Origin of the sequence: Allomuricauda sp. ANG21, assembly GCF_040705235.1 — a bacterium.
GTDB classification, from domain to species: Bacteria; Bacteroidota; Bacteroidia; order Flavobacteriales; family Flavobacteriaceae; genus Flagellimonas; species Flagellimonas marina.
Map to the genome: position 1 here is coordinate 346029 of NZ_JBFCVT010000002.1, position 659898 is coordinate 1005926.

The following is a 659898-nucleotide window of genomic DNA, read 5'->3' on the forward strand; positions in this document are numbered from 1 at the left end:
CTATACTTGCTGTCAAAGGAATAAATCAAACGGCTGAAATATGATTCCAAGGAATTGCTCCCCTTGTATTCATCAATAATATAGGTGTCGGCGTCAGCGTTGTTCAAAGTTGGGTTGCTGTTGTCCACAAAACCTGATCCTGTGGTAACTATTCCATTATAGGAGGATTGTTGTGCTTCATGACCGACCAAGACAGTTACATCATGTTTGCCTCCAAAGTTGTTGGAGTAGGTCAATAAATTTTTCACGATCCAGTAATCAAAATCCTCATTGGTCTTTGTTAATGTGGGGTTGTCGAACGAAATCGCTCCATACGCAAATGCTTTTTGAAAGAGTGTATTTTTGTTGTATCCAAACGATCCCCCGAACTCATTTCTCAACTTAAAGTTTTTTAGAATATCGATTTCGGCATATACATTGCCCAACAGTTGGTCTTTTCTCAAGTCGTTATCGGTATTCTCCAACTGAGCAATGGGGTTTGGTACCGCCAGTGCAATCTCTTCTGCCGTGACTGGTCCGGCATAGGAACCATCTGCATTGAAAACCGCCACAGCGGGATTGTTTCTCAATGCCAGAGCAACAATACCCCTAGAATCTCCATTGGCTACAATGTTTTCATTAGTTCTACTGGCGGTAAGGTTGATGCCCACTTTGACTTTATCTAGTATTTGTGAGTCTAAATTGAGCCTGATGGAAGTCCTGTCAAACCCAGAGCCTTTTACTGTTCCTTGCTGATCGGTATATCCTGTGGAGAGGTAATATTGTGTTTTTTCATTGCCTCCGGAAAACGACAATTGATGGTTTTGCAATAGGGCATCGTCAAAAATTTCCTTTTGCCAGTTTGTTCCAGTACCCAACAATTCAGGTCTTAGAAATTCTATTTGTTCCGGAAGCTGAAACACTTCCCGCATCTCATTTTGTAATCCTGCATATCCCTGAAGATCTAAAACGGGCATAATATTGGTGGGCTGCTGAATTGCGGTATAACCACTATAGTTTACCGTGCCTCTTTCTTTCCTTCCTTTTTTGGTGGTAATGATCACTACTCCGTTGGCACCTCTAGAACCATAAATTGCGGTAGCAGAGGCATCTTTTAGGATATTGACGGTTTCAATGTCGTTGGGATTAAGGCCTGCCAGATTTCCCGAGCTGTTCTCAAAAAACCTTCCGCTTCCTCCGGTATTCCTACTATCACCAGAAATTGGGACGCCATCTACAATATATAAAGGCTCTGCCGATGCGTTAATGGACCCGACCCCACGAATCCTAACCGAAACCGCTCCTCCGGGTCGACCACTGTTTTGGGTAACGGTGACCCCAGCAGCCCTACCCTGAATCAATTGGTCAATGCTTATCTGTGGAATTTTTTCAATGTTCTCCACCGAAATATTGGCTACGGATCCCGACAATTCTTCCTTAAGTTGAGTACCATAACCAATGACCACTACTTCATCCAGTTGGCTTAGGTTCTCCTCTAGGGCGATATTTATGGAAGCACGGCCATTAACCGCAACTTCTTGGGTAACAAACCCAATATAGCTTATGATCAATGTGGCATTTTCACCAACTTCAATGATGTAATTGCCATCAAAATCGGAAACCACGCCATTTGACGTGCCCTTTTCCACAATATTGGCTCCCGGTATGCCCATATTGTTGGTGTCAGTGATCACTCCACTGACCCTGTTCTGGGCCAAAGACATTTGCACCATCAAGCCAAAGAAGAACATAATACCATAAAACGGTATGGTACTCCCTTCTTTTAATTTAATATTTCCCATAATTCTCAAATCAAATTTGTTTAGTCCTTAATTATTGACCCCTGAAAATAGAGCATCGAAAAAAACAAGCGTTTTTGGATAAACAAATTTATTTGAACGCCTTACACACACATAATACTATTTGAGCATTTTGTAGTATAATATTTTGTTAACTAGACGTTATTTGACCATAAACCCATTTAAAGATTTAAACCCATCTTTGTGGATTGATCGAATTTTTGGTTTTAATATTAGTATTCTTTAAAAAATAAGATGCCTTTGTTGAAGATTATATTCGTGCATATTATTATTAAAAAATTGCAACAGGAAGAATGAATGGCAAATATCAAAATATAGTATTCCATTAAATTATTTTAGTTCTACTTGAAAATTTCCATGTCAAATTTTAAACTTCTTATTATCAATATATTATATATTATTTCAGTCTGGTGTGGGCATGACATAAAGTTTTTAAGAGAAGACATAAATAGTTTGTTTTGAAAATATACTTTGCCTATTTGATTAAATAATATCATATATATTACCATAGTCCTTCCTAAATTTGCTTCCATATCTTCATTTAGCCAGGCATTGAACCCTAACATATCATTTAGTATGAAAACTGTAGGATCCAAAATTGGGTTAATAAAGAAGCTGTGTTTACTGGTTGTACTGGCTTGGGCATTCTCTTGCAAGCCACTTTACAATGCAGGATATGAAAAAACACCTATGGTAGACAAAAAACTTTCCCTGCCGACAAAAAGGTTGCACAAAAAACTTTTCCTAACCTCAAAGAAAGGCATCATCTTGGGACATCAGGACTCTCCAGGATATGGTGTGGGTTGGAAGTATGATGCCGCAGTTGATGCGTTTGAAAGCGATGTACAAAAGGCAACTGGAGATTTTCCTGGGGTATATGGATTTGATTTGGGCCATATAGAATTGGACAAAACACATAATCTGGACACTGTGGGCTTTGCATCTATGCGGAAAAACATATTAGATGCCCATGAAAAAGGAGGCGTCATTACCCTAAGTTGGCACCTTAACAACCCTTTTTCTGATGGTAGTTCTTGGGATACCATATCGGCTGTTGACAAAATAATCCCTGGTGGGGCTTACATAAAAAAATATGAACATTGGGTAGAGCGGTTGGCCAATTTCGTAAAGTCCTTAAAACATAAAGGAAAGGGGATTCCTGTGATTTTTAGGCCTTTTCACGAGATGAACGGAAACTGGTTTTGGTGGGGAGATGGTAATTGTTCCCCTTCTGATTATGTCGCACTTTGGAAACAAACCGTGCACCTATTAAGAGATAAATATAGGGTGCATCAAATCCTGTATGCCTATTCCCCCAACATTGTTGATTCTGAGAGCACTTTTTTAAAGTATTACCCAGGCGATGCTTATGTGGATATTCTGGGGATTGATATTTATGACCATAATGATTCTGAAGCGTATGCCAAAAATGTACGTGATAATTTGAAGATTCTAAGCAACATCGCCAAAAGAAAGAACAAGTTATATGCCTTTACCGAAACAGGTTCTGAGAAAATCCCAAATGAAAAATGGTTTACGGAGATACTCTATCCCAACATACAAGCTTCGGGTATTGCATGGATATTATTCTGGAGAAATGCACGGGAATCCCATCATTATGTGCCCTTTCCCGGACATAAAAGTGAGACGGATTTTATACAATTCTGCAAATCGAAAGATATACTCCTTTTGGGCAACCTTCAAACCATCGATACCCAATAAATATGCTCTCTACACTTGATATCACCATCATAGCTGTTTATTTACTATCAACCGTAATCATTGGATTGGTGGTTAAGAAAAGCGCCCAGAAGAGCAAAGAAGCCTACCTGTTGGGTGGAAAATCAATCCCATGGTATCTACTGGGGCTGTCAAATGCATCCGGCATGTTCGACATTTCAGGAACCATTTGGCTGGTCACACTTATGTTTGTTTATGGTATTAAAAGTGCCTGGATTCCGTGGCTGTGGCCTGTCTTCAACCAAATATTCCTAATGGTCTACCTCTCCAAATGGTTAAGGCGTTCCAATGCCACAACTGGAGCGGAATGGATTGGAACCCGGTTTGGGTTTAAAAAAGGAGCAAGGCAATCACACATCATCGTTGTAATTTTTGCGTTGATCATGTGCTTGGGTTATTTGGCGTATGGCTTTATAGGCCTGGGCAAGTTCGTTGAGATTTTTATCCCCTGGGAAGCCATAAATGCCTATGTCCCTTTTGATGTTCCTTTGGAGTATGTCCCACATTTTTATGGTACTGTCTTTACTTTTTTTGCCGTTTTTTATTCCTTGATAGGTGGAATGTCTGGAATTGTATTGGCCGATGTGGTCCAATTTGCCATAATGACCATTTCCGCATTGGTGATTGGTTATCTCGGGTTTCAGGCTGTGGGAAACAATCCATTGCACGTTCCCGAAGGTTGGATGTCCCCCCTTTTTGGTTGGGAGCTCAACCTGGATTGGACCCATATCATTTCAAATGTCAACGAGAAGATACGGTCTGATGGATTTGGGCTGTTCACCATCTTTTTTATGATGATGGTCTTCAAAGGAGTGTTGGTCAGTTTAGCTGGCCCAGCGCCCAATTACGACATGCAGAAAATCCTTTCCACCAAGTCTCCTGCTGAGGCCTCAAAAATGAGTGGTTTTGTATCCGTGGTACTCATTCCCATTCGCTATTTTATGATTGCAGGCTTTGCCGCCCTGGCATTGATCTACTATGAAAAACTGGATTTGATGAACGCTGCCGGCGAAATCGATTTTGAGCTGATTTTGCCCACAGCAATGATAGAGTTTGCGCCAATTGGGTTGCTGGGGCTGTTATTGGCTGGCTTAATCGCGGCATTTATGTCCACATTTGCCGGCACCCTCAACGCTGCACAAGCCTATTTGGTCAATGACATCTACTTGAAGTATCGCAACCCAAACGCCTCCATAAAGCAATTGCGAAACATGAACTACCTCTCTGGTATTTGTGTTGTGGTCTTCAGCATTGTGCTGGGGTTTTTCGCCAAAGACGTCAATTCTGTGTTACAATGGATTGTTTCCATCCTATATGGAAGCTACGTAGGATCCAATGTTTTAAAATGGTATTGGTGGCGTTTTAATGGGGAAGGGTTTTTCTGGGGAATGGTCGCCGGTCTTGTATCCGCCGCCATTGTTCCAGAGTTGTTCCCAAATGTTTTGGAACTCTATTTGTTTCCCATATTGTTGGTAGTCTCTTTGCTTGGTGGTATTATCGGCACTTACTCCGCTCCCCCTACTGATGAGGAAACTTTAAAAACCTTTTACAAAAATGTGCGCCCCTGGGGTTTTTGGAAGCCTATTCATGATAAGGTACTTGCCGAAAATCCAGGCACATCAAAGAATGCCGATTTTGGCAGGGATATGTTCAATGTGCTTACGGGCATCATAGCCCAAACCACTTTTATGGTACTTCCAATGTATCTCATTTTTAGACAAACCCTGCCCTTTTGGATAACCCTAGGCATTATGGCATTGAGCCTTTTGCTTCTTAAAAAATTCTGGTGGAACAGATTGAACGAACAATTAGATTAGATGAACACACTATTTAAAGATAGCTTTGAAGCCGTAAAAGCTGAACAGTCAAAATTGTTGGGCAGGACAAATAAACTAGTGGCAAAATCAAATGGGATTTACCAACGATTTGAGTTTCCCATTGTAACGCCGGACCATATTCCTTTGCATTGGAGATATGACCTTGATCCAGAAACCAACCCATACATGATGGAGCGTATTGGCTTCAACAGTACCTTTAATGCAGGAGCGATCAAGCGTAATGGTCATTACCTGCTCTGTCTTAGAGTGGAGGGAAATGATCGAAAATCATTTTTTGCCATGGCCGAAAGTCCCAATGGCATTGATAATTTTAGGTTTTGGGACGAACCCTTCACCATTCCTGAAATTCCTGGAAACCCAGACACCAATGTATACGACATGCGTTTGACGGCACATGAGGATGGATGGATTTACGGTATTTTCTGTACCGAGCGAAAAGACCCAAAAGCTTCCCCAGATGATACAAGCTCTGCCATTGCCAATGCCGGGATTGTGAGAACACAAGATCTAAAGCACTGGGAAAGGTTGCCCGATTTGGTCTCCAACTCAGGACAGCAACGGAACGTGGTGTTGCACCCAGAATTTGTAAATGGGAAATATGCCATATACACCAGGCCCCAAGATGGCTTTATAAATGTGGGCAGCGGCGGCGGAATAGGATTGGGCTATGTGGATGATATGGCCCATCCCGTGGTTAAAGACGAAAAAATCATAAACAACAAAGTGTACCATACCGTGTACGAATTAAAAAATGGCCAAGGGCCAGCCCCTATCAAAACCTCAAAAGGGTGGTTGCATTTGGCACATGGGGTGCGTAAAACGGCAGCCGGGCTTCGGTACACACTTTATATGTTCATGACCGATTTAAAGGATATTTCAAAAGTCATCTATCAACCTGCCGGATACTTTATGGCGCCCATTAACGGGGAACGTACCGGGGATGTATCCAATGTACTGTTCACCAACGGTTGGATCGCTGATGATGATGGAACAGTATACATTTACTATGCTTCTTCAGACACTAGAATGCATGTGGCGGTTTCAAGTATTGACAAGCTGGTAGATTATGTGGTCAACTCTCCTGAAGATAAATTCACCTCAGCCAATTCAGTGAAAACCATTCTCAAATTGATTCAAAAAAATAAAGGTTTGTATTGATGCCACAGCCCCTTCAAGTGCTGAAATCAGAATTAAGGACAGAGTTGGACCGAATACTTAACTATTGGAGCAACCATACCCTAGATTTTGACCATGGTGGCTTTTTGGGACAGATTGACCACTGGAACAATGTTGTGCCAAATGCGCCCAAAGGCATTATCTTGAACACAAGAATTCTATGGTCGTTCAGTGCGGCTTCCAACCATTTAAAAACCAATGAGCACCAATTTATATGTGATCGCGCTTACGATTATTTAAAAGATTATTTTAAAGACCCTGTCCATTCGGGAGTGTTTTGGGAGCTGGATTATACAGGAAACCCCATTAACACTCGAAAACAGATTTATGCCCAGGCTTTTGCTATTTACGCCCTTTCCGAGTATTATATTTTTTCTAAAAACGAAGATGCAAAACAATGGGCCATACAGCTTTTTGAAATCATTGAAAAAGTGGCCAAGGATAGCCTAAATGGGGGATATCTGGAAGCCTTTCGCGAAGATTGGTTGCCCATTGAGGATATGCGCCTTAGCACAAAGGACCTGAATGCCTCAAAGACCATGAACACCCATCTTCATATTTTGGAAGCCTATACCCGTCTTTCGGATATTTATGAAAACGACCAACTAAAGAATTCGCTCAAAGAGCTTGTTTTGCTCTTTCAAAATAGGTTTTTAACTGCTGAAAATCACTATGATCTTTTTTTTGATTCCAATTGGAGCTTATTAAGCTCCGTCATTTCGTATGGACATGATATTGAAACGGCATGGCTGGTAATTGAGGCTGCTATGCGCTTAAATAATCAACCTTTGCTCAAAGAAGTACAAGAGACCGCTATACGGGTGGCCAATACATTTTTACGGGAAGCCATTGACGATGATATGGGAGTCATCAATGAAAAGAACGTCAAAACTGGGCAAGTGGACCAAGACCGACATTGGTGGCCCCAAATGGAAGCCATTGTTGGGCTATCATATGTTTATGGTTTGACCAACGACCCCAAATATATTGAATCGGCTTTGGCCATTTGGAAATTTACCAAAAAACACTTGGTCGATCATGTAAACGGAGAGTGGCATTTTCGGGTTGATAAAAATGGAATTCCTTATACCCAAGAGGACAAAATAAGCATGTGGAAGGCCCCCTACCATACCACAAGGGCCTGTATTTTGTTGAGCACAGAGAACCCCCTTGGTTAAAGCACTTTTTTTATGCCTTCAAACTTTTCCTTGAACTCACTGGGGGTGCATTTTTTTATCTTTTTAAAGATCCTGTTGAAATTGGCAATATTATTGAACCCGCACTTATAGCTTATTTCAGAAACATTCATGTTGGATTCTATCAACCAGCGTGATGCATAACTGATCCGGGTTTCATTGGTATATTCTATAAACGTTCTGCCGGTGCGTTTTTTTATGAACCTATTGAACGTTCCCGGGCTCATATTCACCAATTCTGAAATTTCGGCCAGGGTAATTTTCCGTTCAAAATTTTGATGGATAAAATCATACACCATTTTTATGCGGTCGCTGTTCTCAAACACATCATTAATGGACGAACTGTAGGTTGACAACTGCCTTTGGTTGCGCGATGTGGCCAAATCCTGCAAAATGGACAGTAATTCCATGAAATAATCCATACTGTCAATCTTTGAAAGAGCCATAATCCTGGTTTTCAAATCTTTGGAAATCTTTTGAGAAAAAAGAATGCCCCTGTTGGAACGCTGCAGCATTTCTTTGATGGATTTAAAAATACGCCTAGAAAGCAATTTCTCATCAAACAGATCATTATGGAACTGAATGGTAATCTCATAAATTTTATTGCTCTTGCAATTGTAGGTTTCCCAACCGTGTTCCAAATTGGGCCCAACCAAGACAAGCTCTATATTTTCAATTTCCTCCATGCTGTCCCCAACCACTCTTCGTACACCTTTGCCATTCCAAATAAAGTTCAGTTCATATTCAGGATGAAAATGTATTGGAAAATCAAAATGCTTTTTAACCCTGTCAAAAACCAAAAAACTATCGTCTTGCGACAATGGTGTAATTTCCCTGTGTATATTCTTGTTCATTGAAGAAAATGATATGCAAAATGTACAAAAAATGAGGCCAAAACAAGATACACAAATGTAGCTTGATAACAAAGGTGGGCGTCAAACCAACCAAAAGTTTATGAAGTTTATTTACGCGTTGGTTGAAATCATAAAATGTCTTCCCAAGGGTGTTGCCACGGTCCTCGATACTGACGTTTTAATAGAGAAGTGGCTTCCAAATCATCCACAATGATTCTTTTTTCCGGATTGTAAATGAGGGGGCGTTGCAAGTCCATGGCAAGATTGGCCATGATACAGCTTGCCGTGGAAATATGGCCTTCTTCCACATCGGCAACAGGAAGCGTATCGTTTTCAATGGCAGCCAGTAAGTCCAACATGTGTGCCCGAGTTGCTGGGGCCGTATGCAGTTCGATGTCTTTTTCCTTTAAATCCTCTGGATATTCCTCACGTTCATACACCGCTTCCTTTTTAATGGTTTCACCCCCACCGTTGGGAATGAACTCATATTTGTGTACACTTCCTTTTAAGGTTCCTTTATCGCCATAAATAAAAAAAGCCCAAGGATATTCGGGGTCTGGAGGGGTGCCCCAACTTCGATGTTGCCAAATGCAGTTGAGCTCACCAAACTCAAATACGGCGGTTTGGGTATCCGAAATATTGGCGATGGAATCTTTTTGCACATAAATTCCCCCGGTTGAGCTCACTTTTTTGGGCCATCCCAGCCCCAGCATCCACCGAACCGTATCCAACATGTGGACGCACATATCGCCCACAATACCGTTTCCATATTCCATAAAGGCACGCCAAGTTCTATGCGGAACACCCACAAAGGGTCTCATGGGTGCGGGACCAGACCAAAGGTCATAATCGAAATAATCAGGAACCTCCTGAATGGGAGGGTTGGCATTCCATCGCATGTGGTAGTAGCAGCAGATGTCCACATGGGATATTTTACCCAACAATCCGGCTTCAATAATGTTTTTCTTGCCCTCAACTAGATGCGGGGTGCTCCTGCGCTGCGTGCCTATTTGGACCTTCTTTCCCAATTTTCGTGCCGTGGCCAGAATGGATTCGCCTTCCAAAACATCGAGGCTTATGGGTTTCTGAAGGTATAAATGCGCCCCTGATTCCATGGCCTCAATGGCTTGAAGCGCATGCCAATGGTCTGGAGAACCAATCAGTACGATGTCCAAATCCTTTTCGGCCAGCATTTTACGATAATCTTTGTATAGACGTGGCTTTTTACCCGATTTCTGCCGTTCTGAAACCAGTTTTGCAGCTTCTTCCAAATAGTTTTGGTCCACATCGCAGAGTGAAACCACTTCCACATTGACTACCTGAATCAGTTTGAACAAATCACTTTTACCATACCAGCCACAACCAATAAGCCCCACTCTCCATTTTTTTGTGGAATACATTAAGTCCAGCCCGTAAGCCCCAAATGATGATAGTGCCAAGGCTGCTGTGGACCCTTTTAAAAAGTTTCTTCGGTTGATGTAAAATGGTTTAGGCTGGTTGTTGTTCATGGTTGAGTTTTGACCATCAAGTTAAGATTAATCTTTGAACTATGCGCTCCAACCAGCCTCGCTGTTATTTAGAAAAATAAAAACCCTTCCAAATCGGTGACTTAGAAGGGTTTGGTTCTCTATCTATTCGATTTACCTCTTCAGTTTTTTCATCAGAAACAACCCCAGAAGCAGACAAATAAATAATCCCAAATAAACGACTGTGACTGTATAAAAGCCAAACAAATAGTAAGTGTCATAAATATTGACGCTGAATAAATGGTTTGGAACGAACATCCATAATAGTAGCAAAGCGACTAAAATGACTATACCAACTCTGAAAAACTTATTTTTAAAAATCATCTTCTAAATTTTTGCTTATTAAGGGCTAACGTATGGTTCATCCAGAAACAAACAATTAAATCTTGTCATATTATTATATCCAATATTGTTAAATCCTATTCCTGGGACTCTCTTTTCTAAAATTTTATTTTCAATCCTTTTAAGCCCAATATTATTTAAAGTTTCTGAAATTTTTATTTTCAATCCTTTAAAACTACTAGGGAAAGTATTGAAATCATATTTGTAGAATGCAGTATCAACCTTGTCGCCTAATACTACCTTCGAAAAATCTCTTTCTATATAATAAATACAATAGATAGGTAATAAGACGCTGATATTGCAGCAAACAGTTTTTATTATTTTATTAGGGAGTTCTTGTCTGTACTGAAAATTAAAGGCCCTATCATTAAAACTAAAATTAGTGCTATCTAAGAATTTCATCTTTAAAGAATCTAACGATGCATAACTTTTCAAAATTTCTTTTATCTCATTTATTGTTTCAGATTTTTCTGCATTTTGAATTGCTTTTTTTAAAGATTTATACTCAATTGAGTTTGTATATTCATCAGAAAATACATCCTCGATGCCTTTAGGATAATAGTTATATATGTAGTCGTCCAATATCATAATTAATCACAGTCTCCAGTACCAAATAAGTTGGTCTTATAATTGGTAGCTGAAAGGTTTCCTGAATAGTTAAATTGTACTCTACCTCCTCCTCCAGTATAATCTCGATAATTTTTAACAAGCAGTTCTCTAAACTGAATTGCAATAAAAGAATCGGTTACAGTGGTATTAGAATACCTGTCCACAATTTGATCCATTGTAATACTAAGTATTTTTGCTGATAGTTCAGCAGCAGAGCCAGCACTTAAATTACCCCCAATAGAATAATTTGATGGAAGACCGAACAAAACAGGTTGGGTAATAGTTACTGCATTTGCAAGTTTTGCTCCCTTTGGACTAATTAATACAATTTTAAAACGTATTCCCTTTACCGCGGCTTCCTGCCAAAGAGAGGTTGTATTTCTAAAATTAAAACTTTCACAGCTAGGTTCAATCTCTTCCTTAACCTCATTGATGGGGACACTCACCCAACCTTCAGGGCAGTCATTTTCCTCTTCTTTGGATAAAGTACCCGATTTCTGATCTTGATTTTGGTCCTTATCTTTTTCTCTCGGCATATACATGGTGCCTATGCCTCCATAGACAATACCCGTCGTAGAGTTGTTTGAAGTGCCAAAATTATTATTAACCGAAATGTGTGTTCTTGTCACACTAACTGTTGCTCCTGATGTATTTGTTGAGCCTGTTGTTGAAGAACCTCCGCTAGTTCCCCCTGAAGATCCAGAGCCATTAGTACCTGCAACCGTATTATCCTTAACACCAACATCCTGAAAACAGGCTACGCCAGAGGTTTCCTTTGAAAGCAATCCAGATATGTTAGCAAATGCATCAAGTGAGTATATGTTCACACTTCCATTGAACCTTTTGTCTTCGTCTTCTGCATATGTTAAAATATCGCTGCCATCGGCAAACATATACTCAACAACAAATGGAGCGATTGGGTTCCCATCCACTCTTTTGGTAACTACAAAGTTATAGAATTTTGTTGTAGATGGGTTATTTGACTTTATTACAATTGAATAGCTATCATTGCCAATAGAGTCCTTGAGTTTTAGTACATCTTCTTCATCAATCCAGAAATCAGTATCCTCCTTTTCCGAGTACGAACTAGCAATGCGAATCTTGCCAGAGAAACCTTCTAATGCTTCGGATATTTCCGGTATTGAGTTAAAATCAACTTCTTCAACCAGGGTCGTTGGGTTATTTTCGTCTTGGTTGGTGTCTAAAAGCAAGGCCTCCTCTTTTTCACAAGAAAAAACCATAAGAAACAGGAAAATTGAAAGCACAAATTTGCCAATTGAAATTTTTTTCATGGTCACATTTTTAAATGATTAACAATAAAATACGGGGGAGGTTGACGAGATTGTTGCCAAATCAATCAAAAGTGGTTTATTATGGTTGGGTGAAAACCTTAAAAATACTACGGGTTTTCCTTAAAATGAAATAAAAAACCCTTCCAAATCAATGACTTGAAAGGGTTTAAGTGGTCCCACCTGGGCTCGAACCAGGGACCACCTGATTATGAGTCAGGTGCTCTAACCAACTGAGCTATAGGACCAAATTTTTGCGGATGCAATATTAGTGTTTATTTTGCTTTACCGCAAGGTTTTAACGCAGCTACCCCGCTTTTATTTCCTGACAAAGCTCCACCAACACCCCGTTTGTACCCTTGGGATGCAGGAAGGCCACCAGTTTGTTATCCGCCCCTTTTTTGGGTGTTTCGTTCAAAACCACAAACCCTTCTTCTTTCAATCGAGTGATTTCAGCAACAATGTCATCCACCGCAAAAGCAATATGGTGAATGCCCTCGCCTTTCTTTTCCAGGAACTTGGCAATGGGGCTTTCTGGGTTTGTGGCCTCCAGCAGTTCCACTTTATTGGGTCCCGATTTAAAAAATGAGGTCTTTACCCCTTCCGAAGCCACTTCTTCCATTTTATAATGTGGAACACCCAAAAGTTTGGCGAACAAACTATTCGATGCTTCCAAATCCTTCACGGCAATACCGATGTGTTCAATTTTGTCCATGGCCTTTATGTTTTGTTGTTTCTAGTTGCTTTCAATCACGGCACCATCTTCACGATACAAATCCGCCTCCCCGTCCAAAAGAAGGGCAAGCACCGTCATGTTTTCATCCAAAACATGATCAGGTACTTTAATGTACTTGATTCCTGGATATTGACTCCAATAAACCTTTCCCACCACCTGATGTTCCAATTTGGCGCCCTGACCCACTACCCAAATCCGGTTAATGTTGTTTTTAAGTCCACGAAGCACCACTTCACCATTAGGGTTTCCTTTTACAAAAAGATACAAAATCTGTTTGTCCTTGGACAAAGTTGATGGACCATAAAAATGTTCTTTGGGAATGCCGGACTCAGTTCCATAAATAGCTTCATGATGTTTGTTCACCCATCGGCCCAACCCCTTCATTAAGCTTGCTTGTTCTTCGGGAATGCTTCCATCGGCCTTTGGGCCAATATCCAGCAACAAATTGCCTCCATTTGATATGACGTCGGAAAAAACACCAATGATTTGGTCCACTGTTTTGTAGTTCTGGTCTGTTTTCTGATATCCCCAGGAATCGTTCATGGTCATACAAAGCTCCCAATACTTGTTTTTAGGCCGTGTTATGGGCATTCCTTGTTCGGGAGTCGCGTAATCACCATGTCCTTTTAGCCTGGAATTAAGGATGGTGTTTGAATTTTTGTCCAAGAGCATCTCCCTAACTTTTTGGGCTTGCCACTCCTCTGCACTATGTTCCCAATCTCCATCGAACCAATATAAATCGGGATTGTATTGCTCCGAAAGTTCCTTAAGCTGACCATGATAGTACTTTAAAAAGGTGTCCCACCGTTTGGGTTCGTCGGAGATTTTATATCGAATTGAATCGCGGGTAAAATGGGTATAGTCCGAATACGACCAATCTGGCAGCGAATAGTAAATCCCCACTTTTAGTTCATTGTCCCGAAGCTTTTCAACAAAAGGTGTGAGTACATCTTTTTTGGATGTTGCGCTTTTTACGGCATTTAGGTTTCCATATTTAGTGTTCCACAGCGCAAAACCATCATGGTGCTTGGCCGTAATCACTGCATATTTGGCGCCACTCCCTTTAATCAAGTCCACCCATTGGTTTGGATCATACTTTTTAGCAGTAAAGCCTTGGGTTTGCTTTAGGTAATCCTCATGCGAAATGTATCCGTTGTAAAAAGACCATGATTCATCTATCCCATCCACAGCATACAACCCCCAATGAATAAAAATACCCAACTTAGCATCCTTGAACCATTGCATTTTTTGTTCTTGGACCAAAATTGAATCATTGGTCTGTGCATTTGTTGTTACTGTCACGAGGACCGTTAACATCGTGAGGAAAGTCTTGATCATCTTGTTTGTTTTGTGCACCAAGGTATTTTCACTTCAAAAAAGACCTGCTAGAGCAAAAATAGTATTGTAGGCAAGATGGCAAAGGTTTTGGAAAGTTTCAATTACTTTCGACGGGCAACCCTTAAAAAACCATGAAAATAGGTATCTTGAGTTAACAAAGCTATGGGATTGGGGCTGAATTCGGTAATTTTGCGTCATGGAGGAAACACAACGGCAAAAGAAAATAGCGGGAATCATTCAGAAAGACTTGGCAGATATCTTGCAACGGGCCGCCACGGACGGTGGATTAAAAGGAACTTTGATTTCAGTTACCAAAGTGTCCGTGACCACGGATTTGTCCATCGCCAAAGTGTATGTGAGCATTTTTCCCAATAAAAATGCCAAGGAATTGCTGGACGGCATCAAGGAAAATCAGGTTGCTATTCGTTATGATTTGGCCCAACGCACCAAGCACCAATTGCGCCGTGTGCCAGAACTCAATTTTTATTTGGACGATTCCTTGGAATACATTGACAAGATTGAAAAATCGCTAAAAGGCGAAGAGAATCCCATTGAGAATCGAGATTTGCTTGATAAACGAAAGAAATCCTGATTTTGAATTTTCCGCTGTATATCGCTAAACGTTATCTGCGCTCAAAGAGCACCCAAAATGCGGTAAACATCATTAATTTTATCACTTTTCTGGTGATTGTCATCGGGTCTGCTGCCTTATTTATTGTGCTTTCGGCCTTTGCCGGATTAAAAACCTTCAGCCTCTCTTTTTCCAACACCTTCGACCCAGATTTAAAGGCGCAACCCACGACAGGAAAGTATTTTTCCATCACAAGGGATGAAGAAAGTGCACTGAAAAAGGTGCCCGGCTTAGCCAATTATTCCAAAGAACTGGAGGAGCGGGCCTATCTCACCTTCAAGGAAAAAAGTTGCATCGCCTACATCAAAGGAATTGATGAAAATTATAGGGCGGTAACCGGAGTGGACAGCACCCTCTACTTTGGTACTTGGGGTGAAATGGAATACAATGGTGTTATGGGGATTGGAATCTACAACCAACTTGGTGTTCCCATTGACAATTACCGAAGTCCCATGACCGTTTTAGTGCCAAAACCGGGTAAGGGTTCACTGGCCCCGCAAGGGCTTAACGCCTCCAAGCCTTACAACCAGCTTTCTTTGGTGCTAAGCGGAGTGTATGCCGTGGAGGAAAATCTGGATAAAAAATATCTGTTTGCGCAACTCCCACTGGTTCAAGAATTATTGGAACGGGACAGTACTGAAATTTCAGGTATCAATTTTAAATTGGATAGCGAAGCGTCTGTTGATGAGGTGAAAAATTCCATCAACACTATTTTAGGGGATAAAGTTTTCGTCCTTACCCGACAAGAGCAGAACAGTACGTTGCACCGCATGCTGAAAACCGAGAATCTAGCCACCTACCTCATTTTTACGCTGGTTTTGATCATTGCGCTTTTTAACGTGGTGGGGGCCATCATCATGATGATTTTGGACAAGCAACAGAATTCAAAAACGTTGTTCAGCTTAGGAACTACCCTAAAAGAATTGAGAAGGATTTATTTTATCCAAGGACTTTTGGTCACTTCGTTGGGTGGACTTATTGGTGTTTTGATTGGGTCTTTACTGATTGCTTCCCAATTGGCGTTCAGTTGGTTGAAAATTACGCCTTCTTTAGCATATCCAGTGGAATTTAATATTATGAATGTGCTATTGGTATTGGCCACCATTGTGGTTTTGGGCTTTATCTCATCCAAAATTGCGAGCAGCCGAATTACCAAAAAGTTGATTATGGATTAGGCAAATTGGAAATCGCCAAACTTTTCCAACACCTCATCAAAAGCGGCAAAAACATCAGCAGAATCATCACTGGTCACCATTTTCATCCGATATTCCTTAAAGTGGGGAATCCCCTTAAAATAGTTGGTGTAATGCCTTCTGGTTTCAAAAACCCCTAGTTTTTCACCCTTCCAATCGATGGACATTTGCAGGTGTCTACGGGCAGCTTCCACACGTTCTTCCATGGTAGGTGGAGCCAAATGTTCGCCTGTTTTAATATAGTGTTTTACCTCCTTGAAAAACCAAGGATATCCGATACTGGCACGGCCAATCATGGCGCCATCCAGACCATACTCATCCCGCATTTTTACGGCGGCTTCGGGGGTGTCCACATCACCATTCCCAAAAACAGGGATGCGCATTCTTTGGTTGTTCTTCACTTCGGCAATGGGTCTCCAATCAGCTTCACCTTTGTACATCTGTACCCGGGTTCGGCCATGGATGGAAATAGCCTCAATCCCTACATCTTGCAGTCGTTCCGCGACCTCAACAATTTTAATTGAATCAGAATCCCAGCCCAATCGGGTCTTGACGGTAACAGGAAGTTTGGTCCGCTTTACGATTTCTTCGGTTAATTTTACCATCAGGGGAATATCCCGTAAAATTCCGGCTCCGGCATTTTTGCACACTACTTTTTTTACAGGACAGCCAAAATTGATGTCAATGATATCTGGGTTGGATTTTTCAACAATGTCCACGGCCTGCAGCATGGAGTCCAGCTCCGCACCAAAAATTTGGATGCCCACGGGGCGCTCCTTCTCATAGATATCCAGTTTGATGACACTTTTGGCGGCGTCCCTGATTAATCCTTCAGAAGAAATGAACTCCGTGTACACCACATCTGCCCCTTGTTCCTTGCACAAAGCACGAAAAGGAGGGTCACTCACATCTTCCATCGGCGCTAGCAACAATGGAAAATCAGGAAGCTCTATGTTTCCAATTTTTGGCAATTCTTTTGTTTTTTGGACTGCAAAAGTACAAAATACCCCAAAATCAACACATTACTCTTCGCGTGCAAGTCGATCTCGTTCTTTTTTCTCGATGGCCCGTTGATTGTCCTGCAGTTTGAAGTTTCCAAAATTATAGGTAAAGCCCACCCGAATAAATTGGTACTCCGCCCGTCTTCGATAGAAGTTGTCCTGATTCAGATAGTCAGAGCGGTAGGTGGCGACCCATCTTTCCAAAAGGTCTTCCGCAGCGATTGAAATAACCGCCCTATTGTTGAACAACGACTTTCGCAGGCCAAGGGTGAGGTTCAATTGTTCATCCGAAATATAAGATCCATATAAAAAATTGGAGATGTAGGTCATGGTAACCTCTCCGGTGAAGCTTCCATCCTTGGAAAGCGTTACATAATTGGCCAAATAGCCATAGACCCCATCCACCTCATTGGTGTACTCCACATCGCCACTTTCAACGGCCAAAAAGGTTTCTTCTTCATGAAATAGTGAGGTGTATGCGTACACAAACCAAGAGGGTAAAATGGTCTTGCTCAAGGTAAAGTCCAATCCGTAGGATTTGCTTTCCAACACATTTTGCTTGAGCTCCACCAAGGTTTGATTATCGTTGTCCTGAAACACCAGATAAGCAATATTGGCTCCGTTGTCCCGATAATATACATCAAAGAAATACTCACTGTTAAGGGTATAGTTCAGGTTAAAGTTGTTGCTAAAACTAGGCCTTAACCGTGGATTCCCCTCTTCATAATCATTCTCATTGAAGAAAAACCGAAATGGGTTGAGGTCATTGTATTTGGGTCGGTCCACATTTCGTCCATAATCAAAGGAAAAGCTATGCTTGTCCGATGGTGAATAGAGCAGATACAAAGAGGGAAAAGGCTCAAAAAAATCTTGGGTGTTGATCTCGTTCAGGGTCAATGAAACCCCTTCCGCTTGGGTAAGTTCGCCCCGCAAGCCCAGTTTCATGGACCACTTATCCCAGTTTTTCACAAAGCTGAAATAGGCGGCATACACATTTTCATCATACGTGTAGTCATCAGAAAGGGATGCGTCAACCGTATTGCTAGAGCCATTAAAGTTGAAGAAATCCACATTGCTTTCCGAAGCAATAGAAGAAACCTTAGCGCCAGTTTCTATGGAGGCATTACCCATGGGCGTTGAAAAATCCACCTGCCCCGTGTAAATCTCAATATCTTGATGCGAATCAGAATCAAAACCAAAATCCCGCAGAAAACTGCCATTGGCATCAAAATAATCAGATGCCAAATTTTGAAAAGATTGCCCATCGTAATAGGTGTAGTGCCCATTGAAGCTCAATCGAGCTCCGGGTTTTTTCAACTTATGAACGTAGCTCAGGTCAAACGCCAAATTGGTATTGTCCATGGTGGCATTGTTCACAGTGGTAAAGGTAGAATCCAACTGAAATTGGGCATTGCGCATATCGTTGCTCAATTGGGTCTGCTGCTCCTGATTGGGATTAAACAATAGGTTGGAGGTTACATTTATGCTGTTGTTATCATCAAAATCATAGTCCATGATCAGGTTGGCGGAATGCGATTGCGTTTTTGTGACCTGATTGTATTGTGTGTCCCAGCGTGAAAATATGGCATTGGTATTATCTATAAAATTGATGCCCTTATCCGTTTTTCGTAGCTCCTTTTGGGGATTGATGGTGTAGTTGGCAAAGAGATTAAGCTTATCCGTTTTGTAATAATGGCTGGTCCCAAAATTGAACTTTGGAAAAACAGCTTGGGTATAGGTTCCGTTGATACTGCCCTTATACCCGGGAATGATATTTTTGCTCGTGATGATATTGAGAATGGGGCCACCTTCGGCATCGAACTGGGCAGGTGGATTGATCATAACCTCCACCGATTTAATGTTCACCCCAGAAAGCCCCTGCAACAAATCTTGCACCTCCTGACCGGAGAGTTGCACCGCTCTTCCATTCAGATAGACCCGTGCACTTTCTCCCCGGACCAACAATCGGTCATCATTTACAATGACCCCTGGTGTGCTTCTTAAGATATCCCAAGAGGTGCCTTGGGAGACAATCGTATTTTCAACTGAAAAGACCAGTCTGTCTGGTAATCTTTGGAGTTTCGGACGCTGAGCAGTAACCACTACCTCGTCCAGCTCATTGGTTTCAAGTGGAATTATCAATGCCCCAAGGGAAACGTCTTGTGCAATATCCAATGCTCTAGGTTCGGAACCCCGGCCTACATAACTTGCTTGCAAAAGATATAAATCGGCATCAACTTCCGTAAGTCTAAAAAAACCATTGTCGTCTGCAGAGGTGCCTTTTACAAAAGTGGTATCAGATGCTTGTAACAACAAAATGTTGGCAAAAGGGATTACCTGGTTTTGTTCATCCACAACCTTTCCCGTAATCTGAAAGGTCTGCCCACTCAGGTGGTTGACCATAAAAAACACCAATAAAACAGTGCAGGTGAGGTTTTTCATTTGAGGCAAGGTTGAACATCAAATCTAATAAAATATTTTAGAGCGATGTAAACCCATTCTCTTATTTGCAAAAAAGCATTCGAAGGTATATAAAACAATTATATTTGCAGTTGCTAAGTAGTCCACTATTGTTGACCAACTGTTGATATGGAGAAGATTAGGAATTTTTGCATCATTGCGCACATTGACCACGGAAAAAGTACGTTGGCAGACCGATTGTTGGATTTTACCGGCTCTGTGACCGAGCGTGAAAAACAAGATCAGTTGTTGGACAACATGGACTTGGAACGCGAACGCGGGATTACCATTAAGAGCCATGCCATTCAAATGGAATATGTGCACGAAGGGGAAACCTATATTCTCAACTTGATTGACACTCCCGGCCACGTGGACTTTTCCTATGAGGTATCTCGGTCTATTGCCGCCTGCGAGGGTGCCCTTTTGGTAGTGGACGCCGCACAAAGTATTCAAGCACAGACTATTTCCAACCTGTATTTAGCTCTGGAGAATGATTTGGAAATCATTCCCGTACTCAATAAAGTGGACTTGCCCAGCGCCAATCCAGAAGAGGTAACCGATGATATCGTAGATCTTTTGGGATGCAAACCCGAAGAAGTGATTCCAGCCAGTGCCAAAACAGGAATTGGTATTCAAGACATCCTAACCGCTATTATTGAGCGTATCCCTGCTCCAAAAGGAAACGTGGATGAGCCCTTACAAGCTTTGGTTTTTGACTCGGTCTACAATCCATTCCGAGGGGTTGAAACTTATTTTAGGGTCATTAATGGAGAAATCAAAAAAGGACAAAAGATAAAATTCGTTGCCACCAAAAAGTCCTATGATGCCGATGAAATTGGAACATTGAAGCTAAAGCAGGTTCCAAAAAACAAAATATCTGCCGGGGATGTGGGGTATTTGATCACTGGAATCAAAGATGCCCGCGAGGTAAAGGTGGGGGATACCATTACTGATGCTGCCAATCCCACTAAAAATCCTATTGAGGGATTTGAATATGTAAAACCCATGGTTTTTGCCGGAATCTATCCAGTGGATACCGAAGATTTTGAAGAACTGCGTTCCTCCATGGAAAAACTGCAACTCAATGATGCTTCATTAGTCTTTACGCCAGAGAGCAGTGCCGCTTTGGGCTTTGGTTTCCGTTGTGGGTTTTTGGGAATGCTTCACATGGAAATCATCCAAGAACGGTTGGAGCGTGAGTTTGATATGACGGTGATTACTACGGTGCCCAACGTTAGCTACCACGCTTTTACCACCAAGGACACCGAAACCCCGGTCATTGTTAACAATCCTTCGGATTTACCCGACCCTTCCACTTTGGATAGGGTTGAAGAACCTTATATTAAGGCAACAATTATCACCAAATCCGATTTTGTGGGGAACGTAATGTCGCTTTGTATTGACAAACGTGGACAAATCGTGAACCAGACGTATTTGACCACAGAGCGGGTGGAGCTCATTTTCGATATGCCCTTGGCTGAAATCGTTTTTGATTTTTACGACCGATTGAAAACCATTTCAAAAGGATACGCCTCTTTTGACTATTCGCCAATAGGTATGCGAGTATCCAAACTGGTCCGAGTGGATATACTTTTAAATGCCCAGCCCGTCGACGCTTTATCTGCATTGGTCCATTTTGATAATGCACACAACATTGGGAAACGGATGTGCGAAAAATTGAAGGAGCTCATCCCCAGACAACAGTTTGATATTCCCATCCAAGCTGCCATTGGTTCCAAAATCATTTCCAGAGAAACCATTAAGGCCTTGCGAAAAGATGTTACCGCCAAATGTTATGGTGGAGATATTTCGCGTAAACGAAAACTGCTCGAAAAGCAGAAAAAGGGGAAAAAAAGGATGCGCCAAGTGGGCAATGTGGAAATTCCGCAGCAAGCATTTATGGCTGTTCTTAAATTGAATGACTAGGAAATTCCACGTCAATACTCCAAACCGAATAAACATTCTCTTGTAACAATTAGGGTTTATTATTCCCTAAAAGTATTGTGCAGCAATCCCTGCTGTGCTGGAAATTGACGAATGCGTCGATTCAATTGATACATCGATGAAAAGCGTGTCCGGGTTCGGATAGGTTTTAAGCTGGTTCTTTCTCCTCGGCAAATCGTTTGCCCAAATAAACAAGTTTAAAGCCTTCGCCCTTAGGCTGAAAATCCTTGCTGTTGGCGGGAATGATTTCTATGCTTCCATTGGGGTGTTTGGTGAAAACAGGAATGATATCGCCCTCTTCTTGACTAGTATCTATAAGTTTATCGTAGTGTTCCTTGTCCTTTAGGTCAATCTCATGGATGGCAGGATATTTTCTAACCGTATCCATGAGTTTTATGAAATCATCCGTATGTGAAAAGAGTCCTTCCTTTGGATTGTTCTGTGGGTCATTGACCTCCTCGGTATTCACCAATCGGAAAGCCCCGTTTTCCCCAAACTGTTTTTGAAATTTATCAATGGCAAATTTATTGATGTCCGAGTTTCCGGTGAGTGCCATAAGATAACCCATGTCGTTCAGTTCAATATTATCAGCCAAAGTATCAGAAAATATATTGGCCGTAATGGCTTCCAGCCCTAACTTTTTGGCTTTATCCACATTGGTTTGGTTATTGTCAATCAAGACCACGTGCCTGTTGTTCTTTCGCAGATAATTGGCGATCAAGCGGGATAGTTTAGACGCTCCAATAATCAAAATACCTTCGGACTTCTTCAAGAAAACACCCACCAATTTTGCGAAGATTCTAGCCGTTGTGGCATTCAACAACACCGTTCCCAAAACAATCATAAAGACCAAAGGGGTAATATATTCCGCTCCGGGCTCACCTCTTAAAATCAGCTTGGAGCCAAAAAGCGAAGCAATACCCGCAGCAACAATACCACGGGGCCCGACCCAGCCGATAAAAAGTTTTTCATTGAACTTTAAGTTAGAGCCATGCGCACTTAAAAACACGCCCAGTGGTCTAATTATAAAAACGATAACGGCAAATAGGGCCACAGTGTCCCAGTTGTAGATTAGCTCCATATCGCTGATATTGATATTGGCCGCCAAAAGAATGAAAAGGATGGATATGAGAAGCACGCTCAACGATTCCTTGAAGTACAACAGTTCCTTTAAATTAGGGAGGTTCATATTGCCCAAAACCATTCCCATGACCACAACAGCCAAAAGTCCTGACTCATGGGCGAACAAATCTGACTCCACATAAACCAGAAGTACGGTTGAAAGAGAAACCACATTCAATAGATAATGCGGAATAAAATCGCGTTTTATGGCAAAGGCCAGCGCATGGGCGAATGTAAACCCGAAGGTAGTGCCAAAAAGTATGATCTTTCCAAATTCCACCAGGGCCGTTTGCGTAAAGGCCTGCCCTTCACCAACACTGATGAACTCAAACACCAAAACCGCTACTAATGCACCAATGGGGTCAATAAGGATTCCTTCCCATTTTAAAACTGTGGAAACATCTTTTTTGAGGGGTATATTTCGTAAAATAGGGGTTATTACCGTTGGCCCGGTGACGATAATCAATCCAGAAAAAAGAAAAGATATTTGCCATGAGAGTCCAAATATATAGTGTGCGGCTACGCCTGCTCCAAAAAATGTCACAACAGTGCCAATTGTAATCAGTTTTGTGATTACGGGACCTACGTTTGATATTTCGGCTCGTTTTAAGGTAAGGCCTCCCTCAAAAAGGATTACACTAATGGCCAAAGACACAAAATAATAGAGCCCCTCTCCCGGAAATAATCCTTTTTCCCCTGTCCAAATGGGTTCTATCAGTTTTGAACCGTCCTCTGTGTACAAAGTGGATATGGGCCCAACCAAAAGACCTATCAATATTAAAGGTAAAATGGCTGGCAATTTAAAGCGCCAAGCCACCCATTGTGCAATAATGCCAAGAATGATTATTCCTGCAAGTTCGAGCATCCGTCAAGTTTTGTTGAAATTTACAGTTTTTCTTTTAGATTGTCCCCAATCCAAAAACTTAGAGTTTTCAAGGATCGGTGTACTAGGTTTCCCCAAGTAAGTTTCCACTCATCAATTTTGTTAAAATAGGGCCAATAAATTCCTATTTTTTAGCCATTTGCATTGTGCTTTTCTTATTTTGCATGCCATTTGCTTTCTAAATGACGATTTATCCTGTAGAGACTGGTAATTTTAAGTTGGATGGTGGTGCCATGTTTGGTGTAGTTCCAAAATCGATATGGAATCGTACCAATCCTGCTGATACCAATAATATGATTGATTTGGGCGCCCGATGTCTTTTGATCGAGGACGGAAACCGACTTATTTTGGTTGATAACGGTTTGGGCAACAAACAATCCGAAAAATTTTTCAGTTACTACTATCTCTGGGGAAATCATTCATTGGACGAATCTTTGGAAACGTTGGGGTTTCATAGGGATGATATTACCGATGTTTTTTTGACCCACTTGCATTTTGACCATTGTGGTGGTAGCATTCAATGGAACAAGGACCGAACGGGCTACGAACCTGCTTTTAAAAATGCCAAATTTTGGACCAATAAAGACCATTGGGAGTGGGCCACCAAACCCAATCCACGTGAGAAAGCCTCTTTTTTAAAGGAAAATCTGTTGCCCATGCAGGAGAGCGGACAGCTTCACTTTGTGGAGCAACACAAAGATGCCTTTGTTGAAAATTCTGAATTGGGCTTCGGAGTTCATTTTGTTAACGGGCATACAGACAAGCAAATGCTCCCGCATTTGACCTACAAAGGCAAGACTATGGTTTTTGTGGCTGACTTAATTCCCACTGTGGGGCACATACCGTTGCCTTATGTGATGGGATACGACACCCGACCTTTGCTTACCATGAAAGAAAAAGCAACATTTCTCAATAAAGCTGCTGATAATGATTGGCTTCTGTTCTTTGAACATGATGCCCACAATGAACTCTGCACCTTAAAGCATACAGAAAAGGGGGTACGACTTAACAAAACGTTCTCTTTTAATGAAATATTCAATTCGCAATAAAGTTTTACATTCTATATCTTATTATTTATGAATCGCACATATAGCAAACTATCTTTCCTGTCTCTTTCCGCTTCACTTTTCCTGATGGGATGTGGAGCCACTTCTTTGGTTTCAACCCCAGTTGAAAATATTGATACGGTACCGCTCAAGATTACCGACCTCACCGAAACTGAGAGAAAAAACTGGGGGCATGCCGACCTGATTATGGACACCATACCCGGAATGAGTGTGGATAGGGCGTACAAGGAAATCATCAAAAATAAAAAAGGAAAGACCGTCATTGTGGCCGTAGTCGATTCTGGAATTGATTTGGAGCATGAGGATTTAAATGACGTATTATGGACCAATACCGATGAAATTCCGAACAATGGAAAAGATGATGATGGCAATGGTTATGTTGATGATATTCACGGCTACAATTTCTTGGGTGATTCGTATAATGAACAGTTGGAATATGTGCGAATGCTTCGTCTAAACATTGGAGACGCCTCGGAAAGAGCCCAAGCAAGACTTTTATTGGACAAGGAGTACCCAGAGGCACTTCAAAACAAACAACAATACGAACAAATTTATCAAGTGGTCAAGGGAGCCGATGCCGCAGTTAAAGAAAAGTTGGGGAAGGAAACCTATACCAAGGAAGATTTAAAATCCATTGAGGCCAAAACTCCGCAAATGGAACAAAGCATTGCGGTGCTGACCCAAATGTTCACGTATGGTGATGATATTCCCAGCGTTTTGGATGAGCTCAATGAAGGTATAACCTATTTCGCCGACCAAGTCAATTACAACCTCAACAAAGACTTTAATGGGCGAACCCCTGTTGGTGATGACCCTTATGACATTACCGATGTTCCCTACGGGAACGGCAACCCAAAAAACCAAGTTGAATCTGAAAGCCATGGTACCCACGTGGCTGGAATTATCGCCGCGGAGCGAAACAATGGTTTTGGAATGAACGGTGTGGCCCAAAATGTGGAAATCATGAGCATCCGCGCCGTACCCAATGGCGATGAATACGACAAAGACATTGCTTTGGGCATACGATATGCGGTGGATAACGGGGCTAAAATCATCAATTGTAGTTTTGGAAAGGCATTTTCTCCCGAAGCTGAATGGGTTTACGAGGCCATTCAATATGCGGCTTCACGGGATGTGCTGATTGTGCATGCCGCTGGAAACGACGGACATGATCTAGACGACCCAGAGAACCCAAACTTCCCCAACGATGCCAAACTAGGGCAGACCACCGAGTTTGTGGACAACCTTATAACGGTGGGTGCGCTTACCAGTAGCTATGGCTCAGATATGGTGGCCACTTTTTCAAATTACGGTAAACAAAATGTGGACGTTTTTGCGCCCGGCGATGATATTTACTCCACCCTTCCCAACAACACCTACGATTTTCAAGGAGGTACATCAATGGCAGCGCCGGCGGTTGCTGGGGTTTCGGCTTTGGTAAGGTCTTATTATCCAGATTTGACCGCCGCCCAGGTAAAAAGCATCATCATGCAATCTGGACTGTATTCCAAGGCCTCCGTTATTGTAGCGGGCGATGAAGCACAACCCACTACCTTCGATAAAATCTCAAAATCAGGAAAAATGGTCAATGCCTATAATGCATTAATTTTGGCAGATAATATTTCAAAAGGTAAAATGACCTTGAACAGCAATTCTAAATAAAATATGAAGCGTTTACTATCATTCTTTTTCACGGCAGTATCGGGAATTTCCCTTCTCTTCGCGCAAAACAATTCGTATTGGCAACAGCATGTGGATTATACCATGGATGTTGAAATGGATGTAAAGACCTATCAATATACCGGAACCCAAAAGTTGGTCTATACCAATAACTCACCTGATGTTTTGGACCGGGTTTTTTATCATTTGTATTACAACGCCTTTCAACCTGGAAGCGAGATGGATATTCGTTTGCAGAACATCAAAGATCCTGATAATAGAATGATGGAAAACGGCGTGAGCAGAATTTCAACCCTTTCCGAAAGTGAGATGGGTTACCTTCACGTGGAAACTCTCACCCAAGATGGACATGCCGTAACATTCACAGAAGAAGGTACCATCCTTGTGGTGGATTTGGCCAAGCCCATTCCCTCTGGAGGAAAAACGACTTTGGAGATGACCTTCAAGGGTCAGGTCCCTTTGCAGATTCGTCGTTCTGGGCGAAACAGTAGCGAGGGTGTGGCACTATCCATGAGCCAATGGTATCCCAAACTTTCTGAATATGATTTTGAGGGTTGGCATCCTACCCCTTATATCGCTCGGGAATTCCACGGCGTATGGGGCAATTTTGATGTGAAACTTACCTTGGACAAAGAGTACACCGTTGGTGGAACGGGCTATTTGCAAAACCCAGATGAAATTGGGCATGGGTACGAAACTCCAGGAACAAAAGTAAAGACAAAGGGCAAAACCCTTACTTGGCATTTTGTGGCCCCCAATGTCCATGATTTTATGTGGGCTGCGGACCCAGAATACATACATGATACGGTTAAAATGGCAGATGGGCCAACCCTTCATTTTTACTACAAGAACAATCCAGAAATCATCGAAAATTGGAAAAAATTACAGCCCAAAACAGAGGCTGCCATGCAGTTTTTCAGCAAGAACATTGGCAAATATCCATATGATCAATACTCCGTTGTCCAAGGTGGCGATGGCGGTATGGAATATGCAATGAGTACTTTAATTACTGGAAATCGTGAATTTAGTAGTTTGGTTGGGGTTATGGTACACGAAATGGCGCACTCTTGGTTTCAACATGTACTGGCCACCAATGAGTCCGAACATGAATGGATGGATGAAGGTTTTACCACCTTTATAAGCAGTCTTTGCATGAATGAAATTATGGAACAAAACAAGCAAAATCCGTTTGAAGGTTCTTATAAAGGGTACTACGCCTTGGTAAATTCTGGTTTGGAGATGCCACAAGCCACCCATGCAGATCGCTACACCACCAATTTTGCTTATGGTATTTCGGCCTATAGCAAAGGTGCCATTTTTCTATCGCAATTGGGTTATGTCATCGGTCAGGATAAGTTGATGGAAACCATCAGAACGTATTTTGATGAATTCAAATTCAAGCACCCTGTGCCCAATGATGTTATCAGAACTGCGGAAAAAGTTACTGGAATGCAATTGGGTTGGTACTTGACCGATTGGACAAAGACCACCAACACCATAGACTATGGTATTCAAAATGTAGAGGCTGATGGTGACAAAACCAAGATTACATTGAATCGGATTGGTGAAATGCCCATGCCATTGGATATTTTGGTTGTAGGTGCCGATGGAACTCAAAGCACTTATTACATTCCCCTGCGAATGATGTTCGGGGAAAAAGCAAATCCATACACAAATTTGGACAGGACTGTTTTGAAAGATTGGCCTTGGGCGTACCCAACTTATGAATTTACCATAGACATGCCTTTGGAAAATGTAACGGCCATTGTTATTGATCCCTCCCAGCTCATGGCTGACGTGGATGGCGAAAACAATGTTTATCAGGAAAATCCTTAGTATTAGTTTTCGGCCCTCTGCAGGGTCATAATTTTTGACATTGTGGACACCTTTGTAAACCGCTTCCCAAAAAAAGAAAAGCTCAAGAACAAAATGCTATTTGAGTCACTTTTCAAGGAGGGTAAAAGCGTTTCCCATTTTCCCTTGAAATTGATTTATCTCAACACCTCTTTTGAGGATGACTCAAAAATAAAGGTGGGTGTGGTGGCTCCCAAGAAAAAGTTTAAAAGCGCTGTTGACCGCAATCGCATAAAGCGTCTATTACGGGAAGCCTATCGACTCAACAAGTCCCTTATATTTAACAACATAGAAGGTAACTTTGCGTTCTTATTTTTATACCTTGGTAATAAGATGCCCAGTTATGCTGACATTGAAAGCGCCATGCAAAAGCTAATGGACGACTTTCTTAAAAGAGAATCCCATGAAAAGATTGATTAAAAAACAGGTTATAATTCCCCTCTTGGCCGTTGCCATTTTGGTTGGAGCAAGCAGTTTTAGTTTGAAAAGCGACTTCTTTGAAATCGCCAAGCAAATTGAAATTTTCACCACTCTTTTTAAAGAGCTGAACATGAATTATGTAGATGAGACGAATCCCGCAGAACTCATGGATTCTGCCATTAAAAGCATGTTGGACGAGCTCGACCCCTACACCCGTTTTTTAAACGAACAAGATGTAGAATCCTATAAAATCAACAACGCCGGGGAATATTCCGGGATAGGTGCATTGGTTCGATCCTATGAAAGCAAATTGCTCATCGTGGAGCCGTATAAAGGCTATGCCGCAGATAAAGCAGGGCTGAAAGCTGGGGATGAAATCATTAAAATAGGTGATACCAAGGTGTCCGATTTTGATGATGATGCCGGTGAACTGCTCAAGGGTGCCAACAATACCTCGGTAAATGTTACCTATGTGCGACAAGGAGAAACCAAAACGGCAAACATTACCCGTGAAGGTGTTGAGGTAGATGCGGTTCCTTTTTATGATATGCTCGATGAAAAAACCGGTTACATTGTGCTTTCCCGGTTTAATCGAAAAGCCTCTGACCAAACAAAATCAGCGTTACGGGACTTGAAAGGAAAAGGTGCTGAGAAACTGATTTTAGACCTGCGCGGAAACCCCGGTGGACTTCTTTCAGAAGCCATTAATGTGACCAATCTATTTGTTTCCAAAGGTGAGCTTATCGTTACCACAAAATCCAAGGTCAAAAAGTTCAACCAGGAATACAGAACCAAAAACCAGCCCGAAGATTTGGACATTCCTCTTGTTGTTTTGGTAGATGGAAAAAGTGCATCGGCCAGTGAAATCGTCTCTGGCGGGTTGCAGGATTTGGACCGCGCCGTGGTCATGGGAGCTAGAAGCTTTGGAAAAGGATTGGTTCAACGCCCTTTAAAACTGACGTATGGAACGCAGTTAAAGGTCACAATATCAAGATATTATACGCCTTCAGGTCGATGTATACAATCGTTGGATTATTGGAACCGTGATGAAGAGGGCAATGCAGTGCGCAATACCAATTTTCACGAATTCACCACCAAAAATGGTCGCAAGGTCTGGGACGGTGGCGGTGTAATGCCCGATGTGGTCATTAATTCTTTAAAGACAAATTCCCTCATCAATTCGCTTCAAGAAAACAATATTCTTTTTGATTTTGCCACGGATTTCTATTACGACCATGATTTTGGTTCTATTGATGATTTTACTTTTTCTGATGCCGACTACGATGCCTTTAAAAAATATGCCAAAGAGCAAAACTTCACCTTTCAAACCAAAACCGAAGAGTTGTTGGAGCAATCCATCAATACCGATGATGCGCTATTGGGCTCAGAAGTGCAAGAGAAGTACAAAGACCTTTTATTAGCTGTAAATCGTGGGAAAATCACCGCTTTGGACACCTTTAAGGAGGAAATAAAAAAGGGATTGGAAGACGAGATCATTACGCGCTATTTCTACCGTGAAGGGCTTTACAAACATTACTTAAACCATGATGATGCTATTTTGGCCGCCAAAACGCTTTTGGGCGATAGCGCCAAGTACAGTGAAATTTTGGAATAGCCGTTTGGGTTTAATCCCAAACAGATTGTTCATCAATCCGAAACAAGCAATCGTCAAATAGCCGGGGCTACGTTTTTCCCTGTTCGTTATTTTTTCTAAAATTTCGAGCATGCTTTACACCATTTTCACCCTAAGCCTTATAAGTCTTGTTTTACTGTTTTGGCTATATAAATTGATTTGCCATTGCTTTTTTAAGCCTTTTCATCTTTGGAAAAATCAGGAGAACAGCTCTGTTCCTTCGAAAGAGGCCACCATGCTTTCCATCAAAAAATTAAAGGATGGCAAGTTTCCCCTATTGGAAATTGAGGTTGTTTTTGAGAATTTTTCTGGATATCCAATCCAGCGAGGTTTACGGTTCAGGGACAGTAAACCCCATCTAAACCGATTCAAAAAAGATGGCAAGGTTCGGATTACGCTTGATCCGAATAAAAAGCCCAACCCTCCCTACTTTTTACATTCTGGAAAATATAAGGTTTCATTGATTTATATTTTACTCTGCAGTCTGTTTACCATAACCTATGTTGCTGGATGCTATTTTCTGATGGGAGAGGCTATTTCTCGCATAGTATCCGCTCCTAGATATCATGAGAATCTATTTTCCAATTCATCTGAAACTACCGAAACTTTGCTGTTTGTCAGTATAATTTTGATCGTTCTCAATTACATTTTAAAAAAAACAGGGCTGTTGACAAGCAAGAGGACCAAATCGCAAAATTGGGATTTGATGTATTATGGGCTGGGAACAATGGCCACGGTTACCTCCTACGAAGATACCGGTACACTTATCAATGAAAATCCTGTGGTAAAATTCAATTATACCTATGAAGATGAAGCGGGAAATACCCTGGTTGGAAGCGATAAAAAAATAGTGGGGAAACTGGAGGTTATTGGGCTACCGGACATACATGAAATTGAAATAATGTATTTGCCAAACAATCCTCAAGTGTCCAAGTTGATGGTAAATTTGCAAAAACAAAGCTTTCAAAATTTTGTGAACGCAATGTTCATGTTCTGCTTTTTTATCTTTTCGGTAATCTTGGTCGTGTCATTTTATAACGATATTTTCTAATCACCTTCTTTATAGTAACCAGAAATAAGATAAAGCGTATCTGATCGGAAATGGAACCCCATATATCCATACGTGTCAACCAGGCTGAAAATGCTTGCCGCTTCCATTTTTTTAGGGTCAATTTTCATGGACTTGACAAAATCTGCCTTTTTCATTCCGATTTTAATTCCTTCACAGACCGTAAGTTTTGGTGTCGTAATTTTAACCTCATGGCCACCAAAGTCGTAAAAGCTTATTTCTGTGTCCTTGTAGGTAATTGTAGTATATAAATATGGTCCCTGTTCATCATCAACATACTCTTCATTCACTTCAACGCCAACACCCAAAAGAGTTTTAATGGGTTCCAATTCCAATGAGAAATCATAGGGGTTGTAAAGGAGCCCCTTTTCATCATCAACACTATATTCCGCTATGTCTTGTTCTTCTGTTCCCGAATTAATCGCGTTGGAATTTTCTTTGATTTCTTCTCCAACAATTAAACTAGAATCAGCTTTGTTAGTTTCTTCTTGACTCTTAGAGCTCTTCTTAGGGTTACAACTTAAAACAAGCATGGTTAAAATAAGGGTATATCTCAGCATGATAGAAAAGGATTTTTGTTTCAGCCAACTTAACATCAACACAAGAATAAATGGAATATAAATTGATCTATCACCTGTTTGGATTTATAAATACTGTTTTTGATGAACTCAAAAGCAACCTACATCAATTTAAACCATAATACTGAGGCTATTTTTGGTATCTTTCCTTAAGTTCAACCACAACCATGGCCAAAATAGATAGAGAATACATAAAAATCCTTTGCAGCCATAGCAATTGGTCCGAAATTGGGGTGCGCAAAACATTGGAAGGTCAAATTTATAGCGGAGTTGCATCTTGGCAACGCTTTCTGAAGTTTTTGCTGTTGGCCTTGGGCGTCTCTTTCACAGTGGCTGGAATCCTATTTTTCTTTGCCTACAATTGGGCAGAACTTCACAAGTTTGCAAAGCTCGGGATAATAGAGACTCTTATTGTCCTCTTAATTTTAATCGCGGTTTTCGCCAAGACAAAACCATTGATAAAAAAAGTATTGGTTTTGGCAGCATCTATCTTGGTCGGAGTGCTATATGCGGTTTTCGGACAAGTGTATCAAACTGGAGCAGATGCTTATGATTTTTTCCTCGGATGGACCCTTTTTATCTCAATTTGGGTACTATTCTCCAATTTTGCGGCCCTTTGGGCACTTTTTGTTGCCTTACTGAATGTCACGTTCATTTTATATGCCGAGCAGCTTGCCTATGAATGGTCCGAGTTGTTTTTGACTTGCCTGCTCTTTGGTATGAACAGTCTTTTGATACTAGGCTTCATTATAATTCCGAAAGTGTTTAAAATGCCCCCTTTTCCATTGTGGTTTATACAACTCGTTGCATTGACCGCAATTGTATTTTCCACCATTGGTATTTCATCAGGTATTTTTGAGAAACCCCAGCCCTCTTTTTGGGCATTGTTTTTAATGGCGGCCCTGTTTTATGGTGTTGGCATCTGGTATGGATTAAAAACAAAAAGCCTGTTCTATCTATCCATCATTCCTTTTAGCGTAATCATTATACTTAGTGCTGCACTATTGGACTTATCAGATGAAGCGGGCATGCTATTCGCCATAGGAATTTTTATTGTGACGAGTATCACCCTATTGATTAAGATGTTATTGAATTATCAGAAGAAATGGGAAAGCTAGGGGACATTCAGCCACACTTGGAAAACATCAAATCCCTCGAAGGAGATTCCTTTACGTATGATGAACAGGCCATTCTAAAAGAATGTGAAAAAAGGAATGGGGGAAAATCGAATTTTATCATAAAAATCCTGTCTGTTTTTGGCGGCATCTTAGCTTCCATTGCCTTTTTGGGCTTTCTTTTTATTTTGGGACTGTATGAATCCGAAGTCGCAATGCTTATGGTTGGAATCGGGCTCATTGTCGTATCCTTTTTCCTCACCAAAAAGTTTGATGCGCTCATTATGGACACCATCGGCATTTCCCTTTTTATATTGGGGATGGTGCTTTTCATTGCCGGATTGTTCATTTTTGAGGTCAATGAGAACATCATAACCATTCTGGTGATGACCATAGGCTTTGGCAGTCTGTTTGTGGTTCACAATCCCATTTTGTCCTTCTTTGCATTCTTGATTATAAGTGGTGGGCTATTGACCTTGATTATTTCCAACGACATGTACAGTTTAATCCACCCATACATCATACTGCACGCCTTTGCACTGACTTATGTATTTTTAAACGAAGCGAGCCTGCTCACCTCCGATTTAAAATTAGTGAACCTATTCGACCCGCTGAGAACAGCACTGGTATTTTCCCTATCGTTAGGTCTTAGCGCCACCGTAAAAAACGACCTTCTTTTTCTATCCAAAAGTCATTTCTGGATATCATCCTTTGTGCTCATCCTAATTTTTATTTATGTAGTGACCCTATTGCTAAAAACTCTCAATGTTGAGGCCAAAAAAACCAAGCTTTGGGTATACCTCTTTAGCGTACTTACCCTGATGCCGACCTTATTTGCTCCGGCAATTCCCGGTGCTTTGCTTATGGTTTTGTTAAGCTTTAAAGTCAACTACAAAACAGGTCTGTCCATTGGTATTTTGTCCTTGGTTTACTTTGTAATTCAATATTACTATGACCTTAATTATACGCTTTTGACCAAGTCAATTATTCTATTTTCATCCGGATTGGTGTTCCTTTTGTTCTATGTTTTCCTTACCAAAAACCTAAAATCCAATGAAAAAGTATAGCAGATACATCATTTTGGCCAATCTCATTCTCTTTCTAGGGCTTTTTCATTATAGTATTGTACAAAAGGAGGACATTGTTGAAGACGGACAGCTGATTCTGATGGAACTTGCCCCCGTTGACCCCCGATCTTTGATGCAAGGGGATTATATGCGATTAAATTATGCCATTTCAGATGAGGTGATTCCCAACGAAATTCCAAAGAGGGGCTATTGTGTGGTCTCCTTGGATTTGGATGGTGTTGCGCAGCCAGGACGTTACCAAAAAGAGATTTCTCCAAAAAATGAAAACGAATACCTTATTGAGTACACTATGGGAGAGTGGAATAGGATAAAAATTGGCGCGGAATCCTTTTTTTTCCAAGAAGGCGAAGGGGAAAAATACGCAGAGGCCAAATACGGTGGCATCAAAGTGGATGAAAATGGCAACAGTGTTTTGATAGGCCTCTACGATTCCAATCGAAAAAAGATAGAATAAATCCTATTTTTGAGCATGCAAAAACTTAAGGTCTGTGAACTTTTTGCCGGTGTTGGTGGTTTTCGTTTGGGTTTGGAGAAAACGGGTCGCTACAAAGTAGTGTGGAGCAACCAATGGGAACCCTCAACCAAAATGCAACATGCTTCTCTGGTCTATGAAGCCCGGTTTGGGGCCAATAACCACTCCAATTCCAATATAGAGGAAGTTCCAACTTCTGAAATTCCAGACCATGACATATTGGTTGGTGGTTTTCCCTGTCAGGATTATTCGGTGGCCACTTCTTTAAAAAATTCCAAGGGCCTTTTAGGCAAAAAAGGGGTGCTTTGGTGGTCCATCCACCGCATTCTTTCCGAGAAGAAAAATAAACCCAAATACCTGTTTTTGGAAAACGTGGACCGACTTTTAAAATCACCCTCTACCCAGCGAGGGCGAGATTTTGCAATTATGCTCCGCAGTTTGAACGATTTGGGGTATGCCGTAGAATGGCGTGTAATCAATGCGGCCGAGTATGGAATGCCTCAGCGCCGAAGGCGCGTTTTTTTTATGGCGTTTCACAAGTCCACCAAATTGTTCAAATCCCTTAAAAAATCCAGTCCAAAGGATTGGGTTTTAGAAGATGGGGTAATTTCAACAGCTTTTGCTGTTGAGAAAAACAGTCAAAATATCGTGACTTTTGATTTAGCTAAAGATTTGGTGGCACTTTCCAATCATTTTAATGCTGAAAAGGGACTTTCACCCTTTTTGAATTCCGGAATATGTGTCAACGGAAAGGTTTCCACCTTAAAAGTAGTGCCGACTTACGATGGAAAGCGTACTGTTCTTTCTGACATTTTGGAAAACGGTTCGGCCCCGAAAAATCTTTTTATTGATGAGTCGGATGTACCAAAATGGGAATATCTCAAAGGCGCCAAAAAAGAAATCCGTAGGACCAAAGCGGGTTTTGAATACAACTATAGCGAGGGCAGTATGGTTTTCCCCGATGCGCTCGATCAACCTTCCAGAACTATTATTACTGGAGAGGGCGGTAAATCCCCTTCCCGGTTTAAGCACGTGGTCCAGACCAAAAAGGGACTGCGAAGACTTTCTCCTGTTGAATTGGAACGGTTGAACATGTTTCCGGACAATCACACGCTGTTAGAAGGTATTCCCGATGCCAAACGGGCATTTTTTATGGGAAACGCCTTGGTGGTGGGTATTGTGGAACAGATAGGTTCGGCCCTGTTCCAGAAAATATCCAAAGTTGAAAAGCAAATTCAAGGCTGACCTGTCCAAAGAACAACATTTAGCTCCTTTATTGAATCTTTATTACCAAAAGCATTTAAAACGGTACTCCTTTCAGCGTATTGTTGATTTGGAACAGCAACTTTTAGGCATAGATCTAATTCTCACGAATAAAAAAGATGGCGCAACCTATTTTGTTGATGAAAAGGCCCAGCTAGATTATATCAACGAAAGACTGCCCACCTTTGCTTTTGAGCTGTTTTATGGAAAAAACAACAAACGGAGGCAAGGTTGGTTGTTGGATACTACCAAAAAGACCCATTTTTATGCGTTGGTGACCAGCATTTTTTCGGATGAAAAAAACCTATTTACTTTTTGTAACATCACTTTTGTTAATCGGGAAAAACTGATTCAACATTTAACTGGTTTGGGGCTCCACCAAGAACGTTTTCAAGAAATCGCTATTAAACACAAGGGGCATCATGGGAAACTGGGGCTCGAAAAACTACATCCGTGGCATGAGGGCTATCTGTTCTTTTCCACCCAAAACAAGGCGGAACAGCCTATAAATCTCATCTTAAAACTGGATTATTTGATTGCGATTGGGGTGGCTAAAAGGTTAGTTTGATTCAATTCTGTTTCCCTTCGACTTCGTTCAGGGAACGATATGAAATTCCTTTTTTAAAATCATTTTTGTATCATCCGAACATGCGGAATACCATCCTCCAAATATTCTTCGCCTTGAGTTGTAAAGCCCAACTCGGTGTAGAATTTTAAGAGGTATTTCTGCGCGGAAATTTCAATAGTGGTTTTTGGAAATCGTTGGGCGATTGCTGCCAAGGAAACTTGCATGATTTGTTTTCCATACCCATATTTTCGCTGTTTTTGAGCTACTACTACTCTTCCAATACTTGCGTTTTCAAAATAATCGCCTGGTTTGAACATTCGGGTGTACGCGACAAGCTCACCATCCTTTAAGCCCAAAACATGAAGCGCTTTTTGGTCCTTGTTGTCGATATCTTGGTAAACACAATCCTGCTCCACAACAAAAATTTCACTGCGTAATCGGAGAATTTGATACAATTCTTGGGTGGAAAGTTCCTCAAATGTTTTTACAACAGCTTCCATCAATCCTGAACAATTACATGTTTGGAATCACATTTGTCAAATTCAGGTTGAATGTTAACATGATTGATTCCGTGCTTGTGATAGACGTGCTCCTCTATTTCTTCCAAAATGGCATCAAATTCTGACAATCTGATGTCCTCCGTAAAGTCAATATGGGCCTCCATGTGCACTTCATCTTCATTGAGCTGCCAAATATGTACATGGTGTACGTTCTTGACCCGGTCAATGGTGCAAATTGATTCCACAATATCTTGTATTACGATTGATTTTGGGGTAAAGAGCATAAGCACCTTGGTGGATTCCTTCAACAGATCGTACCCCATGTAGATTAGATAAAAGCCTATTAGCATGGTCAAAACCGCATCCACCCAATAAATTTGAAAGAATTTCATCAAAATACCTCCAATCAAAACCGCGACTGACGCCATCATATCCGTCAATAAATGCAGATAGGCGGATTTCATGTTCATGTTGCTCTTTGAATCTTTTTTCAACAAAAGCACACTAAAACCGTTGGCCGCAATACCCAAAATAGACAGCCAAATCACCAAACCAGATTCAATCGTTTGTGGATCAAATAGGCGTTCCACGGCTTCCTTCATCAAAAAAATAGCGACCACCACAAGGGTTGCGGCATTTACAAAAGCGGCCATAATTTCAGCGCGCTTATATCCGAAGGTTTTTAAGCTCGACGCTTTCTTTTTTCCAAAAACAGTTGCTATATAGCTTATAATCAGTGAAAGTACATCACTAAAATTGTGAAGGGCATCGGATAAAAGGGCCAAACTTCCAGAAATAAGTCCACCTATCACCTGCGACACTGTAATGGCAATGTTTAAAAAGATGGATATAAGTAGATTCCTTCCTTTTAAATCATTGTTCGCATGTGCGTGACCATGATGGTGGTGATGGTGATGGCCCATGTAATCGAATTAACTGCATGGAATTTTCTCTATTCTTCTTTCGTGCCGACCGCCTTGAAATTCAGTATTTAAAAAAGTTTCTACCATTTCCAATGCTTGGGGCAGCGCAATAAAACGGGCTGGAAGACTTAAAATGTTGGCATCATTATGTTCCCGGGCCAGTTGGGTAATCTCTTTGGTCCAACACAATGCACCACGTACTTTTTCGTGTTTGTTGATGGTCATGGTGGCACCATTTCCACTTCCGCAGATAACAATGCCCAAATCTACATTGCCTTCCTCTACATCGGTGGCCACGGGATGTACAAAGTCTGGATAATCCACACTATCGGTACCGTCGGTACCATAATTTATGACTTCAATTCCTTTTGATTTTAAAAGCCCCATAATGGCTAACTTGTAATCGGTTCCAGCGTGATCGTTTCCTATGGCTATTTTCATGATTGTTGTATTAATCCAATGGATTACAAAGGTACAATTCTTTTTTAGTGACCGTGTTGATAAAAAACAACGAATCCTTGCATAGTGTTGTAAAACAATATATTAACATTTTGCTCATTTTGTTGATCTTTTTAAGAAAACTAAGAGCAATTAAATTTTGTTATTTCTAAAAATAAATCCAGTACACAATTTTCTTAAAGTAGAGATGATATTCCTTTAAAAATTAATCAACCTATTGGGAACAAAAAATAGCGATAGTTAACATTAAATCAATATTAAGTTTTCAATAAATTCATGTTGAAAACAGTTATTAAAAATCGTTCATATAAAATCTAAAGGGTTGATTATCTTCAATATTTGAATCTGAAAAAGTGTGAACAAAAAACTTCATCTGTTCAAAGCAAGAAATAGCAAAAAAAATTATTCCACATTTCAACAGTGTATCATCATCATCATTTTTTTAAATTTTTAAAAGAAAGAAAAGATGTTATTATACTATTTGTTGATAAAACACCTCGTGATACGGATTACTTTACCTTTGTTGGTTAGTCAAGAATTATAATTTGTATTTTTCAAAAAAATAAGGACGTTAATGTCAAAGAAAAAGAAGAGGAACAGGAGTCAGCGGAAGAATGAAATAACCAAAGGCATTTTCACAGTTCTGGAAAAAGAGCCCAACCAAAGCTTTAACTACAAACAGATAGCCTCAAAGTTAGGAATAACGGATACCCAGGATAGAAATTCGCTCATCAAACGTTTAGGGCAACTTAAAGCTACGGACAGAATTGTAGAGGTGGAACGGGGCAAATACCAGAAAAAACCAAGCCTCCATACCTACTTTACAGGTAAGGTAGATATGACCACAAGCGGTAACGCTTATGTTATTGTTGAGGATGTAGATGACGATATCTTTGTCCCCTTCAATAGGATCAATAAAGCATTTCATGGGGATATGGTTGAGATTTTCTTGAAACCCAAACGAAATGGAAAACGACCTGAAGGTGAAGTTTCAAAGGTTTTGGAACGAAGAAAATCCTCTTACGTGGGGATAGTTGACAAACAAAAAACCTTTGCTTTTGTTCGGCCTACCGACCCAAAAATGTACACCGATATTTTTATTCCATTGGAAAAGCTTAAAAAGGCAAATGACGGGGATAAAGTCTTGGTACAACTTGGCGATTGGCCCGATGATGCTGATTCACCTTATGGTGAAGTACTAGAGGTACTGGGCAAACCTGGTGAACACAATACGGAGATACATTCCATTTTGGCGGAGTATGGATTGCCCTACGAGTTTCCGTACGAGGTAGAACAATTTGCAAAAACCTTGGATACCTCCATTAAAGAATCGGAGATTGCAAAACGAAGGGATATGCGAGATGTGCTCACCTTCACCATAGATCCAAAAGATGCCAAGGATTTTGATGATGCCCTTTCCTTTCAGCAATTGGAAAATGGCAATTATGAGATAGGAATTCACATAGCTGACGTATCGCATTATGTAGTTCCCGATACCATTTTGGAAGATGAGGCATTCAACAGGGCCACATCTGTTTATTTGGTGGATCGTGTGGTTCCCATGCTTCCAGAAGTGTTGTCCAACAATGCCTGCTCGCTACGACCCAATGAGGAAAAATATACGTTTTCTGCCATTTTTGAAATGGATGGGAAGGCCAAATTAATCAACCAGTGGTTTGGTAGAACTGCGATCAATTCCAACGAACGCTTTGCATATGAAGAAGCACAGCATATTATTGAAACGAAACAGGCCAACATTCCAAAAGACATTTCCATTCGAGGTGATGCCTATACGGTTTCTAATGAAATAAAGGATGCCATCCTCAAGTTTGATGAATTGGCAAAAATAATGCGAAGGGCACGGATGGATGCAGGGGCCATTTCTTTTGATAAGATTGAAGTGCGCTTTAATTTGGATGAGAATAATGAACCTGAAGGTGTTTACTTCAAAGAATCAAAAGATGCCAATAAACTTATAGAGGAGTTCATGCTATTGGCCAATCGTAAAGTCGCCGAATTTATCGGCAAACAAAAGAAAACCTTTGTTTACAGGGTACATGATGAACCTGATGAAGAGAAACTATTGGCTTTGAACGGTGTTATTTCACGTTTTGGGCATAGTATAAATCTTAGGGATAGAAAGAGCATCAACAGTTCGCTGAACCAACTTTTAGAAGATGTAAAAGGAAAGAAGGAACAGAACCTCGTGGATACCTTGGCCATACGCAGTATGAGCAAGGCCATTTATACCACGGAAAATATTGGGCACTACGGGTTGGGATTTGAATATTATACGCATTTTACCTCTCCAATTAGAAGATATCCGGATGTAATGGTACATCGTTTACTGCAGCATTATTTGGATGGTGGAAAACCACCCAAAGAGGCCCTTTATGAAGAAAAATGCAAACATTCTTCAGATATGGAACTATTGGCGGCCAATGCAGAAAGGGATTCCGTTAAATACATGCAGATCAAGTTTATGGAAGACCATAAGGATCAAGAGTTTTTGGGTGTAATTTCAGGAGTTACCGAATGGGGCATTTATGTGGAAATAATTCAGAATAAATGTGAGGGAATGGTTAGGATTCGTGATATAAAGGACGATTACTATGTTTTTGATGAACGCCAGTATGCCATAATTGGGGAGCGAAGAAAGAAGGTATACCAGTTGGGCGATGAAGTTTACGTAATGGTCAAGGATACCGATTTGGTAAAACGTCATTTGGACTTTTCGTTGATCGGTAAGAAAGAATGATACTATTTTGGAATAAAATTTGTTATTCTATTGAGAACCAAATTTTTATAGTATGAAAACCTACATAATCCTTTTGTTGAGTCTGTCGTTTCAGGTATTGATGGCTCAAGAGGAGTTTACCGTGGAGCTTCAAAAGTTTACAGAAGTAAAGGCTTTTGATGGTATTTCGGTACGTTTGATTAAATCCAAGGAAAACAAAGCGGTCATCAGCGGAGCTAACACCCATAAAGTAGCGGTTGTAAATAATGATGGTGTCTTAAAAATTAGAATGGAAGTGACCAAAATGTTCAGTGGATACCGAACGTATGTGGATTTATATCACACGGAAATCCTTAAGGTTATTGATGTGAATGAAGATGCCCGTATTTCGTCAGATGAAACCTATGTTCAGGATATTTTGGAATTGAAAGCGCAAGAAGGTGCCCTATTGGAAATCAATTGCCAAGTAGATCAGTTGTTGATCAAATCGGTTTCAGGGGGAGAGATTTTGGCGGCAGGATTTTCCAATAATCAAGATGTTATCATCAATACGGGTGGTACCTATAACGGACGAACATTTAAGACCAAATTTACCACCATTAGCGTGAATGCCGGTGGAAACGCTGAAATATACGCCACTGATTATGTAAAGGCTAATGTAAAGGCTGGTGGTGAAGTATTGGTCTACGGAGATCCAAAAAAAATGGATGAGAGTGCTGTATTTGGTGGAAAAATTAAAAGAGTGCAATAAGTGAGATGATCGATGATATACAGGCAGCCATACCGTTAGGATTTTTACTGAGCTTTATGATTGGGCCTGTTTTCTTTGTGCTATTGGAAACAAGTGCCACAAAAGGATTCAGGGCAGGGGTAAGCCTGAATATTGGAGTGATTTTAGCGGATATTGTTTTTTTGCTCATTGCCTATTTCAGTAGTTTTCAATTATTGGAAAACCTGAGCAACCAACCAGGACTCTTTGTTTTTGGGGGAATGATACTCTTGGTCTATGGCATTGTGCTCTTCGTGAAAAAGGATGGTAAAAAGGCAAGATTACGGGCAAAAAAGGGCACATACCTGACTTTAATGGTAAAAGGTTTTTTATTGAACTTCATCAATATAGGGGTGTTGGCTTTTTGGTTAGGCCTTCTCATTGTGGTAGGACCGAGTTTGGACAACCACCCTAACCGCATGATGGTTTTTTTTAGCACGGTATTGATTGTTTATTTCAGTACAGATTTGATAAAGATTCTATTGGCCAAACAACTAAAAAAGTATTTGACCAAGGAGCGAATTGTTCTTATTAAAAAAGGACTTGGAATTGTACTTATAATGTGTGGTATTGTATTGATTACCAAAGGATTTCTTCCAAAGGATGAGTTCAACATAAAAAGGGGAATACAACGAATAGAACACATGAACCCATAAAAAAACCCAACAGATTTGTTGGGTTGCAGAGGCATCGAGCGGATTCGAACCGCTGTACAAGCTTTTGCAGAGCTGTGCCTAGCCACTCGGCCACGATGCCATTTTGGAGTGCAAAGGTACTACTTTTTTTAGGTTACCCAAACGATTATTTGGGCCTTTTAAACTCTAAAAAAACGGTAACACTTTCCACATCACCCCCTATGGGTGGATTGATTTTTGAAACTTGAACAGCTACTTTGGTAACCTCAATTATTTCCCTGAAAATACGGTCTATGATTCGTTTTGCAACGTGTTCCAAAAGGTTGGAACGTATGGCCATTTCCTCTTTTACAATATTGTTTAAATGAACATAATCTACAGTTTCACTGAGTTTATCCGATGCCGCAGGAAGGGAAAGATCAGTAGAAATTTCCAAATCTACCCTATAATCACTCCCAATGAGCATTTCCTCTTTTAAACATCCGTGATTGGAATGTATCCTGATGTTGTTTACCCTAATTTTTCCCACACCATTGTATTAAGCAGCGCAAAAATAGGGTAAAACCAACAAAATCAATACATACATCTACAGTTGCTTATGCCTTGGAACAAATCCATACCAACAGTAACCACATGGGTTCCTGTACTGTATCCCAAAATTTCATTGGTGATGACTTGGTAGGAGTACCCAAAATAGAAGTTGTTTTTCTTCAATCCAGCGATGGGGGCAATGTATAACGGTTTACCCAATTGGTCGTTCAAGAAACGATAGGTGGCCCCGATGTAATAGTAATCTTCAAAATCGTGAAAACGGAATTTAGCGTTCAAATCGGTAACGGAGCGCCCATCACTTTCAAACCATTGAAAGAAAACAGAAGGCTCCAACTCCAATTTGCTGTTTTTGTTCTTGGAAATGCTATATCCGGTATAGACATAATAATTTCTTAGGGTATTTGGCTCAAAAACGGGATTGAACTGCTCCAAATTCTTGTTCAAAATGTTGGATGCGTTCAAACTGAAATAGAATTTGTTATAGCGATACAGAACTCCCAGATCAAAATTATGGTTGGTAGTAGCCTTGTCATCAGTAGGAAGCTGTCCGTTATTTTCCCTAAAGTTTTCTACATCAATTCTAAACTGGTTGAAGTTATAGGATATACCGAAAGATAAAAAGATATCATCATACCGGTCTATGGTCAAATGGTGGGCAAAGGAAACCCGCGCCCCCCTTTGTTTGGTTTCACCGTTACTATCATTATACAGTAGCATTCCCAACCCAGAACGATTCCCAATTCGGGCATCTGCGGCCAAAGTCTGGGTATCTGGGGCATCTTCTATCCCAACCCACTGCGTTAACCCATTTAAACGAACCTTTATGTGGTCCCCAATTCCGGCATAGGTTGGTGACATGATAAAGGGGTTATCAGCAATATATTGTGAAAGCTGGGGTATGGTCAACTCCTGCCCTTTGGCCATAAAGGCCAAGAGAAAAAATAAGACGGAGTAATATGCTCTTTTAAACATTGTGGTTCAGCAGGTTAAGCGTTATTGTCGATATAAGGTAAAGTGGCCTATGAACTCGCGATCGTCATTTTCGCCATTAAGACGTATCACGTACCAGTAATCTCCTGTTGGTAACGGTTTTCCATCGTATTCTCCATCCCAACCTTGGGTATCCCGAGTCATCTTTTCCACTACTCTACCATAACGATCATAAACGGTAATTAGTACATCTGGGAAGCCTTCCATGTTGTCTGGAATCCACATATCATTTAGGCCATCTCCATCTGGAGTAAAGAAGTTTGGCATTTCAATGTCAATGAACTCCATGAATATCTCTGCAGAAACTTCACAGCCATTCTGATCTATTACAGTTACGGTATATGTGTCTGTTCTATTGATGTAGAAAGTATTGTCCGTACCATTGTTACGATCATCAAAATAGAAGGTATACTCTTCCACCCCACCAGATGCAACAGCGGTGATCTGGTTGATGTTGTTGTTTTCAAGAACCAAGGTCAATGGCTCATATCCCTCTATATTGAAATCGTATGTAGCCATACAACCGTTTGCGTGTGCTATAGTGATGTAATGGTTACCAGGAGCCATGTTTCTAAAGTCTGAAGACAATTGCATATCCGCAGGATCGGTTGAATCCAACGCATACAACACATCAGCAGAAACGGTTGGGTCTTCAAAGACAATATCCAAGAAATTATCGGGAATATTTCCAGTACACTCATACATCGGTGTAACTGTTGCGCTCAGATTAACACCAGGTTCTATTTCCACAAAAACATTGGTCTCACAACCTAAGGCATCACGAACAAACACCACATGGGTTCCAGCGGCCAAATCTTGGAATACCGTTTGATTCGGCACAAAATCAGCATCCGCATTGGAGTTCAAGGCTGTCTCGTACGGAGCCGTACCACCGGTAATCTGCAATTCAAATGCACCATCAGCACTGTTAAAGCATACTTCGTGCATAATGTTGATGGCCTCAGCCTCCAAAGGTTCAGGTTGAAGTATCTCAAACTGGAAGGTCATGAAACAACCATTTCTATCTTGAGCGATTACATCGTAAATACCTGGAGCCAAATCCGTGAATGTATTTTCTGTATCAAACTGGTCAAGGTTAGGTGAAATGGCATAGAAAATCTCACCAGTTCCTCCAGAAACCTCAACGGTAATGGTACCATCGTCCATACCCGCACAGGTAACATTAGTTGAGCTTTGATTATCAACTTGCAATGGATCAGGGTCAATAATGAGAATCTCGTTCGACACTTCTTCACAATCCTGACTGGTGACACGTACAAAGTAGCTTCCGGCTGGGAGATTGTTGAAGGTACCATTGCTTCCTGGACCACTCAATAGATTGGTCAAGGCGGCATCACCAAAGAGTTCATATTGGTAATTGCCCAGACCTCCAGTAGCTTGGGCCCTAATACTTGCTGTAGACTCACCCATACAGTTGATAAATGCCGCCGAATCATCTATGTTGATGGTCAATGGCGGAACCATATCGATACTCACCTGATTAGAGATTTGCGAAGTACAACCTCCAGGAATGTCACGGACATAGTATTGGTAAATTCCAGCACCCACCGAAATGGTTGCGGTATTGCCTGTCATTGCTGTCCATGTGGTTTGATCTATACTGTATTCATATGAACCTGAACCACCAGCCGCTGTTAATCTGATTTCGGCTTGATTGAAACAGGTCAATGTACTCAATTGAACCAGAGATGCGGACACTCGATTGGGCTCTGAAATGGTAACAGGGAGTGTTTCCACATCGCAATTCCAACCATCGGTTACGGTGATGCTGTAGATTCCAGCACCTAAATTGTTGAAGGTATCAGAAGATTGTTCTCCAGAAGTAAATACAATTGTTGTTCCAGAGGCATCATAGATATTCAATTGATATTGATAAACCCCTTCCCCACCAGTTTCGTTTTCAGCCCAGATAGATGCAGTGGTATCTCCGTAACAGGTCAACATAGTAGTTGAAGCTGCTATATCAGCAGTGATAAATGCTGGTTGAACCAACGGTATGGGCGCATTGATAACACATCCATTGGTGTCCGTAACTTGTACATCAAATGCACCAGCGGATAGTCCACCGAACACATAACTGTTCACATTGTTAACGGTATACACTTGGGCAGTGGTTGTGTTGGTCAATACAACATCGTAAGGCGGATATCCACCTGTAGGAGACACCACTATTTCTCCTTGATCATTGGTACAGGTAACACTAGCTACTTGCTGAGGAGTTACGGCCAATGGTGCACTTGGTGAAACAATAGTGATTGTGTTGGAGTTCTCCACGCACAATGGATTAGCCGTTTCGGTAACGCGAACAAAGTAATTACCACCCACCAAGGCAGGGTCTGTGATGGACAATGGATTGGTTGTGGTATTTGCACTTCCGGTGATACCGGTTGTGGTACCGTTAGAACGGAACACCTCATAATCATAGGTTCCAGTGTATCCAGTTACATTGATTTCAAGGGTGCCAGCACCGCCAAAACACACTGCCGGAGCGGTAGCCGTGGCCACCACATCGATTAGGTCATATGGAGCTATGGTATACGGAGCTGTGTTTACGTAACAACCTGTTGCATTATCCGTTACCCTGAAGGTATATGTACCCGGGTTTGTCAATTCAAAAGTAGCTGTAGTATTGCCTAATATTGTTGGAGCTGATCCGTAAGGATTTCCAATAGGCAACAATTCAAAGGTATAGGTGTTGGCCACATCGCCATTATCTGAAACCGTCAACAACACTTCTTCAGGATTGGCACAACTAATGGCCACATTCTGGGTTACATTTACAGTAAACGCATTGATTGTAGGAATCATTACAGAAGCCGTTGTGGTACAACCATTGGCATCCCTAACATAGACCGTAATATTCTGGTCAACCCCAGTATCAATCACAGTAAATGTGTTGGAAGTCTGGAAGTTGGTATTGTTCAAACTGTATGCGTAATTCGTTGTACCGCCCACCGGTGTAACCGTAATTGTTGAGGTGCTCACGGAGTTGTTTGGATTACAAACAAAGTCCGTAGCTGTAGCTGTAGCTGTCAACACCGCAGGTTCTGTAACGGAGGCATCATAGAAATCCTCGCAGGCTCTTGAAGAAATTACACGAACTCGGTAATCTCCAGCAGGAAGGTTATCAAAGATGGCACTGCTTTGTGCAAAACGATATGGCGTAACCAAATCCGACATTTCATAAAGCTCATAGGTATAGACGGGATCTACCACAGTGGCAGGATCCAATACCACGGTCAAACTACCATCAGAACCACCAGAGCAGTTCACCGGGTCCATTATGACATCGTCAATTATGGGGATAACCCTATCGTCCAACTCTTGTGTAACGGTTACCGTACATGGCGTAGCCGTATCGTTATCCGTTATGGTAAAGGTGTATATACCAGGCTGTGTAAGTCCAGTGAACACGCCAGTTGCATTGGTAAGTGTTGTAACAGCGTCTGGGAAAAGAACGTCATAGGTTAAGTTGGATGAACCACCACTCACATTTACGGTGATTCTTCCTCCCGGATCTACGGTACAATCAATAGGTTTTACTACGGTAGTGGTCGCTACCATGGCATCCAAGAGTTCAACTGGCCCAATGGTAGTGGTACAAGTCCATTGATCAGCAATCAACACCTCGTAACTTCCAGCACCCAATCCAGTGAAAATAGGGCTGGTCTGAGGTGAACCAACATTAGACCCATTACGGATAAGCTGATAGGTATAGTTACTGCCTTGTCCTCCTGCAGTTCCAATGACTTCAATCTCTCCTTGAAGGTTGGTACAGTTATCCTGATTGATTTGTAAGGTTGCTGTGATTGGGGTTGGGTCAGCCAATACAATGTTGTTTTGTACCATTTGCTCGCATCCACTGGAATCCATCACCCAAGCCTCGTATGTACCAGGAGCTAGCGTACCAAAAGATGGGCTGGCCAAGTAGTCACCAGGCCCAGAAGGAGCCGAAGTGCCCACATAATAACTGTAACCTCCCCAGCCTCCGGCAACATTGATAATTTCAATGATACCATCGTTGCCAACACAGGTTATTGGAGTAACTTGAGTAGTTCCGCTGATTGCAGCAGCAGGTCCAGCAATGGTGAATGATTCTGCATATACACAAGCAGATCCCGGAGGGTTGTTGTCTGTAACCTCAATATAGTATGTTCCAGCTGCCAAGCCTGTAATGGTAAAGCTACCATCGGCATCAGAGCCAGTAGTGGTTACATCATCGGCTAAGTTGGCTGGGGTGTTGTTGATGTCGTAATATAAGGTGTAGCTGGTCGCACTGGCATAGGTTACACTTGAAGCGTCAACCAAGTTCAGTTCAACTTCACCATCGGTTGCACCAAAGCAGGTAATGTCAGTAGTGCTTACCACATTCAAATCCAATACCTCAGGATCGGCAACGGTATGTGATACGCCAATGATACACCCTGTTACGGTGTTTCTTACTTCAAAGTTATGTGTACCCACGCTCAATCCTGTGAAGCTGCCAGAAACTTGGAAGGAACCGGCAGGTAACAGTCTAAACTCGTAGTTTGCAGGGTCTGTAATTGAAGTGGTGATAGAACCGGTTGCGGTAATGGTAATATCTTCACCGGTAACGCAGGTAGCTACAGCATCAACAGCAACACTGGCTGATAACAATTGATCGAAAGGAGCAATGGTTTCTGTGGTTGTGCCGACACAGCCATTTTCATCATACACATTTATGGTGTAAACACCGCCTGCCATATCTGTTTCAATATAAACAGGGTTGTTACCGGTTTGCACAACCACCGGAGCTTCAACAGCTACCGTATTGGGGTCGTCCTCCTCGATAAATTCATAGATTACGTATGTACCACTTCCGCCGGTAATAGAGCCCGTGTCCACCGTAATAGTGGCATTGTTCCTATTGTTTCCAGAGGCACAACCAAACTCAACCACACTGGTATTTACGTTGGCGATTGGGTCGGGTTGGGTAATTACTTGTGTTTCAGTTGCAGTACAACCGTTTGCAGCGGTTATCTCAATGGTATAGGTAATTCCAGCAGCGGTTCCTTCCAACCCAGTGAATGTAGCCGTAGTGGCGTTGCTCGTGGTTGGGGCAATTGGGAACAAAGCAGAACTACCCGGACCAGAAATGATCTCAAACGTATATGGGCCAGTTCCATTATCTACGGCAGCCACCGAAATGGTACCGTCTGCATCTCCATTACAGGTAACTTCATCAAAAGAAGTAATGTTGAAGGAAGGTAAAATGGCAGGGGGAACTGACACATTAAATACCCTTGAACATTCTGGAGAATCGGTGTTATTATCATAAATGGTTATGGTGTAATCCTCAACTGTTGTTGTGCTGAACACAAAAGGATCACTTGGTAAGGCGGTTCTACCCACCACTACACCTGAACCATCTGAAATTTCATAATCATAGCTTCCAGCAAATCCTAGAATGTCACCAGAACCTTGAAGTACATCAATGGTAATTTCGGCATCTGGACTAACGGAACAATCTAACAACTTGGTCAATGATGCACTGGCTTGAAGCAGTGGGTACACCGTAACATTACTGGTGGCAATACATCCGTTGCTGTCCAAAATGGAAACATTATACGTTCCGGGAGCAATATTGTTGAAAATACCGCTATTGTCTTCGTAGGTGGTACCACCATCCAAAGAATAGAAGATTTGTGGGGCCACACTGGTTGCAGAAATGGTCACTGTAGCAGGTGACGTACAGTTATCCACTGTAATATTATCTATGGTTGGGTTTGGAGTCAAATCCAAAATTACATCGCCCAATGGAGTAGCACAACCATATTGATCCTGCATGGAAACAGAATAGGTTCCTGCTGGAGAATTGGCGGGAATCTCAATAGGGTTATCCGATGTGGCCACAATGGTTGTGAAAGGAGCAGGTCCAGTTACGGTGTAGGTATAGATTCCACCGCCACCAAGAGGGTTTTGCACCTCAATAAGTCCAGGTGTATCACAACTGATGTCTTGTAGCACATTCGGTGTTCCAGTTAATGGGTCAAGCTCTATGAGCAGCTCATTTTCTGTTGCCCCAACACAGCTATCAACCCCACCTCCGTCTACTTCAACTACTTCAATGTAATAGTTTCCAGCGGGAAGATTGTTGATGGTTATGTCTTGAGGAGAACTGAAAGGAACGTTTCCACCGCTATTGGCAACTGACACGGGTGAACCCGAAGACATATCATATAACGCCCACCTGAAATCCGGACCTGTTGGCGCTTGATTATCGGTTACCGTATAGGTGATACTTCCGTTGTTTGCACCATCACAGCTTGGAGTTATACTTGAAGTGATTTCCAAAGGAACTGTGATGAGGTCATTGACGTTTACATTACTTTGTCGTACACATCCCGCAGCATCCCTCACATAGAAAACATAGGTTCTACCAGGTACAAGCCCTGTGAATACATAAGGTGTAAATTCGTCCTGGGCAGGTATGGTCCAAGGGTTGGTTGGTGTAATTGGGTCAAAGTTGGCCGGGTCGTCCGAATACGTATAATTATAGTCAGGAGTTCCTTCGGAACCTTGTACAGTCACCTGAAGCTCATTACAGTTTACGACAATAGCAGAGATGGAAATATCCAAATCATCCAATGGGTATGGTATGATGAATGGAGGTAAATCTGTTTGACAGATGGTGTTGTTTGACCCATCTACAGTTCTCATGGAAGGATAAACTGTTTGACCAGAAACATATCCAGTAAATTGGTCTGATGTACCGGGTACAGCGTTGTCGCCAATCCATGTAGCACCACCATCATCACTAAATTGAATGGTTCCCAAAGTGGTTGGATATCCAGAGAAGCCAAAACCAAAATCACTCGTCAAGCCAGTACATGTTGCCGGTGTAATCCCTGTTACAACGCCCGTAAGCTCATCTGGGTTATTGATGGTTTGTGTATCGGTAATGGTACAACCCGTTGCATCGGTTACATTAATGGTGTAATCCCCTGGCATTAAGTTGTAATACGTTCTACTTGAAGCTAGCACATTGGTATTGGTCTGGTTAGACGCACCTCCGTTATCCACATCAACAATTTGTATGATATATGGACTAATTCCTGAAGTAATGTTAACCAAAATGGAACCTGTTCCATCATGACACTCAGGATCCGTTGGGGTAACTGTCATGGTCAATGGAGTGGCTGGGTTCACAGTCACAGTTTCCATAAACTCACAGAAAGGAACTGTGGCCGAGTTGTCGCGAACATACACATCATAAACACCTTCATTACCCGCGGTAACAGGGAACACATTGGTGGTGGAGAAAAGTCCGGTTGGGTCACCGCCATTCAAAACAAAGGCATATTCCAAGTTGGGAACACCTCCTGATGCATTAACAGTGATACTTCCATCCGCACAAGTACTGATGTCAACAACATCCACAGAAGCTTCCAAAGCGTCTTCAATGGTTATATTTTGAAGGGTGCCCACACATCCAAAACCATCCCTAACGTTAATGGTATAGTTTCCAGCCGCTAGCCCAGCAAAGGTATGTGTTGTGGACGCTGCAGGACTTGGAGTGATCCAAGGGCCACCATTCAGGCTAAATTGATAATTTCCATTACCATCCGTAACATCCACTTGTATGGTTCCGTCGTTATTTCCGCTGTAGCAGGCAGTTTCAGTAGTTGTAAAAGTGATATCCGCAGGAGGCACTACGGTTATTGAAGCATCGGTTGGGTCTTCACAAAGGTTGGTATCCCTGACCCTAACAATATAATCTCCCGCAGCCAATCCAGAGAAAATAGGGGAAGACTGATAGGCCACTAAAACACCTCCAACGTTGTCCTCCAATTGGTATTGATAGGATGGTGTTCCTCCTGTTGCAGAAGCAGTAATAGTTGCTCCACCATTGGTACACGTCATTACACTGGTAACCGAAGCAGAAGTTACCAATGGATTGGGTTCCGTTAAAGTTTGATTTAAGGTTGTGCTGCAAGCAGGATCTCTAAGGTCTGTAATGACGATGGTATGAGCTCCCGCAGCCAAACCGTTTATGGTTATTGGACTGGCAAATTGGGCAGCAGAAACCGCACCACCATCTACTTGGTAAGTAAATCCAGTTCCTGGCTCAAAGTTTTCGGCCTCAAAAGTAATGGAACCATCTGCGGCACTGTTACAAGTAAGGTTTGAAAAGGCTGTTATTCCAGCATCAAAAGCATGCCCGTCCTCCACGTTTACGTTAACAGTCAATGTTCCAGAACACACTTCGGGAGTTTGGAAAGCTTCAATATCATCGATGGCTATATCGTTACCTCCAGTAACCGCAGAATTGGTTCGGATTACAATATCCAAATTGCTGTTGGCACCGGGATTTAGGGTTACACTGTAGTTCTGCCAATCGTTGGCACCGTTGTTTTTAGGGACTTGGCCCGTAGTTGTACTGGCAATTACAGTTCCAACACCATCTACCAATTGAATATCGATGTCTGGGTCAGCACCTCCAGTTCCGTTGCGCAATAAGTTGAAAGCCCACAATGAAATGGTAATATCACGGTTTGGAATTACCTCTATATCTCTTTTGGCATAGATGATTCCGTTTGGTCCTACAGCACCACCAACATTCATGGCCAAGAATCTACCGTTGGCCATCCCCGAGTGGTCATTTGGACTTAACCAGGTTCCGTAGGGGTTAACAATAAGTTGAGTTACCGAATATTCCCCATCTTGAATATGGGTGTCCGTGCCAAAACCACAAAGACTTGCACTACCATCTTGGGGTTCGTAGCAATAGGCAGGGTCAACTTCCGGAATACTGGTGTTTGGCCCTGTTCCAAAAGTTTCCAATAACAGCACACTTGGGCTTGGTGCTGAATTACTGGTATAGTTTACGGTTACGGTGTGGCTTCCAACTGTAACGTTGTTGAATACGTTTGAATCTGCAGGGGTGTTTGGAGTTCCATCCAGCTCGTAGGTATAATCAAAATCTGCACTATCTGGAGTAAGTGTCACAGTACCTTCGCCATCACATTCGTAGTCAATGGAAGGGGTTACATTTGGTGGCGTTGGCTCTGGATCTATGGTTACCGTCATAGGGTAGGTACACAGATTGGCATCCCTAATATACACGGTATGGGTTCCCGGTAACAAATAGCCGATAGAGCTTGCACCATAGCTGGTTCCACCATTAAAACTGTACTCGTAAGGAGCAGTTCCACCAATGGCATTGGTGATTCTAACTTCGGCACCCAACCCTGGATTACACTCTGCCAATTGCGTAACAGCGGCAGATGCGGAAAGGGTCAAGGGTTCGGTAATGGTATAAATTTGATTAACGATACAGTTATTGGCATCCCTAACCCTGATGTTGTAACTGCCCGCTGCTTGGTTTACAAAGGTGTTTGAAGCTTGGAAAGTCGCCCCATTGTTGATACTGTATTGATAAGGTGCTTCACCCCCTGAAGCGGTGATGGTAATGGTGGCCTGAGCCTCACCACTACACAAGATTCCTGAATCGGACACAGAAATGGCTAAAGGAGGGTCTTGGGCTATTGTAATGTCGTAAGAGGCTTCACAATATCCGGCATTACCATTGTTATCACGGACATATACGTCATAATCTCCAGCACCGGTTACCGTAACCGGGTTGGTGATAGAGAAATCCCCAGCATTTGGGGTAACGCCATCAGCAACTACGGCATAGACATAACTTCCATCACCACCGGCAGCGGTAATGTTTATATCGGTGTCAGTGGTACATGCGGTAATGTTTGGAGCGGAAGCAACAACACTCAACTCTGGGTCAATAGTGATTGAAGCTGTGTCCGTACAGGTATTTCCATCCCTAACTTGGATGGTGTACGAGCCAGGTCCCAACCCAGTGAATACGTTATTTATACCAAAAGGACCACTATTAAGGCTGTATTCATAATTACCATCACCACCAGAGGTAACGTTGGCAGTCAAGGTAAGGCCTACGGCATCATCATAGCAAGTGTCATTGGGTACAATGGCCAAAACAGGAGGTACGGCATCTATGATGTCAAATGTGTCTGTAAAAACACAACCATTGGCATCAGTAACAGTATAGGTATAGGTTCCAGCTATGGTCAAGTTGTTGAATAGACCATTGGCTTGCGGGCCAAAAGTTGCTGGCCCAGCAGTAATTTCATATGTGTTACTACCCCATCCACCGGAAGCAGTAATGGTCACCGACCCTGGTGAAGGACAGGTTGGCTGTGTAACCGATTCACTGGCTGTTAAAGCCGAAGGAGGTGCGTTGATGGTTACATTCGCTGAATCGGTACAGTTGGTAAAGTTGTCGGTAACTGTTATGGTGTAGGTTCCTGCAGCCAATCCGTTCAATGAGATTGTATTATTGGTCTCAGCAGTTCCTGAAAAAGTGGCAGGACCCGTTACGGAGTAATCATAATCGGTGTTGAAGTTGCTTACAGTGTATAGCAATTCACCGTCGGAATCACCAAGGCAGGTAATGTTGCTTACCAGTTGCCCCACTACGGCAATTTCCGTAACAGGATCTATGGTGAAAGATTCATCATAGGTACACCCTTTATCGTCGGTTACCCTAAAAATGTATGTGTCGGGGGCCAATCCATCAAAATCTGCTGAACCACCAGAAGTTGAGGTGGCAGCAATAGCAGATGGCGCAATGATTTCAAAAACAAAAGGAGTGTCTCCGTCCACAACAGATACAGTAACATCCGATGTAAATGATGGACAGCTTGGATTTGTGGCCGTAAAGGTTAAATCCGTTGGTGGGTTCAAAGGGTCTATGGTAATAGTATTGGTCACAACAGTACACCCGTTGGCATCCCTAACCGTTATGGCATACGTACCGTCAGTTAAATTTGAGAAAGTAGGGCTGGGTACAAAGTTAACCCCATCAATACTGTATTCATACGGAGCAACACCTCCAGCAGCATTTTGTGCTTCAATAATGGCATCTTGCAAACACGTATACTCTTGCACCACAACAGGGTCTGGGTCAACGGTCAATGCCGTTGGCCCACTGATGGTAAAAGTTTCAAAAGTATCGCAAGAAACAGCACCTTGGGTTTGGGTTATGGTCAATGAATAGTTTCCTTGGGGCAGCCCGGTAAAAGTACCCGACGCGTTTGTTGCCGTAGAAGTATCCGGATAGGTCAGTGTATAGGAAAGGCTGTAACCATATGAATTGGTAACATTTACAGCAAAGGAGCCATTGCCAAGTCCGAAACATGTTTCATCTGATAAGGAGGTAGTGTAGTCAATGGCAGGGGCCACAACAATGGAAACACTATTGGTGAATGCGGGACAGTTATTGCCATCCAAAACAACAAACTCATAATCTCCTTCTTCCCCATTGGTAAAAGTGAACCCTCCATTGGTTTGGAAAGCACCTCCTGGGATATCGCTAATATCGGTATAAAGATCAGTGCCGTTATAGCTCCAGATGGCATAGAAATAGTTTGGGTTTGGGAACCCACCTGTTGCGGTCACCATTATGGTTCCGTCGGTACAGTCAATGTTTTTTGTAGTGATGGCCGTGGCCGCTAAATCCGTTATGTCGTTGATGGTTACCTGTTCTGTATAATCACAACCATCATCAGTTGTTACAGAAACGTCGTATACGCCATCGCTCAAGTTTTCAAAGGTATAGTTGTTGTCAGATGAAGGACCATAGGTATCCACCACGGTTCCGCCTTGGGAAATTTCATAATAGTATTGTGCCTCTACATTGAGTACGGAAATGGAAATTTCGCCAAGACCGTTGCAATCGGTATCCTTGGTGTCTACATCCACCTGAAAGTTCCTATCCAAGATACCAATGTTGTCCAAGACAAAGACACAACCATCAGTAACACCAATTTGTCTCATTTCAACGGTATAGGCTCCGTTAGTATCAATGGTAAAACTGGGGTTGGGGTTATACGCCTCTATAACATTACCCGTAGATTGATCTATAAGTCTGTACTCGTAATTGGCAGGCATATTGGTCACGGTGATGTTTCCGTCCGTGTCACAAATAATATCTTCCGAAGTATATTGAGGATTCAATGGGTTTTTGTAGATGTTGAAATAAAATCTACTGAAACATCCATTTTGATAGTTGATAACTAATCGATATTGACCAGAATCTGATGCTAAAAAGTCGTTCCCGGTATCCACTGTATTCCAGGTACAACCGCTATTGGTATTGGCACAGTCTTGTGTTGCTGCGGCACAACTGGCCTCATCTAGTTGCTCCCAAACAATGCTTTGGGCATCAGGAATGTTCACTTGGATCAATTCTGTATCGTTGAGGCCGCACAAAAAGATTTCGGGCAGCTCGCTACCATCATTGGGGCAAACCACAATTTCTCCATCAATAGTGTTTGAAGTATCATTGATCAAAGCCGTAATAGGGTTGGATTGCACGCTTCCAAACAGTTCTACGGTAATGATTTCCATAAAATCCTTACAAGGGTCGGCCACTTGCTTGTCCACCAAATAAGTTCCCACTTCGGTAACCAATATGGTACTAGGATCATTATCGGCATCAGCATCGGTAATAACGGTATCCGTTCCCAAATCTATTTGGTTATTGCCGTTTTCATCCCTATACCAGGTATAGCTGTCAAAATTATCACCGGCATCCAAGAGCACATCGGTACCACAGAGTTGAACGGTTCTGCTAAAATTACAAGCACTAAGGTCGTCTAACAAGAAGTTGGTCGCTCCCGGTGTTGCAAAACCACAACCATCAAATTCAGAAACACTGGGGTCGTCTGTTATTTGGGCATTATTGATAGCTCCACTATAGGTGGAATAGGCTAAATTTTGGATAATATCGGTACAGGCGTCAATAAAATCAAAACAGTTTTCTGCTACTTGTACCCGCATACGGATGGTGGCCACTGGGTCACCTTCCTCTACTAAGCTGTCTGGTATATTGAACAAAATGGTCCGTGTGGCTGGATCGTAGGAATAGGTTACTCCTGCGGGCATGGAGATACTTCCTTCATCGAGAGTGACATTTATGGGCAGTACGTCTCTAATGGTATAATCAACAGCGTCATCGTTTCCAATGTTTTCAAAGGAAAGCACATAGTCCAAAAATTGGCCTAGGTTTACACCCTGTCCTGTAATGTCGTTTCCACCAATATCTTCAACGGTTTTGGTAAGAGCCATGTTGGGCTCTATAATCTCTACATCCAAAGAAGTAAAGAAAATGTCATATTTATCCTGTGTGGAGGACGCCCTTAATGTGGCTCCGGTCTCGCTGTTTGGGATAACACTTTGGCTTGGGTTTGGAATGGTGAATAAATCTACGTCCCATCCCAAGGTATTTACACTGTTGGGGTTCCGTGTGGTAATAATATTGTCCTCAATGGTAATGTTACTGTTGAAAAAGTTGTTGGTAGGGTTAACCGTGTTTCCAAGGGTTGTAAAAGAAGCGTTGCTATCAGCACGAATGGCCAATCTGTCCCCAGAAATTCTATTGTCCCCTTCCAAGGTGGCCACACCCAATTTGGCACGTACTGGGAAAGGCGCTGGCAAAGTAGTAAAGCCACTAAACGGAATATCTACAGTTTCTCCCGACTTTACACCGGCGTATCCATCAAATGTAGTGATGAATTTTCCCGGAAGTGTTGGGTTTTCATAGACCACAACCAGAGTCCACCCCCCAGAAACACCACCTTGTACGCTACTGCCTGAGCTGGCCCTAACATTGGCCACAAAATATTCTCCATCCGGACTTGCCAATCCGGTTAGTATGGAGGTTACATCTTTGTAACAGGCGTACGGTGCATAGTTTCCAAAATCTGAATCACCGTCACCATCAAATAGAATTTCGTCTGCAGTAAGATCTACATAGGAGGCTCCGGGTACTTGAAACTTGACTTGGTTAAAATCAGTACTTCTGTTAGAATCACTATACACAGCAGACCAATATAGTCCGGCATAACGAATCAAGGAACAGTCAGTATCCGGTATGGACAAAGTAGCACTACTGGAACTGAAAGTGGTGGGGTCACTATCAATATCTATGTATTGCATGTTCAAGTTATCGTTATAAGACGAACTTGAACCCGTTGTGTTATAGGGGTCTTCGGGATCACTTCCTGAAGAATCCCGGTTTACTATATTATTGGCGATGAACGTAAGATCTCCCCTAAGTTCATTTTCATAGCGGACATCAAAAGTGTTCTTAACCTGAGAGCTACCCACCCAAGAGGTGAGTGCCATCCCAAAGAACAGCAATATTTTAAGTAAATGTTTGGCCATGGTTAGCTATTGTAGTTTGGTTTTACTCGTAGAATCCACATTTCGTCATCATACGAGGCATTTAGTTTGGAGTAGTATGAGGTTAGGGCATTGCTCCAGGTTTCATGTTTTTTGAGGTATACATATCTGTAATTGTCCTCTGGATTTATGAAATAACTGGCATTGAGCCCCTTTGCGTTCAATTCTTTTACAAAGCGGTTGGCGCTTGATGAGTTATCAAAAACATTGGCAATGATGTAATAACCAGAGCCTACGCCACCTATCCTGTAGTTGCTGTAGGATGCTTTTGATTTGCCGAGCTTGGTTTTGGCCACATTCTTGTGCAGCACAGTATCATCATATTTTGAATCTTGCGTGTCCGCCATTGAGCTGAATCCACCAAAACCAGAGTTTCCATCATTAACATTCATTACCCAAGCATCTCCTTGATAGGCTCCGTTCAAATTGGTATGATAGGCGTTCAAAGCCTCTTTTTTCTCCTTATAGCCTTCCAAATACACGTAATTGAGGCCATTTTTTGGATTGGTAAAGTACCCCGCTTCAATACCTTCTGATTGCAATTTTTCTACAAAGGCCGTTGCATTATCCTCGTTCTTGAAAACATTGGCAATCAAATAATGCCCGCTTTCCACATTTGGAATGGCATGGGATTTAAAATGGGTTTTGGTTGCTTTTTTGGCTCTGTAGGTCTTGTCTTTTTTAACTTCTGAGGTGCTAGCCATTCTAGAGTTGGCACCATTGTCATTTAGTCGGATGACTTTTTTGGCGGCAGTTGTGTTGGAAAGACCATGATTGGACAGGGGTTGGTTCTTTGTTGATACTAGATCGGCACTGTCCGCATTGGCAAAATATACTTCTTTGGCTTTTTCCTCTAGCTGAGGATTTTCACCACGGGTTTCACGACGCACCATTTTCATCACGGTTTCAAACCTTTTTTCAAGGTCTTGTCGCCTGTTGGTTTCAATGGAGTCTTGGCGCATTAAAAGCTCATCCAAGATGGCATCGTTTTCGGCCAATTTTTCTTTGAGCTGGGCAATTTCCAGGTCTTTGTCCGTAATGTTGAGGCTGTCTTGGGGCACGTTTTCGTTTTCAACAAGCTCCTCCCCTTCTTTTTCAAGCATTACGCGGTCTTCGGTAAGGTTTGGAGTGAAGGAATAGGCCAAGGAAATTTCGTGACTAACGCCAAAATTTTCAAAGTTGTTGGTCAAACCCTTTTCAACGGTATACCCAAGGGATAGGTTTTTGTTCAGATTGAACCCCAATCCCGCAGATGCTCCATAGAAATCATCGTATCCAGCTTGAATCCAGCCTAGTTTTGGCAAATCCAAGATGAGGTTTCCGCCCAACACGAGATTTTCATCACCTACTTTTCGAACACGCGCCAAAGGCATTAGCCGTGCTTGTTCCATAATCCCTGCTCCGTTTTCAAACTGATAGGTATATTGTAGGTGACCGGAATAGGTTTTCTCAGCAAAATCAGTTACGGATTCACTGTTTTTCAGATTGTAATCAAATAAGTTTTCGGCGAAACCACCAACATCAAACTTCCCAATGGAAAGGTTGAAACCAGGTTGAAAACTTACCAAGGAGCTACTTTCCAGCGTATTCAAGAATGGATCATCTTCAACCGCATTGGCCCTGTCTTGATTAAAGGCACTTTGATAATAGGAAAAGTTGGCTCCAAAAGTAAAGGAGGTCTCTTCACCCAACCGCACGCCATAAGCGTAGTTGGCGTGAACACCAAAGTTGTTGAAAAGACCTTCGCGATTGGTAAACAATGATAAACCGACACCACTTCGATCACTTACCCTACCACTATAACTCAAGAAATATACCTGATTATTGTCATCAAAAGAAACCGATTGGTTTCTGTGAAACAAGTTGATATAGGACTTGTCTTCACGAACCGTTGAAAAGGTTGGGTTCAATAAAAACCTATTGAACTTCAACAGGTTCTGTGAAGGAATGTTATAGGGTACAAAGGGATCCTCCTCTTGTCCGTGAACTAGGTTCGCGGAGAAAAAAAGTAGCAAGAAGGATGTAAGTAATAGTATCGGTTTTTTGGTCTGCATCGCTATTTTATAACAGTTATGGTGCCCTGCTTCAGGGCTTTTCCACCCCGTGTGATCTTGTAATAGAAGATCATGCTGGGCTTGTTAAATGCCATTGTGGATTGTGGCCAGTTGTTTTCATATGCCGTTTGACTGAACACTTGTTCACCTCTTTCATTGAAAATGGTTACTAGTACATTCTGGTCTCTGGAATAGGTGTTTGGCAGAATCCACAGGTCGTTTATTCCGTCGCCATTGGCAGTGATTACGTTTGGAATCGCGAACATGTCACGGTAGACAACAGTGATAACGCGACTAACCGTACAGCTGCCAAAGCTGGCCACAAGCAAGTATTCACCTTCCTCTTGGAAGCCATATGAATCTTGGGTGGCAATTAAATTGTTGTTGGCATCGAACCACTCATAGGAATCGGCGCCACTGGCGGTAATGGTTCCCGTTTCACCTTCTATTATAATAAGGTCTTCGGGTTTGTCCAGTACAAGCAAGGATTCGTCGAAAGCCCGTATGGCAACCTCGTTGGAGATTATTGGGCAGTCGTTGGTTCGTATAATTAATTGGTATGTACCAATTTCGTTAGCAGTGAAACTTTCTGATGAGGTATCAACAACTTGACCATCTTTCAACCACTCAAAAGTTTGATCCGTTAAGCTTTGAGAACTTGTAAGAACAATGGCTTCACCACCTTCACATAGTATTGTGCCGTTGGCAGAAATGTTCAAGTTTTGGTTTGCTGAAAGCTTTACGTTTATGGTGTTGGATGTTGCATTAAAACCATCCAAGGTACCATCCAGCTTGTATGCTCCATTGTCTTCTTGATTGGAGACTGTGATGGTTTTAGAGGTTTCACCGCTAATAGTGGCACCATCAAGCTTCCATTGGTAGACAAATGATGATTCTAACTCAGCAGTCACATCAGTTTTGGCACCAGTATCGCTAACGGCCTTAACTGCAGCTAGACTGATCGTGGCATCGGTGTTTTCACAATCAGTGTATGCGCCAATAAACTCAATCTCCAATTCAAAGGAATCAGGTGAAACAATGGTTGTTATTTCTGAGGTTTTTGGCCCAGCTGAGCAACTGCCGCCATTGTCAGTAACTTCGGCGTAGTATTCACCTACTGTATTCACAACCAATGAGCTGTTGGTGGCATCGGCAATTGGAGCACCATCTTTGTACCATTGATAGGTCGGTGAGTCAGCGGTTGTGCTAACGGACAGTGTTTTGCTTTGAGAAGGTAATAGAACAATATTTTCTTCATTCTGTCTGGATACTTCAAATGAACCAGCGCTTCTTAAGGCTACTTTCGATGATCGCTCGGTGCAGGCTGAAGGACCACTAATTTCAACCTCGTAATCACCTTCAAACCCGGAAATGCCGGTATTTACAGCAAAGGTGGAACCCTCTAAAGTTGGACCACTAATTACGTCGCCATCTTTTAACCATGTATAGGTAAGACCCATGCCGGAAATGCTTGCCTCTAGTGTGTAGGGGTCGCCCGGACAGAGCTCCACATTACTATCACCATTAATGGCAATGCCCAAACTGCTACCATTGCTTATTTCAATGGTATTTGAGAGCGTGTTGGCCGAACCAGAGCAAATGGAACCATAATCCAATTCCACGTAATACATTCCTGGTGTTGAAACCGTTATGTTTTCCGTTTTTTGGGCAAGGAGTGTACCGCTTCTGTACCAATTATAGAGATAAGTTCCTGCATTGGGGATGTTGTGCGGCTTTAGAGTCACCGAACCGCCACCACATATTTGTATCAATCCACCAGCGGGGATAGTTCCACTACCATTCTCACTTATAAGCAGAGGAGAATTGTAATCAATATAGTACATAGGATATGCATCGGAAGCCGGGCTTGTTTTGGCCGGACTTGTACTTCGAACCCTGAATTTGTAGCCTTCGCCGCGGATATCATCGGGCAGGGCAAATTCAAACTCAAAGTCGAAAACCGTGTTTTTATCTGCGACACGGGCCAATTCCCTTGGGGAACCAAAGTTTCCATAGGAATCAGAAAGCTCTAAAATGAATTCATTGTTGGAATCCACCAAGGGTGGGCTCCAAGTGAAGTTCACAAAATATTCGTTGAAACTGGCGGAAGCACATGCTGCGGTCCAAGCCGAATTACCGGCCAAGTTGGGGTTGTCTGCAGCTATGGGCTTATTGAGCACTTGGGCCGTTAATGAGGTGTTGCCCAGAAGCATCATGGCCATAGCCAGAACGAGAATGCCATACGTTGAACTACTTTTTTTCATCAGCGTTAGTTTTAAGAGGTTGTGGGCAATAATTGCCCGTTAGTTTGTGCCCCTTAATTTCTTTAGTTCATTGCGGCGTTGTTCTGACGCCACGTATTCATATAGCATTCCAATAACAAATATGATTTTAATTTCGTCGAAAGGAAAGATATTGTTGTAGGTGGCACCAAAAGTGTTGTGAAATGGCTTACTTTGTATACACCAATGGCTGAATAATAGCTATGAACACTGGATTTTACTACATTTGCGCTTCAAAATTTGGATATGGCGGAAGAAGCTAAATCATTGAACTTTATAGAGCATATCATTGAAGATGATTTGCGAAACGGGTATGCAACGAACGAATTGCGTTTTCGGTTCCCCCCGGAACCCAATGGATATCTTCATATTGGCCACGCCAGCTCCATTTGCTTGAACTTTGGTTTGGGATTGCGGTATAATGCCCCGGTCAATCTTAGATTTGATGATACCAACCCTGCGAAAGAGGAGAAAGAGTATGTGGATGCCATTAAAAACGATGTGTCCTGGCTTGGGTATGAGTGGGATACAGAATGTTATGCATCGGATTACTTTCAGCAGTTGTACGATTGGGCTGTGAACCTCATTAAAAACGGAAAGGCGTATGTAGATAGCCAAACTTCTGAAGAAATAGCGAATCAAAAGGGAACGCCTACTGAGCCGGGCACAGAAAGCCCATATCGGAGCCGTTCTGTTGAGGAAAATTTGCAGCTTTTCGAGGGAATGAAGAACGGGGAATTTAAAGAGGGCGCCCATGTCCTTCGTGCCAAGATTAACATGGCCTCACCCAATATGTTGATGCGCGACCCTGTGATGTATCGAATCCTTCACAAGGCACACCACAGAACCAATACCGATTGGTGTATTTATCCAATGTATGATTGGACCCATGGAGAGAGTGATTATATTGAACAGGTCTCCCACTCTTTATGTACACTGGAGTTTTTACCGCATCGTGAACTTTATGATTGGTTTTTAGACCAATTGGTATCAAAGGATAAACTTAGACCAAAGCAACGCGAATTTGCCCGAAGAAACCTGAGTCACACTGTGGTGAGCAAACGGAAGCTGTTACAATTGGTGGAAAAAGGTGTTGTTGAAGGATGGGATGACCCCAGAATGCCCACCATTTCTGGTTTGCGCAGAAGAGGTTATACTCCGGAGTCCATCAAGAATTTTGCGGACACCATCGGTATCGCCAAACGTGAAAATGTGGTAGATGTTTCCTTGTTGGAATTTCATGTGCGGGAGCACTTAAATAAGATTGCACCACGTGTTATGGCGGTTCTTAACCCCTTAAAGTTGGTGATTACCAATTACGAAGAAGGAAAAGAGGAATGGTTGGAAGCAGAGAATAACCCCGAGGATGAGTCTGCCGGTAGTAGAAAAGTTCCTTTTTCACGCGAGCTATATATTGAACAAGAGGACTTTAGAGAGGAGGCTAATCGCAAGTTCTTCCGATTGAAACTGGGGGGGGAAGTGCGCTTGAAGAATGGCTACATTATAAAGGCTGAGAGTTGTACTAAGGATTCGGATGGAAATGTGGTTGAAGTACAATGTACCTATGACCCAAAAAGTAGGAGTGGTTCTGGAACAGAAGAAAGTTTGCGAAAGGTAAAAGGTACTTTGCACTGGGTTTCCATTCCTCATGCCATTACGGCCGAAGTACGATTGTATGATCGCCTTTTTAATGACCCAACCCCAGATGGACATAAGGATAAAGATTTCATGGATTTCATCAATCCAGATTCCTTGGAAAAAGTTACAGGATATTTGGAACCAAGTTTAAAAGATGCAGAAATTGGAGACCAAGTTCAATTTCAACGATTGGGTTATTTTAATGTGGACAAAAGTTCTACTCCTGACCATCTCATTTTTAATAGAACGGTTACGTTGAGGGACACCTGGGCCAAATTGGAGCAAAAAAACTAGCATAAGTTTTTCTTATTAATAATAAGGCGTGCCATTTGGTTTTCTTATTAAAAAAGCCTCATTTTAAAGCGTTTTAATGAGCTTTCGGGAAATGGCAATCCGTTCCCAAGCATGTTTTAGCGATCTTTCAATATAGCGCATGTATTGAAGAAATTTGCTTCAAAGAAATCATTAGGAACATCTATAGTTTTTTAAGTAAGAAATATCTGTATTAAACTACAATGGGAGCCTATTGGCTCCCATTTTTTAGTGTGGTGTCATATTGAGCCTACCTTTGTCGGCAGACTCGAACTGACATTGTTTATTCCTCTTTCTTTTTGTTGTGTTGTTTCATGGCCTCACCAATTTGATTGCTTGCGGTAAACGAGGCCACCATATTGTTCAACATATCGCTTCCGGCTTGGGGTGAATTGGGCAACAATATTAAATTGGTATTGGTTTCTTCACCAATGGCCTGAAGTGTATCGTAATGTTGGGTCACAACAATCAAAGCAGATGCTTCCTGAGAATTTATGCCAACCTTGTTCAGCACCTCGACGGATTCTTCCAGACCTCGGGCAATTTCTCTACGCTGATCGGCAATACCTTGACCTTGGAGTCTTTTGCTCTCCGCTTCGGCCTTGGCTTTTTCCACAATCAGGATTCGGGCGGCATCCCCTTCAAATTGGGCGGCAATCTTTTCACGCTCCGATGCATTGATGCGATTCATGGCCGCTTTTACCTGTGGATCAGGATCAATGTCAGTAACCAGGGTTTTTATGATGTCATAGCCATATTCCAACATGGCATCTTGCAATTCTGATTTTACGGCAATAGCGATATCGTCTTTTTTAACAAAGACATCATCCAATTTCATTTTGGGAACTTCGGCACGCACCACATCAAAAACATAGGAGGTAATTTGGTCATGGGGATATTCCAATTTATAAAATGCTTCGTAAACTTTCGATTGGATGACCACGTATTGTACGGATACTTTGAGTTTTACAAATACATCGTCCAAGGTTTTGGTCTCCACTATTACATCCAATTGTTGGATTTTTAGGCTCAACCTGCCAGAAATGCGGTCCACAATGGGTATTTTCATTTGTAAACCCGAGTTGCGGATGCTTTGAAATTTACCGAACCGTTCCACAACAACGGCGGTTTGCTGTTTTACTATAAAGAAAAATTTGAACAGAATGATTAATCCAATGAATACAATCGGGATAAATAAAAAGTTGCCCATGGTCTTAAGATTTTATGTTAGAAATGGAAATTACGAAACTCTCTAACATATAAGTGCGCAACCGTCAAGTTTTGTTACACATTCATCAATTAGAAAGTGCCGAAATTGCGTTTTTTATGCGATGTATACTTTCCTCTTTGCCTATCAGCTCCAAGATATCGAACAAATGAGGTCCTTTCATATCACCTACAATGACCAATCGAAAGGGAGGCATTACTTTTCCAAAGGAAAGTTCTTTTTTGCCAATCCAGTCTTTGATGATGGTTTCTATAGTGGCAGAGGTAAAATCAGTGATGCCTTCCAAAACCGAGACCACTTGTTTCATGATTTCAGGAGTATCTTCCTTCCACTGTTTTCTTACAGCCTTTTCATTGTATTCAGTTGGTGTTTTGAAGAAGTAATCGGACAATTCCCAAAAATCGGATGCAAATGTTGCTCGTTCTTTAATCAAGGAAACGACCTTGGTGACGTAGCCCTTATCGTTCAAAGTTTCGACTCCGCTCAACCTAGCATCATGGTTTTGAATGAAGAGTTCTGCAAGCTCCTCATCACTCTTAAGCTGCAACCACTGCTGATTATACCAATTGTTCTTTTCTGGGTCAAAACGCGCTCCAGATTTGTTCACCCGTTCTAAACTGAAGCTGTTGACCAATTCTTGCAAGGAAAAGATTTCCTGTTCCGTTCCCGGATTCCATCCTAAAAGTGCCAAAAAATTAACGACCGCTTCTGGAAAAAAACCTGCTTCTCGATATCCTTCCGATTGGTTCCACGACAAAGGGAAAACCGGAAAACCTCCTTTTTCTCCATCTCGCTTACTGAGTTTTCCTTTTCCGACCGGTTTCATGATTAAGGGTAAATGTGCAAATTGAGGAGCATTCCATCCAAAGGCATCATACAACAGTTGGTGCAGTGCCAAAGACGGTAACCATTCCTCACCCCGAATTACATGGGAAATCTGCATGAGGTGATCATCAACAATATTGGCCAAATGGTAGGTGGGCATGCCATCGTTCTTAAAGAGGACTTTATCGTCCAAAATGTTGGTGTCTATTTTTATTTCACCACGGATGATATCGTTTAAAACCAATTCTTCATCTTGTGGGGATTTAAAACGAATAACATAATCCTCCCCAGCATTTAATTTGGCTTGTACTTCATCTGAAGATAGCGATAGCGAATTGGAAAGTTTTAAACGGTTATGCCAATTGTAGATAAAGGTTTTGCCCTTTTCTTCATGGTCCTTTCTATGAAAATCCAATTGTTCGGCAGAATCAAAAGCGTAATAGGCTTTCCCTTTTTCAACAAGTTGCATCGCATAGTTTTTGTACATACCCTTGCGCTCACTTTGTCGATAGGGGCCAAAACCGTCCTCTTTCCCTGGTCCTTCATCAAAAGGAATTCCACACCAGTTCAACGCTTCAATGATATAAGCTTCAGCACCTTCAACATATCTATTTTGATCTGTATCCTCTATACGAAGTATAAACGAGCCGTTATGTTTTTTAGCAAACAGATAATTGAACAAGGCGGTTCGTAGACCACCAATATGCAAAGGCCCAGTTGGGCTGGGGGCAAATCGTACCCGTACGTTTTCACTCATGGTTTATGCGCTTGAATGGCAAAGATACATTGCCTTGTATGATTTGAAAAGGGATTCGGTGGCGGTTTTTGTTGTAGAGAATAACCTGATACCCCAAGGTTTAACAAAAATTTTTCGAATGATTTCCCCAGTAACGGGTATCTTGGTAATAAATATCATTGATTTTGAGTGGTTACCAAGACATTTTAAACAAATTGGAAGGCTTCACCAAGAAGTATTATACCAAGCAATTAATCAAGGGGGTATTGCTTTTCCTTACCCTAGGATTGTTGTTTTGGTTGGCTATCATGTCATTGGAGTATTGGCTGTGGTTAGGCAATAATGGACGGCTGGCTTTGTTCGTTGTGTTTGTAATTGTTGAAGTTTATCTGCTCTACACTTTCATTGCTGTCCCTGCTTCCTATTTATTCAAAATACGAAGTGGTATTGATAACAGGGAGGCCTCTAAGCTTATAGGAAAACACTTTCCTGAAGTGGATGACAAGCTTTTGAATTTGCTGCAATTGTCTGAGAATACCCAAAAATCTGATTTGTTACTAGCGAGTATTGAGCAACGTGCCCAAAGTTTGGGTCCCGTTCCTTTTGCTGAGGCCATTGATTTTAAGGATAGCTATAAGTATGCAAAATACGTTTTTATCCCTCTTGGATTATTGGCTTTTATTTGGATTTCGGGTAATATCGTTTCATTCTTCAATTCGTATGAAAGGGTGGTCAATTATGATTTGGCCTATGAAAGACCCGCTCCGTTTTCCTTTAAGGTTTTGAATGATAAACTGGAGGTTTTGGATAATGAACCACTGACAATCAGGGTGGCAACAGAGGGTACTATACAACCGGAAAGTGTTTCTATGGTCATCAATGGAGAAGAGCTTTTATTGAAGAGGCAGGGGGATGTCTACACCTATACCTTTGAGGCCCCAGTGGCCGAGAGCACTTTCTATTTAACTGCAAATGGATGGAATTCCAAATCCTATTTCATCAGAAGTTATAGCACACCCGCCTTGGTAGATTTTCAAATGAAGTTGAATTTCCCAAAATACCTTAATCGAGCATCTGAAATTGTAACGGGAACAGGCAATGCCGTTGTGCCCGAAGGAACCCAAATTAGTTGGAATATTGAAGGAACCAGTGTGGACAGAATCAACATGAACATGGCCGATACAAGTTTTGTATTCGATCGCAGTGGCAATCAGTTTGCACACACAAAAAGGGTATTCAAAGATTTGGATTATGAGCTGAGTACATCCAATACCCACGTAAGCGATTTTGAACGTTTGGCCTATGGAATTGATGTAATAAGGGACGCTAAGGCAGTTGTTCAAGTTGCTCAAGTTTTGGATTCTTTGAACCCAAACCAGTCTTTTTTTACAGGACACGCTGCGGATGACTACGGAATTAGTCAAATACGGGTAGTTTGCTATCCCGCGGATGATAATCAGAGTATCCAAAGAATTGATCTGGAAAGACCGAACACTAATGTATATCAGTTTTACTACACATTTCCGTCCGGTTTTCAACTTGAGGAGGGCAAAAATTACAAATTGTTTTTTGAAGTGGTTGATAATGATGGTATTAGAGGTGGAAAGGTTTCCAAAAGCAAGACTTTTGACACCAACTTGTATGATGATAACCAATTGAAAGACAAAGAGTTAGAATTTCAAAACACTACTTTGTCCAAGATGAATCAATCCCTGGAACAGTATAAGGATCAGAAAGAGGAACTCTCAAAGCTCACTAATCTTCAAAAAGAGGAAAGGGCACTTACTTTTGAGGATAAAAATCAGATTAAGGATTTTCTCCAAAAGCAAGAACGCCAAGAACAGTTAATGCAAAAGTTTAGCAATGATTTAAAGGAAAGTCTTAACAAGGATAAAGGGGACAATGAGTTCAAGATGCTGTTGCAGGAACGTTTGGAGCGTCAGGAATTGGAAGCGAAAAAGAATGAGAGATTACTTAAGGAATTGAATGAAATCTCGGATAAGATTAAGAAGGAAGAGCTACAGCAAAAACTGGAGGAGTTGGGTAAGAATCAAGGAAAGAATACTCGAAATCTAGAACAGCTGTTGGAACTCACCAAGCGTTACTACGTAACCGAAAAAGCATCACAATTATCAAAAGAACTTGGAAAGCTATCGGAACGACAAGACATTTTATCAAAGTTGGATATTGGCGAAAAGTTCTCTAATAAAGAGCAGGAAAAGCTTAACGAGAACTTTGAGCGGTTATCCAAAGAATTGGAAGAGTTACTGGAGGACAATAAAGATCTTCAGAAGCCGATGTCCATGGATGTCTCCGAAAAACAATCGGAAGATGTGAAGAGTGATCAGAAGGAGGCATTGGAAGAAATTAATAAGCATCAAGGTAACGATCAGTCTTCAGATAGTCAAGAACGAATGCAGTCTGTAAATAAGATTACCCAAAAACAAAGGTCGGCTGCCCAAAAAATGAAAGAGATGAGTGAGGCCCTTCAACAAGGAGCTATGGGAGGGGGGGGCTCACAGGACACTGAGGATGCTGAAATGCTACGGCAGATTTTGGACAATCTGGTCACTTTTTCTTTCAAACAGGAGAATTTGTTTGATAAAATTGAAAGTGCGGATGTGGATATTGCCCAATTCTCTAAAACCGTAAAAGACCAGAATGAATTGCGAAGGTTATTTGAGCATGTGGATGATAGTCTGTTTGCACTTTCATTGCGTAGGGTTGAACTTTCGGAATTTGTCAATGAACAGATTACGGAGGTCTATTATAATATTGATAAATCGCTAGAAAGCATTGCCGAAAATCAAATCTATCAAGGCGCATCCTATCAACAATATGTAATCAATGCAACAAATGCTTTGGCCGATTTCCTTGCAAATATTTTGGATAATATGCAGCAAAATATGAAAGCCGGCCAGGGGCAGGGTGAAGGTTCAGATTTCCAACTGCCAGACATTATTAAGGGGCAGCAGAGCATTCAGGAAAAAATGCAGGGTTCGGGTCAGAAAGGAAAACCGTCCCAAAACCAAGGTGAACAAGAAGGGGAAGGTCAAGGAAATCAAGAAGGGGATGGCCAGGGCCAGGAAGGACAACAGAAGGGGCAGCAAGGACAAGGAGAGAATGGGGAACAAGAAGGTTCTAATGGGAATGGAAATGGTCAGGGTGAAATGGGATTGAACGAGGTATATGAGATCTACAAACAACAGCAGTTCTTAAGACAGCAATTGGAACAGCAATTGCAAGACATGATCAATAAACAGGATGGTGATTTGGCCAAGAAATTATTGAGGCAAATGGAGGACTTTGAGAATGATTTACTGGAAAACGGAATCACAGAAAGAACAAGGAGCAAGGCAAATACCATTCAACATGAATTGATGAAGTTGGAAAATGCAACCTTGGAACAAGGCAAGAATAAAGAACGTGAAAGCACATCGAATGACAGAGTTTTTGCCAACCCTATAACAACTCGCCCGGAGCTCCTTAAAGATTACCAAAACGACATTGAAATATTAAATAGACAAGCACTACCTTTGCGGCAAAATTATGAGCAAAAGGTCAAGGTGTATTTTAAGAATGATTGAGTTCCATTTTAAGTCTGATTTGATATTAAACTACATAACCAACTATTCCGATTGGATTACTAGAATTTTGGAATCGGAGGACTACACATTGGGGCAATTGGATTATATTTTTTGCACTGATGATTACTTGTTGGAGTTAAACAGGCAGTATTTAAATCATGATACTTTAACGGACATTATCACCTTTGATTATTCAGATGGCTCTACCATTTCTGGGGATGTTTTTATCTCTACAGAGAGGGTGTCTGAGAATGCAAATAACTACGGAGTCGATTTTGATAATGAGCTTCTTCGTGTGATGAGTCATGGTGTTTTGCACTTGATGGGGTATGGTGATAAAACTGATTCAGAGGTCAAGTTGATGCGTGAAAAAGAAGAAGAAAAGATTAAAATGTTCCACGTGGAACCATAGATATGTTTGAGAAGGAATATGATGTTATAGTTGTTGGAGGAGGTCACGCTGGCGCGGAGGCAACAGCCGCTGCTGCCAATTTGGGCTCTAAGACTTTGTTGGTTACCATGAATCTTCAAACGATTGGACAAATGTCTTGCAACCCTGCCATGGGCGGAATAGCCAAGGGGCAAATCGTTCGGGAGATAGATGCGCTTGGCGGGTATAGTGGCATTATTACCGATAAGTCTGCAATACAGTTTAAGATGCTGAACAAATCCAAGGGACCTGCCATGTGGAGCCCAAGGGCACAGAATGATCGTATGCGTTTTGCAGAGGAATGGCGGCTGGCTTTGGAAAACACCCCTAATGCGGATTTTTATCAGGAGATGGTTTCTGGTTTGCTGGTGGAGGAAGATAAAGTAGTTGGTGTTCGCACTTCATTGGGTATAGACATTAAAGCAAAGGCCGTTGTGTTGACCAATGGCACATTCCTAAATGGACTTATCCATATTGGTGAAAAACAATTTGGTGGTGGACGAGCAGGGGAAAAGGCAGCTACCGGTATCACGGAGCAGTTGGTTGATTTTGGTTTTGACAGTGGCCGGATGAAGACAGGAACACCTCCGCGAGTTGATGGTAGGTCCTTGGATTATTCCGCCATGATACCTCAACCTGGGGATGATAAACCGGAGAAGTTTTCGTATTTGGACACACCCATTTTGACCACTCAAAGGGATTGTCACATGACGCATACCAGTGCTTTGGTTCATGATTTATTGCGTGAAGGTTTTGACCGCTCACCGATGTTCAATGGAAGAATTCAAAGTATAGGACCACGATATTGCCCGTCCATTGAGGATAAGATTAACCGATTTGCTGATAAAGATTCTCATCAAATTTTCGTTGAACCCGAAGGGTGGCATACCGTAGAAGTTTATGTGAATGGGTTCTCTACTTCCTTGCCAGAGGATGTTCAATATAAGGCCCTAAAATCGGTAAAGGGTTTTGAACATGTGAAGTTTTTTAGACCGGGCTATGCTATCGAATACGATTATTTTCCACCTACCCAATTGAAGCATACCTTGGAAACCAAGTTGGTCAATAATTTATATTTTGCTGGTCAAATTAATGGGACAACAGGATATGAAGAAGCAGCTTCACAAGGGTTGATGGCGGGGATAAATGCACATCTAAGAATCAATGAACAGGAACCATTTGTGTTGCGTCGAGACGAAGCTTACATTGGAGTGTTGATTGATGATTTGATTACAAAGGGCACTGAAGAGCCGTACCGTATGTTTACGTCTCGTGCGGAGTATAGAACATTGTTGCGACAAGACAATGCCGATTTTCGACTCACGCCGAAAGGATACGCCATTGGTTTGGCCAAAGAAGAACGGATGCGAAGAATGGAAAGGAAGCAGGAGAAAGCCGAAAGCTTTATTTCATTTTTTAGAAAAACCAGCTTTGATCCTGATGAAATAAACCCAATTTTAGAATCTTTGGATTCGGCAACCGTGCGTCAATCTGATAAACTTTTTAAAGTATTTTCTAGACCAAAGGTTACTATGGACCACATGCTTCAATTGAATTCTGTTTCTGAATTTGTATCGGAGAATGAGCTTAATTCTGAAGTAATGGAGCAAGCGGAAATTGAAGTAAAGTATTCTGGTTATATCGAAAAGGAAAAGAACAACGCAGATAAACTTCAACGATTGGAAGGTGTGCGAATTCCGGATAATTTTGATTATTCCAAACTTAAATCTCTTTCATATGAAGCCCGAGAAAAATTGGAATCCATTCGCCCTGTAACCATATCTCAAGCGTCAAGAATTAGTGGTGTCTCTCCAGCCGATATCAGTGTGCTTTTGGTTTATTTAGGAAGATAAGAGTCTTGTTTGTTCCACGTGGAACAAGAAATTTCAACTGATCTTTTTAATCCAGTAAAAACAGGATACTCAAAATAATACGTTCCTCTGTAAAATAGTGTCTTATCTTCGGCAATTAAAACGTAGTATTTGGTCATCAAAAATATCATGAAGTTGTATTTAAAAACGAAAGATTTTTCTGTTTCAGGTGAATCTTTTGAACTGCATTGGGATCCCTCTTTAGACATGTTGGTTACACAACCACAGCCCACAGAACTTGCTGCATATTATGAAAGTGAGGATTACATATCACACACTGATGCACAAAATAGCTTTACAGATAAATTATACCAGGCAGTTAAGCAGAAAAATCTTAAAAACAAGCTTCAATTAATTGATAATCAGAAGGTTAATGCTAAATCAATCTTGGATATAGGTGCTGGAACAGGTGATTTTTTAGCAACAGCCCAAAAAGCAGGATATACAGTGACAGGAGTTGAACCTAACGCAAAGGCGAGAGCGTTGGGAAAACAAAAAGGAGTGGAGCTACTTTCTGATTTAGGCGAGCTGAACGAAAAGCAATTTGAAGTCATTACCCTTTGGCATGTTTTGGAACACCTTCCGGATTTGGAACATCAAATAAGAACAATTATATCTAAACTGACCAACGAGGGAAGCTTAATCATTGCAGTTCCCAATTTCAAATCGTTCGACGCCAACTATTACGGAACGCATTGGGCGGGATACGATGTGCCCCGACATCTTTGGCATTTTTCCAAAACGGCCATCACCAAACTTTTTCAACAACATGATATGGAAGTGATTTCAATTCGCCCCATGTGGTTCGATGCTTTTTACGTTTCCATGCTCTCAGAAAAATACAAAGGCAACAAACTCTATTTGATCAGTGCCTTTTTTGTGGGATTGTGGTCAAATCTTAAAGCAATCTTTACCAAAGAACACTCTTCCCTTATTTATATCCTGAAACGTAAAAAATAGGGCCATATATCGCCGTAATTGGGCTTTATAGTATAATCACACATAAATCCCTTCAAGGAAAAAGAAACGTGCTCAGAGGCGGGTTTCTGTCCATCTTCAAAATATATAGAATCAATAAAAAAAGAAAGAAACCATAAATTTTAACTATAGTATGGGTTTTGACTTTTTTCAGTTCACAAAAAGATAATGGTCCGCATTCCAAAAGCTTTCCTATTTTTGCGCATCAGTAAAAAGACAAACATGAAAAAATTAATGGTACTCGCCATTGCTTTTGTTGCAATGGCATGTCAGCAGAATAAGATTGGATATGTGGACAGTGCAAAGTTGCTGGACGGTTATCAAGAGAAAATTGATGTGGAAGCGCGCTTTAAGACCAAGGCAGATGCTATGAACAAAAAAAGGGACAGTATCTCGCAAGCGTTCCAGATGGAATTGCAAGCCTTTCAGACCAAGGCCGAAAGAATGTCGCAAAAGAATGCGCAAGAAGAATACGGACAATTGCAGCAACGTGGACAATTTATTGGACAGCAATTGCAACAAGAAGAACAACAATTGCAACAGACGAGCCAGAGCGAAATGGATTCTTTGGTTAAAAAGGTTAAAAAGGAAATCAAGGAATATGGTAAGGCCAACGGATACACCTATATTTTAGGAGGAGGTGATGGTGGTGCCGTTTTGTATGGGGAGGAAGCCAATAACCTTACGGATGTCATTCTAAAGATATTGAACGACAAGTACGGAAAGTAATCGCCCAGTAGGAATAGACTAAAAAGGCCCAATCTTAANNTTAAGATTGGGCCTTTTTAGATGTTTCGTATGGCCGAAAGGTAAACCCACACTATAAAAAAGACCTGTAGTGGAATTCTTTTCCATAGATATAAAGTTCCAGGGCCATCCGGGTTTCCAGTCTGGTAATTAATGTTTTCCAAGGAGGCCTTTATGTTGGCAGGTAGTATTAATAGAAAAAAGGCAACCAAAACCCAACCAATAGCAGAGGAATATTTGGGCACCAACAGCAGGATGGCAAACAATACCTCTAGAATTCCTGTAATAATGACTACTTGTGCCTTAAAAGGAACAATACTGGGCACCATAGCGGCCATCCCTTTTGTAAATGCAAAATGTCCAATTGCCGTAAAAACCAGCATAGAGGACATGGCAATTTTACCAGCCAGTTGGTAATCAATCTCTTTTGTAGCCAATTTTAGGACTAGGCCCGAAACAATAAAAGCTCCTAAGAGCACATAAAATGCCTTCATAATATCTTTTTTGCAAAGATGGATTCTACTTAGGAACGAAACAATGAACCTAGGTTAAGAAATTCGACTTCGAATTCTACTTAGGGCCTGTGGTGTTATTCCAATATAGGAGGCGACATATTTCAATGGGATTTGTTGAATGATTTCTGGCCTCTCGGTAAAAAGTTTCAGGTAGCGCTCCTCAGCAGAATCTTGCAGTAGTGATAGTTCCCGTTGCGATTTTTTTAGAAATAATTCCTCGCTGGCCTTCCTACCAATAAAGTTACCAATATCAGTCTCTTTGTATACAGTTTGAAGGTCTTGGTAGGTCAATCGCCAAAGAACAGTGTCTGTAACGGTTTCCACAACATAGGTTGATGGTGATTGGGTAAGGAATGAATCGTAAGCACTTACAAACCCACCCTGAAAAACAAAAGCAAAAGTGAGCTCGCCATCCTCTTTGGGAACATACAGGCGAACAATACCATTTTCGATAAAGGAAAGGTACTTTTCCGTTTTCCCGACCTCAAGCAAGATTTCCTTTTTTGAACAGTTGCACCTATTCAATTTTGATGAAAAGATGGTCCAATCCGCCTCGGACATTTGAAAATTGGATTCAAAATAAGCTTTAATTTGTTCCAAGAGTGAATACTTTTCATTTAAGCGGTGAGCGAAGCTGTATCAGGATAATGTATAACCAAAGCAACAAGCTACTGCATCAAATAGACCAAAAACACAGTAGGAATCAAGTAGATCACAATGGTTTGTGCCCCAACATAATCTTTGGCAACGCGCTGCCCTAAAAGAAGCATTAAAAGGGTAAGTGATGCAAAAACAGCGCCGTAAAACCCTATGTAACTTTGGCCTTCCACTAAAAATTGTACAATTCCAACCGCAGAAAGAACCCCAGAAATAATTTCCATTACCATTACTATTCCCAACAAGAGCGAAACACTGTTCTTAAATGGACTTTTGGAAAAGTGACCAGTGAGCCAACCTAAATTGCCCTTCCAATCCAGCACCTTATCAATACCACTCTGCAAAAAGGTGATGGTTAAAAAGAGGAGTAGGAGAATCTCCGTGGCATTGGCAAGCAAGTTTTCCATGGTATTTTATGTTTTTATGCGGCTTTGGTATGTAAAAGCCTAGTGAGTTTAATAGATAAATCCGTAAAGATGATTTTGGAATTACCATTTCGTTCCACGTGAAAAATGGCTTTTTCCAGCTCTTCTACAATATCCAAAATATTGTTTTCGTGCACAAAAGGGGCAAACTTGTTCAAATCAAACCCCTCTACGTGTATTTTGGTATAGACTAAATCCGTGGCCCTATAGTTCAACAAAAGGGCTTGTCGCATCAAGGCGAGGCAGTAATTCAAAAATTGTTTTTGGACCTCTCGGCCCGTTTTGGCCACTTCATCACTCCATAAAATCAATTCTTGGATGGCACCTTTATTGCCTTTTGCTTTAAAAGCACTGCGTACCCATTGCACAAACCAGCGTTCAAACACCAAATCCTCGGAATCTTTGTTCATCAAGTCCAAGGCCTTGTTAAAGTTGCCATTGGCCTCTTGTGCAATGTTGTGGGCCACACTTGTGCTTAAACCCCTGTTGACAAGGGCATCAGTAATGACCTGTTCCGTCAGTGGCGGAAAGTGTAAAACCTGGCATCGTGAGCGAATGGTATTGATGATATGCTCTTCCTCTTCCGCCAAGAGCAGAAGGACCGTTTTCTGAGGAGGCTCCTCTATCAACTTAAGGAGTTTATTGGCCGCGGAAATGTTCATTTTTTCGGCCATCCAAAGGATAAGCACCTTATACCCACCTTCATACGATTTTAAGGACAATTTTTTTACCATGTCTTGCGCCTCATCCACCCCAATTTGGCCTTGCTTTTTTTCAATGCCGATGTGTCGGTACCAATCAAAAAGATTGCCATAGGGTTGCTCCTTCACAAATTGTCGCCACTCTTCCAAGTAGTGGTCGCTCACAGCGTGTGATTTCACCTTATCCGAATTGGCAACTGGAAATGCAAAATGCATATCAGGATGTGTCAACGAATTGCATTTGGTATTGCACACCGTGTTTCCACCCTCATTTTCTCCTCCCGAATTGCCGCACAACAAATATTGGGCATACGCCAAGGCCATTGGAAGCACCCCGGAACCTTCGGGCCCAACGAACAATTGGGCGTGGGCCACTCTTCCCGTATTGGCCGTGGTCACCAAATGGTTTTTGATATGTTCCAGCCCTAAAATGTCTTTGAACAGCATAAGCCAAAGATACATTTTTTAGCGTCCCTGTCTTTGAATGGATTTTCAATGTAGACCTTTAGGTTTACCATCACCATGAGCTTGTCTCAGGGTCCCATCAAAAAAAACAAGAAGAGTCAAGATAAAACCAAAATATAACAAAAGCACTCTGGGCAAAACACAGGAAATCTTTACTTTTGGGCTTCTCTTAAAGACACACTACATGAAGACGATAGACGATTACAACTTTGAAGGAAAAAAAGCATTGATTCGTGTTGATTTCAACGTTCCCCTGGATGGTGATTTCAATGTAACCGATACCAGCAGGATTGAAGCAGCAAAACCTACCATTCTAAAAGTGTTGGAAGATGGTGGTTCTGCCGTTCTTATGAGCCATTTGGGGAGGCCGAAAGGCAAAGCGAATCCGGATATGTCCCTTTCCCATATTGTTGAGACCGTTTCCGAAATCATTGGGGTTGAAGTGAAGTTTGCGGAGGATTGTGTCGGAAAAGTGGCAGAAGATGCTGTTGTCAAACTTGAGGACGGCGAGGTGCTTTTACTGGAAAACCTTCGTTTTCATGAAGAAGAGGAAGCAGGGGATGAAGCCTTTTCAGAGGCCTTGGCAAAACATGGTGATATTTATGTAAACGATGCCTTTGGAACCGCTCACCGAGCCCATGCCTCAACCACCATTGTTGCTAAATTTTTCCCAAACAACAAATGCTTCGGATATCTTCTTGCCAAAGAAATTGATGCCATTGCCAAGGTGATGCAAACCGGGGAGAAACCCGTGACCGCAATTTTGGGAGGTGCAAAGGTGTCTTCAAAAATCACCATTATTGAGAACATTTTGGATAAGGTTGATAACCTGATTATTGGTGGAGGTATGACCTATACTTTTATCAAAGCACAGGGAGGCAACGTTGGGGATTCTATTTGTGAGGATGACAAAATGGAGCTGGCCCTTGATATCCTTAAACAAGCCAAGGCCAAAAATGTGAACGTTTATCTGCCCGTTGATGTGTTGGCCGCGGACGATTTCAACAACAATGCCAATACACAGTTTGTGGATGTTGATAAAATCCCCGACGGATGGCAAGGATTGGATGCCGGACCCAAAACCTTAGAAATCTTTCATCAGGTAATTTTGGGTTCTAAAACCATCTTGTGGAACGGACCCGTAGGCGTTTTTGAAATGGAAAGCTTTGCCAAGGGAACCATTGCCGTTGGAAACTATATTGATGAAGCCACCCAAAAAGGCGCATTTTCCCTTGTAGGAGGTGGAGATTCTGTAGCTGCAGTAAAGCAATTTGGCTTCGATGAAAAAGTAAGCTATGTGTCTACCGGAGGAGGAGCCATGCTGGAAAGCCTTGAAGGTAGAACCTTACCAGGTATTGCTGCAATATTGGACTAGTTTACACGTTATGGATTATTGGGGAAGGAGTTAAAATTCAGCACGTTTTATACCCGAAATTTTATTATTTCAGAAAAAAACGCCATTTTAGTTCGCCCCAAAAACCAAACCTTGTCCAAATGAACCAAAAATTGAATACAGCTGTTTGCGCAGCGCTTCTTTTTGTTGCCGCAATGGTCACTGCCCAAGACATTGATTCCATTCAATTGGCGGTGCAAGATTCCTCATTATTACAGGCTGATGAAACCCAGAAAATCAATATTACCAATGTGAATATTGATGGTAAGCCCATGGAGTTGGAAGTGGATAAAAAAGGGGAGTTCCAATTAGTGGATTTGCAAGAGGCCCGAAGATATGATAGTCTTTGGTTAAAAGAGCTTCATAGCAGTGCCCAGTTGTTCAGTGATATGCTGTTGGAAATCCAGAATGGACCCGGGAACGATTCCATTGTTGTTGTGGACCTGCCCACGGACACCTTAAAAGCCCGTTTGGCCTTGATGGATGAAAAGACTCCCTTCAACATTACTTACAATCCTTCTTTGGAGAGTGTGATTAAATCCTTTTTGACCCGTAGAAGAGACTTGATGCAGCGTATGATGACGGCAAGTCAATTTTATTTTCCATTGTTTGAGCAAGAATTGGACAACCAAGACATTCCTCTTGAAATTAAATACTTGGCCATTATTGAATCCGCATTGAACCCAAGAGCACGGTCAAGAGTGGGCGCCAAGGGGCTCTGGCAGTTCATGTACAGTACAGGTAAAATGTACGGATTGGATGTCAGCAGTTATGTGGATGAGCGCCATGATCCCATTTTGGCCACAAAAGCAGCTAGCAAGTATCTGGCCAAGCTCTATGAAATCTTCAATGATTGGGATTTGGCCCTGGCCGCCTACAACTCTGGCCCGGGGAACGTGAACAAAGCCATCCGCAGGTCTGGAGGATATGAGAACTATTGGAACATTCGCCCATTTCTTCCACGTGAAACAGCAGGGTATCTTCCAGCATTTTTGGCCACCATGTATATTTTTGAATACGCCGAAGAGCACGGACTTCAATATAAAAAAGCAGACCGCCCTTATTTTGAAACGGACACGGTTCATGTAAAAAACCTCATCACGTTTGATCAAATATCCAAGTTGGTGGACATCAGCACCGAAGAATTGGAGATGTTGAACCCAGCCTACAAACTCAATGTCATTCCAAAAGTACAAGGAAAGGATTATGCGCTTCGATTGCCCAAATCCAAAATTGGAAAGTTCGTGGCCAACGAAGAGCAGATTTATGCCTATGTAAAAAAGGAAATGGATTCCCTTGAAAAGCCGTTGCCGCAAATGATCGCCGCCGAAAGTCAAATTCGCTATAAAGTGAAAAGTGGTGATTACTTGGGCAAGATTGCAGAACGTTACGGTGTAGGTGTGAGCCAAATTAAAAGTTGGAACGGTTTGCGAAGCAATAACCTGCGAATAGGGCAAAGACTGACCATTTTCCCTAGAAAACCCTATATCCCAGAAAAAACAGTTGCCAAGTCCAACACCTCAAAATCGGCTACTGGTACTGTGGCGGGCAATTCCAAAACACATACAGTCCAACCTGGTGACTCACTCTGGACCATTTCCAGAAAGTATCCGGGAGTTTCCATAGAAAATTTACGAGAATGGAACGGTCTTAGCGGTAATAACCTAAAACCGGGCACAAAACTCAAATTGTGCGATTGTTCTTCGTAAATTTAACTCGATATGAAAAAAATTGGAACACTATGCAGTGCCATTTTGGTAATGGTGCTATGGTCTTGTAAAGATTCAGGGCCAAAAGAACGATTTCTTCCACCATCCACGGGTGGCGTAAATTCGCTAATGGTGGTGATGGACACGGAGCTTTGGAGAAGCGATGTGGGTGATAATATTCGTGAACATTTTGCAGCTCAAGTATTGGGTCTTCCCCAAGCTGAACCTATTTTTACCATTGTACAGGTTCCCCCAAAAGTTTTTAAGGGAACCACTACCTACTCCAGGTCAATTTTGTACGTGGAACAGGATTCTTCTTCATTGGCACATGTTAAAAATGATGCCTATTCCAAACCGCAAAGGGTTGCCGTGGTAACTGGGCCAACGCATGAAGTGCTGAACCGTAATCTGGATTCTTTGGCACCAAGGGCGATAGAGTCATTCAAACAATTGGAGCTTTCAGAAGCCCAAAGGAGATTTGAACGCTCTTTGAATAAGGATAAGGCCCTGCAAGAAGAATTCGGAATTAGCATGAAGGTTCCATCGTTGTACAAAGTGGGTAAGCGGGACAACAAATTTGTATGGATGGACATACAAATCCCCAAAGGAACCATGAACATCATTGCCTATGAAATGCCGGAGGATAGTTTTTCAAATGATTCAACCTTTGTTCAGGATATTGTGAAAATGAGGGACTCTATCGGGAAAAAGTATGTTCCAGGACCGTATGAAGACACCTATATGAAAACAGAGATGGCATTTGCGCCATATGTTTTTCCAGCAGAGATTGGAGGAAAGAAAGCTGCTGAGGTAAGAGGTATATGGGATATACAAGGATACCCCATGGCTGGTCCGTTTTTAACCTACATTATCAATGATGAGGAGCACAACAGAAAGATGATTTTGGAGGGGTTTACTTTTGCCCCATCCGCAGAAAAAAGGGACTATATGTTTGAACTGGAAGCCATTTTAAGAACAGTAGACTTTAACCCTACAGTCTCGGAAAAGTAATCCAAGAATAGAAATAAAAGCAAAAAGGCCCGGATTTCTCCGGGCTTCTTTGTTCTTTAAATGCTTACGGGGGTTTAGTCAAATGCGAAGCCGGTAGCTATTCTGTACACAAAGGCGTAAAGCACAATGAAGAACATGACAAAGCTAAACCAAGCAAATATTTTAAAGTATTTTTCAATGAGGTAGTGTCCTAAGTTTCGGAACCCTTCAATATAGATTTCTTTAATGAGTACAAGTTTCTTCATAAGTCAGATTTTTAAGATTTAAAGACATAGCAAAGATTGGATTTTGCTAAAGGGAGTTAAAAACAATGGGACAAAAAGCACAGAAAGTGGGATAAAAGCTTTGTTGGAATCCAGCCTTTCCATAAGAGAATCCTTTTTATCGACAAACGGTAAATTGTTCGTTACCGTTCAGCGGATGAAAAACCCGATGTACTGCAAAAACAGAAGGCTTTGAATACAAAAAAACCCCTTTAGGGGTTAGTTTTATTGTGAAACGATGTGAAACTCCGACCTGCGATTTTGACGGTGTTGGTCTGGGGGACACCGTTGTCCATCAGCACAATCGTTGAGGAGTCGCTCTTCCCCGTAGCCAATGGCGCTAGCAATGCGTGAAGGATCAACACCTTGTGAAATAATATAATCTCGTGTTGATTTGGCGCGTTTGTCCGAGAGATATTTGTTATAGGCGCTACTTCCAATAGCATCGGTATGGGACTCTATCTTAATGACCATGTCTTCATATTCCTTTAGAACGGCCACAAGTTTATCCAGCTCTTTAGCTGCTTTTGGTTTGATGTCGAACCGGTCAAAATCAAAATAAATGGCCTCCGGTTCAAGGTTAACCATTCTTTTTTCGTTATCTATGATTTCTTTGATGGGTTCCAAGGACTGATTGGCTTCAATAGTAATGTTGTCCTTAGTTCGGATATCTGAATCTTTTTCAAAATAGCCTTTCTTGGTGATTTTTAGGACATAATCCGACGTTGATTCAAGGCCTTCAAAACGATAGTTTCCGTCAGTATCGGAATCGACTTGAGCTAAAAGAAGCTTCTCTTTGTTGTAGAGCATGACTTGGGCACCTTCAATAACTTCCCCTGTTTTGGCATCTTTAATGGTTCCAGAAATGGCATTACGGTTTTCAATGGATGTAAAAGAATAAATGTCATCATCACCCTTACCGCCTTTTCTGTTGGAAGCAAAATAGCCTTTTTCCCCGGAATCATCCACGATATAGGAGAAGTCATCCCTTCTGCTATTAATGGGCTCGCCCAGATTATGTACGGCACCAAAGACATTGTTGTCGTATTCCACCTTATAAACATCCAAACCACCTAAGCCCATGGCTCGGTTGGAAGAGAAATAAAGCATGTTTTCCGTGATGTAAGGGAACATTTCCTTTCCGCTGGAGTTGATTTCCCCTCCCAGGTTTATAGGCTCGGAGAAGCTGCCATTTTCAAGAATGTCCACCACATAGATATCGGTTTGACCGTAACCTCCCGGCATATCGGAAACAAAGTACATTTTTGTGCCATCTGGACTTACACTGGGATGGCCAGTGGAGTAATTTTCACTATTGAAAGGAACTTCCACAGCATCGGCCCAATCGCCATTAATCAATTGTGACTGATATATTTTTAAGTGGTTGATTCCATTCTTTCCACGCTTTAACCTTTTGCCATAGTTGTTCCGGGTAAAGTATAAGGTTTTTTGATCGGGGGAAAAAGCCACAGAAGCCTCATGGTACTTGGTATTGATTTTCCTTGAGAATTTTTTTGTGCCAAATAGACTCCCGCTGTCATCATCCTTGGTCTTGGCAACATATAGATCTAAAAAAGGCTGGTTGGTCCAGCGATAGCGCCTTGTGGTTAAAAAGGAGGAATCTCGTGCCGAAGCAAAAACCACTTCGGAACCTTTGTGGTACATTGGCGCAAAATCTGAATATTTTGAATTGATTGCTAAATTCTTGATTTCAACCAGAGCTGTGCTTTTCCATGTGGGAGTGGCCACATTTTCTAGCTCTTCCAACGGTTCGTCCCTTCTTTGCCGAAACAATTTGGTGAGTTGGGCAGCACGTTGATATTTTCCAGTACCTTTTAGGGTATGGGTATATTTAAAAAAGCGATCGTCGGAAAAATGGTTCGGATAGGTTTGGTACAGCTCATTGTACCATTTATAGGACTTTTCAAGATTTCCATTGTAATAATGGGAGTCACCGGCCTTTCCCAGTAGTTCGGCGGTATGTTTCTCGTCACTTTTCTCCAAAACGATGTCATAAATCCGTGCAGCTTCGGCATACCACATCTTATCAAAGTATTCATCTGCTTTTTGAATAAGTTTGGCCGCAACACCTTTTTTTCGAACAAATTGCAAAAGCTTTCGGTCACTAAGACCATCAAGATGCTTTATAAAATCTATTGGGGATGTGGTGCCGGCACTATTTTGGGCAATAGCCGTGCTGTTTTCGTCATCAAATTGCAAAAGCGATACCTCTTGGGAGTGTATCCCAAGGGCAAACAACATAAAAAAAAGCAAGATCGGTTTATTCATTACCACTCCTTCTGCACAAATAACCAGTTATTGATTATTTGAGGGCTAAGCAAAGAGAGCTTAACATCAGTTTCAACCGCTAAAATAGAATAAGATAAAGCGGATGATAACTTTTTGTTGTGAAAGGGTTGATTTATGGCGTGTAGGTCAAAAAAATGTGGTTCTTTATCGAAAATCCCTTTAAACATAGGGTTTCATAAAGGAGCTTAAAAATGGATAAGAACACAGAAAATTAAGACTTGGACTCGCTGCCACCTTCCAATTTCTCCTCTTCTTTAGAGGCGTCTTTAAACTCTTTGATACCACTGCCGAGGCCTCTCATTAATTCAGGAATCTTTTTGCCTCCAAAGAGCAAAAGAACAATAACTACGATGAGAACGATTTGCCACGGTCCAATCATACCAAGAAACATATTTTGGGCAATCATAATGTCTAAACTTTTAATGAAAAGTAAAAGTACTAAAAAGAACTGTAAGTGACCATGGTATTAACGAAAATTAGCATATAGTATTGTTTTATGTACGGAAACAATAGATTGGTATTTTAAAAAGCTTAACACCAATATCAAAATCTAAGATTATCTTTGTTCATTATGGCGAAGGACCGAAAGAAAAGAAAAGAAATAAGGCGCAAGCTATTGCACAAGTATCGCTTGGTCATTCTAAACGAGAGTACCTTTGAGGAAAAAATTTCCTTTAAGCTCAATAGGCTGAACGTTTTTGTTACAGGGACCCTTTTTATTATCGTCCTTATTGGAGTGACCACATTGATCATTGCTTTTACCCCGCTCAGGGAATATATTCCAGGGTATTCTTCCACAAGGTTGAAGCGACAAGCCACAGAACTAACCTATAAAACGGACTCTTTGGTGACTGTTTTGAACTATACCAACCGGTATTTAGACAACGTACGACTCGTACTCCGTGGGGATATTGAAAATAACCAAGTAAATCGGGATTCGCTATTTGAACAATACAAATTGGACCCATCAACCGTTGATTTGACCCCAATACGTGAAGATTTGCTCCTACGCGAAGAAGTGGAACTTGAGGATAAGTACAATCTCTTTGAAAGGAACATAGAAAACATGGGTACCCTGCTTTTCTCCCCCATCAATGGTACTTTGGTTCAAGCGTTTGATGCCAAAACCAAACATTACGCGGTGGATTTGGTAGCGCCGAAAGACACTCCGGTGAAATCCATTGCGGATGGAACCGTACTATTCGCGGAGTGGACGTCTGAAACGGGTTATGTCATTATCATTGAACACCAAGAAGGCCTAACTTCAGTCTACAAACACAACGGGTCATTGAGCAAATCTCAGGGCGACCTTGTCAAGGCAGGAGAGGTAATTGCCTCAATCGGCAACACTGGTGAACTTACAACGGGCCCCCATTTGCATTTTGAACTTTGGAGAAAAGGAAAACCTGTGGACCCTCAGAATTATATCGACTTCAATTAAATGTCATTAAAATCATTTGCAGCAAAGATATTTGCCAAAAGGATTGCCCAAAAAAATCAGAAGTGGGTCAATAACCCTGTGGCAACCCAAGAAAAGGTTTTCAAAGATTTGGTGGCTTCGGGTATGCAAACCAAATTTGGGAGAGACCATGATTTTTCGAGTATTAAATCGCATGAAGATTTTGTGAACAAAGTACCTGTTAGGGATTATGAGGAGCTGAAAGACTACGTTCTGGAAATCATTAAAGGCGACCAAGATGTTCTATGGCCTGGGAAACCCATTTATTTTGCAAAAACCTCGGGCACCACATCTGGGGCAAAGTACATTCCCATTACCAAGGCATCCATTAAGCATCAGGTAGAGGCATCCCGAAATGCCATTTTAAACTATATCCATGAAACGGGCAATGCCGATTTTGTGGATGGAAAAATGATTTTTCTTCAAGGAAGCCCAATTTTGGAAGAGAAAAATGGAATAAAACTGGGAAGACTTTCTGGGATATCTGCCCACTACGTTCCCAACTATCTACAAAAAAACAGACTGCCCAGCTGGGAAACCAATTGTATTGAGGATTGGGAAACCAAAGTGGACAAAATTGTAGAGGAGACCAAAAATGAGAATATGACGGTTATAGCGGGCATACCGTCTTGGGTACAGATGTATTTTGAAAAACTCAATGCCAAATCTGGGAAAAAGGTGGGAGAACTCTTCAAAGAGTTTCAATTGTTTATCTACGGAGGGGTAAATTATGAACCTTATCGGGCTAAATTTGAAAACTTGATTGGCAGGAAAGTAGACAGTATTGAACTGTTTCCTGCAAGTGAAGGATTTTTTGCCTATCAAGATTCACAGAAGGAAAAGGGCATGTTGTTGCTGTTGAATTCCGGTATTTTCTATGAGTTTATAAAAGCAGATGAATTTTTTTCCGATAATCCAAAACGATTGACCATTGCTGATGTGGCGTTGGATGTGGATTATGCCATGATTATTTCCTCAAATGCCGGGCTATGGGCGTACAACATCGGTGATACCGTTCGGTTTATTTCAAAAGACCCCTATAAAATTGTTGTTTCTGGGCGGATTAAGCACTTCATCTCCGCTTTTGGAGAGCATGTGATCGCCAAGGAAGTGGAAGAGGCACTAAAATTGGCCGTGGAACAATCTGATGCCGTGGTAAATGAATTTACCGTGGCTCCCCAGACCAGCCCCAATGATGGCGAACTACCCTATCATGAATGGTTCATTGAGTTTGAAAAGGAACCTTCGGAGCCGGCAAAATTCTCCCAAACGATTGAGGAGAGTATGCAGAAACAGAACAGCTATTATTACGACCTCATTTCAGGGAATATTCTTCAACCTTTAAAAGTCAACACCATCAAACGTGGTGGCTTTCAAGAATATATGAAGACCATTGGCAAATTGGGGGGGCAGAACAAGGTACAACGACTGTCCAACGATCGCAAGGTGGCGGACGGACTCCAACCGTTCAAAATTTAGATTGCCAAAAACAGCTCAACTTTCATAGGAATTCATGTATTTTTGCCTCAATATGATGGCAACTGAAGTAAAACAACCGACCAGGGCCCAGGAGTCCACCAACGCCATTGAGCGCTTGTACATAACCATGCGCCACTTGCTCAATCGTGGTTTTTACAAGCCTTCCGGGGTATCGGGCAATGCTTTGCGTAGTGCACTTTTGTTGTTGCGACCAGAAATTTATGGTACAATCGCCGAGGATAAATCAGAATTGAACGGTTTGATCTATGTGTTGGAACGGCTGCCCGAAGGTATTGAGGAATGCCGCTTTATTAATCTAACCTCAGACGAAGGTTTTTCCAAATCGCATTTAAAGCCTATTATCCCTCCAAAACGTAGACGTAATTGTTATCGCATTGATGAGGTGCAGATGAATATTGAGATTACCCGGGGAAGAAGTGATATTTATGATATTTTGACCCACTTAACCTTTTTGTTCATTGAATCTGGCAAAATCTGTAAAAGGGTTTTGGTTGAAAATGGAAATGCAACCATTCATGATTGGGACAAACTGGAGCGTTTTGTCCACACTAAGGACAAGAAAGAAAGTGAAAGGGAAGTTGCCTTGATTCATGCAGCCAACATTCTAGCACGCACTTTTGATGAGGTTACAATAATTTACAATAAGCTCAAGAAACCTAGTGATCCAGACCGTTTTTTAAACGTAATTTATTGGTTGGGTAAATTGGCCATTGAGGAAGAGACCACCGGAAATAAACGGACCATTACCTTTAGTCCTTTGTTGCGGGAACGTCTGGGTCACCACATTCATGGGGAACGGTGGGCGGATATGATCAAGAAAACTCTAATTGAGAACGGATTACTGCATCGGCCTATACATATTATAAGCGCCAATATGCACAGCGTGATGAATTCCTTGTTTGCCCGTAAAGCTTTGGCAAAAGAATTTCCCAATGCCAAACCTTTGGAAATATTTGAAACGCTGAGCGCCACGCTCAACAATAACCTTCATGAAAAGGTTCGTAAAATGGCGGAAAAGAACGGAATGCTATTTTTGGACGATACATCCGGAGCCAATATAGATGTTCAGATTTTTGATACGGCCAAATTGGGAAAGGATGCCTGCTGCTATGATTTGCCCAAAGGAACCCAAGACGAGGAAAAACCCGTTATATTTGTTATGGACTATGCGTTTGGGGAACAGGCCTATGAGACCATTGACGAACTCTTAAAACCTTTGGAAGAGGGTGAACAAAAGCAATTTTTAAACGTAGATTCCGTATCAATTATGGGTAAAGCCGGTATTTTGGAAGGAGGTAAAGGGGATTTAATGATTCCTTCGGCCCATATTTTTGAAGGCACGGCGGATAACTACCCTTTCCATAATGAATTAAGCGCTTCGGATTTTGAAGGTCATGGGCTAAAAGTATTGGAAGGCACCATGGTAACAGTTTTGGGAACTTCGTTGCAGAATAAGGACATCCTCAAATTTTTTTACGAGTCCACTTGGAATGTGATAGGTTTGGAAATGGAGGGTGTACATTACCAAAAAGCGATACAGTCCGCTTCCAAAATACGGAAGAGCATCAAAAAGGATGTAAAGGTACGATACGCCTATTATGCTTCTGACAACCCATTGGAAACCGGAAGCACATTAGCATCTGGTGGATTGGGAACAACGGGGGTAAAACCGACCTATTTGATTACGGACCAAATATTAAAACAGATATTCAATTCATAAACATATGGCAGACCAACCTGTACATCAGAACTCTTCGGACGAAATAGATTTGGGACAGTTGTTCCAAATGATAGGAAGGGGTTTTCAAAAATTCTTCAATTTTATCGGAAGCATTTTCAAGGGGATTTTTCACCTATTGATTCTCACACTGATCTTTATACAGAAGAATATCATAATCATTACTGCCGCCTTGATTATCGGAGGAATTGGGGGATACGTTTTGGACAGTATTTTCCCCAAAAAATATGTTTCCAAGATGGTGGTTGAACCCAACTTCAACAGTGTTCAACAATTGTACAACAACATTGCTTTTTATAACGATTTGGCCAAGGCCCAAGACTCAGTGGCTTTGGCAACTGCATTGAATATAACGGAACACGAAGCTGCCACGATAAAGGAAATATTTTCTGATTCCTACTCTGACGAGAACCAAAAGATTAAGTTGTTTGATGAATTCATACGTGAGCTGGACACGACCACTGTAAAGACCATAGATTTTGAAAACTATCTGCAAAACTTCAACTCTTTGGATGCCAGATTTCATCAAATATCCGTTATAAGCACGGACAACAGAGTGGCCAAAAAGATGCAGCCCGCCATCATCAACTCCATTTCAGTGAATGATTACTTCAAATTGCAGAAAAAAATCAATGATGAGAACCTTAATCTTCAGGAAGAGATTTACAAACAACAGTTGATCGAGATTGATTCTTTACAAAGTTTGTATAGGACGGTTTTGGTAAAAGAGGCGGATAAACCTATGCAGGGTACCAGTATAAATATGGCAGAAGGTGGCAAAACATCTAATAGAGAACTCGCATTGGTTCAAGAAAAGGATGTCCTCAAAGAAAAGTTGGTCGACTTGAATGAGGAACGGGCCAATAAATCAACGATTATAAATGTAATCAGCGACTTTCCAACGAGAGGAGTTGAACAAAAAGGGATTTGGAACAGCTATAAATTCAAGCTCCCTATATTTTTATTGGCTTTAGTACTTGGTGTTTTAGCTCTTCTTGAGGTCAACAGGTTTTTGAAAACCTATAATAAGGAATAGGTTGGCAGATAAAAAGGCATAAATTGTGCTTACAAGACTGACACTATTGCCGAGTCCAATATTGTTTCATGAAAAAAGTCATTGTTACGGGCGCAGGAGGTCAATTGGGCCTAACGTTAATGGAAAGTGCATCTACCCATGACAATCTTTATGTTGAGTCCAAAACAGCTGATGAACTCAATATTACCAGTTTGGAGAGCATCCAAAAAGCCTTGAAAAACGGAAACTATGATTTCTGTATAAACTGTGCTGCATATACCAATGTAGAACAGTCGGAGAAAACTCCTGATATAGCCTTTAAAGTAAATGCAGAAGGTGCCAAAAATTTAGCTTTGTGCTGTAAAGAGAATGACACTGCTCTAATTCACATTTCCTCTGATTACGTTTTTGACGGAACCAAAAGTGGACCATACACCATTTATGACCCCACAAACCCCATCAATGAATATGGAAAATCCAAGCTGAAAGGAGAACAGTACATTCGTCAAATATGGGATAACCATTTCATTATTCGGACCTCATGGCTCTACAGCAAAAAGTATGGCCAAAATTTTTACAGAACAATTGTACAGAAGGCAAAAGAAGGATTGGAATTAAGGGTGACCGATGCCCAAATAGGGTGCCCTACGAACACAGAAAGCTTGGCGAAATTTATTTTGGGAGAAGTATTGCAGGGCAACCATGCTTACGGGACATATCATTTTACGGATAGAAAACCGATGACATGGTACAAATTTGCTCAACAAATTTTAGAGGAAAACAGTTTGATGGGCAATGCAAACCTTGTGTTGGATAGGAATTATCGTACTTTCGCAAAAAGGCCAAAAAACAGTGTTCTTTCGTAATCATTGAAATACGCTAACGACTTTAAGGGCGCTTTAATGGAAAAAAACATCCCAAAAAATATTTTAATTACGGGTGGAGCCGGGTTTATAGGTTCTCATGTGGTTCGGCGATTTGTTTCAAGATACCCTGATTACAAGATTTTCAACCTAGATGCATTGACCTATGCAGGAAATTTGGAAAACCTGAAAGACATTGAAGAAGCACCCAATTACGCTTTTATTAAGGGGGACATTACAAATGCAAACTTCGTAAATGACCTTTTTGCGAAACACAAATTTATTGGAGTGATTCATTTGGCGGCCGAGTCGCACGTAGATCGCTCTATATCCCATCCACTATCCTTTGTCCAAACCAACATTTTAGGTACGGTTAACCTGTTAAATGCCTCATTGGAATTGACCAAGTCCAACCCAGATTTCCTGTTTTACCATATAAGTACGGACGAAGTTTATGGAAGTTTGGGTGAAACCGGATTTTTCACGGAGACCACGGCGTACAACCCAAATTCCCCTTATTCTGCGTCTAAAGCTAGCTCAGATCATTTTGTAAGGGCTTATGGGGAAACCTATAAGTTACCATTTATAATATCCAATTGTTCCAACAACTATGGCCCCAATCAATTTCCAGAGAAATTGATTCCGTTGTTTATCAACAATATCATTAAAAATAAGCCGTTGCCCGTATATGGTGACGGGAATTATACCCGGGATTGGCTTTATGTTATTGACCATGCAGCGGCCATTGATTTGGTTTTCCATCAAGGCAAAAAAGGAGAAACCTACAATATTGGAGGTTTTAATGAATGGAAGAACATAAAGTTAACACAATTGTTATGTCGATTAATGGATAAAAAATTGAACAGGCAAGCAGGAACATCAGAAAAGCTTATAACTTTTGTAAAAGATCGCCCAGGGCACGATTTAAGATATGCCATTGATGCCACCAAGATTAAACAACAGTTGGGCTGGGAGCCTTCAGTGACATTCGAGGAAGGACTTGAAAAGACGATAGATTGGTATTTTGAAAACCGACAATGGTTGGATCATGTTACCTCTGGTGACTATTTGGAGTATTATAAAAAACAATATCAACAATAGAATACAATGAAGGGAATTGTTTTGGCAGGAGGAACGGGAAGCAGATTGCACCCACTGACTCTTTCAGTGAGCAAGCAGTTGATGCCCATTTACGACAAGCCAATGATTTATTATCCGCTTTCCACATTAATGTATGCGGGCATAAAAGAAATATTGATTATTTCTACTCCAAAAGACCTTCCATTGTTCAAAGAACTATTGGGCGACGGAAAAAAGTATGGCTGCTCTTTTTCCTATACGGAGCAGGACGCACCGAACGGTTTGGCGGAAGCATTCATCATTGGTGAGGATTTTATTGGAAATGATAAAGTTGCCTTGATTCTTGGAGACAACATTTTTTACGGAACGGGACTTTCAAAATTATTACAGTCCAACAATGATCCAGACGGAGGTATTATCTATGCCTATAGGGTAAATGACCCTCAACGCTACGGTGTTGTCGAGTTTGATGATGAAGGGAAGGCCATCAGTATAGAAGAAAAGCCAAAAGAACCAAAGAGTAATTATGTAGTTCCCGGCATTTATTTTTATGATAACAATGTGGTCTCCATTGCAAAGGCCATAAAGCCAAGTGCGCGCGGCGAATTGGAAATCACCGATGTGAACAAAGAATTTTTAAAAAGAGGTAAATTGAACGTTGGTATTATGGACAGGGGAACGGCATGGTTGGATACAGGAACCTTTCAAGCCTTGATGCAGGCGTCACAATTTGTTGAAGTACTGGAAGAACGCCAAGGGATGATTATTGGTTCCATAGAGCTTGCGGCCTATGAAATGGGATATGTCAATACAAATCAATTTATGGAATTGGCCCAACCCTTGATGAAAAGTGGATATGGGAAAAGACTTTTGGGCATTTTGAACAAGGAGGCATGATCAAGGCTATAGAGACTAAATTAAAAGGGTGTTTTATATTGGAGCCCCAAATATTTGAAGATAACAGGGGGTACTTCTTTGAAAGCTATAATCACAGAGATTTTTGTAAGGCAATAGGCCAGGAAATAAGTTTTGTACAGGACAATATATCCCTTTCAAAGAAAGGGGTGCTCAGAGGGCTTCATTTTCAGAAAGGGGAGCATGCCCAAGCCAAATTGGTCTCGGTTTTACAAGGTAAAATCCAAGATGTTGTGGTAGATTTGCGACAAGATTCCCCCACATTTGGTCAGCACTTATCCATTCAGCTGAGCGATGAGAACAAAAAACAGGTGTTTATACCGAGAGGTTTTGCGCATGGTTTTTTGACCTTGAGCGAATCAGCTAAAGTAATTTATAAATGTGATAATTATTATAAAAGGGAATCTGAAGGGGGAATTAAACATGACAACGAACATTTGATGATTGATTGGCAAATAGATTCTAATGACATGTTGCTTTCTGAACGGGATAAAAGGTGGTAGGTCACTGGGTTAATTCGAGACTAATTTAGATGACAGGGCATAGCTCATTGAAATAACCCCCTTTAGACTTAACCAGTAAAGTTCTCGGATTAGCAAGAAAAAAATTCGATAATTTTTCGAACCAGGTCCGAAGCCATTGAAATGGCCAAATTGACGAATGAATATGAAGAATAAAACAAGATTTTTGAAGAGATGGGTTGTTGAAATGGTTGGACTAATACCCTCCAAAGGAATATCTAGAAAACAAAAAAAGATTCTTTGAACCCCTATCAGTTTCCAAAAAAGATAAAAAAAGCCTTGGAATCAAAAGATTTTAAGGAGTTAACGGTAAATTCTCTTTGGTCTTTAGCAGGTTCTATTGTTTCAAAGGCATTTCTTTTTGGGGCATGGCTGATGGTGGCTAAAATGCTCGGTAAGGAGGGGAATGGTGAAGTTGGAATTATTCGATCTACAATAAATTTATTTGCAATTTTTGCAGGGTCAGGTATCGCAATGACCACAACAAAGTATATACCGGAATACATAGATATTGATAAGGAAAAAGTAAGTCGTATTTTATCCCTTACAATATTGGTAACTGTAATTACAGGTTTGTTTTTAAGCTTTGGTATGTATGTTGGAGCGCAGTATATAGCTGAGAAGGTTTTAAATGCACCAAATCTCACCGACACGTTTAGGATAAGCGCTTTTATATTATTTCTAAGCGCTATCACCAGCTTAATTTCGGGATGTTTAAAAGGGTTTGGGGCATTCCGAGAGCTCAGCTATATTAATACGTATTATGGCTTGGGGTTGTTTGTATTTCTCTATTTTGGAACAAAATATTACCAAATAAATGGAACCTTTATTGGCTTTACCCTAAGCAGTCTGTTATTGGCAGTATCTGGTTCATATCATCTATGGAAACTTATGGGTAATCATGGGCTTTTTTTCACTTTATCCTTTAAGAAAGAATATGACGTTTTAAGAAAGTTTACACTGCCAGCAATTTTGACAGGAATAATGGTTGTCCCATTTAAATGGACTGCAGATACTATCTTGGTTAATCAACCAAATGGATTTCAACAATTGGGCCTTTATAATGTTGTAATCCTATTTCAAACTTTTATGGTTATGTTGACCACAACAATAGATGCGCCTTTGATTACTTTAATGGTTAAAGAGAACATCAGCAAAAAAATAGAAAGGCTTAGTCTAATAATGCCATGGGCAATAGGAGTCTTTTTGGTTTTGCCAGTATTGTTTTTTCCTAGTTTATTTGGTTACGTTTTAGGTGAGGAATATGCGGGAGACATTAATTTTAAAGGAACACTGTTTCTTATTTTAGTGACTACAACCATAATGCTGTATAAGCAAGGAATAGCAAGAGTAATGATTGTAAATGGGCTCATGTGGTTTAGTTTTTTTAGCAATTTAGTTTGGGGGCTTTTATTACTTGCCACTTTTTACGTTGTTTGGGATAAAAATTCAACAACCCTGTCTTTCTCATACTTTATGGCATATTTACTGAACACAGTTATCATATTGCCCATTTACTTAAAAATGAAAATAATATCTCCGACATTAATTATATCAAGGACCTCTTTAGCGATTTGGATTTTCTTTTTTTTGATAATATGGATTTTATATTATTATGAGGTCAATTTGATTGTTCGTGCTTTGCTGATGGTGTTTTTTTTAGGTATGTTCGCTTTTCTTTTTTACAAGTTAATCACTAAAAAATGAGAGATTCGAGCAACGTCATTAACAATGTTGTAAATAACAATTTATGTATAGGTTGTGGCGTTTGCACTGCGGTTTGCCCAACAGACAGTTTGACCATAAAGCTAAACTCCAAAGGAACCTTTGAACCACATTTAAATCCTGATGATTGTGATGATAATGGAATTTGCTTAAAAGTATGCCCTTTTAATCCCTTTCCGGAAGATCAGATAAAGACTGAGGATGAAATAATATCACAAATTTCATTTGAGAAAAGGGACCAAATAAAGAAAACAAAGTTTTTTGGCCACTATAGCTCACTAAATGTTGGATATGCTCAAAAGCACAGAGAAAATGGTTCTTCTGGGGGAATAGCTAGCTGGTTGTTGAAAAAGTTGATGCGCGAAAATAAAGTGGACCACGTCATTGCCACCATTGAGGAAAACCCAAATAAAGGGAAACATTTTAAATATGCCATTCTCTCAAAAGAAGAAGATATTGATTTGTCATCTAAGACAAAGTATTATCCAATAGAAGCGGGGGATGTTTTGAAACTAAGTTTGGAAAAAAAGGGAAAATATGCTTTTATAGGATTGCCTTGCACCATTAAAGCGATTAGGTTGGCCCAAATTGAAAACCCCAAAACATGGGCACACATTAAATTTACTATTAGTATTTTTTGTGGGGGGCTTAAAAGCACTTTTTTTACAGAGTATTTATCTTCCAAACTGGATGTACCCCATAATGAGATACTTTCTCCAAAGTACCGATTGAAAAATGTGGATTCAACGGCTGGAGACTATTCATTTTCGTGTATTAAAAATGGAGAAACATCACCTAGAATCTTGCCCATGAAGCAAGTTGGTGATATGTGGGGAACTGGATATTTTAAACCCAACGCATGTGATTTTTGTGAAGATTATTCAGGAGAATTGGCGGACATTTCTTTGGGAGATGCCTGGATACCTCCGTATAGCAATGACGGGAGGGGGCACAGCTTAATAATTACCAGGACATCAGAAACCAAGAAAATCTTTCAGGAAGGCCAAGAAATGGAGCAACTCTATTTAGAGAAAATTTCCGAAAAACAGGCCGCTTTGTCCCAAGAAGGAAATTACAATCATCGAAGGATTGGGTTATCGTATAGATTGAAATGGGCAAAATCTGAAAACAAAATAGTTCCGCCCAAAAGAATAAAGGAAATTGTTTTTGAAAACCCACTGAAAGCAAAAATATTTAAATTGAGGCAGCAAATCCAGCAGGAAAGCACTTTGATCTGGATGGAAGAAAGGGACAATTTGGGAAAATTGTTCGAAACAAAAATATCGAAAACAAAGAAAAAGTTATTTCTGTTTACCAAATTGGAACATTTGTTCAGGAAAAAGTATTGGATAAGAAAAATAAAAGGAAAATGAAGATTTTGTTATATGGGATATGGGGAGTTTACAATTATGGTTGCGAAGCAATTGTAAGAGGAACGGTTAACAGTTTCTCCAAAATGTACCCTGGTGCTACAATTTACTACGCCTCATTCAATATTGAAGACGATGCAAGAAGACTAAGTGGGTGCAATGTTTCACTTGTTCAAAGACCCTTTAAAAACCCCCTTTATAAAAGAGCAATTAGAAAGCTATTATCCTATATGGGTGTCGAGTATCATATTTATGTTGATTCTTTTGATTTAATTGACAACTATGACATGGTTGTTTCTATTGGAGGTGATATGTATACCATTAGCTCCTCAGGAGAATATCCATACTCGTTAATGAAGTTTGGTGATGAAGTATTGGCAAGAGGCAAAAAGTATATTCTTTGGGGCTGTTCAATTGGACCATTTGAAGCAAAACCAAAAGTTTTGCTCCTGATGAAAAAACATTTGACGAATGTTTCGTTAATTGTTGGCCGAGAGGTTTCAACCATTGAATATCTCAAGGCACTTGGCATTACAGAGAACGTAATTTATGCTCCAGACCCTGCATATAAAGTAGCCGTTGAAAATGAAAAAGTAATGGAAGAACCTGTTTTGGGAGACATAAAGGTTATTGGAATAAACCTAAGCCCTCTTTCCAGTCTATATTTCACTAGAAACATTGATGAGGCAATATCAAATCAGGCCAACACCATTATTTCGCTAATAGAGAGCTTTTCATGCTCTGTTATTCTCCTACCTCATGTGCTTTCTAATCACGAAAAAGATGATGACTACGGATATTTAAAAGGAATATACGAAATAGTTAACAACAAGTACCCTGAGAAAATAACTATTGTCAATAATGACCCAGGCTTCATTGGACTTAAAGAAACGCTAAAAACGTGTGATGTTGTGATTGCTGCACGAATGCATTGTGCTGTAAATGCCATTACCTGTAAAGTCCCCGCCATATTTCTTTCGTATAGCAAAAAATCTCAAGGAATGGCAAACTTGGTATATGGCAATAGCAATTTTGTGATGGATTTGGCACTATTCAATAATACTAAATCTGTAATTGAGAAAATTCATGAAATCTCCAAAATTGATTTGTTGGAATTTTATAAAAATGTTGATCAACTTAAAAATGAAAGCGGCCTGAAATCTGTTAAAAAAAGGATTAATTGGGAGTAGTCACCTATACCAACTCAATTTCAGCGTCTATTGTTTAAAAAAGGATTACCCTGGTCCATCAATATAGGGGAATATGGTAAAAGCATAATAAACTCTAAAAAATTTGAAAATTGTTTTTTACTTAAGCAAATACAACACCATAAGTGATGCGGTTATTCTTTATTTGAAGATAATCAATAAATCTTTGACCGGGCAAGAAGATTTTAAATCTACAGACTCCATAAAACAACTAAAAGGGGCTGACTTAATCGTGACTTATTTTGTTAAGGATTATCTGGTTGCAAGAATTCTACACCCTAAAACAAATATCATTAATTGGTTTCAGGGCGTTTTGCCAGAAGAATCTTTAATGTGGCAAAAAAGTAAATTAAGGTATCATATGTACAGTTTTATGGAATGGTTTACCTTAAAGAGCTCGGACTACAATTTTTTTGTGTCCGAATCAATGTTATTACACTACAAACGAAAATATGGGTATAAAGGGAGTAACTATTATATAATGCCGTGTTTCAATGCCGATATTGAACCAAGCTTTAATTCACAGAGAAAACTTAGTTTTATTTATATGGGATCATTATCGGCGTGGCAGTGCATTGAAGAGACCATTCTTACTTTTAAGGAGATTAATCAGGAGCTTCCTGAATCCACCCTTACAATATTGAGTTCGGAAAAAGAGAAGGCACTAAAAATTATTGAAACCACGAAGGTCAAAAATGTAAAAGTAGATTACATTCCTTTAGAGATGATAACCAACTATTTGTCCGATTACAAGTACGGTTTTCTTATTAGGAAGAACATATTGGTCAACAGGGTATCAACACCCAACAAGCTTAACACCTACATGGCTTCTGGTGTTATACCTATTTATTCTGATGTTATTGAGTCCTTTAAAAAATCTTTGAGCAATGTAAGGTATAAAATACCCCTACCAGAAACAGTTGATATTAAAAAAGCTGCAAAACAAATCATAGGTTTTGAACGAAATGTTACAATTGATTATGATAGAATGCACGATAACTATGTAAAGGTGTTTGAGGATTTTTACAACGGAGAAAACTATTCAAAAGAGATTAATGAAGTTTTAAGAAAAGCGGAGATTATATAAAAAATATATTAGGGTGAAGTTAAGCATATCAAATATCATGATACTTAGTCCTCTGGTTCTGATATTTGTGTCTGAATATTTTAGATTTGTATTCCCTGCAATAGGAGCCAACTTGAAGTTGCTTTCTGCAATTTTAATGTTGTCATATGCGCTGATAAAACACAAGTTTGATAATAATCTTGTTTTTTTATCTCTACTCCTAGTTCCGGTATTTGCTGTTCATTTTTTTTTGGCTTTCAATTACAAGGCAGCTGCCGAGGAACTTTTTAGGTACATTCTTCCCATAATTGTCCTTTTTTTTGGCTATTCAATAAGGGATCGTTTTGGTTTGTTGTTCAGGTTTTTAGTGGTGCTTTTAATCGTTAATTATTTGGCACAGATAATTAACTATATATTATGGTTTAATGGAGTTAATCAATGGTTTTATGTATATACAGAAACTGGAAGAGTAAATATACCAATGGTTGCGGGAGTCTTGAGGGCAACTGGTATTATGGGCTTTTTCAGCACTTTTGGCTTTTTGAATCTTATCATGTACTTTTTGATAAGTTTTTTCTACAAAGGAAAATATAAAAGGACTTTGGTGCTTTTGTCCATTATTTTTCTTTTTTTAAGCATTTCGTTTAAAGGCATTGCTACTTTTCTTTTTTTGCTGATATTATTTTCAAGGCACAGGGTGCGCATTTTTATAGGTGCGGTACTACTATTTATTGGAACGCTTTTCGTTTTTCCGAAACAGATTGCATTTCTTGCGGAAAACGCAAAAGTGAGAATTGAGGCATATGTTTTGGAAGGGAACTCCGCCAGGTCGGAATCATATAGAGCAATGTTGAGCGAAACCCATTTGTTTATTGGAGAGGGCATAGGTTCATTTGGGGGACCATCTTCTACCAAATATGAATCGCCCTTTTATAAAGAAATTGAATTTGATTGGCATGGTCTGCCCAACTTACCCACTACAGATACATATTATCCTCATTTGTTTGTGGAAATAGGACTACTTGGGGGTATTTTATATTTGTTTATTTTCTTTGTGCCACTTTTAAGACTAAGAACTGTGTCAAAATTGAATTTGAAGGCAATAATTGTAATCTACCTAGCACTCTTTATTGATGCCTTAGTTACTTTTTCGCTCAATAATTTGGTTTATTTGTCTTTGTCTTTAGTATGCGTCTATCCCCTAATTTACTTGTCCAATGGAAAGAGTTAATGTCTTGTTTCTGGCAAATATCCCTACGGACGATTTAAGGTCGGTTGGAGGCGCAACTGTGCTTTCAAAGAAAGTGTTGGATTTTCTTCAGGAAAAGAACAGAATAATTAATGTTGAACACGTGCAAATTAGAAAGCTATGGCGTCCAAAATTTCAATTAATAGATTATTTGTATCTCTCGGTAAAGTACTTATTCATAGTTAATAAATATGATGTTGTAAGTATACACTCAACCCCTGACATGAATTTTACCATAGGGCCCTATTTGTCTTTTGTGGGCAAACTTTTTGGGAAGAAGGTGACGTATCATTTTTTTGGCGGTAATTTTAATAATCAGTATTTAGGCTTTTCTGGATTCTTAAAATGGATAATTGAAAAGAGTATATTCAAATCAGATTGTGTATTCTTTGAAACACAATCGCTGGTCAATGAGTTCTCAGATAGAATAAAGAATATAGAATGGTTGCCAAATTCCAGAAGAGCAATTCTATCGGTCAGGCCACAAAGGAATTTCAAAAAAAGATTTGTGTTTATTTCAAGAATTATTGAGGAGAAAGGAGTTGAAATTATTAGACAGGCTTTTAGTGAATTGGACAGTTCTTATAGCATTGCTTTTTATGGACCTGTAGTTGGTGGATATGATAGAGATAGATTGGATACAGAAAACTCTACATATAAGGGTGCCATTGAAAACCACCAAGTAGTTGAAGTTCTAAAGGAAAACGATGTACTACTTCTTCCTACTTTTTTTGAAGGTGAAGGATACCCAGGGATAATTATTGAAGCTTTGTCTGTTGGGATGCCCGTAATAACGACAGATTGGAAGTCAATTGGTGAAATTGTTTTTGAGGGGTACAATGGATTTTTGGCAAAACCAAGAGATTCAGATTCCTTAAAGGAAAAGATTGGGTTAATTAACCACGAAAACTTTGAAACCCTTTCAAATAATGCATTTATGAGCTTTGAAAAGTTCGATTCCGAAATAGTCTTTAACAAATTAATAAAAAGCTATTTAAGCACGAAGATTTAAAAAATAATGACGGTAAAAAACATAATACTAACATTATTGACAATTTTGATTGTTTCTATATGGGACTTTAATAAAAAAGGATATCATGAGTTCCCACAATTGATTTATGATTGGGACCAAAAAAGGACGATTAAAGATCATGGAAATACAAGAACATATAAATTAAGCCATAACACCTTGGGTCTTTATTATAATAGGAGCCTTGAGAGCATACATGAGAATAATACAATTGAAGTATTGGATGAAAGAGGCCGTCCCTTTTACTTTAGATTTATGTATAAACAAATTATGGATTCGATAATTGAGTTTAAAGGAGGTATTTGGCTAACCCAGATTCCTAAAAAGAAATTAGGTGAGGTAAGACTTAAAGAAGTTGATATTCCTCTGATTATAAAGGACCATAAGATAAGCGTGGGATTCATTGGAATTACTAACGATAAATGGGGTGGGTTTAAAACGATAAGGAAAAATATAAAATTTTCTTATCCTAAAATTAATTTCTTAGGAAATCAAAAAGATGTCTTTGGTTTTGAATATTCTACATTAGATATTACCCCTGAAGGTTACGAAAATAATGTAGAGGTTCCTGAACAATGTGAGATAGTTATGATATTGATAGATAAAATTCCAGAAGATGAAGATTTGGAAAGTATTCAAAAGTTGTTGTCGGCAACAAAGGATAAACTTTTACTTGTCCATACATGGCCATTGGTAGAATCCATGAAAGCTGAGAAGCTGGAAAAAGCCAACAATTTAGTTAGAAAACTAAATGAAAAAAATCAAAATATTTTTGTCATAGACTTAAAAGGAGGTAGTGAGGAACTAGCACAATATGATGAGAATAAGGGATATTTTTTAACTAGCTTTGGGTATTCTCTTTTTAAAACCGAAGTAATTGAGATTATTGGGAATTACAAAGACTGAAAAAAAGAAGCTATATTTTTGGCTGTGTGCTTTTGTAGCAATGACTTTACCGTTTCCCAAGCTTAGTTTTAATTCTTTTGCCATAATTCTTTTAGGTATTTTTTCGGTTTTCTTGCAACAACCATTTCTCGCTAAAACGAAATTGATCAAGAAAAATTTACATTGGATAGTAATTGCCTCTATACCAACATTACTTGCTCTTTTTGGTCTATTATGGACAGAAGATTACCCGTCCGCCACTACCAACTTAAAACCAACTTTTTTAATTTTCTCGATTGTTTTTTTCTCGTCATCAGAAAAGCTTTCTCTTTCCGACCTTTCAAAATTACTGGACTTATTTACAATTTCAGTAATTACGGCATCCATTTTAGCTGTTGGAAAAGCTGTTTGGCTTGATGTTCAGGGACTTGGCAAGTATTATTTTTACTTAGATTTTGGAAAGGTGCTAGGACATCACCCTACCTACTTTGCCTTGTTTATTTGCATTTGTTCAATTCATCTGGCAGTAAAGGCAAATCGCGAGAATAAATTACTTTGGTTGTATTTTGTTGCAATGGCATTCTTGGGTTTGGTTCTATACCTTCTGAGCTCCAAAATGAGTATAATTGCATTGATTGTGGTCCTGGCTTCCTCTTTTTTATTGGAAATTTATTTGTACAAAAATGTAAAAACTAATTTGTGGTCTAGAACAAAATTGGCTGGAATATTACTACTTTGCTTAATCTTCTTAACCCCAAATTTCCAAAAAAGATTAACGTCTGAGAAAGCCTCAAATTTTGAGGAAAGATTGGAATTATGGGAAGCGGTATTTAACAAGTATCAACAAGGGAGCATTATTTTTGGAGCCGGGACAGGTGATGGGCGAAAGGGTCTTGTAAAAGAATATCAAGAAGTTGGTTATGAAATTGCAGCAAAGGAGCATTATAATGCACATAACCAATATTTGGAAGAGCTTCTTTTTTATGGTTTTTTTGGGCTTATCATTTTTTTGCTTCAACTAATAATATTTTTCATACTCCCAATTCAAAAGAAATACAGCCTCGGATATTATCTCTTAATTTGTTTTATGCTTTTTATGATGTCAGAATCCATACTGGAACGTCATAGTGGTGAAATACTGTATTCGTACTTTATGATTATTCTTTTTTCAATATTAGTTGACAACAATAATTTCATTGAGAAAAATGATAGAATAAAGGTTTTAAACACTTATGTGGACAACCTTTCCAATAGCGAAACACTTGAGTTGATAGATGAAGCCATTAAAGAGCGAAAGCATATTCACCATGTAGTGGTCAATGCAAGTAAAATTGTTTCTATGCAAACCGACCTTAGGTTGCGCCAAAGTGTCAACAGCAGTGATTTAATCAATGCTGATGGTCAGGCCGTTGTATGGGCCTCCAAAATATTGGGAAAACCGTTAAAGGAACGTGTGGCCGGCATTGATTTAATGCAGAACCTTGTGGAAATGGCCTTTCAGAATGATTATAAAATATATTTTTTTGGAGCTAAGGAAGAAATTGTCGAGGCCGTTGTGAAAAAATATTCCAAGAAATATTCTGAAGATATAATAGCAGGATATAGAAACGGATATTTCAAAAAAGAGGAGGAAAAATCAATAGCATCTCAAATTCGTGAAAGTGGCGCGCACATGCTTTTTGTGGCAATAAGTTCTCCAACAAAAGAGAATTTTTTATTTGAAAACAAACATGTCTTATCCAATGTGAACTTCATCATGGGGGTTGGGGGAAGTTTCGATGTTATTGCAGGAAAGGTAAGAAGAGCACCTAAATGGATGCAAAAAGCAGGCCTTGAATGGTGCTACAGACTTATGCAAGAACCCAAGAGAATGTGGAAAAGGTACGTCATTGGCAACAGTAAGTTTATTTTGTTGGTTTTAAAAGAGCGATTCAAATTTTGATACCTTTGAGGCTTCGTTAGGGCGGCAACTATTTTCAAATGTTTTTTAAACAACATAGATATTCAAATCTAATAACTCCTATTTCGTATGCTATTGACTTAGCGGTATTGAATGTGTTTTTGTATATACTGCCCATAAATTTCCAAACCCCTTTGCTAATTCATGTATATATTACCATTTCATGGATCGTTATTTCCACGAAAAATGAGTTTTATACCATATACAGGTTTTCAAAAGTCACCTACATCTTTCGATTAATATCTGTACAATTTGTTTTTTTCTTTCTTATACTATACGCCTTTATAGGCTTTTTTAAACAGCCCGTTATCAGTAGGCTTGCGCTTGGTGAATACTTTTTGATTGTGTTTCTTGTCATTTCTTTGGTAAAACTGTTGAGTTATTTCCTGCTCATGGAATATCGCGAAAAAGTACAGGGAAACTTAAGAAACGTAGTCATAGTTGGAAAAAACAAAAAAACAGACCAGTTGAGAAAGGTTTTTAACGAAAGAAGAGAATATGGTTATAACTTTTTCAAACAGTTTTCCCCGAAATCGGTTGGGTTTGAAATACAGTATTGCTTCGACTATATTCTAGACAACGATATCGATGAAATCTATTGCTCTGTCTCAGAACTAAAAAATGAGGAGTTGACCCAATTCATAAATTTTGCGGACAACAATCTTAAAACCCTCAAATTTATACCAGACAATAAGAACATCTTTGCCAAAAAACTCAAATTTGAGTACTACGATTATATTCCGGTTCTTTCGTTGAGAGATATCCCTTTGGATGACCCCATAAACGCATTTATCAAAAGAAGTTTCGACATAGTTTTTTCTTTAATTATCATTATTGGCCTTCTTTCTTGGCTGACCCCTTTGTTGGCTATTTTGATTACCCTTGAATCTAAAGGCCCTGTTTTTTTTAGACAAACTCGAAATGGGATAGACAATAGGGAATTCTACTGTTATAAGTTCCGTTCCATGGCACCAAATAAAAACGCAGACCATATACAAGCCACCAAGAACGACATGCGAATCACAAGAATTGGAAAATTCATCAGAAGAACCAGTATTGACGAACTTCCTCAATTTTATAATGTCCTTTTTGGGACTATGTCGGTGGTTGGTCCACGCCCTCACATGGTAAAGCATACCAATGAATACGCCATAAGTGTGGATAAATATATGGTTCGGCATTTTGTAAAACCTGGAATTACTGGGTTGGCACAAGTAAGGGGATATCGAGGGGAGATTGAAAGTGAAGCAGACATCCAAAACCGAATTAAATTCGATATTTTCTACATAGAGAACTGGTCCATGTTTTTAGATCTAAAAATCATGGTGCAAACAGTGCTAAATGCCGTAAAAGGAGAGGCAAAAGCATATTAAATGAAGATGAAAAAAACCCTTATAACCGGAGCAGCAGGCTTCCTTGGCTCTCATCTTTGCGATAGATTCATCGCTGAAGGCCACCATGTCATTGGAATGGATAACCTCATTACGGGAGACCTAAAGAACATTGAGCATTTGTTCCACTTGGAGCGCTTTGATTTTTTCCATCATGATGTTTCCAAGTTTGTACACGTGCCAGGCACGATGGACTACATTCTCCATTTTGCTTCGCCCGCAAGTCCAATTGACTACCTAAAAATCCCAATTGAAACCCTAAAAGTGGGTTCATTGGGCACATTGAACCTGTTAGGGCTGGCCAAGGACCACAAAGCACGGATTTTGGTGGCTTCCACTTCTGAGGTTTACGGAGATCCATTGGTACACCCCCAAAATGAGGATTATTACGGCAATGTAAGCCCTATCGGCCCACGTGGTGTTTATGATGAAGCCAAACGATTTATGGAATCCATTACCATGGCCTATCACCGGCACCATGGATTGGATACGCGAATCGTTCGGATTTTCAACACCTATGGATCTAGAATGCGATTGAACGACGGTCGTGTTGTTCCCGCCTTTATGGGTCAAGCCCTGCGAGGTGAGGACCTTACCGTTTTTGGCGATGGTTCCCAAACCCGTTCCTTTACCTATATTGATGATCAAATCGAAGGTATTTATCGGTTGTTGATGAGCGATTATGTGGAACCCATCAACATAGGTAACCCAGATGAAACCACCATTTTGGAGTTTGCCGAAGAAATCATCAAGCTGACCGGAACAGACCAGAAAATAGTGTTCAAGCCATTGCCCCAAGATGACCCACTTCAGCGGCAGCCTGACATTACAAGGGCCAAAGAAGTTCTGGGCTGGGAACCCAAAGTACATCGTTCCGAAGGGCTTAAAAAAGCCTTTGACTACTTCAAATCTCTTCCACACGATCAATTATGGGAAGCACACAGAGACTTTTTGCCATAAATCATTCGTCAAAAGTTATTTCGAACTGTCAGATTGAGCGCAGTCGAAATCAAAGTGGGAAATTTTAATCTTAGATTTCTCAATCGCTTTGCTTGGCTCGAAATGACAGCAACCTCATTCTTGGATTAGTGAAAATTTGTGTAATTCCGTCAAGAGTTTTAGGTGCCATTTCCAAAAAAACGTAGTATTGAGAAACCCATTGTTCTTGTGAATTTTTACAGAATGGCCTAGCCGAGAATTCCAAATTACCCTGAAAAAAACATATTACAATAGAATTAAATTTGAATTAGGCTATTTTTGCCAAAATTTTGATTCATGAACATTTTGGTCCTGGGTTCTGGCGGACGCGAACATGCCATCGCCCTTAAAATTTCAGAAAGCCCTAAAACGAACAACCTTTTTGTAGCCCCAGGCAACGCAGGAACTTCAAAAATAGCCACCAATGTTGAGGTGGGGGTAAACGACTTTTCGGCCATTAAGCAACTGGCGCTAAAAGAAGCCATCGATTTAGTGGTTATTGGACCTGAAGACCCCTTGGTAAACGGGGTGCACGATTTTTTCCTGAGGGATGCCGAACTTAAGAACATCCCCGTCATTGGTCCACAAAAAGCTGCCGCCGCCTTGGAGGGTAGTAAGGAGTTTGCCAAGGAGTTTATGATGCGGCATAACATTCCCACTGCGGCCTATGAAAGTTTCACAGCTGAAACTTTGAATGAAGGATATGCTTTTTTGGAATCCTTAAATCCACCCTATGTGCTCAAAGCAGATGGACTTGCTGCTGGAAAAGGGGTGCTGATTCTTCAGGATTTGGAAGAGGCCAAGAAAGAATTGAAAGCCATGCTCGTTGACTCCAAATTTGGGAATGCCAGTGCCACCGTGGTCATTGAAGAATTTTTGGATGGGATTGAATTAAGCTGTTTTGTGCTTACGGATGGTACCAACTATAAAGTGCTGCCCACCGCTAAAGATTATAAACGCATTGGGGAAGGAGACACCGGACTCAATACGGGGGGAATGGGAGCCATTTCACCTGTTCCATTTGCCGATTCAACCTTCTTGGACAAGATAGAGCGTCAGATTGTAAAACCTACCGTAGACGGCCTTAAAAAGGATGATCTGCCGTATGTTGGTTTTATCTTCATCGGGTTGATAAAAGTTGGTGAAGAGCCCAAGGTCATCGAATACAATGTGCGTATGGGAGATCCCGAAACCGAAGTGGTAATGCCCAGGCTCAAAAGCGATTTGGTCGAAGTACTCATGGCGATGGCTAATGGTACACTGGACAAAATCAATCTAGAGATAGATGAACGTGCAGCCACAACCGTAATGGCCGTTTCTGGCGGATATCCTGAAGCTTACGAAAAAGGAAAAGAAATCACGGGAACTGAAAATATAAAGGACTCCCTAGTATTCCACGCAGGAACAAAACTTTCAGACGGAAAAGTGGTGACCAACGGAGGTCGGGTAATCGCAGTTACTTCCTTCGGAAAAGACTTTAGGGAAGCCTTACAGAAATCCTATCAAAATATGGAAAAGCTCCATTTTGATGGCATGTACTACAGAAAAGATTTAGGCTTCGATCTATAGATAAGAGTGGGAGCTGATACTCTTGTCCTCTTCTCCATTGTCATTGAAAATCTTTAATTGCTTCATCCAGTAGACCATGGCAATCATACCAATGACAAAGAATATCCAATTAAGGGTGTTGGCAGCCCACCAACTTTCCATAAAACGGAAAAAATCGTAGGGGGCAAAAAGGTAGTTTACAAATAAGTCTTCTATACCGTAAAAAAACTTGCTCATCTTGGCTATATTTACTTTGCAAAAGTAGCAAAAGATAGGATGATTTCAAGCTTTTTCGGAAAAACAAAACCCATAAATTATATTGTCCTTGCGATTTTTCTATTTCTTTTTTATTCGCTCAACGCTTTCTTTGGCTTTGGAGCAGAAATGGTTGACCCAATACTACCACTTGAAATATTAGCTTTTGCCGTCTTGGTGTTGGCGTTGTTCATTATCAACCAAATGGTGCGAACAGAGAAGGTAACCGACTTCAACTCGTACGCCATGTTGTTTTTTGTACTGTTATTGGTGACCTTTTCCGAAACCCTGTTCAACAAAAATGTCATCTTCACTAATTTTTTCCTGCTTTTGGCCTTTTGGCGCTTGTTGGCCGTTAGGTCTAACCGTTTTGTTAAACATAAGATTTTTGATGCCTCTTTTTTAATTGCCATTGCCAGTCTTTTTTACGATTGGTCCCTTGTTTTTTTAGTACTGGTCTTTGCGGTGATCAATGTGTACGATAGAAAGACATTTAAGAATTGGTTAGTGCCCTTTTTGGGTGTCGCAACCGTCTTCATCATCACATTTGCTGTAATCCGCGTAAATGGGTATGCCGATTTTTTTAAAGAACACTATCAATTTTCAATCGGATTGCTTGGTACAAAATCCTTGGGTGAGGTCATCAACATAAAGGCCATAATCTATATTTTGCTGATGTTGCTGTTGATGACCGTTGTTTTTGTAAGGGTTCGAAAAATAGGCGGCGGAAAGTTGATTGTGCTTAGAATCGTTTTTGCCATTTTCAATTTGGGCGTTGTCATTGGTCTGTTGACCCCCGCGGGTTCTTCTCCGCTTTTGATCACGTTTTTCCCGGCTGCGGTTTTTTTGGCCAACTATGCCGAAGGCATTAAAAAAACCAAACTTAGAGAATTGGTTTTGGATATTTGCATAGCCTTGCCCTTATTGCTTTTTATCGTACAGGTAAGTCGATAAGCCATAAAGCAATATCTTTGCCCAAAATGTATTGCAATGTTCAGCGAATTTGCCTTCAACATATTTCAAAAAAGTATCGAGACCTATCATATTAAAGATGATGTGTACCAAGATTTTGTGAATCCCTATCCAAAGGATAAGGTGGAACACCTGCTTTACCGAAAGAATTGGATTGATACGGTTCAATGGCACTATGAGGATATTATTCGGGACCCAGAAATTAACCCGGAAGCCGCATTGGACCTAAAACGAAAAATCGATGCCAGCAATCAGGACCGGACAGATTTGGTGGAGTATATTGACAGCTATTTTTTGGATAAGTACAAATCAGTAGAGGTAAAGGGGGATGCCACCATCAACACGGAAAGTCCGGCATGGGCCATAGACCGACTCTCCATTTTGGCCCTGAAAATATATCATATGCAAGAAGAAGTGAACCGCACAGATGCTTCACCGGAGCATATTAAAAAATGTAGTGATAAGCTGGCGGTTCTTTTGGAGCAAAAGAAGGACCTTTCTACTGCCATAGACCAATTGCTGGCCGATATTGAGGCCGGGAACAAGTACATGAAAGTCTACAAGCAGATGAAAATGTACAACGACGATGAACTCAATCCCGTGCTCCGTGGACAAAAAGGGTAAAATCACCCACCTTCTTGTCATTCGCCTATCCGCAATGGGCGATGTGGCCATGACCGTTCCCGTAATTGGCACGTTGCTAAAGAACTATCCAAATGTTCAGCTTACGGTTCTCACCAAGAAAAACTTTATGCCCATTTTCCACGGAATGGAAAGGGTGGAAGTGATGGAGGCCGATGTCAAGAAAAGACATAAGGGCCTTATGGGATTATGGCGTTTGTACCATGAGCTAAAACCGATAAAATTTGATGCCGTGGCCGATTTGCATAATGTGCTGCGCAGCAGAGTGCTGAAAAAATATTTTGCATTGGATAGAATCCCGTTTATCCAAATTGATAAAGGGCGTAAAGAAAAGAAAGCCCTCACGCGTTCCAAGAACAAGATTTTTCAACAGTTGAAGACCACCCACCAGCGATATGCTGATGTTTTTGCCCAATTGGGTTTTCCCCTAGATTTAAATCAACCTCAGCTACTGGAGCGACAGCAGCTTTCCGAAAAACTATTGAAGTTGGTGCACCAAGACACCAAAAAATGGGTGGGCATTGCCCCGTTTGCCGCTCACCAAGGCAAAATGTATCCATTTTCCTTGATGAAAACCGTGGTGGAACAACTCAATAATACCGAAAAGTATAAAATATTGCTGTTTGGGGGTGGGGCCAAGGAGGTAGAAGCCTTGGAGCATCTTGCCAAGATGTATAAAAATACAATGTGCATGGCGGGAAAACTAAACCTGTCCGAAGAACTGCAACTGATTTCCAATTTGGATGTAATGCTGTCCATGGACAGTGGCAATGCCCACTTAGCGGCCAATTTTGGGATTCCGGTGGTTACACTTTGGGGCGTTACGCATCCTTTTGCCGGGTTTTACCCCTTCCATCAACCCATGGAAAATGCCTTGTTGGCTGATCGCGGGAAATATCCGCAGATTCCTACCTCAATTTACGGGAATAAAGTCCCTCCGGGGTATGACTCCGTCATGGAGACCATTCAACCCCAAGAAATTGTGAAAAAGCTTATAAAAATTTTGGAAGGCTAGGCCAGTACTTGGTGGGCCGAAATGGACCTAAAGTATTGCTTTAACTGTTGAATGTATTGGTATTTTAATTGGCGGTTAGAGCTTTCTGTCATCAAGGAGCGCATACCCAAATACGAGGCGATGATATAGGTAGCCGCACCCTCACAATCCACATGGCGGGCAATATGGCCATCCACTTTGCCCCGCTTTAGCACAGCAACGAGGTTCACCTCCCAAACACTGACAATGTTTTTCAAATAGCCCGAGATTTCTTCGTTGCGCTTATTGAACTCGGTTAAGAAATCATTGAGCATAAAGCCATAGGCCATCTCATTTTTTTTGCCCGGCTCCAACGCATTTTCCAAGCTTTCCACAATTACCGGCAGCGGATTCTCATCCGTATCCAGGGGTTCAATTAAAAGGGCGTAGACTTTTTGCACAATAAGGTTCTGCACAATATTGATAAAGTAATCTTCCTTGGATTTAAAGTGATGGTAAAAGGCACCTTTAGATAGGGACAACTCGTTGAGGATATCATCCAAACTGGTGTTGTAATAGCCTTTTTCGTTGAAGATCTCGAGACCTTTGCCACATAAGCGGTGCATGGTCTCCCTTCGTTTAAGGGTCATTTCCATAAGATTTGGGTTTAGACTGTTAAGTCGGTAACAAAGATTCCACGGAAATGGCCCAACCCAAAGAATTCAAGACGTATCTGTAGGAAAAATCGGTGAAGTGTTCAAAAGATGATGAATTGTTCAAATCCAAAAAAGCAAACCGACTTATGGGTCGGTTGAATGACAATCTTAACTCGTTAAGTGGAGTGGGTAGCGCGTAAATTGCAAATGGTTTTTAAGCCGAAAAACGCTAACTTCACTCCTATCTGCCGGTAGGCAGATATCGTTGGATATAAATCATTAAAAATGGATTCATTTTCCTAGGAGTTGGTGAACATATGAGCCAAGAGAAGGACGTAAATATCAGATTACACTATAATACCACTTGGAAATCTTCTGACTTTGAACGGATTAATGAACAGTTGCCTAAAAATTACAATTTTGAATTTGAAGAAAGGCAATATGTTCATACTGGGATACATGGTTTTGAAGTTTGGATAGAAATAGTAGTTACAAGTCCAATTTTTCAATTTATTGCCGGTGCTATATCAAGTGGATTGTTTTGGGACTTTTTTAAAAAGTTCTCTAAGAATACTTTTTTAAAACCTTTCTTTTCTTCTCTACAAAAATTGAACAAGACTCCTTTAGGTTATAAAAAAATGGAAATTGTTGCAATCAAAATTAAGTTTGACGATGTAACAATAAAAATTTATGGACTAAGAAAGAATTTTACTTCAATCCTATCTTCTATTTTTCAACAGCTCCAAGCTCATATTCTTAAAATTAAATCTTTAGGCTTAAATTCCATATCTGAAATTCGAATACCGTTGTTATGGACAGGAAAAAGAAATGAAAATGGAAAATTTTATGAAATTACATACCATTATAATAGAAATAAAAAGAACTCTTTTAAGGATTATTTCCAAGAATGGGAAGTAGTATGTGCTGATACTAATAAATCTTACATTTATAATTTGAAAAAAAAGAATATTAGATTTATAAATACGTTTACCAACAATGTGTAACCGCAATTACGGCGGATTCGACTACCCTTCGACTGCGCTCATGGCGTGCTGAATCCACTCGGAATTGAGAGCGTCAGTACTTAAGAAAACCCGTAACTGACGGTTATACAAGTCCGATAAGTGAAATCTCCAAAAAGTTGTTATAAAAATCAAGCCACCGTCCCCTGACAACTACTTCCAGCCCCTGCCGTACACCCATAACAGTGCTGTGAAATCACAATCTCACGGTCATTCAACAAGTCTTCGTTGTAGTCCTTAATGTGTTTTACCTTGCTGGCGACCTTTAGGTCGAGCATCTGGTTAAAGTCACAGTCGTACAGCCACCCATCCCAACTTACTGAAATGGTATTGGTGCACATCACATTTTCCACCGCAGCAGGGTTATAGGCTTCCACCAAGGCATACATATAATCCTCATAATTGTCCGAGGCGATCAAATAGTCCAAAAAGCGGGAAATGGGCAAGTTGGTGATCGCAAACAGATTATGGAAGTCAATATTGAAGTCCTCCTTCAACGCTTTTTTAAAGTCACGCTCCATCGCCGCTTGGTCGCCCGGCAAAAAGGCCCCGGAGGGATTATAGACCAAATCCAACCGTAAGCTGCTATCAGGCATACCGTACCCCAACGCATTTAAATCCTGCAGCGCACGTATGGATTTGTCAAAAACCCCATCGCCACGCTGCTTGTCCGTTTTGCCACGGGTGTAGTGCGGCATGGAAGAAACCACGTGTACATTATGCTTTTTAAAGAATTCGGGTAAGTCGTGGTATTTTTTGTTGGCACGTATGATAGTTAAATTGGAACGCACAATAAAATCCTGAATCCCAGCCTTGGCCGCCTCTTCCACGAACCATCGAAAATTGGGATTCATTTCTGGGGCGCCGCCCGTTAGGTCCAAGGTGTGGGCTCCGGTATTTCGAATGACCTCCAAACACTGCTCCATGGTTTCGCGGGTCATGATTTCCTTTCGATCTGGCCCCGCATCTACGTGACAGTGCTCGCAGACTTGGTTGCACATATACCCCACATTGATTTGAAGAATTTCCAGCGTTTTGGGTTTTAGCGGAAATTGTCCCGTTTTCGAAATCTTATCCTTGAAGTAGGGCAACTCACCATCGGAAAACAACCCACCACTCAAGATGTCCAACTGCCTGTTGGTTTGGGCCAGTTCATTTTCCCGGGCCTTCAACGATTTTTTGGCCGCGTTTTTAATATCTGATAATATGCTTTGTCCCATTTTTAGTTTTTGAAGTTGTTGTGCAAGCCATCTATAATCTAATAGCAGAGCGGTCTAACGTCTAGAAGCGTAGCGCTCTCGACTTACATGGAAAGTTTATTGTATTTGTTCATCATCTGTACCCCATGCACCAGCGTAGCACCACTTTCAATCGCGGCACCGGCGTGTACAGCTTCCATCATTTCCTCTTTGGTAATACCGCGTTGGAGCCCATCTTTGGTATAGGCATCAATGCAATAGGGGCATTTCACTACGTGTGCCACTGCTAGGGCGATCAACGATTTCTCTCTTGCACTTAGTGCACCTTCTTCGAAAACCTTACCGTAATAATCAAAAAATTTGTTGCCCAGTTCTTCGCTCCATTCGGTGATGGAACCAAATTTTCGTAAATCCGCTGGGTCGTAATATGAGTTTGCCATGTTTTGTTTTTTTATGGATTATGGACATGTGCCATGAAGGCAATTCCATGTTGGGATTAATAAATACGTAGAAGGGCCAAGTTCCATGACTAGGCCATGCAATCAGGAAAACACAACAGGCGAACCTTTATTGAAAGGAATAAACAGGAATATATTCTTGCGGGTAGTATGACCAGCTTCAAGAAACGCTATGGTCTCACCTAAAATTTTTGAAAAAAGAGATAGCCACCTGTCAGCTAAAGTTGAGATATGGTTGGATAACCGTTTGATGTCGCTCGCGGAATCAATATCCAATAATCGGTTTAATGAAAAAACCGTACAACCGCCTGATTCAAAATGATGACGGGTAGCATTGAACAAAGTGGTCATTTGCCACGGAAGTCCTGCAAAAGATTCTGGATTAAAGTTGGAAGCATGCAATCCCAACAAATAAAATCCGCCATCCACTGCCGGGCCCAAAACCGTTTTGCCCAGTTGGAGATGTTGATGGGCTTCCAGCAGGTGTTGGGTTTTCAACTGCGGACTATCATTCCCAATGGCGATGATGTTGGCAAAGCCTTTATCAAAAAGAGATTGAAGGGCATGAGTAAACCTTTCTCCAAAAGTTTCACCCACTTGTTCTTTTTCCGTGAAATGAAAATAAGGCAGTCCGGAAGCCTTTACAATTTTTAAAGAGTGCTCGTTGAGCGCATCAAAAAGCGAAGTGTTGCCTCCAATTTTTTTGATATGACTGTCTGTATCCGCAGAATTTGCGAACACTAGAATAGCGGTATCAAAGAGTGGTTTTGGGTGCAATTATTCGATGTTTATCCTAAACTTACAACAATTATTGGTATTGATTTTGGTCGAAGCCCATCAATTTGGATTACAATTTTGGACAAATAGTTTCAACTTTAACATTCCGACCCACCAGTCGGTTTTGAAAATGAGGAAATTACAGTTTCCCGATTAAGGTTGGGTTGAATTCGACAAAGAACAAGAAAACAGTCCATTTTTAAACCGCACCGACTGCCTGGTCGGTTAACAAATGGGTTTGGAAGATGAAAAAGGGCGACTTTTGTCGCCCTTTCAAACATAAATACTTCAATTTTATGCACTTGGGAGTACTACGGTGTCAACCACATGGATCACCCCATTGGATTGGTTAACATCGGCTATGGTCACCATGGCTACATTCCCTGCGCCGTCTTTTACTTTAATGGCGTCACCATCCATCATGGCAGTAAGGGTGTCTCCGTTTACAGTGGTAAGCTTGGCCATTCCCTTTCCTTTTTTGATCATTTTCATCAAATCCTTAGCACCATATTTTCCGGCCACTACGTGATAGGTCAACACACCTTGCAATTTGGATTTGTTTTCGGGTTTTAACAAGGTGGACACGGTTCCCTCGGGCAGTTTGTCAAAGGCGCTGTTGGTAGGGGCAAATACGGTAAAGGGGCCATCGCCTTGCAAGGTTTCAACCAAACCGGCAGCTTTTACGGCAGCCACTAGCGTTGTGTGGTCTTTTGAGTTTACTGCATTGGAAACAATATCCTTGCTGGGGTACATGGGCGCACCACCCACCATTTTAGTTTGGGAAAATCCTGCGAAGCCCACCAAAAGGGCCAAGGTTGATGCAATTAGTGTTACTGTTCTTAAAGATTTCATGTGATTTAATTTTTAGATTATATATACACTTACGGAGTTATTGGAGTTGGGGTTTGGTATTGGAAAAGATTGATGAAAATTTAATCCAAGACCATGGAAGGTAACGTATTATCAAAGCGGCAAAGCCATACCTTTGTGCATCATTGCTTTGTAATTAAAAATGTTTGAAGATAAATCCATTGGTTTGGTGCTTTCGGGCGGAGGCGTCCGTGGAATGGCCCATATTGGGTTGATCAAGGCCCTTCGGGAACACGGTTTAGAGGCTCAAATGGTTTCCGGTTCCAGTGTGGGTGCTTTGGTCGGCGCGTTGTATGCCAATGGAAATTCAGTGGAGAGCATGCTCGATTTCTTCCGAAAGACCCCTCTGTTCCAGTATAGTTTTTTTGCCATCAACAAACCCGGATTTATAGATACTGAGCGCTATTTCAGCATTTTTAAGGGCTATTTTCCCAATGACTCTTTTGAAAGTCTGGGAAAACCGCTTTATGTGGTGGCCACCGATTTGTTGAGTGGAGAAGAAAAGGTTTTCAACCAAGGCGAATTGATATTGCCACTTTTGGCCTCTGCTGCATTGACGCCCGTTTTTAGTCCAGTGGAAATTGATGGGGTACTTTATGCGGATGGAGGAATCATGAATAACTTTCCAAAGGAATATCTTCAGGATAAAGTGGACTTTTTGATCGGGAGCAATGTTTCCATCGCTGCCGAAATCCAAAAAAAAGATTTACGAAATTCCATTCAATTGGCCGGAAGAGTCACAAGTTTAATGATTTATGCCTCCAATAAAGCCAAAGTAGAAGAATGTCATTTATGTATAGAGCCCAAAGAGCTCGATAAAATCGGTGTATTGGACAAAAAAGGAATTGAGAACGCCTTTTCCATTGGCTATGAACATGGCAGCAGGGTCATTGAAAAGCTGTTGGCCTCTAAAACCTAAACGTCGTCGTAGTCCACCTTTAACGTCGGGGTCAAAGGGTGTGCCTGACAGGTTAATATCAACCCTTCGGCCACTTCACCATCAGTTAAAATCTGATTTTTGGCCATCTCGGCCTTTCCTTCCTTGATTCGAGCAATACAGGTGCTGCATACCCCGCCTTGACACGAATACGGTGCGTCTATATCCTCATTGAGTACGGCATCGAGCACTAACTGTTTTCGGTCCATGACCAAAGTGAAGACTTCATCATCCAAGGTTATCTCTACCTTGGTTTTACCTTCTAGGTTCTCGGCCATTTCGTCTTCCTCATCAGAACTGGTGAAAAGTTCAAAATGGATTTTATCTGGAGAAACACCATTGTCTTTCAAGGTATCCGAAACAGCATGGATCATTTCCTCTGGCCCGCAGAGATAAAACGCATCAAACGGGGTTTCCTTGAACTTGTTTTTGATCACAAAGTTCACGGTTGAACGCTCAATTCGTCCAAAAAGAGCTTCATCCACATTGGACTTACTGTACACGTACTGCACAAAAAATCGTTCGGAATATTTCTCTTTAAGTTGCTGTATTTTATGGAAATACATGGTCTCTTCCGGGCTTTGGTTTCCAAACACCAGCACAAAAGTGTTCTCTGGATTGCTTTCCAAAACCGTTTGGGCAATGCTCATTATGGGCGTAATGCCACTTCCTGCCGCAAAAGCGGCCACGTTTTTTTTGTCTGAAGTTTGATCAAACACAAAACGACCCTCAGGGAGCATCACTTCAAAAACATCACCGGCCTTTATATTCTCATTGGCAAAAACCGAAAATGTACCATTCGGCATTTTTTTGATGCCAACCGTCATTTGTCCAGAAGAGGGCGCCGAAGAAATGGAATAGGCCCTTCGAAGTTCCTTTCCGTTTAGGGAATATTTTAGGGTAATGTATTGGCCCGCTTTAAAACTATAGGCGTCTTGGAGTTCTTGGGGAACCTCAAAAGTAAGGGCCACCGCGTTTGGGGTTAATCGATCTACAGAAGAGATTTTTAACGCATGGGAATCGCTCATGAAAACAATTTTGCTGCAAAACTAAGGATTACCGAAATTTTTTGCCCCAATTTTTACAAAAAGGATGTGTATTGTAACAAATGGACTACTTTGTATACTAACCAAAAAACTACCAACCATGTTTAAGCGTTTCATTGGCCTTCAATGGAAATCTTTTTTTAGGGCAGCATCCTTCAAGACCGAGATTTGGATTAAAATCTTAATGGGTATTGGTGCACTCTATTTTATTCTTGTCTTTCTGGGGATGGGCTTTGGTTCCTATTTTATGATTGAGAAAGCTGGTATTGGTGACCCATTGCGAGTGGTAAATCAATATATAATCTACTATTTGGCTCTTGACCTCGTGCTACGGTATATGCTTCAAAAAATGCCTGTGACCAATATAAAGCCATTATTGTACTTGCCTATTAAAAAGAGCACGGTGGTGAACTATTCCATGGGAAAAACGGTGATTTCCTTTTTCAACATCATGCATGCATTTTTCTTTGTGCCCTTCAGTGTGGTTTTAATTATTCAAGGCTATTCCATTGGTTCCGTAATTGGATGGCACCTGGGTTTCATGGCTCTAATTTTTGTCAATAACTTTATCAATGTATTGGTCAACAATAAAGACAGTCTCTTTTATGTATTTGTAGGACTATTTTTGGTGGCGGGTATTTCGCAATACTATCAATGGTTTGATATTACGTTGTACACCCAACCCATTTTTGACTTGTTCTTTGATGTGCCCTGGATAGCGATTGTTCCATGGCTTTTGTTGATTGGGCTCTATTTTTTGGCCTACTCCTATTTCAAGAAACATATGTATTTGGATGGTGGCCTCGCCATAAAACAATCTGAAGCCAAAACAGAAAACTTGGATTGGTTGAACCGTTTCGGGAATCTGGGCACCTTCTTGAAGAACGATATTAAGCTTATAAAACGGAACAAGCGATCTAGAACTGCGGTAATCGCAGGCTTCTTTTTCATTTTTTATGGATTGCTCTTCTTTACTGGCGCCGTTGAAGCCTATGAAGGTCCGTTTTGGAGTATTTTTGCCGGAATTTTTGTTACGGGCGGATTTCTTTTCAGCTTTGGGCAGTATGTTCCTAGTTGGGACAGCAGCTATTACCCGCTGATGATGAGCCAGAATATTCAGTACAAAGAGTACCTTACCTCAAAATGGTATTTAGTGATTATTGCTACCATCATTTCTACCATTTTGGCTTCATTTTACCTCTATTTTGGATGGGAATATTATGCCGCTGTTCTGGTGGGAGCGATCTACAACATTGGCATCAACAGTTATTTGGTGCTTTGGGGAGGAGCTTATGTGAAGACGCCCATTGACCTTACTTCCAACAAAAAAGCATTTGGGGACAAGCAGGCGTTCAATGCAAAAACATTGCTGCTTACCTTGCCAAAGGTGGTATTGCCCGTTGCTATTTATGCCCTTGGTCATTGGTTGACCAGTCCGTTGGTGGGATACCTCTGTGTGGCCTTGGTCGGATTGCTGGGCTTCGTATTCAAAAACAAGGTCTTCACTATGATCGAGGGGATTTATAAAAAAGAGAAGTATAAAACCTTATTGGCATACAAACAGAAATAAGCATGATCACAGCGCAAAATTTAACCAAAACCTATTCGCAAACGGTGTTGAACATTGACCACCTAGAGATTCCCAAAGGACAAAGCTTTGGCTTGGTGGGGAACAATGGTGCGGGAAAAACCACTTTGTTCAGTTTGTTGTTGGATTTGGTCAAACCCACTACCGGTCACATTATAAATAATGGTGTACAGGTCAATCAAAGTGAAGCATGGAAACCGTTTACCTCGGCATTTATTGATGAGACATTTTTGATCGGCTACCTTACTCCAGAAGAGTACTTCTATTTCATTGGAGAATTGCGGGGCAGGAACAAAGCGGATGTGGACACCCTGTTGACCAACTATGACGATTTTTTCCATGGTGAAATTTTGGGTCAGAAGAAATATTTACGGGATCTTTCCAAAGGAAATCAAAAGAAAGTGGGCATCGTGGCTAGCTTTATTGGCAATCCCGAGGTTGTGATTCTGGATGAACCTTTTGCCAATTTGGACCCCACCACCCAAATCCGATTAAAGGGAATCATAAAAGATTTGGCCGCCAAGGAAGAAGTAACCGTTTTGGTCTCCAGTCATGATTTGATCCATGTCACCGAGGTCTGCGAACGCATCGCGGTTTTGAACAAAGGGGAAATTGTGCGAGACATTAAAACCTCCAAAGAGACCTTAAAAGAATTGGAGACCTTCTTCGGGGGATAAAAAGGCTGCCTAAAATGTAGGTTGTCGTCAACCTGAACTTGATTCAGGTTCTCATAGTGCATTGTGTATATACATGATGAGATTCTGAAATGAATTCAGAATGACGTAGTTTCATATTCTAAGACAGCCTCACCAATTTGAATTCCTTAACCCATAGCCGAAGTATCATAATGAAAGGAGGCTTTTTTAATTTTTCCATCCTGTACTTGGTAAAGCGCAACTTCCTCCATGTTCATTCGGTTGCCATCGGTAAAAGTAACGTCACTGGTCATGGCCACCGCAAAATGATTGCCGGCCACCACTGGATCGCCAATTGTGCCACCATGCGTTTCTTGGATGCTTTCCATCCATTGTTGAAATCCTTGTAGAATATTTTCCAATCCTTCGGTTACCGCATTGGGCATACCGGGCATTTCTAAACTCACGGCGTCTTGGGCATAAAGTCCGTACGCTTCTTGGTATTTGCCTTCCCTACAAAGGGCAACCAATTTGTTTGCAACGTCTTGTGTGGTCATTGTGTTTCTGTTTTTATGATTAATGAATAAACTGCTTTAGTCAAATGCTTGGTTTAAATAGGTGTTCAACGGTTTAATGGTTTCAAAATGGAGCAAGATTTCATCCACAAGCTTTTCTGAATTGTAAAAAGGCTCCAACGGAAATTCGGCCATGGCATAAAATTGCTTGTGATAGATTAGGTCGGTTTTTTCAGCCGTGGGCAGCAAGCTTTTATCCAGCCGTTTGGCTTTTTCCCCTTTCAATCGACCAAAATTTTGGATAAAGTTGGGTGCCTTTACAATGGCTTCCAATTTTGATGGATCCTTGGCGATGTGTTCCCGAATCAAGGCCAACTCAGATGGCCGAACCATAAATAAACCACCTCCCACATGGATGTTTGTAGCATCAATACCCAAATAATAGCCCGGGAACATTGACTTTTTGCCATTGGGAGAAAAACCAGCTTTAAGGATGGTATGATATGGCGATTTATCCTTGGAGAAACGAACATCTTTGTTGATGCGGAACAGCGCTTTTTTGGGGTCGGAGGGAATTCGTTCATCCCAAGAAGTTAACGAGTTCAGTAAAACAGCCAATAATTCTAAAAAAGGGGCTTTTACTTCATTCTTAAATCTTATTTTATTCTGGTGGAACCATTCCTTATGGTTGTTCTGTGTCAATTCTTCAAAAAAGAAAGTATGCTCTCGTGTTATCATGCCTGTTTGTTTTGTATGAGGTCCAGGGCCAATTGAGTTAGAGTTTCCCATTGGTCATGGTGTTCAAAATCAACTTCGTACCAACCAGCCAATGGTTTTTTGGTCTTAAATGGACTGAATTCTGTCAACGGTACATGTGCCGTCTCAATGGGATAGCCTTTTCCCAATTTAAAGACCATTTTTTTCTTTCTGGAGAAAAAGGCGAACACCTTATTTTTATAGTGAATGGCCTCCGAGCTCATCATTTTGCCCTCGGTCACATCCGCATATTTCATACAGAACAATTCCCGTATTTCATTGAATTTTTCAAACTCCATGAACCAAAGCTACAAAAGAGGGAAAAGCACGAATAAGGGCAAATAAGACACTTTTACGGGTTGTTTCTGCCACGGATATCTACTACATTTATCAACTGTAAATCCATGGGTATGAAACATGTAAGTATTTTGGTGCCAAAAGGAAATGCTATTTTGAGCAGTGTGGTGGGACCATACAAGATTTTGTCCGCGGCCAACCGATTTTTAAGGAGTACAGGGGTGAGAAATGATGACTTTTTTGATATTCATCTGGTAGGGTTGGACGGTGATCAGTCACTTTATAATGGCCTATTCAGTATTCATTGTGACAAGACCATTGATCAAGTGAACAAGACTGATTTAATATTGATTCCCGCCCTTCGAACGGAAAAATTGGTTGAAGAACTTCAATTGAACCAACCGTATGTGGATTGGATTATTAACCAACGCAACCGAAACAATGCCGAAGTAGCAAGTATGTGTTTGGGTGCTTTTGTACTGGCTAGAACTGGGTTAGTGGATGGGAAACAATGTTCCACCCATTGGGCGGCCATGGAAGTGTTCAAGCGTATGTACCCACAAGTAAATCTGGTTTCCAATAAAATTGTTACGGAAGAAGATGGCATTTATACCAGTGGGGGCGCTTATTCCTTTTTGAACCTGATGATTCACCTTGTTGAAAAATACTGCGGTCGGGAGGCGGCCATTTACCTCTCCAAGTTCTTTGAGATTGAAATAGATCGTGAAGACCAAAATCAGTTTGTGATTTTTCAGGGTCAAAAAGAGCATGACGACACTGCTATAAAAGCAGCCCAAAACTATATAGAGGACAATGTAAATGACAAAATATCCGTGGAGGAGTTGGCCCAAAAATTTGCCATTAGCAGTAGAAATTTTGTACGGCGATTTAAAAAGGCCACCCAGAACACACCCTTGGAATACATTCAACGGGTAAAAGTTGAAGCAGCCAAACGCAGTTTGGAAACCACCCAACAAAATGTGAATGAAATCATGTACCAAGTAGGGTATGCGGACCAGAAAGCGTTCCGTACCGTGTTCAAAAAATATGTGGGATTATCCCCGGTGGCCTACAAAACCAAATACAACCGATCACAACTGGAATATCAAGGATCTAACTCGTGGTAGTTATATAAAAACAACACAAGCATAGCGCCGAATAAAAAAACTCGTATTTTATCGATGAGGCTTATAATAATCTGTGTTTTTTTAAGTTAAGGTTACACACGATTATCGATAATTTTGAAGCTTCGTACTACACTTATCATTGCCACGGTTCTGGGAGGGCTGCTTTTTAATTCATGCTCTACCAAAAAAGACAAGTTCATCAACCGGAATTGGCACGCGCTCAACACCAAGTACAATACCTTGTACAATGGCAACATTGCTTTTGAACAAGGCCGTGAGGAACTCAACAATAGTTATCGGGATGACTACTGGGAAATTCTTCCTGTGGAGCGCTTGGAAGTGACCGATGAGATCAAACTCGATTCCGAAGACAACAACCCCAACTTTATAATTGCCGAGGAAAAGGCCACAAAAGCCATTCAAAAGCATAGCATGGACATTAAGGATGAGGAACGGAATCCCCAAACTGATGAGGCCTTTTTGCTTTTGGGAAAGGCACGCTATTTTGACCAACGCTACATTCCTGCTTTGGAATCCTTCAACTATATCCTAAGAAAATATGTGGAGAGCGATAAATTAAACGAAGCCACCATATGGCGGGAAAAGACCAATATGCGGTTGGACAACCCTGAAGTTGCTATAAAGAATTTGAAGCGCCTATTCAAATATGAAAAACTAAAAGATCAGGAATATGCCGATGCCAATGCGGTTTTGGCCCAATGTTACATCAACCTTAATGCTCCTGATACCGCCATTCAAAAACTAAAGATTGCCCAGGCCTATACCAAAAAGAACCCTGAAAAAGGAAGATACCTATTCATCATTGGGCAGTTGTTCAACCAATTGGGGCATAAGGACAGTGCCAATTATGCATTTGACAAAGTCATTGAACTGAATCGGAAATCGCCACGGGTGTACATGATCAATGCCCATCTTCAGAAAATAAGAAATACAGAAATCACCGATGCCAATCGCGAGGAAATGTTGGAATACCTGACCGATTTGGAGGAAAACCGGGAAAACCGCCCCTTTTTGGATAAGATCTATCGCGAAGTGGCGCAATTTCATCTGGCCAATGAAGAAGATAGTCTGGCTTTGACCTACTACAATAAATCCCTCAGAGCTACCCAAGGCGAACGCAAACTGAATGCACTCAACTACCAAAGTTTGGCCGACTATTATTTCGATGAGGATGCATACAAAACAGCAGGAGCGTATTATGACAGTACGTTGACCAACCTTGCGGAAAACACCAGAAAGCATCGGGACATCAAAAAGAAATTGGACAACTTGGAAGATGTTATCAAGTACGAAGACATAGTTCAGTACACCGATAGTGTTATTACCGTTTACCAAATGCCCGAAGCGGAGCGCAAGGCCTATTTTGAAGAATATATCGCTGAACTGAAACGCATTGCTGAAGAGGAAGAAGCCAAAAAACAGGCAAAAGCTGAGGCCGGGTTTGCCATGTTTGCCAACAGTAAGGGCGGAAAGGAGAATAAAGGTAAATTTTACTTTTACAACATCACCAGCTTGGGGTATGGTAAAAATGATTTTAGAACCCGATGGGGCGATCGTACCCTGGAAGATGATTGGCGTTGGAGCAATAAAAACAGAACCTTGGTTTCCGAGGCTACCGGTGAACAAGTTGCCGGCAACGACCAGTCAACCCAAAACCTTACGGAAGACCAAAAATATTCGGTGGATTTTTATTTGAATCAAATTCCTACCGATGTTTCCGTGATAGACAGCTTGTGGACCGAAAGAAACTTTGCCAATTATCAATTGGGGTTGATTTACAAGGAAAAATTCAAGGACAATCTTTTGGCCGCCGCTAAACTGGAAAGGGTTTTAAGCTCCAATCCGGAGGAGCGATTGATTCTTCCTTCAAAATACAACCTGTACAAGATTTATGAGGAAAGCGGTAGTCCGTTGGCTTTGAACATGAAGCAGGATATCATCACTAATCACCCAGATACCCGCTACGCAGAAATTCTATTGAACCCACAAGCGGTGTTGGAAGGGAATACCGATAGCCCAGATGCACGGTATGCCGCTTTGTTTAAACTATACGAGCAGCAGGAGTATCTTCAGGTGATTACATTATCTGAGGAGTACATCAATAAATTTACAGGTGATCCCATTGTGCCCAAATTTGAAATGTTGAAAGCCAATGCCATTGGTCGTTTGCAAGGCTTTGAACCGTTTAAGGAGGCTTTGAACTATGTTGCCCTTACCTATCCCAACAATCCCGAAGGAAAAAAAGCAGAGCAAATTGTGGAAGAGCAATTGCCCAAATTGGAGAAAAAAGAGTTTTCACCCGAAACGGGCTCAACCGGAACATCGAACTGGAAGGTGGTCTTTCCCTTTAAAATAAGGGAAGATGAAAAAGCGTTACAACTAAAGAAACGACTGGAAGACGCTATCAAAGACCTTAACTATAGAAATGTAGTTTCAAAGGACATCTATAATCTCGAAGATGAATTTGTGGTGGTACACGGATTCCGGTCCAAGGATTTTGCCCTGGGCTTCGCCGAGCTTATTAAAAACAACAAGGACTACCGCATTAAAGATGAGAATTTTGTAGTTTTATCCGAGAACTACAAAATTGTTCAAGTCCACAAGAATTTAGAATCATACAAAGAACATATTTTAACCCCAAAACCCTAGAACACAATGTTTTCTGACAACAAAAAACCCAGACCTATGAATGAATTTGGCGGACAACCCAACAGGATTGAAAAGAACACAAAGATCAAAGGAGACATTACTTCCGAAGCCGATTTTAGAATCGATGGAAAACTGGAGGGCAATGTAAAAACATCCGGTAAGGTGGTCATTGGTAAAGATGGCTACATTAATGGAAAAGTGGAGTGTGTAAATGCGGATATTGAAGGAAAGTTCAATGGTGAGCTTAATGTGAAAGACCTACTTTCCCTTAAAGCCTCAGCAATAATTGAAGGTACTGTATCCGTTGCAAAATTGGCCGTGGAGCCTGGAGCAACTTTTAATGCTGCCTGTACCATGGGCAAAGGTGTGTCAACAGGAACTTCGTCGTCCTCAGCCACCCCAAAATTGGAGTCCACCAAGAGCAATGAGCCAGCAAAAGCCTCCTAAAAAGAAGAGTGCCTTAAAAAATGCCGCCATCTTAACGGGCATTGGCTTTGAAATGGGGGCCATTATTTATTTGTCCGTACAAGGCGGAAAATGGTTGGACGCCGAATACCAAAACGAAAAGAATATTTTTACGGTAATTGCCACTTTATTGGGAGTGGCAATTTCTATTTGGCTAGTTTTGCAGCAGCTAAAACGTATTAAGTACTGATGTTAAAACGCAACCTGTTCGCCCGGTTCATTCTTCTGCTTTTGCCATTATTGCTCCTCGCTTTTGTGGTACATTTAGTTGTCTTATCCAGCAAGGACCTTCCACTTTTTGGCAACTTAATTATCCGTTCCTATGTAATCAACGGGGTTTTGGCCGTACTAATTTTTGGATTGCTGTTCCGATTTAGGGAACGCCTAAAGAACCAAATCGGTTTTTTGTTCATGGCTGGAAGCTTGGTAAAATTTGTCTTTTTCTTTGTGTTTTTTTACCCAACCTATAGCCGTGATGGGGACATGTCTGGCCTTGAATTCGCCGCTTTTTTTGTACCCTACGCCATCGCACTTTTTTTGGAGACTTTTTTTGCTTCCCGAATGCTTAAAATTTTGGAGGAATCCCCTGAAGATTAGGCGACTCAAAATCCTCAAAAATAAAAGTTTGAAAGCTTTTTTCTTTTTAGAAGAATGGCTTACATTTGCACCGATTTTGAGAGACCGATATTTTTGAGCGAAATGCGAAAGACTTTTTTTACGAGATTACTTCTTGTCGGAACACTATTGTTGGCCCAGTTCACTTTTGCGAAAGAACAGGAACACGAAACGGAAGAACACGGCAAGGACCTAAAGACTGAAATTAAGGAGTACATTTCCCATCACCTTCAAGATTCTCACGACTTTTCCTTGTTTTCGTACACCACAGAAAATGGAGAGCACAAATATGTTGGTTTCCCATTGCCCGTTATTTTAATTGATGATGGGTTGAAGGTTTTCTCTTCTTCAAAATTCCATCACGGCGAAACTTTGGCCGAAGTGGACGGTAACTACTACAAGCTTTACCACGGTAAAATATACAAGACGGATGCCGAAGGCACCATCAATTACGATGAGGAGCACCATCCTACCAATGTAAAACCATTGGATTTTTCCATCACCAAGAATGTGGTAATGATCATCATCACTGGTTTGTTGATGTTGTGGTTGTTCACCAGCTTGGCAAAATCCTATGCTAAGAACGGAGGTATTCCAACTGGAGCTGGTCGCTTCTTCGAGCCGATTGTACTTTATATAAGAGACGATATCGCAAGACCAAACATTGGCGAAAAGCGATACAAAAAATACATGCCGTTCCTGTTGACCATCTTTTTCTTTATATGGTTCTTGAATATGTTTGGGATGACCCCGCTGGGTGTAAACGTCACCGGTAACATCGCCATCACCACATCATTGGCCATTTTGACCTTTTTGATCACCAATTTCACAGGAACCAAGGATTACTGGATGCACCAGTTCAACCCTCTGGGCGATTCTTTGCCTTGGTATGGAAAAATACCATTGTATATTATATTGGTGCCCATTGAATTGTTGGGATTGTTCATTAAGCCATTCTCACTGTTGATTCGTTTGTACGCGAACATGCAGGCAGGTCACATTGTATTGATGAGCTTGATCGGATTGATGTTCATCTTTAAAAGTTGGATTGGAAGTCCATTGTCCTTTGGACTGGCCTTTGCCATCTCATTGATTGAAGTATTGGTAGCATTGCTACAAGCCTATATTTTCACCATGTTGAGCGCGTTGTACTTCGGATTTGCTTCCGAAGAGCATGACCATGAGCATGAAGCTGAAGTGGCGCACTAGTATTTAATTGTCATTCTGAGCTTTTCGAAGGGAAAGCGAAGAATCTAAAATTGAATTTTTAATTTTTAAACTAGATAGATATGGAAATTCCAGTAATGGTAGGTGCAGGTTTGGTAGTTATCGGTGTTGGTCTTGGTATTGGTAGAATCGGTGGTTCTGCTATGGAGGCCATTGCCCGTCAGCCTGAAGCTTACGGAAAAATCCAAACAGCGATGTTGATTGCAGCAGCGTTGATTGAAGGTATTGGTTTTGCTGCTCTTTTTGCGGTATAATCAAAACACACAGAGCAAAAGTTGTAACGGTTGGTTGCAGCTTTTGCTTCAGTATTAGTTTAAAAGCACAAGAATAAAGCACAGATATGGAAAAGTTATTGGAAGAGTTTTCGTTGGGACTGTTTTTTTGGCAAACGCTTTTGTTTGTATTGCTACTGTTCCTTTTGTACAAATTTGCATGGAAACCTATCCTTAATGCGGTAAATGAGCGTGAAGAGGGCATTAAAAATGCTTTGGATGCTGCCGATGCCGCCAAAAAGGAAATGCAGAACGTTACTGCCGATAGCGAGAAATTGTTGAAAGAGGCCAGAGCAGAGCGCGATGCCTTGTTGAAAGAAGCCAGAGAGCTTAAGGAAGGCATTGTTTCTGAAGCTAAGGAACAGGCCAAAGTTGAAGGCGATAAAATGATCAAGCAGGCGCAGGCCACCATCGAAAGTGAAAAGAAAGCTGCTGTTGCTGATATCAAAGCACAGGTCGCCAACCTTTCCTTGGAAATCGCAGAAAAAGTCATCAAAGAAGAATTGTCCGATACCAAGAAACAACAGAAGTTGGTGGATGATATGTTGGGTGACATCAAATTGAATTAAAAAGTAAGGTGTTGGTGTGCTAAGGTGCGGTTGCGAAATAAGTTCAAACTTAACCTTTCACCATTAACCCAATAACCTAAAAAATATGAATCAGAATAGGGCAGCCATACGCTACGCAAAAGCAACCTTGGATTTCGCTATCGAAAAGAAAGCGGCAGATGCCGTGGAAAAAGATATGCGAACCATTTCTGCAACGATTTTTGAAAGTAATGATCTAAAGAAACTTTTGGACAGTCCCGTTGTAAAAAGCGAGGTGAAGAAAAATGCGTTGTTGGAAATTTTCAAGGATGCTTCGGAAATCACCAAAGGCCTTATCGGAACATTGATTGGCAACAAACGAGTGGCCATGTTGCAGGAAGTGGCCGTTAAGTATATCATCCTTCATGAAAAGTTGAAAGGAGAAGATGTTGCTTTTGTGACCACCGCCGTTCCCTTGACCGCTGATTTAGAAAAGAAAGTATTGGCCGAGGTGAGCAAGATTACAGGAAACAAGGTCACTATAGAGAACAAGATTGACGAAAGCATTATTGGTGGATTTGTATTGCGCGTTGGCGATTTACAGTATGATGCCAGCATCGCAAACAAATTAAACAGTTTAAAAAGAGAATTTACAAATAGTCTATAAAAATGGCAGGAGTAAAAGCCGCTGAGGTATCAGCAATTTTGAAAAAACAGTTATCAGGTTTTGAGGCTACCGCTTCTTTGGATGAAGTAGGTACCGTATTGCAAGTAGGGGATGGTATTGCCCGTGTGTATGGACTTTCCAATGCCCAGTACGGGGAGCTTGTGGAGTTTGATGGCGGTATGGAAGGTATCGTTCTTAACCTTGAGGAAGATAACGTTGGTGTGGTTTTGTTGGGTCCATCCAAAGAGATTGTTGAAGGAGCTACCGTAAAGAGAACACAACGTATCGCATCCATTAAAGTGGGTGAGGGAATTGTTGGCCGTGTGGTGGATACCTTGGGTAACCCTATCGATGGTAAAGGTCCTATCGCTGGCGAAACCTATGAGATGCCTTTGGAGCGTAAAGCGCCAGGTGTTATTTATAGACAACCCGTAAACGAGCCATTGCAGACGGGTATCAAGGCGATTGATGCTATGATTCCTGTAGGTCGTGGACAAAGGGAGTTGGTGATTGGTGATAAACAAACTGGTAAAACCACCGTTTGTATTGATACCATCTTGAACCAAAAAGAATTTTACGATGCTGGTGAGCCGGTTTATTGTATTTACGTAGCGGTTGGTCAAAAAGCATCTACCGTTGCTGCCATTGCAAAGACGTTGGAAGACAGGGGAGCTTTGGCCTACACCACTATCGTAGCGGCCAACGCATCAGACCCTGCGCCTATGCAGGTATATGCGCCTTTTGCTGGTGCAGCAATCGGAGAATATTTTAGGGATACAGGTCGTCCTGCTTTGATCATCTATGATGATTTGTCAAAACAAGCCGTTGCCTATCGTGAAGTATCCTTGTTGTTGCGTAGACCTCCAGGACGTGAAGCGTATCCTGGTGACGTTTTCTACTTGCACTCAAGACTGTTGGAGCGTGCTGCAAAAGTGATTGCAGATGATGATATTGCCAAGGACATGAACGATCTTCCAGAGGTGTTGAAGCCTATGGTAAAAGGTGGCGGTTCACTAACTGCACTGCCTATTATCGAAACCCAAGCAGGTGACGTTTCTGCCTATATCCCAACCAACGTAATTTCCATTACCGATGGTCAGATATTCTTGGAGCAGGATTTGTTCAACCAAGGGGTTCGTCCTGCGATCAACGTGGGTATCTCCGTATCTCGTGTGGGTGGTTCCGCGCAGATCAAGTCCATGAAGAAAGTGGCTGGTACTTTGAAATTGGACCAAGCCCAGTTCCGTGAATTGGAAGCGTTTGCCAAATTCGGTTCCGATTTGGATGCCGCTACTTTAAACGTCATTGAAAAAGGACGTAGAAACGTGGAAATTTTGAAACAAGGTCAGAACGATCCGTTCACCGTTGAAGATCAGGTGGCCATCATCTTTGCAGGTTCCAAGAACTTGTTGCGTGATGTTCCTGTGGATAAAGTAAAAGAATTTGAAAGAGACTTCTTGGAGTTCTTGAACGCGAAGCACAGAGACGTATTGGATAGCCTAAAGGCCGGTAAATTGACTGATGAGGTTACCGATACGTTAACAGCGGTTGCGAAAGACCTTTCAAGCAAGTATAAATAGTTCAGAGTTCAGAGTGATGGGTTATGAGTAAATTGGAAAGTAGTCCCATACGGATTAAAAGCTTTCAATTTGCATGTGAGATTGTCCATTACTGTGATGATTTAAAAAGAAAAAATGATTTTGAGATAGCTTCTCAACTATTGAAAAGCGGAACCAGTATAGGAGCAAATACTAGGGAAGCACAAAGAGGGGTTAGCACAAAAGATTTTAAAAACAAGTTTGGGATTGCTTTAAAAGAAGCTGATGAAACCAAATATTGGTTGGAAATTTTGGAAGCAACAGGTAGAGAAGTCCCTAATGATTTAATGGAAAAGTGTGAAGAGTTGATTCGGATTTTAGTTGCAATACTAAAAAACTCTTAACTCGTAACTCCTAACCCATAACTATAAGAAATGGCAAATCTAAAGGAAATACGGAATAGGATCACAACCATCTCTTCAACGATGCAGATTACCAGTGCCATGAAAATGGTTTCTGCTGCCAAGTTGAAGAAGGCCCAGGATGCGATTACGGCCATGCGTCCTTATGCAGACAAACTTACGGAGTTGTTGCAAGGGCTTAGTGCCAGTTTGGATGGCGATGCCGGTAGTGCATTTGCGGACAGCAGACCCGTAAACAAGGTTTTGGTGGTAGCTATCACTTCCAACCGGGGTTTGTGCGGAGCGTTCAATTCCAACATCATTAAGCAAAGCCGTACCTTGGTAGGACAAACGTATGCTGGAAAGCAGGTGGATTTTGTTACAATCGGGAAGAAAGCCAACGATATTCTTCGGAAAAAGAATACTGTTGTGGCCAATCACAGCGGTGTTTTTGATGATTTGACTTTTGATAATGTTGCTGAGATTGCCCAATTTTTGATGAATCAATTTACAGAAGGCAAATATGATCGAATCGATTTGGTGTACAACAAGTTCAAAAACGCGGCCACACAGATTGTAATGACCGAGCAGTTTTTGCCTATCGCTATTTCTGAAGAGAACGCTTCTAGCGTTTCCGATTACATTTTTGAGCCTTCAAAAGCCGAGATTGTAGAGCAATTGATTCCTAAATCATTGAAGACCCAATTGTACAAAGCTATCCGCGACTCGTTTGCCAGTGAGCACGGTGCTCGGATGACCGCCATGCACAAAGCAACGGACAACGCTTCTGAACTTAGAGATGAACTTAAATTGACGTACAACAAAGCACGCCAAGCTGCCATTACCAACGAAATCTTGGAAATTGTTGGTGGCGCTGAGGCATTGAACAATTAGACCGAATACGTATGAGGTCAAATTTTCCAACATGGAGCATTGAACAATTAAGCCGAACATATGTGAGGCTAAATATTCCAATGCAGAAGCGTTGAATAACTAATAGGATTACACTTTAAAAATATAAAGAGCCGCTATTAAAGCGGCTTTTTTTGTCCATACACCTTTTTTACCGTATTTGGACTAAAGCGTTTTATGTAACTTGTGGGCATCATTAAAGGTTATAAAAGAGAATACACCTATTGAACCCGTTAAAAAGGCTTTTTAAACAGACTTTTATTTATGGACTGGCCACGGTGATGCCGCGGGTCATTTCCTTTTTCCTGTTGCCACTGTACACAGCTGTTTTTGAAAACGCTGCGGGCTATGGGCAGTACACCAACATCTATGCTTGGATTGCCATATTCAACGTCTTTTTGGCTTATGGTATGGAGACCGCCTTTTTCAGGTTCTACCATAAATCTGAGGACAAGAAAAGCATAATATCCACCTCGTTGATTTCACTTTTGGCCTCATCCCTTTTGTTTTTGATTGTTGCGCTGTCCGTAAATCAATGGTTGTCCGAAGTTACCAACATCAATGTGGATTATATAAAGTTTACCACTTTTATCTTGGTGTTGGATGCCTTGGTCATTGTTCCATTTGCCTTGTTAAGGGCACAGGAAAAACCGATGAAATATGCGGTGTTAAAAACCATCAATGTGGCTATAAACTTGGCCTTCAATATCTTTTTCCTGCTTGTTTTGCCCAAAATGGCCTTGGAAAACCAGTCCGGATTCTTCGATGCCATATATAAGGAGAACTGGGAAATTCATTATGTGCTGATTTCAAATGTCATCGCCAGCGGCATTACCCTGTTGATTTTACTCCCCAGCTATTTTAAGGTTCCGTATCTATTCGACTCTATTGTTTGGAAGCAAATGCTTAAATATGCCGGTCCGGTAATGGTGGCAGGAGTAGCATTTACGGTCAATGAAGTGCTGGACAAGATTTTACTGACCGAAATATTGCCTGCGGATATTGCGGAGTCCGAAGTTGGAAAATATGGGGCATGCTACAAATTGGCGTTGTTCATGACGTTGTTCGGAACGGCCTTTCGCATGGGGGTGGAGCCCTTTTTCTTCAGTCATGCCAAAACCGAAAAACCAGAAAGGACCTATGCGCAGATCACCAATTACTTTGTAATTCTTGGAAGTATCATCCTCCTGGGGGTTGTGGCCTATATAGATGTTTTGGGTAAACTTTTGATTAGAAACCCAATTTACTGGGAAGCCCTTGACGTTGTGCCGATTATTTTGTTGGGGAGTTTTTGCTTGGGCATTTATCACAATCTATCCGTTTGGTACAAAGTAACGGACCAGACCAAGTTTGGCGCCTATATTTCATCCATCGGCGCACTGATTACGTTGATCATCAACATAGGGCTCATTCCAAAGATTGGATATATGGCTTCCGCCCTGGCCACGTTGGCCGCATATGGAAGTATGATGCTATTGTCCTATTTCTTCGGAAGAAAATACTACCCAATACCCTATAATATGCGTAAAATTGTGTTCTACCTTTCCGTTTCAATTCTCTTTTCCGCACTTTCATTCTATGTTTTTAATAGAAATTTAATAGCGGGCAGCCTACTTCTTTTGTTATTTTTGGGATTGATTTACAGAATGGAAGGTGAAAATTTAAGAAGCATATTTTTAAAGCGTGAAGATTAAGATCATTAACAAGTCGAACCATACACTGCCTCATTACGAAACCTTGGCTTCGGCAGGAATGGATTTAAGGGCCAATATTGATTCCCCGATTGTGTTGAAACCTCTGGAGCGAGCTATTGTCCCCACAGGAATTTTTATGGAACTGCCCATTGGTTTTGAAGCTCAAGTACGCCCACGAAGCGGTCTAGCAGCAAAAAAGGGAATATCGGTTCTCAATGCCCCTGGAACCATTGATGCGGATTACCGCGGAGAGGTGGGTGTGATTTTGGTGAACCTTTCCGCCGAAGAATTCACAGTGGAGAATGGTGAACGCATAGCCCAAATGGTCATTGCCAAGCACGAGCGAGCTGATTGGGAAGAAGTGGAATCCCTTTCAGAAACCGATAGGGGAGCTGGTGGATTTGGGAGTACAGGGACCAAGTAGAATTAAGCAATGACAGGTGGAGCCTGCCTTTGTCGGCAGACAGGCGCAGTCGAGACCATTTTAAATAGAGTATAACTTTAAAAGATACCCGCCTCCGCGGGCATTTCTATGAAAATAATCGTACCCATGGCGGGAAGAGGTTCCCGATTACGACCACACACCTTAACCGTTCCAAAACCATTGATTCCCGTTGCGGGAAAACCCATTGTACACCGATTGGTAAGCGATATTGCCAAAGTGTTGGGTGAACCCATAGAAGAAGTTGCCTTTATTTTGGGAGACCCTGCCTTCTTTGGCGATGATGTTGTTGAAAGTTTAATGGAATTGGCAGAAGAATTGGGAGCCAAAGGCACTATCTACAGACAGGACCAACCACTGGGAACAGGGCATGCCATTATGAGTGCCAAGGAATCACTCAGCGGCCCAGCGGTAATTGCCTATGCGGATACCTTGATTCGGGCTGATTTTGATCTGGACAAATCTGCGGACAGTGTTATCTGGGTAAAGCAAGTGGAGCAACCAGAAGCTTACGGTGTGGTTAAGTTAAGCGAACAGAATCAGATTGTGGAATTGGTTGAAAAACCAAAGGAATTTGTTTCAGATTTGGCAGTGATTGGCATCTACTATTTTAAAGACGTAGGTGTCCTAAAAACTGAACTGCAGCATGTGTTGGATAACGACATTACCCATGGAGGGGAGTACCAAATCAATGATGGTATCAAGCGCATGATGGAAAAGGGCATGAAATTTGTTCCTGGAAAAGTGGATGAATGGATGGATTGTGGGAACAAAAATGTAACTGTGGAGACCAATCAACGAATGTTGGATTTTTTGGAAAAAGATGGGGAAACTCTCATTTCCAGTTCTGTGAAACAAGAAAATGCAAACATAATAGAGCCTTGTTTTATTGGAGCTAATGTGGTCATCAAAAATTCTACGGTTGGGCCTTACGTATCGGTGGGGTCTAATACGGTGCTGGAGAATTCCACTATTAAGAACAGTCTTATCCAAAGCAACAGTAAAATATACAATGCCAATCTGGATAATGCCATGATTGGCAATCATGTTGTTTTTAATGGTAATTTTGAAACGATAAGTATTGGAGATTACTCCGTTTTAGAATAAGGTTTTTTGATGTAATGAGGATTGGGATGGTATGAATGGAAAGTTTCTTTTTGGGGTATGCGTGGTTGTGTCGGCGTTGACATACTGCCATAGCTATGCCCAAGAAGAACAGGAAAGCGCCGAAGTGTATCTTGATGAATATACCGATAAGTTTCAAGAGAACTTCTTTGAGGCTTTGAAACAAAAAGGCATCCAAAACTATGATCGCGCCATTGATTTGTTGTTGAAATGTAAACAATTGGACCCCTCCAACAGTGTGGTGGATTATGAATTGGCAAAGGCCTATGCACTGGATAAGCAATATGTACTCGCTCAAGAATATGCCGTAAAAGCCTTAAATTCCAAACCCACTGATTTTTGGTATTTAGACAACCTTCTCCATGTTCTGGATCAAGGAGGCAGTCCGTTTGAGGCTGTTAAACAGGATATCCCTTTCGCCAATCAAAAGTTGCAACAAAATTTAGCACTTGGGTATTTCAAGATGAAAAAATACAACGATGCGCTCAAGGTTTTGGACGGATTGGGCACTTCAAAGTTTACAGAGGAGCTCACCTCAAAAATCAATGATTCCCTGCAACAAAAAGAAGAGAAAAAAATAATTTCAGTTGCAGTGAATGAAAAGAAGGAATCCAATGATCCTACTGCACAATATCGCACTCAGATAGAAAAACTTTTGACAAAATCGGACTTTGCGCAGGCTTTAACCGTTTCCAAAGAAGCCTTAGACTCGTATCCGCTGCAACCGTATTTTTATTATGGCTACGGAACGGCTTTGAACAATACCTCCAATCCGAACAAGGCCATTGAGGTTTTGGAAAGTGGATTGGATTATCTTTTGGATGATGATCAATTGGCGAATAAAATGTTTGGTGAGCTGTCTAAAGCCTATACAAGCATCGGCAACATATCAAAAGCGAATGAATATTTAAATAAAATTAAACCGGGACTATGAGGATGGGGTCAAGAAATATGGGAAAGCAGATTCGGTTGTTGACAATGACGGCACTGATTTTCTGTCTGGGTGCATGTAAAAGCACCAAGACGGTCACTGGTGGAGACGTGGATTCACGTATGTCTGCTAAAAGTATCATCGATAATCACTATACCAATCAGACTAAATTCAAAACCCTGAGTGGGCGAATTAAAATTGATTATGTAAATGGAGATGAAAGTCAGGGCGTTAATGTCAGCTTAAGGATGGAAAAGGATAAAGTGATTTGGATGAGTGCACCCCTCGGAATGGTGAAGGCACACATAACACCAAATAAAGTGTCCTTTTATAACAAGTTACAGAATGAATATTTTGATGGTGACTTTAGTTATTTGAGTCATGTTTTAGGAACGGAATTGGATTTTGAGAAAGTCCAGAACCTACTATTAGGGAATGCGGTGTTTGATTTAAGAAAGGAAAAATTTGTTTCATCCGTTGCTGAGGGGAATTACCAACTGAAACCAAAAAAGGCCAGAGATTTGTTTAAGATTCTATTTCAAGTTGAACCCAGGAATTTTAAAATTGCCACGCAGCAAGTTTCCCAACCTGATAGCTTGCGACAGTTTGAAGCAAAATATACTTATCAGAATGTTTCTGGAAATGTACTGCCGGAGGGAATTAAGATTTTGGCCGAGGATAAGGGGGAGTTGACCAATATAAACCTCAGTTTTCGTAACTTGGAATTGAACAAACCCATGAGTTTTCCCTATAAAGTACCTAAAGGATTTGATAAAATTACATTAAAGTAATATGATAAATAAGAATTCATATTGTCTTTATTATCTGATTATTATATTTCTTGTTTCGTTTTCTGGCAACGCGCAAACCAGTGAGCAGAAGGCGTTGGAAGCCAAGCGAGAGCGATTACAGGAAGAAATCAAGGAAATCAATAGATTGCTCTTTGCCGAACGCAAAGAAAAGGGCACTATTTTGGATCAAATGGAGGCGTTGGACAACAGAATAAATGTCCGTCAAGAGTTGATTCGGGTGACCAACCAACAATCCAATTTGCTCAACAGGCAAATCAATGTCAATATCAGAAACATTAGTAAGCTTCGGGAAGACTTGAAAATCTTAAAGGAAGATTATGCCAATCTTATTCAAAAGACGTATCAAAATAAGTCCCAAAACAATAGATTGATGTTTTTGCTATCCGCAGAGAACTTCTTTCAGGCGTTCAAACGATTACAGTATATGCAACAATATGCCAAACATAGAAAAAAGCAAGGTGAAGGGATTATAAAGAAAACAGAGGAGTTGGCACAACTAAATAAGGATTTGGTGGAGCAACGAAAGCAAAAGGATCAGCTTGTAGCAGAAAATACCAAAGCAAAGAACGAGCTGTCCAAAGAAGTGGAATCCCAAAGAGACCTTTTAAGAAGTGTCCGGCAAAATGAAGCACGGTATACTGCCGCTATAGCTGATAAGCAAAAAGAAGCCCGAAGAATTGAAAGGGAAATTGAACGATTAATTAGAACGGCCATAGCCAGCTCCAATAAGAGTTCAGGGAAGACCAGCACGAGTAGCGCCAAATTTGCGCTTACTCCAGAAGCAAAATTGGTGGCAGATAACTTTTCTGCCAACAAAGGTCGACTCATTTGGCCGGTAGAAAAGGGAATTAAGAGCCAAGGATATGGGGAGTACGCGGATAAATTATATCCTGGAATCAAACACCGTAACAATGGCGTAACCATCACAACTGACAAAGGGGGTAAGGCAAGGGCCATTTTCGAGGGAGAAGTAATTGCCATATTCTCTGTGCCGGGGGGCGGAAGGGCCGTGGCCTTAAAACATGGAAATTATATCAGCACCTATTATAATTTGTCTACATTATATGTTGAAAAAGGGGCTAAAGTGGCCGCTAAGGAGGCTTTGGGCGAGATAAATACCAATCGGTCTGATGGCACTACGAAAATGAAATTCTATTTGTATCAAGATTCCAATCGACTGAATCCTGAGGATTGGATATATCAATTGTAACACATGAAAAAAATTACTGACCTACAAGGAACATTTGAATTGCACAACGGAGTCCAAATGCCCTATTTTGGGCTAGGGGTCTATCTCTCCAAAGACGGTAATGAAGTCATTCATGCGGTAAAGGATGCTCTTAACCATGGATATCGACACATTGATACAGCAGCTATTTACAATAATGAGGAAGGTGTAGGAACAGGTATCAGGGAAAGCAATGTAGACCGTAAGGACGTTTTTTTGGTAAGCAAGGTCTGGAATACAGATCAAGGATATGATTCCACCTTAAAAGCTTTTGACGCCAGCCTAAATCGATTGGGAACAGATTATCTCGACCTGTATCTTGTACATTGGCCCAAGGAAGGACTTTATAAAGACACTTGGAGGGCCTTGGAGAAACTGTACAAGGAAAAGCGGATACGGGCCATTGGTGTGAGCAACTTTTTACGGCATCATTTAGAAGACTTGTTGACTTCCGCAGAAATAGTTCCGATGGTAAATCAAATGGAATTCCATCCGTATTTGGTTCAGCAGGGGCTACTTGATTTCTGTGCTGAAAAAGGGATTCAATATGAAGCTTGGTCTCCATTAATGCAAGGCAATATTTTTGATTTGGATATAATGAAGGACTTGGCGGCAAAGTACAATAAAACCATTGCCCAGATTGTCTTGAGGTGGGATCTTCAAAAAGGAGTGGTTACCATCCCAAAATCTTCCAAAAAGAATCGCATTATAGCCAATGCAGACCTTTTTGATTTTGAACTTAGTAAGGAAGATGTACAATTATTGGATGGCTTGGACCGTGGCAAACGATTTGGCCCCGACCCCGACAACTTCGATTTTTAAAATTTAGGAAGTAAATAACGCCTTCAGCTCGGTTGCATCGGAAGGCTTCAATTTTCCAGCTAGTACCAAGCTCAGTTGTTTGCGCCGTAATGCAGCAGCATAACGCTCCTTCTCTAAATCGGTCTCAGGCTCCAAAGGAGGCACTTCTGTGGGCTTTCCGGTATCATCTACAGCTACAAAGGTATAAATGGCCTCATTGGCCTTGGTACGCTCTCCAGTAAAACGGTCCTCAATCCAAACATCAATAAAGATTTCCATTGATGTATTGAACGCTCGCGAAACAGCAGCTTCAACAGTTACCACACTTCCCAAGGGCACAGCGCGATTAAAAGCCACATGGTTCACCGAAGCGGTCACCGTAATCCTACGGCTGTGTCTACGGGCCGAAATACTCGCAGCACGGTCCATTCGGGCCAAGAGTTCACCACCAAAAAGATTGTTCAATGGATTGGTTTCGCTGGGCAGTACCAAATCGGTCATTACCGTGCGTGATTCACTGGGAGTTTTAGCGCGCATACCTTAGAAATTTTGCGCAAAGATATTGAAGTGTAGTATCGTTTTAAAGAAAAGTGGGCTTATTTCTCAGAAAGCAACCACGCATCACGTGATTCAGTAGCTTTTACCTTTCTCAAAAAGACCAAGGCATCTTTAGGATCCTCAAAACTGTCATAAGCCACCTGGTGTAGCCCATATTTGTTGACCCCCAAATAAAATGCGCTGTACCCTTTTTCCTTGAGTTGGGCAACCCGTTTTTCAGCATTTTCTTCCATGCGGAAAGCACCAGCAATAACATGGTGTTTGCCCAATTGTTTTTTGCTGACATTGATGCTGATGGCCGGAAGTTCCAAAGGATCACTTTCAAAGAAAGTCGCTTCCTGAATCAATCGGGAAACCTCTTGTTGGGCATCTTGCTGTGCGGCGACTTCTTTCTGTTTCAAATCGCCATAGGTTCGGTATGAGGTTACTCCCAAAGAAATGGCCAAAAGGAAGATGGCCGCGTACTTCAACCATGGCCGGAAAGATGTTTCTTCGCGTTTTTCTGGTGTGATGATGAACGGAATCTTCTCCTCCAACTCTTCAACCTCTTCTTTCAATACCTCACGCTGGATGGGCGTAGCGGCAAAAGAGGACAATCCAAATGAAGAAGTTAAATAATTGACCCGGTTCTCTGGTTGAAACTGAATACGCTGTTCACGGTTCAGCCAAAGCTTTCCAATTCCAAAAAGTTCCAGACTTTCACCAAGCTCCAATCTTTTGTTCCAATCCTCGGCAACATTTTCCACTTCTTGGAGCAGTTCCTCATAGCCCAGTTTTTTTTCCTTGGCAATATGTGACACCAATAACCCATCATTTTTGAATAATTGGGCATTGAAGGAAATGGATTTTGAAGGAGGAATCAGGGTATTGGTAACTGTATCAATTTCTGCAGATTTCCCATGCGCCAAGAAAGCCCCAAAACCCGGAACCACGACACAGTTATAATCAAACAGCAATTTTTCGATGTAAGAATCAATCCGCATAGCCACAAATATTGTAAAAAAAGCCAGAGCACAAAATAAGCGGGATAACTTTTTATTAACATTTGAAAAGCTGTACTTTGTGGACAACTTTGACGCCCAAATCAAATGACTGAACCTGAAATTATTGCAGCGCTGCGCTTGCAGGCCATCCCAAATATTGGCGATGTTACAGCAAGAAAATTGATTGCACATTGCGGAAGTCCAACGGCTGTTTTTGAGGATAAAATTCAACACCTTTTAAAAATTGATGGCATAGGCCGATTCACCTTGAACGGACTCAAAGATGCTGTTTATTTGGATGAAGCTGAAGCCGAATATCAATTTATATGTAAGGAAAATATTGCCTTGTCCTATTTTATGGATGATGGATATCCCTATTTTTTGAAGCATTGTCCGGATGCACCCATTTTGTTGTTTCAACGGGGAAACATGAATCTCAATCAAAAAAGAATTATCAGTGTGGTAGGCACCCGAAGCATTACCAATTATGGTAGCACATTTTGTGAAGCCTTTATTGAGGAAATAGCGCCACTTGACCCCATTATTGTGAGCGGCCTTGCCTATGGGGTGGACATTACTATTCAAAAAGCCGCTATGAACCATGGTCTACAAACCATTGCTTGCATGGCGCATGGCCTGAACCAAATTTATCCGAAGGCACACAAAAAATTTGCCTCGGAAATGGAACAAAACGGCGGGTTTCTTACTGAATTTTGGAGTACCAGCAATCCTGATCGGGAGAACTTCCTAAAACGAAACCGAATCATTGCCGGAATGAGTGAGGCTACGCTTGTAGTGGAATCCGCAGAAAAAGGAGGCAGTTTGGTCACGGCAGATATCGCTAATGGATATAACCGGGAGGTATTCGCGGTTCCAGGCAGGTGTTCCGACAAGTTCAGCAAGGGGTGTAATGACCTCATAAAGCGACAAAAAGCCCATTTACTGACCTCAGCGGCAGAGTTAATCTATCTTTTGGGATGGGATCTGGAGGAGAAAAAGGAGGAATCTCCGGTGCAAAAGCAGTTGTTCATCGAGTTGGATGAAACAGAACAGTCAATCTACTCCTACCTGCAATTGAACGGAAAACAACTACTGGACACCGTGGCTTTGGAGTGTAATTTGCCCATTTTTAAAACCTCCTCCACACTTTTGGGTATGGAAATGAAAGGCGTGATCCGGCCATTGCCCGGTAAACTTTTTGAAGCGATTTAAAATGGATGAAAAAACCGCGCAGCATCCAAATTACGGACGGCCCGCGGTTTTTGTAGTGTTATTTGTCAATGTTCATGGTTTCCAAAAGGCTTAAGAATGGCACCAATACTAAAAATGAAACCATCCGTAGGAGCATATATTTCTGGGAAAACCGGGTCTTCATGGGGAGGGAGCACCAAGGGAGAAAACCTACTCTGCCTTCTGTCCGTGAAATTTTCAAAATTGACAAACAGACTGCCCCAATTAAAATTACGCACAACCAGAAATCCTAAAGTGAAAAAATCCGTTGTTTTGGTTCCATCGGACAAAAACTGCTTACCGGTATAATAGGTTTCAAACCCAAATCGCCAAGTTTCATTCTCATACATCAACACGCTTCCAGCATTATGCTTGGCGGTCAATGGTTTTCTAGGATTGCCGGGCAAATAGTGCAACCGTGTATCGATCAATGCGTAATTTAAAAACCACCTAAAATCTTTGTAGGTGAATTTAATATTGCTTTCAGCACCTTTACTTAGAATCTTACCGGGAGCATTTTCAAATTGGAAAAAATCTTCTGAAGTGCTGTTCAGCAAAAGCCCATCGGTAATAGCCGATACATAGAACAGTTGATTAATGGAAAAGCTAATGTTTTCCCATATACGAGTTTGGAAATTAAAGTCCAGATTGAAACCATAAGACCGCTCTGCGTTCAGTACATCTTTGTTGATGGGAAGGATGTTCCTGAAATTGATAAACTCAGCTTCCTCGGTAAAAATGTCCGGAAGTTTGTAGCCCAGACCTCCACCAATTCTACTAGAGAAACCAGAATTGTTTTTATACAATATTGAAAGTCGCGGTAATGGAAAAACCCCCCATTGGTCTGTATAATCTGTCCGCAATCCCGTTTCCAAGATCCAATTTCGTGACAGGTCAAGAATGTATTTGGCAAACAGACCAGCCGTAATGTCCTTTTGGCTCCTGTCCAACGGCCCTGTTTCATCTTCGTTAAATGATACGGTATAAAGGTTTGCGCCTACCACAAGGTCTGTCTTTGGCATTTGTCTTCGGTAAGTTGCTTCGGAAAAGCTGTTGAACTGACTACCTGAAAAAATAAGATCTGGGATGGTCAATTCCCGATCAAAAAAGGAAAGACTGTTCTTCATGCTGACCGATTGTATCGTGTCTATCTGGGTTTCAAAGAATGCCTGTGTGCTCATCCGCTTAGAAACATTTTCCTCGGTATATTGGTGTTCATCATTTGCGCTGTTCTCAATTTTGTTGATGTCACCGCCAATTCTACTATCCAATGTGCCATTTACACCAAACCAAAAAGTGGTCTTTTTGGAAGGGTAATAATAAAACTTCGGATTAAAGGAAATGGATTTTGTCTTGGGCAAATTGCTGAACCCATCATCTTCTGGATCGTATGGTTTTTGCAAATGCCCAGAAGCATAAAGTGTAAGGCCAAATTTGTCATTCCGCTTGCTGTAGAAAACATTGGCCGTACTACCTTTTGCATGTGTTTGGGTCAGCATAATGTCCAATGAAGGTTCTTCCCCCGGTGTTTTGGAGACCATGTTCACAAGTCCGGCAATGGCCCCTCCGCCATAAAGCGTGGATGAGCTTCCTTTAACAATTTCGAACTGTTGTAGGTCCAATGGGGGAATTTGCATGATGCTCAATCCACTGGAAAAGCCTCCATAAAGCGGAAAACCGTCCCGCAAAAGCTGGGTGTATCTACCATCCAGACCTTGGATCCTAATATTTGAGTTTCCACTGCTCAGGGATGTTTGTTGCATTTGGATTCCCGTACTTTCCCTGAGGACCATGGATATATTGGTAGGGTTCATCATCGCTTTTTCTCCAAGTTCTTCTGCTCCAATAAGCTCAATCCGGGTAGGGATCTTTTGTATGGTCCTTGTACTTCGGGATGATTGTAAGACAACTTCTTCCAATTCGGTGCCACCATAACTTAAGCTGAAAACTAATTCGGTTCGGGCGGGTAAACTGATAGAAGTGTTCAGGGTCTCAAAGCCCAGATAGGAAATACGCAATGGATGTTCCCCAGCCGGGATTTCAACAAAAGTTGCTACACCATCCAAATCGGTGACCGCTCCCTTTCCAAGCGTTTCAAAATATACAGTAGCACCTACCAAGGGTTCTTGTTCAGTTTCGGTAAAGATTTTAATTTGTATAGTATCAGTCTGTGCCTTTGTATAGGTAAACAGACCTATTGTGAGCATAAAGCTCAGTATGAAATTTTTCATTTTGAATTTGAAATAGATTAACTAAAATTTTTGTGGCCAAAAGCCGCGATATGTTAGCTAATCAACTGGGGTGGTTGCCAAATGTTGGAAAGAAAATCGAATCTATAATTGGAACGAAACTCGGTGGAAACCAAGATAGGTATTTGATAATGGACTTGAAGTGTAAAAACTTCAATGGGCTCATGAGTTATGGAAGTGCCACAACAGTTGCAAGTACAGGCCAAGGGGCAGGCATCATCACTGTCATTTTGATGGTTGTGCTCGGTTTCCACGCTCTCATACCCCATGTCTTCAGTATTGTTACCATCGGAACAACCCTGTATTGACAATAGTAACAATAATAATGAGAGAAGTAGAGCAGGTCCTTTCATAGATATTGTAAAATTAAGCAAATATCCATAAATACACTTCCAAGTATTCTAATCAAGGAGGCACAAGCAATTAATTGAATGAGCAAAAACTAGTATCCCAATTTCTCCCGAACACGTTCCAATACATCATTGGCCACTTTTTTGGCTTTTTCGGCGCCAACGGCTAGGGCTTCATCCACTTCATTGAGGTGGTTCATGTAGTAATCAAATTTTTCGCGGGGCTCTTCAAACTTCTCCAAAATCACTTCGTACAAAGCTTGCTTTGCATGTCCGTAACCGTAGTTCCCCGCTAAATAATTGGCACTCATCTCTTCAATCTGTTCTTGCGACGCCAATAATTTGTATAAGGCAAATACATTGTCATTGCTAGGGTCTTTGGGCTCTTCCATGGGCGTACTGTCGGTAACAATGCCCATGATTTGTTTGCGCAAGGGTTTATCCGGCTGAAAAATATTGATGAGATTACTCCGACTCTTGCTCATTTTTTCGCCATCAGTTCCAGGAACATACATGGTCTCTTCATGTACTTTGGCCTCTGGCATCACAAAGGTTTCTCCCATTTGGTTGTGGAAACGCGCGGCGACATCGCGGGTCATTTCTAAATGTTGGAGTTGGTCTTTCCCTACGGGAACAATATCCGCATCGTACAACAAAATATCCGCGGCCATAAGCATGGGGTAGGTGAATAGTCCGGCATTGACATCTTCCAACCGGTCTGCCTTATCCTTAAATGAGTGGGCCAACGTCAATCGTTGGTATGGGAAAAAACAACTGAGATACCAAGCCAGTTCAGCGGTCTGTGGTACATCGCTCTGGCGATAAAAAACCGTTTTGTCAATATCTAACCCAAAAGCCAACCAAGCCGAAGCAATGGCGTAGGTATTGTTTCGCAAAAGTTCCCCGTCTTTTATTTGGGTTAGGGAATGCATATCCGCAATAAAAAGAAATGAATCGTTTTTGGGATCTTGTGCCATTGCAATGGCAGGTATAATTGCTCCCAAGATATTTCCCAAGTGGGGCGTTCCTGTACTTTGGATTCCGGTCAGAATTCGGGCCATGCTTAATTTTTGCCCGTAAAAGTAAGCATCCGAAGCCTATAAAAAAAGAAGTTGAAATAGCTAGTTTTAAGTCTTTGGTCGAAGGATGGGTACACTTTATTTTCAATACCATCTAAAAAAGTTACTTTTAGCCCATGCTGCATATCCTAAAAAGCATAGGTCAGGTTTTGTACCGGGTTTGGTTTTATTTGCTTGTGGCCATTCCTATTCTGGTGTTTTTTCCCATTTTGTTGCTCTTGACCTTTTCGGAACATACATACCCCCAATTTTTTTGGATGGCTCGAAATTTTTGGGCCAGGCCCATACTGTATGGCATGGGTTGTTTTCCTCAAATAAAGCGTGAACAACGTATGGAAAAAGGAAAAAGCTATATGTTGGTGGCCAACCATACCAGTATGTTGGACATTATGTTGATGCTTTTGGTGAGCAATAACCCCTTTGTGTTTGTAGGGAAAAAGGAATTGGTAAAAATCCCCATTTTCGGGTTTTTTTACAAGCGGGTCTGTATTATGGTCGATAGGGAAGATGTAAAAAGCAGGACCGGGGTGTACCGACGCGCGCAGCGAAGACTAGACCAAGGCTTGAGCATTTGTATATTTCCAGAGGGCGGCGTTCCCGACGAACACGTTGTCTTGGATGCGTTCAAGGACGGTGCTTTTAAAATGGCAATTGCCCACAAGATTCCCGTGGTGCCCATTACGTTTTATGATAACAAAAAACGATTTTCATTTTCTTTTTTTAGCGGTGGGCCTGGACGCGTCCGGGCAAAGGTGCATCAATTCTTTGAAACGGGTATTTTAGGTGAGGAAGATAAATCTACGCTGCGCGAAGAGGTTAGGGGTGTAATTTTAAAGGAGCTTACCCATGTGTAAATTGATAGTAGAGGCAAGCGAAGAGAAAAATACAGTCTTAGTTTTATTGCATGTTGGGTAATTGTAGGCAGATTTTATTTGAGCCGGTTATGGGGCCATCAATGGGAGGTTTTGTTGAAATCTGAATGGGAAGAGAATTGGTGGGTATTTGGCCTTCCCAATTTGCCATACGCTCTTTATAGCCATCTCTATAGTGTATGGGCTTGTTATTAGCCTTTTTATGGTCAATTTCCAGCATAATCTTGGTGTCAATGACTTTAAAAACGATTTCCAACTCTTGTTTCTCATTTTCATCATAAATGGCATGTTCAATTATAGTTTCCAAAAGCGTCAAAATAGGAAAGCATGGAATGATTGCCTCTCCATTTTCTAGATCTTGGTCTATGGATATGGAATATTCAAACCGATGGTCATATCGCAAAGATTGAAGTTTTAGGTACCAGTGAAGCATGTCTACCTCATCCATTAAGGTAACCACATCCCTTTCCAGATTTTTAAGATAAAACCGAAGAAGTTTACTGAAAATGGATAAGTATTTCATTACCACTTTTCGTTCTCCGGAAATAACCAGACTCTGAATGGCATTTAATGTGTTGAACACAAAATGTGGATTAAGCTGGGCATTGAGTGCTTTGAGCTTAAGCCCAAGCATCTCTTCCTTGATTTTATAGAGTCTTTCCTGTTCGTCTAAAAGCGTTTTTGTGGCCCGTACATTTTTAATTTTTATGGCACAGATAGATGCTATGGCCGTTAGCATTTTAAGATGTTGTGCATTAAAAAACCCCTCATCGGGGTGTTCACAATCTATTACACCATACATGGTGTTTTCATAGCTAATGGGCACACAGATTTCGGAGAGCCGGAGCTCATCGTCCTTTATATAGCGTGGGTCATTAGAAGTGTTTTCAACGATTTCCGCCATTCCTGTAAGGGCTACATGGCCTGTTATCCCCTCACCAATTGAAATTTCCACAGGCTTGTACAAGGTCTTGTCCTTTGGATTTTTAGGGCCATAAGCCGCTTTTTGAATCAGTAGCTTGTTTTCATGGTCAATGAGGTAGACCACACAATCCACAAAATCTAATTTTGAAATACAGTTTTTGGCGAGATCCCATAAAATTTCGGTTTCATCGTCCTTTCCCAAAAGTGATTTTGAGAAATAGATAAGAATATCTTCAAATTGGCCGTTTTTCAAACTGAGGTGATTTAATTTGAAAGGGTAAAGTAATCAATTTTTGCAATACGCGCACACTTGTTATAGGTTGATTTTCATTGTGTTGTAAGAAAGTTACCAAAAAAGAAACGCCCCATTACCAGAACAGGGCGTTTAAAGTGATTGCCTAAAGGGGCAATCTTCCTAACCAACATTGTATTTCTAAAACTTAAAGCTTATACCACTGTAAATACCAATGGAAAAAGGTTGAAAATCGCCGGCAGTTTTAGAAAAAGTATTCATTTGATATTTAAAAACGGGCTCTACACTAAGCTCAACTTTTGGAGAGAAATCATAGTTGAGACCCATCCCAAAATTGGCACTAAAGTTTACATCGTTCGCGTTGGTTGCCTCTCCAACTTCGGTGACCAGACCTTCAGACTCCACCAATACAGAGTTTTCCACAAGGAACAGGGAGCTCACGCCTCCAATAAGGTCTACCCCAAACTGTTTGTCTATCAACGCATAATTAAGCTCAACCGGAACCTCTATATATCCAAGTTGCTGTACCATTTTTCCGTCCAAAACTGGAATTTCATTCGAAGAGAATTCCAAAAAGGCATCTGTTGGAATGTTGTTTGGGAGACTGTTTTTACTTTGAACCACAAGCGTTTCAGCTTTTTGGTCATAGTTGATATTTGCAAACTTATCACTGGATGAGCTTCGGGCCGAAGAGGAAAACAAAACATCATTGGTATCATATCCAAAATTTACCCGATGCACCCCAGAGCGGATTTTCAATTTTTTACCCACTTCATAGGCCACAGAAAGGCCGTAACTTAAATTAAGATTACCTGATTTGGAGTTTGAGGCAAAGTCGGAATGGATGGGAGAGCCTTCTCCTGATGCACTAAAATACACTGGAGCCACGGATGGGCCAACGGACCATTTGCCCGAAGCGGTATTGTTTACGGCAAGCTCTTCCTCTTCCTGCTCTTTTATGGCCTCAAAAATGGACTTTCCAGCATCTTCTACTTTTTCTTCATTTGTGGCCACAGCCTCTTCTTTTTGATTTTCCAGAATATTTCCAATGGATTTTGGCTCCTTTACTTTTTCCCTGGAATCCTCTTGTGCAACGGTTTTGCTGTTTTTGGAAATGGCATTTTCAAGATTTTTTTGGCTTTCGTTGAATGCGGCGTCCTTCTCAGGACTTTTATCGGACTGAGCCAAAGCTATGGCCTCATTTCTATTCTGAGGTTGAGAAATTTCATCCTTGGAATTGTTAGTGATACGGCTTTTTTGCACCACATCATTTTCAGCTACTTGTTGCTTAGCAGAGGTGAAGCTTTGATTGGAATTTTTAAAATCTTGTGCATCTCGATTTCCTTCCGATTCTTTTTCAGAAGAAGATTCTACCAATCCTTCAGTGTTTTCGTTAGTTGAAGAAGGGTCAACTTCAACGGCACCATTTTTCTGACCCTCTTGAATGGCTGGCTCAACATTGGTTTCTGTATCCGTAATAATAATCTCATCCTGTTGTTGGCTGCCTTCAAACGGATTGAAGACATAGAACAGCACTGCCAATAAAGCCGCTACGCCACCTAGTTTCCACCAAAGTGGAACCACACGTTTTTTCTGTTTCTTCTTGTCCAAGGAAGCCTCAATGGAACTCCAGACCTTTTCATCCGGAACTTCCTGAAACCCTTCAAAGGTCTCCTTGAACAATTGCTCTAAATTCTTTTTCCCCATCGTTAAGTTCTTTAAGCAATGTTTATTTTCTCTTTCTCTATTTTTTCCCTCAGAATCATTTTGGCTCGTGCCAGATTGGATTTAGAGGTTCCCGTGGATGTCCCCAACATCTCACTGATCTCTTTATGGCTGTACCCATCCAACACATATAGGTTGAAGGTGAGCCGGTATTTGTTCGGCAACTCTTGAATATATCCCAAGAGGGTGGACAAACTAATGTCTGTCCCTTCCGTGTCCACCTCGGCCTCATCACCAATATTTTCCGAAACCACATTGAGGTGCTGTTCTTTTCTGTATTTCTGCAATACGGTATTTACCGTTATCCGCTTGATCCAACCTTCAAAGGAACCTTGAAAACTATATTGGTCTATTTTGCTGAAAATGGTCATAAAACTGTCGTGCAGATTGTCCTCTGCCTCAGTTTTATTTTTGGAATACTTGAGGCACATACCGAAAAGAATACCGGAATATCTCCGGTATAATTCGGCCTGTGCCTGACGTTCTCCCTTTTTACAGTTATGTATCAGCTCTTCAAGATCCAAATGTTGGTCAATTTTGGATTATTGATGTCTAGTTTGTTGTTGCTTCGCCTTCTACAGGAACATCATACTCCAGATAGATGGCTTCGTCATTTTCATCCTTACCAGCATAAAATTTAAAATGATATTCCCCGGTGAAGATCACCTTGAACTGCATAGTGGCAACAACTTCTTCAACAGCTTGGGTACAAGCTAGGTCTTCATCGGTCAATCTGGAGCCTACCACAAGTACTTCGCGATCGGTCTGTCCTGTTTTCACCACGTCAAAACCTTCAAAAAAAGTGCAGCCATCATTTCTCACGTAGGTTACATCAATGTCATAGGTTTCATTCAGCTCAAAGGACTCGGGCATATCTACCTCCGTGACCGCCAATGAAACGAAATAAAAATTTGGGGTGTCATCATCCAGATCACATGAACTGAACGAGAAAACTGCCACAAGAAAAATTAAGGGCATCAACAATTTTCTTATCATAAAAATCCTTTTTTAAACCCTAGATGTGTAGTATGGGCAAGGGTTGCGTAGGATTTTCACAAGCAAAAGTTAAAGGTCCTAAAAATAGGTCAACTTTACGCTTTAATCGTTGAAATGGCTTCCTTGATCTTACCTTCCAGCTCTTCGGAAAGCTCTGGATTGTCAAGTAGAAGTGCTTTTACCGCATCTCTTCCTTGTCCCAGTTTGGTATCACCATAACTGAACCAAGAACCGCTTTTCTTTACAATTTCATAGGCCACGCCCAAGTCCAAGATTTCTCCAATTTTAGAAATTCCCTCTCCATACATGATATCAAATTCTGCGGTTCTAAATGGAGGGGCCACTTTGTTTTTCACCACCTTTACACGGGTCTTGTTACCTTGTACATCACCTTCAGTGTCTTTAATTTGAGTTGATCTTCTGATATCCAATCGAACAGACGCATAAAATTTAAGGGCGTTTCCACCGGTGGTGGTTTCGGGATTTCCAAACATCACCCCAATTTTTTCACGCAATTGGTTAATGAAAATTACGGTACACTTGGTTTTGCTGATGGTTGAGGTCAATTTTCGAAGCGCTTGTGACATCAATCGGGCATGAAGTCCCATTTTGGAGTCTCCCATTTCCCCTTCAATTTCACTTTTAGGCGTAAGTGCAGCAACAGAATCCACAATAACAATATCAATGGCCCCAGACCGAATAAGGTTATCAGTAATTTCCAAAGCCTGTTCCCCGTGATCGGGTTGGGATATGATAAGATTGTCGATATCAACACCCAATTTTTGAGCGTAGAAACGGTCAAACGCGTGTTCTGCATCAATAAAGGCCGCAATACCGCCTGCTTTTTGGGCTTCGGCAATGGCATGAAGGGTCAATGTGGTCTTACCCGAAGATTCGGGACCATAAATTTCAATGACCCGGCCGCGAGGGTATCCGCCCACGCCGAGTGCAATGTCCAATCCCAACGATCCAGAAGGTATCGCCTCAACATCTTCCACCACACTATCTCCCATTTTCATTACGGCACCTTTGCCGTAGGTCTTATCCAATTTGTCTAGCGTTAGTTTGAGGGCTTTTAATTTTGCGTCTTTTTCGTTGCTCATGGTTCTCGATATTAGGAAGGCTAAATTACCATTTCTTTCAACATACGGCAAAAGCCACGCAACCTTTTTATAACAATCGAATCTATAGGGTACTAACTCAATATCTATAGAGCTGGTCTCAGCTCGTTCAAGGTATGGGAGGAAACATAGCTGTGAAAAAGTTTAAGGTGGTTTTAAGGGCTTCTTTTTAAAAGAGGCCCTTTTCTTTTACCTATCAGGAATTTTTATCTTTGCCCAGATTTTACAATAAACCATTCTTTAATCTTAACTATTAGTATAGCATGCAACTGTACAATACATTAAGTGCCAAGGAAAGGGAAAAACTCATTGAGGAGGCCGGGCAAGATCGGCTTACCATCTCTTTCTACAAATATGCACACATTGGGAATCCCCAAATTTTACGAAACCATCTTTTTTTGGCTTGGGACCAAATGGACGTTCTTGGCAGAATCTATGTGGCCAATGAGGGTATAAATGCACAGCTTTCCGTTCCGGCAGTAAATTTCACCACATTCAAGGATCATCTGGACAGCATTTCCTTTTTGGAAAATGTACGTTTGAACATTGCCATTGAACAGGACAATAAATCCTTTTTGAAATTAAAGGTGAAGGTCCGTGATAAAATTGTGGCCGATGGCCTTAATGACGACACTTTTGATGTTACCAATAAGGGGGTTCATGTGGGCGCGGAACAATTCAACGAGCTTATTGAAGACCCAGACACCGTTTTGGTAGACATGCGAAACCATTACGAAAGTGAAATAGGACATTTTAAAAATGCCATTACTCCAGATGTGGATACCTTTCGGGATTCTTTAGATATCATTGAAAAAGATTTGGCCGAGCACAAAGAAGATAAAAAATTGGTGATGTATTGCACCGGGGGCATCCGTTGTGAAAAAGCCAGTGCCTATTACAAGCACAAAGGATTTAAAAATGTATACCAGCTTGAAGGTGGTATCATTGAATATACTCGACAGGTACGTGCCCAAAATCTGGAGAATAAATTTTTGGGCAAAAACTTTGTTTTTGACCATAGAAGGGGTGAGCGTATTTCAGAAGATGTCATTTCCCATTGTCACCAATGTGGGAAACCCTGCGATACCCATGTAAACTGTGCCAATGAAGCCTGTCATTTGTTGTTCATCCAGTGCGAGGAATGTGCCGCCGCTATGGACAATTGCTGTTCCACGGAGTGTCAGGAAATCCATGCGCTGCCCTATGAAGAGCAAAAAGCATTGCGAAAAGGAAAAGGGGCCAGCAACAAGATTTTTAAAAAAGGCCGCTCCCCCGTATTGAAATACAAGAAGTAGCATTTCAATACCCTCATAAATTATACTATCTTTACAATTAGTAATTTTTATGAACCCTATTGAGGTTACTCTAAAAAGATGAGAGATTTAATGGTCACATTGAACTGTCATCCTGAGCGCAGTCGAAGGATTTGATGAGATGTACATTGAAAATCAGCTTTTTTAAGAGTTCTCGACTCCGCTCGAACTGACAGCTTGTCTTTTTGGAAGCCTCAATCAAGATATTAAATATGGCGTGTAGCAGTTGTTCAACCGGCAAGGATGGACAACCGCGTGGTTGCAAGAACAATGGGACTTGCGGCACTGATGGTTGTAACAAGCTAACGGTCTTTGATTGGCTTTCCAATATGTCGTTGCCCAACGGTCAAAAACCTTTTGATTGCGTTGAGGTACGTTTCAAGAATAGTAGAAAAGAATTTTATAGGAATGTGGACAATCTTCCGTTGTCCATCGGTGATATAGTGGCTACCCAAGCCAAATCCGGTCACGATGTCGGCATGGTAACCCTCACCGGGGAGTTGGTACGGGTGCAGATGAAACGAAAAAAAGAGTCTCCCGATGACAACACCATTCCAAAGATTTATAGAAAAGCCTCACAACGGGATATTGACATTTGGCAAAAATGTCGCGATAAGGAAGAAGAGATAAAAAAACGTTCCCGGGAAATTGCCATTTCACTCAAACTCGAAATGAAACTGAGTGATGTTGAATTTCAGGGGGATGGTTCCAAAGCCACCTTCTATTATACTGCTGAAGATAGGGTGGACTTTAGACAATTGATTAAGGATATGGCAAAAGCCTTTGGTATCCGAATAGAAATGCGTCAAATTGGGTATCGACAAGAAGCCCAACGCTTGGGGGGCATCGGTTCCTGCGGAAGGGAGTTATGTTGCTCTACGTGGCTGACTGATTTTAGGTCGGTGAGCACGGCATCTGCCAGATACCAGCAATTGGCATTGAATCCGCAGAAGTTGGCGGGGCAATGTGGCAAACTCAAGTGTTGTCTTAATTACGAACTGGATATGTATTTGGAGGCATTGAAGGATTTTCCGCCACAAGACAGCAAACTATTAACAAAAAAAGGAGTGGCATTTTGTCAAAAAGCGGATATTTTTAAAGAGACCTTATGGTTTTCATACAAAGATGAACCTGCTACATGGCACGCTTTGAGCAAAGATCAAGTCTTGGAAATTCTTGAGCTTAATCAGAAGAACGAAAAAGTGGCCAGCTTAGAGGAGTATGCCGAGGATAATGTAAGTGATGAAAAGATGGCCTTTGAAAATGTGGTGGGTCAGGATAGCCTCACTCGATTTGATAGACCCAAGAAAAAGAAAAGAAGAAACAAAAAACGTAGAAAGCCCAAATCCAAAGCTTCCCAGAATGCGAAATAGCCTAGTATCCTTCCTAATTGTGACACTCTTGTGGTCGTGCAATGATCAAATGGTCTTTTCTGAATATGAACCTTTGAAGGATGGGAAATGGGAAATGGGGGACACGGTACAATTTGAGTTTTCCGGGATGGATACCATATCCGCTTACAACATGTTCATCAACATTAGAAACGATGACAAGTTTCCGTTCAGCAACCTTTTTTTAATTACAGAATTTGAAGCCCCAAGCGGAAACACGCTAAAGGACACGTTGGAATACAAAATGGCAGAACCTACGGGTGAGTGGTTGGGAAAAGGCTTTGGAAGCGTGAAAGAAAATAAACTTTGGTTTCAAGAAAACGTCGTTTTTCCAGATTCAGGCGTATATAAGGTGAATATATCCCATGCCATGCGCAAGAATGGTGATGTGGAAGGCATTCATGTTTTGGATGGCATTACAGATGTTGGTTTGGAAATAGAAAAAAGTATCCCATAAAGCAATGGCAAAAAAGGTTCAAAAGAAACAACAGCAAGGGTATTTCAAGTTTATTAAATGGTTCTGGATACTTTTTGGGTCCGGTGTTCTAGTCGTGATTTTTATTTTTCTCTTGGCATCATGGGGTGCTTTTGGAGAAATGCCCACCTTTGAACGTTTGGAAAACCCAGAGACCAACTTGGCCACCGAATTTCTTTCCTCTGATGGTGAAACCTTAGGCAAGCTTTATTTGGATGACAATAGAACCTGGGTGGATTATGATACTTTGCCACAAAACCTAATTGACGCACTGGTGGCCACAGAAGATGCCAGATACTACAATCACTCTGGGATTGATGCCAGAGGCTTTGCAAGGGCTTTGGCTTATTTGGGAACAAAGGGAGGAGCCAGTACCATATCACAGCAACTTTCCAGACAACTCTTTGTTGGAGTGCGTTCCAGAAACCTAATGGAAGCGGTGACTCAGAAGATAAAGGAATGGGTCATTGCCACCCGTTTGGAGCGCAATTATACAAAGGAGGAAATTATAGCCATGTACCTTAACATTTATGATTTCGGTTATGCTGCTGATGGTATCCGTTCCGCTTCCCGGATTTATTTCGGAAAAGAGCCTTACGAGCTTAGGACCGAGGAATCTGCTGTCTTGGTAGGCATGTTGAAGAATTCATCCCTGTATAATCCCATTCGGCGTGAAGAGCTTGTGCTGAACCGAAGGAATACCGTTTTGGGACAAATGGCCAAGTACGATTATATCACAGAAGAAGAAAAGGATTCTTTGCAAGCTTTGAAGATGAACATCAACTTCAACCCAGAATCGCACCGCGAAGGATTGGCCACCTACTTTAGAATGTATCTTCAGCGCTGGTTGAACGGTTGGGTAAAGGACAACCCAAAACCTGATGGAGAAAAATGGAACATCTATCTGGATGGGTTAAAGGTCTACACCACGGTCGACTCCAGAATGCAGCGCAATGCCGAGGAAGCCGTGCAAGAGCACATGAAAAATCTACAAGCCGAGTTTTTTCATCAAAACACCCCACAGCGGAACCCAACCGCACCATTTCTGGATTTGAGCAAAGGAGCCATAGATACCATCATGGAACGAGCCATGAAAGCCTCCCCAAGGTGGCGTCAATTAAAAAATGAGGGTATGTCCGAAAAGGATATTGAGGCAACCTTCCATAAAAAGGCTGAAATGACGGTCTTTGACTGGAACAGCGATTCCTATGAAAAGGACACGGTAATGACACCCATGGACTCCATTCGCTATTACAAGACGTTCTTGAGAACAGCCATGATGTCCATGGAACCCCAAACAGGCCACGTAAAGGCTTGGGTCGGTGGAATTGACTACAAGCATTTTCAATATGATCAGGTTTATCAAGGGGCAAGACAGGCAGGCTCAACTTTTAAGCCTTTTGTGTATGCCGCGGCCATAGACCAACTACGATATTCACCATGTTACACTTTGCCAGACAACCAATATAGTATTGAACCGGGAAAACACGGAAACATGGAGGCTTGGACTCCAAAGAATTCAGATGGAAAATATTCAGGGGAGTATATGACATTGAAGAACGCATTGGCTAACTCCGTAAATACCATAACAGCACAACTTATTGATAGAGTAGGCCCGGGGGCTGTAGTTTCTATCGCAAAGAGCATGGGCCTGAACAATGGCATTCCAGAGGTTCCTTCCATTGCACTGGGAACCCATGACTTTAATGTATATGAAATGGTGGGGGCATACGGTACGTTTGCCAACCAAGGTGTGTATGTAAAACCTGTAATGGTAACCCGTATCGAGGACAAAAATGGAACCGTACTCTACGAGTATACACCAGAAACCAAGGATGTTTTGAGCAAGGATGTGGCCTATGCCATGGTCAACCTTATGGAAGGGGTTACCCAATATGGTTCTGGAGGACGGCTACGGCATACTTTTGCCAAAGAGCAATCGGTTTATAAAGATATTATCACAGGATATCCATACGAACTCAACAACCCCATTGCAGGTAAAACAGGTACCACACAAAACCAAAGTGATGGTTGGTTTATGGGTATGGTGCCCAATTTGGTCACCGGAGTTTGGGTCGGCGGTGAGGAAAGGTCCATTCACTTTGCGAGCCTTACTTATGGTCAGGGGGCGTCCATGGCATTGCCCATATGGGCCCTTTATATGAAAAAGAACTATGCCAACGAGGAAATTGGAGTTTCCAAAGACGCTTTTGAGGCACCAGAGGAGATGTCCATCAATATAGATTGTTCCAAAGAAACTCAGGAGGAAGAGCAAAATTTGGATACTGAGGATGATTTGGAGGACATTGATTTTTAGTCCAAGCCTACCAAAAAAATGTGGCCCCAAGCATAAAATGTCTTGGGGCTTTTTTATTTAAATCGTAATTTCAAACAATTGGAAAATAGCACAAAATGATTAATAAAACAGTTGCAAATGTTTCAGAAGCTCTGGACGGTGTTGCGGATGGAATGACTTTTATGCTGGGTGGATTTGGCCTTTGCGGCATCCCAGAGAACGCCATCTCAGAGTTGGTCAAATTGGGAGTCAAAGATATTACCTGTATTTCAAACAATGCTGGAGTTGACGATTTTGGACTGGGCCTACTGTTACAAAAACATCAGATAAGAAAAATGATTTCCTCTTATGTGGGGGAGAATGATGAATTTGAACGCCAAATGTTGAGTGGTGAGTTGGAGGTTGAGTTGACCCCTCAAGGCACCTTAGCGGAAAAATGTAGGGCAGCCCAAGCAGGTTTCCCCGCTTTTTATACGCCTGCAGGTTATGGAACCGAAGTGGCCGAAGGAAAAGAAACCCGAGAGTTCGATGGTAAAATGTATGTGCTGGAACCTGCCTATAAAGCGGACTTTTCTTTTGTAAAAGCATGGAAAGGAGACGAAGCTGGAAACTTGATTTTCAAAGGAACCGCACGTAATTTTAACCCTTGCATGTGCGGTGCCGCAAAAATAACCGTGGCCGAGGTGGAGGAACTCCTTCCCGCCGGAAGTTTGGATCCGAACCAGATTCATATCCCAGGTATATTTGTACAGCGCATTTTCCAAGGAGAAAAGTATGAGAAACGAATTGAACAACGAACTGTTCGTAAAATGGAATCAATGTAATAATAAATCAATGGGTAAAAGGGAAAATGTAATCGTAACCAAATCCGTTGATTTTGCCCTAAGGATTATTGATTTTTGTGAAACCCTAGAAAAAGAACGAAAATTTGTTGTCGCCAATCAATTACTAAAATCAGGAACAAGTATTGGTGCTAATATCCATGAAGCACAAAATGCAGAGAGCAGGGCAGATTTCATTCATAAAGTAAAAATAGCCTTAAAGGAACTTGAAGAAGTAAAATATTGGTTGACCCTTTGCGAAAGAGCAGAAAGTTACCCTTTCGAAGCTAGTCTAAAGGATAGTGTCAACGAACTAGGATTAATTATGTATAAGATTATTAGTACAAGCAAGAGGAATCTTAAAAATTGATTCATTGTTACATTAGAACATTATTTTTATGTTAGACAAAAACGGAATCGCAAAACGCATCGCAAAAGAAGTCAAAGACGGCTATTATGTCAATTTAGGGATAGGTATCCCTACTTTGGTGGCGAATTTTGTGCGGGATGATATCAGTGTGGAGTTTCAAAGCGAAAATGGAGTACTGGGCATGGGCCCTTTTCCGTTTGATGGAGAAGAAGATGCCGATATCATTAATGCTGGAAAACAGACCATCACCACCTTGCCGGGAGCTTCTTTTTTTGACTCGGCCCTAAGTTTTGGGATGATTCGAGGTCAGCACGTGCACCTCACCATTTTGGGTGCCATGGAAGTGGCTGAAAATGGGGACATCGCCAACTGGAAGATACCGGGTAAAATGGTCAAAGGGATGGGTGGCGCCATGGACTTGGTGGCCTCTGCAGAGAACATTATAGTGGCCATGATGCATACCAATAGGGCAGGCGAGTCCAAATTGCTAAAACGATGCACGTTGCCATTGACGGGAGTTGGCTGTGTAAAAAAAATTGTGACCAACTTGGCTGTTTTGGAGGTGACTTCTAAAGGATTCAAACTTCTGGAAAGAGCTCCTGGGGTAAGCGTGGAGGATATTGAGGAAGCCACAGAAGGAAGGCTCATTGTAGAGGGCGAAGTACCCGAAATGAAGATTTAGCAAATATCTTTCGTTTTTTTACAACAAAATAAAACCAATACACAACATTAGTTTTAATTTACCATTCATCGAGTTTATATTTGGTTATATCGAATTTTTATCCCAAATTAAGAACCAATAAAATTATACCATGGCAGCCAAATTAAACCACACCACAATGGACGAAAGCGTCCAAGTGTACCGAAACGATTTCTTTACAGGATTTATGTTATTGATCAAGAAGCTTTTTATGCTTTAGACCAGTATTTTTCCCCCTGAAAGTCTTGGAGCCAACAATTTTGTTAGGCTCTTTTTTTTGCGATACATTTGGGAAAAGACCATCATGAAACTTGACTTTAGACAATGTGAAATCTCAGATTTGGATGCTTTGGTAAAAATTTCCAAAGACACTTTTGTAGATGCATTTGAAAAGGATAATGACCCGGTTGATTTTCAAAACTATATTCAAAAAGCATTTAGCCCAGACAGATTGGAATCAGAGTTGAAAAACCCCGATTCCACTTTTTATTTTGTATTTGATGAAGAAACGTTGGTGGGCTATTATAAACTAAATACGGGAAAGGCCCAGACAGATGTACATGATGAAGACTCTATTGAACTGGAGCGTATCTATGTCATACAAGCGTATCAGGGCCATAAAATAGGAGCGAGAATGCTCTCCCACATTTTGCATTTGGTCAAAGAATTGGGAAAGGCCTATCTATGGTTGGGCGTATGGGAGCACAATCCCAAGGCTATTCGTTTTTACCAACGACATGGTTTTCAAAAATTTGGTGAACATCCTTATTACATCGGCAATGACAAACAGACCGATTGGTTACTGCGCTTAAACCTTTAGGAAACTCTCCAAGAACAAAATGTCTCCCTCTGAACGCAGCTTGTAGCCAATGGAATTTTCAAATGCGGCGTGAATCAGTAAGGAAATAGCTTGGGCGTTGGCCTTGGTAAGACTGTTGGTGCGGTATACCACATCCCGAATTGTTGAAAAACTCACGTTGCACCGGATGGCAATGTTGGCATAATCATCTTTAGAGACATTTCTTCGCAACGTTTCAGAAAGTCGCTCACTGATTGGTTTGCCGTAGTCCTCTTTTGAAAACATGTCTTCGCTGTTAATGACCAAGGTTAGATTTTTAATAGATCCCATCTCAATAGTTTTAGTGGATTACTAATTATTTTACTGGGGTCTGATCGTATTTTCTATATTTGGCTTGTAACCCAATTACAGAAAAGTGGCGGAATCGCTGCGGCTAGTGCATATTGCGTAACAATATTACACAATATACTGAATATATGTATATAATTAAGCAGTTAAGGCGTAAAAAAAATATCAGCCAATCCAAATTGGGTAAAGAAATAGGGGTCAGCCTCCGTACCATACAGCTTTACGAGCGTAAGAACGCCAACATTCCCATTAAGAATCTTACCAAGATTGCCCATTATTTTGATATGACCATCGCAGAAATGTATCTGCAAGAGGTGAACGATATGGGAGAATCGTACACCAAAGAACAGCCCTTTACCAAACATGGTAGTGTTTTTTACCCGTTGGATCATGGAAAATATCTGGTCATGGCACCTTTGGTGATGGTGGAATGGCACAAAAAGTATATTGAATCTTTAGAAAAACACCAGAGCAAGGTCCCGTTTCAATCCGCATTTGTGATTGATTTTTTGGCGAAGGAACCGCACCGCATTTTTGAGGTTTCTGGAGACTCCATGAACGATGACAGCTTAAATGCCATTCCAAATAAAGCTTTTGTCTTGGCGTTGGGTTTAAAAAAAGAAATGTTTACCAAAGATGACGAAACCCTTTGGAACAAATCCTATATTTTGGTTTGTAAGGACCGCATTATTTGTAAACAGCTTACAGGGTATTCCAAAGAGAGAACTTCGCTTCGTTGCCATAATTTGAACACCTCTCCAGAGTTTCAAGATTTTGAATTGCCGTTGGATGATGTGCTTCAGGTTTTCAAAATTGTGAAGAAACAACTATAGCATTCCAGGTTTATATTGAATTCAAGATCTCGGCAGCTTTGTCCAAAACATTGTTTGTCTTGGCAAAGCAAAACCGCAAGAATTTCTTCTCATAATCACCTTTGCAAAATACAGAGACCGGAATGCTCGCCAGTTTATACTCTTTGATCAAGTGTTCGGCAAAGACGGTATCTTTTTCATTCGTGATATCCGAATACTCCAACAATTGAAAATAGGTACCCTCCGAAGGAACCATTTTAAATCGGGAATCCTTTATGGCATCTAAGAAAGCATCTCGCTTTTCCTGATAAAAACCACCCAGGTTTACATAATGTTGTGGGTACTTTAAGTATTCAGCCAATGCTATTTGCAGTGGATGATGTACAGAAAACACATTGAACTGGTGCACTTTTTGAAACTCCTGCATCAACAATTTTGGCGCCGCACAATACCCTACTTTCCAGCCTGTGGCGTGAAAGGTTTTACCAAACGAAGCGCAGATCAAGCTTCGCGCTGCCAAATCTGGATATTTAGCCGCACTCTCATGCAGTTTCCCATCAAAAACAATATGTTCATAGACTTCATCACTCAATAGAATGATATTGGTACCTCTTAAAATTTCCTGAAGCCGAAGCATATCCCTTTCAGACCAAATGGTTCCTGTGGGATTGTGCGGCGTGTTGATGATGACCATTTTGGTCTTTGGAGTAATTGCTGATTTAAAAGTGCTCCAATTCATCTTAAAATCGTTGCCCTCCAATGGCACTGGAACACTTTTACCTCCAAAAAGAGCTATGGCCGGCTCGTAGCAATCAAAAGCCGGCTCTATGACAATGACTTCATCCTTTGGCTGGATAAAGGTGGCAATCGTGGTAAAAATGGCCTGTGTTGCCCCAGCGGTTACGGTTATTTCAGATTCAGGGTTATAATGCTTGCTATACAAACGCTCAATTTTCTCGGAAATGGCTTCCCGAAGGGAAAGAGCCCCTTGCATAGGGGCATATTGATTGTGCTCTTTTTTATAAGCCTTGCTCACTAGTGCCAACAACTCTGGGTCTGGGTCAAAATTGGGAAACCCTTGAGATAGATTAATGGCATTATGTTCACGGGCCAGTTGGCCAATAGTCGTAAAGATGGTAGTGCCCACATGGGGTAATTTAGACGTGATATCAATCATTGGCGCTATGTTCGTTTAGTGCTTTCAGTACTTTTTGTAGGCAACCTTCCAAATCTTTTTTCACTTCGGACTCCCAAAACCGAAACACGCTATAACCCATTTGTTCCAGTGCCTCGTTCACCTCTTCATCCCGTTGAATGTTTCGTTCGATCTTTGGAATCCAGAATTCCCGGTTACTTTTTATTTTGTGTTTGCGTTCTTCCCAATTGTGGCCGTGCCAGAACTCCCCATCAATAAAAATGACGGTTTTGTATTTTTTTAGGGCGATGTCTGGCTTACCGATAAGTTTTTTATAATCGATACGATACCGATATCCGGCTTGCCACAACGCTTTCCGAAAAGCTAATTCAGGCTTGGTGTTCTTCCCTCGAATCTTCCCCATGATCTTGGAACGTTCCGGGGTGGTGTAAAACCCACTTTCCTCATTAAACCGAGGGACTTTGATGCGTTCTTTCGGATACTTTTTGGGCATATGGGAAGATACAAAGGTTTGAATCAAAAATAAACTGTTGGAATGTCATTCTGAGCAAAGCGAAGAATCTATTGTTGAACAAAAAGACAATTTGACACGAACATCACTAATTTACACCAATCTTCATTAGGCGCCGAGCGCCCACCTACGACAGGTAGGCAGTCGAGACACAATGCGATCGAATCAAACCTATGGGATGCTGAAACCTGCCTATGCCGGCAGGCAGGCGAGTTCAGCATGACGTGGGCCCGTCATTTCGAACTGTCAGATTGAGCGTAGTCGAAATCTAAGTGAGAAATCTCAAAACGATTAAAGATTTCTCAATCGTCTTCCTTCCTCATTTTGAAATGACGTAAGGAAACTAGCCAAAAAAACCCAAACTCCTATTGGAATTTGGGTTTTGTCTATTGAAATATTTTGATGGCTATCCCTTTACCGAAGCAGAAAGATACTCCCGATTCATTCGGGCAATATTGGTCAATGAAATACCTTTAGGGCACTCAACTTCACAAGCACCGGTGTTGGTACAGTTTCCAAAACCTTCCAAATCCATTTGGCGAACCATGTTCTGAACACGCTCCGCCGCTTCCACCTGTCCTTGTGGCAATAGAGCAAACTGCGATACTTTTGCAGAGGTGAACAGCATGGCACTAGCATTCTTACATGCAGCTACACATGCCCCACAACCAATACAGGTAGCGGCGTCCATGGCCTCATCCGCATCGTGCTTGTTGATGGGAATGGCGTTGGCATCAACAGTGTTTCCTGATGTGTTCACAGAAATATAACCTCCTGCTTGCTGGATACGGTCAAAAGCACTTCGGTCCACAATTAAATCCTTGATGACTGGGAACGCTTTTGCTTTAAACGGTTCAATGACGATGGTGTCACCATCGTTGAATTTACGCATGTGCAATTGGCACGTAGTTACCAATCTATCTGGCCCATGCGGTTCCCCATTAATTTGAAGGGAACAAGTTCCGCAGATACCCTCTCTACAGTCGTGATCAAACTCCACAGGCTCCTCTCCTTTGGAAACCAATTCTTCATTAAGGATGTCCAGCATCTCCAAGAAAGACATATCACCTTCAACACCGTCAAGGGTATAATCAACTATTTTACCTGATGAGGATGCGTCTTTCTGACGCCATATTTTTAGATATAATTTCATAGCTTCTTATTTGTAGGATCGTGTCTTTAATTCAATGTTTTCGTATACCAAATCCTCTTTGTGTAATTCAGCATCTTTTGGCTCACCCTTATATTCCCAGGCGGCCACATATTTAAAGTTCTTGTCATCGCGGAGCGCTTCCCCTTCTTCGGTCTGGTACTCTTCGCGGAAGTGACCTCCACAGGATTCGTTTCGATGCAGGGCATCTTTTGCAAAAAGCTCACCTAATTCCAAGAAATCGGCCACACGACCCGCTTTTTCCAATTCTTGGTTTTTGGAATCGATGGTTCCTGGTATTTTTACATTTTCCCAGAAATCCTTTCGCAGTTCAGAAATCTCCTTGATGGCTTCTTTGAGCTCTTTCTCATTACGGGCCATACCACACTTATTCCACATGATCTTGCCCAGTTTTTTGTGGTAGTAATCCACGGAGTGGATTCCGGTACCGGACATCAATTTTTCCATGCGTTCGCGAACTTGTTTTTCGGCTTCATCAAACGCAGCGGTGTCGGTTGGGATTTTTCCCGTACGAATGTCATCGGACAAATAATCCCCGATAGTGTACGGCAATACAAAATAGCCATCAGCCAGACCCTGCATCAAGGCCGAAGCACCCAAACGGTTGGCTCCGTGATCACTAAAGTTGGCCTCACCGGCAGCATAGCAACCGGGAATAGTGGTCTGCAAGTTGTAATCCACCCAAAGTCCACCCATGGTATAATGCACTGCGGGATAGATCATCATGGGGGTTTTATACGGGTTTTGATCTACAATTTTTTCGTACATCTGGAAGAGGTTACCGTATTTGGCTTCGATAACTTCTTCACCCAGTTTTATAATTGTGGCCTCGTCCGGGTCTTTAATCCCAGAGGTCAAGGCTTTTTCTTTTCCATAACGTTTAATGGCCGATGCAAAATCCAAGTACACCGCTTCACCGGTTTTGTTTACACCAAAGCCGGCATCGCACCGTTCTTTGGCTGCTCTTGATGCTACGTCACGAGGCACTAGGTTACCGAAAGCAGGATATCTTCGCTCCAGATAATAGTCACGGTCTTCCTCGGCAATTTCTGTTGGTTTTAATTTGCCTTCCCGAATGGCAACGGCATCTTCCTTTTTCTTAGGTACCCAAATACGACCATCGTTACGTAGGGATTCTGACATCAATGTCAACTTAGACTGATGGTCCCCAGAAACCGGAATACAAGTAGGGTGAATTTGTGTAAAACATGGATTGGCAAAGAACGCTCCTTTTCGGTGGGCTCGCCAAGCTGCCATGACGTTACTTCCCATGGCATTGGTAGATAGGAAGAACACATTTCCATAACCCCCAGTTGCCAAAACCACTGCGTGGCCGCTGTGTCTTTCCAGCTCTCCAGTCACCAAGTTTCTTGCGATGATGCCACGGGCTTTACCATCCACCAAAACCAAATCCATCATTTCATGACGGTTAAAGGCTTGGATTTTCCCCCGGTTGATTTGTCGATTCATCGCTGAATATGCACCCAACAACAATTGCTGTCCAGTTTGTCCTTTGGCATAAAAGGTTCTAGAAACTAAAACCCCTCCAAAGGAACGGTTGTCCAACATACCGCCATATTCACGGGCAAAGGGAACCCCTTGTGCCACACATTGGTCAATGATGTTTCCTGAAACTTCAGCCAATCGATATACGTTGGCTTCACGGGAACGGTAGTCGCCCCCTTTTATGGTATCATAGAAAAGACGATAGTTACTATCCCCATCCCCTTGATAGTTCTTGGCGGCGTTGATACCTCCTTGGGCAGCAATGGAGTGTGCTCTACGCGGAGAATCCTGATAACAGAAAGTCTTTACATTGTAGCCCAACTCGGCCAACGTGGCTGCTGCGGCACCCCCGGCCAGCCCCGTGCCCACAACAATAACATCGATATTCCTTTTGTTGGCAGGGTTAACAAGATTGATTTCGTTTTTATGTTTGGTCCATTTATCGGCCAACGGCCCAGATGGAACTTTTGAATCCAATATGCCCATACTTACTGTGTTATTGGGTTAAGGTGGTGATACAGGGCGATAAAAGCAAAGCCCAAAGGAATGACCACCGAAAATAGTTTTGTGAACGTTTTTACGGCAGGTGTGTACTTGTTGTTCCATCCCATACTCTGGAAGGAAGAGGCAAAGCCGTGCCATAGGTGAAGGCTCAACAATACAAAGGCCACTACGTAAAGAATGGTTCTCCAGAAAGGTTCAAATTTTTCAACGGTTTCATGATAGTACCGTGTGGGGTCTTCCGGAGAAACCTCAATGTATTTGTAGGCCATTTCGTGTATCCAGAAATCGTAGAAGTGCAACACCAAGAAGGCAAGCACCACCAATCCAGAATAGATCATGTTTCGGGAAACCCAAGGTGCATTTGCGCTGCCCTTGTACTTCACGTAACTGCCGCCCCTAGCTTTTTTGTTCTGGATCTCCAAGACAAACCCCATTACAAAATGGATGATTACACCTGCAATCAAAATGGGTTGGAGTACAAACTGTACCAATGGGTTGTATCCCATAAAATGGGACCAGGAGTTAAAGGTTTCCGGATCAATGACCGAAGTAATGTTAATGGTAAAATGTTGTGTAAGAAAAACAACCAAAAAAAGACCCGAAAGTGCCATTACCACTTTGCGGGCAATTGAAGATTTTATCAATCCACTCATTAGTGCTGGTTTTAATACAAATTTACGGCACGGTTAAGTTTTTAACAAGCTTTCAACATCGTAAAACCAGTTATTTAGACTGATTTTAAGCTTCTGTGAAATTAAATCCATGAAAAGGTTTTGTTTGAACTATATAAGTTGAGCAGCAGCCTTTAAATTAAGGTAAGAGGATTCCGTTTTGGGATTTTTAACCGATATTACGTTTGATTTTAACCAACCCAATGCCATGGACATTGCCATATTATCCGTTAGCCTTAATGTGCACTCTACCAAAAGAATAGCAAAGGAAGCCCAGGATGCAGGTCATTATGTGGAAATGATCGATCACACCAAATGCTCGGTCAAACTTGGTACAGACAAGCCCCAAATTTATTTGAATGATGAAGATATTACCGATGAGTTTGATGCCATCATACCACGAATCGGCACAACCGTCACCAGACATGGTGCGGCCATAGTAAAACAATTTGAGATGAACAACATCTTTAGCACGGCACGTTCATTGGGCATAACAAGAGCGCGGAACAAAGTGCGGACATTGCAAATTATGGCCAGAAAAGGTATCCCCATTCCCGAAACGGTGTTTTCCATCAACCCACATAATGTTGAAGATCAGATAAAACTTTTGGGAGGTGGCCCCGTCATCATAAAATTACAGGAGGGCACCCAAGGCAAGGGGGTAATGTTGGCCGAGAGTAAAAAATCCGCTAAATCCATCATCGATACGCTTTACAATATGAATACCAGTATACTATTACAAGAATATATTGAAGAGGCCAATGGCGAAGATCTTCGGATTATTGTGGTAGGGAACAAAGTGGTGGCCAGCATGAAACGGACCAGTGACATTGATGACTTTAGATCTAATGTGCATAGAGGAGCAGAAACAGAAGTGGTGCAATTGACACCAAAAGAGAAATTCATAGCCATAAACGCCACCAAACATTTGGGACTTGGCGTGGCCGGGGTAGACCTTATCCGTTCCAAAAAGGGACCGTTGTTGATAGAGGTAAATGCATCACCGGGTTTAAAAGGCATAGAGGCAGCAACCAACGTTAATGTGGCTAAGCATATCATTCAATTTGTGGAAAAGAATGGACGAAGAAAAAGAAAATAAGACCATTACCATAAATAGCGTAGACATAGCCCCTGGACAAAACAGGAGTGTGCAATTGAACATTGCCCGGCTTCCTACCGGGACCTTGATTGATATACCTGTTCATGTGTTCAATGGAAAAGAGGTAGGGCCAACAGTTTTAATCCAAGCAGGCTTGCACGGCGATGAGATTAATGGTGTGGAAACACTTCGAAGAATGCTTCAGGATAATTGCTTTTCCATAGAAAAAGGGGCTGTGATTGTGGTCCCCATTGTAAACATTTTTGGCTTTATTCATTTTTCTAGGGATGTGCCGGATGGCAAGGATGTAAACCGGAGTTTTCCTGGGAGAAAAACGGGTTCGTTGGCCAGCCGGATTGCCCATACCTATACAGAACAAATTTTGCCTCAAGTGGATTTTGGAATTGACCTTCATACAGGTGGAAGCCAACGTCATAATCATCCACAGGCAAGATACACCTCTGGTGACGCCAAAAGCGAGGCCATGGCCAAAGCATTTAATGCACCGTTTTATTTTTCGTCCAAGCTAATTGCGGGGTCTTTCCGAAAAACCACCTATAAGATGGGAATTCCGACTATGGTCTACGAATCAGGAGAAAGTATGCGCTTTGATGAAAATGCCATTGCTATGGGTATTAAGGGTGTGGAAAATGTACTTCAATTTTTGGGCCTGGTATCAAAAGGGAAAAAGGTGAAGCAAGAATTATCCATTCATCTGGAATCCACGCGTTGGATCAGGGCCGCAAGGGCCGGGATGTTCATTCCCCAGATTGCGAACGGACAGGCTGTGGAGAAAGGGGAGACTCTAGGATTGGTTACGGACACGTTTGCCAAAAAGAACAAAAAGGTAAAAGCACCTTTTGATGGCCATGTAATCTGCATTAATCACCAAGCGGTGGTGAACCAAGGTGATGCCTTATTCCACATAGGGCGTTAACCCTGCTCTTTTCTCTTCAACTTTAGAAATGCTCCATTTGATGGCGGATTCAAGATCGGAGAATTGGCGAATGTTATCCTTGAAGAACATTTTTTCCAGCACAATACTGGACAGTCCACCTTTGTCGTAGGCGACCACGGAGTAAAATTCGAGCTGGTGCCTGTTTTTGTAAAATTTTAGCCAATCTGTGGGAATTACAGAGTAGTCATGGATTCGGTTGGAGATATAGGCAATGGGCTTGTCCTTTCCAATGACCTCATAAGCAATATTGATGATTTTTTTTGCCATGGACCAATTGAAAACGACTCCTTCTTTGATTTCAGAAATGACCAATCCATCAAAAAAATAAAAGACCCCAAAATCAGATTCCCTAATTTCCCGAATGTTCTTAAAATAACTTACCTCCTTTACCGTCTTTTTCATAGCAATAAACCGTTCAATAGAACAAGATAAATGTAAGAAATTCATTGATGCTGTATGAAAAACTTTAATGAACCCCAACTATGCTTTAGTGAATTTGTCATTTCAATTGACATATCCAACTGAGAGCCGAAAATGATGGTCAAAACTTGCGCTATAGATAACTCAACCACCACTTTTGTCGATTTGCCGTCTTGTAGTCATTGTACCAACTGCAAATGGGATATAAGACAACCGTCAAAACGATCCAAACAAGATACACCACCCAAAGACTAAAACCATATCCCTGTAATTGCGGTTGCAAGGTAACCCATAAGTCGATGACCATATCCGAGAAGCTAAACCCTGTAGCGATGGCAGCGAAAACGGCCAATGCATGAATGACATAAATATGCACAATATAAAAGAACATGGGAACCCTGCCAATGACAACTAATTTCTCTGTCCATCGATTTTGCACATTCTCCATGAAAGCCAAAAAGAGGATAGAAGGCCCCAAAGTAATCAGTAGGTAAAGCAAGGACGGGGGATATTTGGTAATGTTAAAATATGAAGCGATAGTCATGCCAAGGGAGTCTTGCTTGGCCCAAGTGTAAGGGTCACCATACACATTTATTGTCCTAATGACAAAAAACAACAAGGTCAACCCCAGTCCTATTTGGAACAAACGCTTTATTCTGAGTTTTGAATTATAAGAGGGTTTGTATAACTCCCCAAAATGATAGCCCAAGGGCATTACAAAAATCCATGGAATCAGCGGATAGCCCACAAAAATTTGAAAACTGGCCATATCAACAATATTAAATACATGCAAAAAAGTCCAAAAACCTGAAGCAACCGAATCTGTAGGCGCAATTGGATCCAATAGGTTATGACCAAAAATCACTACCAACGCAAGCCCTATCATCAACTTTTTGGGGAGGTGGATAAATCCGGCCAAGAAGACCATGCTTATGCCCAAAACCCAAATTACCTGCAGCAGGATAGTGGAATAATCCAACTTGAACATCCAGGCCAATTTTATCACCGTTAGTTCGGCGATGACCAACCAAAGGCCTCGTTTCAACAACCAAATGGACAATGATTTTTTATCTCTCCGTTGCCCAACAAAAAAGGCCGAGGTTCCTGCCAGAAAAACAAAAACAGGAGCACAAAAATGGGTCACGAATCGAGTCCAAAAAAGTGGCACATTGGTTTGGGCGATATCCGAAGGATCAAAGAAATAAGCATCAGCATGAAAATAGTCGCGTACATGGTCCAATGCCATGATCACCATAACCACTCCTCGTAGGAGGTCTATGGATTTGATTCGGTTTTTTCGATTGGTTTGCATGATGTGGTGTGTTGATGGTTTGTTATTTGGCCTTAATGGGCAACTACCTGAAAGCGTAGCTTTTATACTAGCCAAATTACACAAATTCCCTTGAAGAAAAAGACCCGAAAATTGCTTTATTTCAAGAGGGCGGAAATTATCTAAGTACAGGAATTATTTTTCCATGCTTTTAAGTTGAATACCCAAAGCCTTGGTGGAAAGTTGCACTTCCAACAAAGAAAGTACCAAAGAAATGACCAAAAAGACCAAACTGATTCCAAAAATGACATTGGCCCAAATATCCAGTTCAACATAAATAAGGAACATGGTAATGGCGGCCAACAAAAAACTAATAATCGCAGTGGCCTGCATGTTCTTGATAATGCCTAACCGTTTCCGAAGCTGGTGGATTTGTTGCTTCAGCGGTTGGGCCGAAGTCTCTTCGAACTGTTTGTGCAACTGACGGATAAGGGCGGCGATGGCCAAATACCGGGCATTATACGCCAACATGGTAAGTGAAATGGCGGGGAACAAAAGTGCGGGAATACTAAGGTTGAGCTGCATGAATTTTTCTTTGAAGAGGGAAGGTATGAATTTGTCTTGGGGAACACAATTACCTACTTTTGGGCAAATCAAAATTTTCATATGAAATATTCTCCCATAGACAGTAATCTATTTGTAAAAAACCGTAAAAAATTCACGGCGCAAATGAAGCCAAAAAGTATCGCCGTGTTCAATTCCAATGATATTTATCCCATAGGAGCCGATAGCACTCTTCCCTTTGAGCAAAGCCGAGATTTGTTCTATCTCTGCGGTGCAGATCAAGAAGAAACAATTTTATTGCTGTTCCCAGATGCAATGGATGCAAAACACCGCGAAATACTGTTTGTTAGAGAGACCAACGACCATATAGCCGTTTGGGAAGGCGCTAAACTTACTAAAGAAAAAGCCACGGAAGTATCGGGCATTGAAACCGTGTATTGGCTCACCGATTTTGACAAGATCTTTTTTGATTTGATGACCGAGGCGGATACGATTTACTTCAACACCAATGAGCATTACCGTCAAGCTGTCGAGACTCAGACCCGCGAGGATCGGTTTATTGAAAAATGTAAAAAAGAATATCCAGCACACCAGTGGGCAAAGAGCAATCCCATTTTGCAAAAAATTCGAGGAATAAAGGAACCCGAAGAAATTGCCATCATGCAGACCGCATGCGATATTACCGAAAAAGGTTTCCGTAGGATTTTGAAATTTGTAAAACCAGGGGTTTGGGAATATGAAATAGAAGCAGAATTCCTACACGAATTTGTTCGAAACCGTTCCAAAGGATATGCCTATGCACCCATCATTGCTGCTGGAAACAACGCCAATGTACTACACTATTTGGAAAACAATCAACAGGTAAAAGATGGTGATATGATCTTGTTGGACTTGGCGGCCGAATACGCCAACTATTCCAGCGATATGACCCGTACCATCCCGGCCAATGGTAGATTTACAGACCGACAAAAACAAGTGTACAGTGCTGTACTTCGCGTAAAAAACGAAGCGACAAAAATGCTGGTGCCAGGGGTTATTTGGGCTGAATTCCATAAGGAAGTAGGCAAAATCATGACCTCAGAACTGATCGGATTAGGACTTTTAGATAAAGCTGATGTACAAAATGAAAACCCGGATTGGCCTGCCTATAAAAAGTATTTTATGCACGGCACCAGTCACCATATTGGGTTGAATACCCATGACTATGGCGAATTGAAAACACCGATGAAACCGAATATGGTCTTTACCGTGGAACCGGGAATTTACATTCCTGATGAAGGTATGGGCGTTCGTTTGGAGGACGATGTCGTCATCCAAGAAAGTGGCGAACCCTTTAACTTGATGCGTAACATCCCAATAGAGATTGAGGAGATCGAAGAGTTGATGAATGCCTAATGCACCCGCTCAGAAGACATATCGAAGAACTGATCATTTTGACTGATGAAGAATTTGATGTGGTTTTGAGTTATTTTGAACCCATCCAAAAACGGAAACACCAGTACATTGTCCAAGAAGGTGATTTGGTGGATAAGGAATATTGGATTTTGGATGGGTGCCTTAAAAGCTATTTTGTGGATGAGGAAGGGAAGGAACACATTCTTCAATTTGGGATGGAAAATTGGTGGATCACGGATTACGAATCCTTCATTAAGCACACTCCTTCTAAAATATCCATAGACTGTATTGAGGACAGCGAATTGCTATACATCACCTTTGAAAATAGGGAAAAACTAACGGCCCAAATGCACAAGATGGAACGCTTTTGGGCCAAAAAAAGCAAATTTGGAAGAATTGCACTCCAAAACAGGATTCTTTCCCTCCTAAAAAATTCAGCCAAAGAACGATACGATGTTTTGTTGGAACAATATCCACAACTCTTTCAACGGGTTCCCAAAAAACTTATCGCTGCCTATTTAGGCGTGTCGCGAGAGACCTTGAGCCGTTTGCAATCCTAGATTGACTTTATTTTTGTGATAAACATCACACTAAATCTGTGATGAATGTCCTTCCTTTTGGTATTGACCCAATCGCACCTTTGTAGGGTAATTTTAAACAGACAAAAATGCCTTACGTAAACATTAAGGTTACCGATGAACAGGTAACCTCCATCCAGAAACGCAAATTGATCGAGGGTGTCACCCAACTATTGGTGGACGTGCTCAACAAAAACCCCAAGACCACCCATATTGTAATTGATGAGGTGCCCATTGACAATTGGGGTTATGATGGAAAGCAATATTCAGAAACTAAAAAACAAAGCACATGAAAAACAAGACAGTTATCATAACAGGTGCCTCTACAGGTTTGGGAAAGGAAACGGCCCAGTACTTTTTGGAAAGAGGCAGTAATGTGATCATGAATTCTTCCAATGCATCAAATTTGGAAATGACATTTCAATCACCGGGATCACCGGCAAATGCTGCCTACGTTGCAGGAGATATCAGCAAGCGGGAAACTGGAAAAAAATTGGTCGAAACCGCCTTGGAAAAATTCGGTTCTATTGATGTTTTGATCAACAACGCAGGGATTTTTGCCCCCAAACCCTTTTTGGATGTCAATGAAACAGATTTGGAAAGATTTTGGAAGGTGAACCTATTGGGAACCTATGTTACTTCGCAAGAAGTCATTCCCCACATGCTGGAACAGGGCGGTGGAACCATTATCAATATTGGAACCGTATTGGTGGATCACGCCATTGATGGATTTCCAGCCACCGCTCCGCTCACAAGCAAGGGAGCGATCCATGCCCTAACTAGGCAACTCGCTGCGGAATTTGGCAAGCAGAACATTCGGGTAAATACCATTGCACCTGGAATCATTAGAAGTCCATTACAGGGAAAAATTGGGGTTGAGGATGCCGATAGCCTAGCTGGATTGCACCTTTTAAACCGAATTGGGGAGGCCCGAGAAATAGCGGAAGCAGCTTACTATTTGGCATCCGCAGAATTTATAACCGGTGAGACCATTAATGTGGCGGGAGGCCACACTGTGGGTCATGCCATTTAAAATTGAAAATAATGTACACAGAAAACAGAAAAGAAATAGAAGGGTTGATAGCATCTTACTTTGAGGGCATTTTCAATGGGGATGTGGAAAAACTGGAAAAGTGTTTTCACGACTACACCTATTTGTATGGAGACATCAAAGGAGAGGATTACTTAAAAAGTAAATCAGCCTATATTGAAGGGGTTAAGAACCGACAAAGCCCAAAGTCCTTGGGAGAGGAGTTCAGGATGGCTATTATTGGAATCGATATTTTAGGCAAGGTGGCCATGGCCAAGTTGCATGTGCCTTTTTCGGGATATAATTATTACGATTATCTGTCTTTGGCCAATATGGATGGGAAATGGAAAATTGTAAATAAGATTTTCACCCATGTTGATTAGATACTGACTTTGAATGTGATGTTAGTTATTGGAGCGACTTGGAGAACGACTCGAAGTCGCTTCAAATTTTATTTGTTATATCGAAATATCTCGATTTGTTGTATTACATTTGCACCATGGATGTATTAGAAATAAACAAAGTATTATCAAACCAAGTGCGAATAGATATTCTTAACTGGCTTAAAAAACCGGAAGAGAACTTTCCGCCGCAGGTGAATGTCCCGGATTTTAGCGATGGGGTCTGTGTATGTCATATCCAAGATAAAACAGGCTTGTCGCAATCCACCATTTCGCATTATTTAACCATGATGCACAGGGTGGATTTGTTGATTGCCACCAGACATGGCAAATGGACCTATTATAGAAGAAACGAGGATGAGATACGAAACTATATAAACACATTAAAGAACGACCTCTGACTTTTTTTATTCATTTGAAACTACAAATCGATATATTTAAATATGACAGATTTTATTGTTGACCTATTAGGTTGGACGGGCTCTATTATGCTCGTAACGGCCTATTGGTTAAATAGCAAGAACCGAATCAGTGCCCAAACCTTACTATACCAACTCCTAAATATTTTGGGAAGTCTATTATTAATGACAAACACCATTTATTACGGGGCTTAGCCTTCCAATTCGGTCAATATTGTTTGGCTTTTAATTGGGCTTATCCACATAACCACAATCCTTAAAAACAAACACAGAACAATCTAGAGATGGAACAAGAATTATTACGCATGGGAGCTGCTGCATTACGAAAGGCTGCCTTGAACCATGAAGCAAAGGAATATATACTCTCCAATGAAATCTTATATAAAACTCTTAAAAAAGCTGCGAACCGCTATATAGGAGGAGAAACACTTGATGAAACCATTCAAAAAGTGAAACTTGAAAACGGAAATGGGTTTAAATGTTCCATTGAGTATATGGGCGAAAACACACTCACCGTGGAAGAAGCCAATGAGGCTACCCATGAATTCCTTAGGATAGTGGATGAAATCAAAAATCAAAAGCTCAATTCTACAGTTTCCCTGGACCTTTCCCATATCGGCTTGGCCGTTTCACACGAGTTATGTTTGAATAACATAAAATCCATAGTGGAAGAGGCTGAAAAGTATAATATTGAAGTTACCATAAGTGCTGAAGGAGTTGAAATAACCGATGCCATTATCGATATCTACAAGACAACAGCACAAACCTATTCAAATGCTTCAATTACCCTGCAGGCTTATTTGCACAGAACACAGGATGATTTTAAAGAGTTGACCCAGGAAAATGGAAGAATACGAATGGTAAAAGGAGCTTTTGAAACCCCAAAACACTTCTCCATTCCAAGAGGGGATGCGTTGGATGAAAGGTATTTGTATTATGTGGATCAGTTATTGTCCCAAAATCACAAGCTCTCTATTGCAACACATCATTCCAAAATTCAACAAGAAGCCATCCAATTGATTCAGCAATACAAACCAGACAACAATCTCTATGAGTTTGAAAGTCTATATGGTATACAAACAGAGCTATTGATGGACTTAAAAGAGCAGGGTTATCCAACCAAATTATACTTCGTATATGGTAAAGAATGGTACCTCTACCTCTGCAACAGAATTGCCGAATATCCGCTGTATCTGTTCCGGGCATTGAATGATATTTTAGCATGAAGGTTTGAGCTGAATAGAAGAATGCTTGTTCAAGAGCAATGATTTTATAGGCTGTCACTTTCTTTAGCAACCAAAACAGAAAACCATATATGGGGATTCTAAGTACCTTTAGTACTATGAAAATTTTTATTATTGGGGCTGGAGCGGTAGGGAAAGCACTCGCTGTATCCCTACACCAAGAAGGCAAGGAAGTGGAGTTGATCCGTGGCCATTTGGATGATGGCTCTTCGCACAAAGAAAAAATAACGGTGGAGCTCAAAGATGGCCCCACCTTGCACGCTGAAATCGCGGTGAGCACATTGAGCACCCATTCTCAATTGAAGGGTATAGTGGTTTTGACCAACAAATCATTTGGGAACAAAGTACTATCCGAAAAACTGGCATCAAAAATTGGAGACTCACCTCTAGTGCTTCTCCAGAATGGACTGGGTGTGGAACAGCCTTTTTTGGAAAAGGATTTTCCAGAGGTCTACCGCTGTGTCCTTTTTATGACCAGTCAGAATAATGGACCAGACACCATAACCTACAAACCAGTGGCCCCATCGCCAATTGGGATGATTCAGCAAAGAAACACCACCTTAAAAAGTATTGTTGAAATCTTGGACAGCCTTAATTTTAGGTTTAGCGCGGAAAAGGACATCCAGCGCATTATCTGGAAAAAGGCCATTGCCAATTGCGTATTCAATTCCATTTGCCCTTTGCTGGAAGTGGATAATGGGATATTTCACAGAGATAAAAATGTGTTGGCCATTGCGCAGCGGGTCATTGCCGAATGTGCTCTGATAGCCAATAAAAAGGGAATAGATTTAGGCACTTCCGAATTGGAAGATCAAGTTTTGATGATCAGTAGAATGTCTGACGGGCAGTTCATTTCTACGCTTCAGGACATCAACAACAAAAGAGAAACCGAGATTGACACGCTCAACTTTGAGATTTATCGGATGGCTCAGGCCATGAACCTATCAAACAAAGTAAAGGAGACACGATTGTTAGGGGAGTTGGTAAAATTGAAATCGGAAATGCATCAGAAGAATTAATGAAACAACCTCAATGCTGATGTTAATGTTGGTCCTGAAAATTCTAACTTAATTTTTTTAAAGTATTCCCCACTACAAAGGCCATCAAAGCGGGCAACACCCACCCCATTTGATATTCGGCCAACGGCAACCATTCCAGATAGAGGTAAGAAGGTAATCCAACACCTAGGCTGCCCACAAAATCTGGGGCACTAAATACAATGGTGGTGATCACTACCCACTTAAAGACCCTTGGTGAAGCCCACTTTTCGGGAAGTACGTTCAATAAAATCAACGCAATGGTAATGGGATAGATGAACATGAGAGCAGGCACGGCCACCGCAATAATGTACCCTACATTGAACTGCCCAATGAGCACACCCAACACACATCCAATGAAGGCCGTAATCCGATAGGCCCAATTGGAATCATTGAATTGCCCTTTTATAAAATCTGAGGTACCCGTTACAATTCCCACTGCAGTGGTAAAGCAGGCCAAGCTTACCAAAACGCTCAAAAACAGAGTGGCCGTACCTCCCAAAGTTTCGGTGCTGATGCCACTCAAAAGAGCGGTTCGGGTAACGTCCGCCGGAAAGACATCACTGAACAAGGCCCCAGTCAAAATAAGTCCGGAATAAACTAGGAACAATCCCAAGCCGGCCCAAAAGCCCGCTTTTCGGATGAGGTCTTTTTTAGCTTCGTAACTCGCCGCTTTATCTTTTATATTGATAGAAACGATGATGACCGCCCCTACAACAACGGCACCGATGGCATCGAAGGTTTGGTACCCTTCCAAAATACCATCACTCAGGGGGTGCTTCATTTCAGAAATGGAAAAATCGAAATCCATACTAACCATGGCCGTGACCACAATAAGAAATAGAATGATAAGGATACCTGGTGTTAGCAACTTTCCCACCACATCCAAAACTTTGGAGCGGTTGATGACAAACAAATAGACCAGGGTAAAATAAATCACGCTTGTTACTAAAGAGGGTGATTCCCATATTGGTTGGATAGCCATCTCGTGGGTTACCGAAGCCGTTCTGGGCGAAGGCAGGGCAATGGAAATAGCATAGATTAAATAACAATACAACAAACTGAAAGTTGGGGATACCTTTTTGGCAAAATCGAACAAAGTACCCTGTAAGCGGGCATGGGCCAAAATGCCCAAGAGCGGAATCAACACACCGGAGAGACAAAACCCCAGTACAACCAACCACCATGAGCTACCTGAGTTGAATCCCAAGAGTGGGGGAAGGATAAGGTTGCCAGCACCAAAGAAGAGGGAAAAAAGGGCAAACGCAGTAATTGTTAACGTTTTTTTGTTCATAAGATGTTGATAATTATCGTTCAATGTAGTATATTTCGAAAGCGTAGTTCAACGAAAATAATTGACTTTTTGACGATTATAGTGTATTTCATCGAAAAAAAGTAATTGTGAAAATTTGAGCAAAATAAAAAGTTATCAACATTCGTTGACATAGAAAACCATTCACTTAAAACCAAACGTATAACTGAAAATTACTAATTAATCAACACAGCATTTTTATCGATCCCCAAATCGCATGGATGCTCCTCCAAAACACAACCGGCTTATGAAAACTTCTACTCATCACCATGGCAACAAAATTTCTTCATTATTCTGCAACGTTTTTGGCCACCATTATGTGGTTTCCAAAAAAGTGACACAACACATTAAGGAATACAAATGTATCCATTGTCAGAAGGAGGTTACCACAGATGTTAGTGGCAAACTTTCAGTTTTGACTCCTCAAATGCAGGAAATCAACAACACCTTAGAGGACATGTATAGAAAACGAAGGACCAAACTGGTACAGCGCGTAGCGTAACCCAATATCCTTCAAGAAGTTTTTACGGTTTATCCCGAACTTAAGTAAGTACCTACTGCTATACAGGTCGCGTGCCCCAAGACCATGAAGTGGATACCCTTGAGTTTCGGGATTTTTTGTGCCTATCCATTAAAGGAATTCCAGCCTTGTGCTGTTAGGGGTATCTTGGTTTCAGCGCGGGTTACCAAATGTGCACCTTCATTTTTACCGGTCATGTGACCAATGACGGTCAAATTGGGATTGGCTTTTATTTTTGGGAAATCCGATTGGTCTATGGTGAACAACAATTCATAGTCCTCACCACCGCCCAAAGCAATCATGGTGCTGTCCATCTGAAACTCCTCGGAAGTTGAAATGACCGTGGGGTCCAATGGAATTTTATCCTCAAAAAGATTACAGCCTACATCACTTTGCTTGCAGAGATGTAAAATTTCTGAAGACAATCCATCACTGATATCGATCATGGAAGTGGGTTTTACTTCCAACTTTTTCAAGAGTTCCACAATGTCTTTGCGGGCCTCAGGTTTTAACTGACGCTCCACAATGTAGGAGTAGGGCTCCAAATCAGGTTGATTTTCTGGATTTACCTTAAAGACTTCTTTTTCTCGCTCCAACACATGAAGGCCCAAGTATGCACCGCCCAAATCCCCGGTGACCACCAAAAGATCGTTGGCCTTTGCGCCTTTGCGGTAAACAATATCATTTTCTTCGGCGATCCCCAAAGCAGTAACGCTAATGAGCATCCCCTTGGTGGAAGAGGTGGTGTCACCCCCAACCAAATCCACGTGGTAAAGTTTGCAAGCCAAGGCAACTCCAGCATAAAATTCTTCCAAGGCTTCCAGAGGAAATCTGTTTGAAACGGCGATGGACACGGTGACCTGCGTAGCCATCGCATTCATGGCGTAAATGTCCGATAGATTTACAATTACCGATTTGTACCCCAAGTGTTTTAGCGGCATGTAGCTGAGGTCAAAATGGACGCCCTCAACCAACATATCGGTGGAAACTATGGTTTTTTTATCCTTAAAATCCAAAACTGCTGCATCATCACCAATTCCCATAATCGATGAGGCTTGTTGCAATTCAAAGTTCTGGGTAAGGTGTTCAATCAGGCCAAACTCTCCCAATTCTTCCAGTGATGTGCGCTGTGGATTTTTGTCTTCAATCATGAGGCAAAAGTAAAGAGGATAATTTTAAATTGTATCTTTAAAAGAAAACAAACGTAACATTGCCATGCTATGGGAATAAAAGCCTTATCGCCACTTTTTGCCATTTTGGTTCTAGCGGGATGCTCAAGTAGTGGTGATTCTGATGGTCCTAGCGACCAAGGCGGAGATGGGGCCGGAATGGAGAATGAAGGTCCGGACATTGGTGATGGGAACATATTTTTGTGGTCTACCCCTTGCGAGGGTGGCGTGGCCAGTATTTACCCATGTCAAGAGTATGACCTACTTTTTCAGATGCGTCTCAATGCTTTCAACGCAAATGCTGGAAATGACATTTGGGGTTGGACAGACCCTTCAACTGGGGGCGAGTATGCACTCATCGGTTTGGACAATGGAACAGCCTTTGTTGATATTACCGATGCTGAAAACCCAGTCTATTTGGGAAAGCTACCAACAGCCACCGAATCCAGTATTTGGCGGGATATCAAAGTCTATAATGACCACGCTTTCATTGTCTCCGAAGCCACAAATCACGGTATGCAGGTGTTCGACCTAAAAAGACTTCGGGATGTGACCAACCCACCACAACTGTTTGTTGCTGATGCCCGTTACACTGGAATTGGAAATGCTCACAATATTGTGATCAATGAAGAAATGGGCTTTGCCTACCCTGTTGGCACGGCTCGAAACGATACATTCAACGGAGGAGTGCATTTTGTGGATATCCAAAATCCAACAAGCCCTACCGGTGTTGGAGGATATGGGGCAAACGGATACACCCATGATGCCCAAGTAATTACGTACAATGGTCCGGACACCGACTACACAGGGCATGAAATTTTTATCGGGGCCAATGAGACCCAAATAGCCATTGCAAACATCACAGATAAATCCAACCCCACAGAAATAGGAACACTGAGCTACTCCAATAGGGGCTATACACATCAAGGGTGGTTTACCGAAGACCACCGTTATTACATTTTGGGGGATGAAACTGATGAAATCAGTTTTGGTTTTGATTCCAGAACCTTGGTTTTTGATATGACCGATTTAGATAATCCAGTTTTGCATACAACATATACAGGGCCAACCTCAGCCACAGACCATAATGGCTATGTAAAAGGGAATGAATTTTTCTTGGCCAACTATTCAGCGGGCTTGCGGGTTTTGGACATAACAGGAATTGACTCAGGGACTATTTCTGAAATTGGTTTTTTTGATACTCACCCCTCAAACAATACTCCCGGATTTGATGGGGTTTGGAGTGTCTACCCCTATTTTGAAAGTGGGAAGATTATTGTCAACGACACGGAAGCGGGATTCTTTGTGATTCAAAAATCAAACTAGATCATGAAAAAGATACTGGTCTATTTGATTTTTATGGGTCTTTGGTCATGCTCGGATGACGATACCTCCCCAGTTCCAGAAATGGAAATCCCTTTTTTAGGAGGAGTAGAATGGATAAAAAGTTTTGGTGGTTCTGGAGAGGAAACAGGCCAGTCCATTATCCAAACAATGGACGGGGGCTATGCCATCTTGGGGTATAGTAACAGTACAGATGGCGATTTGGCTGAAAAAATCTTGGCTGTAAACGATTATTGGCTGTTAAAGTTGGATGCCGAAGGCAATCTACAATGGAGCAAAACCTATGGGGGCACCAAGGACGATCGTGGGCAATCCATAATCCAGACCACTGATGGCGGCTATGCTATTGTGGGATATGCCATGAGTGATGATGGAGATGGAAGCAATAATGAAGGTTTCCATGATAATTGGATTCTTCGTTTGGATGCATCTGGTACTATTTTATGGGAGCGAAGTTTTGGATTTGCAGGACATGATCATTGCTATGATTTGGTTCAGACCTCGGATGGCGGTTTCTTTTTTGCTGGCTTTTTGGATGTGACCTTATCCAATGGCGAGGGTAATTTTGGAAAAGGATCAACATCACATACCCGACACGGGGTTGGAGAATTTTGGGGGACTAAAATCGACTCGGAAGGTAACTTGCAATGGCGCCGTTATTTTGGAGGCACCAACAACGATCGCGCCCATGCTGTGGTACAGGCAGATGATGGCGGATTTGTGATGTCCGGCTTTTCAGAAAGCGATGATTTTGATATTTCAAACACTAAGGGCAGTTACGATTTTTGGGTGGTTAAAATCGATGAAAACGGCACTTTGTTATGGGAAAAATCCTTTGGCGGAACGGGTATTGAGGTTTCCTACGATATCAAAAAAACACATGATGGAAACTATGCAGTTTTGGGACATACCTTTAGCACTGACACCGATGTTTCCAAAAATAATGGTGAGTCTGATGTATGGCTCATCAAAATAGATGATGACGGAAACCTGCTTTGGGAAAAAACTTTTGGCGGGTCAGAGTTTGATGATGCCAAAGGACTCGATATCACACCTGAAGGCGGTTTTGTAATCGCCGGGAATTCCAAAAGTACGGACGGTGATGCCACTGAAAATAAAGGTGAAAACGATCTGTGGCTCATCAAAACAGATAGCGAAGGAAATTTAACCCATCAAAAATCCTTCGGCGGCTCCGGTTTGGACTTTGGTTTTGACGTTGCGTTTAGCGCAGACGGCAGGATTGTTCTGGTTGGAGAAGCGGCCAGCAGCGACTTTTTGGGCCTTGATTCTAAAGGAATGACGGACCTTGTCGTCATCAAAATAAAATAGCCGTTCTGTTCCATAGAAAACCCCTATGAACATATTCGTTATTATAATGTTAGGATTCATGGTAAAACCCTACTTATACAGTATATTTGTGGGCTATTTAGAACAAATCCAGTTAAGATGATTAAAGTTTCAGAAACAGCTAAGCAGAAAGTGGTGTCACTCATGACCGAGGAAGGTTATGATGCGAGTACCGATTTTGTGCGTGTAGGTGTAAAAAGTGGAGGGTGCAGCGGTTTGTCCTATGAATTGAAATTTGATAAAACAGCTGCTGATTCAGATAAGGTTTTTGAAGATAATGCCGTGCGCATCATCGTAGATAAAAAGAGTTTTTTATACCTAGTGGGCACTACATTGGAATATTCAGGGGGGTTGAACGGGAAAGGCTTTGTCTTTAACAATCCCAATGCACAGCGCACCTGCGGCTGTGGGGAGAGTTTTTCACTATAATTTTTGACTTTGAGCCTTTGATTGGCTAACTTATAAGATATGGCGTATACTGAGGAAGAATTAAAAAAAGAACTGGAAACCAAAGAGTACGAATATGGTTTCTACACAGATATAGAATCGGACACCTTGCCCAAGGGTCTGAACGAGGACATTGTTATTGCCATTTCCAAAAAGAAGGAAGAACCGGATTGGATGACGGAGTGGCGATTGGAAGCCTTTAGGGCTTGGCAGAAAATGGAAGAGCCGGAATGGGCCAATGTAAAATACAAGAAACCCGATTTTCAGGATATTTCCTATTACTCCGCACCCAACAAAAAACCCAAGTACAATAGTTTGGATGAAGTAGATCCAGAATTGCTGGACACTTTCAAAAAGTTGGGCATCTCTGTGGATGAGCAAAAGAAATTGGCCGGGGTGGCCGTGGACATTGTAATGGATTCCGTTTCGGTGGCCACGACCTTCAAAAAAACCTTGGCGGAAAAGGGCATTATTTTCTGCTCCATTTCCGAAGCCATTCAAGAACACCCAGAGTTGGTGAAGAAATACATCGGCTCCGTAGTTCCGAAAAAAGATAATTTTTATGCTGCATTGAACTCCGCAGTCTTTTCGGATGGGTCTTTCTGCTATATTCCAAAAGGGGTGCGTTGCCCAATGGAGCTTTCCACCTATTTCCGAATCAATCAGGCGGGAACAGGGCAGTTTGAGCGAACCTTGGTCATTGCCGAGGAAGGCAGCTACGTAAGTTACTTGGAAGGTTGTACCGCCCCTATGCGCGATGAAAACCAATTGCACGCCGCCGTAGTGGAACTCATCGCCTTGGACAATGCCGAAATAAAATATTCAACAGTCCAAAACTGGTTCCCTGGCGATAAAGAAGGTAAAGGTGGTGTTTTCAATTTTGTGACCAAACGTGGTCTTTGCGAAAAGAACGCCAAAATCTCTTGGACTCAGGTAGAAACCGGTTCGGCCGTTACATGGAAATACCCTTCTTGCATTTTGAAGGGTGACAACTCCATCGGAGAATTTTATTCCATTGCCGTGACCAACAACTTTCAACAAGCGGATACCGGCACCAAGATGGTTCACTTAGGGAAAAACACCCGAAGTACTATCATTTCAAAAGGTATTTCTGCTGGACAATCACAAAACAGTTACAGAGGATTGGTCCAGGTGAACAGCAGGGCAGAAAATGCGCGGAACTTTTCACAATGCGATTCCCTTTTAATGGGCAACCGATGTGGCGCCCATACCTTCCCTTACATTGAGGCGAAGAACAAAACAGCCCAGATTGAGCACGAGGCCACGACCAGTAAAATTGGTGAAGACCAAATTTTTTATTGCAACCAACGTGGCATCGATACAGAGAAAGCCATCGCATTGATCGTGAATGGTTTTAGCAAGGAAGTCTTGAACAAGCTCCCCATGGAGTTTGCTGTGGAGGCCCAAAAATTATTGGAAATCAGTCTAGAAGGTTCGGTAGGATAGCTTCGACTTCGCTCAGCTACCTTTTGAAGGTTGATTGAGCGTAGCCGAAATCATATAATTCAAATTAAAGAATACAACTTTTTGAAAATGCTAAAAATCAACAATTTACACGCAAGCGTAGACGATAAAAAAATCCTGAAGGGCATCAACCTTGAGGTCAATGCAGGAGAGGTACACGCCATTATGGGGCCCAACGGTTCAGGAAAAAGTACCTTGGCCGAAGTCATTGCCGGAAAGGAAGAGTTCGAGATAAAAAAAGGAAACATTTATTTGGAAGGCGAGGATTTGGAAGAGATGGCTCCTGAGGAAAGAGCACACAAAGGCATCTTTCTATCTTTTCAATACCCGGTTGAGATTCCTGGGGTGTCCGTGACCAATTTCATTAGAACGGCCATTAACGAATCCAGGAAAGGACGAGGCATGGAAGATATGCCCGCCAATGAAATGCTGAAACTGATTCGTGAAAAATCCCAATTGTTGGATATCGATCGTAAGTTCTTGTCCCGTTCCTTGAACGAAGGATTCTCTGGAGGAGAGAAAAAACGAAACGAAATTTTCCAAATGGCTATGATGGAACCCAAACTGGCCATTTTGGATGAGACCGATTCCGGATTGGATATCGACGCATTGCGTATTGTGGCCAACGGGGTCAATAAATTAAGAGGTAAGGACAACGCAATAATCGTGATTACCCACTATCAGCGTTTGTTGGAATACATCGTTCCAGATTTCGTACACGTATTGCATGATGGGAAAATCGTGAAATCTGGTTCCAAGGAATTGGCCTTGGAATTGGAAGAAAAAGGATACGACTGGATTAAACAGGAGGCTGCGGTATAAAAGAGATATGATTTCAGATACCGGATATCAGATTTCGTAGTACTGAGAACTGAAAACTGAATAAGAAATGGATTTAAAAGATAAATTACTCTCATCTTTTTTGGCTTTTGAAAACACTATGGATTTGAACCATCCGGTTCATGAAGTACGTTCTGAGGCCATTAAAAATTTTGAGGAAAAAGGGTTTCCCTCCAAAAAAGAGGAAGCTTGGAAATATACATCACTGAACAGCTTGCAAAAAGTGGACTTCAGCATTTTTCCAAAGCAGGAAAACACCTTGGAGTATAAGGACATCAAGAAGTATTTTTTGCATGAAATCGATACCTACAAGATTGTTTTTGTAGATGGGGTATACAGCTCATATCTTTCGGAAACCACCCATGATGTGGTTGACGTTTGTTTGATGAGTTCTGCATTCAACAAACCCATGTTCCGTCCCGTTCTCGATGTATATTTTAACAAAGCGGCTTCCAAAGATGAGTCGTTGACTACGTTGAACACCGCTTTTTGCAGAGAGGGCGCTTATATCTACATCCCAAAGAACAAAATGCCCAAAAAGCCCATCCAAATTTTGCATTTGGCCACGGGGAATGAGGCCGCTTTGATGCTACAGCCGCGAAACTTGATTGTTGCAGAGCAAAATGCCGAGGTTCAGATTATAGAACGCCATCAAAGTTTAACAGAGAATGAGGTGTTCACCAATTGTGTGACGGAGATTTTTGCAGCCAAAGACGCCATTGTGGACTACTACAAGGTTCAGAATGATAATAACAATGCTTCCTTGGTGGACAACACCTATATTTCACAAAAGGATAGCAGTGTGGTTCGGGTACATACCTTTTCTTTTGGTGGAAAATTGACCCGAAACAATTTGAACTTCTATCAAGATGGGGAACGCATTGATTCTACCTTGAAAGGTGTGACCATTTTAGGTGAAAAACAGCATGTGGACCACCACACGCTCGTACATCATGCCCAACCCAACTGCGAGAGCCATCAAGATTACAAAGGAATTTTTGGGGAACGTTCCACTGGGGTCTTCAATGGAAAAATCGTAGTGGACAAGATTGCCCAGAAAACAGATGCCTTCCAGCAGAACAACAACATTTTGATCAGTGACAAGGCCACAATCAACTCAAAACCCCAATTGGAAATTTTTGCGGATGATGTAAAATGTTCCCACGGATGTACCATTGGTCAGTTGGATGAAGAAGCGTTATTCTACTTAAGGTCAAGGGGAATCCCTAAAAAGGAGGCCACTGCTTTGATGATGTACGCTTTTGCCAACAATGTCTTGGAAAGTGTCCGAATCCCTGAACTAAAGGTGCGTATCAACAAGATTATTGCCAGCAAACTTGGCGTTCGAGTTGGATTTGATGAGCTATAAGGCAACCCATAGATGCCGTTTCGAGCCTTCATTCCTTTGGAATGGACGAGAAACGTCGAACTTTAGATTTTCATGGAGCCTGTCTTAAGCGACAGTCGAAAGATTCAAAATGACAAACAAAAGTACCATAGCAACCACGTTTGATGTCGATGTAATTCGAAAGGATTTTCCCATCCTCAACCGAAAGGTCAATGGGCAACCTTTGGTGTATCTGGACAATGCGGCAACTTCGCAAACACCCAAGCAGGTCATAGATGTTATTGTGGACTATTACCAAGGCTACAATGCCAACATCCACCGTGGAGTGCACAGCCTTTCCCAAGAAGCTACCGATGCCTATGAAATGGCCCGGAAGAAAATTCAGGAGCATTTCAATATTGCTACATCCAAAGAAGTCATTTTCACCTCCGGGACCACCCATGGCATCAATTTGGTGGCCACAGGATTCTCTTCTTTTTTACAAAAAGGGGATGAGGTAATCGTATCCGCCATGGAGCACCATTCCAACATTGTACCGTGGCAAATGTTATGTGAACGAACAGGAGCGACACTGAAAGTCATTCCCATGAATTTGGATGGTGACTTGGTGATGGAGGAATACCATAAACTGTTATCCGATAGGACAAAATTGGTGTTCTGCAATCATGTTTCAAATGCTTTGGGCACCATTAACCCCATTGAAGAAATTATTGGGGCTGCCCACAACGTAGGTGCGGCAGTTTTGATCGATGGCGCACAGGCCGCTGCCCATATCAAATCCGATTTACAAGCTTTGGATGTGGACTTTTATGTGGTTTCGGCCCATAAAATGTGTGGTCCAACCGGTGTGGGCATGCTGTATGGAAAAGAGGAATGGCTTAAAAAATTGCCACCCTATCAAGGTGGGGGTGAAATGATTGCAGAGGTTACTTTTGAAAAAACTACCTATGCTGATCTACCCCATAAGTTTGAAGCGGGAACGCCGAACATTTGCGGAGGAATCGCTTTTGGTGCTGCATTGGATTATATTAACGGCATTGGGTTTGAAGCGCTTACCCAATACGAGGATGAGCTCGTAGCCTATGCGACCCAACAACTCTTGAGTATCGAAGGTCTTAAGATTTACGGCACTGCCCAACGCAAAACCTCGGTGATTTCGTTCAATATAGAAGGAATCCACCCCTATGACATCGGCACCATATTGGACAAATTGGGTATTGCTGTGCGAACGGGTCACCATTGTGCACAGCCAATCATGGACTTTTACAAAATTCCGGGTACGGTACGGGCCAGTTTCAGTTTTTATAACACAAAAGAAGAAGTGGACAAGTTGGTGGCAGGTGTAAAACGTGCTAAAGGCATGTTGGAATAACCGATTCGTTATCTTTATCTTAAAGACTTGATAAGCACCTTTCCGAGTTGTACTTTTGAAGAAATCTGACGCATGACCATACAAGAAATACAGGAAGAGATAATTGACGAGTTCTCCCTATTCGATGACTGGATGCAGCGCTACGAATACATGATAGAACTGGGTAAATCCCTTCCCTTGATCGAGGAACAATACAAAACTGATGACAACCTCATTAAAGGTTGTCAGAGCAAGGTTTGGGTACATGCCGAGTTGGATGGAGACAAATTGGTATTTACGGCAGATAGCGATGCCATTATCACCAAAGGAATAATTGCCATTTTGATCAGGGCGTTCAGCAATCAAAAACCGCAGGACATCATTGATGCTGATACAAGCTACATTGATGAAATTGGTTTAAAAGAGCATTTGTCCCCAACCCGCGCCAACGGATTGGTTAGCATGGTAAAGCAACTGAAGTTGTATGCTGTAGCTTATCAAACCCAATTAAATTAGAACAAGATGAGCGAAGAAATCACCATAGATACCCAAGACTTGGGAGAAAAAATAGTAAAGGTTCTCAAGACCATTTATGACCCAGAAATTCCTGTGGACATTTATGAGTTGGGCTTGATTTACGATGTATTCGTAAACGAGGAGTATGATGTAAAAATTTTGATGACCCTGACTTCGCCCAATTGTCCAGTTGCAGAAAGCTTGCCTGCGGAGGTAGAGGAAAAGGTAAAATCGTTGGACGAACTCAAGGACGTGGAAGTGGAAATCACCTTTGATCCCCCTTGGACACAAGAACTCATGAGTGAGGAGGCGAAGTTGGAACTTGGGCTGTTATAAAACATCGAAATAAATCACAAACAGATGACCACAAGACAAATCGATAGAATTATTGAAATGGCTTGGGAAGATAGAACTCCATTTGAAGCCATTGAATATCAGTTTGGTTTAAAGGAGAACGATGTTAGGGAAGTGATGCGAACCCATCTTAAAAGTTCATCTTTTAAGCTTTGGAGAAAGAGGGTAAAAGGGAGGAAGACCAAACATCAGAAAACGTCTTTGGCCAGCAGGTTCAAATCCCAAAACCAAAAACTGTAAATTAAAATTGTCCCCTTGAGTGTCTGCACTGAGCGCAGTCGAAGTGGGACCTTAGGGGTGTAGTTTTACAATTCCGCATAGATGATGAGCGTTCCGTTGTTCAACGGGACAGGAAGTCGAAGCAAGATGCGGAATCCAATAAATAAAAAGATTCCTGCCCCTGCCTGCCGACAGGCAGGGGCAGGAATGACAGTATGGAAGAGAAAATCATAAATAGAGTAGCCCAAAGCAAACTGGTCACTTTTGATCTAGAGGAATTGTACCCCAAAGGGGAACGAAAGGTGCTGGATATAAAAGACTGGTTACATGAGGGCTTTATTTTACGCGAAAAGGAGTTTAGAAACCATGTGGACACCCACAATTGGTCAGAATACCAAGACTGTTATGTAGCCTTACAGTGTTCCACCGATGCCATTGTACCCGGATGGGCGTTTATGTTGGTGGCCTCTCAACTTCAACCCTATGCCAAAAAAGTGGTGGTGGGGAGTTTGGAGGATTTGGAAACAATGCTTTACCAATCTGTTTTGGATTCCTTGGATGTCTCCCCCTACACAGACAAACCCGTGATTATTAAGGGGTGTTCCCACAAGCCCGTTCCCCAGAATGCCTACCTGATGGCTATCGAAAAAATACAGCCTGTGGCCAAGAGCGTCATGTATGGCGAGGCATGTTCTTCTGTACCGCTGTATAAAAGGAAGTAATCAGATATGAGTCTTCAGATGTCAGTTCGAGCCTGCCTTTCGGCAGACAGGCGCAGTTGAGAGTCAATTAAATGAAAGTCAATCTTTGTTATTTCGAAATCTCCTTTCAGACAATAGACAAGAGATGACAACTCATCATCCTATTGTCATTTCGAAATGAGCGCAGCGATTGAGAAATCTATTTTGGATGATAGCCAGTAATTAGGTTTTTGAGAACACAAGTTTCAAGTACTGTGGCATAGTGCAGAAAAAATGGTGACATTTCTTATTTTTGGGGTCTAAACACGAAACTCCATACTATGAAGAAGCTACTTTTTATGGCAGGGGTCTTTTTGACTCTTGTTTCGACCCATGCACAAACCGGGGAAGAGATCAAAGCCGAGATGGCACCCAAAAAAGATTCCATTGCCGCCATTCAAGGGCGTGTTGATGCCCTACAAGCCCAACTAGATGCCCTACCCGGCTGGAAAATAGGGGCCTTTGGTACCATTGGCGGAAGTCTGTCACAGTTCAACAATTGGTTTGCCCAAGGTATTCCCAACAACTCTTCTGGAAATATTGGGTTTACGGTAAATGCCTATGCCAATTTGCAGGAAGAGAAATTCTTTTGGCGAAATGCAGCTAACGTTAATTTGGCGTGGGTTAAATTGGACGATAAGGACGACCCCACAGATGATGATAGCTTCCGGCAGGCTACGGATGTGTTCAATATTTCTTCACTATATGGTAGAAAGCTGAGTGAAAAATTTGCTATTTCGGCCTTGGCGGAATACAGGACCACTATTTTGAGCAACTTCAATGATCCTGGCTATCTGGATTTGGGTGTCGGAGCCACATGGACCCCTATTACTGACCTGATAGTGGTTATCCATCCGTTGAACTACAACTTTGTCTTCAGCAGTGAGGATACCATTTTTGAATCTTCTATGGGTGCCAAGATTGTGGCGGATTACACCAAAAAAATTGGAGCGGTCAACTTTAAAAGTAACCTTTCTCTTTTTCAAAGCTATGAAAGCAGCGACCTTAGTAACTGGACCTGGATTAATTCGTTCTCCTATACCCTTTGGAAAATGATTGGCGTTGGTTTCGATTTTGGTCTGAGAAACAACAAGCAGGAAACCTTGAACTATATCGTTAACAATGCACCCACGCCAGACCCAACGGCTACATTTGATACCATTGATAATGAATTGCAAACCTATTGGACCCTTGGGTTGAGCTATAAGTTTTAATAGGTTGACTAAAACAGCAAGAGTGAATTCAGATTTGTTACATTTGGACTGAGCTCAATGTGACAAAATTAAAATCTATCTTACAAAAAATGCCCTCAATGTTGAGGGCATTTTTGTGGGGTGAAATATGATTTTTCAATGTTTTTAAGTCCATGGCCAAAGTAGGTTAAGATCATATAAAGATCCAGTGGACACTAAAGGCTTAAAAACAGTTTGAAAGTAGTTTTTATGTGGTTACCCTATAAATTTTTGTTGTGAACTGCATAAAACTTGTGGCAACGAGACATCCAAAAGTAGTTCGTCGATGAAGTAGGGCATTTTGCCTTTTACATTTAGTACTGATCTAAATGCTCTGGGTACAAAAAGTTATTATACGGAAAGCGTGTTACATGGATGTCCCGGACTTCATCGTAGACACGCTTTCTAAATTCATCCAGATTTTCTTTGTTCAAGGCTGAGATAAAAATAGCGCGGTCCCCAATTTTGTTGAACCAAGTATTCTTCCACTCGTCAATAGTGAAATGGGCCGAGGTACGTTCGGTAACAAGGTCATCCTCGTCAATGGTCTCTGGCGTGTATTTATCGATTTTATTAAAGACCATTATGGTTTTTTTGTCCGAACTTTTGATTTCATCCAAAATCTGGTTCACTGAGGCAATGTGCTCTTCAAAGTTGGGATGTGAAATATCCACCACATGCAGCAACAAATCCGCTTCACGAACTTCATCCAAGGTGCTTTTAAAACTTTCCACCAGTTGTGTGGGTAATTTTCTGATAAACCCTACCGTATCACTCAATAAAAAAGGGAGGTTGCCGATGACCACTTTCCGAACGGTTGTATCCAAAGTGGCAAAAAGTTTGTTCTCGGCAAACACATCGCTCTTGCTGATTACGTTCATTAAAGTAGATTTTCCCACATTGGTATATCCAATTAAAGCTACACGTACCAAAGCTCCTCTGTTGCCACGTTGGGTCTCCATTTGGCGGTCTATTTTCACTAATTTTTTCTTGAGCAATGCAATTCGGTCACGAACAATACGCCTATCCGTTTCAATCTCGGTTTCACCTGGACCGCGCATTCCAATACCCCCACGTTGCCGCTCCAAGTGTGTCCAAAGTCCGGTCAGTCTTGGTAAAAGATATTCGTATTGGGCCAGTTCCACTTGGGTACGGGCATAACTGGTCTGGGCGCGTTGCGCAAATATATCAAGGATAAGCCCAGTTCTGTCCAAAATCTTACAGCGTAATATTTTTTCAATGTTGTTCTGCTGGGCCGGAGTAAGCTCGTCATCAAAGATTACAGAACCAATTTCATGATCTTTTACATATTGTCGTACCTCCTCCATTTTTCCGGTACCAATAAAGGTCTTGGGATTGGGCACATCAACCTTTTGGACAAAGCGTTTTTCAACCTCACCCCCTGCGGTATAGGTCAAAAATTCCAGCTCGTCCAAATATTCGGTTACCTTCTCTTCATCTTGACTTTGGTTGATAACCCCAATGAGCACCGCTTTTTCGTACTCTATGGTCTTCTTTTCTAGCATACAATCAATTAAAGTGCAAATCTAAGCAATGTTTTGGAAGCTGATTTTGGGCAGTAGGGATTTATGGCGTTTTCATCCAGAAAAGCAGCAGTGTTTTTTGTTTTCAGCTCATTCTAATTTGGATGTAGCTGGTGGTTGAACAAAAAAAAGTCATTGTACGAATGCAAACTTTGGATGAGGGAAAATTATTACACAACAGAAAAGTGAATTTTCACAACAGATAATGATAAAACACTATGTAGTTCGTCGAAAAAAAATGGGATTTTACCGATAGATATTGTCCACCCATCTATATTAGTAGTCCAAATCTTACCTAAACTTAATTATGGACTACAAGTTTCCTATAGGGGCTAAGGCAGCAATCTTCTCCATTTTTTTCGTGCTTTTGGGATATTGTTCAGTTTTTGGTCAGTCCAGAAATGCTAAAGAGCAAATTAAGTCTACCTACAATCAAGGTAAAATGGCTTCCATTATTTCTCAAATGGAAGTTGAGCATCAAGATAAAAATCAAAAGATAGAACAACTTTTAAAAGTAAAAGGTTGGAACAGGAGTGAAAAATCCGTTAATGGTTCTGAAATTGAACTAAAAGACATCGGCACCGATGGAACCCCACTTTTTTATACCACCTTAAATGACCCTTCTACACAAACTGCACGGGCGCACACCCTATATGCAGATGGACTTTTAAATCTAGGTTTGGATGGAAGCGGAATGGAAGTAGGGGTTTGGGATGCTGGTGCTGCACTACCAACCCATCAAGAATTCGATTCTCGTTCCGTGAATGCAGACAACACGGATGAGATTAGTCTACACGCCACTTTGGTAACCGGTAACTTAATATCTTCTGGAGTTCAAGCCAGTGCCAAGGGTGTAGCTTATGGAGCAAAAGCTTTGACCCATGATTGGAGCCGTGATAAAATTGAAGTGGCCGAAGCAGCCGCAAATGGACTTTTGTTGAGCAATCATTCCTACGGAATTTTGTCGGATCGCGTTCCCGATTGGTATTATGGTGCTTATATTAAAGTAGCTCAAGACTGGGACCGTATCATGTACAACGCACCTTATTATTTGATGGTGACCGCAGCCGGGAACAATCAAAAGTCGTTTGATAATGCCTCTCCTAATTTTGGAAAGACAGCTGATGGTTTCGATTTGTTGTTGGGCTTCACTACTACTAAAAATGGACTTACCATTGCTGGTGCCAATACTGAAATTGGAAGCAAAGGTGAATTGAAGGAGGCTAAAGTGGCTGGGTATAGCAGTTTCGGACCGATGGATGATGGCCGTATTAAGCCAGATTTGGCCGGAGATGGCTCCAACATTCTTTCAACCAGTTCTCAAAATAACACAAGCTACCAAACTTCTTCGGGAACTTCCATGGCCGCACCTGGCATTACGGGTTCACTTTTGCTGTTACAACAATACCACGAAGAGCTATTTGGCTCTTACATGAAAGCAGCTACCTTAAAAGGAATTGCGTTGCACACTGCAGATGATGTTGATGCCAAAGGACCGGATTATAAAATGGGATGGGGTGTAATGAATGCCAAAGCTGCTGCTGAGGTGCTTCAGAACAAGGATTACACCACCATTGTTAACGAAAAGACTCTTCTTGAAGGAGATACCTACTCTTTTACTGTTATCGCAAATGGTTCAGAAGCGCTAGTAGCATCTCTGTCATGGACAGACCCCGAAGGGGAATACATCAACAGAGGAGAAATGAACAGCACAACTCCTGCCTTGATGAATGATTTGGACATTAGAATCACCAAGGCTGGAGGAGTCTATTATCCCTGGAGGTTAAATCCGGCAAGGGCGACCGATGCCGCAACTCGTGGAGACAACTCAGTAGACCCCTATGAAAGAGTTGAGGTTGAAAATGCCAGTGGGGAGTATACCATTACCATTTCCCATAAGGGAAGTTTGACCAACGGTTTTCAGGATTTTTCATTGATTGTTTCTGGAGTTCAAGTGTCACAGTGTTCTATTGAAATTCCTATTGGAGTAGAATTGGTGACTTCAACCGATGAAAGTTCAACTATAGGCTGGTCAGAGGCTGATGAAACCCTTTTTGAGATTCAATACAAAGCGATTGATTCAGACATCTGGAACAGTGAAATGGTATGGGAAAACAGTTTTGAATTGTCCAACTTGGAAGTTGGAAAGGTATATGAAGTGCAAGTCCGCTCTATCTGCACCGAGAATGCGGTATCTGATTTTTCGGATGTGTTGCAGTTTGAGTTCAATGGGGAGGAAACGGAAGCCTTAGCTTACGAACCGTTTAGCTATGCACAAGACGACTTTCAGGTGTCCGTTTACCCTAATCCAGCAGTAAACTATTTATCCATCCAGGCCCAGTTATCCCCTGATGCGCAGTACTCCATTGTCACCACTTCAGGCAACGTCATCAAAAAGGGAAAGGTTGAGGAGGCTATCAATGTTTCTTCCCTTGCCTCCGGATTGTATGTGCTGTTGGTGCAGGATCATGCAGGGGCAAGAAGCACGAAGTTTTATAAAAACTGATGCAAGTTCAAGTTTCAAGTGCAAGCTCAAGAATCAAGACATTAGACTTGTTCGTGCTCATTCGTGCAATTTGTGTCAAACTACTTTCTTTTAAACTTTAGCCAAACAACAGATTCTTCGCTCCGCTCAGAATGACAATTGGAAATTGTTATTTTTTCATTGATTTTTAAACCTTCTTGATTTCATCATCAGATAATAGGGTCTCATTGCGCATGCGAAGAAAAACTTGGGCCGTGGTGACCACATCTAACTCGCAATACGAAATGATGCGGTCCAAATCCTTGTCCTCGTAAAATACATCTTTGACCATACTCCCATCCATATCTTCCTTGGGCGATGGAATTCCCAATACATGCGCCAACAATTTTAGGGATGTGTAATGTTTGTAATCCCCGAATTTCCAGAGTTCCATAGTGTCCAAATGGGGTACTTCCCATGGTTTTTTCCCGAAAAGGTCCAATTTGTAGGGTAGGTTGATGCCATTGATGACCATGCGGCGGGCGATGTAGGGAAAATCGAACTCCTTGCCGTTATGGGCACAAAGTAGATGCTTTGCCTGATTAAAATGGTCCTTCAGCAATTGTTTAAACTGGTTAAGAATGTGAGGTTCTTCTCCATGAAATGAGGTGACCCGGAAACTACGGATGTCCCCTTTCTGAACAAAATAGCCCACGGAAATACATACGATTTTTCCAAACTCCGCCCAAATACCAGCACGTTCGTAAAACTCTTCAGCGGTAAACTCTTCTTTGCGCTGATATTGGGATTTTTGTTTCCAAAGGGTTTGGGCAACTTCATCCAAATCAGTAAAACTCGGTTTTTGAGGTACAGTTTCGATATCCAAAAAAAGGATATGTTCCAGGTTAAGTTTGTAAAGCATGGTAAACTATTAAAAGAGCGTCGTCTGCTTGGCAGGACTCTCATGTTCCAACAACCATTTTTTTCTATGCAGTCCACCTGCATATCCAGTGAGGTCTCCGTTGCTCCCAATAACACGATGGCAGGGAACAACAATCCAGAGCGGATTTTTACCATTGGCCGAGGCTACTGCACGTATGGCCTTTACATCGCCCAGTTGTTTGGAAAGGTCTAAATAAGAAATGGTTTTTCCAAAAGGAATTTTAAGTAGGGCATCCCAAACCCTTTTTTGAAAATCGGTACCGATAGGGTTAAGTTTAAGGTCGAATTGCTGTCGGGTACCATCAAAATATTCCCGAAACTGATAGACAGCATCCTCTAAAACTTCAGGAATTATACCAATAGGTTTTGTCTCGTTTAGTACGGATACCGAGACAAGCCCATTTTCATCACCTTGAAACTCTGCTAAACCAATAGGTGTTTGTAAATAAGCAACTTCCACTACTTTAGTTTACGCTTACCTTCAATAATTCCTAAACGCTTTGCCCGAGTCTCCCAGTTCTGTCTGGCCAACATTTGAAGGTCTTCTACGTTGTCGCTTTCGTCCATTATCTCCAGACCCAACAAGGTTTCAATGACATCTTCCATGGTCACCAATCCACTTACCGAACCGTACTCATCTACCACTAAAGAAATCTGTTCTCTTTTTTCCACAAACTTCTCAAAAAGTTCGGGGATAGGAATGCTTCGGTTGGATACCAATAATTCCCGCTTTAAGGTTGAAAGTTTTTCCGAACCTCTTTTGTTGATTATGGCCTCCATAAGCTCATCCTTTAAAAAGAAACCGGTAATGTTGTCCATTCGGTCTTTGTACAACGGAATTCTGGAGAAACGAAGGGGTTGATTGGCTTCAAAAAAATCGTTAATAGTCTTGTCCTCTGAGGCGATTTTCATCACGGTTCTGGGTGTCATAACATCTTTCGCCAAGATTTCATCAAACTTTAAAAGGTTTTTGATGACTTTGGATTCGGATTCCTGAAAAACACCTTCTTCGTGGGCAATGTCGGTCATCGCTGTAAAATCCTCCCGGCTGAGTACACTCCCATGTGGTCCTTTTTTGCCAATCAATCTTGTAAACAGTTGGAGGAGCCATAGCAATCCAGTCCATTTCAGCACAAAAACCATGATGGTCAACGCCTTTGCGGTAAAGTTGGCTAGTTGCTTCCAATAGGTGGCCCCAATGGTCTTGGGAATGATTTCCGAAGCGACCAAAATCAATATGGTCATTATGGTTGAGACAATTCCCACCATTAAATCCTCCGTAAACTGAAATCCTAGTACGGTTCTTTGGGTTGAACCATATAGTTCGGCATAAGCGACTTTGGCCTGTACCCCCACCAAAATGGCACCTACCGTATGGGCAACGGTGTTAAGGGTTAGGATGGCAATTAAGGGTTTGTCCACATCCTTCTTTAAAGATTCCAAAGTGGCGGCGTAATCTTTACCTTCCAGTTTTTTAACGTTGATGAAGGTAGGGGTAATGCTCAAAAGTACGGCTTCCAAAATGGAGCATAGAAAGGAAAAGAAAATGGAAATAAGGGCATAAAAAATGAGTAGTCCCATAGGCTAAATCTTGAGTACCAAGATAATGAATAGGAATCAATTTTGATCAGGGATTCTCTGTGCTCTGTAAAAAACATCCATCAATGCAGTTCTAATGTTCAAATCATACAAATTTCTATGGTCTCTTGAAGGATATACCCTGTTGGAAAGAAAGATAAAAACCAACTTGTTTTCAGGATCCGCCCAAACCAAGGTCCCTGTAAATCCTGAATGTCCAAAGCTGGTAGGACTGGCCGAGGGTGAGGGGTAGGCTTCTTCAAGGGGAAGTTCTGAGTTGTTTAGCAATGGCTTGTCAAAGCCCAGTCCCCGTCTATTTTCGTTTTTGGGATATTGAACGGTAGTAAACTCCCTGAATGTTTCTTTTGAGATGAGCTGCCTTCCGTTAGCTGCTCCAAAGTTTTGATAGAACAACATCATTTTGGCAAGGTCATCTGCCGTACCGAACAAACCTGCATTACCTGAAACGCCGCCCATAAGCGAGGCATTTTCATCGTGTACCCACCCGTTGACCACTGTTTTTCTAAAAAGGGTATCATTTTCCGTAGGAACAATTGGATTTACCCATTGTTTTAGGCTTGGCAAATAGCCCAAGGTATGGCAGTCCAAAGGCTTGTAGAAATTGTTGTCCAAATAGGTTTGGTAATCAGTTTGGGTGAGTTGTTCTATCAAGGTTGGAAAAATCAGAAAAGATAGACCGGAATAGACGTATTTTTTTTCGTTGGAGACCTTTGAGCGATTGATGATTCGGTGCATTTTATGCTCAAAACGACGGTTGATGTAGAGGTTGTCGTAGACTTGTTTTTCAAATCTTTTATGTGGCGTAGTTCGAACAAACCGACTTTTCAATTTCCCATTTTTGATGACTTTTTGTAAAAAGACAATATAGGGAATCAACCCAGCTTGATGGCTTAATATTTCACGCAGGGTGAGGTCTTTTTTATCCTTTCGATTTCTCCAGGGTTTCCAATAGGTGCTAAAAGGTTTGTCCAAATCGAGTTTTCCCTCGTCCACCAACTTCATCAGCGCAGGAAGTGGTCCCAACACCTTGGTGACCGATGCCAAGTCGTAAAGGTCATTTAACGCAACTGGCTGAAGACTGTCATAGGTATGAAAACCATACGCTTGATGAAAAACAACAGTATCATTTTTAGCTACCAAAAGCTGTGCTCCGGGGAAGGCCTGCTCTTTTATGCCCAAAAGCATTATGGAATCCACTTTTTGATGGATAAAAGTGCTGTCCAAGCCCAATTTGGAAGGGTAGGCATGAATGAGTTCATTCTGGGTATGACCCATTTGAAAAAAGATGAAAGAGCAGAAAGATGCAAGAAAAAATTTATTCATGGAAAAAGCGAAATATTTATCCGAGAGCTCGCACAAAATCCTTGGCAAAATACGAAGCGATAATATCCGCTCCGGCCCGTTTTATGGCTGTGAGTTGCTCCAGCATTACGGCATCATGGTTCAACCAACCTTTTTCTGCTGCGGCTTTTACCATAGCATACTCACCAGAAACTTGGTAGACTGCAACGGGTACCTCTACCTCGTTTTTGATCTCCCGAACAATATCCAAATAACAAAGGCCGGGTTTTACCATAACGATATCGGCACCTTCGTCAATGTCCATTTGGGTTTCCTTGATGGCCTCATACCGATTGGCATAATCCATCTGATACGTCTTTTTGTCCTTGGGCACATTGGCAATATCAACAGGTGCTGAATCCAACGCATCACGGAAAGGACCGTAAAAAGCACTGGCATATTTAGCGGAGTAGGCCATGATACCCGTATTGGTGAACCCTTCATCCTCCAAAGCTTCACGAATGGTAAGGATTCGGCCGTCCATCATATCACTTGGTGCCACAAAATCGGCGCCAGCTTTGGCGTGTGATACGCTCATTTCGGCCAGAACCTCAGTAGTTTCATCATTCAAGATTTGTCCTTCAGCCACAATCCCATCATGTCCGTAGGAGGAAAAGGGGTCAAGGGCCACATCGGTCATCACCAACATTTGCGGACAGGCATTTTTTACCGTTTTTATGGCGCGTTGCATTAATCCGTTCGGGTTTATTGCTTCTGTTCCTTTGTTATCTTTAAGGTTATCATCAACCTTTACAAAAAGTAATACTGCAAAGAGACCCATGTTCCAGAGTTCCTTAACTTCTTTTTCAAGATTGTCCAAGCTCAACCGGAAATAGTTGGGCATTGAAGCAATTTCTTCTTTAATGCCCTTTCCTTCCACCACAAAAAGCGGTACTAGAAAATCATCTGGTGTCACAAGGGTTTCGCGAATCAATCTACGGATGGATTCTGAGGTGCGAAGGCGACGGTTTCGTATAAGTGGATACATGTTTTTAAGTTATAAGCTTTCAGTTGTGAGCTACTGAGCTAGTTGTTTAATGAGTTTTTTATGGTATTTATCAATGCTGCTAACATTTTCTTGATTTCATCAATTTCTGAAACAATTTTTTTAAAAATTTCCGATTCAATATAGCCTAGGTCATTAGCCAATAGGAAAAGATAATCCAATTCGTGGGCAGAACCTGAAGCGATATATAAAAATCTAATAAATTCCTTTTGAGTTTCTCGCCCACATCCTTCTGCAATATTTGTAGGGATGGAAACGCTGGCCCTGTTCATTTGAGAGGTAAGATTATACTGTTCCGATTTTGGAAAAACCTTAGTCAAGCTATAAACCCTTAGCACTAGTTGATGGGATTTTTCCCAAACCTTATAATTTTTATAGTTTCCCATAGCTTAGAGCTTATTGCTTGGTACTTATAGCTAATATCATATATCGATTTCACCAATGAGATAGGGAACAGCCTTGCCCGAAATCTTTACACGATCGCCTAAATATTCACAGACCAAATCACCACGTCGTTTGGAAAGTTGTTTGGCGGTCATTTTGGTTTTTTTAAGCACTTTGGACCAATAGGGAGATAAGGAAGTATGAGCGGAGCCGGTAACAGGGTCTTCAGGAATACCACACTTTGGAGCAAAAAAGCGAGAAACAAAATCAACTTCATCACCAGGAGCGGTTGCGATTACTCCCCTACAATCCAACTGATTCAATAAGTGAAAGTTAGGAGATATGGCTTCAACTTCTTGTTGGGAGTTGTAGACCATAACATAATCCGTTTTTCCCTTTAATGTTTGCGTTGGAGTAAGGCCAATGGCGTTGTCCAATTCTGTGATATTTCGGATGGCAACTATGGGATCGGTGGGAAAATCCAAGGTCATCCAACCATTAGCACCTTTTTTAACGGTAAGCTCGCCACTTCTCGGAGAATAAAACTGAATGGTATTTTCCGCTACTGCGTAGTAATTAAAAAGCACAAAGGCAGTGGCTAATGTCGCATGACCGCACAAATCCACCTCAATTTCAGGAGTAAACCAGCGCAATTCATAAGTTTCTCCCTTTTGAACGGCGAAAGCTGTTTCGGCCAAATTGTTTTCTTCTGCTATTTTTTGCATCAACTCATTTTCCAGCCAAGTATCCAGTATGCATACTGCTGCAGGGTTGCCACCAAACAACTGATCTGTAAATGCGTCGATTTGATAAATTTTCTGTTTCATTGGTTTGCAACTTTAACAAAGCTACGGATTAAACCCAATTTTTGGGCTTTTGTAATACTTCAATGAGTTTTTCTTCTTGACTTCCTTTATCTGGATGATGGTTGTACCGCCATTGCACGTGAGGTGGCAAGCTCATTAAAATACTTTCAATTCGGCCATTGGTCCTAAGCCCGAACAAGGTGCCTTTATCATGGACCAAATTGAATTCCACATAGCGTCCCCTACGAATTTCCTGCCAATCCCGTTGCTCTTTAGTAAAAGAGAGGTTCTTTCTTTTTTGAATGATGGGCACATAGGCTTCCAAAAAACTGTCACCTACGTCTGTTACAAAATTGTACCAATCTTCCATTTGCATGGTATCGCTTGCTTTGCAATAATCAAAGAACAATCCGCCTATGCCGCGAGCTTCGTTGCGGTGTGAATTCCAAAAATATTCATCACATTTCTTTTTATAGGCTGAATAAAATTCTGGGTTATGGGCATCACAGGCGGTTTTACTAACTGTATGAAAATGCGTCGCATCCTCATCGAACAAATAGTAAGGAGTGAGGTCCTGTCCACCACCAAACCATTGATCAACGATTTCCCCATCTTTATTGTACATCTCAAAATAACGCCAATTGGCATGTACGGTAGGTGCCATTGGGTTTTTGGGATGAAGGACCAAGCTAAGGCCACAGGCAAAAAAATCGGCATCGGAGACACCGAAGTATTTTTGCATACTTTCCGGAAGTTCTCCAAATACTTTTGAAATATTTACGCCACCTTTTTCAAAAACGGCACCATTTGCAATAACCCGGGTTCGTCCACCGCCGCCCTCAGGGCGTTCCCAAAAATCCTGTTGGAATTTGGCGGAACCGTCCACCTCTTCCAATTTTGAGGTGATGGTGTCCTGAAGTTGTTCAATATATGCATAAAATTTATCCTTCATCATGCTTCGGTTATGTGAACAAATTGATTTTCAAAATCTGCGAAATCTGAAGATGAATGCACTGGAATGGAATCCAATGCCATTTTTCTTAACATCTCGATTACATTGGCTTCGGTCTGCTCAAAATGTGTTTTAAAAATAGTTCTCCCCACGGCGTTGTTGTGCAAATCCATTTTTTTGGCCAATGGTTTGTTTGGAAAAGCATTTTCATGCCAATCTGTAATTTTTTCGGCCCAGTTCAAAACAACTGCTTCGTTTTTACGCCATTTAAAACATCTTTTCGCAATCAAATAGTTCCAGAATGCATGCCTAAAGGCATTGGCAGGGCCGTTTTTGTAATGTAGTCGGCCATATAGTTCTGTGGAAGTCTTCATGCAATCTTTGGTAGCCTTTAAGGTTGGTAGTACAAATAGCGGAAATTGAAACCCAATAAATATAACTTTCAGTATATTTTTAAAACTTACCCGTTTTAATACTGATATTGGATTCACTCCGAATACTCTTTTACTGCATCGATAAAGGCCTTGGCATTCTCCACAGGAATGTGGGGCAAGATACCGTGACCCAGATTTACCACGTATCTATCCTTGCCAAAATCACGAATCATTTGCGTCACCATTTCCTTAATCTTTTCAGGAGGGGACAGTAAGCGAGCAGGATCAAAATTACCTTGCAAGGTAATTCTACCACCTGTTAAATATCTAGCATTTTTAGCAGAACAAGTCCAATCTACACCCACTGCCGAGGCTCCAGATTCTGCCATTTCGCTCAGTGCGAACCAACAGCCCTTTCCAAAGACAATTACAGGTGCTTCCTCTTTTAAGGCGTCCACAATCTGTTGAATGTACTTCCATGAGAATTCTTGATAATCTTCTGGCGATAGCATTCCTCCCCAAGAATCGAAGACTTGAACAGCGTTTACTCCTGCTTTGACCTTGGCTTTAAGATATGCAATGGTCGTATCCGTAATTTTTTGGAGCAGCGCATGGGCAGCTTTCGGTTGGGTAAAACAGAATCCGCGAGCCTTGTCGAAACTTTTGCTGCCCTGCCCTTCCACACAATAGCAGAGAATGGTCCATGGTGAACCGGCAAAACCAATTAATGGAATCTCATCCGCCAATTTTTCCTTGGTCATGCTGATGGCATCCATAACGTAACCCAAGGTATCCTGAATGTCGGGAACAATTACCTTGTCCAAATCTTCTTTTGAACGAATGGGATTTGGCAAATAAGGCCCAAAGTTGGGTTTCATCTGCACCTCGATGTCCATAGCCTGCGGAATGACCAAAATATCAGAAAATAAAATGGCAGCATCCATTCCGTAGCGTCGGATAGGTTGAACTGTGATTTCCGAAGCCAATTCTGGTGTCTGGCACCGGGTAAAGAAATCATATTTTTTACGCAGTTCCATAAACTCTGGAAGGTAACGACCCGCTTGACGCATCATCCAAACCGGAGGACGATCAACCGTTTCACCTTTTAACGCTCTTAGGAACAAATCGTTTTTGATCATACTTTGTTTTTGAAATGGTTTATGGCCTGTACCAATACATTTTCCACGGTAGGTCTGTGGGCCACTATAATTTGTTTTGAATGTTTAGCTGCTTCCGCAGCTGTGGTTTCACCAATACAGAAAATGGATTCGCCATCAATTTGGTTGTCTTGAATATAGCTCCGTACCCCACTGGGGCTGAAAAAAAGAATTCCATCAAACTCGCGGTTAAAACGTTTTGTGTTTAGATGTGTTCGGTAGGCCTCAACCTCTTTATACTGAACGTTATTTTCTGAAAGAATCTGTGGCAACTCTTCCCGTCTCAGGTTTCCACAAACAAATAAGAATTCCTCTTTTTGATGGTGTTTTACAATAAACTGGGCTAAATCAGATGAATTGTCAGCAACCTTTGTCACTTTTAGACCGTTTTCTTCCAAAAAGCGTTTGGTCTTTTCGCCAACACAAAACGTCTGACAATCGGAGTAATCTGAACCCTCGGCTCGTTGCAAAAACCCTTTTACCGCGTTTTTGCTCGTAAAAATATAGTTCTTGCAGCGTAAGGGAATTTTAACGTCCAAAAATTCAATTTTCAGGGCATTGTATTGCACCAAGCCCAACCCGGAATTCAGGAATAGTTCTTTTTGGGAAGGAGTCAATATTTTAGTGGAGAGCACTGTTTTCATTTCGGATTTCTTGCATCAATTTATCTCCGCCCTGGCTCAATATTTCTTTGGCGCATTTACTTCCCAATCCCTCTGCTTCTTTAATGGGAACACTCTTCTTTATCCCAAGACGTTGTTTGCCATCCAAAGAAAACAGAACACCCTCAAAATGTACCGTTTGGTCTTCAAATTGCGCCAACGCTCCAATGGGTGCGGTACATCCCCCTTCCAAAGTGCGTAGAAATTCACGCTCAATGGCAGTGGCCAATTCAGAATTGGCGTCATTGAGTTTTTTAAGGGCTTTTATGGAAAAATCATCATTGTTTTGTGCTACCACTACCATGGCGCCTTGGGCTGGTGCGGGAATCATCCAGTCCAAAACCACAGCATCCTTTGGCAACAATTTTATGCGCTCCAATCCTGCTTGCGCAAAAATGGCGCCTTGCCAATCGTTTTCAATTAATTTTATGAGCCGAGTGTTGACATTCCCCCGTAGGTCCACCACATTATGACTCGGATATTTGTGAAGCCACTGTGCTTTTCGCCTCAAACTTCCGGTGGCAATGGTAGCTGGGGCATTGGACTCCAGAAACCCAGCACCTTTATGCACCAAAATATCGTTTGAAATGGCACGTTCCAAAACGGCTACCTGTACAATGCCTTTGGGCAATTGCGTGGGCACATCTTTCATGGAATGAACGGCGATGTCAATCTGGCCTTTTAGAAGGGCAATGTCCAACGTTTTGGTGAAAATTCCAGTTATTCCAAGTTCGTAAAGGGGTTTGTCCAGAACTTCATCGCCAGTGGACTTTATTGGGACCAGAGTGGTGTCAAACCCTAAAGATTCGAGCTTTTCCTGCACGGTGGTAGCTTGCCACAGTGCCAGTTCACTATCGCGGGTGCCAATTTTTATGATTTTACTCATTTCCTCGAATCTATTTCCAGTTCAAAGACTCTTTGGATAAGGTCTAGACTATCTTCGGTATCTACCTCGGATCGTTTAAGGTGGTTGGCGAATTGTTTGGTGATTTTTTGGATGATTCGCTCAGATATCATCTCGGCCTGGTCTTGGTTGAAGTCGTTTATTTTTTTGGAATGAAAGTCAATTTCTTCGGCCTTCATGGTTTTCAGTTTCTCCTTGAGCGCATTGATTACCGGCGCAAATTTTCGGGTCTCCAACCATTTTAGAAAATCCTTTTTCACCTGATCAATAATCACTTCTGCTTTGGGAATATACTCTTTTCTCTTGGCTAGCGCATCATCCGTGATTTGGGATAGCTGATCTAAATGCACCAAAGAAATGTTTTCAAGTTCCAGCACATCATCCGATACATTTTTGGGAACGGAAAGATCTAAAATCAATAGTGGTTTTTTAGGATAGATCAATGCTTTGGAAACTGTAGGTAATTGGGCGCCTGTGGCCACTACCAAAATATCGGCTTTCCGTATTTCGGTCTGAAGATCCCCATAATCCTTAACGGTTAAATGAAACTTTCCGGCCACATCCTCGGCTTTTTCACGGGTGCGGTTGATAAGGGTGATGTGGGAGTTGTTGGAATGTTTAATGAGGTTTTCACAGGTGTTCCTTCCAATTTTCCCAGTTCCAAAGAGCAAAATATTCTTTTCGGAGATATCAGGAACATTGTCCAAAATATATTTTACGGAGGCAAAGGCAACCGATGTGGCCCCGGACGATAACTCCGTTTCATTTTTTATACGTTTACTGGCTTGGATGACGGAATTGCACAAGCGCTCTAAAAATGGATTGGCCATCCCCAACTTGCGTGACCTATAAAATCCCTGCTTGATTTGGCTAATGATTTCAAAATCTCCCAAAATTTGGCTGTCCAACCCAGTACCAACCCGAAACATATGCGAAATGGCCTCATGGTTTTTGTATACATAGGCCACTTCCTGAAACTCCTCAACGGTGCCCAGAGTTTGGTCGCAAAGCAGTTTGATAATCTGATAAGGATGTTGTGCAAAGCCGTAAAGTTCCGTGCGGTTACAGGTAGATATGGCCAAGAGACCATCAACCCCGAGTTCCTTTGCCTTCACCAAAATGTGGTCTATGGCTGGAACATCCAGACTGAACTTTCCCCGTACCTCTGCATCAGCCTTCTTGTAGCTCAGCCCAATGGCATAGAAGGAATTATGTTTGGAAATGTTGTAATTCCTCATAAAGGATTAAAATCGCAGCACAAAAATAGGTGTGTTATCCAATAAAAAATAACGCTAGCGGAACTATAAATAACCTACAGAATAATTTTCATCCCAAATTCTAGCCAAAACGGGCTAAAACACTATTTTTATTGATAAATTAGATATTTGTAAGTGTAATTTAGAGTCATTCTAAATTGAAAACTCCATGATATGAAATCAAATATGGCCATTGAAAATATCGCTAAAGGGTCCTATGATGAGATTTTGGTGGAAGATGGGTTTTATATCCTTAAAATTCAGAACGACACCAAAGATTTTCAAATGATTGAACGAGATATTGACAGTTCCTTCATCCAGTTCCACTTTTGTTTGAAGGGGAAATCCTTGTTCAATTTTAATGAAGGGCATTACCAACTTGAAGTGACAGAAGAAAATTCTCTGCTGCTCTACAATACCCAAAAAGATTTGCCGCTTGACTTGACCGTGTCGCCAAATTCTTGGTTGCTATCGGTAGTGATGACGATTCGTAAGTTTCATTCCCTATTTTCCAATGAGGCGGATTACATCCCATTTTTAAGTGGGGAGAACAAGGAAAAGAAATATTATTCCCAAGAAGTGGTTTCCCCTGCCATCGCGGTGGTATTGAGTCAATTAATGAACTACAACCTGCATCCTTCCATTAAGAAGCTTTACATTAAGGGAAAGGTATACGAACTCATATCTCTCTATTTCAATAAAACTGAAGAAGCTGATTTGGAACAATGTCCCTTTTTGGCAGATGAAGACAATGTCCGCCGTATAAAAATGGCCAAGGAAATCATGATTTCCAGAATGGCAGAGCCACCTACCCTAGCTGAGTTGTCCACGGAAATAGGATTGAGTTTGAAAAAGTTAAAGGAAGGTTTCAAGCAAATCTATGGGGACTCGGTTTACGGCTTTTTGTTCGATTATAAAATGGAATATGCCCGAAAGATGTTGGAAACGGGAAAACACAATGTGAATGAAGTTGGTTTAAAGGTGGGCTACAGTACTGCAAGCCATTTTATAACTTCTTTTAAAAAGAAATACGGCACCACGCCAAAAAAATATTTAACTTCAAACGCATAAAAATCACAATAATGAAATTACTCTTATCATCCTTTTTAGCTGTATGTTTTGTAACAACTACATGGAGTCAAGATAAACCCAATACTGAAGGTGCAGAAAATGCAAAAATGCCCGAATTGGTGATGGTTTTCACTAAAACCAGTGGATATCGTCATCAATCCATTGAAAAAGGCGTGAAGACCTTACGGGAATTAGGCCGAAAAAATGGGTTCATTGCCTTGCAAACTGAGTCTTCGGAAGATTTTACACCGCAAAACTTGGCAAATTATAAACTGGTGGTTTTTCTGAGTACTACACTTGATGTTTTAAATGACAACCAACAAAAAGCTTTTGAAGGTTATATTAAAAATGGAGGTGCTTTTTTAGGAATCCATGCAGCATCCGATACAGAATTTGATTGGCCTTGGTATGGAACACTGGTTGGAGGCTACTTTACAAATCACCCAAACAACCCTAATGTGCGCAGTGCAAAAATCCATGTGTTGGACAAATCACACCCGTCAACTTCACATTTGCCTGATGTATGGTCCCGCAGTGATGAGTGGTACAACTTTAAGAACTTGAATCCGAATGTTACCGTATTGATGAACTTGGATGAAAACAGTTATGAGGGTGGGACCAATGGCGAAAATCATCCAATTGCTTGGTACCATGAGTTTGATGGAGGTCGATCTTTTTATACGGGAGGGGGCCACACGGAAGAATCATTTGATGAGCCACTATTTAGGCAGCACCTTTTAGGGGGTATTGAATGGTGTCTAAAACGAAAGTAATGTGGGTCTCGCCACAATGATTCCAATGTTGCTTTTAATCCCTTTTAGATAATCTGCAAGAGGTAATTCAGAAATTTCCACTTCACCATTTTTGCTCGATGCGTGGAGCAGATGCAGTCTGCCGTTAGGTTGGTGTATGGCAATACCGGTGTGTGTCACATCCAACCCTTTAATGGAAGTGGCCAAGGCAATAATGTCACCGGACTGGATGTACTGTTCTTTGTTCTCTATCTGGTCTTTGGGCAAATAACAAAGTTCTTCCTCAGCCAGCTCCTTTTCCACTCGAAGCATGGCCTCAAAATTAGCTTCATTCGCCAAAAACGGATACAATGACCGATGCGTTCCCATAAAATTGATGGGCTTATTAAGTGCTACACCTCCCAATTCCGAGGTGATATCTTTGACCAAGCCCTTCTTCTGATTATTTCGAATCCACTCTGTAAAATAATGTAAACGAGAAGGATAACCGTTTATCTCACCATCTCTATACCGAATGGTTTCTAAATTTTTGACAAAATCTTCAAAAGATCGTTGGTCTTGTTTGAGCATAGACCCAAAAGCCAATACATTTTCCACAAAAGTAGTGCAATCCAACCCGCTAAAGTTCACCACCAAAGTTTCTATTTCGCCAATTTCCAATGTTTTTTCGACATAGGGAATGCCCATAAACGACTTGCCAATCAATGCAAGGGTGTCACCCAATTTGGACGCTTTTACCTCTTGCAACGCATCAATTTTAGACTCGAATAAGGACTTGTCCTTTAGGGAACATGTAATTTGTTGACTGTATGCCATCGAGCCAACAAGTAGAAAAAGGCAAAATATTCTAAGATTCATTTTCATACGTATCAGGTTGCTGCAAAAGTACTCGGGTTCTGGCAATACTTTCAGGATAATTTTCTTGAAGGTACACAATCAATTTTTCACGGACATGGACCCGCAAGTCCCAAGCAGTGGATGAATCCTTGGCGCTCATCAAGGCCCTAACTTCAACAAAATTGGGCTTGGAATCTGTAACTTGAAGCACATCCACCTTTCCATCCCACAAATCAGTACTGTTCAAAACCCGGGTCAGTTCCTCGCGCAACTTATCAAAGGGAACTTTATAATCCACATATAGAAACACGGTGCCGAGAATATCCGAGGAAGTCTTGGTCCAGTTTTGGAAAGGTTTTTCAATAAAATAGGGCGTAGGCACAATCAATCGTCGTTTGTCCCAAATGGCCACCACCACATAGGTCAATGTAATCTCTTCAATACGGCCCCATTCCCCTTCCACAATAACAACATCGTCTAGTTTTATAGGCTGGGCAATGGCAATTTGGATACCGGCCAAGATGGTACCAATAAGTTTTTGGGCTGAAAACCCAATAATAATACCCGCAACACCAGCTGAAGCAAAAATACTTATGCCCACTTCCCGAATTTCTTCAAAGCTCATCAGTGCCAGTCCTGCTGCCAAAATAATGACGATGAAAATGACAATACGTTCCAAGATGGTGAATTGGGTATAAATTTTTCGGGCCTTTAAATTGTCCGATTCCCCAACATCATAATTTCTGATAACCGCTTTTTTAACAATCTTTAGGAGAGCAATTACAAGCCAGGTGATGGCAAGGATGAACAATAGGGTACTTGCTTTTCTAAACCAAAAACCAGAATCTTCCAAATTCAATAGATCTCGCAGGGATTTCATCCGAAGGATAACAGATACGAAAATCAAGATCAGTGGGAATGCCAATTTTCGGAAAGACCCTGAAGGCAAAAGATATTTGGGATTCTTGCCCAATCGTTTCAACAATACGGAGGCGGCCCAATACAAGAATATCAAGCAGAAAAGCGTAACCCCAAGATATATCAATGATTCTTTTGAAACGTTGTCGTAAAATGAATCCATACCCACAAAAATAAGGGAGAAAAGCGAGTAGGGCGGAATTGACGCCTTCATTTCTGGATTGAATTTCATTATTAACCTATAAGAAAGTATTTTGGAAGGGGAAATGCAAAGTCGGTACCAAGTTGTATTTTTGAAAACTAAAACAAAAAGCTGTGCCAAAAGGAGTTTTATTGGTCAATCTGGGCTCGCCAGATAGCCCCACCCCAAAAGATGTAAAGCCGTATTTAGATGAATTTTTAATGGATGAGCGTGTTATTGACGTGAATCCTATTCTCCGAAATATCATCGTACGGGGAATCATTCTAAACACACGCCCCAAACGTTCGGCAGAAGCCTATTCCAAAATATGGTGGGATGAAGGTTCTCCACTTATTGTCATATCTGAACGATTTATGGATAAAGTTCGCCAACACGCCAGTCTCCCCATTGCTTTGGGAATGCGTTATGGTTCCATGTCCATTAAAAATGCCCTTCAAGAATTAAAGGAACAAGAGGTGGATGAAGTATTGCTGGTGCCCTTATATCCGCACTACGCCATGTCGTCCTACGAAACGGTTGTGGTAAAGGCGATGGAAGTGCAGCAAGAGGATTTTCCCGAGATGCAGTTGACCACCTTGCCGGCATTTTATAGTAACCCGGATTATGTAAAGGTGTTGTCAAAAAGTATCGCTGAAGGATTAAAAGGTTTTGAATACGACCATATCTTGTTTTCCTATCATGGCATTCCAGAGCGGCACATTAAAAAGTCGGATCCGACCAAATTCCACTGTAAAATAGATGGGCAATGCTGCAAAACCAACTCCGTGGCGCACCACACCTGTTACAAACACCAATGCTTGGATACAACGGAATTGATAAAGAAAGCCTTGGATTTAGATGAAACCAAAATCAGTTCATCCTTCCAATCCCGATTGGGAAGCGACCCTTGGCTGCAACCGTTTACCGATAAAGAATTTGAACGCTTGGCCCAAGAAGGCAAAAAACGATTGGTGGTGATCACCCCAGCTTTTGTGAGTGATTGTTTGGAGACCTTAGAGGAAATAGCCATGGAGGGAAAGCATCAATTTCAAGAAGCAGGCGGTGAAGAATATAAGCATATTGCCTGTTTAAATGATAGGGATGATTGGGCCGAATTAATGGGCACGTGGATTAACGAATGGCAAGAAAAAGAAGTGCTTCCAGAAACTAGGGTTCAATAGCAAAAACAAATTCAATAACGGCATTGTAGTTTTGGAGAAACCACACTGCCTATAAATTTCACTCTCAAAGTACAAGCATTGGCATGGCCAAAGTAACCTCTGAAGAACTTGGGGTAGAACCCATTGGAAAATTGCTCATCAAACAGGCCGTTCCGGCTTCGATTGGTATCCTAGTAATGTCCCTCAATGTTCTGGTGGATTCCATTTTCGTTGGGAATTGGATAGGCTCCATCGCCATTGCCGCCATAAACGTGGTACTCCCAGTGTCATTTTTTATTGCTGCTTTGGGAATGGCCATCGGTATTGGGGGTTCCAGCATCATCTCTAGGGCTCTGGGGGCCAACAATAAAGACAAGGCCCTAAAAACATTTGGCAACCAGATAACGCTTACCCTTATTGTTACGATTTCCATGGTGGCCTTGGGACTCTACTACGTAGATTCACTTATTCCGGCTTTTGGAGGTAAGGGCGCTATCTTTGACCCTGCAAAAATCTATTACACGATAATTCTGTATGGAGTTCCCTTTTTGGCGCTCTGCATGATGGGTAATACCGTCATCCGGGCCGAGGGAAAGCCTAAGTTCGCCATGATTGCCATGATCATCCCCTCAGTGGGTAATCTGCTCATGGATTATATTTTTATTTATGTGTTCGATTGGGGAATGCACGGGGCTGCGTGGGCCACAACGGTAGGGTATTTATTGTGCTTTGTATATATCCTGTACTTCTTTCTCTCCAATAACTCCGAATTAAAGATAAGCCTGCCCCATTTTGGATTGGACATGCCCATTTTAAGAGAAATAGGCTCCCTTGGTTTTGTGACCTTGGCGCGACAGGCAGTGACCAGTATCACCTACCTGCTCATGAACAACATTCTCTTCAATTTGGGAGGTGAGGCCATGGTAGCTGTTTATGCCATTATTGGTAGAATGTTGATGTTTGCCCTGTTCCCAGTTTTTGGCGTGACCCAAGGATTCTTACCCATTGCTGGGTTTAATTACGGAGCGGAAAAATATGACCGGGTGAAGGAATCTATCTACACGGCCATAAAATATGCTGCTCTGGTAGCTACTTTGGTATTTGTGATACTTATGGTATTTCCCGGCGAGATAGCATCCTTATTTTTAAGCAACAGACCGGAGCTTTCCGAAAAGGAACTGGCAACAAATGCCTTTGTCCTACAACATGCCCCTTTTGCAATGCGATTGGTCTTTGCCGCCACTCCTATTATTGCTTTGCAGTTGATTGGGGCAGCGTATTTTCAGGCCGTTGGAAAGGCTATTCCTGCGCTATTGCTTACCTTAACTCGACAAGGTTTCTTTTTTATCCCTTTGATTCTGATTTTGCCTCATTTTTGGGAAGAGACCGGGGTGTGGATATCTTTTCCTATTGCGGACACCCTTTCCACGGTGGTAACAGGGGTTTTCCTTAAAAAGGAAATAGACAAATATCTTCGTCGATGAGTTAAGTATAACCTCAACTATTTTTCATCAGGTAGTAAGGTAGCCGCTTTACTGATGATTTTCCACTTTCCGGATAGTTTTTTTAAAAGGAAAATATCTATGAATCTCATATTTCGGGATTCAATCCTGATCTCAGCTTTCGCTGAGGCAATAGTATGGTTGATATCAATATCCAAAATAGATGTTTCCCTTCCGTTGAACTCCCCTTTAGTTCTGTTTTCGAATAAGGCTGCATATTCTTTTGGACTTAGTCCCCATATTTCCTGACCTTCTTTAGATAAGAATAGTTCAGCTTCCTTATAAAATGCTTTCTCTATCATTTCCGTATTGTTATAAGATGAACCTTCTAAGTATTGGTTTAAGGTTGTTCGGATAGAAGCTTCTTCCGATTGTGAAAAACCAATATATGAAATGAATAATGCCAAAGGCAATAGTATTTTTTTCATTTATTTCGATTGTGGGATTATTTGAATAATTTTTCCGTTGTCCTCGTCGGTGAGCAGGAATAGCTTTCCATCTGGACTTTGAACTACTTTTCTTAACCTTACCCTTTCATCAAGGAACAGTTCTTCAGCACTTTTAATGGTATCGCCATCAATGGTAAACCGCCACAGACTTCCACGTGAAAGACCAGGAACAAATAAGTTGTTATTCCAATGCAAAAATTCATCACCAGTATAAAAACAGAGACCTGTGGGAGCCACGGTTTGGTGCCAAAACCAAGCTGGGGGAGTAAACTGGGTGCCCTCCAATTTTGGAGGTGTATAGTCAGTACTTCGCAGCCTCCCAGTGGTTTCATTGGGCCATCCGTAGTTAGCACCTGCTTTGAGTATGTTTATTTCATCGCCCAAAATTGTGCCATGTTCACTAAACCAAATACTACTAGTTCCCGGTTGTACGGTTATACCTTGGGCATTTCGTATTCCTAGAGCATAGATGCCGGGCACTGCACTGGGCCCAAAATTTGGATTATCGTCCGGAATGCTCCCATTGGGATTAATGCGAAAAATTTTTCCACGTTTGTCCCGCAAATCCTGGGAAATGGGAATTTCGGGCTCGTCCCTTTCCCAAAAAAGACGTTCACCAATAGTGATATAAAGCTTTCCATCTGCGCCAAAGGTCATACCGCCCCCATAATGGAAATATTCTCTGGTATAGGGTTCTGCCAAGAGAAGAGTTTCATGCTGGTAAAGAGAATCGTTTTTAATCTTGGCCCGAATTACCTTTGTAGTCGTACCCAAACCGTCTTTTTTGGCGGTATATGAAAGATAAACCCATGGAGAGTCCGTAAAATTTGGGTCGAGTAGTACTTCAAAGATTCCAGAATTGTCTCCAAAATGGATTGCTCGAATGCTGTCTGTTAAGTCCGCTGGAAAACCTTTAATGATCTGTTTCTCTTTGGTTGCAAGGTTGGCCTTTACTAAGCTTCCGTCTTTCTCAGTGACCAAGACCGTTGTATTTGTTAGAAATGCCATGCTCCAGGGATGGTTCAATCCCTCCAAAACAATCTGTTTTTTGGGAATGACCTGTTTTAAAGCCGTTTGGGGGTTCTCAGTGTATTTGCATCCAATGATGGGCAAAGCAATGAGCAAGAGTAGATATCGCATGGAATAAAGTTTACTCCAAAGAACTAAGATTCATTTCTTTATAACTTTAAGAATCATGATTTTTAAAGTGATTTTCTTTAAAAAGAACTGTGCAATACTCTATACTTTGAAGGTGTAAGACCCGTTAGCGATTTAAAGGCCAAATTGAAGGAGGTTATATTGCCAAAACCGGAATCGTAGGCAATGGAAACAATTTTTTCATTTTTCCCTACTGGTGAAATCAAGAGTTCTTTGGCTTTTTCAATCCGATAATAATTTACGAACTCTGAGAAATTCATCGCTTTGTTTTCATTGACCACTTGCGAGAGGATTCTGGGTGAGGTGTCCAATGATTGGGCCACTTCACTTAAGGTCAATTTTGGATTCAGGTATATTTCCGAGTTTTCAAAAAGACTTGTGACTGACTTCATCAGACTTTTTGATGATGTATTATCAATGGAAGAGCCTTGGTACTTTTCTAATGAAAATGTTTGATTGTGTAAAAAGAAATACGAGAGCATATACACCAAAACAGTAAAAAAAAGTGCACCACCAATATAAAATGGTATTAATCCCGCAACATTTCCAACATAAAAAATCCAAATTAAACCAATACAGAAAATCAAGTTACGGTACCATTGGAAAATTTTTTGTTGTGTGCCTTGCTTGTTCTTAATCAGCACAAAAATTGATAGAACGAAATAGACTAAAAGATGGCCAAAAACAGCACAATAAACTAAAAGTGATAGCGTATCCCCTTGATTTGGAATGTAACCGCTGAAAATGACAAACAAGAGGTAAGGTAAAAAATGTAGATAGAGCGAAAAAGGGAGTTTTTTTAGTTTATAAAATAATAGTTTGCCATAAAGCCATATGCTTGGACCAACAATTAGAATCCCGGCTATGCCAAGATTTCTCTGCCAGGAATCTAAGTTCAAATAAACATTTAAAATGGATTTTCCGATGCGGATTGTCAAACCTAATATCACTAACACCAAGAATCGGTGTGCAAGACGGTTGCCCTTTTTCAATGTGATTAAATACACACACAAAAAGAGGCCTTGGGCAATTCCCAAACTACAAAGCACAAGTAATAAAACATCATTTTTCACATTATAAAGATAAAAAGTTGATGACATTACGTTACTTTCGATGTTTTAAAATATTAATGTACAAATCAATGAAGAACCTTATATTTCTTCTGTTAGTTGCCATATTCTTTATGGCTTGTTCGGATGATTCCCAAAAAATGAAGACGCACACCGTATTTATAGGAACCTACACCCAAGGAGACAGCGAAGGCATCTACTCGCTTCAATTTAATGCTGAAACTGGAGAGTTGGACTCCTTAAAGTTGGAAGCAAAAATTCCCAACCCTTCCTTTTTGACCATTTCCAAGGATAAACAGCACCTGTACGCAGTACAGGAAACGGCAGATTTTGATAGTCTGGGAGGAGGTGTTTTCGCTTTTAAAATCAATAAGGAAGGGTTGGAACTACAAAACAGCATGGGCACTGGAGGCCCAGGCCCTTGTCATGTTGCACTTTCAGGAGATGGCCGCTTGGCCGTATCCAACTATTCAGGAGGCAGTGTTGCACTATATCGGTTGAATGAAGATGGGTCTTTTGGGAGTGCCCCCCAAATAATTGATCATAAAGTTTTGGATACCACCAAAACACCCCATGCCCACATGGCACAATTTACCAAAGAAGGTCTTTTTGTGGCTGATTTAGGTCTCGATGCCATAAAACGCTACCAGCTAACGGATGGCATGTTTGTGCCAGGAGAACAAGAGACGCTGTCATTTGTTGATGGAGCTGGACCACGACATTTTACATTTGGCCAGGATGGGAAGCTACTCTATGTCATCAATGAATTGAATGCTACCATATCCGTGTTCGAGAAAAATACTGATGGAACCTATCAAGAAATTCAAGTAGTGGAAACCTTGGCCCGAGATTTTAAAGGAAGAAATGCCTGTGCCGATATTCATTTATCAGCCGATGGAAAGTTTTTGTACGGTTCCAATAGAGGGGAAAACACCATTGTCATTTTTGCCGTGGATGCTACCTCCGGGAAATTGAGTTTGGTGGGAAGGCAATCCGTTCACGGAGATTGGCCACGTAATTTTTCGTTGGACCCTTCTGAAAACTTTTTATTGGTGGCCAACAAAAGTAGCAGCAACATTGTGGTGTTCAAAAGAGATGTGGAAGCTGGTACACTGACTTACCTGAGCGAGGTTGAAGTGCCCAATCCCATTTGCCTTGAGTTTTTGGACTAATTCCAAAATCATTCGCAGCGAAACGTCTTTCCGTTGACTTCAAAAGAGGAAGTTTCATTAGGTCTGAGCGAACCGTGCCACGAGTCCTTGTACCATTTTTCGGGTTCATCATCATTGCGATAATCGGCAGTAAAAAAGGAAAAATCTGGGTTAAAGGTGATGATAATGTCCCCTTTTCCGTCAGCATCGTGCCAGCGGCCAGTCATTACGTGGTCTTTCAATCGACCCCAAACTCCACCGAGTGCCTTTTTGTGAATCAAATAATAGGCGCCAGCCACTTCATCGTTATCGATAAGGAGATCAAAGCGACCAATTTCAGTACAATAGTTTTTGGACATGATAGTGTTTTGGTCTTCATTCTGGGCATAAAATAATAGGCACATCAAACCAAAAAAAATGAAGCAAAAGGAAGTTTTATGAATCATAACAGATGCTTTATAAAGGAATTTTTAAGCGAGTTAATCGATAATTCTCCAATTGGTCTGGGTGGATAATGGTATTGTTTTCCTGATTAAAATTATTCAACTGCGAATCTGCTACAAAGTACATATGGCCGTCATAAATGGCGAAGGTCGTTGGGATGTCTGAAGCGTGTTCAAATACTGTTATTTTGGTATCAGAGATAATTTCTGAGCTATTTTCATTCAACCCAAATTGAAAGACTCCATTAAGTGTTAGGTCTCTTCTTCCATTGACAATGGCAAAAAGGTTGTTCCCGTGATATATCATGCCATCAATGCCCTTGAATGTATTGGGTTGGTTGATGAGTTTTTTACGGGTAATATCCAAAATTCGGATACCGCTGGTGTACGAAGCCAAGTACAGGTATTTGCCGTCATCCGAAATGGAAATACCGTTGGAGTGTTTCACCTCATAATGGGAAAAAAAGACCTCCAATTGACCTGTTGCGGGGTTAATGGTATAAATGTCACCGCTTTCAGAATCCGTGATGTAAACAGCCCCCTTCGAGTTTACTGCAATGTCATTCAAGAACACAAAACTTCCATTGTTAAGCGTGTAAGACTTGATGAGTTCTCCCGAGGTGATATCCAGCAAGAGTAAGATGGAGCTGTTATTTTCCTTGGACAACCCATTTCCCAGTGCATATAGGGTATCTCCTTTTATGGTCATGCCAAAACCGGAAAGATACCCGAATTCATGACTCGAAAGAAACTCCTCCGCACGGTTCCCATCCAAATTGCAACGGACAATCTTAGCACTTTTTAAACTGTTCAGGTACACCTTTTTTGAAACGGGGTCAATGGCAATTCCCTCGGGAATTAAATCTTTCTCGAAATGAAGTTCAATGGATTTTTCAGGATTAGCACATGAAATAAATAGGGCCAACAAAAAGACTATCCGCATGATTGATGATTGAATGCGAAAAATACTAAATATTGCCAAATTTTAGTTTTTAGGATTTCATTCCACCTGTTTTATTCCCGAAACATGCGAAGCAATGGCCTTCCATTGTCCATTTCGTTTAACCACAACATTGCTGGATTGATAAATGGTTTTGGTGGAATCTTTAAAAATATGTCCCGTACCGCAGATCATTGCGGTTCCATTGGGCAATAGGTCCAAACGTTTTATTTCAAAGAAAAAGGAATCGTGGGAGCTACCGTGTTCCTTTATCCATGCCAATTCTTGTGCTTTATTGGACCAGTTGCCATCCGCATCGATCATTTGAAAGTCATCCCCCAAAATGGAATCGAGCAACACCGTGTCCTGTTCTCTGTATGCTTTGGGCCAATCCACTTCCTTTAGCTGTCGCAGTAAAACTTGGTCTTGTTCTGAAATAACTGCGGTGGAATCTGGGGCCTGTGTCTCTGTTTTACAGGAAAGCAAAGTGAAAATGGCAATGATGATGAAATAACGATTCATGGTTTTTTATTTTGTTATTTCAAAAATAATGGCCGAGCGCAGTTGGCAATAATGAAGCTATGCGAGTTGCGGAAAATTAGTCGTGAGTCGCGGAATCAGAACCTATAAAATCTTTAAAATAAGTTCGACTGAATTTTAGCTTCGCTCCATTTTTCAAGTAAAGGGTACCATCCCCATTCTTATTTTTTTGGAAAGAATCAATACAGTTGGAATTTACCAAATAGGACCGGTGAACGCGCCCAAAATTGTTGGAACTTACTTGTTTTTGAAAAGCGAGTAGACTTTGGTATTTCACAAACTTCCCTTTTTCGGTGTGTAAAACAATGCAATTATTATTCGTTTCCACATATAGAATTTCCTTGGGGTGAAGGATAAACTGCCTTCCGTTTTTGGAAACCTTTATCTGTTCGGGTTTTTCTGATGTGCTTGTTGTTGAGTTTGATTCGTTTCCCACAAAATGAAACAAAAGGAAAAAATAACAAAGTAAGTTGACTGCAATGTTGTTGGTAAGTCCGGCATTCAATAAATTGAAACTGGGCGAAGTGCACTGGAATACAGTGGTCATTAAAAAAACGACCAATAGCTGTCCCATAATAATATTCAATGCCGAGGCCGATAATCCCAGCCCTCCTTGAATCAACAGAGATTTGGAATGGGGGTTAAACGACCATTTTTGACTCCAAACCTTGATTTGCTTGGCAGAAGCCGTCCAAAAGACAAAGCTGGTAATAGCCAAAATACTCAACTCAGAAAAGCACGGAATTCCCAAGCTCTCTTGAAACATGCGACCAATGCCCATGTTGAGCAAAACAAACACTGATATTAAAGAAATCGGTTTGGGCATGGTTAAAGATACAGATTGTAAACAGCTATTAACCTATTATTTAGCAAAATAAACAAAGATTCCAATAGCAATCAATCCCAATAGCACGGCAAAGAAAATCTTCCAAAAACTATAGGGCCTTGTTCCCGAAATCTGCCCATTTTCACCATTGATGAAGAAATTGTACTCCTTACCTTGGTACCGATAGGCGCTCACATAAACCGGCAACAAAATATGCTTAAAAGTCTCTTCGGAGAGTTGCATATCCATGCTTGTCACTCGTTGGGTGTCTCCGCCAATGTCTTGCCTACACCAGCGTTCTGCAATATCCCGCGCCACTTCTTTGGAATGAAGGTGTCCCTCTTGCAAGGGGATGGTATATTTTTCAGTAACAAAACCAGAAAGAAAACTGCTATCAAAAGGCTGCAATAGCTTTAAGTTCCACTGGGCAATTTTTTGTGGAATCCGTCCTGCTTTTTGCTGTGAAGCCTTAATCAAGGTGTCGTCCACAAACCCGGAAACTTTTCCAGAAGCAGGATACCATCGGGTTTTCCGAACCCGTTGCGTGACCATTTTCCCATTCGCATCCCGAACCCTTTTGGTTTCATAGTAATACTCCCCGCGCTGGCCGGTATAGGAAGCGGTAAGTTGCGCATCAAAAGTCCAATACGGTAAATAAAGTCCTTTGGTAAATTGGGGATCCAGTGCAGCTTTTTTGAGTTTGTTCGGAGCAAACCACAACCCATTTACCCATTTCTTAAAAATGGCAAATGAGGCTTTCTTATCAATTTGAAAGGGAAGTACCGCACCGGGCAAAATCCAATCTTCTTTGTAGGCATCCTCTAGGATTAAGGGCATTCCACAATAGACACAGTGGAGTGATTTATAATTTTCCTCCACATGCTGATTGGCACCACAATTTTTGCAGTGAAGCATTGAAATTTCCTCACTGTGCCGTTGAGCGCCCATCTCTTGGAGATAGGGGTATAGTTCTAACTCCTCAAACCCCTTTTCACCCAATTTTATGGTTTCCTCATGCCCGCAATATTCGCAACTGATGTTAGTGGTGCCTGGCTTGTATTTAAGTTCGGCACCACAGTTGACACAGGCTTTCTTGAGTTCGGTCTTTTGGATTTCTTGTTCTTCCAAGGGCTTTTGTCATTCTGAGTGAAACGACGAATCCCACTCATTTTCTTGAATCAATTGTCATTTCGAAATAAGTTGCGAAGCAACGATTGAGAAATCTCAACTTTCCGATTTAGATTTCTCATTCGCAAGCTCCTTCGAAATGATATCAAATGTATTATTCTGTTGGCAATGGCGGAGGGGTATTGCCACCCAAGAACGATTTCAATTCATCCACTTCCTTCAAGGGGGTCCAAGCCGCCATACCTTGTTTCCAGACCAAACTATCCCGGTTGACGGTTCTGCCCGCAAACAAAGCTTGTAGTTGTTCAAACGATACGGGACCGTGTTGCGTGCCGTTCACCGCATAAAAATACTGGGTGGGTGCGGGCATAGGTGGAGGCGTTTGCGCTGCTGCGGGTTGTCCTTGCGCGGTTTCACCTCCCGATTGCGGATTCATCATTCCGCCCATTTGCTGGGCCAACACAAACCCCATTCCCATTCCCATTCCAGCGCCAGCAGTTCCACCTTCATTTTGGGCGGCAGCTTCAATGGCTTTGGCGGTCTTGAATTTGGTGAGTTTGTCCAAATCCAATTTATCGATACGGCTGTACTCGAAGATTTCCTTTTTAAGGTCTTCGGGCATAGAGACATTTTCAATGTAGAATTTTTCCAAGGAAATCCCCACGCTCTGAAATTCAGGAGCCATCACTTCACGACAGGTATCTGAAAGTTCGGTGGTGTTGGCCGCATAGAGTTCAATGGGCAGATTGGCTTGGCCAACTGTATTGGTGAATCGCGTAGCGATCAAGCTTTTTAAGTGCTCGTTGATTTCAAAATTGGTAAAGTTGCTATCGGTTCCCACAATATCGATGATGAACTTCCCTGCATCTGAAATTTTAAACGCATAGGTGCCAAAGGCTCGTATTTCTACCAAACCGAAACGGTCATCACTTAGCGTAATGGGACTCTTTGTACCCCATTTTTCATCGGTGAACAAATGGGTATTCACAAAATAGACCTCTGCTTTAAACGGCGAGTTAAACCCATATTTCCATCCTTTTAAGGTGGCTAAAATGGGTAGGTTTTGTGTGGTTAGGTCGTAAGTGCCCGGCTTAAAAACATCGGCTAGTTGCCCCTCGTTGATGAACACAGCGGTCTGTCCTTCTCGGACAATCAACTTTGCCCCGTTCTTGATTTCATTTTGGTAGCGTTCAAATCGATGCGCAATGGTGTCATCCGTATAGTCTAGCCACTCAACAATGTCAATAAACTCATTGCTGAGTTTTTCTTTTATTTTTCCAAATAGGTCCATGGTACAGTGTTTTTACTAAATCCACTTAAAACTAAAAAAAATGTGCTTAGTAAACTTTGGAGGACCTTAAAAAAGGTTGAATTAATTTGGATTTACCCGATAGGTGATCTTTCTATTGGTAATCACTTTTGCCCCAATGGTAAGAAAAACGTCTGCTTCATCACATAGTCTGCTATTATCCACAAAACCCATGCTACAGAGCGAGGGCCTAGTAGAACCACTACCATCCATGAACCTCCCAAGAAGAATATCTGTTGCATTGGCCGTATTAAGTGGAGAGTTAGGCGGAGCCAATGCTATCACAGAAGTGGTTCCGTTCGCGGTATAGGTAATGTTTCCTGTGACTTCATCATAAGAAATTGAATAAGGGACGTTTCCAGCAATAAAACTTCCCAATGTTGTGGTATAGCTTGTGGGTGAACCCGTAACACCATCAATCACATCGACCCGTATGCCCAATTCATTACCTGTTATGTGGTAGACTCTAAAATTACCTGCTGTTACAATATCTGCAGTTCCTTCTTGGTCTTCATATTCAAAGAAAACCCTAAAACTGGTAAAATTAAAAATACCGCCTGTGTTGGGTACGTTAATATCGAAACCGGTACTACCACCAGCACCAGTGGGAAAATAGATTCCACACCCCAATTGTGCCGCTAGTGGGTTGACCGATGTAGCATCTGGACCTATGGTGGCAATGGTAAGGTCTGGATTGTCAAAATCAAAAAGTGAAACCGTGTTATTCGGGGTGCCGTCGTCGCAAACGCGATACCTAAAGGTATCGTTTCCAATATAACCGGAATCAGGTGTATACGTAAAGCTTCCATCGGCATTAATGCTAACAGATCCATTGGCAGGGTCAATTACTGGACTGGTCTGTACGGACATTGTTGCATTTCCATTGGCATCAGAGTCGTTGGCCAAAAGTCCGTTGCTCGCATTTTTTTGTAGTGTAAAGTCGATACCGAGCTCATAGGAGTCATCAACAGCCACTGGGGCTGATTTTTGGGCATGCACCATACCCATATTCCCTATGACAAACGCCATAAACGTAACTACAAGTACAGATTTATGTGGGTTTAGCAAGATCATATTGTGTCAAAACTAACCCTTCTGGACTCTATTTGGCGCAAAAATGTTGTAAGTGTCTGCTATTCTGATGTGTGGAGGCGGTTTTGTAGGGAGGACACCGCATAAGGGTATACGAAGGTTTACTTTACCTCACAAGAAGTGTCCGCAATGATTTTCCATTCCCCATCAATCCGCTTTAGGACTAGCATAAAAATACCGTGCATGTTTCCTACGGTACGCGTGAGGTTGTATTCTCCCATAACCATATAGGCATCCTCATACACCTTGGAAATCTCATTTGATGTCAATTTAAGATGGCCAAAATGATCTTGGGACGGATAACTCTTTTTGTATCGATCCTTGGTACTTTGCCAACCCTTTACCACCCCAGCACTACCATAAAAAGTAAGCTCCTCCGATTTCCAATAGGTTTCCATAAAAGTGTCAATGTCGTAATCGTTCCAAGCATTTTGCTGAACAGAGAGCACCTTTAAGATATCAGCTTTGTCTTTGTCTTCAGTTGGGGTTTGCGAAAAGCAACTTAGGGAAAACAAGAAAATCAAATAGTATGCATTTTTCATAGTAGCTGCGGTTTGGTGCTTTAAATCTATAAAAAACGAACTTATCCAGTAGTGTATTGGGACAAAATGGATGGGTTTTGCTACTTTGGACTACTTGAATTGGATAAAAACAGATTATTTAATGAGATTTCAATCACGTATTTTTTTGGCAGCATCTGTGCTTTTCCTCACTTCGTGTGGAGAAGGGAACAAAAAATCAAAACCAACCGAACAAGTAGTAGAGAAACAACCGACCAGTTCTGAAAAAATCACCCTTACCTTGGAACAGGCCAATAGCTTGGCCACCCTTCCGTTGGAATGTGTGCAAAAGGAGTATCCCAATAAATTGGGCCACACTTTGGGAAGCAAGGATGATTTAGGGGAACCCCAATCCCTTCACCCTGCTTTTTATGGTTGTTTTGATTGGCATTCCTCTGTGCATGGCAATTGGTCCATGGTGCGATTGCTGAAGGAGTTTCCAAATGTGGAAGAAGCGCAACGGATGCGAAGGATACTTTCAGAAAACATCACACCAGGGAGCATAGCCGGAGAGGTTAATTATTTTGAAGGAGAGCACAATAAAAATTACGAGCGAACCTACGGTTGGGGTTGGTTGTTGAAATTGGCCGAGGAGCTCCATACTTGGGAAGACCCGCTCGCCCGAGAATTGGAAAGCAACTTGAAACCTTTAACGGAGTTGATTGCCCAAAAATTCATTGACTATCTGCCCAAATTGCAATATCCGGTTCGGGTGGGGACACATACCAACACCGCTTTTGCATTGGCCTTTGCTTGGGATTATGCCCAAACCCTGAACAATACTGCTTTGCAGGAAGCGATTAAGCAACGTGCGCTGGATTTTTATCAAAATGATGCGGATTGTCCGCTGACTTGGGAGCCCAGTGGCGCGGATTTTCTGTCCCCATGTTTTGAGGAGGTGGATTTAATGCGACGTATTTTGGGGAAGGAAGAATTTTTAAAGTGGATGAATCAGTTCCTGCCCAGTTTGCAACAACCTGACTTTGATGTGGCCGTGGCCTTGGTTGGCGATCGTGAAGATGGGCAGTTGGTCCACTTGGATGGCTTGAATTTTAGCCGGGCTTGGGTACTGTTTGGCTTGGCGAATCAATATCCGGAGGAATATGGACATTTAGAGTCCTTGGCTCATGAACATTTGGCCTATTCTTTTCCAAACTTGATTGGGGACAATTATGAGGGCGGCCACTGGTTGGGCACTTTTGCGATTTATGCGTTAGGGGAGCAGTAGAATTATTTTTTGATTTTCCCAGCCTCCTTCAACATCTTAAGAACTTTTTCTTTGGGGAGGGCGTCAATGGTATGTCCATCCCTTCCAGTAGTGGTTTTAGCCGCAAAAAGGGAGTTGAGTATGGCTTCTTCGGTAGCTTCAATAGTGGCCAAAAAGAGCGGAGTCATAGCTTCATTACGTAAAGTGGGTACAGTTTGAATGGGATTTTCACTTTCGTAGGGAATTCGACAGTCTTCTGCGGTGGAAACCGCAATCACATAATCGCCACTGCCATTACTGGCTATGCCTCCTGTTCTGGAGAGGCCAAGCATGGCCCGTTTGGCCAGTCGCTCCAAATTTCTTGAATCCAAGGGAGCGTCGGTAAGCACCACCATCATACAGGAACCATCGGGAGAATATTTAAAACTATCGGAATAGTGTCCAAGCTGTTTGCCCACATCCACACCGGCCACTTGTAGTACTCCCCCAAAATTGGTCTGCACCAATACACCTACGGTGTAAGCACCAGATTTTTCCGGGAGTACTCTAGATGAAGTTCCAATGCCACCTTTAAAACCAAAACAGATGGTACCCGTGCCTGCGCCTACATTACCTTCGGGAACGGTCCCAGAAGTTGCTGAAGAAATAGCTTGGAGTACATCAGCTTCGGTAACATGACGCCCCCGAATATCGTTGAGGTAGCCATCATTGGTCTCGCCCACTACGGCATTAACGGAACGAACATTTCCGTTGCCTGTTTGGTCCAATGTATAGCTGATGACCGCATTTACCGCGGTGGGAACACTCAACGTATTGGTCAAAACAATGGGCGTCTCCAAATTGCCCAACTCCTTAACTTGGGTGTAGCCAGCCAATTTTCCAAAACCGTTGCCCACATAGATGGCAGCAGGCACTTTTTCCTGAAAAATATTTCCCGAATGTGGTAAAATAGCCGTAACCCCAGTTCTACTGGCATCACCTTTTTGTAGAGTGGTGTGCCCCACTTGAACTCCGGGAACGTCGGTAATGGCGTTGAATGTTCCAGGTTGGAGCACGCCTATTTCCACACCGTGATCTCGAAGTCGGTTTTGTGACATTGTATGCATCGATAGCAACAGTATAAAAAGGGAAACAAGCTGTGCTTTCATGGCGACAACCTTAAAAATCCCTGTAATCGCCAGACAAGTATTGATTCGCTTTCTCTTCTTTGAATCTTGCTGATTCTGCATCCCAATGCAAGGTTTCACCTGGAAAACGACCCGCGATGGTTCCTAAAAGAATGGTCTCCGTCAATCGCGCGGCATAATCAAATGGGGCTGTGGTTTCTCCCTTGCCCAAACAGGCGTCCACAAATTGATGATAGTGTTTGGGGCCTTCGGACTGGTAGTTGCGAATAGGCTCACCCAAGTTGTGTTCTTCGGATACCTTGGCGATTTCTTTGGAGATGTCCACATATTTCCCTTTTCTGATTTTCTTGGGCAATTGCATAAAGTGGGGCAACAATAAACGTCCTTTTTCACCCACAAACATGGCACCCTGTTCCGGCAATTCGTTTTCGGCGGCAACTCCGGCATCCAATGATATTTTGTCTTTTACACTTTTATCACCGGATGTAGCAGTTTTTTTCATTTCCATACCCGGCAACATAAGGTCTTCGCTCAGGGTTGGAGCACCTGGGCCATCATACCAGACCCATTTTAAAGTCTTGGTAGTATATGGGGTTTGCGGAAACTCATAGGTAACGGTATTGTTTTCAGGATAACCGAAACCGTTGGAAGGTCGACATTCAGTTCTAATGGTGCGAGGCACATCGAGGGCGAGGGCATTGTAGGGCGTATCAAAAATATGGACACCCATATCACCGAGGGTACCACAGCCGTAATCCATCAGCTTTCTCCAATTACCAGGATGGTACATGCCCTCTTTGTAAGGTCTTTCTGCGGAGGTTCCTAACCAAAGGTTCCAATCCAGTTGGGCAGGAACAGGGTCTTCTCCCTGAGGAAGGGGCCCATCATACCCCCAATTCTTGGGAGACCAGGCATGAACTGTATGTACTTTGCCAATGATACCGGATTGAATCAAAAGTGTGGCCAATTTATAGTCATAAAAGGAATGCACCTGTATCCCCATTTGGGTCACCAACCCTTTTTCGGCGGCCAATTTTTTCATTTCCCTTGATTCCGATACATAATGGGTCAATGGTTTTTGACAATAAACGGGCTTGTCCATCTCCATGGCCATTAAGGAAGCAGGCGCATGGGTATGATCCGGTGTCGATACAATAACGGCATCAATTTCATCACCAATTTCTTGGAGCATGGCTCTGTAATCAAAAAAGACACGTGCACCGGGATGCAGTTTGTGGGCAGCAGCCAAATTAACCGCATCCACATCGCAAAGGGCCACCACATCCACTTGCGGATGGGATGAAATATCACGTAAGTCTTCAAAACCCATATTGCCCACACCTATATGGGCTGTTCGCAGCCTTTGTTGTGGATTTAAATTGTTCAATAGCGATGGGGCCAGTGCAAGACCTAAAACGCCTACGCTGCTTTTTTTGATAAATTCTCGTTTGTTCATGCGATGGTATGGTATAGTCAGTTAAAGTTTTTTGATTTTGATATTGCGGAACCAGATGGGACTGGAGTGGTCCTGAAGGGCAATATACCCTTTTTTAAATTTGCCATAATCCGGGGCATTGTCCCATTTTCCGGAGTTCTTCTTGGCCTTCCATTCTTCGGACCACGGCACAAATTCCAATAGTTTTTTGCCATTGAGCCAGTGTTCGGCCTTTTCGGGGGTAAATACAATTTTGGAGGAGTTCCATTCACCGACCGGGTTCAACTGTTTTTGGGATTCATCCGCTACATGCATAGCATAATCGGCCCCTGTTTTCTGCCAATCTTGGAGTTTTTCTGGGTGCTCAGCACCAAACTGGGAATTGTATCCAGTGAGGTCGTGGATGTTGGCATAGTTTTCATCATCAATAATCTGATATTCCGGGGCCACTACGGGTGGGCCGTCATAGCCTTCTTTCACATGATAAAAAATTCCGCTGTTGGCCCCTTCGGGAATTTTCCACTCCAAATACAGTTCAAAATTGTCGAACTCCTCGGCACCATATATAATGTCTTTCCCTCCTTTATAGTCCTGTTCAAGGCCCAATTCGGTATCAAAGGTTAATATGCTGTCCTTTATGGTCCATCCGGGCGGAAGGGAATCCATGTTGTACCCGCGCCAACCTTCCAAACTGGTTCCATCAAAAAGATAGATCCATTCGGAGGCAACTTTTTCAGGAGTCTCCGCAGTTTGATGGACATCTTCATTTTTTGGTTTGTTTTTGCAGGAAGTGGCAAGGGCAATAAAAAGAATTAGGAGTTTAAAGTAATGTTGCATTGTATGGTAAAATATTTTTTATGGGTGGTTAAAGTACAAAATATTGATAACCTTTTTGTCCCATTTTCATTACATTTAAAGCCGACTAATTCAACACTTTTAAAATGAAGACTAGCTTTCTCAACATCGGTATGCTTTTGCTTACCGCAACACTGTGCATTGCTCCAGTTCAATCCCAACGAAAAAAGAATACCCAATCCGCACCCGAATATCCAAGCGAGCTCTATTCCAGTCTGGAATATCGATTGATAGGTCCATTCCGTGGAGGCCGTTCCGCAGCGGTGACCGGAGTACCTGGCGAACCCAACCTGTTTTATTTTGGAGCAACAGGCGGAGGTGTTTGGAAAACCACAAACGGGGGCCGTACCTGGAGCAATATTTCGGATGGTTTTTTTGGCGGAAGTATTGGTGCTGTTGAGGTAGCTAAAAGTGACCCCAATGTTATTTATGTGGGCGGAGGAGAGAAGACCGTTCGCGGTAATGTCTCATCAGGATATGGGGTATGGAAAACAGAGGATGCCGGTAAAACATGGAAATCCATGGGACTGGAAAAAACAAGGCATATTCCAAGGTTGAAGGTGCACCCAACCGACCATAATATTGTGTACGCCGCCGTCATGGGTAATATTTACAAGCCCACCAAGGAACGTGGTATTTACAAAACAACGGATGGTGGAAAAACATGGAAACAAGTTCTCTTTGTAAACGACCATGCTGGGGCCGTTGACCTAACGTTTGACCCCAACAATCCCAGAATACTGTATGCATCTACTTGGAGGGTACAGCGTACCCCATACAGCTTAAGCAGTGGAGGTGATGGTTCCGCGCTTTGGAAAAGTACCGATAGCGGCGAAACTTGGACCGAAATTTCAAAGAATGAAGGTTTTCCAAAGGACACCTTGGGGATTATCGGAGTGACCGTATCGCCAAAAAACAGTAATCGCGTTTGGGCCATTGTAGAAAATAAGGAAAAAGGCGGATTGTATCGCTCCGAGGATGGCGGAAAAAAATGGACTTTAATTAATGAGGAACGTAAAATTCGTCAACGTGCTTGGTACTATACCCGTGTATATGCAGATACTGAAGATGAAGATGTGGTTTACGTCCTTAATGTGTCGTATCACAAAAGTACCGATGGTGGAAAAACATTTAACACCTTCAATGCGCCCCATGGAGACCACCATGATCTTTGGATAGCCCCAGAGAATTCGCAGCGTATGATTATTGGTGATGATGGTGGCGCCCAGATCAGTTATGATGGTGGCGAAACGTGGAGCACCTATTACAATCAGCCCACGGCTCAATTTTATCGTGTAACTACGGATAATGCTTTTCCCTACCGTATTTATGTAGCCCAGCAAGACAATTCAACCTTACGTATCAATCATAGAAGCGATGATGGTTCCATCGGTGAAGATGATTGGGAAGAAACTGCCGGGGGTGAATCGGCTCATATTGCTGTTGACCCAGCGAACAACGATATTGTCTATGGTGGCAGTTATGGGGGATTTTTAACGCGTGTAAACCACGAGAAGAATACGGTAAGAGGTATCAATGTTTGGCCCGATAATCCTATGGGCTATGGTGCCGAAGGGATGAAATACCGTTTTCAATGGAATTTCCCCATCATATTCAGCAAGCACGACCCCAAAAAACTGTATACTTTCTCCAATCATGTGCATATGAGCACCAATGAAGGGCAGAGTTGGGAATTGCTGAGTGATGACCTTACAAGAAACGACCCTACAAAATTGGTCTCCAGTGGTGGGCCCATTACGCAAGACAACACCGGGGTGGAGTATTACTGCACCCTCTTTGCGGCGAATGAAAGTCCTTTAAAAGAAGGCTTACTTTGGGTGGGCAGTGATGATGGCTTGATTCATGTCACCAAAGACGGCGGAGAAACTTGGGAAAATGTAACCCCGTCCAATATGCCCGAATGGAGCATGGTCAATAGTGTTGAACCTTCTGCTTTTGATGAAGGCACCTGTTATGTAGCCGCAACCCGATACAAATTGGGTGATTTTGCTCCGTATCTGTATAAAACCACGGATTACGGAAAAACTTGGACCAAAATCACAAATGATATAGACGGAGAGCATTTTACCCGTGTGGTTCGTGAGGATCCAAAAAGAAAAGGGTTGCTTTATGCTGGAACGGAAACCGGTATGTACATTTCTTTCAACGATGGACAGAACTGGGAAAAATTCCAGATGAATTTACCCATAGTTCCCATTACGGATTTAACCATTACGGATAACAATTTAATCGTGGCCACTCAAGGTAGAAGCCTATGGATTATAGATGACCTTACCGTTTTGCACCAGTTGGATGATTCAAAAAAATCCTTGGATGCGGTTTTGTACCAACCCAAGGATAGCTATCGTACCAAAGGGTCGGCAGCTCAAACACCTTCACTCACTGAAGGTCAAAACCACCCCAACGGAGTGGTCACCCATTTTTATCTGAAGGATATTGCTGAAAAGGACAGCATTGTGCTCACCTATACATCCATGTCTGGCGATACCCTGGCTTGGTACAGTAATAAAGCAGAGGACAAGGACAAAAGACTAATGGTGAAAAAAGGAGGCAATACCCACGTTTGGGATACGCGGGGAAAAGGAGCTGAAAAACTGGAAGGAATGATTCTTTGGTGGGCCAATCTGGACGGTGCCAAAGCCGTTCCCGGTTCGTATAAAGTGCATTTGAATGTGAATGGAAACAATCAATCGCAAAATTTTACGATTCTTCCCGATCCAAGAGCTGAGGTTTCTGTAGCCGATATGCAAAAACAGTATGATTTCATTTCGGACATCAATGAAACGGTGGACAAGGCACATCAATCCATCAAAAAAATTCGAAAAATCAATGAAAAACTGTCCGCTTTTGTGAAACAGTACAAAGATGTTGAAGCCACCAAAGCACTTGTGGAAAAGGCGGAGAAGATGAAGGAAGGGTTCAGCGAGATTGAAAAGGCCCTTTACCAAACCCAAAACCGAAGTAATCAAGACCCCTTGAACTTCCCAATCCGGTTGACCAACAAATTGGCACACTTGAACAGCCTGGTGTCCATTGATGATTTTCCACCAACAGAACAGGACATAGCTGTTAAGAATGAACTTTCGGGCAAAATCAAAACCCAGTTGACCGCTTTTGATGCCTTAGTGGATGAAGAAATCCAAGCGTTCAACAACGAGTTCAACAGTTTAGGATTGGAGTATTTGAGTGTAGAAGACTAAAATGGCAGCCATGAAAAAAATATTTTTTCTTTTATGTGCGTTTTGCGGAACCTTGGCCCTTGCCCAGACCGCGAACGAGTATTTTAAGCCCATGAAGTTTAGGAACATTGGTCCGTTTCGGGGAGGGCGTTCGGTAACTGCAAGTGGTGTTGTTGGCGACCCATTGACCTATTATATGGGCACTACCGGAGGTGGACTTTGGAAGACCACCAATGCTGGGGGCCACTGGGACAATATTTCCGATGGCTTTTTTGAAATGGGCTCCGTAGGAGCGGTAGCTGTTTCAGCATCAAACCCAAATATTGTCTATTGCGGTATGGGAGAGCATGCTCCCAGAGGTGTGATGACTTCGTATGGAGATGGAATGTATAAATCCAACGATGCGGGTAAGACCTGGATTAAACTCGGACTGGAAAAAACACAGCATATTTCCCGGATCATTATTCATCCTACCAATCCTAATGTGGTATATGTAGCTGCTCAAGGAGCATTGTATGGGCCCAATAAAGAGCGTGGAGTGTATCGCTCGCTTGATGGAGGAAAAACATGGAAGAATATCCTTTTTGTGGATGAAGGTACGGGAGCTGTTGAACTGTCCATGGACGCCCAAAATCCATTGGTATTATATGCTGCCATGTGGGAGCATCAACGTAAACCCAATATCGTGATCAGTGGTGGCGAGGGAAGCGGATTGTACAAAAGTACCGATGGTGGGGACACTTGGGAAGAACTCACCAACGGATTGCCCGAAGAAAAAGGAAAAATGGCCATTGCCGTAAGCTCCGCCAATTCCAATAAAGTGTACGCCCTAATTGAAAGCGATTCCAATGCGGACAAAGGTGGGCTTTTTGTGTCCAATGACGCAGGCAAAAGCTGGAGCATGGTCAGTGGTGATAATCGTTTGGTGCAACGGGCTTGGTATTATATTGAAGTGTTTGCCGACCCCAATGATGAGGATACGGTTTATGTGTTGAGTGCCGCAATGTTCCGTTCTGAAGATGGCGGAAAAACCTGGGAGACCATCGACGTGCCCCACGGGGATACCCACGATCTTTGGATCAACCCTGATAATTCCAAAAACATGGTCATGGCCGATGATGGCGGTGCAACCATTACGTTCAACTATGGAGAGAATTGGACCCTACAGGAAAATATGCCCACGGCTCAGTTTTATCGCATCAGTACAGACAACCTTTTCCCTTATAACATTTATGGTGGACAGCAGGACAACACATCAGTTAAAATAGCTAGCCTTTCCGTGGGTCGATGGAGCATCACCTTGGAAGATTGGCATTACTCCGCTGGTGGGGAAAGTGCCTTTTTGGGCTTTGATCCGGATAACCCAAGATATGTTATGGGGGGCAGTTATTTGGGAACCATCGAGCTATTGGATATGGAATCAAAAATGTCTACCAACGTTATGGCTGTACCCATCCAGTATTTGGGTCGTGATGCGCGGGACATGAAATACCTCTACAACTGGAATGCACCCATAATCTGGTCGCAACACGAACCCGGAACGTTTTATCACGGTGCTCAGTTGGTACTTCGTACCAGAGACAATGGCATTACTTGGGAAGAAATTTCACCGGACCTGACCCGTGATCAAGATGAACTACAAGGAAAAGGTGGCGGACCGTATACCAATGAAGCCGTGGGAGCTGAAAATTACGGAACGTTGGCCTACATCATTGAGTCGCCTCATGAGAAAGGCATTTTGTACACAGGAAGTGACGATGGTTTGGTCCATGTGACCAAAAATGGTGGGGAAACTTGGGAAAATATCACCCCAAAAGGATTACAGGAGTGTTTGATCAATGCCATTGAGGTATCGCCGCATGACCCAGCCACTATCTATATCGCAACAACTCGCTATAAGTTCAATGACTATACCCCAGCTTTGTACAAGAGTACCGATTATGGAAAAACGTGGACGAACATCAGTGCAGGGATTCCGTATGGTTCGTTTACGCGAGTGGTTCGAGAAGATCAAGAACGCAAAGGACTACTTTATGCTGGAACAGAAAAAGGACTGTACGTTTCATGGAACGATGGTGAAAATTGGGAACCCTTACAATTGAATTTGCCCAAAACGCCCATCACCGACTTGAAGGTGCATAAGGGCGATTTGATTGTAGCTACATCCGGGCGTTCGTTTTGGATTTTGGACAATATCACCACCTTGTCGCAATACACATCTAACCCAAATGGGCTGAAGTTGTATTCTCCAGAAGATGCTATTTACGGCTCTTGGGGCAGTCCGTTGAACAGTAACTCAAAAGAGGTTGATGGCACCAACCCGTATGAAGGGGTAAACCCGGCCAATGGCATGGTGATATACTACAATTTGCCCAAAGCAATGGACAGTGCAGAAATCACCATGGAGGTTTTGAACGAACAGGGTAAAATAGTTCGCAGCTTTACTTCAAAAAAGGATGAGGATTATGTGCCGCATAACGGGGGTGGGGCTCCTCCAGCACCAATTTTGGGAACGGACAAAGGATTGAACCGCTTTGTTTGGGATTTAAAGACACCGATAGTTCCCGGAATCCCAAACGTGTATATTGAGGCGGATTTTACGGGACACAAAGTCCCTCCGGGAACGTATACCCTACGCTTAAAAGCAGGTGGCGAAATCGTAACTACTCAAGGAAACGTAGTTCCAACCCCGAATGTGAATGTAACGCTTGAAAACTACAAGGAGCACGATGCGTTTATGACCGAGGTGGAAACCAATTTGACGGAAATGCACCAAAAAGTAAATACATTGTTCAAAGTTCAGGGACAATTGAAAGAGCTTTTGGAAGATTTGGAAAGTGAATCGCTCAAAGAAGAAGGGAAAGTACTTTTAACTAAGTTAAAGACATGGGACGAAGATATGGTGCAGCGTAAATCACAAGCGTATGACGATGTGGAGAACTTTCCCAACAAGTTTACTGCCGAGTACCTGTTTTTGGCGAATCATAGCAACAGCGCATTGCCAAAGATCAACAAGCCCTCAAAGGATAGAAAAAAGGAATTGGACGCCCAGTGGGTAGGTTTACGACAACGTGCCCTAACGTTGATGAACACCGATATTCCCAATTTCAACAACAAACTTTGGGAAAATGGTATCGGCGCCATCCGAATGTAAAATTTAAAACAGAGTATATTGCTGTACGCGTATATTAAATCGTTGCACTTGATTTTTGTGGTGACCTGGTTTGCAGGGTTGTTCTACATTCCCAGATTGTTCATTTACCATATTGAAGCAACCCAAAAACCATCACCCGATAAAGAAATTCTGAGCGGCCAGTTAAAATTGATGACCAAACGGTTGTGGTACATCATCACTTGGCCATCCGCAATTTTGTGCACGGTTTTTGCCATCTGGTTATTGGTGCTGATGCCTGCTTGGCTGCAGCAACCGTGGATGCACGTAAAGTTGGCTTTTGTTGCGCTACTGTTCGGCTATCATTTTAAATGCCACCAAATATTCAAACAATTACAGCGGGATGAGGTCAAATACACTTCCAGATTTATGCGGATATGGAACGAAGGGGCTACGTTGATCCTTTTTGCGGTGGTCTTTTTGGTAATCCTCAAAAATGCCTTCAATTGGATTTACGGCGTTATTGGCATTTTTGCGTTGGCGATTCTTTTAATGCTCGGTATCCGACTCTATAAACGTATTCGCGATAAAAATCCAGATGCTTAAGAAAGTTCAAGTTTCAAGCGCAAGTTCAGTCAAATAAGTATGAATCTAATTTTGAGCTTGAAACTTGAAACTTGAACTTGCCCTTGTGCCTCATTTGGCTTGATAATTGTGTAATTTTATCTCAAATCAGCTAAGATTGCTCAGTAAACTCTCCTTACGATCTCGAATATTTTTCACCATGATCCTGTTGGTGGTCATTGCTTCGGTGTTGATTGCTGGAGTAACCATTTACCAATACAATGAACAAGCAAGGGATTATCACGAAAACCGATTGGAGCGCAAAGAGGAGCAGGTAATCCAAAGTATCTCATACACGCTTAGGGAGACGACCTATCCAGTGAATTCAGAGAATCTGGGCCTTATCTTTAAAGATGAAATTTATAAAATAGCTGATGTCCAAAACGTTAATTTCAATATTTACGATCTTGAAGGAAACTTAATTAAAAGCTCAAGACCGAGTTTTGAGGCTGATTCCATTTCCAATTGTTTGGATGCAAATGTGCTTAATTTTCTCAGGGATAGTGGCGAGAAAAGATATGTAGAGGAACAACACGCCGCTGGGGACAACTATCAAGCTTCCTATACCTACATCAACGACCCAAAGTTCAAGCCTATAGGGATTATGAACCTTCCTTATTTTGAGGACAACTCCTTTAACAATCATGAACTAAAGGAGTTTTTGTGGCGGTTGGCTGGTGTGTACTTGGTCATGTTACTCTCGGCCATACTTTTGGCCTATTTTATTTCGAAATACATTACTCGTTCCTTGCAGACGATATCTGATAAAATGAGCCGAACCAATCTTACGCTGCAAAATGAAAAAATCCATATTAAAAACCCCAGTGAGGAAATCGGAAAATTGGTGGATTCCTATAACCGCATGATTGATGAATTGGAGGAAAGTGCTGTAAAACTGGCAAGAAGTGAGCGCGAACAGGCTTGGCGGGAGATGGCCAAACAGGTTGCCCATGAGATCAAGAATCCATTGACCCCTTTGCGGTTGACCGTTCAAAATTTTGAACGCAAATTCGACCCAGATGATCCGGCCATTCAGACCAAGGTGAATGAGTTTTCCAAGACCCTGATTCAACAAATAGACACCATGAGCAATATTGCCACGGCTTTTTCAAGTTTTGCCAATATGCCTGCACAACAAAATGAGACCTTGAACGTAGTGAAGATCGTAAAATTGGCCTTGGAGATTTTCAATGAGGATTACATTCATTTTATAGCTGATGAAGAAGAAATCATTGCCAAATTAGACCGAACCCAGCTTATCCGGGTAATCACCAACTTGGTAAAAAATGCCATTCAGGCAGTTCCCGAAGTAGAGTTTCCACGGATTTTGGTCACTGTGGCCACTGAAGGGCCACACGTTAAAATTTCTGTGGCGGACAATGGAATAGGTATATCAGATGAATTCAAGCATAGGGTTTTTGAACCCAAGTTTACTACAAAATCCAGCGGTACTGGTTTGGGGCTTGGAATGGTAAAAAACATTGTGGAAAACTATGGAGGAACCATTACTTTTACTTCAAAGGAAGGAAAGGGAACCGTATTCACCATTCGGTTTCCAAAAGAATGAGATTCTTTTTGGGGTACTGCGTCATTCCGACAGAGCGAAGTGACGAGGAATCTCATAATTTTAAATCTACCATGAGATTTTTCACTGCGTTTAAAATGACAGAACACCCCTAAAAGTTCATTGAAACTGAAAGCAACCGTAATGAAATTGTAAAGGCTTACATTTAACTAGATAGTAAAGACAAATTAAATCTGTCAAATACACCTATGAATTACGAAAACATTTACATAGAAGAAGAAAACAACATTGCCACCATCACAATCAATCGGCCTGAGAAAATGAACGCCCTCAATAAAAGAACCATTGAGGAGCTTAATGTGGCTTTTAAGGAATTGGATGAGGACCCTGAGACCAAAGTAATCATCGTAACAGGGAGTGGTGAAAAGGCCTTTGTGGCCGGGGCAGATATTGCCGAGTTTGCTGATTTTTCAATAAAAGAAGGCCGCCAATTGTCCGCAATGGGCCAAAAAAACCTGTTTAACCTCATTGAAGGTCTAGGCACCCCGGTTATTGCCGCCATTAATGGTTTTGCCCTTGGCGGGGGGCTGGAGCTGGCCATGGCCTGTCATTTTCGGGTGGCGAGCACCAATGCCAGAATGGGACTGCCCGAAGTCTCCTTGGGCGTTATACCCGGCTATGGTGGAACCCAACGCTTGCCACAGCTTATTGGTAAGGGAAGGGCCATGGAGATGATCATGACCGCTGGGATGATTGATGCCGATAAAGCCTTTGCCTATGGATTGGTGAATCATGTGGTGTCTCCAGAAGAGTTACTTGCGCTTTGCGTTAAAATTGCGAGCAGGATATCGAATAATTCCACTGTGGCCATAAAACATGCAATAAAAGCCGTAAATGCTGGTTTTAAGTATGATGCTGATGGCTATGCCGTAGAAATTGATGCCTTTGGCCATTGTTTTGGCACCGATGATTTCAAGGAAGGAACATCGGCCTTTTTGGAAAAACGCAAGGCAGATTTCCCTGGGTCATGACCATCGGCTTAACCAAGCCAGACCTGATGAAAAAACAAATACTTTTACTTTGCTTCCTATTGATTGGGATGACAACGGGTGCACAAAAAATGCCCGTTTCCTATGATTTTGGTGAAAAATTCCACGACCGGTATCGCTATTCCAACCTAATGACGATAGATGAAGACGGCTCTGGAGGCTATATTTTGGTAAGGGCTTATTACCAAGGTCTTATTTTAAAGCCAAAGGGGTATCTCATTGAACATTATAACAAGGACTTAGAACTGGTTTCCGAGTACAATTACAAGCTTAAAGGCTTGGATTTTGTGGATGGTTTTCTAAAAAATGGCCAGTTGAATCTATTGTTTCTAAATTACAACTATGACCGGGGGCAATATGAATATTGGGTGCACACCAGTCCTATCATCGCATTTAATTTTAGGGAAGAAAAGCTGCTTTCCATTGCTTCCGATGAGGTAAACGACCCTGTTGGGAAAAACTATTACAATCGTAATTTTTCCAATGGATTCACCACCGCTATTCTCTTTAACGAGGACAAAACCGGATTCATAATCAGTACGCATCACAAGAAAGGAAAGGACAACAAGCACATCATCCATTTGTTTGATACATCGCTTCGAAAGCGATTTGAGTATGATTTCTCAGATGAAATAGAGGAAAAAAACTATGCCTTCGAGAATGTGGCCATCACACCAGACCTTCAAACCGTTTACATCGTGGGGAAAGCCTATTTTAAAAAGAGGCGTTTTCAGGTAGATGAGCGAAAGTTCCAGTACGAGTTGGTCCAGATTTCCCAAAATGGAAGCAAGACCCAATCGTTTGTTGACCCTGGAAAATATCCTGAGGCTTTATATCCCATTATGTTCAAAAACAGACTTGTCTGTGCAGGGTTTTATGCGGATAGAAAGGATAATCGGTACAATGGAATCGCCTATTTTGATGTTGACCCAACCACTTTGGAAGTCAATGTCCGAAAATACAACCCATTCTCCCAACAATTTATGGAAGACAAATTTGGTCGTGAGGAAGATAAGGACATCAAAAACTTGGTCTTTAAGGGAATTTCAGTTACTTCTGATCAACATATCTTTTTTAATGCAGAAGAGTATTTTGTTACTTCCGGACTTGAAGTTACCGGCGCGGGCCAGCGCGTAAGAATCGAACGCTATCACCACAATGATATTGTTAGCGTAAAACTGGACCCCAATGGAAACATGGAATGGGCGCGAAACATCAATAAAACCGAGGTTACCCAAGGCGATGGTGCCTATGCATCCTACAGTTCGTACTGCAAGAATGGTAAAACCTATTTCTTTATCTGTACCGCTGCAGAAAATCCCCAGTTAATCAATAACGAACGCTTAATTTTTAAACAAGGCCTGAGCCGAAATCGTAATGTGTTTTTGATTTCCTTGGACGAAAATGGCAAAATGGACTATGAAAAGATTATAGACCAGCAAGAAGCCCGATTGCCTTTGATGGTATCCAAGCCCTTAAAGAATGAGCAAAAAGACAACATGCTTTTCTATGCCAAACGAGGTAGTAAAAAACAGTTGGTCAAGGTAGATTTTAAGTAAGTTTCATTACCACTAACAGATAAAACAGCAAAAGGGAGCCTTCAATTGAAGGCTCTTTTTTTTTACAATTTCTTAGACAAATAAATCTCTTTACCGCATACGTCAAGTCATAAGGGTCTAAGGTCAAGTAAGGGCTAATAATTATAATGTACGACCATACTTTTAATCTTATTAACCCTAATTAAAAAGTGATGAAAATATTTAGATTGTTAATTATGGCTATACTTTCCATGACGTTACAATTTGTGTCGTGTACAAAAGAAGTTGATGTGAATGTCATTAATGATGAGGGTCCAATGGGATTGAGTTGTTGGGACCTGAATGGAAATGGAACCGGAGAATCCAGTGAGGACATCAATGGCGATGGCAATTTTGATGCTTTGGATTGCCAAAGTGCATCGGGAGGGAATGGAACCATTGGTCTTGCTTGTTGGGACCTTAATGGAAATGGTATCGGCGAACCCAATGAAGACACAAATAACGATGGCATGTACGATGCGCTGGACTGCCAAGGCGAACAAGGTGCCCAAGGAGACCCCGGTGAGCCTGGAACAGATGGCAACGCGAATGTCCAACGCTTTGATATTGCCATTCCCAATAATTTTACAGGTCCTCAGTTTAGTTTTGACATACCCATTGATTCTCAAGAGTTACCAAATTATGCGATTTTTGTCTATTTGGTGCGAATAGTAAACGGAGTAACCGGGGTCTTTTCAATTCCGGGAGACATAGCAGGTGATGATTATGCTCATTTTTTGTACGTCGAGGAAACAGGGTTAGCCGCTGTTACAATCCGTAATCTTTCAGATAATTCGCCTGAAAACACACTGGCTCCGGGGACGTATAATTTTGTAAGAATAGTGGCGATAGAATACAGTTCGGGTTCAAAGAGTGGCAAAGAAAGCCTTAGTGCAGAATTAAAAGCTGCTGGGGTGGACACCGCAGACTATAATGTTATGGCGACATATTTTGGCTTGAAATAGCGATTCTCTAAGTACTATAAAAAAGAGGCTGTCTAAAAAGTATTGAGATATGTTATTCTGAATTCCTGCCTGCAGGCAAGGGAATTCAGAATCTCATCATACGGATAATCAAATTATTGTGAGAACCTGGAACAAGTTCAGGTTGACTAAACCGACTTTTTAGACATCCTTTTTTGTTTCTTACAAATATTGTATATTGGATAAAATCCATATATTTGGAATATATCCAATTTCATGAAGCCCAAAGAATTTCTCAAAGGCAGGGGTGCCCAAAAAAATACACCCAACAAGTTTCTGCAACATGTGTACGAAATGCGGGAGGATTTTTTGGAATTTTGCCGTTTGGAAGGGGAAGAGGCAGAGAACAACAAGACCCAATACATCCCCATTTTTCCAAAGACGATTGTCAACAAGGTGGACAGCCCCGATGTGGGGATGGGGTATTCCATGAATCCCTACCAAGGTTGTGAGCACGGCTGTATCTATTGCTATGCTCGAAATGCCCATGAATATTGGGGCTACAGTGCCGGATTGGACTTTGAACGCAAGATTTTGGTGAAAAAAGCGGCACCAGAATTACTGGAGACCAAAATAAAACATAAAAATTGGAAGGCGCAGACCATTGTGCTCTCAGGAAACACAGATTGTTATCAACCCGCTGAGAAAAAGTTTGAAATTACGAGGAAATGCTTAGAGGTCTTTTTAAAATATAGGCATCCAGTGGGCATCATTACCAAAAATTCCCTTATTCTTCGGGATTTGGATATTTTAAAGGAGTTGAATGCCCATCAATTGGTCGGGGTCAATATTTCCATCACTTCCCTATCCGAAAAAACCCGACGAAAATTGGAACCTCGCACAGCTTCGCTTCAAAAAAGATTGCAAGCGATAAAAGTGCTTTCTGAAAACCATATTCCAGTCAATGCCATGCTGGCCCCCATGATTCCTGGCATCAATAGCCATGAATTGTTAAAGTTGGCCCAAACCGTTTCGGAGCATGGCGCACTTTCGTTTGGGTTCACCGTGGTCCGCCTCAACGGAGCCATTGGACAAATTTTTACGGATTGGATCAAAAAAGCCATGCCCGATCGGGCCGAAAAGGTACTCCACCTCATTCAAGATTGCCACGGAGGGAGTATCAATGACAGTCGTTTTGGGCTTCGGAACCGTGGTGAAGGAAAAATAGCAACCCAAATCCATGATATGACCAAATTGGCGAGGCAACTCTACTTTAAAGGCAAAAATTTTCCTAGTTTGAACAAGAATCTACATGAAGAATATAAAAATGGACAAATGCGATTATTCTGAGATTGTTATTTAATTGGAACGTGCTTCAAGCAGAAAAATAGTAAAAGTCTCGGATGTCATTCTGAGCCGGAGCGTAGCGGAGGGGAAGAATCCCGGATAGAGATTAGCTTGGAGAATGGGGCAGTAGGGATGCTTCGCACAGCTTAGATTTTGAACTAAAGATCATTCGTGCAAATTTGTGCAATTCGTGTCACCAAAATAGTATGCTCATTACGCCAGACGCAAAATGATATTTTTAAATAAATTTATCAAGCTTGTCCAATCAGCGTTTCATTTTTCGTCTTTATAATGAAAACAACGTATAACCGTTCACGGTGAGTGGACTTAAAAATGTAAACCAATGAGTAATTTTTTGTATTTGTTCAGGGGTGGGGATGAGGCCTTCGATAAACTCTCCCAAGAAGAAAAGCAGGCGCATATGGAAGTTTGGGGCCAATGGATGGGAGGACTAAAGGAAGAGGGTAAACTTTTAGACGGACTTCCTTTGGAAAAAGATGGAAAAGTAGTTCATAAGCGAGGGGAGTTGGTCACCAATGGCCCTTTTGCGGAAGGTGCAGAGATGGTTGGGGGCTATCTTATCGTTTCGGCCAAAAATATTGATGAGGCGGTTGAAATCTCCAAAGGATGCCCAATTTTTGATTACGACGGCGCTTTTGTGGAGGTGCGGGAAATCCTGTCCATGGAACACTAAATTTTTTGGAAACCAGATGTCATTTCGAGTGAAACAAGAAGTCTATTGCCAGCGAAAGAAATTGTTTTAGATTTCTCACATTCCTCTGGGCGTTCGAAATGACATTTTAGGAGACCTTACCAAGCCAGTTTTTATTAAAACCTATGCCAAAAGACCACCACAGCACCGTTGAACATCTTTTCCGAAAGGAATACGGAAAAGTGGTGGCCTTGTTGACCCATAAATTTGGAACGTCCTATCTGGAGCAAATTGAGGATGCTACCCAAGATACCTTCATCAAGGCAATGCAGGTGTGGGGCTATAAATCCATTCCAGACAATCCAACCGCGTGGTTATATCGTGTGGCAGGCAATAGGATGATCGATGTGTTGCGAAGAAATAAAAAAGTTGAATTCAAAGTGGCAGAAGAATTACATCCAACAAGTGAAGTGGAACATTTCCCTGACCCTTCATTGGATCAAACCATATCAGACAGTCAATTGAAAATGATCTTTGCGTGCTGTCATCCCACTTTATCACAAGAATATCAAATCATCTTGAGCTTAAAACTGATTGGGGGATTTAGCAATAAAGAATTGGCAGAGGCCCTATTGAAAAAAGAAGAAGCGGTTGCCAAATCGTTCACTAGGGCTAAGAAGAAGTTCAGGGAAGGTGTACAACTGGTAAAAATTCCCGTGGAAATGGGGCTACAATCAAGATTGTTCCAAGTGTTACGGGTCATATATCTTCTATTTTCCGAAGGGTATGCTGCCACCTCTGGGGCACAGATCATTAAAAGGGACATCTGTTATGAAGCCTTGCGACTGGCCCTTTTGCTTCAGGAGAACAAATATTGCCAGCACCCCAACTTAAATGCATTGATCGCATTGATGTGTTTTCATGCCTCACGTTTTGATGCTCGATTGGATAAAGCGGGAGAGTTGGTGACCTTGGAGCATCACGATCGTTCCAAATACCATCAGGAACTGATTTCCATCGGCATACATCATTTAGAAAATGCAGGAACCTTGGACCGAACCCCGTCAGACTATCATTTGGAAGCAGCTCGCTCCTACTATCACAGTATGGCAAAAACTTTTGCAGAAACCGATTGGAAAAGCATTCTGTACTTGTACGATGTGCAATTGAAACGCTTTTACTCACCTATGCTGGCCTTGAACCGAATCATCCCTTTTGCCAAGGTTCACGGTGCTAAAAAGGGGTTGATTGAGTTGGAAAACCTTGAATCAAAACATGATTTTAAGGAACAAGGGCTTTTCCATGCCATAAAAGCAGAACTTTTTGGCGAATTAGATCATGTTGATGCACAACAATCAGCCTTAAAAAAAGCCATTGCATGTACAGAGAACGAGCTGGTAAAAAGGCACTACAAAAGGAAGTTGAACTCCAGCTAGGCATTACATCTGTTCTTCTTCTCCAATATGCTTTTTGTAAAACTTCCAAGCCTCTCGGGCCACATCACGTCCCAGTTCCAAACCAGCAATATTATCCGCTTGAATATGATAGCCGCCCAATACTCTTGATATCCCGGCCATTTCCGCGGTTTTGCTAAAGGTTGGGAATTTTAAGGTTACGGTATCCCCCAAGTTGTCTGGTTCTGTCATGGCACCAGCAACCAATTCCACTTCAGATCCAAATTCATCGCTTCCCGTCCATAGTTTCAAAGCTTCGGCGCATCCGCCACTAATGGTGCTATGTCCTGAGGTATAACTTGGGAAGGGAGGACATAAAAAGGTGTCAGGCGAATACGGTCTCCATTGGTTGCCATCCATCTCCACCATGCCTTTGCCAACGCCGCCCCATGCCTTTATCTTTTGTTGGTCATAGTATTCATGAACCAAAGCAAAAGGCCGGGCAAAATCATAGTACATTTTACTGTCCCATGAAGCGATAAATGCATCCATGGCCACAACTTGGTTGTAGAAGAACATTTTCACGTCTTCATCGAGCGTATGGTCATCTCTAATGGATACTTCTTGGGCAAATTTTAACCAGTGCCCTGCCTGCTGCACAGATTGCGGTCCATCACGCATAAACTCCACCAATGCTTTTTGCTCATCGGTTAGGTTGGCCTGCATTTCAATAACTTCTTTTACCTCTTCCTCCAATTGTTTAGATCCTATTTTTGGAGGAGGACCTGGGCGGAACTGGTCTCCGGATTTTAAGGAAACGGGCTCTACCTTGTCCCAAAAAGGAGTGAGACATCCAGGGGCAAATTTTCCACCTTTTCCGTCAGAGAAATATTTGGGCTGCCAACGGTTGGGGTCATTGTTTTGATCTACGGGGTTTACAGGCTCGTACCCGGTATAATCAAAATAAGGCTCACCATTGGAACCTTCTTCCTCACCATATTGATTGGCTCCATCCCCTTTTCTGGCTTCAATGACCGCTTTTGCTGCCAAGTTTCCAATCCCTTCGGGTGTGGTCGGGTCCAAAGATTCGTTGTTTGGGTCGAGGCCCAGCTCCACCATAAAATTGGTAAAAAGCTCTTGGTCTGAATAATAGTATTCATTCATGGCCCTGTAAGCGGCATAGCTAATGGCGATTTCCTTGTTCTTAAGGGTTTGCTCATCCGAAGGGCGTCTTTCCACACCATCAAGATAGACAGGAATTGCTTTTTCATCATATCTGGACCACGCATCAAAGATGGAAACAAAAATCAATCCCAAAAACCTAGAGGTAATCGTAGGTCTTGGTTTGAACATTTCAGTATCGTTTGCGGTGGCGGTGATGGCCATTTCGCTCCATTGGTAGGCAATGTTGTCCGCACCTTTCGGCTCCATGGCTGCATCTGCAGATTGTTCTGTTTTTTGTTTGCAGTTTAATAAGGTTGCTATAACAAATAGCAGCAAGATTGCTCTTTTCATAATTGATTTCTAATTCTATGGCTGGCGAATGTAGGAGTTTAATGGCCTAAACGCCAGCCACTAATATAAAAAATGATTTTATGTCAATTCCCAGCCTTCGCGATATTCCCGGGTAACCCATTCGTTGGCTTTTTCGTAATTGGTGATTTTCATGTTCTCACCATCCCAGAACAATTTACGTCTCCCCGGATAGTCATAAGGATCCCAATCCCCGATTGCCTTGCCTTCCTTCAATACTTTGTATTGGTATGCTTTAATGGCAAGATTCCCCATGAGCACGGTTTCTGTTAGTCTACCGGCTTTCTCAAAATTAGAGGATGTTGGGGTTCCATTCAAGCAGCCGTCCACAAAATTGGCAATATGTCCACCTACGCTTCCAGGTACCCTTGGGTATTTGGGTGCGGGTGTTTTATATAAATCCATCATGTCTGATGGAAGCAAACGTGCATTTTCGGAATAGGTATCGCAAATAAGGGTGCCTTTATCTCCGTACATAATGGTTCCACCACCGCTATCCCCGATGGTTTCCCCGTCTTTGAGCTCATCCGGAAGATTGGGTTTTATTCCTCCATCGTACCAATTGAGGGCAATGTCGCCATGTTCTTCATGCTCAAATTTGAGATGTATTTTGGACGATGGTGGACAAGAAGGGCTATAATCCGCTTCAACAAAATCACCCACCCAGACGGTTGTGCAACTGGCTTCCGCCTCTGTGGGATACCCCAAATCAAGGACGCTAAAAGGGGTTTCCATAATATGGCATCCCATATCGCCCAGGGCGCCCGTGCCAAAATCCCACCAACCACGCCATTTGAAAGGCAAATAGGCTGGGTTATAATCTCGCATTGTGGCAGGGCCTAACCATGTATCCCAATCCAATTCTTTGGGCACTCTTTGCTTTTCTGAAGGAACAGGAACCCCTTGTGGCCAAACAGGTCTGTTGGTCCAGCAATCGATTGTGTGAATTTTTCCGATAATTCCAGATTCTACCCATTCCCGAGCAATGCGACTGCCATCGCTAGAAGCACCTTGGTTTCCCATTTGGGTAACAATTCCGTTTTCTTCTGCCACCTTGGTCATTAATCGTGCCTCATAAATGTTGTGGGTCAAAGGTTTTTCCACATAGGCATGTTTTTTCTCGCGCATAAAGGGCAATGCTATGGTAGCGTGGGTATGATCGGGGGTGGCTACCATTATGGCATCGATGTCGTTGAGATGTGCATCGAAGACTTTCCTAAAATCCTTGTATCGTTTTACATCGGGAAAAAGCTCATAGGTGGGTTGGGCTCGGCGATCGTCCACATCACAAAGAGCCACAAATTTTACTTTTCCGGTATTGTTGAGACCTTGAACAACACCATTTCCCCTTCCGCCAACACCAAAAGCACCAACATATAAAGTGTCACTCGGTGGAACATGGGTTTTTCCCAAAACATGAGCGGGAACAATAGAAAAAGCAGCGGAGGCCGCTGCTGCATTTTTAATGAATTTTCTTCTTTGCATCTTGTTTAGTTTGAATAGTTCTCCAAGATACAAAAAACCGCTAGAGGTCAAAGTTTATTCACCCTTCCATTCTTTATAAAACTGTTCAAGGTAATCCAACATAAATTGATGTCTTTCTTGGGCCAGTCTTTTTCCGGTTTCAGTGTTCATTTTCTCTTTGAGTAAAAGCAATTTTTCGTAAAAGTGATTGATGGTAGGTGCGTTTGACTTTTTATATTCCTCTTTGGTCATGTTGAGGTTTGGAGGAACATCTGGGTCGTACAGCGCTCTATTTTTGAATCCACCGTAATTAAATGCACGGGCGATACCGATGGCTCCCATGGCATCCAAACGATCAGCGTCTTGAACCGTTTCCAGTTCTTTTGATGAAAAAGTCACCGAACCTTTATCCAAACTATTTTTAAAGGACATGTGTTGGATGATTTTCACCACATGGTCAATACTGTTATCGTCCACGCTTTGCGATGTTAGGAAATCACGGGCCATGTTAGATCCAATACTTTCATCCCCATCATAAAATTTAGGGTCGGCAATATCATGTAAAAGAGCGGCCAGTTGCACTACCAGTGCATCTACTTCTTCATGTTGGGAAATTAACTTTGTGGTATGGAACACCCGTTCAACATGGAACCAATCATGACCACCTTCGGCGTTATGAAGGGTCTCTTTCACAAAATTGATGGTATTTTGTATCAATGGTTCGTGGTTCATGATTCAGTTTGAGATTTCGGAAACGATTTGCTTTTCAACTTGAGCAATCAAGGCTTCTGTATCACCTTCAATCTCTACGGGAGGATGAACTATAAACATAAGATGGCTGCCCAGCCCCATTGGGAATTTACCATAGCGCAACAACTTCCAAGAGTTGTTTATACTGATGGGGACAATAAGTGCTGAAGGCGCATTTTTCATCAACACTTTTAGGCCAGTGGTACGAAAAGGTTTTGGTACTCCATTTCGGCTGCGGGTACCCTCTGGAAAAATAACGGCGCTACGCTTGTTCGTCTCAATATACTTGCCCAATTTTTGGAGTTCAGCTATCGACTGTTTGGGGTCTTTTCTGTCTATCAATGCAGAACCACTGTTTCTTAAATTGTAGGACACACTGGGAATGCCTTTGCCCAATTCAATCTTGCTAACAAACTTTGGATGGTATTTCCGCATGTACCAAATTAGGGGAGGAATATCGTACATGCTCTGATGGTTGGTGACTATCAAAAGCGGTCTATCAGTGGGAATGGTTTGGTGATTTACAAATGTGTACCGGGTTCCGAGTACATTGGTACATCGCATAATAAACCAGTTGAGGATGGAGACACTGCGTTTGTGCGCATCGTAACCAAAAACCTTCAAACAAATCCATTGAATGGGATGGAAAATAACCAGCGCCAGTCCAAAGCAGATGAAAAAAAGTACGGTCAAAGGATATGAAAGCAATTTTTGCATGCCCACTGTATTGTTGATTTAGGTTGACGAAATATGTGACTAAAATAAAGCATCGGCGACAGTTTTTATGCTGAAAAACAAAAAACCACCCTTTAGGGTGGCTTAATCTTTTAGATCAGAGAAAGAATCAACAGAACTCGTCGTACGCTTCTATTAAATTTTCCGCGATAAGTTCCGCAGGTCTTCCTTCTATGTGGTGTCTTTCGATCATGTGCACCAGTTCCCCATCTTTAAACAGGGCCATACTGGGCGATGATGGAGGGAAGGGCACCATGTGATTCCTAGCCGTGTTCACTGCTTCAGTGTCCACTCCGGCAAACACAGTGACCAAGTGGTCTGGTTTTTTGCTGTTTTGCAAACTCAGCTTTGCCGCTGGTCTGGCGTTGGCAGCAGCACATCCACAAACGGAGTTCACCACAACTAGTGTGGTCCCATCTTGTTTTAGGGCGTTTTCAACGGCCTCACTTGTATATAGTTCTTCAAACCCGGCGGTGGCCAAGTCTGCTCGCATAGGTTTTACCAATTCTTCAGGATACATAGGCTTCTTTTTAATTCGATTACAAAGATACAGTATTGTTACGTTTTTACCATGACCCTTAACATTGCGTATGGTTTAGTTTCCTCAGCAAAGCCCTATATTTGGGCTTTAAATTTTTTGAAGGATGATTAAATGGGTGGCCGCCTTTCTCGGCTATTTTTTATTTCGATTTCCGGGAGCCATTTTGGGATTTATTGTGGGGAGTTTTTTGGACAACCTTGGGGGCTTCGGTGGTGGTCCTAAGACCGTTTTTCAAGATTACACCCGTCAACGGGTTTCCCCGGCCGATTTTGAGTTGAATTTGCTTTCGCTCTGCTCCATCATCATTAAAGCGGACGGGCAGGTCAACCAACGTGAACTGGATTATGTGCGACAGTACTTTCTGAGCACCTATGGCAAGGAAAAGGCTAATGCCATTTTTAGGACCTTTAACGATGTCATCAAAAAAAGAGAAATCTCTACCCAACGCATTTGTGAATATATGGTACAACGTACCCGTTATGAGGTTCGTTTACAATTATTGCACTTTTTGTTCGGGATAGCCCAAGCGGATGGGCAAGTGAGCAAGTCCGAACTAGGCAAGCTGCAGGAAATTGCAGGGTACCTTCGGGTGGGTCGGTATGATTTCGACAGCATCATGGCGATGTTCATAAAGTCTGCGGATACATCCTATAAAATTTTGGAAATCGATAAGAATGCTACGGATGAAGAAGTGAAAAAAGCCTATAGAAATATGGCGAAAAAGTATCACCCCGACCGTGTAGTGACCGAAAATGAAGCGATTAAAAAAGGGGCCGAAGAGAAATTCAAGGAAGTGCAGAAGGCGTATGAGACCATACAAAAAGAACGGGGAATTTCATAGTTTCGTTAGGAGTTAGGAGTTAGGAGTTAGGAGTTAGGAGTTAGGAGTTAGTGGGTTGTGCACTTTAAGCAAATCCTAAATAATAAAGAATGTCATTTCGACAGAGCGAGTGCCGAGCGACGAGAAATCTTTTTTTAGAAATGAGAGGTTGGGAAGCTGACATTTTACATAAACTCTAAACCATAAACCATAAATAGGATGCAAGAATTTCTGTTTTACATCAAATTGGGCTTGGATCATGTGCTAGATTTTGGGGCATATGACCACATTTTGTTTTTGTCGGCATTGGCGGTTCCTTTTACCTTTAGAAATTGGAAGCGAGTTGTTATCCTTGCCACAATATTTACTATAGCGCACTGCACCTCTCTGGCCTTGTCCGTATATGAGCTTTTTACGGTTGACGTGGCGCTTATCGAGTTCTTGATTCCAGTCACCATTTTATTGACCGCACTTTTCAATTTTGCTTATGTGTTTCGGGAAGCCATGCAAGTGGGATTGTACTTGCACATTTTGGCCACGGCATTTTTTGGATTGATCCATGGTTTTGGTTTTTCAAACTACTTTAAAATGTTGATGGCCGAGGAGGAGGACAAGGTTACACCGTTGTTGGGTTTTGCTACAGGGATAGAGCTTTCACAAGTAACCATAATCTTGGTGATTTTGGCCCTTGCTTTTGTGGTTTTGGATTTATTAAAGGTGAAAAGGCCAATTTTCATTGCAGGTGCATCCATTTTAATCATTGCCATTACAATACCCTTGCTCATTGCAACGTTTCCAAATTAGGAGCTTCGTTAAATTTAATCGAATAAGGTTGTAAGGGTCTTTCAAAGCAGGTATATTTATTTCATTATCGGCTGATTCAATGCTATATGAAGGAGAGTAAACAAGAAAAATACGATAAAGCGTATCTGCGAATGGCCCAAGAATGGGGCAAACTCTCCTATTGCAAAAGAAGACAGGTGGGTGCTATCATTGTAAAAGATAGAATGATCATATCCGATGGTTACAACGGTACACCCACAGGATTTGAGAATTTTTGTGAAGATGATGAAGGATACACCAAATGGTATGTACTCCATGCCGAGGCCAATGCCATTTTAAAGGTGGCATCCTCGACACAGTCTTGTGAAGGAGCCACGTTGTACATTACCCTATCTCCTTGTAGGGAATGTAGCAAGCTGGTACACCAAGCTGGCATAAAACGTGTGGTATACCAAACTGCCTATAAGGATGATTCTGGATTGAAATTTCTGGAGCGTGCAGGCGTAGAGACCGTTCATTTGCCGGTTTTGGAAGAAATGGTCTAAAAAAACCATTGCTATTATGAAGAAAATTAAAGGATATATTTGGCCCACATTGCTGGCTCTTGCGGTGGCGATTGGGATTTTTATAGGAGGAAAACTTCACTTTAATGACAGCCCAGAAAAGCTGTTCTCCACCAATTCCAAAAAAGACAAGCTCAACCGACTTATCGATTATATCGACTATGAATATGTGGACGATATTGATACGGATAGCATTGTAGATGTTACCGTGAACAATATTTTGGGCAAATTGGACCCTCATTCCGTCTATATTCCAAAAAGCGAAATGAAGGAGGTTTCCGAAAGCATGAAAGGTGATTTTGTGGGGATTGGAGTTAGCTTCTACAAATACAGAGATACTATAACGGTTATAAGAACCATAAAAAATGGCCCGAGCTACATCAGTGGCATTAAACCTGGAGATCGCATACTCTCTGCAAACAACGACACCCTTTTTGGTCGAAGAATCCCTAACGAGGATTTGGTTTCCAAATTAAAGGGCAAGGTTGGTACAAAGGTCGATTTAAAAGTGTTCCGAAAGTCGGAAAACAAGATTTTGGACATCACCGTCATTCGGGATCATGTGCCAATCAAAAGTGTGGACGCCTATTATATGCTTACCAAAGACATGGGCTACATTAAAATAAATCGTTTTGCGGAATCCACTTTTGATGAATTTAAGGACGCCCTTAGGAAGCTTAAACTTAGAGGAGCCGAAAAATTGGTTCTGGATTTGCGCGACAACCCTGGGGGTTATCTAGGCATCGCCGAAAAATTGGCCGATGAGTTCTTGGAAGATGACAAGCTTATTCTATTTACCAAGAACAAGAAGGGGCGTATCAAAAAAGCATATGCCACCAGTAAAGGGGATTTTGAGAACAGACCGGTCTATGTATTAATCAACGAACGCTCCGCTTCGGCCAGCGAGATCATAGCAGGGGCGCTTCAAGATAATGATATTGGTACCATTGTGGGAAGACGTTCCTTTGGAAAAGGGTTGGTGCAACGCGAAATGGATTTAGGGGATGGCTCAGCCGTGCGATTGACCGTTTCCAGATATTATACCCCAACGGGCCGTTCCATTCAAAAATCCTATAAAGATGGAAACCGGGATTATTACCAAAGGTTCATGGACCGTTATATTAGTGGGGAACTTTCTTCAGCAGACAGCATAAAGGTAGCGGATTCCCTCAAATTCAGAACCCCAAAAGGAAAAATAGTGTACGGTGGTGGAGGCATCATTCCTGATGTGTTTGTTCCCATTGGGAGTAATGAGGAAGAGGCCATTGAAAGTATGGACGATACCTATCAGTTCTTCTCCAGATTTGTTTTTGAACATTTAGAAGAGGACCGCACCCGATATTTAGACTATACCCGCAACCAGTTTTTGGATGAATACCGAGTGGATGACATTCTGTTTGACGAGTTCATCCAGTTTGTGCTGAATCGTAAAATAAAACTCGACTTCTATGCCCAAGAAGACAAGATAAAGGCTTTTATCAAGGCAAACATTGCCGAGCAATTATTCTCACCCAACCTATCTGCTCAGATCAAGGGAGAATACGATTCCATGCTCAAAAAGGTAAAGGATATCGATACCGCTGTCTTGGAGCGGTCTTCAGAAGGTATTATTGGAATGCACAATTAATTCTTTTTCAGCTTATCCTGGATTTTTTTTGAAGTCATAAAAATCAGTAAAAGCACAATAGCGCTCAACGAAGCCACAATTCCGATGAGGGCAATAGTGCTATCGCCCTGAAAAGGATTTTCAAAATCTACCAAGGTTACATTGTAGGCGATTAGCCCCAACGCTAAAACAATAAGGATGATACTGAATGTCTTGCTCATAATGGTGCTTTAAACTCCGTGCTGAAAAAGCTGGTTAATGTTGGCGGCAAATAGCTTTACCGCGATGGCCAAGAGAATCACTCCAAATACCTTTCTAATGATACTAAGGCCTATATTTCCCAAAACCCGTTCAATTTTGGCACTGGATTTAAGTACTATGTATACAAAGATAATATTTAGGATAATGGCAATGATTATGTTTTCCACATGATATTCCGCACGTAATGCCAAAAGCGAGGTCATGGTTCCTGCTCCTGCAATAAGAGGAAAGGCAATGGGGACAATGGAGGCACTTTCGGGCATATCATCTTTGTAAAGGGTAATGCCCAAGATCATTTCTATGGCCAAAAAGAAGATGATAAAAGAACCTGCAACGGCAAATGAGTTGACATCAATTCCGATCAGGGAAAGGATGCGTTCCCCTACAAAAAGAAAGGCAACCATAATACTGGCCGCTACAATGGATGCTTTTTCAGATTGAATATGGCCCACTTTGCTTCTCAGTGATATGATGACAGGAATACTTCCCACGATATCGATCACGGCAAATAGAATCATACTGGCGGTAGCGATTTCCTTAAAATTTAAATTCATGACGTTCCTTTTTTCGGTCTGCAAATGTACGTCTTAAAACGACTTTTGGATGACATAAAATGTTGGGAAAATGTCAAATTTTTAGTTTTGGATTACCTTTGTCCCCAAAGAAGAAAAACCAATGTTCCAGTTAGGCAATACTATAGTATCCGAAGAGATTTTGGAAAACGATTTTGTTTGCAATCTCAATGCATGCAAAGGCGCTTGTTGTGTGGGAGGGGAGTATGGTGCCCCAGTAGAGGATTCAGAAACCGATATTCTGATGAACACCTATGAAAAAGTAAAACCGTATCTAAGACCTGAAGGCATCAAGGCCATTGAAGAACAAGGAACTTTTGTAAAAGGTGAGGATGGCGAGTGGGAAACACCTTTGGTCAACAACAGTGAATGCGCGTATGTGATTTTTTCTGATGATGGGATTGCCAAATGCGGTATTGAGGCCGCCTGGGAAGATGGGGTCACCAAATGGAGAAAACCCATTTCATGCCACCTGTACCCGGTGCGTACCAGAGCATATTCAGAATTTACTGCGGTAAACTATCATAAATGGGAAATCTGTGACCCGGCATGTAGTCTGGGAATAGAACTAAAAGTCCCCATTTATAAGTTTGTGAAGGATGCCCTCATTCGAAAATTTGGAAAGAAGTGGTACAAGGAATTGGAAGAGGTTGCAATAGGTCATGCTAAACCGTAGGAATGTCCAAAATGACCCTAGTGCCCTTGGGACTTCCATCTGAATTGAACAAATCCACAATGTCCACGTCAAATTTGTTCTGGTAGTCTTTTGAGAAGTTGGCCAAACGTTCCTTGGTAATCCTAATACCTACTGATTTTCGTTTGAGCACCCTGTTTTCCTTATTGACCTCGGCAGCTCCACGGCCCACACCATTGTCTTCGATTTCAATGGATACGTGGTTTTGACTTTTTCGTTTTACGTTCAAATGAATCATCTTTTTGCCCTCTTTGGGCGAAAGTCCGTGCCAAAGGGAATTCTCAAGAAAGGGCTGTAATGCCAACGAAGGGATTTTTATGTTGGATGGGCAAAGATCTTCATCAACGGTAATCTTAAAATCAATTTCATTGGAAAACCTGATATTTTCAATGTTCATATAAAGTTCTATGGTCTCTAATTCTTCGGCCAGGGTAATTTCCCGTTGCGATGAGGCTTCCAGGATTTTGCGAATCAGTTTAGAAAACTTGTTCAGGTAGTGAACTGCATTTTTCTGCTCATTGTTGATGATATAGAGCTTAATGGAGTTCAATGAGTTGAACAAAAAATGGGGGTTCATTTGGCTACGCAGCATGTTCTGTTCCAAGGAAAGAACCCGTTTTTCATTTTTGTTTTGGTATTGTCGGTATAAAATGTAGAGGATGGAAGCCACCAACCCCACAATCAAGGCACTCACCAATAAAGTGGTTTGGTTTTTCTTTAACCGTAACCGAACAATTTCATTTTCTTTGGCCAAGACGGAGATTTGGTTGTTCTTTTTCTCAGCCTCATACCGAACGATAACATCGTTCATGTACCTTAGGTTGGTGGCACTTGAAATTTCCTTTTCAGTCTCGGAGGCCTCTTTGTAGTAGGTGTAGGCTTCTTCAAAATTGCCGCGTTCATGCTCCAGGTCGGATAGCTTTTGGTAACCTACCACAATATTGCTGGGCATATTGTGGTTTTTCGCCATCTCAAGACCTTCTTTGATAAAGTTTTCAGCGCGATCAAAATCCTCCAACTTGGTATAGGCCCAACCGGTATTTATAAAGACAGATGAGGTGATAAAAAAATCACCTATGCTCTTTGATTCCTCATGGAGGGGCTCCAAAAGTACCAAGGCGGCGTAGGGCATATCTTGTTTGAGGTAGACTTGGGCCAAACTGTTCTTGCAGATGACACGTCCATAGTCAGAATTTATTTCCTCATTGTAGGCCAAGGATTTTCGATAGTTTTCCAAGGCACCTTCCAAATCGCCCTTTTGCTCCAAACAATCCCCAATGTTTTGGTGGTTGATGGCCAATCCCAGTTTGTTGCCAAGTTCCTCCTCCAGTTTAAGTGCTCTTTTAAACTGCATAATGGCCAAGTCATACTGCTCTAGGGTTTGATACAGATTTCCAATACTGTTCAGCGATACGTTGATGCTCCTTTTGATGTGGTGGGAGGGGTTTTCAACTTGTTCTGCGATTTCCAAGGCTTTTTGGTTATAGTCCAAGGCCGTTTTTATCGCGTCGGTACGCCGATAGACCACTCCCAGCATGTTCAAGCTTAAAACCTTTAGCTCCGTATTATTGGCTTTTTCAGCAAGTTCTAGGGCTTTCTCATGAAGGTCCGCAGCCTTTTTAAACTGCGAAGTGTTCCTATATTCCCTGCCTATGTGATCGAGTGCAAAGGCTTCGCCCTCCAAATAACCATTCTCGCGTGCCAAATTGGCAAAATAGCGTAAAAGGATGGTGTCCTGTTTTTCACTTTTGAGTTCTGTATCAAGTGAGAGGAAGGTCTTGGGCATCAATTCCACCAATCGCTCCGCTTTTTCCTTAAAATCTTCTGGAATATCCTGGCCATGCGATAGGAGCACTGCGAACACTGAAAACAGTAGCTGCAAAATTACCTTTCGCAGAAGACCTAGGTTGTTGATGTGTTTGAACTCAATTTTAAGCACAGGTACATTAAGTAGTTACAGCATATCCAAAAAATCGGACTTTTTCTGCCGTGAGACTGGGATTTTATGGTTGGATTCCAAGACGACATATCCATCGGTCTTAAGGAATTCCTTTATTTTATTCAGGTTGATGATATAGGAATTGTGAATCCTGAAAAAGCTATTGTCTGGCAAGAGGGTATTTACTTCCTTCAACTTTTTTGTAAGCAATATTTTTTGTCCATCGGTCAAGAAAATAGTGCTATAGTTCCCATCAGATTCGGCATAGAGAATATCGTCACTATTCAAAAACACCAATTTGCCATCTGTGTTTATGGTTATTTTTTTGCTTTGTGACTCTGCATTGAAATTTAGCAATATCTTCTCTAAACGCTCTATGGTCAGGTTTTTGGCATTGAACTTTTTTATTTTGGCGATGGTCAACTCAAGATCGTCCGTGTCAATAGGTTTGAGCAAATAATCAATGGCCTCATTTTTTAAGGCTTGAAGGGCATATTGGTTATAAGCGGTGGTAATCACCACAGGGAAATCTTTGTTCTTTAGGTTTTTGATGAACTGGAACCCGTCCATTGCCGGCATCTCTATATCCAAAAAGAGACAGTCCGGGGTATGGTTTTCCAGATAACCCAAAGCTTCATGGGCATCGGTGAACGACGCAATGATGTCCACTTCATCGCTCAAATTGGTCAACTCCCAACTTAAGCTTTGCAGTGCCTTGATTTCGTCATCTACAATAACCGCTTCTAGCATAGATACAATATAGGTAAACCAAAGTTAGGATATTCTGTTTAAGCTTTTTAAAATTATGTGTTGTTGGGCATTTAACGCGTATAACTGGTAAAAAATGTCAAATCAAGTGAATATGGTTCTTTTTTCTGGCAGTTTGAAATATAATTGGGGGAAAATGAGGTGCACGGGCTTAAATTCTTGGAACCAATTATACATAAAAGCCAACCGTTTATACATCCCAGCATGGAGGCAGGTTTAATGTTCTCTATCTTGGCCCTGGTTAAAATTAGGGTACTTATATAATAGCGTATTAAAATGAAAAAATGTTTTATTCTATTTATACTATTGATTGTTGCCTTGATTTTTGCAGCTGTGTCTGAAAGTAAAGACCTGAAGACACATGCTAAATGGGATAGGGTGGCGGTAGAGAGCCACCAAGCTCCCAGATAACGATCATATACATATTACCAATAAATAGTACGGCCAAAGCAACCAATTCTCTTGATTATAGAAACCGCTTGCAAAGAAAAAATCTTCAGAGGAGCTTTGGTTCATCATTTGGTTTTAGGTTTCGGGGGAACTACCTAGAATTAAATACGTCCAACAGCATAACCTGAAGAGGCCGTACGTTTGGTAATACATATCATAAAGCACTAACCGCAATTCATAAGCAGTAAGACCAATCAGTATGTTGTAATATACTTTTTGGTCTTTTTTGTTTGTCCAAAATCGGCTCCTAAAAAGTTATTAAACCCCATATTTTGCTGAGGCCAATAGGGTATTCCGCTGACCAAGATTTCAACAGTCAGTGTTAAAAACTTTGCTTCCGTTTCGCACAAACGCCCTTTACATTCTAACAACATTTTTGAATCTTTGTTAGTCCCTATTCACAAGGAATTCTCCTTCCAGATTGTAAAATTTAACAAGCGATTATGTCAGAAGCAGTAGAGCCCATATTACAAGAAAACAAAGATAGATTTGTAATTTTTCCCATCAAGCATCACGATTTATGGGACTGGTACAAAAAGCAGGAGGCTTGTTTTTGGACTGCTGAGGAGATTGATCTTCATCAAGACCTTTCTGATTGGAACACCAAGCTGAATGATGATGAGCGTTATTTCATAAAACATATTTTGGCCTTTTTTGCCGCTTCGGATGGGATTGTGAACGAAAACTTGGCCGAAAACTTTGTGAATGAGGTGCAATACTCGGAGGCAAAATTTTTCTACGGCTTCCAAATTATGATGGAGAACATCCACTCTGAAACCTATTCGTTGCTCATCGATACCTATGTTAAAGAGGAGAAGGAAAAAAATGTGTTATTCAAGGCCATTGAAAATTTTCCTGCCATTAAAAAGAAGGCCGATTGGGCCTTAAAATGGATTGAGTCACCCAGCTTTGCAGAACGATTGATAGCTTTTGCGGCAGTGGAAGGGATTTTCTTTTCTGGTGCATTTTGTTCCATCTTTTGGTTGAAGAAAAGAGGACTTATGCCCGGGCTCACGTTTTCCAATGAGTTAATTTCACGTGACGAGGGAATGCATTGTGACTATGCCGTGCATCTACACAACAATCATTTGGTGAATAAAGTTCCAAAGGAACGCATCAAGGAAATCATTGTGAATGCACTCGATATTGAAAGAGAGTTCATCACGGAATCACTCCCCGTAAGTTTGATAGGGATGAATGCCAAACTAATGACCCAATACCTGGAGTTTGTAACTGATCGTCTATTGGTTGAGTTACAGTGCGAGAAGGTATACAATGCCACCAATCCATTTGATTTTATGGATATGATTTCGCTCCAAGGGAAAACCAATTTCTTTGAAAAACGCGTATCTGAATACCAAAAGGCTGGCGTTTTGAACAAGGAAAAAGATTCTGATTCGCAAAAAATCAGTTTCGACGCAGACTTTTAATACCCCCTTTGCTTGTTGACTGCCAATAGCCCTGGAAGTTTTCATGCACCCAACAAAAAATGTTAATTTTTTAACATAAACAAAAATATAGAACACTTAATATTCGTAGCGCCATGTATGTAGTAAAAAGAGATGGAAGAAAGGAGCCGATCATGTTTGACAAGATCACGGCTCGGGTTAGAAAACTTTGTTATGGACTCAATTCGTTGGTGGACCCCGTAAAGGTGGCCATGCGCGTAATTGAGGGGTTGTATGATGGCGTTACCACTTCCGAGTTGGATAACTTGGCTGCGGAAATCGCCGCCACCATGACCACTACGCATCCCGATTACGCCAAGTTGGCCGCGCGCATCTCCGTTTCCAATCTGCACAAGAACACCAAGAAATCCTTCTCCGAGACCATGAAGGATCTTTACGAATACGTGAATCCAAGAACAGGCAAAAAAGCCCCTTTGTTATCCGATGAGGTGTATAAAGTAGTTTCTGAAAATGCTGAAACCTTGGACTCGACCATTATTTACAACCGAGATTTTGGCTACGACTATTTCGGTTTTAAGACCTTGGAACGCTCCTATTTGCTTAAACTGAATGGCAAAATCGCCGAACGTCCCCAGCACATGCTCATGCGGGTGGCCGTTGGTATCCATTTAAATGATTTGGAATCGGCCATAGAAACCTATGAGTTGATGTCCAAGAAGTATTTTACACACGCCACGCCCACATTGTTCAATTCAGGAACACCAAAACCACAGATGTCTTCCTGCTTCCTTTTGGCGATGAAGGACGATAGCATAGACGGAATCTACGACACCTTGAAGCAAACTGCAAAGATTTCACAATCTGCTGGAGGGATTGGACTTTCAATCCATAACATTAGAGCAACAGGCTCTTATATTGCAGGCACTAATGGGACTTCAAACGGAATTGTGCCCATGCTTCGTGTCTTCAACGATACAGCACGCTATGTGGACCAAGGAGGTGGAAAGCGTAAAGGAAGCTTCGCCATTTATGTGGAGCCTTGGCATGCCGATATTTTCGACTTTTTGGATTTGAAAAAGAACCATGGAAAAGAAGAAATGCGTGCCCGTGATTTGTTCTATGCCATGTGGATTCCAGATTTGTTCATGAAACGTGTTGAGACCGATGGCGAATGGACTTTGATGTGTCCCAATGAATGCCCAGGACTTTTCAGTAACCACAGTGATGAGTTTGAAAAACTGTACACTCAATATGAAGCCGAAGGCAAGGGGCGTAAAACTATAAAGGCCCGTGATCTTTGGGAGAAAATATTAGAGTCCCAAATAGAAACGGGAACCCCATACATGCTCTATAAGGATGCCGCAAACCGCAAGAGCAACCAGAAGAACTTGGGAACCATTCGTTCTTCCAACCTGTGTACCGAGATTTTGGAGTATACTTCTCCAGATGAGGTTGCGGTATGTAATTTGGCCTCGATTGCGCTTCCCATGTTCATAAAAAATGGCGAGTTTGATCACAAGGAATTATTTCGAGTTACCAAGCGGGTCACCAAAAACTTGAATAAAGTGATTGACCGTAACTTTTATCCCGTGGAAGAAGCCCGAAATTCAAATATGCGACATAGACCCATTGGTTTGGGTGTTCAAGGGTTGGCGGATACTTTTATTTTATTGCGGATGCCTTTTACCAGCGATGAAGCCAAAAAGTTGAACCAAGAAATCTTTGAGACCTTGTACTTTGCTGCAGTTTCTGCTTCCATGGAAATGGCCAAGGAAGAAGGTACCTATTCCAGCTACGAGGGGTCACCCATATCAAAAGGAGAGTTCCAACACAATCTTTGGGGCATCAAAGATGAAGAACTTTCAGGGCGATGGGATTGGGGCAAGCTCAGAAAAGATGTCAAAAAGAACGGGGTCAGAAACTCCTTATTGGTCGCGCCGATGCCAACCGCCTCAACATCACAGATTTTGGGGAACAATGAGTGCTTTGAACCCTACACCTCCAACATCTATACCCGTAGGGTATTGTCCGGAGAATTCATTGTGGTGAACAAACATCTTTTGGAAGATTTGGTTCGATTGGGCTTATGGAATGAAAACCTCAAGCAAGAGTTGATGCGTGCCAATGGTTCCATTCAACATATTGATGTGATTCCGCAGGAAATCAAAGAACTCTACAAGACGGTTTGGGAACTCAGTATGAAGGACATTATAGATATGAGTAGACAACGGGGTTACTTTATAGATCAAAGTCAATCATTGAATCTCTTCATGGAAAATGCGAACTATTCCAAATTGACATCGATGCATTTCTATGCATGGAAGAGTGGTCTAAAAACAGGAATGTACTACTTAAGGACCAAATCTGCGGTGGATGCCATTAAATTTACTTTGGACAATACCAATAAGAAGGAAGAGCCTGTTAGTGTTGCGGTTGAGGCCGAAGGGTCATCTGTTGCTTCCGCAGAGGTATTGAAAGTGGAGGCTACAGAGGCGAATCAACAGGAAGTGGACATACAACCTATGACGCCAGAAGAAATGAAAGAAATGATCGCACGTGCCAAGGAAGGTCAAGCAGATGATGATTGCTTGATGTGTGGATCATAGCCCGTACTGAGCTTTATCAGTATGTGTGATAGTGTTTATTGATCAGATACCTCGGAGAACGTTCACCCCACTTATAGAACCATCCGAGGTATTTTTGTTTGAAAAATGAGCGGCGAACAATAAAAAAACCTCCCGAAAAGGAGGTTTTTATTTTAAAAGGAGAACAAAACTACAGCGACCAGGCTTTGCCCCCAGTCAATGTAGTTACATCTTCACATGCAATATATTCGCCAGGAATAGGAGCATAGGCCAATACCTCTTCCCCAACATATTCAGAGTTTTTATAAGCAAAAATAGCCAAATCCCTTAGGTCATTGGCAAATGAAAAACTAGCTACGTCATCATCAATATCACCCTCACCGCCATTCATTACAGCTTCCATATAGCTATTGATGGCCTCGGTGTGGGCTTCTTCTTGCTCTGGCGTGCGTTTGGTCAGGTATGTCTTTAAAACTGGTTCTATGTCGGTAGCTTCAACATCTGCTAAAGATTGTTTACCAGAGTCCGATAACACCTTGTCAAAAAATTTGCCCATTCTTAGCTTCACAAAATCCAATTGGTCCTCAGGTAGAACCTCGTTCATGAAGGAATCAAAGAAAACATGTACGTTCATTTCAGTGGCTGAAGGCGTATCTGTTTTTGGCAAAATAATATCTAAAGTCTGTGCCAGTGCATAACCTTGGTCTTGGCTCAAAAACGAAGGCACCCATTCTGCATAGGCAGGTTTATCCTTGCAGCTTTGAAGTAATCCCAATAGTGTTGGAGTGGCCACGGCATACCCGAAGGCCATCCCCATATTTTTAAGTGCAGATCTTCTTTCCATTATATATTTCCTTTTTTAAGTTCTTGAGCGGCATGATTGGCAGCTCTGGCCGTAAATGCCATATAGGTCAATGAAGGATTCACACAGCTTGCGGATGTCATGAAAGCCCCATCGGTTACGTAAACATTTTTACAGGCATGAACCTGATTGTTTCCATTTAGTACGGAAGTCTTGGGGTCTCGTCCCATACGGGCTGTTCCCATTTCGTGGATACCAAGGCCCAAAGCTCCTGGATTGTCGAATGGTTGTACATCCCTAAGGCCTGCTTTGGTAAGCATTTCTACTGCCTGTTCCTTCATATCCTCACGCATTTTCCATTCGTTGTCCCCGAATTCCGCGTCAAAGGTGATGGTAGGCAATCCCCATTGGTCCAATTTATCATAGTCCAGGGTCATTCGATTGTGCTCATAAGGCAATACTTCGCCGAATCCACCCATTCCAAAGGTCCATCCACCTGGTTTAAGAATAGCCTCCTTTAAATCTTTACCATACGATAATTCTGCTACGGTTTCTTCCCAGTTACCTCTTCCGGCACCACCTTGATAACCATAACCTCTTATGAACTTATCTGTATTTGAATTTCCTCCCAAGTTTCTAAATCTGGGAACATAGACTCCATTGGGTTTTCTACCTTTATAATATTTATCCTCAAATCCATCAAACTTACCGTTGGCACCTACACCCAAATGATGGTCCATGATATTTCTTCCCAGTTGATCGGAGTCATTGCCCAATCCGTTGGGGAATCGGTCCGATTTGGATTGCATCAATATGGAAGTGGAAGCAATGGAAGAAGCGCAAAGGAAAATAACTTTCGCTTTGAATTCGAACTCTTCCTTGGTTTCCCGGTCTATTACCTTTACACCAGTGGCTTTTTGGGTATTTGGGTCATAGATAACCTCATGCACGATGGAATCTGGTCGCAAGGTCATGTTTCCTGTTCTTTCGGCGGCGGGCAATGTTGAGGAAACACTGCTAAAGTAGGCGCCAAAAGGACATCCTCTAATACAACGGTTTCTAAATTGGCAACGAACACGTCCGTCACCATCAAATTGTTTATCACTATTGATGTGGGCCACCCTTCCTGCCGTAATCACACGGCCATCAAAATTTTCGGCTACTTTTTCACGTACATGGCTTTCCAAACAGTTGAGCTCCATCATAGGCTCAAAAATTCCATCAGGAAGCTGTTCCAATCCAAGATTTTCACCAGAAACACCGATATAACTTTCAACTTTATCGTACCAAGGGGCAATATCTTTATAACGAACGGGCCAATCTACTGCAATGCCATCATTTTTGTTGGCACCAAAGTCGATGTCACTCCAACGGTAGCTGTGACGTCCCCACATAATGGAACGGCCACCTACGTGATAGCCACGCATCCAATCAAATCGTTTTGTTTCGTTATACGGATGGTCAATATCATCCACAAACCAAAAATTGTGCGGTGCTTTTACGGTATATCCAGTTCTGGCCTGTTTTTCCTGTCTGGCAGCTTTTTCTCTTGGCAATTCACCGTTATGGGGAAAATCCCATGGGTCTGAATTGGCTGTAGGATAGTCTTCTCTGTGTTTTACCATGGGACCACGTTCCAAGACGAGGGTCTTAAGGCCATTTTCACATAGCTCCTTAGCAGCCCATCCGCCACTAATGCCAGTCCCTACTACTATGGCATCATAGGATTCCTGCTCCTCGTTGTAATAAAATTTACTCATTTATTCGGATTGTTTATTTGCTAAATGTATTAATTATTAAATTAATTTTCTACATTTAATCCCTATGTTTATTGAGAATTCACTACTATAACGTTGTAGTTTTTGAATTCTCCAAGAAAAATTGATAGCCTTAATTTATGAAGAAAATGAGTATGTTTCAAAATGGCTTTTTAGCTGTTTTGATAATTTTAGTATCGGGATTTTATTCCTGTAAGGAGAATCCAAAAAAGGAAACCTCTGAAAATCAACAAACAGAAGAAATGGAGATTGAAGCGACTAGTCCCTCCTATAAACTTTCATTGGCCCAATGGTCACTGCACCGAATGATCAGGGACGAGGGCATGGACCCCTATAAATTTGCAGAAAAAGCAAACGAATGGGGTTTTGAGGGACTTGAATATGTAAGTCAACTCTATTATTCCGAATTGGAAACAGCCAATTTTTCCGAAGCGGCCATGGCAACTTTTGTAGAAAAATGTAAAGCCGAAAGTGAAAAATACGGTCTGGAGAACCTATTGATCATGATTGATGGACAGGGAGATTTGGCTGCCACGGATCAAGAAGTACGAAAAGCAGCAGCTGAAAACCATCACAAATGGGTAGATGCTGCCGCAGCTTTGGGATGTCATTCCATACGAGTTAATTTAAACGGGACCCAGGACCCAGAAGCATGGGTGCCAGCTTCAATAGATGGGCTGACCCAATTGGCTACCTATGCCAAGGACAAGAACATCAATATTATAGTGGAAAACCATGGCGGGCCTTCATCCAACGCTCAATTGTTAGCAGAAGTAATTGAAAAAGTAGGTATGGACAATTGTGGTACCCTACCGGATTTTGGCAATTTCTGTATAAAAAGGAAGGCAGGGGATTACTATGAATCCAATTGTGTGGAAGAATATGACAGATACAAAGGGATGAAGGAATTGATGCCTTACGCTAAGGGGGTCAGTGCCAAATCCTATAATTTTGATGAAGATGGCAAAGAAACCACCATTGACTTCGCCAGGATGATCAAGATCATTAAAGATTCTGGATACACGGGATTCATTGATGTGGAATATGAAGGAAATGAACTGAGTGAGGAAGAAGGTATTGTGGCCACCAAAAAGCTATTGGAAGAACTGCTTTGAACACCTTTTAAGTTAAGGACTGTATGAAGGGATTTTTACAACAACTCTTCGACTATAATTTCTATTGCAACAAAAAATTGATTGCACAGTGTGGTTCCCAGAAAGAAATTTCTGAGAACTGCACGCGTCTTTTTAGTCATATCTTGAACACACACCATATTTGGAACCAACGAATTTTGGGAAATTCATCTGAATATAGTGTTTGGCAAGAACACCCTTTTGCCCATTGGGAAGACATTCACTATGACAACCAGCGAAGTTCGTTTGAGATCATAACCAATGCCAGCGACCTGCATAAAAGAGTAGAATATGAAAATAGTGAGGGAAGAACTTTTGCCAACGAACTACAAGACATTCTGTTCCATGTTGTAAACCATTCCACACACCACAGAGCCCAAATTTTAAAGGATTATAGGGATTCGGGTATCGCTCCTGAACCTTTGGACTATATATTTTATAAAAGATAATCTCTCAATGAGCACTAAAATAAAGTTTCAGCTTTCATTCATGATGTTCTTGGAATTCTTCATTTGGGGAGGCTGGTTTGTTACTCTGGGAACTTTTTTGGGGAACAATTTAAATGCCACAGGAAGTGAAATGGCCCAAGCTTTTTCAACCCAGTCTTGGGGTGCAATTATAGCCCCTTTTATTATAGGGCTCATAGCCGATAGATATTTTAACGCAGAACGGATATTGGGAATACTGCACATTATTGGTGCCTTGCTCATGTATCAAATGTACCAAACCACGGATTTTGCATTGTTCTATCCCTATGTATTGGGCTATATGATTTTGTATATGCCCACGCTGGCACTCGTAAATTCAATCTCTTTCAATCAAATGAAGGATCCGGCCAAGGAGTTTTCGCCCATCCGGGTTTTTGGCACCATAGGTTGGATAGTAGCAGGTCTTGTAATCAGCTACGTATTTCTGTGGGACTCTCCTGAAGGTATCCAATCAGGAATGTTAAAGAACACCTTTCTAATGGTGGCCTTGGCGTCGGCCGTATTGGGGCTTTTTAGTTTTACCTTGCCAAAAACACCGCCTAGAGTCGACAAAAATGAGAAAGTGAGCATTTCCGAGGTACTAGGATTGGAGGCACTACAATTACTGAAGGATAGAAACTTTCTGATTTTCTTTATTTCATCCGTTTTGATTTGTATTCCCCTTGCATTTTATTATCAAAATGCGAATCCGTTTCTATCTGAAATTGGAATGGGAAATCCCACAGGTAAAATGACCATAGGTCAAGCTTCAGAGGTGCTATTTATGTTGCTGCTGCCATACTTCTTCACCAAATTTGGGTTTAAGAAGACCATCATGGCCGGTATGTTGGCCTGGACCATTCGATATTTATTATTTGCCTATGGCGATGCTGGTGAAATGGCCTTTATGTTATTGATTGGAATAGCACTTCATGGTATCTGTTATGATTTTTTCTTTGTATCGGGCCAAATTTATACCGATACAAAAGCAGGCCCTAAATACAAAAGTGCAGCTCAAGGGCTAATAACCTTGGCTACCTATGGTGTTGGAATGCTAATAGGATTTTGGGTGGCCGGACAGATTACCGATACCAATATCATAAGTGAAAATCAGCATAATTGGATGAACATTTGGCGATTCCCCGCCTTTTTCGCCTTGGGTGTGGCCATACTTTTCATGATTTTCTTTAAAAACGAAAATGTATCATATAAACAATAATTAACTGACTAAATTGAACCTAATGGAACAAGTAAACAAGAATAGACTTTTTATTGCATCCTGTGTAGCCTTATTGGTAACAGCAATGACTTTTGCAATAAGGGCACGACTAGAGACCGTTTTTGGACCCGAAGGCGTAGGACTGACCTTGGAACAAATAGGCTATGCTTTTACGCCTGCCTTTTGGGGCTTTACCCTGGCTATGCTATTTGGCGGTCCTTTGGTGGATTTTTTGGGGATTAAAAAAATAACATGGATTGCATTCATTACCCATGCTATTGGTATTGTCTGGACTATTTTGGCAAAAGATATGACCTCACTTTTCATTGCTACTTTGTTTGTGGGTATTGGTAATGGTTTTGTTGAGGCGGCACTTAACCCTATGATCGCATCAATGTATCCAAAGAGCAAGACCAAAATGTTGAACCGTTTTCACGTATGGTTTCCAGGCGGTATTGCAATAGGGGGCGTTGTAGGATGGTTGGTCATGGATGTAATGGGTCTTAGCTGGCAAATAATGGTTGGTACTCTGTTTATCCCATTGATTATCTACGCGATATTGTTTTATGGACAAAAATTTCCTGTTACCGAACGCGTGGCCCTTGGGGTAACCAATAATAAAATGCTGTCAAGTCTTGGTAAGCCCCTCTTCATTTTTATGGTGCTTTGTATGATGCTTACGGCTGCCTCTGAATTGGGGACCACCCAACGTATTGAGTCCTTGTTAAAGGAATCTGGTACCATACCACTATTGGTTCTTGTTTTTATCAACGGAATTATGGCTTTGGGTAGAGCTTTTGCAGGTCAGGTCATTCATAAATTACAACCCTCTGGCATGCTTCTTTTTTCAGCAATATTTACATTCATAGGCCTTTGGTTGTTGACCATAACAAGTGGCTCTGGAACATTTTTGGCCGCTGGGGTGTTTGCTATAGGAGTTACCTTTTTCTGGCCTACCATGCTCGGTTTTGTTGCAGAATACCTGCCAGAGACCGGAGCTTTGGGATTATCCATTATGGGAGCTGCAGGCATGCTTTCTGTCTCCATAGTATTGCCCATAATGGGGAACCTTATGGACAATGCCAGTGCACATGAAGCGCTTCGAACGATGTCAGCCTTACCCGCTATATTGATTGTGGCCTTTATTGGATTGTATATATTTATGCGAGGAAAGAAAGTACAGACAGAAGATTAAGTTTCAATAATAGAGTAAAAATTAAGATGTATGCCAAAAAAAATTAGACTTGGAATTCTTGGAGGTGGCGGTGATTCGCTCATTGGAGTATTGCACAGAGTGGCCTCCTTCATCAATGACAACTATGAAATTGTAGGGGCGGTCTTCAACCCCGTTTATGAAGAAAGTATAGACTTTGCAAAGGAAATCGACGTTCCTACCAATCGTATTTACAAGGATTTTGATACGTTGGTAGAGGAGGAGTTGAAGCTTCCAGAGGATGAACGGATTCAGGTGTGTTCCATTTTAACACCTAACTTCTTGCATTTTCCCATGGCCAAAAAATTGTTGGAAAATGGGTTCCATGTCATTTGTGAAAAACCAATGACCACCACCTACGAAGAAGCAAAAATTTTACAGGAGACCCTGAACAAAGCGGGAACCGTTTTTGCAGTGACCCATACCTATACGGGGTATCCCATGGTTCGGCAAATGCGTGAAATGATCAAGGCCGGTGAGTTGGGCAAAATTCATAAAGTGGATGCCCAATACTATCAAGGCTGGATCAATCCCATCATTCACGATAAGGAAAAACGCTCTTCCGTATGGCGATTAGATCCTAAAAAGGCGGGAATTAGTTCGTGTATGGGAGACATTGGGGTGCATGCCTTCAATATGATTGAATTTACCACTGGGCTACAGGTAAAATCCCTGTTGTGTGATTTTAATTACCTCTACGATGACAACCAAATGGACGTGGACGGAACGGTGCTGATTCGCATGGGGAAACATGCCAAGGGTGTCATTCGTGCCAGCCAAGTGGCCACAGGAGAAGAAAACGGACTTACCATTGCCATTTATGGTGAAAAAGGAGGTTTTAAATGGGAACAGGAAAACCCCAACTACCTCTACAAGTTGAATGACCCAGAACCACTTCAAGTGTTAAAACCAGGACATGCGTATAACTCTAAGCTTTCTTTGGATGGCACCAAATTACCTCCTGGACATCCTGAAGGTATCTTTGACGCCATGGCCAACATCTATTTGGGTGCTGCTAGGGCCATTCGCGGTGAAAAATATAATGACGGGGAGTTCCCAACCATGTTGGATGGAGTACGAGGTCTCAATTTTATTGAGAGTTCTGTGGCTTCACACAAACAAGGAAACGTTTGGGTGGATTTGGATTAAACCTTGTTCACGTGACAAAAAAATAAAAGAGGGTGTCTAAAAAGTATTGAAATATGTCATTCTGAATTCCTGCCTGCCCGCAGGCAAGGTATTTCAGAATCCCATCATTATGAGAACCTGAAACAAGTTCAGGTTGACGAAAGCAGGCTTTTAGACATCTTCTTTTTTATCGTTTAAAGAGCATTTCAAACCCTTGAAATACCACAATCATACTTTCCCGTGGCGTCTTGCCATACTGGGCAAGCTCTCGTGAGAAATAGGGCCAATGGGTCTTTTTCCAGTGTTCTAGGCTTTTATCACCTTCACCTTCCAGTCGGGCTTGTTCTTCCCGAACAGCAAAATAAGGGACCAACTTCACTGAGGTAGTCCTAATAATGCACTTAGCATTTCCGTTCCAGTCGGTGACCACCGTAAACTCCCCAATCTTCGGAAGGGGTTCATTTCGTTGCTGCATCCCGATCAGGGAATGTGAAATGGCCCGTTTGGTCTCCTTACAAATTAAATCGGCACAAGTGTTGGCATCTTCTTCATTGTCATAAAAGCGCACCACTTTTGGTGCTTCTTTGGAAGCATATTCCAAATGGGCGTCCAAAAAATCGCCCCACATATTTCGGGCAGATGCATTTTCCATAAGCAGGTTTTTAAGAAAATTTGTTTTGTTTAAACTGTTCAGCGGCATGGTTGGCCGCTCTGGCGGTAAAAGCCATATAGGTCAGAGATGGGTTAACACAGCTGGACGATGTCATAAAGGCACCGTCCGTTACATACACATTGGGTGCATCATGCACTTGATTGTATTTGTTCAGTACCGAAGTTTTTGGATCATGCCCCATTCTTGCGCCGCCCATTTCGTGAATGCCCAGCCCCGGTCCTGTTTCAGTATCATAAGCGTGCACATCCCTAAAGCCAGCCGCTTTAAAAATGGCCACTGCCTCCTTTTTGATGGCTTCCCGCATCTTGAGTTCATTTTCCTTGAATTCCACATCAAAATCCAATTGAGGAAGACCCCACTGGTCTTTTTTGTCCTTGCTCAGGGTAACCCTATTATCATGATGTGGTAACATTTCACCAAAACCTGTCATTCCAATCTGCCAAGCACCGGGTTGTAAAATGGCTTCTTTTAAATTTTTCCCATACCCCATCTCGGCAACGGTCTCTTGCCAATTGCCCCTGCTGGCACCACCTTGGTAGCCGAACCCGCGCACAAAATCGTTTTGTTTGGTTTTGTCGTTCAAGTTGACAAACCTGGGAATGTAGAACCCACAAGGTCGTCTTCCTTTGTAATATTTGTCTAGGTAACCATCCACCTTTGCGCTGGCCCCCAACTGGTAATGGTGGTCCATAATGTTTCTGCCTACTTCATCATGATTGTTGCCCAAGCCATTCGGGAATGTTTTGGATTTGGACTGCAACAGAATCCCTGTTGATGCCATGGCCGAGGCACACAAAAAAATAATCTTGCCCTTGAACTCTAAGGTTTCATGGGTTTCCCGATCAATGACCCTAACCCCGGTAGCTTTTTGCCGGGCATCATCATAAATAACCTCATGTACAATGGAATTGGGTCGGAGGGTCATGTTGCCGGTGCGCTCCGCTGCAGGTAAAGTAGATGAAAGACTACTAAAATAACCACCAAAAGGACATCCCCTCCAACACCTGTCTCTATATTGACAAGGACCACGCCCTTCAAATTGCTTTTCACTTGTAGTGATGTGTGCCGCCCTACTGTTGGTTAAAAGACGGCCATCATCAAACTTGTCCTGCATGGATTTTTGAAGGTCCTTTTCTACACAGTTCAGTTCCATAGGAGGTAAAAATTCACCGTCTGGTAAATGGTTGAGTCCCAATTTTTGCCCAAAAACCCCAATATAGGATTCCACCTTGTCATACCACGGGGCAATATCTTTGTAGCGCACAGGCCAATCAATGGCAATACCTTCGTTTTTATTGGCTTCAAAATCCACATCGCTCCAGCGATAACTTTGTCTGCCCCACGTAATGGAACGGCCCCCTACTTGGTAACCGCGAATCCAATCAAATCGTTTGGTTTCTTGGTAAGGATGTTCCAGATCATTAACGAAGAAGTGTTTAACATCATCTCTTGGCGCCCACCCTACCCGTAACTGTTTATGATATTTTTTTTTGTCTTCCCGGGTCAATTCACCTTTAAAAGGATAGTCCCAGGGGTCATCGTGCATGGTCTTGTAATCTTCAATATGTTTTACCATTGGGCCGCGTTCCAAAACCAAGGTTTTCAATCCGTTTTCGCAGAGTTCCTTGGCCGCCCATCCGCCACTTATTCCCGTTCCCACCACAATGGCATCATAAACTGTATTTTCGTTCACCGTAATACTTTTTAATTGTTTGCTAATTCCTATATTTATGTTTTCTACATGGGAAGTAAAAATATCCTAGAAATTTTTTTAAATATAGAAGATAAATCACAATATTTTGCGGATTTGTTGATTCAGAAAACCATTTTAAATGAAAACAATTAAAGGACCGGCTGTATTCTTAGCACAGTTTGTGGACAGTCAACCTCCGTTCAATTCGTTGGATGGATTATGCAAGTGGGCCGCTGGCCTTGGCTATAAAGGAATTCAAATACCAACTTGGGAATCGTTCCTGATCGACTTGGACAAAGCTGCCGAAAGTCAGGATTATTGCGATGAGCTCAAAGGAAAAATAAACTCCTACGGTCTTGAGATTACAGAGTTGTCCACCCACCTTCAAGGACAGTTGGTAGCCGTTCACCCAGCCTATGATATTATGTTCGACAATTTTGCGCCCAAAGAACTGCATGGCAAACCAAAAGAGCGCACAAAATGGGCTGTAGAAACTGTAAAAAAGGCAGCCACCGCTAGCCGTAGATTGGGTCTTAAGGCACATGCTACATTTTCTGGATCTTTACTTTGGCATACGGCACACCCTTGGCCACAACGACCTCCGGGCTTGGTGGAAATGGGCTTTGAAGAGCTGGCCAAACGATGGATGCCCATCTTGAATCATTTTGACAAGGAAGGTGTGGATGTATGCTACGAAGTTCACCCAGGTGAGGATCTACATGACGGGGATACCTTTGAACGTTTTTTGGAAGCCACTGGAAATCACAAACGGGTGAACATTCTCTATGATCCAAGCCACTTTGTCTTACAGCAGTTGGATTATATTGAGTATATCGACATTTACTATGAATTCATCAAGTCCTTCCACGTGAAGGATTCAGAGTTCAATCCTACGGGAAGGAAAGGTGCCTTTGGTGGATACAACGACTGGGGAAATAGAGCTGGGCGCTATCGCTCCTTGGGCGATGGCCAAATTGACTTTAAAACCATCTTTTCCAAATTAACGCAGTACGGATGCGATGTTTGGGCCGTAATGGAATGGGAATGTTGCATTAAAAGTCCGGAGCAAGGTGCCCGTGAAGGTGCCAAATTCATTCAAGATCATATTATTGAAGCCACCCAAAAAACTTTTGATGATTTTGCCGGGGCTGACGTGGATACAGAAAAACTTAAAAATATACTCGGTTTATGAAAAAAGTAGCAGGAATTATTTTCGCAGTGCTGGTTTTGGCTTGCAAAGGAAAACAAGAAAAACAAGGAGAAGTTGATGCGGACCCCATGGCAGGGGCTGAAAAAGAAGTTCCTCCTCCATCAACAAATGAATGGACCGTTCTGTTCGATGGTTCATCCTTTGATGGGTGGCATATTTACAACGGAGGAGCAGTTGGAGCGCCATGGAAATTGGAGGATGGCGCAATGATTTTTGATCCTTCGCTGGATGAATCCGATGGAAAACACTTCAACCTAGTTACCGATACGGAGTACACCAGTTTTGAACTGTCCTTGGAATGGATGGTGAACGAAGGTGCCAACAGTGGTGTCATGTGGGGTGTTGTGGAAGATGAAAAGTATGGAGAACCCTATGTAACCGGACCAGAAATCCAAGTGTTGGATAATATTGGCCACCCTGATGGAAAAAATGGACCGACCCGTCAAGCGGGGGCCTTATATGATATGATTCCTACCGACTCAACCGTGGTAAAACCAGTTGGCGAGTGGAATCATTTTGTGCTTACCATCAACCACAAGACCAATGAAGGCAGTGTAATTTTGAACGATAACACTGTTGCGGAGTTTCCTGTCCATGGAGATGCTTGGAACGAGATGGTGTCCAAATCAAAGTTTGCCGATTGGGAGCATTTTGGCAAGTTTAAAACGGGTAAGATCGCCCTCCAACATCATGGAGAACCCATTGTGATTGGATATAGAAATATTAAGATTAAAGAATTATAGGATGCAAAAACTAAAAAGTATTTTGTTGATAATGTTGGGGTTGATTGCCACAACCGGTTTTGCCCAGCTAGAAGAGGAGCCCACAAAACCAGAACAAACCGAATTTTACGAACCCGTTGTACCTGTTGTTACCCCGGGAAAAGATGGTGCACCGCCCAGCGATGCCATTGTTCTTTTTGATGGGACTAATCTGGACAATTGGGTCAGTATGGCTGACAGTACCGCGGCAAAATGGATTGTGAACAATGATGGCAGTATGACGGTAAAGAACAGAACGGGTGACATTCAAACCAAACAAAATTTTGGAAGCATCCAACTTCATATTGAATGGAAGTCGCCGGCTGAAATACAAGGAAAAGGTCAAAGCCGTGCAAACAGTGGTGTTTTTCTTTCGGGATTGTACGAAGTACAGGTGTTGGACAACAACAATAATGACACTTACGTGAACGGACAGGTGGGGTCCATTTACAAGCAACATACCCCCTTGGCCATGGCCTCTGTTCCATCAGGGGAATGGAACACGTATGACATTATTTATCATCAACCTGTATTTGAGAAGGGTCAAAAAGTTAAATCAGGAACTCTAACGGTCATCCATAATGGTGTTTTGATTCAGGATCATGTGGAAATCAAAGGAACCACGCCCTACATTGGTTGGCCTAAAAACCCGGTTCATGGTAAAGGTCCTCTTCGACTCCAAGATCATGGTGACAATAGTAGGGTGAGCTACAGAAACATTTGGGTAAGGGAGTTGGACTAATTTCATTTTAAACTCCACGTTTACCAGGTCAAGGGGGTCAAAAGCTATTTTGGTTACCTTTGGCAAAATATCTATTGCTATATGATTCAATCCATGACCGGTTTTGGGAAGCACGTGGCGCAGCTTCCATCCAAGAAAATTACTGTGGAACTCAAATCACTCAACAGTAAAAGTTTGGATATCAATGCCAGAATTCCACAATCATATCGTGAAAAGGAGTTGGAGCTTCGAAAAATGATAGCTGATGTATTGGTACGCGGAAAGGTAGATTTGGGACTTTATGTTGAGATTACCGGCGAAGAGACCACAGCAGAGGTGAATCAGGGCATGGTAAAAAAATACATGGAACAATTGGCGCAACTAGCCAAAGGCGATGACATAAAATTGCTTGAACTGGCGTTGCGCATGCCCGATACCCTAAAAACGGACAAGGACGACATTGACGAATCTGAATATGAAGCCATAAAAGAGGCCCTGAAACAGGCACTTTCTGAGATAACCACATTTAGGAATGAGGAGGGCAAGGTTTTGGAACAGGATTTTGTAGAACGAATCAAAAATTTGACATCTTTACTTGATCAAGTCAATGCTATGGACCCGGAGCGTTTGGCAACCGTGCGTGAACGTTTGGAAAGAGCGGTGAGTGACCTTAAAGTTGAATTGGATGCGAATCGGTTTGAGCAAGAGCTCATATATTATTTAGAAAAGTACGACGTTACAGAGGAGAAGGTTCGCTTGGCCAATCATTTAAGTTATTTTGAAACTACTCTCAAGTCGGACGATTCCAATGGAAAGAAATTGGGCTTCATTGCCCAGGAAATAGGTAGGGAAATCAATACCATTGGTTCCAAGGCCAATTATGCGCCCATGCAGCAATTGGTGGTACAAATGAAGGATGAGTTGGAAAAAATCAAGGAACAAATGCTCAATGTGCTATGACAGAAGGGGGTAAACTCATCATTTTTTCGGCGCCTTCAGGAAGTGGAAAAACTACCATTGTCAAATATTTGTTGGCCCAACCAGAGCTGAACCTTGCCTTTTCAATTTCGGCTACATCCCGCCCAAGGAGAGGAAAGGAGAAACACGGTGAGAATTATTACTTCATGTCCATTTCTGAGTTTAAAAAGCATATTAAGCAAGGTGATTTTTTGGAGTGGGAAGAAGTATATCGCGATAACTTTTATGGCACTTTAAAGGCCGAGGTAGAACGCCTTTGGGCCGAAGGGAAGAATGTTATTTTTGATATTGATGTTTCAGGGGGGCTTCGGATAAAAAAGAAGTTTCCGGAAGAAACATTGGCCGTTTTTGTAAAGCCACCCAGTGTGGATGAATTGAAAATTCGGTTAAAGAAGCGAAGCACCGAAAGTGATGACAAAATCAATATGAGAATTGCTAAGGCGTCCGTAGAATTGGCCACCGCCCCTCAGTTTGATAAAATCATTAAAAACTACGATTTGGATGTTGCGCTAAAAGAGGCCCATAAGTTAGTAGCCGATTTTGTGGGTGCCAAAACCCCAGATTCAAAAGAAGATTAACACCATGAAAAAGGTAGGGCTCTTTTTCGGCACATTCAACCCTATCCATGTTGGCCACTTAGTGATAGCCAACCATATGGTAGAATTCTCAGATTTGGATGAGGTGTGGTTCGTGATTACCCCACAAAGCCCCTTTAAGACCAAGCAATCGTTATTGGACGACCATCACCGTTACCAAATGGTATACGAGGCTGTGCAGGAATATCCCAAATTAAAACCTAGCAAAATTGAGTTTGATTTGCCCCAACCCAATTACACCATCAATACGTTGGTTCATTTGAACGAGCAATATGGCAGCGACCACAAATTCTCACTTATTATGGGAGAGGACAACCTGAAAAGCTTTCACAAATGGAAGAATTATGAGACCATCTTGGAGCATTATTCCATTTATGTGTATCCGAGAATTTCTGAAGGGGAGGTTGACCATCAATTCAAAGAAAACTCAAAAATCACCAAGGTAAATGCACCCATTATGGAGATTTCATCAACCTTTATCCGAAAGGAACATAAAAAAGGGAAAAATATTAGACCGCTGCTCCCAAGTGCCGTTTGGAAATATATGGATGAAATGAATTTTTATAGGTAGTAGTTTCTTTTCACTAGGATTTGGACAAAATATCGGTTCCCAAATATTTGTTGTCCTTGTTCATGTACCACGCCCGTGTCTTGGGCATTTTTATCCCGTTGATTTCCTCCAAGCCTTGCAAAAGAATATACTCCCCATCATTTTTGCTTTCATCATGGTAAAATTGATACACTTCCATGGCGTAGCTCTTTGGGTCAAAATAGAAATACCATACATCGTTGCCCACATTCTCATCGTAAGTAACTTTCAGCACCAGATACTCCTTTCCATTGAAGGTCTTTTTTTGCACTGAGTCGTCCAATAAGGTGCCAGGGTCCCTGAGCTTCATGGGAAGACCGTAGAGGTAGGTGTAATAATTTTTCATGGTTTCGCCACGGTCGCACGTAAGCCTGTACGACTTTATATCTTCTTCACTTATCTCATTTGAACCGTTGAGAAAGGCATTGCATATTCCTTTATCAAAGTGATATCCATAAGAATCACCATCCTTCTCAACCAAAAGGCTGAATTTTTGCTGTGGGGTATTGAGGGATATGGTGCTCAGCCGATTACTCGAATTGGGGCTTTCCATGAGCACTTTGAACTCTCCATCAAAGGTTTTCCAGTTGCCGTTGGGGTCGTGAAAAGCGATGGCTCTGCTCAGAAGTTCTGAACCAGTAATACCCTGTGCTTGGGAAATGGTAACATAGCACAAGGTTAAAAGTAAAAAGAGATGTCTCATAAAGCCCAAAGTTTTAGACTATTTATCCTTGTTCTTTTCTATTCGAGCTGGCTCCACGGTGCTGTCATGCTCGGAATAATAAAGCTCCAAAAGTTTTATTGTGGCTTTTACCATGTCTTTACTTTCGGTGAGCAATGAAAAATACAAGGTGGTATTCTTTGGACTGGTTTCCTCCGTTCTGGTGCGAGCCACCTGTTTTTCCACCTTATCGGAAATCAACTCATAATATTTATCCTTTTCATTTAGGAGGTTGGCAATATTCTCAAAAGATTTTTTACTAAAGGTCTCCATTGTTGTGCCAAACAGACCTTCCAACGAATGATCCAAATCTTTTAGTTCCTTGATTTGATTGTACTTCAATTTTTTGTGGTTGTTGAGCACATGGGTGTAACTCACTTTCGAGATATATTCCAATGATTGGGTAAAATCTTGGAGCACTCCCAATAAGGTGATGTAAAAATTACTGGCTCCTCCCACACTGGATTCATCCAAATTCTTGATAAAGTAATAGAGGTTGTTTTTGAGACCATCCACTTCTTTAGCAAGCTTTTTAACCCCTTTATTGTTCTTTTTCAAAGCTTCAAGGTCGTGTTTGGCCAACCCATTGATGGCTCCTGAATAGATTTTATTGCTTCGTTTAACCACGCTGGCAATGTTGGTGGCACTTTCCTCAATAACACCTTGAATGGAACTACTTTCAGCCTTTCTGAGGATATCTTCTACTTTGGTTTCCACTTTTTTTCGGGTATGGCTCAAATAGTTTCTTACCAAAAGAATTCCTGCTAAAAGTAATAATGCAATTAGTGCAACAAAACCTCCCAAGTGTAATAGGTAGGCAATAGTGGCCGCGGATATGAAGGCACTGATGGCTGTAAAGAACCAACCTCCAATTACATTCAATACACCGGCTACCCGATACACTGCACTTTCAGAACCCCAAGCACGGTCTGCCAAAGAACTTCCCATGGCCACCATAAAGGTAACATAGGTGGTGGACAAGGGTAATTTCATAGAAGTGGCTACAGAAATAAGAACACTGGCCACCATTAAGTTTACCGAAGCTCTTACCATATCAAAAGCCGGCATATCCTGTACCTTGCCTTTTGGGACATATTGGTTGGGTTTGGTAAGCCTTCCCAAAACACGATTTCTAAATCCATTTGGGACTGTATTGGCCAAACTATCAAAAGCTGTCATGGAGAATTTTACAATCTGACGTGATAAGAAGTTGGGTTGGAATCGTTCTTCGCCTTCTCCTTCGCGGGCTAGGTTGATTTCGGTTTCTGTTACATAACGGGCTTTGGTGGACAGCCAAAGTGTAATTATCATGACCAATCCAGAAATCAGCAGTAAATACGTTGGTGTTTGGACAGCCGAGGCAAGTCCTCCCATGGAAAATTCCGAGGCAGATATTCCAGACGCCTGCCAATCCTGAAAAGATTGCCAAGCCGCAATGGGAACACCAATAAAGTTGACCAAATCGTTGCCAGCAAAAGCCATGGCCAAAGCAAATGTTCCTAAAGTAATAATGATTTTGTAGATGTTAAGTTTAAATGTAGTGGTAAGCACCAAAGAAACAATCATCCAAAAGATAAAATTACCCAGTAAAAAAAGCTCAGGTTGTGTGTTGGCAACTTCGGTAAGTACTCCATTAAACAAATTGGCACTTTTTAATCCTTTTACCAAGATAAAATGGATGATAGCGGTAATGGCCAGCCCGCCAAAAACGGAACCAATCCATTTGGGTTGCTCATTGAACCGAAAAGAAATCAGCATTCTGGAAAAAAACTGAACAACAGCGCCAATGGTAAAGGCTATGGCCACAGACAATAAAATCCCCACAATAATCTCGGTAGCCTTTCCTGTATTGATATAGCTTCCCAAGGCTTCAAAACCACCACCAGTTCCAGAAACTTTTATTAAAGCCATGGCAACAGCAGCACCCAATAGCTCAAAAACAATGGATACCGTGGTGGAAGTAGGCATTCCTAGAGTGTTGAAAAAATCTAGGAGTAGTACATCGGTGATCATCACAGCCATGAAAATGATCATGATCTCTGCAAAAACAAATTCGGATGGGTTGAATATCCCTTTTCGAGCTACTTCCATCATGCCACTTGATGACATTGCACCAAGAGCAATTCCAATGCTCGCCACAATCATGATTGTCTTAAAAGAAATGGCTTTGGACCCCAGGGCAGAGTTTAGGAAGTTCACGGCATCGTTGCTGACACCGACGACCAAATCCGTAATAGCCAATACGGCCAGGGCAACCATAATTACTAGGTAGATGTTGTCCATAGTTAATACTTCAGAAAAAATTGTTCAAATATCTTGATAATGGCCTATGCCTAAGTTATGTTAAGGTTATCTTTTACAGGTGCACCTCCATTTGTAAACGCCACATTAACTCATTGACTCCATGCTCTAAAGTTAAGTAACTTAAATCGGTTTGCACCTTTAGCTTATGTCCTACAATATATTTTGAAATTCCCAAAGTATATTGTTGCTCATGTTCTCTTCCTGTTATCTCTTCATTTAAATGAATATTTGTAAACCGTCCTGAAACCTCCCAATTATTTTTAAAAAGATAACCGGTTTGTAGGTTTAGCCCATTACCAACCTGTACCGTATCTCCTGTTTCGGAACCATCAGAGTTTAGGGCAACGGGATTGTCCGAGTCACGATTGGCATATTCGCCCATAAGCGAGAAACCCTTGTATTTCAACATTAAATCAATAAAAACAGTTGAAATATCTGTTTGATAAAATCCAGTATCATTAAACATGTATTGGCCCATATTGCTTCTGGTTTTCACAGCATCCTTATTAATGTCATACGTAGCAGCAAGCATTAATTTTACGGTTTCTTCACGTTTTAAGTCAGCTCCCATATAATCCCCTTTGGAAGTAAATTTGCCAAAAGGCAATACCTCAAGCCGTGAGGTATATTGATGCCCACCAAGATTACCTACAGTAACATTCCTGCCTTCTCCTTGGGAAAAGGCAAATTTTTCACGCACCAACATCTTCTCGCCCAAGGTAAAGTGATGTCTCAGTTGAAAACCCATATCCCGATCAATATTAAATCTGGCATTGAGCAAAGAACGATCTACCTGTTGTAAATTTCCTGATGAAATTACCCGTTCTATGTTTCCGGGAAGTTTGGTCTGGCCAAACCACAACACAAAATTTTGATAAAAGTTCCATTTAACAACCGCATCCAAAATGTATCTCGGGGTGTTTCCGGTAAACTGTGAACCTCCAGAAATATCTCGGTTTGAAAGTCCAAGCTCTATTTTGTAAACAAGTTTGGGAGAGTGAATAAAACCATCAAATTTTAATCGTGCTCTACGGACTAAGAAGTTTTGTTCCGGATTTGTATAGCCTTCATCAGTTTTGCTCCAACTTGAAATTGTTAAAAGTTGCATTCTGGCTCCTACCTTTGCAGACCATGTACTGTCCTTGCCCATAAAATTCAGTAATCCGTTGCCAAATGTAGACGGTTCAAGTTCTTGTGAATAAGAATATGGCACGTATAGGAATAGAAAGCAAAACCCACGAAGGGCTAACTTTTTGAAATTCATTACGGTACTAGTTTTTGTCGCCGCAAAGAACTACATGCAATGTTAAGATAACGTTTCTTTTATGTTATATTAAGAAGGTTTTATCCACAAAAAAGGGCTACCTCAGCTGAGGTAGCCCCGAGGATTTCCAAGAATAGTCGACAAAAACTAATATCCGTAAAGAAATCCTTAAGTTAAAGCACCAAAAGTGGTCTCTTGAGATTTCTTAACTGTAATTTTAAGTTTAAGTAATCATTAAAACTTCTAGTATTGTGGAAGTTAGTGCCGACATCCTTTCTTTCTTTTGAGTTGATAAAGGTTGATCGTATATTGCACTTCAAATTAACTGCCAATGGAATGGGAACAGCTACTTTCCTTAAAGCGACAGGGAGACACGCATAAACGACTCCGTAAAGAACAAGAAGAGACCCGTTTAGGATTTGAGGTGGACTATGACCGTATCATTTTTTCCTCGGCGTTCCGAAGCCTTCAAGACAAGACCCAGGTAGTGCCCATGCCCATAAGCGTGGGTTCCAAAAAGGATTTTGTGCATACCAGGCTCACCCATAGCTTGGAAGTTTCGGTGGTAGGGAGAAGCTTAGGGCGCACTGCGGGGCAACAAATATTATCCAAGTATCCGTACTTGGCCGATGTTCACGGGTATCATTTCAATGATTTTGGTGCTATTGTGGCGGCGGCTGCCTTGGCGCATGATATTGGAAACCCACCTTTTGGACATAGTGGGGAAAAGGCCATCGGCAATTATTTTAAGCAAGGTAACGGCAAAAAATACAAAGCGTCACTATCTGCGGAAGAATATCAAGATTTGGTGGATTTTGAAGGAAATGCCAATGGGTTTAAATTGTTGACGGAAGCTCGGGATGGGGTTCCTGGAGGGTTGAGATTGAGCTATGCCACATTGGGTGCTTTTATGAAATACCCAAAAGCATCTTTGCCAAAAAAACCATCCAAGCACATTGCGGACAAAAAGTTCGGGTTTTTCCAATCTGAAAAGGATTTTTTTATGGAAGTGGTGGAAGAAATCGGATTGGCGACTAACCCAAACAATCCCGGAACTGGGTTTTATAGGCATCCGTTGACTTATTTGGTGGAAGCCGCGGATGACATCTGCTATACCATTATAGATTTTGAGGATGGCATCAATTTGGGGCTTATTCCAGAGGAGTATGCATTGGAGTATCTCATTAATTTGGTGAAGGACAACATCAACACCAAAAAATACAACGCCATGACTAACTCCAGCGATAGATTAAGCTATTTGCGGGCTTTGGCAATCAATACTTTGATTAGGGATGCGGTTGATGTTTTTGTGAAGCACGAATCTGAAATTCTTGAAGGGACGTTCGATGCTGCCCTTTTGGATAAAGGGAAATATCAACCCCAAGTAGAGGACATCATAAAGTTGAGTGTTGAAAAAATATATCAATCTGTTGAGGTGGTGGACAAAGAATTGGCAGGGTATCGCATTATCTCGGATTTACTGGATATGTATACCAACGCATTGATCAATACCAAGGAGGAAAATGCAAGCAATTATGATGGATTGTTGATCAGAAGTTTGCCAGAAAATTACAGGAATTCAGACACTTCAGTCTATAAAATCCTTTTGGATACCAGTTGTTTTGTGGCCAGTCTATCGGATAGTGCTGCGGTACACATCCATGATAAGCTTACAGGGCGGAAAATCTAAAAACTATAAAGGATTCCCACACCCAATAGCTGCTTAAATTGAATCCTTGGTATTCCGGGGTCTATGACGGTACCGTCATCGGCCACAACTTCATCAAATTTAATATCGTCATCGTAGATGAGATGCGTTCCAATGTTTGCCTTGATGTAATCATTTACCTTTAGATTAAAGTTCATTTCCCAATCTACATCTATGTTCCCAAAACTTCTGACATAGTCCGTGTAGAGATTTATTCTGTGGTTCATTTTTACGTTTCGGACTATTTCTTTCTCCCAAGTATTGGTGATAAGAAAACCAAGTTCCAAAAACAAGTTTTCACCTTCTTCCACTCCAAAGGCCCCTTGGTTCGAAAGGGTTTCATCCAATACAAAAGTGGATTTCATTGTGGCCGGAGAGATATATAGATTAAAGTTGTCTTGGGTGGAGATATAGGACGTACCCATACCTAAGAAGAGATATCCGGGAGCCATAAACCTGGAAATTGGGTTTTCTCTGTCCGGATATTTAAAACCATTGGAGAATTGCGTATTGAAATTTGTCTTGACCGAATAATACCAATTGGTTAGGGTATCTTTTCTAAAACTTATGGTTGAAGTAAGTCTAATTTGATCATCGGTTTTTCTGAGCTTTCTTCCTTCTTGCGCATTGAGTCCATACCTAAATACAGCCTCGTTGTTCCAGTTGAGGTACCTAAACTTATAGTTGCGCCCAAACCGCATACTGGCCAAAGCTGAAACGGAATTGTCTCCCCCTGCGTTCCAATTCACAAAGGCAACCTCATTGATGTTTAAGCCAAATTCATTGATTTTTTTCCAGAATGAAGTGGGTTCAAAGCGTTTGTACCATCTGCGCAATGGCTTAATTCGATTTAAAACCGCCCTGGGGTCCCTCAATTTAGCGCTTCTTGGCACATACTTGAGCTTAACATCCTTAATACGAACCACTTTAAAGGTGTAATCGGTGCTATCGGATTTCAGCTCAAAAACCTTGAATGGGTCTCCTTGCGCATGTGCGGAAAGGCAAACGGTAACAAAAAGAACAAGAAAGCAAATTAATCGCATTGGTTTAAGGTTGATTTTATATAGGAATGTAAGGTATCAAAATCTATACCAGCCAGTTGGTGGGTCTCGGGAATTGTGCCTTGTGCAACAAACTTATCAGGAATGCCAAAAATTTTAACGGGTTTTGAATACCCTTCGCTGTTGGCAAATTCAAGTACCGCAGAACCAAATCCCCCCATTTCGCAACCATCTTCCACGGTAATAATATGACTGTATTGTTTAAAAATAGTATGGAGCATCTTTTTATCCAAAGGTTTTACAAATCGCATATCGTAGTGGCCAATGGTATCTGGATCATTGAGAGCTTTCAAGAGGCGGGTGATTTCATTTCCAATGTGACCAATGGAAAGAATTGCAACTTGGGTACCTTCCTTTAAACAATGAGCGGTACCTATTTCAATGGACTCAAAACTAGTTTTCCACTCCAAAGTCACTCCGTGTCCTCTAGGATATCGAATGGCGATAGGGCCATCTAATCCCATTTGGGCAGTGTACATGATGTTTCTTAGTTCCATTTCGTTCATGGGAGCGAACACTGTCAAATTGGGAATGCAGCGTAAATAGGCCATGTCAAAAACGCCATGATGCGTTGGTCCATCCTGTCCCACCAATCCGGCGCGGTCCAAACAAAAGATGACAGGAAGGTTTTGTAAGGCCACATCATGGATTATTTGGTCATAGGCCCGCTGCAAAAAGGTGGAATAAATATTACAAAAAGGAACAAGTCCCTGTGTTGCCATTCCTGCAGAAAGAGTAACGGCATGTTGTTCCGCAATACCCACATCAAATGCCCGGTCCGGCATTTTTTCCATCATGTATTTTAAGGAACTTCCTGTTGGCATTGCCGGGGTGATGCCCACTATTTTATTATTTTTTTCAGCAAGTTCAACCAGTGTGAGTCCAAAAACATCTTGGTACTTGGGGGGTTGTATTTCTTGAGATTTTTTGAGCCGTTCCCCGGTAGTTTTGTCAAATTTTCCAGGGGCATGATAGACCACCTGATCTTCTTCAGCCTTTTTTAACCCCTTTCCCTTGGTTGTTATTATATGGAGGAGTTTGGGGCCTTCAACATTTTTCAACCGTTGTAATTCTTGAACCAATCCTATTACATCATGCCCATCCATGGGGCCTGAATACTTCAAATTCAGACATTCAAAAATGTTTTCATCTTTGGCTGTGCCTTTTTTTACATTGGTGAGGTATTTTTTTAGGGCCCCGACACTAGGGTCTATTCCAATGGCATTGTCATTGAGAACTACAAGGGCGTTTACATTGGTGACCCCTAAATGATTGAGTCCTTCAAAAGCCATACCACTGGCAATGGACGCATCACCTACCACCGCAATATGTTGTTTGGAAGGTTTTCCGTTCAATTTTGAAGCCATGGCCATGCCCAAAATGGCTGAGATGGCCGTTGAACTATGTCCGGTTCCAAAATCATCGTATTCACTTTCACTTCGTTTTGGGAATCCACTAATTCCCCCGAGTTGACGGTTGGTATCGAATATTTCCTTTCGGCCTGTCAATATCTTATGGCCGTAGGCCTGATGGCCCACATCCCAAATGAGTTTGTCATTAGGCGTATCAAAAACATAGTGCAAGGCAATGGTGAGCTCCACAACGCCTAAACTGGCACCTAAATGCCCTTCTTTGGTGGATACAATATCAATAATGAATTCCCGAAGTTCTTGGGCAAGTTTGGGCAGCTCATCCAAAGAGAGTTTTCTGAGATCTTTCGGGGATTCTATATGTGTTAAAAGCTTTTTCAATGGATAAAAAACAAAAGTACCTATAATCAGTAAAATTATTTTATGTGTAGCTTAGCCATCTCATAAAAACTTTAAAAAAAGTTGTGGAAAATCCGTTTGACGACACCTATTTTATGAAGAAGGCCCTACAAGAGGCAGAAATAGCTTTTGACAATGGTGAAGTGCCTGTAGGTGCTGTGGTCGTGGTGAACAACAGAATTATTGGCAGGGCCCACAACCTTACAGAACGCTTAAAGGATGTTACCGCACATGCCGAGATGCAGGCCATTACCGCGGCCTCAAATTTTCTGGGCGGGAAATATTTAACGGGGTGTACGCTCTACGTAACCTTGGAGCCCTGCCAAATGTGTGCAGGGGCATTGTACTGGAGCCAGATTTCCAAAGTGGTTTATGGAGCACCTGATTTAGAGCGCGGGTTCAATGTAATGGGGGGCCATTTGCATCCCAAGACGGAAATTGTGGGAGGGATTTTGGAAAATGAAGCTGCTGAATTGTTGAAGCGTTTTTTTATCCAAAGAAGGAACCTGAACTAAATAAAAACCCCCGAAAAATCGGGGGTGGTAAAAAATCAAAATAAAATATTGTTATCCGATTACCTGCACTTGGGCAGCAACCAATCCTTTTCTTCCTTCTTCTTCCTCGTATTCTACTTTGTCGCCGTCGTTCAATTCTACTCCGTTCAACGCTGTAACATGAACGAAAATGTCTTTTCCTGTTTTGTCGTTTGTAATGAACCCATAACCTTTGGATCCATTAAAAAATTTTACTGTACCGGTCATTAAAAAAATAATTTGTTAAAACACTAAAATATACTTTTTTACGTCGCTTTGGATGAATATAGTATTAAATCTTAGAAAATTATTGATTCTCAGTATTTTTGCCCTCTTTGTCCTGCATTTTCCTAATATTGTCTTTGGTGAGCATGTAATTTTTCATGTCCTTGTGCTTACTTTCCTTATAAAGAAATAGGGGCATTGCCACCAAGAACAAGCCAACAGTGCCCAAGCCAATGTATTTATGTGCTGAACTTGTTTGCTCTTCATCAAGGGTGAAACCGTACACTATGGAGCAAAATGAAAGCAGGGTTATAAAAACGATGATATGTTTAAACTTAATTTTCATTGGGTATAATTGATCAATTTTCTTCGGTAGGCCGTCAACAATTTGGATTTTGAGATGAACCCTTCATATTTTCCATCCTTTATCACAGGCAAGTTCCAAGCACCGCTGTCCTGAAATTTTTTCATTACCTGTTTCATGGTATCCTTGCCGTAAAAAATGTGTTCTGGGGGTGCATGCATCAAGTTTTTTACGTAGATGGTGTCATAAAGTTCCCGATCAAACATGAATTGCCTAATATCATCCAAAACAATAATACCCATTAGTTTTTTGTCATTGTCCAATACGGGAAAAATGTTCCGTTTGGATTTGGAAACGGATTCGTGCAGCATTTCTCCCAAAGACATGTCGGGGTGGACTGCTTTGAAATTTTTTTCGATTACATCTTCAATTTCCATGAGCCCTAAAACCATTTGATCTTTATTGTGGGATAGCAATGCACCAATTTTTGCAAGTTCCTTGGTGTAAATGGTATAATCCATGGCATTTTTTGTGGTCAGATACGATATGGATGCGGTTATCATCAGCGGAACGAAGAGTTCATAGCCCCCCGTGATTTCGGCTATCAAGAAAATGGCGGTCAATGGCGCATGGATTACTCCTGCGATCAAGCCAGCCATGCCAATGAGTGTAAAATTACTTTCTGATACGGAAAACCCAAGCCCCAGATTGTTGATGACCTTGGCCACTACATTGCCCAACGCACTTCCCATAACCATGGTGGGAATGAATATTCCACCTGCTCCGCCAGCCGCAAATGTTGTGGTCATGGCAATGGCCTTGAATATGGTGATTCCGAACAAGAGGGCAATCACTACCCAGATATTGCTGACATAGGCATCAAACGGGGTCTTGCCCAATGCCTTTAGATGATTTCCTTCCAAAAGACTGTTGATAAACCCAAAACCTTCACCATAGAGTGGAGGAATGGCGTAGAGCATTATCCCTATGGCAATACCGCCCACTAAAAGCTTGTACTTTGGACTTTTGAAACGCTTAAAAAAGGTAAGGATGGCAAAATACATCTTTGTAAAATAGATGGAGGCAAAAGCAGTACCTACTCCAAGTAAGACATAAAATGGGGTGTCCTTTAATTGAAAACCTTCCGTTAGTGAAAAGCTAAAAAGCACTTCGTTTCCCAAGAAGAAATAGGAAGTGAGTACACCAGATATCGAAGCCAACAATAGTGGGAGCATTGAGAGCATGGTCAGGTCCAACGTAAATACTTCCACCGCAAAAATAATGGCTGCAATCGGCGATTGAAAAATAGATGATATTGCGCCGGCTGAGGCACAGGCTACCAACAGGGAACGTGTTTTGGTATCAATATGAAATAGTCTGCTTAAATTGGAACTTATGGCGGAACCAGACTTTACCGCTGGCCCCAACAACCCCACGGAACCTCCAAACCCAACGGTAAGTGGTGCAGTTATCAAAGGGGTGTAAATATCTTTTACGGTTAGCAATCCTCCTTTTTTGGACAGTGAGAAGATGATGGATGAAACCGCATGTTGAATTGGTTTTTTGTGCACAAACTTTACGTAGAGGTAAACCAAGGTCAAACCAATAGTGGGTAAAATAAAGTACAGTTGGTTTTCAGAAAAGACGACACCCATTTTCAATAGTGATTCAATAAAATAGGTGAAGTTTTTCAAGGTTACGGCCACCAACCCTGCCAAAAAACCAACCACCAAACTCATAATGTGCACAAAGGTCTTGTTGGAGATGTTTTTATATCGCCATTTTAGAAAACGGGTTAAATATTTTTTGCTCTTTTTGGGCATGGGGTCAATGATACACTTAAATGTATTAAAAAATCCCGCGTTTGGCGGGATTGACATATTTTTTAAAGGTCCAACTTTAGGTGCAGCTCCTTTAACTGTTCATCATCAACGGGAGCAGGTGCATCGATCATAACATCCCTGCCACTGTTATTTTTTGGGAAGGCAATAAAATCGCGTATGGTTTCGTGTCCGCCCAAAATGGCCACCAATCGGTCTAAGCCAAAGGCAATACCTCCGTGGGGTGGAGCACCATATTGGAAAGCATCCATTAAAAATCCGAACTGGGCCTTGGCCTCTTCGGGGGTAAAGCCCAAATGTTTGAACATGGTTGCCTGTACCTGTTTATCATGGATACGGATGGAACCTCCACCAATCTCATTTCCGTTTAGTACTAAATCGTAGGCATTGGCCTTAACGGCACCAGGGTCGGTCTCCAAGAGGTCCAATTGACCTGGTTTGGGTGATGTAAACGGGTGATGCATGGCATGATAAGTGCCGGTTTCTTCATCAAGTTCCAATAACGGAAAGTCTACAACCCATAACGGAGCAAACTCATCTGGTTTTCTAAGACCGAGCCTTGTTGCCAGTTCCATTCGGAGAGCGCTTAGTTGTGCTCTTGTTTCATTCGTCTTTCCGGAAAGTACACAAATTAGGTCGCCCGGTTTGGCTCCGGTCACTTCTGCCCATTTGGCCAAATCCTCTTGGTCATAGAACTTGTCCACCGAAGATTTAAAAGTGTCATCTTCGTTACATTTTACATAAACCATGCCTTTGGCTCCTACTTGGGGCCGTTTTATCCAATCGATAAGCGCATCAATTTCTTTTCGAGTGTATTCTGCAGCTCCGGGAACGGCAATACCCACTACCAATTCAGCTGAGTTAAAGACATTAAAGTCTTTGTGTTGGGCCACAGCGTTCAGTTCCCCGAATTGCATTCCAAAACGGATGTCGGGCTTGTCATTGCCGTACAAGCGCATAGCATCATCAAAGGTCATTCTAGGAAATTCTTCCACTTCCACGCCTTTTATTTCTTTCAATAGATGTTTGGTAAGCCCTTCAAATGTGTTGAGGATGTCTTCTTGCTCCACAAAGGCCATTTCGCAGTCTATCTGGGTAAACTCAGGTTGACGGTCAGCACGTAAATCTTCATCCCGAAAGCATTTTACAATTTGGAAGTATTTGTCCATACCGCCCACCATCAGTAATTGTTTAAAGGTCTGGGGCGACTGGGGCAATGCATAAAACTGACCTTCGTTCATTCGGCTTGGTACCACAAAATCTCTTGCGCCTTCGGGGGTGGATTTGATGAGATACGGAGTTTCTACATCAATAAAACCTTGATCGGAAAGATATTTGCGCACCTCCATGGTTACTTTAGACCTGAAGATGAGGTTGTTTTTTACCGGATTCCTTCGGATGTCCAAATAGCGGTATTTCATACGGATATCCTCGCCGCCATCGGTGTCATCCTCAATGGTGAATGGAGGTAAAAGGGATTTGTTCAAAATGGTGAGTTCGGTGACCAAGACCTCAATCTCTCCCGTAGGGATATTTGGATTTTTGGATGCTCGTTCGATAACCTGCCCCTTAGCTTGGATAACGGTTTCACGACCAAGTTCCCGGGCTTTTTCCAAGAGCTCTTTTGAGGTTCTTTCCTCATCAAAAACCAATTGTGTAATGCCATAGCGATCACGTAGATCAACCCATGCCACAAAACCTTTGTCTCGCAGTTTATGGACCCAACCACTCAATACAACTTCTGACCCGATGTGTGAAGCTCTCAGAGCCCCACAAGTATTGCTTCTGTACATCTTATTTGTTCTGGAGGGCAAATTTAATAGGAATACCGAAATCTAGGGTTAGATAAAGGGATTTTCTACTTGAAGAGTATTTTTTAGGTGTGTTCAATTTAAACTTTATGATTTTATTGGATGATGTTCATCTAACTTTTTCTTAACTTTAATTTTACATTGAGGGGTACTTATGCCAAAAAATGGTCAATTTCTTCGATAAAACGTTGATTGTTGTTTTGTTTGGTTTTAAATCAATATGCTGTAAAACAGTGATTTACCACTTCAATGTTAATTTAATGTAAATTAAACGTTACATAAATATTTATTTAATGTAAAATTTAAATACATTTGTATCGTTATTGATTAAGAAAGATTGATTTTATAAACCCATAGACTATGAAGAAAGCAATATTTATTTTAGCAGTGATGTTTTCGGTTTGTATGTATCCACAAGATATAGAACCGACTTTGGAAAAAGTGGGGAAAATGGTAAAAGCTACATATTTTCACGAAAACGGTGAAATAGCCCAAACTGGCTATTTAATGAAAGGTAAACTACACGGCGAGTGGCTGATGTATGATGCAAATGGTAAAAAACTTGCCTCTGGTACGTATGAAAATGGAACAAGAGTTGGCAAGTGGTTCTTTTGGGAAGGTGATATCTTAAAAGAAGTGGATTTTTCCGATAATCGCATTGTCAGTGTAAAGAATTGGAACAATTCTGAAGTTGTTTCCGTTGACCTTTAAGTACAACAGTGTTTAAAAGAAAGCCCCGACCATTTGGTCGGGGGGGCTTTTTTGTTTTTAGAAATGTCAGGATTTACGCAGCCATGTTTAGCTCTTCCTTTTTATTTTCCTCCTTCTTGTTTCTCCTCCGTTGAATCCTCAACTTAATCCTGTAGACCAAGCTGAATAGGATGGGTACCACTATCAGTGTTAGGAAGGTGGCTACCAGCAACCCATAAATCACGGTCCAGGCCAGAGGTCCCCAGAAGATTACGTTGTCTCCCCCAAAGTAAATGTTGGGATTGAATTCACTCATCAACGTAAAGAAGTTAATATTGAACCCTGTGGCCAATGGAATCAACCCTAAAATTGTAGTAATGGCGGTCAGCAATACAGGTCGCAACCTCGCTTTTCCACCTTTTACCACAGCCTCCTTAAAGTCTTCGGGATCTAATAGGTCATCTTCTTCCAGATCAAGAGCCACCTTCTTTCGGTCAATGAGGAGTTGAGTGTAATCCAACAAGACCACACCGTTGTTCACCACAATACCTGCCAAGGAAATGATACCCATCATGGTCATCATGATCACAAAAGCGCTTCCGGTGGCAACAATTCCCCCAAATACTCCAATCAAACTCAAGAATATGGCCAGCATAATAATGCCGGGCTTGGAAACTGAATTAAACTGGAAAATCAAAATGAAGAAAATAAGACCAAGTCCAGTAAAAAAGGCACCCATTAAAAAGGCCATTTGTTTGTTCTGTTCCTCAATTTGGCCAGTGTAATCAATTTTTATACCGGATGGAAGTCCTTCAAAATCATTCATTTCATCTTGAATCTTGCTGACAATTGCACCTGCATCTGTATAGCCTGGAGCCAAAGCAGAATATACGGTTACCACACGCTTGGTATCACGGTGTTTAATGGCACTGAACCCAGTGCTGTTCACTTGCTTGGCCACAGCAGATACCGGCACTTCCTTGATCTGCCCGTTGGAGGCATCCCTAAACGTGATTCGTTGGTTGAATATGGCGCTGGTATTATAGCGGTTTTCTTCATTGAAACGGACATAGATGTCGTAATCTTCCCCACCTTCTTTGTAAATGCCCGCTTTTGCTCCAAAAATGGAGTTACGGAGCTGTTGGCCAACCTGGCCGGTGGCGACACCCAATTCTCCGGCTTTTTTCCGGTCCACCGCCACCAACATGGAGGGTTTCGATTTGTTTACATCAATTTTCAGCTCATCAATCCCGGGAATGTTTCTTGAATTGATAAAGTTTCGCATTTGCTCGGCAGTATTGATCAAATCAGTATAATCATCCCCTTCGAGTTCTATATTGATGGGATATCCCGCAGGTGGGCCCACTGCATCTTTTTCTACCGAGATGGCCACTCCGGGATACACATCCTTAAGGGCTTCTTGAACCTTGCGAAGCAACTCATTACTGTCTGCACCTTCACGATATTTGTATTCGCGCATAGTAGCCGTAATCTTTCCGCGGTGGGGCATTTCGGCAGCGGAACCTCCATCGGTTTGGGGGTTGCCTGCGCCTTCACCTACCTGTGAGACCGCACTTTCCACCAAGAAATTATAATCCCCGTGCTCGTAAGCATCGGAATTGACGATATCGTAGACCTGTTGCTCAATTTCCTTGGTAATTGTATTGGTCTTTTTAATGTCAGTTCCTTCTGGATATTCTATGTAAACAATAATCTGGTTGGGGGTATTGTCCGGAAAGAACTCCACCTTGGTCCGTTGGCTGCCAACGGATGCCCCAAAGCCCATAAAAGCAATCAAAAGAAGTGCAAATGTTCCAACTGCAATGAAAATGGGTTTTCTTCCAGAAAGAGCCCGGCGAAGAATTCTTTCATAAAATCTTTCCCATCTTGGAAGCACTTTATTTTGAAACCCATTGGCCCAATTTCGTAGGAACAAACGATAGACCCAAAGCATGATGGCCGTTAAGACCATAGCGGAGCCCAAGGCTCGATAGCTTCCGCCAAAAATGATGATCAACAGACCAATGGCGCCTACAATTGAAGTGATCCTTATAATGTTCTTCAAAGGCATTTCTTTGTCCTCAGTGGTCATGTACCGAGACACCAGAACGGAGTTGAAGAAGATGGCCACGAAGAGGGAGGATCCTAACACCACGGAAAGGGTAACCGGGAAATAGATCATAAACTGGCCCATAACACCGGGCCACAATCCAAGCGGAACGAAGGCCGCAACAGTCGTCAAGGTAGAAATAATGATGGGAAACGCAATTTCCCCTATACCCTTTTTGGCCGCTTCAATTCTGGACATACCTTCTTCATCCATCAATCGGTAAACGTTTTCCACAACCACAATACCATTATCCACCAACATTCCCAATCCCATAATCAACCCAAAGAGAATCATGGTGTTCATGGTATAGCCCAAGGTGTTCAAAATCATTAGGGACATGAACATGGACATGGGTATGGCAAAACCAACAAACAGCGCATTTTTGAAACCAAGGAAGAACATCAATACGGTCACCACCAAGATAATCCCGAAAATAATGTTGTTCACCAAATCGTCCACTTGCCCAATGGTTTTGGAAGATTGGTCGTTGGCAATAGTAACTTTTAGGTCTTGCGGAAATACATTTTTAAGCGCATCATCCACAATTACCTGAATCTGCTCAGCAGCGGCCACCATGTTTTTCCCGGCCCTTTTTTTAACATCGAGCATCACTACAGGTTCACCGTATTCTCTGGCATAGGTGGTCTTGTCCTCCTCCTTGAAAGTGATTTCGGCAACATCCCTTAAATAAATAGGATTGCCATTTTCCGATTTTACCACAAAGCTTTCAAGGTCTTTTGGTTCATCAATTTCACCAATAATTCGAATAGTCCTTCGTTGCCCACTAGTGATCAGGTTACCTGCAGAAGTGGTCATGTTTTCATTGCTAATGGTGTTGATGATATCGCTAAAACTTACTTTGGCGGCCATCATTTTGTAAATGTCCACGGCAACTTCGACCTCTTTTTCTTGGGCACCACGGATGTCAACCTGCTTTATTTCTTGAAGTCCTTCAATTTCGTCTTCAAGATATTCGCCATATTCCTTGAGCTTGTCCACGGGATAATCACCTGAAATATTGATATTGAGGATGGGAATTTCCTCGGACATACTGAGGTCAAAAACATTAGGTTCCACCTTAGCTCCATTAAATGTAGGCCAGTCCTCACCAGCGGTTTTGGAATCGACTTCATCTTTAACCTTTTGCAAGGCGGCTTCCACAGTTATTTTCTCATCGAACTCCACAATGATCATGGAATAATCTTCCTGTGATGTTGAGGTGATTTCCACTACATTGCTTACTGTTTTCAATTCATCCTCAATGGGATCGGTAATCAGTTTTTCAATATCCTCAGCAGTATTCCCGGGATATAGTGAGCTGATGTAAATTTTGGTCTCCTTAATTTCAGGGAAACTTTCCCTGGGCATACTGAAATAAGCCGATGCTCCCAAGAAAAGAATGACAGCAATCAACACATACATGGTTGTTTTGTTGTCAATAGCCCATGAGGACAGCCTAAATTCCTTATCTACGCTTTTTTTCTGCTTGCTCATAATTTGATTGGCTATATATTGTTCTTTATTTTGACTTTTTGCCCTTCTTTTACACTTCGGGCCCCTTCATCAATAATGCCGTCACCACTATTGATTCCTGATAGTACTTCTACATAATCCCCTTGGGTCTTGCCAGTTTCAATGACTACTTTTCTGGCCACGGGGTCAGATGAAATAGAATCTGCATCCACCAAAAAGACATACTGCTCACCATCTGCATTTTCAGAAACAATACTTTGGGGGATTAAGATGGCATCCTCGCTTGTATAATCATTAATCATGACCCTTGCCGTAAGGTTGGGCTTTATTTTGCCATCATGACTTGGCACTGGGATTTCAGCCGTAAACGAGCGGTTCGCAGGATTGATGAAATTACCGGTCTGCCTTATCTTGGTGCTAACACTATCTCCCAAAACAGGAAAATACACCTTAACATCCTTGCCCGGGGTAACATTGGTGAGGTGGCTTTCTGGCACTTCCACCTCAATGTACATATTGGATAGGTTTACTATTCGGAACACTTCAGAACCGGGACCTGGGGATACCACAGTACCTTCGTCCTTGATAACATCATCAATGATTCCGGAAAAGGGCGCTCTAATGGTGGATTTGGCGACTTGACTTTCCAGTTGCTTTACCGCACTCCGTTGAGACTCATAATTGGTCTTGGCCTGCAAGAATTGTATTTCAGAACCAATATTTTGTTCCCAAAGTCTTTTTTGGCGTTCAAAAGTGGTTTTGCTCAATTCTTCTTGGGTACGCAATTGTGCCAATTGGCTTGAAAGGCCACCATCATCAATGGAGGCAAGTAGCTGTCCTTTGCTTACCTTTTGGCCTTCCTTAACGTAGACACGGTATAGTGTTCCGGCCATTTCGGGGTAAATAAGTACATTTTGTTTGGTCATTACATCGCCCTGCAGTTCTAGGTAGTGGTCAAACTTTTGAGGTTTGGCCTCGATTGCTGTGACCAGTGGCAACTTTGCGCTATCGTCCAAAACAGCAATGGCAGAATCCAATGATTTAAGCTTCATTTCCAAAGCTTTTTGCTCCTTGGAAATCTCTGCTTGTTTGGCTCTAATGGCCCCTATGTCGTTACTGGCGATGACATTCTCGACTGAGTTGTTGGACCCACCTCCACAAGAAGCCAAAACTACAGCTGTTAAGGTTATGTATAGTATTTTTTTCATGATGATATGGTTTTCGTTGTTGTTATTGATTTAGTATAGTTTCCAGTTCGGTTTTCTTGTTGATGACATCAACCATGGATTGTAAATATTCTTGTTGACTGGTGTAGAGCTGGGTTTGTGCTTGTCGTAGCTCAAAGCTGGTGGCCAGACCTTCAGTATATTTAATTTGATTTTTGGTTTCAATACGTTCAGCCAGTTCAAGGTTCTCTTTTGAGGTGCCATACTGCTCAACGGCAAGAATGTAATCGCTTTTGGCACTTTCCAACTGAAGCCGTATTTGTTCCTGCGCCTCCGTAAGTTGGGTTTTTGCCTTTTCAAGGGCAATTTTGGCCCGTTGGGTGCTGGCGCTTCGTCCCAACGAACTAAAAATAGGGATGTTAAGATCAACGCCTAAAACGGAGGAACCAAACCATTGCTGTCCGCTACTCAAGAAATTGAATCGGTCACTAAAAGAGTTGCCACCGTAGTTCACAAATGCATTGAGGGTGGGCAAGGCCCGACTTTTGGCAAGTTTCAATTCAAGAAATCGCTGTTCGTTGAGGTTGACCGCCATTTTATAGTCCACATTGCTTTCAATATTGAAATCAGTATCCAATAGGCCCAAATCAATTTGTTTTTGGGTAAGGATATCGAGGTCTTCAGTCAAAACCGTTGGGGTTTCGGTGGGAAGGCCCAAAACCAAATTGAGCATTTGTAGCGTAATCTTTTCCAAACGTTGGGCATTTTTCAACTGGTTATCTACAGAGGAAAGCGTAATCTGCAATTGGTCCACGCTTTCTTCATCACCCAGTCCGTTTTCATAGATGCGTTTGGTCTCATACAGGTTTTTCTCCAAGGTTGCTTTGTTCTTTTCAGAAATCAAGACACTTTCTTGTGCCAATAGCACATTGCCATAGGCTTCCACCACGGCCTTTCTCACATCAAGGTCTGTTTTTTCCTTGTTGTTCTGACTGTAGTCTAAAAATGTTTTGGTGGCTTGGACCCCCACAATGTATGACCCGTCAAAGATTTGTTGGGTTAACGTGGCCGAAGCCGCCATGGATTGGGGCTGCCCAAAGACTACTTCTTGGAAGGTTCCAGGTTCGCCGCCAAAAAACTCGGCTGGAATCTGTGATACAGGCTGCTTTAACTGGTTTTGATAACTAACGGCTCCAGAAATTTGGGGAAGTCCGGTCGCAATGGTCTCCCATTTCTGTTTTTGTGCATCCACGATGTCCCGCGAGGCGTTCATGGCACTGTAATTATGTTCCAGCGCGTATTGAATGGCTTCATCCAAACTGAAACTTGGAATGGTGTCCTGTGCTGATGCAAGCCACGGTACTAAAACGAATAGGCTGATTAGGGTTGTTCGCATTTATTCTTGATTTGAATTGATGATTGAGTTTAGTATTTTTCTTCCTTTTGGGGTTACAATGCCCCTGAGGTGATACTCTAGATAATAATCCATTAGCTGTGGCATGGAGAAAATCTGAACGGGGAAAAGTTCATTGTCCTTAATGCAACTCACCCCCGAAAAATAAATTCGAGATATGAATTCCACGTTGAGATTATCGCGGTAAATGCCCATTTCCATGCCGCGATTGACATTGTCCTTGACGCACTCAAGCATTACCTCATACTGCCGTTGCTTTAAGGTGCGGCTAATTTTAGGATAGTATTTCTGCAGTTGGTATTGGGGGGATGATTTTTCGTCCTTTAAATGCAGCATTACAAATTTTTTGATCTCATAGAGTTCTTCAATTGGATTTTTTTGCTGTGCTATAATCTCATTGATGCCACCTGAAATAACACAGTACAGATTTGAAGTGCTTTCTTCCACCAGTTCTGTCTTATTCTGAAAATGGGAATAGATCGTCTTTTTTGAAATCCCCATCTCATTGGCCAAATCGTCCATGGTCACGCTCTTAAAACCTAAGTTTAAGAACAACTCCGTTGCCTTTTGTATAATCTTCTCCCTCATAATGAGCGGCAAAAGTAACTCAGGAAACTTTAAAAACAAAAATAGTTTCCAAGGTTTTACAATTATTTAACGAAGTCAAAAACTTTTACTTTCAATGGGACCAACCAACGATATATTGACGAGAATGGAAATCTTTTTTGGACTGAATCGTGGTTTTTGATCGTAAACTCCAAAAAAAGGATTTGTACTGACGCTTGTAGCGTTCTTGAATGATGTTCTTTTTACTCGGTATCATGATTGTCGTTTTTGATTCGTTCTACGTAATTCTTATAAGCTTCTTCACCTTCTTCTTTCCAAAATTGGTCGTAGTGTTTCCACTCTTCAAAGTCTCTTCGCATAGTGCTACACCTATGGACCGTTTTAAACTTCTTTTTGTGACGGGATTTGCCACTATTTTTTCCACTGCCCCCGCCACCAAAACCAAATAAAAGCTTGGCAATTACAAAGATGCCCAGAGCTTGCCAGTAGGTTATGGTGGATAATCCGAACAAATCGGGCATGAGCCAGTTCCATAACCACATGAGCACATAATTGGCTAGCAGAAAAACTGCGATTCCAAAGATGACCATGGCAATTATCTTGACCACCTTTTTTACAAAGTGCTCCATTTTTCGCTCCATTTTTTTCTCAAAGTCTTTTGAATGTTCCATAATTACATGTTTTTAAACTCTTTTATATTTTCTAGATTTTTTAATAACAATGACATGGCACGATGCCTTCGCGACATCAATGTGCCTGTGGATATACCGGTTCTTATGGCTATCTCTTTATAGGTATATCCTTCGAAGTCGATGGCGATGATGATGTCCCTATAAACCGGTTTTAGTTCGGTTACCGCATTTTTCAATGCCTGCTCCATTTCTGGAGAGTATGAATTATCGGCGTCTCCATAAAAGAGCTCGGCAAAGTCTTGCCATTGACGATCAATGTCGTCACTGGAGTATTTGCGCTCTTTTCTGCCACGCATAATATCAATGATTCGGTTTCGTATGGCGCTGTACACAAAACCGCCAACATTGTTGATGGGCAAAATGTCATCCGCCTTTGAGAACACTCGTAACGCAACATCTTGCACAATGTCTTCAGCATCGCGCTCTGAGGTATCCTGAATTTTGGACTGCACATAAGACCTCAATGAATAGTACTCTTCATTGAAAAATGTGGTCAGGTTATTTCTGTTCTCTGTTTTGGCGGCCATTCAAATAAGGACTGGTTGTGTGCTTCATCTGTAAAGACGAAGTATTTCAAATCTATTGCATTTTTGACGCAACTTTTTTTAGGATGTACTATGCATGTCTTGGATGCTTTTGTTTTTCAGGGATTTATGGGATAATACTATTTTTCGGGTTTTTGAATGTATTTTTGATTCCATGGCAGACAAAAATAGCATTGGGCAATACAGGGATTTCTTTGTTTCATACCTAGAATCGAGGACCAATTTTGGTGAACCTCAAAATCTATATCAACCTATTACGTACATATTGGGACTGGGAGGTAAGCGAATGCGACCCATACTTACTTTAATGACTGCCGAGCTTTTTGGAGCAAACCCAAAAATCGCTATGGATGCCGCTCTGGCCATTGAGATGTTCCATAATTTTTCGTTGGTACATGATGATATTATGGATGATGCCCCGTTGCGAAGAGGTAAGACCACGGTTCATGAAAAATGGGATTTGAACACAGGAATCCTCTCTGGGGATGCCATGCTGATTTTGGCCTACCAGTTTTTTGAAAGCTACCCACCAGATGTATTTAAAAAACTGACCACCCTTTTTAGCAAAACGGCCATTGAGGTTTGTGAGGGCCAACAGTACGATGTTGACTTTGAAACTCGCGATGATGTTACCATCCCAGAATATCTAAAAATGATTGAGTACAAAACCTCGGTTTTAGTGGCAGCCGCTATGAAAATGGGGGCCATTGTGGCGAATGCGTCGGATTCAGATTCAGATGCTATCTACGAGTTTGGGCGAAATTTAGGTATCGCTTTTCAGCTACAGGACGATTATTTAGATGCTTTTGGAGACCCTAAGACTTTTGGGAAACAGGTTGGAGGCGATATCATGGTCAACAAAAAGACGTTTTTGTACTTGAAGTCGCTAGAAAATGCATCTCAGGAAAACCGTGAAGGGCTGTTGCATCTGTATTCCATTAAACCCGAAAATTCTACTGCCAAAGTGGAAACCGTAAAGTCAATTTTTGAAGAAAGTGGTGCGGTTGATGAAACCAAGGCTGAGATCAAAAAGTATACAGAAAAAGCATTTGCCACTTTGGACCAAATGAATCTTCCCGAAGCGAATAAGCAGGCTTTACTTCAATTTGGAAAAAGTCTAATGCAGCGCAACGTTTAAAATAGTCTTTTCCATAAAGCTTTCAAGAAAGGTTTGGGTGGCGGCGCAGATATAATTTTCACTTCATCCCATAGGCTGGATTCATTTCCCAAAAACTTTAAAATCAGGGAAGCTTTTCTTTTTTGGAATAGCGATTCAAAGATGGATTGTCCCAAGTGATTGTCTTTATAAAGAATATCTAACAGAAGCATATCGTAAAACCGAAAGCGACTCTTCTTATAAAACTGGGTAAGTGGTCTGTTTTGTTTTAGATGTTTAACCAAATGTTTTATCTGTTGACTGGTATGATAAAAGGTGAAGCCGGTGCTCGGTTTGGCCCACCCTCCAGCGACCCCAATATAAAATAACCGCTCCGTATTGTGTTGATGGAATGGATAGCAGGTCATGGGTATGGTGCCAAACTCTGTTTCCTGGATAGTGTAGGGAGTGCCGTTGTATTTTTCTTTAATGTATGTTTTGATGGCTTGTTCATAGTCACTTTTTTCCAAAAGAAGTTCTGAAAACAACGTGTACTCCACTAAGGCTTCATTTTCAGAAAATGGAAGCACATACATAAAGCGTGTATTGCCTTTTTGTGGTACAGAGAAGTCCATGAAGGTGGCCTCAGAAGAATCAAATACCGACCGTTCGGTTTTTATTTGCCATCCTAGGAAGTGTTGTTGTAAAACAGGGAATTTATCTTGTTTTAAAGGGATGGAAGGGTCATACAAGCTAGAAAATACCGTTTGTCCTGTAAATTTTTGGAATGCTGTACTCACCAAAACTTTATTTTTTCTTTCCTCAATTTGGGTAACCTCCACTTGAATCCAAGTAATGTTTGGATACGCCTTTACCTTTGGTAAATAGTGATTGTAAAAATCAATGCCCCGAAGCATTTTATACGTATATGGGGCAATGGAAGTAGATTTGTCCAATTTTTGCCCAGCAACGTAAATCGACTCCCAGGTTTTGTAGGCTAAATCATCAAAATCACCTATACCTTTTTCCCAAAAACACCATGTACGGTCATTTTTGGATTTGTCATCTTTATCCAGTATCAAAATAGTCTTGGAGGCAAAGAATTCATCCTTCCCTAAGGCATCGGCCAATAATAACCCAGCAGCACCGCCACCTAAAATGATATAGTCGTAATGGGACATAAATCAAAAATAAGCAAAGCAAGCTTAGGAAAAGGAAAACCGCTTTGCTACTGGAATTTTAGAGTTTACTCTTCTTTTCCTGGGATGGAGTCCGGCCATGTTTTACGATATTTCTCCATGGTGGCCTCGTAACTTGTCGCTAAAGAATCCGCTTCTTTTTCAGAATACAAATCTTTGGCCTTAACAAAGAAATCTTCTTCTTCGTCCTCCAAATGATGTTCTACCTTGTTCGCCAACTTTTTTAAGGTTGCTAGCCAATGGGGAGAACTCATATCAGTGTTGGTAAGCTCCTCGATTAGTTCATCCATTTCATGATGTTCGGCCATACCATGTCGTGCATCTTCCTGCATTTCGTCGGAGTCTATCAATGGGGAGTAAAAATAGCGCTCCTCGGCAAGGGCATGTACTTCCAGTTCTTTTTTAAGGGCTATCCAGAGTTTTTTTCTTTCCTTGGAGTCTCCCGAAGTATCTTTTAGCCTACTACATAAATCTCTTTGAATATCATGGTCCTTTTTAATAGCCTCGTAAATTTTCATTTTAGCTCGTTTTTTTAAGTTTAAAATGAATTTAAGCGTAAGATCTAAAAATGATTAACCCAAATGATCAAATTTTTGGCGGAAACGTATTGACAGTAAGGTATTGTCTAAATCTAACTTAACACTTTTAGAAACGAAAAGAAATAGGCGAGATACTAAGTTAACCCACTTGCCCCAAAAGCACATATACGGCCAAAGTGGCCAATACCAGAATCAGACTGAAACCTTTAGCATATTTCCACTGGGTAACATCAACCACCCCAACATCTGTGATACTAAAATTATTAACTCGTGGAGACCAGTGCGATACCAGTAGCATCACAAGAATATTCAAGACAAACTCAATGCCCCAAAGATGCACGTAGTGCACATTTACCTGCAAGATAAAATTGGTAACCACATAGAAAATCAACCCAAACAACAACCCTACTTTGGCTCCTTTAGCAGAAACCTTGGGCAAAAAGAAACCAGCAAGAATCACGGTGGCCATCGGAATAAAGAAGATACCATTTAGCTGTTGCAATAATTGGTATAGTCCTCGTGGGGCATGGGCAATGAACGGGGCAATGCCAATGGCAAAAATTGCCAGTAGGGCCGATGTGGCCTTACCCATGTGAACCAACCGCTTTTCACTGGCGTTTTTGTTCACATATCTTTTGTAGATGCCCAAACTAAAAATGGTGGCCGCACTGTTCAAAGCACTGTTGAACGTACTTAATATGGCACCCATTAAAACGGCTACAAAAAAGCCTGTCATCCAGAAGGGCAGGACCTTTTTTACCAAGCTTGGATAGACCAACTCCTTTTGGTCGTAAAACGTGTCGTTAAAATAGTAATAAGCAATGATGCCTGGGAGGACAATGATGAGCGGCACCAAGATTTTCAGCAGACCGGTGTAAAGCAATCCTTTTTGGGCTTCTTTTAAGTTGACGGCACCCAAAGCCCGCTGGATAATGGATTGGTGCATCGTCCAAAAATAGAGCTGGTTGATGATCAATCCAGTGAACAATACTCCAAACGGCATTATGGCATCTCGGGAACCTTCGCCTACTGAAACTTCATTGCTGATGACATTGAATTTTTCCGGGGCTTTTTCAAAGACCAGTCGTAATCCTTCAAAAATATGTCCATCCCCAATGCTCCAAAGCGCCATAACAGGAATGGAGATGCCGGCAATCAGAAGTCCAAAACCATTGATCGTATCGGTATACGCTACCATCTTTAATCCACCGAAAATGGCATAGATCGCACCAATACAGCCCACGGTAACCACGGTTAGCCAAAGCCCTTCGTTTTGGGTGATGCCCAATAGCCCAGAAATGTCAAAAATCTGCTCAATACTAATTGCTCCTGAATATAGCACAATAGGCAACAGCGTGGAAACAAAGGAAATAATCAACAAAAATGCAATCATGGTTCGGGTTAGGCCATCAAAACGTTTCTCTAAAAATTCAGGGATGGTGGTCAGTCCCATTTTCAGATAGCGAGGGGCAAAATACAGGGCGGCAGCTACCAATGCCAAGGCCGATGTGACCTCCCAAGCAATGATAATTCCACCATGCTTATACGCATCACCATTCATGCCCACCAAATGTTCGGTGGAAATGTTGGTCAATAGCAAGGATCCTGCAATGACGATTCCAGTTAGGCTGCGCCCACCTAAAAAATACCCATCTTGGGTGGAAAGCTTATCCTTTCTGAGTTTCCAGCTGGAGTAGGCAGCTACAAAGGCCGTAAAAACAAAAAAACTGATGAATTGTACCATCTAAAACCGAATCGTATCGGGCAGATATTTAGCGGCCAAATCCTCATAATAGGGGCGTAGTTCATTTACGTTGGGTTTTACCGGTGCCTTGGTGTACAAGTCATACGGATTGAATTTATTCACCCACTTGAACATTTCATGATCATGTTTGTCCATCAAATGATCATAAGCATGTTCCCTATGTTGGGCATAAAAGCTGTGATAACGAATCATATAAAGCCCCTCCTCGGGCAGATAATCCTTCATTACGTGGTACAGGTATTCATCGTGTCCCCAAGACATATGCACATTGCGTAAACCGCAATTTTCTTTGTACACACCCAACCTGGTGTTGTATTGCTCGTTGTTGATATCAGGATTGGAAGTAAAGAATTCGGGATAGACAATTTTGTCCGAAAATTGACAGCCCACCGGGAAGGTGTCTCCTACCACGGCCCATTGTGGCTCACCGAACAGACAGAGTACTTTACCCAAATCGTGAAGGAATCCTGTGAGGACAAACCAATCCGGTTGCCCATCCGCACGAATGGCCTCAGAGGTTTGCAAAAGGTGTTGGGTCTGGTCCAAGTCAATATCTGGATCGGAATCGTCTACCAAAGTATTAAGATATTCCACGGCATCCCAGAGTCCCATTTCTTTGCGATTTAGCGAAAGGAACTCCTTTTCCTTTTCAACGACAAAATCATAGGTCTGATAAGTATGGTTCATCCGATAGAATTCCTTTACCGTGTCTCGGACGGGGTTGTCGTAGTTTCGGAACTCTTCTTTGGATTTATTGGGTTTTTCAGGATAACGCTCCAACAAATCGTCTTCCCAAAGCTCCATCATATCATGGGCTTCTTTCTTTTGTTTTGGGTTTAGCTTCATCTTTTGCAAATTAAGGGTGTGCGACCTATTACCTTAAAAGTAACTTTTTTTTGGTTTAAAAGCTAAAGGGACAGCACTTTGGCACCTATACGATATCTTTTGCATGACGAACCCACCTTGGAGCATCGTCAATTTCTTGTCGAAGCAAAAGATTGAGCTGAGCTGCATGGTGCTGAACATGGCGCATGTTGTAAAGTAAAATTTCAACTACATTGTAATCCATGGTTTTTGATTGGTTGATCCAATGTTGTTGAACAGATTCTTGGTTTAACCCATGGATGAGTGTCTTGCATTTTTCCCTACAATACCTCAAATATTCAAGAATTTCTGACTTTGAATAGGTACGAGAGGGCATTCTGTCCTCAAATTCAGATTCGTCAAACGGAGGGGGAGGAGCAAAATTCACTGGGTTTGGAGTGAGATAGTAATCCAAAAAGAAGATACAATGGTAGGCATTGTACCAAAACTTTTTTTCATTGTCCCATACATTTTCTGGACATAGGGAAATGGCATTGTGCAACATATCAATACTTGCTCCAAATTGACTCCATAGAATGGATTTAAGCTGATTTATTTTCATTGGATGGATTTTGAAAGAGTCTTACCAAGATAACCAAACTTTTAGCATCTTAGAAGATGGTGTATCGCAATCCAAAAAACCCACGAATACCTTGGTTGGGCCCATACACATAAGCAGGGTCAAACGTAAGGGCGTAAGGGTTGTTGGGTGTGGCTACTGCATTGCCATTGTTGTCGAAAGTAACTTCTCTATCAAAAGGATCATTGGCACGGGCAATAATAAAAGGGTTACCACGATTAGGGGTCCAATCCAACAGGTTTTTAATCCCGCCGTATACTTCAAAATTGTCCAACCCTTTATAAGTGAACTGAATGTTTTGGATGCTCCAAGTAGGGGAATATTCTCGTCGGGGATCCAATTCGCCCAACAGGGGCAAGCGCATGGGGCCATACAAGTTTCCCGTGTAATCAATGGTTAAGTCAATCGGTCGGAAGCTATAGGTAAGTCCCCAGGTTGCGGTGATGCTTTCCGTAAGGATTTGTTGTTGTGTTACCCCATCCTCAGTACTGCTAACATCTTGCCATGTAGCACCGGCCATAACCTTGAATCCGTTGGGAAAAGCGATATCCAAATTGGCACTGATACCTTGTGAAACTGACTTTCCATTCAGATTATCATAAATGATTTGGTTGGGGTTGGTATCGTAATCCGGTAGGATAACATTGGAGAAATGCGTATAGAACGCAGAGGCATCCAAACCAATAAAAGTTCCATTGTCGCTATAGATTTTCTTCAAATAGTTGAGGTTGACATTTACGGAGCGCTCTGGTTTCAGTTCTTCTGCGATAATAACCTCTCGTGCACCTGTGAGAGCAGCATGGTCTTCAGTAAACAAGTTCACAACTCGAAAACCTGTTCCAAAATTCACCCGAAAGATGTCGTTGTCGGACACTTTCCACTTGTAGGCCGCCCGTGGTGTAAAAATATTTCCGTGACGCTTATCATAATCATAACGGAGCCCTGCCAAAAAAGAATGCTTTGGAGCAAATTTTATTTCATCCTGTGCAAATACACTCGGAATCCAGATGTTATCGGCTTCGGTGGTAGCAGGAGTGTTATCATCATAATAATTGTATCGTACTGCACTCCCGAACAACAAATCGTGAACACCGGCTTTTTTGTCCCATGTCAATTGTGCAAAGCCTATGCGTTGGTCCGCCAAATATTCGGTGTCACCATAAACCGAGTTTTGATTGTGGTCGTTATATGAAAATGAAAGAAGGACTTTTTCTTCAAATGGCAATTGATATTTTCCAAGTACTTCCCATCGTCGAGTGTAGATACTTTCCCCATAGATTTCATCCCCACCACGAAATTCTGGGGTCCATTGCATTTCACCACCCCATCGGTCTTCGTAGAAAAAACGCCCTGCCAAAGAGAACAACCGGCTATTCTCTCGTTTAAAATCCCACTTTTGAAAGATGGAAATTCGATCTTGAAGAGTGACATCGGTAAAGTTATCGCCGTTGTTGTCGATAGGATTGTCATAATTAAAATAATTGACCCCCAACAGGAGGTTTGTTTTTTTTCCGATATCGATTTTGCTTCCAATATCCAAATTGTACTCACCCCACCCTGTGGCAAAGGCATCGGCAAAAAATTCCGGTGCGCTCAGTGCATTTTTGGTGATAATATTGATGAGGCCACCCACGGCCTCGCTACCATAAAGCGAGGAAGCTGGGCCTTTTACAATTTCAATTTGTTCAATAAGAGAGTTTGGGATGCCCGTAAGGCCATACACCGTACCTAGGCCACTTACAATGGGCATGCCATCAATGAGGACCAAGGTGTAAGGACCTTCCAGGCCATTGATATGGATATCCCCTGTATTGCACACATTGCAATTGATTTGGGGTCTCACCCCGTTCACATTTTGGAGCGCATCAAACACGCTGGCTGTTGGATTCTTTTTCAAAAAGGTGGGGGAGTAGACCTCTACTGGCACAGGACTTTCCAGCCTACTTACCGGCTTTAAGGTACCTGTAACCACGGTTTCATCCAAACTTTGGGCCGAAGGTTCCAGCGATATGTTGATGGTTTTGGACTCATTGGCTTGCACGCTGATTTTTGTTTGATAGGGCAAGTATCCCAATGAGGTCACCAATAACGTATAATCACCAGGTTGAATATTGGTCAATTCAAATAAACCATCAATATCCGTTGCTGTTCCCATTTCGGTTCCCTTTAGAAGCACATTGGCCAAGGGTAGAGCTTCACCATTTTCAGTTACCTTTCCGCTAATGGAAGCCAATTGGGCAAAGCAATTGCTGTTAGACGCCGCTAGGCATAGAATGAAGATATATTTACAAATTGATTTCAACATGTATAAAATTAAATTTAGACAAAACTAAAAATTGGTTTTGACAAATAAAAATGTATTTTTGAAAAAATTTTTTCATGACCCGTTCCGAAGAGAACTATTTGAAAACCATTTTTCATTTAGGAGGCAATGATTCCGCTCCCATAACCACCAATGCCATTGCGGAGCAAATGGAAACCAAACCGTCTTCCGTGACCGATATGGCCAAGAAACTGGCTGAAAAGGGGTTGGTAAATCATAAAAAGTATCAGGGAGTTTCCCTTACCGAATTAGGTACAAAGACAGCTTTGGGAATCATCCGAAAACATCGGTTGTGGGAAGTTTTTTTGGTGAAGAAATTAGATTTTTCTTGGGATGAGGTCCATGAAGTGGCCGAGCAGTTGGAACACATTAAAAGTGAAAAATTGATAGATAAGATTGATGCCCTTTTGGATTTTCCCAAGTATGATCCCCATGGAGATCCTATCCCAACCAAAGATGGAAAGTTTCAAGAACGGGACGAACAATTACTCAGTGATATGAGCATCAATTCCAAAGGAGTTTGTGTGGGTGTTAAGGATTCCTCGGCCCCCTTTTTAAAGTTTTTGGATAAAAACGGTATTGCCTTGGGCAAGACCATAAAGATTTTGGACATAGAGGATTTTGACCAATCGCTTCATATTGAAATGGAGGGGAATGAACTTCGCATTTCCCATCAAATCGCATCTAACTTATTTGTAAAAAGAAACGACTGATGGAACAAGTAATACACTATTTTCAAGAAATAGATCCCATTTTGGCAGCTTTGTATGCCACACTGTTTACATGGGGATTGACCGCTGCTGGGGCAGGGTTGGTGTTTCTGTTCAAAAGCCCTAATCGGGCCTTGATGGATGGAATGTTGGGTTTTACCGGAGGAGTAATGGTCGCCGCGAGTTTTTGGAGTCTGTTGGCGCCTGGAATCGAAATGAGCCCTGGTGACGGTTTTGTTAAGGTAATTCCAGCAGCTGTCGGCTTCTTATTGGGAGCAGGCTTTATTTTTGGACTTGATAAAATTTTGCCCCATGTGCACATCAATTTTAAGATGGACGAGGCAGAAGGGGTGAAGACCCCTTGGCACCGAACCACGCTATTGGTCTTGGCCATTACGCTCCACAATATTCCGGAAGGGTTGGCCGTTGGGGTGCTTTTTGGAGGCGTAGCTTCAGGCTTTGAGGGCGCCACTATTGGCGGGGCCGTTGCGTTGGCCTTGGGTATCGGGTTGCAAAACTTTCCAGAAGGTTTTGCCGTTGCAGTTCCCATGCGCAGGCATGGCCTAAGCCGAAGAAAGAGTTGGATGTACGGCCAAGCATCTGCACTAGTGGAACCCATAGCTGGTGTTTTGGGCGCCTGGGCAGTATTGACCTTTGAGCCTATATTGCCATATGCGCTTTCCTTTGCTGCCGGGGCCATGATTTTTGTTGTGGTAGAAGAAGTGATTCCCGAAACCCAACAAGACAAATACACCGATATCGCCACAATGGGTTTTATCGGTGGATTTATCATTATGATGATTTTAGATGTTGGCTTGGGCTAGTCCACAATAATTTTAGAGCCATTGGCTTTCATTAAAAGTGCGTTCACCTTGGGAAGCTCTTCTTCCAAAGTGCTGTTGAGTTTGGCCATGTGGCCATCCAATTCCTTTACCAACTCATCATATACTTTGTAGGCACCATCGGTGGGCCTGGCATCCCCAGTTTCAATACTCCGTTGTAAAGCATTCAACCTATTGTTCAACTTTATGGGGAAATTCAATGGGTCTTGGCCTGATTGGTTTTTAGTTTGATACAAATCATTCTCGATTTCAGTCAAAGTTGCCATAAAATCTTCGGACAACTTTGTAAATTTTCTACTGGGAATTCCCTTACCCAAACTGTCCAGTTGCTTTCGGATTTCCCGAATTTGTATCACGGCTTCATTGGCAATGGTTGCTTTTTTGGTGATTTTGGAAGCCAGTTCAAACTGCTTTTGAAGGTCTTCGGCGGTAACCCCTTCTAAATTGGGATCTAAGGTAATCTTAAACGGAGCGGTTTGCACAACCTCATCTCCTATCTTCATCTGTAGGGTATAGGTGCCCAACGGTGCTTTGGGGCCTCTATCTGCCTTGGCGCCCCAAATAATGATGCCATCAAAAGTTGTTGGGCCCGGATAGCGAAGGTTCCATGTAAAACTGTTCAATCCTTTCGCCGTGGTCGGTTTGGTACTATCGTTTCCGCCCCACCAAGAGGATTCGGCTTTCTCTTCATATTTAGGCTGATTGCCCCCAAATGAATCAATGAGGTTACCATTGGCATCCAAAATCTCAAAGGTAATGGTGTCCACTTGTTCCTGAAGATGGTATTGAAAAGTGGCATCATAAATTCCACGGATGGCATCGGTTGGCTTGAACAAGGCGTATTTCTTGTTCCGCAGCTCTTCGGAATATTCTCTAAAAGGCTGAATGTCGTCCAAAATCCAAAATCCCCTTCCGTGGGATCCCAATACCACATCATTGTCCTTAATCACAAGATCTCGGATGGGGGTATCCGGTAAATTCAATTGAAGGGATTGCCATTGGCCCCCGGCATTAATGGAAAAATAAACCCCATGTTCCGTCGCCAAAAAGAGCAATCCCTCTCTTTGGTGATCTTCACGAATGGCACGGGCAAAGTGTCCCGGTGCTATTCCATCAATGATTTTGGTCCAAGTTTTTCCGTAATCATGTGTTTTAAAAACATAAGGCTCGCGGTCATCTACCTGATATCGGTTGGCGGCCACGTACAAGGTACCTGGGTTGTGAACCGACTCTTCAATGATACTCACCCTTGAATACTTTGGAAGATTTGTAGGAGTGATGTCCGTCCAATTTTTTCCCCCGTCACGGGTGATATGGATTTTTCCATCATCCGATCCTGCCCAAATGGTATTGATATCGTGATTTGAAGGAGCCAATGCAAAAACAGTAGCGTATATTTCTGGCCCGTTCATATCGTTGGTGATCACCCCTCCCGTTTTGCCTAAGGTCTCGGGGTCTGCATAGGTGAGATCTGGACTAATTTTCTCCCACGTCTGACCATCATTGGTGGTTTTCCAAACATGTTGGGAGCAGGTGTACATCACATTCGGGTCCTTAGGCGCGAACATTATGGGGAAGGTCCATTGCCAACGTTCTGGAAGGGCACTTGCAGGTTCCCCAGAGAAAAACCGAGGGTATACTTGAATATCCCGGATCTGGCCATTGCTCCGGTCATAGCGGGTGAGCAAAGCACCTTGGCTCCCAGCGTAAAAAATATCTGGATCGGTAGGGCTTTGGGTAATCCAACCGCTTTCACCGCCACCCACAGCGTAATACCAATCGGGGCTAGGCCCTCTGGCCTGCATAAAATCCCATCCATCGCTTGGTATGGCCAAGGTGGAATTATCTTGTTGGGCGCCCACTACGTGATAAGGTACATCACTTGTGGCCATCACATGATAAAATTGCGAAGTAGGATAGTCTTCCGCTGTCCATGTTTTTCCGCCATTGATGCTTACGGTTCCACCCCCATCGTTGGAACTGACCATTCTATCTGGATTATTGGGGTCAATCCACAGATCATGATTGTCTCCATGAGGGACTTCAATTTCCACATCAAACGTTTTTCCGCCATCTGTGGATTTATAGAAATCCACATTCAATCCATAGACCACATCCTTATCCTTGGGGTCTGCGACCAATCTGGAATAATAAAAGGCCCGTTGTCTCAATTTACGCTCATTGTTGGTCAATTCCCAAGTCTTTCCTGCATCATCCGAACGGAAAACACCACCTTCATTGGCTTCAACAACGGCCCAAACCCTGTTGGAATCCACAGGGGATACGGTTACCCCAATTTTTCCGATAGGGCCTTTAGGCATTCCGGGATTTTGGGTAAGGTCGGTCCAAGTTTCACCGCCATCTGTGGATTTCCACAATTTGCATTCAGGTCCACCACCCCACATTTTCCATGCTTTTCGGTATACCTGCCAAGTGCTGGCATAGAGCACATTGGGATTATTCCGGTCAATGATCAAATCAGCAGCCCCGGTTTTATCACTGACATACAAAACCTTCTTCCACGTTTTCCCACCATCGGTACTTTTAAAAACCCCACGTTCTGGGTTGTCTCCATAAGGATGCCCAAGAGCGGCTACATAAACAATATTTTCGTTGGTCGGGTCCACACGAACTCGGGCAATGGCCTGTGTTTCTTCAAGTCCCAAATGGGTCCAGGTTTTTCCACCATCGGTGGTTTTGTAAACCCCATCGCCTTGTGTGATGCTTCCGCGCAGCTGGGTCTCACCCATACCAATATAGACCACATCGGGATTGGTCTCTGCCACGGCCACCGCACCGACGGAGGAACTTGTAATTTGCCCATCCGTAACACAAGACCATGTATTTCCGCCATCAATGGTTTTCCAGAGTCCACCTCCGGTGGCTCCAAAATAGTATTCGAAGGGTCGAGATGGACTTCCGGCACAGCCTAAAGACCGCCCTCCACGATTGGGGCCAATGTTACGCCATTCAAAACCGCTGTAAAAACTAGTGTCAACGGCTACGGTATTTTGGGCATTTTGTGTTTGGATAAGCAATAGTGAGAGCAAACAAGTAAGCATTACCTGGATCCTCGCTGAGGTGGGTTGAATTTTCATCATGTAAAATTGAGTTGAGTCGTTTGTCAAAACCCCAATTTACTGAATCTTTTTGAATCGATTACGGATAAAATCCTGTTATGATGAAAGCAATACCTGCACTGAAGATTCAATAGAAAAGCCAATGCGATTTGTACCACATTGGCCTTATTGCTATGGTGTTGATATTAGAAGATAATACCATCATTATTTTCCCATCGTGCAATCATGCCCCATCCATAAAAATAGCTGGTCAAACCAATTAAAATTTCGTTTTCACCTTCTTGCAGAGGAATTTCAATGATGGTGTTTTCAATAGTGGCTCTTCCGAGAGGCTCTTTCATGCCCGGGGTACCATAGTAGTTTTTGTCGATGTACAATGGGTTTCCATTGATAAAGACCCAAACCTCATCACTAAACCCAAAGTTCAATTTTTTCTTTTGCATCTTATCCGAGGTAATGGTGGTTTTCAACCATGCCAGCCTTCTTTCGCCTTGTTTAGTGCCCCCATATTTTTTGGTGAGGTTTACCATAGATCTTTGGCCTGCTTGCAATGGTTTCCATGTGCTGCCAAAGAGTGTGGAGTCAATGACCACTCCCGGACTTACAAATATTTGTTTCATCAAATCCTTGCCAAACGGGAAATTGATAGGTTCCGATACTAGCCAATTACGTAAATAGCGGGAATCGTTGGCAGTAGGATCGTACCCGGCAGATGAAGGTATCCCCTCAAGAGTGTTCGGTGTCACTACCATATTTGCATAAACCACGTCACCTGAAAGACCAATGCCACCAGATTTTGTCAACCCTTCCAGAGCGGGTACCCAAAGGGCCACGTTTTCCATGTCGTTGACATACGCTCTCATCTGATTTTCGGAAATTACCAATTTAACATGGTTCCATTGGTTCTCGTAAAGTTGTGCGGCAGCTTGGTAATCGTCGGTGAGGTCCCAAAGATTGACCTTGTCCACGACCGCGGCATATTGCATGTTGTTTCTACGCAGTGGCTGTGGCTTGCCAAAATAGCGTAGATAGAAGGTTTCTGAGTTTAGGGTATCCTTGTCCACATGAAATGTGATTCCAGGGAACCCACGACCTTTGAGTTCAACATCAAACTCAATGGTTCCTGTGGAAAAATCAAAGTCCTTGAGCATAAGACCTATTGGATTACCATCGGTGCTTTTTGCTGCGGAAACAGATTTGTAGGTAGTGAATTCCACATTGTCGGTCAGGGCAGACCAATATTTTTCTGTGAAGGGAAATTCTACAGGTTTGTTTTGTTTTGGGCCTTGCGCATAAAAAGTAAAACTGAAAGCCACACACAGAATTACCGATACCAGTTTGTTGATTGAATTGTTCATTTTTTAATGATTTGAATTTTACAAGTACATTTGATTTTGAGTAAAAGTAAATGGAGCGGAGTTCCATTGCCCAACGATTGCTTGTTCAATCCTGATTAATCCTGTTCAACCTAGGTTGCTGAACACACGCTTGTTAGATTTATGGAAAAATCGAAACACCACATGATTGATATTCTGGTAGCGCAAATTGAAGAACGCTTGGGTTGGGGCAGTGGTTCGGAGTGGAGCAATAGGGATTTTGAGGAGTTGAGTGACCTTATTTTTGATAGTACCAAGAAGCGGTTGAGCGTTACTACCTTAAAAAGGATTTGGGGCCGGGCCGAGTTGGTGGCGAATCCAAGCTCCGCGACTTTGGATATCCTTTCGGAATTTAGCGGACACAAAAACTGGCGTGAATTTGCCAACAGTGCAGCTACTAATACGGCAGTAAGAAGCAAGAAAAAGCACGTTGGCCGTTTTCATCTTCCTACCATTGTTTTAATACTTATGGGGATAGCGATTTTGGCTACTATATTTGGTGCACTTACCACTAGAAAAAGTATTGACGCATCGGAATTTGAGTTCAAAAGCAGACCTGTTAGTGATGAGATTCCCAATTCTGTGATTTTTGAGTACGATGCTTCGGCAGCGGATGACCTCGCAAAAATTGAAATTCAACAAAGTTGGGATAAAAATAAACGGGTGGCCATCAACAGACAAGATAGCGTAGCAACAAGCATTTACTATCGCCCAGGTTTTTTTAAATCAAAATTGGTGGTGGATGGGACCATTGTAAAAGAGTACGATGTCTTTATCCAAACCAAGGATTGGCTGGGTGTCATTGAACGAGATTCCCTTCCAATTTATCTTAAAAAGGAAGAGATTAAGGATAACAATGGAGTTTCCGTTTCCCATGAAACTTTGGCCGAATACGGAATTGACCCTAAGACCATAAATGTAAGATCCAGCTTATATCTTGTTAAGGATTTTGGTGGAATTTACACGGATGATTTTGACTTATCCATGGCGGTTAAAAATACCTTCGAGCAGGGGTTGAGTGGGTGTCGGAGCTTTCAGTTGTATGTACTATACGATGGAGGTGCCATTGGTATTCCATTGGCAAAAAAGGGGTGTGCTTCCAATTTGAATGTTTTGGCTTTTGATAAAACTATCGACGGGAAAAGGAACGACCTTTCCGCTTTTGGGGTCGACTTTACAAATTTTGTTAGCCTTGAATTGATTTCAAAGCTTGGCGTTGCCCGGATTTTGATCAACGGAGAACAGGCTTACACCATGAATGGGCCAGAGACCCCACGGCACATAAAAGGGATTGTTATTCACTTTGAAGGAACTGGGGCTATACAAAATGTGGAGTTAAAAAGTTCCGCAAGGATGTTTTATTCTTTAGGTGATACTACTTTATGACCATATTCTTCAACGTAATTCTGCCAAGATCAATGAATAATCATGCTGTAGATCCTCATGCAGCGCGGGTATTTTCTTCTCAATATAGTCCAATTGACGCTGGTACAGATTTTTAAGGGTTGTATTTCGTTGGATGCTTGGCCGAAAAGACTTCAGTTTTTCACAGAAATACAATAGTAGTTCCACTTCGGTCGCCTTATTACCCGAATACCGGATATATTTTTTAACGGTTCGAAGGATTTTCCGGACACTTTTTTTAATGTAGAAATAACTGTTGATGTTGATTTCCGCGAACATGGCATCCATCTCTTTTTTTACCGTTTCAATGTAGCCTTCCTCACTGTCCGATTCGAAAAGCAAGTAAGTGAGTAGCTCTTTGTTTTCTTTTTTGAATCGCGCCAAGCGCAGACAAAGCTGCATTACTTCTTCTTGCGATTTAAACTGGAGTTCTTTTTTGATTTGTGCAACAGTGGCGGCTTTCATTGTAGCAAAAATAGGTCATTTCGAGTGTTCCGAAAGTATTTCGGAATGTATCGAGAAATATTTGGCGTAGCGATTTGCTTGTTTTCGATACATCAAATCAAAGATTTCACGAAAATTAAGGGATAACTACGGTCAATGGATCAGCTTCTCAAATAACTGGCACCGTTCACATCAATTATAGTCCCAGAAGAGTAGGCAGCTTTGTCCGAGGCCAAAAATAAAATGGCGTGGGCCACCTCTTCGGGCTGGGCCATTCGTTTAAATGGAGATTCACGCAATAAATTTTCACGTTCCTCAGGGGTGAGGGTCTTTGCTGCCATTTCGGTTTCCGTAAATCCGGGTGCTACCACCCCAACATAAATGTTGTGGGGGGGCAATTTTTTGGCCAACGACTGACTCATGGCGTTCAAGGCAGCTTTGCTGGCACCGTATGCAGGTTTGGTGGGCTCACCCCTGAAAGCGCCACGGGAAGAAACATTCACGATATGTCCTCCACCGGTTTTCATCATGGCTTGTGCAGCCCAATAACAAAGATTGGCGGTGGCAAAAAGGTTGGTTTCAAAGGTCTTTTCCCAGGCATGGGTCCAGTGGTCAAAGTCCACCGAATCAATTTCATGAAAAATGGAAATGCCAGCATTGTTTACCAGCACATCAAGCCGACCAAATTCTTTTACAAAATCATTGATCAAAGCTTCGGTTTCTGATTTTTGGGAAATATCCCGTTTAAAAAGTTGATGCCCTTTGCCGGGCAATTCTTTTAAAGTGATCTCAGCGGCTTCATCATTACTTCTGTAATTTAGTCCGACTTTTGCGCCCTTTTCCGCAAAGGCCATTGCCGTTGCTTTTCCAATGCCACGAGAGGCACCTGTGATTAAAATGGTTTTGTTGGCAAAGTCCATAATCCAAAAATTACTTTTCAAAGATAATAGGAAAGTATCGTCTTGAATCCTAAATGGAATTGCATTACTTTTAAAAACTTCAAAAACCAGAACAATGCGCAAACTAATTCTTTTTCTTTTCCTTGGAACGGTAGTCCAATTCTCTTCAGCACAAAAAAAGGACTTTTCCTATCTCGATATTTTTGATTTGCAATATGCCTCCGACCCCCAAATTTCTCCAAATGGGGAATGGGTAGTGTACCAACGAATGGGTTTTGACATTATGGGCGATAAATCATCGGGTAACCTTTGGTTAATCAAGTCTGATGGAAGCCAAAACCAGAAACTAACGGCAAATGAGGCTAGTGAGAGCAACCCTCGCTGGTCCCCAAGTGGAGATCGGATTGCATTTACCAGTAGCACGGACGAAGGTTCTGAAATTTATATGTATTGGGCAGCTACGGGCAAGGTGGCCAGATTGACCCAACTTCCTTTTAGTCCAAGTTCGTTGACTTGGTCCCCAGATGGAAGTCAGTTGGCCTTTTCAATGAATGTGCCGAAGGCACCCCCTGTTATTGCTAAAATTCCGGCAAAACCTAAAGGCGCAAAATGGGAAGAAGCTCCAAGAATTACCGATCGCTTGTACCACGAAGCGGATGGACGTGGATACATTGCCCCTGGGTTCAATCATATTTTTGTGATTCCGTCTAATGGAGGTGCGCCTCGCCAAATCACCTCTGGCGACTGGCATCACCGAGGTACCTTATCTTGGGCCAAGGATGGGTCAAAGATTTACTTTTCCGCCAATAGGGTACAGGATTGGGAATATCGCTTTCGAAATAGTGAAATCTATTCCGTTGCCGTGGAAACCGGAACTATTGTAGCTTTGACCGATCGTAATGGTCCGGATCAGGAACCACAGGTTTCACCGGATGGGAAATATATAGCTTATGTAGGTTACGAGGATAAGACACAGGCCCATCAAACCGATAAATTACACATTATGAATAGTGATGGCAGTAACAAGCGTGTTATTTCAGAAGGATTGGACCGTTCAGTTTCGGATATTCAATGGAATGCGAAGGGGGATGGGATTTATGTCTATTATGACGACAAAGGAAATGGGAAAGTAGGGCTGGTTTCCCTTGATGGAAAGATCACTAAACTTGTGGACAATGTAGGGGGTACAAGCTTAGGAAGACCGTATTCCGGAGGGTCGTACAGTGTTTCAAACAATGGCACTATTGCCTATACCCAAACCAGACCAGAGTACCCTGCCGATATCGCCATTCTAGCATCAAGGTCTAAAAATCCAGCCAGAATTACCAGTTTAAACAATGCACTGCTCAATTATAGAAACTTGGGCCAAGTGGAAGAGATTTGGTATAAATCTTCTGTGGATGGTCGCGATATTCAAGGGTGGGTGGTTTATCCTCCCAATTACGACAAGAACAAAAAATATCCCTTTATGGTGGAGAACCATGGCGGCCCTATTGCAAATTATGGAGATCGGTTCTCCATTGAAATGCAGTTGTATGCGGCTGCCGGGTATATTGTCTTTTACCCAAATGCTAGGGGAAGTACCAGCTACGGTGAAGAGTTCGCCAACTTGTTGTACAATAATTACCCCGGGGAAGATTATAATGATGTAATGGACGGCGTGGACTTCTGCATCCAGAAAGGCATCGCCCATGAAGACCAACTTTTTGTGACCGGAGGTAGTGCCGGAGGAATCATGTCGGCCTGGATCATTGGAAAGAACAATCGTTTTGAAGCGGCTGTGGTGGCGAAACCGGTTATGAATTGGATCAGCAAAACCTTGACCGCCGACAACTATTTTTATTATGCTGAAAGCCGATATCCGGGGCAGCCTTGGGAAAACTTTGAAGGCTACTGGAAATTTTCACCCATTTCACTCGTTGGTAATGTACAGACCCCAACCATGGTGATGGTGGGCATGGACGATTTGCGAACACCTCCAAGTGAGGCCAAACAGTTGTACCATGCCTTAAAACTTCGGAAAATTGAGACAGTTTTGGTGGAGATTCCCGGGGCAGGCCATGGCATTGCCAACAAGCCGAGCAATTTAATGGCCAAAGTGGCCCATACTATTGCTTGGTTCGATAAGTTTAGAACGGATAAAGAAAATGAATAAGAAAAAAAGACATTGGCTGTGGAACGTCCTCATAGTTCTTACACTGATTGTCTGTTTGCTCGCATTTGTGGCCCACTACAAAAACTGGGACAACATTGAGGATGGGCAATTCAAGATTTTTTCTGGAATCTATCATCAACGTATTTCCATAGCAGACATGGATAGCATCCTATTTGTGGAGAAACTTCCTGAAATGGAACGCTCTTCCGGTTTTTCATGGATGGCAAAGGAAAAAGGCGTCTTCAAGGATTCCATCCGCAATACAAAAGTCTATGTTTTTGTGGACGATTTGAGACAACAAAAGATAAAACTGGTGCACCATGACACACTGCAACTATATTTTAACATGCAGGATAGTCTGGAGACCCAAAAAATATATGCTATTTTGCAATCCAAAATGCAAGACAACCTCGAAATGTCAAAATAATTTTTAAAAAAGCTTCCTAGCCATGAAAATGATTTTTTTCGGGATTTTGTTGTTACCCCTTTCGCTGTTCGCACAAAACACCATTTCAGTACATGTTAAAAATGTGGATTCTACCAATGGCCATGTCAGTGTTGCTCTGTACGATTCAGATGAAACTTTTTTGTCTTTTGACGGTGTTTTAAAAACGGGAAGTGTCCCGGCCCGCGAAGGTGTCGTCACCTTACAGATTGCAGACTTACCCATTGGGGAATACGCCGTGGCGGTTTTCCATGATGAAAATGGAAATGGCAAACTGGATACCAATTGGCTGGGCATTCCAAAGGAAAAAGTGGCTTTTTCCAGAGCCAAAATGCATACATTCGGTCCTCCCAAATACAAGGAATGCGCTTTTAAGGTAACTTCGGATTATGAGATCAGTATTGATCTTTAAACAAATCAATTAACTATGGGGACAATTTTTTTAACACAGCTTATGGGAGCCATTTACGGATTATTGGCTGTCATCTTTGGAGCATTTGGCGCACATGCCCTAAAAAAGAAATTGACCCCTGAACTATTGCATAGTTTTGAGACAGGGGTCAAATACCAAATGTACCATGCCATTGTCCTGTTGGTACTGGGTTTCAATCTTGGTTTTGACGGGCCGTTGGATTCGGCCATCGTCAACTGCTTCATTTTTGGAACCCTGTTGTTCTCTTTCAGTATTTATGCTCTTTGTCTTAGTGCGGGCAAAGGCGAAAAACTTCGATTTTTGGGCCCGATTACACCCATTGGCGGACTACTTTTGGTGATTGGTTGGGCCTTGCTGCTGTACTCCTTTATTTCCAATTTGATTTAAAGCCGCAAATACATATTTCCATTTATGGTGTTCAGTTTAAGACGGTGCATGGCGTTGTCAAAACTGCCCTCCACTTTTTGGCCTACGTGCCTGTCCGTTACCTGTAGCTTAAGATTTTCGTCTGCATAAATGTTACCATTAAGGGTTTCGGCCACCATTTTAGTATTCGTCATAGTAAGGTCAATTTCTCCATTGATGGTCTTAAGGTCCATATCCCCACTATATTTTTTGATGTTGATATCACCATTGATAAGATCCGCTGTAAAATCACCCTCAATGAGTTCTGCCGAGAGATTTCCATTGATACTGCTTACCTTAAAACGGGCATTTTTTGGTACGTACAGCACATAATTGAACTCGTACGTGGTACCGTTGAAATAGTAGCGTTTCTTTTTGTCTGGATTGCTGTTATTCCATTCGTCATGGAAGGCCTCGAAAAGGGCTTTGGCATCAGATACAATGCTAATGGTACTGCTACCTTCGTCAACCTTGAGTTTATAAAGGTCAAGATATTTCCCTTCTTCTGTAGTGATGTCGGCCTTGAAATACACTGTGGATTTATCCCAAGTCTTGACTTCAATGTCTGAGGCAAATTTTACATCCAAATCGATGAACTGGCCACCATAGTTGATGTTTTTTTCAATGATTTTTTGGGCACTGAGAGATAGCACGGACAATCCCATAAATGCAACAATGATTATTTTTTTCATGATACTTCGTTTTCTGATTATTGTTTTCTTAGATAGATGTTTCCATTGGTGGATCGGAGGGAGATTTTTACACCGCCACTGTTAATGGCCGCACTTACCTTTCTGCCAGAGACTGATTTTAATCCGTTCTTCTCTTCCCGTTCCAGTTCAAAGTTGGTGTAGATTTCTCCGTTGGTTGAACTCAAGGATAAATCGGCGGAAGTATTCCCTGGAAGCGTGACATCCACAGCACCGTTGGTGGAATAGATCGAGATGGGAAAATCTTGTTTTACTGTTCCAAATTGAACGGCAATCTGACCATTTAAGGTATTGGCGGTCACCGGGCCATTAACATTTACAATCTCAATGCTTCCGTTAAGTTGGGCATCAGCTTCCACCTCACCGATAAATCCATCAATTTCAATGTCTCCGTTCCAGGTACTTTTCACTGATACATTTTGTGTTTTGGGCAAGAAGATTTCAGCACCTTCTGTTTTTCTCAGATTCTGAACAATAAGGGTGTTGCCATCCTGAACTACGTAAAAGCCCACATCGGTATTGTCGTTTCCGCCTTCGCCTACCAAACGCAGACCCTTAGATTTTTCAGGAACATGCATTTTATGACTTGCCTTAATCCGCAATTCGTTGGTGTTTGACGTTCGCAATGTTACGTCTGCCTTCGATTCAATTTTAACCCATTCTATTCCGTTTAGTGATTTGGTGAAATCGTTTTGGGAATAGGTTATGGCACTTAAGGCCAATGCCAAAAATAATAGTGTCAATTTTCTCATGATTTTCGTTTTTTGATGTTTATGTAATACTGGGCAATACTGCCTTGATTTGTTCTTTGATAAAGGGCTGTGTGTCCTCTTTTTCCAATAGCTTTTTCATGGGTTCAGCCGCTTTCCGCTCTTGGATTTGCACCAATGCCTGGATAATGGCCACCTGAATACTTGGGTTCTTTTCTTGCCCCAATACTTCAATGAAAGTGTCTTTAACCGTTTCGGAGTAAGTGAATTTTGAAAGCGCTTCAAAAGCTGTCAGGCGCACGTTGTCATTTTCATCGTGGAGCAGGCGGTTGGCCAATGCTTGGATGATAGCTTCATCGGGTTGTTCAAATTCCTCTATATAATTCACCCCTTGAATGCGTTTGCTGGCAGATTGGTTTTCCATGAGCGACAGCATGGCCGTTTGCTTCATTCGCTCGGCTTCATCTTGAAGTTGTGTCAAATCCGCCTCGACCTTGCGCTGTTCAAACAAGCTGCCCATTTGAAAAGCTGCTACCAGAAGCGCAATACTCGCGGCAATCTTAAGGACGCTGCTGGTCCAATTCGATTTTTCCTGGGCGGGTAAAGGCATCACCTTTCCTTTTGGGGCTTTTTCCGCTTCCAAAGCTTCCTCAAATTTGGATTTGAGTCTTTCTGATGGAACAGCGACGGTTTCCGTTTGGAAAGCGTTGAAAAGGAGCTTCATTTCTTCCATTTCCTGCTCACATCGTGAACAGTGGGACAGATGCTCTTCCACTTGTTTTTGCATCTCTCCTCCAAGGACTCCATCCAAATATTCTGGGATCAAATCCGAAATATGGTTCTTTTCCATGGTCAATTATTTTCTAGATAGATTTTCTTTAATTTTTGTAATACTCTGCAAACCTTGGTCTTGATTGCACCTGGGGTACTGCCCATTATTTCTGCCAGCTCTTCGTACCGTATTTCTTTAAACCGATTTAGAATAATCAGCTCACGATCCGAAGGATTTAATTGACTTAGTGCAAACTCCAATTGTGAATAATCTTCAAGGTTCGTACTTTCTACTTCCACAAGCTTGTACGTGAGCGAGTTCACATCTTCATGAGATTTGTGGTTTCGGGTAAAATGACCCCTCAAATTGTTACGGGCTATGGTGAACAACCAAGACACAAACGCCCCATTTTTGTATGAACTTCTATATTTAATCAACTTGTAAAACACATCCTGTGTAAGATCTTCGCTCAACATGCTATCACCGGACATCTTGTACAAAAAGTTGTAAACGTGTTTGTGATGTCGATCAAAAAGAATCTTGAGCAGGTCTAAATTGCCCTCGGCAACTTTTTGCATCAGTATTTCATCTGAAAGTGTTTCCAAGCAATGTTTCTAGTTGGCGTTTGTTTTAAATAGTCAGAAAATTGAAAAAGGTTACACCAAGGAAGTGAAAAAATGAAAAAAATTTCTCCCATACATAAGAAGGTAATTGGAACAGGGGGAAAGAAAACTAGCTACAACCACAATCATCTTGTCCGCAGGACTTGGAACTTTTCCTTTTTCCAGAAATCAATGATTTGGGCAGTAGAAACTTCCAGACCAAATATCCCACAGCAGCGGTTAAAGTGATGTAGACCAATATGTGCTGTGCAGCTTCCATTAGTTAAGGATTTGATAGGCGGCTAAAGCAACAAGATACGCAAAAACACTCATAAATGCCAGTTGTAGCATTGGCCATTTCCAAGAGTTGGTCTCACGTTTTACAATGGCCAAAGTGCTCATACATTGCATAGCAAAGGCATAAAACAGCATCAAAGAGATACCAGTAGGCAAATTGAACAGGGGGTCGCCCGAGGCATCCAACTCGGCCGCCATTCCGCTTTTGATGGTTTCTTCCTCATTGCTGCCCACGCTGTAAATTGTTGCCAGTGTGCCCACAAAAACTTCCCGGGCGGCAAAAGAGGTCAGAACTGCAATCCCAATTTTCCAATCGTAGCCCAAAGGCTTTACCAATGGTTCAAATGCCTTTCCAGCTTGGCCAATATAGGAATGCTCCAACTTATAACTGGCAATTTCTTGAGCTTTGGCGCGTTCCATCAAGCTATATTTTAGGGCTTGAATGGAATCCTGGAGTTGGTCCGGATTTAGGTCCTCCGTATTTAACTCTACCTCTTGCTCGTATGAACTGATATGGTTCTGAATATAATTTTTGCTGTAGTCGCTCAGACCTTGCTCCGCTATCCGTTCCGTAACTATATCTTCGGCATTGTGAAAGTCATCTGAATATCCGTTGGAGCCCAAAAACCAAAGTACGATGGAAATAGCCAAAATGATTTTCCCCGCTCCAAACACAAAGCTTTTGGTCTTTTCCAAAACCGTATAGGCCACATTTTTAATAAGAGGTAATCGGTAGGTGGGCATTTCTACCATAAAAAGTGATCGACTTTTTATCTTTAAAATTTTATTGAGGACCATTGCCGAAAAAAGAGCCATGCCAAATCCGATGAGATACAAAAGCATCAGAGTCAATGCCTGATAGCTCAATCCCAATAGAGAACCTTCGGGGATAACAAGTGCAATTAAGATCAGATAAACGGGCAATCTGGCAGAACATGTGGTAAAGGGGGTAACTAAAATGGTGATGAGCCTTTCTTTCCAATTTTCTATGGTTCTGGTGGCCATAATGGCAGGTATGGCACATGCATTTCCAGATATCAAGGGGACAACGCTTTTCCCGCTCAATCCAAAAGGACGCATCAATTTGTCCATTAAAAATACCACTCGGCTCATGTACCCAGATTCTTCCAACAGTGATATGAATAGGAACAGAAAAGCAATTTGGGGAATAAAAATGACAATACCGCCAATTCCGGCCAAGATGCCCTCTGCCAAGAGGTTGGTAAAGACTCCTGAAGGTAAGGTGCCCTTGATCCATTCACTGGCGTTGGCAAACTGGGCGTCAATAAAATCCATGGGGTAGGAGCTCCATTCAAAAATGGCTTGAAAAATAAGCAGCAGAATCGCAAAGAAAATCACGTAACCAAAAATCTTATGGGTTAGGATTTTATCTATGGACGCACGCAGACCTTTGGCGGCCATCATATCTACCTTATAGGTTTCTTTTAAGGCGTTATTGATAAACTGATAGCGCAGCACGGTCTCTTTGTGCTGTAACTTTTTGAGTTCATCCTTGGACTTCGTAGAAAAGTCTGTAGCATCTTGAATCTGTTTTTTCTCTATGGGCATAAAGTTGACATCTTGGGTGATGACCAACCATAATTTGTAGAGATCTTCGCCGGGAAAAGCCTTTTGAAGACGGTCAAAATACTCGGGGGCAATTCTTGAAGTATTTACATTTGGAGCCGTGGATAGGGTTTTATAATCGGCAATAAGTTCTTTGATATGGTCTATGCCCACCCCTTTTCGAGTACTGACCAATGCGATTTTGGTGTCGAGCTTTTGCTCCATGGCCTCAATGTCAATGGATATGCCTTTACGGGACATGCGATCGGACATATTAATGACCAAAATGGTGGGAATCCGCAAGTCTTTGATCTGTGTAAATAGTAGTAGGTTCCTTTTTAGGTTTTCCACATCACTGATTACCACAGCTACATCAGGATAATTTTTGTCATTTTTATTGAGGAGCAGTTCCACTACCACGCTTTCATCCAAAGAAGTAGTGTTGAGGCTGTAAGTGCCCGGAAGATCGAGAATATGGGCCTTTACCTCTCCAGGCAATTTGCAGATGCCTTCCTTTTTTTCAACGGTGATACCAGGGTAATTTCCCACCTTTTGTTTTAGGCCCGTAAGTTGATTGAAAACTGAGGTTTTTCCGGTGTTGGGATTACCGATCAGGGCAACGTTGATAGTTTTACTCATAGGCCAGAAGTATCTTCAATAATATCCAGCTCAATACGTTGTGCCAATGATCTTCTGATGGCAATATGACTTCCGCTTAGATTGATGTAGATGGGATCATTTAGCGGGGCAACTTGGACCAGTTCAACACTGTTGCCGGGCAAACAGCCCAATTCCAACAATTTTATGGGAAGAATATGTTCCGAAAAATCCCTTATAATTCCCTTTTGCCCATATGTTAAATCCGCTACCGTCGCCACTAATCTTATTTAGAATGAATTTAATTAAGGGCAAAAATAAGTAAAAAAGACAAAATAGAATCCTAAAACCAAAAGAAAGGTATTACGGATTCTCAGCATAACTGTCTTTAAGAATTTTAAGGTCTTCGAGGAGTTTGTCAATTTCTTTTGGATTGGTTCCGTTATAAAACCCCCTGATCCGTTTTTCCTTGTCCACCAAAATGAAATTTTCGGTGTGTATCATGTCGTAGGGTCCCCCATCACCATCAGTTTTTACGGCTAAGTATGATTTTCGGGCCAGTTCGTATATGTGTTTTTTATCGCCGGTCACCAAATTCCATTTGCGGTCCACAACCCCTTTTTCCAAAGCATATTTTTTTAGTTGGGGTACAGAATCAATTGCAGGAGTAACCGAATGCGAAAGCAGCATAACCTCATCATCCTCTAAAATGGATTTTTGAATATCACCCATGTTCTTGGTCATGATCGGGCAAATAGTAGGACAGGTGGTAAAAAAGAAATCTGCCACGTAGATTTTGTCCTTATAATCGTCTTGGGTGATGGTCTCCCCATTTTGGTTGGTTAGGGAGAAATCAGCAATTTTGTGGTACTTTTTTTTGTAGTGCAGTGTGCTGTCCACCAAAGTGGGGTCTACCATGGAAGGTTGGTACACTGGAAGCATCTTTGTGGGCTGTAAGGCATTGTAGAACAAATACATGATAACTGCTGAAAGACACAGAAAGACAATGGCAAAAAGTTTGTATTTGGCAAAAAATGACTTCACACTACAAAATTACGGCTGCCAACAGGATTCTTCAAGCCAAAAGCCAAGTTTTGTTGCCAAATCTTTCTTAAAACCGACTGCACTGGGTTTTGCCGTTTTTTTATCACTTTGTAAAAGTTTACTTTTGTGCGTTTTAACAAATGACTGCTGATGAGTCCTATATTGATACAGACCATACAATTCTTTTTAAGCCTTTCCTTGCTCATTGTTCTGCACGAGTTGGGACACTTTATTCCAGCAAAAATTTTTAAGACCAGGGTTGAGAAATTCTATCTTTTTTTTGATGTGAAATTTTCACTTTTCAAAAAGAAAATAGGGGAGACCGTGTACGGAATAGGGTGGTTGCCGCTTGGAGGCTATGTGAAGATTTCCGGAATGATCGATGAGAGCATGGACACTGAGCAGATGAAGGAAGAACCTAAGCCTTGGGAGTTTAGAAGCAAACCGGCATGGCAACGTTTGATCATTATGTTGGGAGGGGTCACGGTAAACTTCATTTTAGCGGTGATTATTTATATTGGAATGGCCTATTCCTATGGCGACCAGTATATTCCTATGGATAGTCTCCGAGATGGTGTTTGGGTGACCGAAAAGCAAATTGGGGATGAGTTGGGCATAAAGACAGGAGACAAGATTATTGCCGTGGATGGGAATGAGATCAAGTCTTTTGATGATGTTTTTGTGGAGTTGATCAATGGAAATAGGTATACCATAGAGCGAGATGGTCAGCGTATTGAAAATGAAATACCTGTGGATTTTATTGCTACCTTGTTGGAAGATGAGGATAAAATTCGGTTCCTGAGTTTACGGGTTCCCTTCGTTGTGAACAAAATCCCTAAAAATTCCCATAACAAATCGGTTGGCTTTCAGCCCAAAGATGAATTTTTATCCATTAATGGTTCCGAAGCTGTTTACCGAGACCAGGTGATGGGCTTTTTAGAGGAAAATAAAGGGAAGAGTGTTGATGTGGTGGTGAAACGTAAGGATGGAACACAGGCAGAATTAGTCGCAAAAGTGAATGATGAAGGAAAATTGGGCCTTGAAATAGGAGGGTATACCATGCAAGACCTACAGGATGATGGTTTTTTTGAGATCAAAACGCAAAAATATTCCTTTATGGAGGCTATTCCGGCGGGGATAGATAAAGGCGTGTCAACATTGTCCAGCTATGTAAAGCAGCTTAAGAAAATTTTCAATCCAGAGACAGGCGCGTATAAAGGAGTAGGTGGATTTGCGGCCATTGGAAGCATGTTTCCCGGCACTTGGAATTGGGCCGCCTTTTGGTCAACAACCGCATTAATTTCGATTATTTTGGCCTTTATGAACATTTTGCCCATTCCTGCTCTGGATGGCGGCCATGTTATGTTTTTGTTGTACGAAATGATTACCGGCCGCAAGCCCAGCGATAAGTTTTTGGAGTATGCCCAGATGATTGGGTTCTTCCTTTTAATTGCACTATTGCTGTTTGCCAACGGGAACGATTTGTATAAATGGCTTTTTAAGTAGAAAAGCAGATTTTTTGCTTGTAGTGTTTTAAAGAAACACATATATTTGCACCCGCTTAGGATAAAACATTCCTCCTTAGCTCAGTTGGTTAGAGCATCTGACTGTTAATCAGAGGGTCCTTGGTTCGAGCCCAAGAGGGGGAGCAAAAAAGAAAAAGGCTGCGCGAAAGCGCAGCCTTTTTCTTTTTCTATATGTTACTCTAATTCTGTACTACTTCTGACGGAATCCTCAGGTCGAACAAGTGCTGGTTCACGCCCTGCATGCCCAGTTTAAAGACCTTTACCTCCTTGCTCTGCAACTTGCTGCCATAATTTCGGTAAATGGTTGCCTTGATATAGGTGGGGGTGACCTGTTTGTTGCCGTGGTAGGTGGCGTTCACCTTCCATCTGCCCAGAAGCTCATTGTCCAGCAGAAAGTCGGCCATGGCATAGCCGAGCTCTTTTTCGGAGCGGATTCGCTCCGGCATTTCCTCCATGGTGTGCTTCCACTCAAAATATTGGTTTTCTGGGTTCACGAACTGTAGGTCGAACTCCGCCTCCGAGTCGTTCCAGTCAAAGACCAGCCGTGTACTGCGCTCATCAAAGTCCTTTTTCCGTTTTTTGATTTTAAGGGAACCATTGTCCAGGTCGAAGAGGTTGTCCACCTCGCGCTGCATGATGGCTGCAAGTTCCATACTCATACTGTCCGTGGGCAACAGGCCTTCCTTTATGAGATATGTATGTCTTGCATAGAGCGAGGCCGCTGATTCCGGTTGGTCCAAGTTCCGATAGCTGTTCGCCATGTCAATGAAGCTCTGGGCATATTCGGGCCGCAGCTTGTAGACCTGTTTGTAGAGCGAATGCGCCTTTTGCCGCTGGCCCTGAGATTCCAACACATAGGCCACGGCCTTCAACAGCACGGGATTCTCCTCCGCCAGTCCCACATACGTGTCAAAAATGGCGTTGGAATAGGCGATGTCCTTTTCATAAAAATAGCGGTAGGAGTCCAGATAGAAGAAGGGATGGTTACCGTATTTCAGTTTGTTTTCTTCAAACACGGCCTTGGCCGCTTCGGTGCTCTGGCTCTCTTTGAGCTCTTTAAGGTAACCGGGCAGGGATGCTCCTGAGCCTTCAGCATTCACCACAGCACTTTCATTGAGGTAATTGTTTCGCAACTTGGCTTGGTCAAAAGGTTTGCCATCGGCTTCTTTTGGGGTAATAGTACCTGTTTTGGTATTGATAATCATCACCCCAGTTACACCAAAGCCGTATCGTGTCGTCCCTGCAAGCCCAGAAATAAATGCTATTCTTCGAATATTACCAAATATTGTACTGCAAGCTATCCTGTCCAATCTCACTCCATCCACATCAAAAACAACACCTCCGTTACGCGTATACACTTCAAGTTCATCAGTAAAGGGGTTGCATTTAGCAGAGACTCCAGCGAACCTCCCCGCAAGTAAAAAGTCCAAATGAGGTGCCATTTCAATTTCTTCTTCTCCTAAAATTCGAAGCGAATAACCCGAAGTCTCCTTGTTCAAATACCCAAAGGCAGATTTGATGATATTAGGATTGGAATCGTACTCCACTTCCAGTTCTTTTTGACCCTTCAACACCCTTTTGGACACCGTGACCTCTTCCAGTTGTTCCACACGCATCTTCATTTGAATGTTTAGGATTCTGGTGACATCCTCCACGATAACGGAGAGGGTATCCATCCCTATGTAGGTGAACCGGAGCTCCTCTTTGGGCTTGGCCAAGATTTCGTACATCCCGCTTTGGTCGGAACCGGTATTGTCCCCAGAGGAAAGATTGGTGATGTGGACGCCCTGTAACGGACTTCCCGCATTGGTGATTTTTCCCCTAATGGTTTTTTGACCATGGGAAAGGGTAACAAAGAGCAAAAAAATGCTAGTGATGGTGATTGATTTCAAAATGGTTCGGCTATTTGGATTTGACTTAATTCTGCACTACTTCCGAAGGAATCCTCAGGTCGAACAAATGCTGGTTCACGCCCTGCATACCCAGTTTAAAGACCTTTACCTCCTTGCTCTGCAACTTGCTGCCGTAATTTCGGTAAATGGTTGCCTTGATATAGGTGGGGGTGACCTGTTTGTTGCCGTGGTAGGTGGCGTTCACCTTCCATCTGCCCAAGAGTTCATTGTCCAGCAGAAAGTCGGCCATGGCATAGCCGAGCTCTTTTTCGGAGCGGATTCGCTCCGGCATCTCGTCCTTGGTGTGCTTCCACTCAAAATATTGGTTTTCTGGGTTCACGAACTGTAGGTCGAACTCCGCCTCCGAGTCGTTCCAGTCAAAGACCAGCCGTGTACTGCGCTCATCAAAGTCCTTTTTCCGTTTTTTGATCTTCAGGGAACCATTGTCCAGGTCGAAGAGGTTGTCCACCTCGCGCTGCATGATGGCTGCAAGTTCCATACTGTCCGTTGGCAGTAGCCCCTCTTCCAAAAGATAGGAGTGTCTTGCATAGAGTGATGCAGCGGATTGTGGTCTGTCCAAGTTCCGATAGCTGTTCGCCATGTCAATGAAGCTCTGGGCATATTCGGGCCGCAACTTGTACACCTGTTTGTAGAGCGAATGCGCCTTTTGCCGCTGGCCTTGAGATTCCAAGACATAGGCCATGGCCTTCAACAGCACGGGATTCTCCTCCGCCAGTCCCATATACGTGTCAAAAATGGCGTTGGAATAGGCGATGTCCTTTTCATAAAAATAGAGGTAGGAGTCCAGATAGAAGAAGGGATGGTTACCGTATTTCAGTTTGTTTTCTTCAAACACGGCCTTGGCCGCTTCGGTGCTCTGGCTCTCTTTGAGCTCTTTAAGGTAACCGGGCAGGGATGCTCCTGAGCCTTCAGCATTCACCACAGCACTTTCATTGAGGTAATTGTTTCGCAACTTGGCTTGGTCAAAAGGTTTACCATCGGCATTTTTTGGGGTATGGGTACCTGTTTTGGTATTGACGACGACCACTCCATTAACGCCCAAGTGACCATATCGTGCCAGTCCTGCATATGAAGGAATAAAGGCGATTCTGCGAACATTGCCCCATAGAGTGCTACAAGCGATGCGGGTTAAAATAACCCCATCCACATCAAAAACAGCGCGTCCACTGGATAAGCCCGGAGAGAGTGAACCTTTGCTCATGGAAAGGCTTTGGATGGCATTTGTGGGTCTGTTGAGACTGCCGCTGGATCGCATGGATACCACCAACTCATCGGTCAGGGGGTCGCACATAGCTCTAACCCCGGCAAATCGTCCTGTGAGCAGAAAATCCAATTGCGGAGCAGAACCAACTTCATCCTCGTCCAAGATTCGTAGGGAGTAATTTGCTGTTTCTTTGTTTATATATCCATAGGCCGATTTAATGATATTTGGATTGGAATCGTACTCCAGCTCCAGTTCTTTTTGACCTTTCAACACTTTTTTGGAAACGGTGACCTCCCTCAATTTTTCTACTTTTTGTTTCATCTTAATATTGAGGGTTTTGGTGACGTCCTCCACAATTACCGAAGTTGTATCCATACCCATGTAACTAAACCTGAGTTCTTCTTTGGGCGATGCCGTGATTACATAGCTCCCTTTTTGGTCCGTGTTGCTGTCTTGCCCTGTGGAAAGATTGGTAACCTGCACACCTTGCAATGGACTTTCCAGATGGGTTATTTTTCCATGAATGGTGTTTTGTCCATGGCTAAATGCTGTAAAGAGGAGTAAAATGGATGAAATTATGATTGCTTTCAAAACCGTAGGATTTTAAGATTAAACACTGAACTTTTATGCCGGGGGAATTTTTCTCACAGTGCCTGTAATGGACTCTGCTCACCTACAATATAATATTATTTGGCCAAAAGCATCTGTTAATTAAGGAAATATTGGCTTAATTTGATGTTTTTCAGCCCTTAAGGGAAGAATAAGTTAGAAAAGGAGGGTAAACAGATCGGCCGCTAAAACCCTCCTTTGAATAGGGTTTTTTAGAACTCCTTTGTCTTAGACCAGCAGCAGTACAATGGTCAATAAAAAGCCTGCGGCGGCAAAATAGAGTCCTTTTTTGAAAATGGGAGCGGAAGGACGAAACATAAAAAAAGCGGAAACTGCAAAGAAAAGCAGGGCAATGCCAAAGAAAATACCCAGCCAGAACATCGGATTTCCAGTATGCATTTTGTGCAATTTGTTCATGCGCTCCAAAATGGCCGGTAATCGTTTTTCCGTGTAGGAAGCTTCTCCCGTTTTTATATTGTAAGTTCCTCCGTTAAAATACATTAGGTCACCTTCGGTTTTGTCGACTTGAAACCCACGTTTTCTTAACGCAGAGCCTAGGGCCTCTTCATTTAAGTTTGGTTCAAGTGTTGTATTTACCTGATGTTCACTTTTTAAAAAATCGGTAGTTCTAAAGGTGAGTACAATACCACTAATGGCATATACGGCCATGATACCTGCCAAAAAGAATCCCAGATACCTATGGAATTCGCGAAAGGTGTTTTCTGATTTTCTTCCCATACGATTAATTTGAGTGCAAAATAGCTTCATCAAAAGAAAATAGGACCAAGATCTTCTAGATAATTGGCCCTACCCCAAAATCATTGAATGCTATTTTATTGTTGTGCCATTTCAAGGTTAATGGTTAGATCAACTTCGTCACCCAAAGTGGGGGTGTCACCACCAACGCCAAATTCCAAACGATTTACAGTGCCTGTAATTTTTAGGCCAGCTTTTAGTTTCTGACTCCGCTGATCGGTAATGACACCGTTTACCTTTCCTTCCAATGTTACAGGTTTAGTGACGCCATGCATGGTCAAATCTCCCGTTAAGGTAAAAGTTTTGTCACCTGTTTTCTCATAGCCAGTGCTTTTAAACGTTATGGATGGATAGGTCTCTGCCGCAAAGAAATCATCACTTCTCAAATGATCATCCCTTCGCGAATTGTCAGTGTCTATGCTGGTGGTTGTAATGTCAACAGTAAACTTGGCATCCTCGAAAGTGTCAGTCGCCGTAGCGGTAATATCAAAATCCCCAAAGTGACCCTCCACTTCAGAAATCATTAAGTGCGTAATGGCAAAACCTACTTTGGAGTGGGCCCCGTCTGATTTCCATGTGGACTGCGCAGATACTGCCATACTGATTACCAATGCAAAAATCAAAGTTGTGTTTTTCATGATGTGTTTTATTTTAGTTGTTTGTGTTTTTTAATATCTCCAACATTAATGTAGGCTATTTGATCATAACTTGATTCGACATAAAGGCTCAAGTTGATAAATCTTAATGAAAACTAGAAACAATTTTCCGTGAACGACCTAGGTTTTCCTCTAATCAACTGGTTTGGAGAAAGCTATGCTGAAAATGTTGTTCATGGGGTTAACTTTGTTGTTGGCGAAACAGTTTTTCATTGGATTGGAATTATCCATAGTTTTGAATCCTGATTTAATTGGAACGTATTGATTTCTAGAAAGGAACTTCTTTTTCAAATTGTATTGCACATTATTATTCTGCTTTTCTTTTCCTTTGATCGGAATGAAGGAGCGACCATTAATGTGGACAAAATGCTTTTTAGACTATTTTATAGTCTTGCCACGGTTTCGGTAACCTACTATTTAATGCCCAAGTATTTGTACAGGAAAAAATATTGGCAGTTTTTTCTGGGTTTTGCCGTTGTGGTAACTTGCGTTATCTGTATTGAGGAATTGATTCTTGAGCCCATTTTCTTTTCCGGTACTCCAAGAGGGGACCACTTTCCTGGCATTTACATTTCCTTACTGTCCGTTTTGCCTACGATGGTCATGCTTTCTGGTTGTAAGTTTGGATGGGATGCGCTTCAAAAACAGGATGAGATTGACGAACTTCAATCGACCATTCAGGAAAGTGAACTCCAGTTTCTACGGTCGCAGATCAACCCCCATTTTTTGTTCAACAACTTAAACAATCTCTACTCCTACGCACTACAGAATTCACCTAAAACTCCAGAAATTATTTTGGAAATGAGTGGCGTACTTCGGTATATGCTATATGAATCCAAGGAACGGTTTGTTCCGTTGAACAAGGAGATAGAGCAATTGGACAATTTCATTAGACTGTATAAGCTTCAGATAGAAAACAGGGGATTGGTCAATTTTGAAACGGTTGATATAAGGCCAGGTTATAAGATTGCCCCACTTATTTTAATCGTGTTCATAGAAAATGCGTTTAAACATAGTCAATCTGGACAATCCTCCAATATTGAGATTGACATTTCGGTTAAAATGACTGATTCCATTTTAGAATTTCATTGCAAGAACAATTTTGAGGTGGTTCCAAGCTTGGATACCATAGCAAAGGGAATAGGACTACAAAATGTGCAAAAGCGATTGCAATTGCTATATCCCCACAAGCATCATTTGGAGATAAGTCAAAAGAATAAGAGTTATATTGTATACCTGAGGCTTGAACTCGAAAAAGCATAAAGGAATATGAGATGCATTATTGTTGAGGACCAACCGCCAGCCCAACGAATCCTTAAGAAATTTATAGAGGATGTAAACCATCTGCAGTTGGTGGGCATCTTTTCCGATGGCTTGCAGGCCATGGAGTTTTTGAACACTGAACCGGTGGATTTAATGTTTTTGGATATCCATTTGCCCAAAATTAATGGCATTGAGTTCTTAAAAAGCATCCCTGAGGCCCCTGATGTAATTCTTACAACCGCATTTTCTGAGTATGCTTTGGAAGGGTATGACCTGAATGTGGTGGACTATTTATTGAAACCCTTCTCATTTCAACGTTTTTTACAAGCTGTGAACAAGGCTAGTTTAAAGCAAGAACAATCTGAAACAACCTTGGAGAACCAAGTCAACGAAATTTATGTCAAATCTAGCCATGAACATATCAAGGTCTCAGTGAACGATATTTTAGCAATTTCGTCGGACTCGGATTATACAGAAATCCGCACCGAGAAAAGAAAGGTTCTTTCCAACGAGCCTCTTCGACACTGGGTGGATATTTTGGGGGCACCCCAGTTTTACCAAGTACATAAATCACATATTGTAAACACTAAAAAAATAGATCGCATATCGGGAAATCTGGTTTATCTGGTGGATGGCTCAAAAATACCTATGGGCCGTGCCTATAAAGATCATTTCCTAAAAAGTGTCTTGGGTTAAAATGTAATTGAGAGTTCTTTATTGGACATGCTTATAATGCAATCGATTGTGTAACTTTTGACTATATTTGATACTCTAACTGAAAATCAAACTATTGCACTTAAAATTTTACGAATGAACACAAAAACAAACAGCAGCAAGTTAATATGCCATTTACTGGTGATACTTGCCTTGGTATCAACAGTATTTTTGGGAAAGGCCCAGGAAGAACCATCAGAAAAGGGTCTTAAAGATTACTATAAGGACTATTTTCCCATTGGTGTGGCAGTCTATCCGCAGGCCCTAGAGGGCGAAAGTGCCGAACTAATTTTAAAGCACTTCAACAGCATGACCCCTGAGAATGTTATGAAAATGGGACCTATCCATCCAGAGGAGGATAGGTACAATTGGGAGTATGCAGATCAAGTTGCTGATTTTGCTGTAAAACATAACTTAAAGTTGCGGGGTCATGCCCTGTGTTGGCACAACCAAGCTGGTGACTGGTTGTTCAAGGATGAAAATGGGGGGCAAGTAAGCAAGGAAGTTTTGCTTCAACGGTTAAAAGACCATATCACCACTGTGGTGAAACGTTATAAAGGAAAAATCTATGCTTGGGATGTTGTCAACGAAGCCATATCGGACAAAGAAGATGAGTTTTTAAGAGACTCGCAATGGTATCAAATATGTGGGGAGGATTTTATTATCAAAGCATTCGAATATGCCCATGAGGCTGATCCCGATTTAAAGTTGTTTTATAACGACTATAGTGCCGTGCATCCTGTAAAGAGGGACAAAATCTACAAGCTGGTGAAAATGATTCAAGATGCAGGCGTACCAATACATGGTGTAGGCATTCAAGGTCATTTCTCCATTTATGAACCATCAGAACAAGATTTACGGGATGCTATTGAAAAATATGCTTCATTGGGAGTTGAAGTCCAAATAACCGAACTGGATGTGTCTGTCTATCATAAAGAGCATAGCCGAAGGGACCCGTTGCCAAAAGATGAGGACGATACCTTTAAGCCTGAGCAAGAACAGAAGCAAATAGAGCAATATGATATGCTGTTCCGGGTTTTTAGGGATTATAAGGATACGCTCACTGGGGTGACTTTTTGGAACATCTCGGACCGTTATTCTTGGTTGGATAACTTTCCGGTACGGGGAAGAAAAAACTATCCGTTGTTGTTCAATGAAGAGCTTCAGCCCAAAAAGGCCTATTACAAAGTAATAGATTTTGAAAAGTGATGTGACCACAGAAAACAAAAAGCCCAGAATACTAGTCTGGGCTTTTTTGTTTACTACTATTTTTCTTTTACTATCTACTAGCCAGTAAAGTAGGATAGAATCGCAATTACGATGACGACCAACAATACGGATAGGACAACATCAATAGTGCTATAACTTCCTTTGGTCGCTGTACGGTCCTCTGCAGAGAGTGTTCCAAAAGACAATCCCTTGATCAACGCATAATTTGGTGGCGCGGTTGCCAAGGTCACGGCAATACATAAGGCTACTGAAAAGATGAACATGAAAATGGCCATGTGGGCAAAGTTCACTGTGGCAAACGCATACATAAAGCCAGAGACATCTTCACCCGCTGCAATCTGCGGTTGATAATAGATTTCTGACCCCAAACGGAGTATCAATAATACCAATCCTGCCAAAAGCGTTGTTATGGCTGCTTTGGAATTGACCCGTTTCCAGATAATACCCAATAAGAATACCGTAGTTACTGGAGGGGCAATATAAGACTGTACGTTTTGAAGATATTGGTACATGACCCCACCTCCAATTTTGTCCATTATGGGAATCCAAATGATACCAAGCACCACAATGATTCCCGTAGCTATCTTACCAATGGTCAACAGTTCGCGCTCAGATTTTTCAGGTCGAAGCTTTTTATAGATATCGATGGTGAAAATGGTGGAGCATGAGTTAAAGACAGATGCCAATGAACTCATTAAAGCTGCCATAAGACCACCCGCTACAAGACCTTTCAAACCAACTGGAAGAAGGGTTTTCACCAACATTGGGAAAGCTCTATCTGCTCTGTCTACATTAAAAACCTCAGGATTCTGGATGGTCAATGCAAACGCAATGATACCGGGAATCAAGAAAATTAAAATGGGCATCAATTTTAAATAGGCTCCGAAAATAGCTCCCCGTCTACCAATTTTAATGTTGTTGGCAGCCAAGGTACGCTGTACAATATATTGGTCTGTACACCAGTACCAAATTCCCACAATGGTTCCACCGAACAGTAGTCCGGTCCATGGAAAATCTGGGTCACTCATAGGACGCCACATATTAAAATGATCTGGACTCACAGCAGTTACCGTTTCATGGAGTTGCCCCCATCCGCCTACTTCTTTAAGGCCCAAATAGGTTATGATCAATGAACCCAGAATAAGAATAATGGTTTGTAAGGTTTCCGTATAGATTACCGCTTTCATTCCACCGATGATCGTGTAGATTCCAGTAAAGATGACCACACCAATGGCTCCGTACCAAAACGGAATTCCCAACAACTCAGAAACCACAATACCACCGGCATAAATGGTTACCGAAACTTTGGTCAAAACATAGGCGACCAAAGAAAAAATGGACAAAAACCAACGAGAACGACTATCGAATCGTTTTTCGAGAAATTCTGGCATGGTAAACGCCCCACTTCTTATGTAGAACGGTAGAAACAACCAACCGAGCAATAATACGATCCACGCATGTAGTTCGTAATGGGCCATGGGCGTGCCTGATTCAAATCCCGTACCGGCCAGTCCCACTACGTGCTCAGAGCCAATGTTCGACGCAAAAATAGAGGCTCCGATAACGAACCATCCCACATTTCTACCAGCCAAAAAGTAGTCCTCTGTATCTTTGTTCTTTTGGGCGACCACCCAAACGGCCACTCCAATAAGGGCCAAAAAATAGATGCCAAGGACTATCCAATCCGGCCTCTCTAAAACTGATTCCATAATTGTTTGTTGTTAGTTTGCTTAGTGATTTTTAGTTAAATGTACTGATTGATAATATTCTCAAACAATTCCTGCTTACCACTACGTTTTTTGATGTCTTGGTTTGCCGAGGCATGACCGTGAAGGTCTTCCAAAGTTAGCTTGCCATCTTCAAACGCTTTTCCGTTGCCAGAATCGAATGAACTATATCGCTCTTTACGCAGACTAATATAATTGGAATTTTCCAATACGTCATTTGCAGCCAACAGCGCCCTTGCAAAAGTGTCCATTCCGCCAATATGTGCATGGAAGATGTCTTCTAAGTCGGTTGAGTTTCTTCGGATTTTAGCATCGAAGTTGATTCCACCACCTTGGAAACCTCCTGCTTGAAGAATGACCAACATGGCTTGTGTTAGTTCATACACATCCACTGGGAACTGATCGGTATCCCATCCATTTTGGTAATCACCACGGTTGGCATCAATACTTCCCAATAAATTGTTGTCGGCAGCAACCTGAAGCTCATGTTCAAAGGTGTGTTGTGCCAAAGTAGCATGGTTCACCTCAATGTTTAGCTTAAAGTCATCCAATAAATCATATTTCGTCAAGAAGCCCAAAACTGTGGCTGAATCAAAATCATATTGATGTTTTGTGGGCTCCATGGGTTTCGGCTCAATAAAGAAGGTTCCTTTGAAGCCTTGTTTTCGTGCATAATCTTTTGCCATATGAAGGAAACGGGCCATGTGATCTTGTTCACGACCCATATCGGTGTTCAAAAGGGACATGTACCCTTCACGACCTCCCCAGAAAACGTAATTTTCACCGCCCAATTTTATAGTGGCATCCAAAGCATTTTTTACTTGGGCACCGGCATAGGCAACCACATCAAAATCTGGATTGGTGGCCGCACCGTTCATATATCTTGGGTTGCTGAAACAGTTGGCTGTACCCCAAAGGAGTTTTACGCCAGAGGCCGACATTTTTTCTTGGGCATAATCAGTGATGGTTTGTAATCTTTTTTCAGATTCTGCCAATGTGTTGCCTTCGGCAATCAGGTCAAAATCATGAAAACAATAATAAGGAGCCCCAATTTTGGTAATGAATTCAAAAGCGGCATCCATTTTATCTTTCGCCTGTTGGATAGGGTCAGTGCTGGTCAGCCAAGGAAATTCTTGTGTGGGAGCTCCAAATGGGTCACCGCCAACTCCCGTGAAGGTGTGCCAATATGCAATGGCAAATCTAAAATGTTCTTTCATGGTCTTACCTCCGACCACTTTGTTCTCGTCGTAATATTTAAATGCCAAGGGATTGTCCGATCCTTTTCCCTCAAAAGCGATTTTCCCTATACCTTTAAAATATTCCTTGTCTCCTTTCGTAATCATAGTTTTAAGTTATTCAATTGTCAATATATTCTTCTAATTGTTGTTTCCATGTATCATAAGCGTCATGGTATTTTTCCGTAGGCCCATCAGGTTGATACGTCAACTGAATCGCATCTGTTGCGGTTGCCTCGCCAATACTTTTAAAATTCCCAAAGGCATAGGCAGCGGCCCTTGCGGCCCCCACGGCGCCGGTGGTTTCCACAATATCAATCTGGCTATTCGTCAATGTGGCTATGGTTCTTGAGAATATCCCAGCTCTAAACAAGTTATCGTTCCCCGCTTTAATGGAAGCAATATTGACGCCATCATTCTTCAGAATTTCCATTCCGTAGACAAAAGAAAAGGCAATGCCCTCCAAGGCCGCCCTAAAAATATGGGGGGCTTTGTGCACATTAAAGTTGAGGTTCAAAATCCTAGATCCCTTATTGCTGTTGTTCAGCATCCGTTCCGCACCGTTTCCGAAAGGTAGTATGTTCAACCCTTCCGAACCAATAGGTACGGATTCGGCCTGTTCATTCATGCTATTGTAGGAAAGCGCATTGGTCAACTCATTTCTGACCCAACTATATTGAATTCCCGTACCGTTAATGCACAGCAATTTACCAATCCGTGTATCGTCTCCGCTATGATTAACATGCGCAAAACTGTTGATGCGTGTATGTTCCTTGGTGTTTTTTTGGCCGGAAATAGCGTAGACCACCCCAGAAGTACCTCCGGTGGCCGCGATTTCACCGGGTTCCATCACGTTAAGGGCCAAGGCGTTGTTGGGCTGATCTCCTGCGCGGTACATAATCGGGATACCTTCGGGCAGACCAGATTCTTTTGCTCCCTGTTTTGAGACAACACCTTGCTCTGAAAAAGAAGGTCTTATCTCTGGAATCAGAGAAGGGTCAATGCCAGCATCTTCCAATAGCCATGAGGCCACATCGTTTTGTTTAAAGTCCCACATAATTCCTTCGGAAAGTCCAGAAGGAGTGGTAACACACGATCCAGATAGCTTCAGGGCAATATAATCACCCGGAAGCATGAACTTATGGATTTTTTTATAGGTGTCAGGCTCATTGTCCTTTACCCATTTTAATTTGGAGAGGGTAAAGTTTCCTGGTGAGTTCAAGAGGTGTTCCACACAATTATCACTTCCGGAAGTTTGAAACAGTTGCTCTCCAATTTCTACGGCACGACTGTCGCACCAAATTATGGATGGTCTAAGGGGTTGAAGATTTTTGTCAACAGTGACCAATCCATGCATTTGGTATGAAATTCCTATACCTTTAATATCGTTTTTAGAAACATTGTTCTTCGAAATCAACTCTTTGGTTGCCGTACAAAGATGTTTCCACCAGAGCTCAGGATCCTGTTCACCCCAACCCAAGTTGATTGATAATATGGGCATTTCTTTTTTGGGATATTGGGCAATGTCCAGCACGCTGCCGTCATCTGAATTGATGAGCGCTGCTTTGATGGAGGAACTGCCAATATCAAAACCTATCCAGTGCATAAATCAAGATTGAGTAATTTTTCGCTACAATTTTTCAAATATAGGTAACGGAATCGATTGCGTAAATTTATTTCTTTAAATATTTTACCGTAGATTGAAGTTTTTTAACAAATGGTTTTGCTGCTGTTAGCAAAAGTGTTGAACATACAATTTGAAAAAAATTATTCAAAAAGGAAACTAAAAGTTAAATTAGTAACTTGAAATTCAAGTCTGTTTCTATTCTTGGGCTTGGATACCTAACCGCATTTTGACAGATGAAGATTAAAAAGGAGGTTACGATCTATGATCTTGCCAAAGAATTGAACTACTCTCCCTCGACTATTTCAAGAGCTTTGAACAATCATAAGAGCATCAGTAAAAAAACCATAAAGTTGATCAAAGAGGCTGCTGAGGAAATGGGATACCGTCCTAACAATCTCGCTGCCGGGCTTAGAAATAATAAAAGCAATACCATAGGTGTACTTATCTCTAGAATCAACAGGCCCTTTATGGCATCTTTGATCAGTGGTATAGAGGAAACAGCAAGAAAATCCGGCTACAATGTTCTGATCAGCCAATCCAATGACAAGTACGAGAACGAAATCAGCAATTGCAACGCATTGTACGATAGTAGGATTACCGGCCTTGTGGTTTCCCTTTCTATGGAAACGGTTGATATGGGCCATTTTCAAAAATTTATAGACAAAGGCATTCCCATTGTATTTGTGGATAGAGTCCCGGATAATTTTAACTCCTACAAGGTGGTCATCGACAATTACACAGCTGGGTATTCGGCCACCAAGCATCTTATAGAACAGGGGTGTACCCGAATTGCCCATTTTGCGGGAGCCCAGCATAGAAATGTATATGAAGAGCGGAAAAAGGGGTATTTGGATGCGCTTCGGGAAAATGGACTGCCCATTGAAGAAGATCTTATTATACACTTTAAAACCTTGAGCTTTGAGGAAGGGAACAAAGCAACCAAGAAACTGTTGAAAATGTCGAATCCGCCCGACGGCATTTTTTCAGCTAATGATACCGCTGCGGTGAGCGCAATTATGTGTGCAAAGAAAATGGGAGTCAATGTGCCTCAGGATTTGGCAGTTATTGGCTTTAATGATGACCCTATTGCTTCCATAGTACAGCCTTCCCTGTCCACGGTTTCCCATCCTGCGAGTAAAATGGGGGCTATTTCGGCCAGACGTATCCTGGACCACTCAGGTCAAAATTATGATACCGATCTATCTGAAATCACCGTTTTGGGGACAGAAATCATTGTTAGGGATTCTTCCTTGAAAAAAGTGCATACCCTAGAAACCAAATAATCTAGGTAACCACAAGCTCAGTTCAGGGAAAAGACTTACCAAAATCAAGCTGATAATCATCGCCAAAAATAAAGGCAATAGTGGGCGTACTACCTTTTGTATGGTCGTTCTGGCTACGCCAATCCCAATAAAGAGTACAGCTCCAACAGGTGGTGTACACAATCCAATACAGAGGTTCAATACCATAATGATTCCAAAATGAACAGGGTCAATACCAAGTGCTGTGGTCACCGGAAGGAAAATGGGCGTAAAGATCAGCACGGCTGGGGTCATATCCATAAAAATCCCAACGATGAGCAATATAATGTTGATTAGAATCAGCACCATGATTTTGTTGTCACTCAGGCCCAATAAAGCTTCAGTGACCGCCTGAGGGATATTTTCATAGGACAGTACCCAGGACATGGCCATTGACATGGCAATCAACAGCATTACAATGGCTATGGTCGATGAGGACTCCACCAATATGGGACGAATATTCTTGAAGGATACTTCCCTATAAACGGCGGCTAAGACGAGACAATACAATACCGCAATTGAAGATGCTTCGGTTGCCGTGAAAATTCCTGCTACGATGCCGCCGATAACCACAATCAATAAAAAAAGGCTGGGCAATGCCCTTACAAAGGTGCGGAGAACATTCTTTAAGGAACTACGGTCCGCAGTGGGGTATCCTTTTCGTTTGGCCCAAATATAAGCGACCATCATTAATAAAAGACCAGTTAAGATCCCGGGGAGATAACCCGCCAAGAATAGAGCGCCAATGCTTACCCCTCCACTGGCCACGGAATAAATGATGAAAATATTACTGGGCGGTATCACCAAACCTGTTGTGGCCGAAGTAACATTTACAGCCACACCAAACCCTTTATCATATCCCGATTCCTCCATTTTATCAGACATAAATCCACCTATAGCTGCTGCTGCAGCTCCTGCGGATCCTGCTATAGCACCAAAAAGCATAGCGGCAACTATGTTTACATGGGCCAGCCCCCCTGGAAGTGACCCCACCAAAGCTTTGGCAAAATCAATCAACCGTTCAGCAATTCCGCCTTTGTTCATGATATGTCCTGCAAGGATAAAGAAAGGAATGGCCAAAATGGAAAAACTGTCCAATCCGGTTACAATACGTTGTGCAATGGTTGTCAGCGCCGGATAGGTGTCCACACTCACCAACAAGGTCAATAAGGCTGAGATACCAAGACTCCACGCCACAGGAACCCTAATGGAAATCAAAATAAGAAAGCTCAATACGAGAATACTAATTTCCATTTTTCAAATTTTTGATGATGATAAAAAGGTCCAAAAGTTTATAGTACATGATACAAAGCCCTGAAATGGGCAGCACCATATAAACAAAACCTATGGGGAGGTTCAATGCTGGGGAGGTCTGGCCAAGTGCAAACGAGATATAGACATAGCGAAGCCCTCCTATCAGAAAAACAGCAATACCGAATAAAAGTACAATAACGGTAATGACGATATCGAGAATTTTCTGATTGCGCTCATTCAAATATTGGGGTAATAAATCAATGGCGATGTGCAATTTTTTGCCCGATGCGTATGCCGCGCCCAAAATACTTAACCAGATAAGAAGAAATCGGGCCAATTCATCGGTCCAAGAACTTTGGCTATCTAGAATATATCGTGTAATTACACCCCAAAACACATCCAAGACCATTACGCCCAACAACAGCGCAAGAATCCATTCCAAAAAATGATCAATGTGTTTTTTCATCACTTTACACTCTTTATTTTCTCTGCAAGCTCATACAGATGCTCATCTTGCTCTTTTAACGCTTGGAACATGGATTCTGATTTTTCTTCGAAACGACTTTTATCGGGATAAAAAACCTGAACTCCCGACTGTTTTACTTCATTCAAAGCTTCTTCTTCAGCTTCTTTCCAAAGCTTGTGTTGGTACACCGTTGCTTCCCTTGCCGCTTCCAGAATCCAAGTTTTCTCGAAGTCATTCAATTTGTCCCAGATAATGGTACTGATTACCAAAATGTCTGGAATGGCGGTATGCTCATCCATGGACAAAAATTTGCACACCTCATAGTGTTTGGAGGAATAAAAACTAGGCAAATTGTTCTCGGCACCATCCACAACACCTTGTTGTAACGAGGTGTACAGTTCTCCCCACGAAATGGGAGTAGGGGAGCCTCCAAATTTTTTAACCATTTCAATAGCGGTTGGGCTTTGCATTACCCGAATCTTTAACCCTTCTAAATCCTCTGGCGATTCAATGGGCGTACTTTTGGTATAGAATGAACGACTCCCAGCATCAAAATAGGTCAATCCTTTCAGCCAGTATTTTTCGGAACCTGCAAGGAGTTGCTCACCGATTGGGCCATCATACACCTTGAAGCGATGTTCGTCATTCCTGAACAAATAGGGATACCCAAGAACTTTTAGGTCTGGCGAGAAGTTTTCCATAACGGCTGCCGAGACCTTGGTCATTCCTAAACTTCCTATTTGGAGAAGTTCCAAACATTGCTGTTCCGAACCCAACTGACTGCTTGGGTAGATCTCAAGCTTCAGCATTCCATCAGATTTTTTGGAGACCAATTCGGCCATATGCACCATTGCCTTATGAACAGGGTGTGTTACCCCCAAACTGTGGGCCAGCTTAATGGTATTTGCCGCTTTTTTATCAGGTTGACAGGAAAGCAGTAAAATAGAAAATATGAGAATTATCCTGAGATTCATACACTTTTCAGCTCTTGGGTAATGGCATTGAACCCTCCTTCGGCATTATAGAACAAAGGCACAGAACCGGTTTCTTGCATTGTTTTTAGAACATTGTATCGCGAATGTCTTTTCATGTACGTGACGTATAAAAGTAACTTTTGAAAATGTGCTTTGGGCTTATTTTTTTAAGCTGAGGTTCTCTACCAAACTTGGAAATTGAAAAAATTCCTTAGCATTGTTATAGGTAATATCTTGAACAATCTTTCCAATCCATTTCATGTCATGGGGCAAAAGCCCGGCTTTAAGATCATTACCCAAGATATTGCAAAGCACCCTGCGGTAGTACTCGTGTCTTGGGAACGAAAGAAAGCTTCTGCTGTCTGTGAGCATTCCTACGGAACAACTCAGTAGCCCCATATTGGAAACTGTATCGAGTTGGTCTTTTATACCATCCTTTTGGTCCAAAAACCACCATGCAGTCCCAAACTGAACCTTACTTTTGATGTCCTCACCGGTAAAGTTGCCCGCCATTGTGGCAAACACTTCATTGTCCGAGGGATTGGAATTATATAAAATCGTTTTTGGAAGACTGCCACTGTTGTTCAGTCTATTTAAAAAACTAGCCAATTGTTCGGCCTGAGGATAGTCTCCAATGCTGTCAACTCCTGCATTTATTCCGATTTTTGCCAGAATGGCTTTGTTGGTATCCCGGATTGGGCCTAAATGAAGCTGCATCACCCAATTTTTTTCAGCATACAATTGCCCCAAAAGATGAAGAATGGCAGATTTGTACTGTAGTGCTTCTTTTTTAGAAATTGACTTTTCATCGAATCGCTTGGAAAGGATTTGATTGATCTCCGATTCATCATACGCATACCCGTAGGCGTGAGTCAGACCATGATCAGAAAGTCGGCAACCATTTTCATGGAAAAAGTCAACCCTTTTCTTGGTGGCCTCACCTAAAGAAGCTAAATCTGTTATGGTGACTCCGGTAATTTTTGAAAGTGTGGAGATGTAATCCGAGAAATCCACTTTTTCAATATCAATCAATCCATCTGGGCGAAAGGTGGGAAACACCTTCACTGGACAATCTGACTTTGCCAGTTTGATATGATGTGCTAGGTCATCCAAAGGATCATCGGTGGTACATACCACCTCAACATTCATTCTACCCACCAAATTCTGGGTCGAAAAAGTGGGCTTTTTCAATGCTATGTTGCATTGCTCATAAATGCCTTCGGCGCTATCTGGTGTCAAAAGTTCGTCTATTCCAAAATAGCGGTTCAACTCCAAATGAGTCCAATGATAGAGTGGATTTCGTAGCGTGTAGGGCACCGTTTGGGCCCATTTTTGAAATTTTTCAGCATCAGTAGCTTTACCGGTAATATACTTTTCGGGAACTCCCAAAGCACGCATGGCTCTCCATTTGTAGTGATCACCCTCTATCCAAATCTTTGTGACATTCTCAAAGTTTTTGTTCTCCGCAAGCTCATTGGGTGGTAAGTGAGAATGATAATCTATGATGGGCTGACCTTTTGCATAGTCATGATATAGTTCTTTGGCATAGTCTGTTTCCAACAAAAAATCCTCATGGATAAATTTCTTCATGCTATGATTTCTATTCCTTAAAAAGTTATTAATTGAGATTGATGATTCCTGTGCTCATGGATGAAGCTCCAAGTTCTTGACTACGTTTCATGGGACTACTACCACCAACATGAATGGTAAACTCCCCAGGTTCAAAAACACGTTCCCCTTCGTTGTTCACCATTTGGAACACCTCTGGTTTAAGGGTGAAGGTAACCTTTTTGGACGCATTCGGCCCTATGTTGACACGTTGAACTCCATATAATTGGGAGTTTGGAACATCTACAGAGGCTTCCATATCCGTAACATATAATTGTACCACCTCATCAGATTGAATAGTACTTTCATTAGATACGGTAACCGTTATTTTTACTTCATCTTCCTTTGAAATGGTCGATGATGAAATGTCCAAGTCTCCATAGGTGAAGTTGGCGTAACTAAGCCCGTATCCAAAAGGATAAAGAGGGTCTACGTCCATATATTTATAAGTTCTGCCTTTCATGGTATAATCTTCATAGGGCGGAAGTTGGTCCAATGATTTTGGAAAGGTGATGGGCAATCTTCCAGAAGGGGAAACTTTTCCAAAGAGGATATCGGCCACGGCATTTCCACCTTCTTCCCCAGGATACCAGGCCAATAAAACAGCATCTGCCAGTTCGTGTACCTCGGCAAGATTCATAGGGCTACCTCCGGTAATGACCGCAACAATAGGTCTGTCTCCGGCGGCATCACGTAGTTTTTTCAGAAAATTTATCTGGTTTTGTGGAAGATTGTAATCCAATCGGTCACCAGCTGTTGTTGATGCCAAGGATTCCCCTTCTTCACCTTCCAGAAGACTGGAAATTCCAAGAACGGCTATGGTAGCATCACTTGTTCCAGCATTTGGAGTTGCCCAATCTTGTGGGTTTAAGGATTCCCTATCCAAGAGGGCCCCTATTCTGTATTGTAATTGGCTTCCAGGGTGGATGGCACCAGCTACTCCCTCAAGCACGGTTACCAATTTGGGGTTTACCCCATAATAATTACCTAAAAGCACATCTGTATTTGCTGCGTTGGGGCCAGTTATAAAATATCTTGAAAGGTCATTTTTAAGGGGAAGAACACCGTTATTCTTTAACATTACAATTCCTTTTTGGGCAACTTCTCGAGCCAAGGCGCGGTGTTCTTCACTATCAATCACATCCACAGAAATGTCATCATAAGGATTGCTTCCTTTGGGGTCAAAAAGCCCCAACTTGAACCGGGTCCGTAATAAAATAGCGAGTTGTTCATCGATTTCGGCCTCAGTGATCAAGCCACTTTTAACCGCTTCTGGCAGTCCATCCAAGTAGGTGCTACCACAATTTAAGCTTACACCGCTTTTTACGGCAAGGGCCGAAGCTTCTGCAGGAGTTTGAACAACACCATGTCCACCATTATCTGCTGCTGTGAACAAATCCACAATGGCCCAACAATCACTGAGCACATGCCCATCAAAATTCCATTTGTTCCGCAAAACATCCGTAATAAGATAGTTGTTGGAACAACAGGGCTGCCCATTGGTGCTGTTGTAGGCGCACATCACGGCCTCTACATCCGCATCGACCAAGGCTTCAAACGCCGGCAAATACGTTTCCCACATATCTTTTGGGGTGGCAATGGCATCAAACTCGTGACGTAATTTTTCTGGCCCACTGTGCACGGCATAGTGTTTGGCGCAAGCGGCGGTTTTTAAATAATCGGGATTATTTCCTTGAAGCCCTTTTACAAATGAGGTCCCCAAAATGGAAGTCAAATAGGGGTCTTCACCATAGGTTTCCTGCCCGCGACCCCATCTAGGATCTCTAAATATATTGATGTTAGGCGTCCAAAAAGTCAAACCACTATATCTAAGATGGTACCCTTTTTCCTTGGCGGCATTGTGCATGGCACGGGCTTCGTCAGAAATTGCAGAGGAAACCCGAAACGCCAAGTCACTGTCAAAAGTTGCTCCAAGACCAATAGCTTGAGGGAAAACGGTTGCGATTCCAGACCGTCCAACTCCATGCAATGCCTCGTTCCACCACCCGTAGGGTGGTATTCCAAGACGCTCAATGGCGGAGGTGTTATGCATCATCTGATCAGCCTTTTCTTCCAAAGAAAGTCTGGAAATCAAATCACTTACACGTTCGTCCAGGGATAAGGAAGTATCATAGAATGGAAACTCGTACTCAGAGGTTATATTAGATTTTGATATGGACTTGTTGGAGCTGTCACCGGAATTTTCTTTGCAGGCCACTAGGCAAAGAAATGCGAGTCCGAAAATTAATTTATAAAAGTTCATAATTTGATTTTGATTGCTATGATTTTCGTATTGGAGTGTCAAATTTCGTAAAAATATCGATTTTTGCAATCGATTGCGTTAAACATTTTGTTAATCTATGAATTTTTTACTTATTTTACTCAGCGCAATTGATTGATTTAATAATTAATCGATTTTTTTTTGTCAAATTCTAAATTATGAAACAGTCCATAAAACTAAATGTACAGTATTTTTTTGGCATCTTTCTGTTTGTTTCTTTCGCATCGTTTTCAATGTCAAATGGATACGAACTTTGGTTGAATTACACCAAGGTTATGGATCAGAATTTGCTAACTGAATATCGGTCCAAAATTCAATCGGTTTATTTAAAAGGGTCAGGAGAAACACATGCAGCGATTAAAAAAGAATTGAAAATGGGACTTGGTGGACTGCTAGACACGGAAGTGGTTTTTCATAAATACAATGGAACGGGAAACCAATTGATTGTTTCTAAATACAATGAACTGCCACAGGAGCTTAAGGGTAATTTCAATATGGATGACCTTTCCGGTGAAGGATATAATATTAAAACCGTACAATTGAAGAATGCCTCATATGTGGTGGTCACTTCAAACGCAGATATTGGCCTTTTGTATGGCACTTTTAATTTCTTGCGTTTGTTGCAAATGAATTCCTCTTTGTCAAATCTTGATATCACTGAAATTCCCAAAGTGGATATTCGGGTATTAAACCACTGGGACAATCTGGACCGCACCATTGAGCGTGGATTTGCGGGCTTTTCCATTTGGAATTGGCATACACTTCCCGGATTTATTGACCAACGTTATATTGATTACGCCCGGGCTAATGCTTCCGTGGGTATTAACGGAACCGTGCTTACCAACGTGAACGCCAATGCACTAATCTTGACCCCGCAGTATTTGGAAAAGGTAAAAGCTTTGGCCGAAGTGTTTCGCCCATACGGCATCAAAGTTTACTTAACCGCAAGGTTCTCGGCGCCTATTGAGATAGGAGGATTGGAAACCGCTGATCCGTTGGATGCCAATGTAATTCAATGGTGGAAAGACAAGGCTAAAGAAATTTACACTATGATCCCTGATTTTGGTGGGTTCTTGGTGAAGGCCAATTCCGAAGGGCAACCTGGCCCCCAAAATTATGGCAGGAGTCATTTGGATGGCGCCAACCTTATGGCTGATGCGTTGGAACCTTACGGTGGCTTGGTTATCTGGCGGGCATTTGTCTATTCTGAGCATGACCCAACCGACAGGGCAAAACAGGCCTATTCCGAGTTTTTGCCAGAAGATGGCAAATTCAAGGGTAACGTCTTGCTTCAGGTAAAGAATGGAGCGATTGACTTTCAGCCCAGGGAACCTTTTCATCCCTTGTTTGGAGCAATGCCCAACACGCCAGTGATGATGGAGTTTCAAATTACGAAAGAGTATTTGGGATTTGCCACACATTTAGTATTCCTACCCAAACTTTTTGAAGAAGTTCTGCAGTCCGATACCTATAGAAAAGGAAAAGGGTCTTTGGTGGCCAAGGTGATTGACGGTTCATTGAACAACAAAAAACTTACAGGGATGGCAGGGGTATCCAATGTGGGAAATGACATCAATTGGACAGGTCACCCCTTTGGTCAAGCTGATTGGTATGGATTTGGGCGACTGGCCTGGAATCCATACATGACTTCGGAGAATATTGCTGATGAATGGCTAAGGCTTACATTCAGCAACGATGAAAAATTTGTGCAGCCTGTAAAACAAATGATGATTGAATCCAGAGAAGCTGTAGTCAACTACATGAACCCGCTTGGGTTGCACCATATTTTTGATACGGGCCATCATTACGGCCCTGGACCCTGGGTGAACAACCTTTCCAGACCGGAATGGAACCCAGTGTATTATCACAAAGCGGATAGTGAGGGTATAGGTTTCGATAGAACAAGAACAGGAAGTGATGCCTTGTCGCAATACGCGCCTGAAGTAGAAAAAATGTTCACAGACCTAGAAACATGTCCCGAAGAATATCTGCTATGGTTCCATCATTTGCCTTGGGATTATACCTTAAAAAATGGACGTACCCTTTGGGATGGATTGGGATTGAAGTACCAAGAGGGCGTAGATCAAGTTCGTGGTATGATCAAAACATGGAAGACCATGGAGCCTTATGTGGATAAAAACCGTCATCATCAGGTTTCCATGCTGCTGAACATTCAGCTTAAAGAAGCCATATGGTGGAAAGATGCTTGTATGCTTTACTTCCAGACATTTTCAAAAATGGAATTTCCCAAAGAGATGGAAGCCCCCAAACATACATTGGAATATTACAAATCGTTAAAATATCCATTTGCACCGGGCATCCGGCCTACATGGAACTAACCTTATAAACAAATTAATGGATAAAAAAGTAGCCATAGTTACCGGAGGCAATTCGGGATTGGGTTTTGCCACCGCAAAGAAGTTTTGCGACCATGGAATCAAAACCTATATCATAGGCCGGACCAAAGAGCGAACTGAAGAAGCTTGCGAACAATTGGGCGAAAACGCCGTTCCGGTAATCTTTGATTTGACCGATCTTGATGGAATTCCCCAAATAGTTGGGCATATCTTCAAAAAAGAAGGACACATTGACGTATTGGTTAACAACGCCGGAATCAATATGAAAAAGGATTTCATCGATGTGACCGATGCCGAGTTTGAACAAATTCTACGGACCAATGTGTTCAGTGTGTTTGCCATAAGTAGAGAAGTTGTCAAAAAAATGAAGGAAACCGGAGGCGGAAGTATCGTCAACATTAGTTCCATGGCAGCGCAATACGGTATGCCAAAGGTGATAGCCTATTCGGCCAGCAAAACGGCAATTGAGGGAATGACCCGGGCCATGGCAGTGGATTTGGCCCAATACAATATTCGAACCAACTGTGTTGCACCTGGTTTTATCAAGACCAAAATGACGGCAAAGGCCCTTGATTCGGACCCGCCAAGAAAGGAAAAGGTGTTTTCAAGAACCCCCATGGGAAAAATGGGAATGCCAGAGGACATAGCAGATGCAGTGTATTTTTTCGCATCAGAGCAAGCTAAATTTGTAACAGGTACAGTACTTCCTATAGATGGAGGGAACAGTATCGGGTTTTGATTACAAATGAAAACTATATGGTAAAAATGCAGCAGACCATGCGTTGGTATGGTCCACATGATGGGGTTAAATTAACCGATATTCGCCAGAGTGGGGTCACGGGAATTGTTACGGCCCTACATCAAATTCCTGTTGGTGATGTTTGGGAGGTAAAGGATATCCAAGAAAGGCAAGAGGTAATCCGCAAAGCGGGCATGGAATGGACGGTAATTGAAAGCTTGCCAGTCCATGAGGACATTAAACGAAGGGGGGGTGATTGCCAAAAATACATCGCCAATTATAAAAAGAGTCTGGAGAACATTGCCCAATGTGGTCTAAAAGTGGTCGCTTACAATTTTATGCCCATTTTGGATTGGGTCCGAACGGACCATGCCTATCAAAATATCGATGGAACCAAAGCACTTTTGTTTGATGAACGGGCTTTTATCTTTTTTGATGTGTTTTTGTTGCAACGTTCCGGAGCTGAAGAAGATTACAGTCAGGAAAAGTTGAATGAAGCCATTGCCTATGGCAACACTTTGGATGATACGGAAAGACAAAAACTCTACAATAATGTGCTGTTGGGCCTTCCCGGTAGTGATGAAAGTTTCACCAAGGAGAAAGTGCTGGAATTACTGGATGACTACAAGGGAATCAGTGATGAGGATTTACGGAAGAACCTGATTCATTTTTTATCCGAAGTGGTGCCGGTGGCGGAGAAGTTGGGAGTTCAATTGGCCATACACCCAGACGACCCTCCTTTTTCCGTTTTGGGATTGCCCAGGGTTGTATCCACGGAAAATGACATCAAAGCAATTTTAAGTGGAGTACCCATCAATGCCAATGGACTTTGTTATTGCACAGGTTCTTTGGGAGCGAATCCAAACAACAATCTTGTTCGGATTATAGATCAACATGGTAATCGTATCCACTTTTTACACCTCAGGAATGTCAAACGGGAAGAAGGTAAACGGTTCCGGGAATCCGAGCACCTTAATGGGGACAATCCCATGGAGGCCATTGTGGAGAAACTTTTGGTGTTGATGCAAAAAAACAAAAAGGGACTTCCCATGCGGCCTGATCATGGATTCCTCCATTCATTTGAACGTGAAGAAAAATACCCTGGGTATTCCTTGATTGGGAGGCTAAAAGGACTGGCTGAAATCAGGGGGTTGGAACAAGGAATAGCCTACAAGTTAAAACAGGAATAAATTAAAACGAGAAAAATAAAAAATAGCTAAAAATTAAGAAAATGAAGACAGTAAAAATTGTAATGCTAATGATTTTATTGGTAGTCGCGGGATGCAGCTCAGGAAGTGATGACACCGGTCCTCAGGTTGGTGGCCCTTCCGATGATATTGACCCCGGAGGCTCTGATGATGACAATCCTGACAACGATGATGACGATGTCCCTGTTGTAGGTCCATTCGTTTATGATGCCACAGAAGATTTAAAGAATGTTGCCAGCTTTCCGATTGGAAATATTGTCTCCGCCAGTAAATTAGCTTCCACCTCAACGGCCAACACAACTTTCAAGCAGATATTGAACACTGAATATAATAGCATCACGGCTGAAAATGATATGAAAATGGCCAATATGTTCACAGGCCCGGACACGTATGATTTTAGTGATGGCGATGCCATTGTGGCCTATGCCAAGGAAAATGGACATCGAGTACATGGTCATGCACTCATATGGCATCAATCCATACCCAATTGGTTGAACAATTTTACCGGAACCGATGAGGAATTTGAAGCGCAAGTGGAAGGCTATGTGAAAGCTACGGTGGCCCATTTTGCAGAAGCAGAAGATGACGATGGGAATCCAATAGTAGCCTCTTGGGATGTTGTCAACGAATATTTTGATGGGTCATCGGTAAGAAGCTCCCTTTTTACGCAACGCATAGGAAACGATTTCCATGAGAAGGCCTTTCAGTGGGCCAGGGAGGCCGACCCAGATGTAAAACTTTTCTATAACGATTACAACATCGCCGGACAGGTGGACAAAAGAAATGCCATTATTAGTATGGTAAATAATTTTATCACGAATTCCATTCCTATCGATGGTATTGGTATGCAAATGCACCTGAACCATGATTGGCCTTCATCGGATTTGCCCCTTTCCATCCAAGCAATATCGGACACAGGTCTACTGGTCCACATATCCGAGCTGGATGTAAAAGTGAACTATGGGGATGACATTACGGAGTTGACGGAAGAAAGAGCTGCAGCACAAGAATTCCAATACCAAAGAGCAGGCTATTATTATACCTCCATTGTGCCGTTGGCACAGCAATTTGGATTAACGTTATGGGGCTTTCGCGATCAAGATAGTTGGTTGTATGATGGAGGTTCCGATTGGCCCTTGCTCTATGACAATGATTTTAATACGAAGATTTCCCATAGAGGGCTGGTTGCTGGGCTTAATGAGGAAAATCCAGAGTAAAATAGTAAGGATGAAATACTAAAAACCATGATGAAGAAATGATTATAAGTTTCATCATGGTTTTTTTGATACTAAACAGAACATTATGAAAAACGTACTACTTGTCGCAGGTTTCCTATTGACAATTATAGGGAATGCCCAGATTAAACTCCCTAGACTGATTAGTGACGGTGTGGTATTGCAACGAGATGAAAACATAAAGATTTGGGGATGGGCTTCACCCAATGAGCAAGTGGAGATGACCTTTAAAGGTAAAAAGCACAAAACCATTGCCGACCCAAATGGGGATTGGACCATTCAACTTAAACCACAAAAGGCTGGTGGGCCCTACACGATAAAATTTAAAGGCAAAAACGAGATTTCCGTGAGTGATGTTCTTTTTGGCGATGTTTGGCTCGGAGCCGGGCAGTCAAACATGGTTACGCCAATGGAGCGGGTCAAAGAAAAATACCCAGATGAGGTGACCAATGCCAACTATTCAGAAATTCGGAATTTCTTTATTCCAACGCTTTCAAGCGTATCAGGTCCTGAAAAAGACCTACCCGCTGGAGAATGGAAACCGGCTGTGGCCGGAGATATCATGCCAATGGGAGCAGTGACCTTTTTCTTTGCAAAAGATCTTTATAAAAAATACGGAGTTCCTATCGGGATCATCAATTCAAGCGTAGGGGGTACGCCCATTGAAGCGTGGATCAGTGAAGACGGATTTAAGGAGTTTCCCAACAACTTGGCAACCATCCAAAAAAATAAGGATGAAAACTATTCAAGCCAATTTACTACAAGACCCCCTGCTCCAAACGTTCAACCTGAGATTCAGGATAAGGGTCTAACCGGTCCCATCAAATGGTATGAAAATGAATATCAACCTAAAGGTTGGAACAACTACTACATTCCTGGATATTGGGAAGACCAAGGTTTAAGAGACTTGAACGGTGTGGTATGGTTCCGTAGGGAATTGGAAATCCCTGATGCTCTGGTGGGAGCCGAGGCCAAACTTTTTATGGGACGGATTGTGGATGCCGATGAAGTATATGTGAATGGTACCAAAATAGGAAACATAACCTATCAATACCCACCCAGAAGATATACCGTTCCCGAAGGTGTTTTAAAGAAAGGGAAGAATCTTGTTGTGGTTCGGGTTAGGAATTCAGGAGGAAAAGGAGGATTTGTCCCCGATAAAAATTATGAGCTTACCGCCAATGGAATCAGCGTTGATTTAAAAGGGGAGTGGCAATACAAAGTGGGAGAAGTCTTTAAACCCTTTCGAAGAGGGAGAAGAGGTGGCAGCAGTTACAACCAGTTTTGGGCACAAAACCAGCCTACTGCCCTCTACAATGCCATGATTGCCCCGTTGACCAACATGTCCATTACGGGGATGTTGTGGTATCAAGGTGAATCCAATACAGGTCGACCAAAAGCCTATGCCGATTATCTTCCAGCCTTGATTGAAGATTGGCGTGAAAAATTCAATAAACCCAATGCCCCTTTTCTATGGGTGCAACTCGCCAACTTTCAAGATGTGGATTACCTACCAACGGAGAGCAATTGGGCGGAACTCCGATTTTCGCAGTTCAAGACGCTCTCTGTTCACAATACGGCTATGGCAGTCATCATCGATTTAGGGGAATGGAACGACATTCATCCGTTGAACAAGGAAGGGGTTGGAAAACGATTGGCGCTGGGCGCCTTAAAATTGGCGTATGGTGAAGATGTGGTGCATTCAGGACCCATTTTCAAATCCTCAGAAATCCAAGGCGATAAAATTGTGCTTCATTTTGATTCCGTTGGCAGTGGATTGGTGTCCAATGATGGTGAGCCATTACATCGATTTGAAATTGCAGGACAGGATCAAGAATTTGTGTGGGCAGATGCCCAAATCGTTGGAAACACGGTTTTGGTAGAAAGCGATGAGGTGCCTCGCCCAGCTTATGTTCGTTATGCTTGGGCAGATAACCCCAGAGGCGCTAATCTCTACAACAAAGAAGGATTGCCAGCATCTCCCTTTCAAAATTTTGATAATGAAGAACTGAACCAATTGCCTTGGCAAGGGAAGAAGGCGGCAGTCATCCTTACCTATGATGATGCCTTGAACGTTCATTTGGACAATGTGGTTCCTTTACTGGATTCCCTGAATTTAAAAGGAACATTTTATGTCTCCACGTTTTCCGAAGCCTTCAGAAATCGGTTAAACGATTGGAAACGAATCACATGGAATGACCATGAATTGGCCAATCATACCATTTTTCATCCTTGTATCGGCAAGGAAAGCAGACCATGGGTGAAACCAGATTATGACATGGCTACCTACACCGTTCAACGTATGGTAGATGAAATCAAAATCAACAACACCCTACTTGAAGCTTTGGATGGTAAAAAGGAAAGAACCTTTGCCTATACCTGTGGTGATTTTACCGTAAACGGAGATGATTTTTTCATTGATGAACTCAAGGATGATTTGGTAGCAGCCAGGGCCGTGCGTTCAGAAATGCATACCATTGATGAAGTAGACCTTTATAGCATGGACAGCTATGCCATTGTGGGCGCATCGGGTGATGAGATGATCGGAATGGTAAAGAAAGCAGTGGAAACCAATTCTCTCTTGATCCTTCTTTTTCATGGTGTGGGAGGAGAACATTCCATGGATGTTTCCTTGGAAGCCCACAAAGAACTGTTGGAATATTTAAAAGAACACGATACCGAAGTATGGACCGCACCACTTATTGAGGTGGCCAAGAATGTAAAAGCATATCAATCCAAGACAAAAACAAACTAAAATGAAGGCATCACATTACCTTGTACTCATCCTCATGTTCACTGGCTTTTATGGAAATGCGCAATTTTTTCTATCTCCAGAAGAGCGAGACAGCATAGATAGATTTGGGAGAATAAATCATGAAAATATGATGCAGCAACTGGGCATAACCGAGCTAAGACGTGGCCGGACTCCTGACCAGTCCGCCGAAAATGCCGCCAACTATGATCAGTCCAAAGCGGACCCTTGCCCAGAATTACCAGAGGTATTGGTGACCAAAAAAGGCAAAAAAGTAGAAGATGCAAATGATTGGTGGAACATACGTCGTCCAGAACTGGTTGAGGATTTTGAACGGGAGGTATATGGTCGATTGCCGGACAATATTCCGAATGTGAGATGGACTGTAAAAGTGGAGGACAAGGAGTTTGTCCGTAGGACACCGGTGATTGTAAAGCAATTGGTGGGGCATGTGGACAACAGCTCCTATCCTTCCATAAATGTGGATATCAATGCCATGTTGGTGGTTCCAGCCAATGTTGAGGGGCCAGTGCCCGTTTTGATCATGTTCGGGCGACCTTCGTTTCCTGCCCCGGCGCAACCTTCGCAAGAGGATATGGAAACGCTCAATACCTCCTTTAAGGAATTGATGATCAAGCATGACCCGAAACTAAAGGCAATATTTGACAAATACCCAGCATACAGTCCCATTACAAGATTGCCCGGACCAAATTTCTGGGAACCCTTGCCCGAAGGTGACCTTCCCTCAACAGAACAATTGCTGAATGCAGGTTGGGGTTATGTCACACTTGACCCATCGAGCATACAAGCCGATAATTCAGCAGGCTTGACACATGGAATTATTGGTTTAGTGAATAAAGGGCAACCGCGTAAACCCGATGAGTGGGGAGCGCTACGCGCATGGGGATGGGGCGCCAGCCGTGTTTTAGACTACTTGGAAGGAGATGAATTGGTAAATGCGAAAAAAGTGGGAATCGAAGGTGTCTCTCGTTATGGGAAAGCGGCCTTGGTGACCATGGCGTTTGACCAACGTTTTGCTACTGGTTTGATTGGCTCTTCTGGGAAAGGTGGAGCAACCTTGCATCGGAGGAGCTATGGAGAATCCGTTGAAAATCTTGCAGGAATGGGAGCTTCCCATTGGATGGCCGGAAATTACATGAAATATGCATCTGCCAAGGCAAGTTTTGGTAGCAAAACAGGGTGTGATCTTCCGGTGGATTCCCATCAGTTGATTGCACTCTGTGCACCAAGACCCACATTTATAAGTTACGGCATCCCGGAACAAGGAGATGCCCATTGGTTGGACCAGAAAGGGAGCTATATGGCCACCATTGCTGCCGGGGAAGTCTTTAAACTATTGGGAGCAAAAGACCTTGGCGTTTCCAATGATTACATGCAGGAAGAAATGCCACCGTACAATACTGATATGTTAGATGGTGAATTGGCATGGCGTCAACATGATGGCGGCCATACTGATTGGCCCAACATGAAACATTTTATCCCTTGGGCCAATAAATTTTTGGAGTATCAAAAAGCACCCCGCTAAACGGGAGTAAATTTATTTACTCTCAATTTCAACGATTGCCAACTCCAATCCATCTGAGGTTGCCGTTACCTTGATCGTGCCGGGCTGGCCATTTTTTGATTTTACAATTGCCAAGGCCATTCCGCTAAAGGCATATCTTTTGGATGAGGGAAACTCGGTCATATCACATGGGTTTCCATTATCGGTCGCAATTAACGCTCCTGGACCATCAACGGTGAATTCAATTTCATTTTCAGCGTTGGCCACAAATTTTCCATCTTTATCCAGCACCCTTACCGTTATGTAGGCCAAATCCAAGCCATCTGAATTGATGGTATTTCTGTCCACCTCCACCTCTAGTTTTGCTGGAACACCAGTAGTTTTTACTATTTCTTCAGCCCAAACTTTCCCATTTTTGTAAGAAACCGCTTTTAATTCCCCTGGTTGATATATCACATCATCCCATCGCAGCCGGTATTCAAATGCTCCTTTTTTCTTTTTTCCAAGTGATGTACCATTGAGAAACAATTCTACCTCATCACCAGAAGTGAAGATGTGCACTGGCGTAACCTTACCAACTCGGTCAGGCCAGTTCCAGTGGGGTAAAATATGTACCATGGGCAGATCGGGCCGCCAACGGGCTTGGTACAGGTAATATCTGTCTTTGGGAAAACCTGCCAAATCAATAATGCCATTATAGGAGCTTCTACAATTATAATAGGGGGTAGGTTCGCCCAAATAATCAAATCCGGTCCAAACAAACTCTCCCGCCGAATACGGATGTTTATCGAGTGAAGCAAAAACCTTATCAGCCGAAGATCCAAAATCCACGGCATACAGCTCATACGCACTTACTTGCGAAATATTGTCATCCTTGCCATTTCCATTTAACATTGGGGCACTTATTTTATCGGTTACGGGAAACAGATATATTCCACGACTACTGGCCGCGGAAGCTGTTTCGCTGCTCAAGATCACCTTATTGGGAAATTTTTTATGGAAAGGCTCATATTGTGGCTTGGTCTTTATGCGATTTGTAACCGTGTCAAAAACTGGGTCTTGCCGAATACCCTCACCTTGATAATTGAAACTGATTACATCCATAACCGTTGGAAATGGCATATCGGATTTTGCCCAATTCATGGCGCTTGTGGTTAAACGTGTGGGGTCTTCATCTTTTACTATTTCAACTAATTTCCTTCCTATTTCAGCACCCGCTTCATCAGTGTATTGCTCGCCAACTTCATTGCCATAACTCCACATGATTATGGATGGATGATTTTTATCGCGACGTACCATGGCCCGGGCATCGGCTTCATACCAATCTGGAAAAATTAAATGAAAATCGTGTGGCGTTTTTTTACGTTCCCAAGAATCGAAAACTTCATCAATGACCAGAAAGCCCATTTTGTCACATAAATCCAACAACTCTGGTGCTGGTGGATTATGCGCCATTCGGATGGCATTACACCCCATTTCTTTCAGGATTTCCAATTTACGTTCTGCAGCTCGAACATTAAATGCCGAACCCAATGCGCCCAAATCGTGATGTTCATTAACCCCTTTTATCTTAATCAACTCTCCATTTACCAGAATGCCTTGATTTGGGTCAAATTCCAATGAGCGAATTCCAAAAGATGTATTGTACAAATCGATGACTTTTCCATTTTTTGAAATTGTTGTAACGGCTCTATATAAGTTTGGTGTTTGTGTTGGAAGTGGACCCCATAGTTTGGGGTTTTCAATGATTGCTTTGCTGGTTATTTCTTTTGATTGTTTGGAAGCTATCGTCAACGTCTTTTTTGGTAGCAGTGTAACTACCGATAGACTATCTTCCTCAGCATAAATTTCGGTAACCACATCAATTTCGGCACTTGTTTCAGAATCATTGTCCACGGAAACAGAAAAATCCACTGTCGCAGAATCCTCTGAAACATTGCGGGTTGAAACCGTTGTTCCCCATTGTGCTATGTGGACTTTATGGGTCTTGGTCAACCAAATATTGCGATAAATGCCAGCTCCGGGGTACCAACGTGCAGAATGGTTGGGATTGTCCACACGAATGGCCAATTGGTTGTCACCTTCAAAATTAAGATAAGGCGTTAAATCCAGTCGCCAAGAATTATATCCGTAAGGCCAACCACCAACTAAATTACCATTTAACCAAACCATAGCGTATGACATGATTCCATCTACATCTAAAAAAACGGACTTGTTTTTACCGGCATTTGTAATGTCAATTTTTTTACGATACCAAGCCACTCCGTTACTCGGTAAGCGTCCCATTCCACCAGTGACTTCAGCGTTATCACCTTCTTGAAAAGGACCTTTTATGGCCCAATCGTGAGGGATAGTAACTTCTTCCCAGTCTTTGTCATCAAAAGTGCTTTGCACAAATGGAAAATCTACCCCAGGATTTCCCTCAGGTCTTATGTAATGTCTAGAGCTGTCTTTTATAAAAGCATTTGCAGTTGGCAAAATGTAAGATTTCAATGCTTTTTCTGATGCTCTTAATTTTTCTGCTTCCGTTGCAGGCGTATCGGCGGCTTTTGAGTCGTTTACATCTGTTACTTCTGGACGGACGTCATAATATAAATCATCCGCAATGGTATGGGAATCATATTTATAAAATTTCCAATCTTTATTGATTGAAATATGCTCCCTAGGGTTTTGGATGGCATCTGTGGTTGAATTGCAAGCGGCTAGCAATAAAGAGGCTATTACAATGAAATAATGATTGGTTCTTTGAATCATGCTTAGGAATTGATTATGAATATTGTGTTGCTTTTTCAAACAAGAAAACCGCCTGCCAAAAGCAAAGCGGTCTTCACCGAAATTACAACATCGTAAACTATGTGCTGGCTTCTCTTATGTCCATTATAATTGGTAAATATATCTTTAAGAATATACTAGTTACTCATTTAAATGTCTTAAAGATACATAATATTCTGAAAACGCAATCGGTTGCATAATTTTTTTGAGAATCGACTTAAATTCACTAATCTTATGAATTCCATTGTCCAAATCTAATCAGATTACAAAGGGCAATTTTTGATTGGAATACAAAAATTAATCAGGAAAATGCGAAAAATTAAACAGCTCACAACAATCTTAATTGTTATCCTAAATATCAATTGTAGTAGCAACGACACCAATGAAGTTGGAGGGCCCACACCTTTACCTGATCCAACAGACCCTACAGTTTTACAGTCTGATGCTTCTATAATTTCTCTGGCAGAGGTTGAACAAAACATAAGCGGTTTTGGTGCTGCAACCGTTTTTAGACTGAATGAACCACTGGGTGCGTCCGATATGGATAAATTATTTGGAACGGAAGAGGGGCAAATTGGGCTATCAATCTTGAGAATTAGGGTAGCCACTGATAATTTTGCAAGAGGTATTGAGTTGGAACACGCACGACTTGCAACAGCTAGGGGAGCAAAAATCATGGCCACACCATGGAGCCCACCCGCAGAAATGAAGACAAATAATGATTTGGTCAGTGGATCATTAAAACCAGAATCTTATGAGGACTACGCAAATTATCTAAATGATTTTGCAGCATATATGGAAGCTAATGGTGCCGCTCTTGATGCAATCGGTATTCAAAATGAAGGGGATTATCAGGTGAGTTATGAATCGTGTGATTGGACAGCTGCCCAAGTACGGGATTTTGTTAGGGATTATGGGCAACTTATTACCGATGCCAAGGTCATTTCCCCAGAATCCTTTCAATTTAGGCACGAGCACACAGATTTAATGCTGAATGACCCACAAGCAGAAACAAATGTTGATATTGTTGGGGGCCACATTTATGGGACACAGGTTCAAGATTATCCTTATCCGTTGGCTCTGGAAAAAGGAAAGGAACTATGGATGACCGAGCATTACACCACCAGTGACAGAAGCGCAAATTTGTGGCCAGATGCCCTGCTGGTTGGAAAGGAGATTCATAACTGTATGGTAATTGGCCAATACAGTGCTTACATCTGGTGGTATGGTAAGCGGTATTATGGTTTCATAGGCGACGGAGAAGAAGGTACCTCGGACGGAGTTGTAACCAAGCGAGGTTATGTAATGGCCAACTTTTCAAAGTTCATTCGGCCCGGATATTCAAGAATCGATGCTGATGAAAATCCGCAAACCGATGTATTTGTAAGTGCTTATTCAGGCGAAGGAAAAACTGTGATCGTTGCCATTAACGAATCAGGCCAAAACAAAGAACAGCAGTTTGTTATCACTGGAACGACGAGCACCAGCGTTACTCCTTATATCACTAGTTCTTCCGAAAATCTAGAGGTTCAAGAAACGGTTGATATTGAATCAAGCATAGAGGCATTTTTATATATGTTGCCACCCAATAGCATTACAACTTTTGTCGTTGAATAATGAGTGGAATATGGGTAAATTATGTATGACTCATTTAAAGGAAAGAAGTTTGACTGGCCACAACTGGAGAAGTATTCTTCAAATTTTTGCTTTCGTGGCATTGTTATGTTGCGGTTGTGTAAATTCCGAGAAAAAGGATTCGTCCAAGAACGACGTTGAAACCAATCCTATTCCTGAAAATAAGAAGCATACAACTCAGGAAATGATTACAGACATCCAGCAAAGAATTGCAGCTATCAATATAGAAAGTGTCCCCTATATCTTCAACAGTCAAAAAGCATCTATTTTGGAGAAGAGAATCCAATCAACCAGGGGAAGTGAACAACTCAATTTAATGTTCACCTATGGATTGGAACTGTTGAATGCTGGGAAAACGGAAGAGGCAATAGCCAATTTAAACCGGGTTCTGCAAGTTGTTGAGAGCAATAATATAAAGTCAAAGACTGAGTTGGTTTATTACCTCAAAAAACAATTGGCCATTGCCTACATGCGAAAAGCCGAACAGGACAATTGTATTGCAAATCATACGAATGAATCGTGTATCATTCCCATAAGCCCTAAAGCACAGCATGTTTTAAAAGAAGGTGCCCAGCAATCCATAAAGTTGTTCACCGAATTACTTGCCATCAACCCAAATGATTTGGAATGTCAATATTTATTAAATATTGCCCACATGACTTTGGGCCAGTATCCGGAAAAGGTGCCTAAAGAATTTAGGATTCCGGAGTCGCACTTTTTCAATTCCGCAAAGATTGCCCACTTTACGGATATCGCCATGGATTTAGGAGTGGATGTCAACCAATTGTCAGGGGGAACTTGTGTAGATGATTTTAACGGAGATGGATATTTAGACATTATAGCGTCCTCATGGGGTTTTGAAGACCAGATAAGATATTTTGAAAATAATGGTAAGGGTGGTTTTTCGGATAAAACCATTTCGTCTGGATTGGAGGGGGTTACCGGTGGTCTGAATTTAAGACATGCCGATTATGATAATGATGGCCATATGGATTTTATGATTTTGAGAGGCGCTTGGCTGTCTATCTACGGAAGTATTCCAAACTCTTTGATGCGAAATAATGGTGACGGCACCTTTACTGATGTGACCAAGGCCACTGGGGTATATTCCCTTAACCCGACACAGACCGCCGTTTGGACCGATGTCAACTTGGATGGTTGGCTCGATTTATTCATAGCCAACGAGTGGTCCGAAGCGAAACAAAGCTTTTGTGAGTTGTTTTTGAACAATGGGGACGGTACCTTCCAGAATATCGCCAAAGAAGCGGGAATTACCGTTTCGGGGTATTTTAAAGGGGTGGCCAGTGGAGATGTAAACAACGACTTATATCCCGATCTGTATTTATCCGATTATGATGGCTTAAACACCTTGTACATCAATACCACCAAAGAAACGGGGAAACCGTCTTTTAAAATAGCTGAAGAAAGTGCTGGGGTATCGGAACCAAAGTTGAGCTTTCCCACGTGGTTTTTTGATTATAACAACGATGGTTTTGAAGATATATTTGTTTCTGGATACTCTTCTTCCGAGGTGCTTCCCTCCGAAATGCTACTTCGAAATCTCAAGACCAACACCTCCGAATATCGACCACTGTTGTACCAAAATAATGGTGATAACACCTTTACGGAAGTTTCCTTAAAAACCAACCTCACCGAACCCGTTGCTACCATGGGCTGTAATTTTGGCGACTTGGATAATGATGGCTTTTTGGATTTTTACCTGGCAACGGGAGACCCAGATTTCTTCTCCATCGTGCCCAACAAAATGTACCGCAATGTGAATGGCAAGAGCTTTGAAGATGTTACCTATAGTGGTGGTTTTGGACACATTCAAAAAGGGCATGCCATTGGTTTTGGGGATATGGATATGGATGGGGACCAGGATATTTATGCCGTAATGGGTGGGGCAGTGGAAGGTGATGTGTTCCGAAATTTGCTTTTTGAAAACCCGATGGGCAATGAAAATAATTGGATCAATATTGTGTTGAAAGGAAAACAAAGCAATCGGTCAGCAATCGGAGCGAAAATCATCATTATCATTGAAGAAGACGGTAAAGAACGAAATATCTATAACTCAGTGGATACCGGAGCGAGTTTTGGCGGAAACAGCTTAATGGCTGAAATCGGATTGGGAAAAGCTTCTCTCATCAAAAAATTGGAGATTAGGTGGCCCCATCATACCAAACCCGTTTCTATTTTCAGCGATGTTGAGGTGAATCAAACGATTAAAATTGAAGAGGGAGGGGAAATTGAAAAATTGAGTCTTCCCAAATTTTCATTCAAGAAGAAAATGGCCAACCATCAACACCACTAGCCCTTTTTTGCTTTAAAAATGGTCAATTCGTCATCGTTGTTGGCAATCAAATAGCACGTTTCGCCACCAATGGTTATCTTTTTCATGTCCTTCACATTGCCTTGGGTAAAAAAGCTAATATCCGTGTGCGGGGTAAGGTTTCCTTCGGAATCCCCTAAAAGGACATAGCCCGTGTTGGCGTCATAGCGAATGGTTTCCACTTCGGCCTCGTAAATGTTTCCAACGCCCAAAACATCCAAATGGCCATCTTGGTTCACATCGGTCACCTCAAAGGCCATGGTTGGCCCAAATTGAGCTGTTGTGGGAAGTTTTTGCACTTCAAGCGAGCCATTCCCCATGTTTTTTAGATACATGCTGCCAAACTCATGAACTTGTTTGTGGTAGGCTGAGCTTAGCTCTTCCTCGCCATAAATATCAATTAAAGTGGAATTAGCGAACTCTTTGTATGTCTGAATTTTTTCGCTCACAAAAGGGTTTTGTTCGGTGGAACATTCCTTACCTCGAACGGGTACCAGATTGCCTTGGTAGACCTTACTCAAAATCATATCATATTTGCCATCGGCATCAAAATTGGTGGAATAGATATGAAGCGGTTTTTCTTTTGTGGGGTGGAACTTGTTGTTATCTCCCAAGTTACCGACCAGATAATCCATCTTTCCATCATTGTCAATATCCATTTCTGTAATGGTGTTCCACCAGCCCTCAGTGTGGTCTAATGCAGCAAGGGGTGTTTTGGTGAATTTTCCATTTTCGTTGTTAAAAAAAGTAATCGGAAACCATTCCCCAACAACGGCTAGGTCCTTGTCGCCATCCCCATCATAATCTGTAAAGAGCAGGTTGTTTACAATTCCGATATCCATTAATTCTGGAGCGATTTCTTCAGTTGAATCGATATAGTGGCTATTTTCATTGGTAAGCAAATAGGTCTTGGATGAGAGGGGATATTTTCCGGGAACTACCTGTCCGCCAACCACCAAGTCCAAGTCTCCATCCCCGTCCACATCATGGGCTGCAACCGCTTTTGTGACCCCCAACATCTTGGGCAGTTTATTGGATTTTGAGAAACTACCTTTTCCATCGTTCAAATAAAGCCGGTCTTGAAGCAACGGATTGTTCTCTCCTACTTCATAACTGCCACTGCCCACATACAGATCTAGGTCTCCATCGGCATCGGCATCAAAGAAAAGTGAAGTGATATCCTCGTACTTACTTTCCTTTGAAAACAAAGATTCATTGGCCTTTTTGAATTTTCCATCTTGGGTTTGTAGGTACATTTCACCCGCCTGATCCAATGCGCCACCGATGTAAAAATCTTCCAATCCATCGCCATTGACATCGGCAACTGACAATGTAGGGCCTTTTTGGGACTGCTTTTGGGGCAGCAATGTCTGTAGATCAAAGTCGTTAAAACTGTTTTCTTGGTGATGGTATGTTATTCCCAAACCGTTGGGATTGCTTCTGGAGAAATGTTGCGAAACTTCAAAGGGCATTACTCCATCAAACTTAAAGTCTTTTTTGTCGAAAATAACCGTCTGATTTACCTCGACGTTGTCCATGGCCAATACCGAATTATCGCCCCAGGTGACTTCAATCCGGTCAATGATTTCTTCATCGCCCAGACCAAAATTAAGTTGATATCCCATTGATGATTGGTAGCCCCGGGATGGGAACAATTCTTGGTATTGGGATTTCTTCTTGGAATAGACCTTGATTTTTGCGCCGACGGCCTTCACATTTTTTTCGTCACCAACAAGCTTGATGTTTATATAGTTGTTGGTTGAATTATTTTTGTATACCGTAGCTTCATCTGACATGTTGTTCATGACCAAGTCCAGGTCGCCATCATTGTCCAAATCGGCATAGGCAACCCCATTCGAGTTTACTTTTTTGTCCAAGCCCCAGGCTTCGGTCATTTTTTCAAAAGTAAAATCACCATTATTTCTATAGATGTAATTTGCGATTTTTTCAGAGGGCATAATGCTCATCATTTCCTCAACCGTCATGGCACCCTTTTCTTTTTGTTGGCGAACAGATTCCTTTTTATAATCTTGATTGCCCAACTCCCGTTCAATACCGTTGGAAACGAAAATGTCTTTATACCCGTCGTTATCAAAGTCAGCAACTAGGGGCGCCCAACTCCAGTCGGTTTTAGAAATACCGGCTAGCTGGCCTATATCACTAAATGAGCCGTTGCCGTTGTTCAATTGAAGAGTATTGGCCATAAACGAGTAGTGATAGCCAGAGGCTACCATTTTCCAAAAGCCCTGGGTATTCATGGAGGCCATATTTTCCTTGCCACGTCTGTGATCTTCGGCAAGCATATCCAACACTACCAAATCTGGCAAAAAATCATTGTTGATATCCGCATAGTCAGAACCCATTGCGTTGTACGGAATATGCTTAAACCTGATATTTATTTGGTTTGAAAATGTACCGTTTTTGTTATTTATGTATAAATGATCTGGAGTGATAAAATCGTTGGCAACATATATATCGAGCCAGCCATCATTGTTAAAATCGCCTATGGAAGCGCTTAACCCCCATTCTTTATTCATAATTTTTGCCTGAAGGGTAACATCTGTGAACGTCCCGCCATCATTTCTTAATAAATGGTCTGATGTTTCTTTAAAATATTCTCGCTCAGCTTTGTTCTCAATCTTGTTGCTTTGGCTAAAATCTGGGCGATGGTTCACCAAATACATATCCAGGTCCCCGTCTTGATCATAGTCAAAAAAATACGACTGCGTGGAAAAGCCATTCTGATCCAACCCCCATTTCTTGGCTTCATTTTTAAACGTTCCATCTTTTTGGTTGATGAAGAGTTTGTTTTTCCGTAGTTCATCATTGTTGAAAGATGCTGATTTGCACACGTAAATATCCAACCACCCATCATTGTTTATATCTACCATGGTTACTCCTGTGGACCATCCTTCATTATCTTCCAGGCCGGCAGTTTTTGTGGCGTCCACAAACTTGAAATCACCTTGATTTAAATATAGTTTGTTGGAATTTTGGTTTGAAGTGAAATAGATATCCTCCAGACCGTCATTGTTTACATCGCCGATTGCTACTCCAGCGCCATTGAATGCATATAAATATTCGATGTAATTGAAATCGATGTCTTGTTTGACCGTATTTTTAAAGTTAATTCCCGTGTGCGAGTTCTCAACCAAATTAAATAAAGTGGTGGCATCTGAAGTTTTTTTCTTTTTGACATCAGTGTCCTTACACCCGATCAATAGAGCAGAAAAGAATAAAAAAGACCAAATTTTATACACCCATCCCATTTTGGAAACCATATTAATTACTAAAATAAAAAAGAAAGGCTGTCATTTGACAGCCTTTGGTATATATTACTTTTAATGATTAGTATTTGCTTTGTTAATCGGATAACCAGCCTTGTTGCTATTCGTCTTCTGGTGGAGCCAAAAGGCTAACATCGTCCACAAAATAAACTGCATCCAGAGTAGCTCCTAGGTCCAATACAATACCAGTTTGTGTGCTATTTGCGGTAAATACCCATTCAACTTTCTGCCATTCGGTGGTTACGGTTACATCACCCTGATATTGGGCATCCCCGTTTCCTGTGGTTGACATTCGGATCACTCCACCATTGCCTGGGCCTGGTGCAGCTTTAATCCATAGACTTGCAGTGTACTCCACACCATCCTCGGTGGCGACGGCATCACTGGCCAACTGGGTTCGCCATGCATCGCCTCCAAATCCGACAGCCCTGAGCGCTCTTGAACCACTCCGGACTTCATCGGCCTCTGTGGTAGCAGTTAATAAATCGGCGCCATTGAATTTACTCCAATTGGTAAAATCATCTCCGTCGCCTTCTTCAAATCCTCTATTGAGCAAAATTTCTGTGGGCTGTGGTCCAGAAAGACCGGTGGCAACCAAGGTAACGTTGTCTACAAAATACACAGCGTCGGCCACAACACCAAGGTCCAGAACTGCCCTAGCTGGATTAGCATTAGCCGTAAATACCCACTCAATTTGTTGCCACTCCGTAGTGATGTCGTAATTACCGCTATAAAGTGCGTCTGGATTGGTTGAGAATCTGATATTTCCACCATCTCCGGGAGTTCCTGGCTGTGCTTTTATCCACATGGACAGGGTGTATTCCACATCAACCTGTGTTGCAGCAGGATCACTTGCCAACTGAGTTCTCCAAGCATCTCCACCGACACCCACGGCACGTAAAGACCTACCATAATAGGCTTCACCGTCAGCAGTAGTGGAGGTCATGCCATCGCCACCATTGAACTTTGACCAATTGGTAAAATCATCTCCGTCCCCAAGTTCAAAACCTCCATTGAGGAGTAAATTTTCACCTACATAAAATTTTCCAGGAGCGGTAGCCTCTCCTCCAGAAGTGACAACTTTGATGGGTGCCTCCAAATTTTCCTCAAGCCCCGCTGGAACCGTAATGGTCAACTCAGTGGCTGAAGATGAAACCACACTGGCTTCAATCTCGCCAATGGTTACGGACTGAAGATTGTCCAAAGAGGTTCCCCTAATGGTAACATCTTCTCCTTCTGGTGCGGCATTTGTGGATAGTGCTATGATAATTGGAAAAGGTCTTGCGACTACTTCAATATTGCGTTCTACAACGTATCCATCGGGCATTACCAGTGTTACCAATCCGGTACCGATGGCTGCATTTGCGGGCAACGTAAAAGTTAATGTCTCTCCATCTAATTGAAAGGGAATTTGATTATTTTCCAAGAATACAAATAGAACGGCATCAAAATTGTCTCCTTCCATGGTTACTTGATCACCAGGATAAAAATTATCTGATGTAATGCTAGCCACAGTTACTATAGAATCAGAAAAATCGTCTTCTTCACAACTTAAGGCAAAAACAATTGCAACGACTGCTAGAAAATTACCTATGTATTTAAAGGCTTTTGACATGATTTTCGTTTTTTTAGTTAGTTTATGTTATGTTCAATTATGTGGGTTTATACACGATTTGATAAAAACCAAGAATCCATACGAATGCCCTAAAGAAGCATTTGAATTAATATTTGGCCATGTTGAGAAGTTTTAAATTAGCATACTTGTTTTGTCGGTTTATAGCAAAAAAGCATCACTAAAAATCTCAATATGGTAAATATACACAATAAACATTATGATGCAATCGATTGCGTAGAATTTTTCATAAAATAATTCGTTTTTTTTAAGCCATCCACTTTTTTCAAGAATTTACTGCTGCAACCAATGCGTATTTTGATATATTTTAAGTCTTGTTCAAAAAATCATTGCAGTCATAATAACCATTCATACTAGTTTAATTTAAAGATGGTCAACGGACGATCATTGTTGGCTATGATGATGTAAGGCTCATTTTTAATATTGACCAGCTGCATTTTTTTGGCATTTAAATCGTTGTAAAAATCAATGTCTTTGTAGGGCTTAAAACCACCTTTGGAATTACCTAGCAACACATAGCCAATATTGGCATCGTAACGCACGGTTTCCACTTCAGTTTCATGAATTGCACCAGAGCCAATCACATCCATATGTCCATCACGGTTGACATCGGCAAATACAAAGGATAGAGTGGGTCCTAATTGAGCATAATTGGGGAGATGTTTTATCTGGAGATTTCCTTTTCCCTTGTTTTCCAGATAGATGGATTCGAATTCGGTTACTTGTTTGTGGTAGGATGCTTCCAATACCTTGCTTCCATAAATATCCTGCAAAGTGGAATTGGCAAATTCCTTATAGGATTGAATCTTTTCGCTCACAAAAGGGTTCTGTTGTGTTGAGCACTCCTTACCTCTGACCGGTACTAATTGGCCTTGGTAATCTTTGCTGAGGAACATGTCATAATTATTGTCGTCTCCCAAGTTGGTACCATAAACATGAAGCGGTTTTTCAGGTGATGGATGAAACTTGTTGTTCCCGCCCAAATTCCCAAAGAAATAGTCCAGATCTCCATCTTGATCAAAGTCAATTTCGGAAATGGTGTTCCACCAGCCGCTTATTTTCTCAAATCCGCTTAGTTCCGTTTTCGAGAAAACTCCATTGGAATTGCTGAAAACTGCAATTGGCATCCACTCGCCGGCCACCAACAAATCTTTGTCCCCGTCTTGGTCGTAATCGGAGAATAAAATGTCATTGATGATGCCCGTATTTTTGAATTTTGGAGCAACCGATTCCGTAACATCAACAAAATGGGAACCTGTATTCTCCAAAACATAGGATGCAGACGGTAGAGGATATTTACCTGGAATTACGGTACCCCCTATAAATAAATCCAAATCCCCATCAGCATCATAATCAAAAGACTGAATGGCTTTGGTGTTGGAAACCATCCTTGGTAAACGGGAAGATTTGGTAAAATTTCCATTTCCGTCGTTGAGATACAATCTATCTTGAAGCAGCGGGTCGCTCTCATCCAGTTCATAGCCTCCACTGGCTACATAAAGATCTAAATCCTGATCATTATCCGCATCAAAGAAATGCGCTCCAACATCTTCATAAATCTTGTCCGCTTCAAAAACAGGTGAATTAAATCGATCAAAACCTCCATTTGAATTTTGGAAATAAATTTCAGCAGCTTGGTTTAATGCTCCTCCTAAAAACAGGTCCTCTAATCCATCGCTGTTTACATCTGAAACAGCAAAAGCAGGTCCGGGTTGCGATTGTTTCTGGGGTAGTAATACCTGCTTTGAAAAATCATTGAAGTCATTTTCTTGATGCCGAAATGCAATACCCAATGCCTCTGGGTTTATCCGCTTAAAGTTATTTGAAAATGCATATTGGGATTCATCTTTTTTAGGTTTTGAATCTTTTTGGTTGAAGCTCAGGGTTTGATTTGCAACTACATTTTCATCTACAGACATGCGCCCATCGCCCCATATTATCTCAACCCTTTTGATATTGGTTTCATCTCCAATTCCAAAATTCAAAGTAGGTGAAACAGAGGATTGGTATCCTCTGGACAAAAACAGTTCTTGATATTGCGAGGACTTGTCCGTAATTATTTTGACCTTGGTTCCAATAGCATTTCTATTACGTTCAGTTCCAATCAATTTTATGGATAGAAAGTTATTGGTGGCGTTGTTTCGGTAAATACTGGCTTCGTCATCAAGGTTGTTCAGGATCAAATCCAAGTCTCCATCATTATCCAAATCTGCATACGCAGCCCCATTGGAATTTAGGGTTTGTCCAAAACCCCAGGTTGAGGATGCTTTGATAAAGGCTAGATCACCATCGTTTTTAAAGGCATAATTCTGTAACTTTTCCGATGGCATTCTGTCCAAAACCTGCTGAATGGACATGTCTTTGATCATCTCTTGTTGGTTGTCCAAGAAATTCCCAAAATCTTGGTTGGCAATCTCCCGTTTTATACCATTGGTAATGAAAATATCTTTGAGGCCATCACAATCAAAATCGGCAAGTAGGGGACCCCAGCTCCAATCTGTTTTTGAAACTCCGGACAATTGGGCAATGTCGCTGTAATACCCATTTCCGTTGTTCAAGTTGAGTACATTGGACATGTAAGGAAAATGATACCCGGAATTAACAATGTACCAAAACCCACTGGTATTCATACTGGGCATGTTTTGCTTGCCTCTGCTATGGTCTTCGGCGGACATGTCCAAGACCATTAAATCTGGTAACATATCATTGTTGATATCAGCAATATCAGACCCCATGCTACTGTACGAAATATGCTTTAACCGCTGGTTTATTTGATTTGAAAATGTACCGTTCTTGTTGTTGATATAGAGTTTGTCCGGAGTGATGAAATCGTTGGCTACAAACACATCCAACCAGCCATCATTATTATAATCTCCTATGGCGGCGCTTAGACTGAATTCCTTGTTCATTAGGCCGCTGTTGATGGTGACATCGGTAAATTTAGTACCATCATTTCTGTAGAGATGATCTGAAGTTTGGGGATAAAACTCTTTATCGTTCAAAATGGCTTCAAGGTTTATGGAATTGAGAAAATCTACTCTGTGATTGATGAGATACATGTCCAGATCCCCATCTTTATCATAGTCAAAAAAGTAAGATTGTGTGGAAAATCCGTCATCATCCAGCCCCCACTTTTCGGCTTCTTCCTTGAAAGTCCCGTCCTTTTGATTTACAAAAAGTTTGTTCCTACGGAGTAGATTGTTGGTCAACGAGGCGGATTTGCACACATAAATATCCATCCAACCATCATTATTGATATCAATCATTGCGGCCCCGGTGCTCCATCCTTCGGCATCGGTAACGTTGGCTTTATCGGTAACATCTTCAAACCTTAAACCGCCCTTATTTAGATATAGTTTATTGGAGTGTTGATTGGACGTAAAATAGATATCGTCAAGACCATCATTATTGACATCGCCAATAGCAACCCCTCCGCCATTGTATGTGTAGTAATAGTTTAGGACATTAAAATCTGCCGTTTCTGATATTGTATTTTTAAAATGGACGTTAGTTTGTTCATTCTTCAGAAGCGTGAAAAGTGTTTCACCCGTGGCCTGCTTTGTTTTCACCTCTTTGTTTGAATCACAGGAGGATAAAACCACGAGGCATAAAACGACTGTTAATACGCTATTGGTGCTCTTCATTTGAACCGTAATAATAATCAGTAATTAATATAATGAATTGGGCAGAAAGATGTCTCATTTTGGAGGTTTGAAAACCTTATTTCTTAGGCATTTGTCCTACTGCTTCATCCATTGATAATCAAAAAAGGCTGCCCATGCAGACAGCCCCTTTCTTAACGCAACTAATAACTAACTCAAATTAATTATCTAACAATTACTAAACTTACCGTTTTAATATCCAGGGTTTTGATAGGCATCTTTTTCGGCGTCTGTAAAATCCAAATCATCCAACTGGCTTTGCGGTATAGGTCTTAAATAGTGATAAGGCTCTATGGTTCTGTTAGTTGTTGTGGGAGTATGATCCGTTGCCGCATTACCTGCAATTTCATAAGAAGCTGCGTATTCCCCCCATTTTTGGGTACGGACCAAGTCATACCATCGATATCCCTCACCAAAGTATTCTCTAGACCGCTCCGCCAATATATAGTCAATATCAATGGTTGCTGGAGTTGCTGCGGTCAAAGCAGCACTATTGTCTTCAATACGTTCTTGCTGTTCACCATTATCAAAACGCCACATACCAGCTCTTGCTCTTAAAACATTTACCAAATCCCTCGCCGAATAAGCACCTGAAGCGCCCTTAACAGCGGCTTCAGCGGCCAATAGGTAGAATTCTGAAAATTTGGCAATAGGGAAGGGTCGTGTCAATCCTGCATTGGGTTGGCCTAAACCGCCATCGTTGTCCGTGCGATAAGTTCCCAGTTTCCAAAGACCTGGATAGAACCTTCTATTGATTTCATTTAGATTGATGACATAATCAGATCTACCGGGTATTACACCTCCGCCGATACCTCCGCCGTCTACGCTATAATCCACCGTTGGGTCAAACTCATCCAAAAATGAGACTACAGCATCACCCGGCTCAATTTCGAGCCCATTCGCGGCCGTAAGGCTTGGTGTAGGGTCACCAGCTTTATCCCAGTTGCCTCTATAACTAGTTACAAAAGTGCCATCATAACGCGAGTCGATATCTTTATCGGTAAAGGTTTCGGTGAGTGCACCGATAGTGGGTGCCATACGTGTCCATGGGCGACCATAACTTTGGCCCGCCTCGCGTTGTACTGCGGCGACGCCATCAACGCTGATGGTGGTGTAATTGGAAGTGACCATCCAAACGGCTGTATTGGTATCGTCCGTGTTACCAAAACCGTTAATAGGTGCTCCGTTGGCAATCGCACTACCTTCGGTCCGGTCCGAATATAGCATCATCTCTTCATGTCTATCGTTTGCACCGTCATGAACATCATAAAAATAGTCCAACAATCGGTAAGGTCCTGGATTTTCAATACCCGCCACTGCTTGGTTATAGGCCTGTTGAAAATAAAAGGAAGGACCATTGCCATCTGGATCTGTTCTTGATGCCTCTGGATAGGTAGGAATACCATTGGGATTTTCCAACCACCAGCCATAGGTCAAATATGCCTTAGCCAAATACAAACGGGCTACGTTTTTAGTTACTGCACCTGTCAATCGAGGATTTTCAGGCAAATCGTCTACGGCAGCCTGCAAATCGGGGATGATTGCCCGTGTATACACTTCAGGAACGGTGTTACGAACTGATGTTCTAACAGCCGATTGATTAAATGCCAATTCTCCTGATCCCAAATCCAAGGGTACCCCTCCATAGGTCTGTACTAGAAGAAAGTAGTAAAAGGCCCTGAAAAATCGAGCTTCAGCAATCAATGAATCATCCAGACCAACCGCACTAGCATTTTCAATAATTCCGTTTGCCGTATTGATAGCAGGAAAACTAGCACCCCAAGGCCTTCCAACGGAAAAGCCTGAATTGGAATTCAAATTTCCTTCGCCCGCAAGATCTAAATCGAAAAAGTTGTTGTCTGCACTTTGAGCAGCACAATACTCATCTGTACCTGTTTCCGCTAAATTTAGAAAATAAGCGAACCCATAGATGTCTCTCATGGTTTCATATAAAAATGTCAAACCACCTTGAACACCCAGTTCTGTTGAGAAAAACTCAGGGGTAAGAACCCCCCTTGGCTCCTCTTGTATAATGTCTTTTGTACAGGATCCTATTAACAGTGAAATTGATAGGATTGCCGTTGATAAAACTTTATTTTTCATCTTTCTCATCATGATTTTTTAAAATGTTACGTTTAATCCTAAGATAAAATTTCGTGTAGTTGGGGCGTTGGCTCCAACCGTTGGGATACCATCAGAGATATTACCGGTGTCAACAGCCACGTTCTGTCGTTGCCCTTGTGCATTTACTCCAGAGTTGGTTTCTGGGTCTAAGCCAGATTCATCATGAAATGGTGAAAACAGCACAAAAGGATTCTGTACGGTGGCATAAAGACGAAGATTTTGTAATCCAGAATCCTGAATCCATCGTTGATCAAAATTATAGCCTAAGGTAATGGCCCGGAATTTTAAATAGGAGCCATCAAAATACCCCAACGTACTTGCGTATTTTTGATTGTCCCCACTTTGGATCCCTCCTGGAGCAGGATATTTGGCATCGGTATTGGTGGGTGTCCAATAATCTACAGCGACATTGTTTCCCCGACCTGTTAATAAGTTAAGGTAACCAGCTGACGAATATAGGGTGCTTACAAGCGTACCCCCGCTTTGGAAAGCACCAACCACGGTTAAATCCAAATTCTTGTATGCAAGGCGAGTGTTAAAGCCACCCAAGAAATCGGGTTGTGGATCTTGTACAATTCGATCATCAGGGTTTACTTCCCTAACCGGCGAACCATCTTCGTTGAACTCTCCAGTATAACGAACCCTGATCATACCTTCGTTACCTCCAGGTTCAAATTGATCTAAGTATTCAAAACCGGGATCAGACTGGTTCCATAGACCAAGTCTTTCGTAATCAAAGATGACATTGATTGGAGAACCCACAAACCAAAGGTTTCCTTCATCCCTAAGTACTCCTGATGCCAAGGCTGTAATTTCGTTTCTATTGCGATATGCATTAATTCCTAAATCCCAGGAAAAACCATCTGGATTATCGAAAATAGTGGCGTTAAGTGCAATTTCAATACCTCTGTTTTCTGTATCACCAATGTTTCTTGTTGTAAAGCCTACACCTGAAGACTCAGGGAGCCCAACACCTAACAATATATCCTTGGTTTTGGTAATATAGTACTCCACACTACCGGAAATACGATTGTCGAACAATCCAAAATCCAAACCGTAATTAAAGGTTTCCGAAAATTCCCAACCTAAATCTGGAGCCGGTAGTTGATTTACAAAAGCACCGGTGGTATAGGTGTCGCCAAAATTGTAATTGACCAAGCTTAACGCACCTTGAACAGAATAAGGCGCAATAGCCTGATTTGACGTTTCACCATAACCAGCACGCAGCTTAAACTGGTTTAGCCAATCCACACCATCCATAAAGGCTTCATTGGCCACATTCCATCCTAAGGATACCGCAGGATAAGTAACCCACTTACGACCTGGAGCCAAACGGGAGGAACCGTCTGAACGTACTGTTGCGGTGAGCAGATACCGGTTGTCATATTGATACAAAACTCTTGCCATGTACGATAATAAACCAGTTTCGGAAAATCCGGTACCGTAGCGTGTGAGATCTTCTGCAAGTATTACATCATCATCCAATTGGTACCATAATGAAGCTTCGTTGGGAATATTTTGGGCAGCATATCCGACGTTGTCAAATTGGGTCTTTTGAGAAGAGAAAAGTCCAACAAAATTGACTTGATGCTTGCCGAATGTCTTATCGTACAACAGTTGATTTTCAATAACATAGTCTCGTGTGAAAGAGGCATCATAACTTGCTGATGACGGATTGGTGGGATTAAAGTTAAATACACCTTGCCCAGTAAAATTACCATCCCTGGATGCACGATAATTCAAACCTAGATTTAAGCGGTATTTCAACCCATCAATCCCTGGTATGTTTACTTCCCCGTAAATGTTGTTATAGGTTCCAAAGTCGAGTTGTTCGTTAGCGCGACCCTTACCTATTCGTCTAATTTCATCTCTAGTGGGATACCAGCGATCGTCAGCTTGGGTTTGAAGACGAACGGACTCAAGATAGTCGCCATTTTCATCAAATGGACTTAGCAAGGGCGATGCATCCAATGAAGGCCCCACAATCCCACTGGTTTTACTGAAATTGGTCACCGAGTTTACACCAAAACGGAGCCAGTCACCAACATTTTGGTCAACTTGCACCCGCAATGAATATCTATCAAAAGAATCGCCAGGCAATACAGATGTTTCCTTAAAATAACCTAAACCAATGTTATAGGTACCATTTTCCGTACCTCCCTGTATACCAATGTCATGCGCAGTTTGTAATCCGCTTCCGTATAAAAGATCTTGCCAGTCGGTATCATTGCCCAAGTATTCATCACCTCCTAAACCAAAAATGGGAACACCGCCGTTGTTTGCCGCTACATCAGCGCGCAATTGCAAAAGCTGGGCCGCGTTCATCATTGGAAATTTGGCAAATACTTCCTTGGTTGCATAATAGGTATTATAGCTAATAGTTGTTTTTTGTCCTTTGGTGCCTGATTTTGTTGTTATTAGGATAACACCATTCGCACCTCTAGACCCATAGATAGCCGTAGCGGAAGCATCTTTCAATATGTCCAGACTTTCAATGTCATTTGGGTTGATATCGTTGAGGCCTCCAGAAAATGGTATTCCGTTGAGAACAACTAGAGGATTATTATCTGCTGAGAGAGAACGCACACCACGAATACGAATTTGTGGTGCAGCTCCTGGGCGAGTGTTGGTAGTTTGAATTTGTACACCGGCAGCCCTACCTTGTAGCGCCTGTTGAAAGTTGGCGCTTTGAACCTCATTCAAATTGTCACCTTTTATGGAGACCACAGAACCCGTTACAGATTCTTTGTTTTGGGTACCATAACCAATTACCACTACTTCAGATAATTGCTGGGTATCTTCTGCCATTTGAATGCTAATGTTTGTTCTTCCGTTGATCGCAATCGTTTGAGTAACGAATCCAAGGTACCGAAACTCTAATGTGGCATTGGAAGCCGCCTCGATCACGTAGTTTCCGTCAAAGTCGGTTGTTGTTCCATTTGTTGTGTTCTGCACAATAATGCTTGCCCCAGGAATAGGTGCACCAGACTCATCTGCCACGGTACCTGAAACCGTAATAGTGTTCTGTGCTAAAGCAGTGGTGCAAAAAACAAATAACAAAAGGCTTGTTAGGTACAAATGCAAAGGTGACGACCACTTGCTATTTGTAAAAACAAATAATGATTGTTTAGTCATGTTACTAAGTTTTGATTTTGTTCAGTTAATTAATTCAATTATGGCAAAAAAGGGCGCATAATATTTAGAATGTGATAAATATACATAATATATCGATTCACGCAATCGGTTGCGTTAATTTTTTTGTCTTTCCGTATTAAAATTATTTGTTTACAATAATATTTTAATGATAAACACTTGAAAAACAGATTGATATCATTTTGATGTTTTTAAGGCAAACGATTGTTATTTGAGAAGAATGCTTATTTTTAGCAAATTAACTTTTCCTTTGTCTTATGAAAAACACATTTTTAGCACGTAAAAATTATCTAACTAAGGGTATTGCCCCTTCTTTTTTATTATCCATATTGGTTTTGGCTGCATTTAGCTGCAAGCGCCAAAAGCAATCATCTGGTGACCAAAAAAACGAAATCGATAGCGCACGTGTTGTCGATACCATCGGAACGGTTCCTGATACAGTGTATACCTTAACTTCAGAATTGTATACTGCGGATCCGTCCGCACATGTTTTTGATGGCAAACTCTATGTTTATCCATCCCATGATTATGAGTCTGGAATTCCTGAAGACGATTTGGGAAGTCATTTTAACATGGAAGACTATCACGTCTTTTCCATGGATAGTGTTGGAGGAGAGGTTACCGATCATGGATTGGCACTCCATATTAAGGATGTTCCATGGGCAGGAAGGCAAATGTGGGCCCCTGATGCTGCCCAGAAGGGCGATGAGTATTTTCTTTATTTTCCCGTGAAGGATAAAGAAGACGTTTTTCATATCGGTGTAGCCAAAAGTGAAAACCCTGGAGGCCCATTTAAAGCCGTGGACCGACCTATTGAGGGAAGTTATAGTATGGACCCCTCTGTCTTTAAAGATACCGATGGTAAATACTATATGTACTTTGGAGGTATTTGGGGTGGTCAACTCCAAAGGTGGAGAAACAATGAATACCATGGAGAAGATACTTACCCAGCAGATGATGCTCCAGCACTGATGCCAAAGGTGGCACTAATGGCGGATGACATGGTCAGCTTTGCTGAAGAACCTAAAGATGTCACCATTTTGGATGAAAATGGAGATCCAATTACCACCGGGGATCACGATCGCAGATTTTTTGAAGCTGCATGGGTTCACCGCTATAACGAAAAATATTATCTCTCCTATTCTACAGGAGATACACATAAAATAGTATATGCAACCAGTGATAATCCTTATGGCCCCTTTACCTACCAAGGTGTGATTCTGGATCCCGTTTTGGGTTGGACCAACCATCATTCCATAGTAGAGTATCAGGGAAAATGGTGGTTGTTCTTCCATGATAGCTCAATGTCTGGAGGAAAAACACACCTGCGGAGTGTAAAAATGACCGAACTTTCCTATGAACCAGATGGAACAATCAAGCGTATCAATGCCTTGGCTGAACCCAATCAATAGGAAATAAATGACATCTAAATTTTACGAGTATGCCCTCAGCTGAGGGCATATTTTTTTGCTAACAATTATTTAATCTAAAAGGCATAGGTAATTTCTTATAAATTTGAGTAATTTGAAAAATTAATTTAGTATTTGTAAACATTTCGTTTATCTGGTCTATGTCCAAAAAGCAGTCTAATTTAGTTTTTATCCTCCACGCATCCTTAGCTGCTTTTGGCACTTACTTTTGCATGTATGCTTTTCGAAAACCATTTACTGTGGCCACTTTTGAAGGGTTGGATTATTTTGGGGTAGATTATAAAATCTTGCTTATCATCGCTCAAGTCTTGGGATATGCGCTTTCAAAATTTATTGGAATCAAGGTAATTTCTGAATTAAAACCCAACCGAAGGCTGCTTCTTCTGATTTCCTTGATTCTACTGGCTGAAGCGGCCCTGTTTTTCTTTGCTTGGGTGTCTGCTCCGTACAATATTGTGTTCATGTTTTTGAATGGTATTCCATTGGGGATGATCTGGGGAATAGTCTTCTCTTATATTGAGGGTAGAAGATTTACAGACATATTAGGGGTGGCCCTTTGTGCTAGCTTTATCGTGTCCAGCGGTGTAGTTAAATCAGTGGGACTCTATGTGATGAACTATTGGGGTGTAACCGAGCTTTGGATGCCATCGGTTACCGGAGCTTTGTTTATAGCGCCACTGTTGGTCTCATCATTCTTATTACAAAAAGTGCCCCCACCTACAGATACCGATAAAGTGTTGAGAACGGAACGCGTACCAATGACCAATACCGATAGAAAACAGCTCATCAAAAAGTTCTTTTTCCCGTTACTTTTAGTGGTGATTTTCTACACTTTTCTAACCGCTTTTAGGGATTTCAGGGACAACTTTGCGCGGGAACTTTGGGACAGTATCGGTTATCAGGGGGACATTGCGGTGTTTTCGACCTCGGAAATCATCATAGCTATCAGTGTTTTACTGATTATTGGTTCCATATTTTACATTAAGAATAATCTAAGGGCGCTTTTAACCTACCACTTGCTTTTAATTTTGGGAACCGTGGTCATGGGCCTTTCCACTTTAATGTTCCAAATAGGGATGTTGGACTCCTTTCTTTGGATGGTCTGCACAGGTTTTGGACTGTACATTTGCTATGTTCCGTTCAACTGTCTTTTCTTTGACCGATTCATTGCAGCTTTTAAAATAAAAGGGAATTCAGGATTCCTCATTTATATTGCCGACGCGTTCGGATATGTGGGCAGTGTATTGGTTTTGCTATATAAAAACTTTGGCCAGGCCAATCTTTCTTGGCTCAATTTTTTCGTCTACGGCACCTATGCCGTGGCGTTGATAGGAATTGTTGTCTCCGTGGTCTTGTTCTTTCATTTTTGGGCAAGGCACAAATCTGAAAATCGTAACGAGCTGTTCAACTATGGACAATAAATTTGATGCCATCATAGTAGGTGGGGGTATTTTAGGGACTTTTCATGCCTTACATGCGCTTGAACTGGGTCTAAAGGTTTGCTTGGTGGAAAAGAACGCCTTCCCTCAAGGGGCCACAACCCAAAATTTTGGACAAGTGGTACCTTCTGGAATGAATTCAAAATGGCAGAGGCTCGGAAGAAAAAGTTTGCAGATTTACAAAGATATTCAGTCCAAGTTTGATATCAGTGTCCGTCAAAATGGAACCGTGTATTTGGCTTCCGATGAAGAGGAAGAACGATTGCTGGTTGAGCTAAGGGCCGTTAACAATAACAATGACTACCAATCCAAAATGCTTACCAAAAATGAGTGTTTGGAGCGGTATCCCGGTCTACGGAAAGACTATGTTACAGCAGGCTTGTTTTTCCCGGAAGAGGTCACCGTTGAGCCCCGTACCATGATTCATCGGCTTCAAGAATATTTGGTGCAGGAAAAAGGACTTGTAATGAAGATTAATTTCCCGGTTATCTCATGTGAAAGAAAAGCAGATCAGGTTGAGATACGGAGTGCCAAGGCAGAAATGCTTCAGGCTAGCAAGGTGGTCATCTGCAATGGGAGCGATTTTAAAACGCTTTATCCGGCATTATTTGCCAATAGCGATTTAGAAGTTTCCAAGTTGCAGATGATGCAGACCAAACCCCAAGAAAATTATACCTTGAAGGGGTCAATCCTTACCGGATGGTCCATTAGAAGATATGAGGCATTTCAGGAATGTCCTTCCTATACCGAAATCAAAAAAAATGAACCACAAGACAGTCTCCAAAAGAAATGGGGTGTTCATATTTTGTTCAAACAGGCGGCGGATGGGTCGGTCATTTTAGGGGATTCGCACCAATATGCCGATGTAAACAGTATAGAGGAGTTGGGTTATGACCTGGACATGGATATTGATACTTTTATGGTGGAGGAGGCAAAAAAAATTATACAACTTCCCACGTATCAGATTCAACGCAGATGGTACGGAATGTACTCCCAGTGCAAGACCAGTGATATTTTCAAAAAGACGATAGATGAGGATATTCATATTGTAACCGGAATTGGCGGTAAGGGAATGACTGGGAGCGCAGGATTTTCAAAAAAGAACATAGCTACAATTTTTAATAGATAAATAAAGATGAAAGACATAAAACTTGCAGTTTTTGATATGGCAGGCACCACCGTAAATGAAGATAATGTGGTGTACAAAACGGTAAGGGCGGCATTGGCCAAGGCAGGAGTTGAGGTTTCATTGGAAACTGTACTTGAACTTGGAGCTGGTAAGGAAAAATACAAGGCCATTGCTGATATTTTGGAGGAAACCAAAGACCAGCGGACCGTTGAAATTAATGCCAAAACGGTGCATGCTGATTTTAAAGAAATGCTGAAAGAAGCCTATACCAATTTGGAGGTAACTTCTTATGATGGTGTTGAAGAACTTTTTAAAGAAATGCATTCGCATGGGGTAAAGGTGGTGTTGAATACCGGATATGACTCTAAAACGGCACAATCGCTATTGGATAAACTGGGATGGAAAGTAGGTGAGCAGATTGATGGCCTAGTTACTGCAGATGATGTGGAAATCGGAAGGCCTTCATCAGAAATGATTGATAAGGCCATGAAGCTTTTCAATATTACCGACCCTGAGGAGGTATTGAAAGCAGGTGATTCCCAGATAGACATTGAGGAAGGGAAAAATGCCAAATGTGGTATTACCGTTGGAGTGTTGACCGGGGCACAGACTCGCGAACAACTGGAAAAAGCCAACCCAACCCTTATCCTCAGTAACTTAGATTCGCTGTTGGGGATTCTTTATTCTTGATTTAGATAAAGAAATAAACAACCAACATTTTAGAAGGCACTTTTCCCTTGTTGATGGGAACATGGGGAATCCTTCCATCAAAAAATATGGAATCCCCTTCTTTTAGCAGTACTTCTTGGTCGCCAATTTCATAATAGCATTCTCCAATGAGAATGTATTTAAACTCAAAAGCATCTGTGACCACCTTATCCCTTTTTGAGTTGGGAAGGACTTCCAACAAGACACTTTCAAAACCTACAGAGTTTAACTGTTTCCCAAAGATGTAATTGTAGGTAAAGCCAATGGCTTCGTCTTCCTTTTCAATAACGGTTTGGTCATCTTTGCGGGAGACCAAAAAATTATATCCGTTTACTTTGGGCATACCATCAAAAAAATCGATCATCTCGGTATCCAAGGCCCCTACAATTTTTAGAAAAACGGGCAAGGAGGGAATTGTTCTGCCATTTTCAATCCGGGAAATTAGCCCAGCGGTCACACCAGCTTGGATGGCAACATCACTAATGGTTTTCTTATTGTTCTTTCGTATATCCTTGATTCGTTTGCCAATACCTATTAAATAGTCTTCCATGCTTTTGTTGGTTCTTGATTTTTAGTATTTATAATATTTTTTCAACTTTCTTCAATATGATAAAATCCTTAACCAGTTGTTAAACAATGAGATATTAAAGGATTCATTCAATGCAAGATAGTATAAAAATTGAATATTTGTAAATAATGTTTAGGTAACATATTACGAATTCTTTTAACCTTTCCATATCATTTTTTTAATCTGTATAAAGGCATGCCTTAACGGTCTTGTTGGATATTTGTTGATAAATAATTAACCAAATTTTACAAATATTCAACAAATGAAAAAATCAATCGTAGCATTTTTACTTGCCTTTTCCGTAAGTATTATTGGCTATTCCCAAACCACGTTTTCGGGAACTGTATTGGATGAGAACAGCGTGCCTTTGCCTGGTGCATCGGTTGTTGTAAAAGGTAGCACCAACGGGGTGGCTACAGATTTTGACGGAATCTTTGAAATTCAACTTTCGCAGGAAAGCGAAGTTTTAGTGATTTCGTACATTGGGTACATTTCCCAAGAGTTTACTACTGCGGGACAAACCAATGCTACCATTATACTGCAACCCGATTCACAACTATTGGATGAGGTGGTAGTTACGGCATTGAACATTACCAGAGATGAAAAAACTTTAGGGTATGCCGTTGAAAAGGTAAGTGGGGATGAGGTGTCCCAATCTACCAGTACAAACTTTGTGAGCACACTGTCGGGTAGAGCGGCCGGTGTACAGGTGGTAACCAATGGAACGGGCCCGGGCCAATCTTCATCTGTGGTGATTAGGGGATATAGCTCCATGCAAGGAGACAATCAGCCTCTATTTGTGGTCGACGGTATTCCAATCAATAACTCCACAGACACCCGAACCAACACACTAGGCGGAGCAAGCAACATGAACCTGGATTATGGAAACGGTGCAGCTGAGGTTAACCCAGATGACATTGAATCTGTATCTGTTCTAAAAGGTGCAAACGCAACAGCACTCTACGGCTCACGAGCGGCCAACGGTGCGGTGATCATTACGACCAAATCTGGACGATCCAGAAAAGGGATGGGCATCTCGGTCAACTCCAAAATGACCTTTGAGAGTATGCTAAAAGGCCCTGAATACCAGAGAGTGTACGGACAAGGTAAAAACTTTGACTTTCAATTTGTAGATGGATACGGTAATGGAACCTTTGATGGGGTTGATGAATCTTGGGGTCCTTTAATGGATGGAACCCTTAGGGCTCAGCATGACTCCCCAACAGCTAATGGACTTCGCGGGGGTGACGTACACGGATTGGATTTTATTTTGGGTTCTTCGGGTGTTGATTTATCCCGCAGAGGTGCAATCACCCCAACCCCATTTGTGGATCCAGGAGATCCAGTTGAAAATTTTGTCCGGACCGGAAGAACATTAACCAATAACATTTCATTTTATGGAGGAAATGAAAAAGGGAACTACCGCGTAAGTTATACCAATTTGGATAATGAAGGTATTCTTCCCAACACCGATATTAGAAGGAATACATTCTCACTTTCTGGAACGTATGATCTTACGGATAGACTTACAATAAACTCCAAAGTAAACTACATCAGAACAGATTCTGATAACCGTCACGTGAATGGTTACGGAACAGAATCGGTAATGTACTTATTTATCTGGTGGGGGCAACAAGTGGATGTGACTGGACTCAGAAACTACTGGCAAGATGGTCTTGAAGGTTTCCAACAGTTCAACTACAACTACAACTACCATGACAACCCTTACTTTACCATGTATGAAAATACAAATGGTTTGGCCAAGGATAGAATTATCGGAAACCTTTCTGCGACCTATAAACTATCGGACAACTTTAAGTTCATGGTTAGAGGTGGTCGTGATTTCTTCTCGGAATATCGTTTCATTAAAAGGGCCTATTCAACACAAAGATTCCCCAATGGCCAGTACAGAGAGGATAAAATCAATTTCCATGAGACCAACTTGGATTTCTTACTGAGCTATGACCAAAAGATAGGTGAAGATTTCAGCGTAAATGCCAATTTTGGTGGAAACCGAATGGTGCAGAAAAATCATTTCAATGCATTGATGGCCAATAAGCTGTTGTTGCCTGGAATTTATTCGTTCACCAATGCGGATGGCCCTTTGGTACAAACGGTATCAAGGCCAGAAAAACAAATCAATTCGCTTTATGGATTTGCCCAATTGGGTTGGAAAGAGCAGGTGTTTTTAGATTTGACTGCTAGAAATGACTGGTCTTCAACATTACCCAAAGAAAACAACTCTTATTTCTACCCATCTGCTTCTTTGAGTATGCTGTTGACAGATATGTTTGATATCAATAGCGACGCTCTTTCCTTTGCTAAACTAAGGGCAGGCTGGGCACAGGTTGGTAACGATACCAATCCGTATGGGTTGAATAACTTTTTTGCTTTGGGAACTCCTGTTGGAAGCAATCCAACGGCCTCACCTTCCAACAATTTGGCCAATGCCGATCTAAAACCGGAAATTCAGACTTCTTGGGAAGTAGGAACAGATTTGAGATTGTTCAACAATAAAATAGGAATCGATTTTACCTACTACAACACCATCTCCAAAAACCAAATTTTGGATATTGATTTGGCAACCACTTCTGGTAAGACTTCCAGAACCATCAATGCGGGTAAAATAAAAAACTACGGGGTTGAATTGATGTTGGATGCCACTCCCGTTAGCACCGATAATTTTTCGTGGAACACCATGTTCAATTTTGGTCTCAACAGAAATGAGATTTTGGAATTGGCCGATGGGGTGGACAGATACTCCTATGGTGGAAATGGAATCACCTTGATTGCTGAAGAAGGCGGTTCCTTAGGAGATATGTGGGGAACTGGTTTGGTAACTGTTCAGGATGAAAATAGCCCGTATTTTGGCGAGGTTGTTTTCAACGAAGGCTTGGTTCAGCAAGACAATACTCTTAGAAAATTGGGGAATTTCAACCCAGATTTCACCTTGGGATGGAATAATACCATTACCTACAAAAACTTCTCTTTGAACTTCTTGTTTGATTGGAGACAGGGTGGTGAGTTGTTGTCCAGAACCCGATTGATAGCTGCTACATCCGGTAACGTGGTGGAAACCTTATGGGGACGTTCACCAGAATTTGGTGGAGCCCACCCAGGCATCCTTGATTCTGGTTTGGACTATGGCGGTACCCATTCAGATGGTGTAATTGGAGATGGGGTAAGACAATTGGCCGATGGCAGTTATGTCCCCAACGATGTTATTGTTCCCGCAAATGCTTACCACAATAATCGCTATAGAAGAGATAATGAGACAGAGGGTATCTACGATGCCACTTTCATTAAACTTCGCGAAGCAAAATTGACCTACGCACTTCCAAGAAAAGTGGTGGATAAAATGGGAGTTCAGGATTTTAGTTTCTCTTTAATCGGGACCAACCTTTGGTTGTGGGCCAAAGATTTTAACCATGGTGACCCAGAACTATTGTCCTTTGGGGGAGGCTCCTATGTTCCCGGTGTTGAAAATGCAACCGTGCCTACCACAAGAAGTATAGGGATGGCAGTTAGTCTAAGACTGTAATCCAAAGTCGAATCAACGAACGTGATAACAAACAGAAAAATGAAAAAACAAATCATAATCATTGGAATCATGATCATGGGTCTCATAAGCTCATGTGACAAATTTGATGTTTCAAATGAGAACCCTGATGTGGCTTTGAGCATCAGTAAAAACCCAGAGCTATTATTGACCAATTTCCAGAGAAACTCCATTAGAAGGGCCGTTGGTGATTCTTGGAGTGAAGGCAACTTGATGGGGCAATATGGAGCCCGTATCGTTTTTACCTCTTTTGATTTGTTCGACTGGGGCGATCAAAGCGGAACTTGGACAACCTATTATTTGGCCATCCGTGATGCCAAAGAGTTGGAGAAAATAGCCATTGAAAACGAACTACCCAGTTATGAGGCCATCTCGGTGATCATGCAAACTTGGATGTTCAGCATATTAACAGATATGTACGGGGACATTCCTTATAGCGAAGTGAACCAAGCAGTGGATGAAGAACCCAACTACACCCCTATTTATGACACCCAACAAGCCATTTATGCGGATATGCTGGCACAATTGGAGCGCGCTAATACCATTCTATCCGGTTCAGACCTTGGTTTGATCAAGGGGGACTTGGTATTTGATGGAGATTTGGCTATGTGGAGAAAGTTTGCCAACTCATTGCGACTTCGCATTGCATTGCGATTGAGCGAGGTCGATGCCTCTACATCTCAATCTGTGATTGCAGGAATCTTTAATAATCCAAGCAGCAATCCTGTAATGGAATCCAATGCGGATAATGCGGTATTACAGTTTTTGGGTGCCAATCCAGATGCCCATCCCATAACCGAAGAATCTGTGTATCGCGTGGGATCTTACAACGAATACAGAATTTCCGAGCACTTCGTGCAATTGTTGGAAAGTTTTGATGATCCACGTTTGGATTTTTTTGCTGACCCAACTGCAAATTCGGTAGAAAACGGGACTCCTGCTATTGAAGGAATGCAAAACGGTATTGTAGATGGACCTGCCTATGAGTACAAAGGAGGAGATGCATTTTTGTCTAAGTTCAATATTGATTATTTCTATTTTCAGCCCAACAGTAACCAAGCCCGCTTAATGCAATATTCCGAAGTAGCTTTCATTTTTGCCGAAGCCGCACAAAGAGGGTGGATTACGGCCAATGCCCAAGAGTATTATGAAATGGGTATAGAGGCCAATTTTGAGTATTGGGATGTGGAACTTCCTGCAGATTATCTTGCCAGAACGGAAGTAGCCTTTGATAATTCTTTGGAAACTATCATAAAGCAAAAATATGTAGCTCTTTTCTATACCGATTATCAAGGGTTTATTGAATTCAAGAGGACAGGGTTCCCTAATACAATTGCACCCGGGCCAGATGCTTTTTACGATGATTACCCAAGCAGATTTGAGTATCCCAGTGAAGAGGAATCATTGAACAGTGCCAACTACAATGAAGCCGTACAACGTATAGGTGGAGATCAAATTACCACTAAAGTTTGGTGGGAAAACTAAACCAATGTCATCTAAAAGTAGAGTAATAAAAACAATGATCATGACCATGGGAATTTTATTCCTGTGGTCTTGTGTTTCCAAAAAAGCAGACACAATTACCGGTATAAATCATATCGTGGTTGTAGGTGTGGATGGAATGAGTCCTAACGGGATTCAAAACGCAAATACCCCAATGTTGGATTCCATGATACAAAACGGTGCGGCTACCATGCATGCCCGAGCCGTGCTACCCTCGAGTTCCAGTCCCAATTGGGCCAGTATGATCATGGGGGTGGATACAGAACAACATGGAGTAACCTCTAACGGCTGGGAGAAGCACGACCACGAATTACCACCAGTGGTGGAGACTATAAATGGAACTTTTCCAACCATTTTCACTCTTTTTAAAGATCAGGAGTCCGAAGCCCATGTTGGAGCCATTTATGATTGGGATGGATTTGGTCGCTTATTTGAAAAAGACGATGTGGATTTTGATATTGATGGCGACCATGAGGATAATACCACCCTGGAAGCCGTAAATTACATTAAGGAACATACCCCAAAATTTACCTTTATCCACTTAGACCACGTTGATCATGCCGGCCATAGTATGGGTCATGGTAGTCCAGAATACTACAGATCGGTTGAAAAGGCGGATTCTTTGATTAAAGAAATCATTAATGCTACGAAAAAAGCAGGAATTTTTGAAAAGACCATGTTCATTGTTTCTGCCGATCATGGGGGGTTAGGGTATGGACATGGTGGTGAAAGTCTTGCAGAAATGGAAATCCCATTTATTCTATTTGGGGCCGGTATTAAAAAAGGATACAAGATTGAAGAGACAGTGTACCAATATGACAACTCCGCAACAGTGGCCTATGCCGCAGGATTGCAAACACCACAATCGTGGATAGGGAGACCCGTGAAAGGCGCCTTTATTGGTAATGAAAAACCTAACTTGATTTATAAGCGAAAGGAACAAATCACTGCACCCAAGATTCTTCCAGATGCAGGGTATTACGAACCCGCAGGTGGAGTTTTTAAAGCAGATTCTGTGGCAGTGGTCATGCAAAACCCAAATGGTTCTGGTGAGATTCGTTATATGTTTGGGACCGAAGAGCCCACTTTAGAAAACACCATTACCTATCAAGACACCTTCTATCTAAAAGAAACTTCAGTACTAAAAGCGGGTGTTTTTCAGAAAGAAGAATTAGTCAGTACTGTGGCTGAAGCTAACTTCAGAATAGTTCCCAAAACCAAGGATGACCCGGTTAAGTATCAGGTTTTTTATGGGGATAAAATGGAAAAACTCCCAGATTTTTCAACCTTAAAACCAATAAAGGAAGGATTTGTCACCGAATTTTCCCATAAACAAGCCATGACCGAAGATGTACAACAAGATCAGGTGGCCCTGGTAATGGAGAGCTACCTCGAAATAGTGGAAGGTGGGACCTACGGCTTTTTTACCAATAGTGATGATGGCAGTAAATTATATGTAGATGGAAAACTGGTAGTGGACAATGACGGTGACCATGGTGTTTTGGAACGCGGAGGAACTATGGATTTGACGCATGGGCGCCATTTGATTCGCGTTGAGTTTTTTAATGGGGGAGGAGGCTATCACTTAGATGTTAAGTACCAAGGAGCAACCATTCCCAAACAGATAATACCAGCTAATTTGCTGTACCGAGAAAGATAATACCCCATGTGCTGTAACCTCAAAAAAAGAAGTTTGTTTGCCTTTGCCCTGACCTTGATCGGAATAGGGGGGCATGGGCAACAACTTCCTGCTTGGGAACCTGGATTTTTAGATATTCATCATATCAACACCGGAAGGGGAGACGCCGCTTTTATGGTTTTTCCTGATGGCACAACTATGTTGGTGGATGCGGGAGATATGTCCGAAACACATCCGCGAACAACCTCAAGCCGAAATGCTAAATTGGTTCCCAATCGGTCAAAGACAGCTCCGGAATGGATTGTGGATTATATTGATCAATTCACTCCAAAAGGGCAAGAAAGGCGGTTGGACTATGCGTTGATTACCCACTACCATGATGATCATTTTGGGGAGATTGACTCGCTTCGAAAAATTGCTACGGGGGGCTATCAACTCACAGGAATCATGGAGGTTGGTACGTTAATACCCATCAAAAAATTACTAGATCGCGGTTTTGGGTTTCCCATCAACTTAAAAGATGCCCACGTGCAGTCTGAAGAACGATTTTCCAAGGATGCCTACGGCATGATTCCCACGCTGAAAGAATATTGGAAATTCATCGCTTTTCAATCCAAAACAATGGGATTGGAAAACGAAGCTTTAAAGGTGGGACGCAAGGACCAAATCGTGTTGAAGAACAATCCAAATCTATACCCTGGCTTTTTCGTCCAAAATGTTTTCTCCAACGGAATCATTTGGACAGGCGAAGGAAACAGCACGTATTCACTTTTCAAGAAAGGGGAATATCCGGGAGAGAACCCGTTGAGCAATGGAATCCGCATCGATTATGGAAACTTCAACTACTATACTGGTGGCGATATCTCTGGGATTGGATCCTACGGACAACCGGATATGGGTGCTATGGAATCTCATGTAGCACCTGTAATTGGACCTGTAGATGTGGCCACCCTTAACCACCATGGAAATCGTGATTCGCAGAATCCTTATTACGTCAGAACCATTAGGCCACGGGTTTGGATCCAGCAAAATTGGACGGCAGATCATCCAGGGGAAGAAGTGTTGCGAAGAATCACTTCAAAAACATTGTATCCAGGTGAACGGGATATTTTTTCAACCATTATGTTGCAAGGAGCCAAAGATGTGATCGGCGGAAGGTTGGATCAATACAAAAGTCAAGAAGGACATATTGTTGTTCGGGTATACAATGCCGGGAATACTTACGAAATTTATGTGTTGAACGATACATCCGAAGAACGCGAAATACGAGCAAAGCATGGACCATACAAAGCAAGATAAATACAAGGCAGAATATGTTGTAGAGGGGGACATAAACCTCACCTCGGCCAGAGGCCAATGGATTGAAGACGTTGGGGGTTGTACAAAAGAACTATTGGAAAAAGACGCCAAATACTTTATGCATCAATCCATGTCTACCCCATGTTTGGATGTATTGAAACATTGCAAAGGCTCTTACATTTTTAGCGTTTCTGGAAAAAAATATCTAGACTTTCACGGAAATAATGTTCACCAAATCGGATTCTCACATCCAAAATTGATTGGGAGGTTAACGGAGCAACTTCAACAGGGGTTGACTTTTTCCACGAGAAGGTACACCAATGAGGTGGCCATTCAGTTTGCTGAAAAACTAACTTCAGTGACTCCCAAAGGTTTAGATCGAATTTTACTCACCCCCAACGGTAGTTCTGCTATCGGAATAGCATTAAAATTGGCCCGGGCCGTAACCGGAAAGCACAAAGTGGTTTCTTTTTGGGATTCATTTCATGGAGCTTCGCTGGATGCCATTAGCGTGGGAGGAGAATCGGTGTTTCGAGAACATATGGGCCCCTTGATGTCCGGGGTTGAACGTATTCCACCTCCGATTACCTATCGCGGTATTTTTGAGGGAAATGAGGATAAAGCTCTGGAATATTTGGAATATGTGCTGAGTAAGGATAACCAGATTGGAGCTTTTTTGGCGGAGACGATTCGAAATACAGATGTACAGATTCCATCAAAAAAGTTTTGGAGAGGAGCGCGGGAGCTTTGCAGCAAACATGGAGTGCTCCTCATTTTGGATGAAATTCCCATCGCTTTTGGAAGAACTGGAAAAATGTTCGCTTTTGAAGAGTTCGGTATTGAGCCAGACATCCTTTGTTTGGGAAAGGGTCTTGGCGGAGGAATTATGCCCCAAGCGGCCATTGTAACGCGTGAAGAGTACAATGTGTTTGAACATATTTCTTTAGGGCATTACACCCATGAAAAAAGTCCGCTGGGAGCACTGGCCGGTTTAACCGTTTTGGAAGTGATTGAAGAAGAGAACTTGTTGGAAAAAGTGAAAGCCGATGAAGCCTACATGAAGGCAGCACTATACAAAATGCATAGAAAATATTCCCTGATTGGTGATGTGCGGGGTATCGGTCTTTTATGGGGGATAGAATTGGTTACGGACAGAACCACTAAGGAAAAAGCGGTGGCCGAAGCCGAGGAAATCATGTACGAATGCCTAAAACAAGGGTTGAGCTTTAAAGTTTCCAAAGGAAATGTATTGCAATTGTCACCCCCTTTGACCATTACGCGAGAAGAACTGGACAAGGCTTTGGAAATATTGAACGAAGCCTTCTTAAAAACAAATGCCATAGCATAATGAAGAAAATCAATCAACTTATTATCTGTTTGCTTGTTGGAATTTCGGGTTTGTTTGCCCAAAATGAACCCCAAATTTTGATACAACCTTATTTACAGGATGCAGAACCCAATTCCATTACCATTAAATGGGAAACCGATAGTGGAGAGGAAAGTATTGTGGAGTGGGGAAGCACGGAGAAATTGGGAAAAAAGACTGTGGGGATGGCTTATGACATCAATTTTTCAAACTCCAGAATCCATGAAGTGAAATTGACCGGACTAAAGCGCTTTACAGAATACTATTATCGGGTAAAAACGGGAAAGGCCACATCGGATATTTTTCAATTTAAAACCCCACCTTTTGCCAGTGATCAGGAGTCCTTTAACATGGTAGCCATGAGCGATATGCAATATGACAGCCAGCATCCGAATAAATTTTCGGAGGTGGTCAACCAAGGAGTTTTGCAATACCTACAGAAGGAATATGGGGGTAAATTGCCAGACAATTTGGCCATGGTGCTCATTCCAGGGGATTTGGTTGAAAATGGCAGTAAATATTATCAATGGAAGGAACATTTCTTCGACCCTGCACAAAAACTTTTTGCTGAGGTTCCGGTATATCCAGTTTTAGGCAACCACGAAAGGAACTCTATTTTCTATTTCAAATACTTTAGCCTTCCCGAAAATGGAACACCCGCTTATGCTGAGCATTTGTGGTATAAGGATTATGGCAACACAAGGGTAATTGGATTGAATTCGAATGATGGTTATCGCGATTTACGGGAACAATACCAGTGGTTGGAAAAGGTGTTGGAGGAAACGGCAAAAAATAAAGACATTGATTTTGTTTTTGCCCAATTGCACCATCCGCACAAATCTGAACTATGGATTCCCGGTGAAGAAGAATCAACCGGAAAAGTGGTAAAAATGTTGGAAGCATTCTCCACAGAAACAGGAAAGCCAAGTGTGCATTTTTTTGGACATACCCATGGGTATTCCAGAGGACAATCCAAAGATCATAAACATTTGTGGATCAATGTAGCTTCCGCTGGTGGCGCCATAGACAATTGGGGCGAGTTTGAAGGTAGGGATTATGATGAGTTTACCGTTACCCAGGACGAATACGGATTTGTGATGGTTGAAGTTGATGGAAACCGCAACGATCCCAAGTTCACCATTAAAAGAATCAGTCGTGGGAACGAAGAAAAGTTGCGGGAGAACGAACTTCGTGATAGCATCACCGTATGGAGATTGGAAAAGAAACCCGATGCCCCCAAAGCCATCAAGCCTATACATGACGCGAAAATAGCCTCAGAATTTACCCTATTGAAGGCAGGAGAGTTTTCAAGCTCGTTGAATGGGGCATTCCATGCGGCATCACATTGGCAGGTTTCGGAAAGTAGAGATTTTGAAAAATTGGCTTTGGATAGCTGGAAGCAATATGAAAACTGGTATTACAAGGAGAATCGTCAAAAAGATGATGACCTTACCGATGAAAAAACAAAACGCTTAAAACCTAATACCGCCTATTATTGGAGAGTACGCTACCGAGATCAAAATCTAAACTGGAGTGATTGGTCCGAAACCGCAGCATTTAAAACTGAATGAGAAAATGAAAAACAGGATTTTAGTATTGATTATGGGATGGGCAATCATGGGATTGACCTATGCTCAGAACTCTATTGACACCAAGGTAATATTGATTACTCTTGACGGATTCCGGTGGCAAGAACTCTTTACTGGGGCAGATTCCCTTTTGGTGACCAATAAAAGTTATGTGCAGAACCCAGAAGCACTCAAAACAGCTTTCTGGCGAGATACGCCAATTGAAAGAAGGGAGGCACTAATGCCATTTTTTTGGAACCAAGTGTCCAAAATGGGACAATTACATGGAAATAGAACCTTGGGAAGTAAGGTAGACCTTACCAATACTATGTGGTTCTCCTATCCCGGCTATAATGAAATTTTAACAGGAACAGCGGATGATGCTCGAATCCGAAGTAATGACAAAATGCCAAATCCCAATACCACCATTTTGGAGCTGTACAACAATACCAAAGAAGGAAAAGGAAAAGTGGCCGCTTTTGGCAGTTGGGATGTCTTTCCGTACATCATCAACGAAGAGCGTTCTGGGGTACCAGTAAACGCTGGTTATGAAAAAGCTACTGGTGGTGACCTTACCGAAAGGGAAAAAATGCTCAATGACATCCAACAACAGGCACCCATTATTTGGGAATCCGTTCGGTTAGATGTATTCACCCACAATTATGCACTGGAGGAGATGAAAAAGAACCATCCCAAGTTGCTCTATATTTCTTACGGTGAAACAGACGATTTTGCCCATGGTGGATTCTATGATTTTTATCTACAAGCAGCTAATCGCACCGATGCCATGGTCAGAGAATTATGGGAGTACACCCAACAAGATGAGTTTTACAAAGACCAGACCATCTTTTTGATAACAACAGACCATGGAAGGGGAACACGGCCCTTGGAAACTTGGAAAAGCCATGGAAGCGATATAAATGGAGCTGGCGGGGTTTGGTTCGTAACCTTCGGAAAGGGTATTGAAGCCATGGGAGAAATTGACCAAGAAGAGCAGTTGCATTCCAACCAAATTGCCCCAACAATCTTAAAATACATAGGTCTTTCCATTCCAAAGGAAATGAAAGGGATTCCCATGAAATTATAATGATTTAAGCAGATTTTATATCAGGTATTTTAGTTTAAGTAAATTTGCTCGAAACCCGCATTTAAAATGTGGGTTTTTTCATTTTTGATGGGTGGTGATTCAATATGGTTTTTGCTAAAATATGTACCTTAGAAAGGTATTTGGATTTTATGAAAGAAGCGCTTTTAGAAACATTCAGCACCTATTTTGAACAATCCCTAATTGAGGAAATCAACGAAGTGGGAAAATTGGTGGAAGTGCCAGCCGGAGAAATGATTATGGATATTGGAAACTACATCAAGAGCATTCCATTGTTGATTTCTGGTGCCATTAAAGTGCTGCGGGAAGATGATGAAGGAGATGAACTATTACTGTACTATTTAGAGCAGGGTGAAACCTGCTCGGTTACCATGGCCTGTTGTATGGGCCATACCAAAAGTCAAATCAGGGCCATCGCGGAAACCGACGCCGTGATGGTTATGGTACCTGTTCAAAAAATGGAGGAATGGATGGGAAAGTACAGAGGTTGGCGCAATTACGTGTTTGAAAGTTATCACAACCGGCTTAACGAACTATTGCATACGGTGGACAACATTGCATTCAAGAATCTGGACGAGCGTTTGGTAGAATATCTAAAAAGGAAAATAGAGGTCACCAACGACAAAAAGATACGCAATACCCATCAAGAAATAGCATATGACCTGCACACCTCTCGGGTTGTGGTTTCGAGATTGTTGAAGAAATTGGAAAAGATGAAGAAAGTGGCGCTTCACAGAAGTTATATCCAAGTTTTGGATTTGTAGTTATGTGCCCTATATTACCTAAAGTCATTTTTTTGCTCCGTATTTTTGTCTAAAGTCCATATAATGCTCAAACGGTTCTTTCCTTTTTTATCGTGGATGACCACCTACAACCGCTCTCATTTTTATGGAGATATAATTGCGGGGGCAACGGTTGGAATCATGTTGGTGCCCCAAGGAATGGCCTATGCTATGATAGCCGGGATGCCTCCCATTTATGGATTGTATGCCGCTCTGGTTCCCCAAGTGGTCTACGCCCTCACCGGAACCTCCAGACAATTGGCCGTAGGACCCGTGGCCATGGACTCCTTGTTGGTGGCAGCTGGGGTGGCAGCTTTAGAGCTTACTGGAATTGAAAGTTACATAGCCACAGTGCTCTTTTTGTCATTGCTCATTGGAAGCATTCAATTGGGTTTGGGTTTGTTAAAAATGGGTTTCTTCGTCAATTTTCTCTCCAAGCCGGTGATTAGTGGGTTTACCTCTGCCGCGGCTATTTTAATTGGACTTAGCCAGTTGAAACATATTTTAGGCACCAATGTTCTCCAATCCAGTAAAATCCATGTCCTTGTGGGCAATATTTTTGAAAGTTTGGGGCAGGTTAATTTTTATACGTTGATTTTGGGAATAATGGCCATAGTCTTCATTTTTGCCATGAACAGAATCAGCAAAAAAATACCCACTCCCTTATTTGTAGTTATTCTTGGTATTTTGGTCGTTTTACTTTTTGGGTTGCAATCAAAAGGGGTTTTCGTTGTTGGTGATATTCCAGGTGGATTTCCCTCATTTCAGGTTCCAGAGATACAGTTGGATATATTGGGCGAATTGTTTCCCATTGCCATTACTGTGGCATTATTTGGGTTTATGGAATCCATTTCCATTGCAAAGACTGTTGAAGAAAAACATCCGGAGTACGAATTGGATGCTAATCAAGAACTCAGGGCATTGGGAATGTCCAATATTATGGGCTCGTTTTTTCAGTCTCTTCCCGTTTCTGGAAGTTTTTCAAGAACCGCCATCAATGAACAATCCGGAGCTAAAACCGGAATGGCATTGATTTTCAGCGCCATAATTATTTTAGTGACATTGTTGTTTTTAACCCCACTGTTCCAAAATTTGCCCAATGCGGCCTTGGGAGCTATCATTATCGTATCGGTTTATGGGTTGATTGATATTGCATATCCCATGGCATTATGGAAAAGCAGAAAGGACGAATTCTTTTTATTGGTGGCCACCTTTTTGATTACCCTGTCCATTGGTTTAATAGAGGGAATCTTATTGGGCGTTTTGCTCTCGCTGATGTTGTTGGTGTACCGGATTTCGCGTCCGCATGTGGCGGTATTGGGAAGAATAGAAGGAACGGATTATTTCAAAAATGTAACACGATTTCCGGAAGAGGTTCAGATAGATGCCGACAAGCTTATTATACGTTTTGACGGCCAATTGTACTTTGGAAATAAGGACTATTTCAAAAAGGAACTTCATAAACAGGTTCGTAAAAAAGGACCAGCCTTAAAGTATGTCATTCTCAATGCTGAAGCTATCAATTATATTGATAGTAGTGCCACATTTATGCTGGAGCAGATGGTAAATGAATTAAAGCTGAAAGGCATACAATTCCTCATAACAGGTGCCATAGGTCCCACAAGGGATGTTGTACATAGCAGCGGACTCATTGAAAGTATTGGAAGTCAAAACCTTTTTGTGCAGACACACGAGGCCGTGGACTATTGCAGCAATCACAAGTCAAAAAGTAAAATACAGGAGCGGATATCACTTCAATCCAAGACCAAGAGTTTGTAACTTTAGTAACAGTCCAAGAGGCATAGGATTCTTATTTTTGACAAAAATCAGGAAGATGAAAATAGAACAGATATATACCGGATGCTTGGCCCAAGGGGCTTATTATATAGAAAGTGAAGGCGAAGCCGCCATCATTGACCCGTTGCGCGAGGTGAAGCCCTACATAAAGAGGGCAGAACGCAATGGTGCTAGCATAAAATACATTTTTGAAACCCACTTTCATGCAGATTTTGTAAGCGGGCACGTGACATTGTCCAAAGAAACCGGGGCGCCCATTGTTTTTGGGCCTACCGCCCAACCTTCTTTTGATGCCATCATAGCTAAGGACGGTCAAGAGTTCACGTTGGGAAATATCACTATAAAAGTGTTGCACACGCCAGGGCACACCATGGAAAGCTCTACCTATCTCTTGAAGGATGAAAATGGAAAAGACCATGCTATTTTTAGTGGTGACACCTTGTTCTTGGGGGATGTGGGCAGGCCGGACTTGGCCCAAAAAGCCGCTCACATGACACAAGAAGAACTTGCAGGTACGCTATTTGATAGTCTTCGGAACAAAATAATGCCTTTGGCAGATGATGTAATCGTTTATCCGGCGCATGGGGCAGGTTCCGCTTGTGGAAAGAACATGATGAAAGAAACTGTAGATACCTTGGGCAATCAAAAGAAGATGAACTATGCCCTACGGGCAGATATGACCAAGGAAGAATTTATTAAAGAAGTCACCGATGGACTGCTGCCGCCTCCCCAATATTTCCCACTTAATGTAAAAATGAACAAAGAGGGGTACGAAGATATCGATGAGATATTGGAACGTGGCACCCAAGCATTAAGCCCTGAAGCATTTGAAGCGGCCGCCAATGAAACCGGAGCAGTGGTATTGGATGTCCGCCATCAAGATGATTTCGCCGAGGGCCATGTGCCAAGATCCATTTTTATTGGATTGGACGGTAGTTTTGCCCCTTGGGTGGGTGCTTTGATTGCCGATGTAAAACAACCTATTTTGCTGGTGACCCCAAAAGGTAGGGAAGAGGAAACCGTGACCCGCCTTTCCCGAGTTGGTTTTGATGGAACTGTGGGTTACTTGAAAGGTGGAATTGAAGCGTGGAAAGAAGGAGGGAAGGAAGTCGATACCGTAAAAAGTATCCCGGCCACAGAATTGAAGCGAGCCATGGAACAAAAAGCGCCCGTCTTTGATGTCCGAAAAGAAACCGAATACAATACCGAACATGCAGAGAATGCCATTTTGACCCCGCTGGATTTTCTCAACGATCATTTGGCCTCATTTCCAGATGATGAAACCTTTTACATCCACTGTGCAGGAGGATATAGGAGTATGATTGCTGCTTCCATTCTAAAAAGTAGAGGCATCCATAATTTGGTAGATGTTGCAGGCGGATTTGCAGCCATGAAGACCTCGGGCATTCCGGTTACCGATTTTGTATGCCCATCAACATTGAAATAGCCTAAAATGGGAAAAATAGCACAGTTGGTTCTCCTGAGTTTTGCATTCTTTTGGGGCTTTTCATGCGATAGCCAGCAAAAGCCGTTTATCAAAAAAATAAATAAGGCCAAGGTTCAATCCGAAGTGATTGGAAAACAGGTACAATTGGTGGATGTTCGAACGCCCATGGAATACAATCAAGGGCATATTGATGATGCCGTCAATTTCAATGTAAACGATGAAGGTTTTGTAAAGCAAATTGAAACCCTGGATAAAACCAAGCCTGTTTATCTGTACTGCAAAATGGGTGGGCGGAGCAATCGAGCCGCCGAACTTTTAAAAAGCAAGGGATTCACGCAAATTTACGATTATACCGGGGGCTATTCGGATTGGAGTTCCAAGGATTGAACCAAAACCCCAATCTTGGTTTATACCGTTTTATTCCTTTTGAATCCGTGAACCAATTGCCCCCAGAATCCTTTGGGAAGTTTTTCATCCCCAGGAAATCCCAATTCAATTTTGCCGCCACTTTCTGGAATGTAATTGGTGCGGAAGATATAGTCCCATAGGCTCAGGCTTATCCCAAAATTCATTCCGTAGCGATGTCCCTCCGGAAGATTGTACGCATGATGGTACAAATGCATCACCGGATTGTTCAAAATATATTTTAAGGGCCCCCATGTCAGTTTTAGGTTAGCATGGTTAAAATGTCCAATGGCGATGGCCGCAAAATGGACAATATAAGCCTGTTCCGGTTCAAATCCACCTAAAATCATAACCCCCAAGGTCTTTAAGGGTTTATAAAGGATATTTTCCATCCAATGGTATCTTAAATGTGCCGCAAATCCCATTTCTTTTACACTGTGATGCACTTTATGGAACTCCCAAAAGGCAGGAATACGATGCAGTAGCACGTGGGTGAACCACTGCACAAAATCAAGAATAATGAAGAAAACCAAAAGCTGAAGCCATTGCGGCCAGAGGGTAAAGTCGACTATGGATAAACTTTTTGAAGTAATGCCCAAATCTGCGAATAGTACTTCCAGTACTTTGTATACCCCGCTGATGATGATGGCGAAAATGAAGAAGTTGAAAAACATATAGAAAGCATCCAACCAAAAATCCTTCCGAAAAATGGATTGCTCCTTTCGCCACGGAAAGAGAATTTCAAGCCCCCATACCAAGAGCGAAATGGCTATCAGACCCCAAAAGTAATTGGTGTGCCATGGTACATCAAGAACAATGGATTTCCAGGTCCAATGTACCATACCCAAAAAACCATTTACAAAAGCATCTACATAATCCATCAGGGCTATTTTAGCTCATACCAATCAATATTCTCCAAGTTTTGCCGCCTACCTTTATCGGTGGGGGCATAATTCTTGGTCAAATAGGTTAAAATCAATTCTTCATTGGCTCCCAAATCCCAGAGGTTTTGGGTTTCCTGCATCCATCTTATGGCGGCTTTCCATCCTTCGCGACTCATCCGGTTTTGGGTCACCAATTTGGCGGAGTGGCAACTGGTGCAATTCTGGATGGTGACTTCCATTCCTTTATCATCCACAAATCCTGTAGCCACATGGATTCCGTTTTCAACTTTGTCGAAATCCTCGTTGGATTCTTCCAATGGAATATCCTCAATTTTGGGTTTTGACTTGTGATTCGCCCAATGGTATAACCCTCCAAACACTACCAAAATCAATATTATAAAGGAAAGAAGTACTTTGGAAAAGGCGTTGACCTGTTTTTGAAACTTGTCCTCCATGTTACACTATTTTCACGGCTATTCTGTGGCAGGCATTGTTGAGATATCCTTTCGGATTCCAGCCGGGCAATACCATGGGTTGACTTTTTCCGTTGGAGTCGGTGGCTCTGACCCAAACTTCATAATAGCCTTTTTTTGGAAAGGAAACAGTCGCTTTAAAGTATTGCCAAGCCAATCTGTTTGCAGGCTTTTCAAGGGAGCAGTTGTGCCAAGTGCTTCCAAAATCTATGGAATATTCCATTTTTGAAACTTCAAGCTCACCGGCCCATGCATGCCCGTTGATGCCTAATTTTTCTCCCTCTTTGATCAAGGCACCAGTTTTGGGGTAAGTGATTAAAGATTTCACTGGCATCGACTCAATGATGCACATATTTGATTCTGCAACTTCGCTACCCGGAGCAACCGTTTCGCAAGGAACGCGGTACGAAGTACCACCCATTTTTTCACCATCGTGTACTTTGTTCCGTACACTAATTCTATTAATCCATTTTCCAGAAGTGGAAGCAGGCCATCCCCCACAGACCAGTCGTAATGGGTGGCCATGAGCCAAGGGAATGTCCTTACCGTTCATGGCAAAGGCAAGTAAAGTTTCATCTTGTAGGGCTTTATTCATGGGAACCCCTCTAGAAATGGGCTCTTTGTTGGGGTCACCACTCAAATGGGTGTCGGCGGCATGGTATCCAATATAAACCGCATCCGGTTTAATTCCAGCGTCCTCAAGAACATCTCGTAGTCGAACCCCGGTCCATTTGGCACACGAGACCGCCCCTACGGTCCATTGGTTGCCTTTGGCAGGTGGGTTGAATTCACTGCGTCCATTTCCGCCACATTCCAAGGTCAATTGATAGGTATACTGTTGGAATTTACTTTTGAGGTCGGCAAGGGAATAGCTTTTTTTGGTTTTGACGGACTCCCCATCCAAGGTCAACATCCATTGTGAGGCATCAATACCTTCAGGAATACGTCCATTATTCCTAATGAACATATACTTATTAGGGGTGATATTGTCGTTCAGCAAATGGGCCTGGGCCTCCATGTTCCAAGGCTTATTGTTGAGTACAACCATTTCCTTGTCCTTGTTGAACAGTTGAAAAGGGTCTGGGTCTTGAAGGCCCAACGGGAGATACCCATTTGGCATTAGACCACCATAAATAATTTCCACACCCAAGATGCTGGACATGGCGGCCAAAGATAATTTGCTCGAAAAACTTCTTCTGTCCATATAAAAACTTAAAAGTACGGTAAAATTAAGCAAGCCTTTGTAACCTAAGTTGCCTTGAAGCTAAATCAAATATCATTATTTTGCCAAGAAAAGGATGGATGCACTTTTAAAGCCATGGCCGTGGTACGTAGCTGGCCCCCTGATTGCCTTGATTATGGTGTTACTCATATTAATGGGCAAACGCTTTGGAATGTCCTCCAACTTGGAGACATTTTGCTCCATTGGGGGAGCGGGAAAATTCACAGACTATTTCAAAGTTGATGTAAAATCCAAACGATGGAACCTCTTGGTTGTCCTTGGTTCCGTAATTGGGGGATTTATGGGTGCCAAGTGGTTGTCGCCCAATCCAGCCGTGGGTATTTCGGATAAAACAGTAGCCAAGCTCAAAGACCTTGGTTTTGAAAGTGCAGGGACAACGTATTTGCCAACCGAACTTTTCAGTTTGGAGTCGCTTAGTAGCCCAAAAGTATGGATCATACTTTTGGTAGCCGGTTTTTTGGTGGGTTTTGGAACGCGTTATGCTGGTGGTTGCACTTCGGGACACGCTATTTCTGGGTTGAGTAATTTACAGCGTGCTTCCCTAATAGCAGTCATTGGGTTCTTTATTGGAGGATTGATTATGGTTCATTGGTTGTTTCCTTTAATTTTTACATCATGAAGAATTTCATCTACATCTTATTGGGCACTTTTTTGGGCATTGTTTTGTACAAATCCGAGGCAGCTTCATGGTTCAGGATTTATGAAATGTTCCAGTTCGATTCGTTCCATATGTATGGTATTATTGGTTCAGCCTTGGTTTTGGGAGTTGTATTTGTTTTATGGATCAAGAAATCAAAGATCAAATCGTTCTTTGGTGAATCCATCCATATTGAGGACAAAGAAAAATTGTTTGCCCGATATATTCTTGGAGGAACTTTGTTTGGTTTGGGATGGGCCTTGGCTGGTGCGTGTCCTGGACCTATTTATGTTTTGGCGGGAGCAGGTCATTGGCCTATTCTTATTGTACTGTTGGGGGCAATTTTAGGCGCTTTGGTTTATGGCATTGTAAGGGAAAAATTACCACACTAAGGTTGAATCAACGGGATATTTGGGCAAAACAACGATTATGAATGGTTTGTTGGGCCCTAGGGTCTTTCTTTGTCAGTCCCAAACTTACAAATTGTCCCTACATGAAGCTTACTACGTTTATTATAGACGATGACTTGGTGTCGCAATTTGCGACTCGGTACTGCATACAACAATCCCATGGCAATTTTGATATTGTAACCTGTTCCAGCGGCGAAGAGGGGATACAGGCCTGTGTAAGTTCTGTGGAAAATCATGGCCGATTGCCTGATATCATCTTTTTAGACCTTGTGATGGATGGTATGAATGGTTGGGATTTTTTGGAGAATCTAAAGAATTTGTTTGAGGAGCATGAGCTTCCCAGTGTTTATGTGCTTTCTGCTTTTACCAATGCCTCAGATAGGACAATAGCCAAAGAAAACGGAATGATTTCTGGCTATGTGGACAAACCCTTGTCAAGATCTTACTTAGAGAAAATACTCAAGGAAGAAGAGAAGAAACGTATTCTTGGATAAAGATTCCATCCAATTAAGCTTTGTTGGGAATCATTTTAAATTGCTTCATAAGGTTCTTTTAAAGTTTTTAAAAAAACCTATTTTTGCAGTCCATTTTTTAAGGATGGCCCCGTAGTTCAATGGATAGAATAGAAGTTTCCTAAACTTTAGATGCAAGTTCGATTCTTGCCGGGGCTACAGAGTAGGTACGCAAAGGCACGGAGTGTTCAAAGCGCAGCTTTGGAATCAAAGTTTATGCTGTGCACTAACACGCTAGGTAATTTCTTGCAATTATGATTGATCTTAAACTTTTCGGATTAATCATTGTCCAAATAAAAAAATCCTTGGTATTCATATCCATGATCATCTAGCGTTACCACATAAAAATATACTCCGGAAGGCAGGCCTCTATTTCTGCTGATAACCACATCACCCTCTGTTGCATACCCATTAAATTCATTGGTATAGTGGGTATGCTCAAAAACCAGGAGACCATAGCGATCAAAAATGCGCATATGGTTGTTGGGGAAAAGTTCAAGTTCTGGAATTTCTAGTACATCATTTATGCCATCACCATTAGGGGTCAACAAATAATTGGGGAGATCTACAATAAATTCAGGGTCATTTGAAGTGCCAAACGTTATGACTTCATAATCATTTGGGTCAAAGACATCGGAAACCACAAAACCTTGTGCCAGATCACCCGTTGGGCCTCCTCCAAGATTTTCCCATTGATGGGTTGATCTATGCCATCCCACAAGTACAATCTTGTTCGCATCATTGGTGAGAAGGTTCATCATGCTTCTTGGATTCCATGAAATCTGCACTGTGGTTGGTTCAGTGCCCTGAAAGTGCCAAAACTCCCTAGTACTTATATTTGCTATGCTCGGTGCCTTGGCATTGGTGTTAAACGGTTCTGGGCCCAATGTAGCTCTATTTGGATCTTCAAAATAATAGGCACATAAAGCCACTTGGTTTATATCAAGTGAATGTAATACCAACGGGCGTAATTGTTCTGTGTCGCCAACCGGAAAAATAAAGTTTTGCTGCCCGTGCATGTTTACGTAGCCATCTACCTTGCTGATATTTCCTGCACCAACATAGAATGCATTGGATTGATAGGAAAGCGAGGTAAAGGAATTGTTTCTTGGGGTTGTAATGTTGCCAAGGATAAAATTATGGTTATTTTCCACGGAAACGGATACTTCTAGATGAAGGTTGTTGGGGGCCAATACTTCCAGATCATAGAGATAGGGAACAAAGTTCCCTGAAATGGAAAGTGCACCATCGGAATAGAAGCCGATTAATCCTAAATTGCCATCAAATATGCCGTTGTTCACCAGATTGGTGTGAAGACCTAAACCTTCTTCGGCATAAATTCGCATCATTCCCATATTATGAACCCCTTCTTGGGCCAATCCATAGAAAGTCATCAGCAATAAAAAATTGAGGCTCAATTGTTTCATGGGTCAGCGCAACTTATTGATTGAAAAACTCGATGAGCCACTACTATAGAAAAGGACAGTGCCCGAGTTGGCTTCTCTATAGGAAACTATCGAGATTATATCGTTGGCATTTAACTCAAGTACATCGCTCAGATGAAGACTTGAATGGTTGTTGTTATGGTTAAAGCTGATAAGGCCAGTGGCCGCAAAGGACCCCAAGGGGGTTCCATTTACCGCTATCCTAGCGTTCACATTGGTGTCGAATTCGGTCAAGGTAAGTGAACTGTCGTCTATGCCCACAACGGTCATGTTCAATCGGACATCATATCTTCCAGATTCCTTTACAATCAAGGTATTTCCACTTACTTCATATAGGTTGGTGCCATCATCCACATAGTCATTGGACCCAAAAATGGGGACCACAGTGCTGGTCACATTTAAATTTGTTGAGGTATCCGTATTGGTCCACCTTCCGCCATAATTGATCTTGGATGTGTGTAATACCCCATTGGCATCTACTTTTAGAATTTGATCGGTGGTCCCTGCTTCATCCAAAGTACGTATTCTTGCACGACCCGTTACATCCAAAGATTGGGAAGGGAGCGCAGTTCCAATACCCAACCTATTATTGGTACTGTCCCAAAACAACTGAGTGTTATCTTGTGTGGGAAGACCATCAGAACCTGCAAAGAAAACCGAACCAGTTGTACCGGTAAATGCAATCTCCACCCAAGAAGATCCATCCCAGACCTTGACCCTTTGATGGTCGGAATCAGACGTATCGAACCAGATATCGTTCAATATAGGTGAACTCGGAGCGGTTGTTCCGGAATTTACCGTTGTATTTCGTGCAATGGCCATGTTTCCCTTGTTGTCGATGACCCTTACTTCTTGGGCATGGATCATTGAATTTGCCAAGAGTGCAACTAGTATTGAAGCAATATGTACGAATCTTTTTGGATACACCACATTGAAAATTTTGGCTGACTCAAACGATTTTGGATTTAGCCCTTTCGTCTGTAAAATGAGAGGAATGCGAATTCTTGGTAAAGTTTAAAAGGAAGAACTAATACCAAATGCTACTTTACAAACTGTACTTCAATGATGTCCCCAGCATATACGGCCCAATTGTTGGGTGCCGTTCCTCCGGGAACCAACGTAACTGTGGAAGCGGCAACTGTATAGTCCACGTTGGCAATCAGTTTTGCACCATTTCTATATACCCATACCTGGCTGTAGGAAGGCAACACGGGACTTCCCGTTAAAGGATATGCGGTTTGACCCGCAGTTGCCGTAAAACTTTCTTGACCACTCTGAATTAGGCTTAAATCTGAGGCGAGCAGTTTTTTTATGGCCCCTGTAGCTTCGTCCCTGACCAAAATAGTATATCCAGTACCTGTTCCATGGTCAGATTCAGTAGTGGCATCGGTGGAAGGAACCTCACTTGAAATGAGTTCTATCCCATCCAATCCAAATACGTTGCCGTCAACATCAATAAATGTATCATCCGTAAGTGTACCGCCCAACTGCCAAGTTGTAGTGGTAACATCATTGGTGGTGTTCGATAATATTGTAATGCCATTTTTGGTCTGAAGGTATTTTATGGTTCCCCGGTTATCGACTACCCGTACCGCCCCACCTGTGGTAGTGGTTCCAGGGATGATGTCGGAGGCTTTCGTAACATCCCCCGAAGTCTGTTGGGCACTGGCCAAACCAAAGCTTAGTATACACAAAGCCAGTATTGCTTGTTTAAAAATGTTTGTTTTGTTTGAAGTTTTCATTGTAATTGTTGTTAAAAATTGTTAGTGTTTTTCTAGAAAAATTGAATGATTCGTATCTCATCATTTTGAAAGCATCTGGCATCTGGTACCAGTTCTATGGTGTTGCTGCCAACAACGGTAAAATCAATTCTGATACCGTTGCGGTAAACGTCGATTTTCTTTTCATTGATGATCTGCAATGGAGTGGAAAACTGATTTTGGCCATCGTTGGCTACAATCACTGTTTCCTCTCTTTGCATAATGGTTGACATTGGTGTTGCACGTAACACTCCGGTTGCTGCATCCATCACCACGACCCTATTGGATAATTCATGGGTTATTTCAAGACCTTGAATGGCCAACGTATTGGTGTTATCTGTTGTGATTGTTGTCGGCTTTATTAAGGTACCCCCCAGTTCAATGGTGTTGGTATCTGATTCGGTTATACCATTATTTGCTAATATGCCGTTCCCTTGAATCAACCAATTGCTTCCATCGTATGTATAGAGGTCCCCACTGCCAATATCCACGTATATATCTCCCGCCAAGGGATTGGGAACTATGGAGGTCATGGGCGCTCCACTACCACGGTATGGGGTCCTTCCAATAGGGATGAAAGCTGTTCCGTTCCAAAAGAACAGCAAATCCTGTGAAGTATCTATCCAAATATCTCCTTCCTGGTTTCCTGTGGGCATTATTTCTGATGCGGTGATCGAGACTCCTTTGTCACATAGGTTTTCCCATTGGCCTCCATCAAACATATGGATGCACTGCGTGTCCGTATTGAATACGAGTGCACCGGGTAAAGGCACTATGGCAATCATCTCATCTTGAGAGACCCGTGTCAGGACGAAAGCCTTACTGTTGCTTTCCAATTCTAAAATAGATGATGGGTGAATGGTTTGTAGATTCTGACCAATCTTTACCTGGGTCATGCCCAAGTATCCATTGAGCAACAGAACCAATAAAGTAAATATGTAAGTAAAGTGCTTCATGTTAGGATATAAGTAACTGAATTACTGTAGTTAAGGTATTGCTGAAATAATATTCATACAGATTTTTGTTGTGAAAACATCATTATACGTAGTCAAAGGACTACAAAATAAGTATTTGGTTGATATACTTAAAAGGAAAACACAAGCATTTGATAATGAGATAGAAATGATTTGTGTAAAATTGGGAAGTCTTTATCCCAGTGATAAAATAGAATAGTAACTATGTAAGTTTCGGTTGAACCGTTCAATTACTCGGATGTAGATTATAGGCAAGAAAAAGGTTTGCAATGGCTTGATTAAAACTGGGTAGTTCATCGAGCAAACTACCCATTACATATAAATGTGGTTCACATTTCAGAGCAAGAAAAAAATGGGGGATATTTTTGCATCCAATTTTAAAAAAGTACCCCTTGAAAAAAGTTAATTTTATTGCTGTTATAGCATTGTTTTTTAGCCTTTTAATATCATCGTGCAGCACTTCTTCCATTGAAGAAGAACGAAACCTTTACACTGCCCAAATTGTAAGCGATTTAGAAATGGAAATCTTGAGCTTAGTAAATGAATATCGTTCCTCGCAAGGCCTCAATGTTTTAGAGTTCAGTAGTGTTGCCTATTACTACGCGACCACTCATTCCAAGTCAATGGCCAACGAAGGCGAAATAAGTCATAAAAACTTTGATGTTCGTTCATCTAAATTGGCCGTCGAGGCCGATGCAAATTATGTATCTGAAAATATTGGACGCAACTTTAAAACGGCGAAAGGCTTAGTTAGGGCATGGATCAACAGTCCTACACACAAAGAAATCATGGAGGGGGATTATAAATACACAGCAGTTAGCGCCGTTCCAGATGAATACGGAGAATTGTATTACACCCAACTTTTTTTACGATAGTGTAACTCTTTTCATCAATTTTTATCCGAATTGGGTATGCATTTGGTCGAATTTTTTCGAAAGATCATTTTTTGTTTGGTCCAGTAAATTAATATCCATTGCTAATCCGCTAAGAGTCTTGTTTACAATATTTTACAAATAAAAATTCTTAAAAACCTGCAAATCAATATTTTATTCAAAAGTACTACTTTATGTGTAGCCTAAAACCTACACAACAAAATATTTCATGAATTATTGAGTTTTAATTAAAAACATTAACTATTTGTTGTTGATAAACTAATAATTATGAAAAAATGTCTACTATTTGTTATTGTATTGGTTTCATTTCAATCACTTGTTGTTGGACAAACCTTCGCAACAACCATCTCTAGTGAGAGTGAGGTGGATGTATCTTCAAATGCTATTGATGGGGATTTAGGAACCAGTGCAGATGTAAGGGCAAGCACTGGAATTTTGGCTGGAATTGGTGCCTATTCAGGTCATTTGGAACTTGAGTTTTCAACACCTTTAAATCCAAATACCACCTCTTATGTTAAATTGGACACTGAACAAGATTTGCTTCCCTATCTATTGGGTGGAAGTCTTGGAAGTCTTCTTTCTGATATTGGAGGTGTGGTACTCATCGGAAATCAAGAATTTACGGTAACTGCAAAAAACAACGATGCGAACATTCTGGAAGAATCTTCGAGTGCAGTCAATGCGTTCAGTTCCGATTTGTTGAGGGTGGTAGCAGATGTCAATAACGATTACTTCTTGGCCATAGCACCCAACGGACAGTACAATCGGTTGAGGTTAACCAACCAGATTGGTTCGCTGATTGGTTTGAACAATACGAGAACCTTGGAAGTCTATGGAGCTTTTCATAGTCAAGGTCTATCTACTTGTGGCGTCCCTGCCTACACTTCATTTTCTGGAAGTGGGCTGACCTTGGATTTATTGGATGTTGGCGGAGCAGGTGTTACCGACCCACATTTAGCCATAGATTCTAACTTTGGAACCTTTTCCCGTTTGGGGCTTGGCATTCTGGGAGTAGCTGCAAGCATTGAACAAACGGTCTATTTTGATACTCCCTCGGGAACAGGTGACAATTATTACCTGACCATTGCAATAGACCCATCCCTCTTGCAAGCAGGAATTGTCAACAATATTGAGGTCGTTGCCCAAAGCGGAAGCAGTGCGCCTACCTTTATCGGGAATCTTTCCAGTTTGTTGAGCGTAGATCTTTTGACCCTTTTGGAAAGTGGGCAACCTGCCACCATTGGTTTTGATCCCGGTGGGGCAGCGGATAGGGTAACCATTCGGTTATCATCCCTGTTGAACATATCGCTGGATCAGAACATTCAACTTTTTGAAGTATACAGGGCGCCTGCAATTCCCTCCATCGATCCAACATCACAAGACATTAGCATTTGTGAAGGGAATACGGCAAACCTGGTGGCTACAACCACTGCAGGTAATGAGCTGTTGTGGTATGATGCCGAAACCAACGGCAATTTGCTGGATACGGTGAATTCTGGCGAAGCCTTTACCACACCCATACTCAATACGGATACAACGTATTATGTTTCCGCCCGCGGGTTAGCTTGCCCAGAAGAGTCCCCTCGTGTTGCCGTAACGGTCAACGTGGTAGAAATTCCCACTGCAAGTGATATTGATGTTTCTGGGGATGAAAACCCAGTGTGTTCGTCCAGCGATGTTGTTTTGGTTCCTTCAAGTGCTATTGATGGGGACTTTAGCTGGTATTTTGACGCGAATGCGACCAATGAAATCACGGATGGACTGGTGGTGGGTCCGGTAACCTATACCATTTCCCTCGATGGAAACCTGACCATCAATGGATTGGATCAAGCAGGGAGTCCATATTCCTACTATGTCGGTATCACAGAAGAAAGCGCCGGGTGTGAAAATGCTCCTGGTGATCTGGCCTCGGCAACCGTAGACATTGTGGACTCGGCATCTAGCATCACAATCACTTCCAACCCTTTGATCACCTTGGAGAACCTAGTGGATTTCTTTTTGGGAGTTCCAACGTATGAGGTCACAGGAACAGTTGCCGGTGATGCAGCGGTTGGTGACGAAGTTACCTTGGTCATAAATGGGCAAATATATACGGGAGTGTTGGATGCCAATCTGGACTTTAACATTTCGGTGGATGGTGCTGACTTAGCCTTGGATGTCGACGGGGTAATAGATGCCTTTGTAAGTGGCACAATCTGTACGCTTACCGATATCATATCTGTGGATATTCCTGAATTGATCATCGATGATTTGGTTCAGGTATTCTGCGCTTCGGATAGTCCTACACTTTTGGATTTGGTGGTGAACACGAACGACATTTCTTTTTTTGATAGTTTGGATGCCACAACGGCTCTAGACATAAACACCCCTTTGGTGGACGGCACTGTTTATTTTGCCGGTATTTTGGGAATCCCAATATCGGTCTTGCCGAGGGTTGGGATTTCTGTTAACCTGACAGATTTACCTATACCGACAACTATCTCATTGGACCAGACTTTTTGTGCAGATTTAAATGCCACGATTGGCGATATTTCAGTCAATCAACCCAATGTGGTTTTTTATGCAGAAGCAACAGGAGGAACACCATTAGATGTAAATACCGTTCTCACAGATGGAGAAAGCTACTACGTGGCTTTGTTGGATACGGAAGGGTGTGAAAGTACGGTCCGATTAAGGATAAATATAACGCTCGCAGATACAGAGCCCATCACATTATCCGGGCAGGCTGAAGATGCCTGTTTGGAAGATCAGTACACCTATTCCACAGAAACAGGAAAGCAAAATTATATGTGGACGGTAATTGGAGGCGCCATTATCAATGGTGGTACTTCTTCCGATGATTTTGTGACCGTATCATGGAACAGCCTTCAAAACACTTCGGTCAGTGTCCGTTATGAGGATAGCATGGGTTGTGTGCCAGTGGGTGATACACGATTGGATGTTGAAGTTGTGGATTGCGGCGATGTGATGGGTGAGGAATTCTGCTTTGAAGTCTACAACGAATTCAGCCCGAATAATGATGGCTTCAATGACTTTTTTGAAATAGAATGTATAGAGAATTATGCAAACACTGTTCAAGTGTTCAATAGAAATGGTAACAAGGTCTTTGAATCCGTTAACTATCAGAATAATTGGGGCGGTATTGCCAATGTTGGGGGAATCTTGAATAAGGGTGAACATCTTCCTTCAGGAACGTACTACTATGTCATCAACATACCTGAATTGAACAGAAATCTAGCAGGCTGGTTACAGCTTGCCAGATAGAGAACTTCATCAAATAATCATATTTCAATCTCGTCAATTATGATAAAAAATATTCCACATAGAATAGCCACGGTTTTTTGCATTCTTATTAGTTCACAGTTTGGCGCAAAAGCGCAACAAGCTCCCCAGTATACCCAATATATGTACAATACCACCATTCTTAACCCGGGATATACGGGAACTATGGGAAGTTTTGAGGCCAATGTGCTCTATCGTTCACAATGGGTTGGTCTTGAAGGGGCACCGGAGACACAGTCGTTTACGGTACAAGGAAGAGTAGGGAACAAAATAGGATTGGGGTTAACGGCTCTTAACGATAATATTGGCGCCTCCAATAACGTGGAGGTCAATGGTTATTTTGCCTATGAGATTCCCACTGGGGCACAAACAAAGCTTTCCTTGGGCTTGAATGTAGGGTTGGATGTGCTGAGCATCGATTGGTCCAAGGGAAGTTTTTCCGATGACCAAGATCCCGTTTTTCAGGAAAACTTGAACAAAACCAGACCTATTTTTGGGGTAGGGGCATTTTGGTATGGTGAAAAATGGTATTTGGGTGCTTCCAGTGACAACTTTCTGAAATCACAAATATATAATGACAATGACCTAACGGTCACCGATAGAAAAAGTCAATATTATTTTATGGGGGGGTATGTGATGGACCTTTCCAGTTCCATAAAGTTTAAACCCGCATTCTTGACCAAGCATGTTTCTGGTTCACCGGTGACAGTGGATGTTTCTGCTAACTTTTTGCTTCAAGAAAAGGTGAATCTAGGGGTGGCCTACCGTTATGATGACGCAATAAGCGCTTTGGTGGGGTTACACCTTGCCAAGAAATTCTTTGTGGGCTATGCCTATGACTACTCCACATCAGGGCTGGATAATTATAATGACGGGTCTCATGAAATCATCCTTAAATACACTGTTTTTGATACGAACAAAAGAGCCTTGTCACCAAGATTCTTCTAAAAAATATAGTATGAAAAAAGTAGCACTCCTCATAGCATTTTGTACATGTACAGCAGCCGTTTCCCAAAGTAAATTGGAACGGGCAGACCAATTCTTCAACGATTTTGAATTTGATAGGGCCATTGAACTGTATCAAGATCTTGTATCCCAAAAACGTAAGTCTTCCACTCACATCATCCAGCGCTTGGCCGATGCCCATTTTAATCAGAGCGAATACCATAAGGCCAAGGATTGGTATGTAAAACTCTATACCATTGAAGGAAAGGGAATGGGGGAAAACAATATCATAAAATTGGTGCAATGCCTAAAGGCAAGTATGGAGCCAGAACAAGCGGATAAGTTGCTACGGGAGTTTTATTCAGATCGTACAAGCCGGTTGGATATGATCATGGCCCAAAAACAGCATTTAGACAGTAGTTTGCAAAAGGAGCCCATGTATGAAATCCAAACGTTGGCCTTCAACAGCAAAAAGTCAGATTTTGCACCGAGTATGTATAATGGTAAGCTGGTGTTTGCGTCGGCCAGGGATACTGTGAAGTCCAATGGAAAATTATATCCTTGGAACAATCAGCCCTATTTGGATTTATACCTAACCCATCCAAATGAATCAAATTTTGTTCCAGAAAAGTTTCTCGAAAACCTTGAATCAGCTTACCATGATTCCAATTTGGCTTTTGATTCACGATCGCAAAGGGTATACTTTACCCGTAATTATTTAAAAAAGAACAAGCTTAGTGCCAATAGTGATGGACTTTCCAACATGCACATTTTACAGGGGACCATTTACAACAATGAACTTGTCAATGTAACTTCGATGGCGTTTAACAGTAAGGAGTATTCTTGTGGGCATCCAGCCCTTAGTGCGGATGGCAAATATCTGTACTTCACTTCCAACATGCCCGGAGGTCAAGGGGAAAGCGATATATATGTAGTAGAATTGGGTGTTGACGGTGATGCCATAACTCCTCCGATGAATTTAGGACCTACCATTAACACAAGGGGCAGGGAAATGTTTCCCTTTGTTGATGGGAGTGACTTATATTTCTCATCAGATGGTCATTATGGTCTTGGAGGTCTGGACGTATTCGTTTCCCAAATAAAATCAAAATCACAGTACTCACTACCCATAAACTTAGGGAATCCCGTTAACGGCAATATGGACGACTTTTCCCTAGTACTAAACCATGACAAGGGTAACGGGTATTTTGCATCCAACCGTTTTGGTGGTAAAGGTGACGATGACATTTATTATTTGGAAAAGGCAAAACCCATAAACTGTTTGGAATATTCCGGATATGTTTTAAATGAAAAAACAGGTGAACCCATTACTTTGGCCAGTTTTGAGTTGTACGATCTTAGCTCTGGACTTTTGGAAGCTGGAAAAACCGACGAAACAGGCTATTTTAAATTTATTCTTCCCTGCAACAAAGAGAGTAAAATGGTGTTTTTTAAACCCAGATTTTCTAAAAAGGAAGTATTTATTACCACAAATGAAAACCCAGAGGAAGCATCAGTCAACAATATGATTTATCTAACGCCATTTGAAAGCCTGGTGGTAAAAGAGGGTGATGTTGAAAAAATCAAGGTCAATCCCATTTATTTTGAGTACGACAAATCGGACATAACACCCCGAGCTGAAATTGAATTGGAAAAAGTACTATTTGTAATGCGGGAGTTCCCAGAAGTAAAAATCAAGATTGAGTCACATACGGACTCAAGGGGAACAGACCAATACAATTTTAGGTTATCCGATGACAGGGCTAAATCCACCATGAGGTATCTGATTGCCAAGGGAGTTGATACGGATAGAATTGTAAGCGCCAATGGGTATGGGGAATACCGTTTAAAGAACAAATGTGCCAATGGAGTCCAATGCACAGAACAAGAACATTTGGTAAATAGAAGGTCGGATTTTATCATTGTAAAACAGAAATCAGACTTGGTAAATGGAGAAATAAATCAGTAAGAAAAGGGTTCAAATGAAATAAATCTTCTCAGTTTAACTGCTTCCGAACGAAAGATGATGCTTTCTATTCATTATGTTGTCTATATATGATGTGGACTTAGGCAGTCAGATATCTGAAGGGAATCTAAAATGATTATGCGTTTTCGAATGTATATTGGAATTGACGAAAGGCAAATCAATCACAACAGATTACAGATAGCCAGCATTATAATTAAAAAGCTGAAACTCCTGTAAAATTGGACTCCAAAAGCAAAGTCCGATTCTTGCCGGGGCTGCGGAGTAAACACGAAGTGTTCAAAGCGTGGCTTTGGAATGTAAATTTGTGCTCTACGCCAAAGCGTTAATTTTTTGCTTGGCTACTTTCCCATATTCTTCCTTACCTTAGTGCAAAACTTGCGGTATGGAGACCAAAATCAAGAATGTGTTTAAGGAAGGAGCCATTTCTCCCGAGTTTATCGCCAATTCCATAGCAAAGCATCAATCCAAGACCCAAATTGGGGCGCACGATATCTTTTTGGGTCAGGTTAGGGCGGACGAAATTGAAGGCAAAACCGTTTCAGCCATTGAGTACACGGCCTATGAGACTATGGCCAATCAAAAATTCCATGAGATTCGGGAGGTAACTTTTTCAAAATATGAGATTACCTGTATGCATATCTACCACAGTTTGGGAAAGGTGAAGACTGGGGAAATTTGCCTCTTTGTCTTTGTTTCATCACCCCATAGACGCGTAGCTTTTGAAGCGTTGGAGTATGTGGTGGAAGAAATTAAGGCCCACGTTCCCGTTTTCGGCAAAGAACTTTTTGAGGATGATTCCTATCAATGGAAAGTTAATACATAGCTCATGGTAGATATTACACAAAAACAATCTTCCCATAGAACTGCCGTGGCCCAGGCCGTAGTTAAGGTCAGTAATATATCGACTATTGAAGCCATAAAAAACGGGACTGTTCCCAAAGGTGATGTGCTTTCCATGAGCAAGGCCGCCGGTTTTTTGGGCGTAAAGAAGACATCAGATTTGTTGCCCGATTGCCATCCACTTCCTGTGGAGTATTGCGGCATAGAATACGAAATGGACGGTCTGGAGGTTAAAGTTCTGATTACCGTAAAGACATTTTACAAGACAGGGGTGGAAGTGGAAGCCATGCATGGCGCCAGTGTGGTGGCCCTTACCATGTACGATATGCTCAAGCCCATTGATAAGGGTGTGGAAATACATCAAATAAAACTACTCAAGAAAACAGGTGGTAAATCTGATATAGATGTAACATAATTTTTTTTGTTATTTTTTTTGTAGCAAATACTTTTATTCTACTTTTAGATTAGTCACCCGATAATCCCACTGCTATGAATAACCTCAAACGTGTAATTGTCGATTATAAAAAATTGACCCCCGAAGTCCTGAAGCTGTTGGTGGATAAATACCCTGATGGCTATGGCGATAATGATGTCATCAATTTTAGAAACCTAAAAGGTGAGTGGGTAGAGGCTGTTGAGGTTTCAACCGACGATACCAAATATTTGGTCAAAATCAGTTCCAAATTGGAACACACCATGGCCAACTATGACGATGACGACGAAGATGATGACCTGGATACCGAAGATTTGGGAAAACTCCCAGATGATGACGATGAAGACTTTTCCAATTCTGATGAAGAGGAGTAAACTATCCCTCTTTCTTTAAATTGCTTAGCATTTCTGAAGTAGTTTGATCCAAATCAAATTCAGGTTTCCAGCCCCAATCTGTTTTGGCCAAGGAATCATCAATGCTACTGGGCCAAGAATCTGCTATTTTTTGTCTAAAATCAGGAGCATAACTGATTTTGAAATTGGGAATGTGTTTTTTGATGCTTTCCGCTACATCTTCTGGAGTAAAGCTCATGCTTCCCAAATTGTAGGATGATCTTACGGCCAGATTCTCCGCTGGACTTTCCATGAGCTGAATGGTGGCCCTAATTGCATCATCCATATACATCATGGGCAGTTTAGTGTCCCTGTCCAAAAAAGATTGGTATTCTCCTTTCTTCAAGGCTTCATGGTAAATTTCAACCGCGTAGTCGGTGGTTCCGCCACCAGGCATGGTCTTCCAACTGATCAAACCAGGATAGCGCACACTGCGCACATCCACACCAAATTTTTTAAAATAATATTCGCACCACCGTTCCCCAGATTGTTTGCTGATGCCGTATACCGTACTAGGCTCCATAATGGTACTTTGAGCTGTGTTTTCCTTGGGGGTATTTGGCCCAAAAACAGCAATACTAGAAGGCCAGAATATTTTGGTGATTTTGCCTTCTTTCGCCAAATTCAACACATTGAAAAGTGAACTCATGTTCAGGTTCCATGCGCGCATAGGAAACTTTTCGGCGGTTGCACTGAGCATGGCCGCCATGAGATACACTTGGTCAATCTCATAATGCATCACCACATCCTCAATAGCGGCATAATTAGTGGCGTCCAACAATTCAAACGGGCCAGATGCCATTAAAGCATCACTTCCCTCCCTAATGTCGCTTGCCACCACTCTTTCGGCGCCGTATTTATTTCGTAGTTCGATGGTGAGTTCCGTTCCAATTTGGCCACATGCGCCAATAATGAGAATAGGTTTTTGCATTAAAATTGAAGTTAATTGCGTTTGATGGCAAAGATACCCTTTATTAAAATTTGTACATTCGCCTATGCGAAAATTGTTAGGCTTATTGATTGTTTTTTTTGTCCTCTTCGGATGCAAAACCAATGAAGAAGATGCTCAGGAGCCCCAGGGCACCGAGCTTGTTTTTGAATATCAAAGAATGCCTGAAAAACTTGCTATAAATCCTGAAGCTACTGAAATTGTAAAAGATTGGAAAGAGTTCACCTCGTTTGCTGCAAGCATCGATGTGCTCTACAAGGCAACCAACAATGAAGACCTCAGTTTGGCCATTGACGATCTAATTGAAAAAGAAAAAAAACTTGCTGAGGGCACGTATCCCGAATTGTTCGACACTTTTCAGGTGAAAAGTAGGCAACGGGTATTGAAAACCTATATGTACAAGGTGAAGGCGAGTATTTTGGAAAACCAGGAGACCACGACACCTACCATTGAAATGCTTGAAGCTTACAATGCCATGCGAAAACAATTCAATGTAATCGTGAACAGTCAACTGGACAAAGAATTAATATTGGATGAAAACTAAAATTTTATTTATGCTGGGATTTTTCATGGTACTTGGTACCATGGCCCAGGATATCGAGGAAGAAAAAATAAACACAGTTTTGGATGATTGGCACTTGGCTGCCGCCAATGCTGATTTTGAAGCGTATTTTGGAAAGATGACCAAGGATGCTGTTTTCATTGGGACAGATGCCATGGAAAATTGGCAAAACAAAGAATTCAAGGCGTTTTCCAAGCCTTATTTTAATCGAGGCAAAGCTTGGAGCTTTACATCGGTGCAGCGGAATATCTATATCAATAAAGCTAAGGACTTTGCTTGGTTTGATGAGTTATTGGATACCCAAATGAAAATCTGTAGAGGCTCTGGAGTGCTCAGAAAAGAAAATGGGCAATGGAAAATTGCCCATTATGTGCTTTCAATTGCAGTGCCCAATGAAAATGTGGACGAACTTGTCCAAATCAAGGAAGAAAAGGATGACACACTCCTCCTTGAACTGAAAAAGAAGCAGTGATTATTTGTTGCCGCCCTCTCCCTCGGGTTTTTCCTTGCGGGATTCCAAGGCCTGTTTGCTCAAACTGGCCAGATTAAAATTGGGGTCTATCTTTAGGGCTTCATCTATGGATGTTATGGCCGCATCAATATTGTTCTTGTCCATATTATATGTGACCAATCCCTTCAAGTGATGAAAAGCGGCCTTTAGAGGAACTTCGTAGGGTTGTTGTCTTTCGTAAAAAGCATATGTCATGCCTTCTTGGGCATTGTTAATGCCATAATCTATGTTTGACAAGGCTCCTGAATTGTCTCCAACTTGAATTTTAAGGTCCGCCAATTCGTAGGCCAAATACGCCGATGGCTCTCTTTTGTATAAAATCTCAAAATGTTCCAAAGCTCTTTTAGGTTGGTTCAATGCCTTCAAAGAAACAGCCTTTACTTGCACGGCAAGGTCCGAGTCGGCCTCATTCTTATCAATACCGATAGTATTCAGGGCCTGCATGTGCTGGTTATTGTTCATGTAGACAAAGGCCAGCGTATCTCTTCGCTCTGTGGAGGGTGAGAGTACATTTAAATGGGTCAATGCCCCTATTACGCCAGTAACATCGCCTTGCATCCGCATTTCTTGGTAATACGCCTTGTAGTGGTCCAAAAGTTCGTTTTTGGTCTGGGAAATTCCACTAAAGCCCACAAGCAACAGTAATAAGAGTAGTGTCTTTTTCATTCATCTTCAATTTAGTGCGCCAAAACTAAAAAAATTATCCATATCATCCTGTTAATAATCCCATAAGTATCAGGATATAATGGAGGTGGTAAAGGAATGTCCCTTTTCCAGAAAATTTTTACTGATTACCACCTTGGCCTTACTATGGGTGCCATCCACTTGATAAGGAGGTAAGGGTAGCCCCCTTTTTGTTGCTTCTGAATTATAATATTCAATTTTAGGAGGGTGAAAAGGATTGACACCATTGAATACCTCACCCCAGTATTTGTTTTTGAGAATGATGCTGATGATATGGATGCAATCTTCCAGATGGATAAGGTTGACCGGGTCGTTGCCGTTGGTAAGATGTTGTTTTTTGGACAACATGGTCACAGGATGCCGGTCTGGGCCAATGAGTCCGCCAAACCGAATAATTGTGGTTGAGATGTGGGGGTCACTCAAAAAAAGTTCCTCAGATTGCACCAACTGTTTTCCAGATTCAGTCACGGGGTTTGGTGGGGTCCTCTCAGTAACCTCACCTTCCAAATTTCCGTAGACCGAAGTACTACTCACAAAAATGACCTTTTTCACACCACTTTTTTGGATTTCGCTATGCAAGAGCTCCATTTTGTCAATGAAACTTTCATTTTGACTACCTCTTAATCGAGGTGGCACATTAATGATGAGCACATCAATCTGGGACAAAAAACCTTGAATATCCCCGTGGATTTTGGTGGGCTTTACACTAATTTTAAAGGGATGTACCCCTTCCTTTTCCAATGCTTGCAGTTTATCTGCTGAAGTTGTGGTTCCAAATACCTTATAGGAATCCTTTAAGAGTCGTTTTGCCAAAGGTAATCCTAGCCATCCACAACCCAATACGCCAATTTTTTCACTCAAACTTTATGGTTTTTATGGTCAAGATAGCATCATTTAAGACAAAAGGCATGGGAATGCTGTTTTCCGGCCTTTTTGGGATACTGAAATCCTTGTGGGAGAGGAGGTCGTTGGATGCCTCATAAAAAGAAAGCTCCAAAACCGAATCCTTTGGAAAGCTCAGTTCCAATTCGGTGAAATCATTATTGGTGATATAGTGCGTAATCAATTTGTTTCTCCTTTTCTGCAAGAATTCATCGGATAATTGAATGCGATTCGCCTTTGCCGAAGTTAAAGCGATGGAGTTGGTGTACACATCAAGTCGGTTGACATCCCTTTTTGGTGTGACACAGATTTCAACAACACGATTCTCGCCTAAAATGGTATCCCTGACTGTGTCTATCCAAGGAAGGGTGATTTCTTTTTTGGGAGCCTCTGCAATATAGGTGAGCTTTGTGGCATATTTGCTTGACAAAGTCTTGTACTCATCGGGTCCGGGTACTCGCTTTTCATTTCCAAGAAATTGATTGTTCCAACCAATCAGACTATGATCATAGGTGCCCCAAATGGCAGCATTCTCATCGGCATTGTACACATATAACAGGCTGCTGGGTTTGGGTCGCTCTTCATTGAAATGGGAGCTGAGATGACTGGATATGCCAAAGACCATAAATAAAAATAGGAACAAGTATGCCAAGGTACTCTTGTTTTTAAGTTGACTGAAGAAGGGGAGCACCAAAAAGAACAACAACGTTGTGAATACGGTTGCAGCCACCATCATTTTCAAACCCAACCCAACAGGAAACATTTTTATGAAGGGTGAATACAGAAACACGGCGGGCAACGCTAGAAAAACCAGCAAGAATGAGTTGGGTTCATCTTGGTTGATGCTAACCATGAAAGCGGCCAACAACCCAAATAGCGGAACCACAAAAAAGCTGGCCCCTGGTAAATAGTAGGATGCCAAGCCGCAGATAATCAACCAAATAAAAATGGGAGCGACCAAAAGATTTGGCGCGCTGGTTTTTCGGAATTGATGGTACATCCAAAAACAGATGGACACTGAAAGCATCACATAGACCACAATATAGGCATGTCCATTATACGTAAAACCATGGAGCATGTCCTTAAAACCGGGATACCACCATGTGATTATGGTCCAACAGAAGTAACCAATGACACCATTGATGACCAAAGTGAGCAAAACTGGGATAAAACCTTTACAAATGTCCTTTAATTGGAGTTTCTTTTTCCGGAGCCCATCAAAAAGTAGCAGAAGAAAGGCCAATACAGCGAGAGCGAACATGGGCCAAATCCAATCAAACGGATAAGAGACCAATCTAAAAAAAGGCAGATTGAAATACACATAATCATCCAAACTTTTGAGATTGTCTAGGTCAGCATCCGAAAAATAATGCAAAAGCGGCATCAAATAATTGCCTTGGTGAGCCAAGGAAGTCCGGTCTAACCGCTCATAATTGTCCAATGCCGTATGATAGTCGAAATGGTCGTCAATGAAAGCAAAGTTAAATCCCTCAATATCGCCATCTTCCCGAAAGACAGTAAGGTCTGTATCATTCGGTAACATTTTGTAGATACTATAAGCCAAGGAATTGGCCACCGGATATTTTGGATTCGCCTTGGTGAATTCCTTGATCAACGTTCCATTGCCACGATTGGTCTCAATGAGCATATAGCTGGGTCCACCGCTACCTCGCGCTTCAAAATTGAGCACTAGCCCCACATCTTTTGCCCATGGATGGTTGTTTACAAAAAGGTCTGCACCGTTAAGGCCCAACTCTTCGGCATCGGTAAGAAGGATAATGATGTCATTTTTTGGAGTGTTGTTTTCAGCCAAAAAGGCCCTGATTCCCTCGAGAATGGTGGCCACTCCACTTCCCGCATCACTGGCTCCATAGGAGGAGTGGGGGTTGCTATCATAATGGGATAGGACTAAAAGGGCTTTTCCGGCTTCAGAACCCTTTATTCGAGCTAAAATATTGGACGCTTTGCTCAAGTTGCCCCAGTCACCTGCCGTATACCCTTCTTGGGTAATGGTTTCCAATCCCATTTTTTTGAGTTCGGCAATAATATAAGCTCGAACCCGGGCATGACCTGGAAAACCTACGGCATGGGGTTCAATGGAAATATTTTTAACATGGACCAAGGCCCGGTCTGTTGAAAATTCTTCTTGGGCAGAATCTTCATCAGCAGAATAGGAGGGCATCAATGAATTAAAGCTCCAATAGACCGCAAAAAAGAGGAGCAAAAGGGCAAGCGTGCGAGAAAATTTCATGATTTGGTTATGTTGGTATCTAAATGTATGAATTTATGAAAGGTTCGCACATTTTAACGTTAAAAATTAGACAATTCTCTAAAAAAGTTTATATTTATTGTTTAACTCTAAACAGTAACCCTATGGCTATCAAAAGTTTTCAAGGCGTACGATCCAAGGAGGAGTCCAAGAAAAAATACAACGCTCCTATTTTGGTAGAGGACTATATGACCAAAAAATTGGTCACTTTTTCCCCAGAACAATCCATTTTGGAAGTTATGGAGGCTTTTGCAAAGTACCATATTTCAGGTGGTCCTGTTTTGGATGGCAATGGATTCTTGGTTGGAATTATTTCCGAAGCGGACTGCATGAAGCAAATTTCAGAAAGCCGCTATTTCAATCAACCTATTTTGGACAAGAGTGTGGAACGCTTTATGACCAAAAATGTAGAGACCGTTCCGCATGATATGAGCATCTTTGATGCGGCCGGGGTCTTTGACAGGCACAACAGACGACGTTTACCCGTTATGAAGAATGGAATTTTGGTTGGGCAGATCAGTCGTAAGGATGTTGTGATTGCCGCCCTAAAGCTTAGTGCTCAGAACTGGAAATAGTTTCCTTTTGTCATTCCCGCTTTACAATCATATAATAATCATTGTCAAGCGGCAAATACCCTAAATCATATACAAAATAGTAGGTACTCCCCTTTTTGGTGGTGTACAGGTTGGTGATATACTCAAAATCGAAGCCTTTATCCATCAACTTCATTTTTGTAGTGGTGGTTTTACCTTCTTTTAGTGGAAAGCTGTCCAAAATACGATAGTTCTTCCGAAGTTTGTTGTTGATGTTTCGGACCAAGTTTTTGCTATCCTTGTTCAGACGGTTGTTGTAGGCATTGCGACAATGGTCCGAGCAGTATTTTTGGTCCACCCTTCCCAATAGCTTTGCGCCACATTCCAAGCATTTTCTTTCATCCATGATATAAGATTAGGTAACCACAATATCATATTTTTTTAGCAAACCAATGAGTCCATCTTTGCTGAACTTGCTTTTTTTGAGGTGATTAACAGATGGGTCGATGTTAAAGTTAACGGCTGAGGTAAAATCAGCCTGCTCCAAATCGGTGTTAACAAAAATGGCATCCTTAAGGTCAGAACCATGAAAAGTGCATCCTTTTAATTGTGCTTGACTGAAATCAACTTGGTGCAATTTGCAATCTTCAAAAAGGGTTTGGGGCAGGCTCATTCCATGGAATGAAGCAACAGAAAGATTGCATCTTCTAAATTGAAAAGTGCTCAGTAACGGATTGCAGGTTTCAAACTGTAGCCCAACCATCTTGCAACCCATAAAAGAAATATCGTTGAAAATGGTATGGGCGATGTTGGTGTTGGTGAAATCGCAGCCTTCAAAAGAGCATTCCACAAAATTTTGGTTGTCCAAAAATCCCTTGGCAAACGTGCAATCCACAAACCGGCAATTTTCATAATCACCTTTGGGCAATTTATGTGCCGTGTACTCCTGTTTTATGAATTCTTGGTCTACCCAAAAGGATTCAGCCATTACTCGTCTGTTAATATGATCGCGGGAATTTCCAAGGATCTGAACATTTGATTGTATTCCTTCATTTCACTTCCTACAATGGCATTTTTTTCATCTTCATAGGTTTTCCACTGGGCCAATAGGTCTCTTAGTCGTTCTTTGGCCCCTTGGGTCACTTTAGGTTCGGCTACATCAACAAACCCTTTTAGGTGCATGAATTCCGCATTGAGTTGATTCTTGAAATTGATAACATCCTGAAAAGTCTTTTGTTGTGGCTGTATGAGTTTTTCTTCCCAAGTGGTGATGCGCTCCAACAACGCTTTGCCCTTTTTAAGTAATTCCGAAGCATCCTCATTATCCTTAAGCAATTTTTCATATTGATTCAACTGATCTTTGGCACCACGCATTTGATTCACCGCTTGGTGCATGCCCTTTAAGGTTTCATCAATGGTGGTCAATACGGATTGTTGCTCCGCGTAGTCCGATTGGCTTGCCTCAATTTTTGGGTTTGCCAAAATAACGGCGTTGGTTTCTACAGTTTCATTTTCCATGGAAAGACGAAGTGTATACGTACCGGGAGCTACTCGGGAACCTGCATAATCCCCAAAGACAAACACTTGGTCTATGGAAGGGATGGCATCTTTGGTAAAATCCCAAGTGAATCGGTTATATCCTTTTTCAGAAGGCAGAACATCTGGTTTTGGAGGTCCACCCGGCCATGTTTTAAAATTTTCCGGTTTTTGATTGGTTATGGTTTTGATGACCTTTCCACCGGAGAGCACTTCCAGTTTCAACTCAACTGAATCCAGTTTTTTGGGCAAGTAATAGTCAAAGGTGACTCCAGATTTTGGATTTTGACCCAATCCCGGAACGGGTTTTTCAGAACTTCCACCAAAAATCCGATACGTGTCTTTTGGTGTAACTATAGCGAAGGTTCTCTCTGGCATAACGCTATTTTGAATCGCACCTAAATCATCCAAAATCCAAAAAGAACGTCCTGCGGTGGCTGCTACCAGGTCATTATCCTGAATGACCAAATCATTGATGGGAACAATGGGCAGATTCAACTGAAGAGGTTGCCATACTTGTCCATCATTTAAGGAAATATACAATCCAGTTTCTGTCCCGGCATAGAGTAATCCTTTTTGTTTTTTGTCCTCTCGGACAACTCTTGGAAAGGTATGTTCCCCTTCAATGCCATTTGTGATTTTCGTCCATGTTTGCCCATAATCCGAGGTTTTAAAAATATATGGAGTCAAATCCATGAACTTGTAACGCATGGCCACCAAATAGGCCGTTGTAGGGTCATGTGGAGACACCTCAATACTGTTGATAATGCTTTCCTGAAGATTGGGAGGTGTTATGTTCTCCCAATTCGCCCCACCATCTTTGGTTATATGTACCAGTCCATCATCCGAACCCGCGTAGAGCACCCCTTTTTCATGGGGCGATTCCACCAAATACATGAGGGTGTTATAGTTTTCACCTCCTGCAGCTTCGTTAGTGTAAGGACCACCGCCGGGGCCTTGTTTGGCTTTGTTGTTTTGAGTTAAATCTGGACTGATGACCTCCCAGCTAATACCTCCATCTTGGGTTTTAAAGACCACATTACCGGCATGGTATATGGTGTTTCGGTCATGTGGTGAAGCAATTATGGGTGCGTTCCAATTATATCGGAATTTAAAGTCTTCCGGCACTTTACTGAGCCCGAGTTCTGGGTATTCTTTAATGGGTTTGGATTCTCGTGATGCCCGCACCCATTTTTCAATGATACCTTGGTAACAACCGCCGTAAACCACTTCTGGATTGTCTGGGTCGAAGGCCAAATATGCACTTTCACATCCGGCAACATCGTACCAATCTTTCCAATCAATACCATCATCATTGGTTCTACTTACAATGCCAATGGCCGAGTTGTCTTGTTGACCGCCATATACGTTATAGGGTACTAAATTATCTGTAATAATCCTGTAGAATTGAGAAGTAGCCTGATTTTGCTGTGTACTCCAACTTTTTCCACCGTTGTTGGAAATATTGGCACCTCCGTCGTTGGAGTTAATCATTACTTGGTTGTTATTTGGATGAATCCACAAATCATGATTATCTCCATGAGGTGTTGGAACCGGGGCAAAGGTCTTACCACCATCAATGGATTTGGTCACTGGGGCATTGAGTACGTAAACAATATTTTCATCCTGCGTATCGGCAAAGATTTCCATGTAATACCAAGAGCGTGCAATGTTGATTCGGTCTTTGCTGGTCTGTTGCCATGTTTTTCCGGCATCCACACTTTTATAGACCCCACCTTTTTCGCCTTCCGCTTCAAGCACGGCGTAAACCACATCAGAATTGGCTCTTGAGACAGAGATTCCAGTTTTGCCAAATTCCTTCGGAAGTCCTTTTTCCAACTTTTTCCATGTGGTACCACCATCGATGGATTTATACAATCCAGAAGAAGCGCCACCAGATTCCATGGTCCATGGATATCTGCGATGTTGCCACATGGCCGCATAGAGAATCAGAGGATTGTTCATATCCATGGATAGGGAGGAAGCCCCTGTGTTTTCATCCACAAAAAGTACCCGTTCCCAAGTTTCACCACCATTGATGGAGCGGTACACCCCACGCTGTTCCGACGGACCGTATTGTGCACCTTGCGCGGCAACAAATAAAATATCCGGATTGGTAGGGTCAATGATAACATCAGATATGTGCCGGGTTTCATCCAATCCCATATGTTTCCATGTCTTACCGGCATCGGTGGATTTGTAAACGCCATCCCCCATACTGGTCATGACCCCACGGGCCGCATGTTCTCCCATCCCGACCAAAACCAAGTTGGGATTACTTTCCGATATGGCAATGTCGCCTACTGTGCCGGTCTTGAGTTGCCCGTCTGAAATGTTGTTCCACGTAAGCCCATCATCAGTGGTCTTCCAGATGCCGCCTCCTGTGGTTCCCATGTAATAGGTATGGGCCTGACCCACAACCCCGGTCGAGGTGACGCTTCGCCCTCCGCGGAAAGGGCCTATGTTCCGCCATTTGAGTCCAGGGAATAAAGAGTCATTAATGGTAATCGAAGGTTCAGCGGATTTTCTGTTTCTGCGCTGGGCTTCAGTTTGAAAAGGCAGTAATAGCAAAAGGGTGAGGAAGAGTTGAAATACTTTCATTTTTGATAAGTTGAGTTAGCACTGGGTAAGATACAAAACCCCAACTAATCTGTTAATGAAAAGATAAAGATTGATTTTATTTGGAACAATCGTTCCGAAATGTATATGTTTGTATTGGAACAATCGTTCCGAAATATAAATCGAACAAATCAAAAACAACATGAGAAAATTGGAAGGAAAAGTCGCCATAGTAACCGGTGCAACAAGTGGAATGGGTCTTGAAACGGCCAAAAAATACCTTGAAGAAGGTGCAAAAGTGGTCCTTACCGGACGAAATCAAGAAAAATTGGATGCCCTACAAAGTGAACTTCAAGGGGAGTATCTCTTGGTAAAGGCCGAAGCCTCCAGTTCAGCCGATAGTGCAGCTTTGATAAGTAAAACGGTAGAGACTTTTGGGAAGATTGATATTCTTTTCTTGAATGCAGGTATCTTCCGTTTGGAACCCATTGAAAAACTCACCGAAGCTGTTTTTGATGAGGTGTACGATATTAATGTAAAGGGGCCTCTGTTTACTGTAAAAGCCGCTTATGATCATTTTAATGAAGGGGCCAGTATTATATTCAACACATCTGTTGTTAATATAAAAGGCTTTGCTTGGTTGTCTACGTATGCTTCCAGCAAGGCGGCATTACGTTCTTTGGTACGTACCTTGGCCACGGAGTTTGGCCCAAAAGGAATTCGGGTAAACGCCATTGCCCCAGGTCCTATTGAAACCCCCATTTATGATAAGCACAACATACCCAAAGGTGATTTTGAGGAGATGGCATCGTCATTTCCATCTATGGTTTCATTGGGAAGGTATGGAAATTCCTCCGAGATAGCCACAACAGCATTGTTTTTGGCTTCTTCGGATAGTAGCTTTATCACAGGAGCAGAGATACCTGTGGATGGTGGCTTGGCACAAGTGTAAATTTTTTTGGATAAATTTGGAACAATTATTCCAAATACAATGCCTAGAAAAAAACAATTCAATGAAGAGGAAATATTGAAAAAGGCCATGGAACTCTTTTGGGAAAAGGGGTTCCATGCCACTTCAATACAGAACTTGGTGACCTGCTTGGGCATCAACAGGGCCAGTTTGTACGATACTTTTGGTGGCAAGGAAGAGCTGTTCAATAAAGTTTTTGAGCGCTATAGAAAGGATGGGGGAGATACCATTCAGTCAACTTTTGACAAAGAGAAATCTGTAAAAGCAGGGTTTTGCCGACTTTTTGAGGATGCCATCGAAAAGGCCCAAAACGATATGGCACAAAAAGGCTGTTTTGTGGTCAATACCACCACTGAGCTTATTCCAGGGGATGAAACCATTCACAAAGCGTTGCGAAAGAACAAGGAAAATATTGAAAGCATCTTTATTTCACAAATCAAGAAAGGAATCGAAAACGGGGAAATAGATGCTTCCAAAGATGCAGAGAGCATTGGACACATGCTTTTTGCCTTATTCAGCGGGCTACAGGTCATGGCAAAAGTAGACCCTGACCCAAACAAACTTCGTAAGTTGCTCAAGTCAGGGCTATCTGTTCTCGATTAAAAACTGATTTACATCCGTTTGTAGGCAAACAGAACTTCTTTCGCGGAGTCTTTGGATTCAATGAGAACCCACATGTTTATCTGGTCTTCGCTTACCTTTTCAATCGTGAAGCCTTCAAAATAGGCTTTGTTCCTTTCGATTTTCACCAACCGGAAATCCACTGTTTCATTCTTTTCCTCCCAACCTCTCAAATTCTTATCGAAATGTTTCAATTGTAGAATTATGGAATCATCCACTTCTTGAATGTGCCCCACTTCGTAAAAGGACACTTCATTATCGGCCACCAATCGGAAGACAAACATCATGGAACCACCCATGGGGTTACTCCAGATTTCTTCAGCCAGACCGCCAAAGGCCTCTCCCTGCCAATGCCCGGCAATCCAAGCAACATCTTCAAGTGCGGCGCTGGGTGAGTTCTGTCCTTCTGACAACTGTAAAGTTTCTTGTGCGGACATGATTCCCAAAGGAAACAACAATAGAAATAGTAGTTTTTTCATCGTATCGGTTGTTTGGTATATGACGAATGAAAAATAGTTAATTGGACAATGCAAATTTTATATTCACCGTAGACTCCACTCTTATTTTTTCAAAATCAATGTCCAAAGGTTGTGCCTGACCCATATCAGCAGAAACCGCTTTCATTTCCATCATTGGAGCTTGGTTGTATCTTGGGTAATAGGGCTGAGAATTATCTACAATGTGAATGGCCAAACCAACTTTCTGACCTAGCGGCTTAGTTAGGGCATCTGCTTTTTGCTTAGCTTTTTTTACGGCTCTGGCTTTTAGTTCCAGTTCCAGGTCATCCATTTTGGAATATTCGGTTTTTTCCAAAAAGGCGTTGGCGATGTCCAACTGCTCCAAGGCCACCAGTACTTCAGCGGCTTGTTTTCCGGTATAGACCAAAAGGGAATACTGTTTGCTTTTAAGCACCTCTTTTCCTCGAAGGAAATACTTTTCAAAATTGCTGCTGAGGTCTTTGATGACCAATTGTTCATCCAGGTCTATACCCAGCGCTTTCAATCTTTGTGCCATTTTGTTTTCCTGCTCCTCAACGGAAACACGTCCTTTGGAATCCTTTTCTTGAATGGTAATGTTCAGGTAGATTTTATCTGGGGTTACCAGCGTGTCCACTTGGGCCGATGTTTCAAGATAGGGTACATCCAAAAAGCTTTTGGATTGGGCAAATAGCGCTGTTGAGAACAGAAGTGTGATTATTGGAAAGATTATTTTTTTCATGATTTTTATTTTTTGATTAAAGGTATATACTTCCCCCTCAGAAGCAAAACCTGTGCCGTTTTATTTGTATGAAAAGTACAAGCTTTTAAAAGCCTAAGGTTTCTTCAATTTTTGAGTACATTGTACATATGAAATTTGTTTTGGCTCCCGATAAATATAAAGGTTCGTTGACCGGACATGAGTTCTGCGATGCCGTGGAAAATGGCATTAAAAGAGTCTTCCTCGATGCAGAAATACTCAAAAAACCCTTGGCCGATGGCGGTGATGGTACCATTGAAGTGGTGGCGCATTACCTCAATGCTCATTCGGTTTCTTTGGAGGTGACCGACCCGTTGTTTCGAAAAATTAGGGCTGATTATCTCCTTTCGGATGACAAGAAAACCGCCTTTATTGAAATGTCTGAAGCATCTGGCTATAAAGTATTGGCCAAAGACGAAATGAATTGTATGTACACTACCTCTTTGGGAACAGGGGAGATGATTTTGGATGCTATCGAGAAAGGTGCTAAGAACATTGTGCTGGGGATTGGGGGTAGTGCAACCAACGATGGAGGCATGGGCATGGCAACAGCTTTGGGGTACGAATTTTTGGATAAAAATGGGACTTCCTTTAAACCCATTGGAAAGAATTTGGAGCTTGTGGAAGAAATCCGAAGAGACAACGTTCACGAAAAACTAAAGGGCGTAAAAATTCAAGTGGCCTGTGATGTCAATAATCCACTGTATGGAGAAAATGGCGCAGCTAAAGTGTATGGTCCCCAAAAAGGGGCATCACCCGAAGAAGTGGAAGTATTGGATAACGGTTTGGAACATTTTGCCGCAGTGGTTCAATCCACATTTGGCGTCGATGTACAACAAATCCCCGGCGCTGGGGCCGCTGGTGGAATGGGTGCCGGAGCAGTGGTTTTCTTGGAAGCCAAGTTGACTTCTGGAGTTGATTTGGTGATGCAGTTGGCCAATTTTGATGAAGCTTTGGCTGATGCAGATTGGATAATCACCGGTGAAGGACAATTGGACGGGCAGACCTTTTCTGGAAAAACCATTGCGGGCGTTATTCAATCGGCAAAAAAGAAAGGAGTGCCCATAGCTGCTTTTTGTGGTTCGTTGAATATATCTATTTCAGAAATGCAAACCATAGGATTGGATTATGCGGTCTCCATTCTAAACCAAGTGGGAAACTTGGAGGATGCCAAAGCAAAAAGTTATGAAAATTTAGAACTGGCCAGTTATAATTTTGCACATTTGTTGCAGCAAGTGAAAGCGTGACCTGCAAGCTATCATCGTTTGGATGCCCCTCGTTTCATTTTAAATTCCAATGAAGTTTTTACCGTTTTCCACTCGCTATCCAAAATGGAAAAAACCACAGTATCCCTTAGATTGCCCTCTGCATCAACCCGATGGTTTCTAAGAATCCCATCCTGTTTGGCCCCCAAACGCAAAATGGCGTTTCGGGAAGAATGGTTATGGAAATGGGTTCGAAACTCAACCGCAATACAGTTCAGTGTTTCAAAGGCATGTCTTAGCAAAAGATATTTGCATTCGGTGTTGATTCCAGTACGTTGCACGCGCTGCGCATACCATGTGGCCCCAATCTCAACCCTTCTATTTTTAGAATCCACATTTAAATAACGGGTGCTGCCAATAATCTTATTGGATTTCTTGTCAATCACCGTAAAAGGCAACGCCAAACCAACTTGTTGTTCATTGAGGGCGGTGTCCATGTAGGCATCCATGTTGGGTGGGGAAGGAACGGTGGTATACCAAAGTTCCCATAGATTGCCATCGGAGGCGGCAAACGCTAGGTCCACTTTGTGGGTTTTCTGCATGGGTTCCAGCCGAACCAATTCTCCTTCAAGGGCAATGGGTTGCAACCAAGGTTTCATAGGTTGTGTTTTGTAGTTCAAATATAGTTGTAAATAGGTCGATTTTGGCAATAAAAAAAGCCGGGATTTCTCCCGACCCTCCAATCAATCAAAAAACGAACTTTGATTGAATTGTTTTTGATGTTATGGTGTAGCTGTAAATTCTTCGATGATAAAGAAATCTTTGTTCTTGTCCTTAATGTAGTACATATCATCCAAGACATTGTAGTGCATTTTTCGGTCATTTACCCTGATTTCAAAACCTTCATCCGTGGGCGACATTTCAAAGGCATTCTTATCCGAACCTTTATATTTTAAGGTTGTATAACTGTCATACGCATCATCCGCATCATAGTCAATGGCTATTAACTTTGTGACAAATGCAGGTGTTGATTTCCGGTCTTGATTGACCATTCCTTTATCTTTCTTGTTCAGTTCCACGGCATATTTTCTATGCTCCATCACTTTTACACTGAATTGTTTTTCTTTTCCGTTTTCAGATACGGTATACGTTTTCAGTTCTTGTGTGGCACTCATGACCCCGTCTTGTCCATACCCTACGAAGGCGGTGAGGGTCAAGAATGAAAATAGTGTCAATATAGTTTTCATAGTGTGTTTTTTAAAGTTCATAATTCGTTTTGTGTTTGGACTGCTTCCTATTTTAGGTAAGAAGTGAACATCCAATGTCTTTCTTCCAACTCGGTAATGAAATTGGTCAAAATTCGCTCAGTGGCAACATCGCCGATTTCCAACGAGGCATTTACACCATCCAACAAACTATCATGGATAATTTCGTAGTCCTTTAGTACTTCTCGCACCATTTCCAGCGCAGATCTATTTTTTTCCGATTCTTTAATTTTGGAAAGTTCCAAGGTTCTTTTCAGCGAGAAATTACTTTTAACGCCAAATACTCGTATGCGTTCAGCTACCGTATCAATGTTTTCCTTCACGGTGTTATATTCTTTTTCAAACTCTTCGTGAAGCTCAAAAAACTCTGGTCCTTCAATATTCCAGTGAAAATTTCTGAGTTTGTTGTAGAAAACTTGATAATTGGCCAAAACGGTATTTAGGGCTACTACAATTTCTGCGGTTTCCAAATAGGTGAATCCAATTTTTTTAAATGTTTTATTTTTTGCCTTTACAGCTTCCATCTTTTATTATATTTTTTTGTTTCAGTCTCAATATACCTATCAAATAAGGGAAAGATTGATGCAATTGATGGAAAGATTGATGCAATAGGATTTTGGCCTTTATTTAGGCCCAAAACGCCAATAAACTAAAGGGTTTTGCCAATTCTAACGGCGTAGTTCAATAATTGTCGGCGCTCTGAACAATAAATTCCTTGTTTAGGGACAAATAGATATCTGCAGATATATCAGTTACATGTTCCTTGTGACTATTAAATACTTTTTGTGGCTCATGGTTCTTTGAGTCAAGTTCTTGGATGTATAGGGTGTCCAAGGTATCGTACATTCGTTTGCCAAGACTAAATCTTTTTATGACCGTGTATTTGTTGATGCTTCGGATGGACATGAGTTTAAGTTGATTTTTTACTAGGACACCAATTATGTAGGTAAGTCACAAATCTGGAATAGCTCAATAGAACTTGTGGATTGCCACTATTTAATAACTTTATACAGATAGTAAAGGTTACCTTGTTGTTCTTATGAAGACCAAGAATTTTATTGGTATAACGATAATAATTTCACTGCTTCTTGCGGTGTTGATCCATTGGCGGGAATATTCCTCGCGGGATCAAGTATCCGTTTGGTATGTGATTGCATGGCAGTTGTGCATCTGGTTAACTTGGGTCTTAGGTTTTTGGGCGCTGCGGGAGGTTAGAAAGAGGACACTTCTCCAAAAATATGGCAAATGGATTGGCTTTTTGACGGGGCTCTTATGGATTGTCTGCCATTTCGGGTGGTTTTTCATGATAAGCTCAAACTTTAGTCCCTATTTGGATTATCCAGAATCTAGATTTGGGGTTTATCGCTACTTCTTTATTTTTTGGACTCTCATAGATTTTGGATTGCTGTGGTTTGTAATAGATAAACTATGGACAGAAAAAGAATCAAAAGCCGAACAGGATAATCCAATTCTATTGGAACTCACGCGTGGTGGCAAATCCTATTTTTTTGAGCCTCACCAAATTCATTCTCTTACAGCCGAGAACTACTATACAAAACTATCCACAACTTCGGGCATTTTTGTAATGCGGAAACCACTCAAGGAATTCCATGATATTCTTCCCAGCCCCATGTTTCAAAAAATTCACAGATCTACCATTGTCAATGTAGAGTATGTTTCCGAGTTGGTGGGGAACATGTCGCAAGGATTGGAACTGGTTTTAAAGGACCAAACCAAGCACAAGGTAAGTCGGAGTTTTTCCAAAAAAATCCAACAATTCTTCAAAGAAAGAACCCATTAGTGCAATTCACTACTAAAAACCGTGCAGTTCACTGCAAACCGTAAATGACATCACTTTAATTGGATAGCTTGGTGTAGCGATTATACTCAAGTCACATTCAAAAATCAAAAATCAAAATGTCATGCAATTATTCACGATCAGAATTCAATCGGACTCCAAGAGGATTTCTATCCATTCGGGCTCTAGTCTGTATTTTTTGTTTTAGCTCCGGTTTCATTTCAACAGGTCAGGAGATTCTGTTTAAGAATGTCGTACTCAAAGGTCCAACACAGGGCTCTAGGGGAGTGTCCATGGCAGATTTAAACAATGATGGCTGGTTGGATATTGTAGTGGCCAATCAAGTGGATTCAATTCAACTCTTGGGCAATACCATTTATCTCAATCAAGGTGATAGGTTTAGTAGACAAGCCATTTCTGAAAATAACCTTCAGGCTTGGAGTGAATCTGTCCACACCGTAGACGTGGACAACGACCACGATTTAGATCTCTTTTTTACCACTCAGTTTGGGGTTTCCAATTTGCTGTATCAAAATGATGGAAAGGGAAATTTTGCCCCTTGGCAAGGTGGAGACTTAACAATGGATAGAACCAATTCCCCGGGAGCTTGCTGGTGTGATTATGATTTGGATGGGGACATGGATGTATTTGTGGTTAATAGAGATGGTGAGGCGGATAATTTATACGTAAATGACGGTAAGGGCGTATTCACCAGAATAGCAGAAGGTCCATGGGTAAACAACAAGGGTGATGGAAGATCATGCGCTTGGGGCGACCTGAACGGAGATGGGATTATGGACCTTTACATTGTCAATTTTGTGGTAAAAGACCAGCAAGGAGCCGTAATCCAAAAGCACCGTAACTATCTCTATCTGGGGACATCATCTGGTGGATTTACAGAAGAAAAAAACGGAATCCATGTTGAAGAGGAAAATGCTTCCTATGGAATTTCTATAGTGGATTTCGACTATGATGGGGATTTGGATATGTATGTGACCAATGTCTCTATTTCTGATGAAAATGCCCTTTACGAGAACATTGGAAATGGACAGTTTTCCAAGTCCGATAATGAAGTGGCCTACGAAATTCATCGTCCCTCGAAAGGGCAGGCGTGGGGAGATATTAATAATGACGGTTGGTTAGATTTATATGTTGCCAATGGCACTGAAGGTTATCCCGAAATCCAGAATTTTATGTTCCTCGGACGCAAGGGTTTTTCCATGCAACGGGTGTATAATGCCCTTCCGGCCATTGAGGGCCACATTTCCGCAGGCACGGCAATGGGAGATTTGGATCGAGACGGAGATTTGGACCTCTATGTATGCAATTGGGGCGGTGAAGCGGAGGCCAATGACTGTTATCTCAATCTTGGACCAACCCGGAACTGGGTCACCTTTCAGTTGCAAGGGATGGAATCCAATACCTACGGTATAGGAAGTTGGGTAAAGCTAAGTTTGGAAGATGGTAGGGTATTGACGCGCTACTTCATTCGAGAAACTGGCTATGGCAGTGAAAATGCACCCGAAGTCCACTTCGGATTGGGGGATTCAAAAATCCAGAAAGTTGAAATAGTATGGCCTTCGGGAACTACCCAATCGGCCACAGCATTGGAAATAAATCATACCTACCAAGTGATTGAAGGCAAAGAAATCAAAAAGCGAAATCATGAATAAAACTTTGAACCGAAGACATTTTATGCAACTTACTGCATCTGCAAGTGGTGCGTTACTGCTTGGGTTGCATTATCAGTCTTGCGCACCCAATGGCCGTGCCGTAAAGTATCCAATGTTGCCCCTCATCGAAATTGATACCGATGGCTGGGTGACCCTAATCGCCAAGAACCCTGAAATAGGTCAGGGTATCAAAACAGCCCTGCCCATGATTTTGGCCGAGGAATTGGGAGCGAATTGGGAAAAAGTGAAGGTGATTCAAGGGGATTACGATAAAAAGTATGATGAGCAGTGGGCCGGTGGAAGCTATGCGGTAATCATTAATTGGAATTTAATGCGGACTGCAGGGGCCAAGGTTCGCAGTGTTCTCATTGAAGTTACTTCGACCCGGATGCAAAGACCAACCAACGAATTTATAGCCCGAAATAGTAAAGTAGTCCACTTGGAAACTGGTGAAAGCATTCCCTTTGAAGAATTGATAGCTGAAGCTTCCCAGATGGAATTGCCGGAAGAAGTGGAGTTTAAACCGGTAGATTCGTATACCATTGTAGGGCAGAGCCTTCCTCATGTTGATATTCAGGAATTGGTGGACGGTACGGCTCAATTCGGTATCGACATCAACCTCCCTGAAATGCTGTATGCCACTGTGGTAAAAAACCCAGTGTTTGGGGGAGGCTTGGAAAGTTTTGATGATACAGAGACCAAGAACGTTCAAGGAGTAATGGAGGTAATCACATTAAGAAATAGCGAATATGGTGGACGATTGCTCGGTCCCAATAGCCCCAATTTTGTGAACGGGGTCGCCGTTGTGGCCAATTCCACTTGGACAGCGTTCAAAGGTGCTGAAAAGTTGAAAGTAGTTTGGGACAACACATCATCCCGAAGAGAAAATACAGAACCACTTTTTGAGCAATTCAGAAATCAGCTTGATGACACCGAGCTGGTCCGTAAAGATGGAGATTTTACAGCTGCGCGAAAAAATGCGCCCACGGTTTTTGAGCAAACCTATGAGCTGCCCTTTTTGGCCCATGTACCTATGGAACCTATGAACTGTACCGTGGATTTTAGGGAAAATAGCTGTGAGGTTTGGGCCCCTACCCAAAATCCGGAAGCTCTGGAAAAGGGATTGATCAAACTTTTTAATTTGAAACCAGAGCAAATCAAGATACACCTATCAAGGAGTGGAGGGGCTTTTGGCAGACGATACTATGTGGATTATGCCATGGATGCCGCCATACTCTCAAAAGAAATGGGAAAACCGGTTAAACTCATCTGGACCCGGGAGGAAGATATTAAACACGACTGGTATAGACCTGCCAGTGTTCAAAAACTAACCGCGGCTATCGATAAAGATGGAAAAGTAACTGGGTGGCGACATATTTTAGCCAATGCCTCGCGCGTAACATCCTTGGGCAGGGAAGGGAGTCCGGCGGGCACCGAGATTGATGAATATGAATTTCCAGCAGGGTTTGTACCCAATCTTCAATTTGAATATGGTCATGTACTGAGCGATGTTCCACTGGGTCAGTGGCGCGCCGTGGCCCAGTCAGCAAATGTATTTACGGTACAAAGCTTTTTGGACGAATTGGCTTTTTTCCATAAAAAGGATCCTATTGAGCACTTTCTGGAATTTTTGGGCCCAGCTCGAATGGTTCCCGTGGTCGGGGACTATGAATATGATGCTGGTCGTTTGATTGCGGTAGTAGAACAAGTTCGAAAAAACAGTCGCTGGAACGAACCTTTGCCCAAAGGGCAAGGCAGGGGTTTTGCGGCGGCGAAGAATTCCGGCTCATTTTTGGCCGAAGTGGTCACCGTTGAGGTCACGGAAGATGGCAATATTAAAATTTTGAGGATAGATGTAGTGGTGGATTGTGGCATTGTAGTGAACCCATCCGGGGCCAGAGCACAGGTAGAAGGAGGAGTTTTGGAAGGCTTGTGTGCCGCACTTTACGGGGAGGTTACCATCAAAGATGGCGCCGCCCAGCAGTCCAATTTTCATGATTATCCTTGGATGCGTATGCGTGAAGTACCGGAAATTCACGTGGAGTTCATTAAAAATGATTTGCCGCCCAGAGGGCTTGGAGAGCCACCGTTGCCGCCGGCAGCTCCCGCTTTGACCAATGCTATTTTTGCTGCTTCCGGTGTTCGAATCCGAAAGCTTCCCATTAAAAACCAATTGAAAAATGCTTAAATTAATGGGGTCAATCAAAAAATCAAGCAATCATGAAAACTATCTTTCTACTGGGTACCGTCCTAAGTATCCTGACAACCCTGTCTGCGCAAGAAAAAAGCATTAAGGATTTGGAGTTTTTAATCGGAAAATGGCAAGTGCGGGAAGACAATACTGAAGAGGGTTGGTGGGAAGAGACGCTTCGCACGGGTAAATATGTAATGGACAGTACGTATATAGAATTGGAATCGGAAGCGGTCTCGTCAACAGGCGTGGAGCGGACCTATCGCTGGTATATTCATTACAATTTCAAAGCCCAACAATTTGAAATGACATCCATGTTCAGCAATTGGCATAAGGTTCTGAACGATATTCTGGATTGGGACCCTAAAAATCGTAAGCTCACCTTACGAAATGGAGTAGATGCTTCTAGCGAAGAATACCACGAACGCTTTGGGGAGATTGTCTTTGATGAGGATTTCAATGGATATTTATGGAAAGGTGAAAATAAATATGGCGACCCGGAGAATCCCGGCATCTGGAAATATGTGGAAAAGGGTGTTCGGGTAGAATGAGGGAATCCAAAATATAGTATAGGACAAACACCGATAAAGTTTTTTTGAACTATTGGATTTTGATACTTTTAATGGAGTGTCTAAAAGCCGCAAAATATTATATAGAATAATTGCTGTATTGCTCATTCTTCTGGGTATCGCAATTGCTATTTATCTTATCCCAAACCTCATACCTCTAATAAAAAGGACGCCTTATCAATTGCTCCATCCTGAAGTACGTGTCAGGAACGAGTTAGGTCTTGATTGGTTTTGGCAATACGTTGGTTGGTTTATAACTTATATTATTTTTAGAATAGCGAAATCATTCTACAAAGACAGCCAAAAACCCACCATTGCCAGCAAATAAATCAGTTCTAAGGTGCCCATGGTAAGGCACCTATATACATTTCCAATCATTTACATCCGTTTACAAACGAAAACAAATGATTCATTACCGATTTGTGGATTTAAGTGATTTTATGTTTGCCCTGTCGAATGCTAAGTTCGATAGTATCAATTGTTTAACGCTTAAATCTTATTTGTATGAACTCGCTTAAAAACAAAGTACAGTTGATTGGTAACTTGGGTAATGACCCAGAAATGATCACAATGGAAAATGGGAGCAAACTGGCCAAATTTTCAATCGCTACCAATGAAACCTACAAAAATTCAGAAGGGGAAAAGGTGACCGACACCCAATGGCACAATGTGGTAGCTTGGGGTAAGTTGGCCGAAATTGCGGAAAACTACTTGACCAAGGGCAAAGAAGTCATGATTGAAGGAAAGTTAATGACCCGCTCCTATGAAACCAAGGAAGGCGAAAAACGCTACATTACCGAAGTTAAGTGCAACGAAATGTTGATGTTAGGAAAATAGATGGCTTTGCAAATCATCGGAAAAGGGGGCAATTTGTCCCCTTTCTTTTTGTTTACGGTGTTTTCACCATATCTTATAGATGAACTGCGTAACTATTGGGGTGGTTATTCGTCAAATGAAGTGAGCTATTATGAAAGCAGCAAAAACCCTAATATTCGTTTTTATTCTTGGTTTCTGGTCATTCTCTTTGGCACAGGATGGCGAACTTACTGCCTCTGACGTGCTATTTTACGAAAGCCTGGCCGAACGCGATGCGATTTACGAACAGGAACAACGCTTTTCCAATGAAAAAGATGAACGCGATTATTGGAGAGATCAAAAGAATTTTGAATTAATGCTCTTGCAGAAAAACCCACAGGCCTATCATATTTACATCAGTAAAAAGAGGCCATCCTATGTTGACCATATCGAGCACTGTCATCCTGACTGCGGACATGGTGACTTCTACAAAAGAGAGGAGGCTTCCTTCCTTATGCAAATGTCCAATGACTCCATATATGGACGATTACTTTCTGAAGCCCAAACCAGAACATCCCCAAATAAATTTAAATAACAGATTGCTTACCCGGTAGGGTATTTTCATCTTCAGTTGTTTCTATACTGAAAACCTCAGCATTCATAAAAGTTCACCTGTAAAACTTTAATTATGAAATGGTTTGGTTTTGTCTTCGTACTTGTGATTTTCACCACCAACTCCGTATTCGCTCAAAATCACAAAGTGGTTTCCAAAGAACAAAGAATCAGTTTTTTTATGGAACGAGCCCAACAAGATGCCAAGTATGAGCAAACCTTGGTCACCGGCAATAAAGAAGACGAATTGGACATTTGGAAAGACCAAAAACGCTTTGAAAAGGATTTAAAAGATTGGGATTGGGCTTCCTATGATGCCTACATGTTTGCAAAAAAGAATGCATACCTAAAACATGATGAGGTTTGTGAGGACCATTGCAACCATACAGATTACTACTTTGAGCAGATAACCCCCTACTTAATGTATCAGCCCTACGACTACCATAAACAAAAAATTTCTTTGGGGACTGAAGTGTACAATAGAACGCTTAGCGAGTGGCAGGTAAAAATCAAGTAGAGGTCTAGGCGACTTTCTTTAAAAGGTCAAAGCACGGGCATTTTTTGCACCGCTTGCTTTCCTTTTTCTTGTATTTCTCACAGCATTTTGATTTTAAATTGCCGTGGGATGACAATTCTTTCAGCAATGCCTTTTTGAGCTTTTTCTTTGAATCCTTTTTCTTTTTACCCATTTCGATATCCAAGAACCAGACAAAAGTAATTATTTTAAATTAATCTAAATAAGAAAATTATCAACAATGATAGTATCGGTAATCTTAAAATTGAAGTGATACACCCACAGTACTGGGTCCAAAAGAAAGGTTCCAGCTTACATTTTTGGACTGGTCATTGTACTTTTCATTGTACTTGGAATCTAAATACCTGTCGATGGATTCCACGATAAAAATGCTCAAAACTGTACTAAAGACCACATCCGAAACCCAATGAAAATCATCCACTACACGTACCAAACCAGGGATGGAACCTACCGTATACAAACCTGCTTTCACCCATGGACTTTTAAACTGTTTGGCAATGGCATAGGCATTACTAAAGGCCAACATGGCATGGCCGGAAGGAAAAGAATCATAATCATACACCCTATCCAAATGAAATGGGTCAAATGTGGCAGAACCAGCCCCACTTTTGGGCCGAGCCCTACCAATGATGCGCTTACTTACCTGTTGCAAAAAGCCTCCTGCGGTCGCAGAAGCAATCAAAAGTACCCCCGTCCGTCTTAATTTTTCATTTTTCGTAAACAGTCCGGCCAAATAAACCCCTCCGGTGAGCATGTAGTTGTTTTCCGGACTTCCATATTCGTGCCCATAGTCAATCACAAAATCAGGGATATCCTCCTGAAAGCCATTTTTCCAATGATTAACTTCTTCATCAACTGTAAAAAGAAGCAGGGTGCCGCCGGCCAAATAGCCAAAGTTGGCCCATTCATTTCCTTTCCAATGAAATGGGCGGGAATACGAATAGCCTACCCCTCCAAACATATTACCTACATCATAGGTGAAATCGTTCCAAAGCGTTTTCTCTTTTTCAGATTGAGGTTCTTGGGCGGAAAGTGACAGAATAGCCAATAAGGCAATGAGGAATGTTGTTGATTTCATGAAGGTTGAAAACTAAATAGTCGGTAAAATTAAGCATAAATATCCTGTGCCAACCGAAATGTATTGGCATGGGCTTCCACAATGATCTTGATGTCGGGGGAGTACCCACCTCCCATGCTACATTGAACAGGGATTTTGGCATCAAAACAAGTTTGCAAAACAAAGCGGTCACGTTCCATACAACCCTCCAAAGTCAATGCCAAAGTGCCTAATTTATCAGAAGCTAGCACGTCCACGCCGGAGAGGTAAAAGATAAAGTCGGGTTGTACTTTTTCCAGCAGTTCGGGGAGTGTCTTTTTTAAAATGGAAAGATATTCTTGGTCCGTGGTTCCTTTGTCCAAGGCAATATCAAGGTCCGAAGTTTCCTTTTTAAAGGGGTAATTGCCCTTGCCGTGCATGGAAAATGTAAAAACAGAATGGTCAGTCTTAAAAATTTCAGCGGTACCATTGCCTTGGTGAACGTCCAAATCAATAATTAAAATGTTGTTTTTCAATTTTTTATTTTGAAGGTATCGGGCTCCGATGGCTTGATCGTTCAACATGCAAAAAGCCTCACCGCGATTGGAATAGGCATGATGTGTGCCTCCTGCGATGTTCATGGCAATGCCATGCTCCAATGCAAATTCGCACCCTTTGATGGTGCCATCTGCAATAATCCGTTCCCGTTGTACCAATTCCGTGCTCAGTGGAAATCCAATTTTTCGTGCGGCACTTGGTTTGAGTTCAAGATTCACCAAATCATCATAATATGTGGCGTCATGTACTTCTAAAATGTGGGAATCATCAGGAAAATTAGGTTCAAAAAAATTCGCTGCGGTACAAGTTCCTTCATGAAGTAATTGCTGTGGTAACAACTCATACTTCATCATGGGAAATCGGTGCCCATGGGGTAAATGATGTTTGTAAATGGGATGATACGCTATTTTGAGCATTTTGGAATCCCTTAATTGTGCAAAGCCAATTGAATCCGCTTTCTTTTAACATCCACATCAAGAACCTTGACCACCACTTGTTGATGAAGACTCACATGTTCATTGACATCCTTAACAAAAGTATCGGATAGGTTGGAAATATGGATAAGGCCACTTTCTTTGATTCCGATATCCACAAAACAGCCAAAATTGGTAATGTTGTTGACAATTCCGGGTAATAGTTGACCTTGGTGAAGGTCGGTTATCTCCCTTATATTCTGATTGAAGGTAAAAACCTTTGCCTTTTCCCTGCGGTCCAGACCTGGTTTTTCAAGCTCGCTTAAAATATCCTTTAACGTTGGGATTCCTATGGTGTCCGTGCAATACGATTTTAGGTTGATGCGCTGTAAAACGGATTTGTTGCCCACAATCTCAGTTAATGGAACACCTTGGTCTTTCACCATTCGTTTTACAATGTCATAACTTTCTGGATGAACAGCAGAGTCATCCAAGGGGTTTTCACCATCTTTTATGCGCAAAAATCCTGCGCTTTGCTCAAAGGCTTTTCCACCAAGTCGAGGGACCTTTTTAATCTGCTCCCTGCTTCCAAATGCCCCGTTTTCATTTCGATATGTGACAATATTTTCAGCCAATTTCGGCCCAATTCCCGATACGTAACTAAGCAAGGAAACACTGGCCGTATTAATGTTCACGCCAACGGAGTTCACACAACTTTCAACTACTGTATCCAAGGAAGATTTTAATTGGGTCTGGTCCACATCATGCTGATATTGCCCCACACCAATGGATTTGGCATCAATTTTTACCAATTCGGCCAAAGGGTCGGCTAAACGCCTACCAATCGACACCGCACCCCGAACCGTAACATCATAATTGGGAAATTCATCACGTGCAATTTTGGAGGCTGAATAAATCGAAGCACCCGCTTCGCTTACCACAAAAACCTCAATGGGATTTTTAAATTGAATACGTTTTACCAGTTGCTCCGTTTCGCGGGATGCCGTTCCGTTGCCAATGGCAATCGCCTCGATTTTATAGGCATCTACCAGCGAGCTTATTTTTTTAATGGCTCCAGAGCTGTCCTTTTGTGGTGGGTGGGGATAAATGGTCTCATTATGTTTTAAATCGCCCTGTTCATCCAAACAAACCACTTTGCAGCCGGTTCTGAATCCGGGGTCAATGGCCAAAATACGTTTTTCGCCCAGCGGTGCACCGAGGAGCAACTGCTTAAGGTTTTTAGAGAAAACCTGAATGGCAGCTGTATCTGCTTTTTCCTTGGCTGATTTTAAAAGTTCATTGGAAAGCGATGGAAGCAAAAGTCGCTTGTAGGCGTCGGCAATGGCCATTTCAATTTGTTCGGCACAAGCGTTGTTCGATTTGATGATGCGTCTTTCAATCGCTTCCAAAGCGCGGTCATCATCAATCTCGATTTTAACCCGAATGAACCCTTCTTTTTCAGCGCGCATGATGGCCAGAAAACGATGCGAAGGACATCGGCTTAAAGGTTCGCTCCAATCAAAATAATCTCGGAACTTCTGTGCTTTTTCATCTTCTATCTGAGTTTTGACCACCTTGGTCACGATAAGCGCATGTCGCTCTAATTGATTTCGGAGCTGATTTCGAATATCGGTGCGTTCATTGATCCATTCAGAAATGATATGCCGGGCTCCTTCGAGAGCATCATCTTCATTCACCACATCTTCACTGAGGTATTTTGAGGCCATAAACTCAATTTCATCATTGCGTTGCGCCATGATGATTTTGGCGAGCGGCTCCAGACCATTCTTTCTAGCAGTTTCGGCTTTGGTCTTTTTACTTTTCTTGAAGGGAAGATAGAGGTCTTCCAAACTGGTGAGGTCCGTGCAGTTTTGCAACTTAGCCTGTAGCTCTGGTGTGAGGCTTCCCTGTTCTTCCACAGCTTTGATGATGGCAGCCTTTCTTTTTTCCAATGCCTCAAACTGCTCTTTATACTTTACTATTTCGCCAATCTGTACTTCATCCAGATTTCCGGTGCGTTCTTTCCGATAACGTGAAATAAAGGGAATGGTGCAATCTTCGTTTAAGAGTGCTACGGTGTTTTCAACATTTTTTTCAGAAAGTTGGGTATGGCTTACGATATAGGGGACAAGTTGCATAAAGCTATAAGTCTAAACTTAATTGAGATTTCTTTTTTGGATAAAAAACACCAATAATTACAAATGGATTAGGAGCTCTTCTTCTATGCCATTGCATAGTTGTACCTAGGAAAAGATGAATATCATGTTTAGTGGTGAATTCGTCAAAGTATTTTGCTTTCACTAAGTCTAGAGCCTGTTTTTCGTTGCCATTTGATTGTTTTAAACAATTCCAATATAATTGGAATATTTCCCAATCTTCAATCATTAGGGTGCTTGAAATGCCTTCATCATCCACAAAGGTATATGAGAATTTATAAGGAACTTTAGGGATTATTTTTTCGGGATTACTGTCTACCTCAGCGAAAAGATCGGTTTGTTTCCTTAAATCCTTCCATTCATTTTTCCATTCCCTACTATCTTCTTCAATTACAAAATCAATAATTTCAAAAGGCTTGAAGGTAGCTAATGAAATATTTTGTGGCTGTTTAGAGTCTGATAGAAGTTTTGCTTTATTAGTGTAGACATTTTTCAAACAAAACTTTTTTCTTTCTTGCCAAAAGTTTTTAGTATTTAACGGATTTGAAAGAATCTTGACATCATAGTTTGTTGGTGAATGGCTTTCCGGTCTAAAATCGTCTGTTCTTTCCTTAACATCCAATTCAATCCAAGTATATTTCTGGAAACCTGTATCTCTTTTTACTTGTTTTAACCAACTTAGGGGTATTGGATAAATTCTTATCCATGAACCATCCTCCAAAATTCCTGCGGTGCAAACTAACTCGTCATAACTTCGTGAAGGGAGGGGGTAAGTAGTAACCGTAATTAGAATTTTTTGCTTTCCCATGTTTCATAAGTGTTCTATTTCAAACTTGAATGAGGGGAATTTAGATATTGCATCGGCTAAATGAGTTCTGTGACACTGACAATTATCAGCTTCAAAACATGTTAATGCGACTTTTTTGTTTTGTATGAGGAGATTAAGAATTTTTTCCTGATATGTTTTTGTATTGGATAAATTGGTTGATTTATAATCATCAAAAAGTTGATCATAGTCAATTTGAGAGGTTAACTCTTTTCTCTTTTCGGATTCGATACCAACTTCTGGGATATGTAAATATTGTATTTCAACACCAGCACATGCATTTTCAAGCTGCCTCTTGTTGAAACCATATTTCATGCTTGCCGCATTTCGGCGTACATCACATAAAAGTTTAACTCCGCTCCTAATTAATTTATTCAAATAAGATTCTAGAGAGAGACCTTCGTAACCAATAGTATATAGGACAACTTCATTATCCTTTAATTTTAACTGCTCTACTTTTTTCAGCTCGTTATCAGATAAATATTTGTGGGCAATAGTGCTATTAATAGCATAATAGGGGAAATTTTTATAAGTCAGTTTTATTAAATCTTCACTGCTCTTGTCTTTGTATAAAATACCAAAATCCCTTAAAATTTTCTCATCGTCTCTGTTTATCTGCCTGAGGTAATCAGTACTGTCTGTTTTCTTCCATGATGTGGGTTTTTCTTCAACAATACCGTATTTTTCCAATGTATGTAAATCAGCATTGGCTTGAAAAGAAAAGGCTCCGTATTTATACGGAACGAAGTCATAATTCTTGCCTTTTGTTTTATATCTGCTATGTAGAAAAAGCAATTTTTGAAGTTGAATTTTATCCAATTCATTTCCAAATACTTGTAGCATTGAAAGACATATCTTTCTTCTATAATACATAAGATAAAGATATTAATTTATTCCTTCCCCATTCCCAACCCCATCTTCATCTGGGTTGACAAACACCAATTTTCCTTCTTGGCTTTCCGTCATCAAAATCATGCCTTCACTTTCCACACCGCGGAGTTTTCTAGGGGCCAAGTTGACCAAAACGGTTACTTTTTTACCAATAATATCTTCGGCTTTAAAGCTATTGGCAATTCCGGAAACAATGGTTCGGGTATCCAGCCCGGTATCCACTTTTAAGACCAAAAGTTTATCCGTCTTTGGCATTTTTTCAGCTTCGATGATGGTGCCCACACGCATGTCCAGTTTGCTGAAGTCATCATACGTGATAGTGTCTTTTTGGGGAATTAGCTCTTTTTCCATGGAATCTGTGTTGTTTGTAGCCGACGCATTGGTTTTTTTGGTGGCTTCCAGTTTGTCTAACTGTTGTTGAATTTCGGCATCTTCAATTTTTCGGAAGAGCAGCTCGCTTGGGTTGATTTGATGGCCTGCGGGTAACAATTCATCAAGGTTTGGCACATTATTCCAGTGAGATGCTGAATCAAGTTCAGCATGACGAAGAATCTTTTTCAACTTATCCGAAGTAAATGGCAAAAAGGGTTCACTGAGAATGGCTAGACCCGTGGCAATCTGAAGGGCCACATACATAATAGTTTTTACCCGTTCCTCATCCGTTTTGATGAGTTTCCACGGTTCGGCATCGGCCAAATATTTATTGCCCAATCGGGCTAGGTTCATCAATTCTTGACTTCCTTCCCTAAAGCGATAACGCTCCAACGAATTGGAAAGGATTTGAGGATAGTTTTTCAGTGCTTCCAAGGTTTCCTTGTCCACGGTCTCAAATGCATTTGGATTAGGAACCACCCCATCGTAATATTTATGTGTCAAAACCGCTACGCGATTGACAAAGTTACCAAAAATAGCAACGAGTTCGTTGTTGTTCCTAGCTTGAAAATCCTTCCAGGTAAAGTCGTTGTCCTTGGTCTCCGGAGCATTGGCGGTCAACGCATAGCGAAGCACATCTTGCATATCTGGGAATTCCTCCAAGTATTCATGCAGCCACACCGCCCAGTTTTTAGAAGTGGAAAGTTTGTTGCCCTCCAAGTTCAAAAACTCGTTGGCGGGAACATTTTCCGGTAAAATGAAATCGCCATGGGCTTGGAGCATGCTTGGAAAGATGATACAGTGGAAAACGATATTGTCCTTACCAATAAAATGGACCAATTTGGTGTCCTTGTCCATCCAATAGGGTTTCCAGTCCTTTCCTTCTCGCTCGGCCCATTCCTTAGTGGACGAAATATAGCCGATGGGCGCATCAAACCAAACGTAAAGCACTTTTCCTTCGCCGCCTTGCACGGGAACAGGGATTCCCCAGTCCAAATCGCGGGTAACGGCTCTGGGTTTTAGACCCTCGTCTATCCAAGATTTGCATTGACCATACACGTTGGGTTTCCAATTGGATTTATGGCCTTCCAGAATCCATTTCCGAAGAAAATCTTCATACCGGTCCAAAGGTAAAAACCAGTGTTTGGTTTTTTTAAGCACCGGAACACCTCCGGTGATGGTGGATTTTGGATTGATGAGGTCCGTTGCGTTCAAGGACGACCCGCAATTTTCGCACTGGTCGCCATACGCTTCTCCATGACCACATCTGGGGCAGGTTCCAATTACAAACCTATCGGCCAAAAACTGTTGGGCCTCCTCATCATATAATTGTTCGGTCTCTTCTTCAATAAAATCACCCTTTTCATAGAGTGTTTTGAAAAAATCCGAAGCGGTTTTGTGGTGTACCTCTGCAGAGGTCCTTGAATAATTGTCAAAAGAAATTCCAAAGTCCGCAAACGACTTTTTAATGATGTTGTGGTACTTATCAATGATTTCCTTGGGTGTAACGCCTTCCTTTTTGGCTTTCATAGAGATGGCCACTCCATGTTCATCGCTACCGCAAACAAAAGCTACATCGTGCCCCTTTAGTCTTAAATAACGGACATAAATGTCCGCAGGAACATAAACGCCGGCCAAATGGCCTATGTGAATGGGGCCATTGGTGTAGGGCAGTGCAGAAGTTACAGTATATCTGGATGGAGCTGTTGTCTGAGACATGTACGAAATGAATTAAGCCCCAAAAATACTCATTTTACGAGAAGCCAAAAACGGGAATTACGGTAAAAAGGAAACCTCCAATGGGTACAGCCCTAAATTGGGGTGAGGGGATGCACTATTGGAGGCTTTCTGGAAATTGAATTTTTGTGTCGCTTACATGATCATTACGGATTTACTCATACGTTGATCGGCAACGGATATTCTATAAATGTATTTTCCGGTGGATAGGCTGTCGCGCATCCGCTCCCTAATATTGATTTCTACAGCGCCCTCTAGCATCATTTCATTAAAAACGGTACCTACTTTTTGACCCAAAATATTGAAAAGTTCAATGTCAACATGAGCTGCAAAAGGCATTTCCAAATGAATGTGGGGCGCACGTTGGTTCGGGTAGTATGGCGTGTGCACGATGGTATTCACCAAATCGGGGTCTGGTGGGGTCATGCCGTCATCACTTGGCGGGGTATCTGGGAATGTTGGTGGGTCATTGTCCATGGCAATATCGTCAAACTCTTCGCCACTACAGTTAAATCCTAAATCAATGGCTCTGTACTGATATCCCAACAAGTGCTGTTCCACGGCAGTCCTGGGAACGCAAAGCCACTCGGCCAAAACGGTTCCATAAAGGTCCCTGAAGTCCATGGTGTATTGCAAGTTTCCACGGCTGTTGGGGCTGTCCAGCGCTGGGTGGTCACCCACAAAGGCACTTCCATTTAACCCTGAACCAAAGAAGAGTGTAGGAGCAGCTTTTCCGTGGTCGGTTCCGTTGGAGCCATTTTCGAAGATCCTACGGCCAAACTCGGAAAAGGTCATGCTTAACACCTTTTCATCCTGTTCGGTACAGGCCAAATCCTCATAAAAATTGTTGATGGCAATGGAAAGGTTGGACATCAATCTTTCGTGGACAATGGGCTGGTTACCGTGAGTGTCAAATCCTCCAATGGAAATCATGTAGACTTTGGTTCCCAGATTTCCCTTGATCAATTTGGCCAAAAGTTCCAATTGTCTGGCAAAACCGTTGTCTTGGTATTCAACGCATTGTAACGCGGCACCCCTTTCGTAGGCTTCATGGATTTTTCCGGCATATTCGTAGGTGGTATTGGCCACTCCACGCAAGAATCGTAATTGATCACCGTACATACAATTGTCGAACGGAGCAGTTTCGATGTCATAAAACAGACCTGTTTCAGCGATTTGCTGCAATTGGTCCACATTATTGGTCACAAAGGCGTAGTTGGTTTCATTACCTTGAAAGACCAAGTTGGCCAAGTTTCCAATTTGAATGGCTGCAGGTGCTTCGGGCGGGTTGATCAAATAATCTGGGTAGAGATCTTCAAAGTGTCTACCCATCCATCCGGTAGGTTCACCGCCGAAGCCGGTAGTGTTCAAATCGGTGTTGGCAAAAATATCGGACCCTGTAAAGTGGGACAGACTTTGGTTTTCGTACCCTACGCCGTGAACGGCCTTGAACTGACCTTCGCCCCAAAGAGGTTCCAAGGAGCCCATGTAGGTGGGTACACCAAAATCATCGGTAAGTTTTAGGACCTTACTTTCTGGAATGTAGATGTTGGGTCTTGCGTTAGCATAAGTATCATACTGTTGAATGGGGATGACCGTGCTCAGTCCGTCATTTCCTCCCGATAGCCTGATGAGAATCAGAATATTATCGGTTTCAGCAGCGGCAATGGCAGCTGTAAGAGGAGATGGGGCGGATGCTGAAATAAAATGGTTCCCCAAGAACATGGAACCAGAACCTGCTATACCCAGTGCCTGGATAAAGGATCGTCTGCTCCAATTTTTGTGTTCCAAATCGTGGCCTTCGTGTTCTAGGCCTTTATGGGGAGATGTATGGTGGGTGTGGTGATTATCGCACATAATGGTAGGGTTATTTTAGTTGAAATTCGGGTTCTCTGGACAAATGACGTAGTAACAAGAAAACTTGTGATGGTCCTGTTTCCCATCCAAGGAGGGTCCAAGAAGGAGTGGTGCCCCCTTCGTAATAGTTTACATCAACGTCGCTTCTAAAGGCAATATAAGCTCGGTCATAGTCTGCATCGGTCAACAATCCTTTTGGGGTAAAAAAGTCGATAATTGGCTTTGCTACCTCATCTGGGTTGTTGCTTGTCTGTCCAGCGGTACCGGATAACGATAATCCTAGATCACGGAATTGTTCTGCATTGTTTTGATAGAACCGTTCAAGATACATTTCAGCGGTTAACCATCGTCCAATAATAAAATTGGTATTGATCCATTGACGGTCGCGTTGCCAACCGGCAACATCGTAAGGATCAAATAACTCTTGGCCAATTAAGGCTGCTGAATCTATCATGTTGTACACCGTGGTATCATCATAGGCAAAGCCAGTCTCCTTGACCATATGTAAGTAAAGGTCAAACGGGCTTTTTATGATAACCCCAATGGCAGTTTCGTCAAAAAAGTGTTGACTTTTCAGCAATTGTCGCAGAACGGGAGCAATCTCAAAATTGTTGGCTATGAAAGTTTGCGCCATTCCAGCGATGATATCTTGGGCGTTGCCACCTTCTTCACCAGATGAATCGGGATGAACATAATATTCATACAATTTCATGCAAATGAAACCGGCAATCTCGTTGGCTCTTTCATTAAAAAGGATGTCGATGACATCGTCATAGTTCCAATTTCCGGTTTGCCCTAAAATGGTCTTGTTTTCCGTATTAAAGTCTTCCGGGTTAAAGGTTACTTGTGTGCAGCCTTCTTCGCCTCGCTCAGTATATCCTGATATAGCTTTGGAGGTTTCAATGATATCTTCTTCCGTATACCCATTGCCCTCTCCCAAGGTGAAGAGTTCATAAAGCTCCCGTGCATAGTTTTCGTTGGGATTGTTTCCGCGGTTGCGAACACCATCCAAATAATAGAGCATGGCACTGGTTAAGCCAATCTCATGAACGAAAGTTTTAAAATTTCCAAGGGCGTTGCGTTGAAGACAGTTGATGTAGTAGTACAAAAATTGGTTGCAGTCATACACATCCAACTCAGTCACAAAGTGATTGCTCCAAAAGAAGCTCAACCGATCTCTGACACTATTGTCCAATAGGGAATTTCCATAAGCTGTAGTAAATTCCTCCAACTGGGCACGTCTTAATTGTCTCGCCAAATCGTCATCGGCAGGATAATTGGAGTTGTTCCAATCTGCCCAGGCCGGTGCTGGTAGAACTGGAGCTGCAAGTGCTTGGTCTATAAGGTTGTCAACTAGGGTATCTGCGGTTTGACCAACGGCAGCGTTAATCGTTTGTACCGAGGCACTGAAACCAAGCCTCCGGTATAAGTGGGCGGCACGTAACTCATCCAATGGAGTGGTATACGGCGCCAACGTTGAGGAATTACAATTAATGAAGTATTCCATAGCAATGTCTGGCGTTAATTAGGTACATAGTTTTGGGGCAACTATATGTTTAGCTAACGTTGGGCGTGGTTCAATTCAGCCAACAAATTACAATCTAAACGCTTTAATCACTGTGAACTACCAAATTTTTCGATGAACTGCACGTTTTTTTCAATATTTTTCCAAACCGATGGGAAAGCATAATGAATTTGGCAAGCGAGGTGAACAGCTTGCCGTTGACTACTTGTTTGGGAAAGGGTATAAAATCCTTGCTCGAAATTATCGCTTTGGGAAAGCTGAAATAGACATTATTGCTAGGCAGGGGGAGACTTTGGCCATAGTTGAGGTAAAGTCAAGAAACACGGGGTTCTTGGAAGATATTTCCACTACAATCAACGCAAAGAAACAAGGGCTTTTGGTTCAAGCCGCCGATCAGTATGTCCAGGAGAATAATTTGTATGTTGAGGTCCGCTTTGACGTAATCACCGTCATTAAAAAAGAGGTGAATTTTGAAATTGACCATCTGGAGGATGCTTTTTATTTTTTCTAACCATTTGTTTGTTTTGTAACAATATGTTATTTTTGCGTCAGACCAAACCAAGAAATAATGAAAACAATTTCCGCAGTAGTTGAGCATTACATTAAAAAGAAGCCTTTTCTGCAAACTGCTCTTGCGCAAGGAATTATTAACCTTACTTCCTTGTCCCGACAAATAAAACCCGAAATTGCCGATGCCCTGGGTAAAGATGTAAAAGATGGTGCCATAGTGATGGCATTGAAACGTCTGTCAGACGATTTAGAGTTCAGAGCCACCCATAGGATTGTAAAAGTGCTCAAGAATATTGGTGAGATTACGGTGCGATCTAACCTGACGGATTATACCTTTTTGGCTTCAGATACCATTCTGCAACAGCAGGCCCGTTTGTTGGAAGAGGTGAATGACAATCAAGATGTTTTTTATACTTCTTCACGAGGCGTGAACGAAATCAATATTGTAATCAGCAATATTATGGATGGTGTAGTGGAAAAGTATTTTAAACACGAACGCTGTACCCAGAAAGCGGATGGATTGTCTTCCATTACGGTTAAGCTTCCGGCAGAAAATGTCTCTGTCCCTGGAATTTACTACTTTATCTTCCAACGCTTGGCCTGGGAGGGGATTATACTCTACGAGGTAATTTCCACCACCAATGAGTTTACCATCTTGGTCAATGAGGAACAAGTGGATGTGGCTTTCAAGACCATTAAAGATTTAAAACTGTTGTAGGATTGCTTTCTTTCACAGTGTGTTAGACTAAAATGGACGCAATACCGTTTTAGAACAAGACACTTTTGGAAGAATGACCAAAAAAAGAATCTTTTTCGGACTGTTGGCCCTTTTGGTGCTCTATTTGTGCTATCTGGCCTATGTTTTCCTCCTTTCGCCAAAGACTAATCTACAATCCATTTACCTTATTCCGAAGGATGCCGTTTTTGTGGTGGAATCGGAACACCCGGTGGAAAGCTGGAAAAAAATCAGTGAAAGCGAAGGGTGGCAACATCTACGGAAGAACGATTATTTCGCAGAGCTGACGGAGAACGTTCAAAAGGTAGATACGGTCTTTCAGAACAACCATAATCTTTTTGAATTTTTTGATGGGCGGGCATTGTTCATCTCCATCCATATGATTTCGCCAAAGGAGTATGGAATTTTCTATGTGCTGGATTTAAAACGTATCGCCAAACTTCAACTGCTAAAAAGTTATTTCAACACCCTGCTCAACGAGGATTACGAATTGAGCAAACGTATCTACCACGATCACGAAATTTTAGAAGTGCACGATCGCAAGAGCAAGGAGACCATGCACATAGCCTTTATCAAAAACCAGTTGATAGCATCGTATACCCATACCTTGGTCGAGGCTTCTATTGATCAATACCAAGAACCAGTCATTGGGCGTAACCTTAATTTTATTGAAATCAACCAAAAAGTGGGGCACGAGGACCTGTTCCGCATGTACTTGCAGTACAATTATTTGGATGACTATATAGAACGGTTTACCAATCAGCCTTCAGATTGGGTGAAACGGGCCAGTGAAAACTTCCTTTTCTCTGGTTTTTATTTTGATTTGGACGAGAACAGTACGTTGGTGGCCAACGGATTTACCAACATCAGTGCTGTCAATGAAAATTACTTGGAGGCCCTTCAAAAATCGGGTACTGCGGAGCGAACCATTCCCCAAGTAGCGCCAAAACGTACCGCACTCTACATCAGTTATGGGTTTGATAGCTTTTCTGAGTTCTACAAGAATTTTGAAATGGTACAGCAAAATGACCCCAAAAAGTTTGAAAGTTACCAAGCTGGTATTGAAAAGGTAGAGAAGTTCCTTAAAATCGATGTCAAAGAGAATTTTGTCAGTTGGATTGGGGATGAGGTGGCCCTTTTGCAGATTCAGTCCCATATTTCCAAAGGAAAAAACGATATGGCGCTAGTCTTAAAAGCGAATGATTCTGAAAAAGCCAAAGAAAATCTGGATTTTGTACTGGAACAAATCCGAAAAAAGACGCCTGTTAAGTTTAAGGCAGTGAACTATAAGGAGCATGAAATTAATTTTCTTTCCATAAAAGGCTTTTTCAAGATTTTGCTGGGAAATCGGTTTGAACAATTTGACAAACCCTATTTTACACAGATTAATGACTATGTCATCTTTAGTGATAACCCCAACACCTTAAAAAGTATTATTGATAATGTGGTGACGGGAGAAACCTTGTCTACCTCAGAGGAATTCCGAAAGTTCAATGACCAATTTGAGTCTGAGTCTGCAGTATTTGTGTACAGCAATATTCCTGTACTGTACAATAATATGTATGCTTTGGCCGATAGGGACACCAAACAAAAAATGCGCAAGAATAAGGATTTTATCATTTGCTTTCCCCAAGTTGGATTTCAACTGACCCCAGAGGACAACCTATTTGAAAGTCGCTTGGTGCTAAATTATCAGGATGTTGAAGAGGTAAAGAAGAACACACAGTTTGAGGATAAGGTTCAAATCGCTAATTCCAATACCCAAAACCCCAATTCAACTGAAATCACAGATGCGGTTTTCGACCTGAAACCAATCTATCCCACTGATTTAAACGCGAAATCCTTCAGCAGAAATTATGCGAGTGGTTCAACGCGATTTGAGGTGGACCTCAAAGATGGGTTAAAGCACGGACGCTATACCGAATACTACTCGGATGGCACTGAAAAAATAACAGGACGTTTCCGAAATGATAAACAGGTGGGTACTTGGCGTTATTACAACTCAGAAGGTAAAATGATTCTGAAAAAACGATTCTGAACTTATTTCAATTCACGTAAAAGATCATTCAAATCCAAGGATTTGGTGTACATATCCAAAGAGCCATCCTCTTTTTGTGGCCAATCTTTTTGGGGTCGGTCCCAATAGAGTTCCACACCATTTTCATCGGGGTCATTCAGGTATAGTGCTTCGGAAACCCCATGGTCGGCTGCACCGGTCAAGGAATATTCTGCCTCCATCAATCGGTTTAGGATAGTGGCCAAATCTTTTCGGGTAGGATACAAAATGGCTGTATGGAATAGTCCAGCAGCCCGTTTTGGGGCAGGGGGTGCTCCTTTACTATGCCAGGTGTTCAATCCAATATGATGATGGTATCCACCCGCTGAAATAAAAGCGGCTTGGTCGCCGTAGCTTTGGGTAATCTCAAAACCCAAAAGCCCACAATAAAAATCCAAGGATCTTTGTAGGTCAGATACTTTTAGGTGCACATGGCCAATTCTGGTTTGGACCGGAACGGAATATTGAGGCAATTTTTCCATAATTCAATAGCTGAAATGCAAAGGTAGCTATTGGGACGATTTCAATAACAATTATTACCTTCAGGCGATATAAAACATATCCCCATGAAGCAATTTTTACAACTCTCCTTTCTTCTTTTGCTCGTTTTTGGTTCGAATTCTGCGGTAGCCCAGGAATTCTATTTTCCAACGCGCTACGAGATTTGGAAAACCGCCGAGAAAAGTCAATTTAAATACAATGAGAAACAACTCGATACTGCTATTGAGTTTGCCCAAAACAATGAGTATTCAGGTTCCCGGGATTTACGTCAGGCCATTTTGGAGGGATTCAAAAGAGAACCGTTTCATGAAATTTTGGGACCTACAAAAAAACGGGGAGGTCCTGCCGGAATGATTATTAAAGATGGATATCTTCTGGCCTCTTGGGGCGATACACAGCGAGTGGATATGACCTTTAGCGTCACCAAAAGCTTTTTATCTACCACGGCAGGACTAGCTCAAGACCAAGGATTAATCAAAAATGTAAAGGATAAAGTTGGGGATTATGTTTGGGATGGTACGTTTGATGGTGCCCATAATTCCAAGATTACGTGGGAGCACTTGCTGCAACAAAACTCAGATTGGTCTGGAGAACTGTGGGGCGGTAAGGATTGGGCCGATCGTCCGCCCAGTGAAGGCGGTTTGGATGATTGGAAATTCCGCAAGCTCAACGAACCTGGTACTGTAATGGAGTACAACGATGTTCGCGTAAATGTACTGGCCTATGCTTTGACGCATCTCTGGCGAAAGCCATTGCCCTTGGTGTTGAAGGAGGAGTTGATGGATAAGATTGAGGCGACCCTCACATGGCGTTGGTATGGTTATGATCATGCTTGGACTGTAATTGATGGATTGAAAATGAAATCCGTAACTGGAGGAGGACATTCTGGAGCAGGACTGTTTATTTCTACCGAAGATATGGCCCGTTTTGGTCTCTTGTTTTTGAACAATGGAAAATGGAAAGACCAACAACTGGTCAGTGAAGATTGGATCAAAAAAGCTACGCAGCCTTCAGTGCCCAATGTAAATTACGGTTATATGTGGTGGTTGAACCAAAAAGGCCCCCGCCATTGGGAAGATGTGCCCGAACATGTATTTTACGCAGCCGGATTTGGCGGCAATTTTATTGTGGTGGACCAAAAAAGCGGATTGCTTATTGTGACGCGATGGTTGGAACCTTCACAAATTGGGGATTTTGTAAAGCAGGTGTATCAGGCTTTTTAATGAATTGTCAATCCAATTTTCCTAGATTTCTCGGCGCTTTGCTCTGTCGAAATGACTTTTAGGAAGGATTGTCATTTCGAGCACCCACCTTCCGGACGGGCAGGAATGTTAGAAATCTATTTTGAAACAACGGAGATTTCTCAATCGTCTTTGCACTCCTCATTTCGAAATGACATCAAAGGCTTGCGATTCTGAAACCTTTCTATGCCATGGAATGCAGTCCAAACATATTCCCTTCGGTATCGGTTCCAAGGGCAATGAAACCATATTCCCCTATAGAAAATTTGGATTTGAATACTTTTCCACCGGCTTTTTCAATTCTGGCTTCCTCAATACTACAATCCTCACTTCCAAAATAAACCAAGGTACTATTGCCTCCTGCGGCAAAACCTTCCATTTTGCAGAGTGCGCCGCCAGCGCCAAAATTGTTCATCTCGTTCGGAAAGAATTTCATGGCCAATCCTCCTTCATCGGAAGGCATCGGAAGGTCATCAAATTTGATGTCCAAAACAGTTTCATAGAATTTTTGTGCACGGGCCATATCGTTCACATAAATTTCAAACCACACAACGGGATTGGGTTTTTGGTTTTCCATATTTCAGTTTTTTGTATTATTAAATGGTATAAACTTTACTTTGGTAATTTGGACATATCCATATGCAGCATTCCCCAACGATGTCCATCTAGGTCGATAAAACCCATAACATACATCCAACCTTCCAATTCCGAGGGTTCTGCGTATACAGTTCCACCAGCATTCTTGACCATTTCGGAAAACTCGTCTACATACTCACGGGTAGGGGAGTCAAGGTTCAAGTATGCTTCGGTACCTTTGGAAGTATCAGCGATGGGGTTTCCGGTAAAATGGGCAAAACGTTCTTCAGGAAAGAGCATCAACACCGTTTTATTTTCATCAAGATAGAAACCGGCATATTCATCGTTCTTTGGTTGATTCTCGGTTTCTTGAAAACCGAGGCTATTAAAGAACTCTTTTGATTTTCTCACATCTTTTACGGGAAGATTTATCCAAAACGTCTTTACTTTATTGGTTTTCATACTGTGCTATTTGATTTTGGTAAAATAGGATTTCATTTCTTTGATCCTGGGATTTTTAAATCCGCTTAAGGTATACACATCACAAAAAGCATAGGCAGCAGGGTTTCCATTTTGGTCTTGGGCATGGATAACACCATTCACCGCGGCAGTGTTTCCGTGGGTAATGATTTTATCGAGTTCTAGGCCACATTCGGATTGTACCATGGATTCAATTTCTTTTTTGAATTCTTCCATGCCATTTATGGTTTTATCCCCAAACATGGTCCATTGGATATCCTTGGTCACACTTTCAGCAATAAATTGGGTATCCCCTTTGGCGAAAGCCTCATTAAATTTCCTTAAAAATTTTCCTTTTTCTGTCATGAGTATCAATAATTTATAGCTACCCAAATATATGGGGAACAAAACGGTGTACTCATGTGTGAAAACGACAATCCTACGGGTCAATTACGACATGGAAGCGAACTCTCAAAAATTGAAAAGCTTGTGAAGAAGGTGCACCAGGGTTATTTAATCCTCAACGCATCGGCAGCTCATTTTTCTTCCAACATTCTCCCAATCAACGGTCAATGAAGTTCCAGGGGTAAATTCAATAAATTTAGTGGTTGCGAATTGGGAACCGCCGGGAGAGGTGGTCCAATAAAACCCTGTGTTGTTCAAAAACTCATACCCCATTTGGGTGGACCAAAATCTACCAGCGGCCAATAAGTTAAATTCCACATCCTTATTTTGAAAACTGGCACCTACTTCCAACAAATTCATGGCTACGGTGTTGCCACCCAAATAATCAAAAAGTTCTTGCCACTCTTCTTCCGAAGGAAGATGCTACCCATCTGGGCACGCAGTTGCTGCATCATCACTTCGATACAGTCTGCCGTATAACAAACAATTGGACGCACTGTCATCGTAACATGCACTTTGTGCATTGTCCAAAGTATAATTTAGGTTTTCAGCAAACCATACTTGACTACCAATTTTTACGGTTTTGTAGGTGGTTCCATCCCTATCATCTGTAAAAGAAGAAACGGTAAAATCCGCAACTTCTTGGCTACCGCCATCATCATCGTTGGAACAGGAAACACTTAAAAATACAAAGGCTAGAACTATTGGGAATTTTAGAAGTTGAGGTTTCATCAATGCGATTTTATAGTTTGGGTTTCTATCGTTTTATACAACTTTTTAAACCCATTTTTATTATATATTATGCTGAAAAAGAGCCACTAAGGCCTTATGTCAATTATAGGGTTTCCAATTCTATATCGCAGAAACCAAACTGAATGGATTTTGAAGAATTTGATGGGTCATCGTAGGCCTTAAAGACTTTTTCTCCGACTGAAAAAGGAATAGGGGTCTTAAATATGGGACCGTCAAAGCAAAAAGTGTGATATTCGCCATTTTCACCGCACGGGTCAACATTTGAAGGGAATTCGGCAATGAGTTCCCGTGACAGTTCCTGTCCTAAAAATGATGCATCCAATTTTGAATTGTTGACGCAAATGATCACGGCCCGAAACCTAAGTGCCAGAAACTCCTCTATCAACTCAGAGGTGTCCTTTTTCCACAATGGGAAAAGCGTGGTCAGTCCATAGGGTTGGAGCATATTTTCCCGATATTGCTTAAGGTCTTCCAAAAAAATGTCCCCAAAACCTGTATGGGTGTACCCGTAATCCCGTAATTGGGTGACCGTGCTCCGCATTAAATCATTGTATTGCTCCATACTGGGTTTTTCAGGAACTTCAAGAACCTCCAAGGGAATGCCTACAGATGCTGCCTGGGACTCCAAGACTTTTCTGGGCAGACCGTGCATGGAAACGCGATTGTAATGTGCATTTACTGTGGTCAATAATCGGTCAATGTCGTAGTTGCCTTGCTCCAGCAGATAGTGGAGTGCCATTGCGGAATCCTTGCCGGAACTCCAGTTAAAATAGGTTTTTGGTTTTTGTGACATAATAGGATTTTGGGCTATGATGCCACTACTTTTTGGGGGCTGAAGGGCTCCAGTGCCTTCAATGCCTTTTCAACACTCGTGATTCGGTCAAATACCAATAACAACCGTAGTCCATTTCGGGTCTGCTTTTCCTTGAGTTTGGCTTGTTGGGGATGATGTTGCACATATTGCAGCACTTGAGTAAATACAGTGCTTTGGTAGAAGTCAGATTGTTGGTCCGCAATAAAATACCCAATAAACTTGCCCTTTTTCAATATTACTTTCTCCAATCCAATATGAGTTGCAATCCACTTAATTCGGACAGAATTGAGTAAGTCCTTAGCCTCTTCGGGAAGTTCACCAAAACGGTCTACCAGTTCAGCCTCGTATTTTTGGAGTTCTTCCTCATCCTTCACTTGGTTGAGTTGGGTATACAGATTTAAGCGTTCGGTAATGTTGTTGATGTAGTCATCCGGGAAGAGCAGTTCAAAATCGGTATCCAATTGCAACTCTTTCACATAGGTTTTTTCCTTACCTGTTTCCACTTCATCGTACAACTCTTTGAATTCATTTTCCTTGAGTTCGTCAATGGCTTCGGCCAATATTTTTTGATAGGTCTCAAACCCAATCTCATTTATAAACCCACTCTGTTCACCCCCCAGTAGATCTCCGGCTCCACGGATTTCCAAATCCTTCATGGCGATATTGAATCCACTCCCTAAATCAGTGAATTGCTCCAACGCTTCGATACGTTTTCGGGCATCAGGCGTCATCACTTCGTAAGGTGGAGTGATGAAAAAACAGAAGGCCTTTTTATTGCTTCGACCTACACGGCCCCGCATCTGATGCAGGTCACTCAACCCAAAATTATTGGCATTGTTGATGAAAATGGTGTTGGCGTTGGTCACATCCAAGCCACTTTCTACAATGGTGGTGGAGACCAGCACATCAAACTCCCCGTTCATAAAGGCGAGCATAAGCTGTTCCAGTTTTTTTCCTTCCATTTGCCCATGGCCAATACCGATTTTTGCATCCGGTACTAAACGTTGGATCATTCCGGCCACTTCCTTGATATTCTCAATGCGATTATGGATAAAGAACACCTGTCCGCCCCGCTGGATTTCATACGAAACTGCATCCCGAATAATTTCCTCATTAAATCGAATCACCTGACTTTCGATAGGATATCGGTTGGGCGGAGGGGTGTTGATGACAGAAAGATCACGCGCTGCCATCAAACTAAATTGAAGCGTTCTTGGAATAGGCGTAGCGGTCAAGGTGAGTACATCCACATTTTCCTTGATGGAACGTAGTTTTTCTTTTACTGAAACACCAAATTTTTGTTCTTCATCCACAATCAGCAATCCTAAATCCTTGAACTTTACATTCTTATTCACCAGCTGATGGGTGCCGATGATAATATCGATTTTCCCCTCGGACAATCGCTCTAAAACATCTTTTTTCTCTTTTGCCGTTCTAAACCGGTTGAGGTAATCCACGGTAACGGGCATGTCTGAAAGCCGTTCTTTAAAAGTTCTGTTATGTTGAAAAGCAAGAATGGTAGTAGGGACCAAAATCGCCACCTGTTTGCCATTGTCAACCGCTTTAAAAGCCGCACGGATGGCCACTTCGGTCTTTCCGAAACCAACATCACCACAAATAAGGCGGTCCATGGGACGTTCACTTTCCATGTCTTTTTTAACGTCTTGCGTCGACTTTTCTTGATCTAAAGTATCCTCATAAATAAATGACGCTTCTAGTTCATGTTGCAGATAGCTATCAGGGGCATATTGGAATCCTTTTTCCAAGCGTCTTTTGGCATATACTTGGATAAGGTCGAACGCAATTTTCTTTACCCGACTCTTGGTTTTTTGCTTTAAGTTTTTCCAGGCGGCAGAACCCAGTTTATAGATTTTGGGTGGGGCACCATCCTTACCATTGTATTTAGAAATTTTGTGGAGCGAGTGAATGCTAACGTACAAGATATCGCGATCGCCATAAATCAGTTTGATGGCTTCTTGCTTTTTGCCCTCTACATCAATTTTTTGCAACCCACCGAACTTACCGATACCATGATCAATGTGGGTGACATAATCGCCAATTTCGAGCTTGTTGAGTTCCTTTAAGGTGATGGCTTGCTTTTTGGCGTAGCCATTTTTTAAATGGAATTTATGGTAGCGTTCAAAAATTTGATGATCAGTGTAACAAGCAAGTTTTAAATCAGCATCAATGAAACCTTGATAGAGCGGAAAAACCAAAGTTTGGTAATGCACCGTTTGGTCCACTTCATCAAAAATGTCATGAAAACGCTTGGCCTGTTGCTCGGTGGAACAGAAAATATAATTGGTGAAACCTGCTTCGCGATTTTCATTAAGGTTTTCAATGAGCAGGTCGAATTTTTTGTTGAAAGAGGGTTGGGGCTTGGTATTGAATTGGATTGCAATCACATCATGAGCTGTCTTCCCGAGCGCAGTCGAGGGAGTGGCTAGGGGAGAATTTTCTGTCTGCTTCTCGACTGCGCTCGAAGTGACAGAAGTTGCTCCAATCTCCACAAACAAAAAATCCTCCAACTGCTCTTTCAGCAAAGCAGAATCTACAAAAAGTTCCTTGGGCTCTGCGTGTTTTATTTCTTTACTGAGTTTTGCAAAACTTTCTTCCGCTTTTGTAAAAAACGAATCAATACGATCGTAAATCAAAGCCGGATTCTTGGCAAAAACTACAGTTTTGGGTGAAATGTATTTGAGAAAACTCTCTCGGGACTCCTGTAAAAACTTGTTTTCCACATTGGGAATGATGCTAATTTTCTTCACCTTTTCGCTGGAGAGTTGGGTTTCCACATCAAAGGTTCGGATGCTGTCCACTTCATCCCCAAAAAACTCAATACGATATGGTTCATCATGCGAAAAAGAGAATACGTCCACAATTCCACCACGAACCGAAAACTCTCCGGGTTCGGTCACAAAATCCACCCGCTTGAATTTATATTCAAAAAGAACTTCATTTAAAAAATCCAATGAAAGCGTATCCTCCAATTTTATTTTGAGGGTGTTTTTGTCGAGCTCCTTCCGAGTGACCACTTTTTCAAAAAGTGCATCGGGATAAGTGACAATAATTGCTGGTTTTTTTCGGGAGTTGATTCGATTCAAAACCTCGGCGCGAAGTAGAACGTTGGCATTGTCGGTTTCTTCAATCTGATAAGGTCTACGGTAACTTCCCGGATAGAAAAGCACATCATTTTCACCAATCAACTGCTCTAAATCGTTCAAGTAGTAGGCTGCTTCTTCTTTATCATTGAGAATCAATAAAAAAGGAGTGTCTGCGGTATCGAATACCTCAGAAATTACCAAGGAAAGGGACGAACCCACCAATCCTTTAAGATTGATTTTGGCATTATTATTTTGAGGTTTGGCAATAGCATTCCGCAGTTTCCCGAGTTGGGGAGACTGAGCAAAGCGTTGGGAAATTGGGGTTTTGGTCAATCCAAAAACTTTGCGGCAAAGATATAGTTAAATAAAATAAATATTAAGTGACTCTTTGAATATATAAAGCAATTTCTTCAATAAGACCAATACCAAATTTAAGATTGTCTTTCAATCGGTTTTTTTGTAAACCTCTTCTTATAAGTTTAATCTCTGATTTTAGAGAATCAAATGACGAGTTTTTGTATTTAACACGATATATTCGACCCGTAACCTTGCTATATACAAGCTCCCATAAATTTCCATCGGTCTTTGTGACCATATCATTATCTCCTTCCATAATAAAGTAATTTAGGCTAAAAGCTAGGGTAGAATCGTGACGTGTTACCTCTACCTCATTTGGAATATCTGAAGGAGATAGTTTTGAAGTGTCAAGGATGGTGTCTTTGACTTTTTGGGAGTCTCTATCAATAATTGATGGACTAATGTTTGTTACTTGACTTAATGCTAAATCCATACTAAGAGTTGATTAAAATAATCTGAATATAATTGGATAGGGCGGTCATTTCTTTTTTAATTTCTTTAAAATCCAAAGAAATGCTGTCATACATAATAATATGAGAAGGATAATTCATACTCCTTTTTTTAGTAAATAAAGGTATCGCTGCAATATATGGTGTCCTTCTTCCAAACATTCTAAAAGAATCAAAAGTTCTTAGATGAGATTTCTTCATATAAGTATCAACTTTTTTCTTATTAGTACGGGAAACTTCTTGTAAGTTACAAATATTTTGAAAATTCAATTCATAAATATTCGGTAAAACTTCGGACTCAATTTGGCCTGTGTGATACGCATATTCTGCGAAACTATTTACTTTCTTCTCATCTTTGTATAGTCTAAAGATTGTGGATTTGTAATTTTCATTGGGCATTCCACATCTTGAATGAATTACTAAATATTTGCCCCATGGGACAGGTGTTTTATCAGTTCTGTATTTGATTTTTTTGCAATTTCTATAGTAACCCAATCTTGATAAGGTATGCCATATGTAACCAAAAAATATTTGGAATCCCCATTTGGTCTGAAAAACAGTTAGCCTATGATTTTCTTTTTTTCTTTCTAAGTTATCTTCAAAGAATTTATCTAAAAAATCATTAAGGTTATTCTTTACTTTGTTTCCTTCCAAATAGCCTATTACCCAGTTATAAATTATAAATAAGAACAGAGCTATTGCTGAATACAATGATTTTGCTGAATAGAAGTGCTCCTTTAAAAAACAGGAAAGAGTTTTCTCCTCAAGATTTAGGCAATTCTCAAGATTAAGGTTCTGAAGAAAAAACAGAATTGCAGAAAGGATAACTGTTGGAAGAGTTTTTTTCATTTAAATCAAAATCCGATAAATATAACTTTAAGAAGATTTTTATCAAAAAAAAGTTAAATTTTAATTATCGAATCATCACTTAAGATATAAACCTCATCATCCTTTGAAGGGGTCATAGTATAGGTTCCTGTAAATTCACCGAAGGCGGGTAAGACCATTTGGTTTTTACTTTTAAAGAAGCAGGGAAGTCGAAGTTTTTGTCTTCCAAATCCGTGGAGTTTCACCGCAGGATGAATGTGTCCGCAAAAGGTGAACAGTCCTTCTCGCTCTTCTGGGTGATGTGTCAAGAGGAAATCATCGATAATGAGTTCAGGGAAAATTTCAACCTTGAGCTGTTTGTATTTTTCTGGAGCGATAATATCATGGTTACCCGAAACCAAAATAATCTCGGCTGGGGTTTTGGCCACCCAATTCTCAAACAGTTCCCACTCTTTGTTCAGGGAAGAATGGAACAAATCACCCAAAAAACAGATTTGAAAGGGTTGAAAATCGGCCACGATCATATCGAGCAGCACATAGTTTTTGTGGATGGCCTTTCTAGGAACGGCAGCACCAAATTTTCTAAAATGGGAGACTTTACCCAAGTGCACATCGCTAATGAGCAGCATGGAGCGTTCCTTCCAAAACAGACCACCCAAAGGGTGGAGTTGAAAATTTTGATTTTTGATATAGATGCTATGACTCACTGATAATACGTTGATGCAAATGTAATGGTATTGTCATTTCGAAATGAGGAGAGGAACGACGATTGAGAAATCCCATATCAGTTGAGATTTCTCACACTTGCTTCGCTCGGTTCGAAATGACCTGCTCCTGCTCATCTGTTTAGTTTTGCCGTCATCCGTTTAATGCGGTCCGCCAGCTTTTCGTTGGATAATTTCTCCCGAAGCCTATCGGTAATGATAGGAAACGAGAAAGGAGTAGGCTGTTGGCATTGCTTCCAAACGATTTCCTGTTGGGCAATTCGTTCCAGTGCCAGTCGCAAACGACCTTCTTCCAATTGATGCTCAAAAGTTTCGGTATAGGCTTGCTGATAGAGGAGGTTGTCGTCCTCAAAATCCTTGAAAACATCAAACAAAAGCTCTGAACTGCTTTGCAGGTGTTTCATTTTTACTCCTTTTTCAGGATACCCAGTGAAAACCATTCCACTTATAACGGCAATATCCCGGAATTTTCGTCTGGCCATTTCGTTGGAATTCAAACTTTTTTGAAGGTCGGAGAGCATGTACTCGGCTGTAAATAGATTGTTGTCCAAAATCGCCTGGATATCGATGGGTTTGTCTGATAGCAATTCAAAACCGTAGTCATTGAAGGCAAGGGAGCACGTAATCGGGGTCAACAAACTGATGCGATAGGACAACAAACTACTCATTCCTTCATGAATGGCCCTACCTTCAAACGGATAAAAAATATGGTGATGACCGTCGTTGGTTTCGAAAGTCTCAATTAGGAATTGATTGGGGAGAGGAACGATGCTTTCTTCACGTTGTTTGGCAAACATGGGCACTAAGGACTGGATTTCCTTGGATTGTTTTGAAGAAGGGAGTTCGGCTGTGTACAATTCTTCCCGGAGCAGTTCCGACATTTTCGCCGAAAAACTGAGTCGGCCGCCCATCCAACTAGGGACTTTATTCGTGCGTTTGGATGAATTCCGAACATGGGCAGACATGCCCTTTATCCGAATAAATTCCAAATTTCGTCCCGCAAACGTAAACACATCCCCAGGACTCAATTTAGAAATAAAATACTCCTCAATGGAGCCAATATACCCTCCTTTTTGGTAGCGAACATGAATGGTGGCATCGCCAACAATAGTGCCGATTTGAAACCGGTGTCGCATGGCTACCGCTCTACTGTTCACTTTGAATTTCCCATCATCTTCAACCTCTACTTTTTTATATTCATCATACGTTTTTAAGCTTTGACTGCCCATCACCAAAAAATTGAGAAGCCATTGCCATTGCTCGTCACTTATGGCCTGATAACAAAACGTCTGTTTAATTTCAGGATAAATTTCTTCAGGAAAGTACCCATCGGAAACTGCCAAGGTGGTCAGATACTGGATGAGCACATCAAAACTGTTTAAGTATGGAATACGGTCTTCCACGGCACTGTTCAACACCGCCTTTTGCATGGCTGAAGCTTCAATGAGTTCCATGGCGTGGGTGGGCAAAAAGTATATAACGCTTTCTTTTCCGGGGCGATGGCCACTGCGACCGGCCCGCTGTAAAAATCGGGCTACGCCTTTGGGCCCTCCAATCTGGACCACGGTTTCCACTGGCGCAAAATCTACACCCAAATCCAAGCTGGAGGTACAGACTACGGCTTTGAGACTTTCATTTCTAATGGCCTGCTCCACCCAAAGTCGGGTTTCTTTGTTAATGCTACCATGATGCATGGCGATTTCCCCGGCAAACTCGGGATACTTTTCCAAGATTTTTTGGAACCAAATTTCACATTGGCTTCGGGTATTGGTAAAAAGTAAGGTGGTCTTACTGTTTTTGATAATGGGAATCACTTCAACCAATAAATGCAGTCCCAAATGTCCCCGCCATGGGAAGGTTTCCATTTCTTTTGGGATGACACTTTTAACGGTGATAATTTTATTGAGATTGGCCTTCACCAAAACCGAATTCTGCAGTGCTGCGGAGGATGGCCCCAATAAAACTTCTCTAGCCTGTTCCAAGTTGCCAATGGTGGCGGAGATGCCCCAAATCCGAAGATTTTTGCAAACTGATTTTAATCGGGATAGCCCCAATTCCATCTGAACGCCTCGTTTGGTGCCCAACAGTTCATGCCATTCATCCACCACAATAGCGGAGCAATCCTTAAAAAGTTTCACATAATCTTTCGAGGAAAGCAATAATTGTAGGCTCTCAGGTGTAGTGATCAATAGGTCGGGCAAATTGGTACGCATTTTGGCCCGCTCTTTTGTTGAGGTGTCTCCAGTCCGAATGCCCACTGTCATTTGGGTCCCTAAATCATGGGTGATTCGCTCTGCAGATTGTTTAATTTCTTGGGATAGCGCCCGAAGCGGAGTGATCCAAATGGCCTTGAGTCCTTTCTTGTGTTTGGTTTTGTAGTCAGGATGATTTTTGATGTAGTTCAACACAATGGGAAACCAAAGCGCGTATGTTTTTCCACTGCCGGTGGGAGCATTTAAAAGTCCATGCTTTCCATTTAAAAAGGCACTCCAAGTTTCTTTTTGGAAAGGGAAGGGTTCCCAGTTCTGCTGATGGAACCAGTCTTCCGCGATTGTAAAAAGTTCAGGCTCTTTTAATGGCATTGTTAGGTGATGATACATCAAAATGAAAAGTACGAATTTCTTTTGGTGTTATTTTTACCTGCTTTTTTACGATAAGATTTATATTTGTGCCACAAAATTTGATATATGCCGATTCTAGACCTATACGAGCACGGAGACCACCGAAAAAACTTGGCCCACTTTGCCACTTTGGCCAGTTTAGCTGCTATTGATGGAGAAATAAACCCGAAAGAGAAAGCTATTTTGGACAAGTTTGCCTTTAAACTGAATATTTCTGAAGCAGAGTATAAAGAGGTCATGAAAAAGGAGAACAAATACCCTATTGAAACTCCTCACAGTGGTGAACAACGTTACAAAAGACTTTTCGAGTTTTTCCAAATCATTTTTTCAGACCACGAAATTGATGATGAAGAACGTTTTATGGTGGAGAAATATGCAATTGGTCTGGGGTTTCCCACCAAAACAGCTTCACAAATCATTGATAAGTCCATTGCCATATTTACTGGGAAAATCGATTTTGAGGATTACCACGAAATTGTAACCAGAAAGTAAGATCAAGAACTGGCATTGGCCATAAACTCTTCTGCTTTTTCCACCATTTTTTTGCTTCCGCAGAAAAAGGGAACCCTTTCATGAAGCTCGGTGGGCTGTATGTCCATAATACGTTGAAAGCCATCACTAGCTTTTCCGTTGGCCTGTTCTGCTAGGAAAGCCATGGGATTGCATTCATACAACAAGCGGAGTTTGCCATTTTGTGCAACGCTGCTCTTTGGGTACATATAAATACCACCTTTTATCATATTTCTATGAAAATCGGATACGAGGGAGCCAATATATCTGGAGGTGTAAGGTCTATCCCCTTCCTCTTTTTGGCAATATTTAATGTAGTCTTTGACTCCTTGCGGAAAATGGATGTAATTCCCCTCATTTACCGAGTAAATTTTGCCAGTTTCGGGAAACTGCATGTTTGGGTGGGAAAGATAAAACGTTCCAAGAGCTGGGTTTAGGGTAAAACCATTTACGCCATGTCCGGTTGTATAGACATACATGGTTGAAGTTCCATAAATAATATATCCTGCTGCGATTTGATTTTTACCGGGTTGTAGAAAATCTTCCAAGGTAACCGGGGTGCCCACTGGCGTTACTCTTCTATATATGGAGAAAATGGTACCAACGGAAACGTTTACATCAATATTGGAGGAGCCATCCAAGGGATCAATAAGTACTACGTACTTGTTTTTATGTTGTTTGTCAAAACTATTTATACTGATGAAATCGTCCTCCTCTTCTGAGGCAATCCCACAAACAATTTCACGGTTTTTTAGGGTCTGAATAAACTTCTCATTGGCCAATACATCCAATTTTTGTTGGTCCTCGCCTTGAATATTGGTATCTCCTGCGGCTCCGATAATGTCAACAAGGCCAGCTTTGTTTACTTCATGGTTCACAACTTTGGCGGCCAAACGAATGCCGTTGAGCAGTCTAGAAAGTTCCCCGGAAGTATATTGAAATGATTCTTGGTTGGCGATAATGAACTCGCCCATGGTGAGTCGCTGTTTGTCAGACATGAAATACTGTTTTATTTACGGACAAATATCGGGCATTTTGTGAATCTAAAACGTTTTCGTAAGGCTAAAGTTTTAGAAATTTATAACTTTGAGTTTTATTTGTAACAATCATGGAATATGTAATCAGAAATGCCGAGAAGGAAGATATGGCCCAAGTCTTGGCATTGGTGCAAGAACTGGCCGATTTTGAGAAAGAATCCGATGCTGTTATAATTTCCAAGGAAGACTTGGAAAATGATGGTTTTGGCGAGCACAAACTGTTCCATTGTTTTGTTGCTGAAGTGGAGAGGGAAATTGTGGGGATTGCCTTGGTGTATCCCAGATACTCCACTTGGAAAGGGCCAGCAATTCATTTAGAAGATCTTATCGTTTCTGAGCGTATGCGTGGAAGCGGTTTGGGAACCGCACTGCTTGATGAGGTGATAAAATATGGCCACGATCTTGGTGTCAGGAGAATACAATGGGAAGTTTTGGATTGGAATGAGCCAGCCATTGAGTTCTATGAGAAAAAGGGAGCCAAAGTGTTAAGGGATTGGGATGTGGTTCAAATGGACGAGCTGGGCATAAAAAATTACATAAATAGTTTAAACTAATTTTTAGAAGAAGATATACTGAATGAGAGTTTTTAAGTTTGGTGGTGCATCAGTAAAGGATGCCGATGCGGTTAGAAATGTTGTACGGGTTTTACAGGAAGTGGGCTATGAGGATACTTTGGTGGTCATATCGGCCATGGGCAAGACCACTAATGCCATGGAAAAAGTGGTGGAGTCGTATTTTAAGGATAAAAACTCCATCACTGGGGCACTGCAGGAGGTCATTGATTACCATGCAGGAATTCTTTCCAACTTGTTTGAAAATCCCAAGCATCCCATCTACGATAGGGTTAAACTGCTCTTTGAAGAAGTCAAAGGATTTTTAACGTGGAACAAATCTCCCAAATACGCTTTCGTTTATGACCAAGTGGTGGGCTATGGGGAATTGTTATCCACAACCATTATCAGTTCCTACTTGAACGAGATTGGATTGTCCAACACCTGGTTGGATGTCCGTACTTTGATCAAAACCGATACCAATTACCGCGATGCCCAAATCAATTGGGAACGTACCCAAGCTGGAGTAACTGCCCATGTAGATATGTCCAAATTAAACATTACCCAAGGATTTCTGGGAAGTGATGACAACAATTTCACCACTACGTTAGGTAGGGAAGGCTCTGATTATTCCGCGGCAATTCTGGCGTATTGCCTCAATGCTGAATCGGTAACCATTTGGAAGGATGTCCCAGGTGTTTTAAATGCAGACCCCAGAAACTTTAAGGAAACCCTATTGTTGGAACAGATTTCATATCGTGAGGCAATAGAACTGGCATTTTACGGAGCGTCGGTAATCCACCCGAAAACCCTTCAACCCCTACAACGAAAGGAAATTCCCTTGCATGTAAAATCGTTTCTAAATCCCAAGGATATGGGCACAACAGTGGGCAAAGGAGTAGGGATTGTTCCGAAGACCCCTTGCTTTATTGTAAAGAAAAACCAGGTTTTACTGAAACTTTCTTCATTGGATTTTTCTTTCATTGTTGAGGACAACATCAGTGAAATTTTTAAACTATTCCATGACCATCGCCTAAAAGTGGATTTGATCCAGAACTCCGCCATTAGCTTTTCGGTGTGTTTGGACAATAAGTTCAATGGACTTCAACCCATGTTGGATGTACTGAAACGAAAATTCAAGGTAGTATGTCATGAAGATGTGTCGCTCTACACTATTCGCCATTTCGATGATACTGCTGTTAAATCCCTTCAAAATGGGAAGTCCGTGCTTGTGGAACAACGTGGCAAGGAAACCGTACAGCTTGTTGTAAAGTAGGGTTTGGTGCCCTTCTTATTAGGGAAGGTGCCAATTACCGTATTTTTCTATCTTTACGTATACCTAATAATAAAGATAGTTCATGGGGTTGGTTTCTGCGAAAGAAGTGGCTAAGGTGATTCACCTTGATAAATATGGATTCTTGGGCACTTTTGTGGGGTGGCTTTTGATGGTTGCCACAAAGATTACGACCATAAATCGATTCTACAACAAGAACAAAGAGCTCCCTGGTCCGGAATTTCTGGATTCTATTTTAGACCATTACGAAATAGACTTCGAGATTCCAGAGGAGGATTTAAAGCGATTGCCCAAAGCAGGGCCCTATATTACCATAAGTAATCATCCGCTGGGAGGAATTGATGGGGTTTTGTTATTAAAACTTTTGCTGAAGGAACGTCCCGATTTTAAAATCATCGCCAATTTTTTACTGCACCGTATTGAGCCGTTGCGGCCCTACATTATGCCAGTTAACCCTTTTGAAGAACATAAGGATGCCAAGAGTAGCATTATGGGTTTTAAAAGTGCTCTGGCCCATCTAAAGGAAGGCCACCCATTGGGAATTTTTCCTGCTGGTGAAGTGTCAACTTACCGCGATGGAAAATTGGTGGTTGACCGGCCGTGGGAGGAAGCGGCCATTAAACTGATTCGTAAGGCAGAGGTTCCTGTAGTTCCTATATATTTTCATGCTCGTAACAGTCGACTTTTTTATCGACTATCTAAAATGAATGATGTTTTTAGAACGGCCAAATTGCCATCTGAGCTTACCTCGCAGAGTAGACGGCCCATTAAAGTGCGTATTGGACAACCCATTTCCGTGGCCACCCAAAATGAGGAGGAGACTTTGGAGTCGTATACCGAATTACTTCGGAAGAAAACCTACCTCTTGGCCAATGTTTTTGAAAAGGAACGGTTGATTGATAAGGTGCCCACCAGTTTAAAGATTCCAAAACCTCCCAAGAAAATTGCTATGCCCGTAAGTGCAAAAGTGTTGGAGGGCGAAATTGAACGATTACGTGAAAAGGATTGCAGGGTGCTCCAAAGCAAAAATTACGAGGTTTACCTAGCGCAACAACGAGATATGCCCTTCTGTTTGAACGAGATTGGTAGACAGCGTGAAATTACTTTCCGGGAAGTAGGGGAGGGAACCAACAATGCCATTGATTTGGATAAGTTTGATTCCTATTACCACCACCTGTTTTTATGGGATAATGAAGAAAAGACCATTGTTGGTGCCTACCGAATGGGGTTGGGTTCGGAGATTTTCAAAAAATACGGGATTGATGGGTTTTATCTCCAGGATTTATTCCGTTTTGAGCCCGAACTGTATGGCATGATGGAGAAATCCATAGAAATGGGACGGGCCTATATTGTGAAGGAATACCAACAAAAACCCATGCCCTTGTTTTTATTGTGGAAAGGTATTGTGCACACCACTTTGCGGCATCCGGAGCATAAATATTTGATTGGGGGCGTGAGTATCAGCAACCAGTTTTCCAACTTTTCCAAATCCTTGATGATCGAGTTTATGAAATCCAACTATTGGGACCCGTATGTGGCCCAATACATTCGACCAAAAAAAGAATTTAAGGTACAACTCAAGGATGCCGACAAAGAGTTTGTTTTTGATGAAACCCAAGCCGACCTTAATAAGTTTGATAAATTGATCAGTGAAGTAGAGCCAGGAAGCCTACGATTACCAGTTTTGATTAAAAAATACATCAAACAGAATGCAAAAGTAGTGGCGTTCAATGTAGACCCGCTGTTCAATAACTCCGTAGACGGATTAATGTACATAAAGATAGCGGACCTACCTGAGGACACCGTTAAACCGGTTATGGAGGAGTTTCAGGCGGAATTGGAACGAAAAGTTGCTGAAGGTTTGGTCAATAATGAGGACTAAGCCAGCATCAATAATGAGAATTGAAGAAACAATATTTCTTTATGAGACTATCGGCTGTTCTTTTTCTAATTTTTACCATTCACCTCCAATCCCAAGAGATTCAAGGGGTCATTTTTGATGTAGAAACCCAGGAACCTCTTTTTGGTGTTTCAGTTTACTATGATGGGAGTTCCGTAGGCACTATCACCGATGAAGAGGGAAGTTTTAGAATACGCCTTCCGTATCAAAATAAAGCTATTCTTGTCGTCAGTCATTTAGGATATGTGACCAAAAAAATAACAAACTTGCCCAGTGGTTCTACATTGCGGATAGGACTTGAAGAAGAAGTTGAAAGTTTGGATGAGGTGGTGCTAACCTCGGACCCTTTTTCCCGAAAAGAAAAAATGGAAGTTTTTAGGTTGGAGTTTTTGGGAGATACCCGGGGAGGTCGGGCCAGTGAAATTATCAATGAAGAGGATATTCATCTTTATTTTGACTCACAGGACAATACACTTACCGCAAGCAGTGAAAAACCTGTGATTATTCAGAATGCATATTTAGGATATAGAATTCATTTTGATATTGATGATTTTAAAATTTTCTTCAAATCGAAAAGTCTTGAACGGACGGACAATATCTACCAAACATTATTTGACGGAACTACACGCTTTTACGATACTGCCAAAGGAGATTCTAAAATTGTGGATAGAAGACAAAAAGCTTACTTAGGCTCCCCCAGACATTTTATAAGGGCTTGTTGGTACGGAGATTTTGAGAATCAAAATTTTAGATTAAAAAAGGGGTCTAAGAATTTAAAAATCTTCGATTTATTGGAAAAAAGGGATGATTCCGAAGGAGATTTACGGGAAGTACGGTTTCTTGAAAATCAATTTGTAATTTATCATAGGAAAAAGAGTAATTATCGGTCTACTCTCAAAATAAGTGAAGTAGACACCACTTATATTATGGATAGATACGGCAATTACGTGCCTTTTGAAAGTATGGTTTTTGGGGGACATATGTCTAGTTATAGGGTAGGCGATATGCTCCCTATGGACTATGGTTACTAGAGGTCACTATTCATCAATCCATAAGCTCTTCCTTTACAAAATCGTGACAAAACTCCTTTATTTCATCCCGGGTACTTACAAAAGCCTCATGAATTTCTTGGTCTGAACCATCTACTTTGGATGGATCTACAAAGTTTTGATGGAGGCGTCTCGCATTTTTTGAAGGGATAAAGGGACAGTGTTCCTTGGCATGGTCACATACTGTGATGATATAGTCCCACTCGATACCAGTATACTCATCCACATGGTTGGAGGTATGGTGGGAAATATCAACTTTATCCTCTTTCATAATGGAAACCGCCATGGGGTTAAGGCCATGGGTTTCTATACCGGCACTGTAAATATTGGCCAGTTTGTCTTGAAAGTGGTTTAAATACCCGTGGGCCATTTGACTGCGGCACGAGTTTCCTGTGCAGAGCACCAATACATTTTTCATTTTGTGTTTTTTGATTTGATATTTAGTCTATTCCAACTTTGTGGCTTCGTTTTTCAAACAATAAATTGTCTTTCCAAACTCCATGAATCTTACCCACGCGTTCGCGTTTGCCAATATAGCGAAAACCAACATTCTCATGGAGTTTAATACTTGCTTTATTTTCAGGAAAAACACCGGACTGAAGGGTCCAAAAGCCCGCTTTCTCACTTTCTTCAATAAGCTTCTCTAAAAGTAATTTTCCAACCCCTTTTCCACGACTTTCCGCAGCGATGTATACGCTAACTTCGCCAACGCCTCCATATACGCATCTGCTGGAAACGGGCGATAGGGCGGCCCAGCCCAAAATAACACCATCATCCTCTGCCACCAAGCGACAGGAAGAAACATGGGCAGCGTCCCAACTTTCGTAGGTGGGAGCATTGGTTTCAAAAGTGGCAAAGCCAGTGGCTATACCTTCGGTATAGATTTGGCATACGTGCTCCCAATCTGAGGCTTGCATATTGCGAATCATCATAAATGTAGTTAGCAACATCCAGAACCTGGGGCGCAACCAGCGGAGGCTCCTTCCTTAACTTCAACAGTAGGTTCAATCCCACAAGTTTCCTTCGCTTTGCAATCTGTTTTTTGAACAGTTAGCTTTATGGTCAAGGATTGGTCATCCAAGGTGTAATCGTTTACAAAAAGTTGCGCTGTGTGAAAGTCATCATTACTGTACTCGAACTTAATTTCAGCATCTTGTTCCATGGGCTTAATTCGGTCCACCTTATTGAGGATGGCCAAAGCCTTGTAAATGGACATAAAATCTCGTTTGCCCTTTTCTTTTGGACTTTCCCAAAGTTGAATAACGGTCTCCTTCCAGAAATCGGTTCCAGCTCCACAATCCACAGAGTCAATCGTGATATTTTTTACTTCGGTGATATGATAATTGGCCCCAACCAGCTTGTCTGGAGCATATTCAAAAAGCAAACTTTTGTTCTGATGTTGTTTTAATACGGATAGAAATTCGGATGTTTTCATGGCTAACAGCAATTACGGTTAATATTGGAAAAGAACTGATGAAACGAGTGTTGAAGTTCCTCCCATCGTTCTTGGTTGATGCAATAACAGAGGTTTTTTCCCTCAAAAGTTCCTTTTAGGAGTCCAATTTTTTTGATTTCGTTCAAATGTTGTGAGATGGTGGGTTGGGCCAGGCCGATGACATCCACCAGATCATTACAGATACAGGCATCCTGTTTGCTGATGTATTCCAAAATGGCAACACGTGCAGGATGGGCCAACACTTTGGCAACATGTGCCAGTTCATTGTGTGTTGGGGAAAAGATATGTGTTTTTGAAGCTCCCATAGGTTTTACTCTTTGGCAAAGATAAATATAATATTGCAATATTACGATAATTAGAGAAAATAAAAAAGCCAGAAGAGTTTTTCTCTGGCCTATTTTTTTTAGAACCAGGGTTTTTTGCCCACTTGGTACGTATTGTAAAATTCCTCATCCGACTTAGTCAAATAGATAATACCTTCAATAAGTCCAATGATACCGGGAATCCAAGCTAAAAAGGCACCGATGACAAAACATACCAAAATATAAGCTACTATGGAAAAGCCCAAAAGGATGAAGCCTTCTTTGTTGTACCCTAAAATAAATTTATGCACTCCTAGGGAACCCAATAGAATCGCTAAGATTCCAGCTAAAATTTTCTTGTTGTCACCTCCTGCGTTCTTAAGCCCCTCTGTAAATTCATCAGCGGTTTTTTTGGCTTCTTCTTTAAAGTCTTTTTTTTCTTCAGACATGGTCTTTAATGTGTTGGTTAAACGATTTCTAAATGTAGTAAATAATTTAATAGCTATAGAAATGCTTTATCAACAGGTTCCCAGAGTTCCAATTTGTTTCCCTCAGGATCCATAATCCACCCAAATTTTCCATAATCGTATTCCTCAATATCACCAACAATGGTAACGCCTTCGTTTTTCAATTGCTCAAGGAGTTCCACTAGGTTTTCTACCCTAAAGTTTATCATAAATTGTTTGTCGCTGGGCTGAAAATACGTAGTATCATCCTTAAAAGGGCTCCACTGGGTCATACAATCATTCCCTTCCTTATCTTTCCACCAAAAGGAGCAGCCATATTGGTCGGTGTTGAGACCTAAATGGGTTTTGTACCATTCTTTAATTTTATTCGGATCTTTGGTCTTAAAGAAAAATCCGCCGATTCCGGTTACTCTGTTTTTCATGTTTTTTTAATGTTTTGTTCATACAAGGCTATCCAATCCTTCGGGGTCATTTTTTGGCACAGATCCGCTATCAACGCAGAGGGAATGGTATTCATGTTCTTAAACCGGATACAGCTTTTACCCATGTCCAATTTGGTCTTTACGTATTTCGGGTATTCCCTTACAAACCAGTCGTGTAACTCTTTGTCCGCATAGATTCCCGAGTGGTAGAGCGCCACAAAATTCTTTTGTGAAGCAATATTGATAAAAGGTAACGGCAACTTTGGGTCAACATGATAGCCATTTGGGTATAACGAGTGCGACACCACATAACCGATCATTTTATAGCTGATACATTCTTCAAAACCGTTGGGAAGATTACTTTTCACCGTTTCCCGAAGTTGGGATACTGCCTCTTTACGATTTTCTGGCAATTTACTGATGTATTCGTCCGGGGTTTGGGCGTCTATGGTCATATTGATGCTATTTTCGTTGGAGGATCAATGCAGAAAGCAGCGAAATAATAAATCCAATCACAAAAACTGTCATCGCCATTAATGCAAAGGAGAACAACGGGTTTGAAAAAAGTGCTTTTTGCGATTCCATCTCAGCTAATTTTACTTCAAACTCATCTGGTGGAAGCGATTCTTTTAAGGTTTCCACACTGTGGCTATAATATTCGGTCATAAAATCTGGGTTGAGTACTTCAGTATAAAAAACATCAAGAATCCCAAATGCCAAGGCCGTGATCAAACTTATCAGAATACCGATGACAAGTGCTTTTTTGAAACTTACCTTACCATCATTTTCCTTATCTCGATAGTGTTTGATGCCTAAAAAGACAAAACTCAGTGATAGTATCATGGATATATACCCTAAAACCTCTTGGGAGAAGTTGGGGAGGTCGTTAAATACGAACCAACTTAAAAGGAACAATACGCAAATGGTGATGGCTCCATATAGGCCAAACTTGGTAACGGTTTTTTTCATGGTCAATTCATTAAAAGTTGATTCAAATGTAGTATTTGGGCCAAAAGAATGGCTCATACTAAAGTACCAAAATCAAGGTATATCAAGCTTAAAATGAATTAAATGCCCAAAATTTGAAGGTCTTTTGCCCGTTGGATGGCTTGGGTGCGGCGTTTGGCATTCAATTTTACCAAAAGGTTGGAGACATGGGTCTTAATGGTACTTTCAGAAACAAAAAGTGACTCTGCAATCTCCCTGTTGGACAGCCCTCTTGAAATTTCAACCAATACTTCATATTCACGCTGACTGATACCAAGTTCCTCTACTTTTTTTAGATTGATGGCAGGGTCGACATTCTCTTTTTTTCGAAGCGATTTTTTGTTGATGTAGATTCCGATGAAGAAGAAAATCACGGCGATTATGGCTATGATGATCTCTATGGAAATGTCACCAGACCAATACGCATATTTACTCAATTGAAAGAGAACGAGTAGCGCAACGATTAGGGCTGAAAACACAAATATGGTCTTTTTCACCCACTAAATTTAGCAAAATCTAGCTTTAACCTTGTCCACAATGGTTTGAGCCAACTTTTCTTTGCTTTCCACTGTCCATCCGGCCACATGAGGGGTCAAAAGAACATTTTTGGCCTTTCGTAAATATTTAAATGCCTTTGGTTTTTGGACGAACATGTTCTCGAAGGATTTTTTTTCGTACTCCAGAACGTCCAATCCGGCACCTAATATTTTTCCTGATTTCAATGCCTCCACCAAATCTTTGGTAACCACGCATTTTCCACGGGCGGTGTTCAACAACCAAAATGGATTGTGAAAACCATTGATGAATGCTGTATTGACCATGCCAATGGTCTTTTCGGTTTGGGGAACATGCAGACTCACCACATCTGATTTTTGCTGAAATTCCATGATTCCTACTTGACGGGCGTTATCATCGCCAACCCCGCCGACTATATCATAGCAGATGACCTCCACATCAAAACCGCGTAACTTTTTGGCAAAGGCCTTTCCCATATTTCCATAGCCAATAATCCCCACGGTTTTTCCATCAAGTTCTTCACCTCGGTTGCCTTCGCGGTCCCATTTTCCTTTTTTTACCTCGCGGTTGGCCTTTGTCATTTTGTTCATAAGGGACAACAACATACCCAAAGTGTGCTCACCAACGGCAATTCTGTTTCCTTCTGGAGCAGATGCTAGAAATATGCCTTTCTCCTTGGCAAATTGGGTGTCTATGTTTTCCAATCCGGCACCAACCCGTCCAATGAACTTTAAATTGGTGGCCTTGTCCAAAAACTGATGGTCTATAGTAAACCGGCTTCTTATGATGATACCATCGTATTTGTCAATAGTTTTTTCAACTTCTTCTTTGGTTGAAGTGTAATCTTCGTGGTTTTCAAAACCTAATTGGGCAAACTGCTCCAAAAGCAGGGGGTGGTTGGTATCCAAGTGGAGAACTTTCATGGGTCAAATATACAACTCCTAGATTTTTGGATAATGCGTCTGTGTTTTTTCATGCTGCACTTTGCCAGTGTGCGCAGTGGTGAGCTTTTCGAACAACAAAACATGGACTTCTTCGCCATTTTTGGTCATGGGATTGTGCTCCACTCCTTTGGGCACCACAATGATTTCGCCTTCATTTACCACTTCGGTCCTGTCGCGAAACTGCATGTACAAAGTGCCTTTAATCACTTGGAAGAGTTCATCTTCATGCTCATGGGCATGCCACACAAACTCCCCCTGTAATTTGGCCAGAAGTACTTGCATATTATCCACTACAGCAATTTGGTGCGGGTGCCATTGGCTGGAGAACTCAGCATGTTTTTGTTTTAGATTGATGGATTTCATAATCTTAGTTTTACGTAATTGAGATGAGGAGTTATTCAGCCTGAATCATTTTATTTATCAGCACAATTTGACCGAGATGATAGTAGCTATGCTCAATCACGCCCTCAATGTTTCGCTGATAGGTTCCGTATTTTTCATCAACAAAATAATCATCAAATTGTGAATCTTCCATGCTTTCTACATGCGCTACAAACTTTTCGGAGTTCACCACAAATTGATGCTTCAACTTCTTCCAATCTGTTTCAGATTGGATTGGGGGCATTTCAAAACTGTATTTATCCCGAATTTCGAGTTTTCCTCCGTTAAACACATTTAGGATGCCAGCCAAGTAATAATTAAGATGGTAGGTAAGTAGCGCAACAGTATTTAAGGAACCTATCTTCTGGTTGGCCTGTTGCCATGATATACTTTCTATTTGCTCCTTAATATTGGTTTGGGCAATCCAGCGACCGCTTAAAAGAACTTCCTGTAACCGAGATGCCATGAATTCACTTCTATTCGATTTCATTGGTGTGTATTGGCTAAAGAAACTAGATTCCCAAAATAAGTTTGGCGATCCAAAAATAAATCAAGATGCCAAAAATATCGTTGCTTGTGGTGATAAAGGGGCCTGTGGCAATGGCGGGATCAATATTTCTTTTATGAAGGAACAATGGGATAAATGTGCCTATTAGACCAGCAACAACGATCACTACCACCAAAGAGAGTGATATGGCCAAAGCGGTGGCAAAAGCACCTTTCCAAATCCAAGTAAATAATAAGAGCAGAAGGGCAAGAATGAGTCCATTTAAAAGGGCTAATAACATTTCTTTTATGAGTCGATGGCTCACACTCCCCTTTAGATCATCATTGGCAAGCCCCTGAACAATGATGGCACTGGATTGCACCCCTACGTTCCCGGCCATGGCAGCAATCAATGGAGTAAAGTAAAATAGGACAGCATGTTTGGAGATCATTTCTTCAAAACCTCCCATGATGGCCGCTGCTCCCAATCCGCCCAATAAACCTAGAATGAGCCAAGGCAATCTGGCGCGTGTCAATTCCCAAATGCTATCATCGGCTTCAACCCCTTGGGATATACCGGCCGCCATTTGATAATCCCTGTCAGCTTCTTCACGGATTACGTCCACAATATCATCAATGGTAATTCGGCCTACCAATCTTCCAATCTCATCTACCACCGGAATAGCTTCCAAGTCGTATTTGGACATGATCTTGGCAACTTCTTCCCCTTTTTCATTTACGTTTACAGCATCGACCTTAGCAATGTACACATCTTTGATGTGCGTTTTGGTGGAGGTGGTGAGCAAATCCTTTAAGGAAAGCCTTCCTTTAAGTTTACCTTCATCATCCACAACATAAATGGAATGTACCCGAGTAACATTTTCTGCTTGGGCTCGCATTTCCTTAACGCATGTGGTAACGGTCCAATTCTCGTTGACTTTCACCAACTCCTTGGCCATGAGTCCCCCAGCAGAGTCATCCTCATAACGCAAAAGATCTACAATATCCTTGGCGTGCTCCCTATCCTCTATTTCAGAAATTACCTCCTGAATGAGTTCTTTGGGAAGTTCGTTGATGATGTCTGCGGCATCATCCGTATCCAATTCGGATAGCTCATCTGCAATTTCCTTGGCGGTAAGGTTTTTCAGAACAGCTTCCCGGATATCCTCATGCATTTCTGCAAGGATGTCCGATGTCTTTTCACTATCCAAGAGTTTGATGAGATAGGTGGCTTCCTCCACATTGAGCTCATCCGCTATTTCGGCGACATCGGCATAGTGGAATTCCCGCATCATCGACTGAAGCGCACTGTTTTTTTCTTCGGCGATCAGTTGTCTGATGTCATCTAAAAGCTCGTCTGTAAGTTTAAACGGGGTCATTGGCTATCTTTTGGGTCAACGTTACAAAATCTGCCACACTGAGCTGTTCCGGGCGTTGGTCAAAGATAGTATCTTCTTTTAGAATATCAGAGAGATTGAAGGTTTTAAGGCTATTGCGGAGCGTCTTTCTCCGTTGATTGAACGCTGTTTTTACCACTTTGAAGAAAAGGCGCTCGTCGCAGGGCAAATTGAGCTCTTTTTTTCGGGTGAGTCGCAAAACGCCTGAATCAACTTTGGGTGGAGGATCAAATACACCGGGAGGTACGGTAAACAAATATTCTGCGTGGTAATAGGCTTGTACCAATACGGAGAGAATACCATAGGTTTTGCTGCCAGGGCCCTCACAAATGCGTTTTGCCACTTCTTTTTGGAACATTCCCGAAAATTCAGGCACCTGTTGCCGCATTTCCAGCATTTTAAAAACAATCTGACTGGATATATTGTAAGGGAAGTTTCCAGTGATGGCAAATTGCTCATCCCCGTACAATTCCTGCAAATTGAATTTGAGAAAATCCGCTTCAAGAACGTTAAGATTCTTATTTTTCTTGATCACTTCTGGATGTTCCAAAGGAAAGCTGTGGTTCAGGTAGACAATGGATTCCTCGTCCAAATCCATGGCCACCAAGTCCATGCCGCGCATCAGAAGATATTTGGTGAGAACACCCATCCCCGGTCCAATCTCCAGGACATTGCTATAGCCATCCAAAGAAAGCGTATCCGCTATTTTTTTGGCAATGGCCTCATCTTTTAGAAAGTGCTGCCCCAAATGCTTCTTGGCTTTTACCGCACCCTCATGCTGTCCATTTTCGGGCTTTCTGGTTTTGCCGTTACCCAATTTTCTTTTCTTCTTTTTGGACACGGAGGTTTTTTTGCAAGTTACTGGGAATTTTCGATATAAACCCAAGCCATTAAGCCAGATTCCAGATTGAATTTTTCCCGTTTGTACGCACTGGTTTCGTAGATGTCGGCTTTTTTTAGGTCGGCTGTGGAAACTTTGTAGACCATACCCTCAACCTTGTCTTCTTCATTTTTGGTATGAAGCACTAAAGGATACCGACCATAAACCGCATTTTCAAATCGTTTGAAGCCAAAGAGAGCGTCTGATTTTCCATCCAAAATCCGCCCAAAAAGATATTCCTGCACCTGCAGGTCCTGTAACGTACCGTAGGTAAAAAGATAGTCCAATGGGTTACGGTATTTGTTGGTTGATGACTTCGAGCTCAGTTCTAAAGGCAACAAATTTATTGGGAAATAATTTTTGGGCCTCGGCTCTTAAACGTTCAGCATCTTGTTGGTAATACGATTCCAGAGTTTTTCGGTCCTGGGTCGTATATTGGATGGAATAGGTTATGCCTCCCATATCCTCCTCGACCAAAACCTTTACCATTTTGGCATGGGAGAATTTTCCAGTGCTGAGCATATCAGGAATGTGCTTGTCCCGCATCCAAATAAGCCATTCGTTATGGACACTTTCATCTATGTTGATGGTAACGTTGTATATGAGCATCTACTTTTGGTTTGGAAGGTTGAAAATTAACGTATTTTTTGACAACTCAATAGTTGTAACAAGTCATTTTGAAATGAGTGCCGATACCTAACGGCACGATTGAGAAATCTATTTGTTAGTTGGATGAGTGGATTCCTGCCCGTACGAGAATGACAATGCTCTTAGTTAATGGCATCACCGCGAAGCCTTCTAAAATTCTTTCGTGCTTGGGGAAAATAATAACTGTCCTGATAGTTGTAGATGATTTTTTCGTACTGACTTTTTGCTTTTTCGGGTTCGTTGAGGATATTTCTGTACAGTTCGCCCAAGGCAAAATGGGCATCATCAGCTAAAATTCCATCCGAATAGAATTCCACGATTTTTTTATAGTTGAACTCGGCACTTTCGTAGTCCTTTTGTTGTACCAGAAGTTCGGCTTGTTTTAGCAGGGCTTCGTCTTCAATTTTTTCGCCTTTGTGGTTTTGCAAAATCTCTTCCAAAACGGCAATGGCCTCCTTGTTTTTGTTTTGATAGGCCAATAGGTCAGCCCGTGCGTACTTTTTTAATGCGGTTTGGGTGGAATCTTCCAAAGAGTTGTCCGAAATCAATAGGCTCAATTGCATGGCATCGTTGGCGATGAGCTGGGATGTGGAGCTTCGAAGCACCTTCAATTGGGTAAGCGCCCAATCAAAATCGCCTTTGTAAAAACTGGTCTGTGCCACTTTGAATCGTGCATTTTGACCTAAAACATCATTTTTTAGGCTTTTTTGCACCTGGGTGAAATTGATCAACGCCTGATTGAACTGCTGATTGTACACCAAAATATCCCCTAGGGCCAATTTTACATACGCCACGGCCATGCGGTTCATGGGAAGTTCCAAGCTTTCTTTGAGCAAAGCAATAGCAGGTTCGGGTCGTTCCCGCTTAAACGTTAGGAAATTGGCATAGGCAATCTGGAGTTGGAGCGTTCTACTTTCATTTCCGTATTCCGCCTCCAAATCCTGAAACTTTTTTTCTACCTCATCCAATGTTTTTTCTGTTGGATTTAGCAACACAATGTCGATAAGATTGAGCTCGGCATTCAATTTGGTTCTGGGCTCTTGGGCATTTTCAACGATGTATTCAAAAATGACAGTTGCATTTTCAAGATCGTTGTCCTCCAAAGCAATCTGACCCAAATTTTCAAGTCGGTCCAGGGAATTATCCTCAGTACGTTTAAAAATGGCTTTCTCCTGGCTGAAGGCACTGTTGTACTGTTTTTGTTGCACAAAGAGCCAGCTCAACAATTCGTTCCAAAGAATATCCGGGTTTTGCTGCGCATTTTTGAGCAGCACTTTTTGGAGTAAGACATTGTTGGCGTCTGCCGGGTCTTCCGAAATAAAATCATCGATGTTTCGGAGAACGTTGGAGCGTGAGGTACGTCCTTGCCAAATAAGGTTCAGGTAGGATTGGTACATTTTTTCAATATCGCCCTGTTCTCCATAAATTCGAGCTAACTGAAAATCGTAGTTCAACTCTGGTTTTAAGGCCATGGCGTTAGAATAAGCTTTTACGGCATAATCCAAGAGCGCATATTTTTGAAAGCGATATCCAACACTGTACCCATAATTGGGATTTTCATTAATTTTTAGGATGGCTTGGTCATAGTATTCCGTTGCTCTATCCGATTGGTTTTGAAGGGTATAATTATAACCCAACTCGATAAAAAATGTGGGGAATGCGTAGGGGTCATCAATCTTCTCTAAAAGGAATGCCTCGGCATCTTCATAACGCTCCAATTGTTGATAACACGCTACCAGTCCTTCGGAATAATCGGTGCGCCTTGGATTTTGTTCCACCAATTTGGCGTAAAAGACCACGGCTTTCTCGTAATCCCCATCATTAAAGTACTGCTTGGCCAGAAAGTCTTCTTGGGCATGGGCGTAGGTCAGTAGGCAAAAGCACGATATGAGAAATAAAAAGTATCGCAATAGCACAGTTTATTTCAAATATAACGCAGAAAAGCTGGGGATTCTGTTAAGCGAATCCAAATAAATTGATGAAATCCTTAATCAATCACATCAAAACCGCAATAGGGAACCAAAACCTCGGGGATTTTGATACCATTTTCCGTTTGATAATTTTCCAGAATGCCCGCCAAAACCCGTGGCAGTGCCAAAGCACTTCCATTTAAAGTGTGCGCCAACTGACTTTTTCCATTTTCATCCTTAAAACGAAGCTTTAAACGGTTGGCTTGGAAGGTTTCAAAATTGGAAACGGAACTGATTTCCAACCATCGGTCTTGGGCCGTTGAAAACACTTCGAAATCGTAGGTGAGGGCAGAGGTGAAGCCTAGATCCCCGCCACAAAGCCGAAGAATACGATAGGGCAACTTCAATTCCCGGAGGATATTTTTAACGTGCTCCACCATCTCATCCAAAGCTTGGTAGGATTTGCTAGGGTGCTCCAAGCGTACAATCTCCACTTTGTCAAATTGGTGCAAACGGTTCAAACCGCGAACATGGGCTCCGTAGCTTCCTGCCTCTCTTCTAAAACAGGGTGTATATCCAGTATATTTTATGGGGAAATCACCTTCCGCCAAAATATCGTCACGGTGCAAATTGGTCACGGGTACTTCCGCAGTGGGAATCAAATAGAGGTCATCTGCCTGCACATGGTACATCTGCCCTTCTTTATCGGGCAGCTGGCCTGTTCCATAGCCTGAGGCTTCATTGACCAAATGCGGGACCTGCATTTCGGTGTAGCCAGCTTCCGTATTTTTATCCAGAAAATACGAAATCAAAGCACGCTGCAGACGAGCGCCCTTTCCTTTGTAAACGGGAAAACCGGCACCGGAAATCTTTACGCCGAGCTCAAAATCGATAATGTCATATTTCTTGGCAAGCTCCCAATGGGGTAGCGCATTTTCGGTTAAGGCGGGCACATCGCCTTCCCGAAATATCTCTTCGTTATCCGCATCACTGCTTCCGGCAGGTACAGAGTCGTGGGGAATGTTGGGAATGAGGTATAGTTCCTCCTGCAGAGCTTCAGCAGTGGCGTTTAGATCATCACCCAATTGCTTGGAAGTTTCTTTTAATCCTGCTGTTTTTTCCTTTAAGGCGTTGGCTTCCTGTGCTTTTCCTGATTTGAAAAGCATTCCAATTTCTTTGGAAAGTTTGTTAGATTCGGCCAGAGTGCTATCCAGTTCGGTTTGGATGGAACGTCTTTTTTCATCCAATTCGATAACTTTTGACAACATGAGTGCAGCATCGATATTGCGCTTTTTCAACGCGCTGATGATCTGTTCCTTATTCTCCCTAATAGTCTGTAATTGAAGCATGGCCTTATTTTGAGCGGCAAATTTAGGGAATTTACCCATCTTACACTACAACGTAAACAATTACCTTTGTACCGTCTAACTAAATAATCCAATATGATTTTTGAGCACTTTGCAGTGAATGTGGCTGATGCACCTTCGGTTGTGAAATGGTATGTGGCGCACTTGGGCCTTAAGGCACGTGTGGCTGATAAAAATCCACCTTTTATGACTTTTTTGGAAGACGGCACAGGACGTGTAGTGATAGAGTTCTACCAACGGACTGATGCTCCTGTATCTGATTTTTCCAAGGAAAACTCGTTAAGTTTTCATGTAGCCTTTGTGTCTGAAAATGCCGAAAACGATAAAAAGCGTTTGGTGGAAAGCGGTGCCACATTTGAGTTGGAGGTGAAGTTGGAGGATGGAAGTCATATTGTGATGCTTCGTGATCCCTGGGGCATGCCCTTACAATTGTGCCAACGGGCCAATCCTTTTTAGTCACTCGTTTTAGTGGAATCGGTTGGTTGTCGGGGCAAAATCCACTCATTATGGGCAAAATGCTTCCAGGGAACACTGGCCAGGTCCACTTTTGGGTCGATAAACTCATGATACTCGCCGCTGTTCACTTTTACCTTATTTGTGACAAAGACTTGGATATCCTCGCCCTTTTTGGCATATTCCTTTTTTAGATGTTGGGCAAATTGCCAGGCAAAATCGGGATAACAAGCCACTCTTCTGCGTTGTTTTTTGGTGAGATAGTCATCTAGATCAATATAGTTGACCTTCTTGGTGTCTTTGTTTACCACACGATAGCGAATGGTTCCGGAGCGACTACGGAGCATCATTCGCCAGCTAAGTCTATGGCCTTCCTCGGTCCATAGTACATCGTCTTTAAATGCATAATGACGAAGGGGAAGCACCAATTGAACCACAAAATAAATCCCAAGAATTCCAATGATGATGTTCCTATGTTTTGGAATGGTCAATAATTGGTCCACCACAATGTTTTTGGTTCTAAGAAAGATATTCCGGATGGTCTGCGGTTCAAAAAAGAAAACAATAAAGGCCAAAGAGAGATAGGGGAAAATACCAATCCTGAAAACGTAGCTATTGAACAAGTGGAAGAATATGGACAATGCAAAAGCAATTTTTCGAGTCGGTTTCCAGAGTAGGGCAGGAACAATGAGCAGATCAAATAAAATACCAAAGATGGCCACAATTTTGTGCACCCATTTTAGCTGAAGCAGCCCACCAATAAGTGGATAGTCATCCTTGGAGCGCATCAAGATGTCGATAATGCTAAAATCCAACCAATCCCCATATAGTTTAGCCACCGAAGCATAGGTGTAGACTATGAACAATTGTAAAATTATGGTCCACCGCACCCAATTGGGCATGGTGTGCGAATGTAGCTTCGGATTCAATTTGGCATCCAATGAAGCATCTCGTCCAGCAGGCAAAAAGGCCATGATGAAAGCAAGAAGCATCAATAAATAGTAATGATTGTTATAAGATGTTTTTTGCATCAAGTACACCCCGGTCCACATAAACGCAAAGGCGAGCGCACTAAACCGGTATTTGTAACCCAAAGTAATTAAAATACCGAGGGTACCCATGATGAAAAAATAGATGTACATCCCATTTCCGGGCAGGGGCTGGAGCCACTCAAATCCGATAAAGTTAAAGGTGAACTGTGGCTCAATGAGGGTTCTTCGAACCCATCCGGTGGCAATGGCCCCGTAACATTCGGCACTGACCAAAAGTCCATAGAAAATCCGGAAAACAATGAGCTGGGCATTGTCAATTCTCTTAAAAAGAAACCGATTCAGCATCTATCTGGAGATTAAGTCCAACGAAAAGTTTTTGTCTTTTTTCAGCTGTTCCCGTAATTCTTCAACGGAGCTGAACTTGTGTTCATCACGAATACGGTGCAAGATCTTAACCTGAATTTTTTGGTCATAGAGATCCCCTTCGAACTCAAAAAAGTTGACCTCAATACTTTTTTCGGTGCCAGATACGGTTGGATTGAAACCAATGTTCATCATACCATAATGTTTGATGCCATTAAGGGTACTTTTAACTACGTAAGACCCATTTTTTGGGATGAGCTTATAGGATTCAGCAATATGAAGGTTAGCCGTGGGGAAACCAAATTCCTTGCCCAACCCTTTACCTTTTTTTACCGTTCCGGTAAGCATGTAGGCATAGCTCAGGTAGCTGTTGGCCGTGACCACATCACCTTCTAAAAGTGCGTTCCTGATTTTAGTGGAGCTCACAGATACATCATCGATTTCTTGGGCGGGAATCTCCTCAACTTCAAAATCCAAAGTATTGCCAAACGCAATGAGATCTTGAATATTGGCATTGCGATTGCGCCCAAACCTGTGATCGTACCCAATAATAATTTTTTTAGCTTTTAGGCTGTTCACCAAAACATCTCGCACAAATTCGGTTGCCGAAAGTCGGGAAAAAGCCTTGGTAAAAGGGTGGATGATCAAATTATCCAACCCCAAACTCTCCAAGATCTGTGTTTTCTCTTCAATGGTGTTCAAGAGCTTTATCTCCGTATCTTTCTGCAAAACCATCCGCGGATGCGGGAAAAAAGTGAGCACGGTGGACTTTAATCCAGTGTTTTTGGCATTATTTATGAGGCGTTCCAATATCTTGCGATGGCCCAAATGGACACCATCAAAAGTGCCGATGGTAATAACAGTTTGATCGGTAATGTGCTTAAAAAGAGAAATGTCTTGGATTGTTTCCACCTAATCAAGAAATAAAAAAAGGCTTATTTTTGAAATTCGACTGACGCCCTACATATGTATGAAAGCTAAATTACATCTTGTTTTTTCAATAACCATACTTTTTAGCTGCTTTTGTACCTATGGGCAGCAAGCGTATTGGAAATCCGTACCCAAACAATCGAGTATGAAGAGTGCCTCCCTAAAGGATGTGGGCAAGGCCAGTGCTGTTTTTACTTTGGATAAAAGTCGTTTCAAGGAGAAGCTTCAGGATTTTCCCGTTTCTAAAAATGGAAAACACATCATTTACTTGCCAGACGGGGAGGGAGAGGTAATCCCGTTTAGGGTGAAGGAAACTCCAGTCCTTCATCCTGATTTGGCAGCAAAGTATCCCGAAATAAAATCTTTTACCGGGGTAAGCCTGAATGGAAAATACAAAATTAAACTCAGTAGTTCCCAGAAAGGCATTGAGACCATGGTCATTGATTTGGAAAGTCAAAAAACTTCATTTTTGGAACCAACCCTAGCTGACGATGATTCATATGTATTGTATAAAAAAGGGTCAAGGTCTTCTTTGAAGCATAGCTTTTTGTGCAAGACGGAGGTTATGTTTATGAATAAGATGAAATCAGATGGAGCCACTTCCAAAACCATTGTGCCCTTAGTGGATGATCAGCTACTCAGAACATTTCGGATTGCGGTTTCTGTTACTGGTGAGTATACAGAATATCATGGAGGTACGGTTGCAGATGCACTTGCTGCCATTAATGCCACGCTGACACGAATCAACGAGGTTTTTGAAACAGATTTAGGAGTAACGCTAGAGTTGATTCCAAATAATGATCTAGTCATCTTTACCAATCCTGATAATGATCCGTATACAGGTAGTTTCAACTCTCAAGTACAAAATACACTAACATCTACCATTGGTGAGGCCAATTATGATGTAGGGCACCTGTTTCATAGGGTAGAAGATCCCGCACAGAATAATGGTAATGCCGGTTTTATAGGGGCGGTTTGTTCCGATAACCAAAAAGGAAGTGCCTTCTCCGCCGCTTTTGAGCCAGAGGGCGATGTTTTTGATTTGGATTATGTAGCCCATGAATTAGGGCATCAATTTGGGGCCAACCATACATGGTCTTACGAGTCAGAGGGAACCGGAGTACAAGCTGAACCGGCCAGTGGAACTACCATTATGGGGTATGCTGGGATTGTGCCCGGAAATAATGTGGCTCCTAACGGAGATGATTATTTTCACTTTGTGAGCATCTTTCAAATAGCTTCTTATCTACAATCTATAGCATGCGCCCAGACCACGGCCCAGACCAATTCTCCACCAGTCCTTACGCCGATAGGTGATTTCAATATTCCAAAAGGTACTGCCTTTGTGTTGGAAGGTGTGGCAACCGACCCAGATGTGGGTGATGCGCTTACCTACACTTGGGAGCAGATTAATGATGGGGTGGTAACGACAAGTACTTTTGGGCCCAACAATCCCAGTGGAGCCAATTTTAGATCATTGCCCCCTTCAACTGATGCTGCAAGATACTTTCCAAGGTTGTCTGAGGTGGTGCAGGGAAATTTATCACAAGTCAACCCGTCGGAAAATGACGCTTGGGAAACGGTTTCCGATATTGAACGTACCTTGAGTTTTGCTTGTACGGTCCGTGATAATGCCTTAGGAGGGGGACAGGTGGTTTCAGACGTTTTGGATGTTCAGGTTATAAAGGCAGCAGGCCCTTTTGTGGTTACATCCCAGGCTTCCAATGAAATTTATGAAGCTGGGTCGGTTCAAGAAATCACTTGGGATGTGGCCAATACAAATACTTCGCCCATCAATGCTCAAAATGTGGACATTTTTCTTTCGTTGGATGGTGGACAGACCTTTCCCATCAGCCTGGCAGATGATACCCTCAATGATGGCTCCGAGGAAGTCCTGATTCCTGGAGATGTGAGCAGTACGGCGCGTATCATGGTAAAAGCCAGCGACAATGTGTTTTTTGCCATCAATGCAGCGGATTTTACCATTCAACAATCAGAGGTGGTCCTCAATTTTCAAGATGTAACTTTCAGGGTATGTCAACCCAGTGACATTGTTATTCCATTCACCTATGAGACATTTGGAGGGTTTAGTGAAATATCGACCTTCTCTGCAAATGCTCCAGCGGGACTTTCAACATCTTTTTCCCCCACTCAAGCCAGTGCGGATGATACGGCGGTGGATTTGACCATCTCCAATACCAATGCTATTGCAGCGGGTGTTTATGATGTTGAGGTGACAGCAACTTCGACCTCCGTGACCAAAAATATTACCTTGTCCCTTGTCATTGAGGATGGAACTTTTCCAGATGTTGTTCTTTCCTCGCCCACAAATATGGAAACAGGGGTCACTTTGAACCCACAGTTGGGTTGGGAGGCCAATCCATTGTATCAAAGTTATGATGTAGAGGTAGCTACTGATGTAGGTTTTACCGATATAGTTTCCACCGCTACGGTTCCTTTTACATTTTATAAAGTGAACGGATTGGATGAGCAGACCGAATATTTTTGGAGGGTCCGTCCAACAAACGATTGTGGCAGCGGAACTTTTGGACCTCCCTTGAGTTTTACCACAACACAATTGGATTGTAAGAGTTTTGAACCAAGAAATGGACTTCCGTTGGAGATTTCATCCATAGGTACCCCAACCGTGAGCACCTCAATACAGTTTTTTGAAGACCTTCCCATTTCAGATATCAATGTTAGTCTTGAGATCAACCACACCTTTTTGGAAGACTTAGTGATCAATTTAATTTCTCCAGCAGGAACCCGTGTTGCTTTAATTTCAAGAACCTGTGGCGACTTAAATAACGTCAATGCCATTTTTGATGATGATGGTACACCCATTGTCTGTTCTGGTAATCCCGCTATAATGGGTACCGTTAGTCCATTGGGTTCGTTGGCTTCTTTTGAGGGTGAATCAACCTTGGGGGAGTGGATTTTGGAAATTAGCGACACTGCTCCAAGTGATGGCGGTGCTTTGGTGGCCTTTTCCATGGAAGTGTGTGCCGAAGGAGCCTTTAGGCCCGATGAAGATGAAGATGGTGTGTTCGATGACGGCGACGACCTATGTTTGGGAACCCCTAAAGGAATTGAGGTGGATACCAATGGATGTGCCGTGTACAGGTTTCCCCCGGACAACTTCTCTATTGAAATATTGAGCGAAACCTGCAGAATCAGCAATAATGGCTCGGTAACGGTATCCCCAATGGATACCTCAATAACCTATACCGCCGTTTTAAATGGAGGTGCATCGCCAGTAAATATGGACTTTACTGATGAGCACATATTTCAAAATCTAGGAGCTGGTAATTATTCGTTGTGCATTACGGGGACCAATGGACTCATTACCTACCAAGAAACGTGTTTTGACATCACCATAACGGAACCGGATGTATTGGCTGTTGAAGCAATGATGGATGAACAGAATGTGGAGCTTTCGCTTAACGGAGCTGATTTGTATAATGTGGAATTAAATGGTCTGGTGACCCAAACACAAAACTCTAAAATACAGCTGCCTTTGGCCGAAGGTAAAAATGTCTTGAAAGTCTACTCCAACCTTCCTTGCCAAGGGGTGGTGGAAAAAACATTCTTCTATTCTTCACGACCCATTCTTTCACCAAACCCAGTTGATGCAACAACAGAAATTTATTTGAACGGATTTGAGGGCGAAATACGTATTCAAATTTTCTCAGCCAATGGCCGCTTGGTTAAGACAGATTATAGGTCGGTTAATGGAAATACGTTGGAATTGGACTTGTCTTTCTTGTCCAAAGGAGTCTACTATTTAGGAGTGGAAAAAATGGGAGTTTCAGAAATGTTTAAATTTATTAAGCGATGATTCGGAAAGTACTACTATGGTCCATTGGGGTTTTATTGGTTTCATGTGGAGGCAATGACGACCCACCACCGGCACCAGAAGGAGCCAATTTGGTTTTTCCTGAGGAAAATTCGGAATGTACTACAGGGGTAAGTGTAAACGAGACGTTGAGCCAGGTTACGTTTCAGTGGCTGGCTTCAAGCAATACAGATAGCTACACACTAAGCGTGGTGAATTTAGATACAAATGTGCCGCAGACCATTTCCACGGCAGCAACCTCGGCAAACCTGTCCATTGCCAAAGGGACCCCTTTTTCATGGTCCGTCACTTCAATCAGTTCCGATTCTGACCAAACCGCAGTAAGTGAAACATGGTTGTTCTATAACGCCGGGGCAGAAACCAGTTATGCGCCTTTTCCAGCACAGTTGGTAAATCCAATTTCTGGGTCTACTGTACAAAAAGATTTGGCCAACGAAGTGCTATTGGAGTGGCAGGGTGCGGATGTTGATGGTGACATAGCCACCTTTGAGGTATTTTTCTCAGAAGACAACCCACCCACAACCTCAATGGGTACTTTGGGTCCGGGAACCATGGAGTTCTCCGTAAGCGTGACCTCTGATACGGTGTATTATTGGAGTGTATTGACCACCGATGCTGAAGGGAACAGCTCCAATTCTGGGGTGTTCGACTTTAAGGTATTTTAATTAAGTGCCGTTAAACTGGTTCATGGTATTTTTTACCCCGGCAAATACAAAAGAACGGATAAGTGCTGTGGATTTTTTTAATCGTTCAGGAAGCGCAGCTGCTTCATCCTCATTCCATTTTCCCAAAACGTAATCCACTTGCTTTCCCTTACCGAATTCAGCTCCTATTCCAAATCTAAATCGGGGATATTGGGCTGTTTGTAAGGTGTTTTGAATATCCTTTAATCCATTATGGCCGCCGTCGCTTCCCTTGGTCTTCAAACGGATGGTTCCAAACGGCAAATTAATGTCATCGGTAATGATGAGCACATTGTCTAACGCAATGCTCTCCTTTTCCATCCAATAGTTGACGGCCTTTCCACTTAAATTCATATAGGTGGAGGGTTTCAGGCACAGGACACTTCTTCCTTTGTGTTTAAAAGTAGCTACAGCCCCCAATTTGGCACTTTCAAAAGTGAGGTTTTCCTCTTCGGCCAAAAAATCCAACACTTTGAAACCGATATTATGTCGGGTTTCTTCATATTCCGCTCCGATATTTCCGAGGCCAACAACTAGGAATTTTTTCATAGGATCAGTTTCTTGCAACAGCTGATTCTGGGCACCAAACAGGCTTTTAATGAATTGGAACATTATAGAACCATTTTGTCTAAAAATACAAAAGCATCCCAAATTTTACAGCGTGGTAAAACAGGGATGCCTTTTTAAATAAATCTAAAACTATTCTGTAGCTTCAGCTTCTGGGGCCTCACCACCTTCGGCTCCACCTTCAGCAGCTGCTTCAGCACCTTCTTCTGTTCCTTCTTCATCTTCGTCTTCAAGCTCTTCATCAATAGAAGTTCTAGAAGCTTTCACCTGTACAATGGCCGTGCTTTCTGGATGTAAAATGGTGTAATCATCATTCAACACAGTTTCAACGGCAATTGTGCCACCAATTCTTAGTTTGGAGATATCCACAGTGATAAAATCAGGAAGTAGATCAGGCAATGCTTTAATGGCAAGCTTTCGTTTTCTAAACAGTAATCTACCACCGTTTCGTACCCCTGGGGAATTTCCTTCCAAACGAACAGGAATGTTCATGGTAACAGGTTTGTCTTCAAACAATTGATAGAAATCGATGTGAAGAATTTTATCAGTTACGGGGTGAAACTGAATGTCCTGTAAAACGGCGTTCAACTTTTCACCACCTTCCAACTCAATCACAACAGTGTGTGCGTTGGGGGTGTAGACCAAATCTCTGAACGAGATTTCATCAGCTGAAAAGTGCAATGGCTTATCCCCTCCGTACAGCACGCAAGGGACCTTTCCAGCATTACGTAAGGCCTTGGTAGATACCTTGCCCACGCTTTCTCTTTGGGATCCTTTGATAGTAATTGACTTCATAATCTATATTAATAATTTAATTTATTCTGAATACTACTTTTCGAAGTGCTCAGTTTGTCAGCCTGAGCGCAGTCGAAGGCTACATTAAAAATTTTGATGATATTGAGGTATTGTGGTGTACCCTGTGCATAACATCTGCAAAAAGGTCGGCACAACTTAATACCTTAATTTTTTTCTTGGTCTCATCGATAGGAATTGAATCAGTAACAATCAATTCCGACAACTTTGACTTTTCTATTCGTTCATAAGCTTTTCCAGACAACAATCCGTGTGTGGTGACCGCGCGAACGCTTTCAGCACCTCTTTCCATCATTAGGTCGGCCGCTTTGGTCAAGGTGCCTGCGGTATCCACCATGTCATCCACTAAAACCACATTTTTGCCCTGCACATCACCAATGAGTTCCATATGGGAAATAACATTGGCTTTAGCCCGTTGCTTATAACAGATGACTACATCGCACTCCAACGCTTTGGAATAGGCATAGGCTCTTTTGGAACCACCCATGTCCGGCGAAGCAATGCAAAGATTGTCCAATTTCAATCCCTTTAAATAGGGTAGGAACAAGGTTGAAGCAAAAAGGTGGTCCACAGGTTTTTCAAAGAACCCTTGAATCTGATCTGCATGGAGGTCCATGGTGATGATTCGTGTGGCACCGGCGGTCTCCAGCATTTTGGCGACTAATTTTGCGGCAATGGGAACACGGGGTTTATCCTTTCTATCCTGTCGTGCCCATCCAAAATAAGGCATTACCGCGGTAATGTGCCGTGCAGAAGCTCGCTTGGCAGCATCTAGCATCAACAACATTTCCATAAGGTTCTCCGAGCTTGGATTGGTGGACCCAATGATGAAAATACGTGCACCCCGTATGGATTCTTCGAAAGAAGGCTGAAACTCCCCATCGCTATATCTGGAAAACTGAATTTTTCCCAAATCAGCACCATAAGAAGCCGCTATCTTTGTGCCAAGATCAACACTCTGCGTACAAGCAAAAATTTTGGGCTCGGGAACTTGATATGCCATTGCAAACTCTTGTTAACTAGCTTTTTGAAGCACTTTTTTATAAAGAGGTGCAAATTTAAAAATTAATTCGGGTTGCTAAAGGAATAAAGCAAGTATTTTTTGGTGGAAAATGAAATAATTTTTTAGCTTTGCATCCGCAATTAAAATAAGCCACTACAATTGCTTATGCCTTGGTGGCGGAACTGGTAGACGCGCTGGATTCAAAATCCAGTTCTTTCGGGAGTGTGGGTTCGATTCCCACCCAAGGTACTGAAAAGCCCTGTTGAATATTCAGCGGGGCTTTTTCTTTTCGAACAAATTGGAGGTCAATCTCCCTTACTCCTTATTCTGCCTGTCTTTAACGCAGTTTGTTGATAACCCTGTGGAAAAAAGTTTGGGCCATCTGACACTTGTCAGATTTTTTTCCAAGCCTAGATTTTACGTTTGTTCCCATGACTTTTTCAGCCTCAAAAATCGCAATGTTGATAAAACTGTTGAGAACCCGAAAGAGGCAATGTAAAATCAAAGTAAAGAAAATATGAATTTTACAATCAGTTCATTTAGGACAAATCCAAACACTTTTTCTCATGCACATTTCTCATATTACTAAAAGGGATTTTAGTACACAGCCCTTCGATTTGCACAAAATTACCAATGCCATTTTAAAAGCCATGACCGCTGTAGACCATGGTCAAATGGAAGATGCCCAGACCATAGCCAGTAATGTTGAAAAGGCATTGTTGGAACGAAAAGAACAAGATGAACACTATGTTCCCACGGTTGAGGAAGTTCAGGATGTGGTTGAGAATGAGTTGATGAACAGTGAGTTCCACGATGCGGCCAAAGCCTACATTATTTACAGGAACAAAAGGGCCCAAATGCGGGAAACCGATATTTTTGAGAAGCGCATCAACCTGAAACCCTACGAGTATCCCCAATTGTATGAATATGTGCCAGCTATCCGTCATTCGTATTGGATTCACACCGAGTTCAATTTTACCAGCGATATTCAGGATTTTAAATCTGGACTGACGGAAGTTGAACGAAGTGCCATTAAAAATACCATGCTGGCCATCTCCCAGATTGAGGTTGCCGTTAAAACCTTCTGGGGCGATATCTACCACCGTATGCCCAAACCTGAAATTGGCTCTGTGGGTGCTACTTTTGCTGAAAGTGAAGTGCGGCACCATGATGCCTATTCACATCTGCTTGAGATTTTGGGTTTGAACCAAGAATTTGAGAACCTTAAGAAAAAACCTGTGATCATGAAACGGGTGCAGTATTTGGAAACCGCTCTTAAGAATGCCAAAAGTGAGAACAATAAGGAATATGCGGAGTCCATTTTGCTGTTTTCCCTGTTCATTGAGCATGTTTCTCTTTTCTCCCAGTTTTTGATCATTATGGCCTTCAACAAGCACAAAAATGTGTTGAAAGGCATCTCCAATGTGGTGGAGGCTACCTCAAAAGAAGAGCAAATCCATGGTGATTTTGGAATTGATATCATCAACATCATCAAAAAAGAACACCCAGAATGGTTTGACGACGAGTACAAGGAAATGATTCAGGAAATATGTGAGAAGGCATTTGAGGCCGAGAGTAAGATTGTGGATTGGATTTTTGAGGATGGCGAATTGGATTTCTTGCCCAAAACAGTTGTAAATGAATTCATTAAGAATCGTTTCAACAATTCTTTGGAGAGCATTGGCATTGCAAAGGTGTTTGAGGTTGACCAAAAATTATTGGCAGAGACCGAGTGGTTTGATGATGAGATCATCGGCACCAAACATGGCGACTTTTTTGTAAAACGATCCATCAACTATAGCAAAAGAACACAAAGTATAACCAGCGACGACCTTTTTTAAATTATGGAGAACAAAGCCCAATCCCCCCAAATCGAAGACCTAAAACAAGAAAACAAAAGCCAAGAACTAGTAAATGCACGAAAGAGTGCCTTGGCACAACTCAAAGAAAAAGAAGAAAGCACGGGATTTGAATGGCTGAACGAATACAGTCGTCAGTTTTTGGCTTCGGGCTATTTGACCGATGGTGTTACCCCAGAAGGTCGGATTCGGGAGATTGCGGACCGGGCCGAGCAAATTTTGCAGATACCGGGGTATTCGGACAAGTTTTACAACTACATGTCCGAAGGGTTTTTCTCTTTGGCGTCCCCGGTTTGGTCTAATTTCGGAAAAAGGCGTGGACTGCCCATTAGCTGTTTCGGCTCCCACATTGATGATGATATGGGGAATATTCTCTATACCCAATCCGAAGTGGGCATGATGTCCAAATTGGGTGGAGGTACTTCGGGCTATTTTGGGAAAATTAGGCATAGGGGAGCTGCTGTAAAAAATAACGGACAGGCTTCCGGAGCGGTTCATATTATGCAATTGTTCGAGTCCATGGTAGATGTGGTGAGTCAAGGTTCAGTACGTCGCGGTCGCTTTTCACCGTATTTGCCCATTGATCATAAGGATATCATGGAGTTTTTGGAAATCGGTACCGAAGGGAACCCCATCCAGCAATTGACCCATGGTGTTACCGTGACCAATCAATGGATGCAGGAAATGATCGACGGCGATGTGGACAAGAGAACCGTTTGGGCCAAAGTCTTGCAGCGTAGGGGAGAGATGGGCTATCCGTATGTGTTCTTCTCTGACAATGCCAACAATGGAGCTGCGGATGTCTACAAGGACAAAGACCACCGCATTCACGCCAGTAATCTTTGTACCGAAATTATGTTGCCTTCCAACGACAATTGGTCGTTTGTATGTGTGTTGTCCAGCATAAATGTTCTGCATTACGATAAGTGGAAGAATACCGATGCCGTGGAGACCATGGTTTATTTCTTGGATGCCGTGATTACCGAGTTTGTGGAAAAATTGGAGGCGTATCGCGATTCCTCCGACCGGGATGATAGACAAACCTTCCTATTTATGGAGCGTGCTTACAATTTTGCCAAGGAAAATCGTGCCTTGGGCTTGGGCGTGTTGGGATGGCATTCGCTATTGCAATCCAAAAGGTTGGCATTTGACAGCCAAGAAGCCTATAATTTGAACAGTGAAATATTCAAGGGCATCAAAGAGCGCTCCTACAAAGCCTCAGCAGAATTGGCCGAACGTTATGGTGAGCCCGAAGTATTGAAAGGCTACGGAAGGCGCAACGCTACCCTGAACGCCATTGCCCCAACCACTTCATCGGCCTTTATTTTAGGTCAGGTTTCACAAGGAATTGAACCGATTTGGTCCAATTGCTATGTGAAGGATATTGCCAAGATCAAAACCACCATTAAAAATCCATTTTTGATGGAATTATTGGAGGAAAAAGGACAGAACACGCCAGAAGTCTGGAAAAGTATTCGAGATATGGATGGCTCTGTCCAACATTTGGATTTCTTGACCGATGAGGAAAAAGCTGTGTTCAAAACGTATTCGGAATTGGACCAATTGGACATTGTGTACCAAGCCGCCAATAGACAGAATCATATAGATCAAGGTCAATCCGTTAACATCATTGTTCACCCAGATATGCCTACCAAGGAAATCAACAAAATTCATGTGACCGCTTGGAAACTGGGCTTAAAATCACTGTACTATCAGCACAGCATGAATGCCGCACAGAAATTCAAGCAGAAAAAAGAATGCACTAGTTGCGAGGCATAGCCAAACTAACTCAAACTGCCCCAACAGTGCCTAATTCAACCCCCAAGCCATTTGGCTTGGGGGTTGTTTTTTGAAGTAACTGTGGTACAACCACAAGTTTTCATATTTCCCATAAAATGTTAAAAATGAGCATTGTTTTCCATCGTTAATCCGATGTTTCACAACAAATGATCGATGTAATACAACATAACTTCCTTTTTGTCCGTAGTTGTTGATATGTTTGGGTTGGTCTTACTACGTAAGCACAGCCTCATCCTCTAAACTATGAACAAACCCCAATCCCGCCAGTACAAAATCCATTTTATTTTGGCTTTTTTGTTTGCACTGACTTTAGCACAAGTTGGGAATGCCCAGCTGTGTATGGTGGATGCAGGCTCAGATCAAACCTTGTCGCAGACTTCATCAGTTTTTTTAAATGCTTCTACCCCAATCATAGGTTCTGGTACTTGGACACAATTGTCCGGCCCCACCTTGGTTAGTTTCTCCAGTACAAATGATCCCAACGCCCAGGTTTTTGGGATGAGTCTGGGCACTTATATTTTTGAATGGACCGTATCGGATATTACCTGTGATACTGCTTCGGATACCGTTGGGGTCACCATAGAGGGAGTTGACTTGGAATTGGAACTATTAGCCAGTAATAGTACCCCAGATGTTGGCGATGTGGTCACTTTTACCATCAACCTGAGTAATTTTGGAGATGTTGATGCCACTGGAGTTTCTGTCCAAAGCATTATTCCGACAGGTTTTGATGGTAGCAGTATTTCCGCCATAAGCAATTCAGGTTCCTATAATTTCGGATCTAGAACCATTACGTGGACCGGTCTTACGGTTCCGCAGGGAAACAATACGGTTGCGTTGACCTTTAATGCTTCAGTTTTAACCCCCACTGGAACTTTGGGTGAGTTTATTCATAGTGCAGAGGTAACCGCTAGTGGCCAATTAGATTATGATAGTGTGCCCAATAATGATGATGGAGACCAAAGCGAAGATGATGAAGACGCAATAGCGGTAGCGCCGCTTCAAGCGGATTTATCCCTTATCAAAACCATTGTAGGAGGGAATACTACACCTTTTGTGGGAGAGGCCATTAGTTTTGAAATAGCCATAACCAATGATGGCCCTGATGATGCCACCAATGTACGGGTGGTAGATCAACTGCAATCTGGATATAGCTATGTTTCATACACAGCGACTGCCGGAACCTATAATGTTGGAAGTGCTTTTTGGGATGTAGGTACTTTGGCCAATGGGGCAACCGAAACTTTGACCATCAATGTAACCGTAAACGCTACGGGAAACCATACCAATACTTCCCAGATTTGGCAATCTGATGCTTATGATTTGGACTCAACGCCGGGAAATGGTGTCTCTTCCGAAGATGATCAGGGTGACGTATCCGTTACCCCTGTGGAAGTTGTTGACCTTTCGTTGACCAAGGTGATTGATAAATCTCCACCATTGGTGAGTGACAATGTAAGATTTACCTTAACCGTTTCCAATGCGGGTCCAAGTGATGCCACCTCAGTAGAGGTTACGGATCTATTACCATCAGGATTTACCTATGTTTCGGATAATGGAGGTGGAGCTTACAACGCGGTTAGCGGTATCTGGACTGTTGGTACCCTTGCCAATGGAAGTTCCACAAGCCTGAGTATTCTTGCCAACGTTAACGCGACGGGCAATTATACCAATATAGCCGAGATTACGGGCCATGACCAGGCCGATTCCGATTCAACCCCTAACAATAATGTTCCGGGTGAAGATGACCAAGATGAGGTTGTGGTAAATCCCACTCCCATTGTTGACATTTCAGTGACCAAAAACGTGGATGAATTGATTCCAAATGTAGGTGATCAGATAAATTTTACAGTAACGGTTCAAAATGATGGCCCCAGCGACGCTACAAACTTGGTGGTCACGGATGTTTTAGCTTCAGGATATGACTTTGTGAACGCTCTAGCCACTAATGGCACGTATAATAATGTGAATGGGTCATGGACCCTAGGAAGTTTGGCCAGCGGCACCTCAGAAACCCTTACGATAACAGCTGATGTTCTATCCAGCGGTAACTATGCCAATACCGCGGAACTTACGGGCCTCACTGAGACGGATTTGGATTCAACTCCGGGAAACAACAGTGAAGCGGAGGATGACCAACAGACCATTACACCAGTTCCAATACCGATATCCGACCTCCTCTTGCGAAAATCTGTGGACAATTTGAGTCCATTTGTGGGTGAGGATGTCATTTTTAATATCAATATTACCAATTTGGGGCCGAGTGATGTCACCGGGGTTCAGGTATTGGACTTGTTGCCTTCCGGCTACACCTATGTTTCAAACAGTAGAACAGCGGGAACCTATAATTCCACCACAGGAATTTGGGAGTTGAACAATGTTATTCCCGATGGGGTGACAGAAACCTTGAATATTGTGGCCACGGTGAACCCAACGGGGGACTATTTTAATGTGACCGAAGTGGTTTCATCCAACAATGATGACCCCAATTCAATCCCTAACAATAACAATATTTTTGAAAATGATCAAGACAGTGCGGGAACCATTCCCATTCCTTCGGCGGATATGACCCTAACCAAGACTGTTGATAATGAATTTCCCGATGTTGCTGATACCATCACCTTCACCCTCAGCTTGACCAATGAGGGTCCAAGTGATGCTTTTGCTTTGGTAGTGGAAGATGTATTGCCTTCCGGATATACCTATATTTCTGATGATGCAGGCGGATTTTATGATGTCAATTCAGGTATTTGGAATGTAGGCAACCTAATTGCAGGAGGCAACGCAACGCTAAATATGGTGGTTGAAGTAAATGCCTCTGGAGATTATGTAAACCAGGCCGAGTTGATGAATTCCGTAATACCGGACCCAGATTCTGCTCCAGGCAACAACGACCCAACTGAAGATGACCAAGATGAGCAATCCACCACCCCAAGGCATGTTACGGATATTTCAATTACCAATACGGTGGACAATCCAAGTCCGTCTGCAGGAGATCAACTAGTGTTTACCATTACCGTAAACAACACAGGCCCCAATGATGCCACAGGCTTGGTTGTGGAAGATGTATTGGCCTCAGGCTATAGTTTTGTAGCTGCTACGCCTTCAGAGGGAACTTATGACGAGATAGTAGGTTCTTGGGATATTGGAAATCTGAACAGCGGTACATGGGCAACCCTTCAAATTACGGCAGTGATATTGCCCAATGGGGATTATAGAAATACTGCGGAATTGATTGCGTTGGACACCTATGACCCAGATTCCACCCCCAACAATAATGTTCCATCGGAAGATGATCAAGCTACCGTAGTGCCGGTACCGGATGGTTTGGCAGATTTGTCCTTGTCCAAGATTGTGGATAATGCTACTCCTAACGTGGGCGATGTGGTCCGATTCACCATCAGCGTCACTAACGATGGCCCTACGGATGCAACTGGCGTAGTGATCACCGATGTATTGCCCGAAGGCTATACCTATCAATCGCATACAACCACTGCCGGGGTCTACAACCCTGCCAACGGCTTGTGGAATGTCAACCGAACAATTTTCAATCAGAACAGTGAAACGCTTGAACTGTTGGCCGTGGTGAACACCCCTACGGGACAAGCTAATGAATATCTCAATGTAGCCGAAATAACGGCCAGTAATTTTTCAGACCCAGATAGTAATCCAAATGAAGGCAACGCAACCGATGATTATTCGGATGGTGTTGCTGATGATGACGAGGCCAGCGCCTTTGTGGTGCCCCAAACCACAGATTTGGCCATCACGAAGGTAGTGGACCGATTGGAACCCAATATTGGGGATGAAGTTGTTTTTACCATTACCGTGACCAACCAAGGTAATGTGCCAGCAACGAATATTGGTATTGAAGAGCAACTGCCAAACGGTTATCGCTTGGTGGGTTCTTCAGCATCTGTGGGATTGTATGATGCTGGTGGCGGTTTTTGGGAGTTGGATGTGCTACAAGTTTCCGAAACTGCCCAACTCGATGTAACCGTAGAGGTTTTGGATTTTGAAGACTATTTAAATACGGCAAGCTTGGTATTTGTGGATCAATTGGATACCAATACGGGCAATGATTCAGCCGAAGCCTTGGTGCAACCTACCTGTTTGGTGGTGTACAATGAATTTTCACCCAATGGGGATGGCGTTAATGACTTCTTCACCATTGATTGCATTTCTAGATATCCCGGAAATGTACTTGAGATATATAACCGATGGGGAACTGTGGTGTATCAAAAACGCGGGTATAACAACGATTGGGATGGAACGCCCAACGGTAGGGCCATTATTCAAAAAGAAGATGAATTGCCGGTAGGAACCTATTATTATGTGTTGGATTTGGGGGATGGTTCCGAACCCAGAACGGATTGGTTGTATCTAAATCGATAAAAAAGGGATGAACGGCGCAAACAACATATCGCGAATGAAAAAACGAATGGGGCATACCTATCTAGCGGTTTTACTCTTGGGAATCTTTACGGTTTCGGCACAGCAAGACCCGCAGTTCACCCAATACATGTACAACACCATGAGTGTGAATCCTGCCTATGCTGGTTCGCAAGGGTATCTCACTGCGCTGTTGATGCACCGTTCCCAATGGGTGGGTGTAAACGGGGCACCCAATACACAAGTTTTGGCGGTGGACACTCCGTTGGAAAATAAATTAGGTGTTGGAGGAATTTTGGCCCATGATGCTCTTGGACCATCTTCGGAAATTTTCTTGGACGGTAATGTGTCCTATACGATTCAATTGGACAGTACAAACCGAAAACTGTCTTTTGGAATGAAAGTGGGAGGTAGATTATTTGATGTGGATTTCTCCAAAGGATTGACCCAAAATCCTGATGTGGCCTTTCAAAATAATGTGCAAAGCAAATTTTTCCCTACCATTGGTGCGGGACTATACTACCAGACCAAGGATAGTTATTTGGGCTTTGCCATACCCAACTTTTTTTCACAAAAACATTATGACGGCGAAGAGCAGGAAATAGCCGCAGAGCGCTTGCACTACTATTTTATGGGAGGGAAGTTCTTTGACCTGACTTCGGAGATAGTCATGCGGCCAGCCTTCTTTGTAAAATGGGTGCCTGGTGCACCGATTATTGCCGATGTCTCTCTTAACGCAGTCCTCAGGGAAACCTTCACCTTTGGGGTGGCCTATCGGTGGGACGATTCTTTTTCAACCCTACTGGGTCTTCAAATTACCCCAAACTTAAATGCAGGATACGCGTATGACCTTACCACCTCCAATTTGGCAAATTATACCGGAGGTACGCATGAAGTATTTTTACGATATCAGTTCAAGGAACTCAAGAAATCCTCAGAATCGCAATAATTCTTTCGCGAAAAACGGAAACCAAACATCAACATAACCTCATGCATGCAAGCCTTCAACTGTAGTTGAAGGTTTTTTTTGAAAAAAATTCACTTTGGTGCAACCTTTTCATTTTTGATTTGTCATTGGGATAGAATGAAATAGGATTATTTTTAGCCGTCATTGAATAACCGTCCAGAATTTTTGGAAGCAAACGTACGTTTTACGCACCAAGCTTTGGTGGAGCAGAGTAGAGAAGGGGATCGCAACGCGCAATACCAGTTGTATGGGTTGTATGTGGATGCCATGTTCAATGTTGCTATGCGGTTGCTGACCATTCGGGAGGATGCTGAGGATATTATTCAGGAGAGTTTTGTGGAGGCTTTTAAAAAGTTGGACTCTTTTAGGTTTGAGAGCACGTTTGGCGCTTGGCTAAAACGGATTGTGATCAACAAGAGCATCAACCATCTCAAAGCAAAACGATTGTTGCTTTCCTCCATGGAAAATGAGGGAGAATTAATGGATGACGAACAGGAAGCGGAACCGGACCAATTTGAAATTGATAAAATTAAAATGGGGCTAACACAACTTCCGGAAGGCTACCGACAGATTATCACCCTGTACTTGATTGAAGGGTATGACCATGTTGAAATTGGGGAAATTTTGGGGATAACCACCTCTACTTCCAAATCGCAATACCACCGTGCTAAAAAGAAACTTATTCAAATTGTAAAAGAGCTATGATGGACAATTTTGAAAAACAAATACGGGAAAATAAACAGGCATTTGATGTCCATAAAGTGGATAAGGACAAGTTGTGGCAGGGAATTACCTCCCAATTGGATGAAAAACCAGAAACGAAGGTTATTCCACTGTGGAGATCCAAAAAGTTATGGGCAGCGGCCTCCATTGTTTTGCTTTTGGGACTATCGGTGATGACATTTTTCACATTGAAAACGCCAACACAACATATGGATGCTTATGCCAATGAGGAACTCTTGGAAATTGATATGCACTACCAACATTTGGTGCATCAACAGGTGGAGTTGGTGCAGAATCATCCCAAGTTATCGGATGATGACAAAGAGGAGTTCCTATCCTTTATGGACGAACTGGACGAGGAATATCAACAATTAAAATTGGAAATGCAAAACAACCTGGACAACGAACGGGTGTTGGAAGCGATTGTGGCAAACTATAAAAAACGCATTGAACTGATTGAGAACTTATTGAAGCAAATCAATGCGTCCAAAAAAGAAATGGATTATGAAGGGTATGTATTATAAAAACATTGGGGTAACAGTAGCTCTATTGCTGTGTACATTCATGGTCTTTGCCCAAAATGAGCGAAGCAAGCGATGGGATAAGACCTACGATCTTTCTCCGACGGGGAAAGTCCATATAGAAAACAAGTATGGCAATGTGGTCATCAATGGATGGGAAAGAAATCAGGTAAGGGTTTCCATCTCCATAGAAGTAAACCATAGGAAGGATGAGAGTGCCGAAAAATTATTGGATCGGATTCAGCCCAAGGCTATTCAAGCTGGGAATTTTATCCAGTTTATTTCTGAAATCAAGGACCGGGATGCTAATATTTTCGCGAAATACTTCAGCAAAGCCAATCCGTTTGACTTTGATAAAAGCAACGTGCAGATTGATTATGAGGTGTATCTGCCCATAAATGCAGAGCTCAATATTACCAACAAGTTTGGGGACATCATCATTGATTCTTGGAAAGGGGATTTGGAAACCGATTTGCAACATGGCGACATCTACATCAACGGAAATATTTCAACCGCAAAAGTGGATATGCGTTTTGGAAAATTCCATGCCAGAAATCTGGACTATGGTAATCTTAAGATGGACAATGGCAGTATTGACATTGACAAAGCGCAAAAACTGAAAATAATCAGTAGTGGCAGTGATATACGGCTTGGCGATATTTCAGATTTGGAGCTGTACTCCAGTAAGGATGAAGTGGAACTGGAATCGGTTGATGCCCTACGTGGCGATTTTAAATTCTCGAATGCAGACATTGCCAGTGTAACAAGTGAGTTGTTCCTAACACTAAGAATTGCAGAGATTGATATCAAAAAGATTTCCAGCTCCAACGCAAACATCAATATAGTGCAGGAATCCTCCGAAATCAATGTGGACATAACAGGAATGGCATTTGACTTTAGGGCAACTTTGGAGCAAGGACTTTTGCGTGTTCCCAAGACTTTTACCAATATCAACACCCAAGTCACTAATGAAGGAAGCAAGATCAGGGAAATTACAGCTAAATATGGAACGGGTGAGCGGGGTAGTTTTTCGATCAACGGAATAAAAGGGGTGATTGTACTGACAGATTGATTTTTTTAAAAATCTGAAAAAAATTGATTCTGATGCAACCCTTTCAAATTTTGAATGTCTTTAGAATGAAAATCAAAAAACGAAACATGATACAACTAAAATCGTTACTTCCCATCTTACTATTTGGGTGTGTTACATGGGGCCAACAAACTCAGGGAAATTCGGATTACATTGAATTTAACGACCGTAAGAACGTAGTTCACGGGGTGTACTTGGGACTTACCACATATTATGGGGAAATGAGGGGGAAATCCACCTATTTGGGAGGTCTTAAAGTGGCCTATGTGGCCAACCGACAGTTTGAGGTTGGTTTCTCTGGGGTCGTTCTGTATTCGGAACAGGATAATCCAAGGACCCTAAATGAGGATTTGATAGGGGGCTATGGCGGAATACATCTGGAACCCATTCTATTCAGTAAATCTACCATTAATCTTTCCTTTCCCTTATTGATCGGTGCAGGGGGAGTTGGATATTACGGAAATGATTTTGACGATCGAATAGGGGATATTAATGACGATGACATTGATGCAGTTTTTGTGGCAGAACCAGGGGTGAGTCTTTTGTTCAATATTTCTAGATACTTGCAATTGGAAGCTGGGGTCAAGTATCGCTTTTCCAGCAAATTGGAGCTGGAAGACAGCCCGCTGCGAAATATTAATGGGTTTTCAGGTGGAATCGGCCTAAAAGTAGGCGTTTTCAATATGGGAAGAAATCGCTATAAAAAACATTTGAACGATGGCCAGTAGATCAAAAAACGAACAATCAATCAATAAAGGAATCCTAACCAGCCACGTCTTCACAGAAAATGGGACCGTATTTCTAAGAAGTTCCGAAGATGTTGACATTAATGAGTGGTCCGCGATAAATTTTCATTGGATGCCCATTTTACAATTGGAGCGAGAGTTGGGTTCCTAAGAATCATTTACATCAAAAAACGAACAGCATGAAAACTTTTAAACATGCCACCATCGCCTTGGCGATGGGGTTAATGGCAACTTCTTGTGTACAGGAAACTGTGTGGGTCTCTGATGAGGTGTCCACTAGAAACTATGACTTTGAGAATGTTACAGCACTTCAGGTGGCAACGGATTTTAACGCCTATGTAACTTTTTCGGAAACGGAGGAGCGTGTGGAAATTGAAGCTAATGACAATCTTTTTAATAAGATGGATGTCTTTATGGAAGGAAACAAATTGGTGGTGAAGTTGGAAAACAACATCAGGGTCAAGGGCAGGGAGACCTTGAACCTTTACATCACTACAAGGAACATTAATTGGTTTAAGGCATCCTCGGATGCGGCCATTTTTTTGGAAAACCCGCTTCATGCGAACAGTGTTTCTATCAATTTGAGTTCAGATGGGCACTTTATTGGGGATATTGTTTCAGAAGATTTTGAGCTCAGAGCCGAGTCGGACAGTGATGCAGAACTTTATTTGGAGGCCAAGAATGCGTATTTCGACTTATCCTCAGGTGCTTACTTGGATGGGGAAGCCACTATTGACAATGCTGTGTTTCGACTTTCTGCTGATGCCACGGTGGATTTGTTGGGTACTGTTGACCATGTGGATGCGATATTATCTTCAGATGCTGAGTTAAAGGGGTACGCTTTACATATCAATGACCTTGAAATTGAGCTTTCTTCTGATGCTGAAGCCTATCTGACGGTTTTCGAGACCATTGATGTTATTGCAAGTTCTGATGGTCGGCTTTACTACAAAGGTGATGCTGATATTGTTCGTCAAGTGCTATCCAGTGGAGGAAAAGTCATTAAAAAATAGGCTGGCCAGTACCATAAGGATTTTATAAAAGAATGGGATAGCTTGCCTTAAACCAATACCTTTGGAGGAGCAAAAGCAAGATTGTATGGAAAGGAATGAACTCTATCCCATTTTTTTAAAGGTTTCCAATCTTAACGTGCTTATTGTTGGCGGTGGTAATGTGGGTTTGGAGAAGTTGACCTTTTTGTTGAAATCCAGTCCCAATGCCCAAGTACAAATGGTGGCTCCTGAGTTTTTGCCCGAAACCTTGGCTTTGGCCCAAAAACATTCTGTTGAGATCACAAAGGCGGAATACAACGCTGATTTTTTAGATGGAAAGCATATTGTGGTTGCCTGTACGGATAAGGTAGAAGTAAACGAGCAGGTGTACCATGATTGCCGGAAGCAAAGTATACTGGTAAATGTGGCGGATAATCCTCCGTATTGTGATTTTTACATGGGCGGAATCGTAACGAAGGGCAATGTGAAAGTTGCCATTTCCACTAACGGAAAATCACCCACAACGGCCAAACGTTTACGTCAGTTTTTTGAAGATGTTCTTCCAGAGAATATCGATGATTTGGTGAAAAACCTCAATTCATATCGAGATACGCTAAAAGGCAATTTTGAGGAAAAAGTTGAGGCGCTGAACGAATTCACGAAAGGCCTTTTGGATTCCAAGGAAAATGAAAAGAACTGAAAGTAGGAGGTAAGGTATTATAAACGTTTCATTGCCTCAATAAGGTCATCTTTTTTTCTTGGGGATATGCTTACATGCATGTTATTGCTCATAATAATATAGCCACCATCAGACTTAATGTATTTCTTTACTTCATTTAGATTAATTAGAAAACTGTTATGCACTCGCATAAACTGCTGATCGGCCAAAAGGTTCTCATATTCTTTAAGATGCTTGCTTACCAATAATGTTTTTTTGTTCTTCAGGACGAAGCAGGTATAAGAACCATCAGCTTTGCAAAGAATAATGTCGTCTATGGCTATGAACTCCATTCCGGCAGTGGTGGCAAGACAGATTTTTTCTTGCCTACTGGTACCTCTTGATAAGCTTTGCATTAGCGTATCGATTTGTTGTCGATATACATTGGTGTCCATTTGGTTTCTGGCTTTTTCTACTGCGTCTTGGAGTTCAACCAAATCAATAGGTTTTAACAGGTAATCAAGTGAACTGAATTTTATGGCTTTAATGGCATATTTTTCAAAGGCAGTTGTAAATATGATTTCAAAACTTGGTTCCTTTATCTGCTCCAAAACATCGAAACCTAGCCCTGGTTGCAATTCAATATCTAAGAACACCACATCTGGGCTATATATGGAAAGTACTTTAACGGCTTCTTTCACTGAACTTGCGGTGGCAATCACCTTAACATCTTGGCAAAACTCTTCCAACATGGATTTTAGGGTTTCCCTACTGTGTTTTTCGTCTTCTATGATTACTACTTTTAAAGTCATGCGGTGTTTTTTATTGGGTTAATAGTTGTTTGGAACTTGGTTAAGTTATTGCCAAAACAATAAGAAGTATTTTTCTTATGCCCTTTGAAAGAATAGTATCGTTTTGTGTTTTTGAGAAAGAAGGGTCGGATTTCTATTTGATTTAGATTGTCAAATAGAATGCTCTTGGTATTTTGCCTTTCACTGTTCAACAATGTCATCAGACTGGGTTATGGACGTTGCTCCCTATGGGACCAATTTGTTTTCCTCAAAAGAATTTTCAACAGCAATCCTCTATTCTTGTAAAGATAATCCAATGATTTAATCTTTTACAGAATTAGATAAATCTAAGCATTAAAAACAAATAACAGATATTGGTTGTACTGCAGGTCTGTATACTTGTTAGCAGTAATTGGGTTCAATTATGGATTTGGGGGAGAGTGGCGTTTATGGTCTTAGAACTAAACTACTGAGTATTAAATTTAGTCAAACTAAGGAGAGGTTTTCATAATGTTGAGGTTTATTTTAGTAATTCAAAAATTTTATTGAAAAGTATAACTCACCATTTTCTTTTCTTAATATTACTGTTGCGCAGCATAACCCCATACTAGCTATCAGCTTTACTAAAAAGATACTCATGGTGAGTTGTTTACTGTAGATGTATTTATAACCAAAAGAGAAAACACAAATAGAGGGCTGCACTATCTTCATCGCCAGAACTGAAGACAGTACCATAGTAGTCTGCGTGCAGCCCAAAGACTGTGTTTCTTTTTTTCCATTGTTAATTGTTAATGGGCATAAAACTAATCTTGTTAAATACATTTCATAGGTGCTATTTGATGTAAACGGGTTCTGGGTTTACGGAATGCCTCTATGGATTCATGTGGATAACCTTTCGTATAATTTTCAGGCCGTGGAATACAATTTTTGATCTTGGGATTGTAATTCAGGTGCCTTGGGCTTTGCTCTTTTGGGCATAGGAGCTATAAAATGTCCTTTAAAGTCTATTGCTGCAATATTGCTGAAATAACCCAAAATATCTTCATAGTCATTGATGTTAATCCCAGCCTTTACAAGTCCCTTATGAATGGGCGATTTGTTTGGCTTTGCACCCCAATCCCCATAAATTCTTTTGTCACGTGATTTTATAATAAGGATTTTCAACTTGCTCAGATGCCAAGCAGGAATATAAAAATTGGATACTCCATCATTAAGGGATTTGAACGTGACATATACTTTACCAACATTTTTGTAAACGTTTGCAGTATATCCTAACGTAGCATTGTTAAAAGGAAGTTTAAGGCATTTATCTTCCGATTCCAGATAAAAAAGAATTGGGCTGTTGTAGAGTACATCTTCGGTAATTTGAGGAACATCAATGGTAAATGACCAACCAGGCAACTGATGTCTGATGTCAAATGACAATAATTCTACTGTATTACACGGTAAGGGTTTAGAAGCTTCTCCTTCTTTATCTGTAATGGATGAGGATTTATTAAAAAGGTATATGGGGTATCCTATGATAATCGCTGCGCAAATTAACGTCCAAATGATGGTTAAGAGTTGCATAAAACATATTTGATTAAAAACTTAGGGAACGTTTAAATCTTGTACCAAGTAACAAATTGTAGATTGGATTATAGTACATGAATATACAGATGGTGGTTCTCAATTGACGGATATTTCCCATGCGATGAAATGCTCGATTTCATAGGTGAAATGCATATGGAAAGGTGTTGTTTAGTGTAGAATCCATTTATGGTACATTTATACCCTAAAGTAGGCTGACCCATTATCCACTAAAAAGCAAACTGAGGATAACGGGCCAACCTTATCATCTGAGAAAGTTCAATAATTAGGTTTCAACATCCTTTTTTTCATCAGAAAGTTCCAATTGACCAACAACGTTCATAACATCATAATTGGCAATTTTCCTTGTGCTATAATTCCTTTTAATATGGTTGAGGTAGGTGTGTATTTCTAAAGTATAATAGTTCTCTAGTTCAAATATCGAATTTGGGTCTTCGGCGATTTCAGATTTTTGATTTGTTTTCTTTTTGCCAAATGACCTAGCATTGTATACAATTTTATAGTGGTTATTTTCTTTGTCCATCCATTCAATGGTTACCTCTATAAAATCATCCATTCTTTCCCTAAGTCTATATGTGGCTTTTTTAGGGATTCTACCATGTTCGTATTCAGACTTGACTAAATCTAAAATCCATTTTTCAAGAAAGCTCTCTCTCATTTTAATTCTATGTTTAGGTATTCAGATGTTATCCCTTATAAGGGACTTGTTCTTTTTTGTTCTTGAGGATGAAGGTTTTGTGTTCCCAGATGGTTTATGGAATCCCATAGGTTGAAATAGGTCATCCAGTATTCATGGACGTTTTAGGCATTTTGGCCTAGTGGTTCTTGGGAACTTTTTGTGAAGGTTGACTAAAGGTCTCTTGAATGAGGTGTATAAGGGACCTTAAATTTTGTCCATAAAAATGGTTCTTGGTAATTATTGTATTAGTTCATACTCCATACTTCTTTTAACCACGCAATGGTTCGGTTGCGTGCAAGCTTACTTTCAGGTATGTCGTCATAGTCAAAACTATGGTCGGCATCGTTATAGAAGTAACTTTCCACTGGAGCTCCTTTTTCTTCCAGAAGGTTCAGCATGCAAAGTGTATTTTCTGTGAGGTTATCATTACCGGGTATGTGATAGAGCATTGGGGCATACGGATAAAACACATTTTCATCCAAAACTTCCAAACCACATGGGTGCTTTCCCCAATAGTTGTAACCAACAGAACCTCCGTAATAAAAAACTCCTGCGGAAAAGCCTAACTCTGGTTTGGGCTGTGGTGACAAAATTCCATCAGAAGCATCATAGATTTTACCGTCATCGCTTTGAGTCCACTCAAAGTCTTCGGGAACCTTGTCAGTATCGATTAGGGTTGAAGCAACAGAGGTGGCTCCATCTGAGAATCCCAAAAGGGCAATATCTTCGCCCCTTACCACGGAGGCTCCGTCTTCATATTTTAAATTTTGTAGTAAGGCAAGAGTGGCGTTTGCGTCTCTAGGTCGCACAAATTGAGCACTAATTCTTATGTTATTCGGTAGCTCGGCCCATTTTCCTGTTCTTGTAATAACCCCTCTTTCTGTATAACTATCCACAAAAGCACTTACAATGCAGTTTTGGGCCAGGATAGTTTGCCATTCCTTAAATTGACCGGACAGTGTTTTGCTATCTGGACTGTTTTGGTACCAAAGGCCATATGACCCATGCATGACTACAACGGCTGGAAACGGACCGTTATTGGAACATTCTTTTGGAATGGATAAATAGACAGGAACCTTTACATTATCCACAAGAGCATAAACAACGGTATCCGTTGTAGTGGCAGACAATTTAACATCTTCAATTTGTCCATCCAACAGTGAAGAGCGGTCATTGCTACAGGATACAATAGAGATAAAAATTCCAAGAAATAAAAGTAGGTTAAGGTTTTTGGATGATTTAGGGTGTCGCTTCATAATAATAGTGTTTTAATGATTAATACGTGCAGCTACAATTGGATATGCCTTGAAAAAGGTCCACGCCAAGTGTTATTACATGTGTGCCTTTTGAATAGCCCAATAGTTCATTCATGATGATTTGATAGGAATACCCAAAATAAAAGCCACCTTTTTTGAGTCCTATGATTGGGGCGATATAGAGAGGTGCTCCAAGTTGGTCATTTAAAAATCGATAAGTGAAACCAGCGTAATAATAGTCAAGAAAGTCATACCACTTAAATTTGGTGTTGACATCTGTAACAGAGCGGTTATCATTTTCAAAATACTGGAAGAAGATAGAAGGTTCGATCTCAAAATCGGCCCTTCTGCTTCTCCGATATTTATATCCAGAATACAAATAATAGTTTCTAAGCGTATTGGGTTCGTTAATTGGGTTGAATTTCTTCAAATCCTTGTTTAGAATGTTTGAAACATTAAGGCTTAAATAAAAACCTCCTCTTCTGTACAAGGTGCCAATGTCAAAATTTGGGTTACTCGATGCTCTATCATTTACAACCGCCAAATCATTATTATCTTCAAAATTTTCAATGTCTATCCTAAACTGATTAAGATTGAAGGATAGGGCCATTGAAAAAAAATGGTCTTCATACTTATTGATGGTCAAATGATGAGCAAAAGAAACTTTGCCGCCGCGTTGTTTGGTCTCTCCATTGGAGTCATTGTACAGTACCATACCAATTCCTGACCGGTTGCCCAGTCTTACATCTGCTGAAAGCGACTGTGTATCAGGAGCATCTTTGACACCTACCCATTGCGAGAGGCCATTCATTCTTACCTTGACGTAATCGCCTATGCCAGCAAAGGATGGTGACATCAAAAATGGATTGTCGGACAGGTATTGCGATAACTGCGGTATAGTCAATTCTTGTCCTTTGCCCTTAAAACAGAAGGTTAAAAGCAAGCATAACAATATTTTATTTACATGTATTTTCATTTGTATTTATCTGTATAAAGTAAAATGTCCAACAAATTCACGACCACTTCCATCATTCAGTTGTACGATATACCAGTAATCACCCGAAGGCATGGCTTGAGATTGGTAACGGCCATCCCATCCATTATCGAGTTGCCCCATGATCTCTAATTTTCTACCATATCGGTCAAATATGAAAGTTTGAATATCAGGGAAGAGTTCCATGTTCCTTGGTTTCCAAAAATCATTCTGCCCATCGTTGTTCGGAGTGAAAAAATTAGGGATGGTTATCTCTACAAGGTTGAGCGTTATGGAAGATGTAGCTTCACATCCTCTTCCATCAATTACTGTAACCTCAAAAGTTCCACTTCTGGTAATGGTATAAGTGTTTGTGGAACTTCCCCCGTCATCTTCAAAATAATAGGTATAAGGAGGAAATCCACCACTCGCATTGGCAGTTATTTCATTGATGTAATCATTGGATAAGCTCAAACTAAGTGGGGTAGTCTCCTCAATCATAAAGGGAATTTCGACCAAACATCCATTATTGTGCATTATGGATAGAGTATGATTACCTGGACTGATGTTGTTGAAATCAGGACTGATTACAAAGTCATTGGGATTTGTAGAATCTAAAGCGTACAGCACTTCATTCACTATGCTGGAATCCAATAAGGTCACTTCGACACTATTAGATGGTAATCCTGAATCACATGAATAAATAGGTTCTATAGTTGCTTCAAGATTTGGGCCTCCAGGTAAAACTTCAAATACGGTATTTGATTCACACCCATAGCCATCAATAATCGTCATTTGGTAATTTCCAGCAGCTAGGTTATCTAGATTAAAAGAGTTAGAAGCAAAAACCATCGGCTGCATAGAATTCAACTGGACCGTTAAAGGCAAATCAGTAGTATCCGTGTTTACACTTATTGAGCCATCTAGGCTTTCCCAGCATGTCTCATTTTCAACGGTTGTAGATATATTAAATCCTGAAATTGTCACTGTGAATGTGTTGTCCGCTTCGGGGCAGCTTCCGTTGGCCGGGCTGAATACGTGCAGGGTGGTGGAGGCGTTGACCATGTCCCCTGCGGAGAGTGCCGAGCCTGTTCCGCCTGCCCCTGTGAAATAGTTGCCGTTGGTGAGCGGCGGCAGTTGGTATGGCCCGCAGCTTGCCACGTCGGCCGGTGTATCGGGCTGTGGCTGTTCGCTCACGGTGACCTGTGCTGTTGCGTCGGCGGTACAAGGTGCCGTGGCGGCCACGGTATAGGTGTATACCCCGGCCCCTGCGGGTGCCGGGCTCCAGTTGCCCCCTGCGTCCGGTGTTCCGCCGAGCTGTGCGAAAAGGTCCGCGTCGGTCACGGCATCGCCCTCACATATGGTCAGGTTGCCGTCCGTCCCGGCATCGGGCTGCTCGGTTATGGTGACGATGAAGGACTCTTCGTCTGAGCAGGTGCCATTCTCGTCCCATACGTATATGGTAGTTGTGCTGTTCAACACGGCGTTGGCTGCGATGGGGTTCCCGCCGCCGAGCGGCCCCCCGGCCGCATCATAGAAACTTGGGGAGGTCAAGCTCGTCCCGGTGATGCTGATTCCTGATAGGTCGAACGAGTCACATGCGGCCACGTCTGCGATGGGGTCTATGTCGGGTGCCGGGGGATCGGTCAGTGTGACATCGGGGTCGTCTGTGGAGGTGCATCCGTTGACGGTTATCCTCAGGTTGTTGTAGATGCCCGCGGGCGCGTTGACAGTGGCCCCCCCGGAGGAGACGCCGACATTGGGGAAGCTCCCGCTGTCGTGCACTATGGTGTACAGACCGTCCGGCACGTTGGTGAACAACAGTTCGATGGTCCCGTCGGCCCCGCATGCGGGGGGATCCGTGGAAAGGTCCACGCCAAGGGTCGGCTGTGGCCGGTTGGTTATGGTGACCTCATCCAGGGAATCGGGGCATGTTGTGCCGTTGGTGATGGTCCATCTGAGGGTGACTGAGCTTCCCGTGGCGAGCCCTGTTACCGTGGTCATGGGGTCACCGGCGTTCGTTATTGTGATTCCGGATGGCCCTCCGACCTCCGACCAAGTGCCCGTGCCCACCGTTGGGGCATTGGCGGCCATGTTAAAGGTGCCATTGTCGCACTGTTGGATGTCGGCCCCGGCGTTGGCCGTAGTGGGCTCTTCATAAAAGGTCACGGTTATCTCGTCGAAGTTGGAGCAGCTTCCGTTGACATCGGTCCACCTGAAGGTGTACGTTCCGTAGGCATCCACGGTAAGGGTCTGGTCGGGGTCGCTCGCGTTTGTGCCGAAGGTTAGGTTCCCGGGTCCGTTCTCCATGGTCCATGTGCCGTTGCCCAAGGCGGTGGAGGCATCCACGGCGTGCGTGAGCCCGCACTCCTGGAAGGCGGTCTGTGCCGATGGCTCGTGCGCATCGGGGGTAGTTTGCGGTTCTATGGTAACCGTTACGGTTGCCGTTGCATCAAGACAAGGAGACGTTCCTGTGACTGTATACGTAAAGTCGTAGCTTCCAAGCGAAATGGTTGAGAAATTCATGTTGGCAGGATTTCCTACAACAGTATTTGCACCATTGCCGAAGGCATCGTTGACATCTCTCCAAGTTCCGCCGGCGTCCTCCCCGGTGATCTGGGCGAAGAGGTCGTATATGGTGGCGTCTCCTTCACAGATGTCTAGATTGGATGGGACACCAGATTCAGGGGAGGTATACACTTCTATCGTTTGGGTGACGTCCAAAAAATTGCCTGAGGTATCGGTTACTCTGTAAGTACGGGTAACGGTCTCTGGATTGGTACTGTTGTCTGATATATCACCTTGATGTACTACGGTATCCACTGCGCAATTATCATCCTCATCGGTGACTACATTGGGGTCTGGAGCTGGTACGGTATCACACACCACTATTGCTGTAGGATTGCTGGCGGTTGGAGGTTCTGCATCAGTGATGTGGGCTACTGTGAAAACATCTGTACCATTGAAATTTACGTTATCAAAAAATACATGATCTGCTGATATGGTAGTTGCTTCTATCAGTGTTATTACTCCATCTGTGAAGTTGCCATTTCCATCTTCGTCTATCATCAAAAATATCTCACAGGGGTCATTGGGTAGTATATTCGATCCGGTAAGATCAACACGTACACTTACATTGGAAATTGGATCTGCAGCAGCAGACCGGGTCTCGACAATTTTCCATCGTCTTTGAATCCTCTGATCAACTCCTGCGGGGTTGTCCATGGCTGTAACCATCATTGACCCATGATCGTTTCCCCAAACCAGATAATTATGTTCAATAGGGGCAAAATGGTATGCATCAATAGGGGTTCTGTTATTATCCAAATTGTCAGTTGAGAAGTCCGAATTTGTCGATATCGTAACCCTTGCTTCTGTATTTACACTTTTTGAGATGCGCTGGTGAAGATTATATCGTAATCTGTTGGCGCCGACATCATCAAACCTATCTTTACCTATGCCTGCTATATCATATCGGTACGTGGCATCAAACACCCATATGGTTGTGCCATCGGCAGCTAAATAGTTATATGAATCATTTCCATTAATACTTCCCAAGGTTCCAGATGCATTAAGGGTAATGCCATATTTGATCGCTAAATAGCTTTCCATTCTTTGGATGTGATTTGCATTAGGAATGCCATCCATTAGCAATATTTCAGCAATATGACCAGATAGATTGCTTGGATCTGAGCCGCCACCGGGATCAGTGTCGTTAAAGTGTTTTCCCATTCTGTTGTAGTAGAAGAGGGATTCCCCTGCCGTTGGGTCAATTCTATTTAGGCCATTGATATCCACTAGGCCATTGACCCTTGTGGTCAGGGCTTCTTCGTTTGTGGCAATGGAATCTCTTATAAACGTGCCTATAGTGGGCCGATTCAATAAATCAACACCACCTGCTTGAAAAAATGTACCGGTATCCCATGTTCTACCGATTGAAAAACGGTTGCCATTTGAAACTCCTAAAGAAAGATTGGTGTTGGAATTTAGGTGATTTGTTATATCTCCACCGAACAAAAGACTCTGTGTTTCTGCCGTATTGCCCTCGCCAGTTGCTGAAAAAACAATAAAAACGGCAATATTGTCTCTTGCATGTGAGCGGAAGTAGAGTGCATCGCCCGTTCCAGACCCATCAAATTCCACGGCGGGATTAAAGTTCCATATGCTTCTCCGTAATGTCGGTATGCCCGGTATAGTTCCAATCGGGGTTAAAAAACCGGGTGCACCAGGATGCTGGAAGCCATGGTTTGGGTAATTTTGCCACGGTTGGTTATAATTGATCGGGTTGGGGTGTTCCATGGCATCTTGGCGAAATGCTGGAATTACGAAATCAACCAAATCATACCATATGTTCACTGGTGTGCCATCAGCTGGAGCATATGGAGTAAACTCATGCAAAGCCGAAGGATTGGATGGAGTATTTATTGCCCTATCTGCTGAGTACCAGTTGTCTACCTCTTGGGCGGATAGACTGAATCCTGTGATAAGGAAAAAAATGCTTAGCAGAGATTTGCCAATACGTTTGTATGGTGCAATACGATACTTGGTCGATATGGATCTATCGGTGTGCAAATAAGTAGGATTGAGTAAAGATCTAGTCATAAGCAAGTAGGTTTTGGCCACATATTTTTGGACAGAATACACGACTCCATGTTAGCATAGAATTAAAGTACTATGCCTACTTTATATATTTGGGGAGCAATTAACCTATAGGGCTTTAGAATTGACGAAAGGCCTAAATGGATTTATGACGATTATTTAAATACTTACCTTTTTTAGGTTTTTATGAACAATGAATTTGATTTCTTTTATTGGATTTTATCACTGAAGATGGAACACCAATTACAAAAAAACCGCCAAGAAAATTTCTTGACGGTCAACTATCACTGTTGCATTAGAATACTCGAGTTACACCAAACCTTACATTCTTAATTCAGCATTGAATTATGGACAGGATAGCTATTTGATCAGATTAATTTCAACTCTTCGGTTCTGTTGCCTTCCAATCTTGGTAGCATTGGTTGCTATAGGTTTGTCTTCACCGAACCCAATGGCTGTCAATCTATTTGATGGAATACCTTCATTGGTCAAGAAATTCCGAACTGAATTTGCCCTAGCCTCAGAGAGTTTTTGATTGCTTTCACTGCTTCCAACACTATCTGTATGGCCTTCCACAGTAAAGTTGGCATTGGGGTACTCATTCAAGATTTGAATGATGTCCACCATGGTTGAAACCGATTCTGGTTTTATGGTAGCCTTTCCGGTATCGAATAGGATTGTCCTGGCGTAGTCGTTCAGTTGTTTTTGAACTTCTTGTGTTACCTCTGGACAGCCTTTATTGCTGACAGGACCTGCTATGGAGGGGCACTCGTCATCGATATCCACAAGTGAATCACCATCAGTATCAGGGCATCCTTTGTTTTCCACTGTTCCAGGAGTATTTGGACAACGGTCTTCACTGTCGATGATTCCATCCCCGTCGGCATCTGGACAGCCATTGTACTCAGCTAAGCCCGTTACAGTTGGGCAGTCATCGTCTTTATCCAAAACTCCGTCCCCATCGGTATCTTTCCAAGGACATCCATTGTTTTCAGCTGGGCCTACTTCGTTGGGACAATCATCATCTTTGTCCAAGATTCCATCTCCGTCAGAATCTTTCCATGGGCATCCTTTGTTTTCGATGGGGCCCGGGGTATCCGGACATTGGTCTTCTTGGTTGATAATGCCGTCATTATCTCTGTCTTTCAACTTATTTTGATAAACAGGAATCTTCAATCCAGCATATAGATCCACGGCTTTGGTATTTTTTCCGGCAATAGCCGAAATAATAGATCCAGAACCAAGGTAAACAGGGCCTAATCGAACTCCGGCACCCCATTGAAACCCAGCCCCCTCAAGAACGCTGAGAGGAGAATAGATTCCCAACCAAGTACTTTCAAATCTAGGGGTAAGCCTAAATTGAGTTAGAACTCTATTGGTGTTCGTTCTTTGCTTTGGCGTTAACGGAATATCAGCATTAAGATTAAGATAGAATTTGGAGTTAAGGTTCCAATCTACATTGGTATGGAATGCGGTGGGCAATGTAATATTAGCCGATTGCGATTCTGATAAAAGATCAAAATTGTCCCTTAAGGCATCTTCCAGCACATCACCGTCAAAATTATCCTTGTCTTGGGTTTTGTTAAGATCGTAAACTCTTTCGACTCCGTTTGTATCTGATATTTCTCCTATGTCTGTTATGGAAGCACTCCATTTTAATTTGTATTTATTGGCACCTCTATCTGCAATGGGATTTCCCTGCGCATCCAACTTAGTGTATTTTGTGTGTTCTGGTCTCCACTCATAGACAAGGCCTATGTCGGCACCAAAGCCGCCACCTCCACTAAAATCAAAAAAGTCTCCACCGTTGCCTTCATCGTCAAAGGTGTCAGTGTTACCGTAAGTAAATTCACCTGTGGTACTTACTCGATTAGTTTCTGAAGTATAGTTGACCGAAACACTTGACCCTTTAATATAGACGTTGCCCATACCTTGAATGTATTTGAGGGACAGACCGCCTTTTAAAAAATGCTGTTCCTGATCTAAAAGCACTCTGGCGTAAGAGGCTCCTATTTCTCCCCAAAGGTTAAAGGCACCATATACGCTACCTTCCTCCAAAGAGAAATCTTCCGTTTCATCAAATCCACCTTCTTTGTCCAAGAGTTCACCGTTGACATCGTTGATGTTAAAAAATGCCCTACCTCTGGTAAAGATGGCCAATGATTGTTTTTGGTCTATACTGAGCATTACGGATGGACCCAACACATCAATATTCCATGCTATGAAGTTGTTTTCTGTAGGAGAGGTATTGGCATTATCAAATGTATCACTGAAACTGGTTAAGGCGTCACTGATATTGAATCCGATGTAATCGTTTCCCACAAAGGAACTGACACCTATAAGGTTGACATCCAATTTAAGCCTGGAATCTGCAATGTTGGCAGGGTTGGAAATTATCCCATGCACACCACTATAATTGTCCTCTAGGAATCCAACATAGGATTGGGCAAGACTGGACGAGGTGGTCAGGATGAGGAAGATGCCCATTAAAATTATTCTTGAATACATTTTAAAAAGATTTATTTTTTTTGTACTGTTTTTTATTGCTACGTTTCCATGATGATTGGCATTTAACAAAGAGATAGTAAATATGTGAGGGTGGGACGGGGAAATGAATGAACGCTACTTTTCAATTGATGAAACCGAAAGATGAGTTTACCGGGATATGGCACAGGCAGGAAAAAGCTTCATTTTTTTGTAAGGCCGTGTTTGGTTCAACCTTTTATAGGAAGGAAATTCATCGAAAAGAATTATTAAAATAGTCGAGGAAAAAGATTGGTTTTGCCCCAAAACAAAAAACCATTACGACCAAGGAACCAAAATGGTTCCTTGGCGTAACGGAAACCTCAACTAAACTAAACACTTTTATGACCAACAGTCTAAAAAAGTGCATTGCTATATGTGCATGCGTTAAAATTGATCTTGCTTTTCAATATGGTTTAACGCGTAATTGCATAGCAAACATAAGTTGAACTATCATTTTTTGAATGGTCTACCTAACGGATGCTCTATTTCAACTGACGAATGGGCAATCTGGTTTGGTGGTTAAATAAAAAAGCAGTCCCATTGGACTGCCTTTTATTATATCAAAATTGGTTTTTACTCTTAACTAAGAGGAGCTATCATCCACAGATGCATCTGGAGCGTTTTTCTTTACAGAGGCAACCCCGTTTTCCATAGCTGACTCGCTGGAATACATCTCACTGTTTCCAATGACCTGTCCGTTGGAGGCTTTTAGGTTAAAGTATGGACTTCCATCCTTTGCCGTGTTTCTTTCAAAGTTTCCATCGTCCTGCGAATGTTTTCTCACAGACTCGATACCATTCTCACAGGCAGCTTTGGTGGTATACCCCTGACTGCTTAAAATTACTTGGCCGTTTCCAGCTTTTAAATTAAACCTGAACTTGCCAGATTTATCTGTATTAATCTCAAATTTTCCCATGGTAATATGTTTAAGTACTAAATCTAGAGATTTTCTTAAAAAATGACCAATATTTCAGTAGAAAATCACCGTTTTTTATACTTATTTTAATTTATGGATAAAAAAAAGGCGTTGAAGTTTGCTCTCAACGCCTTGTACATTTTAAAGAAGGTGCATTTAAACCCTCACCTGGCCATTACCAAATACGTAGTATTTGTTTGTGACCAATTGTTTGAGTCCAAGTGGACCTCTATGATGCAGTTTGTCCGTACTGATGGCCAACTCGGCACCAACACCCATTTGTCCGCCATCGGTAAAACGGGTAGAAGCGTTTTGGTACACAGCGGCACAATCCACATTTTCCATAAATGTCTGAGCAATGCTATCGTTTTGGGTCATAATGGTGGCGGAATGGCCGCCTGAGTTTGTATTTATTTTTTCAATGGCCTCATCCAAACCAGTTACTGAACCAATAACACACTTCATGGCCAAAAATTCTTCTTGCCATACTGATGCGTTGGGAATAATATCCTCTTCGGTCAAAACCGTTTTCACTTTTTCATCCACCAGAATGGAAACACCTTTTTCGGAAAAAAGCTCTTTCAGTTCTTTCAATTTATCCTCATAACCGTCAATCCCAGAATCTACCAAAATCTTGTCCAACGCATTACAGGCAGATATTTTATGTGTCTTGGCGTTTACAATCACCTCCAAGCTCTTTTTCCAATCGGCTTCTTTATGAACATATAGGAAATTGTTTCCTCGACCACTTACCAGTACAGCACATTTGGCATGTTCCTTTACAAAGGCGATAAGGCGTTCACCGCCTCTGGGTACAATCAAATCCAAATCTTGATCGGGATTTTTCAAAAATTCTTGGGTCTGGGTACGGTCCATTTCCAAAAACTGGATGAAATCCGTTGGTAGATGGTTCTCTTCCAATGCCCGATGCCAGAACTTTACCAATACTTTGTTGCTATGGTATGCTTCCTTTCCACCTTTCAATAGGATTTTGTTATTTGCCTTAAAAGCCAATACTGCGGCTTCTACGGTTACATCTGGTCGGGACTCATAAATAATCATGATGGTCCCAAAAGGGGCCGTTTTGTTGATGATCTTGAGCCCATTGTCCAAATTTCTCGTAGAAATCTCTTGGTTTACAGGGTCTTCTTGGAGTCGAACCTCTTTTACCGCCTGAATCATTTGATCAACTTTTTTCTGATTGACCACCAAACGGTCGTACAGGGCTTGATCGTCCCGGTTGAACGCATCCAAATCTTTTTGATTGGCTTTGAGCAGCTCCTCCCGATTCTCATCCAGAATCCGCTCCATATCGGCCAACACCTTATTTTTTAGTTCTGTATTCAATAATTTCATAGTTGTCATTTTTTATAGGGAAACCTTGGTTCCCACTTTTTTTCCTTCAACAATATCTAGAATTACATTGTCTTTTTTCCCGTTCACGATATACGACGGAATGTTATCTGCAGCAGCCATTTGGGCGTAGCTCAATTTTGAGCCCATACCGCCCCGGCCTTCACCTTCAGCTTTGTTGCCTTCTTCAATGTACTTGTCCAAGTCCTCTTTAGGCGCTACTTTTTGAATGACCTCTGACTCTTCTTTTTCTGGGTGACCGTTGTAAAGACCATCAATATCTGTCATTAGGATTAATTTATCGGCATTCATCAACTGAGCAATCAATGTGGCGAGCTCATCGTTATCAGAAAACATGGACATGGCCACGGAAACGGCATCATCCTCATTGGCAATGGGCACCACACCTTCAGATAGGAGTCCTTCAATACAATTGATCATATTGTCTCGGTGCATGCCAGGGTTAAAATCCCGTTTTGTGGGCAGTACCTGGGCACATTTCATACCGTAATCCCTAAAGATGTTGTAATACAAACGCATCATTCTAGGTTGTCCGATGGCAGAATATACTTGTCTTCTTTGGGTCTTGTCCTTGATATCGGCTTTGCCCAACACTTCTTTTCCCGCAATTACGGACCCCGAAGAGACCAAAATGGTCATAATATCGCGTTCGTACAGTTCCGCAACTTGTTTTACCAATTTTTTGAGCACGGGCCTAACAATTCTGTTGTCTTTGTTGGTCATAACATTGGTTCCCACCTTTATGACCACGAGTTCTTTATACATGTTTTAATATTCTTCGCCGAGTTCTACGGCACGATTAAAGGCTGCAAAGGCAGCTTCCTTGATCATTTCACCTACATTGTTGTCCTGCATGGAATCTAAAGCGGCCCTAGTGGTTCCTCCTTTGGAAGCTACGCGTTCCATCCATGAATCTGGGGTAAGGTTGTTCTGGTTGAACAGTTCTACGGCCCCGGTAAAGGTCTGACTTACCAACACTTTGGATACATTTTCGGAAAAGCCCATTTGAAGGGCCGCATCCATCATGCTCTGCATAAAGTAGAAAACATAAGCTGGACCGCTTCCCGAAATTCCGGTGGAAGCATCGATAAAGTTTTCACTTTTAACGCGGAGCGATTTTCCGGTGGTGTCCAAAAGGCCTTCCACCATAAAAAGTTCCAGACGGGAAACTTCATCCGCAGAAACGTAGCTGGTGAGCCCTTGCCCCACTTGTGCCGGAAGGTTGGGCATGGCCCTAACCACTTTTGTAATGCCCAGAGCCTCTTGAATGTATTTTATGGTCACCCCGGCCATGATGGAAATGAACAATTGTTCGGGTTTCACCAAATTCTTCATACGTTTGAAGAGATCTTCGGCATGATATGGCTTAACGGCCAAAAATATGATATCTGCTTGGGGCACACAGTCCTCTAAGCGTTCCATGGCATCGAAATAGGCTATTTTTCCCACTTCGTCCAATTTCTCCTTTGATTTGTCCAGCACCATAATGTTGCGTTTTTTCAATAGTTTGGATTTGGACATACCTGTGGCGTAGGTAAGTCCCATGTTACCTGCACCAATTACCAATACTTTCATTGTTTGGATTAAAAAAGTTTATATAAAATTTAGATGGATATGTTACAGTCTTTGCAATCTTTTACTTTACCGTAATAGGTTTCCCTGTACTTGTGCAATGTACGTGTAGGGATTCCTAAAATGTATCGCTTTATGTACGTGACCTGGGTAGTAAGTTCCCCCATTTTAACACTGTAGCGTTTTTCATACTTGGTTTCCCTTTTAATCTTTGAAAGTTTCATTTTGTTGTTAATGGTGTTTAAGACTATTCGTTTTCCCTTTCGTTAAGGTATTTTGCTTTGTATTGTGCTTTTTTAATTGTCTTTCTTCGTTCTACTGATTTTTTAGTGTATTCCTGACGGTCGCGGATTTGCTCTAAACGCTTTGTGTTTCTGTATTTTCTTTTGTAGCGTTTTAGGGCTCTTTCTATACTTTCGCCGGACTTTACTTCAATTTTGAGCATATATTGTTTTAACGGTTCAATCTCATTTCTGTGTGGGTTTCGCTAAACCCATATTCTTCAAAAAACTTCTTATTTGGGCATTGGTTTTCGCTGGTAATATGGATGGCAACATCTCCTTTGCAATACTGTAGCGTGTAATCCAGAAGTTTTTCTTCGATCCCTTGATTCCTAAACTCCCGGTGCACCACAAAGAATACCATAAAGTTCTCTGGAATATAATCACCCATACCGGTCTTGTTTACCACGGCCAAAGCAAGAATGTTGTCCTTGTCCTCCATGGAGAATACATATCCGCCTAAACCGGGTATTTCCTTAGTGGAATACTGAATGGCTTTACGTATGGCCTTTTTAGTGGCACGTTTTCCTTCTTGATGTTCAAAAAGAAAATTGGTGAAGCGTGCGGCTTCCATGGTTGAAAGTCGGGTATAGGCATCGTAGGTCTTAATTACCATGCTTATGTTTTGCGATAAAATGATAGTATTGTTTTTGGTTACAAATAGGACTTTTTGCCATATCCCGAAAAGAGTTGCTTTTCAAGATTGCGCATTGCAAGAGAAACCTTGGTCAAAGGTTGGAATTATAGAGTAGGTGGAATGAATTTATCCGGTTGGTTACGAAATACCAGATAGGTAAAGCTTAGAATCCTACAGTTTTTTCTCTCGTGGAGCTTGATTTTCATCGGTGCAAAGATAAGGCATGCTAGCCGTATATCCCAATTTTGCTGGGTTTTATATTTTTTATAACGTTTGGTTGACCCTATTTCTTAAAAATCTTTACACTTTGTAGCTATTGAATAGCTCAGGGCAAACTTTTGGCATATCTACACAAAACAACACAATATGTTAGGCACTTTGTGTTAAACCAAATTCGTAATTTTAAAGGAATTACGAATTAACTACGTTGATAGAAGTTTAATTTCAAAATTAATAAGATGAAGACCCAAATGGACAGACGCTTGTTTCTAAAATCTTCGACCTTGGCAGGAGGAGGAATGTTGTTGGGGTTTAGTTGGATGCTGTCCTGTAAAGACAAAATTGAGGGATCTCCCCAGAATTGGATTGAGCTAAACGGCTACATCAAAATAAATGAAAACGGGACGGTGACCATTATGTCTCCCAATCCCGAAGGTGGTCAAAACGTAAAGACCTCCATGCCCATGATTGTGGCTGAAGAATTGGATGCGGACTGGGAAAGGGTAATGGTTGAACAAGCACCTTTAGATACAGATAGATATACCCGTCAATTTATTGGAGGGAGTCAAGCATTACGGCAAAGCTGGGTACACTTGCGGCAAGCAGGGGCCTCAGCAAAATATATGTTGATGCAGGCAGCTTCCGAACTTTGGGAGGTGCCTATTGAGGAAATATCCGCCCAAAAAGGGGAGGTGTTTCATTCAGGAAGTGGTAAAAAAGCAGACTATGGGGAATTGGCAACAGCGGCTTCTCAAGTTTCGGTTCCAGAAACGGTTCCTTTAAAAGAAATAGATGAATTTACCTTAATCGGAACGTCTCAAAAGAATGTTGATGCTCAGAAGATTGTGACCGGCAAACCACTATTCGGTATAGATTGGCAAAAAGAAGGTATGCTGATCGCCATGCTTATCCATCCTCCAGCCTTCGGGATGAAGCTAAAGGATTTTGATGCGTCGACTGTGATTAATATGCCCGGAATACAAGATGTTTTTTCAATAAAAACCTATAATGAGGACTATAAATGGCAGTTTTTTGATACCTGTTCTTTTTTGGATTCAGTGGTTATTGTTGGAGATTCCACCTGGGAAGTGATGAACGCCAAAAATGCACTGACGGATAAGGTGGAATGGGAACCAAATTCCGGTACGACCATAACAAGGGACCGGTTTGGAACTGAACAAACCCTGTTTTTTCCAGCAGGATTGGAAAGTACACCAGACCATGAAAGGAAAAAGGAAGAAATGTCCAACCAAAAAGGGAATCTAGAGAGGAAAGACGGAAATCCTGAAAATGCATTGCGTAATGCGTCACAAGTATTAGAGCGTTCCTACACCGCACCTTTTTTGGCTCATAATTGCATGGAACCCATGAATTTTTTTGCGGATGTAAAGGAAGATAGGGCAGAACTTGCCGGGCCACTTCAGAAACCTGAATTTACGGAAAAGACCCTATCTGCCCGTTTGGGCATTCCTTTGGAAAAAATTGATATTCAAATGACTCGATTGGGCGGGGGCTATGGTAGAAGGTCCTATGCCCATTGGTTGGTGGAAGCTGGAATAATTTCCCAGCGTATGGGAGCTCCCGTAAAATTGATCTACTCCCGTGAAGATGATATGACCTCTGGGATTTATAGGCCTACCTATCGTGCTACCTACAAAGCAGCACTCGATGCCCATAATAATCTAACAGGATTGTACATCAATGCAGGCGGCATTCCGGAAAGCCCTTTGTATCCCAATCGATTTCCAGCAGGAACTTTGGATAATTATGCTGCAGAAAGCTGGGTGGTTCCTTCCAATATCACGGTTGGGTCTTTTAGGGCGCCCAGCTCAAATTTTATGGCTTGTGCCGAACAGTCATTTTTGGATGAACTTGCGGAGACCATGAGAAAGGACCCCATTGCATTTAGATTAGAGTTGTTGACGCGTGCCGAAAATAATCCTATTGCCGAAAACAATGACTATGACCCTGCTAGATACAAGGGTGTTTTGGAATTGGTGCGGGATACATCAAATTGGGGGGAAGAAAAACCTGGAGTCTTCCGTGGCGTGGCAGCCTATTTTTGTCATAACTCTTATGCGGCGCAAGTGGTGGACCTTGTCCTGGTAGATGGTCTACCCCAAGTCCAAAAAGTGTATTGCGCAGTGGATTGTGGCATTGTGGTCAACCCAGATGCAGCCACAAATTTGTTGGAAGGTGCCATTGTGGATGGAATTGGTAATGCCCTTTTTGGTTCGTTGACCTTTAAGGATGGCAGGCCTAATAAGCGAAATTTTGATCAATATCGCATGATTAGAATGAAAGAAGCACCGAAAGAAATTGAAGTTCATTTTGTGCAAAACCAAATAGATCCCACGGGGTTGGGCGAACCGGCATTTCCTCCCGTGTTCCCTGCACTGGCCAATGCCATGTACAAGGCTACTGGAAAACGATTATATGATCAGCCGTTTTTATAAAGTCCAATAGCTATTGATAAGACAAAAATCAAACACCAAATTAAAAATTTGAAGTATTTAGAACTACCTCCACTTTACATAAACCTATGAGAAATTTACTGATACTATTGCTTTTTTGTGCTGCACAGACTTTATTGGGACAATCGGACGCTACCCCTGCAGAAAAATGGAGCCCTAACTGGATTACCATGCCCAATGTAGACCTCGAAGAAGCCGGTCTTTATCTCTTCCGCAAAACCTTTAGGTTGGAACAGGTGCCAAACGAATTTGAAATCTTTATTTCGGCAGATAATCGGTATAAACTTTTTGTGAATGGCGCCTTGGTTTCCCTAGGACCCAATTGGGGGGATATAGAGCACTGGAATTATCAAAAGGTTGATATTGCTCCCGAATTAAAGCAGGGAGAAAACATACTTTCCGTCCAAGTATGGAACGAGGCCGATTTACGGGCTGTGGCCCAATTTTCTTTTAAAACAGCTTTAATGCTTCATGGCGCAGGGGAATTGGAAAAAATTGTGAACACCGACAAAAGTTGGAAAGTCATAGAAGATAAAAGCTATACGCCTATTGAACAGCAAGTACGGGCATATTATGCCGCTGGTGCGGGTGATTTTATGGATAATAATAAGTCCGTTGGCAATTGGATGGATTTGTCTTTTGATGACAGCCAATGGCCGTCGGCTATCAATGTCAAAGAAGCTGTGGCAGTTGGATATGGGTTCAGGCAGCAAGATGGATGGAAATTGGTGCCCTCAATTCTGCCGGAAATGGAGTTGACCAAAGAGCGTTTTGCAACTGTACGTAGGTTAGAAGGTATAACAGTTCCTTCTTCCTTTCCCCAAAACCCAACGGACATCAAAATAGAAGCAAATTCCAATACAAAGATTTTATTGGACCAAGAATACTTAACCAACGCTTATCCAACAGTGGTGTTTAGCGGTGGGAAAAACAGTGCTATCACACTGACCTACGCGGAATCACTGTATGAAAGTGGGAAGGCCAAAGGGAATAGGGATATAATTGAAGGAAAGACAATTTGGGGCAGAAAGGATAGTATCATTTCCAATGGAGAGGATAACCAAGAGTACACCTCACTTACCTACCGAACCTATAGGTATGTGCAAGTTGAGGTGAAGACACAAAATGAACCCTTGGTCATTAATGATATTTACGGCACATTTACTGGATACCCCTTTCAATTGAAAGCAAGCCTGAGGTCTGATAGAAAGGAACTTTCAGACATTATGGAAATAGGATGGAGAACCGCTCGTCTCTGCGCTGTGGATACTTATATGGATTGTCCGTATTACGAAAGGCTACAATACGTTGGAGATACACGAATTCAACATTTTGTATCGCTCTACAATAGTGGGGATGACCGTTTGCTGAAAAATACAATTAATCTACTCGACTATTCAAGACAACCCGACGGATATACGCTTAGTAGGTACCCAGATAGACAGAATCAGGTGATTCCAACCTATTCCCTTTGGTATATAGGAATGTTATATGATTATATGATGTATGGTAGCGATTCCGATTTTGTTAGGGAAAAACTCTTGGGTTCCCGTCAGGTGATGAATTACTTTATTTCCTATTTGGGTGAGGATGGCTCTTTGAAAAACGTACCGGGTTGGAACTATACAGATTGGGTGCCAAAATGGGATGCTGGAGTTGCTCCCATGGCGGAGGATGGCTCATCTGCAGCTATGGACTTGCAGATGTTGCACGCTTTGCAATCAGCTATTGCCCTTGAAAAAGAATTGGGCAAACCTGAATTTGTAGCACTTTACACCACTATAGCCAACAATCTCACCAGAACGATAAAGGAAAAATACTGGGATGCGTCCAAAAACCTATTTGCTGATACCCCGGCCAAGACCCAGTTTTCACAACACAACAATGCCCTGGCCATTTTGGCAAATATTGTTGGTGAGGATACCAAAAGGGTAATTGGTAAATCGCTTATGGAAGATACTTCATTGACTCCGGCGTCCATTTATTTCAAATATTATTTGCACTTGGCATTGAATGAAGCGGGTTATGGTGATCAATATCTGGATTGGTTGGATATTTGGAGAAAGAACATAGAGCTTGGACTTACTACTTGGGCCGAAACATCGCAGGTTGAAACCGCGCGTTCAGATTGTCATGCGTGGGGGTCTAGCCCCAACATTGAATTTTTTAGGATTCTGCTGGGAATTGAAAGTACTTCACCTAACTTCAAAACAATAAGGATTGCCCCTAAATTGGGAGAAATACAAAGGATTGGTGGAGAAATGCCCCATCCCTCTGGAATTATTTCGGTGGACTACCAAAGAGATGGAAAAAATCTATCCGCTACCCTAGTTTTACCACAAGGAACTTCTGGAGAGTTCCTTTGGAATGGAACTACTCATGTTTTGAAGTCAGGTAAAAATGAACTTAAAATGTAGTGATAAAGTACTTTCTTTTGGAATATAATTAAAACAAAAAAGCTCCGATTTTTCGGAGCTTTTTGCGGTCTGGACGAGAATTAAATTTTTGGAAATTAGGGTAAGAATGAAATGTCATTTTCAGTTTGGCAATGGATTTAATCAAAGAATATACCATGCTTTGAGAACTTATTTTAAACCATTTAAAGATTTAATGACCTTGTATGCCGAAATAGTTGTTCTTTTTAATGAAAACCATCTAGCTTTCAAAGGCAAATTTAAAATTGAAGGACGTTGAATAAACTTATAATAAACTTTACACCAACAGGAATGATTCCAACCAAGGAGATGACTCCATTTGTTCCTGTGACTGTTAACGAGATTGTTGAAGACGTACATAGAGCTTATGAGTTGGGCATTACAATGGCCCACATTCACGCTAGAGACGAGCAAACTGGGGAACCTACTTATAAAAAGGAAATTTATGCCGAAATAATAAGCGGGATACGAAAATATGCTCCGGACTTGGTTATTTGTGCCTCACTGAGTGGCCGTAATTTCAATACGTTGGAAAAGCGTGCTGATGTTTTGTCTTTGGAAGGGGGGGTAAAACCTGATATGGGAAGTCTCACGCTAAGTTCTCTCAACTTTAATAAGGTTGCAAGTATGAATGCGCCGAGTATGATTGAAGATTTAGCGACTACTATGATGGAAAAGGGCATAGTGCCTGAATTGGAGGTCTTTGACGTGGGTATGATCAATTTTGGCAAGTATTTGTTGAAAAAGAAAAGAATTAAGTCGCCCTTGTACTTTAACCTCCTTTTCGGTAATATCGCTTGTGCACAGTCTAACTTGTTGCATACAGGAGTTATGCTCAATGATGTTCCAGAAGATACCTTGTACAGCATTGCGGGGATAGGCAATACCCAACTTATGATGAACTCGCTTTCCATTGCCATTGGGGGTGGGGTACGCGTGGGATTGGAAGACAATATCTGGTTCGATGCCAATAGAACCCAATTGGCCACCAATGCGCAATTGATTGAAAGAATCCATGTCATTGCCGAGGCCAATAATAGGGAAATAATGTCCCCAACCGAGTTTCGGGCCAAGATGGGCATGGAGCCCGGACATGGCAGTTATGGAAGAATTTATTAGAGATTCATGTAATGGAAGGAGATAAGAAAGGGCTATCCTATCGCATAAAGTGGATGACCAATATAATACGGCATGGACTCTTTTGGCATGGCGTAAGAAATAACTTGGCAAGAATCGGTCTTGATTTTATGCCCTACTATTGGGTTCAAGAAGCTACTAGTCCCATTACATCGCCCAAAATTAGAGGTGAGGATAAGAATTTTGTCATTGAAAAGTTTGGTGAAATTGAAATAAACCATATCAAGAATACCATTATTGGGATTGAGGAAAAGGATTTGCTCGATGACTTAAGAAGGGGTGAAATATGTTTGGGGTTGAAGAACGGTGAAAAGATAGCGGCCTATATGTTCATTAAACGCAAGCCTTTTGTGTTCAGGAATCGCACTTTTCAATTGGGTCCCAATGAAAGCTATTTGCACAGCATGTATACTTTTGAAGCCTATCGGGGTAAAAACTTGGCTCCTTACCTGAGATACCACAGTTACAAATATTTGGAAAAAGAAGGGGTTGATACTTTTTATAGTGTAAGTGAATATTTTAATAAGTCCACCATAAAGTTTAAGAAGAAACTCAACTCAAAACCTAAAAGATTATTTTTAAGTGTGATTCTTTTTAAAAAGTTAGCGTTTAATATCAATCTTAAAAAGTACTAGCATGTATGTATCATTCTTCCAAACAAATTATTGTTGACTTGGTTTTAGGCTTTAAAAAAAGAGCTGTTGAGTACAATTTAAGAAGGACGGCAATAGCCCAAATCAAGGCAATTATCAAAAACATGACCGTTTCTTGCCCAAAATTAAGTAAGAATGAGGTTAATGCCGTCAAAGTCTTTTTTAGATCAAAGGGGTATAAATTAAACAACACCTATTGGCATCGGTACTATTCAGTCATGAATGGGGCGTTTCATGTAGACTACATTCCAGAAGATATTTTTAGGGCCATGATTGGTCCACGTATGAATCAAATGCGGCAGTGGCCTGCATTGTTGGATAAAAATCTTTCCTATATCCTGTTTAAGGAATTTTTACAACCCAAAAGAGTGCTTCAAAATATAAATGGGTTTTACTATGTAGATGAAAGCATTGTGAATGAAGTTGAAGCAATTGAATTATGTCATAATTCCAAAAAACGTTTGGTGATAAAACCAACCATAGATTCGGGTCAAGGGAAAAGAGTGGAGACTTTTACGGTAAATGAAAATGGAAAATCGTTGGATAAACAAAACATTGCAGCGCTGTTCAGATCATATAAAAAGGATTTTATAGTCCAAGAGTTCGTAGATCAGAGTTTGACCATGAAAAAACTAAACCCCACCACCTTAAATACCCTGCGAATCATGACGTACCTAAGAGAAGACGGCGTTCACATATTGTCAGCAGTTTCGAGGATTGGTAAACCAGAAAGCAAAACAGACAATTTTACCACAGGCGGGATTATCTGTGGTATTGATGAAAATGGATGTCTAAAGAAAATAGCTTACTCAAAAACTGGGGAAAAATTTTCCAAAACATATTCTGGGATAACTGTGGAAGGATATAAGATTCCAAACTATAATTTGGCGCTAGATATGGTTAGAGCCATGCACAAGAGAGTTCCGTATTTCAAGATTATATCTTGGGATATTGGCATAAACACTAATGATGAGCCACTACTGGTGGAGTACAATACACATTACCAATCCACAAAAATACATCAAATACCCAATGGCCCTTTATTTGGAAAATTTACCGATGAGATTTTGGCAAAAGGTGTAGAGCCTTATCAGGTCTATTTGTAATTGTTTACTACTTTCCTTCTTTTTCCGGAGGCCAATGCTGGAATTTCATCGACATAAGTTATGGTAACCGTGGCATTTTGGCCAAAATCAGATTTTATATCTTCAATAAGTTCGGTTTCAAATTCAAAGTCTTTTCCTTGAACATTGAGCTTCACTTCATATTCCTTTGCTCCCTGCTGAATGAACTGATATTGCTTTAATAATTGATAGTATTTGTGAAATTTGGTATACACTACAAATGAGGAAATGATATTTCCCTCAGTATCATAGATTAAATCCATTTTTCTACCCTCAATTTCATCCAATAGCATTGTCCCATCATCTTTCACTCCCTTTTTGGCGATGTCCCCGGTATCATAGCGGATAATGGGCATAGCATAGTTAAATAAATCCGTTACAACGATTCTTCCGAACTCTCCGGGTTCAACAGGTTGGTCATTGTCAAACTTTAAAAGCTCAACAATGTAGCTGGCTTGATTTAGGAGAAAGTGATTTGGTGATTGTAGGGTTTGTTGGGCGATTATGCCTATTTCTTCGCTTGAATACCTTGAAAGAACCTTAGTATTCAGATGCTTGCCCAAAGTTGTCTTTGTATATGGATTAAGATATTCAGAATTGGCGATTATTGCTTTAATATCAAAATTATTCAGATATATCTTCTTTTTTTCCAAGTATTGGGCAATTTGTTCAAGTGCAGAGGCAAAGCCGAGTAATATTTTGTCTTTTTGTTTGTCCGCTTTTAATAGATCTAAGAACTCAATTATTCTTGCTTCTGTTAATCTTGAAATGTCAAACTGAACTGAGTTTTGCAACCAGTTCCTCCACTTACTTCTTAGATTGTGATTTCTCCAGACTTCAAGCTCATAAAGTCGATTTCCAACCTGATAGCCGGCCTGATTTAAAAAGAAAATAACGTCAGCACGGTTTCGTAGACGTTTTCCCTGGTCTTGAAATAAAAAAAAAGGAACCCCTGTTGATCCACTGGTAGCTACCTCGTAATTGTCTTTTCCCTTGTAAATAGAAGATTGAAAAAGGTCAAAATTCTGTTGTATCGTCGTTTTTTTGATGACCGGAAACTCCTCAAGGGTTGATTGCTCATTGAATTCGCAGTAGTAGGGAGTAGTCGTAGAGGCATGAGCAATTAATTGGGCTAAGTTTGCCCTTTTTAATTGCAGGGACTCTTTGGAGCCAGGGTGTTCTATACATTGCTGAATTTTCTGAAGTTCGCTAGATAGTTGCCTACCTTTTGCTAAGTCTAAAAACCAAAAAAATTGATTTCTTAGGTGACTTAATAACATTTATTAATAGTTGTAGGATTTACAAAGGGCTAAAAATAACAAAGCCTGTTATAAAAACAGGCTTTATTTAGATATAATGCAATTATTCGCGGTCTGGACGGGATGCTACCCCTTATATTTAACATTTCATTAACTTGCATTATTTTATTGATTATCAATTAATTAAATATATATTAGTTTTTATTTTACATTATAAAACACTACTTTTCGTGAAAAATGCGGCACGAATGCGGCACGCTGATGTACAATTATAAATTCTACATACCGGATAAATCCAATCAAAATGGAACCCATAGTATCAAATTAAGATATTATGAAAATCGTAATTCGAGAATCCAAATCGATACAGGAATAGAAATCCAACCGAAATATTGGAGTCAAGAGAAATCATTCTTGAAAAAATCGAAAGAAGTCGCCTCCGAATTTGTTCAACTTACTCAAATGGACAGCTTGGCCAATCAAATTGTTTCCAGCTATCGAAATCAGGGCAGGCCACTTTCAAAAAAGATGTTCAAGAAACAATTTGAAGAAGGTGAACCGTCTATCAATTCAAAACCTGTCCAAGACTTTTTTACTGAATTTGATCATTATCTAGAAAGCAAAAAGAGCAAGGTTGTCAAAGATGTTATCAAGGATTACAATTCACTTAGAAAGCATTTGGAGGGCTTTCAGGAATTTTCTGGAATCATAATCGATTTCAATGCTTTTGATTATCATTTCTATCAAGAATGGACGGATTACCTAGCGTACCATGCGCTATTAAAAAATGGAGGTGTCGGAATGAAGAACAACACGATAGGCAAGTTGGTTAAAAACTTAAAGGCTTTCTTAAACGACCGTATGCGTAGAAACCGTATCAAGCCCATAGATCTTTCGGCATTCAAGGTAGTCCAAGAAGAAGTGGACCACATCTATTTGTCCGATGATGAAATTCAGGCTATTGCAGCCGTTGATTGTAAAGCCGACAAAGAATTGGAGAAAGTAAAAGACTTCTTTGTAATTGGGTGTTTGACAGGGCTTCGGTTTTCCGATATTTCGAGGATTCGACCTGAGTATTTGGATGATAATGGGTTTTTGAATATCCGACAAAAGAAGACTTCTGGCCGAATTGTAGTGCCACTTCGTTCCCAAGTCAAGAGCATTTTGAGAAAATATGATGGATATGCCCCTGATATTGATTCATTCACTTTCAACAGGCGCATAAAGGAACTTGGGGATTCAGCCAAGCTTCACCAAAAAGTAGAAATTGAACATAAACGGGGAACCATTAAAGAAGCGCAACTTTTGGAAAAATATAAATTGATAAGTTCCCATACCTGTAGGCGTTCCTTTTGTACCAATGCTTACCTAAATGGCATCGATGTGCAACTCATCATGAAGATTTCCGGCCATAAATCAGAAAAAGCTTTCCGTCGTTATCTCAAAATTTCAAACTATGAGGCCGCACAAAAATTGAAAGAAGCCTGGGGAATTACATAATAACAAAATCTTACCTGATTTTGAGAAGAACTTCATACAACCTTTAAACAAATAAATATTTAATGATATATACATTTGTATAATCATATGTTTATTCAAATAAATGTGTTTGAAGTAGCTTGAAATTTATGTAAAACATTTGTGGGAAGGGAGAAAGAGGCTCATGGATAGAGATTGTCCGAGTGTTGGCGCAAACTGAATTCTTTTTCTCCCTACCCATAAATTTCTGAGGCAGTTGCCAGAAAAAATATTTCTGGCAACTGCCTCAGAAAGAACAGAACTTGGTATTAACTTTTTGAAAACAATTGTGAGAACAGTACAATAATGCTATCATTGATGGCCCTGCCAAAAAGAAATAACACCAATTCAGTTAGCAACGTACTCAAAAGATTCGTTGAGGTCAGCCCAGATGGGAAGACTCTGACCCCTGCGGTGAAACGCATAGCAACATTGAGATAAGTTTTCGGTCTTTTTGCTTATCTCCCAACGCCTCGGACAACTCAAAGCTAAGGTGTTTTTATTTGCTATCTTGTATTCCTCATTAACAAGTTATTTCTTATGGTCAAGAAAGAAGAAAGGGAACCCTTAAAGTTCACAATTGAGCTTAAACGAAAATGGATTATTTGGTTGGTTGTTTATTTGGCCCTTATAATTTTTAGTCCGGTCATATTTTCCAAAATTTCAACTTGGATAAGTTTTGATGCTTCAAGCGGCGTAATCGGTGATACAATTGGTGGAATCACCGCACCCTTTATTAACCTGCTTGCTGCCTTTTTAGTATATCTCTCTTTCAAAGCACAGATTAGGGCAAACCAACAATTAAATAAGGAAAATGAATTCAATTATATTGTAAACTTATTCAACTTGGTGAAAACGGATTTTGGAGATAGGAATCGTATCCAATTCAAAAGACATGAAGTAAGTAATTTAAAATACATTTGGGACTGGATGTTATCCTATGAAGATAGAGGAAGATTTATAGGTAACTTAAATTTAAGCTATAAGACGGATCCAACTCCATACGATGAACGATTTAGAAAAGCTGAGATAAACAATAGGGTAAGAGAGCCATTTCAAGTAGTCAGAAGTCAATTATTTACAATTAAAGATCTCATGGGAGAAATCAGAAAAAGTAACCTTGAAGATGGCCTGAAGACTTTTTATAGATTTCAAATTGAAAGAATGCTTTTTGAAATGGATTTATGGTTACTGTTGAATCCGGCATTCCTTCAGAGACTTGAACCATTGGAGATTTTTGAGGGTTTGGAAATTCAAGCTGCTTATCGTGATTGTAAGACAATGGCGAAAGTGGTCAAGGGTATGGGCTATACAGTTAGATCTGCGTTGGGTTAAGATATAGCTTCTCTAATTTCTGGATGATATTCAGTAATATCAAGATGGATTCCTTCTAAGCAACGGATAAGATTTTCAGTAGCCCTTTTTGATTTCGCATGGATTTCGATGGCGATTCTCTCGGCAAACACATCTGATATTTTCGGAGAACACATTTGGACTACTTTACGCATGCAATACCATCTATTATGGGATCTTGCAAGCTCTGCACCAGCAAAAACTGCATCGGACATTATAGATAAATCATCTGTTAACTCATAAATTTTTAATACGTGCCCAATCAAAACATCACAGTAATCGAAATTAAAACTACTGTCCTTTATCCACTTTAAATATGATTTTACAAATTTTTTCCAGAATCTTTCACTTACACCTTGCATATGCTCTATAAATTCATTTGATACTTCATAGAATAGGACATCTTTTAAGGTTGAATTTTTTTCTACTAAGTTTACGAAGGCATCTAATTTTTGAGAATTCCATGACTTAAAATTGCCTATTTCATTCTGCCATTCTTCGGCTTCTTCCTCAATTTCTTTTGGGGGTTCAGCCTTTGATAGCTTGCTTAGTAGAATTCCTCTCAATGCAGATACATCACGGAACCGATTATCTGGTTGTTCTTCGGTACACTTTTCAATTATAACTCCTATTGATCCCTTAGCTGAAAGTTTGGAATAGGGTTTCCTAGGTGCACCATTAAAAATATCATGTAAGATTGCACCAAATGAATAAATATCTGCTTGGTGGTTTACATTTTGAAAATCGGTGTACTGTTCTGGAGCCATATAAGGCCATGATCCAAAAGCTTCCCCTGTTTTTGTTTTGAACGAGGTAGTCACTTCAGGGTCTGAAGTGATAAGTCCCATATCAGCCAATTTCCATTTACCTTCATGAAAAAGAATATTGCCAGGTTTTATATCCCTATGGGTGTAACCTCTTTGATGCACATATTCCATAGCATTCAAAATATCTGATAGGCCTTCTGGAAGTCTTCCTTCTTTTTTAGAATCCTCAATTTCCTGTTGATAGGTTTTTTCGGCAATTGGCATCAAAAACCAAGGCTCTTCCTCATCTAGTTTTGAATATATGATTGGTATGCAATAATCCGAGGAAAGCCTTTCTTGAACTCTTACCTCACGCGAAAATCTTCTGCGATACATTGTTAAGTCCTCATCAGAAATTATGTTACGTTCAGCAGGGCGGAAAGTTTTTCTTGCGTATCTATTCCCATCTTCAGCAAGAACTTCATGTATTATTCCAAATCCACTCCTATCGTGAATTATCTTAATTTCTTTGGCTATTTTCATTTTTCCAGTTTATTCTGGAAATTTAAGGTTTTTCTTTCAAGGTTCATAATACAAAGTTTACCATACCCTTTTTCCTTTAGTAAATAAATGCCCGCATCTATGCAAATGACATTTGGAACTTCAGAATAGAATTGTTGCGCTATTTCGGTCTCAGGCATTGGAGTATGGCCATGGATTACAGTTCTATCCCCTAACCAATCTTTGTCATAAACAGATTGCCAGTCTCTTAACCAAAACAATGAATGTTTGTCCTCTAATGGGTCTTTCTTGGTCATGTCAATTCCGGCATGCACAAGTATGTAATCTTCAATCAAAATATAGTCCTCAAAGGTTTTGATAAAATCAACATATTTCTTTGGGATTCCTTCAATATCAGAAGTTAAAAAGCTTTGTAGTGTTAGATTGCCACCATTTCTTATCCAACTCACTTTAGAATATGTATCGTCAAATGAATCTATAAATAGTTGTTCGTGATTACCTTTGAGACATTTGACATCAAAACCATGATCTTTTAGAAGAAATATAGTATCTAGTACGCCTTTACTATCAGGACCTCTATCAATAATATCGCCGAGAATAATAAGTGTATCAGTCTTCTTTAAAGCCACTTTTTTAAGTGCTCTTCTAAAAGTTTCATTGTGTCCGTGAATATCTGAAATTAAATAGGTGCTCAAATTGTATAATTTGGTCTAAAGTAAGTTTTAATATGGAATTATTTAAACTAGCGGATGAATCTCTGTTCTATGCCATTTTTGTAAATGAACTTGTTTGAGCAATTGCGGCTTTTAGAACCTGAAAACATATTTTGGCAGTGTGCATTGTTGGATTAAATTTGGTGCTGACCTGTTGGTATGGATGAATATAATTCCTGAAATCCCTTAAGGAATGGCTAAATTTTTTCACATCTTCCATGATTATTCCGATTTCACAAGCCGTGTCAATTAGTTGTTGGAGCGTCCAATTATGGAGAGGTTTGACTTTTCCTGTCTTATCTTTTGTTGATGATACAGCAGAATTAAATTTTTGCGGGTTATTTAATGCAATACCTAATAAAATACCTTCCAAAGTACTGCCAGATAAGAATATAACAGCAAGAGGCGATTTTGCATTAAGGCATGTTTTAATTTCGGATAATCTATTTTCTAGAACGGATGTAATTTGAGTGCTTAGATTTAGTGACTGAATTGAAATTTCACTAAACTCTTTTTCCAAAAATGCATCTTCATCTCCAGTAGGTTCAAGATTGTCATCATTCAAAATTATTCTTGAAGTTTTTTGAAATGTTATTACATCGTCATTTCTTACAATCTTCCATTTATCAAAAGCTAGATATTGGTTGAAATCTTTTATATGCTCGTCTAGAACAGAAATTCTACCAATGAATTCTGATGGGTCAAGCAATAATTTGATGCACTTGTCCAATTCGGGTGTCCCATTAATTTGATTTAATTTTTCATCGGTATAAATCCATCTGGAAGGAAATCCTTGTCCGTAGGTGTCATTGAAGTCTAGCATGTTAAAAAAACGCACAATTTGAGGGCCGCTTCTATATTGTGTCTCTTCGTTGATTAGATTCCTAAGTTTTTCTAATGTTTTCTTTTTTAATTGCATTCCTTTCCAATTGTTGCTCTAAGATAGAAATACTTATTAACAGTATTCTTTGTCTCCCGAATTGTCACCTATTTATAAAAATAAAAATATTATGTTGGTTTTCAGTAAGATATAAAAATAGTAGTAGAGCCGGAGACTTGCCATTCCTATCTTAGATTTAGATTTGCTCTTCATACAAATTTATTTTAAATGTTTCTTGATTTGCCATACATAAACTGATGTACGGTAAACAAGTTAAATGCTGTTCAATGTTGCTAGGTTTGTTCAATAAAGTAAATCAACAAATACCAGTAATATGAAGCGCATATTTATCATGGACGACGATGGATTAAAGGAATACGTTCCTGTGGAATCTCTCAAAAACAATCTAGCTCCAAAACTGCAGGATAAGGATAATGAAAATCAAACTGAAAGTGAAATGTTGACGATTGCCGACTTGGTCAAAAAGTTCAAAGTGACCAGACCGACCATCTATTCCTGGATGGAAAAAGGGTTGCTCAAAAAGATACCTATCGGTGGACGTGTCCTGTTCCATCCCAATGACATTAATGAACTTATTGATCGGTTAAGGGGAATCTCTTCTTAGAAACAAATTGATGACCCAAAGACAAAATAGAAAATGGACTTTATATCGGAGATCATGAAGCAAGCCATGTTTTTGCAAGCAAAAACCGCTCACTCTGTTCGCATGGCTTGTTGGGGATTCTCCCCAAACCCCTAAAATATGGCAAGACCAAAAAAGAAAATACGAGAATTAAAGGCTATTCGGATAAACGTGAGAATGACGGTGGACGAATACCTCATACTATCCCAAAATGCAAGTACGCTGGGAATTTCGATTCCCGATTATATAAGGAAAAGGGTAACGGGAAAAGCACTGCCAAGAAAAAGAATATTGCTTGAGGACAGACAACTTTTTATTGAGTTGGGCCGTATCGGGAATAACATTAACCAGCTCACTAAAAAGGTACACTTGGGAATGAAACATCCTACAATGTTAATTAATCAACTAGCAGAATTGAAAAACATTTTGGACATGCTAAAATCAAATATTGTAAAGAGTGATTGCCAAGCAGATTAAAGGAAAGGATTTCTATGGGGTGTTGGCCTACAATGAAAAGAAGATAGAACAGGAAAAAGGCCATATGTTGGACACCAATCTTACCCATGGAAAGACCATGGATATGACCCAAGAGTTCAATTTGGTCAGGCAGCTCCGACCTCGACTTGGCAAAGCGGTATATCATGTTTCATTGAACCTACCCTATGATGATAGGTTAAGTGATGGGCAATTTACTTCTTTGGGAATGGATTATCTGAAAGGTATGGGTTTCGATGACAATCAGTATATCATGTACCGACATTGCGACCAAGAACACGAACACATCCATATTGTGGCCAATCGTGTAAAGTTTTCCGGGGAAGTGGTCAGCGACAGTAAAGATTACGAACGAAGCGAGCGATTGGTTAGGAGACTTGAACTTAAGTATGGACTATCTCAGCTAAGTGATGTAGAATTGGTAAAAAAGGTGACACTTACCCATAAAGAGATCCAAAAAGCTTTTAGAACAGGAGAGCCACCATTAAAACTTACGCTTCAACAGCATCTTGAAAATGCCATCTTAAAATCCAATAATGTAACGGAATTCATTAATGAGCTGGTTAAAATGAAAATAGCTCCCAAGTTCAACATAAGCAAAAGTACTGGACGGGTAACAGGAATCTCCATTAGGTACAATAACATTATATACAAAGGAAGCACCCTTGGGCGACAATTTTCATGGAACAATATCATCAAACGAATCGATTATGAACAAGACAGAGACCGTGCAGTTATTCTCGAAAATAATAGCACAGAACGAAGAAGTGATAGCGCTTTTAAAGAATTTAGAAGGGCATCAACACCAATTACAGGAAAGACATTTAGTGTTACTGGACAGACTATCAAAACTATTGAACAACCAAAAAGTGATATGGGAAACGTTGAAGCAATTGGATTGAAATCACATCAAACCGATGACAATCAATGGAATTCTTTTAAACTGGAACTTGACGATAAGATTCGATTTAGGAAGAAAAGGCGAAAAGGAAAAGGATGGAGACTGTAATGTTCAATAGCATGAATGATTCAAAAAATCAAAGCCATGCTGTTTAGTGAAAAAGAAAGAATAATAGCAATTATTACTAATGTTCTTCTATGATTACTAACTACTATTATTTTTTTACTGAATTTTTGGATGTGAAATTTTAAAGTAGGATTTTTTCAACTCTGTCAGGCATATCCATTGATTAATGGTCATTATCTCTTAAAGATATAAATCAAATCTTCTTCAATGGATTTAAAGTATCTTTCTTTGATTCCTTTTTGGAAACAAAATCACAGTTAATAAACTGCTTCCCTGTTCTTTTTTTGGGGTGTCTCAGTGACAAAAGTTTATAAAACCGAAAACCTTGACTTAAAAAGATGACATTTGTTATTTTTGGTTATATACACTAAAAACATCATGAGACACACACTATCCGCCACTTTCTTCTGTTGCTTTTTACAGGTTTCCTTGGCACAGGAAATCTCCGTTGAAAAATTGGAAGATGCCCTATCTGACTACACCGCAAAAATTGAACATGCAGCCGTCCTTCAGGATTGTGGCCATGCCTTTGATGGCCCCGCATTTTTTTATAAACAAATGGAAAACAATTGGTTGGATTTTGCACTGAATATTTCCAGTGATTCCAAAAAAAACATTGGAAGGGATATGTATAACAGATATGTTGCCCTTGGCCAATTGGACAACAACCATTTTGCCAAACCAAAGGTAGAGGAAATACTTCAACGTATCGTTAAAAATGTGTCCCGAAACGATGTATCCTACCGAATAAGCATCCTTAAATCCGAGGAAATAAATGCTTTTGCCACTTTGGGCGGTTACCTATACATTACCACGGGCTTGCTCAATTTCGTTGATTCTTATGATGAATTGGCGTTCATCATAGGACATGAAGTGGCCCATGAGGACAAACTCCACACCCAAAGGAAAGTAACAAAACTCACGCTCTCCACAGATCTTGAGGGAATGACCCGTATGGAAGGCTTTACCGATATTGCCAATAAGATCAACAGGACCTTTTCGCCCCCCTTTGATCAAATTGATGAATATGAAGCCGATAAGGTCGGGTTTGAATTGGCCAAGGCCGCCGGATATGATGTGAACCGATTTGCGGATTTCTTCAAAAAATTGGAACGCTACCAAAAGCAAGACCTCATAAAAAAATTGACTTCCACGCATCCTTTTGCGGAACATCGTAAAAAATGCATCCAATCCTATATCGACCAATAAAATGACACCTGAAATGTACATCATCTGCAACGGACAGTCCGTTCCCCTGTCTAAAAATGAAATTGTTACGATTGGAAGAAAAGGCCATGGCGCCCAAGTTGAGATAGACAGTAGACTTGCTTCGAGAAAACATGCCCAAATTGAAACCAGGACGGACGGAATCTACATCATGGACCTTGAAAGCTCCAATGGGACCATGGTCAAAAAACAGCCGATAGCCCCAAATACATGGGTCAAGATTCCACCTGACGAGATTTTCACTATTGCATCGCAAAAGCTGCAAGTAGTTACTGAAAACCAAAAAGAAAAGGTTCCAAAACCCTCAGAATCCCAAAAGGAGTTCAACGGATTCAAACAAAAAATCGTTTCCAAAGGTGCTTATAAAATTGGCCGCTTGGAAAATAATGACATTGTTCTGGACGATCCCACGGTGACCCGGGAACACGCCATAATTTCCTATTCGCAGGGTGAATTTTGGATCGAGGACCTGGGTTCCACCAATAAGACCTATCTCAATGGCAAGGAGGTAAAATCCAAGACCAGGTTCAAGGACAGCGATACGGTCACCATTTCATTTTACAGCATTACCCTTAAGAATGGGGCTAAGGATCTCCGTAAAGAACGTAGTGCCATAAAGGCATTGGCCATTCAGAAAGAATATCCCAACAACAAGATTGGATTGCAGGATATGTCCCTGAACATTCCCCATTCCACTTTTGTGGCATTGATGGGTCCCTCGGGCTGTGGAAAATCCACCTTGTTGAAATGTTTGAACGGTGAAAATCCGGCTACTTCTGGAGAAGTGTTCATTCACGGACTTTCATTGGCAGACAACTTTAGTCTGATCAAGAAAAAAATCGGCTATGTTCCCCAAGATGATATCATTCACAAAGAATTGACGGTATACAAGACCTTGTTCTACGCAGCAAAGCTCCGCTTACCCGATGATACAGCCGTTTCAGAGATCAACCAAAGGATTGATAAGGTCATCAACGACCTAAATTTGGACCAAGATAAGGAAAAGGACATCAGGACCATAAAAGTGGGGAATCTCTCTGGTGGACAGCGCAAACGCGTGTCCATTGCGGTGGAACTTTTGACCGAGCCCACTATTCTGTTTTTGGATGAACCCACTTCTCCACTAGATCCCGAGACCATTGAAAGTTTTCTGAAGAGTCTTAAAAAGTTGGCCCATTCGGGAACTACAATTGTAATGGTGACCCACAAACCCGAAGACCTCAACTATGTGGACCAGGCTATATTTTTGGGCGTTCAAGGGCATTTGGTATTTCAAGGCCCGGCCAACCTATTGACTTCCCATTTTGAAGCCCAAAACATTGTAGAGGTCTACAGTAAAATGAGTGATATCGGCACAGTAACCTCCTATTACCAAAAACCCAGCAAAGTTGGATACAAGGTTGTTAACAACCCCGAAGTAAAAAAAGAAAAACCAGACTCGTACTGGCTGCAATTGTATTGGTTGGTTTCAAGATATTTCAACATCAAACTCAATGACAAGGAAAATTTGGCCTTGTTATTGGCACAACCCGTAATCATTGCGGGATTGGTCTGCTTGGTATTTAACAAATTTCAGATTGGGGTCATGTTCCTGATGGCCATTTCTGCTGTTTGGTTTGGGGTAAGCAATGCTGCAAAGGAGATTGTAGGTGAACTTACGGTATACAAAAGGGAGCGTATGTTCAACCTTAATATCAACACCTATATTCTTTCCAAATGGTTGGTACTTTCCTTGATTGCCCTGGTGCAGACCATATTGTTTGTGAGTATCATCTACCTCAATTTCAAACTAAATACTTTTGAAGGTTTTGAAGAAGTGTACCTACGGCCTTTTGGCCAGAGCATGCTGTTCATGTTCTATATTTCGGTTTCTGCCTCCCTGATTGGATTGTGGCTTTCATCTGCCTTCAATACCACAGAGAAAGTAATGACCGTAGTGCCCATTGCATTGATGCCACAGATCATGTTGGCCGGGGTAATGACAAAAATCAACAATACCTTGGTGGAAATCTTGAGCTTTTTCACTTTGGGCCGATGGGGCACCGAGGGCTTTGCCCGATTACAGGACGATGCCTCCCCCGCCTCTGAATTCAATCCAGACACGGTTCAGGCTGTTTTGACCACTGTTCCACTGCCCGCACCAGAAGTGGGTACGCAGACCGCCTCAACCTCAGCAGTGCAACTTCTCGACCTGTACAATGAAAAATTGGTGGATGAAGGAACGTTGATCGGTGATGTCTTCAACAGTTTTGATATGAACGTGGTGGTCATCGCAGCACTCAATGTTATGTTCTATGTCTTGATCTATGTTTCACTTAAAAAGAAGGACAGTATTTAAACCCGACACTATGAAAAAAATAACCCTAGTATTTGGAGCACTTCTTTTTTTTACCTCATGCAGCAATAAACCAGAATTTGTTGCCATAGACCATGTTACCATTAAAGGACTCACGGAAGATGCATTGGTGGTGGGATTGGATTACGTTGTATACAATCCTAACAATGTAAAAACAAAACTGAGGCAATCCAGCATGGAGATTTTTTATAAGGATTCTTTGGTGGGAAAGGGATTTTTAAACGAACAAATGAGTCTCGCAGCCAATGATACCATACGAATACCGGTAACCTGCGAAATAGCACTCAAAAGTCTTAATGCCTTTTATCCTGAATTATTGGCGTCAGATTCCACCGAATTTGCCCTCAAGGGCAATGGAAAGGTGAGCTTTCTGCTGAATTCCTTCACCATTGCATTGGATGAAAAGATACATCTGAATACCAAAAAAGCCATTTTGGAGGAAATCAGCAAAAATTTGGATTACGGCAATAATTTTAAAATTCGGTCCATTTCCAGCAATAAATTGCCCTCACTGAGCAAAACTCGGTTAAAATTAGGTATTGAGACCCTGAACAGATTGCCTATTGCCTATACCATCAATACCATGAAACTTGAATTCTTTTTGGATGAAAACAAAGGGAAAGTGGCGGAGTGGACCATGGATGAACCATTTTACCAAGAAGCACTAAAATCCACTACCATTCCCATTGATGTTACCTTGAGCAATTTTGATATTTTAAAACAGATGAAATTCTCTTGGCTGACCGACCAAAAAGCGAATTTCACTATTTTAGGCGAGGCCCAAATAAAAATTCAGGAGTACGAATTCAATGTGCCCATAAAGGACCGAGTGGAAATAGGATTATAGCCATTTCAGAAAAACATTGATGACCGACCAAGAACTAATAGATCAATTAAAGAAAGGGAACGAGAATTGTCTGCAGCAACTGTACCAACACATCGGCATGGTAAAAAGTTGGGTGGAACAGAATAACGGTAATGAAGATGACGCTTTGGATGTTTTTCAGGAGGCAATCATCGTGTTCTATAAAAATGTAATGGCAGGGAACTATGAACTCCGAAGCAAAATAAGCACCTATCTGTTCGAAATTTCAAAGCGACAGTGGCTCAACCAGCTCAATCGAAGAAAAAAATATGAAAACCGGCAGAGTGAGGTAGGCATCTCTCAAAGAGACCATGAATCCATAAACCCAGAAATCACCCGAAAGGGCCCAAACCTCCGGGAATACCTTGAAAAAGCTCTAGCAAAGGTCGGAGAACCCTGTAAATCTGTTTTGGAGGCAACCATATTTTTGGGGATGCGCATGGAGGACATAGCCGAAAGATTCAATTACTCCAGTGCCCGTTCCGCCAGCCAACAGAAATTACGGTGTCTTCAAAAGCTAAGGGGCGAAGTCTCCTATGATGTCATAATCCGTTTAAAATAGCCATGAGGGAAGAATTGAGACATATTGATTTGATTGACAAACACCTGACCGGCCATCTTAATGACGATGAAAAAAGTGAGGTGGAACGACTGTTAGCTGAAGACAAAGAATTTGCAAAGGAGCTTGAGGTATATAAAAAGATCTACACGGGCATTGAATCAAAGGAGGACCAAAAACTAAGGGCCAAGCTAGACCTTTTGTATGCCGAATATAGGGCGTCTGGAGAGCAAAAGCCAAAAGGGCTATACCGCAGACTGATCATTTACAGTGGGGCCGTGGCAGCCTGTATTGTGTTGGGAACCCTGTTCTACGTCTTCAGATCAACTGGTAACGACCCTATTGGCAATGACACCCCCAATGTGGTTGATGTGGACTCCGTTCGAACGCAGCCAGTGGATAGTCTCATTTTGAAAAAGAACAACACCCAAGTTACAGAGAAAGAAGAACTGCCAGAAGATGAATTGGATGGCAGCCCGCAAGACGAAACACAACTTGCTTTCTCCAATGGAAAATCACTTCCATCGGAATCCATACGTCTGGTTAGGCAGCCCTCATCGCTAACCTATACTTTTAATGGCCAAGAACTGGTCTTATATGGGGATTCAGGGATTTCAGGCCTTCAGTTACAAATGGGCAAAGATCAAAAAGGCAACTATTATTTAAAATATGGGAGTAAATTGTTCGATCTGGCCACTTCATCAACCATAAATCCATTGAAAGAAGTCCAAGAAGGATACATTTTTGGGGATTTACAGGATGAGAGCGTGCAAGTGAAAGTCATGCCCCTCATTGCAAATTCGCAGCCCTATTCCGGTTTTACCGTTTCACTTACGGAGAACTCATCCATGGATAAAAATTATTTCTTTTTGGAACAGAATGAAAAAAAACAGTTGGTCATTGATGCCAGCATGAATATTGATTCCATTACGGTTATAGTTGTTTCAAAAAGCGAAGGGAACTCCCATTACCTTATTCATAAAAATGAACTATATCCCCTAAACATTGACGCTACTGAAACCACCTCACTAGAACAAATCGATTTTACCAAAAACAATGAAACCCGTATGTTCATGGACCGGCCATCCTTTCCGAAAGGTGTTTACGAAATAATTTTTTAGAAAAAATCAAAAAAAAAGATGACATCACCAATCTGCGGTTATATACCCATAGAAAGTATAACCAAAACGATTAAAAATGACATCCAAAAAAGTACACACAATTCTTCTAATCGGTTTGTTCTGTGGTTTTGTAAATGCCCAAAATCCAGATGCCACAAAAAGAGGAAACCGGGGAACAGCGGAACGAGTAGATCAAGTGGGCCAAACTGTCCAGGAAACCAACAAAGACATTGACCAAACAGTGGAGGGCATTGACAGCACCATTGAAGGTGCCAAGGAAACCGTTGAAAAAGTGGGGAGCATTTTGTTCGGCTCCAAGAAGGAAAAAAACAAGAACACAATATTGATTTCCATAGCTACTGTTACCTATGGTGACGAAAATGCAGAAAACCTGTACCATGAACTCTCAAATAAAAATGGAACTAAAAAAACCTCCAAAACCTTTTCGAATGGAGTTCTTACCATCCAAATTGAATCCAAACAAAATGCGGCTACCATTTGGCAAGAGTTATCCGAAAATGTAAGGAACCTTTTTCAGGTAACCTCCATGGGAGAAAACAACATTGTGGTTAGACTGCCAACCGAGACTGAATAATCTGTAAATAACCCAGTCACGATATGGCTATTTCATAAATCCAAAACATATTTGACACCAAGGTCTAAAAATGTTGGTATAAAAAGTTTCATATACCTATTTTTAATGCTGACTGTCGAATAGGTTCAGGTACAAGAAGATATAACACTAATTTCAACCTTAACACTTCATTACAAAATGAAAAAATTAATACTAATTATTGCCTTAATCAGCTTGGTTCCCAACCTTGCATCTGCAAGACGTATCGGAGGACTTTTTGGAAAAAGCGAACGAATCCAAAAAATTACTGATGTAGATATTAAAGGTGCCAATGGCGAAGACCTTTACCTGGCCCATAAAACAACATCCCTGTATATTTTTATGGGGGCCTACATGACGGACGATGGTTATGTTTTGGGGGTAAAAGGAAGTATCGACACCTATTATGACCTAGATGAAGAGCAGATAAAAAAATTCCAGGCCAGCGGAGCTTTACCCACCCCCCTTCCGCCCTATAAAATAGAATTCACCGAATGGCTATGGGGATATGCCCTATGGATACTGCTTGCCGTTCTGGCCATAATTTGGTTCTTCCCAAAGAATAAAGAAGCCCTTTTTGCCCAAGGATGTAAATATTACTTTGGTAAGAACACTCCGGTGAATTATCCCAAGGCCATGCGCTATTTTGAAAAATCGGCCAAAAAGGAATATGGTCCGGCCGTGTTCAACCTTGGAGTCATGCATCTCTCTGCCCAGGGTACCGAGAAGAATGTGGACAAGGCCATGGAATTGCTGAAAAAGGCCTCCAAATTGGGATATGTGGATGCCAATGTAACCCTTGGAAGCCTTTATTATAACGGAGAGGATGTTTCAAAGGATATGGCCAAGGCTGAAGCGTGGTACAAAAAGGCCTGCGATCAGGGACATGCCAACGCATGCAAAATGGTGACCCATATACAACAGGTCAGTTAATTAAAATCAACACCAAACAGTAACCAAATTCAACTACGCCGACCATCATGACACTATCACATTACCAGTGGGATCCAGAAAAAGACCTCATAGCTGAAGGTGGATTTGCCGAAGTATTCAGGGCCAAGGACCTCAATGCCGAAGGAAGGTATGTGGCCCTTAAAATTTACAAAGAAGCTGTTTCAAGAGGTACGTCTGGGAGCACCGGACAGAAAAAATACAGTTTGGAACAGGAGTTTTCCAAAATAGACGGGTTATCCCATACGCACCTCATCACCTATTATGGTCTGGAATACATCACCCATACCGATGCCATGGGCAGAAATGTCAGCTATCCTGTGTTGATTATGGAGTATGCCGGGGAAGGAACCTTGGGTCAAGCCATCCATCGAAAGCTTTCTTTAGATGAAGGAAAGAACACCATTGTGGAAGTGGCCCAAGCAGTGGATTATCTGCACAAACAGGGCATTATCCACAGAGATTTAAAACCTGGGAACGTATTGTTTTCCAAAGACCGAAAGGGGAACAAGGTTTCAAAGGTGACCGATTTTGGGATAAGTCAGGATATACTGTCCGATAAAACCATACAACAATCCATGACCGAAGGTGTGGGAACACCTCACTACATGGCTCCTGAGCAATTCTTTAAAAAGAAATTCGGGCTGAATGGGGATATAAGCGAACGTACCGATATTTGGGCACTTGGCATTATGTTCTACAAAATATTGACCGGAAAGTTACCTTTTGGGCATGACAAGAAGGATTATGAACTCATTCGGGATGGTATCGTTGGAGAAGATCCCGATTATTCCGAGGTACCCGAAAGATTTAAGAATTGCATAAAGACTTGTTTGCAGAAAAATGCTTCGGACCGATATGCTTCCGTATCCGACTTCATCCGGGATATTAATGGAGAGAGCAATGAAAGTGGCACCGTGTTCTTGGGAGGAAATGAAACACAATTTTCCACACCGAAAGCCAAACCCAAAAAAAAGAAAAAAGTCTGGCCCGTTTTGTTGGCCACTGTCTTGATCTTGGGTGCCGGGTATGGGGGATATGCCTTTTATCGCTCCACCAAGATAAATGAGTTGTTGGCAGACGGCTGGAACCTATACAAAGAAGGAAAATTCAAAGAAGCCTATGAAGCCTATGAAAAGGCATCAGACTATGGGTCTGGGGAGGCCTTTTATTTTCTGTCAAGGTTCAACCAAAATGGTTATGGAACCGACGTTGATTATGAAAAAGGGTTTGAATATGCCGATAGGGCCATTGATGATGGATATGACCTGGCAAACTTTAACCATGGATGGGCCTATCAAAACAATCTTGGTGTGGACAGGGACACGGTCCAGGCCAAGAAATTCTATGAAAAGGCAAAGAGCAGCATTGTGGCCTTGAGTGATGACGGCAACCCAGAGGCAAACAACCTAAGGGGATTGATGCACTATTTCGGCTATGTAATGGAAAAGGACGCAAGCAAGGCAAAACTGTACTATGAAAAAGCCTCCAGCAAAGGCCACCCAGCGGCCATTGAAAACCTGGCGATTCTCAATGTGTCAGAAAAGAACTATAAGGAAGCATTTGAAGGATATGAGAAATGCACGTCCATCGGAAGGTATTCGGGATATCGGGGCATGGCCAACATGTACAGGTTCGGTCAATACGTCCCCAGGGATACCGTTAAGGCCCTGGAACAATATACAATTGCTGCCGAGAACGGTGACCTCCTGTCCCAGTTCAACTTAGGTATATTCTATAAAAATGGTGTATTGGCCAAAAAAGATCGTATAAAGTCGGTTCAGTGGTTGACCAAAGCTGCCGATAAAGGACATTTGGGGGCTCAAAATGAATTGGGCACTTTATATTTCAATGAGAAGAACTACCTAGAGGCCAAAAACTGGTTCCAATTGGCCGCTGATAAAGGAAACACCTTCGGTATGCACAATATGGGTCTTTTGTACTATGATGGATGGGGGGTGGAAAAGGATGTGAAACTTGCCAGAGATTGGTACCAACGGGCCGCTGATAAAGGGTATGCACATTCCCAGTACATGACCGGTAAGATCCTTGAGTACGGGGAAGCGGATGGGACCCCGAACGTATCGGAAGCGATAGTATACTATGAGCTTGCAGCAAAGCAAAATCAAAGTTCCGCCTTGTACGCTCTGGGAAGGTTGCATTATGACGGGAAAGGAAAAAAGAAAGATCTCATCAAGGCCAAGGAATTTTTTCTCCGGGCAGCGACCCAGGACATGAGTACTGCGGACTATATGTTGGGCTACATGGCGGAAACCGGGGCAGCTGGACCGGTAGATTATCTTGAAGCCGAAAGAAAGTATCTCAAGGCAGCGACCAAAGGGCATCTCCAGGCACAAAAAAAATTGGGCGATCTTTATTACGACCTTAAGTTGGGCAAGGACAAAAAAGCAAAGGCCACACAATGGTATTTGAAAGCAGCAGAACAAGGGGACCTGCACAGCCAATATAGAGTGGCCGTGATGTATTACAATGGAAAATATTACTATGCGGCCAGAAAATGGTTCCAAATAGCGGCTGACCGAGATCATGCCAGTGCCCAAAGTTATCTCGGCTATATGCACGACAGGGGTCTGGGAGGTCCGAAAAACTTGGACAAGGCCTTTGAACTATATAAAAAGTCCGCAACAAACGGGGACAGGGTTGGCATGTACAATCTGGCCTCTTGTTACCAAAGTGGCATTGGAACGGTCAAAAACACCTATTTGGCAAAAACTTGGTACCAAAAATCCTGTGAGAAGGGGTATAAAAATGCCTGTGATGTTATCGCTAAACGGTATTGAAGAAAATGAAGATCCACCTACCAGTGTATTGTAATGAAATAGGCCTAAGGGAGTCAAACGAGGATGCCATATACCCTGGAACACCAACAGAGGATTCCCGCTTGTTCATGGTATGCGACGGTGTTGGAGGGCAGGCCAAGGGCGAAGTGGCCTCTTCTTTGGCCTGTCAAGGATTTTCCAAGTATCTCTCTGAAAATCCAGTGGAGTATATTGAAGATGAAACATATTTACCTTTGGCCCTACAAAGTGTCGAACAAAATTTGGGCACATATCTCGAAACCCATCCCGAAGCGAAGGGCATGGCCACTACCTTTACTTTTTTACTGATTTCAGATGCAGAAGAAAAGGCATTGGTCGGTTGGGTCGGAGATAGTAGGGTATACCACATACGGGATGGAGAGATCCTTTTTCAAACCAAAGACCACTCTGTGGTACAGGGAATGGTGGATATGGGGGAAATTACCGAAGAAGAGGCACAAACACATCCCAAACGGAATATTATTACTAGAGCGGTAAACGGAGTAAATTCAACAAGAGTTGACCAACATGTTATTACGGATATCAAGAAAGATGATTTTTTCTTTCTTTGTACCGATGGCATTTTGGAGCACCTTGATGAAGAAAGGATTTCTTTATGGTTCAGAGGCAAAGCATCCGTGCAGGAAATCAAATCGGAAATCATGGAAAATGCCAAAGACGATACCAAAGACAATTACTCTATGTATATCATTAGAATGGGTTAAATTCTGGAACGTGTAAAAACATCCTCCCCTTTACAATTGAAGTAGTATACTATGTCCGGCGTTTCCAATTAATGGTCATTATCTCATTTGGGGATTTCATTCAAGATGGGAAGATATAAAGAATTAAAAAGGCTTTTGAGAAATAAGGAACTCATTTGATGCCTTTAAAAAAATCTTCTAAGCTAATGTCATGAATTTTGAGAATCCTAATTAGAGTATTAATGGTAAAGTTCTCGCCTGTCTCCATACGCCAATAGTTTTTGCGTGGGAGACCATTCTCAACCGCAAAAGCTTCATAACTGGTATATCCACTTTTGATTCTAAGTTCTTTGATACGGTCAGCGATAGCTTTCCTCTCCTCTATATAATTGGCTTTCTGCATGGGCGGAAAGTTGCAGAAAACGGCGGACACATATTACGTCATATATAGCGTGAAATTTTCATTATATTTGTTGTTAGTTTATAGCCTTATAGAGACATACAAATAAAGTTATGCCATTTCAGTCTTCAGATGATTTTATAAAATATGTGTTTTGTTCCAATATGGAAGCCAAAGACCTTTTCCAAGTTTCGATGGAAACATTGATAGAGTCCGAAAACTCGGATTTTATGGTTTTCAAAGTAATTGAAGGCAAGGTCAAAAACCTATCCGGTTACGATGAATGGTCTGAAGTCATAGAAATAGATGAGACAACTTTTAAGAAACTTCATTTAAATCTCTGCCAAAAAGTAGGTAGAATCGTAAGAAGTGGATTTAAGGATAGGCGCTAAGCTTGTTTTAAGAAGAAAATAAAACTTGAATTTTACTATTAAGTTTATTGGAAAAACTGCAAAAAAATAAGGTTATAAGATGTCGGCTATTTGATATTAAGATAACAACTAACCTACTTTTTCCCGTTTTTAGGATTATAAGAACTCTGCGAATTCTGCAATTTTGATTTCATTCCATTCTTCTTTTATTATGCTGAAATAAACATCGTTTCTACTTTCGCCATTCGGGGCAATATAATTGTTTCTAAAGACCCCTTCTTTTTTTGCCCCGAGTTTTTCAATGGCACGTTGTGACCTTAAATTTTCCTGATCAGCACTGAACTGGATTCTTCTAAATCCGATATTTTCAAATCCAAAGTTCAATAATTCATACTTACATGCTTTGTTCAGACCAGTTCCTTGAAAATTGATACCGTACCACGTCCATCCAATCTCGCATTTTTCGCTGATAGGATTTAAATATCCATAGCGGGTACTGCCAGCAACACAATTGTTAATTTTATCTATTATTAAAAAGGGGTAACATATTCCGTTAAGCTTGTCGTTGATTGTGCTTGATAAATAAGTTTGAAAATCCTCTTCATCGTTAATGTGCATACCCATAAATTCCCAAATTCTCTTTTCGAAGATTATTTCTTTTAATTCTTGGTTTCTTGAATTTTCGAAGGGTACGAGTAATACTCTTTCATTTTCAAGTACTATGTCTGTGTTTAAAATATCTGGGTTCATTTATGGCTCGTTAATGGTAATATTATTTAATTTAGTTTTTCTTGAAGCCTGATCCATACTTGATTTTGGACTTAATCTTACAGATTTCATTTCCTTATTATTTGTTTGAGAGTTTCAAATTGGTCTCGAATGGTTTTCTATAAGTGCTTCTAATTATATTAAAGTGCTCCTCTCCTTTTTATATTTTTCCATTCAGAGGCCAAAATCCCAAAATATACAACATCAATATATTTTCCATTGCGGAATATGAGCTTTCTTAACACTCCCTCTTTTGTAGCACCAATTTTATTAAGTGCCCGTTGTGATTTTAAGTTGCCACCACGAGTTCTAAATTCTACTTTGTTGATTTTTAGTTCCTCGAACAAAAAAGTGAGGAGCATACCTTTTACTTTTTGATTTATACCTTTTCCCTGATATTTTTCCGAAATCCATGTAAGTCCAATTTCAACCTTATTGTCCAATTCCGAAATTTGACCGATGCTCGTGGCCCCGATAATTTGGTCTTCCTCTTTTAGGATGATGGCAAATTCCTGTTTGATTTGATGTTCTCTATCTGAAATGGTTTGGGAGAGGAATTTTTCCCAGTCTGATGGATTTTCCAAGTTGTGCGACATATGGGTCCATATCGAAGGAGAGCTTATTGAAAGGAATGCTTCCAAGTCCTCCATTTTTGAGGGTCTTAGTTTGATTTCATCTGTTTCCAAACAGAAACCATCCGTAAAAATCTTAGACTTTATCATTATGAACTTCTTTGGTTTATTCTAGTCCCAATATAATTGTATGTGATGACTAGAGTTTAATACCATTTGATGGTATAGTTCGGTTGTTTTCTTTGATATTGAATTGGGAAAAGCAACTATTTGCGGCATGAAGTATCTATTATTTGATACCTCAACATTTCTTTAGCTATGAAAATACCAAATATATTATTTTCAATAATTTCTATGGGAGCTTTTTTGTCTTGTGACCATAATGATGAAGGATTCATCGAAGAGGAGACGATGCTTTTTGAGCTCCAGTTCATCAATGCAGGGATGTCCGGAAAAATTATCAAAAAAGAGGATTTGGAATTCAATGAGTTTGTCGAGTTTTCACCGGACAGCACCTTTATCAAAAGGAGGGTTTTTGTTGACAGCACAAGTGTTGCCAAGGGTAGTTATGCTTTGATAGAATCAGATGGCACAAATTACTTCGAACTGAACTATGAAAAAGGAAGTTATCTTATACAGAGTTGTGGAAATTCCCTTAAGGAATGGATGTCTGTTTTGAATGATAGGGAAATCTTCAATGGAGGCTATCTTCCATGTGATGGTCCAGGTTATGGTTATGAATTGGTCAAATAAAATATCGTTTGATTATACCTTAAGTTTTAAACTTGATCTTCGGGGTAAATTATGATTTTGGATTTTCCCGAAGTGGATATTTCAGTTTGAATCTATTTTTGTTTCTATATTCAACAAGGTCATAATAGTCTTCGATGTATTTTTTCCATGGAGGGATATTCTCTTTATGAACTAAATTGAGAATTTCAAAAAAGCGATGATAGTTTATCAAGTCATATGTTTCAACAAGTCCCAATGTTTCGGCTTTTTTGGCAGCATTATGAGCTTCTTTTGAAAACTTCTTTGCAGTTGACACAAAATATCCTTTTTTGGCCTCCTTTAGCATCATCGCCCCCAAAAAGTCTCGGATGGTGTTGACAGGTTCGGTTTTGTTCGGGGTTTCACGTCTTTTAACCTGTACAAAAATCGGCTTATTTGATTGTACAAAATATAGATCGACACCGCCATCATTGGATTGCCCACAGTGATAAACATTACATTCAAAAAAATCAGAAAATACAGATTTTACCAGCAGCTCCATGCTTTTTGGCGCAACCCTATAAATAAGATTTGGCTTTGACTTTAGGTAATTACGTAACGTAGATATAGGAATATTTACTGAGTCAATATCAAAATGCCTAAGCATTGAATGCTTTTCAATTAGATTTTGACCTTCAAGTGTTGCTAAATCGTTCCACCAAGTTGAAGTCCTACTTGATTGCCAATATCCACAAGAGTCACAAGACCAAATTTTTAGATTTTCTCCTCCTCCGTGTGGGGAATCTAACGGGTCAAAGCCATCAAAGACAAGCTCAGTAGATTTATTGTCATAGGGGCACCATCCCGTTCTCGTATTGTACAAAGTCCCTTGAACATAATCAGGTTCAGTCGATGCAAGTCGATAATGAAGTCTCCTCTCCTGAGTATGAGAATAATCTAGAATCATCGTTTTATTGAACTTTTGACAGAGTGATTATAACCAAAACTCCTTTTTATTTTTATCATTCCCAAAAATATGCGGATAATGTTCTCTGGCATTCGCCTCCATGAAATCCAAAGGAACATCCTCAAAATGGCCGTAGTCTTCAAGATATTCCATAAATTCTTTTCCCTCATTATTGTACTCTTGGAATATTGAATCATTTTCGCCATCAAAATCCAAGGGCTGAACATTGCACATTTTGCACAATGACCGATTAAATGCCGGTGAGGCTTTCAACCATTTCTCTTCCAATAAAAGATCTACCATACCATGTGGGGTCAATTCATTAGTTCCGAACTTTTCGGTAAGCCTGTCTATTGCTATATGGTTCTTGACTTTTGCCAAACGGATTCTTGCCGGTATTCCCAAGGAGCGTAACCCGGCAATTAGAATGATAGATTTATCTATACAATGACCCTTTTTTTGCTTTACAAGGTTACTGGCTTTAAAATGCTCCTTTGAAAAACTTAAAAAATAGGGATCGTATCTAAATGAATCTCTTACCTTAACATATAATAGTTTGGCTTTCTCTTTTGGCAAAAGGGAATCGTCTTTAAAATCACGGACGAACTCCTGAATTTCATTTGATTCGAAATCAAAATAGTATGTCTGGGATAGAAAATCCATTTGTCACTCAATAATTACTTTAAAAATCCTTTGATTATACTTTTCAATAGTATATGATTTACCATGCTTTTTATTTTTCATGAACCTTAGGCCCGCTCAGCCTTTTGTTATTGTAATAAAGTTAATCCAGATAATTGTTTTTTCGGTAGGCCAAACTTTTTCTTTCAAGAAAACTCCAGATTTTGAGTTTATCTCGACTTTGAACGGTAGAGTTAAAAATTGTGTCCACAGCGCAATAATATATGAAATCATCTATCTTTTCCGATGGTATTTTTAGTCTTTCTTTATAGAGAGAATCCGGATAAGAATTCCTTATCGTCTGAATCTCTTTTTCTAGTTTGTCCAAGGAAACTGAATTTCTCAACTTTTTGTTGTGACCCGTTATTTCATCGATAAGCCTGTGCAGCAGTTGCTCCTGCATAGCTAAGAAAAGTTTTCTTTCATTTAAGGATAATGGTTTAACTTCTGCGTTTGGCAGTCGTAAGGAGGTAGAACTTACAGTGGGTTTAAATTTCATGGACTGAATGTCCATATGGAGATTCCCCGATAGGTTATACGGTGTTACTACAACTTCATCTAATTCAGTTAGGGACTCCTCCAAAGCCACAGTTACTAATTCACTTTCTATAATCTTGTCATCAACTACCAAAAATGATTTGTCAAATTGGATTGCCGAAAACCACAATGTATCGTTAACACTTGCCTTAATTCTGAAGTACCCATATTGATTTGTAATTGTGGCTTGATTTTTCCGGGTGTTTATTACATGAACATCCGAGACGTCCGTAGTATTGCTTTCTACTTTACCCTTTAATTCCATAGAAAGTTTTTGAGCACTTGAAACCAAACAAGAGAAAAAAACTATACAGAAAATGAGATTATTGAACTTCAAAATTATATCCTTTGGTATTTTTCTCCTAAAAGAAACAGTTCATCAATCGTTTTTTGAACTTTAATATACAATATAAGGAATCAGACTATTGTAAAAACTCTAGAGAATTTTTAGTAAAAAAAGGAGAATAATAGCAATAATTACTAATATTCTTCTAAATTTACTAAATGCAGCTCGCCGATTTTATCAAAAGTAGATTGTCAGTGGAAGAATATTCCTTCTCCCGAGATGAATATATGGCTTATTCAGGGAAGGACGCAAATGCTGTTGCAACGGATTTGGCCTATTTATCCGAGAAAGGAGAAATCATTGCCTTAAGAAAAGGGTTCTACCTTATTATACCACCAAGGTATTCAAAGCTGAGTGTTATACCATTGGAGCTTTATGTCAATAAACTATTTGTACACTTGGGCAAACCCTATTACATTGGATTATACTCGGCAGCACAATTACATGGAGCGGCCCATCAACAAGCACAGACTGAATATATAATCACCGAAGGTACTAGAATGTTGGATATTCATAAAAAGAATATAGCCATAAACTTTTTTCTTACCTCTAACTGGCCTCAGGCCAATATTGTCCAAAAAAGATCTGATGCTGGTTATTTTAATGTTTCAGATCCATTACTGACTATTGTGGATTTAATATACCATCAAAGAAAGCTAGGAGGAATAAACAGAATGTTGGCAAATATTGAGGAACTTTTAGAAGAAGTTGAAGGAAGTGAAATGAATTCCTTATTGCAATGGTATCCGCATAAAAGTGTTTTACAACGATTGGGTTTTTTGATGGATTATGTAAACCCAAAAAATGATTTGCTTGAGCCACTTATTGTGTATTTGGAAAGGCATGGTTTTTACCCTGTACTGTTGAATACATCGGATAAAATCAAACCAGGTGCGGTAGATAACAAATGGAAAGTTGATGTGAACTTAGCCCTTGAAAGCGATATATGATACCAAGACCCTACATAGTGGAATGGCAAGAACATGCACCATGGAAATCATTCGACCAGATTGAGCAAGATTTGATTATCAGCCGAACATTGGTAGTCATCTTTTCCGATGATTTTCTTAAAGAAAATTTGGCCTTTAGGGGTGGCACGGCCTTGCACAAACTCTATTTAAATCCAGCACCAAGGTATTCAGAGGATATTGATTTGGTACAGATAAAACCGGGTCCTATCAAGCCAATCATGCAGCGATTGGGAGAAATAATTGACTTTTTCGAAGAGCCCAGACGGACAGAAGTAAGGGGGCATGGTGCCAAGGCATTATACCGATTTGCCTCAGAATATGGAAATACGAGAAGACGATTGAAGTTGGAAATCAATTGCAAGGAACATTTCAATGTGTTGGATTGGATTGAGCTTCCTTTTGAAATCAAAAATCGATGGTTTTCGGGGGAAGCTCGAATACGTACTTATAACCTAAATGAATTGTTAGGGACAAAACTTCGAGCTTTATACCAACGTAGTAAAGGCAGGGATCTTTTTGATTTGGATTATTCGCACTTGCACATGAGCTTGGACACGGAATCCATTATTCAATGTTTTAAGGAGTATATGATTTTTTCCATAGGGAAACCACCAAGTCAAAAGGAATTCTTGATCAACATTGAAGAAAAAGAAAATGATATTAATTTCACTGGGGATATGGAGGGGTTATTAAGATTGGGAATTGGATATGACCAAGAGCTAGCTTTTGAGTGGTTAAAAGAGAATCTGATTGGAAAGCTATAAGGAGATGATTAAAAAAACTGTCGTTTATTATGGTAACCCAAATAGAACATAAACTAACTACAATCAATGGAGACGATTTTGCCGTTCTTTGTCGTCAATACTTAAATTTCAAATATTCTTTTGTTTACCCTACAGGTCTTGTTGTGGGAAAGGACAAATCCAGAAAAGGCACCCCTGACACATTTATCCCGGTCGGTGATTATTACCTTTTTGTAGAAATAACTACCAAAACTGGAGATATTCTTACCAAGCTCAAAAGTGACATCAGCCATTGTTTCTCTCAAAATGATGTGCCGAAGGAAAAAATCATTAAGGTTGTCTTGATGTTCAATGGAGTCCATGATACAGTTAAGCACGAGGAACTTAAAACATGTCTCTCAGCTTATTCTGAAGATTGTCGTTTGGAGGTTGTTGACATAAGGATTTTAGCAAACGAAATAAGCCAAAACTATCCTTCTCTTGCAAGAAAATTAGATATACCTATAGATACAGCCCAAATTCTAGAGGTATCTGAGTTTGTTGAAGATTATGAGAAGTCAAAATTTGCAACTCCTTTATCCAATGAGTTTTTTAATAGAGAAACAGAAATTGAAGAAGGATTAAATAACCTCAAAGAGAAAGACATTCTACTAATCTCCGGGTATGCAGGAACAGGTAAAACAAAACTATCGATAGAGCTGACAAAACTATTTTTAAGCGAGAACAAAAACTATGATTTAAAATATATAAGGGCTAACGGAAACCTAGACATTTGGCAGGATTTACAAATATTCCTTTTACCTGAAAAAGACTATTTATTGGTGCTGGACGATGCCAACAAGCTCAAGGATAATCTAATACAGATATTAAATTTTCAACGAAAAAGAGTAAACAAAGGACGGATAAAAATCATTTTGACGGTACGAAATTATGTTAAAGGGGAAGTTCAAAAATTCCTTGATGATTTTGTGCTTATTGAACTCAAGCCATTTGCAAGAGATGAGCTAGGAAAGATTTTACAGTCTGATGAATATAATATAAGTGATTACTATGCCGAAAGAATATTCAATATCTCAAAAGGCAATCCCCGACTTGCGATTATGGCTGTTATTGCTGGCCAAAGTGGTGAATTGGAAAAGCTAAATAATCCATCACAAATTCTGGAAACCTACTTTTCTTCGGTGAAAGAAAGTATTGATTCGTTTGAAAATAGAAGCCTTTTAGCTGTTGCAGGCCTATTGTCTTTTTTTAAAACCATTAATCTCGAAAACGAAACACAAGTCGGTGAAATTGAAAAGTATTTTTCAGTTTCGAAACTGACACTTGAGGAGAATCTTAGGATTTTATATAATCTTGAAATTGCTGATGAATTTGAGAGGATCTATAAGGTTGCTGACCAAATTTTAGGAGAATACATATTGTATTTAGTATTTCTTAAAGAACAAGAAATATCATTTTCCAAATTAATTGATGCATACATAGATAAACACGGAAGGTTCTCACTTGGGCATATCCTCAAGGAGCAAATAAATAATTTTAGTCTCGAATTGATTGGGGAACTTATTTCAAATGATATTAAAGAAGGTTGGCATAAAATCAAAACTAAAGAACTTGCTATTTCCTTTATTGATGATTTTTACTACTACATTCCCCATGAGTCTCTTAGTTATTTTGATAAAAAAACAAAAGAGATTAAAGGAGATAATCCAAACGATTACACTTTTAAAATCTTCAATGAAAGACACTCTGATACTATTGGAGACAAGACTATTGAAATCCTAATAAGATTTCAATATTTAGGAAAAGAACAGTTCCTTTTAGCTTTAAAAATTATCACTGAGTATGGTTTGAAATCTGAATTGAGATTTCACAAATTGTTAAAGTCTTTTACTGAAAGAATATCCATGGATAGATATAGCTACCAACAGGGATATTTTCAGCAAATATGTCTTTTTGACTTTTTGTACGAAAGAATTCAGGATGACCGTGATTTTTATTCAAAAATTATTCTCTTTATTGCTCCAACCTTTCTGCGAGATAATTATCAATCCAATCACAGCATTGGTAACCAAATACTTATTGGGAATTATAATGTTGTCTTAAGTGAGGAGCAAAGAGTATTCAGAGAAAAACTATGGAAGTTTATTTTTGAGAGTTACGAAAGAGCAGAACTGAAATTCCACTGTCAAAAATGCTTTCAAGAATATTCAACCAACCTAGAATATCATAATAGATCCTTACCTGTCATTGAATTTGACAAAGCTCTTCTTCTAGAGTTTTATGAACTGAAGCTAAACTTTAATGATTTTATTGATAATGCTATACTGGCAACTTATGTAGACAGGTTAAACTGGATTCAGGTTTGCAATGAACATAAACTATTGAAAAATCTGAAAAATCGAGCTTACAAGCTTTATCAAAAATTGACCGATACTAAAAGTGAAAGAAAAGAAAGGAGGTTAGGGCATGATGATTATGAGAAATACAAGGTAAATCAAATAGCTAGATATACCAAGGATTTTACAAGGTCAGATTACATGAAGATTGTGAATGACTTAAATGTAATTTATAAGAATAGGGAATTTCATAATGAAAGAGCATATATGCTTTCCCAATCAGTATCAAGACTGCTTAGAGTTGTTGGTAATCGAAACTTTGACTTGTTCTTGGAATTATTCAAAAAGATTGTTAGGTCTGATTATGCGAGTGAAATTCATATGGACTATTTCACAAGGCTTCGACTGAACAGGGAAAAGATTTTTCAGTTTAGAGCTCTACTATCGAAAAATATTTATATCGCATACTTGCCAAACTTACAGGCTTCTATTTCATCAAAATATCTTATTGAAGAGGATTTTGAATTTTTCAAGAAATACTTGAAGAATAAGAAAATTACATATTTCTGGTTTCTTGAAGAGCTACTTAAAAGATTATCACCTTTTATTGAAGATTCGTATAAGACTTATGGAGAGTTATTAGACATACTTTTGTTCAGAGCAAGACAAGGGCTAATTTTCGTTCCGAACACATTTTTTATCTATATATGTAACACACAACCTAGGTTGTTCTATGATAAATTGAGCGTAGTTAAAGATCTCTATCTAATTCTTGACGAAACCGAAAGGCATTTCGACTATTCACTTGAGGTTCTAAAAATCATATTGGAAAAAGACCCTGATTACGTAATAAGCCTAATGGATTTGCATTTCAAAGATTCAAGCTATTTATCAAAAAGTTCATTATTGGAAAATGATTTCAAAAAACTTTGGGAACTTGAAAACTATGAGGAGGTATTTACCAAAATACTGAACTATTCAAATCCATATCATAGGATTTCTGACAACCCAGATAACATAACCAATATTTTTATTGACAAAAGAGAGAGACATATAAATTTTCTTAGAGGCTATTTAAAGAAAACTACTGATAAACAAGGTGTTTACACTGTTTTTAATATAGTAGTATCTCTTTTTAATGAACACCGATTCGAGTTCTTGGACCTAATCTTAGATAAAGGCATCGATTTTAATACCTTTCAAAAACTTGATTTTGTTGTATTGAGTAGTACTTTTTCTGGCAGTAGAGTCCCGAGGCTCAAATATAAAATCTCAGAATACGAGAAGTACAAAGAATATCTCCAAAAGAAGAACAATACTGGGGCCCTGGATTTCATTAACGAGTTGGAAAGAAAAATATACTTGTGTAAAACATATATTGAAAGAGAGAGAAAAGACGAGTTCCTCAAAGATTGGGGAATCTAAACTAAATACCGTACAAGCAAAACTTTGATTACAGTAGAGGATAAATTATTGGTTACAAAAGAAATCAATGAAGTTACGATTGACTATGTCAAAAAAATAGTATTCCGTAAGTTATTGATGACATTTTGTTTTGAATTAAAGCAAAATACCAAAAGAATTACTAGCTTGATCCAAAGACTTAATTTTTATGGCATTGATGCTAAACCTATGGAACTTGAATTTGAGCTTTTGGAACAGTTGGAAAACTTTATTGATAATCTCAAAAAAGAAGAACGTACCGCTTTATACTTTTGGGTATTGAACCAAAGGTATTTACACTACTTAGATGAATTGGAATATGATGATGACACATACTCCGAAAGTGAATACGATAAAAAGTTTAGCAGGGAATTGGCCTATAAAATTTATGAACCTAATAATAGCAATTTGAGACAAGAAACTGTACAAGAACTAAATAACTTCTTATGTACTTTTGCCACAGAATTGGATTTATCATTAATAGATGGATACATGCTAAATCAAATTTTGGAAGAAATTGACAATTATTGTTTGTGATTACCTTCTAGCTAGTTTTTTTTAAGTTTAAATGCAAGAATAAATTTAATCAGTTAGAACACAAAAACAGTTTCGAAACACTATATAATTTAGCGCATATCATACGTATTTTATATGAATCATGTCTCTTGGTATGAAAGCGAATTTTACTTCATCATGCAATTTCAATAAAACTATTCCTTGAAAAATTATAGTGCTCATTCATGTGAACGTATCCCAATTGATTGCATACCATTGTAGTGTCTCCTAACATTGTGCCGTTGCCAATATTTCTATGGATATGGCCATATATCCAATAATCAATATCGGATTTAGTTATAAAATCAGTTGTATCCACAACAAAAGCATTGTTAATGGGGCTACCTTCAAATTCAGGGGAATTGCATAATGGTGTGGGCAGATGGTGAGTTACAACTACAGTTTTGTCATTCTGAGGTTTTAGATTTTCCCTAATGAAAGTGTAGGCTTCGTTATGAAGCTTGTTAAAATCATCAACTGTAAGCCGTCTCTGATTAATCATGATTTTATAAAAATCATTGACTCCACTGGATACAAATTTTTCATTTTCAGGATATATGTGGCTCCAAAATGTAGAAAAAAGAAAACTAATGTCTTCTATTATCTCAACATGATTGTTCAATAAGAAGACATTCCTTTGAATTTCCCATTTAAAAGGCTTTTGATGTAAAGACAAATCATAGCCACCATAATATTCATGATTGCCGGATATTACAAACGTACGTTTATAGTTGTCAGATGCCCATTTGAAAAAATCAAGTTTCGCATATTCAGGCCCTAGGTAATGGGTATCTCCGGCAATAATTAGAGTTTCAGCGGTTGGCATCAAAGGGTATTCGGCCAACCAACTTTTATTATGCGGGAACTCTAAATGCAAATCTGAGCAGTATTGTATTCTCAATTCACGAGATTTTATGAGGTAGTAAAGTAAGAAGATATATTCGTTTTATACAGTTTTACATAACCTTCTTTTTGTGAAATAGGTTTGTGTAAAATGTCGCAAAGAAGTAAAAAAGCATTAAAAATGCGGCACGAATGCGGCACGCTATAAGAAATATGATTTTTCAATTAATTTATAACCTATTAAAAATCAATGGTATATAAACAAAAAAGCTCCGGTTTTTCGGAGCTTTTTGCGGTCTGGACGGGACTCGAACCCGCGACCCCCTGCGTGACAGGCAGGTATTCTAACCAACTGAACTACCAGACCAATGATTTTATCTTTACCAGACTCTGGCAACAGCCAGATTCAAATCTTGTTCATTTGCTTTTTTAAAGCGAGTGCAAATATACATTCTCATTTCGGATTCGGCAAAACATTTTTTAAAATAAATAGCTAAACAAATTTCTGCCGCTCAATCATAAATGTATTCAGCACTTGTGAGAAATTTTGCCGCACGTCTACACCTACATATTTAATTCGGTATTGGGCACATTTTAGCTGTAGACTTTCTTGATATTCGCGAACTTTTTTGGAGTAGGCCTTTTTTATATTGTCCGCATATAAATCAATATGTTCGCCAGTCTCTACATCCACATAACGCTTAGGAGTGTTTTCAAACTCAAAGCCAAGCTCATGTTTCTCATCCAGCAGATGAAAAAGAACCACTACATGTTTGTTGTATTTTAAATGACGTAGGGCATCAAAAAGTTTTGTTTCTTCTGTTTCAGTTTGGAACATGTCCGAAAACAGAAAAATCAAACTCCGACGATGAATTTTTTCGGCAATTTGATGTAAAAAGGTATACGTCTTTGTGGTCTGTGATGTGCTTTTGGTTTCCGAGACCTCATTAAGTTTGGAGTACAACATCTGAAAATGACGCTCGCTATTCTTTTCACTTGAATAAAAATTGTATGTATCCGAATAAATGCTCAATCCAACCGCATCCCGTTGCTTTTTTAGAATTTGCATGAGCGCGGCAATGGACAAAACGCCAAATCCAATTTTGTTGAGGTTGTCAATGGAAAGATTACTCACCTCGGGGTAGTACATGGAAGCCGAGTTGTCCAAAATCATGTGGCAACGTAAGTTGGTCTCGTCTTCATAACGTTTTGTGTACAATCGGTCCGTTTTAGCATACAGTTTCCAATCGATGTGTTTGGTACTTTCCCCGGGATTGTAAATTTTATGCTCTGCAAATTCAGCGGAAAACCCATGGAACGGACTTTTATGGATACCACTAATGAAACCTTCCACAATCTGATTGGCCAATAGCTCCAGATTCTGGAAAAGTTGCGCTTTATGAAGTTCTGACCGAATATCCATTCAAGGCTTCAAGATAAAACAAAAAAGGTTTGGCGATTGCCAAACCTTTTTTAAAATCGGTATTCAAACGATGTTATAGAGCAGCCTCTATTGCATCGGTATAAACTTTCTTGGGAGATACACCTACTTGACGGTTTACAATCTCGCCATTTTTAAAGACCAATACGGTAGGAATGTTACGTACACCATATTTAGCGGCAAACTGCTGATTTGCATCAACATCTACTTTTCCTACCACGGCTTTTCCTTCGTATTCTTGGCTTACTTCCTCAATGATCGGACCAACCATTCTACAGGGTCCGCACCATGCGGCCCAAAAATCTACTACGACGGGCTTGTCGCTTTTTAAAACTACTTCGTCAAAAGTTGCATCTGTTATTTCTAGTGCCATCTTATTTATTTTAATATTCGCAAAGTTAGTCAAATATTGCCCATGTACCTTACGCACAGGACATTCGTTTTAGTTATTGCGCTATTAATTTTAATTATATGGGTTAATTTAGCTTGTAATGGATTTCATTTGCTTCCAAAGCCGACAATAATTCACTACTGATTTTCACCTTCTGTTTTCGGCTGGATAGCTTGAGCTTTATCTCATCCTCCATCTCATACACCACAAAATTGAGCGGATGCTCTCCTTTGTATGAGCGTAATGTATCTTTTAAAGTCTGAATACGTTGCTCTTGCAAACGGGCCACATCCAATTTTATGGTAAGCTTGCGGGCGTAGGCATCCATCACATCTTGAAGCTGCTTAAAATCGTTGAACTGTAATCGGGGTTCTCCTTTTTTTCCGGTTTCTCGATTGACCCAACCCTCGCGCACAAAAGCTTTGACATACACAAAGGAATTGATCATCAAGAAATGTCGGAATTTGAGGTATTCCTCTCCAAAAATTCGGAATTCGTGCGAATCGGTGTAATCTTCCAAGGTAAAGAGCCCCCATCCTTTTCCATTTTTGGAAATGCGATGCTGCACATCGGTAATGACGCCTGCAACTGAAAGCTCCCGGTTCACGTAGGGTTCCAAATCTGTAAAGGCCGAAACACTGGTATTGCAGAACGCAGTGATCTCTTTTTTGAAATCATCCAAAGGATGCCCTGAAATATAAATCCCCACGACTTCTTTTTCACGGCGGAGTTTCTCCATGGTGCCCCAATCCTCGCAAGGTGGAACAATAGGCTCTGGAATCTGCACTTCACTGGCATCTCCAAAGAGACTTACTTGGGATGAATTTTCATTTTCCTGAAACTTCGCTCCGTATTTAATGGCCTTTTCCAAAAAGGTGATATCATCTCCATCATGATGAAAATATTGGGCACGATGCGTATCGGTAAACGAATCGAATCCCCCGGCCAAGGCGAGGTTCTCAAATGCTTTTTTGTTGGCAGCGCGTAAATCCACCCGTTTGGCCAAATCAAAAACGGATTTGTACGGACCGTCCTTCTTTCGGTTTTCCACAATGGTCTCCACCGCAGACCGACCAACCCCTTTAATCGCTCCCATGCCAAAGCGCACCGCATTGTCCTTGTTCACCGCAAATTTGTAGTACGATTCATTGACGTCTGGACCAAGTACTTCCAAGCCCATGCGCTTACATTCCTCCATAAAAAACGTCACCTGTTTAATGTCGTTCATATTGTTGGAGAGCACAGCCGCCATATATTCGGCAGGGTAGTGGGCCTTTAAATAGGCGGTCTGGTAAGCTATATAGGCGTAACAAGTGGAGTGACTTTTGTTGAAGGCATAGGATGCAAAAGCTTCCCAGTCCTTCCAGATTTTCTCTAGCACATCTCTGGGATGTCCATTCTTTTCACCACCATCCAAGAACTGAGGTTTCAATTTTTGAAGGAGGGCAAAAATCTTTTTCCCCATCGCTTTTCGAAGCACATCCGCATCACCTTTGGAGAATCCGGCCAATTTTTGGGAAAGCAACATTACCTGCTCTTGGTAGACCGTAATCCCATAGGTTTCCTGAAGGTATTCCTCCATATCCGGTAGGTCATAGGTGATTTCCTCCTCGCCGTGTTTCCGTGCTATAAAGCTGGGGATGTATTCCATCGGTCCTGGACGGTACAGCGCATTCATTGCGATGAGGTCATCAAAAACCGTAGGTTTCAGGTTCTTCATGTGCTTTTGCATCCCGGGTGATTCGTACTGGAATATCCCAACCGTATCTCCACGTTGGAAAAGCTCATAGGTTTTTTCATCATCCAATGGAAAATCATCGGGCACCAATTCTATTCCGGTTCGGGCCTTGACAATTTTCACGGTATCCTTGATGAGGGTCAGGGTCTTTAATCCTAAGAAATCCATCTTTAGGAGCCCGGCACTTTCCACCACGGAATTGTCAAACTGGGTCACATATAGATCAGAATCTTTAGCGACCGATACGGGGACAAAGTTGGTGATATCATCTGGAGTGATGATGACACCACAAGCGTGGATCCCCGTATTTCGTAAAGAGCCTTCCAAAACCCGGGCCATTTTTACGGTCTGCCCTTCGAGGTCATCTCCTTTGGAGATGTTCAGCAGTTCATTGACTTTTTCCAATTCGTCGGAACGGAATTTTTTTCGTAAATCAGCTTCATCGACCCCAAAAATCTTGTTCAATTTGGACATGTTGGGGATGAGCTTGGCTATACGGTCGGCATCACCCAACGGCAAATCCAGTACCCTAGCCGTATCTCGGATAGAGGATTTGGCCGCCATGGTACCGTAGGTGATAATTTGCGCCACCTGATTGGCACCATATTTATTGATTACGTAATCCATAACCCTACTTCTACCTTCGTCATCAAAGTCAATATCAATATCGGGCATGGATACCCTATCCGGATTCAAGAAACGCTCAAAAAGGAGATCGTATTTCAGCGGGTCAATGTTGGTAATGCCCAAACAGTAGGCCACCACAGAACCAGCCGCCGAACCCCGACCGGGACCAACTGAAACGTCCATGTTTCGGGCTTCACGGATAAAATCCTCAACAATCAAAAAATACCCAGGGTAGCCCGAGTTTTTGATGGTCTCCAACTCAAAATCTATTCGTTCGCTAATCTCAGGGGTGATTTCGCCGTAACGTTTTTTGGCCCCTTCGTAAGTAATGTGTCGCAAATAGGCATTTTCGCCTCGCTTACCACCATCTTCGTCATCTTCCTTGACCTTGAATTCATCGGGAATGGTAAACTTGGGCAGGAGAATATCACTGGCGAGATCATACGGCTCAATTTTGTCGATGATTTCCTTGATGTTGAGAATGGCTTCGGGAACATCTTTAAAGAGCTCCTTCATCTCATCCGCAGACTTGAAGTAGTATTCTTGGTTGGGTAATCCATATCGGTACCCCCGACCTCGACCTATAGGCGTGGCTTGCTTCTCCCCATCTTTTACACAGAGCAGAATGTCGTGGGCCTCAGCATCTTTTTTATCACAATAATAGGTGTTATTGGTGGCGACCAGCTTAACATCATGGTCCTTGGCCATTTGTAGCAACACCTGATTTACCCGGTCTTCATCCTCTTGGCCATGGCGCATCATTTCTATGTAAAGGTCATCCCCAAATTGCTCTTTCCACCACAAAAGTGCTTCTTCGGCCTGTTTTTCACCAACATTTAAAATTTTACCAGGTACTTCACCATACAGGTTTCCAGTTAAGGCGATGACATCTTCTTTGTATTGCTCCACCACTTTTTTATCGATACGGGGGACGTAGTAGAACCCATTGGTATAGGCAATGGATGACATTTTGGCCAAGTTGCGGTACCCGTTTTTGTTTTTGGCCAACAATACAATTTGATGGCCGTAGTCTTTTACATTTTTATTGGTATGATCCTCACAGACGAAAAATTCACAGCCAACGATGGGGATAATTTCTTTTTCGGTGGGTTGCTCTCCTTTTTCTTCTAGCTCGGCATTTTTTTCCTTGACCGATTTATTGTGGTTCATGACCTCTTTCACAAAGTGAAAGGCACCCATCATATTGGCGTGGTCTGTCAAAGCTACGGCTGGCATGCCATTTTGGGCGGTGGCCTTTACCAAATCCTTGATGTTGATGGTAGACTGGAGCACCGAAAATTGGGAATGGTTGTGCAAGTGCGCAAAAGGAGCATCCTCTAGCGTCTCAATATTTTCTTGAATCTCTTTTTCTGAGATTTCTTCCGTGTCTTGGGCCCAAAGCGCATCGGCAATCTTCTTGGAAGCTTCTTTTAGATTGATATGCTTTAATCCAATAAGCTGGATTTCTTGCGGATTGGCTTCGGTAAAGCGCTCAAAATAATCCGGTTGCACATCCAGTTGCTCTTTGGTAAATTGTTTTTTACGAACCAGTTCCAAAAAACAACGGGTGGTAGCCTCAACGTCTGCAGTTGCGTTGTGCGCTTCGGCAAAGGTTTCGCCAAATAAGAATTCGTGCAGTTCAGTTAGCGTGGGCAGTTTAAATTTACCGCCACGCCCTCCGGGAATTTTACAAAGTTCTGCCGTATGCTCTGTACAGGTGTCAAGTACGGGAAGTTCCTCCAAAGAATTTTCAATGCCTTTTCGATGGAATTCACAACCCATGATGTTGACATCGAAGCCTACATTTTGACCGACCACAAACTTGGTGCGTTCCAACGCACTTTTAAACGCATACAAGACATTTTCCAGGGATTCTCCTTCTTGTTCTGCCAAAGCTGTGGAAATACCGTGGATTTGTTCAGCTTCGTAGGGTACGTTGAATCCTTCGGGGCGTACCAAAAAATCTTTTTGTTCCACCAAATTACCGAGCTCATCATGCAATTGCCAAGCTATCTGAACACATCTTGGCCAGTTGTCCGTATCGGTAATGGGAGCATCCCATCGCTTGGGAAGTCCAGTGGTTTCCGTATCAAAGATTAAGTACATAGATTCAATTGTAGGTCAAAAAATGCAATGGATAAAAATACGGAAGAAGCCCGTGTTGGAAAAATGGAGTTGTAAAGACTTATCAACTAAAAAAGTCGGGAACTTCCCGACTTTTCTTGTTTTGTTTAGAACCTTCTTTTTAGGATATTGCGGCTTCAAAAATGTTGGCGGTCTCCAAGGTTTTCCTAATTGAGTTTCTGTGACGCATTAACATACTCTCAGTAGAAGGTGGCAGTACAAAATCCTTGTCCTGTAAAATATCGTTGTAAGTGGCAATGGCTTCTTTCTCACCTCTGTGCACTTCCTCTAGCATCACTTCTTCGGTATTGGAAGAAAATAATGCTTTAAAGTCAATCCAAGAGCGGTGTAAGGTTCCTTTGGCACTTCCCCCTTTATCGGGTGCTTGTCCAAAAGAAATGATTTCCGCCTTCAGTTCTTTTCCGAAATTATAGCGCTGATCTGCACTTTTTTCAAAAAATTCTTTTATGGTTTTATTATCTACCTTCTCTGCGGCTTTTTTAAAGCCTTTTTCAGCATCATAGGTTCTTTCCAGTAGTTCGTTTAATTTGTTCGACATTTCTACGGTATACTTCATAATTTCATCTTCATTTTAGGTTATTGGCTGTCGACTTTCGACAACGTCTATATATAAGATACAGGTAATCGACGCAATTCCAAGTGTTTATGAGGGTTTAGTATGAGTTTAACGGGATTAGCGACTTTTGTTAAATTGGTTTAACTTTTTTAGGCAGAAATAGCTGTGCAATAAACAAATAAATGTATATTTGCACCCGCTAAAAACAAAAAGCGAAATAAAGAATTAATAACCAGGGTCGGGCACCCTACAAATTAATGTGATATGCCAGTTAGAATTAGACTTCAAAGACACGGTAAAAAAGGTAAGCCATTTTATTGGGTGGTTGCCGCAGATTCCAGAGCAAAAAGAGACGGTAAATTTTTGGAGAAATTGGGAATTTACAATCCCAACACAAACCCTGCAACCATTGAATTGGATGTGGACAGTTCCGTTAGATGGATGCAAAATGGTGCGCAACCTACAGATACAGCAAGAGCCATTCTTTCCTACAAGGGAGTTTTGTTGAAACACCATCTAATGGGTGGAGTTGCTAAAGGCGCTCTTACCGTAGAGCAAGTTGAAGAGAAATTTAAAGCTTGGTTGGAAGAGAAAGAAGCTGCTATTCAGGCCAAAAAAGATGGTTTGAACAAAGCAGATGCAGAAGCCAGAGCCAAAGCGTTGGAAGCTGAGAAAGAAGCCAACGAAAAAAGAATCGCCGCCGCCGCTCCTGTTGAGGAAGAAGTAGCTGAAGAAGCTCCTGCAGAGGAAACCACTGCTGAAGCTGAAGAGGCTCCTGCCGCTGAAGAAGCTTCAAAAGAAGAAGAGTAAGAGTACAGGCAATGCGCAAGGAAGATTGCTTCTACCTGGGCAAAGTCGTATCAAAATACAGTTTTAAGGGTGAGGTGTTGGTGAAATTGGACACCGACGAACCCGAAATCTACGAAAACATGGAATCAGTTTTTGTTTCATTGGGAAACAATCTGGTTCCATTTTTTATTGACCGCTGCCGACTCCATAAATCAGCTTTGCTGCGTATAGATTTTGAGGAGGTGAAGGATGAAGCCTCCGCGGATAAAATCATCGGTTCCGAATTGTACCTACCCCTGTCCCAATTACCAAAATTGAGTGGGGACAAATTTTACTTTCACGAAGTAATTGGGTTTACCATCATGGATGAGGTGCATGGGGATATTGGAATCATACAATCCGTCAACGATAGTGCCTCGCAAGACCTTTTTGAGGTTAAAAAAGATGGAAAAGAACTTTTAATTCCAGTTAGCGACGATATCATCACAAAGGTGGACCGTAAAAACAAGACCATCCATGTAAAAACCCCCGAAGGCTTGGTGGACCTCTACCTTAATTCCTAGCATAGTATTTTAAAACCTATATTTAGGGAAAATATTTAGGTTGTCCTATGCGCATCTCTCTCTTTTTTCTATTAACTATTAGCTTGATTTCTTGCGATGAAAAGAAATCCGAACCCGTTAATCCCGACCGACCGCCAAACATTGTGCTCATTTTTACGGATGATCAAGGGTATCAAGATGTGGGCGTATTTGGTTCGCCCAATATTAAAACTCCCCACCTGGACCAAATGGCAGCCGATGGTCTAAGATTGACCAGTTACTATGCGGCCCAAGCGGTATGTTCGGCTTCAAGAGCTGGAATTTTAACAGGATGCTATCCCAACCGCATTGGTATTCATAATGCTTTGGGGCCAGATAATACCCATGGCATCAATGCTTCGGAGACTACCATGGCCGAAATGTTGAAAGAAAAAGGATATGCAACCGCCATTTATGGGAAATGGCATTTGGGACATCACGATAAATTTTTGCCGACACGGCATGGGTTTGACGAATGGTTTGGTATTCCGTATTCCAATGACATGTGGCCCAACCATCCCCAACAAGGGACCATTTTTAATTTTCCAGATTTACCGCTGTATGAAAATGAAACGGTCATCGATACCTTGACCGAACAATCCCAATTGACCACCCAAATTACGGAACGCAGTGTGGATTTCATCCAAAGAAACAAGGATAATCCTTTCTTTTTGTACGTGCCCCACCCGCAACCCCATGTCCCCTTGTTTGTGTCCGATAAATTCAAAGGAAAATCGGAACGGGGATTGTACGGCGATGTTATTATGGAGATTGATTGGTCTGTCGGGCAAATCATGCAAGCGCTAAAAGATAATGGACTGGAAGAAAACACCATGGTTATTTTTACTTCGGATAATGGTCCATGGTTATCATATGGAAATCATGCCGGAAGTGCCCTGCCCCTTCGGGAAGGAAAAGGTACCGCATGGGAAGGGGGGCAGCGTGAGCCCTGTATCATCAAATACCCTAAAAAACTCAGGGCAGGAGGTGTTATTGATGTGCCGATGATGGCTATCGATATGTTGCCCACTATTGCAGAGGTTACGGAATCGAAGTTGCCAGAGACCACCATCGATGGGAAAAGCGTATGGAGCATTCTCACGGGTGAGCGTACCACCCCTGTCCAAGACGCTTACTTTTTTTATTATCGGGTAAACGAACTCTTTGGGGTCCGCTTCGGAAAATGGAAGTTGTATTTTCCACATACCTACCGAACTATGGATGGTCAAGAACCGGGTAAAGATGGGCAACCAGGTCAGTATAAAATGGTGGATTTGGAGGAAATTGAATTGTATGACCTGGTGAATGACATGAGCGAGACAAAAAATGTTGCTGAGGAAAATCCTGATGTAGTGGCCCAAATAAAAGTATTTGCTAATACCATGAGGCAACGTTTGGGCGATTCACTTTTGGGCATTGAGGGTACGGAAACGAGAGAACCGGGGAGATGGGAAGAATGATTTGATTGCGAAAAAAAAGGAAGCCTATAGGGCCTCCTTTTTCAAAGGAACACTAAAAAAATTATTTTTTCCACTTGCCACCTCCCAAATAAAAGCCAAGGGAGATACCAAAATAGGAGTTTTTAACTTCAGCACTCTCTATTTCAGTTTTGCCGATAAGATTATAATTGGCAACTACACGAAACTTTCCCCATTCGAAACCGGCTCGAATCATCCCGCCAAATTTTCCATCTACTTCTGCTTCTGCATCATCGCTAAATTCTTCAAAACTGAGATTGGCTAAACTACTATACCCTATACCAGCTCCCATAAATGGTGCAAAAGAGGAACTTCCACTAGTGAAGTAGTAATCAAAAGTGCCTAAAAAGGATGTACTTGCGGCCAAATCTGCTTCTAAGGAAACTCCAGAATCTGTCACATTTTTGGCCATTGCGGCAGATTCAAAACGCAAACCGATGTTCATGTTATCGGTAATATTGTATTTGGGTTCAATGGCCAATAGAATTCCTCCACCGCCATCAGGCATCACATACCCAAAGTCAAGTCCTACACGAAATTTGTTTTGTTCTTGGGCATGCGTCCACTGCGCTAAAGATGCCATAACCATAAATACATAAATAAGTTTTTTCATTCTAAAAAATGTTTAATTGGTAATTTGATTACATAAGCGCTGAAAGTAGCCAGTATACAGGTCTCAAAGTGACCTTATCTGATAAATGGGCAGTTTGAATTGATGTATGCCCTAATTGAATTGGTGAGGTTAGAGGTACACCATATATAATTACATTTGGACCATGAAGCCATTTTTTTTTAAACAGTTCACGATTCGCCAAGATCAGTGTGCCATGAAAGTAGGCACGGATGGAGTTTTGTTGGGAGCATGGGTATCCCTCGAAAGCCAACCCAATGCCATTTTAGATATTGGTGCGGGAACTGGATTGATTGCACTGCAATTGGCCCAAAGGTCGAATGCTGAACTTATTGATGCCATTGAACTGGACGAATCTGCGTACGAGCAATGTGTGGTCAACTTTGAGGCTTCGCCTTGGGCAGACCGACTGTTCTGTTACCATGCTGGTTTTGATGAGTTTGTTGATGAAATGGATGAAAAATATGATTTGATTGTTTCCAATCCGCCATTTTATGCCGAAGCCGTTTCCAGTGGGGATGTTTCTCGTGATCAAGCAAGACAAAATAGTTCCCTGCCTTTTGAGGAGTTAGTGGAAGGGGCGTCAAAACTTCTGAATGAAAACGGGACTTTCGCTGTGATTATTCCAAATAAAGAGGAATTCAATTTCATCCGGCTTGCTGCCAAAACCGGATTGTATCCCAATCGAATTACTAGGGTGAAGGGCAATCCAACCTCGGAAATAAAACGAAGTTTGTTGGAATTTAAGTTTTCCAAAGTTGAACCAATCATTAAAGCAATGGTCATCGAGAAAGAGCGGCATCAATTTACCCAGGATTATATTGAACTGACCCAAGATTTTTATTTAAAAATGTAACAATACCAAGATGTAATGTTATATTTCGTCATTATATTTACTCAAAATTTTTCTGCATGAAGCCCGATTTGTTTGAAGCCCCAGACTATTATAATCTTGATGATTTATTATCCGATGAGCATAAGCTGGTCCGTGATGCGGCCCGTCAGTGGGTAAAGCGTGATATTTCACCCATCATTGAGGAATATGCACAAAAAGCAGAATTTCCTAAGCAAATCATTGGTGGATTGGCAGAAATTGGAGCGTTTGGTCCTTATATTCCAGAGGAATATGGAGGTGCCGGCTTGGACCAAATCAGCTACGGACTGATCATGCAGGAAATCGAGCGCGGGGACAGTGGTGTGCGTTCTACGGCATCGGTGCAATCTTCATTGGTGATGTACCCCATTTTTGCCTATGGTACCGAAGAGCAACGAAAAAAATATCTGCCTAAGTTGGCCACAGGGGAGTGGATGGGCTGTTTTGGATTAACGGAGCCCAATCACGGTTCCAATCCAGGGGGCATGGAAACCAAGTTTAGGGATGCAGGCGATCATTATATTCTAAATGGAGCCAAACTCTGGATTTCCAACTCACCATTTGCCGATGTAGCTGTGGTTTGGGCCAAAAATGAAGAAGGTAGAATTCATGGTTTGATAGTGGAGCGTGGCATGGAAGGATTTTCTACCCCAGAGACACACAACAAATGGTCATTGCGAGCTTCGGCTACAGGAGAGTTGATTTTTGACAATGTAAAAGTGCCCAAAGAAAATTTATTGCCCAATAAAAGTGGATTGGGTGCGCCACTGGGTTGTTTGGATTCGGCCCGTTACGGCATTGCATGGGGAGCTATTGGCGCTGCCATGGATTGTTATGATACTGCGCTACGCTACGCGAAGGAGCGTATTCAGTTTGGAAAACCCATCGCTGCTTACCAGCTTCAACAAAAGAAATTGGCCGAAATGATTACTGAAATAACCAAGGCGCAATTGTTGGCTTTCCGTTTAGGGCAGTTAAAAAATGAAGGAAAAGCCACCACGGCCCAAATCTCAATGGCCAAAAGGAACAATGTTGATATGGCCCTAAAAATTGCTCGTGAAGCGCGCCAAGTGTTGGGTGGAATGGGCATTACTGGCGAGTACAGCATTATGCGCCACATGATGAATCTGGAAAGTGTGATTACCTACGAAGGCACCCATGATATCCACTTGCTGATCACAGGGGCGGATATTACTGGGATTCCAGCTTTTAAATAGTTTAAGAAACTTTTTCTACCGTCACTTTTATGGATTTGCTGATGGGGGTCTGACTCTTATCTGCAAAATGATTGTGAGGGACCAGTAGATTGGTTTCCGGAAAATAGGCCGCCATATTCCCTTTGGGAATGTCATAGGGAATCACCAAAAATTGTTCTGCCGTGCGTTGGATGCCATCGTACTCACTGTGTAGATTCACAACATCCTTTTTATTCAAACTATGTTGTTCCATGTCTTCCTTGTTCATAAATACCACTCGGCGTTCATTATGGATTCCGCGATAACGGTCATTTAATCCATAAATAGTGGTGTTGAACTGGTCGTGGGAACGAATCGTCATCAGCAGCAGCTCATCTGGTTTCAAGTTATGGTCGGGTAGGGAATTAAGCGTCAATTGTGCCCTGCCATTGGGAAGCATTCTAAAATCCCGCTCTCGCACGTTGTTGGGCAAATAATAGCCAAATCCTTTGGAACGTTCGCTGGTCTTATCAAACCCTTTCACGGTTTTGTCAATATAACTCCGGATGAGGTTGTAATCTTGGCCCAAAGCATACCAATTCATGGAATGATTGCCCCTAAAATACGTGTGGGCCAGCATGGCGATGATTTCCGGTTCACTTTTAATGTGTTCGGATGCAGGCTGTAACAAGCCTTTGCTTTGACGCACTTTTCCCGTGCTGCTTTCCATCGTTAAAAATTGGAGTTCCCCATTTTTTTCATCTTTTTCAGAACGACCAAAGGTGGGGAGCAGCAATGCTGTTTTTCCGGTCACTAAATGACTTCGATTCAATTTGGTACTGATTTGGACCGTGAGGTTACAATTTTGAATGGCCTCTGCGGTATATTGTGTGTCCGAAGCGGCCATCAAAAAATTTCCGCCCAAGCAAACAAAAACCTTTGCTTTTTTCTCGTGCATCGCCTCAATGGCTTCCACGGTATCATAACCGGGTTCCGTAGGTGGGTCAAAGTTGAGGTGCTTTTGAATTTTATGGTTAAGACCCTTGTTCACAAAATGCATGATGCCCACGGAGCGATCTCCCTGCACATTGCTGTGGCCTCTAACGGGGCAAGTGCCCGCAAAAGGTTTTCCAATGGCGCCCTTCAGCAAGAGAATGTTCACATATTCCTGAATGCATTCCACTGCATTTTTATGTTGGGTGAGCCCCATGGCCCAGCAAATCACAATGTTGGAGTTTTCAGCCAATAACTGAACAGCCTTGTCAATTTTCCGCATGGAAACCCCAGTTCGTCGTTGTAACGTTTCTATGTTGTATCGTTCCAAATCCTTTAATAGTTCATCATAACCATCAACATATTCCACAATAAATTCATGATCAAGGACATTGGAATTTTTGGCATCTAGTGCGACCAGTTTTTTTAAGATGAGTTTAGTCAATGCAATATCCTCATTAATCCGAACGGGAAGATGTAGGTCAGCAATGGCCCGGCCACTGCCCAGCATATCAGATACATTTTGCGGGTTTTTAAAACGAACCATGCCGGTTTCGGCCAAAGGGTTGATGCTGATGATTTTTCCACCGTTCTTTTTGCATTTTTCCAGAGCTGAAAGCATTCTTGGGTGGTTGGTCCCAGGGTTTTGTCCTACCACCAAAATAACTTCAGCCCCGTACAAATCATCTAGTTTTACCGAACCCTTGCCTATGCCCAAAGTCTTGGAAAGGGCCACTCCAGATGATTCATGGCACATATTGGAGCAATCGGGCATATTGTTGGTGCCAAAAGCCCGGGCAAACATGCCGTAGAGAAAAGCAGCTTCGTTGCTGGACCGGCCCGAGGTATAAAAGATGGCCTCGTTGGGGTCTTTGAGTTGATGCAGTTCATCTGAAATTAAATCATAAGCATCTTGCCAAGCAATGGGTTCATAATGTATCTTTTCTGGTCTAAGGACCATAGGTTCTATGACCCGGCCCAGTTTGTTCAATTCGTAATCACTGAGCAGGGACAATTCTTCCACGGAATGCTTACTGAAAAAATCTGCACCAATATGTTGTGTGGTAGCCTCATCGGCCAAGGCTTTGGCCCCATTTTCACAATATTCTGCAATTTTGGATGGATGCTCGGGAACCGGCCACGCACAACTAGGACATCGAAAACCATCTTCTTGGTTCATTTCCAACAAACTTTTCATGGAACGCACTATCCCCATTTCCTTAAAACTATGCCGAAGGGCTTCTTTTACCCCCAAAAGGCCAGCAGCGGCCTGCATAGGTTCTTTTAAACGAATTCCAGTGAATTTAAGGTCTCCGGTGAGTGAAATGTTTCGTGCTGTATCTTTTTTCATAATAGGCTAATAGAGCAATTTAGGTTCCATTAAAATGCAAGTGAATTACCTTTGATTATATTTTTGTTGCAACATATTTCCTATGTAATTTAGGAAAAATCAAGTATTTTGGAGCATGTTTGCCTTGGTGGATTGCAATAACTTCTATGCCTCTTGTGAACGGGCCTTTCAGCCCCAGTTCAACAATGTTCCTGTGGCTATTTTGTCCAATAATGATGGTTGCTTTATTTCGCGTAGCGATGAGGCAAAGAAATTGGGCCTCCCTATGGCGGCCCCGGAATTTAAGTATAGAAAGTTTTGTGAGGCGAACAAGATCAAGGTGTTTTCCTCAAATTATCCTTTGTATGGCGACATGAGCACTCGGGTAATGAACATTTTGGGAACGTTCACTCCCGATATTGAGGTGTACAGTATTGACGAGGCTTTTTTAAAGTTTGATGGGTTTAAGGATTACGATTTTGATGCGTATGGAAAGGAAATCCAACGAACAGTTCAAAAATGTACTGGAATACCCATAAGTATAGGAATTGCACCAACAAAAGCCTTGGCCAAAGTAGCCAATAAAATCGCAAAGAAGCTAAAATCAAGAACAGGGGGCGTTTATGTCATTCAATCTGATGAAAGACGCATAAAAGCCCTAAAATGGACCAAGATTGAAAGTGTTTGGGGCGTTGGCCATGGAAATTTAAAACGATTGCAGACCCAAAACGTAAAAACGGCCTATGATTTTACGCAACTGTCCGATGAATGGGCTCGGAAACAAATGGCGATAATAGGCCTCAGGCTCAAAAAGGATTTGGAAGGTATTCCAACGTTAGATTTGGACGATGATACCCGAGATAAAAAAGCTATTGCCACCACCCGTAGCTTTGAAGGTACCTATTCCAATATTGAGGATATAAAGGAACGCATTTCTACTTTTGCGAGCAGTTGTGCCGAAAAATTGCGGGATCAAGGGAGCAGTTGCAACTATCTTGTTGTGTTTTTGAGGAGTGACAGACATAAAAAGAACGAGCCCCAAGACAGGGGAAGCCTTATTGTTACCTTGCCCTATGCAACAGATTCCAGCCTTACCATAAGCAATTATGCTGTAAAAACTGCTGTTGCTATTTTCAAACCGGGAATCAAGTATAAAAAAGCGGGAGTGATTGTTTCAGGATTGGTTCCGACCAATGAAAGGCAATTGGATCTGTTCCTGTCCGAAAATCCGAAGCACCATAAACTCATGAAGGTTATGGATGGTATCAATACCAAATATGGGAGCCATAAAATGAAGATAGCCAACCAAGACCTAAAAAGGACCTGGAAGATGCGCCAAGAGCACTTGTCCCCGAGATACACTACAAACATTAATGACATCATCACAGTGAAATGACTTCCAAAAAATCGCCAGAAACAGACTCTCTTACCTTTTATATTCCAAACAATGATGGTGGTGGGAGTATACCTTTATCGAGAAACACGGTGTCTGCGGGATTTCCTTCACCAGCAGATGATTTTAAGGAAAAACGGATCAGTCTGGATCAAACCTTGATCAAAAACAAAGAAGCCACCTTTTATGCGCGAGTAAGTGGGAAATCAATGATCAATGCAGGACTGGATGATGGAGACCTTCTGGTCATTGACCGGAGTTTGGAAGCCGAACACGGGAAAGTAGCTGTTTGTTTTTTGGATGGGGAATTTACTGTTAAGCGTTTACATATTGAAAAAGGGAGCATAACGCTGATGCCGGAAAATGATGATTACAGGCCTATAAAGGTTTCTAAAGATAGCGACTTGTTGATTTGGGGTGTGGTTACTTATGTAATTAAGGCCGTATAAAAGATAGATTTCTCAATCGTCACTATGCTCCTCATTTTAAAATGACAAGTTGATTTTTCTTTGTTGACGATGTCATTTCGAACTGAATCCCGATAACTATTGGGAGAAGCGTGAGAAATCTCCAAAAAGATATTGGTGAAAATATGTGCAATTCGTGTCAAACCAAACTTTATCAGCATATAAGATTCTTCGTAAAACTTGTCTTGGGTGTAGTCGAAAGGTTCAGATAGTAAAACAAGTGTCTGTTGTTGATGCTAGATTTCTATTTTATTTAAAAAGAAGGTCAGGTTCAAAAACCTTTGCTATCTTTGTCCCGTTGTGTTGGATTCCAGTCGCGATGATTGGAATCAGGTTGAAGCATCAAAACCGATGCTCGCCAATGAAAGGCTTTCCTTTTGGAAGGCTTTTTTTGTTTGTGAGACCGGTAGGTCGAACAAATTCCGCTGTAGGTTGGATTTTTTCCTAGTAAATTATAAAAATTGTCAGGTCGAGCGCAGTCGAGACCCTAGACAACAAGACCTCTCAACTGCGCTCGAGGTGACAGCCCATGAAATATTAGTGAGCATTCGTGTAATTCGTGTCAAACAAACAATTGCATAGTTAGATTCTTCGCAAAGCCTGTCTTGAGCGAAGTCGAAAGGCTCAGAATAACAATCAGATTTCTCAATCGTCGCTATGCTTCTCATTTCGAAATGACAAGTTGATTTTCTTTTGTGCATGATGTCATTTCGAACCCCATGTTCCGAGCATGCGAGGGAGCTAAGGGAGTGTGAGAAATCTCAAACTAGATATTTGGTCTCGCATCTCGACTGCACTCGATGACCGCTTGACCTGACAGTACCGTCAACTTCCCGAAACAGTATGCGCCACATGATGCACCAAAGAAGCCGCCAGCTTAGCCGTTTGTCCATCAATATCGTACTTGGGATTCATCTCAGCGATATCCAGACTGATTAATTTTCCGGAGCTAATGATGGTCTTTAAGCATTCCACAACCATGTAGGGGTTGTAACCCATGGGAGAAGCAGCACTCACTCCAGGGGCAAAGGCTGAGGAGAAACCATCCAAGTCAATGGTCACATAAATATGATCAACATTTTTGGTGAAAGCATTGATAAAAGTGGTGATTTCTTCCAAAAACGTAGGCTGAAAAGTTTCGGACATCACATAAATCACGTCAAGGTCCTTTGCGGTTTGAAAGAGGTTTCGGTCATTGGCATCTTTTCGGATACCGAGGCAGAGGTAATTAAAATCGATGCCCTCTTTTTCACAATCTTTGGCAATCTGATAAAATGGTGTGCCCGAATTGCTCTGCTCAGTGTTCTTTCGTAAATCAAAATGCGCATCAAAATTGATGATTCCGATAGTCTGACCTTCTTTTTTAGAATCCAAGTATTTTTTGATGCCCTTGTAGTGGCCGTAGGCCATATCATGCCCACCACCTAAAATAATTGAGAACTGTTTTTTGTCTAAAAGGGTCGTAACTGCCTCAGCAAGTTGTTCTTGTGCAGACTCCATTTCACCTTTTTTACAAACAATAGAGCCCACGTCATGTAACAAAACGTTACTGCCCAAATGATTGGGCATTTTGGCAAAACTGCTTTTGATTACATCGGGACCCTCAACAGCCCCAACCCGACCTTGGTTTCGGCGTACACCTTCATCGCAGGCGTAGCCCAAAAGGGCAACTGATTTTTTCTGGGCTTCGGGAAGTTCTTCCAAGGGTGTGCAATGCACTTTTTCGTGCAGATATAGCCATTTATTGGAGATTCTGCCGGTCCAAAGGTCTTTTTTCGGGGGTTCGTAGTGTTTCATCACATTAAAAAAGGTCGTCCAACATATCGGAATCTACAAGATAGGGCAAAGTTATCTTTAAATTTGGAGAGCGTTCCATTTCTCGTTCAATGGCAAAGCGGGCTTCTTTGTTGCGGGCCCAACTTCTGCGGGAAATACCGTTGTTCACATCAAAAAACAACATTTTCTTCAATCGGTTGGAAGCTTCTTTGGAACCGTCGAGCACCATACCGAATCCGCCATTGATCACTTCGCCCCATCCTACGCCGCCACCGTTATGGATGGATACCCAAGTGGCGCCTCTAAAACTATCTCCGATCACATTTTGGATGGCCATATCCGCGGTAAATTTGCTGCCGTCATAAATATTGCTGGTTTCCCTAAAGGGAGAATCCGTGCCACTCACATCGTGGTGGTCCCTGCCCAATACTACTGGGGCACTGATTTCCCCCTTGGCAATGGCCGTGTTGAAGGCATCTGCAATCTTACTTCTTCCCTCGGCATCGGCATAGAGGATTCGAGCTTGAGAGCCTACTACTAATTTGTTCTGTTCCGCTTCTGAGATCCATTTGATATTGTCCTGCATTTGCTGTTGGATTTCTTCGGGGGCTTCGGATTTTATCTTTTTCATCACCTCCAAGGCAATGGCATCCGTTTGTTGAAGATCTTTTGGGTCTCCCGAAGTGCATACCCATCGGAAGGGGCCAAAACCGTAGTCAAAACACATGGGGCCCAAAATATCTTGCACGTAGGAAGGATACCTAAAATCAATGTTATTTTCGGCCATTACATCGCCGCCCGCACGGGAAACTTCCAGTAAAAAGGCATTGCCATAATCAAAAAAGTAGGTGCCCATTGCCGTGTGTTTGTTGATGGCATCAATTTGTCTTCGAAGTGATTCTTGTACTTTTTCTTTGAACGCTTTAGGGTTTTCGACCATCATGGCATTGGATTCTTCGAAAGAGAGTCCAACGGGATAATACCCACCGGCCCAGGGATTGTGCAACGAGGTTTGGTCGGAACCCAGATGAACAAAAATATTTTCCTCATCAAACCGTTCCCAAACATCAACCACATTGCCAATGTAGGCTAAGGAAATCACTTCTTTGTTTTTTACAGCTTCTTTGGTTCGAATGACCAATAAGTCCAGGTCTGCTAAAAGTTCATCCACCCAACCTTGATGGTGTCGTTTTTTGGCAGCCTCGGGGTTGACCTCCGCACAAATGGTGATGCACCCAGCAATATTTCCTGCCTTAGGTTGGGCACCACTCATGCCCCCCAATCCAGCGGTCAAGAAAATTTTCCCTTCGGGGGATTCGTTTTTGTCCAATACTTTTCTGAAAGCATTCATGACTGTAATTGCTGTTCCATGGACAATACCCTGTGGCCCGATGTACATGTAGGAGCCTGCGGTCATTTGTCCATACTGAGTCACACCTAATGCATTGAAACGTTCCCAATCATCGGGTTTGGAGTAGTTTGGAATCATCATTCCGTTTGTGACTACCACTCTTGGTGCTTCTTTGGAGGATGGAAACAGGCCCATCGGATGCCCGGAATACATGTGCAGGGTCTGTTCCTCGGTCATTTCCGCCAAATATTTCATGGCGAGCAGGTATTGAGCCCAGTTTTGGAAAACAGCTCCATTGCCTCCGTAGGTAATGAGTTCCTCGGGGTGTTGTGCTACGGCAGGGTCGAGATTATTCTGAATCATCAGCATAATGGCCGCTGCTTGATGTGTTTTTGCAGGGTATTCGGAAATGGGCCGGGCATACATCTCATAATCGGGCTTAAACCGATACATGTAGATTCGACCGTAGGTTTTTAGCTCCTCCGCAAATTCAGGGGCGAGCTCCTTGTGCCAAGCTTCGGAAAAATAGCGTAACGCATTTTGTACGGCCAATTTTTTCTCTTCCTTGGATAGGATATCCTTTCGTTTTGGAGCTGGATTCCCATTTTTTGGATATGGCTTTTTAACTGGAAGTTGTTCGGGGATGCCTTGTAATATTTGTTGCTGAAATTCAGTCATGATTCAAATTTTTAGTGGATGGGGCTGCGTTTTTCCAAACTTCGATAGGCTTCAATTGCCCTTGGTGATAGGTGATTTCTTGGTAATTGTCCGTTGGAAAAATCACAAAGTCCGCCTGTGCGCCGGCTTCCAATTTTCCGCAGTCCGTTAAACGTAAAGCTGCGGCTGCCCTAAAGGTGATTCCTGAAAGCACTTCGGTGTTGGAGAGTTTTTCAAAAGTGCCCAAAATACTGGCTTGGGTCAACAGGTCGCCCATGGGAGCTGACCCAGGGTTATGGTCGCTCGCAATGGACAAAGCGCCGCCTGCATCCAAAATTTTACGGGCTGGGGTATAGGCACATCCCAAACCGAGGGATGCTCCCGGCAAAGCTGTGGCAATGGTGTTGCTCTTGGCCAACAATTGAATCTCTTTCTCGGTACTGGCTTCCAAATGGTCGGCGCTTACCGCATCAAAATCTACAGCTACTTGACTGCCTCCCGTGGTAAATTGGTCGGCATGCACGGTGATATCGAATCCCATTTCCTTAGCTTTCTGAAAATAGGGCTTGATTTCCTCTGGAGAAAAAGCACTTTCTTCCACAAAAGCATCCACGCGATGGGCCAGGTTTTCAGTTTTGATGATAGGAAACAATTCGTTGATGATTACCTCCAAATATTCTTTGTCTTGATTCCAATCTTTGGGTTTCATATGGGCTGCCAAACAGGTTGGAACCAAGGTCATATTTGAAGTTTCATTGGCCTTTTTGATGGCGCGTAGCATTTTCAGTTCTTCATCAACAGAAAGACCGTAGCCACTTTTTACCTCGATGGTTGTTATGCCATTTTTTAAATGTTTTTGACTTCTGGAAAGGATTCCTTCAACCAATTCGTCTTGAGATGCTCTTCGGGTTTGAGTGACCGTATCCCAGATGCCGCCACCTGCCTTGGCAATTTCCAAATAGGTTTTTCCTGCATTTCTGTAGGCGTAATCACGAGCTCTGGTACCGCCAAAACAAATATGGGTGTGAGAATCCACAAATCCTGGTAGGCAAACATGTTTCCCATCGATATGGTGAATATCTACATCGGCTGATTTCAATGCATCAAAAACTCCAACTTTGAGAATTTTTCCATCAGCAATTAGGATACCCCCATTTTCGATGATGGGCAATTGCTCGTCTTTGAGCGCTCCTTTTATAGGAAGGCCTGTCATAGGCAGTAACTGGGTGAATGGTCCTATCAGCAGTGGCTTTTTCATTTTAATACGTTTCAAATTCATCAAGATACGGTGTGTTCCATTTCAGTTGTTTTTCATCCATCACACGGTCTACCAAATCAATAATTTCCCGATTTTGAATGATTTTGATTCCTTTTTCAATGTCATCTGCAAAGACACGGTCGTTTTCGGCAAAAGCAACTTTGGTTCTGAGGAATGTATGGATTTCATCCAACACAATACCCGATTTCAACGGTTTTCTGTACTCGAAAGCTTGCGCTGAGGTCAATAGTTCAATGGCGAGGATTTTCTCCACATTCTCAATAATGTTGAGTGCTTTTCTCCCGCTGATGGAACCCATACTTACGTGGTCTTCCTGTCCCAACGAAGTGGGGATGCTGTCGGCACTGGCGGGGAAGCACAGGCTCTTGTTTTCACTGGCCAATGCTGCAGTTGTGTACTGTAAGATCATATAACCAGAGTTGATACCCGTATCGTTCATCAACAATTTGGGAACACCTGGACTGTTGCCTTCAAGGGCCAGATAGATACGTCGGTCTGAGATGTTTCCAATTTCCGAAGCGGCCAAAGCGGCATAATCCAAGGCCATGGCCAAGGGCTGCCCGTGGAAATTTCCACCGCTTATGGTGAGTTCATCATTTATGATGACAGGATTGTCGGTTACCGAGTTGAGTTCAATTTCCAACAATTCTTTTAAGTGTAACCAAGCATTGCGTGATGCTCCGTGTACCTGTGGTATACAACGTAGGGAGTAAGGGTCCTGCACCCGTTCACAATCGATATGGTCTTCCAAAATTTCGGAACCTTGAAGCAGGGTTCGGATTCTACCCGCTACGTGTTGGTTGCCCTTAAAAGGTCGAAGTTGGTGCAATTCTTCAAAAAACGGTTTCATGGAACCTTGAAGCCCCTCGAGCATCATGGCACCGATAATGTCGGCATGGCGCAAACAATGTTGCAGTTTGTGTACGACCATTACTCCATGTGCTGCAATAAATTGGGTGCCATTGATTAAAGCAAGCCCTTCTTTTGGGCCCAAATCGAGCGGCTGTAACCCTTTTTGTTGAAATAGCTCTTGTGTTGGAATGGTTTTACCTTGATATTCTACTTTGCCGAGTCCAATCAACGGTAAAAACAGATGGGATAGTGGGGCTAAATCCCCAGAAGCCCCGACCGAACCTTGTGAGGGAACCACGGGAATGGCATCGTTCTCCAAATGCCAAAGCATGCGTTGAAGGGTCGTTTCGGCAATCCCCGAAAACCCTTTTGCCAAGGCATGGATTTTGAGAATGAGCATGATTTTGGCCAATTCCGTGGGAATAGGTTCACCCACGCCCACACTATGACTTTGTAATATATTGGATTGAAGGATTTTGGTGTCCTCCTTGGAAATTTTGGTGTTGCATAAAGGACCAAACCCCGTGTTAATGCCATACACCGTATCGCCTTTTTCCACGATGCGCTGCACCCGTTGGTAACTTGCGTTCACATTTTTCAGGCATGCATCGGAGAAAACACCTTTTATGGTACCATGGGCCATGCCCAAAGCCATGCTTGCCGTTAGATGGTCTTCGCCAAAGTGAAATGTTCGGTCTATTGCCATATTTTTCTTTTCCATAAAATTACTGCTTAGGTTTAATAATTGCCAATACTTATTTTTGTAACAATTAATAAGCATGAATTATCAAATAGAACTACGACACTTTATCTATTTTTTGGCCGTGGCCGAAGAGCTTCATTATAGAAAGGCGGCCGAAAAGTTGTTTATTTCCCAACCGGGTTTGAGTACGCAAATCAAACAGATGGAAGAGTTATTGGGCACCCAATTGTTTGTTCGGGATAAGAAAAAGGTGAGTTTGACGCCAGCAGGGGAGTTTTTAAAAAAAGAGGTGGAATTTATCTTGAATCACCTCGATCAGACCAAAAAGCAAGTAAAACTTATCGGAGAAGGACAATTGGGGGAGGTACGCATCGGGTTTTTAGGTTCGGCCATGCAAAATGTCGTGCCCAATTTATTATTGGGATTGAAGGAAAAGTATCCCACCGTGCACACCACTTTGGAAGAGCTTTCCAACAGAGCACAGATTAATGCTATTTTGGCCGATCGATTGGATTTGGGCTTTGTCCGATTATCACGAGTATCCAAAGGATTGGCCGTGAAACCGGTTTTTGAGGATACTTTTTCTTTGGTGTTGCCAGAAGACCATCCTTTGGATAAAGCTAATTTTAAGAACATCCATCAAGTGGCGAACGAGGATTTTATCCTTTTTTCCCAAGATTATAGCCCCATGTATTACGACACAGTTCTCAGTATTTGTGAAGACAGTGGTTTTGTTCCCAATGTTTCGCATAAATCGGTGCATGCGCAAACCATTTTTAAATTGGTGGAGAATAAATTGGGTATTGCCATTGTGCCTACAACGCTTCAACATGGATTCCAGATGAAAGTAAAGTTTATCGAAATGAAAAAAATAAAGCAGCGTGCCGTGTTGAGTATGGTGTGGAAAACCGACAATCGAAATCCTGCGCTTCAAAAATGTATGGACTTGCTTCAGAAATTATGATGGGAACAATTTGGGGCGTAACTTTGAGATTCAACGTAAAGAAAAGCTATGATTTTTGATTTGATCAAACAGAGAAGGAGTATTTTCCCTCCACAATATATTGAAAGGCCCATCGCCAAAGAGACCTTGGAAAAGATTTTGGAAGCGGCCAACTGGGCCCCTACCCACAAGAAGACCGAACCTTGGCGTTTTAAGGTGCTAACGGGCGACAAAAAACAGGAGCTAGGTATTTTTCTTTCAAATAAATATGAGGAAACGGATCCTAATCCGAAACAGATAAAAATTAAAAAATTACAGTTCAACCCATCCAATTCAGGAGCGGTTATTGCGATTTGTATGCAGCGGGACCCAAAAGAAAGTCTTCCGGAGTGGGAAGAAATTGCCTCAGTGGCCATGGCGGTTCAAAATATGTGGTTGTGTTGCACGGAATTGGGCCTTGGCTGTTACTGGTCTTCTCCCGGACTTATTAAATATATGGATGAGTTCTTCAATTTAAATGAAGGTGAAAGATGTCTGGGCTTTTTCTACATGGGTTATTTTGATGGCGAGGTGATTCCATCTACAAGAACACCCATTACCGATAAAGTGGTGTGGTTGGATTAACTAAAAGAAAATAGGTCGCCTGCATACTTAATTGCTATAAACACATAGAAAATGGCATAGAGAAGTGTGACCAAAAATTTCATAAAAGTACCCGTTAAAAAACCTAAAAACGAACCAAAAGCAGCCTTTAGAGCTCTTTTTTGGTCAATATTGTTTGAGAGCTCCCCAACAAAAGCTCCGAGAAATGCTCCAATGATGAAACCGCCTGGAATCGGAAGGAAGAGGCCAATAATAAGCCCGATTATGGTTCCCCACATGCCCGCTTTACTACCCCCAAACTTTTTAGTGCCCATGGCGGGTATTACATAATCCAAAATAGTAATGGTAATAGCAATTATAAAGGTAATTGCAAGCACCCACCAATTATCAGGTACTGCTTTGGTCAGATAAAGTAGCAATAACCCAACCCAGCTTATGGGCGGACCGGGCAAAACGGGCAAAAAGCTGCCCAGAATACCTACTAGCATTAAAATAAACCCCAAAATAAGCAATGCAATGTCCATGGTAGTGTTTGCCTGTTAGACAAATGTAGTTGACAATTGTTACAAACAAAATCAAAATAAAACCCTACCCTTATATTTTTCGTAGGTAACTTTGAAACCGATTACAACACAATCATGAAAACAAATAGGGGGCTTGCAAAATCTAGACTTATCCAAATGGGGTGCGTTACGATGTGTCTGTTTTACCTGCTGGGTCTTTTTAACGGATTGGTGTTGGAAACTTTGCACGAAGTATCGCATATTATTGGGCCTAAAACACATCACCATAGTTTTACCAACGATCATGAAGATATAGACTACTCTTCTTTGGAAGCCATGGCAGGCCACTCCCACGAAACTTTGGAGGCTTTAAAAGAGTTGTTGAAGGTCAATGAGCCTGATGAACAAGAATCGAAAGACGATATCAGCCTAAAGCTGGACAAACATTTATTGGATGAAACTACCGTTGATTCCAAAATAATTACGCAACCCATCAGTAATGACAATTGGGCATATCAAAACATGACTTCATTTTGGTGTCTAAGTGTAATTTCTCCTCCTCCCCAATTTAGTTGAAGTAAGCCGAACTAATTTTTCAAATACCTATTGAATTCGTCACCCTAAATATCAGAATAGGGGTTGTGGGATGCTGAAACGCTGTGCCTGACGGCAAGCAAGAGTTCAGCATGACCCAAGATGATTTTTTGATGAATTAGAGAGATTTTTTTCACACAATTCAAATTAAAAAACAACGACATGAAATATTTTATGGCGGCACTGTGCATGCTTTGCATGAGCAAGATTGCTGCACAAAACGTAAAAGGAAAATTGGTGGACGAGGCCGATTCTCCAATAGAAGATGCTGGAATTTTTAACAAGACCAGTGGTCAACATAGCCATACCGATGGTACGGGGCATTTTGTTCTGGACAGAACTTCGGTAAATGATACCATCTATTTTTCTAGGTTAGGATATGCCACTCAAACCAAGGTGGTGGGTACATCCGACCTACAAAATCCGATAACGATAACCTTAAAGGAAGCTTCCATCTCCTTAGATCAAGTGGTTTTGGTATCCGAAGTAAACGCCATGAGCAAATTGGTGGATGTGGATGTGAAAACCAATCCGGTGAAATCATCCCAAGAAATTTTGAGGAAGGTTCCTGGATTGATCATTGGTCAACACGCGGGAGGAGGAAAAGCGGAGCAGATATTTTTACGGGGTTTTGATGTGGATCACGGAACCGACGTGGCCATCAATGTGGACGGTATGCCAGTGAATATGGTTTCACATGCCCACGGGCAAGGATATGCCGACCTGCACTTTGTGATTCCAGAGACCATTGAAAATGTCAATTTTGGAAAAGGACCCTATTATGCTGATCAAGGTAACTTTAATACGGCGGGTTATGTCAACCTAAAGCTGAGAAAAAGTCTGGACAAAAGTACGTTGTCTACTGAAGTGGGCCAGTTTGGTGCACAAAGGTTTATGGGCATGCTCAATGTGATGGACAACCAAAACAGCAATGCGTATTTAGCTTCGGAACTGTATTTGACCGATGGACCCTTTGAATCGCCACAGAACTTTAACCGTATCAATATTTTGGGAAGATACCGTTATGCTTTGCCCGGTGATCAGGAGTTGCTTTTGACGGCTTCGCACTTTTCCAGCAAGTGGGATGCATCGGGACAAATACCCCAACGTGCGGTGAATCAAGGTTTGATCAGTCGTTTTGGCGCCATTGATGATACCGAGGGCGGACAAACGAGCCGAACCAACTTTGTTTTGAATCACAACAAGAATCTTGGGACGGGAAAATCGCTTAATACAATAGCTTTTGTTTCGCATTACGATTTTGAGCTGTATTCCAACTTTACCTTTTTCTTGGAAGATCCTGTGAACGGAGATCAAATCAAGCAGTTTGAAGACCGAATGATGGCCGGTGCAAAGTCTGTTTTCCAGAACAATACGGCCAGTTTAGGTGAAATGGAGTTTAAATACAACACTGGTATTGGTTTTCGATACGACAATGTGGATAACAATCAATTATCCCGAACCTTGAACCGTCAAGAATTGTTGGAGCGTTTGGCCTTTGGCGATGTGGACGAGGTAAATGGCTACGCCTTTGCTGGAGCCGAGTTCAAATCGGGAAAATTTACTTTTGAGCCAGCCCTACGTTTGGATTATTTTAGGTTCGATTATGTTGACAACCTTAGCGAGCTTTATGACAGTCGAAGTGAGGAAAAAGTGGCTTTTAGTCCAAAGTTCAATACTATTTACAGCCCTACCGAAAACACGCAAATTTTCCTAAAAACGGGAATCGGGTTTCACTCCAACGATACAAGAGTGGTAGTGGCCAATGAGGGCGAAGATATCTTACCGGCCGCCTACGGGGTGGATTTGGGGACTATTATAAAACCTGCTGATAAGCTGGTTTTGAATGCCACTTTGTGGACCTTGTTCTTGGATCAAGAGTTTGTGTATGTTGGGGATGCGGCCATAGTGGAACCCAGTGGAAAAACCAGACGGATGGGGATTGAGGTAGGAGCTAGGTACCAACCCTTGGATTGGCTTTATCTGTATTCTGATGCGAATTATACCCATGCTCGAAGCACCGAGGAGACCGATGGTGAGGATTATATTCCTCTTGCACCAGACTTTACCATGGTAGGCGGGCTTACTTTGGGAAATAATAATGAAGGATTCTCCGGTGGAATCAATTATCGATATATTGATGATAGACCTGCTAACGAGGACAATTCCATTGTAGCCGAAGGCTACTTTGTTACGGATGCCACACTGAATTATACCTTGAAGAATTGGACGTTCGGGTTGATTGTGGAAAACCTGTTCGACACCGAATGGAACGAAACACAATTTGCCACCGAAAGCCGTTTGTTCAACGAGCCAAACTCTTTTGAAGAGATTCATTTTACTCCTGGAACTCCGTTTTATTTGAGGGGGAAGGTTTTGGTTAGTTTTTAGCCTATTTATTAAGGTAGCAAGAGGCTTGAAATTGTTTCGGGCCTCTTTATCTTGTATCGTTCTTCAGCAAAAAATCGTAATTTCAGCCAAATTCTCGGGGCTGTTATGCGGAAGTACATGTTGTTATCCTTTTTTGGCTTGCTGGTTTCCTGCGAACTTTTTATGTCTCAGGAAGATAAGACCCAAAAATTGGTCAATGAAGAACTTTTGGCCATTGATTGGAACGATGTGGACCAATACCCCCATTTTGATGGTTGTGATGAAACTGCCACCAAACAAGCCCAGCGCGAGTGTTTTCAGAATGTGATGTTGGATTCTTTTTCCAATGCCTTGGACAGCTTGGAATTTCAAGTAGATCAAGATTTAAACGATACGGTATATATCGATTTTGTGATTGATGAGCACGGGTTCATTTCTGTGCTGAATATTGAGGAAAAAACCGCTGTTTTAAACGAAATAGCAGATTTCAACACCAAAATCTCTGCGCAACTGAATGATCTGACCACCGTGGCACCGGCCATAAAAAGAGGGAACCCAGTGAGCCTTCGATTCCGGCTACCCTTGGTACTTAACACCAACTAACGATTTGGCAACAGAAAAAATCATTTTAGGAATTGACCCGGGAACCACTGTCATGGGTTTTGGCATTATAAAGGTCATCAATAAGCAGATGCACTTTGTGCAAATGAACGAGTTGCTACTCCGAAAATACGATGACCCCTACACCAAACTCAAACTTATTTTTGAACGCACTGTGGAACTCATCGATACCTATCACCCTGATGAAATTGCCATTGAAGCTCCTTTTTATGGGAAAAATGTGCAATCCATGCTAAAGCTGGGTCGTGCACAAGGCGTGGCCATGGCCGCAGGGTTGTCTCGGCAAGTTCCGATTACGGAGTACATGCCCAAGAAAATTAAAATGGCCATTACCGGAAATGGAAATGCCAGTAAGGAACAGGTGGCCAAGATGTTGCAAAGTGTCCTAAAATTAAAATCTTTACCTAAAAATCTTGATAGCACAGATGGACTCGCCGCCGCCGTTTGCCATTTTTATAATGATGGAAAGGTAGAAGTGGGGAAAAGTTATTCCGGTTGGGAAGCTTTTGTGAAGCAAAATCCGGATAAAATCAAGTGATGATATACAATTGACAATAAACAATTGACAGTAACCAATATCCAATTACCCAAACATACCTACTTTATGCAAAAAGAGAATCCCTTGATGAAGAAATCTTATGATTTCGCATTGGAAACAATCCGATTATATAAAAGTATTGTGTCTTCAAAACGCGAGTTTGTGTTGTCAAAACAGATGCTTCGTTCAGGAACATCAATAGGAGCTAACATTAGTGAAGCCAATGGTGCTATTTCAACAGCTGATTTTTCAGCCAAAATATCAATAGCTTACAAAGAAAGTTTAGAAGTAAAATATTGGTTGTCGCTTCTGAAGGATTCGGAATATATAAAAACAGAAAAGATAAATAAACTCTTAGAACGAGCAGATGAACTTTCCAAAATCATGTTTTCCATTTTAAAGACTACAAAAAGTGCCAAATGATTATTGTACATTACTTATTGATAATTGTTGATTGATGTCTGGAGTCTACGTGCATATCCCTTTTTGCAAACAAGCTTGTCATTATTGCGATTTTCATTTTTCAACCCAATTGGGAAAGAAAGAAGCCATGGTGAATGCGCTTATCAAAGAAATGGAGCTGCGCAAGGAGGAGTTGCCCAATGAACTAGTGGAAACCATTTACTTTGGAGGCGGAACACCATCGGTACTTTCCAATGATGAAATTGAACAGTTGATCCAAACGGTCTACAGCAATTACGGAGTAATTGACCAGCCCGAAATTACCCTCGAAGCCAATCCAGATGATTTGTCCAGTAATCGAATCCTCCAACTGTCCAAAACTACAATCAATCGCCTCAGCATCGGCATCCAATCCTTTTTTGAGGAAGATTTAAAGTTGATGAACCGCGCCCACAATGCTAGCGAAGCCGAAAACTGCATACGGGAAGCCACAAAGTATTTCGACAATATTTCCATCGATTTGATCTACGGAATTCCAGGCATGTCCAATGACTGTTGGAAAACCAACGTCCAGAAAGCGTTGGATTTTGGCTTGCCCCATATTTCAAGTTATGCGTTGACGGTGGAACCCAGAACAGCCCTTAAAAAGTTTATCGAAAAAGGGGTTGTCCCCGATGTGGATGACGAGCAGGCGCAAGAGCAGTTCCATATTTTGGTGGATACATTGGAAGCGAACGGATTCGTCAATTATGAGATTTCCAATTTTGGAAAACCGGGTTATTTTTCCAAGAACAATACTTCGTATTGGTTGGGGAAGACCTATTTGGGGATTGGCCCATCAGCGCATTCCTTTGATGGGCAACACCGAAGCTGGAATGTTCGGAATAATGTCAAATACATCAAATCCATAGAAGCGAGGGAGTTACCGAACGAAACCGAAACCTTGACCCAAACCGACCGCTACAACGAATACGTGATGACCGGACTTCGAACCATTTGGGGCGTTTCTTTGGAACGGATAACAACAGAGTTCGGCACAAAATACGTGGACTACCTAAACCAACAATCCCAAAGATTTTTGGAGCAGGGTTTGCTTCAGCTCACAGAAGGGAAATTGCTCACCACCAAAAAAGGCAAGTTTTTAGCGGATGGGATTGCAAGTGATTTGTTTTTCTTGCAGTAGTAAATTTAAATTCTTTTTATCCATAGGTTAATGAAATGTTCAAAAGGTGTTGTCCAATACACATAAAAGCGAAGTGCGGGGACAGAGCAGTAAACGGCCTGCCCTTGTCCGCGCACATTAAACTTTAATGATGCAAAGCATCTCGGGATTCCTTAGAACTAATCGGCACAGAAAACTGTATTTATTTTTTATGCCCCGGTTCCCAAATCAATCTAACAAAAGAACTTAATCGCTCATTTTCGCGATTTACAGGAATTCCTGCTACAATACCAATCAGTAAGTTGTCTGCAATGCCTAAACGCATTTGAGGTCTCATTGTCATGTCAAAGTCTGCCCCACTCATGGTTTTGTTAAATTCAATTCCGATAAAGTTCCTCGTCCCCGAAATCATATAGTGGAAACTAGTATTGATGTCGTAGGAGGTATGAAACGTGTTGGAACTAAAACTTTGTTCAATCATTGGGCCTGTGTATATCAACGAGTGAAAATTATTGCCCCATCGTTTGGCGACCACGAAAAATGGATTGTAAACATTTCCTTTTAAAAAGGGTTTTCCAAATCTACTAAAATCCGAAAGCTCAAACTCGTTTATATAACCGATTGCCATTGAAGTGGCCATGGGTTCACTCACCAAAACGGACCATTGGGCGGCTATTTTTATACTGTTTAATTGGTTAGAGGGAACGGAATTGTTGGCAGACCCATTCACAGGTGAATAAAAGGTGAAGGGTAGCTCCACTTCCAAACCTAATCTATCTATGGGAGCCCACTCATATTCAATAAGTGCTTCGTAAGAATCAAATTGTAGATTGTCGGTAAGCCCAAAACCCAAGTTCCATTCCTTTTCACCTTTTCTGGCACCTAAATCACGGATTAAATCAATATATAGCGGCTCAGCATGTAAAACCTTGTCTGGTTCCTTCTGATCTTCAACTTGTTGAATGTAAAGACTATCTTTTTCTGCATCAGTAATTTGAGCGAAAACATTTGTGAATGATGCCAATACACCGATTGACATCAATAATTTTTTGATGTTCATATTTGATTTGTTTTATAAGTATTGAGAATTGCCCATGTCCTTCTTGGTCATGGGATAAAAGAGTTGCAAAAACAAATCAAACTTTGGGAGGAGGACTGTCTATTTTTTTGAAACCATTTGTTAACCGGGCTTCATGGGCAGAAAATAGTTTTTTCTTTTCAACGAGTTGACCACGAATATGTTCCTTTGTTTTGGTCTCATGAACCAGCAGGTCAATTTTTACATTCTTTTTCTTATTGTGGTCTTCAGTGTCATTATCATCATACTCTTCGAAGGCATTTTCAAAACCTAAAACCTTTTCAACTAAAATTTCTACAATACTTTCTTGATCGTTGATGGACAAATCTTCTGGAATATGTTCCGGGTATGGGTCTGCTGAGTCAACACTAATGTTGAGTAGGTAAAGACCCATTAATCCCCAAAGGAATTTTGTGAACTTGCTATTTCGTAATCGACTTAACACTTCAGGATTAACTCTCTTTTATTACTTTTCTTGTATGACCGCCTACGTTCTGGATAGATTTGTTGTACAAACCATGGTTTGCAAAGATACCAAGCCCAAAGATGGTTCAAAAGAAAATTTACGCTAGAAACGTGGAAGACTTTTAATGGAATGGACAACGTTTATCAAAAAAGCCTTATTTATTGCATTTTTCAATTGATTTGATTTAATTACTGGTTCAACTTTAACATACATGATAGCCACCATAAAACACAACTCCAGAAAGTACACCATTGATTTGACCAAGCCCTTGGATATTTCCATTCCCCTAATGGATGGAGAAGGAGGGGTCAACGCTTGGTACTTGGGTCCACCTAAAATAGAACCTCACAAACAAGATGGATTTGTGGGCAAGGTTTCGGAAGGGGCTCCCGTAAATTTCAATGACATTTGGTTCAACCCACATAGCCATGTTACGCATACAGAGTGCTTGGGTCATATTACTGAGGCGTTCCATTCCGTCAACAAAAAATTGAAGCAGTTTTTCTTTTTAGCCGAGGTTATCACGGTGGCCCCAGAACAGGAAGGCGAAGACTTTGTCATTTCCGAAAAACAACTCAAATACGCCTTGGGTAACAAAAAACGGGAAGCCGTGGTGATTCGGACGCTGCCCAACCTTAAGGATAAACGTTCCCGCAAATATTCAGATGCCAATCCGCCTTATTTGCTGGAGGCAGCAGCGGAATATTTGGTGAAAAAAGGAGTGCAGCATTTGTTAATAGATTTGCCTTCAGTGGACAAAGAACGGGATACAGGTGCATTGTTGTCCCATAAAGCTTTTTGGAACGTCAAGGGCAAACCACGGGAAAAAGCTACCATTACGGAATTTATTTATGTGCCCAACAAAGTGGTGGATGGCACCTATTTTTTAGACCTGCAAGTAGCACCCATTGAGAATGATGCCAGTCCAAGCAGGCCAATTCTTTATAAGATTTTGGAATAAAGGATTGTCCCCAAACTTTATATCTTTAACCAATGGGTGAAATAGTTGATACCATTCTCGGCATAATATTGGGCGCAATACTCATGTATTGGGTGTACTCCCTGTTCCGAAAAAAGAAGAACAAAGAAATCACCGAACAGCAATCCACTGTGTTGTTGGATAAGATTAGGAATGTATGCAAATTGGTTTCGGTGGAAGGTGATTTTGCCGAAATTTATCATTACGAAAACACCAAGGACAGCTTTATGAGTCTTTTTCGAAGCAAGAAAAAAGCACTCATTGTGGTGAAGGCCCAAGCGCATATTGGGTACGATCTTGCGAAGTTGGATTTATCTGCCGACACCCAAAATAAACGCATCATATTGCGTAATTTTCCAGAGCCGGAAGTCTTGTCCATTGAACCTGATTTACAATTTTATGATATTAAAAATGGGCTGTTTAACAGCTTTTCACCCAATGACCTTACCAAATTGAACCAAGAGGCCAAGGAACATATCAAACAGAAAATTCCGGAAAGCGGATTGATGGAAACTGCACGGAAAGAAGCCTTGCAGGCCGTTTTGGTAGTGGAGAAAATTGTAGAGACCATTGGTTGGACCTTGGACTACTCCGCCTTGGAAATTTCAAACAGAGAAAAACAATTCATAGAACAATAAACAAGCATGAAAACAAGAATCATCATACTATTTTTGGTGGGAATAGTTTCCTCCAGTTGTGTACAAATCAAAAACGATATGAGCAATTTTGACCACACCTTTACCCACGTGGTATATTTCTGGTTTAAAAATCCGGACAATGCGGCCGATAAGGCCAAGTTTGAGGCTTCGTTGAAGAAGTTTCTGGACAATTCGCAATACGCCAAGACCAAATTCATTGGTACACCGCCAAAAGCCATTCGCGATGTAGTGGATGATTCCTTCACCTACTCCTTGATTCTTTCCTTTGAATCGGCCGAAGCACAAGCGGCCTACCAAGAAGAAGAACCCCATCTTGTTTTTATCGAAGAGTGCAAAGATTTATGGGAAAAGGTGATTGTGTACGATTCACAAGGCATCTAGATATGAACGTAGAGGAACTTCGCGAGTATTGTCTCACCAAAAAAGGAGTTGCGGAGGAGTTTCCCTTTGATGCAAATACGTTGGTGTTCAAGGTCATGGGCAAAATGTTTGCCCTGGTTGCTTTAGAACGACTTCCTCCCCAATGCAATTTAAAGTGCGACCCAGAGCGGGCCGTGGAACTTCGGGAAGAATACGACGGCGCAATCATTCCGGGATATCACATGAGCAAAAAACATTGGAACACCCTTTTCTTGGAAAATCTGCCTGCTAAATTGATTTTGGAACTGGTGGATCATTCGTATGAACTTGTGGTGGGTGGGCTAACCAAAAAATTGCAACAAGAATTGCATAATAGCGCCGGAAAATAGATGGTGGATTTACAGCATTTTTACACCTCCCAGAAAGACAAGCATGAGGCAGAATTACAACGGGTAAAAAAGAATTTGGCGTTATTGGCCACTTTTCGTTTGTCAATTTTTGCGGCTTTGGCGCTGGGCATTTACCTTTTCTGGGGAACAACAACGGTTTATGTGCTGGCTCCCTTGGGTCTGGTGTTGTTTGTGTATATGGTGTTGCGTTTTGTAGAAGTAAAGCGTCACAAACACTATGTACAACGGTTGATTGATATCAATAATACCGAATTGGAAATTTTGGCCCGCCGTTATCACCATTTGCCAGACGGGAAAGAATTTTTGCAACCTGACCATCCCTATGCGCAGGATTTGGATGTGTTTGGCAAAGGGTCCTTTTATCAATACACCAACAGAACGATTTTGGTTCAGGGTACAAGAGTGTTTTCAAGACTTTTATTGGATGGTAATCCGAAGGATATTGCCAAAAAACAAGAAGCCATCCAAGAATTGGCCCAATTGCCCGAGTGGAGACAACATTTTTCAGCATTGGCTGGGGAAACCAAGCCTAGAATTTCTCCAGATTTGGTGTCCAACTGGATGAAAAACCATAAACCTTTCACGCCAAAGCGGACACGAATGGTGACAGCACTTTTCGGATTGACTTCGATTGTATTGATGGCATTGGCTTTTTTGGGTCAGGTCCCCGAAAGTTTGGTGGTCATCTGGTACTTTGTGGGTATTGGCATTGTCGGTCGCTATTCCAAGAGCATTCTCAAGTTTGCGGTTCAAGTGTCCGAAGCGCAGGAAACTATCCAGCAACACCAAAAATTGATTTCTGAATTGGAAGGGCAAACATTTTCTTCGGAACTCTTGCAGGACCTTCAAAAGAAACTGGACATTATAGGTGAAAAGACCTCCAAAATATTGAAAAACTTTAGTCGTAGGTTGGACAATTTTGAGCAACAGAACAATCTGTTGGTGCTGCTGTTCGGACAGGGTTTTTTGCTTTGGAGCCTGTACTTCGCGCATCGTGTAGAAGTTTGGATTGAAACCTATGGCGATGAGGTGGAGGAGTGGTTTTCGGCCATTGCCCAGTTTGATGCTTATATTACCTTAGGCACCTATGCGTTTAATCACCCTGACCATTCGTATCCAAATTTGGTTGAGGGTAATGTTGTGTTGCGAGCAAAAGAAGTGGGTCATCCCTTGGTGGACCCTAAAAAGAACATTTTAAACGATTTTGAGCTAGGAAAAGGCCGTTTTTGCATCGTCACAGGTGCCAACATGGCCGGAAAAAGCACTTTTTTGCGCGCGATTGGGCTTCAGATTGTTATGGCGAATATGGGGTTGCCCGTAAAAGGAAAGGAAGTGCAGTACGCCCCAGTTCGCTTGTTGACCAGCATGCGTTCTTCGGATTCATTGGCGGATGAGACTTCCTATTTTTATGCAGAACTGAAACGGCTAAAATACATTGTGGAAGAATTGGTAAAAGCAGATGGTTTTGTGATTCTGGATGAAATCTTGAAAGGGACCAACAGTGTGGACAAGGCCGAAGGCTCCAAGAAATTCATTGAGCGTTTGGTGAAAAATGGGTCAACCGGCATGGTGGCCACCCACGATTTAAGCCTTTGCACCCTGGCAGATAAACTTCCGGAAGTGGAAAACAAATATTTTGATGCCCAGATTGTAAATGGGGAGCTTTTCTTCGATTATAAATTCAAAGAAGGGGTGTGCCAAAACATGAACGCCTCTTTTCTCTTAAAAAATATGGGTATTGTGGATTGATTTGTTGTGGTGAAAATCCGATATGATTGTTCTCAGAGTATCTAGGATGATAAAAGTTAGAGGGATTTCAGTGATTAAATTCTTAAGCGATAATTTATGACGGTATTTTTAGTGTTATTGTTTTCCTCCAATTTTTTCTCCTTTTTTGGCATTCAGTTTTATTTCGCTCAGATAACTCAAAATTGTTCCTTTTGAATCTACATTTCCTACATATCCAAATTCAGGTGAATAAAACAGAAAATATTCTTTGCTCTTTTCCTTATTCTTATTGGTCAATTGCTTGCAATGAACTTTAATGCAGTCTTTATATCTTTTTGCAGGCGTTTTAAATTTCTGTTTTATGGCAATAACTTCGTAACTCCAACTTTTGTCATTTTCAATCCAATTATCTCCAAGCTTTGGACTGATTGGAAGAGCTATAGACTCCTCAAGAGTTTTTTTATCTATATGGTAGTAGTTGTCTGTTCCTTTTCTATAGTACGTTGTGTCAATATCTCCCCAACCATATTTTCTATATCTTACGAAATACTCTTTTCGGTTAATAATTTCTCTGTTATTATCAAAATATTCAAAGTAATGGCTTTTTCCATATTTATAGTATTTAGCACTACTCGAATCTTCAAACAGAGTTATATATCCACCCAATTTTACGTAGGTGAAAGAAAACAGTGTCATTGATAAAATTAGGATTCCAATTATTTTACTCATTTGCTTCATTTTTAGACGATATCCCCTGTCAGCGGATAAAAGTGAATTTCAGGAAATTTCACTTCCTATTCAAAGTCCAATTGACGGAAGGGGGTTTTGGATTGATAAATGGGAAGATTCAAAGTTTGCTACAAGCCTTTTACCTGCACATTGTGGAAAGAATCGGCCTGTAATCGGAGCAACTCTTCTGCCTTTTCTTTTTTGTAGCGATAGAGCTCTTCTTCGCTCTTAATGTCAGCATAGATTTGTGTATTGATTTCACCATCAGTGGCCATCAACAATTTGCGTTGTGCCACTTTTTGGGTCACCCATGTGGCCACGACGCTTTCCTGCTCTTCAAATTTGTAATCGTACTCCCCTTTTGGAGCCAACAGTTTAGCAATAATGGGAGCGGTTTCAATCGCCAAGAACAATAAAAAGATAAAGAACGAAGGAAACCACGGCAATTTTCCCAATGCATTGATGCGGGCCATAAGCCCATCAAAACCATCAATAATCGGTTGAGAATTTGAGACGGCGGTGCTGTAGTCAATTTCCAAAGCGGCAATTTGAGCTTCGAGGCCTTCAATTTTAGCGGCGTTGGTCTCTTTTAAGGTGTTCAATTCCGCCAAGTACGCATCATGCTTTTCTCGCTTTTCTTTGTAGACGGGTCCTTTGCCCAACAAACCTGTTCCTGCGGTTCCTTCGGCTTCAGAAATATAGGTGTCGTACAACGCATTGGTCTCTGCCTCTTTGGTGGCTACTTCATTTTTTAGCGAAGCAATGTCTTGGTTTAGACTTTCAATTTTTGGAGTGTATTGCAGGGCCAATTGTTCTTTGTTGTTTAAGGTCATGGCGTTTTTTTCTTTCAATAGCACCTGATTGATTTCCTTTTCAAAAATCTTCATTTCCAAAGGCTTGGAAATCACCACGGCAATAATGATGGCCAAAACAATTCGTGGTGCCGCTTGGAGCAATTCACTCTTAAAATTGTTACGTTTTTTTATGGTGGAGACAATGTATCGGTCCAAGTTAAAAATCAATAGTCCCCAAATCAAACCAAAGAAAATGGAGGTGAATATATTGTCAAAAACTGTGTAAAGTGCATAACCGCTGGCGATAAACGCCATGATGGCCGTGAAGAAAACGGTGGCGCCAATACCAGCGTATTTGTTTCGTTCCCCGTTGGAACAGGTTTCAAGAATAAGGGTGTCGGCTCCCGAGCAGAAGATAAAAAATCGTTGTAGCATGATAGTGTTCTTTGATTGACCCTTGGGCTTCCTACCTGTCTGCCAGACAGGCAGGTGCTCAGGGCAGGTTGTTTATTAGAACGTGATTTGGGGTGATTTGTTACATAATCAACACAAAAAAGCCACTTTTAAGTGGCTTTTTTGTTATATGTAATAATTGAAAAATCAGCCTTTGGCCATTTCAGTATAGTACTTGTAAAAATAGGGGATGGTCTCAATGCCCTTTAGGAAATTCCAGACCCCGAAATGTTCGTTGGGGGAGTGGATGGCATCGCTGTCCAACCCAAACCCTAAAAGAATGGTCTTGCTATCAAAAACATTTTCAAAAAGTGCCACGATGGGAATACTACCACCTGTGCGCTGCGGCACCGGGGTTTTGCCAAAAGTGGTTTCCATAGCTTTGGAAGCTGCTTGGTAGCCATCGCTGTCAATTGGGGTGACATACGCCTGACCACCATGGTGTGGTGTCACTTTCACCTTAACACTTTTTGGGGCCAAGGACGTAAAATGCTTCGTGAACAGGTCAGTAATCTCGTGCCAATCTTGATTGGGCACCAATCGCATTGAAATTTTAGCATAAGCCTTGCTAGCGATTACGGTTTTTGCACCTTCGCCCGTGTAGCCGCCCCAAATGCCGTTCACATCCAAAGTAGGCCGGATTCCGAAACGCTCGGTGGTGGTGTAGCCTTTTTCACCATGTACATCATCAATGTCGAGGGCTTTTTTATAGGCTTCCAAATTGAAGGGGGCCTTGGCCATTTCCGCACGTTCCTCATCCGAAATGATTTCAACCTTATCATAAAACCCAGGGATGGTAATGTGGTTGTTTTCATCATGCAGTGAGGCAATCATCTTGGCCAATACGTTGATAGGGTTGGGTGCGGCACCTCCATATATCCCGGAATGAAGATCACGGTTGGCCCCGGTCACTTCCACCTGAACATAACTCAGTCCTCGGAGTCCAGTGGTAATGGATGGAGTGTGGTTGGAAATCATCCCCGTATCGGAAATTAAGATAATGTCGTTTTTAAATTTTTCTTTGTTTTCCTTTAGGAAATCCTCCAAACTATCGCTTCCTACTTCCTCCTCACCTTCAATCATGAATTTTACATTGCAGGGAAGCTGGTTGTTCTTGATCATGAACTCCACAGCTTTCACATGCATAAAAAATTGACCTTTATCGTCACAGGCACCCCGCGCAAAAATGGCGCCGTCTGGGTGTAGATCGGTTTTCTTTATCACCGGCTCAAAAGGAGGGGAATCCCAAAGATTCATAGGGTCCGGGGGTTGCACATCGTAGTGGCCATAGACCAATACTGTAGGTAGGTTGGGGTCGATGATTTTATCCCCGTAAACCACGGGATAACCCTTGGTTTCGCAGATTTCCGTGTTGTCACAACCGGCATCCTCCAGTGATTTTTTAACGGCCTTTGCCGTTTCCAAAACATCCGTGGAATATGCGGGGTCTGCACTGATGGAAGGTATTTTTAGAAGTTCAATAAGCTCGTTAATGAATCGGTCTTTGTGCGTGTTGATGTAGTTGTTTAGTTGTTCCATATATGTTTTAAAAAGGACACTAAAAGTACAAAAAACAAGTTTTTAAAGTAGGCCGGTTTGCAAATCGGAAAATTGATTTATATTTGCACTCCCTTTTGCGGGTGTGGTGGAACTGGTAGACACGCTAGACTTAGGATCTAGACAAGGAAAAGTTCATAAAATATTGAAAAAGCGGGTGTGGTGGAATTGGTAGACACGCCAGACTTAGGATCTGGTGCCGCAAGGCGTGGGGGTTCGACTCCCTTCACCCGCACTTTTTCATTTAAATAATTTCAAGGAAAAGCTCTTCAATTTTGGGGAGCTTTTTTTGTTCGGGTACAACATAGGTACAACATTTGCTCATTTGCGCCCCCTGCACTAGATTTTTTTTCAATTGAAAACAATTGGGATTAAAAGTAATTCAGGTCATATTTTTTGGCATAATATCGGTCATTTTGAAAATCTATTTTGACCACCAATCCTTTCTTTCCCAGAAGTTTCTATTTATCCTTTGATCAGGGATAGAACATGCTTGAATGTTTTTCTTGACTTTCAATAAAAGAGTTTCGTTTGATACCTTTTAAAAGGAGTATTTCTTTTTCTATCATCGGATCGAACCATTCAATTTTTTCATTCGCCCACTCCAGCCATTTTAAAATTTCTTCGGTCAGTTCACCCTTGGATTCATGATACCTTTTAAAATCTTGGATATAACTTCTGAGCTGGGTTGTCATTTCATGTCTTTTCATGTCCTTGAAAAGTGACTTCATGGCTTTCAATTCTTTGTCTCTTAGTGCTTGAAGCTGCTGTTCTATTTTTTGTTCTTCCAAGTATCGTTTACGCCGTTCCTCTCTTTCAATTCTTTCTTTTTTCAGCTCCTTGGCAGTCAATTCCAATTTAGTCAGAATTTTGACGAGCTGTTCTTCCAAAAGTTCATTTTTATTGTCCGTCCATTTCTTTGTTGCAGAGTAATCAGCATCCATCTTAAACTTTAAAATGCCACTTGGGTGGTATTCATAATTTGTCCATCTCTCTTTTTTGACCATAACCCTTTTTGATTTTTCACGACACTTTATATTGATTTTTTCGTCAAATATGATAGCATAGGTTATATATTCTTCGACAACTATATCATGGCCTCTCTTGTGGAGTAACTTGATCAATGCATTCATGAACCGAAGTGCCCTGGGAACCATCTGTTTTGAAACCTCTATGTTTAAAACCCCTTTCGTGGTATAGATTATATCCTTGTACTGATAGCTGGGATTGAAGTTTGAAGTTTCAAGATCGGATTTAGCATTTTGGATCAAAATATCTGGTTTGTACATTCTCGTTGGGACCGATAGCGGCAAGGAAGGGTTGTTTTTGATTTCGTTTTTCAAGGCATTGTATTTGCTCAAGTACGGATCTATTATATTCTCTTCTAACCTCAAACAGAGTTTGATGTCACTAAGTTTTTTATCTGTTATTGGCAGAGTACTTTGAATATTACAACCATGAAAGAAGACACCAGTCCATCGACTATGAAAGACCCATTGATCTATTCAAGAGAGCAGCTTGATAATTATATTAGTTTTGTAGAGAAACTGTCCTAAAGATCGGGGTATCTACACGTCTTCTTCAAGCTGAAAAGGACAAGATTAATTATATGGAAAAACTTCTAAATAAATAGAAGTTCTATTAGTTCAAATAATTGTTCTTTTGATAATCAATATTGACTTAAGAAAATATTGACCAATCCTCCGGGTCAAATGAACCGTATTGGCCATTTAAGGGAGGTAACTCAGCAAACTCACTAACATATTTTTCCAATTCTATAGATTCCGATTTCTTGGGAAAATCATTGGGAAATATTTGGATGAAGAGGTCTTGAATATTAATCTTATTTCGAATTCGATAATATTTCCTTCCCATTTGAGTATGACCGGAAGATACGGGCCCTGATCCATCTACATTGGAGTTGTCAAAAAGTGCTTTTTGAAGATTGGATACTCTTTTAACCAATGGCACCTCGGTCATTCCTATGTACAGAATCCCGTTTTTGTCATTATTAAAAAGACGTGGTATTACTTTGGGATGCCCATTTTCAAAATAATATAGTTTATAAATCCCTATCCTCTGACTATCTTTTATCTTTTGCAGCTCTGATTGAAAGGATTTTGGTTCTTGATTGACTCTTAAATATGGACTATCCATTTTCTGTTTTATGCTGTTATAAGCTAATTTACAACCACGCTCTTCATGAACCTGTAAGTCTTGACACTGATGAAGATATAAAATCTAAACTTTGTTCATCTATCTAATAAAATTTGAATACCTTTTAAAAGTGCTAAAACACTGTTATGTTTATGCATATCCTGAATACTTTGTAAAGAAAAACACTGTAATTCTTTCCCGGTTTTTCTTGTGAAGTGGCGAAATCCCTTTTTACATATTCTTGAGTTTTGTTCGGTATTTTTCGATGGCCCCAGGATTTAGATCCAATTTAAGGTAATCCTTACCGAAGCGGTTATAGTATTCCGATACATGGTCCAACACATAGGCGAAATCCTCCTTCAGCTCTTCCATTCGTTCCTCCAATCGGACATACCGGATTTTGGGAACTGTGGTCTCTTTATCCAATAGCTCTGGATCGGTTGGGGTATTTATCTCCGTCAGTTGCTTCTCAAAAAATTCGAAATCACCTTCCCATTCTTCGCCCACCTCCGTTTCCAGTTCCTGTTCAAAGAGCGCCTGAATCATACTTACAGTTGGCAAAGTCTGCTCCTTTTCGATACTTCGCATGATAGCCACCATTGAATTGAAACGTCTTTTGATCAAATATTTCAGGCTTGCTATGGTCTCGTGCATCCGTTCATCAGGTGAGATCCCATTGTGTTCAAAGAATTCCACCATGGCCAACAAGGTCATGGTCTGTGACTTCCCTTGCCGTTTGGAAAAACTCCTGAATTTCCTTGCCACTGAGACTTTGACCTTCATGGCCGCGAACCGTTCTTTTTCGTATCCTTTATCCATTTTTTCACCAAAAACCATTGGAGCTCAAATTCCTTTAGATCCCAAGAACCCTTATGAACAGTGCTTTTCCGAAGGAAAATGAATCAATAGCGCCGCGCTTGCGCGCTATCCTCTTGCTCTACCTTTTCGTCCCGCAGGGACAAAAATGAATCGCACAACATGGTTTAAAAACCAGTTGCTTCCTATTTAAAAGTCAAATCGAATGGTACGGACTTCAGGAAAGTCAAATCAATGGGATTGCCGTACTTCGGGTATTGTTCATAACTGTTTTTAAAGGTATGGAATTCAATCTATTGAACATAGAAAAACCCAATCATAATGATTGGGTCGTTATGGCCGGTTTTGGCATCCATTGTTTTTTTGCCATTTCCATATGGATCACATCAAACCATGATCGGCAAAACTGAAATAGCTTCCATCGGGTGCCAAGATGATATGGTCCAAGACCTTTACATCAAAAAGCTGTGCAGCCTGTTTGATCTTTTGGGTCAATTGCCTGTCCTGTTCACTTGCCCTCAACTGCCCAGAGGGATGGTTATGGGTAAGGATTATCCCCACGGAAAGGGTCTTTAGGATAATTGCAAAAAGGATTCGTATATCCACCAAGGTTCCTGTGATACCTCCAATGGACAAGGGATAGATCCCTTTGACCTTATTGGATTGGTTGAGCAATAGGATCTTGAACGTCTCGTGCAATCCTATGGTATCGGTATCCCAGTTCTCGAACAACAATCTCCCCACATCATTGGAATTGGTGATCGAGAGGGATTTCAAGGTGCTGGGTTTCTCATGGTAACTGATTCGTATTTCGTTGACTCTATGTTCCATTTTACTCTTAATTATGGATAGATAAAGAAAGGGACGCCTATTTCCCATGGGCACCCCTGACCCGATCAATCGTTGTTATCTCCCAACAATAAATCTCACTTAAGACCACTTCGGTCACATAACGTCTGTTCCCTTCCTTGTCCTCATAGGAACGGGAGGTCAATTTTCCATCTACGGCAATCTCTTTGCCCTTGTCCACAAATTCTTTGATGATGTCGGCCAGCTTTCCCCATCCGATAAGGGTGTGCCATTCGGTATTGGTCACCCGTTCCCCTTGTTTGTTCCTGTAGTGCTCGTTGGTGGCCAAGTTCACACGTGCCACGCGTTTTCCGTTTTCAAGATCGGTGATCACGGGATCTTGTCCCATATTTCCGATCAACTGCACTTTGTTTCTTAATGTACTCATGATAAAAAGCATTTAAATGCCTGCCTGTCGGCAGACAGGATTAATAAATCCTCCTTATACTTTGTTCAATTGTTCCCAAATTTTAAGGGGGTGTTTGTTTGCTTCTTACGTGCATCGCACAATAAAAGAAGGGGGTTCTGTCAAGGCTTTTGGACGGAAATCGGGAGGCTCCGCAACATAGCAAAACCTTGAGGTTTTCAAGGCAGGGGAATCCCTATTTGCGAACAAAACCTGTCTTGGCCTTGACAGGTTCCATTGGAGCCCTTGGGAATGCCATCTGACCCATTGGCAAGGGAGCGTACGGAAAGTTAAGCGACTGTGGACGAAGGTGTCCTGATTGGAAGTCCCTGGGCACAACCCTGTTTTACGATGACCCGGAAAACAACAAAGGGCTTCTTTTATTAAGGACCCCTTAAAATTTGACCACTACCAAATACCATTTAAAGTATTCCCACAAAGTTCCAAGAAAGCTTTGTGTTGGAAGACGGATAAGAAACTTTTAAACAAGTTTTGGTCAGAGCGTAAATCCCCATGTTTTAGGTATGAGAAAGAATTCAAGATTACTGTTTTAAGAAAGCTTGGTTAAAGGTCGCCGGTATCATATCTTCAATTGCATCTATTCATTCCAATTAAGTATATAGATGTATATTACAATCATATTAATATGTTGTAGCTGATTAACCCAACCAAAAAAGGAATGAAAAAAATAATAGTACTGTTATTACTTTCAACAATCACATATATATCATGTGAAAAAGCTGAAAAAGAAACAGACAAAATTGAAATAGCGAAAAAGTTTTATGTTGCGATTGACAATTCAAATCACTCAAAAGTGACTGGATTAATTACGGAAGAGTTTACAACCATTGATGATGGATACGAACAAAAATATGTCCAAAATAAATACGCTGAATGGGTGAAATGGGACTCTGTTTTCCAACCGACCTATGAAATCCTCAAAATCGAAAAAGATGACGATATTGTCAAAGCCAAGATTTCAAAAATTGATAAGAGAATTTCTTTTCTACACGACCAACCTATAATAATGAATGAGACAATATTATTTGATGGTGATAGAATAGTGTTGAACGAACTTCTGTATCCTTCAACGTCGAAAAATTTATTAAACGCAGAGATGAATTTGTAAGTTGGGTTGAGGAAAATCACCCAGACTTGAATGGCTTTTTACGTGACCAAACTTTGAGTGGCGGAATTAAATACTTAAAAGCGATTGAATTATTTAAAGGATATCAATAACATGCCACAACAGCGTTAATTTGCAAAAACTACTGAATTTCCCGATTGAAATTCCAACTCCTTTTACTTATTGACATAGCTTGGCTAAAAGTATTCATAATATTTGTCGATTAGAGAAACCATACTATGCAATTTTGTAAGCCCTAGTTAATTGAAAAAACCATGAAACTGGGTCAATATATTCTTTTACTACTTATTGTTGTTCTCGGGACTTCCTTGTTCTTTTTTGGAAAGAATGAGATGAATGCCAAATCACTTATTGAGAGGTTTGAAAACGGACAGTTTCCAATCACCGAGTACAGAAAATATGCAAATGAAGATTATAGAGGAGCATCTGCCTTTCCCATGGATGCAAATTATGTAGGGTTAATTACATCGCACAGGGTAAAGAAGAGAAATAAAATATTAACTGTGGGAGGTGGGACTTCTGCGGCAATTATTATATTATTTTTTATTGCGTCATATTATGAAAACAAAACCAACCCACTAAAAAATCTGGATGTTTTAAGGCGAAATGACATTATCTCCGAGTCGGAATTCGTTGAGAAAAAAGAACAAGCAGTAAGAAAAAATGCATCTAGAAAAGAGGAAAAGCTAAAAAAAGAGAATACGAGAAATTGGTCTCGGAATTAGATAATTTAAAAGCAAAAGGAATTATTTGCGATGAAGAGTATCAAGAAAAATTAAATAGAATTAAAGAAAAACAGCGTTAAAATTCATTGAAGCCTTTTACTTAAATTAAGCCTATCATTACAGGAAAGGTGTTCCTACGGGCAATTCCCTTTTGAGTATTATTAGCCAAAATTTAAACAAAAGAAAAATGCATGATGTCAGTTACACGAAATTTCAAAGATTTTTTTCTTATCTAAAAGATAAAGGATTAATAACACTAGAGGAAAGTGTTGATTTATTGACGGAGTATATTCAGAATGGCACCGTGACATTTAATACTTTATCTGAAAGCAAATCGAAAGAAGCAAAAGTGTTACTTCGACAATATGCAAACGGAGAACTAAAAATTGAATAATAAGAGAAAATCATAGGTCTTTAAATCAAGTTAGCCCTATCATTTCTATTATTAAAAGGTCGGCAATTCAGTACCTATTCATTTCCCACCGTACTAATGACTTGGAAAATCATCGAAAGCATAAAAGTTTGAGTTCAACCTAACTCCTTATTTTATGCTATTTAGGGTATATTTTGCCAAAATACGGGTACGTTTATTTTTGAGTTATAATACGAAAGAATATGAAGTGAATATACATTCAAGGATATTCCTTGAGCTATAGATGTACCGTACCCTGTAACGAGGACTTCCCTGTTCAATAGTTCTTCCCATCTATGTGATGGCACCGAAATTTCCTTGGTTCTCAAGGGAGTAACCTACCTTTAGTATACCACTAAGCGACCCTTTCAGAACAAAGATGAAGGTCTTGATTTTTGCAAGCTATATTCTTATACTGCATTTTACTTTTTTGTAAAATTCTCACGCAAACCATAACTACATATAATTTAAAAATAAATCCAAAAAGACGTTTTTTTGATAAATTTAAACGTTTAAATATTGCGGTATTATAATTTTTGTTACTTTTACAAGTAATTAAGTTTTGAAAAATACTTAAACGTTTAACTTGTACTTTGGCATTTTGTACGGCTTGTTCCAAAGACATGGGTTCCTAAAAAGAATCATTTTTTATTATGTCAAAGAAAGTATTGGATTTATGTTATTGGTTCAAAATTTTATTGGAGATTAAACAAACAGAAATATAAATTATTATGAATAGAATGTGCATTTCGAAGACAACCTTTTACATCCAAACAATCCTCCTTTTGGTGTGTACTTATCCGCTTTTTTCTCAGCAAAAAGAGGAAGGGGCATTATGGATGCCTATGGATTATACAATACAACGTATTTCCAGTTATGATGTAACTGGAGCTAACGACGATGGAAATTGGAAAAACAAGATCAAGCCTGGAGAGACTCGAACTATAGGAGATGTAATTGGGCCTGGAATTATCAAGCATATTTGGGTTACTATAGCGAGTGGGGAATACTATCATCTTAAAAAAATAGTTCTCAGGATTTATTGGGATGGTGAAAACAACCCAAGTGTTGAAACCCCTATAGGGGACTTTTTTGGGCTTGGTTTGGGGAAATACAATTTGTATGAGTCTAAATTTACTTCTGTGGGTTCGCAAAGGGCACTCAATGCCTATTTTCCTATGCCCTTTAAAAAATCCGCAAAAATTACCATTACCAATGAAGGAGATGAGGCCATAGGTGCATTTTATTATAACATCGACTGGGAGAAACATAAATCCTTGCCAGATGAAACCCTTTATTTCCATGCACAATACAGGCAGGAAACCCCAACAGACGGATGGACAAATGATTGGGAACGTAATAGCGATTCTATTGTCAACAATCATAAAAATCCTAAAGGCGAAGGGAATTACATGATTATGGAAGCTAAAGGAAAAGGACATTTTCTTGGTGTAACCCATAGTATCATCCAAAATCAAGGTGATTGGTGGGGAGAAGGAGATGAAATGATATTCATAGATGGTGCAGAGGATGCACAGATTAAAGGAACCGGAGCGGAAGATTATTATCTCGGAGCTTGGTGTTATGGTGGATGCGGAATCAATCCTTTTGGCAATGATAAGCCTGAATTTGCTTATGACAGCTATGGCAACCCGTTGAACGGTGGTGATGATAGGGGGGCGCAGTGGACCGTTTATCGTTTTCATGATGAGTCACCGGTAACATTTACCAAGTCGATTAAAATGACCATAGAGCATGGACATGCCAACCATAGGTCTGATAATTATTATACGGTGGGCTATTGGTACCAGACAGAACCTCATATGCCTTTCCCAAAATTACCCGAGGTTAAAGAACGTTTACCAAATGTCAAAAATACAGAGGGACCAACTTTTGGTAAAAACTAATAAAGATTTATGGTAACCATAGAAATTATAAAAATATTGACTTTGAATTTATTTGCTAGATTATTAAAAACCACGATGCCGGTATTTTGTATGACGCTCTTGGCCATATCTGTGAATTCCTGTAACTCAAAGAATGAGAAGGCCAATGATGGAGATGCTCAAGAGACCTACTCACATAATTGGATAACGCCCAATGCTGACGGAGGAGACTGCATACCTGTCTGGGGACACCATGACGGTATCAGAATTGGTCTTGCACCGACAGGTGGGCCACGTGGACTTTTGCGTGTATATGCGCCTTACCTGAATCTAAGTACAGATTCGTTGAAGATGATAAACTTCATTGCCTTGGAACCCATTATATCTGGTGGTGATTCAAGAGGTTTCTCGGAATTGGAGCCCAGTACACTTGACAATGTTAGGGGAAAGCGGTTTTGGAGTGCAAATAGAGCCGATGCCATTGAACCTCGATCTGTTCAAGATTGTGCATCGGGGGTAATAGAGCAGGTCAATGGGAGGGAGGCCCTAACACTTTATGTTCATTCAGAAGAATTTGATTCTGGTGCCAAAGTATATGTCCGGGTCCGGTTTTATGAAGATAGCCCTTATGAGATTGAACTTACATCCTATACTGCCGAGGAGTCGGCCCCATTGGATAATTTTATACTTACCGCAACCATGGGAAACTTTGCAAGGTTAAGAAATTTATATCTCAAAGATGGCATAAAATCATCATGGTTATTGTGGCCGGATTATAGGGACAGCAATTTTACCCCACATGATTATACCTCGGTAAGCAATATGTTGGAGGATAAGAATGGGTCAGTTTATTTTGTAGCGGCACCCAATGAGGATGACCCTACTGCTGTTACATATTCCTCGGATACAAAAGAACATTGGAAATACAAGGGACAGAAGGCTACCCAATATTGGAAAAAACTAAACCCCAGTCCCAATTTAAATGGATTGGTGAATGGAAGATATGCCTATTGGGCCAGTGAATCACCAATCCCTGGAGGGATTTCATATGAAAATTTTGAATTGAAAGAACCCTTTAAAAATGGATCTGTATTTTATTTTGGGGTCAGCCCTTTGGACCCAGAAACCTTTATTGGTTCAATTGAAAAATAAGAATATGAATGTTCCGCACAAAATAACATGACCTTGCTGCGCAATGAATTTTATGGAAAAGCAGGGCATTAAAAGTAAGTTTATTTAGTTGTTTGAGTTAGTTAGGCATGCAAAGTTGGTTTTCCCTTTTGAAAGTTTACGCTTTTAAGCATTACTTTCTTGATAAATACGTTTCAACCAATTTATTTTTGGGAAACCAGCTTTCTGCATGTTAGTAAAGACTTCTCTTGTTCAATTTGTTTCTGTTGAAATTTTCCTTTTGGAAGTATGATGTCAACAGAGAGTTCATTTAGAAAGTTTTAGTTAATGATGTGCAGTATTACATTAAAGGAAATGGCCAAGTTATTGGGGTGTTCAGCGTCAACCATCTCCAAGGCACTTAATGATAGCCCGGAAATAAGTGAGGCAACCAAGGTTCAGATCAAAAGAGCTGCGCAATTCTATAACTATACTCCAAATGAGATTGCCCAAAGTTTAAAAGGAAAGGGAAAGCAGGTTTTAAACATTTCCATACCTAAATGGAAAGAAGAAAAATGTCAAAAATTGCTTAATGAGATCATAGATCTTTCCCAATCTGAATATGAAAGGGACAGTGCTCACAACAATGTCCTGAATACGGGATTCCCAAATCGCAAGAATCAATCAAGAACAAGATTGGTTCTATTACGGTTTGAATAGTACTGATTGTGCCGATTATCAGTTAGCACATTTTAATAAAGGCACTTATATTTTTTTCAATCAAGGGTTTTTATCTATCATAAAATCAGTTCCATAATGATCCCTGATACGGCCATACGCTTCTGAAGCAGCCCCATTGCCCCAATCGTAAATGGTAAAATCTCCAATGCCTAGGCCATCTTTTGAAGTAGTACCATTATGGCCATAATTTTCCATCGTAAATCCATAGTCCTCTTTCCCAAAATGGGGGTGTTTGGACTCCCACTGTGTCTTGGTCTGCGGGTTCTCCGGGCAATACATCATCACAAAAGAGGCTCTAAGTGCCGCAAGCCCACGTTGCACATACTCTTTGGACCCCAATTCCTTTCCATACTTAATGATCAGTTCGGCGAACAGGCTCTGTCTAGCATCGTTCCATTCTGCATCGGCATTCATAACACCAAAACCTCCAAAGGTTTTTACATACATATAGGGAGGTTGCCATGTGGCTTGTGTCATTAGCAATTCATCCAATACAACTTGTCCATGATCCAAGTATTTTTGTTGTCCTGTAATTTGAAATGCCTCATAAAGTGCCTCAGAAGTCCAGAAAGTGGATAAATTGTTTTGTTTGAACATGTTGTTCCGTCCAATTTTTTTGTTGACCAGGTCAATGTTTCCATAACTGGAGCATGACCAATATGTTTCAAAGTCTTCCCATCTTCCAACTGGTACAACTTCTTTGATGAGTATATCAATTGCTTTTAGTGCAGCATCCCTGTATTTTGTATTCTTGGTGGTTTTATAGGCATTGAACAAAAATGTAGCTGACATGGCCGTTTCGGGTGATTGGTCCAGAATTCCCATGGGCTCATGAGTTCTTACTGAAATCCATCCGGGAAAGTACCCTTTTTTATCTTGTAGTTCCAAGAGCTGCTCGGCATAGGTTATGGCATAGTCGAGCAATCTTGGATCCTTTTCCAGGTCCATATACCATAATAGCATTTGGTTCGCTGTCCAACTCATGTCCAAAATATGGTAAGGGGAATCATCGGGATTGCCCCAATGAATACCCTCAATTTGTGTAGGGTTCATAAATGGATTACGGTTGGAGTTTCCAAAATAGTGGGTATCCCATCCCTTGGACTTACGAAATGTACTTCCTTCAACAGTTGTATCTTTCATTTTGGTTGCGATTATTCCTGGGAAAAAACCGTTTTCTTGGGGGAACAACAAAGCCAATTCCTTGGTCATGATGGCTTTTTCCATCAATAGGGTATCTCTTTTTCTTTTTGCGTAGCGGAAAAGGCCAGATGCGGAACGCAAAGAACTAAACCATGCTTGGTTCCAAATGGATTTGAATTCCCTCTCGAAAGGAGGTTTTTCATAGTTTGGGCTTTGACTCACATTTACAATAAAAGTGGGTGCGCCAACTTTTTTGCCCTTAAGTTCGAATTCCTGCCATACCACACCCTTCCAATCTTGAAAGGCCCATTGATAGGTGTGATCCACATATTTTTCCAAATCTATAGTTCCCAAGGGCTCCCTTTTTTTGTATAGTTTTTCACCAAATGAATCCCAATAGAAGGCCAAGATATCCCGCCATGGGTTCTTAGTCTGGTCCAACGTGTTACTTGCTTTTATATAAAATGAAAAATTATAGACATCGGGCTTGTAAACGGTACCACCCTCTTTGACATAGAGAACATGTTCTTGAACTTTTGATTTACTCCAACCTAAAATCATTTCGTTGTTTTCCGCATTCAAATCCATATACCATTTGGGACCGGATGCGGCAATTGACCGTAATTCAGGGAAAACCGCCAATCTTTGATTGTTCACTTTTTCGGTCATAATCATGGCCGGTGCCCTAAAGACATGTTGGGGAACAATATGGCTGTCTGTGGGTGTCAAATGGGGAGACCAGTGAAAATCTGGTTGGAACGATGGCCGAATGGTAACTTTCCAATCGTCATCGTTCAAAAGCTCATCGACCGTAAAATTTATATTGATTCGGATTGTGCTGCTGTCAATGATATCAAGTCCTGTTTTTGGATTTATTCCTCCCAAAGATTCTATCTCAATATTTTCTATCAAATTTTTAAAGAGAGACGGTGCCTCAGTGCGACCAATATCCAAAAAGGGATCTTGATTGTTTGATTGACAGCCAGCCAAAACCAAAACTGAGAGCAATATGGGTTTTATCTGAATCAAGGTACTTGTTCGCTTAAATAAGGTATAAAATTGACTGATATATAAAATCATAGATAAGTTGTGTCTCCTATTTGTTAGAGTGTTTGCAATTTAGTTTTCAAGTTCCAAGGATGCTTTCATCAGAAAAACATTGTAGGGTTGCCACATGGACATGGTAAAGTAAATATCACTTCCCGTAATACTTTTGGGATGCATAAATGATCCATACATTATTGGATAGGTTTCAGGGTCTGCGATGATTTTTTCCTCAGACCACACACCATTGATATGTTCGGCAGTGCGCATAACCACTTTTTGATCTTTGTTTGAATGCCTGGTATATAGGGTGATCCAAAGTTTAAATTTTTCATTGTAAATCAGCGAAATTTCACCAACGGGTGCTGGAAAAATTGGGGCAGCCATTGTATCATCCCCTTTGACCCATTTCTTTTTCATCCCTAAATACTCAAACTTTGAGAGATTGGGGAAATTTTCCTCGCTCACTTTGGCCAAATAAGCAGGGCCCTTTCTTCCAGATTTAGTACCTATCATATAAATCATGCCATTTTTTTTAGCAAATGCCATTTGGGCAAATTTGCTATCACACTTAAAATGGACACCTTTCACCTTGGACCACGAATGGCCTTCATCATTTGATTTGTAGATGGATGAATGATTGGTGGTCCATTCGCCTGGAGCATCCCATGACCTGACGTTCATATAATGCACATATTCTGTGCCAGCAATGCTAATGGCCGCGGTAGGAATGGAGGTCCAATCTCCTGTACCTATAGTGTCATGGGCGCTTAGTATTACTTCCTTTGCGTGACCTTTGGAGTTGGCCAACATTGTGGAAAAAGTCAAGCCATCTTCCAAAATGGAATCTGTGGAGAAAGCCAATACATTGGAACGCCATGATCCCCCACTGGGACCTCCTCTAGGTGAGGCCTTAAAATCACTTCCGTAGGTATCCCCAAAGAAAGATCCTACCTTACCATTGTCCATTTTCCAAAAAATACCCAAATCGGTACCGCCCACATTATATTTTTGATGTGTCATGTTCGGATTTGCCAATACTTCGTCCTTTAAGGAAGCTCCTGTAACCCTAGCAAGGCGTTCGCAATACACTACCTTTAAACGCTTGTTCGAGTTGGGTTGCACACTATCAGAAATGGATTGTTTCATACCCTGTTCCTGACCATTGCAAGGAGCTTTGTGCCCTAAAAAGAAAAATACCAAGAGAACTGATTTCAATAAAGACTTTATCAAATTTTTGTACATCATGATTTCAATTTTGCTTTATGGCATTATACATGGAAATACTTTTTGGGTCAACCATCCGAAAAGCTCTACCTTTGATATATTTGAAGAGAATCATTGTTGTTCGTGATCAATATAAGGTCACCCGATAATCGATGGACCAAATTGATATGTCTACTGTCCTTTGGGATGTTGATTCCTGATTTTGTTGGTGCTATAGGGGTAAAGTTGGAAGAACCATCCCCCAATAATAGACAGCCCAATCCAGAATCATACCTAATGGTTTCGACTTCTACACCATAGTGATTTCCCACGACTAAAATGTCCATATGCCCATCGTTGTTGAAATCGCCGGTCAGGGATGATTTGATGGGAAATATTTGGGCCTCTGTCGGTAGCGGCTTTTGAATGAATTTATCTCCAGTATTAATTAAAATAATACTCTCCAAACTTTGAATCTCATGAAGTACGGCGCTCCCAATTCTTTCTTCTGGTAATATATCGGTAAGTTTAGATGAGGCATAACTGTGGTAATCCTTGAACTTGTTAGCTATATAGGGCATTTGGTTGCTCATACATTCACGTCCCCGTAAGGGAACATAGGCGTCTTTGTATTCTTTGGCCAACACAATGTCATTGGTGCCATTTTTGTCAAAATCGTCGGCATAGATTCGTAAAGGTTGGGCTTTGGTAGGTTTAAATTTATTATTCAGCCCAAGATTACCGACTACAAAATCTTCATCCCCGTCGTTATCGATATCCGCCGCAGTAATGGACCACCATATCCCTTTTGTTTTTTGTAGACCCCATTTCTCGGAATTGTCCACGAAGTGACCGTTGCTATTTTCAAGAAGTATAATGTTCATCCATTCACCTACTAGAAGAATGTCCATGTCCCCATCGCCATCAATATCAGAAAAGGTAGCATCTGAGACCAACCCTATATTGGCTAGGGCAGGTGCAATTTCAGTGGTCTTGTCTATATATTTTCCATCCTCGTTTATAAAAAGGTGACTACTTGCCGGATGTGGATATCGGCCGGGAACGAGGCGGGTTCCCACCAGCAGATCCAGATCGCCGTCTTTGTCAATATCAGAAGCCCTTGCACATTGGCTGCTTACATATTTTTCTGGAAGTATATCCCTGTCATGATGAAATGTGCCCACTCCATTATTGATATACACTCTGTCTTCCAATAATTTGGAACCCTGATTGAACTCGTTTCCACCGCTCGCAATGAAAAGGTCCATGTCGTTATCGCCATCCACATCTAGGAAAATGCACCCGAGATCTTCAGATTCTTTCTCCATTTCCCATGGCTGTGAGGGGTTCAGGGCAAAAGAGCCATCCTCTTTTTGGATGAACAACCTTCCTGATTGTCCACTGGCACCACCGATGAAGACATCTTCAAGCCCATCACCATTTATGTCGGCAATGGCAGAAAAGGGGCCGTTCTCGGATAACCGGTGCGGTAAAAGTGTCTCTTCCTGAAAGTCGTTGTACTCATTTTCCTTATGGACGAACCTTAATCCGATGGAAGTTGGATTTATGCCAGAAAACATTTTGGACTTGACTCTTTCCTTTACTTTGTTGGTTTCAGCATTTTTATGCCGTACCACAATTGAGGTGTTGGGCATTGGGTCTTCAATTATGTTACGTTTGCCATCTGGCCATAGGACCTCTAATCTTTCAATTTTCTTTTCATTTCCCAAACCAAATAGGATGCTAGGTTCCATAGAGGATAGGTAACCCCTTGAAACATAATTCTCTGCACTTTGGAATTGGCCACTATGGTAGAGGAGTGCTTTGGCACCATAACCAAACAAATTGTCTCTCGGTCCCTCAAAATACAACTTCAAGAAATTTCCACCCGTTGTGTTTCTGTATACAAATGCGGGGGCATCAATGTTGTTTGTAATTATATCCATATCACCATCGTTGTCCAAATCACCATAAGCGATTCCAGTGGTAAACCCGGATTGATCAAAGCCCCATTCTTTTGACTCTTTTTTGAAGCGGAATCTCCCTTCGTTTTTAAAAATGTAATTGGGAAGGGGAACGGAAGGGGCATCTTTGCTGGCTTCCAAAAGATTTAAGGGGCCTTTTTCAATCTTTTTGCTGACCTTGTTTAAAAAGTCATTGTTACGGATGTCCTTTTTAATCCCATTGGAGACTACAATGTCCCTAAGGCCATCATTATCAAGGTCCACGAGCAATCCTGACCAACTCCAATCTGTCTTTGCCATCCCGGCTAAATTTCCAACATCGTAGAAATTTCCCTCACCGGAATTTATCTGCAAGGTATTGAACATGTATTGCCGATGCTTGCCCCATTCCACAAGCTGGAAGAATTCTTTTGGGTTCATGGAGCCCATATTGGTCTTTGATCTATAATGGTCTTCAGCGGCCATATCCAAGGTTATCAGATCGGTATGACCGTCGTTGTTAACGTCTCCGGCATCAACACCCATACTGAACCTTGAAATGTGCCTTAATTTTTGGTCAATCACATTGCTGAAAGTGCCATCCCCATTATTGTAGTACATAAAGTCTGGTTCATCGTAGTCGTTGCTCACATACAGGTCCGTCCATCCATCATTGTTAAAGTCACTTGCTACAACACCAAGCCCATGGGTCAGTGACTGCGATAGGGTAGCTTTTTGAGAAATTTCTTTATATTTTCCGCCATCGTTTCTATATAATTTATCCCGATGATAGACCGCTCTTGACCTTGGAATTTTATAGCGTAAAAACAATCTAGGGTCAGGAGGCTGGTTTACCTGATACATATCAAGATCACCATCATTATCCATATCAAAGAAAATCGCTTGGGTTGAGAACCCCTTATCGGCCAATCCGTAAACTTGTGCAGATTCGGTGAAGCTGAGATCTTTATTATTGATATATAACAGATTTGCCCGATCATCTGGATTCATGGAATCCCCATTTCTGCTAATATAAATATCAAGATAACCGTCGGAATTTACATCGGCCATGGTTACTCCCATGGACCAACCAGGATTTGACCCGATTCCTGCTGTTTGCGTGATATTCTTAAACTTGAAACTGCCTTCGTTCAAGTACAGTTGATCGTTGACCATATTGCCGGAGAAAAAGACATCGGATAAACCGTCATTGTTAATATCTCCGATGGCTACACCTGCTCCATTATAGATTTGGCTATAGAATAGATGATTTTTTTGCTGTGTTTCTTTGATTTGATTGTTAAATGTAATCCCCGTTTCTTGGAGGGTTAATAATTGAAACCCAGGGGTTCCTTTCTTGGTCAAGAATTCCTCGGATTCAGTGCACCCCAAGATAAGAACATACAAAATTATAGAACATTTGTATATGTTATTCCTATGAGGTTTGGCTTTTGGTAATTCCCAAAAAGATAACATATCTGTGTTCATGGTTAGTATTGATAAATAATATGGAGGGCAATTGCGTAAATTATTTTACCCTTTACCTGTTTGTTTAATAGGACTAGACCTCAATAATATGAGGTCTAGTCTATATTTCGGCAACCTTCTCTTGATTCCTGAAATTTGATTTGTGAGCATATTGAAATTTTAGTTGTAACCCGGGTTCTGCTCTAACAATGGGTTTAAGTTGAGTTCATTTCTAGGAATGGGAAAAAGTTCGTGTTGTCCATCTATAAAATCCTTTCCTTGTGCCCTTAATAGTTCGCCAGCACGGCCTTGTCTCCTTATATCGAACAGACGATGCTGTTCCATGGCCAGTTCCACCCTTCTCTCATGCCAAATGGCCTCCAATAATTGTTGGCCAGATGAAGTTATGTCCGGCAGTAATTCTTCGGTGGTGATGGAAAGATTTAGCGTCTGTACGTTTGTGCTCTTTGAGCCGCCACTATACGTTTCCGTGATTCTGTCCACAACCACGGGAACCGATGAGCCTGGGGACAAAGATTCCATCTGGGTCTTGTATTCGGACATCGTAGAAACTGATACACCATCAATTGACTTGATCACATCCAGGTTGTTTACCAGAAGTATAGAGTTGGATTCAACGAGTTCCCATTCAATGGGTTGTATCCCTGCGTCAAAAGAGGGTCCAGAGGGTCCGACATATCTCACGAATGGACTTCCTGTAATTCCAGGCATTCCAACCGCATTGGCCACTACTCCGTCCAATGCTTCCGGAATGATCCCCAAAGTTGCCGATTGTCCGTTTCTAGCTCTAGCCCTCACCATATTAACGTACATCTGTGCATCTGCAACTTTTCCGTTTTGAAAGGCCGCCTCCGCCGCTGTGAGCAAAATATCAGAGTACCGAAGCCTACGGATATTGGTTCCGCTGTTGAGATTGCCTCCCGTATTTTCCAGTGGTGTAAAGGCTTTTTGGTTATATCGTTCATCAATCATAAACGGATTGTCCGTCACAGCGGCTGCTGGTCCATAAGGTGTAGTCTCATGGACAAAGAGAACGGTTGACTGCATCCGGTTATCACCAGGCTCATAACTGTCCAAAAGATCTCTTTCTGAACTGTTAAAGCCCCATCCCAAATTAAGACCACCACGAACACCTTGAGGGTTACTGAAAGTTGTTCCTCCAGAGAAATCGCTTGCGGCCAATGCTTGTATTTCAAAGATGGATTCAACATTGTTTTCCCCTTCGGGAACAAAGATTTGGCTGTAATCAGGTGTCAGGGAATATTCACCTGAATTGATTACCTCCAGTGCAAGATTTTCAGCTTCCTGGTACTCATTTTGGAACATGTGGACCTTGGCAAGTAACCCTTGCGCAGCTCCTTTTGTGGCCCTGCCCAAATCATTGAGCTCATATTCCGATTTTAGGGGAAGTGCCGCAATGGCATCATTGAGGTCACTTTCAATTTGATCATATACTGCCGAGACCTCTGCTCTAGGCTGTTCAAACTCTCCAATGGCAGAAGGGGCAGTGATTAAAGGCACACCGCCGTAAGACCGAACCAGAAAAAAGTACGAATAAGCTCGGATAAATTTGTTCTCCCCGATTAATCGGGTCTTCATCCCTTCATCCATTTCAATATTGGGAATATTTTCTATGGCTGAGTTGGCACGATAAATAATTTGATAATACCATTCCCATAAACCATTGAAAACACCTTCTGCTGGGTCATAGTTCAGGTCGTCTATTCTACCAACATCGGTTCCGTCCGTTGGTTCGGTCCCCTTATTTGAATCGTCAGAGGCGATATCCGTCATGCCTAGATACCAGATGTAATGTACACTGCTCCAAAAGCCATCAGCCCGGTCAAAATTTACCATTTGCTCATAAGTTGCATTTGTCGCTTGTACGGCATCATCTTCTGTAAGGAAAAAATTGGACAGCGTACGTTCCCCTCGTGGAGGTTTTTCAAGTAAATCCTTGGTACAACCTACGGCTAGTATAGTAACCATTGTGGCGAACACAATGTAGAACTGTTTCATGAATATATTTTTTCGTTGCATTTTTTAAGATTTTTTAGAAACTAATTTCAACTCCAAGTGTACTTACAGATCCCACGGGATATGTTCCATTGTCAATACCATTTGCGATTACTGACTCACCGCCAATTTGCGGAGTGTATCCGGGATAATCTGTAATGGTTAAAAGGTTCGTAGTGCTTACGTAGAGTCTTATTCTATTAAAAACGGATGATTCCAGCGGAAGGGTATACCCTATTTGGATATTTCGCAACCTTATAAAGTCTCCGTCTTCAAGAAATCTATCCAAAACGGCATAGTTGTGTCCAGCCTCAGTTATTCTAGGTTCGGTATTGGATGTTCCAGGACCTGTCCATCGATCCAAAAAGAATTTTTCATAGTTAAATATTGCAAATCCTCTTTCGGCCGTTCTTGAGTACAATACTTTGTTCCCCGCTTGACCGTCAATGTTCAGCGAAAAGTCAAAATTCTTAAAGTTAGCTGAGAAGTTCAAACCATAATAGATGTCCGGTATGGGTGATCCTAGAGTTGTCTTGTCATCTTCATTGATTATCCCATCCTCGTTTATATCGACAATTTTGATGTCGCCAGGCTGCTCACCGCCCCTAATGGCTGATGAGTTGATTTCTTCTTGGTCTTGAAAGATTCCCTCTTGCTTCCAACCATAAAAGGCGCCAATTTCTTGACCCACAATGGTTCGCGTGGACGAACCTATATTACGAACCCCACCGGCAAAAATCTCTTCCAATCCACCTCCCAGGGAGAGAACTTCGTTATCAACCGTGGTTAGGTTCAGTCCAATATTATACTTAAATTCTGGAGCATCATTGTTCCAATTGAGATTGAATTCAAACCCTTTGTTGACAACTGCAGCAGCATTTACAACAGGAGCAATGGGTACACCCACGGAGTTTGGTATTGGCACCCTGACCAAGATATCGCTGGTTTCCCTTCGGTACCAGTCTACCTCTGCGCTCAGATGGTTGTTGAAGAACCCAAATTCCAAACCTACATCAATTTGTTCGGTTTCTTCCCATTTTAATTCTTCATTGGCAAGCTCCACCAAAGCGGCACCGGGATAAATAGACTGGTTTTGTCCAAAGACTGCATTTAAGTTTGAAGCAACTGTAGGGAAGGCGGCTCCAGTGTCTATTTTATCATTTCCAATGATACCCCAACTCCCCCTTAGTTTTAAATAGCTGATGGCATCGGTTTTCATAAAGGGTTCGTTGGAAATCACCCATCCAGCAGCAATGGATGGAAAATCGCCCCATCTGTTCTTGCTGGAAAATCTCGAAGAACCGTCACGTCTAAAAGTCGCTGTAAATAAGTAGCGATCCTTATATCTATAATTGGCACGTGCCAAATATGACAATATGCCCCATGAAAATGAATTGTTCGAGTTGGTCTGCCCTTCGGTCTCTCCGGCATCGAGATAAAGTAGGTCTGATGAGGGGTTTAATTGGGAGGCTGGAAGGTTCAACCGTGTGCCGGATAAGTTTTCGGAAGTAAACTCCTGAAATGTTACCCCTGCCAATAGATCAACGTTGTGTTCACCAAATGAATTCTTGTATTGGAGCAGGTTTTCATTCAACCAATTGTTATGTTGGCCCCTAGATACTGTAAGACGACTATCCTGTAGCATCTGTATCGGTGTTATAAAATGGGCAGGTATAAAGAACTTACGCTCTCCTCGAAAATAGTCGATGCCAAAGCTGGTCTTAAAATTGAAGTTCTTTAAAAAATCAAACTTAAGATAGGCATTTCCCGTCGCTCGGAAACTTTTATTTTCATTGTTATTGAATGCCACTGAGGCTGCTGGATTTACCGTGCCTCCATTAGTGGAGGTATTGGTAAAGGTTCCATCCGGATTATAGGGCTCCAATGTAGGGTCTGCCTGCAGGGTTAAATTAATCAAACTATTGACTCCTCTACCTTCACCTTCTTCTTGTGAGTCAGTAAAAGTTAGGTTTAGATTTTGACCTGCCGTAATTTTATCTGAAATAAAATACTCGTTGGCAACCCTAAAACTTATGCGTTCAAAGTCTGACCTTCTGATAAGCCCATCTTGTTTAAAATAGTTTGTGCTAATGAAATAATTGGATTTATCACCACCCCCACTTGCGGATACGTAATGACTTTGAATAGGAGCCCCGTCCTGAATTAGCCAATCCTCCCAATTAAAGCCCTCACCATATTGGCTTGGATCTGCAAAAATGGGTGCTCTTCCCTCATTGGTTGCAGATTCGTTGGCCAAGGTGGCAAATTCGGTTGCATTGGCCATACCTATCTTGTCCACAACTGTTTGTACGCCATAATATGATCGAGCATATATTTCTGAAGTACTGGAAGACCCATTCTTGGTGGAGACAACGATAACACCATTGGCCCCTCTCGACCCATATATGGCAGTTGCAGAAGCATCTTTGAGTACTTGGAGCGATTCAACATTCTCTGGAGGCAAAAAGGAAATGTCATCCAAAAGAAGCCCGTCAACTACATATAGTGGAGAGGCATTATTCAGTGTTCCTACACCTCGAATCCTTACTATAGGCTGGGAACCAGGACGTCCATTTTGAGGAGTTACTTGAACCCCTGCTATTTTTCCTTGAAATGCATCTTGGAGGGATTGGGTAGGAATACTGACAATGCCCTCAGCTTTTAGAGTAGATACCGCTCCAGTAAGGTCACGCTTGGTTTGGGTTCCATAGCCAATGACAACTACTTCGTCAAGCGCAGCTGTATCCTCTTCCAGGGTAATGATCAGATTGGTTTGACTATTGACGGTTATTTCCTTGGATCTAAAGCCAATGTAGGATACAATGAGTGTGGTGTTAGGTTCAGAAACAGTAATGGTGAAATTTCCATCAAAATCTGACTGGACGCCATTGGTTGTACCTTTTTCAATAATGTTGGCACCCGGCAAAACAGAGCCGTTGTTGTCATAAACCGTTCCACTGATTTGCGACTGGGAGTTCTCAAAAAAATGTCCTTTTTTGGACTTGAAGTTATTTGCTTGGATGGTGAACACCGAAACAAGAAAAAGTAAAAGGGACAATCTCAATCTATAATCTGAATTGAATGAGATCAACCTATAATAGCATTGTTTAAAATTGAGGTTTTTCATTTTTACATAGTTATTATTAGTTTGATTAATCATGAAGGTTATTTAATGTGCTGGTCGTTCATTGGTTTAAAAAATCTCCTGCCCTAAAGGTTAAACAGCTAAAGTGCTTGCTTAATCAATATGTTTATTTAATCGTTTAAGTAAATTTATATTAAACGTTTAAGTAATTAAATCAAATGTATAGGTATATATTTATTTTAACAAAAAAATTTTGTTAAAATTATCAATTCATCAGAAAAGACATACAATTACTGTAAAGTTGATAGAAAATGATGTTAATGGGATAGAAGTAAGCCATCATTTAATTTTTCGCTGGTACAGTCCATCCTTTCCTTCGTTTATAGACCCCTTCAGTTGGTGAAACATATAATTTTTCCTGTCATGTCAGATTTCACCACTATTATTGTATTTAGGGGATACTTATCAGACCTCCATGCCAAATTGTAATTCGGTTTGAAGGGGATTTGGTACCGGACAGGAAAAACATTGGCTTCATGTTACCTTACATTGGTTTAAGGCAGGTTTAATGGACTTTGGTTAATCGTATTACCATTCCACCGCTGGCAGCCAACTGGATTTCCAAAACATCGTTGGCATTAACTTGTTTCTTTTCCTTATCTAGTTGGTTTGGGTCCAGATGAGCCTCCTTTCCATCTGTGTAGATTTCCGCCCAATAGTTCCCTTTTTCCAGAAACCCTAAATTAACATTGATGATTCTGGCTTTACTGTTGTTAAGGCTTCCCACGAACCATTGATTACCTTTTTTTCTAGCCGTGGTAACATATTCATCCACTTTGGCATCCAATATTTTGGTTTCGTCCCAATTGGTGGGTATTTTTTTAAGGAAATCAAACCCGGGTTCCCCTAGATAGGCATCCGGATAATCACATATTGAGGCTAAATAGCTTTCCAAGACCACATACATGGCCAGCATATGACATCTGGTAACTACAACCAACGGGCGTGTAAATTGCGTCTTGAAATCAGATTTAGGCACCGCTCGGAACCCGCCAAGGTGATAATCTGTGCTGCCGGCCAATAATCTGGTGAAAACAATATCCAAATCATGGTCAGCAGTTATGGGTTCAGGCTCCCATTTGTTGTATTCATAGTTGCGAGCACCCTCACGGGTAAATTCGTTGGGGTAGGTGCGATGAAGTCCAGTAGGTTTAAAGCTACCATGAAATTGAATGTAGAGTTTGTGCTCGGCAGCCTTTTGAAGAATCTCTTCCTGAATCAATACCATTTCTTGATCATCGCGATCCATGAAATCAACCATCATACCATTTATTCCCCATTCCTCAAATTTGGAAAAAGCTTTCTCTAGATTTGGATAAATCGCTTGCCAGTGTACCCAAACATGGATGCCAACCCCTTTTTCTTTAGCGTAATTGCACACCCTTTCCATATCTAGACTAGGAACTGGTATAGTAACGTCGGTTTGTGAGCCGACCGCTCCATAACCTGGAGCATTGCTGGAATACCATGCAAAACCACCATAGCCAATGACCGCATGATAGTCAATGTTGTTGGCGGCACAGAAGTCAATATAATATTTATTGGTCTCAAAATTGACCCCAGGGGCAAATGTAGTATCCGGGACAATGTCCCCGTTCCACCAATGGAATGATGTCTTTCCGGGTTTGATCCAAGATACATCCTTAATTTTTGAAGGCTCGTTTAAGTTTGTAAGGATATTTGATTCCAATAATGTGCCGATTCGGTCACTTATCATCATAACTCTCCAGGGCGTTTGGTGGGGAAGAGCGGCCCTTACTTTAACTTCTGATTGTCCTGGGAGTGGGGAGAGCTGACACGTTAAATTTTCATTCTGTTTCATGAGATACATTCCCGCATAATTCCTAAGGTTGGCTTCTGTTATCGCCATAAACGTTTTTTTGGGAAATTCAAGCAAAAAAGGCATGTCCATTAAAGTATCTTTCGGTATGGAATCATAAGGTAATTTATTGTAAAACCCCTCATGGGTATTGGTATATGAGTCCCAAAATAGCGTTCGTACGGTTGGTTTGCCTACAATTTTGAAGGAGGTCAATTCGTCCAAAAGCCCATAAGACTTCCATGCTTCTTGCTTAGGAAACTCATAACGAAATGCGATACCATCATTAAAAGCCCTTACGGCCAGAATAATGGTTCGGTTTGGTGCATTGTTTTCAACGAGTGGAATCCGTACTTCCCGGTATTCATTCCTTACCTTTTTATTTTTTCCCACCACGAGTTCGTAAGTTTCATCAATTGAATTGTATTGGGGCTTTCCCATTTTCAGATGGGACGTAAAATATCCACCTTCTTCAAACTGGAACCCGAGATTGGAATCATCAATGAGCGTAGTGCCTTTATATGAGATGCTATATTTGGGAGCTTTTTCGGTAATTTTTAAGCTAAAATGGACAATGCTATTTGGGGAGGATAGCTGTACCTTTTTCTGCGCATTTAGGGCTGGGGTTAAACAAAAAAAGAGTAGGGCACAGCGGTTACGGAAACATAATTCCAAAAAGTTTTTTTTGATGTTAAAAAAATATGCCATTGGTATTAATTTTTGGTTGAGTCATTTACATTTCGCATCCAAGATGAATTGGTCTTAGATTTATTTAAACGTTTAAATTATCAAACATAATAAGAAATCCATTAGGTTGAAAAATATATCTGTTAAAATGATTTTCAATATAATGGAAACTTGGTTATTGGTATGAAAGAGGTTTATATCATCGGTTTAACTGAACAAAAAGGTTCGCATCTATTTTTAATTGGATATTGTGCTAACTTTACTATTCGTTTGGAGTACAATAGAATGGTGTATCAGTTTCAGAACTTTTCCTATTTTGTAGGATAGATCTGGTGAATGCAAATGCATGTTGAAAGCAAAAAAAATTTGGTATCATGTGTTCTTATTGATACTTTGCAATTCAAATTATATTTAAACGTTTAAGACACATCCGCCCATGAAAAAAAAGACGTCCCTTAAAGATATTGCAAAAGAAGCGGGTGTTTCCATTGCCACGGTTTCATATGTCCTTTCAAAACAAGAAAACAGTGGTGTAAGCCAAGAGGTATCTGATAGAATTAAAGAAATAGCCAAAAGGCTGAATTATAGACCCAATCAAATAGCTAAGAGCCTTCAAAGTGGTAAAAGTCAGACCATTGGGTTGATTGTGGCTGATATTTCAAACCCATTTTTCGCACAAATTGCAAGAATTGTGGAAGATGAAGCTAAGAAATATGGATATACGGTCATTTTTGGAAGTTCTGATGAGAAGGCGACCAAATCTCATGATTTGATCAAGTTTTTATTGAACAGACAAGTTGATGGATTTATCATTACTCCAACTGAAGGCTCGGAAAGCCAGATTGAGCTCTTGAAAGAGCAAAACATTCCATTTGTACTTATTGACCGCTATTTTCCCAACATTGAAACCAACTATGTGGCCATTGATAATTATCAGGCGGCTTTTGACGCCACCAAAAAGTTGATGGATAATGGAAAAAAGCGAATAGGTATGATTGCCTATTCCACAGAATTGTATCACATGAAAGAACGGATAAAGGGACATAAGGACGCCCTAGGTGATGGGGTTTATGATACATCCTTGTTACAGGAGGTTGCCTTTGATAAGATTGTGGAGAACATGCCTAAAGCCATTGAAAATTTGGTCAAAGGAAACGAACCGGTGGATGCCATTTTTTTTGCGACCAACACCTTGGGAGTAATTGGTCTCAAGTATCTTGATGAATTGAAACTTCAAGTTCCAGATGATGTCGCAGTTATTGTTTTTGACGAAAGTGAGGTATTTCACTTCTTTTATTGCCCATTGACCTACGTAAAACAACCATTATCTGATTTAGCCAAAATGGCGGTAACCGTTCTTTTAAACCACATAAAGGACTCAAATGCCAAGACAGACAAGGTAAAATTGAATGCTAAGCTTGTAATTGGGAATTCCAGTAATTAATGACAATTTTTTGAATAAAAAAACAATTTAATGGAGTAAAAAATAAAAATAATACATTTTATATTTTTGTTTAAACGTTTAAATAGTATATTTGAACGGTAAGATGGTCGAAGGGCCACAGTGATTTATTTAACTGAAAAATTATATATAGTATGAAAAAAAGAAGAGGTTTTGTCCTGATATCACTAGTTGCTATGTTTTGTTTCCATTTAGGTTCTACGTATGCTCAGACCACGAATGGGCTGGGATCCAATCTGGGAAACATTTTTACCTTATCAGATGCAAAAACACGATCCATTAGCCCGGAAAATTTCACTGGGGAGAAAGGCAAAGGAGGCATGGCCGAGTTGGGAAATGGAACAGGAAGCCACGCGGCCCGAGAATTGGGACAAGGCTGGAAAGTTAGTCCGTCCGTAAAGATTGCTCCGGGAGAAACTTTCACTCTTGCTGATATAGATGATGAGGGTGCCATTCAGCATATTTGGATGACTCCAACAGGAAATTGGCGATTCTCTATTCTTCGATTCTATTGGGATGGCGAAAAAGAGCCTTCTGTTGAGGTTCCCGTAGGGGATTTCTTTGGAATGGGCTGGGGTGAGTATACTCCTTTAAATTCATTGCCTATTACCGTCAACCCAGGTAGTGCGTTCAACTCTTATTGGCCCATGCCTTTCCGAAAAAATTGTAGGATTACAATGGAAAACATTGGTACAGAGGAAATGTACCTCTATTATCAGATAGACTATACCTTAACCGATGTTCCGGACGATGCTGCCTATTTTCATGCCCAGTTTAGAAGAAGCAATCCTACCGAAGGTGCTCTCTATACCTTAGTGGATGGAATAAAGGGAAAAGGTCATTATGTGGGTACCTATATGGCTTGGCAGGTCAACAACCGAGGTTGGTGGGGTGAAGGTGAAATCAAGTTTTTCATGGATGGGGATAAAAAGTTTCCGACCATAGCGGGGACAGGAACCGAAGACTACTTTTTGGGTTCATACAATTTTGAAAACAAAAGAAAAAGGGAGTATGAGAATTACTCCACCCCCTATGCGGGTCTACACCAAATTATTAGGCCAGATGGACTATATGATTCCCAACAGCGTTTTGGACTTTACCGTTGGCACATTCAAGACCCTATAAGGTTTGATAAGGACCTAAAGGTTACCATTCAAGACTTGGGGTGGCGCAGCGATCATAGGTATTTACAGCAAAAATCGGATATAAGTTCAGTTGTGTTTTGGTATCAAGCCGAACCACATGCCAAATTCCCCACGCTTCCAGCGAAAAACGAACTTGAAGTGAATTAGTCATGTTAAAAAGGCAACTGTTTTTTGCAATAGCAATCACTTTTTTGATTACGGTATCCTGTAAAGATCACGGTAAAAAAGATTCAAAGACTGAGACCATGGACAAAGATGAAACTTTTATGGAAGGCTCTTTCGGTTATGATATAGATTTTCTTAAAAAATGGGATTCCAATCTCATTATATTGAAATCAGAAAACGCCTCGGTGGCGGTGTCTGGTAAGTACCAAGGCAAAGTGTTTACTTCAAGTGTGTCTGGCAATGATGGAAGGAGTATGGGGTGGATAAACTATGATGCTTTTGGTAAGACCGACCCCCACATGAATGCGTATGGTGGAGAGAGTAGATTTTGGTTGGGACCCGAGGGGAATGCGTATTCACTTTTCTTCAAACCAGAAGCTGAAATGACATTTGAAAATTGGAAAACTCCGCCCCCAATTGATAGTGAAGATTGGGATGTAACCGAAGAGAGTGAAACTTCCGTAGCCTTGGAAAGAACAATGGATATTGAAAACTATGCGGGGCATAAACTCAATATCCGTGCCCAACGAATAGTCAAAATTTTGAGTGCCGAACAAATGGAAGAATTGCTCGGAATACAGACAAAGGGAGTCAAATCAGTTGGTTATAAAACAAAGAACACTATCACCAATATTGGTGGTTTTGAATGGACGAAGAGTACTGGGGCTCCCTGTATCTGGATATTGGACATGTTCCCTCCATCAGAAGAAACAACTATTTTCATTCCATATAAAAAGGAAGGTACGGGGCCCATTGCCACTACCGACTATTTTGGAAAAATTGCTGAGGATAGAATTGGCTATGATGACGGTATTTTGTTCTTCAAAGCCGATGGCAAATCCAGAGGTAAACTGGGCATACCACCCCAGAGAGCCACTTCTATGGCCGGAAGCTATGATGCATCCAATAATGTTTTAACCATAACCCTTTTCGATGTGGATTCTGATGCCACTTATCTTAATCAAGAGTGGAATCTGGAAGGAGAACCTTTTTTGGGTGACGCTGTCAACGCATACAATGACGGTCCATTGGAAGATGGTTCCCAGATGGGTCCATTTTATGAATTAGAAAGTGTGTCCCCAGCTGCATTTATTAAGCCCAATGAATCGCTTTCCCATAACCATGCGGTTTTTCACTTAACTGGAAAGAAAGAAAATCTAGAACAGATTGTAGAAGAGGTATTTGGAACCACTTTAGAGCTAATAACAAATTTTTTATAGAAAATTTTAGAATGACCAAGACAAACAATTATCCAAAAATAGGTATCCGTCCAATCATAGATGGAAGGCTAGGCGGAGTAAGGGAATCCTTAGAGACCACTACCATGAATATGGCCAAGAACGTCGCCAAACTTTTCAGTGAGCAGCTGAAGTACCCGGACGGCAGCCCAGTTGAATGTATCATGCCGGACTTTTGTATCGGGGGCGTAAAGGAGGCTGTGGAGTGTGGTTCGCTTTTTAGTACCCAAAATGTTGGGGTGTCGCTGTCTGTTACGCCTTGCTGGTGCTATGGGACCGAGACCATGGATATGGACCCGCAACTTCCAAAAGCTATTTGGGGTTTCAATGGTACTGAACGACCGGGTGCGGTATATCTGGCGGCAACCTTGGCCGCACACAACCAAAAAGGCCTTCCTGCCTTTGGAATCTATGGTGAAGATGTCCAAGATCTTGATGACAGCCAGATCACTGAGGATGTGCAAAAGAAACTCTTGTCATTTGCCAGAGCAGGAATGGCGGTTGCCCTAATGAAAAATCGCAGCTACTTGGCCATTGGAAGCGTTTCCATGGGGATAGCCGGTTCCATGATAGACCCTGATTTTTTTCAGGATTATTTGGGTATGCGGAACGAATATGTGGACTCCTCCGAGGTGCTGAGGCGTATTGAACATGAGATTTATGACAAGGAAGAATTTACAAAGGCCTTGGAATGGACCAAGAAAAACTGTCGTGAAGGTCAAGATTTCAACGAGAAAGAAAAACAGAGGAGCACCGAACAAAAGGAAGAGGATTGGGAGTTTGTGGTGAAGATGACCCTTATTATCCGGGATTTGATGGAAGGCAATCCAAAATTGAAGAAGATTGGGTATGGGGAGGAATCTCATGGCCACGATGCCTTGGTCTCGGGTTTCCAAGGGCAACGACAATGGACTGATTTTCTACCAAACGGGGACTTTTCAGAAGCTATACTGAACTCCTCCTTTGATTGGAACGGAATCAGGGCGCCCTATATGGTGGCCACTGAAAACGATGCTCTTAACGGTGTTTCCATGTTATTCAATTATTTATTGACCAATACGGCACAGATATTTGCCGATGTTCGTACCTATTGGAGTCCCAGCGCAGTCAAAAGGGTTACTGGATGGCAGCCCGATGGAATAGCATCGGAAGGCTTCATCCACCTGATAAACTCAGGGTCCGCCACCTTGGACGGTACAGGTCAACAAAGTAAAGATGGAAAGCCTGTAATGAAATCATTTTGGGAGATAGACCAAAATGAAGTGGATGCTTGCCTAAAGGCAACCACATGGTACCCGGCCAATCTTGGATATTTTCGGGGAGGTGGTTTCTCATCAAACTTTCTTACAAAAGGGGGGATGCCCGTTACCATGTGCAGATTGAACCTTATTAAAGGTTTGGGCCCCGTACTTCAGATAGCAGAGGGCCACTCCATTGACTTACCAGAACATGTCCATAAAACCTTGGACGAAAGAACGGACCGTACTTGGCCAACAACCTGGTTTGTTCCCAAGACAACGGGAAAAGGGGCATTTGCCAATGTGTATTCAGTGATGAACAACTGGGGATCCAACCACGGGGCCATCAGTTATGGACACATTGGGCACGACCTTATTACCATGGCCTCAATACTTCGTATTCCTGTTTGTATGCACAATGTTGAGGAAGAGCGAATCTTTAGACCATCAGCATGGAATGCACAGGGAATGGACAAAGAAGGTTCCGACTATAGGGCCTGCAAGAATTATGGACCGATATACGGAATGAAATAGGCGGGCAAATGAAAAGTAAAAAAAGTTTGGAGAAAAATATCCCCGTTACCATGCCAGGTAATAAATGGCCCTTTATTCTCATTACCAGCTTATTCTTTTTGTGGGGACTGGCCAATAATATGACAGATACGCTTTTAGCAGCGTTCAAGCGTATTATGAGCATGACCGATTTTCAGACCTCATGGATTCAGATGGCCTTCTATGGATCATACTTTTTGCTGGCTTTGCCAGCGGCCATTCTTGTCAAGAAGTATTCATACAAAACAGGAGTTCTAGTGGGTCTGGGACTATTTATAATAGGTGCCCTTCTTTTTTATCCAGCCAGCATCAGTATGGTGTATGGTCATTTTTTGGCTGCACTTTTCATTTTAGCTGGTGGACTCTCCATTTTGGAAACTGCGGCCAATCCCTATATCATATCGATGGGGCCTGAGGAAACGGCAACAAGAAGACTCAATTTAGCCCAATCTTTCAATCCCATTGGAAGTATTACCGGAATATTGCTCAGCAAGATTTTCATCCTTTCCAATTTAAACCTATTGGACGCCGATGAAAGGGCATCCATGGCACCGCAGGAACTAAAAGCAATTCAATCTGAGGAGTTGACATCGGTTATGGGCACTTATGTTGGGGTGGCCTTTTTCTTGCTGGTCATCTGGATATTGGTAAAGGTAACAAAGATGCCTATGGCAAAGGATAAAGTGAAAAAAATGGACATTTTGGGTTCTATAAAGAGACTTTTGGGCAATCGGAATTATTGCTGGGCGGTAACGGCACAATTTTTTTATATGGGTGCCCAAATAGGGCTTTGGTCCTATACCATTCGTTATGCAATGCAAGAGTTGAGCAAAAGTGAAGATGATGCCTCTGTTTACTATTTGGCATCCATAATACTGTTTTCTAGTTCAAGGTTTGTCTTTACAGCCTTAATGAAATATGTTGCTCCAAGAAGGTTATTGTTTATTGCCTCGGTGTTGGGAGTAATTTGTACGTTGACAGTTATCTATGGCTCTGGAATGGTCGGTGTAACTGCACTAATTCTGGCATCGGGATGCATGTCTTTAATGTTCCCGACGATTTATGGATTGGGAATGCAGAAATTGGGCAATGATTCAAAAATAGGAGGATCAGGACTGATTATGGCCATTTTGGGTGGTGCTGTTCTCACAAGTGTGCAAGGTATCGTTTCTGATGGCTTCGGAAGCATCAACGTTTCGTTTTATGTACCCTTGGTTTGTTTTCTTGTGGTAGCTCTTTATTCCAGAGTACAAAAGAACCTTCAACTTAACGAAACTACAAACTAAATAGAGGAACACCTATGGCAAGCGATGATTATGTGATCGGTGTTGATTTTGGCACAGGATCGGTGAGGGCACTTTTGGTAAACGCACATAATGGAGATGAAATGGCTTTCTCCGAATTTGAGTATCCAAGATGGAAAAAAGGGATGTATTGTGATGCAGTACTGAATCAATTTAGGCAACATCCATTGGATTATATCGAGGGCCTGGAACATACCGTCTCCAGTGTCGCAGAACAAGTGGGAGCTGACATTGTAGAAAAAGTCAGGGCCATTTCGGTGGATACTACTGGCTCTACACCTGTGGCAGTTGATAAAACGGGGCAACCTTTGGCGTTGCAACAAAAATTTGAGCATAATCCCAATGCCATGTTCATTTTATGGAAGGACCACAGTGCCATGAAGGAAGCTGACGAAATCAATACTCATGCTACTAATTTTGATCAGGATTATCTCAAATATTCAGGGGGCATTTACTCGTCAGAATGGTTCTGGGCTAAATTACTGTATGTATTAAGAGTAGATAAGGATGTCGCCAAATCCTGCTTCACCTGGGTTGAACATTGTGATTGGATACCATTTTTGTTGACCGGTGGCAATGATGCCAAAAAAATAAAGAGAGGGGTTTGCGCTGCAGGACACAAGGCCCTTTGGGCAGATGAACATGGAGGTTTGCCCCCAAAAGAATTCTTTACCACTTTGGCCCCTGTGTTGGAGAACTTGGAACATCCTCTTTTTACTACAACCTTTAATTCAGATAAATCTGTTGGGAACCTATCACAAGAATGGGCCAAAAGACTTGGGCTCTCCACTAATGTTTTGATAGGCGTAGGTGCTTTGGATGCCCATGTTGGAGCAGTTGGGGGACAGATTGAACCCTTTTATCTCAGTAAAGTCATGGGCACATCTACCTGTGATATGATGGTAGTGCCTACAAGTGATGATATAGCCATGGTTAGAGGAATATGTGGTCAAGTACGGGACTCCATTGTTCCCGGAATGGTTGGTCTTGAAGCTGGACAGTCCGCTTTTGGCGATGTATATGCGTGGTTTCAGGAACTCTTGGTCTCAACAGGGTTAAAGGCAATTCGCAATAAATCCATGGACCTGGGCATAAAGGCCGAACTAGAACAAGAAATAACCCATCAACTATTGGAGCAACTAGGGAAGGAAGCCTCTAATCTTCCTCTGGAAGAAAATTCAGAAATGGCCATTGATTGGTTCAACGGTAGAAGAACACCAGATGCCAACCCCTATGTAAAAGGAACGTTACTCAATCTTAATTTAGGAAGTGATGCCGCCAGAATATATAGGGCACTTGTGGAAAGTACGTGTTTTGGGGCCAAAATTATTGTGGACCATTTTGAGAAAAATAATATCTCATTAAAAGGAGTTATTGCTTTGGGAGGAGTGGCAAGAAAATCAGACTATGTAATGCAAATGATGTCCAATGTATTGAACCTACCGGTTAAGGTTCACAACTCGGAACAAACCTGTGCTATGGGTGCTTGTATGTTCGCGTCCGTGGTGGGAAACATTCACAATGATGTGGAAGAAGCTATGACAAAAATGGGGAAAGGTTATGATAAGAGCTTTATGCCCGAATCTGATAGGGTGGAGACTCACAAAAGAAGATACAATGTATATAAAAAACAGGGAGTCTTTCAAGAGAGGATATTAAATAAAGAGTAGAAAGTCATTGGTCACAAGCAAGGGATGTTGGAGGGTCTTTAAGATTTGAATTATTGAATTGATGGATTCTGAAAATCAATACCTTGAGAGGTGATACAGGAAGGATGTGAAGATAGCTTCTTGAGATGGGACTGGACTCGAACCAGCGACCTTCGGGTTATGGCTCTGCCATCAGAAGTTGATTACCTTAATCAAAGCGTCATCAGCCTCTTTGTGGATGAAATTTGATTGATAGTTTATTGTGGTTTTCAGGTCGCTATGCCTATAAAGTTTTTGGAGCATTAAGGGATGTATGCTGTCACCTGCAATATTGCCAAAACTGTGTCTGGCTATGTGCATTGTAAGCTTTTTGTCAATTTGTGCTTTCTCCGCAATGGCTTTTAATCTGATATTCAGTTTTGCATTCCCGTTCCTTATTCTTTTGTATAATTTTTTTGAGTCCTTTAGGTCAACACCTTTCAATTCCGGAAAAATGAAGTCGTTGGAACCGTTTTTGTATCTTTTATAGTGATCCAAAATGGGATAAACCTTTAGTGGAATTTTCAAGCTGAGAAGTTTTGAATTTTTACCCATACGATATTGGAGCCTGCCATCTTTTATATCACTCCATCTTGTCCTCAGGGCATCAGAGACCCTGATTCCCGCCAAATAAAAACAATAAAGCCATACGTTTCTAGCATGTATTTCGAGTTCTGACAAACCCTCTAGACCTTCAATTTTTAAAATCTCTTCAACGGTAAGTCCAATTTTTTCACTTTCGGGAAATTTGATTTTTACCTTACCTGCTCCAAAGGGATATAATTTTCTTTTTACAACTCCTTCCTTTATGGCCTTGTTATAAAGTAACCGGATATAAACTAATACGTTCATGACACTGACCTCTTTCAAGGAATGTTTCTTTTTAAGAAAGATTTTCAGTCTTTTCAAAAAACGTTCATCAATATCTTTAAAGGTTAGGTCTTTGGTTTTGTAGAAGCTTAAAATGTATTTTGTATAGGCCGTTTCAGAGATATATCTACCATGTTTTCCCATTAATTCAGCTTCATCTAAATGTTCTTGGGCAAATTCAAAAAAGCTAAGATGTTTAGTGGGCTGGAAGATTTCCTTTTTTATTGAATGGACCGTGTTGTCCCTTCCTTTGGCCTGTATGGTGACCATCTCCTTTTTGGCTTCTTTCAGCTTGACTTTTATAAGTCTGTTCAATTCCTTCGAGTTTGGATGGGTCTTTCTAATCCTTTTCTCGGTTTCATCCCAATACTCTTTTTTGATGCGCGGCCCGATATGTTTGTAGGAGGATTTACGATTTTTTGTAATCCTCATGGCCAATGGATATTCTCCCAGCTTATTGGGCTTCTTTCTTAAGATAATTTGTATACTTGTCGCCATTATCCTCCTGTTGGGAAAGTCAAATCAGGAGTGGCACACTTGTCTAGTAGTGCTCTAGTAAATGTACTTAAAATTCAAAACATTTTTGGTACAACATTGATTGATTTCGTATGGTTTTGCATATGTCCAATTGAAATCAAAAATTATGTAACTAATTATAAATCAACTGATTTGACTTAGTTTGTTGCAAGATAATAATGACTTAGGATCTAGTGCCGCAAGGCGTGGGGGTTCGACTCCCTTCACCCGCACCAAAAGAATATAAGCCTCTCAATATTGAGAGGCTTTTTTATTCTTCTTTTTCAAGCTCAAAAGAGCTAATTGCCCATTTTTTAGTTAGGCATCTATTGAATCTTTTGTTTGGTGAACTAGGTGGTTCCACATCATAAAATTTGATCTCAGTACCCATTCAATCAAAGTAGGTTGTATATTGATGGGGAATAATGAAAAACCAGCATTTATATGAAAACCTCAAAGTTTAACCTCTTGACTATTTTCTGCCTATTCATTATGCAGATGGCATTGGGGCAGGTTGAAAAAGCTCCGGAAAGAACCGAAGGTGAAGGTCCGTGGTCACAGCTCATCATTCGTGGAGCTACCATGGTCAATGGAAATTTGTCCCCGCCCATTGGACCTGTAGATATTGTTGTCGAAAACAATCGTATTGTTGAGGTAAAAACCGTGGGGTATCCTGGGGTTAAGATCAATGAGGCCGAACGCCCAAAACTAAAACCGGGTGGTAAGGAACTTCAGGCTGAGGGCATGTGCATTTTGCCGGGATTTGTGGATACCCATGCCCATATTGGCGGAAAAGCACAGGGCACCACCGCAGAGTATGTTTTTAAACTTTGGATGGGTCATGGCATTACAACCATTGCAGACCCAGGAAGTGGAAACGGGTTGGACTGGACTTTGGATCAAAAGAAAAAAAGCGCTGAAAACAAGATTACGGCTCCACGAATTAAGGCGTATACCTTTTTCGGAGCAGGTTCTGAAACTCCTATTTCTACACCAGAACAGGCTAGGGAATGGGTGCGTGCCAATGCTAAGAGTGGTTCAGATGGGATTAAATTTTTTGGTGCACCACCCAAGATTATGCAGGCTGCTCTTGAAGAAAACAAGAAGCTGGGACTTCGCTCAAAGATGCATCATGCGCAAACATATGTGGGTGAATGGAATGTGTTGAACAGTGCCCGAGCGGGACTCACTTCCATGGAGCATTGGTATGGTTTGCCCGAAGCTTTGTTTTTTGATAGGACCGTTCAGGACTATTCATTGGATTATAACTATCAGAATGAACAGGACCGTTTTGGCGAAGCAGGTCAGTTGTGGGCTCAGGCCGCGCCTCCTTTTTCTGATAAATGGAACAGTGTAATGGATGAGTTGTTGGAACTGGATTTTACACTTTCCCCAACCATGGTAATTTATGAGGCCAACAGGGATTTGACCCGGGCACGGAGAGCGGAGTGGCATGAGGAATACACGTTGCCTTCCCTTTGGGAATTTTATGCTCCTAGCCGACAATCCCACGGATCATATTGGCATGCATGGGGAACCGAAAAGGAAGTTACCTGGAAAAAGAACTATGAGCTTTGGATGGCCTTCATAAATGAATATAAAAACCGCGGGGGAAGGGTTACCATTGGTACGGATGCAGGTTTCATTTATCAATTGTATGGGTTTGCATATCCACGGGAGATGGAGTTGTTGCGCGAGGCGGGTTTTCATCCTCTGGAAGTCATCAAAGCCGCTACTTTGAATGGTGCCGAAGCTCTTGGGATGGATGATGAGATTGGAACAATAGAACCTGGAAAATTGGCGGATTTTGTGATTTTAGAAGAAAATCCGGTGGCCAATCTGCAAAGCTTATATGGTACAGGGAGCATAAAACTCACAGAAGATAATGAAGTGACCCGTGTTGGAGGTGTTAAGTACACTATTAAGGATGGGATTATTTATGATGCCAAACAATTACTTTCTGATGTCAAGGAGATTGTTCAAAAGTCAAAGGCGGATAAAGATTATGAAATAATCCAACCGGGGTTGAAAGGTTCTGATTGACCTACTACAGCGTTATAAATCAAAAAATTAGAGGAAAAGGGCCATTGAATCCAAGATTTGATGACCCTTTTTTATGAACAATTCTAGCTTTCTGGACCATCCCAAATTTTATTTCTAACAAAATCAACAAAGAGCGTTAAAATTCAGAATGATTTTAAATGAAGCAAAAAGACCTATGAAGTAGTGAAATATCTTTAATATGAAATGTGTAAATAACATTTATATTTTACGAAATCGTTTGCATAAGCCGTTGATTCATAGTAAAATCAATTTTATATGATTAAGATTTCAAGGGTTAAGATGTTGTTGTTGAATAGTATTCGAAATAGGAGTATCCAATAAAATTGAATATTTGGTTAAGCCAATAGTAAACCTTCTCTTTTTTAAGTAAATTTTATGAAATCAAAAATATTTGAATATATTAGAGTGGTTTTTTTGAAATAATTGCACTTATTTTTATGCATTCTTCAATGTAAATAACCCCGGTCAATAAATAAGCATTTTTAAGATCAATGAAGAATCAAACTGAAGATACCATAAGAGGAATTTTCATAAAGCACTATCAGGAATGGTGTGTTCTTTCATTTACATTCCTCCACAGCATGGCAGAAGCGGAAGATGTCGTGCAAGATGTTATGGTCAAACTTTTGACTCGAAAAGATATCCATACTATAGAAAACCTTCCATCTTATATTAGAGTCTCCATCAAGAATGCCAGTTTATTAAAAATCAAGTCAGGTCAGAAGATTCGTAGATTGGATGACACGGTACGATTGTATGATACTTCCTACGAACAAGAACTAATTGATAAAGAAGGTAAAGTTGAGGTGCAAAAGGCACTAAATGTTTTGCCCGATCAATGTAAAAGGGTTTTTGAGCTCTGTGTTATTGAAGGACTGCAATATAAAAATACGGCAGATGTTCTTGGAATATCCACAAACACAGTAAAGTACCATCTAAAGAAGGCCTTTAAAATTCTGCGCCACAACCTTAGCACTTCGTATTTTTTTAGTCTAATAATTATGATTGTCACGTTTTTTTCTTTAAAAAATTGACATTTTAACAATTCTGCACTACCCGTTTTTTCTTTTTAGTAATTATATAGGTAAATGGTGGAAAAAGCCACTTAGTCAAACAGGCCTATGGAAGTCGCTTTACTGATATATAAAAAACTTACCTCAAAACTCACTGCATCAGAAACGTTGAGACTTTCAGAATGGCTAGAGGCCTCTGACGAGAATTGGGGCATTTTTAAGAAGATTGAAACGTTTTACCGGAATGGTGGAGATATCTCAGGTTTAACACAATTGGATGCGGATCAAGCTTGGGAAAAAGTATTGGAAAAACAATTGGCAAAGAAACGTAAAGCTAGAACCCGGCACATTATTCGCACCAGTTATAAATATGCGGCCGTTCTTCTGATTGCCTTTCTAGCCGGATATGCCTATTGGAATTACAATAGCAGTCCAGAGGATATAATGGACAGCAATCCAAAAGATGAAGGTGTAGTGATTGTCTTTGACAATGGGGAAAAAATCAGACTTTCTTCTGAAAGAAAGCAGGAAGAACTTTTGGATCAAAATGGGAATAGAATAGGTGAGCGTAATGGCGATCAACTGGATTATTTCGGCAAGGAAAATGTAACGGAGTTGGTCTACAATACATTGTATGTACCCAATGGGAGACGTTTTGATATTGTCCTATCGGACAATTCGCATGTATACTTAAATGCTGGGTCATCCCTCCGTTATCCAGTCAACTTTATACCTGGAAAGAAAAGACAAGTGTATTTGGAAGGGGAGGCCTTTTTTGATGTTTCCAAAGATAAGAATCACCCGTTTGTGGTGACCAGTGGAAACATGGACGTTGAGGTCTTGGGAACTAAATTCAATGTGAATGCCTACCCCGAAGAAACCAACATCAATACAGTACTGGTAGAGGGTTCAGTTCGACTGAACACCAACGAAATAGAAGAAAACAGAGACGCATCGGTGTTGTTGGAGCCCGGTCATATGGCCCAATGGGACCAAAAAACCAAATCCGCCCAAACCGAAGAAGTGGATACTGAACTGTACACTGGTTGGATGCAGGGAAAATTGGTTCTTAAGGGAATGCGATTCAAGGATATTTTGAAAAAATTGGAAAGGCACTATGGAGTGTCCATCCAAAATAAGAACAAGAAACTGGAAAACCGAGTGTTTACGGCCACTTTTGATGTTGAAACCATTGAGGAAGTGCTCAATACGTTTGTGGCGGAAACAAATTTTGATTACTTGATCGAAAAAGAGCAAATAACCATTTTAGAATAAATAACCAAAAACCAATTTATACGCCTATGAAATAAAAGCACATAAAAAAATCGGGAGATGCTGCAACATCTACCCGATTGAGATTATTAACTCAAAAAATTAAGTTAACTAAAAACATTACAAAGGTATGAAAAATTACATCAAGAGCACTCTGCCTTGTCTAACTAACAACTTGTCGCTGACGGTGAAACTGACTGCACTTTTTTTGATAGTTTCCTTTTTTTCGACACATGCAAATTCTTACTCCCAGAAGACCAAACTTAGTTTGGATATGGAAAATGTAGAGATTGCACAAGTGTTCGATCAGATTGAGTCTGTTTCAGAGTTCAAGTTTTTTTATGACAACAAAAAAGTAAATGCTCAAAGAAAGGTCACCATTAGCGTAGACCAAAAATTGATCACAGAAATACTGGACCAACTGTTCAGTGGCACAAACATCTCTTATCTTTTTAACAAACAGCAAATTGTTCTCAAAACCAAGAACGCAATCGATGTCGCCCCCATGGAAGCTAGCCTTTCCCCGCTTCCAGAGGAGAATTTCCAAACTACAATTTCAGGTACGGTTACAGACTCCAATGGTGTGCCAATACCCGGGGCATCTGTAGTTGAAAAAGGAACCACTAATGGGGTGGCCGCTGATTTTGACGGAATCTACCAGATTACGGTTCAGGGATCTAACGCTGTTTTAGTGGTGAGTTCCATTGGTTTTGCCCGTAAGGAAGTCCCTGTAGGTGGTGCCACAACCCTTGACATTACTTTGCAAGAAGATACTCAAAACCTTAATGAAGTAGTGGTCACTGCTTTGGGTATTAAGCAGGAAACCAAGAAACTGGGATATTCCATTGCCCAGGTAGACTCGGATGAGGTCAATGTGAACCGTTCTTCCAATTTTATGAACACCCTTCAAGGTAAGGTGGCCGGTGTAAACATTTCTTCATTGAGCTCTGGTCCTGGTGGTTCATCAAAAGTTAGGATTCGTGGTCAATCTTCAATTTCTGGCACCAACAACCCTTTAATTGTGGTAAACGGTGTTCCAATTGATAATACTTCTTTTGGTACCAGCCCGGGTAGTTCCAGTTCTGAGGTAGGTACAAACAGTGGCGGGGTTTATTCTGATGGTGGTGATGGTTTTTCCAGTATCAACCCAGATGATATTGAAAGTATGACCATCCTAAAAGGTGCCACTGGAGCTGCACTTTATGGTTCCAGGGCGAAAGACGGTGTGATCATGATCACCACAAAGTCCCGCGGACGTCAACAAGGATTGGGAGTTACCTATAACATCAACGTGACGGACCATACGCCTTTGGATTTTACGGACTACCAATATGAATATGGACAAGGTGAAAATGGGGTAAGGCCAACATCGGCCAACCCAACCTCTGGACAGTGGTCTTTTGGTGAGCGTTTTGAACCAGGAATGACCCAAGTTCTTTTTGATGGTGTTGAAGTCCCTTATGTTCCAGTGCGCGACAGAATAAAAAAGTTTTATAGAAACGGTACTGATATCACCCATTCCATTTCCATTTCAAATGGGTCTGAAAAGGGAGGATTCAACCTTTCCCTATCCAATTTGGGTAGTAAAGGTATCACGCCAAACAATGAGTTCAATAGGAAAACGGTAAACTTTGGGGCAAACTACGATTTGTCTGACAAACTTTCCATTGAGTCCCATATCAACTATTCATACGAGAAAAACATAAACCCACCCAACGTAGGTCAGCAGGATAACACAATTTCTGTTGCCTTGTACAACATGGCCAACTCCATGCCCTTGGATTTGTTGGATGAGAAAAAGTTCAATGCGGAAGGGAACGAGTTTGTGTATAGTAGATTTAGAAACCGTACCAACCCATATTTCACACTTTCTGAACAGTTCAACGAAATAAGAAGGGATAGAATATTCGGAAACGTTTTGGCAAGATATGAATTTGCGCCTTGGTTGATTGGTCAGGTTCGGGTAGGACAAGATTACTGGTCACGCTCCCAACAGTATAATGGGTACCCAACCGGCCAAGCTTCAAGACCATCAGCCCCGGCTCCATTCTTCAATGGAACCTTTACGCAAACCGCAAGACGATATAGAGAGACCAATGTGGATTTCCTCTTGTCTGGTAATGTAAATGTGAACGAAGATTTTGCAGTGGGCTACAACGTTGGTGGTAACCAAATGAGAAGAAGACAGGATTTGAATCGTGTTGATGTAACTGATTTCGTGATCCGCGATTTGTATACCGTGCAGAATGGTAGGGTAAAAAACCCAACATATTCACTTTCAGAAAGAGGAATCAACTCCTTGTACGGAGCCGTTGATTTATCATACAAGGATACGTATTTCTTGAGTGGTACGGCCCGTAACGATTGGTTCTCCACGCTATCCGAAGAAAATAGAAGTATTCTGTATCCATCGGTTTCCGGGAGTGTGCTATTCTCTAATTTGCTGGGTGACAGTGCTGAATGGTTGACTCTGGGTAAATTTAGAGCAGCCTATGCCGAAGTGGGAAGTGATACTGACGTGAGTCCGTATTCCGATGTGTTGTTTTATGACATCAATGCTAACTTCTTTCCTGGTCCAACAGGAGCACCCAATCCAGTTGCTGGTGCCAACACCTCCACACTTCCAAACCCAAATCTACGCCCCATGCGTGTTAAGGAGACGGAAATTGGTGTTGATTTAAGAATGTTCGACAACCGCGTAGGATTGGATTTGGCTGTATACCGTAAGACGACCATAGATCAGATTATTCCAGCTCAGATTTCCAACTCATCAGGATTTATAAGCCAGTTGATCAACAGCGGAGAAAGTAGAAGTGACGGTATTGAAATGTTATTGAACTTGACACCCATTAGAAATGATGATCTACGATGGGATTTCAACTTTAACGCTTCCTACAACAAGACCAAAGTGATCAGCCTCCTAAGTGATGAAGAAGGGGAAAGTATTTTGGTGGGTAACCACATATTCAATGGTTTCCTATACCAAGTTGTAGGTGAAGAAATCGGTCAATTGGCTGGTTTTGGATACAAGTTCGACGAGCAAGGAAGACAAGTCTTTGCAGATGACGGAAGACCGTTGCGATCAGATGATATCAAATTTTATGGTAGTGCGCTGCCCAGATGGGTTGGAGGTATCACCAATACGGTACGATACAAGGATTTTAATCTGTCCTTTTTGATTGACTTTAAACTGGGCGGTAAAATGATTTCAGGTACCAACTTCAACGCCACTAGGCATGGTCTTCACAAGATGACCCTCCCTGGAAGGGAAACTGGAGTTGTTGGAGAAGGGGTTAACCAAGCAGGTGAACCCAATACTGTTGCTACAGAATCCCAAACCTATTGGGAAGTTGTGCGCTCACAGCAGTTGATTGAACCCATTGTATACAATTCTGGATACTGGAAATTGAGACAGGTTACGCTAGGGTATGATTTCAGGAAGTTTATTCCTGAAGACTCCCCAGTACAGGGAGTGACCTTGAGCCTAGTTGCCAACAATGTGGCGATGCTTAAAAAATGGGTTCCCAATATTGACCCTGATTCTTTTAGCTTCAGTTCTGATAATGTTTCTGGACTGGAATCCACAGGTGTACCGACCACAAGAAGTATCGGGTTTAACCTAAACGTCAAATTTTAAATAAGACATCATGAAAAATATAGGGAATAGAATCATAATTTTTGTAATCCTGATAGGCTTATTGGGGTGCGAGAAGAATTTTGATGAACTCAATACAAATATTGTAGATCCTACCAGTGATAGTATAGACCCTGCATTTCTATTGAACAATGCAATAGTCGGACTTGCTTTTGACGCTGGTACGAATATTTACTATGACGAAGCTATTGTTCAACAGATTGTAACCCCTAACTCAGGATTTGTTTCCGGGGCAAACTACAATCAGGATAATAGAAACAATACGGGTAACCAATGGAATGATTACTTCCAAAATGTGATTAAACACACAAGTGATGTGATCAACCAATTGAACAGTACAGAATCAAACCGTACTAACTTGTTGCAAATGGCCCGTATTTTAGAAGCCTACGCTTTTATGGTCCTTACCGATGAATATGGGGATATTCCTTATTTTGAGGCAGGTAAAGGGCTATCTGAACAAATAGTTTTGCCTAAGTACGATCCTCAATCGGAAATCTACCCAGATATCATTAATGAGTTGACTGAAGCAAGGGATGCATTAAGTGCCTCTGCTCCAGCTGAGAATGGAGAGGCACTGTACGGGGGAGATTTGGATCAATGGAGAAAATTGGCCAACTCCCTCTTGGTGAGAGCTGGTATGAGACTTTCCAATGTAGATGCCACCTTAGCACAAGCAACTGTTCAAAGTGGATTTAATGGTGGGGTAATGGAATCCAACAATGACAATTTTGTTGTTAGGCACGATAACAACTTTTCCAATCCTTACTTTGGTGTTTTCAACGGAACAGAAGCCAATAACTTTTATTTGGTAGATACTTTTGTAGATTACTTGAGTTCCAATGATGACCCAAGATTGGCTTCACTGGCAATACGCTATGTTGGAGCGGCCTCAGGACCGGAACAGACAGTGGATATCTCATCCAAAGACCCTTCTGACCAAGTGGGAATGCCCATGGGCTATGACAACAGTACTATTGGTACGGTTGTTAGCGACTTGGGACTGGCCAGTTTCTATGATTTCTCACAATTAGATCGCTTCACGTATGGCGCACAAGCTGCACCATCATTCCTATGTACCTATGCCCAAACCCAATTATTGCTGGCAGAAGCAGCCGTTAATGGCTGGGTAACAGGAGATGCGGCCGAGTATTACGAAAATGGAATACGAGGTCATATGGAGCAAGTAGCGGCCTACGGGGAAAGTGTGGCAATAGCTGATGCTGATATTGATACATACATTGCAGCAAATCCATTGAATTTGGCCAATGCAGCAGAGGAAATCAATACACAGTATTGGGTGGCCTCTTTTTTGAATGGGCCTGAATTGTTTGCCAACTTTAGAAGGTCAGGTTTTCCAGATTTAACACCAAATCCATACCCAGCTCAGGACATTACTGGTGATTTCATAAATAGGCTAACATATCCTACTGCCGAAATTGCCGTAAATCAGGCCAATCTTCAAGAGGCGGTCTCCAGAATGGGACCTGATAACTTAGATACCAAGGTTTGGTGGGATGTAGATTAATAATAACCGAAATTATAACATATAATAAAGCATGAAATCAGTATTAAAACAAATTATTGCTAAGACCAAGCAAGAAGAAAAAGCGTATAGCCTGTCTCGACAGGCGGAAATAGATAACCCCAAAACAACCGACGATAGACGGAATTTCCTTAAGAAAACTGCTTTGGGGGGAATTGCCATGACCGGTATGATGGGATTGGGTATTGAGGATACCATTGCCCAGACAACCTCCAAGGTAAGTAGGATGTCAGCTCCGTCCGACTTGAAGATCACGGATATGCGATACGCCCTTACCAATGTTATGGGAGGTACGGCCATCATTAAGATTGAAACCAATCAAGGAATATATGGTCTTGGAGAAGTAAGGGATGCCGCCGATGTGCGGTATGCCCTCTTCTTAAAAAGCCGAATTTTAGGAAAGAACCCTTGTAACGTTGAAAAGATATTCAAGAGCATTAAGCAGTTCGGGGGACCAGCCCGTCAAGCCGGTGGTGTCTGTGCTGTTGAAATGGCCCTTTGGGATATCTGTGGTAAGGCCTATAATGTTCCTGCATGGCAGTTATTGGGTGGAAGGTATCGAGATAAAGTGCGTTTGTATGCCGATACGCCCCAAGCCCAAAGTGCTGAGGAACAGAAAAAGTTGATTGACTTTAGAATGAATACCCAAGGGTATACTTGGTTGAAAATGGATGTGGCCATTTCTTCACTTCCGCCAGATTCTGGAACCTTGGTGAATGATAAATTCTGGAGAGATAAAAATGGACGATTATCGCAATGGGGCGATGGTAGAAATTACATGTCCTATGGAAACACCATGCACCCTTTCACCCAAATTCAAATCACAGAAAAAGGTTTGGAAATGTTGGCGCAACGGGTTGCTGATGTTCGGGAAATGGTAGGTTGGGAAGTGCCAATTTCCACCGACCACTACGGACACTTCGATTTGAACAATGGTATACGTTTAGGAAAAGCATTGGATAAGTACAGATTGGCTTGGTTGGAAGATATGGTGCCATGGCAGTACACAGAGCAATGGAGAACTATTTCAGAAGCTCTTGAAACGCCTACCACCACAGGTGAAGATATCCATTTCTTGGAAAACTTTAAGCCAATAATCCATAACAGATCGGTTGATATTGTACACCCAGATTTGGCTTCATCTGGTGGTCTTTTGGAAACCAAACGAATTGGCGATTATGCTGAGGAATTTGGAATTGGAATGGCCATGCACCAAGCTGGAACACCTGTTTCCTTCATGTCAAACGTACACTGTGCGGCCGCTACCCAGAACTTCTTGTCATTGGAACATCACTCTGTTGATTTGCCTTGGTGGGAAGATTTGGTGACAACCGTTGGAGGATTTAAAATGATCGATAAAGGATTCGCTACTGTTCCTTTGACAGCCCCAGGTCTGGGCATTGAGTTGAACGAGGATGTAGTTAAGGAACACTTGGATCCAAGAGATAAGAGCTTCTTCAAGTCTACGGACGAGTGGAACGAACTTAGATCACACGATAGGACTTATAGTTAGTATTAGTAGCTCAAAAGTTACTTAAGTTGTTTAGTTTTTTTTAAAAGTCGGCCTGGGATTATGCTTTGGAGGTCTTGGGCCGACATTAAAATTTTGTAAACCAATCTAAAATTAGATATGAAATACATTCAAGTAAAAATGATGGTGTTGTTGCTTTGCTTTATGGCCACCGTCAATGGCAATGCGCAACGGGTCGCTTCATCACCGGATTATATTAAGGCCCTGACCAGTGAGTGGGAAGGCGAACGTTTCAATGATGGAAGGCCAAAAGTATCGGATGCCCTACTTTCCAGATTAAAGAAGATACGAATAGAAGAAGCATGGGGCTATTTGCGCCAAAAAGGCTATAACAACCAATACGAGGGAGGTTGGAAGATCATCCACCCCGAGGGTGTTATGACCGGTAGAGTTGTAACGGCACAGTATGTTCCTCTTCGCCCCGATTTAAAAGAATATGTAAAACTACAAGGTGCCAAGGAAAAACGGGATACCATTGGTGGCAGTAACTCATGGCCCATTGAAATTTTGGTAAATGGTGATGTATATGTAGCTGACGGCTATGGAAGAATCATAGACGGAACCCTAATTGGTTCCAACCTTGGTAATGCCATTTACGCCAATTCCAAGAATGGTGTAGTTTTCGATGGAGGTGTTCGCGATCTTGGCGGACTACTGGAAATAGAGGGATTCAATGGTTGGTACAGGGATGAAGACCCTTCTTATCTTCAAGAACAAATGTTGACCACAATCAATGCGCCTATCCGCATTGGCCGTGCCACTGTGATGCCCGGTGATGTGGTTTTGGCCAACAGACATGGAACCATTTTTATCCCATCACATTTATTGAGCGAGTTGGTAATCTCTTCAGAAGTAGTGGCTTTACGCGATGAATTCGGATTCCAAAGACTTCGTGAAAAAACATATACCGCAGGACAGATTGATACCCGTTGGACGGATGAAATCAAAGCAGATTTCTTGGATTGGCTAAAAAAATACCCAGAAGCCAAACTGCCCATGACCCGAAAAGAACTGAACGATTACATCGCTAACAGTAGATATTACCAACCATGATAAACGTCAAGTTTTTTAGAAACATCCTTGCAGTATTGGTGATTGGCCTCGTTGTTTCATGCACTTCGCAAGGCGAGGGTGAGACGTTGAACCAACAAGAGGTTCTGCAAGCTTTGGGGGAGCTTGACCAAGCACTTATTGACAGGGATTCAAAAACCTTGTCTTCCATAACCGCACCCAATCTATCCTATGGCCATTCTAGCGGAAACATTCAAGACAAACAAGAATTTATAGATGATGTAATGAACGGTCCTTTTCGTTTTGTTTCCATAACCAACGAAGATCAGAGTGTTGCCATATCAGGTAACACAGGTATTGTTCGGCATATACTTTCTGCAGATGCCACAAATGCAGGTAATCCGGCAAAGGTTAGGATTGGAATCATTATGGTATTTCAAAAAAAAGAAAACAATGAGGTCGTTTTGTTGGCCAGACAAGCCTATAAACTCTGATAAAGACAAGAACTAAATAAGATTTTTTAAGGATAATAAACTGGATATAAACTAACTAAATTCAAACCATGTTAAAAAGAGGAGTATTTGTAACACTGTTTCTCTTTGGGCTGGTGGGACAGGTTTTAGCCCAACAGATTTCCAAAGAAGAACTGATTTTCTTGACCCCCGAGTGGAAAGGTGAACGATTTGAGGACGGTAGACCCAAAGTTTCGGATGCCATCTTGGAACGGATGAAATCCGTGAGTATTGAAGAGGCTTGGGCCGTGATGAAAAATGCAGGGTACAGGTATCAAATTGCAGAAGACTGGAAGCTCATCAACCCAGATAGCGTATTGGTAGGTCGTGCCCTAACCGCTACATTCATGCCTGGAAGGCCAGCCGTATGGAAAGCCATTGATGATAGAGGGAAAGCCCAAGGAAAAAGAGGTCAGAATACATGGCCTGTAGATCTTTTGGTGAAAGGAGATGTGTATGTGGCAAATCAGTTCGGAGCAGATATAGATGGTCCAACTATCGGAGATAATGTTGGGAACGCCATTTATGCCAATTCCGGAAACGGAATTGTATATGATGGAGCCTTAAGAGATGTTGAAGGGCTTATGGAAATAGGAGGATTCACATCCTTTTACACCAGTTATGATGCCTCACATCATAATCCTCCTGGCGATTTGAATACCATGATCATAGGCATCAACCAACCCACATTGATTAGAAAGGTGACCGTAATGCCGGGTGATGTGGTTCTCGGCAAATTGGGCGTAGTGGTTTTTATACCTCCTCATTTAGCTGAAAAAGTGGTCACTACGTCTGAAATTGTTCGCTTACGTGATATGTTCGGGCACCAGCGTATCCGTGAAGGGAAATATACAGCGGGTCAGATTGATACCCGATGGGCAGACGACATCGAAAAAGATTTTAGCAAATGGCTCAACGATCATATCGATGAACTTCCCGTTCCCAAAGAACAAATTCAAGAAATATTAAAAAATAGAACCTGGTAATAAAAACTATATAAAGTGAAAAATTCGAGAAGATCATTTATTACAAAATCAGCATTGGCGACAGCCGGTTTGGGTATGGTATCAAGCACTTATGGTAACGAATATGTGCAGGCAATGGAGAAAAACCCAAAACTTTCTGCACCATCAGACTTAAAAATAACCGATGTAAAGTGCGGTTTCATTCGTCGCGGTAGTGGCTTGTTCGTAAAAATACATACCAACCAAGGAATTTATGGATGCGGAGAAGGTGTGGATGCTGTACCAGGAACCTATCATTTGGTGAAGCGAATGGGCTATTTTTTAAGAGACCAAAGCCCGTTTAATGTGCATAAAATTTTTGAAGATATACGTAGAGCCGGCCATTTCGGTGGTGGACAATCTGGAACCTATGTTGCGGTACTTTCAGCTATTGAAACGGCTTTATGGGATTTGGCGGGCAAAGCCCTCGATTTACCGGTCTATAAACTCTTGGGAGGGAAATTCCGTGATAAAGTCCGTGTGTACTGTGACACGGCCCTGTACCGAGTTCGCTTTCCTTCTCCAGAAGATTTTGCCAATGCGGCTACTGAAGCCATAAAGAACTGGGGGTTTAACGCCTTAAAATTCGATTTGGATTATGCCAGCGACCCTGACAAATATGATCGATATAACTGGACTGCAAGTCCTGGTGAAATATCTAGGATGTATAACCAGCTTGCGGCGGTAAGGGAAGCTGTTGGGCCTAAAATAGACCTATGTGTCGACATGCACGGACGTTACGACCATGTAACCGCCCAAACAATTGCCAAAAAAGTGGAAGACCTTAACCTAACTTGGTTGGAGGAACCCATACCCGCTGAGAATTTTGATGCTTTCAAGACTTTATGCGAAGAAACAAGCACTCCCATTTCGGCGGGCGAGAACGTTTATCTTGGTCATGGTTTCAAACAATTGTTGGATAATGGAGTTGATATTGTCATGCCCGATTTGCAAAAATGTGGTGGGCTTGGTGAAGGTCAGCGTATAGCCAACCTGGCCAACTTGTATTATGTGCCGTTTTCTCCACACATGGTGGCTTCCTTTTTAGGCGCAATGGCATGTGCCCACGTTTGTGCTAGCGTACCAAACTTCCATTTAATGGAATGGCAATCCTATTTCCACACCGATCCAATGTTTAAGGAAATTGTAACCTATGACGAAGCCGATTGGGTAAAAGACAGTTTTGTGACGGTATCGGAGAAACCCGGTATTGGGGTGGACATTAATGAAGAAGCCATGAAGAAATATGCTCCAGAAGGAATACCTTTCTTTGAATAAAAATTGAAAAACCAGATTTGTGAAGTCGATATATAAATATATTCTTGGGGCGGCAGCGATATTGGCCGTAGCTACTGCCTATTTTTATTTTACTGGCCAGTTTTCCACTTTTGGAATTTTACTAACCTTCTTTTTCCTTGCATTGTCATTTGGGTTTAGGGGACACCATGTTACAAAAGGCTTTTCATTCGCCCTGCTTATTTTTGCAGGAGTAACCATGGCAATGACCTATCCCAAAATGTTTACTAGTTTGGGCGGTTTTGAGTTGAACGCCCTTATTGTGCCCCTGTTACAGATTATTATGTTCGGTATGGGGACTACAATGAGTCTCAAGGATTTCGGCGAGGTGGTAAAAAGCCCGAGAGCGGTATTCATAGGGCTGGTTTGCCAGTTCACCATAATGCCCTTGGTAGGTGCAACCTTGGTGTTCTTGTTTAAGTTTCCGCCCGAAATAGCAGCTGGTGTTATACTGATTGGGTCATCGCCAAGTGGGTTGGCTTCAAATGTCATGGCTTATATCGGAAAAGCCAATTTGGCCCTTTCTGTTACTTTGACCACAGTAGCTACGCTATTGGCACCCTTTGTAACACCAATACTAATGAAGACCTTTGGCGGTCAATTAATCCCCATCGATTTATGGGGAATGATGTGGAGTATTATCAAAATCACTATTTTGCCTATTGCAGGCGGACTAATTTTTAACAAACTTTTTCACGGAAAAACGGCGTGGCTTGATAAAGCCATGCCATTGGTTTCCATGGGAGGAATTGCCTTGATTATCACCATTATTACGGCAGCAGGTCGTGACAACCTGTTGACCATGGGAGCTGTGCTCATATTGGTGGGACTTATCCATAACTTGTGTGGTTACTTTTTTGGGTATTGGGGTTGCAGGATTTTCAAGCTCGATGAGCGCTCTTGCAGAACCATTGCTTTTGAGGTGGGCATGCAGAATGCCGGGCTCGCTTCGGGTCTTGCCAATGAAATGGGTAAAGTGGCCACAGTAGGATTGGCACCAGCTGTGTTTGGTCCTATGATGAATATCACGGGATCTATTTTGGCGTCGCACTGGCACAAAAATAGCCCTAAAGATGAGAAGGCATCGAACATGGAAACAGCACAAGAATAAAAAATAGTTGTTTGAGTTAGTTTAGTTATCCAGTGAAGAACGTACTGCATTTGAAGTACGTTCTTCTTTTTTACCAACAACGATTAAATATTGATATTTTTATAATCATTAAACAATATAGAAAATGAATAAAGTAGTGACCTTCGGAGAGATCATGCTACGCTTGGCCCCTCCGGGATTTTTAAGGTTCTCGCAGGCGAACAGTTTTGATGTGGTGTACGGTGGTGGGGAGTCCAATGTGGCGGTCTCCCTGGCCAATTATGGGGTCCCGGTGGACTTTGTGACCCGTCTGCCGAAGAACGATATCGGGGAATGTGCCCTGATGGAGATGCGCAAGCGGGGCGTGGGCACGGACCGGATAGTGTTTGGGGGCGACCGTCTGGGCATCTATTTTCTGGAGACCGGTGCGGTGAGCCGTGGGAGCAAGGTTGTCTACGACAGGGCCCATTCGGCCATGGCGGAGATCGCCCCGGGAATGATCGATTGGAAGAAGGTCTTTGAGGGGGCGCAGTGGTTCCATTGGACGGGGATCACACCTGCCATCTCACAGGGAGCCGCGGATGCGTGCATAGAGGCCGTTAAGGTGGCCCGAAAGATGGGCGTTACCATATCAACGGACCTGAACTACAGGGCCAAGCTCTGGAAGTACTGCGATGATGCCAAACGGGAGGAGATCATGTCCGAGCTCACCTCATATTGCGATATTGTTTTAGGGAACGAGGAGGACGCGGAGAAGCATTTTGGTATAAAGCCTGAGGGGCTCGATATCACTACACAAGGGGAACATGTGAAGGCCGAGGCCTTCCTGTCGGTCTGCAAACAGATGATGGAGAGGTTCCCCAATGCCAAGAAGGTGATCACCACGCTGCGCGGTTCACTTTCGGCCTCGCACAACACATGGGCGGGCGTGCTCTATGATGGAAAGGAACTCTATAAATCAAGAGAATACCAGATTACCCACATTGTGGACCGTGTGGGCGGTGGCGACTCCTTCATGGGCGGGCTGATCTATGGACTGATCAAGTACCCGGGGGACGACCAGAACGCACTGGACTTTGCGGTGGCGGCCTCCTGTCTGAAGCACACCATAAAGGGCGATGCCAATCTGGTGAGCGTGGACGAAGTGGAAAAA

General features: G+C 41.6%; 567 protein-coding genes, 7 tRNA genes and 1 pseudogene (1 of these 575 cut by a window edge). 302 read left to right on the plus strand and 273 right to left on the minus strand.

All coding sequences use genetic code 11. From position 1 onward, the window contains the following. On the minus strand, positions 1–1781 hold the 5' portion of the coding sequence (locus tag AB1A65_RS03915; RefSeq protein WP_366585841.1) for a TonB-dependent receptor. The gene continues 1366 nt to the left of window position 1, outside the view; 1781 of the gene's 3147 nt are visible here — the first part of the coding sequence; its start codon is at positions 1779–1781; its stop codon lies beyond the left edge, outside the window. A gap of 594 nt (positions 1782–2375) precedes the next feature. Between AB1A65_RS03915 and AB1A65_RS03920 the strand changes: the two genes are divergently transcribed. From AB1A65_RS03920 to AB1A65_RS03935, 4 genes are read left to right on the plus strand one after another with little or no spacing between them, the layout of a single operon-like run. Beyond that, the gene (locus AB1A65_RS03920; protein WP_366585843.1) at positions 2376–3521 is read left to right on the plus strand and encodes a glycosyl hydrolase; all 1146 of its coding nucleotides are present in this window, start codon (positions 2376–2378) and stop codon (positions 3519–3521) included. A 2-nt stretch (positions 3522–3523) separates the two neighbouring features. After that, positions 3524–5356, plus strand: coding sequence for a sodium:solute symporter family protein (locus AB1A65_RS03925; protein ID WP_366585845.1), 1833 nt, complete (start codon positions 3524–3526; stop codon positions 5354–5356). Further along, on the plus strand, positions 5357–6535 hold the full coding sequence (locus AB1A65_RS03930; protein WP_072877689.1) for a glycosidase: 1179 nt from the start codon (positions 5357–5359) through the stop codon (positions 6533–6535). It abuts the gene before it with no gap. After that, a complete protein-coding gene (locus tag AB1A65_RS03935; protein WP_366585847.1) occupies positions 6535–7731 on the plus strand; it encodes an AGE family epimerase/isomerase in 1197 nt (398 codons plus the stop codon). Before AB1A65_RS03930 ends, AB1A65_RS03935 begins: the two co-directional genes overlap by 1 nt. On the opposite strand, the gene AB1A65_RS03940 is transcribed toward AB1A65_RS03935, so the two are convergent. The 7 genes from AB1A65_RS03940 to AB1A65_RS03970 form a co-directional block, all read right to left on the minus strand. Continuing rightward, positions 7728–8603, minus strand: coding sequence for an AraC family transcriptional regulator (locus AB1A65_RS03940; RefSeq protein WP_072877685.1), 876 nt, complete (start codon positions 8601–8603; stop codon positions 7728–7730). The genes AB1A65_RS03935 and AB1A65_RS03940 overlap by 4 nt on opposite strands. Positions 8604–8731: 128 nt before the next feature. Then, positions 8732–10111, minus strand: a complete 1380-nt coding sequence (locus tag AB1A65_RS03945; protein WP_366585849.1) for a Gfo/Idh/MocA family oxidoreductase — start codon at positions 10109–10111, stop codon at positions 8732–8734. 360 nt (positions 10112–10471) lie between these two features. Next, positions 10472–11059: a hypothetical protein gene (locus AB1A65_RS03950; protein WP_366585850.1), complete on the minus strand. Its 588-nt coding sequence runs from the start codon at positions 11057–11059 to the stop codon at positions 10472–10474. A 2-nt stretch (positions 11060–11061) separates the two neighbouring features. Further along, positions 11062–12372, minus strand: coding sequence for a hypothetical protein (locus AB1A65_RS03955; protein WP_366585852.1), 1311 nt, complete (start codon positions 12370–12372; stop codon positions 11062–11064). Between the two features lie 171 nt (positions 12373–12543). Then, positions 12544–12617 (minus strand) — tRNA-Ile (locus AB1A65_RS03960). A 59-nt stretch (positions 12618–12676) separates the two neighbouring features. Then, positions 12677–13084, minus strand: coding sequence for a methylmalonyl-CoA epimerase (mce, locus tag AB1A65_RS03965; protein WP_366585854.1), 408 nt, complete (start codon positions 13082–13084; stop codon positions 12677–12679). Positions 13085–13105: 21 nt separating this feature from the next. After that, positions 13106–14443 carry an alpha-L-fucosidase gene (locus tag AB1A65_RS03970; protein WP_366585856.1) on the minus strand — a complete coding sequence of 446 codons (1338 nt, stop codon included), beginning with the start codon at positions 14441–14443 and terminating at the stop codon, positions 13106–13108. Between the two features lie 196 nt (positions 14444–14639). Between AB1A65_RS03970 and rbfA the strand changes: the two genes are divergently transcribed. Together rbfA and AB1A65_RS03980 are read left to right on the plus strand one after the other, a co-directional pair. Then, the gene (gene rbfA / locus AB1A65_RS03975; protein ID WP_366585858.1) at positions 14640–15035 is read left to right on the plus strand and encodes a 30S ribosome-binding factor RbfA; all 396 of its coding nucleotides are present in this window, start codon (positions 14640–14642) and stop codon (positions 15033–15035) included. Positions 15036–15037: 2 nt separating this feature from the next. Continuing rightward, positions 15038–16249: an FtsX-like permease family protein gene (locus tag AB1A65_RS03980; protein ID WP_366585860.1), complete on the plus strand. Its 1212-nt coding sequence runs from the start codon at positions 15038–15040 to the stop codon at positions 16247–16249. Here AB1A65_RS03980 and dusB read toward each other — a convergent pair. Both dusB and AB1A65_RS03990 read right to left on the minus strand, forming a co-directional pair. Further along, entirely contained in the window at positions 16246–17238 is a 993-nt protein-coding gene (gene dusB / locus AB1A65_RS03985; protein WP_366585862.1) for a tRNA dihydrouridine synthase DusB, read from the minus strand. The two genes, AB1A65_RS03980 and dusB, sit on opposite strands and share 4 nt — an antisense overlap. Positions 17239–17289: 51 nt before the next feature. Next, positions 17290–19710, minus strand: coding sequence for an outer membrane beta-barrel family protein (locus AB1A65_RS03990; RefSeq protein ID WP_366585864.1), 2421 nt, complete (start codon positions 19708–19710; stop codon positions 17290–17292). A 147-nt stretch (positions 19711–19857) separates the two neighbouring features. Here AB1A65_RS03990 and lepA point away from each other — a divergent pair, with 147 nt between their 5' ends. Further along, positions 19858–21654, plus strand: a complete 1797-nt coding sequence (gene lepA / locus AB1A65_RS03995) for a translation elongation factor 4 (protein WP_366585866.1) — start codon at positions 19858–19860, stop codon at positions 21652–21654. A 166-nt stretch (positions 21655–21820) separates the two neighbouring features. Here the strand turns inward: lepA and AB1A65_RS04000 are convergent, their stop codons facing one another. Next, the gene (locus AB1A65_RS04000; protein WP_366585868.1) at positions 21821–23659 is read right to left on the minus strand and encodes a sodium:proton antiporter; all 1839 of its coding nucleotides are present in this window, start codon (positions 23657–23659) and stop codon (positions 21821–21823) included. Positions 23660–23859: 200 nt separating this feature from the next. On the opposite strand from AB1A65_RS04000, the gene AB1A65_RS04005 reads away from it, so the two are divergent. The 6 genes from AB1A65_RS04005 to AB1A65_RS04030 all read left to right on the plus strand — a co-directional run bounded on the left by AB1A65_RS04005 (position 23860) and on the right by AB1A65_RS04030 (position 31382). Next, a complete protein-coding gene (locus tag AB1A65_RS04005; RefSeq protein ID WP_366585870.1) occupies positions 23860–24726 on the plus strand; it encodes an MBL fold metallo-hydrolase in 867 nt (288 codons plus the stop codon). A gap of 27 nt (positions 24727–24753) precedes the next feature. Next, complete coding sequence (locus AB1A65_RS04010; RefSeq protein WP_366585872.1) at positions 24754–26406, plus strand: S8 family peptidase; 1653 nt, start codon at positions 24754–24756, stop codon at positions 26404–26406. A gap of 3 nt (positions 26407–26409) precedes the next feature. Beyond that, complete coding sequence (locus AB1A65_RS04015; RefSeq protein ID WP_366585874.1) at positions 26410–28260, plus strand: M1 family metallopeptidase; 1851 nt, start codon at positions 26410–26412, stop codon at positions 28258–28260. A 42-nt stretch (positions 28261–28302) separates the two neighbouring features. Next, the gene (rnpA, locus tag AB1A65_RS04020; protein ID WP_366585876.1) at positions 28303–28698 is read left to right on the plus strand and encodes a ribonuclease P protein component; all 396 of its coding nucleotides are present in this window, start codon (positions 28303–28305) and stop codon (positions 28696–28698) included. Then, a complete protein-coding gene (locus AB1A65_RS04025; RefSeq protein ID WP_366585878.1) occupies positions 28682–30313 on the plus strand; it encodes a S41 family peptidase in 1632 nt (543 codons plus the stop codon). Before rnpA ends, AB1A65_RS04025 begins: the two co-directional genes overlap by 17 nt. 109 nt (positions 30314–30422) lie before the next feature. Further along, on the plus strand, positions 30423–31382 hold the full coding sequence (locus tag AB1A65_RS04030) for a hypothetical protein (protein WP_366585880.1): 960 nt from the start codon (positions 30423–30425) through the stop codon (positions 31380–31382). Here AB1A65_RS04030 and AB1A65_RS04035 read toward each other — a convergent pair. Then, positions 31379–31960 (minus strand): hypothetical protein, encoded by a 582-nt coding sequence (locus AB1A65_RS04035; RefSeq protein WP_366585882.1) that lies wholly within the window; start codon positions 31958–31960, stop codon positions 31379–31381. The genes AB1A65_RS04030 and AB1A65_RS04035 overlap by 4 nt on opposite strands. Positions 31961–32145: 185 nt before the next feature. Here AB1A65_RS04035 and AB1A65_RS04040 point away from each other — a divergent pair, with 185 nt between their 5' ends. The 5 genes from AB1A65_RS04040 to AB1A65_RS04060 are packed head-to-tail and all read left to right on the plus strand — an operon-like array spanning position 32146 to position 36484. Then, complete coding sequence (locus AB1A65_RS04040) at positions 32146–33096, plus strand: DUF2157 domain-containing protein (protein WP_366585884.1); 951 nt, start codon at positions 32146–32148, stop codon at positions 33094–33096. Next, positions 33084–34160 (plus strand): DUF4401 domain-containing protein, encoded by a 1077-nt coding sequence (locus tag AB1A65_RS04045; RefSeq protein WP_366585886.1) that lies wholly within the window; start codon positions 33084–33086, stop codon positions 34158–34160. Before AB1A65_RS04040 ends, AB1A65_RS04045 begins: the two co-directional genes overlap by 13 nt. Then, on the plus strand, positions 34147–34635 hold the full coding sequence (locus tag AB1A65_RS04050; RefSeq protein ID WP_366585888.1) for a GDYXXLXY domain-containing protein: 489 nt from the start codon (positions 34147–34149) through the stop codon (positions 34633–34635). Before AB1A65_RS04045 ends, AB1A65_RS04050 begins: the two co-directional genes overlap by 14 nt. Before the next feature lie 15 nt (positions 34636–34650). Next, positions 34651–35898 (plus strand): DNA (cytosine-5-)-methyltransferase, encoded by a 1248-nt coding sequence (dcm, locus tag AB1A65_RS04055; RefSeq protein WP_366585890.1) that lies wholly within the window; start codon positions 34651–34653, stop codon positions 35896–35898. Beyond that, entirely contained in the window at positions 35876–36484 is a 609-nt protein-coding gene (locus AB1A65_RS04060) for a hypothetical protein (protein ID WP_366585892.1), read from the plus strand. The genes dcm and AB1A65_RS04060 overlap by 23 nt, the downstream gene beginning before the upstream one ends. A gap of 59 nt (positions 36485–36543) precedes the next feature. On the opposite strand, the gene AB1A65_RS04065 is transcribed toward AB1A65_RS04060, so the two are convergent. From AB1A65_RS04065 to AB1A65_RS04075, 3 genes are read right to left on the minus strand one after another with little or no spacing between them, the layout of a single operon-like run. Beyond that, positions 36544–36984: a GNAT family N-acetyltransferase gene (locus tag AB1A65_RS04065; RefSeq protein WP_366585894.1), complete on the minus strand. Its 441-nt coding sequence runs from the start codon at positions 36982–36984 to the stop codon at positions 36544–36546. Further along, positions 36984–37907, minus strand: a complete 924-nt coding sequence (locus AB1A65_RS04070) for a cation diffusion facilitator family transporter (protein WP_366585896.1) — start codon at positions 37905–37907, stop codon at positions 36984–36986. Before AB1A65_RS04070 ends, AB1A65_RS04065 begins: the two co-directional genes overlap by 1 nt. A 9-nt stretch (positions 37908–37916) precedes the next feature. Continuing rightward, on the minus strand, positions 37917–38348 hold the full coding sequence (locus AB1A65_RS04075) for an RpiB/LacA/LacB family sugar-phosphate isomerase (protein WP_366585898.1): 432 nt from the start codon (positions 38346–38348) through the stop codon (positions 37917–37919). A 592-nt stretch (positions 38349–38940) separates the two neighbouring features. On the opposite strand from AB1A65_RS04075, the gene rnr reads away from it, so the two are divergent. Genes rnr through AB1A65_RS04090 form a run of 3 tightly spaced genes read left to right on the plus strand, consistent with a single transcriptional unit; the run spans position 38941 to position 42528 of the window. Further along, complete coding sequence (gene rnr / locus AB1A65_RS04080) at positions 38941–41124, plus strand: ribonuclease R (protein ID WP_366585900.1); 2184 nt, start codon at positions 38941–38943, stop codon at positions 41122–41124. Positions 41125–41176: 52 nt separating this feature from the next. Then, positions 41177–41854 carry a head GIN domain-containing protein gene (locus AB1A65_RS04085; RefSeq protein ID WP_366585902.1) on the plus strand — a complete coding sequence of 226 codons (678 nt, stop codon included), beginning with the start codon at positions 41177–41179 and terminating at the stop codon, positions 41852–41854. Between the two features lie 5 nt (positions 41855–41859). Further along, positions 41860–42528, plus strand: coding sequence for a LysE family transporter (locus tag AB1A65_RS04090; RefSeq protein ID WP_366585904.1), 669 nt, complete (start codon positions 41860–41862; stop codon positions 42526–42528). A gap of 29 nt (positions 42529–42557) precedes the next feature. On the opposite strand, the gene AB1A65_RS04095 is transcribed toward AB1A65_RS04090, so the two are convergent. From AB1A65_RS04095 to AB1A65_RS04120, 6 genes are all read right to left on the minus strand, one after another. After that, positions 42558–42628 (minus strand) — tRNA-Cys (locus AB1A65_RS04095). A 45-nt stretch (positions 42629–42673) separates the two neighbouring features. Beyond that, positions 42674–43036, minus strand: coding sequence for a dihydroneopterin aldolase (gene folB, locus AB1A65_RS04100; protein WP_366585906.1), 363 nt, complete (start codon positions 43034–43036; stop codon positions 42674–42676). Between the two features lie 44 nt (positions 43037–43080). Beyond that, complete coding sequence (locus AB1A65_RS04105) at positions 43081–44031, minus strand: type IX secretion system membrane protein PorP/SprF (protein WP_366585908.1); 951 nt, start codon at positions 44029–44031, stop codon at positions 43081–43083. 21 nt (positions 44032–44052) lie between these two features. After that, entirely contained in the window at positions 44053–58296 is a 14244-nt protein-coding gene (locus AB1A65_RS04110) for a T9SS type B sorting domain-containing protein (protein ID WP_366585910.1), read from the minus strand. 2 nt (positions 58297–58298) lie between these two features. Next, positions 58299–60368 (minus strand): PorP/SprF family type IX secretion system membrane protein, encoded by a 2070-nt coding sequence (locus AB1A65_RS04115; protein WP_366585912.1) that lies wholly within the window; start codon positions 60366–60368, stop codon positions 58299–58301. Between the two features lie 2 nt (positions 60369–60370). Then, positions 60371–62632, minus strand: coding sequence for a gliding motility-associated C-terminal domain-containing protein (locus tag AB1A65_RS04120; protein ID WP_366585914.1), 2262 nt, complete (start codon positions 62630–62632; stop codon positions 60371–60373). 264 nt (positions 62633–62896) lie between these two features. Between AB1A65_RS04120 and AB1A65_RS04125 the strand changes: the two genes are divergently transcribed. Beyond that, complete coding sequence (locus tag AB1A65_RS04125; RefSeq protein ID WP_366585916.1) at positions 62897–64582, plus strand: glutamine--tRNA ligase/YqeY domain fusion protein; 1686 nt, start codon at positions 62897–62899, stop codon at positions 64580–64582. Positions 64583–64883: 301 nt separating this feature from the next. On the opposite strand, the gene AB1A65_RS04130 is transcribed toward AB1A65_RS04125, so the two are convergent. Both AB1A65_RS04130 and gltX read right to left on the minus strand, forming a co-directional pair. Beyond that, entirely contained in the window at positions 64884–65810 is a 927-nt protein-coding gene (locus AB1A65_RS04130; protein ID WP_366585918.1) for an SPFH domain-containing protein, read from the minus strand. An 85-nt stretch (positions 65811–65895) separates the two neighbouring features. Continuing rightward, a complete protein-coding gene (gene gltX / locus AB1A65_RS04135; RefSeq protein WP_366585920.1) occupies positions 65896–67410 on the minus strand; it encodes a glutamate--tRNA ligase in 1515 nt (504 codons plus the stop codon). A gap of 164 nt (positions 67411–67574) precedes the next feature. Between gltX and AB1A65_RS04140 the strand changes: the two genes are divergently transcribed. From AB1A65_RS04140 to AB1A65_RS04160, 5 genes are all read left to right on the plus strand, one after another. After that, positions 67575–70976: a hypothetical protein gene (locus AB1A65_RS04140; RefSeq protein WP_366585922.1), complete on the plus strand. Its 3402-nt coding sequence runs from the start codon at positions 67575–67577 to the stop codon at positions 70974–70976. Beyond that, a complete protein-coding gene (gene ybeY, locus AB1A65_RS04145) occupies positions 70939–71388 on the plus strand; it encodes an rRNA maturation RNase YbeY (RefSeq protein WP_366585924.1) in 450 nt (149 codons plus the stop codon). The genes AB1A65_RS04140 and ybeY overlap by 38 nt, the downstream gene beginning before the upstream one ends. Before the next feature lie 2 nt (positions 71389–71390). Further along, entirely contained in the window at positions 71391–73259 is a 1869-nt protein-coding gene (gene mnmG, locus AB1A65_RS04150) for a tRNA uridine-5-carboxymethylaminomethyl(34) synthesis enzyme MnmG (RefSeq protein WP_366585926.1), read from the plus strand. 147 nt (positions 73260–73406) lie between these two features. Beyond that, positions 73407–74237, plus strand: a complete 831-nt coding sequence (locus AB1A65_RS04155) for a class I SAM-dependent methyltransferase (protein WP_366585928.1) — start codon at positions 73407–73409, stop codon at positions 74235–74237. 240 nt (positions 74238–74477) lie between these two features. After that, complete coding sequence (locus AB1A65_RS04160; RefSeq protein WP_366585930.1) at positions 74478–74984, plus strand: OmpH family outer membrane protein; 507 nt, start codon at positions 74478–74480, stop codon at positions 74982–74984. A gap of 56 nt (positions 74985–75040) precedes the next feature. Here AB1A65_RS04160 and AB1A65_RS04165 read toward each other — a convergent pair whose 3' ends face one another. The 4 genes from AB1A65_RS04165 to AB1A65_RS04180 form a co-directional block, all read right to left on the minus strand. After that, on the minus strand, positions 75041–75496 hold the full coding sequence (locus AB1A65_RS04165; protein WP_366585932.1) for a hypothetical protein: 456 nt from the start codon (positions 75494–75496) through the stop codon (positions 75041–75043). A 54-nt stretch (positions 75497–75550) separates the two neighbouring features. Continuing rightward, a complete protein-coding gene (locus AB1A65_RS04170) occupies positions 75551–76117 on the minus strand; it encodes a Crp/Fnr family transcriptional regulator (RefSeq protein WP_366585934.1) in 567 nt (188 codons plus the stop codon). A gap of 68 nt (positions 76118–76185) precedes the next feature. Beyond that, positions 76186–76581, minus strand: a complete 396-nt coding sequence (locus AB1A65_RS04175) for a DoxX family protein (protein ID WP_366585935.1) — start codon at positions 76579–76581, stop codon at positions 76186–76188. A 14-nt stretch (positions 76582–76595) separates the two neighbouring features. After that, entirely contained in the window at positions 76596–77747 is a 1152-nt protein-coding gene (locus tag AB1A65_RS04180; RefSeq protein ID WP_366587053.1) for a DNA polymerase III subunit delta', read from the minus strand. A gap of 202 nt (positions 77748–77949) precedes the next feature. Here AB1A65_RS04180 and AB1A65_RS04185 point away from each other — a divergent pair, with 202 nt between their 5' ends. From AB1A65_RS04185 to AB1A65_RS04195, 3 genes are all read left to right on the plus strand, one after another. After that, on the plus strand, positions 77950–79140 hold the full coding sequence (locus AB1A65_RS04185; RefSeq protein ID WP_366585937.1) for a phosphoglycerate kinase: 1191 nt from the start codon (positions 77950–77952) through the stop codon (positions 79138–79140). Positions 79141–79259: 119 nt separating this feature from the next. After that, on the plus strand, positions 79260–80867 hold the full coding sequence (locus tag AB1A65_RS04190; protein ID WP_366585939.1) for a LysM peptidoglycan-binding domain-containing protein: 1608 nt from the start codon (positions 79260–79262) through the stop codon (positions 80865–80867). 12 nt (positions 80868–80879) lie between these two features. After that, entirely contained in the window at positions 80880–81878 is a 999-nt protein-coding gene (locus AB1A65_RS04195; RefSeq protein ID WP_366585941.1) for a DUF4837 family protein, read from the plus strand. Between the two features lie 74 nt (positions 81879–81952). On the opposite strand, the gene AB1A65_RS04200 is transcribed toward AB1A65_RS04195, so the two are convergent. The 3 genes from AB1A65_RS04200 to tatA form a co-directional block, all read right to left on the minus strand. Next, on the minus strand, positions 81953–82123 hold the full coding sequence (locus tag AB1A65_RS04200) for a DUF6747 family protein (protein ID WP_366585943.1): 171 nt from the start codon (positions 82121–82123) through the stop codon (positions 81953–81955). 243 nt (positions 82124–82366) lie between these two features. Then, on the minus strand, positions 82367–84430 hold the full coding sequence (locus AB1A65_RS04205; RefSeq protein WP_366585945.1) for an OmpA family protein: 2064 nt from the start codon (positions 84428–84430) through the stop codon (positions 82367–82369). A 232-nt stretch (positions 84431–84662) separates the two neighbouring features. Beyond that, positions 84663–84857, minus strand: coding sequence for a twin-arginine translocase TatA/TatE family subunit (gene tatA / locus AB1A65_RS04210; RefSeq protein ID WP_366585947.1), 195 nt, complete (start codon positions 84855–84857; stop codon positions 84663–84665). A gap of 165 nt (positions 84858–85022) precedes the next feature. Between tatA and AB1A65_RS04215 the strand changes: the two genes are divergently transcribed. The 18 genes from AB1A65_RS04215 to purD all read left to right on the plus strand — a co-directional run bounded on the left by AB1A65_RS04215 (position 85023) and on the right by purD (position 107973). After that, complete coding sequence (locus tag AB1A65_RS04215) at positions 85023–85892, plus strand: M23 family metallopeptidase (protein ID WP_366585949.1); 870 nt, start codon at positions 85023–85025, stop codon at positions 85890–85892. After that, the gene (locus AB1A65_RS04220) at positions 85893–87389 is read left to right on the plus strand and encodes a GH3 auxin-responsive promoter family protein (protein ID WP_366585951.1); all 1497 of its coding nucleotides are present in this window, start codon (positions 85893–85895) and stop codon (positions 87387–87389) included. It abuts the gene before it with no gap. A 52-nt stretch (positions 87390–87441) separates the two neighbouring features. Continuing rightward, positions 87442–89130, plus strand: a complete 1689-nt coding sequence (locus AB1A65_RS04225; RefSeq protein WP_366585953.1) for a hypothetical protein — start codon at positions 87442–87444, stop codon at positions 89128–89130. 4 nt (positions 89131–89134) lie between these two features. Next, positions 89135–90184: a hypothetical protein gene (locus AB1A65_RS04230; RefSeq protein ID WP_366585955.1), complete on the plus strand. Its 1050-nt coding sequence runs from the start codon at positions 89135–89137 to the stop codon at positions 90182–90184. 68 nt (positions 90185–90252) lie between these two features. Continuing rightward, positions 90253–91029: a dTDP-4-dehydrorhamnose reductase gene (gene rfbD, locus AB1A65_RS04235; protein WP_366585957.1), complete on the plus strand. Its 777-nt coding sequence runs from the start codon at positions 90253–90255 to the stop codon at positions 91027–91029. A 36-nt stretch (positions 91030–91065) separates the two neighbouring features. Continuing rightward, positions 91066–92127, plus strand: coding sequence for a dTDP-glucose 4,6-dehydratase (rfbB, locus tag AB1A65_RS04240; protein ID WP_366585959.1), 1062 nt, complete (start codon positions 91066–91068; stop codon positions 92125–92127). 6 nt (positions 92128–92133) lie between these two features. Continuing rightward, a complete protein-coding gene (gene rfbA, locus AB1A65_RS04245; protein ID WP_366585961.1) occupies positions 92134–93003 on the plus strand; it encodes a glucose-1-phosphate thymidylyltransferase RfbA in 870 nt (289 codons plus the stop codon). Further along, positions 93003–93524: a dTDP-4-dehydrorhamnose 3,5-epimerase gene (rfbC, locus tag AB1A65_RS04250; RefSeq protein ID WP_366587055.1), complete on the plus strand. Its 522-nt coding sequence runs from the start codon at positions 93003–93005 to the stop codon at positions 93522–93524. The genes rfbA and rfbC overlap by 1 nt, the downstream gene beginning before the upstream one ends. A gap of 258 nt (positions 93525–93782) precedes the next feature. Next, positions 93783–95249 carry an oligosaccharide flippase family protein gene (locus tag AB1A65_RS04255; RefSeq protein ID WP_366585963.1) on the plus strand — a complete coding sequence of 489 codons (1467 nt, stop codon included), beginning with the start codon at positions 93783–93785 and terminating at the stop codon, positions 95247–95249. Further along, entirely contained in the window at positions 95246–96640 is a 1395-nt protein-coding gene (locus AB1A65_RS04260) for a Coenzyme F420 hydrogenase/dehydrogenase, beta subunit C-terminal domain (protein ID WP_366585965.1), read from the plus strand. The genes AB1A65_RS04255 and AB1A65_RS04260 overlap by 4 nt, the downstream gene beginning before the upstream one ends. Continuing rightward, entirely contained in the window at positions 96637–97827 is a 1191-nt protein-coding gene (locus AB1A65_RS04265; protein WP_366585967.1) for a polysaccharide pyruvyl transferase family protein, read from the plus strand. The genes AB1A65_RS04260 and AB1A65_RS04265 overlap by 4 nt, the downstream gene beginning before the upstream one ends. 103 nt (positions 97828–97930) lie before the next feature. Further along, positions 97931–98932 (plus strand): hypothetical protein, encoded by a 1002-nt coding sequence (locus AB1A65_RS04270; RefSeq protein WP_366585969.1) that lies wholly within the window; start codon positions 97931–97933, stop codon positions 98930–98932. Positions 98933–100128: 1196 nt separating this feature from the next. Beyond that, the gene (locus tag AB1A65_RS04275) at positions 100129–101172 is read left to right on the plus strand and encodes a glycosyltransferase (RefSeq protein WP_366585971.1); all 1044 of its coding nucleotides are present in this window, start codon (positions 100129–100131) and stop codon (positions 101170–101172) included. A 6-nt stretch (positions 101173–101178) separates the two neighbouring features. Beyond that, on the plus strand, positions 101179–102096 hold the full coding sequence (locus AB1A65_RS04280; protein ID WP_366585973.1) for a hypothetical protein: 918 nt from the start codon (positions 101179–101181) through the stop codon (positions 102094–102096). Further along, on the plus strand, positions 102068–104017 hold the full coding sequence (locus tag AB1A65_RS04285) for a WecB/TagA/CpsF family glycosyltransferase (protein ID WP_366585975.1): 1950 nt from the start codon (positions 102068–102070) through the stop codon (positions 104015–104017). Before AB1A65_RS04280 ends, AB1A65_RS04285 begins: the two co-directional genes overlap by 29 nt. A gap of 38 nt (positions 104018–104055) precedes the next feature. Continuing rightward, on the plus strand, positions 104056–105408 hold the full coding sequence (locus AB1A65_RS04290) for an undecaprenyl-phosphate glucose phosphotransferase (protein WP_366585977.1): 1353 nt from the start codon (positions 104056–104058) through the stop codon (positions 105406–105408). Between the two features lie 6 nt (positions 105409–105414). Continuing rightward, positions 105415–106386 carry a UDP-glucuronic acid decarboxylase family protein gene (locus AB1A65_RS04295; protein WP_366587059.1) on the plus strand — a complete coding sequence of 324 codons (972 nt, stop codon included), beginning with the start codon at positions 105415–105417 and terminating at the stop codon, positions 106384–106386. Positions 106387–106701: 315 nt separating this feature from the next. Continuing rightward, complete coding sequence (gene purD, locus AB1A65_RS04300) at positions 106702–107973, plus strand: phosphoribosylamine--glycine ligase (protein WP_366585979.1); 1272 nt, start codon at positions 106702–106704, stop codon at positions 107971–107973. Here purD and AB1A65_RS04305 read toward each other — a convergent pair. Further along, positions 107968–108189 (minus strand): uracil phosphoribosyltransferase, encoded by a 222-nt coding sequence (locus AB1A65_RS04305; RefSeq protein WP_366585981.1) that lies wholly within the window; start codon positions 108187–108189, stop codon positions 107968–107970. The two genes, purD and AB1A65_RS04305, sit on opposite strands and share 6 nt — an antisense overlap. Before the next feature lie 39 nt (positions 108190–108228). Here AB1A65_RS04305 and AB1A65_RS04310 point away from each other — a divergent pair, with 39 nt between their 5' ends. Genes AB1A65_RS04310 through AB1A65_RS04320 form a run of 3 tightly spaced genes read left to right on the plus strand, consistent with a single transcriptional unit; the run spans position 108229 to position 110836 of the window. Next, the gene (locus AB1A65_RS04310; RefSeq protein ID WP_366585983.1) at positions 108229–109161 is read left to right on the plus strand and encodes a DUF6427 family protein; all 933 of its coding nucleotides are present in this window, start codon (positions 108229–108231) and stop codon (positions 109159–109161) included. A gap of 36 nt (positions 109162–109197) precedes the next feature. Continuing rightward, positions 109198–109803 (plus strand): DUF4254 domain-containing protein, encoded by a 606-nt coding sequence (locus tag AB1A65_RS04315; RefSeq protein WP_366585985.1) that lies wholly within the window; start codon positions 109198–109200, stop codon positions 109801–109803. Continuing rightward, positions 109766–110836: a glycosyltransferase family 9 protein gene (locus AB1A65_RS04320; protein WP_366585987.1), complete on the plus strand. Its 1071-nt coding sequence runs from the start codon at positions 109766–109768 to the stop codon at positions 110834–110836. Before AB1A65_RS04315 ends, AB1A65_RS04320 begins: the two co-directional genes overlap by 38 nt. Here the strand turns inward: AB1A65_RS04320 and AB1A65_RS04325 are convergent. Continuing rightward, positions 110833–111450, minus strand: coding sequence for a TetR/AcrR family transcriptional regulator (locus AB1A65_RS04325; protein ID WP_366585989.1), 618 nt, complete (start codon positions 111448–111450; stop codon positions 110833–110835). The two genes, AB1A65_RS04320 and AB1A65_RS04325, sit on opposite strands and share 4 nt — an antisense overlap. 317 nt (positions 111451–111767) lie before the next feature. Between AB1A65_RS04325 and AB1A65_RS04330 the strand changes: the two genes are divergently transcribed. Beyond that, complete coding sequence (locus tag AB1A65_RS04330; RefSeq protein ID WP_366585991.1) at positions 111768–112454, plus strand: hypothetical protein; 687 nt, start codon at positions 111768–111770, stop codon at positions 112452–112454. A 149-nt stretch (positions 112455–112603) separates the two neighbouring features. On the opposite strand, the gene arsS is transcribed toward AB1A65_RS04330, so the two are convergent. The 4 genes from arsS to AB1A65_RS04350 form a co-directional block, all read right to left on the minus strand. Further along, positions 112604–113692 carry an arsenosugar biosynthesis radical SAM (seleno)protein ArsS gene (gene arsS / locus AB1A65_RS04335; protein WP_366585993.1) on the minus strand — a complete coding sequence of 363 codons (1089 nt, stop codon included), beginning with the start codon at positions 113690–113692 and terminating at the stop codon, positions 112604–112606. Between the two features lie 83 nt (positions 113693–113775). Continuing rightward, on the minus strand, positions 113776–114111 hold the full coding sequence (locus AB1A65_RS04340; RefSeq protein WP_067029694.1) for an arsenosugar biosynthesis-associated peroxidase-like protein: 336 nt from the start codon (positions 114109–114111) through the stop codon (positions 113776–113778). 102 nt (positions 114112–114213) lie between these two features. After that, a complete protein-coding gene (locus tag AB1A65_RS04345) occupies positions 114214–114906 on the minus strand; it encodes a DUF2064 domain-containing protein (RefSeq protein ID WP_366585994.1) in 693 nt (230 codons plus the stop codon). 294 nt (positions 114907–115200) lie between these two features. Continuing rightward, the gene (locus AB1A65_RS04350; RefSeq protein WP_366585996.1) at positions 115201–115758 is read right to left on the minus strand and encodes a fasciclin domain-containing protein; all 558 of its coding nucleotides are present in this window, start codon (positions 115756–115758) and stop codon (positions 115201–115203) included. A 160-nt stretch (positions 115759–115918) separates the two neighbouring features. On the opposite strand from AB1A65_RS04350, the gene AB1A65_RS04355 reads away from it, so the two are divergent. Continuing rightward, the gene (locus AB1A65_RS04355) at positions 115919–116695 is read left to right on the plus strand and encodes a patatin-like phospholipase family protein (protein ID WP_366585998.1); all 777 of its coding nucleotides are present in this window, start codon (positions 115919–115921) and stop codon (positions 116693–116695) included. On the opposite strand, the gene AB1A65_RS04360 is transcribed toward AB1A65_RS04355, so the two are convergent. Continuing rightward, the gene (locus AB1A65_RS04360; protein WP_366586000.1) at positions 116692–117741 is read right to left on the minus strand and encodes a ferredoxin--NADP reductase; all 1050 of its coding nucleotides are present in this window, start codon (positions 117739–117741) and stop codon (positions 116692–116694) included. The two genes, AB1A65_RS04355 and AB1A65_RS04360, sit on opposite strands and share 4 nt — an antisense overlap. Before the next feature lie 118 nt (positions 117742–117859). Here AB1A65_RS04360 and AB1A65_RS04365 point away from each other — a divergent pair, with 118 nt between their 5' ends. Both AB1A65_RS04365 and AB1A65_RS04370 read left to right on the plus strand, forming a co-directional pair. Then, positions 117860–119329 carry a DUF5687 family protein gene (locus AB1A65_RS04365; RefSeq protein WP_366586002.1) on the plus strand — a complete coding sequence of 490 codons (1470 nt, stop codon included), beginning with the start codon at positions 117860–117862 and terminating at the stop codon, positions 119327–119329. Between the two features lie 2 nt (positions 119330–119331). Continuing rightward, positions 119332–120024 carry an ABC transporter ATP-binding protein gene (locus tag AB1A65_RS04370; RefSeq protein WP_366586004.1) on the plus strand — a complete coding sequence of 231 codons (693 nt, stop codon included), beginning with the start codon at positions 119332–119334 and terminating at the stop codon, positions 120022–120024. 146 nt (positions 120025–120170) lie between these two features. Here the strand turns inward: AB1A65_RS04370 and AB1A65_RS04375 are convergent, their stop codons facing one another. Genes AB1A65_RS04375 through AB1A65_RS04385 form a run of 3 tightly spaced genes read right to left on the minus strand, consistent with a single transcriptional unit; the run spans position 120171 to position 121552 of the window. Further along, positions 120171–120539 carry a nuclear transport factor 2 family protein gene (locus AB1A65_RS04375; RefSeq protein ID WP_366586006.1) on the minus strand — a complete coding sequence of 123 codons (369 nt, stop codon included), beginning with the start codon at positions 120537–120539 and terminating at the stop codon, positions 120171–120173. Between the two features lie 36 nt (positions 120540–120575). Then, the gene (locus AB1A65_RS04380) at positions 120576–121235 is read right to left on the minus strand and encodes a DUF2461 domain-containing protein (RefSeq protein ID WP_366586007.1); all 660 of its coding nucleotides are present in this window, start codon (positions 121233–121235) and stop codon (positions 120576–120578) included. Next, complete coding sequence (locus AB1A65_RS04385; RefSeq protein ID WP_366586008.1) at positions 121232–121552, minus strand: hypothetical protein; 321 nt, start codon at positions 121550–121552, stop codon at positions 121232–121234. The genes AB1A65_RS04380 and AB1A65_RS04385 overlap by 4 nt, the downstream gene beginning before the upstream one ends. Before the next feature lie 111 nt (positions 121553–121663). Here AB1A65_RS04385 and AB1A65_RS04390 point away from each other — a divergent pair, with 111 nt between their 5' ends. The 19 genes from AB1A65_RS04390 (at position 121664) to AB1A65_RS04480 (ending at position 139025) form a co-directional block, all read left to right on the plus strand. Beyond that, complete coding sequence (locus tag AB1A65_RS04390) at positions 121664–122677, plus strand: helix-turn-helix domain-containing protein (protein WP_366586010.1); 1014 nt, start codon at positions 121664–121666, stop codon at positions 122675–122677. Positions 122678–122791: 114 nt separating this feature from the next. Next, entirely contained in the window at positions 122792–125347 is a 2556-nt protein-coding gene (locus AB1A65_RS04395; protein ID WP_366586012.1) for a hypothetical protein, read from the plus strand. Between the two features lie 6 nt (positions 125348–125353). Further along, positions 125354–125794, plus strand: a complete 441-nt coding sequence (locus AB1A65_RS04400) for a polymer-forming cytoskeletal protein (protein ID WP_366586014.1) — start codon at positions 125354–125356, stop codon at positions 125792–125794. Next, positions 125772–126002, plus strand: a complete 231-nt coding sequence (locus AB1A65_RS04405) for an AtpZ/AtpI family protein (protein ID WP_366586016.1) — start codon at positions 125772–125774, stop codon at positions 126000–126002. Before AB1A65_RS04400 ends, AB1A65_RS04405 begins: the two co-directional genes overlap by 23 nt. Beyond that, positions 126002–126409, plus strand: coding sequence for a DUF6168 family protein (locus tag AB1A65_RS04410; protein ID WP_366586018.1), 408 nt, complete (start codon positions 126002–126004; stop codon positions 126407–126409). The genes AB1A65_RS04405 and AB1A65_RS04410 overlap by 1 nt, the downstream gene beginning before the upstream one ends. A 102-nt stretch (positions 126410–126511) precedes the next feature. Further along, complete coding sequence (gene atpB / locus AB1A65_RS04415; RefSeq protein WP_366586020.1) at positions 126512–127636, plus strand: F0F1 ATP synthase subunit A; 1125 nt, start codon at positions 126512–126514, stop codon at positions 127634–127636. 80 nt (positions 127637–127716) lie between these two features. After that, positions 127717–127908: an ATP synthase F0 subunit C gene (gene atpE, locus AB1A65_RS04420; protein ID WP_045801726.1), complete on the plus strand. Its 192-nt coding sequence runs from the start codon at positions 127717–127719 to the stop codon at positions 127906–127908. An 86-nt stretch (positions 127909–127994) separates the two neighbouring features. After that, positions 127995–128495, plus strand: a complete 501-nt coding sequence (locus AB1A65_RS04425) for a F0F1 ATP synthase subunit B (RefSeq protein ID WP_366586022.1) — start codon at positions 127995–127997, stop codon at positions 128493–128495. 85 nt (positions 128496–128580) lie between these two features. Next, positions 128581–129120 carry an ATP synthase F1 subunit delta gene (atpH, locus tag AB1A65_RS04430; RefSeq protein WP_366586024.1) on the plus strand — a complete coding sequence of 180 codons (540 nt, stop codon included), beginning with the start codon at positions 128581–128583 and terminating at the stop codon, positions 129118–129120. A gap of 2 nt (positions 129121–129122) precedes the next feature. After that, positions 129123–130700 carry a F0F1 ATP synthase subunit alpha gene (gene atpA / locus AB1A65_RS04435; protein ID WP_366586026.1) on the plus strand — a complete coding sequence of 526 codons (1578 nt, stop codon included), beginning with the start codon at positions 129123–129125 and terminating at the stop codon, positions 130698–130700. A gap of 23 nt (positions 130701–130723) precedes the next feature. Beyond that, entirely contained in the window at positions 130724–131062 is a 339-nt protein-coding gene (locus AB1A65_RS04440; protein ID WP_366586027.1) for a four helix bundle protein, read from the plus strand. 30 nt (positions 131063–131092) lie between these two features. Continuing rightward, positions 131093–131953, plus strand: coding sequence for an ATP synthase F1 subunit gamma (gene atpG, locus AB1A65_RS04445; protein ID WP_366586029.1), 861 nt, complete (start codon positions 131093–131095; stop codon positions 131951–131953). Positions 131954–132195: 242 nt separating this feature from the next. Further along, positions 132196–133665, plus strand: coding sequence for an oligosaccharide flippase family protein (locus AB1A65_RS04450; protein ID WP_366586031.1), 1470 nt, complete (start codon positions 132196–132198; stop codon positions 133663–133665). After that, positions 133655–134089, plus strand: coding sequence for a dUTP diphosphatase (dut, locus tag AB1A65_RS04455; protein WP_366586033.1), 435 nt, complete (start codon positions 133655–133657; stop codon positions 134087–134089). Before AB1A65_RS04450 ends, dut begins: the two co-directional genes overlap by 11 nt. A gap of 108 nt (positions 134090–134197) precedes the next feature. Beyond that, positions 134198–135214 (plus strand): sugar phosphate nucleotidyltransferase, encoded by a 1017-nt coding sequence (locus AB1A65_RS04460; protein ID WP_366586035.1) that lies wholly within the window; start codon positions 134198–134200, stop codon positions 135212–135214. A 31-nt stretch (positions 135215–135245) separates the two neighbouring features. Further along, entirely contained in the window at positions 135246–136166 is a 921-nt protein-coding gene (locus AB1A65_RS04465) for a hypothetical protein (protein ID WP_366586037.1), read from the plus strand. Beyond that, entirely contained in the window at positions 136163–136954 is a 792-nt protein-coding gene (locus AB1A65_RS04470) for a DUF4292 domain-containing protein (RefSeq protein WP_366586039.1), read from the plus strand. The genes AB1A65_RS04465 and AB1A65_RS04470 overlap by 4 nt, the downstream gene beginning before the upstream one ends. 1 nt (position 136955) lies before the next feature. Further along, the gene (locus tag AB1A65_RS04475; RefSeq protein ID WP_366586041.1) at positions 136956–138185 is read left to right on the plus strand and encodes a peptidoglycan DD-metalloendopeptidase family protein; all 1230 of its coding nucleotides are present in this window, start codon (positions 136956–136958) and stop codon (positions 138183–138185) included. Positions 138186–138188: 3 nt separating this feature from the next. After that, positions 138189–139025, plus strand: a complete 837-nt coding sequence (locus tag AB1A65_RS04480; protein WP_366586043.1) for an aldo/keto reductase — start codon at positions 138189–138191, stop codon at positions 139023–139025. A 3-nt stretch (positions 139026–139028) separates the two neighbouring features. Here the strand turns inward: AB1A65_RS04480 and AB1A65_RS04485 are convergent, their stop codons facing one another. Both AB1A65_RS04485 and AB1A65_RS04490 read right to left on the minus strand, forming a co-directional pair. Next, positions 139029–139541, minus strand: a complete 513-nt coding sequence (locus AB1A65_RS04485) for an acyl-CoA thioesterase (RefSeq protein ID WP_366586045.1) — start codon at positions 139539–139541, stop codon at positions 139029–139031. A gap of 59 nt (positions 139542–139600) precedes the next feature. Next, a complete protein-coding gene (locus tag AB1A65_RS04490) occupies positions 139601–140545 on the minus strand; it encodes an SPOR domain-containing protein (protein WP_366586047.1) in 945 nt (314 codons plus the stop codon). A 105-nt stretch (positions 140546–140650) separates the two neighbouring features. Here AB1A65_RS04490 and dprA point away from each other — a divergent pair, with 105 nt between their 5' ends. Next, complete coding sequence (gene dprA, locus AB1A65_RS04495) at positions 140651–141757, plus strand: DNA-processing protein DprA (RefSeq protein ID WP_366586049.1); 1107 nt, start codon at positions 140651–140653, stop codon at positions 141755–141757. A 65-nt stretch (positions 141758–141822) separates the two neighbouring features. Here dprA and AB1A65_RS04500 read toward each other — a convergent pair whose 3' ends face one another. The 3 genes from AB1A65_RS04500 to trpS all read right to left on the minus strand — a co-directional run bounded on the left by AB1A65_RS04500 (position 141823) and on the right by trpS (position 145435). Then, a complete protein-coding gene (locus tag AB1A65_RS04500; protein WP_366586051.1) occupies positions 141823–144006 on the minus strand; it encodes a TonB-dependent receptor in 2184 nt (727 codons plus the stop codon). 53 nt (positions 144007–144059) lie between these two features. After that, positions 144060–144377: a hypothetical protein gene (locus AB1A65_RS04505; protein WP_366586053.1), complete on the minus strand. Its 318-nt coding sequence runs from the start codon at positions 144375–144377 to the stop codon at positions 144060–144062. A gap of 89 nt (positions 144378–144466) precedes the next feature. After that, positions 144467–145435: a tryptophan--tRNA ligase gene (gene trpS, locus AB1A65_RS04510; protein ID WP_366586055.1), complete on the minus strand. Its 969-nt coding sequence runs from the start codon at positions 145433–145435 to the stop codon at positions 144467–144469. A gap of 134 nt (positions 145436–145569) precedes the next feature. On the opposite strand from trpS, the gene AB1A65_RS04515 reads away from it, so the two are divergent. Then, entirely contained in the window at positions 145570–146307 is a 738-nt protein-coding gene (locus AB1A65_RS04515; protein ID WP_366586057.1) for a lysophospholipid acyltransferase family protein, read from the plus strand. A gap of 43 nt (positions 146308–146350) precedes the next feature. Here AB1A65_RS04515 and AB1A65_RS04520 read toward each other — a convergent pair whose 3' ends face one another. The 5 genes from AB1A65_RS04520 to recA form a co-directional block, all read right to left on the minus strand. Beyond that, on the minus strand, positions 146351–147502 hold the full coding sequence (locus AB1A65_RS04520) for a histidine kinase (RefSeq protein WP_366586059.1): 1152 nt from the start codon (positions 147500–147502) through the stop codon (positions 146351–146353). A 180-nt stretch (positions 147503–147682) separates the two neighbouring features. Further along, the gene (locus tag AB1A65_RS04525) at positions 147683–149209 is read right to left on the minus strand and encodes a hypothetical protein (RefSeq protein WP_366586061.1); all 1527 of its coding nucleotides are present in this window, start codon (positions 149207–149209) and stop codon (positions 147683–147685) included. Positions 149210–149220: 11 nt separating this feature from the next. Beyond that, positions 149221–149751 (minus strand): sigma-70 family RNA polymerase sigma factor, encoded by a 531-nt coding sequence (locus tag AB1A65_RS04530; RefSeq protein ID WP_366586063.1) that lies wholly within the window; start codon positions 149749–149751, stop codon positions 149221–149223. A gap of 28 nt (positions 149752–149779) precedes the next feature. Continuing rightward, entirely contained in the window at positions 149780–150223 is a 444-nt protein-coding gene (locus AB1A65_RS04535) for a hypothetical protein (RefSeq protein WP_366586065.1), read from the minus strand. A gap of 95 nt (positions 150224–150318) precedes the next feature. Beyond that, positions 150319–151326, minus strand: a complete 1008-nt coding sequence (gene recA / locus AB1A65_RS04540; protein ID WP_366586067.1) for a recombinase RecA — start codon at positions 151324–151326, stop codon at positions 150319–150321. A gap of 281 nt (positions 151327–151607) precedes the next feature. Between recA and AB1A65_RS04545 the strand changes: the two genes are divergently transcribed. From AB1A65_RS04545 to AB1A65_RS04580, 8 genes are all read left to right on the plus strand, one after another. Then, entirely contained in the window at positions 151608–152639 is a 1032-nt protein-coding gene (locus tag AB1A65_RS04545) for a rhodanese-related sulfurtransferase (protein ID WP_366586069.1), read from the plus strand. A gap of 230 nt (positions 152640–152869) precedes the next feature. Continuing rightward, complete coding sequence (gene ricT / locus AB1A65_RS04550) at positions 152870–154030, plus strand: regulatory iron-sulfur-containing complex subunit RicT (protein WP_366586071.1); 1161 nt, start codon at positions 152870–152872, stop codon at positions 154028–154030. Further along, positions 154020–154505 carry a gliding motility lipoprotein GldH gene (locus tag AB1A65_RS04555; RefSeq protein ID WP_366586073.1) on the plus strand — a complete coding sequence of 162 codons (486 nt, stop codon included), beginning with the start codon at positions 154020–154022 and terminating at the stop codon, positions 154503–154505. Before ricT ends, AB1A65_RS04555 begins: the two co-directional genes overlap by 11 nt. Positions 154506–154509: 4 nt before the next feature. After that, positions 154510–156840 (plus strand): transglycosylase domain-containing protein, encoded by a 2331-nt coding sequence (locus AB1A65_RS04560; protein ID WP_366586075.1) that lies wholly within the window; start codon positions 154510–154512, stop codon positions 156838–156840. A gap of 95 nt (positions 156841–156935) precedes the next feature. Then, positions 156936–157643 carry a CoA transferase subunit A gene (locus AB1A65_RS04565; protein ID WP_366586076.1) on the plus strand — a complete coding sequence of 236 codons (708 nt, stop codon included), beginning with the start codon at positions 156936–156938 and terminating at the stop codon, positions 157641–157643. 10 nt (positions 157644–157653) lie between these two features. Then, positions 157654–158010, plus strand: coding sequence for a four helix bundle protein (locus AB1A65_RS04570; protein WP_366586078.1), 357 nt, complete (start codon positions 157654–157656; stop codon positions 158008–158010). Between the two features lie 28 nt (positions 158011–158038). Beyond that, a complete protein-coding gene (locus AB1A65_RS04575; RefSeq protein WP_366586080.1) occupies positions 158039–158692 on the plus strand; it encodes a 3-oxoacid CoA-transferase subunit B in 654 nt (217 codons plus the stop codon). A gap of 322 nt (positions 158693–159014) precedes the next feature. After that, positions 159015–159530 carry a GNAT family N-acetyltransferase gene (locus AB1A65_RS04580; RefSeq protein WP_366586082.1) on the plus strand — a complete coding sequence of 172 codons (516 nt, stop codon included), beginning with the start codon at positions 159015–159017 and terminating at the stop codon, positions 159528–159530. Here AB1A65_RS04580 and AB1A65_RS04585 read toward each other — a convergent pair. Then, positions 159519–159839, minus strand: coding sequence for a hypothetical protein (locus AB1A65_RS04585; RefSeq protein ID WP_366586084.1), 321 nt, complete (start codon positions 159837–159839; stop codon positions 159519–159521). The two genes, AB1A65_RS04580 and AB1A65_RS04585, sit on opposite strands and share 12 nt — an antisense overlap. Before the next feature lie 146 nt (positions 159840–159985). Between AB1A65_RS04585 and AB1A65_RS04590 the strand changes: the two genes are divergently transcribed. Further along, positions 159986–160690 (plus strand): helix-turn-helix domain-containing protein, encoded by a 705-nt coding sequence (locus AB1A65_RS04590; protein ID WP_366586086.1) that lies wholly within the window; start codon positions 159986–159988, stop codon positions 160688–160690. A gap of 10 nt (positions 160691–160700) precedes the next feature. Here the strand turns inward: AB1A65_RS04590 and AB1A65_RS04595 are convergent, their stop codons facing one another. The 5 genes from AB1A65_RS04595 to AB1A65_RS04615 form a co-directional block, all read right to left on the minus strand. Then, entirely contained in the window at positions 160701–161846 is a 1146-nt protein-coding gene (locus AB1A65_RS04595) for a methionine aminotransferase (RefSeq protein ID WP_366586088.1), read from the minus strand. Next, positions 161839–162345, minus strand: coding sequence for a very short patch repair endonuclease (locus AB1A65_RS04600; RefSeq protein ID WP_366586090.1), 507 nt, complete (start codon positions 162343–162345; stop codon positions 161839–161841). The genes AB1A65_RS04595 and AB1A65_RS04600 overlap by 8 nt, the downstream gene beginning before the upstream one ends. Before the next feature lie 397 nt (positions 162346–162742). Continuing rightward, positions 162743–163489 carry a succinate dehydrogenase/fumarate reductase iron-sulfur subunit gene (locus AB1A65_RS04605; protein ID WP_366586092.1) on the minus strand — a complete coding sequence of 249 codons (747 nt, stop codon included), beginning with the start codon at positions 163487–163489 and terminating at the stop codon, positions 162743–162745. A 6-nt stretch (positions 163490–163495) separates the two neighbouring features. After that, the gene (locus AB1A65_RS04610) at positions 163496–165499 is read right to left on the minus strand and encodes a fumarate reductase/succinate dehydrogenase flavoprotein subunit (protein WP_366586094.1); all 2004 of its coding nucleotides are present in this window, start codon (positions 165497–165499) and stop codon (positions 163496–163498) included. Between the two features lie 2 nt (positions 165500–165501). After that, complete coding sequence (locus AB1A65_RS04615) at positions 165502–166170, minus strand: succinate dehydrogenase cytochrome b subunit (protein ID WP_366586096.1); 669 nt, start codon at positions 166168–166170, stop codon at positions 165502–165504. A gap of 178 nt (positions 166171–166348) precedes the next feature. Between AB1A65_RS04615 and AB1A65_RS04620 the strand changes: the two genes are divergently transcribed. Both AB1A65_RS04620 and AB1A65_RS04625 read left to right on the plus strand, forming a co-directional pair. After that, complete coding sequence (locus AB1A65_RS04620) at positions 166349–167287, plus strand: RimK family alpha-L-glutamate ligase (protein ID WP_366586098.1); 939 nt, start codon at positions 166349–166351, stop codon at positions 167285–167287. Next, positions 167265–168224, plus strand: coding sequence for a succinylglutamate desuccinylase/aspartoacylase family protein (locus tag AB1A65_RS04625; protein ID WP_366586100.1), 960 nt, complete (start codon positions 167265–167267; stop codon positions 168222–168224). Before AB1A65_RS04620 ends, AB1A65_RS04625 begins: the two co-directional genes overlap by 23 nt. Here the strand turns inward: AB1A65_RS04625 and AB1A65_RS04630 are convergent. The 3 genes from AB1A65_RS04630 to AB1A65_RS04640 all read right to left on the minus strand — a co-directional run bounded on the left by AB1A65_RS04630 (position 168204) and on the right by AB1A65_RS04640 (position 170520). Beyond that, positions 168204–168647, minus strand: a complete 444-nt coding sequence (locus AB1A65_RS04630; RefSeq protein ID WP_366586102.1) for a hypothetical protein — start codon at positions 168645–168647, stop codon at positions 168204–168206. The genes AB1A65_RS04625 and AB1A65_RS04630 overlap by 21 nt on opposite strands. Before the next feature lie 151 nt (positions 168648–168798). Continuing rightward, the gene (locus AB1A65_RS04635) at positions 168799–169977 is read right to left on the minus strand and encodes a heparan-alpha-glucosaminide N-acetyltransferase domain-containing protein (protein WP_366586104.1); all 1179 of its coding nucleotides are present in this window, start codon (positions 169975–169977) and stop codon (positions 168799–168801) included. A 153-nt stretch (positions 169978–170130) separates the two neighbouring features. Next, positions 170131–170520: a DUF2721 domain-containing protein gene (locus AB1A65_RS04640; protein ID WP_366586106.1), complete on the minus strand. Its 390-nt coding sequence runs from the start codon at positions 170518–170520 to the stop codon at positions 170131–170133. A gap of 81 nt (positions 170521–170601) precedes the next feature. Here AB1A65_RS04640 and AB1A65_RS04645 point away from each other — a divergent pair, with 81 nt between their 5' ends. The 9 genes from AB1A65_RS04645 to AB1A65_RS04685 all read left to right on the plus strand — a co-directional run bounded on the left by AB1A65_RS04645 (position 170602) and on the right by AB1A65_RS04685 (position 176585). Further along, positions 170602–171894, plus strand: coding sequence for an aminopeptidase P family protein (locus AB1A65_RS04645; RefSeq protein ID WP_366586108.1), 1293 nt, complete (start codon positions 170602–170604; stop codon positions 171892–171894). After that, on the plus strand, positions 171894–172454 hold the full coding sequence (locus AB1A65_RS04650) for a Crp/Fnr family transcriptional regulator (RefSeq protein ID WP_366586110.1): 561 nt from the start codon (positions 171894–171896) through the stop codon (positions 172452–172454). Before AB1A65_RS04645 ends, AB1A65_RS04650 begins: the two co-directional genes overlap by 1 nt. Before the next feature lie 107 nt (positions 172455–172561). After that, complete coding sequence (locus AB1A65_RS04655; protein ID WP_366586112.1) at positions 172562–172765, plus strand: 4-oxalocrotonate tautomerase family protein; 204 nt, start codon at positions 172562–172564, stop codon at positions 172763–172765. Next, positions 172762–173505 (plus strand): SDR family oxidoreductase, encoded by a 744-nt coding sequence (locus tag AB1A65_RS04660; protein ID WP_366586114.1) that lies wholly within the window; start codon positions 172762–172764, stop codon positions 173503–173505. The genes AB1A65_RS04655 and AB1A65_RS04660 overlap by 4 nt, the downstream gene beginning before the upstream one ends. An 11-nt stretch (positions 173506–173516) precedes the next feature. After that, on the plus strand, positions 173517–173885 hold the full coding sequence (locus AB1A65_RS04665) for a nuclear transport factor 2 family protein (protein WP_366586116.1): 369 nt from the start codon (positions 173517–173519) through the stop codon (positions 173883–173885). Positions 173886–174001: 116 nt separating this feature from the next. Continuing rightward, positions 174002–174304 (plus strand): ArsR family transcriptional regulator, encoded by a 303-nt coding sequence (locus AB1A65_RS04670; protein WP_366586118.1) that lies wholly within the window; start codon positions 174002–174004, stop codon positions 174302–174304. Positions 174305–174346: 42 nt separating this feature from the next. After that, positions 174347–174517: a hypothetical protein gene (locus AB1A65_RS04675; protein ID WP_366586120.1), complete on the plus strand. Its 171-nt coding sequence runs from the start codon at positions 174347–174349 to the stop codon at positions 174515–174517. 89 nt (positions 174518–174606) lie between these two features. Further along, positions 174607–175548: a proline dehydrogenase family protein gene (locus AB1A65_RS04680; RefSeq protein WP_366586121.1), complete on the plus strand. Its 942-nt coding sequence runs from the start codon at positions 174607–174609 to the stop codon at positions 175546–175548. Positions 175549–175664: 116 nt separating this feature from the next. Next, the gene (locus AB1A65_RS04685; protein ID WP_366586123.1) at positions 175665–176585 is read left to right on the plus strand and encodes a 2-dehydropantoate 2-reductase; all 921 of its coding nucleotides are present in this window, start codon (positions 175665–175667) and stop codon (positions 176583–176585) included. Positions 176586–176628: 43 nt separating this feature from the next. On the opposite strand, the gene brnQ is transcribed toward AB1A65_RS04685, so the two are convergent. After that, positions 176629–177897 (minus strand): branched-chain amino acid transport system II carrier protein, encoded by a 1269-nt coding sequence (brnQ, locus tag AB1A65_RS04690; RefSeq protein WP_366586125.1) that lies wholly within the window; start codon positions 177895–177897, stop codon positions 176629–176631. Positions 177898–178162: 265 nt separating this feature from the next. On the opposite strand from brnQ, the gene AB1A65_RS04695 reads away from it, so the two are divergent. Further along, on the plus strand, positions 178163–178417 hold the full coding sequence (locus AB1A65_RS04695) for a hypothetical protein (RefSeq protein WP_366586127.1): 255 nt from the start codon (positions 178163–178165) through the stop codon (positions 178415–178417). Positions 178418–178539: 122 nt separating this feature from the next. Here the strand turns inward: AB1A65_RS04695 and thiL are convergent, their stop codons facing one another. After that, on the minus strand, positions 178540–179586 hold the full coding sequence (thiL, locus tag AB1A65_RS04700; protein WP_366586129.1) for a thiamine-phosphate kinase: 1047 nt from the start codon (positions 179584–179586) through the stop codon (positions 178540–178542). Between the two features lie 69 nt (positions 179587–179655). Here thiL and AB1A65_RS04705 point away from each other — a divergent pair, with 69 nt between their 5' ends. From AB1A65_RS04705 to AB1A65_RS04760, 12 genes are all read left to right on the plus strand, one after another. Further along, positions 179656–180930 (plus strand): choice-of-anchor B family protein, encoded by a 1275-nt coding sequence (locus AB1A65_RS04705; RefSeq protein ID WP_366586131.1) that lies wholly within the window; start codon positions 179656–179658, stop codon positions 180928–180930. 3 nt (positions 180931–180933) lie between these two features. Then, positions 180934–182277 (plus strand): hypothetical protein, encoded by a 1344-nt coding sequence (locus AB1A65_RS04710; RefSeq protein ID WP_366586133.1) that lies wholly within the window; start codon positions 180934–180936, stop codon positions 182275–182277. A gap of 117 nt (positions 182278–182394) precedes the next feature. Then, a complete protein-coding gene (locus tag AB1A65_RS04715) occupies positions 182395–182724 on the plus strand; it encodes an iron-sulfur cluster assembly accessory protein (protein WP_366586135.1) in 330 nt (109 codons plus the stop codon). Between the two features lie 39 nt (positions 182725–182763). Next, on the plus strand, positions 182764–184209 hold the full coding sequence (gene sufB / locus AB1A65_RS04720; RefSeq protein WP_366586137.1) for a Fe-S cluster assembly protein SufB: 1446 nt from the start codon (positions 182764–182766) through the stop codon (positions 184207–184209). 87 nt (positions 184210–184296) lie between these two features. Continuing rightward, positions 184297–185049 carry a Fe-S cluster assembly ATPase SufC gene (sufC, locus tag AB1A65_RS04725; RefSeq protein ID WP_366586139.1) on the plus strand — a complete coding sequence of 251 codons (753 nt, stop codon included), beginning with the start codon at positions 184297–184299 and terminating at the stop codon, positions 185047–185049. 67 nt (positions 185050–185116) lie between these two features. After that, positions 185117–186436 (plus strand): Fe-S cluster assembly protein SufD, encoded by a 1320-nt coding sequence (gene sufD / locus AB1A65_RS04730; RefSeq protein WP_366586141.1) that lies wholly within the window; start codon positions 185117–185119, stop codon positions 186434–186436. 109 nt (positions 186437–186545) lie between these two features. Beyond that, a complete protein-coding gene (locus tag AB1A65_RS04735) occupies positions 186546–187787 on the plus strand; it encodes a cysteine desulfurase (RefSeq protein ID WP_366586143.1) in 1242 nt (413 codons plus the stop codon). Between the two features lie 72 nt (positions 187788–187859). Continuing rightward, the gene (locus AB1A65_RS04740) at positions 187860–188282 is read left to right on the plus strand and encodes a SufE family protein (RefSeq protein ID WP_366586145.1); all 423 of its coding nucleotides are present in this window, start codon (positions 187860–187862) and stop codon (positions 188280–188282) included. 6 nt (positions 188283–188288) lie between these two features. Then, entirely contained in the window at positions 188289–188618 is a 330-nt protein-coding gene (locus tag AB1A65_RS04745) for a DUF59 domain-containing protein (protein WP_366586147.1), read from the plus strand. Between the two features lie 24 nt (positions 188619–188642). Then, positions 188643–188876: a TIGR03643 family protein gene (locus AB1A65_RS04750; RefSeq protein WP_366586149.1), complete on the plus strand. Its 234-nt coding sequence runs from the start codon at positions 188643–188645 to the stop codon at positions 188874–188876. A 194-nt stretch (positions 188877–189070) separates the two neighbouring features. Then, positions 189071–189577, plus strand: coding sequence for a DUF2480 family protein (locus AB1A65_RS04755; protein WP_366586151.1), 507 nt, complete (start codon positions 189071–189073; stop codon positions 189575–189577). Between the two features lie 299 nt (positions 189578–189876). Further along, positions 189877–190809 (plus strand): DUF3078 domain-containing protein, encoded by a 933-nt coding sequence (locus tag AB1A65_RS04760; RefSeq protein ID WP_366586153.1) that lies wholly within the window; start codon positions 189877–189879, stop codon positions 190807–190809. Between the two features lie 332 nt (positions 190810–191141). On the opposite strand, the gene hflX is transcribed toward AB1A65_RS04760, so the two are convergent. After that, complete coding sequence (gene hflX, locus AB1A65_RS04765; RefSeq protein WP_366586155.1) at positions 191142–192353, minus strand: GTPase HflX; 1212 nt, start codon at positions 192351–192353, stop codon at positions 191142–191144. A gap of 325 nt (positions 192354–192678) precedes the next feature. Here hflX and AB1A65_RS04770 point away from each other — a divergent pair, with 325 nt between their 5' ends. After that, positions 192679–194877 carry a S8 family serine peptidase gene (locus AB1A65_RS04770; protein WP_366586157.1) on the plus strand — a complete coding sequence of 733 codons (2199 nt, stop codon included), beginning with the start codon at positions 192679–192681 and terminating at the stop codon, positions 194875–194877. A gap of 166 nt (positions 194878–195043) precedes the next feature. Here AB1A65_RS04770 and AB1A65_RS04775 read toward each other — a convergent pair whose 3' ends face one another. The 13 genes from AB1A65_RS04775 to hemA form a co-directional block, all read right to left on the minus strand. Further along, positions 195044–195757: a 3'-5' exonuclease gene (locus tag AB1A65_RS04775; RefSeq protein ID WP_366586159.1), complete on the minus strand. Its 714-nt coding sequence runs from the start codon at positions 195755–195757 to the stop codon at positions 195044–195046. A gap of 9 nt (positions 195758–195766) precedes the next feature. After that, positions 195767–196237 (minus strand): methylated-DNA--[protein]-cysteine S-methyltransferase, encoded by a 471-nt coding sequence (locus AB1A65_RS04780; protein ID WP_366586161.1) that lies wholly within the window; start codon positions 196235–196237, stop codon positions 195767–195769. Next, complete coding sequence (locus AB1A65_RS04785) at positions 196237–197358, minus strand: hemolysin family protein (protein WP_366586163.1); 1122 nt, start codon at positions 197356–197358, stop codon at positions 196237–196239. The genes AB1A65_RS04780 and AB1A65_RS04785 overlap by 1 nt, the downstream gene beginning before the upstream one ends. A 36-nt stretch (positions 197359–197394) precedes the next feature. After that, positions 197395–198651: a serine hydrolase domain-containing protein gene (locus AB1A65_RS04790; protein ID WP_366586165.1), complete on the minus strand. Its 1257-nt coding sequence runs from the start codon at positions 198649–198651 to the stop codon at positions 197395–197397. A gap of 64 nt (positions 198652–198715) precedes the next feature. Further along, a complete protein-coding gene (gene hemB, locus AB1A65_RS04795; protein WP_366586167.1) occupies positions 198716–199705 on the minus strand; it encodes a porphobilinogen synthase in 990 nt (329 codons plus the stop codon). 38 nt (positions 199706–199743) lie between these two features. Continuing rightward, complete coding sequence (locus AB1A65_RS04800; protein ID WP_366586169.1) at positions 199744–200109, minus strand: four helix bundle protein; 366 nt, start codon at positions 200107–200109, stop codon at positions 199744–199746. A 36-nt stretch (positions 200110–200145) separates the two neighbouring features. Continuing rightward, positions 200146–200934: a PhzF family phenazine biosynthesis protein gene (locus AB1A65_RS04805; RefSeq protein ID WP_366586171.1), complete on the minus strand. Its 789-nt coding sequence runs from the start codon at positions 200932–200934 to the stop codon at positions 200146–200148. A 28-nt stretch (positions 200935–200962) separates the two neighbouring features. Next, complete coding sequence (gene hemF / locus AB1A65_RS04810; RefSeq protein ID WP_366587062.1) at positions 200963–201865, minus strand: oxygen-dependent coproporphyrinogen oxidase; 903 nt, start codon at positions 201863–201865, stop codon at positions 200963–200965. Next, entirely contained in the window at positions 201865–202239 is a 375-nt protein-coding gene (locus AB1A65_RS04815) for a hypothetical protein (RefSeq protein ID WP_366586173.1), read from the minus strand. Before AB1A65_RS04815 ends, hemF begins: the two co-directional genes overlap by 1 nt. 113 nt (positions 202240–202352) lie before the next feature. Then, complete coding sequence (gene hemE / locus AB1A65_RS04820; RefSeq protein ID WP_366586175.1) at positions 202353–203378, minus strand: uroporphyrinogen decarboxylase; 1026 nt, start codon at positions 203376–203378, stop codon at positions 202353–202355. After that, a complete protein-coding gene (locus AB1A65_RS04825) occupies positions 203375–204040 on the minus strand; it encodes a uroporphyrinogen-III synthase (RefSeq protein WP_366586177.1) in 666 nt (221 codons plus the stop codon). The genes hemE and AB1A65_RS04825 overlap by 4 nt, the downstream gene beginning before the upstream one ends. Further along, entirely contained in the window at positions 204018–204944 is a 927-nt protein-coding gene (gene hemC, locus AB1A65_RS04830; protein ID WP_366586179.1) for a hydroxymethylbilane synthase, read from the minus strand. Before hemC ends, AB1A65_RS04825 begins: the two co-directional genes overlap by 23 nt. Further along, positions 204941–206200, minus strand: coding sequence for a glutamyl-tRNA reductase (gene hemA / locus AB1A65_RS04835; protein WP_366586181.1), 1260 nt, complete (start codon positions 206198–206200; stop codon positions 204941–204943). Before hemA ends, hemC begins: the two co-directional genes overlap by 4 nt. A 192-nt stretch (positions 206201–206392) precedes the next feature. Here hemA and AB1A65_RS04840 point away from each other — a divergent pair, with 192 nt between their 5' ends. Then, complete coding sequence (locus AB1A65_RS04840; protein WP_366586183.1) at positions 206393–207289, plus strand: AraC family transcriptional regulator; 897 nt, start codon at positions 206393–206395, stop codon at positions 207287–207289. 11 nt (positions 207290–207300) lie between these two features. Then, positions 207301–208062 carry a ThuA domain-containing protein gene (locus tag AB1A65_RS04845; RefSeq protein ID WP_366586185.1) on the plus strand — a complete coding sequence of 254 codons (762 nt, stop codon included), beginning with the start codon at positions 207301–207303 and terminating at the stop codon, positions 208060–208062. On the opposite strand, the gene AB1A65_RS04850 is transcribed toward AB1A65_RS04845, so the two are convergent. Beyond that, positions 208048–208857 (minus strand): N-acetylmuramoyl-L-alanine amidase-like domain-containing protein, encoded by an 810-nt coding sequence (locus tag AB1A65_RS04850; protein WP_366586187.1) that lies wholly within the window; start codon positions 208855–208857, stop codon positions 208048–208050. The genes AB1A65_RS04845 and AB1A65_RS04850 overlap by 15 nt on opposite strands. Before the next feature lie 31 nt (positions 208858–208888). Further along, entirely contained in the window at positions 208889–209959 is a 1071-nt protein-coding gene (locus AB1A65_RS04855; protein ID WP_366587065.1) for a mechanosensitive ion channel family protein, read from the minus strand. 152 nt (positions 209960–210111) lie between these two features. Between AB1A65_RS04855 and hemH the strand changes: the two genes are divergently transcribed. Together hemH and AB1A65_RS04865 are read left to right on the plus strand one after the other, a co-directional pair. Next, positions 210112–211158: a ferrochelatase gene (hemH, locus tag AB1A65_RS04860; protein ID WP_366586189.1), complete on the plus strand. Its 1047-nt coding sequence runs from the start codon at positions 210112–210114 to the stop codon at positions 211156–211158. An 83-nt stretch (positions 211159–211241) separates the two neighbouring features. Next, the gene (locus AB1A65_RS04865) at positions 211242–212621 is read left to right on the plus strand and encodes an MATE family efflux transporter (RefSeq protein ID WP_366586191.1); all 1380 of its coding nucleotides are present in this window, start codon (positions 211242–211244) and stop codon (positions 212619–212621) included. 17 nt (positions 212622–212638) lie between these two features. On the opposite strand, the gene AB1A65_RS04870 is transcribed toward AB1A65_RS04865, so the two are convergent. From AB1A65_RS04870 to AB1A65_RS04880, 3 genes are all read right to left on the minus strand, one after another. Further along, entirely contained in the window at positions 212639–213067 is a 429-nt protein-coding gene (locus tag AB1A65_RS04870) for a nuclear transport factor 2 family protein (protein ID WP_366586193.1), read from the minus strand. Beyond that, positions 213068–214228: a PQQ-dependent sugar dehydrogenase gene (locus AB1A65_RS04875; RefSeq protein ID WP_366586195.1), complete on the minus strand. Its 1161-nt coding sequence runs from the start codon at positions 214226–214228 to the stop codon at positions 213068–213070. A 77-nt stretch (positions 214229–214305) separates the two neighbouring features. Beyond that, a complete protein-coding gene (locus AB1A65_RS04880; RefSeq protein ID WP_366586197.1) occupies positions 214306–214638 on the minus strand; it encodes a helix-turn-helix transcriptional regulator in 333 nt (110 codons plus the stop codon). Between the two features lie 749 nt (positions 214639–215387). Here AB1A65_RS04880 and AB1A65_RS04885 point away from each other — a divergent pair. After that, positions 215388–216488 (plus strand): lactonase family protein, encoded by a 1101-nt coding sequence (locus AB1A65_RS04885; RefSeq protein WP_366586199.1) that lies wholly within the window; start codon positions 215388–215390, stop codon positions 216486–216488. Between the two features lie 8 nt (positions 216489–216496). On the opposite strand, the gene AB1A65_RS04890 is transcribed toward AB1A65_RS04885, so the two are convergent. The 8 genes from AB1A65_RS04890 to AB1A65_RS04925 all read right to left on the minus strand — a co-directional run bounded on the left by AB1A65_RS04890 (position 216497) and on the right by AB1A65_RS04925 (position 223287). Then, positions 216497–216826 (minus strand): hypothetical protein, encoded by a 330-nt coding sequence (locus AB1A65_RS04890; RefSeq protein WP_366586201.1) that lies wholly within the window; start codon positions 216824–216826, stop codon positions 216497–216499. Positions 216827–216923: 97 nt separating this feature from the next. Beyond that, positions 216924–217853 carry an SMP-30/gluconolactonase/LRE family protein gene (locus AB1A65_RS04895; RefSeq protein WP_366586203.1) on the minus strand — a complete coding sequence of 310 codons (930 nt, stop codon included), beginning with the start codon at positions 217851–217853 and terminating at the stop codon, positions 216924–216926. A gap of 57 nt (positions 217854–217910) precedes the next feature. Next, positions 217911–218372: a nuclear transport factor 2 family protein gene (locus AB1A65_RS04900; protein WP_366586205.1), complete on the minus strand. Its 462-nt coding sequence runs from the start codon at positions 218370–218372 to the stop codon at positions 217911–217913. A 76-nt stretch (positions 218373–218448) separates the two neighbouring features. After that, entirely contained in the window at positions 218449–219216 is a 768-nt protein-coding gene (locus AB1A65_RS04905) for a LytTR family DNA-binding domain-containing protein (protein WP_366586207.1), read from the minus strand. 36 nt (positions 219217–219252) lie between these two features. Beyond that, positions 219253–220344, minus strand: a complete 1092-nt coding sequence (locus AB1A65_RS04910) for a DNA helicase PriA (RefSeq protein WP_366586209.1) — start codon at positions 220342–220344, stop codon at positions 219253–219255. Positions 220345–220498: 154 nt separating this feature from the next. After that, on the minus strand, positions 220499–221635 hold the full coding sequence (locus tag AB1A65_RS04915; protein WP_366586211.1) for an SPFH domain-containing protein: 1137 nt from the start codon (positions 221633–221635) through the stop codon (positions 220499–220501). Between the two features lie 81 nt (positions 221636–221716). After that, positions 221717–222682, minus strand: a complete 966-nt coding sequence (locus AB1A65_RS04920; protein WP_366586213.1) for an Ig-like domain-containing protein — start codon at positions 222680–222682, stop codon at positions 221717–221719. A gap of 164 nt (positions 222683–222846) precedes the next feature. After that, entirely contained in the window at positions 222847–223287 is a 441-nt protein-coding gene (locus AB1A65_RS04925; protein ID WP_366586215.1) for a nuclear transport factor 2 family protein, read from the minus strand. 121 nt (positions 223288–223408) lie between these two features. Between AB1A65_RS04925 and AB1A65_RS04930 the strand changes: the two genes are divergently transcribed. Next, the gene (locus AB1A65_RS04930; protein ID WP_366586217.1) at positions 223409–224533 is read left to right on the plus strand and encodes a DUF2891 domain-containing protein; all 1125 of its coding nucleotides are present in this window, start codon (positions 223409–223411) and stop codon (positions 224531–224533) included. 2 nt (positions 224534–224535) lie between these two features. On the opposite strand, the gene AB1A65_RS04935 is transcribed toward AB1A65_RS04930, so the two are convergent. From AB1A65_RS04935 to AB1A65_RS04945, 3 genes are read right to left on the minus strand one after another with little or no spacing between them, the layout of a single operon-like run. Further along, entirely contained in the window at positions 224536–225741 is a 1206-nt protein-coding gene (locus tag AB1A65_RS04935; RefSeq protein WP_366586219.1) for a P1 family peptidase, read from the minus strand. Further along, entirely contained in the window at positions 225671–227095 is a 1425-nt protein-coding gene (locus AB1A65_RS04940; protein WP_366586221.1) for a Gfo/Idh/MocA family oxidoreductase, read from the minus strand. The genes AB1A65_RS04935 and AB1A65_RS04940 overlap by 71 nt, the downstream gene beginning before the upstream one ends. A gap of 21 nt (positions 227096–227116) precedes the next feature. Beyond that, positions 227117–227911: a DUF1080 domain-containing protein gene (locus AB1A65_RS04945; RefSeq protein WP_366586223.1), complete on the minus strand. Its 795-nt coding sequence runs from the start codon at positions 227909–227911 to the stop codon at positions 227117–227119. Positions 227912–228015: 104 nt separating this feature from the next. Between AB1A65_RS04945 and AB1A65_RS04950 the strand changes: the two genes are divergently transcribed. The 10 genes from AB1A65_RS04950 to AB1A65_RS04995 all read left to right on the plus strand — a co-directional run bounded on the left by AB1A65_RS04950 (position 228016) and on the right by AB1A65_RS04995 (position 243374). Then, a complete protein-coding gene (locus AB1A65_RS04950) occupies positions 228016–231150 on the plus strand; it encodes a glycosyl hydrolase (protein ID WP_366586225.1) in 3135 nt (1044 codons plus the stop codon). 10 nt (positions 231151–231160) lie between these two features. Next, positions 231161–234283 carry a glycosyl hydrolase gene (locus AB1A65_RS04955; protein WP_366586227.1) on the plus strand — a complete coding sequence of 1041 codons (3123 nt, stop codon included), beginning with the start codon at positions 231161–231163 and terminating at the stop codon, positions 234281–234283. 18 nt (positions 234284–234301) lie between these two features. Further along, positions 234302–234847, plus strand: coding sequence for a CopD family protein (locus tag AB1A65_RS04960; protein ID WP_366586229.1), 546 nt, complete (start codon positions 234302–234304; stop codon positions 234845–234847). 178 nt (positions 234848–235025) lie between these two features. Further along, a complete protein-coding gene (locus tag AB1A65_RS04965) occupies positions 235026–236432 on the plus strand; it encodes an ATP-binding protein (RefSeq protein ID WP_366587067.1) in 1407 nt (468 codons plus the stop codon). Between the two features lie 206 nt (positions 236433–236638). Beyond that, entirely contained in the window at positions 236639–237421 is a 783-nt protein-coding gene (locus AB1A65_RS04970) for an enoyl-CoA hydratase-related protein (protein WP_366586231.1), read from the plus strand. Positions 237422–237447: 26 nt separating this feature from the next. Beyond that, positions 237448–238998, plus strand: coding sequence for a hypothetical protein (locus AB1A65_RS04975; protein WP_366586233.1), 1551 nt, complete (start codon positions 237448–237450; stop codon positions 238996–238998). A gap of 191 nt (positions 238999–239189) precedes the next feature. Next, on the plus strand, positions 239190–239981 hold the full coding sequence (locus tag AB1A65_RS04980) for a hypothetical protein (RefSeq protein WP_366586235.1): 792 nt from the start codon (positions 239190–239192) through the stop codon (positions 239979–239981). Between the two features lie 234 nt (positions 239982–240215). Beyond that, on the plus strand, positions 240216–241289 hold the full coding sequence (locus AB1A65_RS04985; protein WP_366586237.1) for a PA0069 family radical SAM protein: 1074 nt from the start codon (positions 240216–240218) through the stop codon (positions 241287–241289). A gap of 340 nt (positions 241290–241629) precedes the next feature. Further along, positions 241630–241980, plus strand: coding sequence for a YciI family protein (locus tag AB1A65_RS04990; protein WP_366586239.1), 351 nt, complete (start codon positions 241630–241632; stop codon positions 241978–241980). 143 nt (positions 241981–242123) lie between these two features. Then, positions 242124–243374 carry a sigma-70 family RNA polymerase sigma factor gene (locus tag AB1A65_RS04995; protein ID WP_366586241.1) on the plus strand — a complete coding sequence of 417 codons (1251 nt, stop codon included), beginning with the start codon at positions 242124–242126 and terminating at the stop codon, positions 243372–243374. A gap of 3 nt (positions 243375–243377) precedes the next feature. Here AB1A65_RS04995 and AB1A65_RS05000 read toward each other — a convergent pair whose 3' ends face one another. The 5 genes from AB1A65_RS05000 to AB1A65_RS05020 form a co-directional block, all read right to left on the minus strand. Further along, positions 243378–244847 (minus strand): vanadium-dependent haloperoxidase, encoded by a 1470-nt coding sequence (locus tag AB1A65_RS05000; RefSeq protein ID WP_366586243.1) that lies wholly within the window; start codon positions 244845–244847, stop codon positions 243378–243380. 78 nt (positions 244848–244925) lie between these two features. Continuing rightward, positions 244926–246350 carry a Gfo/Idh/MocA family oxidoreductase gene (locus AB1A65_RS05005; protein WP_366586245.1) on the minus strand — a complete coding sequence of 475 codons (1425 nt, stop codon included), beginning with the start codon at positions 246348–246350 and terminating at the stop codon, positions 244926–244928. A 54-nt stretch (positions 246351–246404) separates the two neighbouring features. Then, complete coding sequence (locus AB1A65_RS05010) at positions 246405–247061, minus strand: HD domain-containing protein (protein WP_366586247.1); 657 nt, start codon at positions 247059–247061, stop codon at positions 246405–246407. 3 nt (positions 247062–247064) lie between these two features. Further along, positions 247065–247796, minus strand: coding sequence for a lysophospholipid acyltransferase family protein (locus AB1A65_RS05015; protein ID WP_366586249.1), 732 nt, complete (start codon positions 247794–247796; stop codon positions 247065–247067). A gap of 127 nt (positions 247797–247923) precedes the next feature. Further along, on the minus strand, positions 247924–248334 hold the full coding sequence (locus AB1A65_RS05020; protein ID WP_366586251.1) for a BrxA/BrxB family bacilliredoxin: 411 nt from the start codon (positions 248332–248334) through the stop codon (positions 247924–247926). A gap of 124 nt (positions 248335–248458) precedes the next feature. On the opposite strand from AB1A65_RS05020, the gene AB1A65_RS05025 reads away from it, so the two are divergent. From AB1A65_RS05025 to AB1A65_RS05040, 4 genes are all read left to right on the plus strand, one after another. Then, positions 248459–249196 (plus strand): TerB family tellurite resistance protein, encoded by a 738-nt coding sequence (locus AB1A65_RS05025; RefSeq protein WP_366586253.1) that lies wholly within the window; start codon positions 248459–248461, stop codon positions 249194–249196. Between the two features lie 198 nt (positions 249197–249394). Then, complete coding sequence (locus tag AB1A65_RS05030) at positions 249395–249979, plus strand: HupE/UreJ family protein (RefSeq protein WP_366586256.1); 585 nt, start codon at positions 249395–249397, stop codon at positions 249977–249979. A gap of 86 nt (positions 249980–250065) precedes the next feature. After that, on the plus strand, positions 250066–250503 hold the full coding sequence (locus tag AB1A65_RS05035; RefSeq protein ID WP_366586259.1) for a dCMP deaminase family protein: 438 nt from the start codon (positions 250066–250068) through the stop codon (positions 250501–250503). Between the two features lie 16 nt (positions 250504–250519). Further along, on the plus strand, positions 250520–252148 hold the full coding sequence (locus AB1A65_RS05040) for a S41 family peptidase (RefSeq protein WP_366586261.1): 1629 nt from the start codon (positions 250520–250522) through the stop codon (positions 252146–252148). Here AB1A65_RS05040 and AB1A65_RS05045 read toward each other — a convergent pair. Then, complete coding sequence (locus AB1A65_RS05045) at positions 252145–252348, minus strand: hypothetical protein (RefSeq protein WP_366586264.1); 204 nt, start codon at positions 252346–252348, stop codon at positions 252145–252147. The genes AB1A65_RS05040 and AB1A65_RS05045 overlap by 4 nt on opposite strands. Before the next feature lie 9 nt (positions 252349–252357). After that, positions 252358–252942, minus strand: a complete 585-nt coding sequence (locus AB1A65_RS05050) for a MarC family protein (RefSeq protein ID WP_366586266.1) — start codon at positions 252940–252942, stop codon at positions 252358–252360. Between the two features lie 121 nt (positions 252943–253063). Between AB1A65_RS05050 and AB1A65_RS05055 the strand changes: the two genes are divergently transcribed. Beyond that, a complete protein-coding gene (locus AB1A65_RS05055; RefSeq protein ID WP_366586268.1) occupies positions 253064–253636 on the plus strand; it encodes a DUF3109 family protein in 573 nt (190 codons plus the stop codon). Here the strand turns inward: AB1A65_RS05055 and AB1A65_RS05060 are convergent. Beyond that, entirely contained in the window at positions 253626–255536 is a 1911-nt protein-coding gene (locus AB1A65_RS05060; protein WP_366586270.1) for a tetratricopeptide repeat protein, read from the minus strand. The two genes, AB1A65_RS05055 and AB1A65_RS05060, sit on opposite strands and share 11 nt — an antisense overlap. 72 nt (positions 255537–255608) lie before the next feature. After that, on the minus strand, positions 255609–256343 hold the full coding sequence (locus tag AB1A65_RS05065) for a LytTR family DNA-binding domain-containing protein (protein WP_366586272.1): 735 nt from the start codon (positions 256341–256343) through the stop codon (positions 255609–255611). A 911-nt stretch (positions 256344–257254) separates the two neighbouring features. On the opposite strand from AB1A65_RS05065, the gene AB1A65_RS05070 reads away from it, so the two are divergent. Both AB1A65_RS05070 and AB1A65_RS05075 read left to right on the plus strand, forming a co-directional pair. Further along, positions 257255–258241 carry a ribonucleotide-diphosphate reductase subunit beta gene (locus AB1A65_RS05070; RefSeq protein WP_366586274.1) on the plus strand — a complete coding sequence of 329 codons (987 nt, stop codon included), beginning with the start codon at positions 257255–257257 and terminating at the stop codon, positions 258239–258241. 113 nt (positions 258242–258354) lie between these two features. Beyond that, positions 258355–260826 carry a ribonucleoside-diphosphate reductase subunit alpha gene (locus AB1A65_RS05075; RefSeq protein ID WP_366586276.1) on the plus strand — a complete coding sequence of 824 codons (2472 nt, stop codon included), beginning with the start codon at positions 258355–258357 and terminating at the stop codon, positions 260824–260826. A gap of 169 nt (positions 260827–260995) precedes the next feature. On the opposite strand, the gene AB1A65_RS05080 is transcribed toward AB1A65_RS05075, so the two are convergent. Together AB1A65_RS05080 and AB1A65_RS05085 are read right to left on the minus strand one after the other, a co-directional pair. Next, positions 260996–261649, minus strand: a complete 654-nt coding sequence (locus AB1A65_RS05080; RefSeq protein ID WP_366586279.1) for a gluconate 2-dehydrogenase subunit 3 family protein — start codon at positions 261647–261649, stop codon at positions 260996–260998. Beyond that, positions 261649–263367 (minus strand): GMC family oxidoreductase, encoded by a 1719-nt coding sequence (locus AB1A65_RS05085; RefSeq protein WP_366586281.1) that lies wholly within the window; start codon positions 263365–263367, stop codon positions 261649–261651. The genes AB1A65_RS05080 and AB1A65_RS05085 overlap by 1 nt, the downstream gene beginning before the upstream one ends. 146 nt (positions 263368–263513) lie before the next feature. On the opposite strand from AB1A65_RS05085, the gene AB1A65_RS05090 reads away from it, so the two are divergent. From AB1A65_RS05090 to AB1A65_RS05110, 5 genes are read left to right on the plus strand one after another with little or no spacing between them, the layout of a single operon-like run. Continuing rightward, entirely contained in the window at positions 263514–264500 is a 987-nt protein-coding gene (locus AB1A65_RS05090; RefSeq protein ID WP_366586283.1) for a sugar phosphate isomerase/epimerase family protein, read from the plus strand. 23 nt (positions 264501–264523) lie between these two features. Further along, the gene (locus AB1A65_RS05095) at positions 264524–264967 is read left to right on the plus strand and encodes a DinB family protein (protein WP_366586285.1); all 444 of its coding nucleotides are present in this window, start codon (positions 264524–264526) and stop codon (positions 264965–264967) included. 7 nt (positions 264968–264974) lie between these two features. After that, on the plus strand, positions 264975–266204 hold the full coding sequence (locus tag AB1A65_RS05100) for a nucleoside permease (protein ID WP_366586287.1): 1230 nt from the start codon (positions 264975–264977) through the stop codon (positions 266202–266204). Between the two features lie 22 nt (positions 266205–266226). Then, on the plus strand, positions 266227–267399 hold the full coding sequence (locus tag AB1A65_RS05105; RefSeq protein ID WP_366586289.1) for an MFS transporter: 1173 nt from the start codon (positions 266227–266229) through the stop codon (positions 267397–267399). 30 nt (positions 267400–267429) lie between these two features. Continuing rightward, positions 267430–268566 (plus strand): Gfo/Idh/MocA family oxidoreductase, encoded by a 1137-nt coding sequence (locus tag AB1A65_RS05110; protein ID WP_366586291.1) that lies wholly within the window; start codon positions 267430–267432, stop codon positions 268564–268566. 166 nt (positions 268567–268732) lie between these two features. On the opposite strand, the gene AB1A65_RS05115 is transcribed toward AB1A65_RS05110, so the two are convergent. After that, positions 268733–269197 (minus strand): ASCH domain-containing protein, encoded by a 465-nt coding sequence (locus AB1A65_RS05115; RefSeq protein WP_366586292.1) that lies wholly within the window; start codon positions 269195–269197, stop codon positions 268733–268735. A gap of 10 nt (positions 269198–269207) precedes the next feature. Further along, complete coding sequence (locus AB1A65_RS05120) at positions 269208–270911, minus strand: GMC family oxidoreductase (protein ID WP_366586294.1); 1704 nt, start codon at positions 270909–270911, stop codon at positions 269208–269210. Positions 270912–271050: 139 nt separating this feature from the next. Here AB1A65_RS05120 and AB1A65_RS05125 point away from each other — a divergent pair, with 139 nt between their 5' ends. The 6 genes from AB1A65_RS05125 to nadD all read left to right on the plus strand — a co-directional run bounded on the left by AB1A65_RS05125 (position 271051) and on the right by nadD (position 275748). Continuing rightward, entirely contained in the window at positions 271051–272103 is a 1053-nt protein-coding gene (locus AB1A65_RS05125; protein WP_366586297.1) for a sugar phosphate isomerase/epimerase, read from the plus strand. Next, positions 272100–272864 carry a DUF1080 domain-containing protein gene (locus AB1A65_RS05130; protein ID WP_366586299.1) on the plus strand — a complete coding sequence of 255 codons (765 nt, stop codon included), beginning with the start codon at positions 272100–272102 and terminating at the stop codon, positions 272862–272864. Before AB1A65_RS05125 ends, AB1A65_RS05130 begins: the two co-directional genes overlap by 4 nt. Before the next feature lie 31 nt (positions 272865–272895). Next, entirely contained in the window at positions 272896–273624 is a 729-nt protein-coding gene (locus AB1A65_RS05135) for a DUF1080 domain-containing protein (protein ID WP_366587070.1), read from the plus strand. A gap of 81 nt (positions 273625–273705) precedes the next feature. Then, a complete protein-coding gene (locus AB1A65_RS05140; protein ID WP_366586301.1) occupies positions 273706–274563 on the plus strand; it encodes a YicC/YloC family endoribonuclease in 858 nt (285 codons plus the stop codon). After that, a complete protein-coding gene (gene gmk, locus AB1A65_RS05145) occupies positions 274560–275159 on the plus strand; it encodes a guanylate kinase (RefSeq protein WP_366586303.1) in 600 nt (199 codons plus the stop codon). The genes AB1A65_RS05140 and gmk overlap by 4 nt, the downstream gene beginning before the upstream one ends. 4 nt (positions 275160–275163) lie before the next feature. Then, the gene (gene nadD / locus AB1A65_RS05150; RefSeq protein WP_366586306.1) at positions 275164–275748 is read left to right on the plus strand and encodes a nicotinate (nicotinamide) nucleotide adenylyltransferase; all 585 of its coding nucleotides are present in this window, start codon (positions 275164–275166) and stop codon (positions 275746–275748) included. 13 nt (positions 275749–275761) lie between these two features. Here the strand turns inward: nadD and AB1A65_RS05155 are convergent, their stop codons facing one another. The 3 genes from AB1A65_RS05155 to AB1A65_RS05165 form a co-directional block, all read right to left on the minus strand. After that, positions 275762–276469 (minus strand): DUF6503 family protein, encoded by a 708-nt coding sequence (locus tag AB1A65_RS05155; protein WP_366586308.1) that lies wholly within the window; start codon positions 276467–276469, stop codon positions 275762–275764. Between the two features lie 18 nt (positions 276470–276487). Continuing rightward, positions 276488–278770: an inorganic phosphate transporter gene (locus AB1A65_RS05160; protein ID WP_366586311.1), complete on the minus strand. Its 2283-nt coding sequence runs from the start codon at positions 278768–278770 to the stop codon at positions 276488–276490. A 73-nt stretch (positions 278771–278843) separates the two neighbouring features. Further along, on the minus strand, positions 278844–280055 hold the full coding sequence (locus AB1A65_RS05165) for a porin (protein WP_366586313.1): 1212 nt from the start codon (positions 280053–280055) through the stop codon (positions 278844–278846). Positions 280056–280386: 331 nt separating this feature from the next. Between AB1A65_RS05165 and dgt the strand changes: the two genes are divergently transcribed. Then, positions 280387–281745 carry a dGTP triphosphohydrolase gene (gene dgt, locus AB1A65_RS05170; protein ID WP_366586315.1) on the plus strand — a complete coding sequence of 453 codons (1359 nt, stop codon included), beginning with the start codon at positions 280387–280389 and terminating at the stop codon, positions 281743–281745. Here the strand turns inward: dgt and AB1A65_RS05175 are convergent. Together AB1A65_RS05175 and dxs are read right to left on the minus strand one after the other, a co-directional pair. Then, complete coding sequence (locus tag AB1A65_RS05175) at positions 281742–282806, minus strand: DUF3078 domain-containing protein (protein WP_366586318.1); 1065 nt, start codon at positions 282804–282806, stop codon at positions 281742–281744. The genes dgt and AB1A65_RS05175 overlap by 4 nt on opposite strands. Further along, positions 282797–284575, minus strand: coding sequence for a 1-deoxy-D-xylulose-5-phosphate synthase (dxs, locus tag AB1A65_RS05180; RefSeq protein ID WP_366586321.1), 1779 nt, complete (start codon positions 284573–284575; stop codon positions 282797–282799). Before dxs ends, AB1A65_RS05175 begins: the two co-directional genes overlap by 10 nt. Before the next feature lie 83 nt (positions 284576–284658). Here dxs and AB1A65_RS05185 point away from each other — a divergent pair, with 83 nt between their 5' ends. After that, the gene (locus AB1A65_RS05185; RefSeq protein WP_366586324.1) at positions 284659–285108 is read left to right on the plus strand and encodes a nucleoside deaminase; all 450 of its coding nucleotides are present in this window, start codon (positions 284659–284661) and stop codon (positions 285106–285108) included. A 51-nt stretch (positions 285109–285159) separates the two neighbouring features. Here AB1A65_RS05185 and AB1A65_RS05190 read toward each other — a convergent pair whose 3' ends face one another. The 4 genes from AB1A65_RS05190 to aspS all read right to left on the minus strand — a co-directional run bounded on the left by AB1A65_RS05190 (position 285160) and on the right by aspS (position 289289). Further along, positions 285160–285354: a cold-shock protein gene (locus AB1A65_RS05190; protein ID WP_366586326.1), complete on the minus strand. Its 195-nt coding sequence runs from the start codon at positions 285352–285354 to the stop codon at positions 285160–285162. A gap of 79 nt (positions 285355–285433) precedes the next feature. Then, complete coding sequence (locus AB1A65_RS05195) at positions 285434–285697, minus strand: hypothetical protein (RefSeq protein WP_366586328.1); 264 nt, start codon at positions 285695–285697, stop codon at positions 285434–285436. After that, on the minus strand, positions 285694–287478 hold the full coding sequence (locus tag AB1A65_RS05200) for a chloride channel protein (RefSeq protein WP_366587073.1): 1785 nt from the start codon (positions 287476–287478) through the stop codon (positions 285694–285696). The genes AB1A65_RS05195 and AB1A65_RS05200 overlap by 4 nt, the downstream gene beginning before the upstream one ends. A 62-nt stretch (positions 287479–287540) precedes the next feature. Beyond that, the gene (aspS, locus tag AB1A65_RS05205; RefSeq protein ID WP_366586330.1) at positions 287541–289289 is read right to left on the minus strand and encodes an aspartate--tRNA ligase; all 1749 of its coding nucleotides are present in this window, start codon (positions 289287–289289) and stop codon (positions 287541–287543) included. A gap of 378 nt (positions 289290–289667) precedes the next feature. Here aspS and AB1A65_RS05210 point away from each other — a divergent pair, with 378 nt between their 5' ends. Further along, positions 289668–290018: a nicotinic acid mononucleotide adenyltransferase gene (locus AB1A65_RS05210; RefSeq protein WP_366586333.1), complete on the plus strand. Its 351-nt coding sequence runs from the start codon at positions 289668–289670 to the stop codon at positions 290016–290018. A gap of 73 nt (positions 290019–290091) precedes the next feature. Here the strand turns inward: AB1A65_RS05210 and AB1A65_RS05215 are convergent, their stop codons facing one another. From AB1A65_RS05215 to AB1A65_RS05240, 6 genes are all read right to left on the minus strand, one after another. After that, the gene (locus AB1A65_RS05215) at positions 290092–293601 is read right to left on the minus strand and encodes an efflux RND transporter permease subunit (RefSeq protein WP_366586336.1); all 3510 of its coding nucleotides are present in this window, start codon (positions 293599–293601) and stop codon (positions 290092–290094) included. Between the two features lie 11 nt (positions 293602–293612). Next, positions 293613–294788, minus strand: coding sequence for an efflux RND transporter periplasmic adaptor subunit (locus AB1A65_RS05220; protein ID WP_366586339.1), 1176 nt, complete (start codon positions 294786–294788; stop codon positions 293613–293615). A gap of 22 nt (positions 294789–294810) precedes the next feature. After that, positions 294811–296142, minus strand: coding sequence for a TolC family protein (locus AB1A65_RS05225; protein WP_366586341.1), 1332 nt, complete (start codon positions 296140–296142; stop codon positions 294811–294813). Continuing rightward, positions 296143–296748, minus strand: a complete 606-nt coding sequence (locus tag AB1A65_RS05230) for a TetR/AcrR family transcriptional regulator (RefSeq protein ID WP_366586344.1) — start codon at positions 296746–296748, stop codon at positions 296143–296145. It abuts the gene before it with no gap. 221 nt (positions 296749–296969) lie between these two features. Next, entirely contained in the window at positions 296970–297398 is a 429-nt protein-coding gene (locus tag AB1A65_RS05235; protein ID WP_366586347.1) for a hypothetical protein, read from the minus strand. Positions 297399–297400: 2 nt separating this feature from the next. Next, positions 297401–297946 carry an RNA polymerase sigma factor gene (locus AB1A65_RS05240; protein WP_366586349.1) on the minus strand — a complete coding sequence of 182 codons (546 nt, stop codon included), beginning with the start codon at positions 297944–297946 and terminating at the stop codon, positions 297401–297403. 172 nt (positions 297947–298118) lie between these two features. On the opposite strand from AB1A65_RS05240, the gene AB1A65_RS05245 reads away from it, so the two are divergent. Continuing rightward, complete coding sequence (locus AB1A65_RS05245) at positions 298119–299102, plus strand: polyprenyl synthetase family protein (protein WP_366586352.1); 984 nt, start codon at positions 298119–298121, stop codon at positions 299100–299102. On the opposite strand, the gene AB1A65_RS05250 is transcribed toward AB1A65_RS05245, so the two are convergent. The 6 genes from AB1A65_RS05250 to AB1A65_RS05275 all read right to left on the minus strand — a co-directional run bounded on the left by AB1A65_RS05250 (position 299099) and on the right by AB1A65_RS05275 (position 306312). Further along, entirely contained in the window at positions 299099–300241 is a 1143-nt protein-coding gene (locus tag AB1A65_RS05250; RefSeq protein WP_366586355.1) for a lycopene cyclase family protein, read from the minus strand. The genes AB1A65_RS05245 and AB1A65_RS05250 overlap by 4 nt on opposite strands. 65 nt (positions 300242–300306) lie before the next feature. Next, positions 300307–300777, minus strand: a complete 471-nt coding sequence (locus AB1A65_RS05255; protein WP_366586358.1) for a hemerythrin domain-containing protein — start codon at positions 300775–300777, stop codon at positions 300307–300309. Positions 300778–300937: 160 nt separating this feature from the next. After that, positions 300938–302542: a solute:sodium symporter family transporter gene (locus tag AB1A65_RS05260; RefSeq protein ID WP_366586360.1), complete on the minus strand. Its 1605-nt coding sequence runs from the start codon at positions 302540–302542 to the stop codon at positions 300938–300940. Then, entirely contained in the window at positions 302543–303409 is an 867-nt protein-coding gene (locus AB1A65_RS05265; RefSeq protein WP_366586363.1) for an inositol oxygenase family protein, read from the minus strand. It abuts the gene before it with no gap. Between the two features lie 85 nt (positions 303410–303494). After that, the gene (locus tag AB1A65_RS05270; protein WP_366586366.1) at positions 303495–303989 is read right to left on the minus strand and encodes a DinB family protein; all 495 of its coding nucleotides are present in this window, start codon (positions 303987–303989) and stop codon (positions 303495–303497) included. Between the two features lie 49 nt (positions 303990–304038). Then, positions 304039–306312, minus strand: coding sequence for a TonB-dependent receptor (locus AB1A65_RS05275; RefSeq protein ID WP_366586368.1), 2274 nt, complete (start codon positions 306310–306312; stop codon positions 304039–304041). A 74-nt stretch (positions 306313–306386) separates the two neighbouring features. Between AB1A65_RS05275 and AB1A65_RS05280 the strand changes: the two genes are divergently transcribed. Both AB1A65_RS05280 and AB1A65_RS05285 read left to right on the plus strand, forming a co-directional pair. Continuing rightward, entirely contained in the window at positions 306387–307043 is a 657-nt protein-coding gene (locus AB1A65_RS05280; RefSeq protein WP_366586371.1) for a metal-dependent transcriptional regulator, read from the plus strand. Beyond that, complete coding sequence (locus AB1A65_RS05285; protein WP_366586374.1) at positions 307043–307864, plus strand: ZIP family metal transporter; 822 nt, start codon at positions 307043–307045, stop codon at positions 307862–307864. The genes AB1A65_RS05280 and AB1A65_RS05285 overlap by 1 nt, the downstream gene beginning before the upstream one ends. Here AB1A65_RS05285 and AB1A65_RS05290 read toward each other — a convergent pair. Continuing rightward, positions 307861–310983 (minus strand): glycosyl hydrolase, encoded by a 3123-nt coding sequence (locus AB1A65_RS05290; RefSeq protein ID WP_366586377.1) that lies wholly within the window; start codon positions 310981–310983, stop codon positions 307861–307863. The two genes, AB1A65_RS05285 and AB1A65_RS05290, sit on opposite strands and share 4 nt — an antisense overlap. Positions 310984–311147: 164 nt before the next feature. After that, complete coding sequence (locus AB1A65_RS05295) at positions 311148–312320, minus strand: hypothetical protein (protein ID WP_366586379.1); 1173 nt, start codon at positions 312318–312320, stop codon at positions 311148–311150. A 162-nt stretch (positions 312321–312482) separates the two neighbouring features. On the opposite strand from AB1A65_RS05295, the gene AB1A65_RS05300 reads away from it, so the two are divergent. Continuing rightward, entirely contained in the window at positions 312483–313724 is a 1242-nt protein-coding gene (locus AB1A65_RS05300) for a hypothetical protein (RefSeq protein WP_366586381.1), read from the plus strand. A gap of 9 nt (positions 313725–313733) precedes the next feature. Here AB1A65_RS05300 and AB1A65_RS05305 read toward each other — a convergent pair whose 3' ends face one another. Together AB1A65_RS05305 and AB1A65_RS05310 are read right to left on the minus strand one after the other, a co-directional pair. Beyond that, a complete protein-coding gene (locus AB1A65_RS05305) occupies positions 313734–314207 on the minus strand; it encodes a hypothetical protein (protein WP_366586383.1) in 474 nt (157 codons plus the stop codon). Between the two features lie 140 nt (positions 314208–314347). Then, entirely contained in the window at positions 314348–315106 is a 759-nt protein-coding gene (locus AB1A65_RS05310; protein ID WP_366586386.1) for an SDR family oxidoreductase, read from the minus strand. 94 nt (positions 315107–315200) lie between these two features. Here AB1A65_RS05310 and AB1A65_RS05315 point away from each other — a divergent pair, with 94 nt between their 5' ends. From AB1A65_RS05315 to AB1A65_RS05330, 4 genes are read left to right on the plus strand one after another with little or no spacing between them, the layout of a single operon-like run. Next, positions 315201–317240, plus strand: a complete 2040-nt coding sequence (locus tag AB1A65_RS05315; RefSeq protein WP_366586388.1) for a S9 family peptidase — start codon at positions 315201–315203, stop codon at positions 317238–317240. Beyond that, positions 317233–317667 (plus strand): hypothetical protein, encoded by a 435-nt coding sequence (locus AB1A65_RS05320; RefSeq protein WP_366586390.1) that lies wholly within the window; start codon positions 317233–317235, stop codon positions 317665–317667. Before AB1A65_RS05315 ends, AB1A65_RS05320 begins: the two co-directional genes overlap by 8 nt. Before the next feature lie 22 nt (positions 317668–317689). Continuing rightward, complete coding sequence (locus AB1A65_RS05325) at positions 317690–318097, plus strand: DUF2141 domain-containing protein (protein WP_366586392.1); 408 nt, start codon at positions 317690–317692, stop codon at positions 318095–318097. Positions 318098–318112: 15 nt separating this feature from the next. Next, positions 318113–318505: a DUF423 domain-containing protein gene (locus AB1A65_RS05330; protein ID WP_366586394.1), complete on the plus strand. Its 393-nt coding sequence runs from the start codon at positions 318113–318115 to the stop codon at positions 318503–318505. Here AB1A65_RS05330 and AB1A65_RS05335 read toward each other — a convergent pair. The 8 genes from AB1A65_RS05335 to AB1A65_RS05370 form a co-directional block, all read right to left on the minus strand. Next, positions 318502–319215: a hypothetical protein gene (locus tag AB1A65_RS05335; protein WP_366586396.1), complete on the minus strand. Its 714-nt coding sequence runs from the start codon at positions 319213–319215 to the stop codon at positions 318502–318504. The genes AB1A65_RS05330 and AB1A65_RS05335 overlap by 4 nt on opposite strands. Before the next feature lie 17 nt (positions 319216–319232). Continuing rightward, positions 319233–319985 (minus strand): DUF4097 family beta strand repeat-containing protein, encoded by a 753-nt coding sequence (locus AB1A65_RS05340; protein WP_366586399.1) that lies wholly within the window; start codon positions 319983–319985, stop codon positions 319233–319235. 19 nt (positions 319986–320004) lie between these two features. Then, on the minus strand, positions 320005–320793 hold the full coding sequence (locus AB1A65_RS05345) for a HEAT repeat domain-containing protein (protein ID WP_366586402.1): 789 nt from the start codon (positions 320791–320793) through the stop codon (positions 320005–320007). A 2-nt stretch (positions 320794–320795) separates the two neighbouring features. After that, the gene (locus AB1A65_RS05350) at positions 320796–321320 is read right to left on the minus strand and encodes a sigma-70 family RNA polymerase sigma factor (RefSeq protein WP_366586405.1); all 525 of its coding nucleotides are present in this window, start codon (positions 321318–321320) and stop codon (positions 320796–320798) included. A gap of 127 nt (positions 321321–321447) precedes the next feature. Further along, positions 321448–321597: a hypothetical protein gene (locus AB1A65_RS05355; protein ID WP_366586407.1), complete on the minus strand. Its 150-nt coding sequence runs from the start codon at positions 321595–321597 to the stop codon at positions 321448–321450. After that, the gene (gene feoB, locus AB1A65_RS05360) at positions 321597–323819 is read right to left on the minus strand and encodes a ferrous iron transport protein B (protein WP_366586410.1); all 2223 of its coding nucleotides are present in this window, start codon (positions 323817–323819) and stop codon (positions 321597–321599) included. The genes AB1A65_RS05355 and feoB overlap by 1 nt, the downstream gene beginning before the upstream one ends. Beyond that, complete coding sequence (locus AB1A65_RS05365) at positions 323816–324058, minus strand: FeoA family protein (protein ID WP_366586414.1); 243 nt, start codon at positions 324056–324058, stop codon at positions 323816–323818. Before AB1A65_RS05365 ends, feoB begins: the two co-directional genes overlap by 4 nt. 82 nt (positions 324059–324140) lie before the next feature. Continuing rightward, positions 324141–324821, minus strand: coding sequence for an SCO family protein (locus AB1A65_RS05370; protein ID WP_366586416.1), 681 nt, complete (start codon positions 324819–324821; stop codon positions 324141–324143). Between the two features lie 150 nt (positions 324822–324971). Here AB1A65_RS05370 and rseP point away from each other — a divergent pair, with 150 nt between their 5' ends. Together rseP and AB1A65_RS05380 are read left to right on the plus strand one after the other, a co-directional pair. Further along, complete coding sequence (gene rseP / locus AB1A65_RS05375) at positions 324972–326327, plus strand: RIP metalloprotease RseP (RefSeq protein WP_366586418.1); 1356 nt, start codon at positions 324972–324974, stop codon at positions 326325–326327. 69 nt (positions 326328–326396) lie between these two features. Beyond that, a tRNA-Asn gene (locus tag AB1A65_RS05380) sits at positions 326397–326470 on the plus strand. 56 nt (positions 326471–326526) lie between these two features. Here the strand turns inward: AB1A65_RS05380 and AB1A65_RS05385 are convergent. From AB1A65_RS05385 to AB1A65_RS05400, 4 genes are all read right to left on the minus strand, one after another. Continuing rightward, on the minus strand, positions 326527–328239 hold the full coding sequence (locus tag AB1A65_RS05385; protein WP_366586420.1) for a carboxypeptidase-like regulatory domain-containing protein: 1713 nt from the start codon (positions 328237–328239) through the stop codon (positions 326527–326529). 25 nt (positions 328240–328264) lie between these two features. Then, positions 328265–330055 (minus strand): carboxypeptidase-like regulatory domain-containing protein, encoded by a 1791-nt coding sequence (locus AB1A65_RS05390; RefSeq protein ID WP_366586422.1) that lies wholly within the window; start codon positions 330053–330055, stop codon positions 328265–328267. A gap of 246 nt (positions 330056–330301) precedes the next feature. Then, positions 330302–330811, minus strand: coding sequence for a PepSY domain-containing protein (locus AB1A65_RS05395; RefSeq protein WP_366586425.1), 510 nt, complete (start codon positions 330809–330811; stop codon positions 330302–330304). 95 nt (positions 330812–330906) lie between these two features. Further along, positions 330907–331467, minus strand: coding sequence for a YceI family protein (locus tag AB1A65_RS05400; protein ID WP_366586427.1), 561 nt, complete (start codon positions 331465–331467; stop codon positions 330907–330909). A 279-nt stretch (positions 331468–331746) separates the two neighbouring features. On the opposite strand from AB1A65_RS05400, the gene AB1A65_RS05405 reads away from it, so the two are divergent. The 3 genes from AB1A65_RS05405 (at position 331747) to AB1A65_RS05415 (ending at position 334671) form a co-directional block, all read left to right on the plus strand. Beyond that, positions 331747–332748 (plus strand): histidine kinase, encoded by a 1002-nt coding sequence (locus tag AB1A65_RS05405; RefSeq protein WP_366586430.1) that lies wholly within the window; start codon positions 331747–331749, stop codon positions 332746–332748. Between the two features lie 6 nt (positions 332749–332754). Then, complete coding sequence (locus AB1A65_RS05410) at positions 332755–333444, plus strand: response regulator (RefSeq protein ID WP_366586432.1); 690 nt, start codon at positions 332755–332757, stop codon at positions 333442–333444. 114 nt (positions 333445–333558) lie between these two features. Further along, a complete protein-coding gene (locus AB1A65_RS05415; protein WP_366586435.1) occupies positions 333559–334671 on the plus strand; it encodes an endo-1,4-beta-xylanase in 1113 nt (370 codons plus the stop codon). A 77-nt stretch (positions 334672–334748) separates the two neighbouring features. Here AB1A65_RS05415 and AB1A65_RS05420 read toward each other — a convergent pair whose 3' ends face one another. From AB1A65_RS05420 to AB1A65_RS05430, 3 genes are read right to left on the minus strand one after another with little or no spacing between them, the layout of a single operon-like run. Continuing rightward, complete coding sequence (locus AB1A65_RS05420) at positions 334749–336401, minus strand: sodium:solute symporter (protein ID WP_366586438.1); 1653 nt, start codon at positions 336399–336401, stop codon at positions 334749–334751. 35 nt (positions 336402–336436) lie between these two features. Continuing rightward, positions 336437–337762: a xylose isomerase gene (xylA, locus tag AB1A65_RS05425; protein ID WP_366586441.1), complete on the minus strand. Its 1326-nt coding sequence runs from the start codon at positions 337760–337762 to the stop codon at positions 336437–336439. A 13-nt stretch (positions 337763–337775) separates the two neighbouring features. Next, positions 337776–339260, minus strand: a complete 1485-nt coding sequence (locus AB1A65_RS05430) for an FGGY family carbohydrate kinase (RefSeq protein WP_366586444.1) — start codon at positions 339258–339260, stop codon at positions 337776–337778. 254 nt (positions 339261–339514) lie between these two features. On the opposite strand from AB1A65_RS05430, the gene AB1A65_RS05435 reads away from it, so the two are divergent. Continuing rightward, complete coding sequence (locus AB1A65_RS05435) at positions 339515–340564, plus strand: LacI family DNA-binding transcriptional regulator (RefSeq protein ID WP_366586447.1); 1050 nt, start codon at positions 339515–339517, stop codon at positions 340562–340564. Here the strand turns inward: AB1A65_RS05435 and AB1A65_RS05440 are convergent. From AB1A65_RS05440 to AB1A65_RS05460, 5 genes are all read right to left on the minus strand, one after another. After that, entirely contained in the window at positions 340550–341836 is a 1287-nt protein-coding gene (locus AB1A65_RS05440; protein WP_366586449.1) for a TRAP transporter large permease subunit, read from the minus strand. The genes AB1A65_RS05435 and AB1A65_RS05440 overlap by 15 nt on opposite strands. Next, a complete protein-coding gene (locus AB1A65_RS05445; protein WP_366586452.1) occupies positions 341826–342302 on the minus strand; it encodes a TRAP transporter small permease in 477 nt (158 codons plus the stop codon). The genes AB1A65_RS05440 and AB1A65_RS05445 overlap by 11 nt, the downstream gene beginning before the upstream one ends. Beyond that, the gene (locus AB1A65_RS05450; protein WP_366586455.1) at positions 342302–343276 is read right to left on the minus strand and encodes a TRAP transporter substrate-binding protein; all 975 of its coding nucleotides are present in this window, start codon (positions 343274–343276) and stop codon (positions 342302–342304) included. Before AB1A65_RS05450 ends, AB1A65_RS05445 begins: the two co-directional genes overlap by 1 nt. 159 nt (positions 343277–343435) lie before the next feature. After that, on the minus strand, positions 343436–344866 hold the full coding sequence (gene uxaC, locus AB1A65_RS05455; protein WP_366586457.1) for a glucuronate isomerase: 1431 nt from the start codon (positions 344864–344866) through the stop codon (positions 343436–343438). Between the two features lie 28 nt (positions 344867–344894). Then, a complete protein-coding gene (locus AB1A65_RS05460) occupies positions 344895–347147 on the minus strand; it encodes a glycoside hydrolase family 3 N-terminal domain-containing protein (protein WP_366586460.1) in 2253 nt (750 codons plus the stop codon). Between the two features lie 176 nt (positions 347148–347323). Here AB1A65_RS05460 and AB1A65_RS05465 point away from each other — a divergent pair, with 176 nt between their 5' ends. From AB1A65_RS05465 to AB1A65_RS05490, 6 genes are all read left to right on the plus strand, one after another. After that, positions 347324–349504, plus strand: a complete 2181-nt coding sequence (locus AB1A65_RS05465; RefSeq protein ID WP_366586462.1) for an alpha-glucuronidase family glycosyl hydrolase — start codon at positions 347324–347326, stop codon at positions 349502–349504. A gap of 16 nt (positions 349505–349520) precedes the next feature. After that, positions 349521–350261 carry an SDR family oxidoreductase gene (locus AB1A65_RS05470; RefSeq protein ID WP_366586464.1) on the plus strand — a complete coding sequence of 247 codons (741 nt, stop codon included), beginning with the start codon at positions 349521–349523 and terminating at the stop codon, positions 350259–350261. A gap of 17 nt (positions 350262–350278) precedes the next feature. After that, positions 350279–351451: a mannonate dehydratase gene (gene uxuA / locus AB1A65_RS05475; protein ID WP_366586466.1), complete on the plus strand. Its 1173-nt coding sequence runs from the start codon at positions 350279–350281 to the stop codon at positions 351449–351451. Positions 351452–351492: 41 nt separating this feature from the next. Further along, a complete protein-coding gene (locus tag AB1A65_RS05480) occupies positions 351493–352686 on the plus strand; it encodes an endo-1,4-beta-xylanase (protein ID WP_366586469.1) in 1194 nt (397 codons plus the stop codon). Between the two features lie 85 nt (positions 352687–352771). Beyond that, on the plus strand, positions 352772–355459 hold the full coding sequence (locus AB1A65_RS05485) for a sialate O-acetylesterase (RefSeq protein ID WP_366586472.1): 2688 nt from the start codon (positions 352772–352774) through the stop codon (positions 355457–355459). A gap of 1 nt (position 355460) precedes the next feature. Then, entirely contained in the window at positions 355461–357002 is a 1542-nt protein-coding gene (locus AB1A65_RS05490; RefSeq protein ID WP_366586475.1) for an acetylxylan esterase, read from the plus strand. A gap of 12 nt (positions 357003–357014) precedes the next feature. Here AB1A65_RS05490 and galB read toward each other — a convergent pair whose 3' ends face one another. Next, positions 357015–359735: a beta-galactosidase GalB gene (galB, locus tag AB1A65_RS05495; protein ID WP_366586477.1), complete on the minus strand. Its 2721-nt coding sequence runs from the start codon at positions 359733–359735 to the stop codon at positions 357015–357017. A gap of 327 nt (positions 359736–360062) precedes the next feature. On the opposite strand from galB, the gene AB1A65_RS05500 reads away from it, so the two are divergent. Further along, the gene (locus AB1A65_RS05500; protein WP_366586479.1) at positions 360063–361370 is read left to right on the plus strand and encodes a glucuronoxylanase; all 1308 of its coding nucleotides are present in this window, start codon (positions 360063–360065) and stop codon (positions 361368–361370) included. A gap of 94 nt (positions 361371–361464) precedes the next feature. Next, positions 361465–363702: a CRTAC1 family protein gene (locus tag AB1A65_RS05505; RefSeq protein WP_366586482.1), complete on the plus strand. Its 2238-nt coding sequence runs from the start codon at positions 361465–361467 to the stop codon at positions 363700–363702. Here the strand turns inward: AB1A65_RS05505 and AB1A65_RS05510 are convergent. The 5 genes from AB1A65_RS05510 to AB1A65_RS05530 all read right to left on the minus strand — a co-directional run bounded on the left by AB1A65_RS05510 (position 363699) and on the right by AB1A65_RS05530 (position 377486). Next, the gene (locus AB1A65_RS05510; protein WP_366586484.1) at positions 363699–366980 is read right to left on the minus strand and encodes a VCBS repeat-containing protein; all 3282 of its coding nucleotides are present in this window, start codon (positions 366978–366980) and stop codon (positions 363699–363701) included. The genes AB1A65_RS05505 and AB1A65_RS05510 overlap by 4 nt on opposite strands. Before the next feature lie 127 nt (positions 366981–367107). Next, positions 367108–368622, minus strand: a complete 1515-nt coding sequence (locus AB1A65_RS05515; protein WP_366586487.1) for a carbohydrate binding domain-containing protein — start codon at positions 368620–368622, stop codon at positions 367108–367110. 371 nt (positions 368623–368993) lie between these two features. Then, positions 368994–372209: a VCBS repeat-containing protein gene (locus AB1A65_RS05520; protein ID WP_366586489.1), complete on the minus strand. Its 3216-nt coding sequence runs from the start codon at positions 372207–372209 to the stop codon at positions 368994–368996. 285 nt (positions 372210–372494) lie between these two features. Further along, positions 372495–374414 (minus strand): RagB/SusD family nutrient uptake outer membrane protein, encoded by a 1920-nt coding sequence (locus AB1A65_RS05525; protein ID WP_366587076.1) that lies wholly within the window; start codon positions 374412–374414, stop codon positions 372495–372497. 9 nt (positions 374415–374423) lie between these two features. Next, positions 374424–377486, minus strand: a complete 3063-nt coding sequence (locus tag AB1A65_RS05530) for a TonB-dependent receptor (protein WP_366586491.1) — start codon at positions 377484–377486, stop codon at positions 374424–374426. 350 nt (positions 377487–377836) lie between these two features. Here AB1A65_RS05530 and AB1A65_RS05535 point away from each other — a divergent pair, with 350 nt between their 5' ends. From AB1A65_RS05535 to AB1A65_RS05550, 4 genes are all read left to right on the plus strand, one after another. Further along, positions 377837–378991, plus strand: coding sequence for a glycoside hydrolase family 43 protein (locus AB1A65_RS05535; protein WP_366586493.1), 1155 nt, complete (start codon positions 377837–377839; stop codon positions 378989–378991). Positions 378992–379221: 230 nt separating this feature from the next. Continuing rightward, a complete protein-coding gene (locus tag AB1A65_RS05540; protein ID WP_366586496.1) occupies positions 379222–380430 on the plus strand; it encodes a DUF5690 family protein in 1209 nt (402 codons plus the stop codon). Next, a complete protein-coding gene (locus AB1A65_RS05545; protein WP_366586498.1) occupies positions 380420–381577 on the plus strand; it encodes a TIGR03364 family FAD-dependent oxidoreductase in 1158 nt (385 codons plus the stop codon). The genes AB1A65_RS05540 and AB1A65_RS05545 overlap by 11 nt, the downstream gene beginning before the upstream one ends. 6 nt (positions 381578–381583) lie before the next feature. Next, positions 381584–382267, plus strand: coding sequence for a phosphonatase-like hydrolase (locus AB1A65_RS05550; RefSeq protein WP_366586500.1), 684 nt, complete (start codon positions 381584–381586; stop codon positions 382265–382267). Position 382268: 1 nt separating this feature from the next. On the opposite strand, the gene AB1A65_RS05555 is transcribed toward AB1A65_RS05550, so the two are convergent. Next, entirely contained in the window at positions 382269–382835 is a 567-nt protein-coding gene (locus AB1A65_RS05555) for an XRE family transcriptional regulator (RefSeq protein ID WP_366586502.1), read from the minus strand. Between the two features lie 280 nt (positions 382836–383115). On the opposite strand from AB1A65_RS05555, the gene AB1A65_RS05560 reads away from it, so the two are divergent. From AB1A65_RS05560 to AB1A65_RS05610, 11 genes are all read left to right on the plus strand, one after another. Next, positions 383116–386394 (plus strand): SusC/RagA family TonB-linked outer membrane protein, encoded by a 3279-nt coding sequence (locus tag AB1A65_RS05560; protein WP_366586504.1) that lies wholly within the window; start codon positions 383116–383118, stop codon positions 386392–386394. Between the two features lie 39 nt (positions 386395–386433). Further along, complete coding sequence (locus tag AB1A65_RS05565) at positions 386434–387897, plus strand: SusD/RagB family nutrient-binding outer membrane lipoprotein (protein WP_366586507.1); 1464 nt, start codon at positions 386434–386436, stop codon at positions 387895–387897. A 40-nt stretch (positions 387898–387937) separates the two neighbouring features. Next, positions 387938–389575, plus strand: coding sequence for an alkaline phosphatase family protein (locus AB1A65_RS05570; protein WP_366586509.1), 1638 nt, complete (start codon positions 387938–387940; stop codon positions 389573–389575). A gap of 33 nt (positions 389576–389608) precedes the next feature. Then, entirely contained in the window at positions 389609–390853 is a 1245-nt protein-coding gene (locus AB1A65_RS05575; protein WP_366586513.1) for a hypothetical protein, read from the plus strand. Next, positions 390831–392201 carry an aspartate aminotransferase family protein gene (locus AB1A65_RS05580; RefSeq protein ID WP_366586516.1) on the plus strand — a complete coding sequence of 457 codons (1371 nt, stop codon included), beginning with the start codon at positions 390831–390833 and terminating at the stop codon, positions 392199–392201. The genes AB1A65_RS05575 and AB1A65_RS05580 overlap by 23 nt, the downstream gene beginning before the upstream one ends. Then, complete coding sequence (locus AB1A65_RS05585) at positions 392201–393790, plus strand: fibronectin type III domain-containing protein (protein WP_366586519.1); 1590 nt, start codon at positions 392201–392203, stop codon at positions 393788–393790. Before AB1A65_RS05580 ends, AB1A65_RS05585 begins: the two co-directional genes overlap by 1 nt. Before the next feature lie 4 nt (positions 393791–393794). Then, a complete protein-coding gene (locus AB1A65_RS05590) occupies positions 393795–394874 on the plus strand; it encodes a phosphoglyceromutase (RefSeq protein WP_366586521.1) in 1080 nt (359 codons plus the stop codon). Between the two features lie 149 nt (positions 394875–395023). Beyond that, positions 395024–395656 carry a Crp/Fnr family transcriptional regulator gene (locus tag AB1A65_RS05595; protein ID WP_366586524.1) on the plus strand — a complete coding sequence of 211 codons (633 nt, stop codon included), beginning with the start codon at positions 395024–395026 and terminating at the stop codon, positions 395654–395656. 63 nt (positions 395657–395719) lie between these two features. Then, positions 395720–397453, plus strand: coding sequence for a solute carrier family 26 protein (locus AB1A65_RS05600; RefSeq protein WP_366586526.1), 1734 nt, complete (start codon positions 395720–395722; stop codon positions 397451–397453). Between the two features lie 55 nt (positions 397454–397508). After that, a complete protein-coding gene (locus tag AB1A65_RS05605) occupies positions 397509–398918 on the plus strand; it encodes an MBL fold metallo-hydrolase (protein ID WP_366586528.1) in 1410 nt (469 codons plus the stop codon). A gap of 6 nt (positions 398919–398924) precedes the next feature. Next, complete coding sequence (locus tag AB1A65_RS05610) at positions 398925–399305, plus strand: rhodanese-like domain-containing protein (protein WP_366586530.1); 381 nt, start codon at positions 398925–398927, stop codon at positions 399303–399305. Between the two features lie 20 nt (positions 399306–399325). Here the strand turns inward: AB1A65_RS05610 and AB1A65_RS05615 are convergent, their stop codons facing one another. The 3 genes from AB1A65_RS05615 to AB1A65_RS05625 are packed head-to-tail and all read right to left on the minus strand — an operon-like array spanning position 399326 to position 401884. Further along, a complete protein-coding gene (locus AB1A65_RS05615; RefSeq protein WP_366587078.1) occupies positions 399326–400207 on the minus strand; it encodes a sterol desaturase family protein in 882 nt (293 codons plus the stop codon). A 2-nt stretch (positions 400208–400209) separates the two neighbouring features. Continuing rightward, complete coding sequence (locus AB1A65_RS05620) at positions 400210–400662, minus strand: monoheme cytochrome C (protein WP_366586533.1); 453 nt, start codon at positions 400660–400662, stop codon at positions 400210–400212. A 1-nt stretch (position 400663) separates the two neighbouring features. Continuing rightward, the gene (locus AB1A65_RS05625; protein ID WP_366586535.1) at positions 400664–401884 is read right to left on the minus strand and encodes a sulfite oxidase; all 1221 of its coding nucleotides are present in this window, start codon (positions 401882–401884) and stop codon (positions 400664–400666) included. Between the two features lie 94 nt (positions 401885–401978). Between AB1A65_RS05625 and AB1A65_RS05630 the strand changes: the two genes are divergently transcribed. From AB1A65_RS05630 to AB1A65_RS05645, 4 genes are all read left to right on the plus strand, one after another. Further along, on the plus strand, positions 401979–402542 hold the full coding sequence (locus AB1A65_RS05630; protein ID WP_366586537.1) for a YeeE/YedE thiosulfate transporter family protein: 564 nt from the start codon (positions 401979–401981) through the stop codon (positions 402540–402542). After that, a complete protein-coding gene (locus AB1A65_RS05635; protein WP_366586539.1) occupies positions 402539–402952 on the plus strand; it encodes a DUF6691 family protein in 414 nt (137 codons plus the stop codon). The genes AB1A65_RS05630 and AB1A65_RS05635 overlap by 4 nt, the downstream gene beginning before the upstream one ends. 101 nt (positions 402953–403053) lie before the next feature. Further along, positions 403054–403464 (plus strand): response regulator, encoded by a 411-nt coding sequence (locus tag AB1A65_RS05640; RefSeq protein ID WP_366586541.1) that lies wholly within the window; start codon positions 403054–403056, stop codon positions 403462–403464. Positions 403465–403569: 105 nt separating this feature from the next. Further along, positions 403570–403641 (plus strand) — tRNA-Arg (locus tag AB1A65_RS05645). A gap of 119 nt (positions 403642–403760) precedes the next feature. On the opposite strand, the gene AB1A65_RS05650 is transcribed toward AB1A65_RS05645, so the two are convergent. From AB1A65_RS05650 to AB1A65_RS05665, 4 genes are all read right to left on the minus strand, one after another. Continuing rightward, on the minus strand, positions 403761–404909 hold the full coding sequence (locus AB1A65_RS05650; RefSeq protein ID WP_366586543.1) for a gliding motility-associated C-terminal domain-containing protein: 1149 nt from the start codon (positions 404907–404909) through the stop codon (positions 403761–403763). Between the two features lie 3 nt (positions 404910–404912). After that, positions 404913–405806 (minus strand): hypothetical protein, encoded by an 894-nt coding sequence (locus tag AB1A65_RS05655; RefSeq protein ID WP_366586546.1) that lies wholly within the window; start codon positions 405804–405806, stop codon positions 404913–404915. Between the two features lie 161 nt (positions 405807–405967). Then, a complete protein-coding gene (locus AB1A65_RS05660; RefSeq protein ID WP_366586548.1) occupies positions 405968–406669 on the minus strand; it encodes a hypothetical protein in 702 nt (233 codons plus the stop codon). A gap of 32 nt (positions 406670–406701) precedes the next feature. Beyond that, the gene (locus tag AB1A65_RS05665; RefSeq protein WP_366586551.1) at positions 406702–407643 is read right to left on the minus strand and encodes a hypothetical protein; all 942 of its coding nucleotides are present in this window, start codon (positions 407641–407643) and stop codon (positions 406702–406704) included. Between the two features lie 410 nt (positions 407644–408053). Between AB1A65_RS05665 and AB1A65_RS05670 the strand changes: the two genes are divergently transcribed. The 7 genes from AB1A65_RS05670 to AB1A65_RS05700 all read left to right on the plus strand — a co-directional run bounded on the left by AB1A65_RS05670 (position 408054) and on the right by AB1A65_RS05700 (position 416415). Beyond that, positions 408054–408536 (plus strand): CAP domain-containing protein, encoded by a 483-nt coding sequence (locus AB1A65_RS05670; protein WP_366586553.1) that lies wholly within the window; start codon positions 408054–408056, stop codon positions 408534–408536. A gap of 285 nt (positions 408537–408821) precedes the next feature. Further along, entirely contained in the window at positions 408822–411818 is a 2997-nt protein-coding gene (locus tag AB1A65_RS05675) for a gliding motility-associated C-terminal domain-containing protein (protein ID WP_366586555.1), read from the plus strand. A gap of 39 nt (positions 411819–411857) precedes the next feature. Continuing rightward, the gene (locus AB1A65_RS05680) at positions 411858–412784 is read left to right on the plus strand and encodes a type IX secretion system membrane protein PorP/SprF (RefSeq protein ID WP_366586557.1); all 927 of its coding nucleotides are present in this window, start codon (positions 411858–411860) and stop codon (positions 412782–412784) included. Between the two features lie 10 nt (positions 412785–412794). Continuing rightward, on the plus strand, positions 412795–414750 hold the full coding sequence (locus AB1A65_RS05685; protein WP_366586559.1) for an OmpA family protein: 1956 nt from the start codon (positions 412795–412797) through the stop codon (positions 414748–414750). Positions 414751–415150: 400 nt separating this feature from the next. Beyond that, positions 415151–415591 (plus strand): molybdenum cofactor biosynthesis protein MoaE, encoded by a 441-nt coding sequence (locus AB1A65_RS05690; protein ID WP_366586562.1) that lies wholly within the window; start codon positions 415151–415153, stop codon positions 415589–415591. Between the two features lie 3 nt (positions 415592–415594). Next, complete coding sequence (gene moaC / locus AB1A65_RS05695; protein WP_366586564.1) at positions 415595–416023, plus strand: cyclic pyranopterin monophosphate synthase MoaC; 429 nt, start codon at positions 415595–415597, stop codon at positions 416021–416023. A gap of 74 nt (positions 416024–416097) precedes the next feature. Then, positions 416098–416415 (plus strand): hypothetical protein, encoded by a 318-nt coding sequence (locus AB1A65_RS05700; RefSeq protein ID WP_366586567.1) that lies wholly within the window; start codon positions 416098–416100, stop codon positions 416413–416415. Between the two features lies 1 nt (position 416416). Here AB1A65_RS05700 and AB1A65_RS05705 read toward each other — a convergent pair whose 3' ends face one another. Then, the gene (locus AB1A65_RS05705; protein WP_366586570.1) at positions 416417–417364 is read right to left on the minus strand and encodes an NAD-dependent epimerase/dehydratase family protein; all 948 of its coding nucleotides are present in this window, start codon (positions 417362–417364) and stop codon (positions 416417–416419) included. A 64-nt stretch (positions 417365–417428) separates the two neighbouring features. Between AB1A65_RS05705 and AB1A65_RS05710 the strand changes: the two genes are divergently transcribed. Together AB1A65_RS05710 and AB1A65_RS05715 are read left to right on the plus strand one after the other, a co-directional pair. Continuing rightward, on the plus strand, positions 417429–417926 hold the full coding sequence (locus AB1A65_RS05710; RefSeq protein WP_366586573.1) for a hypothetical protein: 498 nt from the start codon (positions 417429–417431) through the stop codon (positions 417924–417926). Positions 417927–417936: 10 nt separating this feature from the next. Continuing rightward, the gene (locus AB1A65_RS05715) at positions 417937–418416 is read left to right on the plus strand and encodes a nuclear transport factor 2 family protein (protein WP_366586576.1); all 480 of its coding nucleotides are present in this window, start codon (positions 417937–417939) and stop codon (positions 418414–418416) included. Here the strand turns inward: AB1A65_RS05715 and AB1A65_RS05720 are convergent, their stop codons facing one another. The 3 genes from AB1A65_RS05720 to AB1A65_RS05730 all read right to left on the minus strand — a co-directional run bounded on the left by AB1A65_RS05720 (position 418417) and on the right by AB1A65_RS05730 (position 422272). After that, the gene (locus AB1A65_RS05720) at positions 418417–419121 is read right to left on the minus strand and encodes a hypothetical protein (RefSeq protein ID WP_366586578.1); all 705 of its coding nucleotides are present in this window, start codon (positions 419119–419121) and stop codon (positions 418417–418419) included. Between the two features lie 69 nt (positions 419122–419190). Further along, positions 419191–420000 carry an SDR family oxidoreductase gene (locus tag AB1A65_RS05725; RefSeq protein WP_366586580.1) on the minus strand — a complete coding sequence of 270 codons (810 nt, stop codon included), beginning with the start codon at positions 419998–420000 and terminating at the stop codon, positions 419191–419193. Next, positions 419993–422272 carry a M28 family peptidase gene (locus AB1A65_RS05730; protein ID WP_366586583.1) on the minus strand — a complete coding sequence of 760 codons (2280 nt, stop codon included), beginning with the start codon at positions 422270–422272 and terminating at the stop codon, positions 419993–419995. Before AB1A65_RS05730 ends, AB1A65_RS05725 begins: the two co-directional genes overlap by 8 nt. 122 nt (positions 422273–422394) lie before the next feature. Here AB1A65_RS05730 and AB1A65_RS05735 point away from each other — a divergent pair, with 122 nt between their 5' ends. After that, on the plus strand, positions 422395–422865 hold the full coding sequence (locus AB1A65_RS05735) for a CBS domain-containing protein (protein WP_366586585.1): 471 nt from the start codon (positions 422395–422397) through the stop codon (positions 422863–422865). A gap of 10 nt (positions 422866–422875) precedes the next feature. Here AB1A65_RS05735 and AB1A65_RS05740 read toward each other — a convergent pair whose 3' ends face one another. The 3 genes from AB1A65_RS05740 to AB1A65_RS05750 are packed head-to-tail and all read right to left on the minus strand — an operon-like array spanning position 422876 to position 426960. After that, positions 422876–423229, minus strand: coding sequence for a hypothetical protein (locus AB1A65_RS05740; protein WP_366586587.1), 354 nt, complete (start codon positions 423227–423229; stop codon positions 422876–422878). Positions 423230–423238: 9 nt separating this feature from the next. Continuing rightward, positions 423239–423811, minus strand: coding sequence for a pentapeptide repeat-containing protein (locus AB1A65_RS05745; protein ID WP_366586590.1), 573 nt, complete (start codon positions 423809–423811; stop codon positions 423239–423241). After that, positions 423811–426960: a glycosyl hydrolase gene (locus tag AB1A65_RS05750; RefSeq protein WP_366586593.1), complete on the minus strand. Its 3150-nt coding sequence runs from the start codon at positions 426958–426960 to the stop codon at positions 423811–423813. The genes AB1A65_RS05745 and AB1A65_RS05750 overlap by 1 nt, the downstream gene beginning before the upstream one ends. Positions 426961–427120: 160 nt before the next feature. On the opposite strand from AB1A65_RS05750, the gene AB1A65_RS05755 reads away from it, so the two are divergent. Further along, complete coding sequence (locus AB1A65_RS05755) at positions 427121–427870, plus strand: glucose 1-dehydrogenase (RefSeq protein WP_366586596.1); 750 nt, start codon at positions 427121–427123, stop codon at positions 427868–427870. Positions 427871–427909: 39 nt separating this feature from the next. Continuing rightward, positions 427910–428491 carry a TetR/AcrR family transcriptional regulator gene (locus tag AB1A65_RS05760; RefSeq protein ID WP_366586598.1) on the plus strand — a complete coding sequence of 194 codons (582 nt, stop codon included), beginning with the start codon at positions 427910–427912 and terminating at the stop codon, positions 428489–428491. Positions 428492–428499: 8 nt separating this feature from the next. Here the strand turns inward: AB1A65_RS05760 and AB1A65_RS05765 are convergent, their stop codons facing one another. Beyond that, positions 428500–428988, minus strand: a complete 489-nt coding sequence (locus tag AB1A65_RS05765) for a DUF6265 family protein (RefSeq protein WP_366586600.1) — start codon at positions 428986–428988, stop codon at positions 428500–428502. 37 nt (positions 428989–429025) lie between these two features. Beyond that, complete coding sequence (locus tag AB1A65_RS05770) at positions 429026–429727, minus strand: SIMPL domain-containing protein (protein WP_366586602.1); 702 nt, start codon at positions 429725–429727, stop codon at positions 429026–429028. A 128-nt stretch (positions 429728–429855) separates the two neighbouring features. On the opposite strand from AB1A65_RS05770, the gene AB1A65_RS05775 reads away from it, so the two are divergent. Continuing rightward, complete coding sequence (locus tag AB1A65_RS05775; RefSeq protein ID WP_366586605.1) at positions 429856–430992, plus strand: glycerate kinase; 1137 nt, start codon at positions 429856–429858, stop codon at positions 430990–430992. 11 nt (positions 430993–431003) lie between these two features. Here the strand turns inward: AB1A65_RS05775 and AB1A65_RS05780 are convergent, their stop codons facing one another. The 4 genes from AB1A65_RS05780 to AB1A65_RS05795 all read right to left on the minus strand — a co-directional run bounded on the left by AB1A65_RS05780 (position 431004) and on the right by AB1A65_RS05795 (position 433121). Then, positions 431004–431609, minus strand: a complete 606-nt coding sequence (locus tag AB1A65_RS05780; protein WP_366586607.1) for a GNAT family protein — start codon at positions 431607–431609, stop codon at positions 431004–431006. A 123-nt stretch (positions 431610–431732) separates the two neighbouring features. Further along, on the minus strand, positions 431733–432197 hold the full coding sequence (locus AB1A65_RS05785; RefSeq protein ID WP_366586610.1) for a hypothetical protein: 465 nt from the start codon (positions 432195–432197) through the stop codon (positions 431733–431735). Between the two features lie 47 nt (positions 432198–432244). Continuing rightward, the gene (locus tag AB1A65_RS05790) at positions 432245–432739 is read right to left on the minus strand and encodes a DNA starvation/stationary phase protection protein (RefSeq protein WP_366586612.1); all 495 of its coding nucleotides are present in this window, start codon (positions 432737–432739) and stop codon (positions 432245–432247) included. A gap of 157 nt (positions 432740–432896) precedes the next feature. After that, complete coding sequence (locus AB1A65_RS05795) at positions 432897–433121, minus strand: hypothetical protein (protein WP_366586614.1); 225 nt, start codon at positions 433119–433121, stop codon at positions 432897–432899. A gap of 133 nt (positions 433122–433254) precedes the next feature. Between AB1A65_RS05795 and AB1A65_RS05800 the strand changes: the two genes are divergently transcribed. The 8 genes from AB1A65_RS05800 (at position 433255) to AB1A65_RS05835 (ending at position 440370) form a co-directional block, all read left to right on the plus strand. Next, complete coding sequence (locus AB1A65_RS05800; RefSeq protein ID WP_366586616.1) at positions 433255–434016, plus strand: LytTR family DNA-binding domain-containing protein; 762 nt, start codon at positions 433255–433257, stop codon at positions 434014–434016. 116 nt (positions 434017–434132) lie between these two features. Further along, positions 434133–435686, plus strand: coding sequence for a CRTAC1 family protein (locus tag AB1A65_RS05805; protein WP_366586618.1), 1554 nt, complete (start codon positions 434133–434135; stop codon positions 435684–435686). Then, complete coding sequence (locus tag AB1A65_RS05810; RefSeq protein WP_366586621.1) at positions 435679–437874, plus strand: molybdopterin cofactor-binding domain-containing protein; 2196 nt, start codon at positions 435679–435681, stop codon at positions 437872–437874. Before AB1A65_RS05805 ends, AB1A65_RS05810 begins: the two co-directional genes overlap by 8 nt. A gap of 32 nt (positions 437875–437906) precedes the next feature. Beyond that, the gene (locus AB1A65_RS05815) at positions 437907–438428 is read left to right on the plus strand and encodes a hypothetical protein (RefSeq protein ID WP_366586624.1); all 522 of its coding nucleotides are present in this window, start codon (positions 437907–437909) and stop codon (positions 438426–438428) included. A gap of 52 nt (positions 438429–438480) precedes the next feature. Beyond that, positions 438481–438774 (plus strand): hypothetical protein, encoded by a 294-nt coding sequence (locus AB1A65_RS05820; protein WP_366586626.1) that lies wholly within the window; start codon positions 438481–438483, stop codon positions 438772–438774. 176 nt (positions 438775–438950) lie between these two features. Further along, entirely contained in the window at positions 438951–439283 is a 333-nt protein-coding gene (gene ssb / locus AB1A65_RS05825; RefSeq protein ID WP_366586628.1) for a single-stranded DNA-binding protein, read from the plus strand. Between the two features lie 130 nt (positions 439284–439413). Beyond that, positions 439414–439836, plus strand: coding sequence for a hypothetical protein (locus AB1A65_RS05830; protein ID WP_366586630.1), 423 nt, complete (start codon positions 439414–439416; stop codon positions 439834–439836). Between the two features lie 93 nt (positions 439837–439929). Next, positions 439930–440370, plus strand: a complete 441-nt coding sequence (locus AB1A65_RS05835) for a hypothetical protein (RefSeq protein WP_366586632.1) — start codon at positions 439930–439932, stop codon at positions 440368–440370. A 256-nt stretch (positions 440371–440626) separates the two neighbouring features. On the opposite strand, the gene AB1A65_RS05840 is transcribed toward AB1A65_RS05835, so the two are convergent. The 8 genes from AB1A65_RS05840 to AB1A65_RS05875 form a co-directional block, all read right to left on the minus strand. After that, on the minus strand, positions 440627–441466 hold the full coding sequence (locus AB1A65_RS05840) for a phosphatase PAP2 family protein (RefSeq protein WP_366586635.1): 840 nt from the start codon (positions 441464–441466) through the stop codon (positions 440627–440629). A 29-nt stretch (positions 441467–441495) separates the two neighbouring features. Continuing rightward, positions 441496–442398, minus strand: coding sequence for a histone deacetylase (locus AB1A65_RS05845; RefSeq protein WP_366586637.1), 903 nt, complete (start codon positions 442396–442398; stop codon positions 441496–441498). 11 nt (positions 442399–442409) lie between these two features. Beyond that, on the minus strand, positions 442410–444533 hold the full coding sequence (locus AB1A65_RS05850; protein ID WP_366586639.1) for a Tex family protein: 2124 nt from the start codon (positions 444531–444533) through the stop codon (positions 442410–442412). Between the two features lie 4 nt (positions 444534–444537). Next, positions 444538–445359 (minus strand): hypothetical protein, encoded by an 822-nt coding sequence (locus AB1A65_RS05855; RefSeq protein ID WP_366586641.1) that lies wholly within the window; start codon positions 445357–445359, stop codon positions 444538–444540. Positions 445360–445362: 3 nt separating this feature from the next. After that, the gene (locus AB1A65_RS05860) at positions 445363–446250 is read right to left on the minus strand and encodes a DUF488 family protein (RefSeq protein ID WP_366586644.1); all 888 of its coding nucleotides are present in this window, start codon (positions 446248–446250) and stop codon (positions 445363–445365) included. 12 nt (positions 446251–446262) lie between these two features. After that, the gene (gene metG / locus AB1A65_RS05865) at positions 446263–448359 is read right to left on the minus strand and encodes a methionine--tRNA ligase (RefSeq protein WP_366586648.1); all 2097 of its coding nucleotides are present in this window, start codon (positions 448357–448359) and stop codon (positions 446263–446265) included. Between the two features lie 153 nt (positions 448360–448512). Further along, complete coding sequence (locus tag AB1A65_RS05870) at positions 448513–450234, minus strand: DUF1501 domain-containing protein (protein ID WP_366586651.1); 1722 nt, start codon at positions 450232–450234, stop codon at positions 448513–448515. A gap of 10 nt (positions 450235–450244) precedes the next feature. Continuing rightward, positions 450245–451741: a DUF1800 domain-containing protein gene (locus tag AB1A65_RS05875; protein ID WP_366586652.1), complete on the minus strand. Its 1497-nt coding sequence runs from the start codon at positions 451739–451741 to the stop codon at positions 450245–450247. Positions 451742–451910: 169 nt separating this feature from the next. Between AB1A65_RS05875 and AB1A65_RS05880 the strand changes: the two genes are divergently transcribed. From AB1A65_RS05880 to AB1A65_RS05890, 3 genes are all read left to right on the plus strand, one after another. Next, positions 451911–452270, plus strand: coding sequence for a YraN family protein (locus AB1A65_RS05880; protein ID WP_366586654.1), 360 nt, complete (start codon positions 451911–451913; stop codon positions 452268–452270). 57 nt (positions 452271–452327) lie between these two features. Beyond that, positions 452328–452987, plus strand: a complete 660-nt coding sequence (locus AB1A65_RS05885) for an aspartate kinase (protein WP_366586656.1) — start codon at positions 452328–452330, stop codon at positions 452985–452987. Positions 452988–453060: 73 nt separating this feature from the next. Continuing rightward, positions 453061–455043 (plus strand): DUF3352 domain-containing protein, encoded by a 1983-nt coding sequence (locus AB1A65_RS05890; protein ID WP_366586658.1) that lies wholly within the window; start codon positions 453061–453063, stop codon positions 455041–455043. A 2-nt stretch (positions 455044–455045) separates the two neighbouring features. On the opposite strand, the gene AB1A65_RS05895 is transcribed toward AB1A65_RS05890, so the two are convergent. Beyond that, complete coding sequence (locus AB1A65_RS05895; RefSeq protein ID WP_366586661.1) at positions 455046–455543, minus strand: VOC family protein; 498 nt, start codon at positions 455541–455543, stop codon at positions 455046–455048. An 84-nt stretch (positions 455544–455627) separates the two neighbouring features. Between AB1A65_RS05895 and AB1A65_RS05900 the strand changes: the two genes are divergently transcribed. Further along, on the plus strand, positions 455628–456785 hold the full coding sequence (locus AB1A65_RS05900) for a serine hydrolase (RefSeq protein WP_366586664.1): 1158 nt from the start codon (positions 455628–455630) through the stop codon (positions 456783–456785). Positions 456786–456987: 202 nt separating this feature from the next. Here AB1A65_RS05900 and AB1A65_RS05905 read toward each other — a convergent pair whose 3' ends face one another. The 10 genes and pseudogenes from AB1A65_RS05905 to AB1A65_RS05950 form a co-directional block, all read right to left on the minus strand. Continuing rightward, complete coding sequence (locus AB1A65_RS05905) at positions 456988–457380, minus strand: VOC family protein (RefSeq protein ID WP_366586666.1); 393 nt, start codon at positions 457378–457380, stop codon at positions 456988–456990. A 35-nt stretch (positions 457381–457415) separates the two neighbouring features. Continuing rightward, complete coding sequence (locus AB1A65_RS05910; protein WP_366586668.1) at positions 457416–457841, minus strand: VOC family protein; 426 nt, start codon at positions 457839–457841, stop codon at positions 457416–457418. Positions 457842–457847: 6 nt separating this feature from the next. Beyond that, positions 457848–458204: a nuclear transport factor 2 family protein gene (locus tag AB1A65_RS05915; RefSeq protein WP_366586671.1), complete on the minus strand. Its 357-nt coding sequence runs from the start codon at positions 458202–458204 to the stop codon at positions 457848–457850. Positions 458205–458351: 147 nt separating this feature from the next. Further along, a pseudogene (locus tag AB1A65_RS05920) lies at positions 458352–458975 on the minus strand (FISUMP domain-containing protein). Between the two features lie 103 nt (positions 458976–459078). Further along, positions 459079–459789 (minus strand): diphthine--ammonia ligase, encoded by a 711-nt coding sequence (locus tag AB1A65_RS05925; RefSeq protein WP_366586673.1) that lies wholly within the window; start codon positions 459787–459789, stop codon positions 459079–459081. A gap of 14 nt (positions 459790–459803) precedes the next feature. Next, positions 459804–463247, minus strand: coding sequence for a transcription-repair coupling factor (gene mfd, locus AB1A65_RS05930; RefSeq protein ID WP_366586675.1), 3444 nt, complete (start codon positions 463245–463247; stop codon positions 459804–459806). 43 nt (positions 463248–463290) lie between these two features. Continuing rightward, a complete protein-coding gene (locus AB1A65_RS05935; protein WP_366586678.1) occupies positions 463291–463704 on the minus strand; it encodes a hypothetical protein in 414 nt (137 codons plus the stop codon). Position 463705: 1 nt separating this feature from the next. Continuing rightward, a complete protein-coding gene (locus AB1A65_RS05940) occupies positions 463706–464569 on the minus strand; it encodes a hypothetical protein (RefSeq protein WP_366586680.1) in 864 nt (287 codons plus the stop codon). Positions 464570–464622: 53 nt separating this feature from the next. Continuing rightward, positions 464623–465255 (minus strand): ligase-associated DNA damage response endonuclease PdeM, encoded by a 633-nt coding sequence (gene pdeM, locus AB1A65_RS05945; RefSeq protein WP_366586683.1) that lies wholly within the window; start codon positions 465253–465255, stop codon positions 464623–464625. A gap of 131 nt (positions 465256–465386) precedes the next feature. After that, complete coding sequence (locus AB1A65_RS05950) at positions 465387–467855, minus strand: ligase-associated DNA damage response DEXH box helicase (protein WP_366586685.1); 2469 nt, start codon at positions 467853–467855, stop codon at positions 465387–465389. 105 nt (positions 467856–467960) lie between these two features. On the opposite strand from AB1A65_RS05950, the gene AB1A65_RS05955 reads away from it, so the two are divergent. Then, on the plus strand, positions 467961–468386 hold the full coding sequence (locus AB1A65_RS05955) for a TerB family tellurite resistance protein (RefSeq protein WP_366586688.1): 426 nt from the start codon (positions 467961–467963) through the stop codon (positions 468384–468386). 2 nt (positions 468387–468388) lie between these two features. Here AB1A65_RS05955 and fbp read toward each other — a convergent pair whose 3' ends face one another. Further along, entirely contained in the window at positions 468389–469402 is a 1014-nt protein-coding gene (gene fbp / locus AB1A65_RS05960; protein ID WP_366586691.1) for a class 1 fructose-bisphosphatase, read from the minus strand. 110 nt (positions 469403–469512) lie between these two features. On the opposite strand from fbp, the gene AB1A65_RS05965 reads away from it, so the two are divergent. The 4 genes from AB1A65_RS05965 (at position 469513) to AB1A65_RS05980 (ending at position 474217) form a co-directional block, all read left to right on the plus strand. Next, positions 469513–469995: a GNAT family N-acetyltransferase gene (locus AB1A65_RS05965; RefSeq protein ID WP_366586693.1), complete on the plus strand. Its 483-nt coding sequence runs from the start codon at positions 469513–469515 to the stop codon at positions 469993–469995. A 22-nt stretch (positions 469996–470017) separates the two neighbouring features. Then, positions 470018–471268 (plus strand): aspartate kinase, encoded by a 1251-nt coding sequence (locus tag AB1A65_RS05970; RefSeq protein WP_366586695.1) that lies wholly within the window; start codon positions 470018–470020, stop codon positions 471266–471268. An 82-nt stretch (positions 471269–471350) separates the two neighbouring features. Next, positions 471351–473168, plus strand: a complete 1818-nt coding sequence (locus AB1A65_RS05975; RefSeq protein WP_366586698.1) for a lysophospholipid acyltransferase family protein — start codon at positions 471351–471353, stop codon at positions 473166–473168. 41 nt (positions 473169–473209) lie between these two features. Then, the gene (locus tag AB1A65_RS05980; protein ID WP_366586700.1) at positions 473210–474217 is read left to right on the plus strand and encodes a carboxypeptidase-like regulatory domain-containing protein; all 1008 of its coding nucleotides are present in this window, start codon (positions 473210–473212) and stop codon (positions 474215–474217) included. Between the two features lie 13 nt (positions 474218–474230). On the opposite strand, the gene AB1A65_RS05985 is transcribed toward AB1A65_RS05980, so the two are convergent. From AB1A65_RS05985 to serS, 18 genes are all read right to left on the minus strand, one after another. Then, the gene (locus AB1A65_RS05985) at positions 474231–474653 is read right to left on the minus strand and encodes an arsenate reductase ArsC (protein ID WP_366586703.1); all 423 of its coding nucleotides are present in this window, start codon (positions 474651–474653) and stop codon (positions 474231–474233) included. A gap of 22 nt (positions 474654–474675) precedes the next feature. After that, on the minus strand, positions 474676–475167 hold the full coding sequence (locus AB1A65_RS05990; RefSeq protein ID WP_366586706.1) for an N-acetyltransferase family protein: 492 nt from the start codon (positions 475165–475167) through the stop codon (positions 474676–474678). A gap of 8 nt (positions 475168–475175) precedes the next feature. After that, complete coding sequence (locus AB1A65_RS05995) at positions 475176–475670, minus strand: DUF6428 family protein (RefSeq protein ID WP_366586709.1); 495 nt, start codon at positions 475668–475670, stop codon at positions 475176–475178. Positions 475671–475672: 2 nt separating this feature from the next. After that, positions 475673–475996, minus strand: a complete 324-nt coding sequence (locus AB1A65_RS06000) for a metalloregulator ArsR/SmtB family transcription factor (RefSeq protein WP_366586712.1) — start codon at positions 475994–475996, stop codon at positions 475673–475675. A 98-nt stretch (positions 475997–476094) separates the two neighbouring features. After that, positions 476095–476442, minus strand: coding sequence for a TM2 domain-containing protein (locus AB1A65_RS06005; RefSeq protein ID WP_366586714.1), 348 nt, complete (start codon positions 476440–476442; stop codon positions 476095–476097). Between the two features lie 53 nt (positions 476443–476495). Next, positions 476496–476882: a VOC family protein gene (locus AB1A65_RS06010; RefSeq protein ID WP_366586716.1), complete on the minus strand. Its 387-nt coding sequence runs from the start codon at positions 476880–476882 to the stop codon at positions 476496–476498. Next, a complete protein-coding gene (locus AB1A65_RS06015) occupies positions 476879–477337 on the minus strand; it encodes a DUF1801 domain-containing protein (protein ID WP_366586718.1) in 459 nt (152 codons plus the stop codon). The genes AB1A65_RS06010 and AB1A65_RS06015 overlap by 4 nt, the downstream gene beginning before the upstream one ends. 7 nt (positions 477338–477344) lie before the next feature. Further along, positions 477345–477851, minus strand: a complete 507-nt coding sequence (locus AB1A65_RS06020) for a DUF4199 domain-containing protein (protein WP_366586720.1) — start codon at positions 477849–477851, stop codon at positions 477345–477347. Positions 477852–477949: 98 nt separating this feature from the next. Further along, positions 477950–478366: a LuxR C-terminal-related transcriptional regulator gene (locus AB1A65_RS06025; protein WP_366586723.1), complete on the minus strand. Its 417-nt coding sequence runs from the start codon at positions 478364–478366 to the stop codon at positions 477950–477952. A 9-nt stretch (positions 478367–478375) separates the two neighbouring features. Then, positions 478376–479308: a 2-hydroxyacid dehydrogenase gene (locus AB1A65_RS06030; protein WP_366586725.1), complete on the minus strand. Its 933-nt coding sequence runs from the start codon at positions 479306–479308 to the stop codon at positions 478376–478378. 18 nt (positions 479309–479326) lie between these two features. Next, on the minus strand, positions 479327–479692 hold the full coding sequence (locus AB1A65_RS06035; protein WP_366586728.1) for a cupin domain-containing protein: 366 nt from the start codon (positions 479690–479692) through the stop codon (positions 479327–479329). A gap of 31 nt (positions 479693–479723) precedes the next feature. Further along, entirely contained in the window at positions 479724–480200 is a 477-nt protein-coding gene (locus tag AB1A65_RS06040; protein WP_366586731.1) for a DinB family protein, read from the minus strand. Positions 480201–480222: 22 nt separating this feature from the next. Continuing rightward, the gene (gene mgtE / locus AB1A65_RS06045) at positions 480223–481575 is read right to left on the minus strand and encodes a magnesium transporter (RefSeq protein WP_366586734.1); all 1353 of its coding nucleotides are present in this window, start codon (positions 481573–481575) and stop codon (positions 480223–480225) included. Continuing rightward, a complete protein-coding gene (gene rsmA / locus AB1A65_RS06050; RefSeq protein WP_366587080.1) occupies positions 481562–482410 on the minus strand; it encodes a 16S rRNA (adenine(1518)-N(6)/adenine(1519)-N(6))-dimethyltransferase RsmA in 849 nt (282 codons plus the stop codon). Before rsmA ends, mgtE begins: the two co-directional genes overlap by 14 nt. 41 nt (positions 482411–482451) lie before the next feature. Next, on the minus strand, positions 482452–482760 hold the full coding sequence (locus AB1A65_RS06055; RefSeq protein ID WP_366586736.1) for a gamma-glutamylcyclotransferase family protein: 309 nt from the start codon (positions 482758–482760) through the stop codon (positions 482452–482454). 4 nt (positions 482761–482764) lie between these two features. Continuing rightward, complete coding sequence (locus AB1A65_RS06060) at positions 482765–483082, minus strand: DUF4286 family protein (RefSeq protein ID WP_366586738.1); 318 nt, start codon at positions 483080–483082, stop codon at positions 482765–482767. 161 nt (positions 483083–483243) lie between these two features. Further along, entirely contained in the window at positions 483244–485031 is a 1788-nt protein-coding gene (locus AB1A65_RS06065; protein WP_366586741.1) for a tetratricopeptide repeat protein, read from the minus strand. 77 nt (positions 485032–485108) lie between these two features. Next, positions 485109–486380 carry a serine--tRNA ligase gene (gene serS, locus AB1A65_RS06070; protein WP_366586744.1) on the minus strand — a complete coding sequence of 424 codons (1272 nt, stop codon included), beginning with the start codon at positions 486378–486380 and terminating at the stop codon, positions 485109–485111. Between the two features lie 93 nt (positions 486381–486473). Between serS and AB1A65_RS06075 the strand changes: the two genes are divergently transcribed. Then, positions 486474–486854, plus strand: a complete 381-nt coding sequence (locus AB1A65_RS06075) for a VOC family protein (RefSeq protein ID WP_366586746.1) — start codon at positions 486474–486476, stop codon at positions 486852–486854. Here AB1A65_RS06075 and AB1A65_RS06080 read toward each other — a convergent pair. Next, positions 486851–488188, minus strand: coding sequence for an HTTM domain-containing protein (locus AB1A65_RS06080; protein ID WP_366586748.1), 1338 nt, complete (start codon positions 488186–488188; stop codon positions 486851–486853). The genes AB1A65_RS06075 and AB1A65_RS06080 overlap by 4 nt on opposite strands. Further along, the gene (locus AB1A65_RS06085) at positions 488189–489118 is read right to left on the minus strand and encodes a bifunctional riboflavin kinase/FAD synthetase (protein WP_366586749.1); all 930 of its coding nucleotides are present in this window, start codon (positions 489116–489118) and stop codon (positions 488189–488191) included. 163 nt (positions 489119–489281) lie between these two features. Here AB1A65_RS06085 and AB1A65_RS06090 point away from each other — a divergent pair, with 163 nt between their 5' ends. Together AB1A65_RS06090 and AB1A65_RS06095 are read left to right on the plus strand one after the other, a co-directional pair. Continuing rightward, positions 489282–492974 carry a reprolysin-like metallopeptidase gene (locus tag AB1A65_RS06090; RefSeq protein ID WP_366586751.1) on the plus strand — a complete coding sequence of 1231 codons (3693 nt, stop codon included), beginning with the start codon at positions 489282–489284 and terminating at the stop codon, positions 492972–492974. After that, positions 492971–493657 (plus strand): hypothetical protein, encoded by a 687-nt coding sequence (locus AB1A65_RS06095; protein WP_366586754.1) that lies wholly within the window; start codon positions 492971–492973, stop codon positions 493655–493657. Before AB1A65_RS06090 ends, AB1A65_RS06095 begins: the two co-directional genes overlap by 4 nt. On the opposite strand, the gene pth is transcribed toward AB1A65_RS06095, so the two are convergent. From pth to AB1A65_RS06110, 3 genes are all read right to left on the minus strand, one after another. Continuing rightward, positions 493658–494287 (minus strand): aminoacyl-tRNA hydrolase, encoded by a 630-nt coding sequence (gene pth, locus AB1A65_RS06100; protein ID WP_366586756.1) that lies wholly within the window; start codon positions 494285–494287, stop codon positions 493658–493660. 87 nt (positions 494288–494374) lie between these two features. Then, positions 494375–495037: a 50S ribosomal protein L25/general stress protein Ctc gene (locus AB1A65_RS06105; protein WP_366586758.1), complete on the minus strand. Its 663-nt coding sequence runs from the start codon at positions 495035–495037 to the stop codon at positions 494375–494377. Between the two features lie 79 nt (positions 495038–495116). Continuing rightward, positions 495117–496058 carry a ribose-phosphate pyrophosphokinase gene (locus AB1A65_RS06110; protein WP_366586760.1) on the minus strand — a complete coding sequence of 314 codons (942 nt, stop codon included), beginning with the start codon at positions 496056–496058 and terminating at the stop codon, positions 495117–495119. 167 nt (positions 496059–496225) lie between these two features. On the opposite strand from AB1A65_RS06110, the gene AB1A65_RS06115 reads away from it, so the two are divergent. From AB1A65_RS06115 to AB1A65_RS06170, 12 genes are all read left to right on the plus strand, one after another. Beyond that, positions 496226–496307, plus strand: a tRNA-Leu gene (locus tag AB1A65_RS06115). A gap of 317 nt (positions 496308–496624) precedes the next feature. After that, positions 496625–497899, plus strand: coding sequence for a ribonucleotide-diphosphate reductase subunit beta (locus tag AB1A65_RS06120; protein WP_366586763.1), 1275 nt, complete (start codon positions 496625–496627; stop codon positions 497897–497899). 3 nt (positions 497900–497902) lie between these two features. Then, entirely contained in the window at positions 497903–499696 is a 1794-nt protein-coding gene (locus tag AB1A65_RS06125) for a ribonucleoside-diphosphate reductase subunit alpha (RefSeq protein ID WP_366586765.1), read from the plus strand. A gap of 264 nt (positions 499697–499960) precedes the next feature. Next, positions 499961–504112 (plus strand): gliding motility-associated C-terminal domain-containing protein, encoded by a 4152-nt coding sequence (locus tag AB1A65_RS06130; RefSeq protein WP_366586767.1) that lies wholly within the window; start codon positions 499961–499963, stop codon positions 504110–504112. A 34-nt stretch (positions 504113–504146) separates the two neighbouring features. After that, positions 504147–505058, plus strand: a complete 912-nt coding sequence (locus AB1A65_RS06135) for a type IX secretion system membrane protein PorP/SprF (RefSeq protein ID WP_366586769.1) — start codon at positions 504147–504149, stop codon at positions 505056–505058. Between the two features lie 183 nt (positions 505059–505241). Further along, positions 505242–505781 (plus strand): RNA polymerase sigma factor, encoded by a 540-nt coding sequence (locus AB1A65_RS06140; protein ID WP_366586771.1) that lies wholly within the window; start codon positions 505242–505244, stop codon positions 505779–505781. Next, complete coding sequence (locus tag AB1A65_RS06145; protein ID WP_366586773.1) at positions 505778–506323, plus strand: hypothetical protein; 546 nt, start codon at positions 505778–505780, stop codon at positions 506321–506323. Before AB1A65_RS06140 ends, AB1A65_RS06145 begins: the two co-directional genes overlap by 4 nt. Further along, positions 506304–507392 (plus strand): hypothetical protein, encoded by a 1089-nt coding sequence (locus AB1A65_RS06150; RefSeq protein ID WP_366586775.1) that lies wholly within the window; start codon positions 506304–506306, stop codon positions 507390–507392. Before AB1A65_RS06145 ends, AB1A65_RS06150 begins: the two co-directional genes overlap by 20 nt. Before the next feature lie 86 nt (positions 507393–507478). Continuing rightward, the gene (locus AB1A65_RS06155) at positions 507479–508138 is read left to right on the plus strand and encodes a hypothetical protein (RefSeq protein WP_366586777.1); all 660 of its coding nucleotides are present in this window, start codon (positions 507479–507481) and stop codon (positions 508136–508138) included. Then, on the plus strand, positions 508128–508307 hold the full coding sequence (locus AB1A65_RS06160; RefSeq protein ID WP_366586779.1) for a hypothetical protein: 180 nt from the start codon (positions 508128–508130) through the stop codon (positions 508305–508307). The genes AB1A65_RS06155 and AB1A65_RS06160 overlap by 11 nt, the downstream gene beginning before the upstream one ends. Before the next feature lie 28 nt (positions 508308–508335). Beyond that, positions 508336–509169 (plus strand): DUF2807 domain-containing protein, encoded by an 834-nt coding sequence (locus AB1A65_RS06165; RefSeq protein WP_366586781.1) that lies wholly within the window; start codon positions 508336–508338, stop codon positions 509167–509169. Positions 509170–509254: 85 nt separating this feature from the next. Then, positions 509255–509848, plus strand: a complete 594-nt coding sequence (locus AB1A65_RS06170) for a bifunctional precorrin-2 dehydrogenase/sirohydrochlorin ferrochelatase (RefSeq protein WP_366586784.1) — start codon at positions 509255–509257, stop codon at positions 509846–509848. Between the two features lie 17 nt (positions 509849–509865). On the opposite strand, the gene AB1A65_RS06175 is transcribed toward AB1A65_RS06170, so the two are convergent. From AB1A65_RS06175 to AB1A65_RS06240, 14 genes are all read right to left on the minus strand, one after another. Continuing rightward, entirely contained in the window at positions 509866–510618 is a 753-nt protein-coding gene (locus tag AB1A65_RS06175) for a LytTR family DNA-binding domain-containing protein (protein ID WP_366586787.1), read from the minus strand. 885 nt (positions 510619–511503) lie between these two features. Next, positions 511504–512166, minus strand: a complete 663-nt coding sequence (locus AB1A65_RS06180) for a hypothetical protein (RefSeq protein WP_366586789.1) — start codon at positions 512164–512166, stop codon at positions 511504–511506. Positions 512167–512452: 286 nt separating this feature from the next. Continuing rightward, a complete protein-coding gene (locus AB1A65_RS06185; protein ID WP_366586791.1) occupies positions 512453–512845 on the minus strand; it encodes a hypothetical protein in 393 nt (130 codons plus the stop codon). A 266-nt stretch (positions 512846–513111) separates the two neighbouring features. Continuing rightward, positions 513112–514122: a hypothetical protein gene (locus AB1A65_RS06190; protein WP_366586794.1), complete on the minus strand. Its 1011-nt coding sequence runs from the start codon at positions 514120–514122 to the stop codon at positions 513112–513114. Between the two features lie 19 nt (positions 514123–514141). Beyond that, on the minus strand, positions 514142–515098 hold the full coding sequence (locus tag AB1A65_RS06195; RefSeq protein WP_366586796.1) for a type IX secretion system membrane protein PorP/SprF: 957 nt from the start codon (positions 515096–515098) through the stop codon (positions 514142–514144). A gap of 6 nt (positions 515099–515104) precedes the next feature. After that, on the minus strand, positions 515105–519697 hold the full coding sequence (locus AB1A65_RS06200; protein ID WP_366586799.1) for a T9SS type B sorting domain-containing protein: 4593 nt from the start codon (positions 519695–519697) through the stop codon (positions 515105–515107). A 357-nt stretch (positions 519698–520054) separates the two neighbouring features. Next, a complete protein-coding gene (locus AB1A65_RS06205; RefSeq protein WP_366586802.1) occupies positions 520055–522202 on the minus strand; it encodes a DUF5723 family protein in 2148 nt (715 codons plus the stop codon). A gap of 601 nt (positions 522203–522803) precedes the next feature. Then, positions 522804–523136: a YegP family protein gene (locus AB1A65_RS06210; RefSeq protein ID WP_366586805.1), complete on the minus strand. Its 333-nt coding sequence runs from the start codon at positions 523134–523136 to the stop codon at positions 522804–522806. Between the two features lie 156 nt (positions 523137–523292). After that, positions 523293–524492, minus strand: coding sequence for a glutamate-5-semialdehyde dehydrogenase (locus tag AB1A65_RS06215; protein ID WP_366586808.1), 1200 nt, complete (start codon positions 524490–524492; stop codon positions 523293–523295). A gap of 12 nt (positions 524493–524504) precedes the next feature. Continuing rightward, positions 524505–525275, minus strand: a complete 771-nt coding sequence (gene proB, locus AB1A65_RS06220) for a glutamate 5-kinase (RefSeq protein ID WP_366586810.1) — start codon at positions 525273–525275, stop codon at positions 524505–524507. A 3-nt stretch (positions 525276–525278) separates the two neighbouring features. Then, positions 525279–526085, minus strand: a complete 807-nt coding sequence (gene proC, locus AB1A65_RS06225) for a pyrroline-5-carboxylate reductase (RefSeq protein ID WP_366586812.1) — start codon at positions 526083–526085, stop codon at positions 525279–525281. Between the two features lie 29 nt (positions 526086–526114). Continuing rightward, entirely contained in the window at positions 526115–526306 is a 192-nt protein-coding gene (locus AB1A65_RS06230) for a hypothetical protein (protein WP_036382046.1), read from the minus strand. Between the two features lie 23 nt (positions 526307–526329). Then, positions 526330–526527: a 30S ribosomal protein S21 gene (gene rpsU, locus AB1A65_RS06235; RefSeq protein WP_366586815.1), complete on the minus strand. Its 198-nt coding sequence runs from the start codon at positions 526525–526527 to the stop codon at positions 526330–526332. An 8-nt stretch (positions 526528–526535) separates the two neighbouring features. Next, on the minus strand, positions 526536–526979 hold the full coding sequence (locus AB1A65_RS06240; RefSeq protein WP_366586817.1) for a GNAT family N-acetyltransferase: 444 nt from the start codon (positions 526977–526979) through the stop codon (positions 526536–526538). A gap of 479 nt (positions 526980–527458) precedes the next feature. Here AB1A65_RS06240 and AB1A65_RS06245 point away from each other — a divergent pair, with 479 nt between their 5' ends. The 5 genes from AB1A65_RS06245 to AB1A65_RS06265 all read left to right on the plus strand — a co-directional run bounded on the left by AB1A65_RS06245 (position 527459) and on the right by AB1A65_RS06265 (position 535024). Continuing rightward, complete coding sequence (locus tag AB1A65_RS06245; protein WP_366586820.1) at positions 527459–529675, plus strand: molybdopterin cofactor-binding domain-containing protein; 2217 nt, start codon at positions 527459–527461, stop codon at positions 529673–529675. Positions 529676–529761: 86 nt separating this feature from the next. Further along, a complete protein-coding gene (locus AB1A65_RS06250; RefSeq protein ID WP_366586823.1) occupies positions 529762–532110 on the plus strand; it encodes a family 78 glycoside hydrolase catalytic domain in 2349 nt (782 codons plus the stop codon). 273 nt (positions 532111–532383) lie between these two features. After that, positions 532384–533247 (plus strand): 3-keto-5-aminohexanoate cleavage protein, encoded by an 864-nt coding sequence (locus AB1A65_RS06255; protein ID WP_366586825.1) that lies wholly within the window; start codon positions 532384–532386, stop codon positions 533245–533247. 11 nt (positions 533248–533258) lie between these two features. Beyond that, on the plus strand, positions 533259–533900 hold the full coding sequence (locus tag AB1A65_RS06260; protein WP_366586827.1) for a GNAT family N-acetyltransferase: 642 nt from the start codon (positions 533259–533261) through the stop codon (positions 533898–533900). Between the two features lie 5 nt (positions 533901–533905). Further along, positions 533906–535024, plus strand: coding sequence for a sugar-transfer associated ATP-grasp domain-containing protein (locus AB1A65_RS06265; protein WP_366586830.1), 1119 nt, complete (start codon positions 533906–533908; stop codon positions 535022–535024). Here the strand turns inward: AB1A65_RS06265 and AB1A65_RS06270 are convergent. Further along, positions 535015–536322, minus strand: a complete 1308-nt coding sequence (locus AB1A65_RS06270) for a CoF synthetase (RefSeq protein WP_366586833.1) — start codon at positions 536320–536322, stop codon at positions 535015–535017. The two genes, AB1A65_RS06265 and AB1A65_RS06270, sit on opposite strands and share 10 nt — an antisense overlap. Before the next feature lie 216 nt (positions 536323–536538). Between AB1A65_RS06270 and AB1A65_RS06275 the strand changes: the two genes are divergently transcribed. Then, positions 536539–537801 (plus strand): tyrosine-type recombinase/integrase, encoded by a 1263-nt coding sequence (locus AB1A65_RS06275; protein WP_366586836.1) that lies wholly within the window; start codon positions 536539–536541, stop codon positions 537799–537801. 558 nt (positions 537802–538359) lie between these two features. Continuing rightward, entirely contained in the window at positions 538360–539154 is a 795-nt protein-coding gene (locus AB1A65_RS06280) for a hypothetical protein (RefSeq protein WP_366586838.1), read from the plus strand. On the opposite strand, the gene AB1A65_RS06285 is transcribed toward AB1A65_RS06280, so the two are convergent. The 3 genes from AB1A65_RS06285 to AB1A65_RS06295 all read right to left on the minus strand — a co-directional run bounded on the left by AB1A65_RS06285 (position 539151) and on the right by AB1A65_RS06295 (position 542072). After that, on the minus strand, positions 539151–540461 hold the full coding sequence (locus tag AB1A65_RS06285; RefSeq protein WP_366586840.1) for a protein kinase: 1311 nt from the start codon (positions 540459–540461) through the stop codon (positions 539151–539153). The two genes, AB1A65_RS06280 and AB1A65_RS06285, sit on opposite strands and share 4 nt — an antisense overlap. Continuing rightward, positions 540458–541135 carry a metallophosphoesterase family protein gene (locus tag AB1A65_RS06290; protein ID WP_366586843.1) on the minus strand — a complete coding sequence of 226 codons (678 nt, stop codon included), beginning with the start codon at positions 541133–541135 and terminating at the stop codon, positions 540458–540460. Before AB1A65_RS06290 ends, AB1A65_RS06285 begins: the two co-directional genes overlap by 4 nt. Positions 541136–541202: 67 nt before the next feature. Continuing rightward, entirely contained in the window at positions 541203–542072 is an 870-nt protein-coding gene (locus AB1A65_RS06295) for a hypothetical protein (protein WP_366586845.1), read from the minus strand. A 295-nt stretch (positions 542073–542367) separates the two neighbouring features. Here AB1A65_RS06295 and AB1A65_RS06300 point away from each other — a divergent pair, with 295 nt between their 5' ends. The 12 genes from AB1A65_RS06300 (at position 542368) to AB1A65_RS06355 (ending at position 555434) form a co-directional block, all read left to right on the plus strand. Next, complete coding sequence (locus AB1A65_RS06300; protein ID WP_366586847.1) at positions 542368–542658, plus strand: helix-turn-helix domain-containing protein; 291 nt, start codon at positions 542368–542370, stop codon at positions 542656–542658. A 138-nt stretch (positions 542659–542796) separates the two neighbouring features. Then, entirely contained in the window at positions 542797–543153 is a 357-nt protein-coding gene (gene mobC / locus AB1A65_RS06305; RefSeq protein WP_366586850.1) for a plasmid mobilization relaxosome protein MobC, read from the plus strand. Then, positions 543134–544180: a relaxase/mobilization nuclease domain-containing protein gene (locus tag AB1A65_RS06310; RefSeq protein ID WP_366586853.1), complete on the plus strand. Its 1047-nt coding sequence runs from the start codon at positions 543134–543136 to the stop codon at positions 544178–544180. Before mobC ends, AB1A65_RS06310 begins: the two co-directional genes overlap by 20 nt. 396 nt (positions 544181–544576) lie before the next feature. Continuing rightward, a complete protein-coding gene (locus AB1A65_RS06315; protein ID WP_067036009.1) occupies positions 544577–545407 on the plus strand; it encodes a M48 family metallopeptidase in 831 nt (276 codons plus the stop codon). A 13-nt stretch (positions 545408–545420) separates the two neighbouring features. Continuing rightward, positions 545421–547763: an ATP-binding cassette domain-containing protein gene (locus AB1A65_RS06320; protein ID WP_366586855.1), complete on the plus strand. Its 2343-nt coding sequence runs from the start codon at positions 545421–545423 to the stop codon at positions 547761–547763. Positions 547764–547773: 10 nt separating this feature from the next. After that, entirely contained in the window at positions 547774–548628 is an 855-nt protein-coding gene (locus AB1A65_RS06325; RefSeq protein ID WP_366586857.1) for an LEA type 2 family protein, read from the plus strand. Positions 548629–548647: 19 nt separating this feature from the next. Then, positions 548648–549208: a sigma-70 family RNA polymerase sigma factor gene (locus AB1A65_RS06330; protein WP_366586860.1), complete on the plus strand. Its 561-nt coding sequence runs from the start codon at positions 548648–548650 to the stop codon at positions 549206–549208. A gap of 2 nt (positions 549209–549210) precedes the next feature. Next, positions 549211–550326 (plus strand): hypothetical protein, encoded by a 1116-nt coding sequence (locus tag AB1A65_RS06335; protein WP_366586863.1) that lies wholly within the window; start codon positions 549211–549213, stop codon positions 550324–550326. Between the two features lie 76 nt (positions 550327–550402). After that, complete coding sequence (locus AB1A65_RS06340) at positions 550403–550921, plus strand: hypothetical protein (protein ID WP_366586865.1); 519 nt, start codon at positions 550403–550405, stop codon at positions 550919–550921. 177 nt (positions 550922–551098) lie between these two features. Then, positions 551099–551872, plus strand: coding sequence for a tetratricopeptide repeat protein (locus AB1A65_RS06345; RefSeq protein WP_224835621.1), 774 nt, complete (start codon positions 551099–551101; stop codon positions 551870–551872). A 47-nt stretch (positions 551873–551919) separates the two neighbouring features. Continuing rightward, complete coding sequence (locus tag AB1A65_RS06350) at positions 551920–554691, plus strand: serine/threonine-protein kinase (RefSeq protein WP_366586868.1); 2772 nt, start codon at positions 551920–551922, stop codon at positions 554689–554691. A 5-nt stretch (positions 554692–554696) separates the two neighbouring features. Beyond that, a complete protein-coding gene (locus AB1A65_RS06355; protein WP_224835619.1) occupies positions 554697–555434 on the plus strand; it encodes a protein phosphatase 2C domain-containing protein in 738 nt (245 codons plus the stop codon). A 151-nt stretch (positions 555435–555585) separates the two neighbouring features. Here AB1A65_RS06355 and AB1A65_RS06360 read toward each other — a convergent pair whose 3' ends face one another. After that, on the minus strand, positions 555586–555816 hold the full coding sequence (locus tag AB1A65_RS06360; RefSeq protein WP_036382112.1) for a helix-turn-helix transcriptional regulator: 231 nt from the start codon (positions 555814–555816) through the stop codon (positions 555586–555588). Between the two features lie 110 nt (positions 555817–555926). On the opposite strand from AB1A65_RS06360, the gene AB1A65_RS06365 reads away from it, so the two are divergent. After that, positions 555927–556205: a hypothetical protein gene (locus AB1A65_RS06365; RefSeq protein ID WP_156102244.1), complete on the plus strand. Its 279-nt coding sequence runs from the start codon at positions 555927–555929 to the stop codon at positions 556203–556205. A 135-nt stretch (positions 556206–556340) separates the two neighbouring features. On the opposite strand, the gene AB1A65_RS06370 is transcribed toward AB1A65_RS06365, so the two are convergent. Then, complete coding sequence (locus AB1A65_RS06370) at positions 556341–556934, minus strand: GNAT family protein (protein ID WP_036382117.1); 594 nt, start codon at positions 556932–556934, stop codon at positions 556341–556343. Positions 556935–557092: 158 nt separating this feature from the next. Then, a complete protein-coding gene (locus AB1A65_RS06375; RefSeq protein ID WP_366586870.1) occupies positions 557093–557674 on the minus strand; it encodes a GNAT family protein in 582 nt (193 codons plus the stop codon). 204 nt (positions 557675–557878) lie between these two features. On the opposite strand from AB1A65_RS06375, the gene AB1A65_RS06380 reads away from it, so the two are divergent. After that, entirely contained in the window at positions 557879–558277 is a 399-nt protein-coding gene (locus AB1A65_RS06380; RefSeq protein WP_366586873.1) for a hypothetical protein, read from the plus strand. Between the two features lie 49 nt (positions 558278–558326). On the opposite strand, the gene AB1A65_RS06385 is transcribed toward AB1A65_RS06380, so the two are convergent. The 3 genes from AB1A65_RS06385 to AB1A65_RS06395 form a co-directional block, all read right to left on the minus strand. Beyond that, on the minus strand, positions 558327–559202 hold the full coding sequence (locus AB1A65_RS06385) for a restriction endonuclease (protein WP_366586875.1): 876 nt from the start codon (positions 559200–559202) through the stop codon (positions 558327–558329). 27 nt (positions 559203–559229) lie between these two features. After that, positions 559230–559865 carry a transglutaminase domain-containing protein gene (locus AB1A65_RS06390; protein WP_366586878.1) on the minus strand — a complete coding sequence of 212 codons (636 nt, stop codon included), beginning with the start codon at positions 559863–559865 and terminating at the stop codon, positions 559230–559232. A 121-nt stretch (positions 559866–559986) separates the two neighbouring features. Beyond that, complete coding sequence (locus tag AB1A65_RS06395; RefSeq protein WP_366586880.1) at positions 559987–560685, minus strand: hypothetical protein; 699 nt, start codon at positions 560683–560685, stop codon at positions 559987–559989. Positions 560686–560924: 239 nt separating this feature from the next. Here AB1A65_RS06395 and AB1A65_RS06400 point away from each other — a divergent pair, with 239 nt between their 5' ends. From AB1A65_RS06400 to AB1A65_RS06415, 4 genes are read left to right on the plus strand one after another with little or no spacing between them, the layout of a single operon-like run. Next, positions 560925–561716: a type IV toxin-antitoxin system AbiEi family antitoxin gene (locus AB1A65_RS06400; protein WP_036382170.1), complete on the plus strand. Its 792-nt coding sequence runs from the start codon at positions 560925–560927 to the stop codon at positions 561714–561716. Continuing rightward, a complete protein-coding gene (locus AB1A65_RS06405; protein WP_366586882.1) occupies positions 561713–562501 on the plus strand; it encodes a nucleotidyl transferase AbiEii/AbiGii toxin family protein in 789 nt (262 codons plus the stop codon). The genes AB1A65_RS06400 and AB1A65_RS06405 overlap by 4 nt, the downstream gene beginning before the upstream one ends. A gap of 29 nt (positions 562502–562530) precedes the next feature. Then, complete coding sequence (locus AB1A65_RS06410) at positions 562531–566241, plus strand: hypothetical protein (RefSeq protein ID WP_366586884.1); 3711 nt, start codon at positions 562531–562533, stop codon at positions 566239–566241. Between the two features lie 24 nt (positions 566242–566265). Further along, positions 566266–566796, plus strand: a complete 531-nt coding sequence (locus AB1A65_RS06415; protein ID WP_366586886.1) for a hypothetical protein — start codon at positions 566266–566268, stop codon at positions 566794–566796. Positions 566797–566950: 154 nt separating this feature from the next. Here AB1A65_RS06415 and AB1A65_RS06420 read toward each other — a convergent pair whose 3' ends face one another. The 6 genes from AB1A65_RS06420 to AB1A65_RS06445 all read right to left on the minus strand — a co-directional run bounded on the left by AB1A65_RS06420 (position 566951) and on the right by AB1A65_RS06445 (position 574555). After that, positions 566951–567715: a metallophosphoesterase gene (locus AB1A65_RS06420; protein ID WP_366586889.1), complete on the minus strand. Its 765-nt coding sequence runs from the start codon at positions 567713–567715 to the stop codon at positions 566951–566953. 235 nt (positions 567716–567950) lie between these two features. Then, positions 567951–568024, minus strand: a tRNA-Asp gene (locus tag AB1A65_RS06425). 126 nt (positions 568025–568150) lie between these two features. Beyond that, positions 568151–569080, minus strand: a complete 930-nt coding sequence (locus tag AB1A65_RS06430) for a DUF58 domain-containing protein (RefSeq protein ID WP_366586892.1) — start codon at positions 569078–569080, stop codon at positions 568151–568153. 73 nt (positions 569081–569153) lie between these two features. Further along, positions 569154–569471 carry a thioredoxin gene (gene trxA / locus AB1A65_RS06435; protein ID WP_036382186.1) on the minus strand — a complete coding sequence of 106 codons (318 nt, stop codon included), beginning with the start codon at positions 569469–569471 and terminating at the stop codon, positions 569154–569156. Positions 569472–569574: 103 nt separating this feature from the next. Further along, positions 569575–573960, minus strand: a complete 4386-nt coding sequence (dnaE, locus tag AB1A65_RS06440; protein ID WP_366586895.1) for a DNA polymerase III subunit alpha — start codon at positions 573958–573960, stop codon at positions 569575–569577. Between the two features lie 139 nt (positions 573961–574099). Next, positions 574100–574555 (minus strand): PA2169 family four-helix-bundle protein, encoded by a 456-nt coding sequence (locus tag AB1A65_RS06445; protein ID WP_366586898.1) that lies wholly within the window; start codon positions 574553–574555, stop codon positions 574100–574102. Between the two features lie 264 nt (positions 574556–574819). Between AB1A65_RS06445 and AB1A65_RS06450 the strand changes: the two genes are divergently transcribed. From AB1A65_RS06450 to AB1A65_RS06460, 3 genes are read left to right on the plus strand one after another with little or no spacing between them, the layout of a single operon-like run. Beyond that, positions 574820–575365: a 30S ribosomal protein S16 gene (locus AB1A65_RS06450; RefSeq protein ID WP_366586901.1), complete on the plus strand. Its 546-nt coding sequence runs from the start codon at positions 574820–574822 to the stop codon at positions 575363–575365. Between the two features lie 11 nt (positions 575366–575376). Next, positions 575377–575907 (plus strand): ribosome maturation factor RimM, encoded by a 531-nt coding sequence (rimM, locus tag AB1A65_RS06455; protein ID WP_366586904.1) that lies wholly within the window; start codon positions 575377–575379, stop codon positions 575905–575907. A gap of 47 nt (positions 575908–575954) precedes the next feature. Next, complete coding sequence (locus AB1A65_RS06460) at positions 575955–577385, plus strand: sulfatase (protein ID WP_366586907.1); 1431 nt, start codon at positions 575955–575957, stop codon at positions 577383–577385. A gap of 61 nt (positions 577386–577446) precedes the next feature. Here the strand turns inward: AB1A65_RS06460 and AB1A65_RS06465 are convergent, their stop codons facing one another. Continuing rightward, positions 577447–578016 (minus strand): hypothetical protein, encoded by a 570-nt coding sequence (locus AB1A65_RS06465; protein ID WP_366586910.1) that lies wholly within the window; start codon positions 578014–578016, stop codon positions 577447–577449. Positions 578017–578230: 214 nt separating this feature from the next. Between AB1A65_RS06465 and AB1A65_RS06470 the strand changes: the two genes are divergently transcribed. Both AB1A65_RS06470 and AB1A65_RS06475 read left to right on the plus strand, forming a co-directional pair. Continuing rightward, a complete protein-coding gene (locus AB1A65_RS06470; protein ID WP_366586912.1) occupies positions 578231–578890 on the plus strand; it encodes a methyltransferase in 660 nt (219 codons plus the stop codon). 56 nt (positions 578891–578946) lie between these two features. Next, complete coding sequence (locus AB1A65_RS06475) at positions 578947–580125, plus strand: acyl-CoA dehydrogenase family protein (protein WP_366586915.1); 1179 nt, start codon at positions 578947–578949, stop codon at positions 580123–580125. 1 nt (position 580126) lies between these two features. Here AB1A65_RS06475 and AB1A65_RS06480 read toward each other — a convergent pair whose 3' ends face one another. Further along, on the minus strand, positions 580127–582427 hold the full coding sequence (locus AB1A65_RS06480; RefSeq protein ID WP_366586918.1) for an FdhF/YdeP family oxidoreductase: 2301 nt from the start codon (positions 582425–582427) through the stop codon (positions 580127–580129). 115 nt (positions 582428–582542) lie between these two features. On the opposite strand from AB1A65_RS06480, the gene AB1A65_RS06485 reads away from it, so the two are divergent. Both AB1A65_RS06485 and umuD read left to right on the plus strand, forming a co-directional pair. After that, positions 582543–583802: a Y-family DNA polymerase gene (locus tag AB1A65_RS06485; protein WP_366586921.1), complete on the plus strand. Its 1260-nt coding sequence runs from the start codon at positions 582543–582545 to the stop codon at positions 583800–583802. Next, positions 583799–584248 carry a translesion error-prone DNA polymerase V autoproteolytic subunit gene (umuD, locus tag AB1A65_RS06490; RefSeq protein WP_366586924.1) on the plus strand — a complete coding sequence of 150 codons (450 nt, stop codon included), beginning with the start codon at positions 583799–583801 and terminating at the stop codon, positions 584246–584248. Before AB1A65_RS06485 ends, umuD begins: the two co-directional genes overlap by 4 nt. 843 nt (positions 584249–585091) lie before the next feature. Here the strand turns inward: umuD and hutG are convergent. Genes hutG through hutH form a run of 4 tightly spaced genes read right to left on the minus strand, consistent with a single transcriptional unit; the run spans position 585092 to position 590887 of the window. Next, positions 585092–586063 carry a formimidoylglutamase gene (hutG, locus tag AB1A65_RS06495; protein ID WP_366586926.1) on the minus strand — a complete coding sequence of 324 codons (972 nt, stop codon included), beginning with the start codon at positions 586061–586063 and terminating at the stop codon, positions 585092–585094. Positions 586064–586067: 4 nt separating this feature from the next. Continuing rightward, the gene (locus AB1A65_RS06500; RefSeq protein WP_366586929.1) at positions 586068–588071 is read right to left on the minus strand and encodes a urocanate hydratase; all 2004 of its coding nucleotides are present in this window, start codon (positions 588069–588071) and stop codon (positions 586068–586070) included. Continuing rightward, on the minus strand, positions 588064–589308 hold the full coding sequence (hutI, locus tag AB1A65_RS06505; protein ID WP_366586932.1) for an imidazolonepropionase: 1245 nt from the start codon (positions 589306–589308) through the stop codon (positions 588064–588066). The genes AB1A65_RS06500 and hutI overlap by 8 nt, the downstream gene beginning before the upstream one ends. Position 589309: 1 nt before the next feature. Next, positions 589310–590887, minus strand: a complete 1578-nt coding sequence (gene hutH / locus AB1A65_RS06510; RefSeq protein ID WP_366587082.1) for a histidine ammonia-lyase — start codon at positions 590885–590887, stop codon at positions 589310–589312. Between the two features lie 73 nt (positions 590888–590960). Between hutH and AB1A65_RS06515 the strand changes: the two genes are divergently transcribed. Next, positions 590961–591848, plus strand: coding sequence for a LysR family transcriptional regulator (locus AB1A65_RS06515; protein ID WP_366586935.1), 888 nt, complete (start codon positions 590961–590963; stop codon positions 591846–591848). A 48-nt stretch (positions 591849–591896) separates the two neighbouring features. Next, entirely contained in the window at positions 591897–592451 is a 555-nt protein-coding gene (locus AB1A65_RS06520; RefSeq protein ID WP_366586937.1) for a nitroreductase, read from the plus strand. Here AB1A65_RS06520 and AB1A65_RS06525 read toward each other — a convergent pair. Next, positions 592448–592954, minus strand: a complete 507-nt coding sequence (locus AB1A65_RS06525; RefSeq protein WP_366586939.1) for a DUF456 domain-containing protein — start codon at positions 592952–592954, stop codon at positions 592448–592450. The genes AB1A65_RS06520 and AB1A65_RS06525 overlap by 4 nt on opposite strands. 114 nt (positions 592955–593068) lie before the next feature. Between AB1A65_RS06525 and AB1A65_RS06530 the strand changes: the two genes are divergently transcribed. From AB1A65_RS06530 to hemW, 6 genes are all read left to right on the plus strand, one after another. Further along, positions 593069–593509 (plus strand): hypothetical protein, encoded by a 441-nt coding sequence (locus AB1A65_RS06530; RefSeq protein ID WP_366586941.1) that lies wholly within the window; start codon positions 593069–593071, stop codon positions 593507–593509. A 180-nt stretch (positions 593510–593689) separates the two neighbouring features. Continuing rightward, the gene (locus AB1A65_RS06535) at positions 593690–595918 is read left to right on the plus strand and encodes a TonB-dependent receptor (RefSeq protein ID WP_366586943.1); all 2229 of its coding nucleotides are present in this window, start codon (positions 593690–593692) and stop codon (positions 595916–595918) included. 105 nt (positions 595919–596023) lie between these two features. Continuing rightward, entirely contained in the window at positions 596024–596500 is a 477-nt protein-coding gene (locus tag AB1A65_RS06540) for a hypothetical protein (RefSeq protein ID WP_366586945.1), read from the plus strand. A 4-nt stretch (positions 596501–596504) separates the two neighbouring features. After that, positions 596505–597056 carry a crossover junction endodeoxyribonuclease RuvC gene (gene ruvC, locus AB1A65_RS06545; RefSeq protein WP_366586947.1) on the plus strand — a complete coding sequence of 184 codons (552 nt, stop codon included), beginning with the start codon at positions 596505–596507 and terminating at the stop codon, positions 597054–597056. A gap of 66 nt (positions 597057–597122) precedes the next feature. After that, complete coding sequence (locus tag AB1A65_RS06550) at positions 597123–597479, plus strand: four helix bundle protein (protein ID WP_366586949.1); 357 nt, start codon at positions 597123–597125, stop codon at positions 597477–597479. A 34-nt stretch (positions 597480–597513) separates the two neighbouring features. Then, positions 597514–598641, plus strand: coding sequence for a radical SAM family heme chaperone HemW (hemW, locus tag AB1A65_RS06555; RefSeq protein ID WP_366586952.1), 1128 nt, complete (start codon positions 597514–597516; stop codon positions 598639–598641). 181 nt (positions 598642–598822) lie between these two features. Here hemW and AB1A65_RS06560 read toward each other — a convergent pair whose 3' ends face one another. Continuing rightward, positions 598823–599680 (minus strand): HAEPLYID family protein, encoded by an 858-nt coding sequence (locus AB1A65_RS06560; RefSeq protein WP_366586954.1) that lies wholly within the window; start codon positions 599678–599680, stop codon positions 598823–598825. Positions 599681–599756: 76 nt separating this feature from the next. Next, the gene (locus tag AB1A65_RS06565; RefSeq protein WP_366586957.1) at positions 599757–600092 is read right to left on the minus strand and encodes a hypothetical protein; all 336 of its coding nucleotides are present in this window, start codon (positions 600090–600092) and stop codon (positions 599757–599759) included. A 283-nt stretch (positions 600093–600375) separates the two neighbouring features. Between AB1A65_RS06565 and AB1A65_RS06570 the strand changes: the two genes are divergently transcribed. Genes AB1A65_RS06570 through AB1A65_RS06590 form a run of 5 tightly spaced genes read left to right on the plus strand, consistent with a single transcriptional unit; the run spans position 600376 to position 604321 of the window. Beyond that, entirely contained in the window at positions 600376–601125 is a 750-nt protein-coding gene (locus AB1A65_RS06570) for a cyclase family protein (RefSeq protein ID WP_366586960.1), read from the plus strand. A gap of 32 nt (positions 601126–601157) precedes the next feature. Next, on the plus strand, positions 601158–601781 hold the full coding sequence (locus AB1A65_RS06575; RefSeq protein ID WP_366586962.1) for a DUF4230 domain-containing protein: 624 nt from the start codon (positions 601158–601160) through the stop codon (positions 601779–601781). Between the two features lie 6 nt (positions 601782–601787). Continuing rightward, complete coding sequence (locus AB1A65_RS06580) at positions 601788–602183, plus strand: Dabb family protein (protein ID WP_366586964.1); 396 nt, start codon at positions 601788–601790, stop codon at positions 602181–602183. A gap of 2 nt (positions 602184–602185) precedes the next feature. Next, positions 602186–602551: an MmcQ/YjbR family DNA-binding protein gene (locus tag AB1A65_RS06585; RefSeq protein WP_366586967.1), complete on the plus strand. Its 366-nt coding sequence runs from the start codon at positions 602186–602188 to the stop codon at positions 602549–602551. Continuing rightward, a complete protein-coding gene (locus tag AB1A65_RS06590) occupies positions 602552–604321 on the plus strand; it encodes a DNA mismatch repair protein MutS (RefSeq protein ID WP_366586969.1) in 1770 nt (589 codons plus the stop codon). Positions 604322–604435: 114 nt separating this feature from the next. Here AB1A65_RS06590 and AB1A65_RS06595 read toward each other — a convergent pair whose 3' ends face one another. From AB1A65_RS06595 to AB1A65_RS06605, 3 genes are all read right to left on the minus strand, one after another. Continuing rightward, a complete protein-coding gene (locus AB1A65_RS06595; RefSeq protein ID WP_366586971.1) occupies positions 604436–605029 on the minus strand; it encodes a hypothetical protein in 594 nt (197 codons plus the stop codon). A gap of 128 nt (positions 605030–605157) precedes the next feature. Next, positions 605158–606258 (minus strand): DUF4407 domain-containing protein, encoded by a 1101-nt coding sequence (locus AB1A65_RS06600; RefSeq protein ID WP_366586974.1) that lies wholly within the window; start codon positions 606256–606258, stop codon positions 605158–605160. A 165-nt stretch (positions 606259–606423) separates the two neighbouring features. Beyond that, positions 606424–607815: a dipeptidase gene (locus tag AB1A65_RS06605; protein WP_366586976.1), complete on the minus strand. Its 1392-nt coding sequence runs from the start codon at positions 607813–607815 to the stop codon at positions 606424–606426. Positions 607816–607986: 171 nt separating this feature from the next. Between AB1A65_RS06605 and AB1A65_RS06610 the strand changes: the two genes are divergently transcribed. Next, a tRNA-Leu gene (locus AB1A65_RS06610) sits at positions 607987–608068 on the plus strand. A 241-nt stretch (positions 608069–608309) separates the two neighbouring features. Here AB1A65_RS06610 and AB1A65_RS06615 read toward each other — a convergent pair. The 5 genes from AB1A65_RS06615 to ssb (AB1A65_RS06635) form a co-directional block, all read right to left on the minus strand. Beyond that, positions 608310–608966: a hypothetical protein gene (locus AB1A65_RS06615; protein WP_366586979.1), complete on the minus strand. Its 657-nt coding sequence runs from the start codon at positions 608964–608966 to the stop codon at positions 608310–608312. A 547-nt stretch (positions 608967–609513) separates the two neighbouring features. Next, positions 609514–609990: a hypothetical protein gene (locus AB1A65_RS06620; protein ID WP_036382240.1), complete on the minus strand. Its 477-nt coding sequence runs from the start codon at positions 609988–609990 to the stop codon at positions 609514–609516. Positions 609991–610221: 231 nt separating this feature from the next. Continuing rightward, complete coding sequence (locus tag AB1A65_RS06625) at positions 610222–610809, minus strand: BfmA/BtgA family mobilization protein (protein WP_366586981.1); 588 nt, start codon at positions 610807–610809, stop codon at positions 610222–610224. 378 nt (positions 610810–611187) lie between these two features. Next, positions 611188–611637 carry a RadC family protein gene (locus AB1A65_RS06630; protein ID WP_036382244.1) on the minus strand — a complete coding sequence of 150 codons (450 nt, stop codon included), beginning with the start codon at positions 611635–611637 and terminating at the stop codon, positions 611188–611190. Between the two features lie 37 nt (positions 611638–611674). After that, positions 611675–612043, minus strand: a complete 369-nt coding sequence (ssb, locus tag AB1A65_RS06635) for a single-stranded DNA-binding protein (RefSeq protein ID WP_051947249.1) — start codon at positions 612041–612043, stop codon at positions 611675–611677. Positions 612044–612740: 697 nt separating this feature from the next. Between ssb (AB1A65_RS06635) and AB1A65_RS06640 the strand changes: the two genes are divergently transcribed. The 5 genes from AB1A65_RS06640 to AB1A65_RS06660 all read left to right on the plus strand — a co-directional run bounded on the left by AB1A65_RS06640 (position 612741) and on the right by AB1A65_RS06660 (position 618061). Further along, entirely contained in the window at positions 612741–613190 is a 450-nt protein-coding gene (locus tag AB1A65_RS06640; protein ID WP_036382246.1) for a hypothetical protein, read from the plus strand. Between the two features lie 272 nt (positions 613191–613462). After that, a complete protein-coding gene (locus AB1A65_RS06645) occupies positions 613463–613933 on the plus strand; it encodes a hypothetical protein (RefSeq protein WP_036382248.1) in 471 nt (156 codons plus the stop codon). A 1257-nt stretch (positions 613934–615190) separates the two neighbouring features. Then, the gene (locus AB1A65_RS06650) at positions 615191–616252 is read left to right on the plus strand and encodes a glycoside hydrolase family 172 protein (RefSeq protein ID WP_197062575.1); all 1062 of its coding nucleotides are present in this window, start codon (positions 615191–615193) and stop codon (positions 616250–616252) included. Between the two features lie 75 nt (positions 616253–616327). Beyond that, positions 616328–617383 (plus strand): hypothetical protein, encoded by a 1056-nt coding sequence (locus AB1A65_RS06655; protein ID WP_366586984.1) that lies wholly within the window; start codon positions 616328–616330, stop codon positions 617381–617383. Between the two features lie 306 nt (positions 617384–617689). Then, positions 617690–618061, plus strand: a complete 372-nt coding sequence (locus AB1A65_RS06660) for a LacI family DNA-binding transcriptional regulator (protein ID WP_081894304.1) — start codon at positions 617690–617692, stop codon at positions 618059–618061. 60 nt (positions 618062–618121) lie between these two features. On the opposite strand, the gene AB1A65_RS06665 is transcribed toward AB1A65_RS06660, so the two are convergent. The 6 genes from AB1A65_RS06665 to AB1A65_RS06690 form a co-directional block, all read right to left on the minus strand. Beyond that, on the minus strand, positions 618122–620137 hold the full coding sequence (locus tag AB1A65_RS06665) for a pectate lyase (protein ID WP_366586986.1): 2016 nt from the start codon (positions 620135–620137) through the stop codon (positions 618122–618124). Positions 620138–620344: 207 nt separating this feature from the next. Next, on the minus strand, positions 620345–621517 hold the full coding sequence (locus tag AB1A65_RS06670) for a DUF4185 domain-containing protein (RefSeq protein WP_051947252.1): 1173 nt from the start codon (positions 621515–621517) through the stop codon (positions 620345–620347). 65 nt (positions 621518–621582) lie between these two features. Continuing rightward, positions 621583–624825, minus strand: coding sequence for a VCBS repeat-containing protein (locus AB1A65_RS06675; protein ID WP_366586988.1), 3243 nt, complete (start codon positions 624823–624825; stop codon positions 621583–621585). Between the two features lie 240 nt (positions 624826–625065). Further along, complete coding sequence (locus tag AB1A65_RS06680; protein ID WP_366586991.1) at positions 625066–626925, minus strand: RagB/SusD family nutrient uptake outer membrane protein; 1860 nt, start codon at positions 626923–626925, stop codon at positions 625066–625068. Positions 626926–626959: 34 nt separating this feature from the next. Further along, entirely contained in the window at positions 626960–630049 is a 3090-nt protein-coding gene (locus AB1A65_RS06685; protein WP_366586993.1) for a TonB-dependent receptor, read from the minus strand. A gap of 523 nt (positions 630050–630572) precedes the next feature. After that, positions 630573–632594: a glycoside hydrolase family 97 protein gene (locus tag AB1A65_RS06690; RefSeq protein ID WP_081894306.1), complete on the minus strand. Its 2022-nt coding sequence runs from the start codon at positions 632592–632594 to the stop codon at positions 630573–630575. A gap of 415 nt (positions 632595–633009) precedes the next feature. Between AB1A65_RS06690 and AB1A65_RS06695 the strand changes: the two genes are divergently transcribed. From AB1A65_RS06695 to AB1A65_RS06720, 6 genes are all read left to right on the plus strand, one after another. Continuing rightward, entirely contained in the window at positions 633010–634017 is a 1008-nt protein-coding gene (locus AB1A65_RS06695; protein ID WP_036382257.1) for a substrate-binding domain-containing protein, read from the plus strand. 152 nt (positions 634018–634169) lie between these two features. After that, positions 634170–635327, plus strand: a complete 1158-nt coding sequence (locus tag AB1A65_RS06700) for a glycoside hydrolase family 172 protein (protein WP_366586995.1) — start codon at positions 634170–634172, stop codon at positions 635325–635327. Positions 635328–635425: 98 nt separating this feature from the next. After that, the gene (locus AB1A65_RS06705; protein WP_366586998.1) at positions 635426–636565 is read left to right on the plus strand and encodes a DUF6786 family protein; all 1140 of its coding nucleotides are present in this window, start codon (positions 635426–635428) and stop codon (positions 636563–636565) included. 11 nt (positions 636566–636576) lie between these two features. Continuing rightward, the gene (locus tag AB1A65_RS06710; protein ID WP_366587001.1) at positions 636577–638355 is read left to right on the plus strand and encodes an L-fucose isomerase; all 1779 of its coding nucleotides are present in this window, start codon (positions 636577–636579) and stop codon (positions 638353–638355) included. An 8-nt stretch (positions 638356–638363) separates the two neighbouring features. After that, complete coding sequence (fucP, locus tag AB1A65_RS06715; protein WP_051947256.1) at positions 638364–639659, plus strand: L-fucose:H+ symporter permease; 1296 nt, start codon at positions 638364–638366, stop codon at positions 639657–639659. A gap of 14 nt (positions 639660–639673) precedes the next feature. Beyond that, complete coding sequence (locus tag AB1A65_RS06720; RefSeq protein ID WP_036382265.1) at positions 639674–641347, plus strand: ribulokinase; 1674 nt, start codon at positions 639674–639676, stop codon at positions 641345–641347. Positions 641348–641518: 171 nt separating this feature from the next. Here AB1A65_RS06720 and AB1A65_RS06725 read toward each other — a convergent pair whose 3' ends face one another. After that, a complete protein-coding gene (locus tag AB1A65_RS06725) occupies positions 641519–642733 on the minus strand; it encodes a site-specific integrase (protein ID WP_036382267.1) in 1215 nt (404 codons plus the stop codon). 462 nt (positions 642734–643195) lie between these two features. On the opposite strand from AB1A65_RS06725, the gene AB1A65_RS06730 reads away from it, so the two are divergent. The 12 genes from AB1A65_RS06730 to AB1A65_RS06785 all read left to right on the plus strand — a co-directional run. After that, the gene (locus AB1A65_RS06730) at positions 643196–644794 is read left to right on the plus strand and encodes an amidohydrolase family protein (RefSeq protein WP_366587003.1); all 1599 of its coding nucleotides are present in this window, start codon (positions 643196–643198) and stop codon (positions 644792–644794) included. 512 nt (positions 644795–645306) lie between these two features. Further along, entirely contained in the window at positions 645307–645849 is a 543-nt protein-coding gene (locus tag AB1A65_RS06735) for a sigma-70 family RNA polymerase sigma factor (protein ID WP_366587006.1), read from the plus strand. A gap of 87 nt (positions 645850–645936) precedes the next feature. Further along, a complete protein-coding gene (locus tag AB1A65_RS06740; RefSeq protein WP_366587009.1) occupies positions 645937–647103 on the plus strand; it encodes a FecR domain-containing protein in 1167 nt (388 codons plus the stop codon). Between the two features lie 271 nt (positions 647104–647374). Further along, positions 647375–650737 (plus strand): SusC/RagA family TonB-linked outer membrane protein, encoded by a 3363-nt coding sequence (locus AB1A65_RS06745; protein ID WP_366587011.1) that lies wholly within the window; start codon positions 647375–647377, stop codon positions 650735–650737. A 10-nt stretch (positions 650738–650747) separates the two neighbouring features. Beyond that, entirely contained in the window at positions 650748–652283 is a 1536-nt protein-coding gene (locus AB1A65_RS06750) for a SusD/RagB family nutrient-binding outer membrane lipoprotein (RefSeq protein WP_366587013.1), read from the plus strand. A 31-nt stretch (positions 652284–652314) separates the two neighbouring features. Next, complete coding sequence (locus AB1A65_RS06755) at positions 652315–653814, plus strand: mandelate racemase/muconate lactonizing enzyme family protein (RefSeq protein WP_366587016.1); 1500 nt, start codon at positions 652315–652317, stop codon at positions 653812–653814. A 117-nt stretch (positions 653815–653931) separates the two neighbouring features. Further along, complete coding sequence (locus AB1A65_RS06760) at positions 653932–654885, plus strand: RraA family protein (RefSeq protein ID WP_366587019.1); 954 nt, start codon at positions 653932–653934, stop codon at positions 654883–654885. After that, entirely contained in the window at positions 654882–655337 is a 456-nt protein-coding gene (locus AB1A65_RS06765) for a nuclear transport factor 2 family protein (protein ID WP_366587022.1), read from the plus strand. Before AB1A65_RS06760 ends, AB1A65_RS06765 begins: the two co-directional genes overlap by 4 nt. A 68-nt stretch (positions 655338–655405) precedes the next feature. Then, positions 655406–656341, plus strand: coding sequence for an RraA family protein (locus tag AB1A65_RS06770; protein WP_366587024.1), 936 nt, complete (start codon positions 655406–655408; stop codon positions 656339–656341). A gap of 15 nt (positions 656342–656356) precedes the next feature. Beyond that, complete coding sequence (locus AB1A65_RS06775; protein WP_366587026.1) at positions 656357–657637, plus strand: mandelate racemase/muconate lactonizing enzyme family protein; 1281 nt, start codon at positions 656357–656359, stop codon at positions 657635–657637. Positions 657638–657656: 19 nt separating this feature from the next. Beyond that, positions 657657–658766 (plus strand): bile acid:sodium symporter family protein, encoded by a 1110-nt coding sequence (locus AB1A65_RS06780; RefSeq protein ID WP_366587028.1) that lies wholly within the window; start codon positions 657657–657659, stop codon positions 658764–658766. A 124-nt stretch (positions 658767–658890) separates the two neighbouring features. Beyond that, positions 658891–659898 (plus strand): sugar kinase (locus tag AB1A65_RS06785; protein ID WP_366587030.1); only part of this gene is annotated, 1008 nt, incomplete at its 3' end.

What these genes read in the sequence shown, in the direction of transcription:
- AB1A65_RS03920 (WP_366585843.1), top strand. Translation starts at nt 2,376, where the DNA reads ATGAAAACTGTAGGATCCAAAATTGGGTTAATAAAGAAGCTGTGTTTA.
- AB1A65_RS03925 (WP_366585845.1), top strand. Translation starts at nt 3,524, where the DNA reads ATGCTCTCTACACTTGATATCACCATCATAGCTGTTTATTTACTATCA.
- AB1A65_RS03930 (WP_072877689.1), top strand. Translation starts at nt 5,357, where the DNA reads ATGAACACACTATTTAAAGATAGCTTTGAAGCCGTAAAAGCTGAACAG.
- AB1A65_RS03935 (WP_366585847.1), top strand. Translation starts at nt 6,535, where the DNA reads ATGCCACAGCCCCTTCAAGTGCTGAAATCAGAATTAAGGACAGAGTTG.
- AB1A65_RS03940 (WP_072877685.1), bottom strand. Translation starts at nt 8,603, where the DNA reads ATGAACAAGAATATACACAGGGAAATTACACCATTGTCGCAAGACGAT.
- AB1A65_RS03945 (WP_366585849.1), bottom strand. Translation starts at nt 10,111, where the DNA reads ATGAACAACAACCAGCCTAAACCATTTTACATCAACCGAAGAAACTTT.
- AB1A65_RS03950 (WP_366585850.1), bottom strand. Translation starts at nt 11,059, where the DNA reads ATGATATTGGACGACTACATATATAACTATTATCCTAAAGGCATCGAG.
- AB1A65_RS03955 (WP_366585852.1), bottom strand. Translation starts at nt 12,372, where the DNA reads ATGAAAAAAATTTCAATTGGCAAATTTGTGCTTTCAATTTTCCTGTTT.
- mce (WP_366585854.1), bottom strand. Translation starts at nt 13,084, where the DNA reads ATGGACAAAATTGAACACATCGGTATTGCCGTGAAGGATTTGGAAGCA.
- AB1A65_RS03970 (WP_366585856.1), bottom strand. Translation starts at nt 14,443, where the DNA reads ATGATCAAGACTTTCCTCACGATGTTAACGGTCCTCGTGACAGTAACA.
- rbfA (WP_366585858.1), top strand. Translation starts at nt 14,640, where the DNA reads ATGGAGGAAACACAACGGCAAAAGAAAATAGCGGGAATCATTCAGAAA.
- AB1A65_RS03990 (WP_366585864.1), bottom strand. Translation starts at nt 19,710, where the DNA reads ATGAAAAACCTCACCTGCACTGTTTTATTGGTGTTTTTTATGGTCAAC.
- lepA (WP_366585866.1), top strand. Translation starts at nt 19,858, where the DNA reads ATGGAGAAGATTAGGAATTTTTGCATCATTGCGCACATTGACCACGGA.
- AB1A65_RS04000 (WP_366585868.1), bottom strand. Translation starts at nt 23,659, where the DNA reads ATGCTCGAACTTGCAGGAATAATCATTCTTGGCATTATTGCACAATGG.
- AB1A65_RS04005 (WP_366585870.1), top strand. Translation starts at nt 23,860, where the DNA reads ATGACGATTTATCCTGTAGAGACTGGTAATTTTAAGTTGGATGGTGGT.
- AB1A65_RS04010 (WP_366585872.1), top strand. Translation starts at nt 24,754, where the DNA reads ATGAATCGCACATATAGCAAACTATCTTTCCTGTCTCTTTCCGCTTCA.
- AB1A65_RS04015 (WP_366585874.1), top strand. Translation starts at nt 26,410, where the DNA reads ATGAAGCGTTTACTATCATTCTTTTTCACGGCAGTATCGGGAATTTCC.
- AB1A65_RS04025 (WP_366585878.1), top strand. Translation starts at nt 28,682, where the DNA reads ATGAAAAGATTGATTAAAAAACAGGTTATAATTCCCCTCTTGGCCGTT.
- AB1A65_RS04030 (WP_366585880.1), top strand. Translation starts at nt 30,423, where the DNA reads ATGCTTTACACCATTTTCACCCTAAGCCTTATAAGTCTTGTTTTACTG.
- AB1A65_RS04035 (WP_366585882.1), bottom strand. Translation starts at nt 31,960, where the DNA reads ATGCTGAGATATACCCTTATTTTAACCATGCTTGTTTTAAGTTGTAAC.
- AB1A65_RS04040 (WP_366585884.1), top strand. Translation starts at nt 32,146, where the DNA reads ATGGCCAAAATAGATAGAGAATACATAAAAATCCTTTGCAGCCATAGC.
- AB1A65_RS04045 (WP_366585886.1), top strand. Translation starts at nt 33,084, where the DNA reads ATGGGAAAGCTAGGGGACATTCAGCCACACTTGGAAAACATCAAATCC.
- AB1A65_RS04050 (WP_366585888.1), top strand. Translation starts at nt 34,147, where the DNA reads ATGAAAAAGTATAGCAGATACATCATTTTGGCCAATCTCATTCTCTTT.
- dcm (WP_366585890.1), top strand. Translation starts at nt 34,651, where the DNA reads ATGCAAAAACTTAAGGTCTGTGAACTTTTTGCCGGTGTTGGTGGTTTT.
- AB1A65_RS04065 (WP_366585894.1), bottom strand. Translation starts at nt 36,984, where the DNA reads ATGGAAGCTGTTGTAAAAACATTTGAGGAACTTTCCACCCAAGAATTG.
- AB1A65_RS04070 (WP_366585896.1), bottom strand. Translation starts at nt 37,907, where the DNA reads ATGGGCCATCACCATCACCACCATCATGGTCACGCACATGCGAACAAT.
- AB1A65_RS04075 (WP_366585898.1), bottom strand. Translation starts at nt 38,348, where the DNA reads ATGAAAATAGCCATAGGAAACGATCACGCTGGAACCGATTACAAGTTA.
- rnr (WP_366585900.1), top strand. Translation starts at nt 38,941, where the DNA reads ATGTCAAAGAAAAAGAAGAGGAACAGGAGTCAGCGGAAGAATGAAATA.
- AB1A65_RS04085 (WP_366585902.1), top strand. Translation starts at nt 41,177, where the DNA reads ATGAAAACCTACATAATCCTTTTGTTGAGTCTGTCGTTTCAGGTATTG.
- AB1A65_RS04090 (WP_366585904.1), top strand. Translation starts at nt 41,860, where the DNA reads ATGATCGATGATATACAGGCAGCCATACCGTTAGGATTTTTACTGAGC.
- AB1A65_RS04105 (WP_366585908.1), bottom strand. Translation starts at nt 44,031, where the DNA reads ATGTTTAAAAGAGCATATTACTCCGTCTTATTTTTTCTCTTGGCCTTT.
- AB1A65_RS04110 (WP_366585910.1), bottom strand. Translation starts at nt 58,296, where the DNA reads ATGGCCAAACATTTACTTAAAATATTGCTGTTCTTTGGGATGGCACTC.
- AB1A65_RS04115 (WP_366585912.1), bottom strand. Translation starts at nt 60,368, where the DNA reads ATGCAGACCAAAAAACCGATACTATTACTTACATCCTTCTTGCTACTT.
- AB1A65_RS04120 (WP_366585914.1), bottom strand. Translation starts at nt 62,632, where the DNA reads ATGAAAAAAAGTAGTTCAACGTATGGCATTCTCGTTCTGGCTATGGCC.
- AB1A65_RS04125 (WP_366585916.1), top strand. Translation starts at nt 62,897, where the DNA reads ATGGCGGAAGAAGCTAAATCATTGAACTTTATAGAGCATATCATTGAA.
- AB1A65_RS04130 (WP_366585918.1), bottom strand. Translation starts at nt 65,810, where the DNA reads ATGGGCAACTTTTTATTTATCCCGATTGTATTCATTGGATTAATCATT.
- gltX (WP_366585920.1), bottom strand. Translation starts at nt 67,410, where the DNA reads ATGAGTGAAAACGTACGGGTACGATTTGCCCCCAGCCCAACTGGGCCT.
- ybeY (WP_366585924.1), top strand. Translation starts at nt 70,939, where the DNA reads ATGAGCAAAAGGTCAAGGTGTATTTTAAGAATGATTGAGTTCCATTTT.
- mnmG (WP_366585926.1), top strand. Translation starts at nt 71,391, where the DNA reads ATGTTTGAGAAGGAATATGATGTTATAGTTGTTGGAGGAGGTCACGCT.
- AB1A65_RS04155 (WP_366585928.1), top strand. Translation starts at nt 73,407, where the DNA reads ATGAAGTTGTATTTAAAAACGAAAGATTTTTCTGTTTCAGGTGAATCT.
- AB1A65_RS04160 (WP_366585930.1), top strand. Translation starts at nt 74,478, where the DNA reads ATGAAAAAATTAATGGTACTCGCCATTGCTTTTGTTGCAATGGCATGT.
- AB1A65_RS04165 (WP_366585932.1), bottom strand. Translation starts at nt 75,496, where the DNA reads ATGAAGGCATTTTATGTGCTCTTAGGAGCTTTTATTGTTTCGGGCCTA.
- AB1A65_RS04175 (WP_366585935.1), bottom strand. Translation starts at nt 76,581, where the DNA reads ATGGAAAACTTGCTTGCCAATGCCACGGAGATTCTCCTACTCCTCTTT.
- AB1A65_RS04180 (WP_366587053.1), bottom strand. Translation starts at nt 77,747, where the DNA reads ATGCTGTTCAAAGACATTTTAGGGCTGGAACATATCAAAAACCATTTG.
- AB1A65_RS04185 (WP_366585937.1), top strand. Translation starts at nt 77,950, where the DNA reads ATGAAGACGATAGACGATTACAACTTTGAAGGAAAAAAAGCATTGATT.
- AB1A65_RS04190 (WP_366585939.1), top strand. Translation starts at nt 79,260, where the DNA reads ATGAACCAAAAATTGAATACAGCTGTTTGCGCAGCGCTTCTTTTTGTT.
- AB1A65_RS04195 (WP_366585941.1), top strand. Translation starts at nt 80,880, where the DNA reads ATGAAAAAAATTGGAACACTATGCAGTGCCATTTTGGTAATGGTGCTA.
- AB1A65_RS04200 (WP_366585943.1), bottom strand. Translation starts at nt 82,123, where the DNA reads ATGAAGAAACTTGTACTCATTAAAGAAATCTATATTGAAGGGTTCCGA.
- AB1A65_RS04205 (WP_366585945.1), bottom strand. Translation starts at nt 84,430, where the DNA reads ATGAATAAACCGATCTTGCTTTTTTTTATGTTGTTTGCCCTTGGGATA.
- tatA (WP_366585947.1), bottom strand. Translation starts at nt 84,857, where the DNA reads ATGATTGCCCAAAATATGTTTCTTGGTATGATTGGACCGTGGCAAATC.
- AB1A65_RS04215 (WP_366585949.1), top strand. Translation starts at nt 85,023, where the DNA reads ATGGCGAAGGACCGAAAGAAAAGAAAAGAAATAAGGCGCAAGCTATTG.
- AB1A65_RS04220 (WP_366585951.1), top strand. Translation starts at nt 85,893, where the DNA reads ATGTCATTAAAATCATTTGCAGCAAAGATATTTGCCAAAAGGATTGCC.
- AB1A65_RS04225 (WP_366585953.1), top strand. Translation starts at nt 87,442, where the DNA reads ATGATGGCAACTGAAGTAAAACAACCGACCAGGGCCCAGGAGTCCACC.
- AB1A65_RS04230 (WP_366585955.1), top strand. Translation starts at nt 89,135, where the DNA reads ATGGCAGACCAACCTGTACATCAGAACTCTTCGGACGAAATAGATTTG.
- rfbD (WP_366585957.1), top strand. Translation starts at nt 90,253, where the DNA reads ATGAAAAAAGTCATTGTTACGGGCGCAGGAGGTCAATTGGGCCTAACG.
- rfbB (WP_366585959.1), top strand. Translation starts at nt 91,066, where the DNA reads ATGGAAAAAAACATCCCAAAAAATATTTTAATTACGGGTGGAGCCGGG.
- rfbA (WP_366585961.1), top strand. Translation starts at nt 92,134, where the DNA reads ATGAAGGGAATTGTTTTGGCAGGAGGAACGGGAAGCAGATTGCACCCA.
- AB1A65_RS04260 (WP_366585965.1), top strand. Translation starts at nt 95,246, where the DNA reads ATGAGAGATTCGAGCAACGTCATTAACAATGTTGTAAATAACAATTTA.
- AB1A65_RS04265 (WP_366585967.1), top strand. Translation starts at nt 96,637, where the DNA reads ATGAAGATTTTGTTATATGGGATATGGGGAGTTTACAATTATGGTTGC.
- AB1A65_RS04275 (WP_366585971.1), top strand. Translation starts at nt 100,129, where the DNA reads ATGGAAAGAGTTAATGTCTTGTTTCTGGCAAATATCCCTACGGACGAT.
- AB1A65_RS04280 (WP_366585973.1), top strand. Translation starts at nt 101,179, where the DNA reads ATGACGGTAAAAAACATAATACTAACATTATTGACAATTTTGATTGTT.
- AB1A65_RS04290 (WP_366585977.1), top strand. Translation starts at nt 104,056, where the DNA reads ATGTTTTTTAAACAACATAGATATTCAAATCTAATAACTCCTATTTCG.
- AB1A65_RS04295 (WP_366587059.1), top strand. Translation starts at nt 105,415, where the DNA reads ATGAAAAAAACCCTTATAACCGGAGCAGCAGGCTTCCTTGGCTCTCAT.
- purD (WP_366585979.1), top strand. Translation starts at nt 106,702, where the DNA reads ATGAACATTTTGGTCCTGGGTTCTGGCGGACGCGAACATGCCATCGCC.
- AB1A65_RS04305 (WP_366585981.1), bottom strand. Translation starts at nt 108,189, where the DNA reads ATGAGCAAGTTTTTTTACGGTATAGAAGACTTATTTGTAAACTACCTT.
- AB1A65_RS04310 (WP_366585983.1), top strand. Translation starts at nt 108,229, where the DNA reads ATGATTTCAAGCTTTTTCGGAAAAACAAAACCCATAAATTATATTGTC.
- AB1A65_RS04315 (WP_366585985.1), top strand. Translation starts at nt 109,198, where the DNA reads ATGTTCAGCGAATTTGCCTTCAACATATTTCAAAAAAGTATCGAGACC.
- AB1A65_RS04320 (WP_366585987.1), top strand. Translation starts at nt 109,766, where the DNA reads ATGAACTCAATCCCGTGCTCCGTGGACAAAAAGGGTAAAATCACCCAC.
- AB1A65_RS04325 (WP_366585989.1), bottom strand. Translation starts at nt 111,450, where the DNA reads ATGGAAATGACCCTTAAACGAAGGGAGACCATGCACCGCTTATGTGGC.
- AB1A65_RS04330 (WP_366585991.1), top strand. Translation starts at nt 111,768, where the DNA reads ATGAGCCAAGAGAAGGACGTAAATATCAGATTACACTATAATACCACT.
- arsS (WP_366585993.1), bottom strand. Translation starts at nt 113,692, where the DNA reads ATGGGACAAAGCATATTATCAGATATTAAAAACGCGGCCAAAAAATCG.
- AB1A65_RS04340 (WP_067029694.1), bottom strand. Translation starts at nt 114,111, where the DNA reads ATGGCAAACTCATATTACGACCCAGCGGATTTACGAAAATTTGGTTCC.
- AB1A65_RS04350 (WP_366585996.1), bottom strand. Translation starts at nt 115,758, where the DNA reads ATGAAATCTTTAAGAACAGTAACACTAATTGCATCAACCTTGGCCCTT.
- AB1A65_RS04355 (WP_366585998.1), top strand. Translation starts at nt 115,919, where the DNA reads ATGTTTGAAGATAAATCCATTGGTTTGGTGCTTTCGGGCGGAGGCGTC.
- AB1A65_RS04360 (WP_366586000.1), bottom strand. Translation starts at nt 117,741, where the DNA reads ATGAGCGATTCCCATGCGTTAAAAATCTCTTCTGTAGATCGATTAACC.
- AB1A65_RS04365 (WP_366586002.1), top strand. Translation starts at nt 117,860, where the DNA reads ATGTTTAAGCGTTTCATTGGCCTTCAATGGAAATCTTTTTTTAGGGCA.
- AB1A65_RS04370 (WP_366586004.1), top strand. Translation starts at nt 119,332, where the DNA reads ATGATCACAGCGCAAAATTTAACCAAAACCTATTCGCAAACGGTGTTG.
- AB1A65_RS04375 (WP_366586006.1), bottom strand. Translation starts at nt 120,539, where the DNA reads ATGACCACACAAGACGTTGCAAACAAATTGGTTGCCCTTTGTAGGGAA.
- AB1A65_RS04380 (WP_366586007.1), bottom strand. Translation starts at nt 121,235, where the DNA reads ATGATAACACGAGAGCATACTTTCTTTTTTGAAGAATTGACACAGAAC.
- AB1A65_RS04385 (WP_366586008.1), bottom strand. Translation starts at nt 121,552, where the DNA reads ATGGAGTTTGAAAAATTCAATGAAATACGGGAATTGTTCTGTATGAAA.
- AB1A65_RS04390 (WP_366586010.1), top strand. Translation starts at nt 121,664, where the DNA reads ATGAAACATGTAAGTATTTTGGTGCCAAAAGGAAATGCTATTTTGAGC.
- AB1A65_RS04400 (WP_366586014.1), top strand. Translation starts at nt 125,354, where the DNA reads ATGTTTTCTGACAACAAAAAACCCAGACCTATGAATGAATTTGGCGGA.
- AB1A65_RS04405 (WP_366586016.1), top strand. Translation starts at nt 125,772, where the DNA reads ATGAGCCAGCAAAAGCCTCCTAAAAAGAAGAGTGCCTTAAAAAATGCC.
- AB1A65_RS04410 (WP_366586018.1), top strand. Translation starts at nt 126,002, where the DNA reads ATGTTAAAACGCAACCTGTTCGCCCGGTTCATTCTTCTGCTTTTGCCA.
- atpB (WP_366586020.1), top strand. Translation starts at nt 126,512, where the DNA reads ATGCGAAAGACTTTTTTTACGAGATTACTTCTTGTCGGAACACTATTG.
- atpE (WP_045801726.1), top strand. Translation starts at nt 127,717, where the DNA reads ATGGAAATTCCAGTAATGGTAGGTGCAGGTTTGGTAGTTATCGGTGTT.
- AB1A65_RS04425 (WP_366586022.1), top strand. Translation starts at nt 127,995, where the DNA reads ATGGAAAAGTTATTGGAAGAGTTTTCGTTGGGACTGTTTTTTTGGCAA.
- atpH (WP_366586024.1), top strand. Translation starts at nt 128,581, where the DNA reads ATGAATCAGAATAGGGCAGCCATACGCTACGCAAAAGCAACCTTGGAT.
- atpA (WP_366586026.1), top strand. Translation starts at nt 129,123, where the DNA reads ATGGCAGGAGTAAAAGCCGCTGAGGTATCAGCAATTTTGAAAAAACAG.
- AB1A65_RS04440 (WP_366586027.1), top strand. Translation starts at nt 130,724, where the DNA reads ATGAGTAAATTGGAAAGTAGTCCCATACGGATTAAAAGCTTTCAATTT.
- atpG (WP_366586029.1), top strand. Translation starts at nt 131,093, where the DNA reads ATGGCAAATCTAAAGGAAATACGGAATAGGATCACAACCATCTCTTCA.
- AB1A65_RS04460 (WP_366586035.1), top strand. Translation starts at nt 134,198, where the DNA reads ATGAAAATAATCGTACCCATGGCGGGAAGAGGTTCCCGATTACGACCA.
- AB1A65_RS04465 (WP_366586037.1), top strand. Translation starts at nt 135,246, where the DNA reads ATGAATGGAAAGTTTCTTTTTGGGGTATGCGTGGTTGTGTCGGCGTTG.
- AB1A65_RS04470 (WP_366586039.1), top strand. Translation starts at nt 136,163, where the DNA reads ATGAGGATGGGGTCAAGAAATATGGGAAAGCAGATTCGGTTGTTGACA.
- AB1A65_RS04475 (WP_366586041.1), top strand. Translation starts at nt 136,956, where the DNA reads ATGATAAATAAGAATTCATATTGTCTTTATTATCTGATTATTATATTT.
- AB1A65_RS04480 (WP_366586043.1), top strand. Translation starts at nt 138,189, where the DNA reads ATGAAAAAAATTACTGACCTACAAGGAACATTTGAATTGCACAACGGA.
- AB1A65_RS04485 (WP_366586045.1), bottom strand. Translation starts at nt 139,541, where the DNA reads ATGCGCGCTAAAACTCCCAGTGAATCACGCACGGTAATGACCGATTTG.
- AB1A65_RS04490 (WP_366586047.1), bottom strand. Translation starts at nt 140,545, where the DNA reads ATGCGGATTGATTCTTACATCGAAAAATTGCTGTTTGATTATAACTGT.
- dprA (WP_366586049.1), top strand. Translation starts at nt 140,651, where the DNA reads ATGACTGAACCTGAAATTATTGCAGCGCTGCGCTTGCAGGCCATCCCA.
- AB1A65_RS04500 (WP_366586051.1), bottom strand. Translation starts at nt 144,006, where the DNA reads ATGAAAAATTTCATACTGAGCTTTATGCTCACAATAGGTCTGTTTACC.
- AB1A65_RS04505 (WP_366586053.1), bottom strand. Translation starts at nt 144,377, where the DNA reads ATGAAAGGACCTGCTCTACTTCTCTCATTATTATTGTTACTATTGTCA.
- trpS (WP_366586055.1), bottom strand. Translation starts at nt 145,435, where the DNA reads ATGGCCCGAATTCTGACCGGAATCCAAAGTACAGGAACGCCCCACTTG.
- AB1A65_RS04515 (WP_366586057.1), top strand. Translation starts at nt 145,570, where the DNA reads ATGCTGCATATCCTAAAAAGCATAGGTCAGGTTTTGTACCGGGTTTGG.
- AB1A65_RS04525 (WP_366586061.1), bottom strand. Translation starts at nt 149,209, where the DNA reads ATGGGGAAAAAGAATTTAGAGCAATTGTTCAAGGAGACCTTTGAAGGG.
- AB1A65_RS04535 (WP_366586065.1), bottom strand. Translation starts at nt 150,223, where the DNA reads ATGATAAGAAAATTGTTGATGCCCTTAATTTTTCTTGTGGCAGTTTTC.
- recA (WP_366586067.1), bottom strand. Translation starts at nt 151,326, where the DNA reads ATGAGCAACGAAAAAGACGCAAAATTAAAAGCCCTCAAACTAACGCTA.
- AB1A65_RS04545 (WP_366586069.1), top strand. Translation starts at nt 151,608, where the DNA reads ATGCAACTGTACAATACATTAAGTGCCAAGGAAAGGGAAAAACTCATT.
- ricT (WP_366586071.1), top strand. Translation starts at nt 152,870, where the DNA reads ATGGCGTGTAGCAGTTGTTCAACCGGCAAGGATGGACAACCGCGTGGT.
- AB1A65_RS04555 (WP_366586073.1), top strand. Translation starts at nt 154,020, where the DNA reads ATGCGAAATAGCCTAGTATCCTTCCTAATTGTGACACTCTTGTGGTCG.
- AB1A65_RS04560 (WP_366586075.1), top strand. Translation starts at nt 154,510, where the DNA reads ATGGCAAAAAAGGTTCAAAAGAAACAACAGCAAGGGTATTTCAAGTTT.
- AB1A65_RS04565 (WP_366586076.1), top strand. Translation starts at nt 156,936, where the DNA reads ATGATTAATAAAACAGTTGCAAATGTTTCAGAAGCTCTGGACGGTGTT.
- AB1A65_RS04570 (WP_366586078.1), top strand. Translation starts at nt 157,654, where the DNA reads ATGGGTAAAAGGGAAAATGTAATCGTAACCAAATCCGTTGATTTTGCC.
- AB1A65_RS04575 (WP_366586080.1), top strand. Translation starts at nt 158,039, where the DNA reads ATGTTAGACAAAAACGGAATCGCAAAACGCATCGCAAAAGAAGTCAAA.
- AB1A65_RS04580 (WP_366586082.1), top strand. Translation starts at nt 159,015, where the DNA reads ATGAAACTTGACTTTAGACAATGTGAAATCTCAGATTTGGATGCTTTG.
- AB1A65_RS04585 (WP_366586084.1), bottom strand. Translation starts at nt 159,839, where the DNA reads ATGGGATCTATTAAAAATCTAACCTTGGTCATTAACAGCGAAGACATG.
- AB1A65_RS04590 (WP_366586086.1), top strand. Translation starts at nt 159,986, where the DNA reads ATGTATATAATTAAGCAGTTAAGGCGTAAAAAAAATATCAGCCAATCC.
- AB1A65_RS04595 (WP_366586088.1), bottom strand. Translation starts at nt 161,846, where the DNA reads ATGATTGATATCACGTCTAAATTACCCCATGTGGGCACTACCATCTTT.
- AB1A65_RS04605 (WP_366586092.1), bottom strand. Translation starts at nt 163,489, where the DNA reads ATGAAATTATATCTAAAAATATGGCGTCAGAAAGACGCATCCTCATCA.
- AB1A65_RS04610 (WP_366586094.1), bottom strand. Translation starts at nt 165,499, where the DNA reads ATGGGCATATTGGATTCAAAAGTTCCATCTGGGCCGTTGGCCGATAAA.
- AB1A65_RS04615 (WP_366586096.1), bottom strand. Translation starts at nt 166,170, where the DNA reads ATGAGTGGATTGATAAAATCTTCAATTGCCCGCAAAGTGGTAATGGCA.
- AB1A65_RS04625 (WP_366586100.1), top strand. Translation starts at nt 167,265, where the DNA reads ATGGACGAAGAAAAAGAAAATAAGACCATTACCATAAATAGCGTAGAC.
- AB1A65_RS04630 (WP_366586102.1), bottom strand. Translation starts at nt 168,647, where the DNA reads ATGAAAAAGACGGTAAAGGAGGTAAGTTATTTTAAGAACATTCGGGAA.
- AB1A65_RS04635 (WP_366586104.1), bottom strand. Translation starts at nt 169,977, where the DNA reads ATGCAAACCAATCGAAAAAACCGAATCAAATCCATAGACCTCCTACGA.
- AB1A65_RS04640 (WP_366586106.1), bottom strand. Translation starts at nt 170,520, where the DNA reads ATGCAGCTCAACCTTAGTATTCCCGCACTTTTGTTCCCCGCCATTTCA.
- AB1A65_RS04645 (WP_366586108.1), top strand. Translation starts at nt 170,602, where the DNA reads ATGAAATATTCTCCCATAGACAGTAATCTATTTGTAAAAAACCGTAAA.
- AB1A65_RS04650 (WP_366586110.1), top strand. Translation starts at nt 171,894, where the DNA reads ATGCACCCGCTCAGAAGACATATCGAAGAACTGATCATTTTGACTGAT.
- AB1A65_RS04655 (WP_366586112.1), top strand. Translation starts at nt 172,562, where the DNA reads ATGCCTTACGTAAACATTAAGGTTACCGATGAACAGGTAACCTCCATC.
- AB1A65_RS04660 (WP_366586114.1), top strand. Translation starts at nt 172,762, where the DNA reads ATGAAAAACAAGACAGTTATCATAACAGGTGCCTCTACAGGTTTGGGA.
- AB1A65_RS04665 (WP_366586116.1), top strand. Translation starts at nt 173,517, where the DNA reads ATGTACACAGAAAACAGAAAAGAAATAGAAGGGTTGATAGCATCTTAC.
- AB1A65_RS04670 (WP_366586118.1), top strand. Translation starts at nt 174,002, where the DNA reads ATGGATGTATTAGAAATAAACAAAGTATTATCAAACCAAGTGCGAATA.
- AB1A65_RS04675 (WP_366586120.1), top strand. Translation starts at nt 174,347, where the DNA reads ATGACAGATTTTATTGTTGACCTATTAGGTTGGACGGGCTCTATTATG.
- AB1A65_RS04680 (WP_366586121.1), top strand. Translation starts at nt 174,607, where the DNA reads ATGGAACAAGAATTATTACGCATGGGAGCTGCTGCATTACGAAAGGCT.
- AB1A65_RS04685 (WP_366586123.1), top strand. Translation starts at nt 175,665, where the DNA reads ATGAAAATTTTTATTATTGGGGCTGGAGCGGTAGGGAAAGCACTCGCT.
- brnQ (WP_366586125.1), bottom strand. Translation starts at nt 177,897, where the DNA reads ATGAACAAAAAAACGTTAACAATTACTGCGTTTGCCCTTTTTTCCCTC.
- AB1A65_RS04695 (WP_366586127.1), top strand. Translation starts at nt 178,163, where the DNA reads ATGAAAACTTCTACTCATCACCATGGCAACAAAATTTCTTCATTATTC.
- thiL (WP_366586129.1), bottom strand. Translation starts at nt 179,586, where the DNA reads ATGATTGAAGACAAAAATCCACAGCGCACATCACTGGAAGAATTGGGA.
- AB1A65_RS04705 (WP_366586131.1), top strand. Translation starts at nt 179,656, where the DNA reads ATGGGAATAAAAGCCTTATCGCCACTTTTTGCCATTTTGGTTCTAGCG.
- AB1A65_RS04710 (WP_366586133.1), top strand. Translation starts at nt 180,934, where the DNA reads ATGAAAAAGATACTGGTCTATTTGATTTTTATGGGTCTTTGGTCATGC.
- AB1A65_RS04715 (WP_366586135.1), top strand. Translation starts at nt 182,395, where the DNA reads ATGATTAAAGTTTCAGAAACAGCTAAGCAGAAAGTGGTGTCACTCATG.
- sufB (WP_366586137.1), top strand. Translation starts at nt 182,764, where the DNA reads ATGGCGTATACTGAGGAAGAATTAAAAAAAGAACTGGAAACCAAAGAG.
- sufC (WP_366586139.1), top strand. Translation starts at nt 184,297, where the DNA reads ATGCTAAAAATCAACAATTTACACGCAAGCGTAGACGATAAAAAAATC.
- sufD (WP_366586141.1), top strand. Translation starts at nt 185,117, where the DNA reads ATGGATTTAAAAGATAAATTACTCTCATCTTTTTTGGCTTTTGAAAAC.
- AB1A65_RS04735 (WP_366586143.1), top strand. Translation starts at nt 186,546, where the DNA reads ATGACAAACAAAAGTACCATAGCAACCACGTTTGATGTCGATGTAATT.
- AB1A65_RS04740 (WP_366586145.1), top strand. Translation starts at nt 187,860, where the DNA reads ATGACCATACAAGAAATACAGGAAGAGATAATTGACGAGTTCTCCCTA.
- AB1A65_RS04745 (WP_366586147.1), top strand. Translation starts at nt 188,289, where the DNA reads ATGAGCGAAGAAATCACCATAGATACCCAAGACTTGGGAGAAAAAATA.
- AB1A65_RS04750 (WP_366586149.1), top strand. Translation starts at nt 188,643, where the DNA reads ATGACCACAAGACAAATCGATAGAATTATTGAAATGGCTTGGGAAGAT.
- AB1A65_RS04755 (WP_366586151.1), top strand. Translation starts at nt 189,071, where the DNA reads ATGGAAGAGAAAATCATAAATAGAGTAGCCCAAAGCAAACTGGTCACT.
- AB1A65_RS04760 (WP_366586153.1), top strand. Translation starts at nt 189,877, where the DNA reads ATGAAGAAGCTACTTTTTATGGCAGGGGTCTTTTTGACTCTTGTTTCG.
- hflX (WP_366586155.1), bottom strand. Translation starts at nt 192,353, where the DNA reads ATGCTAGAAAAGAAGACCATAGAGTACGAAAAAGCGGTGCTCATTGGG.
- AB1A65_RS04770 (WP_366586157.1), top strand. Translation starts at nt 192,679, where the DNA reads ATGGACTACAAGTTTCCTATAGGGGCTAAGGCAGCAATCTTCTCCATT.
- AB1A65_RS04775 (WP_366586159.1), bottom strand. Translation starts at nt 195,757, where the DNA reads ATGCTTTACAAACTTAACCTGGAACATATCCTTTTTTTGGATATCGAA.
- AB1A65_RS04785 (WP_366586163.1), bottom strand. Translation starts at nt 197,358, where the DNA reads ATGGGACTACTCATTTTTTATGCCCTTATTTCCATTTTCTTTTCCTTT.
- AB1A65_RS04790 (WP_366586165.1), bottom strand. Translation starts at nt 198,651, where the DNA reads ATGGGTCATACCCAGAATGAACTCATTCATGCCTACCCTTCCAAATTG.
- hemB (WP_366586167.1), bottom strand. Translation starts at nt 199,705, where the DNA reads ATGTATCCACTTATACGAAACCGTCGCCTTCGCACCTCAGAATCCATC.
- AB1A65_RS04800 (WP_366586169.1), bottom strand. Translation starts at nt 200,109, where the DNA reads ATGGGAAACTATAAAAATTATAAGGTTTGGGAAAAATCCCATCAACTA.
- AB1A65_RS04805 (WP_366586171.1), bottom strand. Translation starts at nt 200,934, where the DNA reads ATGAAACAGAAAATTTATCAAATCGACGCATTTACAGATCAGTTGTTT.
- hemF (WP_366587062.1), bottom strand. Translation starts at nt 201,865, where the DNA reads ATGAAGGATAAATTTTATGCATATATTGAACAACTTCAGGACACCATC.
- AB1A65_RS04815 (WP_366586173.1), bottom strand. Translation starts at nt 202,239, where the DNA reads ATGAAGACTTCCACAGAACTATATGGCCGACTACATTACAAAAACGGC.
- hemE (WP_366586175.1), bottom strand. Translation starts at nt 203,378, where the DNA reads ATGATCAAAAACGATTTGTTCCTAAGAGCGTTAAAAGGTGAAACGGTT.
- AB1A65_RS04825 (WP_366586177.1), bottom strand. Translation starts at nt 204,040, where the DNA reads ATGAAAACAGTGCTCTCCACTAAAATATTGACTCCTTCCCAAAAAGAA.
- hemC (WP_366586179.1), bottom strand. Translation starts at nt 204,944, where the DNA reads ATGAGTAAAATCATAAAAATTGGCACCCGCGATAGTGAACTGGCACTG.
- hemA (WP_366586181.1), bottom strand. Translation starts at nt 206,200, where the DNA reads ATGAGGAATTACAACATTTCCAAACATAATTCCTTCTATGCCATTGGG.
- AB1A65_RS04840 (WP_366586183.1), top strand. Translation starts at nt 206,393, where the DNA reads ATGAAATCAAATATGGCCATTGAAAATATCGCTAAAGGGTCCTATGAT.
- AB1A65_RS04845 (WP_366586185.1), top strand. Translation starts at nt 207,301, where the DNA reads ATGAAATTACTCTTATCATCCTTTTTAGCTGTATGTTTTGTAACAACT.
- AB1A65_RS04850 (WP_366586187.1), bottom strand. Translation starts at nt 208,857, where the DNA reads ATGGCATACAGTCAACAAATTACATGTTCCCTAAAGGACAAGTCCTTA.
- AB1A65_RS04855 (WP_366587065.1), bottom strand. Translation starts at nt 209,959, where the DNA reads ATGGATTCATTTTACGACAACGTTTCAAAAGAATCATTGATATATCTT.
- AB1A65_RS04865 (WP_366586191.1), top strand. Translation starts at nt 211,242, where the DNA reads ATGGCCAAAGTAACCTCTGAAGAACTTGGGGTAGAACCCATTGGAAAA.
- AB1A65_RS04870 (WP_366586193.1), bottom strand. Translation starts at nt 213,067, where the DNA reads ATGAAAAAAATACTATTGCCTTTGGCATTATTCATTTCATATATTGGT.
- AB1A65_RS04875 (WP_366586195.1), bottom strand. Translation starts at nt 214,228, where the DNA reads ATGCGATATCTACTCTTGCTCATTGCTTTGCCCATCATTGGATGCAAA.
- AB1A65_RS04880 (WP_366586197.1), bottom strand. Translation starts at nt 214,638, where the DNA reads ATGAAGTCAGTCACAAGTCTTTTTGAAAACTCGGAAATATACCTGAAT.
- AB1A65_RS04885 (WP_366586199.1), top strand. Translation starts at nt 215,388, where the DNA reads ATGAAGAACCTTATATTTCTTCTGTTAGTTGCCATATTCTTTATGGCT.
- AB1A65_RS04890 (WP_366586201.1), bottom strand. Translation starts at nt 216,826, where the DNA reads ATGTCCAAAAACTATTGTACTGAAATTGGTCGCTTTGATCTCCTTATC.
- AB1A65_RS04895 (WP_366586203.1), bottom strand. Translation starts at nt 217,853, where the DNA reads ATGCGGATAGTCTTTTTGTTGGCCCTATTTATTTCATGTGCTAATCCT.
- AB1A65_RS04900 (WP_366586205.1), bottom strand. Translation starts at nt 218,372, where the DNA reads ATGAATCGTTATTTCATCATCATTGCCATTTTCACTTTGCTTTCCTGT.
- AB1A65_RS04905 (WP_366586207.1), bottom strand. Translation starts at nt 219,216, where the DNA reads ATGCCCAAACCGATTTCTTTAATATCAGTGTTTGTTTTGCTCAACATG.
- AB1A65_RS04915 (WP_366586211.1), bottom strand. Translation starts at nt 221,635, where the DNA reads ATGGACCTATTTGGAAAAATAAAAGAAAAACTCAGCAATGAGTTTATT.
- AB1A65_RS04920 (WP_366586213.1), bottom strand. Translation starts at nt 222,682, where the DNA reads ATGGCGTTTGTCATAGGGAATATGGGTATGGTGCATGCCCAAAAATCA.
- AB1A65_RS04925 (WP_366586215.1), bottom strand. Translation starts at nt 223,287, where the DNA reads ATGAAAAATGCATACTATTTGATTTTCTTGTTTTCCCTAAGTTGCTTT.
- AB1A65_RS04930 (WP_366586217.1), top strand. Translation starts at nt 223,409, where the DNA reads ATGAGATTTCAATCACGTATTTTTTTGGCAGCATCTGTGCTTTTCCTC.
- AB1A65_RS04935 (WP_366586219.1), bottom strand. Translation starts at nt 225,741, where the DNA reads ATGCAGAATCAGCAAGATTCAAAGAAGAGAAAGCGAATCAATACTTGT.
- AB1A65_RS04940 (WP_366586221.1), bottom strand. Translation starts at nt 227,095, where the DNA reads ATGAACAAACGAGAATTTATCAAAAAAAGCAGCGTAGGCGTTTTAGGT.
- AB1A65_RS04945 (WP_366586223.1), bottom strand. Translation starts at nt 227,911, where the DNA reads ATGCAACATTACTTTAAACTCCTAATTCTTTTTATTGCCCTTGCCACT.
- AB1A65_RS04950 (WP_366586225.1), top strand. Translation starts at nt 228,016, where the DNA reads ATGAAGACTAGCTTTCTCAACATCGGTATGCTTTTGCTTACCGCAACA.
- AB1A65_RS04955 (WP_366586227.1), top strand. Translation starts at nt 231,161, where the DNA reads ATGAAAAAAATATTTTTTCTTTTATGTGCGTTTTGCGGAACCTTGGCC.
- AB1A65_RS04965 (WP_366587067.1), top strand. Translation starts at nt 235,026, where the DNA reads ATGATCCTGTTGGTGGTCATTGCTTCGGTGTTGATTGCTGGAGTAACC.
- AB1A65_RS04970 (WP_366586231.1), top strand. Translation starts at nt 236,639, where the DNA reads ATGAATTACGAAAACATTTACATAGAAGAAGAAAACAACATTGCCACC.
- AB1A65_RS04975 (WP_366586233.1), top strand. Translation starts at nt 237,448, where the DNA reads ATGAAAAAACAAATACTTTTACTTTGCTTCCTATTGATTGGGATGACA.
- AB1A65_RS04980 (WP_366586235.1), top strand. Translation starts at nt 239,190, where the DNA reads ATGAAAATATTTAGATTGTTAATTATGGCTATACTTTCCATGACGTTA.
- AB1A65_RS04985 (WP_366586237.1), top strand. Translation starts at nt 240,216, where the DNA reads ATGAAGCCCAAAGAATTTCTCAAAGGCAGGGGTGCCCAAAAAAATACA.
- AB1A65_RS04990 (WP_366586239.1), top strand. Translation starts at nt 241,630, where the DNA reads ATGAGTAATTTTTTGTATTTGTTCAGGGGTGGGGATGAGGCCTTCGAT.
- AB1A65_RS04995 (WP_366586241.1), top strand. Translation starts at nt 242,124, where the DNA reads ATGCCAAAAGACCACCACAGCACCGTTGAACATCTTTTCCGAAAGGAA.
- AB1A65_RS05000 (WP_366586243.1), bottom strand. Translation starts at nt 244,847, where the DNA reads ATGAAAAGAGCAATCTTGCTGCTATTTGTTATAGCAACCTTATTAAAC.
- AB1A65_RS05005 (WP_366586245.1), bottom strand. Translation starts at nt 246,350, where the DNA reads ATGCAAAGAAGAAAATTCATTAAAAATGCAGCAGCGGCCTCCGCTGCT.
- AB1A65_RS05010 (WP_366586247.1), bottom strand. Translation starts at nt 247,061, where the DNA reads ATGAACCACGAACCATTGATACAAAATACCATCAATTTTGTGAAAGAG.
- AB1A65_RS05015 (WP_366586249.1), bottom strand. Translation starts at nt 247,796, where the DNA reads ATGCAAAAATTGCTTTCATATCCTTTGACCGTACTTTTTTTCATCTGC.
- AB1A65_RS05020 (WP_366586251.1), bottom strand. Translation starts at nt 248,334, where the DNA reads ATGTATCCTGAAGAATTGGTAAAACCTATGCGAGCAGACTTGGCCACC.
- AB1A65_RS05025 (WP_366586253.1), top strand. Translation starts at nt 248,459, where the DNA reads ATGATTAAATGGGTGGCCGCCTTTCTCGGCTATTTTTTATTTCGATTT.
- AB1A65_RS05030 (WP_366586256.1), top strand. Translation starts at nt 249,395, where the DNA reads ATGCAAGAATTTCTGTTTTACATCAAATTGGGCTTGGATCATGTGCTA.
- AB1A65_RS05035 (WP_366586259.1), top strand. Translation starts at nt 250,066, where the DNA reads ATGAAGGAGAGTAAACAAGAAAAATACGATAAAGCGTATCTGCGAATG.
- AB1A65_RS05040 (WP_366586261.1), top strand. Translation starts at nt 250,520, where the DNA reads ATGAAGAAAATTAAAGGATATATTTGGCCCACATTGCTGGCTCTTGCG.
- AB1A65_RS05045 (WP_366586264.1), bottom strand. Translation starts at nt 252,348, where the DNA reads ATGAGCAAGACATTCAGTATCATCCTTATTGTTTTAGCGTTGGGGCTA.
- AB1A65_RS05050 (WP_366586266.1), bottom strand. Translation starts at nt 252,942, where the DNA reads ATGAATTTAAATTTTAAGGAAATCGCTACCGCCAGTATGATTCTATTT.
- AB1A65_RS05055 (WP_366586268.1), top strand. Translation starts at nt 253,064, where the DNA reads ATGTTCCAGTTAGGCAATACTATAGTATCCGAAGAGATTTTGGAAAAC.
- AB1A65_RS05065 (WP_366586272.1), bottom strand. Translation starts at nt 256,343, where the DNA reads ATGCTAGAAGCGGTTATTGTAGATGACGAAATCAAGGCACTGCAAAGC.
- AB1A65_RS05070 (WP_366586274.1), top strand. Translation starts at nt 257,255, where the DNA reads ATGTCAGAAGCAGTAGAGCCCATATTACAAGAAAACAAAGATAGATTT.
- AB1A65_RS05075 (WP_366586276.1), top strand. Translation starts at nt 258,355, where the DNA reads ATGTATGTAGTAAAAAGAGATGGAAGAAAGGAGCCGATCATGTTTGAC.
- AB1A65_RS05080 (WP_366586279.1), bottom strand. Translation starts at nt 261,649, where the DNA reads ATGGAAAGAAGATCTGCACTTAAAAATATGGGGATGGCCTTCGGGTAT.
- AB1A65_RS05085 (WP_366586281.1), bottom strand. Translation starts at nt 263,367, where the DNA reads ATGAGTAAATTTTATTACAACGAGGAGCAGGAATCCTATGATGCCATA.
- AB1A65_RS05090 (WP_366586283.1), top strand. Translation starts at nt 263,514, where the DNA reads ATGAGTATGTTTCAAAATGGCTTTTTAGCTGTTTTGATAATTTTAGTA.
- AB1A65_RS05095 (WP_366586285.1), top strand. Translation starts at nt 264,524, where the DNA reads ATGAAGGGATTTTTACAACAACTCTTCGACTATAATTTCTATTGCAAC.
- AB1A65_RS05100 (WP_366586287.1), top strand. Translation starts at nt 264,975, where the DNA reads ATGAGCACTAAAATAAAGTTTCAGCTTTCATTCATGATGTTCTTGGAA.
- AB1A65_RS05105 (WP_366586289.1), top strand. Translation starts at nt 266,227, where the DNA reads ATGGAACAAGTAAACAAGAATAGACTTTTTATTGCATCCTGTGTAGCC.
- AB1A65_RS05110 (WP_366586291.1), top strand. Translation starts at nt 267,430, where the DNA reads ATGCCAAAAAAAATTAGACTTGGAATTCTTGGAGGTGGCGGTGATTCG.
- AB1A65_RS05115 (WP_366586292.1), bottom strand. Translation starts at nt 269,197, where the DNA reads ATGGAAAATGCATCTGCCCGAAATATGTGGGGCGATTTTTTGGACGCC.
- AB1A65_RS05125 (WP_366586297.1), top strand. Translation starts at nt 271,051, where the DNA reads ATGAAAACAATTAAAGGACCGGCTGTATTCTTAGCACAGTTTGTGGAC.
- AB1A65_RS05130 (WP_366586299.1), top strand. Translation starts at nt 272,100, where the DNA reads ATGAAAAAAGTAGCAGGAATTATTTTCGCAGTGCTGGTTTTGGCTTGC.
- AB1A65_RS05135 (WP_366587070.1), top strand. Translation starts at nt 272,896, where the DNA reads ATGTTGGGGTTGATTGCCACAACCGGTTTTGCCCAGCTAGAAGAGGAG.
- AB1A65_RS05140 (WP_366586301.1), top strand. Translation starts at nt 273,706, where the DNA reads ATGATTCAATCCATGACCGGTTTTGGGAAGCACGTGGCGCAGCTTCCA.
- gmk (WP_366586303.1), top strand. Translation starts at nt 274,560, where the DNA reads ATGACAGAAGGGGGTAAACTCATCATTTTTTCGGCGCCTTCAGGAAGT.
- nadD (WP_366586306.1), top strand. Translation starts at nt 275,164, where the DNA reads ATGAAAAAGGTAGGGCTCTTTTTCGGCACATTCAACCCTATCCATGTT.
- AB1A65_RS05155 (WP_366586308.1), bottom strand. Translation starts at nt 276,469, where the DNA reads ATGAGACATCTCTTTTTACTTTTAACCTTGTGCTATGTTACCATTTCC.
- AB1A65_RS05160 (WP_366586311.1), bottom strand. Translation starts at nt 278,770, where the DNA reads ATGGACAACATCTACCTAGTAATTATGGTTGCCCTGGCCGTATTGGCT.
- AB1A65_RS05165 (WP_366586313.1), bottom strand. Translation starts at nt 280,055, where the DNA reads ATGAATTTCAAAAAGTTAGCCCTTCGTGGGTTTTGCTTTCTATTCCTA.
- dgt (WP_366586315.1), top strand. Translation starts at nt 280,387, where the DNA reads ATGGAATGGGAACAGCTACTTTCCTTAAAGCGACAGGGAGACACGCAT.
- AB1A65_RS05175 (WP_366586318.1), bottom strand. Translation starts at nt 282,806, where the DNA reads ATGCGATTAATTTGCTTTCTTGTTCTTTTTGTTACCGTTTGCCTTTCC.
- AB1A65_RS05190 (WP_366586326.1), bottom strand. Translation starts at nt 285,354, where the DNA reads ATGACCGGTACAGTAAAATTTTTTAATGGATCCAAAGGTTATGGGTTC.
- AB1A65_RS05195 (WP_366586328.1), bottom strand. Translation starts at nt 285,697, where the DNA reads ATGAAAATTAAGTTTAAACATATCATCGTTTTTATAACCCTGCTTTCA.
- AB1A65_RS05200 (WP_366587073.1), bottom strand. Translation starts at nt 287,478, where the DNA reads ATGCCCAAAAAGAGCAAAAAATATTTAACCCGTTTTCTAAAATGGCGA.
- aspS (WP_366586330.1), bottom strand. Translation starts at nt 289,289, where the DNA reads ATGTACAGAAGCAATACTTGTGGGGCTCTGAGAGCTTCACACATCGGG.
- AB1A65_RS05210 (WP_366586333.1), top strand. Translation starts at nt 289,668, where the DNA reads ATGAAGAAAGCAATATTTATTTTAGCAGTGATGTTTTCGGTTTGTATG.
- AB1A65_RS05215 (WP_366586336.1), bottom strand. Translation starts at nt 293,601, where the DNA reads ATGAGCAAGCAGAAAAAAAGCGTAGATAAGGAATTTAGGCTGTCCTCA.
- AB1A65_RS05220 (WP_366586339.1), bottom strand. Translation starts at nt 294,788, where the DNA reads ATGAAAAAAATACTATACATAACCTTAACAGCTGTAGTTTTGGCTTCT.
- AB1A65_RS05225 (WP_366586341.1), bottom strand. Translation starts at nt 296,142, where the DNA reads ATGCGAACAACCCTAATCAGCCTATTCGTTTTAGTACCGTGGCTTGCA.
- AB1A65_RS05230 (WP_366586344.1), bottom strand. Translation starts at nt 296,748, where the DNA reads ATGAGGGAGAAGATTATACAAAAGGCAACGGAGTTGTTCTTAAACTTA.
- AB1A65_RS05235 (WP_366586347.1), bottom strand. Translation starts at nt 297,398, where the DNA reads ATGGAACATTCAAAAGACTTTGAGAAAAAAATGGAGCGAAAAATGGAG.
- AB1A65_RS05240 (WP_366586349.1), bottom strand. Translation starts at nt 297,946, where the DNA reads ATGGCCGCCAAAACAGAGAACAGAAATAACCTGACCACATTTTTCAAT.
- AB1A65_RS05245 (WP_366586352.1), top strand. Translation starts at nt 298,119, where the DNA reads ATGGCAGACAAAAATAGCATTGGGCAATACAGGGATTTCTTTGTTTCA.
- AB1A65_RS05250 (WP_366586355.1), bottom strand. Translation starts at nt 300,241, where the DNA reads ATGTCCCATTACGACTATATCATTTTAGGTGGCGGTGCTGCTGGGTTA.
- AB1A65_RS05255 (WP_366586358.1), bottom strand. Translation starts at nt 300,777, where the DNA reads ATGAAAATTTACGAGGCTATTAAAAAGGACCATGATATTCAAAGAGAT.
- AB1A65_RS05260 (WP_366586360.1), bottom strand. Translation starts at nt 302,542, where the DNA reads ATGGTACAATTCATCAGTTTTTTTGTTTTTACGGCCTTTGTAGCTGCC.
- AB1A65_RS05265 (WP_366586363.1), bottom strand. Translation starts at nt 303,409, where the DNA reads ATGAAGCTAAACCCAAAACAAAAGAAAGAAGCCCATGATATGATGGAG.
- AB1A65_RS05270 (WP_366586366.1), bottom strand. Translation starts at nt 303,989, where the DNA reads ATGAAAATAAATCAGCTTAAATCCATTCTATGGAGTCAATTTGGAGCA.
- AB1A65_RS05275 (WP_366586368.1), bottom strand. Translation starts at nt 306,312, where the DNA reads ATGTTGAAATCAATTTGTAAATATATCTTCATTCTATGCCTAGCGGCG.
- AB1A65_RS05280 (WP_366586371.1), top strand. Translation starts at nt 306,387, where the DNA reads ATGACCCGTTCCGAAGAGAACTATTTGAAAACCATTTTTCATTTAGGA.
- AB1A65_RS05285 (WP_366586374.1), top strand. Translation starts at nt 307,043, where the DNA reads ATGGAACAAGTAATACACTATTTTCAAGAAATAGATCCCATTTTGGCA.
- AB1A65_RS05290 (WP_366586377.1), bottom strand. Translation starts at nt 310,983, where the DNA reads ATGATGAAAATTCAACCCACCTCAGCGAGGATCCAGGTAATGCTTACT.
- AB1A65_RS05295 (WP_366586379.1), bottom strand. Translation starts at nt 312,320, where the DNA reads ATGAACAATTCAATCAACAAACTGGTATCGGTAATTCTGTGTGTGGCT.
- AB1A65_RS05300 (WP_366586381.1), top strand. Translation starts at nt 312,483, where the DNA reads ATGATTGATATTCTGGTAGCGCAAATTGAAGAACGCTTGGGTTGGGGC.
- AB1A65_RS05305 (WP_366586383.1), bottom strand. Translation starts at nt 314,207, where the DNA reads ATGAAAGCCGCCACTGTTGCACAAATCAAAAAAGAACTCCAGTTTAAA.
- AB1A65_RS05310 (WP_366586386.1), bottom strand. Translation starts at nt 315,106, where the DNA reads ATGGACTTTGCCAACAAAACCATTTTAATCACAGGTGCCTCTCGTGGC.
- AB1A65_RS05315 (WP_366586388.1), top strand. Translation starts at nt 315,201, where the DNA reads ATGCGCAAACTAATTCTTTTTCTTTTCCTTGGAACGGTAGTCCAATTC.
- AB1A65_RS05320 (WP_366586390.1), top strand. Translation starts at nt 317,233, where the DNA reads ATGAATAAGAAAAAAAGACATTGGCTGTGGAACGTCCTCATAGTTCTT.
- AB1A65_RS05325 (WP_366586392.1), top strand. Translation starts at nt 317,690, where the DNA reads ATGAAAATGATTTTTTTCGGGATTTTGTTGTTACCCCTTTCGCTGTTC.
- AB1A65_RS05330 (WP_366586394.1), top strand. Translation starts at nt 318,113, where the DNA reads ATGGGGACAATTTTTTTAACACAGCTTATGGGAGCCATTTACGGATTA.
- AB1A65_RS05335 (WP_366586396.1), bottom strand. Translation starts at nt 319,215, where the DNA reads ATGAAAAAAATAATCATTGTTGCATTTATGGGATTGTCCGTGCTATCT.
- AB1A65_RS05340 (WP_366586399.1), bottom strand. Translation starts at nt 319,985, where the DNA reads ATGAGAAAATTGACACTATTATTTTTGGCATTGGCCTTAAGTGCCATA.
- AB1A65_RS05345 (WP_366586402.1), bottom strand. Translation starts at nt 320,793, where the DNA reads ATGGAAAAGAACCATATTTCGGATTTGATCCCAGAATATTTGGATGGA.
- AB1A65_RS05355 (WP_366586407.1), bottom strand. Translation starts at nt 321,597, where the DNA reads ATGGAAGCTGCACAGCACATATTGGTCTACATCACTTTAACCGCTGCT.
- feoB (WP_366586410.1), bottom strand. Translation starts at nt 323,819, where the DNA reads ATGAGTAAAACTATCAACGTTGCCCTGATCGGTAATCCCAACACCGGA.
- rseP (WP_366586418.1), top strand. Translation starts at nt 324,972, where the DNA reads ATGAGTCCTATATTGATACAGACCATACAATTCTTTTTAAGCCTTTCC.
- AB1A65_RS05395 (WP_366586425.1), bottom strand. Translation starts at nt 330,811, where the DNA reads ATGGGAAGAAAATCAGAAAACACCTTTCGCGAATTCCATAGGTATCTG.
- AB1A65_RS05400 (WP_366586427.1), bottom strand. Translation starts at nt 331,467, where the DNA reads ATGAAAAACACAACTTTGATTTTTGCATTGGTAATCAGTATGGCAGTA.
- AB1A65_RS05410 (WP_366586432.1), top strand. Translation starts at nt 332,755, where the DNA reads ATGAGATGCATTATTGTTGAGGACCAACCGCCAGCCCAACGAATCCTT.
- AB1A65_RS05415 (WP_366586435.1), top strand. Translation starts at nt 333,559, where the DNA reads ATGAACACAAAAACAAACAGCAGCAAGTTAATATGCCATTTACTGGTG.
- AB1A65_RS05420 (WP_366586438.1), bottom strand. Translation starts at nt 336,401, where the DNA reads ATGGAATCAGTTTTAGAGAGGCCGGATTGGATAGTCCTTGGCATCTAT.
- xylA (WP_366586441.1), bottom strand. Translation starts at nt 337,762, where the DNA reads ATGATTACGAAAGGAGACAAGGAATATTTTAAAGGTATAGGGAAAATC.
- AB1A65_RS05430 (WP_366586444.1), bottom strand. Translation starts at nt 339,260, where the DNA reads ATGCACTGGATAGGTTTTGATATTGGCAGTTCCTCCATCAAAGCAGCG.
- AB1A65_RS05435 (WP_366586447.1), top strand. Translation starts at nt 339,515, where the DNA reads ATGAAGATTAAAAAGGAGGTTACGATCTATGATCTTGCCAAAGAATTG.
- AB1A65_RS05440 (WP_366586449.1), bottom strand. Translation starts at nt 341,836, where the DNA reads ATGGAAATTAGTATTCTCGTATTGAGCTTTCTTATTTTGATTTCCATT.
- AB1A65_RS05445 (WP_366586452.1), bottom strand. Translation starts at nt 342,302, where the DNA reads ATGAAAAAACACATTGATCATTTTTTGGAATGGATTCTTGCGCTGTTG.
- AB1A65_RS05450 (WP_366586455.1), bottom strand. Translation starts at nt 343,276, where the DNA reads ATGAATCTCAGGATAATTCTCATATTTTCTATTTTACTGCTTTCCTGT.
- uxaC (WP_366586457.1), bottom strand. Translation starts at nt 344,866, where the DNA reads ATGAAGAAATTTATCCATGAGGATTTTTTGTTGGAAACAGACTATGCC.
- AB1A65_RS05460 (WP_366586460.1), bottom strand. Translation starts at nt 347,147, where the DNA reads ATGAACTTTTATAAATTAATTTTCGGACTCGCATTTCTTTGCCTAGTG.
- AB1A65_RS05465 (WP_366586462.1), top strand. Translation starts at nt 347,324, where the DNA reads ATGAAACAGTCCATAAAACTAAATGTACAGTATTTTTTTGGCATCTTT.
- AB1A65_RS05470 (WP_366586464.1), top strand. Translation starts at nt 349,521, where the DNA reads ATGGATAAAAAAGTAGCCATAGTTACCGGAGGCAATTCGGGATTGGGT.
- uxuA (WP_366586466.1), top strand. Translation starts at nt 350,279, where the DNA reads ATGGTAAAAATGCAGCAGACCATGCGTTGGTATGGTCCACATGATGGG.
- AB1A65_RS05480 (WP_366586469.1), top strand. Translation starts at nt 351,493, where the DNA reads ATGAAGACAGTAAAAATTGTAATGCTAATGATTTTATTGGTAGTCGCG.
- AB1A65_RS05485 (WP_366586472.1), top strand. Translation starts at nt 352,772, where the DNA reads ATGAAAAACGTACTACTTGTCGCAGGTTTCCTATTGACAATTATAGGG.
- AB1A65_RS05490 (WP_366586475.1), top strand. Translation starts at nt 355,461, where the DNA reads ATGAAGGCATCACATTACCTTGTACTCATCCTCATGTTCACTGGCTTT.
- galB (WP_366586477.1), bottom strand. Translation starts at nt 359,735, where the DNA reads ATGATTCAAAGAACCAATCATTATTTCATTGTAATAGCCTCTTTATTG.
- AB1A65_RS05500 (WP_366586479.1), top strand. Translation starts at nt 360,063, where the DNA reads ATGCGAAAAATTAAACAGCTCACAACAATCTTAATTGTTATCCTAAAT.
- AB1A65_RS05515 (WP_366586487.1), bottom strand. Translation starts at nt 368,622, where the DNA reads ATGTCAAAAGCCTTTAAATACATAGGTAATTTTCTAGCAGTCGTTGCA.
- AB1A65_RS05525 (WP_366587076.1), bottom strand. Translation starts at nt 374,414, where the DNA reads ATGAGAAAGATGAAAAATAAAGTTTTATCAACGGCAATCCTATCAATT.
- AB1A65_RS05535 (WP_366586493.1), top strand. Translation starts at nt 377,837, where the DNA reads ATGAAAAACACATTTTTAGCACGTAAAAATTATCTAACTAAGGGTATT.
- AB1A65_RS05540 (WP_366586496.1), top strand. Translation starts at nt 379,222, where the DNA reads ATGTATGCTTTTCGAAAACCATTTACTGTGGCCACTTTTGAAGGGTTG.
- AB1A65_RS05545 (WP_366586498.1), top strand. Translation starts at nt 380,420, where the DNA reads ATGGACAATAAATTTGATGCCATCATAGTAGGTGGGGGTATTTTAGGG.
- AB1A65_RS05550 (WP_366586500.1), top strand. Translation starts at nt 381,584, where the DNA reads ATGAAAGACATAAAACTTGCAGTTTTTGATATGGCAGGCACCACCGTA.
- AB1A65_RS05555 (WP_366586502.1), bottom strand. Translation starts at nt 382,835, where the DNA reads ATGGAAGACTATTTAATAGGTATTGGCAAACGAATCAAGGATATACGA.
- AB1A65_RS05560 (WP_366586504.1), top strand. Translation starts at nt 383,116, where the DNA reads ATGAAAAAATCAATCGTAGCATTTTTACTTGCCTTTTCCGTAAGTATT.
- AB1A65_RS05565 (WP_366586507.1), top strand. Translation starts at nt 386,434, where the DNA reads ATGAAAAAACAAATCATAATCATTGGAATCATGATCATGGGTCTCATA.
- AB1A65_RS05570 (WP_366586509.1), top strand. Translation starts at nt 387,938, where the DNA reads ATGACCATGGGAATTTTATTCCTGTGGTCTTGTGTTTCCAAAAAAGCA.
- AB1A65_RS05580 (WP_366586516.1), top strand. Translation starts at nt 390,831, where the DNA reads ATGGACCATACAAAGCAAGATAAATACAAGGCAGAATATGTTGTAGAG.
- AB1A65_RS05585 (WP_366586519.1), top strand. Translation starts at nt 392,201, where the DNA reads ATGAAGAAAATCAATCAACTTATTATCTGTTTGCTTGTTGGAATTTCG.
- AB1A65_RS05590 (WP_366586521.1), top strand. Translation starts at nt 393,795, where the DNA reads ATGAAAAACAGGATTTTAGTATTGATTATGGGATGGGCAATCATGGGA.
- AB1A65_RS05595 (WP_366586524.1), top strand. Translation starts at nt 395,024, where the DNA reads ATGAAAGAAGCGCTTTTAGAAACATTCAGCACCTATTTTGAACAATCC.
- AB1A65_RS05600 (WP_366586526.1), top strand. Translation starts at nt 395,720, where the DNA reads ATGCTCAAACGGTTCTTTCCTTTTTTATCGTGGATGACCACCTACAAC.
- AB1A65_RS05605 (WP_366586528.1), top strand. Translation starts at nt 397,509, where the DNA reads ATGAAAATAGAACAGATATATACCGGATGCTTGGCCCAAGGGGCTTAT.
- AB1A65_RS05610 (WP_366586530.1), top strand. Translation starts at nt 398,925, where the DNA reads ATGGGAAAAATAGCACAGTTGGTTCTCCTGAGTTTTGCATTCTTTTGG.
- AB1A65_RS05620 (WP_366586533.1), bottom strand. Translation starts at nt 400,662, where the DNA reads ATGGAGGACAAGTTTCAAAAACAGGTCAACGCCTTTTCCAAAGTACTT.
- AB1A65_RS05625 (WP_366586535.1), bottom strand. Translation starts at nt 401,884, where the DNA reads ATGGACAGAAGAAGTTTTTCGAGCAAATTATCTTTGGCCGCCATGTCC.
- AB1A65_RS05630 (WP_366586537.1), top strand. Translation starts at nt 401,979, where the DNA reads ATGGATGCACTTTTAAAGCCATGGCCGTGGTACGTAGCTGGCCCCCTG.
- AB1A65_RS05635 (WP_366586539.1), top strand. Translation starts at nt 402,539, where the DNA reads ATGAAGAATTTCATCTACATCTTATTGGGCACTTTTTTGGGCATTGTT.
- AB1A65_RS05640 (WP_366586541.1), top strand. Translation starts at nt 403,054, where the DNA reads ATGAAGCTTACTACGTTTATTATAGACGATGACTTGGTGTCGCAATTT.
- AB1A65_RS05650 (WP_366586543.1), bottom strand. Translation starts at nt 404,909, where the DNA reads ATGAAACAATTGAGCCTCAATTTTTTATTGCTGATGACTTTCTATGGA.
- AB1A65_RS05660 (WP_366586548.1), bottom strand. Translation starts at nt 406,669, where the DNA reads ATGAAAACTTCAAACAAAACAAACATTTTTAAACAAGCAATACTGGCT.
- AB1A65_RS05665 (WP_366586551.1), bottom strand. Translation starts at nt 407,643, where the DNA reads ATGAAGCACTTTACTTACATATTTACTTTATTGGTTCTGTTGCTCAAT.
- AB1A65_RS05675 (WP_366586555.1), top strand. Translation starts at nt 408,822, where the DNA reads ATGAAAAAATGTCTACTATTTGTTATTGTATTGGTTTCATTTCAATCA.
- AB1A65_RS05680 (WP_366586557.1), top strand. Translation starts at nt 411,858, where the DNA reads ATGATAAAAAATATTCCACATAGAATAGCCACGGTTTTTTGCATTCTT.
- AB1A65_RS05685 (WP_366586559.1), top strand. Translation starts at nt 412,795, where the DNA reads ATGAAAAAAGTAGCACTCCTCATAGCATTTTGTACATGTACAGCAGCC.
- AB1A65_RS05690 (WP_366586562.1), top strand. Translation starts at nt 415,151, where the DNA reads ATGGAGACCAAAATCAAGAATGTGTTTAAGGAAGGAGCCATTTCTCCC.
- moaC (WP_366586564.1), top strand. Translation starts at nt 415,595, where the DNA reads ATGGTAGATATTACACAAAAACAATCTTCCCATAGAACTGCCGTGGCC.
- AB1A65_RS05700 (WP_366586567.1), top strand. Translation starts at nt 416,098, where the DNA reads ATGAATAACCTCAAACGTGTAATTGTCGATTATAAAAAATTGACCCCC.
- AB1A65_RS05705 (WP_366586570.1), bottom strand. Translation starts at nt 417,364, where the DNA reads ATGCAAAAACCTATTCTCATTATTGGCGCATGTGGCCAAATTGGAACG.
- AB1A65_RS05710 (WP_366586573.1), top strand. Translation starts at nt 417,429, where the DNA reads ATGCGAAAATTGTTAGGCTTATTGATTGTTTTTTTTGTCCTCTTCGGA.
- AB1A65_RS05715 (WP_366586576.1), top strand. Translation starts at nt 417,937, where the DNA reads ATGCTGGGATTTTTCATGGTACTTGGTACCATGGCCCAGGATATCGAG.
- AB1A65_RS05720 (WP_366586578.1), bottom strand. Translation starts at nt 419,121, where the DNA reads ATGAAAAAGACACTACTCTTATTACTGTTGCTTGTGGGCTTTAGTGGA.
- AB1A65_RS05730 (WP_366586583.1), bottom strand. Translation starts at nt 422,272, where the DNA reads ATGAAATTTTCTCGCACGCTTGCCCTTTTGCTCCTCTTTTTTGCGGTC.
- AB1A65_RS05735 (WP_366586585.1), top strand. Translation starts at nt 422,395, where the DNA reads ATGGCTATCAAAAGTTTTCAAGGCGTACGATCCAAGGAGGAGTCCAAG.
- AB1A65_RS05740 (WP_366586587.1), bottom strand. Translation starts at nt 423,229, where the DNA reads ATGGATGAAAGAAAATGCTTGGAATGTGGCGCAAAGCTATTGGGAAGG.
- AB1A65_RS05745 (WP_366586590.1), bottom strand. Translation starts at nt 423,811, where the DNA reads ATGGCTGAATCCTTTTGGGTAGACCAAGAATTCATAAAACAGGAGTAC.
- AB1A65_RS05750 (WP_366586593.1), bottom strand. Translation starts at nt 426,960, where the DNA reads ATGAAAGTATTTCAACTCTTCCTCACCCTTTTGCTATTACTGCCTTTT.
- AB1A65_RS05755 (WP_366586596.1), top strand. Translation starts at nt 427,121, where the DNA reads ATGAGAAAATTGGAAGGAAAAGTCGCCATAGTAACCGGTGCAACAAGT.
- AB1A65_RS05760 (WP_366586598.1), top strand. Translation starts at nt 427,910, where the DNA reads ATGCCTAGAAAAAAACAATTCAATGAAGAGGAAATATTGAAAAAGGCC.
- AB1A65_RS05765 (WP_366586600.1), bottom strand. Translation starts at nt 428,988, where the DNA reads ATGAAAAAACTACTATTTCTATTGTTGTTTCCTTTGGGAATCATGTCC.
- AB1A65_RS05770 (WP_366586602.1), bottom strand. Translation starts at nt 429,727, where the DNA reads ATGAAAAAAATAATCTTTCCAATAATCACACTTCTGTTCTCAACAGCG.
- AB1A65_RS05775 (WP_366586605.1), top strand. Translation starts at nt 429,856, where the DNA reads ATGAAATTTGTTTTGGCTCCCGATAAATATAAAGGTTCGTTGACCGGA.
- AB1A65_RS05780 (WP_366586607.1), bottom strand. Translation starts at nt 431,609, where the DNA reads ATGAAACCTTGGTTGCAACCCATTGCCCTTGAAGGAGAATTGGTTCGG.
- AB1A65_RS05785 (WP_366586610.1), bottom strand. Translation starts at nt 432,197, where the DNA reads ATGAAAACTATATTGACACTATTTTCATTCTTGACCCTCACCGCCTTC.
- AB1A65_RS05790 (WP_366586612.1), bottom strand. Translation starts at nt 432,739, where the DNA reads ATGGAAGCTGTAAAGGCAAAAAATAAAACATTTAAAAAAATTGGATTC.
- AB1A65_RS05795 (WP_366586614.1), bottom strand. Translation starts at nt 433,121, where the DNA reads ATGTCCATCCGAAGCATCAACAAATACACGGTCATAAAAAGATTTAGT.
- AB1A65_RS05800 (WP_366586616.1), top strand. Translation starts at nt 433,255, where the DNA reads ATGAAGACCAAGAATTTTATTGGTATAACGATAATAATTTCACTGCTT.
- AB1A65_RS05805 (WP_366586618.1), top strand. Translation starts at nt 434,133, where the DNA reads ATGTCATGCAATTATTCACGATCAGAATTCAATCGGACTCCAAGAGGA.
- AB1A65_RS05810 (WP_366586621.1), top strand. Translation starts at nt 435,679, where the DNA reads ATGAATAAAACTTTGAACCGAAGACATTTTATGCAACTTACTGCATCT.
- AB1A65_RS05815 (WP_366586624.1), top strand. Translation starts at nt 437,907, where the DNA reads ATGAAAACTATCTTTCTACTGGGTACCGTCCTAAGTATCCTGACAACC.
- ssb (WP_366586628.1), top strand. Translation starts at nt 438,951, where the DNA reads ATGAACTCGCTTAAAAACAAAGTACAGTTGATTGGTAACTTGGGTAAT.
- AB1A65_RS05830 (WP_366586630.1), top strand. Translation starts at nt 439,414, where the DNA reads ATGAAAGCAGCAAAAACCCTAATATTCGTTTTTATTCTTGGTTTCTGG.
- AB1A65_RS05835 (WP_366586632.1), top strand. Translation starts at nt 439,930, where the DNA reads ATGAAATGGTTTGGTTTTGTCTTCGTACTTGTGATTTTCACCACCAAC.
- AB1A65_RS05840 (WP_366586635.1), bottom strand. Translation starts at nt 441,466, where the DNA reads ATGAAATCAACAACATTCCTCATTGCCTTATTGGCTATTCTGTCACTT.
- AB1A65_RS05845 (WP_366586637.1), bottom strand. Translation starts at nt 442,398, where the DNA reads ATGCTCAAAATAGCGTATCATCCCATTTACAAACATCATTTACCCCAT.
- AB1A65_RS05850 (WP_366586639.1), bottom strand. Translation starts at nt 444,533, where the DNA reads ATGCAACTTGTCCCCTATATCGTAAGCCATACCCAACTTTCTGAAAAA.
- AB1A65_RS05855 (WP_366586641.1), bottom strand. Translation starts at nt 445,359, where the DNA reads ATGGGAAAGCAAAAAATTCTAATTACGGTTACTACTTACCCCCTCCCT.
- AB1A65_RS05860 (WP_366586644.1), bottom strand. Translation starts at nt 446,250, where the DNA reads ATGTATTATAGAAGAAAGATATGTCTTTCAATGCTACAAGTATTTGGA.
- metG (WP_366586648.1), bottom strand. Translation starts at nt 448,359, where the DNA reads ATGTCTCAGACAACAGCTCCATCCAGATATACTGTAACTTCTGCACTG.
- AB1A65_RS05870 (WP_366586651.1), bottom strand. Translation starts at nt 450,234, where the DNA reads ATGTGCGATAATCACCACACCCACCATACATCTCCCCATAAAGGCCTA.
- AB1A65_RS05875 (WP_366586652.1), bottom strand. Translation starts at nt 451,741, where the DNA reads ATGGAATACTTCATTAATTGTAATTCCTCAACGTTGGCGCCGTATACC.
- AB1A65_RS05880 (WP_366586654.1), top strand. Translation starts at nt 451,911, where the DNA reads ATGGGAAAGCATAATGAATTTGGCAAGCGAGGTGAACAGCTTGCCGTT.
- AB1A65_RS05885 (WP_366586656.1), top strand. Translation starts at nt 452,328, where the DNA reads ATGAAAACAATTTCCGCAGTAGTTGAGCATTACATTAAAAAGAAGCCT.
- AB1A65_RS05890 (WP_366586658.1), top strand. Translation starts at nt 453,061, where the DNA reads ATGACCAAAAAAAGAATCTTTTTCGGACTGTTGGCCCTTTTGGTGCTC.
- AB1A65_RS05895 (WP_366586661.1), bottom strand. Translation starts at nt 455,543, where the DNA reads ATGGAAAAATTGCCTCAATATTCCGTTCCGGTCCAAACCAGAATTGGC.
- AB1A65_RS05900 (WP_366586664.1), top strand. Translation starts at nt 455,628, where the DNA reads ATGAAGCAATTTTTACAACTCTCCTTTCTTCTTTTGCTCGTTTTTGGT.
- AB1A65_RS05905 (WP_366586666.1), bottom strand. Translation starts at nt 457,380, where the DNA reads ATGGAAAACCAAAAACCCAATCCCGTTGTGTGGTTTGAAATTTATGTG.
- AB1A65_RS05910 (WP_366586668.1), bottom strand. Translation starts at nt 457,841, where the DNA reads ATGAAAACCAATAAAGTAAAGACGTTTTGGATAAATCTTCCCGTAAAA.
- AB1A65_RS05915 (WP_366586671.1), bottom strand. Translation starts at nt 458,204, where the DNA reads ATGACAGAAAAAGGAAAATTTTTAAGGAAATTTAATGAGGCTTTCGCC.
- AB1A65_RS05925 (WP_366586673.1), bottom strand. Translation starts at nt 459,789, where the DNA reads ATGTCACAAAAACCAAAAACCTATTTTAACTGGAGTTCCGGCAAGGAT.
- AB1A65_RS05935 (WP_366586678.1), bottom strand. Translation starts at nt 463,704, where the DNA reads ATGGATTTAGCATTAAGTCAAGTAACAAACATTAGTCCATCAATTATT.
- AB1A65_RS05940 (WP_366586680.1), bottom strand. Translation starts at nt 464,569, where the DNA reads ATGAAAAAAACTCTTCCAACAGTTATCCTTTCTGCAATTCTGTTTTTT.
- AB1A65_RS05950 (WP_366586685.1), bottom strand. Translation starts at nt 467,855, where the DNA reads ATGCCATTAAAAGAGCCTGAACTTTTTACAATCGCGGAAGACTGGTTC.
- AB1A65_RS05955 (WP_366586688.1), top strand. Translation starts at nt 467,961, where the DNA reads ATGCCGATTCTAGACCTATACGAGCACGGAGACCACCGAAAAAACTTG.
- fbp (WP_366586691.1), bottom strand. Translation starts at nt 469,402, where the DNA reads ATGTCTGACAAACAGCGACTCACCATGGGCGAGTTCATTATCGCCAAC.
- AB1A65_RS05965 (WP_366586693.1), top strand. Translation starts at nt 469,513, where the DNA reads ATGGAATATGTAATCAGAAATGCCGAGAAGGAAGATATGGCCCAAGTC.
- AB1A65_RS05970 (WP_366586695.1), top strand. Translation starts at nt 470,018, where the DNA reads ATGAGAGTTTTTAAGTTTGGTGGTGCATCAGTAAAGGATGCCGATGCG.
- AB1A65_RS05975 (WP_366586698.1), top strand. Translation starts at nt 471,351, where the DNA reads ATGGGGTTGGTTTCTGCGAAAGAAGTGGCTAAGGTGATTCACCTTGAT.
- AB1A65_RS05980 (WP_366586700.1), top strand. Translation starts at nt 473,210, where the DNA reads ATGAGACTATCGGCTGTTCTTTTTCTAATTTTTACCATTCACCTCCAA.
- AB1A65_RS05985 (WP_366586703.1), bottom strand. Translation starts at nt 474,653, where the DNA reads ATGAAAAATGTATTGGTGCTCTGCACAGGAAACTCGTGCCGCAGTCAA.
- AB1A65_RS05990 (WP_366586706.1), bottom strand. Translation starts at nt 475,167, where the DNA reads ATGATGATTCGCAATATGCAAGCCTCAGATTGGGAGCACGTATGCCAA.
- AB1A65_RS05995 (WP_366586709.1), bottom strand. Translation starts at nt 475,670, where the DNA reads ATGAAAACATCCGAATTTCTATCCGTATTAAAACAACATCAGAACAAA.
- AB1A65_RS06000 (WP_366586712.1), bottom strand. Translation starts at nt 475,996, where the DNA reads ATGGGAGCTTCAAAAACACATATCTTTTCCCCAACACACAATGAACTG.
- AB1A65_RS06005 (WP_366586714.1), bottom strand. Translation starts at nt 476,442, where the DNA reads ATGTCTGAAGAAAAAAAAGACTTTAAAGAAGAAGCCAAAAAAACCGCT.
- AB1A65_RS06010 (WP_366586716.1), bottom strand. Translation starts at nt 476,882, where the DNA reads ATGAAAAACAGAGTAACCGGAATCGGCGGATTTTTCTTTAAGACCAAA.
- AB1A65_RS06015 (WP_366586718.1), bottom strand. Translation starts at nt 477,337, where the DNA reads ATGACCATAGACGCCCAAACCCCGGACGAATACATCAGTAAATTGCCA.
- AB1A65_RS06020 (WP_366586720.1), bottom strand. Translation starts at nt 477,851, where the DNA reads ATGAAAAAAACCGTTACCAAGTTTGGCCTATATGGAGCCATCACCATT.
- AB1A65_RS06030 (WP_366586725.1), bottom strand. Translation starts at nt 479,308, where the DNA reads ATGAAAGTTCTCCACTTGGATACCAACCACCCCCTGCTTTTGGAGCAG.
- AB1A65_RS06035 (WP_366586728.1), bottom strand. Translation starts at nt 479,692, where the DNA reads ATGAAATCCATCAATCTAAAACAAAAACATGCTGAGTTCTCCAGCCAA.
- AB1A65_RS06040 (WP_366586731.1), bottom strand. Translation starts at nt 480,200, where the DNA reads ATGAAATCGAATAGAAGTGAATTCATGGCATCTCGGTTACAGGAAGTT.
- mgtE (WP_366586734.1), bottom strand. Translation starts at nt 481,575, where the DNA reads ATGACCCCGTTTAAACTTACAGACGAGCTTTTAGATGACATCAGACAA.
- AB1A65_RS06060 (WP_366586738.1), bottom strand. Translation starts at nt 483,082, where the DNA reads ATGCTCATATACAACGTTACCATCAACATAGATGAAAGTGTCCATAAC.
- serS (WP_366586744.1), bottom strand. Translation starts at nt 486,380, where the DNA reads ATGCTTCAATTACAGACTATTAGGGAGAATAAGGAACAGATCATCAGC.
- AB1A65_RS06075 (WP_366586746.1), top strand. Translation starts at nt 486,474, where the DNA reads ATGATTTTTGAGCACTTTGCAGTGAATGTGGCTGATGCACCTTCGGTT.
- AB1A65_RS06080 (WP_366586748.1), bottom strand. Translation starts at nt 488,188, where the DNA reads ATGCTGAATCGGTTTCTTTTTAAGAGAATTGACAATGCCCAGCTCATT.
- AB1A65_RS06090 (WP_366586751.1), top strand. Translation starts at nt 489,282, where the DNA reads ATGAAGAGTGCCTCCCTAAAGGATGTGGGCAAGGCCAGTGCTGTTTTT.
- AB1A65_RS06095 (WP_366586754.1), top strand. Translation starts at nt 492,971, where the DNA reads ATGATTCGGAAAGTACTACTATGGTCCATTGGGGTTTTATTGGTTTCA.
- pth (WP_366586756.1), bottom strand. Translation starts at nt 494,287, where the DNA reads ATGTTCCAATTCATTAAAAGCCTGTTTGGTGCCCAGAATCAGCTGTTG.
- AB1A65_RS06105 (WP_366586758.1), bottom strand. Translation starts at nt 495,037, where the DNA reads ATGAAGTCAATTACTATCAAAGGATCCCAAAGAGAAAGCGTGGGCAAG.
- AB1A65_RS06110 (WP_366586760.1), bottom strand. Translation starts at nt 496,058, where the DNA reads ATGGCATATCAAGTTCCCGAGCCCAAAATTTTTGCTTGTACGCAGAGT.
- AB1A65_RS06120 (WP_366586763.1), top strand. Translation starts at nt 496,625, where the DNA reads ATGCACATTTCTCATATTACTAAAAGGGATTTTAGTACACAGCCCTTC.
- AB1A65_RS06125 (WP_366586765.1), top strand. Translation starts at nt 497,903, where the DNA reads ATGGAGAACAAAGCCCAATCCCCCCAAATCGAAGACCTAAAACAAGAA.
- AB1A65_RS06130 (WP_366586767.1), top strand. Translation starts at nt 499,961, where the DNA reads ATGAACAAACCCCAATCCCGCCAGTACAAAATCCATTTTATTTTGGCT.
- AB1A65_RS06135 (WP_366586769.1), top strand. Translation starts at nt 504,147, where the DNA reads ATGAAAAAACGAATGGGGCATACCTATCTAGCGGTTTTACTCTTGGGA.
- AB1A65_RS06145 (WP_366586773.1), top strand. Translation starts at nt 505,778, where the DNA reads ATGATGGACAATTTTGAAAAACAAATACGGGAAAATAAACAGGCATTT.
- AB1A65_RS06150 (WP_366586775.1), top strand. Translation starts at nt 506,304, where the DNA reads ATGAAGGGTATGTATTATAAAAACATTGGGGTAACAGTAGCTCTATTG.
- AB1A65_RS06155 (WP_366586777.1), top strand. Translation starts at nt 507,479, where the DNA reads ATGATACAACTAAAATCGTTACTTCCCATCTTACTATTTGGGTGTGTT.
- AB1A65_RS06160 (WP_366586779.1), top strand. Translation starts at nt 508,128, where the DNA reads ATGGCCAGTAGATCAAAAAACGAACAATCAATCAATAAAGGAATCCTA.
- AB1A65_RS06165 (WP_366586781.1), top strand. Translation starts at nt 508,336, where the DNA reads ATGAAAACTTTTAAACATGCCACCATCGCCTTGGCGATGGGGTTAATG.
- AB1A65_RS06170 (WP_366586784.1), top strand. Translation starts at nt 509,255, where the DNA reads ATGGAAAGGAATGAACTCTATCCCATTTTTTTAAAGGTTTCCAATCTT.
- AB1A65_RS06175 (WP_366586787.1), bottom strand. Translation starts at nt 510,618, where the DNA reads ATGACTTTAAAAGTAGTAATCATAGAAGACGAAAAACACAGTAGGGAA.
- AB1A65_RS06180 (WP_366586789.1), bottom strand. Translation starts at nt 512,166, where the DNA reads ATGCAACTCTTAACCATCATTTGGACGTTAATTTGCGCAGCGATTATC.
- AB1A65_RS06185 (WP_366586791.1), bottom strand. Translation starts at nt 512,845, where the DNA reads ATGAGAGAGAGCTTTCTTGAAAAATGGATTTTAGATTTAGTCAAGTCT.
- AB1A65_RS06190 (WP_366586794.1), bottom strand. Translation starts at nt 514,122, where the DNA reads ATGAAGCGACACCCTAAATCATCCAAAAACCTTAACCTACTTTTATTT.
- AB1A65_RS06195 (WP_366586796.1), bottom strand. Translation starts at nt 515,098, where the DNA reads ATGAAAATACATGTAAATAAAATATTGTTATGCTTGCTTTTAACCTTC.
- AB1A65_RS06200 (WP_366586799.1), bottom strand. Translation starts at nt 519,697, where the DNA reads ATGACTAGATCTTTACTCAATCCTACTTATTTGCACACCGATAGATCC.
- AB1A65_RS06205 (WP_366586802.1), bottom strand. Translation starts at nt 522,202, where the DNA reads ATGTATTCAAGAATAATTTTAATGGGCATCTTCCTCATCCTGACCACC.
- AB1A65_RS06210 (WP_366586805.1), bottom strand. Translation starts at nt 523,136, where the DNA reads ATGGGAAAATTTGAGATTAATACAGATAAATCTGGCAAGTTCAGGTTT.
- AB1A65_RS06215 (WP_366586808.1), bottom strand. Translation starts at nt 524,492, where the DNA reads ATGAAATTATTGAATACAGAACTAAAAAATAAGGTGTTGGCCGATATG.
- proB (WP_366586810.1), bottom strand. Translation starts at nt 525,275, where the DNA reads ATGTATAAAGAACTCGTGGTCATAAAGGTGGGAACCAATGTTATGACC.
- proC (WP_366586812.1), bottom strand. Translation starts at nt 526,085, where the DNA reads ATGAAAGTATTGGTAATTGGTGCAGGTAACATGGGACTTACCTACGCC.
- AB1A65_RS06230 (WP_036382046.1), bottom strand. Translation starts at nt 526,306, where the DNA reads ATGAAACTTTCAAAGATTAAAAGGGAAACCAAGTATGAAAAACGCTAC.
- rpsU (WP_366586815.1), bottom strand. Translation starts at nt 526,527, where the DNA reads ATGCTCAAAATTGAAGTAAAGTCCGGCGAAAGTATAGAAAGAGCCCTA.
- AB1A65_RS06240 (WP_366586817.1), bottom strand. Translation starts at nt 526,979, where the DNA reads ATGGTAATTAAGACCTACGATGCCTATACCCGACTTTCAACCATGGAA.
- AB1A65_RS06245 (WP_366586820.1), top strand. Translation starts at nt 527,459, where the DNA reads ATGAAGACCCAAATGGACAGACGCTTGTTTCTAAAATCTTCGACCTTG.
- AB1A65_RS06250 (WP_366586823.1), top strand. Translation starts at nt 529,762, where the DNA reads ATGAGAAATTTACTGATACTATTGCTTTTTTGTGCTGCACAGACTTTA.
- AB1A65_RS06260 (WP_366586827.1), top strand. Translation starts at nt 533,259, where the DNA reads ATGGAAGGAGATAAGAAAGGGCTATCCTATCGCATAAAGTGGATGACC.
- AB1A65_RS06265 (WP_366586830.1), top strand. Translation starts at nt 533,906, where the DNA reads ATGTATCATTCTTCCAAACAAATTATTGTTGACTTGGTTTTAGGCTTT.
- AB1A65_RS06270 (WP_366586833.1), bottom strand. Translation starts at nt 536,322, where the DNA reads ATGTTATTAAGTCACCTAAGAAATCAATTTTTTTGGTTTTTAGACTTA.
- AB1A65_RS06275 (WP_366586836.1), top strand. Translation starts at nt 536,539, where the DNA reads ATGCGGCACGAATGCGGCACGCTGATGTACAATTATAAATTCTACATA.
- AB1A65_RS06280 (WP_366586838.1), top strand. Translation starts at nt 538,360, where the DNA reads ATGGTCAAGAAAGAAGAAAGGGAACCCTTAAAGTTCACAATTGAGCTT.
- AB1A65_RS06285 (WP_366586840.1), bottom strand. Translation starts at nt 540,461, where the DNA reads ATGAAAATAGCCAAAGAAATTAAGATAATTCACGATAGGAGTGGATTT.
- AB1A65_RS06295 (WP_366586845.1), bottom strand. Translation starts at nt 542,072, where the DNA reads ATGCAATTAAAAAAGAAAACATTAGAAAAACTTAGGAATCTAATCAAC.
- AB1A65_RS06300 (WP_366586847.1), top strand. Translation starts at nt 542,368, where the DNA reads ATGAAGCGCATATTTATCATGGACGACGATGGATTAAAGGAATACGTT.
- mobC (WP_366586850.1), top strand. Translation starts at nt 542,797, where the DNA reads ATGGCAAGACCAAAAAAGAAAATACGAGAATTAAAGGCTATTCGGATA.
- AB1A65_RS06315 (WP_067036009.1), top strand. Translation starts at nt 544,577, where the DNA reads ATGAGACACACACTATCCGCCACTTTCTTCTGTTGCTTTTTACAGGTT.
- AB1A65_RS06320 (WP_366586855.1), top strand. Translation starts at nt 545,421, where the DNA reads ATGTACATCATCTGCAACGGACAGTCCGTTCCCCTGTCTAAAAATGAA.
- AB1A65_RS06325 (WP_366586857.1), top strand. Translation starts at nt 547,774, where the DNA reads ATGAAAAAAATAACCCTAGTATTTGGAGCACTTCTTTTTTTTACCTCA.
- AB1A65_RS06330 (WP_366586860.1), top strand. Translation starts at nt 548,648, where the DNA reads ATGACCGACCAAGAACTAATAGATCAATTAAAGAAAGGGAACGAGAAT.
- AB1A65_RS06335 (WP_366586863.1), top strand. Translation starts at nt 549,211, where the DNA reads ATGAGGGAAGAATTGAGACATATTGATTTGATTGACAAACACCTGACC.
- AB1A65_RS06340 (WP_366586865.1), top strand. Translation starts at nt 550,403, where the DNA reads ATGACATCCAAAAAAGTACACACAATTCTTCTAATCGGTTTGTTCTGT.
- AB1A65_RS06345 (WP_224835621.1), top strand. Translation starts at nt 551,099, where the DNA reads ATGAAAAAATTAATACTAATTATTGCCTTAATCAGCTTGGTTCCCAAC.
- AB1A65_RS06350 (WP_366586868.1), top strand. Translation starts at nt 551,920, where the DNA reads ATGACACTATCACATTACCAGTGGGATCCAGAAAAAGACCTCATAGCT.
- AB1A65_RS06355 (WP_224835619.1), top strand. Translation starts at nt 554,697, where the DNA reads ATGAAGATCCACCTACCAGTGTATTGTAATGAAATAGGCCTAAGGGAG.
- AB1A65_RS06360 (WP_036382112.1), bottom strand. Translation starts at nt 555,816, where the DNA reads ATGCAGAAAGCCAATTATATAGAGGAGAGGAAAGCTATCGCTGACCGT.
- AB1A65_RS06365 (WP_156102244.1), top strand. Translation starts at nt 555,927, where the DNA reads ATGCCATTTCAGTCTTCAGATGATTTTATAAAATATGTGTTTTGTTCC.
- AB1A65_RS06370 (WP_036382117.1), bottom strand. Translation starts at nt 556,934, where the DNA reads ATGAACCCAGATATTTTAAACACAGACATAGTACTTGAAAATGAAAGA.
- AB1A65_RS06375 (WP_366586870.1), bottom strand. Translation starts at nt 557,674, where the DNA reads ATGATAAAGTCTAAGATTTTTACGGATGGTTTCTGTTTGGAAACAGAT.
- AB1A65_RS06380 (WP_366586873.1), top strand. Translation starts at nt 557,879, where the DNA reads ATGGGAGCTTTTTTGTCTTGTGACCATAATGATGAAGGATTCATCGAA.
- AB1A65_RS06385 (WP_366586875.1), bottom strand. Translation starts at nt 559,202, where the DNA reads ATGATTCTAGATTATTCTCATACTCAGGAGAGGAGACTTCATTATCGA.
- AB1A65_RS06390 (WP_366586878.1), bottom strand. Translation starts at nt 559,865, where the DNA reads ATGGATTTTCTATCCCAGACATACTATTTTGATTTCGAATCAAATGAA.
- AB1A65_RS06395 (WP_366586880.1), bottom strand. Translation starts at nt 560,685, where the DNA reads ATGGAATTAAAGGGTAAAGTAGAAAGCAATACTACGGACGTCTCGGAT.
- AB1A65_RS06400 (WP_036382170.1), top strand. Translation starts at nt 560,925, where the DNA reads ATGCAGCTCGCCGATTTTATCAAAAGTAGATTGTCAGTGGAAGAATAT.
- AB1A65_RS06405 (WP_366586882.1), top strand. Translation starts at nt 561,713, where the DNA reads ATGATACCAAGACCCTACATAGTGGAATGGCAAGAACATGCACCATGG.
- AB1A65_RS06410 (WP_366586884.1), top strand. Translation starts at nt 562,531, where the DNA reads ATGGTAACCCAAATAGAACATAAACTAACTACAATCAATGGAGACGAT.
- AB1A65_RS06430 (WP_366586892.1), bottom strand. Translation starts at nt 569,080, where the DNA reads ATGGATATTCGGTCAGAACTTCATAAAGCGCAACTTTTCCAGAATCTG.
- trxA (WP_036382186.1), bottom strand. Translation starts at nt 569,471, where the DNA reads ATGGCACTAGAAATAACAGATGCAACTTTTGACGAAGTAGTTTTAAAA.
- dnaE (WP_366586895.1), bottom strand. Translation starts at nt 573,960, where the DNA reads ATGTACTTAATCTTTGATACGGAAACCACTGGACTTCCCAAGCGATGG.
- AB1A65_RS06445 (WP_366586898.1), bottom strand. Translation starts at nt 574,555, where the DNA reads ATGAAGTATACCGTAGAAATGTCGAACAAATTAAACGAACTACTGGAA.
- AB1A65_RS06450 (WP_366586901.1), top strand. Translation starts at nt 574,820, where the DNA reads ATGCCAGTTAGAATTAGACTTCAAAGACACGGTAAAAAAGGTAAGCCA.
- rimM (WP_366586904.1), top strand. Translation starts at nt 575,377, where the DNA reads ATGCGCAAGGAAGATTGCTTCTACCTGGGCAAAGTCGTATCAAAATAC.
- AB1A65_RS06460 (WP_366586907.1), top strand. Translation starts at nt 575,955, where the DNA reads ATGCGCATCTCTCTCTTTTTTCTATTAACTATTAGCTTGATTTCTTGC.
- AB1A65_RS06465 (WP_366586910.1), bottom strand. Translation starts at nt 578,016, where the DNA reads ATGAAAAAACTTATTTATGTATTTATGGTTATGGCATCTTTAGCGCAG.
- AB1A65_RS06470 (WP_366586912.1), top strand. Translation starts at nt 578,231, where the DNA reads ATGAAAGTAGGCACGGATGGAGTTTTGTTGGGAGCATGGGTATCCCTC.
- AB1A65_RS06475 (WP_366586915.1), top strand. Translation starts at nt 578,947, where the DNA reads ATGAAGCCCGATTTGTTTGAAGCCCCAGACTATTATAATCTTGATGAT.
- AB1A65_RS06480 (WP_366586918.1), bottom strand. Translation starts at nt 582,427, where the DNA reads ATGAAAAAAGATACAGCACGAAACATTTCACTCACCGGAGACCTTAAA.
- AB1A65_RS06485 (WP_366586921.1), top strand. Translation starts at nt 582,543, where the DNA reads ATGTTTGCCTTGGTGGATTGCAATAACTTCTATGCCTCTTGTGAACGG.
- umuD (WP_366586924.1), top strand. Translation starts at nt 583,799, where the DNA reads ATGACTTCCAAAAAATCGCCAGAAACAGACTCTCTTACCTTTTATATT.
- hutG (WP_366586926.1), bottom strand. Translation starts at nt 586,063, where the DNA reads ATGAAACACTACGAACCCCCGAAAAAAGACCTTTGGACCGGCAGAATC.
- AB1A65_RS06500 (WP_366586929.1), bottom strand. Translation starts at nt 588,071, where the DNA reads ATGACTGAATTTCAGCAACAAATATTACAAGGCATCCCCGAACAACTT.
- hutI (WP_366586932.1), bottom strand. Translation starts at nt 589,308, where the DNA reads ATGAAAAAGCCACTGCTGATAGGACCATTCACCCAGTTACTGCCTATG.
- hutH (WP_366587082.1), bottom strand. Translation starts at nt 590,887, where the DNA reads ATGGCAATAGACCGAACATTTCACTTTGGCGAAGACCATCTAACGGCA.
- AB1A65_RS06515 (WP_366586935.1), top strand. Translation starts at nt 590,961, where the DNA reads ATGAATTATCAAATAGAACTACGACACTTTATCTATTTTTTGGCCGTG.
- AB1A65_RS06520 (WP_366586937.1), top strand. Translation starts at nt 591,897, where the DNA reads ATGATTTTTGATTTGATCAAACAGAGAAGGAGTATTTTCCCTCCACAA.
- AB1A65_RS06525 (WP_366586939.1), bottom strand. Translation starts at nt 592,954, where the DNA reads ATGGACATTGCATTGCTTATTTTGGGGTTTATTTTAATGCTAGTAGGT.
- AB1A65_RS06530 (WP_366586941.1), top strand. Translation starts at nt 593,069, where the DNA reads ATGAAAACAAATAGGGGGCTTGCAAAATCTAGACTTATCCAAATGGGG.
- AB1A65_RS06535 (WP_366586943.1), top strand. Translation starts at nt 593,690, where the DNA reads ATGAAATATTTTATGGCGGCACTGTGCATGCTTTGCATGAGCAAGATT.
- AB1A65_RS06540 (WP_366586945.1), top strand. Translation starts at nt 596,024, where the DNA reads ATGCGGAAGTACATGTTGTTATCCTTTTTTGGCTTGCTGGTTTCCTGC.
- AB1A65_RS06550 (WP_366586949.1), top strand. Translation starts at nt 597,123, where the DNA reads ATGCAAAAAGAGAATCCCTTGATGAAGAAATCTTATGATTTCGCATTG.
- hemW (WP_366586952.1), top strand. Translation starts at nt 597,514, where the DNA reads ATGTCTGGAGTCTACGTGCATATCCCTTTTTGCAAACAAGCTTGTCAT.
- AB1A65_RS06560 (WP_366586954.1), bottom strand. Translation starts at nt 599,680, where the DNA reads ATGAACATCAAAAAATTATTGATGTCAATCGGTGTATTGGCATCATTC.
- AB1A65_RS06565 (WP_366586957.1), bottom strand. Translation starts at nt 600,092, where the DNA reads ATGGGTCTTTACCTACTCAACATTAGTGTTGACTCAGCAGACCCATAC.
- AB1A65_RS06570 (WP_366586960.1), top strand. Translation starts at nt 600,376, where the DNA reads ATGATAGCCACCATAAAACACAACTCCAGAAAGTACACCATTGATTTG.
- AB1A65_RS06575 (WP_366586962.1), top strand. Translation starts at nt 601,158, where the DNA reads ATGGGTGAAATAGTTGATACCATTCTCGGCATAATATTGGGCGCAATA.
- AB1A65_RS06580 (WP_366586964.1), top strand. Translation starts at nt 601,788, where the DNA reads ATGAAAACAAGAATCATCATACTATTTTTGGTGGGAATAGTTTCCTCC.
- AB1A65_RS06585 (WP_366586967.1), top strand. Translation starts at nt 602,186, where the DNA reads ATGAACGTAGAGGAACTTCGCGAGTATTGTCTCACCAAAAAAGGAGTT.
- AB1A65_RS06590 (WP_366586969.1), top strand. Translation starts at nt 602,552, where the DNA reads ATGGTGGATTTACAGCATTTTTACACCTCCCAGAAAGACAAGCATGAG.
- AB1A65_RS06595 (WP_366586971.1), bottom strand. Translation starts at nt 605,029, where the DNA reads ATGAGTAAAATAATTGGAATCCTAATTTTATCAATGACACTGTTTTCT.
- AB1A65_RS06600 (WP_366586974.1), bottom strand. Translation starts at nt 606,258, where the DNA reads ATGCTACAACGATTTTTTATCTTCTGCTCGGGAGCCGACACCCTTATT.
- AB1A65_RS06605 (WP_366586976.1), bottom strand. Translation starts at nt 607,815, where the DNA reads ATGGAACAACTAAACAACTACATCAACACGCACAAAGACCGATTCATT.
- AB1A65_RS06615 (WP_366586979.1), bottom strand. Translation starts at nt 608,966, where the DNA reads ATGAATGCATTGATCAAGTTACTCCACAAGAGAGGCCATGATATAGTT.
- AB1A65_RS06620 (WP_036382240.1), bottom strand. Translation starts at nt 609,990, where the DNA reads ATGGATAGTCCATATTTAAGAGTCAATCAAGAACCAAAATCCTTTCAA.
- AB1A65_RS06625 (WP_366586981.1), bottom strand. Translation starts at nt 610,809, where the DNA reads ATGGATAAAGGATACGAAAAAGAACGGTTCGCGGCCATGAAGGTCAAA.
- AB1A65_RS06630 (WP_036382244.1), bottom strand. Translation starts at nt 611,637, where the DNA reads ATGGAACATAGAGTCAACGAAATACGAATCAGTTACCATGAGAAACCC.
- ssb (WP_051947249.1), bottom strand. Translation starts at nt 612,043, where the DNA reads ATGAGTACATTAAGAAACAAAGTGCAGTTGATCGGAAATATGGGACAA.
- AB1A65_RS06640 (WP_036382246.1), top strand. Translation starts at nt 612,741, where the DNA reads ATGAAAAAAATAATAGTACTGTTATTACTTTCAACAATCACATATATA.
- AB1A65_RS06645 (WP_036382248.1), top strand. Translation starts at nt 613,463, where the DNA reads ATGAAACTGGGTCAATATATTCTTTTACTACTTATTGTTGTTCTCGGG.
- AB1A65_RS06650 (WP_197062575.1), top strand. Translation starts at nt 615,191, where the DNA reads ATGGATTATACAATACAACGTATTTCCAGTTATGATGTAACTGGAGCT.
- AB1A65_RS06655 (WP_366586984.1), top strand. Translation starts at nt 616,328, where the DNA reads ATGCCGGTATTTTGTATGACGCTCTTGGCCATATCTGTGAATTCCTGT.
- AB1A65_RS06660 (WP_081894304.1), top strand. Translation starts at nt 617,690, where the DNA reads ATGATGTGCAGTATTACATTAAAGGAAATGGCCAAGTTATTGGGGTGT.
- AB1A65_RS06670 (WP_051947252.1), bottom strand. Translation starts at nt 621,517, where the DNA reads ATGATGTACAAAAATTTGATAAAGTCTTTATTGAAATCAGTTCTCTTG.
- AB1A65_RS06680 (WP_366586991.1), bottom strand. Translation starts at nt 626,925, where the DNA reads ATGAAACAGTTCTACATTGTGTTCGCCACAATGGTTACTATACTAGCC.
- AB1A65_RS06685 (WP_366586993.1), bottom strand. Translation starts at nt 630,049, where the DNA reads ATGAAAAACCTCAATTTTAAACAATGCTATTATAGGTTGATCTCATTC.
- AB1A65_RS06690 (WP_081894306.1), bottom strand. Translation starts at nt 632,594, where the DNA reads ATGGCATATTTTTTTAACATCAAAAAAAACTTTTTGGAATTATGTTTC.
- AB1A65_RS06695 (WP_036382257.1), top strand. Translation starts at nt 633,010, where the DNA reads ATGAAAAAAAAGACGTCCCTTAAAGATATTGCAAAAGAAGCGGGTGTT.
- AB1A65_RS06700 (WP_366586995.1), top strand. Translation starts at nt 634,170, where the DNA reads ATGAAAAAAAGAAGAGGTTTTGTCCTGATATCACTAGTTGCTATGTTT.
- AB1A65_RS06705 (WP_366586998.1), top strand. Translation starts at nt 635,426, where the DNA reads ATGGACAAAGATGAAACTTTTATGGAAGGCTCTTTCGGTTATGATATA.
- AB1A65_RS06710 (WP_366587001.1), top strand. Translation starts at nt 636,577, where the DNA reads ATGACCAAGACAAACAATTATCCAAAAATAGGTATCCGTCCAATCATA.
- fucP (WP_051947256.1), top strand. Translation starts at nt 638,364, where the DNA reads ATGAAAAGTAAAAAAAGTTTGGAGAAAAATATCCCCGTTACCATGCCA.
- AB1A65_RS06720 (WP_036382265.1), top strand. Translation starts at nt 639,674, where the DNA reads ATGGCAAGCGATGATTATGTGATCGGTGTTGATTTTGGCACAGGATCG.
- AB1A65_RS06725 (WP_036382267.1), bottom strand. Translation starts at nt 642,733, where the DNA reads ATGGCGACAAGTATACAAATTATCTTAAGAAAGAAGCCCAATAAGCTG.
- AB1A65_RS06730 (WP_366587003.1), top strand. Translation starts at nt 643,196, where the DNA reads ATGAAAACCTCAAAGTTTAACCTCTTGACTATTTTCTGCCTATTCATT.
- AB1A65_RS06735 (WP_366587006.1), top strand. Translation starts at nt 645,307, where the DNA reads ATGAAGAATCAAACTGAAGATACCATAAGAGGAATTTTCATAAAGCAC.
- AB1A65_RS06740 (WP_366587009.1), top strand. Translation starts at nt 645,937, where the DNA reads ATGGAAGTCGCTTTACTGATATATAAAAAACTTACCTCAAAACTCACT.
- AB1A65_RS06745 (WP_366587011.1), top strand. Translation starts at nt 647,375, where the DNA reads ATGGAAAATGTAGAGATTGCACAAGTGTTCGATCAGATTGAGTCTGTT.
- AB1A65_RS06750 (WP_366587013.1), top strand. Translation starts at nt 650,748, where the DNA reads ATGAAAAATATAGGGAATAGAATCATAATTTTTGTAATCCTGATAGGC.
- AB1A65_RS06755 (WP_366587016.1), top strand. Translation starts at nt 652,315, where the DNA reads ATGAAATCAGTATTAAAACAAATTATTGCTAAGACCAAGCAAGAAGAA.
- AB1A65_RS06760 (WP_366587019.1), top strand. Translation starts at nt 653,932, where the DNA reads ATGAAATACATTCAAGTAAAAATGATGGTGTTGTTGCTTTGCTTTATG.
- AB1A65_RS06765 (WP_366587022.1), top strand. Translation starts at nt 654,882, where the DNA reads ATGATAAACGTCAAGTTTTTTAGAAACATCCTTGCAGTATTGGTGATT.
- AB1A65_RS06770 (WP_366587024.1), top strand. Translation starts at nt 655,406, where the DNA reads ATGTTAAAAAGAGGAGTATTTGTAACACTGTTTCTCTTTGGGCTGGTG.